Source organism: Arthrobacter sp. FW306-2-2C-D06B, from assembly GCF_021789175.1.
GTDB lineage: Bacteria > Actinomycetota > Actinomycetes > Actinomycetales > Micrococcaceae > Arthrobacter.
Window position 1 is genome coordinate 228,509 of sequence record NZ_CP084560.1, and the last position, 909,803, is coordinate 1,138,311.

The window sequence follows — 909,803 nt, forward strand, 5'->3', positions numbered from 1 at the left end:
TTCGCCGTCCGCCACGAAGTCGTGGTCAGGCCAGTAGCGCGGGTCCGCCAGTTCGGGGTAGGTGGGAGTCATGTCGATCCCGGAACGGCTGGTCAACCTGATCGTGCCGCCAGCCCCTGAAACGATGGCCCGGAATCCGTCCCACTTGAGCTCGAACAGCCAGTCGCCGGAGGAGACATCGGCCGTGGTTCCGGATGTTGCGAGCATGGGCGCGTAGCTGGGGATCCCGTTGGGTTGTCGCTGGGCGTCAGGCAACAGCACCGCCCGATGGCCCGGTTTGTCCTTCATCAGGTGGATCAGCCATTGGGACGGCGACTCCCCGGTGTGGATGAGCGCGAAGCGCCGGGTGCCGTGCAATCCGCCGCCCGGGCTGCCGGTGAGGGTGGCAATGACTTCCTTGCCGTCACGCCATTTTTCGCACTCGAACTCGCCGCTGTCCCAGATGCTGACCGTCCCGGCACCGTATTCGCCCTTCGGAATGATGCCCGCGAATTCCGCATACTCCATCGGGTGGTCCTCAGTCCGCACCGCGAGATGGTTCTTGTCCGGAGTGTCCGGCACGCCCCGCGGCAATGCCCAGGACGCCAGGACTCCGTCGTGCTCCAGCCGGAAGTCCAAGTGGAAACGGCGCGCATGGTGCTCCTGGATGACGAAGATTCCGCCGGGCGGATGGGGTTCCGCGTCGGCTTGGAGCGGGCGCGAACCGGGGTGGTGTTCGACGCCGGGAAATGGTTCGGGGGTCCGCTGCGGATCGCGCTTGTCCACGTAACTGGCTAGCCGCGGGTTCACTGCGGTGGCCGCCGCCGTGCTGGTGGGGGTGCCGGCGGCGCTGGTGCCGGCCGCCACCGCGGCGAAGGGGTCCTTTCCCTCTTTGACGCGCTTCATGACGGCTGTGAAGTCCAGATGCTCGAGCGTGGGGGAGGCGAGTTCCCGCCACGTCCTCGGTGCGGCCACCATCGGGTGGGCCCGACCGCGGAGGGAGTACGGGACGATGGTGGTCTTGTTCCCGCTGTTCTGGCTCCAGTCCACCAGCACCTTGCCGTTGCGCAGGGTCTTTTTCATATCACTGACCACGAGGTCAGGATGGTCGGCCTCGAGCGAGCGCGCCAACTCGTGCGCGAACGCGGAGACCTGCTCCCACTTGCGGGTGCCATCCAGCCCGGCGTAGAGATGGATGCCCTTGCTGCCGCTCGTCACAGGGACCGGATCGAGGCCCACGTCCTGCAGGATGCTGCGCGCCAACTTGGCGACTTCGACGCATTCGGGAAGGCCCGTGCCGGGACCGGGGTCGAGGTCCAGGACAAGGCGGTCCGGCGGCAGCATGGTTCCGTCGGGGTCCACTTGCCATTGCGGCACGTGGATTTCCAAGGCGGCAATCTGGGCCAGCCAGGTGAGCGTAGCGAGGTTGTTTACCAGCGGGTAAACGTTACTGTGTTCCCTGTGTTGGATGGTGACCCGCGGAACCCACGACGGCGCGGAGTCGTCCAGGTTCTTTTGGAAGAACATCTGCCCGGGATCCGACGTGGTCCCTACTCCGTGCACCCAGCGCTTCCGGGTGGCGGGCCGGTTGGCGGCAGCCGGGATCAGGGACGGGGCCACAGCGGCGTAGTATTCGAGCACTTCGGCCTTGGTGGTGCCAGTCTCCGGGTAGATGATTTTGCCCAGGTTGGTGAGCGTCAGTTCATGGCCTTCAACGTTGACGCGTTCCTTCTGGCTGGTTGCCACCTCTTCACCTCCGCCTTGTTGTGATGTTCACTTAGTGCATGAGGGCCATATGGAAGGGTTCTATCGCGTTCGGGCTGGTCAACGTACCCGTCAAGCTCTACAGCGCCACCGAGGACCACGATGTCAGTCTCCACCAGGTCCACAACAAGGACGGAGGCCGCATCCGTTACCAGCGGAAGTGCGAAATCTGCGCCTCTGTTGTGGATTACGAGGATATCGACAAGGCCTACGAAGAGGAAGGCCGCACCGTGGTGCTCTCCGCAGCCGACTTGAAGTCGCTTCCCGCGGAGAACAGCCGCGAGATCGAGGTGGTGGAGTTCGTTCCGGCCGAGCAGTTGGACCCCATCATGTACGAGCGGCCGTACTACCTCGAGCCGGATTCCAAGTCGCCCAAGGCCTACATGCTGCTTTTGCGCACGCTGCAGGACACCGAGCGCGTGGCCATTGTGCAATATGCCCTCCGGCAGAAGACCAGGCTCGGTGCGCTGCGGGTACGTGGCGACGTGCTGATGCTGCAATCCCTGCTCTGGGACGACGAGGTCCGCGAAGCCAACTTCCCCTCGCTGGAAACAGACGTCAAGATCTCGGACAAGGAGCTCGAGATGTCCTCGGCTCTGGTGGACTCCATGGCGCGCGACTTCGAGCCCGAGCAATACACCGACAACTACCAAGTTCAATTGCGTCAGCTCATCGCCGCCAAGCTCGAAAAGGGAGACTCCATCGACACCGAAGAGACGTTCGGTGCAGCAGCCAGCGAAGGTGAAGGCGGCGAGGTCATCGACCTCATGGAAGCGCTCAAGCGGAGTTTGGAGAAGAAACGCGGCAAAGAGGCCGGCGGGTCGTCCGCTGCTTCGTCCGCCGAAGAGTCCGACGACGGCGCCACGGCCAAAGCTGCCAGCAAGCCCAGGGCGAGGGTCAAGAAAGCCTGACGCGCCGCCGTCGTGCGCTCCGCGAAAACCTCTGCGCCTCGCGAAAACTGGACATGTCCCTCTTGGCCCGCCCGGGAGCGAGGCACATGTCCCTTGTATGGTGCGAGGAGTGGACATAGCACGAATATGTCCACTCCTGGGCTCGAGCGGAGAGCATGTCCCTTGGGGACCTCCGCAGTTGTTCGCCGGGAGCAACGGACATGTCCCTTGTATGGTGCGAGGAGTGGACATAGCACGAATATGTCCACTCCTGGGCTCGGGCGGAGAGCATGTCCCTTGGGGATTTCCGCAGTTCTTCCCCGCGAGCAACGGACATGTCCCTTGGAGGGCCTAGTGGTTTCGCAACGCCGAGATCAGCTCGGATTTCTTCTTAGCTGAGTACCCTGTGAGCCCCAGTTCCTTGGCCCGGGACTTCAATTGGGGCACGGTCCAGTCCTCATAGTCACCCGAGATGCCACCACGATGGCCGATTTCCTTGCGGCCTTCCTTGGCCGCGGCATTCGAGATTCTGGCGGCCTTTTCCTTCGAGGCGCCATCCTCCCGGAGAGCTTCGTAGAGTTTCGGATCCTTGAGGCTGGGATTCTTCTTCTCTGGCATCTGTTCCTCCTGCGGTCAAGATTCTGGCTAAGACGGAAGCTCCATCCGGAAACCGCAGCGGCATTGGAGCACCTTTGTCGCCAGGTACACGTCGAGAAGGTCCACAGCGGGGTCCTCAGTGGATATCGGCGCGTATACGCTGTGGAATCCGGTTCCCGAAATCTTCATCGGTTCGCCGCAGTGGATGTACTCGCCGCCGAATTGAAGCATGCCCGATACCGTGCCTCGTTGGTTCAGGATGGCTGCGACATCCTGGAACGTCGCAGCATGGGCGTAGAACATGTCGCATTCCACGCAGGTGTAAGCGACATCCACGAGCTCTGCCGTCGGTGGTTTGAGTGGCTCGATGGAATCCAGGATGACGTGCTCGGCAGTGTGGCACTTGCCGCACCAGATTCGTTCCGCTCTGGGGTGAGGTGCGCCGTTGGGAACGATCGGGTCAGAGATAGTCGGCATCGACTTAACTCCTTGAAGCGGGAAGTGCGGCTCCCGCACGAGGCGGAAGCCGCACTTCGAGCGGATTTAGTCCTTCTTGAAAGCGTCCTTGACCTTTTCGCCGGCCGACTTCAGGTCGCTCTTGCTCTGATCCATCTTGCCTTCGGCTTCGAGCTTCTCGTTGCCCGTCAGCTTCCCAGCTGCTTCCTTGGATTTGCCTGCAAGCTTTTCTCCGGCGTTCTGGATCTTGTCATCTGCACCCATGGACGTACTCCTTTGCTGGTAATGGATTACTTCATTCCGCCAAGCACGCGGGGCCTGGCCGGAAAGGGGCCGGGTCGCCCTAACTGCTGTTGTCGGTCAAACGCCGTGTGACCGGCGGCCGGACATGAAGCTAAGGAGCCAGCCGATGGCCGCGACGATCAGGAGGACAACGCCGACCCAGAGGAGCCAGCTCACGGCCTGCGAGAATCCGCCGACGAGCAGAAGAACGATTGCCACAACGCCTGCAATGATCAGAAGAGTGTTCACGATGACACATTCCTTAGTTCAGCGGGACCGCCGGCAAGCGCGCGGGCCCCTTGCGATGTATTCGGTTATCGGTTCGCTTGCGAACCGTGGTTCCCCGCCAGGCCCCCAGGCCCCGTGCAAGGTCTTGCTATAGCGGATGCCGCCCCGATTTTCGGGGTTTTCATCCGGAGGGACCGGCATCGACTTCCTCCATGGTACTACTAAGTACCCTTATCAAATCAAGTACTAAGTACACTTATAAAGATTTCTGGGTTTAGTCGTAGGCTAAACGCAAGGTCGTGCGCCGGGTTCCAGCGCACGCATCGGATGGTCGTCTAGGAGGAGAAAACGTGAAGGCATCGCAAACTCTGGCAGATAATCTCCAGCTGGTTTTGACGGATCTGATTGAACTCCAGCTCCAAGGAAAACAGGCCCATTGGAACATTGTTGGGGCCAATTTCCGGGACCTGCATCTGCAACTTGACGAACTGGTCGCGGCGGCCCGGGAGTTCGCCGACGAAACCGCCGAAAGGATGCGGGCGCTCCATGCTCTTCCCGATGGCAGGAGCAGCACCATCGCTGCCTCAACCAGGCTGGAGCAATTCCCCGCGGGATTGACCAAAACCAAGGACGCCGTGAAGCTGATCACCGACCGCCTGGAGCGCACCGTCCAGACCATGCGTGATGTCCACGACGAAGTAGACGAAGAAGACCCCACGACGGCGGACCTCCTCCACGCGTTCATTGCCCGTTTGGAGCAGCTCGCCTGGATGATCAGTGCCGAGATCATGTCAGCCAGTGCCTCAGTGGCGGACCCACAGGAAGCCTAGGAACCCGGGAAGCCAGGCAAGCGGCGCCAGGGCATGCCACGACTCCGTCGCAGCAAACCCGGCACTCCGGGCATTTCCCGGCGAAGGTCCGGCCGCGGATTCAGCTACTACCATCCGGACGGATCGCTTATCGCGGGTGGGGATCGCAAGCGCCTTGACGCGCTGGCGATTCCTCCTGCGTGGTCCGATGTCTGGATATGTCCGTTCGAGAACGGGCACATCCAGGCAATGGGGGTGGACGACGCCGGCCGGAGCCAATACATCTACCACCCGGACTGGCGGGCTCGCCAGGATGCTGAAAAGTTCGCCCGGGCCGCGCGGCTCGGGGCCCTCCTGCCGCAGGCGCGCCGACTGGTCTCCCGGCATCTGCGGGAGTCAGCGTCGGAGAAGAGCAAAACCTTGGCCGCGGCCGTTCGGCTCATGGATCTCGGTGCCTTGCGCATCGGATCCGATGGTTACACGCGCAGCAACGGGTCGTACGGGCTGACCACGCTGAGGTGCAGGCACGTGAATGTCACGGGGGACACGGTTGCCCTGCATTTCCCAGGGAAAAGCGGTCAAACCTGGGATTCCAGCATCGAGGACCCTGTGCTGGCCCGATTCCTCGGACCCTTGGCAAGCAGGCCCGGCAAGGAGTCCCTGCTGGTCTTCGATGAGGGTGAGGGACCGGTCTCCCTGAATGCCTCGATGGTCAACGAGTACCTTCGCCACCTCACCGGCGGCGACTATACGGCCAAGGACTTCCGCACGTGGAAAGGGACCGCGTCAGCCGGCATGGCGCTCGCAGGCAGATCGAAAGTGCCGCCCCGCCAGCGGGTCCTCGAGGCGATCAAGCAAACCGCCGAACTTCTCGGCAACACGCCCACGGTGGCGAGGGCGGCCTACGTCGATCCGCGCGTCGTCGAGGGTTTCCTGGCCGGGGACCTCGAACAGCTCAAGGCCACCGAGTCGGAAATTGCGGCCTACCTGAATAATCTGCCCTGAATAGACAATGAGCATGCTCCCCGTTGGCTGCGAGGGATGGACATATTAGGAATATGTCCATCCCTGAGTGCCAAGGGAGAGCATGCTCAGTGGGGTTACTCGGCGTCGTGGTCCGTTTCGAGGATCTTCACGAGACGGTCCAGGGCTTCGTCGGCCCCGGCACCCTCTGCCCGCAGCACGACGACGTCGCCGAATGAAGCTCCGAGGCTCATGAGGGAGAGGATGCTGGCGGCGTCCATGGCATCGTCGGCGGGCTCGCCTTCGCGGGCGATCGTGACCTCGATGTCCAGCTCGCCGGCGGCTTCGGCGAAGATGGCTGCCGGGCGTGCGTGCAGGCCGACGCGGCTGGCGATGGTGGCGGTACGTTCGGACATTGTTGCTCCTTCGATTGTGGGCTTGGGGAAAGTCTAGAGACCCAGCTCGTCCAGGATAGGCAGCTGGGCGCGAACAACTTGGCGCGCGGCGGATGCACTCGGGGCGGCCAGCGCAGTCGTCGCGAGTTTTTGGGCCTGCGCCACGGTGACGGTTGCCAGGACAGCGGAAACGGCAGCCAGGGCGCGTGCACTCATGGAGAGCGTCGCGACGCCCAGTCCAACGAGTACGACGGCGAGGGCGGGGTCCGCGGCTGCCTCGCCGCACACTCCCACGGGCCGGCCGGTGCCGCCCTCGCTGGCGGCGGCAGCGCCGTCGGCGGTCAACTTGACGAGCTGCAGCACGGCGGGCTGCCAGGGGTCATTGAGCGTGGCGAGCGGGCCGAGTTGGCGGTCCGCGGCCATCGCGTACTGAGTGAGGTCGTTGGTGCCGAGCGACGCGAAGCTGACTTCGCGCAGTAAGGAGGCGGCGGTCAAGGCCGCCGACGGGACTTCAACCATGACGCCTGGGGTCTTCAATCCGGCGGCGGAGCAGAGGGCTGCGAAATGCGCGGCTTCCTCGGCCGTGGAGATCATGGGGGCCATGACCCACACTTCCGCCTGGTTGTTGGCCTCTGCCGCGGCGATCGCCGTCAGCTGGCGTTCGAGGACGCCGGGCGAGGTGAGGTCGGTGCGGTACCCGCGGACGCCCAGCGCGGGGTTGGGTTCGTCCGCGTTGGTGAGGAACGGCAGGGGTTTGTCCGCGCCGGCGTCGAGGGTTCGGACCACTACCTTCTTGCCCGGGAACGCGGCGAAGACGGCGCCGTAGGCGGTGATCTGCTCCTCGACGGTGGGTTCGTCGTCGCGATCCAGGAAACAGAATTCGGTGCGCAACAGACCGACGCCCTCGGCGCCGGCGTCGGCGGCCTTGACTGCGTCGGCGCCCGTACCGACGTTGGCGAGCAGCGGAACCCGGAACCCGTCGGCCATGACGTTGTTCCCGCTGAAGGCGGCAATCGTAGACGCCTGGTTGGCCCACGCCTTGGCCGCGAGGCGGAGGTCTTCGCCGGGGTCAACTGTGATGGTGCCGGCGGCACCGTCGAGGTAGACCTCGGTGCCGTCCCCGATCTCGTCCACCCCCGGGGCGGCGACGATCGCGGGAAGCCCGAGGGCGTGGGCCAGGATGGCGGTGTGGGACTGCGGGCCGCCGCTTGAGGTGATCAGCGCGATCACCTTGGTGGGGTCCAGGGTGGCGGTGTCTGCCGGGGCGAGGTCCTCGGCGGCCAGGATGAACGGAACATCCGACGCCGGGATCCCCGGCGCGGGCAGTCCGCGCAGTTCAGAGACGATGCGGGCGCGGACGTCCAAGACGTCGGCCACGCGCTCTGCCATGTAGCCGCCGAGGGCCTTCAACGAGTCCGCAACCGTGGCAGCTGCCTCCCAGACGGCCCGTTCGGCGGTACGTGCGCCGCCCGGCGCCTCGGGGGAGAGGAGCCTGATGGCCGATTTCACCAGCATGGGATCGGCGGCCATCAGGGCAGTTGCTTCCAGGACCTCTTTGCCTTCGCCGGACGCCGTCGCGGCTCGGGCACGGAGTTCCGCCTGCACGGCCTTGGCGGCATCCTTGATGCGCTGGCCCTGCGATTCGACGGTAACGTCCGCAGGAATATTGACGTTCTCGTGCGGCTCCTGAACCGGCTTCGGCATCTGCCGCACCGGCCCCAGAACACGCCCGGGGGCAACGCCTACACCTGAAAAGGTCTGCATGGATTAGTCCTCTACTTGCTTGCTGACGGTGGGGTCAGGCTGCGACGACGGCCGGAACCGGCTCTGCCTCAACGGGCTTCCGGACTGCCCAGCGCTTGAGTGCGAGCAGGACCAGCGCGGTGACGACCACGCCGACTGCGATCGATGCGATGAACATGAACACGTTGCCGATAGCAAAGAAGACGAAGATGCCACCGTGGGGTGCCTGGGAGGTGACGCCGAAGGCCATGCTCAGCGCACCGGTTACGGCGCCGCCCACCATGCTTGCGGGGATCACGCGGAGCGGGTCGGCAGCTGCGAACGGGATGGCGCCTTCGGAGATGAACGAAGCACCCAGCAGCCAGGCGGCCTTGCCGTTCTCGCGCTCAGCAAGGCTGAATCCCTTCTTGTTCAGGGTGGTGGCCAATGCCATGGCGAGCGGCGGAACCATGCCGGCTGCCATAACAGCGGCCATGATCTGGAGCGGGGCCGGGTTGGCGAGGCTGCCGGCGCCGAGGCCGGCTACGGCGAAGGAGTAGGCAACCTTGTTGACCGGACCACCCAGGTCGAAGCACATCATGAGGCCAAGGATGATGCCGAGAACGATCGCCGAAGTACCGGTCATCCCGGAAAGCCAGGTGCTGAGGCCCTTGGAGATGGCCGCGATCGGGCCGCCGAGGAAGAGGAACATGGCGCCCGAAGCGACGATCGAGGCGACAAGCGGGATGATGACCACGGGCATGAGGCCGCGCAACCAACGTGGAACGGAGAACGTGCCGATCCAGTGTGCCGTCAGGCCAGCCAGCAGGCCACCTACCAGGCCACCGAGGAAGCCGGCGCCCATGTAGCCGGCGACCGCACCGGAGACGAAGCCCGGGGCGATACCAGGCCGGTCCGCGATGCCGTACGCGATGTAGCCAGCCAGGGCAGGGACGAGGAAGCCGAGGGACAACGCGCCGATCTTGAACAGCACAGCTCCGAGGTAGGCGCCGAACGGACCCCATGCATGGACCGGGTAATCGGTGGGCAGGTTGACGAGGGTGTTCGCAGCAAGGATCTTGTCCGCAACTCCGGCGATTTCGTAGCTGCCCAACAGGAAGCCCAAGGCAATGAGCAGGCCGCCACCGGCGACGAACGGGATCATGTAGCTGACACCGGTCAGGAGGACCTTCTTGACCTTGGTGCCGAGGTGCTCGCTGGCAGCCTCTGATGCATGTTCGGCGTTTTCTTCGGCACCGAAATGCGGAACGCGGTGGGCGTGGGGGTCGGCCGCGGCGGTGATGGCTTCCTGAACCATCTTGGCCGGCTCGTCAATGCCGCGCTTTACGGGCGCATTGATGACCGGCTTGCCGGCGAAGCGCTCCTTGCCGCGGACATCGACGTCTACTGCGAAGATCACGGCGTCAGCAGCGGCAATGACAGCCGGGTCCAACGCGGTGAATCCGCCCGAACCCTGGGTTTCAACCTGAAGGTCGACACCCATTTCCTTGGCAGCGGCCACGAGGGAATCGGCTGCCATGTAGGTGTGGGCGATGCCGGTGGGGCAGGCCGTGACGGCGACGATGCGCTTCGGGGCCATGGCAGACGCGGTACTTGCCGAAGCCGGGGCGGCCTCGGCGGCGGGTGTTGCCGCCCCTGCCGCATGCGCGGCGGGCTTGTCGGCGAGTGCGCCGTCAACCAGATCGACGATGTCCTGCTCGGTGGAAGCCGCACGCAGGGCCGCCGTGAAGTCCTTCTTGATGAGGGAGCGGGCCAGCTTGGAGAGCAGTTTCAGGTGCTCCTGGTCTGCTCCTTCCGGGGCGGCGATGAAGAAGATGATGTCCGCAGGGCCGTCCTTGGCGCCGAAGTCCACCTTGTTCGAGAGGCGGGCCATTGCCAGGGCGGGCTCGGTAACCGCAACGGAGCGGCAGTGCGGGATGGCGATGCCGCCGGGTACGCCTGTGGCAGTCTTCTGCTCGCGGGCGAAGGCGTCCGCGAAGAGCCCTTCAACCTCGGAGGCGCGCCCGGCCGCGGCAACTTTGCCTGCCAGGAAGCGGATGACATCGGCGGGGGAATCGCCGAGGTTCTGGTCAAGGGAGACCAGTTGGGGGGTGATGAGCTGGGTCACTGTTAGTCCTTCTGAAGGGCCGTGATGGTAACGGCGTCGGGAGTTGTTTGGTGGACCGCCGGGACAGTGGAGCCCGGCAGGGAAGCAGCGGCGGCACCATGTGCCACAGCCTGACGGAGGCAGTCCTGCGAGGTTCCGCCGTTGGTGGCGGCCAGCAGATAGCCAGCAAGGGATGAATCGCCGGCACCAACTGTGCTGACGGCTTGGATCGGCGGATGCGTGGCGAACCACGCGCCGTCGGCGGTTACCAGGACGGCGCCCTTGGAACCGAGTGTTGCCAGTACTGCACCCACACCGCTGCCGACGACGGCGGCGGCAGCCCTGGCGGCAAGGCCCGGGTCCGCTTCCAGTTCGTCAGCCGTGTGGACGTCTGTGAGGCCCGCTGCGGCGGCCAGTTCGGCCAGTTCTTCCGCGTTGGGCTTCAGGAGATCGGGCTTGCCGCCGACGTTGCCGAGTGAATCGCCGCTGATGGCGGCCACCAGAGGGGCGCCGGAGGAATCGATTGCGATAAGCGGGGCGTCGCCGTCGTGCGTAGAACGGATCCGGCGGGCGACTGTGGCGTAGAAATCCGCCGGAACTCCTGGTGGGAGCGATCCGGCGAGTACCACCCAGCTGGCGCCACGGGAGCGGTCCAGCAGCAGCCCGATCAGGGCTTCCTGCTCGTCCGGGCTCAACTCCGGGCCGGGTTCGTTGATCTTGGTCGTGACGCCGTCCGGTTCGGTGAGCGTCACGTTGCTGCGTAGCGGCGCACTGATGGGAAGCGCCGCATAGGGGACACCGTCGTCGAGCAGTCCAGCAAGGACGGGATCGGACTCCCCGCCCGGCAGGACCGCAACGGTGTCCAGGCCCGAGGCGACCAGCGCCCGGGAGACATTGACGCCCTTGCCACCGGAGTGCTGGTGGACGGCGACGGCGCGTTGCACCTCGCCGCGGGCCAAGGGGGCCGGGAGCTCCACGGTGCGGTCCAGGCTCGGGTTGGCGGTCAGGGTGACGATCATGCGATCACCACGTCGACGCCGGCCTCGGCCAAAGCGGCGGAGAGCTCTTCAGAGGGTTCGTGGTCAGTAATCACGGTGTCCACATCTTTAAGGGCGGCGAACTGGACGAGGGTTTCCGCGTCCAGCTTGGAGGAATCCGCGAGGACGACGACGCGCCGTGCGGACGTGACGAAGGCGGCCTTGACGGCGGCTTCTTCGGGGTCAGGGGTGCTGAGCCCGAACGTGGCGTGGATACCGTTGGCGCCGACGAAGGCGATGTCCGGGCGGAGCCGGGAAGCGGCCTCGACCGTGGACTGCCCGACGGCGGCCTGGGTGAGGCCGCGCACGCGGCCGCCCAGGATCTGGAGGCCGATGTGGGGGTTGCCGGAAAGGCGTCCGGCAATGGGGATGGCGTGGGTGATAACCACCAGTTCTTCTCGCGGGGCGTTCCCGTTGGAGGACGCCGTGCGCTGCGCGGTGCGCTGGTCCAGCAAGCGGGCGAGGGCCTCGGTGGTGGAGCCGGCGTCGATCAGGATGCTTCCGGCCGCGTTCTCGGGGATGAGGGCAAGGGCGGCCTCGGCGATGCGGAGCTTTTCCGGCTGGCGCTGGATGGCCCGCTCAACCACACTTTCCTCACGGGTGCTGAGGCGGTCCGATGGGACTGCCCCGCCGTGGACACGGCGAAGATTTCCGGCGGATTCGAGGGCAGCGAGGTCGCGGCGGACAGTCTCCGTGGTGATGCTGAATCGATCCGCAAGGTCCGTGACGCTGACCCGTCCACGCTCGGCGACGAGCTCGGAGATCAGCTGTTGGCGCTCCTCGGCAAACACATACCCTCCATTGCGTACAAGCTCTAGGTACACCAGTGACTGTGATCACATGATGTGGAATTGCTTGACTCTATCTTTGTTCATGTTGGTCTGTCAACAGAAAACAACATAAACAAAGATATTGGGTTTGGTTTGGGTTTGTTGAGTGGTGGCTGGGATGGGTTCTGAATGCGCCCGAAGGACATAACCGGTCCGACGCAGTGCTGGCTAGCCCGGATGGGTTGGTCAAGTAAGGGGCTGGCTGCTCTAGCGCCGGACCGGAAGGTGTCCTACGGCCACTCGATCTCCCGTAGGCCGGGGTAGTCGATGGGGAGGTTGTCCGGGTCCGGAGGGTCAGGCAAGCGGGGCCGGGGAGAGGAGTCCGTTTCTTGCCGGTGCTTGTTCCTCTTTTGGTCCAGCTCATCCGACTCTTGCCGGGAGTCTTCGGGTCGTCGCTGCTGTGTACTTTCGAGCTTCATGGGGCTTCCTTCGGATAATGCTGCAAGTCGTTGGCTAAGCAGGTATTTCCAGCTCGAACCCGCAACTGCATCTCAAGATCTTGGTGCGGAGATGGGCTTCCGGGGGAGAACTGCGTGATGGGGGCCTGCCCGTCTGCGGTGCCCTGAAGCTTCGCAGTGCGGTTTTCACTTCACGGAGGGGTTCACTGCAGTGGAAATAGTGGCTCCCGAACTCCAGGAGGCCATCCTGAATCCCCCGACGATTCAGGATGGCCCCCGCCTGCTGGACAGTGGCCGGGTGGCTATAGGAAAACCCGCACGAAGTGCACGTGTAAAACACGGCAAGCTGTTGGGAAGACCTTGGAGCCTGGGCCTGGATGGATTCGATGTCCAGGTGCTTGTCTGTTCCACAAACGGCACACCAAAGGCGGCCAGCCCTGGGCTGGCGTGGTTCATGAGGGACGGCGGATTCGGAGAGGGTCGACATCGACTAGCTCCGCGCCGGTAACAGGAATTTGCTCATCGGGCAGCACCTTCACGTTGAGTGACATGGCGCCCGGCTGCTTGAGCGAAAACAGGCCGAAGACCTCGGCCTTTGTCCGGAGTTCTGCACGGACTGTAGAAGAATTGTGCACTGCGCGTCCACGGTGCGCAAGACCGGCCGGGCATTTGTCCAAGTTTCGGACCTTGTTTTGGCAGGCCTTTTTCCTCCATTGCCGCCCTGCTACTCGTAGACTGAGCCATGGACGAAATGGGCCTGAACGCGTCGGTCGCGGGCCGTCTCCAGGATCTGGTCATCGACAGCGAAGACGTTAGCGGCTTCCTCGAAGACCTTGCGGTGTTCACGGCGTCGTCGGTGTCCGCTGCGCGCGGTCAAGACGTCCTGTGTGGCATTACGTTGAGCAGGCGCCGCCGATCGATGACGGTGGCTGGAAGCAGCCGCGAAGCCCGCCTCGTTGACGAAGTGCAGCAAGCATACGGAGACGGACCTTGCTTGGAAGCGATGAGAACGGGGAAAACTGTACTCATTTCAGATACGTCCGGGGACTCGCAATGGCCTGATTACTGCACCACCATCGCGGAACGCGGGCACTTGGCCGTGCTTTGCGTCCCCTTGGGCCTGGAAGAAGGCGCGACGGCGGCTATCAACCTTTTCGCGCCGCAGCGCGATGCCTTCGACGAGGCCTCCGTACGCAGCTGCGAGCAGTTCGCAAGCCAGGCAGAAAAGGCTTTGAGGCTGGCTGTCCGGATCGGTGCCAGGCAACAACGCGCAGAGGACCTCGAGCAGGCGATGCGTTCCCGGACCGCCATCGATCTGGCAACTGGCGTCATCATGGGCCAGAACAGGTGCAGCCAGGAAGAGGCTTTCAGGATTCTGAGCAAGGCCTCAAACGGCAGGAACCAGAAACTGAGGGACGTTGCGGAATCCCTTCTCCGGTCCTTGACAAACGAAGCGCCAGTCGTGCATTTCGAGCCTTAAGCGACTCTGCTAGCTGCGCTCCGCGATGTTTTTGACACTCTCCACGAGGCTGTCCCACATGCCCTTCGAATGCGCGGCTTCATCCGGACTGGCGTTGTTGTCCTGGGCCAAGGTCAGCTTGGTCATCCCGCCTGCAGGCTCGAGTGTCCACGTCAGGGTGTGGTAGTTCTCCGGGGCGTCGTCTTGTCCGGACAGCGGACTGAAATGCGTGTTTACCAGGCGCTTTCCGGGCTCGAATTCCAGGATGATGCCCTTGTCTTCGTACTCCTTGCCCTTCCAGGCACCGCGCCAGACGATGGGTCCGCCGACCGTCCAGTCGGTGACAACTTCGGTTCCGAACATGAACTCCTTGATGGCCTGGGGGTCGGTGAGCACTGACCACACCCGATCCGCGCTCGCATGGATCGTGATGGTTGAACTCGCGATGAAGTTGCCCGCCATGTCGGTCTCCTTTTCAAATGGTCGGCGTCCGGGCGCCGGCGGAACAGAGTCTACGCCCGGGAGGGACTGCCAGCGGAGCCATGCCACATTGCGCTCTCGATCACGTCAAGAGATTCAGGGTGTTTTCTCTTAGGGTCGGAGTACATCTCAGAATTGTGGCTCTGAACTGGGGCGATAGTCAGAGTTCGATGCTCGTTAGGCAGTTCGCCCTCGGAGTGCATGCAGCATCTTGCAGTTTGCCCACGTCTGGAAAAGCCGGGTCCGTAGCGTGATGTCTCACACATTGAGTTCCCATTCAGAACCATGAGGAGACATACATGCCGAACTACAGGGTGTCTATGGACATCGGTGGAACGTTTACCGACATTGTCGCTTACGACCAGCACGCCGGAACCTACGCGGCCACCAAATCATCCACTACGCCGGGGAATCTGAGCGCGGGCGTCATCGCCGGCCTCGAGTCCATTGTCGACGACCTGTCCGACATCGAGTTCCTGGTCCACGGCACAACCCAGGGATTGAATGCCTTCCTTGAGCGCCGCGGCGTCCCGGTGCTGCTGCTGGCCACCGCCGGTGTCGAAGACACTTATCACATTGCCCGCGGCCCACGCCTTGAGCTCTACAACGCCCAGTACCGCAAGCCTTCCCCGCTGCTCGAGCGCAAGGATGTCATCGGTGTTGGGGGACGCCTTGATGGGCAGGGCCTCGAGATCAGGCCTTTGGACGAAGTTGCTGTCCGACAGGCAGGCCGTCGGGCAGTTGCCGAAGGTTATGGCGCAGTCGCCGTCGCATTCCTGTTCAGCTACAAGAACCCCGCTCACGAGCTTCGGGCACGGGAAATCCTGCTCGAAGAACTAGGCGAAGATTTCACCGTTTCGCTTTCCCACGAGGCCGCGAAGGAATGGCGCGAATACGAGCGCACTTCATCCGCCGTCGTCGAGGCCTATACCGGACCAGTGGTCCGCAACTACCTCCTGGACCTCGAAGAGAAGCTCGCAGACCGCGGTGTGGAAGCTCCGCTGCACATCATGCAGTCTTCCGGTGGGGTGCTTACCGCTGAGTCCGCACGGAAGCGTCCGCTCCAGACGCTGCTCTCGGGCCCGGTCGGGGGCGCCATGGGCGACGTCGAACTGGCCGGCGTTTCGGGCAACCGCAACCTGATCGGCGTCGACATGGGCGGAACGTCCTTCGATGTCTCCTTGGTAGTCGACGGCAAGCCCGACGTCTCCACGGAGGCACATCTTGAAGGCCTTCCGATGCTCATGAGCGTGGTCAACATCCACACCGTGGGCGCTGGCGGTGGCTCAGTCGCCTGGCTCGAAGCCGGCGGCCTCCGGGTTGGGCCGCGTTCCGCGGGAGCTACGCCCGGGCCTGCCTGCTACGGACGTGGAGGCACGGAACCTACCGTCACCGACGCCAACCTGGTGCTGGGGCGAGTGGACCCGGACTGGTTCGCAGGCGGACAGGTCTCCCTGGACCGAGAAGCGGCGATCGCCGCCCTGAAAACGGTTGGCGACCGGCTCGGCCTGGACCCCATAGCCATGGCCGAGGGGATCTGCGACGTCGCCAACTCCCAGATGGCCCAGGCGATCCGGACCATCACGATCTCCCGCGGGATCGAACCCCGGGACTTCGCGCTCGTGGCATTCGGAGGCGCTGGACCCATGCACGCAGTCTTCCTCGCCAAGGAACTGGGCATCCCGGAAACAGTCGTCCCCCGGTTCCCCGGAGCGTTCTCGGCCTGGGGCATGCTGCAGACCAACATCCGCAAGGACTTCTCGGAGCCGTATTTCTACCTCGACGAGGATATCGACGTGGCCCACATGGCCGGTGTGCTGCGCTCGATGGAGTTTGACGGCCTGGGCTCCCTGGCCTCCGAGGGGGTGCCGGAAGACAGCCGCCTCACCAATGCATCAGTGGATGTCCGCTACCAATCGCAGGAATTCTCCCTGAATGTTCCGCTCGCCTCAGCTGACGAACCGGAATCCACCGGCTTCGTTGCCGCGTTGGCCGCGCGCTTCTCAGCGATGTACCACGAGCGCTATGGGCATTCAAACCCCGGGGCGCCCATCGAAATCGTGGCGCTACGGACACAGGCCGTCGGTGACCTGGGCCGACTTGATGCGCCACGTTTCGCCACCGCACAAAGCGCCGAGTTCAAGCATGAAATCCGTCCGGTGGTATTTGAACACGTCGAACACGAGACCACCGTAGTCCGCCGTGACGACTTGGCCGCCGGCCATGCCTTCGAAGGCCCCGCCATCATCGTGGAGCAGACCGCCACAACCGTGGTGCCCCCCGGCTTCGACGTCATCGTCGACGAATTCGGCTCCCTGGTCATCCGCACTCAAGACGTCGAAGGAAACTGAGGTACCACCAATGACAATCACTGCAGTCAAGACCCTGGATCCAGTCACCGTGGAGATCATCCGCAACGCGCTCACCAGCGCCGCGGACGACATGAACGCCACCCTCATCCGCTCCGCCTACTCACCCATCCTTTACGAAGGAGGGGACTGCGTCGTGGCGCTCCTGGACACCGAGCACCGCGTGCTCGGACAGTCCGCTGGGCTGCCACTTTTCTTGGGCAACCTGGAAACCTGTTCCATCGCGGTGGAAGAACTGTACGGCCGCGACGTCTGGAAGGAAGGGGATGTCTGGATCCTCAACGATTCCTATCTCGGCGGAACCCACCTGAACGACGTCACCATTTTTGCCCCTATCTTCGACGACGGCGCGGTGGTCGGCTTCGCGGCCACCCGTGCGCACTGGATGGACATGGGCTCCAAGGACGTCGGCGGTTCCATGGACGCGACGGACATCTTCCAGGAGGGCTTCCGGATGGGCCCGGTCAAACTGATCGAGGCAGGCATCGAAACCTCCGTGGTCGACCTCATCCGGACCAACGTCCGCTTCCCCTACCAGACCATCGGCGACATGCACGCGATGATCGCCGCCCTCCGGATGGGTACCACCCGGATGAAGGAGCTCGTGGGCCGTTACGGGATGGACCAACTGGACGCTGCCCGGGACGAGATCTTCCGTCAGACCGAGGAAATCGAGCGCGAGACCGTCCGCAACATTCCCGACGGCGTCTACGAAGCCGAAGGCGTGCTGGACAACGACGGCATCAACCTGGACACCCCGATTCCGATCAAGCTAAAAATCACCGTCTCCGGCGATACCGTTGATTTCGACGTCACCGGATCGGCTGACCAGACCATGGGGCCGGTCAACTGTGGCGCCGCCCAGGCCGTCTCCGCACTGCGGGTCGGCTACAAACTCCTTGTCAGCCCGGACTCCAACTCGAACGGCGGATCCTTCCGGCCGTTGACCACCCAGGTGCGTTCAGGTTCAGTTCTTGGCGCGGTGGCACCGGCGCCGTGCCAGTGGTACTTCTCCCACCTAGGACTATTGATCGACCTGGTTTCCAAGGCCATGGCGCCAGCCATGCCCGAGCGGGTTGCCAGCGCCAGCCACGGCGACTCGATGATCATCACTGCAGCCGGTTTCGATCCGCGCTTCGGCCGGAACTTCGTGACCATGGAGGCCACACTGGGCGGTTGGGGGGCCTGGCAAGGCACCGACGGAGAGTCCGCCATGATCAACAACGTCAACGGCTCCCTCAAGGACCTGCCCATCGAAATGATGGAGACCCGCTACCCGTTCCGCATCAACGAGTACTCCATCCGCCCCAATTCCGGCGGCCCGGGCCAGTGGCGCGGCGGCAACGGAGTCATCCGTGAATACGAGTTCCTGGCCGACTGCGTCGTCGGGCTCTGGTTCGAAAGGTCCAAGACCCCGGCTTGGGGACTCTTCGGCGGCTCAGACGCCCAAGGGCCCGAGGTCGTGTTCAACCCGGGCCGCAGCGATGAGGTGCGCACCCTGAAAGCGAACGCCCGCAAGGTCAAGGCCGGCGATATCGTGCGGCTCGCCGTCGGTGGCGGCGGCGGCTTCGGGGACGTCTCCCAGCGCTCCCGGGATGAGATCACCTACGACATCGTCAACGGGTTCATCACCGAGGACTTCGCCAAGAGCCACTACGGATACTAAGCCCCCCCACAGAAAGACACCCCAATGAAAAACATCAAGCAATCAGCCGCAGCCGCGGCGCTCATCGGGCTAGCCCTCCTGACGTCAGCCTGCAGCCCACCCACCCAAGCGGCCGCGGGACCAGCTTCGACGGCGGACGCCGGTAAACCCCTCAACGTTGGATTCTTCGGCTTCGCCAAGTCCAACGGCTTCGCCCAGGGTACCTTCCTCGGCGTACAGCAGGCGGCCAAGGCCAACAACGCCAGCGCCACGTTCGTAGATCCCAACTTCAACGCCCAGACCCAGGTCCAGCAGATCCAGGACGCCGTCACCTCAAAACAGTTCGAGGTGATGGTCGTCCAGGCGAACGACAACCAGGCCCTCATCGCCCCACTGCAGCAGGCCGTCCAAGCCGGCATAACTGTTGTGGTCGAGTTCTCCGTTATCGGCCCGAAGTTCGACACTATCCAGCCCCAGGTTCCGGGCGCAATCAGCATCGTCGACCTTCCCATCAGCAACGGCAAGATGCTCGGCCAGATGGGCAAGGATGCCTGCGCCAAAGTCGCCAAAGACACCTGCAAGGTGGCATACCTCGAGGGATTCAAGTCCCTGCCGCTGGATAACGCCCGGACCGAAGCAGTGAAAGCTGAGCTGGCCACTGATCCGAAGATCAAGCTGGTGGCCAGTGTCGAAGGCGGATACACCCAGGACAGCGGCCGGCAGGCGTTCCAGAACGTTTCCCAGGCCAACCCGGACGTCGATGTCGTCATCGGCGCATCCCAGGCAATCACGGGTGCGGCAGCCGCGGCCGGCAATAGCAACATCAAGTTCATCGGCAACGGCGCATCCACCTCGAATGTAGAGGCTGTCCGGTCCGGTAAATGGTTCTCCATCTACGTCAGCGATGTGGTGGCGAACGGCGCCAAGGCCACGGAACTCGGCCTTGCGAAGGCCCGGGGCCAGCAGGTGGAAACGGCAGTGGACGAGTCGAGCTTGGCTCCCAACAAGGCCAAGGGCACGAAGGAAGCCCTCGACGCCGTGAACTACGTCTCGAAGTACTCGGACTAGCCGACTTATCCCCCCCGCGTGCTCCTGTCCTGCCGGGGCTGAGGTCCCGGCAGGACAGGAGCCCCCGCCCCGGTCCCGGCAGGACCGGCCAAAACGTCCATTCCATCTCCCGAGGTCAAAATGGCTATACAACAGTTGGATTCACCAGAGCGAGTCAATCGGAGTGCCGCTCCGGAAATCACCGTCTCCGGAATCGGAAAGCGGTACGGTGCCAGCACTGTGCTGCGCGATATCACGTTGTCGGTGGCTCCGGGGGAAATCCACGGCATCATGGGGGAAAACGGCGCTGGCAAGAGCACGCTGCTGAAGATCCTCGGCGGCGCCATCGCGGCGGATTCCGGCGTCGTCAAGCTTGACGACCGGGAGGTGAAGATCACCGAGCCCCGGGACGCCATCGCACAAGGAATTTCCCTCATATCCCAAGAGCTGGCACTCATTCCTGGGCTTTCAGTGCTGGAGAACGTCTTCCTGGGCCGATGGGCCAACACGGGAAGCCTGCTCCGTTCGCGGCGGGACGCCGACCACTTCGAGCGACTCCTGGCCGAGACCGGCTTTGAGCTTGACCCCCGGGCGATGGCAGGGGACCTCCCCATCGGTCAGCAGCAGCAGGTCGAAATCCTGAAAGCCCTCGCCCGTGGCGCCAAGGTGCTGTGCATGGACGAGCCGACGGCGGTCCTGAACGAGGCCGAGAAAGCAAAGCTGTTGGAGGTGATCAGGAGCCTCGCGCGTTCAGGCACCACCGTCATCCTCGTATCGCACTATCTGGAGGAAGTCCTGGGTTTGGTGGATCGCGTGACCGTCCTCCGTGACGGACAGCACATCACCACTGAAGACGCCTCGGGGCACACGCCGGAGTCGCTCGTCGGCTTGATGGTCGGCAGGGAGGTCGATTTCCTCATCCCGGAGGTTCGGCCGGTGCCTCCGGAAGCAAAAACGGTAGTCCAGGTGGCGGGACTGAGCAGCGCAAAAGTGCAAGACGTCTCCTTCACGGTCCGCCAAGGCGAAATCCTGGGCATCGCGGGCTTGGTCGGCAGTGGCCGTAGCGAGACACTGCTCGCCATGTTCGGTGCTGATCGAATCACTGGTGGACATGTCCGGATCAACGGCCGACGCCTCCGGGGCAACTCCATCCGGGAAGCCATCAAAGCCGGAATGGCCCTCGTCCCCGAGTCGCGGAAAGAACAGGGCCTGGTCATGTCCCGGCCGGTGGACGAAAACATCGCCCTTTCCACCTTGTCGGGCCGATCATTGAGCGGTTTCGTCAGGGTAGCCCGGGAAAAGGCAGCCGTATCGGAGATCAGCCATTCCGTCGACCTGCGCGGCGCCCGCCGCGGCTCGCTGATTGCCGATTTGTCCGGCGGAAACCAGCAGAAGGCGCTCTTCGCGAAGTGGCTGCTCAATCCTCCGGCGGTCCTGCTGGTGGACGAACCCACGCGTGGTGTCGACATCGCGGCCAAGGCGCGCATCCACGGCATGATTGCCGACCTCGCAGCAAAGGGCACGGCTGTCGTCGTCGTCAGCTCCGAACTCGAGGAAGTCATCGGCCTGTCCCACCGTATCCATGTCATGAGGCAAGGCCGCATCGTTGCTGAATTCGACCGGAACGCCTCCCGCGATGAAGTCATGACTTCCGCATTTCTGAAATAGGTGAATCAAATGACCACAGTTACCGTTGCCGGGTCCGAGCCGGCCGAGAAGAAATTCAAGCTCAATGTCAGGGATTTCGGGATCGTCTTCGGACTGATCGCCATCATGCTGTTACTGACCCTCAATACCGGAACGTTCCTGACCGGCCGAAACTTCATCAACCTGTTCGACCAAGCCGCCATCGTGGGACTGTTGGCCTCTGCCGCCACACTGTGTATCGTCAGCGGTGTCTTCGATCTCTCCTCCACCGCAAACCTGGCGGTCTCCGCCATCGCCGGAGTGATGATTACCCAGCACTTCGGGGTGATAGCGGGATTCGTCGGCGCATTGTTGGTAGGAGCCGCACTGGGAACCGTCACCGGGCTGATCGTTGTCACTACGAAGGTGAATTCCTTCATAGGCACGCTGGCGGTAAGCATCATCTATCGCGGCCTGGCCATCGTGATCACGGGCGGAGCCATCGTCTCGCCGCTGCCCGAGCAACTTGCCGCCTTCCAGACGTGGACCTGGCCGAGCCTCTTCAGCCTCACTGCCGGCTCTGTGCTCATGGTTGCCATGACGATCGTCCTAGGCATCGTCCTCTGGCGCACTACGTTTGGACGCAGGATTTACGCCGTGGGAGGCAATAAGGAAGCGGCACGCCTTAGCGGTATCCGCACAGGTTCCATCCACGTCGCCGTCTTTGCCATCAGCGGCCTGTGCTCCGCGATGGCCGGCATGATTCTTGCTTCACGCGCAGGCTCAGCCCAGCCAGCCATGGCCATCGGCATCGAACTCACGGCCATTGCCGCCGTAGTCATTGGAGGCACCAGCATTCTCGGCGGACACGGCGCTATGTGGCGGGCCTTCGTCGGAGTCATGATCCTGACCGTCATCGGCAACGGCTTCAACCTGCTCCACTGGGACACCACCTACCAGCAGGTTGTCACCGGCGTCCTCATTCTGCTTGCAGTCGCCGCGGACGGATTGTTCTTCCGCAAGCGCACCGGATAGGCCCTCGTGGGGGGACGCTATATACATGGAACATGGTCGTGACCTGTTGAGGGAGCTGCCGCAGGCTGAACAGGAGGCCGAACAATGCGCATAGGGCTGCGGTTGCAGGGAACAAGCTGCAGGGCCTTGGTGCTGGACGGGCACAGCGTGGTGGCCGCCGCGGCTGCGGTGCGGTGCAGCACGCTTGCGGAGGCAGTCGACACCACCTTCGAAGAGCTTCGTCACGACCTTGGTGCGGAAGCTACGAAAGTCACGGACATTACCGCCGACGCCGGACCCGTCCTCGCAGCACGGAAACTAGCCTCGGTCATCGCGATCCGGATCTCGCCCCGCCCGCCTGCGGACGCGTTCCACGTGACTGGGCTGCCAGCACTCGTCGAACCCGTGGTGGCCCGGACCATCCACGTCGGCGGAGGCCACGACCTGAGGGGACGCCCCCTCGCTCCGCTTGGGTTGGAGGCTTTCCTGGCCGAACTTCCGGACATCCTCTCCCGAGAGGTAAGGAACATTGCAATCACTTCCGTGGGGTCGACGGCGTCGAAGGATCACGAAATGCGCATTGCCGATGCCATCTTGTCCAGTGACAGCGAAATGCGCATCAGCATCTCCAGTGACTTCTATTCCAGCGTCTTCCGCGACCGTGACTACACAGCCATCCTGAATAGCGCCCTCATGGAAACAGGGGAGGGCCTGGCCGCGATGCTGGAAGCGTCGGGACGGCGGCATTTTCCCTCCGCCACGATGTGGTTCGCCAAGAACGACGGCGGCCGTGCGCCGCTTGCGCGGCTGGCTGTGATTCCGATTCACGGGTTGCGCCCCGAACCCGCCATGCAGATCCTCGGCGCGGCTACCTTGGCCGGCGCCCCGGACGGGGAGGTCGTCATCTGCGCGGACTCGGGGGTCACTGTGGGCCAAATCCGCGGGGGCCTCCCTGCTACGCGAAGCGTCATCCGCCAAGGGTACGAGGCGAGCCTCGCCAGCAACGCCGCCGTCGTCGAGCCGTACACGGCCGATCATCCGGTCCGCCCGGCGGTCCCCTCGGTGATCGCCGACCTCCGAAGCGGGCAGGACACCCCGCTCCCGTTCGGGCTCGTTCCCACGCTGGCAGCTGCGCACGACGCCGCGCAGGTGGGGTCCGCCGTCGCGCCCCTGACCGCCTGGATCGACAGGTTGGAGACGGTAAGCGGGCGGGCGGACCTCCAGTTGGTGCAGCGTCGCGCGGAAGAAGATGCCGAGTCGGCAGCCGTTCAGTTGGGGGCGAGCCCGGGGCTCACGCGGATCATTGAATCGAACGTGTACGCCATGCCCTACGGCAACCCCGGCATCGTGCGGATCAGGGTCCAAGCGGCTGGTGAAGTCTCCGGGGACACGATGGAAGATGCCGCCGAAATTCAAGGACGGGCACCTTTCGGGGCGGAAGAGGGTGCCACCCGATGAGCGCCCTGCTGACGGTGCAGGATGTCCGGCACCTGAGAACCGGCGCCCACTTCCTGGCCTGCACCATCGACCCGACAGCCATCTACGTTTACGCGGAGATGATCGAAAAGGCCATGGAAAACCGTGCCTTGGAACTCATCCCGATTGACGAGCTGGCCCCCGATGACCTCGTGGTTGCGGTCGGAATGGTTACTCAGGGTCTCTTGATCGCGGATATGCCTCCGGTAGGCGATGAGTTCATCGGGTGCATCCGTGCCATCGAGGCCACGCTCGGCCGACAGGTACGGGCGATCTATTCGCTGGCCGCCGCCAACATCAACGGAATTGTTCCCCTCATGGTCGGGCTGCAGTCCTCGCTGCCGGTGATTGATTCCGACCCCATGGGCCGTGTTTTTCCCTTGATCAGCCAAACAACGCTGAACATCGGCCACGTCCGCATCAGTCCGATCGCCCTCATGGGAGTTACCGGCGAACGCGCTGTGGTGGAGGCTGAGAACCCGCAGCGGGCCGAAACCCTGGTGCGGGCCCTCGTCACGGAGATGGGTGGGTGGGCCGCTACAGCCATGTATCCGTGCTCAGCGGGCCAAATGCGCGAGCACGGCGTCCACGGCTCCATCAGTCGGATGATCCGAATCGGGGAGATTCTCGACGCTGAAACCTCGGTCGAACGCAAGTTCCAGCAGCTCGCTGAATTTCTGGGGGCCACCCGGATTGCCCGGGCCCGGGTGAGTCACGTCGAAGGCCTGTCGCGCCCTTCGGATCTAGGCCTTCCGGCGCTGCCGTCGAGCGTTACGCTCTTGGACGAACGATCCGGGCAGATCATCCGCTTGGAGATCCAGAATGAAATCCTGCTGGTCCTCGTCGACGGCGCCATCGCTGCGGCCGTCCCGGACATCGTCTCGCTGCTCAACTCCGAGCACGGCACGGTCGTCAACATCGACGATGTGCGGGTGGGCGATGTCATTGACGTCTTGAAGATCAGGGCTGCGGCGCAGTGGTACTCGGAGGCTGGCCTTGATCTTGCTGAACCAAAGGCCTTTGGTATTCCGATCGAGCACCCAAGGCGGCAACATGCGTAGATCGAAAAGCGAGAGCCATCTGGATGTCGCCGGACTCCTGGCGCACGGCTCCCTCCGCGGCACCACCCCGCTGTATCTCACCCCGTCCAGCGCGGCAATCGAAGGCGTCGTTCTTGTCTCCCGGCTTGATGCCATCCAGCGGGTGCGGCCCAACACCGTCATCGTCCTGTCAGCGGAAATGGGCTCCGGCGGCTGGCTGGTATCCGCAGCCCTGCGGCACGCCTGGGAGCGGAAGGCCAGCGCCGTCGTCGTCGCTGGAAGTACCTACTCCAGCGCGGTGATCGGCCTCGCCGAGCGGCTGGGTATCACCTTGCTGGCCGCCGAGGGCGAGACGTCGGGCATCGCCCTCGCACTGGCCGCTGAAATCGGCGCTGCCCTGTCTGTGGTGGACGCTGAGCTGGCGCGGTTTGCCCGAGCGGTCGCGAAGGACACTACCTTGGGAGCTGTCCTGAAGACCATCTCCAGGGAGCTGGACGGTATTGAAATCTTGCTGGAGTACGACACCGTGAGCCTGGCGTCCGCGGGAACGCCCACCAGGGACGCAGTCGAAATCATCACCGCGGATGTTCGCGGATCGAATACCTCCATCCCGTCCAGGCTCACCGCGCGAGTGCCAAGATCCGGAGTCCACAACCTGCAGCTCGTCCGGTCGATCCTCGAGGTGGCCACGCCGTCGGTAAGCGCTGCGTGGCTGTTGGGAGATGTCCTCGACACCGCGCGTGCAGTACCCACGGCGGCCCTGGTCGGCTTAAACCACGACCCCGATTCCTCCTGGACCACGTTCGTGGAACGTCACCGGCACTTGCTCTTCCAACTGGGCTGGCGTGGGGAGGAGCAATATGTGGCCGTATGGATCCGCAGGGCGTCGTTGGAACCCCATCGTCCGGAGCTTACAGCGGTGCTGCGGCTGCTTTGGCGGAAAGTCACAGTCCGCAGTCCCTTGGCCGAAGTCCACGGTGGTTGGCTCGCCCTGGTTCCCGCCGGATACCAAGAAGCGGCGGATCAGCTCGAAGCGCGGATCCGGGTCCGTCTCGGGAAGTCTTTGGCGGAACTGGGCCTGGGGGCGGGACTCTCCCGCTGGCGCGAGGAACCCGCGGCACTGCCGAATATCGTCCGTGAATCCCGTTTGGCCGCTGAATCCGCTCTCTCGACCGGACCCGGCACGGTGGCAGGCTTTGCCAATCTCGACGTCGCGGCGGCCGCGACCTTCGTCGATGAGGACTCGGTCCTGCTCGTGGCCGAACTGACGCTGCCGCTGCTCATGGCCAGCCCGGACAGGGACCTCGTCATTGCGGCTGCAGGGGCCTTCCTCGACCACCACGGCTCCGTCAGCCTCGCAGCAAGCTCCCTTGACCTGCACCGGAACACCCTGCAGACCAGGCTCAACCGTGCCCGCGAGCTGGGCGTCCCCCTCGACATCCCAGCCAAGCTTTTGTCCGTCCATCTCATTCTCAGCGCACTTCGCCGTTCAATCCACAGTATGACGAGTTCCGCCAATCCCGGCCCAAACCAGAAAGGACTCCCATGAGTTCCCAGTTCGACAACTTTGACGATGTCTATGCCGCCGCGCAGGAAGGGCCCGGCGTCATCCTGTTCACCGCTTCCGTCGTCGCCGACGCAGGCACCAGCATGGCGCGCGTCTATACGAGCCACCCAGGGGTCTACCCCGTCGGCGGAAGGAAGACCCTGGACGGGGACACCAACCCGGTGTGGCTCGAGCAGGTCCTTAAGGGCCAGCAGCCGTTCCTTGGGGCGGACAAGGACGCAGTCCGGTCGTTCTTCTTCGACTCCGCAACCATTGAGTCGCTGGGTTGCGGTGCCATCGTCAACGTTCCAGTGGTAAGCAACGGAGAGACCATCGGATCCATGAACTTCCTTGCCCCTGAGGGTAGCTATGGTCAGTCATCGGTGGATGCGGCCGTGGAGATCGCCCAGCGCTCCGTGCCGCTGTTCGAACAAGCGCTCACCACCACCAACTAATCCTTCGCGGGCGGCCGCCAAGGAGCGGCGCCCGCGAAAACAGCTGAAAAGGGGCTTCCACACGTGACCAACACGACGCCGGGAACACTGACCATCCTTAACGCCCTCATCTTCGATGGCGAGACCCGGAACCTGCTCGAGGGTTCCATCACCGTCCGCGAAGGCCGGATCACGGAAGTGGGGCGAGACGTGGAAGAGGCCGGAACAATCGTTGACGCCGACGGCCGTACCGTGATTCCCGGGCTCATCGATGCGCATTTCCATGCCTATGCGCTCAGCTTGACTGCCGCCAAGAACGAAACAGGGCCATTGAGCTACTCTGCGCTCGCAGGGGCCCGGCGACTTGAGTCGGCCTTGAACAGGGGCTTCACGAGCGTCCGTGACGTGGCCGGGGGAGACATAGGCCTCGCCAATGCCATCGACGAAGGCTTGTACGCAGGTCCGAGGTACTTCTTTACCGGACCTGCCCTGAGCCAGACAGGTGGCCACGGTGACATCCGGGCCGCGGACGACGGCGGTTGCTTCCATGGCGGCCACATGTGCGAAGTGGTGGACGGTGCGGATGAGCTGCTGCGGGCCGTGCGCAACCGCTTCCGCACCGGAGCCACGGCCATCAAGCTCATGACGTCCGGCGGAGTCATTTCCCCCGTCGACCCCATCAGGGTTCCACAATACAGCTCGGCCGAAATCCGAACGGTAACGGAAGAGGCGTCCCGCCGGGGCAGCTATGCGACGGCCCACGCTTACTCGCCCGAGGCCATCCGTCATTCGGTGCTCAACGGGGTGCGCTGTATTGAGCACGGCAATCTGTTGGACGCTGAAACTGCCCGCTTGATGGCTGACCACGAGGTCTACCTGGTACCAACGTTGGCGACCTACGACGCTATGGCCCGGCGTGGCGAAGAAGTCGGTCTCACGGAGGTAGGGGCGGCCAAGAACCTGGAAGTGCTGAATGCCGGCCGGAACGCCGTCGAGCTGGCCCGCGACGCGGGAGTCCGGATTGGATTTGGTACGGACCTCATGGGGGAGTTGGAGGATGAGCAATTGGCCGGGCTCCGCCTGCAATGCGAAGCATTGGGTGTCTACGATGCGCTTCGCTCGGCAACATCGACCAACGCAGCCCTGTTGCGTCGCGATGACCTGGGCCGTATAGCCGAAGGAGCCTTGGGAGACTTGGTCATCCTGGACGGAAATCCCGTTGACGACCCGTCGGTGCTCTGGGACGAAAGCCGCACGCGTACAGTCATCAAGGCGGGACGGATCATCACAAGGCAGTAGCCAGCCGCGCCGAGGCCCACTGTTGAGCGCGAGCTCGCCGGAACGGTGCCGGCTCGCCCGAGCCTTTCGGCGACCCGGGCGCGTTCCAGCGATTTCGACGGCGACGGCGACGGCGGGCAAGGGAGAAAGGGCGCATAGGCTCTTCCCATGGAAACAGTCGTCTGGTCCAAACCGGAAAATGAGCGCGCCGGGACGCCGCTGCTTGTGATGATGCATGGGTACGGCACGGACGAGCAGCGGATGGTGAATCTCTTTCCCCAGCTCCCCAAAGAATTCACCTGCGCCGCGCTCCGTGGGCCCATGCCGATCGGCGACCACTATGGCTGGTTCCTGCTGGACTACTTCCTGGCCAATGACTTTGCGGACGTCATCACCGCCACCAACAAGGTGTTCGCCTGGATTGACTCAGTCAAACGCAACCACAGCAGCGTGAGCCTTCTGGGCTATTCCCAAGGCATGGCCATGGCCAGTACGCTTCTGCGGCTTCGTCCGGAAGGCTTCCAAGCGACGGTGGGCCTCTCCGGATTCGTGCTGGAAAACGACCTCCTGGCGCTCAGCGAATCCTTCGACTCGCCGCCGCCGTTCTTCTGGGGCAGGGACAAAGCCGATCCCGTGATCTTCAGTGACGCCATTGAGCACACGGCGGAATGGCTCGACAAAAACACCGCACTCACCGCGCGAACCTACCCTGGGATGGGGCATCGGATCGAGGCCCCGGAAATGAGTGATGTCAGCGCGTTCCTGAGGTATTACGTCCTTCGTTGAGGTGAGGTCCGCGTCACATTCGAGGGTGCCGGAATACAACTCTTGATTGCCAAAATTGTAAGCGCTTACACTCTTCTTCGGCGGTGCAAGGATGTGGCGCTAAATCCAGAAGATGAAAGGGTTGAGGCCGTGTTGAATGGTTAAGGCTCACCGCGTGACAATCCAGGACGTTGCCGTCCTCTCGGGCTTGTCCATCTGCACCGTTTCACGCGCCCTGCGGAACCTTCCGAACGTGTCCGAAAAAGCGCAAGCCAAAGTTTCCGACGCCGCCGCCAAACTCGGCTACAAGGCATCCTCCGCGGCAGCCCGGCTAGCCGGCGGAAGTACCGGTTCCATCGCGATCATCGCTCCCACTGCCACCGCCTGGTTCTTCGCCCAGGCCGTCGAAGCGGCCGAGGAAGTGTTCGGGGACAGCGGATTCGACACCGTCCTGATCAGCCTGCGCGGCAAGTCGAGCGTCAAACGGAAGATCTTCGGCGACCTCCTTGGACTGTCCCAACGCGTGGACGGCGTGCTGCTTCTCAACGTCGATTTGAGCGAATCCGAGATTGCCCTCTTGGCCGCGTCCGGCCTTGCAGTTGCGAGCGTGGGGATGACTTCCGTACCGTGGGACAACGTAGGGATCGACGACGAACTCGCAGCTTGGCAGGCCACTTCCCACCTGCTCGGGCTGGGCCATTGGGATCTGGCGGTGCTTTCCGGCCGCGAAACCCACGAGAACTCGGTGTTGACGGCCAGCGACAGGCTCAAGGGATTCAGCCGTGCATTGAAGGACCATCACCTGACCGTTCATCCGGACTTGGTCATCAATTCGGATTCCACGATCGACGGCGGCCGTATAGCCATGAACGAACTCATTGCCCACAGAAGCCTTCCCACCGCAGTCTTCGCGCACTGTGACGAGGCGGCTTTCGGGGCGCTGATGGCATTGCGGGAGCACGGATTGTCCGCGCCGAAGAATGTCTCCGTGATTGGAATCGACGACCACCCGATGAGCTGGTTCCTTGGCCTAAGCACGGTGGCGCAGCCAGTGGCGGACCAAGGTGCCTTCGCCGCCAACCTCCTGGTGGACCGGCTCCAGAACGCCGACGCCCCCAACGAACCCTCCAACCACTTCCTTGACACGAAACTCATTGAACGCAAAACCACGCGCCGCCAGCGCTGAACGGACCACTCCACACCATGACTGATATTCGAGCAACCCAGAAGACCGCATGGACGGGAGCTACTGCGCTCCTTTTCGACCTCGACGGCGTGCTGACGCCGACCGCCGTCGTGCATGAGCAGGCCTGGCAGGAACTCTTCGACGGCTACCTGGCCGAAACAGGGCATCCGGAGGGTTACCAGGAGAGCGACTACTTCGACCACATCGACGGCAAGCCGCGCTTCGATGGAGTCCGGGATTTCCTCACCTCCCGTGGAATCACCTTGCCGGAAGGACCCACAGACGACGATCCCGCCAACACGAGCGTGCAGGGCCTGGGCAACCGCAAGAACCGGATCTTCAACGAGATCGTGGATTCGCGCGGCGTCGAGCCTTACGCGGGCTCTGTCCGGTTCATCCACGCAGCCTTGGAACTGGGACTCAAGCTCGCCGTCGTCTCCTCTTCGCGCAACGCGCCCGCCGTCCTGAAGGCGGCCGGACTGGATGGCTACTTCCCGGTGGTGGTCGACGGCCAGGTGGCGGCCGCCGTCGGGCTCCCCGGCAAGCCGGATCCCGCCACGTTCCGTTACGCGGCCGAGCTGCTGGACGTTCCGGCCGCAGGCTGCGTCGTCGTCGAGGACGCCGTGTCCGGCGTGCAGGCCGGCAGCGCCGGGAACTTCCGCGCGGTGATCGGGGTGGACCGGGGCGCCGGCCACCAGACCCTGCTCGACGCCGGCGCGACGTTTGTGGTCGACGACCTCGACGATCTCCTCTAACCAAGCCGTTTCACCAGAAACAGAAGGAACACAACAGTCCCATGGCACTTATCAGCTCCGACCGGCTGCGCTTTCCATGCGAACCGTGGAAGCTCGTGGAGAGCATCCACGTTCCCGGTGACGCCGGTACTCTCGAAACCCTCTTCAGCCTCGGCAACGGCCACCTGGGCATCCGCGGCGCCCATTGGGCGGGAGCGGACGCCGAGCTTCCCGGCACGTTCATCAACGGTTTCCACGAAACGTGGGACATCAAGCACGCCGAGAACGCGTACGGTTTTGCCCGTATAGGACAAAGGATCGTCTACGTCCCGGATGCCAACAACTTCAACGTTGTCATCGACGGCGAACAACTGAGCCTCGCCGAGTCAACAGTGCAGAACTACCGCCGCAGCATCGACTTCGCCACGGGCGTTTACGAGTGCGCTGTCACGTGGGAGTGCCGTTCAGGCGCCATCGTCACGACGGTGGAGCGCCGCGCCGTCGGAATCGAATCCAGGGGTTCCCTGGGCATCGAGCTGAGCCTCACCGCAGACCGCCAGGTTTCTGCTGACGTCACGTCCTTGGTGATCAACCGGCAGGACCAGCCTGTGGAGGACCACTCGGCCCACGACCCACGCCGCTCCGGCCGCCACGCCGGCCGGGTGTTGCTCCCGCTCCACCTCCAGGGCTCCGACGGATCCCTGCGCATGGCCTGGGAAACCGCCGAATCCAGGCAGCGCATCGGCATGGCCGTGGACCACTGGATTTCCGCCGAAGGCCAACCATTCGAAACCGTGGTGGGGGAGGACGAGTCCACGGTCCGCTACGTCATGGCCGTGAATGAGGGCGAGATCTTCCGCTTGGAGAAGACCGTCAGCTACGTCGTGAACAGTGCCGACGCAAGCGCAGCAGATCCCGGCGAGCTCCTGGCGTCCGACGCCGAGTTGGGGCTCGTGCCGTTCGACGCGCTCCTGGCCGAAGGCGCGGCCCACTACCGTGATTACTGGTCCACAGCGGATATCACCATTGGTGGCCAGCCCGAACAGCAGCAGGCCGTGCGCTGGAGCCTGTTCCAGCTTGCCCAGGCCACCGCGCGAGCCGGGGTCGCGGGCATTCCGGCGAAGGGCGTCAGCGGCTCCGGCTATGAGGGCCACTACTTCTGGGACCAGGAGGTGTACTTGCTGCCTTACCTGACGTACACCAATCCGACCGCTGCCCGCCAGGTGCTGGAATCCCGCCACGCCATGCTTCCCGACGCCCGTATCCGGGCCAAGGAACTGAGCGTGGAAGGTGCGCTGTTCCCGTGGCGGACCATCAACGGGCACGAGGCCAGCGCCTACTACGCCGCGGGCACCGCGCAGTTCCACATCGCCGCCGCCATCGCCTTCGCCACCAACCGGTACCAGTGGGCCAGTGGCGACGCGAGCTTCCGCGCCGAGGTGGGAGCCGATCTGTTGATCGAGACGGCCCGCATGTGGGCATCGCTGGGCTTCTTCGGCAAAGACGGCTTGTTCCACATCCACGGCGTCACTGGCCCGGATGAATACACGGCCGTGGTCAACGACAACCTCTACACGAATGTCATGGCCCGCTTTAATCTGCGAGCCGCCGCGGCACTGGAACACCCGGACGTCCCGGATACCGAACGGATGGTGTGGCAACAGGCCGCCGCGCGCATGTCCCTTCCCTACGATCCGGACATGGAGATCTACAGCCAGGACAACGACTTCATGACCCTGGAGCCGTGGGACTGGTCCACGCCGCGCTCCAAGTACCCGCTGCTGCTCAACTTCCACCCGCTGGTGATCTACCGGCACCAAGTCCTCAAGCAAGCGGACACGGTGCTGGCGATGTTCCTGCAGTGGCAGGACTTCACGGCCGAGGAAAAGCAGCGCGCGTTCGACTTCTACGATCCCATCACCACAGGCGACTCCACCTTGTCCGCCTGCGTGCAGGGAATCATGGCGGCCGAGGTGGGTTACTCCGACGTCGCCCTCAAGCACTTCACCGAGGCCTTGTTCATCGACCTGGACAACACGCACAACAACACCGTTGACGGCGTGCACATCGCGTCCACCGGCGGTATCTGGAGTTCCCTGGTGTGCGGATTCGCGGGCATGCGGGACCAGGGCGAGATCCCGCACTTCGATCCGCGGCTGCCGGCCGAGTGGGACAGCCTGTCCTTCCGGCTCAAGATCCGCGGGCGGCTCCTGTCCGTCGAGCTGCGCCCGGGGTCCATCAGCCTTGCGCTGGTTCTGGATGCAGCTTCAGGTTCAGCGCCCGACGCCGGTGCCGCACCTTTGGAAGATACCGCGCCTTTGGAGGTCAGCGTGCGCGGGCAGCGGGTCGTCGTCGGCGTCGAGACGGTCACTGTGCCACTCGACGAAGTGCCGGTCCCCGCGCCGTCGGTCTTCCCGAGCCTTTTCCCGACGGCGGGACTTCCCGTGATCGGGAGCGCGCGGGTCTGATCCATCGATTGCTCCGTAACTGTCGTTCTGGGCGCCCAAAACGGCAGTTACGGAGCAACGGATTCCCCAAGACGGCCGGTGGGTGGGGGGCTGCGGTTTCGGAGTTATTCGGGAACGGTTCATTCATGATTCATGGGACGCCGATACGGTCTCCGGAGACCTCTCTGGAAAAGGACTCTACCCATGGATCGACGGACATTCGCCTCCGCTGCCTTGCTGACCGCGGCGGCACCGCTGCTCACCACTACTCCGGCCCTCGCGGACTCTTCCGAGCGGGGAAAGGATGCGAAGCTCACACGCGCCATGTTGGACGCCTTGGAACGCGAACTTGAGGACCATGCCACCGCCTCCGTCGTTGAACCCCACATTGAAGACATCGGATTCAACTGGCATCCGCCAACCAAGCCGGTCGAGAGCATTGATTTCATCATTGCCTATGGTTTCGGCAACCGCCGGCCGGCAGGAGGCGGAGACCCCAGCCGCGTGCTCTACGAGCCCGGCCCGGTCAACGAAGCCCTCGCGGACACGGTTGCGAAGCTGCGGGCGAGGCGCAACGTTCCCGTCTTTGCCCAGTGGGAAATCGCCAGGTTCCTCGAGTCCAAGTACCACATGAGCGGGGTGACCTCGATTGAACCTGTCTTTTCGGCGGACGGCACCATTGTGTATCTGAGCACGGACGGCGTTGCAGCCCAGGTCAAGGAGCTGCGCGCCTCTCAGCCTTCGGGGATCGCCGGCATTGTTGGATTCCGGGACCACATCAAGCGCTGTGTCCAAACCACCCAAGACCACGGGATGGACGCTTTCGCTCCCCAAGGCATGGACATGCCCGGCACCTATGATCCGCAGTCGGGACAGCCGTGGACCCGGCGTCGTGATCTATATCTGGTGCACGACATGTACGCCCAGATCGCCGTGCTCCGCGGGAAACTGATCGCGCAGGCCTATCCCAACGGCTGATTCCCGGATGGCGCAGGGGGACGTGGCGAGCAGGGTTCGGCAAGAAGGGACAAGCGGAAGGTCCTGATCGAGCTCGTGGCGGACCAGATGACTGCCGCGATGCCCCATTTCTTCGACTTCATGGGCGGGCTCGCGCGCCGTCGTCGAACCCTGCCCGAGGTGCTCCCTACTTAGGCGCTATGCCCCGCATGCTGTTGTTCCGTTTCTCGTGGGTGAGCTCGGCGAGCCCAAGTGCTTCCAGGAGTGGCGGCATATACATGCCGAAGCGACCGCGGTATCCCTTGCGCAGGCCGTACCAACCGCCCACCGGATTGCCTTCGTCGCGCCCCCAGGCCTCTACGGTGCCTTCGGCGGCGGGCTTGTTCTCGTCGGCGGCCCCGAGGGGCACCCAATCGCCTTGCTGAAGTAGCCACGCATGCAGGTCCTCAATGGCGCTCAAATGGTATTTAAGGGTCGTGGAACCCACCTGGCAAACGATCGCCGGTGGGTCACCCGTTTCGTCCCGGTACATCGTGTAGTCGGAGGAGCCAGGCGGGGTGGTGAGCTTCCAGGGGTCTTCCTTGGATCCAGCGGCCATGTGACGGTGTCCTTCCTGGCGGCGTCGCAGCATGCGTCGCACGGTGTTGGCTACACGCTACACAGCGCCGGGCGGAATGTCTGCGGGGCCCGTCCGGGCTTAGCCGCCTCCTGCTAGCCGAACCGCCAATGCCCGGCTGTAGCTCGCGGGCTCGCCCCGCGTCACCGCCGAAACAACTAGTTGCCGACGGCTGATGCGTTTGGCGTAGAAGCCGGCGTAGGGGAGAACGATGATTTCTTCCAGGCCGCTCTTCCAGGCAGTTTGCCACCGTCCCTCCCACTCGGCGGCGCTTGCCGAACCAGGGGTCCGTGAGGTCCCCGGATCTGGACGGGGTGAGAGTGCCGGAATGCATGAGGCCCTCCGTCGCGACGATGGCTACACGCTACACAGCAACGGGCGGCACTGGAAGGCGGACGGAGCGGCCGGCCAAGAACAGAGGATGGTTCAGTTGGAAAGTTCGGCGCCATGGACGCTGCGCCGGCGCGATTTCAGCCCGGTCTCCAACTTGGTCCGCACCTCGCGCTTCACGCGGGCGGCAAGCTCAGTCTCATGCATTTCAAGGAAGGTCCGGACGGCGCGCGGATCCCATGGCACCAAGGACCGCAACGCCCAGCTGACCGCCTTGACCACAGTGTCGTCGCGATCGTTGATCAGGATGCCGACGACGGCGAGCGTCCGTTGCGTATCCCCCGTTCCCCACCGTGATCTCGTATTGAGGACGGTAGTGGAGACAAGGGCTATGCGCCGCCACCAACGGTCCGGGCTCCGCGCCCAGCGGTCGACGTCGGCGTCCGAGATGAGTCCTTCGCGCCACGCGGGCCCCACCAAGTCGGTCGCGAAGGCATCGGCCTGGCCCCACGTAGCGATGCCTTGTCCCAAATATTCAAGCCGGGCCGGCGTCAGCTCAGCGAAAGCCCCCCGATGGGAATTGATGAACTCCCATCCTTCCCAGTCAAAGCCCGCTTGTACGAGCCCTTCGGCGAGACCGAAGACGACGGCGGCGTCCATCGTGGCGATTTCCGCGGAAATCCTGCGTCGGACGCTGCGGAAGCTCGCGGCGTCGTGCTTCTCCAAAGCGCGCAGTTCGTCGAGGACGCGCGCCAACAATTTGCCCGGTTGAGTATCCCCGGGAGGGACGAGTACTCCGTGCGAAGCCACTTTGAGGCCCCCGATTTCGCAGGATGAACGCTACTACGCGGGGGCGTCGTCGGTATCCGGCCCTTCGGCGGGTTCCTGGCTGTGAAGGCCGGTATCGTGAGACACCCAACCCTCCGTTTCCCCTTCGGCAGGGGCGTCGCTGTGATGGCGGACTTCGTTGGGATCTGGTGCCTTGATCATTCCGGATGCTTCCTGTCCTTCGTTGGACTGTTCCCGCGAACGCCTTAAAGTCTACGCCGGGGAGAGGGCGTGTGGCCTAGGCTAGGCCAAGGAACTACCGAACGAATCCAACGGCTGAATGCAGAGGTGAAGAATGGCAAAGCGACCCAACCAGGCAGTAAAGATTGCGCAGGAAACGGCCCACAACGCCATGTTCGACGCCAGCGGCAATGCCAAGCCGGGTGTCCATAACGTGCTCCTTCGGGCTGTCGAGGTCCAACGTCCCCTTGTGCTGGCGAACCTCCGTCGCTTGCAGCGCAAATACCCGCAGGCAACGGCGGCGCAGCTGGCCGCCAAACTGGAGAGGGACTACCTCGCCGCAGTCACCGGCGGGGGTGCCGCCGTCGGGGCAACCGCCGTCGTGCCTGGGATCGGTACGGCTGCCTCTCTAGGCCTGTCCGCGCTGGCCACCATCGGCTTTCTGGAAGGAACCGCGCTTTACGCCGCTTCCCTGGCCGAGCTCCACGGCATCCGCCTGACCGATCCGGACCGTGCACGAACCATGGTCATGGCCATCATGCTCGGAGAAGAAGGCACCGCCTTGCTGGGTGCGCTGAGCGGACAATCGCTCGGCAAAGGCAAAGGCGTCACGCAGGCCTGGGGCAAGACCCTCACCAAGAAGCTGCCCGGCGGAGGATTCGGGGTCATTCGCGACGCCATCCAACGTGCCTTCCTCAAGCGCCTCGTCCAGCGCCAAGGCGCCGCTTTCCTCGGCCGTGCACTGCCATTCGGCGTGGGAGCCGTGGTGGGCGGAGTCGGAAACCGCGTCATGGGCCGTGCCGTAGCGGCCTCGGCGAGGGAAGCATTCGGTCCCATGCCGGACATCATTCCGGGCGAGCTGCTTCCAGCCGCCCGCCAGAACGCGCTGGAAGGCGGAAATAATGGATCTCAACGCTGATTCGGGGGAGTCGTTCGGCTCCTGGACCATGGGAAACGACGCTTCAATGTTTCGGATTGTCAGCAGCGCCAACGTCGCGTGCGGCTTCCATGCAGGGGATCCGGTGACCATGCTGGACAGCTGCCGCGCCGCCTTCGAGCTCGACGTCAGGGTCGGTGCCCATGTGGGCTACCGGGACCTGCACGGCTTCGGGCGCCGAGCGATGGACATGTCCTTCGATGAGCTCTTTGGCGATGTCCTCTACCAGCTCGGTGCCCTGGACGGCGTGGCCCACGCTGTCGGCGCCTCCGTGGACTACGTCAAACCCCACGGCGCCCTGTACAACAGGATCGTCAATGACGTCGAGCAGGCCGAAGCCGTGGTGGCCGCGATTCATGCCTACGATCCGGGGCTACCTGTTCTTGGCCTGCCAGGCTCGGCGCTGCTGCGCCTCGCCGAGGAATCCGGGCACCCGGTCTTCCGGGAGGCATTCGTGGACCGCGGCTACCTGCCGGACGGCACCTTGGTGCCGCGCTCGCAGGAAGGCGCAATGGTGCACGACGCCGCCGCGGTAGTCGAGCGGGCCGTGCGCTTTGCAGTGCGGGGCGAGGTGCTGGCGGTGGACGGCACAGTGGTTCGGGTGAAGCCCGATTCGTTGTGCATCCATGGCGACACTCCAGGTGCTGTTGAGTTGGCTGCGGCGGTGCGCGCCGGCCTTGAGGAAGCTGGTGTGGAGATTGAGTCCTTCGCCTGACCGGATCTTTCTGCCCTGCGGCGACAGCGCTTTCTTGGTGGAACTGCCGGAACTGACCGCCGTCGTCGCGTACTACCGAGGGCTGGCCGGCGCCGGCGCGTCGGCTCGCTTTTCCGCGCCGCAGGGGATCATCGACGTCGTGCCGGCCGCCCGCACTGTCCTCGTCACCTTCGATCCCGAGACGATCCGCCCCTCCGAGGTCCGTGACTGGCTGGAGTCAGCGGAACCGGCATACGACGTCGCCAGCTCCGGCCGCGAAGTGACCATTGAGGTCTCCTACGGTGGCCCCGATCTTACCGAGACGGCACAGTTCCTCGGCATCGGGGAGGCCGAAGTGGTCAAGCTTCACACGAACTCGGAGTGGACGGCCGCCTTCTCCGGCTTCGCGCCCGGCTTCGTGTACCTCGTCACGACGCATGAGCGGCTCCGCGTACCGCGTCGGAACACTCCACGTACGGCCGTGCCGGCCGGCTCGGTTGCCCTGGCAGGCGAGTTCAGCGGCGTCTACCCGCGATCCTCACCAGGCGGGTGGCAACTGATCGGAACCACGACGGCGGCCCTGTGGGACGCGTCCAAGGTCGAGCCTGCGCTGATCCGGCCGGGTGACCTGGTCCGATTCGTGGAGGCCTGATGGGGATCGTAGTGGTGAACCCCGGCCCACTCACCTTGGTGGAAGACCTTGGCAGGCCGGGCTGGGCTTCGTTGGGGCTGAGCCCTTCCGGCGCCCTCGACCGGCAATCACTCCGCCTCGCAAATCTGCTGGTGGCGAATCCAGCGGAAGCGGCCGGATTGGAGATATTGCTCGGCGGGCTTCGCCTGCGGTTCGTCACGGCATCGACGGTCGCCGTGGCAGGCGCAAAGGGAATCGTCACACTCAACGGCGCCGAGATTCCGCTGAACCAAGCCATCCGCGTGGCACCGGGTGCGGTGCTGGACTTCGGTGCTCCGCTGTTCGGGCTGCGATATTACCTGGCGGTACAGGGCGGCATCGATGCTCCCAAGCTCCTCGGCTCAAGCAGCACGGACATGCTCTCCGGTGAAGGCCCCGCGCCGTTGACATCGGGTGTGCAGTTGGGAATCGGACATGTTTCCGCGGGCAACGGCCTGGTTTCGGGAGCGGCTTCCGTTCCCGGTCATGGGGTTGGACCCGGGGCGGGACCCGGATCCGGGGCCGGTGCGCCCGTTGGGACCCTCAGCAATGCGCATGCCCTCCCTGCCATCCGCCGCGCTCCTGATCCTGGGCGCGCCATCACAGCCCGCGTGGACCGCGGCCCCCGTGCAGACTGGTTCGACGACGGCTCCTGGCGCCGCCTCGTCAGCCAGGAATGGACCCTGTCGCCTGACTCCAACAGGATCGGTGCCCGGCTGGTGGGCCGACCGCTGACCCAGACCCGGCTCGAGGAACTGCCCAGCGAAGGCATGGTGCTCGGCGCGCTGCAAGTCCCGCCGTCGGGCCTTCCAACGGTATTCCTCGCTGATCACCCCGTGACGGGTGGCTACCCCGTGATTGCCGTGGTGCGTCGCACGGACCTGGACTTGTTGGGCCAAGCCCGCCCCGGCCAGAGGATCCGGTTCCTGGGCTGAGGGTTCCCCTCCTCTGGACATGCTCATTCCCGGGCGCGAGGAGTGGACATATTGGGATTATGTCCATCGGTCAGGGGCAGGGCAGGACATGCCCCTTGCTGCGTGCCGGGTGCCCACGTTGGACATGCTCATTCCCGGGTACATGGAGTGGACATATTGGGATTATGTCCAATGCTTGCTGCAAGCGGTGGGCATGTCCCTTGCTTGGTGCCGGGCCGAACCCCCGTCAGCCAAAGACCAAGTGCGCCACGGTGAAGATCGCGAGCCCGGCCAGCGACCCCACGACGGTGCCGTTGATGCGGATGTACTGCAGGTCCTTGCCGACCTGGAGTTCGATCTTTTGCGAAGTCTCCTCGGCATCCCAGCGCGCGACGGTGTCCGTGATGACCCCCGCAATGTCGGAACGGTACGTTTTGACGAGGTAACCGGCGGCGTCACCGATCCAGGCATTGACCTTGCCCGCGAGCTCGTCATCGCTGACAAGCCGCGAACCGAAGTCCCGGACGGCGCTCTTGAAACGCTGTGTCAGTTCGCTGTCGGGATCGTCGACGGCGGAGAGCAGCGCGTTCTTGATGGTGCCCCAGGTGCGGGAGGCGAGTTCTCGGACCTCGGGATCACCAAGGACCTGGGTCTTGATTGCCTCGGCCCGGGCAATCATTGCAGGATCGTGCTGAAGATCCTGGGCAAGATCGCCAAGGTATGTATCGATCGATTGGCGCACTTGATGATCGGGATCCTGCTGCACCGCCCGGATGAACTTGGCGATTTCGTTGTAGACCCGGTCGCCCACGATGTCGTCCACGAAGGACGGAACCCAGAGCGGCGAACGGTCGGACACGAGCCGGTTCACCGTGGAGTGGTTCGCTTCCACCCAATCCGCCGCACGGTCAACCAGCAGATCGACGAGCTTGTGGTGGTGGCCGTCGGCAAAGATCCGTTCGGCCATGCGGCCCACCGGCGGTCCCCAGGGCGGAGTGAGCAGGTGCTTGCGGACCATGCCCTCGATCACTGCCTGGACGTCGTCGTCGTTCAGCACGGTGAACGCTCCGCGGATGAGTGCCGAACCTTCCTTGGCAATACGCTCCGGGCCGCCTGGGGAAGCGAGCCACTTGCCGGCCTTCCGGGCGATGTCCACGCTCGCGAGCTTCTCCTGGACCACCTGCTCGGACAGGAAGTTGGTCTCGACGAATTCCCCGAGCGAAGCGCCGATCTGGTCCTTGCGCCGCGGAATGATGGCCGTGTGAGGGATTTTCAGGCCCATGGGGTATTTGAACAGCGCAGTGACGGCGAACCAGTCGGCCAGGGCTCCCACCATGCCGCCCTCGGCCGCGGCCCGCACATATTCCAGCCACGGATACTGCCTCTGCAAGGCGAAAGCGGCCGTGAAAACCACCGCCATCACAATCAGGAGCGCCAGCGCCACCGACTTCATCCGACGCAGGGCAGCGGCCTTTTCGGCGTCACCGTTTCGCTGCCCGACGCCGGCCGCAACCGTGGAGCTGCTCCTGGCACCTCCGTGCCGGGCAGCCTCCGCGTTCGGGTCACTATCGCTCTCGGTCACCGGGATTTGTTCAGAGTTCACCTGCATGTGCCCAGCGTAGCCCCGTCGCCGTCGTGGGCGTGGGCTACCGTATCCCCATGACGAATGACGAGCCCGGTCGCCCAGACCAAAGCACGGAGCAAAACACGCGGCCCATGGTCTACGCCCACCGCGGAGCGAGTGCCGCATTTGCGGAGCACACACGCGCCGCATACCTGAAGGCAATCGCCGACGGCGCCGACGGCGTCGAGTGCGACGTCCACCTGACGCGGGACCAGCACGTTGTCCTGCTTCACGACGCAAACCTGGACCGTACCTCGGACGGCACCGGTCCCGTGGCTGAGAAGACGCTCGAAGAGCTGCGGCAACTGGACTTCTCCTCCTGGAAGGGCGCCCGGATTCCCGACCAGTACGGCGCGAAGTCGGACCAGCTCCTGACGCTCCCGGAGTTGCTGGAGATCCTGCGCGGTGCCGGCAGGACCATCGGCCTGGCCATTGAGCTCAAGCACCCCAGCCCTTACCAGCTCAAGCTTGAAGACCGCGTGCTCGAGCTTTTGGGCAGCGAAGGGTGGGATGCAGAGACCTCCATGCTGGACAACATCCAGGTTTCCTTCATGAGTTTCAGCCCGGATTCGGTCAAGCATCTGCTCCAGTTCGTTCCCGCGGAGAACATCTGCCAGCTGGTGGACGACGTCACGGTGGAAGAAATCCGCGATGAACTTGGCCTGGGCGTCATCACCGGGGGAGCGGTGGCCAACGTGATGAAGGCAGCCCAGCAGGAAGGCGAGCGGATCCTGGACGACTGCGAGGTGGGACTGGCCGGCCCGGGCATCGACTACGTCCGCAAGCACGCCCGCACCGTCCAGCGTTGGCTTGAATCAGGCCGCCGCTTCCGGGTGTGGACCGTCGATTCGGAGAACGATGTAGCCCTCTGCCAAGGCCTTGGCATCCACGAGATCACCACGAACAAGCCTGCGCAGGTCCTGGCCCAGCTTTAGGATCCCAACTGACTCGCAGTTGTTGTCGTTTTGAGGCCCCAAAACGACAACAACTGCCAGTCAGATGACCGTGTTGCTGAGGGTTCCGATGCCGCCCAGCGTGATGTCCACCCGGTCGCCGGGCTGGACAGCCACGAAGGTGTTCGGAGCGCCCGTCATGATGATGTCTCCCGGTTCCAGGGTCAGCCATTCGGTGACGTAGACGAGGCAATCCGTGATGGAGGACGGCAGGTTGAAGGAACCGGACCTGGCTTTGACCTCGCCATTGACTACAACCTCGGTGCTCACGTTGTCCGGGTCCTCGATCTCGGTCTCGATCCACGGACCCAGGGGCGTGTAGTTGGTGCCGGACTTGCCCTGGAAGAGCTTTTCGTCGACCTGGTTTTGGTCCACATTAGTGACGTCGTTGACCACGGTGTAGCCCAGGACGTGGCTCAAGGCGTTCTCGGCCGTGAGCTTCTCCGCCCGCTTTCCGATGACGGCCGCCAGCTCGCCTTCCACGTTCACAGTGCCCGCGTTTCGCACGGCCACGATGCCGTCACCGGGGCCGGCGATGCTGTGGACGGACTTGTGCCAGGCCTGGATGGGCAGCACGTGGTTGTTGTTACCCAGGTTGTGCCCGATTCCGAGCACCACGGAAGGCCGGACCGGGGCGAGGAACTCGGCGTCGTCCGCGGAACTGGTTTCTCCGGTGAAAGAAAGGACCTCGGCAAAGGGATCCTCGATGTGGTCCCAGCGTCCATCGCGCAGGACAGCGTGCTGCGGGCCGGAAGGGGTCTGTAGTCGGGCGATGCGCATGGAACTCCTCGTTGAATTTCTCGTGGCGGCGGACGGTAGCTGTGGACGATGCCAGGCACAGCCTAACGAGAAACATACATCATGCTGAACTAAGTCCAATACTCTGAACGCGCAAGAATTGCGCACACCTTGCCCGGCACCCCTCCGGTTACCGCAGCAGGCGGGGCTGTGGTTGCATGAATACATGCCTTTTTCGTGGTCCGCCCGGACAACCCAGACAATGTCCGCGGCGGCCATGAGTGCAGTGTTACTCGTAAGCGCCAGGAAGCACTTCCAGCAGCCGGAGTTCTTTGCCCCGGTCGTCCCGGATTATCTCTGCCGCGAGGACTATGCGGGCGAAGACGCCGAATTCGAAGCCGGCCAAGGCAAGGCCAAGGCACCCGCACCGCGGAACGGCGCCTTGGCGGTCATGTCCCGGGAGGAATGGATCGCGGTGAGTGGACTACTTGAGGGGGCGGCCGCCGTCGGGCTCCTCATGCCTTCGACGCGCAGGGCTGCAGCCCTCGGCACCACGCTGATGTTCACGGCGTTCCTGGCCGGACACGTGGACGCGCTCCGCCGCGCATACTCTCCGGCCGGGACCCCGTCCGCGCGGCGGATTCACACACTGCGCCTGCCTCTGCAGCTCCCTTTGATCCTGTGGGCATGGAGTCTGGCTGGAGCGAAACGGGGCGCATGAAACTCCTCGAATCCCCCGCGGTGAAGGTGGGCCTCTCCATCAGTATCGCAACGGGCCTCTACGGCATTTCGTTCGGGGCATTGGCCTCGGCGTCCGGTTTCAGTTTCTGGCAGACCATGGCCTTCAGCCTGCTCATGTTCAGTGGAGGCTCGCAGTTCGCCTTCATCGGCGTCGTAGCCGGCGGCGGTTCCGGCATTGCCGCCATGACCGCTGCGGCGCTGCTGGGCTTGCGCAATGGCATCTATGGGATGCAGATGAACGCGCTGTTGCGTCCCCGCGGATGGCTCAAGTACCCGCAAGCACACATCACCATCGACGAGTCCACTGCCACTGCCTCGGGACAAAGCGATTCCGACGAACAGCGCCGTGGCTTCTGGACGGCCGGACTCGGCATTTTCGTGCTGTGGAACATCTTCACGGCTGTCGGCGCCTTGGCGGGCGATGCCTTGGGCGATCCCAAGCAGTGGGGGCTCGACGGCGCCGCCGTGGCAGCGTTCCTGGGCCTGCTCTGGCCTCGGCTCAAGGGCCGCGAACCCTGGGCGATCGCCGCCGCCGCTGCTCTGGCAACCATTATTACGGTCCCGTTCGTTCCAGCGGGCGTGCCCATCCTCGTGGCCGCCGTCGTGGCCGGGGCCATCGGCTGGTTCGGCCACGGACGCAGCGACGAAGGCATGGAGCCCGACGTCGATCCCTACCCGCGCGGTCATTCCAGCGCAGACGCTTCCAGCCGCGAAAGGAGCGCCGAATGAACCTCTGGCTCTGGATCCTTATCGCCTGCGGACTGGCGTACCTCACCAAGCTTTCGGGCTATTTCGTGCCGGCGAAGCTGCTGCGGAGTCCGCGGATGATGCGCGTGGCCGGCACCATGACCATCGGTCTGCTGGCGTCCCTGACCGTCGTCAACGCCGTGGCGTCGGGGCAGTCCCTCGCCTTCGACGCCCGGCTCGGTGCGCTCGCAGCCGGGGCTGTAGCGCTGTGGCTGCGGGCCCCGTTCCTTGTGGTGGTTATCGTCGGATCGGCGGCGGCCGCCTCCCTGCGGTTGCTCGGCTGGCGCTGAACCACCGCGCGTGGTTCCGATCGTCGCTGCGGTGAGCGGCGCCGTCGTGCGCTGGTTACTGGAAAGCCATCCCGGGGATGGGGGTCTGCTGTGGCAGCGGGCGGGACGGGCGTTCGGTGCGGATGGCGTCCTCTAGCAAGGCAACCGGCCGTTCCCAAGCGCGGGACCCTGGCTCCATGGTGTCCACGGCGCCGATCAGCATGGCAACAAGGCGCACCATGTCCTCGATGGAGATGTCCCGGCGCAGCGAACCCTGGCCCTGGCCGCGGCTAAGCAGCTCAGCCATGGAATCGATCAAGCCGCCCGTGATGCCCACCAGGAGTCCGCGGCGGCCGGCGACGGCGCCCAGCAGGTTCGCATCTTCGCTGGCAACCTGCACCACGGCGTCGATCACGTTGATGAGCCCGACGGCGGCATCCATGCCCGCGAGGGACTCTTCCACGACCGGGTCCACGTGAAGCCTGAGTTGCCGCGACAAGGCGGCCAGGACGAGTTGTTCTTTGTCGGCGAAGTTACGGAACAGCGTAGCCGGGCCAACACCTGCGGTCGTGGCGATCGTCTGGAGTGGAACCTCCGGGCCCAGCTCGCGGAAGCACTGGCGCGCCGCCGTGATGATCTTGTCTACGTTGCGCGCAGCGTCAGCTCTAAGTGGCTTGCGTTCCAAGGGCCGGTCCATGCTGCTCACAGTAGCAACGGAGGGGCTCCAATCACTTTTGTGACATTCTTGCGCGTGAAAGACTGGATTCATGTTGCTTGCCTTTTCAGTTGCCCCGTCCGGCCAGCCCGCTGCTGGCGCCGTATCCGTCGATGGCTCGGTGCACGACGCCGTTGCCGAGGCCGTGAAGATCGTCCGCGAATCCGGGCTGCCCAACCAGACGGACTCGATGTTCACCACCATCGAGGGCGAGTGGGATGAGGTGTTCGATGTCGTCAAACGCGCCACCGAGGCCGTGGGAAGGTATGGAAACCGCGTTTCCTTGGTGATCAAGGCCGATATCCGGCCCGGGTACACGGGGGAACTCACCGGCAAGGTCGAGCGGCTCGAGAACGCGATCGCCCAAGGCGAATAACGGGTAGCCGGTCCTTCCCTCCGCCGTGACCCGGTGCAAGACTGGGGCCATGTTTGAACATAAGGCCCAGCCCGGCTGGGTGGCCGTCGAGGAATACTTGTCCACCGCCGTCGTCCGCCCGAACGCAGCGCTCAAACACGCGGTGCAGTCCGCCCTCGACGCCGGGATGCCGCCTATCGAAGTGGCGCCCAACGCCGGCAAGCTGCTCAAGATGCTGGTGCAGCTATCGGGTGCGCGGCGCGTGCTGGAAGTCGGTACCTTGGCCGGCTTCAGCGCGATCTGGATGGCCCAGGGACTGCCCGACGACGGCCGCCTGGTCACGTGCGAATACCTCCCGAAACACGCTGAAATCGCCCGGGTGAACGTGGACATGGCCGGGATCGGCCACAAAGTAGACATCCGGGTCGGCCCCGCGTTGGAGACCCTTGCGGAGCTTGCCGAAGATCCCGAGCGGGACGGCCCGTTCGACTTCGTCTTCATCGACGCCGACAAGGAGAACGATTCCAACTACCTCGACTGGGCCATCCGGCTCGGGCGGCCGGGCACCGTGATCGTGATGGACAACGTCATCTGGGAGGGTGCCATCCTGGATCCTTCCATGGACGAGGTGAACGCTCCAGGCATCGTGGGGGCACTGGAGATGATGGGCAAGGATCCGCGACTCGACGCAACGGCAATCCAAACTGTTGGATCCAAGGGATGGGACGGGTTCGCGATAGCGCGGGTGGTGTGACGCTAGGCTGAGCGAATGGAATTTACCCTCCGCCGGGCAACGGTGGACGACGCCGAGCCGCTGACCCGCATGCATGTGGCTGCCTGGCGGGAAAGCTATGGGCACCTCTTGCCGGAGGAGTTCTTCGCTCTCCATGAGGCCACCATCAACACGCGGATCGAGAGGCAGCGGGAAGCCTTGGCGGGCTCGTACAAGCCGATGCTCGCCCACGACGCCGACGGTGCCCTGGTGGGCATCGCCTTCGCCCGCGAGGCACCGGATGAGGACCGGCCGTGCGAACTGCAACTGCAGGTGATCTATACGTTGCGTCGCGTGCACGGTTTGGGCGTGGGGCAAGCATTGGTCGACGCCGTGATCGGCAACTCTGCCGCCTTTCTTTGGGTGCTTGAAGACAACCCGCGGGCCCAGGCTTTCTATCGCAAGAACGGCTTCCGGGCCGACGGAACGCGTCAGCTCCTGCCGCCGGAATGGCACGAACTACCGGAAATCCGGATGGTGCGTGCCGCCGTCGGGGGCTGACCGCAAGATGGTGCGTGCCGCCGTCGGGGGCTGACCGCAAGATGGTGCGTGCCGCCGTCGGGGGCTGACCGCAAGATGGTGCGTGCCGCCGTCGGGGGCTGACCGCAAGGCGGCGGCGTCAACTAGGGTTGAAGCATGACCGGAAGAAGGCGGCTGTAGTGGCGAAGCGTGGCAAGGGCAGGGGCGCCGGGCACGCTGCCGGAGTCATCGAGGTGCCCGCGGGCACGAAGCCGAACGGACCCGTTGAGGGCGTCTACTACATCGACACCGGCGACTGCGAACTCGTTGCCGACCCGGACAACTCCAACGGCTGGCTCCTGAAGATCAACGGCGTCATGAGCTCGCACATCGATGTGGCAGAGCCGTTGTTCCTGGACTTCGAGTACATGCGCTGGATAGCGGCCCTCGTGGAATCCAAATGGCCGCCCGAGTCCAAGCCAAAGCTTCGTGCCCTGCATCTTGGCGGTGGCGCATGTTCCCTCGCCCGGTACTTCCACGCAGCCTATCCGGACGCGCGCCAAGTGGTGGTGGAGCTCGACGGCAAGCTGGCCGAATACGTCCGCGGCTGGTTCGATCTCCCCAAAGCCCCGCTGCTGCGAATCCGCGTGGGCGAAGCAAGGGAAGTCACGGAAGGCCTCACTCCGGACACCCGCGACCTCATCATCCGGGACGTCTTTTCCGGCGCCCTCACTCCGAGGGCGCTCACCACCCGCGAATTCAACGATCAGGCGTCGAGGGTGCTGGCCCCGGGTGGCCTCTACGTGGTGAATTCCGGAGATGCCCCGGACCTCAAGAACGCCCGCGAGGACGCCGCCACCATCGCAGACACCTTCGCGCACACCATGATCATTGCCGACCCCGCGATGCTCAAGGGGCGGCGGTACGGGAACATGATCATGGCCGGCAGCCACGAGCCCTTCGGCGACGATCCCCAACTTGCCCGGAAGCTGCTCGGCGGAGCGGTGCCTGCGCATATCTGGAACGATGCCAAGGTCCGTGCTTTCGCCGTCGGCGCCCAGATCCGGCACGATCCTCAGCCGGCCGCATCGACTGCTGAGTAACTGCCGTTTTGGGCGCCCAAAACGACAGTTACTCAGCAATCGATGTTCCTCAGCGGCGCGCCAACAGCAACTCGCGGTGGGCGGCCGTCTCCTCTTGCAGGGCGTGCACGACGGCGGCGACGGCGGGGCGGCGCATCGAGTCGGGCCGCAGGACCATCCAGTAGGGGAGCAGCTCCGCGAAATCCGAGGGGAGGAGCCGTACGAGGTCCGGGTGCCGGTCCGCCATGAAGCATGGCAGGAAGCCGATACCGGCCCCGGCGCGCGTCGCCTCGACGTGGACGAAGACGTTGGTGGAGCTCAAGCCGTCGCGCATGGAGGGGACCAGCCGGCGAGGGGCATCGAGATCGTCCACTTGCAGCATGGAGTCCACGAAATAGACCAGCTGATGCCGCGTCAGCTCTTCGACGGTGACGGGCACGCCGTGAAAAGCCAGGTACTCGCGCGAGGCATACATTCCCAGCATGTACTCGCCCAGCAGCACAGCCTCGGCCCGGTGCACCTGGGGTTCGCCCACCACCACCTCGAGGTCCAGGCCGGAACGCTGCTGGAGCGCCCGGCGGGTCACGGTGATGATCTCCACGGTGAGGCCGGGATGCGATCGCCGCAAGCGCGCCACGGCCGGTGCCGCGATGTATGCGCTGAAACCATCAGTTGCGGTCATGCGTACGACGCCGGCAATGGGGTCCGGCGCGCGGTCGTCCGGTCCCAGCGTGCCCACCGCTGCTTCGATCCGCTCTGCCACGCCCGCGGCCTCGGCTCCGAGCTCCGTGACTTCCCAGCCGCCTGCCGCCCGCGCGAGTACCCGGCCGCCGAGCGCCTTCTCGAGCGCGGCGATCCTGCGGGAGACAGTGGTGTGGTTCAGTCCCAAGGCTTGGGCCGCCGTCGTGAACTTACCTGAGCGCGATACCGCGAGGAGGACCAGGAGATCGTCGGGATTCGGATTCATATCTGCAATTCTGCACACACTTAGTGCCATTTTGGTTATTGAAGCCGCAGTAATGTGCGGCAATACTCATTGGAGCATTTCGTGTTGTGGATCACAACGCGTGTCAGTGTGGACACTAAGGAGATGGACATGAGCGTAGGACAACGCTCCGCAGCAGGCGCGGCCGCGACCGGTAAAGGCGCAGGCCTCAAGAAGATCGTCGCCGCCTCGATGGTAGGCACCGTGGTGGAATGGTACGAATTCTTCCTCTACGCCACCGCCGCAACGCTGGTTTTCGGCAAGTATTTCTTCCCGCCCACCGGCAACGACCTTGACGGCATCATCCAGGCGTTCCTGACATACGCGGTGGGCTTCGTGGCCCGGCCCCTGGGCGGCATCGTCTTCGGCCAGATCGGCGACAGGCTCGGCCGCAAACCCACGCTGCAGCTCACCATCGTGATTGTCGGCGTGTCCACGTTCCTCATGGGCTGCCTCCCCGGCTTCGCCGACCTCGGATACTGGGCGCCGGCCATGCTCGTGGCGCTCCGCTTCATCCAAGGCTTCGCACTGGGTGGCGAATGGGGTGGCGCGGTGCTGCTGGTGGCGGAACACAGCCCCAAGGAGTCCCGCGGATTCTGGTCAAGCTGGCCGCAGGCCGCGGTTCCCGTCGGCAACCTCCTCGCCACCCTGGTCCTCTTCATCATGTCCACCACCCTCAGTAGCGCAGCCTTCCTGGGCTGGGGATGGCGTGTGGCGTTCTGGCTCTCCGCGGTGATCGTCTTTGTGGGCTACTACATCCGCACCCACGTGACCGAGGCGCCGATCTTCCTTGAGGCAAAGGCCCAGGTGGAGAAGGAACAAGCCATCAGCTACGGAATCGGCGAAGTCATCCGCAAATACCCCAACGGCATCCTGCAGGCCATGGGACTGAGGCTCGCCGAGAACATCATGTACTACCTCGTGGTGAGCTTCTCCATCGTGTACCTCAAGAGCGTGGACAAGTACGACACCTCCTCCTTGCTTCTCGCCCTGCTGATCGCACACGTTGTCCATTTCGTCGTCATCCCGCAGATCGGCCGGCTGGCAGACAACTGGGGACGCAAGCCGGTTTACCTGATCGGTGCCATCAGCGGTGCGACGTGGCCGTTCTTCGCCTTCCCCATGTTCGATACCAAGAACCCCGTGGTGATCGTTGCCGCCGTGACCATCGGGCTCTGCCTGCATGCCTTCATGTACGCAGGGCAGCCGGCCATCATGACCGAGCTCTTCCCCACCCGCATGCGCTACTCGGGCGTCTCCCTCGGCTCGCAGGTCACCTCGATCTTCGCCGGTTCCCTGGCTCCGCTCCTGGCGACGCAGTGGCTCAAGGACACCGGATCCTGGATGCCCACCGCCATCTACCTGGTGATCTCCTGCGCCATCACCGCCGTCGTCGTCTTGACGCTCAAGGAGACCCGAGGAGTGGCGCTGGAAGACGTTGACAAGGCCGACGCCGTTCGCCACGGCCTCCCCATGGCGGCCCGCGCATGAGCCTGGAGGGCCGCAAGGCCCTGGTCACAGGCGGGGCGGGCGGCATAGGGGCAGCATGCGCCACGGCCCTCGTTGCGCGGGGCGCGAAGGTTGTGGTGGCCGACGTCGATGCCGCCGGAGCCGCGGCGCTCGCCGACAAGCTGGGTGGCACCGCCTGGGCCGTCGACCTGCTCGACACTGAGGCCCTGGCGGGGCTCAGCCTGGATTGCGACATCCTCGTGAACAATGCCGGCATCCAGAAGGTTGCCCCCATCGAAGAATTCGAACCGGCAGACTTCCGCCGCATCCTGACCCTCATGCTCGAAGCCCCTTTCCTCCTCATCCGGGCCGCACTCCCGCACATGTATGCCAATGGATTCGGCCGGATCATCAACATTTCCTCGGTCCATGGGCTGCGGGCGTCGGCTTTCAAGAGCGCGTATGTCTCGGCCAAGCACGGGCTCGAGGGGCTCAGCAAAGTGACGGCCCTTGAGGGCGGCCAGCACGGGGTGACCTCCAACTGCATCAATCCGGGGTACGTGCGTACGCCGCTCGTCGAGAAGCAGATCGCGGACCAGGCACTGCTGCACGGCATCCCCGAATCGGAGGTCCTGGCGAAGGTCATGCTGACGGAGTCTGCGGTGAAGCGCCTCGTGGAACCGGAGGAAGTAGCGTCGCTGGCCGCGTGGATAGCGTCCGACGACGCCGGCATGGTCACCGGGGCCAGCTACACGATGGACGGGGGCTGGTCCGCCCGCTGACCACGCCCCTCGATGTCGTAGGCTGGTGCCCACGAGGGGAGCGAATATGGGTCTCGATCCGGCCAGCTTGAAGATAGCTCTGGGCATTGTCGCGCTGACGCTCTGCCTGCTGTTTTTCGGATCGTTCCGCCGGACCCGCTCCTCGTATAGCGGGTGGTGGTGCCTCGCCCTCGTTTTCCTGCTCTCGGGAAACATGGCGTACCTGCTCACCGGGACTTCCCAGCAAATCTGGGCCGGTCCCCTCGGCAACGCTTTGCTGGTGGCCGGGGCGTTCAGTGTGTGGGCGGGCTCGCGTTCCCTGCGCTTGCTTCCGACGCCGCGATGGCCGCTCCTCGCCGGGCCCGTCGCCACGGCTGTGGCCGCCGCGCTGGAGAGTCCGGCCACCAACGCATGGTCCGGCGGCCTGGTGTATTTGGCCATGATGTCCTTGGGCATGGGTTTGGCAACAGTTGAACTTTGGCGTTTGAAGCCCAGCGTTTCACAGGCCCACCGCTCCTTGGCGCTCGCCGCAGGAGTGCTGGCGTCGTTCTTTTTCTGCCGGGGGATCGCCTACGTCGCGGAGGGACCCGACGGTCCGGATTTCGGTACCTATCTCAGCTCAGCAACCACCAGTGTGGTCACCATCGTCCTTCTTGTCACCGTGTCCTTCAGTATGACTGCGCTGAGTAACGAGCAGCTCATCAACGGGCTCAACGAACGCGCCACCCGCGACGGCCTGACGGGTCTCCTCAACCGCACCGCCTTCATGGAGCTGGCCACCCAGGAAATCGGCAGGCTGCACTCCGTGGGATCGATCTCCACCTTGATCCTCGCCGACCTTGACCATTTCAAGGCGCTCAACGACAGTCATGGCCACGCCGCCGGTGACACCGCCATCCAGGCCTTCGCCGCCGCCTGTCAGGCCTCGGTCCGTCACACAGACTTGGTCGGGAGGTATGGCGGAGAGGAATTCACCATCCTGCTTCCCGGGGCCGGTCTCGAGAGTGCAGAAATCATTGCCAACGAAATCAGCCGTCGTTTGGCCTCGGCAGAAGCCCCGGACGGCGTCACTTTCCCCACGGTGAGCTATGGCATCGCCCCCAGCGCCCTCGCCAATGCCGACGTTGCCCACATGATCGTGGCCGCCGACAAAGCCCTGTACGAGGCCAAGGCCCTTGGGCGGAACCGCGCGGTCTGCGCAACTGCTTAGCTACGGCATCCGCCGTCGTGCGCTAACTCCCGCACCGCAGAGCCGATCCCGCAGCGTTCGGAACAGCCCGCCAAAACAATCTGCTTAAACGCTTGATCATGGATGTGACCTCGGTTACGCTTGCAGTGATCAAACGCTTTAGCAGAAATGGACATCAACGCCGATGACTTACTCAGTCTTCTTCCAACCCACCGATGGATGGGTCGGAGACGTGATCCCGTTCCAGAAGGACGGGGAGTTTTGGCTTTTCTATCTGCACGAGGTGCGGAACGACCCGAAGCCGGGAACGTCCTGGAATCTTGTGACCACCAAGGACCTCACGCGGTTCGAGGACCACGGAGTGTCGCTGCGTCACGGCGGGGAGGGCGAGGCCGACTTCAACGCATACACAGGCAGCGTCGTCTGCGACGCGTCCGGAGCACACCACCTGTTCTACACCGGACAGAATCCCCGGCACCTCGGCTCCGACGGGGCCCCGCTGCAACTCGTCATGCACGCCACGAGCACGGATGGAATGCTGACGTGGGTCAAGCATCCGGAACTGACCTTCGGCGCCCCGGCAGGCTACGAATCCGGCGACTGGCGCGATCCGTTCGTGTTCAAGGACGAGGCAAGCGGTTTGTGGCGGATGCTGTTGGCCGCGCGGCACGCGGATGGTCCGGACCGCCGTCGCGGTGTGATCGCCCAATGCCTCTCCACGGACCTGATGCATTGGGAGCACGCCGAGCCGTTCTGGGATCCCCGCCGGTACATCACGCACGAATGCCCGGACGTTTTCGCCTGGGGGGACTGGTGGTATCTGGTCTATTCGGAATTCTCCGAGTCCTTCACCACGCGCTACCGCATGGCGAAAAGTCCCGATGGGCCATGGATCGTGCCGGTGCGGGACACCGTTGACGGCCGCGCCTTCTATGCCTCGAAGACGGCCGAGCGGGATGGCCGCCGGTTCTTCTTCGGCTGGATCGCCAGCAAGGAGGACAAACGCGACGACGGCGCCTGGCAGTGGGCGGGCACGATGTCCGTCCTCGAGGCCCGCCAGAACGACGACGGCACCCTCGCGTTTTCCTTTGCCGACGAGCTTGTCGAGAGCTTCTGGGACGAGATCCCGGTAACCTTCGGCAGCGCCCTTCCGAAGGCGCTGCATGCTCCCGACGGATACTCGGCCTTGGTGTCCGATGAGGTCCTCCCGCGGCAGTTCTACGCGCGGGCGGTGCTGCAGATAGAACCCGATACCACCGAATGCGGCCTGCTGCTCCGCTCAAGCCCGGACGGAGACGAGTCCTACGTCATCCGCCTGGAACCGAAGCGCGGACGCATGGTGTTCGACCGATGGCCCCGTCAGATCAACGGCGACGCGCAATGGCACGTCTCGGGGGATGTCCCCTTCGAGATCGAGCTGGAACGCCCCTGTGAGCTCGTCCCCGGGGAACACATCCTCGAACTTGTCGTGGACGGGGACCTTTGTGTCGCCGTCGTCGACCGGCAGGTCGCCTTGAGCACCAGGATCTACGGGCTACCGGACGGTCGGATCGGCGTTTTCGCCGGTGAAGGTTCCATTACCCTCACTGACCTTGAGATACGTAAGCGCACAGACAACTAAATACCCAGCGCCAAACCCCCCCCGTTCAAATCAAAGGAGATTTTCCCCATGAAGAGACTCATGCGAACGGCCGCCGTAGCGGCGGCCGTCACCCTCGCCCTCGCCGCTTGTGGAAGCGGCGGCGGCAATCCTGCAGCCAACGTCAGTCCCACCGGTGACATCAAACCGCGGCAAATCTCGTGGCTTCTGTCCCGGCCTGCTGACGGTGCAGTCATCAACATCATGAAAAAGATCGCCGATGAGTACGCACAAACCCATCCCGGCTTCTCCCTGAACCTGATCACGACCCCGGACCGGCCCTCGTACATTCAGAAGTACGAAACCCTCGCCGCCGCGAACAAGCTCCCGGAGCTGTTCGACACGGACGCCACGCCCTTCGCCCAGCAACTCGCCAAGCAAGGAAAGATGGTCGACGCGGGCAAGCTACTCAAGGATCTCGGCCTCTACGACAACTTCCGTCCAGCAGCCCTGGACTACCAGCGCTTCGACGACGGTTCGCTCTACATGGTCCCGATGCAGTTCGAGCTCGAGTTCTTCTGGTACAACAAGGCGCTCTTCCAGAAGGCAGGCATCACGGTCCCCACCTCGCTCGATGACCTTCCCGCGGCCTGCACGGCGCTGCGCAAAGCGGGCATCACTCCCATTGCCCTCGACGGACAGGACCAGTGGCCGCTCGAGCGCTATGCGGCCTACCAGCCGTTCCGTCAGGCCGGACCCGACTACGTCACGAGCCTCAAGAAGAACCAAGCCAAGTTTGCCGATGCCCCAGGCCAGAAGACCGTCAACTGGCTGTCCTCCCTGGGCCAGTCCAAGTGCTTCTCCGAAGGTTTCTCGTCGCAGGGCTACTCGGACGCCCAGAACCAGTTCACGTCCGGACAAGCCGCCATGTATAACATCGGCACGTGGGAGCTCTCGAGCCTCGCGACGGACAAGCTCAACCCGGCAGTCCGCAACGACGTCGACTTCTTCACGCTCCCAACCACGTCCGGCTCGGTCACCGCGGCGAATGAGTACGTCTCTCCGTCGGGCATCGGCATGGCGGTGAACGCAAAGACTTATGACCCGCTCGTGGCCGACTTCCTCAAGTTCGCCCTCACCAAGTACCCTGCCGAATACGCCGCGACGGGCGCGCTCGCCCCGACCACGAACGTCCAGACCACGATCCCCGCCAACGCGACGCCGCTCTACAAGAAGGCGCTCGACAAGGCGACCGACCTCGGCACCAAGCAGATCATGCCCTGGGACACGCAGCTCGACCCGACGAGCAACACGCGTCTCCAGCAGGAGCTCACCCTCCTGGTCCAAGGCAACGTATCCCCGAGCGAGTTCACCAGCACGATGGATAGCACCATCGCACAGAACGCTCCCAAGTTCTTCAAATAACACGCAGCGGTGGGGGGCGCAGGCCCCCCACCCGAAAGGCACTCCCATGCTTCCCAATCGATCACGGCTCTCGGTCCTGGTCTTCCTGCTCCCGCCGCTGCTCCTCTACGGCGTCGCTGTGCTGTTCCCGATATTGCAATCGCTGTTCCTTAGCTTCTTCTCCTGGAACGGCATCAGTGACATGGAGTTCGTGGGCTTCGCGAACTACGTGCACATGCTCAGCGGCGACGGCGTGTTCTGGCGTTCCTTCTTCAACGCCCTCGGCTACCTCGCCATCTGCCTCGTCCTCCAATTGGGCGGCGCGTTGTTTGTCGCCAGTCTCCTGACCTCGCTGCGAAGAGGCCGCGAGCTCGTCAAAACCCTCTATCTCCTGCCTGCGGTGATCTCGACGGTTGCCATCGCCTTCCTCTTCGTACGGATCTACTCGATCGATCCGGTGGGGCTTCTCAACCAAGTCCTCGGCTGGATCGGTCTCGGCGCCCTCGAACGCCCCTGGCTATCGGATGTCAATACTGTCCTGGCGGCAGTTTCAGCCCCCGAAGGCTGGCGGTTCACGGGACTCTACATGCTCATCATCTACGCCGCGCTGCTCGCCGTCCCGCAGGAACTTGAAGAGGCGGCACGCCTGGACGGCGCCAACCGATGGCAGCTGTTCACCAAGATCAGGTTCCCGCACATCCGGCCGGTGTGGATCACCACCACCATCATGGCTACGACCTACGGCCTGCGTGGATTCGATATCCCCTACCTCATGACGAACGGCGGCCCCGGCCAATCCTCGGAGCTCCTGACCACGTATATGTACAAAACCGCGTTCACCAGCACCGACTTCGGCTACGCCAGCACCATCTCGGTGTTCATCGTGGTCGAGTGCCTCGTCGCCGTCGGATTCATCTTGCTCATGCTCAAACGAAAGGCTGACGCATGACCGCGCAAACAGCCCCGGTTACCCGGCCGATCCCTGCACCGCCAAGCAGCCCGGCTCCCCGACGTCGGCGGCGCAAGCCAAACGTCTTCCAAACCCTGTCGAGAGTGCTGATCGTCCTCATCGTCGTCGTGCAGGTCTACCCTCTCGCCTGGCTGTTCCTCACGAGCCTGCGCAACGAGCACGACTTCGCCACGGGTGATCCCTTCGCACTGCCGAGTTCCATCAGCTTCGACAACTACGCCCGCGCTTTCCAGACAGGCAACCTCGGCCAGAACATCCTGAACAGTTTCATCGTCACGATGGGTGCCAACCTCCTGATCGTCCTGCTCGGGATGATGGCAGCGTATGCGCTGCAGGTGCTCGGGTTCCGGTTCAGCAAATTCGTCCGGGGCCTCTTCCTGATCGGCATCATCGTGCCGGTGCAGATCGCGCTGGTGCCGCTATTCATCGACTACTCGTCCGTGAACCTGCTGGACACCTACCAATCGATGATCATCCCCTTGGCGGGGTTCGCCCTTCCGATGTCGGTCTACCTCTTCTCGTCATTCTTTGAATACATTCCCCGCGAGACCTATGAGGCAGCCTCCCTGGACGGCGCAGGCCCGTACCGGATCTTCGGACTCATCACCCTTCCGCTCTCCACCAACACGGTAGTGACAGTGGTCCTGGTGAACAGCATCTTCATCTGGAACGACTTCATCTTCGCGAACACCTTCGTGCTTTCCGAAGGGCTCAAGACCATCCCGCTGGGGCTGCAGAACTACATCGGAGCGATGGGCAAGGTCGACTGGACCGCGACGTTCGCCGCTGTCTGCATCACCATCACTCCTTTGCTGCTCGTGTTCCTTGTCCTCAACAAGGCGATGATCCAAGGCCTAGAGAGCGGGGCGACGAAGGGGTGAGGACTAGGCCACTGGATAGACTGTGGGGGGAGGGCCAATGACGTCTGAAAAAAGCTTGAGAGAACCCGAGGTTAACCCCTCGCATCCACCGGCGACTTCGAGGACGAGTCATCCGGTCACGATGCGGGACGTGGCGGAAGGGGCTGGAGTTTCCGTTGCCACGGTTTCCCTTGTTGTCAACAACAAGAAAGACGCCAGGATCGGCGCCGGGACCCGCAAACGCGTCCTGGACACCATCCGCGAACTGGGGTATCGTCCGAACGCCCTCGCGAAGAACCTCGTGAGCGGCAGTTCACGGTTCATTGGCCTCGTCGCTGACGCGATCGCCACGACTCCCTTCGCCGGGCAAATCATCCACGGCGCCCAGGACGAAGCCTGGAAACACGGATTCGTGCTCCTGGTCGCCAACACCGAGGGCGACGAGCCCGTGGAAAGAGACGCTATCTCGATGATGCTCGAGCACAAGGTTCGCGGCATCCTGTACTCCACTTGGTTCCACCGCCCAACTGAGATCCCCGCCGCGTTGCAAGAGACAGACTTCGTTCTGGTCAACTGCTTCTCCCCGGACTCCGACGCCTTGGCCGTGGTCCCGGATGAAGTCCACGGCGGACGGGAAGCCACCGACATCCTTGTGCGCAAGGGACACCGGAGGATCGCCTTCATCAACGCCACGATTCCTGCACCGGCGAAGGACGGACGCCTCCAGGGCTACCGGGAAGCGCTCGAATCCGCGGGAATCGCCTTCGATCCGCACCTCGTGTTCGACGCCTATCCTGACCAGGAAGGCGGCTACGGCGCAGTCGAGGAACTCCTCAAACGCGACGTCACGGCAGTTTTCTGCTACAACGACCGCATGGCCATGGGTCTCTACGACGGGCTGAAGCAGCAGGGGCTGTCGATTCCCGATGACATGGCCGTGGTGGGGTTCGACAACCAGGAAGTCATCGCCGCCCACATGCGGCCACCGCTGTCCACCGTCGCGCTGCCGCACTACGAGCTCGGCGCCGCGGGCGTGCGCTTGCTCCTCGGCGTCGACGAACCGGCGGGGAGCCCGGTGGTAAAGCTTGAATGCCCGCCGGTAGAGCGCGATTCCGTTGGACCGAATACCCTTACGGGTTCCCGGCTGCCTTAGGTTCGGCTTCGTCCACGGCGGAATGCTCAATGTAGGACTCCACCGCCGACTCCGGAACTCGGTATGACCGCCCGAACCGCACCGCGTGGATGGCGTGCGAGTTCACGAGGCGGTAAACGGTCATTCTGGATACCCGCAGGGCCTCGGCAACCTCGGCAATTGTCATGAACCGGTTGCCGGGAACGCCGGCGGCGGACATATTCACCACGGCCTCCGCAATTGGCGGTAGTCGTAGTAGACCAGGGTGCCACCCGTTGGCACGACGGTTCTCAAGCCAATCGATGGGCCTTTGATGGTGACCACCACGCCTTCCTTGGACCCGTTGAAGGGATCGTCTCCAGCCACGTAGTCTCCCACCTTGAATGGAGAGACAGCCGTTTTGGCCTGCTTGGATGCCCGCGAAAATACTTGGCAAAGTCGCAAAGCCAGAGCATGGCGGCGCTGCTTGCGCATCCGAGCAGCGTGCCTTGAGTAAGGATCGAACATCGGAATCACTCCTTTGCAGTCGCGATCTTCCAACGGTAGGCGCCGACCACACGCAACACATGAGTGACTTGCACCCGTTATGGCACATGGGCCACTCACGTCACTTGGACCACTACTCGGACAAGCACCCCAGGCAAGCAAGTGGTGACCCGAGTGGTCCGGGCAAAGACGGGTAGGGGTTACGCATGCCAAGCCGGGCGAACAGTCCATACGCTCAAAGCAAATGTTCCGTCAGGTCTGGGAGGGGAACAATGCGACGAGCGGCAAAAGCAGGAATTGTCGTTGCGGGCGTGGTGGCGGTCGGGCTGGCGGGGGCGATCACCCTCAACGCCACGCAGATGTCATCAAACTCGATTGCCGGCGCCGCGCCGTCGGCCACCGTCAGTGCAGCCGCTTCTGCACCCGGTGCCACCAGGACGCCGGCCACGACGCCGAGTGCTACCGCTTCAGCCCCAGCCGCCAGCGCTTCCGCCAGCTCTGCTTCGGCCAGCGCTTCCGCCAGCTCTGCGCCTTCAAGTCAGGCCCCGGTCCCTGCCCCGAGCAGTGCCAAGCCCGATGCCCCGGTGCCGGCACCCGCTGCGCCAGCTCCGGCGCCAGCGGCGCCTGCTCCTGTGCAGCAGGGCCTCGACGCGGCCGGGATCCAACACATCAAGGACAGCTGCACCGCCAGGCTGCAAAGCGATGCCGCCCACTCCTCAATTGTGACCGGAACGGTAGTGCCCCGGCCATTCACGGTGGTCTCTATCGCGTTCTCAGGGAACCCCGCGCAGTCAACGGCGGCCTCCGGTCTGGCGTCCTACGACATCCTCATGAAGATCACCCTCAAGCTGGTCGATGGTCCTGCCCAGGACAGCGTTCGGGTTTGCCGGGTCTACGACTCGGACTCGCACGTGGATTGGCTTCCTGCCGGCTGAGTCCGCAGTTGCATCGGGTCCCAGGCGCTAAGTCTTGGCGCCCGTGAGCGCCAAGGTTCCGCCGAGCCCGATCATCATGACCCCGCCCGTGGCACGCAGGGTGGAGATCCGCCGCGGGGAGCGGCAAACCAGTGGCGTGCCTTGCCCGCTGCGAGGGCCCGGATGCTGTCTGAAATCAGGGCGATCACCGGGAAAACAGCTCCGAGTTCGGCGAGCTGAAGCGGAATGCTGCCGCTCGAATACTCCACGAACTGGGGGAGCACGGCCACGAAGAACACGATCGACTTCGGGTTGCTCGCACCGACGACAAAACCCTCGCGGATGAGCCGCCACATGGACCGCACCGAGCCCGAGGGCCACCGCGATAATCTGCGGAACCATGCCTGATGATAGCGCTGGCCTGCGGTGACGGTCGATGGTTAGTGACGGGCCGCCGTCGTCGGCCAGTGTCCGCTATGAGCGCCCGGCCACCACGGGGATCGAGGCTGTTTCGTCGACGAGCTCGGCGCGCACCCGGCCGCCACCTCGAACCCACAGCTTGTAGGCCAGCACCAGCAGCCCGAGCCACACGGCGCCTACGTACAAGGCCACGCGGGTGTCCTCGAAGACGCCAAGGATGACGATTACCAGGGCCATGAAGGCGATGGTCATCACGGACGCTGCCGGCCACCATGGCGACGCGAATTCCGACGCCGGGAGGCCCTTGCGCTTGATCTCGCGCTTCATGGCGACGTGCGAGGCGAGGATCATGACCCACACCCACACTGTCGCGAAGGTGGCGATGGAAGCGATCACGAGGAACACGTCCTCGGGGATCACCGCGTTGAGCACAACGCCCACCAGCAGGATGCCGCCCATGAGGACCACGGTCATCCAGGGAACACCGTGCCTTGAGATCTTGCCAAAGCTCTTCGGAGCATGTCCTTGCTGGGAAAGCCCGAAAAGGATGCGTCCGGCGCCGAAAATGTCGCTATTGATGGCTGAAAGCGCAGAAGTGATGACCACGGCGTTGAGGATGTGGGGCGCCGCGGGGATGCCGAGCCCGCTGAAGATCTGCACAAACGGGCTGCCGTTGTTCCCGATTTCATTCCAGGGGAACAAGCTCATGAGCACGCCGAGCGTCAGGACGTAGAACAGAAGTACTCGCACCGGGACGGTGTTGACGGCCTGCGGTATGACCTTCTTGGGGTCGGCGGCTTCGCCTGCCGTGATGCCGATCGTTTCGATCCCGCCGAAGGCGAACATCACGACGGCGAAGGAAGCTAGGAGCCCGCCGAAACCGTTCGGGAACAGGCCGCCGTGGTCAACGAGGTTCCCCAGCCCCGGTGCCGCACCGCCATTGCCGGAATGGAAGCCGAAGACGATGATCGCCGCGCCGCCCGCAATCATGGCGATGATCGCCACCACCTTGATGAGCGAGAACCCAAACTCGAGCTCGCCGAAGACCTTGACGCTCAGGAGGTTCATGGCGCCAAGGAGGAGGATGATCGCCAGGACCCAGATCCATCGGTCCACCTGCGGGAACCAGAAGCCCATGTAGATACTGAACGCCGTCACGTCCGCGATCGCCACGATGGCCATTTCGAAGACGTAGGTCCACCCGGTGATGAACCCGGCCAGGGGTCCGAGGTAGCGGCTGGCGTACTGGCCGAACGAGCCGGAGACGGGGTGGCGGACGGCCATTTCGCCAAGGGCACGCATCACCATGAAGACGGCGGCGCCGCCGATCATGTATGCGAAGAGAACCGACGGTCCGGCCTTTTGGATCGCAGACGCGGAACCGTAGAAGAGGCCTGTCCCGATGGCCGAACCGAGGGCCATGAAGCGGATGTGGCGGACATTGAGGCCGCGGCTGAGAACGGTGGTGACCGCGCCTTCGACGACCTTGGCGGTCGGCGTCCTGACGGCTGTTGGGGCTTGCTGCATGCGAATACCTTCTCGTCATTGGGAGGGGGGCTGTTAACCAGCAGAACATTCCGTAGTGGGCTGTGATGGGTCTCACGGCACATCGTTGTCTCGGTTCTCAGACGCTTCGCTGCTCAGCCGTTGTTGGCTAGCCGTCCTGTGCGCAAATGTCTGGTATTCCAGACAGCTTAATGTTCTGATTGGCTTTCCGATCCACTCCATGGGGCGCACGCTTAAGTACGGGATCCCGGACACCCGCCTTGCCGCCTTGTGGCGCAAGGGGCGGGTCGGGCATTACTGTGCACTCGAAGAGGAGCTATGTCCATACAGCCGTCCACTCAAGGCCGGGCCGCTTCCAAGGTTCCGGCCGCCGAGAACACCCTGCGCATCTTGAAGTTGCTCGCTTCCCGGCGTGGCCCGATGGCAGCGTCCAACATCGCCACGGCGCTGGGCCTGCCCCGGTCCAGTGTCTACCACCTGCTAGGCGTCATGGAGGCCAACGGCTTCGTCCTGCACCTTCATGAGGAGCAGCGCTACGGGCTGGGAATCAGTGCCTTTGAACTCAGTTCGGCATACTCGCGTCAAGAGCCCTTGTCGCGGCTCGGTCGCCCCATGCTTGCCGCCCTTGTGGATGCGATCGGCGAGAGTGCGCACTTGGCCGTCCTGCACGGCCGCGATGTGCTCTACATCGTGGAGGAGCGGGCCAAGAACCGCCCCTCCCTCGTGACCGACGTCGGGGTCCGGCTTCCCAGCCACCTCACCGCCAGCGGGCGCGCGATCCTGGCCGCGCTGCCGAAATCGCAGGTCAGGGCCCTGTACCCGAATGCTGCCGCCTTTACTGCCCGGCACGAGATGGAATCGCCCATCATGAAGTACTCGGCCTTGTCCTCGCACTTGGACCAGGTCCGGCAGCGCGGCTACGCCACTGAACACGGCGAAGTCACGCCCGGCTTCGGTTCGGTGGCTGCTGCCGTCACCGACCATTTGGGATGGCCGACGGCGGCAGTCGCCGTGACATTCCTCGAGGACAAGGTGCCGGTCGAGGAATGGCCCGCCCTGGCCGCCCGAATCCAGAAAACAGCGGACGAACTGTCGATCCGCATCCATGGCCGCCCTTCCTAGCCCGCCCCCGCCCAACTAGCCCGCCCCCGCCAAGCCCGCCCCGCCTAGTCTGCCCCGCCCAACTAGCTCGCAGTTGTTGTCGTTTTGGGCGCTCATAACGACATCTACTGCGAGCTAGTTGAGTCTGGTATTCCGGACAGCACCGTCCATAAAGCCATTCCAAGAGGGTTGCGGAGGGGCTCTACTGGATACAGAAGCACTTCCACCTAACAACTTCCAGAGACGAAGGAGTCATCATGGCACCCGCCGATTTCACTACCGGAGCCCGTCCGGTCAAGGCCGCGCGCGGCACGGAGCTGACCGCGAAGAGCTGGCAGACCGAAGCGCCGTTGCGGATGTTGATGAACAACCTGGACCCGGAGGTCGCCGAGCGTCCGGATGACCTGGTCGTGTACGGCGGCACGGGCCGGGCTGCCCGGTCCTGGGCCGCGTTCGATGCGATCACCCGGACCCTGGAGACGATGGAGAAGGACGAGACCTTGCTGGTGCAGTCCGGCAAGCCCGTGGGGGTGTTCCGCACGAACGAGTGGGCGCCGCGGGTGTTGCTGGCGAACTCGAACCTCGTGGGTGACTGGGCGACGTGGCCGGAGTTCCGCCGCCTCGAGGCCGAGGGCCTGATGATGTACGGGCAGATGACCGCGGGGTCCTGGATCTACATCGGCACCCAGGGCATCCTGCAGGGCACCTACGAGACGTTCGCCGCCGTCGGGAACAAACTACGCGCCGAGGGCCGCCTGGCCCCCGCCGCGGAGGGTTCCACGGAGGGCCCGTTGGCGGGGACGTTGACGCTGACCGGCGGGTGCGGTGGCATGGGCGGGGCCCAGCCGCTCGCGGTGACCCTGAACGATGGTGCCTGCCTGATCGTGGACGTGGACGAGTCCCGGTTGCGCCGCCGGGTGGGCAAACGCTACCTGGACGAGGTCGAAACCGACCTGGACACCGCGATCGCCAAGGTCGTCAAGGCCAAGGACGAGCGCCGCGGCTGGTCCGTGGGGTACGTGGGCAACGCCGCCGAAGTCTTCCCCGAACTCCTGGCCCGGCACCGGGCCGGGGAGATCAGCATCGATGTCGTGACCGACCAGACCTCCGCGCACGACCCGCTCTCCTACCTGCCCGAGGGCATCACCGTGGCCGAGTGGCACACCGAGGCCGAAGCGGACCCGGAAGGGTTCACGAAGAAGGCCCAGGCCTCCATGGCCAGGCACGTCCAGGCCATGGTCGAGTTCCAGGACGCCGGGGCCGAGGTCTTTGACTACGGCAACTCCATCCGCGACGAGGCCCGCAAGGGCGGCTACGACCGGGCCTTCGAGTTCCCCGGCTTCGTCCCGGCCTACATCCGGCCGCTGTTCTGCGAGGGCCTGGGCCCGTTCCGCTGGGTCGCGCTCTCCGGGGACCCCGAAGACATCGCCGTGACCGACAAAGCCATCAAGGAACTGTTCCCGGAGAACACCCACCTGCACAAATGGCTCGACGCCGCCGCCGAACGCGTCGAATTCGAAGGCCTCCCCGCGAGGATCTGCTGGCTCGGCTACGGCGAACGCGCCAAAGCCGGGCTGCTGTTCAACCAGCTCGTCGCCGAAGGCAAAGTCAAGGCCCCCATCGTGATCGGCCGGGACCACCTGGACTCCGGCTCCGTGGCCTCCCCCTACCGGGAAACCGAGTCCATGAAGGACGGCTCCGACGCGATCGCCGACTGGCCCCTGCTCAACGCCCTGACCGCCGCGTCCTCCGGCGCGACCTGGGTCTCCATCCACCACGGCGGCGGCGTGGGCATCGGCCGCTCCATCCACACCGGCCAGGTCTCCGTGGCCGACGGCACCGAACTCGCCGCCCAAAAACTCGAACGCCTCCTCACCAACGACCCCGGCATGGGCGTCATCCGCCACGCCGACGCCGGCTACGACCGCGCGATCGACGTCGCCCACGAACGCGGCGTCCGCATCCCCATGGAAGAAACCCGCTAACCACACCCGACAACCCCAACTGGCTCGCACTAGATGTCGTTATGAGCCCTTATAACGACAACAACTGCGAGCTAGTTGGGAAGAACGAGGAAAAATGACAACCATTACCCACGAACCGCTGACCGTTACCCTCGGCTCCAGCGGAGTCACGCCAGAGGACGTCGTCGCCGTCGCACGCCACGACGCCAAGGTGACCATCTCCCAGGAAGCTCTGGACGCGGTCGCCAAGGTCCGCGCCCACATCGACGGCCTCGCGCACAGCGAAGTTCCGGCATACGGCGTCTCCACGGGCTTCGGCGCCCTGGCCAACCGCCACATCCCCAACGAACTCCGCACCCAGTTGCAGAAGTCGCTCATCCGCAGCCACGCCGCCGGCATGGGCCCGGCAGTGGAGCGCGAAGTTGTCCGCGGCATCATGTTCCTGCGCGCCAAGACCCTGGCTTCGGGCCGCACGGGCGTTCGTCCCGTGGTCCTGCAGACCATGGTGGACGTCCTCAACGCCGGCATCACCCCCGTTGTCCGTGAATTCGGCTCCCTGGGTTGCTCCGGGGATCTCGCCCCGCTGTCCCACTGCGCCCTGGTCCTGATGGGCGAGGGCGAAGCCACCGGGCCCGACGGCGAACTGTACGGCGCCGCCGGAAAGAAGCCGGTTGCCGAGCTCCTCGCCGCGCACGGCATCGAGCCGGTGGTCCTCGCGGAAAAGGAAGGCCTCGCGCTGGTCAACGGCACCGAAGGCATGCTCGGCATGCTCCTGATGGCCATCGCCGACCTGCACCTGCTGCTTACGACGGCGGACATCACCGCCGCGCTCAGCGTCGAGGCGCTGCTCGGGACCGACCAGGTGTTCCTCCCGGAACTGCACGCGGCCCTGCGGCCCCACCCGGGCCAGGCTGCCAGCGCGGACAACATGCTGCGCGTGCTTTCGAACTCGCCGATCGTTGCTTCGCACCGCGTCAATGACACCAAGGTCCAGGACGCGTACTCGCTCCGCTGCGCACCCCAGGTGGCCGGCGCGGTCCGCGACACCGTGACGCACGCTGAACTCGTGGCTTCCCGCGAGTTGGCCGCAGCCATCGACAACCCCGTGGTGCTCCCGGACGGACGCGTGTCCTCCAACGGCAACTTCCATGGCGCCCCGGTGGCCTACGTGCTGGACTTCCTTGCGATCGCAGTGGCGGACTTGTCTTCCATCGCGGAACGCCGCACAGACCGCATGCTGGACCCGGCCCGCTCGCACGGACTCCCGGCCTTCCTTGCCGACGATCCCGGAGTGGACTCGGGCCTCATGATTGCCCAGTACACCCAGGCCGGACTCGTCTCGGACAACAAGCGCCTGGCCGTCCCGGCGTCGGTGGACTCCATCCCGAGCTCCGCCATGCAGGAAGACCACGTCTCCATGGGGTGGCACGCTGCCCGCAAGCTGCGCAAGGCAATCGAGAACCTGCGCCGCGTCCTGGCTGTGGAACTCGTCACGAGCGCCCGCGCCCTCGACATCCGCACCAAACTGTCCGGTGGCGAACTTACCCCGGGGCCGGCTGGTACCGCCGTGATCGAGGTGCTGCGCGGCGTCGTCGACGGCCCCGGAACTGACCGTTTCCTCTCACCTGAGCTGGAAGCTGCGGACCGTCTTGTAGGCGCCGGCGAGGTGCGAACAGCCGCCGAATCCGCCGTCGGAATTCTCGCCTGACGCCGAACAAAATACTGTTCGAGTGAATAATAGGAAGCGCCCCGGAAATGTTTGGCAATACGCGCCCCGGGGCGCTTTCTGTGTAGTAGAACTTATGGGGTACGGCATGTCCACGCCGACGATGTCGTGGGCCTGCCGGGAATATCCGTTCACAACTGAAGTAACGAACATCCACAAAGGGGTAGAAGTTCAATGAAGGCACGCGGGACAGTACTGTCCAGGCGAATCGCACAGTCTGCCGTCGTTTCCAACTGGGGAACGCTGAAGGTGGGGGAGCGGATCGAAGTCGTAAGGCACGCACATGTGGTCGCGGCGGGGGAGGTGCAGGAAGTCTCGGGCAGCGGCAACGTTGTGTGGCTTGAACCCGCAGGACCTGGCGCCGATGAAGCCGCCAAACAGCTTTTCATGAAGTCCGACGGCGTGGAGTTGCGCCGGGTGTAGTGACCTGCAAGAAACCGAGTTAAAGAACCGGGGCTTGTTTCCCATTCCGCGCCTTCTTGGCGTGGTCTGGAAAACAAGCCCCGGTTTTGTTGTCCCTACCTGCTCCTAGGCTTCCTAGGCGGCGAGAACCTCGCGGGTCTGGCCGAACGGGACGGACTCGTCCAAGGCAACCGTGTAGCTTCCGGGCTCCCGGCGGGTCACCAGGATCCCGCAGCGGCCGTTGTCTGCAGCGGCTTCGATGAGCGTGCTGACGGCTTCGTCAAGTCCGGCATGGACTTCGTCGACGGACGCAAAGGACAAATGGATCTCGTTGTTTTCTATCGTGGCAGTGCTCATTGGGGGCCTCCTTCTGCAGGATGCCGCGTTGGGGGAGCGGCAATTCCTGCATAAAAGATAGCAAAGTGTCATCGGATGTCTGTCATTCTGGGAGCTGGATCACCGGCGGAGCCTCGTGCGGCGGTCTTGGAGACGTGGTGGCGGGATTCGAACCCGCGTGCGCTGCTTTGCAGGCAGCTCCCTGGCCTCTCGGGTACACCACGTGCATCGAGGTTAGGCAGGCTGCGGCGCGCGAACCAACAATGGTTTCGAAGCCTTTCGCCGGGTTTCTCGGCATTGCTTCACGTGACCTCCCGCGACGCGAACTGAGGCCCAACTAGCTCGCAGTTGTTGTCGTTTTGAGGGCTCAAAACGACAACAACTGCGAGTCAGTTGGGTGGGCACGGCACCTCAGGAGGCCCCTACCCCAGCAGCGTGTTCACCAAGCGTGCGGCCACCTTGGCGGTCCGCGAGTCGATATCGAACTCCGGGTTGAGCTCTGCGACGTCCAAGTGCAGGAGTTTCCCGCTTGCGGCAAGCTGCTTGCACACCGCGCTGATGACGGCCAGCGAAACGCCATATGCAGCGGGAGCACTCACGCCGGGAGCCACCGACGCCGGCAGCACGTCCAGGTCGATCGTCAGGTACACCAGATCCACCCCGTCCAAAAACGAAGCCACGAAATCGTGCACGGCCTCCGCGGAGCAGTCTTCGTCCAGCAGGTACTTCACGCCCAGCCGGTCCGCCGTATCGAAGAGGGTGCGTGTGTTGTTGGGCTCGGAGATGCCGACGACGGCGTAGTTCAGTTGGCGGCCCTCGGCGGCTTCCGCCCGGGCCATCTGCAGGAACGGCGTTCCCGAGCTCGGCACCGGCTCGTCGCGCAGGTCGAAGTGAGCGTCCAGGTTCAGGACGCCGAGGCGTTTTCCGCTTGCCACAGCCTCCGAGCCAGCCACGCCCAGGTAGCTGGCGAAAGCAGTTTCGTGCCCGCCGCCGAGCAGCACCGTGAGCTTGCCGGCGTCGAGCAAGTCCGAAATCACGCGGCCCGCGCGCTCCTGGCCCGCCTCCAGCGAGCCGTCCTCCACAACGACGTCGCCGGCGTCGAACACGTCCCGGTCCAGATGGAAAGCCAGTGGACCCAAGGCGTGGCGGATCGCCTCCGGCGCGGCCGCCGCGCCGACGCGGCCCTTGTTGCGCCGTACGCCTTCGTCACTGCGGAAGCCCACGACGACGGCGGGCCGGGAGCCCGCTTCTGTCGCGCCCTGGGCGCCTGTATCGGGAGTGTGGGGCGCCACGGCCTGCCACCAGCGGCGGTGCTCATCGCCGTCGCCGTCGAAGCGGCCGGTCCACGGCGTCGGGCGGATATCGGCAACAGCGGGGTAAATCTCCATGATTCAAGCTCAGCGCATGACGGCACCGAAAAGTACCGCTTGCAGGCGGAGGGTGTCCGGTATTCCGGAAAGGCCTATTTGACGCCGAGGATTTCCTCGACGGGACCGATCCCGAAGAACAGCAGGAATGCCGCGGCCACAGCCCACATGAGCGGATGGACTTCGCGGGCCCGGCCCTGGAAGCTGCGGATGAGCGCGAAAGAGATGAACCCGGCACCGAGGCCGTTGGCGATCGAGTAGGTGAACGGCATGAGGGCCATGGTCAGGAACGCGGGAATGCCGACACCCCAGTCCTGCCAGTGGATCTTGCCCACCTGGGAGACCATCATGAAGCCCACCACCACCAGGGCGGGGGCGACGGCCTCGAACGGGACCAGGTTGATGAGCGGGGTGAAGAACATGGCCACCAGGAACAGCAGGCCGGTCACGATCGACGCGAGGCCGGTCCGGGCGCCCTCGCCGATGCCGGCGCCGGATTCAACGAAGATCTGGTTGGAGGACACGGACGAGCCGCCACCGATGATCGCACCGAGGGCGTCTACTTGCAGGACGCGGTCCACGTTGGGGATGTTTCCGTGCTTGTCGATGTTTCCTGCTTCCCTGGCCAGGCCCACCATGGTGCCCATGGCGTCGAAGAAGATGCTGAGCAGGATCACGAATGCCAACAGCGTGGCGGCGATGATGCCAAGGTGCTGGAATGCGCCGAAGGGGTTCGCCTTGCCGATGAGGGACAGGTCCGGAGCGGCCCATTCGGTGAACTTGGGCGCGACCAGGGACCAGCCGCGGGGATTGTAGGTTTTGCCGTCGAAACTCGGGCCGATGTGCAGAGTGAATTCCAGGATGGCCGCGAGGGCAGTGGAAACGATGATGCCGATCAGGATGGCGCCACGGACCTTGCGGACCACCAGGGCGATGGTCAGGACGAGGCCGACGACGAACACCAGGGTGGGCCAGCCAAGCAGCTTCCCGTCAACGCCCAGGCCCAGTGGGACCGTGGTACCGGCGGCGTCCGGGATGCGGCGCACGAAGCCGGCATTGACCAGGCCGATCAGCGCGATGAAGAGGCCGATGCCCACCACGATCGCGGTCTTCAGGGCCTCGGGTACGGCTTTGAAAACGGCGGTCCGGAATCCGGTGAGCACCAGGATCAGCATGGTCAGGCCCGAGAGCATCACCAGGCCCATCATGTCCGGCCACGTCAGGCCGGGGTGTGAGGCAATGGTGACTGCCACGAAGGCGTTGACGCCCAGCCCGGTGGCAATGGCGAAGGGGTGCTTGGCCCAGGCTCCCATGAGGATCGTCAGGATGCCCGCCACGAAGGCTGTGGTGGCGGCGACGGCGGCGAAGCCAAGGGAAGCTCCACTCGAGTCCGCCCCGGAAAGGATCAAAGGATTGAGGACCACGATGTAGCTCATGGCAAAGAACGTCGCGAAGCCGCCTCGGATTTCTCGCGAGTAGTTGGATCCGCGTTCCGAAATCTTGAAGTAGCGGTCGATGGCTGAGCCCTGCTTGAGCATGGAAGTCTCCGGGGATCGGGGAAGTGTGCTCTCAAATCCTATGCCCGCGGCTTCGGCCCTCCCGCGAATTCGCCTAGTCTGTAAGGAATCCAACACCAAGGGAGTCATTCGCTTATGCGCCCTATCCGCCAGCTGCTGGCCGTCGTCGTCGCTTGCACCGCGGTGCTTTTCTCTGCCGCCCTGTTCTCAGCGGCACCCGCCTTCGCGCACGACACGGCCGAGTCGACCTCACCGGCCAACGGTTCAACGGTTGCCAGCGTCCCGGACTCCGTGTCCATCACGTTCAACAACCGGCCGCTCCTGCTCGGCTCGCAGATCCGGGTGAACGACGCCTCAGGCCAGAACTGGGCGGATGGTTCCGTCGAGATTGTGGACGCCGTGGTGTCGCAGAAGCTGAAGCCCGGCGCGCCTGCCGGCGCATTCACCGTCATCTGGCGGGTTGTCAGTTCGGATTCGCACCCCATCGAAGGCACCTTCACGTTCACCGCCAAGGCAGGAAGTACGACGGCGGGCAGCGGCTCCGCGAGCACCGCACCATCTGTCGAGGTGCCCACCGCCGGCACTGCCGCACCGGGTACGACCGCGACGCCGGAGAAGGTGCCCGATGCCTCCCAGCCGTTCCCCTGGAGCATTGTGGTCTTCGCTGTGGTGGCCGCAGGCTTGCTGGTCTTCCTGGGCATCACCGCACGACGGCGGCTGGCAGGCGGGGATCCCGGGGACGCTGACGGTTCGGGGGATGGCGAGGGGTCCGGGGACGACCAGGACTCGTAGCGCCGGGGTTTGTGCGCGGACTCTATCTAGGCCGAGACGGGAACTGCTGCAAAGGTGCCGGTGAGGGCCCCGTGGACGCTGTCCGGGTAGACCTTGGCGGATATCGCCTGGCCCACCACCTTGGCTTGGCGCAGGACTTCCTTCGGAGTGGGCGTGGCAAGTTCGCCGACGCCAACCAAGTACATCCCAATCGCGCGCATCGCTGCGACGAGGTTCTGGCCGATCGCGATGCCGAGCTCGGCAAGCATCCGCCGCAACTGGCTTTGTCCACAACGGGTGACAATGACGTGGTCGGCTAGGAGAACCCCGTTGGCTGTGTGGACGGCCCACTGGGTTCCCACGGCGGCTTCGTCCATGCGGTCGAGCCGGACGGCTCGCGTGGTGCTCCGCACATCGAGCGCGTGGCTGGCTGCGTAAATGCGCAGGTGCCGCAGAATTTCGCTGCGCTCCTGGAGGCACGCGGCGTCCGCGGCGTCACAGCGCTGCAGGATGCCGGTGTTGAGCGGCTGCAAGGGTGCGGGGACATACATTCCGTCCACCACGATGGCGTCTACGCCGTAACGGCTGAGTTCGCTGGCCACGGCCAAGCCGGGCATGCCGGCACCGATGACCACAGCAGTGGTGCGCTCCGTACTCGCAGCAGGCATGGTTGACACAGCTTGGCTCCTCTTTGAAGGTGCGTTGCCGAGGCAACACCGGGGTGGCGTCCGGGTCCCCAAGCGGTCGCGAATGATGGCCGTTGATGTGTTGAAAAACACGATCCCCGGTCACCAGTGACTCGAACATTACAGAAGAAATCGCGTGGTGGATAGCCCCGGCACCGGCATGTCCGCCGATGCGTTTTTCGTGCCACGATCCGGCAGATTTCCGTGCCCTCCTGCGCGTTTCCACATACGCTTCTTCCGGCTTGATTCGGCCCTTGCAAACGAGAATAGTGAGCATTGGAGACCGCAACTCACGGCAGTCAAGCGAGAAACACGTTGTGGGCGCGGCCTCTGGCAGAATAGCCGCAACATCAGCAGCAGTGCGAGGAGGCAGGCCCCATGGACCAGCACGGCAAACACTCTGAGAGCCATAGACCAGAGACCGAAGGCAACAGGGAGGAACCATCCATTGCCCCGGGCGGGATTGTGGTGGGCGTTGACGGCAGCGAACACGGCCAATGCGCCCTCATTTGGGCCGCTCGCGAGGCCGAACGCAGGCAGCTTCCCCTGCATGTAGTCACGGCTTACTCCGTGCCCATCTTCGCGGCTTCCGGCCTGGACGGCGGCTATGCAACAGTGGATGACTCCGTGATCCGGGACGGCGCCGAAGCAATCGTCAAGCAGGCCCTCGAGAAGGTTTCCGGCTACGCCATCGACGTTGATGGATCGGTGGAGAACGGAGATGCCTCCGGCGTGCTGCTCGATCTGTCCGAAACGGCCGAGCTCCTTGTCTTCGGCACCCGGGGACGCGGAGGGTTCGTAGGCAGGCTCCTGGGCTCCGTGAGCAGTGCCCTGCCGGCGCACTCCAAGTGCCCCACCGTGACAGTCCCGCTCTTCTGCGCGGACCGATTGGGGGAAACCACAGAGGACAAGCACATCAAGGCCGAGCGCGCGAAGGCCGGTTCACGCGTGATCGAAAACGTCGTCGCAGTCGGCGTGGACGGCTCCGAACAGGCCCGCGTTGCCGTCTTGGAAGCCGCAGAGCAGGCCGAACGCATGGGCGCAAAGCTGCGCGTCATCTGCGCCGTACCCGAGTACAGCGGTTCCTTGGCGTGGGTTCCGGCGCCCCTGGACCGCGAGGCACTCTTCAAGGACATCAGGGTACAGCTCGATGCAGGCCTGGCGTGGCTCAAGAGCCATTTCCCCAACCTTCCAGCGGAAACTCAACTAGTTGATGGTTCGCCCGTGGAAGTTCTCGTGGAAGTGAGCCGCAGCGTCGAACTCGTGGTGCTGGGCACGCGCGGGCGGGGAGGCTTCGCAGGAATGCTCCTCGGATCGACGTCGGATGGAGTCCTCCACCATGCCAAAGGGCCCGTGCTGGTTGTTCCCGACCGCGAGGACCCCAGGCTGGCGGACCGCGCCAACTTCGGTCCGATGCTCGCCGCATAACAGGCAAACCCAAGGACCGGTGGACGCAGGCTGACGGCAATGGTGGAGCACGCACAGCCCGGTGAGGCATCGCGCTTGATCGTCGAGCTGCGCCGGATCCGGGCAACCATGCTTCCTGAGGTCGGCGGCAAGGCTGCCAATCTCGGCGAGCTGATCTGGGCGGGACTTCCGGTCCCGCCCGGGTTTTGCCTGACCACCGGGGCTTACCAGCGCGCGCTTCAGCCCGATGGCAGCTCCGAGTCGGCGCTCCCGGACATTCTCCGTGGCCTTGAGGCCGTGGAACCCGGCGACCTTGAGGGGCTCGCTTCCCTCGCGGCCCGCGCCAGGGAAGCGGTGCTCGACGCCGGGATCCCGGCCGACGTCGAAGACGCCGTCCGCTCGGCCTACTCCGCGCTGGGCTCGGATGTCCCGGTGGCCGTCAGGTCCTCTGCCACGGCGGAGGACCTGCCCTTTGCGAGTTTCGCGGGCCAGCAGGACACCTACCTGAACGTCGTGGGGGCCGACGCCGTGCTGCAGGCCGTCCGCAAGTGCTGGGCGTCCCTGTGGACGGACCGGGCGGTCAGCTACCGCGCAAGCAACGGGATCGACCACGCCGCGGTGACGCTCGCCGTCGTCGTACAACGGATGGTGGACGCTGAAACTGCAGGGGTGCTGTTCACCGCCAATCCGGTGACCGGGAGGCGCCGCGAGGCGGTGATCGACGCCAACCCCGGGCTCGGTGAGGCCGTGGTGTCCGGCGCGGTGAATCCGGACCATTTTGTGGTGGATTCCCTCACCGGCAGGATCACGGAACGAAGGATCGGCGACCGGAAGCTGGTGATTCGCTCCATTCCCGGCGGCGGGACCGAACGATTCGGCCCGGCGGCGCAGGCCAACGACGGAACGGCCGGGGACGCCTGCCTTGCCGATTCCCAGATCAGGGCGCTCGCTGCCCTTGGCCAGCGGGTCGAGGAGCATTACGGAGCACCGCAGGACACTGAATGGGCCATCGACGGCGAGGGCAAACTGTGGCTCACCCAAGCCCGGCCCATCACCACGCTCTACCCCCAAATGACCCGCCAACCCGCAGTCCCCGGGCCCCATGCGTACCTTTGTTTCAGCCTCGCCCAAGGACTCATCCGTCCCCTGACTCCCATGGGCCTCGCGGGCATCCGGCTTATGGGCTCCTCGGTAGCCGACGCGGCGGGATTCCGGGTTCCCGAACCGCGGGACGGGCCTTCGCCCTACTACGAGGCAGGGCAGCGGATCTATTTCGACCTCACTTCGGTGTTCCGGAGCAAAGCCGGGCGGGCGATCGTGCCCAGGATCTTCGACGTCATGGAATCACGTTCGGCGGCCATCATGCGCGGCCTGTTCGAGGACCCGCGTTTCGCTGTCACCAGCAAGACGCCCCTCAAACTGCTCAGGCACGTTGCCCCGATCGTGGTCCGCTTCCGCCTTCCGGAGATCCTGCTGCGCGCCCTCTTTCGGCCGGACGTTGCCCTCGACAAGGTGGAACGGCTGGGCGGGAAACTGAAGGCCATACATGAAGTCCCCTCCGATGCCACTCCCCGCAAAAAGCTGGACAACGCCGAGCGGATACTTCGCGAGGGATTGTTCCCCATCCTGCCCAATATCCTGCCTCCGGTAGCGCTTGGCTTCGCGATGATCGGGGTGGTCCGGAAGATACTTGGCGAGCAGGCCTCCTGGGGTGAGCTTCAAACCATCATCCGCGGCTTGCCCAACAACGTCACCACCGAAATGGACCTTGCCCTGTGGCGGCTCTCGGCCAGCATCCGCGACGATCCCGCCTCCGCGGAGGCCTTCACCCGCGGCGATCTCGCTGCGCTCGCGGAGCGCTACCACGGCGGCGGGCTTCCGGTCGTCGCGCAGGCAGGATTGGCCTCGTTCCTGCGCGACTACGGGCACCGGGCCATCGCGGAAATCGACCTGGGCATGCCCCGCTGGTCCGACGATCCCACCCACATCATCGGAGTCCTGGTCAATTACCTTCGCCTCGACGATCCCCGATTGGCGCCGGACAAACAGTTCGAAAAAGCTGCCCACGACGCCGAGGAACAAGTCGCCGTGCTCGTGGCCCGTGCACGGTCCAAGAGTCTGTTGCACGCGAGGATCGTGAAAATGGCCCTTGAGCGGACACGCATGTTTGCGGGACTGCGTGAGCTTCCCAAGTTCCACCTCGTGCGGGGCTTCGCCGCTGTCCGCGCCCGGCTTTCGGAAGTAGGGGAGGCCTTGGCGGACGCGGGAGTCATCGATGACGCCGGCGACGTCTTCTTCCTGGATTTCAATGATGCCCGCCGTGGCTTGGACGGCAAGGACTTCCACGATCTGGTAGCGCAGCGGCGCGAGGCCTACGAGCTTGAACTCAAGCGGCGGCACGTCCCACGTGTGCTGCTCTCCGACGGCACCGAGCCGGAAGCCCTGCCCGGGTTCCTGCGCGGCGGGACGGGGGCACCGGCGTCGGGCGGCGCATTGCCGGACGGCATGCTGCTGGGAACCCCGGCTTCCGCGGGAACAGTGACGGCAGTGGCCAGGGTGATCATGGACCCGGTGGGCGCGCATCTCGAACCCGGCGAAATCCTGGTGGCGCCCTCCACCGATCCCGGCTGGACGCCCCTGTTCCTGACTGCCGGGGGACTCGTGATGGAGATGGGCGGGCCCAACTCACACGGCGCCGTCGTGGCCCGTGAGTACGGGATTCCCGCAGTCGTGGGCGTCCCGGATGCCACGTCCCGGATCGGTTCTGGCGACACGATCACAGTGGACGGCGCCGCAGGGACGGTGGCTGTCTAGCCTATCCCCAGCCGAGCTCGTGCAAGCGGTCGTCGCCGATGCCGAAGTGGTGGGCGATCTCGTGGATCACGGTGATGGCCACCTCGTCGATGACTTCCTGGCGGGATCCGCAGATATCCAGGATCGGCTGCCGGAAAATGGTGATCCGGTCAGGGAGGGAACCGGCATCCCACCAAGAGTCCCGTTCCGTCAACGGCACACCCTCATACAGGCCCAGAAGTACGGTGTCCGGGTCCTCTCCAGGCTGCGGGGTGTAGTCGTCTTCGATGAAGATGGCGACGTTGTCCATGGCCCGGGCCGCTTTGTCCGGGATGAGGAGCAAGGCATCGCTGACGGCGGCCTCGAAGTCTTCCGGGGACATCGCGAATGGAACGGTATTGAACTCCACAGCACCAGCGCTAGCGCCAGGGCTACTGCCAGCACCAGGGAGCCGGGAGGAAATGGTCTGGCCGCCAGGGGTATCGCCGTCGGGAACAATCGGCAGGCCGGGAGGCAAATTCGCGGGCATGATCCGACTCTAGTCCGTGGGGCGGTCGTTGACGCCGGATGTCGTGGCAGCTAGAGTTTTCCGGGCTGGTAATTCGTATAACCCGGCTCCAGGTTAGGCCCGGCAAGCCGTACGGATCCGGTGTAAGCACCCCAGCGCATTCAACAGAAACGCATCCAAGAGACAGGCCAGCCCATGACCCGCCCCGGCAGCCGCTACGGCACGACGATGAACGACGTCGCTGCCGCGGCCGGTGTTTCCCAGGCCACGGTTTCCCTGGTGCTCAACGACGCCGCGGGAACCAGGTTCTCGGAGGAAACCCGGCGCAGGGTCCATGCCGCCGCCCATGAACTCGGATACCGGACCAACGCCCACGCCAAGGTGCTCCGCGACGGAGTGGCGGGCATGATCGGCTTCGTGGGCGACTTCGTGGCCACAGCGCCATTCGCGGGCAAGATCATCGAGGGCGCCCAAGCCCGGGCCTGGGAGGCCGGGTTGCTTCTCCTGACCGTCAACACCGGCGGTGACAAGGCCCTCGAGGCCGCTTCGCTGGAGACCATGCTGTCCTACAAGGTGGCCGGAGTGGTCTACGCCGCCATGTACCACCGGATACTCGACGTGCCGGACGTCCTGGCGGAGGTGCCCGCCGTCGTGCTCAATTCGCGCGACCGTTCCGGGCGTTTTCCGAGCATCGCTCCCGAAGAGGAGCTGGGAGGGTACACCGCCGCCAAACGGCTGCTGGACGCGGGCCACCGGCGTGTCGCGATGATCAACATCGGTGCGGTGGACGGTGAGCTTCCCGCCGCCGTCGGACGCTATGCCGGCTATCTCCGGGCACTCAAGGAGGCTGGCGTGCACCCGGACCCCGGGCTCCACCGCATCGGCGACGGTCATGAATCGGGGGGTTTCGACAATGCCCTCGCACTCATGACCGGTCCGCAGCCACCCACTGCCATCTTCTGCGCGAACGACCGCACCGCCTGGGGCACCTACCAAGCGCTGGCCCAACTCGGATTGTCCATCCCGCACGACGTGTCGCTGGTGGGTTTCGACAACCAGGAAACGCTCGCCCCGCACTTGCGGCCCGGGCTGACCACCCTGGAACTGCCCTTCCTTGAGATGGGCCGCCGCGCCGTCGAGCTGCTGCTGGGCGGCGCGGATCGTGACGGCAGTACCGAATACTTTGAATGTCCCCTCGTCGAACGCGATTCCGTGTCGGCGCCGCCGAAAACCACTAGCAGTCACTGAAAATCCCCCAACCAACGAACAGGAAACGCATGAACCACTCGCCCCTTGCGTCCGAGCCGCTCGACGTCGTCGTGGTCGGCGAAGCGCTCATCGACATCGTCAACTCGCCCGAAGGGCAGACCGAATACCCCGGCGGCTCGCCCGCGAACGTCGCCTACGGCCTCGGGCGGCTCGACGTGAAGGCCGGGCTGCTGACCGCTGTCGGGCGTGATTCCCGCGGTGAGTCCATCGCGGCCCACTTGGCAAGCGCCGGTGTGGTTGTCCTGCCGGGCTCGCAATCGCTCGCGAAGACCGCGACGGCGACGGCGGAGATCGCCGCGGACGGTTCGGCCGAGTACACCTTCGACATCGAGTGGAAGCTGGGTCCAGCCGCACTGCCTTACGCCCCGAAGGTCCTCCACACGGGCTCGATCGCGACGTTCCTCGAGCCCGGCGCCGGCGTCGTCAGGACCCTCCTGGAGCAGGCCCAAGGCGGGTGCATCGTCACGTACGACCCCAACATCCGCACCGATCTCCTGGGCAGCCACGGCGAGGCACTCCGCATTTTCGAGGACCTCGTACCGCTGACCAGCGTCGTGAAGCTCAGCGACGACGACGCGTTGTGGCTCTACCCGGGCAAGTCCCTGGAAGAGACCGCCAGGCACATCCTGGGCCTCGGTGCAGGCCTGGCAGTCGTCACGCGAGGCGCCCAAGGCTCCTTGATGGCGACGCCGCACACCCAGCTGACGGTTCCCGCGGTGACCTCGGTGGTGGCGGACACCATCGGCGCCGGCGATTCGTATATGTCGGCACTGATCCTCGGGCTGCTGTTGCGCGGCAGCCAAGGGCTTGCGCCCACGGTCCTCGAACGCATCGGGCAGACCGCCTCCATGGCCGCGTCCATTACCGTGGGGCGCCCGGGAGCCAACCCGCCCACGCACCGCGAGCTTCTCGCCGGGATGGCGAGGTAGCGACGGCGGGGCTCGATGGCGGCGCGGGCACCTTGGCGCCGGGCTTCCGGCTTGCTGGCGGGAGGCGATGCTAGCGGGACCGGCGCCGCGTCAACCCGACGCCTACGAGGCAGATGACGCCGCCCACAAGGCCCCAGAGGGTGGGGATCTCCTTGAGTACCGCCCAGGAGATCAGAATCGTGGCGCCCGGAACCAGGTACGTCGTGGCGGCGAGTTTCCCGGCTTCGATAAGGGACAGTGCATAGGCCCACGTGGTGAAAGCGATGGCCGTGGGGAAGATCCCCAGGTACACCAAGCCAAGAGTGGCCGGAAGGGGTGCGGCCTGCACTTCGGCCACCAGCTGGCCCGCCCACGGCAGGCAGCACACGGCCCCCACCATGATGCCGAACCAGGTGGCCTGTGCCGCGGAGAACTTGCGGAGCACGGGCTTCTGGACAATCACGCTCACCGCGGCGAGCACAGCGGCAAGGAGGCACAACAGCACTCCCGCGACATCCGCCGTCGAGCGCTGTCCCGAACCGAGCGCGATGAGCGCAACGCCGCCGAACGCCACGAGGCTGCCGATAATCAACCAGCGCGGAAAGCCTTCTTTCAGAATGACGCCGGCGAGGACGGCGATCAGGATCGGCGAGACGTTGATGAGCATGGCGCTGGTTCCGGCATCGAGCATGTGCTCGGCGGCGTTCAGGGCCAGGTTGTAACCCGCGAACCACATGACACCGTAGGCCAGGATGGGCAGCCATTCGCGCCCTTCGGGCCAGCGCTTGAGCCTGGGCAAGGCGACAATACCGAGCGCGACGGCGGCAACCACCAGCCGTCCGAGCGACAAGGAGCCGGGGGAGAAGCTGGATCCCACGGCCCGGATGCCCACGAAGGCGGATGCCCAGAGGACAACGGTGACGATGACGGCGGCGATGCCGAGCTTACTGATGGTCCGGGAGGGGGTGGTCGCCGGAGAGATTGGGGTGCTTGTGGCCATGATGCCAATCTAGCCCGGGATGGGCTTGACGGACTGGCGGAATTCGGACGTCTTCCAACAAGAAACCGCCAACTCTGACGCGGCAGATTTGAACGCCGGTTTGAGTTCCTGGTTTGAGCCTCGTTTCCGTTCCACAGCGCGCGATTTGGGAATATCCCCGACTATGCTCTAAAGTTTTAGAGTCCAGTTCGGACGAGCGAGAAGCGGTAAACGCAGAGCGTTGTTGACCGTCGCGAATTCGGATTGTTCCAGGCCCCCATCGTCTAGCGGCCTAGGACACCGCCCTTTCACGGCGGCGGCACGGGTTCGAATCCCGTTGGGGGTACGCAAGGAACTGGTCAAGTCGGGCTGAAAAGTCTGGTAGGCTGGAAGCCTTGAAAAAAGCGGTAGAGATACCGCAATCGTAGTAGAGATACTACAAGCAAGGCCCTGTAGCGCAGTTGGTTAGCGCGCCGCCCTGTCACGGCGGAGGTCGCGGGTTCAAGTCCCGTCAGGGTCGCTCTGATTGCCGGAAGAAATTCCGGCAATCATGGTGACATTGTCACCTAAGGCTCTGTAGCTCAGTTGGTAGAGCGTTCGACTGAAAATCGAAAGGTCACCGGATCGACGCCGGTCGGAGCCACCACTGGGAAGCGTCAGTTCTTCGGAACTGGCGCTTTTCTTCATTTAACCTGCAGTTGAAAAGCCCGGGTTATTCGGTTTGTGCCCAAGAGCAGGACATTTCCGTGCACGCGCATCTTGTTTCTGCCTGCGACGGATTCTGCTCTTGTCTCCGCCTTGTCTTGGCCAAGCGCTAGGGTGGTACTCAAGAGAAGGGGAGGGCTAAATGGACCAGCAGGAAAGCTACACCGCGCCTGAACCGGAAGCCGTTGGGGCTCCGGTATCCGAGGACCGGCAAACGGTGGCAGGAAGTGGCCGCACAGTGATCTCCGATTCCGCTGTCGCCAAGGTTGCCGGCATTGCCGCCAGGGCTGTTCCGGGCGTCTATTCCCTCGGCTCGGCTCCGTCACGCGCCCTCGGAGCCATCCGCGATGCCGTCGGCAGCCAGGACCATGCTGCGGGTGTCCGCGCCGAGGTCGGAGAAACGCAAGTGGCCGTGGACCTCAATCTGGTGGCCGTCTACGGATACCCTTTGCATGATGTCGCCAACCAGGTCCGCGCGGCCGTCTATCGCGCCGTCGAATCGTTGGTGGGCCTTGAAGTCATTGAGGTCAACGTTGAAATCAACGACGTGTACGTTGCTCCTCCAGCCAAAGCCGGAATAAGAGGCGCATTATCGGAAAGGGAGCCACTCCAGTGAACTTGACCGTTGTCGGAATCGGGATCGGCGCCTTCGTGGCGTTCATGGCCTTCCAATTCGGGCTGTGGGGTTTCATCATCGCCCTTCTCTTCATGGGCATCGGTGCACTTCTGGGCCGCGCCGCGGACGGAAAGCTTGACCTGCGCAGCGTGCTGGATGCCCTCACCGGCCGCCGCTCGTCGTCATGAGTTCCACGGCTGAGGCTGTGCAGCCGGCCATCTCCCTGGCTGGCCACAACCGAATCAGCACCCAGGCCCTCACCACTTTGGCCCAGGCGGCCGCCGCGGAAGCGCTTGGCGTCTCGGCGCAGGATGTTCGTGCCGAATGGTCGGACGACGACGGCCTCCTGGCGCTCTCGATTGCCGCCCCGATCCGTGTGCCCTCGCTGACGGAAGTCCTCAGGGACCCCTCGCGGGTAGAAGGGTACGGTGGAACGGTCTGGGACCGGGCCGTCGCTGCCAAGACGGCCATCCTTGAGCGTGTCACGCAGCTGAGTGGTTCCACCCTGAGCCGCGTGGATATCCGGATCAGCGGCGCACGCGTCAGCGAAGGAGCCCGCGTCAAATGAGCCACGCCCAGACCCCGCACGCCCGGCGTAGCCACCCGGACACTGCGCTCGCCCCGACGGAGGACCGCGACACCTCAAGCGTCCAGACACCCGGGACCCCGGACGTCGGCGACCGGATCGACGTCGGCCTCCAGCGCATCCTGAAGCGCGAAACCCGTTCGTCGCGTGCGGGAATGGCCGGGCTTGCCGCGGCCCTAGTGATCGCCGCCTGCGTCTACGCCCTCCTCGAGTCCGCTTTGCGCGCTATTGGCCAACCACCGTGGCTCATCGATCCGCAAACGGCTGCCGAACGGCTCACGGCCCTGCCCGGAGGTGTCTCGCCCTTGTTGCTCGGTTCCCTCGGCGGCGTCGTGGCCATGGTCGGCCTGATCTTCTTCTTGAATGCGGTCCTGCCTGGCCGAAAGTCCCGTCACTTGCTGGAGGATCCCCGCGCCGGAGTGGTGGTGGATGACGAGGTCATCGCTTCGGCACTGGCCCGGGCTGCCCGTACGGCAGCGAATGTCACCCAGGAGCAAGTCATGGTGGTGGTTTCGCAGCGGCTGGTTGTGGTCAACGTCCGGCCCACCTCGGGGGTGCCCTTGCACGAGGAACGGATCCTAGCCGCCGTCGAGGATGAACTTCGAAAGATGGCCCCTTCGCCCATGCCTTCAGTCCGGGTCAATGTCGCTACGTCCGGGGTGATCGGGGCATGAACGGCACTCCGCACGTCCTTAACCGCATCCTGATCGGCATCCTTGGCCTGAAGCTGCTGGCCATCGGCATTCTCCTGATGCTGCTCGCCACCGTTCCCGCCGTGGGAAGTTGGTGGCAAGGCTGGTCCGCCGGGCTCTGGGAACACGCCAAGTACCTCTCCGAGCAGACCCGCATTCCAGGTCGGGAGGAAAGCTGGCTCTGGGTTGCCGCAGCCGCGGTGCTCGTGGTGCTGATCGTGCTCATGGTGGCCTGGGTATCGCAGCAGGGCAAAGGCCGCGCCAACCTCATCGTGTCGGAGTATGACGACGCCCGGACACCCGGCGACGTCAACATCGGCGGGAACCTTGCAGAGCAGGCGCTCAAGGCGGCCCTCGCAGAACGCACGGATCTCGCGGGCGTGACGGTCGCAACCTACGAAGTCAACGGTCGTCCCGGGCTCAGGGTCAGGGTCCAGCCCCGTCAGGGCGTTTCCCCGCACCTGCTGGCCGCGGACGTCTCCCGGCTGGTGGAGGCGCTGGACGTGGTGGTCGGACGCAGGACTCCCGTTTTGATTCATATCGGAGCAGGCGCGCGGACCCGGTTCAGCAAGGCCGAGCGCGTTCGTTGAACTGACGCCAACCCCTGTTAATCGGATGGCCACGTTTCCTCCCAGGCGTTTTGCGTTGCAGAGGTGTCCGTGTGGGCCATAGTTTGAAGGGTAGGGGGAACTCTTCCCTTTGGTTGGGCTTGCCCGGCCGGCACCGGACCTAGGTCCGAGTCAAGCCGATGGACCAAAAAACCTGGGCCAGGAACAAGGAGAAAACCATGAGCGAAGAAGTCAACAACATCAAGCAAACCGCCGAAGCCGCGGCTGAACAGGCCAAGCACGTCGCAGGCGATGCCGCGGAGCACGTCAAGGAATTCGCCGGCGAGGCGGTCGGTAACGCGAAAGAATTCGCAGGCGACGCCGCTGAGCACGTCAAGGAGTTCCTCTCGGGTGACGTGGCTGAGAAAGCCAAGGACCTCGCGGGCGATGTTGCCGGGAACGCCAAGGAAATCGCGGGCGACGTGGCCGAGAACGCCAAGGGCCTCGGCTCCAAGATCGCCGGTTTCTTCAAGGGCGGCAAGTAGGCTCCTCGCCATGACGGCGCCTTCCTGACCCTCTTTGGCCACAGAACGGGGCCGACACGCAGCAAGTTGTGCGTGTCGGCCCCGTTTTCGCGCCAAAGCGTGCCAAAGAAGGTCGGGAAGGGAAGCCCCTACTTCTCCACGAGGTACGCCCCGCTGTCCGGGACAATCGAAGCCCCGCCCGAGCCGCCGTCGCTGGAGAGCTCCACCCGGAACGCGGCCGGCACCGGGAGGGCAGCATTTCCCATGTTGACCACTACCAACACGTCCCGGTTGTGGAAGGCCAGGACTCCGTTGGCGGGATCGTGCTCCTCAGCCCACTGGAACGTGCCCGAACCCAAGCCGTGCGAGCGGCGGAATGCCAGGACAGAGCGGTATAGCTCGAGGGTGGAGCCCCCGACGCCGGCCTGGACGTCCGCCGCCAGCTCGCCGAACGCTTCGGGCTGGGGCAGCCAGGGCGCCGCGGGTGCTATGCCGGCAGCACCGGCGCCGCCCGGACCAGCCGATGGATCCGAGAATCCGAAGCCGGGCTCGGCGGATTTCCAGGGCAGCGGCACGCGGCACCCATCGCGGCCGCGCTCCACGCCCTTGGTACGGAAGAAAGATGGGTCCTGGCGCGCCTCGGCCGGCAGGGACGTGTGCTCCGGCAGGCCGAGTTCCTCACCCTGGTACAGATAGGCTGAGCCGGGCAGGGCGAAGGACACCATGGAGGCGGCCCTTGCCCGCGCCAGGCCTAGAACGGCGCCGGGTTGTTCGTCTTCCGCTGCGATTCCCTTGGGGAAGGTGGTGGGATCCGCCAGTCCGAAGCGGCTGGGGTGCCGGACAGTGTCGTGGTTGCTCAGGACCCAGGTGGAGGGTGCCCCGACGGATCCCGCCGCGTCCAGCGAAGATTCGATTGCCTCAGCCATGCGCTCCGCGTCCCAGCCTGCCAAGAGGAAATCAAAGTTGAACGCCTGTTGCATTTCATCCTTGCGGACGTACCGGGCCAGCCGCTCCGCAGGCTCCACCCAGGCCTCGGCAACCAGCATGCGGTCGCCGTCGTATTCGGCGAGGACTCGGTTCCATTCGCGATAGATCTCGTGGACGCCGTCCTGGTCGAAAAAAGGCGACGGCGGGTCCAGGGGCGGCTTGACCTTGTGCTCGACGGCGGTCGCGACGGCTGCCGAGCTCCCGGCCGGAGGGACAACGTGAAGCCTGGCGGTGTGCGGTTCGACGGCTTCGCTGTGGGCGCCAGGCGCGGACAGACCACCTTCGACCATGGCGGCAGAGCCTTCCCAGTCCGGCAAGCCGGCTTCTTTGACCAGGCCGTGGGCAACATCCACCCGGAAGCCGTCAACTCCGCGGTCCAGCCAGAAGCGCAGCACCGAACGCATCTCTGCGTGGACTTCCGGGTTCTCCCAGTTGAGATCGGGCTGTTTCGTATCGAAAAGGTGCAGGTACCACTCTCCGGGAGTGCCGTCGTCGTTCGTTAGCCGCGTCCACGCAGGCCCGCCGAAGATGGATTTCCAATTGTTCGGGGCCAAAGCCCCGTCCCCGGAACCCGGTCTGGAGTCTTTGCCCGGGTGGAAGATGTAGCGCTCGCGTTCGGGGGAGCCGGGGGCGGCGGCGAGGGCTTCGCGGAACCAGGCGTGCTCGTCCGAGGTGTGATTGGGCACGAGGTCGACGATCACCTTGATGCCCAGGCTGTGTGCCTTCTCCAACATGGCGTCGAAGTCATCCAACGTGCCGAAGAGGGGATCGACGACCCGGTAGTCCGCCACGTCGTATCCGGCATCAGCCTGCGGCGACTTGTAGAACGGGGAGAGCCACACGGCATCCACGCCCAACGATTGGAGATAAGGCAGTTTCGCGGTGACCCCGGCAAGGTCACCCATTCCGTCGCCGTTGGCGTCGGCGAACGAGCGCGGATAAATCTGGTAGACGACGGCGCTTGCCCACCACGCGGAATTGCTGGAACCGGGGGTTGGGATCGGGGAGTGCGGCACTGGATTCCTCTCGATGACATATTTTTGTGTAAACGCTTGCATTACTACCCGGAAGCTTACTAATGTGAGGCTCACCACATCAACCGCACTGCGGAAATACCTGGTCCACTCACTGAGGAGTTCCCAGCATGAACACACGCAAGTACCTTTTGCCGGCCGCTGTTGCCGGCGTGCTAGCCATGTCCCTGTCCGCCTGTGGTGGCGGCGGTGGCGGCGGCACAGCCTCAAGCGGCGGAGATGCCGCAGCGAACCTCGACGGACGCGGTCCAATCACCTACGTCCAGGGCAAGGACAACAGCAACGTCGTCCGCCCGCTCGTCGATAAGTGGAATGCGGCGCACCCGGACCAGAAGGTCACTTTCAAGGAGCAATCCGACCAGGCGGACCAGCAGCACGATGACCTCGTGCAGCACTTCCAGTCAAAGGATGCCAACTACGACGTGGTTGACGTCGACGTCGTCTGGACGGCTGAGTTTGCCGCTAAGGGTTGGCTGCAGCCGCTCTCGGACAAGATGAGCATCGATACCTCCAAGATGCTGCCGGCCACAGTCAAGACGGCAACGTACAACAACACCCTTTTCGCCGCACCGCAGACCTCGGACGGCGGCATTCTCTTCTACCGCAAGGACTTAGTGCCCACCCCGCCCAAGACCTGGGACGAGATGATGAGCATGTGCTCCATCGCGAAGCAGAACAGCATCGACTGCTACGCGGGACAGTTCGCCAAGTACGAAGGCCTCACGGTGAACGCGGCTGAAGCCATCAACACGGCAGGTGGCACGATCGTCGGAGACGACGGCAAATCGAGCGTGAACTCCACGTCGGCCAAGGCAGGCCTTAACAATCTGGTGACCGCCTACAAGAACGGAAACATCCCGACGCAGGGCGTCACCTACCAGGAAGAACAGGGCAGGCAGTCCTTCGAAGACGGCAAACTCCTCTTCCTGCGCAACTGGCCTTACGTCTACAACCTCGCCAAGACGGACGGCTCATCCAAGGTGAAGGACACCTTCGGCATGGCTCCGCTCCCGGGTAAGAGCGGCCCTGGCGCTTCATCCCTCGGCGGACACAACCTTGCGGTCAGCGTCTACTCGCAGCACAAGGCCACGGCCAAGGACTTCCTGACCTTCATGACCAGCGAAGAGACCGAGAAGTTCTACGCAACGCAAGGATCGCTGGCCCCGGTGCTGAGTTCCTTGTACGACGATCCGGCGCTGGTCACGCAGCTGCCGTACCTTCCGGTGCTGAAGACCTCGATTTCGAATGCCGTGCCGCGTCCGGTCACACCGTTCTACCCTGCCGTCACCAAGGCCATCCAGGACAACGCCTACGCTGCCATCAAGGGCGACAAGTCTGTCGATCAGGCTTTGAAGGATATGGACACGGCCATCAACTCGGCCAGCCAATAGCGACACTTCCAGTGAACCTCGGGCGGCCGGCGCATAAGGCGGACGGCCGCCCGGGGGGCACATTATCAATTTCCGGAAGGAGGGGAAATGTCCACCCTTGCGCAGCCTAAGCGGGCGCCAGAGACACCAAGCCCCAAAACCAAAAAAGTTCAAAAAGAAGTAGGACAGGACCGGGCAGCCACGTCCCAAGGCCGGTGGGCGTTCTGGTTGATTTCCCCCGCCTTGGTGCTGCTCGCCGTCGTGATCGTATACCCGGTGGTCAACGCTATTATCATGGCGTTCCAGAAGGACCAGGGCCTTGACCCGGCAACCAAGCTCTTCGTCCAGGGTGGACCCGCGGGCTTCGATAACTTTGTCCACTGGTTGGCCCAACAATGTGGCCCCGCTGCCTGTGCTCCTGGCACTCTTGGTTCCCAGTTCTGGAGCGCCGTTGGAACGACGTTCTTCTTCACTGTGGTCACGGTGGTCCTGGAGACTGTCCTCGGGTTCTGGATGGCCGTGATCATGGCGAGGACGTTCCGCGGTCGCAGCGCCCTTCGCGCTGCTGTCCTGGTTCCGTGGGCCATTCCAACGGCCGTTACCGCGAAGCTGTGGTTCTTCATCTTCGCCTTCGACGGCATCGCCAACAAGCTCTTTGGCACGGCGATCCTGTGGACAGGCAGCGAATGGCCGGCGCGCTGGGCAATCATCATTTCCGACGTCTGGAAGACGACGCCGTTCATGGCCCTGCTGATTTTGGCTGGACTCCAGATCATCCCGGCGGAAGTGTACGAAGCCGCGAAGGTCGACGGCGCCTCGGCATGGCAGCGTTTCACCCAGATCACTCTGCCGCTGGTGAAGCCTGCGCTCATGGTGGCTGTCCTGTTCCGTGTCCTTGACGCATTGCGCATGTATGACCTCCCGGCCATCATGACCCAGGGCTCGAACAACACCACAACGTTGTCCATCCTGGTGGTTGAACAGATCCGTCAAGGATTCAACTCAGCAGCCGCCCTGTCCACCATCACGTTCCTCATCATCTTCCTCGTCGCGTTCATCTTCGTTCGCTTCCTGGGAGCCAACGCGGTCGCCTCAGCCACACCCAAGACCAAGGGGCAGGAAAAATGACAGCCGTGAGCATTGACGCCGCGCCCAAGACAGCCGCCCGACGGCGGGAACGCTTGGCGAGCAGTCGCACGTACATCAGCGCAGCGCTCATCTTCATCTGGTGCCTGATTCCCTTCTACTGGATGATCGTGACCGCGTTCCGCGACGTTGGATATACCTTCGACTCGACTCCGTTCTTCACCCACTTCACCTGGGACAACTTCACGACGGTGTTCTCGGAGAACCTGGGCAACCACTTCGGCCGGAACCTCCTGAACTCGCTCTTGGTAGCAGGGGTAACCACTGTGGTCGCGCTGCTTTTCGGGGTATTCGCGGCGTACGCCTTGTCCAGGCTTGAATTCCGCTTCAAGTTCCTGGTCCTCGGCTTTGTCCTCGGAGCGTCGATGTTCCCGGGCGTGGCCTTGGTGACGCCGCTGTTCCAGCTGTTCACGAACATCGGCTGGTACGGCACATATCAGGCGCTGATCATTCCGAACATCTCGTTTGTGCTCCCTTTGACGGTTTACACCTTGACCTCCTTCTTCCGGGAAATGCCTTGGGAGCTGGAGGAATCGGCTCGAATTGATGGCTGCACGCAGGGCCAGGCATTCCGCAAGGTGATCATGCCGCTTGCTGCGCCGGCTGTTTTCACCACGGCAATCCTGGCGTTCATCGCTTCGTGGAACGAGTTCCTCATCGCGAGCCAGCTGTCCAATGAGCAAACCAAGACCGTTACGGTGGCTATCGCCTACTTTGCCGGCGCACAGGCCCACCAGGAGCCGTACACCGCCGTCATGGCGGCTGGAACGGTTGTGACGATTCCCTTGGTGATCCTTGTGCTGGTCTTCCAGCGCAAGATCGTGGCGGGCCTGACAGCCGGCGCCGTCAAATGACGCATACTCCGGATTCGGCCGGCCCGTCCCTCGGCGGGCCGGCCAAGGAGCAGCACTCGCGAGTGAAATCGGCGGAAGATTTCGACCTCGTGATCGGTTTTCTCGGCTTTTGGGCCTTGGTCCTGCTGGTCATCACCGTCGCCGCCGAGCTCACGGCCCAGCCCGCATTGGGCTGGGCCCTGGGCCTGCTGGCAGTGCTGCTGGCACTGTGGGGGATGCTCCGGCTTCGCCGGCGGCTCCCAGCACGGACATCCAGGCGCATCACGTGAGCAGCCAGCCGAAATAAGTAGCGCGGAATCGGCGGAGGACAACCAGGCGGAATACGCTGGTTATCTGCCGTCTGGGAAGGAACCCCCGGCTTCCGCACGGATTCCTTGAGGGGGCTTGAGTGGCAAAAACGAGTGAACGGTCCCAGCGTGGCGGCCACGCAGGAGCCAGCATTGAAGACGTCGCGCAGGCCGCAGGCGTTTCCACCGCCACCGTTTCCCGCGCAGTGCGCGGCCTTCCCAGGGTGTCTCCTGCCACCCGGGAAAAGATCCTCCGGGTTGCCGGAGAGCTTGGGTATGTGGCGTCGTCGTCCGCTTCGGGACTTGCCACCGGCCGCACCAGGACGATCGGTGTCCTGGCACCTTATGTGGACCGTTGGTTCTTCTTCAAGGCGATCGAGGGCGTGGACCGCGAGCTCCACGCCCGCGGCTACAACCTGTCCCTGTTCAACCTGGGGGGCCAGCGCGGAGCGCGGGAACGGCTCTTCAGCAAGACGATGGTCTATAAGCAGATCGACGCACTCCTGGTCCTCTGCATGTCCCTGACGCCCGAGGAAATCGCCGATCTCCAAAGGATCGAAATCCCCTTGGTGATTGTCGGCGGCCCGGTGGAGGATTGCCCCAGCATCGGCATCGACGATTACGCTGCCTCAGTGGAAGCCACCATGCATCTGTTGAACCTCGGCCACCGGGAGATCGCGCTGCTGCATGGCCAGGACGATTCGGACCTGAACTTCACTGTCCCACGATTGCGCGTTGATGGCTTCACGGATGCCATGACGAGCGCGGGCTTTTCCATGCCTCCGGAATGGGACATTTTCGGAAACTTCACGGTGGGCAGCGGCCAGGAAGCGTTCGACGAGCTTTGGAGCAAGCCCGGGCCTAAACCGACGGCGATCTTCTGCGCTTCCGATGAAATGGCCATGGGAGCCATGTTGCAGGCACGGCGCCGTGGCGTCCGTGTACCGGAGGAGTTGTCCATCATCGGCATTGACAACCATGAATTCGCCGAGGCCATGGGCCTGACAACCGTGGCCCAGGACCCCGTCGAACAAGGCCAACTTGGTACGCGCATGCTGTTGGACGAATTGGCCGGTGCCGCAGGTTCCGTGCGCTCCATGAAAGCAGCCCACCGGCTGATCGTCCGCGAAACCACCGGTCCGCCTCGCCCCAAGGGCTAACTCGCCCAGAACGCCGAGAGCCAGGAGCCAAGAACCCCAGGAGCTAGGAAGCCCGGGAGCTAGGAAGCCCGGGCCAGCTGCCTGATGGGGATCCAGCGGGAAGCCAGCCGGCGATATGCCGCGGCCGCTCCCGTCATATCGCCCTCGGCCAGGCATTCGATGCCGAGCCTGACGTCCATGGGCGACTCGTCCGGGTACACCTTGTCCGCCACGGCTCCGTAGTCCAGCTCGACCATTGACTGCACATGGAACAACTCGAGCCACTCGGTGAGCTGGGTGAGGTCGTCCAGCATGTCAAGGTCCGGGGCAGCGAGGGCCAGGTTGGCTACCGCAAAGCGTGCCCGGTCCAAGGCATCCGTCAGGGAGGCCCAGACCCTCACTGTCAGGATGCGTCCGCCGGATTCCACGACATCCTTGCGGTCCGACTCCTGAAACAGGGAGAACCAGCTGAAGGGGATGCCCCAAGTCGAGGCCCGCGTGTGCACGCGTTTCGCGTCGTGGCTGGCGTTGATACGGTCGATGCGAGCCTGGTGGCGGTCGCGCTGGTCCACGGGGATGAGCAGGTCCGCGAGCGGTCCATGGATACCTTCCATGAGGGCGTTGGCCGCCAATCCTGCCCGGATGACCAGTTGGCTGGGGCAGTAAAGCAGCCGCCCGGCGTCGGGGTCGTTCCGGTCTCCGGACGGAATCCTGGTGATGCGGACCAGATCGGTGCTGCCGGTGGGGAAAGGGTCCCCGCCTTTGCGGGTGACCCGTCCGAGGGACGCGAGCAGCTCGGCATTTTCGACCGCGGCCCGCGAACCGCTGCGGGTGCCGCTCGCCACGAGCTGCTGCCGCTGGTCCTCGGGGAATGCCTCAAGCGGTTCGTAGACGCGCAACGCTGAAGAGAAGGGCAGCCCTGCTTGGCTCCCGTATAGCTTTCCGCTCATCGCGGGCCCGCCTCCTCCGTCATTGTTCCTACTCAGTCCGTAAGCTCCACGATGACGGGAGCGTGGTCCGAGGCGCCCTTGCCCTTGCGTTCCTCGCGGTCGATCGAGGCCCCGGTGACGCGGGCGGCCAGCGCGGGGGAGGCCATGACGAAGTCGATGCGCATGCCTTCCTTCTTGGGGAACCGCAGCTGCGTGTAGTCCCAGTAGGTGTACACGCCGGGACCCGGGGTGTAGGCGCGCGCGACGTCGGTGAAACCGGCGGCTTCGAACCCCCGGAAGGCCTCGCGCTCGGGTTCGCTGACGTGGGTGAGCGCGTTCGCCCGGAAGTAATCGATGTCCCAGACATCCTCGTCCAGCGGGGCGATGTTCCAGTCGCCCATGAGGGCCACCTGGGTCTCGGGGTTCTCTGTGATCCAGCCGGCGGCGTGGCCCTTCAGGGTCTCGAGCCACTTGAGCTTGTACGGCATGTGTTCGTCGTCCAGGGAACGGCCGTTGGGAACGTACAGGCTCCACACCCGGACCCCGCCACACGTAGCGGCAATGGCGCGGGCTTCCTGGACGGGGTCCTTGCCGGCCTTTCCGAAGGCGGGCTGGTCAACAAAGGTGCGCTCGACGTCGTCGAGCCCTACACGCGAGGCGATCGCCACGCCGTTCCATTGGCTCAGGCCGAAGTGGGCAACCTCGTAGCCCATGCGCTCGAAGAGTTCCCACGGGAAGTTGTCGTCCTTGCACTTGGTTTCCTGCATCGCGAGGACGTCGCAGTCACTGCGCTGCAGCCAGGCCTCGACGCGGTCGGCACGTGCGCGGAGCGAATTTACATTCCAGGTAGCTATCTTCACAGCCACTAACTTACCGAACTTGGGACCTGGCGCATCCCTTCGCCGCAGATTGCTGCCGCAGGGCTAATGGGCGAGCATCACCGAAGAAGAGGCACGCCTGCGGAGCTTGATGCCGGAGGCGATCAACAAAACGCCACTGACCGCGGCGTATGTCGCGAGCAGAGCCACCACGCCCAGGAATCCCGCTCCCGGATTGACGAGCACAAAGAGCCCGAACAAAGTGGTGACCAACGCCGTCAACATCCAGATCCACCAAGCCCTGACCGTCGTCCTGGTGTCCATGGCAAGGATGATCTGCGAAATGCCGAGGACCAGGGCCCATGCTCCTATGAGGACGCCCAATGCCGCTGCGGTGATGCCCGGCCACGAAACGGCCACGATGCCGGTCGCGACGGAGATGAAGCCGCCGATCAGGCTCCAGCGGGAGTGCCGCGCGGGGTCGTAGAAGTAGTGGGCCATATTGGTGAGCCCGTCCGTCATGGCGAAGACGCCGAACACGTAGACGAGGGCAAACACCGTGGCGACCGGCAGGGAAGCGACCAGGAAGGCCAGGAGGAGGGCCAATGCTCCCCGGAAGATAAGCGCGGTTCCCGAATGCTGGAACAACTTGCGTCCTGCGGTGTCGGACATAGGGTCAGTGTAGACCCGGCGCGGTAGCTGGTGAAGGGGGCGCTGGAACTCCCCACCTTTGGGCCTGAAGCCCGACGGCGGCCCGCGTCACTGCGGGGGCCGCCGCCGGCGTCGGGCGTCAAAAGCGGGGAGTTTCAGTGGGGCCGCCGAACCCTAACGCATCCCCTCGCGGCGGATGGCCACCGCAATCGCGGCCGCTCGTGTCTCGACGCCGAGCTTGGCGTAGATGTGGGCTAGATGCGTTTTGACCGTGGCCTCGGAGATGAACAGCCTTTTGCCGAGCTCGCGGTTGCTGAGCCCTTGAATGAGGAGGCTGAGGAGTTCGGCTTCGCGCGGGGTGAGGACCTCGTCCGGGTTACGCAATTGCTGGAACAACCTGCTGGCCACGGGTGCGCTCATGACGCTCTTGCCTTGAGCCGCGCCCCGGACCGCCGCGAAGATCTCCTCCGGCGCGGCGTCCTTGAGCACGTAACCCATGGCACCTGCGTCCACAGCCCTCACGATGTCGGCATCGGAATCATACGTGGTGAACACCAATACGGCTTGCTGCTTGCTCGCTTGGCGCAGGAACTTGATCGCCTCGATTCCGTCCATGCCCTGGCCCATGGCGAGGTCCATCATGACGACGTCGGCCGGGTGCTGGTGCGCTGCCGCGAGGGCTTCCTCGCCGGATGCCGCTTCGGCGACGACGGTGATGTCCGGCTGGGTGCCGAGCAAGGCCTTGAGTCCACTGCGGACCACCAAATGGTCATCCACGAGCAGGACCGAAATGGGGTTCATGGACTGTCCTTCTGGCTGGGCACCTGGTTTGACTGGCTGGGTTCTGTATCGGGTAGAGGCAGTTGTGCGGCTACGACGGTTCCCTCTCCGGGGGAGCTCTCCACCGAAAGTACCCCGCCGAGTTGTTCCACCCGCTGACGCATGGCCCGCAGACCGTAGCCTCCCTTTTCCGACGGCGGTGGTACCGCAATGGGATCAAAGCCACGGCCGTCGTCGAACACGTCAAGCGTGACCGCCCCGGGAAGGAAGCCCAGCGTCAAACTGGCCTGTCCAGCCTCGGCGTGGAGTTTGATGTTGGCTGCCGCGCTTTGGGTCACGCGCATCAGGGCATGGCGGACCTCGGCGGGTACCGGGCGGAGATCTCCGGTGACGTGGAGGATCACGGAATCGAGGTACTGGCGGGCGGCCTGTTCGAGGGCCTGGGGCAATGGTCCGTTCTCCAGCCCGGGGGCGGAAAGTTCGTGGACCAAGCTGCGGGTGTCGGCCAGGTTCTGCCGTAGGAGGGTCCCGGCCTTCTGCACCTCCGCTTGCGCTCCCTCTTCAGGCCACGAGCGTTGCGCGGCTTCGAGCAGGAGCAGGCTACTGGCAAGGCCTTGCGTGATGGTGTCGTGGATTTCCCGCGAAACACGTTCGCGCTCCGCCGCGATCCCGGCTGCGCGTTCGCTGACGGCGAGGCGTTCCTGCGCCAGGGAGACGTCGGCATGGAGTTGGCGTTGCAGCGCGCCGTCGTGCTCAATTCTGTCGTAGATGAGCGTGAGCAGAACCGCTGCGGCTATGGGCCCGAGCAGCATGGCCGTATCGGTGTCGCCGCTGAGGCGGAACAGCCCGATGGCCGTGGCAATTGCCGTCAAGCCCCCGGCCAGATAGGCGATCCAACCGCTGAAGGCCGCGCGGGAAAGGAAAAACACCGCGAAGGAGCACCACGCAAAACTCGGTGCGGCAATGACAAGCACAGCCCATGCGAGAACCAGCGCAACCATCCACAACAGCCACGGCTGGCGCCGTTTGGCCAGCACCGCCACTACGGAATAGAGGACGCACACTGAGGCAGCCAGGGCTACTATCCAAAGGTTGTCGGCCAGGCTGTGCCGCAGGACGTAGCGCACGCCGGATGCCACCATAAGCACGGCGAAGCTGAGGTGGACCACTGCGTCGATCCGGCCCAAGGTGGGGCGGAAGGCAGCGGGACGTGGGGCCGCCCAGTTCGGAGATGCCGGCATTCTTCCCATGCTAGGCGCCTTCCGGCCGAGGGTCTCTCCGTCTTTTGGCTGATACCAGGACCCGAAGGGATGAGGCCAGGGGAGACGGGTGCCGGATGTGCGGAGGAAGCCCGGCCGGAAGCATGGAACTGTACCCGTTCCCGACCCCCCCCGGAGGACCACCATGAAGAAGTCCAACAAGATCTTTGCCGCCGCTGCCGCAGGAGCCTTGCTCCTGACCGGCGGGGCAACTGCCGTCGCAAATGCCATGACGCTGGCCGCTGCCAAAACCGCGACGGCCGCCGTCGACGTCAATCCGTCGGCCGACAATGTTGTCCCTCAGAACCGCATCACCGTCGGTGCATCCAGCCAGGCAGTCAGCGCCGCCTTGGCGAAGTGCCAGGCCGACAAGCTTCCGTTCGTCACCGTTGCGCTCGTGGATCGCTTTGGGACGGTCCAGGCGTTGCTCCGCGGCGACAACGCTGCAGAACACACCATCGAGGCCGCCAAGCAGAAGGCCTACACCGCAGCCGCCTTCGGTGCGCCCACCAGCGAACTTGCCAAGCGAATCAACGGCAACGGCCCGTCGATCGCCGACCTTCCGGGCACCCTCTTCCTCCCCGGCGGAGTGCCGCTCAAGGTGAACGGCGTGTCAGTGGCGGGGATCGGCGTCGGCGGCGCACCGGACGGTGCCCTGGATGAAGCCTGCGCGGCGGCTGGTGCGGCGGTGCTTGCGGCGAAGTAAGGAATTCGAGGGGCGGCCCCTGCCCCGCCCGCTTCGCGGTGCCCACCACACCCGGGCGAGGGGCCGCCCCTCGAACAATCAGTTAGTCCTTAGATCGACTCCAAAACGGAGACATAGTTCGCGATGCCTACGCCGCCCATGTTCTGCACGGCTCCGCGGCGGGCGTTGGGAAGTTGCATGGCTCCGGCGGTGCCCGTGAGCTGCATGGCCGCGATGACGTGCTGCGACACGCCGGTTGCGCCAACGGGGTGGCCCTTGGCCTTGAGTCCGCCCGACACATTGATGGGCAGCTTGCCGTCCTTGTAGACCCACCCTTCCTGCACCGCCCGGGAGCCTTCGCCGCTCGGCGTCAGTCCCATGGCTTCGTACATGATCAATTCGGCGATTGTGAAGCAATCGTGCACCTCGGCGAAATCCAGTCCGTCGATCCCGACGCCGGCCATCCCCAGCGCGCGCCGCCAGGACACCCTCGTCGCTGCGAACTCCGTGGGGTCGCGGAGCTCCGCCGGGAAGAAGTCGTTCGCGTGCCCGAAGCCCGCGAGCCGCACGGGTTCTGTAGCAGCGCCCGACGCCGGGCCCCGGGAAAGCACGACGGCGGCGGCGCCGTCGGACACGGGGGAGCAGTCGGTGCGGCGCAGCGGCTCGGCAACCATGGGATTCTTCTCGGAAACCGTCCGGCAGAACTCCTCGCCGAAGTCCCGGTGCATCTGCGCGTAAGGGTTGTCCATGCCGTTGCGGTGGTTCTTGGCGGCGATGGATCCAAGGATGTCGCCCAGGCCGCCGGCAAAACCAGGGCGTTCGAGGCCAGAACCATGAATGCCAGCGCCGTAGCGCTTTTCGTAGTGCTTGGCCACCTCGGCGAACAACCCCGTGAAACCGGTGGTGGAGGCCTTGCCCGCCATTTCGTAGGACGCTCCCAGAAGGGCTGCGCCTACAACGTCGGCTCCCGCGTTGGTCATTTTTTCAGCCCCGATCACCAGGACGTTGCGGGCAGTGCCGGCCAAGACAGACTTCACGCCTTGCTGGAACGCCGCGGAACCGGAAGCGCATGCGTTTTCGGTTCGCGTTGCGGGCACATTGGCCAGGTCCTCGGACAGCTGCAGGGCCAACGAGGACGTGAAGCCCAGGGGCTGCATGCCTGAGTTGAACTGGCCGAGGTAGATCTCGTCAATGTCCCGCGGCTCAAAGCCGGAGTTCCGGATGGCCTCCGCGGACACCTGGACGATCAAGGACTCCAGCGTCTCGTCCGTGAGTTTGCCGAACTTGCTGTGTCCCCAGCCGGTGAGGAGGACATCTTTGCCGAACTGGTCTTTCAGGCTCATGCTGTTGCTCCTTCGAGAGCGGAGGTGGTTTCCAACGCGACGTCGAACGCTGCGTCGGTCTTATCGCGGAGTTCCTCCACGGTGACCCCGGGGGCGAGGCGGGTAAGGGTGAGCTGCCGCCCGCCGTCTGTTTCTTGTACGTTCCGCACAAGGTCAAACACCGCGAGGTCACTGACAATCCGGTCCACCACCCCCAGTCCGGTCAGCGGCAGGGTGCATTCCCGGACGATCTTGGCGCTCCCGTCCTTGGCATTGTGCTCGGTGAGGACCACGACGCGCGGGGTGCCGGCCACCAGGTCCATGGCGCCGCCCATGCCCTTGACCATCTTTCCCGGAATGGTCCAATTGGCGAGGTCGCCATTGCCGGAAACCTGCATGGCGCCGAGGATGGCAACCTTGACGTGTCCGCCGCGGATCATGCCGAAAGACGTCGCGGAGTCGAAGATGCTGCCGCCGGGCAGGACCGTGACGGTCTGCTTGCCGGCGTTGATGAGGTCGGCGTCTTCCTCGCCCTCGTAGGGGAAAGGTCCCATGCCGAGGAGGCCATTCTCGCTTTGCAGGACAACCCGCACGCCGTCGGGCAGGTTGTTGGCAACGAGGGTGGGAATGCCGATGCCGAGGTTGACGTAATCGCCGTCGTTGAGTTCCTGGGCCGCAATGGCGGCCATTTCGTCGCGGGTCCATGCCATGGTGGTGCTCCTTCGCTGGGGATGTGTGCGGTCAGGCCAGGGCTTCAGTGCGGGGCCGGACGGTGCGCTGCTCAATGTCCTTGATGCGGCCGCTCGTCTGGACCAGCCGTTGGACGTAGACGCCGGGGGTCACGATATGGTTCGGATCGAGCTCGCCCGGCCGCACGATCATTTCGGCCTCGGCGATGGTCACGATTCCCGCCGTCGCCACCACAGGGTTGAAATTCCGGGCCGTGTAGCGGTAGATCAGGTTGCCGTCCGTGTCCGCGGTGTGCGCGTGGACCAGTGCGACGTCGGCGACGATCCCGCGCTCGCGGACGTAGGTGACGCCGTCGAACTCTTCGAGCGGCTTGCCCTCGGCAACCAGGGTTCCGACGCCGGTCCGCGTGTAGAAGGCGGGGATGCCGGCACCACCGGCGCGGAGCCGCTCGGCCAAGGTGCCCTGGGGGGCGAATTCGACCTCGAGCCGGCCGGAGAGGTACTGCTCGGCGAAGAGTTTGTTCTCACCCACGTACGAGGCGATGACCTTGCGGACCTGGCCGGTTTCGATCAGGACGCCAAGCCCCTTGCCGTCGATGCCCATGTTGTTGGAGACCACGGTCAGATCCTTGACGCCCGAATCGCGGACGGCGTCGATCAGGTCCGCGGGGATGCCACTGAGCCCGAAGCCGCCGACGGCGATCGTCTGGCCGTCGCGCAGGACGTCCTGTAGTGCAGCGGCTGCGCTGGGCTGGATTTTGGCCATGGCGTTGTCCTCGTCTTTGAGTAGGGTCACTCAGCGGATATCCACGTTGTGGACACTGTGGTGAGTAAGTCGTCTGGCTGGTCGTTTGGCAAGGAGCATATGGTGGCCGGACGCGGAGGGTCAACGGCACCGCACGGCCATTAGGGCTGAACTCGCACAGTGTGGACGCTAGTCTTGGAAGTGTCCACATTGTGGAGGAAATCTTTGGAGAGGGGTAGCGTTGCCAACTCAGCAGCCGCAAACCAAGCCAGTCCAGGGCGCCCAAGTCGTCGCTCGGGTCGCCGCGCTCCTCCGGCTCGTGGGGCGCAAGCCGGAGGGCATGTCCATCGCTGGCCTGGTCCGCGAGTCCGGACTAACCCGCCCTACGGTGCACCGCTTGCTGGCGTCCCTCGCCGCCGAAGGCCTGCTGGACCACGACCAGCGGACCGGCAACTGGATCCTGGGGCCCGAGATTTTCCTGCTGGGGTCGGTGGCGGCGGCACGGTTCCCGTTTGAGGACTTGGCCCGGCCCAGCCTGCGCCGCCTGGCCGAGGAGAGCGGGGAAAGCGCCTTCTATTCCATCCGTCGTGGCCACGAAACCGTGTGCGTGCTCCGAGAGGAAGGCAGCTTTCCGGTGCGTTCGTTCGTCTTGCACGAGGGCGTCAGGTTCCCGCTCGGCGTAGCGTCGGCCGGCACGGCAATCATGGCCTTCCTGCCGGATGAAGAACAGGAAACGATCCTGTCCGGCTGGGAACGGCATGCGGGGGACTTCGCCGCTGGCCATACCGAGAGTGTGGTGCGCCGGAACCTTGCGCGGACCCGAATGGCCGGGTACTCGGTGAATCCCGGTTTGGTCCTCGAGGGCAGCTGGGGAATGGCGGCCGCTGTCTTCGACCAGCTGGGCCGGCCAATCGGTGCATTGTCTCTCACAGGCATTGAGCCGCGGTTCCGTCCTGAACGCCAGGAATTCCTCGGCAAGTTGCTGATGGAAGAAGCGCACCGGATGAGCCCCGCAAGAACCGACCACCTTTGAGTCGGAACGTGGGCACCCATGCCGCGATCCGGCGTCGGGGGCTGTCAAAACTGGTCGGTTCTTGAGGAGCGCCAAATTAAGTTTTGAAGATCTACCCATCCACCCGGCCCGCACCTCCGAATAGCTGGCATAAGGACTTAGCCCGCAAGGGTGAAGTGCTTTCACGCCGGAATCAACCGGCACCGAATGTCAGTCCGTTTGAAGGAGAAATGTCATGCTTGCTACAAAGCGCACGTCTTTTGCGATCGCCGGTCTCGCTGCTTCGGCCCTGCTGGGCCTCACTGCTTGTGGCGGCTCCGCTTCCACGGCTTCACCGTCGTCGGCCGCTCCGAGCTCGTCGTCCACCATGGCGGCGACCCCCTCCGCCTCGGCAAGTGCCGCGATGGACCCGACCAAAGACCTGGTCGGCCCGGGCTGCGCAGGTTACGCCTCCCAGGTTCCCAGCGGCGCAGGTTCGGTTGCCGGCATGGCACTCGACCCCGTAGCCGTGGCCGCTTCCAACAACCCGTTGCTCAAGACCCTGACGGCCGCGGTGTCCGGCAAGCTGAACCCCAAGGTGAACCTGGTGGACACGCTTAACGGCAGCCAGTTCACCGTCTTCGCCCCTGTGGATAGCGCCTTCGCCAAGGTCCCCGCCGCCACCATCGACACCCTCAAGACGGACGATGCCCTCCTGAGCAAGATCCTCACTTACCACGTCATCCCCGGCCAGCTGACCCCGGACCAGATCGTGGGCACCCACAAGACGGTTGAGGGCGACTCCGTAACCGTTACGGGAACCAAGGACGCACTCAAGGTTGACGGAGGCTCTGCCGTGATCTGCGGTGGCGTCCACACCGCCAACGCCACGGTGTACCTGGTTGACTCCGTCCTGATGCCGAAGTAGATCCCAGTACAGGTCATGCCCCTTAGGATTCGACTTAAGGGGCATGACCTTTGCGCGAAATTCGAGGGGGATGAGTGAAACCGTCGATCGTGTGGTTCCGGGACGACCTCCGGGCCACGGACAACCCGGCGCTGCGGGCGGCAGCCGACGACGGTGCCGCCGTCGCGCTCTATGTCCTCGACCAGGAATCACCTGGGATCAGGCCGCCCGGCGGCGCCTCCCGCTGGTGGCTGCATCATTCCCTGCTTGCCCTTCGCGAAGACCTTGCCGCCCTGGGTGTTCCGCTCTTGCTGCGCCGCGGACCGGCGGCGGAAATCGTCCGGGAAACCGCGACGGCGATGGGTTCCGGATCGCTGTACTGGAACCGCCGTTACGGCGAGCCGGAGCGAATGCTCGACGCCGGCATCAAGACCTGGGCGCGTGAATCCGGGATGCACACGGAGAGTTTCCAGGCCTCCCTGCTGCACGAGCCGTGGGACGTGACCACGAAGCAAGGCGGACCCTTCAAAGTCTTCACGCCATTTTGGCGGACCGTGTCCGGGATGGATTTCCGTGAACCGCTGGAGGCTCCGGAACCGGGCCGGGGATTCTCCGGCCGGCTCCCTGGGTCCGAGGAATTGGACACGTGGGGATTGCTGCCGCGAAACCCCGACTGGTCGGCCGGATTATCCGAAAGCTGGCAGCCGGGTTCGGCCCAGGCGCATGAGCTTCTTGACGACTTCGTGTCGGACGGGCTCGCGGACTATTCGGTGAACAGGGACCGTCCTGATCTGCCGGGCGGCAGCCGCTTGTCGCCCTTCTTGCGGTGGGGGCAACTCAGCCCGTTCGAGGTATGGCATGCCCAGCAACGCCGGCGTCGGGAACTGGGCGACGGCGCAGCTGTCTTTGCCTCGGAACTCGGGTGGCGTGAATTCTGCTGGCACCAGTACTTCCATCGTCCGGACCTGGCATCGGCCAATTTGCGGCCCGGTTTCGACCACTATCCGTGGGCTTGGCCGGGTGGTCAGGGTGATGACTCCCAGGAAGCCGTAAATCTCCTTCGCGCGTGGCAGCAGGGCCGCACCGGTTTCCCCATGGTGGACGCGGGCCAGCGGCAATTGTGGCATACAGGATGGATGCACAACCGGGTCCGCATGGTTTCCGCCAGTCTCTTGGTCAAGAACCTCGGCATCCATTGGCAAGTGGGCGAGCAATGGTTCTGGGACACCTTGGTGGATGCCGATCCTGCCTCGAATCCTGCGAACTGGCAGTGGGTTGCAGGTTCCGGCGCGGACGCCTCGCCCTTCTTCAGGATCTTCAACCCGGAGACCCAGGCCAAGAAATTCGATCCCCACGGCGGCTACGTCGGCCGGTGGATCCCGGAACTGTCCACGGCGGACTATCCGGAGCCGGTGGTGGACCTTAAAGCCTCGCGCCGGGAAGCGCTGGATGCCTACGGCTCGCTGCCTCGCTGAGCGGGCTCACCTGAGGGCCGCAGCCGAAGTGCTCTAGAAATTAGTAGGAAGTCCGAGTATATTCGGGATCAAAGACGTCCCGGAGCGCAGTTGGACATGTGCCTTCGAGGCCGATGGCGGGCATTCCCCTATGCAAAGGAGCATTCCATGGTGCGCGAACTTTCCCACTACATTGACGGCCAAAGAGTCGACGGGACCTCTCCACGATTCAGCGACGTCTACAATCCCTGCACCGGCGAGGTTCAGGCACGGCTTCCCCTGGCCAGTGCTGACGAGGTCAGGAACGCCATTGCGAGCGCGGAGAAAGGCCAGCTCGAATGGGGCGCCATGAACCCGCAGCGCCGCGGCCGGATCCTGCTGAAGTTCGTGGACCTGGTCAACGAACACATGGACGAACTGGCTACGCTCCTTTCCTCCGAGCACGGCAAGACCTTCCCGGATGCCAAAGGCGACATCCAGCGTGGCATCGAGGTGGTGGAGTTCGCCGCCGGTGCCCCGCACTTGCTCAAGGGTGAATTCTCGGACAACGCCGGCACGGGAATCGACGTCCACTCACTGCGCCAGCCCCTTGGGGTGGTCGCGGGCATTACGCCCTTCAACTTCCCGGCCATGATTCCACTCTGGAAGTCCGGCCCCGCCCTGGCTGCGGGCAATGCCTTCATCCTCAAGCCTTCGGAGCGCGACCCGTCCGTGCCGCTGCGCCTGGCAGAACTTTTCACCGAAGCGGGATTGCCGGACGGCGTCTTCAACGTCATCAACGGCGACAAGGAAGCAGTGGATACCCTCCTTGAGGATCCGCGGGTGAAGGCCATCGGTTTCGTCGGAAGCACGCCGATTGCACAGTACATTTACGCGACGGCCGCGGCCCACGGGAAGCGCGCCCAGTGCTTTGGCGGCGCCAAGAACCACATGGTGATCATGCCCGACGCCGATCTCGACATGGCCGCGGATGCCCTCATCGGTGCCGGGTTCGGCTCCGCCGGGGAGCGTTGCATGGCGATCTCGGTGGCTGTGCCTGTTGGCCAGGAGACAGCGGACCAGCTCGTCTCCAAGCTGCAGGACCGCATCAAGGGCCTGAAGGTGGGTCCCAGCCTGGCCGCGGATTCGGACTTCGGACCTGTAGTGGCCGCCTCGGCGAAACATCGTATCGAGGGGTACATCCAAGCGGGCGTGGACCAAGGCGCCACGCTCGTCACCGATGGACGCGACCTGAAGGTGGACGGCTACGCCGGAGGCTTCTGGGTTGGCCCGACCCTCTTCGACAACGTCACGAAGGACATGTCCATCTACAAGGAGGAGATCTTCGGCCCGGTCCTGAGCATCCTCCGCGCAGCCGACTACGAAGAAGCGCTGCGGCTCTGCTCCGAGCACGAGTTCGGCAACGGCGTCGCGATCTTCACCCGCGACGGCGACGCCGCCCGCGACTTCGCGAGCCGCGTCGAAGTGGGCATGGTGGGCATCAACGTTCCCATTCCGGTTCCGATCGCCTACTACACCTTCGGCGGCTGGAAGGCCTCGGGCTTCGGCGACCTCAACCAGCACGGCGCGGATGCCTTCCGCTTCTACACCAAGACCAAGACGGTCACCACGCGCTGGCCCTCGGGCATCCGCCAGGGCGCCAGCTTCGTGATGCCGGCCGGCAGCTAATGGCCGAGGTCCTGTTCGAGAAGCGCGGCCACCTGGGCGTCATCACGCTGAACCGACCCAAGGCCGTCAACGCGCTCACCGCCGGGATGGTGCACGCGATGCTGGAGCAACTCACTGCCTGGGCGGACGACGACGCCGTCAAGACGGTCTTGGTGCACGGCTCCGGGGACCGGGGACTCTGCGCCGGTGGGGACATCGTGGCGATCTACGACGACATCCTGCGCCGCGGGGACCGGACCGCGGACTTCTGGGCTGCGGAATACCGCTTGAACTCGCTCATTGCCCGGTACCCGAAGCCTTACGTGGCCTTCATGGACGGGCTCGTCCTCGGTGGCGGGGTCGGGATCTCAGCCCACGGTTCCGTCCGCGTGGTCACCGAGCGGACCCGCACCGGCATGCCGGAAACCACCATTGGTTTTGTGCCCGACGTCGGCGGGACCCTTCTGCTGTCCCGCTCACCGGGCGAGTCTGGTACCCACGCAGCCCTCACGGGCGCCCACCTAAGCGGGGCTGACGCCCTGTTCCTGGGGCTCGCGGACCACTTCGTGCCGTCCGAAAGCCTGCCCGCGCTCGCGGAAGCGCTGGAAAGCTCGACGGCGGAGGCCGCCGTCGAGCGCTTCGCGCAGGAACCGCCGGCCTCGGCACTGTCCGGCCAGCGGGAGTGGATCGATGACGCCTATGCTTCCGACGACGCCGAGGAAATCGTCGCCAGGCTGCGCGGCGCCGGCGGGGACGCCGCTGCAGCCGCGGTCACGATCGAGGCGAAGTCGCCTACAGCCGTGAAAGTCACCCTGGAATCGCTGCGGCGCGTCAGGGGGCTCTCGCTCGAGGAGGCGTTGGAGCAGGAATACCGTGTTGGCGTGCGGTGCCTGTCCGGGCCGGATTTTCGCGAGGGGATCCGAGCGCAAGTAGTGGACAAGGACCGCAACCCGCAATGGAAGCCAGCTTCCCTGGCGGAGGTGTCGCCGGCCGCCGTCGAGGGCTTCTTCGCATCGCTAGGCGACCGTGAACTCAAACTTCATTCAAAGGAGTCCGACCATGTCTGACGCAGTTTCCGGCACCATCGCTTTCCTCGGCCTTGGCCACATGGGCGGTCCTATGGCTGTGAACCTTGTCAAAGCAGGGCATCAAGTGGTCGCGTACGATCCCGTGCCGGCAGCGCTTGAGGCAGCCCGCGAACACGGCATCGCTACGATGGATTCCGCTCCGGAGGCCGTTGCCGGCGCCTCCGTTGTCCTGACCATGCTGCCCAGCGGCAAGCATGTCCTTGACGCCTACCGGGGAGTGGACGGAGCGCCGGGCCTGCTCTCGGTGGCTGCGCCGAACACACTGTTCCTGGACTGCTCCACCATCAACGTCGACGAGGCCCGCGAGGCCGCGGCCATTGCCTTGGAAGCCGGCCACCGCTCCGTGGACGCGCCCGTTTCCGGAGGCGTAGTGGGTGCCGAAGCCGGAACCCTGACCTTCATGGTGGGGGCCCTGCCCGAGGACTTCGAAACAGTGAAGCCGATCCTGGAACTCATGGGCCGGAGGATCGTGCACTGCGGCGACCACGGAGCCGGGCAAGCCGCCAAGGTCTGCAACAACATGATCCTGGGAGTGTCCATGATTGCCGTCAGCGAGGCATTCGTCCTGGGTGAGAAGCTGGGACTGACGCACCAGGCGTTGTTCGACGTTGCCTCCAACGCCTCGGGGCAGTGCTGGGCGCTGACCACCAACTGCCCGGTTCCCGGACCGGTCCCCACGAGCCCGGCCAACCGCGACTACCAGCCCGGATTCGCCGGAGCGCTCATGGCGAAGGACCTCCGGCTCGCGGTCAACGCGCTGGAGAGCACCGGAGTCGATGGGCAAATGGGGCACTTGGCATCGCAGATTTACGACGCCTTCGCTGCCGAAGGCGGGGCCGGGCGCGACTTCTCCGGCATCATCACGGACATCCGGGACAAGTCTGCCAAGTAGCCTTGGCGGGTAGGTCAGTTACGACAAAAGGGGCACGGCTTGGCGCAGCAGTACGAAAACATCCTGGTGGAACTCCGTGGACGGGTGGGCTTGGTGACCCTGAACCGGCCCAAGGCGCTCAACGCGTTGAACCAGGCCACCATGAATGAGATCGTGGCCGCCGTGTCGGACATGGATGCGAATCCCGCGGTGGGCGCCGTGGTGATCACCGGATCGGAGAAGGCCTTCGCGGCCGGCGCCGACATCAAGGAGATGGCATCCAAGGGATACATGGAAATGTACGCCGCCGACTGGTTCCGCGCCTGGGAAAACCTCACGCGGCTGCGCATACCCGTGATTGCCGCGGTGTCCGGCTTTGCCCTGGGTGGAGGCTGCGAACTTGCCATGATGTGCGATTTCATCGTTGCCGGGGACAACGCCAAGTTCGGCCAACCGGAAATCAACCTCGGTGTCATTCCGGGCATGGGCGGCTCGCAACGGCTGACCCGCGCCGTGGGCAAGGCCAAAGCGATGGACATGGTCCTCACTGGGCGATTCATGGACGCCGAGGAAGCCGAGCGGGCGGGACTCGTTTCCCGAGTCGTGCCGGCCGACTCCGTGGTGGAGGAGGCTTTGAAGGCCGCCGAAGTGATCGCGTCGAGGTCCAAACCGGTTGCCATGGTGGCCAAGGAAGCCGTCAACGCAGCCTTCGAAACCGGCCTGTCCCAGGGCGTTTTGTTTGAGCGCCGGATCTTCCACTCATTGTTCGCCACCGAGGACCAAAAGGAAGGCATGGCAGCGTTCACCGAGAAGCGCCAGCCGGAGTTCAAGCACCGCTGACCCATCGATTGCTCCCCACCGGCACCCTAACCTCGCAAGCTCGGCCAGGGAACCCTGCCGGCGTGGGCCCAGGGCCGTTTTGAGGGCTCAAAACGGCACTTACTCAGCAACGGATGGCTGGGGATCAGTCCGTAAAGTCGCCCGCGGCCTTGCGGAAGTCTCCCAGTACGCGGATCAGGTGCTCGACGTCTTCGTCCCCGAAGCCGGACTGGCCGAACACCTCGTTGTTGAGTGCCGTCGTCGCGCGCTTCGCGAGGGTGCGGCCCTCCGCGGTGAGCTCGATCAGCGTGGTGCGCCCGTCGGTGGGGTGCGGGGAGCGGACTACGAGGGCTGCCTTTTCGAGGCGGTCGACGGCGTTCGTCACCGACGTCGGATGCACCTGGAGAAGCGCACTGGCTTTGTTCATGGGCAACGCGCCGCTGCGGGCGAAACTCAGCAGGGCCAGGAGTTCGTAGCGCGCGAAGGTCAGTCCGTACGGCTTCAACACGCCCTCGATCCGCGCCAACAGGATCTGCTGCGTGCGCATGATCGCGGTGATGGCCGCCATGGGTGCGGCGACTTCGCCCCAGCCGTGGCGTTCCCAGTTTCGCTGGGCGTCGGCGATGGGGTCGCGGGGGAGCGGGCTGCCCACGGTTCCTCCTGACATTGATTGGCTGCCTATTCTTTCAGACTCGGGAACTCGTCCTCGGTGTACTCGACACCCAGGCCGGCAGCCAGCGGACCATCGCCGTGACGGGCCACCTCCGTGCCTCGAAGTTCGACACGGCGGATCTTGCCGGAAATCGTCTTGGGCAATTCGCCGAATTCGAGCCGACGGATGCGCTTGAACGGTGCCAGGTGCTGCCGGCAGTATCTGAGGATGTCTTCGGCCACGGCTGGACCGGGCTCGTAGCCGGCGGCGAGCACCACGAAGGCTTTGGGCACCGAGAGCTTGACCGGATCCGGAGAAGGCACGACGGCGGCTTCCGCCACTGCGGGGTGTTCGATCAGGACGCTCTCGAGTTCGAAAGGGGACAGTCGGTAGTCGGAGGACTTGAAGACGTCGTCGCCGCGGCCCACGTAGGTGATAACGCCGTTCCCGTCCCGGCTGGCCATGTCGCCCGTGTGGTAGTAACCGTCACGGAAAGCCTCGGCCGTCTTCTCCGGGTCGCCGAAGTAGGACTTCATGAGCCCTACAGGGCGAGGGTCCAAGCGTAAGCACAGCTCGCCGTCGTCGGCCTCTTCGCCCGTGGTTGGGTCAACAAGCACCACGTCGTAGCCGGGCAGCGGGCGTCCCATCGAGCCGGTCTTGACCGGCTGCCCCGGGGTGTTGGCGACCTGGACGGTTGACTCGGTCTGGCCGAAACCGTCGCGGATGGTCTGGCCCCAGGCCCTTTCCACTTGGCCGATCACCTCGGCGTTGAGCGGCTCGCCCGCCGAAACAACCTTCGTGGGCGGCGTTTTGAGCAGGGTCAGGTCCGCCTGGATGAGCATGCGCCAGACGGTGGGCGGGGCGCAGAAACTCGTGACGCCTTCGCGGCCCATCTGGTCCATGAGGGCCTTGGCATCGAAACGATCGTAGTTGTAGACGAAGACGCAGGCCTCGGCGATCCACGGCGTGAAAACGTTGGACCATGCGTGCTTTGCCCAGCCGGGGGAAGCCACGTTGAGGTGGACGTCTCCGGGTTCCAGCCCGATCCAATACATCGTGGAGAGGTGCCCCACCGGGTACGAGGTGTGGGTGTGCTCCACCAGTTTGGCGCGCGACGTGGTGCCCGAAGTGAAGTAGAGGAGCATGGTCTCATCGGCGGCGGTGGGGGCATCCGGCACGAACACGGTCTCCGCGGAATCCGACTCGGCGTACTGAAGGGCATCTGGGGTCTGGTGGCCAGCCGGGCCGCCGTCGCCCACTTCAATGAGGGTGTAACCGCCCGGCACCTCGGCGAACTTGGCTATGTTGGCGCTCCCGACGGCGGCCCAGCGGGCACCGCCGCGCTCCACGCGATCCGTGATGTCGCGAGGACCCATGAGCGTGGTGGTGGGGATCAGGACCACGCCGAGTTTGATCCCGGCGAGCATGAGTTCCCACAGTTCAACTTGGTTGCCGAGCATGATGATCATGCGGTCGCCACGGCGGACGCCCTTGGCACGGAGCCAGTTGGCAAGCTGCGAGGATCGTGCGGAAAGATCGGCGAAGCTGCGACGGGTGGAGCTGCCGTCCTGCTCGACGATGACCAGCGCAGGATTGTTGGCCTTGGCGGGATCTGCCGCGATCTGGTCGAACCAGTCGAGGGCGAAGTTGAACTCGCTGAAGCGGGGCCACTGGAACTCGTTGTGTGCGCGGGAGTAGTCGGTGCGCAGCTCGAGGAGCCGGTCGCGGGCTGCACGGAAGTCGTCGGTGACTGTCATTGTCTGCCTTTCGCCCTGCGTGAATGGGTCAGCGCGGACCTGGAACCAGCTGGCCGTGTGATCCGCCTCACTGCAATATACTAGGACATCCAAGGGTTTGGAAGAGGCGGTGGGGGCTGCGTCGCGTCACGCCGGGCACACTTTTGCGGGATCACGACGGCGACGCCCCCGCCACGGCGCGGCAGACCGCCGTCGTGCGCTGCAAAAGTCGCTCAGCGTGACGGTGGCGCCCTGTTTAGGGGACTGTTACTTCCACCATGTGTCGAAAATCGTGACAGGAACAGTGCGCTTGTGCCGGGTGCGCAGGTACTTCTGTTCGATGGTCTCTGCCACCTCGTCCGAGACTTCCCGGCCTTCGAGGTAGTCGTCGATCTGGTCGTACTTGATGCCGAGCTCGTCCTCGTCGGTGCGGCCGGGCTTGCCGTCCAGGAGGTCGGCCGTGGGGACCTTGTCCCAAATGCGGGACGGGGCGCCCAGCTCGGCGAGGAGTGCGCGGTTCTGCCGTTTGTTGAGGCCGAAGAGCGGCAGGATGTCCGCGCCGCCGTCGCCGAATTTGGTGAAGAACCCGGTGACGGATTCGGCCCCGTGGTCGGTGCCGATCACCAGGTAGTTGTGCTCGCCGGCCAGGGCGTACTGGGCGGTCATGCGGGCCCGGGCCTTCGTGTTGCCCTTGTGGAAATCCGAGATGCGCGCCCCCGTGGTCTTTTCGAACTCATCCTCGAAACCGTCGACTGCCCGGGAAATGTTGAAAGTCCATTCCGTCTTGGCCTGGATAAAGTCGAGCGCGGCTTGGGCGTCGTCCTCATCGTGTTGGGTGCCATAGGGGAGCCTGACGGCCACGAAATTCGCCTCGACGCCCTCGGCCTCAAGCTCTTCGACCGCCAGCTGGGCAAGTCGACCGGCGAGGGAAGAGTCGAGTCCGCCGGAAATACCCAGGACAAAGCCCTTCGTATGCGTGGCCTTGAGGTATTCCTTCAGGAACGTGACGCGTTTACGGACCTCCCCGGCAGGGTCGATCCGGGGCTGGACGCCCATTTCCGCAATGATCGTGGCCTGGAGTGTGCGCATGTCCCCAACACTAGTAACCAGCACTTGAAACACTCAACTGTGTCACTTCCCGTGTTGTGGCCCGGAACGTCTGTCCCCGCCCAACTGACTCGCAGTTGTTGTCGTTATGAGGCTCCAAAACGACAACAAATGCGAGCTAGTTGGGCGGCCCGGGCTGGTTCTGAATGGGCGCGCCCGCGGCCCATTCAGCGCACCGGAGCGAGCCCCGTCGATGCCCGGACTGTGAGGTGCGTGGGCATGACGGCCAAGCGCCGGCTGGTGCCGCCGTATTGGGGATTCAGCCGGGACAGGAGCATGGAGACGGCCACGCGCCCGGCTTGTTCAATGGGCGACGCCATGGTGGTCAGCGGAGGGTTGCAGAAATCGGCCCCGAAGATATCGTCGCAACCGACGATGCTCATGTCGTCGGGCACCCGGATGCCGCGTTCGCGCAGGCGCTGCAGCATCCCGATGGCCAGCAGGTCATTGAAGACGATGCACGCGGTGGCCCCCGTGTGCACCGCCGCGTCCGCTGCGGCCGCGCCGGATGTGGTCTTGGGCGCGAACGGTCCCACGCTGAATGTGGTCAGTTTCCGTTCGGTGGTTTCGTCCTGGAACGCTTGCCACCGTTTGGCATTGGACCAGGAGGTGGCCGGGCCTCCGACGAAGCAAATCCTTGTGTGCCCCAGCGAGACGAGATGTTCGAGCGCCTGGATGATGGCCGACGGCGTATCGATCACCACGGTGGGTGCAATTGCCGGAGCCCGGTTGATGGTGACCAAGGGCTGTTGTGCCGCCGCCTCGGCCAGTTGTGCGTCCGTCAGGCGGGATGCTGCAAGGATGAAACCGTCTGCCGAGCGGCGCATTTTCTGCAGTGCGTCTGCCTCCATCTCCGCTGACTCTTCGGTGTCTACGAGCAGTTGCGTGTAGCCAGCGGCCTTCAACTGGTGCTGCGCCCCGCGGATGATGTCGAAGTAGAACGGATTGGTGATGTCCGGAACCAGGACGGCAACGGTCTGGGTGCGTCCGGAGCTGAGCCCCCGGGCCTGGGAACTTGGAATGTAGTTCAATTGCGCGGCCGCTTCTTCGATCCGCTCGCGCGTCACACGGTTCACCCTCCCGGGATTGCTCAGGGCCCTCGAGACGGTTGACGTTGCCACTCCCGCGAGTTCCGCGACGTCGCGGATTGTGGGCTGCTTGCCCGGTGACTGGAGCTGGAGTTCTGCCATCGTCTAGGTGTTCCTCATCTGCCGCAGCCTCTCAACAATGAGTGACTTGTCCCACAATTGCAGCACTGATGACAATTTTTGGCAATCGCTTGTCATCGCTGTTTCCCGTGCCTAGACTCGGAGCAATCACCCGATGTGACGCGCACCACGCCAATGAGGCCATCGGGCTCCAGGGAGGAAAACAATGAAGTTTGCATCGTCCGCCAAATTTGCCGCTGTTGCCCTAACAGCAGCCCTAGCTTTGACCGCCTGCGGAGGCGGCAGCACCAGCTCCGGGGGGAGCACCGGACCCGTTGACGGAAAGGGCAAGAAGTTGAGCGTCCTGGTCAACTCCAGCGCCGCCTATCCCGCCCAGCAGAAGCAATGGTTCACCGACATTGCGGCCAAGTTCAAGGCGCAGACCGGTGCCGACATCCAATTCGAAACCTTCGCTTCGGCCAACGATGAACTGACCCGCATCCAGACGTCCGTCGTCTCCGGACAGGGACCCGACGTCTACAGCCTCGGTACCACCTTCACGCCCACCGCGTATGCAACCAAGGCGTTCGTGACGTTGTCCGACGACGACTGGAAAAAAGTAGGCGGGAAAGACAAGTTCAACCAGGCTGCCCTTGGAATTTCCGGCCCGGACGCCCAGCACCAAGCGGGCATTCCCTTTGTCAGCCGGCCGTTCGTGATGGCCTACAACAAGGACATCCTGAAAGCGGCCGGGATCGACAAGCCCGCCACCAGCTGGGACGAGCTTGCAACACAGGCCAAGAAGATGACCGATCCGTCCACGGGCACCTTCGGCCTCGCCACGGGCTACAAGGACAGCTTTGACCCCTGGAAGTTCATCTGGGCCATGTCAGTCCAGGCAGGAAACCCGCTCGTGGACGGCAAAACGCTCAAGCTTGACGACCCGGCCGTCAAGAAAGCCTATGAAACCTACTTCGGCTGGCTTACCAAGGACAAGGTAGTCGATCCGGCTTCCATCGGGTGGAGCAACAGCAATGCCGTTGCCGCCTTTGCCTCGGGCAAGGCTGGATACCTCATGATGACGACATCGAGTTCCCTCCCGACTCTCGACAAGTCGGCTGTCGCGGGAAAGTACGCCTACACGGCCATGCCGACGACGGCCCCGGGCCAGTCGTCTCCGCAGGGCGATGCCGCGAATGCGGCCAGCATCCTGTCCGGTGACAACGTGGTTGTTGCCGACTACTCGAAGCAGAAGGACCTTGCCTTCGCTTACGTCAACCTGATCACGTCCAAGGACGAGCAGTTGAACTACCAGAAGATCTTCGGAGACCTGCCGGCCAACGCCGAAGCCCTGAAGGCTTTGAACAACCCTGTCCTCCAACCGGTTGCCGACACCGCGGCGAAGTCCAAGGCCACGCCGTTCACCGGAGCTTGGGGCGACATCCAGCTCGCTCTCCTCAACGTAGTGGTCCAGTCGATCCCCGATCTCTCCAAGGGTTCCGTGGACGACTCCAGCCTCCAGGCGCGCCTCAAGGACGCACAATCCAAGGGCCAGGCCTCACTTGACCGGGCATCGAAGTAAGTAGGAACTGACATGTCCACCGATTCATTGACTGCGGGGAAGTCCGCGCGCCGCAAATCGTCACGCGCCGCAAAGCCGGACCCGCAGTCGCCGGACAACGCGCCCCTGCGCCGCAAGGGGCTGAGCGAACGTAACCGCCCGTTGTGGATGCTGATTCCAGGCGGCCTGCTGATGGTGATCATCATCGTGGTGCCGCTCCTCCTCGGCATCTTCATGTCGGGGCTGGACCTGGACCAGTATTCGCTGCGCCAGTGGGTCAGCGCTCCGTTCATCGGAGTCCAGAACTTCGTCGAAGCGCTGACCGCATCGCCTTTGCTGCACGCCATCTGGCTCAGCGTCAGCTACTCCTTGCTCGCCATGGTGGTCACTATCCCGCTCGGCATCGCCGGCGCCGTCGCGACCCAGAACGCGTTCAAGGGCCGGGCCGTGATCCGTTCCATCTTCCTGGTCCCCTACGTCCTTCCCTCCTTCGTGGTGGCCACCGTGTGGCGGACGATGTTCCAGCCGGGCAGCGTGATCGATTCGGCGCTGCATTCGGTAGGCATCGACCCCGGACTGTGGCTCAACGGTCCCCAGTCTTATTGGACCTTGATCCTGGTCCAGATCTGGGCGTCGTGGCCGTTCGTCTACCTGCTGGCATTGTCCGGGCTCCAGTCCGTGGACCATGAGGTCCACGAGGCATCGGCCCTTGACGGTGCGCTGTGGTGGAACAAACTCCGCTACGTGGTCTTCCCGTACCTGAAGGGCCCGCTCTCCTTGGCGTTCCTGATCGGCATGCTGCACCACATCAACAACTTCACCTTGCCATTCGTCCTGTTCGGGGTACCTGCTCCGTCCGATGTGGAGCTGCTCCCGATCCTCACCTACGTCACGAGCTTCCAGAGCTTCAGGTTCGGGCTCAGCGCAGCCATGGCCTTCATTTCGCTGATCCTGATCGCGATCCCCTTGTTCGTCTATCTGCGGGCCGTCAAACTCGACGACGCCGAAACTCCCGGAGGCAAAAAGTGAGCACCGCAACTACCGCCGTCGGACGCCAATCGAGCGAAGACTTCCGCCCGGGCTCCAAACGCCAGCACGAAGTCACCAAACTCTTGCCAGGGCCCATGCTCGCCGTCATCCTGACACTGTTGTGTGCCCTGGTGCTGATTCCGGTGGCGTACATCTTCCTCGCGTCCGTGAACTCGGACATCGGGGTGGCCAGGGGCGAGTTCTTCCCGTCCAGCTTCTCCTTTGAGAACTACTCCACGATCTGGACGAGCGTTGGACTGGCCACGGGCTTGGCGAACAGCGTGCTCGTGGCAGGTTCCACCGCGGTGGTCTCCGCGCTGATGTCGATCGCCACCGCCTATGTCCTGGTGCGCTACCAGTTCCGCGGCCGTTTGACGATCCTTCGCGGGCTCCTCGGACTCCAGTCGGTTCCGGGCACCCTCATGGTGCTTCCGGTCTTCGTGCTGTTCTCTTCGTCCGCCACCTACCTGGGCATCCAGGTCATCGGCACGCAGTGGGGCTTGTTCATCACCTATCTGACGTTCGCGATGCCGTTCTCCACCTGGGTGATGGTCACCTATCTGCGCGGCCTGCCGCGCGAACTCGAAGAGGCGGCAAGGATCGACGGCGCCAGCAACCTGGGCGTGCTGGTGCGGATCATCCTCCCGCTGAGCTGGCCCGGCGTCGTCGTTTCCGGTATTTTCGCCTTCCTGCTCGGCTGGAACGACGTCCTGTTCGCCTCTGTCATGACGCGGCCAGAAAGCCAGACGGCCGCCGTCGCGCTCCAGGTTTTCGGCGCATCGCAAGAAGGCGGCGCGATTCCCTACTACGGCCAAATGATGGCGGCTTCCCTTGTGTGCGCCGCCCCGGTGGTCATCCTGTACCTGATTTTCCAGCGTTACCTAGTGGGCGGCCTGACCGCCGGAGGAGTCAAGTAACTATGAGCACGCCAGCTGTTGAATGGGAGCTCTCGGGCTTCGGCGACGAGATCGACGACGACCCCAAGATCCAGATTGCCGTGATGCAGGCATTGGGAGCCAACCACATTGAGGTCCGCAGCGCCTGGGGCACCAACATCGTGGATCTGGATGATGCGCAGCTCCGTGAACTGAAGTCCTTGCTGGATGCCGCGGACATGAAGGTTTCCGCGATCGCCTCGCCGATCGGGAAAGTGGACGTTTCCCTTCCCATGGAGCATGAGGTGGAACGGCTTCGCCGGGCAGTCAACGCCGCGCAGGTCCTGGGATCGCGCTACATCCGAATCTTCTCCTTTTACTACGGTGAGGACGTAGCGGTAGAGAGCATCCGGGATGCGGTCATCGAACGCATGCGTGCGCTCGCGGACGTGGCGGAAGAGTCCGGCGTCGTCCTTTTGCACGAAAACGAGAAGGACATCTATGGTGACATCCCCGAACGGGTCCTGGACATCATCGAAACCGTGGCCTCTCCCGCACTCAAAGTTGCTTGGGACGCGGCCAACTTCGTCCAGGTGGGCGTCAAGCCTTTTGACGACGGCTACGCCAAGCTCCGCCCGCACCTTGAATACCTGCAGGTGAAGGATGCCTTGTTCTCGAACGCCACCGTGGTCCCGGCGGGTGAGGGCGACGGCGATGTCCTCCGCACGGTTGAGGCCCTGAAGGCCGACGGGTACACAGGCTTCGCCAGCCTCGAGCCACACTTGGCAGGCGCCCATGGACTGGGCGGCTTCTCCGGCCCGACGGCGTTCGGGATTGCAGCGAGGGCATTCGCGAAAGTCCTCCATGAAGCAGGAGTGGAGACGAAGTGAGTGAAGTCCCAAATGCTCCAGGCGCTCCCGCGGAGATCCGGGCCGCAATCGTAGGGTGCGGAGTCATCGGACGCACCCACTCAGCGGCGGTCCGCGAGTTCCCGGAGATCGTCATCACGGCGCTGGTGGATGTGGTTCCCGAGGCTTCGGAGGCGCTTGCCGCCAAGGTCGAAGCCCAGGGCGACCCGAAGCCGGCAGTCTTCCTGACGCTGGCCGAGGCGCTCGCCGCCGCACCGGTTGACCTGGTCATCATCTCGACGCCGAGCGGGCTCCACATCCAACTGGCGCTGGAAGCGCTCGACGCCGGCAAGCACGTCGTGATCGAAAAGCCCCTTGACGTTGACTTGAGCCAGGCGGACGAGATCCTGGCTGCGGCCGAGGCTGCCGAGGCCAAGGGCCTGGTGGCCACGGTGATCAGCCAGCACCGCTTCGATCCCGCCAGCCGGGTGGTGGACGAGGCCCGTCGCGCCGGACGCTTCGGCACGCTTACCTCCGCCGTCGCCTCCGTCAGCTGGTGGCGAAGCCAGGGCTACTACGATTCGGGCGCGTGGCGTGGAACCTGGGCCATGGATGGCGGCGGCGCCATCATGAACCAGGGCGTACACACCGTTGACCTGCTTTTGTGGTTCCTCGGCCGACCCCTTGAGATCAGCGCCAAAACGGCGCTTCTCGCCCACGAAGGCGTTGAGGTGGAGGACACCGCCGTGGCTACCGTTACCTTCGAGTCCGGTGCCCTTGCCGTGTTGCACGCGACGACGGCGGCGTACCCCGGCTTGACCGTCCGCCTCCAGGTAATGGGCAGCAAGGGTTCCGCAGTGATCGACAACGACGACCTCGCGTACTTCCACGCGGCCGACGCCGCCGATCCTTCGGAAAGCAGTGCCATGGGCATTCTCGGCGGCGGGAACCAAGCCGCCGTCGAGCTCGCAAAATACCCGGACGACACCGTCGAAGCACTGGATCCCACGGTGTACCCGGCCGGACATGTCCGGCAGTATCGCGACATCATCGCGGCGATCCGGGAAGGCCGCCCCGCGGGCGTTACCGTCCGGGACGCCGTGACCGCCCTTGCCACTGTGCGGGCCTTGTATGTCTCGGCCACCCTGGGCCAGCCCGTGCTGATCGCTGACGTGATAGCCGGCAAGTACAACAATGTGGAGGTCCGCACCGGCAGCGCCGGCGCTGCCCACCGGCAGGGGGTATCGGCGTGAAGTTCTCCGTCTTCACCGCATCCACACCCGAATGGTCGCCGCAGGAAGCCGCCACCAAGCTTGCCGCCCAGGGGTGGGACGGCATCGAATGGCGCGTCACGGACCAGACAGAGGCAGCAGAACCAGGCTTCTGGGCCGGGAACCGTGCCACCTGGCCCATGACGGGCCTGGAGGATTCGATTCCGGAGATTGCCCGCCTCACCGCTGACGCAGGGCTGGAATTCTCCGGCCTCGGCGGCTACGCACGCTGCGACAACCACGACGACGTCGATCGTGTCCTCGCCGCGACCGCAGCCTTGGGTGCCAAGCAGGTCCGCGTGAACGTGCTGCCGCTGGGCAACTCGAATATGGGCGGCCCGGAACCCACCGGCCTGCCCTACCCGGAACTCTTTGCCGCCACCCGGGAACACTACGAGTGGGTTGCTTCCCGCGCCGCACACCATGGCGTGAAAGCCCTCGTGGAACTGCACCATGGAACAGTGACTGCGTCGGCCTCGTCGGCCCGTCGATTGCTGGAAGGGCTGGATCCGCAGCATGTCGGCGTTATCCATGACCTCGGCAATCTATTGATCGAGGGCTGGGAATCACCGTTGCCCGCCCTCCAGCTCTTGGGCCCCTATTTGGCGCATGTCCATGTGAAGAACGCCCGCTGGGTCCGCACCGACTCGAAAGACGAAGCGGGTGCGGCCGTGTGGGTCAACGAATGGGCTCCCTTGGCCGAAGGCCAAGCAAGCGTCCTCGCCTACTTCCGCGCGCTCGCAGATGTCGGCTACGACTCCTGGGTCACGCTGGAGGACTTTTCCACCGAGCTTCCGCTGGAGGAACGGACCGCGTCGAACCTGGCGTTCGTCCGCAAGGCAGCCGCGTTGGCAGGGTACGACGTCGCCGCTTCAGCTCCGGCATCCTGACGGGTCGGCTCTCTTCGACGCTTGAACACAGCAGCCGCTTGCCTTCCGAGGCAAGCGGCTGCTGTGTTGTTTGGAGATCCTCAGATGGTGCGCGTTGCCTTCGCCAGGTTGTCCTTGAGCTCGGCGGCGTTCTGCCGAACCACGTAGGCCGGGCGGTCACGCTCCACGCGCCAGCTCTCATCGAGCGGTCCGATGTTGACAGTGTCGAAGCCGAACTCGTCGTAGAGGTTCGCCACGAGTTCGGCGGCCTCGGGGTAGTCGCTGGCGGTGGCCAGTGCGCGGCGGTTTTCTGTTCCCGCCGGGGTGCCGTCGGTGCCGATCTCCCTCGCCATGATGTGGTTGAAACCCTTGGCCACCTTGGACGTGGGGAGGTGTTTCTGCAACAGGCCCGACGTGGTGGCCTCGCCCTTGTCCAGCTCGGGGATGCGGCCGTCCCGCTCCCAGTAATAGTTGTTCGTGTCGATCACAATCTTGCCGGCGAGCGGCTCCACGGGAATGTCCTGGTAGCTCCTCAGGGGAACGGTCACGACGGCGAAATCGCCTGCCGCCGCTGCCTCGGCCGGTGTTGCGGCCCGGGAATGTGTGCCAAGCTCCGCCACCAGTTCCGCCAGCGTTTCCGGGCCCCGCGAGTTGCTGATCACTACGTCATAGCCAAGCTCAACTGCTTTGCGAGCGACTTGGCTGCCAATGTGTCCTGCACCGATGATTCCGATTGTTGTCATACGTGCGGGAACACCGTCCCCCTGGCAGATATTTCAAAGGTTACGGCGAGTGACGTGCGCGCACCGTGAACTTTCCATGACGCCGGCCATTCTCTTGCCTCCAACGGCTTTACGTAGAATGGGCACCATGACTGTCGCCTCTGATGCTGCCACCGCCACTGCCGCTGCCCGTGCCCGCCTCCTTGAATTGATCAAAGAACTGGCGGTCGTCCGCGGCAAGGTGATCCTTTCCAGCGGTGCCGAGGCGGACTACTATATCGACCTGCGGCGCATCACCCTCCACCACGAGGCTTCGAAGCTGGTTGGCCAGGTCATGCTCTCCATGATCGACGACGCCGGAATCGCCGTTGAGTGCGCCGGTGGCCTGACCATGGGCGCGGACCCAGTCGGAACCGCCGTGATGCATGCCGCCGCCGACGCCGGCCGTGCCGTTGATGCCTTCGTGGTGCGCAAGGCGCAGAAGTCCTACGGCATGGGCCGCCAAGTGGAAGGCCCCTCGGTGGAAGGCCGCAACGTCGTGGTTCTCGAGGACACCTCCACCACCGGCGGCTCGGCGCTGACCGCCGTCGAAGGCGTCCGCAAAGCCGGCGGCAACGTGGTGGCCGTGGCCGTCATCGTGGACCGCAGTACTGGCGCCAAGGAAAAGATCGAGGCCGAAACCGGCGTGCCGTACCTCTTCGCCTTCGGCAAAGACGAGCTGGGACTCGACTAACCTTCCCACGCCTGGGCGGGTTTGAGGGGACCGTGTGCCCGTCGGCCGAAGCGCCTAAGCTTGCTGCGTGAACTATCGGGCGGGGGAATTCCCTCGGAGGCAGCAGCGCTGGCAGGACCCGGGCTCCGTTGCCCGGGTTCTCCGCCAAGCCGCCGAGCTGAAGAGTTTTTCCCGCCGTTCCTTCCTGATCGGAGCGGGTGCGTCCACGGCCCTCGCGGCGGACATGCTGTTCACCCGCCAGGTCCAGGCAGAACGTCGCACCACCAAGATCCTCCCGGTGGGGGATGATTTCGCGGAGTCGTACTACCCCAACTCGAGTTGGATTCTCTTCCCTGGTTACAAGACCTCTTGGGAAGAGGCCCAGTGGATCCTCAATTCGCTCCGTGGTTCGCTCCGGCAGCGCGGCCAGATGGCCGCCGTCGGATACTCCAATCTGGGTTTGGAGGTCGCCGAGGTGGTGGACGCCGTGCTCGCCTACGTCAACGAGCGGAAGCTGAACACCCTCTATTTCTATGGCCACAGTTTCGGCGGGATGTTGGCCACTGAAGTGGCCGCGCGCCTGCGTGAACGGAACGTCGCCGTCAAGCTGATCTTGTTGGATTCTTCGCCGTTCAGCAAGTACGACATCCTCGACCAAAGCTGGTTCGACGGCGTGGTGTTCTTGTACGAGAGCGGCTTCCAGGTCCCGTCGGTCCTCCGCGGCGGCTATGAGCTGGGCGAGCGCGTGGTGAACAAGAACGAACGCACGTGGGGGCAGATCTGGAACCAGACCCTGGAGCAGCTCTCGCCGATCGCGCCGTCGAGCGTACTGATCCAGAGCGAATCGGACTACATCTACCACTTTGACGGCACAAGGTTTGTCGACGGGCTCGGAGATACCCGCATGGCCTTCATCGGAAACCCGAACGATGACACGGTGAACTACGGAACGGCCAGGGCTGCGTGGGCCAAGGCCTTCCCCCTCAACATCGCATCCACGGGCCGCAGGACCGACGGCGCGCGCCCCGCCCATGCGAGCCCCCAGTGGAATCCCTTTACCTACAATCCGATCATCGAGGACCTGGAGAACGAGCTCTTCCCGCTGCCCCGGGCAGGCTCGCGGGTGGTGTTCTACTGATCCGGGCTCCGTACGCCCTAGCTGAGCCGCAGTCGGTCCAGCTCGGATCCACTGAGACCTGCGTCGCGCAAGTAATCCGCGGCGCTGCCGAACTCGTGCCCGAAACGGTCGAGGAAGTACTCCATCGCAGCGTCGGGGGATTGCAGCAGCATGAGTGAGGGACTGAATGCCTCCTCCGGAACCTCGGGCACAGCCAGCCGCCAGGCTGCTGCCATGGTTTCCAGCATCGTGGGGAGCGCGGCGGTGCTTGCGGCGTAGTCCGCCACGACAGCCGCGTGGTCAGCGCCCGTCGCGAGGAGCGCCAGAGCGGATACGACGCCGGTGCGGTCCTTTCCGAGCGAGCAGTGGATGAGGGTCCGCTTGCCTTGGGCCGCGGGACGCAGCGATTCGGCCACCCAATCCGGGCGCGCGCGAACCCAGCCAAGGTAGAGCTCGCCAAGGTCTTCGGCAGTATGGATCGATTGAAGGCCGTCGGAAGCGGTACGCGGATCGAGGGGGTTCTCCACGAGCTCCACCGCGCCATTGGCCAGTTGCCAAGGCACAATGGCGCGTTCGTATTCGCTTCGGAGATCCACAACCGCCTGGATGCCATGGCGTTCCAGGAAGGCGGCGGTCGCCGCGGTGTCCATGCCAAATGGCTGGCTGCCCCTCAGGATGCGGCCACCGGCCAGGGACCGGAGGTTCAGCACAGCCATGGCATCAGCCCTTCCTCTTAGATTTGGCTTTTGAGGTCCGCTACAGAGTTCAGGACCTGGTTCGGCCGGAACGGGAAGGCCGCGATGTCCTCGCGCTGGGTGATGCCGCTGAGCACCAGGACGGTGTGCAGCCCGGCTTCCATGCCCGCGATGATGTCGGTGTCCATGCGGTCACCGATCATTGCCGTGGTCTCGGAGTGGGCGTCGATCTGGTTCATCGCGGAACGGAACATCATAGGGTTCGGCTTGCCCACGATGTATGGCTCGCGGCCTGTCGCCTTGGAGATGAGCGCGGCGATGGCGCCGGTGGCGGGCATCGGACCATCCTTCGAGGGGCCGGTGGCATCCGGATTGGTGGCGATGAACCGCGCCCCTGCGAGGATCAGCCGGATGGCCATGGTGATCGCTTCGAAGGAGTAGGTACGGGTCTCGCCGAGCACCACGAAGTCCGGGTTCTGGTCGGTGAGGATGAAGCCGGCCTCGTGCAGCGCCGTCGTGAGCCCTGCCTCACCGATGGTGTAGGCGCGGTTCCCGGACTCGGAGCCCTGCACCTGGTCCTTGAGGAACTGTGCCGTGGCAAGGGCCGAGGTCCAGATGTTCTCTTCCGGGATTTCCAGGCCGGAGGAGCTCAGCCGGGCTGCCAAGTCCCGCGGCGTGAAGATGGAGTTGTTGGTGAGGACGAGGAATCGTTTGGACGTGTCCACCCAGCGCTGGATCAGTTCAGCAGCTCCGGGAACCGCTTGGTTTTCGTGGACCAGGACGCCGTCCATATCGGTGAGCCAGCATTCGATTTCGTGGCCGTTGCGGTAAATGGCTGAGCTTTTCGGGGCTTCAGTTGCGTTCTCCATGCTTTTCCTCCGCATATTGGCTGTTTCTCGTCCCAAGTCTTTCATCTTTCGGTCTCCGAGACACCCGGGTGTCCTGCGTTACGGCACTGGGGTTCGGCGCCGCAGTCGGCACCGCCCGGGCTAGGGTTGAAGAGTGACTGACCGGCCCCAGAACCCTGCCCCTACCGACTCCGCTGCTGTCCCGTCGTTCGTCTCCCCTACCGAGGGGGAGCCCGAAGCGAAACCGGAGGTCGGCGTCGGGCCCTGGGAAGGCGACTGGCCGGAGGGCGATCAGTGGGACCCGGACCTCTTGGCGGACGGCGACCGCCGCAACGTCGTGAACAAGTACCGCTACTGGAAGCACGAAGCGATTGTCGCTGACCTGGACGCCCATAGGCACGATTTCCACATTGCCATTGAGAACTGGCAGCACGACCTCAACATTGGCACTGTGGTTCGCACCGCCAATGCCTTCCTCGCCAAGGAGGTCCACATCATCGGACGACGCCGGTGGAACCGTCGCGGGGCCATGGTCACCGACCGCTACCAGCACGTCCGCCACCACCCCACCGTGGAGGATTTCGTGGAGTGGGCGCAGGGGGAAGGCCTCGCCATCATCGGCATCGACATCTTCCCCGATTCCGTGCCGCTGGAAACCTACGACCTTCCGCGCAATTGCGTGCTCGTGTTCGGGCAGGAAGGCCCCGGCCTGACACCCGAGGTGCACGACGCCGCCATCGCCACCTTGTCGATCGAACAGTACGGTTCCACGCGCTCCATGAATGCGGCGTCGGCCGCCGCCATCGCCATGCACGCGTGGATCCGCCGGCACAACTTCGGCCAGCGGGTCTCCTGAGCGGACCTTTAGCAGGACCCCCGCAGGACCCCTGGGGCAAAAGATCCGCAAGTGTTACCCGCCTCCGTGACCGGAAACACGGTGCCGGATTCTTCAGTCGCTAGGATGGTTCCTAGCCGTATAGGTCTACTCCAGGGTCAACAAAACCCACAGACGAAAATCAGCATAGGAGTCAGCATGCCCATCGCAACCCCAGAGATTTACTCCGAGATGATCGACCGCGCGAAGGCCGGTGGATACGCGTTCCCGGCAGTGAACGTCACCTCGTCGCAGACCCTGAACGCCGCCATCCGCGGCTTTGCCGAGGCCGAATCGGACGGCATCATCCAGGTCTCCACCGGTGGTGCGGCTTACTGGTCCGGCGCCTCCGTCAAGGACATGGTTGCCGGCTCCCTGGGCTTCGCGGCTTTCGCCCGCGAGGTCGCCAAGAACTACAACGTGAACATCGCCCTGCACACGGACCACTGCCCGCAGGACAAGCTGGCTGATTTCGTCCTCCCGCTGCTGGCTGCTTCCGAGGAAGCCGTCAAGGCCGGCAAGGACCCGATCTTCAACTCGCACATGTGGGACGGCTCGCACGAGACCCTGTCCGAGAACCTGCGGATCGGCCGCGAACTCCTGGGACGCGCAGCTGCGGCCAAGATCATCCTCGAGGTTGAAATCGGCACGGTCGGCGGCGAGGAAGACGGCGTCGAGAACGAGATCAACGAGAAGCTGTACACCACCACCGAGGACGCCCTCGCGACCATCGAGGCACTCGGCGCCGGCGAGAACGGCCGCTACCTGACTGCCCTGACCTTCGGCAACGTCCACGGCGTGTACAAGCCGGGCAACGTCAAGCTCCGCCCCGAACTGCTCAAGCAGATCCAGGCCGAGGTCGGTGCCAAGATCGGCAAGACCAACCCGTTCGACCTCGTCTTCCACGGCGGCTCCGGCTCCACCGAGCAGGAAATCGCGGATGCCGTTTCCTACGGTGTCATCAAGATGAACATCGACACCGACACCCAGTACGCGTTCACCCGCCCGGTTGCCGGACACATGTTCTCCAACTACGACGGCGTCCTGAAGGTCGACGGAGAGATGGGCAACAAGAAGACGTATGACCCCCGCGTCTGGGGTGCCTCCGCCGAAGCCGGCATGGCCGCCCGCATCGTGGAAGCCGCAAAGCAGCTCGGTTCGGTAGGCAAGACCTTCTAATGTCCGACGAATTCCGCAAGAACCTGATGGGCCCGGAGCCGACGCTCCTCCCTGCCGAGACCGAGATCTACCAGCACCTTGCCCTGGGGCAGGACGCACTGGACCTCGTGGCCAAGTACCCCACGTCTTCGTTGCTGTGGGCGATCCTGGCCGAGGAAGCTTGGGCTGACGGCCGGACCATCGATTCCTACGCGTATTCCCGCGTGGGTTACCACCGCGGACTGGATTCGCTGCGCCGCAACGGTTGGCGCGGCGTCGGGCCCATCCCGTGGGAGCACGAGCCGAACAGGGGATTCCTGCGCGCTCTGTACTCCCTCGGCCGGGCATCCGCTGCCATCGGCGAAGCCGAGGAACCGGAGCGGATCGAGAAGTTCCTGAACGACTCCGATCCCGCCGCGAAGGCAGCGATCGAAGGCTAGGACAACTTAGTTAAACGCCGACGGCGGCCGATCACCGGAAGGTGGGCGGCCGCCGTCGCGCTTTCCCACCCAACTGGCTCGCATTTGTTGTCGTTATGAGGCGTCAGAACGACAACAAATGCGAGTCAGTTGGGCTTGGTGAGTCCTAGGAGACCGGGGTGAGGCCGGTCCGCGCCATGGCCTCGGCGTAGGCGCCATGGATGAGGTCCAGGTACTCCTGCTGGCGCGTGGGGGAGCCGGCGAAGGAGCGTCCACCGAGCGAGCGGACCTTGAATGTCTTGAAGCCACGGCGGTGGATGCTCTGCGGTGCGGCCTTCATGAGCTGGTCTGCCAAACGATGGGCTTCGTTGCCGTGGGCTACCAGCACGGAGGTGCGCGGCACGATCGCCAGAAGACGCAGGAGCGGCTTGAGGCCTTCGGTGATGTTCGCGGGAGTCAGCTTGCCCGGCTCGCCGTCGGGCTCGATCCACGGGTAAACGTTCCACGGCATCATGAGTTCCGGACGCAGGCCCAACTGCCACTGCATGCCCACCATTCGGGTAGCGGCGTCCGCGTCACCCGGGACGATGAAGCCAGAGCCCTCCGTGGTGCGGGTGTTGGAGAAAAGGCTGATGATGCGGCACTCGTCAACGCTGTGGACGGGGTCGACGTAGAGGACTTCGCTGCCCGGCTTCTGTTCCTTGAGGGAATCGCAAAGCCCCGTGACCTCGGCGATGTGGGGTTCGAAACGTCGGTTCCAGAGCTGCACTTCGGGTGTTTCAGTCGCCAGGTCTTGCATATGGGCTTGGGTCTCCTACGTGTAGCGAGGCGCACTTATCCAGCCGGGAGCGGTTTGCCGCGACCGGTCGGATTGGGTGCAGTGTTGGGGGCTGGTTAACTCTACCGGAACGGCGGTGAGCTGTGGGGTGAATCGGGACTTCTGTGTTGGGTCTCTCGACGGCGGGAGCCGGGTTCCGGGATAAAGCGGCGGTGCGTTAACGGAAACGGCACCGTCCCGATAGGTTCGGGACGGTGCCGTTTCAGACGCGCGTGCTACTGCTTGTTGTCGTTCTGGTCGTCGCTTTCCTTGGTCCGGGAAACCACGGTGCCGTTCGATTCGTTGAGGATGAGCTTCACGTCCCGCCCGTTGTCAAAGTTGAACATCGCGTTGATGGAGCCGGCCTTGGCGTCTGCCGACGAGTCGCCGATCTGGCCGGTGTGCCAGTTGTCCTCGATGAAGCGAAGGATGGATGACTGGTCCGTCTGGGTGTGGTCCACGAAGTTCTTCTTGGCGAAGGGGGAGATCACGACGAGCGGCTGGCGGGGGCCGGGGCCGCAACGGTCGGCATAGCCTCCGGCCATCGGCACACCCTTGTTGTAGGCGTTGAGGCACCACGCGGCGTCGTCGGTGGTGTTGGAGGAGTTCTTCACACCGGCAGCGACGTGGTCGTACCAGCCGTCAGAGTCATCGTAGGCGAGGACGATGGCAGTGTTTTCCCAGTTCTTCGAGTTCTGGATGGCGTTGACTTGCTGCGTGATGAACTTCTGCTCGTCCAGGGGATCGGAGTAGCCGGCGTGGCCGTCCTGGTAGTTTCCCGCCTTCAGGAAGGAGACGGCAGGCATGTTGTCCGAGTTGACCACCTTGGCGAAGTCCGTGGTGTCGTACTGGTGGTTGGCCTGGCCGTTGTGTCCGATCTCGTCCACGCTGGCCGGAGCCAGGTGGTGCGGGTTGGACGTTGACTTGTAGTACTGGAACGGCTGGTGGTGCGGGTTGTAGTCAGTCACCGTGGCACCCGCGATGTTCGTGTGGGTGGTCATGCACGCAGCCGGGGTAGTGTCCGTGGCCGGCGTCGTCGGTGCAAAGCCGCCCTGGAACCAGCCCCAGCTGACGCCCTTGTCGTTGAGCAGGTCGCCGATGTTCTTGCCCTGCATGCCCGCGAGGTTGTACTTGCTCGCGTGGCTCTTGTTGGAGCAGTCGTCGTAGACCGGATCCGGGTCCTCCGTCATGGTTCCGACGCCGTTGGCGTCAGGGAACTTCACTGTGTAGTCGCTGCTTGCGGGTTTGACCGGCTGTCCGGCGGCAGTGAACTCGGTGACACCGTGGGTCTGGCCGGACACGAGGTTGAGCGCGCCGGGGGTGGACGGGCCGAACACCGTGCTGAAGTGCGAGTCGCTCATGGCGAAGTTCTGGGCGTAGTTCCAGATCCCGGTCACGGTGTTGCCGTCGTAGTAGTCCATGGTGAGTCCGGGACGGCCGAACTGGCCACCTGAACAGGTATCCATGCTGGTGTTCTCGACGAACTTGTTCATCAGGCCACCGTTGTAGGCCTTCTGCTCCGCGGTGTATTCGTGGTCCTGGTCGCACGTGATTGCCTGGCCCGGAGTCAGCCGCTGGGGCTGGACCGAGTTGGGATTGTTGGGCGCCAGCAGCTTGTCGTTGGCGAGGGTGGCGATGTTCTTCGGCGTGTTCTTGGCCGCCGTGAACGCGGGAGCCGCTGCGCCGCTGCCTTGCTGGGTTTCGCCGGCCGTGTTGGCTGCCTGCGGATACGTCGCGAAGTAGTGGTCGAAGGAGACGTTCTCGCCGAAAATTACAACGACGTGCTTGATGGGCGTCGCGGTTTCCTTGTGATCACTACTGGCCGAGGCCGGCGTCATGCCGAACCCGATCATGCCGGCAGCGATCGTGGACGCTGCGAGTGCGCTCACTCCCGCCGTTGACAGGATCCGCTTGTTGCGAAAATTCATGGATTTCCCTTCAGATTCATGGAAGTGCCCGCCCAACTAGCTCGCATTTGTTGTCGTTTAGAGGGCTCATAACGACAACAAATGCGAGTCAGTTGGGTGTGTTGAGGGTAAGGATTCACAAAGAATGTAGCCGTTCGCCCGAAGCCCGAGGGTCGTTTTGGAGGCTCAAAACGTACTGTTTGGGAAGAGTTCACATTCTGCTCACAGGGAAATTCGAGGGCGCCGTGCCTGTTTTCATGTCGTCCTCCGACCGTGTGACAACAGGACCAAGAGCCGCATCGGCTAAACTTGGCTGGTAAGAGCCCCGGAACTCTTGCTGATCTCGCCGGTGAACTTTTGCGAAAGTCTGCGGGCAGGGCCGAAAGATTCGGGGCGTTCTCATGTACGGCGCTGAGCCTTGGTGATCCCGCCAGGACCGGCCCGAAAGAATGGGGGAGGATCCCATGCCAGCTATCGTGATCGTCGGAGCCCAATGGGGCGACGAAGGCAAAGGCAAAGCAACCGATCTGCTCGGTGGCCGCGTTGACTACGTGGTCAAGCCCAACGGCGGCAACAACGCTGGGCACACCGTTGTGGTGGGCGGTGAGAAGTATGAGCTCAAGCTCCTTCCTGCCGGCATTCTGAGCCCGAACGCGATTCCGATCATCGGCAACGGCTGCGTGGTGAACCTTGAGGCGCTGTTCCAGGAGATTGACGGCCTGGAAGCCCGCGGCGCCGACACGTCCCGTTTGCGCGTCTCGGCGAATGCCCACCTCGTAGCGCCGTACCACCAGGTGTTGGACAAGGTGACGGAGCGCTTCCTCGGCAGCCGAGCCATCGGCACCACAGGGCGGGGCATTGGCCCGGCCTACATGGACAAGGTGGCCCGCCTGGGTATCCGCGTCCAGGATGTCTTCGACGAATCGATCCTCCGCCAGAAGGTGGAAGGGTCCCTGCGCCAAAAGAACGAGCTCCTGGTCAAGGTCTACAACCGCCGCAACGTGGTGGTGGACGAGATCGTGGAGTACTTCCTGTCCTACGCAGAGCGCCTGCGGCCGCTGGTGATTGACAGCACCCTGGTCCTCAACAACGCACTGGATGAGGGCAAGGTGGTCCTCATGGAAGGCGGCCAGGCCACGTTCCTCGACGTCGACCACGGCACTTACCCGTTCGTGACGTCTTCCAACCCGACTGCCGGCGGTGCGTCTGTGGGCTCGGGCATCGGACCCACCCGCATTTCCCGCTCCATCGGCATCATCAAGGCTTACACGACCCGTGTCGGCGCAGGTCCGTTCCCCACGGAGCTCTTCGACGAAATGGGCATGTACCTGCAGAAGACCGGCGGCGAGTTCGGCGTCAACACCGGCCGCCCCCGCCGCTGCGGTTGGTACGACGCGGTCCTGGCCCGTCACGCATCGCGCGTCAACGGCTTCACGGACTACTTCGTCACCAAGCTGGACGTTCTGACCGGCATCGAGCAGATCCCGGTCTGCGTGGCCTACGACGTCGACGGCGTTCGCCACGACGAAATGCCCATGACCCAGACCGAGTTCCACCACGCCGTGCCGATCTTCGAGTACTTCGACGGCTGGACAGAGGACATCACCGGCGCCAAGACGTTGGAAGACCTCCCCGAGAACGCCCGCAGATATGTGCTGGCCCTCGAGAAGCTCTCCGGTACGCGCTTCTCCGCGATCGGCGTCGGCCCGGACCGGGACCAGACGATCGTGGTGCACGACCTCATCGAGGACTAGTCACCAAAGTCGGATTACGACGACGGCGGGCGGCCCTTTCGGGGGCGGCCCGCCGTCGTGCGTTACGGCTATTTGGTGCCGAGAACGCCTCAGAAAAAAACTTTTGGAATCCGCGTAACCCTTCGGGGCGCCCCGACGATTACCTCTTTGAAAGGCCGAGCTGAAATTTGTCCCCCATCATGTTTCAGCTCGGCCCTTTTCATGTCTGAAGGGGTTTCGTGGATGTGCAGAAAGTCCGGGAGAGGCAAGCCTCCGGAACCGAAGGCTGGTCCTTGGGCATAGCGGGAGCAGCGGTTAAGCTAGGTGAGGCTGCCCGGCCCTGCAGCGCTCGGGCGGTACCGAGGATCTCGCTTGGATCCGGACATTCGCTCCCCAACGAAAGCCACGCTTCAGTGACCGACGCCTTGACCGATGCAGCATTGCTGGCCCTTCGCGGCCGGGAGGCTGAACTGTTCAGCGCCGTCTACCAGGCCTTTGCGGGCCAGGTGCTCGGCTACCTGACAGCCAAAGGTGTTTCGGATCCCGAAGCCGTCACTCAGGACGTCTTTCTTGCCGTCCTGCCGCGCGTTGAGACGATCACGGGCGGCGTCAGCGGTCTGCGGACCTTCGTCTTCTCGGTGGCCCACGCCCGGATGGTGGATGATCACCGACGGCAAAGCAGGGCGCCCGAGCACCACGAGTTTGAACCTGAGCGTGACACGCGCCAATCGAGTTCGGCGGAAGCCGAAGCGATGGACCGTGTGGCGCCAGGCGAAGTCATGGCGCTGCTGGATCTCCTTCGGGAAGATCAGCGGGAAGTCTTGGCGCTTCGCATTGTTGCCGGTCTGACTGTGGACCAAGCAGCCGAAATCATGGGGAAAAGCCAAGGCGCAGTCAAGCAATTGCAGCGCCGGGCGTTGAATGCACTCCGCGAGCACTCGGTAGTAAAGGAATACGTGGCCCCATGATGCGTTGGGATTGCAAGGACATTGACCGCGACGCGATCATCCTCGAGCTCATGCTTGAGGCTGGCCTCACGGACGCCCCCGAACTCACGGATTCGCTGTATGCAATGGAGTCCTTCGCGTCCATGCCCGCGCCGGTCCCAGGTCCCGCACTCGCGGCGATGCTGGCTGGCTCGGCAGCGGGCGATTCTGCAAACAATCTTCCTTACGACGAGCTCGGCAGGCGGCGTCAGTTGCGCAAGCATCGCCCCGCCGTCATTGGTGCCGCCGTCCTGACCGCCATGGGCCTGGGTGTTGGTGGCGTTGCGGCGGCTAGCGGCGGATTCAGCAAGGGTACCCCGGAGTTCATGCAGACGCTGATCTCTGGCTGGGCGCCCGCTTGGACCACAGCTCCGCCGTCGCTGGTACCTCCAGCCCCCGCCCAGGACTCCCCGAAAGTCACGACCCATCCTGCTCCCGCCGACCTGCCGCCGGCGGTGCCACCAGTGGCAGGCCCGTCGGCGGACCCAGTGTCTCCGGCCCCGGCCGGCACTGGTGAGGCAGCGCACGAGCCGGTAGCCCCAGCGGCCGTTCCGGCCCCGGCAGGCCGGCCAAGCGACGAGCAATCCGAAGCGCCGAGGCAACCGCACACCGAGCCTAGGACCGACTCGCAGGGAATCCCCCCACAGCCCAAGCCGGCCATCCCATCGGCCCCGGCGGCGAAGGACCTCCAAAACGGGGTGCAGCAAGCAGTCGAGAACGCCCAGGACGACGTGTCCCTGAAGCCTGCCGGGCCGTCGCTGCGTTGGCTCCTTGGACTGCTGTCCCGCTAGTAGGCTGAAGCTATGACACACGTCAACGATCCGGCAGTCATTGACCGGCTTATGCGAACAAAGGGACGCTGGGCAATCGTGGGACTCAGCACGAATGAGTGGCGCTCTGCGTTCGAGGTAGCTCTCTACGTTCGCGACACGATGGGCATGGAGATCATCCCGATCAACCAAAAAGGCGAAGACGTCCACGGTGAAACCGGGTACAAATTCCTTGCCGACGTTCCGTTCGAGAAGCAGCCGATCGACGTGGTCGACTGCTTTGTGAACTCCTCGCGCGTCGGCGCCGTAGTGGACGAAGCGATTGCCGTGGGAGCGAAAGCCGTGTGGCTCCAGCTCGGAGTAATTGACGAGGACGCAGCGGAACGGGCCAAAGCTGCGGGCCTGGACGTCGTCATGAACGCTTGTCCGGCACAGATGGGCTGGCGGAGCGGCATCTAGCCGTCGTTTTCCGTTAACCGTCCGCTGGTATGTTTCGGGGGCAATCACCTTTTCGAGACCAGGGAATTCCCATGTGTGACGACCACCGCTCCACCGCCAGCCGACGCACCGCGCTAGGCTTCCTCGGGGCTTCCCTCGTGGCTGGGCTGGGGGCATGTGCGGTCCCGGGAAACCCGTCTCCAGAAAGCCCGACGGCGACCCCCGGCGCTGCGGGTCCCTCGCCGTCGACGTCCGCAAGCGCCGCGACGAGTCCCACGCCAAGCCCCGCCGGCCCTGGGCGGCTCCGGAATCCCTTCGTCCCGGACTTCACGCTGCCGCCTATCCAAGGCGGACTGGCTCCCGTGATCACCAAAATCCCCACCAAACATCCCGTGGTGTTCCTCACGATCGACGACGGACTGGTCAAGTCACCGGAAAGCGTCAGGCTCCTCGCGGAGAACGGCTACCCGGCCACCCTGTTCCTGACGAGCAACACGGTCCGCGACAACCCCGCATTCTTCAAGGCGTTCATGGCGCAGGGGAGCCTGGTTGAAAACCACACGGTCAGCCACAACGTCAACATGACCACGCAATGGGGCTACCAGCGTCAGCTTGACGACATCGCAGGCATGCAGGATTTCGCCTTCCAGCAGTACGGTCGCAAGCCCACCCTGTTCAGGCCACCTGGTGGTGCCTACTCAACCGCGATGCGCCAAGCCGTGGCCGCCGCCGGCTTGAAGGCGATCGTTACGTGGGAGGCCAAGGCCAATGCCGGGCGCATGGACTACCAGTACGGCAATTCCCTCCGACCCGGCGACATCGTCCTGATGCACTTCCGCCCCGAATTCGCGGCGGACTTCGAGGCGTTCCGCTCGGCGCAAGTGGCTGCCGGCCTGGAAGTGGTGCTCCTCGAGGACTTCCTGGACGTTGCGTGAGGCGGTAGGTCCGCTAGTCGTCGCACTCCGCTAGTCTCGCTACATGGACGCTGCCACACTCCGCCAAATCTGCCTTGCCTTCCCTGGGACCTATGAAGACTTCCCGTTCGGCCCGGAAACCTCGGTTTTCAAAGTCCGGTCCGCTGTGTCCGGCGGATCCAAGCAGGAAGGCAAGATGTTCGCCGCATCTGCCATGGACGATCAGAACTTGGCAGTGAGCCTCAAATGCGACCCCGCCTTGGCCGTGCAACTTCGCTCGGCCCATCCGGAAATCACCGGCGCCTGGCACATGAACAAGACGCACTGGAATGGCGTGCGCCTGGACGGCGCACTCCCTGACTCCATGGTCCGGGACATGGTGGAGGATTCCTATGACCTGGTGGTCTCCTCATTGAACCGCAAGCAGCAGGAGCAGCTGGGCTGGGCCCGGCTCGCCAAGGACTGACACGCGGACCCCGTCTGCTGCTTCGGCTAGATTGTGAGTGGACCGCACCTTCCATCGCCTCGAAGCAATCAGGAGGAGCCAGATGCTGGAACAAAAGACCCTCGATGAGCTATGGAATTTTGAGGACCCCGCGTTGTCGGAAGCCCGATTCCGCGAAGCCATGGCGGATCCCGCCTACGATGCCTTTGAGCGGGCCGAGCTCGCCACCCAATTGGGCCGGGCGATCGGCCTGCAGGGCCGCTTCGAGGAAGCGGACGCTCTCTTGGACGGTATTGACGCCGAAGAGGAGCCCACCATTGCGGTGCGGATCCTCCTGGAGCGGGGCCGCCTGCTCAACTCCGCCGGCCACCCTGCCATGGCCGTTCCGCTCTTCGAGCAGGCCGCCGAGATGGGCGACCTCTTAGGCGAAGATTTCCTCGCCGTGGACGCACTTCATATGCTGGCCATCGCGGACTCCGGCCACCAGGAATCATGGACGCGCAGCGCGCTTGAGTATGCTTCCGCCGTCGACGATTCGCGCACCAAACGGTGGATGGTTTCCCTGCACAACAACCTCGGTTGGGCGATGTACGACGACGGTCGCCGCACCGAGGCGATGGTGGAATTCCAGCTCGCTGAGCAGTGGGCCGAGCGGGTAGGAACCGAGCAACAGCAGCAATGGGCGCGCGAGGCCATCGCTCAGTGCGCAAAATCCCTGAATTTACGGGGTTAAAGCACCCAAATGACCCCATCGGGCGGCAGGATCGTCAGATCACATTTTGACAAAAGTTGATCGAAAGTACCCTCAAATATTGCTTTTCAATCACTCGTGGTGAAGTATGTCACACGAAGGGCGCGTCGCAGCGGCGGTGCCCGGACCGATCGACTGCCGGCCGAGGCGCCGTCAAAGTTCGGTACTACGAGTCTCTGGAGGGTTTTAGGATGAACGTTCAGCAGCAGTCTTTTGCACGCCGCGGTTTCCTCCGCGGCGCGCTTGCCGCGGCAGTACTTGTGCCGATGGCCGGTTCGATCGCCTCATGCGCGGGGGGTGGCGGCGGAGGAACCACTGGTCCAACGGGGACCGTTTCGGATACCAATCCGTTCGGCATGGCAGACAAGTCCACTGTTGACGCCGTGATCTTCAAGGGCGGGTATGGAATCGACTACGTCGACTTCGCCGGCAAGGGCTTCGAAAACGCGCATTCCGGTTCCACAGCAAAGATTTCCCCGTCCACGGACATCGCGCAGGAGCTCCAGCCGCGATTCGTCGGCGGCAACCCGCCGGACCTAATCGACAACTCCGGAGCCAAGGCCATCGGGTTCAGCACCATCCTGGCCCAGCTCGAAGACCTCACCAGCGTAGTCAACGCAAAGAACCTCGAGGGCAAGGTCATCAAGGACACCCTCTACGGCGGAGTCCTCGCTCCGGGTACCTTCGAAGGCAAGTTGGCGGCCTTGAACTACGTCCTGACCGTCTACGCAATGTGGTACTCCGACGCCCTGCTCAAGGACAACGGCTGGTCCGTTCCCAAGACCTGGGACGAGATGTACGCACTCGGCGAGCAGGCCAAGGCCAAGGGCAAATACCTGTTCGTGTGGGGCAAGGAAGCCGCCACGTACTACCAGGAAATGGCTATCTCTTCCGCCATCAAGGAAGGCGGACACGACGTCCGCCTAGGTTTGGAAAACCTCAAGGCAGATTGCTGGTCACATCCTGCACTCCAGAGCGTCTTTACCGCCCTGAACAAGATCGTCAAGGCAGGCCACTTCAAGCCCGGCGGTTCAGGCACCCAGTTCACGGCAGCACAGGCACAGTGGAGCAACGCCCAGGAAGCAGTGTTCTACCCGTCCGGTTCGTGGATCGAAAACGAAATGAAGGACCAGACGAAGTCCGGTTTCAAGATGACCGGTGCGCCCGTCCCGTCGGTGACCACCAGTTCCAAACTGCCGTACGCGTCACTGCACAGCGCAGCGGGCGAACCCTTCGTGGTTCCTTCGCAGGGCAAGAACGTGCCGGGCGGCAAGGAATTGCTCCGCGTCATGCTGTCCAAGGACGCTGCCACCAACTTCGCCAAGACCAAGCTGGCGCCCACCATCGTCAAGGACACCGTTCCCTCCGACGGGTTCGGCTCCACGGCTTTGGTCTCCCAGACCAAGCTGCTCAGCGACGCGGGCGACAATATCTACACCTGGAACTTCATTGACCTTTATGGCACCAACAAGGACCAGCTGGTTGTGTGGAACACGTTCCTCGATGGAAAGTCCGACGTCGCCACGCTGACGTCGGACCTGCAAAAGATCACCGACAAGGTCCGTAACGACAGCTCGGTCAAGAAGATTGAAGTGAAGTGACTTCAGTGAAAGCAAAAACACTCCGGATCGACGGCGGCGCGTCCGCCGCCGTCGTTCCGGATACCGCACCACCCGTCTACAAGAGGCGGCGCAAGCCCTTGACTTTCGACAAGGTCAGTTTCTTCGTGGTCTTCCTGGGCCTGCCCCTGGCGATCTACCTTCTGTTTGTGATTTGGCCCTTCATCCAGGCGTTCGGCTACTCCCTGACGGACTGGAGCGGTTTTTCGCCTGACCAGAACTTCATCGGACTTGAGAACTACCGGAAGCTCTTCACGGATGACATCTTCATGAAGGCCATGGGGAACAACATCCTGTTGGTCATCTGCCTGCCTATCATCACCATCATTCTCAGCCTTGTGCTGGCAACGTTGGTGACCGTGGGCGGCAGCAGCAAGGGCCAGATCAAGGGCCTGCGTAATTCCAGCTTCTACCGGGTTGTCTCTTTCTTCCCCTACACGATTCCGGCGATTGCCATCGGCATCATGTGGGGCCAGATCTACGATCCCTCGGGTGGCCTCCTGAACGGCATCCTCACTTCCCTCGGCATGGACCAGTTCAAGTCCTACGCTTGGCTCGGGGATAAGAACACGGCCATGATCGCCACGATGTTCGTGATCGTGTGGGGCTTCATCGGCTTCTACATGGTGCTTTTCGTGGCGGGCATTAAAGGTATCCCTGCCGAGCTGTTTGAGGCCGCCCGGATTGACGGGGCGGGGCGTTTCCGCACTGCCGTGTCGATCACCATCCCGCTGATCCGGGACAACATCCAGACGGCCTACATCTACATGGGCATTTTGGCGCTGGATGCCTTCGTCTATATGGCAGCCCTGAACTCCGGCGGTGGCCCGGACAACTCCACCCTGGTGATGTCCCAGCAGCTCTTCTTCACCGCCTTCACCAAGGGCCAGTTCGGACTGGCCAGTGCCATGGGCGTTGTGCTGGCCGTAGCCACCCTGATCTTCTCCGGCCTCGTGTTCCTGGTCAACAGGCTCACTGGTGGCGACAAGGATGTGTCCCTCTGATGACTACCAAAATTGCCAGCCAGGAAATGAAGTCGCTGCACTTCAACCCGCGCAAACCGGCCACGACTCCCGGAGACAAGGTAGTGGGTGCCGTTTCCCATACGGCACTGACTATCTGGTCGCTCATCGTGATCCTGCCCTTGTTGTGGACTTTCATGTCCTCCTTCAAGACCTCCAGCGAGATCTTCGCTTCGCCATTCGCCTTGCCCTCCCAATGGCGCTTCGACAATTACGTCAAGGCCTGGACCGAGGCAGGGATCGGAAGCTACTTCCTCAACTCCGTGATTGTGGTGGGGTCAGCCTTGGTGATAGTCATGGTCCTCGGAGCCATGTGCGCCTACGTCCTGGCGCGCTATGTCTTCTTCGGAAGCAAAGCGATCTACTACCTCATGCTGGCCGGGCTCACGTTCCCGATTTTCCTCGCCATGGTGCCTTTGTTCTTCGTCATGAAGAGAATCGGCCTCCTGAACACCCTGCCGGGCTTGACCTTGGTGTACGTCGGCTTCGCGCTGCCGTTCACGGTCTTCTTTCTGTTTTCCTTCTTCAAGTCGCTCCCTCACGAAATCACGGAAGCGGCTGCCCTGGATGGGGCCGGCGAGTGGCGGACGTTCTTCCAGGTCATGTTGCCGATGGCCAAGCCGGGACTCGCCTCGGTTGCCATCTTCAACTTCCTGGGCTTGTGGAACCAGTTCCTGATTCCGGTGGCCATCAACGCGGCAGGGCCCCGCGTGCTATCCCAAGGACTGGCCGCCTTTGCCGGCCAAATGGGTTATGCCGTGGACTTCGGCGCCCTGTTCGCGGCCGTCACAGTCACGGTGGTTCCGGTCCTGATCGTCTACGTCATCTTCCAGCGCCAGCTTCAGGGTTCGGTGTCGCAAGGCACTTCCAAATAGCACGGCCGAGCTAAAAAGCGCCCGACGGCGGTTCCCACCATTGGTGAGGGCCGCCGTCGGGCGTTTCTAGGTGCTGCTCCGTGCCAACCGGCGCGGCCCGCGTCAGAGCCGCTGGTAACGGGAACGGAACAAGGAATAGATACCGTAGGCCATGAGTCCGAGGCTGACGAACCCCAGCACCCATCCGCCAAAGGGTTGCTTCAGGAAGGCTTTGAGTGCCGAGTCGAGGCCGCCTTGTTGGGAGGGGTCGTGCGCCGCTGTGGCGATCAGGATGAGCAAGCCGACGGCGCCGAGCGCCACCCCTTTCGCGCAATAGCCCACCACGCCGAGTATCGTAAACGCATCTCCCAAGGCCCCGGACGGTTTTCCCCTCAGGTTCTTTTCGTACTTGCGTGTGATCCCCATGAAGACGTAGGTGCCGGCGGCTGCCAGCAGCGCCACCCCGATGATCACCAGGAGGACGGTGCCGGGAGTGCTGGACATGAGGTCTGCGCTGGTCGAACGGGATTTCTCGCTGCTGCTGCTTGGACGGCTGAGCGCAAAACTGCCGAAAGTCACCGCGGCCACAGCGAAGACGATTGCCTGTCCAGCCGCCTTGAGCCGGTTCATCCAGGGCTTCGAGCTGCCCCCGCTCCACCCCATCACGGCGTCGCTCGCCATGTAGAGCGCGAGGACACCGCAGGCGATCAGCCCCGCCCACAAAAGAACGGCGCCGCCGGGCGTGGCGGCCATCTGGCCGACCGCGCCGCTTTGGTCGGCTTGGCCGGACGAGCCCAGCGCGATCCCGAGGGCGATGATCCCGATCAGAAGGTGTATCAGCCCTAAGGCAACGAAGCCTGCCCGCGCCACGACCCGGACAGCCGGTGAATCCTTGGCGTCGTCTACGGCATCTCCCACCGAATCGGCGCCCCGGGACACCGCATTGCCAGCTTTGTTCATATGATCGTCCGCGCCCATGGAGCTCCTTTGGTCTGTCCTCATCTTGCCACCGTGGGCTCCCAAGCGGGAGGGCACGCGACTACTGGATACGATGGGCGCATGTGGATCGCGTGGATCGAGTTCGACATCCTCCTGGGCGAAGTGCACAGCCTCAAGGAGAAACGCTCTCTCGTGCGCCCGCTGATCGCCGAGTTGAAACGGCGTTTCGAGGTCTCTGCCGCCGAGACCGGGCACTTGGACCAGCATCGGCGCGTCCTCATCGGCGCAGGCGCAGTGGCAGCAGACCGGGCGCATCTCGTGGAGGTGCTCGACGCCGTCGAACGCTTCGTTGCCGCGCGCCCCGAACTCGAGCTGCTGAGCGCCCGACGCCGGGACCTCCACAGCGAAGACTGACCCCTTTTTCACATCGATTGCTGAGTAAACGTCGTTTTGAGGGCTCAAAACGACCGTTCTGGAGCAATCGATGGAGGCTGTGGATAACTTCTGCGAGGTTGGTCGTTTTCTGCTCTGATGGGGTCATGAAAACCCCGCGTCGCCTCCCCGTGAGCCTCGAGACGCGGCCGTTCACTATCGCCGAGGCGGCCCGGGAGGGTGTCAGTGCCAGGCGTCTGCGGCACGGCTCTCTGAAGAGACTCGGTAAGGGGATCCGTTCGGAGCGCCCGACGGCGGAGCTCCCCTTGTCCGTCCGTGTGCGCCCTTTCGTCGAGGTCAATGAGCGATGCGCCGCATCCCACCTCACCGCGGCAGAGCTTCTTGATCTGCCGCGGCGTCGCCAGAAGGAGCCAACACAGATGTTCCACGTGATTAGACCGGAGGGTGCAGCACACCTCAACCGTCCACATGTCGTCGTCCACCGCATGAAGCTCTATGAGGACGAGGTCACGACGGTTGACGGCGTCGCTGTCACCACCGTGGAGCGCACTTGGCTGGACATGGCCGAGATGCTGACCGTGGACGAATTGGTGGTCATGGGGGACAGCTGTGTGCGGAGGCCGCGGGTTGAATTCGAAGGGCGAGACACGCCGTTGTGCACTCTCGCGGATCTTCAGCGGATGATCGATCGCCACAAGGGCAAGCGCGGCCTGCGCAAAGCCAAGGAGGCCATCCGGCTGATTCGTGTGGGCTCCGATTCCCCGCAGGAATCCTTGCTCCGGTTGGCCATCGCGAGAGCAGGATTACCCGAACCCGAACTCAACGTGCCGGTTGAGGCCAGGGACGGCGGGAGGTTCCTGCAGCCTGACTTGTCATACAAGAAATACAGGATCGGCATCGAGTACGAGGGCGAGGGCCACGGCAACGAAGCACAAGTGGTGCGGGACATTAGCCGCTCGGAGCGGTATGAGGCGCTGGGCTGGACGGAGGTCCGGATCTCAAAGCGCCACATGTTCAACGATGCCAGGTCGGCCGTGGCGAAGATCCGGACGGCACTGGTCCAAGCCGGTTGGCGTTCCACCAGTCCTTAAAAACGATTGCTCCGCAACTGTCGTTCTGAATAGTCAAAACGGCAGTTACGGAGCAATCGATGGTGACGCCCGGTGGGGTTAGCCGAAGTACTTCGGCAGGGTGGCCTCGTGGGCTTCGTTGAGCGCGTCCAAGGAGAGCTCGTCCACGCCGTTGATCTCCAGCTTGCCGCCTGCAGCGTCGACGACGCCGATCCGGAGGTGGGCGAAGCCGCGGGCGGTGCACATGTCCTTGAAGCGGATTTCCTCGGAGCGCGGAACGGACACGATGGCCCGGCCCTGGGACTCGGAGAACAATGCGGTGAACAGGTCCACGCCGTCGCGCTCCACGAGTTCGTCCAGTGCAATCCGGGCGCCCACGCCGTAGCGAAGTGCGGACTCCACCAGCGCAGCGGCAAGGCCGCCCTCGGAGAGGTCGTGCGCGGCGTCGATCATGCCGTCGCGCGAAGCGTTGATGAGGATTTCGCCCAGCTGGCGCTCGATGGACAGGTCAACCTTCGGCGGCAAGCCACCGAGGTGTCCACGCAGGTTGGACCATTCCGAACCGTCCAGCTCTGCTGCAGTGGTGCCGAGCAGGTAGATGGCCTGGCCATCTTCCTTCCAGCCGGACGGCGTGCGGCGCGCGACGTCGTCGAGCTTGCCCAGCACTGCAACCACGGGAGAGGGGTGGATCGGCACGGTACCGGTCTGGTTGTACAGCGAGACGTTGCCGCCTGTGACCGGGACGCCCAGCTCCATGCAAGCGTCCGACAGACCACGAATGGACTCGGCCAGCTGCCACATGACGTCCGGGTCCTCGGGGGAACCGAAGTTCAGGCAGTCGCTGACGGCCATGGGGACAGCGCCGGAAGTGGCGACGTTCCGGTAGGCCTCGGCCAGCGCCAACTGTGCACCGTGGTAAGGGTCGAGGTAGGTGTAGCGGCCGTTGGCGTCGGTAGCCAGGGCCACGCCGAGGCCGGTTTCCTCGTCCACCCGGACCACTCCAGCGTCGTCCGGGAACGCCATGGCGGTGTTGCCGCCGACGTAGCGGTCGTACTGCTTGGTGATCCAGGCCTTGCTGCACATGTTCGGTGAAGCAATGAGCTCGGTAATGGCAGCGGCCAGCTCCCCGGAAGTCGACGGGCGGCCGGCGTCCTGCACGGAGCCCGTGAAGGTGTCGGCCTGCACGGAATCCTGCCACGAGGGGCGGGCAAACGGGCGGTCGTAGACCGGACCATCGTGGGCAACGGTGCGCGGGTCGACGTCGACAATGACTTCGCCTTCCCACGTGATGATCAGGCGGCCGGTGTCGGTCACTTCGCCCAGCCACGAGTACTCCACTGCCCACTTGTCCATGACCGCTTCGAAAGCGGCGATGTTCTCAGGGGTGACAACCGCCATCATGCGTTCCTGCGACTCGGACATCAGGATTTCACCCGGGGTCAGGGTGGGATCGCGGAGCAGCACGGAGGTCAGCTCAACCTGCATGCCGCCGTCGCCGTTGGAAGCGAGTTCGGACGTGGCGCAGGAGATGCCCGCGGCTCCAAGGTCCTGGATACCTTCAACCAGCGAACCCTTGAACAGCTCCAGGCAGCACTCGATGAGCACCTTTTCGGCGAACGGGTCGCCTACCTGGACAGCGGGGCGCTTGGAGGGCTTGGTGTCGTCGAAGGATTCCGAGGCCAGCACCGATGCGCCGCCAATGCCGTCGCCGCCGGTGCGCGCACCGAAGAGGACTACCTTGTTGCCCTTGCCGGAGGCGTTGGCCAAACGGATGTCTTCGTGGCGCATGACGCCGACTGCCAACGCGTTGACCAGCGGGTTGCCCTGGTACACGGAGTCGAACACCATTTCGCCGCCGATGTTCGGCAGGCCAAGCGAGTTGCCGTAGCCACCGATGCCGGCAACGGCGCCATGCATGACGCGGGCCGTGTCCGGGTGGTCGATGGCGCCGAAACGCAGCGGATCCATCACGGCCACGGGACGGGCACCCATGGAGATGATGTCGCGGACAATGCCGCCGATGCCGGTTGCGGCACCCTGGTAGGGCTCCACGAACGACGGCGAGTTGTGGGACTCGATCTTGAACGTCACGGCCCAGCCGTCGCCCAAGTTGGTGACGCCGGCGTTTTCGCCGATGCCCACGAGCATGTCCTTTTTCATCTCCTCGGTCACCTTTTCGCCGAACTGGCGCAGGTGGTTCTTCGAGGACTTGTAGGAGCAGTGCTCGCTCCACATGACGGAGTACATGGCGAGTTCGGCGCCGGTAGGGCGGCGGCCCAGGACCTTGACGACCTCGTCGAACTCGTTTTGTTTCAGGCCGAGTTCGGCCCAGGGAAGCTCGGTGTCCGGCGTCTTGGCCGCGTTCTCGACCGTGTCGATGTTGAACTTCTTGCCGACGGTTTCGGCTGAGGTAGTCACTGTGCGCCTCCCACGATCTTGTTCAGGACGGAGGTGAAGAAGCCCAAGCCGTCCGTGCCGGCGTTGGACTCCGGGCCGAATCCGGGCTCCACCGCGTGCTCCGGGTGCGGCATGAGGCCCACCACGTTGCCTGCGGCGTTGCTGATGCCGGCGATGTCGCGGCGTGAACCGTTCGGGTTCCAGCCGACGTAGCGGAACACGACGCGGCCCTCGGCCTCAAGGGAGTCCAAGGTCTTGTCGTCAGCGATGTACTGGCCATCCTGGTTCTTCAACGGAACCGTGATTTCCTCGCCTGCCTCGTAATCCGAGGTCCACACGGTCGTGTTGTTCTCTACGCGCAGCACCTGGTCGCGGCACAAGAACTTCAAGTGGTCGTTCTTGATCATGGAGCCCGGGAGCAGGTGCGATTCGGTCAGGATCTGGAAGCCGTTGCAAATACCCAACACGGGCAGCTTGGCGTCGCTGTTGGCAGCATCGATGATGCGGGACATCAGCGGAGCGAAGCGGGAAATCGCGCCGGCGCGCAGGTAGTCGCCATAGGAGAAACCGCCCGGGATGACGACGGCGTCGACGTCGGCCAGGTGCGTGTCGGCATGCCAGAGCGCGACGGCGGTGCCGCCTGCGAGGCGTACCGCACGGGCGGCGTCGCGGTCGTCAAGGGTACCGGGGAAGGTGACGACGCCGATCTTGGCCCCAAGCAAATGGGGTTCGACGGCCACAGGGGCTCCGCCGATCAAAGGAAGTTCAGTCATGTCAGGCCTCGACGACCTCGACGTTGACGACGTCTTCGATCACCGGGTTGGACAGCAGGGTCTCGGCGGCTTCGCGGGCCTGGGCGAGGATGGCGTCGGTCACCTCGCCGTCGACGGTCAGTTCGAAGCGCTTGCCCTGGCGGACTGCGCTAAAGCTGGTGAAGCCGAGGCGGGGCAGTGCGCCCACGATGGCCTTCCCCTGAGGGTCCAGAATCTCGGGCTTGGGCATGACGTCGACGACGATCCGGGGCATCCGGTAACTCCTGTGCGTGAGCGTTGGTTAAACCTTGGTTAAAGGCTGCCGCGGAGTGGTGCCGTCTCACGCCGGAACTGCCTCCAAACAGCGTTCAGCAACAGTGTTTAGCGGCAGGGTCTTACGGAATAAGGGGGGCGCTCCGCGAGCTTGCATGCCCATTCTACCGGCCAAATCGCTACATACCCTATTTGCCGGAGATCGGTGAAGAGGTGGCAACCAGGCAAAAGGTACGCGCCAATTCGCGGCGGCGCACCGCCGTCGTCGGGGGTTTTCAATGCCCGACGGCGGCTCGGGGCACTGAACGACGGCGGCTCTGGCCGAGGGTGGGTTGCGTCACTAGGATTGCGGCATGGCCGAAAACGCTAAGTCGATGGTTTTGCCCGTGGTCCTTGCCGCTGTTTTCGCCGGCCTGGGGAGGGTGGTTTTCCAAAGGATCATGGCGGACCGGGCTGCCCGGGAAAACCGCATTTCCGTCCCGCCCGATGCTTCGACGAGGGCCAAAATCAGCGATGCGTTGCGGGGGACCCATTCTTAGCGTGTCCCGGGCCGCTGACACCGTCCGGAGCGCAATAGGGTACGCGCAAATGCGCTAATCCTCCGGGTTAAAGGCGCGTATTCGGGAGTAGCTTGGAATTACTGTCTAGGAAATTCCCCGTCCAACAGGAGGAGCAATGACCGAACACGTCGCCGAAGTGTCCGCATGCAGCGTTGGCAGCTGCGGATTCAACCATCATGGCTGCACCGCGTACGGGATTACGATCGGCGGAACCGCGGACCACGCATCCTGTGCCACCTTCATTGACACCGGGCTCATGGGAGGACTTCCCAAAGTTCTGGCGCATGTGGGTGCCTGCCAGCGCTCGGAATGCACCCACAACAACAACCTCATGTGCGAGGCCCACGATGTCCGGATCGGCCCCGGTGCCGAAGCCGCCGATTGCCTGACGTACCAACACGCCTGAGGCTCCTTTAAGACCGCCTTCGTCATCAATATCTGAATATCCGCACAGCGGGCACGTCCCTTCCGACGGGGGCGTGCCCGCTGCTGCGTGCGGATGTATTCTGATGCCGAATGACATGACAAAAAACGTGAAATGTGTCCTATGTCATATTCAGCTATCACTCTGTACTCTATGAAACGGCTGGGCTTTAGCTGATTACAAGAACTGTCAATCGGTGCCCGTCCCTAGTTGATTGATCTTGACATGACCGCCACGATCGCCCGGAAAGGTGCAATCACTCGTGAATTCACAAGGAAAGAGCTTCATTAGAAGCGGGGGGCTTCGAAAAGCTGCGGCTTTGGCCGTCGGACTACCGGTTCTGCTCTCCTCGGTGGCTTTGACACCCGCTCATGCTTCGCCCGCTTCCGGCTCAACGGTCTTCGGATCAACGGTTGCGGGGGTTGCCCGGAATGTCGACCCCAAGTCTTATCAGGATGGCCGCTACGTAGTGGTGCTGGCAGAGAAGCCAGCGGCCACTTACGACGGCGGAACGCCCGGCTATGTGCCCACCAAGCCACAATCCGGCAAGAAGCTTGACGTCGGCAGGGCCGAAGTGAAGCAGTACCAGGCCCACTTGCAGCAGAAGCAGCAGGACGTGGCCAAGCAGCAGAGCGTGAGCATCAATCGCGACTACACCACAGCCATCAACGGCTTCAGCGCCACCCTCTCCGCGAACCAGGCCGTCAATCTCGCGAAGAACCCCGATGTTCTCCTCGTAGCCCCGGACACGCAGTCCGCTCCCGACTACTCCACCACCGATTTCCTCAACCTCAGCGGACCGAACGGCGCGTGGAACACCCAGTTCGGCGGCCAGGACCAGGCCGGCAAGGGGACCGTGGTGGGCGTCATCGACACCGGCTACACGCCCACAAGCAAGTTTTTCGCCGGCGATCCTGTCCAGCCGCTGGTCGGGGACCCCCAAGTTGGCGTCCCGTACCGCACGGGTGACGGCAAGATCGCCATGCTGAAGGCCAATGGAGATACTTTCATAGGCGAGTGCCAGAAGGGCACGGACACCGGGGCAGCGTTTGACGGAACTGCCTGCAATTCCAAAGTCCTGGCCGCCCACTACTTCGCGGACGCCTTCATCCAGACGGTTCCGCCAGCCCAGCGGGCTCCCCAGGAACAGATCTCACCCATCGACGTCGTGAGCCACGGTACACACACGGCCAGCACAGCCGCAGGCAACTCCGGTGTGGAAACGTTCGTGGATGGCCGTAGCTTCGGCAAGACGAGCGGAGTGGCACCAGCTGCCAAGCTCTCCATCTACAAGGTCTGCTGGGAAGACACCGACCCCAATACGGGCGGTTGCTACAGTTCCGCGGCCATCGCCGCCATTGACCAGGCTATTGCCGACGGCGTGGACGTCCTGAATTACTCCATTTCCGGCGCGACGGACACCACCACCGACCCTGTCTCGCTCGCGTTCCTCTCTGCTGCGTCGGCCGGGATCTTTGTGGCAGCGTCCGCCGGTAACTCCGGTCCGCAGGCCAGCACCGTCAACCACGGCGCACCCTGGATGACCACGGTTGCGGCTACCTCCTTCTCCCAGGAGCTCCAGGGAACCGTCGAATTCTCCGACGGCACCAAGTTCCGCGGAGCGAGCATCATGAACCACCAGGTGAGCGGGGCCGGCGTCGTGCTCTCCGCAAACGCAGCCTCCGGTGCCGGTAACGCAGCACTCTGCGCGCCTGGGTCCCTGGACCCGGCGAAAATCGCCGGCAAAGTAGTGGTGTGTGACCGTGGGGTGGTTGACCGAGTCGCCAAGAGCGCCGAGGTGCTCCGCGGTGGCGGCGTGGGCATGATCCTCGTGAACCTCGCCAGCTCCTCCTTGGACACCGACAAGCACGCGGTGCCCACCGTCCATGTGAATCCTCCGGCATCGCAAGCCATCAAGGACAAGGTCGCGGCAAACCCGGGGCTTACTGTTTCGCTCGTTGACCACGACACCACCGGTCTTCCGCTCGAGGCCCAGCCGCAGATCGCCGGATTCTCTTCCCGCGGCCCGCTCCTCGCCACGGATTCGGATCTCCTCAAGCCGGACGTCTCGGCTCCCGGCGTTGCGGTGCTCGCAGGTGTTTCGCCGATCGGCAGCAAGGGTGATGAGTACGGATTCATGTCCGGTACCTCGATGGCGTCCCCGCACATTGCAGGTTTCGGGGCCTTGATCCTGGCGAAGAATCCCGATTGGTCACCGGCGATGGTCAAGTCGGCCATGATGACGACGGCGAGTGACGTCAAGCTCGCCGATGGAAGCAAGAACCAGGACGTCTTCGCTACCGGTGCAGGAGAGATGAACCCTGCCAGCGTGCTGGAGCCGGGCCTGGTCTACGATGCCGGAACCGAGGACTACTTGAAGTTCATCCAGGGCACCGGCGTCGATCTCGGCAAGCCGGGACTTGGCTCGACACTGCCGCGCGACATGAACCTTCCGTCGTTCGCCCTGGGTAACCTCGCGGGCAAAATCGAGGTCACCCGCACCGTCACCGCGCTGACCCCGGGACAGTACCGGGCCACAGTCAACGTCCCTGGCGTTGACGTCAAGGTCACCCCGTCCGTGCTGAATTTCAAAGACGCGGGCCAGAAGAAGACCTTCACAGTGACCTTCGAAAACAAGAGCGCGCCACTGGGTACTTTCGCGATGGGATCGTTGAAGTGGGAAGGCGCCAATAAGTCGGTGGTCTCTCCGATTGCGGTCCGTCCGCAGTCGGTGCTGGCCTCCAAGAGCGTCGCCTTCACGTCCCAGCAGGCAAGCGGCTCGGCGGACATCAACATCGTCTCCGGTTCCGATTCGCCCACGGCTGTGACCATCGACGGCCTCTCCAAGGCTGATTCCTCGGCCGCGGAGCTTGTTCCAGGTCCCGTGGCTGTTGCGAACGACGCCTCGAACTTCGTCAAGACCGCCACGGTTCCCCCCGGAACAGCGTTCGCGAAATTCTCGGTAATTTCTTCCGATCCCACCGCGGATTTCGATCTGTATGTTCTGTCGCCGTCGGGTCAGCTGTTCACGGCAGCGACACCGAGCGCAAGTGAGTCGCTCTCGCTCGACAACCCGCAGCCTGGGACATACACCATCATCGCGAACCTGTATGCCAGCCCTAACAACCGGCCCACCAAGGCCAGCGTTGATGCGGCAATCCTGGGCGCAAACCAAGGCAACGCCACGGTCACGCCCAACCCGATCAAGATAAAGAACGGCAAATCCGGGAAGCTCACCTTCGCATGGAACAACCTGACGCCGGGTTCCTACATCGGCCGACTCACTTTTGCCGGCACCAGCTCGCCGACGTTTGTGTCAGTCCTGGTCTCGGCAAACGGCAGCGTGTCCGTCGCGCCTAATGATGACCAGGAAGGCCAGCACGGCAAGGGCAAACTGCAGAATGAAGGGGAGGACCAGTCAAACAACGCCCTTTAGCGCGGCAATGATCGTCTGACAGAAATGCAAGGCGGCGGCCGGCGGGATACCCCGCCGGCCGCTTTCTTGTTAACCCCGGACGCCCGCTCACGTATGTGGCCAAACGGCGGAACCCTCTTGCAGATCATGTGAGCGGGCGTGCGGCCGGGAGGGGTTGTTTGTGAGCGGGCGTGCGGCCGGGAGGGGTTGTTTGTGAGCGAGCGTCGTTAGATGCTTCCTGTGGATCCTGCCATGCCGCCGAGGAGGGCGGCCATGGTGCGCCACCGGGCGATCTCACAGCCGTCCGTCCGGCTGAAGCGGCTGCTGACCTCGCGCCCGCGGAACCTGCCCGTAACCGTTGCCACCTGCGGACCGCCGTATTGCTGGGTGCAAATACGGTCCGGCCGGGGAACCGGAAAGAAGATCTCTTCGCCGAATTGCTCGACGGCGGCAAGCGCCGCGCGGGGGTCCGGAAGGGTCGAGCCTTCGGAGACTTCGCCGCCAGAGCCGAGCAGGACGAACTCATAGTCCGCGGCGCCTGGTGCCTCCGTCAGCGTGATGGTGAGTTCGACGTCGTACTTTCCTGTGCCTGAAGTCATTGCTGTCCTTCGTGAGACGGTGTTTGTGCGAGGAGATCCAGAAGCGGCTGCACTTCATCGAGGACCCGGGCACGGAGCGCTTGGGCCTCGGCGGCGAAGGCCCTCTGATACTCAACGTACTCGGCCTTGCCTTGCGGCGTCTCGATCCTGATGGCCGGATAGCCCCACTCTTCAAGGTCATAGGGGGAGGCCTGCATGTCCATGGCGCGGATCCGCCAGGACAGTTCGAAGCAGTCCATCACGAGTTCGCTCGGCAGGGCCGGCGCCAGTTTGTACGCCCATTTATAGAGGTCCATGTTGGCGTGCAGGCAGCCGGGTTGTTCCATGGTGCGCTGGTTGTCCCGCGTAGGGGCGAGTTCGTTGAGCGGGATGGCGTCCGGAGTGTAGAAACGGAAGGCGTCGAAGTGCGAGCAGCGGATCCGGTTGTCTTCCACTACGGTGTCTGTGCCTTCGGAGCCGAGTCGCAGCTTGAGGTACTCGTGGCGAAGATCGAACTTGTCCTGGCGGTAGACCATGGCCCACTCGTGCAGTCCGAAGCAACCAAACTGGGCGGCCCGCGCGGCGGTTCCGGACAGGATGATGCCGGCGAAGCGGATGGCCTCGGTGCGGTCGGCCGCGAACTTGCGGCGATCGAAGGCGACCGCAACGATACCGGCTGGCAGGCCCGCGGCCGCCAGCGCGCCGTCGTCGAGCACTCGGTAATATTTCCACCCGGCCCGCTCCGCCGCTTTGGGGCCGGAGAGCACGACGCCGTCGCCCGGGTGCCAGCGCAGCAGCTGGCCGGGCTTCTGGGTGTAGTAGGTGAAGAGGAAGTCTTCGACGGGATGCTTCTGGCCTGCGGAGCGGCGGGCCAGGTAGGGCTTGGCGTAGCGTTCGACGCGGACGTGGTGGGCAGCCTCCAGTGCGAGCCATTTCTCTTGCGGGAGGTGCGTGTATTTAAGCTCCGGCACCGCTTGAACCAATGATGTCGGCGACGGCGGCCCAGGCGGAAATTTCGCAGCCGTCCGTGAGCTTGTAGGAGGACTCGATGCCCGCGCCATCAACGGCGCCGGTGACTATTGCCGTCTGGGGTCCGCCGTAACGCTGGCTGCAGACTTGGTCACTGGGGCGCGGCGTGCGCGTAAGCAGGGCCGGGTTCTTTTTGAGGGCGGCGCACGCTGCGGCTGCGGTGGGGTGGTGGCTTTCCGCAGCGGGGACGCCGCCGGTGCAGACGAGCGTGTAGCTCTCAGCGGCCGCAGTAGGGGAGAGCTTGACCATGATGGAAAGTTCGGCATCTCCGCGGCCGGGGGAGCTGGGCGCGGTGGGGGAGAGCGAAGGAGTCGGTTTGCCGCTGGGAGACGCCGTCTCGTCAGGCAAAAGCCCGGTAGGGCTGCTCGACGGCGAGGACGACGCGCTGCTGCCAGGCGCCGAACTGCTGGGCGAACCGCCCCCGGTGCCAGGCGTGCAGGCGGCAAGACCAGCGACGGCGACGACGGCCAGCACAGACCGGACTATTCGCAGGCGCATGGGGTTCTCCTTGATTTATGCCAGTTTATCGCCCGTTGCGGCAGCAGGGTGTTGAGTGGCCGCGATGAGCCCGGTCATCGCCCGGTGAAGTTCCGCTACTTGGGCCCGGCTGAGTTGGAGCCGCTCCATGATGGCTCCCGGCACAGCCGTCGCTTGTTGCCGGAGGGCGGCGCCGGCTTCGGTCAAAGTGATGGCGAGGGCCCGTTCGTTTCCGTGGATGCGGTTGCGGGTCACGAATCCTGCCTCTTCGAGCCGGCGCAGGATCGGTGAAAGAGTGGCCGGCTCATGCAGGAGTGCCTCGCTGATGTCCTTGAGCGTGCGCGGGCTGCGTTCCCACAGGGCGAGCATCACGAGGTACTGCGGATGCGTCAGCCCCATCTTTTCTAGCACCGGCTTGTAGACGCCCACCACGCTCCGCGACGCCACCGTCAGGGCGAAGCATAACTGACGCTCAAGCAAAAGATCGTCTTCCGGCGGGGCGGTGGTTTCGGGGGCAATGGGTGTGCTTGCGGCAGCCATGGCTTGCTCCGTTCCGTGTCGGCGACCGGTTTGTACCGGTCAATAGTTAGTGCACTAATTGTTAGTGTACTATTAAAGCGCAACATCCTTTTGAGAGAGGGTAGACCAGGTGGCCAAAGAGACCATGACCCAGCGATTCATGCGTGCAACCGGCAAGCTGCGGATCATTTTCGGTCCGGCGCACAGCAGTTCCCTGGATCATGAAATGACCGAGGAGAACAAGCGCCTCCTCGCGCGGCGCCAGGCCGAAGCGCAGCAATGGGAGACGATCCGCAGGCCGGACGGCAGCACCTACGTGGTCCCCAGGAACCCGGACGACAAGTCCCTTCGGTAAAAGGCTCCTGCCTCTCAGCGATTGACGCCGATCGGGGCCTTTTACGGGTTCCGGGCGTAAAATTGGCCTCACTGGAACCACTCAGCTCCAACCGCACGGCTGGACCTCGCAGCGGGGAAGGAGGTGGGAATTGTGGGACATGCACTCGATACCTTTATGAAAGTCACAGATCGACTGCGTTTCTGGTTCGGCCCGGCAACCCGGGGCGACATTGATACGCCCGTAGTCCACAAGCATGACGACTTCGAGGCGGCGTCGGAAGAAGACCTGGGACATTTCGTCGTCGAAACAGACGACCAAGGCCACCACTACGGAATCCGCAAGGAAAGCGCCTGAAGCCGCTCCGCGGCGCCAATGCCGCAGCAATGCAAAAGAACCGGAGCATGAGCTCCGGTTCTTTCACGTTTAAGTACTTCAGATCCCGACGGCGGGTGCCCGACTGTGCGTTCCCGTCCGGGAGGCCGGCTAGCGGCCGGTGCCGCCATAGACGGTTGCCTCGGCGTCGCCGTCGAGCTCGAACGCCTTGTGGATGGCGCGCACGGCGTCATCCAGCAGATCGGCGTGAGTGACGACAGAGATGCGGATCTCCGAGGTGGAAATCATGTTGATGTTGATCCCGGCGTCGGAGAGTGCCTTGAAGAAGGTGGCGGACACGCCCGGGTGCGAACGCATCCCGGCGCCGATCAGCGAAAGCTTGCCGACGTTCTCGTTGTATTCGATGCTTTCGAAGCCGATTTCAGGCTGCGCGGCACGCAGGGCGGTGAGGGCATCGGCGCCTTCCACGATGGGCAGGGTGAACGAGATGTCCGTGCGGCCGGTACCGTGAGTGGACACGTTCTGGACGATCATGTCGATGTTCGAGTGCGCCTTGGCGATGACCTGGAAAATTGCGGCGGCCTTGCCCGGGATGTCCGGGACGCCGACCACGGTGACCTTGGCTTCTGAACGGTCGTGTGCAACACCGGAGATGATTGGCTGCTCCAAGGCAACTCCCTCTTGAATCGTGATCTTGTCGTCGGCGCTGGGCAGGACCCAAGTGCCTTCGTTCTGGCTGAATGAGGACCGGACGTGCAGGGGCACGCCGAATCGGCGGGCGTATTCCACGCAACGCAAGTGCAGGATCTTGGCGCCGGAAGCTGCCAGTTCCAGCATTTCCTCGCTCGAGATACGGTCGATCTTCGTTGCCGTGGAGACCACGCGGGGGTCGGCCGTGTAGATGCCGTCGACGTCCGTGTAGATTTCGCAGACGTCCGCCTCGAGCGCGGCGGCGAGGGCCACCGCAGTTGTATCGGATCCGCCGCGGCCAAGGGTAGTGATCTCCCTTGTGCTTCGGGTCATGCCCTGGAAGCCGGCCACGATGGCGACATGCCCTTTGTCCAATGCGGTACGGATGCGGTGGGGGTCGACGTCGATGATGCGGGCCTTGCCATGGATGCCGTCCGTGATCATGCCGGCCTGGGAGCCGGTGAACGACTGCGCTGAGGCGCCGAACTTGTTGATGGCCATCGCGAGCAGGGCCATGGAGATGCGCTCGCCTGCGGAAAGGAGCATGTCCATCTCACGGGCGGGAGCAGAATCGGTGACTTGGGCGGCGAGATCCAGGAGTTCGTCCGTGGTGTCTCCCATGGCCGAAACCACCACGACGACCTCGTTGCCGGCCTTTTGTGCGTCGACAACGCGGCGGGCAACACGCTTGATGCCTTCTGCATCGGACACCGAGGAGCCGCCGAACTTCTGCACGATCAGCTGCTTGGTCTTGGCAGCCGGCGCGGTCAGGTCTTCGGTTTTCACATCGGTAGTGGGCAAACTCATGCGCGCACCCTCACTGCATCAATTGGGGATCGTACGTTGCGTGGCCAGGTAGCGGCACGGCTACGTGGCTTATGTGGCCAGTTTATCGCCGGGCGCGGCGGGCGGGGGAATTGTGACCAAATCTCGGCCCTTGCGTGCATGCCGGGCGGTTTCGGCTTGGCGTACGATCAAGAAATACGCAGCCTGCGGGCATGTGGGCTCACGGGAATTGAAGCGTACTTGTTCTGTTTGGGGGAAACAGGTGAGTAGAGCATGTCCATAGCTGAAAGTTCAAGCGTCCCGGTGAGCGGCGCACTCGGAGTATCCGCGGAAGGCGTCTCACGCCGCTTCGGTACGGTCCACGCGGTGGAGCACATCGATTTCCATGCCCCGCCAGGGAAGGTCACGGCGCTCATCGGTCCCAACGGCGCAGGCAAAACGACCCTCCTTCTCATGCTTGCCTCGCTTCTGCGGCCCGACTCCGGGACCATCCGGATCAACGGCCTGGATCCCCTGCACGACAGCGCCGCCGCGCGGCTTCGGATCGGCTGGATGCCGGACACCCTGGGGGTGTGGGAGTCCTTGACCGCACGCGAAATCCTGGTCCAGATGGCGCGCTTTTACCGTCTGCCCAAGTCCGGTATCGCCCAGCGCGTTGCCGGGTTGCTCGAACTTGTCCGGCTGGACACCCTTGCCGACCAGCCGGCCCGGGTCCTCTCCAGAGGCCAGCAACAACGTCTCAGCCTGGCCAGGGCCCTCATCCACGACCCCTCCGTGCTTCTGCTCGACGAGCCGGCGTCGGGCCTCGACCCGGGATCCCGCGTGGAGCTCCGAAACCTGCTGCGCCGCCTGGCCGGGGAAGGGAAAGCCGTGGTGGTTTCCTCTCACGTGCTCAGTGAACTCGATGAAATCGCGGACGGAGCGGTGTTCGTCAGCCAGGGCCGCACCGTGAAACAGCAGACCCTCGAGGAGGCCGCCCTGCAGGGCCGGCGCTACGCCATCACAGCCCTCGACAACGCGGCCCTCATGGCAAAGCTCGGCGAGCTGGGGCTGGAACACCGCGTGGAGGCGGGCCGCCGCCCGTCGGTCACCTTGCTGCTGACGCACGACGACGGCGCTGCCGCCCTCTTGGGCGAACTCGTCCGGTCCGGCATCAGCGTGGTTTCCTTCGCCCCGGCAGCCGGTGCCCTCGAAGAGACGTACATGAACCTGGATACGGAGAGGCAATGAGCAACGTGAATCACACCGTGCCGGGCACTGCGGGTCCGCAGGGAGCTACGGGCGGCGGGAACGCCGTCGTTGGCTATCTTGGCGGGATCCGCGACGTCGTGGTCCTTGAGATGAAACAACGGTTGCGTTCCCGCGGCTGGTACATCATGTTGGGCATCTGGTTCTTTGTGATCGCCGTAGTGACGTGGCTGACCTGGCTCGCCTGGAACGCCAGCATGGAAGTGCGTCGTTCCACGATGCCGCCGTCGGCACTGGCGCAGCAGGACGGGGCCGGGTCCATGATCTTCGAGGTCGTCCTGGCTTTCGTGCTCCTGTTTGCCCTGCTCGTGGCGCCCGCGCTGTCGGCCAATGCCATCAACGGTGACCGCACAGGGGGCACACTCGCCATCCTGCAGATCACCTTGCTGACTCCGGGCCAGATTCTCTGGGGCAAGTTCTGCGCGGGATGGCTCGCTGCGCTCGCCTTCCTGGCGACGAGTGCCCCGTTCCTTGTCTTCGGAATGTTCCAAGGCGGCCTGACCCCGGGGCACGTCGTGGTTTCCTTGCTGATGCTGGCGGTGGAACTGGCCGTTGTCTGCGGGATGGGCGTGGGGATTTCTGCGCTTGCGGGGCGGCCCTTGTTCTCGATCGTGGTGACCTACTTGGCAGTCGCCGCACTGGTGGTCGGATCCTTGATTTCCTTCGGACTGGGAACGCAACTGGCGCAGGGCACGGTAGTGGCCAACTCTCCCGTTGGCCGTGGCGTCTTGTATGCGCCCGTGCAGCCGAATCAGCAGGGGCAACCGCTTGAACCGGCGCAACCGGCTTACACCTGCGAGGGTCCCTTGATTGAGCACCCGGCCGCCCGGACCGAACGCGTGGCGTGGATGCTCGCGTTGAATCCCTACGTGGTGGTGGCCGACGCCATTCCGTATCCGGACCGTTCCGGAAGCGCCTTCTACTCGGTCGGCATGATCGAAGGCATCAGCCAGGGTGCCAGGTCCGCGCTCGCCGGGCCGGACCACTCCTACCTGTGCGCAAACGGCGTGCCGCAGCCGCAGTACCTCAAACAGACGACGCCCTTGTGGCCACTGGGACTCGGCCTGCAACTGGTTCTGACGGGGTTGCTCATGTGGCTCGGCTGGCGTTCGCTGCGGACGCCCGCAGGCCGGTTGGCTAGCGGGACGCGGATCGCGTAAGCCGGGCGGGTCGCCTAAGGGTCCGCAGCGGCGTCAGGGGCGTTCCGGGAAACGGGCTGCCTACATGAGGGCGTTGCGGCGACCCTCGAAGGCCCTTCCGAGGGTAACTTCGTCCGCGTACTCCAGGTCTCCGCCCACCGGGAGGCCGGAGGCAAGCCTGGTGACGGTGATGCCGATCGACTTCAACATGCGGGCCAGGTAGGTGGCCGTCGCTTCGCCTTCAAGGTTGGGGTCGGTCGCGATGATGATTTCCTGGATGGCGCCGTCGTTGAGCCGGGTCAGAAGCTCGCGGATACGGAGTTGCTCGGGCCCGATTCCGGCGATCGGATTGATGGCGCCACCGAGGACGTGGTATCGGCCGCGGAAGGACCGTGTGCGTTCCACCGCGAGGACATCCTTGGATTCCTCGACCACGCAGATCACGGAGGGGTCGCGGCGCGGATCGCGGCAGATGTTGCACAGCTCCTGCTCGGTGACATTGCCGCAGACAGTGCAGAACTTCACCCGTTCTTTGACTGTGGTGATGGCCGCGACCAGCCGCTTCATGTCCTCGGGATCGGCCTCAAGGATGTGGAAGGCCAGGCGCTGCGCCGACTTCGGCCCGATGCCGGGGAGCCGGCCGAGCTCGTCGATCAGCTCTTGTACTGCGCCTTCGTACACAATGTCCTCGTTCGTTTGGGGTGGACGCCTTTGCTGTTCGGCGGGCGTCGCGGTTTGGTGGCACCTTCTTCGGGCGCCGGCGGGCTCTTAATCAGGGTTCCTTGAGGTTCCCCGCCGAACACCGTGCTGGCCGGGCAGGGTGTTGGGACGGCGTCTCGTTGTTAGCGGCGCATGCTGTCCAGCGACCGTTCTTCCAGTAGCTTTCCGCCCAGAATACGCTCGACGGCGGCGCGTCCAAAGACTCCCGACTCCTCGATCGTTTCATCGTCGGCACTCGGAATGTCCTCCACCACGCTGCCAGGCGCGACGGTTGCCCGTGCCGGTGCTTTCTCACGGCCGGCCATGGCTTCCGGACTGTTCGAAAGCCGTTGGTAGAGGCTCTGCTTCCCGGTTCCCGAAGGGGCCGGCACTGTTGCGGGGGTCGATCCTTGGGCAGGCGCAGGCGCAGGCGCGGGGGCGGCAGGGGCAGGGGCAGGGGAAGGGGCGGCGGCAGGCGGAGCGGGAGCGGCCTGCACGAGTGCCACGGCCGACCGCGCGGGTTCGGCCGCCGGCGCGGTTGCCGGTGCCGGCACTGAAGCCTGCGCCTGGATTGGAATCTGCGCGGCCGCAGGTTCATAGACGGGACTGGGCGTCGCCGGGGAGGATGAATTGGCCTGACCCTCAGGATCGGCAGAGATGCCCGAAGCTGCGGAGCCAACGTTGGACTCGGAGCCGACCACCCACGATCCCGGCGCGTGCTCGACAGCCCTGGACCATGGATCTTCCGGAGCCTTGGACTTCTTCTCCGAAGATGCTTGGGTGGATGCGGTTGCCGGGGCTGCCGTGCTGGCCGACGATCGGGTGGCGGGCCCGGCCGTGGGCGCGGAGGTGAAGCCCGGAGGAGCTGCCGGCTCCCAATCCATGGGCGGTTCTTCGTCAAGCGGGGGAGCGTCTTCGTCCCGCGGGGGACCCCAATCATCGTCCGAATACGAGTAGTCCGCGGCCGGGTCTGTCGGTGCCGTTGGGGACGAGACAGCCGCTGCAGCGGACGATGCCGGGGCGGCGGTCGAGGCAAGAGCCTGTGCAGCGGAAACGGTTTGGGTCGGAGCGGCCTCGAGGGCTGGTGCCGCGACGGCCTTTTCTGCTTCCGGGGCAGCGGGGCTTTGTGTCGCAGGGGCAAGTCCCCATGCGCTATCCACGGCGGATGACACAACGGGAGAGGCGCCACCCCCTACAGGGGGCGTCGGGTCAGCCGGTGCTTTTGGGTTTGGTTCAGAGCTACCTGAGCTGTTGCCGCCGACTACCGAAGTGATCTGGCAGTCGATGCCGATCGTCTTGTGGATGGCCTGGCGAAGGTTTTCGGCATGGTCTGCTCGGCTGAAAGCGCTCGCAAGGCCGTCAGTGCTGAAAGCCAGAGTCAGGAGTTGGCCGTCGAACTGCGCCACCTGTGCGTTCGCTCCAACCAGAGCCCAGCTGCTGCGCTTGATCTTGGTCAGCGTCTGGAGGATCTCGGGCCAAGCCCGCCGGATCACCTCGACATCGGCGCCCCCGGTGGCGGGCCGAGAGGGCTGTGCGGGCGCTGGCGGTGGTGCGGGGGCTGACGCCTGGGCCCGGGCAGGCTCGGGCGTTTGGCGTGGCTCGGGCGTTTGAGCTGGTGCGGCGGGGGACTGGGTACGGTCCTGATCTGCCGCTGGCTGAGCGGATGGCGCCTGGGCAACGGGGCGCGCCGCAGGAGCTTGGGCAGGAAGCTGACTGGGAGCTTGGGCAGCTTGTTCGGGAGTCGGACGGTTGGACTGTTGCCTGGATTCATCCACGGGCCAGTCAGTAGTGGAGACCCGCGGCGGTGTCAGTTGTTCCCTGGGCGGTTCGCCGGAGGAAGGCGAACGGCCGGGCGCCGGAGCCTCAGCGACCTCGGCTGGCAAGGGCGCCGGTGGCACGAGTGCCGGTGCGGCGGGAGCGGGACTGGCGGCCGACGTCGGGCGTTCCACTGCTTGATCCACTGCTTGATCCGCTGCGCGGACGGTCGGCGCGGCGGAAGGAGAAAGAACCGCAGCGACTTCCGCCGCTGTCTGGGCTTCAGCGGGAGGAAGCCCCCCGCCGTAGTTGAGGCGGCGTTCGACGCGGTCGATCCGGGCCGCGATGCCACGTTCGGTCTGCTCGGAACTGGGCAGCAGGATGCGGGCGCAGAGCAGTTCGAGATGCAGCCGTGGCGAGGTGGCGCCGGTCATCTCAGTGAGTGCGGTGTTAGTGACGTCGGCGGCACGGGAAAGCTCAGCGGCACCGAGGTTGTTGGCCTGGCTCCGCATGCGGGCGATCTGGTCCGCCGGCATGCCGCGGAGGATGGCTTGGGCGCTTTCCGGCATGGCTTGGACAATGATGAGGTCGCGGAACCGCTCCAGCAGGTCCTCGACGAAGCGTCGGGGATCGTGTCCGGTTTGGATGACACGGTCCACGGCTCGGAAGACCGTGGCGGAATCGGACGCGGCGATTGCCTCGACGACGTCGTCGAGCAGTGAAGCGTGGGTGTATCCAAGCAGCGCGACAGCGAGTTCATAGTCCAGGCCGTTGGGTCCGGCGCCGGCCATGAGCTGGTCAAGCACGGAGAGGGAATCGCGCACAGAGCCGCCGCCGGCCCGGATGACGAGGGAGAGTACGCCGGGAGCTACGGGCACGTTCTCCTGTTGGCAGAGAAGCTCGAGGTACTGCATCAAGGGCTCGGGCGGCACCAGCCGGAAGGGGTAGTGGTGCGTGCGTGAGCGGATGGTGCCGATGACCTTGTCCGGCTCCGTGGTGGCGAAGATGAATTTGATGTGTTCCGGCGGCTCTTCGACGATCTTCAGCAGCGCATTGAAGCCGGCAGAGGTGACCATGTGGGCTTCGTCAATGATGAAGATCTTGTAGCGGTCGCGGACCGGGGCGAAGGTGGCGCGTTCGCGGAGATCGCGGGCGTCGTCCACGCCACCGTGGCTGGCGGCGTCGATCTCGATGACGTCGAGCGAGCCGGAGCCGCCTCGGGCCAGCTCAACGCAGCTGTTGCATTTGCCGCAAGGAGTGTCCGTGGGGCCTTCGGCGCAATTGAGGCAGCGGGCAAGGATGCGGGCGGAGGTGGTTTTTCCGCAGCCGCGCGGGCCGGAGAAGAGGTAGGCGTGGTTGACCCGGTTTTTGCGCAGGGCCGTCATGAGCGGCTCGGTGACGTGTTCCTGCCCGATAACGTCCGCGAAAGAATCGGGGCGATATCTGCGGTAAAGAGCAGTAGTAACAGTCACAGGGGAAACCTACCTATAGGGACTGACATTTAAATAAGAGACCCCTCATGCACCCGCCAGAGCCCATCTACCCTTGCTACCTTCCGGTCCTGGGGGAGTTCAACAGGATGACGCCACATGAGGGGCCGTCGACAAGCTTACCCGATGTTTTCGAGCCCTCCGAATTTGCGGACATGCGCCCTCCGAGAGCCAAGAAATGGACATGTCCCCCTCGGTGCTTGGTGGTTCCAAGGGACATGTCCCTTGTGTGAGCCAAGGACTGGACATGTTGGGATTGTGTCCAGTGCTCGTGTGTATGGGAGGGCATGTCCAGTGGGTTAGCGCCAACCGTTCACTGGCCACGTCATGAATGCAGGCTCCTCATAAGGGTGGGCTGAACGCAGGGCCTGCACTACGGCGTCGAGCATGTCCGCTTCAACTACGCACTCGATCCGGATTTCCTGCACGGTCTCGCCTTGCCCCACGGCTCCCACGAACGGCTGTGCCCCTGGCAATGGAGTGAAGCGTCCTGTGCCGGGAGTGGTGAAGGAGCAATGCGAATAGTCGCCGATTCTGCCCGCCCCGGCATCGCCGATCGCGGCCAGCAAGGTCTCGCTGTGTGACACCGGAACGTAGACGACGAGGGCGTGTAGCTGGCTCATGACACCATCCTCCCAGCGGCCGCCCAAAAACAGGTCAAAGGATGGTTTCCAATCTCCATTGCCAAACCGCTGAACGCAGCGGACTATGGGTATGTACACCGATTGGGGCAATCTCAAGATTGTGAGCTGCAGGGCCTGGTTTCAGGGGCTGGACCCAGCTGCTCAACGGAGTGCCGGAGGAATGGACGCATTGGGGGCGTCCATTTTTACGTTTAAGCGCAGGGCGGGCGGCTCTGCACCATGAAAGTCCCGATTGGGCGATGCTGAAATTCTCGGGTACAGTGGAGTCTGCTTTTGATTCAGAAGCATGGAGAATTCGCCTAGCGGCCTATGGCGCACGCCTGGAACGCGTGTTGGGTTAACGCCCTCGGGGGTTCAAATCCCCCATTCTCCGCCAGAAGTGCCCCGGAATCTCGCGGATTCCGGGGCATCTTTTTTGTCTTGTTGACGAAACCCCGGATTTTGTTGACAGACCTGCGCCCTATGATGGGCGACATGGCAAGCATCCGAGAACGGTCGAGGGCAGACGGCAGCATCAAGCATGAAGTGCTCTGGCGCGATTCGGACACCGGCAAGCAGACCTCGTACGGTCTGTCTAGCTCGGAAGAAGCGCTTCGCTTCAAGAGGCTCATTGAAGCCAACGGAAACTCCCTCACTGCAGTGGAAGAGATCCTGCAAAAGATCAGCATCGGCGGCCCGACCGTCGCCGAGAACATGCAACGGCACATCGAACTACTGACGAGTGCCGGGCCGGACCAGATCAAACGCTATGGATCTGCTATCAAAAACCACTTCAGCGGACGCCTGGGGAAGTTGCCCGTGGCTGCGGTCGAGCATGAGGACGTCGTCATGTGGATCAAGTACATGCAGGGAAAGACCTACAAAGGCGAACCGTTGTCGGCCAAGACGATCGCGAACCATCACGGGCTCCTGTCGGCGTCCATGGAGACGGCAATGCGGCTTAAGCACCGCACCGACAACCCATGCCGGGGGATCAAGCTCCCGAAGGACACTGCCACCGAAGAGAAGATGTACTTCATGACAGCGCAAGCATCCCTTGCGGTCGTGAACTCTCACCCAGATCGCTATCAGGTCTTCGTATCCTGCCTACGTGCGACCGGGGCGCGCTTCGGAGAAGTGACCGCTTTCTATGCGGATGACTTTGACCTCAATGGCGCAGCGCCGTCCGTGCGGGTGGAGCGAGCTTGGAAGCGCGACGAGAATAACCGGTTCTACATCGGACCGCCCAAGACGAAGAAGTCTCGACGTACGATCAGTCTGCCGCCGTCGTTCGTGAAGGACGTCCGCCCCCTTGTGGAGGCTACCGATCCGGGCCAGCACGTGTTCCACACCACTTACGGGGGCCCGATCCGGCACTCGACATTCTGGCAGTTCTGGAACGACGCCATCGAGACGCTCAAATATCCGAAGGATGACAGGCCGCGCATTCACGACATGCGCCACACTCATGCTTCGCTGATGCTCGCAGGGGGCATGAGTATCTATGAACTGTCGAGAAGGCTGGGTCACGAGAGCATCCAAACCACGATCGACCGGTATTCACACCTCGTGCCGGACGCCCACTTCCGGGCAATCGACATTGCAGAGAAAGCGCTTGAGGCATAGAGGGCTGGATGCCGTCAGCCCATCTGGTCTAGTGAGGATTTGGGTGAGCCTCTGTCAGTCACGACATCGATTGTTCGACTGGATAGGCAAGCCGCGGTCGGTTTGGAAATAGACTCACTTGGTGGATGAAAAGAGCATCATCGAAGCGGTGGGTGACCGGGAGACGGGTCAGGGCGAAGGAACGAGTGTCGATCCGTCCAAGGCTCTGATGCCGGGCCAATGGCTTTACGCTCTGTCCTCAGAAGAAGAACTGGCGCCCAGCGGCCGCCCGGGAATCGCCTACAACCTTGTGCGCCCTTTAAAGCCGGGGGAGCGCGAGGAACTCGATAGGGCCATCCGAAGCGTCACGAACATAGTCCAGGGCTTCATGGTGTACATACGTCAGGCGTTGAACGACCTTGGCGAAAGCATTCAGCGGGTCTTCTCGGAGCATGCCAGCATGTCAGGAGACGTCAATAGCCGCCGGATCGAACTTGAGTACCGGATGCTTAACGTTTGTGCCGCTATCCGAATGTATGAGGAACACACTTACTCGGAGATCGATCGCAAGTATGGTCCCAATTCCTCACAACGAATAGCCGCCAAGGTGGTGTTCACCCAAACTTACGACAAGTCTCTGGAATATCGGATTCTTTACTACCTCAGGAACGCGATGACCCACGGCTCTAGGAATCTCATTTCTTTTGCCTTCAGTGCAACTTCCAATCCGGGCGAAGATCCCAGTTTTACCTTGCAACTACCTCTTCAGAGGGACAAGTTCTTTGCCTCCAATGCCAAGGCAACTGTCCGTCAAGAAGTCCAGGCTATGTCCGAGGACCCAGACACTCTGTCCATGTGTTTTTCGGTACTGGCGACCATGACGGATCTGAATCACCAATTGACGCCGATTCTCGAACCTGATCTGTTGGACCACGTCGTAACCCTGGCACATTTGATTAACGAAGCCGCCGCGGTAAGGGGTTACCCCGCGTACGGATCGCTAGCCGTGCCGCTAGTAACTACCCCCGACGTCGACGACAAAGTCGATATCACCCTCTCGATCCTTCCTCTTCCCGAACCGGTCAGAGATTTTGTCGTTGCAGTCGTCAATTCCGACAAGCGGTAGGCCGAAGGACATATAGTGTTTTGCCCAGCTCACCTCAGCGGCAGTGAATGGTTATCCGGATGGCTGCCACCTTCGATTATGTCTCGTTCGGCGTTCCCTGCCCCTCGTCTTTGCCGCTCTCGGTCTTGTTTTCCGTTTCGAGGTCGTCCAACACGTGCTTTATGAGGGCCTCGGGAGTCGCGACCGAGTCGAGCGACTCCTTCAGAGCGGCCAAGTCCGCCGAGGCCACCCAGGTCCTCGCCAAGAGGTCGCCGAATCGACCACTGTCTGGACCGGTTGCGTGGGAGGCGCTCCATCGTTTGAGTTGCACTTCCAAGTCGGACCTGGAGTGTTTGAAAAGCGAGTCGCGCCATTCATGGATAGACGCCAGCGACCGCTGCATCCGGGTTAGCTCTTGCACCGACTGCAGGATGTCAGCAATCCCGCGTTCGACTGCGCTACCAGCTGACATGGATCGCACGTCCAGGGTCGTCGCGATTGGGCTGTCGACGACCCCCTTGTTGAGAGCTTGGTCGAGTCCGGCTGCAATGGCCGCACGGCAATCGTCGGCGCTACCAAGGTCCGTGTGATCGAAGAATATGGTTCGCATGTTCGCAATGTCGAAAGGTAGCTTGCATCCCTTCTCTGCGATGAGAACCAGCGGAAGCCGGGCTGTGTGTCGAACGGCTACCTCATAGAAGACGTTTGGGTTGAGCCCAGTGAGGTCGGCAACGGCTGCTCGTGCATTCAGCACATGATCAATGACTTGAAGATTGATCTGTCCGGGATCAGCGATCTGGTCAGCTCGGACAGCCGAAAGGCCGACTTCCTCGGCAGCTTTGTTGACGATGTACCTCAAGATTCCATCTGATCGTTTCCGGGTTTCCGAGCCTTCCTCCCCTATCGGGGTAATGAAGAAGCACTCGCTTTCGAAGGGCGGCAAGTTTGCGTTCATGTAAGCACCTTGAGTCTGCTGGCGGATGACGATGCCAAAGCATAGCCGGTTCACCGTCTACGGCGAAGCCCTTGTGGACTGATCTAATGTTGACATCAGGCAGCAGCCACAGCCCTGAGCAGTCCGCTGCTGTCACTATGACCGAGGTTCTCGATCTTGTGCGACGCTGCAGCGGTCGACGCACTGGAGCGACGCACGACTCATGATCGTGAGGTCGGGAGATCGAGCCTCCCCACCGCTACCAAATAAGACCCCCGGAATCCGCAAGATTCCGGGGTTTTCCTCGTTTCCAGAGCTAGTCGATCGACGCCAAGGTGTAGCTACTCCTGTAGCTACGCGCCACACGCGGCCATCGGATGACAGATGGGGACGCAGGGCGCCTGGAATTCAAACGCCGCCGGCACATTCAGCCATGTCGCTGAGGCGGCCGCGACCCACGCAGAAGCCCTCGCTGCGGCCCGAGCAAAGGTATCCGAGGGCAGCCTGTGTTCGCGATCCGCACGACCCTGAATGACCCTTCGGGAAATGATGACATTCCAGCGAATTCGAAAAGAACTCTGAGTGTTAGCCAAGCGAACGCTGGACGTTTGCCGTAAAGATTTCGTAAAGACAGTGCCAAAAAGCGAGAGCTGGCTCTGATCTGGCGATAGTTTTGGTTGCGCCGGCATCTGAGACTTACCCCCAATTCACAGGTGGCGTGCAATTCGAAAGATGGGCCGCCGCCTGAGGTTTCCCCCAATTCTCAGGTGGCGGCTTTCGAAGATGTCCCGGACTTAGACTATTGCGGTGGAAGTTACCTGCACCATCGAAGCACCGGACGGCGGCTTCAGCTATGTCACCGAGACTGCCTCAACCTATGACGAAGGACTAAACGCTGCCCGAGCCAAGGTGCCCGACGGCAGCCGCATGATTGCGATCCGCACGGTCGAATGAGCCAGGCCTGACACCACTAATCGTCTGCGGCATTATGAAGTCATGTGCGGACGCTACGTTGTTTCGAAATCTACTGCTGACCTGATGGCTGCCTTCGACGTCCATGAGTCCTACGTCGATGAGCTTAAACCTTCCTACAATGTGGCGCCGACTGACGCGGTCCCGTTGATCCTGGACCGTAGCTCCGGGGAAGGTGAGCCTGTGACGAGGAAGCTGGTCACGGCTCGCTGGGGCTTGGTGCCGTCGTGGGCGAAAGATCCCAAAGGCGGTGCGCGACTCATCAACGCTCGGGTGGAAACCGTCACCGAGAAGCCGTCCTTCCGCAAAGCAGTCTCGGCGCGACGCGGGTTGCTCGTCGGCGACGGGTATTACGAGTGGGAGAAGAAACCCGGCGGCGGGAAGATCCCGACCTATCTGCACGACGCCGATGACCAGATCCTCGCCTTCGCGGCATTGTTCGAGAACTGGCCGGATCCGGCGTTGCCGGACGGACACCCTGAGAAGTGGTTGCGGACGGCCACGATCATCACGACGGCGGCCTCAGACGCGCTCGGCCACATCCATGACCGCACACCGCTCATTGTCCCGGCGGAAATGTTCTCGGACTGGCTCGACCCTGAAACGACGTCCGAGGCTGACGTCCGAGCTTTGCTCGACTCGATGCCCGAACCCCACCTCGTACCCCGAGTGGTGAGCGACAAGGTCAACTACGTGCGGAACAACGGCCCCGAACTGATCGAGGCGGCGGCATGAACGACGACGACGGCGTGACGGGCCAGCGGCAGTCGAAAGCGTTTGAGCTCGAAGCCAAGCACATAGCGCTGCTGAGTCCGTCCATGGGTGGTCCGCGGCGCAAGTCGCCCCAAAAGCCAAGGAAGCCACCGCCGCCGAAGGTGGATCCACCGGAACTCTTGATACCAGTCAGCGAGATGACAGCGGAGAGGTGGGCCGCTTGGGACTGGCCGGCCGATCACCTCATGCTGCCATGGGACAAACGAAAAGTAGCGTTAATCCTTTGGCGCAGGGACGGAAATATTTGCCAAGTCTGCGGGCTGAAAGTGGATATCTCACTCCGGAAGAGTCACCCCGGCATGGCCAGCTGCGACCACATCATCCCGTTGCGCCGGTACGAAGCGAAATATGACACCCAGCACCTGAATGTGTGGGGGAACGTGAAGCTGGCGCATCTCTATTGCAACACGGCGCACGCCGATTTCGACGCCCGGTTTATCGCCGTGGAGGACTATCGAACCATGCTAAGGGCGGCGACCGCCAGGTTCGAAAGTACGGGATCTTGCCCGCCCCCGAGGACTGCGATGCTCGGAATCGACGCACCCCTCCTGACTCCTGCATGGGAGGCCGAACTTCTCCACGGCCGCCCGACCGGGACATTCGGCGAAGAATGGAGCGACACGCGGACCGAGGCTTGACCGGAGTGTTCGAGGTGAGCTCCCTATTCGATGTCTGCCTGCGGTGACAGACTCGGGCTGTGGAGGAAAAGAAGTTCTGGCAGCCGCCGCGTGCGCATCGGCCGATGCCTGTGGTGCCGCCGGTGGATCCTGCGGCGTTAGAAGGCGCGACGAGGCCCGAGGAGCCGCTGCCTGTGTTCGTGATGCTGGACTACAACAACGGACAAAGCCACGAGGTGCCAGCATTCGCATACGGGTGGACGAAGGTGCACGTGCTGGTGTCAGTGCCCTGGCCGATGGACTACTACGAGGGCCGCAAGGAAGTCTGGGTGGAAGCATCCAGGGTGCGCCGACGGACCATCGACCCGAGAATGCGTTAAACAAAAGAACAGCCCTCACCATCCGAAGATGGGGTCACTGGCAACCTGGCTGGCCCGAGTAACGCGCCCACGACTTCACACCAGCCCTCGTCTTCCGCATCGCACCTAGACTTCTCAAATGGGAAAGATCTGGACCGTAGTCTTCGGCATTGGATTCGCGCTAGGCGCGGTCATTTGTTACCTGTTCCAAGCCGTGGTCGGGGCATCCACGCGCCCGGATCCAAACGTGAGCCTTAAGGACTGGCTGACCGTCATTCTTGCGGGCTCGGCCCTAATCGTGTCCCTCGCCGCCCTTTCATTCAATCGTAGGAAGGCAAAACAGGACACATTCCTTTCGATCCACGACAAATTGATTGCGTTGGATCTCCAAGAAGGGCGCCGCCTACTCTTCGAAAAGATCAACTCCCCCGAGGACGCCGACCGGTTGCTCCAAGAAGACATTGCGAGCTATCACAAAATCAACAGAGCCCTCGCCATGTACGACGTGCTTGGACTCTATGTGAAGCGGCGGTATGTCGTGAAAAGTTGGGTTTTGGAGGAATGGGGGCCAGGCCTGGCTAAGGCTCGTGTTCCGGGAAAGCATTTCATAGCCCATCGCACCAAACAGGGCGTACCGTCCAGTTGGAAGAACTTTGACAGCCTAAGCCTGGACGCGCTCACCGGAAGCCCGAAGAACAAGATTCAATGAGTGCAAGTCCATCCGCGCTCAAGTACAGGCGGTGCACCGAGGGTTTTGCTGTTCGCTCTGGAGCAGTGCAGAGTTGGCCCATGATATTTCGACGTCGGCGGCACAATCGCTCGAATGTTGCACCGAGCACATGGACTGAAGAACATGCCAAGTCCTTGTTCACTTATGAAATGCTCCTGCAGCGCGAAATGGAACAGGACTCGATGCTGTGGCAGACGCCGACTCTCGCGCTTACCGCGCAAGCTTTCCTGTTGACGATCGCCTTGAACAAGGACTCGTCTGCACCTGCCGTCTTCGTTTCCGCCGGGCTTGGAGTTCTCGTCGCATTGCTCTCCTTGCAGCTCATGGCAAAACATCGATTCCTCAACGAGCTGGACCGCGCACAGCTCCACCGGATCGAAGATGACTTGACCATTCCGCACATCAGCCGGCGCTCGTACTTCTACGCAGAGGGGGTATATCGGGTGCCTGATGAACTGGCAGGCAAGCATCGAGGAGCCCCAACTAACGAAGGGTTCTTGCAACGGGTGAGCAGCTATTCATTCTGGGTTCGCGGCCTCTGGCTATTCGCCCTGGTCAACGTCGGCATATTGGCCGTCCAGATCTGGTCGCTCGTGTTCCCGCATCTTCACACGCCATAAACGGGAAGATCGAGTAATACACCAAAAAGCCGCCCGCCGGGGATGACGGCGGGCGGCTTAGTCAGTAGTCGTGGGCGCGGGTACATTTTGGACGCCATTAGGTTGCCGAGACCCTCAACCCGCGAGGCCGCTCCCGGCGCGGTAGGGATAGCACATGACGGCAAGATCCGGACCGGTGCACAATCGGATTTATCCAACGGCCACGGCGCGGGAGATCTCCCACCAGCTCGACGTTGCGGACTCATACCTGAACCTCACAGTGGTGCGCTTGTTGGCCGTCGCGTCATTAGGGGCTGCACCTCCTGCGAACCTGCAGTTCGCAGGGTAGGCGTACGTTCTGCCGCCAGTAGCATCCTGGATGAACGTGAGGATCAGCTCTTGGCTGTTCGTCGGGTTGTTCACTGTCGTTGAGGCCGCATTCGCTTGCAGGGTGATGTTGTGCGCATTTCCTTTGGAAACATCGATCGTCACTTCGCCATTCGATGCGAGCGTCTGGCTCGTGGACATGACAGAGCGGATGTTTGTGGGGCCGATCTGGTCCCTTTGGACGTTCTCAATGATCTTCATCGTGGACAGCCCGCCGACCTGCATGAAGGTGTTACCGTTCCCGTCGGCTGAACGGAACTCGTAGGTGTCCCCACCGGTGCTAATGGTGGCGGACTGGGTAACGAATGAACCGTCGGCGAGAGTCACCACTGAACCACCGGAGACGCCCGTGAATGACGTGCCGGTTGTACCGGTATAGCTGATTGTGCCGCCCGCCGTGTACAGGCTGCCGCTGCTCGGGAAGCCTGCCGTCGATACCACGTTCAGCGTCGTCAGCGGAAGGGTCTGGACTCCGGAAACCTTGGCCTTGTACCCGCCAGCCAGTTGTCGCGAGTTGGTCCCGTTGTTGATGCTGCCGCGGAAGACGTTGTATCCGAGGGTGACGTTCGAGCAGTAGCCGAGCGGCACAGAACCGGCTGCCATGTTGAACCATCGGGTATGGAAGTCAAGCCCGGTGATGTTGTATGAGCTGCCCGTATCGCCAAGCTGCACGAGCGTTTCACCCTGGATGTTTTGGCCGTAGATCGAACCGCCGATCCAGCGGACACTCTTCGCGGTGACCCGCATGCCCACGCCGCCCGCGCCGGTTCCATCACAGACGCTGTTAAGGAAGGAAACGTCTTCAGTGCCGAGGTCGAAGTTGTAGAGGCCATTGCCCCAGTTGTGCATGTTGACCACCGAAAGGCTGCCGACGTTGCCCGAGGTGATGAATCCGGAGCCCCCGTTCCGGGCGCAGAACACATTGGACACTTGGGAGTCGTGCGGGCCTTTGAACAGCCATCCGTCGCCCGCTGCGTCAGTGATGCGCAGGTTGGTGAAGTGTGCCTCGTTGTCGTAGCCGGCGCTGGATCCGAACTCGGTGTACAGATTCCGGCCCGCCCCGTTCTGGAGCACAAGATTTTGGAGCCAGTAGGACCGCCCGTAGATCTTGAGAACGTCGCCGCTGCTGTTTCCTGCCTTGTTGCCGTCCAGCACCATGTCATAGACCCCGAAGCGGTTCGGGGTGCTGTACGCCGAGGGGGTGGAGACGCCGGACAGTGCGGCGAAATTGGCGGACTGGATAAGGTCTTGGTTCGCACCAGCCCATAGCCGCAGCGCGGACCCGCGAAAAGGCAGGTTCGCGTTAGTTCCGGAGAACACATCGCCACCGAGCCCCAGCCCGCGCAGGTGCACACCCCCGTAAAGGACCAGTGCCGATGCCGCTCCCGAGGTGTAGACCTCGATGGTGTCACGAATGACAACAGTTCCGCCGCCGGTGGTGTTCGCAGCAATCCCGCCGCCGTTGTTGGCCGCATTGATCGCCGCCTGAACTGCCGCCGCGTTTGCTTGCGCCTGGGCGCTCGTGACGCCCACCCCGTAGTTGACGGTCCCGAAGCCCTCGGGGTAGAAGAACCCCGTCAGAGCGTTGCGTGCCGCCCCCGGAAGTTTCGCATACGTGGCTGAAAGGTCGCTAACGCTCAAGTCGGTCGATGGCCGACCCGCAGCTTGGGCGGGACTCATATCGAGGCCCGACATCGCGAAGGCTCCCGTGGCCGCGGTCGCCAGGGCTCCAAGCCTGAACAGTCCACGGCGTTTGACGCTACCGCCACCCCCCAGTGGCGCACCTCGTTCCCCAGATTCGTTATTCACAGTTTTGATCACCATTCCCAGACACGCTGAAGAGACCCTTGATTAACCAAGAAGACGCGCGTACGCGGTGCACAGCGTCACGTTGATGACGCACCGACGTGTATCGGTCCTCGCTGGTAAATCGACGTGTCCAAAACATACTGTCGCCCGGTTTGCCCGTTCGACAGTACTAACTACGCGTCTTTAGCTGGTAACACTCGCTTTCTGGCACCTATGGGGAGCCTGGCGTCGCCTGCGGGCAACAACGACTACTCCCTTAGGTCCTCGATGGCTGGCACGCCGTCCACAATTCGACCCCTAAGATGAGGTCATGAATATTGGGGGGAAATCCAACCTGCCTAGCTTGACCGGATTGCGTTACTTGGCCGCAGCGTTGGTACTCGTTAGCCATGCTGCGCCAGTTCTAGCCGCCGGCACGGTGATCGATCAATTTGGAAGCGGCGGATACGTCGGGGTCACATTCTTCTTCGTGCTGTCCGGGTTCATTCTGACGTGCTCGCGACGAGACGGTGATACGAAAGCCAGCTTTTACCGCAGACGGTTCGCACGGATTTACCCGCTCTATTTTGTTACTTGGCTGCTGGCTGTCGCTGTCTCGTTCGTGTCGGGCGCCGACAAGTCGGTGACAGGAATCGTGCTGAGCTTGGTTCTCCTTCAGGCATGGGTTCCTGATCCGCTGGTTTACGGGGCCGGCAATCCTCCTGGGTGGTCGCTATCAGCCGAGGCCTTCTTCTATGCGGTATTCCCATTCATCCGCTTCCGGAACCGTGCCGGACGAGCAACCGCGACTCTCATACTCTGCGCCACAGCGTTTACGGTGTTGGGTACCGTTTACGCGTTTACCCCGTGGTATAGCCACTGGTTGGCTTATTACAGTCCGATCTACAATCTCGGGGCGTTCCTCGTAGGGATCCTGCTTGCCCGGGCGATCAGGGAGGGATTCGGCAGGTCCATACCGCTTTCCGGAGCTCTTGCGTTCGTTGGTGTCAGTTACATCGCGTTGATCATGTTCGCCCCCACAGGCCTGAGGGGTTTTCTCGACGCCGCGATGCTCCCATCCGTCATCGCTCTGATTGCTGCGGCGGCGAACGCTGACATACAAGGCGTGCGGACCTTTTGGTCACGTCCGTTCGTAGAGAAGCTGGGGCAATGGTCTTTCGCCCTATATCTGGTGCACTACTCATTGGCCCGGTTGCTGGAGAAGTTGCTCCACGGACCGCTCCACACTAATCCTGTGGTCGGTGCTGTGCTCGTGATCTTCTTCCTTGCCGCCGCCACGGCCGCGTCCTGGCTGGCCTATAAGTTTGTCGAACACCCGATGGAACGCCTACTTCGGGGCCCACGCGGACGACGCACAAAACAGTCCGAAGATCTGGTGCCAGATCGTGCTGGATAGAATCAGGCGAGACTTGGCCGACGCAGGGGGAACACGTGAGCATGCCGATTGAATGGGTCAAACGCGAAGGGGCAATGATTGTCCTCTTCGTCTTGACCCTCGCTGGTGGTGCCTATGGAGCTATGAACGGGCTAAACGGGTTGACCGTTGTTATTGGGATCATGGCGTTTCTGATCGTCTTGGTCATTGGACTCACCCGCCCCAAGATGACGCCCTACATCATCGTTTTTTTCACAGTCTTTGATCGCGACCTACACCTTTCAGGTCCAGTTCAGCTAACTTCCTTGACCATCGTTCTCTTCTTGCTTGCGCCAGGATTCCTGCGCGTCATCATGACGGGCAAAGCGGTCCCCCGGTTCGCCCGGGTTGGCATTTGGATGCTTATTTTCGGACTTATCGTCGCGTCTCTCGCGTCAGCGCAGCCGGACCTCGCTTGGGCTGGTCTAGTGCGTTGGGTACCTGCGCTCATCATGATCATGGGCGTCGGATCACTTTGCATCACCGAAGAGGGCATGTCCCGCCGAGTCGCCAATGCTCTCGTTTACGGCGGCGCGGTTTGCGGCGCCTTCGGCATCCTGCAACGCAGTGGCAGGTACTGGCTGGTTGGGCCGCCGTATGCACCGGACGTCACGGATTCAACGTTCGGCTACTACACCAACTTCGCCAACTTCGAAGCTCTTGCGGCCGTCGTTGGCGTTAGCTTGATCATTTCCGGCCTCAGGTTGCGCCGTCGGCTGCCTCTCCTCATTACGGCGAGCACCCTGCTTTGTGTCTATATGGTTGCGACGTCATATTCGCGTGGCGCGGTTGGGCTCGTTGCGGTCGGCCTACTGGTGATCTTGCTGAAGGAGCTTGCCCGGCCATTCCGATTCTTCGTCGTAGTCGGATTATTGAGCTTGATGGGCTGGCTCGTGGTGCAGCTTGCCCCAGCCGAACTCCTTGCGGAACTGATCGGGAAGTTCACCAGCTCTCAGAATGGCGATATCGTTCGATCGCAACTTCAGGCCGGCGGCCTCCAAATGCTGGCAAAGTCGCCGCTAGGCATCGGATTCAACAACTTCAGCGCCCTCATATCATCCGGAGACATTTACTCAACACTGGCACTGGCGCATTCCCACAACACTTTCGTCCAGATGGGGTTGGATGCCGGATGGCTTGGCGGCGCCGGATTCCTAATACTCGTTGTCGGCGCTTTCTGGCGCGCGTTCCGGTCCAAGGGCGGCGTCGTAGCTGTGGGCTTCGGCGCCGCCCTTGCCGGTTTCTTGGTGCAGGTGTCGCAGGACTATTTCTTTTTCGAAGAAGCATCCCTTGTTGCGTTCGGCCTTCTGGTTGCCGGTTCCGTGGCCGGCCTACGGCAGAAGCGCACCGTAGAGGGTGATTCCTTGGGCACCAGTGACGATTCCATTGGAGATATTTCCGGGAAGGTCGGCTTGCGCGGCGATCGAACCAGCGAGGCGGGGAGAGCGAGCAAGCTCGGCCCCGTTTACCGGGATTACGCCGGACAACTTAGGTCCCGTAGTTCCAACAAAGAGAACGCCAAGAGCGTACCTCTGACCAGCGACCTTAGACCAGGACGCCGATAGCGCCCGCGAGGCCCCTGAGAACGTCGTATTCCAGAGGGTTGTGTCATTCGCCGTTGACGCAACGAGCGTCAGATCGCCATTGGATGCCACCGAGTAGATGCCAACTCTTGCAAGCGTGGTGCCCGCGGCCGCAGTCCCCAGAACAACCGTATTGATGTTGTTGATCGTCTCGGTGCGGCGCGCAGTGAAGTAGCTCAGGATAAGCTGTCCCGTCGACAACTGCGGCGAACCCTGCGACATCAACCTTGCGATCGTTTCTTCCCCAGCGTTCAACCTGTCCGGGTCTTTGTTGAGAGAGTTCAGCGATGAGGCCGCAGCGATGTTGACGGTGCCCAGGACCGTGTCGTTGTCGGTAGTACCAATCATTCCTGCCAGGGTGACCGCCCCTCCACCTTGAGCCCAGAGCATAGCTGTCACGCCCGAGCAGTTGTACCCGGTTGCGGAAAGGGTTGTGAGCGACTGAAGGACCCCAATCGGATACGCAGTGCCGACACTGGCCAGTGACGCGATACTAACGTTCCCAAGAGTCGATCCTGCAGATGTGGTGATGCAGTTGAACCCGTTCTCGACGGTGACTTTGGAGAAGATTGCGTTTGTCACGGCCGCGCCGTTGTTGATACGCAACGCTGACCCTGACGGCGAGTCTCCCTGCACGGCATGAAGGAGCAGTCGCGAGATCGTGCCTCCCGCAACTAGGACGCCGTTAGGGGCGCCCGATGTTGCAGTGAGCTTCACCCCGGAGACTTCCATCTTGCCAACAGAAGCCCCGACCGAAACCGCGTAGGCGTCGTTGGGGTCAGGCACGAGGTTGCGGAACACCAGGCGGTCGATACTATTGCCGCCCTGAATAATGACGCAGCCCTTCGACGACCCACCCAGGGAGCGAACGCCGTCGACCAGCATGTCATCAAACGTGCCGCCCGAGCTGTCGCCGATGAAGACCACGGCGCCATTGGTATCGGGCCCAGTGAGGTTTCGCGCGCGAATGTCCCGAACAGCGTAGGAGGCGCTGTTGTCCATCGTCTTGCCAGCAATGATCTTGAGGCAAGACGATGTGTATGTCGAGACTTGATAGAGGCCGGTGTCCACGACAATATCGGTGATGTCGCCAGCGGTGTCCCGAACTCTGTTAGCCCCACCAGTCGAGTCCCCGGCAGTGAGGGAAATAAGGTCATCATGAATCGACGCCACGACGATGTTGGCGATCCGCCCGTTAGAGGCCGGGCCGTTGACGTGAACAACGTCGGAACCCTGGCGCGGTCCGCCGATGTTCTGCACCGCAAAACGGGTGCAGTCCCCGACTCCAATAGCGTATTTTCCACCGTTGGAATCAATGGTCCCGTCAGAAATAGTCAGGCCATCAACATGCCGGAAGCGCATGATGTGCGCAAGGTAGCTGCCATTCAGGCCGCTGCTCTGGCGGTCCCAAAGTCCACCTAAGACCGTGATGTTCTGATCACGGTCTCCCACTGCAGCGTACTGACCACTGACCGTAGTTGAGGCAGCCGCCGCAAGCGTGACAGACGATGCGCTCGTGAATCCGCTGATCGTGGTGTCCAATGGCTTTCCGCCAATGCCGGCGCCTTGGACAATTACTCGTCGTCCGACATCCGAGGCGGCGAACGGTGCGGTCGCAATCGACTCGTTCGTCGCTGCGGCCGTGAGGACTGCGCTGCCGGATGTCATGGCGGCGTAGATAGTCCGCGTGTTATTCACAACGGCAGCGTTTACGAGCAGATTGTCCTGCGTTCCGATGACCTGGGACATTTTCGCATCGCGCATATCCAGAGTCGTGTTCGACGGGATGACAAGCTTAGTGAAAATGAAGTCGCCAACAAGCCTCACCGTCTTGCGGACGCCAAAGGTTGACCCGGCCGCAAGTGCCGCGTTAATTCGTACTGTCTGATCGGCGGTCCCGTTCGATGCGAGCACCGTCGCAAATGACGCGTTCTGCGAGGCTTGGGTTAGGTAGGCGGGGACGTGCTTTTCTCGGAGTCGGCCCGTTGCCGGATCAAGGCTTGGTCCTGTGAATGTAGCCATCGGAGCTCCTTAGAGAGTGATGATGTAGGCGTCAGAGTCGGACGGCGAAACGATCACGCTGCCGTCCGACTTGGTCGTGATGATGAATGAGTCAGTGTCTGTCGGGTTTACGGCCACGCCGCCGCCGGTCGCAGTGGCGGCAGCTGCCTCAGCCGCTGCTTGGGCGGCGACGGCCGAGGCCCCTGCGGTTTCCGCTGCGACCTTTGCAGCCTTCGCCTCGTCTAGCACGGCCGTCGGAGACGACAGGAAGCCGGTCAAGCCGCCACCGCTCCACTTCACACGCGGAGATGGCGCACGGAAATTTGGTCCGAACGCGTCAGGTGACGAAGTCAATGGGTTGGCCAAATTCAGCCCGTTTGGGTCCGTCAAGATGAGCGGCGTTGCGCTTGCAAGGTCCAGTTCGTCGTAGATCGTGATCTGCGCGTTCGGTGCACGGGTGAATGTCACGGCATCAACGAATAGGGGTGCCTCAAAAGGGTATGTGGTCATGAGGTCTCCTTATGGTCAGCGCGGTGTGCCGGGCCTTCGTCGGTGTCCTGTCCGGCTTGTTCGAGGATCGTAGCCCACCAACGCAGGATGGTCGTGTATGCGAGCTGCTGGGCGCCGTAGACGGCGAGGATGGTCTGTGCCCAACCTGCCGGGCTGTAGAGCTGCCCGCTGGCCCACAGGTAGCCGGTGGCGATCACCAGTGACACGACGATCGGGACGGCCACTTTGATGACCTTCGACCATGATTCCGACTTGGCCCAGGCGATGCCGAGCGGTGAGACAACGGTTAGGACCGCGGTCATGATGGTTGCGAGAGTCTCCACTACAGAGCCCCTTTCACTAGTTCGAGGACCACAACGAGGGCGTCCACAACGGTTAGTGCGTAGATGGCCAGGGAGGTGGCGGCCGCCGCGAAAGCGATGGCCACCACCCAAAGAAATGACCGCATGGGCCTAGGCCTTGATAGTCAGGATGTTGCCGATGTAGATCTCGGCATCCGGCCCGGGAAGGCCGTTGAGCGCCGCGAGGTATCCGGCGTCAAGGCCGTAATAGTCGGCGATCGAACGGATCGTGTCCGGCGCCTCGACAATCCACACCAGCGGCCCCGGAACCCACACCTTCTGGCCGGGGGTGATGCTGTTCTTGTCGATGCGGTTGTAAGCCGCGATCTGATCGACGCTCGGGCCGTTGTAGTAGGCCTGAATTTTCGAGAGCGTGTCACCGCGCTCAACCACCCAGTGGATTTCGTTGTCACCACGAATGATCTGCCCGGGGGCAGGCGCCGGGGCGGGTGCCGGGGCGGGAGCGGAAGCCGGCGCAAGAGTTGCAGGAGCGCCGTTGAGAACGGCGTTGATCGACTCCCGCAGGCCGTCCATGCCGCCCGGCCAGCCAGCCGGGTCGATCTTTCCCTCGGAGGAGTATTCGAAGTGGCCTAGCTGCAGGCGCAATTCCTCCGGCTGGTTCAAGAGGTAGGCCCGCTCCAGTGCCGCGCCCATGTGCGGCGCAACCCTGATCTGATCCTCAGTCCAGTCGAACGGCGCGACGCCGGAGGACTCCATTTCGATCCCGATGAGGTAATAGTTCCCGGCGTCCGTCGGAATCCCGGCGGCCGAACCGCGGCCCGCATGGTTCGCCAGCCCAGCGGCGACAAGGTAGACGGTGCCGTTGCGCCCGAACACGATGTTGCACAGGGGCCCGGCGAGGTCGGGGCGCCCACCGATGCACATGTTCAGGGTCGGCGCGTCGGAGCCGGCGAACGCGCCACGGTTGGTGGCGGTGTGGTGCCAGAGGACGCCGCGCACCTCGGCCAGGTCCTGCCCGGCGTAGCCCCGAGAGGCCCACCCTGGGGTCTCAACAACGGTAAGACCTGCAGCGCGAAGGACATTTGCAAGATTCGAGAGCTTCATGATGGCCCCTTTCCGGGCATGAAAAAGGCCCCGGCGACTGCCAGGGCCTTTCGAGGGTTGGTTAGGTGGTGCTGTCAGGCGGCGGCTTTTTCAGGACGGGCCAAGGCCGAAGCTCCTGATCCGTCATGCCATGCTCAGTGCAGTCGCGGCGCAGCTGGGAGGCGTACTCTTCCGTGATGCGGCGGTTATGCGCCTCCCGGTCGGCCCGGTCACGCTCCCGCTCAGCATCCGCCCAAGCCTCGTTGCGCTGCTCCTTCAACGTGACGTTGCGGGCACGCTCCCGGCCTGCGGCCCCCGTGAAGAATTTCACTAGGCCCTTGATGAGTTCCAAAGCGACCATGCCGCCGCCGATGCTGACCATGGCCAGCACGAATTGTTGTGTTCCGTCCATTCGCTGGACCTCTAATTTTCCGGGTCGTAGGCGAAGTGCTTGATCTTCACTAGTCGGACGGCGAACGTGAGAAGGGCGAACGCGATGAAGCAAATTGAGACGATCCGGGCGCTCGGCTGCGTCAGCGGTAGAGCAAGCACCGCGGCGCCATAGATCGTGATCGCGAACATGCAAGCGATCGTGGCAGGCCGTTCGAGCCACCAAATCCCCGGCAAAGTCGTCAGCGAACCGAGAACACCGCCGAAAATCAGCAACCCGGCCCAGACATGGACCAGGATCTCGCCAAGGCCATGCTCCATGGTCCGAGGCGGGTCCATGATGACAGCCGTACCAGCGATGGCCATCATCAGGTAAGCGCCGCAATAACAGATCGAGAAGAAACGAGGCTCTTGGATCATGAGCCACAGGCGCTTGAGGACCCCGATCATTTCATTTCCCCGATTCACGCGAGCCCCGCTTTGGTGATCTTCATGCGGCATTTCGCGCGCCATGCCGAAGTTCGCCACGAGGTAGACACTCTGACGTCGCTCCCAGCGGAAACATAGGCTGACCCGACGATGTAGGCACTCCAAGCCCGGCCTTGCTTGACGCTGGTCTCGACGATTCCCCCGTTCGCGGTTATCAGAGCGAGGGTCATATCCGGTGGCGAACCGGTCGCCCCCTGCAGCCAGGCCTCGAAGAAATAGGCGCCGGACTCCATGACTTTCACGCCATCCTGAATCGCTTGGAAAGGCGGATTGGGGGTGCTGCTCGCCTCGTCCAGTTTCAGAGATGTTCCCGGACCCCATGCCTGACTGTCGCCCGGGTAGTCCATGTTCTGCGAGACAAACTCGGCCCGCGGAACGAGGTTCGTTTGGATCCAGACGGGGATGTCGTTGGGGCCGATCGTGTATTGCCATTCGGCGCTGCCGATGCGTAGCCGGGTGCCGATCCGAGTCAGGTAAGTGCGTACGAGATCTTCCTTGGCCACCACGCCGCCGTTGCCAGCCCAGCATCGTAGGTCAATGATCTTCTCTGGCGCGCTCAGCCCAGCCTTCCACTTGACCAAGGCAAGTGGCTGGTCATCCTCCACGCCGGGGCCGACCTTACGGGTCGCAGGGATCTCGGCGACATCACTGCCCGGAATGGCCACAAGGGTGGACGGTCCGCCAGCAGCCGGCTGCCAATTCCTGCGGTCCGCAATCAGGTCGTAACGGGTACCGGAGCTGATGGTCCCACACTGAACAACCTGATCCTCGGTCGCCTCGTCGGTGACGCCCCAACCATGGGCCTTTCCCTTGGTCACGATCACCGCGTACGGGATCGACGGGTGAGGCTTCACCTTGAAATCATCGGCACCGTAGACGCCATAGTCGGGAACACCTGCGCGGTTCTTCGCCCGGTCAGTTTCAGTCACTACACCGTCATAAAAGACGCTGGTCAAAGCCATTAGCGGGCCTTCCTGTCTGCGTTGTCGCGCTGCAAAGCGCGGATTCTCTTGGCCAAGGCGGTATCCGGATCGTCGGTGCGCTCACCCACAATGGGTGTGGCCGTGTCGCCGCCCTTGTCCCAGGACAACCGAGCCTCGCGGAGCACATCGGTGAACGCTTGCCCACGGATCATGGCCGTCACACGGTCGCCCACGCGCAGCCCGTCCCCGCCGTAGCGGAAGTGCTTTGTCTCGGACAGCTCGAGGGACAGTCCGGCCAGCGGCGCACCTTCGGCAAGGACTTCCTTTGCGCGGTCGGCGTAGACGTCGCCGGAGGATGAGTCGCGGGCGTCTTGCAAGACCTCGATGATGTCGTTCCACGCGGTCTCGCGCGCAGGCTCGGAGAAGCCTTTGAACTCGCGCGCGACGCCCTCACCTTGGCCGCCGACAACCACGCGGGTCACGGCCGGGGCTGCCAGCGAGTAGGTTCCGCCGACGACCGTGCCATTCTCCGGAGAGAGGTGGTGCGTGTAGTCGCGAGGCTCATAGCAGTCCAGCAGAAGGCCGTTGCCTTGCTGCCTGACGGTCACTCCGATCCCTGATTGGTCCACGGCCGGGAACAGCCGGTCATAGGCAGGGTGGAAGCGGAACGTGTATTTCCCTGACGTGCCGCGCCCCAGCGACGGCGCCACTTCCAGCGGGTAACCCAACCGGGTTGCGGCCTCGGCCATTACCGTCTTGACGACAGTCTCAGCCGGGCCGGTAATCGACCGGTACTCGACGTCCTGCCCGGTGAGAGGCGCCGTTGGCTTCGGCCAGGCAAGCCAGTTATTCAGGATCCGGAAATCGTCCTCGACCGTGAAGTTCAGCGTGGCCGCCGTCGTGAACTGGCCGCCGGCCAACCTGACGGGCCCGGACATTTGAAACTCACTGTGCCGGTAGATCATCACCCGGGCGCCAGGCTCCATGAGATCCGCAGCCCGCCGGTGGTTCGCGTCTATCGTGAACGTCGCGGTGGACTTCACGTTGTGGCGGATGGTCGGCTTCAGATCGAGCGGCCGCCCAACCCACCCCTTGAACTCCCAGCCTTTGTACACAATGATTTCGTAGGGAATCTCGGAAGCCATTACCAAGCCCTCCGATACCGGTTCTGCACCTCGGCAATCACGCTGCCGGTGCCAGTCATTTGGATGGTCAGCGGGCGGTCCTGCCCACGGGGAATCGCAACGAACGCCGACGTCGGGTCAAGCTCCGAGGTGCGGTCCAGCGGCGACAGGATCGACTTCGTAGCCTCGTCCCATGCCCCGTACCAGAGCACCTGGCCGTTTACCGGGTCAGTGTCCAGCTGCACGGCATAGCCCGCGGGGATCTCGAACGGGACGATGATGTCATTGCCGCCGACACCGAATGAGACGGCCGTGGTGTGACCGACAACCGTCCACACCGGATAGGCCGCGACGTCGCCGTCGTTCGTGAACGTCGCTTCCCCGAGCGCGCCGCCTGGCGAGAGGTAGTGGATGGCATCCGCCGGATAACCGTAAGCAACCCGGTCCGCCTCGGTGATGTAGTAGTTGCGCATGTCGCCCTGCGCCCATGACTTCGTGACCTTCTCACCAAGCCAGTACGGCTTATCGGCCAAGAGGTTGATGCCGTACTTCGCCCAGCCGCGCTGAATCGTGTCATGAGTCAGTTCGTCGTCAGCGCCGATCAGCCGCAGCCCGAGCGTCCGACGATCACCGTTCGGCAGTTTCGCCGTCCAGGTGCCCTCAAGGTCAGGGTCGAGACTGCGCCAGAAAGCGCGGTCCCGCTCCATGAACTCGGCAGAGCTCGTATCCGAGTACAGGTAGAGCGGCCAGAATGCATCCCGGTCCTTGGTTGACGTGCCGAGATGCCGTGAGCCGGCAACCGCGGGAGACGAGCTGGACTGCCGTTCAAAGGACGGCAGTTGCAGGCCGCGCACCCCCGGCCGCAGGAACAAGCCTGCGGCCGGGTTGGTGAGCTCCCACTCGCTGCCATCCCAGCCAGTCCATGACAGGCCAATGCCCCGCCACGGATTCGCCGGAGGCGCTGGCGGCCTGTACGGGGCGGCGTAAACGATACCCACTATGTGACCTCCTAGATCCCGAAGGCAGCGAAAGTATCCCGCCGCTTCGTTTCGATACGGTTGGCAACCTCATCCGGATCCCATCCGACGTTGCCCTTGAAGATCACGTCCCCGCGGCTGCCGGCGCTTTCGCTCCGGAGTGTCGCAAGCCGGTGGATATCCGCCCACTGCTGCGGGTTGAGGATCGCCTCGGGCTGACCCGTCCGGTTGACGACCTGCGAGACACCCGGAGGCAGGATGCCGCCAAGGTCATACAGCGCGGGATCGCCGATTGCGGATCCCTTGCCGCCGCCAGTGATCATGTCCGTGACGGTGCTGAACAGCTTCTTTCCGATGCCCACGGCAATGTCAGCCATGATGCCTGCCGCCGGAAACGCCGACTTGAACTGCGAAAGCAGCCCGTCGATGATCCCAGCGAGTGGGTTGAAGCCGCCCCCAGATGGAATCCCCGCCCCGCCCAGGTAACCGTGCGGGTCGATGTCGTTGGGCCAGCCGCCCGCGAACGTGCCGAAGTGCAGGTGAGGCCCGGAAGTGATGCCCGTGTTGCCCGACAGCGCAATCTGCTGCCCGGCCCGGACCATCTCACCAACCCTCACAGCCATCGAGGACAGGTGAGCGAACCACGTCTGGATGCCTGAGCCGCCGTCGACGTGGATCTCATTGCCGCCCCACACTCCAGGTGCCGCAATGCCGGGCCCGGACCAGCTAACACGGCCGTTCTCCGTAGCGAACACCGGAGTGCCCACCGACGCGGCATAGTCGACACCCTTATGGACCCTGTTATAGCCCTGAGTCTCGATCATCTGCTTCAGCGGGTTCACGAACCCGCCGTTCATGTAACCGGCCAGCGAGTCAGCCAAGGCGTACAGGTTCCGCACGCCAGCGCGGCGGGTCTGTTCCTTGGTGAACACGAACTCGCCGCCGTGAACGATGCCCGCAGGCTCGTCCTTGGCGCCGTCGCCCGTGTAACCGCCGTTCATGAAGCCCTTGGGGAGCGCCACACGCGGCAGCTTGTCCACGCCCGGCAGGATCCCAGCAATGGTGTTGAATGCGCCGATCAGTCCATCATTGATGACCGTGTCCACGACGAAGCGGACCGGGGCCTTCGCGATTTCCTGTAGTCCATCCCAGAATTTCTTGATGAACCCGACGCCGTCCTCGAAGGCCTTCGGAATGGTCTTCGTTATGAAGTCCGAGAGGGTATCGAAGACTGGCTTGATGACGTTTTCCCAAACCCACTTGATCGCCGAACCGATCCCGTCGAAGGCTGGCTTTACGACATTCTGGTAAAGCCAATTCACCGCTGGTCCGAGGATGTTCTGGAAGAAGTACACCCACGTGTCGATCGTGGGTTTGATGACGTTTAGCCAGACCCAGTTGATGGCGTTGCCGATAGCGTCAAAGACGGGCTTGATCACGTTGTTGTAGAGCCAAGTGAAGGCCGCCGGGAGGATCGTTCCGAACCACAGGTTCCAAGCGTCCACGACCGGCTTGATCACGTTGTCGGAAACCCACGAAATGGCCGCGCCGATGGCATCGAACACTGGCTTGATGATCGCGTCGTGGAACCAGGTGAACACGGCTGCAAGGACGTCCCGGACGAAACCGATGGCGCCATTGAAGATCGCGACAGCCGAATTCCACCAGTCAGCGATGGTCGAGCCGATCCCTTGGAATACGGGGACCATGACGTTGTTCCACCACCACATGAAGAGCGGAGCGAGGATGTTCTGAATGATCGAGACGACCACCTGAAAAATGCCTCGGAACAGCAGGTAGAACCCGCCAATTACCACTGCGGCGCTGTCAAAGACTGGCTTCAAAATGTTCACGTAAAGCCAGTTGAAGACATCGCCCACGAAGCGGACAGCCGCCATAATCCCGTCGAAAACTGGCTTGATGATCGACTCGTAAACCCACTGGATTACAGCGCCGATTCCCTCAAAGACCGGCTTGATTATGTCCGTCCACAGCCAGCTAAAGAAGTCGCCAACCGCTTTCAGGGCCGCATCTACGCCGTCACGGAACCAGCCAACATTGTTGTAGGCCCATAAGAAACCGGCCACCAGCGCGGCGATTATGCCAATCGCCCAACCCACGGGCCCAAGCGCGACAATCCACGCCGCGGCCATCTTGACGGCCTGCACGGTAGCTTGGGCAGCCATCGCGATCCAGCTGCCGATGATCGAAGCCTTCGCGACGAGCATTGCCGCGATGGCCTTTACCGAGTCCCACTGATACATGAGCCAGATAGCGGCCGTAATAGCGCCAGAACTAACCGCAGCCGCAGCCATGGAAACCCAGCCAGCCACCATGACAGTCACAGCCCACGAGTGAGTAAACGCGCCCTTGACGGCCGCGCCCTTCGAAGTGGCCCACGCTTGCGCTTGCTTGGCCGCGGACGCGATAGCCTCGACGCCGAGCGCTATCCAGTGCGGGATGAGCGTAAAGGCGATGAGCCCGGCGATGATGACGATTGGTTCGCGCATATCCCAAAGGAACTTGGCTACCTCGCCCCCGGTCGAGATGACCTTGCCGAGCGCGTCAGGAATCTTTAGGACCATGTCGCGGACGGTCAGAAGGAAGTCAACGAAACGGGAATCCTCTTCCCAGCCGAACGCCTGCCGTAGCTACCCCGTGTAGTCGCCCCCGACGATCAGGTCATAAAGACCCTTCGCGCCGTCGCGGACCTTCAGAAGGAAATCGACCAACTGAGAATCTTCCTCGACATGGAAAATCTCGCGAAACTTGGACGTGAAATTCCCGCCAACGACCAAATCCCAGATCGCTTGCGCCCCAGAGAGGGCTTTATCTAGAAAGGTCCCGATTGCCGAGCCGGCGATCTTCGCGCCCTCTTCGAGAGGCTTGAGCCAGTTGATTGCCCCAGCGAAGAACTGCTGGATTTTCGGGTACACGCCGGACAGCAGGGAGGCGCCGATGCGGCCAACTGAGGCGATGGTGTTCTTGAACGCGCCCCGTAGGGTTTCGCCTGACTTGAGCGCAGCCCCACCGAGACCCTTCTCCATGGCGTTTTGGAAGGTCTCAAAATTGATCTTGCCTTCGGAGGCAAGCTTCACGGTTTCCTCGGCGGACTTGCCGAGCTCCTTGCCGAGCAGCTGGATAATCGGGATACCGGCGTCGTTCAGCTGCGCGATAACGTCGCCCTGGATCTTGTTGGACGCGCTCACCTTGTTGAAGATGGCGCCCATTTCGCCCATTCCGACACCTGCGATGGTCGCCGCGTCGCCAGTGAGCTTGAGGGTTCTCTCGAGATCCTTGCCGGGCTTCACGCCGGCAGCGACGGCACCAGCTGCGACCGTAGCGGCATCACCAAGGCCAAAAGCGGTGCCCTTCACGGCAGCCATGGCGTCGTTCATGATGCCCTGCACGGTCTCAGCCGAGTGGCCCAGGCCGCTCAGCTTGGCCTTCGCCTCCTCGATTGCCTGGAGCCGCCCAAAGCCCTTCGCGAGGGCCGTACCAAAGGCCGCGCCGACGGTCAGCCCGCCAGCGATCCCAGCAGCCTTCATGGTCCCGGACATGAACCCGCCAACAGCGCCAGTAAGTTTGCTGCCGAGGCTCTTGCCGGCGCTGTCACCAGCACTGCTGGCGGCCGCGTCGAGCTCCTTACCAACCTTCTTCTGGAGGTCCTTGAATACCGGAACCACAAGGATGTCGGCTACACCGATCGTGGGCATGTGGGCCTCCTATGAAGTTGTCAGATGTCCTCCGGAGAGAATCCGAACTGCTGGACGAACATCTCGGCCCAGTTGCGTTCCGCAGCCTCGACGGCGCGGTCAATCTCGGTGTACGGGGCGGGGAACGGAGTCTCTTCGCCAGGCTTCCCGCCGGCCGCTGCGATGCTCACCTGCCGCAGGCCTTTGACGGCGTGCAGGATCTCGCGCAGCACAGTGATGTTCAGGTCGTACTCTGAAAGTCGCGGCGCCCACGGATCGGCATCGTCCGTGCGTTCAAGCCGCTTTTCCGCCATGATGGCGGCCATTTCGGGATCGTTGGCGATCGCCTCGTTGAGCCTGCAGGCGGTGGGGAGCATGTCGATCAGCTCGAGCAACGCAACCCACCGCTTAGCCCGGAACCACTCCGCCAGATCCACGCCGAACTCCCGAAGAAGGTCGGCGCGGATCTGCGGACGGTAGCGGCGAATCAGCTCTTCGAGGCGGCGCCTTCCCCCGGGGTGCCGACAGTCTGCTGGTAGTAGGCCATGACGCGCTCAACGAGGGCCGCGTGAACGCGCAACGGCAGGCGGGCCTCGACGTAGGCTTCGTAGTCGGGCTTCGAAAGCCACTGCTCCAGCAGCGAGAAGTCGGTGCGATCGGCGCCCTCGAACTGGTCGAAGAACTCCTTAGCCTCGACAGCGGGCATGTCGTACAGATCGGGGAACGTAATGCGCTTCCCGCCCTTGAGCGCGAGCACGAACGGCTCCGGCTTGGCGACCTCCGCTTCGAGAGCAGCAAGGGTCAGACTGATGTTCGGCTTGTCGTTAGCCATGGTGTTACCTCCGGGTGTGAGGGGGGGATTTACTTGGTGGGCTTAGCGGCGTCGGCCTTGGGAGCCTCAGCCTTCTCTTCGGTGTAGCCGTCGCGGCGAAGCTCAGCGGCCTCGGTAGCGATATCGGTGTCGACGGCGTGCTTGCCGTCCTTGGAAATGAAGCGGGCCATGTGATCGACTCCTAAGAACTTCGGGTGCGAGGTGGAAACGGTGCGCGTCGCCACACCCGGAGAGCGACGCGCACCGTGCTTGAGGGGGTTAGGTCCCGGCGGTGAAGCCGAGCGCCGTCTTGTGCTTCAGGGCTCCGGTACCGCCCATGTAGTGCTTCACAGGGACGCCGATCTCGGCATCGGTGAACACGTCGAAGGTGTAGGCCTGCTGCACCGGGTCACCAGAGCCCCACTTCTGGGAATCCGTCGAAGCGAGCTTCACGGAACCGTAGCCGCGGCCAAGGATCCAGTTGTCAGCGGCCGGACCGTCGTTGCCAAGGATCAGCAGGCGGTACTCCTGGCCGACCGGCAAGTCCGGCTCGTCAAAGACGATCTCACCGGTTGTCGCCGACTGGGTCACCGCCGAAAGGTCGGTTCCGTAGGTCAGCTCGAGCATGTGCTTCCGGCCGGTTTCCAGCGCGGTCATCTTCACCGAACGCGCCACGGTGTCAATGTCAGAGCGGGCCGGGCCGGCATAGCCAAGCGCGGACACATCAGACTTGCTGATATCGCGGCCGAACTCGAAACCATCCGGGGTGACCATCCCAAACGGGAGGTAGCCGAGCGCCTTGAGGTCGATCAGGGCCCCGCCGACGCCAAACAGGCTCGTGGGCAGTTCAACCGATGGGGGTGCCAGGAATGCTATGGCCTTCTGGATCTTGCGGATCAGATTCCGGTCGTCAGCTTCCTGCTGAATTGTGGCAAAAGTTGGCATGACAAAAGACCCCTTTCAAGGGCTTGGAATTTGTTTGGTTCCCCTGGCGGGGTCAGATGGGCCGGGAAGTGACCAAGAAGGTCGCGATGGCTTTGTTGAGGGTGTCCGACTGGTAAGGGACGTCGGCAGGTGTGATGTCCTGCTCGATCTTGTCAATGAAGCCGGACGGCGTTTCGATGTCCTCGCCGATGATGGAAGCAGCGATGGATTCCAACGTATTGATGGCCTGCTGCCCGGGCGCGTAAAGCTCAATCGTTGCCCGGTCGACGCGATCTACAAACCCTCGCGTGCCGCCCGTAACGTAGATCAGCGCCACAGGGAACGGACCCTTGATCGCGCCGGTGACGTTGTCCGCCTGGAGTTGGTAGGTAGCATGCACTGGCTTGCCGAGATGCGTTGCGCCGTCAATAAGGTCGTAGAGTGCGTCTCGGGCGTCGGGGAAGAGTAGAGCGTCGATCATTTTCCCCTCACCTTCATGGACTCGGCCACGCGCAATAGGATGGCGTCCCTCGTGTCGCGCCAGTCCCTTCGGGACTCTCGCACCACGGCCCCGGCGCGCCGGCTATTCGCCCAACCGACGGTGACCGTCGAAGGTGCGGCCTCATAAGTGCCCCGGCCCACAGCCTGAGCGTTACCTGCCAGCCGCTGCGCGGCGGCCAAAGTTGCAGCTGCGACCGCCGACGACGTCCCAAGATCCTTGAGCCCGGCATCCTCGGCCAAGTACGACTTGGAACCGGGCACCTTGTGAAGACCCATCAGCCCATCACCAACCCAACCTCGGAACCGAACGGCCACTCACCCGGGCGACCCTCAACAGACCATGTGCCGGCCATGCGTTTACCCTCAGGCACACGGATGCGGTCGGCAGGTAGGAATGTGAAGCCAGGATCCCGGTAAAGGACAGCTTTCGAGTCAACGACGTCGGACCGGTCCAGCGGCTCGGCCGTCGCACGCGGCCCGACGATGCAATCCGTCACCGGGATCTCCTGCGTCGGCAGAGGATTGCCCTTCGCATCACGGCCGCCGCCGCGCAGCACCACAACATCAGTGCGCCACGACTTCGGGAACATACTCACAATGCCCACGTCAGCCTCCCGGGTGGATCGTCCACGCTTTACGCTGCGGGCGGGACTTGGCGAGCAGCCTCTTGTCAGCAGCGGTCAGGTAGACGCTGCCGTCAGGATTCGCCATCTTGCCGCCCATGGTGAACGGCCCGGCACCGAACTGGAATGACTCCATCCCGGTCGGCGGGCTATTCTCTTCCTTCGGTTCCAAAGCGCGCTTGACCATGCGGCAGACAACGAGCCTCGGAATATCAGGATCAAGACCGCCGTCCTCGACGGGCACCATGAGACGGCCGTCAACATCCGGGTAGTTACCGCGGACCTCGACGGACGCCTCATGAAGCTTCTGCTCAGCGTCCGCTACGTCGGCCTCTGGCAGCGCCGACCAGTGAGCACGGAGGTCATCCAGCGTCGCGTAGTCGGCTGCCATGATTAGGCCTTCCGGGGACGGCCGCGGCGCGGAGCCGGTGTGGTGAAGTCCGGGGCCTCAGCTTTCGCGGCGGGGTCGACGTTGTCGGCCTCACCAGCATCGACTTGGCTTTCGTCGTCCGGATCGCCGTCACCAGCATCTTCCGAGTCAGACCCGCCGCCTTCACCAGCGTCAGCCGGGGGAACCTCCGGTGCCGTGAATCCAGGGGCCTTTGCCTCGACCTCCGGCACAAGGCAGTGGTCACCGATGCGACCTTCAGCCCACTCGGGGAGTTCAGTGCCGGGTTCCAGGATGGCAAGATCGCCGGACGGGTCCCAGAGGCTCACATGGGTGTTCAGAATGCGTGACATTTCATTCTCCTTGGAGTCAGAGAAGGAAGGTGGCGGGTATTGCTACCCGCCACCAACCAGCTAGAGGACGGTGGCGGCCAGCGTCAGGTTCGAGTTCGCCGGGACGGGAAGAGCGATGGCCGAAGCCTTCGTCCACAGACCGACCGGGTCCTTGTCCGAGTAGGACCCAACGACCACGCCGGGGGCGTCGGTTGCGTCGATGCCATACTCGGCGTCGAGGGACTCAGCGGTAACGCCCCACAGAGTCTCGCCGAGCTTCCGATCAGCCGGGGGCAGGAAGATGACCTTCTTCGGGTCGATGATCGACTTCGCGCTACCGTCGTCGCCCTCAACCTGCGCGTCGTAGGTGCTCAGGGCGGGAAGGCCGAAGGACCGGAAGAGCGCGTTGATCGCGTCGATCGTAACGATCTGCTGGGTCGAACCGGCGGGCAGGGTCATGTCCCGGATGGCCTTGTTGCGCATCAGCGCAGCTTGGATGTCCTGGCTGGCCATGGTCGCACCCGGGCGGACACCGTTGGTGGCGACGTAGACCTTCTGCCAAGCAAGGAAATCATCGACGGGGTTGGACCCGTCAACGTTCCACTTCACGGCAGCGGTCTGCGTGTGCGATGCCTTGCGCCCGAAGTCAGCCTCGAGGGTCAGCCCGTTCTCGGACAGGGTAACCTTGCCTTCGGTGAGCGCCTGGCCACGTGCGACCTCAACGCGGGCGTGGATGGCGCGGGCGAGATCGACGGCGTCGTTCAGGATGGCGTCAATGATGCCGGAAGAGAGCTTGCGCATCTTCAGTCGGTCATATTCGGAAAGGCGGCGCTTCTCCGAGATCGGGGGAAGCTCGCCGCTGATCCGGTCGATGCCGCGACGGCCGGAGATGGGAGACTCGGTGTCCCATGCCCGGTACTTGGCGACGCGGGCCAGACCGCCACCGCCGACGCTTGCGCGGAAGTCGATGTCATCGGTCGGGACGTCCGGCAGGAACGCGGAAAGGCCGAATGCGTTCTGCGGCAGGTCAGCCAGAGCTGCACGGACATATCCGGTCAGCTCCGTGGGAGTGATGTACTCACTGGAAAGAACAAGTGCCATGGTGTGCCTCCTTAGGCGAAGATGATCCGGCCGGCGGCAGAAGTCTGCCCACCAGCATCGACGGATACGGGCAGCTTGGCGGCGATGACCCGGCCATGCTCAAGCAGCGCTGCGCCGACCGGCGTCGCGGAGTCAGCCGGCGCCGAGACCGGAGTGAACAGGAAACCGGCGAGGGGCTTCGTGGTCAGCCACAGCCCAAACTTGCCGCTAGGCAGCTTCTGAAGGGGCAGGCCCGACTTCAGGTAGCCGTCCGGGTAGTGGGTGGCCTTGGTGAACGTCGAGACGTCCAAAGTGATGGTCTGCGCGGCGTTCGTGCCGTGTGCAGATCCAAGCCAAGACTGATCGTCCTGGCCGAAAGACGCGCGCTTGATAGCGATGTCCATGGTCCCTCCTCAGGGAAAGTTGGTTACTTCTTTTTGCGATTCGCGTAGAGTTCGCGACCGGCGGCAATCGAACCGCCAGCAGAGTTGCTGTCGCCGGAACGGTTACCTGATCCGGGGACCGGGTCAGGCTTCGGAGCTTTCCCCTCGGCGCGGGCATAGAGTTCGGAGATCTTCTTGGCAGACGCCTCGAAGCTTGCCGCGTCCGTGCCGGTCACGAGGTCCTGGTAGTCCTCCGGGACCGGGTGCTTTGCCAGTGCAGCGAGACGGGCATTGTCGGCCTTGAGCCGTGCAGCCTCGGCGGCTGAGTCGGCAGCCGCCTTGTTCGCACGCTCGATGTCCGACAGTTTGGCGTTCTCGGCGGCCTGAATTTTCGCCTCAGCATCAGCGGCTCGCTTTTCGGCGGCTTCCCGAGCTTCGCGCTCGGCTTTCAAAGCCTTGATGCCACCCTCGCCAAGCTTCTCGTCAGCCTTTGCGGCCTGAGCGGCGGCAGCGTCAGCCGCGTCAGCCGCGGCCTGTGCAGCAGCGTCAGCAGTAGCCTGAGCCGCGGCTTCGGGGGTGATCTCCATGACCGCGTCACCAAATGTGATCCGGTGGAAGCCGAGCAGCTTCTCAATGCCGGCAGGGGCAGTGATGTCGATACCGTGGGGAAAATTCGTGCTCAATTTGAACTCCTTCTTGGATGCCGCATCGCACGGCGAATAACCCTGCCCGCATCGCACGGAAGGGAGAGTGTGAACCGCCGGAGCGGTTAGTGGGTGTGGACGGCGTCGGTAACTGCGTCCGGGTGAAGCCTTCGGAAGGCCGCGCTGATGTCCTTGATGTCGCCCGAGGCGGCGTCGGCGCGGGCTGCCTCGTACATGGCGAGGTAGTCATCCGGGAGGTAGCCAGGCGGATAGTCAGAGGCCTTGCCTATCCGAACAACCGCGCAGTTGCAGTCGCCGTGGAACGCATCGCCTTTGCCAGTGCCGCGCCGATCCCCGGCGGATTGCTTGGACAGGTAGACGGCGTCACGCGAGGCGAGCACAAGGCACCAACTGCATGTCTTGGCGCCGGTCGGCACGCGAGCCCATCGGGCGCCTTCGCGCTTGGCGTTGTAGGAGATCGCATCGCGCCCCGGCTGCTTCACGTACTTGTCAGTTGCCGTCAGTAGACCGCCCAGCATCGAAGCAGGATCCGGGGTCCACAGCTGCTTGGCGAGGTAGCGGATCTTCGCTTCCACGGCCGATCCAGGAATGCCATCGGCACCAGCAATAGCCCGGAACACTCCAGTAGCGCCGGAAGCCGCCCGGAGCTCGTCGTAATAGTCCAGGGCCAGCGTTTCAGCGACCGAACCATACTCTGACACCAGCAGCGGCACGAACTCCAAGAGAGCGTTGCGCACAGCCTCCGGCTTTGCCAGATTCAGCGTGCCGAAGAAGCCTTCCAGCTCATCACGGACTAGCTTCGAAAGCCCTGCGTTGGCCGCCCGGAACTGCTCAGTGATTGGGTCGGCCACTACTAACCGCCAGAGCTGAACACGGGCGCCGCGGACGCTTTCGAAGCGGCCACAAGGGCATCAAGACGCTGCCCGGCCTGCGCGCGCTTCGCATATGCAAGGTTCCGCTCGATCTGCGACTTGGACAGCCCGTATTCCTCCATGGCAACCTCAGGGTCAGCATTCGGGAAGGCCTGCGTGAATTTGAGGCCAGAATCCGCTTGGGCCGCCTTCGACGTCGTGCCAGGATCCATGAAATGCGCCGTCAAGCCACGCAACGACAGCTCCATCTCGGGAGTCCATTCGCCGTGCTTCACGGCCAAAACGTTGCGCGCCAGGTCAACCCGAGACATGCCAATGCTTGGCAGTTCGTCCTCCACAACGGAGATCAGATCTGCCTCGGAGGCGCGGATAGCGTCCGCCGAAGACGGGTTGTCGCTGATGATGCCCAAATATCCGACGGGGATGGACGTCTCGCTGGACACCATCAGGCCGATCGTCTTGAGCATGTCACTGTGGGGCTGCATCGATGCCTGCGTGAGCTGCTGGAGGGACGGTCGAACGAGCTTGCCCTCCTCGTCATCCCACACGTCCGGGAGTGCCCAGACGCCGCCCATGAGGGCATCCAGCGGGGAAATGCGCTTGCCCTTGGCATCCGTGAAGTGCTCTTCGCTCGCTCCCATCAATGAACGCTGGGGTGCAGAGTAAAACTCAGCCGTCGTCTCCTGCCGCAGCATGGTTCGCACGCCAGCATCCGTGTAGCCCATCAGCGGCCGGGTGATCCGCGAATAGCCGAAGGGACGATCCAACGACCTGCCCCACACATATGGAGTGCAAGTCACACGACCAGCGACGCCGGCATAACGCTTCGTCACCAGCCACTCGCGATTGACGTACTCAACCCGCAGCGTCTCGCCCGGAAGGTAAAGCAACGCTTCCCAACGGCTCACGAGCTCCAAAGCCGCCGTTACGCGGTTCGTGCGCGGCGCGATCTCTGCAGTCGCCTCCAAGGCGGTGCGCGCAGCCACGATCACTTCAGGTTCACCGGCGTTCGTATCGCCAGGGGTGACGAACACGAAAGACGCTGAGTGCCGGAGAGCTGACTCGATGGCCATCCGTTCGACGGCCGCAAAGTAATTGCCCTCAAAGACCTCATCGACGTCATCCATCAACGCCGTAGGCTGGGCAATCGTGAACCCGTCCGGGCGGATACGCCGGGCCGGCACCTTCACCGCCTTGTTCGCCCAGCCAATGACCACTTGGAAGTCGGCCATGTGCGGCGGAATCGAAAAGCCGATCTTGTCCAGACGCTTTTTCGAATCGAAGTAAGACGTCCGAAGCCGGTTGCGATCCGCCTTGCGCCGAATCGTCGTCAACATTCGGCTGAATACAGCCGCCTCATTGACCGTCAGTGACCGCGTCAACTCAAGACCAGCCAAGCGGGCCACCTCCTAGAAAACAATTGCGGCGCGGACCTTCTTCTCAGAAGGCTCCTGCCGGCGGCGTGCGAACTTTTGGGCGCCGTAATAGGCGCACGTGATTGCGACCGTTGGAGCGAGGTCAGCTTCCAGGCTGTCCTTGTTCCATTTGAAAGAGCCCGGCCTGTTCTTGATCGGATCCTGCACGGTGTGCTTTACCGACTCGTCCAGGTGATCCTGTCCGAAGTGGGTAACGGACTTCTCCACATCGACAGCGCGGCGCAGCATCGCACATGCCTGCGTGTACTCGTTCGAGTTCAGGACATACACCGTGATGTTCCGCTTTTTGAGCGGCACCTCGAGGATGTCCCGGGCGGGCGAGTATGCATCGATGACAACCGGGATGCGGCGTTTCGTTCTCTCCCAGATCCACGCGACCAGCGCAGATGTGCCAGCCTCATCGAAAGGAGCGTCGACGGCCAGCTCAAGGTGCACGTATGTTTCGGAGAAAGCCGCAACGCCGATGGACACCTTGGTTTGCTCAGGGTTCATGTCCACACCAAGTGCGGCCATCGGCCATTCATCGTCCGGGTCCGTTATCTTTCGGTCAGCCCAATGCTTGAACGCGCGCTTCCCGGCCTCCGTGGGCGTCGGCCACATATTCAGCCGCTCACGCGCGTAGGACCGCGGGGAGAACTCATTGAGCTCGTCCTGGATCGTCTCCAAGGAAATGCGGATACCCAGCGCCGGGTTGGCGTCCGCGGCGTTCCGCATGTCCCGAACGAACTCGGCAATCCCAGGTTCGGTCATCTTGTCGACGTCACCCTTGGCGGAATGTTCCACCCACGCTGCGCGCCGGTTCTTGCCAGTCACCGCGTTATTCCGCACCCGTACAAACGGTTCGCCACGCTCGGAAAGGTCCTTGGGAGGAGTGCCCATGAAAATCGTTACCGGATCGCCAGAAGGGGCCGCCGAAATCGTCGGCTTCAGAGCCTCCTGCTCATCCTCTTCATACTCCTGAGCCTCATCGATAACCAAGACGTCGAAGGAGCTACCACGGCCGGCGCCGCCCGTGCGGGCGCCGAGCTCGATCATGCCGCCATTGTCCAGAACGATGGCTTCCTGCCCGTTGGTCTTGCGGATCTCAATGACCATGGCATTCAGCTCAGGGAATCGGGCGTTCGGGTCATTGACCTTTTGACCAAAGAAATGAAGCAGGCGCTTGAACGCCTTCCGCGCCGAGGTGAGCAGGTGCGAGGTATGCAAGACCTTGAGGCCCAACTGCACCAGCAGGTACAGCTCGACAGCCTCCAGGCTGCCATTCTTGCCGTTCTGCCGCGGCACTGAAACGCCCCACGTGCCAGCACACCAGCGGCCCGTCGTTGTGGTCCGCAGCCACGCGCGCACAACCTGCGCCTGCCACTCGTCAAGGATCAGGCCGTAACCTGCGGCGAGGTCGATCGCGGCCTCAGCATGATCGCACGAATACCCGCGAGGAGTCGGAGCGATGTAGAAGCGGGCGTCCTGCGAACCCTTCAACGGACACCACCACCAGTCAGGCCTTCTTCAACCCCCGCGCCTTGATTCGATCAAGCGGGGTGACATTCGTCGGCATCGGCACATTGGCCGGCTTCGCGGCAGCGTCAGCCGGGGCAAGCTTCGAAAGGATCGTGGAAAATGCGATCGCCTGCTGGCGGGCCTCAGAAAATACGTTCTGGAACTTCACCTCGACGTTGTACTCGCCGTCCTCACCGGACTCCATGTCCAGCCGGAACTGCATGAGGTTCAGGACGCCCTTGCCCTGAATGATGTTGTCGAGCTCGTCCAAACGGTCAGCCAGCCGGGCAGCCTCAAGCACAAGCGCATTCCGCGGAACATCTTGAGTGGCCATCGCCTCCCAGATCGACAAGCCACGCTCACCAAGACCAGCAGGAACATCCACGGCGGACCTCCTAGAAGTTTGGGGCCGCGCCATCCACGAGAGCATTTTGAATGGGGTCAAAATGCCCTACAAGCAAACGGCGCGGCGGCTACAAAGGCGGCCGAGGGAGGCCCGCCGGCCCCACGAGCCAGCTCGGGGGGATATTTTCGCTAATGCCTGGGGGAGCGAGCGGGAGGCCCCGGGGAGGGGCCTTCCCCCTACCCCCGTTATGGGGTTCTGGGATGCCTGTTTTCGTACACGCGGGAATGCGCTTTTCACCAGCGGCGGCTGGTTTTGAGTGGTTTGGCTGCGAGGACGGTTGATGCTTTGGGTGCCATGCGATTGCCTTTTGATTGATTGCATCTGCGGCAACACACAATGCAGTTGTCGATGGTGTCTCGACCACCTTTGGAGTGGGGGATGACGTGGTCTGCTTCGGCACTGTTCGGCTTGAGCCCGACGTCGTAGTCGAGGGTGGTGCCGCAGTAGGGACAGCGTGTTTGGCCGTTTGCTCTGGCCGTCTTCTTGGCTTGGCGTGAGACTCGCTTCCATGTGGCCGTGCCAGTGCGTGATGTCGCCATATCCGTCCCCCAAAGGTGCTTTGGCTTGCGGGTCGCGACCTCCGTCTTTCCACGGTCATCAGTGCCCCGACAAATGTCAGTCCTTGTAGGTAGGTTTGGATTCGAGTGGCTGCATCCGGCAGACCACCACCACCTAGAGAAAGGCGCCTGCCAATGGCGACGCACGCTGAAATCGTTGAGGCTGATCGGGAAGCGCGGGCAGCGATCCTCAGGTCGATTAAGGACCTGAGTGGAAAGCCGCAGTCACCGGGAACAATCCAGACCCTCGCGGAGGCCTACAACAAGGTCGTATCTGTCCCGGCACTTGAGGACGCATACAACATCGCTGATTCCGTAGGTTAGCGTTGGTGCCAGGCCCCGGCGTGGTGCACCGTGCCGGGGTCCGGCGTTGCTGCGATCTCACCCAGTCGGCAGCTCTGGGGTGCTTGTCTCTGGTTGTGCTTCCGGTTTGCCTGAGACGGTGGCCGGCTGGGGTTGCCTTGGCTTGCGGGTCGCGGAGACGAATGTAGATTTGCTCGCCGACGTTCCAAGGTCTTGATCCCCTGTCTAATTCCGCCGGCCCACTCTTGGGGCAGGGCATCACATGTTCTGAGGGGAAGTCGACAGCGCTGTTACGGGCGCCTCCCGGATGGTGGGTCATCAGCCTTTTGTGTGGTCCCGCAGGATGCAAGCGCATGGGGGCGCCTTTGGTGCATCCTTCGTTGGTTCGTGTTCCTGACGTTGACGGGGGTCCACACGTTGGCACTGTCGGGTCATTTACCAGTGCCAGTGGGCTGCCCGGGACTCGAACCCGGGCGCATATGCCGTCATCTCTAGATGATTCATTCAGCCCTCCCGCCGTTCATGTCCGGCGGGCTATTCAGGTGAAAGACCGGTGTTGGTGCCACTTCACATGGCGCGCCTCCTGATGTGGAAGTTTCCGGGCACGAAAAAAGCCGGTCGCTTGTGCGATCCGGCTTGATGTTGGGTACGTCAAATACCCCTCAGTGAGACACTTTAACACAATCGTGCGGCTTCATGGGCGACTTTCTGCCCTGCGCGTTTCGTACCAGATGTCGAGTACTTCGTGCGGGTGATAGGTCGGCGTCGGGAGTCGGCTGACTGCTTTGAGCTTGCCGCGGTGAGCCCAGTTCCGAATGTCCTTTCCGGTGAGGACGATCTGCGCGTTTTGACGTAGCCAGGGCACGAGCTGCCGGGTTGGCATGGGTGGCGCAATGCCTTTGATGCGCTCGCGGTTGGCTGCATGGTTGACGGGCGGTTCTTCCGGTCCGCTGACGAGCAGCTCAGCTTTGGTTACCCAGTCCGCGATGAGCCATGCGATGCCGGCCAGCCGGACGTCGTGAGCGTAGTCTTGCGCTCGCCTTGAGACAGTCTTGAGGTTCTCTTGCAGTTGCAGTGCGTCGAGGTTAATCGGTGCCGCACTGCCCGGCTTCCCTCCGGCGTTCCATCCGCCGCCTGCTGGCCGAACCATGTCCAGTTTTGCGATGGTGACGCCGAGCGCGGCGATGAGGACGGGCACCTTGTCGAGCCAGGCTTGCAGGTCGCGGATGCATTGGTCGCAGAGGTACAGGTGGGTTTGGTTTTGGCAATCGTGCGTGGTGCACTCATTGCTCATCGGGCGCCTCCTGCTTCGAGCTTCTGGATTTGCTGCCGGAACCCGGCCGTGACTTTTACAGGGGTCCGCGGGTCGATGTTGTGGTTGAGCGCGTCTTGAGCGAAGGCGAAGACGTCGCCGAGGGTCATTCCGGCTTTCTTGTCTTCGGCGACACGTTCGATCTTGATCTGGTTGCTCATGGCTGCTCCTGGGTGATGGTGATGTCGAGTCCGCTGAGGCTTTCGGCCCAGACTTTGCGGATGTTCCAGTGGACGATTCGGGCGTCGTCCTTGATGACTTTGGATTTGGTGAGGGCGTCGCCGACGGCTCTTTGGAGCTTGTCGAGATCCGGGGTGCCGGCTGGGTGATCCGCGTACTTGGTTGTGCGTGGTTTGGGTAGCCGGATCTCGCCGGTGATGGACACGGGGCCGTCGATGGTCGGCCAGTGCATCCCGGCGGCGGCTCGTGCTGCTCCTTCGACGGCGGCGCGCCAGGCGGGCAGCTTGTCGTCCATTTCGACCATGACGATCTTCCGGCCCCGCTTGAACGCTTTCTTGCTGCCTTGGCTGGCAGGGTGGCCGTAGGCAACTACACGGAGCGAGGTCATCGGCCGCCCCACTTCCTGCGATCGTGCAGCAGCGTCGGATCGTGCGGGCGATTCTGCGGCGTCGATAGAGCATCGGCCAGTGGCTTGAACGCTGATGCGATCGTCTCCACGAATGTCATTCCGAGCTCCGTGATCGCGTTAGCGAAGAAGGTTACCGACTCAGTTAGAGGCTTCGAGGCGTGCTCGAAGCTGCGTTCGTGCCGATGGCACGCCTCAATGGCCCTGAACTGGTCAGCACTGATCGGAGAGGTGTAGTCGCATGAGCGGCATTCATATGTCCAGCGGGCTTTGCCGAGTTTGCGGATCATGGTTGCTCCTGTTCGGGATCGGCGAGGGTGAGTTCGTGCGGGCCTAACCAGAGCGGTGTGACCTTGCTGAGACCCGTGACGCGGTATGGCAGGCCTTCGACGTCTGACTTGTCGATGGTGGTGATGCGGCCGACTTGGTCGAAGTAGCCGTTCCGTGGGTCGGTCACTCGGACGTGATCGCCAAGCTTGAACTTGGTCACTGCTTGCCTCCCTGCAAGTCGATTTCTGGGATCAGGCCTTCGGGCTTGAGGATGATGCGGGTGTGGTATACCGAAACGTCGATCCCGTCCATCTGCGTGGCGACGTAGAAGGTGTTGTCGCTGAGCCCGACGTAGTGCTTGCGGTAGTCGTTCGGACCTTGGCGACAGGTCACGACGAGCTTGCGGTCCTGTGGGTCGATGGAGCATCGGCCCTCGACGTAGAACTCGTATTTGCCGGTGATGCCATTGACGCCGACGATCTTGCGTTGAACTTCGAACTGGTCGGCGGCTTTGGACAGGTTGTCGCTGGCTGTCTTGGCGTCCGAGTCGCACGCTGCGGCGGACAGCAGGACGGCCAGGCTCAGCGCTGCGGCGATGATTGCGGGCTTCTTGCGGATCTTGATGCTCATGCTTTGTCTCCTTGAATGACTGAAGCCGCCCCGGTTGGGACGGCTTCGTGATCTTCGTCTTCTGGTGTGTGGTGTTGGCCGATGCGGTCGCGTGGGCGGATCCCGGCTTTGACGTCCGCCCAGCAGGATCTGCAGGTGTGGGCGTCTTGGCCAATGTGGTCTTCGCACGGCGGCGGCTTGGGCAGCTGGCGACGGGCGGCTTCCGGCCAGTGCGGGCCCGGATGGAATATCGGCGCGGGCGTCTTGCATGTCGATTCCATGGCCTTGGTCGTTGCGGCGATGGTCAGGGCGCCCAGGCTAGGGACGTCGCGGTGCTTGTCGATGAGTGACACCAGCGAGGCGACGGGCCAGTCTGGTCGGATCTCGTGGAGCAGGTAGGCGACGGCCCGCTTTTGCTGGTCTGTGATGATCAAATTGGGATTCCTTTCAAGCCAAAACGTCGCCTGACTTTCGCCGCTGGTTGCTGCCGTTTTCTGGGCTCTGGTGAGTTAAGAAACAGACTTGGTTGGCACTTTTAGGTGTAGGTGTGAAGGTGTAGGTGTTAGGTGCAGGTGTTACCGATGCCTTTCATGAAGGCATCCACAAACCCTTTTTGAACCTCCGATGAAACCCTTTTTGGAAGGGTTTCCCGAACCCTTTACCGATGGGTTTATGCAGCCTCGCCGGATACCATTTCGCGGGGGTTTATGGACCGTCCCGCCATCGCATCCTTGAGCGCTCCCCAGCTGGTCCATTCCGGGTTCTCGGTCTTCAACCGGTGGAGCTCATGGACGACGACGCCGCGTATCTTGCGGGACGACACGGAGGCGTAGGCCTTCGCGACGGCGGCGCCCATGTTCCGTTGCTTCAGTAGTCCGTCGCTGCGCATGAACGAGCGGACGAGGACTTCTTCGGTGTCCTCGTCCGTCACGATGTAGACCTGATCGATGAGCTCCTGTGCGGCCGACTCCAGCACGTCGAGCGTTAGGCCGGCTGCTTTGGGAACGATCCGTTTGAGCCGCCAGTCCACGACGCCGCAGTGGCTCAAGTCGGCGTGCGTACTCAAATGGATGAACAACCACTGAGCCATTGGGGACAGGTCAAGGAAGTCATCATCAACCCAGATGCTCACCTTGATCTGCCCGTATTGCCTAGCCATGGATTCCTCCTTTCTCAGCTGGATAGCAGCTGGTTGGTCACGCCCCTATAAGATCCGGGGATGAACTTGATTTGTGGGGATGCGCTCGGAATTACTTGCGGCACGTGGGTGCAGCTATGGAGCGGAACCTTTGGCGCATTCGTTGCGGCGATCATCGGTGGCCTTGTCGCGCTGGTAGTTGTTCGCCTCACAAATAGACACCAGTCAAAACTCGCAGCGCAGGGTCGCGTCCTTGCTGCCCTTGCCGACTTTCAAGCTGCACTCTCTGAGTTGCAACGTCGGTACACGGATGGCAGGGAGGCGATCGGGCAACTAGTCATCCAAGCGGATTCAGCGAGCAACCGCATCACAATGGACCTCGACGATTTTCCACTCGCGGAAGAACTGAGTCTGTGGCCATTGGACCTAGGAGTACTGACGACCCGGGCCGGAGAACTGCATGAAGTGGGTGATGCCGAAAACTCGCATGAAGCATGAAAGATGCTCCGCAAAGCTCTCGGTACTCTCATCGGAACAACGCAACAGTGGGCTAGGACCCCGGCCAGGAAGAGACGGCACTGGGCGACAGAACTGCAGACCTTTCGCAAGAAGCTAAAGGCTGATGTGGACACAATCCTGATCTGACGGTCGGGAGTTTCGGCGCTTGCGTCGTTCCGGCCATGCAGGTGTCCGGAGGTCCCGGGCGGCCATCGTCGGTCGGCTCAGTTAGAGTTTGGGAATGGATTTCTGGTTTTCCCCCGATATGCCCTCCGCTTTGGTTCGGGTAGTCGTTAGCGCGGTAGCCCACGGCGGCTTCGCATCATCGGGGTCAATCGTTGTCCCGGCCTTGGCTGGGCTGGCTTCAACAGCAGTTGCAGTAGTTTCCGTTTCGATCGCAAACCGAGCCAAGAACATTGCAGAGGCCTCAGAGCACGCTCGCGTAGCAGCCGAGGCAGCGCGTGCTCGCAGGGATCGACAGCAGCGCCTTGATTCCGCGATTAGGGACATGTTTGTCGGTATCGCCAACCTCATTCGTGATATCGAAACATACGAGAACAACAACCGCGAGTGGTTTAAGATCTTTGCCAAGAATGGTATTGGGGGCGACAACCCCCCGCAGCCGGTCCAACCATCGGACTCTGCGCTCCTCGCGCTCGTCGCTGCTGCCCGTCTGGAGGCCGAGGACTCTCGGGAACGAGATATGTTGGATGCTGTTAGCAAATCGATCGAGAGCTTCCGCGCCATGGATCTTCATCCCCGCAAGGCACGCCTGGCTTCACTATGGGAGTTTGTCGTCAAGTGGCGACATGCCGCGGAACCGGAAAGGCCCGCAGCCATTAACGCGATTCAATCCGGGAGGGCTTAGACCGCGTCGCGATAGCCGGCGCAGGGCGCGGGGTTGGACATTATGTGAGCGTGCACCCACTAAATACGAGCTGAACAAAGCGAATCCCTGATCCGTGGTTCATAGCAGAATGTGATGCATGACGACCTTCTCTGAAGTGCGCGATGTCATGAGCACGGCTATTGAGGACCTTTCCCGCGAGACACGCGATGTCTTCGATATCCTTGTGCTCCCAAATTGGGGTTCGCCCGAGCGGCGTGGGTACGGACGCCTTTTGTATGGGGTGGTGATGAACACGTTCGCCTTGACCGATCGTCTATCCACCCTCCGCACTGGTCGGATTGACCGTCAGACCGTGCGCTTGAAGGAAAGCCTGGAGATGATGGGCGCGGATCCGCGAGCGGCCGGCGTTGCAGTTCAGCTCTGGCGTCACACGCTCATGCATACCGGAATGCCCGCCGTTCTCGTCGATCGCGCGACAGAGGATCGATATCACTGGCTCCTTCATTGGGGAGAGCCGCACCTTCCAAAGTCACACCACATGACTTTGACATCTCATCCTGATGGATATGTGCTGAACTTCGGCGCATTGTTTGCGGTAGATGCCCTCTCCTGGTTGTCAGCTTCGTTCTTCGCCGCGGCGGAAGGCGATAGCGAAAGGGAGGCCTCAGTGGTGATGTCCCACGACAGATTGACGAAGGCTCAGACGGTGTCAGTCGGTTACCTCAGCTCGTCAGATGGGTCGTAGTAGGTGGTGTGCCTCTAGGTCGGCGCAATGCTCAGATGAGCGCAGAGCTTCCGTAGCCCTCTGAGTTGAGAGAGCGGCTGTCCAGTTCCAACACTCATTTGGTCCCCGCTGTCTTTGTGCGGTAACTCCCAAAGATTCGGCTGCGATCATGCCGAGGGTGGCGGCCGGCGGGTGTCGGTGCCTGTGTGTATGCTCCGGCCATGACTATTGATGTGAACGCGGCCGGTGTGCTCGCCCAGGTGATTCCGGCTCTTCTGGTTTTCCTTGCTTTGGAGGATCGGCTTTCCCCGGCCCTTATTCCGGGCCAGAAGTGGCGCACTAGACTAATGCGTTGGAGGGAATTCGCCGTCGTTGCGAATCTCCTTTCCTTGGCCTTGTGCTTGGTTATCGTCGTCACGAAGGTCGAGAACTTTGTCATCAGCCTCGTTATCGCGGCGAGCGTGGCGTTCCTCCTCGTTGTTCTGACGATGCTGTTTGCCGGCATGTTCGGCAGGGACGACGAGCGAGTCAGCCCGGCAGTGGACACGACGACGTAGCCCGCTCATGCCGCCACCAGCGTTCCTGCGCCGGCCAGCGAGAGCGCTGCCACGATGAACAGGTCCCGGGCTGCTGGCGGGGTCACGGCGTTATGGCGCTGCCGGCCTGATTTAGCTGTTCCCGCCTGTCGTTGGATTTAGGACGGTGGTGTTGTGCGCTACGGCTTAGACTCACCTGAGCGAGAACGAAACAATATTGGGGGAACTCATGTCGGAATACATCCTTACCTTGCTTGTCGCTGCAACCCTGCTATGGGGCAGTTACTTCCAACTTCTGTCTCTTACTGATGAGTTCGCAGACGTCAATCCGGCGAAGCTTTCTGAAAAAGCACAAGTTCGGCGAAAGCTAGCCAACCGTGGTGCAGTCGGTGCCGCCGTAGGTGGCTTTATCGCCTTTGCGGTTGCCGCTTTCGGCGTACTGAATAATGACTTTTGGACGAGTCAGGAACTTTTTTTCAAGATCGGTGGAACGGTGTATTTGGCCGCATTTATTGCAGCCGGTGTTTACCTGCTGGTTTTGATGAAAAAGCATCATGGCTTTCCGTCCCCTTTGAGTGACCGGCCAGAAACCGATGTACAGGGGCCGAGACAGCGGACTCGAGTTGCCGGCCGGCCGCGACCCAGCCAGCACCGTCACCGTATCGCTGGCAAGTGGACAGAAGCGAGCAAGTTGAAGCCGCCGGCAACGCGCTTACGCCACCAGTCCGGCATGTTCGGCAGAAAAGACCCGGAGTCGACTACTGTTGCGTCCGAAGTCGTGCAGGTTCCCAGCGGATAGCGATGAGATAGTGGTTCTCGAGCTGCTTGGGCATGTCCCCGCAGACCGACTGGCCCAGGCCGGCGCTATTGTTTAGCCCATGACTATTAATTGGGGGACGCCAGTCGGCTGGACTGGCAGCAGAGCCGAAATCGCCGCGATGTACGGGGGATCGACACAGGGAGGAATGGTGACCTCCAGGACGTCTCCGAACGTCCTTATCTTCTCGGACCCAGAAGAAGGCGTGAAGTTCGGTTATCAGTACGACGGCTGGGCGCATGATGGCTCCATTTTCTATTACACGGGCATGGGGGATGACGGCGCCCAAAGGATGTGGCGGGGCAACAAGGCAGCCCGCGATCACAAGGCGGATGGCAAAGCGATCCGACTCTTCGCAACGGATGGAATGATTCCCGGAGCCAAGAAGACCAAGAAACAGATCTATTTGGGAGAATTCGAAATAGATCCGGCGTTCCCCAATTCCATTGAGGATGCGCCCGATTCCTTTGGGGTCACACGGACTGTCTTTGTGTTTAATCTGCGCCCAGTGGGCGAAGTACTCAGGCGAGACCAGGACTTCGCCTCAACCGACTCACACCTATCGAAGGACTGGACCGCCGAAAGAGTGCCGCTTGAAGAGCACACTTCCGACACTTTCGTCCTTCCCGAGCAGGCACAGGTCGTTGCGCTAAAGCGTGAGCAAGCTCTGGTAAATGCCTTCCAACAGGTACTCGAAGGACGAGGCCACGAAGTCGACCGCTTCGCTATAACGCCGCCTGGAAACAGCCATGTGTTGCTATCAGACATTCACGACGCCACGGACAGCGTCCTTTACGAGGCCAAAGCCGAAGCTACGCGAAACAACGTCCGCACCGGACTCGGGCAGATGCTGGACTACCGTCGTGGCGTGACAGTCAAGAGTTGTCGGATGCTGCTTCCTGCTAAGCCCGCTGACGATCTTCTCGATCTTCTGGCGGAGCACGGCATAGACACCGTCTGGCGGGAAGCTGAGACGGCGCAATTCTGGCTGTACTCCAAAGGACTGGTCGTAAGCTTCTAGGTCCGATCTCGATTTCACTCGCCGTCCTCCTCGTCATCGGCGCCTACTTCCTCGCCTGTGACGCAGGAGAATGGCGAGCATCCGGTCATGCTGGCGTTGTCTGCTGCGGAGAGCTTCTCCTCGAACTCGGAAACCGCCAGCATGCGTAGGACATCGGATTGGCGGCCGGCCCACTCGTGATAGGAAACTTTGTCGATCGGCGCCTCGGATAGCGGTAGCCGGGAACGGTGCAAGAACGCTTGCCCGAGTAGCGGTTGTCCTTGGGCGTTCGCTCGCGCGGCTCCAGCGCGGATTGAGGCGTCGAAGTCGACAGCGTCGGCCCATTCGTCGGGCGACTTGTCGCGGAGTTCCCGCCATTGCATGTTTGAGTGGAACGGACAGCCGATGCATGCCGACTTGGGCGTCTGTTCGAAGCCATGGGCCGTGAGCAGGGACCGGCACGTCTCGCGGTCCATTCCCAGGTCGAGAAGTGGGTATTTGTTCCGTGAGTATCGGACGTCGCCTGTCTTTAGATTCCCGTCCTTATCCAGGGCTCGGCTCACCTCGTCGGTGCTGATGCCTATCCACTGCTCGGCGAACCAGCCCCTTGGTACGCGGCCGGGCTTGCCGTCCTCGCGTGGTTCGGCTCCGAGGAGCTCCCTGGTCTTGGCTTTGATCGGTTTGAGCTTGTACTCGCCGGTGCACTGACGCCGGGTCATTCCGTCGCCGCCATCCCGGTTCTTGATGAAGAGGGGCATTGAGGCGAACCTGTGGGTTGGGTTCAGGGCGTCGTCCCGGATGTTGCCGGACGAAACTCGGTAGATGGGGATGCCGGCCGGCTTGGCGACTTCCTCTTCCAACCGCTTGAGGTGCTCGTAGACGGACGCTGGCTCCCAGCCCGTGTCTGAGAAGATTGCGGCATCCAGGTTGGGAAGGTCGCCGCGGGCGGCCAGGATCAACAGAGCTGATGACTGAACGCCGGCGCCGAGGGACAGAATGCGCAAGGCTGGATCAGCCATGGCTCCTCTTTTCTAGTGGTGGTAGTTGCGTGCGGGGGCCGGCACGGCGGGCGCTTCGATCACTACGACGTGAAGCGCGCCGCCGGATCCGGGGACGCGGCGGCCGTCGGCGATGCATGCCCTTGGCGGGCCGACGATGGTGGCGTTGTGGCGGTGGGCGACGCTGGGCAGGTCGCCGATGGCCTGCAAGATGAGTTCCGCGTCGGTGGTGGCGGTACCAGTGCCCTCGACAACGGGCCAAACGCCGCGAAAAGTGTGCGTCGGCGTTACGGGCTTGGGTTTGGGTTTGGTCATCGTCCGCGTCTTTCTTTCTCGATGTTGTAGATGGCTTTCCGACTGGTTGGGTCACGGTATGCGGTCACGGCCCCGTTGTTGGCGGATTGCGCCGCGGTGGCGAGCCAGTCGCCCCAATGGCATTTGCAGTGTCCGGAGAGTGCGCAGCCATAGGGGGACCAGCAGCAGCGGCGGGCGCACGGGCTAAGCGGCATCGGCCCGGTGTGTGATGTGTTCGCGGATCTTGGCCGGCTGGAATCCGGACCAGACCTCCTCGCCCTCAAGCGTGGAAGTGATGACGACGGGCATTTGGCGGATGCCGAGGGTTTCGGTGACGTAGCGGTAGGCGGTCGCGTCTTCCTCGACGTTCACGGATGTGAAGTGAACGCCTTCCTTAGTGAGCAGGCCTTTGGTCATGTCGCATTGGCGGCAGTCGTTCTTGGTGTAGACGACGACTGCGACGCCGTCCCGTGCCTGGATCCGGGCTGTGAGGTCAATTGCTTCGGTGGTCATATGTTCCTTAGGGTGTGGCGCGGCGCCCGGCAGGGGTCCGGGCGCCGCGGGCATGAAAAAGACCGCTCTGTGGCGGCCAATGTTTTGTGGTGCGGGTGTGCTAGTACGATCCCCAGTCGGACTGCGCTGGTGCTGGTTCGTTGCCCCAGCCTTGCGCGCTTGTTTCCGCTGCGGGCGGCGCGCTGGCTGAGCCCTTTTTGTTGATCACGGACATGCCGCGCACGGTCACGTCCAGCGATGCTCGGTTGACCCCGTCTCGGTCAACGTATTCGCGGGCCATGAGATCGCCGTGGACGGTAACCCTGGCGCCCTTGCGGAGCCGTTCGACGTAGTATTCGGCGTCAGGGCCCCATAGTGTGCAACGGAACCATTGCGTCTGCTCCTGCGACTTGTCCCAACTGCCTTGGGCGTCCTTCTTGCCTTTGGTGTCAGCGACGTTGAACGTGAGGCAGGCGTTACCGCTGCGTTTGAAGTCGATGGCTGGCTCGCCGCCGAGGTTGCCAGTGAATTCGATCTTTGCCACTATTCGGCCGCCTCCGCGATCGTTTCGAGCACGCTGATCCACTGGCGGGCGACGTCGGGTTTGATGTGGAAGAAGAAATCGTCGCCCATGCGGATTTGCTGGCCGATCCGCTCATTGGAGGCGATGGGGGCGACCTCGATGGGGCCTGCGAGGACTGAGACGGATACTGATCCGGTATTGCTCATGCGTTGGTCTCCTGGTGGTGGTCTTCTCGTACTGCTGCAAGGATTTTCTGTGCATCCTCGGTGCTGATCTTGTTCGGGTGATCCCATGCGGCGCCTATGACCTGGCCTGCGGTGGCGAGAATTTGGGGGCCGTCGCCTTCATACCCGGCTGCGGTTAGCGCGTTGGTGATCGCCTGCCATTGCGCACGCCACGGTTCGGTGGAGGGTTCGGCTAGAACCGATACCGTGTGCTGCTTTACCTTCTTCTGACTGATGCGGACGGGGATGGTGAAGTCAGCGGCGATGTGCGACATGGCGACCACTTCAACACCGCCGACCGCTTCGCCTGCGTAGATCACCTCCGGGTTGTTGACCAGCTTCACGCACCGCCCAACCCATGCGTCGGACTCGACGCCCCATCCGTGGGCGATGACTCGGAGCATTCCCTTTGACGGTTTCCACGGTCGCCCGTCCATGCCGACGAGATCGATAATGACGGGCTTTACCGCGTCGCCTCGGCGCACGGCGGCGATGGTTGCGACGATAGGTGCGCCGGTCAGGTCCGAGGCGTTGAGTTGGTCAGATTTGGCTACGAGCGCCTTTGATATGTCCACTAGAAAGTGATCCCCAACTCTGCGAAGTGGTCGATGCGTTCGGTGTCGGGCATGTTGGCGGTGGCGTCGAGGTAGTTGCTGACCATGTCGGTTGCTGTCTTCTCGAAATGGGCAGCGGCGTCGAGGATGGCGGCGTGCCAGTTTGGGTCGGGGTAGACGCGCTTTGTCCAGAGCTTCATGCCGCCGCAATAGCTGGTGTAGTCGATCCAGGGCCGGCCGGAGACGAGCAGCCCGGTTTGCAGTTGCGCCATGTTCTCGGCTGGCACTTCATCGGAGAGGACGGTCTTGAGCTGGATCTTCTGGGCGCGGGATTTGATTTCAATGAGCCCGTCTTCGCCAACCAGCCCGTCTGGTGAGTAGCCAATCTTGAAGCCGTCGAACTCGCGCACCATGAAGCCAAGCTCCGCGACGCGGGCGTGGTGGGTTGAGTATGCGTCTCGGGCATAGGGCTCATCCAGGGTGCCGCGTTCCATGGCCCGGGACTGCTGGATGGGTTCAACATGGCCAGTGATGCGTTCGGCGGCAAGAGCCATAGTGAGGCCGAGCGCCGTATCGCTGGTGTTGTCCGCGGTGATCACCCTTTCCAGTTCCCGGGCGGCTGCTGCCCGGGCCGGGTGGAGTGTCTTCAAAGGCCCGGGTGACCGCTTCCCAACGCATGGCCCGGATGCTTCAGCTCCGCATTCAGGGCAGTCGGTTTCAATCGCGGTGGGTTGGCGTGCGGTGACGATGTTGCCGATGACGGATGCGGTGAGGATGCCGCATCGGGCTTGCAACCATTCGTCGGTGCCTTGTTCAAGCTCGGGGTATGTGTGGAGTGTCATTGCTCTCCTTGGTTTTGGGCATGAAAAAGGCCCCTCGTGGGGGCCGTTGTTATCTTGTGCAGCCGCAGCGGCTGGCCGCGTCGGTTTCTTCGTCGTGGTTGATGGCGTTGCACCGGTCAGTGTGGTGGTGGCCGCATTTGGGGCAGTACGGGTTAGCCACCGGTCGCCGTTTCGGTGTTGAAGATGTCTTGGAGCCGAGCCGGGCGCATGGCGGGGAACTTCGCGATCAGCCTGTAGTTGCGCTCCGGGTCCAGACCGAAGTTCGGCAATTCGATTGGACGGGTAGCGGTCGGGATCGTCACGGTGGCCGCGGCGACTTTGTTGGCGGCGATGAGGACGCGGCGGGCCTCCATGACCGTGATGTTGTGCTCGCGGGCCTTCTTGAACACTTCGGCCGGCGTCGGGTTCGTAACCGGGTTACGGGCAATGAGTTCCGCGGTCATGGCATTTCCTCGGCTGTGGCTTGAACGGTGTGCTGGATGAGCGACTCGGGAACGGTAACGACAGCTTCCGGCGTCAACGGCTCGAACGCGGCCGCCGGGACGCGGATCCGCACCTTGACCACCACACAGCCGGGTTCCAAGACGGCGGGCTTGCGCTGCGTCGACTTGATGACTCGCAGCGGTCGGTTCCAAACACCTTCAGTACGGCGCAGCTGGAGGTAGGTGTCCGCCTCGAGGTACCCGCTCATCGCACTTCCCAAATGATGTGGTGGCGGCCCGGGAGAACGTGCGGGATGAGGTCAGCGAGGCGGCGTGTCAGTGTCCAACGGTTGGCTCGGCGGGGTGTTGTTGTCATTAGAATCCGTATTCCTTTCGGGCGGCGTCCGCATCATCAGCGGCGCGGGTGTCACGCTCGGCGTCGAGCAGGTCGTAATCGATGTCTTCCGGTTCCTCAAGCAACCGGTCATGTTCGGCGGCGCGGGGGATCATCACGAAACCGCCAACCATCGACGTCGCGAGGATCAGTACAAAAAGGCCGTTGATCATGTCTCCTTCTTTCTCCAAGTCCGGGTGACACCGTGCTTGCGGGACTTGGCATGTGATGTTTGGTAGCCGACTGCTTCGATGAGGCCGAGGTTCTTTGCCGCGATGAGCGCCTGGCCGGTCCAGTTCTTGTGAGCTGGTGCCGGCATCTCGCCCCGGACGTCGTCAGCGGAAAAGATTTCGTGCGCACGCGAGATCCCGACGATCGCCGCGATGGCGTCTTCCCGCCACTGCTCCTTGTCCTGCTCTAGGACCGCGGCCTTCATGCGCACATCACCGAGAATTCAGTCCGGAGGGTGTGGACGTCGGTGTACTCGTCGTCGGCGTTCATGCAGCCAACCCCTGGCTGCGTGAGGGGGTAGGTGGTCACAGACACTCCTGTTTTTAGGCGCGAAAAAGACGACCGTCGTGCGTGGCGGTCGCCTTTGTTCCTGCAGTGCTTATTGGTTTTTGTGTCGTATCAGGTCTGCTGGCGGGTCTGTGCATCCAGCCACTCGTTCACGTCAGAGACGCGGTACCGGACCGAACGTCCCCCCAGCTTGATGAACTTAGGGCCTTTCCCCAGGTACCGCATCTGGGCCAGGGCTCCCGGCGTTACTCCCAGCCAATCGGCCAAGGCTTGGGCTTTGAGCAGCTGGTCGCCGGCGCTTGGGCATGCTGGAGTGTGCGATGTCGGCTGTTCTTCCCTCACTGGGCCTCCGCATCGAATGCGTCGTTTACCCAGTCGATGACGTCTTGTTCGCGGTACATCACCCGACCGCCGAGTTTGGCGCAGCGCGGCCCTGTGCCGTTATGCCGCATCCAGCGCATTTGCGCCGGAGTTTTGCGTAACAGCTCGGCCACCTCATTGAGCGTCAGCAGCCTTATTGGGGAAGGGCTTCTAAAATCGGTTTCGTTTGTCACTGTGTCTCCTATCGTTCTGGCGAGCATGCTGCTCGATGCTTAGAGGAGAACGGATCGCCTCAACATTGGCAAGGTTCGCCTATAAGGCCTTCCTTTCCCCCGGAAAAGTGAATTCGTATGCCGCGTAGCGGAACATGCCACCCTTCTGAGTCCGCGACAGGTAACCAAGCTTGATCAGTCGTTGAATTTTCCGACGCGTAGCTTCGGTGGAAGCTTTTGCTCCCGCCTCCCATCCCATCGCCTCTTGCAAAAGTTCCCAGCCTTGGAAGTACTCTGGAGGATTGTTGCGGGCGTGAGACGCCATAACAATCAGCATCTTGAAGTCTTGGCCGTTTAGGTTGGGGGCCTCTGTGATAATTCGATCGACAAGCATGCTCATCCGCTTGGCATTTCAAGCCGGTGCGTGGTGAACACGCCGCAGGAAGATCCGACTCCGAAGCTGTGACCCTTGTGGGCTTCGGAGATATGCCCGCTGGCGCGAAGCTCCTTGATTGCTCGGCCGACCGTTATTGCTGAACGGCCGATGTCCATCCCCAGCTGTTCGTAACCAGGGGTCGCGAACTCGCCATCATGCTCCGCGTACGTGGAGAGGGTGTACCCCACGAGCTTGGCCATGGCGGACAGTTGCTCAGTGTGGCGGATTGAATCCCGCCACTCTCTAAGATTGATCTTCATGCGGCTACCCGGAGTCGGCGGGCTGCGTTGGCTTCGTTTTGGGCGGCGCGTTCGGCGAGGACGTTCTCGACGGCGGTTTCGCCCGTGGGATCTTGGTGCAAGAGGAAGAAGGCGTCGAGGTCGACCGGGCCGCGCTCGTCGTGCAGCTTCTGCATGCGACGGGCAGTCTTCTTCATCTCTGAAAACGTGGCGGTGATGCCGTGCTTGGCGTTGTAGGTGGCGAGTTTGGACAGGTAATCAGTGTTTTCGGGCATGACAAATAGACCCTTCTTCTCGCAAAGAACACGAGAGTGATGGTTAGTGCGGGGGAGTGGTGCCCTGATGCGGCCGAAGGCTTTTGCGGCGATATAGCTTAGGGAGTCGACCGAAGCAGCCGGTCAATGTTCTTGCGTTGCGTACGGGGCCGCTGAATGGTCGGCGGCGGGGTAACGATTGCTTGGTACTGGGCTTCTGTGAAGCGGTAGATCCGGCCAATTTTCACGGCCTGCCACTGTTTCGACCTACACATTCGCCGGACTGTTTCAACGGAGATGTTCAACTTTCCGGCTAGGTCTACCGTCGTCATGAGGCCAATTTCGTCATGATCGGCGGTCATTTTTAGGCCACCAAAGAGGCGGTCCTGGGAGCGGAGATTTCGAACGCCTCCCCGAGTCCAAGCCCGTATGTATCGCAGAGTGCGACGATGAAGTCAGCGGAGGGTTGCTCGCCGGCCTCCATCCGTCGGAGCGTGGACCGGCTTACGCCCATGAGACGTGCTTGTGATTCTTCAGATGAGAGCCGGTGTATCTCTCGGAGCCGGGGGAGAAGGCCGTCCCGGACCCTAAGTTTCTTTCCCATTCCAGGGCCTCCTGTGTTGTGTTTCTGCAACGATGTGATTCAACTATGGCACAACGTGAATCAAAATCACAACACTGTAGTTCGAATGCGCTACAGATTTGTTTCAGTTTTGAAGCCGCGGCCCCGAGACTCCTGTAGCATTCCGGCTTGCGCATGTGTCAAAAATGAAACAGTATTGCCTCATGGATAGATCAATTGCGGCGTGGTTAGAGTCCAAAACTGGCGATTCAAAGCGGCAGATGGCTCTTCGAATTGGCCTACAACCAAGTACTTTCAATCGCAACCTCCATACGGCTGAAGTCATCATCCATGTGTGTGTGGCATATCGCTTGAATCCCGTCGAAGCCCTTGTCGAAGCTGGCATCCTGGACGCCGTCGATGTGCTGGACTACGCGGACGAGGTGGAGTTCTTAGATAAGACGACTAGGACGTCGCCTGTGCGGATCATTGACAGGATTCGCAACCAGCTGGAGGAACTTGACCAAAGGCTAAGGTCCGAATCGTTGCAAAGCCAGGAGGAGGTACAAAACTTCTCGGATCCCGACTACTCAAAAATGTCGGAGCCTGAGGCATACGATTTGGCGGCTTACAAGGGGGACGAAAATATTGCACACGACGATCTACCGCATGAACCCTAGGGCTGTTGCCCATCAGATGGGGGTCCGAGTGAGGACTGCGGTGACTCCAGCCGGTTGGTGGGGGGCCTATGACCACCAGAGGCGACTTATTACGCTTCGCCCGGGTTTGGGGCCCATCCAATCGGCCTGCACGCTGATGCATGAACTTGGTCACGCTTACTACGGACACATCGGCGTGACGGGAAAACAGGAGACATTGGCAAATCGATGGGCGGCCTTTCGGCTCGTGGATTTCGACCGAATGATTGCCGCGGCCGCAGCTGAGCAATCAACCGCGGGGGTCGCGGCTTCGCTAGGCGTGCTGCCGAGCGTTCTAGAGACCTATCTTCAAACCCTCACGCGAGCCCAACTTGATCATGTAAGGGCCGTCGCAGTCGGTCGTGCCGCTTAGGAAATCGCGCTTCGCCTAGACCGCGAGCCTGACCTCGGGCGAGGATCGGTTTCGCATCATATTCGCTGTTGACGCCGTCAACATTTCCGGTCGTGTCGACGTTTCTTCACGCATGTCGAGTAGTGTCGACTTCCGCTAGATTACGCCAAATACGGCATTGTTACGCGACTCGTCGCGGGGGTTCAAATCCCCCATTCTCCGCCAGTGTGATGAGTCCAGACATCCTGCATGGATGAGTCGGGTCATCGGTAACACCCCGGTCTTCGGACCGGGGTGTTTTTCTTTGCCTGGGTTGGTAGCCGCGGGCGGGGTCGATGGTGAGTTTCCCGTACCGGTTGGTCAAGCCGCTTAAATCCTTGAATCCTCAAGTTTTGCTCAAGATTGGCTAAAGACTTGAGGAGATCCTAAACGAACCTTATTTAAATCTTTGAGCTGCCTTGATGTGGGCCCGGAAAAGTGGATCTCGTTCCGCTGTACGGTCTCAAACGAAACGGAAACGTCCCCATGGACAGCTCTAGTAGCTCTGGCACGGGTCCGCGCCTGGGGGCGAGGACCCGCCACCGCTTTTCTGCACGCCGAGTGCTCGGCGTGATCGCGACGACGGCGGCGACGCTCGCGACGCTTGTATTCCTTGCCGTCGGTGTGGCGGCCCCGCTGCTTCACGTCGGGTTTTCTCCCGTCCTGACCGGTAGCATGCGGCCGGCTTACGCCCCCGGGGACCTGCTTATCACGGCACCGACCGATGTGAGCAGCCTTCTTCCGGGCCAGATCGCAGTTTTCACCCCTCCGGGTGAGAGCACCCCGTTCGCCCACCGCATCACCGCCATTGCCGGCACACCCGCCAAACCGGTCCTCACGACCAAGGGCGACGCCAACCCTGCTCCGGACCACTGGAAGGCTGTGCTGGACCAGGCCCAGGTGCCGGTCGTCGTCGCTGTCATTCCCTCAGTGGGAAGTGTGCTGCTGTGGATCGAGAACCCCCTGCAGCGGGCCCTCCTGACGGCCTCGTTCGGCCTGGCGGTCACGGGATCCGCTGTCTGGTGGATCCTCCAAAGCACCCCTGCCTCATCGGCACGCCGCACCTCCGGTACGTCCGGTCGCCGCAGCGCCGTCCCCGCTCTCTAAAAAACGTCCCGCACCACCCTCCTCCAAAGGATCAATCATGTCTGCAACCACAGCCCGCCGCGCCGCCCGCTCCACCCGCCGCCCGGCCCCTGCCCTGTTCGCCGCCTGCGCCGTGGCGGCAGCCGGCCTCGCAATCACCGGAGGCGGCGTGTTCGCCGCCCTGAACGCCACCGCCTCCAACGCGACCGCCCAGAACGCCACCTCCGGCACCCTGAGCCTGACCATGGCCAACAACGGAACCGGGTTCGGCCAGTCCGTCTCCAACCTGGCTCCCGGCGACATCGTGAACCGTTACGTCAACCTCACCCAGGGCGCCACCATGGATGGCAAGGCCCTGACCCTGGCCGTCGCGGATGGCACCCCGACCAAGCTCACTACCGATGCCACCAAGGGACTGCACGTCACCGTCACCCAGTGCTCCGTCGCCTGGACCACCACCGGCGCCGGCGCCTGCACCGGTACCGGCGCGGTGGCCACCGTCCTGGCGACGAACGTTGCCCTGAGCTCCCTCGTCGCGGCACCCTCCACGCTGATTGGCGGCACCGTCACTGCTGGGTCCACCCTGAACCTCCAGGTCTCCCTGACCCTGCCGGACCAGAATGAAACCACGGTCAACGGAACCCCGGCTCCCACCGCCCCCGCCACAACGATCCAGGGCCTGTCCTCGGCCCTGACCTGGACCTTCGGCGAAACCCAGCGCACCTCCACCGTCACCGGAAGCTAACAACGGGTGAACGTGCACCACTACCCCGGCAGGGCCGCAGCCGCCATCGCGGCAGCGGTCCTGCTGGTGTGCACGTCCACACCAGCCCAAGCCGCCACCACAGCCAATACCGCCTCCGGATCCCAAGCCGTCCCGAGCGGCAGCTGGGGAGCCGTCCCGTCACTGAACACGTCAGCCCCCTACGGCAGCGGCCCGCTGACCCTCTCGTTCCCCAACAACGGAGGCGTGGGGAATCCTTCGTTCGCGCCCGTGTACTTCACCGTCGGGAACACAGGCACCCTCCCCATCGCGGCGGCAAATTACGGCGGCTCCACCTCAGCCCAGCCCCCCGTGCAATTCACTCTCGAATCCTGCAGCACGACATGGAACGAAGGCACCGGCACCTGCCCGGGCGGAAGCGTCGCAACAATCCTGACCGCTTCTGGCTCCTCTACGATCCAGGCCACCCCGGGCCCCGCCCCCGCCAGTCAGGGAGCAGGTATCCGGCTCCGGGCCAGGGCCAACAGCGACGGCAGCGGCAACGTCCCCAAAATACCCGCATCGACACTGACCCTCAACGTCTCGGTCGACCGCACGCAGGTCCGGACCGCGACCACCACCAGCGGCTGAACCCCACGACATGGATCCACAAAGCACCCGCGGCAACCGCGCAGCACCCGAACAGGATAAGAACTTGGCAGCGACAGCATGCAATGCGGTCTTTCACCCGGACGCCCTGCTCGACCTTGCAGAACAGCTGCAAGGCACCACCATTCCCAGACGCTACGCGCTGACCTTTCTCGAAATGCTCCAGGCCCGTGTAGAACGAGTCCTCTCCACCATCGGCAACAATGACACCGAGGACGCCATGGACGCCGTCCTCAGCCTCAAAGTCAACGCCCACATGGTCGGTGCACGCTCCATGGAGGAAACCTGCAACGGCCTCGAACAAAGGATCCTCCACGGCGACATGCCAGGCGCGGCACGCAACGCCGCAGTCCTTCCCTGCAACATCGACACCCTCAGAACCGCCATGTCCGAGTTCCTTTTCGGCACGTTCGGCGACGGAACAACGGCGTCCAAGTAATACCGAACCACGTGCGGAACCGCGGCCCCGAACTCACCCAGCCGGCAGCCTGAACGCAACCGTCGGTCTTGAGTGTCACCACTGTCCCCGGCCCTACACCCGTTCCGCAGCCACCCGTTCCAGGACTTCCCGGCACGCCAGGATTGCCGGGTGGATCCGGCCGGCGGTGCGCGTCGAAGTGAAGACTGTCCGCTTGGGGAGCCCCGGGAGGTCCAGCAGCTGCACTGGCGTTGTCCGTCCCGTCCAGACGAGGTCCGGCATCAGGGCTACGGCATTGCCGGATTCGATGAGCCGGATCTGTGCTTGGAGGTCTGCGGTTTCGTAACGGACGTCAGGCTCGAAACCGGCGGAGCGGCATGCTTGCTCCGCCCAGTGGCGGGACGCCGCACCGCGCGGTTCCATGACCCATGGCAGCGCAGCCGTGTCCGCGAGCGAGGAAATCGATTCGCCGCCGAGGCCAATCGGGGGAGTGGCTAGCCTGATGGCGTCGCTGGTCAGGGTGGCCCTGTCCAGGCCGGGGTGGTGCGGGGCGGCGTGTCCGGGGTATTGCTCGGCCACCACGATGTCGAAGTCGCGGGCCCACGTTTCATAGAGCGCAGTCTCCGGTTCGCGTTGGATCATCTCGACGCGCACCTCGGGATACTCGCCCTTCATGATCGTGAGGAAGTCCGGCATGAGGGCCAAAGCGGCGGTTTGGAACACGGCCAGCCGGACCGTTCCAGTCACTGTGGAGAGAGACGCGGCCAAGTCCGTCTCGGCCCGCTCAAGGGTGGCCAGCAACGACGCCGCGTGCTCCACCAGGATCTCGGCCTGCGGGGTCAGCTGCACGCGTCGCCCAGATTTCCGAAGCAGTTTCACGCCGGCTTCCTTCTCCAGCAAGGTCAACTGTTGGGACACCGACGACGGGCTGTACTTCATCGCGTCCGCCACCTCTGCGAGCGTTCCGCGGATCTTCAATTCGTGCAGCAAGCGCAGCCTACGGACATCCAGCATTCGGTTCTCCAGAAGGGTCGAGAAATCTAATGAATATTCTTCAGAAAAGATCGCTTTTCCTAATCTGATTGTAGATCCATACTGATGGAAACAAAGCCCTCTCCGCACCAAAAGGAACGAAGCGCATGAGCACACCAACCCGGGATTCGAGCATCGACGCCAGGACGCAATCCACCCCGGAATCCGGACACCTCCAGGAGTTGGCCCACGAAGCCATCCAACTGGTTCGACACTGGCTCACCGAAGCCTCGAAGGTGCCCGTTGACGTTTCCGCCCAGCGCCTCGCCGGCGTCCTCAAGGACCCGAATGGCCTGGACTTCACGGTGGGATTCGTCGACGGCGTCATCCGCCCCGAGGACCTGACCGTCGCCGGCCGCAACCTGGCGAAGCTTGCCCCGAAGGTTCCGGCATTCCTGCCCTGGTACATGCGCGCTGCCGTGCGCACCGGCGGCGTCATGGCCCCGGTCCTGCCGCAAGTGGTCATCCCGATCGCCCGCAAAGTCCTCCGTGACATGGTGGGCCACCTGATCGTGGACGCCACCGACGCCAAGCTCGGCCCCGCCATCGCCAAGATCAAGCAGAACGGCGTCCACCTGAACGTGAACCTCCTGGGCGAGGCCGTCCTGGGCGAACGCGAAGCCAGCCGCAGGCTCGAGGGAACCCTCAAACTCCTGGCTCGTGACGACGTCGACTACGTCTCCATCAAGGAGTCCTCCACGGTGGCCCCGCACTCGCTCTGGGCCTTCGATGAAGCAGTGGACCACGTGGTGGAGAAGCTCACGCCGCTTTATGAGCTGGCCGCATCGTTCCCCAAGCCCAAGTTCATCAACCTGGACATGGAGGAATACAAGGACCTGAGCCTGACCATGGCCGTGTTCACCCGGATCCTGGACAAGCCCGAATTCAAGAACCTCGAGGCCGGCATCGTGCTTCAGGCCTACCTCCCGGACGCGCTCTCGGCCATGCAGGAACTGCAGGAATGGGCTGCGGCACGCCGGGCAAACGGCGGCGCTCCCATCAAGGTGCGCGTCGTCAAGGGCGCCAACCTGCCCATGGAACAGGTCCAGGCGTCCATCCAGGGCTGGCCGCTCGCAACGTGGGGTACCAAGCAGGATTCGGACACCAACTACAAGCGCGTTCTCAACTACGCGCTCACCCCCGAGCACATCGATGCGGTCCGGATCGGCGTCGCCGGCCACAACCTCTTCGACGTTGCGTTTGCTTGGCTGCTGGCGAAGGAGCGCGGTGTCACGAAGGGCATCGAGTTCGAGATGCTCCTCGGCATGGCCACGGGCCAGGCCACGGCAGTCCGCAAGGACGTCGGAAGCCTGCTGCTGTACACGCCGGTAGTGCACCCGGGCGAGTTCGACGTCGCCATCGCGTACCTGATCCGCCGCCTCGAAGAAGGCGCGAGCCAGGACAACTTCATGTCTGCCGTGTTCGAGCTCAGCGAGAACGAAACCCTGTTCGAACGCGAGAAGCAGCGTTTCCTCGCCTCGCTCGCACAGCTGGACGACGCCGTTCCGGCCCCCAACCGCACGCAGGACCGCAACAAGCCCGCGGCGGCCACCCCAAACCAGGGCTTCGCCAACACGCCGGACACCGATCCTGCCCTGCCCGCCAACCGGGCCTGGGGCCGCGCCATCCTGGAGCGCATCCCGGGCTCCACCGCCGGCAACGCGATCGTTGAAGCCAGCAAGGTCAGCGACCCGCAGGAACTGGAACGCATCATTGCCACCGCAGTGGAGCACGGCAAAGCCTGGGGCGCCATGCCGGCTGCCGAGCGCGCAGCCATCCTGCACCGTGCGGGCGACATCCTGGAATCCCGCCGGGCCGAGCTTCTTGAGGTCATGGCTTCCGAGACCGGCAAGACGATCGAACAGGGCGACCCCGAAGTCAGCGAAGCAATCGACTTCGCGCACTACTACGCTGAGCGCGCCAAGGACCTGGAAACGGTCGACGGCGCCACGTTCGTCCCAGCGAACCTCACCGTCGTGACCCCGCCATGGAACTTCCCGGTGGCGATTCCCGCAGGTTCCACGCTGGCGGCACTCGCGGCGGGATCCGCCGTCGTAATCAAACCGGCAAAGCAGGCCCGCCGCTCCGGTTCCGTCATGGTGGACGCGCTGTGGGAGGCCGGTGTGCCGCGCGAAGTGCTGGCGCTCGTGCAGCTCGAAGAACGCGAGCTGGGCACCCAGCTGGTCTCGCACCCCAGCGTTGACCGCGTGATCCTCACCGGCGGTTACGAGACCGCCGAGCTCTTCCGCTCCTTCCGGCAGGACCTCCCGCTGCTCGCGGAGACCTCCGGCAAGAACGCCATCATCGTCACCCCGCACGCGGACCTCGATCTCGCGGCCAAGGACGTCGTGTACTCGGCCTTCGGGCACGCCGGGCAGAAGTGCTCCGCCGCCTCGCTCGTGATCCTGGTGGGTTCGGTTGCCACCTCCGAGCGCTTCCACAACCAGCTCATTGATGCTGCCCGCTCGCTCAAGGTGGGCTACCCGGAAGAGGCCACCACCCAAATGGGGCCCATCATCGAGGCGGCCAACGGCAAGCTCCTCAACGCGCTGACTACCCTCGGCGACGGTGAGACCTGGGCCGTGAAGCCGGAGAAGCTCGACGAGACCGGCCGTCTGTGGTCCCCGGGCATCCGGTTCGGCGTCAAGCGCGGCTCCTACTTCCACTTGACCGAGTTCTTCGGACCGGTCCTCGGGGTCATGACGGCGTCCACCTTGGAAGAGGCCATCGCCATCCAGAATGAGATCGAATACGGACTCACGGCCGGACTGCACTCGCTCGATTCCGATGAGATGGAAGTCTGGCTGGACACCATCCAGGCCGGCAACCTCTACGTGAACCGCGGCATCACGGGCGCCATCGTCCAGCGTCAGCCGTTCGGCGGCTGGAAGAAGTCCGCCGTGGGCGCGGGCACCAAAGCCGGCGGACCCAACTACCTGGTCGGACTGGGCAGCTGGCTCCCCGCAGAGCCCGGCGCGAAGCGCGGTGCCACGCTCAAGGGTGCGGCAGCTTCGATCCTGGCAGCGGCAAAGGCCGCAAGCCCGCTCGTTGAGGCCAGCGACGCGGAGGCCCTGCAGAAGGCCCTCTTCAGTGACGCCGAGGCATGGGCCACGGAATTCGGCACCCGCAAGGACGTCTCCGGCCTGACTGCCGAGCGCAACGTCTTCCGGTACCGGGCCGTCCCTGTGACCATCCGCCTGTCCGAGGGCGGGAAGCTCGTGGACTTGCTTCGCGTCGTGGCAGCCGGGGCAGTGGCGGGTTCGGCACTCACGGTGTCCTCCGCCGTCGAGCTTCCCGAAGCCGTTATCGCAGCGTTCGCGGGACTCGGGGTGAGCACCCGCATCCAGAACGACGCCGAATGGCTGGCTTCCGCGGCAGGCATCAACGGTGGCCGCATCCGCCTGATCGGCGGGGACAGCAGCGCACTGAGCGCAGCGACCGGCGGTCGTCCCGACGTCGCGATCTACCACGGCACGGTGACCCCGGCCGGACGCATCGAGATGCTGCCGTTCCTGCACGAGCAGGCCATCAGCATCACGGCGCACCGCTTCGGCACTCCGAACCACCTGTCGGACTCGCTGATCTAGCGATTCGTCAAAGAAGCCCGGCGGGACGGCCACAAGCCCTTCCGCCGGGCTTCTTTGCGTCTATGCCTCGTACCCCAAGCGCCGCAACCGCTGGCGGGCGGCCTGCTCGCTGGGGCCGCTGCGGCCCAAAGTCAGGCGCACGACGGCGAGGACCACCCGCGCGGCGAGAATCGACGGCAGCGGGATGGGGCCAAAACGGGCCTTTTCCAGCCCCAACAGTTCCCGATACCGGGGTTCCAGGCTGGCCACGGCCGCGGCGAACAAAATCCGGTAACCGGGTTGCAGCGACGCTTTCAACGGGGGATATCGGATGAATTCGATGGTTTCCCTGAGCCGCTCGTCCGCGCGGAGATGGCCGGAGGCATACCACTGGTCCATTTCCGACGCCACCTCGGCGAGGCTCAGGGGAGGGTCCTCGACTCCCATCAGGCGGCCGGCCTGGGCCCACTCGCGGATGTACGCGTCGGCGCCGCCGGGGACAGCACCTCCCCAGATCCTGTGCGCCGCCACGAAGGAATCCGCGTACGCCACGTGGACCCAGCGGAGAAGCTCGGGATCGTTGGCTGAATACTCGCGGGTTTGTCCCTGGGCGTCGACGTAGCTGCCCTTGACGGAGTCATGGACCCGCCGCACGAAGCGGGTTGCCGTTTGCGCTGCCTCCATGGAGCCGTAGCTCACGGTGAAGATCCAACGGATGGTATTTGCCAGCCGGCCGAGGGGATCCCTTTTGAAGCCTGAATGGTCGTACACGCCCGCCAAGGCGCCGGGGTGCAGGGACTGCATGAGCAGCACCCGGATTCCCGCGACGATCGTGGGCATGGACCCGTGGACGGCCCAGACGGCCGATCCGGGAAGGTGGTATCCGGGGTCGTTTCCCTCCGCAAGCCGCAGCACCCAGTCAGGCGTGGACTGCGGGTGACCCGTAAAAGTCGTCCGCAGTTCCGCTTGCCACTTCTTCAGGAAGTTGACCATGGTCCATTGTTGCGCAGCATTCTGTTGGCGCAAGGTGCCGCCTTGTTTACGCAAAGGTGCCGGCCTGCTGTGGTAACAGCGGGCCGGCACCTTTGCGCGAATCCGTTTAGGCTGCGGGTTGTTCAGTAAGTGCCCGACGGCGGCGTGCCGGGGACGCTGCCACCAGCAGCGCCGCGATTGCCACGGCAGCGCTCAGGACCAGGCCGGGCCGGTATTGATCGAGCATGGCCGCCGCGCTGAGCGTGCTGCTGGTGCCTGCGCCGGTGTCATGCCCGCTCACCAGGGCCGTCGTCACGGCAAGGACCAAAGCCGCCCCAACCTGCGTGCTGGTCTGGATGAGTCCGGCGGCCAGCCCCTGCTCCGAATCCCGGATTCCAGCGGTGGCTTGGACGTTGATGGACGGGAAGGCCAAGGCGAAACCGATGCCCAGCAGGATGACCGAGGGCAGGATGTCGAGCACGTAGTTGGGTGAGGTCCCAACGCGGAGGAACAAGACGTAGCCAAGTCCCATGGCGGTCAGGCCGGCGAGGATGAGCTTCGGGGCGCCGAATTTCTCGATGAACCTATCCGCGAAGGGTGCGCTCGTCGCCACCAGCAGCCCGGTGGGAAGCAAGGCAAGCGCCATGCCCAGGGGAGACCAGCCGAGCACCGACTGCAAGTACATGGTGAGAATGAACTGGAAGCTCAGGTAGGAACCGAACAGTCCAACCGCGCTCAGGTTGGCGCGGGCCACCCAGCCTTCACGAAGGATGCCGAAACGGATGAGGGGGTGTTTGACCCGGTTTTCGATGACGGCGAAGGTTGCCAGCACGGCAGCAGAGATAGCGAATCCGGCGATTGTTGCCACAGATCCCCAGCCCTTCTCCGGAGCTGAAACCAAGGTGTACACGAGGCCAAGCATGCCGAGCGCGAGGGTGACAGCGCCCCAGACATCATGGCCGCTCTTTTCCGTGGACGGCCTGTCCCGGGGAATGAACAGCAAGCCAAGAACCACGACGGCGACGGCGATCGGCACCGACACCAGGAACGTCCAGCGCCAGCTCAAGCTGGTCATGAGCCCGCCGACCACCAGCCCGAGCGAAAAGCCGCTCGCGCCGAACGTGGTGAAGATGGACAGCGCCTTGTTGCGCTCGCGGCCTTCAGCGAAGTTGGTGGTGATGATTGAGAACCCGGTAGGGGCAGTGAACGCCGCGGCCAGGCCTTTGACGAAACGCGTGGCGATCAGGAGGGTGGGGTCATCCACGAGGCCGCCGAGGAGTGAAGCAGCAGCGAACACGGTCAAGGCGATCAGGAAGATCCGACGCCGGCCCAACAGGTCGGCGAGCCGTCCGCCCAGGAGCAAGAGGCTCCCGTAGCCCAGGACGTAAGCGGAAACGATCCACTGCAGGGAATCGGTTCCGAGGTGGAGTTCGTGGCCGATGGAGGGAAGGGCTACGCCCACCATGGAAACGTCCAGGCCGTCGAGAGCCAGGACCGTGCACACCACCATCAGCAGCAGCCACTGGGCCCGGCTCCAGCGGACGGCTGTATGGAGCTGCTCGGCAGATCTAGTGAGGGTGCTTGGTGAAGTCATGGTTTCAATCTATATGACACGTCATTCAATGACAAGGAATATGACTAGGAATCTTATGACGTGGACTTTATCTGGGGATTCGGCTAGAATCGGGCCATGGCAACAACGCAGGATCGCCAGCTGGTTGAGCAATGGCGCAGCATCCAGAACTCGTACTTCCGCACCGCGGCCGCCATCGACCGCGCCCTCGAAGCCAAGTTCGACATCGGCTTGAACGAATTCGAAATCCTCGATCTCGTTGCCGAAAGCGTCGACTCTGCCTGCCGCATGAAGGCACTCGGGGAGCGGACTCCCATGACCCAGAGCGCCGTCTCCAAGGTTGTTGACCGCCTGGAGAAAGCCGGACTCGTCTCCCGCGTAACTTGCACCGATGACCGCCGCTCGCTGTACCTCGAGCTGACCGACGCCGGCCGCACGCTGCATTCGGATGCCGCCGTCGAGCACCGCGCGCTGCTGAAAGAGAACCTCGGCGAGTAGCCCGCTACGCTCCGGCGAGTGTTTCGCGGACCGGCCAAGTATGAAGTCGAGTGTTCCCATTCGATTTCATAGCGGCCACAATGGGACAAGCGCGCCCGTACTGGGGATGAGCGCCTGTCTCAGGAGCCGCTGTGGGAAAGCATCATGAGTCTGCCCGGATTGTCGATCTGGTACTCACACGAAAATTTGGCCGGGTCCTTTCGGCTTGCTTCCTCGCTGTCGTGGTGATCCTGGCTTTTGGTTTCCAGGGCCCGAGTTTGGGGCGACAGGCAAGCGACGGATCCTTGGCCACGGGCCAAGTCGAACCCGGCATGCTCCCCACGGATGGTGCCACGTCCAGCGCGCAGGAGGCCGTGCCTCAAAGCCCGTCATCGGCCCCGGTCCAGGCAGGTGACCAAGCCGCGGTGTCTTTTGAACGATCCCCGGTCCAAACCCTCGACAAGAACGGCGTCGGCACCCTCAACGTCTCATCGAGTTCCCTCGACCGGCCCCCTGCCGGGAAACTGTACGCGCCGCTCGAAATGCTGCTTCCGAGCTCTCCCTTCGGGTTGAGGATTGATCCCTTCACCGGATTGCCCGGGGAGTTCCACTGGGGCCAGGATTTCGCCGCGGCTTGCGGCACGCTCGTCTACGCAGCCGACTCGGGCGTTGTCCGGGCCGTGGGATGGCACCCGTGGGGTGGCGGCAACCGCGTGGAAATTGATCACGGCAACGGCCTTGTCACCACCTACAACCACCTTCAGGGAATTGCCGTGACCAAGGGGCAATCGGTCCGGGTAGGCGAGGTCATTGCCAGAGTGGGAACCACGGGTTCCTCGACCGGTTGCCACTTGCACTTCGAGACGATCCTCAACGGCGTTTACACCAACCCTATGAACTGGACCTTCCTGCCAACCAAGCAGGTGGATCCCCTCGGCGATATCCCGATGGTCAGCTACCAGCCAGGGTCCGCCACCGCGACCTCGGCGGGGTCGGTCTGGTCCATCCCCGGGGCCGTGCCGACTGAGGGAGCCGTGCCCTCGAGAGAGGCGGTGACCGGCGGGGTGCAGGAAGCGAAGGTTGCGCCGCCGAGCACGACCGCTACAGGCACGCAGACGCCGACGGCGTCACCCACCGGGAGTTCGACGGGGTCACCCACCGGGACGCCTAGCCCGACCGCGAAGCCGACTGGAACGCCGACTGCGACGCCGACTGGAACCCCTACTGCGACGCCGACTGCGACGCCGACTGGAACCCCCACTCCAAGCAAGACACCGACGCCGACGCCGACTGCCACCCCGAGTCCTACCGTGACTCAGGCTCCTACCGTGACACAGGCGCCTGTGGTGACACCGACGCCCACAGTGACAGCACCGCCTGTGGTGACCGTCCCGCCCACGGTGGCGCCGACGTCGAGCCTCCCCGCGCCGGTACCGACCGTGACGCACACTCAGTCAGTCCCGCCGGCGCCCGCGACGCCGGCCCCCACCAAGCCCACGCCGTCAGCGCCCGCGAGCCCCAAGCCGTCGGCCACCGCGACCACCAAAACGACCCCTTAGCCGTAGAAGTCATCGCTTTCCCGGAGCCCGTCCAGCCGCCCTGCCGCGCGTAGACTCGAATGCGGCAGTTCGCCAAGGTTCCACGTCGTAAGGAAGCGATTCAATGTCCCCGCTCTATAGCATCCCCTTGACGTTCAACGACGGCTCCCAGGCCGACTTCGGGCGTTTCGAGGGCAAAGCCGTGCTGGTAGTCAACGTGGCGTCGAACTGTGGTTTCACGCGCCAGTACTCGGGACTTGAGGAGCTCTACGGCAAATACCGCGACCGTGGATTCGAGATTCTGGGTGTGCCGTGCAACCAGTTCGCCGGCCAGGAGCGGGGTTCCGACGCCGAGATCGCGGACTTCTGCCAGCGCAATTTCGGAGTCTCGTTCCCGCTCGCGAGCAAGGCCAAGGTCCGCGGCAAGGAGCAGCACCCCCTGTACGCCGAACTCACCCGGACGGCCGACGGCTCCAAAGCGCAGAAGGTGAAGTGGAACTTCGAAAAGTTCCTCGTGAGCCGCGAAGGCGAGGTGCTCGCCCGCTTCCCGTCCGCCGTCGAGCCCGATTCCGAAAAGCTCATCGAGGCACTCGAAGAGGCCCTCGCCTAAGCAGGCTGGAACGAGCCGCGGTTGACTCCTTCGGTGAGGTCCTGACGGTTGTCAACAACGATTTCCCCGTCAACAACCGTCAGGATCACCGGCGTCTGAGCGAATTCGTCCGGCGCGGCGGTCAAGGGATTGTGCTGGACCACCGTCAGATCGGCGCGGGCTCCCAGTTCAACGATTCCGCCTTCTTCACCGACAGACCGCCAATATTGGCTCGTGTAACCCTCGAGCGCGGCACGCGCGGACAGCGCCTGCTGGGGCTGGACGGGCTCGACGTCGGGCCGGCCGGCCGGGCGGCGCGTCTGGGCTGAGGCGATGATCGCCCGCGGGTCGAAAGGGGCGATAGGCCAGTCCGATCCGAGGGCGACGATGGCTCCGGCGTCGCGCAGATCGCGGGTCCGCCACGCGTGGTTGGCCCGTTCGCTGCCAAGCCTGCGTGACCAGTTGTCGGTGTGGTCGGCGCGGCTGTAGAGGGCGCAATGCGTCGGCTGCAGGCTCGTTGCGGCACCTGCGCTGATGATTTCCGCCAAGACCGAATCCGGGATGGACTCGATGTGCTCGATCCGGTGGACCGTGCCGTTCTTGGGAAGAGCCCCGATGGTCCGCGCGACGAAGGACACCGCTTTGTCGCCGATGGCGTGCGTGGTGGTGGGGATCCGGTGTTCGTGGAAGAACTTCATGGCTGCGGCGAGGGCCTCAGGATCGCGCCAGAGCGGGTGGAGTGATTCTCCGTGGGTGTCGGGTTCAAAGAGCCACGCAGTGCCATTGTCGATGGTTCCATCCATCATGAGCTTGATGCCGCGAACGTGCCAGCGACTGCCGTGCCGGCCCTGCATCGCCAGCATGGCCTTCAGGTCCTCCTCCGTGGCGCCGGGCATGACCCACGGGGAGATGCGCAGCCGGATGGCGAGCTCGCCCCTGCGTTCGAGGGCCTCCAGCACGTCCACGGTGTCCGGGGCACCGAAGTCCAGCATCTGGCCTGCTACCAGCCCGGCTTCGGCCATGGAGCGCAGGAGTTCCCCGAGTTCGTCGACCCGCCGATCGAAGGAGGGTTGGGGGAGGACGCCGCTCACGAGGTCCTGGGCGGCCATTTCGTAGAGCATGCCGTTGGGCTTGCCGTGCTGGTCGACCCCGACGTAGCCGGTGCTGGGCAGTTCTTCCGTTCCGGTGACGCCGGCGAGCTTGAGGGCGGCGTCGGAGACGAGCGAGGCATGGCCGTCGAACAGGGTGATGAACACGAGTTCGTCGTCGAGGATGCCGTCGAAGAGGGAGTTGTCGAAGACCGCATCTCCGAAGATGACTGGGTCGAGGCCCCAAGCGAACAACCAATCGGAGCCGACTGCGTGCGGCGTGGAAGCGGCGTACCGCGCAAGGGCCGCGCGGACGCCGTCGAGCTCGGTGATCCCGCCCAGGTCAAGGCCGCGGGCGATTTCCGCCCCGTGGATAGGGTGGATATGGGCGTCGATCAGGCCGGGGCAGACAGTTGCGTCGCCGACGTCGATCACCTGTTTGGCTCGTCCAGTCCATTCATCGGCAGCCTCGGCGCGGCCGACGTGCGCGATGCGGCCATGTGAGATGGCGACGAATCCGGCGGTCTCTGTGAGCGCCTCACCGTGGAGGATGCTGGACGAGAAGATGACGAGATCGATGGGCTCGGGCGTGGTCACGATGTAACTCCTTGTTGTGTTCGGGTTTCCGACGCCGGCCCGGTGGGGATCAGTCGTCGTCGATGGCTGCCTTCAATCCTGCCGAGAGGACATCGGCCAGGAATGCGAAGCGGTCTACAGGGTGCTCTGCCACGGCTTTCTTTGCCGCGAACAGATGGGGATAAGTGCCTTCCTCCTCTTGGTTGATGCTCCACGCGGATTCCATCGTCATTGCGTCGAGGCTCGCTCCGATCGCTGCGCTGTCGAGGGTTTCCAGCGCGGGAATGATGAGGTGCCGTGGCGCCCCCGCGATCTCGAACGCTTCGACAAACTGGTCGTATCGCTCCAGGGCTGCCGGGTGTGACACCGGCTGCGTGAGCAGTAGGGGAAGGAGCGCAGGCACCAGGCTGTAGGCCTTGCGGAGGGAGTCGAAGATCTCGCGGATGACGTCGTCGAGGCTGCCGGACGGCAACTCGGGCATCGGAGCTCTGTCGACGAGCGCGCCACGGGCCAGTTCGATGATCTCTTGGCGACCCGTGACGTGCTTGTAGAAAGATGACTGCCTGACGCCCAGGCGTTCCGCGAGCCGCGGGATCGAGAGGCTCTCTTCCTCCTCGAACATCTCAAGCGCCGCGCGGCCGATCGCCTTCCGCGAGAGCCTCGGTGTCCGGGGCCGTCCTAGCTGGCTGGTTTTGCTGGGAGTCTGCATTCCTCAAGACTAGGCTCCGGGATCACTCGGCGTGGCCGATCCGTTGGTAGGCGGCCGGGTTGACCTTGCGCAGCACGAGGGCCAGCACGGTTCCGGCCGCAAACAAGAGCGGTGCAAATACGAGCAGTGTGGTGTTGACGGGGTCCCCGGCCGGGAGGCCGGTGAGCAATTGGGCGTTGGTGGCCATCAGGTAGGTCACTGCGCACATGATGATCGTGGCTGCTACGGCGGAAGGCATGACGTACCAGCGAAGGCCGTGGTCCTTGAGGCGGGTGAAGAAGACCACGACGCCGACGCCCGTGAGGGCCTGCAGGAGGAGGACGCCGATCACTCCCGGGGTGTTCGTCCAGATCAGGAACTGGGTGAACGGGTCCAGCTGGAGCAGGGCCGCGCCGATCACGAGGGCGAGCGCGAGGAGGGTCTGGTCGAAGCCTGCCACGGAGGGGGTGCGGTATCGCGGACTGATGCGGCCGGAGCGTTTCGGGAAGATGCCCTCGCGGCTGAGGGACAGGGTGTAGCGGTTGATGGTGTTGTGGAAGGAGAGTTGGGCGGCGAAGATGCTGGTGACGATCAGGACGCTCATAAGGTTCACGCACCAGCCGCCCGCGAAGTTGCCCGCAGCGATGTAAGCGGTGTCCCCGGCGTCGAGGTGGCCGGCGGCGAACGCTTGGACGGCGTCAGTTCCGAAGGCCTGGACGATGATCCAGACGGCGAAGGCGTAGAACGCGCCGATGAAGGCGACGGAGATGTAGGTGGCACGGGGGACGCTGCGGTCCGGGTCCCGGGCTTCTTCCCGGTACAGGGCTCCGGATTCAAATCCCATGAAGGCGGAGAAGCCCAGGCCAAGGACCGCGGCGAACTGCGGGGAGAAGATGGCCTGCGGGCTGAATGATTCAAAGCTGATGCCGTGTGCGCCGCCTTGGGCCAGGACGAACGCGGCGACGATGGCAACGATCGCGGTTTCGAGGGTGAGCAGGACGGCGAGGACCCTGGCGCCGACGTCGATCCCGCGCCAGCCCAGGTACCAGACGGCCCCGATTGAGACGATCGCGTAGAGCCACCACGGAAGTTCCACGCCGGTGAAGGATTTGACGGCGAGGTTGGCCTGGATACCGAGCAGTCCGTAGAGGCCGATTTGCAGGCCGTTGTAGCTCATCCAAGCGGTGAGGCCGGAGCCGAGGCCGACCACGCGACCAAGGGTTTTCGAGATGTAGCCGTAGAAGCCGCTGTAGGAGCGGACGTGGCGGGTGAGTGCCATGAAACCGATCGCGAACAGGCCCAGGCCGATAGCCGCGGCGATGTAGATGGAGGGAGCGCCGACGCCGCCCACCGCGAGAGCGAGCGGGGCGATGCCGACGACGATGGTCAGCGGAGCGGCCGCTGACACCAACATGAACACAATGTCGCGAGTGCCGATTGCGTTCTTCTTCAATCCGCCGTCAACGCTGACGGGCGCGGGCGGCACGAGTGCCGCCTCTTCTTTAGTGAAAGCCATTCGCTTATTGTGAGGGGCGGCACACGTTCGAGTCAAGAGGGCCTATCTTGGGGCTTGCTTCCGAACCCACGCCACCGCCGACGCCCGCTCACCTTTGCCGCTTTTTCCCCGAGCGCTCGCTCACGTTTATTGCCCTTTCGCTGAACGCTCGCTCACCTCTAATGAGCGGGCGTTGGGACTTACAGCTAGCGGGTGCTGGAGCCTCGAACGATGAAGCGTCCGTCGGTCCCTGCGTGGCCTCCGGTTTTCGAGTTCCCGCCCAACTGTTCCACCAGTGCGGCGATAGCGGCCCTCGCGAGAACCTCCGGTTCGAGATCGATGGCGCTGATGGGCGGGACACTGTTGCGGGTCTGCTCTGAGTCCGAGCCGGCCACGATCAGGATGTCCGCGGGGGAAACGATGCCGGCCTCTCCCAGCCGGGCCACCATTCCGGCGGCATGGCGCCCCGTGAGGCAGTAGACGGCGTCCGGCCGATCTGTCATCGAGAGAATCTCCTCGCCGATAGCCCTTCCGCCAAGGGTGCCGCTCGTTTCCCGCTGGGTTACGACGATGGGCTCCTGGCCTCGCGCCGAGCACCATTCGCGGTAGCTGGCTTCCGTGGTGATGTTCCAGGAGTTACGGTCCGTTCCAACGGCGATCGCCACCCGCTGCGCCCCGTTCTCAGCGAGATGATCGAGCACTTGCTGGGTGATCTTGACGGTGTCTGTCTCGATCCAGGCATCGTAGCCGGGGCGGCCGAGGTCCTTGCCGACCGTGAGCAGGGGGATTCCTTCGGCCTGAAGCAGGTCGATGACGGGATCGTTTTCCACGGGTTCGGTGATGATGAAGCCGTCTGCGGCCAAAGCGATGCTGGGCGCATCCGGCAAGGTGGGGTCGCTGAGCAGCATGAGTCCGTAGCCGTGTTCCAGGGCACTGAGCGAGGCGGCCCCGGCAAAGCGCAGAAAGTAGTCCACCCCCTCCGGGAGGAATGACTCGAGGGTGTCCAGCGGGCGAAGCACAAGCGCAAGGATTCCCAGCCGGTTGCTTCGAAGGCCGCTGGCGACGGCGTTGGGCCGATAGCGCAGTCTTCGCGCCGTCTCGATCACCCTCGCACGGGTGGCTTCAGCGACGATTCCCTTTCCGCTGAGCGCGTGGGAAACGGTGGTCACAGAGACCCCCGTTTCGCGGGCTACGTCGCGGATGGTGGAGCGTGCGTTTCGCTGCGTCATAGCTGCAAGGGTATGCCTCCTGGGTGCCCTACCGAAATCGTTTTGTTAATTTTCGCCGAAGTGTTGCCCAAAACGTTTTGGGTGATTAGCGTCACTACAGCAATCAGCAGCCGATTGGGGCGGCCCCTACCAAAAGAAGTACGGGAGATCCATTGAATAAGAAACTCATCAGCGCAGGAGCCGCTGGCCTATTGCTCCTCCTTACCGGGTGCAATGGTGGTGCCGCCGCTAAAGCTCCCGATGCACTCAACTCGAAGGACCTGCTCGTCACCACCCCCGCGGCCACGACAAACCTGGACAAAATCGTCTGGAACAACAACTTCGGCGAGCCGCCGTCGATCGACCCGATCAAGAGCGCCGACTACCCCGCAAGCGCCGTGGTCTCCAACCTGTGCGAGAGCCTCTTCCAGATCCAGCCGGACTTTTCCATCAAACCGAACCTAGCAAAGAGCGCCAAAAGCGTCGACAACATCACCTACGTCTACGAGTTGCAGAGCGGCGTAACGTTCTGGGATGGCAAGCCGATGACGGCGGACGACGTCGTCTTCAGCCTCAAACGCCACCTTGATCCCAAGGAGATCAGCTACTGGGCGTCCGATGTCACGGCCAATATCGCCTCGGTCGACAAGACCGGTCCCAACGAAGTGACGGTCAAGCTCAAGTCCCCTGATGCCACCTTCAACAACCAGCTCGCGACGCCGATCGGCGCCGTGGTGGAACAGGCCCAGCGGGAGAAGGCCGGCGTCGATTACGGCAACCCCGGCGCCGGCGTCATGTGCACGGGGCCATACTCTGTAGGCGAGTGGAAGCAGGGAGCCTCGATCACCCTGAACCGGTACGACGGATACTGGAACACCGCCAAGAAGGCCAAGACCAAGCAGATCGAAATCCAGTTCATTACCGACCCCAGCTCGATCGCCAACGCCCTCGCCACCGGTGCCATCGACGGAAGCTACGATGTTCCCCTGAGCGCCATCAGCCAGCTGTCAAAGTCCACCAACGGCCAGCTCTTCTACGGCAAGTCCTTGCAAAACATGGCCATCATCAGCACCGGCACGGGCACGCTGGGCGACCCGGCAGTTCGCAAGGCCCTCACCCTCGCCACGGATCGTGAAGCGATCGCCAAGACGGTATTTGAAGGAACGTCGACGGCGGCCCAGTCGCTGGTGCCAAACGGCGGCTGGAACTACGGCGGCTCGATCTTCGAAGATGCACGCAAGAACCTTCCTTCGACGACGCCGAACCTCGATGAAGCCAAGAAGGTCTTGAAGGACGCCAAGGTGGATCTGAGTAAACCCATCAAGATCGTCTACCCGATTGACCGGACGTTCTACGCCGACATCATCTCCGAGTTCGCCAACGCGGGCGCCAAACTCGGACTGACGATCGAACCCAGCGGTGTGCCGGGTGCGCAGTTCGGCGCGTTCTTCTCCGATCCGAAGGCCCGTGCGGGAGCTGACGCCTTCGTCACCACGAACTACATGAACGTAGCCGATCCCCTTATCCACCTCGGTGCCATCGCCGGCCCGAACGGAATGCAGAACTACTCCGGATTCTCCGATCCCCAGATCACCGATCTGCTGGCAAAGGCCAAAGCCACGTCCGACGACGATGCCCGTGCGAGGCTCACGGTACAGGCCGAAGCCCTGATCATGGACAAGGAACCGTGGCTCCCGGTAGTCGACAGCTCCACCCGGCTCTTCATGAGCAAGCGCATCACAGGTGTTCCTGCCTCCTTCGTTTACCTCTACTACCCCTGGGCCGCTGACCTGGGCGGCACGGGCAAATAGGCGGCAGTCTTGAGATTCTTAGTCCGTAGGCTCTTGGCGCTCGGTGGAGTGCTGATCGCTTCAAGCATGATCGTGTTTGGCGGCCTGTACCTGGCTCCGGGCAGTCCTGAACAGTTCCTCGTCCAGGGCCGCACTGTCAGCCCAGAGGTACTGGCGGCAATCCGGAGCCAATACTCCCTGGACGACCCCCTTCCTGTCCGCTATTGGAATTGGTTGTCCGGACTCTTCACAGGAGACATGGGCCGCTCATTGCTCACCCAGCAAGATGTGGGAACCCTCATCGCCAGCCGGATTCCCACGACTCTTTCGCTTGCGGCCTTCGCGGCGGTCCTGATCATCGTCGCCGGAATCGGGCTAGGCATCCTTGCCGGTACCCGCGGGGGAGTGGCCGAGCGGATCGTGATCTTCGCATCGAACTTGGGCATAGCCGTCCCGACCTTCTTCGCAGCCCTCGTCCTCATGTGGGTCTTCAGCGTGGGGCTCGGCTGGTTCCCGGTCTTCGGCGCCGGAGACGGCGTCGTCGACCGGGTATGGCACCTCACGCTGCCGGCCTCGGCCTTGTCGCTGCCTTCCATCGCCGTCGTCGCTAGGATCACGCGGACGGCGATCGTCGAAGAGAGCGAATCGGAGCACGTGCTCATCGCGGTCGCGCGAGGCTTGCCGAAGCGGATCACCGTCTGGCGCCATACCGTCCGCAACTCCCTGCTGCCGGTAACGACAGCGGTCGGCATGCAGATTGCGGGGCTGATCGCAGGTGCCTTCGTGGTCGAATACGCCTTCACCTTGGACGGGATTGGTGCCTTGCTGGTGAATTCGGTCCAACGGAAGGACTTCGCCGTCGTCCAGGCGATCGCCCTCATCATGGTGGTGGCCTTCGGCATCGTAAACCTCGTGGTCGACCTCCTCTACGCAGTCATCGACCCCCGCGTCAGCTTGAAGAAAGGACAGTGAACTGATGGCAAGCGAAACCGCAGTCCTGGCGAGCGCAACCGGCACGCCAGCCCAAGGACGCCGCGCCTCGGGCCGGCGCCGGCTGGGCTGGATCGGCATGGTTTGCGCCGGGATCGTCGCCGTCGTGGTGTTGGCGGCCCTGGTTGGCCAGTTCTTTGTGCCCTACGACCCCACGGTCGGCTCCGTCACCCAGAGGCACCTTGGCTCCAGCGCCGAGCACCTTCTTGGCACGGACCAGGCCGGGCGCGACATTTTCTCCCGCTTGATCGCAGGCGCCCGGACGAGCCTCGTCGGCCCGCTGATCGTGGTCGTCGCCACGGCGGTTGCCGGATCGATGCTGGCCTTCACGGCGGTGTGGTTCGGCGGGAAAGCGGACGCCTTCCTCGGCCGGGTCCTGGATGTGCTCTTCGCCTTTCCCAGCCTGTTGCTGGCGATCCTTGGGGTTGCCATCTTCGGGCCAGGACTGGCGACCGCGTCCATTGCCCTCGCTGTCGCGTACATCCCCTACAGCGCCCGCGTCATCCGCAGTGTGGCCCTTCGCGAGCGGAGCCTGCCGTACGTGAAGGCCGCCGAACTGCAGGGAATCGACGGCTTCACCATCACCCTCCGCCACATCTTGCCGAACGTGTGGACGCAGATCCTCACGGGATCCACGATCAACTTCGGCTACGCCATCGTGGACTTGGCAGCGCTGTCCTTCCTGGGCCTCGGCATCCAACCACCAGCGGCCGACTGGGGCCTGATGATCTCCAACGGCCAAGAATCGCTTCAGCAAGGTTTCCCCGAGCAGAGCCTCTACGCCGGCGTGTGCATTGTGGCCACGGTTGCGGCCATGGCTTACATCGGCGAACGGCTGGGCGGCCGCGCAGCAGCAGGAAGAAGCAAGCAATGATTGACATCAGCAACCTGGAGCTCGGGATCATCAACCCCGAGTCCGGGGCCAAAACGCCCGTACTTAAGGGAATATCGCTCACCATCGAGCGCGGTGAGGCCATCGGCCTGGTTGGCGAATCCGGCAGCGGAAAGTCGATGACCCTGCGATGCATCCTTGGGATCGAGCCGCGTAATTCCGTGGTCACCGGAGACATTGTCTTCGACGGCGAGAACCTCAGGACCCTGCCCGAAGAGCGGATGCGCAGGCTTCGCGCCAGTAAGATCGCCCTGATTTCCCAGAATCCACATGCCGCGCTCAACCCGGTACTGCCGATCGAGACCTACCTGCTCGAAAGCATGGCGGATTCCCGGGGCCGCAACGCCAAAGCTGCGCGAATCCGCGCCGGCGAGATGCTTGAGCAAGTAGGAATCCGCAGCGTCGACCGCGTGCTGAAGGCGTTTCCGCACCAATTGTCAGGAGGCATGCTCCAACGCGTCTCTATCGCCGCCGCCATCTCCGGCAGGCCGGGGCTGCTGCTGGCGGACGAACCGACGACGGCGCTGGACGTCACCACACAGGCTGAGGTTGCGGCAATCCTCGACGAGAAACGGCGGGACCTGGGGATGTCCATGATCTTCGTGACGCACGATCTCGACCTGGCGGCCGCGGTCACGGACCGCCTGGCGGTCATGCGGTACGGGGAAATCGTGGAAATCGGCACTCCGGAGCAGATCCGCGACAGCCCCCGGCACCCATACACCCAGATGCTGATGAGCATCCGGCCGACGCTCAATGGCGCCGCACCGCGCGCGGACGACGGCGGCAGCACCGGCGTCGGGACCCCGGCTGCGAAACTCTCTGCCGAGACACAGATTGGGAGCACACTGTGATGGCGAACATCATCGAAATATCAGGCCTTAACAAGACCTTCCGGACCAGCCGCAAGCATGCGCCGATCCGCGCCCTGGACAACGTGTCCGTACTGGTGCGGGAAGGCAGCTGCATGGCGGTGGTGGGCGAATCCGGTTCGGGCAAGACCACCCTGGCGCGGGTTCTTGTCGGACTCGAGACGAAGGATTCGGGCGAGGTTGCCATTGCCGGCACTCCTGTCGCTGCGTCGATCAAGAGGAAGGAACAGCGCGCCCGTGCCCGCGCCGTGCAAATGGTTTTCCAGGATCCCAACGGCTCCCTGAACCGGCGCTTGCCGGTGGGCAGCGCGGTTGACGAGGTCCTCCGTGCGCATTTCCCGCTTTCTGCCTCCCAGCGCAAGGAACGGGTTTCGGAGCTCTTCGAGAGCGTGGGCTTGACTGACTCCCACGCTCAATCACTGCCTTCGGCCTTGTCCGGTGGCCAGAAACAGCGCGTGGCGATCGCACGGGCCTTCGCTGCGGAGCCCAAAATCGTCGTGCTTGACGAGGCGGTCTCCGCCCTCGATGTCTCGGTGCAGGCGCAGGTGCTGGAACTCCTGCATGAACTGCGGCGCGACAGGGGCCTGACGTACCTCTTCATCACCCACGACCTGTCAGTGGTCCGCAACATTGCAGACGACGTGATTGTCATGCGTCAAGGACAGGTCCTCGAACGAGGAACGGTCAACGACGTGCTGGACCGTCCGCAGTCCCCTTACACCCGGCTCCTTTTGGAGTGCGCGCCGAAGCCCGGCTGGAAGCCGCGGCGCGGAGTTATAGAACACCTCAATTCAGAGATCGCGAGTTAGTTATCCATGAACCAGAAAATCGATACCCGACGTGCCGTCATCGCCATCGATGCCCTGAGCCCCTTTGAGCGGGGAGTCCAGCGCAGCGAAGCGCTGGGAGAAAGCCTCCACGGTGGAATCGACCTCTATCTGAAGCTCTTCCACACGGTCGGCGTCAAGCAGGAAACGGTGCGCGCCGATGCGGAACGGATTATGGATGAGGTGGCGGACTGGTCGCCCGGACTGCTCGATGAAATGAGGGGTGTTGCCGCAGGTGCCGGCGTAGACCTTTGGCAGATCGGTGCCCTCAACGCCCGGACCGAGATCCTCTCGCAGGCGCTCGGTACCAGGCCAGGCGAATGCTCCACGATCGGCAGGGTGGCCGACCATGTTTTCGGTGTGCAGACCTGGGACTGGCACGAAGAGCTCGACCCGCACTGGCATCTTCAAAGCGTGGCCGGGACCCAGCGGAATTTCGTAGGACTGACCGAGCACGGCATGCTGAGCAAGATCGGAATGAACGACGCCGGAGTGTCAGTCTTCTTGAACATTCTGGGTCACGTCTGTGATCGGCCGAGCGGCGTGCCAATACACCTGCTCACGGCACAAATACTGGCCAACGCGTCCTCGGTTGAGGATGGCGTGGAGATTGTGCGCTCCGCGCGCGTCACTACCTCGAGCGCCCTGACCATCATGGATGAAACCAGGGCCGTCACTGTGGAAATCAGCCCGGCTACGGCGGTCGTTGTTTTGCCGGAGAACGGAACCCTCGCACACACCAATCATTTCCTGGATGAAGCCCTGGGCAAAGGCGAAAAGCCAGGCCTGTACGACCCCGACTCGCAGGACCGGCTGGCGTTGGTGCATTCGCGCCTCAGCAGGTACCCGGAATCGACCGGCGTCGACGACATCCTGCCCTTCCTCTACTCCGACCCCGAGCAGCCCGGGATCTGCTGCGTTCCCAAGCCGGATGCGACGTTCGGCAACCGCTGGGCCACCCTGGCCACGGTCACCATGGAAAACCGGAAGCGCGAAATGCGCGTCGCCAACGGCACACCGATCGACGCCCGCGCCCAGGAGTGGTGCGTCATGACGCCGCCGGCCGGCTGAGCGCCCTTCGGCGGGTTGCGGCACTCCGGTGCGGCAGCCCGCCATCGGGGGCAACGCGAGTAATTTTCCAACATTCCGACCGTAAGTTACCCTGCGTTAGCCTTTTGTCTGGTTGGATTGGGTTTATTGGGGCAGACACTGGAGGCGCCGTCTCCTACCGACCCGAAGGTAGTAATGGAGCTCATCGAGGCCGAGTACCCGCGGCCAGGACACGTACTTCTGCACCTTAGCGACTCCCATCTGTTGGGAGGGTCGGAACCCCTTTACGGCACAGTTGATAGTGAAGCCCACCTCAGGCAACTCTTTTCGGAAGTGCATGCGTCGAAGGTCCGCCCCGACGCCGTAATCTTCACCGGGGACCTCGCCGATCAGGGTGAGCCCGGTGCCTACGCCAAACTCCGGTCGATCGTCGAACCTGCCTGTCGTGAGATGGGAGCGCGGGTGATCTGGGCGATGGGAAACCACGACGATCGGGCGAATTTCCGTGCGGGCCTCTTCGACCAGAGCGACAATAACGCGCCGGTGGATCACAGCTACTTCGTCAACGGGCTGCGGATCATCACACTGGATACCTCCGTGCCCGGCTTCCATCACGGTGAGCTAAGCCAGAGCCAGCTCGACTGGTTGGGATCGGAGCTCGCGACGCCGGCTCCGGACGGCACGATCCTTGCCCTCCACCACCCTCCGGTCCCGAGCGTCCTCGATCTCTCGATCCTCGTGGAGCTGCGCGGCCAAGCCGCGCTGGCCGACGTCGTGCGTAATTCGGATGTCCGCTCCATCCTGGGCGGTCACCTGCATTACTCCACCACGGCCATGTTCGCCGGCGTCCCGGTATCGGTGGCTTCCGCGAGCTGCTACACCCAGGACCTCAACGTTCCGCAGGGTGGTACCCGCGGCCGCGACGGTGCCCAGGCATTCAACTTGGTCCACGTTTACGAGCAGACGATCGTGCATTCGGTGGTGCCGTTGGGCAAATCGCCGACTGTCGGTGAGTACGTCAGCCCGGAAGCCACGAGGCGCCGGCTCGCCGAAGCCGGAATCCGGATTCCCCAGCGTCCTACCCATGAAAGCGGTTCGAGAGCTGACGCGAAGCGCCCGGAGATGATCCGCCGCTAGGAGCCTACTTCTCCCACGGCGCCTTGACCGGGAAGTACTTCTCCATGAAGTCCGTCACGAGGCCTGCCCTTTCGTCGGCGGCCACCTCGGGGAAGCTGCCATCGTTGAGGCAGAAGAAGTCCACATTGCGTTTGGCGAGCAAGGTGGGCAGGTAGTGCAGCCCGGACCACAGGGTTGTGTCCACGTACCTGACCTTGGCTGCCGTCTGCGTCACTGCCCGGCCCGTGAGCAACGAGTAGTAGTGGTAGAACGAGTTGGTCACGGAGATGTTGTCCGCCGCGCGGAACCTGCTGGCCGCCGTCTTGGTGAATTCGGCCGGAAACTCGCGCTCCATCTCTGCGATCACGCTGCGCCGAAGGGGCGCGGCGGTGTGCTCCAAGTGGCGCGTGGTGATGCGCCCGAACCGCTCCCAGAGGAGCTTCCTGTTGACGCGGGCAGCGTTCTCGAAGCCGCTGCGTTCGGCGTCGTTCTCTCCCAGCCCGATCCGGGTGGAGGCTTCGATGAACTTGGTGATTCCGCCGGGAGTGAAGAACATGTCCGGTGCAACGGGCCTGCCGAAGAACATGTCGTCGTTGGAATACAGGAAGTGCTCGGAGAGGCCCTCAATGTGGTGCAGCTGGGATTCCACGGCTTGGGAATTGTGGGTTGGCAGGACTGTCGGGTCCTTGAAGAACTCCTCGCTGCGCATGATCCTGACGCTCGGGTGCTCGGCCAGCCACTCCGGCGCTGGAGAGTCCGTGGCGATGTAGATCCGGCGAATCCAAGGCGCATACATGTACACGGAGCGCAGGGCATATTTGAGCTCGTTGATCTGCCGAAAACGCGCTTCGTGGGCGTCGCCTTCGCCCACGACGGCGTCTTTCATCTGCTCGCGGCGGGCCGCGATGTATGCGGGATCGTTGCCGTCCACCCATGAAAAGACGATGTCGACGTCGAAGTCGATGTCGCTCGCGTGGTCCGCGAACATGTTCTCGATGGTCGGCCAGCTCAGCCCGTGGCGTTCCACCGTCCCCCGGACGGCATCCTGGCGCAGCATGGTTCGCCGGGTCAGGGAGTTCTCCACCGGCAACACGAGCTGATCGCCGTCGAACTCCCACAATTCCAGTTGCACGCCCAAGGAAGGACCGTAAGTCAGCCCGCCACCGGGTTCCACGCGTGGACGGAAGAGACGGAAGATCCTGGCCTTCCGGTTGCTCGAGAGCTCGCCGTCGGCTACGAGCAAGGTGGATTTCTTCCGCGCGTCAACGGTCATGGAGTAGAACGGCTCGTTCCGGAAAGCCGAGACCAAAGCCTGGCGAAGTTTCTTCCGGAGCTTCCAGTCGACGGCGATCACGGGCCGGTGGTCGTTGCCGCGGACCAGAATGAAGTCCAGCCCCGCCGCGTCCAGCGCGGCGCGGATCACGAGGAGGTCTTCGACCATCACCTGCTGCGGCGTGCGGTTCTGGTTCAGCAAGCTGTAGCGGCCGCGGTGGCGGACGACGTCGGCGCGGTGCTTGAGGCGCGCGTCGACCGCGGGCGATGTCGGTTCAGGAACGACCGCATCGTCGTCGGACGGGGGGCTACCGAAGTAGATTGCTTGCTGGTCCATGTCTGTGATGGCTTTTCTCCGAAAGGTTGTGGTTCGCGCGGGCTTGGTGGACCTAGCCCGCCAAGGCTTCACGCCAACTGCGCAGGAATGCGCCTCCGGCGTCGTCGTGAATGATGTCGTCGCCCAGGCCGAGGTCTGTGGCTGTAAGAACATCGTAGGGCTTGTTGGGCACGCCGTCGGCGGGCCGGACGTCGACGTGCTTGACGCTGTGGTCATTGTGGTGGAGCCAATCCGCCATGGCGTAGTCAGTGCGCGAATCGCCCACTGTCCGCCAGGCCTGCGGGGTGATTCCCTGGGCTGCGAGGAGTTCCACCGCGCGGCTCGCGCCGAGGTCCTTGCCGAGCCGGATGGACTCAATGTCCGTGGAGATGATGGTGGGATCCAGACGGTAGTCGGCGGCGTCGTCGGACTCTGGCGCGTGGTGATCCAGGAGCGCGGCGGAGAGCCCGTGCCTGCCCATGAGCTCCAAAGCATCCGCGTCGAAGAGCTTCTGTTCTGCCAGGTAGTCGTCACTTGAGACGTCCAGATGCTGTTCCACCGACACCATGGCGCGCTTTGTCTCGTCGAAGAACATGTGCGTCGCGTAGTCCTCCGCCACCATGCGGCGGACGTCGTCGCCGTAGGCCTTCGGAACAGCAAGGGCGTGGTCCACATGGATGGGTCCCGGGCCGCCCGAGGTGTAGCTGAACCATACCGCGCCCTTCTCGCAGATCGCATGGACCACCGTTCCCGCAGGCATTCCGGCGGCAATCATGGGTGCCATGACCTGCTCGCGGATGAAGGCGTCTGAACGGCCGGTGTTGAAAATGACGGGGATGCCCGCGGATGCCAAGCCCACGAGGTCGGCGATGATTTCCGGCTTCACGTCGCGCGTCACGGGACTCGCGACAGGTCCGTCGACGTCGAGGAGGAGTGCGAGGGCGGGGGCAGCCGGGTGCGTGCCTGGCATTGAAGCAGTCATGAACCCATTCTGTCAGTCCGGCCTGATGGCGGCAGCGGTGTGACGGCCGACGGCGGCAGGCGGCACTGTTTCAGCACGCACCGTCCGTCAACGGTTACCTTTTGGCCACAACCTTGGTCACCGACTTCTCAGAAGTTCCCTTGGACGCCTTACTTCTTTAGGCTTGCAAAGTGATATTCAAAGCTGTGGGCGAGGGACGCCCGTACCCCGACCATGGTTTTTCCACGCCCAAGGACTGGGCCTCGCTGCCGCCCCGTCCTGTCCGGCTCGATGAACTCGTCACCACCAAACGCACGCTTGACTTGGAAGCACTGTTGGCTGAGGATTCAACGTTCTTCGGCGACCTTTTCCCACATGTAGTGCAGTACCAAGGGCTGCTGTATCTGGAAGACGGGCTCCACCGTGCGGTCCGTACCGCGCTCCACCAGCGTACGGCCATCCACGCCCGGGTCCTGGTGATAGATGGTTAACGAAACAATCCCGGAGGAGCAGGTGGCAGTGCCTGAAAATGCGGATCCGAGGAAGCGCCGGAAACGTCCCGGTCGTCAGAAAGACGTGACGATTCTGCACGGGCATCGGGTTGTCACCGGTCCGGAACTCCGGGCAACTTTTGCCGAGACTCCTGGACCCGAGAGCCATCCTGGGTGGTTCAGTCGCCGCCTCTTGCATGGGATCGTTCTCGCTCTGCTCGTCGGATTGGTGGTTGCCGGACTCGTGGGCGCGTGGGCAGTCATCAGCGGCGTGATCCGTTTTCCCTCCGCCGTTGCAAGCCAGGCGCCGGCGGCCGTGTGTCCCGCGACTGTTTTCGACTACACGCCCAACAACAAGATCAGCGTGAATATCTACAACGCCGCCGGCCGGGTCGGTCTGGCCAAGAACGTGGCGGACCAGTTGAAGGCGCGGGGATACAACGTTGGCACGGTGGACAACTCCACCACCAGCTACACCGGCACGGCCGTGGTTGTTTCGGGATCCGGCGGCCAAGCGGCAGCGTTCAACATCCAGAGGAACATCGCGGGCACCGACTACTTCCAGGACCAACGCACGGATGCCTCCGTGGACCTCATCCTCGCGCCCGGTTTCTCGGCACTGGTGCCACCGGAGCTCGTGGACAACACCCCGGGAAAGCTCAGTTGCCCCCGCCTGGAGCAGCGGATCGCCGACAACGCGAAGCTGCCGGTGATGCCGACGCCTTAGCGTTGGCCTTCCACGGACTGGGCCAGCGGCTGCGCGAGCCCGCGGACAGCGTTAGCCCCGCGGCAAGGTCACGCCAAGCGCGCGGGCCGCCCGGCGTCGTCGAACCTTGCCCCTGCGCCCAACTGGATGAACCGCACGGTCTGGACCAGCCGATCCTCAAGCTCGTCCAGCTCTGCTCCGATCGCGGCATTGCCGCGTGCTGCGCTGGAGGACAGAGTTCCGTGGATGAGCCTGGCGAGCTGGCCGACGTCCGTGGGCGGGAGGTACCCGGCCGCGATTCCGTCGCGCAGGATGTCCTGGAGCAGCAGGTTGAGTTCGCCGACGTGATCTGCCAATTTCGCGAAGGAAGCCGGAGAAAGGACAGCCGCCATCGCGGGGCCCGGCGGGAGGTGCCGGCGGCTCAGGTCTTCCACCTGGGCGCGCACGTAGAGGGCCAGGCGGTCCACCGGGTTCTGCAGTGCAGCAAGGGATTCGCGCAGGTCGCCCAGGAATCGCTCGGTCTCGTCCAGGGCGTACGCGATGAGGAGTTGTTCCATGTCGGCGTAGTAGTTGTATACCGCCGTCCGGCCGACGCCGGCGTGCCGAGCGACGTCGGTCATGGTCAAGCCGGGCAGGCCGTGTGTGAAGAGCAACTCGCCGAAAGCTGTCAGGACCCGGCGTCGGGTTTCAGCGCGTTGCGCCGCATTGCTGGCGGCCGTAATCCTAGGCATACAGACACTTTACAGGGATCTGTCAGTAAAGTTGGGCAGGTGCGGCGCGAGCTGGCAGCAGATGACCTCTCAACTTGATGTTGGGGTCATCTGCTGCAAGCTCGCGCAAAGGTTTTAGATCGCGCAGCCGTCGGGGCCGCAGGCTTCGGCGTCGGGGCTGCCGACGGCGACCAGTGGATTCGCTTCCTGCCATGCCTGTGTGAGGGCCTGGGTGAAGACCTCGGAGGGCTGTGCGCCGGAGAGTCCGTACTTGCGGTCGATGACAAAGAATGGAACGCCGGTGACACCAAGCATCCGGGCTTCGGCGATATCGCCCTGGACGTCCTCTACGTACTTGTCGGTGCTGAACAGTTCCGCGACCTCGGCCTCCGGAAGGCCCAAATCGCTGCCGAGCCTGGTCAGGTAGTCCTGGCTTCCGATGTCCTCGCCGTGTTCAAAATGGCCGCTCAGGAGCTGCTCCTTGGCTTCGTCCTGCTTGCCGTGGGCGGCAGCCAAGTGGATGAGGCGGTGCGCCGTGAAGCTGTTGGCAACCACGACGTCGTCGAAGCGGTAGTTGAGGCCCTCTCCCTTTGCCTGCAACGCCACATGCTCGAACATCTGGCTCACCTGCGCGGGGTTCATGCCCTTGCGCTTGCTCAGGTAGTCGAGCTCCGTACCGTCGTAGTGTTCCGGGACGCTCGGGTCCAACTGGTAGCTGCGCCACTGGATCTCGACCGAATCGCGGTGGGGGAATTCTGCCAGGGCCGTTTCGAACCGGCGCTTTCCGATGTAGCACCACGGGCAAGCGACGTCCGACCAGATCTCAATCTTCATGGTGGCGACAACCGGAAGCGGGGGCCGGGCATTCCCGGAATGGGCTGTTGGACTGGTCACAGCGGGTCCATTTCCGCGTCGCTCATGCGCGTCCAGGCGTCCTAGACCGCCCGCTCCATCACGAAATCGTGTTCCACCGTATCGCCCAGGCGGAACGACTTGGTCCCGACCTTCCTGAATCCACTCTTCTCATAAAAGCGGATGGCTTTGGCGTTCTGGCTGTTGACACCCAGCCACACCCCAGCAGCACCCGAGCCGGCAACGCGGCCCAAAGTGGCCTTCATGAGCTCCGCGGCAGCACCCAGTCCGTGGTGTTCCGGATGCACATAGCACTTGCTCAGTTCCGTGGACGGGTTGAGCGTCAGGGCCGAAGCCACGTCGGTATCGCTGGTGGGCCGGGCCACCAGCATGCTGTAGCCGCGGAGTTCCCCGGCGGCGTCGATGGCCAGGATGGTGACGTCCGGATCGGCAAGGTATTCCGCGAACTTCTCCGCACTGAGGGTCCTGCGCAGGTGCGCGGCGATGTCTTCGGGCGAGGAGTCCGGCGGGCAAGCGAGCGGAAAGGTGACGGCTGCAAGCTCCGCCAGCCGTCCGGCGTCGTCCGCTGTTGCTTCACGGATTGTCTGGCTCATGCGGTCCTCTCTGGCAATCGGGCGCAGAAATGCCCCTCAAGACTGATCTTAAGGGGCATTTCAGGAAAGATTACGACGGCGGTGGCCCGCCCAAGCTTTGCGCTCGCGGAGCCATCGGGCTGCTTAGGCGTTGGCTTCCGCAAGCAGGCGAAGATCCTCCTCCGGCTGTGGATCCTTGCCCAAGGCGAGACCGATGATGGTGACCACCGCCGTGGCGAGCAAGTAGGCGGCAATCAGGAGCCAGTTCCCGGTGGTGGCGTAGAGGGCCGTGAAGATCAATGGTGCCACTGCTCCGCCCACGACGCCCGCCACCGTATAGGCAAGGGAACTTCCGGCATAGCGGAGCCGGGCCGGGAATTGCTCGGTGATGAAGGCCGCCTGCGGGCCGTACATGAAGGCGTGCAGCCCGAGGCCGATCACGACGCCGACGGTCAGCACCAGGACGGAGCGGGACTGGATCATGAGGAAGAACAGGGGGATGTACACGGCTGTTGCGGCGGCGGTGATGCCATAGACCAGCCGGCGGTTGAACCGGTCCGTGACCGCTCCTGCGGCCGGGATCAGGAACAACTGGAATGCCGAGCCCACCAGGACTGCGCCCAGGACGTTGCCGGTGGTCATGCCCAGTTCCTTGGTGGCGTAGACCGCCACAAAGACGGTGAACAAGGCGTACAAGACGTCGGGACAGATCCGGCACAACGCGGCGGCGAGCAGGGGACGGAACTGGGTGGTGAGGACTTCCTTGATGGGAGCCTTGGGCCGTTCGCCGGTTGCTTCGATGGCCTTGAAAACCGGGGTTTCCTCGAGCTTGAGCCGGATGACCAGGCCGAAGGCAACCAGGATGGCCGAACTGAGGAAGGCCACGCGCCAACCCCAAGCGATGAAGGCATCGTTGCTCATGACGGCGGCGAGGACGGCCAGTGCGCCGTTGGCCAGCAGGTTGCCCGCGGGCGGCCCGATCTGGGCTGCGGACGACCAGAATCCGCGCTTGCTGGGATTGGCGTACTCGCTGGACAGCAACACGGCGCCGCCCCACTCGCCTCCGACGCCGATGCCCTGGGCCAAGCGAAGGAGGACCAGGATGATCGTGGCTCCAATGCCGATCGTGTGGTAGTCCGGCAACGCGCCGATGAGGACCGTGGCCGCGCCAATGAGGATGAGGGTGATGACCAGGACGTTCTTGCGTCCGATCTTGTCTCCGAGCCGGCCAAAGACAACGCCGCCAATGGGCCGGGCGAGGTAACCCACCGCGAAGGCCGAGAAGGAGAGCAGGAGGCCCGTGGTTTCGTCGTTCGTGGGAAAGAAGATCTTGGGGAAGACCAGCGCGGAGGCGACGGAGTAGATGGCGAAATCGTAGTACTCCAGGGAGGTGCCTGTGACGCTGGCAATGAAGGCCTTGATGGCGCCTGCCGAGGGTTTGCTGCGCCGTGTTGAACGTGGCGAAGTGGTCGCGGACATGGTTCCTCCATGGAACGTTGGGCGGGCTTTGTGATCCCGATCTCAATCGGGGCCTACACCCAATGATGCATCACATGGACGAATTGTTCAACAATTTTTTGGCGGGAGTTCCTTGTGTGGGTTCGTGTCAGTTGCTGGGGTAGGCAACATAAGCGAACCGCTCCGAGTCGGGTGACCAACTGTTGACATTGAGGGTTCCCTGGCCGCCGAAGAGGGACCACGTGTGGAGCGGAGTGGCCCAGTCGCTCGTGGGAACAAGGACGACGTCGACCCGCAAGTCCGCCGGGTGGCCCACCGTGCCGCCGGGGAAGCGGATGTAGCTGGCCAGGCGCCCGTCGGGCGAGAGGTGCGGGAACCAGTCAACGGTGGCGCTTTCAAGCAGGCGTTCTGGCGTGCCACGGTGACTTGCCCGCACCCTGGCAAGTTGGGCGTGGCCGGGCCGATCCGTGAAGGCCTCGGTATTGAAGTACAGCCATTCGCCGTCGGGCGAGTATTCGGGGCCATCGCAGTGGCCGTCGACGTCGATTGCGGTCGCGGGTCCGCCCCCTGTTGGAATCGTGATGAGCCGGCCCGGTTGGGTGAAGTCGCCGGCTTCTATTCCGACGTAGGCGAGGGTCTGTCCGTCGGGGCTGATGCCGTGCAGGAAATGGAACCACCCGTCGTCGTTCGTGATCTTGGTGGCCTCACCGCCGTCGAGGGCTGCGCTGTAGATGCGGCCGTCATTCGCCGAGAGGTAGATGGTGGTGCCGTCGGGCGCGAGGATGTGGTCGTTATTGAGGTCCGGGATGCCGGTAATGGCGACCTTTTCGAGTCCACCGGAAAGATCCAGCCGCCATAGGGCGCCGTCACCATTGAGGATGAGGGCCTGGCCATCGAGCGTCCAGTTGGGTGCCTCCAGGAGCAGATTGTCCGTGGTGAAGGCCAGCTCGGAAGTGCCGGTGGCAGAGGCGATCCATACTTCGCAGCGCTGGCCGGGCCGAAGTGTCCGTATCACCATGCGGATGTCCTTTCGTCTTTGGTGCGAGTTGGCAGCAGATGCCCGCAAAATCGGATTTTGGGGTCATCCGCTGCCAACTCGCGCTAACCAGAGGGGTGGTTAGTCCTGGTTGAAGGCGGCGTCGAAGGAGGTCTGCGAGGGCGGGAAGTCGAACTTCTTGAGGGCGGCGAGGGCTTCGGGGGCGCCGTGGAGGCGGTCCATGCCGGCGTCCTCCCATTCCACGGAGATCGGGCCGTTGTAGCCGATCGCGGTGAGGGCCCGGAAGCTCGATTCCCAGGGCACGTCGCCGCGTCCGGCGGAGACGAAGTCCCAGCCGCGGCGGGGGTCGCCCCAGGGCAGGTGGGAGCCCATGACGGTGTTCCGGCCGGTGGGGCGGAGCTTGGTGTCCTTGCAGTCCACGTGGTAGATCCGGTCTTTGAAGTCCCAGATGAAGGAGACGGGGTCGATGCCTTGCCACATGAAGTGGGAGGGGTCCCAGTTCAGGCCGAACGCTTCGCGGTGCCCGATGGCTTCCAGGGTGCGGACGGTGGTCCAGTAGTCGTAGGCGATCTCGGAAGGGTGGACTTCGTGGGCGAAGCGGACACCGCATTCGTCGAAGACGTCCAGGATGGGGTTCCAGCGGTCCGCGAAGTCCTGGTAGCCGGCCTCGATGACTTTCTCCGGGACAGGCGGGAACATCGCGACGTACTGCCAGATCGAGGAGCCCGTGAACCCGACGACGGTGTCCACCCCGAGCGCGCGGGCGAGGCGGGCGGTGTGTTTCATCTCCTCGGCGGCGCGTTGGCGCACTCCTTCGGGGTCCCCGTCGCCCCAGACCTTGGCCCCGACGATGGCTTGGTGGCGGAAGTCGATGGGGTCATCGCACACGGCCTGGCCCTTGAGGTGGTTGGAGATGGCCCAGACCTTGAGGTTGTACTTGTCCAGGATGGCGAGCTTGGATTCGACGTAGCCGGGTTCGTCCCAGCGCCAGGCGTCCAGGTGGTCGCCGGACACGGCGATTTCCAGGCCGTCATAGCCCCAGCCGGAGGCGAGTTTGGCGACTTCCTCGAAGGGCAGGTCGGCCCACTGGCCGGTGAACAGGGTGTACGGGCGGGGCATGGGTTCTCCTTGGGAAAAGTTTCGGGGCGTGCTTCAGGCCAGGGCTGTCAGTGGCCGGCGACCTGGATGATGGCGGACTTGGCGTCGGCGGATTCTTCGATGGCGGCCAGGACCTGCTGGACGGCGAGTCCTTCCTCGAACGACGGCGACGGCGGGGTCCCGGCGTCGATGGCGGCCAGGAAGTCACGGATTTCGTGGGTGAAGGTGTGCTCCCAGCCGATGACGTGGCCCTGGGGCCACCAGGCGTCCATGTAGGGGTGTTCGGGCTCGTTGACCAGGATCCGTCGGAAGCCCTGCTCCCTGACGGGCACCGTGGCGTCCATGAAACCCAGTTCGTTGATGGATTCCAGGTCGAACAGGAGCGAGCCCTTGTCGCCGTAGATTTCCATCGTGAGCGAGTTCTTCTTGCCCGTGGCCATGCGGGAGACTTCCACCGAGGCGACCGCACCGGAGGCGAGTGTCAGCGTGGCCCAGGCGGCGTCGTCGACCGTTACTTGTTCCGGACCGTCCGCGCCGGGGCGGCTGTCCACGAAGGTGTGCAGCCGGCCGGAGACCTCGGTGACGGTGTCCCCGAGGAGGAAGAGGACCTGGTCGATCGCGTGGGAGGCGATGTCGCCGAGGGCCCCGGATCCGGCGGTTTCCTTGTTGAGCCGCCAGGTCATGGGGGAGTCCGGATCCACGAGCCAGTCCTGGAGGTAGGCGGCGCGGACGTGCCGGACGGTTCCGAGCCGGCCCTCGGCGATCAGTTCCTTCGCGAGGGCGAGTGCCGGCACCCTGCGGTAGTTGAAGCCGATCATGGACTGGATGCCGCGCGCCCGGGCGGCACGCGCGGCTTCCGTCATGGCTTCGGCCTCGGCCAAAGTGTTCGCGAGGGGCTTCTCCACGAGCACGTGCTTGCCCGCCTCCAGCGCCGCGATGGCGATCTCGGCGTGCATCCATCCCGGAGCGCAGATATCCACGATATGGACGTCATCGCGTTCCAGGACGGAGCGCCAGTCCGTGGCGGACTCGCTCCACCCGTACTTCGCCGCGGCCTCGGCGACCTGTTCCGGGTCCCGGCCCACGAGCACTTTCTGCTCGAAGGCCGGAACGTCGAAGAAGCTGCCCACGTTCCGCCACGCGTTGGAATGGGCTTTGCCCATGAACGCGTAGCCGATCGCGGCAACACCCAGGGTTTTCTTGCCCGGTTCGCCGTCGTGAGGTGTGGTGGGGGCAGAGGCGGAGCTAGTCATGAGTGATTCCTAGAGGGTGGCGGCCATCGGGTCCCAGTCCTCGGGGAGGGCCTGGGAGGTCACGGCGGAGCTGTCGACGCCTACAAAGGTGCCGGTTTCGGCGGACTCGGAAATGGAAACCAGGGTATCGACCACATGATAGGCAAGGGCTCCCTGGGCGCGGTGCGGAACACCGGCGCGCAGGGACCGGGCCATGTCCAGCACGCCCATACCGCGGCCGTTGGCCGGTCCCGTGGCGGGAATGATTTCCGCTTCCTCGGCTCCCGCGCGCCAAAGCTTGAGGTCGCCGTCGAAGTAGTTCGGATCAGGCAATTCCAGGGTGCCCTCGGTGCCGGTGATCTCCACGAAGCCCATCCGCAGGCGGGGGGATTCAAAGCTGAAGACGCTGTGCGAGGAGGCGCCGCCCTCGAACTGGAGCATCGCACTGACGTGGGTGGGGACCTCGACGGGGAATTCCTCGCCGGCCTTGGGCCCGGAACCGACCACGCGGACGTCCTTGGCTTTGGAGCCGACGGCGGCGACCTTGCGGACCGAGCCGAAGGTCTGGACCAGGGCGGTGATGTAGTAAGGGCCCATGTCGAAGAGCGGGCCCGCGCCGTGCGCGAAGAGGAATGACGGGTTCGGGTGCCATGACTCCGGGCCGGGGGTCTGGAACATGGTCAGGGCTGTCAGCGGGGTGCCGATGTCACCGCGTTCGATGATCCGGCGGGCTGTCTGCAGCCCCGCGCCCAGGAAGGTGTCCGGTGCGCAGCCCAGGCGGACGCCCGCGGCGTCGGCCGTCTTCAACAGCGCCAATCCCGATTCGCGGTCCAGGGAGAACGGCTTCTCGGTCCAGACGTGCTTGCCCGCGTTCACAGCGGCTGTTGCCACCTCGACGTGCGCCGCCGGGATGGTCAGGTTCACGATGATCTCGACGTCGGGATGGTTCAGTGCCGCGTCAACGCCACCCCACTCCGGGATGCCGTATTCCTTGGCCCGCGCTTCCGCGGCTTCCTCGAACAAGTCTGCGATGACGTGGACCTTCAAGTCAGGGAAGACCGTTAGGTTGTCCAGGTAGGCCTTGCTGATGTTGCCTGCGCCGATGACGGCGACGCCTACGGGCCCCCGGAGGGAAGACGGCGTGGACGGGGTGGTCTGGTGCGTTGCGGTGCTCATGCGTTCACTTCCTGTGCTGCGTTGTCCTGAAGGAATGCGAGGCTTTCGGCGATGCCTTCGAAGATGTCTCCGGCGTAGTCGTCGAACTCCACGACGCCCGCTTCCAGGGACTTGGCGGCAGCAATGACGTCGAGCACCGGGATGGTGCCCTGGCCCGCAGGCTGTTGGGCTTTCGTGTCTGTGGTGCCGGGGCCGTCCTTGATGTGGATGAACTTAACGCGGTCACCGAGGCGGGCGAGAAGTTCCACGGGGTTCTGGCCACCGACCGAGGCCCAGTAGGTGTCGACTTCCAGGACCAGTTCCGGGTCAAGGAGGCCTTCGAAGTACTCCAGTGCGGTCTGGCCCTCGACGATGGACTCCAGTTCCCAAGCGTGGTTGTGGTAACCGACGCGGATGCCGTATTCGGCGCCCTTCTTGGCCGCGGCGTTCAGCTTTGCGGCGGTCGCCTGGATGTCTTCGGCGTTCTGCCAGTGTTCGGCGGGCAGGTAGGGATCGATCACGGTCGCAATGCCCAGTTCCTTGGCGGCTGCGAAGATCTCGTCCTGGTCCTGGCTCAGCAGCGGCGCGTGACCGGACGGGGCGCTCAGCCCGTTCTCCTTCAATGCAGCGCCGAGCTCCTTCGCCGTGGCCACGAAATTGTAGGGTTCAACCTGCGTGTAACCGATCTCGGCAACGCGTCTGATGGTGCCCGGCAGGTCTTCCTGCATGGCATTGCGCAGGGTGTACAGCTGGATGGAGTAAGACATGGTTTTCCTTTGCGTTGTCGGTTGCGTGAAAGTTTGACTAACGGCCGCTAGCGGCCGGCGAGGGATCCGCCGATGCCGCCGACGCTGAAGTACTTGTTCAGGGTGGCGAAGACGATGATCGGCGGGAGCATCATGATGACCGCGAGGGCCATGACGCCGGACCAGTCGGTCTGGTTTTGCTGGAAGAACGACTGGACGCCCATGGGGAGGGTGAAGATTTCGTTGGAGCGCAGGAACACGATCGCTACGAGGTAATCGTTCCAGGCCAGGAGGAAGGCGAAGATGGCCGTGGACAGGATGCCGGGCAGGGAATTGCGCAGCACCACCTTCGTGAAGGATCCGAAGACTGAGCAGCCGTCGATCCACGAGGCCTCCTCGAGGCTGACCGGGATGGAATCGAAGTATGCCGCCATCATCCACGTGGCCACGGTCATTGTCGAGCCGACGTAGATAATGATCAGTCCCATGAGGTTGTCCACGAGTCCCAGGCCTGCGAACAGGATGAACAGCGGCACCACCGAGGTGATGATCGGCAGGGACTGCATGACGAACAGCAGCAGCGAGTAGCCGGAGACGGCCCTGGAACGGCCACGGGAGAGGACATAGCCGGCGGGTGCTGCGACGGCGACGGCGACGATCACGGTGCTGACGGTGGTGATGAGGCTGTTCTTGAGCCAGGTGGCCGCCAGGGTCTCGGAGAAAACGTTGCTGAGGTTCTCGAAAGTGAGGCCGGTGGCGGTGCTGTTGGGGCCCGGGGTCAGGGCCAGGACCACGGTGACCATGATCGGGACCAGGACGATGGCGGTGATGGCAAGGATCAGGACGAACCGCCACCAGCGTCCTCGCATGCCTGCTTCGGAGAGGACGCGGCGGGATTTTTCGGGTCCCGCGACACCGAGCGCGGGTCCGGATTCTGGGTGGGCGTGGAGTACTGCGCTCATTATTCGACGCTCGACTTTCGGATCTGGCGGTACAGGAAGACCGACACGACGACGAGGGTGAGGGTCATGAGGAAGGCGATGGCAACGCCGGGACCGGTCTGGAAGTCCTGGAAGACCGTGCGGTAGGCCAGGACCACGAGGGAGGTAGTGGCGTCAACGGGGCCGCCGCCGGTAAGGAGGTAGATGGTGGGGAAGTCGTTGACGCAGAAGATCGTCATCAGGATCCAGCTGATGTAGGTGGAGCGGGCGATCAGCGGCAGGGTGATCTGGGTGAACTGCTGCCACTTGCTGGCACCGTCCATGCTGGCGGCTTCATACACGGTGGTGTCTACCGAGGCCAAAGCTGCCGAAATCATCATCATCATGAAGGGGAAGCTGACCCAGACCTTGAACACCATGACCATGACCGCGGCCAGGTGGGGGTCCGCCAGGAACAGGGGCGTGCCCAGTCCGAGGTTCCGGAAGATGGAGGGGATGAGGCTGTCCGGAGTGGCGACGAGCCAGTTCCAGGCCGTGGAGGAGACCACGATCGGAACCACCCAAGGCAGGAGGAGGAGGACCTTGAAGGTGCCCCCCGCCGGGATTTTGGTGCGTAGCAGCAGGGCCAGGCCCAGGCCAACCAGCCAGGAGCCGAAGACGCCGACGATGGTGAACCACAAGGTGAACTGGGCGGCCTTCCAGAAGGCCGGGGAGGTCAGGACATGGCCGAAGTTGTCGACGCCGACGAAGTTGCCCGTGTCGATCAGGGAGCCGTCGTGGGTGGCCTGGACGCCTGCGTAGACCAGCGGGTAGCCGTGGATCAGGACGAGTAGGATGACCGAGGGCAGCAGGAGCCAGAAGAACGTCCGCTTGGTCTGCCCCGAAAGCTTGCTCTTGCGGTTCAGGGACCCGCCGCCGGACCCGCCGGGAGCGAGCCCCCGACGGGCCCTGGCGAGGCCGGACTGCGTTGTGGTGGTTGACATGGCGACGGCTTTACTTCTTGATGACGGATTCGAGGCCGGTCTTGAAGGCCGTGAGTGCCGTCTTGGCGTCGGTCTTTCCGGTCAGGATGGTCTGGGTGAACTGGTTGAGTGCCTGGCCGCCGTCGAGGACAGCGAGGTTGGCGTTGAGCGAGGTGCCCTGCGCGGCGAAGGTCTTGGCGATGGGCTGCCATTCCTTGACGATCTTGACGTTGTTGGCGTCGCTCGTGAATTCGGGCATCTCCGTGATGGATTTGAAGACCGGCAGGGCGTTCATGAGTTTCTGGCGCCACAGCTCCTTGAGCTGTCCCATGTAGTAGGTCAGGAAGGCCTCGGAGGATTCCTGGGACGGGGTGTTCTTGTACATCATGATGTTGTTCGGGAAAACGAGTCCGTGCTTGTCGCCGTGCGGGCCTGCGATCGGGCTGGCCACCATGATGTCGCCGGAGGTGTCGCCGACACGAGCAGGCACGCCCAGGACGTACGGGCCGAAGGCGGCTTTCTTGTCCTTCCACTGCGCGTTGAGGTTGTCCGTGGTGTAGCTGACTGCAGCGGGGTCGATGATCCCGTTGGAGACCAGTTCCAGGAGGTATTCCGTGGCTTCGACGTTGCGGTCGTTCATGACGTCCAGCTGGCCGTCCTTGGTGAAGACGCCACCGCCGTTGTTGACCATCATCATGATCATCGAGTGGTTGCCGATGTTGTTGCCGGCGCCGGATCCGGTGGCGAAGCCGAAGGCGCCGATCTTCTTCAGTGCCTTGCCTGCGTCAAGCAGCGAGGCCCAGTCGGTGGGCAGTGCGACGCCGGCCTGGTCGAAGAGGGACTTGCGGTACCAGAAGACGCGCATGTCCAGCTGCCAGGGAACAGCGACGTAGCCCTTGTCCGACTTGAACGGGTCCAGCACGCCGGGCAGGAAGTCGTCGAACTGGCCGTTCTTCTTCAGCGAGTCGATGACCTTGTCCGCATAGGCGATCTGGCCCTGCTGGTCGAACTGGAACGCCTGGAAACCGCCACCGGTGGACACCGCGGGACCGGTCTTGGACGCAATGGCCGAGGAGAAGGTCTGGTAGAAGTTGTTCCATTGAATGATCTGGTAACCGGCCTTGCCGTTGCTGCCAGTCGGGGCGTAGGACTCGGTGATCTTCTTCGCGGCATCGTTATAGGCCGGCGTGGCCCACGGCATGTCCCAGAACTTGATGGCGCCGCCAGCGGAGCTCGAGCTGGAGCCGCCTCCGCAGGCTGCGAGCAGGGGGACAGCCGCTGCTGCCGCCGTGAGGCCGAGGAAACCCCTGCGGGAGAAATTGCGGCTGGCTTCGGACTGAACATTCATGATGATTCCTTTCGGGACCGCTGCGTGGTCTTCGCATTCGGTGCGGTCCGGCTCGTCGTCGAGAAGGCTGATGATTGCTTTTGGTGCTGTTTTGCTCGATGCTGCTGATTGCGTAGTTGAGGAGAAGTGCGGGTTCAGGTCAGGTGCGCTATGGATTCCGTCAGCCGCGCAAAGCCAGCCAGATCGGAGGGGACAGTACCGGCGTCGAGGTGTTCCTTGAGGCGGCGCCAGGTGGTGCGGTGGGCGGATTCGTAAAGCGTGGGCAGGAGGATTTCTCCTTGGGGCCCGGTGGCCCGGACTGCCGCCGGCCAGGCGGCAAGCGGTTCCGGGACCGCGATGCTGACACCGCCGTCGTCGGTGTAGAGGCGGAAGTCGACGCCGGGGGGCCGGGAGTTGCTCAGCACGCCTTGGAGCGAAACCGGAGCGCCGTTGGCGAGCCGCCCGGAAACCGTGTAGCCGTGCGTGCCGCAGTGCAGGACGCGAAGCGCGTCCAGCCGACCGGTGACGCGCACGACGGCAGCGAGATGCTCGGTGAGCAGCCGTTCAGGATTCGAGCCTGTCGCGGCCGTTGCGACCGAGTCCAGCATGGCGGCGCGGCCTGCTACCGAGCGGACGGCGTCTTCAGCTCCGGCCAGGCCGGGATTGGACGCCCAGCGCTGGTCCAGGACGACCGCGACGCCGGACAGTTCAGCGGCGTCGAGCAGGGCGGCGGTGCTTTCCGGGACAGGATTGACAACGACGATGCCGGACGCCCCGCCGTCGATCGCGTTGATGGCCTCCGTGGTCCAACCAGGAGCGCCTTCGATGGCGGAAACCCGCGCGGCCTCCCCGGCTGCTACCGGGCCGAAGCTTGCCGGAAGCGAAGCGACCGCGAGTGCCACGGCGCCGCTCTCTTCTGCCTGCGGGGTGGCCGTAACCGTGTACTGGGGGCTCATGAGCGGACTCCTGCATGTTCAACAGCTGCGACATCCACGGTGGCGTCTGCGATCGCTATCGCGAAGGTGAGGTCATTGATGAGGCTTTCGGCGGACGGCGGTTGCTTGGTTCCGAGGGCCAGTTGGGCGAGTTCGCGCCATTCGCCCTCATAGCCGTTGTGCTCGAACGGTCCGTACGTTGTGCTTGTGGCGCCGCGGGTGATGGTTGCGACGGCGGAACCCGCCTGCACGTAGGAAGGGGTGAAGTCCACGCGAAGGGCTGCGTCGTCCGAGATCGCCTCGAAGGCCCATTCTGGCTTCCACGTCTTGTTCATCGCTGCCCGGAGCTCGATGATCCGGTCACCGCAACGAAGGGAGATCACGTAGCCGAAGGGGCGTACATGGCGTGCCTGCAGGACCTCTAGGTCTACGAAATCCGGGGTGAAGCGGCGGACGAGGGGAAGGTCGTGGATGGCGAGTCCCATAATGCCGCCGCGGAGGGCGTTCTTGATGACCTCGATGTCGCTGTAGTCAGGGGTGCCCCCTGCTGGACGGGTGAAGATTTCGGTGGCGAAGTCTTCGAAGCGGGCGTTGGGCGGAAGGACGATGGAAGAACGGATGGTGTGGACGTTCTCGGGGAGATCGCCCCAATTGGCTTCGGCTGCGAGCCAGCCTGGATCGAAAGTGTGCATGGCGCCCACGATGATCGGCACGCCGGTTTCCTCGCTGACCGCCGAAATCCGGGCCGCCTCCTCGCCGCTCATGGCGAACGGCTTTTCGCAGAGCACGGCTTTCTTTCCCGCGCGGCATGCGGCGATGACTTGGTCCGCGTGGAACTGGTGGGGGCTGCAGATGGCCACGATGTCGACGTCGGGATCGCCCAGGAGCGGGTCCATGCTGGTGCTGAAGTTCGCGCCGACGCGGGCTGCGACCGATTCGGCGACAGCGGCGTCGACGTCCATGATGTGGCGGACTTCCAGGATATTCCGGAGCCGGGCGAGGGAAGGAAGGTGGATTGCCTGGGTGACCGGACCGGCGCCAAGGATGCCGACGCCGAGGGGTTTGGTTGTTGCCTGTGACTGGCTGGACAAGATCAGTTACCTCTTCGTAAACGGAGTCTCGGGAGTTTCGGCGCGGCTTCGTGGGCTGCGTGATCCTTCTCACAACTAACTGAGAACAACCTATGTCGACTTTTGTCGATGAGCAAGCAAAAGTTGAAAATAGATCGGCAATCTTTTACTGCGTGACACGCATAAGCAATCGTGCTATCACTGATGCATGACCTCAGCACCCGGAAAAGAGCCCGGCAAGGACGGCCCTGTACAGGACGCCGGAAGCCTTTCGCGTGCGGGAGACCTGTTTCAGCTTCTTCGCGACGGCCAGGCACGGACCCGGGCCGAACTCGCCCTCACTACCGGACTGGCCCGTTCCACCGTCGCCTCGCGCATCGATGCCCTCATGAACTCCGGGCTCGTGGGCCCCGCAGGTGAGGCGAGTTCCAGCGGCGGCAGGCCGCCGTCGCGCTTTGCCTTCAACCCGGCGGCCCGGGTTGTCTTGGCAGTCGACGTCGGAGCGACGCACGTGATCGTCGCGGTCACCGATCTCGGCGGAACAGTCCTGGCCGAGCGGCGCCTCGCGCAGGAAGTCGCAGACGGTCCCGACGTGGTGCTCGGCAGGGTGGTGGCGGCGGGGCGCGAGCTTCTCACCGAAGCCGACCGCAACCTTGACGACCTTGCCGGTATCGGGATCGGACTGCCCGGCCCGGTGGAACACGACACCGGCAGGCCGATCAAACCGCCGATCATGCCTGGCTGGGACGGATTCGATGTAGTCCGTTACATGCAGCGCTCGCTGCCCGTTCCCGTCCTGGTGGACAACGACGTCAACATCATGGCCCTGGGCGAACGCACGGCGTATTGGCCGGACCACGACAATTTGCTCTTCATCAAAATCGCCACGGGCATCGGCGCGGGCATCATCAGCAGCGGTGAACTGCAGCGCGGCGCCAACGGCACTGCCGGGGACCTCGGCCATGTCCGGGTTCCCCGCGGCGACGACGTCCTCTGCCGTTGCGGGAACTACGGCTGCCTTGAAGCTCTGGCCTCCGGACCCGCCGTCGCGCGCCAGCTGCAAACCCAAGGCCTGGCGGCTACCAACGGCGGCGACGTGCTGCGGCTGGTAGCCGAGGGGAACCTCCAGGCCATCCAGGCACTCCGGCAGGCGGGACGCGACGTCGGCGACGTCCTGGCCACCGTGGTCAACCTGCTCAACCCCTCCATGATCGTCATCGGCGGCAGCGTGGGCGAGGCCGGCGAGCACCTCGTGGCAGGCATCCGCGAAGTCGTCTACCGGCGCTCCCTTCCATTGGCCACCTCGCATCTGCGCATCGGCATCTCGATGGCGGGCGACCAGGCCGCGATCCTCGGTGCGAGCCAGATGGTCACCCAGCATGTTTTGTCTCCGGCCGTGATCGAAGCCACGCTCCAAGCAACGGGCTGACAGGCCACTATGGCGTTCCGCTGGGGCATGCCGTGATAGCAATGAAGGTGATGCCTACTTTCCTCGCCCTTCACTGCGCCCCATGACCGGCCAATTCCTCGCCAAGGTCCCACGAGGCTGGCTGATCCTCGCGTGCATCGGCCTCATCGCCCTCAACATGCGGGGACCGTTCGTCGCAGTGGCGCCGGTGGTGGATTCCCTGAAACGGGATCTTGGATTCTCGCCCGTTGAACTCGGGCTGCTGACGGGGATTCCCGTGCTCTGCTTCTCGCTCGCAGCGCCTCTGGCCTCGATGGCCGGACGAAGGTTCGGCGCCGAGTTCGCCGTGATGCTGACGCTTGTGGGTGTGCTGGCCGGCGTCGTGATCCGCTCCAGCGGCGGTGGTGTTCCGGTCATGGTGGGCACCGTCATCATCGGCCTCGCCATCACTATCGGCAACATCGCGGTGCCACTCATCATCCGCCGGGACTTCGCGCCACGACGCCAGGCAACCGCGATGGGTGTGTACACGGCGGCGCTGAACATCGGGTCCTTCCTGACCTCCGTGGCCACAGCCCCGCTCGCAGAACTCGTGGGCTGGCGGCTTGCCCTCGCGGCGAGTGCCCTTCTGGCCCTGGCGGCCATCCTGTTCTGGATCCCCACCGTCGGCGCCCGGCAGGCTTTCGTTCCCGCTGCGGTTCCGGCTGCCTCGGGCTCGCGGGGCGGCAAGGCTTCCGGTGTTGGCTGGCTGACCGTTGGCCTGACGCTCGGCTTCGCCGGCCAGGCGTTTTCGTACTACGGCGTGACGGCGTGGCTCCCAAGCTTCCTGGCCGATGAGCTGGGCATGGGCACCGCGCAAGCCGGCGCGGGATCGTCGCTCTTCCAGATTTTCGCGATTGTGGGCGGGCTCGGCGTGCCGCTGCTCGCCCGCTTCGCCAGTACGACGGCGGTGGCGGCCACCTTGGGTGCCTTGTGGCTCACTGTGCCCCTGGGTCTGTTGCTGGCCCCGGGTTGGTGGTGGCTGTGGTCGTCCCTTGGTGGAATAGCGCAGGGTGGCGGCATCACGGTCATCTTCATCGCCATCATCAAGTTCGCCCGCGACCAAGCCTCGGCAGGCAGGATGTCCGCCGTCGTGCAAGGGGTGGGTTACTGCTTCGCGGCCCTGGCGCCAACCATCATCGGCTACGTGCACGGCATCTCCGGCAGCTGGACGGTGCCGCTTCTGGTGATCCTTGGCTCGGTCGCCGCGTTCTGTGTCTGCACCACCCTCTCGGTGCGCTGGGTGGCCCGTCAACGCTAGGCGAGATCGCAGCGGCAGGTGTGGGCCGGCGTCGTACACCCAACTAGCTCGCAGTTGTTGTCGTTATGAGGCTTCAAAACGACAACAACTGCGAGTCAGTTGGGCGGTTCCGGGTTCCGTCGCTGGGCTGCCTCCCCGGCCATCGGGGTCACTTGTTGCGAAGAGTGCAGGCAGCCCAGCGGCGGGGGCTTTTATCTACGTGTTCAAGCGGCTACGAGTTCTTCCTTGGTGGCTTCCTCGCGGGCTTCCGTGAGGTATCGGGCATAGGCCGGGATGGTCAGGAAGGTGGGGAACTCCTCGGCGAGGGTGACTTCTTCGAAGATGCTGCGGGCATCGTTGAAGCGGTCGTCGTCGAAGCGTTCCAGGCGCGCGAACTCTTCGTCCAGGAGGTCGTTGATCCACTCGCGGGTGATGACTTCACCGGTGTCGGTGATGGCGTGGGAGTAGATCCACTGCCACAGCTGTGAGCGGGAGATCTCGGCGGTGGCCGCGTCTTCCATGAGGTTGTGGATGGCCACGGCGCCGTTGCCGCGCAGCCAGGACTCGATGTAGCGGATGCCCACCTCGATGTTGTTCCGGATGCCGGTCTCGGTGATGGTGCCCACAGTGGAGGCGACGTCGATCAGCGCGCGGTCGTCGGGGGTGACGTCCTCGCGTGAGCGGTCCAGTTGGTTCGGACGGTCGCCGAGTACGCCGTCGAACACTTCGCGGCACACCGGAACCAGGTCCGGGTGCGCAACCCACGAACCGTCGAAACCGTCGCCGGCTTCGCGGGTCTTGTCCGCGCGGACCTTCTCGAACGCTGCCGTATTGGCTGCCTCGTCCTTGCGGTTGGGAACGGCCGCGGCCATGCCGCCGATCGCCATGGCGCCGCGGCGGTGGCAGGCCCGGACGAGTTGCTCGGTGTAGGAGCGCATGAACGGCTGGGTCATGGAGACCTGGGAGCGGTCCGGGAGTACGAAGCGGGGGCCGCGGGTGCGGAAGTTCTTGATGACGGAGAAGATGTAGTCCCAGCGGCCGGCGTTCAGGCCCGAGGCGTGATCACGCAGCTCGTAGAGGATCTCCTCCATTTCGAACGCGGCGGTGATGGTCTCGATCAGCACCGTGGCACGGATGGTGCCCTGCGGGATGCCGAGCAGATCCTGGGCCAGGATGAAGATGTCGTTCCAGAGGCGGGCTTCGAGGTGGTTCTCGATCTTGGGCAGGTAGAAGTACGGGCCCTTGCCCTGTGCCAGCAGGCGGCGGGCGTTGTGGAAGAAGAACAAACCGAAATCGACCACGCCACCGGCAACGGGCTTCCCGTCGATGAGCATGTGCTTCTCCGGCAGGTGCCAGCCGCGGGGCCGTACCACGATCGTGGGCAGGTCCTCGGCGGCACGGAGCTTGTACTCCTTGCCCTCCGGGGAGGTGAAGTCGATCCGGCGTTCCAGGGCGTCCGTGAGGTTCAGCTGGCCCTGGATGACGTTGCGCCAGGTGGGGGTAGAGGAGTCTTCCATGTCGGCCAGCCACACCTTGGCGCCGGAGTTGAGCGCGTTGATGGTCATCTTCCGGTCAACCGGCCCCGTGATCTCGACGCGGCGGTCTTCCAGGCCCGGGGCCGGGGGAGCGACCCGCCAGTTCGGATCATTCCGGATGTCCGCGGTCTCCGGGAGGAACCGCGGGTCCTGGCCGCTGGAAATCTGCCCGCGGCGGGTGTGCCGCGCCTGCATGAGCTCCTGGCGGCGCTCCGCCGTCGCGCGGTGCAGGGTTGCCACAAAGTCGAGGGCATCCGGGGTAAGAACCTCGTTCTGCCGGTGGATGGGCTGGGCGGTCAGCGTGATGCCGTTGATCGTGTAATTGTCGGTGAAACTGTTCATTTCAATCTCTCCTCGGAGAAGCAAATGTTCGACGGCGGGCCTGTTTAGCTGGGGGTTCGATACGGTGCCGGGTCCGTGGCTGGGTTGCGGGGCCGACCAAGGCAATCCTCCGCGTGCTATTCCCCATCCCCGCCCGAAAAGGCCTCGCAAAGCTCGGCCGGGGCGGGGACAGGGCCCCTTTTACGCACGCTTCCGGATCACCTTGCCCGGCTGCCGGAAAGGCGCCTTACGCTCGAGGCCGGAGGGCCGGTATTGCGGCAGCCTGCGTAAAAGGGGCCCTGCGTCCCGGTCCGTCCTCGCTCAGCGAGGTCGAAACCGGGACGTGGGGAATAGCAGGCAGAGCATTGCCGGTCCGTAGGCCGGTGGCGAGCTGCGCCCCTGGTGACCAAGGAAAGGACAGTGGCGAGCCGGGCTAGCTCGGGACGGATGCCGCCCCCGTCGAACGGGAAGTTTTAGTGGAACTGGCCTTCTTCGGTGGATCCCACCAGGGCCAGGGTGGATGCGTTCGGGTTGAGCGCAGTTGCGATGTCGTCGAAGTAGCCGGTGCCGACTTCGCGCTGGTGCTTGGTTGCGGTGTAGCCGCGGGACTCGGAGGCGAATTCCTTTTCCTGGAGTTCGACGTAGGCGCTCATGCCTTCGCGGGCGTAGCCGTGGGCGAGGTCGAACATCGAGTAGTTCAGGGCGTGGAAGCCGGCCAGGGTGATGAACTGGAAGGTGAAGCCCATGGCGCCGAGTTCACGCTGGAACTTGGCGATCGTGGCGTCGTCCAGGTGCTTGCGCCAGTTGAAGGACGGCGAGCAGTTGTAGGAGAGCATCTGGTCCGGGAACTCGGCCTTGACGGACTCCGCGAACTTGCGGGCGAGCTCGAGGTCCGGGGTGCCCGTTTCCATCCAGATGAGGTCGGAATACGGGGCGTAGGCCTTGGCGCGGGCGATGCAGGGTTCGATGCCGTTGCGGACCTTGTAGAAGCCCTCAGCGGTACGTTCGCCTGTGATGAATTCCTGGTCGCGCTCGTCGACGTCGGAGGTAATCAGGGTGGCTGCCTCGGCGTCGGTGCGGGCGATAACGACCGTCGGGGTGCCTGCGACGTCGGCCGCGAGGCGGGCGGCGTTCAGGGTCCGGACGTGCTGCTGGGTGGGGATGAGCACCTTGCCGCCGAGGTGGCCGCACTTCTTTTCCGAGGCGAGCTGGTCTTCCCAGTGCACGCCCGCGGCGCCGGCCTGGATCATGGATTTCATGAGTTCGTAGGCGTTCAGGGGGCCGCCGAAGCCGGCTTCGGCGTCGGCGACGATCGGGACCAGCCAGTCCTCGACGGTCTGGATGCCTTCGGAGAATTCGATCTGGTCGGCGCGGAGCAGGGCGTTGTTGATGCGGCGGACCACGGTGGGGACCGAGTTGGCCGGGTAGAGCGACTGGTCCGGGTAGGTGTGGCCGGAGTTGTTGGCGTCGGCGGCGACCTGCCAGCCGGAAAGGTAGATGGCCCGAAGCCCGGCCTTGACCTGCTGCACGGCCTGGTTGCCGGTCAGCGCACCGAGGGCGTTGGTGTAGCCGCCGGTCTTGGCCTCTTCCGTGAGCTGCTTCCACAGCTTCTCGGAGCCGCGCTTGGCCAGGGTGTGTTCTTCGGAGACGCGGCCGCGGAGGCGGACGACGTCGGTGGCGGAGTAATCGCGGGTGACGCCTTCCCAACGCGGGTTGGCAGCCCATTCGAGCTCCAGTGCGGCGGCCTGCTCGGTTGCTGTCTGCTGAGCGGCGGGCTGTCCTGGTTCAAATGCTGCGGTCATTGTCTGTCTCCTTTGACGCTACTTTGGCGTGTTGCTGTCTATGTAGCCCCGGCCGATCTTCGCTGCGCCTTTGCAGTCCAGGCCGGCCGGGGTTTCCGTAGTTCTTACTTTTCAGTACTTCCAAGAGGCTTTCTAGAGGAAAACCATGGAAAGAAACGCACTTCTTCGCGTATTCTCAAAAAATGTCACCTGTGAGCTGGAACCGCGAAGTACCGCCGCCGTCGTCGTCTGCCTCTGACGCCGAACTGGACGTCATCAGCCTGGGCCGCCGCGTGCGGTATCTGCGCAAGCAGGCCGGGCTGACCCTCGACGACGTGAGTGCCGCCGTCGGGACCGCCCCCAGCCAGTTGAGCCTCATCGAGAACGGCAAGCGGGAACCCAAGCTGGGTTTGTTGAAGCAACTCGCGGCCGCCTTGAATGTGGGCATCGACCAGCTGCTCGGAGCGGAACCGCCCAGCCGCCGCGCCGCCCTGGAAATTGAGCTGGAACGATACCAGCGCGGGCCCCTCTACGAGTCGTTGAACCTGCCGAAAATCCGCGTCAGCGCGCGGCTACCGCTCGATGTTCTAGAGTCGCAAGTGGGCCTCCTGCAGGAGCTTGAGCGCAGGCTCAACGAGCAGGTCGCGACGCCGGAAGAAGCCCGGCGCGCGAACGGTGAACTGCGTGCCATGATGCGCGAGCGCGGCAACTATTTTCCGGAGTACGAGGCCGAAGCGCAGAAGGTCCTCAAAGGCGTTGGCTACACCGCCGGTCCCTTGAGCCAACACGTCATCGCAGACATCGCGGACCACCTCGGATTCACGCTTCACCACGTGGGCGACCTGCCCCATTCCACCCGCTCGGTGACCGATCTAAAGAATCACCGAATTTATCTCACGCAGAGCCAACGCCAGGACCACGATCCCCGTTCGGTCCTTCTTCAGGCCCTCGGCCATTACGTCCTGGGCCACGAGACGCCCAAGAACTACGGCGACTTCCTGGCGCAGCGGGTCGCAACGAACTACTTCGCCGCGGCGCTCCTCCTGCCCGAACACGCCACCCTGGAGTTCCTCCAGAAGGCGAAAGCCGCCAAGGAGATCGCCGTCGAGGACATCCGGGACGCCTTCGCCGTCTCCTATGAAACAGCCGCGCACCGCTTCACCAACCTGGCCACGAAGCACCTGGGCATCACCACCCACTTCCAGAAGACCCACCAGAGCGGCATCATCTACAAGGCCTACGAGAACGACGGCGTCGCCTTCCCGCAGGACCATACCGGCGCCATCGAGGGCCAGCCGGCGTGCAAGGCGTGGACTTCGCGTGCCGTGTTCGACGTTCCGGACAAGTTCAGCGCCTACAGCCAATACACCGATACCGTCTCCGGCACCTATTGGTGCACGGCCCGTACCGAACGCTCGGCGGCGGGGGAATTTTCGCTCAGCATCGGCGTGCCGTACCAGCATGTGAAGTGGTTCCGCGGGAGGGAAACGACGGCGCGGGCTACCTCGACGTGTCCGGACCCGAACTGCTGCAAGCGGCCCCCGGCGTCGTTGGCTTCATCCTGGGCAGGCAATGCCTGGCCGTCCGCCCGCGCTCACTCGCACCTCCTGGCCGCCATGCCGCCGGGTGCGTTCCCCGGCGTCGACGAGACCGAGGTGTACGCGTTCCTGGAGGCGCACTCGGGGTAGTTATTGGGCTGTTGCATTGGGGGCGCGTCACGCTGCGCACCTTTTTGGATTCCTGCGGGCTGGACGGCCCCGGAATTCCGCGGCTTGGCCCGTGGTACGGACTCAAAAACCTGCCCTGCGTGACGCCTACTCCTTGAGGACCGGGTAGCTCAAGTGGGTGACGCCCACACCCTCGACGACGGTCGGGTTGCCTAAAGTGATCGGCGCGTTCTCAAAGCGATCGAACAGCCGGATACCGGATCCGAGCAGGAGCGGAACCAGGTCGACGCGGATCTCGTCGAGCAAGCCAGCGTCGAGGCACTGTCGGATGGTGTCCGGCCCGTGCATGCCGACGATCTTGTCGCCAGCCGCCGCCTTTGCCTGCCCGACAGCGCTTTCCAGCCCGTCGGTGACGAAGTGCACCGAGGAGTCGGAACGGGGCCACCCCTCGGGCATCTGATGAGTCACGACGTACGCGGGCACGCCGAACGGGTGCTGGCCGCCCCAGGCGTCGGCCCGGTCGGAGGTGCGTCTCCCGGTGAGCATCGCACCCACCTCACCCATCAAGGTCCGCAGGTGTTGGGCACTCGCTTCGGAAACATGGAATGTGAAGCCCGGGTTGAAGGTAGGGACGTCGACGTCGCCTGCGAAGTACCAGTCGAAGACCTCGTCGACGCCGTCGTCGAGATCCGCCACATAGCCGTCGAGGGACATCGACATGAACGCCACTACCTTGGTCATTGCGTTGCTCCTTCAGTTTCGGACGGGTTTGGGCAGGCCGGGACGGGTCAGACGGACATGGCCCAGGACAAAGCCGCATCGCGGCGAGGCTCGGACGGGTCTACCAGCCGTATTCTGTCCACGAGCCGGACACGGTCGATGAGGGATGACTCGATGAGTGCCAGAACGAACGCATGGTCCTTGGGGCGTGCCGCAATGAGCTTCGCCGCGCAGAGATCGTAGGGATCCAAGCAAAGCCCGGTGCTGTACCGGGTCTGCTCATTGCGCACACCGACAAGGCGGTACTCCCAGTCCTCCGGGAGCACAGCAGTCTCCCTTTCGGCAGCCTGGACATAGAACCCGAACTCCTTGTGGAAGGGTGACCACTCACCAAGGGCGGAGTCGATGCTGTCCGCAAGCGTGCCGGCGTCGTCGTCGGAAAACGGGGCGATATCGACGGCATCCGACATGGTGATCGATGCAGGCAACTGGTCCTCCGTGAAGGATCCCAGAATTGACTGGCTGCCGATTACGATCACCCGGTCGCCGTGGATGATGTCCGTAGCGGCTCGGATGGCGTGCTCGAGCTCATCGCGGCGCATGGCTGTACCGTACCCCCGCACCGGCCGATTGTCAGTAGCCGCCCCGCTGCCGCCCCGCTGCCGCTCGCGCCCAGCCAGCAGCGTTGCTACTTTTTCGATGAGCTCGTACGGGATTGGCTTCCCCAAGGGGAACTTCAACGTGCCCTTGGCCGCCCGGAAAGGGGCGATTTCCCGCTCGAAGTCCTCGTCGCCGTCGGGCACTGGATAGACGGAAATGTGGTGCTTCCACGCCGCGAAATACACCACATAGTGGCCGTCGAGCGTGATGGTGGAGATTCCGTAACTGATCCTGTCCCCGGCTCCGGGCACAGCTGCCAGTGCCCGCCGCCGGATCTCCTGAAGGATGGTTCGCACCTCGTCCGGCCGCGACGCAATGTATTCGTCCACCGTGTCAAAATGTTCCACCATGCACTTCCCCCGCTCCGTCCCGAGCCCTGCTGTTCAGCCGGTCTTGGACCAAGCTTGCCTCAGTCCGCGCCACCCTGCCAGAGGCGGTCGAACGGGTTCGTGGCGACTCCGACGCTCGCTCACTTATGTCGGGTTTTGGCTGGTCGCTCGCTCGCTTATGTCGGGTTTTGGCTGGTCGCTCGCTCGCTTATGGTGACGAGCGTCGTGCGCGGTGGCGAGTTTGCCGGACAATTCTCGATTCCTCGATGCGAGAATAGGGGAGGCTCCGCGGTTTTGCTGGCGGGTCCACCACCAGTGCTAATACAGCGGGGCGCCGTGCTAACTCCGGCCGCCTGCGCAAACCACTATGAACGGACAAGCGATGACGTCAGCACCAGAATCCCAGACCCTCAGTAAACCCGCGCCCCGCTTCGCATCGATAGGCTCCCCGTACTTCGGCATCATGCTGGCGTGCATGGCCGTCGTGCTGATCCTGTCCAACATCGGCGCTGCGAAAGGCGTCGTCTTCGGTCCGATCATCACCGACGGCGGATTCTTCCTCTTCCCGCTTGCGTACATTCTCGGCGATGTGATGAGCGAGATTTATGGATTCAAAGTTGCCCGCAAAGCGATCATCACCTCGTTCGCACTGTCAGCATTCGCATCGCTCTGCTACTGGATCATCATCGCGCTGCCCGGTTTCAATGACGATTACGGCAACGCCAAGCAGGCTGCCATCGAAGGCGCACTGGGGCCGGTTCCCCAGATCGTCCTTGCTTCACTTCTCGCGTTCCTGGCCGGCCAGACCATCAACTCGCTGATCCTGGTCAGGATGAAAGCCCGTTCGGGAGAGAGAACCCTCTGGGCTCGGCTCATGGGATCGTCCGGGGTGGGCGAATTCGTGGACACGCTCATCTTCTGCAGCATCGCCGCCTCGGTCATTGGCATCACGGACTTCGGAAGCTTCGTCAACTATGTGCTGGTTGGCTTTGTGTACAAGGTCGGTGTCCAGTACATTCTCGTGCCCGTAACGTCCTTGGTCATTGGCTGGATCAAGAAGCGCGAGCCCAGCTACTGGGCCTGAGCGGGCGTTGGCCCGGGAGGAGATATATGTGAGCGGGCGTCGGCCCGGGACGCGATATATGTGAGCGGGCGTCGGCCCGTGAGGCGATATAGGTGAGCCGGCGTTGTCGCGGGGGGCGATATATGTGAGCGGGCGTCGTCGGCTCAGGGGAACCGCAGGGAAGTCCGGTAGTTTCAGAGGATGAAGCTGGGAAACGCCGTGCTCACGGCCGAGAATCTTGTTGCAGGCTATGGCGAGCATGCAGTGTGCGGGCCGCTCGACGTCGAGGTTTTCTCCGGGCAAGTCCTCGGGATGGTGGGCGAAAACGGTGCGGGCAAATCCACCCTGCTCCGCACGATGATTGGCGCGCAGGCCGCTATTGAGGGCGATGCCCACGTTCTTGGCTTGATGCCGGACGACCGCTCGGCCCTCTTTCGCAGCAAGGTTTCGGTGCTGCTGGATGAAGATGCCTACTTCGATTCCCTCACCGTCCGCGAGCACCTTTCCTTGGTGGCCAGGGGGCATGGCCTCGCCGACCCCGATGCTGCCGTGGAGGGAGAGATCGACTTCTTCGAGCTCCAAACGGTGGCCGAAGCGTTTCCCGATCAGCTTTCCTCGGGGCAGCGCCGCAAGCTCCTCCTGGCCTCGGCATTCATCCGCCCCTTCGAACTGCTAGTCCTGGACGAGCCGGAGCAGCGGCTCGATACCCGCATGCGTGGCCTGCTCGCCCAGCGGATCGCCCGGACTGCCAAAAAGAGTGCCGCCGTCGTCATGGTCACCCACGATGCGGACGTCGCCCAGGCGGCGTGTACCCGGGCGGTAATAGTCGACGACGGCGGTGCGCGCGTGGTGAGTACCGACGAGGCCGTGGCGAGGATCCGCCGGTGAGCATGTCCACTGCTGCCGTAGCGCAGCCGGAGTTCGTCGACTTCGACCCCGAGCGTGCCACGCGCAAGGTCATCCGCCCGCGTGGCCAGTCCTTGCTTTCCAGGCTCAACGAGCTCTACATCCAGTTCCTGACCTTCGGCGTCGGCCTGATCTACGCGACGGGCCTCCTCAACGGGCTCACTGCCGCCGCGGAACATGGTTTCGGCGGCCACCTGATTTCGGCCAGCTACGGTGTGGTTCCTGTTGAATACGGTCTCGTGGCCGGATTCGGGCTCTTGGGCCTCGCCGCGTACTGGGTGGCGGGCAGGCTCGGTCCACTGGCCATCACGGCGAATCAGCGGCACTGGTGGTACTCGCTGGCTATCAACCGCGAGCCGCTCCTAGCCCGAGGCTTGCGACGCGCAGTCCTGGCTGCCGCCGTCGTCGGGGCACTCACCACCATCCCCGTAGCGGTCATCAGCGGCTCGAACGCGGTGGTGTTTGCCGGACGGGTCCTGGCAGGGGCACTGACCGGCGCGGCTATTCTCGCGCTGGCCGCGTTCGCCCAGACGCGCTTGGCAGGGCCGGCCGGGAGCCAGAGGTCGGCCAGGCCGCAAGGCCGGGCAACCTCGTGGCTGTTGGCTGCCGCTTCGGCCGCACTCGGAGCAATGCTTTTCGGGACGCTGCAAGGAAACTGGAACTTCGCCGTCGCCCCTGCAGTCGCTTTGATTGCCGCGGCGCTCGGCATGCGAAACAAGCTCTCCAGCGTCCGCACCACATCGCTGCTCAAGGCAGGGTCCGCGAGGGGACATGTCCAGGCTGCGCTCACACTAATGGACACCGGGGAGCTCAGTGCCTCCCTGTCCAGCGGCGGCAAACGGAGCCGGATCAAGCTTCCGGGCACGCCGCGCACCGCAGCGGGCGCGCTCTTCCACGCCGAGGCAACCGTGCTCGCCCGGCAGCCCGGCCGGCTGTGGCGCTGGGGCCTGGGTCTCGCCGTCGTTCCCTTGACCGGGCTGGTCCGGACGTTCGATTCACCCGTCATCCTGCTTCCCGTGCTGCTTGCCGCGGCGATCTTCTCTTCCACCGCGGCGGCCGGGCCGCTTTGGCAGCTGCGCATGGCTCCCAGTCTCGACGCCCTCCTTCCGATCTCCAGGACGGCCTCGCGCTGGGTCCACGTCGCGCTGCCAGTCATGCTGATGGGGTTGTGGACGACGGCGGCTGCCGGATTCTTCGTGCTGGCCGGGGGCTTCCGGGTGGAGCTCCTCGTCCTGGGCGCGGCGGCGAGCGGTGGTTTGGGCGCGGGGATGCTGCGGCGTGCTTTCCGGCAGCAGGAAGACCTGACCAAGCTGGTGTACCTGATGCAGCTGGGACGCAGCGGACCCGCCATGCTGGGAACCCGGATCCGGGGCTACGTTCTGTGCCTCTTCGCCCTGGTCCCTTTGGCTTTGGGCATGCTGTTCAACGCCCCAGAGCTGCTGGTGACGCCCGCCGTCGTGCTCAATGTGGTGCTCCTGGTGATCGGCGTGACGACGGCCGACCGCCCCTGAGGAGGCTCGCCGGCGCGAGCTCGCCGGAACGGTGCCGGATCGCCGGAGAGTTCCGGCGACCTGGGTGCGTTCCGGCGATCTCGACGGCGGGAGGCTAACGACGGCGAGAGGCTAGCGACGGAGGGCGGTCAGTATCCGGTTCTTGAATTCCTGCTCGCGAAAGAGGTGCTTCCACTCCACGCGGACGAAACGCCAGCCGTCCTCGCTAAGGGCCTTCTCCCGGCGCCGCTCCTGGAAAATCACTTCGGCTGTCGGCTTGAAATCGAAGTACTTGACCTCGCCGTCGAATTCCAGAGCGACCTTTGCCTCCCGCCAGGCAAAGTCGAGCCGATGCCGGCCTGCCCGGCTTTGCACCTCAACCTGCGGTTCGGGCATCGGCAACTTCAGCCGGGAGATGAGTTCGCGGCACAAGGTTTCGCCGGCCGACTCGGATCGTGGATCAGCGTTGACCAGGGCCATTCGAAGGTTCCTGACGCCGCGTCGGCCATCCAATGCCTCGGCCATGGCCTGCAAAACCGCGCGATCAGCGCCAAGCCTGAGCGCATGGTCCATGATCACCAGCGCCTGCTTGTAGCTGAGCAGCAAGGCGCAATCCACCACTGTCCGTTCCAAGGACGTGACCCGCAAGTTCCTGATTGTCACAACGTCCGTCTCGTCGAAAGGCCTCGTGTGTCCGTGGACGTCCTTGCCAAGGCGCTCGCTCGACGGCCGGACCCGCAGCAGTATGTGGACGACGTCGTCGACATTCCAGAGGAAGAGGCGGTGCAGCCGCGCCGCCGAAGTGTGGCTATACACGAAGTCTCCCGCCGACGTCGTGAGCGTTCCGTGCGCATGGGCGTAAATCAGTTGCGTGCTTCGGAGCCAAGCGGATTGCTTCTCCCAGAGCGCGGCCCGGATATAGCAGCCGTACCGTAGCCGGACAAGCTTGCCGCTACGCACCAGGAGCTGGATTGCACGGGAATTTAGACCATGTGAGTGGAGTTGATCGGTGCGCCAAAGGTTTCCCTTTTCCGGGAGCGAAGATGGCTGGGAAGGCGTCATTGATCCAGCCTCGCGGGCCGCCGGGACGCACGGAAGCCACCTGGTCGCCTATGTGGAAAACGCGGGGTCGCCGGAACGGTACCGGGTCGCCCGAACGCTCCGGCGAACCGGCACCGTTCCGGCGAGCTCGACGGCGGGAGGGAAGCTACGAGTAGTACCGCCCCAAGGTCTCGGCCTTGAACTGGAAGAAGTCCCCGGATTCGATGGCCAACCGCGCGTCGTCCACCATCTTCACCACGAAACGCTCGTTGTGGATGGAGATGAGCGTGGCCGAGACCATCTCGTGCGCCTTGTACAGGTGATGGATATACGCGCGCGAATAGTTGGCACAGGTGTAGCAATCGCAACCATCCTGCAAGGGTCCGAAATCCGATTTGTAGCGTGCCCCGGAAAGGTTGTACCGACCGGACGGAGTGTAAAAGGCCGAGTTGCGGGCCACCCGGGTGGGGGAGACGCAATCGAACGTGTCGGCGCCGTTCTCGATGGCCGTGAAGATATCGTCCGGCTCGGAGATGCCCAGGAGGTGCCGTGGCTTGTTCTCGGGAAGTTCCTCGTTGCACCAACGCACAATGGTGCCGAGGTTCTCCTTCTCCAAGGCGCCGCCGATGCCGAAACCATCAAAGGGCATCCCGCCCAGGTCACGGCAGGCCTTGCGGCGGAGGTCCTCGTACTGTGCCCCCTGGATGACCCCGAAAAGGGCTTGGTACGGCTTCCCTACCCGGGAGGCCGTCAACCGCTCATGCTCCACCACGCAGCGCTCGGCCCAGCGACGCGTCCGCTCCAAGGATTCCTCTTGATAGCCGCGGGAGTTCTGCAGGGTGGTCAGCTCGTCGAAGGCGAACATGATGTCGGCGCCGATCTGGTGCTGCACCCGCATGGAGATCTCCGGCGAGAAACGGTGCCGGTCCCCGTTCAGGTGCGATTTGAACCAGACGCCGTCCTCGTCCACATGCGCCAGCCGCTCCTTGCCCGGGGCTACCGCGTCGTCAGGCCCGGACGCATCCACGGAGGTCATGTCGATGACCTTCTTGAACCCCGAGCCGAGGCTCATCACCTGGAATCCACCAGAGTCCGTGAACGTTGGCCCGTCCCAGTTCATGAACGCGCCGAGCCCGCCCGCCGCGTCCAGGATCTCCGGCCCCGGCTGGAGGTACAGGTGGTAGGCGTTGGCCAGCAACGCCTGCGCGCCGAGCTCCTTCATGGATTCGGGCAGCACGGCTTTGACCGTGGCTTTGGTCCCGACGGCGATGAACGCGGGCGTCTGGATCTGGCCGTGCGGTGTGGTGATGGTTCCGGTGCGGCCTAGGAACTCCCCGCGCTTGCCGCCGCCGTGGCGGCTGTCGCCGTCGGCGTTCAAAGTTCCCGACGACGGCGGCCGCGTTTCGCTGAGCCGCGCGCCTACCTCGAAGGAGAACGCGGACTGCGGGGCAGTCCCGGGCGCGGAAGGATCGGACTCGGAGCTGGACCCGGAACGAGGCAGGGAGGAATCGGCTGGCACCGTTACAGTCTGCCAGCCCGGGAGCGTGAATCGTCAGTGCGAATGCACCTCTGTGGGGTAGTTCTCAGCCTTCCAGCCGTCCCAGTGCGAGCGGATCGAGTCCAGGCTGGCCGCGCCCAGGTCGTAGGTCGACGCGATCACGATAGTGCCGCCGTCGGGCCTCTTCTCCGGAATCACCGGCTGGTCAGCCACAATCAGCAGCCCATCCCCGTGTTCCGCATAACCGTGCACGGTGAGGCCCACCTGGTGGTTGCTCCGGAACCAGACCTTTCCGGAAATGGCCTCGCCCGTCGGGAGCGTGAGCGAGTATTCCTCCCCGGGAGCCGGGACGTCGGCCAGGCCAAGTTTCTGGATTCCGGAGCCGCTACCGCCGGGCAGGGAGACGAAATGCGTGCGCCGGTGCCCGTGTGGATGGCGTTCCAGGGCGAAGCGGAGCTGGTGCAGGAAGGTCAGCCAACCTTGGGTGATGTCCTCGTCCCACGCGGCCCATTCGGAATCGTGGTCCAAGGCGGCCCGCGTCACGCGGACTTCGGTGCCTCCGCTGACCGGTGTGAGTTCGAAGACGTCTCCGCCGTTCACCGTGAGGCTTGTGTGGTCAGGCCCCTCGACCACTGCGGTGCTGAAGTAGATTTGGTTGATTTCGTCGCCAAGCTCATCGGCCTCCCAGCCGTGCCATTGAGCCACGAGCGACGGTTCGCGCAGCGAAGTCCAAACTTGCTGCGCGTCGGCATTAACAACAACGCTCAGATTGTTCGTCATGGCCCGAATCTACCGCCGTTGGCGCGAACGCGACAGGTCTTGCGGAATCCTCCGATAGCGCCTAAGCCCGCACGGCCTCGAGTTCGTTCGCGATCCGGTGATCGAGTTCCCCGACGCCAAGGGTGTTCGAGCCGCCGTGCGAGCGCAGGAACAGCAGGGTTTCGAGCCGGAGCAGCCGCCATTCACGCTCGGCGTCGCGGTTGCCGTTGTCGATGGAGCGGAAGATTTCCTTGTCGTACAGGTTCGGTTCGTTGAGCCCGCGCTGCCGGACCTTGGCGGCGATCCGGGCCTTGAACGGGTCCGTCTCCACGGTGTCCGGCGCTTGCAGGAGTTGATCGTAGACTTCCCCGCGGTCCGTTTGGCCGAGCTCACGGCAAATGAAGCTGGAAAGGGCGAGGGAACGTTCAACGGACATCCACCGGTCGCGGTTTCCGTCGTAGGGGAGCACGTTGAGAATATCGGCCACCGCGAGGGCATGGTCCGGATCCCGCAGCTCGATGAAAAGATCGTGCGCAAGGTCGCTCAGATCCCGCAGGCAGCTTCCCGACTTCGTATTGATGCCCTTCACGAGGCGTTCACTCAACACCGCGACGCCGTTCCTGCCGGGGTGCGCTTCGGCAGCGGCGGCCACGACGTCCTCGGGCGAGTCTGTCGGTTCCGGGATCAGCGCGAGCTGCTCGGGACTCGGCGCCGTCGGTCCGCTGACAGTCGGTGCCACCGTGGGCAAAGGGGGTACGACGACGGCGGGAACGGCTTCCGCGGGCGAGTCACCGGCGTCGGAGGTACCGGCGTCGGGCGCGTCAGCGGCGTCGGGCTCACTGCCGGCGCCGGTAAGCTGCTCCGCAAGCGTGGCAGGGTCTTCGGCGAGCGTGTCGACGTCGTCGGGCACGACACGTGCTTCACCCACAGGGACGCTGGACCCGATCGCGATCCGTACTTTTCCGCCGTCGAGCGTGGTCACCAGGACGAGCGCGGGCACGCCGAAATCGTCGTGTTCGAGCTCGATGTGCGCGATTTCCTCCGAGGGACCATCCCCAGGGAGGAACAAGTGGTCCCCGATTTGCAGGGCCCCAGCTTGCTTTTCACGGTACTGCTGGTCGGCCGGGCTGTGAGTCATCGGAAGTCCTTTGGTTCTCTTGGGGTCCGCCCAACAGTCTATAAAACCCACCCAGCAAATCGGGGAGGTGGCTACTGCCAGCCGCTACTGTCCGACGCCGGCAAAAGCCAAGGCCTGGCGTACCAGATTGCCGCGGCCGCCGCTGAACTCCTGCTGGACGTCGTCGCTGAGGATTTCCTGCGGAGTCATCCACGTGAGCTCGAGGGCGTCCTGGCGCGGTTCGCACTCGCCGGTCACCGGGATGACATAGACGAGGGACACTGCGTGCTGGCGGTCGTCCGTGAAGCCGGTCTGCGACGGCGCCGGGAAGTATTCGGCCACCGTGAACGGCACGGGACTGACGGGCAGCTGCGGGAAGGCCAGCGGCCCGAGATCCTTTTCCATGTGCCGCAAGAGCGCGGCGCGGATGGTTTCGCGGTACAGCACGCGGCCGGACACGAAGGATCGGACCATGGTGCCGTCGGCGTCGCCCTGAAGGAGGGTACCAACCTCGTTGACGAATCCGAGTGGATCCAGACGCACGGGAACCGCCTCCACGTAAACCATGGGGAGGCGGCCGCGGGCTTCGAAGAGGTCTTCATCGGAAAGCCAGCCGGAGTAGGGGTCAGGGGTACGAACACTCATGGTTAAGTTCTACCCCATCCGATCCCGTTCCATGCCGTGCGAATCCGAGAGCCAGGATTGCGTCGAGCGCAAAACCAGGAACCCTCGCTCACTTATGTGGCCAAATCGGGCGACGCTCGCTCATGTATATGGCCAAAATCGGGATCCCTTCTGCAGATGATCTGAGCGAGGGTGGGGGGAAAGACCGATATAGGTGAGCGGGCGTTCGGCTATGCAGGGCCGGCCACAGCAAGCGTCCCGCCGCGCGGGGCCTGGATCGTGAGAAGCGAGCTGGTCCGGGCGGGAGCGAGTCCGGCGGCTGCGAGCCGGGCCTCCAGAGCTGCGAGGTCGCCGTCGTACTCGAAAGAGAGGCCTCCCGCAGCCGGCTCCGAAGATTCCCGCACCAGCAGGATGCCGCCGTTTTTCGTGCTGAAATCCGCGAACGTCGCGGAAGCATGCCGCGGCCGCGCGCCGATGTTGCGCAACCCCTGCGCGGCCCCGGGCACATCGGGCGTGAGCCAGGTCCCGACGACGGCGAGCGCCGGATCCGCTTCCGGGCTGGTGGTGCGGCTGCTCGCTTTGTCGGCGAGGAACGTGAAGCCGTCCCGGGCGGTAATGCGCACGGCCTGGCCGTGATCGGCGTCGAACAGTTCGGCGCGGGTTCCGTCCGCAACGGTGCGCCGGGCGAACTCGGCCAAATCCCCGACCTCGACGCCGAACACGGTAGTGCCGTCGTCGGGCGAGCCCGCGGAAGCACGGTGCAAGGCCACCCGGCCCGAGCCGGCGTCGAACTCCACCCAATCGCCGTCGTCTTTCACGCACACGAGGCCTAGCGCTACAAGAAGGTGCTTCCAAGCGGCGACGTCGGACGTGAACTGGATGGGGCGGACGCGCAGCATGGATCCTCCGGGACGCGAATCAGGGCAAAGGTGCTTTCGCCTCAGCCTAGCTGGCACCAGAATGGGGCCATGGCTGTTGAACTTGAAGAACTGATCGTCAAAGACGCTGCCGAATGGCGTTCCTGGCTCGAAAAGAACGGGGCCGATAGCCCTGGCGTGTGGCTCGTGCTGCACAAGAAGGGCGGCAACGTGACGGAACTCGATTACGCCGCTGCCTTGGATGAGGCCCTTTGTTTCGGTTGGATCGACGGCCAAGGCAGAAGGCGCGACGACGAAAGCGTCTTCCAGCGTATGACCCGTCGCGGCCCCAAAAGCCCATGGTCCAAACGGAACGTGGGGCATATTGCCCGTTTGGAGGCTGAAGGCAAGATGACCCCGGCCGGATGGGCCGCCGTCGACAGTGCCAAGGCGGACGGGCGTTGGGAATCTGCCTACGTGGGCCAAGCGGACGCGGAAGTTCCGGAGGACCTCGCAGCCGCCATCGCCGCAGTTCCCGAGGCCCAAGCGATGTTCGATGTGCTGACGTCGGTCAACCGCTATTCCCTGATCTACCGCACCAACTCAGTGAAGAAGGCGGAAACGCGGGCCAGGAAGATTGCTGGTTTTGTCGAGATGCTGGCGCGGCAGGAGACTCCGTATCCGCAGAAGAAAAAGCCGGCGCCTGTGGGGGAGTAGCCTTACTCGGGCTTCTCGGCGGACAGCGCGACGATCCAGCCTGGAGTGTCTTCGCCGAGTCGCCGGTCCAGCACGACCCTGGCCTTTGCTGCCGCGATCTGGACCTTGCGGTCTTCAGCGCTCACCGAGGCGGGACGCTGCGAGGGGGCGAGCGCGCGGGTTTCGGATGCTGTGGCGGCTGCAAGGAGCTCATCCTCAGTCCCGACTTTGAGGAGCGCCAGTTCCTCCCGCGACGCGAGTTCGCTGTGGCCCAGGATCTCGATGGCCTTCTGGCCCATTTCGGCCTCGGAGCGGCTGCGGGACAGGGACGCATCCAGCGCCCACTGTGCACGGCGCCACCACTCGGACCTGTTATCCGCCCGCGCCTTCTGCCGCAGGGACAGGAGGCCAACGATCGCGGCAACGATCGCCGCGACAAGGACAGCGAGCGGGCCGAGCGCGCCAAGGATCTGCCACCATTCCGCCGGCGCAGCGACCACGGTGACAGGCAACGGACTCGGGGACGGGTTCACAGCTCCAGACTAGGCCCCGGCACTGACAATTTCCGGACGCGCGCGGCGGCTTCGAGCACCATCCACGCCTGCAGTTGCGTGGAGAGTTCGACGGCGGTGCCCGGCGGGTACGTTTCGGCGGCCGGACGCTGTGGTTCCGTCGAGAAGATGAGCCAGTCGTCGTCGTAGGTTCCGGACGTCCCGTGGGCAGCGTCGGTGCGCACAGTCCGCCCCGCCCAGACCGCCTCCGCTGTCTCGAGCACTAATTGGCCGGCGGTAGCGCGGGTGGGCGCGGGCAAGCGAACGTCCGCGGCGGCGAGGGCCAGGTAACGGACGAGGATTCCAGTGAAGAGTCCGCCGTCGCCGGTGCCTTCGCCGCGAAGAACGAGTTTTTCAGGTCCACAGAGGGTCAGATGTTCGGCCACCGAGCCCACCAAGGCGGCAGCGCGGGCCAGGTTCACATCCCCACCCAACTCCAACAAGGCGCCGAGGACAGGACCCTGGTTGTAGGTGTAGACCTCTTCCGCGAGGACGAGCTTGCCCTCCTTGATCCAAGCGCCGTCGAGGTACAGGCCGCGGGTGGGTTCGAAGAGCGTGGCATCGAGCCAATCCAGGAGCCGTTGGGCCTGCTCCGGCTTGCCGGTCCGGGCGAAGTGCAGGGCCACCGGCGCTGTGGCCGGGGCGTTCTTGAAATCGCGTGTGGTGCTCCAGAAGGTGCCGCCACCCATGTGTTCAGTGGAAGCCGATTCGAACTGCGGAGAGAGGTTTTCCTGCAACCGGGCGTTGCGTCGGCGGCTGGGCTGGTGCGCCTTTTCGGCTAGGGCGTCCAAGCGCAGGACGGCGAGGGCGAGCCATGCCATGTCGTCGTAGTAGCTGTTCACGTAGCGAAGGAAATTGCGCAAGCGGATGGTGGTGACCAGGCGTGAAGCGAGCCGGCCCGCGCTCGGGCGATCACCGCCGTCGAACCTTGATCCCGAGGCCAGTTCGCGCAACCCGGCGTCCACGAGGCAATCGACGTAGTGCGCCTGCCACCAGTAGTTCCACGGCTGACCCGGAAAACGCGTGGACGGCCGGACCGACGCCGCAAGGTGTGTTCCGGGAAGGAAAAGGAGGCGCCGACCGAAATGCCGGGTCACCGAACGCGCGGCGTGGTCGGCTCGCGCGGCCCAATCCGGTGTTCCGGGGGTGCCCTGCGGGGTGTCGGGGGCGGACATGGTGACAGCCTAACGCTGCGCGCTTGGCCGCAGGCCCCTCCCCAGTGCACAATCAAAGTGATTCAGTTAACATTCATTAACGGATTTTGGTTCTGCATCAAGGAGGATGGATGGACATCAAGGGCGCAGTTGCGTTGATAACCGGCGGGGCTTCGGGACTGGGGGCCGCGACAGCAAGGCGATTGCTCGACGCCGGAGCATCGGTAGTGCTGCTTGACCTCCACTCCTCTCCCGGCGAGTCCCTGGCTGCCGAACTCAATGCCTCGGGAGCCGACGGCCGGGCCGTATTCGTCCCTGCCGACGTCACCAACGAGGAGCAAGTGCAGGCCGCCGTCGACGCCGCCGTCGCGCTGGGTCCGCTCCGGATCCTGGTCAACTGCGCCGGCGTAGCAACCCCGGGCAAGGTGCTCGGCAAGGACGGCGTGCTGCCGCTCGAGAACTTCAACAGGGTCATCCAGATCAACCTCGTGGGTACATTCAACGTGATCCGCCTGGCTGCCGCCGCGATGGCCCGGAACGAACCTGCGTCCACCAAACTCGGTGGTGAGGAACGCGGCGTCATCATCAACACGGCCTCCGTGGCGGCTTTCGACGGCCAGATCGGGCAGCCTGCGTATGCCGCGTCCAAGGGAGCCGTGGCCGCGATGACGTTGCCCCTGGCCCGTGAATTTGCCCGCTCGCTGGTGCGGGTCATGGCCATCGCGCCGGGCATCTTCGAAACCCCGATGCTCGCCGGCTTGCCCCAGGACGCGCAGCTCTCCCTGGGCCAGCAGGTACCCCACCCCGCACGTCTTGGCCGCCCCGCCGAGTACGCCAACCTCGTGGCGCACATCGTGGAAAACGCCATGCTCAACGGCGAAACCATCCGCCTCGACGGCGCCATCCGGATGGCACCGAAGTGAGCCAGGCGCACAAGCTGGCAGCCGCCGTCGAACACTCGACTGGTTCCCTGCCTTCCCTGCCTGGGGCGGATTTTTTCGATTTCGAATCGCTGCTCAGCGTGCAGGAGCAGCGCAAGCTCAATGAGCTCCGGGAATTCCTTGCCGCGGAAATCGCGCCCTATGCCAAGGACTGGTGGGACAAGGCTGAGTTCCCGGTGCACATCCTGCCCAAGCTCGCCGCGCTTCGCCTGAGCACCCCCACGCACCGCGGCTACAGCAACCTGTTCGCCGGGTTGGTGATCGCGGAAATGACCCGGGTCGACACCTCTATTGCCACGTTCTTCATGGTCCACCACGACCTCTTCATCGAGGCGCTCTACGAGTTCGGTTCCAAGGACCAGCAGGACCGCTACCTGGACGACGCCTCCAACCTCCGGACCACCGGGGCGTTTGCGCTCACGGAACCGGACCACGGTTCCGACGTGGCCGGCGGCCTGCAGACGGTGGCTCGCCGGGTCACCGGGGGAGCCGACGACGGCGGCGACTACTGGGTGCTGAACGGCGCCAAGCGCTGGATCGGCAACGGGACGTTCTGCGACCACATGCTGGTCTGGGCCCGGGACGAAGCTGACGGAGCCGTCCGAGGCTTCATCGTGGACGCCACCCTGCCCGGCGTGACGCGCACCAAGATCGAGAACAAGATCGCCTTGCGAACCGTGCAAAACGCCGACATTGTCCTCAACGATGTCCGGATTGCCGAGGCGGATCGCTTTTCCGGGATCAACAGTTTCGCCGACACCAACCACCTTCTGCGAGGGTCCAGGCTCATGGTGGCCTGGCAGGCCGTAGGGCAGCAGTTGGCGGCATTCGACGTCGCCCGGAAGTACGCCCTCGAACGCCAGCAGTTCGGCCGCCCGCTGGCGAAGTTCCAACTCATCCAGCAGCAACTAGTGGACATGCTCGGAAATGCCGTGGCCAGCATGGGCATGATGGTGCGGATAGCCCAGCTGCAGGAGGACATCTACACGGACAGCAAGGGAGTGCGGCACGGCGGAGCCCAAATGGCTCAGGTGGCACTGGCCAAGGCCTACTGCAGCGCCCGGATGCGCGAGACCGTGGCGATGGGCCGGTCCATCCTGGGCGGGAACGGCATCGTGACCGACTACCGCATGGCCAAGATCTTTGCCGATGCTGAGGCTATCTACACCTACGAAGGATCGTTCGAGATCAACTCGCTCATCGTGGGCCGGGCCGTGACAGGGGTTTCCGCAATCGTTTGACGCGTTTTGGCCTTAACTCCCGGACAATTGGTCCTCCAGATTGAAGATTTCCGTGAGTTGGACGAAGCCTTGGTCCGGCGCCCGTGCGTCGTCTTCGAACAGGAGCGCCATTTCCGCCTGCCAACGGGCATTCACGTCGGTCAAGGCCATTCGGGCGCGTGCAGCGTCGAAATCGTCGCATTCCACGTATCCCACCAGCAGCCCGTCGTCGGCCAGGAACAACGAATAATTGTTCCAGCCGGCCGCCTTGAGTTCACGGAGCATCTCCGGCCACACGGCCGCGTGCCGGCGCCGATACTCGGGAATCTGGCTGGGCGTGACCGAGGATCGGAAGCAAACGCGCATGTGGATTCTCCTCTTCTGTGAATCGTTTCATTAATGGGCCGCGATTCGCCGCAAATCGCTTCGGTTAGCGGGCACCGCTCCGGAGCTGACGGTACTCCTCGGGGGCAACCGGCGTCGCATTCGCCGTGCCCAGCTGATTGAGCGGGATACGGTACGTTTCACGGGCCGACCAGGCGGCTACGGCGCCGATGACACAGATTCCGAAGCAGATGGACCCGATGATGAGCGGGACATTCGCCGATCCCGGCGGGGCGATTGCCGTGAAGATGCTCGGAAGGAACGCGGTGATGACGAGGCCGATGTTCTGCGAGATGGCGAATCCCGTAACGCGGGTGCGGGCGGGGAAGAGCTCCTGGAAGAAGCTGGCGAAGGTTGCATTCCAGACCTGGTACAGCGTGCCCCACATGATGATCGAGAGGACGATCGTGAGCAGTACGTTGTTCTGGCCCACCGCGTACAGGTAGGCGTAGGCCAGCACGCCGGAGCTCAACGAGCCGAAGATCATCAACGGCCGGCGGCCGAACCGATCCGACAGATCTCCGAACAAGGGGATAAGGGCGAGTGCGACGACGTTGGCCAAGACCGGGATCCAGAGGTAGACAGTAGTACTCATCCCGACGCCGTAACCCGGCTGGGTGGCGTACGCCGCACCGAAGACCGCGACGGTGACGCCGACGACGTTGACCAAGGTCATGCAGATTGCCCGGACCACGTCCAGGCCGCTTTCCCGCAGAACGCGGACGATCGGCATTTTCGGGATCTCCTGGTGCGCCTTTTCCTCAGTAAAGATGGGTGTCTCTTCGACCCGGCGGCGGATCATGTACCCGGCGAACACCACGAGGGCGCTGAGGAGGAACGGAATGCGCCAGCCCCAGGATTTAAACGCTTCATTGGAGAGTATGGCGGAGAGCGGGAGGAAGACAGCCGCGGCAATGATCTGCCCGGCCTGGGTGCCTTGGAGCGCAAAGCTTGCGTAGAAGCCGCGGCGACCGAAGGGCGCGTGCTCCACGATCATGGCGCTGGCGCCGCTCAGCTCGCCAGCCACCGCGAAGCCCTGGATGAGCCGGACGGCAACCAGAAGGACGGGCGCCAGGAGGCCGACCTGGCCATAAGTCGGCAACAAAGCTACGGCGAAGGTCGATACGCCCATCATCACCATGGCAAGGACCAGGACGTTCTTCCGGCCGTGCTTGTCGCCCCATTGTCCGAGGACGAAGGCACCAATCGGGCGAGCCACATAGCCCACGGCGTATGTGCCGAGCGAAGCGATCAGTGCAACGGTCGGGTTTCCAGCGGGGAAGAAGACGCCTGGGAAGACGAGCGCCGCGGCCTGCGCGTAGATGAACCAGTCGTAGTACTCAAGGGCGCTGCCGATCCAGCCGCTGGCTGCCGCTTTCCTCGTGGTGCTGGACGGTCGCGGTCCGGTTGAACTTCGCTGCCTGCTCGCGTCGATCTTCATAATGTCCTCCTTTGGACAAGTCGTTTTGGGCCACTGGAAGGGCCTTCCCGTCTTTGGGTCTGGTTTCCAGTAGGAGGGCGGCGCCTCGCAAGAATCGGTCTGAATTTCCGCTTGGTATGCGCTTTCCCAACTGGTAAGCGCTTTCCATGAGACACCCGCGCGGCCCGGCTGTCAAGGGGAAATTGTTGTGCCGGTCACACTGGCGGACTCTCGGCCCGGCGTGATCGGGTCATCGATGGAGCCGCCCCGAACCCGGGAGCTAGGGCGAACCCGTGCTCCTGCGGAGGGTGACGCTCCCGACGACGGCGGCCGCACCGCCGTCGTCGTTGGAAAGGGTTGCCATAGTTGCAAGCCGTCCGATTTCTTCCAGCGGCAGGCTCACGGTGGAAAGTGCTGGCCGGAAGTCCCGGAGCCATTCGATGTCGTCGAACCCTGCGAGACTTGCGTCGTGGGGAACCCTGAGCCCCTGGTCCCTCAACGCGGCGGCCACGCCGATAGCCATGACATCGTTCGTGCCGAAAATGCACAAGCGTTGATCGGGCGCCGATCGGTCGGACGCCTTGATCCGCCAGGCCAGTTCAATGCCGGCGTCGAACCCGCCGTTCCGGTTGAACGCGACGTGCACAATATCCGCGGCGGGCTGGCGGGCGTCGGACAAGCCTCGTTGGAATCCCATGACGCGCTCATCCGAAGTGGTCAGCCCCTCCGGCCCGGCCACAATGACGAACGGGCCTTTGTGGGTACGCGCCAATTCCCGCGCCAGATCCCGCGCAAGTTGCTCGTTAGGGACGGTGATGGTGCGGTAGCTGTCCGTTTCGGCGACGCCCAGAATCGCCTGCCCGACGACGCCCACGCGCCCGCCGTTGCGGCAGTAGCGGTCCAATTCGGCGGCCAGGTCGGTGTTCGCGCGGGCGTCCTCGGAACGTGTTGAGCGCGATCCTGCGATGACGATCGACTCGGCCCGCCGTGCGGCGAAGGCGGCGACAGCTTCCTTCTCCTCGGCGGGTGTGCCGTTGGTTGTGGCGAGGAGCACCATCCGGCGTTCTTGCCGCGCCGCGGCCTGGACGCCTTGCGCTATGGCGGAAAAATACGGGTCGGCGATGTCATGCACGATCAGGCCAATGAGTCCCGTGCTCGATTTCGCCAGGGCCTGGGCCTGGGCATTCGCGATGTAGCCGAGGGTGTCGGCCGCCTGCCGGACGCGCTCGGCGATCTCCGGTGCCGGCGTCCTGGCAGAGCCATTGAGCACCCGGGAGGCCGTGGCGGGGGAGACGCCGGCCAGTTTGGCCACTTCGGACAGCGTGCTTGCAGTCACGGACAACTCCTCTTCAAAAGCCTCAGTCTCGGCACTTTCAGCAACATCCGATTATTGCAGTCCTAACCAGCCCCGGGAAAGCGATTGCCAGACCCGGAGCCTCGTGTCATCATGAATGAAGTGGGAATGCGCTTTCCCACCTTATAACTTTCCACCTAAGAAGGACTCATGGGCACCGAATCTGTTACAGCAACAAAGTCCATAAGAATCGCCATGAACGGCATCACCGGCCGGATGGGCTACCGCCAGCACCTGCTGCGTTCCATCCTCCCCATCCGGGACGCCGGGGGCTTCACCTTGGCCGACGGCACCCGCGTCCAGGTTGAACCGATCCTGGTGGGCCGCAACGAGGCGAAAATCCGCGAACTCGCCGAACTCCACAAAGTCTCCGAGTGGTCCACCGACCTCGACGCAGTCATCAACGACCCCACGGTGGACGTCGTTTTCGACGCGTCGATGACCAGCCTCCGCGCGGCGACCCTGAAAAAGGCAATGCGCGCCGGGAAACACATTTTCACCGAGAAGCCGACGGCCGAGACGCTGGAAGAAGCCATCGAACTGGCCCGGATCGGCAAGGAATCCGGCGTTACGGCCGGCGTGGTGCACGACAAGCTCTACCTGCCGGGCCTGGTCAAGCTGCGCCGCCTCGTGGATGAGGGTTTCTTCGGCCGCATCCTCTCCATCCGCGGCGAGTTCGGCTACTGGGTGTTCGAAGGCGACGTCCAGGCAGCGCAGCGCCCGTCCTGGAACTACCGCAAGGAAGACGGCGGCGGAATGACAACGGACATGTTCTGCCACTGGAACTACGTCCTGGAAGGCATCATCGGCAAGGTCAAGAGCGTCAACGCGAAGACCGCCACCCACATCCCGACCCGCTGGGACGAACAGGGCAAGGAATACAGGGCCACGGCCGACGACGCGTCCTACGGCATCTTCGAGCTCGAAACCCCGGACGGAGACGACGTCGTCGGCCAGATCAACTCCTCCTGGGCCGTCCGCGTCTACCGCGACGAACTCGTGGAGTTCCAGATCGACGGCACGCACGGTTCCGCCGTCGCCGGCTTGAACAAGTGCGTTGCGCAGCAGCGCGCCCACACGCCCAAGCCCGTGTGGAACCCGGATCTGCCCGTCACCGAGTCCTTCCGCGGCCAGTGGCAGGAAGTCCCCGCCAACGCTGATCTGGACAACGGCTTCAAGCTGCAGTGGGAAGAATTCCTGCGCGACGTGGTCGCCGGGAGCGGGCACCGCTTCGGCCTCCTTTCCGCAGCCCGCGGCGTGCAGCTCGCCGAGCTCGGCCTGCAGTCCAACGACGAGCGCCGCACCATCGATATCCCGGAGATTGTGCTCTGATGACTTCCCTTCTCCTCCCAAACCCCGATGGCGGGACCCGCCTCTACAACTTGCAGCCGGCCACGTCGTGGGCCAGGCCGACCGCGCCGTTGACCTCCCGGCGCGCCTACGCCGCGGCGCACGTGATCCCCGAAGCGACCGCGGACAACACCCCGGGCGCCCCGGCGCACTTGGACTGGGACGCCACGATGGCGTACCGGCACGAGCTGTGGTCCTACGGCCTGGGCGTTGCCGATGCCATGGACACGGCCCAGCGCGGCATGGGCCTGGACTGGGCCGCCACGCAGCAGCTCATCAAGCGAACCGGCGTCGAAGCGGCCTCCGTGGTGGCGTCAGGCAACGCCGCCACCGCCGGCAAGACCGTTCAGGACCTCGTGTCCTGCGGCGCCGGAACCGACCAGCTGGACCTCGGCTCTGTTCCCGAGGGTCCCGCCGGCATCAAAGCCGTGCTGGACGCGTACCGCGAGCAGATCGCCGTCGTGAGCGAAGCCGGACCGAAGGTCATCATCATGGCTTCCCGGGCACTGGCTAAAGCGGCAACCAGCCCGGAGGACTACCTGCACGTCTACTCCACGCTCCTCAGCGAAGTGGACCAGCCCGTCATCCTGCACTGGCTCGGGACCATGTTCGACCCCGCGCTGGCCGGCTATTGGGGCTCGGACGACGTCGCCGAGGCAACGGAAACCTTCCTTGGCCTCATCCGCGATCATTCGGACAAAGTGGACGGAGTGAAGGTCTCGCTGCTCGACGCTTCGCATGAAGTTGCGCTGCGCGCAGCCCTGCCGGACGGCGTCCGCCTCTACACCGGAGACGATTTCAACTACCCCGAACTGATCGACGGCGACGGCGCCCGCCACTCGGACGCACTGCTGGGCATCTTCGCCGCGATCTACCCGGCCGCCTCGGTGGCGCTGCAGAAATACGACGCCGGCGACGCCGCGGACGCGCGCGCCATCCTGGACTCCACCCGCGAACTGGGCAAACACATCTTCAGCGCCCCGACGTTCTACTACAAGACCGGGATCGCCTTCATGTCGTGGCTCAATGGCAAGCAGCCCGGATTCCAGATGGTCGGCGGCCTGCACTCCGGCCGTTCGGTGGTCCACCTGGCCCGCACCTTCGAACTCGCCGACCAGGCCGGGCTCCTGCGCGATCCCGCGCTGGCCGCCTTCCGGATGTCCGACTACCTCCGCATCAACGGAGTGGGCGCATGAGCGACTTTTCACGGTTGTCGGACTTTTCGCGATTGTCACTCAACAGCGCCACCACCAAGAAATGGACCCTGGCTCAGGCAGTGGACGGTTGCGTCCGGGCCGGAGTTCCGGCGATCGGACCGTGGCGGGACATCGTTGCCGACACCGGCCTGGAGAAGGCCGCCAAGCTGATCAAGGACGCCGGACTTCGCGTCTCGTCCCTCTGCCGGGGCGGCTTCCTCACTGCGGCCGACGCCGATGGGCAGGCGGCTGCGCTGGCAGACAACCGGGCGGCCATCCTAGAAGCCGTGGCCCTGGACACGAAGGAGTTGTTCCTGGTGGTCGGGGGCCTAGCGCCCGGGGAGAAGGACGTCGTGGCGGCCCGCCAGCGCGTGGCCGATCGCCTTGAGGACCTGGTGCCCTTCGCCGTCGAGCACGGCGTCCGCCTGGTCCTTGAGCCGTTGCACCCGATGTACGCAGCGGACCGGGCACTCATCTCGACCTTGGGCCAGGCACTCGACCTCGCCGCACCGTACGACCCGCGGGCTGTCGGCGTCGCCGTCGACACCTTCCACGTCTGGTGGGATCCGGAACTGAAGCAGCAGATCCAGCGGGCCGGCCGGGAAAACCGGATCGCCTCCTACCAGGCGTGCGATTTCAACCTCCCCATCGCCGCCGACGCCCTGCTCTCCCGCGGCATGATGGGCGACGGCGTGATCGACTTCGCGACGATCGGCACCTGGGTGCGCGACGCCGGTTATACAGGCGACATCGAAGTGGAAATCTTCAACCAGGACATCTGGGACGCCGACGGCGATTCGGTCCTGGAAACCATGAAGCAGCGCTACGCGGAACTCGTGCTGCCGTACGCCTAGACACCGAACACAAGAAAGGCGGGGACCCGGTTTGAACTGAACTGAGCCCCCGCCTTTCTGCGCGCCTATCCTCCGGCGGAATCCCGGCTGGCCGCAAGCTCGGCGACCTCGGCCGGAGACAGCTTGGCGTCGACGATCCACACGGTGAGGGTGCGGACCAAGGAGTCGCCTGCGGCAAGCTCAACCGGCCGCTCCCAGGCGAGGGCCGAGCCCACCGCGGGGTAGTCCGCCATCCGGACGAACCAGGGGTCCTGCGCCTCGTCCGGAGCTGCGAACACCAGAGTGGCGGGGCCTTCAGGAAAGTCCGCCGTCCAGGCCAGCCACGGCGACGCCGAGCCGTGGACTGCGGGTTCACCGCGACCTTCCAGCGTGAAGACTTCTGCCGCGGTGCACGCAGGCAGGCGCCAGAAGAAGCCGCCGTAGCCGCTTCCGGGGGCGCCGTTGGAACCGGGGCCGCCCAGCGAGGAGTCGACGACGGCGGTCAGTTCCGTTCGTAGCTCGAGTTGCCACGTGCGGCGGTCAACCAGCCGGGAGCCGGTGGTGCGGCGTTCGCGGAGCAGCTCAGTACTGTCCGGTGCCTGCCAGCTCAGTTCCTGCTCCAACAGGCCTGCCCCGGACAGTGCGGACCGTTCGATGATGCGGCCGTGGTCTTGCCGTTCTTCGTAACGGCCGGCAGAGTGCGTGTACGTCTTGCCGCCCCAGAAATTGCTGCGGTTCACGTCCTGCAACGCGAATCCCGCGCCGAGGTGCCAGGGATGGTCCGCCGGGAGATGGTCGGTGACCTTGACCCCGGCGAGCGTTCGGACCGGGTGCAGATAGGGCCTCGGGGAGAGCCGCGCGGCAAGGCCTTCGCCGCTCTGCAGGGTTGCCAAGACGACCGTGGCCTGGTCGGTTTCAATCGCAGAGGCGCCCGGCAGATCGCTGGCGTCCGGCTCACCGCCGCCGCCCGGCAGGCCGCCGTCGGGCAGGCTCAAAACCGGCCTTCCGGCGTCGACGGCTGGCCGCGCCCACGGCAAGCCGAGTTCGCTGAAGGTGGCGTGCGCCGCCGTCGAGCGTTCCAGGGCGTCTTCGATTCCATTGATCACGGCACGGGCGGCGTCGCCTTCGCCCTCCCACGTGACGTACTCTTCCGGGATCAGTGCGGGAGATTCCGCGGTGCGGATCGCCTCCAGGACCTGCATGAAGGCGCCGCTGTCCGTGAGGGGACTGAGCAGCGGCGCCACGGGGCCCGGCGTCGAGCGACGATGCTCCAGCAAGTCCTCGGTGAGGTCCACACGGCTGTACACGGTTTCGCGCGTCCCGGCGGCAGAGCTGACGGTGAGGCGGTCTTCGGTGTAGTGGAACACCGCCGTGCCATCGCTGCCCTGCAAGGTGATGTACGGTTCCGCGGATTCGGCGGCGCACAGGGTGAGCGCACATGTGATGGGTAGGCCCGCGGCGGTGCGGATCCGGATCACGGAGGTGTCGTCGGATTCGATGTCATTGGCGCGGTACAGGTCTGTTTCCACAGCGGCAAGATCGTCCACCGTCCGCGCCCCCGCGATCCTCAGGGCGGTGGCGATGGCGTGTGCCAGCGGGTTGGTGGCAACGCCGTCCACGACGTCGATGCCGTCCAGGCTGCGTTTGCCCGCCCAGCGGGAGCGCTTGTAATAGGCGCGGTCGCGCACCCAACGCCCGGAGGCCGAGATGCCCAGAAGCGTGCCGATCTCTCCAGCCGCGAGCAGCTCCTCAATGGCCAGCAAGGCCCGGGATCCGAGGCTCTGGAAGCCGACCTGGACGCTCCTGCCGGCCGCAGTGGAGGCTTCCTGCAAACGATTGAAGTCGGCGAGGGAAGCGACCGGAGGCTTCTCGAGGTAAAGGTCTGCGTGGGGGAGCGTTGCGAGGGCGAGCTGCGCGTGCGTCTGGATGGGTGTGGCCACAATAACCAGGTCCAGTGCGGGGGTTCCAGCCAGGAGTTCGTCCAGGTTGCTGAATACAGCAGTTCCCGGCGGGAGTGCGCCTGGGGCAGGCGGATTCGGATCCGCTACGGCAACGAGACGTACGACGCCGTTGGCCTGAAGCCTTTCGAGGTTCTGCAAGTGGTGCGCGCCGAAACCGTGGACCCCCACAAGGGCCACCCGGCTTGCTTCATGGCTGGGCTGTTTGCGTTCTGCCGGGACGGGCGTGGACAGGGTGCCCATGGCTCTCCTCATCTATCCCCGTGGCGGGGTTGCTGACGTCGGTGTCGTTCCAGGAGCGCTTGGTAAGCGCTTTCCAAGAAGAGTGTACCGTGCCTTATGGGAGATGTAACGCCCTTTGGTTTCAGGCGATCCGGCCGGCCGGCAGTTTCTCCCCGGCCTCGACCGCCACGTCGATCGAATTTCCCGCCACGGGCATGGGGCACGTCCCGTACGGGGTGAAGGCGCTGGGGTAGTTGATGGCGCGGTTGAAGTCGAGCACAACTGAGCCATCGTGCCGGGGGCGCGAGACGGACAGCTTGCGCCATTCGTCCGTGGTGTTGCCGTTCGTTTCGTCGTGGAAAGTGACAGTCAGTGCTCCGAGCTTCTCTTCCTCGGCGTGCAGACGGATCTCGTGGGGAAGGCCCGGCGCCCGGAAAACCACCTCGCCTACGGATCGGTGCACCCCGTCCACCAAGGGGTTGGCTGTCCCGATCGGAACATCCACCGGTTCGGGGTATTCCTCGAAGCGGCCTTCAAGCACCCAGTCCGGATTGTATTCATAGGTGGGAACGGCGTCGAACTCCGTCAACACTGGCGAGGAGTTGTCCCGGGTGCGGATGGCGTACTTGTCCGCGCGCGTGGCCAGCTCGACCACCACCTCTGTGCCATCCGCGCCGCCGAACTGCACCCACATGAGCGATTCCTCGTCCTGGAGGGTGGCCGAAATCGTGCCGTCCACAGGAGCTCCCGTTTCCACGAGCGTGAGCCCATCGGCCGCGCTCGCGGTGAGTGTCGCCGTCGTGCCGTCCGTTGACCAGAGCCCCGGGACGAGCTCGACGGCGGCGGGTGCCGATTCGAGCCACTGGAAGGAAGTGAGGGTCAGCCAGCCGTGGTCCGCTGCGAGGGCGGCGTTGCGGCCGTTGCGGAAACGCTGCCAACGTTCCAGCTGGGCGTTGCTTGCGGGGGCTGTTGCGCTCATGGTTCCTCCAGCGGCTTGGGGGGTCTGTCGTTGCCTTAACCATGCACCTCCCGCCGCCATTCCCGTAACCCAACTGACTCGCAGTTGTTGTCGTTATGGGGGCTGAAAACGACATCTACTGCGAGCTAGTTGGGCGGCCAGGCAACCGGGGGAGGCGGCCAGGGCGGACGCCGCGACAACATTTGAGACGGATTGCCGGCCGCGTATGGGCTGCGGGTAGGATTCCTTTGGAAATATCAGTAATCCGGCTCACAGTATCCAGCGCAGTGTACGGGCCACACCCAACGCCAGAAGGTATTTTTCATGGTTGACACTGCACATCTCAGCACCGACCTTGCCGCGGAATTGCGGGCCGATGTCCGCCGCGTCTCCACGCTTCTCGGAGAGTCGTTGGTCCGCCAGCACGGGCCCGAGTTGCTTCAGCTCGTCGAGCAGGTGCGCCTGCTCACCAAGGAATCCAAGGAAGCCGCCCGCGGAGGCGCCGACGCCACAGGTCCGTGGAGCGCGCACGACGTCGTCGCCCAGGTCCGGGAGTTGCTCGCCTCATTGCCCCTTGAGGAAGCCACTGAGCTGGTCCGCGCCTTCGCGTTCTATTTCCACCTCGCCAACGCCGCCGAGCAAGTGCACCGCGTCCGCGGACTGCGCACCCGCCAGGAAAAGGACGGCTGGCTCGCCAAAGCCGTGGCCGAGATCGCCGACGAGGCCGGAACAAAGGCCCTGCAGGACGTCGTCAATGAACTGGACGTCCGTCCTATTTTCACCGCGCACCCCACCGAAGCCTCCCGCCGTTCGGTGCTCGACAAGATCCGCAAGCTGTCGGACGTCCTGGCCGAATCCACTGTTGAGAGTACGGCCGCCCGTCGTCGACAAGACCGCCAGCTCGCCGAGATCATCGATCAGATGTGGCAGACCGACGAACTGCGCCAAGTCCGCCCCACTCCCGTGGACGAGGCCCGCAACGCCATCTATTACCTGAGCAGCATCCTGACCGATGCCATGCCGGAAATGCTCACGGACCTTTCCGAGCTGCTGGGGGAGCACGGCGTGGTGCTGCCGGCGCACAACGCCCCCATCCGCTTCGGCTCCTGGATTGGCGGAGACCGCGACGGCAACCCGAACGTCACCGCCTCCGTCACCCGCGAAATCCTGCAGCTCCAGAACCAGCATGCCGTGCGGATCAGCATCTCGATGATCGACGAACTGATCTCCGTCCTCTCCAACTCGACGGCCCTCGTGGACGCGGAAGAGGACCTCGTGGACTCGATCGCCGTCGACCTCAAGAACCTGCCCGGCCTCGACAAGCGCATCCTGGAGCTGAACGCGCAGGAGCCCTACCGCCTCAAACTGACCTGCATCAAGGCCAAGCTGATCAACACCGGCCGCCGCGTGTCCGCATCCAGCCATCACGAACCCGGCCGTGACTACGCCTCCACCTCGGAACTTCTCGCAGAGCTCGAGCTGCTGGAAGCCTCGCTGCGGAAGCACTCGGCCGTCCTCGTGGCCGATGGCGCGCTGGCCCGGGTCCGCCGCGCGATCGCTTCGTTCGGGCTGCACTTGGCGACCCTCGACATCCGTGAACATGCCGACTACCACCACGACGCCGTCGGGCAGCTCATGGACCGGATCGGCGTCGGGACTCCCTACGGCAAGTTGAGCCGCGCCGAGCGCTTCGAGCGGCTGAGCGCGGAGCTGGCTTCGCGCCGCCCGCTGTCCGGCCACCCGATCAAGCTCGACGGCGACGGCGACCGCACGTACGACGTCTTCCGCAGCATCCGGCACGCCCTCCAGACGTATGGGCCCGACGTCGTCGAAACGTACATCATCTCCATGACGCGCGGCGCGGACGATGTCCTGGCCGCCGCGGTGCTGGCCCGCGAAGCCGGACTGATCGACCTGTTCGGCGCTGCTCCGTATGCCAAGATCGGCTTCGCCCCGCTTCTGGAAACCGTCGAGGAACTGCGTGCTTCGGCCGAAATCGTGGACCTGCTGCTCTCCGACCCGTCGTACCGTTCCCTGGTAAGGCTGCGCGGGGATGTCCAGGAGATCATGCTGGGATACTCGGACTCCAACAAGGAATCCGGCGTCATGACGAGCCAGTGGGAGATCCACAAGACCCAGCGCAAGCTGCGCGACGTCGCCGCAAAGCACGGTGTGAACGTCCGCTTGTTCCATGGCCGCGGCGGCTCCGTGGGCCGTGGCGGCGGACCGACCTACGACGCCATCATGGCCCAGCCGAACGGCGTGCTGGAAGGCGCTATCAAGTTCACCGAGCAAGGCGAAGTCATCTCGGACAAGTACTCCCTGCCGGAGCTCGCCCGCGAAAACCTGGAGCTCTCCCTGGCCGCCGTGATGCAGGGTTCCGCGCTGCACCGCACCCCGCGCACGTCCGACGACGAGCGCGAACGCTATGGCCACGTCATGGAAATCATTTCCGACGCCGCGTTTGCTGAGTACCGCTCGCTGATCGACGATCCGGACTTGCCCGCGTACTTCCTGGCCTCTACGCCGGTGGAGCAGCTCGGATCCCTGAACATCGGATCGCGGCCCTCCAAGCGCCCCGATTCCGGAGCCGGACTGGGCGGGCTGCGGGCCATCCCGTGGGTGTTCGGTTGGACGCAATCACGGCAGATCGTTCCGGGTTGGTTCGGCGTTGGCTCAGGCCTGAAGGCCGCCCGCGAGGCGGGCAACACCGCCGAGCTCGCGGAGATGATGAAGCGCTGGCACTTCTTCCAGTCCGTGATTTCCAACGTCGAGATGACCCTCGCCAAGACGGACATGGACATCGCCGGGCACTACGTGTCTTCGCTCGTTCCGGAAGAGCTGCACCACCTGTTCAAGGCCATCCGCACTGAGTACGACCTCACGGTTGCCGAAGTTGAACTCCTGAGCGGGGAAACCGAGCTCCTCGAAGCCCAGCCGACGCTCAAGCGTTCCCTCGAAATCCGCGACCAATACCTCGACCCCATCAGCTACCTGCAGGTTGAGTTGCTGCGCCGCGTCCGCGAAGCCTCCATTTCCGGTGCCGAGATCGACGAACGCCTCCAACGGGCCATGCTCATCACCGTCAACGGCGTGGCCGCCGGCCTCCGCAACACGGGATAGCCGGTTCCTTTCCCTTCCGACGCCCGCTCACCTATATGGGTCTTTCCCCCGACGCCCGCTCACATCATGTGAGCCGGCGTGCGGCTGGGAGGGCTTGTTTGTGAGCGGGCGTCTCCTGGGTCAGACGCTCGCTCACTTATGTGGGTGTTTTTGGAAACGCTCGCTCACTTGTGTCGGCGTCGGCCGGAACGCTCGTGCACATCTGAACGCTCATAGGTGAGCGGGCGTTTCCGGTTTTGGCCCGATAGGTGAGCGAGCGTGCGGACCGAAGGGCTTGTTTGTGAGCGGGCGTTTAGGGTTGAGGGATGCCGTCGTTTCAGACCAAGTTGAAGATCACCGGGCTCAAGCCAGGCAATCCGCCTGAGTCCGTCATGGCCGCTGCGCTTGAGGCCCTGGAAACGCGTCATCATGTCGAATCCAATCAGCTGGACATTGTTGGTGGCGTCGCCCAGATCAGCCTCCGCTTCCTGGTGGAGCCGCGCGACTACCCGGGTGAGAACAGCGAGGCGCGAGCGTCGGCAGCCATGATGCGCGACGCCGTCGAACGCGTAGCGCTCACTGGGAACCTTTATGTTCTGCGCCGCAAGCGGGGGAAATGGTCGCCGGTTTGAGCCCGACGTCGGGACGCGCCTACAGGTGCGGCGGCTCGCCCGGCTCGTCCACCGGCGAGCGGTCGCCCCGGCGACGCGTGACAATGACGCCCACCACGACGCCGATCAGCAGCCCCACGCCGACGCCGATCAGTGAGCTCGCCCAGAACGGAAGCTTCGTCGTCGAGCCCGTAAAGTAACCCAGCCCCGTCTGCCACGTGGCCCACAACAGCCCGCCCAGGCCAGCGCAGAGGCTGAAGCCACGGGAGGAAACCTCGGCGATCCCGGAAGCAGCGGACGCAGCAAGCCGCCCGCCAGGGATGAACCGGGCGCCGATGATCGCGCCATAGGTGGAGGAGCGCCCGGCCCTGGCGATGGCCCTGTGAATGCCCTGATGGACTTTGCGGCCCCAGGCCCAGCGGTCCAGGACATGTCCCAGGCGGCGCTTGAATAGTTGGAAAACGATCATGTCGCCCAGCCAAGAGGCGACGGCGGCCATCAAACCCACCAGCCACAGGTTGACCCGGCCCTCGGCGGCCAGCGCGCCACCGGTAATCACCAGCATCTCGGACGGGATGGGCGGGAAGATCGCGTCGCCGACCACCATGGGGATGATCCAGACATAGATCGCGGCTCCCCAGCCTTCGGCGGTGGTGATGTCCATGGGCACAAAGTACCCCACTTTGGTGCATCTGCCGGAGTGTCGTGCAAGACTGGCGCCATGCGGCTCGAAATCCTGCAAGGTGACATCACCACGCGCGACGTCGATGCGATCGTCAACGCTGCCAACTCGTCGTTGATGGGTGGCGGGGGAGTGGACGGCGCGATCCATCGCGCGGCGGGCAGGGAGCTCCTGGCCGCGTGCATGGAGGTGCGCGAGCGGTACCCGCACGGACTGCCGGTGGGCCAAGCAGTGGCCACCCCCGGGTTCAAATTGCCTGCCCGATGGGTGATCCACACCGTTGGCCCCAACAGGCACGCGGGCCAGAACGATCCGGAACTGCTGGCGTCGTGTTTCCGTGAAAGCCTGAAAGTGGCAGTGTGCCTTGGGGCCAGTTCCGTTGCGTTCCCCGCAATCAGCGCGGGTGTCTACGGCTGGGACGCGCGCGATGTCGCAACGGTAGCGCTCGACGCCGTCAGCCGGTTCGACGCCGAAGGCTCCAGTGGGCTGGAACTCGTCGAATTCGTGCTGTTCAGCGCCGAGACGACGGAGGTGTTCCGGAGCGTGTTCGGGCCTTCGGAAGAATGAGGGAAGCCGCGGGCTTTCGCGGGTGGCGTCAGGCGGACTGCGCCTCAAGCACGGACTTCAACTGCCCCAGTTGTCCGACTTCCGACTCCATGGTCTTCGTGATCATCGACCCCATGAGTTTCATGAAGCCCTTGGGCTGGAGATCCAAGGCAAAGCGTACGGTCGTGCTCCCGTTGTTCTCGTCCAGCGTGAAGGATCCTGTTGGGCGGGCGGGGCCGGCGATGACCTGGAAATCGAGTCGTTTGCCCGGCTGGGCTGCGATGATCTCGTAGTCGCCGGCGATCGTCCGGCCGCCTGGGCCAGCCATCGTCTGGGAGTACACGGCACCTTTGTTCCCTGCTTCTCCGCTTGCGAGGGAGACGGTCTTCACGGCCGGACGCCACAGCTTATTGTTCAGTCCGTCCGCCAGGAAGGCGTAGACGTCGTTTGCGGGGCGGTTGATCGAGACTTCGTTTTCAGCGTGGGCCATCTGGTTCCTTTTCGCGAGACCGAACACCGCCCGCGGTCAGCGAGCCGGCAAAACTGAGCATATACGCCCGGTCCCGTTCGCGACGGGGAACCGGAGCGTTTGTTTCGCCGCCCCGGTGTTGGAAACCCACTCCTTACCGGACGCTCGCTCACTTGTGACGCCCTTTTGCCCAGCGCTCCTGCGGATACGGCCTCAAGACGGACGTGTTCCTCAATCTTGGTGAGCGAGGGATTGGGGGAAACCCGGTATTGGTGAGCGGGCGTCCCGGGAAAGCCCCCATAGGTGAGCGAGCGTCAGGCGGGGTGGGCTTCGCTCAACTCGAGTCGGCTCCGGTATTCCACGGGCTGCTTGCTGATGGGGTCAACGAATCGGATGCCGCGCGCCAGCAACTGCAGGGGCTTGGAGTAGTCGTCCGGGGCCTTGTCCAGGAGGTCGGGGTAGAACGCGTCGTTCACGATTCCCAGCCCGAGCGAGGCCATATGCACGCGAAGCTGGTGGGTCTTGCCGGTGTGGGGCTCAAGCCGATACAGCGCCCGGCGAGCCACACCGCCGTCGTGAGTGCCGCCGTCGAACGTTCTCAGCAGCTCAATGCGGGTTTCCGCGTTGGGTTCGCCGTCGATGACCTCGGCGAGAAGGTAGCTGCGGGATTTGGTCATGCGGTTGCGTACGACGGCGGGGAAGCCGACCGCGGGAAAGCCTGCGGCGGGTGCCGCGGCGGAGACGCACTCGTACTCCTTTTGCACCTGCCGTTTTTCGAAGAGCACCTGGTACTTGCCGCGGGTCTCCGGGTTGGTGGAGAGCAGCAACACTCCGGCGGTCATGCGGTCGAGCCGGTGCATCGGGATGAGGTCCGGCAGGTCGAGCTGGTTCCGGAGCCGGACGAGCGCGGATTCCTGGATGTAGGTCCCGCCCGGGGTGGTCGGCAGGAAGTGGGGCTTGTCGACCACCAGGAGGTGATCGTCCTGGTGCAGGATGTTGATCTCCACCGGCATGCGGGTCTCCGGCGGGAGGGTGCGGTAGTACCAAATGAAGGTGTGTTCTTCGAGGGGGGTGCCGCGGTCAAGGGGCGCGCCGCCTTCGCCGACGATTTCGCCGGCGTCGAACCTGTCCTCGATGCCTTGGGGGTCGATATGGCCCCAGCGGTGCATCATGTAGTCCATTGCGGTGTCCCAAGGCCCCTCGTCCGGGAGGCGCAGACGGGTGGCGTTGACGCCGTCGCGCACTGGAAGGGGGGATTGCATCACCGGTCTATTCTACCGGGGCCGCAACAAGGGCGGCCCAGGGGCCCAAACACCTAGTACGTTGTGCCGCCCGGCAAGATGACAGGCTTGATGGGCTGCTGGTTGAAGTCGAAGTCGTTCACCAAGTTGCCGAGCTGGGAGTTGTCCTCACGGACGCCGGGCCGGGGATCCGGCCGCCCGTCCGTGGCCGGGTCGAGGCGTTGGCCGTGGAGGAAGTCGTCTTCGATGAACTTGGCGTAGGCGTCGTGGCTGAGGATTTGGTGGTCGATGTTGCCCTGTTTGGCGTAGGGGCTGATGACGATTCCCGGGACCCGGAGGCCGTAGCCGTTTTGGTCCACGGTGGGCGGGGTGACGTGGTCGTAAAAACCGCCCCAGTCATCCCACGAGAGGAAAATGGCGGTGCTGTTCCAGGCAGGGCCTGACATGACGGCATTTATCAGCCCCGTGACGTAGGCCTGCCCGGTGCTGATCAGCGCCGGAGGGTGTTCGCTGACCGCTCCGGTGGGGTCGATCCAGCTCACAGCGGGCAATGTGCCCTTCTTGGCGGCGGCGTAGAAGTTGGTGAGGGACTGGATGTTGCCTAGCTGGCCGTCCTGCTTGACGGTGTCGAAGTAGGGCAGTGGATTCCAGATGCCCGGCGTCTTCGCGTTCTGGGCTACGGGAGCGCAGGACATGGCTGCGTCGTCTTGGCAATCGGGCTCTGTGCCGTTGAAGACGTAGTAGGCCCAGGGCACGTTCTGTTTGTGCAGCAGGTAGGTCAGATCGGTCCAGGCGTAGTCAGGGGGAGCAAGTAATTTGGCGGCGGCGAGCAGCTTTTGTTTGAGCGCTTCGGGGAGGGTTGCTTTGTCGATCGCGGTCTGGCAACTCGCATAGGAATCCGAGCCGGCGCAGTTTTCCATGATGAGGGCGTGCAGTTGAGCGGCAATGTCCGGGGTGATCCCCGCTGCGGCGAGTGCGTCCTGGCAGGCCTTGTTTTGCAGGCCGGCCCGGCATTTGCCGATGAGGGTGGACTGGACCGAGGTGGTGAAGTCCGGCGGGCTGCCTGGATTCTGGAGGGCGTTCACGCAGGATTGCGGGTCGCCCGCGCGGCTGCATTTGGCCGACCATTCCGAGACCATGTACAGGTGCTCGGGCAGGCTCCATGAGGCGTTGGGTTCGAACATGTGGTCCTGCAACGTGAAGTCTTTGGCATACGCCCAATAGTTGGGCAGGTCACGGGCATCGTGGTAGCCCATCACGTCGCTTTGGTTGCCGCCCGCGCAGGCTGGGGCGTTCGGTGGGCAGTTGGTCGAGGCTTTCTCGGCTTGCGCGATGAAGCCGTCCATTTTCCCGCCGTTGATGTCCGCCGCGGCATTGCTCTGGCTGTGCGGGCCACCGGAGTTCCGGTCGGCGGGGTCGTAGTACGGTTTCACGCACGAGCCGTGGGCCGGATCGGGAACGCACACCGCGGGGGAGCCGTTCTGCATCGGTATTCCGTCAGCTCCGGGGAACGTCCCGAAGTAGCTGTCGAACGAACGGTTTTCCTGCATGATGACGATGACGTGCTGGATCTTAGAGATCCCCGGATCCACGGGCCCAGCACCGCTTGCCCCCGCACCGGCCACCACTAGCGTCCGGGACCAGGAGGCGCCGAGAAAGACGGCGGTGCCCACAAGCGCGATAACCGCGGCAATGGACAACGCGGCAAGGCCAGGGCGCCGTGAGGCCCAAGCCCGAATCCGCCCCCTGCGACGCCTGGGTGGCCGATTGGCTTCGGACCCAGCGGGCGGACTATTGAAACTCATCTTGCACCTCACGGACAGTGATACCCGCAGGGTACTCCTTCGCTAACCGCAGCGGTACAGGCCGGCGGGGCGCCCCCTAGCCGTGTCCCCAATTCACCCGACGATAAAAAAGTTCTTGACAATAAAAGTTGTCGGCAGGCACAATGGAGACATGTTGGACATCGAAGTGATCGAGGACCCCGCCGCGGCGGAAGCGTCGCTGGACCCGATCCGCACCCGCATTCTTCAGGAGCTTGTCGAGCCCGGTTCCGCTACCCAGCTGGCGGTGAAAGTGGGCCTGCCCCGGCAGAAAGTCAACTACCATCTCAAGGCCCTTGAGCGCCACGGGCTCGTCGAGCTCGTGGAGGAACGGAAGAAGGGCAACGTCACCGAACGCGTTTTGCGCGCGACGGCGGCGTCGTACCTGATCTCGCCGGTGGCGCTTGCATCCGTGGCGCCGGATCCCCGACGCTTCTCGGACCGCTTTTCCGCCTTCTGGCTCCTTGCCCTCGCGGCCCGGACGGTCCAGGAGATGGGCAAGTTGATAGCGGGCGCGGCCGCAGCCAAGAAGACGCTTGCAAGTTTCGCGATCGACGGCGAAATCACCTTCCGATCGGCGTCGGACCGTGCCGCTTTTGCCGAGGAACTCGGCGTAGCGGTGACCCGGCTCGTGGACAAGTACCACGACGGCGGAGGTTCCGCGGCGGCGAGCGGCGCACGCAAGCACCGGCTCGTCGTCGTACTTCATCCCGCACTCAAGACAAACACGCAGCACTCTCCAGAAAAGGAACAGGACAATGACTGACAACCGTGAATTCGAAATCGTGGCCGACACCGAACTGCCCGGCACTCCTGAGCGGGTCTGGCAGGCTGTCACCAAGGACACCTCGGCCTGGATGTTCCCCACCGACCAGTGGCCGGCCGTGAAGACCGTGGACGAATACCCCAGCCACCTGGTGACCCGGATGGACGGGCCGGACGGCTGGTTCAACCAGCTCGAGCACGTACTCGAACCGCTCGACGGCGGCCGTGCCAAGCTGCACTATGTCCACAGCGGTATCTTCGCGGACAACTGGGAGGGGCAGTACGACGGCGCCAGCAAGCACACTGAGTTCTACCTGCACACCCTGGGCCAGTACCTTCAGTACTTCGACGGCAAGCCTGTAGTCTTCACCGACATTCAGGGCCCGGCGGCCTCGCAGACGCCCGACGGTTTCGTGCAATTGAAGAAGGCCCTCGGCGTGGATGGCGTCGCACATGGTTCGACTGTTGAGGTGGACGTCGACGGCGTGGGGCGGCTGAGCGGGGAGCTCGACTTCTCCAACCAGCACTTCCTGGGCCTGCGGACGGCCGACACCCTCTACCGCTTCTTCGGCCGTAACTCCTTCGGAGCCCCCGTGGGCATGACGGTGCACGATTTCAGCGGCAGCGGCGATTCCGAACTGACTGCCAAGGCCTGGGGCGGGTTCCTGGAGAAGGTGTACGCCTAACCCCCCGGCCCACCCAACTGACTCGCACTTGTTGTCGTTTTGAGCCCTCTAAACGACAACAAGTGCGAGTCAGTTGGGCAGGGGTCAGTTGGGTTGGGGGAGGTGAAGCCGGCTCAGGCTGCCCAGCCGCGCGCCACGGCATCCAACGATGCGGCGTAGATCCCCTCCCAGTCCGTTCCGGGGTCGTCCATGTTCGCCAATTCCAGGCTCACCAGTCCGTGGACCTGTCCCCAAATGGACATGGCGATCGTGCTGGCCTCGGTATCTCGGACCGTCCCCGTTTTCTGCGCGGCGGCCACCGCTTCCATGAGGGGAAGCATGGCTTCCGAGGCGACTGCCGGCGTCGGGCTGCAGTCCACATAGCTGGCAAGTGCGCCGCCAAACATGAGCCTATACAAGGCCGGATGTTCCACTGCCCAGGAGCGGTAGGCGAGGCCCAGGCCTCGAAGTCCGCCGCTTTCGGCGAGCCGCTGCGAATCGCCGAAGGAACGGAATCCGTCGTCGACGGCGGCCGTCAGCAACTGGGCCTTTCCGCCGAAAAGTGAGTAGATCGCGGTGGTTGAGGTCTGGGCGGCTGAGGCAACGTCCCGGAGCGTAACCCGCGCGGGGCCATCCCGGTCGACGAGTTCTGCCGTCACCTGAAGAAGCCGCTGCCGGACGAGCTGGTCGTGAACGATGGGTCTTGCCATGTCTCCAAGTGTTTCATAACATTGTTTCATAACAATGTTATGAAACTCGATAAACGGAACTTGAGCTACCGTTCCCAGACCGAAGGATTCACATGGCACAGGAAATCTTCCCTGGACGCTTCACGGCTGACATCGGGCGCGAGTCGGTGACGGTATTCCTTATCGGAATGCGGGCCAATCGGTGGTGGAAGATCGGCAACGTGGCGCGCGTGGCCTCGGCGATGCCCACCATGCTCCGTCATCTCGCCGAGCATCCCGAGTCCGGGATGCTCGGCTGCGAACAGTGGTTCGGGCGCACCACCATGTTGCTCAGCTATTGGGAGAGTCCAGAGCATCTAAGGCGCTTCGCGGCGGACAGGGATTCGCCGCATTTGGGGCCCTGGCGACGTTTCATGAAGGAAGTCTCGGGAAGCGGAGACATTGGCGTGTGGCACGAAACCTATCAGGTGCCGGCGTCGGGAATTGAAGTGGTCTACAACGGCATGCCGCAGTTTGGCCTGGCCAGAGCCACCTCGCATGTCCCGATCGGGCCCGGCACCAACACCGCCAAGCAGCGCATGGGTGCCGGGCGACCCAACTGACTCGCATTTGTTGTCGTTCTGAGGCCTCAAAACGACAACAAATGCGAGCTAGTTGGGTGGGGGAGCGGCGGTTTAGGCGCGCTACGCGATGGCGGCGGCTTCCTGGGGTGCCTTCAAGGTCCTGCGGAGCTGCGGCGACGCGTCGATCCGGGCTTGGGCGTCGCGCAGTGCCAGCACCGCCGTCTCAAGCTGGGCCGGCGCGAGGGTGTACGGGACGCGCATGAAGTGCTCGAAAGCGCCCCCGACGCCGAAACGCGGCCCAGCCGCCAGCCGCACGCCGAAGTCCGGGGCGACGACGGTGAGCGCCGTACTCGACGGCGTGGGCAACCTGCACCATGCTGTGAGTCCGCCGCGTGGACGTTCCACATGCCAATCGGGCAGGTGCTCGGCCAGGAGACCAAGGAGCGCTTCCCGGTTCCGCCGCAGCTCCGCGAGCCTGGCGTCCAGAGGTTCGGTGAAGGCCCGGAGCAGTCGAGCCGCAGCCAATTGCTCGACGATGGGCCCGCCCAGATCCATCGTGGTCCGGGTCTGCACGAAGCGGCTGATCAGGTCCTCTTCAGCGCGGATCCATCCGGTCCTGAGCCCTGCCCAATGCGACTTGCTGAGCGAACCGATGGTCACCACCGCCGGACTGAACGCCGCGAGCGGCGAGGTGCTGACGTCGTCGAGGTTCAGCTCGCGCAACGTTTCATCCACCACCAGGACAGTGCCCGTCCCTGCCGCGTCGCGGACCAGGCGGCGGCGCTGAAGGTTGGACATGATCCGCCCAGTGGGGTTGTGGAAATCGGGCACGAGGTAAGCCATGGCCGGACGTTGGTGGCGCATTGCCGCGACCATGGCATCGATATCCCAGCCGCCCGACGCCGGTTCCGCGCTACCGCCCGACGTCGGCTCCGCGGCAGGCGGCATGGGCACGGGAACCGTGCGGGAGCCGGAAGCGCGGATTGCGTCGAGCGCGTTGGGGTAGCTGGGGTGCTCCACGAGGACTTTCTGTTGCCGCCCGGCGAGGGTCTTCAAGATGATGTTCAGCGCGTGCTGCGCCCCCGAAGTCACCAGTATCTGCGCGGCCGTCGTGGGAATGCCGGCTGCGGTATAGCGGTCCGCGATGGCTTCCCGGAGGGGCGGGAGGCCGACCGCGTCGTAGCCAAAGCCGGGCAGCAGTGCCGGGAGGTCAATCAACGCATCAGCGAAAGCCCGGTGCACCACCTCGCCCGTGGCCGGCAGTGAAGCATAGGCGAGGTCAAGAACTCCGTCCGGGATGGCCAGTCCCGGTCCGCTGACGGGAACCGTCCGGTGCGGAATGCCCGTCCTGCCCCTGCTGCCCTGGCCGCCGCTGAGGAATCCTTGCTCGCGCAGGCTGGCGTACGCTGCGGTGACGGTGGTCCGGCTGACCCCCAGGGTGACGGCAAGCGCGCGCTCGCTGGGCAGTGCGACGTCGAGCGGGATACGCCCGTCCATCACCAAAAGGCGTACGACGTCGGCAAGCTCGCGATAGGCGGGAGCGGCGCCAGTGTTCCATGGACCGAGGAGACGCGCCATGGCTGTGGGGTTCAGGGATCCGGGCATAAGACCAGTATCGCAAACTGGCTATGGAATGCAATGCCAGTTTTAGGGAGCATGGTTTCATGATGACCCGCAGAATCACCCAGCTCCTGATCGGCCTCGCAATGTATGGGATCTCCCTGGCCATGTTCATCCGGGCCGGCCTTGGCCTGGATCCCTGGGATGTGTTCCACCAGGGCGTCGCGGGGAAGATCGGGTGGAGCATCGGCACGGTCGTGGTGGTTGTCAGCTTCCTGGTCCTGCTCCTCTGGATCCCACTGCGGCAGATGCCCGGCTTCGGAACCCTCGCCAACGCGGTGCTGGTGGGTGTCTTCGCGGACATCGGCCTGGCGCTGATCCCCGCGTTCTCGCACCTGGGTGGCCAGATCGCCATGCTCGCCGGCGCCGTAGTCCTCAACGGCATCGCCTCCGCGTGCTACATCGGAGCACGACTTGGCCCGGGTGCCCGCGACGGACTCATGACGGGACTTGCCCGCCGCACGGGCTGGTCCGTGCGCTTGTCCCGCACGTTGATCGAGGTTGTCGTGCTCGGTGTGGGTTGGCTGCTGGGTGGATCTGTCGGCGTGGGAACCGTGGTCTACGCGCTTGCGATTGGGCCTGTGGTTCAGCTGTTGCTGCCCCTGTTCACGGTTCCGGTCAAGGCTCCCAAGGCCGCCCCCGAAGTGGTGCCTGCCGCCCCGTGACGCGGATTTGTCCCGGCGTCGCGCAAATTCCTTGGTGACACCTGAATCCGGGCGTCGCCAGGCCGTCTTCGCGTCTCATATCCATTCCACGTCGCCGGACAAATCCAGCATCAAAGGGCGGGCTGGCACTTCGGGCAGAAGTAGATGGTCCGCTCTTCCAACCCCGACGCCGGTCCCAGCGCCCCACGGCGAATGGGCGTAGCGCAGCGAAGGCACGGCTGGTGCTCGCGGCCGTATACCCAAAAGCCGGAGCGGGGAGTCCCACGGACTCCAGGGAACGCGGTGCCGCGCGTGACCCTTCGCCCCGGTCCTAAGTTGGCTTCGAGCAGGACCTTGGCTTCCCCGAGCATCCGTGTCAGGTCCTTCACAGCCGACACAGGCGAGGCCGGATGCACCCCAGCCAGGAAACACGCCTCGCACCGGTAGATATTGCCAATCCCGGCGAGGTTCCGCTGGTCCAATAGTGCGACGCCGATCGGGGTGTCAGCCGCGGCCCGTAGGCGACGAACGGCCTCTTCCGCGTCCCAGTCGGGCCCGAGCAGATCCGGGCCAAGGTGCCCTACTACGCGGGACTCGTCCGGGGTAGGGATCACTTCCAAAATTCCCAAGGAGAAACCGACGACGTCGGCCGTCGCCGTGCGGAGGACGCACCTGGCCGTGTGGCCGGGTTTCCTCCAGCGGCCGCCGGGGGCATAGATCTGCCAGCTTCCCTCCATTTTCAAGTGCGAATGGATGGTCAGGGCGCGCCGGGTCCGTCCGGCATGCGCCGAACCGGCATGCGCCGAACCGGCCGCCGCCGAACCGGCCTCGTCCGGCGAAGCCGCCGCGGCGCTACCGCCCTCCGCCGGCTCCAGCAAGCGCATCAGCAAGTGCTTTCCGCGTGGCACCACCTCGGACACGGTCCATCCGGCAAGGTTCAGCGTGGCAAACCTGGGCACCCGGAAGTCCGAGGAGACCAGCGTCTGCCCGGCAAGGGCACGGTGCAGCTCTGCGGCAGCCCGCCAGATCGAGTCGCCTTCAGGCACGGATCCGCAATCCCTTCGGCGTGGAATACGCCCCGGCAGCCGCCAGGGCAGACGCCACGGGGGTGTCCAGGAGGTCATGGCCGTTGACCTTTTCCATGATCAATTTGTCGACGGCTCCCCGGCGCACTACGCCTACGAGCGCCGCAGCGGCAGCCGCGAGAACGGCTTCGTCATGGCTGAAAGTGAGCAAGGTCTTCCCACCGCGTTCGACGTACAAAACCAATGCCCCGTCGACCATCACCACCAGGGCCCCCGCCTTCCGCCCCGGACGGTGACCCGATCCGGCGTCGACTGCCAACGCGGGCCACGGGAGGGCCGCGCCGTACGGGTTGGCGGGATCCGTTGAGGCCAGGGCCAAGGCGACAGGCTCGGCCTTGGCGAGTTGGGCATCCTCCGTGAATGAGCGCAAACGGTCCACAGTCGCTGGCACGGCAAACTGGGCGGCTCCGAGGTGCTCGATGAAGTAGCCGCGGCGGCACCGCCCGGCTTCTTCGAGGCGCGCGAGGACCTTGTACATCAGCCCGAATCCGCCCACGATGTTCTCCACCATGACGGAGCCGCGGGTCACGACGCCGTACCTGTCGAGGAGGAGTTCGGCGGTGCCGCGTGCGTGGATCGTGGGGTCGAGCTCAGGAGCCGGCAATGCCGACCAGCGTCCAACGGCGAGCGGGGGAGTCGGAGCTGTTCCGCTGACCGAGCCGTAGCGTCCGCCCGTGAGCCCGGGCGATCCCATCAAGCCCGTGCCGTGCGAGCGGCCGAGCCTGCTCATGCGCAGGGACCTGGCCCGCGGTGGCCGGGCTGGCTGTTTGTGTGCCGTGCGACCGCCCGCAATCATGGCACGGATCGGGGCGAAGGTGTCGCCCGTGATGCGCCCGGCCCAGACGAGGTCCCACAGGGCGGCCACCACGGCGTCATCGCTGAGGACAGCATCCATGCCGCCCGCAACCTCGGTGAGTTGCCGGAAGAAATAGGCGCCCCCGCCGGTCTGCAGGTATTCCAGAAGGCGGAGTTGGGCATCGCCGGGCACGAAATCAGGGTCCGGGTTGAGGGTCAGTTCCGCGGCTTCGGCCACATGGAGGCTGATCCATCCGTCGTTCCCGGGCAACGACCCGGCTCCGGACCACAAGACTTCGCCCGCGGCCATGAGCTCGTCCAACATGGCTGGCTGGTAGTCGGAGATCCGGCTGGCCAGCACCAAAGGCTCCCAGGCTGACGCCGGAACAGGCACGCCGGAGAGCTGATCGACGGCGGTCATGATGCCGTCGAGCCCCCGCAGTGCCGGGGCACCCCTGCCTCCAGAAGAACCAGGGCGGCCGGCAGGAGGCACGGACACGTTTTGCCAGGCGGGCAGGAACCGGCCGTAGGCAGCAGCGTCCACCGGCTCCACTTCGGCGCGCAGCGCGGCCAGCGAACGACGCCGGAGCTTGCGTAGCACCTCGGAATCGCACCATTCGCTACCAAACGGCACTCCGTGGAGCGGGACAGCCGGGGGTTCCGGCGCCTCCAACAACTCCGCCGCCGCATCGGGGACCGTGTCCGGCGCACTCGGGTGCGGCCGGAACTCGCCTTCAACCACGCGGCCGTCTGCCGCCAGGCGCTTCAGCGCGGTGCCCACGACGGCGACACCCAGTCCCAGCCTCGCCGCAGCTTCCTCGGCCGTGAATGGTCCGTGGGTTCGTGCATAACGGGAGACCAGATCCCCGAGCGGATCGTGGACGGGTTCGATGAAGGCGAGCGGCACTCCCATGGGCAGCGGAACGCCGATGGCATCCCGGAGCCGGGCCGCATCCTCGATGGCCGCGAATCGTTTCACGCCGCTGAGGGTCACTGTGAGGGCGCGATTGGCCTTGCGCAACGCGGCCAGATGCGACTCAGCCAGATGCGATCCGGCCGCCAGCTGCATCGCCGCAGGATCGGGGGAGGCTTCGGCCCCTTCGGGCTGCAAGCGGGCAGCCACTTCTTCGACGCTCAAGGGGCCGAGCAGGCGCAGCAAGTCCGCGACGCCTTCCATGCCACGGACCCGACGGTCCGGTGCCAGCCGCTGGAGCTCGAGCTCGGTGGCCTCAATGACCTTCGCGTCCAGGAGTTCGCGCAGTTCCACCCTGCCCAAAAGCTCGTTGAGGAGCGTGGAGTCGAGGGCCAAAGCGGCGGCCCTGCGTTCGGCGAGCGGGGAATCGCCCTCGTACAGGTACTGGGCCACGTATCCAAAGAGCAACGACTTGGCGAAGGGTGAGGGCTGCTGCGTGGTGGTCTGCACCAGGCGCAGTTCCCGGCGCTCGATCGAGGCGGCAATGTCTTTCAGGGCCGGAAGGTCGTAGACGTCCTGCAGGCATTCGCGCACAGTTTCGAGCACGATGGGGAAGGAAGGGTATTTCTTGGCGACATCCAGCAACTGCGCCGAGCGTTGCCGCTGCTGCCAAAGGGGCTGCCTTTTCCCAGGATTCTGCCGCGGCAACAACAGCGCACGGGCGGCACACTCGCGGAAGCGGGAGGCGAACAAGGCACTGCCGCCAACCTCCGCGGTCACGATCTGCTCGAGCTCCTCCGGATCGAACAGGAACAGCTCAGCCCCGGGGGGTTCGTCCTCCATCATCGGCACCCGCAGCACGATGCCGTCGTCGGCGGCCATGGCGGAACCGTCCAGCCCGTAGCGCTGCTGGAGCCGCTGCCCGACGGCGAGGGCCCACGGTGCGTGGACCGGCATGCCGAAGGGGCTGTGCAGGACGACCCGCCAGTCGCCGAGTTCGTCGTGAAACCGTTCGACGACGAGTGTCCGGTCATTGGGGACGACTTCCGTGGCCTGCTTCTGTTCGCCCAGATACTGGAGCAGGTTGCCGGCGGCGAAGTCGTCCAGCCCGCTGGCCTTGCAGCGTTCCAGCGCCGGACCTTGGTCCGAAGCGGAAAGTTCACGCACGAATGCTCCGAGTGCGCGGCCGAGATCAACCGGCCGGCCCAGGGAATCGCCTTTCCAGAAGGGGAGTTTTCCAGGCTGGCCGAAGGCCGGCGAGACAAGGACGCGGTCGTGCGTGATGTCCTCGATTTTCCAGCTGGTGGCACCCAGGGCGAAGATGTCCCCGACGCGTGATTCGTAGACCATCTCTTCGTCGAGCTCACCGACGCGTCGGCCGCCTTTGGCAGCGCGCGACGCCGGACTGGGCTCCTGTGCGGACGCCGCACCGTTCTGGCCGGAGCCAGGAGCAGAGCCAGAACCGGAGCCTTCGGTCTCGGTGCCGATGATGTAAACGCCGAAGAGCCCGCGGTCGGGGATGGTTCCGCCCGAGGTCACGGCAAGGCGCTGTGCTCCCGGACGGCCTTCGATGGTGCCGGCGTTCCGGTCCCAGATGATGCGTGGCCGGAGTTCGGCGAATTCGTCCGAAGGATACCGTCCGGCCAGGAGGTCCAAGGTGGCTTCGAAAGCGGAGCGGGGCAGCGTGGCGAACGGGGCGGAGCGGCGCACGGTAGTGAACCACTCCTCGACATCGATGCTTCCCAGTGCGGTGGCCGCGACCGTTTGTTGGGCGAGGATGTCCAGGGGGTTGGCGGGTACATGGAGGCGTTCGATCTTTCCGCTTAGCATCCGCTCGACGGTGATGGCGGTGTGGACGAGGTCTGCCCGGTGCTTGGGGAAGAGCACGCCTTCGGAAATCTCACCCACCTGGTGGCCGGCGCGGCCAACCCGTTGCAGTCCGCTGGCCACCGACGGCGGCGACTCGACCTGCACCACAAGGTCCACGGCACCCATGTCAATGCCGAGTTCCAGGGATGACGTGGCTACAACGCAGCGCAGCCGGCCGGATTTGAGGTCGTCTTCGATGAGTGCACGCTGGTCCTTGGACACGGAACCATGGTGCGCGCGGGCCAGGACCGGATCGGCGCCGCTGGTGCTCCCCGCCTGGGCCATCATGTGCGCCGGTGTCGCCGTCGAGGACGGCAGCCCCGAGGAACCCGGCCCCGAGTCCGCCACCGAATCCGCCGCGGCAGAAAACACCTCCACGGCCATGAGCTGGCGCTCCGCGTAGATCTCGTTCAGCCGGGCCGTGAGTCGCTCCGCGAGGCGCCGGGAGTTGGCAAACACAATGGTGGACTGCTTCGACAACACAAGATCAACGATCTTCTCCTCGACATGCGGCCAAATGGATGCTTGCGGCTGGAGCCCGGAGGCCGGCCCGGAATCGAAGGCGCCCGCCGCTCCTGCCAGGTCCGACATGTCCTCCACAGGAACGCTGACGCTGAGGTTCCAGTTCTTGTGCGACGGCGGCGCGACGATTTCCACGGGTGCCGAGCCCGCGAGAAACTGCGCGACCAGCTCGCGCGGCTCCACGGTGGCCGAGAGACCGATCCGTTGGGCGGGCTTCGGCAGCAACGCGTCAAGCCGTTCCAATGACACCGCGAGGTGCGCGCCACGCTTGGTACCTGCAACTGCGTGGACCTCGTCGACGATGACGGTGTCCACTTCGCTGAGCGTCTCCCGGGCTTTGGACGTCAGCATGAGGAACAAGGACTCGGGCGTGGTGATGAGGATGTCCGGCGGGTGGCTGAGCAGCGCGCGGCGGTCCGCCGTCGTCGTATCTCCTGAGCGCACGCTGACGCTCACAAGCGGGGCCGGCAACCCGAGCCGTTTTGCGGTCTGGGTGATGCCGATCAGCGGCGAGCGGAGGTTCCGTTCGACGTCGACGCCGAGTGCTTTGAGGGGCGAGATGTACAGGACGCGGGTCTTGCGCTTGGGGGCTTTGGCACGGGCGCGGCCGCTAGTTTCCTCAAGACCCGGAAGGGCGTCCGGCGAAGCAGCCGGCGACACGGACAAGAGCCGGTCCAGCGCCCACAGGAATGCCGCGAGCGTCTTGCCGGAACCGGTGGGTGCCACCACCAGGGCGTGCGATCCGGAAGAAATGGCTTTCCACGCACCGTCCTGGGCAGGTGTGGGCGCGGAGAAAGCGCCGAGGAACCACTCGCGCGTGGCACGGCTGAAGCGGTCCATGGCTGTATTGCCAGGACCACCCGGTAGCTCCTGCTCCTGCATTCCTCCATCATGCCTCACGGCACTGACACAATCAGGAACAGCGCAGGATACGGCTCAGGCGCTAAACCCGCCTACCCCGCCTGGAACGCCTGGACGCTCAGGAGGTTGATATTGGTGTTGCTGCAGGCCGTGCGCTGCTGCGGGATGAACAGCGAGGCGGTGTCCTCGGGTGGGTAGACCCGGAAGCCGGCGGCAGGGGCCTGGGTGCATTCGGGGTAGTTGCCGGCCTGGGTGTAGCGGAGCTGGGCGAAACCGGCCTTCCCCGGAGCGAGAACCACTTGTGTCACAGGCTGGGAGTCGTCGCGCGCGGCGGCCGCGCCGATCGGATCGCCCGTGGGTCCAGACGTGAGCGAGACGCCCGGGAAGCCATTGAGGACGCAGGGTTCCGTGCCGGAGTTGGTCAGGATGAGTTTCATGTAGACGCTGCCTGCGGCTCCGCCGCCTGTGGAGTCGACAGAAGCTGTCAGCGAGCCCGCCTTGCAGAGAGCGACGCCGGATGCCGTCGTCCCGGTGCTTGTTGGGGTGGAGCTACCGCTGGAGGTCGGAGTCCCCGAGGCCGAGGCCGACGGTGACGACGAAGCCGAAGCCGTGTCACTGGGTACGGCTGAGCCCGAGGGCTGGGCCTGGCTTTGGAAACAGCCGGAGAGCAGGAATACCGAGGCTGCTGCCATGGTGAGCAGGAGACCGTTCTTGACTCGCATATTCGTCATGCGCACAGCTTTTCGTCGTCATTTGCCGGAGTCAACTGCGGCGCGGCACCGGCGCCGGATTGGCGCCCGGATCGTAATGTTCCGGACGCCGACCCGGCGGACCCGTTACTTGGACACTGAAGCCTTCGCGGAACGGTTGCGGAAGAAGGCCGCACCGCCTAGCCCGAGCCCTGCCAAACCGGCGATCAGCCCGGCCCAGCTGCGCGCCTGTGAGCCGTCGTCGGTCACGGAAGCTGCCTGCTCCGTGGAGATTGACGCCGCCATGTGACCATCAGCCGCGGCCGCGCCCGCGGCTGTGACTGCCACCGACGGAGCCGGAGCCTTCAGCGAGTGCGGGTCCTGGCCGTCTTTCGGGATTTCAGCCCAGTTTGTCTGTCCTTGCTCGCAGTTCTGGAGCGTGGGGAAGTAGAGGGTCTTGCCAGCGGTGTCGGGCAGCTTCACGGACAGGACCAGTGCGTCGCGCAAGTGCGGGTCCAGCGGGGCCTTGGCCGTGTAGACGATCTGGCTGGTGCGTTTGGTGATCGATGTGCCGTCGGCCAGTTTCTTGGGTTCGGGCAGCGTCTGCGTCACCTTCTCGACCGTCCAGTTGGGGTTCACCGTAGGCGTGGCGTCCGTCAGTTCCTCGGGCAGGTTGATGGTCAGCTTGGTGGTGCCCGAGGTGTCGCAGCCATGCGGGACGCCGAACGTCAGCAGGGCGTACGAGTTGGCCGTGGTCTTGTCCGGGTTGATGGAGACGTGCGCAGATGCGCCTGCGAGCCCGGCCATCATCAGTGCGGCGGTGCCGCCGGCGATTGCGGTAGCGGAGAGGGCACGGCGGAGTGAGGACTTGTTCATTGTTGTTGCCTTTCAACGGGCGCGCGAAAGCGCGCCAAAGTACGGGAAGGTGCCCGTCACCAGTTGAAGGCGGCGCCGGGCGGAGTCAGAAGGGTACGACGACGGCGGGCGGGCCGCGTCTGCTGTCTTGCCTGAGGTTCCGCCACGGGCGGGGGATGAATACGGCAGATGCGCTGAACGCAACAGCTGAGCTGCCGGCGTCGGGCCTGAAGATCAGGCGGATGAGCTGCAGGAGGGGACGGAGCCAGGCCTCGAGCTGCCATAGCGCCTGCTCGCCCTTGGCAAGGAGCAATGCCGAAGCGGCAGTGGCGAGGGCGTGCCCGGTCAGCATCAACCAGCTGAGGGGAGTGTCGACCTCGTGAAAATGCATTGTTTCAGCGCCCAGCGGCGGGGAGAAGTGCTCGGCCGCCAAGTGGTGTGCCGACGACCCCGGAGCCGGAACGGTGAGCGGACCGAAGGCCGTGAAGGCTTCGTGCAGGACCAGCTGGCCGGCTCCCAGAAGTGCGGCAATGACCGGGAACCCGAGTCTGAACCGGGTGGCAAGAGTGGTGACGAGCCCGGCCAATGCGAGGACGGCCAGCAGGACGGGCGCGACGGGAAGCGCTCCGCCGGAGAGGACGTGGGCCCCTGCCGCGAGGGCAACAATGGCGACTGCAAGAGCGCCAGAACGCATGGCATGGAAGGGCGTCCGGGCATGCGATGCGCGCACGGGTTCCTCCCTCGATAGCGTTCAAGTGGGTGATAGACCGTCCAGTTACGGCTGGTCAACCCCGACATTCTATCGGTGGTTCGTCGCTGCGCTGCCGTCGGATGGGCCGTGTGACAAGCCCTGTTCGAAATCGTCTTCCATGGCAAGAACCATGGCGAGCGCCGGGATCACACACTGGATGACCGCCGGTGGAACGGTGTAGTGGGTGTCCGCCTCGACGAGGCCAAGATCGGCGAGTCTGGTCAGTTCGCGCCGTGCCCGCATCGCCTCGAACGCGAGCAGGACCTCGTCCGTCGAATCGATCTCTGCCGCGCTCTTGATTTCCTCCACGCTGACGGGCTCTGCAGTGGTTCCCTTCAATAGGACCCTGGCTAGGGTTGCATTGTCCCGTGGACCTTCCTCCCACATGCTGCCCGAATCCATCACGGTACTTGCAAGGAATACCGTGAGGAACTCGCGCCGGATCTGAAGCCTCGAATCGAGGTCCTGGGAGTTCCACGATTCGGCGCCTGCGCCGGGGGAGGCACGCGTCGACCCGATCGACAGGGCATCGATGTCCACCAGCGCAGCCCAGATTTCACGCAGCACGGGAACTTCGTGCATGGAGCCGACTTCAAGTGACTCCGCATCAACTTCGCCCTCCGAGAGAGGCCCTTTCCCGGTCTTTTTCCCTCTGGCTTTCACTCCTACCGCTCCGGCCGCACCTTCAATGTCTTTCAGCCGGAGCACGCCAGTGCTGGTGACGTCCTTTCCGGATCCAATCCACTCCAGCAGACGTCCGGTCAACTGGAGGACGGGGAGTTCCTGGAACGCCCGGTCCTGCTCTTCGTCGGAAAGTTCGGGAATGTCGTCAGGAAGACCCAATTCCCCGGAAGCTTCTTCGGTGAGGAGCATGTGAAGGACGAAGTAGTCCTCCTCGGTCCCCGACCAGCGGCCAGTTTCAAAGAGGAATTCAGCGTAAAGGTGCAAGTAATCGAAGATCTCGACAAGCGCCTCATCGCTGTCAGACTCGTCAAGCATGCCGGCAAGGGCAAGGGCTGCGTCGTCCAAGCTGTCGGGGTCGAACCAGGTTGCGGAGCTTTCTTCGCTGATCGCGTGGCTTGCCGAGATGAAAAGTTTGACTATGTGCAAGCATCGAAGGGCGTCTTCGGCGTCACTGAATCTTTCGTACCAGTGAACGAAATCCGGGGTGAAGGAGTCGGCCACTCCTTCGTTCCGAGCGCACAGCTACTGCATCGACGTTACCCGACGCAGTACGCGGGAATCACGCAGTGATCGCCGGACCGTCTTCGGAGGGCTTGCCTGCCGGGCCTTTGCCGGCTTCGCCTTTGCTCGCTGGCCCCTCGCTCTTTGGCGCTTCGTCTGCCGAACCCGGCGCGGCATCCGAAAAGCTGCGTGCCGCCCGCGAACCCGCGATGGTGCTCGCCCCGATGCTGATGAGGGCACCGAGGATCATGGCTGCGGCTTCTCCCGGTTCCAGCAAGTGCAATTGGGAGCCGATAGTGGCGGCGGCAACCGGTACTCCCAATTGGGACGAGGCCAGCACCGCGAGCGGAAGGGGCTGCCCGAGAGCCCGGAGGCTTCCATGGACCAGCAGCGTTCCAAATCCAAGGCAGATCCCGAGGAGGATCATTCTCGGGCTGCCCGCGAGGGTCCGCAGGTCAAGAGATGCGCCCAGCCAGACGAAGAACACCGGCCCCAGGAAACCGTCGCTCACGGCGAAAAGCTGATGGGCCAGGCGACGGGGTTCGCCAACCGCGGAGACCACCAGGCCGAAGGAGAACCCGGCCAGCATGATCGAGACGTGGCCCAGGACCGCGAGCCCGGAAAGCGCGAAGAGCAAGGCCAGTTGGATCCGCAGTTCCAACGCGAACTTCCGGTCCTCGGACATGTCATGCAACCGTCCGCGGTTGCCGCTGTTCTCCAGCCAGCGAAGCACAAAGAACAAGACCAGCGCGCAAGCCGCGACGACGGCAGCCCCCACCGCCGCCCGGCCAGCGTTAGGCGGGTCGACGGCTAACGGAAGCGCCACGATGCAAGCGATGTCAGCGATCGCCACTTGCGCCGTCGTCGTCAGGACCTTCGGCCCTGTCAGCCGAAGCGAGTCGACGATCGGCAAGACCAGCGCTGCGGAGGAGGACGCGAGCAGCACGATGTAAAGGGGAGCATGTCCGGTGCCGAAGGCGAAAGCGATGACGACTCCGACGACGGCGGCCAGCACCGCGGCGATCCCGGCGCGCAGGGCGCCGCTACCCAGGGCGGGACGGATGGCTTTGTCCCGGACGGGGACATGCGTCCCGGCAACGAACATGATGAGGGCAAACCCGACGTCGGCTACGAAGGTGAAGGTGGGATCCGAGGAGTCCACCAGTCCCAGACCCGTGCGTCCGATGACTATGCCCGCCAGCAACTGTCCAAGCACAACGGGAAGGTGCCACTTCCGGGGCAGGGCCAGAAGCGGACCGAGCAGCGCGACTGCGGCGATCAGCGCAAGCTGAAAGAACGACACGTTGCTCCTTCTCCGGGCATGACGGTTGGCCTGTGGTGGTTACCGGGGCGCATCAGCCAGTTTCAGGGGAATGTCCGTATTCTCGTCGGTGTAGTAGCTTGCGCACACCCGGTGATAGCCGTCGGCTACCTGCGCGGGCATGCCTGTGGCCAGGTCTCCCCGGACCATCAGGATGGGCGAGAGCTTCTTGCCCTCCTTGATCTTCTTCAGGTCCGAGGCCACGTGGGCGTTATCTTCCGGAAGCAACGCAAGGCGGGCGGCCCGGAGGATGTCCTTGGCCTTGCGGTGTTGGATGGGCGCGTCTTTGAGGGCGGCGACAACAGAGGCCACAACGTGGTCGGATTCCAGGAGGGAAAGGTAGTCTGCGGCGCTCGGATAGTCCTGGTCCTCGGGCTCCGGCAACCAGCGGACTTCGCCTTTGTTATCGTCAGGCATGCGTTGTACTCCTTGGCCAGCGGTATCGGCTTGCAAACGTAGGCGGCGCCGGACGGGGGACCTTGGAAAGATCCGTGCCGGGACGTCGTCGTCGTAATTCAAGGGCGAGGCTTTCTTGACCGCGTGCCATCGCCCAATGGTGATTCGCGGCAAAAGCGGGCTTGAGCAGCCAGCTTAGCCGCCGGAGCAGCGGTTTCGACGCGCTGACCCGCCAGTCATAGGTGACCACCGTCTCCGGGCCGTCCTGTTCGAAAGTCCACCGCCCGGTACCACGCAGGTCACCGCTGGCTGCGATCGCGAAACCTCGCTCCGTGATGGGCTCGGTGACCGTGAACCTCCAGCGAAGCGTGTAAGGCAGCCAACCTTTGGTGTGCAGCGAGAAGGCTTTTCCCGTACCGTCGGCATTTCCCGGATCCAGCGGAACAACCCTCAGATACACCGAAGGCCACCAGCGGGGCAGCGTTGCCGCGTCGCCCAAAATATCCATGACCTCATGCGGGGTCCCCGCGACGCGCCAGACAGTGAGGAACTCGTAGTCGGCTTTGCTCTTGGAAGTGCCGCCCATTGCTGCCTCCAGGGCGCGGATGGATAGTGGACTCACAGTACTCATGCCATTGCACACGGTCAACGGCCCGGCTTCGGGGTGCCTGCGGGCCGGTTACTCCCGGACGGTCACCGTCAGCCGTTGGATGTCGTTGTTACCCATTCCTTGATAGTTCCACTCCGGCGTTTCCGGCTGGGTCTGCCCGGTGGAATCCGTCGCACGGCAGGCCAGTTCGTGGGATCCCGGTGTTGCGATCCACGTGAATGTCCACCCGCGCCACGCATGCCTGCCGGTCGGGGCCTGAAGGTGGGCCTGCTCCCAGACCCCGTCCACACAGACTTCCATGCTGTCCACGGTTCCCTTCCCGGACCAGGCCCGGCCGCTCAGCTGGACCGGTCCCGCGTTCACGGTGCGGTGCCGCGTAAAGAAATCGGGAACGCCGGGAGGAACCATGAGGGAACGGACTTTGATCCGCTGGACGGGCTCGCCTGGATCGTCGGCGTCTTGGGTATAGCGGTAGGAGTCGAGCTGTTGGTAACCGTCGAAGCTGTGGTCAATCGCCTCAATGGACTGCAGCCATTTGACGCTCGTCATCCCGTACCAGCCCGGGACGAGCAAGCGGACTGGGTAGCCATGTTGCGGTGGCAGGGCTTGGCCGTTGACCTCATAGGCGAGCAGGACGTCGTCGGACATCGCTTCCGGGAGCGTCAGGCTGCGCGCGTACTGATGCTCCACACCGCCCTGGATCCCGCGGTCCGCGCCCGTGAAGACGAGCTCGACGGCGTCGGGTGAGACGCCGGCGTCGAGCAGCAACGGAGCGAGTGGGGTACCGGTCCACTCGGCGGTGCCCACTCCGCCCTGGTCCCATGGCTGGCTCACGGGCCGCGGTTCCAGCCGCGAGCGGCCGTTGCCGGCGCACTCCATCGTGACGGCGTGGGTGCGGCGCTCGCGGTGCTGGAGGTCAGGCAGGGTGTACTCGTGCGGATGGTCCACGAGGCCGCCGATATTCAGCCGCCACGAGACGGGATCGATCTGGGGAACGTCGAAATGGACCAGGAGATAGTGCATGCCCAGCGGTGTGACGGGCCATCGGAGCATCTCCAACGGCATGGCGTGGTTGCGCGAAGCGAGTTGCAGTTCTTCACGGGTGATGGGACCGGTTGTTGGAGTCGCCGGTGCGGTTGTTTCTGTCGGAGCAGCGGGGGCGGTGGGGGCCGGGGTGGCAACAGCGGCGCCTTCCGCTGTGCGGCGGGTGTTGACGCTCATGCTCCCAGTATGGGCGCCCGGGGCGGTGGTGTCACTGGAATTTGCCCTGGGCAACGGGCGCTGGTCCCGGTAGCCGGGCTTTCGGCGACGTGGGCGCGCTCCGGTCCGGCGTCGGGCTGTTGGGAAAGTATTCTTGGTCTTTGGCGCTTGCGCTCCTGGACAAAGCCAGATGGAAGAAGGAGAGCCTCCGTGAAGATTCGAGCCCCACGACTCGACGTGAGTGGCGTTCTCCTTGTTTGGGCGCTGATCTTCGGGCTTTGGCAACCTTTTATTTGGTGGCGGGGGATTGTCGCTGCCGTATGTTTGATCGTCGCCCTGTGGGGTTTTGTTGCTTGGTACCGGCGTCGTTCTACGCAGGGGCGTTAGCGTGCATAATTGCAGTTCGGCTGGCGTTATCTGTTCTTGAAGAAGATGACCCGCATTTCTCCCGCCAGTAGCGGAGCGCAGAGTTGTCGAGTTCGCCGCAACGCGCCGTGCGCGCTCAGGAATCGAGCTCGGCTCTCGATATCGCGAGAGATTCGGCGAGCTGTGCCCGTGTTTCCCGATCTGCTGCCACATAGCGTTCACGCGAGTCGGGGTCCGTGATCTCCGGTTCGAGGGGTTATGCCACACAAAGCAGGCCCTCAAGTTGGAGCATATTAGCCATTAGCTAATATTGATCGGTCTATTAGCCATTGCGCACTAGAGTCAGATAGAGCACTGCGATCGCCGACAGCGTCCAGCTCGCAAGACTACCGACGAGAAACTCCTCCGCTTTGGAGCCTGAGCCGCGGTCTTCCGAAATTTCTGGGAAGCGAACGATTCCCTTCGCTGCTGCAAGTGCGGCGATAATTTGTGGGGCGCCCGCGAAAGCGAGGACCACAATGAGAAGGCGCTCAATCGGCCCGATGAGGCGGCCCCCCTTTAGTGAAGAGCCAGGTTTAGGTTTTTCGCCGGGACGTATGCTGGCTACTCGGCTGCTTCGGATATACAGCTCCCACTTGCTGAGCGGTTCAGCTCCGACCGGGTCCACCTTGCCTCTGCCGGCACTTCCTTGGGCTGCGTCTTCTTGGTGGGCACGACCGAGAGCTGCAAGTGTGACTAAATTGGCACTCTGAACCAGGAAGATGGCTACCGCCCCGGCACTGATAACGGTTTCAAGGGAAATGGACGATGCGGATTTCAGAGCGATCAACGAATAGGCATCAAGAAGGAAACCTGCTGATACTCCAGCGGTGCGGTCGTAAGCGGTGATTCCAAAAACAAGGACGAACAGCACGATGACCGGCCAAAGCCGGGGAGTGGGGAAACTTGGACTGCCGTCAGGGGACCGTGCTGGTGGTTTTGAAGGAGACATGGCCAGCGTCCAGCCAAAGGCAAGCGCCGCGCATGCGAGAACGGCTGCTGCGCACATACCGAACCCACTAATCACTAGCACCGATATGGCCACCAGGAACAACAACCGGGCTACGAGAGAACGACCCAGGCGAACAGCGCCCACGAGATCCACCAGACCAACCATAAGGAGAAGGGTGGGCCCGATCATTGCAATTGACCTTTCCGTAGTTCCTGATGCGCCGCCAAGAGCGCCGCTCCCCCCGAACGTCGAAGACTTTGCGACACCGCGGATTGCGTTACCCCCTCCTGACGGGCAAGTTCTGTTTGTGAGTATCCGAGCAGAGTGCCCGCAGTTAGTCGGCGATCGCGTGGGCGCATCGAACTGATCGATGCGTCCCGGAGCAGCAGGAAGCCGTTGACGAGCGCCACTGTCCCCGATTCGCCTTCATTATTCGTCACGAACCAGGAGCGTAGGTAAGGCGCGGTCCCATGCTCGCGGCGATGTGTTTCCTCGATTGCCTCTCGCGCGTTCCACCAAGCTGACCCGTCCTGAATGGTGCCGGGAGCCCACTCATCGACGTCGACCGTTTCGCCGCGCCCCAGGCCGAATCTGCAGTCCACGCCTTCGGGAAGCGCGAGGCGTACCAACGAGGTCGTTAGCAGTGCGTCGCCAAGGGTGAAGAATATGGCTTGGAACTCGTCTCCCACAGTAGGCCAGAGCGAACGGCGCGTGGGGCGCCCATGGGATGCCCACTCGAAAGCTTCCCGGATGGAACGCTGCGCGCCAACACGGTCCTTGAGCTCTCGAGACTTCACAATGTCCACTATGAGTGCAACCACTGACTCCGACATGCCATAAGCATATAGCTTATTTCGAACGAAATATAAGTTCGAGGGCGTTCCTGAATCGAGGACCGGTGCGCTCCTTTTGATCCTTCAAGGACGCCTCGATGCGTCCTCGCTCGCCGGATCGATGGCGAACACCACTCGACCACATAGCCCAGTGGTAGTTTGCGGTTATGGCAAATGCCCTCGCGTGGTTCTCACAGTCCGGTGTGGTGCAAGGAATTATTCTCGGTGCCGTGCTGGCGTTCTTGACGGCGATCCTCGTGATGAACGCCGTGGGCAGGGCGGTCACGACGACTGTCAACGGTTGGAGTGCCATCCGCAAATGCGGCCAGCCCGGCAACGGAGTCCTCGTGCGGGCCGCCTGCGCCAAGGCCCTGCCCGTCGTCAATGTGTTTGAAGAAGCCGCGTACTGGACGACCACGGTGGATGGTTCAGGGCAAACGCTGAGCGGCGGGCACGGATACGTCCTGCATTTTCCAGCCGGGCAGCTCCCTCCCAATGACGCCTTCTGGTCGCTCACTCCGACCGATACCGTCGGGTACATGGTGGACAATCCCACTAACCGCCACAGCGTCGGTGACCGTTCCCATCTCGCGCAGAACGCCGATGGTTCTGTCGAGATCTATCTCCAACATGAGGCTCCGGACGGGCACGAGCAGAATTGGCTGCCAATTCCTTCCGGGAAGTTCAAGCTGATGTTCCGCGTGTATCTGCCTGGCGCGGCGATTCTCGACGGCACGTACCAATTGCCTCGCATTGTCAGGGCGCAGTGAGATGAACCGCCTCATCTTGAAATACGGACGTCCGCTTACGGCTGTCATTCTGGCGGTTTTCGCCTGGGTCATCTACCGGCGGATCGCCAACGGGGACGGGATCATTCCACTCGTCATAGCGGCACTCATCGTCTGGGGGCTCGGCGCGCCCGCGTTCATCTACCTCTGGCCGCGACTCACGGTCAATGGATACAAGAGGGCGATCCTCAAGCATGGATTCGGCGACGGCCCCATCCCCGTCAACACGCTTTACGCCGTGCCCGGCACCTCTTCGCCGTCGACGTCGCGCGGGAGCCTCATCGCAACCGGGGCCGACGATTTGCTCTACGTCGGCGGTTGGCTTGATGTGAGCGAGGGGCCGCAAGTCCTGCACGTACCGGACATGGCCGGGCGTTACTTCAGCGTGCAGTTCACCGACCCGTCGAAGAGCACAAATTTTGCCTACGTCGGCAAACGGACAACGGGAACCAACGCCGGTGACTATGTCCTCAGCGGGCCCGTCTGGAAGGGAACCGTACCAAACGGCATGACGCGGATTTCTTCGCCAAGCCATTCCGCGCTCGTCATTGGCCGTGTCTTCGTAGAAAGCGACAGTGATCTTCCGACCGCTTACGCGCTTGCGAAGCAAATACAACTCGCGCCGCTGAAACGGTAGCGGTCGCCGTCTGGGTGGAAGTCCGGTGCGGCACGTACGCGGGTACATGCAGCACATTCAGGAACCGGAGCACTCCTCTTCGGTGGGTGCCTCGCGGTCGGTGTGGAGGTTCGCGATCAACCGACGCAGGAGGCGCTCCAGTTCCTGGATCTCGGCATCCGTGAGGTTAGCCGTCGTGACCTTTTCGAGGTCTTCCCAGACCGTTGAGACCCGTCGATGAAGGGCGCGTCCTGCCGAAGTCAGTGTGACCAGGGTGACGCGGCGATCGGTTACGGACCGTGTCCGCTCCACGAAACCTGCTTTCTCCATGCGGGCGAGCATCTTCGCCGTGGTCGGCGGCTCCACGCCCAACCATCGGGTGAGGCTGGCCTGTGATTGCGCAGGCTGATCAAAGAGACGCATGACCAGCAACTCCTGGCCGGCGCTAAGGCCCGTGCCCCGGAGCAGCTCCTGCGACATCGCCCGATGCGCACGCGCGAGGGTCGGAATCAGTGGGCCAATAACGCCGTCGACCTCGGCAGTGAAGTCGGCGGGCCTCCCCTTGGTGGGCACCGTCGGAATATTCATTAGCCGGCTTCCGTTCTTATTGATTGTCCGACTAGTCCAGAGGAGAACATCATGTCGACAAGTTTTCCACTATCCACAGGCGCCCCTTTGATCGCCGTGATCGGCGGTACGGGTAACCAGGGCGGCTCCGTCATCGACGCGCTGCTGACGAAAGGTGCACGGGTGCGTACCCTCGTTCGTGATCCGGACAAACCGGCCGCGCAGGCGCTGGCGGATCGGGGAGTCGAGTTGATCGTAGGCGACTTCACCGACTCCGCGTCGCTCGGCGCCCTGTTTGACGGGGTGGATGCCGCGTTCGCGATGACCACCCCGCTCCCGAGCGGCACCGAGCAGGAGGCGGCGACCGGGATCGTGATAGCCGACGCCGCGGCCCGGGCGGGTGTCCCGCACCTCGTGTTCAGCTCCGTCGGTGGCGCCGAGCGCGAATCGGGCGTTCCGCATTTCGAAAGCAAACGCCGCGTCGAAGAGCACATCGAATCCCTAGGCATCCATCACACCTTCCTCCGCCCTGTCCTCTTCATGGATAACCTGTCCGGATTCACGACCAGCGTCGAGAACGGCCAGGTGGTCGTCCGGATGGCCCTTCCCGACGGCATTCCGCTGCAGATGGTCGCCGTTCGCGACATCGGCCGGGCCGCCGCGGCCATTTTGCTCGGCGGAACCGCCGTCGAGGGCAGCAGTGTGGAGGTCGCCGGCGACATGCTCACCGGCTCGCAGATCGCCACCGCCATCGGCGCGTACGCGGGCCTTCCCGCGCGGTACGAGGCCCTGCCTCTCGAGGCCATCGCCGCATTCGGCGACACCGCCGAAATGTTCCGCTGGTTTGCCGAAACGCCCGCGTTCCAGGCCGATTTCGAGGCGACCCGCGCGCTCGTACCCGATGCCCTTGACCTCCGCGCCTGGCTTGCCTCGTCAGACTGGCATCCGGGCGCGTGACCAGATGCCGGGTTATCGGCGGAAGGTGAGGTGGACGATGCCGCTTTCGGCGGTCTCTGACGTGACCGTGTAGTCGCTTTCCAGACCCCGGAGATCGTCCCAAAGCCGTATTCCACTACCGAGCAGGATCGGTGTGATCGCGACGTGCAGCTGATCGACAAGTCCGGCCCTGAGGTAGTCGCGCACAACGGTAGGGCCGCCTCCGATACGCACATCCTTTTCACCCGCCGCACTGAGTGCTCTTTCAAGTACTTCTTCCGGGCTGGCACTTACGAAGTTGAAAGTCGTACCGCCGGCCATCGAGATGGCAGGGCGGGGCGTGTGAGTGAGGACGTACACGGGGACGCGGAACGGAGGCTCGTCGCCCCACCAGCCCTTCCAGTCCGGATCGTCCGGGAAGTTGTGGAACCCGAACATGCCGGCACCCATAATCTCCGCTCCGATGCCTTCGAAGTAGGCCGCTGCGTATTTGTCGTCGACGCCGGTCGTTCCTTCTCCGCTCGTGTCATGCAAGACCCGCTCACGGAACGTGCGTGTGGACGTATATGCCTCGACCAGGCGGCCCCAATCCGAGCCAAAGGGATTCTCCGGAGTTGCGTCGGTGGTCGTGGCGAAACCATCCAGCGAGATATTCAGGTCAACTCGAACAGCCATGTGAAGGTCCCCTCAGATCAGTGGTTGCGTTATGCAATCACCATACTGGTACCGAGATCATCATCAAGGAGGAATTAAGGGATCCGCGGTTTGAGAACGTGGTCAACGCAGCGGCTGGGCGCCCGGCCGGTTGCAGCCTTGATCGCGCGGTTCAGCCGGCTCCAGGCCGGCATATCGGCAAACGCGTGGCCTCGACACACGCTCGGCGGATCCGCCTTTGCCTTCAATGGCGTCCATGCAAGAATCGCAGCTAAGCCGCTTATTGTCGGCCGAAAAAGGCCGACTCAGGGGGCATTACTTTATGGGCACATGGGATTCATCCGTCTTTGGCAACGACGACGCGGCGGATTTTTCGTTCGAATTCGATGACGCCGACACGGTAGCCGAGGTTGCGCCGATCATCGAAAACGCACTGGACGCCGTGCTCAACTCGACGCTCGACCTGGAGGCCCCGGATGGTGCGACCGGGCTGGCAGCTGCTGCACTCGTTGTCGCGTGGAATGAACCGGGGCTGCTAGGGAACGACGCCGCCTATGCCCCGGCGCCTTGGCCACGAACGACCGAGCCCCTGCCTCGAAATCTGCACACGAAAGCCGCGGCCGTGCTTGACCGTGTGAAAAACGCCGAAGGAAATGAACTGGCTCAACTGTGGGCGGAATCGGGAGAAATCGCCGAGTTCAACGCGGAAATTGCCCGCTGGCGCTCACGCCTGGCATGAGGCATCCGATCTATGAATAGGCATTTTGGCGCGCTCATTCTGATCACTGTTTTTGCTGTAGCCGGCTGTACATATACAGATTCAGGGGGAGAGCCGCCCCAGCCGAGAACATCAGGTTCAGCCGCGACCACTGCCACACCGAACAGCGTGCCTAGGACGGTCCAGGGCAACTTCCAGTCGCAAGCTGCCAACACTAGGGGCACAGCCACCATACGCGTGACGGATTCCGGAGCAACTCTGGAACTGAAAGACTTTGCAACCGAAAACAGCAAAGACCTCCGGGTGTTCCTCAGCCCTGGGACTCTGAGTCCCGGCGCGAATGGCAAACTCGGCCTGACATCGACCGTTATGTATGAGCTGGGTGCTCTGAAAAGTAGCCAAGGAGACCAACAATACGAAATAGGCAGCCAACAGTGGGCCAACACGCCCGCCATCGGCAGTGTTGTGATCTACGACTACTCGGCCCGGCTAGCCTACGGAGCGGCCAACCTAAGATGAAGCCTTCGACATTCGCGGTATCCAGCAGCGCACAGCGTCGCGGTAGTGCCGGAATTCTTCGCCGAACCGTTCCTCCAGGTCAGATTCCTCGAGCGGCCTGACAACGTAATTCCACACCAGCGAGCCAACGACGGCGTAGGTCACCACGAGCCATGACTGCAGGATGACACCGACTGCCGCCCCCTGGAGGATGCCCGCGGCCGCCATAGGATTTCGGATCCAGCGATACGGACCTGCGATGACCAGACGGTTCGGCATTGCCGATGGCAGCGGCGTGCCGTGTCCCAGCGTCGACATCGCTACAGCCGCCGAGATGCCAAGGGCGCTGGCGAGTACCAGAACCGCGATACCGACAGGAGCGGCAAACGACGGAAACGGGAGTGCCACCGCCCAGCGCGCTTCGAGAAACGCAACGGCGAACGGAATCGCCGCCAGGAAGAAGCCCCAGAAGAGGACAATTTGCCCGAACGTTGAGGCCACGTGGCTTGCGGCGGTCGGGCGGGGGACTGCGGGACGGAATGCGAACGGACCGCGGATGATCCACGCGGTCGGCACACGCCCGAGCAAGACAAGGCAGAGCGCGATCAGCGAACCCGCAGTCGCAGCGCCCATGCCGAGTACGCCCCAGCCCGCTTCGGTTGTGACGGTGGCGTACGCCGTCAGTGCGACGGCGACAACACCCGTCCAGCCTGTACTCACCACCGCAGCGGCCTTAACACCAAACGCCGCCACGGCCGACGCCGCGACGAACAAAGGAATGTCGAGGACAGCAACCGCAACCGGGTCGAGGTTACCCAGAGTTGAATCGCGCACCACCGGCGATAGGAAAACCGCAGCCCACCACAAGAAACCGGCAACCGCCTGCGCGGCGAAATATACTCGGCCCCACGAAACGGCTTCGCCCCGCCGAATCAAGGGCGACACCGGCTCAACGCAAACATCAGCAGCCCCCATCGAAGACAATTTTGGCTCAGCCTACCCAATTCGAACCCTGCATCCGTCTTCACAGCCGACCGCCGCAGGACCACTGAACCCCCAAACCCCCGCAAGATCCCTTCACGGCTACAATGAGACATATGCCGGACATCGAGCGTTGGCCCACCGGAAGGTTGCTGTCTACAGCGGCCCGGCTGGTGGAACACGCTTGGGACGAGAATCTCAGGGCGATCGGCCTGACCCACGCCGGCGTCATCGCGCTGGAGGTTCTTGCAGCCACCGGCCCTATCACCCAGACCACGCTGGCGCAGATCGTGCGCGTGCAGGCCCAGACCATGGGGCAGACCCTCAGCAGGCTCGAGGCCCACGGCCACGTAAGCCGGCGTCGAAGTTCGGAAGACCGCCGGGTGCACGTCGTTTCGCTGACCGACGCCGGCAGGGAAGCGCTTGAGCGGGCGGTCGAATCGGAACAACAGGTCCTTGCCCAAGTGTCCATCGATACGTCGATGTTCAGGCAGGAATTGAAAACAGTCGTGCGCGAGCTGGCAAACGGACAAGCACCGGGGGCAGACAGTGCCAGCGCCGCATTAGCCTCCGCGGCGCTGGAAGACTAGTCCGAGGAAACGTCGACGGCGGTCCGCTCATCGGGCGTAGGACCCCCACCGCGCGCGGAGCGCTCGCCGCGCGCAGCCAACTCATCCAGTACCGCGTCGTACCAGGACTTGACCCCGAACTCAGGCTTCCCGACGTCGAGCAGCCTGAAGAGGGCGTCGGCCAAAAAATTGAGCTCCGCAACGGACAACTTCGCAAGCCCCTGGATTGGGTCCAGTTCACCCTCCAGGCATGAGGTGAGTAGCGCGTTCACAGCGCGGCTCCAGGCGTGGGGGCAGACGCGCAAGAAGCGTTGGAAGAGAGGGGTGTCCGGCGGGTCATGGGGTCGCTCCATGGAAAGAGATCCGAGGGCCGCTGCATAACCCACCCTGATAATATCGACACGCCGAGGCGCGCGGCAAGCGCGCCGCGCTGCCCAAATCCGGCATCCACACAGCCTAAATGGCGCGCTCAGTCCCTCCTGCGTCGCCGGGCAAGCCAAACCACCACGGCCAGGACAGCGCCGGCGCAAAGCACCGGGCCGAAGCGGCGCACCAGCACCGGCCAAACGGCCGAGCCCAGATCCAATTCCGACGATGGCGCGAACGGCGCGGACAGAGGTGCAGGTGCGGCCGCGGCCGCAGGTACAGGCGCCCCCGGCGGCTCGACCACCTGCGCTGCAGAACGCGCAGCGGGCCTGACAGCCGCAGGCTCCCCAGACTCCGCCGCCCCGGGCTCCCCGGGCTCCACCGCCACTCCGACGTCGGGCTCTGTATCCTCTTCAGCCCCGCCTCCCGCCTTCCCGATCACGCACTGGACGAACTGCTCCAGCAACTTGTCCGAGATGTCCTGGATGACGCCCCGCCCGAATTGGGCCGGTTTGCCGGTGACGTTCATGTCCGTGGTCACGTCCACGGAGGTGCCGTCGCCGTCGGGCGTCAGCACTGCAGTCACCGTGGCGCCCGCGGTACCGTTACCTCGCTTGTCCTTCCCGGTGGCCGAAATGACCACCGTGTGCGTCTCCTGGTTGCGCTCGAGGAATTCACCTGTGCCGGTGTAGATCATGGCGATCGGCCCGAGTTTGACCTTGACGGTTCCGGTGAACTGCTCGTCGCTCACGGACGTGAGGGTCGCTCCCGGGAAACAGGGCGCGATGTCTTCCAGTTGGTTGAAGGAATGCCAGGTGTCCTCCAGCGAACTGGGAACCACGAAGTGATGTTTGAGTTCCACGTCTGCCTCCCGTCCGGCATCCAGTCCTGATGTGACACAGGTTACTCCTCGCAGAAGGCGAGCGCCCTAGCTCGGCTCGAGTTCGTACCCCGCATCCTCGTGGTCCGGTTCAACTGTGGGTTCGTGGTGGATCCGGGCCTCCATGGTGCTCAATCGTCCGCCGCCGCCACCCCAGTGCAAGGCAATGATTTCGGCGGCGATGGAGATGGCTGTTTCCTCGGGGGTGCGGGATCCCAGGTCCAGGCCGATCGGGCTGGAGAGCCTGGCCAATTCGGCCTCGCTCAGGCCCGTTTCGCGCAGCCGTTCCAGCCGGTCGTGGTGCGTGCGCCGGGATCCCATCGCCCCCACATAGGCCACGTTGTGGCGCAGCGCCAACTCCAGCAGCGGCACGTCGAATTTCGGATCATGCGTCAGCACGCAGATGACGGTGCGCTCATCGACTTGGCCGGCATTGATCTGCGCCTGCAGATAACGGTGCGGCCATTCCACCACCACCTCGTCCGCCTGCGGGAACCGGGCAGCCGTTGCGAAAACCGCGCGGGCGTCGCAGACCGTGACCCGGTAGCCCAGGAAGGTGCCCTGTTTGGCGACGGCGGCGGCAAAGTCAATCGCGCCGAACACCAGCATCCGCGGCTGCGGGGCGAAACTGAGGGCAAAAACGCGCATGCCCTCGCCGCGCCGCTGACCGTCCGGTCCGTACATGAGGGTGGCGTTGCGGCCCGCGGCCAGCAGGCCCTGGACGTCGTCGGATACCGCATGGTCGGCGCGCTCGCTGCCGAGGGAGCCCGCGAACCCATCAGGGCGAACCACCAGGTGGCCGCCCAGCCAGGCCGGATCGGGGTGTTCGATCACGGTGACCACGGCAACCGGGCGGCCGGCACCGACGTCGTCCGCTACCTGCGCCAGTTCCGGGAAGGTCTCGGTGGAGACCGGCTCCACAAAGATGTCCAGGATCCCGCCGCAGGTCAGGCCAACCTCGAACGCGGCGTCGTCACTGATACCGTAGCGCTGGAGCACCGGCTTGCCGGACTCCACCACCTTGGTGGCCAGTTCATAGAGCGCTCCTTCGACGCACCCGCCGGACACCGAACCGACTGCGCTGCCGTCGGCGTCGACCATCATGGCGGCTCCTGCCGGCCGCGGTGCGGAGCGGAAGGTGCGCACCACCGTTCCGAGTCCTACTGTGTGGCCGGCCGCCATGGCGGCGACCAGATCGTCCAAGACCTCACGCATTGGCAACCACCACCACCAACAACTCCTCGAAACTCTGCAATGAGCGCCCCTATAAAGAAGTCAACGTGCCGCAGGAACGCCCTGATTCCCTGTTGCAGGGAGCGCATTGGCGGGGCTGCGGCCCCGCTGGACTATCCTCCGATGTACGACATCTCGATCTTGTGTGCCGCGGCTTCTTTAGGGGCGCGGGCACCGTCTTGGGGTGTGTGGGCGCCGCGCAGTTCCGAATAGCGGTCCGTCCGGCCGCCCCACAGGGCGGACAACGCCGTCGAAAGCTCGACGTCGGACGCGCCGCCCCTCAGGAGTGCCCTCAGGTCCGTGCCGGTTGTGGCAAAAAGACACGTGAACAGCTTCCCGTCGGCGGAGAGCCGGGCACGGGTGCAGCCGCGGCAAAAGGCTTGGGTCACGCTGGAAATGACTCCGATTTCGCCGCTGCCGTCCGCGTAGCGCCAGCGATCCGAGGTTTCGCCAGGGTAGTTGGGCGCCGCGGGTTCCAGTGGGAACACCGCGCCGATGCGGGCCAGGATCTCGGCTGAGGGCACCACTTCATCCATTTTCCAGCCGTTGGACGTACCGACGTCCATGTACTCGATGAACCGCAGAATGAAGCCGGACCCCTTGAAGTGGGTGGCCATGGGAAGAATGTCCTGCTCGTTCGTGCCGCGTTTGACCACCATGTTGATCTTCACCGGCCCTAGTCCGGCGGCCTGGGCAACCTCCGCGGCGTGAAGGACCTTCTCCACGGGATAGCCGACGTCGTTCATGGCCTGGAAGGTCTCCTCCCGGAGGGAGTCCAGCGAGACCGTGACCCGGTTCAGCCCGGCATCCTTGAGTGCTTGCGCCTTCTGCGCGAGGACCGAGCCGTTCGTCGTCATGGCCAGGTCCGGAGCCAGCCCGTCAGGAGTGCGCAGCCGGGCCAGCATCCGGACCAATTCCTCGATGTCCTTCCGCAGCAAGGGTTCCCCGCCGGTCAGCCGGATCTTCCGCACCCCGTGCCCGACTGCGATCGACGCCAGCCTGGTGATTTCCTCAAACGTCAGCAGCTGGTCCCGGGGCATGAAAACGAAGTCCCGCCCGAAAATCTCCTTGGGCATGCAGTAGACGCAACGGAAATTGCACCTGTCCGTGACGGAAATCCGCAGGTCCCTCAGGGGCCGATGGAAGGTGTCGGTAATGGAATTGGCGTCCATGCAGCGCCCTCTCAACGCGGTAGTTAGTGCCAACCGCTTGTGCCTCTCCCAGCGTATGCCCGGTCCCTGGCGCCCACAATGGAGGAGGCCGAACGACGGCGGTACCGGACTCAGCCGATAGGCTCCGCCATCTGCTCCACAACATACTGGGCGTCCACCGACGTGCCGGTCGTTGGATCGGTCATTTCCACCCTCCAGCTGCGGGCAAACTGGTCAACCCCATGTTTCATAGCGACCGTGCCTGATATGAGGACGGTGCCCGGCTGGTTCAGGCCGCGTTCGGCCAGGACCGCCAGCCAGTAGTCCGGGCTGAGGAGCGCCTCCAGCGAACTGTCCTGGATCAGCGTGTCCGGCGTTTCGCCGTCGCCAACCCAGCCCTTGAGCGTAATGGTGTCCAAATGGTCGCGCACATCATCCAGGCGCCAGGCTTTGCGTCCCAACACATCCGGGCTGGCGTTCTTGCTCCACGCCACGCCGTGGACCTCGAGTTCGCGGTCCGTGTGGTCGCAGGCCACGGTCAGGAGCACGTCCTCATCAGTGATCACGAGCGCCCATTCCGCTTCACCCGAGGTCCGGCCGTGCTGGACGCGGACTTCCGAGACCTGCTGGGCCAAGTATGGCGACACAGGGTACAGCGCGGGCGTGGTTGCGGGTCCGGGAACGCCAAGTTCGGCCAGTTCGGCGATGTGGGCCTGCACTTCTTCCTGCTCGCGTCCTGCGTAGCCGGCGTTCAGGAGGTGTTTGACCTGGACGTTCCTCGTGGTGCCATCGGGAAGTTCAAAGCTCAGAGTCGTCATTTTCTGTCCATCCTTTGCGTGTCCTACTGGAGAAATTTTTCAGATCGGAAACCGGAAACAGTCGCCAATGTACAACCAGTATGCGTAATGTATACATTTAACGCCAGTGTGGCAGGCGTCACCGTAAACTTCTCGTGGAGGAAACCCATGGCCAACGTTCCAGTTCCGGCTTCCGGCGAAGCGCCGCGTCCCGGAAAGCCGATGCATCCCAAGGGCTTGTACAAGGCCTTTGCCGCAAGCCTTACCGGCACCGCGCTCGAGTGGTACGACTTTGCTGTCTACTCCGCCGCGGCCGCCGTCGTATTCCCCATCGTCTTTTTCCCGTCATCGGATCCCTTGACCGGGACCATCCTGGCGTTCTCCACCTATGCCGTGGGCTATGTGTCCCGTCCTGTGGGCGGCATCATTTTCGGACGGCTCGGTGACCGCATCGGCCGCAAGAAGGTGCTGGTGACAACGCTGATGATCATCGGCGTCGCCACCGTACTGATCGGGGTGCTGCCTGGTTACGGCAGCATCGGCATCTCGGCCCCGATCATCTTGGTGTTGCTGCGCTTCGCCCAAGGCGTGGGCGTCGGTGGCGAATGGGGTGGCGCAGTGCTGCTCTCCAGTGAATACGGCGATCCCCATCGGCGCGGCTTCTGGGCTTCCGCGGCCCAAGTCGGACCGCCGGCCGGCAACCTCCTGGCCAACGGCACGCTGGCCGTCCTGACGGTTACCCTCAGCGAAGCGCAGTTCATCAGCTTCGGCTGGCGCCTCGCATTCCTGGTTTCGGCGGTGCTGGTGGGGTTCGGACTGTGGATTCGGCTGAAGCTTGAAGATACCCCGATTTTCAAGGCCATCGAGGCGCATGGTGAGCAGCCCAACGCTCCGGTCCGTGAGGTCTTCAGCAAGGAACTCCGGCCACTTGTCGCTGCCACCCTGTGCCGGGTAGGCCCGGACGTGCTGTACGCGCTGTTCACTGTCTTCACCCTGAGCTACGGGATCCAGACCCTCGGCTATGACCGCGGCCAAGTGCTCACTGCCGTGTTGATCGGCTCCGCGTTCCAGCTGTTCATGATCCCGCTTGCCGGTGCCGTATCCGACCGCTTCAACCGGCGCCTCGTCTACGTGATCGCGGCAGCGGTAGGAGCTGTGTGGACTTTCATCTTCTTCGCCATCCTGGGCGGGCACAGCGAGCCGCTGCTGATTGCTGGAATTGTCCTGGGCCTCATGGCGCACTCCTTCATGTATGGACCGCAGGCCGCCTTCATTGTGGAGCAGTTCTCCCCGAGGCTGCGGTCCACCGGAAGTTCGCTGGCCTACACCTTCGCCGGTGTGATCGGTGGCGCCATTGCGCCCTTGATGTTCACGCTGCTGTTATCCCAGTTCGGCACGTGGATTCCGGTTGCCATCTATGTGGCCGTGGCCGCCGTCGTCACCATCGTGGGGTTGGCGCTCGGCCGGGACTCCAACACCGTGGAGGATGAGGACTACCGCCTGCTGCTCGAAGGATCCGCGGCAGCAAGCGGACAGTCGGCCGTCGCGGAAATGCGCTGACTACCTCAGGTCCGGAGCAGGATGTCCCGCGTCACGGCCAGATGATGGTCGATGGCTTTCTGTGCCTTCTCCGCGTCGCCGGACACCAGGGTGTCCAATATGTCCTGGTGTTCGGCGCACACCTGCTCGCGCCGGCCTCCGGTACGGAACAGCGCGGAGACTCCCACCAAAATTTGCCGGACGTGGAGCTTGCTGTACGTCCGGGAAATGAGCTCGTTGCCCGCCGCGTCGATGAGCTGCTGGTGGAACAGCGTGTCCAGGCGGATAAACTCACGGGCCGCCTCCGGGCTCAGGTCCTCAGGAAGCCTTGCCTGCTGGTCGAGCGTTTCCTGCATCGTCCCGGCGGGAACCCGGCCCTGCTCGATGACCAGCCGGGCGGCGTGGCTTTCGAGGATTCCGCGCAGTTCCATCAATTCGGACATCTCCCGTCCGGTTACCGGAGGAACGTATGCGCCGCGCTGGGGAATCAGTTCCACCAAGCCGTCCGAGACCAGCAGCAAGAGTGCCTCACGCACCGGCGTACGCGATACGCCGATTTCCGCGGCCAATTCCTGCTCATTCAGGAACTTCCCCTGGACTTCGGGGTCGATCAGGATATTTTCACGCAGGTACGCGTATGCCTTTTCGCGGCCGGACGCCGCAGTCCCCGAACTTTTTCGCATACATCATGTATACAACAATCTGGAGTAAATTCATGCGTTTAGCCGTGGCACAAATCATCACGGGAGCCAATGTGGCCGCCAACCTGGAACTGATCCGAGAATACGCCACCCGCGCCAAAGCCGCTGGAGCCGAACTCGTGGTCTTTCCTGAAGCAGCGATGCGCGCCTTCGGCAACAGCCTGGCCGACATCGCCGAACCCCTGGACGGACCGTGGGCCACAGCGGTCCGCAGCCTTGCACGGGAGCTGGGCATCGCCGTCGTTGCGGGAATGTTCACTCCCGGAGAAGGCGGACGCGTCCGGAACACCCTTTTGGTCACCGGCCCAGGGGTTGACACTTCCTACGACAAGATCCACCTCTTTGATGCCTTCGGCTTCGCCGAGTCTGATTCGGTCGACGCCGGCACCTCGCCTGTAACCTTCGAACTCAACGGCACTGTGTTTGGCCTTGCCACCTGTTACGACGTTCGTTTCCCCGCCCTCTTCACCGCCAACGCCCGGGCAGGAGCACAAGTCAACATCGTCTGCGCGTCGTGGGGCGCCGGCGAGGGCAAAGCCGAGCAGTGGGAGCTGCTGGTGCGGGCCCGAGCAGTGGACAGCACCACCTTCGTCGTGGCGTGCGGCCAAGGCAATCCCGCGAGCGTCGGCCTGCCCTCCACAGGCACGGCGCCCACAGGCATCGGGCACAGTGCTGTGATCTCGCCACTGGGTGTCGTAGTCGCCGCCCTCGGGGAAACGCCGGAACTCGCCATCGTCGACATCGATCCGTCTGTTGTGGAAGAAGTCCGGGGCAAGCTTCCCGTTCTGGCGAATGCCAGGGAACTTTAGGGGCCGCCGTCGGCGTCTTCTTTGAGGGCCGGCCAGTAGGCCGAGCCGTCGGGCATGCGGCTCACGATGCCCGAGTCCACGAGATACCGCCGGAGCATTGACACGTCTCCAGTGAACCGGGCGAGGCGTTCGTTGAGCTCCCGTTCCGGCACGCGCTCGCCGGTGTCCAGGACGCGCGTCGCTACCCAGGCGAGAACCTCGACTCGGTCTGCCTCCCGCGCAGGATAGCGATCGATGCGGCCGTCCGCAGTCAAGAAGCGCTCGACGCCGGACGCGCTGGGTGCCGACGAGAGGCTCGCCAGCGCCTCCCGGAAGGCATGCTCGCGGATACGGTAGCGAACACCGCCTTCGGTCTCGACCGCCTCGACCAGCCCCGCCTGGTCCAGGAGCGCGAGCGCCCGTTCGAGTTTCGCTGGCGAGAGCGAGCTGCCCGGGGCTCCGCCGACGCTGATCTCCGCGAAAACTCTCCGGGCTTGGGCGTTTGCCAGCGCCGCGAGGAGGCGCCGCGCATCCGGCGTCGTCGATGAGTCGCTCCCCATGAGCCCAGCTTAGGCACAAATCGGCGCGCCGTCCTGACCTTCTTTGGTTTCGGAAAGCGCTTGCGACACGGCGAGTCGCGTCATTCCAGCGCTTTAACACGGCAAACAAGGTCAGGACGGACATGCCCAAGGTGTTTCGACTCAAGCGGCCGGGATGTCTTCGAAGATGACTTGGTCCAGCAGGACATGGCCCCAGCTTCCCGTGCCGTTATCGACGACCTGGAGCTGGGCGCTCTGTCCGATGAGGTCGGAGACGTTCCACGACGTCCATGCGAGGTGCTCGCTGTTCTGGCCCGTTGCGGTGCGAACCACCTGCCCATTGACGACGAGATTCACCGTGGTCTGATGGTCCGGTTCGCCTCCAACCGCGTTCGGCATGCTGCTGAACACGATCTGGTCCACCATGAGGTGGCCCCAGGATCCGGTTGCGTGGTCGATGACCTGGATTTGGGCTTTCTGTCCCACGAGCGTGTGGACGTCCCAGTTCACGTTCGACATCGTCGATGAGTTCTGGCCCGTTGCCGTGCGGACTACCTGCCCGTTGACGAGGAGGTTCACCGCAGCGGCACCTGACTGGCCCCAGGGGTGGTTTCCTCCGGCAATGAGGAAATCGATATAGTCCCGCGTGATCGTGAATGTCGGCGACGTGATCGCGCCCGTGGCGGCATCACCCCCTCCGACGTACGTGTCGAGGACCTTGGAGCCGAGCTGGTTGGGGAGGGACTCCGCCGTCGGGCCTTGGCCAACGTAACTGCCCGACGCCGTCCAGCCGGCACCCCACGTCGCGCCCTCGAAGTCGGCGAAGACGTCCGAAGGCCTTGGGTTGTTCCCGCCTCCTGCGAGGAAGTTGACGTACGAGTGGCCGATGGTGAACGACGGCGAGGTCAGCGTTCCGGTCGACGCGTCGCCGCCGCTGAAACTGTTGGCGAGCTTGTTCCCGAGGTAGCCGGTGACGGGCTGCTGGTTGGGGAGTGCCCCTGTGGCGGGCCCGGAACCGAAGGCCGCGCCCGCCGTCGTCCATGGGCCGTAGGTGCCGCCCTCGAAGTCCGTGTAGGGCGCCGCGGGATTCGCCTGTTCGGTGATATTGGCGAATTCCGTGATCGAGAGGTTGGCGAAGTTGGCGCTGCCGCCGATCGTGTAGAGGGAGATCCCCGTGTCCGACGACGTGAAGAAGTCCTGGTTCGAAAGCGCGATCCGGCCGTCGTCGGCGAAGACCTCCACGCTGCCGTGGTCCACGAGGATCCGCAGGTGTACGGACGTCGCACCGGAGGCGAGCGGCGCCTGGGACTGCTGGTAGGTACCGAAGGAGTACGGCACTTGGTCCTGCGCGGAGCGGTCGACGTAGAGGTTGCCCCCGTAGACGCCGATGTTCGTGTGACGGCTTCCATCCTTGTTCTCGCCGATCGAGATGCCGACGTTGTTGAGGGTGGTCCAGCTGACGTCCGCGTCGAGCTCATAGGCCGAGCCGTGGTAGTCGAGGGCGGTCCGCCCATTGACGGTGGCGTTGGCGGGCTTCACTGTCTTGGTGGCGTAGTTGGCCAGATTCGGCGTCGGCTGGGATAGAAGGCTGTAGACGCCGCTGCCCTCGGACTTGAGGCTGAGCTGGCGCACCACGGACATCTGGCCGTTGTAGTTGTCGGTGGAGTCAGTCGGGACGGTGTGCGGCGCGTAATGCCAGTTGTTCATCCAGCCGATCGCGTAACGGGAAGTGTCGGGACTCGCGGCGTCCGGCCACGTCACGGAGGCGTACCAGTCATTGCCCCCGTCGAGCCACTGCGGGTCAGCCTGGTCCGGCACGAACGCCGAGCCGTTCCAGGTGCCGGTCCAGTATGCGTACGTATCCGGCTTGCCGCTGTAGTCGCCCTGCATGCTTCCGGCCATGATCCAATGCCACGAACCGTCGTTGGCCTTCATCTGGAAGATGTCCGGGCACTCAACGCCGCCGATGTTCGGGGTGGTGTAGCTGAAGTCTGTCTGGTGGGTCCAAGTCTTGAGGTCCGGTGAGGTGTAGAACGTGATCTTCTGCTGACGGCCGATCGCTGCCACCCACGTCGAGTGCGCCGCGTCCCAAACGATCTTGGGGTCGCGGAACCAATCCGAAGCGTCCGGGTTGGCGATGACCGGTGCGCCGTACTGCGTAAAAGTTGTCCCGCCGTCGGTCGAATACCAGAGGTATTGCGATTGCTGGAACGCGTCGCCGTCGGTGGGCTGCGTGGCGAGCGCGACGACGGCGCCGGCGCCGAAGCCCGCGGTATTGTTCGTATCGATCACCGAGGAGCCGGTCCATACGGGGAAATTGCTTTGGAGCGGAAGGGCGTCGCCTTGGTCGTTGAACACCACCGTGTCCGACGACGTCGCATGTCGCCACCCGCCGGGGCCGTTGTCCTGGTTGCTGTGAAGGTAATACAGGTTGTATTTGCCGTTGAGATAAATGGGCCGCTGGGGGTCGCTCAGCCATCCCGACGGGGGAGTCATGTGGTAAACGGCGCGCATGGGCGGCGCGGTCGGGCTGCCGACGGCTCCCGCGCCCGGAAGGTCCCCGGCAACTATGGTGGTCGTGAAAAACATCGTGAGCGCGGCGAAGAGGGCGAGCATGCCCGCCCTCTTCGACAGCCTCGTTGCTGAGTGGGCCATAAAATCTCCGGGTCTCGGTGAGGACTACTCGACCGCCGATAGCTCTGCGTCGAGCCTCTGCACACGGCGTTGTTGAGCAGGCGGGGGAGTTCGTGGTGGAGTGGGTCTTTTGATTAAACGCTTAATCACGGCAAGGATAGCTGGTTATGAATTCTTGATCAAGCGTTTAAGCGGATTGCTTTAGTTGGCTGCGCGGATGGCGAGGCGGCCCATGAGAGCGCGCCGGATCCGCTGGCTTGGCTGTTCGACCGCCACACAGCTCAGGAAACCAAGGGGCCACGCCGACACGAGGGCGAGTGCGGCAAACCCGAGCACGGGAACGTGCGACGCCGTGTGGGCGGCGGCGAGGAGCTGCTGGATTGGCCACCCGTAGATGTAGATCCCGTAGGAGATGTCGTAGCGGGACCCGATGGCGGACGTGCTCCCGATTGAACCGATCGACAGGACAAGGTAGGCAAACGGCAATGGGGCGAGGGCCGTCCCGTACCCGGTGGCGAGGGCGCCCCAGACTGACAGTGCGGCGAGAAGGCTTGGCGCCGCACCGACGCGGACCCTGTGCCTCTGGGTGGCAAGGAGGGATCCTGCCATGAAGATCGCGAGCAGCGGGAGGACGAATTCGGTGCGGTTTGGTCCGAATCCGCCTGCGAGGAGCTTTCCGAAGACTGCGCCCGTCGACGCGGCAAAGAGCAGGAATATTGCCGTGGCCGTGCCTCGCCTGCTCTCCGGAATCCTGCGAAGCAGGAACACGATCGCGGCGACGATGACGTAGCAGAGACCTTCCCAGGTGAGAGTCCATAAGGGGCCGTTCCAGTCGAAGCGGTCATGGTTGCCCCAGAGGGACGTCCCGATGGCGGGTGTGTCCTCCACGCCGATGCTGAGCGCCAGGGCTGCCCCGAGGAACGCCAGGGCTCCGCGCAGGTCGTACGTCCCGTGTGTCAGGAGCGCGCCAACCGGCGCGGCCACGAAGGCAACAATAAGCGCAGCGACCGCTAGAGCCGGGTAGATGCGGGTGAGGCGGGCTGCGGCGTACTCGAGCATCGTGTTCGAGCGTTCGGCGCTGACGGTGATGAGATAGCCGGAGATGGCGAAGAAGCCCATGACGCCTGCAGTGCCAAGCTTGATCCCGTAAAGCGAGGGTTCCGGGCCGTAGCCGCCCAGCCACCAGGAATGGGAGATGATCACGGCCGCGGCGAAGACCAGGCGCAGGGCGTTCAGCGAGTTTCGTCCGGAGCCCAGTGCGTTACCCAGGGTGCGGGCGCCCAGCATGGCCGCTCCCGGACCGGTTGCGGTTGTCGTTGGGGTCTTCATGGCCTTGTCATTTCTATCGATGCCCAAGGACTGTCCGGGCGACCTTCTCAAGTGTGACGTAGGCAACATTCATTTTTAATCTACACGAGTAGATATGGCGGGGTCAACCCACTGCCGCTTTCCTCCCGGTTCTTAATGACTAATGCGAAACAATGAGTAATTGGGAAAACTGTCAAGGTTTTCGCTTCACATCTCACGATTTCAACCCCGCGCCCGTCTTCACAGCAGACAGACGGCAGAGACGGAAGGAAAGAGCAATGAACATCACGACAGACTCGCCTTGGCCGTATTCAATGAGATGAACATGAAGCAACCGTTCGAGACAGTGGTCGTGCAGCACGGCGTTACCGTGCTGCGGGTCTGTCGTGCGCTTTTGGAGGTGCATGACGCGGATGACGCATGGTCGGAGACATTTCTTGCCGCGATGCGTGCCTACCCGGACCTTCCGGAGACTGCGAACGTCGAAGCCTGGCTGGTCACGATCGCGCGCCGGAAAGCCATCGACGTCCACCGTGCTGCGAAGCGAATCCCCTTGCCTGTGGCGGAGCTGCCTGAGGCTCCGACCGCGTTGGGAATTCCCGGTGCGGATAACACCGATGTGTGGATGTACGTTGGCAAGCTCCCCGAGAAACAGCGGCAGGCGATCACCTTCCGCTATCTCGTCGGGATGTCGTACGCGGAGATCTCGACAATTCTCGGCGGTACAGTCGAGGCCGCACGAAGAGCCTCGGCCGATGGCCTCAAGAACCTCAGAAGGAACTATCCGGGCGCGCGGAGCCAGTCAGAGCTCGCGAAAGGGGCAAGATCATGAGTGACATCCAGGGTGATGACACCCTCACGGGCTTGGCAGCGCCCATCGACGCCGAGAAGTTGGCGGTGTTGCATCGCCGACTGGAGGTCGCGGCACAAGCGGAGGGCCTCCTCGACGTTGCCTACACGACCGTGGACAGCCCTGTCGGGAAGCTGTTGCTCGCAGCCACGCCGGCAGGACTTGTCCGGGTCGCGTACGCAGTCGAGGACCACGACCGTGTCCTCGAATCGCTGTCGGAGAAAATCAGCCCGCGCATTCTGCGTTCCCCGAAACAGCTGGCGGTCGTGGCACGTGAACTGGACGAGTACTTCGAGCACCGCAGGAAGCGCTTCGATGTACAGCTGGACCTGTCGTTGTCAGGTGGCTTCCGCCAGCTCGTCCAGAGGCACCTGCCGGACATCGGTTATGGCCAGACCCGCAGCTACAAGGAGATGGCCCAGATCGTCGGCAACCCGAAGGCAGTCCGTGCCGTCGGCACCGCTTGCGCGACCAACCCCCTCCCGGTCGTCGTTCCGTGTCACCGCGTGCTGCGCACCGATGGGTCCCTCGGTGGCTACATCGGCGGCCTGGAGGCCAAGACGATGCTGCTCGAACTGGAGGCTGCAGCATGACTGGCGGAGAAATCCGGGCGGGCAACCCGTGGCGTGATCGAGTCGAGTCGGCCGACTGGTCGGCCGTAGCTGATGAGATAAACGAGTACGGCGGGGCACTTCTCCCGCAGTTGCTAACGCCCGGGGAGGCTGCGGAGATTCGTGGCCTGTACGAGAGCTACGAGCTGTTCCGCAGCACGATCAACATGGGTCGTCACCGTTTCGGCGAGGGCGAGTACCGGTACTTCCGGGCTCCCTACCCCGAACCCATTGAGCGGCTGAAGCAGGCGCTCTACCCCCGGCTGCTGCCTATCGCCCGCGACTGGTGGATGAAGCTTGGTCGACCAACTCCGTGGCCGGACACGCTCGACGAGTGGCTGCAGATGTGCCACGACGCCGGTCAGACGAAGTCCACGGCGATCCTGCTGAAGTACGGCGAGAAGGACTGGAACGCGCTTCATCGCGACCTTTACGGTGATCTGGTGTTCCCGATCCAAGTGGTCATCAACCTGAACGAACCGGGCGTGGACCACACCGGCGGCGAGTTCCTGCTGCTCGAACAACGCCCCCGCGCACAATCGCGGGGCACGGCGACCCTGCTGCCCCACGGACACGGCTACGTGTTCACCACCCGCGACCGCCCTGTGAAATCGGCTCGCGGCTGGTCCGCCGCACCAGTCCGGCACGGCGTCTCCGCCATCCGCTCCGGCGAGCGTCACACACTCGCGCTGGTATTCCACGACGCAGCATGAGCATAGTGAAAAACTACACGCTCACCGGGGCCGATGGCCGCCCTTATACATCTCCGATCAAGGGGATGTGGGGCGGTCACCGCGGTGGGAAAATCTACGGACGCCTCGATTGCCCCGCCGCTCTACGCGCAATCGCACGTGGCGGGTACGCCAAGAATCGCCTGTTCTTCGCCGACGAAGCCACCGCGCTCGCCGCGGGCTATCGGCCATGCGGAGCCTGCTGCACAGAGCGCCACCAGGCATGGAAGAAAACAACGGAGACGGGCCCTCGACCTAGCCGGGCTCTATAACCTGCCCGGAATCGCCGAGGTCACCCGCGAAGCTGAACCCCGGCACCTCGACACCGACGGCCGTAACGCCACCAGCGCAAGGACGTGGCTGTTTTCATCTCACGGATCGCCCACCGTGAACGTCTTCTAGATATCGGCGGTCACCCTTGCTCGCCGATTCCTCATACGAGACAAGGAGAACACCATGTCGGTTGAAGAGAACAAGGCTATCGTCGGACGCTGGTTTACCGAGTTCTGGGGCAGTGACTTCAATCCCGCCGTCATCGACGAGCTCGCCGCCCCCGACATCCGCTTCCATTACTCGCTGCACAAACCCATGACTGGCCGTGACGAAGTTCGTGGCTTCGCGACCCGCTTCCGTACCGCATTCCCAGACCTCAACTTCTGGGGCACCGCCGACCTCATCGCCGAAGGCGACTACGTGGTTGGCCAATGGGAGGGAGGAGGCATCCACACAGGCCCCATCGCCTTCGATGACCTGCCCATCGGCTCCGTACCTGCGGCATCCGGCAAGAGCATGAGGTTCACCGGCACGACCGTCCTCAAGGTCGTTGACGGCCTTATCGTCGAAGAGGTCGGGCTTGATGATGGCGTGAAGGTCCTCCAGCAGCTCGGGATCATACCCCTCTTCAAGTAAGTCTCGTCCGCGTCTAACACGGCAAGGGCCGGGCATCGCGCCCGGCCCTTCGCCTGCTTCCGGCCTGGACCCGCGCTGAAGACTTTGTTGCTGCTGCGTTATAGCTGGGGTCTCTCAGCGCAAAGCAAAAGGCCCCCGATCCCTTGTAAACAAAGGGAAGCAGGGGCCTTTCAATTGGCGGTGACGGTGGGATTTGAACCCACGTTGGCTTTTACACCAAACAACATTTCGAGTGTTGCACCTTCGGCCGCTCGGACACGTCACCAACTGAAATAGGGTACCGGAGTGGAGGCCTGTTCCCCAAAACGGCCGGGCGGCACCCACTTAGTAAGTAACCTTCCCTTCCGTAATCGCAGCCGCAGGACTAGATTCGCAAACACGATGACACAAAACGCACCGCAGAAAACGCACACACAAACGGCCCTGGCCTACTGGACGGTGGGCCCCTGCCAGGGTGAACTCCGGAGCGAGGAACTTCCGGCTCCCGCCGAGGGCTGTGCTCTGGTCCGGGCCCTGTACTCGGGAATCAGCAGGGGAACCGAGCTCGTGGTCCACGAAGCACACGTCCCTCCACGGATTGCGAAGAAGATGCGGGCACCCCATCAAACCGGGGATTTTCCCGCGCCGGTCAAGTTCGGCTATCTATCGGTGGGCATCGTTGAAGAAGGCCCCGAGGACTGGATCGGCCAGAACGTCTTCTGCCTGCACCCGCATCAGGACCGCTACGTCGTGCCGCTGACTTCTCTCACGCGAATACCCGACGGCGTGCCGGCCCGACGGGCAGTGCTCACAGGGATCGCGGAGATCGCCCTCAACGCCCTGTGGGAGGCCGGCCCGCGCCTCGGTGACAGGATCGCCGTCGTCGGTGCCGGACTGGTGGGCGGCATGACCGCAGCGCTGCTGCGCGGCTTCCCTCTGGAACGCCTGCAACTGGTGGAGACCGATCCGGGGAAGCGAGGGTTCGTGGAATCCCTGGGCGTGGAGTTCGTGCTTCCGGACGATGCAAAGCAGGACTGCGACATCGTGTTCCATTGCTCGGCCACCGATGAAGGACTGGCACATAGCCTCCAGCTCGCGGGGGACGAGGGCGAGATTATCGAAATGTCCTGGTACGGGGACCGGAAGGTCTCCCTGCCACTGGGGGAGGACTTCCATGCCCGGCGCCTCTCCATCCGAGCCAGCCAAGTCGGAGTGGTTGCCCGTTCGCGTAGGCACCGGAGGACGTCCAGCGAGCGGCTGGAGCTGGCAGTGTCCCTATTGCGGGACCCCGTGTTCGACGCGTTCCTCACGGGAGAGTCGCAGTTCGAGGAGCTGCCGGAGGTCTTCCAAGGTTTCGAAAACGGCGAGCTGGACGATCTTTGCCGGGTCATCAACTACCCCAAAAACAAGAAGGGCTAACCATGTTCAGCCTCACCGTCCGCCGGCACTTCATGATCGCCCACAGCCTTCCGCGGGAATCGTTCGGCCCGGCCCAGGGACTCCATGGAGCCACCTTCGTGGCCGAGGTGACGTTCCGCCGCGCGGAACTGAACGACGACGCGATCGTGCTGGACATCGGCGCCGCCGGAACCGTCCTTGACGAGGTGCTGGCCGGCCTCAATTACAAGAACCTCGACGAGCACCCGGACTTCACCGGACAGCTCACGACGACGGAAGTGCTGGCCCGCTTCATCGCTGAGGCAGTCGCGGCGAAAGTCCGCCCGAGCGACGACGGCGGTGCGCTCGCCGGCGTCGACGTGGTCCTCCGGGAACATCCGGACGCCTGGGCTGGCTTCTCGCTGGATTTCAAGCGGTAGCTCGCGCGGGACGGCCCCGGACGGCGGACAAACGGTGCAGAATGGGGCCATGACGTCCGCCGTGCTTTCCACCCAAACACTCACCCCGGAACTCCTCCGCGCCTGGGCGTGGCATCGCCAGGGCCTGGACGGTTCCCTCTCCGGCAAGACGTCCGAGGAAGTCCTGGACCGCGCCGGCTGGGCCCGTTCCGTGGGCGGCGCCAACCCCTACCTGACGCTCTTTGCCCGGGCCGGGATCAGGCGCGAACAGGTGGACCGGGACGTCGCCGAGCTGAAAATCCACGAGCTTCCCACAGCCCGCGGTTGCACCTACGTCCTGGGCCGGAAAGACTTCGCGTGGGGCCTCCAAGTCGGCAGGGAGGCCGCGGCGGCGCCATTCAAGGTCCTGGCCCGGCTCGGCGTCGAACGCGGTGAGATCACCCTGCTTGAAGAGCAAGTGCTGCACACCCTCATGGAATCCAGCGACCCCATGGACCCCAAGCAGCTCCGGGACGAGCTCGGCGAATCCGTCCGCAGCCTCGGCGAAGAAGGCAAGAAGAAGGGGGCGTCCACCACCCTCCCCACGGCCCTGGGCCTCCTGCAAGCCGACGGTCGCATCCGCCGCGTCCCCGTCAATGGCCGTCTCGACCAGCAGCGCTACGCCTACACCTCGTGGTTGCTGCCGCCCAGTTCGCTCGACGACGACGCCGCCCGCGCGCGCCTGATCGATCGGTACCTGCGCTGGACCGGAGGAGCGACGTTCAAGCAGAGCCAATGGCTTACGGGCTTCACCGTCGCGCAAAGCAAGGCGGCGCTGGCCGCCGTCGGCGCCGTCGAAGTGGTCACGGCGGCGGGCGAGCCGCTCTGGATGCTGCCCGACGACGTCGAGCACCTTTCCGCGTTCAGGGCACCGCAGGAGGAACAGATCCAGCTTCTGGCCGGGACGGATTCTTTGGTGCTGTTGCGCAGGAACTCGGCGGACATGCTGGCTGAAGGCGATAGGGGTCGGAAGGTCCTGGACGGCACTCTGGGGCTGCAGGCCGACCTGTCCGACCATCCGATCCTGGACCGGGGTCGGATCATCGGGCTGTGGCAGTACGATCCGGGCAAGGAACGGATCGCCGCCTGGACGTTCGACAAGCCCAGCGCGGCCGTCACCCGGCGGATCAGCGAGGTGGAGAGCTGGATCCGCGAGGACCTCGGGGACTTCCGCTCGTTCAGCTTGGACTCACCGGCATCGCGGCAGAAACGCATCGATGCCCTCAACAAGGCGAACGCCGCGAACGCCTAGCGCTGGGCCCAGTCCGGGGCTGGTTCAGTCCACCCAGAATCCGGAGAACTCGCCGGTGGCTTGCGTGAACGTGGCATCCACGTGTTTTACGCGGCCCGGGGCATCCCGGGATTGCAGCCATTCGAGCAGGGAGTCGACGGCTTCGCGATCACCCTCAGCGATCACCTGCACCGAGCCATCCAACTGGTTGGTCGCCTCCCCGGTCAGTCCGAGCATTCGGGCCTGGTGCATTGTCGAGTAGCGGAAGCCGACGCCCTGGACGCGGCCGGTCACCATGGCCGTGACCCGCACCGGGGAACTCATGCGGCGCCCGATCCGTACGGCCGCGTGATTGCCTCCAGGAAATGCCCGTCCGGATCCGCGAAGTAGACGCCGCGTCCGCCGTCGTTGTGGTTGATCTGCTGGGGGCGGGAACGTGCAGGATCCGCCCAATAGGGGATGCCCTCGGCCTGGATCCGGGCGAAGATCCCATCGAAGTCGTCCTCACTGACCAGGAAGGCATAGTGCTGGGGCGAGATGGGCCGGTCCGCCGTGGCGAAATCGAGGGCTACTCCATGGTCAAAGGCCACGGTCACGAAGGACCACATGGGCTGTGGCTCCGGCAGGCCAAATACCTTGGCGAGGAACTCCGCGGAACGGCGCTTGTCGGTTGCGTAGACGATGGTGTGGTTGAAAGAGACGGTCATGAGGTCCTCCCCAGGCGTGCTGTCTGAAACCATCTGACGTCCAACACCTCACAATTTCAAGAGTCCCGGCTAGGTCCGCGGTTTCACCGGGGTTGCGCCGGGAAGCGGCCGGGCGGCGATTGCCGCGAGGTCCCGTGCGGGGCCCTGGGGCGGGATCCTTCCGCTCAGCCAGACGGCGGTCAGTGTGCGGCGGAGCAGCACGCCGCGTACCGGCACAACGACCAGGCGCTGAAGGGTGACGTCGTCCCGCACCGCCAGCGCACTGAGTACGGCAGGCGCCGTTCCGGCAGCTACCGCGGAACGCACGGCCGCCGTCGTCGGCAGTTCCACTAGGGGAGGGACCGACGGCGGTGCACCGGCCGCCGTAAGCACGTGTTCCAAAGCGTCCCTCGTCCCGCTGCCGTGTTCCCTGGTGACCAGTGCGGTGCGGGCCAGTTCGGCGGCGGTGACAGCTGACTTTCGCCGGGCCCACGGATGGAGCGGCGAAACCACCAAAACCAAATCGTCCTCCTGGACGCTGGCCGTGCTCAGGCCTGGCGGGAGATGCGGACTCTCTATGAACGCGATATCGGCGTCACCGGAACGGACGTTGGCCGCCGCGCTCTCGCTGTTGGACACCGTCAGTTCCACGACGGTGGGCGTGGTACCGGCGGCCTCCTGTTGCCGCCGCAAGGCAACCAGCCAATGGGGCAGAAGGTGCTCGGCGATGGTCTGGCTGGCTGCGACGTGCAACTGGCGGAGACTGTCCGAACGGATCGATGCGATTCCGGCGTCGAGCCGTTCCGCGGCGGCGAGGACCTCGGCCGCCCATCCGGCCACCAAAACGCCGGATTCCGTGAGCGTGGAGCCGCGGGGCGTGCGGTTCAGGAGTGCCGCGCCAATCCGGGCTTCGAGGGCTCGCATCCGGGACGAGACAGCCTGTTGGGAAAGCCCGAGATGCTTGCCGGCTGCCGAGAGGCTCCCCAACTCGTGCACTGTGGCGAGCATTTCGAGGGCGGAAAGCTCGGGAACACCGGGGCTGAGCACAGCTTCCCTCCTGGGGCGATGACCAATCAGATACAAGTGCGGCTTGTACCCTGCCAAGTCTATGCCCACTACTGCGGGGGAACGGGAACCGGAAACATGGACGGCATGGGAAAACCTTCTGACCTCTTCGCCAACCTGACGCCGAACTGGTTTGCCAGCATCATGGGCACTGGAATCGTCGCGACTGCGGCAGCGACCCTTCCGCTACAGTTTCCCGCTTTGCGCTCAGTTGCGACCGCTATTTGGGGCGTGGTCTTCCTCCTCTTGATCCTCCTGACGGCCGCGACTGTAGTCCACTGGGTCCGGCACCGCGAAACCGCACGCAGCCATCACAACAACCCGGTCATGGCACACTTCTATGGCGCACCGCCCATGGCTATGCTCACCGTTGGTGCGGCGACCTTGTTGCTGGGCAACGACATCATCGGCGAGCGGCTGGCTCTGGGCATCGATGCCGGACTGTGGACGCTCGGCACCATACTTGGGCTGGCAAGCGCGGTTGCCGTGCCGTACCTGCAGTTCACCCGGCACAAGGTCACTGCGGCGGATGCCTTCGGCGGCTGGCTGATGCCGGTGGTTCCTCCCATGGTCTCGGCCTCTACGGGGGCTCTGCTGCTTCCATATGTTCCTTCCGGGCAACTGCGGTTGACGATGCTCATGGCCTGCTACGCGATGTTCGGCCTCAGCCTCCTGGCCTCCCTGATCATCATTCCCTTGATTTGGTACCGTCTGGCCGTTCACAAGAACCTGGCGCCATCCGCCGTTCCTACCCTGTGGATCGTCCTGGGACCGCTGGGACAGTCCATCACGGCGGCCAACCTGCTGGGCTCCAATGCGCATCTGGCTGCTTCCGGGGCGCTGGCATCCGGGATGGAAGTATTCGGGGTCCTCTATGGGGTGCCTGTTTTGGGTTTTGCGCTGATGTGGGCGGCTATAGCGGCGGTCATCACGATGCGGACCGTGCGCAGGGGCTTGCCGTTCTCCCTGACCTGGTGGTCTTTTACCTTCCCGCTGGGGACGTGCGTCACGGGCTTGAACGGGCTCGCTGCGCACACGCACTTGGCGGTCTTTGAGGCGATGGCCGTCGGGGGTTACACGTTGTTGCTTGGCGCGTGGGCCGTGGTCGCAACCCGGACGTTCCACGGAAGCGTCATCAAAGGGGTCCTCTTCCAGGCGCCCAGGGGTCAGGCACCAGCCGTTTCCGCGGGTGCGGCGCCCGTGGCGGCGAGTCCATCGACTGTGTCCCGGGCGGCGGCCTAAGCGGCTGCTATTTCCGGTGGGCAGCTATTTCCGGTGAGCAGCGAAGAAATCGCGCAACAGGGCCGAACATTCCTCTTCGCGCACGCCTGCGTAAACCTCCACCCAGTGGTTGAGCCGGCGTTCCCGCAGGATGTCGAACACCGATCCGGCGGCACCGGCCTTCTCATCCCAGGCGCCGAAGACCACCCGCGGAATCCGGGCCAGCACGATGGCTCCGGCACACATCGCACACGGCTCCAGCGTCACCACGAGGGTGCAGTCCTCGAGCCGCCAGCCGTCTCCGCCTTCGCCGAGTTCAAGGGCGTGGCGTTGCAGGGCGGCGGCTGCCTCGCGGATGGCGACGATCTCGGCGTGCGCCGTTGGGTCGCCATGCGCCTCCCGTTCGTTCCGCCCGGCACCCAGCACGCCGCCGTCGGGCCCTAAGACGACAGCGCCGATCGGCACATCCTCCGTATCGAGCGCCCGCCGGGCCTCGTCCAGGGCCAGGCCCATCCAGGCCGCGTGCTCCGCGTGATAAGGCTCGTTGGTGCTCATGCCTCAATGATAGTTTTGGAGTCATGCGCACACTCGTCGTGGACCACCCGCTGGTCGCTCACAAGCTCACCGTTCTGCGGGATAAGAACACTCCTTCACCGGTCTTCCGGCAACTCACCGAAGAACTCGTCACCCTCCTGGCCTACGAGGCCACCCGAGAGGTCAGGACCGAAGCGGTAGAGATCGAAACCCCCGTCACCAAGGCGATCGGTACCGCCTTCACGAAGCCGACGCCGCTGGTGGTTCCCATCCTGCGCGCGGGCCTCGGCATGCTCGAGGGCATGACCAAGCTGGTCCCCACCGCCGAAGTGGGCTTCCTGGGCATGGCCCGCGACGAAGAGACCCTGGACATCATCACCTACGCCGAGCGCCTCCCCGAGGACCTCACCGGCCGCCAGATCTTCGTCCTGGACCCCATGCTCGCCACTGGCGGCACCCTGCGCGAGGCCATCAAGTTCCTCTTCAAGCGCGGCGCGTCGGACGTCACGTGCATCTGCCTGCTCGCCGCGCCGGAGGGCCTGGCCAAGCTCGAGGAAGAACTTTCCGACGCCAACGTGAAGATCGTTCTCGCCTCGATCGACGAGAGGCTCAACGAGAAGGCCTACATCGTTCCGGGCCTGGGCGACGCCGGAGACCGCCTGTACGGCGTGGCCGGCTAGCGGTTCCGTCCGCGAATTCGTGGGTGCGGGCCGTGGGCTGTGTTCCGGAACGCAGCACCCGGCCCGCACCCACGGTTTCGGCCGCTAGCAACTAACCCGCCCGGCGCTGCGCCTTGCTTGCCTTGAGCACCATGGGCAGCTTGGACCGCAGGGTGCACTCAAGCAACTCCTCGGCGGTCTCGTCCTGCTCGTAGACTTCCGGCAGGCGGATCCCGATCAGCGTGTTCATGAGCATGCCCTGCGCAAGGAAGTCGCGGGAGGTTTCGGGGGACAGGCCGGCTTCGTCCCGCACCAGGCGATAAATATCCAGGAATCCTTCCCGGGCCCGTGCCCCGATGGCTGGTTCGTGGCCTGAAACGAAAGCCTGCATCAGCATCATGAGGATCCCGCGGTCCTCCACCAGGTCCGCGTAGGCGATCGCCATGAGCTGCTTGAGCTGTTCCGGGCGGCCGCTCCCGGCGGCAGGATCGAGGTGACGCAATTCTTCGGTGAGCTCTCCGGCGTCGTAGGCCGCGATGACGTCGCGGAACGCGCGCAGCAACTTGCCCTGGGCGCGGTCCAAGGCCTCCAGGAACAGGGTCTCCTTGGTGCCGAACATCCGCACGACGTACGGCTGGCTGATGCCCGCGGCCTTTGCCACCTGGTCCGTGGTCGAGCCGGCGTAGCCCCTCTCGGCGAAGACGCCGGTGGCAGCTTCCAGGATCAGTTCGCGCCGTTGAGCCGCGGGTATGCGTTCGGCAGTTGCCTGGCCGGTTGAGCCTGTTTCCGGGGCGCCTGTGCCCACCGTTTTCTTCACCACACTTGACATGTTATCAGCCGATAACTAACTTTGGCGTTAAGTAATCATTCGATTACAACAACCTTAAAAAGCGGCACTTCTGCGACCCCGTGGAGTCATCATGAAACGCACCATTCCCGTCTGGCTGGCCATTGTGGCGGCCTCCCTTCCCGTCTTCATGGCCACCCTGGACAACCTTGTGGTCACCAACGCACTGCCGGTCATGCACAAGGCCCTCGGCGCGAGCGTCGAAGAACTGCAGTGGATCGTCAACGCCTACTCCCTGAGCTTCGCGGCGTTCATGTTGCTGGCCGTCGGCCTGGGGGACCGCTTCGGCCGCCGCCACGTCTTCATCGCCGGCCTTGCCATCTTTACCCTCGCTTCCGCAGCGGCAGCCGTCAGCACCGATCCGTGGCAGCTCATCGCTGCCCGCGCAGTCCAAGGCGTGGGGTCAGCGGCGCTCATGCCGCTATCGCTCACCCTGCTGGTAGGTTCGGTCAGCGACAAGCTCCGCCCGCTCGCCATCGGCATCTGGGGCGGAGTCTCGGGCCTGGGTGTCGCCCTGGGACCGCTCATCGGAGGCGCAGTCGTGGAAGGCTGGAGCTGGGAAGCGATCTTCTGGCTCAACGTGCCCATCGGAATCCTGTCGATCCCGCTCGCCCTCTTCGCGCTGCCGAACAGCTTCGGCGCCCGCGTCCGCGCCGACGTCGTGGGCCTTCTTCTCTCCGGACTGGGGCTCCTGGCACTCGTCTTCGGCATTGTCCGAGGGAACGACGCCGGCTGGTCAAGTGCCGAAGTCCTCGGCGGCTTGATCGGTGGTGGCGTCCTGCTGCTCGCCTTCGTTCTGTGGGAATCCCGCGTCGCCGCACCGCTGCTTCCGCTCCGGCTCTTCCGCGACCGCAGCTTCACCGTGGCCAACCTGATCGGCCTGACCTTCAGCTTCGGGATCTTCGGATCCGTCTTCATCCTCATCCAGTTCCTGCAGGTGGTGCAGGGCCACGGTCCCCTCGCGGCCGGTGTCATGACCATGCCCTGGACCCTGGCGCCCATGTTCGTCGCACCGCTGGCAGGTCTGCTGGCACCGCGGCTTGGCACCAGGACCCTGATGATTGCGGGTCTCGCGCTGCTCACAGCCGGCATGTTCTGGCTGGCCGGGGTCCTTTCCGCGACCGTCCCGTACGAAACGTTGGTGCCAGGCTTTGTAGCGGCGGGAATCGGAATGGGCCTGGTTTTCGCCCCGATGTCGACGGCGGTGCTCGCCAACATGCGCGCCGAGGACCACGCGAAGGCGAGCGGGACCAACTCCACGCTCCGGGAGATCGGTGTAGCACTCGGCGTCGCCGTTCTGACTGCTGTCTTCACGGGAGCCGGCGGCAAACTCACCCCCACGGGCTATGTGGACGCGGCCATTCCCGCCATCTACGTTGGTGCGTCGGTGCTGGTCCTTGCCACCTTGGTGGCGTGGCTCCTTCCATCCCGCGCCCGCGCACGCCAGGCTGAAACCGAAACAGGGGCGGGAGCGGTCACCGCCGTCGAGCCCTCGCTACAAAACGCCTAAGTCAACGCGGGGTCACTTACGGCCCAATTCGAGCAGCAACATGGGCCGTAAGTGACCCCGCGTTGTGCTCCGCCCCTACCGGTTTCCCGGCTCCGCCGATAGCCTTTGGCGCATGGACTGGAAACTTGAACTTGTGTTTGTCCCTGTGTCCGATGTGGACCGCGCCAAGGATTTCTACGTCAACAAAGTGGGCTTCAACGCCGACTACGACGAGCGGCCCATGGACGGCATCCGCTTCGTCCAACTGACTCCGCCTGGCTCGGCCTGCTCCATCTGCATCGGCGAGGGCCTGAACGACGCCCCGCCGGGCACCGCCCCCAGCCTGCAAATGGTGGTGGGAGACATCCAGGAGGCCCACAGCCAGCTCAAGGCCAACGGCGTCGAAGTCAGCGACATCGACGTCCAGGATTGGGGCCACTTTGTCTACTTCGCCGATCCGGACGGCAACAAGTGGGCCGTTCAGTACATCCCCAACAGGCCCAACGGCTAGGACTCACACTGTAAAAGTTGGGCCGCGGACCAGCTTCAACGGCAGGATGGATGCATGAACCTGCCTGCTGAAGCCGTGAAAACCCTGACCGTCCGGGCTGTCTTGTTCGATATGGACGGAACCTTGGTGGACTCCACCGCCATCGTGGAGCAAGTGTGGAGCGAATTCGCCGGCCGGTATGGACTGGACATCGACGAGATCCTTCGGACGTCACACGGGGTCCAGGCCAAGGACACGGTGCGCCGTTTCGCCCCGGCCGGAGCTGACATAGACGCGCTCGCCGAGGAACTCGGCGAGATGGAGCGGACCCGGACGGACGGGATCGTGGCGTTGCCCGGAGCCGGGGAACTGCTGCGGTCCTTGCCGGCCGACGCCGTCGCCATGGTCACCTCGGCCGATCGGATCCTCGCCGGGGTGCGCATGCAGGCAGCCGGACTCGAGATGCCCGCGACCACCGTCACCTCCGAGGCCGTGACCCGCGGCAAGCCCGACCCTGAAGGCTACCTCAGGGGCGCGGCGCTGCTGGGTGCCGAGCCGGCCGACGTCGTCGTCTTCGAAGATGCCCCCGCGGGCATCGCTGCCGCCCGTGCGGCAGGCATGCGGACCGTGGTGGTGGGCGACGCCGGTGGCGAGGCGGCGGATGGGCTGTGGCAGATCGCGGATTACTCAGCTATGACTGCCACGGTCAGTCTGGACGCTTCGGGCCGCCGGGTGATCGAGCTCCGGTTCTAGCGTTAGCGGGCTGGATGTAGGCCGGACTGCTCCTGTTGTTCCCCTGAGGACGAGGGTTCCCTCGAAGATGATCCTCGCTCCGGGCAGGCTGGTTGAGCCTGGGTTTTCGGAGAGGGCAGCGACGGCGCGCCGGGCTGCTGCACCGACATTGACCGCGATCGTCGAAAGTGCGGGAAACGTTGTGGTCGCAAGCGTGTCATCGCATCCGATGACGCTCAAGTCTTTCGGGACGTCCACGCCCGCGGCAGCGAATCCGCCCATGAGGCCGTGCGCGATGACGTCGTCGAAAGCGATGACTGCGGTGACGCCGGACACTGCCACCGAATCGCTGAGAGCCTTCGCGGCTTCGTAGGTGCCCGGATCCGCACTGAAATGCGTGACCTCGAGGGCATGGACCTTCGAGAAGTTGTCCACGGCCGAATGACGCTGCTTGTTTGCCCAAGACTGTGGTGGACCGCCGACGTACGCTATGCGACGGTGGCCGAGCTCGGACAGGTGCGTCAGCGCGGAGCGGATGGCCCCAGCGGTGTCCAGCAATACCCGGTACGTCTCCGGAACGTCGCGGTTGATGAAGGCCACGCGCTGGGAATCGGCGATTTGCCGGATGCGGGCCGAAGCGAGCCTGGATGACACGACGATCAGCCCTTCGACCTGGGGCGCCATCCGTGAGATGAGACGGTCTTCGCGATTGGCGTCTTCATCCGTGTCGGCCAAAAATACGGACAGTCCGAGGTCGCTCGCATAGTTTTGAGCCGCACGGACCAGCGGAGGGAAAAACGGGTTGGCGATGTCCGGCACGATGAGTCCGATCGCCCCGGCACGCCCTGTCGAGAGGGCGCGCGCGTGATGGTTAGGCACGTAGCCGGCCGCTTCGGCAGCTTTTTGTACGAGTGCCACAGTCTCCGGTTTGAGGAGGTTTGGCCGGGTAAAGGCCCTGGACACCGTTGAGGGGGCGATGCCGAGTTCGGCCGCCAGTTGCGTGATGGTTGGACGGCCTGTCATTGGAGCCCACCCACGAGTTCCAATGCCGCCTGGATCAGCGCTTCGGCACTCCCAGGCGCGAAGGGAGCCGGCATGCCGTAGTAGCGGTGCGCATCCTCCACCTCGTATCCTCCGAAGTCATATTCATCGGCGGTCGGGAAGTATCCTGGGCACCCGTTGGTGTAACCGGTGACAAATACGGGCCCCTTGACCTGGGAGGCGATGGCTTCCGATGTGGCCAGGAACGGTTCTCCGGGCAATCCTACGAGGGTCAGCCCCTGCCAGGTGAAAACGCTCACCGGTGCTTGCCAGGACATGTCCTCTTCGGGACGGCGGTCCATGGCCCATTGCTTCCACGCGTTGAGAAGGGATCGCCGGCCCGGATCGGCCGAAACCGCTTCGGCCTCCCACTGACGGCTCAACTCCGCGGGGGAAACGGCATCGCGCGAATCCATTGCGACGCTGACGGTCCTCCGGGCGGCGGAGGTCTTCCCGTGAGCGGAAATGGGCAGAAGGCGGGTCCCCAAAACGGATGCGGCCACATGTTCTCCGATCGTGCGTGCCTGCTCCATCGTCCTGCTGGCTGAGCCGGAAAGCGAGTATGAGGCGTCGGCGGGATGGCCCGAGTTGATGTCCCCGGCGGCGCCGGGCAGGAAAAGGGCTACTGAGCCGGGGGAACGTTCCTCCAAAACCCTCCTGGTGAACGTCGGGTAATCGCCGCTGATGAGCCGGTTTTCCGGACCCAGGACCACCGGGTGGCAGGGATAGAGAACGATCCAGGCAAGCACTTGTCCGCTTGCGTCGCTGAATGTGGCAACTTGGACCGGCGGATCCACGGCGCGTTCGGGATGGCGTCGGTTCCTGGCAACGTCCACCCCGCGCGATTGGCCGTATTGCAAGGTCGCGGGTCGCTGGGAGGCGATGGCGGCCTTCGCAGCCTCGCGGCAAGTCAAGACGATCTCCTCCAGGAGCCGCGGGTCATGGCCCCCGAGCCGGCCCGGCATGACGCACGGACCTGCGTGTGTATGCGTGGCGGTGATCGCGACACGTTCCGGCATAAGCGGTAAACCGTCTGCGATGCGAGTGCAGGTGTCTTCATGGAGGCCGCACACATCCACGGTGATCCAGCACGTGTCATCGACAGCCAACGCCCGCACGCTCAGGGGGTCGTGGACGCCGGTGCTCGGTTCCGTCCGGGCTGCGAATCCGGCCATGGGCGTCCCTGCAGGCGGCGAGATCTCGACGACGGCGGCGCCCACCTGCAGGGCGGCCTGGCCTGGATGGCTTGCACTCATTCCGGTTCGCCCCATGCTTTTCGACCGCCCTGGATAACCGCGGTAATGGTCCCTGCTTCAGGTCCGCCCGCGGTGATCAGGACAAAATCTGCAGGGGAACCGACTTGAAGGTGGCCGAGCCCCGGCCGGGTACCCGGGATCACCCGGGCAGGAGTGGACGTCACCATTTTGAGGGCATCCGGTAGATCCAGGCCGACATTTCGGATCACGTTCCGGAAACCGTCCGGGAGGGTAGCGGCGGCCCCTGCGAGCAGATCCGTGCCCACATGGGAGAGCCTCCCGCCAGGGGCAAGATCCACCAGGCCGCCCACGGAAGTACGGTGGCGGCCAGGCTCGCTGCCAGCCAGTGCGGTGCTATCCGAGACCAGATAAGCACGTTCGGGGGTCTTGGCCCTGATCATGACTTTCAGCGTATCGCTGGGCAAGTGGTGGCCGTCCGCTATGAGTCCTGCCGTGAGCCGGTCGTCAGCGAGTTGAGTCCACAGGGCATTGGGGTGCCTCGGCAGGGTGGTGGCTATGCCGTTGCCCAGATGGGTGGCCAGGCTTGCTCCCGCGGTGATGGCGGCCGTGATTTGTTCAGGACTCGCGTGCGTGTGTCCGATGGCCACGTGGACGCCGAGTTCGCGGATTTGGGCGATCTGGGCCGGCGCGTCGGGCGTATGCGGGGAGACGGTGACGATGCCGACCATTCCGCTTGCGCGAAGCCAGCGCCGGACCTCCTGGACGTCCAAGCGGCGCACAGAATCGGCGTCGTGCACGCCCCGGGGGCCGTCCTGGTCCGAGATGAAGGGGCCCTCGACGTGGACACAGGGGATGGCTGCCCTGGTGCTTGGATCAATTTCGCTGGCACGCTTGATCTGTTCGAGCGCGCCGGTGATTGCCTCTTCCGATGCTGTCACGATGGTCGGCACCCACGTCGTGACGCCCAGCTTCGCCAGCTCGGCGCTGATGTCGATGATGGTTTGCGGCGTGACGTCAGCGGCGTTGACGTCTAGTCCGCCGTAACCGTTGACCTGGCCATCGATAAATCCCGGCGCGATGACAGGCAGCCCCTGGTCAGGATCGATCTCCCGCACCGACAGGATGGTCGTGTCGTAGGCGATTTCTACGTTGATCCCCCGCTGGGGGTCTTTGCCCACAATCGTCTTGGGGTGTGTCACAGCTTGTGTACCCGTCCTTTGAAACGTGAAATGAATTGCTGGTTGGCTTCGTCCCCGCCGGGAGCATTCCCTGATCTCCACAATGGCGGCTCAATCCCGATTTCGTTCAGTTTGCTGATGGTGGACATCATGAGCCAGTTCAGCGTGAAAGCGTTGGCGAACGTGGACACAGCGGCCGTCTTCTCCACCGCTCCGGAGACCTTCATGACGGCGTCTCCGATCGGAACCTTCGTGTCGATATGGTGGTCCACCACGTCGTGCAGATTCAGCTTTTGCGGATGCCGTGCGGGATGGTCACTGGCTGTTTCCTCTGCGTGCTCCCGCGAGGACACGCCGATGGTCTTGACCGATCGTTCACGCGCCGTCAGGGCCGCGTCGATGAGGGCACTGTTGATGCCGTACGCGTTGACCAGGATCAGGACGTCCCCTGGTCCGAGTCCCGCGTCCTCGATGACGATCCGGCCGTAACCCGGAGTCCGTTCCATGGCCATTGACCGTAGAGCGCCGCTGGAGAGCAGGGTGCCTTCGTCCAAAATGGCCGAAACGTGCATCAGCCCACCTGCCCGGAAGAACACTTCCTGGCTTGCCAGGTTCGAATGGCCGCCTGGGCCGTAGATGTGTACCAATTCGTCCTTGGCCACCTGCGCGGCGAGAATGCCCGCGGCGATGCTGATGTTTTCGGCTTCTTCCAGGCGGATTCGCCCGAGAAGCTCGGTGATTTTTCCGAGGTAGTCCAGCGGGAGCTGCTCACTTGGGTTCATCGCGGATCGGATTCGGCGTCGAGGTAGATGGTGACGTTGGGGTGCGTGCGCAGCGCAGTACCGGGATGGTCTCCGCTGACCGGCTGGCTCAGCGTGTTGTGGACAGCCGTCCTTTTGGCACGGCCGGGCACGGAAGCGATGATTTCGGAGGCATGCAACAACCGCGGGATGGAGACGGTGATGGCGCGCTGCGGAACGTCGTCGAAACTTGCGAAGTGCCCTTCGTCCACCTGTTGCTGGCGGCTTACTTGGTCCAGGTTGATGACGCGGGCGGGCAGCGGGTCAGCGAGGTCGGCGGGCGGATCGTTGAAGGCAAGATGACCGTTGACTCCCAATCCGAGAAGGACGAGGTCAAAGGGATCCTGGCCCATGAGCGTGCCATAGCGCTGCGCTTCCTCTTCGGCAGGGTTCCCCGGGTTGATGCGGTGAAAGGTGGTCGGCGGAAGGTGGCTGAAGAACTTGCTTTGCAGCCAGTTTCCGAATCCTTGGGGTGCTTCCGCCTCGAGCGCGAGGTAGTCGTCCATATGGAAACACGTTATGCGGCTCCAATCGATGCCGGGTTCCTGGACGAGCGCCTGAAGCGTTGCCTCCTGGCTGGGAGCTGCTGCAAGCATCAGCCGGACCTCCCGCCGGTTCCGGAGCGCCCTGCGTAGCGTTTCCGCTGCGTGCGTGCCTGCGTGTTTCCCCAGTGCGGTCCGGTCCGGGTAGGTGGAAACGGCGGGGCTGTAGGTGGTCTGTGCTGTCACGTGTGTGTCCTTCGGCTTTCTAGTTCTGTGGTCAGGAGGAGCGATCGGGCTATATGGAAGGGGTCTTTGACCGGCAATGCCACCACTTTGTCGAGGGGTTTCCCCCCGCGGTCGCGTATTTGCAGCCACTCCTGGCCCGAGGGATCCGGAAAGGTGTCGAGGGTGTAGGACCAGATTCGCTCATGCCAGTCCAGGAGGTCGGGACGCCCGAACCGTTCGGCGAGCAGCCTGGTTGCGTAGAGTGCCTCAACCTGGACCCACCACAGCTTGGTGTCCCATGTTTGGGTCACGAGGGTTTCGTAGGGGTCGTTGCCGAAGAGCCTGCCCCATGGTTCTGCTCCGGTGCTGTCGACGTATCGGAAAACACCGCCGTGCTGCTCGTCCCAGCCCACCTCCAGGGCCTGGACCGCAAGGTCCGGGAGCCAGTCCGGAATCCGAGGTGCGAGGTCTGGCATGATCTCGATCGCCTCCATGACCATCCAGAGCATTTCCAGCAGGTGGCCGGGGGTTCGGTGACGGGCCAGGAGCGTGTCCAGGTCGTCGCTGCTGTCCGGTCGGTACTCCCACCAGGAGTCGGCTTTCCACATGCCTTCAGAGGTTCCGTCGCCGAGTAGTTGGGAAAGCGCGGCGCCAGCTGTTTCGGCGCTTTCAGCAGAGCCGCTGGCCAAATGAAGCTGGGCGCCCACGTTCAGCAGCAGCATCAGCCCGGCCGCGTCCTTGAATCCGGCCCGGACGGGGTACGGCTCGGATGGAGCGCTCCGTGCCTCGATCCTTTCTTCGGCGTGGGCGAGAAGCGCATGGGCTGATTGCAGCCACTCTTCACGTTCCCGGCTAGCGGCTTGGGGAAGCCGGGCCGCGCCGGCCAGGCCAAGGGCCGCAAAGAGGTCAGCCAGGACGCTGACCGCGATCTCCCCTTGCGGCCCGGACGGCAGCGCCTGCCCCTCAGCCGATGTGCGGTATGCGGTCACACTGCCGTCCAGGATGGCGTGGGCTTGGATGAACCTGGCCGTTTCAATCGACAGAGTGGCCCAAAACCGGGGATCCTCCCCAATGATTCCGGCCTCGCTGTCCAGCGCAATCCTTGAGCAGAGCCACGCCCAGCGGCCCTGCGACCACGTATATTTTTCGTTCGAAAGCAATCGCCCTGAGTTGGAAAAGCACGTGAAAACACCGCCGTTCTTCCTGTCGACTCCGTTCTCGAGCCACCAAGGGAGGACGCCCTTGAGTAGCTGATCCCGTATTTCGGATCCGGTGGCGCTCATGCGACAGCGCTTTCAACTGGAAGCGCTGCAGCTGGCTCAAGGTCGCGGTCAAGGGACTCGACAAGGGCGTCGGAAGCTTCGTTGCGCCAAGGGCGCAGCCAGCCGAAGACGCAATAGACGATCGCGGAGGCAAGCACCGGGGCGGCCACGTTGATTGTCTGGGCACTGGCCGTGCCCAGGCTCGCGATGGGAGCTGCGAAGGCATACTTTGCGAGTGCGAAAACGATCAAACCGGTGGCCCAGGAGAACAACGCTGCCGACGGGCCGCAGCGCCGGAATGGGCGCAGCATCCCCAGCAGCATGGGAACGGCGATCGGCCCCACCAAGGCCCCGAACCAAAGGATTATCAGGCCCAGGACGCCGCCGAATGAATCCGCGCTCAGGGCAATGACCATCGACAATCCGATGAACAGGAACGTGGAAATCCGGCCACCCAATAGTTCAGCACGCGAAGTCAGGGGCTGCCGGGAACCGCGCAATGCAGGGATGATGTCGCGGATGACGACGGCGGAAATCGCGTTGGCGTCCGAAGAGGTCATGGCCATGGTGTGTGAGAACATTCCGGCGACGACCAAGCCAACCAGGCCGGCCGGCAGCAGTTGCTGGGTCAGGAGTGCATAAGCCTGATCAGGGTGCGTCAGATTGGGCAAGATGAGCGGCGCGGCCCACATGGGGAAGAAGAGCACCAGCGGCCACACGAGATAGAGCGCGCCCGAAAGCAGGACCGATTTGCGGGCCGCTGAGCCGGACGGGGCGGCAATGAAGCGCTGAGCCAGATTCCAGGTTCCTCCGTTGTAGGAAATAGTGCTGATCAGGCAGTAGGCGAGGAAGAATCCGATGGTGTAGTCGCCGGCGAACGGCTGCGAGTGGGAGGCCGGCAGCCGCGACCAGATTCCCGCGATCGAGGAAACGCCCCCAAGCTTGGCCACGGCGAAGATGAGCATTGCAATGCCTGCCACGGACTGGATGATGAATTGGCCCATGTCGGTCAAGGCGTCCGCCCACAAGCCGCCAATGGTCGAATAAATGAGCGTGACCCCGCCGACGATCAGGATGCCGACTGCAATCGGAACCCCGGCGAACACGTTCAGGAGGATCGCACTAGCCGCCCACTTGGCCGCGACATCGAAGACTTTCAATGCGGCACCGGACCAAGCCAGTACTTGCTGGGCGGGCAGGTTGTAGCGCGTGGCCAGGTATTCGAGCGGGGAGATGATTCCCAAACGCTGCCTCAGGCGCGGCCAGCGCGGGGCGAAAAAGACAGCGCCTACGAGGCAAGCGATGGTGATCGTGAGCGCCCACCACACATACAGTGCGAAACCGGTGGTGTAGGCGATGGCGGCGTAGGCCACGAAGACAGCAGCCGAATAGCCGGACATGTGGTGGGAAATTCCCGCCAGCCACCACGGCATCTTCCCACCGGCGGTGAAGAAGTCGGCAGCGTTTTTCACTCGACTCTTGGCCCACCAGCCAATCCCTATCATGACCACGAAGTAGGCCCCTAAAACGAGCCAGTCGGCGAAATACATACATCCTCCTTGATGCTACGAAAGCTTGGAAATGGGATCTGCAGTGGCGTCCACTTTTCTCTGCAAACGTTTGCAAAACAAGAGTCTTTTTTAAAAGCCTTCTTCTGGGGACCCGAAAGACGGCAGACAGGCTGTGGCAGTGACAGAGGATTACTCCGCGGTCACTGCCACAGCCCGTCTGGGTGGCTCAGCCAGCCCACTCAGCCAGCCAGCGCGTACACCGTAGTCCCGCCAATGGTCTGTGCCGGGAAGTTCGCAGCCACCCACTGGGCGATCTGGGCAGGGGCTTCCGATCCACTGTTCGCCTGCATAGTCCCGCCGGCGATGAAGTAGTGGATCCTGCCCTGCGCCACGAGCCCCTGGAACTGTTCAAGCGTGGGGGACGGGTCGGTGCCGTTGAATCCACCTACCGCCATGACGGGCAGCTCGGTTGCCAGCTGGTAGCCGGCAGCGTTGTTGGAACCCACGACGGCGGCCGCCCACGTGTAGTTCGAGGCGCCGGTTTTCAGTGCGGCAACCATTTCCGACGACGGCGTGGTGGCACCGAGCAGGCCGCCCATGCCGCCGCCTTGCCGGTTCCCGCCAAAGCCGCCGCCCTGGGCGCCCGGCTGCTGGAGGGCTTGCGGGGGAGTGTTCTGGGCTCCGTTCCGGCCGGTTTGCCCGAAGCCGCCCCGGCCGCCGAAGCCGAAGCCGCCGAACGTAGTCGTCGGACCCGCGCTGGGGATTGCGCCGCTGTGCGGCACGGCTGCAGTCGAGATGGAGTACGCCAGGGGCCCGGCGAGGGAGGCTGCGAGGGCGAGTACCGCCGTCGTGCGCTGAAGGATGCGGGAAGTGAAGCGTCCCGAGAGCATCAGCCCGGCCGCGGCTGCCAAGGCGCCAAACAGCACCGCCCAGCGCAGCCACGGACCATACGCGGTGGTGCTGCCCAGGAGGTCGAAGGCGAGGAATCCCGCTGCGGCCACTGCTACGGCGAGCATGACCGCGGCGACGAGCTGCGCGCGGTGCTGCCACAAAAGCGCGCCGCCCAAGCCCGCAAGCCCGGCGATTCCCGGGGCCAGGGCTACTGCGTAGTAGGGATGGATGATGCCCGCCATGAAGCTGAACACCAGCCCGGTGACAAGGACCCACGAGCCCCACACGATCACCGAGGCCCGGACGGAATCCGTGCGCGGGGCGCGGCGGCCCAGCCACAGCAACCCGGCCCCGAGAACCAGCACCGACGGCAACAACCACGCGATCTGGCCGCCGAACTCGCCGTTGAACATCCGGAACAGGCCGGGAACTCCCCAGCCGTTGCCGCCCCCGACGCTGCCGGTCTCCTGGCCGCTGAGCCTGCCCAGGCCGTTGTAACCTAGCGTCAGCTCCAAGATGGAGTTGTTCTGGGAGCCGCCGATGTACGGTCGCATGTTCGCCGGAACGAGTTCGACGACGGCGAGCCACCAGCCCGCCGAGACCACCATGGCCGCCCCCGCCGCAAGCAGTCGAAGCAGGCGGCGCCCCACTCCACCCGGCGCGGCAAGCACGTACGCCACCGCGAATCCAGGAACCACGAGCAGGACCTGGAGTTGCTTGGTGAGGAAGCCGAAGCCCAGGAGCGCCCCGGCCAGCAGGAGCCAGCGCAGCTTGTTGTCCTGGATGGACCGCAACGTGGCGTAGCCGGCGGCCGTCATGAGCAGCACCAGCAGGGCGTCCGGGTTGTTGAACCGGAACATGAGGGTGGCTACCGGGGTGATGGCCATGGCGACGGCGGCCAGCAACCCTGCCCGGTGCGCGAGCCGGGGGTCTCCGGTGGCGGGGGCTGCGGCCCGCCGGACCGCAAGATACAGCAGCCATGCCGTGGCAACGCCCATGAGTGCCTCGGGAACCAGGATGCTCCAGGAGTTCAGCCCGAAGATCCGTACCGAGAGGCCCATGATCCAGAGCGACGCCGGCGGCTTGTCCACCGTGATGGAGTTGGCGGCGTCGGAGGATCCGAAGAACCACGCGGCCCAATTCTGCGAGCCGGCCTGGGCCGCGGCTGAATAGAACGGGTTGGCCCAGCCGGAAGCGCCGAGGTTCCAGAGATACAGGACCGCAGTTGCAAGGAGGACAATGCCGAGCTCCACGCGGTGACGCAGGTCGTGCGGGCCATGGTTGGGGCGGGGCTGTCGGGATTGGCGCGGCTTTCGGGTCAGGCCAGGCCGGGCGCGGCCGCCCCCTCCCCGGGGAGCGGCCGTTTCCGAAGGATCCACCAACCGCGACGGCGGAGACGACTGCCCTGCCTTTGAATCCGTGTCTGTGGAATAGGAAGTGGTCATCGGAATCTACTTTGTTAGCTTGTAGACGGTGGAGCTGCCTACCGTCTGGGCTTGGAAGTTGGCCTGTACCCAGGAGGCTACCTCGGAATTGCCGCCCTGGCCTCCGAATCCACCGCCGCCACCCATGCCTCCTCCTGCGATGTAGTATCCGATCTGTCCCTTGGCCACCATGTCCTGGAACTGTGCCAGGGTGGGGTATGGATCGCCGCCGTTCCAGCCACCGAGCGCGATCACGTTGGTGTTCGTCGCGAGCTCGAGGCTCGCGGCTTGGGTGGCACCGGAGACGATCGCCGACCACTTCGTCGTGGTGGATGTCAGCAGGGCGGTCAGTCCGGCGTCGGCCGTTCCCTCGGAACCGGGCCCTCCCGCCTGACCCGCGCCACCAGCTGCGCCGAACCCACCGGCGCGGTTTCCGAAGCCGCCCATGGCGGAACCGCTGGGTCCCGACGTCGGGATGGAACCGGAGTGCGCGGTTGCCGCCGTCGCGAGCGTCCACGCCGCGGTTCCGAGGCCGCCGGCCAGAAGGGAAACGACGACGACGGCCGCAGCTGCCGCATTCCGGAACCGGCCGGCCGGCCTGAGCGAGTCGAGGCGAAGCAGGATTGCCGCGGCCGCCACCACACCCAGGACGACGATCACGATGCGCAACCACGGAAGCCACGAGGCGTCGCGGCCCAGGAGAACCGCGGACCAGGCCGAACTACCGAGGATGACCCCTGCCAGGACGATCCTGGCCGGCCAATACCCGCGGCCACGCCACAGCTCAACGCTGCCAATGCCCACCAACGCTGCGATTGCCGGTGCGAGCGCTACCGCGTAATAGGGGTGGACGATGCCGCTCATGAAGCTGAAGACACCCGCTGTGACCAGAAGCCAGCCACCCCAGAGGATGAGCGCGGCACGCGTGCGGGAGGCTCGCGCTTCCCGGCGGGTGAACCACAGGCCGGCTGCCAGCAGAATCAGCGCCGCAGGAAGAAGCCAGGAGACTTCGGCGCCGAAGCTCGTGCCAAACATGCGGGCGATCCCGGCGGCTCCACCGAAACCGGTGTTGCCACCGCCGCCACCGAACGCACCCAAACCGCCAGCGGGCGCTCCAGCGCCGCCTCCGCCGGGCGTCCCTTCACCCGAACCGGTGATGCGGGACAAGCCGTTGTAGCCGAAGGTCAGCTCAAGGAAGCTGTTGGTTTGCGAACCTGCCATGTAGGGCCGCGCCGAAGCCGGGGTCAGCTGGAAGAGAGCCACATAACTGCTTGCCACTACAGCGATACCTGCCAACGCTCCGAACAGGTGCAACAGCCTACGCCGCAAGGAGGTGGGTGCGGCCCAGAGGTACGCGAGTCCCAGGCCCGGAACAATCAGGAAACCCTGCAGCATTTTGCTCAGGAACGCGAGGCCCACCACGGCGCCGGCTGCGGCGAGCCACTTCCAGCCTGCCCGTTCGATGGAACGGGTAGTGAAGTATGCCGCGAGTACCAGGCACAGGGTCAGCATGGCGTCGGGGTTGTTGAAGCGGAACATGAGCGCGGCCACCGGGGTCAGTGCCAAGGCGCCACCGGCCAACAATCCAGCTCCTGGTCCGGACACCCGCTTGACCGTCAGATAGAGGAAACCGACCGCGGCCACGCCCATCAGAGCCTCGGGAACAAGCATGCTCAGGGGCGAGAAGCCGAAGATCCGGCCCACCAAGGCAGGGATCCACAAGGAAGCCGGCGGCTTGTCCACGGTGATGGCGTTGCCGGCGTCGAGCGAACCGAAAAGAAACGCCGTCCAGTCCTTGGTGCCGGCCTGGATGGCCGCGGCGTAGAAGGAGTTTCCGTAGCCGGTGGCCGCGAGGTTCCAGAGATACAGGAAGGCGGTGGCTACGAGGAGCCCGGCGGCGGATGGCCGCACCCAACGGGGCTGCCGGCCAAAGGCGTATCGCGTCCAATGGGGCGTGGCATCGGAGGTTGATGGGCCTGTCGAGCGACGGCCCTGGGGCGACTGGGTAGTTCCGACGGCGGCGGGCGAGTCGGGTCCGGCCGGTCCTGTGCTTGCGGGAGTAATCGTGGAGGTCATGATGCTGCCGTTTCTGTGCGCGATGTGGCTTGTGTGGTGGGTGCAGTCGCCTGCGCGGCAGGCTGTCGGAAGACCCAAAGCCGGAACAGGAGGAAGCGGACCGCGGTGGCGGCGAGGTTCGCCGCAACTACCGTGACGAGCTCGCCCCAGCGGTCCGGCGTCGTCGTACTGTGCACCAAGGCGAGTGCCCCGGAGGTAAGCGCGAGGCCGATCCCGAAGACGATCAAACCCTCGAAGTGGTGCCGTACGGGATTGCCGCCCTGGATGCCGAAGGTGAAGCGCCGGTTGGCACCGGTGTTGGCGATGGCCGTGACGAGCAGCGCCAGGAAGTTGGCCAGCTGCGGGTCCATGAAGCCGCGGCAAAAAAGGAAGATGAGCACATAGGCGAGGGTGGACGCAGCGCCGATTGCGGCGAACCGGACGAGTTGCCCGAAAAGGCTGCTGCGCGGGTTCTGCTCGGCGGTGCGGGACGACGCCGGGAGCGGCCCGCGCGCAAGTGCTGCGCGCAGTTCCGGAATGGGGATGCGGCCCGAGACGAGATCCCGGGTGAGCCGGACCATGCCGCGGACGTCGGCCAAGGCGGTGCGCACCACGTCGACGCTTGAATCGGGATCGTCGATCCAGTCAACGGGAACCTCGTGGACCCGGAGGCCGCAGCGTTCGGCGAGGACCAGGAGCTCAGTGTCGAAGAACCACGAGTTGTCCAAGGTGTGCGGCAGGATCTGCTGTGCGACATCCGCCCGGATCGCTTTGAAGCCGCACTGGGCATCGCTGAAGCGGGCGCCCATGAACGAGTGCAGCATCAGGTTGTAGCTGCGCGAAATGAACTCGCGCTTGGGGCCGCGGACAACCCGTGAGTTGCGCGTCAGCCGTGTGCCAATGGCGAGGTCCGAATGACCGGAGATCAGCGGCGCCAAAAGGGGCGCCAGCGCCGCGAGATCGGTGGAAAGATCCACGTCCATGTAAGCCAGAACCGGCGACGGTGACGCGAGCCACACCTTGCGCAGGGCGTTGCCGCGTCCCTTCTCCTCAAGATGGACAACCGCGAGCTCAGGCAGTTCCCTGGCCACGCGCTCCGCGATCTTCAAGGTGCTGTCAGTGCTCGCGTTGTCCGCCACGGTGATGCGGAAGCCATGCGGGAAGGATTCGCGCAAATGGCCGTGAAGCCTGCGCAGGCACTCTTCGAGGTCGCGTTCCTCGTTGAAGACGGGGATGGTGACATCGAGGACCGGGATGGCAGTGTGGGTGTCCACGGGGGCACGCCGCACCGTGCTGCGTTGGATGGGGATGCCCGGCGGCACCACCGCGGTGTCCTTCAGGGTTCCGGAGGTGGATTCGATGAGCGTCATGTATCCAGAGTGCCGTTGCAGAATATGAAGGCTTTAGGCGGAACCTGTGACGTGGCTGTGGATGCATGACCGGCGTGGCGAACCACCTGCCTCGTCAAAAAACGCAGAGGTCCGCCCCCTGAAGGGACGGACCTCAACGTATCTTGTGCGTGGCTGTTGGCTTAGTACCAGTTGTGGGCCAAGTGGAAGGACCAAGCCGCCGACGGCGATCCGTAGCGTTCCTTGATGTAGTTCAGGCCCCAGCGGATCTGCGTCTGGTAGTTGGTCTGCCAGTCGGCGCCTTCGGAGGCCATCTTTTCGGCCGGCAGCGACTGCCCGATCCCATAAGCCCCACTGGAAGCGTTGGTGGCAGTGGTGCGCCAATCCGATTCCTTGTTCCACAAGGTGATCAGGGCTGACATCTCGCCCTGTCCCCAACCGTAGGAGGGAAGGATGCTTGCGGCATAGGCCTGGGCGCCGGAGGGATCATCAACGGCGACGGGTGCGGCCGGGGCCGCCGGAGCAGGAGGTGCAACGGGGGCGGGGGGTGCCACGGGTGCGGCCGGTGCGGCGGCCTGGGGCGCGACGGCGGCCGGAGCGGGGGCGAGTGCCTGGCTCGGTGTCGCCGCGGCGCTCGGCTTGGGGCTTGCGCTCGCGCTCGCCGACGGCGGGGCTGAGTGATCCGTCGTGCGGGATTCGGACGTGCGGCTCATGTCCTGGGCATTAATGGCTTGTCCGGCGGCCTGGGTGGCGGCACCTGCGCCAAGGAACACGGCAACGACGCTGGCAACAACCGCCATGCGCTGGCCGGTGCCGAGGTTCGAGGCGGCTCGCCTCAGCGTGGAACGTGACTTGATATTCCGGGCAGGTTCGCCGCGGTGGCGCGCAACAGGGCGCGACTGATTCCTGGAATCAGACATGGTGTTTGCCTCTCGACGCCTGCGGAGTTAGCTGTCGGATTCGGATGAGGTCATCCGGCCGTAGCCACAGGGAATCGTGGCGGTACGGCTTCACCCCTAGGGCTGGCTCAACATGAGCGCTTGCCCGGAGACCTGGGTCCCCCGTCTCTGCCTGGACTGTTGGGCACCGGGGAGGGGCAGAGCTCGGCGCCTACCCGGCGGTGGCCGGAATTATCCAGCGCACCCATTCGACGGTACAGGAGGATCTTACTTAAGTCACGTTTAGGTAACGGAGGTCACGACGCCGGTGCGTCGACTTGCGCTCCCGCGCACCTGCGTCGTGACTCCAGGGCCGCCTTTCAGGCCGTGGCGGTCCGGAGCGCCGGAAGCCGCACCGCGAACTCCGTTCGGCCGGGCCGCGACGCCACTTCGACCGTGCCGCCGTGCGCCTGGACAATGGATTCCACGATCGACAGGCCGAGCCCGGACGTGCCCTCGGAACCGGAGCGGGCGGCGTCGGCACGGGCAAAGCGGGAGAAGATCCTGCCCTGGAATTCAGGCGCGATGCCTGGCCCGTTGTCGGTCACGGTGACCACGGCGCTGCCGTCGGCGGAACGCATGACGCCCGTGACCACGGTGGTTCCCGCCTCCGTGTGCTTGCGGGCGTTGGAGAGCAGATTCGCCAAAACCTGATGGAGTTGAGTGGCGTCGCCGCGGACCGTCAGGGGCTCGTCCGGGAGCTTGAGCTGCCAGATGTGCTCTGGGGCCATGACTTTCTCGTCGCTGACGGTCTCGATCACCAACTGTGTGAGGTCCACCTCGGTGAACTCGGGGGCCTTCCCTTCGTCCAGCCGGGCCAGCAGAAGGAGGTCCTCCACCAGGGTGGTCATTCGTTCTGACTGGCTCTGCACCCGGCCCAGCGACTTGCGCCCGTCCTCGGTGAACGTCTCGGTCATGCGCAAGAGCTCGGTATAGCCGCGGATCGCGGTCAGCGGCGTGCGCAGTTCGTGGGAAGCGTCGGCCACGAACTGGCGCACCTTTGTTTCGCTTTGCTGGCGCGCCTCGAGGGCGCTGGACACGTTGTCCAACATCAAGTTCAAAGCATGGCCGACGCTTCCCACTTCCGTGCTCGGGTGGGCCGCCGACGCCGGTACGCGCACAGCGAGTGCCACCTCACCGGCGTCGAGCGGAAGTTTCGACACCTTCGTGGCGACGTCGGAGAGTTGCTCCAGGGGGCGCATGGTGCGGCGGATGAGCACGGTTCCGGCCAGTCCGATCAGGATCAGCCCGCCCAAGGACACGAGCACCATGGTCCAGACGAGCGAGGCCTCGGTGTCCTCTTTCGAGGCGAGTGGCAGCCCTGTGATGACAACATCGCCGTAAGGGGTTTCGGTGGCCACGAGCCGGTAGCCGCCATTGGACAGGGTGCGATCAACCGGGCGGCCATCGGAGGGGAGCGCCGACAGGATTCGAGCATCGCTGGGCGACAACGGCGCACGGGTCGCATCGGAGGACAAGAATCCTGCGTCGCTGCTCACCTGACCGGCAAGAATGCGGGCATTCAGTGTGCCGATGCTCTGGCCCCGGGGATCCAAGGGATCCGGACGACCGCCGGGGTTGCCTTGCGGCGGGCGGCCGTGGGAGGCCTGCGCCAGTTGTTGGTCCAGCTGCTTCGTGAGGAACACATCCATGGAGGCATAGCTGACCACACCGACGGCACCGCAGATGGCCACGAGGAGAGCCATGGAGAGAAGGATCAAGCGCGTGCGCAAGTGCCAGGTTGAAGGATTGAACCAGCTGTGGTCGGTCTGGCGGGGGATACCCGAGAGTGCGGACATTCGGACCCCGGCTATTCGGCAGGCTTGATGACGTAGCCTGCTCCGCGCACCGTGTGGATCATGGGCGGGTGGTTGGCCTCGATCTTCTTGCGCAGGTATGAGATGTAGAGCTCCACGATGTTGGCTTGCCCGCCAAAATCGTAGTCCCACACGCGGTCCAGGATCTGGGCCTTGCTGACCACGCGCTTGGGATTCTCCATGAGGTAGCGGAGGAGCTCGAACTGGGTCGCCGTGAGCGGAATGTCTTCGCCGCCGCGGGTAACTTCCCGGGTGTCCACGTTCAGGGTCAAGTCGCCCACAACCAGTTCGGCCGTGTCCATCGCAGCCACTCCCGAGCGCTGGACCAGCCGGTGCAGGCGCAGCAGGACTTCCTCCATGCTGAAGGGCTTGGTGACATAGTCATCGCCACCGGCGGCCAAGCCGACGATGCGGTCCTGCACGTCATCCTTGGCGGTGAGGAAGAGCGCAGGCACTTCAGGCGCAAAGGCGCGGATCCGGCCGAGCAGCTCAACGCCGTCGAACCCTGGAAGCATCACATCCAGCACCAGGACATCCGGACGGAAGTCCTTGGCGAGCTTTACCGCGGCGGGACCGTCGCCTGCCACCGCCACCGACCAACCCGCCATGCGCAGGCCCATGCTCATGAGCTCGGCGAGGCTGGGTTCGTCGTCCACCACGAGGGCACGGATGGGAGAACCGTCCGGGTGGCTGAGCTGCGGAAGGTTGTTGGTCATGGAGTGCGAGGATGCCATGGGACAACTCTCCAATCTGCCGGTTTGCCAGTGCTTTGCCGTTGCTGTGAGCACCCTGTGAGTCCCAGCCTAGCCACCTGTCCGGAGGTTGTGCCGGTTCGGGCGGAATCCGACACACGCAGACACCGCCGCAGGTCACAGGCAAGGCTGCAGTTCGACACAGCCAACGCACAGCAAAGCGGCTGACGCTGTTGGGGACAAGAACAATCACCACCAAACAGTCTCGATTTCGTTGGAGAGAACACCATGGATCAGCAAAACAACCCCTCCGTACCTGGTTCCGAGCCGGAGAATGGGCACCCGCGGCCGGTGATCCGCCCCCTTGACGATTCTGCGCAGCCTGGTGCTGGGCAGCCTGCCGCTGGGTGGGGTGCTCCGCAGCCGCCGATGAACCAGCAGCCTGGCCAGCCTGCGGCTGGGTGGGGTGCTCCGCAGCCGCCAGTGAACCAGCAGCCTGCCGCTGGGTGGGGTGCTCCGCAGCAATACGACTCCGGACAGCCCCGAGCTTCGTTCTTCAAGAATTGGAGCCTGAAGAAGGGGCTCATTGTTGGAGGCGTCGCGGTCGTGGTCGCTGCGGCGGCAGGAGCCGGTGCATATGCCGCCGGAAACGGGACTGCGGCGGCTGATACCACCAACGCGCAGGGACCGGGTGCCGGGCAGAACGGCCAAGGCGGATTCGGCGGCCCAGGCGGGACGAACGCAGGCCCCGGAGGCCTCGGGGTGGGCATGGGCGGCCTCAACGCTGCGGTCCATTCGGAATATGTGGTCCTCCAGAACGGCAGCTACGTCACCATGGCGGGCCAGCTGGGAACGGTCACCGACATCTCGGCGAGCTCCATGACTGTCAAGAGCGAAGACGGATTCACCCGCAGCTATGCGCTGGGAACGGACGTCGTGGTAGCGGAAGGCGTCCGGCAGCGCGGAAGTGGAACCACCGGCACCACCCTGACCCTCGCCGATGTGAAATCCGGATCCAGTGTGAGGGTCACTGCGCTCAAGGAATCCGACAAGTACACGGCCCAGTCCATCCAGATCGTCACTGCCACCACATCAAGTACGCAAGGGACCGGCACTACCAATTAGGGATGGGTGCTGCTCGCCCCGTCCTGACCTTCTTTGCCCAAGTTTGGCCTCAGAGTGACGCAACTCGCCGTGTCGCTAGCGCTTTCCGAATTCAAAGAGGGTCACGGCGGCGCGTCCGCCGGGGCGATTGCAGTGGTCCTAGCAGACGATTTGCCAAAGAATTTTCATGGGACGCAAACCCCGGATTGGACAAGGGTTGTTTCATATCTCGAGATTCAAAGGCAAGCGCGTGACGTGACTTAAGATTCATAGAATGATCCTTTCATCAAATTTTATTCGAATATTTCGCCCGCAACAGCCAGTGTGACGAACGAGAACGGGTCACATTTGGACATGTCTGAATTGTGATGTGCGGCACAATAGTCCGATTCGTCTCAAAATGTGGACGGTTCGGTCCTTTGTTACTTGCAAGTTCCCTTTGTTACGTTGCACACTTCAAATGTGAACAAGAACTCAACAGCATCTGCAGCCGCAGCGATCGAGCCCAGCGCACCCGCTGGTTTTTCGATGAGCTGTTGTCGAATGCATGCCTAACTTCAGACCCCAGGAAGTTTCAGGCATTCGCCCCCTGCCCAGCGTCGGGCGCCCCTCCCCATCTCATTGCGGGGACCAGACCAGCATTCGAAGCCGCGATGACGGCTATTCACTTTGAGGTAAGCAATCCATGTCAGTTGCATCCGGATACGTCCACATCTCCGTCCGTAACGCCAATAAGGCCGCGTCCAACGCCGGCCTGCGTCCCGGCTTCGGCAACCGCCCGGCCTACGCCCAGCCCGCACCGCAGGGTGGCAGCCAGGCACCCGGTTACGTCCCCCAGGGCTACAACCCCAACTCCTATGGCCAGCTCCGCGCTGTTCCCGCCAACGAGGCCTCGCCGATGACTGCACCCACGCCTGTCCTGGCTCCGGCGGACCGCTCCATCCGTCCCGTTGCCAACGACAATGTGGCCCGCGGGTTCGTGCTCTACATGGGCATCGACGAAGACACCGCTGCGGCTGCTGGAACGTCCATCGCCAAGCTTGCCCAGGAAATCCGGGCCTACGCGCAGTCCCTCGTTTCCGGTGCCGAGAGCTATGCCGCCGTCGCGGTTGCCCCGGCCAGTGCGCCCGGTTCCGCGCTCGACGTCGTCCGCTCGACTTTCGGTGACCCGACCGTTGGCAACCGCCAGCGCGCTGAGGCGCTCCGCCCGCAGCCTGCACAGGAAGCCCGCCCGTCCGGCGTCTTGATCGACCTCGCACGCCGTGAAGTACACCTCGACGGCGAATCCTTGAACCTCACGTTCAAGGAATTCGAGCTTCTCAACTACCTCGTCGAGAACGGCACCCGAACCGTGGGCCGCGACGAACTCCTCGAGGGCCTGTGGCGCAACGCCGAAGAGGTTCCCAACGAGCGCACTATCGACGTCCACATCCGGCGCCTCCGCTCCAAGCTCGGCCGCCTCGCCAACACCGTCCGCACGGTACGTGGCCAGGGCTACCGCTTCTACGAGCACCCCGAGGTCATCGTCTGGGCCGCTCCGGAATACTCGATCTAGCCTCACCCAACTGACTCGCATTTGTTGTCGTTATGAGCCCTCATAACGACAACAAATGCGAGTCAGTTGGGATAGTAGGGTGGGGGGATGAGCGAGCATCACATTAAGCGGCTGGTGATCATGCGGCATGCGAAGTCGGACTGGCCCCTCGGGGTGCCGGACCATGAGCGGCCTCTTGCCGAGCGCGGCCACCGGGAAGCTCCCCTCGCCGGGAAATGGCTCCTCAAACACCACGTGATTCCGGACTTCATCCTGTGTTCGTCCGCGCTGCGGACCCGGCAGACCTGCACTTGGGTGTGCAGCGAACTGGGGGAAAAGGCCCCGACGCCGAAACTCGAGGACGGCCTGTACGCCGCCTCCGCGCTGCGCATGTTGACCGTCATCAACCACGTGCCGGAAACCGTCACGACGCTCATGATCTTCTCGCACATGCCCGGAGTGCAGGACCTCGCGATGCACTTGGCTTCCCGCGACTCGGACCACGACGCCTACATGGACGCCGCAACGCGTTACCCCACCAGTGCCATGACCGTGATGGAACTGGAGAAGCCTTGGGCTGAACTCGACGGCCAGGATGCACGGCTGACGCACTTCGCTGTTCCGCGCCCAAAGAAGTAGTCCGGGCTAGCCCGCTTCGAGGCCCGCGGCCACATCCTGTAGCAGGCGCACCACATGGCGGATGCTTGGGCTTGCCATCATCGTCTTCCGGTACACGATTCCCACTTGGCGTTGCTGCATCGGATTGACCACGGGAACCGCCACCACTCCAGCGGGGAGCTCGGGCCGGCCGAGCCGGGGCACGAGCGCCACCGCAACACCCTGCTGGACCATGGCGATGTGTGTGGAAAAGTCGGGGTCGTAGATGCGAATGTCCGGCACCCGCCCCAGGCCTGCGAGGATCGCCAGCAACGCCTCATTGCAGATGGCACCGGCCGGCGTGCTGATCCAGCGTTCGTCCACGAGGTCGGAAGGCTCGACGGCGGTCCGGCCGGCCAGCGGGTGCGTTGAGTTCAGCAGGACGTCGGCGGTGTCCAGGCAGAGGTCCTCGTGGACCATGTTCTCCGGAATCACCAAGGGCACCGAGTGCCAGTTATGCACGACGCCGAGATCGGCTTCACCGGTTGCGACCCTTTGGACGGCCTCGCGAGGGTCCTCGGCCACCACCCGGATTTCAAGCCCGGAGCCGCCAAGCCCGGAGCTCCCGGAGGCCGAAGCGGCGGCAGCAGCCTGATCTGCACCCAGTTTCCGCAGCATTGGCCCGACCAGCCCACGGCAGGCCGTCGAGAACCCCACGAGCCGCAGCACCCCGCTTGGCTTCGTGGGGTCGGCTAGCAAGGTGGCCTGGAGCTCCTCCAATTCGCCCAGGATCCGGCGCCCGTACTCGGCCAACGCCATGCCGCGGTCGGTCAGCAGTACGCCGCGGCCGTGGCGCTCCAGGACCGTCACGCCGCTTTGCTTCTCGAGCTTCTTGATCTGCTGGGAGACCGCCGAAGGGCTGAAGCCCATGGCCTCCGAGGCCGCCACCACCGAGCCTTGCTGTTCAACTGCTACGAGGGCCCGTAGCGCCGCAATTTCAATCATGAAGCAAACGTACATGATTGGATGCGGAATTCAACGCTGGTGCTTCATCCGCTTGACTGTCAGAGTTGAATCGTGAATATCCGACACTCAGCACTCGCCGTCCTTGTCGCCGTCCTTTGGGGCCTGAATTTCGTCGCGATCGACTTTGGATTGCACCCCGGCAACGGGAGCGGTGGCGCGGCGGACGTGCCGCCGCTGCTGTTCGTGGCCATCCGCTTCGTGCTCGTGGTGTTCCCCTGCATCTTCTTCGTCCCCAAACCGGACGTCAGCTGGAAGGCGATCATCGGCGTCGGGCTCTTCATGAGCGCCGGGCAGTTCGGCCTCCTCTACCTGGGCATGGCGCTCGGGATGCCTGCCGGGCTCGCCTCGCTTGTGCTGCAGGCGCAAGTGCTCCTGACGGTGCTGTTGGCGGCCCGGTTCCTGGGGGAGCGGCCGAGCAAGCGCCAATTGACAGGGGTGGTGCTGGGCGTCGCCGGACTGGCCCTCGTAGCGGTGGGTCGAAGCTTGGTGGCCCCGGTGGTGCCGCTCATGATCGTCCTCGCAGCGGCGTTGTCCTGGGCCGCGGGAAACATCATCGCACGCAAGGCGAAGGCGGCCTCGGGACTCGGGTTGGTGGTCTGGTCCGGGGCGGTTGTCCCGTTGCCGCTTGCGGGCTTGTCGCTGATCGTGGACGGTCCGGCCGCCGTCGTCGGGACCCTCACCAACCTTCAGCCGGCGACCATCCTGAGCGCCCTGTACACCGCCATTTTTGCGTCGCTGGTGGGTTATGGCATCTGGAACCGACTGCTTAGCCTCTACCCGAGCTCGGCCGTGGTGCCCTTCACGTTGCTGGTCCCGGTGGTGGGAATGACCGCGGCGTGGCTGCTTATCTCAGAGGTCCCGACGACGGCGGAACTGGCAGGCGGCTTCCTCCTGCTGGGCGGCGTGGCGACTGCCGTGCTGCAGCGTCGCGCGAAGCCCGGGGATCTGGCGGTGCCCGAAGTACGTCAGCGCTTGGGTGCGGGCCTGCGCTGAGCCGGCGAGCCCGACGTCGGGCGCTTGGCAGGGGTTGCCGGCTTCCTTTGGACCGGGCGCTTCACAGCCCCCGACGCCGGACGGGCTGCCGGCCGCTGGGCGGGCCTGGCGGGTGCCGGGGACGGCCGCGAAGCAGGCCGGGGCGCCGGCCGGCGGGCAACCGGACGGGCCGCCGCCTTCGCGCGGCGGGATGGCCATACCGCCCCCACGAACAAGATCAGCAGGGAGCTGCAGCCGGCAAGTGCGGCGAGGTAGAAGTAGATGTCCGAATCTTTGGTGCTCACTGCGCTGCCCAAGGCGTTCTCGTCCTGGTTGAAGGCGAGGCCCCACATGCGCAGGAACGCGATTCCGAACGCGATGAACAGGATCGTCGAGATGGCTCCGAGAACCAGCATGAAGTACCTGCGACGGGTGAAAACCTCGGCGACGCACGCTAGGTAGCCGATCGCCAAGACCCCGAGGAAGGTGTACATCACGGTTTCGTCAAGGGTGATGGCGAGGAGCACCAGCAAACCAGCGGACACCACGGCAGAGATGATCGCTAGCTTTCCACTGTTCCCCATGTGACGCATGGGATTAATCATCCCTGACGGGCAGCAGCGCCACGCCCCAAGACGCGGCAGTTGCCATACCGTTACCGCAGTACGTAGCCGCGCATGATGGTCATGATTGCGGCTATGCTTTGCTCGCGGGTGCGCTCGGGGTTGTACGTCTGCCGGTCAAGGCCCACCACGAAGATCGCTCCGAACATCGCCGCCTCGAGGCTGCCCCGGGCAATGCCCGTATCCACTGTGTACGCGGTGGCGACCTTTTCGATGGCTGAGCCAATCACGGCCAGCAACTCGCTGCGGAGTTCGACGAAGAGGCTGCCCCATTCGCTGGGCGTCCGCCAGTTCTCGCTGATCCAGAGCCGAGCGAAGGACGGGTAGTCGTCCATGAAGTCCATGGCCTGGCCGAGCATGGCTTCCATGGCCTCGAGCGGATCGGCGTGCAAGCCTTCGATGGTCTGGAGCCGCCCGAGCATGATGTCGACGCCGTGGCGCAGCAACTGGGCGATCAGATCGGACTTGCTGCCGAAGTTGTAGTAGACCGTCCCTTTGGACACTCCGGCTGCGGCCGCGATCTCGTCCACCGTGACGCCCGCTGCGCCGCGCTCGCCGATCAGCTCCATCGAAGCGTCGAAAAGGCGCTGCTTGGTCGCGTTGGTGCGGGCCGGGCGGAGCTTCTTCTCCGGGAACCCGGGGGCGTCCGGCTCTTGCATGCTCATACCGCGATCTCCGGCTTCAGGGTCTTGAGGGTCCAGAACTTGTGCTTACGGACGGCCAGCGTGGAAAGCGCGGCTCCCAGCACAGTGTAGCCAAGCAGTCCAAGGACAATCGGCCAGATCATGGACAAATCGCCGCCATAGATCAAGTGCCGCATGCCGGTCACCACGTAGCCCATTGGCATGATCTCGTGCACCACGTGCAGCGGCATGGGGGTGGTCTGCCAGGGGAACGTTCCGCCGGAAGACACCAACTGCAGGACCAGCAGGATCAGCACCACGAACTTTCCAGGAGTCCCCAGCAAAGCCACTATGCCCTGGATCAGGGCCGTGAATGCCATGACCGCGGCCAGCATGAACAACCACATCCACACCGGGTGCGCCGCGTTGAGGCCCAGCCCCAGGTCCACCACGAGGGTGAGGATGCTTGCTTGCAGCACGGACACCACGAAGAACGGCAGCCAGCCGCCGACGGCGATTTTCCACGACGGAGCGTTCGAGGCCAAGGCCCGCTGCGTGATGGGACGCATCGCCTGGACCAGCATGAACACGCCGATCCAAAGGGACAGTGTCAGGAAGAACGGGGCCAGGCCCGCACCGTAGGACCCTGCCTTGGCCTGCGAGACGTTGTTGACCGCCACAGGATCCGCGATCACCTTGGACACCTCGCTCTTTTGGGCGTCGTTCGGGTTCGGGACCTTGCCGGCGCCCTTCGCCAACTCGCTCGCCAAGGTGCGGGATCCGTCCGCGGCGGTCGCGGCACCGCTGGCAAGCTGCGCCGCGCCGTCGTCGAGCTTTGCGGCACCGTCGGCGAGGGCCGCCGTGCCGTTGACGGCAGACTGCTCACCCGCGGCCAGCGTCGCGGCGCCGGAGCTGAGCTGGTCCGCGCCTGCCGAGGCCTGGCCGATGGCGCCCGTCAGCGCCGGAGTGGCGCCCGCAAGTTTGGCGGCACCCGCACTGACCGCGGCCGATCCGTCGGAAAGCTGCTGGATCTGTGCGGCATCCGCCGAGATCTTGGCCTTGGCGTCGGTGACCGGGCCCGAGGCGGCAGCGGTGTCGAAGTCTGCCAGGATCTTGTTCGCCTGGTCCTGCGTGATGACCCCAGCGGACACGAGCCGCGCGTTGGAGGCGACAACACGGTCCCGCGCCCCGGCGTCGAACGCTGAGAGTTGCCCGACGACGTCCTGGACTTTCGCGTTCAGCTGCGCGTTTCCGGCGGCTACTTGGGCGGCGCCGTCGGCGAGCTTTTGCGAGTCGGCCGGAAGGGACGCGGTCTTGTTCTTCAGTTCGGTGAGCCCTGCGCTGAGCTGCCCGGCACCGCCGTTCAGCTGATTGGCGCCGTCGCGCAGCTTGTTTTGGCCCGCCAGGAGCTCGGACGCGCCGCTGCTGAGCTTGCTGGTGCCGTCGTGGAGTGTGGCCGCGCCATCGCTGAGCTTGCTGACGCCGTCGGCCAGCTGGGAGGCACCGTCGGACGCCTTGACGATGGAAGCGTGGATGGTGCCGAAGCCCGTGAGGAGCTGGTTGGCGGTTTCCTCGCCCACTTCCTTGGCCACGGTGGAGTGCACCGCGGTGGTGAGTTTGTCGACGATGGTGCTGAGGAGGTAGTTGTTCGCGTCGTTGGTGGTGACGTTGAGCATCGCCTGGTTGGCGGCGTTGAAGCTGCCCGGCGAGACCAGGTTGGCGGAAAAGTCCTTCGGAATCTTCAGGGCGAAGGCGTATTTGCCGGATTCCACGCCGGCGTCGGCTTCGGCCGTGGTGGTCACCCGCTGCCAGTTGAAGACGTGGCTCTGTACGAGGCTGTCGGCAACTTTCTGGCCCGCCTGCAGCTCGGGACCGTTGGCCGGCTGGGCTCCCGCGTCTTCGACGACCAGGGCGGCGTCGATCTGGTTGAGATTGCCGTAAGGGTCCCAGTTCGCGTAGAGGTACACGGCTCCATAGAGCAGGGGCACCATGGTCAGGGCGAGGATGGTCAGCTTAGGCAGGAGCCCGCCGGTCATGCGCTTGAGTTCGGAGCGGGCCAGCCGCAGAACAGTCACTTTGCGGTCCTTTGCAGGGTTTCGAGTACTTCTTCGGGATCTTCTTGTGCGTCGTCGAGGTGCTCAGCGGGTTCGGCCGGTGCAGTGTGCGTGACAGAGTTGCCGATCACCGCGGCCGGCCCGTCCCAGTTGTCCGGCAGGGCAGAAACGACGGCGACGACGGCGAGCGGCCGCCCGGCGTCGTACGCCAACTGCTCAAGGCGGGGGAGCCAGTCCGCGGCGTTTGCGCTGTGCCGGTCCGGGGAGTCGAGTACCAGGAGGTCAAGGGCAGGGTCCGCAAGGGCCAGGGCAGTCAGCAGCTCAAGGCGTCGGTCCGCCGGGAGCTGCTCAATCCACAGCCCGGCGATGTCCTCGAAGCGGTTGACCTTGAGCCACGGCTTGCTGAGGAGGGCGCCACGGTAGCGGCGGGGGATAAGGGAGAGGTCTTCGGTGACGAGGTCGCGGACGCTCAAATGCTGCTCCGGCTCGTTGACGCCGGGAGCGTCAACCAGGGCGCTCGCCGCCCGGATCTTCTTGGTCTTCGCCGAGTTGTCCCAGCTCAGGAGGCCTTTGCTGGGTTTCATCCGGCCGCTCAGCGCAAGTGCCAATGCCGTGCGCTGGTCCTGACCGTCGCCGCTGACCAAGAGGAGTTCCCCGCGCCTGGCTTCGAGGGAAGTGGGGGGCAGGAGATCGTCCCGGCGGCCGTCGATCTGGAGTTGCTGTGCAGACAGCACAATTGGACCTTTCGCAGAACCTGTTATCTGCTCCAATCGTAACTGAACTGACCAGTCAGTTCAAATAGACTTCCATTACAGTCCGTACTTCTCCAACAGGCGCAGCCACACCTCGCTGATGGTCGGGAACGACGGCACCGCGTGCCACAGCCGGTCCAACGGCACTTCGCCCACAATCGCGATGGTTGCGCCGTGTAAAAGCTCGGCCACTCCAGGCCCGGCGAACGTCGCGCCCACCACCACCTTCCGGTCCTCGTCCACCACCAGTTGCGCCCAGCCTTCGTAATTTTCCGAATGCAGCTGGGAGCCGGACACATTGATGGGGAGTTCCACCGAGCTTGCGTTGATGCCCTTCTTCAATGCCTGCTTGAGGCTCGGGCCCACGGATGCCACTTCCGGATCCGTGAAGACCACGCTGGGGATCGCGTATTCGTCGGCCGTCTTTGCGAAGGCACTCCAAGGCTTCGGGGTGCCGTGGAGGGTTCCCCTGGCGCGGGCCACGATGGCGTCGCCGGTTGCCCGGGCCTCGTACTTGCCCTGATGGGTGAGGAAGACCGATCCGGCGGCATCGCCGGCCGCGTAAAGCCACAGCCCGCTGGTACCGTCGCTCGCGGCGCCCTCAACCAAGCCGCTCGAGTCCGTGGTGAGGCGCAAAGGCTTGCCCTCCTCGGCATCGAGCCCCACGTTCTCGAGCCCCAAGTTGTCCAGGTTCGGCCGCCGGCCCGTTGCCACAAGCAACTCGTCACTGTTCAAGACCGTCCCGTCGCCGAGGGTGACGCTGAAGGCATGGTCCGCGTTGTGTTCGACGAGCGTGGTGTCCGTCCCAAGGTGGAGATCGACGCCGTCGGCCCGGAGCCCTGCGGCGACCAGATTGGCGGCTTCCTCCGGGAACGCGCTCAACAGCCGGCCTCGGGCAACGATCGAAACCGACGAGCCCAAGCGCGCGAAAGCCTGGGCAAGCTCGACGCTGGCGACACCGCCGCCCAGCACGATGAACCGTTTGGGGATTTGCCGCACCGAGGTGGCGCCGCGGGTTGTCCAGTAGGGGACGTTGCGCAAGCCGTCGATTTTCGGGACGAGTGGTGTGGATCCGGTGGCCACCACTACGGCGTGATGGGCCTTGAGCGAGTAGCTGGTGCCGTCCTTGCCGTCCACTTGGACTTCGCGGGGGCCGGTGATGCGCGCCCGGCCACGAATGAGTTCGATGCCCGTGTCCGCGAGCCACTGCACCGCGCCGTCGTCCTGCCACTTGTTGGTGAAGTAGTCGCGGTACTTCAGGACCGGCGCGGGATCCAGGACCTTCGTGACGGAGTCCGATGCTCCGGGCACGGATTGCGCTGTGTGCAGCGCGGTTCCAGGCCGAAGGAGCGCTTTGGACGGTATGCAGGCCCAGTAGGAGCATTCCCCTCCGACGAGTTCAGCTTCCACGATGGCCGCGGTAAGCCCGCCCCGGACCACGCGGTCTGCAACGTTCTCACCCACAGCCCCGGCGCCGATCACGATGACATCGAATTCCCGGACATTCTCCTCAGCCATGGGAGAAGCCTACGCCCGGACGCAGGCCGGGATGAGGGACCCGGCAACGGATTCTGCTTGATCAGGCGTCCAATGCGCCCTTGAACCAGCCTGTGATGCTCGCCGGATGGGTGATGGCGGTGCCGACGACGACGGCGAACGCACCGGCGTCGATGGCCAGGCGGGCTTGTGCGGGGGTGTGGATGCGGCCCTCGGCGATGAGCGGCTTGCCCAGTCCTGCGCCGGCGATCTCCGCGAGAAGCTTGAGATCGGGGCCGTCTGTCTTGGAACGCTCCCCGGTGTACCCGGCCAGGGTGGTGCCGATCAGGTCAGCACCGGCTTCGACGGCGGCCACCGCATCAGCGTAGGAACCGCAGTCAGCCATGACCAAGGCATGCGATTCGGCGTGGATTCCATCAACTGTTTGCTTGAGGGTCAAGCCATCGGGACGCGGGCGTCGCGTGCCGTCGATGGCAACGACATGCGCTCCGGCGTTCGCGACGGCGAGGGCGTGGCGGAGCGTGGGGGTGATGAACACGCCGTCGTGCCCGTCCTTCCAGAGCCCGATCACTGGAACCTCCACAGCTGTGCGGGTGAACTGGACATCCGCGAGGCCCTGGACCCGGACTGCAGCGGCACCACCGATAACCGCCGACGCCGCCACCTGGCCGGTCGTCCGCGGATCGCGCATAGGCTCGCCCGGGTACGCCTGGCAGGAGACGATCAACTGCGAGCGGAGGGCTTCGAGGCCATCGGGGGTCAGGATCATGGGGTGTCTCCTTGCGAGGGTGTTCGGGTATTTGGGTGGTTCGGGTGTTCGAGTGTCAGTAGAGGACGAGTTTGGCCGCGCCCACGATGGCCGCGGTATTGCCTAGCGCCGCGCGATGCACGGGAATGCCGGCAAGCGGGCCCATGAGCTCCTTGCGCAGGGCGCGTTCCATCGGTTTCCACCAGAAATCTCCCGCATCCGCCAAGCCCCCGGAAACCACCACCGTCTCCGGGTCGAGGATGTTGACGAGCCCGCCGATCGCCTGCCCGGCAGCGCCCGCGCCCGCTCCGATCGCTTTGATGGCGGCAGCACTGTCAGCTGAGGCGGCACCATCGCCGTCGCACGCCAAGGCAAATACGGCACGGGTGTCCGGTACCTCGGGGGAGCCCCCGAAACGGACGAATGATTCATGGATGGCCGGCCCCGAAGCAATCGCCTCGACGTGGCCCGAACCACCGCACACGCACGGGAGCGCTTTGCCGTCGTGATAGGCGTACGGCGAAGCAAAATGCCCCACATGCCCACCCACATAGTGGTGCCCCAAAACAGGAGAGCCGTCCAGCACAAAACTGCCGCCCACGCCCGTCCCGAAAGCCACCATCAACGAACTCGAAGACCCTGCGGCCGCCCCACGCCACGCCTCACCCAAAGCATGCGCATGCACATCGTTGACCGCCCTGACCGACCCCCGCGGCAAGCCAAGGAGTTGCGCCAAACCAGCGGTCAACCTCGTCCCGGCCCACCCCAGAATCGCATCAGTCGCCGAAACCACCTCACCATTCACGGCATCGATGACCCCGGCAGAACCCACGCCCACACGCCCGACGTCGATTCCCTCACCCGCCGCCCGCCGCATGAGCCGCCCCACGAGCGTCGCCGTCTCCCGCAAAATCACGTTGCCCCCACCCCGATTCAGCGTAGGAATCTGCTCCGAGAACAACACCTCCCCATCGGCCCCCACAACCCCGGCAGCAGTCTTCGTCCCCCCAAGATCAACCCCGACCACGTACATCATGTTTCGTCCTCCGGATCGTTCGATTGCTTGGTTCATCGTTGGTGGGTCACGCGTTTGCTGCGGTTGCGTCTGTGGTCACGTTAGCTGTGGTTGGTGCTGCGTCAGGCTGCGGCCTGTCTGTGGTCAGGTTAGGTGTGGTTGCGTCGGCGCCAAACCGCGGCCTTGCCGGCGCTTAGACACCTCCCGACGTCGCCTTCCGGTCGCTGGGCGACCTTCAGACGACTCTGGTCGGCGATGCGCGCCTACGCAAGACCCCGGCCCAGCGCCTCAGGCGGTCGACTCACCTGACGCAGCGTGCTGTCGCCTCGCCGATCGGGACCTGCCGCTCACTGCCGCCTCCGGCGGCAAAGTGCGGATCCCGGCCCCGCTACAAAGGTTCCCCGATCGCCCGAGTGGCGGAGGGACGGTTTTGTGTAGTCCCGCATCGCCGACCAAAGCATTGCGGAAGTCGCTCAGCGACTGTAGCAGTGCGTCGGGAGGTGTCTAAGGGACGGCAAAACTGGTCCGCCGCCACGACCCGACCACGGCAACAAGCAATGGTCGCGTGACGGCAACCAGCAAAAGGTGACCTTCGGGAGCCCGGGGGGCGAGCCGGCGCCGCCCCTAGACTAGGCCGTTGCGCTCGAGGATCGTGCGGATTGCGGAGGTTTCTTCGGCGTTCAGGGAGAGCATCGGGGCGCTCATGGTGTTGGATTCGATGATGCCCATGATGTGGAGGGCCGTCTTGAAGGCGCCCAGTCCTGCTGCGCCGCCGGAGACTCGGCCGTTGGGGGTGTAGACGATGTCGAAGAGGTCGGCCAGGCGGTCTTGTTCGGCGGCGGCCGCGGTCCAGTCTCCGGCTTGGGTGGCGTCGAACAGGCGGCGGTAACCGGCGGGGTCGACGTTGCCGAGGCCGGGGACTACGCCTTGTGCGCCGGCGAGGAGGGCGCCGTCGACTACTATTTCGTGGCCCGTGAAGATGTCGAAGTTGGGGATGTCCTTGGCGGCGAGGACGAGTTGGCGGAAGGAGACGTCGTCGCCGGAGGAGTCCTTGACGCCGGCGATGACGCCGTCGCGGCCGAGGCGGACCAGGAGGTCGGTGGGCAGCTTGAAGTGGGTGCGGACGGGAACGTCGTAGGCGAAGATCGGCTTGTCTACGGCAGCGTGGATGCTGCGGAAGTGGGTTTCAGTCTCCTGGGCGTTGCCGATGGCGTAGTACATGGAGGTGACCACGATTGCGTCGGCGCCGAGGTCAACAACCTTTCGTGCTTCTTCGATGACGCGGTTGGTGGTTTGCTCGTTGGCGCCCACGATCAAGGGCACCGCGCCGGCGTTCGCATCGGCGATCGTGGAGACGACGAGTTCGCGCTCTTCGTTGGTCATGTAGGGGACCTCGCCCGAGGAGCCCAACACGAAGAGGCCGGACACGCCGCCGTCGAGCAAGTGCTTGGTGACGTTCTTCAGGGACGCGGTGTCAATGCGGCCGTCCGCGTGGCGGGGGGTGATGACCGGGGGAATGACGCCCTGGAACTGAGTAGACACAGAAATCTCCGTTGCTTGGATCTGGATGGGAAAAACTTAGATGTGGAGCAGGCTGGGCGCGGCGCCGAGCAGCTTCTTGGTGTAGTCGTTGCTGGGGTTGTCGAAGACCTGGGCGGCCGGCCCTTCCTCGACGATCTGTCCGAAGTACATGACGCAGATGCGGTCGGAGACGTAACGGACGGTCTGGATGTCGTGCGAAATGAACACCATGCCGAGGTTTAGCTGGGTTTTCAGGTCGGACAGCAGGTTCAGGACTTGGGCGCGGACGGAAACGTCGAGGGCCGACGTCGGCTCGTCCGCCACGATGATGTCCGGGTCCAGGGCGAGGGCCCGCGCGATCGCCACGCGCTGGCGCTGGCCGCCGGAAACCTGCGACGGGGTGACCTCGGCAGCCGATTGCGGCAAGCCAACGAGGGCCAGCAGTTCCTTGACCTTGGCAGAACGGGACGCGGCGTTGCCGATGCCGTGCACCTGCAGGGGATCGGTGAGGATGTCCTGGATGGTCATGCGCGGATTGAGTGCCGTGGCCGGGTCCTGGAAGACCACGGATACGGCGCGTCCGAATTCCTTGCGCATCCGGGCGTTGCGTTTGATGGCCGGTTTGCCGTGGAAGAGCACCTGGCCCGACGTCGGGGCCTGGAGTCCCACGAGCACCGAAGCGAGCGTGGACTTGCCGCAGCCGGACTCGCCGACGATGCCGACGGTTTCGCCTCGGCTGATGCTGAAGTCCACGCGGTTGACGGCTTTGACGATGTTGGGCCGGAAGAGGCCGCCGGTGCGGGCCCGGTGATGGACCTTGACGTCTTTGAGCTCGATGATCGGCTTACCGGTTGAAACACTCACTTTGCGTCCTCCTTCAGGTGGCTGGCCCAGTAGTGGTCGCGGTCTGCTCCGCCGCCGGCGGGTTCAACGACGGCGAGGACCAATTGCTGGTTCGGGTCGGCGTCGGGCCTCAACGAACGTGCCGCAAAGCGGTCGCCGGGAGCGAAATCGCGCGGCGACGGGACGGTGCCGGGGATCTGGTGGAGGCGGACGGCGTCGGCCTCGATCGACAGGACCGCGCCCAACAGACCGCGCGTGTATTCGTGCCGTGGGTTCTGCAGGAGTTCCGAAGCCTGTGCGGATTCCACCACCTGGCCGGCGTACATGACCGTGATCCGGTGCGCCAGCGAGGCAACCAGGGCTAGGTCGTGGCTGACAAAGACCATGGCGAAGCCGAGCTGTTCGCGCAGTTCGTTGAGCAGCTCCACTACCTGCTTCTGGACGGTGACGTCCAAGGCGGTGGTGGGTTCGTCTGCCACCACGATCTTCGGCGAGCGGGAGAGCGCCATGGCGATCAGCACGCGTTGGCGCTGCCCGCCGGAGAGCTCGTGCGGGTAGCTGGCGAGGGTGCGGACGGGATCGAGCTTCACCATTTCCAGCAACTCGGCGGGGGACTTGCGGCCGCCGCGCCTTGTCAGCTGGGTCATTTGCTCCTTGATCTTCATGGACGGGTTGAGCGAACTCAACGCATCCTGGTAGACCATGGCGATCTGTTCGCCGCGCAGGCCCTGGTAGGCCCTTGCGTCGCTGTGCTTCGAGCCGGAATCCAGGAGTTCCTTGCCATCGAAGACGATGGAACCGGTGATCTCGGCGGTCTTGGGCAAGAGGCCCATGATCGCAAGGGACGTGATGGACTTGCCGCAACCGGATTCGCCCACCAATCCCATGGTTTCCCCTTCGCGGACAGTGAAGGAGACATTGTCCACGATCGCGGTTTCGCCGAAACGGCCCGGGAAGCGGATGGACAGGTTCTTGACCTCCAGAACGTTGCGGGCGTCGACGGGGACCTGGGGGAGCCGGTCCGTGCGCGTGGCTTCAATCGACGCGAGGAGCTCGAGTTCCTTGTCGAGGAGCGCGTGCGGATTCTCGGCTGCGAGTTTCGGATCGTTCAGGACCGAGGCCGCGTAGTCCTCTTCGGAGAGCGGATCGCCGTTGGCGGCACGCACACCGTCGAGCTCGTGCTGTTCCACGACGGATGGCTGAGCCACCGACGTCGCGATCTCGGTATCGATGGCGGCACCGGCCACCGCCGCGCCCGCAAAAGCAGCGGCAGCACCGTCGTCGTCCTTTACCACGGGAGCCTTGCGCAGCTTCGGGTTCACCATGGCATCGGTGAGGCCCTCGGCGAGGATGTTCAGCGCTAGCACGGTGAGCAAGATAGTGACGCCGGCGAAGGTGGTTGCCCACCAGCCGCCGGAGAGGACCAGGTTGCGGCCGTAGGAGATCACGTTGCCCCACGACGGCGCGGGATCCTGGACACCGGCGCCGAGGAAGGAAAGCGAGGCTTCGAGGATGATGGCATCGGCCACCATGACCGTTGCGAAAACCAGCACCGGGGCCGCCGTGTTGCGGACAATGTGCTTGAGCAGGATGTAGGGGCGGGTTGCACCCATCACCCGTTCGGCGCGGACGTAGTCCTCACCGTATTGGGCGAGCACGTTGGCGCGGACCACTCGGGCGAGCTGCGGGGTATAGATGATGGCGATCGCGACGATGATGGTGGGCACCGAGTTGCCGAACGCGGCCAGGAGCACGGCGGCGAGGGCGATGCCCGGGAACGCCATGAGGATGTCCATGAGGCGCATGATGATCTCGTTGACGGCTTTGCTGGACGTCGCGGCGAGCGAGCCGAGCACCGCGCCGACGACGATCGCAAGGGCCACTGCGCCGAGGCCGATCATGAGCGACGACTGTGAGCCGTAAAGGAGCCGGGAGAAGACGTCGCGGCCGAGGCGGTCGGTGCCGAAGAAATGGTCGCCGTCCGGAGCTTGCGCCGGAATGAACGTTTCCAGGGGATCGTGTGGCGCGATGACCGGCGCGAAGATCGCCGCCAGGACGATGACCACGAGGAACAAGAGGGCAAAACGCGATCCCCAAGGGAGGGACTTGAAGCGGACGCCCGGGGCGCTGAGCCGTTCAGCAAGTTTGCTGCGCATGGCTATACCGTCCTGATTCGGGGGTTGATGAGCAGGTACAGGAGGTCCACCACGATGTTCACCAGAACGAAGGTGACCGAGATAGTGAGGACCACGCCCTGGACCAGGTTGACGTCCAGGTTGGTGATGCCATTGAGGATCAGCTGGCCCATGCCGGGAAGGGCGAAGATCATTTCAATCACGACGGCGCCGCCCAGGAGGTAGCCGATCCTGAGTCCCAGCACGGTCACCGGAGTCACGAGCGCGTTGCGCAGGACGTTCCGGGACACCACCTCGCGGTAGGGGACGCCATTACCGATAGCTGTCCGGACGTAGTCACGGTCCAGTTCCTCCACCATGGAGGTGCGGACAACGCGGATAAGGGAAGCTGAGACCGGAATGCCGAGCGCGAGGGCCGGGAGCGCCATCGAGTTGAGCCAGCCGCCGAAGCCGGACTCCGGCGTCGCGATTCCACCCGAGGGAAACAGCGGGTTGTCACCGAGCGCGAACCACTGGATGAGCAGGATGCCAAGCCAGAAGGACGGGGTGGCGATCGCCGCGATGGAGAAGATCCGGACCAGCTGGTCCTGCCATTTGTCGCGGTAAAGAGCCCCGATGATGCCGAAAACCAAGGACAGCACGACGGCGATGATCACGCCCAGGAACGTGAGCTGGAGGGTCAGCGGGAAGGCTGAGGCGATCATGCTTGCCACCGACTTGGACGGGGGAGTGGTCACGCCGAGATCGAGTTGCAGGAGCCTGCCCAGGAAGTGGAAATACTGGACGAACAGGGGATCGTTCAGGCCGTTGTCCTGGCGGTACTGCTGTTTGGCGGCCTCGCTGGCGCCTTCGCCGAGAGCCGAGCTGGCCTGGTCGCCAGGGGCTGCTTGAAGGACGAGGAAGACCAGCAGCGTGATGCCCAGGATCATCAAGGGCAATGCCGCGAGCCTGCGTCCAAGCAGACGCAATATCATGACCAATTTGTTCTCCGGTTGCGTTTGGTGCGGGGGCCCAACTGACTCGCAGTAAGTGTCGTTTTGAGCCGTCTAAACGACAACAAATGCGAGTCAGTTGGGTTGGGTGTGGCTAGGAGGTGCGGCCGACGCCGATGAAGGACAGTCCCGTGGTGGGCAGCGGCTTGAAGCCTGAGAGCTTCTTTTCGTCCCAAGCGCTGGGGAGCTGGCGGTGGAAGAGCGGGTACAGCGGGACTTCATCCGAGACGAGATCCACGATTTGGCCGGTGATCTTTTTCGCATCGGCGGCCGCGGCCTGCGAGCCCTTGTCCATCAGGCCCTGGAGGGTGGCGCTTTCCGGAGTGGTCCAGTAGGCGCGCTTGGCCATCCAGGTGGCGCCCGAGTAGAACCAGCTCAACAGCAGGTCTGCGTCGTTGCCGAAGACGGAGGGGTCGCCCGGGGCCGCCACGACCGAGAAGTCGGCCTTGCCAACCCTGTCCGAGTACAACGCACCCGACTGCAGGTTCTTGGCGGTGACCTTGACGCCGGGGATCTTGTTCCAGGATTCCAGCATCAGCGGGGCAACGTCCTTGACCCAAGCGGTATCCGTGGTGAGCAGCTCGAACTCGAGGTTGCTCACGCCGGCCTGCTTGAGGAGGTCCGCGGCCTTCTGTGGATCGTAGGAGTAGACGTTCTTGGCCTTGACGTAGTCCGGGTGGCCCTCCTGGAAGTACGACGACGCAGCCTTGGCATTGCCGAACAATGCCTTCTTGATGATGGCGTCCTTGTCCAGGCCGTAGTGGAGTGCCTGGCGGACCAGCTTGTTGTCGAACGGGGCCTTGGCGCAATTGAACATGAGGAACAGCATGCCGAAGGACTGCACGGATTCAACCCGGGTCTTGGACTTGAGTCCGTCCATGTCCAGGTACGGGACGTCTTCGATCGCCTGGACGCGGCCCGACTGGACTGCCGTGACGCGGGCGGCCGCGTCCGAGAGCAGCAGCCAGGTCATGCCCTTGGCGAGTGCCGGCTTGGGGCCATTGTAGTCGGCGAACGCTTCGAAGACGATCTTGTCGTCCTTGACGGCCGAGATCAGCTTGTAGGGGCCGGAGCCGACGGGCTTCGCATCGAATCCCTTCTGATCGGCCGAGGCCAACGCCTTCGGAACCACCTTCACCACGGAGATTCGCGGTCCGAAGCCCGGGAAGGGGTATTTCAGCGAGAACTCGACCGTCTTGGCATCGAGCGCCTTGACGTCCTTGATGAACGGAATGAACTGGGAGAACAAGGACTTGTTGGCCGGGTCCATCACACGGGTGAAGGAGTAGACAACATCGTCGGTGGTGACAGGGGCGCCGTTGTGGAACTTGGCACCGTCGCGGATTGTCACTTGGTACGTGGTGTCGTTGACCTTCTTGGGGTCGCTCGCTGCCAGCGCGTTATACGGCTCGCGGGTGGCCGGGTGGAGTTCCACGAGGCCCTCGAAGACGTGCAGATTGGCGGCCTGCGGCGTGGCGCCGGAGGACGTCATCGGGTCGAACCCCGTTGACAGTGCGTAGGAGATGCCCGCTTCGATGGTGAGGTCCTTGTTGACGGTCGCAGTGTTGTTTGCTGCGCCCGTGGTGGTGGAGGCAGGACCGCCACATGCGGACAGGCTGGCCGTGAACGCTGCCGCGGCTCCAATTGCCCCGGTCAGCTTGAGGAAGTTGCGTCGGCTGGCGTCGCTGACCAGCGGCAGGTTGTTAATCGTGTTGCTCATAAGATGCCTCACCATTCAAGTTTTCTGGTTATCGGATGTAGGACATCCGATGCTCGTAAAGAAACTGTAAGGGTGGTCACATGAAGTCGTCAAGCGAGATCTGGATCACTAGCGACCCGAGGAGCGGCCGCGACGCTCCCGGCGGGGTGCTCCCGACGGGTGCTGCGCCGGGGTTCACCTTGCGAGGTTTAGCCTGGGGCTCGGTCAAAAATAAAGGCGAACATCTATCAAGGAGATGGGACATCCGATATTGTATGTTGCGAAGCACTATATCCACGGTGGGCGCTAGGCTCACCTCAACGTTAACACTGCACTGATTCCTTGTCCCGGTCCTGAAAGGGTCCGGCCGAGGATGAGTACTTTTTGCAAGGAGAGCCATGACCACTTCCGGTGTCGTTCCGCAGGCGCGGTTCAGCGCACAGGCCCGGCTCAGGGCCCTCCAGTCGGACATTATGGAGTTGATCCTCGAGCGCGAGCTCGAAGCGGGCGATCCCTTGCCCACGGAAAATGAACTCTCCGTGGCTCTGGGGGTAGGGCGCAACACCCTGCGCGAATCCCTGAAAGTGCTGCAGGCCCTGGGTGTCATCGAGATCCGCCATGGCTTTGGCATGTTCGTCGCCCCCAGCAACTTCGAGGCGCTCGCGGACGGCCTGACGTTCCGGGGCCGCTTGTCGCTGCGCCACCAAGGGCTCGAGGCACTGCAACTCGTGGACGTGCGCCAGGCCCTCGAGTCGGGGCTGATCGGCTCCTCCATGGACGTGATGACTGCCGAGCAGCTCGCCTTGATCGAAGAGGCCGTCAAGCAGATGGAGGAGCTCGCGCACGCTGGGGAGAACTTCGTAGCCGCCGACGCCGAGTTCCACCGCCGGCTGTTCGAGCCGCTGAACAACGAGCTCCTCATCAACCTCATGGGCGTTTTCTGGAAGGTCTACCGGAAGATCCATGTGGAGATCGGTTCCGACAACGAAGATCTTGTAGCTACCGCGGCCATGCACCGAAGCATCTACACCGCCGTCGCCACCGGGGACAAGACCGCGGCTGCCGAACTGCTCAACCGTCACTTCGACGGAATCCGCCGCCGCATCGGCGAGGCCGTCGCAGTCTGAGGCCGGGCACCCAAGCGCAAGGGCCGCCGTCGTACTTCATGAAAGTACGACGGCGGCCCTTGCCTTTGCGCTGCCGACCGCGTACCACCCGTTGCCGCCCAGTCCCTGCTCGACGCTGGGCGTCGGATTCTGCTGGATCATTCCCCTTGCCGAAGGTTCCCGGCCGCGCGATTCCGGGGGTGCCGACCCCTGGGAGCGCCACTGATCCAGCAGAACCGAACGTGCTCGCACTGGCGTCCACCTGGGCGAGCCGCAGTCGGGCCATGGCGACCGCACCATCGTCCCCATCTTTGGTTTGGGAAAGCGTTTGCGACACGGCGAGTCTCGTCATTTGGTGCCCTTGGCGCGGCAAACATGGGGAGGACTCTGCGGCCAGCCATCGAGGCGCCGCCACGGCCAGGGCAAACCCGGGCCCGAAATTTAACGAAAAAAGACCCGCACCGGATCCGGTGCGGGTCTTCATTTGTGCGCCCAGAGGGATTCGAACCCCCGGCCTTCTGTTCCGTAGACAGACGCTCTATCCAGCTGAGCTATGGGCGCATCTTGGTGATTCTCGGGAGTTTCAAACTCGTGCCCCCCTCGAACCTCAATAAACTTTACGCGAGATCCCTGTTGGTGCCAAATCGATGCGGTGTAATCTGCCTAACTAGACCGGTCTATGTGACCTTAGTCACTAAATTTGGCGGATCGGTGACGCGGATCCTTGATTTTTAGGGGTTTTGCTCCGAAATGGTCAAGAGATCCCATGTCCGAACCCAGATTGGTCTACTCCGCGACCCCTAGCATTTAGGACACACCACTGAACCCGAGGAAGGGAACCACGATGGGCGATCTGGCGCGACTGCCGCTGCTTGAGAAGGCACCTACTACGCATGCACGCCTGTTGGCCTGGGTGGAGGAAGTAGCCGAGCTGACACAGCCGGACCGCATCCACTGGGTTGACGGTAGCGAAGCTGAAAACAAGAAGCTGACCGACGAACTTGTCGCGGCCGGCACCCTGAAGAGGCTGAACCAAGAACTCTTCCCCAACTCTTTCGCCGCATTCTCCGATCCCGCGGACGTAGCCCGTGTGGAAGAGCAGACCTTCATCTGCTCCGAGAAGGAACACGACGCCGGCTTCACCAACAACTGGATGGCCCCGGCCGAGATGAAGCAGAAGCTGCGGGGGCTGTTCGCCGGCTCCATGCGCGGCCGCACCATGTACGTCATTCCGTTCGTCATGGGCCACTTGGATGCCGAAGATCCGAAGTTCGGCGTCGAGATCACCGACTCCGCCTACGTTGTTGCCTCGATGCGCATCATGGCCCGCATTGGTACGGACGTCCTTGAGCGCATAACGCAGACCGACGCTTTCTTCGTCCCCGCGTTGCACTCCCTGGGCGCTCCATTGGAAGCCGGTCAGGCCGACGTCGCGTGGCCCTGCAACCCCGACAAATGGATCGTGCACTTCCCGGAAGAGCGCTCGATTTGGTCCTACGGCTCGGGTTACGGCGGCAACGCCCTCCTCGGCAAGAAGTGCTACGCCCTGCGCATCGCGTCCGTCATGGCACGCGACGAAGGCTGGCTGGCCGAGCACATGCTCATCCTGAAGCTGACATCGCCTGAGCAGAAGACCTACTACATCTCTGCGGCGTTCCCCTCCGCTTGCGGCAAGACCAACCTCGCGCTGCTCGACCCCACCATCAAGGGCTGGAAGGTCGAGACCCTCGGCGACGACATCACCTGGATGCGCTTCGGCAAGGAAGGCGAGCTCCGCGCCGTCAATCCCGAGGCCGGCCTGTTCGGCGTCGCTCCCGGCACCGGTTGGGGCACCAACCCCAACGCCATGCGCGCCATCGCCAAGGGCAACAGCATCTTCACCAACGTTGCCCTGACCGACGACGGCGGTGTCTGGTGGGAAGGCATGACGGAGGAAACTCCGGCACACCTGACCGATTGGCAGGGCAACTCCTGGACTCCTGAGTCCGACAAGCCTGCTGCACACCCGAACTCCCGCTTCTGCACCCCGATCGACCAGATCGACATGCTGGCCGAGGAGTACTTCAGCCCTGACGGCGTGGAACTCTCCGCGATCCTCTTCGGCGGGCGCCGCAAGACCACCATCCCGCTGGTCACCGAGGCCCGCGACTGGTCCAACGGAATCTTCATGGGTTCCACGTTGTCCTCCGAGACCACGGCTGCTGCGGCCGGTGCCGTCGGCGTCGTGCGTCGCGATCCCATGGCCATGCTGCCGTTCATCGGCTACGACGCAGGTGACTACCTGAACCACTGGGTCAACCTGTCCGCCAAGGCCAGCCCGGAGCGGCTGCCCAAGATCTTCCTGGTCAACTGGTTCCGCCGCACTGCCGAGGGTGGCTTCGCCTGGCCTGGCTTCGGCGACAACGCCCGGGTCCTCAAGTGGGCCATCGAGCGGATCGAAGGCAAGGCCGACGCCGTCGAGACTCCCATCGGCTTCGTGCCCACCGGCGAGTCCATCGATCTCGAAGGCCTGGACATGACCCCCGCCGAGGTGGAAGCCGCAGTTCGCGTCGACGCCTCCGAGTGGAAGACCGAACTGGCATCGATCGAGGAATGGTACGCAAAGTTCGGCGGTTCCCTGCCGGCTGCGCTGATCTCGGAGCTCGACGGTCTGAAGGCCCGCCTGGCCTAGACCGCCCGACTGCTTACGCCGACGGTCCCGCACTTCGGTGCGGGACCGTCGGCGTTTCTGCATCTTGGAACTGCCGTCGCCGAGCATTGTGCCGCGATTGGCGCGTGAGTAGCTTTTAGAGAACCAGCAGTTCTCTAATTCCGGGGGTCCGGACCATGGCCGATTCCCAGCGGCACGCAAAAGCGTCAACCGCGCCCTTGGCTGATTTCGGCGTCGGGGATGTCGCCGTTGCCGGTGGAAAAGGTGCCGCGCTGGGGGAAATGGCGCGTCAAGGATTTCCAGTGCCGCCTGGATTTATTATCACCACGGGCGCGTACTTGTCTTTTCTGGCTGAAGCGAACGTCGGGGCAGCACTGGGAGGCTTTCTGTCCGTCGTGCCCGAAGAAGCTCCCGACGGCGGTGCGCCCGACGGCGGCGACGGCACCCGCGGTGCCGCACTCCGCGCCCTCTTCGCCGGGGCGGAAATGCCGGGCCGGCTGCGGCAGGAGATCCTCGATGCCTATGCGAAGCTGGGCGGCGGGGCTGTCGCGGTCCGGTCCAGTGCCACGGCGGAAGATCTTCCGGGAGCCGCGTTCGCCGGTCAGCAGGACACCTATCTCAACGTGCTGGGCGGGGAGGATGTAGTCCAGGCAGTCGCCAACTGCTGGGCGTCGTTGTGGACGGACCGGGCCATTTCCTATCGCCGACGGCAGGGGATCGATCCGCACGAGGTGGCGATCGCCGTCGTCGTGCAAAAAATGGTTCCGGCCGCCATGGCGGGCGTCCTATTCACTGCGAACCCGGTCACGGGCGAACGCGGCGAGATGGTGGTGGACGCTAACCCCGGCCTGGGGGAGGCTGTGGTCTCCGGGCGGGTGACTCCGGAGCACTATGTCCTGGACTCCTCAGGAAAAGTGCTGAGTTTCACGCCCGGTGGCCGCGAGGTGGTGATCAGCGCTGCCGTGGGCGGCGGCACGCAAGAAAGCTCCGGTAAGCAAAGCACGAAACCAGGGCTCGCGGCGGAGGAATTGGCGGAATTGGCCATGCTGGGAAACAAAGCCCAGCAGCATTTCGGCCGCCCTCAGGACATCGAATGGGTGGCCGCCGGCGGAAGGCTGTACGTAGTGCAGTCACGGCCGATGACCGCTCTCCCGCCCCAACCGCCCGTCCTCAACGCGGTCCAACGTCGGGTGGGACCGTTTTTCATCGAGATGTTCCAGGAGCGGCCCTATCCCTTGGACGTATCCGGCTGGATGAGTCGGGGAATTCTCGCCATGTTGCACGGCATGGCCGGGAGCGTAGGCGTGGTCTTCCCTGCAGTGGAGGAGTTACTGCCGGAGGAAGACGGGGTGGTGGTTCAGCTCATCCCGCCAGTGCCGCGCCCGACGATCCGAACGCTTGCCGCGCCGGCTTCCTTGTTGCGCCGGGCGAGACGGTTCAAAGCCGCCGACTGGACCCGGGATCCACGCTTCTCCTCGTTCATCGACAACATTGAACGGCTGAACCGCAAGGACCTCGGTCTCCTGCGGTGGCGTGCAGTCGTGGCATTTGCCCGGGAATGTTTCGCGGCGATGCAGGGCATCACGGACTTAAGGGTCTCCTACCTGCCCGGCATTCCGGTGCCGGTGCTGAAAATGCGTTTCATGCTCTTGTTCCTGGGCAAGACAAAGCTTGCGCCTGCGCTGATCGCGGGGGCGGAAACCCGGACGAGCCAAGCGAACCGGGCCCTTGAACGGCTGGCTTCCATCGCGGCGGACGATCCCGGGCTTTCCCGCGCGTTACGTGATTCAGGACCCCGTGAGCTCCTGGAGTCGGTGGAAAATGAGGCCGAACATCGCGCTTTCCGCGAGGCGTTCGAGGCGTTCCAGCGTGAGTACGGCCACCGCGAAACCACGAGTGTTGTCCTCAGCAGTTCGCCCACGTGGTCCGATGCCCCCGAGGTGGTTCTTGGCCTTGTGAAGGCCTTGTCCGGAGAGCGGCCCCCAACAGTTGACCATGGCGGGATTGCGCTTGCGGAATTGAAGCGCCATCCGGCTCTCCGCTTCGAACCGCTGCGGCGGAGGGTGCTCGCCGCCGTCGAGTCCGCCCAAGCCGGAATGGCGTTCCGCGAGGACAGCCACTTCTACGCCACCAAAGCCATCCCGCCGATCCGACGGGCCTACCGGGAGCTTGGCCGCCGACTGGTGATGGCCGGCGTGATCGATGAGCCCGACGAGATCTATCACCTGCGGTTCGAGGAATTGGAGTCCATTACAGACAACGACGACGGCGCGCTGCCGGCTTCACTCCGTGACCGTTTCCGGCCGCTGGTACTCGCTCGCGCGGCAAAGCGGCGCGGGCTCGACGGCATCCCGCTGCTCGATCCGGCTTTGCTCTTTGCTCGAGGTCGCCAGGGCCGCCAAGTGGAAGGAGTCCTCGTCTCCGGCACGGCAGCGAGCCGCGGCCGAGCGACCGGGCCGGTCCGTGTGATCCGTGGACCGGCCGAGTTCGGACGGCTGCGCAGCGGAGAGGTCCTCGTCTGCCCGTACACCAATCCCGCTTGGACGCCGTTGTTCCAACGGGCCGTCGCGGTTGTGGTGGACGCCGGCGGGCTCGGTTCGCATGCGGCGATCGTCGCGAGGGAATACGGAATTCCGGCCGTTATGGGCACCGGCTCGGGTACCAGCACCTTGGCCGACGGGCAGCAAGTACTCGTGGACGGAACCCTGGGGGTTGTCCTGCCGGCCGCTGCGGCGGAAAGACCTTGAGATGCCAGGGCCGCGTGACCCAACTAGCTAGCATTAGTTGTCGTTTTGGGGTCTCTAAACGACAACTACTGCGAGTCAGTTGGCGAGCCAGATATCCGGTCCGAAGACCTCGTAATGAATTCTCGTGGCGGGGATTCCGGCGTTGATGGCCTCGTTGCGGATGTGCTTCATGAACGGCAGCGGTCCGCACAGAGATCCCTGCTACAAGCCGTGCTTACAGCCCGTGGCGTAGCCCGATCGCCTGGAATGCCGGCGCCATTTGCCGCAGGCGCGGGAGGGAGGAGACGACGACGTCGTCCAGCTCCCGGTAGAAGGCTTCCCTCGCGCGCGCCAAGGCATGACGCAAGCCGCATTCCGTGATCAGGGGGCAGTCACCATGGGCGGATTGGCACTCGGCGGGGTCGAGCCTGGTATTCAGTTTCCGCAGGACCTGGCCAACGGTGGCTCGCTGCCCGGCGGCGCTGAGTCGGGATCCGCCCTTGCGGCCGCGCTCGACGTCGATGAGGCCCAGCTCCCGGAGCCGAACAATGGCCTTGCTGACGTGGTGGTAAGGAGTCCCCACGGCGTCCGCGATGTTCTGGGTCGTCAGGAGTTCACCTGCGGGCGCGGACGATAGAACCAGGAGCGCACGCAGGCTCACATCCGCGAAGGCATTGATCTTCATGCCCTCAAGCTTACGGAGTAAGGTCTAGTCCACCCATACGAGGGGTTCATTGGTGTCGGCTTCGGCGTTGTCAAAGGTGAAGCCCTCGGCGGTCTGGACATAAGGGATAACGGCTGCGAGGAGGCCGCCGCCGCGATGCTCAGCCGCTGCGTGAATCCCGTCCGAGCCGTGTTCCGGAAGGATTACGTCGTTGGCAATCGCCACCGCGCGGTATTCGTCACGGCCTTGGCGCAGCAATTCGAGGATGTCTGCCAGCATCGACTCTGTGTCGACATTTCCCTCGTCGTCCGGCTCTCCAGGCGTTACGAAGACGATCCGAAGTTCGTTGTCCTCGGCGAGCGTGACTGCGAAGGGCAGGAAGCCACCGTTTTGTTCCAGGTGTTCCTGCGCCGTTGCCAAGGCGGCCCCCAGCGTTTCACGCACTTCGCGGAGTTCGTGATCCTCTGTGTTTTCGAGGCCGTTGATCTGGGGATCCATGTTGTTGCCCGCCTTCGGGGTTGTCGGCTAGGACCGGACCAGTGCGAGGACGCGGTCCCGTACCTTTTCCATGGTGGCAACATCCTTCGCCTCGGCGTTCAGCCGCAGGAACGGCTCCGTGTTGGACGGACGAAGATTGAACCACCAGCTGCCGTCCTTCGCGGTGAAGGTGCTGCCATCCATGTAGTCCACGTCGACGTCTTCGCCGTCAAAATCGGCGCGGACCCGCTCGATGGCTCCTGCCTTGTCCTCGATTTCGGAATTGATTTCACCGGAAGAGACATAAGGCTCGTACTGCCGGCCAAGGTCGGACAGCGGGCCGTCCTGCTCGCCCAATGCCGCCAAGACGTGCATGGCCGCGAGCATGCCGGTGTCCGCGTTCCAAAAATCGCGGAAGTAGAAATGCGCCGAGTGTTCGCCGCCGAAGACGGCTCCTTCTTCGGCCATGACTGCCTTGATGAACGAGTGCCCCACACGAGTGCGCACGGCCCTGCCACCATCCGCGGTCACGAGCTCCGGGACTGCCCGCGAGGTCAGCAGGTTGTGGATGATCACGGGGGTCTTTTCACCCGCGGCCTGTGCTCGGGCGATTTCCCGGCGCGCGACCATTCCGGTGATGGCGGACGGGGACACGGGTTCGCCCTTCTCGTCAATCACGAAGCAACGGTCCGCGTCGCCGTCGAACGCCAGGCCGATATCCGCGCCGTGTTCGATCACTGCGGCTTGCAGATCGCGCAGGTTTTCGGGCTCAAGCGGATTCGCGGGGTGATTCGGGAAAGAGCCGTCCAGCTCAAAGTACAGCGGGACGATCTCGAACGGCAGGGCAGGAAGCAACTGGTCACCAAGTACTGCGGGAGTGGTCAGCCCGGCCATGCCGTTTCCGGCGTCAACGACGATCTTCAGCGGACGGGAGCCCTTGAGGTCAACCAGGCTGCGCAAGTACTCGGAATAGTCCTTCAGGACATCGCGGGTGCTGATCTTGCCTTGGGTCTCCGCGGCCGGGATGCTACCGCTGTTGAGGTAGTTCTCCGCGAGTGCCTGGATTTCCTTGAGGCCTGTTTCGGACGAGATCGGCTGTGCGCCGGCCTTGGACATCTTGATGCCGTTGTATTCGGCCGGGTTGTGGCTCGCAGTGAACGTGGCACCGGCAGCATTGAGCGCCCCGCAGGCGTAGTAGAGCTCATCGGTGGAGATGAGGTCCAGGAGCTGGACATTGGCTCCGCGGCGGGCGGCGCCGTCGGCGAATGCCTTGATGAATTCGGGGGATGACGGGCGCATGTCGCCGCCAACCAGCACCGTCTGGCCAGCGAGGCCGAGGGTGTCGACGAAGGCCGCGCCGACGGATTCCACGATGTGGGATGTGATGGATTCGCCGACGATTCCCCGGACGTCATAGGCCTTGAAGGAAGCCGAGAGGTCAAATGTCTTGTTCTGCTCGCTAGTCACGCGCTCAATCTTACTGTGGAGCGAGGTGGTCACTGCGACGGGACGTCATCTATGTGGAAAACGCGTGTCCACATAGATGACGTCCCGGGTTCTGGCTGTCTGCGGGTGCTGGAATACTGAAGCCATGCCCAACAACCCGGATGCTGCCCTACTCGCAGCAGAACAGTCCTCCACCCGGCTGCAGGCCCTTGAAGTACTGAAGGAGCTTGTGGGAAATGCGGACGCCCGATTCCACGACGGCCAGTATGAGGCGATTGAGGCCCTCGTCGACGCCGGACGGCGCGCGTTGGTGGTGCAGCGGACGGGCTGGGGCAAGTCGGCTGTTTACTTCGTCTCTTCGTTGTTGTTGAGGCGCCGGGGCGCTGGCCCGACCCTCATCGTTTCGCCGCTGCTCGCATTGATGCGCGACCAGGTGGCGGCAGCCGCACGGGCGGGGGTGCGGGCCGTAGCGATCAACTCCGCAAACCAGCTTGAGTGGGACAACGTCCGCGAGCAACTGGCCGCGGACGAGGTGGACGTCCTTCTGGTTTCTCCGGAGCGGCTCACCAATCCTTCATTCCGGGAAAACCAACTTCCCGAGCTCATCCGCCGTACCGGTCTCCTGGTGATTGACGAGGCACACTGTATTTCGGACTGGGGGCACGATTTCCGTCCCGACTATCGGCGCATCTCCGATCTCATCGAGCAACTGCCCGGCAGTGTTCCCGTGTTGGCCACCACGGCCACGGCCAACTCCCGGGTGGTCCATGACATCGAAGAACAGCTCGGCGCCGGAGTGCTGACCATCCGCGGGGAGCTTGGCCGGGAGTCCTTGCGGCTGGGTGTCTTGAAACTCGCCGACTCGCGGGATCGCCTTGGCTGGTTGCTGACCCATCTTGCAAACATGCCAGGCAGCGGAATCATCTACACCCTGACCGTTTCTGCAGCTGAAGACACCGCCCGGCTGCTCTCCGAGGCAGGCCACAACGTCTTGTCCTACACCGGGAGGACGGATCCCGCGGATCGCGAACGTGCCGAGCAACTCCTCAAGGACAACCAAGTGAAGGCGCTGGTTGCCACTTCGGCGCTTGGCATGGGCTTCGATAAGCCGGATCTCGGGTTCGTCATCCACCTTGGTGCCCCGTCATCGCCCGTGGCTTACTACCAGCAAGTTGGCCGTGCCGGCCGTGGCGCCGCAAATGCCGATGTGCTCCTCCTGCCCGGTTCCGAGGACCGCGAGATCTGGCAGTACTTTGCGACCGCTTCAATGCCCTCGGAGGAAAAGGCCGCAGCAGTCCTCAATGTCTTGGGCGAATCAGGCTCTGCCTTGTCCACGGTGGCCCTCGAAGCGCGGGTGGACCTGCGACGGACGCCTTTGGAACTCCTGCTGAAGGTCCTCGCCGTGGATGGAGCGGTGGAGCGCGTGGGCGGTGGGTGGAGGTCGACAGGACGTCCGTGGATTTACGACGCCGATCGCTACGCCCGCATCGCCGAGGCCCGGGTGGACGAGCAGGATTCCATGGTGATTTACCAGGACACCGCCGGATGCCGCATGGAATACATCACTGCGGTCCTGGACGACGAATCCGCACGTGCATGCGGCCGTTGCGACAATTGCGCCGGCAAGTGGTTCCCGGCCGACGTGGCAGCAGCGGCCGCCGACGCCGCCGGGCAGACCCTTCGGCGCGCGGGTCTTGCACTGGAACCACGGCTTCAATGGCCCAGTGGCATGGATCGGCTCGGCGTGACAGTGAAAGGCAAGATCAAACCGGAGGAGTTGCTGGCCGAAGGCCGCGTGCTGGCCCGCCTGACCGACCTCGGCTGGGGTGGTGCCCTCCGTGAGCTCTTTGCGGCCGGTGCCGCTGACCGCGAGGTTGAACCTGCCATGTTGCAGGCCTGCGTGCAGCTCTTGCGCGAATGGTCTGCCGGAGACGTCCGATCCCCGGGGTGGAGCGGCGAAGGGCGCCCGGCGGCCGTTGTGAGCATCCCCTCTAGGAACAAGCCGGCGCTGGTCGAATCCTTGGCCCGCGGCATAGCCGGAATCGGCCAGATGCCGTATCTCGGTTCCCTTCAACTCCAGCACGGCGGACCCACGGGCGGGCGCGGTGGCAACAGCGCCTATCGGCTCGCCGGCGTCTGGGAGCGCCTCGTGGTGGGCCCTGAACTTGGACAGAACCTTGCGTCGCTGGGCGGTCAAGGCATCCTCCTGGTCGACGACCTGGCGGACAGCCGCTGGACAATGACCGTTGCAGGCCGTGCACTCAGGCAGGCCGGGGCAGGATCGGTGTTGCCACTCGTCCTCGGTCAAGCAGCGTGACCGGCGCAGTCCCGGACGTCCAGTCCGAATCCAAGTGGCAGCCACGGCTCGCTTTGCTCGTTGCCGCCACCTTCTTCATGGAGTTCCTTGACGGGACAGTCCTTACAACCGCCATGCCGAGCATCGCGGCCGACTTCAAAGTGGCCTCGGCCGACGTCAACATCACGATGACTGCCTACCTGGTGACTGTCGCCATGGGAATTCCGCTCAGCAGCTGGCTCGCGGAACGCTTCGGTGCACGCCGGATCTTCTGCCTGGCGATCGCCGTGTTCACCGTTGCGTCACTGTTGTGCGCGGCCAGCCAGGACCTCACCCTGCTGACCTTGAGCCGGGTGGCGCAGGGGGCCGGCGGGGCCATGATGGTGCCGGTGGGAACTCTCGTAGTGCTGCGGGGCACACCCAAGTCTGAGCTCCTTCGAGCTACCGCATTCCTTGTGTGGCCCGGGTTGCTTGCCCCCGTTTTGGCGCCGCTTGTGGGCGGAGCCTTCACTACCTATCTTTCCTGGCACTGGATCTTCCTGATCAACGTACCGCTGGGGCTTGCTGCGTTCATCGCAGCCCTTAGGCTGGTTCCGCGAACGGGAGGCGATGCTGCCCGGCGGCTCGACTGGGTGGGGCTCATGCTCACCACCTTCGGCGTCGGATCGCTTGTGGTGGGCCTTGAAGGAGTTGGTGGTCACGGCGCGGGCGCGGTCCCGGCCGCCGTGCTGCTGGCCGGAGCACTGGCCTTGGCCGGAGCGGCCTGGTGGATGCTCAAAGCCAAGGCTCCGCTCTTCGATCTCCGGGTTTTCGCCACGCGAACGTTCCGGGCCACCTCCACCGGAGGGTTCGTCTATCGCCTGACCATCAGCTCGGTGCCTTTTCTGCTGCCGCTGTTGTTCCAGGACGGCTTTGGCTGGGATCCACTCAAATCCGGGGCCATGGTGGCCGCGGTGTTCATCGGCAACATCGGGATCAAGCCCGCCACGACGCCGATCATTCGGCGGTTCGGTTTCAAACCCGTGTTGGTCCTCGCCTCTTTCGCCTCGGCCGTCACCTTTGCCTCTTGTGCAGCGCTCAACGCAGGGACCCCGGAGCCGTTGATTTTTGTCTTGCTCCTGGCCAGCGGGGCCTTCCGCTCGATCGGATTCTCGGCGTACGCCTCCGTGCAGTATGCGGATATCGTCCCCGGGGAGCTTCCCTCGGCCAACGCTGTGTCAGCTACGCTGGTGCAACTGGCCGCGGGTGGCGGCATTGCCGTGGGTGCGCTCTTCCTGCGTCTCTTCGACCATGTGTCGCTCTTCGGCGACGGCCCTTCCTCGGCGTACCGTGGTGCCTTCCTCGCCATGGCTGCTGTGATGCTCTTGAGCACAGTGGACAGCCTCACGCTGCACCGGAACGCCGGAGCTGAAGTCAGTCGTAGTGTTGTGGGCAAACCGGAGAAACGACGGGGCTAGGGTGCTTGGAGACGCCAGTCGCCGGAACCCCCACCACGGAGATTCCGGCGACTTTTGGCTGCCCGGCGTCCTGCCGGGATTGCTTTAGCTACGAGGCCGGGTGCGTGAACGGGATCCGGTCGAACGACATGACGCTCGTTGCATCCTCCGGGTTGACCGTGACCTTGAGCCAGTCCTTGGCATTGTTGGATCCATCCACGGTGATTCGCGTCAGGTTCTTCGCTGCTGTGGCCTGGCCGTAAAAAGACAGCCACGTGGAGCCGGCCGCGAGGGGGTGGTCCTGGTTGTACACGTGGCTGTCACCGTTGATCAGATAGACCGGGCCGCCGAACGCGTTCGACTCCTCGATCAAGGTCTGCACCAGGGGCTTGAAAGCACCAAAATCCGCCTGGGAAGGGGCCGCGACTGTCGGGTCGAACATGTCCGCCTGCGTCATCACGACGACGGCCCGGTCACCGTTGTTCCGTGCCTTGCGGAAGGTGTCCCTCAATTCCTGGATGTCAGCTTCGGTCCTCTGCTGCACCTCGTTAAGCTGGGCGGCGGTGGGCTGGGTCTGGCCAAGTCCGGTCCACGGCAGCATCGAGTTATTGCTGCCGGGAATGTTGACGGCAGTGAAGGCGACCTCATGCTTGCGGAAGCTGACGTTCTCCGGGAAGCCTTCCTTTGCCTGTGACTTCACCTGCATCGGCGAACCAAGCGTGACGCCGGGCTTCGGGAAGAAGACTTCCCGGACCTTGGCCAGTCTTTCCAGGGGGTTGTAGGCGCCGTTGTTCGTTCGGTGGCAGTCAGTCCATTCGTTGTCGCCCGGGGTGTAGACGAGCGGGGCGGTAAAGCTGTCAAAGTTCTTCTTGATCGCTTCGAAGTACTGGTCCGTGCACTGGGAGGATCCATTTTTGATATCGCCCACGTGTGCTACAAAACTCAGTTCCTTGTGCGCGTTCAGGTCCTGAATGTAGGACGGGAAGGCCTGGATCTCGGCGTTACCGTAGGGCACGTCGCCGATCACGCCGAAGCTGAAGCTCTCGGTATTGCCTTGGTGTCCGTTGCCGTTAGAGCCGCTTTGTCCTGAGTTGCCGCCGTCGTCCGCCGCCACCGCAGGCGACATGAGCAACGTGGTTGACAGCACGACGGCTCCAACCGTTGCGATCGCGAATCTCGTCATTGAACGCATGAATCTCTCCTCGTCGTTGGTCTCCGTTACCCGGACGAGGTTATTGGCGCGAGCTGAATTCAAAGAGTCGGAGACATGAATCTTCCCCGCCAGGTTTCGCCGCAAAAGGCCCCGGAACGCAAAAGACCCGGGGACGCAAAAGGCCCCGGTCAGGGACCGGGGCCAAAACGCGGAGACGGGGGGATTTGAACCCCCGGTGGAGTTGTGCCCCACACTTCATTAGCAGTGAAGCCCATTCGGCCGCTCTGGCACGTCTCCAGTTGCTATTGCTAGCCAACCAAGGATACGCAGAACTGGGCACCCAGCGCAAAACGGGGGCGCGGGGCGCCGCACCGCCGCCTGTCGGAGCTGGCGCGGGCCGCCGTCGTGCGCTCCGTCGTGAAGGGCGCTAGTGCCCCGAGCCCTCCTTGCCCGCAAGCGCCCGCCACAGGAAGTGCTGGCTGCGGGCTTGGAGCGAGGCCGCCTGGCGGTTGTCCGAGGCTCCCGCGTGACCGCCTTCAACTGCCTCGCGGAACCACACGTTGGGGATGCCCATTGCCTGCATCCGGGCTGCCATTTTCCGCGCCTGGACCGGGCCTACACGGTCATCGGAGGTGGCCGTCCAGATGAACGTCTCTGGGTACTCCACGCCGTCGCGCAACAGGTGGTACGGCGAGAAGGTGCGGATGTACTCCCACTGTTCAGGGACATCGGGGTCGCCGTACTCGGCAATCCAGGAGTAACCGGCCGAAAGCTTGGTGTAGCGGCGCATGTCCAGCAACGGGACGCCGCAGGAGACGGCTCCGAACAGCTCCGGGTACTGGGTCAGCATGTTGCCCACCAGTAGTCCGCCGTTGGAGCCGCCCACGCAGCCGAGCCGCCGCGGACTCGTGACGCCCCGCGAAATGAGGTGCCGCGCCACGGCGGCGAAGTCCTCGAACGCGCGGTGTCGATTCGCCTGCAAGGCTGCGCGGTGCCAAGCGGGACCGTACTCGCCGCCCCCGCGGATGTTGGCCACGACGTAGACGCCGCCACGTGAATGTGCCGCGGAGCCGTCTTCGGACGGGATGCTTTCGGTCCGGCGTTCCAGCCAGGCGCGCCCGATGGCTCCGCTGTAGGCCGGCGTCCTAGAGACTTCGAACCCGCCGTAGCCCGAGAGCTGCGTGGGGTTCTCGCCGTCGAGGTCAAGATCTTTGGACGCCACTTGGAAATAGGGCACGCGGGTGCCGTCTGCCGAGGTGGCGAAGTGCTGCTGGACCTCGTAGTCCTCCTCGTTGAAGAACGACGGCGAGGACTTCACCACCGCGTGGGTGCTGGCCACTCCGCCGTCATGGCCTGCGTCGAGCGTGTAGCTCGCGATCCCGGGGGACAAAGTGCCGCGCATGAGCGTGGTGGGGGTAGTGAAGCCCGTTGCCACGAGCCAGTAGTCGTTGCCGGCGTCGTCGCCTTCTGCTTCGTCCTCGTCGTCGACGGCGTAGGCGTTCACATCGTGCAGCGGCGGGCACGCATCCAACAACGTCGAGGCCCACCCGCCCGCGGAGTCCTTGCGGGCAGGGTCGAGCGCCCTGATTTCGGAAGAGACGTCATGCAGCAGGTTCAGGAGGAGGTAGTTCCGGGTCCAACTCCACGACTGGAGGGACGTGTGCTCATCCGGGGTGAAAAGCACCGTGAAGTCGCGGGCCCCGGACAGATAACCCTCAAAGTCGGCGGCCAGCAGAGACCCGGCGGGATAGGTGGTTCCGTCCACGTTCCAGTCCTGCCGCGGACGGAACATGAGCCATTCGCGGTGGGAACTGAGGTTGACGTCGGTGGGGACATCGATGGCGAGCCACGCGTCACCATGCAGCACGGAAGTGGTCCGGTTGAAGAAGTCGATCCAGTCGACCGCGAACGTGCGTTCGAAACCGGGGGTGGAGTCGTGGGCGACGAGGGCCATCATGTGGTCTTCGGGGATCTCGAAAATCCGTTCGGCTTCAATCAGGGATTGGCCTCGACGGAGCTTCACCCCGGTGCGCGAGTAGGACGAGCTGGTCTTCGGCAGGCCGTCGGCAGTGGTGGCAACCAGCAGGGTATCGGCGTCGAGCCAGCTCACGTTGCCCTTCGCGGTCGGGAGGTCGAAACCGCCCGTGGCAGGGTCCACGAAGGTGCGGGTCTCGACGTCGAACTCGCGGTGGCGGTTGGCGTCACCGCCGTCGGGGGAGAGGGCGATGATGGCGAGGCGGTGCGGTTCGCCTTCGGCCGGGCGCAGGAAGTTGGCGCCGTGGAAAACCCATTCTTCGCCTTCAGCGGCGGCCAGTTCGTCGATGTCGAGCAGCACGTCCCATTCCGGGGCATCGCTGAGGTAGCTTTCCCATGTGGTCCGGCGCCAGAGGCCCTTGGGGTTCTGCTGGTCTTTCCAGAAGTTGTAATAGTGCTCGCCACGCTTGTTGACCATGGCGATCCTGTCCGTGGAGTCCAGAACCTCCAGGATTCCGGCTTCCAGGGCGGCGTAGTCGGCGTCGTCGAGCAAGTCTTCGGTGCGGGCATTTTGCTCCCGCACCCAGGCCAGCTGTTCCTCGCCGTGAATGTCTTCAAGCCAGATATTCTCGTCGACAGGCTCGGGGGCGGTTGCGGTTTCCTGGGCAGTTTCGTTGTCGGGCGCGGGCGCTTGATCAGCTGCTGTGGTGGTCATCCCTCATCCTAGGGTGACTGTCTGAGAAGGAAGCAAGTCACAAGAAGTTAGGCTTGGGCGTGGGTAAATCGCAGAACATTCGGGTTGGGCTGATCGGGGCAGGCCCTCGCGGCACCAGTGTGCTGGAGCGTTTGCTCGCCAATTGGGCTGCGACGGAAACCCAAACGCGATCCCTGCACATCGACGTCGTTGACCCCTATCCCGCCGGCCCCGGGCACGTCTGGCAGCCCGATCAGTCCCGGCTGTACCTCATGAACACCCAGTCCTTCTACCCCACACTGATCCCCGAGGACGAGCGACTCGCGCCGCCGTTGGCCGGGGGCTCCTTTGAGCAGTGGCGAGCGAAGCAGCGGTCAGTTGGCGGTCCGGGCCTGAGCGACGAGGAACGGGCTGAACTTGCCGTGCTCGCCTCCCACGACTTTCCCAGCCGTGCCCTGTACGGACGGTATCTGCGTTCGACGCTGGAGGACCTGCTGGACCGTGTCCCGGCCGGCGTCGAGATCGCCTTTCACCGGAACAACGCCGTGGCGGCGCGTCCCCTGCCGGGCGGGCCGGCGGACGGTTCGCCGGGTAAGCCCGCGGGCGGCGGGTTCGACGTCGAACTCGACGACGGTGCTCGGCTCACCGTGGATTCCCTCGTCCTCGCGCTGGGCCACCTTGAATCCCGGCTCAACCCGGAGCAGCGTTCGTTCAGGGAAGTGGCGGCGGAGCTTGGGCTGTTGTACGTGCCGCCGGCCGCACCTGCCGACGTGGACTGGGCACTCGTCCCGGACGGGGAGACGGTCCTGGTCCGGGGCATGGGCCTCAATTTCTTCGACGTCATGGGCCAGCTGACCGAAGGCCGCGGGGGACAGTTCGTGCCGGCCGAAGACGGTCTCCAGGGGAAGCTTAAGTACTTGCCTTCGGGCCGGGAACCGAAGGTCATCGCGGCATCCAGGCGTGGCACTCCGTACCGGGCCAAGGCCGGCTTGGACGGTTATTATCCCAAGTCCGTGCGCTTGCGGTATCTGACCGAGAACGCGGTGGAACGCTTCGCCGCGGCCGGAATCCAACCTGGCTTCGATCACGACCTTTGGCCCCTCCTGCATCGGGACGCCCTGTGGGCTTACTATTCAACATTGATCGTGGCGGAACCTGTAGCCGTGTCTGATGCGACTGAATTCCTTGCGGCCTTGGAAGACTTGTTGCGGCCACACGCGCATGCCACCGGGCGATGGGAAAACCAAGTCGCGGAGTTGGTCTCCACCCACGTAGCGGCGTCGCGCCGCCTTGACCTGCTAGGCCTCGCGGCGCCTTTGGCCGGGCATTCCTTTGCCTCCAGGAAGGAACTCGACGCCGCCGTCGTGGACTATCTGGACGACGACGCCCGCCGCTCCGCGCTCGGGGAAGCAGATCCCGTGAAGATGGCCATCGGTGCGTTGCACACGGGAAGGGCCATCCTGAAGAGTGCCGTGGCCGACGGCGGCATCACGGACGAATCGTGGGTTGGCGAACTGAGGGGCTGGTTCGAGTCCTTCGTTGAGGGACTCGCGAGCGGTCCGCCCGCCCTGCGCGCCGAACAATTGGCCGCTTTGGCGCGTGCCGGCGTCGTGAGTTTCGTCGGCCCGGATCCGCGATTCAGCGTTGATCATTCCAAAGGCGTCTTCCGCGCGGTGTCTGCCTGGGTGCACGCCGACGCCGCGGAAGCCAGGACCCTGATTGAGGCGATGTCCCCGGCGAACCGGGTGGGCGTGAGTGTTTCTCCGTTCCTGCGGCAGTTGCTCGCCGACGGGTTGGTGCGACCCAAGGTGATGATGACTGCCGAGGGAACGCCGGTGCAGACCTCCGGGTTGGATGTCGAGCCGCACCCCTACCGACTGGTAGGCGCCAACGGTTCCGTGACTCCGGGGATGTACGCCCTTGGCCTGCAGCTTTCCTCCACCCAATGGGGAACCGCCATCGCCGCGGAAGCCCGGCCTTCCGATGGCACCAGCTACCGAAGCGGCCAACGGACCCTCCGCGACGCGGACGAAATCGCCAGGGACATGCTCGGCCTTCCCCTCCAAAAATGAGCATGTTCCCCTAAGCAAAATGAGCATGCTCCCCGCCCGTTCCAACGAGTGGACATAAACCTTATATGTCCACTCGCCGGGGCCGGGGTAGAGCATGCTCATCCGGGGTTGGCGCTGCGGCTAGCCCCTAAAGGCACTTCTGGTACTCAAGCCACGCGAAGGTGTACTTGATCCAGCCGAGCACGTCGTACCACTTGCTCGGCATGACGGGTGCAGTGCACTTGGGAGGCAGAGGAGCGGCAACCTTGATTGCAGCTTTGACAACAGTCCCGGACTCGACGGCAGTCAGCATCAGGGTTCCTGTTCCGGCTGCGGCTCCCGCGGGTACCTTGACGTTCACTGAGGCGGCACCGGAAGCGACGCTGACCGTTCCCAGTTGTGTCGCGACACCCTTGGCGTCCGTAAAGACTGCCTTGAGAGAGGTGTTCTGCGGGCTGCCGAGCGAAGTCAGGTTCAGCTTGGAGACGGACAGGGCCATGACGTCACCGCTCCTCACCTCTGCTGCCGTGCTGTTCACGACAGCAGCGGAACGTCGGGCGAAGTCCGGTGACACCGGATTGTGGGCCTGCAAGTACTTGATCCACGCGTCACGATCCACGAGTCCTGAGTCCTTGGTGTTGCTGCCTTCCTTGAAGACCCGGAAGTTGTCGCCCCCAGCGGCCAGGAAGCTGAAGGTTCCGATGCGATACGACTTCGCGGGGTCGATGAGCGCTCCATTCACCCAGATAGAGGTGATCCGGTCGCCCGCTGCACGCCCGGCGTCGAACGTGTAGTTCACGTTCTTGGACACGCCCAGCTGCAAGTACGGACGGCTCGGTACGGAACCATCGGCGTTGGTCTGCCATTGCTGCTCAAGAAGCGACTTGAACTGGGTGCCCGTCAGCGAGGTGGTCCAGAGATTGTTCACGAACGGCAGTACCGCGTTGGCTTCCGCATACGTGATGGTGCCGTCGGGCGCGTAGTAGAGCTCGTTGCGCAGGCCGCCGGGGTTCACGACGCCGATCTCGGCCCCGCCAAGTTCGGGTGCCTTGAGCGTGTCCACCAGTGAATCCGCCACCAGGTTGCCCAGTGTGGATTCGCTCGCGCGGTCATCGCGCTTGGGAGTCCCGCCCGCGGGGTCAGGCGTGAACGCCGTGGTGATATCCGCGGTGAGCGCACCGACCCGCTGATTGCCGACGACGGCGGCATCGGCCAGCGCTTTGTCGACGATGGCCTTGACCTGTGCAACACGGGGGTAGGTTCCGGACATGTCCGTTGTGGAGCGCTTGACGTTGCCCGCGGTGTAGGCGGTCACGGCCATGCTCTTGGTATCTACCGTCAGGGTGATGCGGCCGATGTTTTCGCCGTAGTTCCCGGTCTGCACGATCGGGCGGGTCTTGCCCGTCGGCTGGCCGTTGGCGTCAAGGATTGGTGCGTCCCAGGCGTATTCCTTGTGGGTGTGGCCGGTGAAGATGGCCGCAACATCAGCTGTGGTTTCCTTCACGAGCTTGGCGAACGGGCCGCCCGCGGCGACTTCCTGTTCGATCGTGGCACCTTCCGGGGTACCGGCTCCGGCGCCGTCGTGGATTTCCGCGACGATCACATCGGCCAGCTTGCCGGCCTTGATCTTGGCGGCAACACGGTTGACGGCGTCCACGGGGTCACCGAATTCGAGGTCCGCGATCCCGGCCGGGCTGACCAGGGACGGGGTTTCCTGCGTCACCGTGCCGATGACGGCCACCTTGACGCCGTTCATGTCCAGAACGGTGTACTCCGGCAACACCGGTGTGGTGGTGCCTTTCTGGTAGGCGTTGGCACCCAGGATCGGGAACTTCGCATTGTTGCCGCCTGCGATGACGCGGTCCCGCAAGTCCGCCCATCCGCCGTCGAACTCGTGGGTTGCCCACCGCGGACGCCTTGAGCTCAAGCGCGTTCAGCACGTCGATCGTCGGCTGGTCTTTGGCCACTGCGGAGGCGAAGAGCGACGCACCGATGTTGTCTCCCGCGGAGATGAAGGCGGTTGAACCGGCCGCGCTAGCGGCCCGGAGCTGTTCGATGGTGCTGGCGAACAGGACCGTGTTGCTGTCGATGCGTCCGTGGAAATCATTGATGCCCAGGAACTGCAGGTCCACGCTTGCCGGAGTGGTCGGCAGGTTCAGGCCGACCACCACGGGGTCGTGGTCACTGGCCCGGAATTGGTCCGCGGCGTAGTAGTTGACCACGTTGTTGTTGTACCGGCTGTACTCGAAGGCGACCGACTCCACCGAGTTGATGTTCCAGATGTCGGTTCCCGTGACCACTTCTTGGGCGGCGGGGGAGGCCAGGATGTGGTCGAGGGATCCGACCATTCCGCCGAACAAGTACGAGTGCTTCCCGGTGCTTGTTTCCAAGTCCGCGTAGCCGGCCCCCGTCAGGACGTTGATCGGGTCTTCTTTGGAATAGGCGTTGAAATCGCCGATGAGGAACACCTTGTCGGTGCCCTTGGAGGACTTCAACTGATCGGCGAACGTCAAGAGCGACTGTGCCTGCTTGGTCCGGGCAACGTTGGAAGCGCCTTGGCCCTTGTCGGTGTCGTCCGGTGTTACTGCTGAGCCCTTGGACTTGAAATGGTTCACAATCGCGATGAACTTCTTGTCATCGCTGGCACCCACGGGCTTGAATACCTGGGCGAGGGGCTTGCGTGCGCTGGCGAAAGCGACAGTGTCGTTGTGGATGATCGACTCACCCAGTGGTTCGGCGCTGGCCTTCTTGAAAATGAAGGCCGTACGGATCATGTCCTCGTCGCTCAGCGGGGGAGCGTTTGCAGGCGTGCGGACGTAGTCCCAGATTCCCGGGGTTTCAATGTTGAGGGAATCCACCAGCTTGGCGAGGGCATCGTCTCGGTTCATGCCGAATTGTGCCGAGTTCTCGATCTCCTCCAAGGAGACGACGTCGGCGCCGGACTTGGTGATTGCGCCGACGATCTTTGCTTGCTGGCGCTGGAGGTTCTCGGCGTTCGCCGCACCGCGGGCGTTGCAGCCGTCCTTGACCGTGATCGGGTTTCCGTCCCGGTCGGTGTAGTAGGTGCAGCCACTGAGCTGGTCACCGGTGGTGGGGAAGTAGTTCAACACGTTGAAGGAGGCGATCTTCAGGTTGCCGCCCACGTTGGCCGGGGCCTGGGGCCGGTTACCGGTGAAGCTGATGGGCTGCACGGAGTCCGCGGTGGCCGGGGTCAGTTGAGAGAGCGGCTGGAATTTCCAGGCGTTGTTCCCGTAGCCGAGGATCACGTTGGTGCGGAAGCTCGCAGCCGATCCGACCCGGACCGGATCACTCGTGGTCAGATAGGGGAGCGGCTGAGCCTTCGTCGAGGCGTCCTTGAGGAAGTTGGTGGACGCGCCGTCGTCGAGCTTGATGCCTCGCAGTGCGTTGTCGGCAACCACGGCGTTGTATTCCGCTGAGCCGAAGCTTGCTACGGCAGTGGGCTGGACCAAAGGGGAGGTCCCTGCCGCCAGGCCGATTTCGCCGTACTGGTTCAGTGAATAGTTGTCCGTCACCGTGAACGTACCCTGGGGTGCCAGCAGCATGCCTTCGTAGCGCTCGCGGGTGGCTTCGTCGGCCGGAAGCGCGAAGTTGCTGGGCTTGACTTCAGGCGCGGCTTCGCTGAGCTTCTTCACTCCAGCTGCGTCCGCGGTGAGCTGCGTCTGGTTGGAGAACTCGCTCACCGTGCCGGTGAGTTCAAGGTAGTCGCCGATCTGGGTTCCGCCCGCCGTTGACGGCGAGTAGACGAAAATCGCGTCCGACGCCGTCCTGGCCGCCGGATCAGTGTCGCCACCGGTTCCCGGGGTCTGCACGTAGTAGCCATTGAATCCGCCGGTCGCGTAGACGGCGGTGACTTTGCCGCGGGTGGTGACCGTGGCACCCGTGAACGGGCTGGCCGCTCCGGTGCCTTGGATTTCCGCAATGGTCTTGTTCTCGGGGACGGTGGGCGGAGTGGTTGTGGCGCCTGCCGCCGTCGGGGTGATGACGGCGCTGAGGCTTAGGTCGGCGGCGTTGTTGTTGGTGTCCGCTCCGTTGCTCCGGTTCAGGCTCCTGACATCCGTGTTGCTTGTCGGTGCCAGGGCCGCCGCAGTCTCAAAAGTGTTGCTGCTGCCGTAGCCGAGGAGATCGGCTACGGCAGAGTTGCCCACTACGGAACCCGCGGGGAGGGGGTTCACTGCGGTGCCTTGCTTCGCAAGGAGGATGGTGCCGGCACTTCCGCTGGGGTTGAGCGTGCCGGAGCCGTCGACGTCGGCGGCCGGCAATTCTGCCGCCGTCGAGGTTGCGCTGTTGCTGGCGCCCTTGATGAGGAAGTATCCCCTGGCCGGGATGTTGCCGCTGAGGGGAGTGATGAAGGTGGGCGGATTGACGTTGCCCGCCGCGCGGTATTGGAGTGACCAACCGCTCAGGCTAACGGCGGTGTCGGAGTTGTTGTACAGCTCCACGAACTTGTTCCGGAACGCAGCTCCGGCGCTGCCTCCGCTGAGATAGGCCTCATTGATCACCACCGACGGGCCTGTTGCGGGCGATGTATCGGCTGCCATGGCCGGAACGGTGGCGAGCGGGGCTGCAAACAATCCCGCCGACACCACCAAACCGACTAGAAATTTCCCATTTTTGAAATGCATCAGCTCTGACTTTCAATTGGCCTTGTGGGGCGCGCCGTGGAAGACGCCCGCCGTGTGCGTCGGCGTGCGGTGAACCGGGCTCTAGTCCGGTGGGGATATCACGCTCGGCATCACATCAGTAGTGAATGAATACGGGGTTGCCATATGGTGACGGCACAAACAAGAGAGAGCATGCCCTCCCTTTGAGGCGGGGAGTGGACATCATCCCAATATGTCCACTCCCCGCGTCGTGGGGGGAGCATGCTCTCTGGTGCGTGGCGGGCTGCGCCTGGCGGCTGGGCTTATGCAGCCTGGTTTTCGATGAGTTTGAAGATCGCACCCGTCGGGTCTGTCAGGGTGGCCATCCGGCCGTAGGGAGTGTCCTCAGCCGCCTGGACGACGGTGGCGCCCAGCGCGACCGCCTGCTCGATGGTGTCATCGACCTTGTCCACCGCGAAGTAGACGCCCCAGTAGGACGGGACCTCCGCCGGGAGGAAACCGGAGGCATCCATGATGCCTGCCTTGGAGTCGTCGCCGGCACCGAGCGTGGTGTAACGGAACTCCGGGGTATCGCCCACGACGGTGGTTTCCCAACCAAAGACGTTCTGGTAAAAGGAAACAGCCGAGTCGTACTCCTTGGCGAAGAGCTCGTGCCAGGCGGGCGCGCCGGTTTCGGCAGCCAGCTGATAGCCCTTCATCTCGCCGAACTGCCAGGCGCCGATGGCTGCTCCCGAGGAATCCGCGTACATGGCCATGGTTCCCTGGTCAGGTACTTCCATGGGTTCCATGTAGACCTGGCCGCCGTTGGCGACTGCCGCTTCGGTGGTCGCCTTGATGTCATCGGTGCGCAGGTAAGTGGACCAGACATCGGGCATCTGGCCCATGTCTTCCTGCTTCTGCATGATCCCGGCCACCATCTTGCCGTCCTTGGAGGCCGTGATGTAGCCGCCGTACTTTTCCTGGTCCCCGGTCTCGTAGGTCCAGCCGAAGAGCGTGTTGTAGAAGGACTTTGCCTTCTCCGGGTCCGAGGTCATCAGGTCGATCCAGCAAGGTGAGCCGGGGGTGATGTCAGGCGTAGGCATGTTTGCTCCTGTGTCGTTACCGCGGTTGTTCCACGGTTTCATGAGTGGGTGGTGGAGACAGACAAAACCCTATGCGGGGCCCCTGACAGTTTCAATGCCTTCGGTCAATGCCGTCAGCGGAACCTAGCCCATGATGAGCATCAGGATGAAGTAGATCGCTCCGCCGACCACCGAGTAGATAGCGAAGGGCGTCAGGGTCCGGGTCTCGAAGAAACGAAGCAGGAACTTGGTGGCGAACCATGCGGCGACACCCGCGCACAAGGCCCCCACCAGGAACACGCCACGCTCGTCGGCCATGGCCGGGGTGAAGAGTTCAGGCAGCTTGAGCACGGCGGCCGCGCCGATGATCGGCGTGGCGAGCAGGAAGCTGAACCTCGCAGCGTTTTCGTTGTTCAGTCCGGACAGCAAGCCACCGGCCATTGACGAGCCGGAGCGGGAGATACCCGGGATGAGGGCGGCGGCCTGGGCGGTTCCGATTGCCAAGGCGCGCTTCCACGGCAGGGTGGCGATTTCGGCGTCGGAAGCTGTTGCAGTCACCGGTTGCCCCGCCGCGCGGCGGTTTTCCCTGGTACGCAGACGTTCGGCCGCAAAAAGGATGAGCCCGTTGAGCACCAGGAAGGCGGCAGCGATGAGCGGCGAACCGAAGAGGTTCCGAATGGGCTTTTCCAGGACCAAACCGATGATTCCGGCCGGCACGGTTCCAACCACGAGGAGCCAGCCGAGCTTTGCGTACGTGTCTGACGGAGCAATCTTCCGATCCCGGATGGAACGGCCCAGACCCTTGGCGATTTCAATCCAGTCCCGGAGGAAGAAGAAGAACAGCACAATTGCCGTAGCCAGGTGGGTGGCTATGAGGAAGTTCAGGAATTCGGGCGCCTTCTGGTCCAGGCCCCAACCGAACAGTTTGGGCAGGATGACGCTGTGGCCGAGGCTGGAAATCGGAAAGAGTTCAGTGATTCCCTGCAGCAGGCCCATAACGATGGCCTGGATCATATTAATCATGGGTTCGATCCTAGCCAGTACCGGTTACTGGGAGATGAACGTTTGCTGGGAGGCAGCCGTGTGCCAGCAGGTGAACGCGGTCAATGGGGTAGGTGGCTAATATCGACGAATGACCCAAGAGCGATGGCGGCAGGTTTCCGAATGGCCCATGGTGGCGGCAGCAGTGCTGTTCCTGGTGGCCTATTCGTTCCAGGTGATCGCCAATCTCAGCGAGGCCCAATCCACAGTCGTTGACTCCATCATCTGGGTCACCTGGCTGGTGTTTGCGCTGGACTACGCGATGTGCCTGGTCCTGGCGCGGCGTCGCGCCCGGTGGTTCGTGCGGAACCTGCACGAATTGCTGATTTTGGCCCTCCCTGTCCTCAGGCCCTTGAGGTTGTTGCGGCTCGTGACACTCCTGAAGCTGCTTCACCGCACTGCCGGGAACGCCATGCGGGGCCGCATCCTCACTTTTGTCCTTGGGTCCGCGGCCCTCCTGACGTATTGCGGTGCCCTCGCCGTGCTTGATGCTGAGGAGAACGCCGCGGGCGCCAACATCACCAACTTTGGCGACGCCATCTGGTGGGCGATGGTCACCATCACTACCGTCGGCTACGGGGACCACTACCCGGTGACGGTTGTGGGCCGCTGTGTTGCCGGCGGCTTGATGGTCTGCGGAATCGCTGTCCTGGGCGTCGTGACCGCCTCGGTTGCCTCGTGGCTTGTCGAACAGGTCTCCTCCGGCGCTGCGGCGGCCGCGACAGTCGCCGAAGAGCCCATGAAACAGGAGATCCGCAGGTTGGCAGAGCACGTCGAACGCCTTAGCGCGCTTCTGGAAAACGCCGACGGCGAGGCGCGGGGCGGCGCGGTCGGAGCCCGCGGCGATCACTCGCCGTCGTCATAGCCCGCTTGGTTCAACGCAAAAGAGGCCGGTCACGGAATCGAAAGATTCGCATGAACCGGCCTCTCAGCTGCGCTGTGTCGCGCCACGCGGAAGGTAAGGGATTTGAACCCTTGGTGCGGGGTTACCGCACACTGGTTTTCAAGACCAGCTCCTTAGGCCGCTCGGACAACCTTCCCTGCCTAGTAGTGTTTCATAGGGAGTTGGTTGCGCCAAAAACCTGCCGCCGCGATTAACGCGGTTAAGGTGTCTGAAAGGCCAGCTGCACTGAGCGAGGGATCGGGAGCACTCTATGAAAGCCGTCTACATCTCCGAACCGGGCGGGCCCGAGGTTCTGGAAATCCGGGACGTTCCTGCTCCGGTTCCAGGCCCCGGCGAGGTTCTCATCGACGTCGTCGCCGCCGGTCTGAACAGGGCCGATGTCCAGCAGCGCCGCGGTTTCTACCCGCCACCGCCGGGAGCGTCCGACATTCCCGGCCTAGAGGTTTCCGGCAGGATTGCCGCGTTCGGGCCCGAGGTGAGCAAGCCGTTTTCGGTGGGCGACAAGGTAGTGGCCCTGCTTTCGGGTGGCGGCTATGCGCAGCAGGTTGCGGTCCCGGCGGAGCAGGTTTTGCGACTGCCCGACGGCGTGGACCTGGTCACCGCCGCGTCCCTGCCTGAGGTAGCCGCAACGGTGTACTCGAACCTCATCATGACGGCGCAGCTGCAGGCCGGTGAGACGGTACTGATCCATGGCGCCACTGGCGGCATCGGCACCATGGCCATCCAGCTCGCCAAAGCGTACGGCGCTACGGTCGCGACGACGGCCGGAACGGCCGAAAAGGTCGGAACCGCGAGTGCCTTCCTTGGGGCCGACATTGCCATCAATTACGCGGAGGAAGATTTCGTCGAAAGCCTCAAGGCTCAAAACGGCGGCAAAGGCGCCGACGTGATTCTCGACGTCGTCGGTGCCAAATACCTGCGGCAGAACGTGGAAGCACTGGCGGACTACGGCCGGCTGGTGGTGATCGGGCTGCAGGGTGGAGTGAAGGGCGAACTCGACCTCGGCCAGTTGGTCAGCAAACGGGCGGCCATCATCGGCACGGCGCTCCGTCCGCGGCCGGTCGCGGAAAAGGGTGTCATCATGAATGCCGTCCGTGAATCGGTCTGGCCGATGCTGGCCGACGGCCGGATCAAGCCGTTCGTGGCCAAGTCGTTCCCCCTGGAGCAGGTCCGCGAAGCCCACGAGTACTTCGATTCCGGCGAGCACATGGGCAAGGTCCTGCTGCTGCTCTAGCGGCGCCCGCCAAACCGGCAGCACGAAGGAGAGCGATGTCCATCCGGTACAGCATCCTGGCATTGCTTCAGGAGCAACCACGCTACGGCTACCAATTGCGGGCGGCGTTTGAGGAACGCACGGGAGCCGTCTGGCCGTTGAACATCGGACAGGTGTACACCACCCTGAACCGGCTGGAGCGCGACGCCTTGGTCCGTAAAGAGGGCGACGACGGCCGCGGCCACGTGCTTTTCAGCATCACCGACGCGGGGACTGCGGAGATCCGTCGATGGTTCGCGACCGCAGTGGATCGTGGAGCGCCGCCGAGGAACGAATTGGCCATCAAGCTGGCGTTGGCCGTCTCGACGGCGGACACGGACGTCCCCGCACTCATCCAGGCCCAACGTGAGATTTCCTTGCGGGAACTGCAGGAGTACACCCAAGACCGCAGGGACCTGGCCGCCAACCAAAGAGTGACGGATACGGCCAGGCTGCTCGTCCTGGACTCCCTGATCTTCCATGCCGAGGCGGAGGCCCGCTGGCTGGATCTTTGCGACGCCAGGCTGGTCCAGCAAGCCAATGGCGCCAGCAACGGGATGACCGGCACCGTCCGCGGTGCCGGGACAAACACCGCATAGACTGCTCCGCACGGGAGGTGCTGACATCGAAACTTTGACGAATGCCGACGTCCGGATCCGGCTGCTTGGTCCCGACGACGCCGACGCGCTGATCCGCTTGGCGGAGACGGATAACTTGTTCGACGAGGATCCTTCAGTCGCGCCGTCAGGCGCGTTGACGTACGACGGCGCCCGCTCCTTTCTGGACGACCCCGCCGTGCTGTTTTGGCTGGCTGAGCTCGGTGGCGGGATGGTGGGATTCCTCCACTGCTGCATTCAGCGCCGTCGTAGTGCCGGACCGTGGGCCGAACTGCTCCTCATGGAAATGGGGACCCATGCCCAGTGGCGCCGCCGCGGTATCGGCCGGTCCCTTCTGGCCGTCATGGAGGAGTGGATGCGGGAACATGGGATGGAGGAAGTCTGGGTACCGGCCAACCTCTATGCGACGGGGTTCTACGAAAAATGTGGTTTCGCTAAGGACGAAGGCGAAATACTCGTCAAGGCGCTGGGCTGAGTTGCGGCCCATGAGAGTATGAACGCATGAGCGATCAGGACGACACTCAACCCAGTGGCGAGAGTTTTGACGACATCCCGGTGGAGGGCACAACCTTGGACGCTGGCACGGCGCAGAGCACATCGGAAGCGGGTCCGAAGGCCGACGGGAAGCCTGGCGCTAAGAAGGGCAGTACCCTGCAGGATCTCGTCGACGAACCAGCCAAGGTCATGCGGATCGGCACCATGATCCGCCAGCTCCTCGAAGAAGTGAAGAGTGCCCCCTTGGACGAGGCAGCACGCGGACGCCTTGCCGCGATCCACGAACGCTCCATCAAAGAGCTGGAAGAGGGCCTCGCACCGGAACTTGTAGAAGAGCTGGAGCGCATCAGCCTGCCCTTCCCTGAACACGCCACGCCCTCTGACGCTGAGCTCAGGATCGCCCAGGCGCAGCTGGTCGGTTGGCTCGAGGGGTTGTTCCACGGAATCCAGACCGCCATTGCTGCCCAGCAGGCAGCCCGGGAGCACGCTGTTGCCCAGTTGCAGCTTCGCCAACTGCCGCCTGGAACCATGATCGCCCCGGGCGTCGTTATTGGCGAGAACGGGGAGCCTCAGCGTGCACACCTTCCCGGCAAAGAAGCGGAGCCCGGCCAGCCGGCTCGCGTGGAAGATCCGGACCACGGTCCGGGCCAGTACCTCTGAGCACTGGGTTGGGATTCTTTGGGGCCGTCCGCCAGGGGCGGAAGGACGACGCTGAACTTGGCAAAGGACTATGGCGGCGCGCCCACGACCGTTTTCACCGAGGCCTGGATCGGTATCACCAAGTGCTTGAAGGCGTAGAAGACGAACAGCTTTACGGCGAACTCGTGGCCATTGCGAACGAACTGGCGGACCTGTCGTCCAGGGTACGCTCCATCTGTGTGGAGGCCCAGCTGCAGGCGCCCAGCGACGGACTGGATATTCCAGGGTCGCTCGCAGGCGTGCATCGCGCGCTGTCCAAAGCAGGGAACTCTCTTGCCACGACGGCGGAGGCCGCCGCGATGCTGCGTCTCGCCGTCGGGCCCGTTCCTGTGGGCGCGGCTTCGGTACGACGACGCGCCGAAGCCGTTTACGAGCATGTCGAGGAAGCCGAACGGCTGCTGAGGACCAAAGCAGGTTCGTAGGCTGTTGGCGATATAGGTTGTTGGGGATATAGGTGCAGACGCGTCTATTCCCACATAACAACTATTAAGCGCCTAGCTTAGAGGGGCCGGAATCCGTAGCCACCCAGTGTGCGCGGCTGGCAGGATGGAAGCCATGACTTCGTCACCGAACCTTACTTTTAACGACGGCAACTCCATCCCCCAGCTCGGCTACGGGGTGTGGCAGGTTGAGGACGATGTAGCCGAAAAGGTAGTGCGTCAGGCCTTCGACGCCGGCTACCGCCACATCGATACCGCCAAGATCTACGGCAACGAGGCAGGCGTGGGACGCGCCATCGCATCCTCCGGCCTCAAGCCCGAGGAAATCTTCATCACCACCAAGCTGTGGAACGCAGACCAGGGCTACGAGTCCACGCTGGCGGCTTTCGAAGAATCCATGAACCGCCTCGGCCTGGAAACCCTTGACCTGTACCTGATCCACTGGATGCAGCCGAAGCAGGACAAGTTCGTGGACACCTGGAGGGCGCTCATTGAGCTCCAGAAGCGCGGACGCATCAAGTCGATCGGAGTCTCAAACTTCAGCAAGGAAGGCCTGCAGCGCCTGATCGACGAAACCGGCGTTGTTCCGGCGATCCACCAGATCGAACTGCACCCGTTCTTCAACCAGTCGGAACTCCGGGAGTTCGCTACGGCGCGCGGCATTTTGACGCAGGCCTGGTCGCCCCTCGGCCAAGGCGGCGAGCTCCTTGAGAACGCCACTATCGCCCAGATCGCCGCCAAGCACGGCGCCACCCCGGCGCAGGTGGTCATCGCCTGGCACTTGGCGATCGGCAACGTCGTGATCCCCAAGTCCGTGACCGAGTCCCGGATCCAGGAAAACTTCGCCGCACTTGGCGTCACTTTGGATGAGGCTGACATTGAGGCCATCAACGGACTGGACCGAGGCGCCGAAGGCCGCATCGGACCGGATCCGGCAGTCTCAGACTTCGCGTAGTTCTCAACTCGCGTAGTTCTCAACTCGCGGAGTTTCAACCGGAAGACCCTGCACCTATTAGGTGCGGGGTTTTCTTGTCTTAAATGGGGGAGCGCTGAGGGTTCACCTTGCTGGCCGGAGGGGTGCGCCGGTGGAGGCGCGGATCGTCAGATGGGTAGGGAGTTCGACTTTCATGCGCATCTGGGACCGGCCGGGTCGCAGCCTGCTGACGAGCATGTCCGTCGCCACCCGTCCGGCTTGTTCGATCGGGGCGGTGAGGGTTGTCAAGGGCGGCTGGCAGAAATCGGCTCCGAAGATGTCATCGCATCCGACGACGCTCATTTCATCGGGGACGTCGATGCCGCGTTCCCTCAGCCGGACGAGGACGCCGATGGCAACCAGGTCGTTGAATGCAATGCAAGCAGTGGCCCCGCTATTGAGCAGGGTGTCAGCGGCGGCGGCCCCGGAACGCGTACTCGGGTGGTAGGGGCCAAGGCGCCGGATGGTGATTCCCAACAACTCGGCTCTCTCCTGCAACGCGACCCACCGCCGCCCGTCCGACCAGGAATTCGGCGGGCCCGCGAGATAGGCGATATCCCTGTGACCGAGTGAAAACAAATGCTCCATCGCCTGCTGGACCCCCGAAGGGGTATCGATAATCACGCTGGGGACACCGGGTGTGCTGCGGTTGATTGTCACCAAGGGGGATTTGGCGGCGGCGCTGATCAGCTGCTCGTCGCTGAGACGGGTCGCGGGAAGAATGAAGCCGACAGCGGAGCCGCGGAACTCGTCCAGGTAGGTTGCTTCAAGTTCGACATCCTCTTCAGTGTCGACGAGCAACTGGGTGTAGCCGGCAGTCTTGAGTTGGTGCTGCGTGCTGCGGATGAAGTCAAAAAAGTACGGGTTCGTGATGTCCGGAACCAGGACCGCGACTGCTCCGGATCGTCCTGGAGCAGTACTGCGGGGATATGCGGAGGGCGCGTATCCCAGTTCGCGGGCGGCCGCTTCAATGCGTTCCCGGGTGGCTTGGTTGACGCGGTGCGGTTGGGTTAAGGCCCGTGAGACAGTGGAGGCGGCCACTCCGCTGAGAGCGGCAACGTCCCTGATAGTCGGCCCCCGCCCAAGCGGGCTGTTTCCAATGCTGGCCTCGCTAATGCTCATAGTGCTGCCCCCTTGCGGCCCCGCAATGCGTTCTGAGACTCCATCTTCTCTCATTTGCGAAGCGCCCTCCCATCTGTGACAAGCCGGTCCCTGAAGCAACTATGGCAATTTTTGGCAACCGTTGCACTTGTTGCAGCAACTGTCATAGTGTTCCAGCTAACATCCGGTCTGTCTGGCCGGTTCCCCCGAAGATCTCGGGGCGACTCAACGAGGAGCATTAAGAAGACATGAAGAACTCAAGGACGCGACTTATTGGCGCGGTCGTTCTCGTTTCGCTGGGAGCACTAGGGGTAACCGGATGCGGTGGCGACAATAGCTCTGCAAGCGCGAGCGGGGGCGCCCCTAACGGCCAGGGCAAGACCCTGGATGTCTTGGTCGGTGCCAACACAAACAAAGCCGAGCAGTACAAGGCCTGGCAAGCCCACATTGCCGATGCATTCAAGAAGCAGACCGGCGCTGACCTGAAATTCGAGACGTTTGCCAACGCCAACGATGAGCTCTCGAAGATCCAAACCTCTGTTGTCGCGGGCCAGGGCCCGGACGTGTACGCGGTGGGTACGACCTTTACCCCGACCGCGTACTCAACGGACGCCTTCGTGAAGTTCGACTCAAATATGTGGAACAAGGTAGGCGGCCGCGATCGCTTCGTTCCGGCGACGCTCGGAATTTCCGGTCCCGACGCCCAGAACGAAGTGGGCGTCCCCTTCACCTCCCGGCCCTACGTTCTTGCCTACAACACCGAATTGTTCAAGAATGCGGGGCTGGACAAGCCGGCGAACACTTGGGACGGACTGCTGGATCAGGCCAAGAAGCTGACCACGGGATCCACGTACGGGTTCGCGACCGGATATGCGGACAACTACACACCGTGGAAGTTTGCCTGGGCCATGGCCAACCAGTCCGGCAACCCCCTGGTGGATGGAAAGACAGCCCGCATTGATGACCCGACTGTGCTCAAGGCATATGAAACGTACTTCGGCTGGCTGACTAAAGACAAGGTAGTCAACCCGGCCGCAGTGGGTTGGAACGACACCCAGGCTGCAGCTGACTTCGCCGCGGGTAAGTCCGCGATGATGTTGATGACTACCGCATCATCAAAGGTCACGTTCGATGCCTCACCGGTGAAGGGCAAGTACGCCTACGCCGTGATGCCGACTGTGCCCCCCGGCCAGAGTTCCGCCCCCTCCGGTGGCCAGCCGGTCAGCTCAATCATTTCCGGTGACAACCTGGTGATCGCAAAGTACTCGGAGAACCAGGACCTCGCGGCTGCGTACATCAAACTGCTCACCAGCGACGACGAGCAGATCAACTACAACAAGCTGTTCGGGGATCTTCCCACGAACGCCGCAGCTGCCAAGAAGGTCCAGGACGCGGATCCCTCGCTGTCCCCGATCATTGATTCGGCATCCAAGGCGAAGACCACGCCGTTCACGGGCGCATGGGGCGACATCCAGCTGGCGATGACCAACGTCGTCGTTCAATCCCGCCCGGATCTTGGCAATGGCAGCTTCAATGAGACCAATCTCAAGGCTGCGCTGGCCAAGGCCCAGAAGGATGCCCAAGCCTCCCTCGACAGGGCGTCGGCAAACAAGTGAGCATCACTGTGAAAAAAGACGCCGCCCTGCGGCGCGCCCCGGAGCTTGGCGGGCAACCTCCTGCCAAGCGCCGGCGGACTGTGAGCGAACGAAACCGGCCGCTGTGGATGCTCACTCCGGGTGCGCTCCTGATCGGCCTGATCATCATCGTTCCCCTGATTCTAGGCATCTACATCGCGATGCTTCAGCTGGATCAGTACACCATCCGTAAATGGATCAGTGCCCCTTTCGTGGGACTGAACAACTTCGTCGAAGCGTTCACATCCACTGACTTGGTCCACGCCTTCGGCAACAGCGTCGGCTTCTCGGTGATCGCCACCGTCATTACCGTGCCGATCGGTATTTACGCCGCACTGGCGACCCAGAACGCTTATCGTGGCAGGTCATTGGTGCGCTCGATGTTCCTGATTCCCTATGTCCTCCCATCGTTCGTGGTCGGAAGCTTCTGGCGCACCATGCTCCAGCACGACGGCATCGTCAACAAGGTGCTGACCGGGTTCGGGCTGCCTGCCGGTCAATGGCTCACCGGTCCGGCCAGCTTCTGGGTACTGATCCTCGTCGAAGTCTGGGCGGCCTGGCCGTTCATCTACCTCATGGCATTGTCGGGCCTTCAATCCGTTGACCAGGAAGTCCACGAGGCTGCCGCGATCGACGGCGCCCTATGGTGGACGAAACTGCGCTACGTGATCTTCCCTTATTTGCGCGGGCCGGTCGCCTTGGCCTGCCTCATCGCGACCCTCCACCACATGAACAACTTCTCGCTTGCCTTCTTGCTCTTCGGCGTCCCTGCTCCATTTGACGTGCAAGTACTGCCGACCCTCGTCTACAGCATGAGTTTCACCAGCTTGCGGTTCGGCATGGGAGCGGCAATGGCACTGATTTCGCTTCTGCTGATCGCCATACCGCTCTACTTCTACCTGAAGGCCGTTCGACTCGATACCGGTACCGACGCGGGAGGCAGGAAATGAGCAACAACCAGGCTCCCGACGTCGTCATGGAAGTTCCGCTGGAGACCTCCCCGGCGCTTCGCGCTGGAAGTGTGCCACGCAAGACCGGACGGCAGACCGCCGCAGTGTATCGTCTGCTCCCGACACCTCTGTTGGTCGGCGGCACCATCGTGCTGTGCGCCATGGTCGCGATTCCCTTGCTCTATATCGTGTTCTCGTCCATGAATTCGGATGTGGAAGTGGCCCGTGGGGCATACTTCCCCACCGAATTCACCCTGGACAACTACACGAAGATCTGGAGCACCCTGCCGTTGGGCAACGGGCTGATCAACAGCGTCATGATCGCCGGCGCGGTCGCCGTCGTTTCCTCGTTGCTGGGCATCATCACCGCCTACGTGCTGGTCCGGTTCGAGTTCGTGGGCCGCCTCAGCATTCTGCGCGGGCTCATCGGCCTGCAAAGCGTTCCGGGCGGACTGCTCCTGCTCCCGGTGTTTGTTCTCTTCGCCTCAGCGGGCAACTATCTGGGAATCACGGTCATCGGCACCTACTGGGGCCTTTTCCTCGCGTACCTGACATTTGCGCTGCCGTTTTCCACCTGGGTCATGGTCACCTATCTGAGGGGCTTGCCCAAGGAACTCGAGGAAGCAGCCCGCATCGACGGATCTTCTTCCCTCGGGGTCCTTTTCCGGATCATCTTCCCGCTCAGCTGGCCCGGGTTGGTGGTTTCCGGCGTGTTTTCCTTCCTGCTCGGCTGGAACGACGTCATGTTCGCCTCGGTCTTGACCCGTCCAAACACCCAGACCGTTGCGGTTGTCCTGCAGATCTTTGGTTCCTCCGCGGAGGGCGGGGCGCTTCCCCTTTACGGCCAAATGATGGCCGCATCCTTGGTCTGCGCCGCCCCGGTGGTCATCCTCTATCTCATCTTCCAACGATTCCTCGTCGGCGGCATGACCGCCGGCGGTGTCAAGTAGGCCAGCCACACCGGCTGCCACCCATGCATCACCTCAAGGAGAAAACGACGTGACCGTCAAGCAAACCCAGTGGACCCTGTCTGGATTCGGCGACGAAATAAGCCCTGACCCGCTCATCCAGATCGCAGTCCTGCAGGCCTTGGGCGCCAACCACATCGAAGTCCGCAGCGCTTGGGACACCAACATCGTCGAGATGTCCGAAGAGGACCTCGTCCGGCTGGAGCAGATACTGCGCGAGCAAAACATGGGCGTGTCCGCCATTGCCTCTCCCATCGGCAAGGTGGACGTCACCACGCCTGTCGCCGTCGAGGTGGACCGCCTCCACGCGGCCATTCGTGCCGCGAAGATCCTGGGTACCCGTTACATCCGGATCTTCTCGTTTTATCGAGAGGAAGGCCTCAACGCCGAAGACATCCGCGACGCCGTCATGGTGCGGATGCGTGCCTTGGCCGCAGAGGCCCAGGCACACGACGTCGTGCTCTTGCACGAAAATGAAAAGGACATCTACGGCGACACGCCTGAACGCGTCCTGGACATCATTACGACCGTTAATTCCCCGGCGCTGCGGGTTGCCTGGGACGCCGCGAACTTCGTTCAGGTAGGTGTCAAGCCCTTCAGCGAGGCATACGACATGCTTCGCCCGTACCTGGAATATCTCCAAGTCAAGGATGCCCGTGCCGATGACAGCCTGGTGATGCCGGCGGGCGATGGCGACGGCCAACTCCGCGAAACCATCAACGCACTGAAGGCGGACGGTTTCGAAGGCTTCGCTTCCTTGGAACCACACCTGGCAAACACCCATCACCTCGGAGGATTCTCCGGACCTGCAGCGTTCGGAGTTGCGGGCCGCGCCTTCAACCGCCTCCTCGCAGAAGCCGGAGTTGGCACAAAATGACCACCTCGAACACTGCAACCACGCCCAAACGCCGGCTGCGCACCGCCGTCGTCGGCTGCGGAGTCATCGGCCGCCAGCACGCCCGGGTTATCACCGACAACAAGGACCTGGAGCTCATCGCCCTCGTTGACCCGGTGGGGCCAGCCGCGGCTGCGTTGGCGGACTCGGTCGAGAACGAGCTGCACAACCCTCGTCCGGCGACGTACTCGTCGCTCGCGGCAGCACTAAAGGCCTCGGACATCGACCTTGTCGCAGTCTGCACGCCAAGCGGCCTACACGCCGATCTGGCCGTAGAGGCCCTGAATGCGGGCAAGCACGTCCTCATCGAAAAGCCGATCGATGTTGACTTGCCCAGCGCTAGGCGCATCGCGGATGCTGCGGCTGCCGCGACAGGGCAGGTCATTTCGGTGATCAGCCAGCACAGATTCGATCCGGCCAGCGTCGCCGTGGCTCGGGCGGTCCGGTCCGGACGCTTCGGCAGGATCACCTCGGGAGTGGCTTCGCTGGCCTGGTGGCGGGCGCAGAATTACTACGACTCCGGCCAGTGGCGGGGCACCTGGGAGCTCGACGGCGGCGGAGCCGTGATGAATCAAGGCGTCCACAGCGTTGATCTGCTTCTTTGGTTCCTGGGAACCCCTGTTCAGATCCACGCCCATACTGCGTTGCTTGCGCACGAACGCATCGAAGTGGAAGACACAGCAGTTGCCACCGTCCGTTTCGCCTCGGGCGCCCTTGCAGTGATCCATTGCACCACTGCGGCCTATCCCGGACTTACTGCCCGGATCCAGGTCCACGGCGACAAGGGCTCGGCCGTGGTCGACAATGATCGGCTGCAGTATTTCCATGCCGCTGATAACGCTCCCGTCGAGGGAGAATCCTCCTACGGCATGGCCGGGGCCGGGAACCAGTCCGAACTTGAGGTCGGGGCGCATGATGCCTCAGCCAACACGGACGGATCAGACGACCTGCAGACCGCGCACCAAAAGCAGTACGCCGACGTCGTGGAATCCATCCGATCAGGAAAAGATCCGCGGGTCGGAGTTCAGGAAGCAACCGCGGCCCTGGCCACGGTGCGGGCCCTTTACGTGTCGGCAACCTTGGGGACGGCCGTGTACTTCGAAGACGTCCTGGCCGGGAAGTATGACGACCTCGTTGTCCACACCGGGGGCGCTTAGGTCCGCTTGGCTGCCGTGCTGGTGCCGCTCTCTGCGGCGCCAGCGCGCAGTTCGCGCAACCACCCCAGGGCTTCTGGTTCGTCGGAGAAATACCGGGTAGGGCACTGCGGTGCGGGGAGTCCACGCCTGCCGTGGGCAATGACACGGTCCACCGGCGTGCTGCCCAGGATCGCAAAGGCCGTGATGGTGGCGGCCTCACTGAAGAATCGGACGGCGTCGCGGCTGACGGACTCGACGCCGATGACCTGCAGCAGCACCGCGGCGCCCGTTCCGGCCGTCAGAGCCAGGTATCTCTCCCGGACAAGCGCTCCGTCCTCTGCGGTGATCCGGCGCCCCGGGCGCAAAGTGATCCGGAGTACCCCTTCACCCGTGTCCTCAACACTGACATTCTCATGTTCTGAACGGAACCACGCCCCACAGGCGTCCGCGTCCGAAGCGGTGCCCACCTCTGCGTGAGGGTGTAATTCGCCCTCCGACTGAACCAGCGTTGTCATCAAATCCCCCAGATGTGATTCCGCTGCAACCCCATTGACGCAGCTCCCGGATCAGCAAGAGTCGGGTGCAGATCACAATACCGGTGAGGGTGTCCGGCGTCCATGAATAGTGGGTGTGCGGAGGGTTTTCGCTCGAGTGTCCTCCCGAATCAAGTAGCGGGCACAGCGAAGGGCGCACCCCGATGGGATGCGCCCTTCGCTAGACGGTCAGGTCAGTCCTTCTTGAAAGCGTCCTTGACCTTCTCGCCGGCCTGCTTCAAATCGCCTTTGGCCTGGTCGGCCTGGCCTTCCGCCTTCAGGTTTTCGTCACCTGTGGCGTTACCGGCAGCTTCCTTGCCCTTGCCGCCAGCCTTCTCGGCAGCGTTCTCAATCTTGTCGCCTAGTCCCATGGTGTTTCCTCCTCTGGTTCGGCAGCCGATCGATCCGGCCGTTACTACATACTAAGCATGCTTTGGGTTTGGATTTCAAATCCGGCCGAGTTGCCGTGCATGACACTGCAGTGTGTTCATCCGGCGGCCGCCCGTCAACAAAGGGACGAACCGTGGAAACCAAACGCACAACCTCACGGGCCGTGGCAGAATCGTCTGATGCCACTGATCCAGGTTTTGAACGCTTCGCCGGCATCTACCGATAAGAAGCGAGAGCTGCTGGCAGCGCTGACTGCGACCTACGCCGACGTCATGGGGATCCGGCTCGACACCATCCGCGTCGTCCTCCACGAAGTCCCGCGAGAGAACTGGTCCGTGGCCGGAGTGACCCTCGCTGATTCAGGTCAGAACGAAGCGGTTTAAGCTCCGCCAGGGGCCGCTTCCTCGACCAGGGTCAACGCGGCTGTGAACGCGATCGTCGGCTACGGTGACGTCCATGGTCAAGGAGGATAGGGAAATGCAGACGACGATCCGGGTTGTCAGGCACAGCCATCTTCTTCGCGGAACCATTGAGGGCCTTCGATCCCTGTTCGACGCCGAATATTACGAGACGTTCGGGGTATGGGATCCTGACTGTCCCTATGGGTATTCGCCCGCCGATGTCCATGTCCTCGCTTTCGATGGTCTAGGCCTCATTGGTCACGTCGGATTCCAGCGGAGGTTGATCGACGTCGGCCCTGTCGGGGTCCTGGTGGGTGGCACTGGCGGGGTAATCGTGGCTCGTCGAGTGCGAAGAGCAGGACTCGGCACCGTGCTGATGGGCCGCGCACGGGAAGCCATGGAGACGGCTGGCGTGGATTTTGGCTACCTCGGCTGCCGTGAAGACGTGGCGCCGTTCTATGAGTCCTGCGGCTGGCGCCGGATCCGTGCTCAAGAACGGTGCCTATCAAGACGGGACAGGACCACAGTCGTCGAATCCGTGGATACCCCGATCATGATCTGTTCCGCGGTCAAGAGCGCCGAATCGTGGCCTGCTGGACTGATCGACCTTCGGGGAACCCCTTGGTAGAGCGCCCCGCGATGGAGGTCCCGGTGGGGCCTTTTGCCGGCTGGTCCCGCGGCGCCCGGCATCATTTGGGGCAAGCCGCGGCATGTCCTATCCCGCGATGAGCTCCTTGACCGGCCCCTCGTGCAGTGCTCGATAAACAATGTCCCGGATCTGGTTGGCTTGGGGATCCGTCATGGTCCGGGTAAGGGGGCGCAGTACCAGACGTATCAGGGCGTTGGCCTGTCCGTCGCGGATGCGGAGCCGCTCCCGTGCTGGCGCGGGAAGTTCTCCATATGAGGTCAGCGCCAGGAGGTCGACGCTTTCCAGGTCTTCGGCTTGCTCACCTAGGGCTGTCCGCACCTGGTCTCCAAGCACTTCGGCGTCCACGTCTGCGGGAACGACGATCGAAATGTCCCTCCGAATGGAGGGCATCTGGGAGACCGGCTTCAATCGGGAGAGGTCCAGCATCTGCTGTTCGATTCTTTTGTCCGTGGACCTGAGCAACGTGATGTCGGGGATGCCTTTGCGGAGCATCAGGGCCCGGTCCATCCCCATCCCCAGAGCCAACCCCGACCACATTGCAGGATCGAGGCCGGCCTCGGAGAACAGATGCGGGGCCATGAGCCCGCATTCCGCGAGTTCAAGCCATTCCCCGTCCATGAGTACATCGACCTGTAAGCCCTCCCTGGTGTAGGGGTGAACCGCCGGGACCGTGCGCCATTGCGCCTCCGGAAGGACCGCTTGCACGAGGGAAGCGGTCATTTCCTTCAGGTCGCCGGAGCCGAGGTGCTCCCGGGAGCTGACGCGCCACAAGTCCACCTGGTGTGGAGTGCCGACGTGGGTGCGGTCGATGGAATCGCGCCGGTAGACAAGGCCGGGGATGGCCCAGAGCTCGTCGATGGATTCATCTGGATCCAGTGCCCGCAGCAGAGATGGGATGGAAGCCGAGGTATGGCTGCGGAGCATCACTGTAGGACTGACATAGCGGGAGTATTTTTGATCCCGTGTGACATCCGATTCGTTGAACCCCAGGCGGTCGTAGTTGTCGGCCACGCTCACCAGCGGGCTATGTCGAACGATCCGTTCAGGCACACCCCATTTAATGCCGAGCGCGTCGATGACTCCTTGCAGGAGTGTCTGCATTGCGTGGGGCCCGCCGTCGGGATTTGAGAGATCCCGGATGGTCAAAGCATCGTTGAGTTCGGAGGGACTGAGATAAGCGGGCATTGCTTGTCCTTATGTTCGGATTTGAGTGGCGGGTTCCACCCCCGACTCAAATCCAGCGCCAGGACCTAGGCGCGCGCCTGAGAGCCCTCGCGACCGGAACCCGGTCGGGGGCAAGTAAATCGGCGCATGGAGAGCATGGGGTGACTATACCCCAGCTGCCGACCCTGATCGTCGGAATCAGCGCATCGCGCAGCTACAAACCGAGGTCTTTGACCGCAGTGACCCAGTTGCGGGCGATCGCCTCCTGGGCAGCTGACAGGGTGACCTTGTGAGCGCAGATGGCCCTGTGCAGAGTGTTCTCCACCGCGTCTTTCGGGTTAGTGGTCCCCGTGGCGCTCGACTTGTTCGGCTCGGGCCACAGATTCGATACGGAGTTGGTGCCGCCGAGCTCCAAGCTGATCAGGTGATCGTATTCCGTGGTCTTCATTGGGACCTGGCCGTATTCGCGCAGGCTCTCGGCCTTCACCTTGTCTGTGTTCGAAGCGGGCGGGCGCACCGTGGCCGTGTAGCCGCTCGTGCAAATGGTTGAATCGATGTTCTCCTGGGTAACCGCTGGATCTGCGGCCCCCGGAGTGCAGGCCGGGTCCGGCAGGTACTCGCCGGTGGCGGCGTCGACCACTTTGGCGGCGCACTGTCCGTCGGCAAGCTGCTCGTCGGCAGCGACCATGCCGGGGGAGTGGATGGACTTCACGGCTGCAGCCGCCGCACCCGAGGCGGCGCCCACTGGAACGGGCGCCACTCCCTGAGGAACTGCCGGCGACGCGGCCTTGGTCATCGCTTCGGCGGCGGAATGGGTTCCCTGCTGGCATCCAGTGAGGGCCAATGCAGTAACGAGGAATGCGGCGGGCAGGGCGAGGTATTTACGGAAATTCATGACCCTCAGGTGTTCGGGAGCTCGGAAGTTTGTCCCCCGGAAAAGGGAACGACGGGCGGAAGCCAGTAGCTCCCGCCCATCTTTTCTATCCCGTTGACTGGACTTCGGAGCGCCCGGCGCGCCGGGCAGCCGGTCGCAGCGAGCCCATTCAAGAATGTCTGCTCGGCCAGATCTGTGAAGTGGCGCCGCCCTGGGAAAGGGGCGCAACCGGTGGCAGGGGGACGGAGTGGGGGAAGATTAGCCCCCCAGCGACGAGTGCAATGCTGAACAGCGTCCATACGGCGGGATGTGGTCAATAGGGCCACATAGGCCGCTGTCCATCAAGGATGAAAGAGGTACCGGGCGATGAGGTAGAACGCAAAATCGGCGACACCGATGATCATGCCAGCGATGGCGAGCCCGCGCCCACGCAACCCGCGCTCTCTGACCCGCCGGAAGCCAAGGCCTGAGATTGCTGTCCCGAGTGGACCCACCATGGCAAAGACGAAAAGCCCGATGCAGCTGATGATGAACCCCGCTATTGCCGCCTTGCTGAACGGAGCGCGTGGCTGGACTGGCGCGTATGGATTAGATATCTGCGGGGCGTCGGACGGCCAACGCTTTTCGGGAGGTGGAGGAACACTGCTCATGAGGTCTGTTCTTTCTCCTGGAATGTAGTCACGTGACCCTACGATGTTGCATGCAAGCATCCGTGCAGGCCGGGAATCCTCCGGTGTGTCGGAGCCTTGAAATCGAACTGCCTACTCTGGTGCCGGACGGGGTAGGCAAGCTCTTCCGCGGCTCCAAGGACGCCCTCCGGCCATTCGGACAGAAATATCCACGGCATGTTCTCCTCGGCGAGAAAGGTCACCGGCGCCCAGGAATAGAAGGGGATGCGGGCGCCCCGGATAGATCTCGCGGACGGCGGATTGCTCGAGCGGCCAAGGGCCGAAGTGGCGCGCCCACCATCGGGATCGGGGGTGGAACTCAAGCCGCGAGACGCTCATGGTGAGTAGGACCCACGGCCCGTGGACCCTGAACCGGCCGGGGATCGAAAGTCCACCTCTGAAACGTATGTCATTCGGTCACCCGGGGTTTCAGTCATCGTCGCGCTCGGGTTCCAACGTAAGGCCCGCGGCGATGCGTCGCCGGTCCTCCTTGTGCGATTTGCGGACGAGCCTGAGTCGAAGCATTCCCTTCACCATCAGCCCTCCCGTCACAAGCATCAGGACTGCCATCAATGCGATAGCCCAATACGAGCTCGGATCGCTGGCTTTGGGTTGGAATACAACGAGCACGACGACTACGAGGAGCAATGTGAAGTTGGCGACCGCCATCCGACCGAACATCGAGTACACGGCTTGCCACGTGTTCCTGCCGTTCGTTGGCCCGTGGGCTCTTCTGGTCACGTCAGCGCCCTTCCAATCCTGCGGGACCGCTCCGATCAAGGATCTTCATATCAGGCCCACTTGCCTAGGAGAGCTTGTATCCAGACAGGACCTCGGACCCGCACGCGCGTCACGGCACCCTCCCTCTCGCGAGTGAAGAGGAGACCCGGGCCCGGACCTCTGTCGCGGCAGGATGGCAGCCCTTACTCTTTGGTCAAGGGCAAGCAACGGAGGGGCGGCATTGGGGAGAACTCTCAAGGAATTGGGGTCGCTCACGCTGCCGCTGCGGGTGGCATGGGTGACGTGCGCCGTCCTCATTCTGCTCACCGTCCTGGGCTCACTTGCACTGCCGCACGATGTGGGGAAAGCGGTCTTTCCGTACGCCTTCGGGTTGATTGGCCTTGCCGCGTTCCTTGAAGGCATGATTCTGGTCACCGACCATCGCGGTTCCTTATCTAGGGTTGCCAAGCTCTCAACGATTGGCATCGGGTCGCTGCTACGCGGTTTTCTTCGGGTGTATGGCGTACTCTCAATGGTCTTCGGCGCCATCTTCGTGGCGGTGTCAGTTTTTGTCCTGGTTTTCGTGCGCCCGTCATGACATCTCGCAGCAAGGAACGCCGTTGATGTATTTAGGCCCCGTTGTTAGAGGGATCCGTGTCTGTGACCGACTCGCGAGCAGTTGCGCCCTTCGGGAGTGCCTAGTGGCAGCTTTGGCGAGGTGATTCGATGGCTCCCGGAGTGCTGTTCGGACTCGTGCTGGTCGGCGCGGGCCTGTTTGGCTGGGCGATCGCACGGCCGCTGGCGCGTCGCGCCGCCAAGATCCGGACGTGGGTTTCGGCCACTGCCGATGTCGCGTGGTGGACACAGCGAGGCACAACGCAGGTCCGCGTCCTGACCGCCTGTTGGATTGTCATCGGATTCTTAGTCGCGATTCTCTCCCTGACGGCCGGCCTGTAGGGTCCACTCCCGGTTTAGGCCGTGTCAGGCGCGCTCAAGAGGGCGTCTCGTTCTTCGATCGGATAGCCGGCTAGTACTGCGCGAAGCCATCCGGATGACGTGCGGATCAGCGGCCAGGGCCTCCATCGCAGATGTAGCCGGACTTCCCCTGGCCGTCGCCAAATCATTTGTGCCAGACCGTCGCGACGACCTCAGGAGCGATCGGAGTACCGGCGGTTATCTGCGAGGCAGAGTCCTACTTCTCCGGAGCTCCCCGGGCTTTGACGTCGAGCAAGTCGTGAGCATTCAGTCGCTCGGTGCTCGCTGGATCACGAGCGCCTCGGGTGCTGCAGCCGCAGCCCATACGCTGGAGTGTCGCGGAGGAACTCGCGGAACGTCGGAACAGCAAAGTCAACATACCCGCGACTTGTCGTCTCAATGACCCCGGCCGCCAGAAGCCGAAGCCGGTACTGGCCTCCGTAGACACTGTTGACGCCCAGCCGCTTAGCAATCGTCGTGGTGCTCGAGGGGCCGTCGTCTTCAGCCATGGCAAGAAGATATGACTGGTCGACGTCGGAAAGCGCCGAGTAGGCAGACTGCAGGACTGTCGCCCCCATCCGCCGTCGGGCTTTCTGTATCCCCGCAGCGAGGGCCGAGTCGGTGACTTCTCCGCCCGCGTTCTTGGCCTGGCTCCACACGTGATAGCCGACCAGCTGTATCAGAAAGGGGTAGCCGCCGGTCGCGTCGGCCAACTGCCGGAGGTGTCCGTCGCTAATGCTCACCCCGCTTTCGGAGAATGTGTTCCGAAAAGCTTCGGTTACCTCGTCTATGGACGTCCGGTGCAGGTCGTACTTTTCGGCCCGGCGAAGGAATGTCGAAACTCCTTCGTTCAGCAGGTCTTCGACGGCCTTGGGCAGGCCGGCGAGGACAAGGCCAATCGGGAGGTTTTCGCGGATCAGATGTTGGACCACCGCCGCGATCTCCGACAGCTGTGTTCTGTCCACTGCGTGAATTTCATCGATGCTGAGCAGCAGCCCGGTTTCTTGCGCGCTCAACTTCTCCAGGAGCTCGGTGATCTGGCGGCGCCAGTGGACCTCGCGGGTGGCAGGGAGTTGCGTGTCCACGCGTAGGATGCCAACCGTCACCCCGGTGACGCGGCGGCCTGCGGGGCCGTCCCCTAGTTCCTCCGCGGCGGCGCGCACTGCACTGCCTATACGGTCCACCAATCCGGCCGTGGCGGTCTCCGAGATAACAATCCAGCCATGCTCAATTGCTTCGTCCTCGATTTCCCCCAGCATGACGGTCTTGCCGATGCCGCGAGGCCCCGTGAAAATGGAGAGAAGCCCCGGCGCCCCCGGCCCGTTTTCGATACTCTCGGCGAAGTCTTGGCGCATATCATCCCGGCCGATAAGAAGCGGTGGCCGGGCACCGGCTGTCGGCTTGAACGGATTTTTCACAGCACATCCTTTACACGCCTATAAATTTTTTAAAGTATTTATATTTCTTATAGTAGCTCGGTCGATCCCGATCAGTCCCAGGCAGGAGACGCCGCGCCGCCTGCTTGGGACTGCGGTGATACCAGCGATGCAAGTCCCGGCCATCGAGTCTCACGGACTCTAGCTTGGTGGGGAACGACCCCGAACTCCGTTTTTGACATCGAGATCGTCTCGATCACGCATCGCCGCGACGCCTGCAGCAAGCGGACTTGCGTTCCGGACAGGATGGAACGTCACCGAACCTTGTCGGCCGATATAAGGGCAGTGAAGGGAGATTGGGGCTTAGGAGGGTTCTCGCCCGCTTGACGCCCGTTTCTCGTGTCCATCTGGACCGGTGGGCATAGGATCGGTAAGAATTGCCGCGCTGCGGCACGACACGGGGGGACAGGTATGGATGAGATCCGAAGCGGCGGACTGATCAAAGGGCCCCCGGCGTTCGCGCTTCTGAGGCTGCGCTACAGGTGCACCACGGCGGCTCTGGCTGTCCTTGGCATCGTGCTTATCCTCAACGTGTCCGGGGTTCCGCAGTCGTGGTTCACCAATTCGGTGGTGGCCGCCGTGGGTGTCGCCATGATTCCTGTGATCGTGCTGATCATCTGGGTTCCGGTCAAAGCGCAAGCGGAGCAGGAGGCCGGTTACACCACCCTGCGGAACGAACTGAAGGATCTGGAGCAGCGCGATCCGTACCTGGGGCGGGTCATCCGGAATCCCGGCGAGGAGCACCTTCAGCGTGCGGATTTCCTCGCAATCATTCAGGCCGCCAAACAAGAAGCCGAAAGTCTTTCAGGAACAGCCCATGCCTCAAGCGCCAGACCTTCGACGGGCGGTACTGAATGATGACGAAGGGCACCCGACAGGGGTGGTGGCGTACCGGAAAAGTGTCGCGCAGGCTGGTCTGCATGGGTATCGGGTTGGGTGCAGTCGGAGCATTGGCGCACCTCGGAAGTTCCGCATGGGGCCACCAGATCAATGCTTCTGCTCTTGTCTGGGGTCTGTACTTCCTGGTCATCGAGGTGATTGTTTTGGGAATCCTTGGGCTGGTTGTTGCCGGCGTTGTGATCAGCGCCAGGTTCCTCGTGACTGAGGAAGCGAGCCGCAAGATCCGTGCAGTCGTTACTGGTGTCTCGGCCCTGATGAGTTCGGGAATTCTCACCTACGCGTTCTGTAGCCTCTTTCCTCCCTTGATGAACCCTGGGGCCATCGCGACGGTCACGGGAGTCCTGGCGGGCAGCGCGTTCGCCATCGTTTCCTACCGGCACACCTCCCAGGCCTGAACTCACGATATGGTGAGCGGCATGGATGCCGTCCCGGGGGAGCCTGCCGACAATGAGCAATACAGAGAAGTCATTGGATTCAACACCTCAAACCACCAAAAACCCCGCATCCCCACTAAACAAGCGGGAATACGGGGTTCTCGTCCGAGCTTCCTATCAGAATCGAACTGATGACCTTTTCATTACGAGTGAAACGCTCTACCGACTGAGCTAAGGAAGCACCGCGTTATCGGCCGGGTACCGGCTGAATCACGCAAGATACAACTGTAATAGAGTCACCTCGTCCGGGTCAAAACAGCCCCGGGCGGAGCTCCTGTGGCGCCGTTGTTGCGGAATTCATCCGCTCGTCGCGCCGGGTTCAGGCCGCCGTCGCGGGCCGGGGGCAAGCTGGGCGGACTAACGTGGCCGCACGATTTCGGTCATCAACCAGCGAAGGGGCGCCATGAGCATGGACAGCAGCAAGAGGATCAACGCGGACGACGCCGGGGCACATCGTGCGCAGCGGCTCCGGCTTGCTGTCTTGGATATGGTGGGCACCACGATTACCGACGATGGTCTTACGGAGCGTGCGATGTCCGTCGCCCTGCAGGAGACCGGCGTCGAGCCTGGTTCGCCCCGTTTCGAAAGCATGCTCGGCTACGCCCGGGACACCATGGGCTTTTCCAAGTTGACCGTTTTCAGCCACCTTTTTGAAGAAGCACAACGGGCCGAGAGCGCCAATAAGGCTTTCGAACGCGCATACGACGATCTGATTGCCGACGGCGGCGTCCGGGCTATTCCAGGCGCCGAGGAAACCATCGACTGGTTGCGGGACTCCGGTGTGAAAGTCTGCCTTGCTACAGGCTTCGGCCGGCACACCCAGAACATGGTGCTTGAGTCGCTGGGCTGGATGGGGAAGGCGGATCTCAGCTTGTGCCCCGCCGACGCCGGCCGCGGGCGCCCTTACCCGGACATGATTCTCACTGCAGTGTTGGCCCTTGACCTGGATGATGTCCGCGAGGTCGTCGTGGTGGGCGACACGAGCTCGGATATGTTGTCCGGCCTTCGCTCCGGCGCCTCCGCCGTGGTGGGCGTGCTCACTGGCTTCCATTCCGAGGCGGCTTTGCGCGCGGCCGGCGCCACCGCCGTCGTGCCCTCGGTCAAGGATCTTCCCGCGCTGCTGGAGCCCCGCGCGGCACGGCTCTAGCGCCTGCCCCTCAACGATCCACCACTTTTGGCCCCGCCTCAGCTACGCGGGAGCCGTCAATCCGCCACTTACGCCGCAGGGTGCCGCCCAAAAGTGGTCAGGTGTTGCGAGCCAAAAGCATGAAGTTGTCCACATAGACAAACCCAGGGCTCCGCAGCAACCCTCCACGCAGGCATCTTGGAGCCATGGATCTCATAGCTGCCCTTCGTGCACGGGGAGGCGTGGCCATGCGCGGGGATCTCCTCAGCGCAGGAGTCGGCGCCTGGCAGCTCAGAACTGCGGCACGTCGGGGCGGAGTGGTGGTTCCGTATCGCGGCGTCGTGGCTTTGGCGGGTGCACCTCCGGAATTCGCTGAAGCCTTTCGGCACGGAGGTGTCCTCACATGCGTCTCGGCTGCCCCACACTATGGACTTTGGCAACTGCATCCCGCCAGCGAGCTCCATTTGGTCTGCGGCAACGGGCTACCCCGCGATGGCGTCGTGCTGCACCGGAGCGCATCGTTGCCGGCTTTGCCGGGCCGGCCGGTGGCAGCTCTTGCCGATGTGCTGGTGCATGCCTTGCGATGCCGGCCTCCAGCTGAAGCGCTGGTCATGGTGCAGTGTGCCGTTTCGCGTGCCGACATAACCACCGAGTTCCTACGCGGAAAGCTGCCCGGCAACCGCAACGGCCGGGCGAGGGACGTCCTGGATCTCGTGCGCCAGAGAGCCGATTCCCTGCTTGAACCACTGGCGGCCATGCACTTCCAGCAGGCTGGAATAGCTTTTGTGCAGCATGTGGAACTGCTCGGCGTGGGGGAGGTTGATTTCGTCGTCGAGCGCATTTTGATCGTTGAGCTGGACGGCAAGACGCACTTCGAACCCCGGGCCATCAAGAGGGATCGACGCCGGGATAACACCTCTGTTGCCGGCGGCTTCACTGTGTTGAGGTACTTCTACGAGGACGTTGTTCACCACCCCGAGGCTATGGTCGCGGAAGTGCAGGCCGCCATCCGGGCCCACCATTCAGGGCCGCGCCTCAACAAATGACCATCTTTGCGGGCGCCTGGCATCAAACATCCCCGTCTCGCCGCCCACAATCGGCTCAACCCAGCTCTAAAAACGGTCAGAAGTGGCGGTCCCGCCAAAAACCGGACTACCTAAGTCAGCACGTAGTCCCGTCCGAAGGTGCCTTTCCATCCACGAAGTAGTTGTCCACGGCGTCGGACACGCACTGGTTGGAGCGGCCGTAGGCGGTATGGCCTTCACCCTTCCACGTCACGAGGGAAGCGTTGCCGAGTTGTTTCCGCAGAGAACCAGCCCAGGCGACAGGCGTCGCGGGGTCCCCGGTGGTGCCTACGACCACAATCGGCGCACTGCCGGTGTACTTCACGGGAGCAGGCGTGTGCACCGGCTTATAGGGCCAGTCCTTGCAGTTGATGCCGGTGTAGGAGAAGTAATAGCCGAAGGTGGGGGAGAGCTGCTTCAATCGGGCTTCTTCGGAACGCATCCCGGCCGTATCCGTGACCATGGGGTAGTCAAGGCAGTTGATGGCGTTGAACGCGAACGAGGTGTTCGACGTGTAGGTGCCGTTCGGGTCCCGGTCCGCGCCGAAGTCGGCAATCCGGAGCATGAGGGACACGTCGCCCTTGAACGCCGCCACCAGAGCCTGGGTCAGCACAGGCCACGATTCGTTGTCGTAGAGCGGGGTGAAAATACCGCTGACGAACGTAGCCCCGGTGACAAGCCGTCCGTCTTTGGCGCGTTTGGGATTCTGCTCGACGTCGGCGATGAGGTTCTGGATCTGCTGCACGCCACTGTCGACGCTGCCGGTCATGGGGCATCCGGATTTTGCCTGGCAATCCGCCACATACGTGCGGAGTTCTTTTTCGAACGCCTCTGCCTGTCCCGCGGTGAGGTCCTCGTTATTGAGGGACGGGTCCACTGCGCCATCCAAAACGAGCTTGCCTACGTTGTTCGGGAACAAGGACGCATAAGTGGCGCCGAGGGAGGTTCCGTAGGAAAAGCCCAGATAGTTGAGTTTTGCGTCGTTCAGCACTGCGCGGAGGATGTCCATGTCCTTGGCGGAGCTGGCGGTATCGATGTGCGGCAGGGCGGGCCCGGACTTTCCCACGCACTGGGCATTCATGGCCTTGGTGTCGGCCAGCGCCGCGGCGACGCCCTGGTCAGTGTCGTAGTTGTAGACCTTCTCGCGGGAAGCATCCCGCTCGGCATCGCTGAGGCACGTCACCGGTGCCGACCGCTTGACGCCGCGGGGATCGAAACCCACCAGGTCGAAGCTGGACCGCAGCTTGCTGGTGAAGTGTGTTTTCGCCGCGTCCCTGACGAAGTCATAGCCTGAAGCTCCGGGGCCACCAGGATTCACCAGTAGTGAACCCTTCTTTGTGCCCTGGCTCTGGAGCCGGATTGCAGCGATGGAGATGCTGTCACCATCGGGTTTTGCGTAGTCCACCGGCACTTTGATGTTGGCGCACTGGAATCCCTGCTCACAGGATGTCCAGTTCACTTTTTGGGAGTAGAAGCTTTCCAGTCCTGCCGGCGCCGCGGCTGCGATGGACGGGTCCGGGGTGCTGACGTTACCGGACCCGTTGCCGGCGCCATCGTTGGGCACCGGTACCGAGAACACGCAGCCGCTCAGCAGCAGGCTCGCGGTGACCGTGGCAGCGACTGCCGCTGCCGCCCGCCGCAGTGAGGGGAACCGTGTCCTGGAACTGGACCCGGCGGGCCGGCGTCGTGCGGGGGTCATGCGTTTCTCCTCAGGCTGGGGAAGCGTGCTGTATTTCTAAACTATCCGGCTATTGCTGAATCAGGCTGCTCGCCATGGACTCGACGGCCAACAGCGGTGCCACGTTGGTCGTGGTGATCCGCACCCGCGCCTTGTTGATGGCATCCATGCGCGCCAAGGTGATCTCTGGCGTGGAGCCGGCCGCGTAGGCCTCCAGTTCACTCCTGAGTTCAACGTTGACCAACTCGACGGCGTTCCCCAGCTGAATGACCAGGACGTCCCGGTAGAAGGACAGCAAATCGGTCAGCGTGCGGTCCAGGGAATCGGTGATGGATCGCTTGGCACGGCGCTTCTGGTCGTCCTCGAGCTGTCTGACCTGGCCGCGCATCGACGGCGGCATGGTGCCCGACTCCGGAGCGCCCAGGCTCGCGAGCAGGGCGACCTTCTCGGCGGCATCGCGTTCGTCGTTGGAGCTGTTGGCCTCATCGGTTGCGATCTTGACCAGCTTTTCGGCCATCATCACGGCAGCAGTGACGCCCCGCAGGCCCAGCGGGAAACGGACAGTCTCCATCCGGCGTTCCCTGGCTTCCGGATCGCGGGCCAGCCGACGCGCAATTCCGATGTGGCTTTGGGCCGCGCGGGCGGCCCTGTCCGCAATGGCGGGGTCGATGCCGTCGCGCTTCACCAGCAGGGCGGCGACGTCAGCGGCCGGCGGAATCCGGAGGCTCACCGGGCGGCAACGCGAGCGGATGGTGACCAGCACATCCGCGGGCGACGGCGCGCACAGCATCCAGATGGTGCGGGGCGTCGGTTCTTCAATGGCCTTGAGGAGCACGTTGGTGGTGCGTTCGGCCATGCGATCCGCGTCCTCCACCACGATGATGCGCCAACGTCCGGTCGCCGGCCGGTCGCCGGCCTTGGACACCAATTGGCGGGCTTCGTCGATGGTGATGGTGACCTTCTCCGTGCGGACAAAGGTCACGTCGGAATGGGTCTCGCCCAGGATGGTCCGGCACGATGCGCATTCGCCGCAGCCGCGAAGTGCGACGTCGTCCTGTTCGCAGTTCAATGCCGCGGCGAATGCCTTGGCCGCGTTGGAACGACCTGAACCCGGAGGACCGGTGAACAACCATGCGTGCGTGAGGCCTTCGCCTTGGGCGGCGGCGCGCAATTGTGCGACGACGGGGGCCTGGCCCTGGAGCTCATCCCAGACGCTCATGTGCGGCCCCCGAGCAAGTCCTGCACACGCCGGAGGATCTGCGCGGCGAGGTTTTCGACGGCGTCCTTGGCGGGCAACACGAGGTACGTCTCCGGGCGGGCCTCGGCCAACTCCAGGAACGCCGCACGGATGCGGGCATGAAAATCGTCCGGTTCCGACTCGAGCCGGTCCTCGGCAGCGTCTCCGGCAGTTCTGCGGTCCCGCCCATCGCCCGGGTGGACGTCCAGGAGCACTGTCAGGTCCGGCTCGAGGCCTTCGGTGGCCCATTCGTTGAGCCGCCTGACGTCCACGGTCCCGAGGTCCCTGCCGGCACCCTGGTAAGCGACGGAGGAATCGATATAGCGGTCCGTGATCACCACAGAACCCTGCGCCAAGGCCGGGCGGATGACCTGGCTTGCGTGGGCGGCCCGGGATGCGGCGAACATCAGGGCTTCGGTCCGGGGGTCGATAGTGCCGTGGCCGTGGTCCAGCACCAAGGAACGCAGCTTCTCGCCGATCGGCGTGCCCCCGGGCTCGCGGGTGCGCAGCACCGAAAAGCCGAGGGACTCAAGCGACTCAGCCAGGCGGGCGGCCTGCGTGGACTTGCCGGCTCCATCCCCGCCCTCGAAGGCGATGAAGAGTCCTGGACGCTGGTCGGGTGTGGGGCCCTGGTCCTGCTTGAGGCGCTGCGTAGTCACGGATCTAAGCGTACAGAGGAACTCCGACACTGCCCGACGACGGCGCTCGCCCACCTGCGCGGGACCGAACCTGCCGCGCGGCGAGACGTAGCCGTAACACCTTTCCAGCCCCCGCTCCCCGCGCCGTAGGCTGGGGCAATGAGTCTTTCCCGAGAACATACCGCAGATCTGTCCCCTGACACTGTGGTGGTGGCGGCAGGCCGTCCCGAACGAAGCCATGACCAGCCCGTCAACCCGCCCATCGTTCTGTCCTCCACGTATTTCGGCACAGGGGCATTGAGCGACGGCGACCGCGGCTACGGACGCTATGCGAACCCCACGTGGGATCCGTTCGAGGAAGCACTGGCCCAGCTGGAAGGAGCCGAGCTGCCCGGTTTGCTCTATGCCTCGGGCTTGGCCGCAGTGAGTTCCGCGTTGTCGCTCGTGCCTGCCGGCGGTGTCCTGGTCATGCCCACGCACAGCTACGCAGGATCGCTCGTCATGGCCACCGAACTCGCGGCCAAGGGCATCCTTGAACTGCGGACCGTTGATATCGCGGACACCGACGCTGTCAAGGCGCAGCTCGCCCCCGCCGATGGAATACCCGCCAGCATGCTGTGGATTGAAAGCCCCACCAACCCCATGCTCGGCATCGCCGACGTACGGGCACTGGCCGCCGCCGCCCATGAAGCCGGCGCCATCGTGGTCACCGACAACACCTTCTCCACGCCGCTCGTTCAGCAGCCCCTCAGCCTGGGCTCCGACGTCGTGCTCCATTCGGTGACCAAATACCTGGCTGGACACTCCGACGTCGTACTCGGCGCCTTGGTGACCTCGAATGCGGAACTGCGCGCCGAACTCCTTCACCACCGGATCATCCACGGCGGCATCGCGGGCCCCTTCGAGGCGTGGCTCGCGCTCCGTGGCCTGCGCACGCTGGCACTCCGGATCGAGCGTTCGCAAGCATCTGCCGCCACGTTGGCCGAGCGGCTGAGTACCCACCCGCGCGTCGAGTCCATCCGCTTCCCGGGTCTGCCGGATGATCCCGGCCATGAACGGGCCAAGTCCCAGATGAAGGGCTTCGGCTCCATCCTGTGCATCCAGCTGGCCGGAGACGGAACCCGCAGCGGTGCCGACGCAGCAGATGAACTGGTTCGCGCATTGCGGTTGTGGATCCCCGCGACGTCGCTGGGCGGGGTCGAATCCCTCATCGAACGCCGACGCCGGCACACCGCCGAACCGCTCAGCGTGCCGGACAACCTGATCAGGATGAGCGTCGGGATCGAGAACGTCGAAGACCTCTGGGCGGATTTGGAGCAAGCGCTCAAGTCGCTTGACCGCTAGGCTTGTGGGCGTGGACGGAAAAATTTTGATTTCAAACATCCAGAATGGGATTTGGTTCATTCTGGGACTGGTTGCCTTCGCTTTGGAGCTGTGGGCGCTGGTCGATTGCCTGCGCCACAAACCCTCGTCGTTTGAAGCGGCATCCAAGCGCACCAAGACCTTCTGGCTGGCCCTGACCGGCGTCGCTGCAGTGATTGGCGGCCTTTCCCTCCTCGGTGGCGGCAGTGGCTTCGGCATCTTTGGCATCGCAGCCGTCACGGCAGCGTGTGTCTATTTGGCGGACGTCCGTCCCGCAGTGAAGGAAATCGGGAACAGCGGCCGGAACCAGGGGCCGTACGGTCCCTGGTGACGGTGAGCTAAGCCGGGGCCACCGCCGACCAGTCGACGGTAAGTTCCCCCAAGCGCCAGCGCGACGTTCCGTCCTGAAGGGGCCAACCGGCGTCGCGCATTGACTGGCACATAGCGGTCCACCGTTGCTTGCTGCCAAAAGACGCGAGCGGTGCGGCTTCCAACCAGGCCTGGTCCAGCGCATTCAGGAAACCATGAATGCGTTCGCCCGGGATATTTCGGTGGATGAGTGCCTTCGGCAGGCGTTCGGCCACGTCGGAGGGAAGTTCGAAACCGCCGAAGCGCATAGACAGGCTCAGGCTCAAGGGCCCGTCCGGATCCAACGCAACCCACGTCACCCTGCGGCCGATTTCGTCACACGTGCCGTCGATGAACAATCCCTGCGGAGCCAGCCGCGACTGCACCAGCGCCCAGATCCCGGCCACATCCGACTCCTCATATTGCCGCAGCACGTTGAAGGCCCGCACCAGCACGGGATTGCCTGGAACAGGAACCTCGAAACCGCCCACGTGGAAGCTGAGCCCGGGCTTTTCCAGGGATTTCGCGACCCGGACGCGCTCGGGTTCGATCTCGATCCCGCACACTCGGACGTCGGGGCGGACTGCCTGCAGCCTTTCGAAGAGTTCGACGGCGGTGGCCGGGGAAGCGCCGTAGCCCAGGTCCACTACCAAGGGGTCGACGGCCGAGCGCAGCCGCCAAGCCTGTGGGCCCGCCAGCCAGCGGTCCAGACGACGCATGCGGTTGGGATTGGTGGTGCCCCTGGTGACGTTGCCGACGGGTTTGCCGCGCCTTCCCTGCACCCGCTCCGCCTTTTGCACCACCATCCCACTTTATCCTCCAACGCGGGGTCACTTACGGCCCATCCGGCGCCCAAACACCGGCGCTAAGTGACCCCGCGTTGGAGCGTAACGCCCGGCAACAGCAGGGAATGATCGCTTAGGATGAAAACCATGACTTACAAGCTGATTCTGCTGCGCCACGGCCACAGCGACTGGAACGCCAAGAACCTGTTCACCGGCTGGGTGGACGTCGACCTGAACGACCAAGGCCGCGAGGAAGCAGCGCGCGGCGGAGAGCTCCTGGTCGAGAACAACGTTCTCCCGGATATCCTGTACACGTCCTTGCTCAAGCGGGCCATCAACACCGCGAACATTTCCCTCGACAAGGCCGACCGCGGCTGGATCCCGGTCAAGCGCGACTGGCGCCTCAACGAGCGTCACTACGGCGCGCTGCAGGGCAAGGACAAAGCCCAGACCCTGGCCGAATTCGGCGAAGCGCAGTTCATGGAATGGCGCCGCAGCTACGACACCCCGCCGCCCGCCCTTTCCGATGACAGCGAGTTCTCCCAGGTCAACGACGTGCGCTACGCGGGCCTCGGCGACGCCCTGCCGCGCACCGAGTGCCTCAAGGACGTCCTCGTGCGTCTCCTGCCGTACTGGGAATCCGACATCAAGGAAGACCTCAAGGCTGGCAAGACAGTCCTGGTCACGGCCCACGGCAACTCCCTGCGCGCCCTCGTGAAGCACCTCGACGGCATCAGCGACGAAGACATCACCGGTCTGAACATCCCCACAGGCATCCCGTTGGTCTACGACCTGGACGAGAACTTCCAGCCGATCAACCCCGGCGGAACCTACCTCGATCCCGAGGCCGCGGCAGAGTCCATCAAGGCTGTAGCCGCCCAGGGCAAGAAATAGGTCTTTGAGGGAACGACGGCGGCCGGCCCACCTCGCAAGGTGGGCCGGCCGCCGTCGTTGTTTGTAAAGACTGGCTAGAAGCCTTCCGGCTGCCATTCACCGGTGACCAGATAGGTCACCTTGCGGGCAACCGAGACGCCGTGGTCGGCGAAGCGCTCGAAGTAGCGGCTGGCGAGGGCCACATCCACGGTGGTGGCGGCGGTCTCGGCCCACGCGGGATCGGCGATCGCCCTGAAGACGCTCAGGTGCAGATCGTCAACCCGGATGTTGAGCTTGAGGATGTCCCGGGCAACTTCCAGGTCGCGGGACTCCAGAAGCAGGGTGACCTTCTGGACGATTTCGAGGTCGAGGCGGGCCATGTCCTTGAACGTTGCCGTCAGCTGCTCGGGGATGACCGTGGCCGGGTAGCGCAAACGGGCCAGCTGGGCCACGTGCCGGGCGAGGTCACCCATGCGTTCCAGGGACGCGCTCATCCGCAGGGAACCGACAATCATCCGGAGATCGCTTGCCACGGGACCCTGGAGCGCGAGGATATCGATGGCCCGTTCGTCGAGGCCGTTCTGCAGGAAATCGATCCGGGCATCGGCGGCAATGACATCCTGGGCAAGATCTACGTCGGCACCTTCGAATGCGGTGGTCGCGTTCTGGATCGCCTCAGTGACCAGTTTTGAGATCTCGATGAGGTCCTCACCGACCTGGATGAGCTCCTCCTGAAAAACCTTGCGCACGGTGGCGTCCTCTCCTTGGAAATCTCCTCCGCACCCTTCTGGCGGCGCGAAAATTATCACAGCTAACTACGGTCCAACTAGCAAGGGTGGCAGTGGTCAATGAACGATTGCGCACCTTTAGGTGAACGTTAGCTGAATCGGGGCGGTTTGGTGACCGTTCCATATTTTGCAGTGTTTTGAGCGCATAAGCTAGATCCGTGGATCCAGTGCTCATCGGTGTCATCGCAGGTCTAGTCGGCCTGTCGTGCGGCGTCTTTGGCGTGCTCGCGTTCAGGCTCAGCGAACGGCAGCGGAAGATCGTTGACCTAGACGTGACCGAGCCGCTGCTTCCGGAGGGAGCCGCGGAGGTGCTGTCCGTCGTCGGGCGCGCTTTCGTCGTGGTGGACGCGATCGACGGCGTGGTCCGGGCCAGTCCCGCGGCCTACGCATATGGCCTCGTGAGGGGCCACACCGTGGTGCACAAGCAGTTGCTGGACATGACCGCAAAGGTGCGGCGCGACGGCGTGATCCTGGAGAAGACTTTCGAGCTGCCCCGCGGTCCGTTGGGCAAGGGAACCATTGTGGTGCAGGTGCGGGCAGCCATGCTCGGATGGGAATATATCGTCCTGCTGGCCGATGACCGCACCGAAATTACCCGCACCGAAGAAATCCGGAACGACTTCGTGGCGAACGTCTCTCACGAACTCAAGACGCCGGTGGGCGCCATCTCCCTGCTGGCCGAAGCGCTCGAGGCAAGCCCCGACGACGAAGAAGCGGTGCGCCGCTTCGCGAAGCGCATGCACAAGGAATCGACACGGCTCGCCGCGCTGGTGCAGGACATCATCGAGCTGTCCCGGCTTCAGGGGGCCAATGTGGCACAGCAAGGGCACGCCGTGGATATCAATACGGTGATCGCCGAGGCCGTGGACCGGTCGCAGCTCCCGGCCGAGCTCAAGAACATCAAGATCGTGGTCGGCGGACGCTCGGAAACAATGGTTTTCGGCGACCAGGACCTGTTGGTGACCGCCCTGCGGAACCTGATCGACAACGCCATTCGTTATTCGCCGGAGAACACCCGTGTGGGAGTGGGGGTCCGCGCCAAAGAGGGCGTGGTTGCCATTTCCGTCACAGACCAAGGTGAGGGTCTCAGCCCTGAGGACCAGGAACGCATCTTCGAACGCTTCTACCGCGTGGATGCGGCGAGGTCCCGGCAGACCGGGGGAACGGGTTTGGGCCTGAGTATCGTCAAACACGTGGTGTCCAACCATGGCGGCGAGGTCACCGTCTGGTCCCAGCCCGGCCAAGGTTCTACTTTCACCATCCGCCTTCCGGAAATGGAAGGCCAGGAGGACGACGACGCCGGGGCGAAGCCCCGAAGCGTGATTCAATCGACGGGCGCTGTGCGCGCCCTAGAGCAAGGAGCTGGCGCTTGAGCAGGATTCTGATCGTGGAGGACGAAGAGTCGTTCAGCGACCCTCTGTCCTACCTATTGGGCAAGGAAGGCTTCGATGTCCAGGTTGTGGACAACGGCAGCGACGCCTTGGTGGAGTTCGACCGCAACGGGGCCGACCTCGTGCTCCTGGACCTGCAGCTTCCGGGGACTCCCGGCACTGAGGTTTGCCGGCAACTGCGCCAACGTTCCAGCGTCCCCGTCATCATGTTGACGGCCAAGGACTCGGAAATCGACAAGGTAGTAGGACTGGAGCTTGGCGCGGACGATTACGTCACCAAGCCGTACTCCTCCAGGGAACTCGTCGCGCGCGTCCGTGCCGTGCTGCGCCGGCAGGGCGAGCCGGAGGAGCTCATCACATCCACCGTGCAGGCCGGCCCGGTAAGGATGGACATCGAGCGGCATGTGGTGAGCGTCAACGGCGAACAGGTATCGCTTCCACTGAAGGAGTTCGAACTCCTCGAGATGCTCCTTCGCAATTCGGGCCGTGTGCTCACCCGCGGGCAGTTGATCGACCGCGTCTGGGGTTCCGACTACGTGGGCGATACCAAGACCCTGGATGTCCACGTGAAGCGCTTGCGCAGCAAGATCGAGCCGGACCCGTCGGTTCCCCGCTACCTCGTGACGGTTCGGGGCCTGGGCTACAAGTTCGAGCCGTAAGAAGCTACAGCAAAAGGAAGGGCTCCCATCGGGAGCCCTTCCTTTTTGCCTTCGAGGAGCCGGCTTGTTTGCCGACAGGGGCGGCGCAGGCCGCCGGCCGCCTAGTGGCCGGTGGCGCTTGCGCTCGGCGTCGGGGTCGTGCTGCTTCCCGGCGTCGCGCTGCTTCCCGGCGTCGCGGAACCGCTGACCGAGGGGCTCGGAGAAGCGGAAACTGTGGGGAGGTACTTCGAGTATTCCTTCAAGGAAGCGTCCAGGACCGGGAACTGCACGGCACGGGAATCGGAGCCGGTCTTGATAGTCACGGAAACCATGGAACCCGGGGCTCCGCCGCTCGTGCTCAGAACCGCGGCGTCCGTGGTCTCGTTGAGGTAGGTCTGCGACTTGGCCTTGACCGGAATAGTCGTCTGTGACCCGCCGGCGCCACTGATGGTCAGGGTTGCATCGCTCGAGGAAGTGTTGAACACGGCACCAATGACGCGTCCCGGCTTGTTGGCATCCGTGGAGACGATGAGCATGTTGCGCAGCTGAAGCGAACCGAGGTCTTCCCTGACGCCGTCAGACGGAGAGTACTGCTCGTTGGTCTGCTGGGGGTTGATATAGCCACAGCCGGTCACGGACAAGAGACCGATGCTGATGGCGGCCGCCGCCATCGCCAGTTTGCCGCGCTGGACACGGTTCATCGCAGTAATGCGCACGACACGTACTCCTCTAAGAGTCATTGGAACACTTTTCAGCCATAGCCTATCGGCAAACTAGCAGGAACAAGGATTCCGATCACCATTGTGGCGGCCCTCCAGAAGGAGTAGGGTCATCCGGAACGCTGCGTCCAATGCACTTTTATGCCCTCCCGTCAAGAGGGTGCCGGAGGGCCGAAAAGGCCATTTTCCGCGTATTTACAGGGCTCAGGACCCCTTTCCGTGCCAATCGTATGCCTTAAGCGTGATAAACTGGTCTGCGGGAAAGGGGAAAGTCCACATGGTTTTTGAGGTCGGCGAGACAGTAGTTTACCCTCACCACGGTGCAGCAAAAATTGAAGAAATCAAGATGCGCACTATCAAGGGCGAAGAGAAAATGTATCTCAAGCTCAAGGTGGCTCAGGGTGATCTGACCATTGAAGTTCCAGCAGAAAACGTAGACCTTGTTGGGGTCCGCGACGTAGTGGGCAAGGAAGGCTTGGAGCACGTATTCGACGTTCTCCGTGCCGAGTTCACTGAAGAGCCCACCAACTGGTCCCGTCGCTACAAGGCAAACCTGGAGAAGCTTGCTTCCGGCGACGTCATCAAGGTTGCAGAGGTTGTCCGCGATCTTTGGCGCCGTGATCACGATCGCGGCCTTTCCGCAGGTGAAAAGCGAATGCTGGCCAAAGCCCGTCAGATTCTGATTTCAGAACTGGCACTGGCTGAGAAGACCGACGAAGAGAAGGCCGCAAGCGTTCTCGACGAAGTTCTGGCTTCCTAACAGAGATTCAAAGATTTGAACCCCGGTGGCAACCTGCTGCCGGGGTTTCCTTTTGCCCGAAAGCCTTGCTGCCCGCTCCAAAGCCCAACTGACTGGCAGTAAGTGTCGTTCTGGGCGCCCAAAACGACACCTACTGCGAGCTAGTTGGGCGGGTGGGCACCACGTAGGCTTGGGCGCATGACTACACCATCCCAGCGCGAGGCCACCGCCGTCGTCGTCGTTGCGGCAGGCTCCGGGGAGCGGCTTGGCTACGGCATGCCCAAGGCGAAAGTTCCACTGGGCGGCGAAACGATCCTCACCCACGCCCTTCGCGGCGTCGCGACGGCGGACGTTGCCCGCCAGATCTGCGTGGCCGTCCCCGCGGGGGACCTGGAGCTGCGCGAGCTGTGCGAGGAATTCCGGCAGGAACTGGGCGCTGACGGCCCGCTGATTACCGTCGTCGACGGCGGATCCACCCGTGCCGATTCGGTCCGCGCCGCCCTTGGGGCGGTCCTCGAAGGAACGCGCGCTGTGCTGGTTCACGACGCCGCGCGTGCGCTGACTCCCGAACGCGTCTTCCACCGGGTTGCCGTGGCGCTCTCGTCCGGCGCCAAAGCGGTCATCCCCGCCATTCCGGTGGTGGATACCGTCAAGATGGTTGCGGAAACTGACGGTGACGACGCCGGAATCGCGCCGGAGATCGTCACCGGCACCGCCCCGCGCGAACAACTGCGCGCCGTGCAGACCCCGCAGGGATTCGACTTTGAGACTTTGTTGCGCGCCCACGCGGCGGCCGCGACGTTCGACGACGAGCAGTCGGCGGCAGTCACGGATGACGCCATGCTGGTCGAGCTCCTGGGCGTGCCGGTCCACGCGGTCCGGGGCGCCAGCCAGTCGCTGAAGATCACCACGCCGTTGGATCTCATCATTGCCGAAGGCCTGCTGGAGGGGCCGCTCGGAGTCCGCTGGGTTGAAGGCTGATGGCGGACTCGGAGAACGCAGCGATGATTCTGCCACGCACAGGCATCGGGGTGGACGTGCACGCCTACGCACCTGACAACGATCCGCAGCCGCTATGGCTCGGCGGGCTGTTTTGGGAGGGGGAGCGCGGACTTTCGGGGCATTCCGACGGCGATTGCGTTGCCCACGCGGCTGCTGATGCGCTCTTCTCCGCTTGCGGCATTGGTGATCTCGGCACGCATTTTGGCACCAACCGTCCCGAATTCGCAGGTGCGTCCGGGGTGAAGTTGCTGGGGGAGGCGGCCAGGATTGTCCGGGCTGCCGGCTTTGAGATCGGGAACGTGGCAGTCCAGTTCGTTGCAAACAGGCCGAAGTTCGGGCCGCGGCGTGAGGAGTCGCAGCGTGTCCTCAGCGCCGCCGCAGGAGCTTCCGTCAGCGTCACGGCAACCACGAGCGACGGCCTGGGTTTCACGGGGCGGGGAGAGGGCATCTCCGCTGTCGCCACGGCCCTCGTCTACGCCGTGCCGGCAGCGCCCCAAAGCGATGGCGCCTCAATAGCGCCTCAACAGGGATAGATGGTGTGCAACGAAGCCGGATGGTGCGCATCCGCTAATCTGGAGCGGTGACCCTGCGCTTTTACGACACTGCATCCGCCGAAGTCCGCGACTTCGTTCCCCTTGAAGCCGGCAAGGCCAGCGTCTACTACTGCGGTGCCACGGTGCAGGGGATGCCGCACGTGGGACATGTGCGTTCCGCGATCGCCTTCGACCAGTTGACCCGTTGGCTTGAATACCGCGGCCTGCGTGTCACCGTTGTCCGCAACGTCACTGACATCGACGACAAGATCCTCGCCAAGTCGGCGCAGTCCTTCGGGCCGGACTGGGCCGAGGAACCCACAGCCAGGGCCGAGGAAGAATGGTGGGCCCTGGCCTACCGCTACGAGCAGGAGTTCGAGCAGGCCTACGATGTCCTGGGCGTTTCCCGCCCCACCTACGAGCCTCGCGCCACCGGCCACATCCCGGAGATGCACGCCCTCATTCAAAGGCTCATCGACCGCGGCCACGCCTATCCCGCGCTGGACGACTCCGGCGACGTCTACTTCGACGTCCGCTCCTGGAGCAAGTACGGCTCGCTGACCCGCCAGAACATCGACGACATGCAGGGAGCCGCCGACGTCGAGCCCCAATTCAGCAACAGGAAGCGCGACCCGCGCGACTTTGCGCTGTGGAAAGGCTACAAGGACGGGGAGCCGACGACGGCGAGCTGGGTTTCGCCGTGGGGAACAGGCCGGCCGGGTTGGCACCTTGAATGCTCCGCCATGGCCACGAAGTACCTGGGCCAGCAATTCGACATCCACGGCGGCGGATTGGACCTCCGCTTCCCGCACCACGAGAACGAGATGGCACAATCGCAGGCCGCGGGTGACGGATTCGCCAACTTCTGGCTGCACAACGGCATGGTCACGTATGAGGGCGAAAAGATGTCCAAATCCGTTGGCAACACAGTGAGCCCCGGAGAGATGCTTGAGCTGGCGAGTCCCCGCGTTGTCCGGTACTACCTTGGCCAGGCGCAGTACCGCTCCGTCCTGGACTACCGGCCCACGTCGCTCCAGGAGGCTGCGGCCGCAGTGGAGCGGATCTATGGCTTTGTTGCAAAGGCTTCCAAGAAGTTCGGTGGTGATTTCGCCGCGCACCCTGAGTCGAGCCCCGTGCCTGACGCCTTTGCTTCTGCCATGGATGACGACCTCAACGTCCCGCAGGCCCTTGGCGCGCTGCACGAGACTGTCCGTGCGGGAAACACGGCGCTGGCGTCCGGGGACGACGCCGCGGCCGCGCAGGCGCTCCAGGCCGTGATGGCCATGACCACCGTGCTTGGACTGAACGACGTCCGCGGCGAAGTCCAGGAGAACTCCGAGACGGCCCAGGCCCTGGAGGTCCTCGTGGAAGCCCAGCTGCAGGCGCGCGCCGAGGCACGGGTCAACAAGGATTGGGCGGCGTCCGACGCGATCCGCGACACTCTCGCAGCAGCCGGTATCGCCGTCGAGGATGGCGCCGATGGAGCCAGCTGGAGCCTCAAGCGGGACTGAGAAACCGCCGTCGTCCCGATTTAAGTTGATTCAGTAGACTTGATTGCAGACGTACTCAACACAATCAAGGGTGGAATTCATGGCCAACAACGGTCGCCGGGCTGTCAAGAGCAAGAAGGGCCCCACCACCGGAACCGGTGGCCACGGTCGAAAGGCCCTCGAAGGCCGGGGTCCAACCCCCAAGGCTGAGGACCGCGAGTACCACAAGGCGTACAAGAGCAAGCAGCTTGCCGAGCGCTCCGCGGCGAAGCGCGCGGCCGGGGGCGCCAGCCGCTCCAATCCGGGCGCCCGCTCAGGCCCTAAGGGCCGCGCTACTGAGGAAGTCGTCACAGGACGCAACTCCGTGGTGGAGGCGCTTCGCGCCGGAATCCCCGCGAAGGCACTGCACGTTGCCATTCGGATCGAGATGGACGACCGCGTCAAGGAGTCCCTCAAGCTCGCCGCCGAACGTGGCATCCCGCTGCTGGAAACCGGTAAGCCCGAGCTGGACCGCATGACCGAAGACGCTGTGCACCAGGGCCTCGTACTGCAGATCCCGCCGTACGAATACCAGGACGCTTACGACCTCGCCGAAGAGACGGTCACCAAGTGGAAGAAGGGGTACATCCCCAACGCGCCCCTCTTCGTCGCGCTCGACGGCATCACCGACCCGCGCAACCTGGGCGCCATCATCCGCTCCGTTTCCGCCTTCAGCGGCCACGGCGTGATTGTCCCGGAGCGCCGCTCCGTCGGCGTCACTGCTTCGGCTTGGAAGACCAGCGCCGGCGCGGCGGTCCGCGTTCCCGTGGCCCGCGCCGCCAACCTGAACAACGCGCTCAAGCAGTTCAAGCAGATGGGCATCTTCGTGCTGGGCCTGGACGGCGACGGCGATGTTTCGCTGCCGGATCTGGCCCTGGCCACTGATCCCGTGTGCATTGTGGTGGGTTCCGAGGGCAAGGGCCTCAGCCGCCTGGTCCGCGAAAACTGCGACCAGATCATCTCCATCCCGATCGACTCCGCGATGGAATCGCTCAACGCCTCGATGGCCGTGGGCATCTCGCTGTATGAGATCTCAAGGCAGCGCGCAGCCAAATAGCCAGTTGGATGGCGGCACAGCCGCCGCCCAAAAGCCAACGCTCGCTCACTTATGGCGCCAAATACGGCAACGCTCGCTCACTTCTTTTGGTGAGCGAGCGTTGCTGTTCCCTTGGAAGTCGGGGTTAGAAGTCGCGGCGGTTCGCCAGGACCGGAAGCCTGACCCGCGCTTCCTCGACGACGGCGGCGTCCAGCTCCGCGAACAAGAGGCCGGGTTCGGCGTCGAGCTCTTCGAGCACGTTCCCCCAGGGGGACACGACGACGGAGTGCCCCACTCCGGTGGGCGCCGCACCCTTGGGTTCACGGCCCTGGCTCGCGGGATCGCCTTGGCCGCACGCCAGCACGAAGGTCGTGGTGTCGATCGCCCGGGCACGCGCGAGCAGCTTCCACTGCTCCGCCTTCCCAGGCCCGGCACCCCAGGAAGCGGAGACGATATTCACCTCGGCGCCTCGGTCGGCGTTGGCGGTGAAGAGGGCCGGGAAACGGATGTCGTAGCAGGTGGCCAGGCCAAAGGTGAGGCCTCCGGCGTCGAACGTCACCGGATCCGTGCCGGCGTCGACGGTATCGGATTCCGCAAAGCCGAAGGCGTCGAAGAGGTGGATCTTGTCGTAGCTGGTGTCCACCCCGGGCCCGGTGGCGATCAGGGTGTTCCGGACTTTGCCGTTGCTGCTGCCGTCGGAGGCCAGTCCGGGGGTGAACATTCCGGCCACGATCACGATCCCAAGATCCTGGGCGATCTTCCGCACCTGGCTGGCCCATGGCCCGTCCAGGGGCTCCGCGATGTCGAGCAGGGAATTCCCGAACGCCCGCATAGTCGCTTCCGGGAATACCACGAGTTCGGCGCCGCCCTCTTTTGCCCGGCGGGCGTAACCTTCCAACAGGAGCAGGTTGTCTGCCAGCTCGCGGCCGCTGATGAGTTGAGCAAGGGCGATTCGCACAATTACCTCCACATTGGTGTATAGCCAAAGTATGCAACGACCGCGCCGAGGATACGAACTCATGCGCGCGGGCGCGCGCATTCGGCGCAATCGACACAATCCGCTCAAACGACCGGTTTCACGAAAAGCGCAACGAGCCGGGTGATTCGACGTTTCAGCAGGTGAGCGGCTTGTTTGCGTTCGCAGGGGCCGCCAGCTTGGTTCCGACTGGCGGGCTTGGCCACTGTCATATGGGCCGCGGGGAAGGGAGAATTGGCGTCGGAGACTAAACTCTCAACTAATGGTTATGCCGATTTTTGACACAGCATCTACAGTGGACGCCTCGCGGCCGTCGCCGCTCGGGCTGAGTGTTCCGCTGCCTGGGAAGTCCGACCGTGGCACCCCCTCGCCGGACCGGGTCAACGTCGCCGTGTGGTCCCCAGGACTCACGCGAGTCGAAATCGCCTACAAAGCCCCCGGCGACTCCTGGAAGGTCCACACGCTGCCCAACCTTGAGGACGGCGTGCACCACGGGATTGTGGACGGGCTGCCGCCCGGCACCCGGTACGGCTTCCGCGCAGCGGCCCACGAGGACGCGATTCCACTGTCGGTTCCTGCTCCGGACTTTGACGCCGACGACGCCGAGCAGCTGTTGCTGGATCCCTACGGCCAGGCGGTGCACCAGCGCGGAGAGCTGCTGACCTCCGTACGGATGGAATCGGCTTTCGATTGGGGCGACGATCGGCTGCTTCGCACGCCGTGGCGGGACACGATTGTCTACGAGGCCCACGTCCGCGGCCAAAGCATGCTGCACCCGGACATCCCCGAGCACCTCCGCGGCACCTACGCGGGCATGGCACACCCGGCCATGATCGAGCACTTCCACTCATTAGGGGTGACGGCCGTTCAATTGCTGCCCATCCACTTCCACATGGACGAGCAGCACCTGCAGTACTTGGGCCTGACCAATTACTGGGGATACAACACTGCGGCGTTCTTTGCGCCACACGCGGACTACGCCACGCAAGCCGCCCAGCAGGCGGGGCCGCACGCCGTTCAGGACGAGCTCAAGGGCATGGTGAAGCTCTTGCATGCCGCGGGGATCGAAGTGATCCTCGACGTCGTCTACAACCATACGGCGGAAGGCGGGCCCGACGGCGATACCTCCAGTTTCAGGGGCCTGGGCGAGCGGCAGTACTACCGCCACGATGCCCACGGCCGTTACCTTGACACGACAGGCTGCGGCAACACCCTCAACTTCGCCGAACCCAGGGTGGTGGACCTGGCCATTGACTCGCTGCGATATTGGGCGGACGAATTCCACATAGACGGCTTCCGTTTCGACCTTGCGGTGACGCTGTGCCGCAATGCGGGCAATGAATTCGACCCTGAGCACCCATTCTTGAAACGGATCGCCCAGGACCCGGTGCTTTCCAAGACCAAGCTCATTTCCGAACCCTGGGATGTGGGCTATGGCGGCTGGCAGACCGGGCGGTTCCCCGAGGGATGGGTGGACTGGAATGATCATTTCCGCGACGGCGTGCGCCGTTTTTGGCTCTCAGAGCGGGGCGCTGCCGACGGCGGGATGTCCGGAAGCACCATGGGAGATCTCGCCGACGCCTTGACGGGCTCGGCCCGGGTCTTTGAACCTTCAGGACGCTCCAGGCTCGCCTCGCTCAACTTCGTCACGGCCCACGACGGCTTCACCCTGACCGATCTGGTGTCCTACGACCGTAAGCACAACGAGGCCAACGGCGAGCAAAACCGCGACGGGCAGACCAACAGCCTCAGCTATAACCACGGATTCGAAGGCCGCACGGAAAACGAGACAATCCTCGCTGCCCGTGCCCTTTCCAAGCGGAACCTCATGACCACTTTGATGATCTCCATTGGAGTACCCATGATCACCGCTGGCGACGAGCTCGGACGCACACAGCAGGGAAACAACAATGCCTATTGCCAGGACAACCCCCTGACGTGGATCGACTGGACCCAGACACCCGAATCGCATGACATGCTGCGGAGCACCAAACGGGTGATACGGCTCCGGAAAGAGTTCCTGCAAGCCCAGGACGCCGGCTTCCCGGACAGCGGGACGGGCCTGGATTGGTTTGATGAGAAGGGCCAGCCCATGACGGCGGCCCGTTGGCATGATCCCTCCCGGCGTGTTGTGCAACTCTTGGTGAGCTCGGAAGGCGGCGCCTACCGCGGCTTGCTTGTGATCAACGGGAACAAGGATGACCAAAAGGTCGTCCTGCCCAAACTGCTCGCCGAATCCGGGACCGGCAGCCGGATGTTCGAACTAAGGCTGACAACGTCCGAGCTCAATGACCGCAGGCAAGGAGCGCTCGTTGCGGCAGGCGAACGGGAAGTCGTCCAAGGCAACACCATCAACATCTACCGCACCTAGGAACCATGAAAATCTATTCGGCAGACACGTGGACACTTGAAGAACTACAGGAACAAGTGTCCGACGCCGGCCGCCGCACCGTGATGGTGCCCCCGGCAGCAAACAGGGAGGGCGTCCTGGAAGTGTTCGGCCAGGTGCTCGATTTCCCCGAGTACGAAGGGGTGGACCTGGATGCGCTCAACGATTCACTCCACGATTTCGCAGACAGTGTGTCCGAAGACGAGCAACCACCCATCACCCTGATTTGGCAGGTCCCGGCGGCCTACCGGACGGACCGGTCCTTCGGGTTGGTTTGCGAAATCCTCCAGGACGCCGAGTTCTACTCCGGGCGGGACCTCGCTGTCATAGCGGTCTTCCAGCAGTAGCTCGACTGGCCGGGGGGTGATGCCCACCCGGCCAGCTTGTCGCTACGCGTTGACGATCAGTCCCAGCTCGGCCTTCGAGGCCAGGGAGGGGTGCTTCGGGAAGACCCGGACGGTGTACCCGAAGGATCCGGAGCGGTTGATCAGGATGGACCCGGTGAACAGGTGCCGCCCGTTGCCTAGGTCCTCGAATGAGCTCAATTCGGCCACCGTGATGTCCTCCAACTCATCGCTTTCTTCAGCCCGTCCGTAGGCCACTTCGACGCTGACGTCGTCCGGTGTCAGGGTGTGGAGGGCGATGTAGGCGTTGACCTGGAGGGTGTCGCCGATCTGGGGTTCTTCGGAGACGCCGATGGAATCGACGTGTTCCACGATCAGCTGCGGCCAGGCGTTGCGGACCTTGGTGGTCCAGGCCGCGAGTTCCTTCGCTTCCTTGAAGGAGCCGGCCACGGCACGCCGTCCTGACTCCGCTGCCGGGCGGTAGAGGGTGTTGACGTAGTCCTGGAGCATCCGGTCCGCCGAGACCGCCGGGCCGAGGTGGGCCAGGGTGTGCTTGATCATGGACACCCAGTGCGTCGGGACTGCTTCCGGGCCCGATTGCGAGGGCCCGGCCGCGCCGGCGTCCGCGGAGACCGTGGAGCCGTAGAAGCGCGGGGCCACCTGGGTCTCCAGGAGCTCGTAGAGCGCGGCGGCTTCGATGTCATCGCGTTCGGTCGGGGACGCGTCGTTGTTCGCGGTCGGGATCGCCCAGCCGTTCTCGCCGTCGTACATCTCATCCCACCAGCCGTCCAGGACCGAAAGGTTCAGCGAGCCGTTGATGGCCGCCTTCATCCCGGAGGTCCCGCAGGCCTCCAGCGGCCGCAACGGGTTGTTCAGCCAGACGTCGCAGCCCGGGAACAGGGTCCGTGCCATGGCGATGTCGTAGTTGGGCAGGAACACGATCCGGTGCCTGACGGCGGGGTCGTCGGTGAACTTCACCAGGTCCTGGATCATCTTCTTGCCGGCGTCGTCCGCGGGGTGGGACTTGCCGGCGATGACCAGCTGGATGGGGTGCTTCGGGTGCAGCAGCAGCGCCTTGAGGCGTGCCGGGTCCCGGAGCATGAGGGTCAGGCGCTTGTAGGTGGGCACGCGCCGGGCGAAACCGATCGTGAGCACGTCCGGGTCCAGCACGGTGTCCGTCCAGCCCAGCTCCGCGTCGGCCGCCCCGCGCTTCTTCCACGCCGCCCGGAGCCGACGCCGGACATCCTCCACGAGGGACACGCGAAGTTGACGCCGCAGCGTCCACACGTCCTCGTCGCTGACGTTGTAGGCAAGATCCCACCGGCCCATGGCCTCGGCCTCGCTTCCAAACTGCTGGCGGGCCAAGGCAGAGATGCGCGGGTCCACCCAGGTGGGTACGTGGACGCCGTTGGTGACGGAGGTGATCGGGATTTCGGAGTGGTCGAAGCCTGGCCAGAGCCCGGAGAACATCTCGCGGGAGACCACCCCGTGGAGTTTGGCCACGCCGTTGGCCCGCTGCGCCAGGCGCAGGCCCATGACGGCCATGTTGAAGACCGCGGGGTTGCCGCCCTCGTAGTTTTCCCGGCCCAGGTCCAGGACCTTTTCCACCGGGACGTCCGGGGCAAGGCCGGCGTCGAAGAAGTGCCTGATCTGCACGGCCTCGAAGCGGTCGATGCCGGCCGGCACCGGGGTGTGGGTGGTGAACACCGTGGACGCGCGTCCCGCGGCGAGAGCCTCGGACCAGCTCAGCGGGGCCTCGGCGGACATGAGTTCCTGGATGCGTTCGATGCCCAGGAACCCGGCGTGGCCTTCGTTGGTGTGGAACACTTCCGGGGCCGGGGTGCCGGTGAGGCGCTGGTAGACCCGCAGCGCCTTCACCCCGCCCATGCCCAGCAGGAGTTCCTGCTGCAGCCGGTGGTCCCCGCCGCCGCCGTAGAGACGGTCCGTGATCCCGCGCGCAGCGTCGTCGTTGGCCGGAACGTTCGAATCGAGCAGCAGCAGCGGCACCCGCCCGACGTCGGCCCGCCAGATGTGCGCGTTGAGCTTGCGTCCGTTGGGCAGCGGCAGCGAGATTGTCACCGGCTTGCCGGTGCCGTCCTCGGACGGTTCGCGCAACAGCGTCAGTGGCAGGCCGTCCGGGTCCAGGACAGGGTAGGTCTCCTGCTGCCAGGCGTCGCGGGACAGGGACTGCTTGAAGTAGCCCGCCTGGTAGAGCAGCCCGACGCCGATCAACGGCACGCCCAGGTCCGAAGCGGCCTTCAGGTGGTCCCCGGCCAGGATCCCCAGGCCGCCCGAATACTGCGGGAGCACCTCGGTGATGCCGAACTCGGGCGAGAAATAGGCGATGCACGCCGGAGCATCCGGACCCAGCCCCTGGTACCAGCGCGGCTCACTGAGGTACCGGTCCAGGTCCGCAGCCGCATGCTGGACGCGCTCTACAAGTTCATTGTTGGAAGCGAGCTGGTCCAGCTGATCGCGGCTAATTGACCCGAGGAGGCTTATTGGATCGTGACGGCTCTCCTCCCACAATTCCTGGTCAAGGCTCGCAAAGATTTCACGGGTAGGCCGGTGCCACGACCAGCGCAGATTCATCGCGAGACGCGCCAGTGGCTGGATCGGCTCGGGGAGCAGGGTACGGACGGTAAACCTTCGAATTGCCTTCACGAGCGTCACACTAATCCACTCGGTGGACGGCAGGAACAGCTTTCGGTTTCTTTTAGGTAAATGACACATTGCGCGGAAGAGTCTGGGGCACCTCTTCGCAAAATGTGATTTTTCTCGCTAACGTCGAGGTTGTGACCACTACTGCAGCACCGCGATCCAGCTCAGCATCCAAGTCCAAGCAGAAGACGGGTATCACCGAAGGTCTTAGATTCGGCAGATTCCCCATCACGGCCGTGCAGCCCGTGATCGAGGAAGGCCGGTTCCCGGCCAAGGCCTTGCCTGGTGAAGATTTGGTGGTTGGCGCCACGGTCTTCCGTGAAGGCCACGACCAGCTGGGGGTGAGCGCCGTCCTCCTGGACCCCAAAGGCAAAGAACGCCAACGTGTCCGGCTCGCCCCGGCCCCGGGCGAGCGTGGCAAGGGAACTGACCGTTGGGAGGGCCTGCTGACCCCGACGGCGCCCGGAGCCTGGACTTTCGCAATCGAAGCCTGGCACGACCGCTACGGCACCTGGCATCACAACGCGGAAGTGAAGGTCGAGGCGGGCATCGATGTGGAGCTGATGCTCGCTGAGGGTGTCGCCCTGCTCGCTGAAGCGGCAGGCGAAAGCGCCCGAAGCGCGGCGGACAAGCGCATCCTTCGCGCTGCCTCGGAAGGCCTCGCCGATACTTCGAAGAGTGACGAGGAGCGCCTTGCCGACGGCTTCAGCGCAGAGGTCGTGGCCGTCGTCGAGCGCCAGCCAATCCGTGAACTGGTGACCGTCTCGGAACAATACCCGCTCCTCGTGGAGCGTGACCTCGCCGGCCGCGGGGCCTGGTACGAATTCTTCCCCCGTTCCGAAGGTGCCGTGCTTGATCCCACCACGGGAACGTGGACTTCAGGCAACTTCACCACAGCGGCCAAGAGGCTCGACGCCGTCGCGGACATGGGCTTCGACGTCATCTACCTGCCCCCCATCCACCCGATTGGTTTCCAGCACCGCAAGGGACGGAACAACACGTTGACTCCGGGTCCGCAGGATCCGGGCTCGCCGTGGGCCATCGGTTCCGAAGCCGGCGGCCACGACGCCATCCACCCGGAATTGGGATCGTTCGAGGATTTCGACGCTTTTGTGGCCCGCGCCAACGAGCTGGGCCTCGAGGTCGCTCTGGACTTGGCGCTGCAGGCCGCCCCGGACCATCCCTGGGTGAAGACAAATCCGGAATGGTTTACAACTCGGGTTGACGGCAGCATCGCCTATGCCGAAAATCCGCCCAAGAAGTACCAGGACATCTATCCGCTGAACTTCGACAACGATCCCGCCGGACTATCCAAGGAAATCCTGCGCATCGTCTTCCTCTGGGTGAGCCACGGCGTGAAGATTTTCCGCGTGGACAACCCCCATACCAAACCGGTGTGGTTCTGGGAATGGCTGATCGGCAAGGTCAACAAAAAGTACCCCGACGTCGTTTTCCTCGCCGAGGCGTTCACTCGCCCCGCGATGATGCACGCACTCGGACGGGCAGGATTCCAACAGTCGTACACGTACTTCACGTGGCGGAACACCAAAACCGAACTGGAATCGTATTTCCAGGAAGTCAGCCACGAATCCCCGGCCTACTTCCGGCCCAACTTCTTCGTCAATACCCCGGATATCCTCACCGAATACCTCCAATACGGAGGTCCGGCCGCGTTCCGCATCCGCGCCGCACTGGCAGCCACGGCCAGTCCGCTCTGGGGTGTGTACGCCGGATTCGAGCTGTACGAGCATGTGGCGCGTCCCGGTGCCGAAGAGTACATCGACAACGAGAAATATGAGTTCAAGGATCGCAACTGGGATGCCGCAGCCGCTTCCGGGCACAGTCTCGCCCCGTACATCACGCGGCTCAACGCCATCAGGAAGGCCCACCCCGCCCTGGGCGACCTGCAGAACCTGACTTTGCACCACAGCACGGACGACGCCACCATCGTGTTCTCCAAGCACAAGACCTTGCCTGACGGCAGCAAGGACACCTTGATCATCGTGGTCAACGTCGATCCCCACGGCATCAGGGAAAGCACCGTGACCCTGGATCTCTCCGCTCTTTCGCTGGATCCCTCCGACTTCACCGCCAACGGACGATTCTGGGTGGATGATTTGGTCAGTGGCGAAAGCTGGGAGTGGGGCGAGTACAACTACGTCCGACTGGACGCCCATCAAGAACCGGCACACATTCTCAATATCCGGAGGTAGCCTTAGTGAGCTTTAATCCGCAGGGTCAAAATCAGTACTTCACGCCGAAGAACACTTTCGAGCTGAACGCCCCGGGTCTTCAGCATGACCCTCATTGGTATCGAAAGGCTGTTTTCTACGAGGTTCTGGTGAGGGCCTTCGCGGACGCAAATGGCGATGGTTCCGGTGACTTCCACGGACTGATCGACAAGCTGGATTATCTGCAGTGGCTCGGGGTGGATTGTTTGTGGCTGCCACCGTTCTTCGATTCGCCTTTGCGCGACGGTGGTTACGACATTTCCGATTACACGTCCGTTTTGGACGAGTTCGGCACCATCAGCGACTTCAAGCGGCTCGTGGCCGAAGCCCATGCGAGGGGCGTCAGGGTCATCATCGACCTCCCGCTCAACCACACTTCGGACCAACACCCCTGGTTCCAGGAGTCACGCAAGAACCCGGATGGCCCGTTCGGCGACTTCTACGTGTGGAGTGACACCGACGAGAAGTACCAGGACGCGCGCATCATCTTCGTGGATACGGAAGAGTCGAACTGGACGTTCGATCCGATCCGCCGGCAGTTCTTCTGGCACCGCTTCTTCAGCCACCAGCCCGACCTGAACTTCGAAAACCCCAAGGTCGTCGAGGCTCTGCACGACGTCGTCAGGTTCTGGCTGGACCAAGGCATTGACGGATTCCGGGCAGATGCCATCCCGTACCTCTTCGAAGAAGAGGGCACCAATTGCGAAAACCTGCCGGCCACCCACGGTTTCCTGCGGGACCTTCGGAAGATGGTGGACGAGAACTACCCGGGCCGTGTGATCATCGCCGAAGCCAACCAACCGCCGCACGACGTCGTCGAGTACTTTGGCACGGAGGAAGAACCGGAATGCCACATGGCCTTCCACTTTCCCATCATGCCGCGCCTGTACTACGCGCTCCGCGACCAGAAGGCCGCCCCCATCATCGAGACGCTGCGGGACACCCCGGGAATCCCGGCCGGCGCCCAATGGGGCACCTTCCTGCGCAACCACGACGAACTCACCCTGGAGATGGTCACTTCCGACGAACGTGCCGCCATGCTGGGCTGGTACGCCCCGGACCCGCGAATGCGCGCCAACATCGGGATCCGGCGCAGGCTTGCGTCGCTGCTGGACAATTCCCGCTCCGAGATCGAACTGATCAACGCGTTGCTGCTTTCCCTTCCGGGCAGCCCCTTCTTGTACTACGGGGATGAAATCGGGATGGGAGACAACATCTGGCTTGACGATCGCGACGCCGTCCGTACTCCGATGCAATGGAACCCGGACCGCAACGCAGGGTTCTCCAACGCCGACCCCGGAAAGCTGTACCTGCCCGTCATCCAGTCGTTGGTCTACAACTACAGCATGGCGAACGTCGAGGCCGAAGCCGCCCATTCCGGATCGCTCCTGCGCTGGACACGGCAGATCCTGAGTGTCCGGAGGAACCACGCGGCCTTCGGGCTAGGCGGCTACCGGAACGTTCCGGCAGACCATGAAGTGGTCCTTGCCTATTTGCGCGAACTCCGGGAGGACAACCCGGAAGGCGAGGACGCCGAATCGATCCTGTGCGTTTTCAACCTGTCTCAGCATCCGGTTGCTGCCACTTTGGATATCCCTGAATATGCCGGCAGAGGCTTGAGGGATGTGTTCGGAGGCCAACCGTTCCCGGGAATCGGCGCCGACGGCTCCCTGACCCTCACGCTCGGAAGCCACGACTTCTTCTGGCTTCGGATACGTTCGGCGGGTTCCACCGCCTCCTCGCCGTACACCCAGGCCATCCCAGTGCTCTCCATCGAAGGCTGACATGAGTCTCATGGCGCCCACCACGGTCCTGGCCTCCCTGCTCAAGGAATGGCTGCCCCGGCAGCGCTGGTTTCCGGTCAAGGCAGGGTTATTCGAACTGGATTTCGTCGGTTCGTTCGCCCTTTCTGCGCCCGCCTTTGGGACAGGCTCGGAGGTCCAGCTTTTGTCCGTCGCTTACGCAACCGCCGACGGCGGGAGGCAGACCGACATCATCCAAGTACCGCTTAGCTTTCGTTCCGCGCCTTCGGCCGCTTTGGCACCTGCCTTGGTGGGCCAGATCGGTGGAACAAGCGAAGAGGATCCGGCTATCTGGGTATACGACGCCCCCCACGATCCTGACTTCGTGACGGTATGGCTCGATCTCATCCGGGGCCAGGCGTCCGCCGAGCCCGGCGAGGGGGAGTGCACCGCGAGCGGACATACCGTGCCGGGCAGCCTGCGGCTGCCCTCGGCCTCAGGATCCGTACGAGTCTCTTCCGGCGAGCAGTCCAACACTTCAGTGATCGTCGACGACGGCGTGTCGGCGGCGATCGTGAAGATCTTCCGGGTTGTGTCGGTCGGCAAGAACCCCGAGGTGGAGGTGGGCGCGGCCTTAACCTCGGCAGGTACGAAGGAAGTGCCGTCCACCCTTGGATGGATTACGGGAACGTGGGAGGTACGGACACCCCTGGGTCGCCACGGCACAGCCTCGGCGGATTTCGCCGTCGCGCACGAATTCCTTGCCGGCGGCCAGGACGCTTGGCGCCTCGCCGTCGAGGCCGCGGCATCGGGCAGCGACTTTACAGCCGAAGCCCGGCAACTGGGCCAGGCGACCGCCACCGTGCACCTCCGGCTCGCGGAAACCCTCGGAACCGCCCGGGAACGCGTTCCGGGCCAGGACATCGCGCCCGAATTAGCCCGGCGCGTCCGCCAGTCGTGGGCTGAGGCGGGCACCGCCGTCGGGCCCCATGAGCAGCAGCTCGAGGCACTCCTGACGCAACTGTCGGGCAAGGAAGCCGGGACGCTGCAGCGCATCCATGGAGACCTGCACCTCGGCCAGATCCTCTTGGTGCCCGGCGCTGCGGGAGAGCCGGCCCGTTGGGCGATCCTGGACTTTGAAGGCGAACCCCTGAGGCCGATCGAACACCGTAATATTCCCGACGTTCCCCTGCGGGACGTCGTCGGGATGCTGCGGTCCTTCGACTACGCGGCCGGCGCGGCCATCCGCGAGAACCCGGGCGCCCGGGTTCCCGCCACGTGGGTTGAGGACTGCGCCGAGGCGTTCCTGGCAGGCTACAGCGACATCACCCCCGGAACCATTGACCGCCGCTCGCCGCTGTTTGTGGCATTGTGGCTGGACAAGGCCTTGTACGAGGTGATCTACGAGCTGCGGAACAGGCCGGACTGGTTGCCCATTCCGGTCAATGCTTCGCGGCAGCTCCTCGGAAACACGAGCCCCGGCACGGATGCCGCGGCGACATCGGAAGGTAAGGAAATGACAGGCTCAGCACGTACCGAACGGCCCCGAGTCCCGCTGTATGTGGACGCCGCTACCCTGGGCCGGGTGGCCGCTGGCGCGCACCACGCCCCGCACTCGGTGCTGGGCGCTCACCTTGACGACCACGGTCACGTCACGATCCGCACGGTCAAGCACCTCGCGGCGGAGGTAACTGTAGTCACCGAAGCCGGTTCCATCCCGATGACCCATGAGACCGACGGGATCTGGGTGGCAGTCCTCGAACCGCTGCAGCACGGCCACGTGCCGGACTACCGCCTGGAGGTTGTGTACGGCGATTCCGCGCCGGTAACGATCAACGATCCGTACCACTACCTTCCAACTGTCGGCGAAGTGGACCTGCACCTCATCGGCGAAGGCCGGCATGAACGGCTCTGGGACACGCTGGGCTCCCACGTCCAGCACTACCGCTCCCCGCTCGGCGACGTGGACGGCGTCTCCTTCGCCGTCTGGGCGCCCAACGCGCAGGCAGTCCGCGTCAAGGGCGACTTCAACTCCTGGGACGGGCGTGAGCACGCCTTGCGCTCACTCGGGTCTTCAGGAGTCTGGGAAGTCTTCATACCGGGCGTTGTAGCAGGGGCGTGCTACAAATTCGAGCTGCTGACGAAGGCCGGCCATTGGGTGGAGAAAGCCGATCCGCTCGCCTTCGGCACCGAAGTTCCGCCCTTGACCGCGTCACGCGTGGTGGAGTCCGGCTACCGTTTCAAGGACGACGCCTGGATGACGGCGCGCGCCAACAGGGACCCGCACAACTCACCCATGAGCGTCTACGAAGTCCACCTTGGTTCCTGGCGCCTTGGCCTCGGGTACAAAGAGCTGGCTAAGGACCTCGTGGACTACGTGAAATGGCTTGGCTTCACCCACGTCGAGTTCATGCCGGTCGCCGAGCACCCCTTTGGCGGTTCATGGGGCTACCAAGTCACGTCGTACTTTGCTCCGACCTCACGATTCGGGCATCCGGACGAATTCCGGTTCCTCGTTGATTCACTGCACCAAGCGGGCATCGGCGTCATCCTGGACTGGGTCCCCGCGCACTTCCCGAAGGACGCTTGGGCCCTCGCCCGCTTCGACGGCGAACCGCTGTACGAGCACTCCGATCCCCGGCTTGGTGAGCACCCGGACTGGGGCACGCTCATCTTCGACTTCGGCCGCACCGAGGTCCGGAACTTCCTGGTCGCGAACGCCCTGTACTGGCTTGAGGAATTCCACATCGACGGGCTCCGGGTGGACGCCGTGGCCTCCATGCTCTACCGGGACTATTCTCGCGAGGAGGGGGAGTGGTTCCCCAATGTCCACGGTGGACGCGAGAACCTGGAAGCCATCTCCTTCCTCCAAGAGGTCAACGCCACGATCTACAAGACCCACCCCGGGGCAGTGACCATCGCAGAAGAATCTACGGCGTTCCCGGGCGTTACAGCGCCGACCAACCATGGCGGCCTCGGGTTTGGCCTCAAATGGAACATGGGCTGGATGCACGATTCCCTCAAGTACATCTCCGAAAACCCGGTGAACCGCCGCTGGCACCACGGTACGGTGACGTTCTCCATGGTCTACGCCTTCACGGAGAACTTCCTGCTGCCCATCAGCCACGACGAGGTAGTGCACGGCAAGGGATCCATGCTGCGCAAGATGCCCGGCGACCGCTGGCAGCAGCTTGCCAACCTGCGGGTGTTCATGGCTTACCAGTGGGCGCACCCGGGCAAGCAGCTCATCTTCATGGGCACCGAATTCGGCCAAGAGGCCGAATGGTCCGAACAGCACGGGCTCGACTGGTTCCTTGCCGACATTCCGGCGCATCGCGGACTCCAGTTGCTCACCCGCGAGTTGAACACGCTGTACAGCTCGACGCCGGCACTTCATGTCCGGGACAACGAGCCAGGCGGTTTCCAGTGGATCAACGGCGCGGATGCTGACCGCAACGTACTGACCTTCATCCGGTGGGACCACGACGGCAACCCCCTGGTGTGCGCCGTGAATTTCTCGGGAGGCCCGCACCATGACTATGTGCTCGGCGTCCCGTCCGCCGGCGCATGGCAGGAAGTGCTCAACACTGACGCCGAGGTGTACGGAGGCTCGGGCGTGATCAACAGCGGCGAACTGCTTGCCACCGCACCCGGGGCGGAAGGATTGCCTGCGGCGCTGACCGTCACGCTGCCGCCGCTCGGAGCTTCCTGGTTCATGCCTGTGGGGTAGTTGTTCTGCTTCTCTGATGGTGAAGGGTCCGGAAGCCTTGAGTTTCCGGGCCCTTTGCGCGGACCTAGCGGACGACCGCTGAAGCGCAGCAAGCCGCCTGACGGGGTTTTTGCCTCCCCGGCGAACTGGTGGTATAGTTAGTACCCGCGCTGCTCCCCAGTGGAGATCGGTGAAGTTGACTGAGTTCCTCGTGAAGATCAAGTCAAGAACGCCGATTTGACTAGGAGGAAAGCAGCCGGTAAGTTTGAAAAGTTGCTCCGGAGCGAGTCTGGGCCCTTTGGGGTGTGGGTGGTGCCGGGTGTGTCTGTTGTTTGAGAACTCAATAGTGTGCCAAGTTTGTTGATACCGATTTTTTATTAAATTGGTTGTTTTGGCTGGTCCTGTGTCACCTCCGTGGTGCGGGGCTGGTTTTTTACAGCTGGTTTCAAATTTTGTGCAGCCGTTCTGCCGTTATTTCCGGTGGTTGTGGTTGTGTCTGTTTTTGTTTTACTTCAACGGAGAGTTTGATCCTGGCTCAGGATGAACGCTGGCGGCGTGCTTAACACATGCAAGTCGAACGATGATCTCCAGCTTGCTGGGGGGATTAGTGGCGAACGGGTGAGTAACACGTGAGTAACCTGCCCTTGACTCTGGGATAAGCCTGGGAAACTGGGTCTAATACCGGATACGACCGCTCACCGCATGGTGTGGTGGTGGAAAGCTTTTGCGGTTTTGGATGGACTCGCGGCCTATCAGCTTGTTGGTGGGGTAATGGCCTACCAAGGCGACGACGGGTAGCCGGCCTGAGAGGGTGACCGGCCACACTGGGACTGAGACACGGCCCAGACTCCTACGGGAGGCAGCAGTGGGGAATATTGCACAATGGGCGGAAGCCTGATGCAGCGACGCCGCGTGAGGGATGACGGCCTTCGGGTTGTAAACCTCTTTCAGTAGGGAAGAAGCGAAAGTGACGGTACCTGCAGAAGAAGCGCCGGCTAACTACGTGCCAGCAGCCGCGGTAATACGTAGGGCGCAAGCGTTATCCGGAATTATTGGGCGTAAAGAGCTCGTAGGCGGTTTGTCGCGTCTGCTGTGAAAGACCGGGGCTCAACTCCGGTTCTGCAGTGGGTACGGGCAGACTAGAGTGATGTAGGGGAGACTGGAATTCCTGGTGTAGCGGTGAAATGCGCAGATATCAGGAGGAACACCGATGGCGAAGGCAGGTCTCTGGGCATTAACTGACGCTGAGGAGCGAAAGCATGGGGAGCGAACAGGATTAGATACCCTGGTAGTCCATGCCGTAAACGTTGGGCACTAGGTGTGGGGGACATTCCACGTTTTCCGCGCCGTAGCTAACGCATTAAGTGCCCCGCCTGGGGAGTACGGCCGCAAGGCTAAAACTCAAAGGAATTGACGGGGGCCCGCACAAGCGGCGGAGCATGCGGATTAATTCGATGCAACGCGAAGAACCTTACCAAGGCTTGACATGAACCGGTAACGCCTGGAAACAGGTGCCCCGCTTGCGGTCGGTTTACAGGTGGTGCATGGTTGTCGTCAGCTCGTGTCGTGAGATGTTGGGTTAAGTCCCGCAACGAGCGCAACCCTCGTTCTATGTTGCCAGCGCGTGATGGCGGGGACTCATAGGAGACTGCCGGGGTCAACTCGGAGGAAGGTGGGGACGACGTCAAATCATCATGCCCCTTATGTCTTGGGCTTCACGCATGCTACAATGGCCGGTACAAAGGGTTGCGATACTGTGAGGTGGAGCTAATCCCAAAAAGCCGGTCTCAGTTCGGATTGGGGTCTGCAACTCGACCCCATGAAGTCGGAGTCGCTAGTAATCGCAGATCAGCAACGCTGCGGTGAATACGTTCCCGGGCCTTGTACACACCGCCCGTCAAGTCACGAAAGTTGGTAACACCCGAAGCCGGTGGCCTAACCCTTGTGGGGGGAGCCGTCGAAGGTGGGACCGGCGATTGGGACTAAGTCGTAACAAGGTAGCCGTACCGGAAGGTGCGGCTGGATCACCTCCTTTCTAAGGAGCACCATTATCGCTTCCTGTCCTGCCGCATGGCGGGGTGGGGGGTGTGTGGAAGCAAAGCCCATTGCGCAGGCGTCTGTTCTGCGGTGGGTGCTCATGGGTGGAATATCAGCAGATAGCGGCCGGTTGGTTCTTTCCTGCCCCTAGTACGGATGCTTTCGAGTGTTTTGGAACGGTGCGGGTGGGGGTTGTCCGGTTTTCGTGTTTGGCACACTGTTGGGTCCTGAGGCAACAGGGCCGTGGCGTGGGAGTGTGTGGCCTGTTTGGGTTGCGTGGTTCCGTGGTGCGGGTTTGTGTGTTTCTGGTTTCCTGGCTGCATTGTTTCCGTGCGTTTGGTGGTTGTCCCTTTTTGGGTGGCCGGTGCGGGGGGTGTGGTACGGGGTTGTTGTTTGAGAACTACATAGTGGACGCGAGCATCTAGGCACGCGCATGGTCATTGTCTCCTTTTTTGGGGGGTGGTGGGGTGTGTGTGTCTTACAGCAATTTCTTTTTATGAACCCGGCCCTTCCTTGTGGGGGGTCTGGTTCTCTCGAGAAGTTTTTTGATCTTGTGTGGTCAAGTTTTTAAGGGCACACGGTGGATGCCTTGGCATTAGGAGCCGAAGAAGGACGTAGGAATCTGCGATAAGCCTGGGGGAGTTGATAACCGAACGGTGATCCCAGGATGTCCGAATGGGGAAACCCCGCCAGACGCGTTTTGCGTGATCTGGTGACCCGCATCTGAACACATAGGGTGCGTGGGGGGAACGCGGGGAAGTGAAACATCTCAGTACCCGCAGGAAGAGAAAACAAGAGTGATTCCGTTAGTAGTGGCGAGCGAACGCGGATGAGGCTAAACCGTTCCATGTGTGATAGCCGGCGGGCGTTGCATGGGCGGGGTTGTGGGACTTTCCGTACTGGTTCTGCCGGACCGGTGGGGTGAGAGCATGGACATAGGTGAACGGTCTTGAAAGGCCGGCCGGAGAGGGTGTTAGCCCCGTAACCGTAATGTTGTGTGCCGCCTGGAGAGGATCCCAAGTAGCACGGGGCCCGAGAAATCCCGTGTGAATCTGTCAGGACCACCTGATAAGCCTAAATACTTCCTAATGACCGATAGCGGACCAGTACCGTGAGGGAAAGGTGAAAAGTACCCCGGGAGGGGAGTGAAACAGTACCTGAAACCGTGTGCTTACAATCCGTCGGAGCCAGTCTGATTCTGGTGACGGCGTGCCTTTTGAAGAATGAGCCTGCGAGTTAGTGTTACGTCGCGAGGTTAACCCGTGTGGGGTAGCCGTAGCGAAAGCGAGTCTGAACAGGGCGAGTGTAGTGGCGTGATCTAGACCCGAAGCGGAGTGATCTACCCATGGCCAGGTTGAAGCGACGGTAAGACGTCGTGGAGGACCGAACCCACTTCAGTTGAAAATGGAGGGGATGAGCTGTGGGTAGGGGTGAAAGGCCAATCAAACTCCGTGATAGCTGGTTCTCCCCGAAATGCATTTAGGTGCAGCGTTGCGTGTTTCTTGCCGGAGGTAGAGCTACTGGATGGCCGATGGGCCCTACAAGGTTACTGACGTCAGCCAAACTCCGAATGCCGGTAAGTGAGAGCGCAGCAGTGAGACTGTGGGGGATAAGCTTCATAGTCGAGAGGGAAACAGCCCAGACCACCAACTAAGGCCCCTAAGCGTGTGCTAAGTGGGAAAGGATGTGGAGTTGCGAAGACAACCAGGAGGTTGGCTTAGAAGCAGCCATCCTTGAAAGAGTGCGTAATAGCTCACTGGTCAAGTGATTCCGCGCCGACAATGTAGCGGGGCTCAAGTACACCGCCGAAGTTGTGGATTTCAGATAGTAGACAAGCCTTCGTGGTTCAGTCGTCTGGAGTGGTAGGGGAGCGTCGTGTGGGCGGTGAAGTCGCGGTGTAAACCAGCGGTGGAGCCTACACGAGTGAGAATGCAGGCATGAGTAGCGAAAGACGGGTGAGAAACCCGTCCGCCGAATGATCAAGGGTTCCAGGGTCAAGCTAATCTGCCCTGGGTAAGTCGGGACCTAAGGCGAGGCCGACAGGCGTAGTCGATGGACAACGGGTTGATATTCCCGTACCGGCGAAGGACCGCCCATGCCAAGCGGGGGATACTAACCGCCCGGAGCCTGCCCAATCACCCTTGTGGTGTGCGGGTTTTGGCCGAGCGCGGGACCTGATCCCGGGAGGTAAGCGTATTAACAGGTGTGACGCAGGAAGGTAGCCGGGCCGGGCGATGGTTGCCCCGGTCTAAGGATGTAGGGTCAGCGATAGGCAAATCCGTCGCTGTGTCTTTGATGACGTTCCTGAGATCTGATGGGACCCCCGTCATGGGGGGATCCGGTGATCCTATGCTGCCTAGAAAAGCATCGGCGCGAGGTTCCAGCCGCCCGTACCCCAAACCGACACAGGTGATCAGGTAGAGAATACCAAGGCGATCGAGAGAATTATGGTTAAGGAACTCGGCAAAATGCCCCCGTAACTTCGGGAGAAGGGGGGCCCCAACCTTGAACACCACTTGCTGGTGGGAGGGGATCGGGGCCGCAGAGACCAGGGGGAAGCGACTGTTTACTAAAAACACAGGTCCGTGCGAAGTCGCAAGACGATGTATACGGACTGACTCCTGCCCGGTGCTGGAAGGTTAAGAGGACCGGTTAGCCGCAAGGCGAAGCTGAGAATTTAAGCCCCAGTAAACGGCGGTGGTAACTATAACCATCCTAAGGTAGCGAAATTCCTTGTCGGGTAAGTTCCGACCTGCACGAATGGAGTAACGACTTCCCCGCTGTCTCAACCATAAACTCGGCGAAATTGCAGTACGAGTAAAGATGCTCGTTACGCGCAGCAGGACGGAAAGACCCCGAGACCTTTACTATAGTTTGGTATTGGTGTTCGGAGTGGCTTGTGTAGGATAGGTGGGAGACGTTGAAGCCCGGACGCCAGTTCGGGTGGAGTCATCGTTGAAATACCACTCTGGTCACTTTGGACATCTAACTTCGGCCCGTGATCCGGGTCAGGGACAGTGCCTGATGGGTAGTTTAACTGGGGCGGTTGCCTCCTAAAAAGTAACGGAGGCGCCCAAAGGTTCCCTCAGCCTGGTTGGCAATCAGGTGTCGAGTGTAAGTGCACAAGGGAGCTTGACTGTGAGAGAGACATCTCAAGCAGGGACGAAAGTCGGGACTAGTGATCCGGCGGTACATTGTGGAATGGCCGTCGCTCAACGGATAAAAGGTACCTCGGGGATAACAGGCTGATCTTGCCCAAGAGTCCATATCGACGGCATGGTTTGGCACCTCGATGTCGGCTCGTCGCATCCTGGGGCTGGAGTAGGTCCCAAGGGTTGGGCTGTTCGCCCATTAAAGCGGTACGCGAGCTGGGTTTAGAACGTCGTGAGACAGTTCGGTCCCTATCCGCTGCGCGCGCAGGAAATTTGAGAAGGGCTGTCCTTAGTACGAGAGGACCGGGACGGACGAACCTCTGGTGTGTCAGTTGTACTGCCAAGTGCACCGCTGATTAGCTACGTTCGGATGGGATAACCGCTGAAAGCATCTAAGCGGGAAGCTCGCTTCAAGATGAGATTTCCATACACCTCGTGTGTGAGAGGCCCCCAGCCAGACCACTGGGTTGATAGGCCGGATGTGGAAGACAGGACTAAAGACTGTTGAAGCTGACCGGTACTAATAGGCCGACAACTTACACCACACAAACACGATCACTGCTTGCGTCCACTATGTGGTTCCCGAACAACAACCCGTTCCGGAACAAACCACAACTGAATAACAACACCACAGTTGTAACCACCAGTCTTCCCACCCCGCACCCGTGCGGGGACGGGTAACAAGGTTACGGCGGTCATAGCGTGGGGGAAACGCCCGGTCCCATTCCGAACCCGGAAGCTAAGACCCACAGCGCCGATGGTACTGCACCCGGGAGGGTGTGGGAGAGTAGGACACCGCCGGACAACCATTAACGGCCGGGCCCCGACACACACGTGCCGGGGCCCGACCCATTTAAACACCCACAACACACCCCCACCCCCAAAACCCCAAACACACCCACACCCCTGAGACCCCCGCTCACATATCAACGGTTGCGGGCCGACGCCCGCTCACATATCAACGGTTGCGGGCCGACCCCCGCTCACGTATCAACGGTTGCGGGCCGACCGCCGCTCACCCACGAGCCGGACCGGACCCCAGGCCTGGGAGTGTCGGGATAACCAGCACCGCGACCGCATCGTCAAGGCGCTCAAGCCGGTCTACACGGCCCCGTCCGAGCAAGCGGCGAAGGACCGGTTCGCCGAGTTCACGGCCGAATGGGGCCAGCGGTATCCGGCCATCGTGCGGCTTTGGGAGTCCTCCTGGGCGGAATTCGTGCCCTTCCTGGAGTACGGGGTGGAGATCAGGCGGGTGATCTGCACAACGAACGCGATCGAGTCGATCAACGCCCGCTACCGGCGCGCATGAGGGCCCGCGGGCATTTTCCGAACGAGGCCGCTGCCCTGAAATGCCTGTATCTCGTCACTAGGTCGCTTGATCCGACCGGCGGTCGTGCACGCTGGATGATGAGGTGGAAGCCTGCGCTGAACGCGTTCGCTATCACCTTCGCAGGCCGGTTCGAAAGAACCAGTCACTGATGAAAACCAGCCGGACCCGCACACCGATTATCAGACAGTCCCGGCGTCCGGCCAGGAGCCGGTTTATGTGAGCGGGCGTCCGGCCAGGAGCCGGTTTATGTGAGCGGGCGTCCGGCCAGGAGCCGGTTTATGTGAGCGGGCGTCCGGACAGGGCCCGGTTTATGTGAGCGGGCGTCCGGTCGGGACCTGGTATATGTGAGCGGGCGTCCGGCCAGGGCCCGGCATAAGTGAGCCGGGGTTTGCGGGGAGCGCATCGGGCCCGGAGTCGAGGGTGTCGCTGGGCGGTAAAGTTGGTGCACATGGAGAGCCTCTTTAGTCACCTCGCGCCGGACTCGGAACCCCAGCCGGAGCAAGGCGGCGAGCTGGACCCGGTAGTGTGCACCGTCGTCGTGCCTTCGCCGGTGGCGCATGCTTTTATGGGCTTCACGGATCACCCGCATCTTTGGTGGCCGATGGAGGACCACAGCGTCTATGGGGCGGGCTCGCACGTTGAGTTCGAAGAGAATTTGATACTGGAGACTGCTGATGACGGACGTACCTCGATATGGGGGACGATCGACGATTGGCAGCCGCCGTTGTCCTTCCATGCGAGCTGGTATCCCGGCAGCACCGCGATGTGGTCCACCGAACTTCGAGTGGCCTTCCGGGCGGTTGACGGAGGTACGGAGGTTCGCCTGGTCCACGACGGCTGGGAAGGGGCCGAACACCCAGCGCAGACCCGGGCGGACTACGCGGCTGACTGGCCTGGAGTTCTTGATCGCTATGTCCGGTTCATGGGCGGCGGAAGTGAATAGAATCCGGCGGCTCCAAGCGGCTGACTGGCGGTTGCTTCGCGACGTCCGGCTGGAGATGCTGTCGGACACCCCGATGGCCTATGTCGAGAGCCTCGCGGCCGCTCGGCGCCAGACTGACACCCAATGGCAAGAACGCGCAGCCACGATGTCGAGCGACTCGAGCGTTACCCTCGTCGCGGATGACGGTGCGGAAGGCAGCCGCATCAATGGACTCATGCGCGTGGTCATCAAGCAGCCACAGGACCCTGCCGGGGCTCTGCAAGCCATGTTGATCAGCGTCTACGTGGCACCCGAACACCGGGGCTTGGGCCTGGCTGACCAGTTGCTTGATGAAGCTTGCGCAGTAGCGGGCGCAGAGCTTGGAGCCGGCGTGATCGAACTGGGCGTCCACGAGGATAACGCGCGCGCGAAGGCGTTCTATGAGCGGCATGGATTTGAATACACCGGTGCCAGCAGGCCGTATCCGCAGGACAAGGCCAGGTTGGAGATCGTCATGGCCCGCCGGATTCTGCCCTCTGGGCCGATCCGGCAGAGCCAAGGCCCCGCAGGGTTCATCGATGAGCTAGCGGCCGCCCTTGCTCCGGGGCAAGTCGCCGTCGACGAGGACACCCGAACGAGCTATGCGGCAGACCTCGGACCAGTCCTGGACTTGCAGCTTCCCTTGGCTGTGGTGTTCGCCGAATCCGTTGAAGACGTGCAGCATGTGGTGCGCAGTTGCGCCAAGCATGGGGTTCCGATTGTTGCCCGCGGAGCCGGCACCGGGGTTTCCGGCGGCGCCCATGCCAGCCACGGGTGCATCGTACTCGGCCTGGAACGCATGAACCGCATCCTGCAGCTCAATGCGGATGATGAGACTGCCGTCGTCGAACCTGGCGTGGTGAACGCTGACCTGAACGCGGCCGCGGCGGAATACGGCCTGATGTATGCGCCGGATCCCGCGAGCTTCAAAATGTCGACGATAGGCGGCAATGTGGCCACGAATGCCGGTGGCTTGCGCTGCGCCAAATATGGCGTGACCCGAGACTCGGTGCTGGCGCTGGACGTCGTCCTGGCCGATGGCTCGCTGATCCACACGGGGCACCAGACGTTCAAAGGCGTGGCCGGGTACGATCTCACGGCACTGTTTGTGGGCTCGGAGGGCACCTTGGGGATCGTGGTGGGCGTAACGGTGCGCCTGCGCTACCTGCCCCGCGAGGTACGGACGGTGGCAGCCTTCTATCCGGACTTCCGCAGTGCCGCGGCCGGCGTCCTGGCTGTCGGAAGGGCACGCGTTCAGCCCGCCATCATGGAAATGCTCGACGCCGGAACGCTGGCACAGCTCGACGAACTGTACGGCTCGGACCTCGGAGAACGTGGACAGGCGCTGCTGCTCATCCAGACAGACGGTTTCGGCGCCGCTGCCGAGGCAGCACTGGTGCGGGAAGTGCTCGCTGCTAGGGGCGCCGCGGTGACGGCGGAATCGAACGCGGAAGCCGAGCGACTCATTGAGATGCGGCGGTCGAGTCGAGGCGACGAAGTGGACAACGAATACCGGGTGGGCGAGGACGTCGCCGTTCCGAGGTCACGTCTTGTCGACTACGTGGCCGCGCTCGAGTCCATGGCCGTCACCCACGATGTCCGGCTCAAAGTGGTGGCCCATGCCGGCGACGGCAACCTGCACCCCACCTTCTGGGTGGACCGTGTGGACATGGAAGTGGACGCCGATGCCATGTCCCGCCTCAACAAGGCCCTGGACGACTCCATCGATGCCGCCCTGGAGATGGGCGGAACCATCACGGGCGAGCACGGAGTGGGGCAGTACAAGCTGCGCTGGCTCGGCCTTGAGCAGCCCGGGCCCATCCGCGAGTTGCAGCACCGCATCAAGGAGCTTTTCGACCCAGCCGGAATTTTCAACCCCGGTAAGGCTATCTAGGCCGCTGGTATTCCAAATGTGATCGACAAGATCTCGCGTCATACTTTGCTGCCATTTTTACGCCAGTTTACTTTGATTCCCCATGCCCCTAATCTTATTTGGTATACCAAATTAGATTCCAGGGAGACAATCAATGGGACAAGCACACCCGCCGCGCCGCGGTACTTCCGCGAGCGCCGCTCGAAACACCGCCTTGGTACTCGTTGCACTGGCGCTTGTCTCCATCAACCTTCGTCCGGCCATTACGACGATCGCCGGCACCATGGGGCAGCTGCAGGCAGGATTCGGGCTCGACGCGCACTTGCTGCCGTTGCTTGGCGCCTTGCCTGTACTTGCTTTCGGGGTCTCGGCTCCGTGCGGTCCTTGGCTGGCCCGTCGCCTGGGCACCGGCAGGGCCGTGGCGGCGGCGCTCCTGGTACTGGCCGCCGCGCTCCTTGTCCGAGTGCTCGTGCCCGGACTGTTGCTGCCCGGAACGTTCCTCGCAGGGGCCTCCATCATGACCGCCAGCGTGCTTGTGCCGCAGATCGTCAAAGCCAACCGCGGTACCGGGTGGTGGACGGGGCTGTGCACCATGGGCTTCGGGCTGGGCGCGGCGCTTGGCGCAGGACTCGTCCAGCCGTTGCAGCAGGCGCTCGGTGGAAGCCTCGCCTGGGCGCTGGCCGTCTGGGCCGTTCCCGCCTTGCTAGGGGCCGCGTTGATCCACCGCACCGGTCAAACAGCCGCGCGTCCCGACGGAACCGGCGGACCGGCGTCGGGCGCTGGTTTACAGGAGACGACGACGGCGGGCGGCGCCACGGGGGAAGCCGGCACCATCCCGCTGCGGAAGCAGCGGACGGCCTGGGCCGTGACCGCCTTTTTCGGGCTGCAAGCCATGCTGTATTTCGCCGTGACCTCGTGGCTCGCGGTGTTCCTGGTGTCGAAGGGACAGACCGCGGCCGACGCAGCCGGGCTCCTGGCCTGGTTCAGCGTCGCAGGGCTGCCCGCGAGCCTGCTGGCCCCCGTTCTCGCGGGGCGTCGCGCGGTTCTGAAGGTTATGGGGCCCGGCTTGGGACTGCTCGTCGCCGCGGCTTTGATAGGAGTCTTGACGGCGCCCGTAGCTTTGCAATTCCTCATGGTGGGCCTGTTGGGGATCGTCCAGAGCGCCGGGTTCGGGCTGGGAATGGCGTTGGTAATCATCCGCTCGGCAGGGCCAGAGAGCGCCGGCAGCCTGTCCGCCATGAGCCAGGGCTTGGGCTTCGCACTGGCCTCGCTGGGGCCGTTGGGTGCGGGATTCCTGCATGAGTGGTCCGGCGGCTGGGACGTTCCCTTCTGGGTCCTGGCTGCGGAAGCGGTGCTGCTCGCGGTGGCCGGTTTCCTCGCGGTGCGTGGGCGCGCCGTGTCAGTGGCAGCCGCCGAGACTGAACACCTGGGCGAGCCCGCCGCCGTCGGGCGCTAGCCAATGGGGGCAGGGCGCAAACCAAACCACGCACGGCCCTCCCCCCTGCCCAACTAGCTCGCAGTTGTTGTCGTTATGAGCCCACATAACGACAACAACTGCGAGTCAGTTGGGCGGAATTAGACGAGCTCGAGCTGCTCCGCCACGACCTTGCCGCGGTGGATCACCGTGCGGTCGGTGCCGCGGTCCATGACGGCGGAGGCGACGGTTTCGCCGTCGAGCAGCAGGAGTTCGGCGGGATCGCCAACGTCGACGCCGGGACGGTGTGCCGTGCCCTTCAGGCGGGTGGCGGACGGGTCAAGGATGCTGGCGCCGCCTACCGTGGCGATCGCGAGGCAGTGCTCGATGAGCTCGTCCTTGCGGAAGCCGTGGGTGAATGCCAGCTGCCAGGTGCGGTCGAGCATGTCCGTGTTGCCGTAAGGGGACCAGTAGTCGCGCTGGCCGTCCTCGCCCAAGCCCATCCGGACGCCGGCTTCCGCGAGCAGCGGAATGGGCAGCTGGCCCGCCACGCCGGCGGAGCCCGGCGCCACGGAGGCCATGGAGATGTCCAGTTCGGCGAACTCATCGATGAGGCGGCGCGTAGTGGCCTCGGAGACGCTGCCCAGCTGGTAGGCGTGGGACATGGTGACCTTGCCCTGCATGCCCAGGGCGCGGGTGCGCTCGATCACCAGGTCAGTGCTGAAGACACCGAGCTCGCCGGGCTCGTGGAGGTGGATATCAATGGGGACCTGGTACTTTTCGGCCAGTCCGAAGACGATGTCCAGATGCCGGGCAGGGTCGCGGTCCAGGCTGCACGGATCGATGCCTCCCATGACATTGGCGCCGGCCTTGAGTGCCTGGTCCATGAGGGGTACGGTGCCGTCCTCCAGGAGAAGCCCGGCCTGCGGGAACGCGATGATGTCGACGTCGGCCTGGCCTTTGAACTGCTCCTTGGCGGCCATCACGGCATCGAAACGCTCGAGGCGGCAATCGACGTCGATCTGGGCATAGGAGCGGACGCGGGTGGTGCCGCGGGCGATCATCCGGCCGAGGGTGTTGTTGACGCGTTCCTGCAACGGAACCTCGGCGTTGCGCCAGTTCTGCCGATCGTTCATCATCATGGTCCACACGCCCGGGCCGCCGGTGTGTTCGCGGAACGGAAGACCGATGCGGGTGGAGTCCAGGTGCACATGGACGTCCGAGAACGACGGCACGAGGAGGCGGCCGCGGCCCTCGACGACGGTCGTGTCGCCGGTCGCCGCGGCGCGTGCAGGGTCATGGGGCTCGACGCCGGTGATCTTGCCGTCCGTGATGAGGACGTCGCTCAATGCTTGTCCCCAGGGGCGGACGGCGCGAATCAGGGTGTTCAATGTATGGCTCCTTTGATGTTGGATCTATTGCACACCAGCGAGGGCTGCAGATTCCAGACCTGCGTGATGGCAGGCCGGGGCAGCCGCGCTGGCTGGTCGGGGGATTTCGCTGATGCAGCGTTGCTGCTGTTCCGCGCCCAAGGTGCCGAACAACGGACACCGGGTGCGGAAGACGCAACCGCTGGGTGGGTTTGCCGGCGAGGGCAGATCTCCCCGGAGCCGGATCTTTTGCTGCTGGCGGGCCGCCCGGGGATCCGGCAAGGGCACAGCGGACAGGAGAGCTTGCGTGTAGGGATGCCGGGGATCACGGAACAATTCCTCCCTGGGCCCTTGTTCCACGATCTTGCCGAGGTACATCACCGCCACCTCATGCGAGATATGGCGGACCACGGAAAGATCGTGCGCGATGAAGATGTATGCCACTCCGGTGTCCCGCTGGATCTCCTGCAGCAAGTTGACCACTTGCGCTTGTACCGAGACATCGAGGGCGGATACGGGCTCGTCGCAGACAATCACGGAGGGGTTCAGCGAGATGGCGCGGGCGATTCCCACGCGCTGGCGCTGGCCGCCGGAGAACTCGTGCGGGAAGCGGTTGTAGTGCTCGGGCTTGAGGCCCACTTGTTCGAGGAGTTCCTTGACACGGTTCTTGAGGCCGCCGGCCGGGTTGATCTTTTGCGCCAGCATCGGCGCCGCGATGGCCGTGCCCACGGTTTGCCGGGGATTGAGCGAGGCGAAAGGGTCCTGGAAGATCATCTGGACTTTGCGGCGGAAGTTGTACAAATCGCGGCCGCCCAGCTGGCTGATGTCCACGCCGTCGATCAGGATCCTCCCGCCGGTTGGATCCATGAGCCGGGCGATCATGCGTCCGGTGGTCGATTTTCCGCAGCCGGACTCACCCACGAGCCCCAACGTCTGGCCGCGGGCGAGACTGAACGAGACGCCGTCGACCGCTTTGACGGTCTTGGATCCTGTGGGGGAGAAGAGTCCACCTTTGATGGGGAAGTGCTTCTGGAGGTTCTCGACCTGGAGAATTGCCTGCGTGTCCATGACGGGTCCTAACGCGTATTCCGAATGGTGACGATCTGGGGGCCGCTCAAGTGGCAACGCTTGCCGTGGCCGTCCTCGACCACGAGCTCCGGCCGCTGGCTTGCGCACACGCCGTCGCCGGCGAGGGCTGCGTATTCGCATCGTGCGCTGAAAATGCAACCTTTCGGGAGGTCAAGGAGCGACGGCGGCTGGCCCGGAATGGGGTTGAGCCGGCCCGAGGAACTGCTCAGCGTCGGCATCGATTTGAGCAAGCCGAGGGTGTAGGGATGCTGCGTGTCGTAGAAGATCTCGTCCACGGGGCCCGATTCGACGCACTGGCCGCCGTACATGACCAGCACGGAATCGCAGACCTCGGCAACGACGCCAAGATCGTGGGTAATGAGAATGAGTGCAGAGTTCGTTTCTTCCTGGAGCTCGGACATGAGGTCAAGAATCTGCGCTTGCACGGTGACGTCCAGGGCCGTGGTGGGTTCGTCCGCGATGAGCAGTTCCGGCTCGCAGATCAAGGCCATGGCGATCATGGCTCGTTGGCGCATGCCCCCGGAGAAATGGTGCGGGTATTCGGCGTAGCGCTGCTCGGGGCTGGGAATGCCTACCCTGCCGAGCATGTCGACGGCGGCCGTGCGGGCCTGCTTCTTGCTCGCCTTGTTGTGGACGAGGTAGGCCTCGGCGATCTGATGGCCCACGGTGTAGAAGGGATGCAGGGCCGAGAGCGGATCCTGGAAGATCATCCCGATGTTCCGGCCGCGAAGCTGCCGCATGCCGGACTCGGGCAAGGTGACAAGGTCCTTGCCTTGGAACAACGCCTGGCCGGTGATGCGGGCGGAGGTTCCCTTGAGGAGTCCCATGAGCGCTTGGCTGGTGACCGACTTGCCGGACCCGGATTCCCCGACGATGCCGAGGGTCTGACCGCGTTCCAAGGAGAAATCCATCCCGTTCACGGCCGAGACAAGGCCGTCGTCGGTGGGGAATTTCACCGAAAGGTTCCGGACGTCCAGGAACGCTGCGGTTTCCGTGGCGGGCCGCACGGTTCGCGTGGCCGACTGACCGGCCGGACTGGGCTGAAGCTGGGTCATTGGAGCCTCACTCGGGGGTCGATGGCAGCGTAGGCGAGGTCGACGACGACATTCGCGACGATGACGAAGAAAGCGGCCAGCATGGTGATGGCCATGGTGACGGGGAGGTCGCCGGAAATGGCGGCCCGTACGGCCGTGAAACCGAGTCCAGGGACGGAGAAGATCTGCTCGGTGAGGACCGCTCCGCCGAGGAGGAGCCCGATGTCCATGCCGAGCATGGTCACGACGGGAGTGATACCGGCCCGGACACCGTGCTTGAACGTCACTGTTCGGGGCGCCAGGCCCTTCGCACGGGCCGTGCGGATGAAGTCCTCGCTGAAGGTCTCGATCATGTTGGTCCGGGTGACCCGGATGTACGCCGCGCTGAAAAGCACCGCGAGGGCAACCCACGGCAGGAAGTAGTTGAGCACCCACGCCCACGGACCGTGCGGACCGAAGGGGCTGTTGATCTCGTTCGTCGTGAAGGGCAGGAGGTGCAATTGGTTGACGAATACCAGCAGCAGGAACAAACCGGTGACGGGGATAGGCAGCGAGACGCCGACGGACGCTGCGCCGACGATGAATTTGTCCGTGGCTGATCCCTTGCGAAGTGCTGCCAGCAAACCGAGCCCGACGCCGGACACGGTCCAGAGCACGAGCGCTCCAACCGCCATGGAGAGCGTGTAGGGCAAAGAACGGGCGATGATGTCCGAGACGTTTTCATTTGTTTGGAACGATTTGCCGAGGCATGGCCACTGGCAGATCGATTCCGCTCCGGGAGCACCGATTATGCGCGGCGAGACCAGACCGCGCATGTAGTCGATGTACTGGATCAGGAACGGATGGTCCATGCCTAGGGCCACGCGGGCTTCCGCGATACGTTCGGGAGTGCACTCCTGGCCGCAAGCGGCCGACGCAGGATCGGCAGGACCCAGCTGGAATAGCGTGAAGGTGATGAAGCTGACGGCTATGAGAAGCAGGACCAGGGAGCCTGTCCGGCGAAAGATGAATCTAAGCATTGTGCTGGTTGCGGGCCGTCCGGTAGTCGCCGGACGGCCCGCCTCCCTTCTGGGCTAGCCTGATTGGTGCGGATGGGCCTGGTTAGTGCTCGACGCCGACGATCGAGAGGTCGATGCCGCCGAAGAAGTAGCCCACTTGGGCGTTGCGGATGTTGGAGCCCACCACGCTGTTGGTGTGGCTGCGGACGAGCGGGATGATCGGGTAGGTCTTCAAGGCCTTGCCGAACTCCTCAGACCACTTCTTGCCGAGTTCTTCCGAGGTCCCCGCCGTGTTCCGGAGCTCGAACATGGCCTTCGAAATCTGGGGATCGAAGTAGCGCGACGTGTTGGAGAAGCCGTAGCTGGTGCCGTCGTTGTTCGGTCCGAGGATCGGATCGGCGGATGTACGCACTGACGCGGGGTCGGCGCCGCCGCACCAGCCTGAGCGAGCAATGTCCGGCAGCTGGTCACTGGCCAGGACGGAGTAGTAGTTCGGAGCCGGGATCGGCACGAGCTGGACGTCGATGCCCAGGGCCTTGAGGTTCTGCTGGATCACGGTGCCGGTGTTCTTGTAGGCGTCGCGGTTGTTGGCGTACCCGTAGGTGAGGGTCTTGGGGTAGTTCTTGCCCTCGAGGAGCTTCTTGGCTTCCTCCAGCTTGGGCTTGCCGGTGGGGTCGATCTCGAGGTCCTGGGCCACGTAACCGCGCATCTTGGCGTTGAGCGGAGTCTGCGTGAGTTCACCGAAGCGACGTCCGCCGTACTGGACCAGGATGGACTGACGGTCCAGCGCCAGGGCGATTGCCCTGCGGACATCTGGATCGGTGATCTTCTCGGTGTTGAGGCTGAGGACGTCGTTGCAACCGAGCAGTCCCGAAGCGACGCGGTCTTTGACCTGGGCGTCAGCCAGCTTGGCCGAATCCGAGGTCTGCAATGCACCGTTGGAGTCCAAGGTGAGGGCGTTGGGGTCGGAATTGGCCAGGAGCTGCTGGCTGATAGTGGCCTGCGAGGTGGAGAGCGAGAAGCTGAAGGAGTCCGGAAGTGCCGTGCGGTTGGGGTCGGTGGACGGATCCCAGTTCGGGTTGCGGACGAGTTTGAGCGATTTTCCGCGGCTGTACGAATCGACCATGTACGGGCCCGAAGACACTGGGTGGTTGGTGTAGTCCAGTTTGGTGTCCTTGTCCTTAGGGACAGGGGAGGTGTTGGAACGGGAGGCCAAAGCCGGAAACTCGGCGAACGGCTTCTTCAAGTGGAAAACGATAGTGCGTTCGTCGGGCGTTTCAACAGCCTTGAGGTCGGCGGAAGGATCCTTGTACGGCCCTTTGTAGCCGCCGGCGTCGAGCGCTGCGTTGAGCTCTTGCGGGGCCTGGGTGTAAACGTCTTGGGCGAAGGTGCGTTCGATCCCGTACTTGACGTCGGCGGAGGTGATGGGGCGGCCGTCTTCGAACTTGACGCCCTTCTGGAGGATGAACGTCCAGGTGAGTCCGTCTTTGGACACCTGGCCCGTGTCCGTGGCGAGGTCCGGAACGATGGTGGGCGGCTGGCCGGCCGTCTCCTTCGCCATGGTGAGGTTCCGGTAGTACAGCTGGCCGACGTTGGCCGTCTGGACGTAGTTGCTGTTGCCTGGGTCCAGGGTTTGGAAGTCCGAGGACATCAGGACGTTGATGTTGCCGCCCTTGGTGGTGAAACCGGGCTTGACCACTTCGGGAGCCTGCTCGGTGCTGGAAGCGCCTGATGCAGCAGTTCCTGGCTGGTTCTGTCCCGCTGCGCAGCCTGTGGCAGCGGTGGTGATCAGCACGGCAAGGGCCAGCGCTCTGGTGGGGGTATTCATTGTGCTCCTCATAGGGGTGGGTGGAACGGAAATGAAGGGGGATTAGTGGCGGGATGCCTTCGGGTCCAGGGCATCCCGCACGGCGTCGCCGAGCAGGTTGAACGCCAGGACGGTCACGATGAGCATGGCGCCGGGTACTGCCAGGAACCAGGGATCGCTGAGGTACCAGTTGCCGGATTGGGCGGCGTTGAGCATCTGCCCCCACGAAGGCGTGGGGTCCTTGACGCCGACGCCGAGGAAGGACAGCGCGGCTTCCGCCGAAATATTCGTGGGGATGAGCATGGTGGCGTAGACCAGCACGACGCCCATGACGTTGGGAATGATCTGCCGGAACAATACGTTCAGGTGCGAGGCACCGAAGGACCGCGCAGCCTCGACGAACTCGCGCTCGCGGAGGCTCAGTACCTGGCCGCGGACAATGCGGGCGAGGTATGCCCAGCCGAAGAACCCTAGAATGACCACTAGCGAAGCCATGGGAAGGAAGCTGCCTTGGCCCAGCGGGGTGTCGCGCAACCGTGACTGCAGGATGGGTGTCAGCGAAAGGACCAGCAAGAGGTGCGGGAAGGCAAGGAAGAGATCCATGATCCGGCTGATGATGGCGTCCGTCTTGCCGCCGAAGTAGCCCGCGGCTGCACCGATCACGGTTCCCAGGACCACGGAGACCGCGGTGGACAGCAGGGCAATAGTGAGGGACACCTGGCCGCCGTAGGCGAGCCGTGCAAACAGGTCACGGCCCAGTCCAGGTTCCACGCCCAGCCAGTGGCTGGCGGAGGGGTACATGTATCCGGGGAGCGGCAACCCGGGAGTCTGGAGGTCGTCCAGGACATCGGGGCTGGTGTTGGACGTGAACGGATCGTTGCCAGACATGGCACTGAGCAGCGGGCCGAGGATGGCGAACAACATGATGGCCACCACCACGCACAGGCTCAACAAGGCAATCTTGCTCCGGCGGATCCGCAACCAGGCAGTGGCCAGAAGTGACCGCGCCTCGGTAGTGGGTCTCTTCGGGGCCGTACTGGGGGATGGACTCGCAGCCGTAGCTTCGACGGTGGACTGTAGCTGGGTCAACGGGGGTGCTCGATTCATGATCCAAGGAGTGGGCTCCGGACTTTTTGTATACCAAAAATAGACAAGAGCAGGTTCGATGGGATGTAAATCACAAATATCGCGCTATCTGGAATACCAAACAGCTCTCTTTCCGTCCGTGTATGCTCGGGTGGAATGCAAGACGATGGGGAAGGGAAGGGTGGCCGAAGCCGATGCCCGAAACGTTGACAACCCGCGACGACGAAGCCCTGGCCGAACAGGTCTACCAACTGGTTCTTGAGGGAATAGTGGCGGGGAAATACGAACAGGGCGTGCGGCTGCGTGAACGGGAGCTCTCCGAGCTCTACAACGTTTCACGAATCCCCGTGCGGGAAGCTATCCAACGCCTCGAGCAGGATGGCTTCGTGGAAACCTTCCCGCGGCGTGGCGCGGTGGTGCGCCAATTGACGCTCACTGACGTCAATGAACTCTTCGACGTACGGCTCTGCCTGGAAACGTTCGCGGCCCGCATGGCGGCCGTCCGCGTCGCGGCGGGCGAACCGGGCGGCCATCTGCAGGAACTCCTCGATGACACGAGGCAAGCGATCGACGACGGCCGGACCGACGACGTCGTACGCCTCAGTGCGGCGTTCCACGCCGAAATCGTCCGGCTGTCCGGCAATCGGCTGCTGATCGAATCGGTCAAACCTTTGTTCGGCCGCATGCGCTGGATCTTCGGCCTCGCGCACAACCGCAGCAACGAGCTCCAGAACGACGAGCACATGGAACTGTGCAACGCCATCCTCGGCGGCAAGGCCGATCTCGCCTACACGCTGGCGTACTCCCACATCGAGCTCGGGCGTGAACCCGTGCTGAGGGGACTGGCACAGACGTTGGAGCCTTAAACCCCCGGGCTAGTCGTCGGAATCCGGGTATTCGTCCTCGTCGTACCGGGATTCCTCGGTTTCAGCTTCAAGGATCTTGAGCATCGCCGTGTCCGGATTGAGCATGATGGCAGCCTCGTCACGCCGGTGGCGCAGGATGGTGTCCAGGTAGGACTGCACGGCTTCAGCCAGGGGGATGTGGCTGTCCTGCTTCTGGCTCATGTACCAGCGGTGTTCGAGGACTTCGTGGACCACTTCCGCCGGCTCGAGCTTGCCTGCGAGGTCGCGCGGGATGGACCGGACGATGGGCTCGAAGATCTGGCTGACCCAGGTATGGGCACTGATTTCTTCGTCCATGTCCGGGTTGTTGTCCGCCCGGAATGAATCCATGTCGTTGAGCAGCCGGCGGGCCTGGTTCTCCTGGGCGTCCAGGCCCGTGAGGCGGAGCAACCGCCGTTGGTGGTGGCCGGCGTCGACGACCTTGGGCTGAAGCTGGATGGTGGAGCCGTCCGCGGTGGTCTTGATCGCGTATTCCTCGACGTCGAAGCCGAGTTCGTTGAGGCGGCGGATACGTGCGCCCACGCGCCAGCGTTCACCGAGCTCGAACGATTCCTTCTCGGTGAGTTCGGCCCAAAGCCGGCGGTACGAGTCCATGATGAGCTCCGACGTCGCCACCGGGTCCACCTTCTCCTCGATCAGGCCGCCTTCGAGCAGGTCCATGAGTTCCCCGGCGATGTTGACGCGGGCGATCTCCAGATCGTACTCACGCTGGCCCACAGATAGATCGGGGTAAAGCTCGCCCGTCTCGGCGTCCACGAGGTAGGCAGCGAACGCGCCGGCGTCGCGGCGGAACAAGGTGTTGGACAAGGAAACGTCGCCCCAATAGAAACCGATCAGGTGCAGGCGCACCAGCAGCAGCGCCTGGGCGTCGATAAGCCTTGTGAGGGTGTCCCGGCGCAGCATCTGGGAGAAGAGCGCCCGGTAAGGCATGGAGAACTTGAGGTGCCGTGTGACCAGCACGGGGTTCAGGGGCCTGCCGTCAACGGTGGTGCGGCCGGTGATGACCGCGACCGGTTCGACACAAGGCACATCCATTCGTGCCAGCTTCCGGAGCATGTGGTATTCGTGCCGGGCAACGTGCTCGGACGTTTCCTTGATGGCGATGACGGAGCCGGCCAGGTGCGCGAAACGCACGATGTGCCGGGAAATACCGCGCGGCAGGGCGGCCAGGTTCGCCGCCGGCCAGTCTTCGAGTGCGATGTGCCATGGCAGGTCGAGGAGCTCAGGATCCGCTGCCGCGGCGGTGATATTGAGGGATCCGATCACGCCCGCCGGCGGAGCAGTGTCATTGGCGCTGGCGGCCTCGGTGCGCGGGAGTTTGCCGATCTGCGCGTAGTCGGTGGGTTCGTCATGCCACTTGGCACCGCTTTGCTCGGTCATGGGGTCAATTCTTCCGTATGGAGGCTGCTGTTAACGACGACGGCGGCCCGTCCACTCGGAAGGGCCGCCGTCGGTAATGCGGTGATGCCGGCGAGGCTGTTAGTCGCCCAGGCGCAGGCCCGACTTGGTGTCGAACAAGTGCACGTGGCCGGACTGCGGACGAACGAAGATGGACTCGCCCTTCATCGGGGGGCGGCGGCCGTCGACGCGGGCCACGATGTCGTGGCTCTTGCCGTCAAGCGTGGTGTGGCCGTAGACGTAGGCGTCGGCGCCGAGCTCTTCGACGACGTCGACCTCAACTTCGAGGCCTTCGCCGGCACCAACGGTCTCGAGGTCTTCCGGACGGGAACCGAGCGTGACGGTCTTGCCGTGTGCCTCTTCGAGGACATCGTGCGGTACCGGGTAAACGGTGCCACCGAACTGGACGCCGCCGTCGACGACGGGCAGTTCGAGCAGGTTCATGGCGGGGGAGCCGATGAAGCCGGCAACGAAGACGTTCTTCGGACGGTCGTACAGGTTGCGCGGGGTGTCTACCTGCTGCAGCAGGCCGTCCTTGAGAACGGCAACGCGGTCACCCATGGTCATGGCCTCGACCTGGTCGTGGGTCACGTAGACCGTGGTGACGCCGAGGCGGCGGGTCAGGGACGCGATCTGGGTGCGGGTCTGGACACGGAGCTTGGCGTCCAAGTTGGAAAGGGGCTCATCCATGAGGAAGACCTGCGGGTTACGGACGATTGCGCGGCCCATGGCTACGCGCTGACGCTGGCCACCGGACAGTGCCTTCGGCTTGCGGTCCAGGTAAAGCTCGAGGTCAAGAAGCTTGGCTGCTTCGCGGACACGCTCAGCGCGCTCTTCCTTGGAGACGCCGGCGATCTTGAGTGCGAAGCCCATATTGTCCGCAACCGTCATGTGCGGGTACAGGGCGTAGTTCTGGAAGACCATTGCGATGTCGCGGTCCTTCGGCGGGACGTCCGTGACGTCGCGGTCACCGATCAGAATGCGGCCGGAGTTCACATCCTCGAGCCCTGCGAGCATGCGCAGGGAGGTGGACTTACCGCAACCGGAGGGTCCAACGAGGACCAGGAATTCGCCATCGGCGATGTCGATGTTGAGCTTATCGACGGCGGGCTTATCTGTGCCCGGGTACAGACGCGTAGCGTTATCAAAAGTAACTGTTGCCACAGTTATCAATCCCTTCACCGGCAGGTACGTGCCGGACGATCCGTTGTGAATGGTTCATGTTTATTCAGTTGGACTCCCCGCCCTGGGCTGGGCCCGGGCAAGGGAGACTGAGTGACGCCGCACGGTAGTTGTGCGCCACATCACAACCAAGAGTATGGCAGTAGCCCGGGTTATTCGCCTAAATGTTACGAATGTCACATGTGAGATGAGTCTCCCGAGACTGCGCGGCGACGCTCGCGAAGGAGCGCCTCCAGGAGTTCGGCGACGTGAACAGGGGCCTCGACGCGGAACTCGGCCTGGGTGAAATCCAGGCCGACCTTCACCCCGACGTCGCCGGCGCCAAGCCTGGCGATCGCGTCCTCGTCCGTCACGTCGTCGCCGGCAAAAAGGATTCCGGTGGCGGAGGTCGCCTGGCGCAGGAACTCGACAGCCTCCCCTTTGGAGGAATGCACCACGGAGGTCTCGAGAACCCGCTTGCCGTTCTTGAGGAAGACCCCTGGCCGGCCTTCAAGGACCGCCCGCGCGGCCGCGACAGCGTCCTCCGCCACGTCATCGGCGGCACGCCGGGTGTGGAGTACGACGCCGGCGGGCTTGTCTTCGAGGACGGTCCCCGGGGCTTCCTGCGAGATTCCGGCCAGGACCTCGCGGACTTCGGCGAGGAGTTCCCTTTGGGCGTCGTCGAGACGAAGCTCCGCCGAACCGGGGCCCATCCAGGCCTCCGCGCCATGACTGCCTATCAGCAGCGTGGCCTCAGGCGGCGAGGCGACCGCCCGGAGGCTGGCCAGTGCCCGCCCGGAGATGAGCGCCGTCGTCGTCCTCGGAAGTTTGGCGAGTTCAGCGAAAGCGGCGGCTGAGCGCCGGAGTGGGCGCGCGGCGTCGGCGTGGTCCACGATCGGGGAGATGGTGCCGTCAAAGTCCATGGCCACCAGAAGGTGGTCGGTTCCCGCGATCCTGCGCACGGCGTCGAGCAGTTCGGGCGTCAGGCTCAGCGGGGGAGTAGCTGCTGTCTCAGGAGTCATCGCGCACCACTGTTTCTGCCAGGGCCGAGAGGAATTCGGCGGACCAATGATCGACGTCGTGGTCGAGGATTTGCTTGCGCATGGACTTCATCCGGCGGCGGGATTCGTTCGGGGGCAGGTGCACCGCCCTCATGATGGTGTTCTTGAGTCCGTCGATGTCGTGCGGATTCATGAGGAGTGCTTGCTTGAGTTGATCGGCCGCGCCAGTGAATTCACTCAGGACCAACGCACCCGTGTTGTTGGTCCGGGCGGTGACGTATTCCTTCGCAACGAGGTTCATGCCATCGCGCAACGCCGTCACCAGCATGACGTCGGCCGCGAGGTACAGGGCGACCATCTCCTCGATCGGGTAGCTGTGGTGGAGGTAGCGAACGGCGGTGTTCTGCATCGTGTCGTAGCTGCCGTTGATGTGGCCCACGGTGCCTTCAATTTCTTCACGCAGGAGTCTGTACTGCCGCACGCGCTCGCGGCTGGGGCTCGCCACCTGGATCAGTGTGGCGTCCTCCACGGTGAGCCGTCCTTCCTTGAGGAGTTCCTCAAAGGCCTTCAAACGGTGGGGTATGCCCTTGGTGTAGTCGAGGCGGTCCACGCCTAGGAGGATCGTTTTGGGGTTACCGAGGTCCTGGCGGATCTGCCGGGCACGTTCGATGATGTCCGGGCGCTCCGCGAGTTCGCTGATCTGATCCACGGCGATGGAGATCGGGAAGGCCTGCGCGCGGGCAATGTGGGTGATCCGGCCGTCCGGTCCCTTGACGTGGACCTGCTGCTGTTTGACGCTTGCGCCGATGAAGCGGCGTGCCGAGCGCATGAAGTTTGCCGCGTCACTCGGGCGCTGGAAACCCACCAGGTCGGCGCCGAGAAGACCTTCGATGATGGCCTGGCGCCACGGCAATTGGGCGAAGATCTCCGGTGGCGGGAATGGTATGTGGTTGAAGAAGCCGATGCGCAGGTCCGGGCGCGCCTGGCGGAGCATTCTCGGCACGAGCTGGAGTTGGTAATCCTGGACCCAGACGGTGGCTCCCTGCTCTGCGTGCTGGACAACGGCGTCGGCGAAGCGCTGGTTGACCCGGCGGTAGTTGTCCCACCACGTTCGGTGGAACTCCGGCGGGGCAATGACGTCGTGGTAGAGCGGCCAGAGGGTCGCGTTGGAGAAGCCTTCGTAATAGAGCTCAACATCGTCCGTGCTGAGGTCCACGGGAATCAGGTCCATGCCTCCGTGGCTGAAGGGCTCCAACGCCTCGTCCGGGGCGCCGTGCCAGCCCACCCACGCGCCGTCGGTCTTCGTCATCATCGGCGCGAGGGCAGTGACCAGGCCGCCTGGGGAGCGGCGCCAACCTTCCTCGCTGTTTTCGCTGTCATCGTTGGTGTAACGGTCCACGGGAAGGCGGTTGGAGACCACCATGAAATCGTGTTTCCGGGCCTTTGGAGCCTGATTGCCTTCGGGCGCGCCGTCGATTTTTTCGCTTGCCGTTTCTTGCATTGCTGCCCCCTGGGGTTCCTTGTGACTCATCTCCCACCCTACCGGCGGGAATCATCATGGACACTTGCTCGTTCCTCAGACTGGAGTCGAAGACCCCAGCAAAGCTGCCGGTCTTCTCCCGTAAACTGGCACCGTTGCCCTAGCTAAAAACCAAAGCCGTCGATAAATCACGAGGAACTGATGAGCCCCGCAAACGAACCACGCCTGTCCAAGGCAGAGCGCACCGCCCAGGCCCGCGAAAAGGCCCGAGAGATCCGCGAAGCTCAGCTGAAAAAGGACAAGCGCAACAAGTTGCTCATCGGATGGGGCATTGTGGTCGCCGTCGTGGCGATCCTCGCGGTCATTGCCCTCGTGGTCACCCAGAACATTGCGAACAATGCCCCGATCGCCGATCAGGGCCCGACGCCGGCCAACGCCAACGTGCACGGCGGCGTGACGCTGATGAAGGGCACCGATGTGGCGAAGGTGGCCGCCGGCACCGTTAGCCTCTCGTCGCTTCCGGCGGCCCCGGCCACCCCGCCCGCCACCGTGACCGCTCCCGGCGCCGAGGCTGAAGCCGGCAAACCGGTCAAAGTTGTGGCCTACATCGACTTCATCTGCCCCATCTGCAAGAACTTCGAGACCACGTACAGCCAGCAGCTGACCCAGTTGCGCAACGACGGCAAGATCACCCTGGAGTACCGTCCGTTCGGCTTCCTGGACGCCAGCTCCAGCACCAACTACTCCTCCCGCGCCGCCAACGCTGCAGCATGCGTGGCGAACACGTCACCAGACAAGTACTCGGCACTCGTGGACCTGTTGTACGCACAGCAGCCGGCCGAGGGCAGTGCGGGCATTTCGGACAACGACCTCAAGAAGTTGGCCACCCAAGCGGGATCGGCCAACATTGACTCCTGCATCGACAACAAGACGTACCGGCCGTTCGTCAAGGTAGTCACTCAGGAGGCCAAGAATATCGGGATCTCCGGCACGCCCACGGTCTTCATTGACGGCCAGCAATGGGACAACAAGGCGGACTTCATGACCGTCCTGAATGCAGCTGTCGCAGCAAAGAAGTAGTTATCGAGGCTTAGGCCTCCTGCCCGCTGGAATTTCCGTGGGCAGGAGGTCTTGGGCTACCCTTATCTAGCGCACGCGCGCACCAGCTCCGGCCTGCCGGGGCACTAGTCCCGGTCCGCCGGGGCGCGCCTCCTTAGCTCAGTTGGCCAGAGCACCGCTCTTGTAAAGCGGGGGTCGTCGGTTCGAATCCGACAGGGGGCTCTTAGTTCGGCTCTGAGCTGCGGGTTTAGTGCCGTACGTGGGCTGGCAAGGGGCCAATTCCTGCAGCGTTTCGGCGGCGTTCCTCGGTTCGAATCGCGTCGCGGATAGGACAGGACACTGGCCTGCGGATTCAGACGACGGCTGCACCCTCAAATGCGATGAGGGGCAAACCGGCCGGCACGCCACTCATTCTCTGTCCTTACCGTGATTCATCGAAACGTCTCCTATCGATCAATGCGCCAAGAACATTCACAACACCAAGGCCGTTGGCTTCAGGGACGCGAACTTTCACCTAGGATCAAGCGTGGAGCCTTTTCATTGCTGTCGGGGACGATGCGGCTACTCGATGGTGGAAATTTCCAGGATTCTGAGCGCGATGCGCAAAGCGAATTTGGTGTCAGGGTTTTCGAGCGGTGCATCCAGGAGTTCCTCGATTCTTTCGATCCTCTTGACCACCGTGTTTCGATGGACCCCAAGGGCGCGCGACGTTTCCGCGAGGTTGGATTCGCTTTGAAGGTAGGTGTTCAGCGTTTTCCTCAGGTAGTCGGCGTCTGGTTCGGACAGTCGTTTTAGAAACTTCGTGGCTTGGCGAACGAGTGCGGGATCATGGAGCGTAGTCCGGATCAATTGGGTGGCGACGGATTCCTGGGCGTCAACAATCTGCCGGCGTCCCTTGCTGGAACTTGCTTGTCGAGCGAAGTCTTCGGCCTCCGCGATGCTTCTTGCAAATCCCTCCGGTCCAAGACGTGGCCTGGCGACGCCAAAAACGATTCCAGTTTCTGGCGGTGGTCGTAGGGTATCCAGAGCGGCGACGAAATCCCTGTAGTCGCGCCGGGTTGGTTGGTCCTTCCTTGTTTCCCAGATAAGCCAATGATCGATGTATTCGGACGAGTCCACTGTGTAGTCATACCGGGTCAAAGCGGCTGGAAGCATTCGTCCGATGTCGTGGGCTAGGGATTTCCGTGGGGCACGAACGCTTATGAGGGTGTGCCATCCGTTTAAGTTCCAGCCGACGCTGAGAGCTTGAGAGATGACGTGATCCGGAATTGCTCCGCCAGCGACAGCGAGCTGTGAGACGATCGCTGATCTTGCGGATTGAAACTGCTCGCTCGCGAAGCGTTGCCGGCTGAGCCACCTGAGCAACGAAAGGGCCCCTAATTCCATGAGTTCTTGTGCAGCCTCCAGCTCGAAGGGCGGGGCGTCGGGCTGGAATTCCGCGAGTATCCAAAGCGCTGGATCGTCGTCCTCCACAAGCGGGGGCAAGGGAACCGATACAAGGTTCGGGGTTTGGCTGGGGTCAAACAAGGGTGACGCCTCGATGTTGCCGAATGCGAGCGGCCGTTCCACTGCGCCTGCGAGCGGCAGGCCGAGTGAATTGATCACTGCTATCCGCGCGTTGACATACTTTCTGAGTTCAGAAACGACGCCCTCGGGGCTTGGCTCCATCTGATGGACGGCGTGGGTGAAGGCCGTCATATTAATGGACCGTGCCCAGAGATCCGATCCCATGAACCTGCTGAGGGATGCGGCCACGGCCACGGTCGCTTGGGGCTGGTGGAGCGCAACCACGTTCATTCTGAGTTTTCGCGCAAGTTCCAGGGTAGAAAGGCCGAACTCCGAGAGCGGTTGGAAGTCCTGAGGCGTGGTTGGTATCAGGATCACTACGCCCACGCCCTTTCGCTTCAGCTGCGGAAGCAGGATTTCCAAGGCATAGGAGGGAATCCAGGAGGATATCCAGATGCCTTCGAGATTGCTGACCTGCACTTCGTCTGGTGGATCAAGATAGGCAGTGGTGGCGGCTCCGCTGGCGCTGATCTCGTTAGTGCAGATGAACGTGAAGCTCGAAACGGGGTGTTCCAAGATCACGGAGCTGTCCAGCAGCATCGGACACCGCAGTATTTCACGAAGGGTCAGCCGGGCTGTCACAGCGAGTCTTCGAGGGAAGGGATTGTGTACCCGTAGCCGGAAATGTCGACCAAGGCCTGCGCTGCAGATTCGCTCCATTCGCCCGGGGCCTCAAAGACAACGACGTCTACCCCGTAACCGGGCAGGATACGCTCACTGAGGAGGGGAATGCCGGTATGGCTGTCCAGGAGGCAGATAATTTGGGGGGCCTTAGCAAGCAGCCGGCCTTCGTCGAGGAGCAGCAGGAATTCGTTCTGTGCCTCGATTCGAAGGTATCTTCCTGCGGCCCGAACAATCATCGTTCCTTTGGCCTGTACCCCGGCACCGGAATCACGGGGGGCGGGTTCCCAGTGAACGTCCACAACACTCCCTCGGCCCACAAAAAGACATCCTGCAGTGTGAGTACAAAAATGAGATATCGCATCGCTGACGGACTGCATCAGTTCCTTGGAGTGCTGGAACTGGCGTCCAAGCTCCAGTGCTCGTCCAAGCGTCCGGCTTATGCCGCCTTCCCTCGCCTGTAGCGCATCCATGGGGTACCCCGCGAACGCCACCCAGCCGCCAAACAATCCCATGAGAACGCGCAGGGCACGCTCGGATTCCTCGGCAGTTGATCCTGAAATTTCGACGCACCTCCCCGAAGTGTCGACCAAAGCACAAGGAGTCATCGAGACACTCTGCGCGTTGAAAGTTGTCTGGTGCAGTCCTGAGAGTCCTCGCCCCATGCCATCCATGTCGACCAGCGGGATGCCCAGGGCCGCGGCCACAAGGATCGGTGCGTAGGCATTGATCCCAGCCATTTCGAAGGCACAGACAAGTGCTCGTCGGCCTGGAAATTTCTGGGTAACCGCATCAAAAGCTCTTACGTACGGCTCCGATCCGCTGGGTTTTTCGCTGAAGGCCAACGCCGACCCTGCCAGGCCAACGGCCACTACGACATCGCCAGGAAGGATTTTACTTGGCGGAAATACGGTCACGCTGCCGCGATGTTCCAACAGACTCCGAGTCAAAAGAGACATGGCGTGAGTGTCACCGGCCCCTCCCGAACCCAGCATTCTCGCGCCAAACTCCAATGCTTCCAGGTCCGTGGCCTTTAGAAGCCAAGACATGGGCTGCCTCCTTCGGATGCGTGCGTGGGGGACGAATGTGTTAAGTATGCACATGATGAGGGCATTTAGTAGTCAGAGCAACCATTGATAACGACCGCCGCGGGCCGTAGCTTCGTTTCATTCCCTCCTATCCCTGAACCTCTTCCGGGTAGGTACCTCATAGCCAAGGAGCACCGATGGCAACAACTACTGATAAGAAACACTCGGGGGAGGAGGACTACGCCCTTGAGCGCGTTCCTGACCACGCCCGCTACAGCTGGTGGTCGGTGGCCGTTCAAAGGTTCGGCCAAATGTCAGCGCTTTCTCAGTTCCTTCTCGGGGCAGCCCTGGGATTTGGAATGGACTTTCCCACCGCCCTGCTCGCCATCTTCCTTGGATCAGTGATCCTGGAGGCGGTTGCCATCATGACGGGAATCCTTGGCCAAAAAGAAGGCCTCTCAACTTCTGTTCTCGCTAGATGGACCGGCTTTGGACGTCATGGATCCAGCATCATCGCCCTGTTCATCTCACTTAGCCTGGTCGGATGGTTTGGTGTCCAAAGCGGCGTGGCTGCTGGAGGGCTTGCCAATCTGGCGCCCGCTATTCCCGCATGGGCGTGGGCCCTTGCGGTCGGCGGCGTCGTGACCGCGGTAGTCATTTACGGCTTCAAGAGCATGGCCTGGACCGCTTACATTACGATCCCCGCGTTCCTCCTGCTCGCCGGTTGGTCGATTGTCTCTGAGCTGCAAAGGCACAACCTCGGCGATCTGGTTAACCAGCCGGCCCCTGGACCGGTCCTTAGCCTGGCCGCGGGGACAACACTGGTCGCAGGCGGATTCATTGTCGGCATGGTGATTACCCCGGATATGACGCGCTTCAACCGCAGACCCTCCGATGTCATCAAGCAGACGCTGCTCGGCGTCACCCTCGGGGAATTCATGGTGGCCATCGCCGGCGTTCTCCTTGCCCATGCACTCAAGACCAACGACATTATCGCAATTGTCACGTCCAGCAGCGGGTTTGTCGGCACGATCATCATCGTTGCCGGCACGATCAAGATGAACGACTGGAACTTGTATTCGGCATCTCTGGGCATTGTGAACTTCGTCGAGACAGTATTCAAGAAGCGAGTGAGCCGCACGAGCGTCACGATCTTTATCGGGATCCTGGGCAGCGCACTCGCCGCTGCCGGAATACTGAACTACTTTGTGGATTTCCTGATCCTGCTCGGAGTCACGTTTCCCCCCATCGCAGGCATCATGGTCGCCGAATATTACATCGTAAAGAAATGGCGAAGGGTCCTATCCGCATCTGCCCCCGGGCTGCCGGCAACAGAGCCAACGTGGGTCATTGGGACCCTGGTGGTCTGGGCAGCTTCGGTGCTGATTGGAACGTTCCTGCCATGGGGGGTAGGGTCCCTGAATTCGCTTGGTGCTTCCCTGATTCTCTACGTCATCGCCGGCAAACTCGGATTGATCAAAGGCACATCCGAAAAGGCGCTCTCACGCCGATCGATTACTGAACCGCGCGCACTGCAGGAGGAATACAAGTGAAGATAGGCATCGATGTTGGCGGGACCAACACGGACGCGGTGCTCGTTGACGGAAGCGAGGTCCTCGCAGGTGTTAAAAGTCCGACAATGAGTGATGTTGGAGAGGGGATTACCGGGTCCCTCCGCCGACTACAGAGCGCGTACTCCTTTGATTCTGCCGACATAGACGCCGTCATGATCGGCACCACGCATTTCATCAATGCACTGGTCGAAGCCGAGCGGCTTGCACCGACGGCGGCAATCCGGCTCGGACTTCCTGCAACGGGCGGACTGCCCCCGTTCGTCGGCTGGCCGACACGGATTACTGAAGCGCTGCACGCCTTGCCCTACATGTGCCGCGGAGGTCATGAGTTCGATGGAAGGGAAATCTCTCCGATTGATCCTGACGAGATACGCAGGGCAGCCCAGGACGCCGTAGCCAAAGGGGCACGCAGCTTCGCAATCTCTTCCGTGTTTTCCCCAGTCAACTCGGAGTTTGAACAGAGGGCAGCGGAAATCATAAATGCCGAATTTCCGGAACTTCCGGTCAGCCTTTCCAACGAAATCGGCAGAGTGGGGCTCCTCGAGAGAGAAAATGCGACTATCATCAATGCCGCCCTTCGTGAGCTTTCAGCAGATGTGTGTTCCTCACTCGATCAATCCCTGATGGCGCTAAACATCCATGCCCCGCTGTTCCTGAGCCAGAACGACGGTACATTAATGGATGTCGATTTCGCCCGTAAATACCCAGTGGCCACCTTTGCCTCAGGACCGACCAACTCAATGCGCGGCGCCGCCTACCTCTCGGGCCTCAAAGACTGCATAGTGGTCGACGTTGGCGGAACAACGACTGACGTCGGAGTTCTCCAGTCCGGCTTTCCCCGCGAGGCGGCAACAGAAATTGAGGTGGCGGGAATCCGAACCAACTTCCGTATGCCTGATGTGTTGTCCGTCGGCCTCGGCGGCGGCAGCCGCATCAGGTTCGACAATGGTGTGACCGTCGGGCCGGACAGTGTTGGCTACAGAGTCACGGAGGAGGCACTCGTTTTCGGAGGCAAAACTCTGACGGCGACCGACATCATGGTCGCGGCGGGTGATGCGGAGATCGGTGACCCCGGCCGTGTCAGCCATCTGGATCCTTCAATGGTGAAGGCGGCCAAAGTCGAAATCCACCGAAGGATCGCGGAGACGGTCGACAGGATGCGCACGAGTTCCGACCTCGTCCCGGTGGTCGCAGTCGGCGGCGGCGCGTTCCTGGTACCGGAACAGATGGCCTGCGCCAGTGACGTTGCCCGTCCGGGGCAATCCGGAGTAGCAAATGCCATCGGCGCCGCCATAGCCCAAGTCGGGGGCGAAGTCGACCGTATCTTTGCTATCCCGGCAGGAAGGCGCGAAGAAGTGCTCGACCAAGCCAGGGAGGAAGCAATCAGCAAAGCCGTAGCTGCCGGAGCCAAAGCCAGCACTGTCCAAATCGTGGAGATCGACGAGCTGCCCCTGGCCTATCTGCCAGGAAACGCCTCCCGGGTACGCGTCAAAGCGGTCGGCGACCTGCCGGCGTCGAAATAGCCCCACCCAGAACCCTGACCGCAGGAAGTAGAAGGAAGAACAACATGAGTTTCTATCTGTCACTAGACGACGTCCCTGACTTGGCGCGGGGCGCGGCAATACTGGGTACAGGCGGCGGCGGAGATCCGCTCATCGGCCGTCTGCTCGTGGAGGAATGCCTCAAAAACGGAAAAAAGATCGAAATCCTCGATCCGTCCGAACTTGACGACGATGACTTTGTCATTTCCACGGCCATGATGGGCGCTCCGACTGTCGTGGTCGAGAAAGTCCCGGCGGGTACTGAGGCAGTCCGGTCGCTCCGTGCTTTGGAGAAACACCTCGGAAAAACAGCCGATGCGACAATCCCCATGGAGTGCGGTGGACTGAATTCCATGATTCCTCTGGTCGTCGCCGCCGAAGCGGGTATCCCGGTTGTGGACGGAGACGGAATGGGGCGAGCCTTCCCGGAGCTTCAAATGGAAACGTTCGGAGTCTATGGAGTGTCCGGATCACCACTCGCTGTTTCTGACGAAAACGGGCACACCTGCATCGTCGATACCGGCCAGGACAACCAGAGGATGGAGACTTTCGCCCGCGCGGTCACCATCAAGATGGGGGGCGCGGCCTACATCGCCGAGTATCCAATGAGCGGAGCAGACGTCAAGCGAACTGCGATCCGCAACACCGTCACCCTGGCCCTCAATATCGGCCGGACTTTACGTAAGGCCAAGGACAAACATCTTGATCCGCTGGCAGAACTCGGTGCCTTCCTGAAGGACACAATATACGGTCATGGAACCGTGCTCATGCGGGGAAAAATCGTTGACGTTGAGAGGTTCGTTAGGGACGGGTTCACCCAGGGGTTTGCCACTGTGGAGTCGTTTGATGGTGGCGACGAGATGCGGATCCAGTTCCGGAACGAGAACGTCATTGCACACAAGAATGGTGCGGTCGTTGCCATTGTTCCGGACCTTATTACGATAGTTGATGTTGATCTGGGCACACCCATCACTTCCGAGGCCCTGCGGTTCGGACAGCGGGTGGCCGTCTACGGAATCTCGACTCCTGCCATCATGCGGACCCCGGAAGCGCTGCAAGTCTTTGGCCCCCAGGCTTTCGGACTCCATGAGCCATGGGTTGCCCTAGAGGAATTAAGCGCCGCCCGATGACATCGTTTCAGACTCGTTCCGCGCTGGCCGACACCTTGGTTTTTGACGGCCATAACGACTTGCCTTGGGCTCTGCGGCAGAAATTCGACTCCCGCGTCGAGGAGATCGACTTGTCGCAGCACCAGCCCCGCTTGCACACAGACATTCCCCGGCTTCGGGAAGGCCGGGTCGGTGCGCAATTCTGGTCAGTCTTCGTCCCCTCCAACATGCTGCCGGCCGACGCCGTCGTGGCGACACTCGAACAGATCGACTGCGTGCACCGGATCATCTCCAAGAATCCCGAAACCTTCAGCCTGGTGGACTCTGCCGCTGGCGTGAGAACCGCCGTCGCAGAGGGAAAAATTGCCTCGCTAATGGGTATCGAAGGAGGGCATTCCATCGACGAGTCGCTTGGCGTGCTTCGGATGATGAGACGTATAGGCGTCCGCTACATGACTCTCACACACAACGACAACACGCCGTGGGCGCGCTCGGCGACGGGCGAGCAGGTCGACCATGGGCTCACCGATTTCGGCAGACGCGTGGTCGGCGAAATGAATCGTCTCGGGCTGATCGTGGATCTATCCCACGTAGCCGAGCAGACGATGCATGACGCGCTGAATACGAGCTCTGCTCCTGTAATTTTCTCCCATTCATCTTGCCGCGGCGTCACCGACCACGTCAGAAACGTGCCGGATGCCGTGCTTGAGAGACTGCCTGGAAACAACGGCGTGCTCATGCTTACCTTCGTTCCCGCCTTCATCTCCGAGGCCTGCGCGGACTTTGAGCGACATTCTGATGAACTCCGGCAAAGACTCGGCCTTCGGACAGGGTTCCATGCAGGCCAAGAGGAAGAGGACGCCGCGGCCGCCGCAGAATATGCCCGGTGGACGTCGCAGAACCAAGCTCCGCAGGCCACCATCGCCGACATCGTCAGACACATGGAACATGCACGCGAAGTAGTAGGACCCCAGCATCTCGGCATTGGAGGGGATTTCGATGGCATCGAACAACTGCCCCGGGGAATTTCCGGGGTATCAAGCTACCCGACCGTCATGGACGCGCTAGCCGAACGGGGCTGGTCCACTGCTGACCTGCGCAGCCTCGCTTTCGGCAATGTCCTCCGGGTGCTGGAAGATACGGAGGCGGCCGCGAATCAAGATCTGATCCCCCTGTCCCGGCAGCATGCAGAACCTACCCACCAACGCTGATGTCTGGGCGCATCACCTGCTTTCCGCCGGCGCTATTCGACATGATCTGTCCCGTGTGTCTGAGGGGGTCCCACGTGTGAGCCACCAAGTCCGATAGCCGAATTCGGAGATGTTTGAATGCTCGTGATTTTTGTGGCGATGTCCGTGGACACTCAGCACCATATGTACGTCGTTGTCCGCTAGCTCGAACTTTTTGTAGCCGTCGTCTTCCACGATTGCAGTCAACTCCTCGAGCTGTTTGGTGTGCTGCTGCTCGTCGTTGTTCGTAAATGCGAAGGGAAGTACCCGTTGCGTTGGTGCGTACGCGGCAACCGTTACAACGGCGAGGGGATTGGTCCCTCAGCGCCGGGATCTCGTGCTCAAGGACCCGTCATGGTCACGACTGCCTGGGTTTGGCTTCTACTGGTTGAGCTGGGCGATAAGGGTGTACGTGACCAGGATGGCCAGCAGTACGACGAAGATCCGCAACGCCCACAGTGCTTTGCGGGTGCCGGGGCTCATCGCGATTGGGGGGACCGGGCGGGATTTTGCTGCGGACAGCTGTCCCGGTTCAAGAACCGCGGACGGATCCTCGCTGTGATACTCAAAGCTCTTCATCGTGCTCCTTGTCGGTTGCGGAAGTTCCGCGGATTTGGGGTTCGTTGGGTTAGGCGGGGAAGACGCCGATGGTCTGGAGGAAGGAGATGATTCCGTAGCCCGCGGCGCAGAGGGCGATGAAAACGATCACCAGGGTTCCGAAAATATTCGTCACGCGCGTGTTGGCCCATTCGCCCATCAGCTCACGGTCGCTTGCCAGCATCATCAGGAGGACAAGCGTGACCGGGAGTAGAACGGTGGCCAGCACATTCGCGTTCAGTGCGATGGCCAGCAGCGGCGCACCGGGGATGAGGATCACTGCTGCTGAGATCAGGGCCGTGGTGACGCTGACCCCGTAGAATAGGGCCGCGCCGCGAGGGGAACTGTTGAAGCTTGCCGAGACCCCGATGCATTCGCCGGCGGCGTAGGCGGTGCTGGCTGAGATGGTCAGGATCGCCACCGCTCCGGCTTCGATGAGACCCAGAGCGAAGACGGCGCCGACCGGTGTTCCCGCCACGGCGCTGAGGGCGGCAGGGAATCCTGCCCCGGCGAGGCCCTGGATGGCTTCGCCGCCATGGGTGAACAGAACCGCTCCGGCAATGAGGGCTGCGCAGCCAAAGACCGCGGCTAGTCCTGCCCCGACTGCCGTGTCGAGGCGGCCGTGTTTGAGGTCATGGTGGGTTATTCCTTTATCTGCCGAGGCGCTCTGCTGGAAGAACACCATCCACGGTGTGACGGTCGCCCCGATGGTTGCGGTCAGCAGAAGCAGAAGCGTTGTGAGCCCTCCGGTGGGTAAGGGTGACCAGGTGGCGAAGGCGTGGCCGATGGCGCCCGGATCCGGGTGGACCATTATTGCGGCGACCAGGAACAGGCCGTTGAACACGGCCAAGGCCAGGACGATCCGTTCCCAACGCCGGTACTGCCCCCCGGTCAGGGTCAGGATCACCAGGAGGATGCCCAGAGAGGCAGCTAACGGTGCTCCCAGGCCGAAGAATGCTAGGCCGACACGGATGACGACGAACTCGGAGACCAGGGTGACGAGGTTTGTGAGCACGAGGTCCGCTGCTCCGAGCCACCCCCACAGACGGCCGTAGCGTTGCAGGACGAGTTCCCCGTAACCGCGGTGGGTCACGGCGCCGACTCGCATGGACATTTCCTGGCAGAGGTAGGACATCGCGAATAGGACAACGATGAAGGGCAGGAAGAACCCGGTGCCGTAGCTGGCCCCGTCGGCGGCGTAAGAGACCATGCTGGGCCCGTCGTTTTCCCCCAGCATGGCCAGCAGCCCCGGACCGGCCAGCAGCCACGCCAGATGGTGCCGTTTTCCGGAGCGCCGTGCCCGGCTGACCCGTGCCCGGTCAGTGGACCGGACCACATCCTCCCGCGTCAGGGATGAACCGTTCGTATCCAACACGATCACCAACCGGCCCGGCGGACCGAAACAGGCGGGCAACGGACACACGCCGACGCTTGCTGGAGGTGGACCGTTGGATGGGACACGGCAAAGAAGGAAAACCTCGTTTCAGAATCAGAGGCTGCGGAGGAGACAGCGACGCGAACAGAATAGGGCCTGATCTTTAAGAGCATTGGTTCCTTCCGGAAGGGTCTTGGACTGGCTGTCCCGCCCCGAGGCTGGTCCGGTCCTGGGCCGGGAAGGACACCCCTGCCGGGCGTGGCAAATTTCTTCTCCACCACGGCTCGGCTGGCTTTGTCTGTCGATGGCCGTCGGCATCCCTCCACGCCTGAGCGAATCATGTTGTCGCCAACCGAAATTGGAGGGTTCGGATGGCTTCTTCAAACGACGCCTTTCTGGAGCATGAAGCACCTCGGAACGGTGGAGGTTTGGAATTGCTGGCTATAGACAACAGCGCCGGAAGGCCTCTACGCTATCGATATTGTCAATATTCACTCTATCTAACATCTATTTTGAGTGAAACACAAGGAGGTCGTCTGTGAGTAAACTCATCGGATCACGGAATATTACTCAGGTGCTAGCGCGGGTTGCCGTCGACGCCGCAGTCGTAAAGTCCGCGGAACTGGGTGTGTGCGTCAGCATCGCCGTGGTCGACAGCGCCGGACACCTCGTGTGCTTCGAACGAATGGACAGTGCGCCCTTTCAGACGGCGAAAATCGCAGTTGACAAGGCGTACTCTGTCGCCGGTGACGGCATGGCCACGCACGAGTTCTGGGAAGTTGTCCGCCAGGAGGAGGCCCTGCTGCATGGCGTGGCCACGATCGACGGGGCAACCATTATCGGCGGAGGACTACCCGTCCTGCACGACAGCGAATTGGTCGGTGCCGTTGGAATCTCCGGAAAGAGCTCCATGAGCCAGGACCGTGAGATCGCCGAAGCTGCCGTCGAGGCTGTTGCAGCCTCTCTGACGCCCTGAAGCTTCGATTTCGCGCGGCTCGAGCACACCTTCCTCTCAGAACGCCTGCCTCAACGTCCCAATATAGATGTCCAGCCCTAAGGAGCACCTTATGTCAATTCAGCCGATTCCCGACCTTGTCCTCAATGACGGATCTATAATTCCCCAGATCGGCCTGGGCATCTTCGGCCCAAACGACGCCTCTGCCGCCGACACCGTGGCTACGGCACTCAAACTTGGTTACAGGTCATTTGATACGGCCGAACAGTACAAGAATGAAACCGGCGTGGGCGAAGGAATCCGACGCTCCGGTGTCCCTCGCGACGAAATATTCGTCACCACCAAGCTGGGCAATGAAAGCCACGGCTATGACGCGGCGCTCCGCGGATTCGAAGGCAGCCTTAAGCGACTCGGCCTCGACTACGTCGATCTCTTCCTGATCCATTGGCCGATGACGAAGATTGATAAATACGTCGAGAGCTGGCGGACACTTGAGCGTCTGCAGGAAGAAGGCCTGGCAAAATCCATCGGCGTTGCAAATTTTCAGACCCACCACCTTGAGCGATTGATGGCTGAATCAAGCGTGGTGCCCGCCGTCAACCAGATCGAGCTCCATCCCGGCCTGCGCCAAGCCGAGTTGAAGGCATTCAACACTTCGCATTCCATTGCGACGATGGCCTGGTCCCCCTTAGCCGGTAACCCGTTTGCTAACCACAAGCTGACTGACAGCCCCGTCCTCATGAGGATCGGCGCGAAGTACGGGAAGAGCGCGGCCCAAGTAATTATCAGGTGGCACCTTGACCAAGGCAACGTGGTCATCCCGAAGACCGTGAGTCCCGACCGGATGATCGAGAACACGCAGGTCTTCGATTTCCAGCTCGAGGAATCCGATCTCGCTGAGATCGCCGCACTTGAGACCGGGATCCGGAATCCCTACGACCCTGACCTTATGGATTGACTACGGCGCAAGCCCCTCGCATCACCTCGATGTAATTTTTAACATCAAATAACAGATTTTGGCTTGAGACCTTCCGTTTTGAATAATGTGAGGTTAGTGTTGTTCATCACATCATGTAACACTCAACGATGAGGATACAAAAATGATTCAGCATTCATTGACTGGCCAGCAGTCGAACCGCAAGTGGACCTCCGTTCGAGCAGCGGCCGTCCTGAGCGCAGGTATGCTTGCGCTCTCCGCGTGCGCCGGGGCCCCAGGAAACGCCGGAGGACCGAAGGAAGACTACTACCTTCCCGAGAACCTCGCCCTTTATGCGCCCGACAGTGCCACGGTACTCAAACCGGCTCCGGGGAACCCGGTCACAGGACCCGTCACAAAACAGACCCTGACCCTCCCCTATGCAGGAGCCTTGCCCGTCCCCGACGGACCCATAGGAGACCCGGCGAAAACCTACACCTTCTGCTTCTCTCAAGGGCTGGCCAACAATCCCTGGTCCACTGCACAAAAGGAAAGCCTCATGATCGAGGCCGCCAAGCATCCCAATGTCCAGATCAAGTACACAGAGACGAATGATCCGAGCGCACAAGTCGCGGACCTCCAGTCTTGCGTGAGCCAAAAGGTCAACGGCATCCTCGTATTTCCCCAGTCAGTGGGTCCACTGACTCCTGCCATCGATGCAGTCTGCAAAGCCGGCATTTTCGTCATCGGCATGGAACGGACGGTAGACACCGACTGCCCTGATTCCTGGATCTACCTCGACTACAAGCAAGGTGCCATCCAGATTGCCAATACCATCGGCGACTCGCTGAAGGGTAAAGGTACCGTCGTGGAGACGCAAGGAACGATGGGTTCCTCTCCGCAGATTCTGCGGCACGAAGGGTTCATAGCCACCCTGAAGTCCAAGTACCCGGACATCACCCTTAATGAAACTTCTCCCGGCGACTTCGATCGCACGAAGGCATATCAGGCCGCACTCAGCTTCCTCCAGTCACCTCAGGGGCAGAAAATCGACGCGTGGTACACCCAATACAGCGAAATGGCGCTGGGTGTTTACGCCGCGATGCAGCAGACGGGACGGACAAACATTCCTCTATATACGTGGGGGGACGACAAGGCCACTACTGCGGCCATCCAGCGCGGAGAAGTCCTAGCCGCTGTTCCCGCCACGCCCCTGCACGCCGATCTGGCCCTTCGAGTAGCCATCCAAGCAATTGATAAAAAAGATTTCCCGAAGCGCATCATGCTTCAGCAGCCGCTTCTCCTGACCAAAGAAAACGCCGACGCGTACGACAAAACCACCTGGGGTTCCGCGGGCTAAGCGGGGTAAAAGCCGATTCTCGGCTGCCATTAACGCCGACCAGGAAAGGTAATTCTCATGTCAAAATTCTGGCTTCCAGCACGACAAGAACCGGAGCAAGCCGCCCCCGAGGCCGTCAATGGCACCGGCGACCGGCCTGTTGTGGCTCTGCGTGGCATAACCAAGAAGTATCCAGGCGTGCAGGCACTCACCTCTGTGGACCTGGACATCTTTCCGGGGACCGTTCACGCGATTAGCGGCGAGAACGGTGCAGGAAAGTCGACGTTGTCGAAGGTCATCTGCGGACTCGTGCAGCCCGATGCAGGGGAGGTGTATATCGACGGAAAAAAGGTGCATCTCACCTCTCCTCAAGACGCCCGCCTTCTGGGAGTCAGTGCGGTCCCGCAGGAACTTTCCCTTGTTCCCAATATGTCAGTAGCGGAGAACATCTGCGTCGCCTCCTTCCCTGCGCGCTCCGGGGTGGTCTCACGCAAGGCTCTCAGGGCCAAGGCGCAGCCGGTGCTTGACTCGCTCGGCCTCACCATCGATCCGTTCTCAGAACTGAGCGAGCATTCCCCCGGCATCCAACAACTGGTCATGATCGGAAGGAGTTTTGTCGGCAAAGCCAGGATCATCATTCTGGACGAGCCAACCGCTGCTCTGACGGAACCCGAAGTCGCACACCTTTTCGAGGTTGTGGAAAAAGCCAAAGCTGCCGGCACAGCTTTCATACTGGTCAGCCACCGCCTTCAGGACCTCTCGCAGATTGCCGACACGGTCACCGTGCTTCGGGACGGGGTCAAAATCGTCACCGAGCCAATGAGCCGGATGAGCCATGACGATATCGTCAAGGCAATGGTGGGGCGGCCCATTGAACGGTTCACACATGAGATTCACGACGGCGGCGGCATCCAGTTCGAGGTCAAATCCGGCCGTCTCGAGATGACCCCGAGACTGTCGGTGAAGAACCTGTCGAGCCTCGGCAAATTCGAGGACATCAGCTTTGATTTGAACCCCGGAGAAATCGTGGGCATGGGCGGGCTGCTGGGAGCAGGCCGCAGCGAAGTTGCACGGGCGATCTTCGGCGTCGACAGCTACGATTCCGGCACCATCGAGGTGAACGGGGTGCCGCAACGGCTACGCAATCCCCGGCAAGCCATCCGCGCGGGCATCGTGATGGTTCCTGAGGAAAGGAAAAGCCAGGGACTGGTACTCGACATGACCATCGAAGAGAACTTCACGCTCTTGCAACCGGAGGTCATCTCTAAAGGCGGGTGGCTCAGTAGGACGGGGTCTGCGCAGCTGGCACGGGACCTGATCGGCAAGCTCAGCGTGAAGGCGGCCGGAGCCGGCGTCCCCGTAGGGACATTGAGTGGGGGAAACCAGCAAAAAGTGGTCATTGCCAGGTGCTTCCTCAACGACTTTCCGGTCTATATCTTCGACGAACCCACGCGGGGGGTCGACGTGAACGCGAAGTTCCAGATCTACCGACTCATCAATGGACTCGCAAAGGGTGGAGCCGGGGTACTCGTTATCTCCTCTGAGTTGTCTGAGTTGCTGGCGATTGCGGACCGGATCCTTGTCATGCGGGACGGCCGCCTTGTGGATGACATCCCGGCCATGGGGGCCACGGAAGAACGCATCCTCTCCTCCGCGATGGTCTAGATCAGGCCCCGGAACCATTTTGATTCTCTGAGAAGGAACAACGCACATGAGCACTGAAGTCGCAACGCCGACTCCCCAAAAGCAGAACTTACGTCGGGAATGGGCCCCGGCGGCCCTACGCAAAGCCGGAGCGCTCCCGGCGCTCGTTGTCGTCCTGATCCTAGGGTCGGCCCTTTCCCCATTCTTTATGACTGTCGACAACATCCGGAACGTCCTAGGTCTAGCCTCGATCATCGGCCTACTGGCAGTGGGACAGGGATTCGTGATAATCGCTGGCGGCGCCGGCATTGATCTTTCGATCGGAGCCACCGTGGCCCTGGCGGCCATCGTCGGGGCGAAGATGGCGCCATACGGCCCTGTCGGAGTAATCGTCGGCGCGTTGTTGACTGGACTTTTCGTCGGCACAATCAACGGGCTGGGAATCGCCTTCGGCCGGTTGCAGCCCTTCATCATCACCCTTGGAACAATGACCATCGCCACTGGCGCCGCTTTTTTCCTCTCGGGCTCCAACCCGATCCGGCTGCGGGGCGACAATGCGCTGAAGTGGCTCAGCACTGACCTATTCGGCATACCCGTTCCAGTGATCGTTTTCGTTCTGACCGTCGCGATTGCTCAGATTGTGCTGTCAAAGACTGTTTTTGGGCGTCAAATCTACGTCTTGGGCGGCAACGAGGAGGCGGCCCATTTTGCCGGCATCCCCGTTGTTAGGCACCGCATGACGGTTTACATGATTTCAGGCCTCTGTGCAGGCATGGGGGCCCTTGTCCTGATGTCACGCCTGCAGACAGCGGACCCGGCCTACGGCCGTGGCTATGAACTTGCAGCCATCGCGGCTGTCGTCGTCGGCGGCGCCCCGCTCACGGGCGGAGTCGGAACCATTCGCGGCGTTGCGGTCGGCGTCCTGATCATCCAGTTCATCACCAACATCCTTGATCTGCTCAACGTCAATCCCTATATCCAGGCCATGGTTCAGGGGCTCATCCTGATCGCGGTCGTCGCACTCAACAGGCGCGGCTCGGCAACCTCGGTCCAAGCGCTGAAACGGTCTGTGCCGCTGATATGCGGTCTGGCACTGGGCGCGATCCTCCTCTTCGGGTTGCCGCACTGACGCATTCAGTCCGGCACCCGTTCAATCCAAAAGGTCACCCCTTCAGAGGTGCAAAGAAAGGTTAGGTAGTCATGATTCCCAGGAAGAAACCTGAGCCGGTCGAAGTATTGATCATCGGCGCAGGCGCCTCCGGCGGCACGGCCGCCAAGGTGTTTACAGAGGCCGGGATCCGTGTGGTCGCACTTGACCGGGGCCCATTCTTGCGAAATGAACAATTCTCCGGTGACGAACTCAAATACCTGAACCGGAACTACGTATGGCCTGATCCTCAGCTGAAGCCACGTACGTACAGGCCCGATGAGGAAAGCCCCGAAGAAGAAGTCCAGTTCTCCCCGACTCCACAGGGTGTCGGGGGCGGAACGATCCATTGGGGTGGCATCGTTCCCCGGATGACGGAGGACGACTTCCGCCTCCGTTCGCTGCACGGTGATATTCCCGGCGCGAGCCTGGTCGACTGGCCCATCGAATACGGTGATCTTGAGCCTTACTACACGCGCGTTGAATGGGAGCTTGGCACTTCGGGACTTGCAGGCGCCAACCGATGGGAAGGACCACGTTCCAAGGGATACCCCACGAAGCCGGTCGAGCTGACGCACTATGGGCGTGTTTTTGCACAGGCCATGAAAAAGATGGGCCAAAGCACGTTCCCGATTCCGCAGGCAATGGTCACCGAGCCGTATCGAGGCCGCAACGCGCACGTGAATTCGGGCTTCTGGCAGCAGTATGGCGACCCCGTAGGGGCCAAATCTTCAACGGCGAATACGTTCATTCCGGACGCACTTGCCACGGGGCTGCTTGATCTCAGGCCGGACTGCTATGTCCGGGAGATCATTCTTCACCCGGACGGAACAGCCAAGGGCGCCATTTACACCGATGCCGACGGCAATGAGGTTGAGCAGCTTGCCGATATCGTGATCTGCTGCGCCGGGGCAATTGAAACCACACGCCTGCTCCAACTATCGAAATCAGCGAGCCATGCCAACGGGCTCGCCAACAGCAGTGGTCTGCTAGGAGCAAACGCCACTTTCCACGAGTACCTGTTCGCGATCGGGCTGTTCGACAAGGAGGTGGTGGATCCCCTGTATCCCTGGGCCGGCCACTACATGAACACCATGTCGTTCGACTACTACCAGACTGACTATGACCGCGGTCACATGCTGGGGACGCTCATCTTCGCCTCGATGCTTGGCCATCCCGTCAACTGGACCTTCCCCGGGCGACCCACGTGGGGGCAGGCCTCGAAGGACGCTGATCGCGATCTGTTTAACCACAGCATGAAGCTCGGTGTCATGGTCCAGGATCTACCCGTCGAATCCAACCGGGTAGACCTCGACCCAAACGTCGTCGACGCCTGGGAACTGCCAGTCGCCCGCATTACCCACACTCCCCATGCCAACGACTTCGCCCAGGCCAAGTGGCAGGTCGCGAAGAACATGGAAATTCTGGAGGTGGCAGGCGCCAGCAAGATCATCCCGGTCAACCTCGAAAAGATTACAGGCAACTGCTGCCACGAAATGGGTACCGCACGGATGGGCAACGACCCGTCAAAGTCCGTCGTCGACAAATGGTGCCAGACCCACGATGTGCCGAACCTTTACATCTTCGACGGCAGCTTCTTCCCAACCTCGACCGGCGTGAATCCGACGCTTACTATCATGGCCAACGCCTGGCGGTGCACTGAACGCATCATCCATGTCCGCGGCAAAGGCCGCACAGCAGACTGATGCCACTTTCCCTGATTAAACAGACAACAAGGAGGGTTTCTCCCATGGTCAGCCAATCCCAGGCCCACTGGCCCACGGTGCCGATTTCGGCTCGAGACGTAGACGGGCTCCTGTTCTTCACGGACGAGGAGTGGACCCTAGTCCGGGCCGCGACGGCCAGAATCATACCCGCGGATTACGATCCCGGAGCGGCGGAAGCCGATGTCGTACGATTTCTTGACCGTTTTCTGTCCGGTGACTTCGTGTATGCCAGCGCCACTGGTGACGGATTCCTGGAAATACGCGGGAAGGAGGCCGAAGCCTGGCAAGCGCGAATCAAGCACAGGCAAACGGTATACCGCCAAGGACTAGCGGCCCTGAAAGCGCTCAGTTTGAACAAATATGGCAAGGACTTCCACGAGCTATCGGATGACGAGCAGGACGAACTGCTCGTTGAAACCTCCGGACGGCCAAAGCCGCGGCACGTTCAGTTGCACGATAACGAAGATTTCAACTCAGGGGAGGGGGGCCCGCCCCCGACCAACCAGCCCGTCAGCGACACCGGCCTCGGATTCTTCGACATGCTGGTCGCCCACACGCGTCAGGGGTTCTATGCCGATCCCGTGTATGGAGGTAACAAGGACTTTGTCGGGTGGCGAGTCATCGGGTTCGACGGGCCGAAATCCTTGGCTGACACTGTAGCCGGCCGTTATACGACGACTGACTACATGATCATGGGAGCCACCTGGCCGTATGCGCAAAGTCCCAGGGTCCAGCGCTTCGGCCGCTAGGGCTGTCTAGAGCCCGCGAGTTTCGTTACCAAGCCCAAGCACAGGCACCCGTTGTGTTATTTGTTGTTATTTGAATCGTCGAAATTCGAAAACATGGGCTAACAACCTCTTGACGGCGCCCCATCTGCTTGTAATATACTGATAAATGTCACAATAAGTTAGACGTAGCTGTTTATCCAGCCAACGAAGATTGGAGTAAGAAAGTGGAAAAGACTCGCATCATTCTCGATACGGATATTGGAACCTACTATGATGACGCCTTTGCGGTGATGTTCGCGGCTCAGTCGCCGGAGCTGATCGTCGAGGGTGTCACTACCTGCTACGGAGACACGCACTTGCGGGCTCAGATCGCAGTTAAGGTCCTGGAGGCGGCCGGCCGTAGCGACATCCCGGTGTTCAAGGGCATCGGCATGCCGATGCGCGGCCATGCACTGATGTTTGGTTTCGAGGGCGAAGGCATCCTCGAAGAGGGCGAAGAGCCCCAATACGAAGATCAGCACGCAGTTGATTTCATCATCGAAACGATCATGAACAACCCTGGTGAAATCAAGGTCGTCACCCTGGGTACGGTGTCTAACGTCGCCCACGCGATCCTTCGCGAGCCGCGGGTCGTGGAGAACATCAAGGAACTCATCATCATGGCGGGCGTTGTTATCCCGATTGTGGATGAGAAGGGCGTGCGTCGCTCGCCTCGCGAGGAGTACAACTTCAACAACGATGCCATCGCTGCTGAAATCGTTCTGAACTCCGGGATGCCGATCACATACGTTCCGTGTGATGTGACGCTCTACACCCCGCTCTTGAAAGAAGACGAAGAGCGAATCCGGAAAGCCAACACTCCAATTACGGAAATGGCCACCCGTATTCTCGACCTGTGGCCCCCGCAGGAGAAGCTGATCTACACCGCCGTGGGAATTGCAACCGAACACACGGCCCTGTGGCTGCATGATCCGCTCGTGGTCATGCATGCCTTCGATCAGACCCTGCTGAAGCTGTTCCCGCTGCACATCGCCACGGAATACAACCTGACGCCGATCGAACGTGACATGTACGTTGCGAACGCGAACGGACAGCAGGATCTCTTGCGCACCAACCCCAAGAAGCTGCCGCCGAACATGGACGTGGCGCTTGAAGTGGATGGTCCCCGGGTCAGCCACTTCTTCGCCGATCGCCTCACAGCACCGCTCGGAAACGGCGTTACGAAGGAACTGGAAACCCAGGGCGCCTCTTTGTAGATTCCGCATACGGAACATGCGCCACTCCGCCCGAACCTGGGCGGAGTGGCGCATGGCTGTCGGGCAAACATTCCTGTTGTCAGGATGTTTCGCCCACTCAAGATCGTTTTCAGCAGAAATCCTATGCCCGCACGACCAGGTGCTGGCCGCATATTGGTGAAAGGAGCAGGACATGAAATCAGGTCAGGGATCAACATCCCTTGGGAAGCGGGATAGCAAGGCGGCCGTTGAAGGCCGCCCCGGTCCGCGGCTCCCCGGACGACGCATGATCCTTGTGCTGACTCTCTTGGTCTCGTGGATTGCGACCTTTTTCCAAGGCAGTGTGGGTGCAGCCGCTGAGAAGGCCTGCTACGAATCGATCCGTGCGGCCCTCCACGACTCCGGTTCAGTTGCGTTCAGCGATGTCACTAGATCGGGAGGTGACCCGGTTTGGACGGTCAATGCGACCGCCGACGTTGAAAATTCACAGGGAGCTGCGACGCACATCAAATATGTGTGCCGAACTCACCATGAGCCTGGCAGTACCGACTGGAACGTTGACTCTTTGTCACGGTAAGGCGACGCCGGCACGGTTCCGCCGACGCGCTCATCGGGCAGGTCGCAACAACATCCCTTCTCCAGCAGAAAGTGAAGAAACAACTTGAATACCACACGTAACAAGCAAGTCGTCGTCGGCGCTGACTTTGCGGGATTTCCGCTCAAGGAAGCCGTCAAGCGGCATCTCATCGAGCGCGGCTGGAGTGTTACCGACCTGACTCCAGTTCAAAAAGATGCGCCGATGTACCATCGCGTAGGGTTCCTTGTTGGCTCACGCATCTCTGAGCGTGAATTCGAGAAAGGATTGCTGTTCTGCGGTTCCGGCATGGGGATCCACATCGCCGCCAGCAAGTGTCCCCACGTGCACGCCGCTGTCTGCGAAAGCGTGGTGACGGCTCGACGCGCCGCGACGGCGAACAACGCGAACGTTCTTGCAATGGGAGGCTTTTACACCGCGCCACGCCTCGGAATGGCGATGGCCGACGCTTTTCTCGAAAGCAGCCTTGGTGACGGATACGAAGACTGGGACGGATTTTTGGATTACCACCGGATCGGTTTCGACGAGTGTGAGAGCTTCGATTACGACTCCTACAAAGCCAACGGATTTGAGGTCATTGATCCGATGCACGCCGACCTCGGTCCAGAGCCACGCGGCCTTGCCTTTTAGAGGACAACTCTCAGCACAGTGAGGGCCTTTCAGGCTTGTGGGCCTCGGTGCGGGGATGGCGCGCCATCACGGGCTTCACGAGGCTGATGCCGTCCCCGCCCCGTCTGCTTAACGCTCGGCGATGGCAACCAATGCTTCAGCCGTGATCGAAAGTCCCAAAACCTTCGCAATCTGCGCCGAGTTTATGGCATTGGACGTTTTGGCGAAATACGCACTGACTGGCCGGAAGGCAGTGGTTACCGGCGTCAACAGAGGCTAGGGCCTCGCATTCGTGCGGGCGCTCTTGGAAGCAGGCGCTCTGGCGGCGGTTCGATTGTGAACATCGGATCCATGTCCGGTCAAATTGTTAACCGACCACAAAACCAGCCGGCGTACAACGCGTCGAAGGCGGCTGTTCATCACATCACAAAATCGTTGGCGGCCGAGTGGGCGAAGTTTGATATCCGCGCTAATGCGGTTGCTCCGGGATATGTTAAGACAGAATTGGCACCTGTTGATCGGCCGGAATTTCAACGCTTTTGGATTCAGGAACAATGAACCGCTGTGCCGCTCCCGAGGAAATCGCACCAGGTGTCGTACTTCTGCAAGCGAAGCGGCGTCATTCATCACAGGAAGCATTCTCGTGGCTCCGCAGGTCATTGGCCGTCGGGTAGGAAGACTGGGCGCCGAGTCTCATGACTGAGAAGGAGCCCGCAGCAACGCCCAACCGGACCGCCTCCGACAGTGATCCGCCGCCGGCCAAGCACGCGGCGAGTGTGCCGACGAACGCATCCCCGGCCCCGGTGGAATCGACCACGGAGCCAATCGCTGGAGCCGAAACGTGGCCCTCATTCTTCTGGTCGAGCCAGTAGGCGCCTGCCGCGCCCATTGTGATGACTACTGAGTAGGCGATCTCGCCGAGCTGACGGGCTGCATCGCGGGCGCTTGCTTCATCGAATACGGGCCTGGATATCAGCGCGCTGGCCTCGGACTCATTCACCACAAGGGGATCGGCATGGCGAAGGAGACGTTCATCAATAGGCACGTATGGGGCGAGGTTAAGTACGCATCGCAATCCAGCCCGCTGTGAGGCATTCAAGGTTTCCTGGATAGCAGCTACCGGCACCTCTGCCTGGACCACAACGACTGCACCGCGGCGAACGTCGTTCAGGGATTCTCTGACGTGGGCCTCGGACAGGCCAAGATTCGCGCCGGCAACCACCGAGATGGAATTCTCCCCGTTGGGGAAGACCGAGACAAACGCGGCGCCACTTCGTGCGCCCGGCAGGATCTGGACCTGGTGAGTGTCTATTCCCTCAGCCTTTAGGCTGCTGAGCATTGATGCGCCCTCGGCGTCGTCTCCGAAGGCTGCGATGAACCTGACGGAACTCCCCAAGCGTGCCGCGGCCACGGCCTGATTGGCACCCTTGCCGCCTGATTGCGAGTGGAAGCGGTGTGCCAAGACTGTCTGCCCGGGTTCTGGCGGCGCATCAAGCTCAATGATGTAGTCCTGATTTGCGGACCCGACGATGACTACTTCAGCGGACATGCTTCTCCTTATGGCATCTTGGATGCCGGTTGTTGATTTTGACCGAAGCGAATCATCGGCCGGGCATGCGACAGCGACGTTCACGGCACGAACGTTCCGGAATTTTGTAGGTTCTTCATCGCAGAAAGGCCGCGGCGACGCCCGCGTCTACCGGGATGTGCAGGCCCGTGGTGTGCGAGAGTTCGTTGCTGGTGAGCACGGCGGCCGCGTTGGCCACGTGCTCGGGCAGGACTTCGCGCTTGAGCAGGGTGCGCTGGGCGTAGTACTTGCCCAGTTCCTGCTCGTCGACTCCGTAGACGGCGGCGCGCTTGGCGCCCCAGCCGCCGGCGAAGATCCCGGAGCCGCGGACCACGCCGTCGGGGTTGATGCCGTTGACGCGGATGCCGTGCTCGCCCAGCTCGGCGGCCAGCAGGCGGACCTGGTGGGCCTGGTCTGCCTTGGTGGCCGAGTAGGCGATGTTGTTCGGGCCGGCGAAGACCGAGTTCTTGGAGGAAATGTAGACGATGTCCCCGCCCATGCCCTGATCGATCATGACCTTCGCCGCGGCCTTGGAGACCAGGAAGGAGCCCTTGGCCATGACGTTGTGCTGCAGGTCCCAGTCCTTCTCCGTGGTTTCCAGCAGGGGCTTGGAGATCGACAGGCCGGCGTTGTTCACCGCCAGGTCCAGTCCGCCGAAAGCCAGGACGGCTTCCTGGATGGCGGCGGCGACCTGGGCTTCGTCGGTGACGTCCGCCTTGACTCCGAGGGCGACGTCCGCGCCGCCGAGTTCGGCCGCGACGGCGCGGGCGTTGTCCAGGTTGAGGTCGGCGATGACCACGCAGGCGCCTTCCGCGGCGAGGCGGGTGGCGATCGCCTTGCCGATGCCCGACGCCGCGCCGGTCACCAGCGCGATGCGCGTGGCGTGCGACTTGGGCTTGGGCATCCGCGCGAGCTTGGCTTCCTCGAGGGCCCAGTATTCGATCCGGAACTTCTCGGATTCCTCGATCGGGGCGTAGGAGGAGATGGCCTCGGCGCCGCGCATCACGTTGATCGCGTTCAGGTAGAACTCCCCGGCGACGCGGGCGGTCTGTTTGTCCTTGCCGTAGGAGAACATCCCGACGCCGGGGACCAGGACGATGGCCGGGTCCGCGCCGCGCAGGGCCGGGGAATCCGCGTCCGCGTGGCGGTCGTAGTAGGCCTGGTAGTCCTCGCGGTACGCGGCATGCAGTTCCTTGAGGCGGGCCACGGACTCCTCGATGCCGGCGTCGGCGGGCAGGTCCAGGACGAGGGGCTTGACCTTGGTGCGCAGGAAGTGGTCCGGGCAGGAGGTGCCCAGCGCACCCAGGCGGGGATGCTCGGCGCCTTCGAGGAATTCGAGGACACGCGGATCGTCGCTGAAGTGGCCCACCTGCGGCATGTCGGCCGAAGCGAGGCCGCGGATCACCGGGGCCAGTGCTGCCGCTTTCGCGCGACGCTCGACTTCAGGGAGTGCCGCGTAGCCGGGGAGTTTCGCCCCGAAGGGATCGTTCTTGCCGTTCTCGGCGATGAACTTCTCGGCCTGCTCGATGATCCAGAGGGAGTTGGCCTCGGCTTCCTCGCTCGTGTCGCCCCACGCGGTGATGCCGTGTCCGCCCAGGATGGTGCCGATGGCTTGCGGGTTGGCTTCCTTGATCGCCGCGATGTCCAGTCCCAGCTGGAACCCGGGCCGGCGCCAGGGAACCCACACGACCTTGTTACCGAAGATCTTGGACGTCAGCGCTTCGCCGTCCACCGCCGTCGCGATCGCGATGCCCGCGTCCGGGTGCAGGTGGTCCACGTGCGCGGCATCAACCAGGCCGTGCATGGCGGTATCGATTGACGGAGCGGCGCCTCCTTTGCCGTGCAGGCAGTAATCGAACGCGGCCACCATTTCGTCTTCGCGCACGACGCCGGGGTAAACCGCCTTGAGTGCCTGCAGCCGGTCCAGGCGCAGGACCGCCAGGTTGGCTGCCGTGAGCGTGCCCAGGTCGCCGCCGGAACCCTTCACCCACAACAACTCCACATCCTCGCCCGTCACAGGGTCCGTCTCCGTGCCTTTCGCGGAGGTGTTCCCGCCGGCGAAGTTCGTGTTCCGCTTGTCCGCGCCGAGGCGGTTGGAACGGGTGATCAGATCTTCAACAGCGTGGTTTTCCATGTGACTCATGCTTCCAATCGGGCTAGGTGCTGAGGTGCTCAGCGGCTGTTTGGTCAGCGTTACTCGGTTGGCAGGACAACTCGCTGTCCCGCTCATCGAACGGAGGGCGTTTGCCGCTGGAGGGGCAGATTTCCCCGCCAGCGGCACCCCCAACGTCGACGTGGTGCTCGACTTAGAAGTCGTATTTGCCGATGTTGCTCTTGTCGAAGACGATCGGGTCACCTACGTTAAGGACTCCGTCCTTCCCGACGGTGTATTTACCCAGCCGGCCGGCCGTGAAGGTTTCGCCTTCCTTGCCGCTGATCGTTCCCTTGGTGAGCGCGTCGATCGCGTAGGTGGCCAGGTAGCCCATGTCCTTCGGGCTGTACAGCGCAAAGGCTGAGACGGTGCCGTTGTTGATGTAGTCCCGAGTCGCGTTCGGCGTGCCGAGGCCGGTCAGAGCGACCTTGCCCTTGAATGACGAGTCGGAGATGTAGCGCGCCGCGGCCGCCAGGCCCACATTCGTGCAGGCGATGATGCCCTTGAGCTGAGGGTGTGACTGCAGCAAGGCGGCGGTCTTGTTGAACGACTCCTGGTCGTCGTCGTTGCCATAGACGGTATCCACAAGCTTCAGGTTCGGATGGTTCTTGGCCAGCTCGGCCTTCATTCCCGAAATCCAAGCGTTCTGGTTCTTAGCGTTTGCCGATGCACCGAGGATCGCGACCTCTCCGCTCTCGCCGATCTGCTTTACGAGCAGGTCCACCTGAATCTTCGCAATGCTCGCATCGGTCGCCGGGGCTATGAACAAGTCCCTGAACTTAGGCTCAACGTCGGAGTCGAAGGTCACTACTTTTGTGCCGGCCTTGCGTGCCGCAGTCAGGGCCGAGCCCGGAGCAGTCGGGTCGCTTGCCGAGAGTACGATTCCGGTAGTCCCCTGTTGGCTGAGTGTGTTGATGAAGCTGACCTGGGCATCTGCAGCCGAAACAGCGGGGCCGACCTCAGCAAACGTGCCCTTGAGCTCCTTCGACGCTTCCTCGCTGCCTTTGGCGGCATCCTGGAAGTAGGGATTGCCCAGCGCCTTGGGCAGGAAGCCAATGCTCAGGTCCTTGGCCGCGGCCTCCTGGGAGGAGCCGGGCGATCCAGAGGTCTCGCCTGCGCCGCAGGCGGAGGTGACAAGGGCCACGCTGGCGGCGACCGCTGCCAGTGCTGCCAGTCGGGAGGGACGTGACCCCCGGGATGTGAATAGCGACATTTCTTTGGTTCCTTTCAATGACGAACAAAAATGAGATGGCCTGAATCGGAGATTCGCCTACCCACGACTGGCTGGGGCTTTCGATGCCCTTTCTCTGGCGGCCCGGGGAATTTTCCCCTTGAGCCAGGCAAAGAAACTTGGTGACACAATCGACGCGACCAGCAGGGCGCCGACCACAATGTTGATGACGTCGGAGGTTACGTTGACAAAACGCAGGGCACTTTGAAGCGTGCCGATCAACAGGACTCCGGCGAGCACTCCGTGAAGGGCGCCCTTCCCACCGAAGATGGAGACGCCGCCTAGAAGGACCGCGGCGATGACGGTCAGTTCCAGTCCTTGCGCGTTGTCACCGCGCGCACTCCCGTAACGGAACGTGAAGTAGATGCCTGCAAGGGCCGAGACGAGTCCCGACAGGACAAAGAGGATGAACTTTGTCCGCTGGACTTTTACACCGGAGAAGGCGGCGACTTCCTGGTTGCGTCCGATGGCGAATATCCCGCGTCCGAAGGGCGTGAAATGAAGCAGGAGGACGAAGGCCAGGGCCAGAATGACGACCAGAACGATGACGTAGGGGATGCCGCTTTTGCCGAATATGGACGTCGTTAGTGTCGTCCAGTACTCGGGAAAGTTCACCACGGATTTCGTTCCAAGGATGCCGACGGCGATTCCACGAAATAGCGCTAGCGTCCCGATTGTCACGGCCAGGGAGGGTAGTCCGACGACGGTGACGAGAAGACCGTTGATGGCACCGCAGAGAATACCGAGCACCAGAGCTGCCAGCGCTGCGAGTTCAACGGGCCAACCGGCGTCGAACAAGGCTCCGAGCGTGACGTTACTCAGTCCGACTATGCTTGCCACCGAAAGATCGATTTCCGCTGAGATCAGAATCAGGGTCATCGGCAAGGCGATGAGGAGGATCGGGGTGGCATCCAGCAGCAAGTATCCCAAGGTGAGCGGACTGGAGAACTTGCGGATCGACGTCGATGCGCCGACAGCCACGATGATCAAGGCGATGACCACCGCGAATTCGCGGGTGAGGAGGAACCGTTTCCACGCCGGGGAACTGTAGTAGGGATAGGCTCGGCTCCGGGACGGGGCGGGGTGTAAGGATGTGGATGAGTCAGTCATTTGCGTTGTCCCTGATCTCGATGAGTTTGTGGAATCGGCGAAGGGCGAGAACCCGATCCAGCGCGATGGCGCCGAGGATGAGGGCACCGACGACCGCCTGCTGCCAAAAATCCTGCACTCCCAGGAGCGGCAGGGCCCGATTGATGGTCAGCAGGAGCACGGCACCGATCGCGGCTCCGAGCACGCTTCCGCTTCCGCCGAAAATAGCGATTCCGCCGACGACGGCGGCCGCGACAGAGATAAGTTCAAAGCCGGTTCCAGCCTGCGAATCGACAGTCCCATAACGGGCGGCGAACAGGACGCCGGCGAGTCCGGTCAGGGCCCCACATGCCACGAACGCGAGTATTACCCGCTTAGCGACGCGCAGGCCATATAGCGTTGCTGCTGAGGGATCGGAGCCGATGGCGTAAAGCTCGCGGCCCCCGCGTGTAGTCCTCATGTACCATCCGACGGCGACGAGCACGAGCGCGGCGATGATGGCCAGTGTGGGAATGTTCAGGAACGAGCTGACGCCGAAGCCGAGGAAGTCGCGTGGCATGTCCGACGCGTTGATCGGCTTGCGGCCGACCCACCACACGTCCACGCCCCGGTAAATGTAAAGCGTACCCAGCGTGACCACGAGGGCGGGAACTTTTGCGCAGGCGATCAGTGCTCCGTTAATCAGTCCGAGCAGAGCACCGAGGGCGATTCCGGCAATAATGGCGACCGGAATCGGCAACCCCGGGAAATCAACGAAGAGGCGTCCGGTCAGGTAGGCGGTGAGCCCGACGACGGATCCGACTGAAAGGTCGATGTTGCGGGTAATGATGACCATCGCCTGTCCGATGGCCAGGAGCACAAAGATTGCCGGAGTGAGGAGGAGGTCCCGGAAGCCGTCGGTGCTGACGAGAAACGCGGGGCTTCGGACCGTTGTCACCACGAGGACCATGAGGAGGGCGAGAACGATGCCCGTTTCGCGGGACTTCACGAGCGTTTCGATAGCCCGCGCTGCGGGGTTCTTGCGTGCGGGGGAGATGAGGGTTGTCACTGTGTCGGCTCCATCACGTTCGTGGCGGCCACGACCTGTTGTACGTCGTGCGTTGCTGCGAACATCACCGCTTCCGCCGTCGCCTCTGCGCGGGGGATCTGTGACGTGATTCTTCCTTCACGCATAACGAGAACACGATCGGCCATGCCGAGTACCTCCGGTAGTTCTGAGGAAATCATGAGGATTGCGAGCCCTTGGCCCGCAAGTTGCGAGAGCAGGCGGTGGACCTCCGCTTTGGTTCCCACGTCGATGCCGCGGGTCGGCTCGTCGACGATCAGTACCCGTGGCTGAGCCGCGAGCCACTTGGCCAGGACAATCTTTTGCTGATTGCCGCCCGAGAGCGTTCCTGCTGCCGTTGCCAGGGAATGGGACTTGACCTGCAGGCGCCGGGCCCACCCGTCGGCGGCCAGGTTCTCCGCCTTGGCGGAGAGGAGACCGAAACGAACGAGTCCTCGGCAGATGGACAGCGTCAGATTTCGTGCCACACCGAAATCCAGGATGAGGCCCTGCTGACGCCGGTCCTCAGGCACAAGCGCGACGCCGAGCTTCATTGCCGCGGCAGTGTTTTTTCGCGGAACCGTTTCGCCATAGACCGACACATGGCCCGAATCGTAGCTGTCGACACCGAAGATGGCTCGTGCGACCTCACTACGCCCGGCCCCAACGAGGCCGGCGAGGCCAACAATCTCTCCGGACCGGACGGTGAAGTTGATGTCGTGGAACGTTCCCGTGGAGTTCAGGTTCCGGACCTCCAGGGCGACCTCGCCGATTGTGGCTTCCTCCTTTGGAAAGAGTGAGTCCACATCCCGGCCGACCATCTTGCGCACGAGCGAAGGGACGTCCGTCGCATCGATCGGATCGGTGGAGATATACTCGCCATCACGCATGACGGTCACCGTGTCGCAGAGTGCATACACTTCCTCGAAGCGGTGCGAGATGAACAGCAAAGCACGCCCCTCGTCGCGGAGTGCCCTGGCGACGGCAAACAGCCGGTCCACCTCGGCGAGGCTAAGGGCCGCCGTCGGCTCGTCCATGACCAGGACCTTCGCATCCAGCGATATCGCCTTGGCAACTTCGATGATTTGTTGATCTGCGATGGACAGTCCCTGGGCGGCCCTGTCAGGATCAATATGCACATTTAGGCGGTTGAATATCTCCTGCGCGTGCTTTCTCATCGCGGCCCGGTCGATCCGTCCCCAGGACTTCATGGGCTGGCGGCCCATGAAGATGTTCTCGGTGACGGAAAGGTCCGGAAAGAGTGTCGGCTCCTGGTAGATGACCGCGATGCCGGCATTCTTGGATTCGGCAGTGGACGGAAAATCCACTTCGGTACCGTCGAGGGTAAAGGAACCGGTATCCCGGTGGTACAGACCTGCAATGATCTTGACGATTGTTGACTTGCCGGCTCCGTTCTCACCCATTAAGGCATGAATGGAGCCGGCCTTGAGCGTCAACTGGCCGTTTCGGAGCGCCTGCACCGCCCCGAACGACTTCGAGACTTTGGACAGCTCAAGCACAACGTCGCCGGTGGCGCCGATCTTGGCCGAGTGGCTGGACAATTGGATCAATCCCTTCACGTCGGGGTGGTGGTCATCAATGGGTTCAGAATGAACCGGGGCGGCACTGGGTTCACTGGTGTGGACCGCCGGGACTGAGAAGCTCCTTGCGGCGGAGGTGTTCGTCCGGACGCGAGTCAATGCGCTCGGCGTCTGGTTCGGACAGGTGTGTGGTGTTGCCGATGGAAAGGGCGCCACCGATGATACGGGCGCATTTCACAGCCATTTCTGTGATCTGCAGAGCCTCCGTGGCAGACTGCCCCAAGGCAAACATTCCATGATTGACAAGGTAAAGAGCCTTCGGAGGACCGCCGAACGCGGCGATATGGTGCTGAAGCTCGAGGCGTGCGATGCGGGCCAGTTGGAGCCCCGGGTCCGTGTAGGGAATGAGCAGCTGGTGCTTGCCCAGGACCACCACCTGATCGGGAAAGAGGGTTCCTGAGACGAGCTCCGTGGCTTGGTCGGAACACAGCAACGCATTGACGCTGACGGGATGGGTGTGAGCGACAACCGGCGTCCCACCGTATTCTTGGCAGACAGCGTGGAGCAATGCCTCAACGGATGGCCTCTTGTCTTCGGAATCGACGAGGCTTTCCATCAGCACGCGGGCAACGGTTTCATCGTCGGCCGTGTCATCGTCCAGGAGGGCCAGAAGCGGGGCCAGCCGGACCTCAACTAAGTCTTTTCGGGCGGCCGTCGCCATGTTGGACCCTGACGCCTTGACAAACATTGTCTCCGGCGTGGCTCGCCCGGAGACGTTTCCTTCGGCAAGGATCACTAGGTCCCGCCCGGGTTCCCCGAGGGTTCGGCAGAGCCTGACAATGTCGTCGGCTATTTTATGGCTCACGACTGTTCCTTTCGCGCGGCTTGGAGGTGGTGCAGCTTTTGCCCGGCTGTCTGCCAGGCAAGCAATGAGGACTTGTTGGAGGTCGGGTTGTACCGCAGCGGTTCGGTGCTGGCCCGAACGATCTTGCGGGCGTGGGCCACGTTTTCGACGGCACCCGTCGAGATGGCTTGGACCAGGAGATTGCCCATGGACGTGGCTTCGGCGGGACCGGCCAGAACGGGGCGCTGGCACGCATCGGCGGTCAGTTGGCACAACAGCGAGTTTCTGGCACCTCCGCCGATCATGTGGATCACCTCGACGGGTTCCCCGCTGATCTCGCGGGCCGTGGTGATCGCAGCCCGGTATGCCAGCGCCAGACTGTCCACGATGCATCTGGTCATTTCGGCATGACTTTCGGGAACCGTCTGACCGCTTTGTCGGCAATAGCCCGCAATTCGTGCGGGAAGGTCGCCAGGCTCCAGGAAGGCAGGGTCGCTGACGTCGATGACAAATTGACGGGCCGGCACACCCTGGGCTGCCTGGAGGAGATCCGGAATTGTGAAGCGGCTTCGATCGTTTCCGTTCCATTGCCGGACACATTCCTCGAGCAGCCATAGACCTGCCAGATTCCTCATGAAAAGTGTCGTGCCGTAGGCGCCTTGCTCATTCGTGAAATCTGCTGATCGTGCATCCTCGGTAAGTACCGGCCGGTCCAGTTCGAGTCCCACGAGCGACCACGTGCCGCACGAGATGAACGCATAGGGTTCTTCGGCGGGTAACGCCAGCACGGCCGACGCGGTGTCATGTTCGGCGACGCGGTACACCGTCAGCGGCTCGTCCGCTGAGATGGCGTCGCGGACGGCGGGAAGAATTTCCCCGGCGAGTGTCCCGGTATCGCACAACTGCGGCAAGGCAGAGAGTGGAATACCGGCCCGTGAGGCCAGTTGCGGAGACCAGTCACCGGTAGTTACGTCCACGAGTTCGGTGGTCGACGCTATTGATCGCTCCGCCCCGAAAGTGCCCGTGAGGCCGTGCACCCACAGATCCGGGATCAGTAGGGCTTTCTCCCCGCCCGTCAGTTCACCTCGCTCGGCGGCATCCGACAACTGGTAGAGGGTATTGATGGGGAGCGGATTGATGCCTGTGATGCCATATCCGACCCGGGCCGGAATCCGCCGGCGGAGCCGTTCAACGCTCTCGGACGGAGCCGAGCGGTAGTGGCGCGCAGACGGGAAGTCAAGTCCCCCAGGGCGGACGATGCCGTAGTCGACACCCCAGCTGTCGATGCCCACGCCACTGGCTGAATGGCCCCGTTCGCGCAGTGACGTGACGGCGGCGCGAAGACCGCCGAGCGTCTTTTGGAACAGACCGGTAGTGTCCCACTCCAAAACGCCCGCGATCAGGACCGGGTCGTTGCTAAATCTTGTTACTTCTTTCAGTTCGATCTGGGTATCTTCGATGATGCCGCAACAGACCCGCCCGCTCGTTGCTCCAAGGTCAACCGCTATATAAGCAGGCATGGATCCTCACTCTCGACACTGAAAGACGGTGATGCACCTCGTGGTACATGTTGTGAAATTTAGCAATGAATTTCACGATCCGCAAGGCATTCAAACATGAACTAACAAATGTCGGCTAGGATTACGGTCATAACAAGCGAGGGGAAGACATGACGCTAAGCGGCTCTGCAGCCACGGAAGAACGCCGAGAAATGCTCAGAGTGATTCTTCGCGAGGAAGGCACGGTCGATTTGGCCGCCGCCTCCGAAAAACTCGAAGTGCACCCCATGACCGTTCGCCGCGATCTCGATTTCCTGGAACAGGAAGGGATCGCCCGGCGAGTCCGGGGAGGTGCGGTCTACGTCGGCACCGAGGATTTTCATCAACGCCAAGGTCGGCATTTTGCTGCAAAACGACGTATTGCCGAGAAGCTTGTGCCTCTGATCAAGTCAAACCAGGCCATTGGTTTCGACGCATCAACGACGGTCTTTCAGCTCGCAAGCGCACTAAAGGACGTCGAACAACTCTCGGTGATCACTAACGGACTTGCCACCTTCACGGCCCTTCAACATCGGCCGGGGATACGCGCGTACCTCACCGGAGGGGAATCCGAGGAGCAAAACGCCAGCCTCGTCGGGCCGTTGGCTGTGGCTTCGTTGTCCAGTTTCCTGCTGAATACGTGTGTTCTCTCGACGAGTTGCATCGACCCGGTCATCGGCACCAGCGAGCCCACAATGGCTCAGGTTGAAGTCAAAAAGGCGATGGCGGACGCGTCCCAATTCGTCGTCATAGCCACGGACTCATCGAAGCTCGGCACGCGGTCCGTCGCCCGCGCCCTTCCAATGAGCAGGATCGATTTGCTCGTTACGGAACTCGATCCCAAAGACCCGAAACTGGACCCTTTCCGAGACGTAACTGACATCCTCTGAAGCAGGCACAAGGCTCCTCCCGCGCGGCATGTTCGGTCCGATATCGGTCGACAAGCCCACGAGGAGGCAGTTTCCCAAGTTCAGGGAGAGACTGCGGCAGGGAAGCTCACACCCTGATCTTCGCAAGGCAGTGGATCCGTGGTCGGAATGACATCATCACGGCAACTTATTGCCGGTTCAGATTCCTCCACCAGATCAAGCAGGTCGTCCCAGACCCCAGAGGGGATCCTCCACTGCGCAAGATCCGTGACAAAATCGGCTTGCGACGGGGTGCTGGCGCCAACGATCGTTGAGGCAACCCGTGGATCAAGCGTCGAGAACTGCAGGGCAGCTGCCGCCAAGGGGATGCCATACGCCGCACAGATCAACCGCATCTTGTCGCTCCGTTCCAGTCGTGCCGGCCCCCTCTCCCGGTTCGTGCCCTGGGTAGACCTTCCCGCGCCATCCAGAAGTAATCTGCCGGTGAATGGCGCGGCATTTACGAACGCCACCTCCCGGGAGACGGCATTCTGGATCAGCGGCTCGGCTGCCCGATCCAGCAGACTATACGGAACGTGGCTGATCACCGCGTCGAACGCATCAGTTTGCAGGTACTTCAGTTGGAGATCTATCGGACCGCCCGCAATACCAAGATGATTGATCAAGCCCTGATCCCGCAACCCAACGAGCGTTGCAAGAGGGCCGCTACGCGTCGTTGCTGATTCAAAGCTGGACTCTTCGGGATTACGCAGCAAGACGAGCGGGAGAAGGTCGAGGCCAAGGCGCTGAAGGCTCTCTTCCACGGCGCGCACAATACCGTCCCCCGAGAAGTCGAGCGCTAAGGCGGGTCCCACGCTACGCGTCAGGACAAATCCATCGGGCAAGCCGCCTGCTTCGGAAATGGCCCTCCCAATACACCGTTCTCGCTCGGCCCCTTGCCAGGATTCACCACTCGCATCGATGAAGTTGAAGGGTCCTTCCAACACCCTCCGGATGGTCTCCAAGGCGGCTTCGAAACCGGGCCCGCAATCCGGCTGTCCAGTGCACACATCCACCGGGCTAAGGTTGATGCCCACTGATGACGCCGACAGGCCCGCACGGCCAAGCATTCGTCTTCTCATCTTTACCCTCGTGCAACCCTTCAAACGGTTTTGTGAGCTTTCCTAGCCTCGGCATCTGGAGCCGAGAATTTCTTTTTTACAATCCACCCCCCGTTGGCAGTAGGCGCCTGTCGGCACCAGCCACCTGCCAGTGCCGACACAGGCGTCGTGGCCGCCCGGCCTTCTCGAGGCACCCGGATAGGCCTCGTCAACCTCTCGCGGCTTGTACCCGCTCGTGAGTCAGCGCGTCGCCGCCGGGAAGCCTGACGAAGGCTTCCTCTTCTATGCCGAGATCCGCGTACACCCTGTGCAGTGCGGCGACCACGGCGCCGACGGCACCCGAGAAGTCGCCCAACTCGGCAGCAGCGAGCCGGGGAGACGCGCGGAGATTCTGCTCTAGAGCCGCCTGGTAGCGGTCGAGTGTCGACGCGAGGGAGTTCGCGATGCCGCCGCCGAGGACGATCGTCTGCGGATCGCATGAAACCGTTGTGGCCGTGAGAACGATCAGAAGAGCTTGATCGAAATGGGCGCGCAATGCCTTCAGTGCAGGGCCCGCATCGCTAGCGAAGAGCTGGCTAGGGGCGGCGAGATCGATGCCCGCCTCGGCGGCACGCCGGATGATCCCGGCGCCGGTGACCATGTGCTCAAGGCGAGTCCCAAGGGGTCCGACGGGTAGCTGCCCGAATTCACCGATTAGTCCGTGGTCGCCCTGAAGGATTCGGCCATCGATCGCCAGCCCGGCGCCGAGACCGGAACCGATCGTGACCATTGCAGCGTTGGACGCGGAACGTGCCGCGCCGAAATGCTGTTCACCGAGGAGCGCATAGTTGGCGTCGTTGTCGAAGCCGACCGGCCTGCCCATCGCCTTCTCGACTTCGTCCAGGAACGTTGGCGCCTCGATCTGGGCCAAGTTGGGTGCGTTGGAAATCGTGCGCTTCTGCTGACTCACAGCCCCCGGCAGGCCAACGCAGAGGTGTTCGACCCGATCCCAGACGTCTCCGGCCGATGTGCGCGCGGTGGAGGCCAACCAATGAGCGAGCTCGCGCGCAGTCGTCGCAGTTGGCGTCGCGATCTCGAGGGCAAGGAGCGGACGAGCAAGCAGGTCGGCGACGACGAGACGCACGTTGGACGCTCCGAGGTCCACGCCGACGACGAAACTGCGATTGGGCACCACGTCTAGCTCGACGGCCCGACGTCCGCGGGATTCGGAGATGATCTCGGCAGTCTCGGTGACGATTCCTTCAGCGATCAGCTGGTCGACCGCACGGGTGACTGTCGCCGCGGAGATGCCTGATGCTTCGGCAATCCATTTGCGGCTGGCAGGTCGCGACATCATTAGGGCCGTCAAGACCGCCTTGCGGTTCAGCTCTCTAGTGTCTTGAACCATCAGGCCTCCTTTTGAAATCAGTGTGAATTCAAAGTTAACCTAAATCGCCGTGGCGATCCAGTCATCTCGGGGGTCGGTTTACTGGCCGGTTCATTCGCGATCACATTCACCGGGCGGGGTGCTCCAGTAGGGGTGGCTGCATGGTTGGCCTCGTCCCACGTGACCGGCTATGACCCATAGCCCTGAGTTTACGGGACTGAACAGTCGGGCGACGACGCCGCTTAGACCTTCGGTGCGATTCGCGAACGGGGCGAAGGTGCAGGGTGGAAGGTGCCCCACGCCTCGCCCACGCCTCGCCCACGATGCCTCCGAGACCTATTCGTTATAATCGAGGGGGTTGACTTTACTTGCGCACTGAAATCAAAATGGATTACGCACAGTCGAAGATGACAGGGCCACGGGCCAGCCGCTACCTGTCACCGGAACTGGCATCCCACCCGGTCACGGAAGGTAGACCCCCATGAGCACAGCACCCACGGTCCGACGGTTCGGCCTTCGTGCCGCAGTCGGCGCACTCGCGATCACGCTCGCCCTCGCTGGCTGCTCCGGCGGAGGCGGCGGCACGGCCGCTTCGTCCGGGCCCGCAGCCAAGCCCAGCCTGGAGTTCGCAGGTCCGAACGGAGAGAAGCCCGGTGCCCTCTCGGAGCTTTCGCTGACGAGTGACGAGCAGGCGAAGGTGAAGGGCGGCAAGTACACCGCCGCCTTCGTCTGGCACACGTCCTCGGACTTCGTGACCGCCGTCGAGAAGGGCGCGCGTGAGGAGTTCAAGAACCTCGGGATCGACGTCGTCGCGAGCACACAGGCCAACTTCAACGCCGCTACCCAGGCCAACAACGTTCAGACAGTCCTCGCGCTGCACCCGAACATCATCGTTACCATCGCGGTCGACCCGACCTCCGCCGCCGAGGCGTTCAAGCCCGCCGTCGCCGCGGGAACGAAGCTCGTCATCATGACCACGCCCCCCGCCGGATACCAGGCCGGCAAGGACTTTGTGTCCATCGTGACGGAGAACCTGGCCCAGGCAGGACGAGCCAACGCCGAGATCCTGGGCGACGCCCTCGGCAAGACAGGTGAGGTGGGCTATATCTCGTACAACGCCAACTTCTGGTTCACGAACCAGAGGGACAAGTCGTTCAAGGATTGGCTGGCGTACGAATACCCCGACATGAAGATCGTTGACTCCGAAGGCTTCGCCGATGAGACGGCCACCCAGACGATCGCGGCCGCTATGATCGCGAAGAACCCGAATATCAAGGGCATCTACGTGTCGTGGGCGACGGCCGCGCAGGGCGTCGTGGCCGCGATCAAGGCGGCCGGGCGGAACGACATCCAGGTGGTCACGAACGACCTGGACACCACCCTTGCGGCCTCGATGGCCTCCGGAACGAACGTGGCCGGAATGGTCGGAAACGGATCCCTCGGAATCGGCAAGGGTCTCGCCTTGGCCGGAGCATACGGCGTCCTCGGCAAGACCGCGCCGGCGTTGGTCGCCTCTGACCCGACTAAGGTCACCAAGGCAGACCTCGACAAGGGATGGCTGTCCGACTATGGCACCCAGCCGCCGTCGAGCATCACCGGTGGCTGACCTCGGACCGAACGGGGCGGACGACCTCCCGCCCCGCCCGCCCCGTACCCCAAGCACCAAGCACCACGAAGGAGACATCGATGTCAGGGCAAGTCACAACCGTTCTCGGTACGGTTTCGACCGATGACCTCGGCAGGGTCATGCCACACGAACACCTCCTCTCGCTGACCCCGGGACCCTGGCTCACCGGCGGGCTGCGGGACGACGCCGTCGATCGGGCGGTGGAGGCTCTCGGGTCGCTCCGAGAGTTCGGATTCGGGACTGTCGTCGACCTCAGCCCTTACGGTGTCGTCGGTCGTGACGACAATGGCGACAACGCTGCACTGCTCGCCGAGATCTCGCGCAAGACGGGCCTGCACATCGTCTCCGGAACCGCGTTCTACCTTGAGTCCTACTCTCCCGAATGGGCGCAGGACGCCGACGCCGGCGTCCTCGCCGAGCGCCTGATCCGTGATGTGGTCCACGGTATTGGCGATTCGGGCATCCGTGCAGGCATCTTCGGCGAACAGGCGACAAGCCTGGGGGAGATCACCGAGTACGAGGAGAAGTGCCTCCGCGCCGTCGCCCGCGCTCAACGAGAGACCGGGCTCGCGATCATGACCCACACCACCCACGGCACCATGGCGTTCGAGCAGCTCGAGATACTCAGGTCCGAAGGCGTTGACCTGGACCGAGTGGTCATCGGCCACATGGACACCCAGCTGAGCCCCGAATTCGTACGCCGCGTCCTGGATGCCGGGCCCCGCATCGCCATCGACACGATCGGCAAGGAGAGCTGGGATTTCTTCCTTGGTCCGGCCCCCGACCCCCGCCCGGACGGCGAGTTCGACAAGCACGCCTTCCACCGGTCTGACGCCGGACGCGCCGACCTTGTCGCGTGGCTGGTCTCACTCGGATACACCGACCGCATCCTGCTCGCCCAAGACCTCACTGGAGCCGAAGTCTGGATGAACCCGAAAACCCACGGGATCCACGGCTACTCCTACCTCGGCGCTGTCTTCGTTCCCGAGCTCCGCGCACGGGGAGTCTCGGACGCGGACTGCGAACGGCTCCTCAGTGCCAACCCCGCAAGAGTGCTGGAGGTGCTGTGAACATTCTCCAGGATTCCTCCGTTCCGGTTTCGCGGTTCGTCGTCGGTGTCGACCTTGGCGGAACCAAGGTGCGTGCCGGCATCGCGGGCCTCGACGGCCGGGTCCTGTTCCAGATGACCGAACCCACCGCTCCGGATGCCGGGCCCGATCTCGTTCCGCAGTTGTCCGCATTGGTGGCTGCCCTGGCCTCGGCTGTCGGGGCCGATGTATCGGCAGTCGTCGCCACAGCGGTAGGAGGAGCGGGCGTTCCCGACGACGACTCGGGCCGATTCGAGCGCGCACCGAATCTCGGCGAGCTCAATGGGTTCAGCCTGGCAGCCGACCTCGAGGAGGCGCTGGGGCATCCGGTGGTCTTGGAGAACGATGTCAACGTCGCGGCTCTCGGCGAACTGCACGAAGGCGTCGGCCTCGCGTACGACAGCTTCGCGTTCGTATCGGTCGGCACCGGCATCGGCGTCGGTCTCATCCTCGACCGTCGGCTGTGGGCCGGAGCGAGCGGCGGCGCCGGGGAGATTGGATACTTGCCGTTCGGTGCCGACCCGCTCAACCCCGACAGCCACCGTCGCGGTCCGCTTGAAGAGGTGGTCGCGGGCGACGCCATCGGCCGTCGGTACGGGGCGTCCTCCGACGCAGCCGCCCCCGAAGCCACTCCCGACGCCGTCGAGGTCTTCGATCGGGCCGGGCGCGGGGACCCGCGTGCGGCCGCCTCGCTCGACGAGGAGGCGAAGTGGATCGCCTTTGCCCTCGTCGCGGTCGACGCTGTCGTGAACCCGGGACTCTTCGTCCTCGGCGGGGGAATCGGCACCCGCATCGAACTCCTCGCGCCCATCCGCGCGTGGATGACGCGCCTCGGCCGAGGCGACCTTGAGGTCGTTATCAGCCGGCTCGGCCCCCGCGCCCCCATCGCCGGCGCCGTGCGCCTGGCCATCGACAAGGCCCTCCAGCCACAGGAAAGAGAAGCATCATGACCATCACGACCCACGTCAAGACAGGGACGGGCAGCTCCGTCTTCCGGCACATCGATTGGAGGCAGTATGTCGTCTACATCGGCTTCGTAGTCGTGTTCGCTTACTTCGCCATCACCCAGGCCGGCAACTTCCTCAACACCACGACCCTCGTCAACATCATCACCCAGGCCGCGCCCATCACAGTGATGGCGGTCGGCGCGGTGTTCGTCTTGAGCGTTGGCGAAATCGACCTCTCCATCGGTTCCACCGTCGCACTCGCGTCCCTCGGTTCGGCCGTGACGCTGCAGGCGACCCACCAATGGTGGTTGGCCGCGTTGGCCGGACTCGCCATCGGCGCTGGGGTCGGCGCGGTCAACGGGATCTTTATCACTCTGGTGCGTCTGCCATCCTTCCTGGTCACTCTGGCCACGATGGGCCTGGTGGCCGGGCTCGCCCAGCAGGCGACCAACCTGCAATCGGTTCCGGTCACGAACAGCGCCTTCGGTTGGCTGTTCGGCGGCGGAACGCTTCTCGGGATCCCCATTCTGATCTGGTGGACAGTCGCGATCGTCGCCATCGGGTGGCACGTGCTCCGTCAGCGCTCGTTCGGCGCGCACGTGCTCGCAGTGGGCAACAAATCGTCGGCAGCGGCGGTGAGCGGCATCCGAGTGAACCGCGTGAAAATGATCGTCTTCATCGTGAGCGGCATGGCGGCGGCCCTGGCCGGCCTCCTCTACGCTGGTCGTCTTGCCGGCGCGACGTACACGCTCGGCAGCTCCGACTTGATGAGTGTGCTCGCCGCGGTCATCGTCGGGGGCACCTCCCTCACCGGAGGCAAGGGCTCCATCATCGGAGCCCTTGTCGGCAGCCTGTTCATGAGCATGATCAACTACGGTCTGCTCCTGGGCGGCCTCAACGTGGCACAGCAGTTAATCGTGCGCGGCATCATCATCCTCGCCGCCGTCTCCCTCTCGCTCCGCGCCAAGAAGAACAGTTAGGCCCACCGATGTTCGTAGACCTCCTTCGCCGCCGCAACCCGGCGCTTCTGCAAGCGGCCGCCCGGTTCCACCAGAACGGTCAGATCCCGGCCAACTCCTATGTGATCGACCTCGATGCGGTGACCCGAAACGCGGCCGCCATCTCGGCCGAAGCCAGCCGACTCTCCCTGACGCCCTTCGCCATGACGAAACAGATCGGGCGCAACCCGGACGCCTCCCGGGCAATCGCCGCCGGCGGCATCGACAAAGCGGTCGGGGTGGACCTCGAGTGCGCGATCGCCGCTGCGACCGGAGGCCTCCGGATCGGCCATCTGGGCCACCTCGTCCAGATTCCCAAACATCGCGCCGCCGAGGCCGCCGCACTCGAACCGCTCTACTGGACGGTTTTCTCGGAAACGAAGGCAGCCGAGGCCGGCGCGGCCGCTATGGCGCGCGGCCGGGTCCAAGACGTCCTGTTGCGTATCCAGGCCCCTGGCGATCGGTTCTATCGCGGACACGAGGGCGGGTTCAACGCAACCGACGTCGTGGGCGCTGCCGACCGGATCGACGCCATTGGGGGCGTTCGGTTCGCTGGCATCACCACCTTCCCCGCAACGCTCTTCGACGCCACAACGGGTGCCGCTCGCTCCACTCCGAACCTCGCCACGCTCACCACGGCTTTGCGGGCACTGGAACGAGCGGGCCGCCGGGATGTGCAGGTGAACGCGCCAGGAACGACCTCCGTCTCCATCTTGGCCGCGCTCGCCGAAGCCGGCGCCACCCAGGTGGAACCGGGACACGGCCTGACGGGCACCACTCCGATCCACGCGGTGCAGGACCTCGTGGAGGAACCCGCCATCGCCTATGTCTCCGAGGTCTCCCACCTCTGGAACGGTGACGCCTACGTCTTCGGCGGTGGCCTCTACGTCGACCCGGTGCTCGGCGGTTCGACGACCACGGCCCTCCTTGTGGCGCCGGATACCAACGCGGTCACCGCGCCTGAGCTACGGGTGGACATGCCGGCAGCCGACGCGATCGACTATTACGCCACCGTTCCCCTCGGCGACCACCGCGCACAACCAGGCGACACCGTGCTATTCGGGTTCCGCCCCCAAGTGTTCGTCACCCGCGCCCTCACCGCCGGCATTGCGGGTCTCTCCACCGGAACGCCGACGGTCGCCGGTATCTGGTCTTCCGACGGCTCAGCACCCCTCACCATCTCTGACACCCTCGCTGCACCCAGGAGGACAGCATGATCATCGCAGACCCCACATCCACGCCGAAACCCAACGACGGAACGGTCAAACCGCTCCGGCTCGAGGGCATCAGCAAGCACTTCGGCGGCATCGTCGCCATCAAGCGGTTCGACCTTGAGATCGAGCCCGGCGAGATCGTCGCCCTTGTCGGCGACAACGGTGCCGGAAAATCGACGCTCGTCAAGATCATCTCCGGCCTCTACCAGCCCACCGACGGGGAGATCTGGTTGAACGGGGAACGCACCATCTTTCGCGACGCCTCCGATGCGCGCACGAAGGGCGTCGAAGTCGTCTACCAGGATCTCGCACTTGTCGACCTCCAGCCGGTGTACATGAACCTGTTCCTCGGCCGCGAACTGCGCAAGGCGCCGTTCGGCACGCTCGATCGGAAGGAGATGGCAACGCGCACACAGGCACTCGTCGATGAGCTGGATGTGCGCATCCCCTCTGCGAAGTCGACACTCAGCGACCTTTCGGGCGGCCAACGACAGGGTATAGCCATCGCGCGCGCCACCCATTGGGCCAGCAGCCTTGTACTGATGGATGAACCGACGGCGGCCTTGGGGGTGGCCGAGACTGCGAAGGTCGAGGAGACCATCCTCAAACTCAAGGAGCGCGGCGCCGCCGTACTCGTCGTCAGCCACAACATGGAGCAGGTCTTCCGCATCGCCGACCGGGTCACCGTCCTCCGACGTGGGACACAGGTAGAAACCCGGCGTGTTGCCGACACGTCCCACAATGAGCTGGTCTCGATGATCACGGGGCTCGCCTCGTGAGCGCGGCGATCATCGACGGGCCCGGGGCACTAATGCGGGCGGAGATCGCCGAGCAGCCCAGCCGCTGGATCGACCTTCTTGATGACCAGCGGCCCGCCATCGACGCCGCCGCCGACCTGATCCGTGAAACCCAACCGGAATTGATCGTCTTCGTGGCACGAGGGTCAAGCGATCATGCCGCGATGTACGGCCAATACCTCGTCCACAACCTTCTTCACATCCCGGCCATGCTGGCGACCCCGGCAACGGTGACCGCGTTCGACACCAGCCTCCGCTACCCCTCGGCTGTCGCCCTCGCCGTATCCCAATCCGGCCAGTCCCCGGACCTGCTCGCGACCGCCGAATCCATTGCCGAAACGGGCGTGCCCATCGTCGCGATCACCAACGACTCCCGGAGCGCCCTCGCCGCACTCGGCCGCGTTCATATTCCGCTCGCAGCCGGGCCGGAACTCTCAGTTGCCGCGACCAAGACATACACCGCGGAGCTCCTGGCCATCGCACTCGTGGTGTTCCGCGTCGCTGGCCTCGATTGGGACGACATTGGAACTCGCGTCCGTGCGACAGTGGAGGAAGCGATCGCAGTCCTTGAACAGCCTGTCGACGAGTTGGTCGATGCTTTCGAGGGTCGCGAACGCATCCTCATCGTCGGCCGAGGCTACGGGATGGCTACCGCGAAGGAGGGCGCCCTCAAGCTCATGGAGACGAATGCGATCGCCGCCTCGGGCTGGAGCGCCGCCGATGCGACCCACGGCCCGCTCGGGCAGATCGTGCCTGGTACGGGCATCATCGCGTTGACGCGCGGCGACGCAGGCCGCGACTCCGTCATCTCCTTCGCCGAAGCGGCCACCCGGCTCGGCGGGCTCGTCGCTGAGCTGGGCGGCCGGACAATCGCGGACGCCCAGGTCCGGGTGCCGAGCGACACCGTGGCGACCGAACTGTCGCCGCTCGTCGACATTCTCCCGCTGCAGAGACTGGCCCTGGAACTGGCACTACGCCGCGGACTGGACCCAGACAATCCAGTGGGTCTTGCCAAAGTCACCAAGACTCACTAATCCGTGCGCGATGCCCCGGGCCCGCCCGGACGCCCCGGTTGATCGTCGCCACTGCCCCTTGCGAGGGCGACTAAGTCGGAGGCGCTGAGCCACCGGTCAGCGGCCGCTGCCATCAGCGGCTCCCGAAGAGCGTCGGCCTTCACGCGGGCACGTCGGCAGGAACATCGACTGGAGCCCGAGCCGAGTTGTGTCCAAAGATGTGGGTCATTGCGTTTCCCCCGCCGCGGATGCTTCCCCTTTCTTACGGCAAACTATCGCATAATCGGGGAGCGGCCGAAACGGCGATCTGGTCTAATGTTGACCGATGATTGAACCGCGCCAACTTAGTGAAAGCGTCAGCATGCGAGCGCTGCGTATAAGTGATGCCGTTGCGCTCGCAGCCGCATATGTGCGCAACCGTGACTACCTTTCACCCTGGGAGCCAATGCGGCCCGAGGAGTACTACACCGTAGATTGGCAGTCCTCGGACATTGCCAACCGCCTTGTCGCGCAAGAGGCAGGGGAGGCGTATCCGCTCGGGCTGTTCGACGGCGATCGACTCGTCGGCCGCTTCAACATGCCAGGAATCGTCCGCGGTCCCTTCCAGAGCGCGGGCCTGGGTTACTGGGTGGACGGCGCCTACGCAGGCCGCGGACTGGCGTCGGGGGCAGTCCAGGCGATAGTCGAAATGGCGCGCGACGAACTCGGACTGCACCGCATCGAGGCGAGCACCCTTCTGCACAACGCTGCCTCGCAGCGCGTGCTGCTCAAGGCCGGGTTTCAGCAGATCGGCATGGCGCCGCGATACCTGCAGATTGCCGGAAAATGGCAGGACCACAATCTCTACCAAGTGGTCCTTCACGACTAGAACCGTACACGGGCTCGCCAAGTACGCTATCGCCATGCAGATTCGTGAATGCACCCTCGATGACTTGGGACCGCTGAATGTAGTCTGTGACGCCAGCGAGCGAAAACGCTGGACAAGCGACATGATCGCCCCGAGGAGCGACCGAGTCGTTTTAGCGGCCGTAGCAGATGGCGAGGTCATCGGCGTGGCCAAGACGCATTTCCACTCGGACCCGGAAGGCCGCTCGCCCGCAGGACACTATCTCGGGGGAGTGGTGGTCGCCCCGGGGTTTCGACGGCGAGGGGTCGGTTCTGCCCTCACCCTGGCGAGGTTGGAATGGATCTGGTCCCGAGCGTCGATCGCCCACTACTTCGCAAACGAACACAACAAGGCATCCATCAGAATGCACGATGCGCTCGGCTTCCGGCCGGTCGCCCGATTCTCGGAGATTCGCGGAGTGACCGCCGACGACGGCCGGTCTGAGCTCATTCTCTTCGCGGCGTCCCGAGAAGAGTGGGACCCGTCAGAGGTCACTGAGTCCAAGGCCTCGAACATCGAGGCAGGGTGAGCGCTTCCCTGCCGAGGCCCCGATTGATCGAAGGCAAGTGCAGGATGGGCCTTTGACCGACGGCAATTTCAGCCATACGAAGCGTTCCATTTTGTTGAAGGTTCCGAAGTCCAGAACGGCCCCGTCAAGCTTGGGGGCCAGGTCATGGCTGACGCTGACCGTGATCGTCTCTTCGCCCGGTGAGTCCGCTCCGGCGCTTGCTCCTTCGCGGCCGGGAAGGTACAAAACGCATTCAAGGGGCTTTTTCGGCTCCGTCCGCGAGAAGTAGAGCCCTTGCTTTCGGCAGCCGCCGTTTCCTTGGTAGCAATGCAGCAGTCCGCCGAAAACATCGATCATTTCGACGGCGGTCCCACTCACGAAAAAGCTGCCGTGACCGGGAATCCGGGCGAGCATGCCTTGTCCCGTTGTCGCGGACTTCATGTGCTGGTTCCGATCTATGGTGATGTGCGGTCCCGGCTTTGACTTCGAGTGAGCCGCGCACTTGCTTATATGCATCTATATGCAGATTATTTCACATTCCTACTTGCGGGCTAAATGGCAGTCCGGCTCGCCTTCGCGATACGGCGCCTCGCCTGATAGCCGGACGGCCTGCCCGCACGGGATGTGCGGGCAGGCCGTCTCGGGTGGGTGACGCCGTGGTGGTTCGCCGCGGTGTTGTAGCTCTGCGCGGGGGGTGTTGATGTCGCGGCGCGACGGCGGGCGACCGTCCGTTATCGGCCCAGCTGGGGGTCGGACGTGAGCGCCCGGCCGTCGTCGAGGCGCCCAGCGAGGACCCGCATGAGCTTCGTATCCGCCGCGGCGGTGAGCTTGAGGTCGTACCAGCCGCCTTGCGTCGGGATCACTACGGTCTTGGCCTGGCCCGGGTTGAGCGCGAGGGCCTGCGACCCGGCGCCGTATGCGTCCGTGAGCGTGAGGGCGGCCGGCGCCGGGCCAGCGTTCTCGATCCGGAACTGCGCGTGGCCGGACACACCGTCCCGGGTGACGGTCGCGCGGATGTCCGCGGCCGCCGTCGTGCCCGCGTAACGGCGGTACCAGCCCGCCGGGCCGTGCATTTGCACGTCATACTCGGCGCCAAGCGCCCACGACGCGTCGAGGGCCGTGCCCGCGCCGACCGTGTACGAGTACGGTCCCGCCGGCAGGAGATTCGAGCGGACCTGCACGTGTGCGCCGAGCGCCCCGGCGTTCGACCAGTGCGCGGAGAGCTTGCCGCCCGCCACCGAGACTGCGACGTCGAGCGCGTACCCGAGGGGGCGCGACGGGCGCGTGCCTTTTTCCTGGGCCGGCATCGAATTGGCTGCGGGAGGCGTCGGCACGTAGCTCGGGTGCCGATTGTGGTCCGCGGGCTTGAATGCCGAGGTGTCGGGCAGGGCCGGCGCCACGCCAGCGTGCGCCGAGAAGTCGAACGCGCTGGTGAGGTCCCCACACACTGCGCGGCGCCATGGCGAAATGTTGGGGGACTTCACGCCAAAGCGCGACTCGAGGAACCGCACGATCGAGGTGTGGTCGAACGTCTCCGAGCAGACCCACCCGCCCATGCTCCAGGGCGAGACGACGAGCATCGGCACGCGCACGCCGAGACCGTAGTGGCCCGGGACGTCGGCGATGCCGGAGAATGTCATCCGGCCGTCGTACCACTCGCCCTCGGTAGAGACCGTGGATGCGCCGGGGATCTGCGGGGTGTTGGGGTGCGGCGGGACGACGTGGTCGAAGAAGCCGTCGTTCTCGTCGTACATGAAGAACACGGCCGTCTTGCTCCAGACGTCCGGGTTGGAGGTAAGGATGTTGAGGATGTTCGCCGTGTACCAGGCGCCGAAGTTCGGCGGCCAGTTCGAGTGCTCGGTGTACGCCTCGGGGGCCACGACGTAGGAGACCTGCGGGAGCTTCCCGCTCGCGACGTCCTCGCGGAAGATCCGGAACAGGTCGTCGCCGGCCTTCGCGTTCGTGCCGGTCAGCGCCTTCTCATAAAGCGGGCTGCCGGGCTTCGAGTTCTGGTACTGCGTGAGGTATAGGAGCGAGTTGTCGCCGTAGTTGCCGATGTGCGCGTCGCCCGTCCAGCCCCAGTAGCCCGCGGCCGTCAGGCCGTCGCCGACATCCTGGTACACCTTCCAGCTCACGCCGGCCTTCTCAAGCTCCTCGGGGTACGAGCTCCACGAGTAGCCGACCTCGGCGTTCCACAGGTCGGGACCGCCAGCCTTGTAGTCGTTGCCGTCCCAGCCCGTGAACATGTAGTAGCGGTTGGGGTCCGTGGGGCCGAGCAGCGAGCAGTGGTACTGGTCGCAGATCGTGAACGCGTCCGCGAGGGCGAAATGGAACGGGACATCGCCGCGCTCATAGAACGCCATGGAGGCCTCGGACTTGGCGGGGAGCCACTTGTCGTACTTGCCGATGTTGAAGGCCTCGTGGGTGAGCTTCCACGAGTGGTCGAGGTCTTCCATGAACTGCATGCCGAGATTCGGCGCGGTCGGGTGGTAAGGGAGGATGTCGCGCGTTCCGTTGTTCTGCGCGAACGCGTCCTTCCCGCTCGGGAGGATGGCCGGATGCGGGTCACCGAACCCGCGTACGCCTTTGAGCGTGCCGAAGTAGTGGTCGAATGCCCGGTTCTCCTGCATGAAGACGATCACGTGCTCGACGTCTTTGATCGAGCCGGTGGCACGGTTGGCCGGAATGGTTGCGGCGCGCGCGATGCTCTCGCCGAGCATTTCCGCGATTGCGGCACTCGCCGCGGTGGCACCTGACAGTTGAAGAAAACGCCGACGGTTGAGACCTGACATGAGTTACTCCCAGTGCTTGGCTTTGCTGACAAAACCCCCGCCCGACTCTTCCAGCACCAGGCACAAGCTAAGTGCAGGAAAAGCAAACTTTGGGCAACATGCGGGAGGGGGCAAGTCGGAGCCGGCTCTTATCGGCCTGGAGTCTCGGTCCGGGAGTGATTGAGCTTTTCAGTCTTTCGGGCGGTGAGGTACAGGCGATGGGCTGTAATGACCAGGACCAGCCAGGCGGCGCCGAGCGTCCAGGCAGCCAGGACATCGGTGAGCCAGTGGTGGCCCAGGAACACCCGGCTGAGGCCGATGGTCAGGGCGAAGAGGGCCGCGGCGGTCACAGTCCAGGCACGGGCCCGGCGGGAGCGGCAACGCAGGATGACCAGGTAGGCGACGATTCCGGCGATCACGAACGAATTCAGCGAGTGTCCGCTGGGAAACGAGGGGGAATACTCGTAGGGCGGCACGGCGTCGCTGAGCGGGGGCCGGGCTCGGCCGATGAGCTGCTTGCCGGCGATGGTCATGAGGAGGGAACCGGCCGCAGCGGTCACAATGAGGATCGCCGGCGTCCAGGAGCGGCGCCGCAGGACCAGTACGGCGGTGGCAATCACGGCCAGGATCGGCATCCCGATTCCTCCGCCCAGATCGGTGTAGGCCGTGGCGGCGGCGTCCAGTGCGGGGCTGCGCAAGGTCATCGCTGCCTCCAGGACCGGGTGGTCCAGGGCCGACACGCCATCTGCTTCTGTCACGGCCTCGTACACTCCGCCGGTCGCGAAGGCCAGCAGTGATGCCACTGCGGCTCCGGCAGTGAGGATCAGGATCAGCGCACCGTACGGGCCGAGACGGGCACTGAGGCGTTGTGCGCGGGAGGCGAGCCACCTGCCAGCGGGGGACTTCCACCGGGCCAGGTCAGCGTCACCGACGAACCGGTCGTCGGCAAGCTCGCGTTTGCCTCCCGCTGAGTCGTCATCCGACGTGCCTTGGGGATGAACGCCCATTGTCTTCCGCCTCACCTCGTGAATTGATTTGATCAGTAAGGTTACCTTCTAGGCTGTCTGAAGACCGGACCCCAGAGGATTGGCCTCGCCCCCCCGGAAGGAGCACTGAGTGGAGACTGATGCTGGCACGTGGTTCCTGAGTCGCACTGAGCGGGGGAATCTGGCCACCCGGGTGCACGCGGGCGGTGCCGGGTCTTCGGCGTGGTCGGTGGGCAACCTCGTGCGACCGCTCGTTCATGGAGCGAGCTACTTTGCCCGACTGCATGAGGAGCTGACTGCTTTGCAAGCGGGAGACCGTGTGTGGTTCACCGACTGGCGGGGCGACGCCGACGAGCGGCTACTGGCCAACGGACCGACAATCGGGGACTTGCTCGCGGGGTTGGCCCGCGCGGGGGTGGAAGTGCGCGGCCTTGTCTGGAGATCCCACGGAGAGCGGGTATCGGCCCCGATGAGCGGCCGTCCCAACGAGCTTCTCAGTCGCAAGATCAACGACGCCGGCGGAGAAGTGTTGTTGGATCAGCGTGTCCGGCTGTTCGGTTCCCATCACCAGAAAATGTTCGTCATCCGCCGTCGTGACGATCCATCGCGGGACGTCGCGTTCATTGGCGGGCTCGACCTTTCCCACAGCCGACGGGACGACGCCGACCATGCCGGAGACCCGCAAGCGGTGGCCATGGATCCCCGGTACGGGAAACGTCCCCCGTGGCACGATGCCGCGCTCGAACTGCGCGGCCCCGTGGTCGCTGATGTGCTGGCGGTGTTCGCCGAACGGTGGAACGACCCCCATCCACTTGATCGACGCACCCCGTACCGGATGCTGCTGCAACGTCTGGCCCGCATGCCCCGGCACCCCGAACCCCTCCCGGCCGCTGCACCGCCACCACCCGCGGCCGGCCCCCATGCCGTGCAGCTGCTGCGCACTTACGGGGTGAAACGTCCCCCGTTCCCTTTCGCTCCAGAAGGGGAACGCAGCGTGGCCCGCGGCTACGCGAAGGCCTTCGCCCGCGCCCGCTCGCTGATCTATATCGAGGACCAGTACCTGTGGTCGACAGAAGTCGCAGCCGGTATCGCGGCGGCCCTCGAGCGGAATCCCGACCTCAACGTAATCGCGGTCGTGCCCCGTTACCCCGACTCTGACGGCCCTCTCGTCGGGCCGGCAAGTCGGCTCGGGCAGCTTCGCGCCCTCAGGATGCTGCGGCAGGTCGCACCTGACAGGGTTGGCGTGTTCGACCTGGAGAACAGCTCCGGAACTCCGATCTACGTCCACGCCAAAATCTGCATCATCGATGACACCTGGTTCACGTGCGGCTCGGACAATTTCAACCGCCGGTCCTGGACCACCGACAGCGAGCTCACCTGCGCCGTGCTCGACACAACTGCCGACAACGGGGACCTGCCCGGCATCGACACCGGGCACGACGCTTCCGGGCCGCTGGCCCGCGGGCTCCGGCTCCAACTCTGGGCCGAACACCTGGGCTTGGATCAGGACGATCCCCGAATTCACGACCCGGCGGCTGGGCTAAAGCTGTGGAAGACCAGCGCCGACGCCCTCGATAACTGGCATGAAACCGGGCGCCGCTCGCACCGCCCCACCGGAAACGTGCGACACCACACCCCGGAACCCGTGTCGTCCCTCCAACGGCTTTGGGCGGATCCGATCAGCCGCTTCGTCGTGGACCCGGACGGCCGTCCCCGGCGACTGCGCGGCACCACCCGGTTCTAGGCAAGCCTGGTCGAATCGCCCAGCACGTCATAGCCGCCGGATTCAGGCGGCCATCACAGCGTCCGCGGATGACCGGACGGAGATGTTGACGTCAGACTGTTGGGGATCGATCAGGGCCGGAAGGCGGCGGGATTGCGAGCAGCCGCGGAGCGCTTCCATGGCGGCGGGGTCGACGTTGGCCCCGCTGACGTCGATTTCAAGGGCCAGACCTTGCATGAGGGCGTTGGCCCGCCTCGCGACTACGTAGAGGGCGTGGAGACTCCGGGAGGTTAGCCGTCCATGGGCTGTGATGCGGACCTGGGCACCGTCGATGTCCATTTTTACGAGAAGCCGGATTTTTTCGGTCATGAGTCCTCTTCCGATCAGGAACCGCGACGCTGCGGCCCGGAACAAAGACTAAACGGGCGATGTGACGCAGGCAACAGTTACCTCCGTTAGCGGCTTAACTGATTGCGAACCATCTCTTACGGCTTGCCCATGGCCCTGAGGGGAATCCTGGCATAGGGTTTGACCCACTACCCGCTGGCTGCCCCCTTGGGTTCATATGAACGACGTGGGCGTTCGGGCATGAACTTTGAACGCGGGATCTGGCCAACGCCGATTCCCGACCGATGAAGACGTGAGGGAGAAACATGACAGTTGCCCGTCCTGGACATCGAATGGCCACTTATCGTCCCTGTGTTCCTGCAACGCCGCCCAGGGTGCCGGCCTGTGGGCAGTGCGGCCCTGGGTTTCCTTTGACCTTCCATGAGTATGTTCCTGCTGTCTATGCGGCCGATGGCAGCGGATTGCGGCCGCCGTCGGCAAGCTACAGCTGTGCAAGATGCGGTACCAAGGACAACCATCAGGTTCCCTCGGGCTGGGCGCCCCCTGAGTGGCAGTGGTACTCCTGAACCGCGTCCCTTAACGCATGGAACGACGGCGGGAGGCCCCGCCGTCGTCGGGGCTCACGGTGTTGCGTCTTCCGTGAACAGGTAAGACAGCTGCGACCACATGGGTCTGGACACCTATGGATAGAGCCGGGTCGATCACCGGCGCGAAGAGCGGGGAATCCGCCCCGAAGTGGGCGGAGAATGCGGCCCGGACCTTCTCCGTCACGGCCGCGTCGTTGCTGGTGAGGGAGAATTGGTCGTAGTACTCGAAATCAGGGTCTTGCGGTGATCCGGCGGCGCAGCACTCGCCCTTGACTATCCGCTCAATGGCCGCGAGGACGGACGCACGGACCGGGGCGTCGTAAGTGCGGATGTTGAGCAGGAGGGTGGCCCGGTCGGGGACGATGTTCGATGTCGCGCCGGCGTTGAGCGCCCCCACCGTGACAACCGCGAAGTCGCCCGGCTTGGTCTCCCGCGAGACGGTGGACTGAAGCCTGAGGACGATCGAGGAGGCCAGCACCACCGGGTCAACGGACATGTGCGGCATCGATCCGTGCGCGCCCTTCCCGTACACGGTGATCTTGAGCGAGTCTGCGGCTGAGAGGACCGGGCCCGCGGCGCAACCGCGAAACCCAGCGTAGACCTGGAAACCGAACCACGGGAGGGTAAATTGGGTCGATGATTCACGTTGAGCCCGACGATCCGGCGCGCGAGGATGTCCACCGACTCCTGAGCGAACACTTGGCGGACATGTTCGCCACATCGCCGGCCGAAAGTGTCCACGCACTGGATCATTCGGCGCTATCCGCACCCTCGATCACCTTTTGGACGGCCCGCGACGGCGGCGCCCTCCTCGGGTGCGGCGCGCTCAAACGCATCGAATCCTCGGACGGCGCAGCGAAGCGCGGCGAAATCAAGTCGATGCGCACCATGGCCAGTGCGCGCGGGCGCGGCGTCGCCACACTCGTGCTCAGCCACATCCTGGATGAAGCACGAAGCCAAAACTACGAGCGCATCTTCCTGGAAACAGGAACCGAGGACTACTTCGCTCCTGCACGGCGCCTGTATGTCCGCAATGGATTTACCGAGTGCCCGCCTTTCGCCGACTACACGCTGGATCCAAACAGCGTTTTCATGGAGCTCCGCCTCTGAGCGAACGGAACCCCAGCACACGTTTCCGAAGCCGCGAGCAGAGTCACTCCGCGTCGCGGCTTCGGAACGGTCGATACTAGTCCGCGAGGATGTGGTACAGCGCTCGCCGGGTTTCGTCGATCTTTTCCATTGCAGCCGTGCGTTGTTCGTCGGTTGCGGCGAAGCGGAATTGGTGGATAACCCCCATGAGCTTTGCGACGCTCTGGTGAAACGCGGGTCCTGATCCTTCTGGATCGATGTTCCATGCATTTTCCAGCTCCTCGGCGTGCTCCGCTACGTATGCCTTCCCGGCGTCGGTGAGTGTGAATTCGGTACGACGGCCTTCGCCGACGGGTGCAATGAGCTCCTCGTCAACGAGCTGTTGCAGCGTCGGATAGACGGAACCCGGGCTTGGGCGCCACGATCCGGACGTCTTCTCGGCGATTGTCTTGATGAGTCCGTATCCGTTGGATGGTGCTTCGGCCAGCAGGGAGAGGATCGCGAAGCGAACGTCACCCTTGTTGGCCCGGCGCTGGCCGCCGGGACCAAAGCCGGGACCAAAGCCTGGGCCAAACCCCGGCCCGAAACCGCGGCCTGGCCCAAACCCGCGGCCTGGCCCGAATCCGCCGTGACCGTGGGGTCCGCGACGGCTCCGGCCGCGTCCGAAGCGTTCCATATCCGGACCGCAATCTGTGTGCTTGGTGTCGTGAATGCCTTTCATAGCGGCATCGTCCTTTCAGTGTTGTGTGGGTTGCCCTGAGGCTCGCAGTTCGTCCTGCGATAGTTAACGATATATCGTTGACTGTCGTTAAACAAGAGCCGGTTCATGTCCGGGTGGTAAGAATGAAGACCGTGTTCGAAAGGCGGTATCCCCGTGCCTTCCCTCTTGCGTCCACTCCCGTCCTGTTTAGGGGACCTGGGAGTGGCGGCCCTCGTTGTGCCAGGTACCGTTTCGGCCACGGAGATCGATGCCATGTTCCGGAGCGACCGCGGACTCAGGGCGGTCGTGGTTGAACAGGGCGAGTCATTCGGGCTATTGACCCGGGACCATCTGGAGTTCAAGTTGACCGGCAGGCTCGGCTACGGGCGGGCACTGAATACGAGAAGGACGGCTTCGGAGCTCTTGCCCGCCGCGGGCTCGTCCATGGCTGCCGACTTGGATCTGCAGTCCGCTGCGCAAGCCGTCTTGGAAAGGCCTGAGTACGAGCGATATCAGGATCTTTTGGTTCTGGGCGCCACTGGCCCCCGGATCGTCACGGTATCGGACATCTTTGCGGCCGTTTCAGCGCAATTCCGCCACGCTTCGCTTCACGACCCGCTCACAGGGTTGCCCAACCGGAGGATGCTCGAAGAGCACTGCCCTGACATCAGCGCGAGCGCCGGGCTGCCCGGCGTCGGGATCCTGTTCATTGACCTTGACGATTTCAAATCCGTCAACGACACCTATGGCCACCGCGCCGGTGACGCTGTGCTTAGAGAGTTCGCCCGGCGCCTGATCCGCAGCGTCGGAAACCGCGGCACTCTCATGCGCTTGGGTGGTGACGAGTTCGCTGTCCTCCTCACCGACGTCGATGAGGACGCCGCTTGTGCGGTCGCGAACGGAATCCTGGACAGCCTGGAAGACGCTTTCGTGCTCGACGGGTGCGAACTGCATGTCAGTGCCACCATCGGCTTGGCCCTGGGAGTCGACATCATCGCGGAGGACCTGCTCGCCGGTCCCGACGTACTGCTCCGGCACGCCGACGGCGCGATGCTCCGGGCCAAGCGGGAGGGCAAGCGACGAATCGGCCGTATCGGCCCCTGCCAGGAACCGGCACCGTTCGCGCGCCAGGCGCACATCCGGCGTCGGCTCTCTTCTGCCGTTGACGACTCGGCCCTGACGCTCCACTACCAGCCAGTCCTGGATCTTGCGACCGGGGAGGACGCCGGCGTCGAAGCGCTCCTGCGCTGGAACGATAGGGAAATCGGCCCGGTGGCCCCGGACGAGTTCATCCCGCTCGCAGAACATACCGGGGAGATCCGCAGGATCGGGGCTTGGGTCCTGGATCAGGCCTGCGCCCAGTCCCGCTCCTGGATTGACGCCGGCACGCCCCGGAACATCGCCGTGAACGTCTCCCCGGTCCAGTTCGCGGGCGCCACGCTCCCATCCGACATCCGGGCTGCCTTGAACCGCCATGGAATTCCTGCCGGGATGCTGGAAATTGAGATCACGGAAGGAACAGCGATAGTAGACGTCCCCTCTGTGGCATCGCAATTGCGGGAACTGATCGATATGGGCGTTGGTGTCGCCTTGGACGATTACGGGAGTGCCTATTCGTCCTTGGCCATGCTTCGGGTCCTTCCGCTGACCACGCTGAAGATCGACAAAGCGTTCATCAGGGACATCGATAGTGAGCCGCATACTGCGACGATTGTCCGGGGGCTGATCCAAACCCTCAACGCCATGGGGGTCCGGGTTACCGCCGAAGGAGTGGAACGCCAGGAGCAATTGAATATTCTGCGGGACCTCGGCTGCGACACCGCCCAGGGGTATTTGATCGCTCCGCCGATGGATCCCTCGGAATTTAGGCTAGTCATGAATGAGATTGAGGACAGCAAATGAGTGAGCAGCTTACGACCATCGAGGTCGAAGAATTCCTGCCGTATTCGCCTGCCAAGGTTTGGCAAGCGCTGACGGATCCGGCACTGATCGCCCGCTGGTTGATGGAAAACGACTTCAAGGCGGTCGTGGGGCACCAGTTCCAGATGCGCGGGATTCCCGTTCCGGCGGTCGGATTCAGCGGCTTGGTGGCCAGCGAAGTCCTTGACGTGGAAACGGAGAAGCTCCTGCGTATTTCATGGCGGGACGCGAACTCGGGAAACAGCCTCAACAGCACCGTGACATGGTCAATCACCGCCGAGGACGCCGGCACCCGGCTGTTCCTTGTCCATGACGGCTTCGATCCCAACGAGCCGACGCACGTGGCATCGCACCGCATCATGAGCGGCGGATGGCGAAACCATGTCCTCCCGCGGCTCGGCCAGACCCTGGCCGAATCCGGGAGGGCCGACCCCGACAGCTAAGGAGAACAATGCAGTTCATCGCTGGCGACCCTTTCGTCCTGGAAGGACTGGCCGTACCCAGCGAGATCCGGGAATGGAATGCAGTCATGTTCAGTCCGCAGGATGATGCTTGACTTCCCCGGGGGCCGGCTGCTGCATGGCGCCGATGGCTGCTCCGCGGGCCCAGTGAGTGTCGTCAACGTCGATGACGGCAAGCGGTACATCGCGGGCATGGACTTCGCGATCGTGTCTGCGCCCGGCGTCAACGGCCCCCCGGGCCGCCCCCACCAAGCCGACGCCTTCCCCACTCAGGATGATCAGTTCAGGCATGACCAGTGCTGAAGCGATGGTGAGCAGGCGGCCAAGGGCGAATCCGGCCTCGTCGACGAGTGATTTGGCAACCCCACCTTGTGCCGAGAGCTCGAGCAGTTCCGCATAGGCGACGGGTCTGCCCATGGAGGCCAGAGCCCTTGACTCGAGGCTGGGCAGACTCAGCATGACGTTGGCGCAGCCGCGGTGGCCGAGATCGCAAGGCGGCCCGAACGGATCCAAGGGGATATGGCCGGCAGTGCCCAGGCCGGAGTTGGCGTCGGTGATCATTTGATGATTGATGACCAGTCCGTACCCCACGCCCGCACCAACAGTGAGAACCACGAGGTTCGCTATCCCGCGGCCTGAGCCCAGCCAAAGTTCCATCAAGGTCAAGGCGTTAAGGTCATTGATGATGCTGACGGGCAACGCCATCCGTTGCTCCAAGAGGTTGCCGAACGGAACGTTTTCCCATTTGAGGAAGGGTGCCCAGCTGATGTTCCCGCCGTCCAGGACTTGGCCGCCAAGGCATACACCTACCGCGGCAACCGGCCGGGGGGCCGACTGCTCAACCCTGCGGACCAGAGCCGCGACGAGATCGGCCACGGCTGCGGGATCCAGAGAGTCGATCGGGGCTTCCGCGGTGTCAATCACGTCAGCCCGCAGGTTGACCAGCGCAGCGGATGCATGCGTTCCAGTGAGTTTCACACCAACGAAATAGTGGCGGCCGGCTACGATCTCCAGCGGCTGCGTGGGCCGTCCGGTAGGGCCGACATGCCGTGATTCCGTTTCGACGATTTCCCCCGCAGTCAGCAGGGGTTTGGTGACACGGGTAAGGCTTCCGGCTGAAAGGCCGAGCTTTTCGGCCAGGGCGCTTCTGGATGAAGGGCCGTCCACGAGGAGTTGGTACAGGACGTCGCGGGCAGAGCCGGGCGCGCCCAGCCACGTTGGGTGGGCGGGGGTTGGCTGGGCGTCCATGTCGCCTCCTCATCGATGGGCTTGTGTCAGACTATCTCAGCAACGCTGATTTTTGTATCGAAAGTTAACTTCAAAAAATCACACCAAACCTAGTAACTCTCATCACATTTTATCAATCTATTGACAGTTGGGAGTTCTACGGCAAAACTTTCAGTACTTCACATGCGGCAACGTCGCCCAGCAAGGGACTCATCAATGACGATTCAAGAAGCGCACGCAGACCCTCCAGTGAGCACTGACCACGAATGGTTCAAAAGTGCGGTGGTTTACCAGATCTATCCTCGCAGCTTTGCCGACTCGAACGGTGACGGCGTGGGGGACATTCGCGGCATCATCTCCCGGCTCGATTACCTGAACAAGCTTGGGGTGGACGTTCTGTGGTTGTCCCCCGTCTACCACTCGCCCCAAGACGACAATGGCTACGACATCAGCGACTACCAGGACATCGATCCGATCTTCGGAGACCTCCAAACCTTCGACGAACTCATCGCCGGCTTGCACGCCCGCGGCATGAAACTCGTGATGGATTTGGTAGTCAACCACACCTCCGACGAGCACCCGTGGTTCGTGGAATCCCGCTCCAGCCTGGAGAACCCGAAACGCGATTGGTATTGGTGGAGGTCCCCGAGAGTTGGGATGGAGCCTGGTTCTGCCGGGGCGGAGCCGAATAACTGGGGCTCCGCCTTCTCCGGACCGGCATGGGCCTACGACCCGACCACTGGTCAGTACTACCTCCACCTTTTCTCCAAGAAGCAGCCTGACCTCAACTGGGAAAATCCGGAAATGCGGGCGGCCATCTACAGCATGATGAACTGGTGGCTCGACCGGGGCGTCGACGGTTTCCGGATGGATGTCATCAACTTCATCTCGAAGAACCAACAGCTGCCTGACGGACCAAGGTCGCAGGACAAACTCTATGGCGACGGCGGCGCCCACTTCATCAGTGGTCCGAGGATCCACGAATTCCTGCAGGAGATGCACGAAGAGGTATTCGCGGGCAGGAACAGGCCGCTGCTTACCGTTGGAGAGATGCCAGGAGTCACGGTGGAAGACGCTGCCCTGTTCACCGACCCTGCCAGACATGAAATCGATATGGTGTTCCAATTCGAGCACGTCGCCCTCGATCAGGAAGGCGGCAACAAATGGCGCCCCAAGAAGTTGCGGCTCAGCGAGTTGAAGAAGTCCCTGGGCCGCTGGCAGGAAGGGCTGGCCGATCGCGGATGGAACAGCCTGTATTGGGGAAACCATGATCAAGCGCGCGCTGTGTCCCGGTTCGGGAACGACGGCCTTTACCGGGAAGCCTCGGCCAAGATGCTTGCGGGCGTCCTCCACCTCCACCGCGGGACTCCGTATGTGTACCAAGGCGAAGAGCTAGGCATGACCAATATGTCGTTTGGCGCGATCAGCGACTACCGCGACATCGAAGTCCTCAACCATCACCGCGAAGCCACCACGCATCTGGGCCACACCGATGCCGAAGTCTTAGCGGCTTTGGCACCACTGAACCGGGACAACGCCCGCACCCCTGTCCAATGGGATGCGACCCGGAACGCTGGTTTCACCACTGGATCCCCGTGGATTGCTGTCAACCCGAACGCCAGTTCCATCAACGCGGCCGCCCAGGTTGATGATCCTGGATCCGTTTTCAACTTCTATCGCGAGGTCATTGCACTGCGTCATCGTGATCCCGTCGTTTCCCGAGGAGACTTCACCATGCTCCTCCCGGAGGACGAGCAGGTGTACGCGTTCAGCCGGGCACTTCCCGACGCGGGGATGCTGGTCCTAGGCAATTTCTCCTCCGACGAGTGCATTGCCGACGTCGGCGACGAATCCTGGGCTGCGGCAGAGCAAGTACTGGCCAATTATCCCGTGGAAAAGTCGCTGCGCCTCCGCCCTTGGGAACTCAAAGTCTTCCGACGCGGGCTGTGATCCGCAGCAAGACCCCACAACCTCTCCCCAAAATGCTTCATCAAACCCTGCGGGCAATAGCTGCCCGAAATCTGAAAGGTCCAGCCATGATGAAAAAGCTTGTCACTCTCTCCTCCATAGCCCTCTTGGCGGCCGCAGGCCTCACGGCCTGCGACACCGGAGGAGGCGGAGCCCAATCCGCAGCAGTGTCCACACTGTCATCGGGGGCCGCTGTATCCGGCGAGATCACGTTCTGGCATGCCTACAGCGCCGGCGGAGGTGAGATCAAGGCGCTGGAAAACACCGTCATCCCGAACTTCGAGAAGCTGCATCCCGGGGTCAAGGTCAAGGCGATGCAGATTCCAGACAAGGACATGCACCAGAAGCTCGTCACCGCAGCTGCTGGTCAGAGCCTGCCGGACGTTGTCCGCGCGGATATCGTCACGGTCCCCGAACTGGCCAAGATCGGTGTGCTGACTCCACTGAGTGAGGCGATGCCGGACTTCCAGTCCTGGGCCGACAAAATGTTCCCTGGTCCGCTGGCTACGAACAAGTACAACGGGAAGTCCTGGGGACTTCCGCTGGACACCAACACCAAGGTGGTCATCTACAACGACGAGGCGCTCAAGGCCAACGGCGTCGCTTCCGTCCCTAAGACGCTGGACGAGCTCAAGGCAGCGGCGGACAAGGTGGGAGGCAAGTACATCCTCGCCGAAGGCGGTTCCGGAGCGTGGCAGATGCTGCCTTACATCTGGTCCAACGGCGGCGACATGACTGATCCGGACGTGAAGAAGTCCTCGGGCTACCTCAACGGGCCCAAGGCCGTCGCAGCCTTGCAGATGATCGTCGACCTGTACAACAAGAAGGCCATTCCCGGAGTAATTCTCGGCGGCAGCGGCGGGACGCCCACGGGCGACGGCCTGCCCAAGGGAATGTATCCGACCATTGTGGACGGCCCATGGACCTTCCCGAACATGGCCACCTCCTACCCGAATTTCCACCCCCAGACGTCCCCGATGTTCAGCGGCGCCGGCGGCAGCATCAGCGTGGTGGGTGGCGAGGATATCGTCATGACGCAGCAATCCAAGAACAAGGAGCTAAGCGCCGAGTTCATCCGCTACATGCTTTCTCCGGATGCCCAGAAAGCGATGGGCCAGGTGGGCCAACTTTCCGCGGAGAAGGACATGGCCGAAACAATGGCTGCCATCCAGCCCTACTATGGCGCCTTCCTTGAGCAGCTCAAGACAGCCAAACCCCGGCCTGCCACCCCCCAGTGGGCAAAGGTCGATGACATCTTCACCAAGCAGGCCCAGCTTGCACTCCAAGGCAAGCTGTCCGCCCAGGAAGCGATGGATGCAGCGGTGGCACAGATCGATCCGCTCCTGGCGCAAGGCTGATATATGCCGTCACAAGATGTTCTCCCGGAACAGGCAGTCTCGACGCCCTCCGCGGCCCGGCCTCGCAAGCCGGGCCGCGGAGGGGCGAGCCGCAGGCCATCGCACTGGTGGGTGCCCTGGGCGTTCGCGGCGCCCGGGCTGATTCTGTTCCTGCTTACCACCGGTTATCCATTGGTGCGTTCCCTGCAGATCTCCTTCTACAACTGGTCGGTGCTGCCGACGCAGGCCAGCACTTTCATCGGGCTGGACAACTACATTCGGGCTCTTGGAGATCCCCAGTTTTGGACCAGCGTGGTCAACGCAGGCGTGTACTTGTTGATGTCCGTCCCGGCCACCGTAGCGCTCGGTCTGTTCTTCGCAATCTTGCTCCAAAAGAAGATGCCGGGGCGCACTCTCTTCCGGGTCCTGTTCTACATCCCGGTGGTCACCAGCTGGGTGGTCGTCTCCTTGTTGTTCAAGTTCCTCTTCACGACCGACAACGGCGCTGTCAATTGGTTCATCACTGACTTCTTCTCCTTTTCCGACCATGCGGTGCCGTGGCTCGAACAGCGCTGGACGGGGCTGATCGCGATTTCCCTCCTGGGGATTTGGAAGAACCTCGGATGGTGCCTGGTAGTGCTTCTCGCGTCGCTGGGCGGGGTAGGCGAGGAACTGTATGAAGCGGCAGCGCTTGACGGGGCCAATGCCTGGCATAAGTTCGTCCACGTCACGCTTCCGGGAATCAGGGGAACATTGCTGTTTGTATTGGTCCTGCAAGTGATCGGGGCGTTCAATGTCTTCCCCTCGGTCCTTCTCATGACCAATGGCGGACCTGCCGGAAGCACGGAAGTTCCCCTGACTTATATGTACAAACAGGCATTTTCGTTCCTGGACTTCGGCTATGGCTCGGCCATGTCCTTTATCCTCGCCATTTTCATCTTCATTGTGTCGTTCGCCCAGTTCAAATTCCTCGGCGAGAAGAAGGAGACCCTGCGATGACCACGACTTCCCTCCAGCCCAAAAGCTTGCGCGAGGCGGACATAGCCGGCGGGAACGAACGCTCCAAACGGCCGTTAAACGCCTGGCTGCTGGTCCGCGTTGCGATCATCTTGTGCGGGGCCGTGATGATGGTGGCGCCATTCTTGATCATGGTGTCCACTTCGCTGGAGCCGAACACTGCCACACTTCCGAATCCTCCCCACTTCCTGCCACAGAACCTCACCCCGGCAAATTACGAGGAGGCCTGGACGGAGAACAATTTCGCCGGGTTCTTTGGCAATTCCGCCTACGTCTCAGTGCTTACCACCGTGGCCTCAGTGGTCATTTCTTCAATGACGGCCTTCGCTTTCGCCCGGTTCGACTTCCCACTGAAGAACCTCATGTTCTCAATGCTGCTGGCTGGGTTGATGATTCCGGGCATCGTGGTGATCGTCCCGCAGTTCGTGCTCGCGAAGAGCCTGAACATGCTCGACTCCCTGGAAGGGCTGGTGTTTTTCTACACAGCCGGCCAGATTGCCTTCACCACGTTCCTCCTGCGTGCCTTTTTCGAAAGGGTTCCCCGGGAACTCGACGAGGCCATGACCGTAGATGGCGCAGGCATCCTCCGTAAATTCCTGGTCTTGTACATCCCCCTTGCCCGGCCCGCACTGGCGACCGCAGCAGTCTTTTCGTTCCTGGGGGCATGGGATGAGTACGTGTGGGCCTTGACCGTCATCAGCGACGCCACCAAGCGCACGCTTCCCCTTGGCATTGCTGCGTTCCAGGGCGAACACTCAACCGCGTGGGGCCTTGTATTCGCGGCGTCCACGCTCGCTGTCATCCCTGTTATCGCGGTCTACATCGCTGGACAAAAGCACCTCATCGCCGGAATCACCACCGGCGCCGTCAAATAGGCGTCTCATCGTCACAACACCCAAGGACAATCCCATGCCTCAACCCTTCGACATTCTCCCGACCAAGGCGAGCTACTCGCCCACGGAACCGGTCGCCGTCGAGCTCTGGATTCCCGACGGCGGCACCGCCGCCTTGACGGTCTGGCACCTCGGCAAGCGGGTCCAGGCACTCGAAGGATGCACGTCCGGGGTTCTTAGCCTGGGCCCTCTCGACCCGGGTGGCTATGGCATGGAACTGGAGTCCGGCGGCAAGACGGCCCGGACCGCCGTCGAGGTTTCGGCGGACCCAAGGGCGCGCCTGAGGTACGGTTTCGTGGCTAGCTACGCTCCGGGCAAGGACGTGCAGCCCGTTGCCGAACTCGTGCGCCGGCTGCACCTGAACGGTGTTCAGTTCTACGACTGGGCCTACCGGCACGCGGACTTGATGGGCGGCGGCGAGGAATACTCGGACGCCCTCGCCCAGCCTGTTTCCTTGGCCACGGTCAAGGAACTTGTGCGGACTGTTCAGGCAGCGGGATCCCGGGCACTCGGCTATGCCGCAGTGTACGCAGCCGGTCCCGGCGAGTGGGACAACTGGGAGCAGCACGCCTTGCTCATGCCAAATGGCGAGCCTTACGCGTTGGGGGACTTCCTTTTCCTCCTGGACCCGGCAGCCCAACCATGGCTCGCCCACTTCACCAGGGAACTCGCCGACGCCACGTCGTCGCTAGGATTCGACGGCTTCCACCTGGACCAATATGGATATCCGAAACGCGCAGCCACGCCCGATGGTGCCATGGTCGACGTCGCGGATTCCTTCGTTCAACTGATCGACGGCGTCCGGGATGCCTTGCCCGCCAGCCATTTGGTCTTCAACAATGTGAACGACTTTCCCACGTGGCGCACGGCGCCGGCCCCCCAGGACGCTGTTTACGTCGAAGTCTGGCCTCCGCACACGACCTTGGGTTCCTTGGCGGACGTGGTCAGCCGAGCGAAGGCCGTGCGTCGAAACCAGCCGGTGGTGATCGCCGCATACCAGCACGTGTATGACAGCGCCGACCAGCAAGCAGCCGACCGGGCAACCGCGCTGACGATGGCCACGCTGTTTTCCCATGGGGCAACCCAGCTTCTCGCCGGCGAGGGGGACAGGGTCCTGGTTGATCCCTACTATGTCCGCAACCACCGCGTTAACCAGGAGACATCGAGCCTCCTGGCCCGCTGGTATGACTTCCTGGTGGAGCACGACGAACTGATCATGGACCCCGGAATCTGCGACGTTACCGGATCATACGCGGGTGCGTACAACGACGATCTGGACCTTTCCTACGAAAGCGCGGCGGTATCGGATCGGTCTGAGCCAGGGGCCGTCTGGCGCCGGATTACCAGGGTGCCGGGCGGCTTCGCCATCCATCTGATCAACTTGCTGGGGCAGTCGGACACCGAATGGGATGCGCCGCGGGCGGAACCGCAATCACCGGGCGACGGTCGCCTGCGCGTCCGGCGGACGCGGGGTACAGTGCCACGCGTTCGGTACGCCGACCCGGACCGACAGTCGAGGCTGGTTGAGGCTCCAGTGGAACTCGAAGGGGACTATGCGACGGCGATTCTTCCTGCGCCGCACTTCTGGCAGCTCGTCTATGTGACGGAGGAGCCCGCTAAGGTTCCACCAACGCCGGCACCTTAGGCTCAATTCCCCAAGCTGCCCGGTGCAATGCGGTTGCGAGCCAACCCCGGAGCCGAGCCAGCCGCAGGCTCTTCGTCGGGCGTGCCGGAACAACCGGTGCTCCCGGCAAGGCACTGCGGCTGTCATTATTCACGATGCCGATAACTGCACAAGCCATCATCAACGAAAATTCCATAGTCATCTTCTTCTCATCTAAAACGTGGAGCCCTGGACTGTAAATCAGTTAGCGGCTGGAAGAAACCCGAATACTCAAGGCGGAACCGCCGTCGTTCAAGGTTCTGTTAAAGACGCTAAGGGCTCCGGAAGACGATGTCAGCAGCTGGGCCGCTCCCTGCTTTTCCTAGGATTGACGGTCCTACCCTCACTGCGGCCCGGACCGGACGGGACCGGGCTGCGCGGCCCGGGGGAGATCGCACAAATGGGCGGATACGGCTGGGTGCCGTACCCGCCCACAGTGGTTAGTTGGACTGGGAGTTAGTGACCGGGGCCGCCGGTTTCGGTTGCGGTGACCTTGAAGCTCGCGTCGAGTTTGACGGTGGCGTGCGTGCCGTCCGACTTGGTGATGTGGGCTTCGTAGGCGGCGCTGCCGTCGTCTTCGGTGGTCATGTTCTCCACCGTGGCGCCGGAGTTGGCCGCCAGCACAGCGGCCTTCACCTTGGTTGCGGTGTCACCCGTGAGGTCGGTTTCGTTTCCGTGGTTGCCGTGGCCGCCCTTCCCGCCGCCCGGGCCGCCGGTTTCGGTTGCGGTGACCTTGAAGCTCGCGTCGAGTTTGACGGTGGCGTGCGTGCCGTCCGACTTGGTGATGTGGGCTTCATAGGCGGCGCTGCCGTCGTCTTCGGTGGTCATGTTCTCCACCGTGGCGCCGGAGTTGGCCGCCAGCACAGCGGCCTTCACCTTGGTTGCGGTGTCGCCGGTCAGGGCCGTTTCATTTCCGTGCGTGCCGCCGTTCGTGGCAGGGGCGGATGGACTGGCGGTCGAAGTGTCAGTAGTTGCAGCATTAGCCGGCAGGGCCATGGCGGTGAGGGCTCCGCCGCCTGCGACGGCGCCGATCAGGGCCGCGCCCACTGCGATTTTCCGGACTTTGTTCACGATGTTGCTCCTTAGAGGTTCAACTCCGAGGGGTTCGAAGCTGTATCCCATCCTCGAACCCCAGGCTTTGGCCCCTGTATACCTATGCTGTGCCTGAACTGTGACATTTTGCCCGGCTCACAGGATCGCCCAGCCCGGCTGACGACGGCGGTCCGCCGCCGTCGGGCGCTGTCTGTCAGCAGGCCGGCCGGTTCCGAACGTCGCTTGAGACGTGTTGCTTGAGCAGCGAGCCGCCGGCTTCCGCCTTGAGTTCCCGGTTTTCAACCATGACCTGTCCGCGCAGGATCGTCATGCTGGGCCATGCAGCCACCTCGTAGCCGTCCCAGGGCGTGTAGTCGGCTTCGTGCAGGTCCTCGGCGTGGATGGCCCGCTTCACTGTTGTATCCAGGACCGCGAGGTCGGCGTCGCTGCCCACCGCGATCACGCCCTTCTGCGGGTACAGCCCGAGGATTTTCGCCGCGTTGGCGGAGGTGATGTCAACAAAGCGGGTGAGATCGAGCCCGCGCTTGGCCACCCCTTCGGTGTACGCGACAGCCATGCGCATCTCGACGCCGGCATGACCGCCTGTGGCGTCGAGAATGGTCTTGCCGCGGGTCTTCACCTCAAGGTCGGTGCACACGCCATCGGTTGCCAGGGTGCTGAGCGAGCCTTCGAGCAGCGATTCCCACATCGAGTCGCGGTCGGTTTCCGATTTCAAGGACGGGTAGGTGTGATAGATCGCGCCGTTCTTCTGTTTATAGTCTTCGGCGGTGAAGTACGCGTAGTGGGGGAGGATCTCGCCATAGACCGCTTGGCCGCGCCCTCTGGCCTCTCGGATGGCGTCCACGCCTTCGCGGGCGCTGACGTGCATGAGGTAAATGGGCGCACCGACGTGCTCGGCGAGCGTAATGACTCGCTGGAAGGACAACTTTTCCGAGAGGTTGTTGTGGGCGTGGTGCATGTTCTCCAGCCCGATCCTGCCTTCGCGCTGCAATTGCTTGTAGGCGTACATGACGATGTCGTCGTCTTCCGCATGCACCGCGAGCATCGCGCCGGCCTGGGCTGTTTGTTGCATGAGTCCCCACATATTGCCGAGGTCCGTCTTCTGCTTGGGGCGCGTCGGGGTGGTGTTGGTCATCCAGACTTTGTAGCTTCCATGGCCGGCTGCGACGGCGTCGGGAATCTGTTCGAGTACATCGAATGGAATCTCCGGTTCCTTGAACGTGCCGTGCAAGGCGTAATCGGTGTAGCTTGACCCGGCCCACTCGGCCGACTTGCGGGCAAAGGACTCCGAGAGCTCATCGCCAGGTTGCCAATGCGCGAAGTCCACCAGCGTGGTGGTTCCACCGTAGATGGCGCCCTCACTCACGCGATCAGGGCCAAAACACTTGATTCCGCTTTCGGCAGCCGTTGGAAGAACGGAGTTGGTGTGGACATGCGGGTCGACGCCGCCCGGGACAACCAATTGGCCGCGGAGATCGACCGTGCGCGTCGCCTCCTCCGTGGGACCGAGGCCGGTCTCGCGGAGGGACACAATCTTGCCCCCCGCTATGCCGATGTCCAGGGTTTTGGGGCCGGACGGGGTAACGACCATGCCGTTGGTGAGAACGAGATCAAGCATCAGGGGGTCGCGCCTTTCAGTGTTGGTGGGGGTTGAAGGAAAACGGTGCGGACGTGAAGTAGCGGGCGGCGAGGGAGACTTTTACCGAGGCGCGAGCGTTGACGAGCTGGGACACGGAAACATCCGCGGCCGCGCTCATCAGCATCGCCGTCTTCTCCCGGGTCCACTTCCGGTCCGCCTGCAGGAGTTCGAGCATGTCGTCGAGCGCCAACCGCGCGGCGTCGTCGAGGGTTTCGCCGTCGCCGATCGTGATGACGGAACCCCCGGACAAGACCACCGGCCGGTTGACCGTGACTCCGGCCAGAACGTGGCAGGAGAGAACAAGGCTGCCCTCGACCTCGACGGCGGTGAGGGAGCACTCGCCGTCGCCCTGTACCGCATGTAGGTCGCCGGCATAGAGCAAGGCGTTCGCGCTCTGCACGGGCAAGATGACGGCGGAACCGGCGGTCACGTCTTTGCAGTCCATGTTGCCGCCGTGCGTCCCGACCGTGCTTGAGTTGGGATTCCCGTCGGCCGGTGCCACGCCGATCTTGCCGATCATCGGCCGGATGGGGATCCGGATGTCGTCGTCGAACCGGACGCTCCCGTCCACAATGTCGACAACCCTGCCGGATCGCCCCAGGCCGCCGGTGAAACCGCCGCGCCCGGGAAGCGTGACCATGGCGCCCCGGTCCGCTATCCGGATCTCGTGGACGTCTATCCGAAGTGTGTCCCCTGGATTGACGCCGCGCACCGCGACCGGCCCGGTCACGGGGATCGACAACTTCTCGTATTCCCCGGTGCTTTCGAACAGGCCGCCGGTCAGCAGGCTCCGGGCGCCAAGGGAGAACTGCTCGCCTTGGCCTACTTCAATCACGGGGGTGGCGTCGCGGTCAAAGGATCCCGACGCCGATTCATGGCTTGCGTGGAGCATGTTCAGCATGCTGCCCCTTTCGTTGCGGCGGTGCGGGGAAGCTATGCGGTGGGGTAGACGGGCAGGGCCCACTGTTGATCGGCGGCTACGCGTCCGACGACAGCCTGCCGGTAGGCCTGCTGAAGCTGGCGGGTGAGTTCGCCGGCAGTTCCCTCGCCGATCGGCGTGCGGTCCACGGAAGAGACATGGTTGATTTCGGCGGCGCTGCCGCACACGAAGATTTCGTCCGCCGAGTAGAGTTCCGTGCGGTCGATTGCCCGGATGTCGACGTCGACGCCGAGGACATTTCGTGCCAGATGGAGGACGCTGTCCCGGGTTATCCCCTCCAGGATGCTGTCCGTTGCGGGGGGCGTGCACAGGCGCCCCTGGCGAACCATGAACACGTTGTAGCCAGCACCCTCGGCAACATGGCCGTCCTCGGTCAGCAGCAGGGCCGCGTCGTACCCGTTGCGCCGGGCCTCCAGCATGGCAAGGCGCCCGTTTTGGTAATTGGCAATCGATTTGACCCGGGGCGGCATGGAGCGATCGGACAATCGGGCCCAACTGCTGATCTGCACGTCCAGTCCGCTGGCCCCGAAGTAGTTGCCCATGGGGATGGCCGCCATGAAGACGGTGACCGGACCAGTGTCCTCCGGCTTGCCATCGCTTGAGTCGACGAATACCTGCGCGCGCATGTGGAGGTTCCCGCGCAGCCCGTTCGCACGCACCAGGCCGAGCAATTGTTCGCTCAAAACGCCGATGTCGCGCGGCCCGTCGATTTCCACCACCCGCATCGAGTCAATCAAGCGGCGCATGTGGTCGGCCACCCGGAAGGCGTAAAGCTGCTGGTCCTCATCGCTCCAATAGGCGCGGAACCCTTCGAAGACGCCGACGCCGTACTTCAGCGTGGTGCTCAGGACATGGAGCTTGGCATTCGCATACTCCACCAGTTCGCCGTCGCGGAGCAGGTAGCGAACACTGGGCTCGAATGCGGGGGCCTTGGTGTCGGTCACAGTTGCGGATTCACTCAGATTGGTCATTGTTGTCTCCAAATCGTGTTCGGAAAACAGATCAGGGCTCGGCTTCACACCAAGGTTGACATCCGTCTTCATCTTACTGTCGGCATTGTCACCATAATGAAGATGCTTGATGGTCCTGTCAACAGTGACCATTGACACTCGATGAAATACTTCAATAAAGTGATGAAACTTCGATATGTAAATTCTCGGCAGGATGTCGAGTGGCTGGAGCCCGGATGCGCCAGCCAAAAGAAGGCTTTCACCTACACCCGTCAACCGGATCGAGTGCCAATTGAGTGAAACTACGACAGTCGAGTCCCGGACTCCCGTAAGGTCCGTGGGCGGACGTGCGTCGAGCTGGGCCAAGCGAGGCAGGGCCTGGGCGTACAAGCGATCAGGGACGGTCCTCGCCGTCGTCGCCGCCGGCATCATTGTGGGACTCCCGCTTGCGGCGATCTTTCTCCATCTTCCCCAAAACCCCTTGCAGCCGGACGTGGAGTCCATGGCCCTGGCCCCCAACTCCGTTCATTGGTTCGGCACGGACGGCAACGGAATGGATGTGTTCTCCCGGACGATTGAATCGGCGAGGCTGGACCTTCCCATTTCGCTGGCGGCGACGGCTATTGCCCTTGTCATCGGCGTTCCCTTGGGCCTGTTCGCCACTACCGGCTTGGCCGGCGAAACGATCATGCGGGTAGTTGACGCTTTCGCCGCGCTCCCCATCATCGTGATTGCCGTGGTGTCCATCCAGCTCATGGGCGGCGGAGCCACCGATGTCATCCTCGCCATCGCCCTGGTTGCGGCTCCACGCTTTGTTCGCTTGTCCCGTGCAGCGGCGATTTCGCTCCGCTCGTCAAGGTACGTCGAGGCGGCGGTGGCCATCGGATGTTCGCCGATCCGTGTGGCCTTCAACCACATCTTCAGGAACGCCTACGGTGTGATCCTCGTGCAGGCCACGCTGACCACTGCCGGCGCCTTGAGCACGATTGCCGCCTTGAACTTCCTCGGCGTCGGGGTCAAACCTCCCCAGCCAAGCTGGGGCGCGATGATCGAAGACGGCGTCAGCATGCTCATCCGTGGCCAGTGGTGGGCCGTGGCCTTTCCCGCGCTGGCCCTCCTCCTGGTCATTGGCTCGCTCAACATCATTGCCGGTGCGATCGAGAACACGATGGAACGAGTGGAGCACACCCGATGAACAAGACCCTCCAAGTCCGGGAACTCGAAACCGAGTTCCACACCCCCCGGGGTGTGGTCCGGGCATTGCTCGGCGTTTCCTTCGAGGTGCAGGACAACGAGATCGTGGGGATCGTCGGCGAATCCGGATCGGGCAAATCGACGGTGGTCCGTTCCATCACGAAGTTGTTGATGCCGCCGGGCAAGGTGTCCGCCGGCAACGTTACCTTCGCTGGCCGAAGCCTCTTGGAACTGCCCGAACGGGAGATGCGCCAAATCAGGGGAAAGGACATCGGATTCATTGCCCAGAATCCATTCAGCGCCCTGAATCCGGTGACCCGCATCGAAAAGCAGTTTGCCAATATCGCCAAGGCGCACGGAGTGAAGGTGGATGCCTCCGAGCGCAGCCGTGCACTGCAGCTGTTGGAATCGACTGGAGTCCGCGATCCGGAACGCGTCATGCGCGGTTATGCGCACGAACTCAGCGGCGGCATGGCCCAGCGCGTCGTCATCGCCATGGCGCTTTACCTCAACCCGCAGCTGGTGATCGCCGACGAGCCGACGACGGCGCTCGACCTCACCGTCCAGCGCCAGGTCCTTGATACCCTTCGCCGACTGACGGTCGAGAGCGGCCGCTCGATGCTGATTGTGACCCATGACCTCGGGGTGGTGGCCGCATACTGCAACCGCGTGCTGGTCATGTACCGCGGAAATATCGTGGAACAAGGACTCGTTGACGACGTTTTCGTCCGTCCACAGCATCCCTACACGATCTCCCTGCTCAACTCGGTGGTGCGTCCCGAAGACGAGACGCCCTACGTGCCAGGGAGCGCTGAAGCACCGGATACCGCGGAGCCGGAAACGCCGGACCCCTCTAAGGTCCAATTGTCCGAAGCCCGGAGGTCTTGAAAATGCCGCTCCTTGAACTCGTGGATGTCACGAAGATCTTCCGAACCCCCCATGGAGAAGCACGCGCCGTAGATGGAATTACCCTGTCCGTGGAAGCCGGCGAGACACTCGGCATCATCGGCGAAAGTGGTTCCGGCAAGTCAACGCTCGGCCGCCTGGTCCTGAGGCTGACCGAGCCGGATTCCGGATCCGTCGTCATCGAAGGGCAGGACGTGTTAGCCCTCGGCCGTGGCGAACTCCGCCGCAAGCGGCGCCATTGGCAGATTGTCTTCCAGGAACCCTTCGCGTCATTGAACCCGCGCCTGACGATCCGGCAGATCGTCGAGGAGCCGCTCATCGTCGCCCGGATGGGGAGCCGGGCCGAGCGGCGGTTGCGGGTCCTGGCGACCTTGGAAGAAGTCGGCCTCTCCGCTGACTTCATGGACCGGCGCCCCGCGAACCTGAGCGGGGGGCAGCAACAGCGCGTAGGAATCGCACGCGCCCTGGTCACGAATCCCAGCCTGGTGGTCCTGGACGAACCAACGTCCTCGCTGGACCTGACCATCCGGGCCTCGATCCTGCGCACCCTCGCGCGACTCAGGGCTTCCCGGGGCCTCACCTATGTATTCATTTCGCATGACATCGAAACTGTGCGGCATTTCTGTTCCACCGTGGCTGTCATGCATCGCGGCAAAATCGTCGAGGTCGGCCCCACCCAGGACGTCTTGATGGCGCCGCAGCACCCTTATACCCAGTCGCTCATTTCCGCCGCATTGCCGGTGGTTCCCTATTCCGCCGTCGTTGGCACCACGAATTCCCAGGGGCAGATTTCATGATCCGCTACATCATTTCAAGGCTCCTCATCGCAGCCTTACTGCTGTGTGGCCTCATCACCCTCAGTTTTGGCCTGGTTTCGCTCCTTCCCGGCGACCCCGCGGTGGCCCTCCTGGGTGAATACGCAACCCCGGCAGACATCGCGCGAATCCACGCGGAACTTGGCCTGGACCTGCCTTTCTGGGAACGCTACCTCGGCTACATGTCCAGAACGCTGAGCGGTGACCTTGGCCATTCCCTCTTCACCGGCAGTTCGGTATCCAGCGAAATCCTGACCCGGCTCCCCAATACCTTGATCTACTTGGTGCCAGGGCTCGCCCTGGCCCTCATTATCGGCATGGCGAGCGGCACGTTCGCGGCCTATCGCTACCGACGCTTTGCCGACAAGGCCTTCACCTTCTGGATATCCATCCTGATGGCCATGCCGGAATTCGTGCTGGCCCTCTTGTTGCTGTTTGTCTTCTATCAACAACTGCGCATCGCGCCCGCACCGATCGGCATGCTCTCCAGCGCGCAAATCACTCCACCGCACGTCACGGGGTCAATCCCTCTTGACGCGATAATTGCCGGCCAGTGGGGAACGTTTTCGTCCATCCTCGGCCGCGCCGTCCTTCCTATCGTGACCATGGGCTTGTTCTTCGCTGCCCCGTTCGGAAAGACAGTGCGCTCAGGACTATTGCAGGTGCTCCAATCACCACAAATCGAGTTTGCGAGGGCCTGCGGCCTGCGTCCCGGCCAGGTCTTCCGGTATGCCCTCAGCGACATTCGCGGGTCACTCATGACCTACTTGGTACTTCTTTTTGCCGCGTCCCTCAGCGGAGCGGCCATTGTCGAAAGTGTCTTTTCCTGGCCTGGAGTGGGCGGTTGGTCGCTCGACGGCGTGCTCAAAGGCGACGTGCCCGTCATTCAAGGCTTTGTCCTCATCATGGGATCCACAAGCTTGCTCGGCTATGTCATTCTCGACGCCTTGATAACCCTTCTGGACCCCCGTACGCGCCGCAAAGCCGTGGCCGGACGCCGTCAGCGGCGCCTGGGCGCAATCCCGGCAGCCAACTCCTAAGAAGCCCTTAGCCGCCTCCCGAGAACTCTTGACAGATATCTCCCGACTTCAATAGATTGAAGATATGTTCACTAAAGTTCATGAAGATAAAGTTATCGCCCTCGGTGGAACCATTCCGCTCGACGGCCGCGTGAGCTGGGTACCGGCCGGAGCGACCGGCTTCCAACCGTCGAATTGCTATCTCCTCAGTGAGGGCTCCGGCAGGCTGCTGGTCGACACCGGACTCGCAGTCCACAGCCAGGAGATCCTCGATGACCTGGTTGAGCTGCTTGGCGACGACGGCCGGCTCTCCATGTTTTTCACGCGGAGCGAGATGGACTGCGTTTCGAACCTGGAACCTATTGCCGGGAAATTCGACATCGAGCGCCTCTTCACCGGTGGCGCCATCAACCCCTTCGATGCATTCGATGACCTCAGCCGTCTCGCGCTCCGAGGCCGTCGGCAGCAGATCGACCAGAAGGGAGAGGGCGGGGATTCCATGGCCCGCACTCCCGAGATCGAGGTGGCACCGGGCAGGCACTTGACCATCGAGTCACCGCTCCTGCGGCTCCTCCCGACCTTCTGGGGGTGGGACGCGAATACCGGAACCATCTTCACCTCCGATACCTTCACCCACGGCACCATGACAAGCCCGGACGGTTCCCGCATCATTGACTCCCTCGCCGAGGACACCACCACCGCCAAGCAGGTCGCGGAGCACCTCTACGCGAAATACGAGTGGATCCCACGGGCCACGTGCGAGCCGCTTCGGGAATGGCTCTCTGACAAGTTCGAGACTCTGGCCCCCGAAACCATCGCCCCTTCCCGCGGCTGCGTGATCCGCGGGGGCGAGCTCGTCCGCCGGCACCTTGATTTCATGCTCGCAGCGTTGGCGCCGGAAAAGGCATAGGAGAATCCCCATGGAAGAACTAGTAGAAACTATGAGCCGCGACCTTCCGCGTGAGGTAGCCGAGGGCGTCACCTGGATGAGTTCGTGCCTGCCGTTCCACCTCCAGGACCGCGTGATCCACGGGCACACGTCCACGTATCTGGCACAAGGGACCGAGTCGTCAATCCTCATTGACACGGGCAACCCCTCCAGCTGGAACATCATTTCGGAAACCCTTGACGGGTTGCTCGGGGACAAGCCCCTCAGCTACGTCTTCCCTACGCATCCCGAGCTTCCACACACGGGAAACCTTCCCCGCCTCGTCGAGAAGTACCCCGACATCAAGGTTGTCGGCGACATCCGGGACTACCACCTCTTTTACCCGCAAATCGTGCCCAACCTTCACTCCCGGGTTCCCGGGGACAAGGTGGATCTCGGCGGCGGATATGAATTCGTGATCGTCGAGGCGATGATCAGGGACCTGCCGAATACCCAGTGGGGCTTCGTACCGAAGTCGGGCGTGCTTTTCACGGCCGACGGCTTTTGCTACATGCACCGCCCGGAACTCGATGATGAGGATCCGGTGCACCTCCCCGGCGAATGCGGCCTGACAACAGATGAGCTCTCGGCACCCATTGCGGTCGAGAACGCTGCCTTCTTTACCGGCAGCGCGTTGTACTGGGCCAGATTCGCCAACGACGCCGACCAGGTTTATGACCGGGTCGGCAAGCTGATGGATGACCTTGGGGTCAAGATCGTAGCGCCCACCCATGGCAACGTGATCACCAATATTCCGGAGGTGGCGCCCATCATCCGGGCCGGCCACAAGCGCGCCTACCGTTACTAATCCACTGCCACATCAGCAGCGCACTACTCGTAACACATCCTTTCCCTCTGTACAGAAATTGGAACCAGGCTTATGAAGAATTCGCGTTTATTGCTCGGCTGGGTTGCAGCCGCGGCAGCTGTGTCGCTTACCGGATGCGGGGGAGCCACTCCCACCGCGGCCGTGGCCAAGCCGGAGTCGGTCGTCATCGCAGTCGGCGCCCTCCCCGACAGTCTCACCCCGGCCCCGTGGGGCGGTAGTGCATCGCATGTGGTGCTCAGCGGCCTCGGTTCCCAGTTGCTGGAGTACAAAACCGGCGCGAGCGATGACCAATCATGCTCGACGCCGTCTACCGCGGTCACCGGTCGGCTTGCCGAAAGCGCGGTAGCCGCACCAGACGGCAAGGGGGTCATCGTCAAGCTGCGGAAGCTGACAAGCCAGTTTGGAAACACCCTCTCGGCCGAGGACGTGAAATGGAGCCTGGCGATCGGCATGGTGCGGCAGCCTGTCATGAAGGGCACGCTCAAGAGCAGCGGATTCAACGTGGACAACCTCGTCACCGTGATCGATGACCGCACTGTTGAACTCAACACCTTGGGGATGACGTCATACACGCTCGAGTCACTGCAGAACAATCTCTTCTACATCCACGACAGCAAAGAAGCGAAGCTTCACGTCACGCCGGATGACCCCACGGCCAACAAGTGGCTCTCGAAGAACCTGGCCGACTACAGCGGTTGGAAGCTCGAGGAGTTCACTCCCGGCACGTCCCTTACGGTGACCGCGGACCCGAACTGGGGAGGCGATCGAGGCTCGGTAAAGCGGGTTGTGGTCAAGGCCGTTCCCGACACTGCCACCCGGACCCAGTTGGTGAAGACCGGCGAGGCCCAGATTGCCAACGGCTTCGAATATGACAAATACAGCTCCATGACCGGTGTCAGTGGGGTCAGCGTCCTCAAGTGCACCAGCCAGACCCGCGACACCATGATGTTCAACACGAAGACCGGTCCTTTGGCAGATGAGAAGGTCCGCCAGGCAGTTTCCATGGCGATTGACCGGGCCGCCCTTGCCAAGGGCGCCTACGCCGGCCTCGCGGACCCTGCGGGCTCTATCTTCCCCACGGTGAAGGATTCGTCCACCTACAAATACGACCCTGACGGAGCCAAGAAGCTGCTGGCGCAGACCCAGTACGCGAACGGGTTCCCCTTGACGCTCAGCTACAGCGTGAGCCGCCCTGGCCCCGTCGCGAAGAGTTCAGCCGTCCTCATCCAATCCATGCTGGCGAAGGTGGGTATCACGGTGCAGCTGTTGAACGTGGCGAGCCCGACCGACTTCTCTTCAGCGCTCATCGACGGCCGCTTCCAAGCCGTCCTGTACTCCGAGCCGATTGTCATCGCCGACCCAGCCTTCTACACCTACGCGTTCTACTCCACCGGAGCTCCGAGCAACAGCACCGGATGGTCCAATCCTGAATTCGATGCCACTCGGACCCAGCTGGCGGCCACCCCGAGCACGAACACGGACCAGCGGGCGGCCCTGCTCAAGAAGATGGCTGGATTGGTGGACCAGGGAGCCCCGATTCTCTCCTTGGTGCAGGTCCGCAACTTGATCGTCAAGCAGGACACCCTGACGGGTGCGGTACCGCTCACCAACGACCAGGTCTATTTCGCCGGTCTGGGCAAGTAGCAAACCCTGTGAAGCACATGGTTCTGGCCGGCGGGAAACCGTCGGCCAGAACTGACCCGACCCCAGATCCGCTTTGACCCCGGATCCGCTTGAAGGAAGAAAGCCATGATTGAAATCTGCGGCAAACCCGTCCGCGACACCCTCGAGGAACTGCTCGACCCCACCACCACCGCCTTGGTCGTCATCGACATGCAGGTAGGGGCTGTTTCGCACGGAGGCGCAATTGGGGATTCCGGGCATGACATGAGCATGATGCCGTCCGTTGTCGAAAAGTGTGGTCGCGCCATCGCCGCGGCCCGTGCCAACGGGGTGCCGGTTTTCCACATCCGCGTCGAGAACCTTCCCGACGGGGCAAGCTCGCCGGCGGCCTGGCTGCGTGCCCTGTACACCGCAGCGAACGGTCGCCCCATCGACCTCGGCAAGCTCAGTGCCAAAGGCGACCCCGCGACGGAGTTTTGCGAACCCTGCATGCCCGAAGACGGGGAAGTCGTGATCACCAAGCGACGCCCCAGCGCCTTCATCGCGACGGAACTCGCCTTGCTGCTCCGCAGCCAAGGGATTGAATCGGTGGCCCTCGTGGGCGTTTCCACCGGTGGCTGTGTGGAAGCAACCCTGCGCGACGCCGTGCACAACGACTTCTACGCCGTGCTGTTCGAGGATGCTGTGGGAGCGTACGACACGGTGGTGCACGACGCCGCGTTGACCGTCATGCGGGCCCGGCACGACGTCTGCACGCTCGACGAAGCCATCGCGGTCTGGGAGACAGCCAGCGCCTCCTGAACCATCCGGATCCAAGGGAAGGAGCGAAAATGGGCGGTTTGTTGAGCGGCCGGATCCACCGGCTCAGCGGCGACATCGAACTGGATGAGCGCGTGAGCTGGTGCCCGCCTGGCGTCCGGCGTACGCAAGCGGTGAACTGCTACTTGATCAAAGGGCCGTCCGGTTCAGTACTCGTGGACACCGGCATTCGCCTTCATCAGGACGACATCATCGAACGGCTTGACCGGGTGCTCTCACCCGGAGAGCCGCTATCCATTGTCCTCACCCGGACCGAAATGGAATGCTGCCTCAACATCCCGGCCATTGAGGAGCACTTCGCGGTTGGCTCGGTCTGGTACACAGGCGGAATCACGGTGCCTCGTTCGAAGGCCGAATCCAAGCGGATTGCCGTGGATCCGGGGACATCGAAGCGTGTGGAAGTGCTTGACGGCGTCGTCGTCGAACTCGTCTCACCGCTGCTCCGGCTCCTGCCGACGCTTTGGGTGTTCGATCCGGAATCCGGCGGGCTGCTGACCTCCGATGCGTTTACCCACGGCGGGAGCGCCGGGCCTGAGACCCGCGAGGGACTCCGGAAATTCCGCTGGTTCACAGGGGCGGATACCAGCCCGATCGCCCGGAACATCAGGGACATCTTCCGTGACCGCGATGTCCGCGCCATCGGTCCCGGCTATGGAGCTCCCTTTATTGGCATGGACAAGTGCCTTGAACAGGCAGGGGAGCTGGCGCGGGCAATTGAGGAAATGGGTATCCAGTGAGTGAGGGTCCAGTGAAGCACGATGCAGTCGAACTCCGATGGCTTGCCGAAGGAACCTACTGGTTGGGTGGCTGCCTGTCGGCCAACGCCCAGGGGCAGGAAGTCCACTATCACGTCTCCTCCTATCTGCTGGTGGGATCCAAAGCGACGCTCTTGGTAGACACAGGGGATCCGGCTCACCGCGCCCTCCTTCTCGCCCAGCTGGAATTGGTTCTCGGTGAACGCCCCTTGGATTATGTCTTCCCGACCCATCCAGAGATCCCGCACGCCGGGAACCTGCCCGCCCTGCTGGACAAGTACCCCGGGGCGATCGTGGTGGGGGACGTCCGTGATTACCACCTGCATTTCCCCGAATACCGCTCCAGGTTCAGGACCCAGGCGGCCGGAAGCCGGATCGACCTCGGCGATCGGGAGTTCCGATTCCTTCCGGCCTTGATCCGGGACCTGGAGAACACGCTGTGGGGCCACGACGACGGAGCCCGGATGATGTTTGTTTCGGACGGCTTCTCCTTCATCCACGATGTTCCCGCAGCGGGCGGGGCAGCAGAGGACGACGACGAACCCGTCCACCTTCCCGGCCAATGCCGCTTGTTGTCCGGCGAGATGCCGCAACCTCCCACCGTGGAGCAAGCGGCGTATGGCACCGGCCGGGCTCTTTACTGGACGAAGTTCGTGGACGTCAGCGATGCCTTCGACGGCATTGAAGCGCTACTGGACACGCTTCCCACGAAGCTGATCGGCCCGGCCCACGGCAACGTGATTGACGACGTCGACGGGATGCTCAGGACGTCACTGGCCGCGCACAGGAAGGTCTACGCGGAAGGCCACTGATTGTATAGTGAAGTTTGATTCAATATAATGAATTTGAGATGCAGCGCTTCGATTTGAGAGCGCGGCGAACGGCAAGGAGTGAGTCAATGCGAGACCTCATTGGATACGGGGAAAATCCCCCGGTCGTGACGTGGCCGAATGGTGCCAAGGTGGCCATCTCCATGGTCATCAATTACGAGGAAGGCGCGGAGAGCTCGATAGAAGCCGGTGACGAAAGCGATGAAGACGTCACGATTTTCGGTGGCTGGTCTTCGGATCCGGGCCGGCGGAGCCTGATGAAGGAATCCTTCTTCGAGTACGGCAGCAGGGTAGGCATCTGGCGCTTTTTGGCTTTGCTCCGGGACTACGGCGTGCCCGCGACATTCATGGCTTGCGGTGTCGCCCTGGAACGGAACCCCGAAGCCGCCCATGCGATCGTTCGCGATGGACACGAGATTTGCGCGCACGGCTACAAATGGCGGGGAACCGTCGGAATGACTCCGGCCGAAGAACTGGCCGAAATCCGCGCCTGCGTCGCGGCGATCGAGGGAGTCTCGGGTGTCCGGCCTGTGGGTTGGTACGTCCGCGAAGGAATCACGGAGAACACCCGCGCGATCCTCAAGGGTGAGGGCTTTCTGTATGACTCCAATTCCTATGCCGACGACCTGCCGTATTTCGTGTCCGCCGGAGAATCCCGCCACCTTGTGGTCCCTTACTCGGGCGACACCAACGACGCGAGGTTCTGGGGCCCGGGAAGCCTCGGGACAGCAGATGACTTCTTCAATGTACTGAAGGACAGCCTCGACTGCCTTCTGATCGAAGGGGAAACCGTACCCAGGATGATGTCCGTAGGAGTGCACTTGCGCATCGGCGGGCGGCCCAGCGTCGCCTTGGGAGTCAGGCGCTTCCTTGAGTATGCCCTCTCCCGGAATGACGTCTGGTTCGCCACAAGGGAGGAAATTGCCCGGTGGTGGATCGCCAACCCGCCTGCTGCCGGCCAGCTCGAAGCAGCGTACGAAGGCCGCGTGTGACCACGTCAATGCCGGGAGGAAGGACTCCGATGGCCACGGATATTTCGCGGTTGGTCCACAACGTCAACGAACAGGGCTTCACGGCGCTGGAGAAGACTGGACTTCTTGGACAGCAGGACCAAGGCCTCGTCTCCACGCTCATCTCGCGTGACCTGAGCGGATCCGACGACCTATGCGTCAGTTGGGGCCGGATCCTCCCTGGACAACATCACCTATGCCATCACCATCCCGATGCCTCCGAGTTCTACGTTGTCATTTCGGGTGCGCCCCTCGTCCATTTGGGCGACACCGAGTACCGGGCCAAGCCTGGGGACGGCATCTACATTCCCCGGGGCACCACCCATGGCATCACCAACGACGGCGACGAAGACGTCAACTTGGTTGTCGGCGTCAGCAAGCCCGCCGACTGGCAGTTCGTGGCGGACGAGTGATGGCGACGTCGTCGCTGGTCCGGCAGGTCGGACTCATCACGGCCGAGCCGACCCCCTCCCTGTTGTCCGTGGTTGCCTACCGAAACCTGGATTTCGTGGTCCTCGACGCAGAGCAGACAACGCTGACGCTGCAGCAATGCGCCGATGCGGTGCAGCGGCTGTCAGGCGCCAATACCCGGGTCGCCGTCCGTGTCCCTGAACTTGATGACATGACATTGGTAGCGTTCGCCAACACCGGCGTGGACGAGATTGTGCTCCCCAGGGTGCGGCATCCGAAAGAACTTGAACGTGCCTACCGGGCGACGCGGTTCGGCCCCCTTGGGTTCCGCCCGAAACAGGCTTCGTTCGCGTCGGCGTTCGGAGCGGACTATTCGCTGGAGCCCCGGCTGACGGTCCTATTTGAGACGGTGGAAGCGGTCGACGCCGTCGAAGACTTCCTGGCGTTGGAGTGCTTCGACGGCGGCTGGGTGGGTCCCACGGACCTTGCTGGCGAACTGCTGAAACAGGGGAGGCCCGGAGCGGTCGCGCTCGAGGAATGCGTTCAGCGGGTCGTCGACGTCCTCGGCGCTGCCGGCCAAAGCGTGGGCCTTCCCGCAGCCAACATTGCCAGTGCCGGTGATGTCCATGCCCGGGGCGCCGATCGCGCCGCGGTGTACTGGGAGCGGGAGCTTGCCTCGATGATCGCGCACCTGGCTGCCGCCGCCGCTCCGGAGACGCGCGTGACGAGGTGTGACTCCCCGTGAAAATGAACCGCGTGGTTCTTCTGCGGCGCTGCCGATGCTGGCATGCTGTGACGATGAAGTCAGGCTCGACGCCGGAGCATCCTGCCAGGATTCTTCGTTTAGTTGACGATTCTTCGATATACTGATGAGTGCTGGAACACTGAGGAGCTGTATTGGGAAGCACGGAAGTTGTTAAAGTCGACGACGATGACACTCTGCACCGCAACCTGTGGATCACCCATTTGGGCGCCATGCTCAAGGAACAGCGTGCCGGGCGATTCACTGTTGAGGAATTGGCGGACCGGGCCGGGGTGAGCGCCGGATTGATTAGCCAGATCGAGCGCGGCATCGGTAATCCGTCATTCGCCACGCTCCTTCGCCTGGCTAATTCCCTCGGTGTGCCGCTGGCGAGCATGTTTACCGACCCCAGCGAGACGCAGAACCACATGCTGGTGCGCCGGGCCGATCGCCGCCGCATTGAGATTCCTTCCCAGGGAATCGTCATGGAACTGATCGTGCCCGATGCGGACAGGAAGCTTGGGGTCATCAACATGACCATCCCGGCGCATTTCGACGGCGCGGAGGTTCCGCATTCGCACGAAGGTGAGGAATGCGTCGTGGTCCAGACCGGCACGCTCGTGGCGAGTGTCGGCGGGCAGGAATTCACTTTGGGCGAGGGCGACAGCCTGACCTATGACGCCACGCTGCCGCATTGGTGGAGCAACCTCACGGACACCGCCGCAGTCATGGTGGCAATCTCGACGCCGCCGTCCCTGGGTAAATCCCATTGACGAGCCGCCCGCCCGGCCCGTCGTCCCGCTTGGGAATGCTCGTGCCGTCGTCGAACTCCAACGCGGAGTCCCTGACGGCCGACATCCTGGCCGGATCGCCCGACGTCGGCGTCCACTACAGCCGCTTCCGGCTCCCGGCGGACCTCGATGACCGCATCGACGCGACGGTTCTCGGCGACGCGCCGTTCCTGCTCGGCGATGCCGAGCTGGATGCCATCGCGTTCCACGGAACGTCGGGATCCTGGACCGGCCTCGGAGGCGACCGGGCACTCGCGGAATCATTGACTGAGGCCACCGGCGCGTCGGCCACCACCGCGTCCCTCGCGCTTGTTGCCGCCCTGGAGGCGCTCGACGCCGGCCGGGTCGCCGTCGTTTTCCCCGGCCCCCCGGGCATCATGGCACTTATTGAACATGAGTATGCGGCCAACGGCCTGGAAGTAGTCCGCTCCTCGGTGCCCGCGAGGTCAATGTCCAACCCGGAGATCTCGCGAATGTCCGGCGCGGATATCGGCGCGCTCATGAGGCCTGCCTTTGGCTCCGACATTGACGCGGTGGTCTGTATCGGGACGAACCTTCGCTCCGCGTATCTGGCGGCCGGGTTCGAATCCGAATTCGGCGTGCCCGTCGTCGACAGCGCAACAGCCACGCTGTGGCAACTCCTCCAACTGGCCGGAACCGCGCGCCCTATCCCTGGTTGGGGTGCGTTGCTCGCCGGCGCTTAGGGCTCGTATTCAGCAGCCAAGCCTCAACGATCTGCGAACGAGTTGCGATCCACGCCGAATTCTTGCCCGCGTGGGACAAGAAGGTGTCCAGGGCGGCGGCGTAGGCAGGGCGGCCTATGAGGCGCGGGTGCAGGCCTACGCTCATGACGGAGGGGCCGGGCCGGTTGTCAGTGAGCATCATGTCCAGCGTGCCGCACAATTGGCGGGCGAAAGCGGTTGCCGTGGGGAACTGCCTGAAGAGTCCGGAGTCGTTGGTGTCACCCGCGTAAGGCAAGACTGGCAACCCTGCTCCGTCCTTCCCTGCGTTGTCTATTCCGGTTCCAAAATGAGGCAAGTCATCGTTGAAGCTATTGGACTCATAGATGAATCCAGTGGCGGCGAGAATGTCCCGCGTATCCGGGTTGAGTCCGTCGCGGGAGTACCAGCTCGTGGGCGGAACGCCGGTGCTCCTGGCGATGGAATCGCGGGACGCGGTAATAAGCGCGCGTTCCTCCTCGGGAGCGAGTCCGGCGTGGGTGTCCCAGTTGTAGCCGTGGTCGGCAATTTCGTGGCCATCCCTGACAAGCGCAGCCGCGATTTGGGCGTTTTGCTCGAGTGCCGTGGCGCAGCAGAAGGCAGTTGCCCTAACGTCGTGGCGCCTCAGGGTGCGCAGCACCCGCCAGATGCCTGCCCTGGATCCGTATTCGAAAGCCGATTCCAGTGTGAGATTCCGGGCGGTGGGGTGGGCCGGGTGCTTGATCCAGTGGGCTCCAAGATCGTCCGCGGGGCCTCCGCGCGCGATGCTGCGCTCGGCTCCGTCTTCGACATTGATCACCAGGGACAAGGCGACGCGTGCGCCCCCGGGCCAGCGGAACTCCGAGGGGTGCTCGCCGTAGCCCACGAAATCCCGGGTGGTGGAAGGGACGGACACAGTGGAATCTCCTCTGTGGTTATAGTGAAGATACTTCGATATCATGAACATAATCGATAGGGAGTCGAATGTCTACGCTCATCCACGGTGGCACCGTCGTGCCAGGCACAGGCAATACGGTGGTCGAATCAGGAGCAGTGATCCTGCGCCACGGGCGTGTCTCCGATGTTCTCGAGCGTTGGGATCGCGAACATGCCTTCGACGGCGAGGTGATCGATGCGAGCGGATGCGTTGTGATGCCCGGTCTCATCAACAGCCACGTCCACGGGGTGACTCCCGGCCCGCTCATGCCCAGCGGAGCCCCCGCGCTGCCCGACGCCGAGTGGCTGGCGAATCTTGACCGCCACCTTCTTGCGGGAACCACCACGGTGCTGAACCTTTGCGGCTTTTGCACCATGGACCATGTCCGCGAAGCAGACCGCCGCCATGCGGTCCACGTCCGGGGAGCCACGACGCATTTGCCCGAAGCCGAGCGGGCCGCCCGTTTGGCCGACGGCAGGGGACTGCCCGCGCAGTCGGGCCACAGCACGGTGGAGAAGATGCTCAACGACGGCGCGATCGCGATTGGTGAGCTCGGCGGCGGGCAGACCCTTGGCGGGGGAGGGCAGGACCTGAGCTACATCCCTCGCGCCATCGAAAGGGCGAGCGGCGTGTGCGTGCACTCGGTGCAGGCCCGGCGAATGAAGGAAGCCGTGCTTGGCCGGTTCATCGACCCCGACGCTTGCGACATGGCAGAGCTGCGCGCCGCGGCCGCCGAGGCAGGGTTGGAAGGACGAATCGACCTCGTCGAATTGCGAAACATCATCGCGGATTCCGTGTTGCCCTCCATCGAACCGGCACTCAACGGCATCCGGGAGGGGGTCCAGGCCGCGGCTCGATTTGGCGTGCCGGCGATCCTGCACAGTGCGGCCGCAACGGCACGGGTCATGCGCGGACTCATGGACGGGACACCCCTGATCACGACAGGCGCGTCCACGGCGCGTGTCATTGCCTCCCACGCCAACCATCCCTCGCACACGCCCGCGGAGGCCCTCGCGCTGGCAAGGCTCGGCAGGGACCACGGTTGGTCAGCCGAAGTTTCCGTTTTCGACCTCCTGCACCGCAAACAGACCGTGACAACGCGCGAGCACTGGGATGTCTTGCTGCAGGAACCCGGTCTCGTGGAGGTCCTCGCCACCGACTACGGACACGAGGGACATCACGACGAATTGATCTCGGCTGTACAGGATGTCGCCGAGCACGGCTATCGATCCTTGGCAGGAGCAGTGGCCATGGCGACGTCGGCAGTGACCGGGTTGATCCCGGGGATTGCGCCGAACGGTGGGCGGATTGAAGCAGGACGGGACGCCGATGTGGTCGTGGCCAGCGCCGAAGACTTCCGGAACGTACGCTTCGTCTTCGTCGGCGGCGTCTGTGTGGTGCGGGACGGTCGGCTGACTCCGGCGGCGCGCCGGTGAGCGGGCAGCTGACCCCTGAGCAGTCCGCGCTACTCATCGAGCTGGTTGGCGAGGTCATCCAGCAGGAGGACGCTGCCGCCGTCGAACGCTCATTCAGTGACTTTCAGCGCGGCATGGCAGTGTTGAGGACCGATTTCGACCCCCGACGTTTGCAGGCAGCCCCCGGAGGTGGCGCGAATGACTGAAGCATGGGAACTGGGAATTGCCGAGGCGTCGGCGCTCCTGCGCCGCGGCGAACTCTCCGCAGTCGAACTGGTGGAATCGGTCATCGGGCGGCTTGAAGCCACGGAAGATTCAGTGCATGCGTGGGCATACGTCGACAAGCGAGGCGCTCGAAACGGGGCGCGCGCCGCGGACAACAGCGCAGCGCGGGGGGAGTTCCTCGGACGGCTCCACGGGATTCCGCTTGGTGTGAAGGACGTCATCGACGTGCGGGGGATGCCTGCTGAAGGCGGGTCCCTTGCGCTCAGGGGTCGGGTTGCTTCCGACGACGCCGGCGTGGTTCGGCACTTGCGGCGGAACGGGGCAGTGATCCTGGGCAAGACGGTGACCCATGAGTTCGCCTTCGGACAGGGCACCCCGCCGTCGAAAAATCCCTGGGGAGCCGAGCGCTACGCGGGCGGATCCAGCATCGGCTCGGGGGTGGCCGTGGCCGTCGGGAGCGCGCCTGGCGCCCTGGGCACCGATACCGGGGGATCGGTGCGGAATCCGGCATCGGTGAACGGACTGGTTGGCCTCAAAGCCACGGCCGGGCTGGTGGACGGATCAGGCGTGCTCAATGTCAGCCATACCCTCGACCACATCGGTCCGATCACTCGAAGCGTGGCGGATTGCGCGGCGCTCCTCCAAGGCATGGTGGGCCCTGAGGCGGCGGCGCGGCTGCAGGAGATGGTGCTCCCCGACGCGATGCCCGCACTGACCCGCGTGGCGGTGGATCGTGACGCCTGGGCCGAGTGGGAGGTCACGCCGGAAGTGGCCGCGGTCCTTGAACAGGCCGTGATTGCGTTGCAAGATCTCGGGGTGGAGGTTGTCGAGCTGTCCCTCCCTGAACTGAAGATGGCCCTGCCGGCGAGCTTGGCGATTTCGCTGTCCGAATCGGTGGAGCATCATCGCGAGCTGTTGGCCAGAAGAGCTGACAAGTATCTGCCCGGCACCCGCGTGATGATCGAAACCGGCGCCTTGGTGCCGCCCGAGGATGTCAAGCTGGCACGTCAAGTGCGCTCGCATCTTCGCGCCTCCCTGCGGACTGCCATGGACCTCGCCGGGGTCCAGGCATTGGTGTCCCCGACGCTGCCGTCCATCGCGCCGGTCGAAGCGGACATGTCCCATTCGCTGACCGGCTCAACAGGGAAGGACTCCCTCTCCAGCGCGCTCATGATGCTCTCGCCCGCCAACCTCACCGGCATGCCCGGACTGAGCATCCCTTGCGGATTTGCCGGAGGACAACCGGTAGGGATGCATTTCCTGGGGCGGGAATTCGCGGAGGCAGATCTCTTAGGCATGGCGCACGTCTATGAGCAACACACCTCGTGGCACGCCAAGGTGCCGGTGCGCGGCTGAGTCGTAGTAGCCGTGAACTTTGTCACATAAGCTACTAAGAGAGTAGGAAGAGGTTGGCGGTGCATCCAGAGTTGCGTGGCTTGCGATTTTTCGGCGCGCGCTGGAAGACGCGGCCGCTTGCCTCCCAGATCCTGGTGTGGCTGCTCTGCATCCTGTTTGTGACAGTGACTTTGGGCGCGCTTCTCTACACCCAGATCAGCAACCAGACCCTCGAGGACCAGTACCGGCTCAGGGCGCTGGGGATCGCGACGACGGTGGCGCAAATGCCGGAAATCGTCACGTCGCTCGGGAACGGCGATCCAGCGCACTCGATTCAGGCGATCGCGAGCAAGGTCCAGTCCCAAGCGCAGCCGGACTACGTCGTCGTCTCCGACCGGAAAGGTGTCCGGTACTCCCACCCGAATCCAAACCTCATCGGGCAGACCTTGGAAGAACCTGTCGCCGTCCTTGACGGGCAGACCCACGTCGGCATCGACAAGGGCAGCCTCGGCGACTCAGTCAACGCCAAGGCGCCGGTGCGCGCGGCGGACGGGACCGTCGTCGGGCAAGTTTCGGTGGGAATCCTGGAGACCACGGAAAGCAGCGAACTCGCCAAACAGGTGTTGCTGATTGCCGGCTATTCGGCGGTGGTGCTCGTGATCAGCGCGATGGGTTCTGCCTTGCTGGCGCGCAGGATCAAGCGGGTCACCTTCGATCTCGAACCGGTGGAGATTGCGTCCCTCCTGCAGGAGCGCGAAGCCCTGCTGCACGGCATCCGAGAAGCAATGATCGGCTTCGACGACGACGGCAGGGTCACCGTCATCAACTCCGAGGCGCGCACCCTGCTGCACCTGGAAGAAAACGTGCTGGGAGAGAAGATCGAGGATCTTCTGCCGTCCGGACGGCTCCGTTCCCTCCTGACGGGTGAGATCAGCGGAACCGACCAGATCGTGATCACCGAGGATGCCTTGTTGGTGGTCAACCGGATGTCCGTTGCCTTGGCGGGAAGGAGCATAGGTTCGGTGGTCACATTGCGCGACCGTACCGAGGTAGAGGGCCTCGTCCGCGACTTGCGCTCCGTCGAAGGGCTGATGGAAGCCCTGCGCGCCCAGGAGCATGAGTACGCCAACCGTCTCCACGTGGTGGACGGACTCCTGGAACTCGGGGATGTGGACCAGGCACGGAATTTCGTATCGCGGATTTCGGACACCTCGCGCTCGCTTGGCGAAGGACTGCGCTCGCGGATCGAACCGCCGGAGCTTGCTGCCCTCCTGCTCGCGAAAATCACCGTGGCTGCTGAGCAGGACGTCGAAATCTCGGTGACCGACGACTCCCAGCTGCGCCAACCGTTCCTCGAAACGCAAGCGCTGCTGACGATCGTCGGGAACCTCCTGGACAACGCCGTCGAAATACTCGCCGAGCAGCCCACGCCCCGCGAGGTGACCATCCAACTGGACGATTCCTCGGGCATTTTCATTTGCGTGACCGACAATGGGCCCGGCGTCCCTGCTGAATTGGTGGGCACGATCACCGCCGACGGGTTCACCACCAAGGAACCGCGGCCAGGAATGCGTCGCGGGATAGGCCTTGCGCTGGTGAGCAGGATCGTTCACCGGGCAGGCGGCACGATGGATGTTTTCCCGGGCCCCGGGGGACGCTTTGAAATCTGGTTGCCGGAACCGCACACGGAATCCGGCACCCCGGTCATGACAGGAAAATCAATCGAATGATCCGGACCTTGGTGGTCGACGACGACTTCCGCGTAGCGCGCATCCACGCCAGCCGCGTGGCCAAAATCGAGGGATACGAATGCGTCGGAGAGGCCCACACCGCGGCGGAGGCCAGGGAAGCCGTGCAGCGGCTCAAACCAGACCTCCTTCTCCTCGATGTCTACCTTCCCGATGAAGACGGAATCAGCCTGTTGAGGTCCCTTCAGGGAGCTGGCGAAAAGCTCGACGCCGTCATGATCACCGCCGCCCGGGACCTCGAGACCGTACGGGCTGCCATGCGCGGGGGAGCGGTGTACTACCTCGTCAAACCGTTTGGCTTCGAGCAGCTGCAAACCCAGCTCGAGGCCTATCGGCGCTGGCGGCAGGAGGCGGAGTCCCGGACGGTGGCCGACCAGGCGACCGTGGACCAGCTCTTCAGCCTGCGCCGGACGGCTCCGCCCGCCAAAGGACCCCGGCGCCTGCCACCCACCATGCAAAAAGTCCTCGATATGGTGGTTCACTCCACGGAACCCTTGGGCGCATCGGAGATTGCGGGCAGCGTCGGCATCAGCCGCCCCACCGCCCAGCGCTATCTCAGCGAACTCGAACGCAAGGGACTCGTTGACCTGCATTTGGCCTACGGTTCGACGGGGCGCCCCGTGAACACGTACTTGCCGCGCAAGGCTTGAGGACCGGCTGCGGGATATGCTGCAGACGCGGAGCTCGCTCCGCTGGGCCGGCGTCGAGCGCCGTTGTGGGGATTTTGGGGGGAAAGAAAAGTGAAATTTTGGAGCCTGGCCGTCGTGGCCGCGGTGGCGTTCGCCTATCTGGGCGCTGGGGCTGCGGCGGCGGCCCCTTCGGAAGTTCTCGACGTGAGCGGGGTGCCCGTTGGCGTGGTGGTCGGTCCCGACGGTACTGCGTATGTGGGCAATTACGGCGGGGCCGGCGGCATCAGTGTGATACCTCCCGGGGCGGTCCGGCCGTCCCGGTCCATCAGCACGGGCGGGTTCACGTCAGGCCTGGCAATAGCCCCGGACGGCACCCTTTTTGTGGCTGAGCGGGACAGTGCCAGCAACCAGTACGACGTGGGCGTCATTCCTGCTGGCGCGACCAGTGTCGCGCGACGAATTCCGGTTTCCCCCGGGAACCATCTGATCGCCGCAGGCCCCGACGGGACGATCTACGTTCCGAACTCTTCGGAGCACACCGTGTCGGTCATTGCGCCGAACGGATCGACCGTGGACCGGACAGTACCTGTCGGAGCAGGACCGGTGGAGGTCGCGGTCACGAAGGACGGCACCGCGTTCGTAGCGAACCAGATCGCGGGGACGGTCTCGGTCATTCCCTCCGGAGCGAGCGCGGCGTCCAGGACCATTCAGCTCAGCGCAACACCACGGAACACAGAGAACCCCCACGGGATCGCCGCAGGCCCCGACGGAACAATTTATGTCACCAACATCAGTTCCAATCAGCTCACTGTCATCAAACCCGGCGCTGACACGGTCGGGTACCGTATCTTCGTCCCGGGAGGACCCCAAGAGGCAGCCGTCGGGCAGGACGGTACCGTCTATGTGACCACGGTCCAAGACCGCGTGTTGTCAGTCATCCCGCCGGGCGCAACAGCTGTGGGATCCTCCATCCCAACTGATAAAAGCTCCGGGCATCTGGCGGTGGCTCCAGACGGGACGCTCATCGTGACAAGCCCGGGCAGCGGTACCGGCGACGGCTCAGTATCCCGTTACGCCGCGGTTGCCCCGGGCGCAACAACCCCGACAGCCTCGAAGCCAGCCGTCGCCGGAACCCAATCCGCCGACGGGGTTATCAGCCCCTGGAGCATCATCACTGCAATCGGTGGCGGCGCCGCGATCGTGGCAATCGCCGTCGCCGTCTTCGTCGTGGCCGCGGGGCGCCGCAAGAGCTCCGCACGTGGCGACAGCGGCAAGCCTCAATCTGCAACCTAGGGGTTGCTCTTTCTTGGGGTTAATGCAACCCTGTAGTTGCAGTAGCTGACTGAAAGGAACAGAATCATGACTATGACTGCAAACCAGGCCTCTGTTGTCGACGCCGGCGAATTCACCGTGAGGCGCACCATCACCATCGCGGCACCCATCGAGAAGGTGTGGGCCGCGATCACCGAAGCCGAGCACATTGCGCGCTGGTTCGGACAAACCGCCGTCCTTGACGAGGTGGCCGTTGGAGGCCGCGGTGTCTTTTCTTTCGAAGGATACGGCGCCTTCCCGGTGCGGATCGAGGAGCTCGACCCGCCGCGAATGATTGCCTACCGCTGGAGCAACGACGACGCGCGCGGCACCCAGCCGGCCGAGGTCGACCCTGACCACTCGACCGTGTTCCGCTTCACGCTTGAAGTGCTCGACGGCGGAACGCAGCTCACCGTCGTCGAGACCGGATTCGACGCGACGAGCGATCCTGCGTTCAACATGGAGAGCCACCGCCAGGGCTGGGACTCGGAACTCGACGAGCTGGCCGCGTATGTCGAGGGTGGGTCGTGACCGCGAGCACCCTGGTTCCTGTGTTCGCCGCGCTCGGCGACGAGACGAGGTGGAGCATCCTGGCCGCCCTCGGCGAGGGCGACGCATCGGCGTCGGCCCTCGCTGGGCGGCTCCCGGTCACCCGACAAGCGATCGCCAAGCACCTCGCTGTGCTGCAGGAGGCCGGACTCGTTGAATCGGTGCGCGTGGGCCGCGAACTGCGCTACAGGGTGCTCGGCTCGCAGCTGAGCGAAACGGCACGCAGCCTCGATCGCATCGGCGCAGAGTGGGACCGCCGCCTGGCCGCGATCAAGCGCATCGCAGAGGGGTTGTAATTCTTTGAAAACGGACGCGTCTAAGTGGAGCGTCGGTTCCGTGCTTGGTGCGCCAGCTGGATGAATCCGTAGATGAAGGCGGCCTCGATGAGCACCATCAATCCGAGCCACAGCAACTCGCCCGTGCCAATAAAGTCAATGATCCCGACAAGGACGAGTACGGTTCCGAGGACCAGTGTGTAGACGGCGAAACCGAAGGCCACTCTTGCGCTCCGCACACCCGTCTTGAAGCCAAATCCCAAGGGTTCTCCTCCGGGATAGCCATGGACGCGATCGTGTCCCGCGGGCTTGAGCCTGTCGAACTCATCCCAAGGATCCTGATCCTGATCGGCCATAGTTCCATTATCCCGCGAATGTGGCGGGGTTGCTTGGGGGGCTTCGCCACCGTGTCGGGGCGGAACGCCGCGTGTCACATTCGGGAAACGCTCGGGAAAGCCGTGAACAATGGTGGCCATGATGCCCGAAGAACTCACCGCTAGCCCGCGGACCAAGGACACCGTAGCTGTCGGCGAGCAACGGCAAAACACCGTCTCCCGAGCCTCCGCCTCGAAAGTACCCGAGGTGACCGTCCTGTTCTGGGTCGTGAAGATCCTCACTACCGGGATGGGCGAAACGACGTCGGATTTCCTTGTCCACCGTTTCGAACCCGAGATCGCTTTGGGCCTCGGGTTCGCGGCATTGGTGATTTCGTTGGTCCTGCAGTTCCGGGCCCGCCGGTACATCCCCTGGGTGTACTGGACCGCCGTCGCGATGGTCAGCGTGTTCGGGACCATGGCTGCGGACGCCGTCCACGTCGGGCTTGGCGTCCCCTACCTTGTGTCGACCCTGTTCTTCACCGTGGCGCTTGCCGTCGTTTTCCTGCTTTGGCACCGGAGCGAAAAGACCCTCTCCATCCACAGCATCACCACCCGGCGTCGGGAGTCCTTCTACTGGGCTGCGGTGCTGACAACCTTCGCACTTGGCACGGCTACCGGAGACCTGACTGCCTACTCGCTCGGCCTGGGCTACCTCGCCTCAGGAATCATGTTCGCGGTCGTCATCGCCGTCCCGGCACTGGCCCACTGGCGTCGCCTGCTGGCTGCGATCCCCGCCTTCTGGTTCGCGTACATCCTGACCAGACCGTTGGGGGCATCTTTCTCTGACTGGACGGCTGTTTCCCCCGACCGAGGGGGACTCGACTGGGGTACCGGCCCCGTCAGCCTGGTCCTCGCCGCGGCAATAGCCGTCCTGGTCACCTTCATGACGATCAATCGGAAGCGAGTACTCAAGTAGGGCGATTCCACTGCCACGCGTTTCGTACTGTTGTTCGTATGTCCTGACATATTTGCGTTAATTCTTCCTTCGGTTCACCCCGGATTCATAGGACATGACCCGCTCCTTCACCTTGCCCTTGGATGGTAGTTCCTGCCCTTGGGGGACTTTTCGGTTCAAGATGAAGGAACACCATGACCAACCGCTTCCTAGCAGCGGCCGCCGTCGCCGTTGTTGCAGCCACCGCTGTGACCGGCTGCGCTCAAAGCAGTACCGCTTCGGCCCAGAACAATGGCGCCAGCGCATCACCGGATAAGACGATCACCGTGTTCATCAGCGGCGACACGAACGTCCAGAAGCTGTGGGAGAAGAGCCTCGTTCCCGCCTTCGAGAAGGCCAACCCCGGCTACAACGTTAAGGTCACCCTCGATCTGCACGGCGAGCACGATGCCCAGACCCTGGCGAAACTAACCAGCGCCACGGAGCAGAACAAGGAACCTGATTTCGACCTCGTCGATGGCGGCTTTGTCTCCAAGGCCTCGGCAGCCAATCTGCTGACCTCCGTGAGCGCGCAGACGATTTCCGCCTTGAACGATGTCCCGCAGGACGTCATCAAGGCGGGCGGCACCGGCGGTATCCCGTACCGTGGCTCCGCGGTACTCCTGGCATATGACACCAAGACAGTTGCCACACCGCCGAAGACCCTTGACGATTTGCTCGCCTGGATCAAGGCAAACCCGGGCAAGTTCACCTACAACTCGCCCAAGTCGGGAGGGTCCGGCGGTGCATTCGTTGCCACCGTTCTGGACAAGTTCGTCCCCGCCGACGCCCGCGCCAAGATGACGGTGGGCTACGAGAAGGACCTCGAGAAGTACTGGGACCAGGGCTTCGCGACATTGAAAGACCTCAACTCGTCCGTCTTCCAGAGCGGCGTCTACCCCAACGGCAACCAGCAGACCCTTGACCTGCTCGCCAAGGGACAGATCTCCATGGCTCCGGTGTGGTCTGACCAGTTCATCACCGGCTTGACCAACGGCCAGATCCCGTCCACCGTGAAGGCCACCCAGATCAGCAACCCGTCCTTCACTGGCGGTGCCGCCTACCTCGGCATTCCCAAGTCCTCGCCCCGCCAGGAAGCGGCACTGAAGCTTGCCAACTTCGTCCTCTCGCCGGACGCGCAGACCATGATCATCAAGGAAATGTCCGGGTTCCCGGCAATCAGCCTCGACAAACTGCCGGCGGATGTGAAGGACAAGTTCAAGGACGCAGACACCAACAACCTGCGCAAGGGCTACTTCGACCAGATGGGCAAGGACCTGAACAACCTCTGGGACCAGAAGGTTCCCGGCCAGTGACAACCACGCTTCAAAAGCCGGCGGAACTGCAACAAACAGTTCCGCCGGCGGGTGCCCCGCGCCCCAAGCGACTGAGCCAACGCGCCGTCGGGTTGTTCATGGCGCTGCCGCCGATCCTGTTGATCGCGATCTTCGTCGGCTTCCCGATCGTTCTCGCCTTCGGCTTCAGCATCGGCTTGACCGGCGGGCTGAACCACACCATCGCCACCATCGGCCAGAACGTGCACGAGGCAGACGCATGGTGGGGAACAATGGCGGCCTACCAGGAGATGTTCACGAACAAGCGCTTCCTCGGCGATCTCTTGGTCACGGTCATCGTGACGCTCGTGAGCACGGCAACTGTCATCTTCCTCGCGCTGGGCATTGGGCTCTACCTCAAGCTCAAAGGCGGTCGAATGGCCCGGCTCCTCTCCGGACTGGCGATCGTGCCGCTTTTCATCCCTGTGGTCATCGCCTCGTGGGCGATCCTGACCTTCTACTCCGGCACGGGTTTCCTGCGGAGCGTCTTCGCTCTCTTCGGACTTGACTTCCCCGTGTGGGCCTTCACCATGGTCACGGTCATCATCGGCTCGGTCTGGACGTCCCTGCCGTTCGCTGTGCTCATGGTCTCGTCCGGACTGCAGTCCGTGCCGAACGCCATGATCGAAGCAGCCCGCGACGCCGGTGCCGGCTCCTTGCGCACGATCGTTTCAGTGGTCGTTCCCATGGCGGCAGTCCCCATCATCATCGCGACGACCTTTACGGCCATTGGAATTGTTGGATCGTTCACGGTCCCGTACTTCACCGGGCCCAATTCACCGAACATGCTCGGAGTGGACATGTCCAACTACTTCTCTGCCTTCAACCAGCCCCAGCAGTCCGCCGTCATGGCCTTCACTGTCTTCCTGATTGCCTCCGGAATCGCCGCGCTCTACGTGTGGGCAAACTTCCGTTCCGCCAAGGAACAGGGGAAAGTCTGATGGCTATCACTCCGGCTTCCCGCACCCGCCGACCGCTGACGCTGGACTCCATTGTCCGCAGTGCGCTGGTGGGCCTGTTCGTGGTGCTCATGGTCGTTTTCATCCTGGGACCCTTGCTCTGGCTCGGTGTCCGCGCCTTCGCCGGTAACTGGACCTTCCCCAATCTCCTTCCCGATGACTGGACATTGCGCTGGTGGCAGGTTGTCGTCAACGACAGCGCGCTCGGCATCGCGGTGCAGAACTCCTTGTTCTTCGCCCCGCTGACGGTTCTTGTATCCGCGATCATCTGCTTGCCCGCGGCCTACGCCTTCGCCCGCTTTGATTTTCCCGGACGCCGCTTCTTCCTGATCAGCCTGTTCGCGACGAACGCCTTTCCTAAGATGGGCTTGTTCGTTACCCTGGCGGCTCTTTTCTACGCGCTGAACCTGATGAACACCATTTTGGGAATCCTCGTGGTCCACGTGTTGGGCACAGTGGTCTTCATGACGTGGATTCCGGCGGCAGCGTTCGCTGCAGTGCCGCGAAACCTGGAGGAAGCAGCCCGCGACGCCGGAGCCTCCAAATTGCGCGTGTTCGCCTCAGTGACGCTCCCCATGGCGCTGCCCGGGATTATCGTCGCGGCCGTGATGTCCTTCCTGGCGTCCTTCGACGAAGCACAAGGAACGTACTTGGTGGGCGCGCCGGCCTTCATGACCATGCCCACCCAGATGTACAGCCTGGTGCTGAACTACCCCACCCAGGTGGCTGCCGTCTTCTCGATCTTGCTGGCCATCCCCTCCGTTGCCCTCATGCTCGCGGCGCACAAGCACATCCTCGGCGGCCAGCTCGCCGAAGGCTTCCAGATTAAATAGCGCCCCGCGCTCAACGTCAGACAGAGAACCCATGACCATTCATGAACCATTGACTGAACCACCCGCCAGCGCAGCAAAGCCGGGTACTCCGGCGTCGGGCGGTGGCCTGACCATCCGCGGCCTCCACAAGATCCTCGGCGGCCGCACGATCATCGACAACCTCGATCTGTCGGTCAAGGAGGGCGAACTGGTGTCATTGCTGGGGCCCTCCGGCTGCGGAAAGACCACGACGCTGCGCATGATCGCCGGCTTCCTCGAGCCGGACTCAGGTTCCATTGAGGTGGAAGGCCAGGAGGTGTCGCACCTTGGTGCGGAGAACCGTCCCAGCGCCATGGTGTTCCAGAACTATGCGCTGTGGCCCCACATGACCGTGGCCAAGAACGTCGGCTTCCCGCTGAAGCTTCGCAAGATGTCCAAGGCCGAGATCAAGGACAGGGTGGAAACCGTCCTGGAGCTGGTCAGCCTGTTGCACCACAAGGATTCCAAGCCCGCGCGCATTTCCGGCGGCGAGCAGCAACGGGTGGCTTTGGCCCGGGCGCTCGTCCAGGAGCCGAAACTCTTGCTCCTCGACGAACCCTTGAGCAATCTGGACGCGAAACTGCGGGTCAAAGTCCGTGAAGACATCCGCAAGATCCAGCAGGAACTGGGCATCACCACGGTCATCGTCACCCATGACCAGGAAGAAGCGATGTCCATGTCCGACCGCATCGCCGTCATGAATGCGGGCCGGATCGAGCAATACAGTACCCCGGAGGCGCTGTACGCCCGCCCGGAAACCGAGTTTGTGGCCACCTTCATCGGTAGCATGAACCGCCTGGAGGGCTCGCTGGACAACGGACTCATCACCGCGGGCCCGGACATTCTCGGGATCCGGCCCGAGGACGTCATCCTGGCGGACGCGCCCTTCGCGGGTGCGGTCCCGGCGACGGTCGAGAGGGTCGTCCCCCGCGGACACTTCCAGGAAGTGTACGTGCGCAGGGCCGACGCCCAGCTCCGAAGCTTTGTGAGCGGTGAGCTCATGCAGCCAGGCCAACAGGCATATGCGGGGATCCGAAAGGCCATGACCTTCCGCGACGGACGCCTGGTAGCAGAGGGAGGTGCCGCACTTTGAGCAACACCGTTGACACCACAAGGACCCGTGCCACCGCCCATCGCGGCGACTCCAGCAAATATCTCGAGAACACTTTGCCCGCCATCGCGTCAGCCATCGACGCGGGTGCTGACCTCGTGGAATTAGACGTGCGGGTAACGAAGGACGGGCAGGTGATCCTGCTCCACGATGCCTCCCTGCTCAGGATCTGGAGCCTCGACGCCGACGCTGCAGACGTCGACTATGACCGCATCAGGCAACTGGGCGCCGGCGAGGAGCGGATTCCCTTGCTTTCCGAAGCCCTAGAGCTTTTCCGCGGCCGCCGGTCAACCTTGCTCATCGACATGGACGAGCCCGGCCCCGCAGGGGCGGCTGCCGCCGTCGTGCGCGAAAGCGGCATCGAAGTGGCCTGGTGCGGAAACCTGGACGGAATGCGGATCATCCGCGCCCTTGACCAGGACGCCCGGATTTGGCTGCCCTGGAGCAAGAGGACCGCCCCACCGGAAGAGTTGCTGGCCGAGCTGAATCCTGAGTTCGTCAATTCAGAGCACGTGGTCCTCAGCAAGGACATGGTCGAACAGATCCATGCAGCAGGGGCCAAGGTTGCGTGCTGGACCGTCGATGACTTGGAAACCATGCGCTGGGCCTTGGGACTCGGCGTGGACTCGATCACGAGCAACCAACTGGACCTGTTGCAAAGCGCCATCGCCGAAGACCCGCAAGCATGGGCTTCGGCCCAGGCTCCCGGGGGACTGGCCGGGGATGAGGTTCTCGAGTCCCGGAAAGTCGCGTTGGAGCTGGCCGAATGGGCCGTCGGGTACATGCGCGACGCCGATCGCGGCCTGGTCTCGACCAAAGCGCACCCTGCCGATCTGGTCACGGAAGTCGATGTCGCCGTCGAGCGCCACGTCCGCGAAGTGATTGCCGCCCGTCTTCCGGGCCACACGGTGGTAGGCGAGGAAATGGGCGGAGTCTCCGTGCCCGGCGCACCGTGTTGGTACCTTGATCCCGTCGACGGCACGACCAATTACGTAAACCACATTCCCTGGACGGCGTTCTCTCTTGCCTTGGCGGTGGACCGCAAGCCCGCGGTGGCCGTCGTCGCAGATCCTTGGCGTGACGAGATTTTCGAGGGGTGGGCCGGTCATGGTGCCTGGCTCAACGGAAAGCCGCTATCGCTGGCTCCTGGGGGAGTTTCGACGGCGGACCTGGCCGGAACCGTGGTGGCGACCGAACTCGCGGGGCACTTGCCGTGGCCCGGGATGCTGGAACTCCTCGCCGGGCTCGGCGAGCGGCACAGCATCATGCGGATCATGGGTTCGGCGACAATGACGGTGGTGGGCGTGGCTGCCGGGCGTGGCGCGGGGGCAATCATCGGGAGTTTCAGCCCGATCGACCACCTGGCCGCCACGCTCGTCGTTCAAGAGGCCGGAGGCATCGTCCTCAATTCCGAAGGCGAGATGGACACGTTCCCGGAAGAAGGCGGAATCCTGGCTGCCCGTCCGGAATACGCCGCCGAGCTTTTCGATCTGTGGCGGCAGGCCCATGACGACGCCGGCAACTGAGCTCCTCAGCGACGCTGTATCCGCTCTTGACCGGCGGAGCCGCTTCGACCTGGTTGAGGAGATCCACCTCGACTTTCCGACGCACCACCCGCAGGGCATGGCCTTCGCCAGGGGACTGACGTTCTTGTCCTCGGTTGAGATCCTCGACGCGCCGCACCCGGCGGTGGATCCGGCGCTACGCACCCCCGGACGGGGGAGTGGCCACGTCTTCGTCCTCGGCGCAGATGGTGGGCTGCTTCGCGATATTCCTGTGGGCGAGGGATTGGCCTATCACCCCGGTGGTATCGATTTCGACGGCGACCACGTCTGGGTTTCCGTCGCGGAGTACCGCGCCGGGAGCAGAAGCATCGTCTACACGATCGATCCGGACACCTTCGAGGTCCGTGAGCGATTCCGAGTGGAGGACCACATCGGTTGGATCGTGCGCGATCCCGGACTGGACCTGGTGTTCGGCGGAAGCTGGGGTTCCCGGCAGCTCTACACCTGGGACACGGAAGGCCGGCTGGTGGATCAGTGGGAGAACCCCGGCCACTTCGTCGACTACCAGGATGCCCAGCTGCTGGGGCCGGGCCTTCTGCTGTGCAGCGGGATTTCCCTGTTGCCGCAGGCCAATGGAGGTGTCCTTGAACTCGGGGGACTGGGGTTGGTGGAACCACTGCGGCAAAGAATCAGACGGGACGTGCCCATCAGCGTGTTCAGCAGAGCTGGTCACGTCATCACACGCAACCCTGTCACCGTCACCGCAGATGAATCCGGACTGCTGATTCATGCGGCGCCGGATGACGGTGATGACGACGGCGGTACACGGATTCTGAGCTACAGGATCATTTAACACAGCCGTGACAGACCGGAAACCGGTCTTGAACGGAGCCTCGATAGCGTGGCGGCATGATCGTATCCATCATGTCCAAGGTCAGTGCCTGGATCGAAGCCGCCTACTTCTACGATGCCGCCGAGCTGGGGGCCTCCGGAGCCACTGAAACCACCCGCTACGGCTGGCTCCCGGCCCTCAGCGGTGTGGCCATCGCGGACGCCCAGGCGCGGAAAATCCGCGCTGCGGAGTAGCTAAAACCCCGGGATTCCGGGGTTTTTGAGTGGCCAAATGTCTTGTTGGACACACTATTCGTTGATGGCGTGTACTATGCCCTAAACTGCTTCACTGAGGTGCCTGAAATGGCACTATGCAGCAACGAAAGTGAACCAATCAATGGCTACCGATTACGACGCCCCACGCAAGACCGAAGAAGAGTCTCCCGCCGAATCGCTCGAGGCCCTTCAGGCGTCGCGCGGCTCCGGTGCCCAGACTGCTGTCATCGATGTCGACGAGAACGACACAGCCGAGGGCATTGACCTTCCGGGCGCCGATCTGTCCGGCGAAGAACTGACCGTCATCGTTGTCCCGGAGCAGTCAGATGAATTTACGTGTTCATCCTGCTTCCTGGTCCGTCACCGGTCGCAGATCGCGCTGGAAAAGAACGGCCTCAAGTACTGCCGCGACTGCGAAGGCTAAACCCCGCACGCAAAGCAGCCCCGCACGCCTGGAATCCAGCAACACCAAACCAGTCGGGCGGGGCTTTGCACGTCACACCCAGCAGACTTTTGGCAGATCGCGCCCGCGAGAGTCTAGGAATCCCGGGGTTTGGCAGAGCGGCGCAGACCCCTAAAAAGTTGCCGTGCGTGACGCAGGCCTGCGACCCCTTGGATCACCTCCCCGTGACTCTTCGCGTGGCCCGCTAACAGTTGGGCGCCGAATCGGATACGAAGCTCCTGAAAGGGCCCCGACGCTCCTACGCTTGAGCTATCGGATCGCTCAAGCACTCAAGGGGATGGGCCCAAGTGAGGAAGTTCCATGCGTGGTTGGCGGCTTTGGTAGTAGCCGCCGGGCTCGGCCTCGTGGCTCCAGGGGCGGCGTCCGCAGAACCGTATTGCGGAATCGTCTGGGGATCGTTGGCGAGGTCCAACCCGGCGCTTACCCAGGCACAAGTGGTCAATGTCAGGACAGGCCAGCAAGGCTGCTTCGACCGCCTGGTGATCGACCTGAACGGCGCTGTTGCCGGCTATTCAATCCGCTACGTTCCGCAGGTACTGCACGACGGCTCGGGACTTCCCGTCGAGTTGAGGGGCAATGCGTTCCTGCAAGTCACGGTCAATGCCCCCGCGTACAACTCCAACGGCAATGCCACGTACAGCCCCGCCGACAAGAACGAGCTAACGAACGTCTCGGACTACAAGTCCTTCCGGCAAGTGGCCTTCGCGGGCAGCTTCGAGGGATACGCCAGCATTGGTCTCGGTGTCCGCGCGCGGCTCCCCTTCAGGGTCTTCACGCTGGCCGGACCGGGAACCGGAACGCGACTGGTAATCGACGTCGCCCACATGTGGTGAGCGGCCGTCGGAACCGACACACGGCAGAAGCCCTGCTCCGGGTGATTCCGGAACAGGACTTCTGACATGTTGATTTTTACTCCGGTACCACGAGGGCCGGCGTGTCCTTCCGAAGGGTTTCGCCGCGGAAGAAGCCGGGGCGGACGCGGGCCATGATCACCATGACCACCGCTCCGAGGGCCAGGATGCCCACGCCGATAATGAATACGAGTCCGACGCCGAAGATCTCGGAACCACTGCCGAAGTCCGGGGACCAGCTGTCCACCGCCGTCTGGATGAAGACGAGCGTCAGCACCACGCCGCCGACCACCGGGAAGAGCAAGCGCATGAAGAAGTTGCGGACGCTGCTGAACACGCTGTGCCGGAAGTACCAGGCGCAGGCAAAAGCAGTCATTCCGTAGTAGAAGCAGATCATCAAGCCCAGGGCCAGAATGGTGTCGTTGAGGACGTTCTCGCTGACAACCTTCATGATGGCGTAGAAGCCGCCGGAGATTGCCCCGGCCATGATGGTGGCGTATCCCGGGGAACCGAAGCGCTTGCTTACGGTGGAGAACTTCTGCGGCAGGGCGCCGTAATGACCCATGGCGAGAAGGCTTCGGGCAGGGGAGGCCATGGTGGACTGCAGAGACGACGCGGTGCCTGCGAGTACGGCCAAGGACATCAGGATGGCCAAGGGACCCATAACCGGGGAAGCCAACGCGGCAAAGATATTGGACTGGTTGTCCGGGTTGTTCAGCCCGATGCCGTCGCCGCCAATGCCGGCAACCATCATCGTGGCTACGATCACTGCGACATAGAGTCCTAGGACGGCAATCGCCGTCGTAGTTCCGGCCTTGCCGGCGGTGCCTTTGCCGCCCTTCGTCTCTTCATTGACCGTCAGGCAGACGTCCCAGCCCCAGTAGACGAAGACCGCCAGGGACATGCCCGCAGCGAACTGCTCGAAGCTGCTGATCTTCGTGGGGTCGAACCAGTCCCAGCTGAAGGCGATGGCCGTGGGGGTGTCGCCGGAGGAAGCGTGGGTGAGGGCCATGACGATGAACACGCCAAGGACCACTACCTGGAATCCCACCATGGCGTACTGTACGAGTTTGGTGGCGTGCAGGCCCCGGTAGCTGACCCAGACAGCCAGTGCCACGAAGGCCAGGCACGTGGCGATGTTCAAGGCCTTGTTGGAGGTGAGGTCGGCAAGATCGGGATTGCCGAAGACCTGAGCGAGGAAGAGGTAGAAGAAGTCCACCGCAACGCCTGCCAGGTTGGACAGGACGATGATATTCGCGGCCAGCAGCCCCCACCCGCCCATCCAGCCGATGAACGGGCCGAAAGCCTTGGTGGCCCACGTGAACGTGGTGCCGCTGTCCGGGGAGTCTGCGTTGAGCTCCCTGTAAGCGAACGCCACGAGGATCATCGGGATGAAGGCGACAATGAAGATGGCAGGCAACTGAAGGCCCACCGCGTTGACCGCCGGGCCGAGTGAGCTGGTCAGGCTGTAGGCGGGTGCCACGGAGGAAATACCCAGGACGACGACGGCGAGGAGCCCCAGCTGCCCCGTCTTGAGTCCTTTGCCGCTGATGCCGTGTTCGGTGCCAGCGGGATCGTGGGCCTCCACGGTTTTCCTGGCGCTTGGGCGGGTTAATTGAGTCATGTGCTTGGCTCTTTCTAAATGGGCCGAAGGTTTGTTGCTGGGTGATGCCGTGAAGCCGTCAGTGGGGTATGAGACGGGAGTCACTAAATGAATGACGTTCATTTAGTATGGACGCGGAGAAGCCTTGGCGCAAGTGTTATGGCCAAACAATTTTGGTTCGGGGTGGATCATCTGAGCGAGCGTCCGCCGGAAACGGCCCAAAGTGAGCGGGCGTTTGCCGGAAACGGCCCAAAGGTGAGCGGGCGTCGGGACCTCAACAAGTCGGGACCTCACCAAGTCGGGATCCCACCAAGTCGGGGTCCCACCAAAAGAAGGAGCGGGCGCCGCTAAGCGCTCAACTCGGCCCGGAGGGGGTATTCCTTGCTGTCGAGGAGAAGCTGCGTGCAGCGTCCGGTTTCCGGGTTCAGCACGATGGGGGCGGCGAGATTGACCGTGGTCTTTTCCGGAGTCGGGTTGACCACTACCAGAGTCGTTGCCAGCTCGGCCCGGTCCAGGCCGAGATCCTCCAGCGTCGAGCGGGGGATCGTGGGCGCGTAGCCCGGAACGTAAACGGCGGCCTCGGCCAGGAACATCCGGATGCGCGGACTGGCCGACTCCATCGCGTAGAGCCCGGGGGCGCCCCCGATTCCCCGCAAAGCGAAGCCGTCGGACGCTTCAAGCCCCGGCATGGGCGTGGTGAAGCTCAACTCCCGGGAAGCCTGTGCCGTGCTCATTTGAGGAAATCCATGAGCGTGGGCTGGAGCGTCTTGGCGGTGACCGCGAGGGCAACCTGGTAGTTGGTTTCCTGCAGCTTCAAGTCCATGACGACCTTTCCGATGTCTGCGTCTTCAATTCCGGAGCGCTGTGCGTCGAGTGAGGCCTTGAGCCCGTCGACGGAGTCCTGGGCGCGCATGAGCTTGTTCTGCCTGGCGCCGACATCCGCACGTCCGTTGACGACCGACTTGATCTTGTCACCGATCGCCGCCAATCGGGCGCTGACATCAACACCGGAGCGGATATCGGCGACGACGTTGCTCACCAAAGCGAAAACCGAGCCGGCGCCGTCCCCGAAGATCGCACCGCCGTCGGCGTCTACCCGGACCGTCTGGGTTGCGTCGATCCGCCGTTCCACGGTGCCGCCCGGCGTTCCGTTGAATACAGGCGGCGTGGCGCTGCTGAACGCACCGGCGGAATCGGAACTTCCAGCGAAGACGTTGCGGCCCAGGTACTGGATGTTCGCCTGGGCGAGAAGGTCTTTGTTGAGTCCTTCGATTTCGACGGCGATCGCCTCCTTGGCGGTGCTGTTCAGGGAACCGTTGGCGGCCTGGACCGTGAGGTCCCGGACCCGGTTGAGGATGTTGGTGGCCTGGCCGAGGGCCGAATCGGCTGTGGTCAGCCAGCCATTGCCGTCGTTGATGTTGTTCGAATACTGTCCGGCGGCGCTGAGCTGGCTCTTCGTGGCGAGCAGGTTCGCCGTGGCCGCGGGATCGTCCGAGGGCCTGGTGATGTTCTTGAGGTTGCTGGCCTTGTCCTGCAGCGCGGCGAGCTTGGCCTGCCCGGCCTGCAGGTTCAATTGCGCGGCCGCGGCCATTGTTTGGTTCGTGACACGGTTCAGCATGGCTTACCTTCCCACCAATCCGGTGTGGTTGATCAGGACATCGAGGGCTTCATCCACGGCCGTCATGGCCCGGGCTGCCGCTTGGTAAGCGTGCTGGTTGCTCAGGAGGCTGATGTTCTCCTCGTCGAGGCTGACGGACGCCCCGGAGGAACGCTGCCCGACGGCGGCAGCGCTCGCCGCGTCGGCGAGCTGCTGGTGCTGCTGTGCCGACTGGGACGCCGTGCCGATCCCAGTGACGATTCCGGACCACAGGGCGTCAGGGGATCCTTGCCCCGTGCCGATTTGGGCAACGGCGTCCGCGATTTTGCCGTCGAGGGCGCCGGAACTCGGAGCACCGGTCGCGATTCCCGCGGCGCTCGTCGGGACAATGCTGAGGGACAGTGCTGCTGGGGCACCAGGCGTGGTTGCGAAGAAATCGAGGTTCGAGGCGCCCGTGGTGGACTGCCCGGTGCGATGCACGGCATTGACGTCGTCCATGAGTTTGGTGGCGAAGGCGTTGTAGGAAGCGGCGGCCTCGGAGATGGCCCCTCCCGCGCCTCCCGCGGCCGGTGCGAGAAGGGAGACCGCGCCGGCGAGCTTTCCGCCGTCGAGCGGAACCGCCACACCGGGGCGGTCCGCCCATTCCAACTGCACTCCGTAACCCGAGCCGCCCATGCTTGCCTGGCCGCTCAGGGTGAGCTCGCGGTGGGAAGTACCCGAGACGATGGCGTTACCGCCGACGAAGACATCCATCGTGCCGTCGGCGTTGTCCCGGGCAGTTCCACCAGCCAAAGAGGCGATGGTTTCAGCCACCTTGTTACGTGCGTCGATGAGCTCATTGGCGGAACCGCCCGAGGCCGTGACGGAACGGATGGTTGCGTTGAAACCGGCCACCCGGGCGGCGGCGTCGTTCAGGGTGGAGACGGTGCTTTGGGCTTCGCCGCGAATCCGCGTCCACTGGGAATCCAAGGCCCTGTAGCCCGCGGACACGGTGTTGACGAGGGTGGTGCCAGCTTGAAGCAGCACGCCAGCCGGGGCTGCTTCTCCCGGGTGGTTGGAGACGCCCTGCCACGAGGACCAGAAAGTTTGGAGCGCCGTCGATATTCCCGCGGGGCCGGGCTCGTTCAGGGAGCCTTCGAGTTGCTGGAGTTCGGTGGACCGATAGCCCGCGAAACCTGCCTGGGCCGCACCGGAACGCACCCCGGCGTCGAGGAAACTGTTGCCCAGGCGGGCGATCCCATCCACCGACACGCCTTGACCTGCCTGTGCGCCCGCCGCGAAGAGGCCGGTGCGTGCCGGTGCGCCGACGGCCGATTGCTCGATCCGCTGCCTCGTGTACCCGTCAGTGCCGGCGTTGGCGATGTTCTGTCCGGCAACGTTGATGCCCTGCTGCGCTGCGGTCAGGCCCAGGTAGGCCGTATTGAGTCCGCCGAATGTGCTCACTGCTGTGTCCTTTGGGTGATCCGGGCCCTCAGTGGTCCGGCCTTTGGTTGTCCGCCGTGTTCCGGTCAGAATTGCTGGTCGAAAAGGCGGGACGGGGCTGAGTCGGCTGTCCTGCTTTGGGAACCTGTCCGGCCGTGGGAATCGTAGGTCCCGGCCGCCGGCTTCAGATCCGCCATGGTTTCCTGGGTGGAACGGACGGCCGCGCGAAGGAACTGCTCGTTCGAATCACGCAACTCCTTGATGGTGGCAGTCTGTTGCTGCATCGCGTTCAGGTGCGAGGACAGGACATCAGCCCAGGCTTCTTCCGGAGCGGACGCGGCCAGCTCGCCCAGTGAAGACTCGGCAGGCAAGCCCCATTGCTCTGCCACCGCCGCCACTTCCACCGCCCTTGCAAGCCCGGCCTTGGACAGGTGTCCCAGGACCTGTTCCACTTCCCGGGTGCCATGCGGCAACCAGCGGGATTTTCCTGCCGTGAGGAGCAGTTGCTCTTCCTCCAACTTGAATGTCAGCAGATCCAGTAGCTCACGTTCTCGCCACAGCAGGGCCGACAGTTCATGGATGGCCATGGCGGGTCAACTCCAGTTCCGGGTTCGTTTTTCGGGTGCGTTGCCGCGGGAAAGCACTTCCCCTGTGCCTTCACCGCGCTGAAAACAACTATCGGCTGCCGCGGCCCATGCGTTAGGCGTTGTTTATGCATGATTTATTCGCTTTGTCCAGTCAAGTGGCTGGTGTTGAGTTTTGTGGGCCGTTGCAAATTTTCCTGCGGCGTTTTGCTAACCAAAGGTGACCGTTGTTCCGATAACCAGAAGTGACAGGCCACGGACGGCCTGGGAGTACCAGCAGACCCAATCACGGAGGAATACATCATGGGCATGGCAATCAACACAAACCTGATGGCGAACAACGCTTACGGCAACCTCAACCGCACGCAGAACGACGTGTCCAAGTCGATGGAGAAGCTCTCCAGCGGCCTGCGCATCAACCGTGCAGCTGACGACGCAGCAGGCCTGGCAATTTCGGAAGGCCTGAAATCCCAGGTCAGCGGTTCGGCAGTGGCCGCCCGTAACGCCCAGGACGGCATCTCGGTCATCCAGACCACTGAAGGCGCACTGACGGAAGTCCACTCGATCCTCCAGCGCATGCGCGACCTCGCTGTCCAGGGCTCGAACGACACCAACAACACCGCTTCCCGTGCAGCGATCAAGGGCGAAGGTGACTCGCTCGGCAAGGAACTGGACCGTCTCACGCAGTCCACCCAGTTCAACGGCATCGATCTGCTCAAGGGTGCTGCCGGAAACAGCGGCGCGTCCCTGAACATCCAGGTCGGCACCGGCGGCAGCGCCAACGACAAGATCGCCGTCAACCTCGGCGACGTCGCAACCGCCGTCGGAACCGGCGCCACGGGCCTCTCCGGCGCCGCAGGTGCTGGAGGCTTCAAGGTGGACACGAGCGCCAACGCCCAGCTCACCATCGCTGCCGTTGACACCGCCATCGCGGCAGTTTCGGCTCAGCGCGCGGACCTGGGTGCAACCCAGAACCGTTTGGAGCACGCCACGAAGACCCTTCAGGTCTCCGGCGAAAACCTGCAGGCGGCCGAGTCCCGCATCACGGACACGGACATGGCTTCGGAAATGGTCAAGTACACCAAGGCCAACATCATGTCCCAGGCCGGCACGGCAATGCTGGCCCAGGCCAACCAGTCCGGCCAGGGCGTCCTCTCGCTCCTGCGCTAAGACCTTCCGGTAGCTGACCGGTAATCAGCGAATGGCGGCCAGGACGGGAACACACCCCTGGCCGCCATTCGCGTCCCGGTCCCGCCCACATAACCAACCCATCCGGAAGGACCGAACGTGGCAAGCTCGATCGACGGCCTCGCCAGCGGCTTGAACACCACCTCCATCATTAATTCGCTCATGGCGGTGGAGGCACAACCGCAGACACAACTGAAGACGAAGCTAGCGTCAGACCAGACGATGATTTCGACCCTTCAGTCGCTCAACTCGAAGTTGTCATCACTGAAGGACCTCGCGAGCGGCGACTCGGCCGTGAACGCCTTGAACTTGTTTAGCGCCACCACGAGTTCGCCGGCGCTCAGTGCGACGGCGACCACCTCCGCGACCGCGGGCTCCATCGACGTCACAGTCACCCAGTTGGCCCAGAGCCAAGTGGACGTCACCGCAGCCATGAGCAGCTGGCCCACGGACGGCTCGGGTGCCCCCGCGCGCCTGACGCTCGTCGACTCCACGGGAAAACAGACCGAGATCACGCCCGCATCCACCTCTCTTGACGACGTCGTAACGGCAGTCAACGCCGCGTCCGGCCCGGCCCGTGCCGTGAAGGTTCCGGCAGGCAACGGAGCCTATCGCCTTCAGCTGACCGCAACCACTTCAGGCGCGGCTGGAGCCTTCAGCGTCTACCAGGGCGCGGCAGCGCAGGTGAGCGCGGGCACCGCGACCGACCTGATGGCTGACCCTTCCGCCGCCGTCATCAAGGCCGCCCGGGATGCCAAAGCAACCCTGTACGCAGGCACTCCGGCGGCACAGACAATCACGTCCGGAACCAACACGTTCACCGACTTGCTTCCCGGTGTGTCAGTGACGGCCTCCGCTGTTACCGCAGCACCAGTGACCGTGAACATTGCGAGCGACTCCGCAGGGATCACCAAAAAGGCAGGGGACTTGGTGAACGCGGTCAATGACGTCCTCGGCTTCGTGTCCATCTACAGCGCGGTGACCCAGACGACCGACGCTCATGGCGCTTCAGCGGCCAGCGGCGGGATCTTCAGCGGCAACAGCGGTGTCCGCTCGGTCAACGACCAGGTCTTCTCCGCCATGTCGATGCCGGTCAACGGGAAGTCCCCCTCCGAATACGGAATCAACGTCACGAGGGATGGAAACTTCACTTTTGACGCGGCCAAGCTCCAATCGTCCTTGGCTTCGGATCCCGCCGGGACGCAGGCAGCTCTCCAGACCATTGCGTCCCGGGTGTCCGACGCTGCCACCAGCGCTACCGATCCGTCCACTGGTTCCGTCACCGCCCTGATCAAGGGCCAACAATCCGAAGTGGCCGACCTCGGCAGCCAGATCGCCGACTGGGACCTGCGCTTGGCCACCAGGCGGCAGACCCTGCAAACCACGTACAACGCCATGGAAGTCGCCCTTGGCCAACTCAACGCCCAGCAATCATGGCTCACGGGCCAGATTGCCGGCCTTTCGAGCTCGACGAAATAGGGAGCGTAAAGCATGACCTCCACAGCCCTCCGCGCCAGCCAGCTTTCCCGGTACAACGATGACGCCGTACTCTCGGCGCCGCCGGCCAGGCTTCTCACGATGCTTTATGACCGCTTGCTCCTGGACCTGAACCGTGCCCAGTTCGCCCAGGAAAATGCCAACTGGAGTGTCGCAAGCGAAAACCTGCTGCATGCCCAGTCGATCGTCACGGAGCTGTCCTCCACCCTGAAGACCGATGTGTGGGATGGGGCATCCGGGCTGCTGAGCATCTACCAGTACGCGATGGAAGCCATGGTCGGCGCCAACATCTACCGCGACGTCAACCGGACCAAGGAATGCATTGTGCTCCTGGAGCCGCTCCGGCAAGGCTGGCACGACGCCGCTTCGCAGCTGCCGGTCCAGGCCACGGTATCCGGGACGGCACGGACGAACGGCACACTCGGTGTCGGCTGATCCGGTACAGGAATGGTCCGACATCCTGGACCGGCTCGAAGCGGACATCGCCGTGGCCGTCTCCGGCGGCGAGGTTGGGCCATGGAATCCGCCTGCCGAGGCCAGGACCGGACCACTTCCTGAGGAGCTGGCGGACCGGGCGCGCAGGATCCTGGACGCGCAACTGGAGTCGATGGCCATGCTCGGCAAGGTCCGCAACGACGCCCTAGCCCACTTGGACGCCCTCAGTGCCGTCCCGGACAGCCAAAGTTCAGCGCTCCCGCTTTTCCTCGACGTGCAGGGCTGAAGAGAGTACCGAAAACAATCTTGTAATCGGCTAACGGATGCCCCTCGCTTGCCGATGGTGGAAGTTGAGCAGGGATGCTCGATGCACGGCCACGGATCGGCCTCTTCATACTATTCGCGAAGGCAGGCCGTCGTGTTCGAGTCAGTGACTTCTGTTGCCCTTGGTAGCGCCCTGGACGGGCTCTCATTGCGCCAGCGCACCATCGCCAACAACATCGCCAACATCAACACGCCGAACTACCACGCCAAAAGGGTCCAATTCGAAGACGCACTCGCGGCCTCGGTGAGCGCCGGAGACGGGCACACCGCGGCTACCGTCACTACCTCCCAGGAACCCACCCAGCTCAACGGCAACAACGTGAACCTGGATACCGAAACCCTCTCGAACGTGGACACCGTCTTGCGCTACCAGTTCGCCTCCCGGGCCATCGGCGAGCAATTCACCGCACTCCGCACGGCCATGAGGACCAGCTGATGACTTTCGACGCGATCGGGATCGCCGGCTCCGCCCTGACTGTCCACCGAAAGTGGCTCGACGCCGTTTCCGACAACCTGGCCAACATGAATACCGCCACGCGCACCAGCGGCAAGGCGTTCCAAGCCCGCTACATTGAGGCCGCCGAGGGCAGCAACGGAAACGGCGTGTACGTGAAAAGCACTCCCCAAGGCAGCGCGACCGGCAGGCTCGTGTACCAGCCGGACCATCCGCTTGCCGATGCCCAAGGCTATGTCCGTTACCCGGACATCGACCTCGCCGAACAGATGGGTGCCCTGATCGTGGCGCAACGCGGCTACCAGGCCAACGCCCAAGTGGTGGACCGCGCCCGTGAGACTTACCAGGCAGCGCTTGAGATAGGAAAATCCTGATGGCTTTGGACCCGATCGGCGCAATTCAAGGCGGCGGGGCGCTTTCCGTGCAAGGCGTCACCGGTACCGGCTACCTGGGCGGCAATGTAACCGGAGCCGCGGGAACCTCGGACAGCAACGGCTTCGCGACGGCGCTGACCGGTGCCGTGGACAACCTCCAGTCCCTGCAGTCGACGTCGAACCAGCTGGCAGTGTCTGCGGTGACGGGCAACCTTGACGACATCCACAAGGCGACGATCGCTGCGACGCGCGCCCAGATCACCATCGAGCTTGTCTCCACGGTGCGGAACAAGGGCGTTGACGCGTTCAACGAGATCATGAGGATGCAGGCCTGATGCCTCCACAGATTGCCGCCTTCTTCCGCAAGATGGGCGATGGATTCAAGGGGTTCACCGCCGGGCAGCGCACCATCGCCATCATCGGCATCGCCGTTCTGGTCCTCGGCGGAGTGGCCCTGTCAGCATGGTTGGGCAAGCCGTCCTACTCGCCGCTGTTCTCCGGATTGAAGGACACGGATGCCAACGGGATCGTGGAGCAGCTGCGCAAGGACAATGTCCCGTACGAGCTCAGCAACGGCGGTTCCACCATCCTGGTTCCCGATGACAAGGTCAACGACGAACGGCTCAAAGCCGCCGCGGCGGGCCTCCCTGCGGCCGCGGCAACGGGATATTCACTGCTCGACAAGCTCGGGGTGACCTCATCCGAGTTCCAGCAGTCCGTGACTTACAAGCGTGCGCTCGAGGGCGAACTCGCCACCACCATCCAGGCCATGGACGGCGTGAAGACAGCCGCTGTGCAGTTGGCCATTCCGGCCAAGACAGTCTTCGTGGACAAGGCTCCAGACGCAACGGCATCCGTGTTCGTGGAAACGCAGCCGGGTGTCACCCTGTCTGCCGATAAGGTCCAGGCGATCGTGCACTTGACGTCCGCCGCGATCGAAAACCTGAAGCCGACAAACGTGACCGTGGTGGATTCCCAGGGCAACGTCCTCTCCACGGTGGGAGGGGGAGCCACGGGATCCTCGTCCAAGCAAGCCGCCGATTACCAACAGCGGACGTCCGATTCGGTGAAGGCCGTGCTGGACAGGGTGGTGGGACCGGGAAACGCCACCGTAGCCGTCGCGGCCGACGTGACCGCCGAGTCCGCGCAGCAGCGCAGCGAGACGTTCTCCACCGCCAAGGATGCCGCTCCGCTCAGCGAGACCACAAAGACCGAGAAGTACACGGGGACCGGCGGCGGCGCCTCCGGTGTCCTTGGACCGGACAACATTGCCGTGCCGGGCGGCACCAACGGCAACGGAACCTTCGACTCCAGCGACACCACCAAGAACAACGCCGTCAACAAGGTCACGGAAGACCGCACCATTCCGCAAGGCGCCGTGAAACGCCAGACCATCTCAGTGGCGATCAACCAGTCGGCTGCGGCCGGACTCAACGTCAACTCGGTCAAGGCTCTCGTTACTTCCGCGGCGGGCGTCGATCCCACCCGCGGCGACGTGGTGACGGTTGAAGTGCTGCCCTTCAGTACCTCGGCCGCAGACGCGGCGGCTCAGGCATTGGGCGCGGCCAAAGCGCAAGCCGATGCCAAGCAACAGTCGGATTTGATGAACACGCTCATCCTGTCGGGCAGCATCCTGCTGGCAGTTGTCGCGCTGATTGTGCTTGTGCTGATCCTCCTCCGGCGCAGGCAGCGACGCGAACCGGTTGACCTTGGCGAACGCCTTGACTACGAGATGCTGCCGCAAGGCGTCTCCACGGCTGCGCTCGAAGGACCGCCTGCCACATCGGCGATCGAACTGCCGCCCGTGCCTCCCGTTCCGGCCCTGCCCATGCCCGGCTTGCCGATACCAGGAGCCGAGGCTCTCGACGGCGAGCGGCGGCGGGCCCAGATTGAAGCCATGGTTGCCGAGAACCCGGCCCGGACCGCTGACTACCTTCGTGGACTCATGGACGAAAGGCAGTCCGTATGAGGGCCGGGGAGTTGGACGTAAGCGGCTTGAGCGGTGCCCAGAAGGTGGCCGTAGTGCTGATGCAGATGAGCCCGGCCAGTGCAGCCTCCGTCATGACCCAGTTCTCCGAATCCGAGGCCGAAGACATCGCGGCTGAGATTGTCCGCTTGCGCCGCGTCTCCTCAACCGTGGCGGACCACGTCATGACCGAGTTCCACGACCTTGCGGTCAGCGGCCGCCGCACGGCCCGCGGCGGCCAGGAATTCGCCGTCGGGCTCCTGGAAGCGTCCTTCGGTGCGGACAAAGCGGCCGGTTTCATGGACCGTCTCGCCTCGACCATGGCCGGGAAGTCGTTCGAATTCCTGGAAATGATGGATTCCGGACAACTGCTGGCCCTCATCGACGGCGAGATGCCGCAGACCATTGCCCTGATCCTGGCGCATTTGCGGCCGGGCAAGGCTTCCGCGGTCATGGCCGGACTGGGCGACGTGCAGCGCAGTGAGGTGGCCCGTTGCATCGCCACGATGGGGATGGCTTCGCCGGAGGCCGTGGGCATCGTGGCCGAGACCCTCAAGGTTCGCGCCGGGGCCGTCATGTCGCAAAGGAAGTCGAGCGAAATTGTCGGCGGGATCCAGCCGCTCGTCGACATCATCAACCGCTCCGACGTCAACACCGAACGCTCCGTGCTGGAAGGCCTGGAGACCCTCGACCCGGAGCTTGCCACGGAAGTGCGCGCCCGGATGCTGACCTTCGTGGATATCGTGAAATTGGAACGCCGCGACATCCAACAGATCCTGCGTGGCGTCAATGCCGAAGTGCTCGCTGTCGCCATGAAGGGTGCCCCTGCCGTGGTGCTCGAGGCCGTACGCACCAACGTGTCCGGCCGCAACCTCGAAATCCTGGAAGCCGAAATGGCTTCCGCCGGGCCGGTGCGCGCCTCCCAGGTCGAAGAAGCCCGGGCAGAGATCGTCCGTTCCATCCGTGAGTTGGAAGCGGAAGGCGCCATCGTGGTCCGGCGCGGCGAAGAAGACGATTATGTCTATTGAGGCTGAGCTCCAGAGGGTGGTCTTCCCGGACATCCAGCCTGCCGCGCGATCGCGCAAGGAGGACCGGGGGTTCACCCAGGGGCACGCGTCAGGTTACGCCGCCGGGGTCCAGGCTGCAGCTGCGGAACAGCGCCGTCTGAGCGAGCAGTTTCACGCCGAACACCGCGCAATGCTCGACGCCGGACGCCTGGCTGTGGCGCATGCCGTCGGCGTGCTCGAAGCGGCCACTGCCGCGTTCCAGCAGCGCCGTGGCGCGGTGTTGGAGGAGGCTCAGGACGTGTTGGCAGCCAGCGCGATGGAGCTTGCCGAAGCCATCCTGGGCTACGAAATCAACGACGGCGGGAACACGGCCCGCGCCGCGTTGGCCCGAGCCCTCGCAACGGTCTCCGACGTGCAAACGGTAACCACTGTGCGCCTCCACCCTGCGGACCTTGCCGCGCTGGCCGCCGTCGACGTCGGGAAGGTGGCCGGCGTCGAACTCAAGGCCGATCCCGCACTGAATCCCGGCGATGCGATCGCGGAGTATCCGCAGGGTTGGCTCGACGCCCGGCTCAGCACCGCTGTGGCCAGGGCCAAGGCAGCCCTGCTGGGGAACGACGCATGAGCATTACCGACTTCCGGCCGCACCCGGGCCGTTTCCGCGCAGCCCTCGCCGCCGCGGCACCTCAGCGCGTGGGCACCGTGACGTCCGTGCTCGGCCTTGGCCTGGAGATCTCCGGGTTGGACTGCGCGGTGGGAGATCTGGTGACCGTGGGCGAGGCACCCGGGCTCGACGCCGAAGTGGTCGCCTCGGTCAGTGGCGCCGTGCGATGCATGCCGCTCGGACGGTTGACAGGGGTGGCCGCGGGAGATCCGGCACGTTCCAAGGGCGCCCCCATCCTGGTCCCCACCGGCCGTGGCCTCTTCGGGCGGGTACTGGATGGGCTCGGGCGTCCGATCGACGGCAAGGGCCCGTTGCCCGCAAGCCCCATGGTCCCTTTGGACAACGAGGCCCCATCGGCGATGCACCGCGCCCGGGTGGACACCCCGCTCCAGACCGGGGTCCGGGTCCTGGACACCATGGCCACTCTTGGCCGCGGCCAGCGCATGGGGTTGTTCGCCGGCTCGGGGGTCGGAAAGTCCTCGCTGCTGTCCATGATTGCCCGCGGTACGGATGCCGAAGTGTCCGTGATCGCCTTGGTGGGGGAGCGCGGACGTGAAGTGCGCGAGTTCCTGGAAGACGACCTCGGCCCGGAAGGTCTATCCCGCTCCGTGGTGGTTGTTGCCACGTCCGATGAGCCTGCACTCATGCGCCTGCGCGCGGCCGTCACGGCCACCCGGATTGCCGAATCGTTCCGCGAAGCCGGGCAGGACGTGGTGCTCATGATGGATTCGCTCACCCGCGTGGCCATGGCCCAGCGCGAAATAGGCCTGTCCGCCGGTGAGCCGCCGGCCACCCGCGGCTACCCGCCGTCGACCTTTTCCGTGCTGGCCCGGCTCCTGGAACGCGCCGGGACCGCCGAAACCGGATCCGTGACCGGCATCTACACGGTCCTGGTGGACGGCGACGACCACAACGAACCGATCGCCGACGCCGCCCGCTCGATCCTGGACGGACACGTGGTCCTGGACCGGAAGCTCGCCGTCACGGGGCATTTTCCCTCGGTGGACGTGCTTGGTTCCGTGTCCCGCGTGGCCTCCAAAGTTAATTCAGCCGATCGCACGGCGCTGGCGGCATCCTTGCGCAGGGTCCTCGCCGCGCGGCGCAGCGCCCAGGACCTGATCGACGTCGGCGCTTACCACCGTGGCAGCAACCCCTTGGTCGACGCAGCCCTTGACCACGAACCCGCCATCAACGGGTTCCTGCAGCAAAGCATGGACGAATCCACCCCGTACAGCGAGTCCTGGCCGGAACTTTTCCGCCTCTCGGCAAGCCTCGAAGGAGCCGCGTGAACCGTCAATTCTCCCTGGCCGGGCTGTTGCGCCTGCGCCAGACACAGCAGGATGCCGCTGCCAGCGGACTGGCGCGCGCCAACTCCCGGAGCGCATCGTTGCGATCCCGCCGGGCGACGGCCCGCGAGGAGCTGGCCGAGTCTGCCGGAGTTGCTGGAAGCTCCGCATCGCTCTTGGCTATCGCGGCCTCCCGCGCGTCCGCGCAAAGCATGTTGGCCGAGCTTGACGCATTGGCCGCCAGCGCGGAGGCCGAGGCCGCAGAGGCCCGCGCGGAATACACCGAAGCCAAGCGTCGCGCCGTAGGACTCGAGAAGCTCGAAACCCGCCATGGAGCGGCCTTCGAGGCTTTCGCGCTGCACGCCGAACAAAGCGTGCTGGACGAGATCGCGTCCTCCGCGTGGCACCGGAAGGCTACCTCATGAGCATGACCGAGGCGATTGGGCGCATCCAGGGCATCGAGTCGATGTTGCAGCAACTAAGCGAGGGGGTCCGTCCGCAGGCCACCGCCACCGGGACAACGGAACCTACCGCGGGCACGGCCACTTCCACGGACCCGGCATCCTTCGCGCAGGCGCTGAGCTCCGCCGTCGGGGGCTCGACGACGCCGGACGTGAGCCAGCTCGCTTCATCTCTGGGACTCGGCGGCACCGCCGCGCTGTCCGCCATTGCGGGCCTTACCGGTACAGCGGGCGCGCTTCCGGGTGCCGGTACGGGCACGGCCACCGGAGCTGTCACGGGCGATGCCGTGGTGGCCGACGCCAAGAAATACGTGGGCGTGCCCTACGTCTGGGGCGGCACAAACCCGGCAGTGGGTATGGATTGCTCCGGCTTCGTGCAGCGCGTGTTCAAGGATCTCGGTGTCGACCTGCCGCGCGTCGTCAGCGACCAGATGCGGCAAGGCACCCCCGTGGCATCCTTGGCCCAGGCCAAGCCTGGCGATCTGCTGGTCAGTTTCGGCGGCGAACACATCTCGATCTACCTCGGCAACGGCAAAGCGATCGACGCACCCGTTCCCGGCCAGACCATCCAGGTCCGAGATGCGTGGGAACAGCAGTCGAATCTGACCGCCATCCGCCGCATCGTCCCCGCGGGAGGCTCGTGATGCAGTTGCCCCCCTCTGGTGCGGCCTCTCCGCGTCCGGCCGCTCCCGGGTCTGCGCCTGTGCCGCAGTCCGGCGCCGCCGCCGGTTTTGAGGCCGTGATGAACGGCGTGCTGGGGTCCGACGCGAAGACCTCCGACTCGAAGACCTCCCACGGGACCGCACAGCAAGTGCCCGACGGCGGCGCGCAGGGAAAGCCTGCTACCGACAGTCCCGGAACGGTCGCCCGAGCCGCCACACCAGAAGGCTCGAAGGTCGCCAAGGACACGGCTGATGCGGCTGGCTCGCTTGGTGAGCCAGGTTCGCCGGGTTCGCCTGGTGCGGTTGATGTGGCTGCTCTTGCTGGTGCAGCCGCTGTTGCGGGACTTGCGGCCGCCGGAGTAGCAGTCGGAACCGCTGCTTCGCAGGCGAGCGGGCCGGGCATCGCTGTGCCGGTCAACGAGGGTGGCGTTGTCGGTTCGGCCCCGGCCAAAACGATTGCAGCCATCTCGGAAACAGCCAGTCTCGTCGTTGGGATGCCTGCGGGCAGCACCCACGCGACGCCGGCAGGATCGGGGGTAGGCGATGCTGTGCCGGCAGCTCTGCCACTCGGCAGCCTTGGTCAAAGTCCAACCCAATCTGGTCCGATCCCGGCCAGCCCGCTTCCCAATAGCTCACCTCCCACTAGCCCGCAGCCGGCCTCCGCCCTGCCAGCGAGCCCAGTGCCCGCCGCCCTGCCAGCCAGCCCAGTGCCCGCCGCCCTGCCAGGCAACCTGCCCGCCAGCCCACTGCCCGTTGGCCTCGAACCAGCGGTCAACGTGACCGCAGCGCAGCAACGCGAGTCCCGCACCGCCGTCGTCCTTCCCACCGGGAAACCTGCGACGCAGCAGGAGCCACGCGTCCCTGGGCAGGACACCCCCGCAGCCGCGGCACCCGGGCTTCCCGAGGTGGTTCAGGCCGGAATTCCGGTGCTGGTGCCGCCTGCGTCGCCACTCCAGCAAGCCCCTCCGACAGCCGCTCCAGGCATGGCAACGCCCACACCCCAGGCAGACCCGGCGAAACTGCTGCCCCAACTGTCCGGGCCGCTGTTCTCCCTAGCATCGGCAGCCCCCGGCGCGCACGTGATGACCTTGAAGCTGTCCCCGGAAAACCTCGGTCCGCTGACTGTCCGTGCCCATATCGAGGGCGCCGGGGTGCGGATCGAACTGTTCGCCCCTGGAGATGCCGGCCGTGAAGCAGTGCGCAGCATCCTGCCGGAACTGCGGCGCGGACTCGGCGAATCAGGGTTCGGCGCCAGCCTCGACCTGTCCGAACACAACGCCCCCGCGGATGCCGGTGCGGGCGGTTCAGACCCCCGGGACCGTCGCCCGGCCGAAAGCCCTGCTTTCCCGCGGGGCAGCGACGGCGAAGTGGTTCGCCTGGCGCGGACCGCCGTCGTCCTTCCCCGAAGCATTACCAGCAGCCTGGACATTCTCGTCTGATGAAGGAGAGCCAATAGTGACCATCCAAGCCATCGCGGCAAGCAGCGGAGTCCACCCCGGAACCACGGCGGGAGTCACCGCGCCCAAGCCCGCGCAGACCATGGACTCGAGCATGTTCATGTCGCTCCTCGTCACGCAACTGAAAAACCAGGATCCGAGTGCCCCCATGGACACCAACCAGATGATGAGCCAGACCGTCCAGCTATCCATGATGGAGAAAATGACGGAGCTCACCACCGACGCCAAAGAGAGCTTTTCACTCCAGATGCGCAGCGCGGCGGCACAAATCATCGGCCACAACGTCAGCTACGCGCTCGCGGACGGGACAAAGGGATCGGGCGTCGCGAGCTCGGTTTCCTTTGCGGCCGGAACCCCCACTGTGGCAGTCGGAGGAGTCAACGTTCCGCTCGATTCCATCAGCGGGATGACGGCCGCTACTTCGCCCACCGCCTGACGCTCCACACCCCCTGAACCACCCGAAGAAAGGCAACACCATGCTTCGTTCGCTGTACTCCGGAATCTCCGGCCTCCGTGCCCACCAGGCCATGCTGGACGTCACGGGAAACAACATCGCCAACGTGAACACGGCCGGCTTCAAGGCTTCCTCCACCCAGTTCCAGGACACGCTCTCGCAGATGACCCAGGGCGCCGGCGCTCCGCAGGCCGAAACCGGTGGCACCAATCCCGCCCAAATCGGCCTTGGCGTTCGCGTGGCGGGAGTCAGCACCAACTTCAGCCAAGGTTCATCGCAGAACACCGGGCGGGCCACTGACATGATGATCTCCGGCGACGGGTTCTTCATCACCAGCAAGGCCGGCCAGCAGCTCTACACCCGCGCCGGCGCCTTCGACATGGACGCAGCCGGCCGCCTCGTGAGCCCCGACGGCGGCATCCTGCAGGGCTGGTCCGCCGCCAACGGTGCGGTGAACCTGGGAGGTCCCGTCGGACCGATCGCCCTCTCGCCCAACACGACGTCGGCCGCCGTCGCCACCACCAAGGCCTCGTTGGACGGCAACCTCCCGTCCGACGCGGCCGTCGGGACGAGCGTCGAGCGCCAGGTCAAGGTCTACAACGCCGACGGCGCCTCCCGCAGCCTGACCCTGACGTTCAGCCGCGCTGCGGGCGGCTGGGATGTGGCCGGGGCAGACGCCAACGGCGCCACAGGCAATTCGACGCTCACGTTCACGAACGGTGCGCTGACCTCGGCCGGTGCCATGACCGTCGGCGGTATCACGGTGGACATGTCCACTGTTACCGGCTTCGCCGCCATGAGCACACTGACGGTCGGCAGCCAGAACGGATCCGAGGCAGGCAAACTGGAGTCCTTCACCCTCGGCGGCGACGGCTCACTCATCGGCTCGTTCAGCAACGGCAGCAAACAGGTTCTGGCACGCGTGGCCCTTGCCCGCTTCACCAACGCCGGCGGCCTCGAGAAATCTGGTAGCTCGACATACGTGGCCACCGCGAACTCCGGCACGGCCCAGTTGGGAGCACCCGGCGACGCCGGACTCGGCACCCTGACCGCCGGAGCCCTCGAGATGTCCAACGTGGACCTCTCCCAGGAATTCACCAACCTCATCGTGGCCCAGCGAGGATTCCAGGCCAACGCCCGCATCATCACGACGTCGGATGAGGTCCTGCAGGAGCTGACGAACCTGAAGCACTAGATTCCCGGGCTGCGCCGAACGCGGGTCACGTCACGCCATGCACATTTTTGGCGCCGCGGCACCTCAAGAACCCCGGAATCCCGGGCTTGCCGTCTGTTGAGGGCGCTGAAAACCTGCTCTGCGTGACGCTGCCCGCTCACAGACACAAGAGTGGCCGGCATCCTTGGACGCCGGCCACCCTTCAGACAATTACTGCGTTTTTAGAGTCCGCCGACCCCGTTCGGAGTGCCGACGCCTGTCGGTCCGTCCCATCCGGTGCCGGAAAGGCACCACTGGGTCGTAGAGCACGTGCCCGTTGAACCCGAGGCGACATCATTGAATTTCCCGGAGTTCGTGTATGGCAGGGAGTTGGCCAGCGCCGTGGAGCTGCCGGTGTTTCCGGAAAGCGCATACATGGCCGCGATCAAGGGTGAGGACAGGCTGGTCCCTCCGTACTGGGTCCATGACGAGGTGGTGCTGCTACTCGGCGCATACACGGCCAATCCCGTCTGCGGATCTGCGACGGCGGAGACGTCCGCCGAGGCGCGCTTGGCGCACCCGGTACCGAAGGTGGCAGCTGCCGGCAACGCGGCATTGACACTGGAGCAGCCGGATCCAGAGCCGGACCAGGCAGACTCGCCCCACCCGCGTGCACTGGTGTTCTTGACCAACGATGTGCCTCCCACCGCGGTGACGTAACTCGAGGAAGCGGGGTAGGACGAGCCGGTATACCCGTTGTCACCGGTTGACGCTGTCACCGCGATGCCCGGGTGGTTGTAGTACGTGCCGTAGCTGGAGTCTGCTGAATCGCCGCCGCCGTAGCTGTTGGAGATCGCCACGACGCCTGGCTGTTTGGCGGCCGTTGCCACGGCCGTACCAAGATCGGTGAGGCTCGCTGTTGTCGCCTGCACTACCAGGATCTTGCAGTCCGGACAGGCTGCCGAGACGGCGTCGACGTCGAGGGCCGTTTCGTCGGCCCATCCGGAATTGAACCTGGGAAGCTTGTTGCCGCCGTTTTGGTCCTTGATGGTGAGGCAGCCGTTGCTGACCGTGCATGCCGGAAGGCCGAACTGTGAGCGGTAAACGCCGAGATCGCGTTCAAGGTTCGGATAGCCATAGGCATCCACGACGGCGACGGTTCGGCCGCCGGACGTGAGGCCTGCGATGTTGTAGGCGCTCTGGATGTCCGCGGGGGTCTTGCCGGTGGCAGGCGGCGTGCTTGAAGCGGGCTTGGCTTGTCCCCCCTGCGGCAGGGCCTTGGCCGGGGCCGTTGAATCATCGACGTACTTAAGCGCAAAGCACGACGCATTGCCGGCTGGGACATCGGCGCAGACCTTCTCCGCATGCCAATTGGCGGACGGAGATGGTTGGGCAACTGCGGCCGGCGCTGTGGCTGAGAACGCACTCAGCAACAGCAAAAATGCCCCGGAAACGCTAAGGATCTTCTTCACGAAACCTCCCTGAGGAACAATAAGATCCGATTTGACAGGATAGTCAACTCGGCGTGACAAGCTTCGCACCAAACGCCACTATTGTCACCCATGTCACATCCACCCCCGCGGTCTCATGCGCCACCGGGGAGATTCGCAGTTGGACTACCGGTAGTTGCTGCAAGGCCTGTGCTCGCCCGGACGCCGATCACTTGCTCGCCGCGGCGGAGCCGGCCGGTCCACCGCCGACCACGCAACAGGAAGTGTTCCAAGATCGTGGAGCGGGTGTGGCTTCGGGTTCTCCGGGCATCCCTAGCTCACCTCATCAACCGGCTGAGGCCGTCAAGGATGAGGTTCAGCCCGAAGTCGAACTCATCCCCAAAGTCGTAGCCAGGTTTGAGGACGTGTTCGGTGGCAATCTCGATCATGTGCGGATACTGCCCGGACGAAAATCGTTCAACAATCGGCGCTGTGATCTCAGGGGCGGCGTCCCGGCCGTCAAAGGGCAATGCGGCTTCCTGGAGCGCGAATCCGTAGATGTAGCTGTCGAGCAGGGCGTAGGCATGGGCCGTCATCGGGACGGAAAAACCCCCTGCCCTCAAAGTCGCGAGCGTCGCTTCGTGGTGGCGCAGGTTGGCTTCGCCCGGAGAAGAGCGGCTCTCCAGCAGTCCGACCGCCCACGGATGGCGTTTGAGCGCGCTGCGCACCCCGTGCGCCCGTCGGTGCATTTCCTCCCGCCAATCGCCCGCGGGGGAGGGCAGTTCGATTTCGCTGAAGACCATGTCCACGATGCCATCCAGAATCTCATCCTTATTGGCCACGTAATAGTAGAGCGACATGGGCTTGGTTCCCATGCTTTGGGCGAGCGAGCGGATGGTCAGCGCTGCGATTCCGGACTCGTCAGCGAGATCCACAGCGCAGCCGAGCACACGTTCGCGGCTCAGCGGAAGGCGCCGTTGGGGGAGCGGCTGGGCAGCGTCCGGCATAGGGACTCCTCGGGTTTCTAGCGGTTGGTAAAGGGCTCTAGCGATTTAGTACATTGTACGATATTCTCTTTAGTACAGCGTACGAAAAGCTGCGCACCCCCCATGTCTCGAAAGGAACGGCCATGACCTCTGCCCAGCATGCTGCGGAGACTCCAATGTCGGGCGGCTCGTCGGGCGGCTCGTCCGCGGCGCAGCCGCATGCGTCCGTCACGATGCGGGCCATCGTGCAGGAAGCTTATGGCTCAGCCGACGTCCTGCACATGGCGCAGATTCCGAAACCGAACATCGCCGAGAACGAGGTGCTGGTCCGGGTCCACGCCGCAGGACTGGACCGCGGGACCTGGCATGTGACCCGGGGCCTGCCTTACGCGCTGCGCCTGGCTTTCGGCGTCCGGGCCCCGAAAAACCCTGTTCCCGGGTTGGACCACGCCGGCACGGTCGTGGCGGTCGGAGCTGCGGTGACCCGGTTCGCCGTCGGGGATCACGTCTTCGGCGTCGGAAAGGGCTCCTTCGCCGAGTACGCGAGGGCCAGCGAAAGCCAGCTCGCGCTCAAGCCCGCGAACATCAGTTTCGAACAGGCCTCGGTGGTTCCGGTTTCCGCCTGCACTGCGCTGCAAGCTCTCCGTACTGCGGGCCAGCTAGCGCCCGGACAAAAGGTGCTGATCCTTGGCGCCTCGGGCGGAGTAGGCAGTTACGCTGTTCAGCTCGCCAAAGCAGCCGGGGCCGAGGTCACAGGCGTTTGCAGCACAGCCAAAATGGACCTGGTGCGCTCGCTCGGCGCCGACCACGTCCTCGACTACGCCACGCAGGACTTCGCCGACGGCACTGGACGCTTCGATCTGATCCTGGATATCGCCGGTAATCCCACACTGGCACGCCTCCGCCGGGCACTCACCACCACCGGCACTGCCGTCATCACCGGCGGTGAGGAAGGCGGCTCCTGGACGGGCAGTATCGACAGGCAATTCCGGGCCTTGGCGCTGTCCCCGTTCATCGGCCAGCGGCTGACGATGGTCATGGGGACGCAAGGCGTTGCGGACCTCGAATACCTTGCCGGGCTGCTCGACGCCGGAACCCTCACCCCGACCATCGACCGCAGCTATCCTCTGGAACAGGTTCCAGACGCCATGCGCTATTTCGACGCCGGCAAAGTGCGGGGCAAAATCGCCATCATCATCATCCAAGAAGCCCAAGGCCACTGAAACAGGCACTTGCAGTACCCGTTTTAGCAGGCACTCCCACGAGGACGCGGGGACTGGTTTTCTTGAATCAGTCCCCGTTTAGCGAAAGGAACCACGATGAAACTCGTACCCCCTACTCCCACGGCCAAAGCCCCCAGGGAGAGATTCACGGGAGATGTCTACCTCGATCCCCTCCACAATGGCGAGGCGCCCTCGCGCCTCGTGGCGGCGATGGTCCGCTTCACTCCCGGCGCCCGTACGAACTGGCATTCCCACCCCCTTGGCCAGACCCTGCACTGCACCGATGGCATCGGTTTCGTTGCTACCCGGGATGGCAGTGTGCTCCTCATGCGCGCAGGAGACACGGTCCACACGCCGCCCGGCGAGGAACACTGGCACGGTGCCACCCAAGACAACATGATGTGTCACCTGGCTTTGGTGGAGCACGACAACGGGGAGAGCGCCACGTGGCTTGAACCCGTCAGCGAGCAGGCCTACGAAGCCGCGCATGCCCTAGTCCGCACCAAACACTGAGTTCCCGGCCCGCCCGCGTACAGCAAACTTGCAGCTTCTGTCCGGTTCCCGCACTGTGTTCCGGTTCTATCCTGAGGGGGTGGAGCAGCATACGGAGTCTGGGAGTGGCGAGCGGGAACACCGCGAATCCCACTTCGGGGTGAGCCGACGTGGGTTCCTGAGCGGGGCCGGGATGGCAGGCGCCGGATTGCTCGCCGGACTCGGCATCGCCAGGACAGGTGTGTTGCCCGGGGGAACGGCCCCGGTCAGCGCAGCTACTCCGACGCCGGTGGCGTCGCCCTCGCCGTCGGCGGCCAGTACGGCTTCCGCCCCTGCAATCCGCAGCTTCGTTTCCACCGCTTTGACTGCTGCCCGCGTTGCCAGCTGGGCTACCGGGCCTACGGGCGCCGGCCTCCTGTTAGTGGGACCGATGGGCCACGGCACCAACGGGCTGATCATGGACAACCACGGGGAACCGATATGGATGGAACCCACAGGTTCCGGCGTGACGGACCTTCGCGTGCAAGCCTTCGAAGGCCAAGCGGTACTGACTTATTGGACTGGAATCGGAAGCGGTGGCCACGGTGCAGGAAAGGGCGTCATCAAGGACGTCCACTACCGAACCGTGGCCGAAGTCAACACAGGCAACGGGCTGCAAGCGGATCTGCACGAATTCACCGTCACCCCCGCCGGTACGGCGTTGATGATCTCCTACCCGACCGTCCGGCATGACCTGACGTCGGTGGGCGGACCCGCGCAGGGCTACATGTTTGACTGCCATGTCCAGGAAATCGGCATCCGTTCCGGCAAGGTCCTCTTCGACTGGACGGCCTCGGACCACATTGACCTGACTGAGTCCTATCTGCGCCCGTCCGACAACCCCAAGGCCGACGGTTCCGACGCCACGAAAGCGTTCGATCCGTTCCACCTCAATTCCGTGGACGAGAGCGGGGACGCCCTCCTCGTTTCGTCTCGCCACACGCACACCGCCTACTTGATTGGCCGTTCGGATGGGAAGATCCGCTGGCGTTTGGGCGGGAAACGCAGCGACTTCTCGATGACTCCGGAATCTGTGTTCGCTTGGCAGCATGATGTTCGGCGCCGGCCCAACGGCATCATCAGCATGTTCGACAACCATTACAACCAAGGCACCACCGGGACATCGCGGGGGCTGCTCCTCGCCGTCGACGAACAGGCGCGCACCGCCGTCGTCAAGCAGGAGTTCAGCAGGGGCGGCCACCGGGGCGACGCCGAAGGGAACCTGCAGTTCCTGGATAACGGGCATGTCCTGGTGGGCTGGGGAGCGGACCCCGCCGCCACGGAATTCACTCCCGATGGGAAAGCCGTGTTCGAGGCGACCGGACTGGGCGACGCCTCCTACCGCACGTACCGCTCGCCGTGGACGGGCCGCCCGGACACCGTCCCTGACCTGGCATCGGTGCCCGGCAACGGGTCCACGATGCAGCTCTACACGAGCTGGAACGGTGCAACCGAGGTTGCCAAGTGGAGGTTCCTCACGGGAACGGGCCCTGGGTCCTTGTCCGAAGCGGTGACGGTCCCGCGTCGAGGCTTTGAGACGTCGACGGCGGTGGCCGCCGCGCCGAGGGCCGCCGTCGAGGCTTTGGACAAGTCCGGCAACGTTCTGGCGACGTCGACGGTCATCGCCACTTCCTGAGTCCGGCTCCCGCGTCGCCCGACCGGGTTACGGCAGGAGGTGTTCGTGCGCGGCTGCCTCCAGGGCATCGGCCTCTTCCTTGGCCATGCGGGTCTCTGCCTCGACGTCGATGCGCCGGGTCATCAGCCAATACAGCCCGGCGGAGACGGGGAGCCCGATAAACAGGGAGATGTCGGCGCCGTCAAGGGCGTGGGCTATGAACCCGACGAAGAGCTTACCGGCCGAGAAGAAGGGGATCATCAGCACAAAGCCGACCAGGTAGGAGATGATGCCAGGCCAGCCCCAGCGTCCGTAGATCCCGTCCGGCTTGAAGATCTCCGCGATGGCGTAGTGGCCCTTGCGGACGATGAAGTAGTCGGTGAGGTTGACCGCGGTCCACGGAATGAAGAAGTACAGCACCAGCAGCAGGAAGTCGTTGAAGTTGGCGAGGAAGTCGGCCGAGGCAAGGTTCGCCAGGACCACGGAAATGAGGGCGGTGATGGAGATCGTGATGATCCGGAGCCTCAGGGTCGGCCGGATTTGCCGGACACTGTCGATGGACGATATGAGGGTCAGCGAACCGCCGTACATGTTCAGGGCCGTCACGGAAAGCAAGCCCAAGGCGGCGACGAACAAGGCGATGCCACCGAATCCGCCGAAGAGCTGGTCGGCGGTGGATTTGATCGAGCCGATGGTTTCGAAGTTTTCCCCGGCTGCGGCACCGATGTATGCGCCCAGGAACATCACCCAAATACCGCCAAGGGCGCTGCCCCAGAACGTCCAGCGGAAGGTGCCGCGCCCGCTGGACGGCGGAAGGTAGCGGGAGTAGTCCGAGACGTAGATGGCCCAGGAGATCTGGTAGCCGGCCGCGACCCCCAGCTGGCCCAGGAACGGCACCAGGTGGAAGTCGGCCAGGTTGTATGCGCCGGCGGGTATGACCAGCTTGACGGCTGCAATGGTGAGCAGCGCAAGCATGATGATGGTCAGGTAGGTCAGGTAGCGCTCAAAGGCGTGGATGAGGTCGTAGCCGAACAAAGCGATGACGACGGCAACAATGGTGACTACCCAGAACCAGAGGTTTTGGGACCCGACGTTGACCGATTCCTGGATGGCTTGGCCTGCCAGGATGGTGTTGAAGATGTTGAAGCCCGCGTACTGGAGGTAGGCGAAGAGCCAAACCAGCAGGGCGCCGATGTAGCCGAATTGCGGCCGGGACTGGATCATTTGTGGCAGGCCGAGTTGGGGGCCTTGCGAGGAGTGCGCCGCCATGAAAAGCGTCCCGACGAGCACGCCGATGGCGATCGCGAGCAGCGACCAGATCAGGTTGCCGCCGGTGGTGATGCTGATCAACCCTACGGCCAGGGTGGCGATCTGGGCATTGCTGACAAACCACAACGGCCCGATGTGCGAGACCTTGCCGTGCCGCTCGTTCAATGGAACGTAGTCGATCGACCGGACCTCCAGTCCGCGGCCCGATCCTTTGTCCGTGGTAGTGCTCATGGCGTTTCTCCTTCGATGCGTGGGTGCATCTTGACTTTGGTTTAGCACAGAGTGGGGCGGCCTAGAAGAGCTCGCGAGATTCCTAGACGAGCCGGTGGTGCCGCCAGGTGGGGAATTGGTCCCGGGCTGCCTGGACGGCCTCCGGTGTTAGGTCCAGCGTCGCGGTGGCCGGCTCGGTGCCGAGGCTTTGCAGGACAGTTCCCAGGGGGTCAATGAGCATGCTGTAGCCGATGGACACGGGCGGAGTCTGGGAGACCGCCGCCACGTACACGCCGTTTTCTATTGCCCGGGCCTTGGCCAGTGTGGCCCATTGCTCGGTCTTGGCTGTGCCGGGAACCCACGAGGAGCAGACGAGGAGCACCTCGGCCCCGGAACCGGCCAGGATGCGCGCCAACTCGGGGAAGCGCAGGTCGTAGCAGGTCATCAACCCGAAGGTCATGCCGCCGCAGGAAAAGGTGACGGGCACTGGTTCCGGGGCGGGTTTGATGTAGTCCGATTCGCGGAATCCTTGGCAGTCAAACAGGTGGATCTTCCGGTAGCTGGCGAGGCGGGAACCGTCCGGACCGATGGCCACCAACGTGTTGAAGGCCCGATCAGGTTCTCGGGACGCTTCCCGTTCTCCGGATGCTTCCAGGAGGCCCGCGACGACGGCGATCCCGTTACGCGCCGCCGTCGCGTAGAGCTTTGAGGCCACCGGCCCGTCAAGGGGTTCGGCCATGTCCACGAAGCTTTGGTCCACCCGGCTTTTCTCGTACGTCGAGTACTCAGGGAACACAATGAGGTCGGAGCCCTCGCGGGCGGCCCTGGCACAGTATTCCGCGATGAGGTCGAGGTTACGGTCGACGTCCGTGCCGGAATCGATCTGGGCTAGGGTGATGCGCACGCAGTCCTCGTTTCTCTGTGTTCCGGCAGCACGCTGTGATCTGTCGTCACACAAGGGCGGCTTCTTTTTCCTCCATCACCATCTCCGGCGGTGCCTTCCGGAACCCCTTGGTGATGATGCCCAGCACCACGACGCCGACGCAGAGCCAGATCAGCCCGAGCGTGATGGCGTTCGAATCGAGCTGGGAGAGCAGGAATCCGTCGATGATGGCGCCCACCGCCGGCATGATCACGTAGAACAATACGCTGAGCCGGTGCCCCGAGCGTCGCTGGCGCAGGTAGTAGGCAATGACTGAGATGTTGACGAGTGTGAAGGCCGTAAAGGCACCGAAGTTGATGAACGACGTCGAGGTGGCAACGTCGAGGAACATGGCGATGAGTCCCACCGCGCCGGTGATGGCAAGGTTGAATACCGGCGTGTGGAAGGTCTTGTTCAGCGCCCCGAAGGCCTTCTTCGGCAGGACTGAATCCCGGCCCATGGCGTACAACAGGCGTGAGGCGCTGGCCTGTGCCGCGAGCCCGGAGGCAAACTGGGACACGACGAGTCCGGCCAGGAAAACCGCGCCGAAGAACTGTCCGCCGATCTTCAGGGCAATGTCCGACGCCGCGGACGCCGAATCGTCGAACACTCCGCCGGGGTGGATCAGCTGGGTCGTGTAGGACACAACGACGAAGATCGCGCCGCCGATGAGTGCGACGAGCATGATCGCCTTCGGGACGGTCTTCTTGGGCTCAATGGTCTCCTCGGTGAGGGTGGACACGGCGTCAAAGCCGAGGAACGAGTACGCCGCTATGGCGGCTCCGGCGGTGATCTTGTCGAAGCTCGACGTGTCGTTGAAGAAGGGAGCGGTGCTGACCAGGGCGCTCGCTCCGGAGGTTGAGACCAGGGTTCCCACGGACAAGGCAACGAACAGGACTATCACCAGGAGCTGGAAAGCCATCAGCAGGTAGTTGGCCTTGTCCGCTACCTTGACGCCAACCACGTTGAGCAGCGTGGTGATGGCGATGAACGCGACAATCCAGACCCCGATGGGGATGGCAGGGAACTGCGCCGTGAGGTAGGAGCCTCCGATCAGCCAGATGACCATCGGGAGGAACAGGTAGTCGAGCAGGACCGCCCAACCGGCCAGGAACCCGATCCGGGAATCGATGGAGCGCCGGATATAGGTGTACGCGGAGCCGGCCACCGGATAGGCAACAGCCATCCGTCCGTAGCTCTGCGCGGTGAAGAGCATGGCGACCATCGCCACCAGATAGGCCGACGGCGATGCGCCGCCTGTGGTTTCGGCGATCACGCCGAATATCGCCAGGACGATGAGCGGGGTCAGATAGGCAAGCCCGAACAGGACCAGCGAGGGCAGTTTCAGGGCGCGCGTGAGGCTCGGTTGCGTTGTCACCGATGGTTCCTTAGGAGTTGGAGGACTGCGGGGTCCACGTGGTCGGGTCGATGCGGCCTTGGTAGACCGGCAGCTCGATGGGCGGCTCGCCGGGGCGGAATTGGGACCAGGGACGGTTGAGGTTTTCGGTCCCGTGCTTGCGGACATGCTCGACGGCGGAGAGGTCCAGTTCCGCGGTGAGAAGGGTCGGGGCGTCGTCGTCGGCCTGGGCTATGGTGTTCCCCTCTGGGTCGACGATCAGGCTGAGGCCTTTGCCGGTGGGGCCCGCGCAGTTCACGCTGACCATGAAGACCTGGTTCACAATGGCGTTCGCCTTGGCCAGGACGAGTTCTTGCTTGCGATCCGGCGTCGTGGTCTTGACGACGTTGAGGATGACTTCGGCGCCCATCCACGCCAGCTGACGGGTTACCTCGGGGAACCACGCGTCATAGCAAATGTTCAGGCCGACCCTGCCGATCCCTTTCAGGTCAACGGTTGTGAATCGATCGCCGGGATCGTAGGGCTCAAAGGGGCGCCAAGGGAAGACCTTGCGGTAATAGCCGGCAAGGTCGCCTTCCGGAGAAAGGACCAGCTGGGTGTTGAACAATTGCCCCTCGGGGCCGCGTTCGCAGACGCTGCCCGGAACCAGCCAGATACCCAGATCCGCTGCGAGCTGCCGCAACTCGTTGACCCGCGGACCGTCCAGCGGTTCGGCAGAGTCCTGCAGGACTTCCGTACGCTGCTGATCCGGGTAAGTGTCCCCAAAGAGGTGCAGCTCGGGGAAGACCACGAGCTTGCTTTGCGGTTGGATCGCGACAGCGGCGGCGACCTCGGCGGCGAAGGCCTGGATCGGCTCGCCGATCAGTCGGGGTGACGCTTGGGCTGCGATGAGGGGAAGGATGCGTTGCACTTGTTTCTCCACGTTATCGTTGTGACTCGCCTCATATTAGATCATAATGATCAAATAAAAGGAAGGTGGATTTTGCCCCGTAAAGTAGCGGATATGACCCGTCAGCTCGAGGAGACCACCGGTGACTCACCCATCGATGCTGCCCCTTTGCTCGGAATCGACCGCCGGAGCGCAATCGACGCCGTGCGGTTGCGGATCGGCATGGCGATATCCTTGGGGCTGCTTCAACCGGGGGAGAGGCTGCCCGACCAGCAGGACGTCGCGCTGGGCCTATCGGTCAGCCCGATCACCGCTCGCAGGGCCCTGGCAAGCCTGGCCGATCAGGGCGTCGTTGTTCGCCGTCGTGGACGTGGCGGCGGAACTTTTGTCGCTGACGAGCCACCGCAGAACGTGCTCGAGCAGCTCGCGGCGTCGCCCGCTGAATCCCTTGCAGTGAACCGGCTGGTGGACCGCCGGCTGCTGTTCGAATGTGCGGTCACCCATTTCGCTGCAGTCAATGCCACGGCAGCACAACTTGATGAGCTGGAGCGGCTTACCCACGAAATGGCCGGATCGACCAATTGGTCCGAGTATCACCAGGCCGACGAGCGGTTTCACCGGCTGGTCGCGGCGTCCTCGGGCTTGGGAACGGCGGTCGAGGCGTATAACGAGGCATTGGCGGAGCTCTACGCCTACTTCATCCCGTACCCGATCGAGTTTCTTCATGAGTCCAATAGGGACCACATTGCGCTGGTGAACGCCCTACGGGCTGGCGACGATCGCGGCGCGGTGGAGGTGTCGCGGCGGCACGTGGACGTGTTGCACAAGACGATGTTCATGGGCCTGGCCGGCGGCGACGGCGCTAAAAGGAGTAATAAGGGGTAAACGACGGCTCTTGCCCTATCGTCCGGGATATCGGACTAAAGATGGCCACCTTTCCGTGATCACTGTCACTTTGCATGCTCTGATTGATTCTCAGTTGGGGACATAGGACTTCGGTTGTCAAAGTGAGGATCAGGCATGCAGGCCACAGGAAAAGTGGGAACGGGTGGGCCGCGCGTTGAGCGTCGTTCCATTGACTTTGTCCCGGAAATTGAACGCCATGGTTCGCCTGGCCAGCAGTTCACGCTCTGGTTCGGGGCGAACATGCAGATTACGGCCATTGTCGACGGCGCCTTGGCGGTACTTTTCGGCGCGGATCCGCTGTGGGCGATCATTGGCCTCCTGGTCGGAAACCTCTTGGGTGGCGCGGTCATGGCCCTCCATGCGGCCCAGGGGCCGAAGCTCGGCCTGCCGCAGATGATTTCCAGCCGGGCGCAGTTTGGAATCTTCGGGGCGGTGATTCCCTTGGTGCTCGTGGTCGTCATGTACCTCGGCTTCGCGGCAACCGGTACTGTCCTCTCCGGACAGGCAATCAGCCTCATCCTCCACACGGGCACCCCGGCCGTGGGCATGGTCGTCTTCGGGGTGCTGACCATCATCGTGGCGACCCTGGGCTACAAGTACATCCACATGTTGGGCCGCATTGCGACCATCGTAGGTATCCTCGGCTTCACTTACCTGGGCATCAGGTTGTTGACCAGCCAGGACGTGGGCGCACTCTTGGGAGCCGGCGGTTTCGAGTTTCCGACCTTCCTCCTCGCCATTTCGCTTGGCGCCGGATGGCAGCTGACGTACGGTCCGTACGTGGCCGATTACTCCCGGTACCTGCCTTCGAACACCCCGACACGCAAGACCTTCATGTCGGCGTACTTCGGCACGGTGATCGGTTCCCAGTGGTCCATGACCCTGGGCGCGCTCTTCGCTGCCCTGGCGTTGCCCAAGGGCGCACGGTTCCTGGACGGCCAAGTCGCTTTCCTCGGGAACCTGAGTGGTGGCGGACTGATCGCGGTGGTCATCTACCTGGTCATCGTGACCGGAAAACTGACCGTCAACACGCTGAACGCATATGGCGGCTACATGACAATGCTTACCTCGGTCACTGCGTTCACCCGTAAATCCGCGGTAGCTTCATGGACCCGCTTCGCCTATGTGATCGGCTTTATCGGGCTCTCAGTACTCATCGCAGTCCTTGCTTCTCCCGACTTCATCGCCAACTTCAAGAACTTCGTCCTTCTCCTGCTGATGGTATTCATCCCCTGGAGCTCCATTAACCTCGTGGACTACTACCTGGTTTCCAAGGAAAAGGTAGACATTCCGGCACTGTATGACCTGAACGGGCGCTACGGGCGGTGGAACAAGACCGCGCTGCTCAGCTACGCGATCGGCATCGTCGTCCAGATCCCGTTCCTGGCGCAGACCCTCTACACCGGACCGATGACGGACCTTCTGGGCGGGGCGGATATCTCCTGGCTCGTAGGCCTCGTGGTCACGGCAATCGTGTTCTACCCGCTGGCAAAGAGGAATTCGAACGCTCCGGCTGAGATGGTCTACCCGACTGAACCCGACCCGGATGCGGCAGCTCCGCTAGCCGGCCCAGTATCGAACACCGCGGCAGTTTAGGCTCTGCCTTCGTTCCCCTCGACGCTCGCTCACCTTTGGGGTGTTTCCGGCGGACGCTCGCTCACTTGAGGTGAGCGGGCGTCGCGGCATCTGGCCTTATTTGTGAGCGAGCGTCGCGGCGGCACCACGGAGGGAACGACGTCGGGATCAGCCTTGGGTGCCGAGCCTGCGGGAAATTTCCCGCGCACATCTGGTCACTTCCGGAATCCACTCACGGGCGACATCTTCAATGCGGACCGCCCGTTCCTCGGCGGTCTCGGCGTCCTTGGCGCGGTGCCGGGTGGACCGACCTGGAAACGCCCGGTTCGACACCGTCAGCGTCACGCTGGCCACCGGGTAGCGCTGCCGGTCGAGGACTGCGACGGCCACAGAGGAAAACCCCTCCGTTACCTCGTCCTGCTCCCACGCATATCCGAGCGACCGTGCCCGCGCCAAGAGATCCTGCAACGCGGGCAGCGATTGCGGGCCTTTGCTGTGGCGCTCCGCGAAGGCGTCCGGTCCCGGGAAAAGCGCAGCCACCTGGGCCGGGTCCATCTGGGCCATCATCGCCCTGCCGCTGGCCGTCAGGTGGGCCGGAAGCCGCACCCCGGTGTCGGTGACCAGGGGGCTTTGCCGCGGCGCCCGCTCCTCGATCACGTACACAACGTCGCGCCCGTGCATCACGGCAAGATGGGCAGTCCGGCGGGTCCGGGCGACGAGCCGGGACAAGGGGAACCGGGCAATCCGCTGGATGGGAGCTTGCCGCGAATACCCCGTCCCCAACTCGTGGGCGGTCACTCCCAAGGCATACTTGCGCTCTTCGGGAAGGTGAACCAGAAAGCCGTCATCGATCAGCGAGGCAATGAGCTGATATGTGGTTGACCGGGGCAAGCCAACATCGCGCGCAATGATAGACGCGCTGACCGGGCCGGCCTGGCCAGCGACGAATCTGAGGACCGCCAGCACTTGCGCCGCGGCCGGCGCCTTGGGCCGCACGGATTGAGTGTACATTGTCCTAGAATACGCGCCGGAATGTCCGGTATACCGGACGTGGACGCCACGCCCAGTTTCAAGACAACCCCTCCAAGCGGGTCCGCGCCGTTTCCGCGGTCCGGCGTTCCCGGGCGGCCAGCCGCGCTGCTAGTTTGCGGTTCCGCTCAGCCAGGGTGATCGCCCACTCCGTCGCTGCGAGTTCCTGCTGCAACGCAGCCAGCTTGTCTTTGGCAGCTTTGACTTCGACGGCGAGTTGCTCGCTCCGGCGCACGGCCTCCGTCTTTTCGCGCTCGGCCTGAGCGAGTTCCAGGTCAGCCTTGTCCGCGTTGCGCTCAGCTTCCATGAGCGCGGTTTGTGCTTTCTCGCGTTCACGCTCCGAGTCTGCCCGCCCGCGCTGCCGGCCGCCGTCGTCGGGCTCTTTGTTGGTGGTACCCGGCGAGCGAAGTGCGCCGGAAATCGCCACCGCGCCCGAGAGATCCACGGGTTCCAATCCGTTCGTGGCGAGCGGCCGCACCAGCTGCCCGCTGCGGAGCGCCGCGGCAGCGCCGGGATCGGTCATGGCGGCCCGCAGCGTGGCCTCGATCTCCATCGCGGCGGCGCCACTGACCTTGACGCCGAGGCCTTCCGCCACGGCCCGGGCCTGCTCGACGGCGGCACCCAGGACGCGCGGGCGCTGCTGGCCGAGCGTACGGAGACGGTCGTGGTCCTGCTGCTCCTGGGCCCTCCCGAGCGATGCCCCGAGCTCCAGGACGCCCGCGAATTCCTTGGTGCCGTGCCGGACAAGCATGTTGACAGCCCACGCCGCCGTCGAAGGCTTGGGCAACTGGGCAATCTGTTTCGCCAGGTCGGCGTCCCCCGCGGACTTGGCTTCTTTGGCCCGCGCCGTGCGGGCCGCCGTGAAGGCCGAGGGAACCAGTGTGTAAAGTTCGACGGCGATCGCGGTTAGTTCCATGGGTGGAAGCGAGTGCCGTATTACCCGACGAGGAATTCAGCCAGCGCGCCGGCCATGACCCCGGGTTCCCAGCCGTGGTTGGCGCCTGGAATGGTCGCAGCGCGGGCACTGGGGATATTGGCCACGATGGAGCGAGCCGCGTCCGTCATGATCGGCAGGGTTTGCTCGCCGACGATCGCAAGGGTGGGCTGGGTGATGCCGGACCACAGCTGGGCGCGTGGCGCGGACTGGGTCCATGCGAGGGATTCGGCATCGGCGGAAAGGCTGGGGCCCAACTCGAGCATGATGGGCCATCCCGGACTGTTTTTGGCGCCAGCCAGCCATTCCGGCGGCATGTCCTTCATGTAGTACTCGATGGTGCCGGCATTGTCGCCGGATGCGATCCGTTCCTGGAGGCCGGCAAAGAACTCAGCCCCGCCGGAGCCGAGCTCATCGCTCAGGGGAGTCTCCCAGAGCGCCAGCTTGGTGACGGGTAGGCCTGCCGCCGCCGCAGCCAGGGAAATCGAGCCACCGGAAGAGCTCCCGAACAGCGCGGCTTGGCCGCCCGCGATGTCGATCAATGTGGCGAGATCGTCGATATTGTCCTTCAGGGTGAATGACGGAGCCTCGGTGCTTTCCCCGCGGCCGCGCCTGTCGTAGTTGACCACGGTGAACCCCTTGGCGGCCAGGAGCTTGGCCATTTCCGCCGTGTTCGAGTCGAAGCCCCTGAATTGCATCGCACCGCCAACCAGGATCACGGCAGGTCCCTCGCCGTATTGGTCATACCCGATGCGGGTACCGTCTTTCGAGATCGCAAATTCGGACATCCCAGATCCTTTGATTTGGCGGACAGTAGGTTCCTAAACTCTGGGGCCCAGCCACTTGCGGGTCAAGGGGAGAAGGGCGCCGAGCAAGAGTTCTTAAGAGCTTCTTAAGTGCCGCCCGGGAGAGTGGAAGCAGACCGCACAACGGCCTCCACACCCGAATCGGAGATTTCATGTCATCGCACGCCAAGCAGAACACTTCTGCGGAAGTCAGCACTTCCGCCGTCGTCCGTGACAGTGTGCCGTTGCTTCCGCAGCCCCGGTACTGGCTTCTGTGGGGCATTGCCCTCGCCGCGGCAGTCCTTGCCATCGGCTTCAGCGTGCGGTCGGTAGCCGGCCTGACCACGAACGAATTCGGAGTTGACCAGGAACTCAGCCGCCATCACGTGGGCGCACTGACCACCGTGGCCATGGCACTGAACTTCCTCTTCGCCCCCGTAGCGGGAGTGTGCATGGTCCTGGTGATCGGCCTGTTCGTTTTCCTGGTTCGGAAGTCCTTGGTGCGGGCGGTCATGTTTGTGCTCTTCGCATGTTCGGGCTGGGTTGCCAGCGAGGTGTTCAAACTTATCGTTGCCCGCCACCGGCCCAATCCCGCGCTTCTCTTCGACCCCCTGGCCCCGGAAACGGGCTCCAACAGCTTTCCCAGCGGCCACACCGCCTTCGCAGTAGCGCTCGCCTTCGCCTTGTACTTCCTGGTCCGGGGCACGCGATGGGGCGTCATCACCGCGTGGGCCGGCGCCGTCTTGGCCGTAGTGGTGGCGTGGTCCCGGATCTACATCGGAGTCCATTACCCGAGCGACGTTGTGGCGTCGTTCCTCGCCACCACCGCCATAGTCATCGTTTTGGCCGGGCTCTGGAACCGGTACGTACCGCGAGTCATCGGGCGGCTGCCTTTTGGCGTTGCCTCAAAAACCAGCCCGGAAGCAACCGCCTCGGACGCGGACTCAACCCAAGCACACGGATCCTGAGGAGGACCCCATGCACGCACTTTCTGCCATGCCCGCATTCCTTGATCCCGCCACCCTCCTTCAGGGCTTGGGTCCCGCGGCGCTGGGCGTCGTGGCGTTGATCGTCTTCATCGAATCCGGTCTCCTTTTCCCCTTCCTGCCCGGTGACTCTTTGTTGTTCACCACCGGCCTGCTTCACCAGCAACTGCAGCTTGAATTGCCGGTGTTGATCGCGGTCGTATCGGCCGCTGCAATCGCCGGAGACCAAGTCGGCTACATGCTCGGGCGCAAGTTCGGGCGGCGCTGGTTCAAGGATGATGCCAGGGTCCTTAAGACCGCGCACCTGGATACGGCCGAGGAATTCTTCAAGCGGCGCGGCGGCCCCGCGATCGTCCTGGCCCGTTTTGTCCCCATTGTGCGGACGTTTGCACCGCTGAGCGCAGGCATCGCCCGCTACAACTACAAATCCTTCACCCTGTGGAACATCGCCGGCGCCGTCATTTGGGGAACCTCCGTGACGCTCCTGGGTTCCTGGTTGGGACACTACGAGTTCATCGCAAACAACATTGACGCCATTGCCGTGATCATGGTTTTGGTCTCCGTCCTGCCGTGGGGAGTCGAGTTCCTCAAAAAGCGGCGCAAGGCCAAGGTGGGCGCCGCGAACGGGCACGCCGGGGAAGAATAGACAGCATGACAACAGCTGAGCGGCCGGCCCTCCTCCTGGTCGAAGACGACGCCGCCCTGGGGCCGCTCATCAGTGAACTCCTGGAGCCGGACTTCATCGTTCACCTGGCTGTCAATGGGCGCGACGGCCTCCACCTTGGCCTGACCCGGAGTTGGGATGCGATGGTCATTGACCGGGGGCTGCCCTTCATGGACGGCATCGACTTGATCAAGGCCCTCCGGGCCAAGGGGATCGCGACCCCGATCCTCATCCTGACGGCACTCGGTGCCACCGATGAGAAGATCCGGGGCCTCGACGCGGGGGCGAACGATTACATGAGCAAACCGTTCGACGCCATGGAGTTGGCCGCACGCTTGCGAGCCCTGACCAGGACATACGCCCAGCCGCCCACCACTCTGGGAATCGGGGATTGGGAGCTCGACGCCGCTGCCCGCTCCATGCGCTCCGGGTACGGTTCCGTGGTCACCCTCACTGCGAAGGAAGCCGGGCTCCTCGAAACCTTGGCTGGCGAACCCGAACGTGTCTTCACCCGTGAAGACCTCATCAGCACTTTGTTCCACCCCACGGACCAGCCGGGCGTGATCGACACCTATGTCCACCACCTGCGCCGTAAGATCTCCAAAACGGTGATCCGGACGGTCCACGGCCTCGGATACCAGATCGGCGACCCCCATGACTGAGAAGCGTTCCCATGACTGAAAACCCGGACCAGGCGACGCTCCGCAAAGCGTCCCTGAAGATCGCTGTGCGAATCAGCGCGGCATGCGCGGTTTTGGTTCTTTGCCTGCTGGCGGCCGCGGCGTTCTATCTTTTCAACCAGCCGCTCCAGCCCGGATTACCAGGATCCAAAGAGGCCGACTCTGTCTTCGCCTACCTCGACTTGAAGGACCTCCTCAAGGCCATGATTGTTGCCGGCATTGCGGGGATCCTCCTTGCCGGTGCCATCGGCTGGCTCAGCGCGCGGAGCGCCATCAGGCCCCTGGGCGAAGCGCTCGCACTGCAGCGACGCTTCGTGCAGGACGCCAGCCACGAATTGCGCACACCCCTGGCCATCCTGGATGCACGCGTCCAGTTGGCCCAGCGAGATGCCCCCGCGGACTCCAAAACCGGGGAAGCACTCGCCCGCATCCGCCAGGACACTGCGACCCTCACGGGCATCGTCAACGAATTGCTTGTCGCGGCCACAGGCTCGCCTGCGGATGCCGCCGCAGAGCCGAGCGATCTCGCCAAGGTGGCGGGCGCCGTCGTCGAGAGCTTGCAACAGCTCGCCGGGGAGAAAAACGTCCGCGTCGCCCTGACGGAAAAGGACCGCCCCATCGCGCTCATTGACAGCAATGGCTTCCGCCGTGCCCTCCTCGCCCTGGCCGACAATGCGCTGGCGCACACCCCCGCTGGTGGCCAAGTGGGGATCACGACGGCGGTGCTCGGCAACCGCGCGGTGGTCACCGTTTCTGATTCCGGGGCCGGGATCAAGGGAGTTGACCAGACACGGATCTTCGACCGCTTCGTGAGGACGCACAGCCCCGAGGGCGCACCGGGCCAGCGCAGCTTCGGAATCGGATTGGCTTTGGTCCGTGAAATCATCACCGGGGCCCGCGGCACGGTGGAGGTTGAGCGCAGCGGTCCGCGGGGAACCGTCATGAGGATCACGCTGCCACTCGCCCCGAAGGCCACGGCTCCGAGTGACATGGCGCCAGGCTCGGCATAGCTTTCTCAGGCCGCCTGCAGTTTGGTGGGTTGGGCGTATTTCAGCGCCTTGGCTTGGTGGCGTAGCCGCCGCCGGTGGTGCCTGGATCCTGGTGCCGCGGTATCGGGCGGGCCGGTTCCTGGCAGGGGCGGGGCTGTTGAGCGGTAGTGGTGTCCGGTAGGGGTGCGGATGTCGAGGACATGCCGTGTCCCGGGGCTTGTTGTGGCCATCCAGCCGTTGAGTTCTTTGGTGTGGTTGCAGGCCTCGCACAGGCCCGCCCCGTTACTGAGGCTCGTGGGGCCGCCGTCGTGCCAGGGGACGATGTGGTCGAAATGCCTGATCGGTGCGTCGCAGTAGGGGGTGCGGCAGGTGTCGTCGCGGGCCTGGATGAAGCGCCGCATCCCTGCCGGGAAGAGCCGCGCCCTGGAATCGGCGCCGACCAGCTCCCCGGTCCCGGGGGCGGTGAAGAGGCGCCGGAGCCAGAGCCTGAAGGCCTGCTTCTCCCCGGCTTGGTCTTGGCCGGCTTCGGTTTGGCCTTCGTTCGCGGCGAGCATTGCCCGGGCCCAGGCGGCGGGGACGATGCCGTAGCCGGGCAGGCGTGCCGGTTCGGCATCGCCCTGGAACAGGGTCCGGTCGGTCATGACGAGCTGGACCTCGACGCCGCTGATGCCTGCGGGGGTTCCGGTGGTCCGTTCGACCAGGGCATCGGCCATGATCTGCCCTCGGGACCGGGGTTCTCCTGCGTTGCGGAGGGTGTCGGCGTGCCGGGACAGGGCCGCCTGCACGGCCACGCCCTGGGCGACCGGGAGCAGTGCGGTCAAATACGTCATGGTGTCCGGCGCCGGGCGCAGGCTCACGTGACGTTCGGCGGCGGCGTGGCTGGCCCGTTGGGTGACGGAGCGGGGGTCCCGCCGGTAGGCCGCGGTCCGGGCCGCGGCGATGATCGCCCGGTCTCCGGCGCCGTCGAAGGCCCCGGTGTCGGCGGCGAGTTCCTCGTCCACGGCGCAGCGGTCTTCGGCACTCAGGCAGGCTGTTTCCTTCACCAGCAGGGTCGCCCGCCATTCGTTCAGCCGTCCGGCGTCGAGGGCGGCGAGGGTGCGCGGCATTTCGGTCACGAGGGCCTTCGCGAGTCCGTGGAGCCGGGACCCGCGGGCCGGGGACTCCCGCCTGGCCAACGCCACCTGCGCGGAGACCCCGCGTCCCCGCTCCTCTGCCGGTACACCGGCCGCCGCGTCGGCGCTGCGCTGGGCGGCATCAAACGCGACGGCGATCCTCGCCTGCGCGGCCGCGGCCGCAGACTTCAGATCCTCCAGGGCACGCAACTGGTTGATCAGTTCGGCCGGTTGAGTACTGTCGGAGCCTGGCCGAAGCGATCTCACGGCATTGATCAGCTCCGGCACGCGGACTTTCGGCACGGCAGCATCCGGGACCGCGTCGCCGGACGGCGCGGTTGATCCGATCAGCTGTGTTCCCCGGTTCCCGGCCATAACCAAAGCATTTCAGAGGGGTCTGACATTAACAGGTCGAAGATCACCTGCCCGCCGAAAAATCCGGAAATCGGCAGAACTTTCTTATGGCGGTCCAGTCCCGCCGAGATCTGGCGGGCGTCGCCGAAGCGGACGAGAATGGCCTCGTGGTTCCCCCTCGTCCTGGCAGGGACAGCACCTCGATGAACCCCGCCGCCAGAAAGATTCAAAGCATCTTTCTCACCTTGACGCTCGGCAATACCCTTGCGGCCTCATTCATTTGGGGGATCAATACCCTCTTCCTGCTGGATGCGGGACTCAGCAATCTCGAGGCCTTTGCGGCGAACGCTTTCTTCACGGCCGGAATGGTGGTGTTCGAAGTGCCCACCGGAGTGGTGGCCGATGGCTGGGGACGCAGGGTTTCGTTCCTCCTTGGCACCGTGACGCTGGCCGGCTCCACCTACCTTTACTATCTGCTTTGGCAGCTTTCCGCCCCGTTCTGGTGGTGGGCTGTGGTGTCGGTCTTGCTCGGTCTGGGCTTCACCTTCTTCTCGGGTGCGGTGGAGGCGTGGCTCGTCGACGCGTTGCGCTTCACCGGATATGAGGGCGGGTTGGAGACGGTGCTCGGGCGCGGACAGATGGTTTCGGGCGCCGCCATGCTTGCGGGATCGGTGGCTGGCGGGGTGATCGCGCAAGCCACCAGCCTGGGCGTGCCGTTCCTGATCCGCGTGGGCGTGCTCCTCGCCATGTTCGTTGTGGCCTTCTTCCTCATGCGCGACGTCGGGTTCACCCCCGAGCGCTCTACCCATCCACTCAAGGCGACCCGCGCCGTCCTCGACGCCTCGATCGAGAACGGTTTGAAAAATCCACCCGTACGGTACGTGATGCTGGCAGCGCCGTTCAGCGCCGGCGTCGGGATCTATGTGTTCTATGCCCTGCAGCCGTACCTGCTTCAGCTCTTCGGCGACCGGCACGCGTACTCCGTAGCCGGGCTGGCCGCGGCCATCGTGGCGGGAGCGCAGGTGTTGGGCGGGTGGCTTGCACCGCGTGTCCGGCGCCTCGTTCGCAAACGCACTTCGGTGTTGATTCTGAGTGGAGTGGTGAGCGCATCGATTCTGGTGGTGCTCGGGTTCACGGGTATTTTCTGGGTGGCCCTTGCCTTGTTGACGTTCTGGGCCATGGTCGATTCGGCGGCCACACCGGTACGGCAGGCCTACGTGAACGACATGATCCCCTCGAAGCAGCGGGCAACAGTGCTGAGCTTCGACTCGCTCATGGGATCGAGCGGTGGAGTGGTGGTGCAGCCGCTGCTCGGCCGGGCGGCGGATGTGTACGGCTATTCCACCTCATTGGCGATCAGCGGCGTCATCGAGCTGATCGCAGTGCCGTTCCTGGTGGCAAGTCGTCGGCAGGGCTCTTCGGCCGATCAAGCCAACGCCTCGATCGCTGCATCCGACGCGGAACCCCGTAGGAATTGACCTACGGAAGCCGTGAAGCCCTGAGCAGCGCGGCCTGGCCGGCCTTGTCGGGGTCAAGCGATACAGGGCTAATTAGCACAGCTGGGCCACGATGCAGAGTGCCATCCGAAAGCGGTTGGCAGCGCACACCGCCCCGGCCTCGCATGGCGGTGTGCGCGCCCGGAGCCAGGACCTGGTCCATCCAGGCACAGGGGTGGGCGGGCCGCCCACCCCGGAACCGTACAAGGCCGCCGTCGGATTCCAGAGCGAACTCTTTGCCGATCAGGGGAGCCAGATGGGCTCCTCTCAGGACTACGTTGCGGCGCGTGAGGAGTGGGTCAAAGGGTGCGACGCCCAACTCAGCAGCCATCGCTTCGAGAGACTCGATGGCTATCAAGGTGACTGCGGCATCCATGTGCGCGGCCTTGCCGAAGAACCGGTCACCGACGATGCCCTTGCCGCTTACGACGTCGACCTGCTCGGCATCCGTGGTGGGCACCTCGGCGGCACCATCGCGTGCGCGGCCGAAGTAGGCGTGTCCGGACGACACGAGGAGATGCAGGATCTCCACGTCGTATCTGTAGCTTGCGGTCATGCCATAAGGCTATGCCTGTCCCGGAGTCAGCAACCCCGGGCGTTCTAATCTGAAACCTTGAAAGCTAGTTCTTGCGACGCTGGAAATCAGCGAACGCTCCGATGCCGGTTCCAACAAGCGCGATACCCGCAAGTATTGCCCACCATGGTTGCATACTCCCGGCGGCCTTTATGAATAGCAGAACCGCTACCAGCGCAAATAGAAGCAGGGAAATAGGAATGTCGCGAGTATCTTTAGGAGTCAAAACACGCCTCCTTGATCGAGGCGATGCCTAGAATCTCTCCAGCAAGGCCACCGCCGGCGGCAACGACAGCTTGCCACTTCTTGTCCCACCCGGATGCCGCGTTCCAGGCGCGGAAGAGAATTTCGAAGGTCCTCTGAATACTTCCAAACCTTGCAACTAGTTTAGCGATTTTACCGGCGACCAGAGCGTTAGCAGCAACCTCTGCCGTAACGGTCGCTATACACTTCGCCCAGCCCCAAAAGTCGCTCGGATCAGCGGTTACCGGAAAGGCTGTGTTCTGATCAAAATCGATCGACTGCACGAGAGCCTCTCCGTCAAGGGAGAACCACGTTGGAACAGCCCTGCCGAGCGCATCGTAAGCCCATGGAGCCCTGTAACCCCCAGCAATTGCACCCTCAGCGGTGCGAACAACAACGGAACCATCAGTGTCTATGGCTGCTTTTGATCCTGCCGGGAGCGATAAGGGAAACCGATATTCTCGATCCGCAGTTTTTGAAGCAATGTTGATCAGTGTCTGAGTTCCCTTGCCTGTGGCATAACTACTAACCACGGCACTGTTGAGTTTGGTGCTCAGAACCGGCTCACCTTGCCCGGCGAAAAGACCGTCCGGGATCTTGCCCGGTTTTGCGAGAGATTCGGATGAAGCCGTACCCGAAAGCGTTATGCTTGCGGACCACGCGCCGGCGTCAGAAACAACGATGTTCGTTCCGGGGACCGCAACAGTACTGACTTTGCTTGGCGAATGAACCCCGTCACCTAAAGAAACTGGCGATGCCTGTGCAACCCCCGCGCTCGACACCACGACCCCACTGGCGACAAGCGTGACAAGTAGAAGACTTCCGATTGAACCTAGCTTAGATCTGTTTGACATGGATCACCTTTCAGAGAGACAGGCGTTTCATAATCAAATTATGCATATGAGGCAAATGAGGGCAAGAGTTTTTATGAAACAGGTCTAGGGAATTGTTTCGTTATTCTCAACAGGGAATAACCGATTACGTTTCTCTCGTATGTATCAATACTCAATCCATAGTCCGTCGCCACTCAATTTATGACTTTTGACCACTCAATTTCAGGTATGCATCACTCAATAGGAGTAAAAACTCTTGACATTAATGCGACCGAGGCGGCGGTTGACCGCCTCGGTCGGCCTCCTAGGCATGAACGGTTGTCGTCACGCCTACAGCGTCAGTAGGGTTCGATCCACTCAGCTCCAGAACTCGGAGAGCTGACCTGCAAGGGCTCTGCCTTGCTCGTAACCCGCTTGGGCCGCGGGTGGACGCAGCGACAGATCCATGGCATTGGCGCCGAATATGTGCTCGGAGTCGCTGCCCGGGAAAATCGTTTCGACTCGGCTGCCGCCTGCGCGTAGTTCGTCGACCTGCGTCGCCAGATGCGTGCCCCACTCCAGCGGTTGCAATGACCTGCCACCGAAGGGGGAGAGCACCAGAACCCGTCCGTATCCGGCTGCCAGATCGGCGTTCTCGGCGTTGGAGCGGTAACCGCCGTCGAGGTACCGCTTGTCTCCGATCCTGTAAGGCAAGCCGCTGGAACAGCTGGCGGCGATGGCGTCTACGAGTTCGACCCCGCTATGCCGGTCGAACGTGACCGATTCTCCGGTACGTGCATCGACCGCCGTGATGAGCACCGTTCGTTCCGGCCAGTGCTGGTTGGGTAGCCGGGTGGCGACGGTACTGCGCCATTGCGTTGACCAGGAGCCATCCGACGCCGCATCCATTTCGAGCGCTGCATCGCCCAGTCGCCGGCGCATGTCAGCCACGTCCTGGGCGTCGGCGATGATCTTGTTGATTCGCTCGAGATGGTTCACCACCGGCCTGGCGGGTGCGTGTCCCGGTGCGGACCCGACCGGAGCGGACCGTTGCTGTGGGACAGCGTCAAGGATGTTGGCCAATAGCTCGGTTGGGGTCGCGCCAGCAATCTGCGCCGCGGCCGTGGATCCGGCCGAGGTGCCGATGGTCAGATCGGCGTCGGTCACATCGAGCCCGGCATCGAAGAGGCCGGCGACGACGCCGATCAGCCAGGCATTGCCTGTCGATCCGCCGCCACCGAGGACCAGCGCCCGCTCGCGGGAGTGCAAAGGTAAAGAAGGTGTTGTGTTCATGGGAGTCGCCTTTCGCGAATTGCCTGTTTGGCGCTCCCGGTGGCGACTAGGTCAGTCGCGCGATCGTGGACTGCAGGGGAGCACCCATTGCGGATACTGCGTTCATGGGACTCACCTCCTGCTGATAGATCACGATCGCCGCAACGCTAACACGCCCGCTTGACGTGAGGCAACAGGCAGGCACGCAACAGGCCGGCGCGGCGTCGGCACCACGCCGGTTCCCTAACCCTCCACAGGGAACGCCACGCCTTCGCCCACCACGCGCAGGCACAGTTCGGTGCCGGGCTTGGTGATGGAAGCGTTCCAGTGCCGGATGGTGATGATCTCGCCGCCTCCCGGGTAGGCCAAGGATGCGCCGGCCGCCGCAACGCGCGGAGCGAGCTTGATCCGCACTGTGGTCTCGGGGCCGAAGTAGTCGGTATCAACCACGACGCCGCGGATGGGACCGTCGGGGGCAATCCGGATCTGTTCCGGCCGGAGCATCAATTGTACGAGGCCTTGTGCCGGGGGACGGCGCACGGGTATGCCGCCCAGGGAACACGTGGCCAGGGAGCCTTCCATCCAGGCGTCCAGGATGACGGCATCACCGAGGAACTCGGCCGTTGCCCGGTCGGCGGGACGAGTGTAGACAACGAACGGATTGCCGATCTGCGCCAGCTTACCGCCGCGCATGATCGCCACTTGATCCGCGAAGGACAGGGCCTCGGCTTGATCGTGCGTCACCAAAATGGTGGTCACTCCGGCTTCGTTCAGGACCTTCGCTACGGCCCGCCGCGTGGCCACGCGAAGGCCGGCGTCGAGGGCGGAGAACGGCTCGTCGAGCAGCATGAGTTGCGGTTCGCGGGCCAGGGCGCGGGCGAGCGCCACCCGTTGCTGCTGGCCGCCTGAGAGCTGGTGGGGCCGCCTCTTTGCCATGTCCGCATCGAGGGAAACCATGTCGAGCAGCTCCTGGACGCGCGTCTTCACGGCGCGGCGGCCGCCGTCGAGCGCTGACTTGTCCAGCCCGAACGCGATGTTCTGCCCCACCGTGAGGTGCGGGAAAAGCGCGCCGTCCTGGGCAACATAGCCGACGTGCCGTTTGTGGGCGGGTACCCAGATCCCGTTTCCGGCTACCGTGTTTCCGTTGAGGCTGATTGAACCGGTGTCCGGGTGTTCAAAACCGGCGATCAGGCGCAACAAAGTTGTCTTGCCGGAACCGGAAGGCCCGACGATGGCGGTTGTTCCACCTCTGGCCACCGAGAGGTTCACGCCCTTCAGCACGGCCTGCGAGCCGAAGTTCTTGGTGACCTCGGCGATGTCCAGATGTGTGTTGGTGGTGGGAGCCACCGAAGCCGCTACGCGGGGTGACGGAAGCCTTGAGGGGGATTGTTCGGTCACTGTCCGGCTACTTTCTTGGACTGTTGGAATAGCAAGTACGTCATGGGGGCAGACAACAGGATCATGAGCAAGGCGTAGGGTGCCGCGCCCGAATAGTCGATCTCGCTGCTTTTGCTCCAGAATTCGGTGGCCAAGGTGTGCGTGCCGTTCGGGGATAGCAGCAGTGTTGCCGTCAGCTCGTTGACGATGGCGAGGAATACCAGCGCGGCCCCGCCGGCGGCGGCCGGAGCTGTGAGGCGCAGCGTCACTTTCAGGAAGGACACCAGCGGGGCCTTGCCAAGTGATTGCGCGGCTTCGTCGAGTTCTTTGGGAGCCTGGGCCAGTCCGGAGCGGATGTTGACCAGGGCCCGTGGCAGGAACAGTAGGACGTAGGCAGCAATCAGGACCCCGGACGTCTGGTAGACGCCCGGAACCATGCGGATGCTCACCGTCACGAAGGCGAGTCCCACCACGATGCCGGGCAGGGAGCTGGTGACGTAATTGGAGAGTTCAAGCATCTTGCTGAACCAGCTCGGGTGCCGCACGGCCAGATAGGCCATGGGGAAACCGACGACGATTGTCGCCGCGGCGCCTACCGTGCCATACGCGAGGGTCTGGAGGAGTGCCGGAAGGAATTCGTCGGCTGACCAGACGCGGGCGCCACCGGCCACCACCCAGCGCAGGACAAAAAAGATTGGCAATCCGAAGGCCAGGACGGTGAGGGCAAGCAGCGCGAGCTGGGACGGAATCTGGTAGTGGTGCAGGGGAAGCCTGGTTGGCTTGGCCTGGGCGCCGGAACCGATGCGGGCGTAGCGCGCGTTACCGCGGCTCCTGACTTCGGCCAAGAGCAGGATCAGGCAGAAGAAGACCAGGACGCTTGCCAACATGTTTCCGGCTGTGCCGTTGAACGTGGATTGGAACTGGGTCATGATCGCGGTGGTGAACGTGTCGAAGCGGATCATCGCGAACGCGCCGTATTCAGCCAGCAGGTGCAGCGACACCAGGAGCGCGCCCCCAGTCATGGCGATCCGTAGTTGTGGCAGGACAACCCGGAAGAAGATGGCCCATGGTCCCAAACCGAGGGAGGCTGCGGACTGCTCAATCGCGGGGTCGAGACGCCCCAGCGTCGCCGCCGCGGGAATGTAGACGAGGGGGAAATAGGACAGGGTGGCGATAAGTACGCCGGACCAGATGCCCTCCAGCGAGGGGACTGCGGTCACCCAGGCATAGCTGTTGACGAACGCCGGGATGGCCAGCGGGGCCGCCAGGGCCACGGCCCACCACCGATGCCCCCGCAGCTTGGTCCGCTCCACGAGCCACGCCCCGCCGACTCCCAACACCAGGCATATGGGGACCGTGAAGACCACCAGCATGACGGTGTTCAGGAGCAGCTCGCCAACGCGCGGCCGGAAGATGAGCCCGACGGCGGTGTTCCAGCCGGTCGCGGCCGTCATGTAAGCGACGTACCCGAGCGGGATGAGGGAAAACAGTGCGATCAGCACGGCCAGGAGGGATATTGCAGAAACGCCGAAAGGCGGGCGGGGGCGCTTGCCCCTGCCCGCCGTCGTCGTGCTCGCCGAAACCTCGGGAACTTCCGGGGAGATGCGGGCCGATAGATCAGTGGTCACAGAATTACAGCAGTCCTGCCTTGGTCATCAGGTCGGTGACCTTTGCGGAGTTCAGTTTGGCCGGATCCACTGTGGGAGCTTGCAGATCCTTGATGGGAACGAGTTTAGCGTTCGAGTCCACGTTGGAAGCGATGGCGTATTCGTAGGAAGTGCCGTTCTTGAGGACTTCCTGGCCCTGCTTGCCGGTAATGAACTTGATGAAGGCCTGCGCGGCTGCGGAGTTCTTGGAGGATTTCAGCACGCCGCCGCCGGAGACGGACAGGAAGGCGCCCGGGTCCTGGTTCTTGAAGAAGTACGGGGTAACGTTCTTGGAGTTCTCGCCGGTCTTGGCCTGGTCGCCGTAGTAGTAATAGTGGTAGATCAACGCGGCATCGACTTCGCCGGCGTTGACAGCCTTCATGGCAGTGCTGTTGCCCTTGTATCCCTTGAAGTTGTCCTTCATGCCCTTGAGCCACTCCGTGGTGGCGGCCTCGCCCTTTTGCTCAAGGAGTGCCGCAACGATGGCCTGGAAGTCAGCGCCCGACGGCGAAGCGGCCCACCGGCCCTTCCACTCCGGCTTGGCCAGGTCGAGCATGGACTTCGGCAGCTTGTCGTCGCTGATCTTGGTCTTGTCGTACACCAGGACGGTGGAGCGTGCGGCGATGCCTGTCCACTTGTTGGTGGACGGACGGTATTCGGCCGGGACCTGGTCCACGGTGGCCTTGTCGATGTCCGCGAAGAGGCCGGCGTTCTCAACCTGGGCCATGGCGGGGGAGTTCTCCGTGAGGAAGACGTCGGCCGGGGATGCCGCACCTTCCTGGACGATCTGGTTGGAGAGCTCGGTGTCGGAACCCTGGCGGACGGTGACCTTGACGCCGGTCTGCTTGGTGAACGCGTCCACCCATTCCTTGGTCAGGGTGTCGTGCTGGGCGTTGTAGACCGTGATTTCGCCGCCCACTTTAGTGGAAGTAGCAGTGTCGGCGGCAGCGGACTCGGTGGCTGCGGAGGAGGCGGTGCCGTTGCCGCAAGCGGTCAGGCTGAGGGCTGCAGTGGCGGCGAGTGCGATGCCGGCCAGCGCATTTGCGCGAATCTTCATGAGGGCTTCTTTCTGCGAGCAAATCCAAGGGAGCCCGGGGGAAGGAAATGCGGGCTCACAGCTTGAAACTTTAGGTTAGCCATACCTAAATTTCCATCCAGAATGCCCCATCGTGACCGGAATCACATGTATTACGCAAGATTTACATGACCTAATGCGCGAAGGGCAGGCGTACCGCTCAGTGCGCCTCGGATTCTTCTGAGTAGACCCTGCTTGCGTAGTCCTCCAGGGCCTGCGCTGATGGGTAGCCGGGAGACGCAGGTCGGCTGCAAGCTAACGCAAGCGTGCCGCCGGCCGACAGTAGGAACTGAACCGCCCACCTACAAACGCCTCCCTACCTAGAGCAGAAACGGCCCATGATCGTTGTCACCCGCCTGAACGGCACCCGTTTTGCCGTGAATCCGGACATTATTGAACGGATCCACGAAAGCCCGGACACCCATCTGGTGACCCTCGACGGCGCTACGTATGTTGTGCGGGAAAGCCTCGCGGACGTCGTGGAACTGATCGCGAACTACCGGGCCTATATTCTTCGGCGGGCACAGGATCTCCCCACGGTGACGGGCTATCCCTTGAGCCTCGTGCGCACACCGGACCCGGACGGAAGGTAATCCATGGATCCCTCGACAATAATCGGGCTGTTCTTGGCCTTCGGCTCGGTGGTTGCCATGGTGACCCTCGAAGACGCCAACCTCATGGCCCTCCTGCTCCCCGCGCCAATGGTCCTGGTTTTCGGTGCCACCCTGGCCGTAGGCCTGGCCGGGAACACCTTCCGTGACACCGTGCGGGCCTTCAAGGACCTCCCCAAGGCGTTCAAGGGAAAGACGGACAAGCCGCAGGACAGTATCGACCAGCTGATCGGCTTTGCCGAGAAGGCGCGGAGCGAGGGTCTTCTCTCCCTTGAAGAGGCGGCTGTGGACGAGAAGGATCCTTTTCTGGCCCGCGCCCTCCAGAACATCGCCGACGGCACGGATGCCGAAGAGCTGCGCATCCTCATGGAAGACGAGATCGACTCCAAGATGCGAAGCGACCATGTCTCTGCCAAATTCTTCGCCAGCCTGGGCGGATATGCGCCGACCATCGGCATTATCGGCACCGTGGTCTCCCTGACCCACGTCCTTGAAAACCTCTCCTCACCTGATCATCTGGGACCAATGATCGCCTCCGCTTTCGTTGCTACCCTCTGGGGTTTGTTGTCCGCGAACTTCATTTGGCTTCCGTTCGCCTCGCGGCTCAAGCGACTCTCGGAGCTCGAAATCGAGCGGATGACCCTCCTGATGGAGGGGATCCTGGCGGTGCAAAACGGGACCCAGCCCCTCCTGCTCGCCGAACGGCTCCGTGCCATGGTTCCCGCAGACAGGCTTGGCAAGGCGAAAACCGCAAAGAAGAGCGACGACGACGAAGCCCGCCCCGGCAAATTCGCTTCGTCCAAGGCCGCATGAGGTCCCGGCGCCGCCGCGGTTCTCCTCCGGCGGAAGAACACGTCGACGAACGCTGGATGGCTTCCTACATGGACATGGTCACGGTGCTCATGTGCATGTTCATCGTGCTCTTCGCAATGTCCACAGTGGACCAGGCCAAATTCGACAAGCTCCGCAATTCGCTGGCCACGGGTTTCGGCACGGTGGCCAGCCAGAAAGTGGACACCGCCACCGGGACAGTCGTTCCGCCGGAATACACAAGCGCCGACGCCCAGGGATTCTCCAACCTGGACCTGGCGCTCAAGGAAGCGGACCGGCTCACCGCCTTGCGCGACGAGATGAAGTCCAAGCTCGACGCCGCGGGGCTGGGTGCCAATGTGCAGTTCCAGATCAGCGAACGCGGACTCACGGTGAAACTCGTAGGATCGCAGACCTTCTTCGAACCCGACAGGCCGGAACTCACGCCCCGCGCCAGCCAGGTCCTTGGCATGATTGCACCGCCCATGGCCAAGGCAGCCCTTGAAGTCATGGTGGAAGGCCATGCCGCCAACGGCATCACCTCGTACCCCTCCACATGGGAGCTTTCTTCTGCGCGCTCGGTCAACGTCCTGAGGTACCTCGTCGACCATGGGGGCATAGCGGCCGGGCACATCGGCGCCGTCGCGTTCGGATCCGCCAGGCAGGTCAACGACGATTCCACCGAGGCGCTGATGGAACTCAACCGCAGGGTCGACGTCGTCGTCCTCTCGGATAAACCCGAAGTGGTCCGCGCGCTGATCCCCGAGGCACTCAAGGCGAGGGCCGGCGGCCAATAGGGCGGCGCGCTTGTCCCGCAGGTGACGGGACGGCGTCGGGATCCGTGGAAATGGCCAGCGCGCCGAGGTACGCTCGTGGCATGACCCCGGAAGACATCGCCAGGCTCACGTACTTGCGTAAGGCCCGCGACCTGATCGACCGCGAGTACGCCAAACCGCTCGACGTGCCGACCATGGCCAGCCATGCGTACATGTCACCGGCGCACTTCTCGCGGCAGTTCCGGGCCGCTTATGGGGAAACCCCTTACAACTACCTCATGACCCGCCGAATCGAGCGCGCGATGGCACTCCTGCGCGGCGGAATGAGTGTGACCGACGCATGCATGGAGGTCGGTTGTACCTCGCTTGGCTCCTTCAGTTCGCGTTTCACGGAACTCGTGGGGGTGCCGCCGAGCACTTACCGCGCCCGCGAACACCTGGCCGTGGCTGCCATGCCTGCGTGCGTGGCGAAGATCCGCACGCGGCCCAGCCGGAACGAAGCGGGCAAACGCCGGGAAGCGCTTTCGGTCGCCGCGGACTGACCACGCCGTAGTACGCCAACACACGCCAGAGGTTCCGTCCCAGTGGGGCGGGACCTCTGCTGCGTCCGGGACGTCTACTAAGCGGGACCGCCGGGGACACGGTCACATTTGATTTGCGGAAGATGCATGCCGTCATAACCGCATTTGAGGATTATTCTGAAGTTATGCCAAATATTCGAGTATCTGAAGCTGCCCGGTTCCTGGGCGTCAGTGACGACACCGTGCGGCGCTGGACCGAGAACGGCATCCTGACCCCCGTCAAGGATGATTCCGGGCGGCTGGCCGTTGATGGGCTGGAACTTGCCCACGTCGCGCGGGACCAGGCCCAACTGCCCGAGGATCCTACCCGGGTGGGCCGTTCGGCACGCAACCGCTTCGTCGGCCTGGTCACCGGCATCACGGCCGACAAGGTCATGGCACAAGTGGAACTGCAATGCGGTCCCTTCCGTGTCGTCTCCCTCATGAGCAGCGAGGCTGTCCGGGAGCTCGGGCTCGAACTCGGGTCGGTTGCCACCGCCGTCGTCAAGGCGACCACCGTCATCATCGAAACACCCCAAGGAAAGAGCATCATATGAGGATCACCCGCAAGCCTTTCGCCGCGCTGCTCGTTGCCGGCGCCCTCGCGGCCAGCCTTGCCGGCTGCGGTTCAGGCAACCCCGCCGGCACCGCGAGCAGCGGATCCGCCAGCGCCAGCGCAACGCCAAAGCTCGCGGGTACAGTGACGGTCTACGCTGCCGCCTCGCTGAAGGCAACGTTCACCAAGCTGGCCGGCGAATTCGAGGCTGCGAACCCGGGCACCAAAGTCGCCCTGAGCTTCGCCGGGTCTTCAGACCTCGTCACGCAGATCACCCAGGGCGCTCCGGCAGACGTCTTTGCCTCGGCTGACACGAAGAACATGGCCAAGCTCTCCGATGCCAAGCTGCTCGACGGAACGGCCAAGAACTTCGCCACCAACGTCCTGACCATCGCCGTCCCGCCGTCCAACCCGGCGTCGATCAGCTCCTTCGCTGACCTCGCCAAGCCGGGGGTCAAGGTGGTCGTCTGTGCGAGCCAAGTACCCTGCGGCTCCGCCGCCCAAACCATCGAAAAGGCCACCGGCACAACCCTGAAGCCCGTCAGCGAAGAGTCTTCCGTGACTGACGTCCTGGGCAAGGTCGCCTCCGGAGAGGCCGACGCGGGACTTGTCTACGTCACCGACGTCAAGGGCGCCGGGGACAAGGTCAAGGGCATCACCTTCCCCGAGTCGGACAAAGCCGTCAACACCTACCCGATCGGCACCGTCGGCACCAGCAAGAACAAGGATCTGGCCGCGGCTTTCATCGCATTGGTCACGGGAAGTGAAGGCAAGAAGGTTCTCGGCGACGCCGGCTTCGGAACGCCGTAGTCCTCACGAAACAAGCGAGCAGGATTCGAGAAGCGCTCGTCAACGCGCCGGACTAGCGTCGTTGACATGACTATTTCACTGCAGTACTCACACATCACTGTCAACGATCCCGACGAAGCACTCACCTTCTACCGGGACGCCCTCGGCCTCGAGGTGCTCAACGACGTCGCGCAGGGCGGATTCCGTTGGGTGACGCTCGGAAGCGCGGACCAGCCGGGCGTTGAAATCGTGCTCTCCGAACCGCACGCGGGCCGGTCCAAGGCCGACGGCGACTCCCTCCAGGAGCTGCTCACCAAGGGGGTCCTCGGGCCGATCGTCTTCCGTTCCGATGACGTCGACACGCTCTTCGAGAAGGTCAGGGCTTCCGGAGCAGAGGTCATGCAGGAGCCGATCGACCAGCCGTGGGGTCCCCGCGACTGCGCGTTCCGCGATCCTTCGGGCAACATGGTGAGGATTTCGCAGGCGCCGGCCGCCTAAGCCAGCCTGACTTCGTGGGGGACGGCCGGGGGCTGCGTTCCGAAACGCAGCCCCCGGACCACACCCACGAACCCGCCCGAGATCAGTCCCTTACGCCCGCGCTTTCCTTGCCGATAGTGGCAACCGTGAGTGAACAGGAAGATCAATCGACGGTACGGCAGCGCACCGTGGACGTCTATGACTTCCGCAGGCCCACCACCTTGCCGCGCCAACACAGCCGCGTCTTGGAAGTCGCCTTCGAGACGTTCGCCCGCCAATGGGGAACACAGCTCACGGCCAAGGTCCGCGTGAAGTCCACCGCGACCCTGGAACAGCTCATCATGCAGAGCTACGACGAATACGCCGCGTCCCTGCCTTCGGTCACCGCGATGGTGCTGTGCCGCATTGAGGGTAGCGAGTCGCGGCTCGTGATGCAGTTTCCTGCCACGGCGGCACTGTCCTGGGTCACCCGCATGTTGGGTGGGGCCAGCGAAACGGCCGTCCCGGATCGGAAGTTCACCCAGATCGAGCAGGCCCTCATCAGCCGCATGGTGGAAGACGGACTCGAGGACCTGAGCTATTCGCTTGGCGCCCTCCTGACCACCCCGGTGCGCATGGATGTCATCCAATACAACTCCCAGTTCGCCCAGGCCGCGGCTCCGGCGGAGCTCATGATCGTGGCCTCATTCACCGTGAAGGTGGGCGAAACCGTCGCCGCAGCCAGCCTCGCGATTCCCGCCGACGTCCTGCTTTCCGGGCTAGGCGACGTCAATCCCACTGTCCACAGCCGCGACGCCGAGGCGCTGGTCCGCGCCCAGGTCACCCAGGTGCCGGTAGACGTAGCCATCCAGCTGAGCCCCACTCCGGTGACGCCGGCGCAGATCCTGGGCCTCGCCGTCGGGGACGTCATTGCGCTGCCGCACCGGGAGAACCGGCCGTTCGACGTCGCCATCAACGGCACCCGCCTGGCCACCGCAGCACCGGCCCGCAACGGTTCCCGTGCAGCCGCCGTCATCGTCACAATCGAGGAGAACCAGCGATGAGCATCACCCTGACCCTGCACGAGTCCGCGGCCGAGCGTCTGGCCATGCAGCTGCCGACTCCCGCCACGCTGCACGTCTCCGGCATTGTCCCGTCCCAGGCCGCTGCGGCATATGCACCTCTCGCGGTCACGGCCAGTTTCGTGGGCGCCGTGACCGCGGACTTCGCACTCATCCTCACGGACCGTTCCTTCCTGGCCGCCGCGGGCGGCGGGTTGAACGGCGTCGTGTCCGGCGTTGACGTACTGCGTCCGGCGATGGAAGACGCAGCCGAGGCGTTCGACGCCGGCGTGCTGGGGGAGTTGCGCGAGGAAGACGCCGCGGGGCTGCTGTCCGACTCCGAAACGGCTGTTTTTGAACTGCGCCAGTCTCCCTCGTCCGACGGCGGGCAGGTGTTCGGTTGGTTCGCCGTCCGGGTCCGCGAACACGGGACCGTGCAGGACAACGCTGCCGCGCGGAGCGCCCAGTCCGGGGCGATTTCGTCCCGCCTGGGACTGATCAGCAACGTCGAAATGGCCCTCACCGTGGAGATCGGCCGCACGCGCATGTCCGTGCGCGACGCCCTTGCCCTGGAACCGGGCAAAGTGATCGAGCTGGACCGCTCGGCCGGCGCACCCGCGGACGTCCTCCTCAACGGGCGTTTGATTGCCCATGGTGAAGTCGTCGTCGTGGACCAGGACTATGCAGTGCGCATCACCCGCATCCTGGACGTCGCCGAGGGAATCTACTAGATGGATTCGCTCATCCTCGGGCTACGCGTGCTCGTGGCCCTGGGTGCGGTGCTGGGGCTCATTTGGGTCCTGCAGCGCCGCCTTCTCAAAGGAAAGGCCAAGGGCCGACGCCGGGCCAACACCACCCTGACGGTGGTCAGCCGGCAGACTGTCGGCCAAAAGGCCTCGGTGGTGGTGGTCGACGCCGGCGACAAACGCTTCCTTTTGGGTGTCACCGAGCACGCCATCAATGTCCTGCACAGCGGCGACGTACCCGTGGAGGTTCCGGACAACTCTCCGGCGCCCGAGAGTTTCGCCGACATCTTCCGCGACGCCGGTGGCGCGTCACTTGCGGACAACGGGCCCCGAACCGCTCCACTCCAAGGCAGTAGACTCACACGCCGCAGCGAGATCCACCGCCGCAGCGAGCTGGACAAACCACAGCCAATGCACGGCTCCATCCTTGCCGGTTCCACCTGGCGGCAGGCCGCCGAGGCCATCAGGGGACGCCGGAATTGATCCTGACCCTTGGGCCTGCCGATGCCCGCAGCACCGGCAGGATATTGCTTGCGGTGCGCAGGACGCTTCCCGCGGTGCTCTGTGTCCTGTTGCTGACGGCACTGTTCCTGTGGCTGGGCATGTCAACCGGACATGCGGCACCGGTCAGTCCGACGCCACCCACTCCGCCAGTAGTTCCCACCGCACCGGCCCAACCGTCCAACGGCAACGTCAGCATCAACATCAATGGGCTGGACGGAAAGCCGTCCACCGCGGTGGTGACCCTGATCGGGATCACCCTGCTCTCCGTCGCGCCTGCGCTGCTGCTCATGATGACCTCATTCACCAAGATCTTCGTGGTGCTGGCCATGACCCGCAACGCCCTGTCCCTCCCGTCCATCCCGCCCAACCAGGTACTGGCCGGGCTGGCGCTCTTCCTGTCCCTGTTCGTGATGTGGCCGGTGATTTCGGAGATCAACAACGTCGGCATCCAGCCCTACCTGAACGGGACGCTGGACTTCAACGGAGCCGTTTCGGCCGGGTCCGCCCCGCTCCAGCACTTCATGGTGGCCCACACCCGGCAAGAAGACATTGCCCTAATGACCCGGGCGGCCAAGCTGGAAAACCCGGCCAACCCGCAATCGGTCCCGTTGCAGACCCTGATCCCGGCGTTCATGATCTCCGAGCTCCGGGCAGCGTTCATCATCGGTTTCGTCATCTTCATCCCGTTCCTGGTGATCGACCTCGTGGTCTCGGCCGCGCTGATGTCCATGGGCATGATGATGCTTCCGCCGGTGATGATCTCGCTGCCTTTTAAGATCCTGTTGTTCATCCTGGTGGACGGCTGGGGACTCGTGATCACCGCCCTGATCCAGAGTTATTCGAGCGGCTGATGGACACCAACGCCGTCCTGGACATCTGCCTCCAGGCCCTGATCCTCGCGGCCAAGCTCGCCGCGCCCGCCCTGGTGACCGCGCTGGTGGTGGGCCTCGCCATTTCCCTCTTGCAGTCCATCACCCAGCTTCAGGAAGCCACCCTCTCCTTCGTGCCCAAGGCAGTCGCAGTGGCCGTGGCCTTGGTGGTGTGCGGGCACTGGATGATCACCGAGGCCGTCTCCTTCACCCATGAGCTCTTTGCCCGGATACCCGGGCTGATCGGCGGAGCGTGAAGTGGAGCTGCCCTTCAACCAGTCCTGGCTTGAGGTCCTGTTGCTGGCCTCCGTCCGGATGACGGCCTTCCTCGTAGTGGCCCCGCCCTTCTCGCACCAGGCAATTCCGCTGCGCATCAAAGCGATGCTCGGCATCGGCTTGGGGCTGGCAGTTTCCCAGCGACTCTCGGTTGGCTACACGTCCAAGGACACCGCTGGCTTCATCACGGCCGTGGTCCTTGAACTCGTGACCGGCCTGGTCCTTGGCTTCCTCGTGCTGCTCGTCTTCGCGGCGATCCAATCGGCCGGGAGCCTGATTGACCTGTTCAGCGGCTTCCAGATGGCCCAGGGCTTCGATCCCCAGATGATGATCAACGGCGCCCAATTCACCCGGCTGATGCAGATGGCCGCCCTGGCCCTGCTTTTCGCCTCGGACGGCTACCAGCTCGTGATCGGGGGTCTGACCGGGAGTTTCACGGCGTTGCCGCTGGCCGGAGGACTGGACATGGCACAGCCTGTACACGCGATGATTTCCGCTGTCACCGGGATGTTCCTTTCCGCGGTCCAAATCGCCGGGCCGCTCCTGGTGGTGCTGGTACTCGCCGACATCGGGCTGGGGCTCCTCACCCGGGTGGCGCCCGCCCTGAATGCCTTCGCCTTGGGCTTCCCGCTCAAGGTCTTCATCACCTTGGGGCTCGCAGGGTTCCTGTTCCTGGCACTCCCGCGGCTCGTTGCCATGCTCGCCCAGCAAGCGGCGAACACACTGATGGGGGTGGGATGATGTCGGATTCCCAGGAGAAAACCGAGCAAGCCACTGACAAACGGATGCGGGAAGTCCGGTCCAAGGGGCAGCTTTCCCGCTCGCAGGATCTCACCGCGTGGCTCGCCGTCGGATCCGCCGCAGCCATGATCCCGTCCACCATCGAGCGTGCCTCCAACGCTGCGGCGGACCAACTGTTCACCGTCCGGGGCGTCATCGCGAATCCCGATCCTGCCAAAGCCGTCGCAGCGCTCGAAGCCGGGTTCGGTTCCCTGGCCCAAGTGCTGGGTCCCCTGTTCGTGGTGGTCTTGGTAGTAGTGCTGGCTGGATCCGCGCTGCAGGGCGGCATCCACTTCAAGAAGTTCCGCGCTGAGTTCGAGCACTTCAACCTTGTCAGCGGCGTCAAGCGGATCTTCGGCGCCCAGGCACTGTGGGGCGGCCTGAAAGCGCTCTTGAAGACCGCCGTCGTCGGGCTTGTCCTCTACGCGGTGGTGCAGGGGCTCATCCCGGTGCTGCTCACCGCCGGGGGACTGCCGGTGTCCGGCATCCTTTCGGCAGCGGCCGGAGGCATAGGTTCGTTGATCCAGTTCGCCGTGCTGGCGGGCCTGGTCCTTGCCGCCGCGGACATCTTCGTGGTCATGCGCCGCAACCGCAAGAAGACGCGCATGTCCAAGAAGGAAATCAAGGACGAAAACAAGAACAGCGACGGCGATCCCCTCATCAAGTCCCAGCGGCGTTCGCGCCAATTGAGCATGAGCCGGAACCGCATGATCGGCGCGATCGCAGACGCCGACGTCGTGATCGTCAACCCGACGCACGTCGCCGTAGCGCTGAAGTACGACGCCGGCAAAGCGGCACCACGCGTCGTGGCCAAGGGAGCGGGCGTGATTGCCGCCCGCATCAGGGAAGAGGCGGAGGCGAAATCGGTCCCGATGGTCCAGGACATCCCGCTCGCGAGGGCACTTCACTCGGCCTGCGAACTGGGCCAGGAAATCCCTGTGGAGCTCTACCGGGCCGTGGCTGGAGTCCTGGCGTTCGTCATGTCGCTCAAGGCCAGGGGAGCGGCACGCGGAATGCACCGTTTGCCGGGCGTGGCAGGAACCATGGCCGGAGCGCCTGCGTGAGCCGGCACCGCAGCCCCCGAACCGCACCCAGCAACCACACCACCCCGGACAGGACACAGCAATGAACAGATTCGCCAGGCTCACCGTGCCGGTGGGAATCGTGGGCATCGTACTGCTGCTCGTAGTTCCCGTGCCGGCGCCGCTGCTGGACTTCCTGATCGTCTGCAACATCCTGCTCGCCCTGCTGATCCTGCTCACCAGCATGTTCGTCAAGAAGCCCCTGGACTTCTCCGTCTTCCCGTCCTTGTTGCTTGTGGCTACGCTATTCCGGCTGGGGCTCAACGTCGCGTCCACCCGGCTGGTGCTGGGACAAGGATTCGCCGGCCAAGTGATCGATGCCTTCGGCAAGGTCACGGTGGGCGGCTCCATGATCATTGGCGCCGTGGTGTTCCTGATCCTGGTGGTCATCCAGTTCGTGGTGGTCACCAAGGGCGCCGAGCGCGTGGCCGAGGTGGGGGCACGGTTCACGCTGGACGCGATGCCCGGCAAACAGATGGCCATCGACGCCGACCTCAACGCCGGCCTCATCACGGATGCCCAGGCCCGCAAGCGCCGCGCCGAGGTGTCCGCTGAGGCCGACTTCTACGGCGCCATGGACGGGGCCTCGAAGTTCGTCAAGGGCGATGCCATCGCGGGGATCATCATTATCATCATCAACTTCGTCGGCGGCATTGCCATCGGCGTGCTGCAGCGCGGCATGAATGTGGGCGACGCGCTGAACTCCTATGGCCTGCTGACCATGGGCGACGGCCTCGTTACCCAGATCCCCGCCCTCCTCATGGCCGTGTCCACGGGCATGATCGTCACCCGGTCCAATGCCGAAGAAGACATGGGCCGCACGGCCTCCTCGCAGCTCATGCAGTCGCCCAACGCCTTGCTCATCGCGGGCCTGGCTGCAGTGGCCATGGCACTCATCCCCGGCATGCCCATCGTGCCCTTCCTGATGGTCGGCGCTGCCCTGCTGTTCGGCTCGAGGCGCCTGGCGGCGCAGCAGAAGAAGCAGAGTGAAGCGGAGGACGCCCAGGAAGCGGCCACCCTGAGCTCCGAGGAAGACCCGAACGAGCGGCTCATGCAGGACATGCGCGTCCACCCCCTCGAGATCCTGCTGGCTCCGGACCTTGTCGACATGGTCTCCGGCGCCTCGGACGACCTCCTGGCCCGTGTCCGCTCTTTGCGCCACAAGATCGCCATGGAGTCGGGGATCGTGATTCCGCCCGTCCGCACGCGCGACAACGTCGAGCTGCCGCCGGCCACCTATGCCATCCGCATTGCGGGGGTGGAAGCCGGACGCGGCACGGCGCCGTCGGGCAAGTTGCTTGCCCTCGGCGATTATCTTGACGCCCTGCCCGGTACCTCCACGGTGGAACCGGTCTTCGGGCTGGCCGGGAAGTGGATTCCCACTGAGATGCGCCACAGCGCCGAAATGACCGGCGCAACTGTGATCGACCGGGTTTCCGTGCTGGTGACCCACCTGTCGTCGATCGTCTCGGCCAACGCCGCAAGGCTCCTCACCCGCGAGGACGTCAGGGTCCTGACGGAAGGCGTGCGCAAACAGAGCCCCGCCGCCGTCGAGGAACTCATTCCCGGGCTTATGTCCTTGGCCGAAGTGCAGCGGGTGCTACAGGGCCTCCTCGAAGAACAGGTCCCCATCAACGATCTTCCCCGCATTTACGAGGCACTCGCCTTGCGCGCCAAGGTTTCCACCGAGCCCGAGGCTTTGGTGGAAACCGCCCGGCAGTCCCTGGGGCCCGCGCTCGCAGCCAAGTTCCTGGACGGCACGGTGCTCAATGTGATCATGATCGATCCGCTCCTGGAACAGTCCATGCTCGAAGACATGCGCCCGGCCGAAGGGGGTACCCAGATCGTCATGAGCCAAGCGCGCCTGGACGCCGTCCTGGCCTCTGTGCAGTCTTCAGTGGAGGCCGCGGCAAATGCAGGACGGCAAGCTGTCCTGGTGTGCGCCCCGGCGTTGCGGCCCGCGGTCCGGCGGCTCGTGGCTGCTCCCGACGGCGGTGTTCCCGTGTTGTCATACCGGGAAGTGACGTCCGCAAACATCCAGATCGAAACCGTGGGGGTGGTCCGCCATGCCGAAGCAATACAAGCTTAAGGGCACCTCCCTGGACGACATCCGGGCGAAAGCCGAGCAACAGTACGGTCCCGGAGCGCGGATCGTCTCCGCCGAGAAAGTCACCAATCCGGGGATCGCCGGTCTCTTCGCAGCCAATCGCTACGAGGCCACCATCGAAGTTCCGGCAGAGGGTTCCACCCAACTAGCTGGCAATAGTTGTCGTTTTGAGGGCTCAGAACGACAACAAGTGCGAGCTAGTTGGGATGCCCACCTTGGCGGGGAGGCGCATGCGTTGCAGGGGCCCGCTATCGCCGCGCTCCTGGAGCAAGCCGACGCCGCCGAGATGGACCTGCACCGGCCCGAGGCAGCCGTTTCAACCGCCTCCCCGGATTTCGCCGGGATATTGGAGCAGCTGGGGAAGGAGTTCGAGGCGCCGGTCTCCGGACCACAAACGCAAGGGATCCTGACCGCGTTGCCGGCCCCCGCCGTCGGGCACGCCGTTCCTGTGCCCGTACCGGCGCCACTTGCCGGAAACGGCAACCTGATCATCCTGCTTGGCCTCGGCGACGACGCTCTGGGACCAGCGCTGGAAATGTCCATCGCCGAGGGCGGTTCCGACGTCCGGACGGCCGGAGCGTTGACCGCTTTCGGCCACCTTCACGTAGCGGGGCGTCAGGGCGCGACGGCGGCGCGCGCCCAAGCGGTGCTCACGGGCCAAACCGTGCTGGTGGCGTACGGACTCGGCAGGCAAGGCGCAGCCGTGACGCATGCGGTGGACATCGCAGCCCTCGCCGCAGACCAGTTGTGGCTGGTTGTTGACGCCGGGCGGAAAGCGGAAGACACGGCAGCTTGGGTCCGGGCGCTTTCCGCCGCTCTCGCCTCCGAGCGTGTCCGTCTCGACGCCCTCGCTGTTTTGGGAGCGTCGGAGACCGGAAGTCCCGAGACGGTCAACGGACTCGGTTTTCCCATCGGGTGGGTGGACGGCAAGCCCGCCCGCGTTGCAGTGCTCGGAAAGGTAGATTGAGAGCATGCTGGTACTGACACGCAAGCCGGGCGAACAGATCATGATTGGTGAGGACATCGTCATCACCGTCATGGAAGGCCGCGGCGACGGCGTGCGGATAGGGATCGAGGCCCCCCGCGGGGTGTCCATCCAGCGTCGCGAAGTGGTCGAGGCGATCGCCGCGGCCAACCTCGCTGCTGCCCAGGCCGGCCCCGAAGCCGAGGAACTCGTTGCCGGGCTGCGTCCGCCTGTCCGGAAACCGAAGGCGGATTAGCGCGCAAGGTGGGGAATGTTGGCTCAGACACCCAAGTTGTCTACAAGAATGCGATCTGACTGATTGCGATGAAGATTCGGACGATTGACGAGCGGGACATGAACTTGATCTGTGTCGATCCGTCTTTCCGAGTGATAGACGTCTGGCTCGACCCCAACAGTGGTGCTTGGGACAAGTCGCAGGCTTTCGATATTTCGTCTAGCAGCCTCTTGGAAGTACTTGAGTGGGCGAAATTGGACAGGCAATCGTGCAACTTTTCGGAGGTTTACGCCTACGATGCAAACCCGAACTCGGGACAGCCAAGCTTTATTCTCTTGCACACTGTCGTCCATCGGTAGCCGTCGCTACTCCAAGCCCAGGAACTCCTTGAGGAGCGGCAGCGAGCAATCCCGGGTCACGGCCAGGGCCCGCTCGATATTGGCGTTTTCCGCGAGGAGCATCACGTCATCCGCCGTCTCAGCCCGCGTGACCTCTCCCGTCGCCGTGGTCCCATTGTCGCCGGGTTGCACAGAGCCAAGCGGCGGGTTCCCCGCTCCGCGTGGCCCCGTCAGGAGAGCCCTGACGTTGGCGGCCGCGGTTGTTTCGACTTGCCTGAGCAAGACGACCAGCTCACGGTGGTGTTCCTGCAGCAGTTCAGGCCAGATCCCGGGCGGGGCCGCTGAAGCGATCATCGGCAGCGTGGCGTTGGCCGGCAGGCTCCATTCGATGGCCAGGGCAGACGACTCGATGTTCCGGGCAAGGGTGTCGAACCGAAGGTTTTCCAGGACCTTTTCCACGTCAGCGGCAGTGAATTTCAACCAAGGCCAGTTGCCTGCCCGAACGTGCAGCAACTGTGTTTCGAGCCGGTATAACAGCAGTTCCAGCTGTCTCCGCTCGCGCCACAGCATCGCCGATAGCTCATCCGCCCCCACGGTTCCCCACTCCCCGGTTTGGCCAGCGGAACATGATTCCGAAGCCTCTTTTGTATCTTTTTCATGAGCGTACACGCATTGTTATTTTTCAGATGATATGTTCACTGAATACATGTCTGTTCCATGTAATCTTCGGCACGTTGCATCGTCTCAGCAGCTCGCCCATGAAGCCCTTGGAATCAGGCTTGGCAACTCAATAAACAGGTCTCATGGGGGGACTAATTTGAATCGCGAAGAACGCAACGAGTTGGTGCTGCAGCACTTGCCACTCGTTGGCTACTTGGTGTCGGAGCTCTGCGCGAGAGCTTCTCATTTGTCGCGCGACGATTTCGCATCGGTAGGGTCCGTGGCGTTGATAACGTCTGCCGATTCCTTCGATCCGAACCTCGGAGTCCCCTTCGGCGCATTTGCGCGCCGCCGCATCGTCGGAGCCTTTGCGGACGAGATGCGGGCCAGCGACTGGGCCACGCGCTCTGCGCGCAAACGCATCAAGGAAACCATGTCGGTCCAGGAAACGCTGTCCGGCCTCCTTGGCCGCACGCCGTCGGTCGCCGAAACCGCATCAGCCCTGGGTGTCGAACGCAGCGTGGTGGAAGCCGCCCTGGCCGACGCCGCACGGACGCTGTCGCCGCTGGACGACGTCGTGGTGGACACCGTCGCGGCCGACACCATCTCCCCGGAGCACTCGGTCTTGGCCGATGAGCGCCTCAAGTACCTTCGCGCCGCCGTCGCGGCCCTGCCGGAAAAGATGCGGTACGTCGTCGAGGAGATCTACTTCGGCGGGCGGACCGTCAAGGAACTCGCCGAGGAACTCGGTTCCACGCACGCTGCGGTCTCACAACAGCGCGCCGAGGGCATCCGCCTCATGCGCGATGGGCTGTCCGCGCATTACGCGGACGATCCCGGGCAATCCTTCGAGCCCCAATCGCGCATTACTGCCCGACGCCGGCACGACTACCTCTCGACGCTTGCCACCGCTACCTTGGGCGGAATTACCCGTAGTTTCAGCTCGCCTGATGCTGCCTTGAACCGGGCTGTCTAGACTCAGCCTTACTTTGCGGTGGGCACGCGTCGGAGCACGACGGCGGCAAGGACTGCCGCTCCCGCCATCAATACCAGCCCGATCGCCGCCGTGATGTGGACGCCCGATTCAAAGGCGGCACGCGCGGCGGTGGCCAGGGCGTCGCCCAATGGCTGGGGCAGCGTGGCCGCAACGTCCATGGCTCCGGCGAGCGTCTCCCGCGAGCGTTCGGCTGCGTGGCCGGACAATTCGCCCGGGAGCAGCAAGTGGTGTTGGTAGGACGCTGTCAGGATGGAGCCGAGCACGGCCGTGCCCAGCAATGATCCGAGTTCGTAACCCGTTTCCGAGATCGCCGATGCCGCACCCGCCTTGTCGGCGGGAACCGCGCCGAGGATCAGGTCGTTGGAGATGGTCTCCGCCGAACCGACCCCGATGGCCAGCAGCAGGAGTGCCGTCAAAAGATACCCGGGCCCCTGGCTGTGGTTGCCCAGGGAGGCCACGAGGTATCCAACCGCGCTCAGTGCCAGCCCCGATGCCACCACCAGGCCCGGGCGGATCCGCTTGACGAGTGGAACCACCACCAGGCCCGCCACCATGGTGGCCAGCAGTGCCGGAACCATCGCGATACCCGCCTGCATCGGGGATTGGCCTTCCACGAGCTGCAAGTGCTGCGCGAAGAAGTAGATGAAGCCCGTCATGGAGAAAAGGGACAAGACGTTGGCCGTGATGGCAGTGCTGAAGACCTTGTTCCGGAAAAGCCGTACATCCAACATCGGCGATGCCAAAGAGCGCTGCCGGCGCACGAAGACGATTCCCATGGCCAGGCCGAATGCCATGAAGGCCGCGGACCCGGGGCCAAAACCGTGCACGGCGGCCTCCTTGATTCCATAAACCACGGGGGCCATGGTCAAGATGGACAGCACGACGCTGGGCACGTCCGGCTTGCCCGGGTTGCGATCCTTGGACTCCGGAATGAGGGACGGGCCGAAGGCGAGCAGGGGCAGCAACAGTGGCACCGCAACCAGGAACACGGCTCCCCACCAGAAGTGCTCCACGAGCCAGCCGCCGAAGATCGGCCCGAGCGCGGCGCCGCCGGAGAATCCGGCGGCCCATACAGCGACGGCGAGCCGACGGCGGCTCGGGTCCGGGAAGATGTTGCGGATCAAGGACAGCGTGGACGGCATGAGCATGGCTCCGAAGATGCCCATGCCGGCACGTCCGGCGATGAGCCATTCAGCCGATGGCGCGAAGGCGGTGGCCGCGGAAACGGCGGCGAACCCGGTGCTGCCGGTCAACAGCAAGCGGCGGCGGCCGATCCTGTCTCCCAGGTTTCCCATGGACACCAAGAGTGCGGCAAGCACAAGCGCATAGGCATCGACGACCCATAGCAGCTGCACGCCCCCGACTTCCAGCGAACGGGCGATTTGCGGAAGGGCAAATGTCAGCGCCGTATTGTCCACAGCCACCAGCAACACGGGGAACATCAGGAGTGCGAGGGCAGCCCAATCGCGCCACGGGGCGGATTGGATCGAAGGGGTACGGGGGTGCTGGGTTGTGGACGGGCTGAACATGAAGATAACTGTACCGTCTGGACGGTATAGTTTCAATTCGACTCATAAAATTGGCAACATCGAACTAAGGGATGATGGACACCATGCCGCGAAAACCTATTGCCCGGGACGCTGTCCTGGATGCCTTTGAAGCCCTGCTGATCGAGGTGGGGGAGCGGGCTGCCACCCTGGACGCCGTCGCCAAGCGCGCAGGCGTATCCAAGGGCGGACTGCTCTACCATTTCCCGAACAAGGAAGCCATGATCGGTTCCTTGCTCGAACGCATGGACGGGCTGGCCGCGCTGGACATCGAGGCAATGAAGGCAGCCCCCGAAGGTGCCGCCGCGTTCTTTATCAAGTCTTCCCTGTGGGCGGATACTCCCTTGGACCGGGTGTTTGTGGCGGCGACGCGCCTCGCGGAAGTAGCCCATGAAGAAACCCGCAGGCGTTTCGCCGGGATCCAGCAACAATGGCTCGATGTCCTCGCCGAGGAAGTGGGGCCCGAAATGGCCAAAGCGGTCCGGTACATGGGCGATGGACTTTACTTCAACGCAATGCTTGAAGGCGGCGCCGGTGATACGGAAGTCAAGGCCAGCGCGAGAAGCGCCGACGTCGGTGCGCTGCTGGCCGCCGTCGAACGCCTCCGTGACTGAGCGGCGGCCCAACTGACTCGCAGTAGATGTCGTTTTGAGGCTCCAAAACGACAAAAAGTGCGAGTCAGTTGGGAAAGTCGGGCGGCTCGGTGACCATATTTGCGGACGCGGGCAGTCCATAGGACAATTGAGAGTTGTGGCAGCCGTCACCGGCAACCACGATCTGATTCACATAACTGAATACGCCTTTGATCTGCGGCGGGAGAGTCCTGCAGGCATGTGATGCAGGCGCCGTAGGAGCAAATCCTCCCCAGGAATCTCTCAGGCCCACGCACCGCCGCGGCAAGGCAACTCTGGAAAGCAGTACGCTGACGTGTGCTCACCGACGGTGCAAGCGGAACAGTGCCACAAGCACGGATTCGCGGAAACTCTCAGGTCCAATACAGAGCGGGGAGGAACCCGATTAGCTGTGGCGTACCCTGCGCCGCCTTATTAATGGAGTTCCTTCGTGACGGTTAGTTCAACCTCCACTACGTTCGTAGACCGGCATATCGGCGCCCGCCGCCAGGCCGACATTGACATCATGCTCAAGTCGGTTGGTTACGACAGTGTCGATTCGCTCGTAGACACCGCGGTTCCCAATGACATCCGCCAGGACGTCGCACTCAGGCTCCAGAACGCCCTCAGCGAGGTGGAAGTTCTGGCTGAACTTCGCAAGCTGGCGGCCAAGAACAAGACGGCCGTGCAGATGATCGGCCAGGGCTACTACGACACCGTCACTCCGCCGGTGATCCGCCGCAACATCCTCGAATCCCCGGCCTGGTACACGGCCTACACGCCGTACCAGCCGGAAATCTCCCAGGGCCGCCTCGAAGCCCTGCTGAACTTCCAGACGATGGTCCAGGACCTCGTGGGCCTGCCCATCGCCAATGCCTCCCTGCTGGACGAAGCCACCGCCGTCGCCGAAGCGGTCCTCATGATGCGCCGCGCCAACAAGAACAAGACGGCCCACGACGGCAAGACAGTCCTCGACGCCGACTGCCTCCCGCAGACCATCGCTATCGTGAAGGGCCGCGCCGAGGCGTTGGGCTTCGAGGTGGAGATCGCGGACCTGTCCCAGGGCCTGCCCGACGGCGACATCAACGGCATCGTGCTGCAGCAGCCGGGCGTTTCGGGCCGGGTGTTCGACCACTCCGCCGTGATCGCCGCCGCCAAGGAACGCGGCGCGCTCGTCACCGTCGCCGCGGATCTCCTCGCCCTCACCCTGATCACGCCTCCGGGCGAGCAGGGCGCCGACATCGCCGTCGGCTCCACCCAGCGCTTCGGCGTGCCGCTGTTCTTCGGCGGCCCGCACGCCGCGTACATGGCGGTCCAGAAGGGCCTCGAGCGCTCCATGCCGGGCCGCTTGGTGGGCGTTTCCAAGGACGACGCCGGCACTCCGGCCTACCGCCTCGCGCTCCAGACCCGCGAGCAGCACATCCGCCGCGAGAAAGCGACGTCCAACATCTGCACCGCGCAGGCCCTGTTGGCCATCGTTTCCTCGATGTACGCCGTCTACCACGGCCCCGATGGCCTGAAGGCGATCGCCGAGACCGCCCACAACCACGCCCGGACCCTGGCTGCGTCCTTGAAGGCCGCCGGCCTTGAGGTCCTGCACGGCAGCTTCTTCGACACCGTCACCGTCCGCGTCCCGGGCAAGGCAGCCGGGATCGTTGCTGCTGCCGAGGCCAAGGGCATCAACCTGCGCGCCATCGACGCCGACACCGTAGGAATCTCTGTTGACGAGACGACGACGGCGACCGTCCTCGCCGACGTCGCTGCGGCGTTCGGCGCCACGGTGTCCGGTGACGGCGCGGGTTTCGCCCTGGAGGCCGCCGTCGAGCGCTCTTCCGACTACCTTCAGCACCCGGTGTTCAACACCCACCGTTCCGAGACCCAGCTGCTGCGCTACATCCGCAAGCTTTCGGACCGCGACCTGGCGCTGGACCGCACTATGATCCCGCTGGGATCGTGCACCATGAAGTTGAACGCCACCGCAGAGATGGAAGCCATCTCCTGGCCGGAATTCGCCTCGATCCACCCGTTCGCCCCGGATTCCCAGACCGAAGGCTGGCGCGAGCTCATCACGGACCTGGAATCCCAGCTGACCGAGATCACCGGTTACGACCAGGTCTCCATCCAGCCCAACGCCGGTTCCCAGGGCGAACTCGCGGGCCTGCTGGCTATCCGCGGCTACCACCACTCCCGCGGTGACATCCAGCGCAACGTCTGCCTCATCCCGGCTTCCGCCCACGGCACCAACGCCGCCTCGGCAGTGTTGGCCGGTATGAAGGTGGTGGTGGTTGCCACGGCTGCCGATGGCACCATCGACCACGCGGACCTGCAGGCCAAGATCGACGCCAACAAGGACGTTCTCTCGGCCATCATGATCACCTACCCGTCCACGCACGGCGTGTACGACGCCGACGTGCGCGAAGTCTGCGACTCCGTGCACGCGGCCGGCGGCCAGGTGTACATCGACGGCGCCAACCTGAACGCCCTGGTCGGCCTGGCCCAGCCCGGCAAGTTCGGCGGCGATGTGTCCCACCTGAACCTGCACAAAACCTTCTGCATCCCGCACGGTGGCGGCGGGCCGGGCGTCGGCCCGGTCGCGGCCAAGGCGCACCTTGCACCGTTCATGCCCGGCAATGCCGCGGCTTGGGACGAAGGCAACGACGTTCCGATCTCGGCTTCACGCTTCGGGTCGGCCGGTGTCCTCCCGATTTCCTGGGCCTACGTAAAGCTCATGGGTGGCGAAGGGCTCACCGAAGCCACGAAGTCCGCGCTGCTTGCTGCGAACTACATCGCCTCGCGCCTCAACGAGTACTTTCCCGTTCTCTACACCGGTGAAGGCGGACTCGTGGCCCACGAGTGCATCCTTGACCTGCGCGAACTGACGGCCAAGACCGGCGTCACCGCGGAGGACGTGGCCAAGCGCCTCATCGACTACGGTTTCCACGCTCCCACCCTGGCGTTCCCGGTCGCGGGCACCCTGATGGTGGAGCCCACCGAATCCGAGGACCTCGGCGAGATCGACCGCTTCATCGAAGCCATGATCACCATCCGCAAGGAAATCGACCAGGTTGCCCACGGCGACTTCACGGTGGAGAACAGCCCGCTGCGCCACGCACCGCACACCGCGGCCGCCGTCGTCTCCTCGGACTGGAACCGTGAATACTCCCGCGAGCAGGCCGTCTTCCCGGTCCACCACCTCAAGCAGGACAAGTACTTCCCGCCCGTAGGCCGCATCGACGGTGCCGCTGGCGACCGTAACCTGGTCTGCTCGTGCCCTCCGATCGAAGCCTTCGAGAACTAAAGGACTCCTCACGATGACTGAGAACTACACTGCGCTCTACGAAGAGCACAAGAAGCTCGGCGCTTCCTTCACCGATTTCGGTGGCTGGCAGATGCCCCTGAAGTACTCCTCCGAACTGGCCGAGCACCACGCAGTCCGCCAGTCCGCGGGCCTGTTCGACCTCTCCCACATGGGCGAAGTCTGGGTCACCGGTCCGGAAGCCGCGGCATTCCTGGACTACGCCTTGGTGGGCAAGATCTCCGCCATGTCGATTGGCAAGGCCAAGTACTCGCTGATCTGCCAGGAAGACGGCGGCATCATCGACGACCTCATCACGTATCGTCGCGGCGATGCCAAGTTCCTGGTGGTTCCGAACGCCGGCAACGCCAAGGTTGTGGCCGAGGCACTGGCGCAGCGGGCTGCCAACTTTGACGTCGTCGTCGAGGACGCCTCCGCGGCAACCTCCCTGATCGCCGTCCAGGGTCCCAAGGCGGAAGAAATCCTCCTCCGCTTGGTCCCGGCGGAACAGCACTCGCTGGTCACCGAACTCAAGTACTACGCCGCCGTCGAGGTGCCCTTCGCCTTCGCCGGGAGCACCACGGAACTGCTGCTCGCCCGCACCGGCTACACGGGCGAGGACGGCTTCGAAATCTTCGTGGACAACGATGCCGCCGCCGCCCTGTGGCAAGCAATCGCGGCAGTTGCCCAGGACGGCGAGCTGATCCCCGCCGGCCTGGCCTCGCGTGACTCTCTGCGCCTCGAAGCCGGCATGCCCCTCTACGGCAACGAGCTCTCCCGCGAGGGCAACCCCTTCTCGGCAGGCCTGGGTCCCGTTGTCTCGCTCGCCAAGGAAAGCGACTTCGTAGGCCGCACCGCCCTGGAAGCCTTGAAGGCCGCAGGCGCCGGTTCAACCAGCGGCCGCAAGCTGGTTGGCCTCAAGGGCTTGGGCCGCCGCGCCGGTCGCAGCCACTACCCGGTCCTCAAGGACGGCATAGTGGTCGGCGAAGTCACCTCCGGCCAGCCCAGCCCCACGCTCGGCTACCCGGTCGCGCTTGCCTACGTCGACGTCGAACACGCCGAGCCAGGCACGGCCCTGGACGTAGACCTGCGCGGCAAGTCCGAGCCGTTCGAAGTTGTCGCACTGCCGTTCTACAAGCGAGTCAAGTAAGTCGTCTCGCCTTAGGCCCGTCGGATCCGGGGGGTGGCTGGGAGCCGCGGTCCCGGCGGGTTGCGTGACCGTGGTTGCGTTAGCCCGTCGGGTCCGACATCCTCTGCATGCTCGGTCGCGAAGACGCCCGCTAAGCGGACGTGTCGCTCCCTTAGACGCATGCTGCCGGATGCCGGCACCCGATGGGGCCGTCCAGCTCACCTTCGAATCAGCTCACCGCGGGTTCAGTTTCAGTCCGGCACCTTTGGTTCGCTTTCGAAAGCCAAAGGTGCTGGATGATGGGCCACCTGCCGCAGCTTGGGCCCGCGGAAACTGAATCGGCCCACGGGAACCACGGGTTACCGACTAAAACCCGAAAGGGCCAGCGTTCTTTTCCGGAACTGTTGGCCCCGAAAACTGAACTGACGGAGGGCGGGTGACGGGATTCCGGCAGCGTGCGTCTAAGCGAGGCACGAGCGAGCACGCCGAGGAATTCCGTTATCCGCCACCCAACCTGACCACAACTGTTTTTTTAGACCAACGCAAAGGAAAAAACATGGCAAAAGTTGCACCTGAACTCCAGTACTCCGACGAGCACGAGTGGGTTGCCCGCGAAGCCGGCAACCTTGTGTCCGTCGGTATCTCGGCCGTGGCCACCGATGCCCTCGGCGACATCGTGTACGTCGACTTGCCCGAGGTCGGTTCCGCTGTGACTGCGGGGGAGACCTGCGGCGAGGTTGAGTCCACCAAGTCCGTCTCGGACCTGTACTCCCCGGTGACGGGCGAGATCACGGAAGTGAACTCCGCCGTCGTCGACGATCCTGCCCTGATAAACAACGATCCGTACGGTGCGGGGTGGCTCTTCAAGGTCGCCGCCGAGTCCGACGGTCCGCTGCTTTCCGCCGAGGAATACGCTTCCAAGAACGGTGGCGAGCTGTGAGCGCCGCAACCGGGGCCGCAGGCACCGAGAACATTGTGTTCGAGCAGGTAGTTTCGCCGAGCCTGGACACGGTGTTGTCCGAGCTGGATCCAGAGATCGCGGCAAAGATCGACGATGAGCTGAACCGCCAGCGTTCGGGCCTGGAAATGATCGCGTCGGAGAACCACACTGCCGTGGCTGTCATGCAGGCGCAGGGTTCGGTCCTGACCAACAAGTATGCCGAAGGCTACCCGGGCAAGCGCTACTACGGTGGCTGCGAGCACGTGGACGTCATCGAGCAGTTGGCCATCGACCGGGTGAAGGCCCTCTTCGGTGCCGGGTACGCGAACGTGCAGCCGCACTCCGGCGCACAGGCAAACGCCTCGGTGATGCACGCCCTCATCAAGCCGGGCGACACCATCATGGGCCTGAACCTGGCGCACGGCGGGCACTTGACCCACGGCATGCGGATCAACTTCTCCGGACGCTTGTACAACGTCATCCCGTACCAGGTCCGGGAAGAGGACCACCGGATCGACATGGCCGAAGTGGAGCGCCTGGCGCTCGAGCACAAGCCAGCGCTGATCGTGGCTGGCTGGTCCGCGTATGCGCGCCAGCTGGACTTCGCCGAGTTCCGCCGCATCGCCGACCTCGTGGGCGCGTACCTCATGGTGGACATGGCGCACTTCGCCGGCCTGGTGGCCGCCGGTCTGCACCCGTCCCCGGTCCCGCACGCGCACGTCACGACGTCGACGACGCACAAGACCCTCGCCGGTCCGCGCGGCGGCATCATCCTCTCCAACGACGCCGACATCGCCAAGAAGATCAACTCCGCGGTCTTCCCGGGCCAGCAGGGTGGTCCGTTGGAGCATGTGATCGCGGGCAAGGCCGTGGCCTTCAAGATCGCCGGCTCCGAAGAGTTCAAGGAACGCCAGGAGCGCGTGCTGGCCGGAGCCCGGATCCTGGCCGAGCGCCTCGTCCAGGACGACGTCACTGCCAAGGGGATCTCCGTGATTTCCGGGGGCACGGACGTGCACCTGGTGCTCGTGGACCTGCGCAACTGCGAGCTCGACGGCCAGCAGGCCGAAGACCGCCTCGCGGCGATCGACATCACCGTCAACCGCAACGCGGTTCCGTTCGACCCGCGGCCGCCGATGGTGACGTCCGGTCTGCGGATCGGCACCCCGGCACTAGCCACGCGCGGTTTCGGTGAAGCGGCGTTCCGCGAAGTTGCGGACATCATCGCCGAGGCATTGATCGCCGACGCCGACGCCGACCTCTCCGGTCTACGTCACCGCGTGGAGGCACTCGCCGCCGCGCACCCGCTCTACCCGGGCGTTGCGAACCTCAGCTGAGGTTCTCCGGGCCCGGAGGGGGCTGGGCATCCGGCAGCATGCGTCTAAGGGAGCGTCACGTCCGCGCAGCGGGCGTCTTCGCGACCGAGCATGCAGAGGATGTCCGGCTCCCTCCCCACCCAACCACTCACCTAGTTAGGAACCGACAATGGCTGTTGGCGTCTTCGATCTTTTCTCTATTGGGATTGGTCCTTCGAGTTCGCATACTGTGGGGCCGATGCGGGCTGCTGCGGTCTTTGCGGGCGAGCTCAAGGAGTCCGGTGCCCTGGAACGGGTGGCGTCCCTGCGCGTTGACCTGTACGGTTCCTTGGCTGCTACGGGCCGCGGGCACGGCACCATGACCGCTGTGCTGTTGGGCCTGGAGGGCTACCACCCCGAGGAGATCCTCCCCGAGGAAGTGGAGGAACGGCTCGCCTCGATCGCCGAAACCGGCACGCTGAACCTTTGCGGCGCCGTCGATCCCGAGTCCGGGGTGTCCCTCCCGTACGGGGAAGCGGACATGATCCTGCACCCGCTCACGGTCCTGCCCCGGCACACGAACGGCATGAAGTTCTCCGTGTGCGACGCCGAGGGCGAGGTGCTCCACGAGGCCACGTTCTTTTCCGTGGGCGGCGGCTTCATCGTCCGCGAAGGCGAAGAGGACGCAGCCCAGAAGGAACTGGAGGAGTCCAAGAAGGAACTCCCGCTGCCCTTCCGCACGGCCGCCGAACTCATGGGCCGCTGTTCCTCCAAGGGGCTTGGCATCTCGGACATCATGTTCATCAACGAGCGCGCCTCCCGGACCGAAGAGGAAATCCGCGAAGGCCTGCTGCACATCTACTCTGTCATGGAGGCCTGTGTCGAGACGTCCCTCAAGCGCGAAGGCGTGCTGCCCGGCGGACTGAAGGTCCGGCGTCGGGCTCCCGACTGGCACGAGCGGCTCCTGAAGGAAACCAAAGACCAGGACCCTGACTACCGGGATCCGAAGTACTGGCAGGAATGGGTGAACCTCATCGCGCTGGCCGTGAACGAGGAAAACGCGTCGGGCGGACGCGTGGTCACCGCGCCGACGAACGGCGCCGCCGGGATCATCCCGGCCGTGCTGTACTACGCCCTGCATTTCGCCCCGGGCATGGACAAGGCCACGCAACAGGACCGCGACGAGACGATCGTGAAGTTCCTGCTCGCCGCGGGTGCCGTCGGGGTGCTCTACAAGGAGCAGGCCTCGATCTCCGGCGCCGAAGTGGGCTGCCAGGGCGAAGTGGGTTCAGCGTCTTCGATGGCCGCCGCCGGCCTGGCGGAAGTCATGGGCGGCTCCCCGGGACAGGTGGAGAACGCGGCGGAGATCGCGATGGAACACAACCTGGGCCTGACGTGCGACCCGATCGGCGGGCTCGTGCAGATCCCGTGCATCGAACGCAACGCGATCGCCGCGGCGAAGGCCATCAACGCCGCGAAGATGGCGCTCTGGGGCGACGGCACCCACCGCGTCTCGCTGGACGAGGTCATCGTGACCATGCGCGAGACGGGCAAGGACATGTCCTCCAAGTACAAGGAAACCGCCATGGGCGGCCTCGCGGTCAACGTCGTGGAATGCTGACGACACCACCTCCAGCGATCGACGCCGGAAGGCTTGGGCCGCCGGAATCGGAACCTTCCGCGACTAGAAGGTGAAGTCCTCCTGATGCAGTTGCCGTCGGGGCAAGCCTGCTTGCAGCAGGGCCGCCCGCACAGCCCCTGAGAATCGAGGGGACGCGCAGATGAAGACATCACGGCTAGCCAGATCCGGGAAAGCGCTCCTCAGGTTTTCCGGGCTGATGGTGGTGCGCGGATCGGACGCCGGGCCAATCACGAGGATCAGCTGCGCTCCGCGGTAGCTGGCAATCTGTTCGAGTTCTTCACGGAATAGCACCTCTTCATCCGAGGAGGCGCGGTAGAGGAGCGCCAAGTTGCTGCCGTTGACGGGCAGGCTCTCGAAGAGCGCACGCATCGGGGTGATCCCCACGCCACCTGCGATCAGGAGCACTCCGCGGCCTCGACGGCGCCCGTCGGTCATGGCGCCGTAAGGACCCTCTGCCAAGACCCTGGTCCCCGGACGAATGGAGTGGATGAGGGTGGTGCCATCGCCCACGGCCTTGACCGTAATACGCAGAAACTCGTCGTGGGGAGCGGCGGAAATCGAAAACGGATGGGACGATCGCCATGTCTTCCGGGACAGGAACCGCCATCGAAAAAACTGGCCTGATTCCGCATTCAGTTCATTCAGGTGACGGCCGCGAAGGATGATGCTTGCAACTCCATTGCCCTCGTCGAGGACACGCTCGACGCGGAGACGGTGCCGCCACACCTGCATGACGGGCTCCAGGACGCGGTATCTCAGCAGCAGCCCAAAGCTGAAGGTGTAAAGGAAGCTCCAAGCAACTTGGACCGCCGGGAATCCGGCCAGATCCGGGCCTGCCAACTCGTGGGAAAAGGACAAAGCGATGGCTACGTAGGTGAGCAGATGGATCAAGTGCCATGCCTCGTAGCTCATTTTCCGTCGGACGGCGTGAGCCGAAAGGGCAGCGATGCCCACAAAGAGCGCCGTGGCAATCGCTGCCGCGTAGAGGCCGGGCATGTTGAGGACGTTCGTGGCGGCAGTCCAAAAGCCAAGCTTCTGGCCGATTGCCCAGGCCCAGGTCGCCGCAAGCGCATGAACAAGAATCAGGCAGAAGATGGCCCGGCCACCGAATCCGTGCCAACGGGCCAGTCTGTCCGCTCCAACTCCTCGCTCAAGCACGGGGGCCCGGGACATCAGCACCACCATGACTGTCACGCCGTATCCGGCAAGAAGGCCGGAACCATGGGCAATCAGCGGTAGGTTGAAGCGGAGCGGCTGCGGAGCGCTTATTCCGGCCAGAGCACAGACTCCCATGGCGCCGGTTGCGATCAGCCAGAGAACGAGAGCTGCGGAAAACCTCGGGAACGCTCCGGCAGAAGAGGCTGCGGCACGCCCTGAACCGCGCGGGCGACGATCAACGTGCAAGGTCATTCGCTTCTCTACTTCCCGGACCGTAATCGTCGGCCGTCGTGCGATTGCTGGCTACCCTGTGCTGCATTTTGACGCGGCGCGGGCGCATTGCCGTTCGATGCTTCGCTGTCTGCGGCCTGGACACCGACCGACGCCTCAATAGTGGTGGGAACCTGGACAGCGGCGGGCGGTTGGACAGGCGATACCAGCGGGCCGTTCAAGCCAAGCGCTACTGCGGCGGCGACAGCTCCGGCGCCTACCGTGATGGTCAGTCCCTTTTGGAGCGCTTTCCACATCCCTATGCTTCCTGTGGGTTCGTGCCGGGCCCTAAGGCTTTGGGCCCTGAGCCAGACGGCCAAGTCGGGCCCAGCAGTGCAGCGGACGCCATGGCCGCCAACACTGACCAAAGACTCCCCCGGCCGGTGGAGAGCGGCGGAATGGGGCGGTAGACGATCATCGGATCCTCCTGGTTCGGTTTTTGTTATAACCACTTTCCGCCGCCGGAATAGTTGCGGACTTTGGGGAACCTTTGCCGTGCCTGTGAGAAACCGAAGGGTGCTAGTTTGAAGGCGTCCGAGACCGATCAGGCGGTAGCTCTCCTTCGGGGCCGATAGACTTGGGGCTGAACGCCTGCGCCGCACTCCGGCGCCTGCTGCCTCAAGTAAGCAACTGATTGGACACGGCCCCCTTGCGAGAATTTACGGCACGCTTTGCCACCGCCGAGGAAATCGAACACTGGGACAAACACGTCACGGCCAATCCCAACGGCGGCAACCTCCTCCAATCCGAGGCATTTGCAGACGTGAAGCAGCACTTCGGCTGGAAGCCCCTGCATCTCGTGTACGAGACCGAGGAGTACAGCAGCTACAACCTGGTCTTGGAGAAGTCGTTTCCACTGCTCGGCAAGCTCTGGTACCTCATCAAGGGCCCTGACGTTGCCGGCGTCGAGGACATTCCAGGGATCATCGAGGCCAATCGGGAATTCGTGAGGCGGGACAAGCTCGGGGTTTTCGCCGTGAAAATCGAGCCGGACATCGTCCTCAGTGGCGAAGCGCGGGACGCGATTGAGGCCACCGGACTGGTGAAGACCCCCAACCTGCAACCGAACGACTCCACAGCCTTGCTGGACATCTCTCCCGAGGAGAACCAGCTTTTGCGCAACCTGCATTCCCGCGGCCGCAACGCGGTTCGCCGGGCCATCCGCGAAGGCGTTGAAGTGCACACCATGGAACCGACCGAAGAGAACTTCCGGTCCATGTATGCGCTGATGACCAACACGGTCGAGGCGAAGTCCCAAGTTCGCGTCCGTGAATTCGGGTACTACCGCCAGTTCTGGACCAACTTCATCGAACGCGGCCAAGGCAGGCTCTTGTTTGTCTTCGAAAACGGTGTCCCATCCGTCGGAGCCTTCGTCATCAACTATGGCCGGAAGGGCACCTACAAGGACGGCGGATCGCTGCAGAAGCGCGCGCAGTACGGCGATTCGCACTTGGTCCAGTGGACCGCCATCAACCAGGTCAAGGAACTGGGTTGCACGGAGTACGATTTCTGCGGCACCCCGCCCGCGGACCGGCTCAAAGACACCTCACACCCCTTCCACGGACTTGGCCTGTTCAAGACAAGCTTCAGCAAGACTGTCACCGACTTCGTCGGCTGCTATGACCAGGTCATCAGCCCGCTGAAGTACAAGCTTTGGACCGCAGCCGGGGAACGTATCGCGCGGCAGGTCTACACCCGCCGAACCGGCCAGCAGTTCTACTAAGATCGCAGCGCCGACCCGTCCGCTGCCTCTGTAAAACACCGTATTTGGAGGAAACCCGCCCTTTGGAGGAACACCCGCGTGACTGACCGCCCCGACAGCAGGCCCAACACCGACGGCTTGCCCAAGACGCAGCCGCTGAAGCCATCCCAGGTGCGCCAGAATGTCAACGCCAAGCGCATGCTTCGCAGGCTCGTACAGGGCGAGAATCCTCCCACCGCCCCAATGAGCATCGTCGATCGCCTGGCGGGCAGTCCCTACGCCAACCCCATCATCCACGTGGGCGGCGTTGATGCTTCGGCCCGCAAGACCATCGACTTCGCGTTGCACATGGCAGAATCCATGTTTCGCTATGGAGCCGGCGCCTTGGAGGTCGAGACCAGCATCATCGCGGTCACGGCCGCACTTGGGCTGAAGAACATCGAAGTCGACATCACCAACCAGTCAGTCCAGATCAACTACGCGCCCAAGGACCAGACCCCGCTGACCCTGCTCCGCGTCGTCCGTTCCTGGACCAACAACTACGCTGGCCTGGCCCAAGTGCACCAGCTCGTCACGGACATCGTGGCGGGCGGTGTGGGCAGGGCCGAGGCAGTGCGGCGGCTGGATGACATCATCCGGAGCAGCAAGCCCTTCCCGCGGTGGATGGTCACCATGGCATTCGGCGTCTTCTCCGCTGTTTTCGTCGGAGTCCTGGGCGGGGGACTTGGAGCGTCCGCCCTGGCTTTCGTCTCCAACATGCTCGTCAACCTCGTGGCCCGGCAACTGGGCAAGTGGCGCACGCCTGACTTCTTCGTGACAGCGGCCTGCTCCTTCCTGGTCACGTTCATCGCACTGATGCTCCACTGGGCCGGGGCGGATATCCCGCCGTCCATCGTCGTGGCGGGCGGCATTCTCCTGCTCCTGCCAACGGGTCGGCTCGTCTCTTCGGTGCAAGACGCCATCAACGGATTCCCCGTGACCGCCGCCGGACGTTTCCTGTCCACCATCCTGACGTTCGGCGCGATCGTTGCGGGCATCGCCGTCGCGGTGGTTGTCGGTGACCTCATCGGCAGCGTCGCGATCGATGTCACGCAAACATTCCCCGAGGCGTATCCCTTGTGGGGCCAGGCGATCCTGATCGCCATCGGTGTGATTGCCATTGGCATCACCGAACAGACCCTGCTCAAACTCCTGCTCCCGACGGCGGCAGTGGGCTTGGTGGGTTACTTCGTCTTGTGGGGGGCTTCCAACCTCGGCTTCGGAGACCGGCTCTCGCCGGCGATTTCCGCCGTGGTCATTGGTCTTCTCGCCCGCATGGTGGCACTCAGGCTCGGAGCCCCGCAGCTGGTGGTGGCAGTCCCGGCAGCCCTCATCCTGCTCCCGGGCTTGAAGATATTCCGTTCCATGTATGTATTGACGGTGCAGGAAGCAGACGTCCTGCTGGGTTCGGGCGGCATGCTCAACGCGGGAGCGATCGTGCTGGGCGTGGCCGCAGGAATTGTGCTGGGCGACAACCTTGCCCGGCCGCTGACCAAGGGGCTTGCCAGCAATGAGCGACGCCGCGTCCGCCGGCGCTAAGCCAAGCCCTAGATCTGCCCGATCGGGAGTTTCTTCTCCGCCTGGAAGTCGTCCTCCACCCGCCCTTGGGCCCAGTATCCGGAAAGTGATACCTGGGAACGCTCCAGACCGCGCTGCTTGAAGAAGATGTCCCGCAACCCCTTCATGTAGCCGCGCTCACCGTGCGCAAACACGTCGACCCGGCCGGGCAGCCACTCCGCATCGCCCAAGGCATCAAGGAGGATCGTGCTTGATCCGGCCGGGACTCCGGAGCGAAGCAGCCAGCGCAGCTCCACACCGTCGGGCGCCCCGATAGCAAGGATGTCGACGTCGCTATCGACTTCGAGGAAGGCAAGGCCCTTGGCGTCGGGCGGCAGGGATTCGATCGCGGCGGCAATCGCCGGGAGCGCGGCGTCGTCGCCCGCGAAAAGGTACCAGTCGGCGTCGGGCGCCGGGTTGTAGCCGCCGCCGGGACCCGTGAAGACAAGGGTGTCTCCGGGCTGGGCCGCCAGGGCCCACGGGCCGGCAAGGCCCTCGTCGCCGTGGACCACAAAGTCGATTGCCAGTTCCTGCGCGGCCTGGTCGACCCAACGGACGGTGTACGTGCGGGTGTAAGGCCATTGTGCGCGGGGCATGGTCTCGCGGATGGCCCAAAGATCCAGCGGCAGCTCATAGTTGACGCCGGGCTGCGGGAACACGATCTTCACATACCGGTCCACGAAGTCGTTGTTCGCGTAGCCGGCAAAACCGGGTCCGCCAGCAATGATGCGCACCATTTGGGGCGAAAGCTGTTCCGTGCGCAGCACAGTCAGGTTCACTTGGGGGCGGGTATTGCGGGATGCAGACGACGTCGCGGGCAAAGATGTCATGTAGGCAAGCCTAAGCTAGGGCAGTGGTGGAAGCTCCCAGATGACGGGATCCGCGCCTTGCGCACGGAGCAGGGCGTTGGCCCGGCTGAACGGGCGCGAGCCGAAGAAACCACGCGACGCGGAGAGCGGGCTGGGGTGCGCTGAAGAGATCACCGGGGCGCCCTCAAGCAGTGGCTGCACTGCTTCGGCGTCCTTGCCCCATAGGATCGCGACGAGCGGACTCTGCCGCCCGGCAGCAGTGCGGCGCCGGGCGACGGCGGTGACGGCCGCCGTCGTGATCGCCTCCCAGCCTTTGCCCCGGTGGGAGCCGGCCGCACCGGCCGCGACGCTGAGCACCCTGTTGAGGAGGAGTACACCCTGTCCCGTCCAGGCCGAAAGATCGCCGTGGACCCGCGGCGGTAGCCCCAGATCGGACTCCATCTCCCGGTAGATGTTCGAGAGGCTGCGGGGGATGGGCCGGGTTGGCCCGGAAACCGCGAAAGAGAGCCCGACGGCGTGTCCCGGCGTCGGGTAGGGGTCCTGGCCCAGGATAAGCACCTTGACGTCGGCAAGAGGCTGCCGGAAGGCGCGAAGGAGGTTGGACGCGGCAGGAAGCACGTGGGTTCCGCGTGTTGCCTCGGCCGCCACGAAGGCCAGCACCGAGCGCAACTCGTCCTCGACGTCAGAGAGCGCGTCGGCCCAGTCCGGCGCCATGAGGTCCGCCAAAGCCATTCTCGGGAGTGTCTCGAACTCGGCGGAGTGATCCTCGGATTCAAGCTCGAATAACGCTTCTTCGCCTGCCACCCAGTCATTGTCCCTGTCCTGGGGCTCCGGGGAAAGCGGCTCCCAAGGGCGGCGGGGCAAATGACATGGATGTTATTCGCCCGTTACCATGGGCGAGGGACATTTTTCAGTCAATGCGTCGAAGGAGTGTGTCGTGGCAGAACCCGCACGGGAACCCATGGCGTCCGAAGCAACTGGATTGGTACTCGAAGACCTGTCCGCCGGACTCCGCAGCGATTCGCCGCTCGGCGAACGTGAACAGCAGATGCTCGCCCTGGAGAGGCAATGGTGGAAGTACGCCGGGGCCAAGGAACAGGCCGTCAGGGAACTCTTCGATCTCTCCGCGACCCACTACTACCAGCTGCTCAATGCCCTCATCGACACTGAGGAAGCATTGGCTCACGATCCTATGCTGGTCAAGAGATTGCGTAGACTACGTATGTCACGTCAGAGGGCCCGCACAGCGCGTCGTCTCGGTTCTGACGCATAGAGCACCCGCTGATCCCCCAGCAAGCAAGCAGCAAGGACAAGGCTTCACCATGACCAAATTTGCCCGGGATGAATTCGACCGTGTCCCGCAGAGCTCATCGCGCCAAGGTGTCCACAGGCTCGTCGCGTCCGCTTCCCGTCCCGCGCTATGGCCGGTGCTGCTGCTGGGCGGCATCGCGCTGGCCGTAGGCCTTGTTGCGTTCCTCATCCTTCCGAAGCTTGGATTCACCTCATCGACGACGCCGCAAGCCGTCGTCACCGCGGATGCCCCCAAGCAAAGCGCCGCGGCGTCACCACCCGCAAGCGGCGCCGCGCAGGCGTCCAGCCAGCCAAGCCCGAGCGACACACCTTCCAGCACGCCGACGCCGACCCCGAGCACGGCGCCCTTGGACAAGACGGCGGCAGTCGCGGTCTACAACGGCACCACCACCGGTGGCCTGGCTGCCCGCGTGGCCGGCCTCGTTCAAGGTGGAGGCTGGCCGTTGTCCACCGTCGCAAACTGGGGTGGCATGCCCCAGCAGACGTCGTCGGTTTTCTACAAGGGCGCAGCCCAGAAGGGCAATGCCGAAGCGCTCGGTAAATTGCTGGGCATTTCCAACCTTGTGGACAGCACCGAATTCCAGCAGCCCGTGGTTGTCATTCTCGGCCCCGGTTACAAGTAGCAACTCGGTTACGCCTCAATAACATTGCGGCCACCCACCACCCGAGGTTGCGCTGCGGCAACGTGACTGTGGTTACAGTAGTTGTGAGCTGGCCCGGAGATCCCGGAAGCCGGCCACTGCTAGTTGAAAGTGTGGGGATCATGGCTTTGGGAACCGTCAAATGGTTCAATGCCGAAAAGGGCTACGGATTCATCACTGTCGATGAGTCCGGTGACGACATCTTTGTGCATTGGTCCGCCATCCAGATGGATGGGTTCCGTGCGCTCGAAGAAGGACAACGGGTCGACTTCGAACTGGGCGAGGGCCAGAAAGGCCCGCAGGCAGAAAGCGTGCGGCTTATCTAGTGGGTGTTGCGGCAACAGGGCTGTTCCGGCCTTTTGGAACCCAGCCCCTCCGAGGGCGCCGGTCCCGGGCAATTCCTCTTCTTGCAGGCTTTGCAGCCCTGGCCCTTGGACTGGCCGGATGTTCCGCCCCCGTGGCTAACGCCAGGCTCAGCTCGGTTACCCCGAGCGGCGACGGCATCCTGCGCATCGGCGTGATTCTGGACAATACCGGCAGTTCCGCATTCCTCAACGAGTCCGAGTTGGCAGCCGCCAGGTTGGCCGTCAAGCAAATCAATGATGCAGGTGGCTACAAGAACCGCCCGGTCGAGTTGCTCCCGGAATCCGCGGCCGGCGAAGGCATCAGCGCCAGCCACGGGGCCAGCGCGGCGGCCTTTACGGCCGATACAGCCACGCAAGCCAAAGCGTTGCTCTCAGCCCACGCCGACGTCGTTGTGGGGCCGACGGATTCCAGCCATGCGCCCGCCGCCATTGATGTGCTGTCTCCTGGCCGGATTCCGCTGATCTCGCCTGCCAACACGGCGTCAGGACTCAGCAGCTACAGGAACGGCGGCTTCTACTTCCGCACCTCGGCCGCCGATGCCGCACAGGGGAGCGTCTTGGCGAAGCTTGCCCATGACGGCGGCGCCAAGAGGATTTCCGTCCTCCATGAAGCCGGGGACTACGGCACTCGTGTTTCCGGAGCGGTCATGGACGCTGCCCGCAGCCTTGGAATGGAGGCAGTGTCCAACACGGAATTCACGGCCGGCAAAGCAGCTCCCGCCGCGGCGGGCATCAAGTCCGGCACTCCGGACGCCGTCGTCGTGGTTGCCCGTGATGGTGCCCAAGGCGCCCTGGCCGAGCTCTTGAATGCCGGGTTGAGCGGCAAGAGCCTGATTTTGAGCGACGGTGCCATCCGCCAATACGGAACCGCGCTCGGTGCCGGTGGCCTCAATGGCGCGCGGGGGATACTTCCGGGTGTCTTCCCGAGTGCGGCGTTCCAAGCCGATCTGACGGGCATCGACCCCAAGCTCAAGGACACGACGTACGCGGCCGAAACGTACGACGCCGTCACCCTCGCGGCGCTCGCGGCCGCGGCGGCGGGCGACGACGCCGGCGGTTCGATCGCGGCCTGGCTCACCACCGTGTCCGGCGGGACACGTCCGACGTCGGGCGAAGCGGCAACGAAAGAACGGGCGTCCTGTGCGTCGTACAAGGACTGCGTCGAGGTGCTGAAGGGGGGCAAGCTCCCGGATTACGACGGCGAGTCCGGCACCATCGGGTTCGACGCCAACGGCGACGTTACCTCGTCCAATTACATGGTCTTCACCTACGGGGCAGACAACACTGCGCGAGTCAGCGGCAAGGAGACGGCCTCACGGACTCCGTGACGGCTTGTGCCCGTAGCGAATTCCCTTGGCGTGGCGAGTAGTTTCCAGCTCTTGCTGCTTGCACTCTCCTCGGGTGAGTGCTAATTATTGATTAGCACTCTCAAGCGCTGACTGCTAATTCTTCGCGGCTCCGGCCGTTTGGAAACGGTGGCGGTGCCTGGGAGAACAAAGAAAGCCTTCCTGGGGTGAGGTCCGGAGCACGCGGCGTACAGAGGCCGAATGTAAAGGATCGTCCGTCGCGGGCACCGCAGTGAAGGCACCTTCTTAACGACTGTCCCGAAAGGACTACCGCCGTTATGGCCAAGATCATTGCATTTGATGAAGAGGCACGCCGCGGTCTCGAGCGGGGTCTGAACATCCTCGCCGACGCCGTCAAGGTCACCCTCGGCCCGCGTGGACGCAACGTCGTCCTCGAAAAGAAGTGGGGCGCCCCCACGATCACCAACGATGGTGTTTCCATCGCCAAGGAGATCGAGCTGGACGATCCTTACGAGAAGATCGGCGCCGAGCTGGTCAAGGAAGTTGCCAAGAAGACGGACGACGTCGCTGGCGACGGCACCACCACCGCTACTGTCCTGGCCCAGGCCCTCGTCAAGGAAGGCCTGCGCAACGTAGCTGCCGGCGCCGATCCGCTGTCCCTCAAGCGCGGCATCGAGAAGGCTGTTGAAGCCGTCATCCGCGAGCTGCTCGCCTCCGCCAAGGAGATCGAGACCAAGGAAGAGATCGCAGCCACGGCTTCCATCTCTGCCGGCGACACCGAAATCGGTAACCTCATTGCTGAAGCCCTGGACAAGGTCGGCAAGGAAGGCGTCATCACGGTCGAGGAGTCCAACACCTTCGGCCTGGAGCTTGAGCTCACCGAAGGCATGCGCTTCGACAAGGGTTACATCTCCGCTTACTTCGTCACCGACGCAGAGCGCCAGGAAACGGTCCTCGAGGACCCGTACATCCTGATCGTCAACTCCAAGATCTCCAACGTGAAGGAACTCGTTGCGGTCCTGGAGAAGGTCATGCAGTCGAACAAGCCGCTGCTGATCATCGCCGAAGACATCGAGGGCGAGGCCCTGGCCACCCTGATCGTCAACAAGATCCGTGGCACCTTCAAGTCCGTTGCCGTCAAGGCTCCGGGCTTCGGTGACCGCCGCAAGGCACAGCTCGCCGACATCGCCATCCTCACCGGTGGCCAGGTCATCTCCTCCGAGGTCGGCCTCAGCCTCGAGAACGCAACCCTCGAACTGCTCGGCAACGCCCGCAAGGTTGTTGTCACCAAGGACGAGACCACCATCGTCGAAGGTGCCGGCGACGCCGACGCCATCGCCGGCCGCGTGGCGCAGATCCGTGCCGAGATCGAGAACTCCGATTCCGACTACGACCGCGAGAAGCTGCAGGAGCGCCTGGCCAAGCTGGCCGGCGGCGTTGCAGTCATCAAGGCCGGTGCCGCAACCGAGGTAGAGCTCAAGGAGCGCAAGCACCGCATTGAGGACGCAGTCCGCAACGCGAAGGCTGCCGTCGAAGAAGGCATCGTCGCCGGTGGTGGCGTTGCCCTCATCCAGGCCGGTGCCAAGGCATTCGCCAACCTGCAGCTCGAAGGCGACGAAGCAACGGGCGCCAACATCGTCCGCGTTGCCATCGACGCTCCGCTCAAGCAGATCGCTTACAACGCTGGCCTCGAGCCGGGCGTTGTCATCGACAAGGTCCGCGGCCTGCCGTCGGGCCACGGCCTGAACGCGGCAACCGGCGTTTACGAGGACCTGCTGGCCGCCGGCGTCAACGACCCCGTAAAGGTCACCCGCTCGGCTCTCCAGAACGCTGCCTCCATCGCTGGTCTGTTCCTGACCACCGAGGCCGTTGTTGCCGACAAGCCGGAGAAGAACGCTCCGTCTATGGGTGGCGGCGACGACATGGGCGGCATGGGCGGCTTCTAAGCCCCCACGCCGGCTCACTAGCCACACGCTCGACGACGGTCCCCGCTTCAGGTGGGGGCCGTCGTCGCCGTTTAACGACGCTCGCTCACCTATGTCGGGTTTTGGCCCGACGCTCGCTCACCTATGTGGGGTTTTGGCCGGGCGCTCGCTCACCTATGTGGGGTTTTGGCCGGGCGCTCGCTCACCTATGTGGGGTTTTGGCCGGGCGCTCGCTCACCTTTATGGGTCCGGGAGTGTCGGGGCGGTCTGGCAGGATGGAAACCATGACGATTATTGCTGCCGCCGATGGTTCTGCCCTCGGCAATCCCGGGCCTGCCGGCTGGGCCTGGTACGTGAACGACTCTTGCTGGAGGGCCGGCGGTTGGCCGCACGGAACCAACAACCAGGGCGAGCTCATGGCGGTGCTTGACCTCTTCCGGTCCACGGCACACGTGCCCGATGAAGAGCTGAAGATTCTCTGCGACAGCCAATACGTCATCAACTGCATCACCAAGTGGATGCCGGGATGGAAGCGCAAGGGCTGGCGCAAAGCTGACGGAAAGCCCGTCTTGAACGTCGATCTCCTCAAGGACATCGACCAAGCCATTGTCGGCCGCAAGTACACGTTCGAGTGGGTCAAGGGCCACGCCGGCCACGACCTCAACGAGGCCGCCGACGATCGCGCCCGTGCGGTCGCCACGGCGTTCCAGCAAGGAATAGCTGCTCCTAGCGGTCCGGGCTATCCGGGCGCTGCCGAGGCTGCGCGGTCCTTTGCTCACGCGCCAGCAGCCCGCACGCCGTCAGTCAGAACCGCTCCCGTGGAGGCGCCCTCGCTTTTCGACGACGACCACGACGACGCCCCGGATGAGGACCTCACATTGTTCGGGGGGCAGGATCTGTTGAGCGGGCGCTCCTTGCCTAACTCACCGGCGGCGTTCGCGGAAGAGGGGGCGTTCATCGAGCCCACTTTATTCGCCGGTGACGACGAAGATGTGGTCCTTGGCCAGGCTGCGGGGCGCTCCGACGCGGAAACGGTCATTCTTCTTGAGAAGGAGCTCCTGAGGCCCGACGTCAGGGGAGACCTTGGGCGTACGGGGATCCTGCTCCACCCGGACTTCACCGAGATCGGCAGCTCCGGACGTGTGTGGTCCCGCGACGAGCTCATGATGGCGTTGGAGGGCGATCCAGGCGAAACCGCGGAGGTTGAGATAATTTCCGCAGAGCGCATCTCCGGCAACGCCATGCTGCTCCATTACAGAAGTTATGGGCGAACCGGCTCGGCATTGCGGAGCTCGATCTGGTTGCTCGACGACGGCCGCTGGCGGTTGCGCTTCCACCAGTCGACGCCGGAGAAGTAACGGGGCAGAAGCAAGCGAACCCCGCAAAGCAACCGGACCCTTGAAAACAACTGGATCCCGGCGGGAAGGTGGATTAGCCGCCCGCCGGGATCTCCCAGCCGTTCTTAGTAGCTGAACCGCTGGGTGTTGCCTTGCTCGGTCTGGAGGTAGCTTGCCGCGGCGGAGGACAGTGCCAGGTTGATGGATGCGAGTGAGGCCTCCACCTTGTTCTGGGTCAACGTCCACTCGGAGACGAGGGCCTGGAAATTGTTGGCCGCTGATCCCTTCCACGTGGCTTGGAGCTCGTCCAGACCGCGTTTCATCGCTTGGACGTCGGCGCTGATGCGATCAACGGTGGCCTTGACGTTGGCGGACTTGAGCTGGAGCAGCTCGGTATCGACGGAGATAACGCTCATAGGGCGTTGCCTTTCAACTAAAGGGGTCCGCGGGTGCGGCTGGCTTGTGGTCCACACCACGAGCCTAGAAGCCGTCACATGGCGCAGGCAGAGCCGAATCGCCCTATGTGGACAACTCGCTGAATCAAGCCGCCCAGCGTAGAAAACTGCTAGTCCGAGATCTCCGCCTCGGCGATATCCGCATCTTCAGGTACCTCGGACATGTTGTCCTGGAAGGGGAGGCTGACAACGAGCGTGGCCCCGCCTCCGTCGGTCTCTTCGACCCTGACGGTACCGCCGTGGGACCCTACAATTGCAGCGACAATCGCGAGACCGAGCCCGCTGCCGCCCGTCTCCCGCGTACGTGAAGTGTCCGCCCGGTAAAAGCGCTCGAAGATCCGAGGCAGTTCCTCGGCCGGAATGCCGCTGCCGTGGTCCCGCACCTCGAGAACGGATAGGGGACCGGCGGGCGTGTTCCGCACCCCGACGGCGAGCTCGATCGGCGTTCCTTCGGGGGTGTATCTCAGGGCGTTGCCCACCAGGTTTCCGAGAACTTGACGAAGCTTGGCCTCGTCACCCTGGACCGGGGCAGGCGCTGCCGCTCCGCCGTCGAGCCCCGTGAGCGAAATCTTCCGCCCGCCGGACGTTGCGAGTGAGTCCACGACGGCGTCGTTCGCCAGCAGGTGCAGATCCACCGGTTTGAGCTGCAATGGCCGTTGTTCGTCCAGGCGGGCAAGCAACAGCAGGTCTTCCACCATGGATCCCATGCGCTTGGCTTCGCTCTCTATCCTGCCCATGGCGGTGCCCACGTCTTCCGGCGAGGCAAGGGCGCCGTGGCGGTAGAGCTCGGAGAAACCGCGAATGGTGACCAAGGGGGTCCGCAGTTCGTGCGAGGCGTCGGCGGCGAATCGCCGCATTCTCGCCTCGGAAGCCGCCCGGGCCGCGAAGGACGACTCGATGTGGGCGAGCATCGCGTTGAGGGAAGCCCCCAAGCGACCGACTTCGGTGACCGGGTTTTCGACCTCCACGCGGCGTGAGAGATCACCGGCCGCGATGGCAGCTGCCGTCTTTTCAACGCGGGAGAGGGGACGGAAGGAACGTGCGACAGTCCACGTCGCAATGAAGAACGCGAGCACCAGGGTCAAGAGTCCGACGCCGACCACTACGAGCGTGGCGTGTTCCATGACTTTGTCCACGGGGGACAGGGGCAGCCCGACGATTACTACAGCGTTTTGCCCTGTCCGGTTGTCCACGACGTTGACCGCCACCACACGCCAATCGCCGCCGGCCGTGCCGTTCACCTGGAAGGGCGCGTAATTGCGGTTCTTGGCTTCAACCGGGCTGATGGTGGCGATGCTCGGCCGATCCGTCTTGCTGCCGCCGAACGGATACGGCGGCTGGCCCTGGACGTAGAGCGTCAGGGAATAGTCCGTGGGCACGGCAGGGCCCGCCTCGGACAGGTTGGCGAAAGATTGCTGTTGCTGGGCGATCTGGACGGCAGCCTTGAGCTTGTCATCCACTTGCCCTTGGAGGTAGCTCTTGACAAGCGTCAGCGTCCCGGCGCCCGTGGCGGCCAAGGCAAGGAGCAGCAGCCCCATGATGATGGCGACCAGCTGCGACCTGAGGGAGGCCGATTTCCAACGGTTGAACAAGGTCAGCGCTTCTCGGCCGTCCGCAGTACGTAACCGACGCCGCGTTTGGTCTGGATCAAGGCAGTGGCATCCGGGTCAATGTCCACTTTGCGCCTGAGATAGGAGATGTAGGACTCCACGATCGAGGCGTCGCCGTTGAAGTCGTATTCCCAGACGTGGTCCAGGATCTGCGCCTTGGAAAGCACCCGGTTGGGGTTCAGCATGAGGTAGCGGAGCAGCTTGAACTCGGTGGGCGACAGCTCGATGATGGTGCCGCCGCGGCGGACCTCGTGCGCGTCGTCGTCGAGCTCAAGGTCATCGACGCGGATGACGGCGTCGTCGTCTTCCATCGGCTGCGTGCGGCGAAGCACCGCGCGGATCCGGGCCACCACTTCATCAAGGCTGAAGGGCTTGGTGACGTAGTCGTCGCCGCCCACGGTCAGGCCCGTGACCTTGTCTTCCGTGTCGTCCTTGGCCGTCAGGAACAGGACAGGGAAGTGCTTTCCGGCGGCACGGAGCCGGCGGGTGACAGTGAACCCATCCATATCAGGGAGCATGACATCCAGGACAGCGAGGTCCGGGGCGTGAAGATCGGCGGCAGCGAGCGCTTCGCGGCCGTTCGACGCCGCAACGACCTCGAAGCCAGCAAAACGCAGCGAGGTGGAGAGCAGCTCACGGATGTTGGGTTCGTCGTCGACGACGAGGAGCTTGGCTTCGGGGCCGTTCTTTTTCATACCATTCATGATGCTCCCAGTTTCTGGGAGTTGACTGGATGCTTGTTGTGAGAATTATCGGGGTGTCGTGGTTGTGGGCCCGGGTTAACTCCCGAGAGCGAGCCCGGCGCCGAGTCCCACCATGGTGACGGCAATCCCTCCGTCGAGGATCCGCCAGGACGCCGGCCGCGCAAAGAAGCCGCGCAACAATTTCGCCCCGAACCCGAGTGAACAGAACCAGAGAATGCTGCCCAGCATGGCTCCGGCGCCGAACCACCACTGCAGCCCGGGCCCTTGCGCGTTCGCCACGGATCCCAGGAGCAAGACAGTGTCCAGGTAGACATGGGGGTTGAGCCACGTCAGTGCCATGACAGTTGCCAGCGCTGCCGCCAGTCCGCTTCGACCGGAACCCGAAGGCCCGGGCTCCGCAGACACGAGTGCTTGCGGTTTGAGGATCCGCCGTGCCGCCATCACGCCGTACGTCACCAGGAATGCCGCCCCGACATAGCGGAGAACGACGACGGCGGCAGGCGCCGCGGTGAGTAGGGCGCCTGTGCCGAGTACCCCGGCCGCGATGAGCACGGCGTCCGAGACGGCGCACACTGCAACGATTGCTCCGATATGTTCGCCGCGGATTCCCTGCCGGAGGACGAAGGCATTTTGGGCGCCAATGGCAACAATGAGGGCCAGGCCTGTGCCGAGGCCCAAGCCGGCAGCGTGGAAGAAATCGGGGGAGTTCATACTTCGAGGCTAGGTTTTGTCGCTGACATTAGTCCAGCTAAATATTCTTAGGCATCGTAAGATCATCTTATGGCCAGATTCTCGTCCGAACAGCTGCACACCTTCGCCGCCGTGCTCGCGGAAGGTACGCTCGACGCCGCTGCCCGATCACTGAATATCACGCCGTCGGCGGTCTCCCAACGCCTCAAGGCGCTTGAACAAGCATCCGGCAGGGTATTGCTGCAGCGCAGCAATCCGGTCCAGGCCACGGAGTCGGGACATGTTGTGCTCAGGCTGGCGCGACAGCTCGCCCAGTTGGAGGCCGACGCCGAACTGGAACTGGGCCTGCCGGGCGAATCGCCGATGGTCTCGGTTCCGATCGTGGTCAACGCGGATTCCTTGTCCGTCTGGTTCCTCAAGGCCCTTACCAGGATCCCGGCGGAGCTGAACGCCGTCTTCGATCTTCACCGGGACGACGAGCAGTATTCAACGTCCATGCTGCGCGCCGGGACGGTGATGGCCGCCGTGACCGCGACTCCCGAGCCGGTGCAGGGCTGCCGGGTGGAGCCGCTGGGGAGCATGCGGTACCGTGCCGTCACCACTCCGGAATTCAGGGCGCGGTGGGCTCCCGACGGCGTCGATGTCGCCTCGCTGCGCGCGGCTCCGGCCGTGGACTTCGACCGCAAGGATGAGTACCAGCACCGTTTCCTGGAACTCCTGGGTGGTGCTGGGCGTGGGATGGAGGTGGCAGGCCCGCGCCACTATGTTCCGTCCAGCCAGGAGTTTGCCGAGGCCATCCGCTTGGGGCTCGGGTGGGGACTGCTGCCTGAACCTCAATGCGGCCGGGAGATAGCCGATGGAGACTTGGTGGAACTCGCGCCCGCGCAGCCCTTGGACGTGCCTTTGTACTGGCAACGGTGGCGGACACCGTCGCGTATCCTGGACGCCGTGACTGAGGCGGTCCGGAGCACCGCCGCGGAAGTGCTGCGCAGGGCCTAACAGTGCTGCGCAGGGCCTAGCAAGCAGCCCAAAAGCCAACACGCCGCGGGCACAGTCCTAAATTGTCGGAGCCCCGTTTCACACTGGAGCCATGGAAAACACACAAGAATCACGCGTTGAAGTTCAAAACGTCGAATTCCATGTCAGCTACCTGGACACGCTCTCTGAACGCATCGAGCACGAGGAGTTTAGCGACCGCTCCGTCGCCGAACGCTTTGCCGATGCGCAGCTCAAAGACGAGGACTCCTGGGCTGTCGTCGACGTCGTCGTGCTGGAAGCGGCGGAGCACCAGGAGCGCACGCAACAGCTGGTTGCCTAGCCCTTAAATTGACCAGCACCTACCCGGCGGGTACGTCCTTGGCGTCCATGATCCGGTAGGCGTACCCCTGTTCGGCGAGGAAGCGCTGCCGTTTGGCTGCAAAATCCTGGTCGAGGGTGTCCCTGGCCACCAAGGAATAGAAGCGTGCCGCACGGCCGTCCTGCTTGGGGCGAAGCAAACGCCCCAAGCGTTGTGCTTCTTCCTGGCGGGAACCGAAAGATCCCGATACCTGGATCGCCACGGATGCCTCGGGCAGGTCGATCGAGAAGTTGGCCACTTTGGACACCACGAGGGTCTTGATGTCACCGGCGCGGAAGGCATCGAACAGCTTCTGCCGCACCTTCACCGTGGTATCGCCCTTGATCACCGGAGCGTCCAAACGCTCGCCGATCTCATCCAACTGGTCGATGTACTGGCCGATCACCAGCAGCTGCTCGCCCTGGTGCAGGGCCACGAGCTGCTCCACCAAGTGGGTCTTGGTCTCCGACGTCGCGCAGAGCCGGTACTTGTCCGCATCCTCAGCCATCGCGTAGGCCACGCGCTCGTCCCGGGGCAGGTCCACCCGGACCTCCACGCAGTCCGCCGGCGCAATGTAGCCCTGGGCTTCGATATCTTTCCACGGTGCGTCGTAGCGCTTGGGGCCGATCAAACTGAAGACCTCACCCTCACGACCATCCTCACGCACAAGTGTCGCAGTGAGTCCCAGGCGACGCCGCGCCTGCAGGTCCGCCGTCATCCGGAAGATCGGAGCCGGCAGGAGATGGACCTCATCGTAGATGATGAGTCCCCAGTCGTGCCCGTCCACGAGCTCCAGGTGTGGGTAAAGCCCCCCGCGTTTCGTGGTCAGGACCTGGTAGGTGGCGATCGTGACGGGCCGGACTTCCTTGACCGCACCCGAATACTCGCCGATCTCCTCCTCCGTCAGCGATGTGCGTTTGAGGAGTTCGTCCTTCCATTGCCGGGCGGCGACCGTGTTGGTCACCAGGATCAGCGTGGTGGTGGAGCTGGTAGCCATGGCTGCAGCCCCCACCAAGGTCTTGCCCGCGCCACAGGGCAGCACCACGACGCCGCTGCCGCCCGCCCAGAAGTTCTCCGTGGCGAGCTTCTGGTATGGCCGCAGGTGCCAGCCGTCCTCGTTCAGGGCGATCAGATGCGGAGTGCCGTCAACGTAGCCGGCGAGGTCCTCGGCCGGCCATCCGAGCTTGAGCAGCAATTGCTTGAGCTGTCCCCGCTGGGAGGAGTGCACCACCACGGTTTCGCCGTCGATCCTTGGCCCCAGCAAGGGGGCGATTTTCTTGGCCCGGATGACTTCCTCGAGTACGGGGTAGTCGGTGGTGCGCATGACCAATCCGTGCTGCGGATCCTTTTCCAGGCGCAACCGGCCGTAGCGGGACATCGTCTCTTCGATGTCGATCAGCAACGAGTGCGGCACCGGGAAGCGGGAGTAGCGCAAGAGCGTGTCGAGGACTTTTTCGGCGTCCAGGCCTGCGGCGCGCGCATTCCACAGGCCCAGTGGGGTGAGCCGGTAGCTATGGACGTGTTCAGGGGCGCGCTCCAGCTCGGCGAACGCCGCAATCGCATGCCGTGCCTCGGTAGCGAGCTCGTGGTCGACTTCCAGCAGGATGGTTTTGTCGCTCTGTACGATCAGTGGACCGTCGCTCACTATTGCTTCCTCACTTGTGCGGATCGCCCGCGGGCTCCACATCGATGATGCGATGGATGGACAAGACTCTCTCGGTGTCCCTGGCGGCGTCGAACACCCTGACGCGTCCTCCCGACACCGATACCGGAACAACAGTTTCGGTATTGGAATTCCCCAAGCCGTCCACCACGTTCATGATGACCGCTTGCTTCAACCGGATGGCCCTCTGCAGGGTTTCGAGTCCCAGTTGCGTTGCCGCCTCGCCGGTCGATTCGCCATGGACGGCGCGATGGTGCCTCAGCACCGCGAGCTGGGCGTCGACGTCGTCGTCCGGCGGTGCAATCCGGGGCGCGGTGTAAACGGGGCGGACGCCCCCGGCCACCGCCGTCGTCCTCTTATAGCGCACGACGGCGGTCTCGGCCTCCTGCACGGCGGGCGAGAGTCCCAGCTCGCGCAGCACCCTCGCGGTTTCGCGGGGGCTCGCGCTGGAGGTCAGTACTGTGGGGGCGATCCGGACAAGCCCCAGGCTTGCGGCCCCCGGCTCCCGGACGAGCTCGGCGATGGCGGCCTCGTCGTCGCTTTGGATGAAACTGGGGCTGCTGGCGACCCGCAGCCGGCCGTGCCTGGAGGCGATGTCCTTGATCAAGTAGCGGAGCGGTTGGGGAACATCGGTGGCGGAGTGGGTGCGCAGGAACGCGAGGATGGTTTCCGCGTCCTGGCCGGAGTCCAGCGCGCGGCGGATCGAATCTGCGGAGAAGCGGAAGATCGTGGCCGGGCCTTGGCCTTCAGCATCGGCAATCAAAAGCAGTTTTTCGCTCAGTTCAGGTGCCAGGTACCCCGGTGCGACGGCGGTCAGGTCGGCTTGGAGCAGGACATGGTTGACGGCCGCGGGCAGGTGTTCGCCGAGGATACTGAGGGCCAGCTCGGGCTGTTCGGTGGCGATCGCCGAACCAAGCTGGGTCAGGGCGCCGGAGCCCATGAGCCCCAGGAGTTCGGCTTCGTGCAGGATGCCCCGGACAAGGGAGCTGAACCGTCGAGACATCCGGGGCTGGGCCCATTCCGCGCGTTCCATGACGGCTTCGGCGTTGAGCACAGGAGCCTTGCCGTCCGGTGCTTCTACTTCGAGGGTGAGCTCTTCGAGGATCTCCAGGATCCGTTTGCGGACCAGCGGGGCGTCGGGGCGTTGAGCCTCGGCGGACAGGGCGTTGATGGAACTTGCCGGAGAGCCGGATCGGGGTGCCGTGGTGGCAGGCCCGGGGAGGGTTTGTCCCACGAGGGAAGGAGCGCGCTCGCTCGCGAGCCAGGCGTTGACCAGCCAGAGCCACTGTTCCTGCCGAGGGAGCGTGAGCCACTCCACGGATGGCGGTTGCACCCAGGTGGAACTGTCCACATCGAGCCGCAGCAACCCGGACAAGGCGCTGAGCTCGAGGATCAGAGCAGTCTCGGACAACCCCAGGCGGAGGCTGTCGGCCAGGCGTTTGAGTTCACGCACGCCCACCCCTCCGCTGCGCAGGGTAACCACCGGCTGCTCGCGGACCGCGTACAGGAGTTCACCCACCAAACGGAGTACTTCGGCGATGGCACCCATGGCGGCATTCCGGCGCAGGGCAGCACTCGTCTGGCCCAGCTCCGGTACGGGAGGCTTCAACGTGAAGTGGTCCACGATCGCGCCACCGCGCAGGGACAGGCCGACGCTGTGTGGGAGCTCAACGTGGCCGGCGTCCAAGGGGACAAGCAAACCGCGGGCCAAGAGCCAGTCCACGGGACCGACGTCGCGGCCTTCATGGAGCACGGAAGCCTTGCGCTGGGCCTGGGGAACAGCGCCCATGGCCCAGTTGCCGAACTTGTTCAAAAGGGGACGTGTCCGTACAGGTGCCTCGGACAGGATGTGCTGAAGGTTCTCCGGCGTCGATGTCCAACGTTGCAGCGCGAGCGCCGCGTCCATGGGCGTCGTCGCGGCCAGTATATTGGCACCGCTCTGATGGAGTTCGGCAACGAGATGCACCACGCGCTGGGCGAAAGCCGGTTGCAGCCGGACCAACTCGGTGTAGCTGCGGCCCAGACCCGCCGGGTAGATGCCGATGACGTCCTTGAGGCTGCCCACCGGCAAGTAGAAACGCTGCCGGCCCGGATTGTGCACCGTGGCCGGCGGATCGGCCCGGTGGATGAGGGCCAGTTCCTGGAGCTTGTTCAAGATCGGCTCGAGCGCGGCGAGGGTGGCGCCGTTGATGCACTTCTTCAGTCCCACCGCCGAGACGCTGTGGCCAGTGTCGGTGTTGGTGCACAAGTGGAGCGTCTCTAGTACTTGCATCTCCGGTTTGTTGAGCCGTTCCAGGGCGCGCTGCACGCTGACCCGGGCACTTGCCCGCGCCGCGAGCGCAGCGAAGTCCGGGACCACGGGGGAGATGAGGTCCGGCCGCGCGGCAAACAGGGCCCGCAGCGAATCATCGCTGCGCGCTTCCAGTTCCTTGCTGAGCGCGCGAATAAGGGACATCAATTCAACGTTACAGCCAGCCGGGTCCGCCGTCGGGCTTTCCGGCTGCTCATTGACGACGCCGTGCCCACACAGAGTCAACTACCAACGCTGCCATCAAAATGAAGGCGAGCGGCAGCCCGTAGAGAGCCGTGGACGTGACCCAGACCGGTGCCACTCCGTTGGCGAAAGCGACGGCCATGACGGCGGCTACGGCCGCCAGGGAAAGGACTGCGACGACTGCGGCAACGATGGTGAGCAGGCGGCGGAAGTCGTGGGGAATCATGGAAGCAACGCTAACAGTCCCGGGCCGCATCCCCTGTTGCGGGCCGGCGTGAAGTCCGGTGGCGGACAAAAGGCGGCAGGACCTGCCTGTGGGGGCCTCAAAGCGCGAATCCGCGGCCGGGCAGGATAACCTTGAAGCAACAGACCAACACGGTCCAGGCAGTTACCCCTATTCCCGCAGTTTCCTGCGGATGCGGTGGCGCGCCGGCCGTGTCTCGCAAGTAAGAACGAAGAAGGTTGATTACGTGCCCACCGGCAAGGTCAAGTGGTATGACAAGGAAAAAGGCTTCGGATTCCTCGCAGCAGAGGACGGCCAGGAAGTATTTCTGCCCAAATCCGCACTGCCTGAAGGCGTCGCGGATCTCAAGGCGGGCACCCGGGTTGAGTTCGGCGTCGCCGACGGTCGCCGCGGCGCCCAGGCGCTGGGCCTGCGCGTGCTGGACAAGTTGCCATCCATCGCCAAAGCCAAGCGCATGAACGCCCGCGAGCTCGCTCCGGTAGTCCAGGACCTCGTCTCTGTCCTGGACAACCTCTCTGGCACGTTGTCCGCCGGCAAGTACCCTGAAGGCGCCAAGGGCAAGGCCATCGCCGCAGCCCTGCGCAAGGTTGCCGACGAGCTGGAAGCCTAAACCTGCCATGACATCAACGGCGAAACCCCGCACCGGCCTTCCTGTGTGGCGCGTCGGCAAGCCGGACGCTTTCCTGGCGGCCGCCGTCGACGTCGCCCGCAACGCGGTGGAGACCATTGCCAAGCCGGCCGAAATCGGACCGCACATTGCCGCGCGCTCCGAGGGCGAACGCGTGGTCACGCACTTGTTCGAATCGCGGCTTGCCGGCTACGGCGGGTGGCAGTGGTACGCCGTCGTGACCCGCAACTCGCGCTCCAAGGTGGTCACGGTCAGCGAACTTGGCCTGCTGCCGTCGGAGGACTCCATCCTCGCTCCTGAATGGGTGCCTTGGGCAAAGCGCGTCCGTCCGGAGGACGAGGCTATCGCCGCCGAAGAGTTCGCGGAGGAAGCCGGCTTCCCCGTTGACTCGGATGACGACGGCGACCCCTCCGGTGAGGACGTCGCCGCCTCCGGTGACGGACAAGAGAACGACGACGCCGACGACATCGAGGCCGACTAGCCCTTGGCGGACCCGGCCAGCGAATTTCGTGAAGGTGGAAACTGATGTCCACTTTCAAATCGCTGGGTGTCCTTAACTACCGCATTTGGTTCATTGGTGCCCTCATTTCCAATGTCGGCACGTGGATGCAGCGGACGGCCCAGGACTGGCTGGTCTTCGCCCATCTGAGCGACCATGATGCCGGTGCGATGGGCGTGACCTTGGCCCTGCAACTGGGTCCGCAGCTTTTCCTGGCCCCGTGGGCCGGACTGCTTGCCGACCGCTACAGCCGGCGCAGGCTCCTGGTCATGACCCAATCGGCCATGGCGGTGCTGAGCACTGGCTTGGGACTCCTGGTCCTGAGCGGTGCAGCGCAGTTGTGGCATGTCTACGTGTTCGCGCTCTTGCTTGGCGTCGTCTCGGCACTCGACGCCCCTGTTCGCCAGACGTTCGTGTCCGAGCTGGTCAAGGACGACTATCTTTCCAACGCCGTGGCGTTAAACAGCGCATCCTTCAACGTTGCCCGCATGATCGGTCCCGCCGTGGCCGGCGCGCTGACGGTCGCGGTGGGGCCGGGCTGGGTATTCATGATCAATACCCTGACCTTCCTCGCAATGCTTGGCGCGATCCGGGCCATCCCCCTCGCCTCCTTACGCGTCCAACCCCGGGCCGCCGCTGGCAAGGGCCGCATCCGTGAGGGGCTTCGCTATGTCCGCAACCGCCCGGACATCGTGGTTGTCCTCGTCGCGATTTTCATCATGGGCACGTTCGGACTGAACTTCGTCCTCTTCATCGCGGCCATGGTCGGCACGGAGTTCGGCATGGACGCGGGGGCATTCGGGCTGCTCAACTCGGTCATGGCGATCGGCTCCGTCGCAGGAGCATTGCTTTCCGCCCGGCGCGGGAGGCCACGGATGCGACTCATCTTCGCGGCGGCGGGCGGATTCGGCCTTGCGAGCGGACTGGCTGCCCTGGCGCCGAACTACACCATGTTCGCCTTGGCGCTGATTCCTTGCGGACTGTTTGCCCTGACCATGATCACGAGCGCCAACGGCTACGTGCAGTCCACCACGGAACCTGTCATGCGCGGCAGGGTCATGGCACTCTACATGGCCATCTTCATGGGTGGGACGCCCATCGGCGCACCGTTCGTCGGCTGGGTGTCCAACGTGGCCGGACCCCGATGGGCGGTGGGAGTCGCCGCCGTCGCGGGCGCCAGCACCGCCGTCGTCGGCATCGTGTGGATCATCCGGGCCCGCCAGCTGCGGCTCCGTTTCGATAGCAGCGCCCGCGGGATGCGGTTTTTCCGCATTGAGTCCCAAGGCGCCGGTCCAGCCCATGCCTTTAAAAGGGACAATGCGGTTAAAGAGGCCAGCGCCGCCCGGGATCCCCTCCCGGACGACGCCGACCCGTCCTGACCGCGCGAACGCGGCAGTTCCTTACTTCTTCAGTTCGCCCACCACGAAGTCGATGCTGGCGAGCAATGCAGTGACGTCGTCCGGCTCGATGGCAACGAAGGTGGCGATGCGCAGTTGGTTGCGGCCCAGCTTGCGGTACGGCTCCGTGTCCACGATCCCGTTGGCGCGCAGCACCTTGGCGATGGCTGCGGCATCGATCGAGTCGTCGAAATCGATCGTGGCAATGACATTGGAGCGGTCCTCGGCGTTCGCGACGAACGGGGTGGCGTACTCGGAGGCCTCTGCCCAGTCGTAGATCCGGCCTGCGGAGTCCGCGGTGCGTCCGGAAGCGAAGTCCAGGCCGCCATTCTTGTTCAGCCACTGGACCTGGGCGTCCAACGTCACCAAGGTGGACAGGGACGGCGTGTTGTAGGTCTGGTTGAGCTTCGAGTTGTCGATAGCCGTCTGCAGATCGAGGAAATCGGGGATCCAGCGTCCGCTTGCCTTGATGCGGGCGGCGCGCTCCAGTGCGGCGGGGGAGAAGAGGCCGAGCCACAGGCCGCCGTCGGACGCAAAGTTCTTTTGCGGGGCGAAGTAGTAGACGTCAGCTTCGGCAACATCGACATCCAGGCCGCCGGCTGCGGACGTCGCATCCACCAGGACCAGCGCACCGTCGTCGCTGCCTTGAACCCGCTTGACCGGCGCGGCCACGCCCGTCGACGTTTCGTTCTGCGGCCATGCGTAGACGTCCACGCCTGCTTCGGCCTGGGACACCGGCCGGGTACCAGGCTCGGACTTGATGATGGACGATGCTTCAAGGAAAGGTGCCTTGTTGGTTGCCGAAGCGAACTTGGAACCGAACTCACCGAAGGAGAGGTGCTGGGCCTTCTTATCGACCAGGCCGAAGCTGGCGACGTCCCAGAACGCGGTGGAGCCTCCGACGCCGAGGATCACCTCGTAGCCCTCGGGTGCACGGAAGAACTGGCTCAGTCCCTCGCGGACGGAGCCCACCAGGTTCTTGACGGGTGCCTGGCGGTGGGAGGTGCCGAGGATCGTCGTCGAGGCGGCGGAGAGGGCCTCGATCTGCTCCGGGCGGACCTTGGAGGGCCCGGCGCCGAAGCGGCCGTCCTTGGGCAGCAAATCGGCGGGGATAGTGATGCTGTTGTCGCTCACGGGATGCTCCAATGGTGAAGTAGCGGCCTAGATGGGTCGTGGCAGGTGGCAAGCTGCCCCTTCGACTCCCCAATTCTGCCTGACGCCGCAGGCGGGGGCAGAACCGAAGCTGTCATAGTCCGCCACGTGGAAAGCACTTGTTCGGCTGGCGCTGGAGAAGCGCCGGAATTATCCGGAGTAATTCCAAATAAGCTAAGCTTGGAGCTGGCGAAAATACGCAAGATACTGCGCTCGAGGAGCTGAGCTGGATGACGGATCTGATCGATACCACTGAGATGTATCTTCGGACCATTTTGGAGCTTGAAGAAGAGAACATCGTGGCTCTTCGCGCACGCATCGCCGAGCGCTTGCGGCACTCCGGCCCCACCGTTTCCCAGACGATCGGACGCATGGAGCGCGACGGTCTGGTGATTGTGTCCAACGACAGGCACCTTGAGCTGACTGAAACGGGCCGGAAACGCGCCACCGAGGTCATGCGCAAGCACCGGCTCGCCGAACGGCTCCTGGCAGATGTGATTGGACTGGACTGGGCCTACGTCCACGATGAAGCATGCCGCTGGGAGCATGTCATGAGTGAGCGCGTGGAACGGCGGCTCTATGAACTGCTGGACCACCCCACGGAATCGCCTTACGGCAACCCCATTCCCGGACTCGAAGCGCTGGGGGGAGTCGCGTCCCACGCCTTTACGGATGGCGTGGTCAATCTTCTTGACGCGATGAACGAATACTCACCTGAAAACAGGGTCACCGTCAGTCGACTGGCTGAACCGATCCAGGTGGAGCCCGAACTTCTGGTGCAGCTGGACGAGGGCGGAATCCGCCCCGGCGCCAGGGTCTCCCTGGAGCGCGTGGGGGAGTACATCTCCGTTCGGGTGCCCGATATCGACGGCGCGCTGGAGCTGCCGCCTGAGGTTGCGTCGCACGTGTTTGTCACGATCTCCTAGCCGGCCAGGCGAGGCAGCCGGCAAAGATAACGAAATTATTACTGCGGGGGCTTAATCCCCTATAGTTAAATATTGGCGCCGATACCAAAGCGTTACCTGATCCGAAGCCGAGTTCTGCCAGCGGATCAGGTGGATTAGTCCATTCACTGGCAGAAGCGGAGGAACCACCATCGGCTGTCGAAAGACGGCCTTGGGGTGAAGTCCGCAGCTGAAGTGCGAACAGCGCAAGGCCCCACCGGGGAGCTTGCGCTTCGCGCCCTTCGCGCGGACCGGGTCCACGATCTCTCTGGCCCGAATCCGACAGCTAACTTCGCAGGCTTGCCAGAGAGGAAAACCTTGACCACGCAGAACACCAGGGGCCGCAGGCGCGCGTCCGGTCCTACTGCTGAGCTGCGGAGCATAAGCGCCGTCGAGCACGAGCGGCCCCGCGATCCCCATCGCGAACTACGCCGCCGCAAGGGTCCTTTGCGGCAGATGGCCGAGTTTGCCGCCGCGAGCGGAGCAGGGCAGAAGGCCGGAGTGGCCCTTGCCGCTACTGGCCTCATCCTGACGGTCGCCATGCCGGGCGCCGGCGCCATGACGGCCACGCCCGAGTCGAACCAGACCGCCTTGGCAGTGGGCACCCAGCCTGAGATTCCCGCCGCGGCAAGCGCCACGATCGACTTCAGCCGTGCTGCGGTTTCCACCACGGCAGATCCGGACGGCAAGCTCAAGCAGCTCCTGAGTGCGCAGTCCGTCGGCACTATCAAGACGTCTTCCTCCAAGGGCACCCTGGGGGCGCCTCTGGACACCCTGGCAACGGCCTCGCCTTTCGGCTACCGCGTGAATCCCATCACGGGCGGTTTGGGGGAGTTCCACCGAGGCCAGGACTTCGTGGCCCAGTGCGGCACCCAGGTCCATGCTGCCGCGGCCGGCAAGGTCACTTTCGCCGGCTGGCATCCGTACGGCGGCGGAAACCGCGTTGTGGTGGACCACGGCAACGGCCTGGAAACCACGTACAACCATTTGTCGTCCTTCAACGTCCAGGTGGGCCAGACGGTCAGCCGGGGCGATGTCATCGCACTGAGCGGCACCACCGGCGCCTCCACGGGCTGCCACCTCCATTTTGAAGTCATGGTCAACGGCGACGTCGTTGACCCCTTGGGCTGGCTGTAGCCAATCCGATGGAAGCCTCTCGCATGCTTGTCACGCTCCGTGACCTGAATGTGACATTCAGCCAAAACTCATGTACCGTCTAAGACGCATCAACTTTTAGAGAGTTGATGCACTCGAGTGGATTGCCTAGCTCTGCCACTGCTCGAGGTTCCGTTCGCAAAACATCGTCTGGCAGAGGCGGGGGACCCAACTTTTGGTCATCTTCACCGATGGCCTTGGGGTTAAGTCGCACAACTTCCGAGAGGGAGAAGTGTGGCCGGATGACTCCCATCCGAATCCGACAGCTTACCTCGCGGGCATAGGGAGAGGCCTCTTAACGTGTCTTCACGCTCTACTGTTGCGCGCCACCGTGCCGCGGTCACCAAGACCAACTCGCTTGCCGTTATCGCTAAGACTGTCGGCAGCAACGCCGGCGGCGTAGGCCGTCAGGCAGCGGTTATCGCAGCTGCTTCCGGTCTGGTGCTTACTAGCGGTATCGCAGCAAACGCTGCAGAAATCAACGTCCCCCGCGAGTCCACTTCGACCTCCGCACTGGAAGTCCAGTCGATCGCCCAAGCCAGCATTTCGGCCGACTCCTCCGTGGCCATCAAGTACGAGCGCCCGGCGGTCTCCACCGAAGCTGCTCCGGTTGTCGCAGCTCCGGTTGCCACGCAGGAAGCTGCTCCGGCCACGAAGGCTGCGACGGGTACCGCTACCGGCTCCTCGACGCTCTCCGTCACCGCAGCTGTTTCACCCGCCACGAAAGTTGCCAGCGGCAAGGGCGCAGCAATTGCTGCCGCAGCTTACGCACAGCTTGGCGTTGCCCAGGACTGCACCGCCCTGGCTTCGAACTCCCTGGCCGCCGTGGGGATCAACTTCCACGGCTGGCCGGCAGACTACCTCTCCCTTGGCCGCACGGTCAGCGCTGCTGAAGCGCAGCCGGGCGACCTGGTCTACTACCAGAACGGTGGCATGGGCATGGCCCACATCGCCGTTTATGTCGGCAACGGCATGGCAGTCCACGGCGGCTGGAACGGCGGCACCACCGCCCTTTACAGCGTGAACGTTGGCTCCGGCCCGGTCTTCATCCGCGTTGGTGGCTAAATAGCTCCGGCTACATAGCTTCACTGGAACATCCCTGCTGGTCCGCCAGCGGGGATGTTCTGTTTTAACCAGCATGCGCTTATGTGTCCGGCACATGAACTTTGACCGACACCGCGCTGGAACTCCTGCAAGGATTCGCTGATCTGGCCTCCGGGTGTTTACTCTTAGGTTGTCGATCCACAGCCCGTACATGCAGAGGGCAGCCGGCCCTCGCGCCCCTGACGGGTGCGGCCGTGAAGAGGTACGTGCATGCGCACACTCGTTCTTAATGCTGGATATGAACCGCTGGCGGTAGTAACCTTCCGCCGGGCGCTGGTCCTTGTGCTCACCGGAAAAGCGAGCGTAGTGGCCGAAGGCGACGAGCCTGTCGTCGGGCCACAGGAGATTCTCGGACGTCCCTCCGTGATTCTGCTCAATCGCTACATCCGGCCGAGGTACAACACCATCACGGCGGTTACACGCCGCGGCGTCTTGCGCCGCGACGGTCACCGTTGCGCCTACTGCGGGAAAGCAGCGCACACCATTGACCACGTCCACCCCAAATCCAGGGGCGGCGCGGATTCCTGGGAAAACCTGGTGGCAGCGTGCTTGCGCTGCAACAACGCCAAGAGTGACCACACCCCAGCCGAGATGGGCTGGAAACTGAGGTTCACTCCGGCGGCGCCCACCGGGACTATCTGGCAGATCAAGGAGCTTGAGAAACCTGCGCCCGCATGGGATCCCTTTCTCCTGCCCGAATCGGCGGCCTGAACCGGAATTGAGCGCGCTTCCCGGGTAATCTGGGCGGGTGCACTTTGATGCGGTGATATTGGCGGGCGGCAAGTCCTCCCGCCTCGGCGGCGTGCCCAAAGCCCAGTTGAGGTACGACGGCGCCACCCTCCTTCAGCGTGCCGTCGCGGCCGCGCGCGGGGCCGGGAGGGTCGTCGTCGTCGGGCCGGATACCGGCACTTTGCCGGACGGCACATTGACCGCGCGGGAGGACCCGCCCTACTCCGGACCGGCCGCCGCGATCGCCGCCGGACTCCTCCGCCTAGGGCAACGCAGTCCGTCGACGGAGCACGCGCCTTGGGTCCTCGTCCTTGCCTGCGATATGCCCCTGGCCGCCGCCGCCGTTCCGGTCCTGCTCCAGGAACTTGCCGGCCACGGAGACACGGAAGGGGCCATGTCCATTTCCGCCGATGGACGGAAGCAGCCGCTGCTCGGGATCTACAGGGTATCCGCTCTACAACGGGAAGTTCAGGCTGCGGCAGCACAAGGTGGCCTGGCCAACGCCGCGGTTTTCCGCCTGCTTGCTAGGCTTGATCTGCTGGCCGTGCCTGTCCCCGCGGGGTCCACCGATGACGTGGATACCTGGGAGGATGCCGCGGCGCTTGGAGTGGACGGCGACCTGCCGTGACAACAGCTGTACCGGACAGTGGAGGCGGATCGTGAAGAGCCAGGAAGAAACGCTCGAGGAATGGTGCAGGAGCCTGCTGCAAGCATATGAGCTGGAAGACGTCGAGATCGACATCAACGAGATCCTGTCCCTGGCAGGCGTTGCAGCCCACTCCGTGGTCCGGCCGGCGGCTCCCTTGACCACCTTCATTGCGGGCTTCGCGGCCGGACTTGCCGCGGGTTCGGGACAAGCGACTCAAGCTGCGTCGATGGATTCCGCCATGGGCCTTGCACGCACGCTCGCGAAGGACTACACGAACCCCGGAACCGACGCCGGATGACGGAAACCCCGGAGCATGTCCCACATGCCGACCACTTGTGGGCCGAGGCACGGCAACTTGCCTTCGACAGTGCCACGCCCATTCCCGCCGCGCCCGTTTCACTGAAGGACGCCATCGGCAGGACCTTGGCCTCGGATGTCCACGCCCTGCAGGACCTGCCGCACTACGCGTCCTCCGCGATGGATGGCTGGGCGGTCAACGGCAGCGGCCCATGGATCCTCGCCGAAGCCGGCCACCGCCTGGCCCCGCACCAAGCGAGCCCGATTGCAACCGGCGGCCTGATCCCGCCGGGGGCCAAGGCCGTGCTACGGAGCGAGAGCGGGGTCCTGACCACGGACGAGGATGGCTTGCCGCTGCTCGCGCTCGGCGGGAACGCCAGGCCGGGCGAACCGCGCAATGGCCAACATATCCGCAACGCCGGTGAAGAAGCTGCGGCGGGCGAGCTGCTCATCAAATCGGGCGTTGTCTTGAACCCGGCCCATCTCGCCCTGGCTGCCTTGGCCGGGCGTGATGAACTCGACGTGCTGGGCAAGCCCCTCGTGAAAATGCTCCTGACCGGCTCTGAAGTGGTGACCGCGGGTGTCCCGGTCCCCGGCCGGGTGAGGGATACCTTCGGTCCCCAGCTTGGCGCCGTCGTCGAGCTCCTTGGCGGGATCCGCGGCGAGCAAATCAAGGTGGGCGACTCCTATGAAGAGTGGCTCGGGGGCCTTGAAGAAGGCGAGCTGTCGCCGGACGCGCCACCCGCCGACGTCGTCATCACCACCGGTGGGACCGGCCGTTCGGGGACGGACCACTTCCGGCGGGCTATTGCGGATCTTGGCGGCCGTTTGCTGATCGATGGAATTGCGATGCGTCCGGGACATCCCGGCGTTTTGGCCGAACTCCCGGACGGTCGCTTTGTGCTGGGTCTCCCCGGCAATCCGCTCGCGGCCATGATGGTCCTCTTCACGATCGGTGCACCGCTTCTCGCGGGGCTGGGGCACAGGGCGCTGCCGGAGGTCGGCGAGGTTCCTTGCGGTGCCATGCTCGACGCCGATCCCGGGCGCACGCGCTTGCTTCCCTTCAGGTTGGTGTACGGCTTGGCCTCGCCGGCCCAGCATGCAGGGCCCGGGATGATGCGCGGCCTCGCTAGTGCGGACGGAGTCATGGTGGTGCCGCCGCACGGCGTGCAACTGGGCGAGGCAGTGCCCGCTTTTCCCTTGCCGTGGGGGCCGCCGCTTCCCCTGCCGAAGTCCTCGGAGGACAAGTCCAGGAAGACTCCTGCCAAGCCGGCCCGCAAGGTTTCGTCCGGGCCGGTCGACTGGAGCGCGCTGACGGGCTGAGAGTTCCGATGCCGAATGGACGCGGGTGGATTAGAGAGTCAGGCCTTGCAATGATGGGGGCATGAACAGGCATGCACCCGAGCAGGACATCAACGAAGATGACCTCCAGATCCACCCACCCAAGCGCTCCGCCGCGGGCGTCAAGGCAGTCACCGTGGCATTGGAACGCGGTTGGGCCCAAGCGGGCGTCAGCCGGACCGTCAAGTCAATGCTCCGCGTCAACCAACGGGACGGTTTCGACTGTCCCGGCTGCGCCTGGCCGGAGTCCATCACCGGCAAACGCAGTCCAGCCGAGTTCTGTGAAAACGGGGCCAAGGCAATCGCCGAGGAGAGCACAACGCGCGTGGTCGGCGCGGAGTTCTGGGCCCGGCACTCCTTGGCCGAACTCGAGGACAAGACCGAATACTGGCTCGGCAGCCAAGGCCGCATTGCCGAACCGGTCGTCATCCGCCCGGGCGACACACACTATTCGCCGATCAGCTGGACGGATGCTTTCGCCTTGATCGGCGAGCACGTGAATGCCACCACGCCGGACCGGTGCGTTTTCTACACCTCGGGGCGCACGGCCAACGAGACCGCGTTCATGTACCAGCTGTTCGCCCGCAGCCTGGGCACCAACAACCTGCCCGACTGCTCGAACATGTGCCACGAGTCCTCGGGGAGCGCCCTCAACCCGACCATCGGGATCGGCAAGGGCACAGTCTCGCTGGAAGACATCCACGAAGCGCAACTGGTGCTCGTCGTGGGCCAGAACCCGGGCACGAACCATCCGCGTATGCTCTCCGCCTTGCGCGATTGCAAGAATAACGGCGGCAAGGTTGTCGCCGTCAATCCTCTGCCGGAAGCCGGGCTCTTGAACTTCAAGGATCCGCAGTCGCTCAACGGTGTGGTGGGTGGTGGCACGGACATCGCCGATGAATTCCTGCAGATCAAGGTGGGCGGCGACCTTGCCTTGTTCCAGGCGCTGGGCCACCTCCTGCTGGAAGAGGAGAAGCGGCAGCCGGGAACGGTGGTTGATCGCGCCTTCATCGACGCGCAGACCGACGGCTTCGAGGCCTACGCCGAGGCCCGGGCAGCGCTGGATTGGGTCGAGACGGAACGTGCCACGGGCTTGAGCCGCATTGAAATCACCAAGGTGGCCGGCATGCTGGCCGCCTCGAAGGGCACCATCATTTGCTGGGCGCTGGGCCTGACGCAGCAGCCCCACTCCGTGGATACCCTGCGGGAAATCATCAACCTGCTGCTCTTGCAGGGAAACTTCGGCAAGCGCGGCGCCGGCGCCTGTCCCGTCCGCGGCCACTCCAACGTGCAGGGCGACCGCACCATGGGGATCTGGGAGAAGCCTTCCGAGGCCTTCCTGGCAGCCTTGGACAAAGAGTTTGGATTCACCACGCCCCGGGCGCACGGGTACGACTCCGTGGAAACCCAACACGCCTTGGAGAAGGGCGAGGTGGATGTGTTCGTTTCCATGGGCGGCAACTTCGCCGCGGCGGGCTCGGACACCGTCGCGCTGGAGGAAGGGCTCAAGAGGGCCGGGCTGACGGTGCACATCTCCACCAAGCCCAACCGTGCGCACGTGGTGCACGGCAAGACCTCCCTGATCCTGCCTACCCTGGGCAGAACGGATACGGACGACAAACACCCGGGCGGACGGCAGATCCTCTCCGTGGAAGACTCCATGTCCGTCATCCACACCACCCAAGGCCGCTTGACCCCGGTCTCGGAGCATTTGCTCAGCGAACCTGTCATCGTCGCACGCATGGCACAGGCGGTCCTCGGGGACAACCACCCTGTGGATTGGCGTGCCATGGCCGAGGACTATGACGTCATCCGGGACCACATCTCCAGGGTGATCCCCGGTTTCGAGGACTTCAACGCAAGGGTGAGGACCAAGAACGGCTTCGTCCTGCCCAATCCACCACGCGACACCCGCACGTTCGCCACGGACATCGGCAAGGCGCGATTCACCGTGAGCCCGCTGGAATACCTTGAAGCCCCGGCCGGCCACCTGATCCTCCAGACGGTCCGCAGCCACGACCAGTACAACACCACGTTCTACGGCTTGGACGACCGCTACCGGGGCATTTCCGAAGGCCGCCGGGTCATCCTGGTCCACGAGGACGATCTCAGCGAGCTCGGCTTCGAGGACAGGGACATGGTGGACGTCATCTCCACTTTCGGCGGAACGGAACGCCGGGCGGACAGGTTCCGGCTGGTTGCCTACCCCACTGCCAAGGGTTGCGCGGCCGCGTACTTCCCGGAGGCCAACGCCCTGGTCCACCGGGAACTCGTTGCCCGCGAATCCAACACGCCCGGCTACAAGGCCATGACGGTACGGTTCGTCAAGCACGGTGAACCTGCCGAACACAAGGAAGCTGCCGGGACGGTGGGTATCTGATGGGACGGGTGACCCAGCGCCGCAAGGTGCACAAATTCGTCCTGGATGGCTCCGCCCAGGCGCTGGAGCACCCGGTCCGCTACCGCGAGGACTTCCTGGCGGTCGAGGAGCCGCTCGAGGTGCGCCTCGGGCACATGTCCTTCTCGGTGACCATGCGGACTCCCGGCGACGATTTCGACCTCGTGGCGGGCTTCCTGGTCTCCGAAGGTGTCATCTGGGACCCGGCCCAGCTCATTTCGCTGCGCTTCTGCGCCGGCGAGGACGAGAACGGCGTTCAGACCTTCAACGTCGTGGAGGCGCAGTTGCGTCCCGACGTTGTCCTTCCCGAGACGGGCCGCAACGTCTACACCTCCAGCTCGTGCGGGATCTGCGGCACCGACTCCATCGAGGCAGTGCGCAAATCCTCCCACTTCAACCCGGCGGATGACGCCCTGAGCGTCCCGGTCGAGGTTCTGGCTTCCTTGCCCGACCGTCTCCGCGAAGCACAAGCGGTCTTCGACAAGACCGGGGGAGTGCATGCCGCCGGACTCTTCCGGATCCACGACGACGGCGCAGGCGGCGCTGCCGAGCTATTGTGCCTGCGGGAAGACGTGGGCAGGCACAACGCCGTGGACAAAGTGGTGGGCTGGGCGTTGCGCGAAGGAATGTTGCCCCTGCGCGGCACCGTCCTGCAGGTCTCCGGGAGGGCATCCTTCGAGCTCGTCCAGAAGGCGGCGCTCGCAGGAATCCCGGTCCTGGCCGCCGTCAGCGCACCGTCCAGCCTTGCCGTGGAGCTCGCGCAGGAGACCGGTTTGACCCTGGTGGGCTTCAGCCGGGGGACCAGCCTCAACGTCTACGCGGGCAGTGACCGGGTGGGTGTTCCGGTGGGGACAAGGGACTTGCAGGGATAGCCGCCAATCACTTTGCTATTGTTCAGGAACAACGTAGATTTTATCCATCGAATGGAATCCGTTTCCTCCGGACAATGACCTTGCTTAGTAGGCTGCTCATCTCGGTAAGGAAGCATCTCTACCAGCCCACCGCCAAAGGGGACTTCAATTGCACGACGACCGCCGGATCACCGAGAAGCGGCTCGAACGTTTTGTCCGGGAGCGGATAGCCCCCGCCATCTATGGCCGCGCACTGCCTCTCGAACTGAGCAGCTGGGATGCCCCTGGAGAGCCGGTTCCGGTCTCGGAAGCACTCCGCCAGGTTTTTGAACCCCAGGAACACGGTGCTGCGTGGGGCAGGGCCTGGAGCACCAAGTGGCTGCGGCTTCGGGGTGAGGTTCCGGAGGGCTGGGGAGTTGCCGATGGCACGACGGTGGAGATCGTCGTCGATCTGGGGTTCAGCAACGACGCCCCCGGATTCCAGTGCGAAGGCATCGCCTGGCGGCACGACGGCACCATCATCAAGGCCATCTCCCCGCGCAACCAGCACGTCCCGCTGAAGCTTCTGGGTGGCGGGCTCTCGGTGGACTTCTACGTGGAAGCCGCCGCCAATCCGGATCTCAGCCAGGGGTGGAGCTTCGCGGCAACCCCATTGGGCGACAAATCCACCTCCGGAGACGAGCTTCGCTACCGGTTCGGACGCATAGCCATAGCCGAACTCAACGAGGTGGTGTGGGAGCTCCACCAGGACATCTGGACCCTCAGCGGGCTGATGCACGAGCTACCTTTCGAACTGCCTCGGCGCCATGAGATCCTCCGCGCCTTTGAGCGCATGCTTGACGTCATGGACCCGGACGATGTCGCGGGCACCGCAGCCGCCGGCAGGGAAGCCCTCGCCGAGGTCTTGAGCCGGCCCGCTTACGCCTCGGCCCACGAACTTCTGGCCACCGGCCACGCGCACATCGACTCGGCCTGGCTCTGGCCGGTCCGTGAAACCATCCGCAAATGCGCCCGCACGTTCTCCAATGTCGTGGCCCTCATGGATGAGAACCCCGATTTTGTCTTCTCCTGCTCCTCGGCGCAGCAATTGGCGTGGATGAAGGAGTTCTATCCTGAGCTCTTCATCCGGATCCGGGAGAAAGTAAAGGCCGGGCAATTCGTGCCGGTCGGCGGCATGTGGGTGGAATCGGACACCAACATGCCCGGCGGCGAGGCCATGGCCCGCCAATTCGTGGAGGGCAAGAGCTTCTTCTTGCAGGAGTTCGGCGTCGACTGCCAGGAAGCCTGGCTCCCTGACTCCTTCGGATATTCCGGGGCCCTCCCGCAGATCGTCAAGTCCGCTGGTTCCCGGTGGTTCCTGACCCAGAAGATCTCCTGGAACCAGGTCAACAAGATGCCGCACCACACCTTCAATTGGGAGGGCATCGACGGCACGCGGCTTTTCACCCACTTCCCGCCTGTGGACACCTACAACTCCGAGCTCCACGGCCGCGAACTCGCCCATGCCCAGCGCAACTACCGGGAGCACGGCCGGGGCACCATTTCGCTGGTCCCCTTCGGTTACGGCGACGGCGGTGGCGGACCAACGCGCGAAATGGTTGCCGCAGCCCACCGGACGGCGGACCTGGAAGGCTCGCCGAAGGTGCGCATGGGAACCGCCGAAGAGTTCTTCAAGCAGGCAGAGGCCGAGTACCACAACCTCCCGGTCTGGGTGGGGGAGATGTACCTCGAGCTACACAGGGGCACCTACACGAGCCAGGCAAACACCAAACAGGGGAACCGCCGCTCGGAGCACCTGTTGCGCGAGGCCGAGCTTTGGTGCTCGACGGCGGCAGTACGGACTCCCGGTTCGTTCACTTATCCTGCGGCGGACCTCAAGCGCTTGTGGCGGCTTGTGCTGTTGCAGCAGTTCCACGACATCCTGCCGGGCAGCGCCATCGCGTGGGTCCACCAGGATGCGGAGCGGAACTATGCCGCGATCGCCCGGGACCTGGAAGGCATCATCGCGGATGCCGCTTCGGCCATCCTGGGCCAGGGGGACACCCTCTTCCTGCTCAATGCGGCCCCGCATGAGCGCAGCGGGGTTCCCGCGCTCGCCGCTGCGGAAGCGGTTCACCAGGATAATCCGGTCAATGTCACAGAACGCGCCGGCGGCTATGTTCTGGACAACGGCGTCATCCGCGCGGTACTGGACGCCAACGGCCTGCTGACCTCCCTCTCGGATTACGCGACCGGCCGCGAAGCCATTGCGCCCGGGATGTTCGGCAACCACCTTGAACTCCACCGGGACACGCCCAACGAATGGGATGCCTGGGACATCGATGAGTTCTACCGCCGGAACGTCGTCTCCGTAGTCGAGGCGCGATCGGTGACGCTGGAAAGCGCGGGGTGGGACGCCGTCGTCGTCGTGGAGCGGACCGTCGGCTCCTCCACTATCACGCAGCGCATTTCCCTCGAAGCGGGCGCGGAATCCCTCGGCATTTCCACCACGGTGGACTGGCAGGAACACGAGAAACTCCTGAAGATCGGGTTCCCGCTGGATGTCCGTGCCGACCGATCCGCCTCCGAGACCCAGTTCGGGCACGTATTCCGGGCGACGCACACCAACACGTCCTGGGAAGCCGCCAAGTTCGAATTCTGCGCCCACCGCTGGATCCACGTGGCAGAGCCGGGTTACGGCGTCGCCATCTCCAACGCGTCAAGCTACGGGCACGACGTCACCCGGACCATCCGCGACGACGGCGGAACCACCACCAACGTCCGTGTGTCACTGCTGCGGGCGCCCAAGTTCCCGGACCCCCAGGCCGACCTCGGTGTGCACGTCCTGGATCTGAGCATCCGGCCCGGCGCCAGCATCGGCGGGGCCGTGGAGGAGGGCTACCGGACCAACCTCAAACCGAGGCTCCTGGCGGGTGCGAATCCTGTGGAGCCGCTCTTCACGGTGTTCAACCAAGCGCTGGTCATCGAAGCCGTCAAGCTTGCCGAGGACGGCTCCGGAGATGTCATCGTGAGGCTTTACGAATCGCTGGGTGAACGTTCCACGGGCCTCATCACGGCGAATTTCGATTCCCGGATGGTGCAATCCGTGGACCTGCTGGAGCGCCCCGTCGAGGCTCCCGGAGTGACGCCCGGAGCCGGTGCCGTCGAATTGACCCTGCGCCCGTTCCAGTTGGTGACCTTGCGTTTCAGCCGCTGAGTGCCTGCCCAACTGACTCGCAGTTGTTGTCGTTTAGGAGGCCCAAAACGACAACAACTGCGAGTCAGTTGGGCCTCAAACGTCGTGCTGGAGGCGTTTGACGAATTGCTTGGTCCGTTCCTCGCGGGGCTCCCGCAAGACCTCCGCGGCGGGTCCTCGCTCGACCACCACGCCACCGTCCATGAAGATGACTTCGTCGGCAACCTGGCGGGCGAAGGCGAGCTCGTGCGTCACAATCACCATGGTCCACCCTTCGTCGGCAAGTTCCTTGATGACGCCCAGCACTTCACCCACGAGTTCCGGGTCCAGGGCAGAGGTGGGCTCGTCGAAGAGCAGCAGTTGGGGTTTGAGGGCCAAGGCACGCACGATTCCCACGCGTTGTTGCTGGCCGCCTGACAGCTCGAAGGGGTACGCGTCGCGTTTGTCTGCGAGGCCCACCCGGGCGAGGAGCCGCTCGGCCTCCGCCACGACTTCAGCCCTGGGCCGTTTCTGGACTTGGAGTGGTCCTTCGATGATGTTCTTGAGCACCGTCATGTGCGGGAACAGGTTGTAGTGCTGGAACACCATGGCACTGCGGTCCCGGAGGGCGGCGATCTCCCGCTTGCCCACTGTGCCCGCGAAATCGAGGGTCAGTCCCGCGCCGGACCCCCGGACCGTACCGGCGTCGGCGTCCCCGAAGGTGACCGTGCCGGCGTCGGGCACCTCGAGACCGTTGAGCGAGCGCAGGACCGTCGTCTTTCCAGAACCGGAAGGCCCGATCAAGGCGACCACTTGTCCGCGGCGGACATCGATGTCGATGCCGCTCAGCACCTCGTTGCTGCCGAAGGCTTTGGCAAGGTCCCGTGCGGACAGCACCAGCGAGGAGTTTCCTTGGAGGGCGTTGCTGGGCTCAGTGGGCGACATAACGGTCCAATCTACGCTCCAGGGCGGACTGGCCCGTGGAGAGGACGAGGCAAATGACCCAGTAGACCAGTGCGGATTCGAGGTACAGGATCATGAATTCCTGGCTGAACGCGGCGATCTGCTGGGCGTTGCGGAAAAGCTCGGTGACCAGGATGAGCGAAGCCAGCGAGGTGTCCTTCACAAGGGAAATGAAGGTGTTGGACAGCGGGGGCACCGAGACCCTGGCCGCTTGCGGGAGGATGATCCGCACGAGCGTTTGCGGCCGCGACATTCCGATGGTGTGCCCGGCCTCCCATTGGCCCTTGGGCACCGACAGGATTGCGGCGCGGATGACCTCGGCAGCGTAGCCGCCCACATTGAGGGAAAACGCGATGATGGCGCTCGGCCACGGCTCCAGCTTCACGCCAAGGCTCGGGAGGCCATAGAAGATCACGAACAACTGCACCAGGAGGGGCGTCCCGCGGATCACGGACACATAGAAGCGCGCGACGGCCGAGAGCAGCCTGTTGGGGCTCAGGCGCAAGAGGGCGACGAGCAGCGCCAACGCCAGGCCAATCGCGAACGAGGCCAGGGTCAAGGGGATGGTTCCTGTGACGGCGCCGCCGATGATTGGCCCGAAGGAACTCCAGACGAGGTCCCAGTTGAAGGTCATCTGTTCGGCCCCCGGCTACTTGGTAACGTCTGCGCCGAAGTACTTCTGGGAGATCTTGGCGAGGGTGCCGTCGGCTCGAAGGTCCGTGAGCGCTTTGTCCACTGCGGCCTTGAGCTCGGTGGATCCCTTGCGGAAGACCATGGCGCTCTGCGTCTTGTCGGTGGTTTCCGCGGCGATCTTCAAGCCGGAGTCCGGGGTGCTCTTGGCGTAGTCGAGGTAGGTCAGCTTGTCGTTGACGGTTGCGTCGACGCGGCCCTGGCGGACCAAGGTGGCGGCTTGCGCCCAGCCCTCGACGGACTGGACGTTGGCGCCTGCGTCAACTGCCATCTTGTAGAAGTTGCTGGTCAATGACTGGGCCGTGGTCTTGCCTTTGAGATCGGCGAAGCTGTTGATGGAGTTGTTATCCGACTTGGTCACGACGACGCCATTGGAGATCGTGTACGGGGCCGAGAAGTCATACTTGGCCGTGCGCTCAGGGTTGATGGAAATCTGGTTGGCAATAGCGTCGAAGCGCTTGGAATCCAGGCCCGCGAAGATGCCATCGAACTGGGTTTCCTGGAAGGTCGCCTTTACCCCGAGCTTGGCGGCCACGGCCTGGGCGATTTCGACGTCGAAGCCCGTGAGGGGACCGGCCCCATTCTCATGGAAGCTGAACGGCCGGTAGGTGCCTTCGGTGGCGATGACGATCTCGCCCTTGGACTTGATGGCCGACAGCGAGGTGTCTCCACCCGACGTCGACGACGGCGAGGAGCCGCCGCCACAAGCGGTCAGTGCCAGCGCGACGGCGGCAAGGGTTGCGGACAGTGCTGTGCGGCGGGTAAGCAGGCTCTTCATGAAAGCCATCTTAGTCACGGGACCGTACCCGGGTGCTGCGGGCGTACACGGGAGGACGCTTAAAAAGGCTGAGTGGGGGCGGTCCCCAACAGCCCGCCACCACTCATCCCCCCAAAAGTGCTCCCGCACGCGCCACGAACCTTGGAAACCCGTTCATTGATTCAAAGGTCAGGCTGCGTCGCCTTCACACATTCATAATTATGGCACGATATAATGGATTCATGAAAGAGGTTACGCGGTATGTTTTTACGTTACCGTGCGGCGAGTCCGGCTGGCAACGATTTTGGACAGCCAGATGCCTCCCAAGCCAAGTGCAGTCGCCAACGCGGCAGAGTAGTTGATGAGCGGCCGCAGCCACGTATTGGATAGCGGGATGAGCGGAAAGACCTGCGACGCGATCAGCAAACCGAGGCCCAGGAGCAATGTCGCGGAGGCGGCGCGGAGCAGAACCGGACCCGGTCCTCGAACGGACCGCCACATACCCGGGATGAGGCATACGGCAACGTAGCCCGGGTAGAACCTGCCCAAGGCCGCATAAGTATCAAGGGCTGGCCCCGGGTCCAGGTCATTCAGGCCCACGGTGGAACTCGAGGTGTCCATCGAGAAGAAGAAGAAGGCCGTGAGCACCGCGGTTGCTCCCAAAACGGCCAAGCCAACGGGGCCACGGATGGCTCGTTCCCCGCCGGGTGAAGCAAAGGCCCTCGCCACCTTGATGCCCATGAGCAGGAACGTTCCGTAGAGCATGAACCGAAGCAGCAGGTTACAGAGGTTAAAGCTGCCCAGCCATGCGTCGATCAACAAATAAGGACCCTCGATGCTCAGCAGGATGTCGAGGGAAATCAGAGCGAACAGGACGAACATCATCCGGTTCTCGCCCCGGAGGGCGCTGGGAATGCGAATGGCCGTCAAAACGAGGCAAATGGAGAGGGTGGCCCACGCCAACACGGTGGTCATCCCAGGTTCTCCCAGATTCTGTTCGTGTGGTCGAGCTCATGCTCATGGCGGCGCAGGGCCTTGCCGAGGGCCTGCAGCCGCTCTCCGGCCAACAGTGCCAATTCGCCTTCGGTCATCCGGTCCAGGGCCTCCCTCCGCGCCCCGGTGGGCCATCCCGCCTCCGCCTCGGTGACGAGGCCGCTGGCCACGAGGCCTCCGGCCGGTCCGACGCCGGCTGCCCGGGACGTTGCCAAGGCCAGTTCCGGGGGTAGCCGGTTGGCTGTCAGATGCGCGGAGAAGTTCTGCGGTGCGATCCCGGTGGCGCCGCTCACCCGGTGCCGCAGCTCGCCGTCGTCGATCGCGTCCACCCAGTTCCTGACTGAGCTCGGGTGCGGGGTCTCCGCGAGGATCAAGGGCGGCACGGCGTCCCGAGGGTTCGAGCGCTCGACGACTGCACGCAGCAGGTCCATGGTGGAGACCTGGCTAAGGAGTTCCGCATCGGTGGGGGGAACCGGGGTCCCGCGAAGCGCCGCGTAGGCATCGAATTGTGCCAATGCGTCGAAGGGGTTCATGTCGAAGGCCCGGCTGATGCTCACGAGTGAACTCTCGGCCACCTTGCCCCGGACCAATTGTTGGGCCAGCGTGGTGCGTTTCACTCCCGAAGAGCGGCAGACATCGGCCGTGCTGGTGTTCGGGGCGACCCCGTGCAGCCAGCGTTGGAACGCCTTGGAGGGGAGGGACATGAACCACTTTCTGATAGACGGTTTCCCGCAGGAGGTTTCTGGACGACGGTTCCTGCGAGGACTGCGAGGTCGATTTTACGATGCGCGCACATTGAATTATGCTTGATTCTCGAACCCGCTGGTCCGCACACCCCCCAAGTACGGACCAGCGGGTTCTTCCATGCCCCGGCCTTTCCGCTCAAGGGCGGAGCAGTGAGAGGATAGACCAATGACTGCAACGCTTGTCGCCAAAGAGCTCTCCGGCGGCCACGGTCACCGCACCTTGTTCTCGAAGCTCTCCCTCACTGTCGCGCCGGGAGATGTCGTGGGTGTCGTCGGCGCCAACGGCGCCGGGAAATCCACCCTGTTGCGCATCCTCGCAGGAGCTGACCGGCCCCAGGAGGGCACGGTCAGCCTCGCTCCCAGCGACGCTTTTGTCGGCTGGCTGCCCCAGGAACACGAACGTACCCCCGGCGAAACCGTGGCCGCCTACATTGCGCGCCGCACGGGTTGCGCCCAGGCCACGGCCGAGATGGAAGCCGGCGCCGAGGGCCTCGCGGCCGGGACCGCGGATGCCGACGACGCTTACTCCCTGGCTTTTGACCGCTGGATGGCGTCGGGAGCCGCGGACCTGGAGGACCGCATCCCCGCGGTATTGGCGGAACTTGGCCTGGAATCCGGTCCGGATGCGCTCATGACCGGCCTGTCCGGCGGACAGGCCGCGCGCGTTGCCTTGGCGGCGCTCCTGCTGAGCCGTTTCGACGTCGTGCTCCTCGACGAACCCACCAATGACCTTGACCTCGACGGACTCGCCCGGCTTGAATCATTCGTCCAGGGCCTTCGCGGCGGCGCCGTATTGGTCTCGCATGACCGGGAGTTCCTGGCACGCTGCATCACCAAGGTGCTGGAACTGGACCTTGCCCAGAACAGCGTGGCAGTCTACGACGGCGGTTACGATTCCTTCCTCGAAGAGCGGGCGGTGGCAAAACGGCACGCCCGCGAACGCTACGAGGAATTCGCCAACACCAAGGCTGACCTCGTCTCCCGGGCCCGGACGCAGCGCGAATGGAGCTCACAGGGCGTCCGCAACGCCATGAAGAAGAGCCCGGACAACGACAAAATCCGCAGGGCTGCGAGCGTGGAGTCCTCGGAGAAGCAGGCCCAGAAAGTCCGTCAGATGGAGTCCCGCATCGCCCGGCTTGACGAGGTGGAAGAGCCGCGCAAGGAATGGCAGCTGCAGTTCAGCATCGGCCAGGCACCGCGCTCCAGCTCGGTCGTCGCAACCTTGCGCGACGTCGTCGCACATCAAGGCGACTTCACGCTTGGACCCGTCAACCTCCAGCTCAACGCCGGCGAACGCATTGGCATCACCGGACCCAACGGCGCAGGAAAGTCCACCCTCCTGCGGCTCCTGCTGGGGCTTCAACAGCCCGACGCCGGAGACGCCTCCATGGGTGCATCCGTGGCGATCGGCGAGATAGACCAAGCCCGCGGACTGCTGGCGGGGCACCTCACCCTGGCAGACGCCGTCGAATCCGTCCTGATCGAATGGAACTCCGCGGATGTCCGGACCCTGCTGGCCAAGTTCGGCCTCAAGGCGGACCACACCTCCCGGACCGTGGATTCCTTGTCCCCGGGCGAACGCACCCGGGCGGCGCTCGCGCTGCTGCAGGCCCGCGGCGTCAACCTGCTGGTCCTCGACGAACCAACCAACCACCTCGACCTGCCGGCGATCGAGCAGCTCGAGGATGCGCTCGACGGCTACGAAGGCGCGCTCCTGCTGGTCACGCACGACCGCCGCTTGCTCGAAAACGTCCGGCTCGATTCCCGCTGGCACCTTGACAACGGCACCGTGACCGAACTGCACCACACTTCCGGAATGGGGAATCACAAGCCATGAGCATGGATGGCGTCGCTTGGCGCTCGCTCTACAACATCACCCGGGCCAAGAGCGGCTCCCAGCCGTTTTCGCGGGAAACCATCAAGCGCGTCCTCGCTTTCGCGAAACCGTACCGCAACAAGCTGATCGCCTTCGTACTGGCCTCCATTGCCGGCGCCTTCCTTGCGGTGGCCACCCCGGTGCTGGCCGGCAAAGTGGTGAACGCGCTCATCGCCAAAGCGGGCGTGGACGTCGTGATCGGGCTTGCCGCTCTCATCGCTGCGGTGGCCGTCGCCGACGCCGGAGTGGGATTGCTGACCCGGTGGCTGTCTTCCGTGATCGGCGAAGGCGTGATCGTTGACCTGCGGACGCGGGTGTTCGACCATGTGCAACGCATGCCCATAGCCTTCTTCACCCGGACCCGCACCGGAGCCCTCGTCAGCCGGCTCAACAACGACGTCATCGGAGCCCAGTCGGCTTTCGCGGGCACGCTCTCCGGAGTGGTCAGCAACGTCGTGTCCTTGGTCCTGACCCTCGTGGTCATGCTCAACACGTCCTGGCTGGTCACGGTCCTGGCGATGGTGCTTCTGCCGATCTTCCTCATCCCCGCACGCCGCATGGGCTCCAAGCTGGCCGACCTCCGGCGTGAAGCCGCGTCCCACAACGCGGCCATGGGCACCCAAATGACAGAGCGTTTCTCCGCACCCGGCGCCACGCTCGTCAAACTGTTCGGCCGCCCGGATGAAGAGTCCGCCGAGTTCGCGCTGCGCGCCGGCCGTGTACGGGATATCGGTGTCCGCACCGCCATGTTGCAGTTCACGTTCATCACCGCATTGACACTGGTTTCCGCACTGGCCCTTTCGCTCGTCTACGGACTGGGCGGTTGGCTTGCGCTGAGCGGGCAGCTGGCGGCGGGCGACGTCGTCGTGCTGGCACTGCTGCTCACCCGCCTCTATGCGCCCCTCACCGCGTTGTCGAGTGCCCACGTTGAGGTCATGAGCGCGCTGGTCAGCTTCGAGCGGGTCTTCGAGATCCTGGACCTTAAGCCGCTCATCCAGGAGAAGCCCGACGCGGTCGCCGTGCCTTCTGGACCTGTTGCCGTGGAGTTCGACGACGTCCGCTTCGGCTATCCGTCCGCGGAGAAGGTGTCCCTTGCGTCGCTGGAGGAAGTGGCGACGCTTGATGCCCGCGGCGGCGAAGAGGTCCTGCACGGAATCAGCTTCCGCGTGGAGCCCGGGCAAACCGTGGCGCTCGTAGGGTCCTCGGGTGCGGGCAAGTCAACCGTGGCCCAGCTGCTGTCCCGCCTGTACGACGTCGACTCCGGCGCCGTGCGATTGGGCGGGCATGGGCAAGGTACCGGCCTGGATGTCCGGGACGCAACGTTCGACTCCCTCCGGGCGACCCTGGGCATGGTCACCCAGGATGGCCACCTCTTCCATGAAAGCATCGCCTCCAACCTGCGGTTGGCCCGGCCAGGAGCGACGGACGAGGAGATGTGGGACGTGCTTCGGCGCGCCCGGCTCGAAGCGATGGTCCGCTCCTTGCCGGATGGCCTGGAGACCGTCGTGGGTGAGCGCGGCTACCGTCTTTCGGGCGGGGAACGCCAGCGGCTCACCATTGCACGCCTCCTCATCGCCCAACCGAGGGTCGTTATCCTCGACGAAGCCACGGCGGCCCTGGATTCCACGAACGAAGCCGCTGTCCAGGCGGCCTTGGGCGAGGCACTCGAGGGACGCACCGCCGTCGTGATCGCCCACCGCCTCTCCACCATCCGGGCGGCCGATGTCATCCTGGTGGTGGAGGACGGATCGATCGTTGAGCGCGGCACCCACGCAGAGCTCCTCGCCGCGGACGGTCGCTACGCCGAGCTGTACAACACCCAGTTCGCGGAGGCGACGGCTGTGGCCCAGGAAGCTGTTCCGGAGCTGTAGACGCGGGGGCGCGCCTCCTCGTGGCCGGGTGTCAGCTCCGGGTGTGTTGGCGAACTTCCGGCGCAACTTCGACACGGTTCCGGCCTGCGGACTTGGCGGTGTACAGCGCCGTGTCGGCTTCTTTGAGGAGCCGTTCGCTACTGACCCTGTGGTCGGGGACAAAGGCCGAGAGGCCGGCGCTCAAGGTCAGGGTGCCCGAGGGGTTGCCTGAATGCGCAATGCCCAGGTCCCGCACGGCCTCGAGAGCGCGCGCCAGCCTTGTTTCTGCGCCGGATACCGTCTGGCCCGGCAGCAGGAAGAGGAACTCCTCCCCGCCGAAGCGGTAGATTCCGTCGCTTTCGCGCCCTTCGCTGGCAAGCGAGGCCGCAACCGACTGCAAGGCGAGGTCACCGGCTTGGTGGCCGTAAAGATCGTTGTATCTCTTGAAATTGTCCACGTCGCAGATCGCCAGGCTGTAGTCCGTTCCGTAGCGGGCGCTTGTGTGGTGCAGCTGTTCCAGGTCCTCCGAGAGCTTCAGCCGGTTATGGAGCTTCGTCAGCGGATCGGTGCGCGCTTGCTCCGCGAGCGCGGCACGGTAGCGTGCAAGATCCGTGTGCAGCGAAGTCACCCTTTGCGCCACCAACAGCCGGGTATGCAAGGCGAACGGGTCAAGGGGCTTGGCCACGTAGTCATCAGCACCGGCCTGCATGCCCGCGACGACATCCTCACGTGAATCCTTCGAGGTGACAAGGACAAGGTACGTGTAGGAGTCCTCTTCCGCGGAGCGGATGGCGCGGCAGAGCTCCAACCCGTTGAGCCCGGGCATCATCAGGTCAGTCACCACCACTTGCGGCCGGTGCTGCCTGTACATCTCCCAGGCGGAGCTGCCGTCCGCGGCCACGATGCATTCGTGGCCGGACTGCTCCACTGCCGCCTTCGCCACGAGACGCGAACCGAAGTCGTCATCCGCCACCAAGACCTTCACGAGGCCACCGACAGGGCCTGGTCCAACGCTTTGTCGACGAGGTCAAGTTCGGCTTCAAGGGCCGCCAGGAGCGCCGGATCGACAGGCTTGCCGCGTGATGAGCTGCGTTCCAGTTCTTCGCACATCCGGGCCGCGCGGGCGGCGCCGATGTTGGCCGCGGCGCCTTTCAATTTGTGTGCCACCTGCCTGAAAGCGTCCCCGCCCCCGTTGTCCAGAGCCCGGCGGAGTGCCTGCAGGCTCGGTTGGATGTCCTGTCTGAAGGCTTGGGCCGCGGCAGGCAGCAACCCCAGTCCGTCGGCCGGGCCGAGGTCACGCAACGTGTCCAGCCTCGCGGGGTCGAGCGCGGGTCCGGCACTTTCCTTCGGTGTTCCGGGTATCCATCGCGAAAGGACCTGGTCCAATTTGTCCACGTCCACGGGTTTGGTCAGGTAGTCGTCCATGCCGGCCGCAAGGCAACGCTCGCGGTCCTCATCGAGGGCGCCTGCGGTCATGGCAATGACGGGGAGCCTCCTGCGGCCATCGTTCCGGGCACGGATGGCCTTGGTGGCCTCGAAGCCGTCCATGACGGGCATGTGGCAGTCCATCAGGACCGCGGCATACTCTGTGGCCGCGGTAGCGGCGACTGCTTCGCTGCCGTCAGCTACGACGTCGGCCTCGTATCCGAGCTTCGCCACCATGCTGCGGGCCACGAGCTGGTTGACCTCGTTGTCCTCGACCACCAGGATCAGGCCGCGCGAAGGCTGGCTGATGGTTACCGGGATTGCTGGAGAAACCACGGAAGCCGCGAGCGGGCGGGCCGCTACAAGACGCATGAGCCGGTCGTAGAATTCGGAGCTGCGCACCGGCTTGGTCAGCCATTCCTGGACCCCGGCGGCCACGAGTTCGGCTTTGTCCACATTCATGGTTGACGTCAGCATGATGATCCGCGTCGATGCGAGCGCGACGTCCGTGCTCAGCTTGTGGGCGAGTTCCAAGCCGTTCATGTCGGGCATGCACATGTCCAGCACCGCAATGTCGAAGGGACGTCCGGCGGCGGCCTCTTCGCGGCAACGGTCCAAGCCCTGTTGGGCGTCGCCGACGGCCTCAGGATTCATCCGCCAGCCCGCCAATTGTGCCTGGAGTACCAGCCGGTTGGTCGAGTTGTCATCCACTACCAGGACACGGAGTCCCGTGAGCTGGTCGGGCGAGATCGACGGCGGAGTTGCGGGAGACCCGCTCACTGCCAAGGGGAGGGTGGCCCAGAAAGTGCTGCCGTTGCCCAAGGAACTGTCCACCCCGATCTCGCCGCCCATCACCTCGGTAAGCCTCCGCGAGATCGCCAGTCCAAGGCCGGTCCCGCCGTACCGCCGGGTGGTTGAGGCGTCGGCCTGCGAGAACGATTCGAAGAGCCTGAGATGGTCTGCCGCCTCGATCCCGATCCCGGTATCACGGACTTCGAAGCGTACCCGCACGTCTGCGGATTCTTGTTCCACAAGCTTCACGCTGATGACGACTTCCCCTGAGGGAGTGAACTTCACGGCGTTTGAGGCCAGATTGAGCAGGATCTGCCGGATGCGGCCGGCGTCGCCCACGAGCATCGCCGGAACTTCCGGCCGGCAGTACGCGATCAGCTCGAGGCCTTTGGCCTGTGCGGCCTCGGCAAGAAGGGCTGCGAGTTCCTCCACCAGCGTGCGGGGATTGAAGGGCGCGGGGTCCAGATCGACCTTGCCGGCTTCGAGTTTCGAAAAGTCAAGAATGTCATTGATCAGGGTCAGCAGGGCTTCGCCCGCCCCCTTGACGCCCTCGGCATATTGGCGCTGGGTTTCCTCCAAGGGGGTGTCCAGCAACAAACCGGTCAGCCCGATCACTCCGTTCATCGGTGTCCGGATCTCATGGCTCATGGTCGCAAGGAACTCCGACTTCAAGCGGCTGGCTTCCTCGGCGGCTTCCCTGGCGGTGACCAACTCGGCCTGGGCGATCCTGCGTTCCGTGATGTCCTGGGCGATCGTGGCGACTCCGCGGATGCCGCCGGTTCCGCGGATCGGGGACATTGTCAGCGAGACCGGAACGATGGAACCGTCGATGCGGACCCGTTCTGTTTCGTAGCTGTGGGTTTCCCCGCCGGCCCTGATGGCTGCCAAGAGTTCTTTTTCCTCGTCCTCAAGTTCGTCCGGAATGATGAAGGAAACATGCCTGCCGATTGCCTGCGCGGCGCTGTATCCGTAGATCCGTTCGGCTCCGGGGTTCCAGCTGGTGATGACACCGTCAAGGGTCTTGCCCACGATGGCATCCGCCGAGGAGTTGACGATGGCGCCCAAGCCTTCGAGTTCCGCCGTGCGCTCGGCAACTTTGGATTCGAGATCCCGCGTGAGGTTGATGTTCTCCAGGATCATGAGGATCTGGCGCGTGACTGCGAGGGCCAACACCGTAAGTCCCACGCTCTGGAGGAAGGGGTCGCTGGGACGCCCGACGCGTATGGGCGCCACCATGACGGCACCGAAGACGGGGACGTAGGGGAGGAGCTCCAACGCCAGGGTGTAGAGGCGCCGCTCCGTCCGGGGACGCGGGGCATAGGGGACCAGCGGGGCGAGGGCGATCAGCAGGAAAGCCACGATCCAGCCGGCCGCCAGGGGTGTTCCGGTGAGCCCAGTGATGTTGTCGGAGGTGAGCTTCACATAGGTACTGTCAGTGATCGCCAGGACGAGGAGCCCGCCACCCAGGCAGACCCACCTAAGGCGCTCCCCGGGTGCCCTCCGCATGGTGAGCATGAGGACAATGGAAACCATCACGATATCGGCAACGGGATAGGCCAGGCCGGTGAGGTGGACGAGGGTTTCCTGCCCTTCGGCCTTGTACATGGAACCAAGCACGGTGGCCCAACTGATGAACAGCACGGCGGAGGCGATCACTGCCGAATCCAGGAGTGCGCGCACGAAAGCAACCCGGGAAACCCGGGGCCGCGGGAACAAGTAGAGGGCAATCGCGGCCGGGATCGAATAGCCGACAAAAGCGGCGTCGGCCACGGAGGGGTAGGGATAGTCATGGTCGAGCGTCAACCCAAAGAAGGTCCAGATTGCTTGGCCGATGGTCCAGATCAGCGTGGCAATAGCCATGACCCGCCACGCACGGGAGCTTTCGTCTTTGCGCCGTGCTGCCCGGGCACAACTGACTGTGGCGAGCAGCGCGGCTGCCAGGATGGCGACGTCCCCGGCTGACTGCGCCGCGGACGTCCCTTGGTTTGCCGCGAGGACTATCGCCAGGACGGCCACCGCCGCAGCGGTGACGACAACTGTCCAAGCCAGGGTGGGCCTGTGCAGGCTGTGGCCGCTCATGCCGACTCCCGGGTTGCGACGGCAGGGACGCCAGGGGGAAAACCGGGCAGGACATCATCGGGAGTATGGAAAAGCCAGAGTGCGAGGCCTCGATACGCGCTCCAGTCGCCGTCCCGAACCCGTAGAGACGCCGTGCGGCCTTCCCTCGACGTGGACCAGACCCGAACGATGTCCAGAGCAATCGGTGCAGCCCCAGGCAGCGCGAGGTGAACTCGACCGGCCTCGGGCAGCGCGTCGGCCTGCACTTGAACTGCGGCGCCTCCCATGGAGACGTCAAGCAGTTCTCCTGCGACGCCCTCGATCGTCACCGGAACCTTGACTATCACCCTGTGGGCGCTCCTGCGTGATGTGGCGAATTCGGCGGCCCTGATCCGGAGTGTTCCCAGCACCAAGACAACCCCGGCCAGCACCAACCAGACTCCGGCGGCAATCGTGGAGCCCGGACTTGTCCGCCACGGCACCCAGCCGAAGACTCCGGCGGTCGCATAGAGAATAATCGCGGACACAATCACGATCAGCACAATGAGTATCCGCGGGGCCCGTCCGCGGAGTCGAAGTTCCGCAGCGCCTTTCGGGGTGACCTGGAACTCCAAGGACTTACGGGAAACGAGCCACCAAAGGCAAGCCATCCCCACAGGAACCCGGAAAATCCGCAGGGCGAACGCCGTCGGCCAGTGGATCTGGTGGCGCATGAGTCTCTTCGCCCCCCACAAACGGACCCAGAACATGGCTGCGAAGGCCAGGGTGAATTCCACCGGCCCGGCGGTGGAGGTCTGGGCACCGGAGACCATGACGGCCATCGGAATGATGAAGGCAATCAAAGTGGCAATGCCCTCCAGCCACCATAAAGTCCCGTTGATGTACTCGTGGAAGTTTCGCCAGGTCATCCAGCTCTTGGCAGCCCAGAGGCGCTCGTACGTCAGGATCTGCATCGCGCCCATGCCCCAGCGTCGGCGCTGCAGCAGGTACTGATCCGCGGTCGCCGGGGCCAGGCCCACAGCCAGGGTCTGGTGGTGGTAGACGGTCTTCCATCCTCGCCGGATGAGCTTGAGGGTCGTGTGCATGTCCTCGGTGATCGTCTCGGTGGCCACTCCGCCTACCTCGCGAAGCGCATTCATGCGGAGCAGCGAGGTTGAGCCGCACCAGAACGGCCCCGCGCCGGGAACGTTGCGCGAAGGCATCAGGACGTTGAAGAACAAGCCCTGTTCGCCTGAGATGCCGTCGTCGTCGAAGGCTCCGGAGTTGTAGAACGCTTGCGGGCCCTGGATGAGGGCAATCTTTTCGTCGGCGAACCAGCCCAGGGTGGCTGTCAGGAACGTCGGCAGCGGTACGTGGTCGCAGTCCAGCACGGCAATGATGTCTATTGCGTCCTTGCCGGCCGCTTCCTCCGCGGCCATCAGTTCCAATGCGTGGTTCATGTTGCCCGCCTTGGCATGGTCATGCTCGACGCGGGTCACGACCCTTGCACCGAAGGATGCGCACATCTCCGCAACCCACGGGCGGCTACCGTCATCGAGCACCCACGTTTCGTGGCTCGGTTGAAGCGCGCAAGCCGCGGCGATGGTGGGGGCAAGGACCTCTACCGGTTCGTTGTACGTCGGGATCAGTACCGCGACCTTCATGCCATTGGGAGCTTCGGCAACCGGCTCGGGCGCATAACAGTCGATGTTCCACAGTGTGATGGACTTCAGGACCAGCCCTATCATCGGAAGGGCCTCAAACGTCACCAGTGTCCACGCGATGACAAGATCCCCGCCGCCAAGCGGCATGGTAAATGCGATCCGCCACGTCAGGTAGAGAAACAATGCTGCGATCGCAGCTATCCCGCCGGTCCTGGCCATTCTGCGGGAACGCGGAGCCTCGGGCGCAGGAGAACCCAGTTGCGCCGCCCAGCCGGCGATTCCCGCCGTCGAGTAGGCCTTGACCTCCACAGGAGTGTCACGGAACTGCGTCGGTTCCTCGCGGACTTCCGCGCCGGATTCCCCGCCGACGTCTCCCCGGGCGCGTCGGCGTTGTTCAAGAGATTGCATGCGATCCCCCAGCTGGATCTGACAATGCAGCCTGTATCAAGTTAAAACAAACTGTGCGATCACTATAGCCAGTTCCCGCCGGATTTTCATGGGGAAACAGGGAAGTTCAGGCAGTGTCACCCGCAGCATTGTCCCGGTGCGCGGAGGCCTTACTTTTTTGCGAGCAGGGGGAGGACATGGTCCGTCAGGAGTGGAGCCAAATCGTCCGGAAGTTCAGCTGAGAGATCCAACCAGCGGATCTCTGCGATTTCGGCTGAAGGATGGGCCTCCCACGTGCCCGGTGCGGTGAAGACAGTGGCTTCGATGTCCGTGGCGGCCTCGTTGGCGGCGACGGCGAGCCAGCTCCCCAAGGGCTCCAGATCGGCCGGGTCGACGTCGATTCCGACTTCCTCGGCCAGCTCGCGGGATGCCGTCTCCGCCGCGGTTTCACCTGGTTCAGGCTTGCCGCCGGGGTGCATGAACTTGTCGGTGCCGCGCTTGCGCACCGTCAGAAGCCGTCCGGCGTCGTCGTACACGCAGACCGCGCTGACGACTATCAGGTCCTTGGCTGGATGGTTGTGGGTCATTGCTCTCCTGAGCCGGGATTCGAGCAGCAAATCCTTGGCTGGTCCGTGGACGTCCCAGGCGTAGCTGAAAGCATCCGGCCCGCCCCAGAGGTAATTGACTTTGTAGTCATCGGGATCGCACCAGTGGCTGTCCTCGTTGGCGTGGTCGCGGAAGCTCATGCGGTGGAACGGTTTCCCGTCCGGGAAGAAGACATCCAGGGCGGCGGGAGAGTCAGAGGGGCGCAGGAGGTATTCGCGGAAGGCCGGACCCGTGTGGGTGGGCCAGGTCATGGTGCCGTCCTCGCGAAGGAGGAGCCCGCCGTCGGGCGTTCCTGAATAGCGCACGACGCCGGTGAACGTACCACGGGTGCCGCCCGCCCGGTCCCACAAGGATCGTTCCACGGTCCAGCTGCCCAGCAGGTAGGCCCGCAGGTCTTGCGTCGGAGACGATTCGCGCAGCTGGTCATTCAAGTGCCCTCGATTGGAATCGAACCAACGACACCGGCTTTAGGAGAGCCGTGCTCTATCCACTGAGCTACGAGGGCCTGTGCGCGTGCTGGAGGCTCCTGGGAGCCGCTCGCCGGGCACGCATACAAGCATACAAGCTGCCGGGGCAGCCCTCGAACACCGACGCAGCAACACAGGCACGGTGGCGACAGAGGCGGCCGGCACGTCGGTGCACTGCCGCTAGGCTGGCCCGCATGAGAGAGCAGACGACGGCGCCGGCCGCCTTCGGCGACCACCTCCCGGACCTGGGCACGATCCGGTCGAACATCGGGGGCTGGGCCCAGTTGAGCGTGGTGCAGTATTTCGTGGCCGAATCGGCGGTGATCGAAGCCTGGCGCGGTCCCGAGCCCTACGATCGCCGGACAGGCTTCATCAGCGATCTGGGCGCGCTCAGGTGCGGGATCTACGAGCACCGCGACGTCTGTTCGCCCCTGCATCTGCTCATGAATGCCTCGTTTGTGGTGCAGGGCCTCGGCATGCTTTTCGGGGCGCTGCTGCTCAGTTCGGCGCTCCTCTGCGTAGCTGCCCGTCCCGGCGTGCGCATCCTGCAGGGTGCTGCCTACCGCAAAGCGTGGAACTCCGCCGTCGTGGTCCGCATCCTGACGGGTATCTCCGGGCTGGGGACAGTGGTTGTTGGTTTCGTGCCGGAAGACCTCGGATCTCCCTTCCACCTTGTGGGCGCCCTCATGTTCTTCATCGGTGGAGCATTTGCTCTATTGCTCCTCGGACTGCTTTGGCTGCCGCATACCCCTGTGAGCTGGTTCATCGTGGCGTGCGGAACGTTGACACTGGGCGCCCTCGTGATCGGCGGCCTGACACGGATGGATGTCCCCGAGCCTGGAACCCTGGAACGCTTGATGGCCTATCCGGTCACGATCGGATTTTCCGCGGCGGGGCTGGTAGTGGCGCAAAGGGTCCGGCAAGTACGGCGGACGGCGGCGCGGCTTGCAAAACGGTGAGTTTTCGCGGGTAGCCTCATGTCAGCGGGTGGGTGGTCTTTGCATTATCATGAGTGCACCCACCGGAATGGCGCCGGGCTGAGGGTTCCACGCAGTCTAGGCGCAGATCAGATCGACCGACACGGCAGAACATAGGACCCATGACCCATCAGCTTGTTCTGCGTCGTCCGGGACACGCAGGCGAAATACTCCCCGTAAGGGCAGCTTCCGGGCTCTCGGGTTGCGCCCTTCGGGACTCTTACGGTCCGATCGTCCGACGGCGGCAGGCGACGCAGCGATGAGCGCCCAGACACTGCCCGCCAGGGAGTCCCGGCTTCCCGATGATGCCTTGGAAGGATTGTCCGAAGAGGTCACGGCCACGGCCCCTACCGACCGGATCATTGTTGACTTGGCGGAGGACGGGATCGTCGAAGTCACCCTGCCGCCGAACAGCATAGTCCGCGCGCCGGAGGCCCGGGCGGCCGCGGCGGCGGTCCGTGCGTTTGCGGATGGACGAAGGCTTCCGCTTCTGCTCAGGGTGACCGGAGTCTTGTCCGTCACCGACGATGCGCGCCTGACCTACTCGAATTCCGTGGTCGTTTCAGCCTGTGCCCTCCTAGGGGAGAGTCCTGTGGACCGGGTGATCGCACACTTTCTCCTGCGCGCGAAGCCGGGCTCCATTCCGGGACGGTTCTTCACATCCGAGGCGGAAGCGCGTGACTGGTTGAGAGAGCACCACCGTGAATCATGAGCCACAGGACCCGCGACTCCTTGCCCTTGTTGAAGGGGTAGTCCGGATTGCGGACGGCGACCTTAGTACGAGGATCCCCGTCTCCGGCCCACGGGACGAAGTGGCTGCAGTCATTACCGGGATCAACCTCATGGCGGACGATCTTCAAGCCATCTACCAGGAGCTCGAAGAACGGGTCGAAAGCCGGACTGCCATGCTGCGCGAGGCTCAGATCGAACTCGAAAGGATGGCGCTCACTGATCCGCTGACTCAGTTGGCCAACCGCACGGCCCTGGAAAGGGCGCTGAACCATGAACTCGTCGAATCCGAGCGGGGCGAGCTCCCTCCTGCGTTGCTCGTTTTGGATTTGAACTCATTCAAGGGGATCAACGACACCTTGGGGCACGGCGCAGGGGACACCGTCTTGAAGATCACTGCCCGACGCCTGATCTCAGCGGTCCGCGAGACGGACATGGTGGCCAGGCTCGGCGGGGACGAATTTGCCGTCATGCTGCCCAAATCCAATGCCGCGCATGCGCGGGGGGTTGCCAAACGGATCCTCCGGGCCGTCGGTGAGAGCATCGACATTGGCGAAGTCCGGATTATCTGTGGAACCAGCATCGGACTCCGGGTCGCCGAGCCAGGACAGTCCGTGGACGACCTCGTGATGGAAGCCGATACGGCGATGTATGCGGCAAAGGCCGAGCAGGGGAGCAGCGTCAGGGTTTTCGAGCCGGCTTTGTTGTACGCGCGCCGACTGCAAGGACTCATGATCTCGGAACTCCGTGAAGCCATCCGGACGGATCAGCTGGTCCTCCACTTCCAGCCGGTTGTCGAGTTGGCTTCGGGCCGGATTGAAGGCGCTGAAGCGCTGGTGCGGTGGAACCACCCCGACAGGGGACTGTTGATGCCGGATGCATTCATCCCGTTGGCCGAGGAAACCGGAATCATCATCGATCTCGGCTATTGGGTTCTCCGGCGGGCGATGCAGCAACTGCGCGAGTGGCTGGATGGCCCGGGGGTAGCCGAAGACTTCAGTATGCGGGTCAATATTTCCACAACCGAACTGCAAAGCCTGGAATTGATTGAGCATGTCCGCGAAGTGCTCGCCGAAACCGGAGTGGAGGCATCCAAGCTGGTCATCGAGCTGACGGAGTCAATGGCGGTGAACGGCAGCGACATCGACAGATACTCCCTGACCGGCCTCCGGCGTCTGGGTATCCGATTGGAAATCGACGACTTCGGCACCGGCTATTCGTCCATCAGCTACCTGCGCAGTCTTCCGGTCAACGTGGTCAAGATCGACCGGTCCCTCATCCAAGGCCTGGGCAAGGACGAAAAGGAACGGAACTTTGTGGCGGCCGTGCTCCAGCTCATTCACGCGTGCGGAATGCAGGCTGTTGCTGAGGGCATCGAAACGGCGGAGCAGGCGGCTGAGCTTGCCCGACTGGGCTGCGCCAGTGGCCAGGGGTATTACTTTGGCCGGCCCATGGCAGCGGATAAGTTCGCGGAACTGTTGCGAGGCGCGTGAGCGTACCTCCTCCCGGTGACGGATTCCGGGCAGCAGAAAGGCACCGGACCCTAGGTTCGGTGCCTTTCAGTTGAAGCTAGTTGGACGGGGTGGAGTTGGGCCACCAGCCAATTGCCTGGGGCGAACCTTGGGTGGTGGAGTTGGGCCACCAGCCAATTGCCTGGGGCGAACCTTGGGTGGCGGCGTTGGGCCACCAGCCAATTGCCTGGGCCGCACCTTGGGTGGCGGCGTTGGGCCACCAGCCAATTGCCTGGGCCGCACCCTGGGTGGCGGCGTTGGGCCACCAGCCAATGGCTATGGACGAATCCTGCGAGGGGCTCTGGCTGCTGGCGGACACTGCTGCCGAGCCGGTAATTCCGGCGAGCAAGATTGCGGCTGCCGCGAGGAGGGCGGCGAGAGTTCTTTTCATGCGAAAGCTCCTGATGGTTTGTGACTGATGCGACTGGAGTGAACGAAGTGAAGCACGCTCATTATAAGAGTAACGACACGCCGTGTCATCAATGCTTCGTCCCATCTCCCAAAATCGTGCTAATCGCCCGCCCGGATATCGACGAAGTGTCTCAGGGACATAATGGAGCTATGCGAGAAAAGAAGGTTGCGCCGTCATACGCCGCCGTGGAGCTTGAGGCGAGGGAGCATCGGGCCAGCCATGAGTTCACCAAGGCTGCCGACGGCGCGCGTTCGGCCGCCGATATTGCCCGTGACGAGGGTGATTCCGCGGGGTGGTGGAACATGACCTTCCTTCAAGCCGAGAACCTTCTCGACGCCGGTGATTTCGCTGAGTGCACGGCCCTGGCGAGGTCCCTTTCCGAGGCATCGTTGGCTGCGGCATCACCCCAGCACAGGGCCCGCGCGCTCATTTTGATGGCCAACTCCCTACGGAGTGAAGGACTTTTGGAGCTGGCGACGGCGGCTGCGATGTCGGCCGTCGGCTTGGTCGATGACGACGCCGACATGGAAATCGACGTCCATGCACGGCAGGCCCTGATCGCGGCGTTTGGCGAATCCGGAAAACTTGAGGAGGCTTGGGAAGAGTGCTTGTCCCTCTCCGAAAGAATCTCCGATGAAATGGATGACCAGTTGGCCGGCAAGGCGTACTGGGTCATCGGCAATGTGGCGTTCCTCTGCGACAAGATCGCCGAGGGCCTCCAATATCATGAGCTCGCCGCGGAGACCTTTTCCCCTTCCCGGAACCTTGATGTCTGGGCCAAGTTCAACAAGGCGTCGGCGGCGATGAGGCTGGCGGCGGAAGTGGCAGATGCTGCCACGCTCCGGTGCATTGAGCGTGCCGAACTTGCCACGGATGTGGTCGGCGGCAGCGAAGAGGAAATCCTCCTGCTTCGCCTCAACCGGGCGCATTGGAACTACCTGGCCGGAGACGCCAAGGCGGCACTCGAGCTGCTGGAGGAAATCAGTGGCAGCGCCGATCAACTGCCTTCGCAGATCGCCGGCGAAATATTCCTTCTGATGGCGCGCGCCCAAGCCGATACCGGAAGCAAGCAGGCGGCGAAGGAAAGCCTGGTCGAAGCGGCCGAGCGATTCGACAAAGCCGGCGCGCACCAGCGTGCCTTTCAAGCCCGGGAGATGCTCGCGCCGGGGCCTGATTCGGAGGACTGATTCCGCAGAGGAGTCGCGGCTAAAGGGCGCTGGGCCCTTAGGCGCTCTTCTTGGAATGCCGCCGGCCCACGAACACCGCCGCGCCGCCGGCCACAAGGCTGAGCACGAACAGTACCCAGCCCGCGACGGTGAGCGTGGAAGCCAAAGCCACCTGGCCGGCGTCGGGCGTTGCGGCTCCCAGCGCGGCGTCGACCGCCACGTTGCTCCACAAACGGACCACCGCGAACAGCAGCGGAGCAGCCCACAGGGCCCAGCGCAGTGCCTTGCCGGCCACATTGGTGCCGATGAGCAGAAGCCAGGTGAAGCCGAAGATCAGCGGAAACAGGGTTCCGGCGGTCTTGTGGATATAGCTGAGCTGCCCGCGGGCTTCGTCCGTCATGGCGCCATGCAATTGATGGACGTAGTCGGAGGAGAACCCGCCGACGAGGGAATCGGGCATGGCCATGCCGCCGGATAGCTGGGTCATCTGGTTCAGGGTCAGCAGATGCACGTACCAGAACAGGAAAAGGCTTGCCACAACCCCGGCAATCACAATGAGGCGCCCATTGTTCTGTGCCTTCTCCGGGGACCGCTGGGTGGTGGGATTGATCACCGACGGCAAGTGGTGCTGGGGGACAGCGGCATTGGCGCCGTGCTTTTTGATGCGTTGGGCTGGGGTCTTGGCCATGTCATTCATTATCCCGCCACATAAGCTGGACCCATGACCACTGGCAGGCACTCCGCCACAGAACTTGATCCATCGCTCGACGACTACGAACTCGCTGCGGCCCTGGTCCGGGAAGCCGGGCAGCTTGCCCTGCTGATGCGGATGGGCGGGTTGCAGGGGGAACGAAAGACTTCGGTTTCTGACGTGGTGACCGCCGCAGACCATGCGGCTGAGGCCTACGTCCTTGAGCAATTGCGCCGTTGCCGCCCGGACGACGGCATCCTGGGTGAAGAAGGAAGCTCGGTGACAGGAAGCAGCGGCCGCACCTGGGTGATCGATCCCGTGGACGGTACATACAATTTCCTGCACGGCTCCACCTATTGGTGCTCGGCGATTGCCTTGAAGCACGACCGTCCGGCCACACCTGGGGTCGCCTCGGATGCGGACGTGATCCTTGGGGCCATCTATCAGCCGGAGCTGGACAAGCTCTGGACCGGCGGCGAAGGCCACCCCGCCACCCTCAACGACGAACGGATCCCGGGGCCATCGGAGGCGGGGCTCAGTCAACTCGGTGCCGCGACCTACATCCACCCCACATGGCTTGCCGATCCCCGTGCTGCCATGCCTTGGCACGCTGCAGCGGTTTCCGCAGCTTCACTGCGCATGTTCGGTTCCGGCTCCTGCGATCTCGGCCGGGTGGCCGACGGCGAACTGGGCTGCTGGTTCCAGCACAGCTGCCCCGAGTGGGACTGGCTCCCCGGCAAGGCGATCGTCCGTGCGGCAGGCGGGAACACCGACGTCGTGCGCGTCAACGGCCTGGACTGGTTCCTCGCGGGAGGCCCGACGGCGGTCCGCGAGTTGCGTGCGGCGCTCACCTCGGTACCGCAATTCGCCTGAGCATGCGCCCTCCTTGGTGTAAGGAGTGGACATAGTGCTGTTATGTCCATTGGTTCAAGCAAGGAGGGGGCATGTCCCTTGGGGGAGTTCGGGCTGCCGTGATCATTCCACGCTGCTTCCTGTGAGCATGCGCCCTCCTCGGCGTGAACAGCGGACATAGTCCTGTTATGTCCACTGGTTCAAGCAAGGAGGGGGCATGTCCCTTGGGGGCGGAGTTCGGGCTGCTGTGATCATTCCACGCAGCTTCCTGTGAGCATGCGCCCTCCTTGGCGTGAGGAGTGGACATAGTCCTGTTATGTCCACTGGTTCAAGCAAGAAGGGGGCATGTCCCTTGGGGGGATTGACCCTATTGGGGACTACCCCGGACAGGGCGCTGGGCAGTTGCTAATCTCCGGACGGCAGCTCAAGCCCAGGGGGAATAATTGGAAAACCGCACCGTCCTGCTCGTTTATGGCACCCGTCCGGAGGCCATCAAAATGGCACCGCTGGTCCATGCCTTGCGTGCAACCGGCCGTTACAAGGCGCCAGTGGCAGTAACCGGGCAGCACCGGGAAATGCTGGACCAGGTCAATGCGCTCTTCGGCGTCCGCCCCGAGCATGACCTGAACATCATTCAGCCCCGCCAAACCCTTGCCGGGATCACGGAAAAGACCTTGCGGGGAGTCACGGAAGTCCTCCACGACGTCAGGCCAGACGCGGTGGTGGTCCAGGGAGACACCACTACCGCCATGGCCGCGGGGCTGGCAGCGTTCTACCAAGGAATTCCGGTGGTCCACCTTGAGGCCGGACTGCGCAGCGGCAACCTGAATTCACCTTTTCCAGAGGAAGCGAACCGCCGTTTGCTTGGGCAAATCGCCACACTGCATCTGGCGCCCACCGCAAGGGGCAGGGACAATCTGCTGTCCGAGGGCATTTCTGCGGAGAACATCGCGGTCACCGGAAATACGGTCATCGACGCGCTGTTGGGGACTGTCAAAAGGGACGTTGAGTTTGCGGAACCGGCGCTCCGGGCCGTCACGGATTCAGGCCGCAAAATCCTGTTGGTGACTCTCCACCGACGAGAAAACCTGGGCCAGGCCATGGTGGGCGTGGGCAAGGCTCTCGCGCGGATCGCGGCCCAGTGCCCCGAGGTGGAAATCGTCCTTCCGATGCATCGGAATCCAGCTGTGCGCGAGGCAGTCCTGCCCGAAGTAGCAGGTGTCCAGAACGTCACCATTACGGAACCCCTCGACTACGTGCAATTCACCAAGCTCCTGAGCCTATGCCATGTGGTCCTCACTGACTCGGGCGGGGTCCAGGAAGAGGCGCCGGCCCTCGGGAAACCCGTTCTGGTCATGCGAGAGAACACCGAACGCCCCGAGGCCGTGGCGGCAGGTACGGCACGGCTCATCGGGACGCATGCGCAAACTATCGTGAACGCCGTCAACGCCTTGATGAGCGACGACGCGCTGTATTCGGATATGGCCACCGCAGTGAACCCCTACGGCGACGGCGGCGCGGCCGAGCGTGCCGTGGCGGCCATCGACTCCATGTTGGGGACGGGTCAGCGACGCCCCGACTTCGTCGCTTAACCCATTCGGGTACCTTCGGGAAGCGCTCGCCTCGGGCCTTGTTTACTTTCTCCACGGGGGACGTGTGTCCTCCAAGGTTTCCGTTGCAACGCGCCCGGCGTGATTGCAACTCTTACGAGGGGGCAAAACTTGAATACGAGACACAGGACATGGTCCGCCGCGGTGGGCGCCAGCGCTGTCGTAGCGCTGGGTTTCGGCCTGGTAGCGGCACCAGCGGCAACAGCCGGACCGACTGACGTTATTTCTTCGGGCAGCGGACAAATCATTGACGGCAGCGTCCTTGCGATACCGAACTTCGCCGGCGTGGCATCCAACGGCGCGGCAACTGCCCAGCAGATCGGCACCCCGCCATCCGGCCCGGCGGTCATTGAAAACAGCACTCCGTTGGATCTTTCCGCAGCCTTTGGCTTGGTGAACGTCGGTGCGGGAAACATTCCTCTGCTCGGCAACAACGGCATCATCCAGCTGGGCGCGGTCAGCCAGTATGGAAAGGCCGTCAATGACGGATCCTCCGCGGCGTTCTCAGGTACTGTCTCGGGCGCACCGGGCCTCGTCACCCTGCCCGGCGGCCTGCCGACGTCGGGAAGCCCCAGTATCCCGGCGGCTGAAATCAAAGCGGGCACGGCCAATATCCTTGGTGGCGCGGATCTCGTGAACCTGGACCTGAAGATCACCACGCTGGCCGCCGCCGCCAAGCAGGACCAAGGGGCGGCTCCCGCCGGTGCCTACTCGATTGCCGGCGTATCTGCTGATATTGGCGGAACGGTCATTGGCGGAGTTGCCGGCACGGTTGGCACCGCCATCAACACCGCCAACCTCGTCCTGGGTCCCTTGGGCGTCACTGTGGCGAATCCTCTTGGAGGCGGCACGATCTCCATCACCGAGGCAGACCTCCTGGCGGTTGCCGGTGTGCCGAGCCTCAACGCCCTGCCGCCTGGCACGGACCTCGTTTCGTTCCTTCCGCAGGCTGTTGCCGCCAAGATCACCAGCGTGGTCAACTCCACGCTCGCCAGCGCGACCGCCGCAGTCAACGCGCTCGGACCGATTGCGCAGATAACTGCCGGCCCCGCACTGGCCGTTCTGACCGCTGCCCTGAACGGCGTCGTCTCCGGAGTGTCCTCTACCATCGTGACCCCGTTATCCAACGCTTTGACCGCATTGGTCTCGGCGAAGGTCAACGTCCAGGAAAGCAACGGAGGCACGTTCACCGAGCGCGCGCTCCAGGTGGGCATAGCCGGCGGCAGTATTGCCACCATCGATCTCGCCAACGCCTCCGTGGGTCCGAACCTGCTTGCAGCAGCAATCCCGGTGGTCAACAACGACACCTTGGCCATCAGCGGCGTAGTGGCATTGCTAGCGGTTGTTTGCTGGTTGTTGTTCCGTGCACGCCGTCGGACCCCGGTTCCGGCCGTCTGATTGCGCCTGCCCGCACCAGTCAAGAACCACGGAAGGAATGTGCAGCATGTACCGAAATAGTTTGACGACAGGGGGAGCGGTAGCGGGCGGTGGAACCCTCGCCGTCACCGGAGCGCCGCCCCTTGGCTGGGTCATCCTTCTGGGCATTGCGTTGTTGGTTGCCGGCTTCGTGGTCCTGCGCAACAGCAGGCTCAAGACCGCGAAGCGGGCTGCTGGCCGCAAGGATTCCTGACTGCATCAACCGCGGGGCGGCCCCACCTCAGGGGGCCGCCCCGCTTCACCTTTTCTTGAAACGGCCTTAAACAGCCTCAATGCACTGTCGGGGAGACATGTCAGTACTCGAGTCCGCGCAAGCCTTGGCATTCGTTCTGTTGGTGGTGTTCCTGGCCTACATCAGTGTGATCCTGGTTCCGTTCCTGCGCCGGACTCCCGATCCGGAGGGAACACCGGGAGCCTTCACTTGGCACGTGTTCATCCCGTGTCGCGACGAGGAAACGGTGATTGGAAATACCCTGGCGAAGCTGCGGAGACAATTCCCCGAGGCCCACGTTTGGGTTGTGGACGATGCCAGTGAAGACGCCACGGCCCGCATTGTGCAGAGCGCATCGGTGGTGGACCCCTTGGTTCACCTAGTGCGCCGCTTTCTCCCGGACGCCCGTTCGGGCAAGGGCGACGCCCTGAACGCGGCGTACCGGGCCCTGGATGAGTGGCTGCCTTCCGGGGCCGACCGCGCAACGGTGATCGTCATGGTGCTCGACGCCGATGGGCTCATGTCCGAAAATGCGTTCCGCCAGGCCGCCGGACCACTTGCCTTCGGGGATCCCGAGGTGGGAGCCGCCCAGACCGCTGTGTGGATGTCCAACGTGGATGACCCCGCATTGAAGACGGCCGTAGGATTCGGACGCGTGAAGCAGGGCTTCGCCCGGTACCTCATCCTTATGCAGGACATGGAGTTCCGCACCACCATCGCCGCCATGCAGTCGCTCCGACGCCACACCTTGACCGTTGGTTTGGGCGGCAACGGGCAGTTCACCCGGCTTTCCGCCCTCGACGCGATCGCCAGGACCTCCGGGGAGCCTTGGCATGGAGCCCTCCTGGAGGATTACGAGCTCGCGATCCACGTGATGCTGAGCGGCTACAAGACCGTCTACATGCATGACGCCCATGTTTCGCAGGAAGCACTTCCGGGGCTTCGCCGACTGCTGACCCAGAGAACCCGCTGGTGCCACGGCGGAATGCAGTGCAGCATCTACCTGGGGAGAATTTTCGAGTCTCCGTACTTCAGCAACATCGGGGCCATCGAATGCAGCTATTTCCTGGTCCAGCCGTTCATCCAGATCCTGGGCCTGGTCTTGTGGCCCACGCTGTTCATCACGATGGTGGCCCAGGGCTCCCTGACGATGGGTGGCATCCAGGCGTGGCTGGCGGCGTCCTGGTTCATCATCCCGCTCATCATTGCCACGGGCATCGCGCCTTTCGCCTTGTGGGGTCCCGTCTATCGCAGGCAGGCGGTCCCGGACAAGAGCTGGTGGACCGGCGTCGTGTGGGGAGTTGGCTACTGGCTCTACATGTACCAGAACTACGTTTCCGTGTTGAGGGCAACTTACCGCTTGGTCACGGGACGCCAAGGCTGGGCGAAAACCCGGCGCAACAATGAGGACGACGCCCAGCTGTTAGCGAAGGAAGCCTAGTGTCCACGACTGTCCAATACTCCACAGGCCCACAAGGCCCACAAGGTCCACGCGTCGCAACGCTCCGTTCGAGCCAAGGCGGTATTCTCCCCGGCCTGGTATGCCTGGCGGCGGCAGCCCTGGCCATGCTGCAGCAGGAGAGCATCCGTAGTCTCGAGGCCCGGGCCATGGCCTGGGGGTTCGATCGCGTCCTCGGAGGCTCGTCCTACAGCGTCCGCGACATCATCTTCCACAACATCGGCGGTGGGCAACCCTTCGGCCTGATGGTGACCGGATTGTGCTCCAGCGCGGTACTGATCGCCCCCGTCCTGGCCTTGACCGGTGGTTTGTTCCTCCTGGGCCGTATCGCAGTGCCACGATTGGCCCGCGCCGCCGTATTGGCATTGCTGATTGTCGTTGTCAGTAACGGCTTGAGATTCTTCATGATCGCGGGCGCACAGCAGGCCTGGGGAGAGCAGGGGTTCAGTATCATGCACCATTTCCTCGGTTCTTTCGTGGTGATCGCCGGCTTTGTCGCGGCCGTCATTGTCCTGGTCCGCGCAGGCAAGGCCAGCCGGGGGCGGCGTGCCGCGTAGCTTGGCGAAACGGGCGGGATCGGGTGCTGCGGCATTGCTGGTTGCAGGGCTCCTGAGTGGATGCAACCAGACACTTCCCGGGGCGCCCACGGGCAACCCGGCAGTGGGCGAGTGCCACCTGATTGTCTCGCCGGAACAATTCGACGCCGTCAGCGATCCAAGCCCGCCGGTCTCCTGCACGGAGGCGCACACCGCCCAGACCTACAAGGTCACGCAGGTTCCGGCTCCCTTGTCAGGTCAGGAAACAAGGCCGGGACAACAGGAACTCAAGGTACTCACCCAGCGTTTGTGCGACGTCGCCTCACTCCGGACGTATCTCGGAGCCCGTGAACGTGATGGCGCAACAGGCCTGGCCATCGCCGCGTACGCCCCGAGCCGTGACGACTGGGAACGCGGCGCCCGGGCCGTGCGTTGCGACGTGCTCCTGGCCGCGAACGACGGCACTCCCCGGACCACCACCGCGGATTTCAAGGGCGTGCTGGCCGGCCCCGAGTCGGCCGCCTTGCGGCTCTGCTATCGACAGGAACTCGCGGAAGGCCTATTGAGCGACGACGGCGCCGATATTCCATGTACCGAACCCCACACCGCGGAGGACATCAGTGCGTGGGTCAATCTGGACAGTAGCGTGGCCACGCCCGCCGCGCGAAACGCGCGGTGCCTGCCTTATGCCTTGCAGTTCCTCGGCGTTGAAGCGCTCCCGCCCGGAATCGCGCTGCGTCCGATCATCCGGACGGTGAACGGCGCGCACACGGTGCGGTGCGCGGTCGCGCCCCTGCAGTCCAATGTGCAGCCGAGTCCAGGCACCATGACCGGTACGCTCGCGCCGGCGGGAGGGCAAAAGCGTGGTTGAGGCGAGGCCGGACGTCCCGGAATCCGAACGGCCAACAAGGTTCGCCCCGGAACCGCTCCGCCGGAAGAGCGGGACATCGAGCCCGCTGCGCTCCGCGGCCGCCTACCTGGCCCGGACGTTCGGGCCGGGTGAAGTGGGGTCGGGCGCGCCGGGGTCATCACGCCTGCGCGGTGTTGCAGTGTTGTCCGGCGCGCTTGCCTCGCTTGTCATGATCCTCCGCTTGTTCGTGCCCCAAACCGTTGGCATGGCTGACCAAGGGGCCGGTCAACAGCTGCTTTGTTCGCTGGGCGTCCGGAACCTCAGGCCGTGGGGCTATGCAGACTTCACGAATTTCATCCATCCGAGCTGGATGCCGCACCAGTACTACGGTGAGGCTTGCGGTTTCGCTGCATCCGGAGAGCCCGTCTATTCCTCACAATTGCTGCTCTTGTGGCTGGGCAAATGGCTCACGCCGGTCCTTGCTTGGGAACCCGGCCTGGATACGCGCGCGGTGGGGATTGTCTGCTGTGTTGCCTTCGGCGCGCTCATCGCCGGACTCGTGGCGGCGTTGCCGGGCCGGACACCGTTCCGGGTACTGATCGCCGCGCTCGTCACGCTGGTCACGGCGGACGGGGTCTTCGCGGATTTCTTCGTTTCGCCCTACAGCGAACCCGCTGCGCTCCTCGGGACACTTGCCTTGGCGGTGGCGCTGCTTCGCTACTGGAACGGCGGAGGGCCACGTTGGGTGTCGGTGCTGATCGTGGTCCTCGCGGCCGCATTCACAGTCTGGGCCATGCCGCAGATGGTCTCGTGGTTGCCGGTGGTCGCCTTGGCGCTCCTCTGGTTGCCTGTCGGGCGCGCTCGACGCCGGGCGAGCACGCGTCGTCGGTGGCAGGCGTTTGTGATGCCCACGGCAGCCGTGGTTGCCATTGCGGGAGTTGCCGTGGCGTTCCTCGCGGTGGTGCCGAAGCGCGCTACCGAAATGAATCTCTACAACACGGTCTTCGCGTCGATCCTGCCCAGCAGCCCGGATCCCGTCGCGGATTTGACGTGGCTGGGGCTGGACCGGAGTTTCGTGACGGCCTCGGGCAGCACCACGGACTCCATCAATTCAGCGGTGTACAACCCGCATTACAAGCAGTTCGGAAAACAGATCAATCGTGGCAAGATCGTCGCGTTTTTTGCCACCCACCCGGACCGGCTGATCGGCCTTGGCGAACGGGGAATCAGCGCCCTGCTCACGCCCGAGCTCAGGGATGGGGGATCGTACACGGCGGATTCGGGCCAAGGTCCCGCCGTCAAAGAACGCAGGGTGCCCGTCGTCCTGGGCCTGTACACGGCGATGAAAGCAGCACCGGTTGCGTTGCCTGGCCTCCACCTGTTGACACTGCTCTTGGGCTTCGCCGTAGCCGCTCGACGGAAGTCCGGAATAGGACGCCTTGCCGTGGTGATGGTCCTCGGCTGCTGGGCGCAGTTCTGGGTTGTCCTCATTTTCGAGGGGCAGCCGGACATCCACCGCCAGATGATTTTGGCCGGGTTCATGACGGCATTGTGTGTTCCGCTTTTGGTGGCTTTGGCGGGCATTCTTGCGTCGAAATCGACCCAGCCCCGCTCATAGCCGCACCTCGTTTAGCTCAGCCAGCCGTCTTTTCGAAGCTGATCCTGGAGGCTGATGATATTTCCCACGGTGAAGCCCGCGGCCGCGTAGCGTTGCCGGACCCGGTGCAGGTGGGATTTGACTGTCTGCTCGCTGATTGCCAGAAGGTCTGCCACCTGCCTGATGCTTCGAGGCGTGGGTCCAAGATACAGCTCCACAAGCCGCCGTTCCCTGACTGACAACCCGACTCTCGTGCTGGCCGTTGACGCAAGCATGCCCTTGATATCCGGATGAAGGTATGGCCGGCCGGATGCTGCCGCGCGGATCGCGGCGGCGGTGTGGCCCGGGGCGGCGGACTTGGGCACAACGGCCAGCGCGCCGGCGTCGAGCGCTGAGTTGATGACCATCACAGGCTGCTGGTCCGCCAGCAGGACCACCTGCATCCCTGACGACCTCAGCGAAGTAACGGTGCCGGCAAGATCAGAGGCTTCCCGCCCCTGCAGTTCACCCACGACGGCGACATCCGCCTCGGCGGCCCCGTCACCTTGGGACGTGCGGCCTTCCGGCGGCCAGGAAGAGGCCCCGGCCAGGACGCGGATTTCCGGGGCGTTCGTGAGAAGCCACTGCGATAAGGAATCGATCAAGAGCTGATGGCGATCGATGAGCAGAACGCGGGTCAATGTCGCCACCCGGCTGTCTCAACCACGATGCTGCAGCCTTCACGGTCATTGAGCGCTTTGGCGCGGCCCAGGGTATCCAGCTCAGTCCACAACAGAGGTGAGAGATGGTTCCTACGGACTCCGCCAATGCGCCATGTCAGGCGTGCACCGTCCTGTCCGGACTTCTCGGCAAGGAAATGGATGCGCGGTGCCGCCCCTGGCCGCGGAGTGCCCCGGTGTGCGCCCCGCAGGGTGGCGCCCATTGCCATCAGCATGGTGGCAGCAAGGATGGCAGGGCGTGAGCTCTCCGGCAGCTCTTCCACCACGTCAGTGGGCCGGGCCACCATGACATTGTGGCCAAGGCCCTCGAGTTCCAGGGCCTCAGCAAGCCAATTGTCGGACCATTCCTCAAGCAACAGCCGGCGCAAATGACCCGCGAGCTCCCTCGCTTCGCGGGCGATCGCTGGGTCCAGAGGCACCGAGGGGGCGTGTGCTACCTTGGCAAACAATTCATCGATCTGGGTCTTGGTGGCCGCCAGTTCGAGTTCCCGTACGGAAGTTTTGGTGTTGATTGCCTGCGTCAGGGCGTCGAGCCGCACGCTCAGTCCGCTCGCTCCTTTCCGTTGGATTGCGTCCCTTCGCAGTAGCACGTTCAAAGTTCCGACCACACCGGGAAGGAGCGAGAGGAAGAGGATGTTCGACGTCGTCCGCGGGTCGGCTCCGGGCGTGACGGCGAAGACGGCTGTGTTGATCGCAGCAGTCGCGACCGTAAGGGTGACGAATCCACGAAGGTTCCATCGGTGGGACACCAGGAGGACCGCGATGGCGGAGAACAGGGCATTCGCTCCGATCAGGGCGAGCCCCGACTCACGCACGGTTGCCAATGCCGCGCAGCAAGTGGAAGCAATGGCCAGGACAAGCCACGTGGCACGCAGATTGGCCAGTCGGCCCCGTGGGGTAACGGCATCGGATGCCTGGACGGCGACGAGGAGTCCCAACAAGTCGAGGCCGGTAGCCAGAAAGTGCCAAGGGGCAGCGCCCATCTTGCTGCCCGCTTCAAAAGCGAGGTAGGAATTGAGGATCCACAGCACGACGCAGGCTGTCGCCAAAATTCCACGGGACACGAAGAGGGGTCCCTCCACGCTGGTCCGCGACATAGCCGGCATTGTCATGCGGCCACAGCTTCGAGCAGGATCGTGGTGCCTCGCCCAGGCGCGGAAAAGACTTGTGCACGTCCACCGGCGTCGCGCATCCGGGCAAGGACGGATTCCTTGACGCCCAGCCTGTCGGCGGGGACGTTCGAAGGGTCGAATCCACAACCGGAATCGCTGACCACTACTGATACGTGATCCGAGGTCCCGGAGAGCAGGACATCCACATGTCCCGCGCTGGCGTGCCTGTCGGCGTTCAGGATGCATTCATCCACTGCCGCCAGGAGGGCAGCCTGGACAGGTTCGGTCAGCGGTCCGGTCATCCCGTGGATCTCCACGCTGAAGCCATCCCGTGCCCGCTTCTCGGCGATCCGGCGCAGCCGGTCGGCGAGGCCGCCGCGTTCCGGTGTCTCGAGGGATGTCGAAGCGCCGAAGTCGACGCCGGTCCACCCTGGCAGCGGGGGTCCCGGCCGGGCCGTCGATCCTGGGGAGGTGCCGGCGTCGAGCATTTCTCCCAGTTCCTTCGACGACAGACCGGCGCCTTGGCGGCCGATCACGGTGAGGGTGCGCAGGGCGGTGTCGTGCAAATGCCTCGTGTTCCACGCGACGGAGCTGCGCCGGTTCTGTGCCACGATATGGGCTGCCACGGACTCCTGGCGCACGGCGAAATCCCCCCAATACAGGGCCAAGGCCCGTGGTCCGCCAAGCCGCATCGCCAAGGTGATAATCCAGGTCGCCGTCAGTATGAAAGCGCTCGCGGGACGGACTCCGACCGCCGAGGCGGAGATAACCGTGTACCCCAGGACGAGAAGGAACGCCATGAATGTGAACAGGATCGAGGGCCAGGTTTTGCGCATCGAGAGGACGAGGACGGAACTTGCCGAAAGGACCAGGGCGTAAGGGAGGAAAACGGGATTGAACTCGTCGCGTTGTTCGGAGCCCAACAGTTCCGCGAGCAGGATCAGCCCGAGCAGAACCGCCAGCCGCTGCGGCCACGCATCCGAGTGGAGCATCAGGGCGAAGAAGGCGAGGACCGCGGCAAGGACAAGGTACGCGCCCACGAATTCCCACGGCTCGAGTGGCTTGGCCGCAGCCAGGAAGAAGCTTGAGGCAGTGGTGATGCACAACCCCAGGAGGGTTCCGTATTTCGACACCACACCGGGGCGCGTAGTCCAAACCCCTCGTTTTCCCCGCATGCCGTTCCTTCGGATGTGTCCGGCGAGCCAGCGAAGTTGTAGCTCTTAAGAAGCATAATTGGGAGAGCACTTCGGAGCCGCGGTATTTCTCGGCTAAGCCGGTATTTGACGGACACCGTTGGAAGATCATGCGGGTCCTCCGGTGTCAGGGCCACCGCCTAGACTGGTAAACACCATGGATATGTTGTTTGACCCGTACGCGGATGGCCCCTTCAAAGCTGCAAGCCGAGCTGCCACCAAGGCCGCTCCGGCCATGCTTTCACGCGCCGGAAGCGGCGCTGCTCCGGGTGGCTCTGCGCCCGGCGACCCTGCGACGGTTGGGGGCCCGTCCTGGGGTGGCACACCCAGCGGCGGGCAAGACCGGGGCCACTCGGGCTTGCCGTCTGCGGAGGCACTGCTCGAAGGATTGAACCCCCAGCAGGAGGAAGCCGTCAAACATGCCGGCAGCCCCTTGCTGATCGTGGCCGGAGCGGGTTCAGGCAAAACCCGCGTGCTGTCGAACCGCATTGCGTACCTGATCGCCACCAGGCGGGCCCACCACGGCGAGATCCTGGCCATTACCTTCACCAACAAAGCGGCCGCGGAAATGCGGGAACGCATCGAGGCCCTTGTGGGTGCCCGCGCCAAGGCCATGTGGATCTCCACGTTCCACTCCTCCTGCGTGCGCATCCTGCGGCGCGAAGCTGCCAACGTGGGACTGAACTCCAACTTCTCCATCTACGACTCCGCGGACTCCCTGCGGCTCATCACCCTCGTAGCGAAGAACCTGGACCTTGACCCCAAGAAGTTCGCCCCCAAGGCCATTCAGCACAAGATCTCGGCCCTCAAGAACGAGCTCATCGACGACGACGCGTTCGCCTCCAGTGCCAATTACAACGAACCCTTCGAGCAGGCCGTGGCCGAGGTCTTCAAGGGCTACACGCAGCGCTTGCGCCAGGCCAATGCCATGGACTTCGACGACCTCATCGCGCAGACCGTGTACATGTTCCGGGCCTTCCCTGCGCTCGCGGAGTCCTACCGGCGTCGGTTCCGCCACGTACTCGTGGACGAATACCAGGACACCAACCACGCCCAGTACGCATTGGTCCGCGAAATCGTCGGCGAGGGTCCGCAGGCGAGCGAGCTGACCGTCGTCGGCGACTCCGACCAATCCATCTACGCCTTCCGCGGTGCGGACATCCGCAACATCGTCGAATTCGAGAAGGACTACCCGGAAGCCCGCACCATCAAGCTGGAGCAGAACTACCGCTCCACCCAGAACATCCTGAGCGCGGCGAACTCCGTTATTTCGCGCAACCCCAACCGCCCGGACAAGAAACTCTGGACGGCCGAGGGCGACGGCGAGAAGATCATCGGCTACGTGGGGGAGAACGAGCACGACGAAGCCCAGTTCATCGCCAAAGAGATCGACCGGCTCCAGGACGAGGAGGGCCTGCGTCCTGGCGACGTCGCCATTTTCTACCGCACCAACGCCCAGTCACGCTCCATTGAAGACGTCCTCGTCCGCGTTGGCCTGCCGTACAAAGTGGTGGGCGGTACCCGATTCTACGAACGCAAGGAAATCAAGGACGCCCTCGCGTACCTTCGCGTCCTGGTGAACCCCGACGACGACGTCAATTTGCGCCGCGTCCTCAACGAACCCAAGCGCGGAATCGGCGATCGTGCCGAAGGCGCCCTGGCGGCGCTCGCCGAACGCGAGCGCACATCGTTCATGACCGCGGCACGCAAGGCGGACCAGGCCCCCGGCATGGCCACCCGCTCCGTGAACGCGGTCCTGGGCTTCGTGAAGCTCCTGGATGACCTGGCCGAGGTGGCCTCGGGTTCCGGGGCGGCGGCAGCATTGGAAGCTGTCCTGGAACAGACCGGTTACCTGGCCGGGCTCCGCGCCAGCACCGATCCGCAAGACGAATCCCGCGTGGAAAACCTCGCCGAATTGGTGGCGGTGGTCCGGGAATACGAGCGCGACAACCCGGAAGGCTCGCTGGGCGAGTTCCTCGAGCAAGTCTCCCTCGTAGCCGACGCCGACCAGATCCCGGACGCTCCGGAGGGATCTTCCGAGGACGCAGCCGCCGCCGTGGCAGAGGCCAAGCGGATGGGCGTGGTCACGCTCATGACCCTCCACACGGCGAAGGGCTTGGAATTCCCCGTCGTCTTCCTCACCGGCATGGAACACGGGCTGTTCCCGCACCAGCGGTCCGCAACGGATCCCAAAGAACTGGCAGAGGAGCGTCGCCTGGCCTATGTGGGCCTCACCCGTGCACGGAAGCGCCTTTACGTGACCCGCTCGGAGGTCCGCAGCATGTGGGGCCAGAGCCAATACAACCCCGCCAGCCAGTTCCTCGAGGAGATCCCCACCGGTCTCGTGGAGTGGAAGCGCGAAGGCACGTCCCGCCAAGTGAGCGGATGGGGCAACGCCCCCATCGGCTCCGGGCGTTACGGCGGCTCCTTCTGGGGGGCCGGAACGTCGCGCGGGGCTGCCGCCAGCGCTACGGCGGGCTTCAACGCCGACGTGCCGGCCGCCGTCGTACGCAACCGTGTCCAGCCGCAAAAGGAAGTGGTCGCCGTCGTCGTGGGGGACAAAGTGAACCACACGAGCTTCGGCAACGGCACCGTGATCGGCATCGAAGGCACCGGTGACAAGACCGTGGCAAAGGTGACGTTCGACGTCGGCGAGAAACGGCTGCTGCTGCGTTACGCGCCGCTGACCAAACTGGATTCCTAGCGGCTCCACGCGCCGGAAAACCGCGCCATATAGCGGTTTTTCTACGGTCGATAGAACTGTGTGCTTACTCACTTAACAGGTACTGTAGAACCGGCTGGCCTCCCCGGGGGGCTAAAGTTCGAGAGGAACTTGCGCAATGTGACCGGCTGTTTGGCGGCCGTTCGATGCGCACCTATCCGCAGCCGGTTTTCGCGGTCACCGTGGTTTCCGGCTGTACAGAAACTACTTCGACGTAGAAGGACACTAAACCGTGGACCTGTTTGAATATCAGGCGCGCGATATGTTCGAAGCGCACGGTGTACCCGTGCTCGCCGGCATCGTGGCGCACACTCCTGAAGAAGCAAAGGCTGCTGCCGAGAACATCGGCGGCGTGACCGTCGTCAAGGCGCAGGTAAAGGTCGGTGGCCGTGGCAAGGCCGGCGGTGTCAAGGTCGCAAAGTCCGCTGACGAAGCGCTTGAGCACGCCACCAACATCCTTGGCATGGACATCAAGGGCCACACCGTCAACAAGGTCATGATCGCCCAGGGCGCCGACATTGCTGAGGAATACTACTTCTCCGTCCTGCTGGACCGGGCCAACCGCAACTACTTGGCCATGTGCTCCGTTGAAGGCGGCATGGAAATCGAGCAGCTTGCCGTTGAGCGCCCCGAGGCGCTCGCCAAGGTCGCGATCGATCCCGCAGTCGGAATCGACCAGGCCAAGGCCGACGAAATCGTTGCGGCTGCTGGTTTCGCCGAGGAACTTCGCGGCAAGGTTGCTTCCGTCATCCTGAAGCTCTGGGACGTCTTCAAGAAGGAAGACGCAACCCTTGTTGAGGTCAACCCGTTGGTCAAGACCGGCGCTGGCGACATCGTCGCCCTTGATGGCAAGGTCTCGCTGGACGAGAACGCCGGCTTCCGCCACCCCAAACACGCTCACCTTGAGGACAAGGACGCAGCTGATCCGCTCGAGGCCAAGGCCAAGGCGCAGGACCTCAACTACGTGAAGCTTGACGGCTCGGTCGGCATCATCGGCAACGGCGCCGGTCTTGTGATGTCCACCCTCGACGTCGTTGCCTACGCAGGCGAAAACCACGGCAACGTCAAGCCGGCCAACTTCCTGGACATCGGCGGTGGAGCTTCCGCTGAGGTCATGGCCGCCGGCCTGGACGTCATCCTCGGTGACGAGCAGGTCAAGAGCGTTTTCGTGAACGTCTTCGGTGGCATCACCGCTTGTGACGCTGTGGCGAAGGGCATCGTCGGCGCATTGGCCGAGCTTGGTGTCCACGCCAACAAGCCGTTGGTTGTCCGTCTCGATGGCAACAACGTCGAAGAGGGCCGCCGCATCCTGGCCGAGGCCAACCACCCGCTGGTTACCCTGGCAGCCACCATGGACGAGGGCGCCGACAAGGCCGCCGAACTCGCCAACGCAGCGAAGTAAAGGGACCTCTCAATGTCTATTTATCTGAACAAGGACTCCAAGGTCATCGTCCAGGGCATCACCGGCGGCGAAGGCACCAAGCACACCGCCCTGATGCTCAAGGCCGGCACCAACATCGTCGGTGGCGTCAACGCCCGCAAGGCCGGCACCACGGTGCTCCACGGCGACAAGGAAATCACCGTCTTCGGCACCGTCAAGGAAGCCATTGCGGAGACCGGCGCCGACGTCTCGATCGTCTTCGTTCCGCCGGCATTCACCAAGTCCGCCGTCGTTGAAGCCATCGAAGCAGGCATCGGCCTTGTCGTTGTCATCACCGAAGGCGTGCCGGTCCAGGACTCTGCCGAGTTCTGGGCACTCGCCCAGGCCACGGTGGACGCTGACGGCAATCAGATCACCCGCATCATCGGGCCGAACTGCCCCGGCATCATCACCCCCGGCGAGGCCTTGGTTGGCATCACCCCGGCAAACATCACGGGCAAGGGTCCCATCGGCTTGGTCTCCAAGTCCGGTACCTTGACCTACCAGATGATGTACGAACTGCGCGACCTTGGCTTCTCCACGGCCATCGGCATCGGTGGCGACCCCGTCATCGGCACCACCCACATCGACGCCCTGGCTGCGTTCGAGGCTGACCCGGAGACCAAGGCAATCGTCATGATCGGCGAAATCGGTGGCGACGCAGAAGAGCGCGCAGCCGACTTCATCAAGGCCAACGTCACCAAGCCGGTTGTCGGCTACGTCGCAGGCTTCACCGCTCCCGAGGGCAAGACCATGGGCCACGCCGGCGCCATCGTCTCCGGCTCCGCGGGTACGGCACAGGCCAAGAAGGAAGCTCTCGAAGCTGCAGGCGTGAAGGTCGGCAAGACGCCGTCCGAGACGGCCAAGCTCCTCCGCGAGGTCTTCGCAGCCCTCTAGGACCGGGGTAACCCTCAAACCACGCCCGACGGCGCCCGTCACCTTCCACGCGAAGGCGACGGGCGCCGTCGTTGTTTAACTGGTGGATGCCCGGGCGGCCGTTGCTATGACGCGCTCGCTCACCTATGGCGCCCTTTTCACGAACGCTCGCTCACCTTTGAAGGCTTCTGGCCCGACGCCCGCTCACGTCTTGTGAGCGGGCGTTCGGGGTTAAGGCCGTATAGGTGAGCGGGCGTTTCGCGTTTTGGCGCCATAGGGGAGCGGGCGTCGGAGGGGGAGGGCATTAGGGCCGACGCCTTGTGGCACGATTCGGAAGTTTGTTAGTATGTCAGGACAAACTATTCAAGGAGAGCACATGCCCCTCGTCCGCATTGATGTCAACCAAGGCCGCACGCCAAGCCAGCTGGGCGACCTCAGCAAGCGAATCCACGATGCCATCCTCGCCGAGTACGGCATCCCCGAGCGCGACTACTTCCACATCATCACCGAGCATCCCGCGGGCCAGATTGTTGCGCAGGACGCCGGTCTTGGTTTCGAACGAAGTTCCGGCGTGGTCATGATCCAGATATTCACCCAGGGTGGACGGAGTCGCGAAGCCAAGCAGTCCTTGTTCGCGGCTATCGCGGCCCGGCTCGGCGAGATAGGTATCGCAGGCGAGGATGTCTTCCTGGGGTACGTCGAAAACAGTGCCGATGACTGGTCCTTCGGCTTTGGCCGCGCCCAGTATGTCACTGGCGAGCTTGCCGTTCCCGCGCGGTAACTGTGGCGTTTTGGGGCGGATTCAAACCCAACTCACCGCGTAATTTATGCCATTACGTTCGTTGTAAATATGTCAGTACAAACCTTTGACAGGACATGAATTCTGGTGCAAAGTAGTGGTTGTGGCCCCGCTCACTGCGGGCCGGCAAAAGCACCGGAGCTCTCACCGTCCCGCAAGAAGAGTTCACTACAGAAAGGTCCGCGATCACCGTGACCCACGAACTGCTCACCATCGGGCGCATCAGCGTTGATATCTACCCGAACGACATCGGTGTGGGACTGGAGGACGTGCAGTCCTTCGGCAAGTATCTTGGCGGCTCGCCGTCCAACGTGGCCGTTGCCGCCGCCCGCCACGGCCGCCGATCCGGCGTGATTACTCGAACGGGCGATGACCCCTTCGGCATCTACCTGCACCGCGAGCTGCGCAAGTTCAAGGTCGACGACGCGTTCGTCACCCCGGTGCCGGGCCTTCAGACCCCGGCCACGTTCTGCGCGATCCAGCCACCGCACGACTTCCCGTTGTACTTCTACGGCCGTTTCCCCACGGCGCCGGACCTGCAGATCAAGGCCGAGGAACTCGACCTGGACGCCATCAAGGACGCCGGCATCTTCTGGTCCACCGTGACCGGCCTCTGCCAGGAACCCAGCCGTTCCGCCCACCTCGCAGCACACGAGGCCCGGCCGCGCACAGGACTGAACGAGGGCCAGTACACCATCCTCGACCTGGACTACCGGCCCATGTTCTGGGCTTCCGAGGACGAGGCCCGGGCAGAGGTTGCCAAGATCCTGCCGCACGTCACGGTGGCCATCGGCAATGACAAGGAATGCGCCGTCGCGGTTGGTGAAGGAACCCCGGACGAGCAGGCCGACCGCCTCCTGGCCGCCGGCGTCGAGATCGCCGTCGTCAAGCTCGGCCCCGAAGGTGTCATGGCCAAGACCCGCACCGAACGCGTCGTCTCCGCTCCCGTCCCCGTGGAGACCGTCAACGGGCTGGGCGCGGGCGACTCCTTCGGCGGTGCCTTCTGCCACGGACTGCTCTCCGGCTGGCCTTTGGCCCGGATCCTGGACTACGCCAATGCCGCCGGCGCGATCGTCGCCTCCCGCCTCTCCTGCGCCGACGCGATGCCGACGCCGGAGGAAGTCACCTCGTTGCTCGCCGAACGCGGCCGCTTGACCCCTGCCGTCACCAACGCAGCAGTTTCCGAAGGAGCAACACGTTGAGCTTCAATGATGACCCCCGCCGTTACGAGCACCTCAGTGCCATCCGGCTTGAAGATCCCGACGCCGTTGCCCGCGCCGCCGCCGCACGTCGCCGCCACCCCGGGCTGAAGTACGGCTCCCAGAACTTCATCGTCGCAGCCGACCACCCCGCCCGCGGCGCGCTGAGCGTCGGCGCCGACCCGGTGGCCATGGCCGACCGGCGGACCCTGCTCGACCGACTGCAGATCGCCTTGGCGAATCCCGCCGTCGACGGTGTCCTGGCTTCGCCGGACATCATGGATGACCTGCTCCTGCTCGGGGCGCTTGAGGGCAAGCTTGTCTTCGGCTCGATGAACCGCGGCGGCCTCGCGGGGCTGGTCAACGAAATCGACGACCGTTTCACGGGCCACACAGCAGCTGCCTTGGATGCCCTCGGTGCCGACGGCGGGAAGATGCTCACCCGGATCTGCCTCGGTGACCCGGATACGGCGTCGATCCTTGAGGCCACGGCCAAGGCGGTGGACTCTCTCGCGGCGCGCAAGCTCATCGCGATGGTGGAACCGTTCCTGTCCGTCCGCGAGGCGAACGGCAAGGTCCGCAACGACCTTTCCCCGGACGCGGTCATCAAGTCGGTGGCGATTGCGCAGGGCCTTGGTTCCACGAGCGCCTACACGTGGATGAAACTCCCGGTCGTGGCCGAGATGGAACGCGTCATGGCCGCCACCACACTTCCCACGGTCCTGTTGGGCGGAGATCCGGATGCGGGCCAGGATGAGGTCTTTGCCAGCTGGCAAGCAGCGCTTGCCCTGCCGGGAGTCCAGGGATTGACTGTGGGACGGACCCTTTTGTATCCGGCCGACGGGGACGTGGCCGGGGCCGTGGCCACGGCCGCCTCCCTCTTGAAAACGCCAGCGCTGCTGAAGACACCTGCGAAAGTATCGGAGTAAGAGTAATGTCAACGCGCAGAATGACGGTCGCCCAGGCGGTTGTCGAGTTCCTGTCCAAGCAGTACACGGTGGACACCGTCGGCGGGAGCGAGTACCGGGAGCGCTTGATTCCGGGCACTTTCGGGATCTTCGGACACGGCAACGTCGCCGGCGTGGGCCAGGCCCTCAAGCAGTACCAGGCCGCGGATCCGAGCATCATGCCGTACTACCAGGGCCGTAACGAGCAGGCCCAGGCGCACCAGGCCGTCGGCTATGCCCGGCACACCCGGCGCCGGCAGACCTTTGCGATCAGCACCTCGATCGGCCCGGGTTCCTCGAACCTGCTCACCGGTGCGGCGCTGGCCACCACCAACCGGCTGCCGGTGCTGCTCCTGCCTAGCGACACCTTCGCCACCCGGGCCGCGGACCCGGTGCTGCAACAGCTCGAGCTGCCCTACGCCTACGACATCACGGTCAACGACGCCTTCCGTCCGCTGTCCAAGTTCTTCGACCGGGTGTCCCGGCCCGAGCAGCTGTTCTCCGCGTTCCACCACGGCCTGCGTGTCCTGACGGACCCAGCTGAGACAGGTGCCGTGACCATTTCGCTGCCGCAGGACGTCCAGGCCGAAGCCTTGGATGTCCCGGAGGAGTTCCTCGCCGAGCGCGAGTGGCGGATTCGCCGCCCGGAAGCAGACGACGACGACATCCGCCGCGCCGCCGAGGCCATCCGCGCCGCGAAACGGCCTTTGATCATCGCCGGCGGCGGCGTCCTCTACGCCTTCGCCAACGAAGAGCTCGCCAAGTTCGCCGAACTGACCGGCATCCCGGTGGGCAACACCCAGGCCGGCGTCGGCGTCCTTCCGTGGGACCACAAGTTCTCGCTGGGTGCCATCGGCTCCACGGGCACGACGGCGGCGAACGCCATCGCGGCGGAGGCTGACTTGATCATCGGCATCGGTACCCGTTATGAGGACTTCACGACGGCGTCGCGCACTGCGTTCCAGAACCCCGACGTGAAGTTCGTCAACATCAACGTGGCCGCGATCGACGCGTACAAGCACGGTACCGTGCTGCCGATCGTCGCCGACGCCCGCAAGGCCCTCGTCAAGCTGAACCAGGCACTCGGCGGCTACCGTGTCGGCGCGGACCTCGAGCAGAAGATCGCGGACGAGAAGAAGCGCTGGGACGGCATCGTGGACGAAGCCTTCGATACCCGCCACACGCCGCTCCCGGCCCAGAACGAGATCATCGGCGCCACCAACCGGGCCATGGACGAGCAGGACGTTGTCATCTGCGCCGCTGGTTCCCTGCCCGGTGACCTGCACAAGATGTGGCGGGTCCGCGATCCCTTCGGCTACCACGTGGAATATGCCTACTCGTGCATGGGCTACGAAATCCCAGGTGGCTTGGGCGTCAAGCGCGCCGCGTTGGCCGAGGCCGCCGCGGGGGGCAAGGACCGCGACGTCGTGGTCATGGTGGGGGACGGCTCCTACCTGATGATGCACACCGAACTGGTCACCGCCGTCGCCGAACGCATCAAGCTGATCGTGGTCCTCATCCAGAACCACGGCTACGCCTCCATCGGTTCGCTCTCCGAGTCGCTGGGCTCGCAGCGCTTCGGCACCCAGTACCGGGTCCTTGACAAGGAACAGCACTCCTTCGACGCCGGTGAGAACCTGCCCATCGACTTGGCCCTCAACGCCGAGTCCCTCGGCGCGAAGGTGATCCGGATCGAACCGGGGGAGAAGGTCATCGCCGAACTCGAACAAGCCATCCGCGACGCGAAAGCGGCACCGGAAGAGACCGGGCCGATTGTCATCCACATCGAATCGGACCCCCTGCTTGACGCCCCGAGCTCCGAATCCTGGTGGGACGTTCCCGTTTCGCAGGTCTCCGAACTCGAGTCCACGCAGCAGGCCTACCAGACGTACACCGACCACAAGAACCGCCAGCGCAAGCTGCTCGGCTAACCTCCTCAAGCTCTTTTCAAGCCACAGACAAGGAAGTCCGCAGATGTCGACGACGACCACCCTGACCACCATCAAGCATTTCATCAACGGTGTTGAAACCGCCGGCGCCGGCGATCGCAGCCAGCCGGTCTACAACCCGGCCACCGGCGCAGTCTCAGCGGAGCTGCGGCTCGCGAACCGGGCCGATCTGGACGCCACGGTCGCCGCAGCGAAGGCTGCTGCGGAAAAGTGGGGCGATTTCTCCCTGGCCAAGCGCACCGCGGTCCTGTTCAAGTTCCGCGAACTTGTCGCCGCGCATGTGGACGAACTCGCGGCCCTGATCACGGCCGAGCACGGCAAGGTCATTTCCGACGCCAAGGGCGAGATCGGCCGCGGCCTGGAGGTCATCGAGTTCGCCTGCGGCATCCCGCAGTTGCTCAAGGGCGACTATTCGGACCAGGTCTCCACCGGCATCGATGTGTTCTCCTTCCGCGAACCCCTCGGCGTCGTGGCGGGCATTACCCCGTTCAATTTCCCGGTGATGGTACCGCTGTGGATGGCTCCGATGGCGATCGCCACCGGCAACGCGTTCATCCTCAAGCCTTCCGAACGGGACCCTTCCGCGTCCATGCTGCTGGCCAAGCTGTGGAAGCAGGCAGGCCTGCCCGACGGCGTTTTCCAGGTCCTGCACGGGGACAAGGAAACCGTGGACGGCCTCCTGACGCACCCGGACGTGGACGGCATCTCCTTCGTCGGCTCCACCCCGATCGCCAAGTACGTCCACGAGACCGCGACGGCGCACGGCAAGCGGGTCCAGGCCTTGGGCGGGGCGAAGAACCACGCGATCATCATGCCCGACGCCGACCTGGACAACGCCGCCGACCACCTGGCCGCGGCCGCGTTCGGTTCCGCCGGGGAACGCTGCATGGCGATCTCCGTCGCGGTCGCCGTCGGGGACGCCGCCGATCTGCTGGTGAAGAAGGTCGAGGAGCGCGCCCTGGCCGTGAAGGTCAAGAACGGCACCGAGCCCGACGCCGAAATGGGTCCGGTCATCACCCCGGCCTCCAAGGAACGCATCGTGCGGATCGTCACCGAAGCCGAAGCCGCCGGCGCGGCGATGGTCGTGGACGGCCGCGACCTCGTGGTCCCCGGCCACGAAGAGGGCTTCTGGGTCGGCCCCACCGTGATCGACCACGTCACGGCCGGAATGACCGCCTACACGGAGGAAATCTTCGGACCCGTCCTCGTCGTCGTCCGCGTCGAGGACCTGGACGCGGGCATCAAGCTCATCAACTCCAACCCGTACGGCAACGGCACCGCGATCTTCACCTCCTCCGGCGCCAACGCCCGCAAGTTCCAGCGCGCCGTCACCGTCGGTATGGTAGGCATCAACGTGCCCCTGCCGGTCCCGGTGGCCTACCACTCCTTCGGCGGATGGAAAGCCTCGCTCTTCGGCGACAAGCACATCTACGGACCGGAAGGCGTGTCCTTCTACACCCGCGGCAAGGTCATCACGTCCCGCTGGCCCGAACCAACCCACGCCTCCGGCGCTTCCTACAACTTCCCCTCCAACTAATCCCCGCCGTCACCCAACTAGCTCGCAGTAGTTGTCGTTATGAGCCCTCATAACGACAACAAATGCGAGTCAGTTGGGCCGGAGGAGAGCCGTTCGAACAAGGATTGAGAAATGACAGAAAACAAACTCATCATCGGCACGGCCCCGGACTCCTGGGGAGTCTGGTTCGCGGATGACCCCAAGCAAACTCCGTGGGAGCGATTCCTGGACGAGGTAGCCGAGTCCGGCTACAAGTGGATCGAACTTGGCCCCTACGGCTATTTGCCGAACGACCCGGCCCGCCTCGCCGAGGAACTCAAGCAGCGCGACCTCAAGGTCACGGCCGGAACGGTCTTCACAGCCTTCCACCGCGGTGCCGCACAGTACGAGGAAGCCTGGGAGCCGGCACGCAAGGTGGCCGAACTGACGGCCGCCATGGGCGGCGAACACATCGTGGTCATTCCCGCGATGTGGCGCGACGACGTCACTGGGGAGGCCGTGGAAAGCGGGGAACTCTCGCAGGAACAGTGGAATGATCTGTTCGCCGGCCACAACCGCATGGGCAAAGTGCTGCTGGAAGACTTCGGCCTCAAGCAGCAATTCCACTCCCACGCAGATTCCCACGTCGGCGCCCAAGCGGATATCGAGCACCTGCTCGCCGAGACCGATCCCCAGTATCTGAACCTGTGCCTGGACACCGGGCATGCGGAATACTGCGGAGCCTCCAGCCTGGAACTCATCAAGAATTACCCGGACCGGATCGGCTACCTGCACCTGAAGCAGATCAACCCGGACATCCTGCGAAAGGTCAACGAGGAAAACATGACCTGGGCGGCAGCCAATCTCGCCGGCGTCATGACCGAACCGCCGAACGGCCTCCCGGACCTGCGTGCAGTTATCGAAGCCGTCGAAGGACTCAACCGCCCCATCTTTGGCATCGTGGAACAGGACATGTACCCCGTGGCCTTCGACGTCCCCATGCCCATCGCCAAGCGCACCCGCAACTACCTGCTCTCGTGCGGTTCCCGCACTGCCGTCAACTAACTAAGGACAGAACATTGACTGACATTCTCCGCGTGGCCGTCATCGGAGCGGGCCGCATGGGCGCCGACCATATCAAGCGGCTCAGCACCCGCATCCACGGCGCCGAAGTGGCCGCCGTCGTCGACGTCGACCTCGCCCGGGCGCAGGCCGCCATCGCAGGGATCGACGGCGCCGTCGCCCTCGCAAGTGCCGAAGAGGCCCTCAACAACGGCGACGTCAACGCAGTGCTGATCGCCACACCCGGTTTCCTGCACGAGGAAATCCTGTACAAGGCACTGGAGAAGGACTTCCCCATCCTCTGCGAAAAGCCGCTCACTCCGGATGCCGAGAGCGCCTGGAAGGTTGTCCAGGCCGAAACGGCGCTCGGCCACAAGCGGATCCAGGTGGGCTTCATGCGCCGCTTCGACGCCGAATACGCCGCCTTGGGTTCCGTGATCCGCGACCGCGAACTCGGCGAGCTCCTCATGCTGCACCACCAGCACCGCAACCCGGACACGCCCCAGGGCTTCACCAACGAGATGCTCATCAACGACTCTGTGGTCCACGAATTCGATGCCATCCGCTTCTTCACCGGCGAGGAAATCACCTCCGTGCAGGTCCGCTTGGGCAAGGCGACGCGCAACGCCCCGAACGGCCAGCACGACCCCCAGCACGTCTTGATCGAGACCGAATCCGGTGTCCTGGCCGACGTCGAAATCTATGTGAACGCGAAGTTCGGCTACGAAGTCGCCACCCAGGCGTCCTTCGAGGACGGCATTGTCAGCATCGGTGGCGACGGCGGTCCTTACGTCCGCAGCGCCGGCCGCTGGGGCGGCAAGGTCACCCCTGGTTTCGAGGAACGCTTCGGTGCCGCGTACGACGTCGAGGTCCAGGCTTGGGTGGACGCCGCCCGCCGCGGCGAAATCGGCGGCCCCACTGCTTGGGATGGCTACGCCACCGCTGCTTGCTGTGAAGCGGGCGTCGAAGCCCAGAAATCGGGCGAAAAGGTAGCTGTACAGCTGAACACCAAGCCTGAGATGTACAAGTAGGAGTGCCCATGAAGATTGCCCTCGATCCCACACCGTTCCACCACAGCCACGGCCTGCTGGAATTTCCGCGGCTGGCCGCCGATCTCGGCTACAAATACCTCCAGCTGACCCCGCACGCTGACTTCATCCCGTTCTTCAACCACCCCAAGGCCGACGACGAACTGGTGGGCCAGCTGAAGAAGGCCTGCAAGGACGCCGACGTCGAGATCGCCTCGGTGCTTCCCGTGCTGCGCTGGTCCGGGCCGGACGAAGACGCCCGCGAGGCCGCCGTCCGCTACTGGAAGCGTGCCATCCAGATCACGGTCGATCTTGGCGTGCAGACCATGAACACCGAATTCAGCGGCCGACCGGAAAAGGCAGAGGAGTCCGAAAGGGCCTTCTACCGCTCCATGGAAGAACTGCTTCCGATCATCGAGCGTGAGGGCCTGGACGTCCTCATCGACCCGCACCCGGACGACTTCGTGGAGGACGGACTCGCCGCGCTGCGCGTCATCCGGGGCGTGAACTCGCCCAACATCGGCATGGTCTACGTTGCCTCACACACCTTCCACATGGGCAACAAGCCGCTCGAGATCATGCGTGCCGCGGGGGACAAGCTGCGCCTGGTCCACGTGTCAGACACTATGGACCACCACGCCTCCCACGGGCTGCGCTACATCACCAACCCTCCCGGCAATGCCGTGCGCGTGCACCAGCACCTCAAGATCGGCGATGGCGACGTCAACTGGGACGAGTTCTTCGGCGGACTCAAGGAAATCGGCTTCCTGGACAGGGACAACACCGTCATGGTGTCCAGCGTCTTCGCCGAGGACGACAACGCCAACGAGGTGTCCCGCTACCAGCTGGAGACGATGGGCAAATACATCGCCAAAGTCCAGTAGGGGCGGCCAAAAGGGCTGCGGCGATCGCCCAAGATCGCCGCAACTACTGGAGCAGGGATGCCAGGCAGGTGTTGTATCCGGCCATAACTTCCTCGAAGCTGAGCAGTCGCGGCCTGCCGTAAACGTTGGTTGTTTTGGGAAATGCGGGGAGTTCTCCCGGGGAGGACACCAGCGGTTCGCAGCTGCGCCCGGCGGTTTCCAGGGTGGCGATGCCCCAAGGGTGAACGGCCGGTGTGACGGCAATATCGATGGCGTTTAGCGTGTCGGTGAGGAGGTTGCGAGCGACCGACTTCCAGGCGGCAAGGAAGGATTCGCGGAGCATCTCGATCTTGTCGATGTCTTTGAGATCGTAGGCCCGGAGCAACTCTTTGGAGAGGGTGTCCCACTCTTCGGTGGACCGCACGAGCAGGTGGGCGGCCCGGATACGGGCGCTGGTTTCGTTCAAGGAAGGCATTAGTTTTCTTTCAGGGGTGGGTCGTCGGTGGGGTCGCTTGCGGCGCGGGCGACGTGGCTTCGGGCGTGTTCCACGGCGGGGGCCAGTTCGGTGAAGAGGTGTTTGTGGTGGCGAAGGGAGTCCAGGACTCCCACCTGGGTGACGAGCCGGAGGTGGCGCTCCTGGATCCCTTTGATCAGCACCGTGATTCCGCGGCGTTCCAGGGCCTGGACGATGTCTGTGATGGTTCTGGCCCCGGTTGCGTCCAGGATCTGCAGTTGTGACATGCGGATGATCACGACGTCGACGTTCCGGATGGCGCTGACCCGCTCCAGGACGCGCTCGGCGGCGGCGAAGAACAGTGCTCCGTCGAGGCGGAACACGGCGATGTGCTCGTCCCCTTCGTGGACCGGGCCGGGGATTTCCTCCCGGTGCACGCCGCTGGAGCGGACCAGGGCACGCAGGGCGAAGAAGGCGGCGACGCCGATCCCGATTTCCACGGCTTCGATCAGGTCGAAGGACACGGTGATCAGTGCGGTGACGAAGAACACGACCGTGTCGGCGCGGGTTGATCCGATCACGCTGCGCAACGTCTTGAGGGAGACCATGCGTGTCGCGGTGACCATCAGCACCCCGGCCAGCGCGGCAAGGGGGATGCGGGAAACCGGGCCGGTGGCCAGGTACACCACGGCCAGCAGGACCAGCGCGTGGGTGATGGCGGCGAGGCGTGTCCGGCCGCCCGAGCGAATGTTTACCGCGGTGCGGGCGATGGCTCCTGTGGCCGGCATGCCGCCGAAGAATCCGGACGCGACGGACGCGAGGCCTTGGCCCAGGAGTTCACGGTCCGCGTCGTAGGGACCGGTATCGGAGATCGACGCCCCGACCCGTGCCGAGAGCAGCGACTCGATCGCGGCCAGGGCCGCGATCGTGGCCGCGGACCCGGCCAGCGCGGTGATCGTCGCCAGGTCCAGGGAGGGCATCATCGGGGCCGGCAGGGAATCGGGCAGGGCTCCGATCCGGGTCACGGGCAGGTCGAGGAATTGCGCGGCCACAGTGGCGATGATGATCGCGATGAGCGAGCCTGGGATCCGGGGATGGATCCGCGGTGAGGCAACCATGATCACTGCGACCAGGGCCACTAGGCCAACCGGGGCAAGAATCGAGGCTGGGGACACGGTGCCGATGGCCTGGATGGCCGAGATGACGGCGTTGCTGCTGGGCCCGGGCTTGGTGCCGAACGCGGCCGGGACCTGCTGCAGGAAGATGATGACCGCGATTCCGACGGTGAAGCCCTCGATCACGGGCCAGGGCAGGAGCGTCACGACCCGCCCGAGTTTGAGCAGCCCGGCGGCCACCACAATCACCCCGGCAAGGACCGAGACTGCGGCCAGTGCACCGATCCCGTGGGCGGCGATGACCGGAGCCAGGACCACGACCATGGCGCCGGTGGGTCCGGAGACCTGGATATTGGAACCACCGAAAACGGCCGCGATCACGCCGGCGATCACGGCGGTGATCAGCCCGCTGGCCGCGCCCGCGCCGGAGCTGACACCGAACGCCAGGGCCAGCGGCAACGCGACGATGCCGACGGTGACCCCCGCAACCAGGTCTCCTTTCCACGTTCGCGGCAACAGCGCGTAATCCTGCCGCACGGGCAGGAAGGCCCGGGCCGCAACCAGGATCTTCACGGTGTGCTGGCCGCTGCGGCTGACACGGGTGCAATCGCTTCCGAGGACTCAAGCTGCGCCCGGGTGGTGTGCAGCATGTCGTTGAGCAACAGTCTCGCCACGGAGAGGAGTTCCGCGACCTGCGGGTACGCCAAGGTGTAGAACATCTGCAGCGCCCGTCGTTCTCCCTTGACGAGGTGATACCGGCGCAGCACCGACAGATGCTGGGACAGGTGCGAGGCCTCCAGGCCCGTTGCGGCCAGAAGCTCCGTCACCGACACCTCGGGCGCCGCCGACAGCAGCTCCAGTACCCGGATCCTGACCGGGTGGGCCAACCCCTTGAACAGATTGGCCTTCACCTCGTACAGCGGTGCCCGGAAATCGGCGAACTCTTCCATGACTGCTCCCTGCCCGCCAGCACAAGCCGTTGCTTGACTATTTTATGGATTAATCATCCAGCATACCAAGGGCGGGAACGGAAAGCCCTACGGGCCAGCGACGAGGGCCTCATCCGACTTTTCGGATGAGGCCCTCGTCTGTGGTTCAATGTGCTGGCTAAGCCGTCACGTTCAGCGATTCGGAGAGTGCCGCGTCGGCGTCACGCAGGACCTTGGCGGCCACTTCGAGACCTTCGATCCGGCCGAGTGAGGTGTCTTCGTGCTCGATGTTGACGAGCATGCTTGGGTCCACCTCATGCAAGGAGCGCAGGAACTCGGTCCAGTAGGCGGTGTCGTGGCCGCGGCCGAGGGCAACGAAGTCCCACGCGGAGTCCTTGGGCCACTCGTTGGCCCATTCGTCGCCGCCCAGGTTCGTGCGGTTTTCGTCCGGCGAGAGGCGACGGAAGCTGTTGTCGAGGACTCCGTAGAGGGCGGCGTTCGCGGTGTTGACGCGGACGTCTTTCGCGGCTGCCTGGAAAACCAGCGGGCCGAGTTCGCGGACCACGGCTACGGGATCCATCTGCTGCCAGAACAGGTGGGAGGCGTCCAGTTCAACGCCCACGTGGGTGGCTCCCGTGAGCTCGATGAGCTTGCGCACATCGGCGGTGTTGAACACGATGTTCTGCGGGTGGAGTTCGAGGGCCACCTTGACGCCATGGTCTGCTGCCAGGCGGTCGGTCTCGCGCCAGAACTTCGCCGCGACGTCCCACTGGTAATCCAACACATCCAGCGCCGCCGAATTCCAGGCGTTGACGACCCAGTTCACTGTGGTGGCTCCCGGCTCGCCGCCGGGCAGCCCGGACATCGTCACTACCCGGTTCTGGCCGAGGCGCTCTGCGAGCCGGATGGAGCGGCGGATGTCCTCGGCGTGCTTCTCGCCGATCTCGCGCTTCGGGTGCAAGGGGTTGCCATTGCAGTTCAGGCCTGCGATCGCGACGCCGGTCCCCTCGAAGATCGCGAGGTAGTCGTCGCGGGCGGCATCCGAGACAAGAATGTCGTCCATCGTGGGGACGTGGACGGCGGGCAGGAATCCGCCGGTGTTGATCTCGATCCCTGTGAGACCCAAATCAGCGATGACCTTCAAGGCCTCGGGAAGCGGCCTGTCGTGCAGGATTGCGTTGTAGACGCCGAGTTTCATAGCGTGATGGTCTTTCCGTTGTTGAGTGCGGATTCCGTGACGGCGCCGAGCAGTTCCATGTTGCGCACGCCTTCGTCGAACGTGGCGCAGCGGGGAAGGGACTCGGATTCCGGCAAACCGGCGACCTCTTCGAGGAACGCCCGGGCCTGGTAGCCGAAGGCGTCGTTTTGGCCGAAGCCCACTTCGGGGGCGTCCATGGCGAGGCCGCCGGCGATGTAGGGGTGGCCCGGGCCGAGGATGACCTGGCGGTAGCCGTTCTCGTTGCCCGAGCCATCGTTGAGGAACAGCTGGATTTCGGAGGGGCGGCGCTGGTCGAACTTGGCAGCACCGTTCTCGCAGAACACTTCGAAGTTGAGGCTGTTGGCGTGGCCGGCGGCAACGCGGGAGACCTCGAAGCTGCCGGCGCCGTTCTCGAACTCTGCGTTGAACGCTGCGTAGTCGTCGTTCTCCACGGCCTCAAAGGTGTCACTGACAGCGGCGTGGTCGTGGCCGATGACGGCGGCGAGCGGCAAGGGGCGCTTGTCGATCACGGTGCTGAGGCGGCCGCCGCTGATGGACTTGATGTCGCCGCAGAGGAATTCGGAAACGTAGGCCAGGTGGCTTCCGACGTCGGCCAGTGCGCCGGAACCGGGGCCGCCCTTGTAGCGCCAGCTCATGGGAGCCGACGGGCTGAAGCCGTAGTCGGTCCAGTAGCGGCCGCTGAAGTGCAGCACTTTGCCGAGGACGCCGGTGCGGATCAGATCGCGGATATATGCAATGCCGGGCGTGCGGCGGAACGTAAAGCCGATGCGCGCGATGCTGGAAGCGTTGCGGGCGGCCCCGGCCATCGCGCGGGCGTCCTCGATCGAGTCGCTCAGCGGCTTCTCGCAGAGGACGTGCTTGCCTGCGGCCAGCAGTCCCTCGACCACCTCGCGGTGGAGGGAATTCGCGATGACGACACTCACGACGTCGATATCCTCCGCTTCCGCGATCGCCTGCCATGAGGTGTCATTGCGTTCATAGCCGAATCGGCGGGCAGCGAGGGATCCGAACTCTGCGTTCACGTCGCCGATCGATACGAGGCACACCGGCGGAAGCACGGGGCTGTAAAGGGCGGACGCTGTGCGGTAGGCCGCCGCGTGTGCCTTGCCGGCCATTCCTGCGCCGATGACGGCGACCCCTAGGCTCTCAGCCATTGATTTCTCCTTCGAAATTAAGCCTGGGTGCCGAACACCCCTCGCGGCATTTTGGAGCGCTACAATTTAGCACTGGACTCACAGCCTAATCATGTGAGTATGTCCTGTCAATGTCCTGCGAATACCCTTGACAGAAGAGGAGAAAGGTTTCCGATCCATGCGCTCGACAAGTCCCAAAACCCGCCGTCCGACCATCTATGACGTTGCCAAGCTTGCCGGCGTCTCGCCGTCGTTGGTGTCTTTGGTCCTCCAAGCGCCGGCGAGGGTCAGTGACAAGCGCCGCGAGGCCGTTCAGGCAGCTATGTCGGAGTTGGGCTACCGTCCAAGCAGGGCCGCGACCACGCTGGCGAGCAATCGGACCAAGAGTATCGGCCTGGTGATCGACGACTACCGGAACCTCTGGTTCGTGGACCTGCTGAGGGGTATGGAGTCGGTCCTTTCGGACCTCGGCTACCACGTCATGCTCGCCGACTCCCAGCCTGGCGAAAACCGCATCAAAGAAGCCACGGACGGCCTTCTCGCCATGCATATTGACGGGCTGGTCATCGCGGCGGAGCCGAGCGGGCCCATGTTGGCCCGGACGTGGGTGCCCACAGTGGTGGCCGGGTGGCGCAACGGAATACCGGGCGGTGCCGACCTCATCACCAACGACGACGACGGTGGAGGCGGCATGGCCGCCAGTCATTTGCTGGGGCTGGGCCATACCCGCATCGGCCACCTCTCAGGGGCCGACGGCGCATCAGCCCACCGGCGCGCCGGTTTCCGGCGGCAGATCCAGGCGGCCGGCGTCGAACTCCTGATTGCCGAGTCCATGGGTACTTCGGAGGAAGACGGCTACGCCGCTGCCTCTTGGCTCCTGGACCACCATCCGGACACGACCGCGATCTTCGCGGCCAACGACACCATGGCCGTGGGCGCCTTTGCCGTGCTTAAGGCGCGCGGGCTGAGCGTGCCTGACGACATTTCGGTGATCGGCTACGACAATTCCCCGCTGGCCAAGTCGAGGTACTTGGACATCACTTCCGTTGACAACCGAAGCGACCTCGTCGGCATTGACGCTGCGCACAGGCTGCTCGCCAGGATCGAGGACCCGAGTATCAAGCCGGAGCGCACCTTGATTGATCCCGTGCTGGTTGTGCGAAGTACCACGGCCCGGCCGGCCTCGTAGCCCCGATATCACCGTTTTCGCAAGGGATCATGTGACCATCTCACGTAAAAACATCCTAATGTCAGGACAAAGTATTGACATCTGTGAGGCTAATCACCATGATCTGTGTAGAGGGCTTTGAGCTCCTGCAGAGTGGCAGGGCCGCAACCCCTATCAAAGGAGATAAATCGTGAAGAAGTTTTCCTGGCGGAAGGCGGCACTTGTGGCAGCCGTCGTTCCGATGATGGCTCTCAGCGCTTGTTCCAGCCAAGGCGGAAAGCCGGCTGAGAGCGCCAACGCCGCCGGTGGCGGACAGGCCGTCAGCACTCCCCGGATGAAAGTAGCGCTCATCACCCACGCAGCGGCCGGCGACACATTCTGGGATATCGTCCGCAAGGGTGCTGAGGAAGCATCCGCTAAGGACAACGTCGACCTCCTCTACACAAGCGACCCCGAGGCTGGGCGCCAGGCCCAGCTGGTGCAGCAGGCGATCGACCAGAAGGTGGACGGCATCGCCGTCACCCTTGCCACGCCGGATGCTCTCAAGGACGTCTTGAAGAAGGCCACCGACGCCGGCATCCCCGTAGTGAGCCTCAACGCCGGCGAGGGCGTCTCGGCGCAACTCGGGGCGTTCACCCACTTCGGCTCGAACGAGAAGCTCGCCGGCGAGGCGGTCGGCGCCAAGCTGGCATCGCAAGGCTTCAAGCACCCGGTCTGCGTGATCCAGCAGCAGGGCCACGTCGGCCTCGAGGCACGGTGTGCCGGTGTCAAGGCGAAAGTGCCCGGAACGGAAATCCTTTACGTCGACGGCAAGGACATGACCTCGGTCCAATCCACCGCGACTGCGAAGCTCCAAGCAGCCAAGGACGCTGATGTCATCATCGGTCTGGGCGCACCGATCACCCTCACGCTCCTCAAGTCGGTCACGGACGCCAGCAGCTCGGCAAAGGTTGCCAGCTTCGACCTGAACGCGGACCTTGCCCAGAAGATCGTTGATGGCTCCGTGATCTTCACCGTGGACCAGCAGCCGTGGCTCCAGGGCTACATGTCCGTTGACTCCCTGTGGCAGGCCAAGCGCGGCGGCTTCAAGCTCGGTGGCGGCCAGCCCGTCCTGACCGGTCCCACCATTGTGGACAAGTCCAACGCTTCCGACGTCCTCAAATTCGCCCAGCAGGGCGTCCGCTAGATCCAGGATTCTGGCTGCGCGGCGGGCGACCGCCGCGCAGCCTGACCAACAAGGAGTTCTTCCTATGGCAAACACAGCAACCCTGCCGCCGGCGCCGGCTTCGGCCCCTGGCGATGAGCGGATCGGACGTCGGAGCCCGGTCCAGAAGTTTTTGGGGAGGCCCGAAGTCGGCGCCCTGGTGGGGGCCGTCGTCCTCTTCATTTTCTTCGCTTCGGTGTCGCAGACGTTCACGCAGCCGAACGCGCTCGCCACCGTCCTGTATGGTTCCTCGACGATCGGGATCATGGCGGTGGGGGTGTCGTTGTTGATGATCGGTGGCGAGTTCGACCTCTCCACCGGTGTGGCCGTGATTTCCTCGGCCCTGACCGCGTCGCTGTTCAGCTGGTATTTCTCCATGAACGCATGGGTCGGCGTCGGGCTGGCCCTCGTCGTCTCGCTCGGTATCGGTTTCATCAATGGGTGGATCCTGGTCAAGACGAAGCTGCCGTCCTTCATCGTGACGCTCGCGACGTTCCTGATGCTCACGGGCCTGAACCTGGCCCTGACCCGGCTGATCGGGGGGTCGGTGTCTTCCCCGTCGATTTCGAAGCTGGATGGTTTCGATTCGGCCCATGCGGTGTTCGCTTCCTCGATCAGCATCGGCGGGGTCGAGGTGAAGATCACGGTCTTCTTCTGGATCATCCTGGTCGCGGTCGCGTCCTGGGTGTTGCTGCGCACGAAGGTCGGCAACTGGATCTTCGCGGTGGGCGGGGACGCGAACGCTGCCCGCGCCGTGGGCGTGCCGGTCACGAAGACCAAGATCGGGTTGTTCATGGCGGTCGGGTTCTGCGGCTGGATCCTGGGCATGCACAACCTCTTCGCGTTCGATGCGGTGCAGTCCGGCGAGGGTGTGGGCAACGAGTTCCTGTACATCATCGCCGCGGTCATCGGCGGCTGCCTGCTCACCGGCGGCTACGGTTCGGCCGTGGGCGGGGCGATCGGCGCGTTCATCTTCGGGATGGCGAACAAGGGCATCGTGTACGCGCAGTGGAACCCGGACTGGTTCAAGTTCTTCCTGGGCCTGATGCTGCTGCTGGCCACCATCGTGAACCTCATCGTCAAACGCCGCGCAGAGCTCAAGTAGAAAGGCCGCCGAAGAAATGAATGCCAAACAGATCGACCAGCAGACCCTGCTCAAGGACGAGAAGGACCCGCTGACCCACACCCCCGTGCACCTGCTCTCCCTGGACGGCGTGGGCAAGCACTACGGGAACATCATCGCCCTGCGGGACGTGACCATGGCCGTGGACAACGGCCGCGTCACCTGCGTGCTGGGGGACAACGGCGCCGGCAAGTCCACGCTGATCAAGATCATCGCCGGCCTGCACCAGCACGACGCCGGGACCCTGAAGATCATGGGCCAGGAGCGGAAGTTCAACTCGCCCCGCGACGCCCTGGACGCCGGCATCGCCACCGTGTACCAGGACCTGGCCGTGGTCCCGTTGATGCCGATCTGGCGCAACTTCTTCCTCGGCTCGGAACTGACCACCGGGTTCGGGCCGTTCAAGTCCATGGACGTCCAGAAAATGAAGGACATCACCCTGAAGGAACTGGCCGAGATGGGCATCGACCTGCGCGATGTCGAACAACCCATCGGCCAGCTCTCCGGCGGTGAACGCCAATGCGTCGCGATCGCCCGGGCCGTGTATTTCGGGGCGAAGGTGCTGATCCTGGACGAACCCACCGCCGCGCTGGGCGTCAAGCAGTCCGGCGTGGTGCTCCGGTACATCCTGCAGGCCCGCGACCGGGGACTGGGCGTCATTTTCATCACCCACAACCCGCACCACGCCTTCCCGGTCGGTGACCGGTTCCTGCTGCTCAAGCGCGGCAAGTCGATCGGCTACTACGACAAGAAGGACATCACCCTGGACGAACTGACCGCCCAGATGGCCGGCGGCGCGGAACTGGCCGAACTCGCCCACGAACTCGAACAACTCGGCGGACACACCCAAGCCCTCAAAGAAGTCCAAGCCGAAGTCGCCGAGGTAACCGAAGTCGCTGACGTCCCTGGCGTTGCTGACGATTCAAAGGAAAGCAGCCCACGGCACGCCTAGCGCCGGGAGACAGCGCGGACGGAGACGGGGGTCCGCCGGAAAACCGGATGGGCCCCCGCTCGCCATGCCAACGCAGGAATGTGCACGAAGTAGTAGACGGGAAGACAGCATGCCGATCCGGGTTGGCGTTATCGGCGCCGGTGTTATGGGCGCAGACCACATCAGGAACCTTTCCACCACCATCAGCGGGGCCGAAGTCACCTTCGTGGCAGACCTCGACGCCGGACGAGCGGCAGCCGCGGCGCCGCCGTCCGCTCGCATCACCACGGATCCTTCCGAGCTGATCAACTCCAGCGAGGTTGACGCCGTCGTCGTCGCTTCCCATGACTCCACCCATGCCGGACTGGTGCTGGAATGCTTCGAAGCCATGACCCCGGTACTGTGCGAAAAGCCGTTGGCTCCCACGCTCCTGGAAAGCCGCGAAGTGGTGGAGGCCGAAGCCGACCTCCTGGCCGCAACGGGTGCCCGACTGTTGTCGATGGGTTTCATGAGGCGCTTCGATCCCGGCTATGTCGCCCTGCGCGAAGCCACCCGGGCACGCACACAAGGCGAGCCTTTGCAGGTCCACTGCACTAGTCGGACCGTGTCCGCGGGACCTGGCGCGAGCTCGGAATCCGCCATCACCAATTCCGCTATCCACGAGCTCGACATCATTCCTTGGCTGCTGGATTCGCCTATCACTGAGGTGTCCTGGCAAGCGGGGCGGAGTTCCCGGCACAGTACCGGTGACCTGCGGGATCCAGCCTTCATGATCCTGCGCGCGGCCGATGGCACCCTGGCCACTCTCGAACTCTTCCTCAACGCGCAGTACGGCTACACCACCCAGTGCGAGGTCGTATCAGAGTTCGGAACCACGGCGCTCCCGGAACCGGCCGCCCTCGATGTCCGGCAGGAAGGGAGGCGCAGTTCCGAAATCCCTGCAGACTGGCGTCCACGCTTCGCCGACGCTTACCGCTTGCAACTTCAGGCCTGGATTTCAGCCCTCGAAAAGGGAGAGCCTGCGCCGCTCGCCACGGGTGAGGATGGCCTGCGCGCGTCGCAGCTCGCACAAGCAATGATCCGTTCGCTCCACAGCGACGGGGCCTACACAAAGGTGGTCTACTGATGGTTTCATCCGGGCTGCCGGTGTCCCGGGTGCCGGATTCCCGCGACGCGCCCGCGTTGCGCTGGGGGATCATGGGCCCGGGGTGGATTGCCGAACGCTTCACCGAGTCGGTGCAGGCCTATTCAACGCAAGTGATTGCCGCCGTCGGCTCCCGTTCCTTGGAGCGGTCCAAGGCGTTCGCGGATGCCTTCGATGGGCCCGCAGCCTACGGGAGCTACCAAGAGCTGGCGGCGGCTCCGGACATCGACATTGTGTACGTGTGCACGCCACACAATGTCCACCACGCGGCTGCCGTCCTCGCCATCGACGCCGGCAAACATGTCCTCATCGAGAAGCCGATCGGCCTCAACGCGGCGCAGGCGCGGGAGATCGCCGCCCGCGCCAAGGCAGCCGGCGTTTTCGCCGCCGAAGCCATGTGGAGCTTCTTCCTTCCGAAGTTCGACGTGATCCGGCAAGTGCTCGACGCCGGGATGCTGGGTACCGTGACAACGGTCCTGGCGGAATACGGCGAGCACTTCGAACGCAGCCACCGTATCTTCGACCCCGCTCTGGCTGGCGGGCCTTTGCTGGACCTTGGCACCTACCCGCTGGCCCTCATCACAGAAGTCCTGGGGGCGCCCGAACGATTGAGCGCTTTCGGCCAGCCCCACGAATCCGGGGTCAACGCGCAGCTCTCCGCCATCATGCAATTCCCGGGCGGAAGCCAGGCCGTCATGAATACGCACCTGCATAACTTCACCCCCACGGCGGCAACGATCGTTGGCTCCGAGGCCACGTTGACCATCGATGGCCCCTTCAATACGCCTGGCGGTTTCGAGATCCGGTTCCCGGACGGTACGCGACTTCGCCACAACGAGCCTGCGGGCGGCCATTTGGAAGGCTTGCACTACGAAGCCGCGGCCGTGGCACGCGCCATCGCCGCCGGTGAGATGGAAACCCCGCAGAGGCCTCTGGCCTCCTCCATCCGGACGATGGAAGTTGCCGATGAGATCCGCCGCCAGGTGGGCATTGAATTTCCGGGCGAAGGCAAAGCGCCTGCCTGAGCAATTGTTGTACTGACTATCGAAAGGACGGGCCCATGGCCTACATCGAACAGCATTCAGCCGGACTTCCCACACCCGTGCGGCTTGGCCTCATAGGCTCCGGCTGGATGGGAGCGTTCCACGGCGAAAGCATAGCCCGCAGGGTTCCCGGTGCGGTCCTGGCCGCCGTCGCCGACCCCAACGTGGACTCTGCGGCGTCCGTGGCTGCCCAGCTTGGTACGGCGAAAGTCACCGCGGACGCCGCGGACATCATGGCCGATCCGGAGATCGACGCCGTGATCATTGCCAGCCCCGCACGCTTCCACGCTTCCCTGATCGCCCAGGCCGCGGCCGCGGGCAAGCACGTGTTTTGCGAGAAGCCTGCGGCCCAGAGCCTCGATGAGCTCGACGCCGCGCTCCTTGCCATCGAAGCGGCAGGGGTCCATTTCCAGATCGGCTTCAACCGCCGCTACGCGACCGACTTCCAGGCCGCCAAGAAGGACCTGGCCGAAGGAATTGTGGGGGAGCCACAGCTCTTGCGCTCGTTGACGAGGGATCCGGGCACCGGGAGCATCGGACATGCGGCCAGGGTTCCGGCCTGGACGATCTTCCTGGAAACCCTCATCCACGACTTCGACACCTTGAACTGGTTCAACGAAGGTGCCGAGCCGGTGGAGGTCTACGCTGTCGCGGACGCGCTGGTGGAACCGGGCCTGCGTGACCAGGGATTCCTGGACACCGCCGTGGTTACCGTCCGCTACAGCAATGGAGCCTTGGCGGTGGCGGAAGCCAACTTCAGCGCCCTGTACGGTTACGACGTCAGGGGCGAAGTCTTCGGCTCGAAGGGCATGGTTCAGGCCGGACGCCCCACTGAAACTGCCGCCCTGAGGTACACGGCAGAGGGCCTTTCCGCAGAAACTCCGAGGTTCAACGTCGAGCTGTTCCGCGATGCCTACACCGACGAACTCGTGGACTTCGCGGCGGCAGTCCGCGCGCGCCACGACGGCACGCAGCCGCCGTCGGGCGCTTTCACCCTCACCCCGGGAGCCGCGGACGCGCGCCGCGCACTCGCGATGGCTTTGGCCTGCATCGAGTCGGTCCAGCAAGGCGCCCCGGTGGCGGTACCCGCTGTTTCGAGGAACAGCGCAGTCTCGAGCAACAGCAAGGCCGGTGTCTGATGCGGTTGGCCGTTTGCGCCGAAATGGTCTTCAAGGAACTGCCGTTCACCGAAAGGGTGCGGCGGATCCACGAAGCCGGATTCGACGTCGAACTCTGGGACTCCAGGAGCAAGGACATTGCGGCACTCAAGGCGAGCGGCGCGGTTTTTTCCTCCATGACCGGGTACACCTCCGGGAGCCTGGTTGACGCCGACACCGCCGATGACGTGGTGCGGACAGCTGAGACACTGATTCCGACCGCTTTGGAACTCGGCGTCAGCCGCATGGTGGTGCACTCGGCCGAGCTCATCGACGGCAAAGCGGCCCGTCCCGTCTACCGGTCCAACGGCAGCATGTGGATCACGGGTGCCCGGACCTTGGAGCGCCTTGGCGCGATCGGGGAAAAGCACGGAGTGACGTTTTGCCTGGAAAATCTCAACACTGTGCTGGACCACCCGGGTATTCCGCTGGCGCGGGCCAAGGACACCCTAGCGCTGGTGGAGGCGGCCGGACACCCCAACGTGAAGATGATGCTGGACCTGTACCACGCACAATTGGGGGAGGGGAACCTCATTGAGCTGGTCCGCATCGCCTTGCCGCATATCGGCGAGATCCAGGTGGCGGACGTTCCCGGCCGTTGCGAGCCCGGCACCGGCGAAATCAACTACTCGGCTGTGGCCCGGGCGCTCGCGGCTGCGGGCTATGAAGGGACCGTCGGCATGGAGGCATGGGCCAGCGGAGACGACATGGAGGCGCTTGAGGCGTTCCGCCAGGCGTTCACGCTTGAGGCCGGAGAGTCCCGGAACAGCTCAGCTTTTTCAACGGAGGTAGCACTATGAAGGACGTCATTCTCGGGCTGGTTGGAGTAGGGCGGATCGGCGTGATGCACGCCAACAACATCGGCGCCATCAACGGGGAACTGAATGCGCAGGGCATCAACGTGGAATTGCGGCTCACGGACGTCGCTGAAGAACATGCCCGCAAGGTGGCAGCCGGTCTCGGCGCTCAATTCCTGCCGTCCGTAGAGGCCTTGATCGCCTCAGGCGTGGACGGACTGGTCATCGCGACCGGCACCGGCACGCACCCGGAACTGATCCGCGCAGGAGTGGACGCCGGTATCCCGGTGTTCTGCGAGAAGCCCGTGGCCATGAATGTGGCCGACTCACTGCCTGTCCTGGAACATATCCGTGCCAACGACGGAGTGGTGCAGATCGGCCACCAGCGCCGCTTCGATGCCGGCTATCTCGAGGCCAAGCGCGCCTACCAAGCGGGGGAGCTTGGCTGGATCCACTCGCTGCGCGCCGTGACCTGCGACATGGCGCCGCCGCCCGTGGAGTTCCTGGCAACCTCCGGCGGGCTGTTCCGCGATTGCTCGGTCCACGACTTCGACATCCTGCGCTGGTTGACCGGCCGCGAGATCGTGGAGGTCTATGCCAAGGGTTCCAACAACGGTGATCCCGCCATCGGCGAAGTGGGCGATGTGGACACCGCCCTTGCGTTGATCACCTTCGACGACGGGACAGTCGGCACGGTGTCGGCCACCCGTTACAACGGTGCGGGGCACGACGTCCGCCTCGAAATCCAGGGCTCCAAGCATTCCCTCATGGTTGGCCTGGACGACAAGACAGCCGTGGAATCGGCCGAGGCCGGCATAGCCTTCCCGTCCGGCGAACCCCACAAGACCTTCGCCGAACGCTTCGACCAGGCCTATCGCTCGGAAATGGCGGCCTTCGTTGAGCTGATCCTGGGCCAGCGGGAAAACCCGTGCACCCCGGAGGACGCCGTCGCGGCGTCCCGTGTGGCGGATGCCGCGCAGGAGTCGCTGGCAAGCGGGGTTCCCGTCAAGGTGGCACTGGTGACGGCGTAGGCCGGTCAAGCGATTACAGGCCCCAACTGGCTCGCAGTTATTGTCGTTTTGACGGCCCAGAACGACAACAACTGCTTGGGCCCACGCCGCCAGGGTTCCCTGGCCGAGCTTGCGAGGCGAGGGTGGCGGTGGGGATCAGTTGGGTGTGGGAACGCCTTAGGCGCCGAACGGCAGGCGGGGGTCGATGTCCTGTCCGTCCCAGTTTTGCCGCACCCACCCGTGGTGGGGGTCGTCGCTGATGAGCCATTCGCGCACGGGTCCCGGGCCTGCCATGACGTTCAGGTAGTACAAGTCGTAGCCGGGAGCGGCCATGGCGGGGCCGTGCCAGCCATAGGGAACGAGAATGACGTCGCCCGTCCGAACCTCCGCGGCCACATCGATCGGACGGTCATCGGAAGCGTAGACGCGCTGGTAGCCGATAGCATCGGCGTCAGCGGGGGCACCGGCACCTTCGGCCACCCGGGTTTCGAAGTAGTAGATCTCCTCGAGCTGCGTTTCGCCGTCCTTTTCCTCGTCATGCTTGTGCGGGGGATAGGAGGACCAGTTGCCCCCGGGGGTGAGTACTTCGCAGACGATGAAACGGTCGGCCTCGAGGGCGGCTGGAGTGCCGAAGTTGTGGACCTGGCGGGAGCAATTGCCTGCTCCGCGCAGCTCAACCGGGGTCTCCGCGGCGGTCACCAGCCTGGTCGGGTACGACGCGTTGGCCGGGGCAGTGGCAACGGCGACGCGGCCGCCGTCGGGCGAACTGATGGTGACGGCAACATTCGTGCCGGAATACAGGACATCGCTGGGGCCATGGAAAACCGACGCCCGCCCCGCAAGGGGATACTCGACGTCGTCGACCGTCACCGTAAAGGCGCCGTTGAGCGGCACAATGATCCGCTCTTCAGCTGCGGCGGGGAGCCCGACGGCGGCGCCCGCGGCGAGCGTGGCGACCTTGAGGCCCGTGTGGGCCCAACCATCCACAGTCAAGGCGGAATCGGAAGTTCCGAGCGAGATGTCCCAATCGCCGTCGTTGGCGGTTCCCAATGGATAGACCCAGTTGGCCATGAAGTTATGTCCTTGCGTTAGCGCTGTACGAGTGTCATTTCGAAGCTGTAGGAATCGGCCCGGTACACGTGGTGGCCGGTCTCGACCATGCGTCCGGTGTCGTCGACGGCGGTGCGCTCCATGGTGACCAAAGCCGAGCCGACCTCCGCCTCCAAGAGCGGTGCCTGGTAGTCGTTGGCGATCATGGCACCGATCCGCTGCGAGGCGAGGCGGAAGTTGACGCCGCCGCGGCGGAGGATGGCGTAGAGGCCTTCCGAGGCGAGCATTGACTCGTCCATGGTGGTGATGTCGTCGCGGACCCAGTTCTCCATGAGCGCCAGCGGCTTACCGCCCACTTTGCGCAGGCGGGTGAAGTGGTAGACCTTGGAACCGGCCGGAAGCTGGAGGGCGGTCAGCGTGGCTGCGTCGGCTTCCATGTGCGAAAAGCTGAGGACCTGCGTTGTGGGCTTTTTGCCATTGTTGGTCAGGTCGTCAAAGAGGCTGGAGAGCTCGAGGGGCCGGCGGACCTGGCTCGACACTACCTGGGTGCCGACGCCGCGTTTCCGGACCAGCAGGCCTGAGCGGACGAGCTCGTCCATGGCCTTGCGCATGGTGGGCCTGGACAGGTTGAGCTGGGCGGCGAGGTCGATTTCGTTGTCCAAACGGCTGCCGGGTTCCAGCATTCCGCTGTGGATGGCGGCCTCGATGCCCTGGACCACCTGGTGGTACAAAGGCACAGGGGAAGACCGGTCGATTGTGAGGCCAAGTTGATTCGCCATTGCATGCTCCCTCGCATTCCGGGACTGTCCCGGAAGTTGCAAGCATGTCCGCTCATGTTCGCTTGATAGGACATACTGCTTTACTGATGATAGCAGGAGCATTGTGCGGGTCAAGGGTGCCGGAGGCGTGTTTATTGTGCCGTTTCAGGGGTGTTGTTTGAGTCTTGCGTGGGACATGTCCAGACATCAGAACCATGTGCCTCAGCGGTGGGCTGGGCTTTCGGCGTCGGGCGCCTTCAGCGGCGGCGGCGTCGGGCGCCTTCAGCGGCCGCGGCGCCGGGCGCTGCCGCGTTGCCTGAGGTAACCGACAGCGGCCAGGACCGCGCCCAGGCCCTCGGCGACTGCGCTGAGGGTCTTCTCGAAAAACCATACGGGCTCGTACATGGACGGGATCGGACCTATCGCAGGTATGTCGACATAGCGGAAGAGAAGGACCGCTATGAACGCGCTTCCAGCGATGACCACCGCAGCGGCGTAAGCCGGCCGGCTGCCTCGCACCAGGACATAGAGGCCGACGAGGATTGCGGCCGCGGCCTCGAGACGGAACAGGTTGCCTTCCCCGATTCCGCCAGGGGCACCCAACTGGTAGCCGGCGGCAAGATCGAAGTGCACCACTGCATCGATGACCAAGGCTGCCGCCACGAGCAGTCGCAGCAGGATGTCCTTGGGCCCGCGGCTTATCGGCTTGCGGCGGGCCGCTTCACGGGTGCTCATTTCACTGTGCTCATTTCACGACCAGGGTTCCGTGCATGTTGGGGTGGTAGGTGCAGTGGTAGGGGTAGCTGCCCGGTGTGGTGGGCGCCGTGAACTGGGTTGTTCCGCCCCCGCCGTCGACGGCGGCATCGAAGGCCTTGCCGTCGTCCGAGGTGACCGTGTGGGCCTGGGCGTCCTCGTTCTTCACGGTGATTTTGGCGCCCGGGCTGACCGAGACGGGTCCTTGATAGCCGAAGTCCTTGATGGTGATGGTGAGCGATGGGGATTGCGGAGCGCCGGAGGATGTGGCGGAAGGCGGGCCCGATGACGCGCCATAGCCGCCGGTTCCGGATGACCCGCAACCGCTCACGGCGACCAGGGCGGCCGCCGCAACGACGACCATCAGGGTCTTGGGGCTCTTCTTCATGATTGGTTCCCCGCTTCTCGTATCCGGTGGCCGCAATGTGCTTGCCACATTCATGAGACGAATTCCAGGGCGGTCGGGTTCACCGGCGCGGGGAAATTGCCGTTGGCGCCCCGATAGGGGTCCCTCGATCACCCCACTGGACGCAGCGTCCTGCAGACCTCCACGAAAGCCTTGAAGGGGGCGAGCCGTTCTTCGTCGGGCAGCTGGGAGGCCTCGGGGTGCCATTGCACAGATGCGACCCATCTTTGTGGGTCCTCAAGGGCTTCCACGGTCCCATCCTCCGCAACTGCCGTCACTACCAAACCATCGCCTACCCTGGCCACGGCCTGGTGATGTCCCGAAGCAATCCGCACCGAGGTCCGTGAGCCATAGAGCCCGGCCACTTTGGAATCCGGTGAAAGTTCGACGTCGTGCCACGCCCAGGCGCTGAGCTCACCTTCCGCCGGGGTCAGGCCGTTGTGCTCCACCAACGATGGGTGCATGTCCTGGATCAGCGTCCCGCCATAGACCACGTTGAGGAGTTGGTGGCCGCGGCAGATGCCGAGGGTGGGCAAACCGGCGTCGAGCGATCCACGGGCGACTGCCAAGTCCAAGCGATCCTGGTCAGGGTTGACGTCGTAGCAGGCCTCAGTCGCTTCTTCACCGTAGAGTCGCGGATCCAGGTCTCCGCCGCCGGGCAGCAGGACCCCGTTGAGGGAGCGGAGCTCGGCGGCCAGCGGACCGGCTTCGTCGGTGAAGGAGGCGTCCAGCAGTACAGGCTCCGCACCGGCGTCGCGCACGAGTTCGACGATGAAGTCGAAGAGTTCATTCGCCTCTCCCACGCGAGGATCTGCGCTTTCGGAGCTGCTGAGGCGGACAGGAATGCCGATCCGGGGCCTTAAGCTGCTTTGCTGTTCGGAAGTCTGCATGCTCCATGATGCACTGGCTGGTCGGCTCCTGCGCAACGGGAACCGCGGGCTTACGCTGATGCCATGAATCCGTCCCGCGCCCTGACTCCTAGTCCCCGTACGCTCGACATTGAGAGCGTGGCCCATTTCGACAGCCTTTTGGGCTCCGGTGCCGCGACGATGCACGGATGGCACGCCCAGTCGCTGGACCTGCGAGGCCGACGCGCGGACCTGGAGAGGCTGGATCCCCAAGGTGCCATCTTCCTGGGCTGTACCTTCGACGACGGCGTGGAGGACTCCCTGCGAAGCCGCGGCGCACTCATCTTTCCCAAGCTGCGCGGCGTGCCGTTCAATCCGTATCGGGGAAGACTCTACAGCGCAGCCGAACTGTACGAGGACATTGACTCCACGGAGTACGAAGCCACGCTCGACGCCCAGGTCTACCAGTGGAGCATCATGCCGGGGCAGCGGACCAGCCTGGACGCCACCCTTGCCGCCGCGCTGCACGACCACGCCATCGGGGACGCCCTGGACGAGCTCCTGGGCAACGGGGATTTCGCGGGGAACAAGATCGTGGGAGTCATGGGCGGGCACGTCGCGCAACGCGGAACACAGGAGTTCGGGGACGCGGCGCGCCTGGGTCGGCTCTTGGCACTGTCCGGATTCACGGTAGCCACCGGGGGAGGGCCCGGTGCCATGGAAGCTGCCAATTTGGGCGCCTACTTGAGCGGACTGCCCGACGCCGACTTCGCCGGCGCGCTGAAATCGCTCGCGGCGGTGCCGGGTTTCCGCCCCTCGGTGACGGCCTGGGCGCGGGCGGCGGCCGCCGTCGTCGGGCACCATCCGAGCGGGACGACGTCGCTGGGCATCCCCACCTGGTTTTACGGGCACGAGCCACCGAACCTCTTCGCGACCCACATCGCCAAGTACTTCGCCAACTCCATGCGCGAAGCGATCCTGCTCGAGTTATGCAGCGGCGGGATCGTGTTCCTTCCGGGATCCGCCGGCACCGTGCAGGAAATCTTCCAGGACGCGTGCGAGAACTTCTACGGCGCCCCGGAAACCGTCACGCCCATGGTGCTCGTGGGGCGTGACCACTGGGAGCACAAGTATCCGGCGTGGCCCATGTTGCAGAGCCTCGCCGCCGGGAAAGTGATGGAAGGCCGGATCTTCCTGGTAGACAGCGTCGAGGAGGCGCTCGCCGTCGTCGCGGGCTAGGGCTTCGCGGAGGACATGCCCAGCCCTGGCCCTGAGCACTGGACATATTCCGAATATGCCCATTTCCGGACTCCAAGGCTGGACATGTCCCTTGGATTGAGAGGGTTATGTCCCCTGCTCAGGCTTAAGGCTGGGCATGTCCCGTGGATGATTAGTGCGCATGTCCATTTTTGGAGTCCAAAGCTGGGCATGTCCTGTGTGGCGAAAGGTGATATCGGGCTAGTGCGGGGCGCGGCCGCCCAGGCGCGTGGTGATCTTGCGGGCTGCGTCTTGGCATGCCTCGCCGAGGCTGCGGAGCGTGTCCTGCGAGACCCGGAACTTTGGGGCTGGGATCAGGACGGAGGCCACGATGTCTCCGCGGTGGTCAAAGACGGGAGAGGCAACGCCGACTTCTTCGATGGATGTTTCGCCGAAATTGAAGGCCCAGCCTCGCTTCACGGATTCCTCGAGCCGGCGCAGGTAGGCCTCTAGTGCTTCCTCGTCGAGCCCAGGCAATGTAATGGAGCCACTTCGCAAGAGCTTGCGCACGCGGTCGGCGTCTTCGGCGGCAAGGAAGACCTGTACCGAAGAGCTGAGGGCCTCGTTGTAGCGGGCACCCAATGGAGCGAGGTGCTTGACCTGGTGACGGCTGGCGATTTGCTCCACGCACATGGATTCGCTCCCGTTCCACACCATGAGCGCGCTCGTCTCGCCCGTCCGTTCGCTCAGTTCGCGCAGCACGGGATAAGCCACCCGGCGCTCTTCCAGTTCGGCGAGGAGCGGGCCTGCAAGGGCGATCATCCCCAGGCCCAGCCGGAAGCGTCGGGATTCCGGGTCGCGTTCCACCAGGTGTTCTTGTTCGAAGGTTGCGAGGATCCGGGACACGGTGCTCTTGTGCAAGCCGATCCTGCCAGCGATCTCGGTGACACCCAGCAAGGGCTCCTCGGCGGTGAAGCTGCGGAGCACGGCGATGGCGTTCTCGAGTACCGAAGCGCCCTTGGAGTCGCCGTTGGACGCGGTTTCGCTGGAGATTGCACGCGGTTCTGCATGCGGTTCTGCTGGGGTCATGATGGTCACTATATGGCTCTTTTTACTGGGACATGCCCAGCCTTCGCCTAGGGCAATGAGCATATGAGTCATATGTCCACTGCTCGGGCGCAAGGCTGGGCATGTCCATTGGAGGTGGGTGTCAGGCGCCGATGATGTTGTATTCCGGGCCGAACGGGAACTTGGTGATGTTCTCTGCGCCGTCTTCACCGACCACCAGGATGTCGTGTTCCCGGTACCCGCCGGCACCCGGCTGGCCGTCGAGGACCGTGATCATCGGTTCCATGGAAACCACCATGCCCGGCTCCAGGACCGTGTCGATGTCTTCGCGCAGCTCAAGTCCGGCTTCCCGGCCGTAGTAGTGCGAGAGGACTCCGAATGAGTGTCCGTAGCCGAAGGTTCGGTTGGCGAGAAGTCCATGCGAAACATAGATTTCGTTGAGCTCTGCGGCGATGTCCTTGCAGACGGCGCCGGGCTTGATGAGTTCCAGTCCGCGCTTGTGCACGTCCACGTTGATGTTCCACAGTTCCAAGGAGCGGGCATCGGGTTCGCCGTAGAACAGGGTGCGCTCCAGTGCCGTGTAGTAGCCCGAGGTCATGGGGAAGCAGTTCAGCGACAGGATGTCGTGTTCCTGGATCTTGCGGGTGGTGGCCCAGTTGTGGGCGCCGTCCGTGTTGATGCCGGACTGGAACCAGACCCAGGTGTCGCGGATTTCGGAGTCCGGGAACGTCCGGGCGATCTCGTGGACCATGGCTTCGGTGCCGATCAAGGCGACCTCGTACTCGGTGATTCCGGCCGTGATGGCGTTGCGAATGGCCTCGCCGCCGCGGTCGCCGATCCGGGCGCCGTGCTTGATGACCTCGATTTCCTCGGACGACTTGATCATGCGCTGGCGCATCGCGGCCTGGGCCACGTCCACAAGCGTCGCGCCGGAGAATGCGGCCTGGATCTTGTTGCGGTTGTCCAGCGGAAGCGAATCGTCCTCCACACCCAGGCGCCGGACGTTGATCCCGCGGGTGCGCAGTACTTCCTGGATGCCGAAGATGTAGTTGTCCCGGCGCCAGTCCGTGTAGACCAGGTTGTCCCCGTAGCTACGGCGCCACGGCATTCCGGCGTCGATGTTGGCGGTCACGGTGACTGTGTCGTCGGTCGTGACCACCATGGCGTAGGAACGGCCGAAGTAGGTGAACAGGAAGTCCGAGTAGTACTTGATGGAGTGGTAGCTGGTCAGGACAACGGCGTCCAGTTCCTTCTCTGCCATGATCCGGCGAAGACCGGCAAGGCGCCGCTCAAACTCCGCGTCGGAGAAGGTCAGGGAGACCTTCTCTCCGTTGTTGAGGACCTTGAGGCGCTCGAGCTTGGTGACGTCGCTTACGGCTTCATTCTCGGTGATGGTCATGGGTGGTGTTCCTTTCAATGGGTGGGTTGTTTCAGTCCTGCTGCAGGGGCTTCTTGGAAGTTTCCACAGCGAAGAGGACCGCGATGAGGGAGATGACGGCGGCCGCCACGAGGTACCAGCCGGGAGCCAGTTGGTTGTGGGTCAGGCCGATGAGGAGGGTTGCCATGAAGGGGGCGGTGCCGCCGAACAAGGCGTTGGAGAGATTGAAGCTGACGGCGAAGCCGCTGTAGCGGACCCTCGTGGGGAAGAGCTCGGCAAGGAAGCTGGGCAGGGTGCCGTCGTTGAGCGTGAGCATGCCGCCCAGCAGGATCTGGATCAGGACAATGACCAGGAAGTTGCCGGTGTCGAGGAGCATGAACGCCGGAACGGTCAGCACCACGAAGAGTACGGAAGCCGTGATGAGCATGCGCTTGCGGCCGAACCTATCGGATGCGATCCCGGTCAGGAAGACGAATCCGATGTAGCTGAGGAGGGCAATGGTGGTGGCAAGGAACGATTCGGCCGCGCCGAAGTGAAGCTCCTCGGAGAGGTACGTGGGCATGTAGCTGAGGATCACGTAGAACCCGACGGCGTTGAGCAGCACGGCGCCCGTCGCGATGATGAGCTGCTTGCGGTACGTCTTGAACATCGCGAATGCCGGAGCCTTGACCGCGGTGTCTTTCGCGGCCATTTCGCGGAACGCCGGCGTGTCCTCGAGCTTCGTGCGGATGTAGCGGCCGATCAGGCCCATCGGGGCGGCCAGGAGGAAGGGCAGGCGCCAGCCCCATTCGCCGAGCTGCTCGGCGCTTAGCACCGAGCTGAGCAGTGCCGCGAGGAGGGAACCGAGCAGCAGGCCTGCCGCTGTACTGGCAGGTACGACGGCGGCATAGAGTCCGCGCCGATTGGCCGGCGCATATTCCACCAGGAAGGCCGAGGCGCCTGCGTATTCGCCTGCTGCGGAGAAGCCCTGGACAACGCGGACGAGCAGCAGGAGGACCGGTGCCATGACGCCGATGGTGTTGTAGCCGGGGATCAGGGCGATGCAGAAGGTTGCCACGGACATGAGCACGATCGACAGGGAGAGTGCCTGTTTCCGTCCGAGCCGGTCACCGATGTGGCCCCAGATGAATCCGCCCAGTGGACGGACGAAGAACGAGACGGCAAAGACGCCAAACGTGGCGAGCAGCGCGGTCTGCCGGTCCGACGCAGGGAAGAAGACGGTCGAGATAATCCCGGCAAGGTAGCCGTAGACGGCGTAGTCGAACCATTCGACGAAGTTGCCGATGAAGCTTGCAGTGATGACGCGGCGGCGGGTGTCTTTGCTGACCGTGTGGTTGTTGGCGGGCTTTGACGGGCCGCCCGGGGTGGCTGGTGCTTCGGGAAGCTCGCCGGATCCGCCTTTGGATCCGGCATGAGCGCTTCCCGGGATTGCTGCCACGGAGGATGTTTCGTTTTTCATGAATCCACCAAGAATTTTGGGGTTGCATTCAACGCAACGCTGTTGCACCAGAATAGATGTGTTGTGCATCACCGTCAAGGGTCTGCGGCTTTCACCCAACTGACTCGCATTAGATGTCGTATTCGGCGCTCTAAACGACAACTAATGCGAGCTAGTTGGGGGAGAGTGGTTGCGGGCCGGGGAGGTGCGGTGCGTCAGTTGCAACACGGTTGCGGTAAGTGAGTAAATCCTCGTCCCGGAGGGCAAAAAGAAGCTCCCCCGGATCCAAGGATCCGGGGGAGCTTCGAAGCAAGCGTCAGAAGGACTATTTGAGCCAGGCGGCCACTACGTCGGAGTGGGCATCCACCCATTTCTTGGCCGCGGCATCGGGCTTCATGCCGCCTTGGATGTCCGTTGCCACGGAGTTCTGGTCTGCGTTGGTCCACGAGAAGGCCTTGAGCAGTTTCGCGGCGGGAGAGCCGCTGTCCGCAAACTTCTTGGCCATCACTTTGTTCAGTTTGTAATCCGGGTAGTCGCAGGCCACCTTCTCGGCGTCGGAATCGCAGCCCGGAGTGTAGGCGGGCAGGCTGACCTTCTTGAGGGGGACCTCGGAAAGGAACCATTGCGGTTCGTAGAAGTACCCCAGGAGCGGCGTCTTGTTCTTCTCGGCCGTACGGAACGACTGGATCAATGCTGCTTCCGAGCCGGAGAAGACCACCTTGTAGTCGAGGCCCAGGTTCTTGACGAGGGCTTCATCGTTGGTCACGAACGCGGGGTCGCCGTCCAGCACTTGACCCTTGCCGCCCGATTCGGACGTGGCAAGGATGGACGCGTATTTGTTCAGGTTCTTGCTGTCCAGGATGTCCGGGTATTTCTGGGCCATCCATGGTGGTACGTACCAGCCGATGTGCCCTTCATTGCCGGTGGGACCAGCGTCCACGGCTACTTTCTGATCCGTGATGTACTGCTTTGCGAGGTCCTCGTGTCCCCAGTTCTCCATAATGACGTCGACTTCACCCGACCCGAAGCCTTGCCAGGAAATCTGTTCCGACAGGTCCTTCTGGACTACGGTGCAACCGAGCTTGTTTTGGGCGATGTAGCTGTAAACAGCCGCATTTGCCGTGTAGCCCACCCAGGCGTTGAGGGCCACGTTGACGGTTCCGCAAGGGGTGCTCGATGCACCAGCTGCGGCCGCCTGATTGACTGTTGCGCCGCCGCAGCCGGCGAGCAATAGGGCAGCAGCCACGGTCCCGGCGAGCGTGGGAATTGTTCGTTTCAACAGCAGTCCAGCTTTACTCATGGTGGGGTCTCCTTGTTGGGGGCAGTGCGTTGGGGGCAGTGCGTGAGTGTGAAGGCCGTTAGTGGGCGGGTGATTTTCCTGAAGGGACTTTTCGGATGGGGTTGGCTGCGGCGGCCTGCGTCATGCGGTCCAGCAGGATGCCGAGGAAAACGATGGCCAGGCCTGCGGCGAGGCCCTTGCCGAACAGGGAACTTTGGACAAAGCCGGCGACGACGTCGTACCCGAGGCCGCCTGCTCCGACCAACGCTCCGACTACCACCATGGCGAGGACGTAGATCAGGCCCTGGTTGGCGGCGAGAGCCAGGGATTGCCTGGCCATGGGCAACTGGACCTTGGTGATGACTTGCCAGGGAGTTGAGCCGCTGGAGACGGCCGCTTCCATGACGGTGGGGGAAATCGCGGCGATGCCGTCGGCCGTGATCTTGATGGCCACGGGCGCTGCGTAGATGATGCCGGCGATGATGGCGGTGAACCGTGTGGCGCCGAAGAGGCCCAGGAACGGAACCAGGTAGACGAATGCGGGCATGGTTTGTCCCGCGTCCAGCATTGGCCGCATGAGCTGGTCCACTTTGCTGGACCTGCCCATGGCCACCCCGAAGATGATGCCCAGGACCATGACGACGGCGGTGGCAACGAGGGTGCCTGCCAGGGTGACCATGGAATCGCTCCACAGGCCCAAATAGATGATCACGGCCAGGCAGCAACCGGTGACGGCTGCCAGCTTCCAGCCTCCGAGGGCAAAAGCCGCAACGACGATCACAGCGACCAGGAGGTAGAACGGCGTTTCCGTGAGAAGGGACTGGAACGGGTTCAGGATTCCGTTGGTGACTGCTTCGCGGAAGGACACGGTGAAGAGGAAGAGATTGGTCTGCAACCATTCGCTCGCGGAGCTCACCCCGCTGACAATGGCCGGGCCGATGTTGAGGTCCTTCGGGAAAGCAGCGGCCCAGAGCATCGTGCGGGACAACTGGACCATGACGAGTGCCACCAGCAGCGTCGCCGCAAGCAGGATGTACCGGGTTCGCCGCGATATCCGGCGTTTGCGGTTTGCCCCGGGTTCGGCCCGGCGGCTGGCGGCCGTGGTCACGCGGTCCAGCACGATGGCAAGCAGCACGATCGACAGTCCGGCGTTGACCGCCGTACCGACGTCGAGCGACTGCAGGGCGCGGATCACCACCTGTCCCAGCCCTGGTGCTGCGATGAGCGCCGCGATGGTGACCATGGACAAAGCAGCCATGGTGCTTTGGTTGATCCCCATCACGATGGTGCGCCGAGCGAGCGGGAGCTGCAGGGTGACGAGTCGCTGCAACCCCGTGGTGCCCAAGGAGTCGGAGGCTTCCCTGGTGTTCTCAGGGATGTTACGGATTCCGTGCGCCGTCAGCCGGATGAGCGGCGGCACCGCGTAGATCACGGTGGCGATTACCGCGGAGGCAGGGCCGATCAGGAAGATGAGCGCCAAAGGAGCCAGATAGACGAACGTGGGGAGGATCTGCATGAAGTCGAGGACCGGAGTGATCACTCGGGAGACTCTCCCGGAGATCCCGGCCAAGACTCCGAGTGGAAGCCCGATCAGGAGGCTGAACAGCACGGCGGTGATCACGAGGGCGAAGGTGTAAGCCGCTTCCACAAACAGCCCCTGCAGGCCGAAGAACACGAAGGCCGCCGCAGTCAGCAAAGCCACCCGGGCGTTGCCCACGGCGAGCGCGATCCAGCTGAGCAGCGCGACCGTTCCCAGCCAGCCGATTTCCGGCAAGCGAAGCCCGGTGGAGCTCGCGGCGAAAATGCCGATGAACAGATTGGCGACCGCGTCGACGGCGGCCCGGAGCGGAGTGAAGACGTACTGGAAAACGGGATTGTCGGCCCGATTTGAGGCGACCCAGGCATTGAATTGATTGAGCGAGCGGTGGAGGTCAGTCAGCTCCGACGCCGGCAGCGTGAGGGTCGCCGTGCCGTGGAGGAACAGGAATCCAACGAGCCAGATGACGCCGGCCCCGCCCAGGATCAGGGTGCGGCGGCTTGGCCGTTTGCGCGGTGCGCGGACGGAAACGGGACCGGTGTGAACCGGGGCGCGATCGCGAACGAGCGTGGACATCATGCCGCAACTTCCGTGCTGCGGATGACCGACAAGATGCTGTCGCGGTCGATCTGGCCGGTGATCTTGCCCGAGTCTTGCACCAGCACAGGACACGATGAGTTCATGACTGTCGGGATGGCGTCGCGGATGATCATGCCTGCGCTCAGGACGGGAGCATCCCCGGGAGTGCCCAAAGCTACAGGATCGGTGATCCATTTGAGCGTCAGGACATCCGCGCGGGGTACTTCGGAGACGAAGTCGGCAATGTACTTGTCCGCAGGCGATCCGACGAGATCATCCCCTGTGCCGCATTGGACCGTCTCCCCGTTCCGCATGATCAGGATGCGGTCCCCGAGTTTGAGAGCTTCGGAAAGGTCGTGGGTGACGAACACCATCGTCTTGCCCATCTCCTTGTGCAGCCGGATGACTTCCGCCTGCATATCGCGCCGGATGAGCGGGTCCAGGGCAGAGAACGGTTCGTCAAAGAGGATGGTGTCCGGATCGCCCGCCAGGGCGCGGCCGAGTCCGACGCGCTGTTGCATTCCGCCGGAGAGTTGGTCCGGGAAATGCTGTTCGTAACCCTTGAGGCCTACGAGCTCGATGATTTCGCGGGACCTGGCGTAGCGCTCGTTCTTGGCGGCGCCACGGATCTGCAGCCCGTAGGACACGTTGTCCAGCACGGTGCGGTGCGGCAGGAGGCCGAAGTGCTGGAAGACCATGGACATTTTCCGCCGGCGCAGCTCCCGAAGCTCGCCGGTTCCTGCCTGCATCACGTCCTTGCCGTCCACGAGGACGCTCCCCGACGTCGGTTCGATCAAGCGGGTGAGGCACCGGATCAGGGTGGACTTTCCTGATCCGGACAGGCCCATGACGACGAACACCTCGCCCTTCGCGACGTCGAAGTTCATGTCGCGTACCGCGGCATTGCACCCGGTGCGTTCAAGCAATTCGGCGGAGCCCAAGCTCGAGAGTTCGGGGTCCTTGGGGATCTTTTCACCTCCGGGTCCGAAGACCTTCCAGAGGTTGCGCACTGATATGTCAGGATTGCTCATTGCTGTACTCCTGCCTGTGACGGCTCGAACCAATGGCTGGGCCCGGGGCTGATGTTTTGCCAGATGTGCTTTGTTTCTCGGTATTCGGCCAAGCCCGCGAGCCCCAGTTCGCGGCCATTGCCTGACTGTCCGAAGCCGCCCCATTCGGCTTGCGGGACGTACGGGTGGTAGTCGTTGATCCAGACCGTTCCGTGACGCAGCGCTTCGGAGACCCGCTGGGCTTTCGAAGCGTCTGCCGTCCACACGGCGCCGGCCAGTCCGTAGACCGTGTCGTTGGCCAGCCGGACGGCCTCTTCCTCGGTGGTGAATGTTTCCACCGTCATGACGGGGCCAAAGGATTCCTCCTGCACCACGCGCATCGAGGTGGTGCAACCGTCCAGCACGGTGGGCGGGTAGAAACTGCCACCGGCCAGCGCCGGGCTGTCCGGAATGAAGCCCCCGCACAGCAACCGGGCGCCCTCCGCAATCCCGGCCTGCACGTAGGCGTGGACCTTGTCCCGGTGGGCCGCAGAGATCAGCGGGCCTGTCTGGGCTTCCTGGTCGAAGGGGCCGCCCAGCCGGATCTGGCGTGCACGGCGGACTACTTCGGCCACGAACTCCTCGTGAATGGATTCTTCGACAATGAGCCGGGCCCCGGCCGAGCACACCTGGCCGGAATTAAGGAAGACGGCCGTCAGGGCGTTGTCGATCGCGGCTTCCCGGTCGGCGTCCGCGAACACGACGTTCGGGTTCTTGCCGCCGAGCTCAAGCGCCACGCGCTTGACCGTCTGCGCCGCGGCCACCATGATCCGCTTGCCGGTTTCCAGGCCGCCCGTGAAGGAAACAAGATCGACCCGCGGATCCGAGCTAAGTACCGCCCCCACCTCGGGTCCCGTTCCCGTCACGAGGTTCGCGACGCCGTCGGGCACGCCGGCTTCCCGCAGCGTCTCCATGAGCAGAATGGACGTCGAAGGCGTCAACTCACTGGGCTTGAGGACAAAAGTGTTCCCGGCCAAGAGTGCCGGCGCAACCTTCCACGAAGCTTGCAAAAGCGGGTAGTTCCACGGCGTGATGAGACCGCAGACGCCTACAGGCGCATGGACGACCCGGCTGATGGCGCCCGGCCGGCCGGTATCGATCACGCGGCCCGCATCCGTTCCTGCCACGCTGCCGTAGTAGCGGAAGCAGGCTATGACGTCGTCGATGTCGTATTCGGCTTCGACCAGGCGCTTGCCGGTATCGAGGGCTTCGGCCGCCGCGTAGCCGGCTTTGTCCCGCTGCAGGAGCCCGGCCACGCGGAGCAGGATCGCGCCGCGTTCCAGCTCGGGCGTGTTCGGCCAGTCGCCGTCGTCGAACGCCTTCCGGGCGCTCGCCACCGCGGCCTGGGCATCGGCCGAGGTGCACTCCGCGACGTCGGCAACGTGCGTACCGTCCGCCGGGCAGCTGATGCTCCGGATGCCCCCGCTGGACTGCTGCCACACGCCGCCGACGTAGCTGCCGCGCACCGTGTGGATCTGTGAAAGTTGTGGGCTGTTCATGCCGCTCCTTAGTTCCTTGCCGAAGTGGCTTCGGGCAGGCTGTCCGGAACCGGCCCGTCCGCGTCCGGAACCGCGCCGTGCCGGTAGAACTCGGCGGCGATCGGAGCGAGGGGTTCGCGGCCCTGGATCAAGTCCGCAGCCTTCTCGGCCAGCATCATGACCGGCGCGTAGATGTTGCCGTTGGTCACGTAGGGCATGGCCGAAGCGTCAGCCACCCGCAGGCCCGAGGTGCCGTGCACCCTCATGCTGAGCGGGTCCACGACAGCCATCGGATCGGTGGCCGGACCCATCTTGGCCGTGCAGGATGGGTGCAGGGCGGTTTCGGCGTCGCGGGCCACCCAGTCGAGGATTTCCTCGTCTGTCTGGACGGCGGGGCCGGGGGAGAGCTCGCCGCCATTGAAAGGCGCCATGGCAGACTGCTCAAGGATGTTCCGCGAAATCCGGATGGCTTCCACCCACTCGCGCCGGTCCTGCTCCGTGGAAAGGTAGTTGAATTTCATGGACGGGTGGACAGTTGGATCCGTGGAGGTGATCTTCAGGCTGCCACGGGCGTCGGAATACATGGGCCCGATGTGCACTTGGTAGCCATGCTTGGCATCGGCCTTCTGGCCGTCATAGCGGACGGCCACCGGCAGGAAGTGGAACATCAGGTTGGGGTAGGCGACGTCCTCGTTGGACCGCACAAAACCGCCGCCTTCGAAATGGTTGGTGGCCGCAGGCCCCTTGCGCCCGAACAGCCACTGCAGGCCGATCCACGGATAGCGCCACAGGCTCAGGCTCGGCTGCATGGAGACCGGCTGGGTGCAGGCGTGCTGGATGTAGACCTCCAGGTGGTCCTGCAGGTTTTCGCCGACGCCGGGGAGGTCAACTACGGGTTTGATGCCCAGGGACTTGAGGTGGGTGGAGTCCCCGACGCCGGACAACTGCAGGAGCTGCGGGGTGTTGATGGCTCCTCCGCACAAGACGACTTCCCGGGCGTCCACGCTGTGCTGCTTGCCATTGCGTCGGTAGCTGACGCCCGTGGCCCTGACCTCGGAAGTTCCAATCCCGTCGAAGTTGATTTTCGATACGAGGGCCCGGGTCCTCACCGTGAGGTTGGGCCGGTCCAGGTGTGGCCGCAAGTAGGCGCGGGACGCGGAGAGCCGCTGGCCCTTGTGCACATTGCGGTCGAAGGGACCGAAGCCCTCCTGCCGGTACCCGTTGACATCGTTGGTCCGCGCGAATCCGGCTTCTTGGGCGGCGCGGAAGAAAGCCTGGAAGAGGGGATTGCGTGCCGGGCCTCGTTCAAGGACCAGCGGTCCGTTGTGTCCTCGCAGCTCATCCTCGGGATCCGCGGCGAGGGCGGTCTCCATACGGTTGAAGTACGGGAGGCAGTGGGCGAAGTCCCACGTCTCCATCCCGGCGTCGGCTCCCCAGCGTTCGTAGTCCAAAGGGTTGCCGCGCTGGAAGATCATGCCGTTGATGGAGCTGGAACCTCCCAAAACCTTGCCGCGGGTGTGGGCGATCCGCCGTCCATGCATGTGCGGCTCGGGGTCGGATTGGTAGCGCCAGTCGTAGAACCTGTTCCCGCTGGGGAACGTGAGCGCCGCGGGCATCTGGATGAACAGGTCCCAGGGGTAGTCGCTCCGGCCGGCCTCCAGGACCAGGACGGTCTTGGTGCGGTCCGCGCTCAGCCTGTCCGCCAGCACCGATCCGGCGCTGCCCCCACCCACAATGACGTAATCAAACTTTTCGTTGGCCATTAGTTGAACTCCTTTGAAGTGATCCCCATTGCTGTGTCCGGTAGCCAGGAGGGCGTCAGCCCCGCAGCTTTTCCATGGTTGGATCCACGAGGGGATCGGCGGAGATGGTGGCCGGGATCCGCTTGCCGAAGTATTCGATCTCGACGGCGTCACCCTCGCCCGCCTCGGCGGGCAGCCAAGCGTAGGCGATGGGCTTCCGGACGGTATAGCCGTAGGCTGCGCTCGTGACGTAGCCGGACGGCTCTCCCCGGAAATAGACAGGTTCCTTGCCCAACACCACGGACGTGCCGTCGTCGACCGTCAGGCAACGCAGGCGCCGGTTGACGGGCAGTTCGCGGCGCTCCTTGAGGGCCTCGGCACCGATGTATCCTTCCTTGTCCTTGCCGACGGAGAAGCCAAGGCCGGCCTGGAAGGGCTCGTGCTCCGGGGTCATGTCGGTACCCCACAGCCGGTAGCCCTTCTCGAGGCGCAGGCTGTTGAACGCGCCGCGGCCGGCCGCGATGATGCCCTGCTCCTGGCCGGCCTCGAACAACAAGTCCCAGAGCCTTTGGCCGTTTTCCGCCGTCGTGTACAGCTCCCAGCCCAACTCGCCCACGTAGGACAGCCGCATCGCGGTGACAGGGACCCCGCCGATCCGGACCTGCTTGGTGCGGAAGTACTTCAATCCGTCGTTGCTGAAATCGTCGTCGCTCACCTTGGCGATCACCTCGCGGGCGAGCGGCCCCCAGAGCCCGACGCAACACGTGGAACCGGTGATGTCGCGGACCTGGACCCACTGGGTGACGTCCCCGGCGGTCTGCTTGCGGGCTTCGGTGGCGAAGTAGTCGAAGTCGATGTTGCCGTTCGCGCCCACCTGGAACGTGGTCTCATCCAGCCGGGCCACCGTAATGTCGCTGCGGATGCCGCCGTCGTCGTTGAGGAGCAGGCAGTACGTCACCGCACCCGGCTTCTTGTCGACTTTCCCCGCGCTGAGGCGCTGCAAGAGGGTGACGGCGCCCGGACCGGAAACCTCCAGCCGCTTGAGCGGTGTCATGTCGTAGAGCGCGACGGCGGTACGCGTCTTCCATGCTTCGGCTGCGGAAATGGGGGAGTGGAACATGGCGGCCCAGGGCTCGCGTTCAGGCGCACGCCATTCTTCCGGGAGCACTTCCAGCAAGCCGCGGTTGGCCTCGAACCAGTGCGGGCGCTCCCAACCGTGGGCTTCGAGGAAAAACGCCCCGAGCTCCTTCTGCCGGGCATTGAACGGGCTCACGCGCAGCTCTCGAGGAGAGACCCTCGGCTGCAGGGGGTGCAGGACGTCGTAGATCTCCACGAAGTTCTGTTGTGACGTTTCGCTGACATAGCTTTCCGCGGTCTGGATCTCTTCGAAGCGGGAGACCTCGCATTCGTGGAGCGGGATGCGGGACTGGCCTTCGATGAGGCGCTCCGCCAGGGCACGGGCCACGCCCGCGGAGTGCGTCACCCAGACGGCCTCGGCCACGAAGAAGCCGTCGACGTCCTTGGATTCGCCGACGAGCGGACCGCCGTCGGGGGTGAATGAGAAGATCCCGTTGAAGCCATCGGCAATCCGGGCGCCAGCGAGGGCCGGGAGGAGTTCCTTGGAGTCTTCCCAGCACGGCAGGAAGTCTTCTTCCGTGAACGGCAGGCGGGAGGGCATCCGGTGCTCGGACATGTCAGCGGCGGCAACCTCGGGCAGCTCCCGGAGGTCCACGGGCATGGGCTTGTGGGCGTAGGAGCCGATGCCCATCCGGTCCCCGTGCTCGCGGTAGTAGAGGTCTTTGTCCTGGTGGCGAAGGATGGGCATCCAGGCGCCGTTGGAGGGGTCAAGCAGCCCCGAGGCATCGTTCCGGCCCACGAGCTCAGGCACGGAGGTGGTCTTGACGTACTGGTGGGCCAAGGGGAGGAGCGGCACGGACATGCCCACCATGGCGCCGATCCTGGGTCCCCAGAACCCTGCGCAGGAAACCACGATGTCAGCCGGGATCACGCCGTCGGGCGTTTCGACGCCGGTGACTTTGCCTCCGGCCTGTTCAATGCCGGTGACGGGAGTGGAACCGCGGAACGTGACCCCTGCGGCGCTCGCCTTGGCGATGAGCAGGCCGACGGCGCGGGCCGCGGAAGCCAAGCCGTCGGTGGGGACGTAGAGACCGCCGAGGACCTTTTCCTGGTTGAGCAGGGGGTAGTGCTTGGCGCACTCGTCCGGATCGATGAGCCGGCCTTCGACACCCCACGACGCCGCGTAGCCCAGCTTGCGCTTGAGGTCCTCAAAGCGCTCCGGAGTGGTTGCCACTTCGAGGCCGCCCACCTGGTTGAAGCAGGACACCCCGGATTCGCTGAGCGAGAGCAGCTTGTCCACGGTGTAGGACGCGAATTGGGTCATGGCCTTGGAGGCGTTGGTCTGGAACACGAGGCCGGGGGCGTGCGAAGTTGAGCCGCCCGCCAACGTCAACGGTCCCTGCTCGACCACGGTGATGTTGGTCCAGCCGCGGATGGACAGTTCATCCGCGAGATTGGCGCCGACAATGCCGGCTCCGATGATGACGACACGGGGTGTTGTGGACATGCGGGAAGCTCCTGAATTAAGAGGTGTGGAAGTGTGGGGCTCGCCGGACCTAGACGTGGCCGTCGACGGTCAACCCGGGTGGGAGGTTGGGCGCGTCTTCGGATTCTTTGACCATGATCTGGCCGTCCACTACCAGGACTTCGTGGACCCTGATGGGCAATTTGGCGGGAGGCGCGTCGGCGGCTCCCGTGCGGAGGTTGAACTTTGAAGCATGAAGGGGGCACTCGACCCAGCAGTCCTCTACCCAGCCGTCGGCGAGTGAGGCGTCCTGGTGGGTGCAAGTGTCGTCGAGGGCAAAGAGTTCGCCCTCTTCGGTGTGGAATACGGCAATGGGCGGAGACGTCTCGAGTCGAATCGCGTCCCCCGGAGCCAACGAGCTAAGCGGGCAAGCACTGTGCATCTCACGAACCTTCTTTCAGCGGGCTGGCCGAAACCTGTGGGGCGGTTGTCTCATGATCAACGCTGATCACAATACGCAACAGAGTGATCGACCTCACAGTGGCTTGTCAAGGGGTTTAATTTCCTGGGCAGATTCCTTGACACGCGATGTGAAGTCCGTCACGCTGTTTCGCATAATGAAGTTTGTTGCGTATTGCGCAATAAACTTTCGAACGGCTCTGCGAGGAGGAAGCCATGGAGACATTGGCGATCGTGGGCGCATCATTGGCGGGTCTTTCCGCCGCCCGCGCTGCCCGGGCGCAGGGTTTTTCCGGCCGGTTGCTCATCATTGGCGATGAGCAACAGCGGCCGTATGACCGCCCGCCCCTGTCCAAGGAGTTCCTGGCAGGAAAGATCGGTATCAAGCACGTCATGTTGGAAGCCGAGGAAGCGGGAGCAGACGACCCGCTCCAGGCCGAATGGCTGCTGGGCTCGCCGGCGCGAAGCTTCGACGCCGCCACCAGGACAATCTCCCTAGCCGATGGGCGCACTGTGGTGGCGGACGGCGTCGTGATCGCCACGGGAGCCTCAGCCCGCACACTGCCCGAACTAGCGGGGCTGGCCAATGTGTTTACGCTGAGGACCCTCCAAGATGCCCAGGATCTGGCCCCGGAGCTCGTGGCCGGCAGCCGCCTGTTGGTTGTGGGCGCCGGGTTTATCGGGGCGGAAGTCGCATCGACAGCCAGGGGCTTGGGAATGGACGTGACCATCGTCTGCAAGAGCGAAGTGCCGCTTAGCGCTCCGCTCGGTCCGGAGATGGCTGCTGTCATGGCCACGCTCCATGGCATCAATGGAGTGGAGCTGATTTGTGACACGGGAATCGACTCGTATTACAGCTACGAAGGAAATGTGACCGGTGTCCGGCTCAGCGACGGACAGTACCGTTCCGCCGACGTCGTACTCCTCGGAATCGGTGCGGTCCCCAATGTCGGGTGGCTGGTCGGTTCGGGCGTCGAGCTCGACGACGGTGTCACGTGCGATGCGATGGGACGGACCAACGTTCCCGGGGTGGTTGCCGTGGGAGACTGCGCGGCCTGGTTCGACGCACGCAGCGGCCGGCACCATCGAGTGGAGCATTGGAGCGGCGCCCAGGAACGTGCCGCTCGCGCCGTGGCCGGACTCTTGGATCACTCCGCCGCGCCTCTTCCTCTCAACTTGCCGTACTTCTGGTCCGACCAGTACGGAGTGACGCTCCAGTTCGCCGGCCATGCGCGGGACGCGGAGCGCGTCGAGATCGAGGCGGGGCAGCTCGAGAACCACAGCTTCCTGGCCGTGTACTACCGGGGCGAGGAACCGGTGGGCGTCCTGGGTGTGAACCAGCCGCGCCTGTTCACCCGTTGGCGCCGGCAACTCAACGCCCGCAACGCCCCGCCCGTCCTGGCAACCCCTTGAACATTCCCAAGCCTCAACACGTTCATCACTGAATAGGAGTCAGCATGACCACTGAAGTTGTTTCCCCCAGCCTGATCCCCACTCTCCCCGGCCACACGTATGTCAGTGAAGACATCTTCCGTGCCGAGCAGCAGCACATCTTTGAACAAATGTGGTTCTGTGCAGTGCGGACCGCAGACCTGGAAAAGGCCGGCTCGTTCAAAACGGTGCAGATCGGCCGCGAGAGCGTACTCATCAACCGCACCCGCAAGGGGGAAATCCGCGCGTTCTACAACATCTGCCGGCACCGCGGCGTGAAGCTGTGCATGGAGGAGTCCGGCGAAGCCAACCGCTCGTTCCAGTGCCCGTACCACGCCTGGACCTACGACCTCGAGGGAAAGCTCATCGCGGCCCCGAACCTCACCAAGATGCCGGATATCGACCGCAACGAATACGGACTGGTCAAAGTCCACGTCCGTGAATACATGGGCTACGTCTGGGTCTGCCTCGCGGATGAGCCGCCGTCGTTCGAGGAAGACGTGATGGGGGCCATCGAGGAGCGCCTCGGCGACCTGCGGGCTGTTGACGACTATGACATCGCGAACCTGAGCCTTGGCCGGCGCATCAAGTACGACGTCAAGGCCAACTGGAAGCTCATCATCGAAAACTTCATGGAGTGTTACCACTGCGCCACGATCCACCCCGAACTCACCGAAGTCCTGCCCGAGTTCGCCGATGGCCTGGCGGCACAGTATTTTGTGGGCCACGGCGCGGAGTTCGGTGACGACATCAAGGGCTTCACGATTGACGGTTCCGAAGGCCTGGATCGAATTCCGGGAGTGGGCGATGACCAGGACCGCCGGTACTACGCAGTGACCATCAAGCCGAATGTCTTCGTCAACCTGGTGCCCGACCACGTCATTATCCACCGCATGTTCCCGCTGGCCGCCGACCACACAATCGTCGAATGCGATTGGCTCTACCTGCCCAGCGTGGTGGAATCCGGCAAGGACGTGAGCGCTTCGGTGGAGCTCTTCCACCGGGTCAACGAGCAGGACTTCGACGCCTGCGAACGCTGCCAGCCGGCCATGGGTTCCAAGATCTATGCGAAGGGCGGCGTGCTTGTACCGAGCGAGCACCACATCGAGGCGTTCCACAGCTGGGTCACCAACAAGATCGCCGACGTACCCGCCGGCAGCTAGCCTGAGGAATGTCTGTCTTGTAACGAGCTACCGCGAACTGAGGAAAAGGAACACCAGCTAATGGTCTACAAAGTACGGGCGGTCATCGCCAAGGAAAAGAACGCCCCGGTCTCGGTGGAGACCATTCTGGTGCCGGACCCCGGCCCGGGCGAGGCGCTGGTGGACATCCTCACCTGCGGCGTCTGCCACACCGACCTGCACTACAAGCAGGGCGGCATCACCGATGATTTCCCCATCCTGCTCGGCCACGAGGCCACCGGTGTGGTGAGCGCGGTCGGGCCGGACGTTACCGAAGTGGCGCCAGGGGACCGGGTGATCCTGAACTGGCGTGCCGTGTGCGGGGAATGCCGGGCATGCGCCAAGGGCCAGCCGCAGTACTGCTTCAACACGCACAACGCCACCCAGAAGATGACCCTGGAGGACGGCACGGAACTTGTACCGGCCCTGGGGATCGGCGCCTTCGCCGAGAAGACCCTCGTGGCCGCCGGGCAATGCACCAAAGTGGACGACGACGTCGATCCCGCCGCGGTCGGGCTGCTCGGCTGTGGTGTGATGGCAGGCATCGGTGCCGCCATCAACACCGGTGAGGTCAAGCGGGGCGAGTCCGTGGCCGTCATCGGCTGCGGCGGCGTCGGCATCGCCGCCATTGCCGGGGCAAAGCTCGCTGGCGCCACCACGATCATCGCCGTGGACATCGACGCCAACAAAATAGGGATGGCCAGGTCCCTGGGAGCCACGCACGGTATCAACTCCAGCCAGGAGGACCCCATCGAAGCCATCCGGGCGCTGACCGGCGGCAACGGTGCCGATGTGGTGATCGACGCCGTCGGACGTCCCGAAACGTACAAGCAGGCCTTCTACGCGCGCGACCTCGCCGGCCGCGTGGTGCTGGTGGGCGTCCCGACGCCGGACATGAAACTCGAATTGCCCCTGCTCGACCTCTTTGGCCGCGGCGGTTCGCTGAAGTCCTCCTGGTACGGGGACTGCCTGCCTTCCCGCGATTTCCCGATGCTGGTGGCGCACTACAAGCAAGGCAACCTTGACCTGGACGCGTTCGTCTCCGAACGGATCACCATCGACCAAGTGGAAGAAGCCTTCGCCAAGATGCACGAGGGCAAAGTGCTCCGCTCGGTGGTGGAAATCGGATGAACGCCACCATCGAAAACCTCGTCACCTCGGGCACGTTTTCGCTCGACGGCGGCACGTGGGATGTGGACAACAATGTCTGGATTATCGGCAATGACGACGAGTGCGTGATCATCGATTCACCGCACGACGCGACGGCGATCATCGAGCAGGTCCGCGGGCGAAAGGTGCGCGCCATCCTGCTCACCCATGCTCACAACGACCACATCGGGGCAGCGCTCGACGTGGCGAAGGCCGTGAACGCGCCGATCCACCTGCACCCCGCAGACCTGGTTCTATGGGAGCAGGTGTATCCGGATGCCCGGCCGGACCGTCACATTGCGGACGGCGACATCTTCGACGTGGCGGGCACGGCCCTGCGTGCCATCCATACGCCGGGCCACTCGCCTGGTTCCACGTGCTTCTACCTGGAAAGCGAAGGAACGGTCTTCACGGGCGACACCCTCTTCAACGGCGGTCCGGGCGCGACGGGCAGGTCGTTCAGCGACCACCCAACCATCCTGGCCTCGATCCGGGAACGTCTTCTGACGCTTCCGGCGGAAACCGTGGTCCGGACGGGGCATGGCGCGGACACCACCATCAAAGCCGAGGGGGACAACCTCTCCCAGGCAGCGTTGGATCGCCAGGCCGACGGCGTTTAGGCACCGCTGGCTGCGGTGTAACCCATCTTGACGCTGATTGAATACCCGGCTTGCTTGAGCGCATCGAGCAGGCCGGGTATTTTTTCCGGCTCGAAACGGAAGGCCGGGCCGGAAAGGCTGATGGCTCCGATCACGGTGCCGCTGTGGTTGCGGATCGGAACGGCGACGGCGTTGAGTCCGCGTTCGAGTTCTTCATACGTCGCGGCGTACCCGGCCTCCGCAATGACCGGCATTTGCTGCTCCAGCTCGTCGCGGTCTGTGATGGTCTGTGGCGTGTATCGCGCCTGGCCGGCTTCCCTCAGAACGCGGTCACGCGTCGCAGGCGGCAGCGCTGCAAGCATGACCTTGCCGCTGGACGTCGCGTGGAGCGGGGTGAGCCCGCCGATCCAGTCCTGCGTGCCGAGCGTGTTGGGGCCAATGGCCTGGTCCACGTTGACCGCGAAATTTGACCGCAGTACAGCAAGGTTGGCAGTCTCAGCGAACTTCTCCGCCAGGGCTTCGAGATCTTCCCGGGCCTCCCGCACCAAGCTGAGGCGGGCCGGAATGGCACTCGCCAAGCGCAGGATGTTGAAACCGAGTTGGTATTTTCCGCGCTCGTGATTCTGCTGAACCATGCCACGGGCGTCCAGGGCGCTCAGCAGCCGCGACGCCGTTGACTTGTGGACGCCCATTTCCTCGGCGATCTCACTCACGCCGGCATCTCCGTTGCGGGCGATGATTTCGAGCACGGTGATGGCCCGGTCCACGGACTGCACACCTGCGTGCTGCGCGGCGGCGGGATCGGTATCGGGGTCGTTGGCAATGCTTGCGTCAGCGTCCATGTGGTTCATCGTCTCAAACGCGGTCAAATGAGCGGCCTCTCCGCACTGCGTGTCCTGGGACGCTGCCGCTCATGCCGGGCATTTCCTGGTTATAGGATCGGTCGATATGGCACTGCGACTTGTTCAAGTGAATTTCAAGGCCCGGGATGACTCGGCGCTCGGCCGGTTTTGGGCCGAGGCGCTCGGTTGGGACATTTCCAGCGAAGGACCCGGCGTGAGCAATGTTGAACCCGTGGGCTTCGCCGGGCCGGACCCCGCCGCCGTGTGCGTCGACGTCGTCACCGTCCCGGACCCCGAAACGGTGAGGTACCGCGCGCACCTCGACCTCGCCACCACCTCTGGGGCCCATCAAGCCGAGCTCGTGGCGCGCCTGGTGAAGCTCGGCGCGACGCCCGCCGACATTGGCCAGGGCGACGTGCCGTGGACGGTCCTGGCCGACCCGGAGGGCAACCTGTTCTGCGTGCTGGAGCCCCGGCCGATCTACCAGGACACCGGGCCGATCGCCGCGGTGGTGGTCAACTGTGCGGATCCGCGGGCCATGGCCCGGTTCTGGAGCGGGGCGATGGACTGGACCCTGCACGAGGTGAGCGACGATTTTGCGAGGCTGCGTTCGGCCAAGGGCGTGGGGCCGTATCTGGAATTCGTCCGCACACCCGTCCCGAATGCCGTGGCTGGCCGTGTCCATCTCGACCTGAGGCCATACCCCGGCGATGATCAAGCGGCAGAGGTGGCCCGGCTGCGGGACCTGGGCGCCACGGACGCCGACGTCGGCCAAGGCGATGTGCCATGGGTATGCCTCGCCGACACGGAGGGCAACGAATTCTGCGTCCTCACCCCGGGCTAAAGCCCGTTCCTTCTTGGGCGCCGTCGTGCCACACTTGGTGGACTATCGATTGACTGGGGGATCCAGGTCAGGAGATTGGTATGTGTGTTCTGATGCAACCGCGCACCTCGTGCCGCCGGCTGGTGGTGAACGAGCCATGAACATCGGTTGGGCTTACTTCATGTCGGGAATAATCGCAGTTGATTCGCTCTTGCTCGGATTGCTGCTGTTGAACGTGAAGTGGCCTAGGCACTGGAAGAGATGACGCCTCAGGTCCTCGAACCTAGAGCACCTTGCGGATCGTTTCTTCGAAACTCACCACGTGGTGCAGGGCGAGCGCCGCTGCCCTGTCCTCGTCGCCGTCGGCGATTGCGGTGAGCAGTTCTGCGTGCTCAGCGACGTGGCCCGTCACTGAAGGCATCTTGTCCAGCATGTGGCACCAGATGCGTGTTGCCAGGTTGTCGTAGCGGATCAGCACGTCCTCGAGGTGGGGATTCGCTGCGGCCTTGTAGATGAGCCGGTGCACCTGGATGTCGTAGCGCATGAGTTCCTGCTGCCCGGCGTCGTGTGCTTCCAGGCCGCTGATGGCTGCCGCGACCTCGCGCAGTTCCTCCCGCAGCTTGGGGCTGGCCATGCGGGCAGCGCGCCGTGAGGCCAAGGGCTCAAGCAGCTCCCGGATTTCGGACACATCCGCCAATTGGGTGATGTCGACGCCGGTGGCGAAGGTTCCGCGGCGGGGATACGACACCACGAGGTGGTCGCTTTCGAGCCGCTTGATGGCCTCGCGCACGGGAGTCCGGCCGATGCCGAGTTCCGCGGCAATCTGCCCGTCGTTGATGGGGTCTCCGGGTTTGATGTCCAGCATGATGAGCCGGTCGCGCAGGAGCAGGTAGGCGTTTTCCGCCAAGGAAGTTCCCTGTGTGCCTGTGTCCAGTGCCTCCAGTGCAGTGCTCATGTGCCCTCTCCCGTTTGTCACAATTCCAAGTCTGGCGGATCAGTTGCTGCCGGGCTGTTGACGGTTGTGTGATCTCCAACATACTATGGCAGCAGTTCTAATATATCAGTTGTTGATTAGTCAGTAAATATAAGTATCTCAAAAGGAGAACATGATGGTTGAACCGCTGATCCGCCCGCTTGCCCAGGCGGACCCGGAGGTTGAACAGGCGATCGCCCAGGAACTCATCCGCCAGCAATCCACGCTGGAAATGATCGCCTCCGAAAACTTCGCCCCTGCAGCCGTCATGCAGGCACAGGGCTCGGTCCTGACCAACAAGTACGCGGAAGGCTACCCGGGCAAGCGCTACTACGGTGGCTGCGAGCACGTTGACGTCATCGAGCAACTGGCCATCGATCGCGTCAAGGCCCTCTTCGGCGCCGAAGCCGCAAATGTCCAGCCGCACTCCGGCGCCCAGGCCAATGCCGCAGCCATGTTCGCGCTCCTCGAGCCGGGGGACACCATCATGGGCCTCGACCTCGCACACGGTGGCCACTTGACCCACGGCATGCGCATCAACTTCTCCGGCAAGCTGTACAACGTCATCCCGTACCACGTCAGCGAATCCGACCTCCGGGTGGATATGGCGGAAGTGGAAGCCCTGGCCCTGGAACACCGCCCCAAGCTGATCGTTGCCGGCTGGTCCGCGTACTCGCGCCACTTGGATTTCGCCGAGTTCCGCCGGATCGCCGACCTCGTGGGCGCCTACCTCATGGTGGACATGGCCCACTTCGCCGGCCTCGTCGCGGCCGGACTGCACCCCAATCCCGTGCCGTATGCCGACGTCGTGACCACCACGACCCACAAGACCCTCGGCGGTCCCCGCGGCGGAGTGATCCTGTCAAAGGAACAATACGCACGCAAGATCAACAGCGCAGTGTTCCCCGGCCAGCAAGGCGGCCCGCTGGAACACGTGATCGCAGCCAAGGCCGTGGCGTTCAAAATGGCGGCAGAGCCCGAGTTTCAGGAACGCCAGGTGCGGGTATTGGAAGGCGCCAAGCTCCTTGCCGAACGGCTCCTGAAGGAAGACGTCGCTGCAACAGGAATCTCCGTGGTCAACGGAGGCACCGACGTCCACCTCGTCCTGGTTGACCTGCGCCACTCGGAACTGGACGGCCAGCAGGCAGAGGACACCTTGCACCGCATCGGCATCACCGTGAACCGCAACGCCGTCCCGTTCGACCCGCGGCCGCCGATGGTCTCCTCGGGACTCCGCATCGGCACCCCGGCACTCGCAGCCCGCGGCTTCGGCGCCGAGGAATTCGCGGAGGTCGCGGACATCATCGCGACGGCGCTGATCACCGCCGCGAGCAGCGGCACCCTGGGTGACCACACCGCCGTCGAACTCCGTGCGAGGGTTACCGCGCTCGCCGAACAATTCCCGCTTTACCCGCATCTTTCGCAGAGTGGCAGCGGCAACGACGCAGCTGCCACCGAACGTGAGGCAGAAATGATTGGAGCAGCCCAGTGAGTGCAGACCAACTCCCCGAACACCCGGATTTCCTGTGGCGTAACCCGGAGCCCAAGGCTTCCTACGACGCTGTGATCGTGGGCGGTGGCGGCCACGGCCTCGCCACCGCGTACTTCCTGGCCAAGAACCACGGAATGACCAACATCGCCGTCTTGGAAAAGGGCTGGCTGGCCGGCGGCAACATGGCCCGCAACACCACCATCATCCGTTCCAACTACCTCTGGGACGAGAGCGCTGCCATCTACGAGCACGCCCTGAAGCTCTGGGAGATCCTGCCTGAGGAACTTGAATACGATTTCCTCTTCAGCCAGCGCGGCGTCATGAACCTCGCCCACACCTTGGGCGACGTCCGCGAAAGCGTCCGCCGGGTCGGCGCGAACAAGCTCAACGGGGTCGACGCCGAATGGCTGGACCCGCAGCAAGTCAAGGAACTCTGCCCCATCCTGAACATCAGCGACAACATCCGCTACCCGGTCATGGGCGCCACGTACCAGCCCCGGGCCGGCATCGCGAAGCACGACCACGTCGCCTGGGCCTTCGCCCGGAAGTGCGACGAACTGGGCGTGGACATCATCCAGAACTGCGAAGTGACGGGCTTCCTCAAAGACGGCAACCGCGTGGTGGGGGTCAAGACCAACCAAGGAACCATCCATACCGAAAAGGTTGGACTCGCCGCGGCCGGCCACAGCTCGGTCCTCGCCGAAATGGCCGGCTTCCGCCTCCCGATCCAGTCGCACCCCCTCCAGGCGTTGGTGTCCGAACTGCATGAACCCGTCCACCCCACGGTTGTCATGTCCAACCATGTGCACGTCTACGTTTCCCAGGCACACAAGGGCGAACTGGTCATGGGCGCCGGCGTGGACTCCTACAACGGCTATGGCCAGCGCGGCTCCTTCCACGTGATCGAACACCAGATGGCTGCCGCCGTCGAGCTCTTCCCGATCTTCGCCCGGGCCCACGTGCTCCGGACCTGGGGCGGAATCGTGGACACCACCATGGATGCCTCGCCGATCATCGGCACCACCCCGGTGGAGAACATGTTCGTCAACTGTGGGTGGGGAACGGGTGGCTTCAAGGGCACGCCCGCTGCCGGCCTGACCTTCGCACACACGATCGCCACCGGCACGCCGCACGAGCTCAACAAGCCTTTTGCGCTGGAACGCTTCGAGACAGGTGCCCTGATCGACGAACACGGCGCCGCCGCCGTCGCCCACTAGCCGCAGCCCTTTAGGAGACCAACCATGCTGCTCATCAGCTGCCCCAATTGCGGGCCACGAGACGAAACAGAATTCCACTACGGCGGCCAGGCCCATGTTGCCTACCCGGAAAACCCGGAGGTCCTGACGGACCGCCAGTGGGCCGAGTACTTGTTCTACCGCGACAACACCAAAGGCGCCTTCGCCGAACGCTGGGTGCACAGCACCGGTTGCCGCCAATGGTTCAACATGCTCCGCGACACCGTCAGCTACGACATCCAGGCCATCTACAAGATGGGCTCGCCACGCCCCGATGTGAACACCCCAGCCGCCACCTCTCCGGAAGGAGCCACGAAGTGACCCCGCAGAACGCCCGCCTCGCCACCGGCGGCCGCATCGACCGCAGCATCTCCTGGCGGTTCACCGTGGACGGCCAGGAATACACCGGGCACCCCGGAGACACCGTTGCTTCAGCATTGCTGGCCAGCGGCCGCATCAACGTCGGCAACTCGCTCTATGAGGACCGGGCCCGCGGCATCATGTCCGCCGGCGTGGAAGAATCCAACGCCCTGGTCAAGGTAGCTGCCCGCTTCCCCGGCCATGTCGCCGAGTCGATGCTTCCCGCGACCACCGTGTCCCTCGTGGACGGGCTCAGCGTTGAGTTCCTCAACGGCCTCGGCAAGCTGGACCCCAACGAGGACCGTGCCGAGTACGACAAGAAATACGTCCACACCGACGTCCTGGTGGTTGGCGGCGGCGTTTCCGGCCTTGCGGCGGCCCGTGAGGCGGTCCGCACCGGCGCCAGGGTCATCCTGATCGATGACCAGCCCGAGCTCGGCGGCTCGCTGCTGTCCGGTTCCACCGCCCCGGAACTCGCCGAGGTGATCGAAGGCAAGCCGGCCTTGGAGTGGATCGCCGACGTGGAGGCCGAACTCGTCTCCGCCTCCGAATGTACCGTCCTCAACCGCACTACGGCGTTCGGCTCCTACGACGCGAACTATGTGATCGCGGCACAGAACCGTACGGACCACCTCGGCAGCCCGGCCGCTGACGGCGTCTCCCGCCAGCGTATTTGGCACATCCGTGCCAAGCAGCTGGTCCTGGCCCCCGGCGCCCATGAGCGTCCGCTCGTCTTCGAGAACAACGACCGTCCCGGCATCATGCTGGCCTCGGCGGTCCGGAGCTACCTTAACCGCTACGCAGTCGCTGCGGGACGGCGTGTTGTCATCGGCACCACCAACGATTCGGCCTACCTCCTGGCCGCGGATCTGCTGGCCGCTGGTGTCAAGGTCGCCGCCGTCGTCGACGCCCGCCCGAAGCTCAGCGACACAGCGGCAGCCGCCGTCGAAAGCGGCATCCGCGTCCTCGTGGGCAGCGCCGTCGCCGATACCTCCGGCACGGGGGAAAACGGCCGGATCGACGGCGTCACCATCCGCAGCCTCAACGACGACGGCGAAGTCACCTCCGGCGTCGAACGGATCGCTTGCGATCTGCTGGCGGTTTCCGGTGGCTGGAGTCCCGTGGTCCACCTCCACAGCCAGCGCCAGGGCAAGTTGCGTTGGGACGACGACCTGGCCGGCTTCGTGCCGAGCTCCGTGGTCAAGGACCAGCAGGTTGTCGGCTCAGGCCGCGGTAGCTATGAACTGGGGGATTGCCTCGGCGAAGGCGTATCAGTGGGTGCCGCGGCTGCCATCGCTGCGGGGTTCAGCTCCGAGACGGCGCCCGCTGAGATCAAGGCGCCCGTAGCCTCCGCCCCCACCCGCCAGTTGTGGCTGGTGCCGGGCCAGAGCGGAAACGCGGGGGAGTGGCACCACCACTTCGTCGACTTCCAGCGCGACCAGTCCGTGGCCGACGTGCTCCGTTCCACCGGGGCCGGCATGCGCTCCGTGGAGCACATCAAGCGGTACACCTCCATCAGCACCGCCAACGACCAGGGCAAGACCTCGGGCGTCAACGCGATCGGCGTCATCGCCGCGGCCCTCAAACAGGCCGGCGAAGCATCCCGCGGCATCGGCGACATCGGAACCACGACCTACCGTGCCCCGTTCACGCCGGTGGCCTTCGCGGCGTTGGCCGGACGCCAGCGCGGCGAGCTTTTCGATCCCGCCCGCGTCACCTCCATCCACCCCTGGCATGTTGCGCAGGGTGCGCTCTTCGAGGACGTCGGCCAGTGGAAGCGCCCGTGGTACTACCCGCAAGCGGGCGAGGACATGGACGCTGCAGTGCTCCGCGAATGCGCCGCAGTACGGGAATCCGTGGGTTTCATGGACGCCACCACGCTGGGCAAGATCGAGATCCGGGGCAAGGATGCCGGTGAATTCCTGAACCGCGTCTACACCAACGCGTTCAAGAAGCTCGCCCCCGGCTCGGCCCGCTACGGGGTCATGTGCACCCCGGACGGCATGATCTTCGACGACGGCGTGACCTTGCGCCTCGACGAGGGCCGCTACTTCATGACCACCACCACCGGCGGCGCTGCCAAGGTCCTCGACTGGCTCGAGGAATGGCACCAGACCGAGTGGCCGGAACTCGACGTGGTGTGCACCTCCGTGACCGAACAGTGGACGACGATTGCCGTCGTCGGGCCCAAATCCCGCGCCGTGATCGCCAAAGTCGCCCCGCAACTGGCGGCCGACGGCGGGTTGGACGCCGAAGCGTTCCCGTTCATGACGTTCCGCGAGACCACGCTGGCCTCCGGAGTGCAGGCACGGATCTGCCGGATTTCGTTCTCCGGTGAGCTTGCCTACGAAATCAATGTTCCCTCCTGGTACGGGCTCAACACCTGGGAGTCCGTTGCTGCGGCGGGGGCCGAGTTCAACATCACCCCCTACGGCACCGAGACCATGCACGTGCTTCGTGCCGAGAAGGGCTACCCCATCGTCGGACAGGACACGGACGGAACCGTCACCCCCCAGGACGCCGGGATGGAATGGATCGTTTCCAAGGCAAAGGACTTCATCGGCAAGCGCTCGTACAGCCGCGAAGACGCTGCCCGTACGGACCGCAAGCACTTGGTCAGCGTCCTCCCGGCGGACGGTTCGTTCCGTCTTCCGGAAGGCACCCAGCTCGTGGAAAAGGGAATCCCGGTCAACCCGGCTTACGGCCCCGTGCCGATGCAGGGCTTCGTGACCTCGAGCTACCACAGTGCCGCTTTGGGCCGGTCCTTCGGCCTGGCACTGATCACCAACGGCCGCAACCGGATCGGCGAGACCCTCGTGGCCTCCGTCGGCGACCAGTTGCTGGACGTCGTTGTGGGAGAAACCGTACTTTTCGACGCTGAAGGGACCCGTAAAGATGGCTGAAACAGCAACACCCGCAAACCCCGAGACGCTCCGTGCGGCGCGCCGCAGCCCGGCATCGCACCTGGCACCGACCTTCGAATCGGGTTCAGTGCCCGGAACCGTCGCGTTGAAGGAAATCCCGTTCCAAACCATGGTGGGGATCCGGGTTGACCGAACGTCCGACGCCGGAACCCGCCTCGCGTCCGTGACCGGCGGCCTGCCGGTTGCCTGCGGTGAGATCAGCGGGGATGAGAGAGCCACCACCCTGTGGCTTGGTCCGGAGGAATTCCTCGTGGTCGCACCGGAATCGGCCCACGATTCCCTGGGCGGAGACCTGGTCCGCGCACTGGTGGAGGCCCTGGGCGACGACCCGGGCCAGGTGGTGGACTTGTCCGCCAACCGCACCACCTTCGAGCTGTCCGGCTTCCGTGCCCGGGACGTCCTGGAAAAGGGCTGCTCGCTGGACTTGCACCCCCGCGCCTTCCGCACCGGGACGGCCCTCGCCACGGAAATCGGAAACATCCCGGCGATGCTGTTGAAGACCGGCGAGGACAGCTTCTGGATCTTCCCACGGGCTTCGTTCGCCGAGTTCCTGGGCCGTTGGCTGCTTGACGGCATGAGGGAATACGCCTCTCCTGAGGTTCCCTGATGGCCCTGAGCGTGCTTGACCTGTTTTCCATTGGCATCGGGCCGTCGTCGTCGCACACGGTCGGCCCGATGCGGGCGGCAAAGCGGTTCACCGACGGCCTGGAATCCTCCGGGCAACTCGCGGCAACGGTGCGCGTGCAGGCGGAGCTTTTCGGCTCGCTGGGCGCCACCGGTCGCGGCCACGGCTCGGACAAAGCCGTGGTGCTGGGACTGCAGGGCCAATCGCCGGAAACGGTGGACACCTCCACCGCGGACGACCAGGTTGCCGCAGCAGCGCTCGACGCCGAATTGCGGATCGCCGGACACCACCGCGTGGACTTCAACTGGGACGAAGACGTGGTCCTGCACCGGCGCAAATCCCTGCCTGCCCACCCTAACGGTATGACTTTCCGGGCCCTCGACCACGCCGGGGAGGTGCTGCGCGAACGCAGCTACTACTCGATCGGCGGCGGCTTCGTGGTGGACGGCGACGCTTCGGGAAGCGACAAAGTCGTTGCAGACGACACCGTACTGCCCTATCCCTTCACCTCCGCGGACGAGCTCCTGGCGATCTGCGCACGGGAGGACATGTCCATTTCCGAGGTCATGCTGGCCAACGAGCTCGTGTGGCGCAGCGAGGCCGAACTCCGCGAGCGACTGCTGCAGATCTGGGCGGTCATGCGCGAATGCGTGGACAACGGCTGCGCCGCGGAAGGAATCCTGCCGGGAGGCTTGAACGTGAGGCGGCGGGCGCCGTCGTTGTTCAAGACCCTCGCCGCCACCGACGCCGGTCTGCAGGGTTCGAGCTCGGCAGACCCGCTGCTCGCCATGGAATGGGTGAACCTGTTCGCGCTTGCCGTGAACGAGGAAAACGCCGCGGGCGGCCGCATCGTCACGGCACCCACCAACGGTGCGGCAGGCATCGTGCCGGCGGTGTTGCACTACTACACGAAATTCGTGCAGGGGGCCGACGACGACGGCGTGGTCCGCTTCCTGCTCGCGGCGGCCGCCGTCGGGATCCTGTTCAAGATCAACGCGTCCATTTCCGGTGCCGAAGTCGGCTGCCAGGGCGAGGTGGGCTCTGCCTGTTCCATGGCTGCCGCCGGTCTGTGTGAGGTCCTCGGCGGCACTCCCCAGCAAGTGGAGAACGCCGCGGAAGTGGGCATCGAACACAATCTCGGCCTCACGTGCGATCCCGTGGGCGGGCTGGTGCAGATTCCGTGCATCGAACGCAACGCCATCGCCAGCGTGAAGGCCATCAACGCCGCCCGCCTTGCACTGCACGGCGACGGCAGCCACAAAGTGTCCCTTGATAAAGCCATCAAAACCATGCGAGAGACAGGAGCGGACATGAAAAGCAAGTACAAGGAGACCTCCCGCGGAGGCCTCGCCGTCAACGTAGTGGAGTGCTAACCATGACTGTCACACAGAATGAAATCGTTAACTCGGCGCTGCCGGCTACCACCGTTGAGCATGTCTTGACGCTCGATTGCCCGGAAACGCGGGGGATTGTGCACGCCGTCTCCGGCTTTCTCCTCGAGCACGGTTGCGACATCATCGACAACAAGCAATTCGACTCCCAACTGGATCACCACTTCTTCATGCGGATCCACTTCGCATCGGATGGGGATCAGTCGACCATCGACTCGCTGCGGGATGCCTTCGCGCCCGTTGCCGAAAAGTTCGGCATGCGCTGGCAGCTCCAGCGCCACGGTGCCAAGCGGCGCGTCCTGATCATGGTCTCCAAGTTCGAGCACTGCCTCAACGACCTCCTGTTCCGGGCCCGCATCGGGGAACTGCCCATCGACATTGTCGGGGTCGTCTCCAACCACCCGGACCACCGGCGGACGGTCGAATGGCACGGCATTCCGTTCTTCCACGTGCCCGTCACCCCGGACACCAAGGCGGCGGCAGAGGGGCAGCTCCTTGACCTCATCGATCGCCTGGACGTCGAACTGGTGGTCCTGGCCCGCTACATGCAGGTCCTCAGCGACGATCTTGCCCGCAAGCTCGACGGCCGGGCAATCAACATCCACCATTCGTTCCTCCCCAGCTTCAAAGGCGCCAAACCGTACCACCAGGCCTACGCGCGGGGCGTCAAGACCGTGGGCGCCACCGCGCACTACGTCAACGGCGAGTTGGACGAGGGGCCGATCATCGCCCAGCAAGTCGTGGAAGTCGATCACACCTTCGGGCCGGACGACCTGGTCGCGGCAGGGCGCGATACCGAGTGCAAAGCACTCAGCAACGCCGTCCGCTGGCACTGCGAAGGACGCGTGATCCTGCAAGGCAGCAGGACCGTGGTGCTCAAGTAACTGCAGCCGCGCCGCCCAAATCGCCGGTACCCGCCCGGCTCGCCGATGCGCAACGGCGAGCTGGGCAGGGTTCCGGCGATTTGGCGTTTGGCTGCAGGTATCCGCTTAGAGCCGGGCCAGGCGCGTTGCCAAGTGAAGGGCGACCAGCCGGCCCGTTCCCCGCGGATCCCCGCCGCACAACTCGAAAATCCGCTGGAGCCGGTGGTGCATCGACTGCCTTTCCAAGTGCAGTTCCCGTGCCGCCTGAGCGGTATTGCATCCGGTATCCAGCCACACCGCCAACGTCCGCATCAGCTCCGAGCGCCGCTGCTCGTCATGCTCGACGACGGCGCCGAGCTGCCGCTGCACGAATGCCTCGCGGGCGGCCGCGTCGAGGCTTGCTTCCGCCAAGCGCTCGACGGCGAAGTCCTCGGCATCCACCACACGGTTCCCGTCCCCCGGCATGAGCTCAAGCGTCCGGCGTGCTTCTGCCAGCGACCACGGAGCCTCGCCGATTCCCTGCGCCAGCGGACCCACGGCCATGACCGATCCGTCGGGGATCTCCAAGGCCTCAAGTGCTTGGATGAGCGCGATGCGCGAAGCCACTGCGGTGGGGTGGGGGAGCGCGGCCAAGGCGATCAATTCGGCGTTGTCCGCATAACTCGCACTTTGTGGAACCGCGTCATGCAGGATGCCGTCGAGCTGTGTCCGGAGCTGTCCCGCCGCTGGGGAACGCACCACGACGGCGGCTACCGGACCGCTGGCCGGGAACCCTGAGGCGGGTCCCAATTGCTGGAGTCGCCATGACTGGGTGCCCGAACTGATGGCCCGCATGAGCTCGATGCCCGCAAGCTCCTTGAGCCCGGGTGGCATGCGTTGCAGCAACGCCAAGCCGAGGATATCGACGCACCGCTCGCCGGCCACCCGCGCAAGGTTGGCATCGCCGTCGTCGGGCACTTCCAACTCCAGGCGGGCGGCCAGCACGCCGCGGACGGGCACATCGACGGTGGTGACGGTGCAGGGACCGGGCTGGCCAGGGGCCGCAGCGCTTCCCAAAGTGATGCCCGACGGCGAGACGAGCCTTGCGCTGGCACCCGTCCGGCTCGCCAGCACGGCGAGGAGCTGATCCAGTCCGCCTCCGTGTGCCAGTTCCGCCGCCATGGCATGGCTCGTTTCGTCGCCGAACTGCAATTGCGCCACCGATTCGCTGACCAACAGCGAGTTGATCGCCTGCATGATGCCGACGAAGGGGGCCACTTTGCACAACTCGATGATGGGCAACCCGGCCTCCTGGCCGGCGTCGAGCATGGACTCAGGTATCGCGGGCAGCTCGGAGCCCGTCTCGATGGCCAAAGCTGTGATGCCGCGGGCCGCGAGTTGGCGGACATAGTCCACGCGCCGCTCGTCCGAAGCAGTGGCGAGAGCCTGCCCGCCGCTCAGGAGCAGCTCTCCGCCTCGCAGCAGCGGAGCGATGTCCAGCACTTCGCTCGAGTGGACCCAGCGGAGCTGCCGCGAGAGGGCCTCGGGCACATCCGTCCGCAGGACTGGTTCAGCGGCTTTCAGGCTCTCGTGTTCGAAAGCGTCGGCAAGAAGCAGGGACATGACACTCCGTAACGTATTTTTCGGATCTATCGTACACATCGTATCTTGTTGCTGTGATCTGGGGCACATACATTGAAGGAGTCCCTTTCCTACACGGAGGATCCCCCAATGCACGAGAACTTATCCACTGCGACGCCTGGGGCTGCAACGGCGCAGACCGACGTCGAACAGAACCTGCAGTCCATACCCGAATCAGCGCGTATCCGCAGCGTAGCGGGCCAATTCTGGATCTGGGCAGGCGCAAACCTTGCCCCCATCAACTGGGTCCTTGGTGCCCTCGGCGTCCAGCTTGGACTGGGCTTTGCCGATACCGTCACCGTCCTGGTGGTGGGAAACCTGATCGGCATGGCACTCTTTGGCCTGTTTGTCCTCCTGGGGCAACGGACCGGTGCCACCGGCATGGTCCTGGCCCGGGCCGTCTTCGGCCGCCGCGGCAACTATCTCCCGAGCGCCATCCAGGCACTCCTCGGAATCGGTTGGTGCGCCGTCAACACCTGGATCATCCTGGACCTGGTGATGGCACTCCTCGGCAAGCTCGGCATGGTCGACCCCGAGCAGCCCAACGTTGGCCCCAAGATCCTCGTGGCCTTCCTCATCATGTCCGCCCAGGTCACCATCGCCTGGTTCGGCTACAAGGCGATCGCGGCTTTCGAGAAGTGGACCGTCCCGCCCACCATCGTGGTGCTGATCGCCATGTCCGCCGTAGCTTGGTTCGGCATGAACATCGATTGGGGCTACGCGGGCCCTCCCGGTGCTGTCCTTGAAGGCGGCGCACGAATCGCAGCCATGACCACCGTGATGACGGTCATCGGGATCGGCTGGGGGATCACCTGGTTCACCTACGCGGCGGACTATTCACGCTTCGTCAGCAAGTCCGTCCCCAAACATAAGGTTTACCTGGCCTCGGTATTCGGCCAATTCCTCCCGGTAGTGTGGCTCGGCATCCTCGGCGCCAGCCTTGCAACGAAGAGCGGCACGGCCGACCCCGGCCACCTCATCGTCGACAACTTCGGCGTCCTGGCGATCCCGGTGCTCTTCCTGGTCCTGCACGGTCCCATCGCGACGAACATCCTGAACATCTACACCTTCTCGGTGGCTGCCCAGGCATTGGACATCAAGGCCAAGCGCCGTTCCTTGAACCTCTTCGTCGGGATCCTGGCACTGGTCGGCGTCGTGTTCTTCATCCTGCAGTCGGACTTCGCCTCCACCCTGAGCACTTGGCTCGGCGGGCTCGTGGCGTGGGTCGCCGCGTGGGGAGGCATCATGCTGGTGCACTACTTCTGGGTGGACAAGCGTAGTCCCGTGGCAGTGGACCGGCTCTTCGACCCTGTGGGCACCCGTAGGCTCCCGGCATTCAACTGGGCAGGGATCACCGCGCTCTTGGTGGGCATCTTCGCGACGTGGCTGTTCATGTACGGCGTCCTTCCGATCATGCAGGGACCCATCGCCACGACCATGGGCGGGATCGACTTGTCCTGGCTGGCAGGCGGGCTCGTTGCCGCGGCAGTTTACGGCGCACTGGGCCCACGGGTTCATGCCCGATACCTTCCCCTACCGTCCGCGGCGGCAGCTTCTTCCGAAACCGCGACGTCGCAGCCCCGTGCGGAAGACGCCGTCGCCAATCTGGTCAACGACTGAGAGGAACCCCGATGACCGCCAACGCTTTTCCCGATGAGGCCCACCCGATCACGTGGCCGGAAAATTTCAGGGCAGCTGCATCCTTCACGTTCGACGTCGACGCCGAATCCTGCACCATCGCGCACGATCCCACAAGCACGCGGCGCATGTCCCTCATGAGCCACCAGTCCTATGGCCCGAGGGTCGCTGTTCCGCGACTCCTGAAGATCCTCGAGCGCCAAGAGATCCAAGGGACCTTCTTCATCCCCGGGTTCACGGCGGAAAGCTACCCCGACGTGGTGCGGCGGATCGTCGACGGCGGCCATGAAGTCGCCCATCACGGCTACCTGCACGAACCCATGCAAGGAATCGACGCCGCCACCGAGGCCAGCTACCTGGACCGTGGGCTCGAAGCCCTCGCGAAGGTAGCCGGGGTCAGGCCGGTCGGCTACAGGGCACCGTGGTGGGAGCTGAACTGGCATTCGCCGGCACTGCTCGCGGACCGTGGTTTCCTCTACGATTCAAGCCTGCTCGACGGCGATGCCCCCTACCGCATGGCGGTTGCCCCGGGCGATTCGGGGCATAGCGATTCACGGGACATCGTGGAGATCCCGGTGGATTGGGCGCTGGACGATTGGGAACAATACGCGTTCTACCCGGGAGTGACAGGAAGCGGCGTCATCGAGAGTCCGGCGAAGGTCTTGGAGATGTGGACCTTGGAAGCCGAAGCCCATCACGCCCAAGGCAGTTGCTTCGTCTTGACCAACCACCCGTTCATCTCCGGCCGTCCATCCAAGGCCGTCGCCTTGGAGCAACTGATCGAACGCGTCAAGGCCATGGACGGGATGTGGGTGACCACCTTGGAACGGATCGCCGAACACACCAAGGCCACGGTCAACGAGATCCACAGCCACGCCCGGATCGTGGTCCCGTCCTATCCAGGCGCAGGAGCCAGTTTCAAGCCCGCCCGGCTGCTACAGCCGACCCCCAGCTAGGGACATGTCCAACGATCCACACCCATAGCCCGTTGAGCATGCCCAGCCTTGGCCAGGAGCGGTGGACATTGCACTCATTGCCCGTTGAGCATGCCCAGCCTTGGCCTGGAGCAGTGGACATAGTACTCATATGTCCACTGCTGGGCCTGAACAGGGGGCATGTCCCGCGAGGGGGCGGCTCTGAAGGGTGAGCATGTCGCCCGCGGCTCAGGCCCGGAGCACGCTCAGCCTTGGCTGGGAGCATTGGACACCCGGAGCATGCCCGGCCTTGGCCAGGAGCAGTGGACATAGCACTCATTGCCCGTTGAGCATGCCCAGCCTTGGCCTGGAGCAGTGGACATAGTGCTCATATGTCCACTGCTGGGGCTGAACAGGGGGCATGTCCCGTGGGGGTGGGCAGGGTTGAGCGTGGGCCAGAGCCGGGGGAGGGCCTGGGCTGCGCTACAGATCGCTCCGGCACAGGGCGGTGTGGAGTTTGTAGAGCCCGTTCAGGTCTCCGGCTGCCAAACCATCGGGGGCGCCGATCTCCGGGTACATGAGCTGGATTGGATCTTCTACGTGGTCAAGGCCCACGACGTGGCCAAGTTCGTGTTGAATGACCGCCGAGACATAATGGGCGCCCCCGCGGACGCCCAGCAGTTCCGTGATTTGCGGGGCGTCGAGGTCCAGGCTTCCGGAGACGTAGCTCTTGGGTCCCGTGCCGAAGCTGTACATGGTGCTGCCCCCGGTTCCGATGACGGTTCCTGCCAACGCCGGAGCCGCCTCGGGAGTGGTCCACGAAATCAGCAAGGGTGCCCAACGATCTCCGTAGAGCGCGGGCTGGTACGGCTTGCGCTTCTCGGAGGGGTTTTCCGCGCTCGTGCCGTCGTCAACGAATTTGAGGCCAGTGGCGGCGGCGATCTTGGCGATGGCGTCGGCGATGAGTCCCTCGGATCCGGCTGGGGCGAGGGCTGCGTTGACCACGTAGTGCAACGGCCGGCACGGAGAGTAGCCAACGGGGGTGCCGTCGGCGTTGGTGGCGAGGAATTTGTAGGAGCTGCTGGCTACCGCAGGCTTCGCGGGGGAGCCGAGCGGCTGCCCGGCTTCCTCCAGTCCAGGCGGTGGGGTATCCGGCGCACGGGCCGCCTTTTGTGGCCCCCGCCCGGGAGCCCCGTCCTGCCCGGGGGTGCTTGCCGTGGCATGGGCGGAAGGAGCAAGGTTCGGAAGCAAGCCGCTGATGCCCGGGTCGCCCCGGAGGAATCCACTGACCAGCACGGCTACGGCAGCGACGACCGCCACCACCATCAAGTTTCGGAACAGCGCCAAAACGGTACTGGGACGCTTGGGCGGCGGACCGCCGTCGTAACCGTAGTTTGAATGCAAGTCTTCCCCCAAGTTCCTGCGCCGACGCCCCGTCGGGCCGGCGCTACTAACCGATGACTGCGCCGAAGACGAGTCCCAGCCCATACGTCGCCGCGGCCGCACCGAGCCCGATGGCCAGCTGCCGGAGGCCGCGGGTCAGCGGCGAGGTTCCGGACAACAAGCCGACGACGGCGCCGGTCGACAGAAGCGCGATGCCCACCAGCGTACCGGCCACAGCAAGCGCCGCGAAGCCTGTCATGCCGAAGATGAACGGCAGGATGGGCACGATGGCGCCCGAAGCGAAGAAGCAGAAGCTCGAGATCGCGGCGCCCCAGGCGGAGCCCACGGCCTCGTGCTCGTTGACGGTTTCTTCCACTTCGGGGTGGAGCGAGAGGCTGGGATCGCAATCGCAGGTGTAGAGGCCCATGCGCTCCGCGGCCCGGTGTTCGGCGGCTTCGCGGGACATGCCCCGGGCCAGATATACGAGGACCAGCTCATTGTGCTCGATGTCCAGGGCCGGTGCTGCGGTCAGCGTTGCTTGGGTGGGGCGCGTGGCCTTGAGGAGCTCGAGCTGCGAGCGTACCGAGACATACTCGCCGGCACCCATGGATAAGGCGCCCGCCAGCAGGCCGGCGATACCGCTGAACAGGACCACGGTGGCGGGAACGCCGGTGGCGGCCATGCCCATCACGAGGGAGAGGTTGCTGACCAGGCCATCGTTGGCGCCGAATACGGCCGCGCGGAAGGTGCCGGACAACCTGTTGCGGCCGCGCGTCGCCAGGCCGCGGACTACTTCTTCGTGGATCTGTTCGTCGGCCGCCATAGCGCGGGTCGCTGCCGGATCCTTCGCGTAAGGCGAGCGGCCTTCAGCCCGTTGGGCGAGGGCCAGCACGAACACCGATCCGAAGTTCCGGGCCAGGAAGCCGAGCATTTGGCTTCGGATCGATGCCGCCTTCGGCATGCCGGCATGTTCGCCGAGGAGCTTGAGCCAGTGTGCCTCATGGCGGCCTTCGGCCTCTGCGAGGGCCAAAAGGATTTCGCGTTCCTCGCCGTCACGGCGCTGCGCCAGTTGGCGATAAACGGCGGCCTCGGCTCGCTCATCCGCCAAGTACTGCCGCCAGCGCTTGATGTCCGACGACGACGGGGGAGTCTTGGGGGTTGCTACGTCTTGCGATGGACTGCTTGAGTCCTGCGGATTGTCTGAATGCGAGTTGTCTGGATGCGAGGGTTTTGTGTGCGGTTGCACCGGGACTCCTGGGTTGCTGGGGCGGGCTTCATCGCCTCATTGCGGCTCCACTCTATCGCCAATTTCCGCGGTTTTTCGGCCGGTAATCCTCACTGGATAATTTAGGCCCGCCTCAAAAAGGGGAGGCTCCCGGGAAGCCTTGACCGCGGCAGGAGGCAGTGCTGGGATGGATGGACAGGGTCCACGAATTGGCGGGGTAGCGTTGGACGGCTGCCTCTTATGCCTGTGCGATGGGCTCAGCGGCACGTCGAACGGAGGTTGCACCATGGACAGCACCGAGACCCACGCTCGCCACCCCGACCGCCCCACGGTCGAGGCCGATCCCGCCTATGACTACAGCGAGGACCTGGCGGTGGAGGAAGATTGGGAGGACCAGCCCGAGGTTCTTGACGACGACGAACGGGTGGTTCCGCTCGATGCCGACGAACACCGTGAGGCCGAAGAGATCGAATAGCCCGGCTCCCTGAACCCGAGGTGCTGAAGCCCTGGCAGCTAGAACGCGCTCAGGATGAAGTGCCTCTGCACGCCTGCCCGGTGCCCGGTTGCCGCCACCGTAAGGGTGAGTTTCCGTGTCGCGGGGAACCAGCGGGCGGGCTGGACTGCCTTTGAGAGCGCTTCGGTGATGAGTCGCGGCTCATGATGCCAATAGCGTTCCAGCTTTCCGTCCACCACGAACGTGACGGAGCCTTGGGAGAGGTCGACGCCGGGAATCACCCGGACGAACTCGTCCACCCGCCGGGGGCGGGGCAACAAGAGGGTGCCGGACAGGGTGCTGCGGTCGGCTGTGGCATTGGCGCCGTTTTCGAAAGGCATGGCCTTCTCCTGGGGAGTTGCTCTTGCCCGTTCGGTTGTCTCTGGTCCGAGCCGGGCCGCTTCTTCATCCGAACCACCCGCGAACATGGGGTTGGCGTGTGGCAAGTCGGAGCTTGGCGCCACATCTCTTGAAGCTGTTCCTACTGTACATGCAGGCGCGGCGCCGCACCCTCGAGGAGAAGGTGCGGCGCCGCCGTCGTACTTGATTGTGTGAAGCTTAGTGGCTGGCCACCGGGTGTACCTCCAAGGGGAGTTCCTCGGTGACCGCTCCGGCAACGCGGCGGTCCCAAGCTTCGCGGACCGCGGGCTCGGTTGGCGGCGTCAGCAGGGAGACCACAACGTAGACCAGGAGCGAGGCGCCGAGGCCCCAGTAGATGGGATCGTTGGCGTAGACACCGTCTTCGCTGGGGATGATTCCCGTGGCGTAGGCGATCAACAGGCCAAGCGTCAGTATGGATCCGACCGCCATGGACCAGGCCGCGGCAATACCGGTGCCGCGCTTCCAGACCAGGCCGCCCAGGATGGCAACCAAGAGGCCGCCCACCAGGATGTCGTAGGCGATGGTCAGGGCCACCACCACGTCTTGCGCCGCCATGGAGATCAGCACGGCAACAATGCCCAGGCCAAGGACCCAGTAGCGGTTGGCTTTGACGTCGTGCTCAGGGTTTTCGGTGTCGTCGGTGTTGATCGTCTTGCCGAACCAGCTGGCCACGAACGGGACCACGTCGGCGCGGGCAACGGTGGCCGCGGCGATGAGGGCTCCGGAGGCGGTGGACATCATGGCCGCGACTGCTGCGGCCATGACGAGGCCGCCGATGCCGATCGGCAGGATGTGGGTGGCAACCTCGGCGTAGACAACGTCCTTGCCGAGGGCCTTGACGTCGATGTTGGGCAGTGCCACCCGTGCGGCCAGGCCGATCAAGGCGCCAGCCACGCCGTACAGGACGCAATAGATGCCGGCAGTGGCGCCGCCCCAACGGGCGACCTTGGGGGTCTTGGCGGTGAAAACGCGCTGCCAGATGTCCTGGCCGATCAGCAGGCCCAGGGTGTAGACCACAAAGTACGTGATGATGGTCTGCGCTCCGATGCCGTCCAACTGGAAGAAGCTGGCGTCAACACGGGCACGGATGCCGTCGAAGCCGCCGGCGGCGTTGAGGACGAACGGGAGCATGAGGAAGAAGATGCCCACTGTCTTGATGATGAACTGCACCTGGTCGGCGAGGGTGATGGACCACATACCGCCGATCGTGGAGTAGACCAGGACGATGGCGCCGCCGACGGCGATGGCAAGCCAGCGCTCCCAGCCGAAAAGGACAACGAAGATGGTGGCGTAGGCGCCCGTGGACGTGGCGCACAGCATGAGGGTGTAGGCCAGCATGACGATGCCGGAGGTCTGCGTGGCGCGCTGGCCGTAACGCAGGCTCAGCATCTGGGAGACCGTGTAGATCTTCAGTCGCTGGATGGTGCCGGCGAAAAGCAGGCTCAGGAGGAGGACGCCCGAACCGATCGCGACTACCAGCCACATGCCGGAGATGCCGAACTTGTAGCCGAGGCCGACGCCGCCAACCGTCGATGCGCCACCGAGGACGACGGCGGCCATGGTGCCCGTGTAGAGCATCGGACCAAGGCGGCGTCCTGCCACCAGGAAGTCGCTGTTGTTCTTGGTGCGCGACTTGCCCCACCAGCCGAAGGCCAGCATGGCGAGCAAATACACCACCACGATCGCAATATTGATGAACGAAGAGTCCACGGTTGGCTCCTGAAAGTGATGCGCAGAGTTCCTGGGGATTCCGACGCCGGTCCGCTGGGTTTCGTGCGGGGTTGCGGAAGGCCTCTGCGCTGGTGATTGGGGAGAGTAGTCTGTGATGTATGCCTCACAAACAACACTTGTTGCCTATGAGGATACGTAGTGATGCGAGTAACAGTCAAGACGCTGTCTTGCGGAGCGGACACATCGGCTGCCCTCCAGCTAGCCAAAGGCGCTGCCACGCGGGCGATCCGGCTACTATTGCTGCAATGACAGGGCCGCATAAACGGCCTGAAAGGTTCGTGAATGAAGGCTCTCCCCGTTGAACCGAGCAACGTCCCCGTTGCCATCGGTTCCAGAATCCGTGCCGCCCGCCAATCGCAGCGGCTCACCATCGAGCAGGTTGCCGACGCCACTGGCCTGACCAAAGGGTTCCTGAGCCGCGTGGAGCGTGACCTGACATCGCCGTCGGTCGCTTCCCTCGTGACGCTTTGCCAAGTTCTTTCGGTGTCCATCGGAGACCTTTTCGCCGCACCGGAGACGCACCTGACCCGGCGCGACGACGGGCCGCGGATTTCGCTCGGTGGCCAGGGAATCGTGGAGCGGCTCCTGACTGCTCGATCGGAACGTCGGTTGCAGATCCTGCAGGCCTCCATCGAGCCACGCGGCCGCGGAGAAGCCGAGCTTTACGCCGTCGATTGCGACGTCGATGTCCTTCACGTCGTCAAGGGCCGGATCAAATTGATCCTCACCAACGAGGAGTACGAGCTCGAAGAGGGAGACACGCTGTCCTTCCCGGGCCGTGAGCCGCACACCTGGGTCAATCCGACGGACGAGCCCGTTGAGGTGCTCTGGATCCTGGTGCCGGCAGCCAGTCGCTGACGCTGGCACTGCGCCCCCCGGCGTACGAGGCCGACACGCGGCGTGTAACACGACTGAAACATGCCTGACTTCAGGATTTAACTCTGGGGCCTGTGCTGTTACGTGCCTGAAATGATCGGTGCCGAATGCTGAAACAGGGCGACTGTACGTTCGAGTCAACGCAACTCGTCAAGGTCGGTAACCCGTGAGGTACCAGGACCTGTTCGTTTTAAAAATGGTCTCGCCGTGCGGGCGCCATGGAGCGCCGTATATGCAGGAAGGCTCCCGAAATGAACCCAGTATTCTTCAGCGTAGGGCTGGATGTGAACCCCCAGACCCTCGATCCCGGCGCAACCGCCTGGATGCTTGCAGCTTCCGCCCTCGTCCTTCTCATGACGCCAGGTTTGGCGTTCTTCTACGGTGGCCTGGTCAGGATGAAGTCCGTCCTCAACATCATGATGATGAGTTTCGGGGCCATCGGCGTGGTCGCGGTGGTCTGGGCCCTGTGGGGCTACGGACTCGCGTTCGGCCCGGATACCCTGGGCGGCTTCATCGGAGATCCCTTCGCGAACTTCGGACTCAGCGGACTGGCCAGCGTCATTGGCGGGAAAGCCCCCGGGCTGCCGGACATGGTCTTCATAGGATTCCAAGCCACGTTCGCCATCATCACTGTCGCGCTGATCAGCGGCGCTGTGGCTGAACGTGTCAGGTTTGGCCCATGGCTGCTGTTTGCCGGTCTTTGGGTCACCATCGTCTACGCTCCCATCGCCCACTGGGTCTGGGGTGGCGGGCTCTTCGGATCCACCGGGATCATCGGCAGCAAGATCTCAGCCCTCGACTTTGCCGGCGGCACCGTCGTCCACATGAATGCGGGAATGGCCGGGCTGATGCTGGCAGTCGTGCTTGGCAAACGGCTCGGATTCATGAAAGACCCCAACATCCGGCCGCACAACCTCCCCTTCGTGATGCTCGGGGCAGGCCTGCTGTGGTTCGGCTGGTTTGGATTCAACGCCGGTTCGGAACTGGCCGCTGATGGAATCGCCGCGCTCGCCTGGACAAATACCCTCCTGGCGACAAGCGCAGCGCTCCTCGGCTGGCTGCTTGTCGAAAGGCTCCGCGACGGCCACGCGACGTCGCTCGGCGCCGCATCCGGCGCCGTCGCGGGCTTGGTGGCAGTCACCCCCGCCTGTGGATTCGTGGATCCGATTGGCGCGATCGTCATCGGCGTCATCGCCGGTGCCGTCTGCGCGCTGGCCATCGGGCTGAAGTTCAAGATCGGCCTGGACGATTCCTTGGATGTTGTTGCCGTCCACTTTGTCGGCGGCCTGTGGGGGACCCTGTCCCTCGGATTCTTCGCCGTACCCTCGGCAAAGACTGAAGGCGGTCTTTTCTACGGCGGCGGCCTGACCCAGTTCTGGCCCCAAATATTGACGGCGCTGGTGGTCACCGCGTGGACGGCGATCATGACGACGCTCATCGGGCTGGCCATCCACAAGACTGTGGGCATGCGCGTCAAGGAGCACGAAGAGCTGGCCGGCATCGACATCACGGAGCACGCGGAAACCGCCTACGAGTTGGCCATGGTCGGCGGATCCTTCAATCCCGGAGAACCACAGAACGGCAAAACTCCGTCGGGTTCCAGCGGTGAACCAGAAGCTAGCTCTAACGGGAAAACAGATCGGATGCGCAGCAAGGCGTCGACGTGAAACTCGTGACGGCCATCGTGAGGCCGGAGCGGATCGACGAGGTCCGGGAAGCCCTGGAGCGCTTTGGAGTCAACGGGATGACCGTGAGCCAAGCGAACGGATATGGCCAACAACGGGGCTACGTCGAGGTGTACCGGGGCGCGGAATACGCCTCCGATCTCCTTCCCAAGATCCGGGTGGAGGTCCTGGCCACGGACGAGCTGGTGGACGGAATAGTGGACGCCATCATCTCCGGCGCCAGTACCGGCCAATTCGGGGACGGCAAGATCTGGACCATCGAGGTCTCCCAGGCGGTGCGGGTTCGGACAGGGGAGCGCGGCGCGTCTGCGATCAGCTAGGGCAATCGGCTAGAAAAGACTGTGTGGGTGCCGCTCCATGAGGAGCGGCACCCACACTGCCATGTTCAGCCCACGTGCACCCAGGGCCTGCGCGTGATGTCCGGCTCGGCTTCGCGCAGCACTTCGCGGGTTACCGGGGCGATCTCGCCTTCGCCGAAGAAAAGGAACTTGCTCAGGTTGGCGATCGGGTTGCCTTCGGTCCAGCGGAAATAGATGTGCGGCATAAGCCCCGTGACGTCCCGGATGTGGAGGAGCACCGCGGCCAGAGTGTTGGGCACGTTGTTGCTGTGGATCTCCAGGATCTTGAAGCCGTGCCGGACCTTGCCTTCCACGAAGAGTTCCTGCTCGAAGTCGGAGCTGTCATCCACGATGATCTCGATGAAGATCGCGTCGCTGTCTATCGGCAAGTGGTTGGCCTGCTGGGCATGCTGCAGCTTCAACTGGTACCGGTCGGCACTCAGCCGCTTGGGCTCGTGCGCGATGATCCGGATGGGCCCTTCCTCGTTGGAGGCCGTGAACTCGAGTGCCATTTGGTCCATCTTGATGTGCGTAGCCCGCAGTTCGAAGGACCGGCGTACGCGCGACGCGAAGCTCACCAGGACAATGCCAAGGATGAACAGGGCCGCGATCCTGATGCCGTCCGGGCGTTCCACGACATTGGCCACGGTGGTGTAGGCGAAGACGACCGCCACCGCGCCGAAAGCGAAGGTCTTGGCCTTCTGCTTCTTCCGGCGGGCGGACAGGGTGACGGCGATCGAGGCCGAGGTCATGAGGACCAGGACGCCGGTGGCGTAGGCGCCGCCTTGGGCCTCCACGTTTGCTTCGAAGACCAACGTGATGATGAATCCAACGGCTGTGAAGACCAGGACCAGCGGGCGGACGGCTTTGGTCCACGCGGGGGCCATGCCGAAGCGCGGCAAATAGCGCGGCACGAGGTTCAGCAAGCCGGCCATGGCGGAGGCGCCGGCAAACCACAGGATGGCGATGGTGCTGATGTCATAGACCGTGCCGAAGCCGTCGCCCAGGAACTGGTGCGCGAGGAATGCGAAGGCTCGCCCGTCTGCCTTCCCTCCCGGCTGGAATTCGGCGGCAGGAATCAGGAACGTGGTGATGAAACTCGAGGCCACCAGGAAGGCACTCATGATGAGTGCCGCCGTCGTGAGCAGCTTGTGGGTGCCGCGTATGCGGCCCGCGGGATTTTCCTCCGTGTCGCTCGGGCTGCCCTTGATCTGGGGCATGACCGCGACGCCGGTCTCGAATCCTGAGAGGCCCAGGGCAAGTTTCGGGAAGACCAGGAGCGCTATGCCCACCATGATCAACGGGTTGCCGTGCTGCTGGTTCAGTGCGGCCCACCAGTCGGTCACCACATGCGCCTCGGTCACCACGTGCGCCAAGCCGACCGCGACGACGACGGCGTTCAGCACCAGATAGACGCCCACCAACACCACGGCGACGTTGATGGCCTCCTTGAATCCCCTGAGGAACACCACCCCAAGCCCGGCGATGAGCGCCAGGGTGATGGTGATTTCCTGGCCGTGGAGCCATTCCGGGGCAAAGGGGTTTTCGATGGCGTGCGCGCTCGCGTCGGCGGCCGAGAGGGTCATGGTGATCATGAAGTCCGTGGCGGCGAATCCCAGCAAGGCGAGCACGAAGAGTTTGCCGCCCCAGCGGGGGAGGAGCCGCTCGAGCATCGCAATGGAGCCTTCGCCGCGAGCGCTTTCGGCGGCGACCCGGCGGTAGACCGGCAGCGCGCCGAGCAAAGTGACGGCGACCAGGACGATCGTGGCGAGCGGCGAGACGATACCGGCCGCGAGCGCCGCGATGGCGGGCTGGTAGCCGAGGGTGGAGAAGTAGTCGACGCCGGTGAGGCACATGACTTTCCACCAGGCCTGCGGTGTGTGGTCCTGGTCCGGTTTGCCGTGTGGACCTTGGCGCTTTCCCGAGGTCTCAGGCATTCCGTCGAGCAACCATCGCTTGAATTGCCCCTGTTTGATGTCGAGCGCGGGTTTGCGTCGATCAGAGGGTTCGGCAGGCGGCCTGGTCAGCGTTGTCACATGGGTCCTTTCGCGCAGCCTGGAAGCTGCTCCAGATGGAGCGTACGGGTGGGCCGGGGAACGGATGCCCGTCTTTATGGAATCTTTACGCCGCATGTGAGGCGGGTCACTTCCAGGAAAGACGCATTCAAGCGTTTGGCATGTGAGCGGCATCACGTAGCATATAGAACGTCCTATGTTGGATGTGATCAAAATACGAAAGGGCTACGCATGAATAACCCGCTACTCAGTGACAGGGTCAGGAGGCGGTCGGGATGGAGCCGGGGCAGACTTGCCGTCTCCTTGGCAGCCGCCGCAGTTCTCGTGACCTCAACCGTTTTGCCCGCCTATGCCGCGTTGGATCCGTTCCCGAGTCCCAACGTTCCGTCCAATCCTCCGGGAAACTACGCCGAGCAGGTCCTCGCGTCCAACGGTGACAACGCCATCGATCCCGTCCTGGGCAAGTACTACCGGATCGTCGCGCTCGCGGATGTGGGCGACGGCGTCCTCCTGGCGTCCTACGACGGGCGTCCCGATGGGGGCGATTCTCCCTCTGCCAACTCCATCGTCCAGCGGCGCAGCACCGACGGCGGAAAGACGTGGGGCAGTCCCACCTTCATCGCCCGGGGACAAATGGGCTCAGCCGGCGTCCAGAAATACGGTTTCAGCGACCCCAGCTACGTCGTGGATAAGGTCAGCGGGACGGTATTCAACTTCCACGTCTACTCCAAGAACCAGGGATTCGCGGGCAGCGTCCTCGGCAACGACGATTCCGACCCCAACGTGATCAGCTCGCAAGTGTCCGTCTCCACCGACCGCGGACTCACCTGGTCCACAGATCCGGCCAATCAGCCCACCCTGCCGGTGCCGTCCAGCTATCCGGCGGGTTCGGCCTACGCCGGGTTCGGAGGTCCGCTGGTCACCAGTACCGTCAAGCCAAACGGCAGCACCGTCAACGGCGTCCCCAATGTCGGCGGCGTGGTCAGCATGTTCGCCTCGTCCGGCGAGGGCATTCAGCTCAAGTACGGAGCGCACGCCGGAAGGCTCATCCAGCAATTTGCCGGAACCATCGTCCAGCCTGATGGGAGCCGCCAGATCCAGGCCTACAGCGTCTACTCCGATGACCACGGCAAGACGTGGAACATGGGTACGCCCACGGGTACAGGCATGGATGAGAACAAGACGGTGGAACTCTCCGACGGCCGCGTGATGTTGAACTCGCGGGACAGCACCGGCGCCAATCCGCACTTCCGGAAGGTGGCCTATTCCTCCGACGGCGGTGTCACCTACAGCACCCCGGTTGCCGAGACGCAGCTCCCGGATCCGCGGAACAACGGCTCGATCACGCGGATGTATCCGGACGCGGCTGCGGGATCGGCCGATGCCAAGAAGCTGCTGTTCTCCAACTCGCCCACACCCACCGCGGGCGGCGCACGCGTGGACGGCACTGTCCGCTACTCCGCCGACGACGGCAAGACATGGGGCTCCTCGCGCGTCTTCAAGCCCGGAAGCATGTCCTACTCCACCTTGAGCGCCCTGTCGGACGGTACTTTCGGCGTCCTGTACGAAGGCGACAACAACACCATCACTTTCGGGAAATTCGACACAGCCTGGCTTAACCCGGTTGCCGCCGTCGTTGTCCCCGGCGCCGCCACGGTCACGAACGGTGGGAGCACCCAGCTCAGTGTGACCGTCACCAACAAGGACAGTTCGCCGCTTCCCGCTTCGACCGTCAGCCTCGACGCCCTGCAGGATTGGACGTCGACGACGGCGCAGCTCGCCTCCCTCGATCCGGGCGCCTCGGCGACTGTCCAGCTGACTGTCACGGCGCCGTCGTACGCTAAGGCGGGTGCGGTTCCCCTGACAGCGAGGCTGAACGTCGGCGGGTCATCGATTACCGCACCCGTGTCCGTGACGGTTGCGGGTGGTTCCGCCAGCAACGTGGTGGGCGCCTACATTTTCGGCGCCCGTAACGACGCCGGAAGGGACCTGGCAACCAAGCCGTACGCCGTCGGTAGCACGGTGCCCTACAAGTTCCGGGTGTACAGCACGGGCAATGTGACGGAATCCGTTGTCCCGCAGTCCGGCAACTTCCAGCCGTTCCTGCCGCCGGGTTCGGGCAACTGCCGGTTCACCGCCCTTGGAGTGTGGGGCAATTACCTCTGCGGCACACCGCAGCACACCGTAACGGCAGATGAAGTGGCCCAGGGATTCTTCGTTCCCAGCACCATCTGGCAGGTAACGGGGAGTGGGGCTGCCACCCAGAACTACACGGTCACGGGTGACGAGGTGGACCTGCTGGTCCGCAATCCCCAGTTGAGCGGATCGGTGGTGTCCACGTTCAACGATGTGGACGGGGACGGGTTTGCCGGTCCGGGCGATACGGTGACCTTTGCCTACTCCGTGACCAACAGCGGCAATGTGGCGTTGACGGACCTTTCGGCTTCGGCCATTGGATTGTCCAAGCCAACCCTTGCCGTGGGCGAGTCGGTCAACCTCATATCCACCTACACTCTGACCGACGCCGACATCGCGGCCAAGCAGCTCCCGGCGACGACCATCCCGGTCACCGGGAACAACGGCACCAAGGTTGCGTCCCTTCAATTGACCAGGCAAGCGCTCGCGCTGAAGATCAAGCCGGCAATGCCCGGCTCGGAGCCTGCCTTGGCTGCCCAGGATCTCATCGGCACGAATCCGCCGCTGGACCTGGGGCTCGGCGCGGATAGATACCGCACCGGACAGACCGTGACGGTCCACAACGTGGAGTACGGCCAGTGGTACTACGTCTACCTGAACAAGCGCAGCTACCGTCTGGGCTGGTTCTTCCCGACCCAGCAAAACACCCTTTCCTTCGTGCTGCCGGGCGATGTGAAAAACGGCATGGACAGCCTCGTTGTTCTGGATGCGCAAGGCCATCAAGTGTCATTCGGAGATTTCCAGGTGACGCCTTTCGGGAGTAAGTAACCCGGGAGGGGACGTGATGTGACAGGCTGGGCCGGGCTACGGGGGGAGCCCGGCCCGGTCTTGTTGTGGGGAGTGTGGCGGTTTTTGTTGATGTAAACAAGTGATGCATATAAGGCAACTTTGAGTGTATGATTGGTGTCACAGTCACTGTCCGATCCACCTATTCACAAAGGAGTGGCGCATTTTGGAAGAGCTTCGTATTGAGGCCAACGGCAACCTCGGCCCCATTGATTCGGCCCGAATCCCGCGCTATGCCGGTGCTGCCACCTATGCCCGCTTGCCGCGCCTGGACCAGGTTTCCAAGGCCGACGTCACGGTGGTCGGCGTCCCCTTCGACTCCGGCGTTTCCTACCGCCCCGGAGCCCGCTTCGGCGCCAACCATGTGCGCGAAGCCAGCCGTTTGCTGCGCCCGTACAACCCGGCTTGGGACGTCAGCCCGTTCGAGAACATCCAGGTTGCCGACGCCGGCGATATGGCAGTGAACCCGTTCAACATCAACGAGGCCATCGAGACCATCCAGCAGAACGCACTGGACCTGACCGCCAACGGAAGCAAGCTCGTGACGCTTGGTGGCGACCACACCATCGCCCTTCCCCTGCTCCGCGCCGCCGCCGAACGGGCGGGCGAGCCCGTTGCCATGCTGCACTTCGACGCCCACCTCGACACCTGGGACACCTACTTCGGCGCCGAATACACGCACGGCACCCCGTTCCGCCGCGCCGTCGAAGAAGGCATCCTGGACACCGAAGCCATCAGCCACGTCGGTACCCGCGGCCCGCTTTACGGCAAGAAGGACCTCGACGACGACCACCGCTTCGGCTTCGGCATCGTCACCTCGGCGGACGTCTACTACCAGGGCGTCCTCGAAACCGTGGCCAAGATCCGGGACCGCATCGGCAACCGTCCGCTGTACATTTCCGTGGACATCGACGTCCTGGATCCGGCCCACGCTCCGGGTACCGGTACGCCTGAAGCCGGCGGCATCACCAGCCGCGAGCTCCTCGAAATCATCCGCGGTTTCCGTGGCATGAACCTCGTGGGCGCAGACATCGTCGAGGTCGCTCCGGCCTATGACCACGCTGAAATCACGGGCGTCGCGGCCAGCCACGTTGCCTACGAGCTCGTCACCCTCATGGCTGACAACGCCGTCGAGGGCAACCGCCATGGCGCCCCGAACGGCTATGCCGCCCAGGCCCTTGGGCAGGAATCCCGGCGCCCGGCCGGTTTCGCCGCGGCGGTCACGAAGTGACGGACCAGCGCAACGGCGGGGACCTCGTCGTCGAGACTCTCGAGGCGCTCGGCGCGAAGACGGTCTTCGGCATCCCCGGCCAGCACGCCCTGGGCCTGTTCGACGCGATGGGCCGCGGCAATCTGCATTTCGTGTCCTCCCGCGTGGAGAACAACTCCGCTTTCGCCGCGGACGGGTATTCCCGCGCCACGGGCGAGGTCGGGGTGCTGTTCCTGTCCACCGGTCCGGGCGCGTTGACGTCCCTGGCCGGCTTGCAGGAAGCGTATGCGAGCGGCGTGCCGATGGTGGTCGTGGCGAGCCAGATCCCCTTGGAGGGTTTGGGTGCGCGCCGGAAAGGCATGCTCCATCAGCTCGATGACCAGAAAGCCTCGGCCGCGAACGTCACCAAGAGCCAGCGCCTCATCCAGCACGCTTCCGGGATTCCTTCGGCCATCCAGGATGCCTGGACCGAGGCCATTTCCTCCCCGCAGGGTCCGGTGTGGATCGAGATTCCGCAGAACGTGCTTCTGGACCCCATCATGGTCCCTCCGGTAGAGGACGCCCTCGCCGAAGCCGCCGACAACCCGCCGCGCGTGGAGCTGATTCGCGAAGCCGTCAAGTGGCTCTCGACGGCGGAGCGGCCGGCCATCATCGCCGGCGGCGGCACGCGCCGTGGCCGGGCCGAGAAGTCGCTCCTATCGATCGCCGAGAAACTCCGGGCCCCGGTGATTTGCACGCCCGGTGGCAACGGAGCGTTCCCGTGGACCCACGAGCTGTCCCTGCAGTCCTGGATCGAAGACCGCCACATGACCGATGTCCTCGAGGATGCCGACGTGCTGATCGTCATTGGTTCCTCCCTAGGCGAGGTGACGTCCAACTACTTCACCTTCGAACCTCGCGGTCGCATCATCCAGATCGACGCCGAACCCCGGGTCCTCGAGTCCAACCGGCCCGGCCTGGGCATCCGCGCCGACGCCGGCCAGGCCCTTGCCGCGCTCGACTCTGCCTTGGATGAGGCCTTGTCTGCGACAGCGACGGTACCGGACTGGCACGGCACCACGCCCGAGGACCTCGTCAAGGAGTCCCTCGCCAAGGTCAAGGCTCGCCTTGAAGAGCAGGACCTCGGCAAGGAACTGAAGTTCATGGCCGATATCCGCGAGGCCGTTCCGGCGGACATGCAGACCTTCTGGGATATGACCATCTCCGCGTACTGGGGATGGAGCTGCTGGGATTCCCGCGAGGGCCAGTTCCACTCGGCCCAGGGCGCCGGCGGCCTCGGCTACGGTTTCCCGGCGGCCATTGGCGGTGCCGTGGGACTGGAAACCGTGGGCAAGCCCGGCCGCGTACTTGCGGTCTCCGGCGATGGCTCCTCCATGTACTCGATCTCCGAGCTGGCCACCGCCAAGCAGCACAACGTCCCGGTCACGTGGCTGATCGTGGACGACGGCGGCTACGGCATCCTGCGCGAATACATGGTGGGTGCCTTCGGCAAGGCCACGGCAACCGAGCTCGCCCGGCCGGACTTCGTCAAGCTCGCCGAGGCCTTCGGTGTCCCGGCCCGCAGGGTGGACCCGGGCGACGTCCGGGACGCGCTCAAGGAAAGTTTTGCCGCGGACGGCCCCAACGTCGTCGTGGTTGAAACCCTCCTGAAGATGTTCGGCCCCACGCACTTGGGCGACTGACACTCCAGACGCTTCACACCCCAGCGCGAGCTGGCAGATAATGACCCTTTCTTCGAAAGATGAGGGCATTACCTGCCAGCTCGCGCTTGGTGTTTAACGCACCTCACATTTCGTTAGTTTCCCAAAGCAATCATTTGGGCGTATAGTTGCTTTAGGCAAACAAAAGTGAGGTGTCGTCCATGGCTGTCGCATCCAGCACAGCAACCGAACTCGTCCATCAGATTTTCGATCTGCAGCGGGTACTGCGTTGCATCGTGACCGCGAACATCGCGAAAGATGCCGACGTCGGGTTCGCCCTGCAGGGCGTCATGCGCTTCATCGGCGAGGGGGAGTCCCGGGCCACGAAGCTTGCCTCCCGGCTCGGCGTCAGCCCCCCGGTCCTCAGCAGGCACATCGCCGAACTGGAGGAACTCGGTTTGGTGGTCCGGCGCCCCGATCCCGCTGACGGTCGGGCCCAGCTGGTGGCCTTGTCCGAAACCGGGATTGAGAAGGTCCGGGACTTCGAAGAACAGCGCAGCTCGAACTTGCGGGCCTACCTCGCGGAGTGGAGCGAGGAAGACGCCCTGGAGGCAGGGCAAGTCCTCGAGAAATTGACCACATCACTCAACCACTCAGTCCGGGCAACGGCGGCCGGCTCCCACCACTCGAACCACACAGCTTAGGAGCAGCAGCAATGGCAACCCGAATACAAGAACGTTCGACGGCGGTGCCGGCGTCATCCGCGCCCATGACGCACCGCCAGATCATGGAGGCCTTGACCGGCCTCCTCGCGGCATTCTTCACCGCTATCCTGAGCAGCACCATCGTGGCCAACGCGCTGCCGACCATCATGTCCGATCTCCACGGCACCCAGACGGACTTCGCGTGGGTCATCACGGCCGCGCTGCTGGCCAACGCCGCCACCACGCCCATCTGGGGCAAGCTCGCCGACCTCTTCGACAAGAAGCTCCTGGTCCAGCTGAGCATCGTGGTCTTCGTGGCCGGCTCGGTCATGGCCGGCTTCTCCATGAGCATCCCCTTCCTGCTGACCGCCCGCGTCATCCAGGGCGTCGCCTTGGGCGGCCTCACCGCACTGGCACAAGCTATCATCGGCACCATGATTCCGCCGCGCGACCGTGGCAAGTACTCCGGCTACATGGGCGCAGTCATGGCGGTCGGTACCGCAGGCGGCCCGCTCCTCGGCGGCTTCATCGTTGACAGCCCGCTCGGCTGGCGCTGGACGTTCTTCGTCTGCGTGCCGCTCGCCGTCGTCGCGCTCATCCTGCTCCAGGTGACCCTCAAGATCCAGCACATCAAGCGCCCGGCCAAGATCGACTGGCTCGGCTCCATCCTGCTGACATCGGGCGTAAGCCTGCTCCTGATCTGGGTTTCCTTCGCCGGCAACCCGGACTACTACGACTGGATCTCCTGGCAGTCCGCCCTCATGGTAGGCGGCGGCGTGCTTCTGCTGGCCCTGCTGGTGCTGGTCGAATCCAAGGTGGCCCAGCCCATCATCCCGCTGAAGATCATCTCCCAGCGCACCACCGCCTTGGCGATCCTGGCCTCTGTGGCCGTCGGTATCGCGATGTTCAGCTCCTCCACGTTCCTTGGCCAGTACTTCCAAGTAGCCCGCGGCGCCACTCCCACCGAGGCCGGCCTCCTGACACTGCCCATGATTGCGGGCAACCTCTTGGGCTCGGTGGCATCCGGCCAGCTCATCAGCCGCTTCGGCAAGTGGAAGCGCTTCCTCCTGGCGGGCACCGTGTTGCTGGCCGGCGGCCTTGCCTTCACCGGCACCATCGACCACACCACTGAACTGTGGATCACCTGCTGCTACACCGCCATCTTCGGCCTGGGCCTTGGCTTGCTCATGCAGAACCTGGTCCTCGCGGTCCAGAACACCGTCCGCGCCCAGGACATCGGCACGGCCAGCGCCTCCGTCGCATTCTTCCGCTCCGTCGGCGGTGCGATCGGTGTTTCGGTGCTTGGCGCCATCATGGCAACGCACGTCAAGGACCTCGCCACCCAAGGCCTCGCCGCGGCGCATATCCCGGTAAACGGCGGCTCCAGCAACGCGAGCATGGACCTGACGGACTTGCCCGCCCCGATCCGCGACATCATGCGTGCAGCCTACGGCGACGCGACAGCCCAGATCTTCCTCATCTCCGCTGTCATTGCCCTGGTCGCGTTCATCGCCGTGCTGTTCATCAAAGAAGTTCCGCTGCGGAAGACCGTGGATGCATCGCCGGAGAAGGAGCTGTTGGCAAACGCCTCCGGCGAGGCCGGCATGACACTGGACACCTCCGCGCTTCCTGTTGTCGAATCCGCTGAGTTTGCCCAAGCAGGGCTTGCCCAAGCAGCGGACGACGGCGGTACCCCCTTGGGCGCAAGCCGCGCCCGTGCGGCAGCCGAGAAAGAGCACGATGACCTGGACCTGGAGTTTGCCCGGATCCTGACGCAGGAACGTCCTGATCCGGCCGCCGGCCTGCGCGAGGTCCAGGACCAGCTTGCCCGCACCCAACGGCTGCTGGCCGAGCAACAGCTTCAGCTGAGCAGGGCCCAGCGCGAGCTCCAGGTGCGCGTGCATGAACAGCAGGCCACCGCCGTCGAGCAGTCGCGGATCGCCGAGGAGTTGGCCGCGCTGCGGAAGGAACTCAAGCGTGAGCGCCGCCGCCAGGAAAGGGCTGCCTTGCTGCTCCTCGCCGGCGACGCCTCGAGGGCAGGGGAAACCGGGCGGCACGCAGGCTAAGGACCCGGGGGGACGCGGGCCGGGATGCGTGGCGCGAGCCGCTGCAGCGAGTTTGGAAGCGCTGCAGCGGCTCAGCTACGCCGCAAGGATGATATTCGGCTAGCGATATTTCGCTGAGGCAACGGATTTCGTAGAGTTGAGGGACTAATACTGTCAGCGCTTGCTGCTATCCATGTATTTAGTCATTCGCAGTATTTAGTCATTCGCACTCATTCATTCGCGCACTCTCATTAAGGATCCGTGGGCATGCTTGTCACCCTGATACGGCGCTACTCCAAGCCGTATTTGCCGCAGATACTGGCCGTCATCATCTTCCAGCTAGCGTCTACCATTGCCACCCTTTACCTTCCAAGCCTCAACGCAAAAATCATCGATGAAGGGGTATCCCGGGGGGATACCAACTACATCTGGCAAACCGGAGCCCTCATGCTCGCGGTCGCGCTCGGCCAGGTCATCGCGGCCATCGCGGGGGTCTATTTCGGATCCCGCGTTGCCATGGCCATGGGCCGCGACTTGCGCAGGGACGTCTTCCGCAAGGTCAGCAGCTTCTCGGCCAAGGACGTCAACAGCTTCGGCGCACCCACGTTGATCACCCGCGGCACCAATGACGTCCAGCAAGTCCAGATGCTCATGCTGATGGGCCTGAACTTCATGGTTTCCACGCCCATCATGTGTGTTGGCGGCATCATCATGGCCTTGCGCGAGGACCTCAGCCTCTCTTGGCTCGTGTGGGTCTCGGTGCCAGTCCTCGTGGCCGTAGTTGGTTACCTCGTGGTCAGGCTCATGCCGCTCTTCCGTTCCATGCAGAAGAAAATCGACGCCATCAACGGCGTTCTGCGCGAGCAGATCATCGGCATCCGCGTGGTCCGGGCATTCGTTCGTGAACCGTACGAGGCCAAGCGCTTCGGCGACGCCAACAAGGACCTCACCTTGGTTTCGGTCAAGATCGGCAACCTTTTTGTCTTGATGTTCCCGGCCATTGGAATGATCCTGCACCTTTCCACGGCGGCAGTGCTGTGGTTCGGTGGCCAAAGGGTGGACGCCGGCAACATGCAGGTGGGCTCCCTGACTGCCTTCCTGCAGTACCTCCTGCAGATCCTCATGGCCGTCATGATGGGTACCTTCATGGCCATGATGATCCCGCGAGCCTCCGTGTGCGCGGACCGCATCGGCGAGGTCCTCGACGTCGAACCCTCCATCCACGATCCGAAGGCGCCAGTAGCGCCCGCCGAAAAGAAGGGTCGCGTCGAATTCCGCGATGTCACCTTCAAATACCCCGGGGCTGAAGCTCCCGTGTTGAGCAACATTTCCTTCACCGCGGAGCCGGGCCAGACCCTTGCCATCATCGGCTCCACCGGCGCGGGAAAAACCACCTTGGTGTCGCTCCTGCCGCGCCTGTACGACGTCGCGTCCGGCGACGTGTTGCTCGATGGCGTCCCGGTCACCAGCCTGGACCGCGACGAAATAACGAGTCGCGTAGCCACTGTGCCGCAGAAGCCGTACTTGTTCTCCGGAACCATCGAGCACAACCTGCGCTTTGGCAAGACCGACGCTACGGACCAGGAACTCTGGGATGCGCTGGAAACCGCACAGGCCAAGGACTTCGTCATGGAAAAGTCCTCCGGCCTCAATCGTCGCGTGGCCCAGGGCGGCACGAACGTCTCCGGTGGCCAGAGGCAGCGCCTCTGCATCGCCCGGGCCCTGGTGACGCAGCCCAAGGTCTACCTCTTTGACGATTCCTTCTCGGCATTGGACGTGGCCACGGACGCCCGCCTTCGCAGGGCGTTGAAGGAAAAGACGCAGGATGCCACGGTCATCATCGTGGCCCAGCGCGTCTCGACCATTGCGGACGCGGACCAGATCCTGGTCCTGGACAACGGCAGAATCGTTGACCGCGGCACCCATGAAGAACTCCTGGAAACGTCACCCACGTACCAGGAGATCGTCGAATCCCAGCTGAGCGCGGAGGAAGTGGCATGAGCGAACAGAATCAGCAAAAGCGCGGCTGGGCCGCGAAAGCCGAAGCAGCGAAGGCTGCCCGATCAGCACGGGAAGCCAAGGATGACGAAGCAACAGGCGCCGTGGCGGTAGCGGACGACGACGACATCGAGGAAACCGAATACACCCCGGGCGAAGCCGACGGCGGCATGTTCGGCAACCTGCCGGCCAAGAAAGCCAAGGCTTTCGGACCGTCAGCCAAGCGGCTCCTCGGGCTGCTCAAGCCGGAGGCCGCCGGCGTGGTCTTCGTCATCGGCCTCGTGGTGGTCTCGGTCGTCCTGAACGTCATCGCCCCGAAGATCCTCGGCAGCGCCATGGACGTCATCTTCGGCGGCGTCATGGGCAAGCAATTGCCTCCCGGAGTGAGCCAAGCGGCTTTCGCCGAAGGACTCCGCCAGGCGGGCCAGAACAACTTCGCGGACATGGTCTCCAAGATGGAGCTCACCAACGGGATCAACTTCTCCAAGCTCACGTTCCTGATCTCGATCGTGCTGTTGATGTACTTCGTGGCCAACATCTTCCTGTGGGCCCAGGGCTACATCCTGAACAAGATCGTCATGAAGGTCATCAACCGGCTCCGCAACGACGTCCAGGCCAAGCTCAACCGCTTGCCCCTGAACTACTTCGACACCCGCCAGCGCGGCGACATCCTCTCCCGCGTGACCAACGACGTCGACAACGTCCAGCAAGGGCTGCAGCAGGCGTTCGCGCAGCTGGTCAGCTCGGTGCTGACGGTCTTCGGCATCACCATCATGATGTTCATCGTTTCCTGGCAGCTCGCCCTGATCGCGCTTGTTGCCTTGCCGCTCTCCGGCGTCCTTGCCGGCGTGATCGGCTCGCGCAGCCAGAAGCTCTTCGCCGCCCAGTGGAAGAACACCGGCTCGCTCAACGGCCAGATCGAGGAATCGTTCTCCGGCCACGAGCTCGTCAAGGTCTTCGGGCGCGACGCGGACATGCTGGAGCGTTTCGACGAGCGCAACGAAGCCCTGTACAAGGCCTCGTTCGGGGCACAGTTTGTTTCCGGCATCATCTTCCCGGCCATGAACTTCGTCTCCTACCTCAGCTACGTGGGCATCGCCGTCGTCGGTGGTTTGCGGGTTGCTTCCGGTTCCATGAGCCTCGGCGACGCCACGGCGTTCATCCAGTACTCGCGTGAATTCACCCAGCCGCTCGGCCAGATCGCCGGAATGGCCAACATGCTCCAGTCCGGCGTGGCTTCGGCCGAGCGCGTTTTCGAGTTCCTGGATGCCGATGAGGAAACGCCGGAGAACGCGGTCCGTCACTTGCCCCCGCGCACCGACGGCCACGTCGAATTCGAGAACGTGTCCTTCAGCTACGTTGCCGACAAGCCGCTCATCGAGAACCTTTCCCTCAGCGCGGAGCCCGGACACACCGTGGCAATTGTCGGACCCACCGGTGCGGGCAAGACCACCCTGGTCAACCTCGTCATGCGGTTCTACGAGCTCAATTCGGGTCGGATCACCCTGGATGGGGTGGACATCAAGGAGCTGAGCCGTTCCGAGCTTCGCTCCAAGGTGGGAATGGTGCTCCAGGACGCCTGGCTGTTCGGCGGGACCATCTACGACAACATCAAGTACGGCAACCTCGACGCCACCGAGGAACAGATCATGGAGGCGGCCAAGGCCACGTACGTGGACCGCTTCGTGCGCGCCCTGCCGGATGGCTACCAGACCATCATCGACGAGGAAGGCAACAACGTCAGCGCGGGCGAGAAGCAGCTCATCACCATCGCGCGGGCCTTCGTTTCCGATCCCTCGCTCTTGATCCTGGACGAGGCCACGAGCTCCGTTGACACCCGTACCGAGCTGCTGTTGCAGAAGGCCATGGCTGCCCTCCGCACGGACCGCACCAGCTTTGTCATCGCGCACCGTTTGTCCACCATCCGCGACGCCGACACCATCCTCGTGATGGAAAACGGCAGCATCGTGGAGCAGGGCAACCACAACCAACTGCTCGCATCGCAGGGCGCGTACTACCGCCTGTACATGTCGCAGTTTGCTGGTGAGGATGCCGGGGAAGCCGTTGTGGATGATTCGACGGCGGTGCACAGCTGAGCCAGCGAATTACGGTCCAAGTGCCGATGCGTTGGGGAGACATGGACGCGTACGGGCACATCAACAACGTCCAGATCGTGCGCATGCTCGAGGAGGCCCGCATCGCGGCTTTCGGTCCGCCCCGCGGTGCCGGACTCCCCGGCGTGGAAGCGCCGGTCTCCGTTTTTGACTCTGTTGAAGACGGGGTCATGACCCTTGTGGTGGAGCACAAGGTCCGGTACGTCCGGACCTTGGAATACCGGAACATACCGGCCGTTGTCGAGATCTGGGTGGGCGCCGTGAAGGGGGCAAGTTTTGACCTCCATTACGTCATCAAGGATCCCGTGACCGGCCAGGACTGCGTCAACGCCAGTACCCATCTGGCGTTCGTCGATGAGTCCACGGGCCGTGTCCGCAGGCTCACTCCCGAGCAGAAGGAGCAGCTGGAGCCCTATCGGGCCTAGCTGAAGGGATAAGGCAGCGCCCTGTGCATCCCGGTGGCCGTAGAGTTTCCCCATGAAACTCGAGATCGTCGCCGTCGGTGCCCAGGGCGCTGCCGTTGCCGCTGAAGAAGGCGCGGATCGGATCGAACTTTGCAGCGCCTTGGAGCTCGGGGGACTGACCCCGAGCCAAGGGCTCATGGAAGCCGCGCAGGAAGCGGCCGACGGACGGCTGGAGATCCACCCGCTGATCCGCAGCCGGCCGGGAGATTTCCTGTACTCCGCCGCCGATGTGGACACGATGGACCGCGAGATCCGGTTCCTGCTCACCCAAGGGGCTCACGGCGTGGTGATCGGAGTCCTCACTGCAGGCGGTGATATCGACGTCCGGGCCACCCGAAAGCTCGCCGACACGGCCTTGGAGACCAACCCCGACGCCCAACTGACCTTCCACCGGGCCATCGACCAAACCCCGGACCCGGCGGCCGCCGTCGAGCAGCTCGTGGAACTTGGGTTCACCCGGGTGCTCAGCTCCGGCGGCGCCGCGACGGTGGGGGCGGGGATCGGGACCCTCAAGCGCATGGTCCAGCGGGCAGCGGGGCGGCTTGAGGTCATGGCAGGCGGTGGACTCGCCCTGGACGATATCCCCGCACTGCATGCCGCGGGACTAAGCGCGGTCCATTTGTCAGCCAAGGCCACGGTTTCCACGTGGAAGAACCGTGGGGACTCCGTCGGTACGCCCGGCGATTCGGACCCGACGGCGTACATGGTCACCGACCGGGACCTGGTGAGGGCCGCCCGCGCCGCCTCCCGGTGACATGCCCAACTGACTCGCATTTGTTGTCGTTTTGACGGCTCATAACGACATTAAGTGCGAGTCAGTTGGGTGGGTCCCTTTACACGGCGGCGACTTGGGTCAAGGATAGGTGAAGCATTGCGATCGAAAATAGCCTCCAGGAGTCATAAAGATGCAAAACCTGAGCTTCTCCACTATCACCCTGAACATGGCGGAGTTGGGCCCGAATAGCCCGTTGCCTGTGGTCATGGCTGAACTGGACCAGCCATACAGAATCGGCGACGGCGTCCCGGAGGAACTGCAGGCCGCGGCACGCTACGGGCAAGTGCCGAACATGTTCCCGTACTTGATGCAGGACGGCTACTCGCGCGAGCGGACCGCCCACGACCTCCCCGCCGTCGTGCTTGAGAACAGCAAACTGCGTGCCGTTGTCCTCCCCACCTTGGGCGGCCGGCTGTGGGAGCTCTTCGACAAGGCGTCGGGCAAACAACTCCTCCACACCCACGGGACCCTGCAGTTCGCCAACATCGCGCTGCGCAAGGCCTGGTTCGCCGGCGGGCTCGAATGGAACATCGGCACCCGCGGTCACTCGCCCACCACCTGCGATCCGCTGCACACGGCCATCGTCAAGACTCCCGAAGGCCACGACGTCCTGCGTATGTGGGAGTTCGAACGCCTCCGGGAGGTGGTTTTCCAAGTGGACATGTGGCTTCCGGAGGACTCGGACGTCCTCCTGACTGCGGTCCGGATCAGGAACCCCCAGGACCACGAGGTCCCCATGTACTGGTGGAGTAATGCCGCTGTTCCCGAGACGGCTGAAACGCGCGTGATCGCTCCAGCCACGGAGGCCTTCGGCAGCGATTACACCACCGACATCGCCCGTGTCCGGCCCACGGAACACCAAGGCGCGGATGCCACCTGGCTGGTCAACAGCCCGCACGCGGCGGATTTCTTCTTCGACATCCAGCCGGGGCACCGGCATTGGATCGCCGCTGTAGACCACGACGGCGACGGCCTGGCCATGCTGTCCACAAGCCTCCTGCGCGGGAAGAAATTGTTTGTCTGGGGCCAGGGCGACGGCGGGAAGCGCTGGCAGGAATGGCTCAGTCCCGGGGCCGGCCCCTACGCGGAGATCCAGGCCGGGCTCGCACAGACCCAGTTCGAGCATCTGGCCATGCCTGCCGGCGCCGAGTGGAGTTGGGTGGAGGCCTACGGCAACGCGAAGCTGGATCCGGCGACCTCCCACGGCCGGGATTGGGACGCTGCGGTGACCCATGCCAGCGCCCGGCTTGAAGACCTCGTCCCGGACGCGGAGCTCGAAGTCGCCCTCGCCGAAGCCGCGCGGAACTATGCGCTGCCTCCGGACGAGATGCTGGTGCGCGGCAGCGCTTGGGGTGCTTTGGAGAGTGCCCGACGGCGACACTCAGGCCGCGGGTGGCTGGACGAAAGCGGCACTCCCTTCGCCGACGATGCAACCCCTGACGCCATCGAGGAAACAGGCCCGTGGCACAGCCTGCTGGATGGGGCGAGTTTCCTGGGCGCTGAGACCTTCGTGGCAGGAGCAGATTGGGAAGAACTGCTGGCAAAGGATGGCGGAGCGGAGGCGCAATTTCATCTGGCCACGATGAAGCACGCCCGCCAGGATCTTGGCGGTGCGATCGCGGGATACGGCACCGCGCTGATCGCCGACGGCCTCTCACCCCGTTCCAGGGTCCTCGCCACAAGGGGCCACGCCCTCGCGCTGTTTGCCAGCAACAAGATTGACGAAGGCTTGGCTGAGCTTGCCGCAGCGAGCCGCTTGGAGCCCTCCAACCTCCCCTTGCTCAGCGAAGCCATGACCCTCAGCATCCGGCATGGGAACCCCGCGCAAGCACTTGCCTTGGCGAGCGAGGCACCTGGCGGAATGTCCGACGTCGGGCGCGTCCGTTTCCTGACGGCGCTCGCCCTCGCGGGCGTCGGCAAAGGCCAGGAGGCGGCAGCGATGCTGCGGGACGGCGTCGAGATACCGGACATCCGGGAAGGCGAGGACGGGATCGCCGAGCTGTGGCAGGAAGTGTGCCCGGAGGAGCCGGTGCCAGCCCATTACCGCTTCGGAATGCACTGACCTTCCGGGGTTCACGAGCGCGGGGCGCATGCGGCAGGAGGCAAGATGTGGGACGCATGTGGCAGAACGCGTGAGGCGGGACGCATGTGGCGTGGGTGCCGGCTTTGCTGATGCCAGCACCAAGACAAACCATGTAAGTTGGCATGGTGACTCCCTCCACCAAAACCCCACTGACCCGTGCCCCCGGTATCTCCAAGGAGATCGAAGATGCGGCCTGGTTCGTGCTGGGCCCGGGGCTGCAAGGCAAGGCTTCGGCGCTCGACGCCAGTACCCGCACTTGGACGGTGGACGCCGCCGGCGAGCTCCTGGAGCGCTTGGAACGCGGCGTCGGTGACGCCAAGGCGCCCATGATGACCAACCTGCGCCAAAACCTGGAAGGGGCCTCGCGCGAGGCCAAGTTGCTCGCCGTCGAGCTCCTCTTCCTCCAGTCCCTGCCTCTGGCACACGAGGTCAAATCGCTCAAGGTGAAGCGCGCCCGCGTTGCCGAAGCCGCGTCCTGGCTCGATCCCGAGCTCGAGCTCCCCAAGGAGCTGTACCAGGGGATGACCGATCACGGCGTCATCCGTGACCGCACAGCCGAATTCAACTGGACCATCTGGGACCACCTCACCTGGTTGTGCCGGTTCGTGGCGCACGTCGACGGCCAGTCCAACGCGAGCATCAGCAAGGCCCTCAAGGACCCGCTGAAATTCCATGAACTCGCGGCGGCAACTCCCGAGGACCAGCCGGCCATCCGGCGCAGCATCGAATACTTGGCGTGGCCCAGCTACTTCGAGCCCGTCGTCGCCGACGTTGAACGGCGCGAAATCCGGGACGCCTTCGCTTCGCTCGTGGGCGGCGCGCACGGCGAAACAGAAACCGACATCACCGCGGACGTCCACCGCATCCGGCTGTACCTGGACGAACAGGCCGGCCAGCGCATCGATTGGTACGACCGCCAGCTCGTCAGCCAGTGGCGCAAAGTAGGAGATCCCGGCCGCCGCGCCTGGCTGCTGCGAACGCACCAGGACTCCGCCGAGCTCCTCGCCGCTTGGCGGGACGAGGAAAAGGCAACGCTCGACGTCGAACACCTCCGCGAACTCACCGCCGGCGTGACAGCAGGCCTGGTCCAGCATGCCGTGGACGAGGACTACAAGCACCTTGGCTACGTCGAGCGGGAGGACACCAAGACTGCTGTTTTCGCGTTCCTGACCGTGATGAAACCCGGCGACCTCGCCCTGTTCCAGAATTCCGGAGCCATCAGGATCGGCGTGGTCCTGGGCGAACCGGAACACAACGAGGACAACCGCCGGCTCCGCCGCAAAGTGCGTTGGTTCGATGAGACCCACCCGATCGCCGAAGCCCCGCGGCACGTCCAGCGCCAGCTCTCCACTTCGGGGATCGTCGTGGACGTCACCAGGGTCATCCAGTCCCTGCAGTCCCTCCTGCCTGCCGAAGCCGAGTCCGACGGCGAGGAAACCGCCGCGCCGGACGCCGTCGTCGAGCCCGTGATTGAAGGGTTCCGGCCCCTCACCGAAGAGTTCGCGGCGTCCCTCCACATGGAGCTCGAGCCGCTCACCGAAATCGCCGAACTGCTGGAGGAGAACCGCCAACTGGTGCTCTACGGCCCTCCGGGAACGGGAAAGACCTACCTCGCCAAGCACTTGGCCGCCGAACTCGCCGGAGACAGCACCGACGAGCGCGTGAAGCTGGTGCAGTTCCACCCGTCCTACGCCTACGAGGACTTCTTCGAGGGGTACCGACCGGACAAGACCGACGACGGCCAGGTGTCGTTCAAGCTCGTGGCCGGACCGCTGCGGCGCCTCGCGGAAGAAGCCGCGAAGCCCGGGAACTCCAACAAGCCGTACTTCCTGATCATCGACGAGATGAACCGCGCCAACCTGGCGAAAGTGTTCGGTGAGCTGTACTTCCTGCTGGAATACCGCGACGACCGCATCTACCTCCAGTACAGCCCCAACGAACCGTTCAGCCTTCCGGACAACCTCTACATCATCGGCACCATGAACACGGCCGACCGCTCTATCGCCATGATGGACGCGGCGATCCGCCGCCGCTTCGCGTTCGTGGAATTGCACCCGAAGGTGGAACCGATCCGCGGTTCGCTCCGGCGCTTCCTCACTGCCCGCGGCCTGGACACCCTCAACGCGGACCTGCTTGACGCCCTGAACGACTCCATCGACGACTGGGACCGGGACCTGATGATCGGCCCCTCCTACTTCATGAAGAACGCGGCCCAGAACCCCGCCGGGCTGCGCCGGATCTGGAAGTACGAACTCATGCCGCTCCTGGAGGAGCACTACCACGGTCAGTTGAACCGGGCCCAGCTGGAGGAGCGCTTCGGTCTGGACCAGTTGTTGGGTCGACTTGCGGTCCGCTAAGACCGCGCCACCGCGTCCGGCCCGCGCCCCGGGTATCGGAAAGCCTGCGGTCCGCACTTCCACGAAGGCTCCGGCTGTGCGGCACATCGTCATGGACGAGCTCTCCGGTGGCATCGTGGAAAAGCTTGATCCGGACGCCGCGGCCCTCCTCAACTCAAGCGGGCTCGCGAAGGCCTCACCCATGGGGATGGGCCTCTACCGCGTCGAGCCTGTGGGCAAGGTCGGGTCGGTGCGGACGCCGACAGTCCAGTTCGAGGTACGGCCCAAGGACCGCCTGGGCTTGAACCGGCTGCTGTTCCTCCTCAGCTACGCCGGGGACCAGGGGTTCCGCGAGGACTCCGTGGCCGCCGTCGAGCACAAGGACTTGTGGAGCGCCCTGGCCGAATCCCTCGCCCAACTGGCGGAGCGGGCCCTCAGCCGTGGTCCGCTGCAGGGGTATCTCACCGTGGACGAGTCCCTCCGGACGGTCAAGGGCCGCATCCGGATCTCGGACCAGATCTCACGCCGCCCCGGGATGCTGGTTCCGCTGGAAGTCTCCTATGACGAATTCACCGAGGACATTGCCGAGAACCGCATCCTGCGTGCCGCGCTCGAGCGGATGGGCAAGGTTCCCGGTGTACGGCAAAACGTCCTGAGCCGCTTGCGGCAGCTCAAAGGAAAGCTCGACGCCGTCACTCGGCTGCAGTCCGGAGCGCCCCTCCCGCGGTGGCAGGCCAACCGGATGAACCTCCGCTACCATCCCGTCCTCCGCCTGGCCGAGCTCATCCTGCGGAATGCCTCTGCCGAAGCGGGCGAAGGGAAGCAGCAGACCGCCTCGTTTGTAGTGGACATGTCCACTGTGTTTGAGGAATTCGTGGGTGTGGCTTTGCGGGCGGCCATGCGGGCGCATCCGGGTGAAATGCGGCTCCAATACGGCGCCACCCTCAACGAAGCTGTGCGGGATTCGGACCGGCTCACCGTGCGCCCCGACGCCGTGCATTTCCTGGGTGGCCGGCCCGTGGTGGTGTACGACTCCAAATACGCCTCTGCCACGGATTCCGGGGCATCGCTCAACGCGGACCACTATCAACTCCTGGCCTACTGCACCGCGCTGCAAGTTCCCACGGCGTGGCTTGTCTACGCGGGCAAGGGAGAGATGAAGTTGCGTCGGATCCTCAACACGGACATCGACATTGTGGAGTACCCACTGGACTTGTCGCGGCCACCGGCGGAGATTCTTGCCGCCGTCACGGACCTGGCCCAGCAGTCGTGGGGAGAAGTGGTGCGCCAGGCGCGCCTGTGACGCTCCGAGGCGGTGGGGATCTGTTCCGTCAGTGCCGGAGTCGGACTAGCCTGAGAAAGCAGTCATTCCCTAGATGGAGGCATCATGCACGGCAAGAAAAAGAAGAAGTCCTGGAAGGACATGACCCCTGGGCAACGGGTAGGCATGCTCGTGGTGGGCGCGGGACAGTTGGCGCTGCTCGTCGCGGCACAACGCAGCATTTCCAAGACCCCCGCGGCCCAGATCAGGGGAAACAAAGCCGTATGGCGGGCCGCAAGCTTCATCAATTTCTTCGGGCCGCTGAGCTACTTCCTGTTCGGCCGCCGTCGAGGAACCGCGTGAGCTGATTTTCCAAAGCCGAACGGTCCCGGAGCTCGCATTCCCACACCGTGAGAACCTCCCATCCTGAGGCTCTCAGCAGTTCGCGCTGTCCGGCGTCGCGCTCCCGGGTGCGATTGCGCTTGGCTGCCCAGAAATCCGCGTTGCCGCTCGGTGCATGCTGGCCTGCCTTGCAATCGTGGAAATGCCAGAAGCACCCGTTCACGAAAATCACCTTGCGCCGGCCGGCGAACACGAGGTCCGGGCTGCCGGGCAACTTCCCGCCCGCGGCCCGGCCATGAAGCCGATACCGATAACCCTTGGCATGCAGGAGCCGACGGACCAAGAGCTCGGGCTTGGTGTTCTTGCCCCGGATCTTGGACATGTTCAGGCTGCGTTGCTCAGGCGTCAGCAGGTCGCGGCTCTCGCCCATATCCTCAGTCTACGCAGCGCACCCTGCGACGCTCGCTCATGTATGGGGGGTCTTCCCCGGACGCTCGCTCACGTATGGCGGCTCTTCCTGCGATGCTCGCTCACGTATGGCGGCTCTTCCTGCGATGCTCGCTCACGTATGGCGCCCAAAACCAAAACCCTCGATCACATGATGTGAGCGGGCGTCGGCCGGGAATGGCTTGTTTGTGAGCGGGGGTCGCAGGAAGTCAGGCCGGAACGCGGAAGGTGAAGGTTGTTCCTTCGCCGGGGGTACTCTCAAGGCCGATGGTCCCGCCGTGGGCATCGACGATTGCCTTGCAGATGGAAAGCCCCAAACCGACCCCGCGAATGGCCGTATTGCGGACGTTTCCGGCCCTGAAATACCGGGTGAAGGCATCGGCCTGGTCCCGCTTGTCCATACCCATGCCGGTGTCTTTGACGTGGCACACCACCGCGTTTTCCTCCTGCAGCAGCGTGACGCGGACGTCGCCGCCATCGGGGGAGTATTTGATGGCGTTGGAGATGAGGTTGTCCAGCACTTGGGAAATACGGTTGGCATCCACGTGCGCCTCGAGGCGTTCGGGGGCGTCGACGTGGAGCCGCACCCCGCCGTCGTTCGCTTTCGGCTCGGCCGAGGCGACACTCGACCTGACCAGTTCGGATACATCCACCGCGTGTGGCTGGACGATCATGTGGCCCGAACGGACTGCCAAGAGGTCGGAAACGAGGGAAAGGAGCCGGTCCGCGTTTCGTTGCACAATCTCAAGTTGCTGCGCCGCCCAGGTCGGGAGGTTCTCAGCCTCCTCCAACACAAGGTCCACGTACCCTGTGATAGACGTCAGCGGGGTACGGAACTCATGGGAGACGTTCGAGACGAAGTCGTCCTTCGCAGCGAGAGCGTCCACAAGTGCCGTAACATCGCCGAAAACGACCACTGAACCCAGATAGCTGCCGTCGCAGTCCTTCATAGACCGCGCGCTGGTGGTGAAAGCGCGCTGTTCCCTGCCCGTCCCGACCCAGACGAGGTAATCAGTGAACTCCTGCCGCAGCGCGGCGCGACGCATCGGCGTGAGATCCGCCTCCGTGGGGGTCACGCGGTCGGCGTCGAAGACCAAGAGCTCTGGCTCGCCGTGGCGATCGGTGTCTCCAGATGCCTCGAGCACTTGGTTCTCCCGCTGCTTGCGGTTCGCCATTATTTCGCGGCCGTCGGCGTCAATAGCCACGACGCCAAGGTGGACGGTTTCAAGAACGGTGTTGAGCAGTCGTTCCTTCTCCTGGCTGTCCGCCAAGGCGCGGAGCAGCGCGGCGTCCCTTTCCTCAAGACGCTTCTGCTGGGCGACCATGCTTTGGGTCATCACGCCAATGGAAACGCCGATGCCGAGCATCATGATGGGTAGCAGCAGTCCGCGCAGCAGATCCTGAGGCGTGTACGTTCCATGGATGAATTGCGGTGTCCAAATCATGGCGAGCGGCCCCAGGAAGGAAACAACCAGGGCAGAGCGTAGATACAGCCCCGAGGCGCAGAGCCAAATGACGGGAAAGACGGTCAGGAGGCTGATTCCGATGGGGCTGTCTTGTCCTCCTTCACGGCCCAGCCCGATGGACACGATGTCCAGGAGCGGGATGGCCAGGAATGTCGGGAAGGGGAGTCTGTCCCACGGAACTGCGTGGCAGAGCACCCACGCTGCCGCTTGGGTAGCCAGGAAGATGACAAAGAGGGGATTGCCGAGGGTTGCGGGGAAGTAAAGGCCAACCAGGACCGCAGTGAGGCACACTGTCACTGTCAGCGGCAATTGGCTGAGTGCGACGCGGTCCTTGAGCGAGTACTCGTGGAAGGCGTGTTGAAAGAACATCACCCGGCCGCTTTTGGCATCCCATTCGAACGGACGTTTCATCGGTCCAAAATTCGCATTTGTTCAAGGTCACGTCGCATGCCAGAAAGGATACCGGCAGCCCGATATACTTCCATTCGTAGCGGGCTGGGAGGGCTGCAAATGACTGAATTACGGGTTGGGCTTGTCATAGAAGACGATCACGACATCCGGGAATTGGTCCGCGTTGTCCTCAGCCAAGCCGGATTCGAAGTCCATATGGCAACGAGCGGGGCTGCCGGTATCCGGGCGGCGCGAGATTTGAGGCCCCATGTCATCACCTTGGACCTGGGCTTGCCGGACATTGATGGCTTCGAGGTAGCGCGCCAGGTCCGGAATTTTTCCGACGCATATATCGTCATGCTGACGGCCAAGGCCGACGAGCTGGACACCCTCCTGGGCCTGGAATCCGGCGCCGACGACTATCTGACCAAGCCATTCCGGCCTCGCGAGCTTCGCGCCAGGGTTGCCGCCATGATGCGACGCCCACGCTCAGGATCCAGGGCAAGCCATCCAGCAGACGCTCCGCCTTCCCAGCGGATTTTCCGGCACAACGGGTTGGTGTTCAGTTACGCGACGCGGACCGTGTCCATTGACGGCCAGGACGTACGGCTGACCCCCACGGAGTTCGACCTTCTGTACTCGCTGCTTGAGGCGGGCCGCACGGTCTTGAGCAAAGCGGACCTTGTGCGTCGCCTCCGGAACGAACCGTACGACGCCGGGATCTACACGAGCGGCGCCGACGAACGGTCCGTCGAGGTCCACATTGGCAATCTCCGCCGCAAGCTCGGCGACGACGCGCAGAACCCGCGCTGGCTGCAAACAGTCCGCGGGGTTGGCTATCGGCTGGCGCCCGCAAGAACATGAACGCCTTCGGCAACCCTTAAATAAATCTTGTGGCCCGGACGCGCGCTCGTCAGATGTGAGCGGGCGTTGGGGAATTTGCCGTCAGATGTGAGCGGGCGTTGGGGAAATTGCCGTCAGATGTGAGCGGGCGTTGGGAATTTGCCATCCGCGGCGCTTGGAACGACAGTAGGCGGAGCCACTCGGGGTTCGGTTCTGCCAAACGGATCCCCTGCCCACCAGGAGGACATGGCATCGAGCACCTCATGCCGTCGGCCGGCGTCATCGCGGAGCCGAAGCGTCACGCCGTCGGCGCCTTCGACTTCCCACAACGGCAGAGTCGCCGACGCCGGAGCGTACGGATGCCAAAGGCTCGCCCGGTCACGCTTGATGAGGTCGCGCTGGATGAGCCTCATGGCGTGACCCGGCCGTGGCGCGAGCATTCGGCGGTCCAGCCGAGCGGCGTGACCTGGACTTTCATGCGGCGACGGCATTGGGCGCAGTAGCGGGGAGGCTCCATCGCGAGGCGCTGCTGGCAGCCCTGGTGAGCGTCCGACGTCGGGCGCTCACCGCACAGACCGCAGTAAGTATCCGTGACCTTGCTGCTCACAGCGACTTCTGGAGTTCCTTGATGGGCATGTTCAGCTCGACGAGGAGGTTGAGGTCCGCGTCGGCGGGACGGCCCAGGGTGGTGAGGTAATTGCCGACGATGACCGCGTTGATGCCGCCCATGAGGCCTTCGCGCGTGCCGAGGTCGCCCAGGGTGAGTTCGCGCCCGCCTGCGTAACGCAGCACGGTCCTGGGCATGGCCAGGCGGAACGCCGCGATTGCGCGGAGGGCGTCCTTGCCGTCCATGATTCCCTGGTTTTCGAGAGGAGTTCCGGGGCGCGGATTGAGGAAATTCATCGGGACTTCGTGCGGTTCGAGGGCTGCGAGCTGGCTGGCGAGTTCGGCTCGCTGGGCCGTGGTTTCGCCCATGCCGATCAGGGCTCCGCAGCAAAGTTCCATACCTGCTGCCTTGACCATGTTGCAGGTGTCGAGGCGTTCCTCGTAGCTGTGGGTGGTGACGACTTCGGGGAAGTAGCTGCGCGCGGTTTCGAGGTTGTGGTTGTAGCGGTGGACGCCCCACTCGGCGAGTTGGTCCACTTGGCGCTGGGTAAGCATGCCCAAGGAACAGGCGATGTTGATGTCCACTTCCGCGTTGATGCGATCGATCGCGAACTTGATCTGGTTCATGAGCTTGATGTCCGGGCCGCGGACGGCAGCGACAATGCAGAACTCCGTGGCCCCGGTAGCAGCGGTTTCCTTGGCGGCCTTCACGAGCTCGGGAATGTCGAGCCAGACGCCTCGGACCGGGCTGTCGAACAGGCCCGATTGGCTGCAGAAATGGCAGTCCTCAGGGCATCCTCCGGTCTTGATGGAGATGATTCCCTCTACTTCCACGTCCTCGCCGCAGTGCTCTATGCGGACTTCGTGGGCAAGCTGCAGGGCTTCCGGGATGGCCTCGTCCGGAAGCTCCAGGATCTCGAGCAGCTGGGATTCGCTAAGGCCCTCGCCTTTGGCAAGGACTTGCTCGCGGGCTGTTTCCAGAATCGGATAAGTGGACGTACGCCTTGGGTTTGGTTGGGTGGTCATGGTACTCCTCGGCCGCTACTTGCAGGGGATGGTGCGTTCCTTCACGACGGTAGTGGGCCTGTGGGGTCGTGATTTTGTTGGACGTCCACAAACCCGGAGCCGCAATCTTGGCGGCCGACTCGCTGGATAAGTTACAGCCCGGAAACATGGTGGAGACTCGGTGGTTTCATCCCGCCGATAGCGTCAAGGCCATGTTCAGAGGGGAAACATGTCCAGAGAAAGAAAGTTGCGGGGATGACTGACGATTCGAAGACAACGCAAGTGCTTGAACTCCCGACGGCGGGCCGCTCACCGGAGGGGCTCGCCGTCGTCGAACCTTCCGAAACGCTAGGCGCCGGGAGCCGCACGACAGGCAATGCCGATGCGATGAGTGCAGCGAAGGAGAGCCTGGAGGACTACACCCTCCGGTTCGCACCACGGTCCTACCGTAAGTGGGGTGCGGGCGTGGTCGCGACGAGTGCGCTCGGTGGAATCGCCTATTTGGCTGATTTCTCCATCGGCGCGAATATCGGTATTTCTTACGGCACCGTGAACGCGATTTTTGGAATTGTGGTGGCGGCTGTGGTCATTTTCGCCACCGGATTTCCCTTGGCATACTACGCGGCGCGCTACAACATCGACCTTGATCTCATCACCAGGGGCTCCGGATTCGGCTATTACGGCTCGGTTGTCACCAACGTTATTTTCGCGACCTTCACGTTCATCTTCTTCGCGCTCGAGGGCTCCATCATGGCGCAAGGGCTGGAACTTGGGTTGGGGATTCCGCAGTGGCTCGGTTATGCGGCGTCCACGCTTATTGTCATTCCCTTGGTGATTTACGGGATGAAGGCCCTGTCCAAGCTGCAGGTGTGGACCACCCCGTTGTGGCTCCTGCTCATGGTGGTTCCCGTGGGGTATTTGGTGATTTCGCACCCGGACAGCATCGGGAAATTCTTCGCGTTCACGGGCAAATCCGGCGCTGAAGGCACCAACCTGGCCTCCGTGATGCTGGCCGCCGGTGTCTGCCTGTCACTCATGGCGCAGATCGCGGAACAGATTGACTACTTGCGCTTCATGCCGCCCAAGACCGCCGAGAATAGGGCCGCGTGGTGGCGAGCCGTGATCCTGGCCGGGCCGGGCTGGGTGATCTTCGGCGCGATCAAGCAGATCGTGGGCATGTTCATTGCCATCTACCTGATCGCGACGCTGGATCCAGCCGCCTCCGCGCATGCCAACGAGCCGGTGCACCAATTCCTTGGCGTGTACCAGGAAATGATGCCGGCGTGGTTGGCGATGACTTTGGCCGTGGTGCTCGTGGTCATTTCGCAAATCAAGATCAACGTGACCAACGCTTACTCCGGCTCGCTCGCGTGGACAAACAGTTTCACCCGCATCACCAAGAGCTACCCGGGGCGCATGGTGTTTGTGGTGGTCAACCTGGTGATCGCGCTGGTGCTGATGGAAGCCAACATGTTCGAATTCCTCAATACCATCCTTGGTTTCTACGCGAATTGCGCCATGGCGTGGGTGGTTACGGTGGCGTCCGATATCGCCATCAACAAATACTTGCTCAAGATTTCGCCGAAGGTTCCCGAGTTCCGCCGCGGCATGCTTTATGCCGTCAACCCGGTCGGTTTTATCTCGATGCTGGTGTCGGCCACTGTGTCGATTGCCGTATTCTTCGGTGCTTTCGGTTCGGCTGTCCAGCCATACTCGCCGATTTTCGCCGTCGGGCTGGCGCTTGTGCTGCCGCCGGCATTGGCTGTGTTGACCCGCGGAAAGTATTACCTGCGCCGCTCCGACGACGGAATCGAGCTGCCCATGTTCGACGCCGACGGCAACCCGAGCGACGCCAAGCTTTTGTGCCACGTGACGGGCCTGGAGTTCGAGCGTCCGGACATGGTCCGGTCCGCCCAGGACGGGCCCGACGGCGAGCCTCAGTTCATCTCTTCGCTCGCTTTGTCGACGGACAAGTCGGGGGAGTTGGTCCTGCCGGCTCAAAGGTAGGCGGGCGTTCGACAGGTCCCATAGGCCTCGACGACGGATAGGCGGCCTGGCCGCGGTCCCGTCGTCGGGGCCTTTGGTTTGTCCTCGTTGTGCTTGTTGTGTCACGCCTCGCTGGTGAAGCGATGCGGGGTAGTGAACCGGGGTCTGTGGATAACTTTCCCGCCAAGATAGGGAAGTGAGCTACCATTTTGGGAAACGTTTAGTCTTGAAAACTATTTGGGGATAGCAAACCATGACTCCACGCACTTCGGTTTCTGCTCGATTTTTCATGATTGCCAGCCTTGCAGGGGCGTTGACGCTGACCGCCTGCGGGAACACTCCCGAGCCGCAGGCCGGACAATCTGCGTCATCTACGGGTTCCGCAAGTGCAACCGCTACGCCCACTCCGACCCCTGCTTACAAACCCGCGGACGCCAAGGGCAAGGCCGAGAACGTGCCCATTCCGGTGCTGCCGGAGGCCGCGAAGGCGAATAGCAAAGAAGGCGTGGAGGCGTTTGCTAAGTACTGGTTCCAGGCACTTTCGTATGCGTATGAGACTGGAGACATGGCCGTTTGGTCAGCCATGACATCTGCGGAATGCGTCTTCTGTAATCGAATCAAACAGGGTCTCGAGTCCGCATACGTAAAGGGACGATGGGTTGTCGGTGGCAAGATGACAACTCCGTCGGTTGAGGCAAACTTCAAATCCGAGGCGCTTTCTCAGCAAGTGACGATTCAGACGATCCAAAGCCAGATTGACTACTACGATGCGGACGGAAGCGTGGGGCAGCCGTCAACCCCGCCATCGAACAGCGCATCAGGCATGATTGCTGCTTTCGAGTCAGGTTCTTGGAAGGTCAAAGACCTCGGATTGCTTCGGTAGTGCGGAATGAATCCGCGGAACTTGATAATTTTGGCAATTGCACTCAATGCCATATTGGTCACTTCCGCCGCGCCCGCAGCGGCGAGTGGTGACGACCGCGTATCTTCGGGCTACCAACAAGGTGGGATCGAAGTCACGGCCAGATGGATCCGTGACCCCGAAACGGGCGAATTTATTTCCGCCCCTCCAAACTCCGTCAGCGACGACCCCAACCAATACAAGGCAGAGCTCCAATGCCAGGTTGACGACAATGCCTTGGACAAGAAATGCCTGCCCGGGCAGGTGCAATGCCCGCCCCGCGAGCCTGGTGGGAAGTCTGGAACTCCAGTCATCTGGAAGGTCGCGCCTAAGGCGATTTCAAATCCCACCTGGGTCGACTGGAAATCGGGCAACAACGGCCCGTCTTGCCTGTATGACCAAAAGCCAGAGGACGTCTTGCCCAGGATTGCGGCGAGAATTGAGAGCGACTTCCGCAATCTTCCGATCAAGCCGGCGGACCTGACCGCCCAGCCAAGCCCACACACGCTCAAAGGGGCCGAAACCAACATCTTCGCGGACGCCGTTGAGCAGCAATTCGATGTGACGCTCCTCGGTCAGCGAGTCCACATAGTCGCTACCCCTGTGGAGTACACCTACGCCTACGGGGACGGCAATAGTCTCGGGCCGGCCCCCTTTGCCGGCGGACCGCTTCCGGAGACGGAATGGGGCCAAAAGACCAGAACAAGCCACGTGTATCAACAGACCGGTGACTTTCAGTTGTCAGTGACCACCACCTTCCGCGGCACCTACTCCGTGAATGGTGGCCCGAACATGCCGATTCCCGGCGCAGGACAGTTCGCTTCGCCGTCACAAAAGGTCAGCGTCTGGAGGTCGATCACGCGCAACTACGCGGACAACTGCATCGTGAATCCACGTGGCGAGGGCTGCCCAGGCGTCCCCTAGGGCAGCTGGGAAGAAACACGGTGTTCGAGCGGTCTGGCCTCTCTGTTTGAAGCCGGAAGGCGAGCCGCCGCCGTCGACGTGTGATCCCCGTCTCAACAGGAATAGTTGCAGGCGCGCGGCAGTTGCCGCCAGTGGACCTGTTCCCGTTTGAAAGGCACTGCCCATGTTGTTTTCCCCTTTGACTCTCGGTGAGATTGAACTTCCCAACCGCTTGGTCATGGCGCCGCTGACCCGCCTCCGTTCGGGCGCCGAGGGTGTTCCCGGCCCGCTGGTTGTGGAACACTACCGGCAGCGTGCTTCCCTCGGGCTGATCGTTAGCGAGGGCACCTACCCCACGCCTGCAGGGAAGTCCTACCCCGGGCAGCCCGGCCTCGTCACGGAGGACCAGATCGCGGGCTGGAAGAAGGTGACGGACGCCGTCCATGCCGAGGGCGGCCGGATTTTCGCCCAGGTCATGCACGGTGGCCGCGTTTCCCACGCGGACATCACCGGTGGTCACGAGATCGTGGCACCCAGCGCCGTGGCCATCGACGGCGAAGTCCGCACGCCGAACGGCAAGAAGCCCTACCCGGTGCCCCGCGAACTGAGCACCGATGAACTTCCCTCGATCATCCAGGAAATCGTGACGGCATCCCGGAACGCCGTCGAAGCCGGATTCGACGGCGTTGAGCTGCACTCTGCGAATGGCTACCTTCTGCACGAATTCCTGGCTCCCAACACCAACGTCCGCACTGACAGCTACGGCGGTTCCCCGGAAAACCGTGCACGCTTCGTGATCGAGACCGTCAACGCGGTGGTTGAAGCCTTGGGCGCCAACCGGGTCGGCATCCGGATTTCCCCGGAGCACTCGGTCCAGGGGATCGCCGAGACCGACCTCGCCGATGTCCGAGCCACCTATGAAGTCCTGGTGGACACCATCGCCTCGCTCAACCTCGCCTACCTCAGCATCCTCCACCATGAGCCCAAGGGTGAACTCGTGCAGGACCTGCGCGAGCGTTTCAACGGCACGTTCCTCGTGAACACCGGCTTCGGCGTGGTGACCACGCGGGATGAAGCCTTGGCACTCGTGGCCGACGGTCACGCCGACGCCGTGGTGGTCGGACGCCCGGCCATCGCCAACCCGGACCTTGCGCGCAGGTGGCGTGAAGGCCTCCCGCTCAACGAACCGGATCCGGCCACGTTCTACGGCGAAGGCGCCAAGGGTTACACCGACTACCCGTTCTACGCTAACTAGAACCCCCGAAACCCCGACGGCGGCACCTGGGAAAGGTGCCGCCGTCGCGGTTTAACTCCCTCGAGGCTCCCGTCCTGCCGGATTTTCGGGCGATGGCGACGGATTCTGCTGGATCACTCGAGGTGGCACACTCTGAAGACCCCGAAATCACGGGGAATTCTCCTCGGGCGTGGGGAGTGATCCAGCAGAATCCGACGTGCCGATCGTGAGAGAGGCTTCGGGCCGGCAAAGAGCGTCCGAAGCCGTCACAAAGAGACCATTCCTATAGGATTTGTCTATGAAACTCGCTTCCTCACGGGACCGCGCCCCCGGCCGACCCGTCAGCCGCCAGGTTCTCGCCGACCACGTCTACGAGGAACTTCTCGCGTGGCTCATGGACGGCCGTCTCGAACCGGGAGCCGCGGTCAGCATCGACGGCACGGCACGGGAATTGGACGTGTCCCCGACCCCTGTGCGCGAAGCACTGGCGAGGCTGGAGCACACAGGCATGGTTCGCCGAGTTGCCCTCAAGGGTTACAGGGTAGCCCCGGTTTTCACGCGCGAAGATTTTGCCGAGCTCATGGAGGCCCGGCTCGCGATTGAGCCTGTGAATGCCCGTCTGGCGTGCAGCCGGATCACTCCTGACGGATTGGCGGATTTGCGAGCGGCCGTGAAGGACTTGGAGACGGCTCCCCGGGGCCCGTCTTTCATGGAATTCCGGGACTATCTCGAGGCCGATGAGCGCTTCCATAAGCTGATCGCCGAGCAGTCCGGCAACCAATTCATGCTTGCCGCCTACACCGCGCTGGGCGGCCAAGTCCAGCGGTTCCGGCTGTTCGGGGGAGTGGGCATCACCGACGCTGACCAGGCCATTGCCGAGCACCAAGCAGTGCTCGACGCGCTGGCGAGTGGTGACCCGGAACAGGCCGCGGCCGCCATGGCCGACCATGTGCACAAGGTCCGCGCCCGGGCTATCGCCGACGCGCCCGCTGACTAAGCCGTCTCCCACGGGCCGCGTCCGACGGCGATCCAAGACGGCGACCCGACGCCACCAGACCCTCAGGGCCCGTCTACCGGCGGGCCCTTTTTGTGCGTGGCGAACTCGATATCTCGTGACCCTCTTCACAAACATATGTAAGACATATAGGATCTTCGATGATGCGGGTAAGGGTGCGGAAAGCCGGGGCCGGCCTGCGGAAGTCTGAATAAATATGTTGACAGTCTTGCTCGGATAGTAAATCCTATAGGAAACAGGATTCCACGAAGGAGTGAAAACTATGGCTTACACCGCCGAAACCTGGCCCATCACCGCGGCCCTGCTTCAGTTCCCCGGCACTGACGCGACGGGACAGCACATCAACGACGCCGATGCTTCCGCTTGGGCCGAGGTCTTGCAGGAAGTCAAGGACGCAGGATTCGCCAACGCAGACCTCACGGACAGCTGGATCCGCCCGGGGGACCTCAATAAGGAACGCCTCGCCGAGTTCAAACAGACCGCAGAGCACGTTGGCATTGGCATCCCGGTCATCTCCGCCATCCGCCGCAGCGTCATCCACGCCCGCGACTGGGCCGAGAACCTGGCGTACAGCCACCGAACCATTGACGCCGCAGCCGAACTAGGCTGTGAGGTTGTTTCCTTCGGACTCCACCAGGCCATCACCGCCGAGCAGCAAAAGCAGCTGTGGTTCTGGACGGTCGAAGGCTACAAAGATCCGGTAGGGGACAAGGAAGCCTGGGGCAACGCGGTCTCACGCTTGCGGGAACTCGGTGAGCACGCCGCGGAAGTCGGGATCCTCCTGTCCCTTGAAATGTACGAGGACACCTACCTCGGCACCGCCGATTCCTCGGTCCAGCTGGTCCAGGACATCGGGCTCGCCAACGTAGGCCTCAACCCGGACCTCGGCAACCTGATCCGCCTCCACCGTCCCATCGAGGACTGGCGCGAGATGGTGGCCAAGACCTTGCCGTACTCCAACTACTGGCACATGAAGAACTACATCCGCGACGAAGACGTGGCCCGCGACAGCTACATCACCATGCCTGCACCGATGGAGAGCGGCCTCATCAACTACCGCGAAGCTTTCAAGCTCGCGCTTTCGGTGGGCTTCCAGGGCATTTTGTGCACCGAGCACTACGGCGGCGACGGGCTCAGCGTCACGGCGAGCAACCAGGAATACCTCCGGCGACAGGTCCTTCCGAAAACCGAGAACTACGTCCTCGGCCAGAGCCAGGTCGCCCAGGGCCGGCAGCAGCCTTCCGGTCGGACCGAGTCCGGGTCCACCCATCCAATAGCCTCCCAGCTGGCTGGCGTCTAGAACCATGACAAGGATTTTCGACAATCCCGCAGACTTTGCGGACGAAGCGCTGGACGGATTCGTCGCCGCCAACCGCGGCTATGTAGCCCGAATGGACGGTGGTGTGGTCCGTTCCACCGAAGTCCCCACCGGACAGGTCGCCTTGGTGGTGGGCGGCGGCTCGGGACATTACCCTGCTTTCGCCGGACTGGTCGGGCCAGGCCTGGCAACTGCCTCGGCGTGCGGCAACATGTTCGCTTCCCCAGCGGCCGGCCAGGTCTACCGCGTGGCCAAAGCCGCCAACGCCGGAGGCGGCGTCTTGCTCAGTTATGGCAACTACGCGGGCGACGTGCTCCACTTCGGCCAGGCCCAGTTGCGCCTCAACGCCGAAGGCATCGAGACCCGCACCGTGACTGTTACGGACGACATCGCCAGCGCACCGCTGGACCAGATCGAAAAGCGCCGGGGGATCGCGGGCGACCTCACGGTCTTCAAGATCGCCGGCGCCGCGGCCGAAGCGGGACTGGACCTCGACGCCGTCGAGCGCTTGGCCATCAAGACGAACTACCGCACGCGCTCCCTCGGAGTGGCCTTCGACGGTTGCACCCTTCCGGGCGCCTCGGATCCGCTGTTCCACGTTCCGGCGGGCCAGATGTCCCTCGGCCTGGGCATCCACGGCGAGCCGGGCATTTCCGAGCACCAAATGCCCACCGCGTCCGAACTCGCCGAACTGCTCGTCTCCAAGCTCCTCAATGACAAGCCCGACGACGCCGGAAACCGCGTGGTGGCCATCGTCAACGGCCTCGGCACGGTCAAGTACGACGAACTCTTCCTGCTCTTCGGCAAGATCGAGAAGCTCCTCGGCAAAGCAGGACTCACGGTGGTCGAGCCCGAGTGCGGCGAGCTCGTGACAAGCCTGGACATGTCCGGTCTTTCGCTGACCCTGCTGTGGCTGGACGAGGAGCTCGAACAGTATTGGGCAGCACCCGCGGACACCCCGGCCTTCCGCAAGGGCAACCTCGCCCCCCGCCGGCCCCGCAACCAAGCGAGCGTCACCGCCGTGGACGAGTCCGACGTCGAGCAGCCCACCCACGCTGCTGCCGAACTCGGGCGGCAGGCCGTGGCCGTGCTCGCCCAGGTGCGGGACGTCGTCGTCGAGCATGAAGAAGAACTCGGCAAGCTGGACGCGATTGCCGGCGACGGCGACCACGGCATCGGCATGCGCCGCGGCGTTGAAGCGGCTTTCACCGTAGCCGAGACGGCAATCGGAGCCTCGGTCGGGCGGATCCTGACGGCAGCGGGGGAGGCTTGGAGCGAACGCGCCGGCGGTACCTCGGGCGCCCTGTGGGGCTCGGCGATCATTGCGGCCGGACAGGCGCTCGGCAACAAAGCGCGGTACTCCGGCGAGGACTCGGCGGCCGCCGTTACTGGCTTTGTGGACGCGATCACGGAGCTCGGCAAAGCCGAACCTGGCGACAAGACGATGGTGGACGCGCTGCTGCCGTTCCGGGACGCGTTCCTCACAGAGTTCGACGCCGGAGCCCCGGTTGACCGGGCCCTCGCGGCTGCTGCTGCGGCGGCCGAGTCCGCGGCAGCTGAGACGGCGCGTTTGCGTCCGCTCAAGGGCCGGGCCCGTCCGCTCGCAGAGAAGAGCCTGGGCCACCCTGATCCTGGCGCGGTCTCCTTCGGGCTGATCACGGCGAGGATCTCACAACATATCGATTCACAACTGGCGTCCCCGGCAGGAAACGGAGTTCAAGCATGAGCACATCGGAGGGCTGGCGGATCATCGTCGGCAATGACGAAGCTGGCGTCGAATACAAGCAAGCGCTCATGGCGTTGCTTGAAGCCGATCCCCGGGTGGCGTCGGTAACCGACGTGGGCGTCGGCGCCAACGACTCCACGGCCTACCCGCACGTTGCCGTGGACGCGGCGCGCAAGGTTGCCGAGGGCGAAGCAGACCGTGCCCTCTTGATCTGCGGAACGGGCCTGGGCGTGGCCATCGCGGCCAACAAAGTCCCCGGAATCCGGGCCGTCACCGCGCACGACAGCTACTCCGTGGAGCGCTCGGTCCTCAGCAACAACGCCCAGGTCCTGACCATGGGACAGCGGGTGATCGGCTTGGAACTGGCCAAGAAACTAGTGCGCGAATGGCTGGGCCACCACTTCGACGAAACATCATCTTCCGCCGCCAAGGTGGACGCCATCTGCTCCTACGAGCCCGATTACACAAAGGCAGTGTGACATGACTGAATCAACAAGCAGCGCCCCCGGCGAGAAGAGCGCGGCCCGGAAGATCGCCGTCGTCGGCTCCGGCTACATGGGCGGCGGGATCGCGCAGGTCCTGGCCCTCGGCGGGGCACGCGTCGCGTTGGCGGATGTGTCAGCGGAAATCGCGCAGAAGAACTACGACCGCCTGCTCGTGGAGTCGGATGAATTCGTGGCCGCGGGCCTCTTTCCTGAAGGGTCCACGGCAATCCTGAAGGCGAATCTGTGGGCCGCGAAGGACATCGAGGAGGCCGTGGCGGACGCCGACTTCATCGAAGAAGCCGTCCCGGAGGTCCTCGACATCAAGCACAAGACCCTGGCCCGCATCAGCGCCGCCGCCCGTCCAGACGCGCTGATCGGTTCCAACACCTCCACCATTTCCATCGCCGATCTCGCCGAGGCCGTCGCACGTCCGGAGCGGTTCCTGGGCGTCCATTTTTCCAACCCGTCGCCGTTCATTCCCGGCGTCGAGATCATTCCCCACGCCGGCACCACGCCGGAGACCGTGGCGGCCTCCCGCGCACTGGTCCACGCGGCCGGCAAGCAAACCGCCGTCGTCAAGGATGTCACCGGTTTCGTGCTCAACCGGCTGCAGTACGCGCTTTTCCACGAGGCTGCGCAGCTGGTGGAGCAGGGGATCGCAACAGCCGACGACGTCGATACCCTGGTCCGTACGACGTTCGGCTTCCGCTTGCCGTTCTTCGGCCCGTTCGCGATCGCGGACATGGCCGGACTGGACGTCTATGACTTCTGCTACAAGTCGCTCCAGACCGGATTCCCGGAACGCTTCGCCACACCGAAGATCCTGAGCGACCTTGTGGAGGCGGGAAAGCTCGGGACCAAGACGGGGGCAGGCTTCCTCGACGTCCCCGCGGAACGCACGCCCGAACTCATCGCTTACCGGAACAAGGCCTACGTGGCCATGCAGAAGCTCCTCGACGAGCTCGGCCCGGCACCCATCAACTAGTCCCGACATTTACAGGAGAATACCCATGAGCACCTTCCCCGCAGAACGCACCGCCATTGTCACCGGCGCCGTCTCCGAGCGCGGCATCGGCCGGGCCACTGTCAACTACTTGGCCGCACAGGGCTGGAACATCGGCATCATCGACCTCGATGACGCCCTCTGCAAGAGCACCGCCAAGGAAATCGCCGCCGAATATGGCGTGCAAGCCTATGGCGTGGGCGCCAACGTAGCCGATGAAGCATCCGTGCGCTCGGCGATCGACACGCTCGAGGCAGAGTTGCCGCAAATCGTAGCGCTGGCCAACGTTGCCGGCGTCAGCTCACCGATTCCGTACCTGGAACTCGAGCCCGCCGAATGGAACCGTGTCCTGAGCATCAACCTCAACGGCGTCCACTACGCCACCCGCCGCGTGGCCGAATCCATGGTCAAGAACCGCATCGGACGCATCGTGAACATCTCCTCCGTTTCCGCACAGCGCGGCGGCGGGACGTTCTCCAAGACTCCCTACTCGGTGGCCAAAGCCGGAGTCATCGGCCTGACCCGTGCCACCGCCCGCGAACTGGGGGAGTACGACATCACGGTCAACGCCATTTCTCCCGGCCCGATCGACACCGACATCATGGGCGGCACCCTCAGCGAGGAACGTAAGGACGAACTCACCAAGGACCTCGTGGTGAACCGCGTGGGCTCCACCCGGGACATCGCCGCCGCCATCGCCTTCCTCATCAGCGAAGACTCCGGCTACATCTCGGGCCAGACGCTGAATGTCGACGGCGGCCTGTACATGCACTAATGCCTGAAACCTGACAACTCAACACTGATTTCTCAACAGCCATTACTCAACAGTCTTTACTCAAAGAGGAGTTTCGATGTCCGTTGCCACTTCATCCACGAAGGAGATGCTGGATTCGCCGATCCTGAAATCGGCGATCCGCAAGGCTGCCACCCGGCTCATGCCGATGCTGGTCATCCTCTATGTGGTTTCCTTCCTTGACCGCACCAATGTCGGTTTCGCCGAAGCCGCACTCGGCGCCGACAAAGGCGTCTCGGCCGGGGCGTTCGCGCTCGGTGCCGGTATTTTCTTCATCGGTTACGCGATCTTCGAAATTCCCAGCAACCTGCTGCTCAAGAAGGTGGGTGCGAAGGTCTGGCTCGCCCGTATCGCGATCACGTGGGGCATCGTCTCGGCCTGCTTCGCGTTCGTGCAGGGTGAGACGTCCTTCGTGATCCTGCGGTTCCTGCTCGGCGTGACCGAGGCCGGCCTGTTCCCGGGCGTCATCATGTACCTGGCCGAGTGGTTCCCGAACAAGGTGCGCGTGCAGATGTTCGCGATCTTCTACCTCGCCCAGCCGTTCTCGCAGATGATCGGCAACCCGCTCTCGGGCTGGCTCATCAACATCGGCGACCAGCTTCCGGGCGTCCGTGGCTGGCAGGTCATGTTCTTCACCGAGGGCATCCTGGCCGTGCTCGCTGGCATTGCGGCGTTCTTCTTCCTGATCAACGGCCCGGAGAAGGCCAAGTTCCTCAACGTCGACGAGAAGTTCGCGCTCAAGGAGATCATGACTCAGGAAGACACTGTCAAGGATGAAACCGGGCCGCGGGGCGTGTTCGCGGCAATGCGCAACGGTCGCGTTTGGTACTTCACCCTCATCTATTTCTGCCTGCAGATCGCCGTTTACGGCGTCACCTTCTTCCTCCCGCAGCAGGTTTCTTCGCTGACAGGCCAGAAGGTGGGCCTCGCCGTCGGCCTCCTGATTGCGGTTCCGTGGTTCTTCGGAATCTTCTCCTGCTACCTGATCGGCCGGGCAGCCAACACGGTCGCCAAGCGCCGCACGTTCGGCACGGTGCTGTTCGTCTCGACGGGTCTGTGCATCCTGGGTTCGGCCTGGGCCGGAACCAACCACCAGCCGGTCCTCGGACTGATCTTCATTACCCTCGCGGTGTGCAGCTTCCTCGCTGTCGGGCCCGTCGTCTGGGCGTACCCCACGGCATTCCTCGCCGGTTCCGCAGCCGCGGCCGGCATTGGCCTGATCAACTCGCTGGGCAACCTCGGCGGTTTCGTGGCTCCGATTCTGCGGACCGCGGTCAACAGCGCCACGGCAGACCCCACCGGATCCGCCGGGGTCTACGCGCTCGGAATCCTGCCCTTCCTGGCGGCCGCCATGATGTATGGCACCCGGGCATTCAGGAACAAGGCCGACGATCTCCTGGGCAAGTAGACCGTTGTACATCGGGGTCAGCACCAAGATGTACATGGGCTACCGGGACAGCATGTCCTGGCTGGAGCAACTTCGAGGTGAAGTGGACGCCCGTCCGGCCCTTGTGGCCGGGCGGGTGGTCCCGTTTGTGATCCCGTCGTTCCCCGTGTTGCCCGACGCGGCCCGGATACTGGAAGGCACTCCGCTCCTCCTGGGTGCGCAGAACTGTGGCTGGGCCGAGGGTCCGTGGACGGGCGAAGTGTCACCGTCCTTGCTGGCGGAGCTGGGTGTGCGGCTCGTGGAGATCGGACACGCGGAACGACGCCGGCACTTCGCCGAGGACGACGCCGTGGTCGCATTGAAGGTCCGGGCCGCGGTGGATGCAGGGTTGACTCCCCTGCTGTGTGTCGGCGAGGAGGCTGTCGCCGATCCCGCGGTGTCGGCGTCGTTCGTGTTCCGGCAGATCTCGGCCGCGGTGCGGGAGGACTGGGAGACGGCGGCCCGCCTGGTTATCGCGTACGAACCGGTGTGGGCCATCGGCGCTGCCGAGCCGGCCGGCGCAGCTTACGTGTCCGACGTCGTCGCTCACTTGCGAGACTTGCTCGCCGAGCATGGCCTCGCCGGGCTGCCGGTCATTTACGGTGGCTCGGCCAAACCGGGGCTCCTGCCGGAATTGCGGGGTGTGTCCGGACTTTTCCTAGGCCGCTTCGCCCACGACGCCGCGAACTTCGGGGCGGTCTTGGACGAAGCGCTGAGCTTGCCCAACTGACTCGCAGTTGTTGTCGTTTTCAGCCCTCATAACGACAACAAATGCGAGTCAGTTGGGCCGCCACGCTGGCACAGTCCCACAAAACCGCCCAGGTGCTCCAGCCCTTCCGGCTGTGTCGGCAGGTAGTTGGTCAGCTCCGGTGAGCGCACGACGACGGCGCGCCACTGACCGCGCGACACCGCCACATTGATCCGGTTACGCGAGAGCAGGAACTCCATGCCGCGCGGAACCTCGGCGGCAGCGGACGCAGCCATGGACACGATCACCACGGGGGCTTCCTGGCCTTGGAACTTGTCCACGGTCCCGACCCGCACACCGCGAAGTCCAGCCGTCCTCAGTTCGTGCTGGATGAGCTGCACTTGGGCGTTATAGGCAGCCACCACGAGGATGTCCTTTTCAAGCAGTGGCCGCTCCTCGGATGATTCGCGTGGGTCCAGCCAAGCCAGGCCAAGGTGCGCCCTGACTTGGCGGACTACCTCCGCAGCCTCTTCAGGAGACTGCGTGGAATTGCCGCTGTGCGGGACGTAGACGCACTCGACGCCGGCCCGGACGCCGGAGAGCCGCCGCCTGGAAGCAGCCGGTGCTGAATACAGCCGACCATCGTAAGAGAGCTCGGACACCGCAGCGCACAGATCCGGGTGCATGCGCCACGACGTCGCGAGGAAGTAGCCGAGCTCCGCGGGCAGCGTGTGCAGGCCGTGGGCCAGCCAGCCGAGAGCAGACTCATCCACGGGTTCCGGGTGCTTGCCCTGGGTGACTTGGGGAAGTTGCTGCGGGTCGCCGAGAAGCAGCAGCCGCTTCGTCGCCCGGCTCACGGCGAGCGTGTTGGCGAGGGAGAACTGACCGGCTTCGTCGATGACGAGCAAGTCCAGGGAACCGGCTGGAACGGTCCGGCCTGTCATGGTCCACGCCGTGCCGCCGATCAAGCAGCCTCCCGGCGATCCAAGCAGCCGCTCAATGTCGTCCTTGGCCTGCTTGTCCCAGGGGACGGGGTCATCATGCTTCATTTCCTTGGCGATGAGCGACGGGTCCACCCCGGCCTTCACCGCGGCGTGGAGCATGTTTTCGACTACCGCATGGGACTGTGCAACAACCCCTACCTTCCAGCCTGCACGCACCAGCCGCGCGATGACGTGCGAACCAACATACGTCTTGCCCGTTCCCGGAGGGCCTTGCACCGCCAGGTAAGACCGGTCCAGATCCGATACTGCGGCGGTGATGGCGTCCACATATGCATCGTCGCCGGATTCGACGGCGGGCAGCTCCGAAAGCGTGGCTAGCCTCGGGGGGATACGGCGCAGCAGATCCAACGCCGGATCCTTCGGCCAGAACGGCAGGCTGGAACGAACCTTGATGGCAAGCTCGCTCAAGGCCTTCCTCTGTCCGTCCGTGTTGACTGGGGCATCCGGGGTCAATGCCATGGGAAGCTGCGAGTATTCGTCCGCACCCTTGGGCAGCCGCTCCGAAATGGTCACGACGTCCGAGGCGCCGTCGTCGGGCCCCGAAAGCGAGCTGCCGTCATCAAGGTCGACGGGATCGCCGACCTCGATCACCTCCGTGCCGGACATCCCCGACCTGCCGAGAGTGCTTTCGTTCTTGCCGAGGAAGGCCTCGGGGAGTGGCGGCTCGTACATCCGGAAATACTTCTTACCGGGCGCGAAACCGGAGCCATCGGCGGCGCGGCCGAACAGCCGTACCTTCCGTGCCGGGTTGCTGCGGGGAGTCGGCCTGGCCCAGCCCTTCAGCACTTCGCCGCCTTCCACAATGAAGCAGTCTCTGGTGTCTTCCCATTCGGAGACTGGGCGGTCCAGGCGGTCGAAGTGTCCCCACCAGAATTGCTTGTCCTCACGCCGGTGAAAGCCGACCGCTGCTGCCACCATGGCCACCGCGCGGTTGTCGTTGGAGCGGAGGGAATCGTCCGGCAATTCCGCGAGGTAGTCGAGGAGGGCTGTTTCCTCGGGCGCGGCCTCGTACTTGTCCGGCTCGGTCTCCGCGGGCAGTTCGGGTCCCGAAGCGGCCGGAAAACCGGGTTCAATGGAGCGTTCCGCTGCCAGGCCCAGCAGCCAATTCCGCAGTTCCAGAGTGGAGAGGCAGTCGTATTCGTTGTAGTCGGAAATACCCGCGAGGATCGTTGCCGCTTCGTCGTCGCGGTTCGCGTCCCGGGCCGTGCAGTAATCGGCGTACGCAACCACGGAGGCTCCGGCGTCGGTCACCTCGCCCGAGCGCAGATGTTCGCCCATATACAGGGGCTCGAGTTTCTTGATGCTGTAGGAGTCTTCGGAGATGCGGATGCTGTGCCGCACGGTGTCGTAGAGGTCCACCAGCACGCCTTCGCGGAGGAGGTTGTCCACGGCGGCTTCGCCCACGGTGTGGATGACCGACAGGTTCCGCAACGCGGTCTTCTCGTAGGCGGCGTAGTGGTAGATCCGCATGTCCGGATACTTCATGCGGCGTTCCTCCACGTAGTCGAGGAACTCGATGAATGCTTGCCGTTCCTCAGCCCGGGAATGCGCCCAGAACGGCTTGAACACCGGAGATTCGCCGGGCTCGCTCGGATTTTCCACAACCCCGAACAAGTACTCCAGTCCCCAACGGCCGGTTACGGGGTCTTGCCACAGGGGGTCTCCCTCGAAGTCAAAGAAGATGTCTCCCGCGTCGGGCCGGGGGAGCCGGGCCAGGGAGTTGGACTCCAGGACGGAATAGCTGATGCGTTTCGCTGTGCCCGTCTTGTCGGTGTAATCGACGGTGCCATCGGGTGTGGCTGTTCCGGTTTGCAGTCGGGCTTGTTCCTGCAGACGACGTGTGGCGGAATCCGCGGCGTCGGGCATTTCAGCAAGGGCGTCGATCGTGAAGATGCCGTTTTCCATGAGTTTCTTGCGGCGGGTGATCCTCATCCCCGCCACCATTAGCAGATCCCGGTGAAGGCGCACTTGCTCTTTGCAGTAGTCGCAGCGCCCGCACGCCGTGACTCCGGGCGCGCCCCATTGGATAGGCTCCAACCGGGATCGGTGCGCGTCCGTCAAGGCGAGGAAGCGGTCACGGCGTTCACGGAACACCGGCAGGACATCGGCGAGCCGGTGGTCGCTGTGCACGTAGTCGAAGCCGCCGGCGTCCGATCCGCCAGCGTCGCGCTGGATGGTAGCCCCGAGGACAAGGGTCAGATCCGGGGCCGGAGTGATTCCCGCCTTGAGCAGCTGCTCGGCGTAGGCAGCCAGTTGCAGCAGCGCAGTGACCTTGGCATGGCGGGCGAGCTTTGTGTCGTACACCGCGTAGCTGCCGTCCGGCTGCTTGACGAGGAAATCGGACCGTCCGTGAAACTGGCCGTCGAAGAATGCCGCCTGGAAGACCACATCCGCGCCCGATCGCAGCGCCTCGATCGATTCCGCATGCTTGGCTTGCAGTGTGGCGCGGTCCATCGCTTCGGCGGGAACGACGTCGAACACGCCCGTTCGCGCCAGCGGATCCCAAGTACCGAACTCGGCCACGAAACGGTCCAGCACCCTGTGCTCGTGAACGTCGCCCAGCGCGGCGGTCCGCTCCAGCATTTCGTCGACGGCGAAGGACGGCTTCTGCGAGAGGCCCAGCTTCTCATCCAACTTGCGCAGCAACTGGTACTCGCACGTGGAGGCCGTGACGAGGTCGCTCGCGGAAAACACCAGATCCCGCTCGTGCCCCGCATCTACTGAATCGAGAAAAAACACCGTGCCCCCAGACTGTTGAGCTGATGAAGCCAAGCTATCAGTGCGGTCCGACAAGAATGCCCCGTGCAAAAATGACGCATGGCCAACGAAACACACCCCTCCCACGACCCTGCCTTCGAAGCCGCGTACCGGGCCGCCCAAAAGAGCCTTCGCGAAGGCGGCATTCCCATCGGCGCAGCGCTTGCCCGCGGTGGGGTGGTGATCGCGAGCGGGCACAACGAACGCGTCCAGAACGGCGATCCCATCGCGCACGGGGAAATGTCGGCCCTTCGCGCAGCCGGTCGGCAGAAGAGCTACCGGGACACCACCCTCTATACGACCCTCGCTCCGTGTGCCATGTGCACGGGCACCATCATCCAGTTCAAAATCCCGCGCGTGGTGGTGGGGGAGGCCCGCACCTTCGACGGCGAATTCGAGCTGCTGCGGTCCAGGGGCGTGGAGGTGGTGGTCCTCGATGACCAGCGGTGCGTCGACATGATGCGCACGTTCCAGGAAGAGAATCCGGAACTGTGGGCCGAGGACATCGCCGAGTAAGACCGGCGGAGCGCCGAGTAAGACCAGCGCAGCACACAGCATCTGGCCACAACCAAACCCCAAGCGTAGGCTGACAGCATCGGCGTCGGTGCCGGGGGTCCGCGTCGATACCCAATCGATCAAGGAGGACTCATGAGTGTTGTGCGCGAATTCATGACCACCAATGCCCAGTGCGTCAAGGAAGAGCAGTCGCTGCGTGACGCGGCCGTCCTGATGCGGGATCTGGACGTCGGTTCGCTGCCGATCTGCGGCAACGATGGAAGACTCAAAGGATTCATCACTGACCGCGACATCGTGGTCAAGTGCGTTGCTGAGGGACTGGATGCCGACCGGCTGACCGCGGCAGATCTCGCCCAGGGCACACCGATCTGGATCGATGCAGATGCCAGCGTCGACGCAGCCATCGACCTGATGGAAAAGCACCAGATCCGGCGCCTTCCGGTCATCACCGACCACAAGTTGGTGGGCATCATCAGCCAGGGCGATATTGCCCGCAACTACACCGAGGAGCGCGTAGGCGAATTGGTGGAGCACATCTCCGCCAAGACCCCCATGGCGCAACTGGGCTAACCGCAACTTTCGCACCCATCAAGCGTCACGGCCTGCCGGCCGTGGCGCTTCCGTGTGCGGGTAATCCGCGCCGTCTTTAGCCACGGCGAACCCGTAAGGCAAAATGTCATGGTGACTCATCTTCCCCAGCCCCAGTCAGCACAGCCCCAATCAGCAGACGCCGCCATCCACGCCATGATCGCCGAAGAACTCGGCGTGAAGGCCTGGCAGGTCAAGGCCGCGGTTGACTTGCTCGACGCCGGATCGACTGTCCCGTTCATCGCCCGGTACCGCAAGGAAGTCACCGGGACGCTCGATGACACCCAGTTGCGCGAGCTCGAGGAACGCCTCAGGTACTTGCGGGACCTGGAGGACCGCCGTCGAACAGTCCTTGAGGCGATTGCCGCGCAAGGCAAGCTGACTCCGGAACTGGAGGCCGCCGTCGTCGGGGCCGATACCAAGTCCCGGCTGGAAGACATCTACCTGCCCTTTAAGTCCAAGCGCCGCACCAAAGCGCAGATCGCCCGCGAGGCCGGCCTCGAGCCGCTCGCCGATGCGCTGCTCGCGAACCCGCAGCTCGAGCCTGAGCGCGAGGCCACCAAGTACCTCAACGCCGAGCACTCCATTGACGACGCCTCCGCGGCGCTCGCCGGCGCGCGCTCGATCCTCGTGGAGCGGGTATCCCAGGACCCCGATCTCGCCGAAACGCTGCGCGAGCGGCTGTGGACGCAGGGGCGGATGGTGTCGCGCGTGAAGAAGGGCCAGGAAACCGAGGGGCAAAAGTTCAAGGACTATTTCGAGTTCTCCCAAGTGCCTTCCGGAATGCCCGGCCACCGCGTGCTCGCGCTCTTGCGCGGCGAGAACGACGGCGTTCTGGAGCTCGATCTCGCCGAGGCAGAACCAGCCGACGACGACGCCCTGGCCGCCGCGCGTGGCCGGTACGAGAACGCTGTGGCCAAGTGCCTCGGGGTCGCCGAGCGTGGACGGCCCGCCGATTCGTGGCTTGTGCAGACGGCCCAGATCGCCTGGCGCTCGCGCATCCTGGACCGCCTGAGCAATGATCTGCGCGGGCGCATGTTCGCGCAGGCCGAGGATGAAGCCGTCCGGGTGTTCGCCGCCAATCTCCGCGACGTGCTCCTCGCCGCCCCGGCCGGAAACCGCGCCACGCTGGGCCTGGACCCGGGACTGCGGACGGGTGTGAAGGTGGCCGTCGTCGATGGCACCGGCAAAGTCGTGGCCACCGATACTGTCTATCCCCACGCCCCGGCCAAGAAGTGGGACGAGGCCTTGGTGACGCTGGAGCGTTTGGCGCGGCAGCACGGTGTCGAGCTCGTCGCGATCGGCAACGGCACGGCGTCGCGCGAAACCGACAAGCTCGCCGTTCAGCTCATCAAGTCGCTGGCAGCATCCGGCGGTCCGACGCTGCAGAAACTCGTGGTCTCCGAGGCAGGTGCGTCCGTGTACTCGGCGTCTGCGCTCGCGGCCGCGGAACTTCCCGGCATGGACGTGTCCTTGCGCGGGGCCGTTTCGATCGCCCGACGCTTGCAGGATCCGCTGGCTGAATTGGTGAAGATCGAACCGAAGTCGATCGGCGTCGGGCAGTACCAGCACGATGTCACGGCTGCCAAGCTCGACCGCTCGCTGGACGCCGTCGTCGAGGACTGCGTGAACGCGGTGGGCGTGGACGTGAACACGGCGTCGCCCGCGCTGTTGGCCCGGGTGGCCGGCGTCGGGCCACTCCTGAGCGAGAACATCGTGGCGTACCGTAACGAGAACGGCCCCTTCGCTAAGCGGGCCGACCTCAAGAAGGTGCCGCGGCTGGGTGCCAAGGCTTTTGAGCAGTGCGCGGGCTTCCTGCGGATCACCGGGGGTGCGGAACCGCTCGACGCGTCCAGTGTCCACCCGGAAGCGTATTCGGTGGCTCGGAAGATCGTGGCCGCCGCGGATGGAGCTGCCGTGTCCTCGCTCGATCCGCAGGCATTCGTTGACGGGACGTTCGGCCTGCCCACAGTGCGCGACATCATCTCCGAGCTCGAAAAGCCGGGCCGCGACCCCCGCCCGGCATTCGCCGCAGCAACGTTTTCTGAGGGCATCGAGAAGATTTCGGACCTTAGGCCCGGCATGATCCTGGAAGGCACTGTCACCAATGTGGCGGCGTTCGGGGCTTTCGTGGATGTCGGAGTACACCAGGACGGACTAGTCCATGTGTCCGCGCTGTCCACCAAGTTCGTGTCCGATCCCCGCGAGATCGTGAAGTCCGGACAGGTCGTGCGCGTGAAGGTCCTGGAGGCGGACCCGGAGCGGAAGCGGATTTCGCTCACCCTCAGGCTCGACGACGAACTTGGCACGGCGGGCGGGTCCGGTTCGCGTGACCGCGGCTCGCGCGGCGGCGAGCCTGAGCGCGGCGAGCGGCGCAGCGGGGGCGAGCGAGGGGATCGCGGCCAGAAGCGCCCGGCGCCGCAGGCTGGACAGGGAGGTCGCAAAGTGGTTCCCGCGAAGGCGGCTCCCCAAGCGCCGGTCAACACGGCCATGGCGGAAGCGCTGCGCCGCGCCGGGCTGGGGAAGTAGCTGTAGCGCTCTCTTAGCCAAATCGTGGGTGCGGGCCGACAACTGCGTTCCGGAACGCAGCTGTCGGCCCGCACCCACGAATTCGATTGCGCCGGATTCGACGCCCGCTGGTATGACTACATTTGGGTTGTCGCCTTGGTGGCCTATGAGATCTTGGTTATCCGGGCGCTCGTCCGTCGCCAGAATAAGTAGCCGCAACGACGAAAACGACGGCGGCACCCGCGAAGGCGGCCCCTAGCTTCTCCGGCACCTACTCGTGGGTCACGAAGTTGGCAACGTCGGATGGGCTCCCGAGCCTGGGGCGGGAGCCTTCTGCCACGGCCAACGCCCAGTGATCTCAAGCTCGATGGAGAAGCTCAAGAACGTCCGGATCAGCACGATCACCGCCAGCACCCCCACGCTCTCAAAGGTGGGGGTGACTGCGACGGTACGAATGATGTCCGCGGCCACCAGAAATTCGAGGCCTAGCAGGATGGATCGTCCCAGAAGCTGCCTGTAGGAGCGGTACACCGAAATCGGCGCCGAGCTCGCCGGCAGGCGCTTGGGCTTGTAGCCGCGCAGGGCAAGGGGGATCGACGCGATGGCGCCTACAACCATCACCGCGACTCCCACAAAGTCCATGTATCGGCCGACAGCCTCGATGATTTGCTGGAAATCCATAAGTCCCCTTGTGCCGGGCTACGGTGCCGGGATCGGGAAGAACGCCCGCGGATCCTGCAACAGCGCCGGGTAGTCGAAGTCCGTGCGGTCAATGATCTTGGTGACCTCGAAGTTGCGGCCGAAACGGCCGTCGTCCAGTGTGATCGGCCGGCCGAGGATCTTGCCCAGGGCAAACTTGGCGCCGCCCTCAATGGGGACGAGGACAGGCGTGTTCCCGGGGAGCGTCCGGAAGGCCTCGTCCTGGCGCTGGCGGTTGCGGGTGGGCTTCTTCACCAGTTGCTTCGGGGCCTTGCGGGCGGTCTTGCCCGGGCGGCGGGACGTTTCCGAAGCGTAGACGAATTGGTAGCCGTCGCCGTCGATGTTCGCGGCCTTGGCCTTGCCTGCTGCCGGCATCCCCACCTTGTCGATCTTCTCGGGCTCGACGTCGCCCACCGGAGCGCGAAGCACCCAGATGAAGTCGTCGTAGGGGTCTTCGGGGATGAACTCGTGGCTGGGCTCGGGCCAGAGGTACTCAAGGTCGTTCGGAGTGTCCGGAAAAAGCTCGGCGTAGAAGCGGGGCTCTTTCTGGAGCAGCTTGGAGCGGTGGCTCAGGTGGAAGTCGGCGTCGCCGAGCCACGGCGGCATCGGAATCTTGGAGGCGTAGTCCGGGTGGGCTGCCTGGGGTGCGAACTCGGTGATGCTGGCGCGGGTGTTATCCGGATTGCCGCGGGCGACCCATTCGTCTACCATGGCCAGGCCGTAGAGAGTGAGTGCGGGAACGTAGCCCATCCACATGCGGATAGCGGGGTGGGAGGGCCGGCCGAACTCGGGGATCACCAGTGCGCGAAGGATCTGCAGTGCTTCGACACGCTGCTTGCCTAGCCTTGCGGTGTCCAAGACGGCAGCACTTTGCTTGAAATCGGGGAACGGGAGGAAGGTCTGCATCCTTTCAGTTTGGGGGCCGAACGGCGTAGATCCAAGTTGACGCGGTGTGGCCTTCCCCTCGCTCGTGGTATCGGGGCCCTGAACCCCGCTTTTGCCGGGTGCCCAGATGGGGTGCGTTGAGTATTCGTCCTACTCTTGTCGGGTGGAAACTTTTGGCGAATCGACGACGACGGCGGCACCCCCGGTTGCCGAACTGCACCTACACATCGAGGGGACGCTCCAGCCCGAGCTGATTCTCGCGCTCGCGGAACGGAACGGGATTGAGCTTCCGTACGCGGATCTGGACGAGTTGCGCGCACGGTACGAGTTCACGGACCTGCAGTCCTTCCTGGATCTCTACTACGCCAACATGGCCGTGTTGCGCACCGAGCAGGATTTCGCGGACATGACCAGGGCGTATTTGGCACGCGCCGCGGTCGGCGGCGTGCGGCACGTCGAGGTCATGATGGATCCGCAGGCGCACATCTCGCGTGGGGTAGCGCTGGAGACGTGCGTGAACGGTGTGGCATCCGCACTCGCGACGTCGGTGGAGGAGTTCGGCGTCTCGACGCTCCTGATTGCCGCGTTCCTGAGGGACATGTCCGAGGAATCTGCGTTGGAGGTTTTGGACCAGCTTCTCGCGATGAAGGCGCCCATTGCGGGCATAGGCCTGGACTCGGCAGAGGTGGGCAATCCGCCGTCGAAGTTCGAACGACTGTACCGCCGCGCGGCGGAGGCCGGACTGCGACGGATCGCGCACGCCGGCGAGGAAGGCCCTGCTTCGTATGTGTACGAGGCTCTCGACCTGCTTGGCGCTGAGAGGATCGACCACGGCATCCGATGCATGGAAGATCCGGCCCTGGTTGAGCGGTTGGTGGCTGAGCAGATTCCGTTGACCGTGTGCCCCCTGTCCAACGTCCGGCTGCGCGCGGTGGATACCCTCGCCGAGCACCCCTTGCCTGCGATGTTGGCAGCCGGGCTGAATGTCAGCGTGAACTCGGACGATCCCGCATACTTCGGCGGCTACGTGGACGACAACTTCGAGCAACTTGTCGCAGTGCACGGCTTGTCTGTTGCTGACCGGGGCCGCCTGGCCGCGAACTCTGTGCGTTCGTCGTTCGCGGACGAGGCACGGAAGGCGGAACTGTTGGCCGAGGTTTCGCAGTGGGAGAAGGCTTCAGAGGCCAAATAACCCCAACATGAAGCTCTCCAGCCCTATCGAAGTTCCCGGAACACTTCCTGAAACGCGGAGTGGTTTGGATAGCCTTGATTGCTCATGGCATGCACCATGGCTTTGGTCATCCAATCCTGGGGGAGCCAGGTCCGGCTGGTCATCTGGGGATGGGTCGGATTACAGACAGAGGCCCAGAGCATGAAGACGAGTTCGGCCCAATCAGAATGAAGGATCCACTTGATCGGGCCATTCTCCGAGACTCCGTCGATGCTGAGCTGCCCCGGACCCACCAATGAGGCCATATGGATACTGCGCCAGTTCCAGGCATGGATGGCGGTGGGGGAGTGAAGGTAAAAGCCAAAGTTGCTCACGGCCACGGTCCCGTGGTCGATTGGAACCCAACGCGGCTGGGCCATATCCGCTGCCTGCCGCCGTCGTGATGCGTTGCCAATAGCTTGCGCGGCGGCGAAACCCGCCATCATAGCCAATCCGCCTCTTCCCGTGGCAACCATCATTCCGTGGCTGTGGGTGTAAGTACCGTCCCCCGGAGCATGCCACGAGAGCAGCTGAAACCCTCCGTGTGCAACGATCCTCTCCTCGGGTCCGCCCAGTCGCAGGGCGAACGGCACAGGAAGATGCTGACGTTGCCCCAACTGACCTCGCATCGTGAGGACTGCCAATTCCGCAGTGGTCCAAAGTGCCTCGTCGCGGGCAGTCCAATGCTCGTTTTCGTCTTGCACACGCTTTTTCCCCATGGGGTTTAAGCTAGCCGATTCCCGAGGGGATGTGGCCGCCGAGGGGCAAGGTTGTGGATATGGGCTGACTCGGCGCCGCTCGGAACAAAGTGGATTCTGGCCGAAGCTCTCCCAGAGGCCTTCGAGGGTACCCCAACCGCCGGCTACTGACTGGTACCCGAGAGCCTTCCATCACTTGTCGACCGTTTGGGCGTAATAGTGGGTCACGACACACGGTGTTTACCAAGAACAGTCGCCAGAATTTACAGAACATTGGCAGACTGCTGAAGGAATGTTCGCCGTTGAAGGAGACCCAGTGGCCAAGTCCACCGTCGAAAAAAGCAGTGCCCGTCTCAAGACCGTCCTGGACGTCTTGGCTGAGGGAACGTGGTCCGAGAAGTCGTTGAATGCCGGCGAGATCCTGGCAGAAGCGATTGTCCGTGTCCCGTTGGATGAGCGCGAGAGTGAGCTGCTTAGTGGAGGCATTCCACGCGGCCATAAGAGCCTGACGACGGAGACCGCGAAGCTGGTCAAGGCTGGCTGGCTGGTTAAGGGCCGTTCGGGCTGGACCATCACCGACGACGGGCTTCGTGCCACTGTCGCTTTCGCCAAGCCTGACGAGTTCGTTACTGCGCTGACTGAGGGCATCCCCGTCCCGGCAGACACGCCGCTTCCGACGGCGCCTGTGAAGAAGGCAGCCGCCAGGAAGCCCGCGGCAAAGAAGGCTCCTGCTGCCGAAAAGGCACCGGCCGCTAAAGCAGCCGCGGAAAAGGCGCCCGCCTCCAAGGCGGCGCCTAAGAAGGCTGCCGCACCCAAAGCGGCTCCCGCCGTCGAGAAGCTCGACCAACCGTCCGCCGTCGCGATCGCCGGTGACTTCAACACGATTCTCGGCGCGCCTGAGGACTGGGCTCCGCAGTACGACGAGGTCCAGATGAAGTTCAATTCCCGTCGTAAGGTGTGGACCCTCGCCGCTACGCTGCCTGCCGGTTTCTACACCTACAAGATCGCACTGAACCGCTCGTGGGACGAGAATTACGGCGCGTTCGGCGCGCGTGACGGTGCCAATCACGAACTACAGCACAACGGCGGCAAGGTCACCTTCACGTACGACCACGCCACGCGCGACATCGTCACGGCTTAGCCCCTTCTTCCAAGCTTTCTCCAAGCCCAAACGCGGGCTTGGAGAAAGCTTGGAGTTGAATTACGTGACGCATGTTTGTCCGCTGCGCGTCATTTGACTGGACAAGCGGCATGGCCGTGCGGAATCCTCCTGGTGCATTTACTTACATGTGGGGGGATACGTATGCCTGAATGGATTACGGCGTTTTGCAGCATGTTCGCTTTGCTTGCGGCCGCGTGGGCTGCTTGGACGGCAGCCGGCGTGCACAAGATTGAACGCGATAGGGACATTAAGGCCGACGAAGACAAACTCAAGGCTCAAGCCGGCGAGGTAGCAGCGTGGAGTGCGGCCCACGTCGACTCGGATGGGTCCGCATTGGCCTACGGAGTTGTGGTGAACAACGGCTCCACCTCTCCGATCTTTGACGTTGTCCTGGAAGCACAGGACGTTCGGGGCAAACTCCGGCCATTGAATCTCCGGCTACTGCCGCCCGGGGAGTACTTTGTGGAGTCACATAAGGACCGCAGTGGTTGGGCCTTGGCCGATCACACGGGCGCTCTGGCCGGGTTCACCCGGCCAATCACCCGTAAGGAGAACTGGTGCGTAACGCTTCTGGTCTTCCGGGACGCTCAGAACAACTTGTGGTCCCGGACCAATGCCGGATTGTTGGAAAGGGCAAACCAAGCAGGAATCTAGGAGTCCTCCGTGCCAGGAAACTTTGATGGCTGCACAGAGTGTGTCGACCTGGTTGCGTCGGGAACAAAGCGCCTAGGTTCCGAGGTTAGGGTAGGTCAAAAGCACCTAACCGAGGAGCCAGCGATGACCGATGCCACCTTCCGCCACAACGTTGACCGCGAACGCTTTGAAGTGCTCGCCGATGGACACGTGATCGGGAAGGCCGCGTACAAAGCATACGACGACGGCGGGTCCCCGCAGCGGATTTTCTACCACACCGTGATCAACGAGGAATTCGGCGGCCAAGGGCTGGCGGGCAGGCTCGCCGAAGTTGCCTTGGACGAGACTGTGAGCGAAGGACTCGGGATCGTGCCGGTGTGCCCTTTCATCAAGAAGTTCCTCACTAAGCACCCGGAATACGCGGCGAACGTGACTGCCCCGACGCTGGCGCATTTGGAGTACCTCAACGCGGCCCTCGTTCCGGCTGCCAAGGCCTAAAAGCGGTGGGTCGCGCCGCCGTCGCGCCTCATGAATACATCAATGAACCCGGAGTCGTGAGGACCTCGCCGGTCTCCAGCCAAGTCTTCAGGCCGGAGAGGATCATCGGCCAACCGCCGTAGATCTGGTCGTTGCCGCCTTCGCGCAAGTCGCTGTGGGTGACGGTCAAGTGGCAAGAGTCTCCGACGGGTTCGATCTCCCAGGTGACGCGCGACGTGCCTTCGGCTTTGACGTCCTCGCCCCAGAGCGCGCGCATGGTCTGGACGAGCCGGCGCGGCGGATCGACCTCTATGTTTTCGCCCTCGCCGAGGACCATCCCGTTGGCCTTGGGGTTGTGCATCTCGTAGTGCCCGCCCGGCGTCCAATCGGCGGTGTGGGTGTTGCCGAACTGGTACTTGCTGCGGGTGTCGCTGTCCGTGATGGCTTCCCAAAGCCGCTCCGGAGTGGTCTTGATGTAGATTTCGAAGATCTTTTCCACGGGAGTTTCCAATCTCGTCTTGAGGTCGCTCAACGCAGCGGCCCACGGTTCTGCATATTTGCTCACCCAACGGTCGTGGACGAGCCTGATGGGTACCGGATTCAGGTAATGGAGCTTTTCGCGACCACGACGGCGGGTCACAACCAGCCCGGCTTCCTCAAGGATCTTGAGGTGCTTCATGATCCCGAAACGGGTCATGTCGAACCGTGCTTCAAGCGCGCTGAGCGTCTGCCCGTCCTCGCGGAAGAGCTCGTCGAGCAGATCCCTGCGGGTGGGGTCGGAGAGTGCCTTGAAGACGGCGTCCATGCATTCAGAATAGGTGACCATTTGGTCACATGTCAATGGATTCGGGTGGACTTCAACTGGGCAGGCTCATGTCCGGGTGGGTCTGAAGTGGTGGTTGCGTCGGGGTGTTTGGCGGGGGTCGATGTGGGGTGGTGGTTTGAACCATGGCACGCCGGTTTCCATGGTGATGGTCCAGTGTTCTTTGTGGATGACGTGGTGGTGGTGGCTGCATAAGAGGGTGCCGTTGTCGGTTCCTGTGGTGCCGCCGTTGGTCCAGTAGGTGATGTGGTGGGCTTCGCACCAGGGTGCGGGGATGGTGCAGTCGGGGAAGGCGCAGCCTTGGTCGCGGGCGATGATGGCTTTGCGGATGTGGGGCGGGAAGATCCGGGTGGTGCGGCCGATGTCCAGGACGCGGCCCTCGCTGCCGAGCAGGACGGGGATGATGTCGGCGTCGCAGGCGATCTTGCGGATGGCCGAGGGGTGGAGCGGGCCCTGGAACGTGGCGGCGCCGCCGCCGAGGCGGGGGCCGGCGGGCGTTTCGCGGTCGAGGTGTGCGTGGTGTTCGAGGCGTTCGAGGAGGTCTTGGTAGTCGATGGTGACCATCACCTGGGGGCGGAGGCCGCCGTTGGCGGGCAGTTCGCCGGTGGACAGGGCCACGGCGCAGGCGCCGACGAGTCCGTCGAGGAGTTTCTGGGGGCGGGAGCGGCGGTCCAGGTCGGTACCGGCGCCGGTGTCTGTGTCGGTGCCGGTGGTGTTGGGCTGGAGGCGGGGGTTGGTGGCGGTGTTCATGACGGTGGCGAGGGTTTCGAATTGTTCGGCGGTGGCGAAGATTTCCAGGTGGTGCAGTCCGCGGCGGGGTTTGCGGATGAACGCTCCTTGGCGGTGGCGCAGTTCTTCCTCGCCGGGTTCGGTTCCGTCCTGATCGATGGCGTCGACCCAGCGCTTGGCCATCCGGTTCACGAAGTCGGGATCGCTTTCCATGGCGGTCCGGGTGAGGGCGTGTTCCATCTGGTGGGTGGTGTCCGTGTCGGCGAGGTGGCGTACCTGGTCCAGGGCGATGGTGATGAGGGTGGCTGAGCGGGAGGGCAGGGCCGCGGTGGTCAGGGCCGCGGCGAGGACCTCGTGCCGTGCGGGGAGGTCCTGCCCTGCGATCCCGGTCTGCGGGAGCACGCTTTCGGCCAGTGCGAGCCGGCGTCGGGCTTCGCCGATGCCGATCCGCAGCCTGGCGCGCAGGAATTCGGCGGCGTTCCGGTACCCGTCGTCGAGTGCCGCGGCTGCGGTATCTGTTGCGGTGGGTTCGGTCCAGCCGGTCCGCCACCCCGGCGCCGGGGATGCCTGCGGTGCGGCCTGGGCTTCGCGCCGGGTCCGTTCCACGGCCTGGGCTGCGACGAGCTGCAAAAACTCGACCGTCCGGGAGATCTCCTCGACCTTGCCGGCGAAATCCGCGGCTTCAGGGAAAGCCAACACGCGGGCGTCGGCGAGAGCGGTTGAGCGCAACGCATCGATCGCCGCCAGTGCCTGATCAAGGCCTGTTGCCGATGACAGTGCGGCCCGCGACAGTGTGGCCGGCGACAGCGCGGCCCGCGACAGTGTGGCCGGCGACAGCGCGGCCCGCGACAGTGCGGCCCGCGACGGCCCGGCGGCCGGGTTTCGCTGTCCGGTATGCCAGGCAGGAACGGGCTTCAGGCGGCGGGACAGGCGTTCCAACGCCACGATCCCGACCTCGGGCGGGGCTGCCCGACGTGCCACGAGTTGACCGATGCCTTCCATGAATAAACCCTGACACGGGGGTCTGACATTAATAGCCCCCGCGCTGCCAATCGACGCCGCGAAAAGCGAAACAAGGAAAACAGGTCTCAAAAATCAGGTGCTGAGGTCCCAATGAACCCGTATCGCCTCGGCGATCGGGCCGGTGACGTCGATCTGGAAGGCAACGGGTGCGGTTCCCGTCTCTTCAATGACGGTGTCGTGGTAGACCCGGCCGCATGACGGACACAGAGTGTAGAGGTCCTCATCGTCGGGCCACGGAGCCAGTCCGGCGGGGACCGGCGTGTTTGCCCCGGAGTAGACCGGGACGCCTTGTGAGTTGGCCTGAATCAATCCCTCTTTGCTGACGGTGTTTCCGCAGAGGCAAGTGATCGTGGTGACATCGTGGCCGATGACATCAGCGAATTCAGTGTCCATTTGAGCTCCCGGAGTCGGAAGAGACGTTCTGCTTGTAGCTTATGCCCGCGGATCGCCTCCCGTCGCTGCCACTTTGGCCGCGCCTTGATTACTTGGACGGAGGTGGGCCCAAGCTTCAGCCTAGACTCCTTGGATGGCTACGGATCTTGAGAGTGTTTTCCTCAACGGCACGGTTGGTGCCGGCAAGACGACCACGGGCGAAGCCCTGCACTGGCTCCTCGCCGACGACGGAATCAGCAATGCCGTGATCGACCTCGATGAGTTGCGGCGGAGCTGGCCTGCGCCTTCAACGGACCGGTTCAACCACGAGCTGGAACTGAGGAATCTCCAAGCTGTCGCGGGGAATTATCGTGACGTCGGCGTACGGAGGTTCATTCTGGCAGGAGTGCTTGAGCAATCCACTGAGGTGGAGCGCTATCGTGCGGCCCTCGGTGGAGGAAAACTCACGGTGATCCGGCTGGATGCGTCAATCGAGACTATCCACGAGCGACTCAGGGTCCGCCACGAAGCCCAGGGCCGGGAGCTGGCATGGCACCTGCATCGCAGCGTGGAGCTCGATGAAATCCTGACTGAAGCCCGACTCGAAACACATGTGGTGGCGACCGGACCGCGAAGCCCAAAAGAGGTTGCCCAGGCAGTTCGGGCTCTGGTTGGGTGGTAGGAGCAGCCAAGCCCGGCAGACCCATGGAGCCCGCCGACAACGCTTAGTGAAGGGACGCGATGAAATCCAACGAACTGCTGCAGGATGCCTTTGGCCGGATCCGTGACACTGTGGCCGCCACCCTTGAAGGGCTCGACGACGGCTCTCTGGTCCGTCGGCCCGCCAGCACCGGAAACTCGATTGCGTGGTTGATCTGGCACCTCAGCCGGGTGGAGGACGTCCAAGTCGCCTCCGCCGCCGGCGTCGAACAGGTGTGGACCTCGCAGGACTATGCTGGTCGATTCAAGCTGCCGCTCCCTGAACGCGACACCGGCTACGGCCACTCGAGCGATAAAGTCGATGCGGTTCAGGCCCCGCCGGAGCTGCTGCTCGAATACTACGACGCCGTCCACCGGCAGACGGTTGCGTTCCTGAAAACCCTCGGGGACGAAGACCTTGATCGCATTGTCGACACCCGCTGGGATCCGCCCGTCACCATCGGCGTGCGGTTGGTCAGCACCATTGCGGATTGCCTTCAGCACGTGGGGCAGGCCGCCTATGCCAAGGGCTTAGGCGGCCTGTGAGCGCACTCCTTATACGGCTTTCCGGGGTTTGAAGACCAACCCTAGGACGGCTGCTAGCGCGAGCGCGGAAAGGACGGTTGCCGACCAGAACCCGGCCCGTCCGCCGGTCAGGAAGTCGCCGGGGATAGCGAAGGCCGCGTAGATTGAAGCCACAATGGCCAGGCCGACGGCGCCACCCAGTTGCTGCATTGTCTGGAAGAGCCCCGACGCGGACCCTGCGTGCTCCGGTTCGACATTGCGCAGCGCGAGCGTTGTGAGCGGCATGAACGTCATGCCCGCCGAGATTCCAGTGCCCAGAAGTGCAAGCAAAACAAGGGCGAACGGTGTGTCCGTGTTCAGTTGTGTCAGCGGCAAGAAGGCGACGACGCGAAGGGCGGTGCCGAAGATGACCAGCCGGACGGCCCCGAAGCGCTCGAGTAGACGCGGGACGATCCGCGACATCGCGAAGATGCTCAGTGGCATCGGCAGGAACGCCAGTCCGGTCACCATGGGCGTGAGGTGCAGATCGTCCTCGAGGTACTGGACCATGAGGAAGAACATCGCCAGCATCCCGCCGTAGGTGGCCGCCATCGCGGCCAGCGCAGCCACTCGGCTCGGGCTGCGCAGCAGCTGTGGACGGAGCAGTGGGTGGGCGACCCTCCGCTCGGTGACGGCGAGCACTGCGATCAGTGCTGCCCCGACCACCAGGCCGCCGATCGTGCGCGGGCTGGACCAGCCGACGTCGCCCGCTTGAATGAGACCCCACACGATCGCGACGGCGCCGCCCGTGGCGGTCACCGCTCCGAAGATGTCGAAGCGCCCGGGCCGTCGGGGGGTTTCCGCGACAAGGCGCGGCACCGCGATGAGGACCACGACGCCGATCGGTACGTTGATGAAGAGGGTCCACCGCCAGCTGGTGGTGTCGGTGAGCAGTCCGCCGAGGATGAGCCCGAGCGCGCCACCCATTGAGGCAATGGCGGAGAACAGTGCGAGCGCCCGGTTCCGCGCGCCGTCGTCCTTGGCGCTGGTGGTGATGAGCGCGAGGACGCTCGGGGCGGCGAATGCGGCGCCGAGGCCTTGGAGTGCGCGTGCGATAACAAGGAGGAGGGGCGACGTGGCCAAGCCTCCAAGCAGCGAGAAGAGCGTGAAGGCCGCGACGCCCACTAGGAAGGTGCGACGGCGGCCGACGACGTCTCCGATCCGTCCGCCGAGCAGCAGGAGGCCGCCGAAGGCGACGGCGTAACCGTTCAAGACCCAGCTGAGCTCGGCCCGGTCGAAGTGGAGGTCGGTGGCGATGTGGGGGAGCGCGACGTTCACTACGGTCGCGTCGAGGACAAGCATGAGTTGGGCCAGCATGACCAGCCAGAGGCCAATGCTGCCGGCGCGACGGCCGGATGTAACGATCCCGGCCGGTGCGCGAGTGGCGATTGTGGGTGTCATGGGAGGTGTCCTGTTCTAGCCGAGGGGGCTGACGTACACTAAGAGGAGAGTTGCTCCGTTTAGAACTATACGGAGACACTCTCCGTTTTGCAATGGTGTATTGAAAGGTGTTTCTGTGCGCGCTGACGCTCAACGCAACCGCGATCGGATTGTGGAGGTTGCACGTGCGCTCTTCCGGGTCAAAGGCTACGAAGCCGTTTCGATGGACGAAGTCGCCAAGGCGGCCGAGGTGGGACCCGGTACGCTCTATCGACACTTCCCGACCAAGGAGTCCCTGTACGACGCGGTTCTCGAAGCGTGGGCAGAGAAGGTCAACACCGCCGTCGACCGGGCCCTTACGCTCGACGCCACCGCTCGGGAGCGGTTGTTGAATTGGTTGACCGACTATGCGTCGATGCTGACCGAGCACAAGGGCGCCGCCGCGCGGATTACCGCCGCGCTGGGCGACCCGGGTTCACCATTTGCAGCAAAGTGCCAGACCTACCTCGGCGCCAATCAGCGCGTGATCGAAGCGTTGGACTCCGCCTTGCGCCCTGGAGTCGATGCAATGCAGATCAGCCGGCTCGTCGGCGGCGTGGCTGCAGTGGTAGATAACAGCGAACTTCCGGCTGATGCAGCAGCATCGATGCTCGCGGTAGTCGCTGACGGACTTATCGCTTCCTGACGCGGTTCAGCGCTGTGCTGAGTACTCCAGCATCTGAGCTGTACTCCAAGTGCACCACGTCACTTACTCGCAAATTCGTTAATCAAGTCCAGTAGGGATCACTCAAGGCTGCCCAGAAGCCCGTCCGTAGGATCCGTAGTGAGCCGAAGATGGCTCACTGCCATTGCTTTTGGGATGCAATGTGCGGCAGTACCAACCCCGGCAGGGCCCTGAACCATGCCAAGGACGCACATCATGAAAACTGCAAAACTCATGGCCGTCGCTTGCCTTTTGCTTGCTTGGACAGCCACACCATTATCCGCCGCACATGCCGCACCGATGGATGCTTCGGGCATTGTCTTGGGCAGCGACATTTCCTGGCCCCAATGTGGTGGCGGACTTCCTGTGGGCCAGGCGTTCGGAATTGTCGGCGTGAACGACGGCCGTCCGGGCACCGCGAATCCCTGTTTCGCCGAGCAGCTGGGCTGGGCCAGCGGCTCGGTGGGCGGGACAAGCCAACCCGCGGCCGCCTTGTACGTCAACACAGCCAACCCCGCGGAGTATGGCGGGTGGTGGCCGGCATCCGATGCGGACGTGGTCATGAGCCGTCCAAACCCGTATGGGAGCTGCGACGGGACGGCTTCGGCGGCGTGCGCCTACCTCTACGGTTACGGCATCGCGTTCGACGACGTCAATCATTACGGCGTACCCGACCCCGCCAAGCACATGTGGTGGCTGGACGTGGAGACCGGGAACGCATGGTCCTGGGACACCGTGGCCAACGCCGCGGATATTGAAGGCATGGCCGCCTACCTGCAAGACATTGGCGCGCAGGTTGGCATCTATTCAACCTCGTACCAGTTCGGAGTAATCGCCGGGCAGCTTCACCCGGACAGCAATCTGAACGGGCTCAAGAGCTGGCTTGCCGGAGCAACGTCCCCGGAGTCGGCAGTGGAACTCTGCTCGGCCCCGCCCCTGACGGCCGGCGGCGTGGTTGCACTCACCCAATTCACCATTGACTTCGATTACAACTACTCCTGCATTCCGCCGGCACCGCCACCACCCCCGCCACCCGCTCCGGTAGTGGCCCCGCCGAAGCCCCCGGTCCCGACGCTGACCACAGACGCCAGCGGTAAGCGGAAGCCGGTGCTGTCGGTAGCGCAGAACTGACCGTTCCCAGACGAGGTTCGTGACGCGTCGTTTCGTGACCTCAGGCAACGATGGACCAGACTTAGGGACGTGACCAACAAACCCCGCCCCGGCCTAGCGATCGCTGCACTGAGTCTCGGGACGGCGCTGAATCCGTTGAACTCGTCGATGATCGCGGTCGCGCTGGTGGTTCTGCGCCAGGACTTTGCGCTCGACGTCGCCACGGTCACCTGGGTGATCACGTCCTTCTACCTGGCCTCGGCCGCTGGCCAGCCGCTCATGGGCCGTCTGGCGGACCGCTTCGGTCCGCGGAGGTTGTTTACATTCGGCATGGCGGTGGTCGCCATTTCCTGCCTTCTGGCACCGTTCTCGCCGAACTTCGCGCTGGTCTGCGTGGCCCGCGCGCTCATGGCGGTGGGGACCGCGACGGCGTACCCGTGCGCCGTCGTGATGGTCTCCACGCTCAGCCGGCAGGCGAACATCAGCTCAACCAGACCCCTCGGCCGCATCCAGATGGCGAACACCTCGGCCGCTGCGGTGGGGCCCGTCGTCGGCGGCCTCCTGGTGAGCCTGGTCGGCTGGCAGGCGCTGTTCGCGATCAACGTGCCGATCTCGCTCCTTGCCCTGATTGTGGTGCGGCAGGTGGCACCGCCCGACGTCGGACGCGAAAGCGGGAAGTTGTCGGCCCTCCTCCGCGATTCCGACATTCCTGGCATCCTGGCGTTCATCGCATCACTGACGCTGGCGATGATGGCGCTGCTGAACGTGATGCCGGCCTACCGCTGGTGGTTCATCGCCGTCGCCGTGGTCCTGGCGGGGCTGTTCGCATGGCGCGAGTTCCGGTTCACTCCGCCGTTCCTGGACTTGCGGCTGCTCGGCCGGAACCGGCCGCTGTTGCTGTTGTACTTGGGTTTCGCGGTGTTCAGTGCGGTCTACTATTTTGCCTTCTTCGGGCTTCCGCAGTTGCTGCAGCAGGCTGGAAAGTACGACGCCGGCGTGGTCGGCCTGCTGATGCTTCCCCTGGCTGCCATGTCGGTTTTCATCACGCCGGTGACGGTGCGGTTCATTGAGCGTTACGGCGTGCGGTCCGTGATGATCGTCGGCGTCGTGCTTTTGGCCCTGGCTTCCGGCGCGCTCGGGGCGCTGACGCTGTCCTTCTGGCCGCCGCTGGTGCTCGGGCTCACGGCGCTGATGGGTGTTCCCTATGGCGTGGTCAGCACGGCGTCGAACCAAGGTTTGTATGTGTCGGCGCGGCCCGAGGACAGGGGAGTGGCCGCCGGGATTTTCCAGACGTGCCGATACCTCGGGGCCATCACGGCGACAGTTCTCATTGGTGTGCTGTATGGGCCCGGAGTCAACCAGACGAACTGGGGGCTCATGGTGTTGGTGATGCTGGGGCTGGGCGCGGTGGTGTTTGTGTTGGCCCTGGCTTGGCGGAAGCCGGGGGCCGTGGGATAGGTCCAATCGCGCGGCCAGAAGGGCGCGGGAGAACAGTAAGCCCTCCGCCCCACTTGCAGTGATGCCTGCATAGGCGGCAAGTGCCGTCTGCCTGGATGCTTCGTCATTGCAAGTTGAATTGAATCCACGTCCAAGGGCTGCTTGTTGGGACAGGGTTTCCTTTTTCGTGGCCGTCGCGAAACAAGGGGCGTGGTCCCGGCCACGGGGAAATGACGACCGGGGAACTCCCGGCCCTGACCTGCGGTTTTGTCGAGCAGCCACGCACCCTGGAGTCCTTCATAAGGAGGCTCGCGCCTTGGGTTAGCAGAGCTTGTTGACACCCCGATAAGGCGGGAATATCGTCGGCCTTACGAGGTTCGTGGGTCTCATAGTGAGTGGTTTCGGCGCTGCCTCTGGGGGAGCTCCGCTAGTCGAATGAACTAGCGAGGAGAGTCCTCAATGTCTTGGGAAATGTCCGGAAAATATGTTGCTAATTGCAGTTGCGCTTTGATCTGTCCGTGTCCGGTGGACGGCAGGCCCAACAGTGCCAACGGCGAGTGCCGCGGCGTGGCAGTGTTCCATGTTGCGAACGGGAAGCTCGATGACACCGATCTTTCGGGGATCGACTTCGCCTTCGTCAATTTCTTCCCGTCTAACCTCACAGCGGGCGGTTGGAAGATCGGCGTCGTCGTCGATGAGGGCGCTTCGGACGGCCAGACGACCGCCCTTGAAAGCATCCTGCACGGCGAGGTCGGCGGACCGTTCGGAGATCTGTCGGCCCTGTACGGCGAATGGTTGGGCGTTCAGCGGGCCGGCGTCACGTTCTCCGATGGAGACAGCCCCTCCGCCTCGGTGGGAGACAGTGTGAATTACACACTTGAAACGCTGCCCGGACCGGGTGGTAGCGTCACCACCGTCAAGAACGCGATGTACGCCTTCGCGGCTGACTACATGATCGGAAAGGCCCCGGGGCACTCGGATCTCTTCGGCCTGGACTTCGACGGGATCTATGGCGAGAGCGGAGAGTTCGCCTACGCAAGCGAAATGGCCGAAGGCGCCCCCAAGGGTAGGGCATGACAGCCGGGAACCTGCCTCGCAGAAAGTTGATTCGTGGAGCTGTGGCCGGCGGTACGCCGCGTGCCACAGCCTTCAACTTGGATCCACGCGAGGCCGGTCTGGTTGCTGTATTGCTGATTCTCGCGGCCGTGAGCTGGATCGTTTCTGCCGTGCAAACGTCCGGGATGGACATGGGGCGTTGGACGGATCCCGGGCCGCTCGGTTTCTTCCTCACCACCTGGGTGGTGATGCTTGCGGCGATGATGTTTCCGTCGGTGGCGCCCATGGTTGTCGCTTACGCCAGGATCACCCACCACCGTCGGGAGACCGGGCGCTATGCCCCTCCGGGTTCCACGGCCGTGTTCGTTGCCGGCTACCTGATCTCGTGGACGATCTTCGGCCTCGCTGCCTATGCGCTCTACGCAATTGTCGCATCCCTCGTCCCCGGCTTTTTTGGCTCCGATCCGGGCGGTCGCTATCTGGCAGCGGGAGTGATTTTTGTGGCGGCCGTCTACCAACTCACGCCGGCCAAGAACGTTTCGCTGATGAAGTGCCGGACGCCCATGGACTTCATTCTGCGCCGCATCCGCTACGGGACCTTTGGTGCGCTGCGTCTTGGACTCGAGCACGGCGCATGGTGCGTTGCTTGCTGCTGGGCGCTGATGGTGGCGCTCTTCGCGCTCGGCGTGATGAGCGTCGGCTGGATGGCTGTGGTGGGGGCGTTCATTGCCTTGGAGAAGATGCTCCCGTGGAGGCGGCTCGCTAACCGATCGGTCGCCGTCGCGCTCGCCGTGATCGCCTTGGCGATCGCCTTCACGCCCGCGATGGCACCGGGAGTCGGGATGTAAATGCGGGGAAAAAATGGGACGGTCTCATTCATTAAGGAGTCGGAAATGACTGATGGCACTGGACTGATCGGACGTTTTTACAAAGAGATCATTGAGGGTGGAAATCTCGATCTGATTGATGAGCTGGCGACGGACAACTTGGTCGACCACGAAGAGGCTCTCCCCGGGCAACCGCCTGGGAAGGAAGGTGTTCGGTTCTTCGTCTCCGCCATCCGGACGGCGTTCCCGGACATCAAGGTCAAGACGATAGAGCCGTGGCTGACTGACGGAACCTTGGAGGCGTGCCACGTGGTGATGACGGGTACGCACCGCGGAGACATGGCGGGCGTGCCGGCGTCTGGCAATACCGTCGAATTCGGCGGGACCGACATCATCCGCGTCGAGGACGGCAAGGTTGCTGAGCACTGGGGATCCACAGACACCCTCAGCCTCATGCAGCAGATCGGTGCGATTCCGCAATAGCGTCTCCCGCCCGCGCTCCTAGCTGCGGGCGGGAGGCATTCGGAGGTGAGCCGGGAAGTCTGGTCGGCAGGTCGATACGTCTGTCCTAGAACCGGAGATCCCCGTGAAAATTCCGAGCGGAGCGTCCACCGGAGGTGGACTGGGAAGAGGTCTGCGTTCCCGGACCGCCCTGTTGCTGGCGTTTGCCTTCGCGGTCATGGCCGACCCTGTCTCCTCCGTCGCGTACGCCATTGAAGCGGCTCTGCGTGCCCTGAACGGCGATTTGGCTTGGCTGGTCCCGACGATGGTCTTGGTAGTGGCAATCGTCGCCTTGGTCATCGTGAACTACCGGCAGCTCCTCGCGCGCTACCCGAGAGGCGGCGGGGCGCCGGCCGCGGTGGGTGAGGCCTTCGGAGATGGCTGGTCCTTCATCCCGATTGGCGCGCTGGTGGTGGATTTCCTGCTCACTATCGCCATCAGTGTCTCTGCGGGATCCTCGGCGGTCATCGCTTATTTTCCCGCTCTTGCTCCCTGGCGTTTGCTACTCGGGCTGGGCTTGGTGGTCCTTGTCGGTGCCGCGACCTGGTTCGGTCATCTTGGCAGGCTGGTTTTCGCCGCGATGACGATGGCCTTTATCGTCGTTTCCGTTGTCGTCCTTGCCTACGGTCTGGGCGCAGCACCTCAACCGCTCGGCACGATCGTCGGGGCTCCAGGGCATCCACCAGTCCTTGCCGTGGTGCTTGCCTTCCCCGTCGCCATGGCCATGGCCACCGGTGTGGAAGCGGCGACGTCGGCGGTCGCCCAGCTCGGTCAGCTCGGCAATGACGGGAAGCGGCGTTTCGGGCAGCTCACCCTCTGGCTGACTCTCGCCATCGTCGGCACTATCACGCTGGGTCTCGCCCTCGAGGCCGCGCAGCTGCACGTCGGCATCCCTCCAAAAGACAGCACGCAGATCGCCGAGCTCGCCCGCCTGGCTGCGCCGGCGCCCGTGTTCGCCGCGTTCCAGCTCGTTACTGCGCTGCTGCTTCTCTCGGCGGCCTCCTCGGGTTTCCAAGCGGGACCGGGCCTGCTCAAAGCTCTGGCGCGCCACATCAACCCCAACGGTGAGACCGTCGGCGTCCTTCCTCTCTCGCTGGGCCGTACCAACCACCACCACACGCCCTATTGGGGTGTGGCGGTGTTCATCGTGCTGGCCGGTGCCGTAACAGCCGTCGCCGGGGGCAACGACCAGGAGCTTGTCCTGTTCTACGCAGTCGCGGTCTTCCTCAGCTTCCTTGGCGGTCTGGTCTCCATGGCCCTTTTGGCCCGCAAGGAACGCCAGCCGGGGGTCTTCATCCTCAATACTGTCGGAGCCCTCGCTGTGACCTTCACTCTCGTTGTCAATCTCTCCCGCGGGTTCCCCATCGTCAGCCTCGCCGCCGCCGTCGCCGTCGCGGGCTTCCTTTACCGGGCCTGGACCAAAGCAGGATGCCCCCGCGGCATCCGCAACGTGGCCGCCGAAGCAGAAATCGAATGACGCACGCAAACCTTAGTTTGCGGCGTCGCTCGCGCCGTCGGCGTCGTGGAAGGCTTCGAGCAGTGCCGCGCCCTCCGCGAGGAGCGGTTCGCGATCGGCTGGCTGGGCCACGAGCCGGGCCACGTCGCTCATGAGGGTCTCGACGTAATGACGCACGACAGCGTGGTGGGCTGCGTCGCCGAACCACACAAGCTCACGGCACGCGCGGAACAGGGCCCTGACGACGCGAGGCTCGTTCGCGCCGTAGCGTCGCACCTGTCCGAGGGCCAGGTCCACGAGATAGGCGAAATCGCGGGCCGGTACGTAAAGTCTCACGGTGCCTTGCGCGTCCGCCACGGCCTGCGGCCCGTGCTGCCGGAGTGAGAGGGCCGCGAGGATCGAGGCGAGATGGTCCACCGCTTGGTTCGCAGTGTAGGGGTCGTTGATGGCGGGCGAGAGCGCTTTGGACGCGACGTCGGCGAGTTGCCGGATCCCGAAGGCGACGTCCTGCTCAAGGGTCCGCTCGTAACCGATCCGCACGCTCTCGGCGAGCGCCCGGCGGAGTTCAGTGCCGCCGTCGAGGGCAAGAGGACGCGCGCCGTCGCCGGTGGCCTCCCACACCCAGGCGAGCGGGGAACCCGCGACGACGTGTCGGCCGATCATGGGCACCATCCGGCCAGTGAGGCCCCGGCTCGCGAGCACCCCGACGAACGCCTCCACATGGAAGGCTTGGACATATCCGGACTGCGGTACCGGCAAAGCGGTGGCGCCGGGCGGCGGGTTTGGCATGCGGATTCCGGGATCACCAGGGACGAAGGACCGCTCGATCACCTTGAGGGTGGCCTTCTCGACGCCCTTCATGACTTGGTCCACCTGGATCGAATGGGACAGATGGTGGGCGAAGAAGACGAGCATGACCATGCTCACGAACAGCAGCAGGAGTGCGCCGCTCACCGCGAGGCGCGGGTAGTCCTGGGTGCGCTGTCCGGCGGCGATGCCGACGGTGTAGAGGCCAGCCGTGCTGTACGCGAACGTGGCCACGAACGCGCTAAGGGTCACCTGGTTGGGGATATCGCGCAGGAAGTTCCGCAACAACCGCGGGCTGAACTGCGTCGACGCGAGCTGCAGTGCCACGACGGTGAGGCCGAGCACGACGGCGATGACAGTCACCATGGTGCTCGCAATCCCGATGAGCAGGTTCCGCGCGTCGTCGGATGTCCCTTGGAAGAGGAGGACGGCGAAGGGTGACGTAGCGTCGAGCTGCACCGCGGAAAGGCCCGCGCCGGCGATGATCGCGATGATGACGGCGCAGGTCGGCATCGCCCACAGGGCACTCGCCAGATACTCCCGAACGGCCTCACGCCTCACAAGTGTCACTCTCGACTGAGGGTGCCCGCCAGTCAAGGGGAAGCTTGTGAAAAGTAGATATCGGACGGTCGCTCCACCGGTAAGAATTGGACAATGTGCAGTGCACTAAAAGTGCAGTATGATGCACTTATGGATGAGAGTACAACTGCCCTGGCATCCGCAATCGGCGCCCGGGTCAGGCAGGAGCGGCAGTCGCGGGGCTGGACCCTTGACCAATTGGCGGATGCTGCCGGCGTGAGCCGCCGAATGGTGGTCAACGTCGAGCAGGGCGCCGCGAATCCGAGCGTGGGAACCTTGCTGAGGATCAGCGACGCGCTCGGAGTCGGGCTGCCGGCCTTGGTCGAATCGCCCCAGCCCAAACCGGTAAAGGTCACCCGCCGCGGTGAAGGAGCGGCATTGTGGAGCAGCGCTTCCGGCGGCCAAGGGGTGCTGGTGGCCGGCACTGAATCGCCGGACGTGGTTGAACTGTGGGACTGGACCTTGAGCCCTGGTGACCATCACGTGAGCGAGGCCCACACCACGGGTACCAAGGAACTTTTGCAGGTTCAGGAGGGCACAGTGGTGGTCGAGATCGCAGGGCAAGCGATCACCCTCGATACCGGCGACGCTGTCAGCTTCCCGGGCAACGTGGCGCACTCCTATGCCAATCCGGGCACGGGGCCGGCGAGGTTCTCCCTGGCCGTTTTCGAACCCGGCGTAGGGTCCGGACACAGGCATGAGTAAACGCGCAATCCGCGGTGCCGCGGTGCCACCATGGGGGCTGGCGGTTGCCGCGATGTTGTCGGTCCAGTTGGGGTCCGCCCTTTCGGTGGACCTGATCCCTGTGGTGGGCGCCGCCGGTACCGCGTGGCTGAGGCTTAGCGTGGGAGCACTCATCTTCCTGGCAGTGGCCAGGCCTCCGCTGCGTGCGGTACGCCGTCGCGATGTGCCGGTGCTCCTCGCGCTGGGTGTCGCCACGGGGCTGATGACCATCGCGTTCCTCGCCGCCATCGAGCGCATCCCGCTCGGCACCGCCGTCGCGATCGAGTTCCTTGGCCCGTTGACCGTCGCCTCCCTGCGCAGTCACAACGCGAGGGCCCTTCTCTGGCCTGCTCTCGCGCTTGTGGGAGTCGTACTGCTCACCGAACCCTGGCAAGGGCAAATCGACCTTGCGGGTATCGGGTTCGCCGTCCTCGCCGCCGTTGGGTGGGCTGCCTACATTCTGCTCACCCAACGCGTTGGCGATCGCTTCACCGGCATCGGAACACTTTCGCTCACGGTTCCCGTGGCTGCCGTCACGGCAGCGGTCGTCGGTATCCCGCAAGCCGCTGGACAGCTCACTTTCGGTGTCCTCGCTACCGCAGTCGCGGTGGCTGTCCTGATGCCCGTGTTGCCCTTCATCCTGGAGTTGCTCGCGTTGCGCCGGATGACTTCAGCCGCCTTCGGCACCCTGATGGCGCTCGAACCCGCTTTCGGCGTTCTCCTCGGGCTGCTCGTGCTGCACCAGCAGCCCTCGCTCATCCAGTTTGTCGGCATCACGCTGGTGGTCCTCGCCGGCGCCGCAGCGCAACGCGGTGGTCGACGTCACCCGCTCACCACTGATCAGACCGGGACGCGCCCGGACCTTGACCTTGTCGGCTAGATAGGGAGCTGGAGTCCTTGACTTCAAGTTCGGGCTCAACAAGGGTGGAAGGGATCGATCCAAGCGAAATTCTTTCGAAACAGGAGATCCACAATGACTCTTCCCAACGGTTTGACCCCCGGCACGTGGTTGCTGGACATGTCCCACAGCGAAATTGGCTTCAGTGTCCGGCACGCCGGCATCAGCAAGGTCCGCGGACGCTTCACTGACGCGAGCGCCGAGGCCCGCATCCGCGAGTCCCTCGCCGACGCGTCGCTCCACGCAACCGTCAAGACCGCGAGCTTCGACTCCGGCGACGCCAACCGCGACGCCCACGTCCGCGGTGCCGACTTCTTCGACGTCGAGAAATACCCGGAGATGACCTTCCGGGCCACGAGCGTAGAGGGCGACGGCGAGGACTACACTCTCACGGGCGACCTCACCATCAGGGGGATCACCAAGCCGGTGGAGCTGGAAGTTGAGTTCACCGGCGTCGCGGTTGATCCTTTCGGCGCGACCCGCGCCGGGTTCTCCGCCGAAACCGAAATCAGCCGGAAGGACTTCGGACTGACGTGGAACGCAGCTTTGGAGACCGGCGGTTTCCTGGTGAGCGACAAAGTGAAGATCAACCTCGAGGCTGCCCTCGTGAAGCAGGGCGAGCCCGCAGCCGAGTAGTCAGAGCCGAGTAGTCAAGAGGTAGCCGGCCGCCCGCTCAACTCACGGTGTAAGAGTTGAGCGGGCGGCCGGTGCTGCCATAGGTCAGGTCCAAAATGAGAAGGCCTTTTTGCTCCAGGACGCTGAGGTAACGCTGGGCAGTTGGGCGGCTGACACCGAGCTGCTCGGCGATCTGAGCAGCACTGATGGGACCCCCGGCGGCGCGGACGGCGTCGAGCGCTTTCTGCATGGTGGGCTGCAGGCGCGGCGCCGGAGGGGCGGCCCTGACCCCCGCCGAGCGCGCGTTGTAGAGGCCGTCAATAGTGGCTTGGTCGGCAGTTGAAGCGGAATCCAGCTCCTGCCGCCAGCTCCGGTACGCCTCCAACTGCGTGCGGAGCCGGTCAAAGCTGAAGGGCTTGACGAGGTAATAGACCGCGCCGCTAGTCATTGCTGACTTGACGGTGGCCAGGTCCTGGGCAGCGGTGACGATGATGCAATCAACGTCGGTTCCGGAAGCCTGCAGGGACCGCAGCATCGAGATCCCGTCCTCGTCCGGAAGGTGTACATCGAGCAAGAGCAGGTCCGGGTTGAGGCGCTCAATTGCCTCCCGAGCGGCTGTGGCGCTGTACACCTGACCGACGCATTCGAAACCGTCAACCCTGGCCACGCGGGCAGCGTGGATTCCGGCGACCCGGAAATCGTCGTCAACCATCAATGTCTTAATCAACGTCTGCGCTCCTGTCCTTTCCGCGACGGTGCGGGCATTTCCCGGGTAGTTGAAGCGACGGCAGAAAACGCACAAAACGTGCACTTTTGCGGCTAAGGCGCACAACTTACTGAAGACTTCTGGCCCGGATGAACCCTTCCTAAGCTTTACACAGTTCCAGTGATCCACATCACGAATTCGTCGGACTCCCAATGAAGGGATCCGGATGACAGCGCAAGCTGCCGCTGGAAAAACGAACGAAAGACAGAGAGGTCTTAGCGTTATGAATGCTAACCACCCCAACCGGCCGCCCGGGGCCCCTGAGAGGGAAGAGGTCGCCGCGGGCATCGACATCGTCGGGTTGACCAAGCGTTACCTCACGCCCAAGCACGAGACATTCACTGCCATCCGCGATGTGACGCTGAGGGTCGAACCCGGCGAGTTCTGCGCGATCGTCGGACCGACGGGCTGCGGCAAGTCGACCACCCTCGCTCAGGTTTCCGGACTCGAGCGGCCAAGCGCCGGTTCGGTGAGGGTCCACGATCAGATCGTTGACGGCATCACCAACGGCGTCAGCTACATGTTCCAGGCGGACGCACTCTTCCCGTGGAAGACCGTTCTCGGGAACGTCTTGATCGGCCCGGTCCTGCTCGGAACCCCCAAGAAGGAAGCCACCTTGCTCGCAAGGGATTGGCTGCGCCGCGTGGGCCTGGCCGGCTTCGAGGACCGGTATCCGCACCAGTTGTCCGGCGGTATGCGCAAGCGCGTCGCCATGGCGGCGGCCCTGATCAACAACCCGCGGATCCTCTTGATGGACGAGCCGTTCGGCGCCCTCGATGTGCAGACCAAGGCCATCATGCAGAACGAGCTGCTGCAGCTCTGGGAGGAACTGCGCCCCTCTGTCCTGTTCATCACGCACGACCTCGACGAGGCAGTGGCGCTGGCGGACAAGGTGGTCATCATGACCAGCAGCCCGGGCACGATCAAGGATGTCTTTGACATCGATCTGCCCAGGCCGCGTGGAGATGTCCAGAAGATCCGGCACGAGGAGCGGTTCCTGGAGCTGCAGGGCCAGATCTGGGAGTCCTTGAAGGACGAAGTCACCCGTGCCTACAAGCAGTCGGCGGGTGTAGCAGCATGACAACCACAATCAGTAGAGGTGCTCCCGTGCAAGAGCAAACGCAAGCGCAAGCGCAAGCGAGTGAGCTTAAGGCTTCGGCCCGGCGTTCCATGAACCGCCGCACCATCTGGGTCTGGGGCGGCCGTGCCATCCTCGCGGTCATCGTGATCGGTGGCTGGCAGTGGTTCACGACGGAGGGCTGGGTGGACAAGTTCTTCTTCGGCCAGCCGACCGAAATCTGGAACAGCCTGGTCAACCTCTTCACCGAGGGCACGGCATTCGGCACCATCTGGGAGAACCTCGGGGTCACGATGCAGGAAGCGTTCATGGGCTTCGCGCTCGGCACGCTCGTAGGTGTCGTCCTGGGCCTGCTCCTGGGCTCGAACAAGTACCTCTCGGCCGTGGTCGGACCGTACATCCGGATCGTGAACTCGATTCCAAGAATCGTTCTCGGATCGATCTTCATCGTCGCGTTCGGCCTGGGCACCTTCCCGAAGGTGCTGCTCGCAGCAGTCCTGGTCTTCTTCGTCGTCTTCTTCAACGCCTTCCAGGGCGTCCGTGAAGTGGACCAGAACCTGGTCGGAAACGTGCGGGTCCTGGGTGCATCTCCGCTGCAGGTAGCGATCCACGTGACCATTCCCTCGGCAATGACCTGGATCATCGCAAGCCTGCACACGGCGTTCGGTTTCGCGATCATCGGTGCACTTGTCGCTGAAGTGCTCGGCGCCCAGCAGGGAATCGGCCTGATCATCAGCCAGGCACAGGGGACCTTCGATCCCAACACGGTCTTCGCCTGCATGGTGATCATCTCTGTCATCACGCTCGGCGCCGAAGCCCTCATCACCTTGCTAGAGCACAAGCTGCTCAAATGGCGGCCACCAAACCGTTCCGAAGCCCAGGCGATCTGACGACCGCCGTCCCTCAATCCACACTTACCCAACGCTCGAATCCTCACAATCGAAGGAAAAGCACAACCATGATGAAGAACAAGATCTACGCCGTCGGCGCTGCCGGAGTGATCGCCCTGAGCCTCGCGGCCTGTGGCACCAGCACCGCAAGCAGCAACAGCGCGGCAAGCGGCGGTGCATCCGCGGACACCGCCTCGATGCCTACCGTGAAGCTCATGGTCGGCGGTATCGACAAGCAGATCTACCTGCCGTACCAGCTCGCAGAGCAGCTCGGCTTCTACCAGAAGTACGGCGTCAAGATGGAGCTTTCCACCGAGTCCCAGGGTGGCGTCGGCGCCGAAGACGCAATGGCATCCGGGCAGGTGGACATGGCCGGTGCGTGGTACGTCCACACCGTCGACTTCCAGTCCAAGGGCAAGAACGTCATCAACCTCGTGCAGCTCTCGAGTGCGCCGGGCGAACGCATCATGTGCAACCCCAAGGCAAACGTGAAAACGGGCGCAGACCTCAAGGGCAAGACCGTCGGCGTCACCGACCTCGGCTCGGGAACCGATGAGCTCACCCAGTTCATCGCTGCGAAGGCCGGCCTCGCGAAGAGCGATTACCACACGATCGCCGTCGGCGCCGGAGCAACCGCCATCGCGGCAATCCAGCGCGGGTCCGCTGACTGCGTCATGACCACCCAGCCGACCGTTGGCGCCCTTGAGAACAAGAACCTCGCCGTTTCCGCGATCGACCTCGCCACCTCCGACGGAGCCAAGGCAGCACTTGGCGGCACCCTGCCGTCGGCCGGTCTTCTTGCCCAGGCCGACTGGGTCAAGACCCACGAAGACGCAGCCCAGAAGGTCGTCAACGCCCTTGTGGACACGATGCACTGGATCAGCACCCACTCCGCCCAGGAGATCGCGGACAAGCTGCCCCAGTCCTACGTCCAGAACAGCACCATCTCCAAGGACCAGTACGTCGCCGCGCTGAACCAGGACAAGGGGCAGTTCCTCCCGGACGGCCTCATGCCTGCAGGTGGCCCCAAGACGATCTTCGACGAGGAGAAGACCATCGGCGTTGACACCTCCAAGGTCAACATCGCCGACACGTTCACCCAGAAGTACGCCCAGGCCGCTCTCAAGCTCGAGGGCTACACCGCCGCCACCACCCCCGCCGGCAACGACGGCTAATCTCTTCCCTCTATAGCTAGCCCCCAAAACGATCGGCCTGCGTGGTAATCCACGCAGGCCGATTGTTTGTTTGTGGGTGTTTTGGGAACGCTTGGGGAAAATTCGACGGCGGTGGCGCCTGGAGGTTCCATGCTCCGCCGAGATACGTGGAACCTTGACGAATGGCGCCCGGACGTTGGCTACTGGGATACTGTCCTTTCCAACGGCAATCCTGGAGGCGCTCGATGGTTCGACTGACGCCAACAAAGCGGCTTGTTAGCTTAGCGGCGATTGGCTTCTCGGCGTCGCTGGGCCTGTCAGCATGTTCAGCGGCAGCGAATGTCTCGGATACGCCAACCACCGTAGATGAAGGGCGGGCAATCGCTCAGGCAGTCGCCGACAAAGCCGGATGCGGGTCGTTCGAGGACTACATCGTGAACGGACTGCCGGACCGGTGGAAGTTCACCTGCCAATTCAACGACGACATGTTTGGAATCATCGCCTACGGCTCACCCAAAGCAAGAACCGAGTACGAAGCCCAATTGAGGGAAACCGGTTGGCAATATTGGTCTCAAGATTCATACACCATAGTGGCTCCCTGGAGACCCGCAAGTGGGTCAACTAGCCAAAGCCTTGAGTCTTTCAAGAAGGCCTTGGATCACTAGAAAACGCAATCAGCCGGATAAACAAAGGCGGTCACCCATTGTGTGGTGGCCGCATTTGTCATTTACTCTTTTCGACTTCGGTGATGTGACCTGTTGGAATGAGGCCGTTCCGATTCCCCCCAATGACAGGCGATCATCATATCGGTTGGGTATCGCGCTTGAATCTTGTTCTGCTTACCGTCCACACGGTGATCCAGAGCAGAATGACGACGATCAACGTTTCGGTCCCGTTGGGGGCGGCACCGAACAGGACCGAGACAACGTATGGAACAACGAACACAAGTATCCCAGTTGCTACTGCGGCAAATACAACACCACGACCAGTCATTTTGCAGTCCTCCCTCAGAGCCCTCGATCCTCCCACGCAGGCCGATTGTTTTGTTTCCGCTACTTGTGGAGCCGTGGAGTTAGAGCCGCCGCGTACTGCTTCGATCCCTCTTTTGCCATTCCTCGGAGCTGAAGAACTTTTCTAGCTCCGGTCCTGCATTCTCCGAGATCCGTGCGTCGTCGTCGGTCATGTCAAACAGGGGAAGGTAGCCTTTTTGTTCCGCTATTTCATTCGCTATCACCAAGACCGACTTTTCTTCTGCGGACACTGACTCGCCGCTGATCACTCGCTCCGCAATGTGCTCGCACCCGGAAACTTGCATTATGACCATGAGGTCAAAGTTCCTTAGCTCATGCTCATGCCAGATGCTCTTCAATTGAAGAGGCCCGAAGGTGGTCCTATCCCCGGCTCTGCTTTCATGGCCTGTCATGGGACCACCGCTAGAAACAGAGTCAATTTCCTTACGAGGCGCATCTTCATCTCCATCGGGAAGGTGGGCATTCAAAAACAGGACGAACGGTCTGTTTAAACTAGGCCACGACGCTTTGGAGGGTCAACCCTTCGCGGGGACTGTTGGACCTAGGTGTCGATGCTGGCCATGTTGGGATAGCGCGCTCCGGCAGTCGACCCTGCGGGGGCCAGCTCGTCCAGCCGCTTCAGGTCCTCTTCGGAGAGTACGACGGCGGTGGCCCCCAGGTTCTCTGCCAGGCGTTCGCGCTTCTTGGTTCCGGGGATCGGGACGATGTGCTCGCCCTGTGCCAGCAGCCAGGCGAGGGCCAGCTGCCCTGGGGTGCATTGTTTCTGGTCGGCGAGTTCTTTCACCCGGTCCACCAGTTCCAGATTGCGCTTGAAGTTCTCGCCTTGGAACCTGGGGGAGTGCCGGCGGAAATCATTCTCGGCGAAGTCTTCCTCGGAGCGAATTTGCCCGGTCAGGAAGCCGCGGCCAAGTGGGCTGTACGGAACGAATCCGATACCCAGCTCGGCCAGCACAGGGAAGACCTTCGTTTCGGGTTCCCGTTCCCAGAGGGAGTACTCGGTCTGCAAAGCGGTGATGGGATGCACTGCGTGGGCGCGGCGGATGGTGTCCGGCGCAGCCTCGGACAGTCCGAGGTGCCGGACCTTTCCGGCCTGGACGAGTTCGGCCATGGCACCTACGGTGTCCTCGATGGGGACGGTTTTGTCCACGCGGTGCTGGTAGTACAGGTCTATGTGGTCGACGCCGAGGCGTTGAAGGCTGGCGTCACAGGCGGAACGGACGTATTCGGGCCTGCCATTGACGCGCAGGAAGGATCCGTCCTCGCGGCGTTCGTTTCCGAACTTCGTGGCCAGAACGACGTCGGACCGGCGGCCGGCGATGGCCTTGCCGACGAGCTTTTCGTTGGTAAAGGGCCCATACATGTCGGCGGTGTCCAGCAGGCTGCCGCCGGCGTCGAGGAATGCGTTGATGGTGGCAAGGGATTCGCTGTCGTCCCCTTGGCCGTAGAACTCACTCATGCCCATGCAGCCGAGGCCGAGGGCGGAAACGGTCAATGAACCAAGTGTGCGGTTTTCCATGGGGTTCTCTCCTGGAGGTGGCAGAACGTGCTGGATGGCAGGACGGTGCTCAGAGAGGGGTGCGGGTAGGGCCACTATAGGCACGTTGAGCGAGGGCGGACAACGTGGAGGGCAGGGAGAGCGGCGAAGCTACTGACTGGCAACTTCGGATTGGCCGAATAGTTCTGTATCGAGTTGGTCGAGGGCTTCGGGATACCCGGCCACGTCGATGGGTCCGCGTGTGGTCTGGAGTGAAACCACGCGGAAACCGGGGCCGAAGTTGACTGTGGCGAAATCCGACAGCTCCAAGTGCCTGCGGTCAAGTGGGATCCGGCCATTCACGAGGAAAGTAGCTGGATGGACCCATGATCCGTCCCGAGACTCATTTGTCACGAAGTCAACAAGCGGTGCGCGGACGGAAAGCAGGCCCCGCACCCAGCCGTTGGCCAGGGCGCCGGGTAAGGGTTCGGGCGAACGAATCCAGAATTCCGTCCACCCGCGCCGTCGCCATAGCTTGAACCTGAGTCGGTTAGTCACTCGGGTTGCCACTAGCCCGACCATCCAAGTGGCCACCAAAATGATAAAGAATATGGGAAGTGAGTTGGGTTTTTCCCAGCCGAGCGACAGCAGGACGATCGAAGCAAAAGCCGCGCTAACGGCATAGCCGAGGCCGATCGCCAGCAGACGCTTGATCCTCGGTTCCTTCCCGGCCATGCCACACTATAGGCCGGGTTCCCGCCCGTTGTCCCCGACATGGACCCACGGGCGAAGCGTCCTAACCGCCGAAGCGTTCGGCGAAGTACTTGGCTGATTCGATGGACTCAATCCCAAGCATCCAACAAAACACGACGTCGGCAAGCGCGATGAGCAGGAAGACCGATGCCGCTGTGATCCAAAAAACCTCTCGTGGCAGGGTAAGAATGGAGTGCACGGACGCCACAGCAGCCATTGCCGGAAGAGCGACAGACACTGCCATCACCCACTGGCGTTTGGGAATCTCGGCCCTGTAGTACGAGCCCGGTCTGTCGTCTGGATCAAAGTCGAACCCGAACCAGAAGGCAAAGAACGTGGACACCGCCGCCAGGCATAGCAACGCGAACGCGATGCCGATCCAGATGGCTCCGTTTCCAGATTTCCCCATATCTATCATCCAATCATCTCTCCCGTTCCACGGATCGGAACGGGCCACAGGACCGCGGCGGAAAGTAGATTGGTGTTGGAACACGACATGCCGTCCGGCTAAATCGACCGCCAAGGGAAGCAGGAAAAGGGAAATGAGCGAAACCACGCTGCGTGCTGCGAACGTCAATCTGATGGTGGCGCAATGACGGCCCGGCTGCGGGTGTGCTTGCCCGATCAGAAACTCCTGGACGCAATGGAACCCTCCGCCGACGTCGAGTTCGTGGTCTGGGACCTGGCTGGCCCAGCGCCGGCTGACAGTTTCGACCTGCTGGTGCCGCCCTACATGGGCAGGCCAGACGCGCTCACGGCGCTGGATGGCGTGACGGTCCGGTTGGTGCAGAGCCAGTCGATCGGGTACGACGGCGTCGGTGACGTCTTGCCGTCGGGTTGCGCTTTCGCCAACGCGGCTGGAGTCCATGAGACGTCGACGGCGGAACTCGCCTTGGGAATGATGATCGCCAGCCAGCGCGGTATTCCGGAATTTGTCAGAAACCAGGCGTCCGGAATATGGGCCAACGGCCAGCGCCTCAGCTTGGCGGACCGCAGGGTTCTCCTGGTTGGCTACGGGGGAGTGGGCAAGGCCATTGAAGCCAGGCTGTTGCCGTTCGAAACGCACGTGACGCGGATGGCAAGCCGCGAACGGGACGATGAACACGGCCGGATCTACGGCATCGGCTCACTTTACGAACAGTTGCCGCTGAACGAGATCGTGGTGGTCAGCGTACCGCTGTCCGAGCAAACCCGTGGGCTGGTGGATGCTCGGTTCCTGGCGGCCATGCCGGACGGAGCGTTGTTGGTGAACGTGGCGCGGGGTCCTGTGGTCGACACTAACGCCTTACTTCGGGAGACGTCTTCGGGACGGTTACGTGCTGCCTTGGATGTGACCGACCCGGAGCCGTTGCCCGCCGACCATCCTTTGTGGACCGTGCCCCGTGTGCTGATCACGCCCCACGTGGGCGGGGCAAGCTCGGCGATGTTCCCCCGGATGGTCCGGCTGATCCAGAAGCAGATTTCCTTGCTGCTCGCCGGGGAGGCACCGGTGAACGTTGTGCTGGGTGAGAATCAGTAGATGGGTATCTGACTGAGGGGCAGACGCGGTTGCGGCTGCGCGAAGCTTCCCCGGACATATGCGTCGCCGCTGGGCATGTTGGGGCCCTTCGGATCCTCATCGGAGAGTTCGACAAGATGGGGCGCAAGTTCTATGCCTGGATAGGGCAAAGCTGCCCGGGTTGCCTTGTCTCTTGTCGGCGCGTTCTTCCTCCATCAGTTCCAGGTTGCGCTTGAAGTTGTCTCTTTGGAACGGGGGACTGCAGACGGAGGTCGTTCTCTTGAAGCAGCCGGGTGTGTACGACGCCGGCGTAGTTGGCCTGCTGATGCTCTTGCCCATAGCATCCGTGAAGGGACGTGCAAAGCACCTCGCGCGCGCCCAATACCTGTCGTTCCTCCGCGGAAAGCGGGTATAGCCTGCATCTAGCCGCGTATTGTGTGGATGACGATCCAAGCACCCTGGAGAGCTTCCCTTCTAGCTGCCAAGTCGGGCGGGCCCTGTTGTCGGTTTCGATAGGAGTGCCACGTCGGCTCCATTCCTACTCAATAGAAGGAGACCCGACGAGCGTGTCCCAGATGAGTTTGGCTTGGTCGCCCGACAAATTGGCTATAGCGCCGGCTCTCCCCCAGTCCGCCGTCATCACATTTCCGATCCAGGTCCGCAATTCCTGAAAGGACCGGGGAGCCTCTCGACCGGATCCCCAGACATCGCCGAGGTTGTGAGCCAAGGATCGCGGCACACCGCCCATGCGCATCAAGACTGCTTCCCGCGTCGAAACGCCATAGAAGACGAAGGAGGGAGTGTGGTCGAGGTCATGATCCGAGGCCCCAGGTTCCAAAATGAGCTTCTGTACTGCTCCGATGCCCCAAGGGACCTGACCCACGAGTTTTCCGTGAATGTATGCGCTGGCATCACGTAGGCGCCCTTCCCGATCCTTGTCCCCGAAGTTGAACCATCGGTCGGCGATCGCAGTAACAGATTTGCCGGAAACCCAGTCCCTGACCACACCTGCGACTACTTCTGGGTCAAATGAGCCAGACGAAGCAGTTAACCCCAGACTCAGCTCGGGAACGTCGCCTAGCAGCGACACAACCTTTGTCAATGAAGTAGCGTCACCCACGAACAGATTCTCATGCGACCAGAAGTCGCTCGAACGAAGATCGGAGAACTCGTCTCGCGTCTTGGCATAAATCATATTCGCGGATGCCAGGCTGAATCCCGTACCGTCAGCCAAAGCCATGAATCCTCGATCAGTGCCTTGAATTGACCGAATATATTTGCGCGCTACTGAAAGTAGCGCCCGGGACAGGCCGGCGCTTATTTGCCGTGCTTGGTGAAAAACCAAGCTCGAACGAAGAATATCCTCCAATTCGCTAGCGGCTTCCTCCGCTCCAGCAAGCCGTGTGACGTGTGTCAGGTACTGGAGAAATACAGCGATGTCGGGGTTTTCTCGCGTGAACTTGAGGTCAAACCTAACCGCGTTCTCGCCCATTTTTGCTGCCGCATCTAGTAGAGAGCTGGCAATCAATGCAGCCTCACCGCTTAGGAACTTCGCGGTGTTTTCTCGGTCCGATTTGGTTACACAGGGGAAGGCTACGAGGCCAAGGGGATCGCGCATAGCGCGACCCGCGCGGCCTGCTATATTCCAGAACTCGGAATAGGTCAGATCCTTCCATTCCTGACCAAACCCTTGAGATTTCGTTAGCGTCTCGACAATCACGCTACTTATTGGAAAATTGAGTCCTTGAGCAAGGGTCGTCGTTCCCGCCACGACGTCTACGTCTCCACGATCTATGAGTTGTTCAACTAAGTAGCGCATATCGTGGGAAAGCCCCGCATGGTGGTATGCCACACGTCGTCGAAGGATATGCGGAAGTAGATGGTCTTCGCCTAATTCATCCTGGGCGAAGCTTATTACGGCGCTTAAGAGGCGTGAAGGAGTGGGTGTCTCCTGACGGGTCGCAGCAATTTGCCTTGAGCGACTTTCGGCAGTTCCTTTACCCCGGACCAAAATAAGTACGCCACCCCTAGCTGCGAGTTCGTCTGCCAACGCCACCGTTGTTGCAGATTTTGACGATACTTTGGTCTGACTGTGCTGACCGACGATGACCTCCCGTCCAGCCTCCACATCGACATTTCCAGCGCTGGCGAGAGTCGTAAGAGTTAATTGATAAGGCTTACTTCGAGGCTTCTTCCAGTGAGCAGTCACTGCGATGCGCTCGCTGGGCCGCCAATCAACCGCGATGGTCGATTCAGCGCCATCCCCAAGCCATGCCGCGAGCTGATCCGCGTTTGGTACGAAAGGCGTGAGGAGAAGGAATCGAGTTTCCGGTCGTTCTCGCTTCATCATCCCCAGGAGAAGTTCCAGACGCGCTCCTCTAACGCCATCCGAGAGATTGTGGGCCTCATCAATGACTGCCAACGACAGGCTCGCAACTGAAACATGACCAGATTTGAGAAGGAGGTCCAGCTTCTCAGGAGTAGTGATCAGGACATTCACTTGCGACTGCAGCAGTGCGTCCTCGGTAGGGTCTAATTCGATCACCGGAATTGCCGATTCCACGATTACACCCAATGGTGCTAAATCCCTCCGAAGCCGTTGGGTGATTTGGTTCACCAAGGCGCGCGTCGGCACTACGTAAACAACAGAAGAACCTGGATTTAGAGCGAGTGCTTGAACTATTGAGAATTCGGCGATCAGCGTTTTTCCTGCCGAGGTCGGCATCTCGACGACAACTGCCCGCCGTGCCGGATCAAGTAGATGAGAATCGAGGGCTGCTCTCTGACTTGGCCACAGTTCAAACAGAGGATCCGCGCGATTTGGCGAAGCGAGAGCCGCGACGAATTCCCGCAGGGACTTTCCAAGCAAGTTCGTCCCAGTCCAGATGCTTGCTTGAACCATTGAACGGCACGCTGCTTGAATGAGATCGCCGAGCAAGCCGGCGCTAGGATCAGAACCGTATTTACTTAGTTCGTCTCTATTATCCGCATGCCTATCCAGCTGCATCTGAACGTTCGTAGGGATTCCCGCGGCTGTGAAAGTTGCAGCAAGGTCCACGATCTTCGCCAGGTTGAAGCCCGAAACCAGACGGACCGCGTCTGACGTGGAAGGAATATGCCCATCAGGCGGGATCGTCGGGCTGGCCTGCACGTGCTCTTCCCGGAGAAGCCGAATTTCGTGCGCGGCCGCGCGTACGTCGTTCCACCCTTGTGAGCGTCTAACAAGCAGAAGAAAGGCGCGAATCGTCCGCACATGGAGCCTTTGAGCGAAGGTCGCATCACGGTTCAGCACGTCCTCAAGGGAGGGAATTTTGTAGTCACGTAGGAGCATCAGAACTTCTGCGCTTCGATTGGCAAGCACGCCATCAGCTGCCAAGCGAGCTACTGCCACTAGACCGCCGAGGTCGTATTGCCGCCGCTCATTGCGTCGAAGTAAGAACGCCCGGTGGAATAGAAGATCTCGTTCACTTTCTTCTGATGCCAGAGCGATTGCTTCGAGGGCCTCCGCGAGATAGCTTTCGCTATCGATAAACGTCTCTGAGGCGCCGGAATCCGGCGAGATCTTGGCAAGAAGGTAATTCGACCTCACGGCACCGACGGCGTCGTCGACGCCCTCATCAAGCAAAAGCTGGTCGAACTCACTCATGCGGCTTGTTCCGCTGCTTTGGCATAAACGAGACCCGCAAAGTCTTCTAGTGTTCCAGGAAGTCGAACGACGACAAACTTTATCGGTGAATCACCAAAGTCAATCGACGGTTCTTTGAAGTTTCCATAGTCGGTCGCCTGGTAAGCACCGGCTGGTCGGACTAGAACCGGGGCAACTGTACTGACAGGCGGGGTCTGACGCGCGTGAAGGAATAACGACTTAGCAACGTCCAAACGGGATTCGGGCTTGGCATGCTTCAAGGCCCAATGGAGCTCAGCGATGAGTGAGTCCCGATCGTTGAGACGCTTGAGAGTTTCAGCGCGCATGCTGTCCGCTGCCCCGTGGACTACCGTCGGCGGGCTCTGGGTTGATGAGGACGCCTTTACCTCAGTCAGTGCAATCCCCATCGATTGAGTGAGCCCTAACACATCGAGACCACGTGACGGCGAACCAGCAACCTCCTTGTTTCGGATTCTCGACGATGGTACAGAAAACCCATGAATCTGCTGCAGAACGCGTATCGCTAAGACTTCGGCCACTTCGTTGCGTGGAACCTGCAAGTGCAATGGCTGGCTACTGCCCGTGTTCATCTGGGGAATCACGGCCATGGCGACACGGTCCACCAAAGCGCAGATCTCTGCTTCATCGCAGACTTCATCTAAGCTCTGTGACGCCGTACGAAGTTGCTCACCCAGGATGACATCTTCAACGTAAAGATCGCGGACGAGCGCAGCAATCTCCTCGATGAGAACTTCATCGCTCTCAAGGTCGTAGCATGCGAACGTATGTACCCCGAGTTGGGACGAGTCGACTGGTTTGAAGACAAGCATGGCTGCCTCCTTTGCTGCCGAGTTTCCTGTTCCACATCGGGTTCTTGTTCCCGGCACGATGCGTCCGGTCCAAAAGGATGGGCTCGTCCCCATCGTAGCAAGCTCGTACGACCTTTTTGGCTTGAGACACTTGGGTCGGGACGAGACAACAGGGTTCAAACTAAGGGACAGGCGGGTGGACTACTCAAGCGTGTGAACCGAGAGCGACCGCTAATGGCCCTGCGGCTAATGATATTCGGATCGTGCAGTTCTTTTCCTAGGCGGAGAAGCGGTTGTGGCGCCATGGTGGGCGCGAGCCTTGGTCTTTGAGTAATTGCTATTCCGGACCTGCAGTCGTCGCCGTTGACTAGTTTCGACCTCAGCTAAACATCGGACTATTGGCGATTCATTCCAGTTTGTTGGTTTTGCTCGCTCCCGTCCCTACCCTGGCGAAGTGAATAACTTCATTGGGGAAGGGGCGGCGGATCAGCTGCCCGAGGGGTTGCATGAACTGCTCAACACGGATGCACTCGGCAAACTGTTAAACGAATCGGAGCTGCAACCAATCTTCGAGGATATTGACATCGAAGACACTGCGGACGCCTTGTCGCGCCACATTGCCACCGCTGTCCGCCAAGCCATCGCGGAAGCCTAACCAGAAGACAGGGTCCTCCTAGCCAACCGCCTTCTTCAGGAGCTAAAAACCGTGGACCGCATCGCACCGGGCCCCGCCTGGCTTCAATCACTCCATCGACCGGACACACTCAAACGGCGCAACCTGCGCCGCCCTACGACAAGGCTGAGCGATTCAGCCCTCCTCACCAACAGCAAAGACGCCCCGAACCTCGCGGCTGAAGTAAGAGCTGAGATTGAGTCCGCCAACACGGTCAATCTCCTCTGCGCCTTCGTTCGCTGGACGTGCCTCCGATTGCTCCAGCCCGCCCGGTCCGTCATAGTTAAACGGGTTCTTGAGGAACCACTTTTCGGAATCGGGAAATAAGTGAAAAAGGTGGTATGCGGATTGCCGTGCTTCGCGTATGTAGTCCCTATATTGTCCCTCGATCGTTGATGGTCGCTGCATCATGGTGTCTTCCCAATCGGCCGAAACCTCCTCCAGCACCCGAAGATACTCACGCAGCGTGCGGTTACGATCGTGACGTCTGATTCGCTGCTCCCTCACAGCAGCATCGAGTCGGTCGGCTTTGGCCTTCCGGACATTGAGCCAGTTAGTTACGCCGCTAGAGCCTAGTCCTACGACCAAACTAGCCCCTATTGTCAGCCAATCTTTTAGTTCCACTTACCATCCCCTGTCCGACTCCTCGATCCCGCGATGTGCGAGGCATGGGCGGGTTATGCCCGCCGATTACCCAACTCCCAGCCGATGATATCCAGCGCGCGTAGGGGCGTGATCTTCGGCCCCGGTGCCATAGCGGCGATTTCTTCCCAGTAAGGCAGTTGGGTCGCCAAATCTCGCTGAATGGCCTTGAGCCAAGCGTGCCGGTAGTCGGCGTGGCTTCGGCCGTCCTGGAACGGAACCGGCGCATCCTCACATTGGCTGTAGCAGTAGCCAATATTGTCGTCGAACAGGGGGAGCAGGTTCGGGCGCTTTCGGTGAAGGACTTTGGAAAGCGTTGTCAGCCTGACGTACTTTACCGGAGTGCTTTCAAGCACTCCGAAGAGCCGGACGATCGCCTCGAGCGTTTTTTCGTCGGCGGTCGCCAGATCACCAACTATGGATGGGTCCGCCAGTCGCTCGTTAATTGATGCCATGAGGCGCTCAAGGCCGTAGTAGACGGGAATGGGATTATTGGAGACGTTGAGCAGCGAAACCGCCAGCAGGTCCTGGGCCCCAACCGATTCGCTTGGAGATCCTGGGTATCCATCGTAGGCCGGGTAAGCGGAGGTTCGAGGCCTCTCCATGAGATACGTTCGTGCCCAGACTTTTGCATCATCGAGGCCCACCGTTGCCCCACCAACTTTCAATCTCGTCATCTTGCAAACACTAATCCGTAAGTGGCACACCCAGACGCCGAAGAGAATCGTGTCCCCCAAGATGAAGGGAGGGGCGCTGAGCAAGTTGGAGCGACTCCCCAGATAAGCTTCCCTGTAGTTATCGAATGTCATGTACACAGGGGAGCACGCATGGATGCGTTCGGAATTCGTGAAAAGCTGATCGCGGGCTACAGGTCCTTCACTGAGGGCTTTGTGGACATTCAAGATCAGCGGATCAAGGATGCCGTCGTCGAGCTCGGAGACAAGGGACGGCAGTGGCCCGACCCTTGGCTGTCCCTGAATCCCTCGTTCAGCTCCGGCGGCCGCATAGACGAGCTCGTCCGGCGTGGGCTCCTTCACCCCGACTGCGATGCCATTTTCAGGCCCAAGAAGGATGCCGGTGATCGTGGCTCGGCCCCCATCACCCTGCACAAGCATCAGCGCGATGCCATTGAAATCGCCGCCAAGAAGGATTCATATGTCCTAACAACGGGCACGGGCTCCGGAAAATCATTGGCGTACATAGTCCCGATTGTGGACCGCGTGCTCCGCGAAGGGACGGGTAAGGGCGTCAAGGCCATCATCGTTTACCCGATGAACGCGTTGGCCAACAGCCAGATGGAGGAGCTATCTAAGTTCCTCGACAACGGGTTTGACGGCAAGCCGCCGGTCACTTTTGGGCGCTATACCGGCCAGGAACGCGGAGAAACCCGCGAGAACATCCTTAAGAACCCCCCGGACATCTTGCTGACTAACTACGTCATGCTTGAGTACGTCCTGACCCGGCCGGAGGAACGGCAGTCCCTCGTCCGAGCGGCCTCCGGTCTCCAGTTCCTCGTTCTGGATGAACTGCACACGTATCGCGGCCGGCAGGGCGCCGATGTTGCCATGCTCGTACGCCGCTTGCGGGACGCCTGTAACGCCCAGAGCACCTTGCAGTGCATTGGCACGTCCGCCACGATGTCGAGCGGTGGAACTGTGGCCCAGCAGCAGAGGGACGTCGCCGAGGTCGCTTCCCGGATTTTTGGAACCGTTGTTTCGCCGGATCACGTGGTGACCGAGACCTTGATCCAAGCGACCACCAACCAGCACCGATCGGACCAGGATCTGAAGGCCGCTGTGAGAGAACGCGGCGATGCCGATTACAGCAGCCCGACGCTGGACGGCGGGTACACACTGATGACCTCCGATCCGCTTGCATCTTGGATTGAGGACACGTTCGGCCTCACGACGGAGCCGGAATCCAACAAGATTATCCGCAGACAACCACAGACCGTTACCCATGCCGCAGAGGAACTGGCCAAGCAGACCGGGGAAACAGCAAGCAGTTGCGCCACAGCTATCCGCGCGACTCTCCTTGCGGGTTCGAAGGCAAAGCACATTGAGACCAACCGACCGCTGTTCGCCTTCCGCCTTCACCAGTTCATTTCCAAGGCCGGTTCCCTGTATGCCACAGCGGAGTCTGAGGACACGAGACTCATCGAGACCGACTTCCAGCTAACCGTCGGAGACGCGGAGAAGCGGCTCTATCCCCTCGCGTTCTGTCGCGAGTGCGGTCAGGAGTACCTCATGGCGCGGTTGACGGAGGCCGGGGGCGACTTCCGATTCATCGCCCGTCACGAACTGAAAATGCAGGATACCGGCGGTCCGGACAATGGCCAGGACGGTTATCTGTACATCTCCACTGAGCAGGAATGGCCGGAGCAGGCTGTTGAGGCTGGCCGTATCCCCGCCTCCTGGCTCAACAACGCAGTCTCCGGGAATCCGATTATCGAGTCCAAGCGTGAGCGGATTCCATCTCGGTACCGGGTCCAGCCTGATGGCACAGCGGCCCGGGATGTCGAGTACACCCAGGAGGATGGCCAGCTCGCTGCATGGGTTCCGGGAAGCCTTGGTTTCTGCCTGAATTGCCAGGTCACCTATGAATCCGCGCGGAGTGGTGAATTCTCCAAGGTGGTGACTCTCGACCAAGAGGGCCGCAGCAGTGCAATGACAGTGATCGCAACGAAGCTCGTTCAGCTACTGAAGTCCGAGGCCGGCAGCGATTTGAGCCCGCGCGCCAAGAAACTGCTGACTTTCGTAGACAACAGACAGGACGCATCGCTTCAGGCCGGCCACCTGAACGACTTCGTTCAAGTGGCCCAGCTTCGCTCTGCCCTCTACCGCGCAGTCGCCTCAGCCGGCAACGCAGGAGTTGAGGCCATGGAACTGGGTGATGCGATCATCAAAACGCTCAGCCTGGCATGGTCCGACTATGCGCGCACTGAAGACCCGCTGGACCCCAAGCCAACTAAGCGGGCCCTCAACGAAGTCGTGACCTACCGCGCGCTGCGCGACCTGCAACGCGGGTGGCGAATCACCCTGCCAAACCTTGAACAGACGGGTCTCCTGGTAGTGGACTACCCCCTCGCCAAGAACCTGGCGGAACAAGAGCGCCGCTGGGAAAAGGCTCACTACGTGCTCCGGGACGCGGACCCCGGCAAGCGCGAGGAGATTATCCGGGTTCTGCTGGATGAGTTCCGCCGCGTTCTTGCCATCGACGCCGAGGAACTCACGGCGGACTGGCTGGACCGCGTCAAGAACCGCAGCCGCGAATTCCTGACGGGTATTTGGGCTTTGCCAGAGCAGGAATCCGCTGCCAGCGTCGGGCTCGTGACCACGGAGCCCAAGAAGATGGCTTACCGGACGACTCTCCCCGTGACCTCTTATGGAACATTTGGCCGATGGCTAGCCAAGACAGCTTCGCCGGGCAACAAGCTCAAGCGCGCCGAAGTGGACGAAGTCATCGCTTCGCTATTCCAAATTCTGCTCGAGACCGGCTTCATTGCCGAGGTCGTCGAAGGCAAAGTCTCCGGCTACCGCCTCAAGCTGTCCAGCATGGTTTTGAGGAAGGGCGACGGCGAATACGGCGCCCCCGATTTGCTCCGCCGCACATATCATGCCGACCAGAAGCCGCGCGTCATTCAGTTCTTCAAGGACCTGTACCTGGAGCAAGGACAGGAACTGGCGGGCCTCAAGGCAGCGGAGCACACTGCCCAGGTGCGTGCAGAAGATCGGGAAGCCAGAGAACAGGCGTTTCGCGAAGCAGAGCTTCCCCTCTTGTTCTGTTCTCCAACCATGGAGCTGGGCGTCGACATCGCCGACCTCAATGCAGTGGCGATGCGCAACGTTCCGCCCACACCGGCAAACTACGCGCAGCGCAGCGGCCGCGCGGGGCGCTCGGGCCAGCCGGCCCTGGTCCTGACCTACTGTGCCACAGGCAGCCCTCATGACTCCTATTACTTCGAACGCTCGAACCTCATGGTTTCCGGTCAGGTACAGCCGCCGAGGTTGGACTTCGCCAACGAAGACCTAGTCAGGTCGCACGTCCACGCCATCTGGCTGGCTGAGGCCCTCGCCGCAACGAGCTCGGGTCTGGGTAAGTCCATGAGCGGGCTGCTCAAGCTTGAAGACAAGAGCTACCCCCTTCAGCCGGAGATCAGGTCTGTCCTAGCTGATGAACAAGCCGCGAAACGCGCCAAGGCATCGGCCGGGGTCCTCTTGCGGAGCATCGAAGGGGAACTGAAAGACACGTCGTGGTGGGCTGAATCATGGTCCGATGCCGTCATTGACAACGCCCTTGCCAACTTCGATCAGGCCTGCGAGAGGTGGCGTCAGCTCTACCGGAGCGCAATCACTGAGCAGGACGCCGCGCACCGAGCCAGCCAGGATCACTCCACAGACTCCAAACAACGCGAGGCCGCGGCCAACCGGCACCGCGAGGCCGGCCAGCGCCTGGAAATCCTTCTCAATGACAGCGATTCAAAGGGTCAATCAGACTTCTACACCCTGCGTTACTTGGCTTCCGAGGGATTCCTCCCGGGATACTCGTTCCCCCGGCTGCCATTGGCTGCCTTCATCCCAGGCATCCGACGAGGCAAGGACAACAACAGCACCTGGCTGCAACGCTCGCGTTTCCTGGCCATCAGCGAGTTCGGCCCGGACTCGCTGATCTACCACGAAGGCGCCCGTTACCAGGTCAAGCGTGTCAGTCTCCCGCGCGACTCCGACGGCGCGGGCGTGGGAGACGTTGTCCTCGGTGAAGCCCGTGTCTGCGTTGCCTGTGGTTACTTGCATCAGCGCGAGGCCGGACTCGACATCTGTGAATCGTGCAACGAACCGCTGGTCGGCAGTTGGTCAAACCTGATGCAGTTGCAGTCCGTCATCACGCGCCGCCGCGAACGGATCAGCGCGGACGAGGAAGAACGCAACCGCCAGGGATTCCAGCTAGTCACCAACTATCGATTTGCGCCGCACGGTAAGAAGCCAGGCCGCTCCGATGCGCAGATGCTGAACGGGGAGGAAGTCATCGGTGCAGCGCACTACGGGGAGGGAGCCACTGTCCGAGTGACCAACCTGGGTCGCCGGAACCGGGCCAACCAGGATCGGCATGGGTTTTGGCTCGATCTCATTACTGGCGAATGGCTGTCGGAAAAGAAGGCCACCGCGGACACCGGAGACGCGGGTGACGCGACCGACGCGGATGACATGACCGTAGAACAGTCCAAGAAGAAGCAGATGGTGACGCCTTACGTTGAAGACCGCCGCAACATAGCTGTGGTTCGGTGGGCGGAGGCTGTGACGCACGCCGAAGCCACCACGATGCAGTTCGCCGTGGAGCGCGGCATCGAGGCCGTGTTCCAGCTGGAGGATTCCGAGCTCTCAAGCGAGCTTTTGGCTGACAGTGACGATCGGGGACGTCTGCTGTTCATCGAGGCCGCAGAGGGCGGCGCCGGAGTGTTGCGCCGGCTGCAAAGCGAGCCGGACGCCATGGCTAGGGTCGCCGCCAAGGCGCTGGAAATTCTGCACGTCGATGCCGCGACGGGCGACGACATGGAAAACAGCTGCGTCCGTGGTTGCTACCGGTGCCTGTTGTCCTACGGCAATCAGCGTGACCATGAAATCATCGACCGGAGGCTCGTCATAGACCGGCTGATGCAGTTGGCCGGCGCTGTCACGGTGGCCGCAGCACCGGCGCCGAAACCCAAGCACGCTATGCCTCCCGGAACTGTGGTTAGCCCGAGGGCCCAAAGCCTGTTGGACTATCTGCTGCAGAACGGGCGAAATCTGCCCGATGAAATTGGCCCCAGTATTGAGGGGAATGTGGTGGATTTTATCTACACGGCTAAATTGTCGGTGGGCACTGCAGTGATCGTGGAGGACGCGTCGAGACCTTCTGTCGATGACCTGGCGCTGACGTACGGCAACTGGAACGTCATCAGGTGCCGTCAGGACGAAGACATTGAAGCATTTGTTGGTGGACACCCGAACGTATTTGGAGTGGTGGAGTGACTAGTACGACGGCGGAGCACAGTTTTGCGGTTGGCTCGCTGGTAGCGGCCCGCGGCCGGGAATGGGTGGTTCTTCCCGAGAGCACCCCCGACTTCCTTGTCCTGCAGCCCTTGGGAGGCACCACCGATGACATCGCAGGAGTCATCCCCTCCATTGAGGAAGTGAACCCGGCGTCCTTCGGCCTACCGCTGGCAACAGACCTCGGCGATGACCGCAGTGCCCGCTTGCTCCGCGACGCGCTTCGTATCGGGTTCCGCTCCAGCGGTGGTCCGTTCCGTTCCCTGGCAGGGTTGAACGTGAGCCCTCGCCCCTATCAGCTCGTCCCACTGCTACTGGCGCTACGCCAGGATGTCGTGCGACTCCTCGTCGCCGACGACGTGGGAATTGGCAAGACCATCGAAGCCGGATTGATCGCCTCCGAGCTCCTGGCTCAAGGGGACGCCAGCGGACTCGCTGTCCTGTGCCCGCCGAGCCTGGCCCAGCAGTGGAAGCAAGAGCTTTCTGAGAAGTTCGGTATTGACGCCGAGCTGGTCCTGCCAGGGACAGTGAAGCGACTGCAGAAGGAAGCCGGCTACGACAAGTCCATCTTTGAGTATTTCAAACACACAATCGTTTCCACTGACTTCATCAAGTCGGAGTCCAAGCGCCATGACTTCATGCGGACGGCACCAGACCTGGTGATTGTTGACGAGGCCCATGGTGTCACCGCCGATGACTCCGGCAAAGGTGGCGTCGGCCGCACCCAGCGGTACGAGCTGGTGCGGGGACTGGCCGACAATCCGAACCGTCACCTCGTGCTGGTGACGGCCACGCCGCATAGCGGCAACGACGGCGCCTTCCGCAACCTGATCGGCCTGCTGGATGACAGTCTCAAGACTGTGGACCTAACCACTGAGGCGGGCCGCCGCAAACTCGCGGACCACATGGTCCAGCGCCGCCGCGTGGACATCCGCAGCTTCCTGAAGTCGGACACCAAGTTCCCGAGCGACCGCGAGACGGTAGAAGTGGCCTACGAGCTCTCGCCGCAACACCGGGCGCTCTTCGACGCCGTCCTGAACTACGTCCGCGGGCAGGTCCAGGACACCTCCGGCAGCAAACGCGACCAGCGCATCCGGTGGTGGTCCGCTCTGTCTTTGCTGCGCGCCATGGCGTCTTCGCCCGCCTCAGCCGCTGCGACGCTGAATACCCGAGCCGTGGCAGAGGACTCCGAATCGGACGCCGAGAAACGCGGAATGGCCGTCGTGATGGATCAGGTAGAGGACGACGGCGGTGAGGGCATCGACGTTGTCCCCGGATCCCGACCTGATGCCTTGGACGAAACGTCCTGGGAGAAACGCCAACTCAATGCGTTCCTCAAGACCGCGGTGGAGCTCCAGGCGAACCCGGCCCAGGACGCAAAGCTGCAGCTGCTGATGAAGCGCATCAGCACGCTCCTCGCCGACGGCTTCCAGCCCATCGTGTTTTGCCGTTTCATCCCGACGGCACACTACGTCTCGGAGTACCTGCGCACCGCAGGGAAGAAAAAGTTCGATGTCGAAGTCGTCACCGGCGAACTGCCCTCAGAGGAACGCGCCGCTCGCATCGCCGCGCAGGCGGAACGCGCCGGCGAAACTCCGAAGGTACTGGTGGCCACAGACTGCCTATCCGAGGGCGTGAACCTGCAGGACGGCTTCCAAGCCGTAATCCACTATGACCTCGCCTGGAACCCCACCCGCCACGAACAGCGCGAAGGGCGGGTCGACCGGTTCGGACAGCTCTCGGATACAGTCCGCGCCCTCACCATCTACGGTGATGACAACGGAATTGACGGCATAGTGCTGGATGTTCTCCTGCGCAAACATGAGAGCATCCGCCGGGACTTGGGCATCAGCGTACCCGTCCCGCCCCGCAGCGATCAGATCCTGTCCGCTCTCCTAGAGGGCATCATGATGCGCGGTAAGAACGGTGACCAGCTGGAGCTGTTCAGCCTCACCCCGGAAGCCGAGGAACTTGAAGCTGAGTGGCGAAGCAGCGCGGAACAAGAGAAGCTCAGCCGCTCCCGCTTCGCGCAGAACGCCATCCGCCCGGAAGAAGTACAGAAAGTCGTGGACGCGGCCCGACGCAGCCTGGGAGACCCCGGCGACGTGGCGGCCTTTGTGAAAGCCGCCCTTGAAGAAACGGGCGCGCACGTCGATACCATGCAGGATGGGCTGGTCGCCGAGCTAACAGCGGCTGTGCCGGGCATCCGCAATGCCCTGGGCTCGGATTCCAAGATCCGCTTCGTCAACGATTTCCCGGCCCCGCACCACACCTCCGTGCTGGTACGAACGGACCCCATCGTCGCTGCGGCAGCAAACTACGTCCTTAACTCCGCTCTGGACGCGCAACTCACGGGCAAGGCACGCCCAGCCCGCCGTTGCGGATTCATCAAAACCAACGCCGTGGACAAACTTACCGTGGCCCTCCTTGTCCGCTTCCGCACAAAGCTGGTACTTCCCGCGCGGCTTGGCGACAAGACAGATATGGCAGAGGAGGCCTGCATACTGGCCTTCACGGGCATGCCGCAGAACCCCGTCTGGCTCCCGGAAGAAGCCGTCGAAGCGTTGCTCCAGGCCAGACCGGACGCGAATGCCGGCGATGTCACCAACATGATGGCCGCCATCCTCGGATCTTTGGACCAGCTGAAGGACCAGCTGGAGCAGAAAGCCCAAGGCGTGGCCGAACAGATCCGTGATGCTCACCGCGAGGTCCGGATCGCTGCCCGTGGCGACCGTGCGGGCCAGCTCGGAATCCGTGGCCTCACGATCGAACCGAATCTTCCCGCAGACATCTTGGGAGTCTACGTCTACAGCCCGGTCGGAGGCACCAAATGAGCACGGCATTCCAAGCCATCACCGTCGTCGGGGGAGTTGTTCCCCCATCCTTGCTGGGGCGTATCCAGGCCGGGGAGGTCAGCGATGCCAGGAGCTTGGCTCCGGCGAGCTTCCACCTTGCCGGCACGGAGACGGTCCGGGACGCTGCCTCACGGACATGGATTTACCTACAGGGTGCGTGGAGCGCCTGGCTCGAATCCGACGCCACCAAACGCGCGGACGGGCAAGGCGCCGGTACCGGCGACGCCCGGCAGAAGTGGCTTCTGGTGCTCCTTCGCGAACTCGGCTATGGGCAGGTCCCTGCGACCCCCGGCGGCCTGACGAGCGGCAGCGAGGTATACCCCATCTCGCACCGTTGGGAGTCCGTGCCCATACACCTGCTTGGCCCTGGCGTGGACCTGGACAAGCGAACCCCGAAGGTTGAAGGTGCTGCAAGGCGCGCGCCCCAGGCGATGCTGCAGGAATTTCTGAACCGTGAGGACACTTACCTCTGGGCCATTCTCAGCAATGGTCTCAGGCTCCGTCTCCTGCGGGACTCCACAGCGCTGGCAGGCTCCGCATACATCGAATTCGATCTCGAGACCATCTTCGAGTCGGATCTCTATTCCGAGTTCCAGCTGTTCTGGCAACTCTGCCACCAGTCCCGGCTGGACAAGCGCGGTGGCTCCGAAGCGCCCCCGTCTGACTGCTGGCTGGAACACTGGCGAAGCGAATCCGTCGAGGCCGGAGCCCGTGCCCTCGACAAGCTGGGCGCCGGCGTCGAGAAGGCCCTGGGCTACCTGGGCTCAGGCTTTCTGCGCCACCCGGACAACCGCTGGCTCGTGGATGCCCTGCATTCCGGGGATCTAAGCCATCGCGACTTCCACAAGGCACTCCTTCGCACTGCATACCGCCTGCTGTTCCTGTTCGTGGTGGAGGATCGCGGCGCTCTCCTCGACCCGGCGGCGACCACCGATGCCCGCCATCGCTACGAGACCTACTTTTCGACGCAGCGGCTTCGGAAGATGTCCCGCGCCCGCGACGGAGGCCCGCACCCGGACCTGTGGCGTACCCAGAAACTCGTTCTGGGCGCCCTGGGCGGCGACGGCCTCGCAGCCGTGGGTCTGCCGGCACTCGGCGGCCTCTTTGACCCCGATTCCCGTGCCGTCCGGTTGGAAGCCCAGCCTCGTGACGACCTACTGCTGGGCGCCGAGATGGCAAACCAGGACTTCCTCAAGGCCATCCGCGGCCTAGGCTGGGTGGCTGGGAAGACCGGCCGTCTGCAGCCCGTGGACTACCGACATCTCGGGGCCGAGGAATTAGGCTCCGTTTACGAATCCCTGCTGGAATTGGTGCCCCGCGTCGACACCGAGACGCGGTCCTTTGAGCTCGTTCACCTGGTTGGAAACGAGCGCAAGACCACCGGCTCCTACTACACCCCACCAGGTCTGGTGTCCGCACTATTGGACACCGCCTTGGACCCGCTGCTGGACCAATCCGTCAACGGTGCAGCCGGACCGGACAACGCCGAGGAACGCCTCCTTAAGCTGACCGTTTGCGACCCAGCCTCCGGCTCCGGCGGCTTCCTGGTGGCCGCCGCCCGCCGAATTGCCCGTCGCCTGGCAGAGGTGCGCGCCGGCGAGAACGAGCCGACACCGGGCGAGGTGCAGAGCGCACTGCATGACGTGGTGGAACGCTGCATCTACGGCGTGGACATGAACGACCTCGCCGCCGAACTTGCCAAAGTCTCCCTGTGGTTGGAAGCCATGCAACCCGGGAAACCGCTGGGCTTCCTGGACGCACGAATCAAGATCGGCAACAGCCTGCTGGGAACAACGCCTGCGCTGCTCGCCGGCGGCGTACCAGAGGGGGCCTTCGCGGTCCTTGAGGGCGACGACAAGAAGTTTGCAGCGGAGGCCAATAAGCGGAACAAAGCCGAGAACAGCCGGAAAGCGGACAGGCTCTTTGGCTCGCTCGGGCAGGAAGCATTCAGTTTCGGTGGCACGAAGTCCGCAGTGGCCCAGCTGATCAGCCAGCGCCGCGAACTGGTCAAGCCCGTGACCAGCGCCGAGGAAGCACGCTTCCGGGCCGAGGCCTACGACGCGTTCGACCACTCCGCGGAAATGGAGCAGAAGAGGCTCCACGCCGATGCCTGGTGCGCAGCCTTCGTGTGGCCGCTCAAGGCCGGTGAGGCTGAGCCTCCTACGTCCTCCATCGTCCGGCAGCTGGGCGACTCCGGCACCTCGGCAGGATTTGCCCGGACAGTCACCCTGATCCAACAGCTGGCCGACGAGTACCGCTTTTTCCACTGGCACCTCGAGTTCCCGGAAATCTTTGGCGACCCGGAGTCCGGCGAGGACGTCGGCGCCGAGGGCTGGCCGGGGGGGTTCTCCTGCGTGCTAGGCAACCCGCCGTGGGAGCACATCGAGCTCAAGGAACAAGAGTTCTTTGCATCCGAAAATCTGGAGATCGCGGCTGCCACGGGAGCGAAACGAAAAAAACTCATCGCTGAGCTGCCAGAATCCGATCCAATCCTTGACGTCAAATTTCGATCGCGTAAGCGTGAAATCGATGGACTCCGCCACTTCGCCGCGAACTCGGGACGGTATCCGTTTTGCGGACGAGGAAGGGTCAAGACAGATCCACTCTTTGCCGAGCTTTTCCGGTCAATGACCCATCCATTGGGCCGAACTGGGGTCATTGTGCCGACCGGCATTGCAACTGATCACACGACCCAATACTTCTTCAACGACATGGTGGAGACAGCCTCCATTGCGGCGCTCTATGACTTCGAAAACGCTAAGCCTTTGTTTGAAGGCGTGCATCGAAGCTATAAATTTTGCTTGCTGACCCTGACGGGCCGGGTGGCCAAGGAGTCGGTTGCATCGTTTGCTTTCTTCCTCCATGATCCTGCCGACATTTCGGCATCTGAGTTCGAGCTCACTCCAGATGAGATTAAGCTGCTGAATCCGAACACCGGAACGCTACCTATCTTCCGCACCCGCCGCGATGCTGAAATCACCCTGGACATCTACCGGCGCGTCCCCGTCCTCATCAACGAGAACGACCCCGTTAACGGCAATCCGTGGGGTGTCTCGTTCATGCAGGGCCTCTTCAACATGACCTCCGATTCGCATTTATTTCACACCCGCGAGCAGCTGGAGAGCAAAGGTTGGACCCTGCAGGGGAACATTTTCGAGCGCACCGTCAACGGCAAGCCCGAGAAGATGTTGCCGCTGTACGAGGCCAAGATGATCCATCAGTTCGACCACCGCTGGGCGACTTACGACGGACAGGACGTGAGAGACGTGGGGATGGCCGAGAAGGCAGACCCCTCGTTTACGGTTCTCCCTCGATACTGGGTTCCCCGCGCAGAAGTCGATCCAGTGCTCAGTGGTAGCTGGATTGTCGGGTTCCGTGACATCGCCCGAGCAACCGACGAGCGGACCACGATTTGCGCCAATTTTCCTAGGTCGGGAGTAGGAAACAAGCTGCCAATACTTCAATCTTCTGACCCTGATCTTTGGGTGCTTCCCACAGTAATGAACTCTTTTGCTCAGGACTTCATAAGTCGCACTAAGGTGAGCAGCACGTCCCTGAACTTCTTTATCGTGAAGCAATTCCCTGTGCTGCCGCCTGAGGTCCTTAGGGGTGTAACGAAATGGAATGATCCATCACAAAGCTTTATTGATTGGATTCGGCCGCGTGTAGCAGAACTCGAATACACAACGTACGAAGCGATCTCAGATGCAGCGACCGGGCTAGAAAGAGGCGGTCCATTTCAGTGGAATCCTGACCGGCGGTCCCGAATTCGAGCAGAACTAGATGCCGCACTCTTTGTTGAATACGGGTATGACCGTGCAACGATTGACTACGTTTTGGAAGCTTTTCCCATCGTGATGCGCAAGGACTTGTCCCTATTCGGGGAGTACCGCACCAAGCGCCTCATCCTCGAGGCCTATGACGCCATGCTGGAGGCCATCAAGACCGGAGTCCCGTTTGGGTCGACGCTTAACCCGCCGCCCGGCCAAGGCCCCCGCCACCCCGCCAAGGAGCTCTCCGCATGATCCAGAACTTGAACTGGACTCGGTTCATCGAGTTTGCCGGCAAATTTATCGAAACTGTCGACCTTCAGGCGGAAGAGAATGAATACAAGAAAGAATTGGCGGCAAAGCTCGCGGTAGTTCGGGACGAACTGCTGGCAGGGGATTCTGGATGGCACTCGCACTTCATTCGGGCCCTGCGGACGACGAACCTCGTCAACTACAGAACTATCGGTGCCATGGACAAGCTCGATGATGCCTCGTCGCAGAACCTGGAATCTCTCTTTACGCTGTTTTGGTCGGGGGAGCCCGAAACGGAGAAGCTGAATGCCTTGGTCGGCGGTCTTAAGGAGCTGAACTCTCGAGAACTTTCCGACGGTATTGCCACCGGAGTGGGTTCTGTCCTGCTTATGGCTGTGGATCCGACCGAGTTCCCGCCCTACCGACCCGAAGCGGTCCGTCAGTTCTGGAACATCATTGGCTTTGACTACAAGGAGACGGTCCGGACAGCTCGAGGCCGCTACGAGGCGTTCTTGGAAACCCTGGACGAACTGCGTGCGGAGCTGGCGGCTGCGGAGCTTGGCGAATTCAATCGGTTGGAGGCCCAAGGAGTGATGTGGTCGGTCATGAACACCGGCCCGGGCGACGACTGGACGCCGGAGCAGGCCGCGATCCTTCGGCAATGGCGGGGCGACAAAATTCCCTCCGCCGAGCTCGATCTGAACATTGCTGCTGCTACCATAGCTCCCGAGCTTGAGGCGGTAGCACGGCGGATCATCGAAACCGGATTCCGCGGGGAACCTTCACTCTTTGACGGTATAACTGTGTTGTGGACCGTCGAGAACGCCCGCGAGCTGGCGGCCCGGGGTGAGCTGGATGTGGGCCCCGGAACGTTTATGGCCAAGTTCGAGCGCCAGCTGCAGGGCGCAAACCGGGCCACTATCCTGCTGGCCGCCGAACTCGCCTACCTGCAAGTTCTGCCCCTCAGCAACGTTGGCGGGGCCACCAAAGTGGCCCGGGTGAACAAGATCCTGTCCTGGATCGATGACGCCCCGGTAACCCTCCCAATCGGGCTTACTGAAGGTCTGGGAGCGGAGGGCGCGTTTCACGGCGGCGTCGGATTCAACATCCAAGTGGCAGAGCACATGAAATGGCTGTCCAGGCTCGTTGAGCATGTCGCGGGTCAGCCCATGAGCCTAATCGCAGCCGGGCTGGAAGATCCTTGGACGTTCCGCGATATTTCCCAGTCGGTGCCGGACGACAGGCCAATGATCCGGTACAGCATCGACTACCTGGCATGGCCGGGCTACCTTCCACCTGTGGTCAAGCGCGATCATCGGATCGAGATCTGGCAAGCCTTCGCAGGCGTCATCGGTGGGGCGACCGGCCGGAACATCAACGACGAAGGTGCGATCGCCAAGGACCTGCATGCCATTCGTCTAGTTCAACAGGGCAACACCAACCAATTCGTCGAGTGGTACCGGGAACCGTACCTGAGTCAATGGCGGACAGGCTCCGAAGATTCTGGCCAACGCGCTTGGCTAGTGCGGCAAAGCCAGGCCGGATCCGCGATGCTTCATCCCTGGTTGGAGGACGGCTTCGTATCCACTCCGGCACAGCACCTGGGATCACCCGCACCCGGGTCGACAGTGAGCCAAATCCAGACGGCCGTCAACAAGGGCTACCAGCACATCGAATACTCGGAACGGAAACTCCGGGCCATGGAGTACCACCGATTCCTCAGCATCATGAAGGCGGACGACTTCGTGGTCACTGCATTCGAGGACGCCCTCTACCTCGGCATCGTGACAGGTGAGGCTCATTACGCGGACGATGCTTCATCGCGCCTGCGACGCTCAGTGGCATGGCAGAAGACTCCCATCAGCAATGAGGATGTTCCCGCGCCGTTGCCCCGGCTCTTGGCCGAGCAGGGAGCGGTGGTTGACCTCACGGAAGCTTTTTCCATCATTGCGTCTTGGTACGGCGCGGAATCTGATATTGACGATGAAACTGAAGACGCGGCACCTGCGCCGCAGATCGCCATCGTGCCTCGGCTGCGACTCGCAACGCCGGAACTTGCCCGAAAACTGAACGTGGAACAGGGGCACCTCCAAGAGGTGATCCGGCTACTTCAGACGCGGCAGCAGGTTGTGTTCTACGGCCCTCCCGGTACCGGCAAGACTTATCTGGGAACGGCGATCGCTAAGTTCGTTGCGGGGGAGGAGCACGCGGACCACGTCAAGACGGTCCAGTTCCATCCCTCCTATGCCTATGAGGACTTCTTTGAGGGGTATCGTCCAGCGAAGAGCCAGGATGGAAATGTCGGGTTCAGTCTGGAGGCAGGGCCTTTGAGGCGAATCGCCGACGAGGCCGCATCCGACGGCAACCGTGATAAGCCGTACTTCCTCGTCATCGACGAGATGAATCGCGGAAATTTGGCCAAGATCTTTGGCGAGTTGTATTACCTGCTTGAGTACCGGAATGAGGGGATTAATCTCCAATACAACCCGGAAAAGGTCTTTGCGCTCCCGCCCAACCTGTTCATTATCGGAACGATGAACACTTCGGACAGGTCAATTGCAATGGTGGACGCGGCCATTCGGCGTCGATTTGCGTTCATTGAGTTGCACCCGCAGGACGGCATGATTTCGGGGCTGCTGGAACGCTTCCTCAAGGCGAACGGAAAGCCTTCTTTGCGGGCAGAACTGCTGAATGCCTTGAACAGCGAGATTGAGGAGACTAACCGTGATCTCATGATCGGGCCGTCCTACTTCATGAAGCCCCATGCTGAGACCGACGAAGGACTCGAGGAGATCTGGAAATACGAGCTGCTGCCGCTGCTCGAAGAACAGTATTTTGGACGTCTGAAGCGGAACCAGATCCGGGAGAAGTTTGGGTTGGCGGCGATGCGCCGCAAGGCGGCGAGCAGGGTCGGGCCGGTGGACCTTTCCTTGGCGTCTGCTGAGCAGGTCCTAGATGGTGAGGGCGCCGATGAGTTCGAGCAGCTGTTGACGGACTCGGAAGACACGTCCACCTGATGCTCCGATCGATCGTCCTCGACGAGCTACAAAGTTCGGCAGATCCAGTTGAACTGGATCCGGAAGTGGCCGCCACACTCCGGGACACCGGGCTGGTGACGGTACTGCCTGCTCACGGCGGATTGTGGACGGTGCTCCCGGCGGGAACCGTAGGGGCTGTCCAGGTGGGAAACCTTCTGGTCGAGGTCAAGCCAAAACAGAAGGTTGGTCTCAGCCGGCTGCTGTTCCTGCTCAGCTACGCCGCGAACCCGGGCTTCCGTCCGGAAGACATTGCGGGCATCGAAGACACCGACCTGTTCGCCGCCCTCGGCGAATCCCTGGCCCGCCAGGGGTTGCGGGCGCTGGAACGCGGTGCGCTCAGTGGGTACGTCCACGTTGAGGACGCCCTCCGCACAGTCCGAGGGCGGATCCGTGTGGGCGACCAGATGACCCGCCGCCCCGGGATGCTCCTGCCCTTGGAGGTCGCCTACGACGACTTCACAGTTGACATCGCCGAGAATCGTATCCTGCGGGCCGCCATACGCTTGATGATGCAGGTCCCGAGGCTTTCCCATGACGTGCGCTGGAAGCTGGCCCACTTGGATTCGAAGCTGGACGGAGTCTCGGAGCTACGGTTCGGAGCCACGCTACCTCCTTGGACAGAATCGCGTCTCAACGAGCGCTATGTTCCTGCCCTCCGCTTGGCGGAGATCATACTTCGGAACATGTCGGCCGAGGCCGGTATCGGACGCCATTCCGTCGCCTCTTTCGTTGTGAACATGGCCAAGGTGTTCGAGGACTTCGTTACAACTTCACTTCGCGAGGCCCTTGATGGCTATCCCGGCGAAACCAGCGGGCAATACGAGACGTTCTTAGACGAGTCTGAAGTTGGCCAGACTGGGAATCGTGTCCGCATGTCAGTGGACATCGTTCATTCGGTACGCGGCGTTCCCGCGATGGTGTTCGACGCGAAGTACAAAGCAGCGTCTGCGGCCGACGGGTATCCCAATGCTGACTACTATCAAATGCTCGCCTATTGCACGGCGTTAACTGTGCCGACGGCATGGCTGATTTATGCGGGGCCAGGAAAACCGCGCGTGCGCCAAGTCAGAAACACAGAGATTTCAGTCGTGGAGTTTCCGCTTGATCTTTCACAAGCGCCGAATGACTTGTTAGCCAGGGTGAAACGCTTGGCAGACTCGGCATTTAACGAATGGCGGGCAACTGCTGTTATAGGCCTTCCAAGCGCGTCTTAGGTATTCCGCTGTCGCTGATGGCAGGCGGAAACTTACTTCAACGCTGCGGGCGGTTAGCCTGTCACCGGTCCCGAGCGATCGGAGAGGCACGGTTCCCGATATCTCGCTCTGAACGGCACCGATCCTGACCAAACCCACGTGTGCCCCCCGAGCGGCCAGATGCAGAGTGACCTAGAGGAAGCAGGTGGGGAGCCGCAGCTGGCACACCACCTGCCCTCGTCTGCTACCCGATTTTCGTCCAAGCGGTGCAGCTCGTCGATTCGAATACCTCGCCATTCGCGAGCGTCACAGTGGCCGTACCTTGGACAATGTTGTTGTCCTTAATGCTGGCGTCGCTGCCAGTGCCCGTCTTCCAGGCGTAGTAGCAGCCGACCGAGTTGGTTCCGTCGGGACCCGTTGTTGTGTACGTGCCGGGCTGCACGTCCCCACCAACAACGTGAAGGCCGCTCTTGATCTGACTGGCCGCAACCTGCTTCGTCGCATCGCTGAGCTTCTGTTCACGGGAGGCCAGGTCCGCTTCTTTGCTGGCCAAGGTTTTCTCCTTGTCAGCCAACTGTTGCTGCAGGGTCTTCACGCCGGCGGCTGCTGATTGCAACGTGCTGATCTGGGCGTCCTTGTCCGACGCCGCGGCGCGCAGCTTGCTGATGGTTGCGTCTCCGCTGGTGATTTTGGCGGTGAGCTCGTCGTTCAGTGCCGCGTATTCTTTCGTCGAACTGACGGCTGGCCGCGTCGCGAAACCGAGTGCTGTCCCGCCGATGAGCCCGGCGAAAAGCGCGATGGGCACCACCACTCGAGCCCATCGGGGGACCTGTTTGAACATTCTGGGAAAGAAGGCACTTTGGCGGCCGGCCGGCGTCGTGCCCTCCGCGGGGGTGCCGACCTGCGGCGCCCGCGTTGGCATTTCCGGTGCTGCGGATGGCCCGGGTTCAGATGGTGTGTTCATTATCTTTCATCCCCATTCACGATTCTTGAGTCCCTGCGCTATGAGGGATCCGGTGCCCTAGCCGCTTGGGCTAGGCCACCGGATCCTGCGATCAAACAGGTGCTACTTGCTGCTGCCGGTGCAGGATGCCATGGCGGTGGTTCCGGAGCCGCTATTCTTTGACACGCTTTGGCCGTCGACCAGGATTTCGCAGGTGACGTTGGTCGGGCTCGAGTAATCACCCGTGACGATCAAAGAGCTCAGGTTGAAGCCCTTGGCGGTGACGTCCTTCTTCCAGTTGGCCGTGATGTCCTCGTTCGAGGTGCCTCCATCGGTCCAGTAGGAGACATGAGCCTTTCCGGTGACGGTGACGACGTACTCGATCTTGTGTTCCTTGTTCACCGAGTCGCTGACGCTCTGAGCCGCAGCGCCGATGATGGCAGTCACGATGATGGCGATGATCACGGAGAGAACGCCCAGGATAAGTCCGGCAGCAGAGGTTCCCTTCTTGGAGAACTTACGGGTCAACCCAATGACGCCGAAAATGATGGCAAGTGGGCCGAGCAGAAAGGCGACGAAGCCGACGATCGGGATGATCGAAAAGACGATGGCAAGAATACCCAGCACGAGGGCGGCGGTGCCGAAGCCGCTGCCCTTCGAGGGCGCGGGGACGGCCGGTGCAGGCTGGGCGTACGGTGCGAGTGGTTCGGTCATGATAGATCCTTCGGGTTGAGCGATTCGGAGACAATGCAGGGCCGCGAGTGCGAAAGCGTTGAAATTACCCCTGCTCTTACTCTCGGCAGCCTGCTGTGCTCACGTTAGGATCTGGGTCGGACATTTTAGGGGAGATTCTTGAAAACGCCAGTCAACTCCCTGCGTTCCGCCCACCCGCACAAGTTCGTGGGCGCCGGAGTATTCAAGCCGTCGCTGTTTCAACCTCTGTGCTGGCGGGTGAGGGGATTCGGGCACGTTTGCGGGCCAGCCTCTGGTGCAAGCCGCAACGAAGTTCTGCCGGGAGGGTGGGCTGCCCTTGGACAGCGGGCGGCTCGGGTGTTGCCAAGGGTTCGGCGAAGTCGTCCGTGAAGGTTTGGCTCGCCGTCGTTGACTGCTTCCAGGTGCTCGCGCTGCCGGATGCCATTACGGCCGAGCTCGCGGGTGGGGGTGTCGTGGCGCTATCGTCACGGGAAGCAGGGTGCACCTTGCGAACCGACTTCGCAAGGTGACCCCGGTCAGCCGCTTGCAGAATTACTCGAATCCACAAGCGACCGACCGGTCCGCGACAATCAATGTAAGGTCGTCCAGCGCGGGCCGCCTACGTCCAGGACTTACTGACCCGCCCGGCCCAAGTTGCCTACTTCTTTCTTGTCGGGAACCAAGGAACTCCTGGCTTGATGGCAAGGACGAAGAAAAGGAAGATGATGCTGAACATTACCAAGCTGGCTAGAGTCGGCTTGGGTGTCCAACCAGAAGTGGCCCAGTAAAGCAACCATTGCGCTGCCCACATACCGCCCACCGAAGCGAGGTAGACATAAAGTCGTCCCCACACGGTCTTCGGGGTCAATAACTTAGGTCTGGCCGACATTGTCCCGTTCCTGTCTTACCTGCAAGCGTCATTCCAGTTTATTCCCGCGCCAAATGCTCCGAACCCGGCACAAGTTACCCACCCGATGCCGAGACTGAACGCCCCGACGGCTCCGCAGATCGCCCCCGTCGCAGCCGAATAGCCTCCCATCGCGAACCACCCTTGCCAGCAGGACGGGCCCGACCAGCCTGCGGTGGTGATCGTTGCCCGGGAGTTAGCGGTAGAGGCAAGGGTGGCCGCCCCGGTTTGAGCAGGTTGTTTCTTGGTGCTAAGAGCAACGGCCGGTTTGCCGTCCTTGCCGGTAATGACTTCGAACGTTTTCCCCTTGATGCTCGCGACGAAGGCGTTGATCTGTTGCTGCGTAAGGACGGCCGCTAGTCCTTCGCCACCTCCCGCCTCGACGGAACCGGCCCTCGAGATGAGGAAGCTGGAGAACTCGGGGCTAGATTTCAACGTATTTAGTCGGGCGGCAAATCCTCCGGGATCGGTGTCCTTCACCTTATGGATGATCACAGAAATCGGCACCCCGTTGGGGTTGCTCACTTTTGCAGCGCCAGCCTCGCCGTCTGTGTACTTTGTCGCGGCGTTGCTTACCAACGGCGAATCGATGTGAATGTCGCCGTGAGCAGACGGCCCTGTGGTTGAACTGGTGGCTGCGCCCAAGGAATACGACGAGACACCAATTGCGAGTGCAGCCCCGATTCCAAGCACCGTCCTGATGGTCTTCTTCGGCCCAAACGCTCTCATAATTCTCCCCAATCTTTGAGTATGACTTCATTTCCGTCGGGGTCAGGGATACGGCAGTTGGAT

General features: G+C 63.7%; 849 protein-coding genes, 13 tRNA genes, 3 rRNA genes, 1 other RNA gene, 5 pseudogenes and 6 riboswitches (1 of these 877 cut by a window edge). Of the genes and pseudogenes, 482 read left to right on the forward strand and 389 right to left on the reverse strand.

What is annotated here, in order from left to right; translation table 11 throughout:
* Window positions 1-1,725, reverse strand: partial view of an ATP-dependent DNA ligase gene (locus tag LFT47_RS01095; protein WP_236814292.1) — the 5' portion only. Its footprint begins 750 nt before the window's first position; only the first 1,725 of its 2,475 coding nucleotides appear in the window; the start codon lies at window positions 1,723-1,725; its stop codon lies off the left edge, out of view.
* Window positions 1,726-1,763: 38 nt separating this feature from the next.
* On the opposite strand from LFT47_RS01095, the gene ku reads away from it, so the two are divergent.
* Window positions 1,764-2,654 (forward strand): non-homologous end joining protein Ku, encoded by an 891-nt coding sequence (ku, locus tag LFT47_RS01100; RefSeq protein WP_236814294.1) that lies wholly within the window; start codon window positions 1,764-1,766, stop codon window positions 2,652-2,654.
* A gap of 330 nt (window positions 2,655-2,984) precedes the next feature.
* On the opposite strand, the gene LFT47_RS01105 is transcribed toward ku, so the two are convergent.
* The 4 genes from LFT47_RS01105 to LFT47_RS01120 form a co-directional block, all read right to left on the reverse strand.
* Window positions 2,985-3,251, reverse strand: coding sequence for a DUF7218 family protein (locus LFT47_RS01105; RefSeq protein WP_236814296.1), 267 nt, complete (start codon window positions 3,249-3,251; stop codon window positions 2,985-2,987).
* Window positions 3,252-3,278: 27 nt separating this feature from the next.
* Window positions 3,279-3,707 carry a hypothetical protein gene (locus LFT47_RS01110; RefSeq protein ID WP_236814298.1) on the reverse strand — a complete coding sequence of 143 codons (429 nt, stop codon included), beginning with the start codon at window positions 3,705-3,707 and terminating at the stop codon, window positions 3,279-3,281.
* A 66-nt stretch (window positions 3,708-3,773) separates the two neighbouring features.
* Complete coding sequence (locus tag LFT47_RS01115; protein WP_234754057.1) at window positions 3,774-3,950, reverse strand: CsbD family protein; 177 nt, start codon at window positions 3,948-3,950, stop codon at window positions 3,774-3,776.
* Between the two features lie 96 nt (window positions 3,951-4,046).
* On the reverse strand, window positions 4,047-4,217 hold the full coding sequence (locus LFT47_RS01120; protein ID WP_139359614.1) for a DUF2207 domain-containing protein: 171 nt from the start codon (window positions 4,215-4,217) through the stop codon (window positions 4,047-4,049).
* A gap of 329 nt (window positions 4,218-4,546) precedes the next feature.
* On the opposite strand from LFT47_RS01120, the gene LFT47_RS01125 reads away from it, so the two are divergent.
* Together LFT47_RS01125 and LFT47_RS01130 are read left to right on the forward strand one after the other, a co-directional pair.
* Window positions 4,547-5,026 (forward strand): Dps family protein, encoded by a 480-nt coding sequence (locus tag LFT47_RS01125; RefSeq protein ID WP_236814300.1) that lies wholly within the window; start codon window positions 4,547-4,549, stop codon window positions 5,024-5,026.
* Between the two features lie 33 nt (window positions 5,027-5,059).
* Window positions 5,060-6,010, forward strand: coding sequence for a DNA topoisomerase IB (locus LFT47_RS01130; RefSeq protein ID WP_236814302.1), 951 nt, complete (start codon window positions 5,060-5,062; stop codon window positions 6,008-6,010).
* A 95-nt stretch (window positions 6,011-6,105) separates the two neighbouring features.
* Here the strand turns inward: LFT47_RS01130 and LFT47_RS01135 are convergent, their stop codons facing one another.
* The 6 genes from LFT47_RS01135 to LFT47_RS01160 all read right to left on the reverse strand — a co-directional run bounded on the left by LFT47_RS01135 (window position 6,106) and on the right by LFT47_RS01160 (window position 12,478).
* On the reverse strand, window positions 6,106-6,384 hold the full coding sequence (locus tag LFT47_RS01135; RefSeq protein WP_059388405.1) for an HPr family phosphocarrier protein: 279 nt from the start codon (window positions 6,382-6,384) through the stop codon (window positions 6,106-6,108).
* 33 nt (window positions 6,385-6,417) lie between these two features.
* Window positions 6,418-8,127 (reverse strand): phosphoenolpyruvate--protein phosphotransferase, encoded by a 1,710-nt coding sequence (gene ptsP / locus LFT47_RS01140; protein ID WP_236814304.1) that lies wholly within the window; start codon window positions 8,125-8,127, stop codon window positions 6,418-6,420.
* A gap of 34 nt (window positions 8,128-8,161) precedes the next feature.
* Window positions 8,162-10,213, reverse strand: a complete 2,052-nt coding sequence (locus LFT47_RS01145) for a PTS fructose transporter subunit IIABC (protein WP_236814306.1) — start codon at window positions 10,211-10,213, stop codon at window positions 8,162-8,164.
* A 2-nt stretch (window positions 10,214-10,215) separates the two neighbouring features.
* Complete coding sequence (locus LFT47_RS01150) at window positions 10,216-11,211, reverse strand: 1-phosphofructokinase family hexose kinase (RefSeq protein ID WP_236814308.1); 996 nt, start codon at window positions 11,209-11,211, stop codon at window positions 10,216-10,218.
* The gene (locus LFT47_RS01155) at window positions 11,208-12,020 is read right to left on the reverse strand and encodes a DeoR/GlpR family DNA-binding transcription regulator (protein ID WP_236814310.1); all 813 of its coding nucleotides are present in this window, start codon (window positions 12,018-12,020) and stop codon (window positions 11,208-11,210) included. Before LFT47_RS01155 ends, LFT47_RS01150 begins: the two co-directional genes overlap by 4 nt.
* Window positions 12,021-12,289: 269 nt before the next feature.
* Window positions 12,290-12,478 carry a hypothetical protein gene (locus tag LFT47_RS01160; protein ID WP_236814312.1) on the reverse strand — a complete coding sequence of 63 codons (189 nt, stop codon included), beginning with the start codon at window positions 12,476-12,478 and terminating at the stop codon, window positions 12,290-12,292.
* 721 nt (window positions 12,479-13,199) lie between these two features.
* Here LFT47_RS01160 and LFT47_RS01165 point away from each other — a divergent pair.
* A complete protein-coding gene (locus tag LFT47_RS01165) occupies window positions 13,200-13,937 on the forward strand; it encodes a GAF and ANTAR domain-containing protein (RefSeq protein ID WP_236814314.1) in 738 nt (245 codons plus the stop codon).
* Window positions 13,938-13,946: 9 nt separating this feature from the next.
* On the opposite strand, the gene LFT47_RS01170 is transcribed toward LFT47_RS01165, so the two are convergent.
* On the reverse strand, window positions 13,947-14,378 hold the full coding sequence (locus LFT47_RS01170; RefSeq protein WP_236814316.1) for an SRPBCC domain-containing protein: 432 nt from the start codon (window positions 14,376-14,378) through the stop codon (window positions 13,947-13,949).
* Window positions 14,379-14,695: 317 nt separating this feature from the next.
* Between LFT47_RS01170 and LFT47_RS01175 the strand changes: the two genes are divergently transcribed.
* From LFT47_RS01175 to LFT47_RS01245, 15 genes are all read left to right on the forward strand, one after another.
* The gene (locus LFT47_RS01175; protein ID WP_236814318.1) at window positions 14,696-16,747 is read left to right on the forward strand and encodes a hydantoinase/oxoprolinase family protein; all 2,052 of its coding nucleotides are present in this window, start codon (window positions 14,696-14,698) and stop codon (window positions 16,745-16,747) included.
* 10 nt (window positions 16,748-16,757) lie between these two features.
* A complete protein-coding gene (locus LFT47_RS01180; RefSeq protein WP_236814320.1) occupies window positions 16,758-18,431 on the forward strand; it encodes a hydantoinase B/oxoprolinase family protein in 1,674 nt (557 codons plus the stop codon).
* A gap of 24 nt (window positions 18,432-18,455) precedes the next feature.
* Window positions 18,456-19,478 (forward strand): sugar ABC transporter substrate-binding protein, encoded by a 1,023-nt coding sequence (locus LFT47_RS01185; protein ID WP_236814322.1) that lies wholly within the window; start codon window positions 18,456-18,458, stop codon window positions 19,476-19,478.
* Between the two features lie 120 nt (window positions 19,479-19,598).
* Window positions 19,599-21,125: a sugar ABC transporter ATP-binding protein gene (locus tag LFT47_RS01190; RefSeq protein WP_236814324.1), complete on the forward strand. Its 1,527-nt coding sequence runs from the start codon at window positions 19,599-19,601 to the stop codon at window positions 21,123-21,125.
* Window positions 21,126-21,134: 9 nt separating this feature from the next.
* Window positions 21,135-22,118: an ABC transporter permease gene (locus tag LFT47_RS01195; protein WP_236814326.1), complete on the forward strand. Its 984-nt coding sequence runs from the start codon at window positions 21,135-21,137 to the stop codon at window positions 22,116-22,118.
* Between the two features lie 84 nt (window positions 22,119-22,202).
* Entirely contained in the window at window positions 22,203-23,555 is a 1,353-nt protein-coding gene (locus tag LFT47_RS01200) for a hydantoinase/oxoprolinase N-terminal domain-containing protein (RefSeq protein WP_236814327.1), read from the forward strand.
* The gene (locus tag LFT47_RS01205; protein WP_236814330.1) at window positions 23,552-24,634 is read left to right on the forward strand and encodes a DUF917 domain-containing protein; all 1,083 of its coding nucleotides are present in this window, start codon (window positions 23,552-23,554) and stop codon (window positions 24,632-24,634) included. The genes LFT47_RS01200 and LFT47_RS01205 overlap by 4 nt, the downstream gene beginning before the upstream one ends.
* The gene (locus LFT47_RS01210) at window positions 24,627-26,162 is read left to right on the forward strand and encodes a helix-turn-helix domain-containing protein (protein ID WP_236814331.1); all 1,536 of its coding nucleotides are present in this window, start codon (window positions 24,627-24,629) and stop codon (window positions 26,160-26,162) included. The genes LFT47_RS01205 and LFT47_RS01210 overlap by 8 nt, the downstream gene beginning before the upstream one ends.
* Window positions 26,159-26,614, forward strand: a complete 456-nt coding sequence (locus LFT47_RS01215) for a GAF domain-containing protein (RefSeq protein WP_236814333.1) — start codon at window positions 26,159-26,161, stop codon at window positions 26,612-26,614. Before LFT47_RS01210 ends, LFT47_RS01215 begins: the two co-directional genes overlap by 4 nt.
* Window positions 26,615-26,677: 63 nt before the next feature.
* The gene (locus tag LFT47_RS01220) at window positions 26,678-27,892 is read left to right on the forward strand and encodes a metal-dependent hydrolase family protein (protein ID WP_236814335.1); all 1,215 of its coding nucleotides are present in this window, start codon (window positions 26,678-26,680) and stop codon (window positions 27,890-27,892) included.
* A 147-nt stretch (window positions 27,893-28,039) separates the two neighbouring features.
* Window positions 28,040-28,657 (forward strand): alpha/beta hydrolase, encoded by a 618-nt coding sequence (locus LFT47_RS01225; RefSeq protein WP_236814337.1) that lies wholly within the window; start codon window positions 28,040-28,042, stop codon window positions 28,655-28,657.
* 154 nt (window positions 28,658-28,811) lie between these two features.
* Window positions 28,812-29,822 carry a LacI family DNA-binding transcriptional regulator gene (locus LFT47_RS01230; protein WP_236814339.1) on the forward strand — a complete coding sequence of 337 codons (1,011 nt, stop codon included), beginning with the start codon at window positions 28,812-28,814 and terminating at the stop codon, window positions 29,820-29,822.
* Window positions 29,823-29,839: 17 nt separating this feature from the next.
* Window positions 29,840-30,577, forward strand: a complete 738-nt coding sequence (locus tag LFT47_RS01235) for an HAD family hydrolase (protein WP_236814341.1) — start codon at window positions 29,840-29,842, stop codon at window positions 30,575-30,577.
* A gap of 41 nt (window positions 30,578-30,618) precedes the next feature.
* Window positions 30,619-33,024, forward strand: coding sequence for a glycoside hydrolase family 65 protein (locus LFT47_RS01240; RefSeq protein ID WP_236814343.1), 2,406 nt, complete (start codon window positions 30,619-30,621; stop codon window positions 33,022-33,024).
* Between the two features lie 183 nt (window positions 33,025-33,207).
* A complete protein-coding gene (locus tag LFT47_RS01245) occupies window positions 33,208-33,981 on the forward strand; it encodes a hypothetical protein (protein WP_236814344.1) in 774 nt (257 codons plus the stop codon).
* Window positions 33,982-34,147: 166 nt separating this feature from the next.
* Here LFT47_RS01245 and LFT47_RS01250 read toward each other — a convergent pair whose 3' ends face one another.
* The 3 genes from LFT47_RS01250 to LFT47_RS01260 all read right to left on the reverse strand — a co-directional run bounded on the left by LFT47_RS01250 (window position 34,148) and on the right by LFT47_RS01260 (window position 35,896).
* The gene (locus tag LFT47_RS01250) at window positions 34,148-34,558 is read right to left on the reverse strand and encodes a DUF6855 family protein (protein ID WP_236814346.1); all 411 of its coding nucleotides are present in this window, start codon (window positions 34,556-34,558) and stop codon (window positions 34,148-34,150) included.
* Window positions 34,559-35,002: 444 nt separating this feature from the next.
* Window positions 35,003-35,716 carry a DNA alkylation repair protein gene (locus LFT47_RS01255; RefSeq protein WP_236814348.1) on the reverse strand — a complete coding sequence of 238 codons (714 nt, stop codon included), beginning with the start codon at window positions 35,714-35,716 and terminating at the stop codon, window positions 35,003-35,005.
* A 33-nt stretch (window positions 35,717-35,749) separates the two neighbouring features.
* On the reverse strand, window positions 35,750-35,896 hold the full coding sequence (locus tag LFT47_RS01260) for a hypothetical protein (RefSeq protein ID WP_236814350.1): 147 nt from the start codon (window positions 35,894-35,896) through the stop codon (window positions 35,750-35,752).
* Window positions 35,897-36,029: 133 nt separating this feature from the next.
* Between LFT47_RS01260 and LFT47_RS01265 the strand changes: the two genes are divergently transcribed.
* Genes LFT47_RS01265 through LFT47_RS01280 form a run of 4 tightly spaced genes read left to right on the forward strand, consistent with a single transcriptional unit; the run spans window position 36,030 to window position 39,150 of the window.
* A complete protein-coding gene (locus tag LFT47_RS01265; protein ID WP_236814352.1) occupies window positions 36,030-36,833 on the forward strand; it encodes a hypothetical protein in 804 nt (267 codons plus the stop codon).
* Window positions 36,817-37,566 carry a LamB/YcsF family protein gene (locus LFT47_RS01270; RefSeq protein ID WP_236814354.1) on the forward strand — a complete coding sequence of 250 codons (750 nt, stop codon included), beginning with the start codon at window positions 36,817-36,819 and terminating at the stop codon, window positions 37,564-37,566. Before LFT47_RS01265 ends, LFT47_RS01270 begins: the two co-directional genes overlap by 17 nt.
* Before the next feature lie 37 nt (window positions 37,567-37,603).
* Window positions 37,604-38,197, forward strand: coding sequence for a 5-oxoprolinase subunit PxpB (pxpB, locus tag LFT47_RS01275; protein ID WP_236814356.1), 594 nt, complete (start codon window positions 37,604-37,606; stop codon window positions 38,195-38,197).
* Complete coding sequence (locus LFT47_RS01280) at window positions 38,197-39,150, forward strand: biotin-dependent carboxyltransferase family protein (RefSeq protein WP_236814358.1); 954 nt, start codon at window positions 38,197-38,199, stop codon at window positions 39,148-39,150. Before pxpB ends, LFT47_RS01280 begins: the two co-directional genes overlap by 1 nt.
* 226 nt (window positions 39,151-39,376) lie before the next feature.
* Here LFT47_RS01280 and LFT47_RS01285 read toward each other — a convergent pair whose 3' ends face one another.
* Window positions 39,377-40,582, reverse strand: a complete 1,206-nt coding sequence (locus LFT47_RS01285) for a DUF445 domain-containing protein (RefSeq protein ID WP_442863453.1) — start codon at window positions 40,580-40,582, stop codon at window positions 39,377-39,379.
* A 206-nt stretch (window positions 40,583-40,788) separates the two neighbouring features.
* On the opposite strand from LFT47_RS01285, the gene LFT47_RS01290 reads away from it, so the two are divergent.
* Window positions 40,789-41,688 (forward strand): glycerophosphodiester phosphodiesterase, encoded by a 900-nt coding sequence (locus LFT47_RS01290; protein WP_236814362.1) that lies wholly within the window; start codon window positions 40,789-40,791, stop codon window positions 41,686-41,688.
* Between the two features lie 60 nt (window positions 41,689-41,748).
* On the opposite strand, the gene LFT47_RS01295 is transcribed toward LFT47_RS01290, so the two are convergent.
* A complete protein-coding gene (locus LFT47_RS01295) occupies window positions 41,749-42,486 on the reverse strand; it encodes a fumarylacetoacetate hydrolase family protein (protein ID WP_236814364.1) in 738 nt (245 codons plus the stop codon).
* Window positions 42,487-42,670: 184 nt separating this feature from the next.
* Here LFT47_RS01295 and LFT47_RS01300 point away from each other — a divergent pair, with 184 nt between their 5' ends.
* From LFT47_RS01300 to LFT47_RS01310, 3 genes are read left to right on the forward strand one after another with little or no spacing between them, the layout of a single operon-like run.
* Window positions 42,671-43,165 (forward strand): DoxX family protein, encoded by a 495-nt coding sequence (locus LFT47_RS01300; RefSeq protein WP_236814366.1) that lies wholly within the window; start codon window positions 42,671-42,673, stop codon window positions 43,163-43,165.
* The gene (locus LFT47_RS01305; RefSeq protein ID WP_236814368.1) at window positions 43,162-43,914 is read left to right on the forward strand and encodes an AzlC family ABC transporter permease; all 753 of its coding nucleotides are present in this window, start codon (window positions 43,162-43,164) and stop codon (window positions 43,912-43,914) included. The genes LFT47_RS01300 and LFT47_RS01305 overlap by 4 nt, the downstream gene beginning before the upstream one ends.
* Window positions 43,911-44,222, forward strand: coding sequence for an AzlD domain-containing protein (locus LFT47_RS01310; protein WP_236814370.1), 312 nt, complete (start codon window positions 43,911-43,913; stop codon window positions 44,220-44,222). The genes LFT47_RS01305 and LFT47_RS01310 overlap by 4 nt, the downstream gene beginning before the upstream one ends.
* A 55-nt stretch (window positions 44,223-44,277) precedes the next feature.
* On the opposite strand, the gene LFT47_RS01315 is transcribed toward LFT47_RS01310, so the two are convergent.
* Complete coding sequence (locus LFT47_RS01315; protein WP_236814373.1) at window positions 44,278-44,898, reverse strand: TetR/AcrR family transcriptional regulator; 621 nt, start codon at window positions 44,896-44,898, stop codon at window positions 44,278-44,280.
* A gap of 70 nt (window positions 44,899-44,968) precedes the next feature.
* On the opposite strand from LFT47_RS01315, the gene LFT47_RS01320 reads away from it, so the two are divergent.
* From LFT47_RS01320 to LFT47_RS01335, 4 genes are all read left to right on the forward strand, one after another.
* Window positions 44,969-45,292, forward strand: coding sequence for a thiamine-binding protein (locus tag LFT47_RS01320; RefSeq protein ID WP_236814375.1), 324 nt, complete (start codon window positions 44,969-44,971; stop codon window positions 45,290-45,292).
* Between the two features lie 49 nt (window positions 45,293-45,341).
* Window positions 45,342-46,025 (forward strand): O-methyltransferase, encoded by a 684-nt coding sequence (locus LFT47_RS01325; RefSeq protein ID WP_236814377.1) that lies wholly within the window; start codon window positions 45,342-45,344, stop codon window positions 46,023-46,025.
* Window positions 46,026-46,040: 15 nt separating this feature from the next.
* Complete coding sequence (locus LFT47_RS01330; RefSeq protein ID WP_236814379.1) at window positions 46,041-46,544, forward strand: GNAT family N-acetyltransferase; 504 nt, start codon at window positions 46,041-46,043, stop codon at window positions 46,542-46,544.
* Between the two features lie 158 nt (window positions 46,545-46,702).
* Complete coding sequence (locus LFT47_RS01335; protein WP_236814381.1) at window positions 46,703-47,605, forward strand: spermidine synthase; 903 nt, start codon at window positions 46,703-46,705, stop codon at window positions 47,603-47,605.
* Window positions 47,606-47,654: 49 nt separating this feature from the next.
* On the opposite strand, the gene LFT47_RS01340 is transcribed toward LFT47_RS01335, so the two are convergent.
* A complete protein-coding gene (locus LFT47_RS01340) occupies window positions 47,655-48,551 on the reverse strand; it encodes a LysR family transcriptional regulator (RefSeq protein ID WP_236814383.1) in 897 nt (298 codons plus the stop codon).
* A 129-nt stretch (window positions 48,552-48,680) separates the two neighbouring features.
* On the opposite strand from LFT47_RS01340, the gene LFT47_RS01345 reads away from it, so the two are divergent.
* The 8 genes from LFT47_RS01345 to LFT47_RS01380 all read left to right on the forward strand — a co-directional run bounded on the left by LFT47_RS01345 (window position 48,681) and on the right by LFT47_RS01380 (window position 57,934).
* Window positions 48,681-50,060 (forward strand): MFS transporter, encoded by a 1,380-nt coding sequence (locus LFT47_RS01345; RefSeq protein ID WP_236814385.1) that lies wholly within the window; start codon window positions 48,681-48,683, stop codon window positions 50,058-50,060.
* Window positions 50,057-50,800, forward strand: a complete 744-nt coding sequence (locus tag LFT47_RS01350) for a 3-hydroxybutyrate dehydrogenase (RefSeq protein WP_236814387.1) — start codon at window positions 50,057-50,059, stop codon at window positions 50,798-50,800. Before LFT47_RS01345 ends, LFT47_RS01350 begins: the two co-directional genes overlap by 4 nt.
* Window positions 50,801-51,545: 745 nt before the next feature.
* Window positions 51,546-51,989 carry a GGDEF domain-containing protein gene (locus LFT47_RS21445; protein ID WP_442863454.1) on the forward strand — a complete coding sequence of 148 codons (444 nt, stop codon included), beginning with the start codon at window positions 51,546-51,548 and terminating at the stop codon, window positions 51,987-51,989.
* Window positions 51,990-52,152: 163 nt separating this feature from the next.
* Entirely contained in the window at window positions 52,153-53,589 is a 1,437-nt protein-coding gene (locus LFT47_RS01360; RefSeq protein WP_236814391.1) for a glycoside hydrolase family 32 protein, read from the forward strand.
* 48 nt (window positions 53,590-53,637) lie between these two features.
* Window positions 53,638-54,972, forward strand: a complete 1,335-nt coding sequence (locus tag LFT47_RS01365) for an ABC transporter substrate-binding protein (protein WP_236814394.1) — start codon at window positions 53,638-53,640, stop codon at window positions 54,970-54,972.
* A gap of 46 nt (window positions 54,973-55,018) precedes the next feature.
* Window positions 55,019-55,900: a carbohydrate ABC transporter permease gene (locus tag LFT47_RS01370; RefSeq protein ID WP_236814396.1), complete on the forward strand. Its 882-nt coding sequence runs from the start codon at window positions 55,019-55,021 to the stop codon at window positions 55,898-55,900.
* Entirely contained in the window at window positions 55,897-56,802 is a 906-nt protein-coding gene (locus tag LFT47_RS01375) for a carbohydrate ABC transporter permease (protein WP_236814398.1), read from the forward strand. The genes LFT47_RS01370 and LFT47_RS01375 overlap by 4 nt, the downstream gene beginning before the upstream one ends.
* A 121-nt stretch (window positions 56,803-56,923) precedes the next feature.
* Complete coding sequence (locus LFT47_RS01380; protein ID WP_236814400.1) at window positions 56,924-57,934, forward strand: LacI family DNA-binding transcriptional regulator; 1,011 nt, start codon at window positions 56,924-56,926, stop codon at window positions 57,932-57,934.
* On the opposite strand, the gene LFT47_RS01385 is transcribed toward LFT47_RS01380, so the two are convergent.
* Window positions 57,912-58,133 carry a helix-turn-helix domain-containing protein gene (locus tag LFT47_RS01385; RefSeq protein ID WP_236818249.1) on the reverse strand — a complete coding sequence of 74 codons (222 nt, stop codon included), beginning with the start codon at window positions 58,131-58,133 and terminating at the stop codon, window positions 57,912-57,914. The two genes, LFT47_RS01380 and LFT47_RS01385, sit on opposite strands and share 23 nt — an antisense overlap.
* A 2-nt stretch (window positions 58,134-58,135) precedes the next feature.
* Window positions 58,136-58,387 carry a hypothetical protein gene (locus tag LFT47_RS01390; RefSeq protein WP_236814402.1) on the reverse strand — a complete coding sequence of 84 codons (252 nt, stop codon included), beginning with the start codon at window positions 58,385-58,387 and terminating at the stop codon, window positions 58,136-58,138.
* A 284-nt stretch (window positions 58,388-58,671) separates the two neighbouring features.
* On the opposite strand from LFT47_RS01390, the gene LFT47_RS01395 reads away from it, so the two are divergent.
* The gene (locus LFT47_RS01395) at window positions 58,672-59,334 is read left to right on the forward strand and encodes a hypothetical protein (protein WP_236814405.1); all 663 of its coding nucleotides are present in this window, start codon (window positions 58,672-58,674) and stop codon (window positions 59,332-59,334) included.
* 27 nt (window positions 59,335-59,361) lie between these two features.
* Here LFT47_RS01395 and LFT47_RS01400 read toward each other — a convergent pair.
* Window positions 59,362-59,675: pseudogene (locus tag LFT47_RS01400) on the reverse strand (LysE family translocator); the annotation flags it as partial.
* A gap of 112 nt (window positions 59,676-59,787) precedes the next feature.
* On the reverse strand, window positions 59,788-61,260 hold the full coding sequence (locus tag LFT47_RS01405; protein ID WP_236814407.1) for an amino acid permease: 1,473 nt from the start codon (window positions 61,258-61,260) through the stop codon (window positions 59,788-59,790).
* Window positions 61,261-61,557: 297 nt separating this feature from the next.
* Here LFT47_RS01405 and LFT47_RS01410 point away from each other — a divergent pair, with 297 nt between their 5' ends.
* From LFT47_RS01410 to LFT47_RS01425, 4 genes are all read left to right on the forward strand, one after another.
* Window positions 61,558-62,361 (forward strand): IclR family transcriptional regulator, encoded by an 804-nt coding sequence (locus tag LFT47_RS01410; RefSeq protein ID WP_236814409.1) that lies wholly within the window; start codon window positions 61,558-61,560, stop codon window positions 62,359-62,361.
* Between the two features lie 236 nt (window positions 62,362-62,597).
* The gene (locus tag LFT47_RS01415) at window positions 62,598-64,325 is read left to right on the forward strand and encodes a urocanate hydratase (protein ID WP_236814411.1); all 1,728 of its coding nucleotides are present in this window, start codon (window positions 62,598-62,600) and stop codon (window positions 64,323-64,325) included.
* A 94-nt stretch (window positions 64,326-64,419) separates the two neighbouring features.
* Complete coding sequence (gene hutH / locus LFT47_RS01420; protein WP_236814413.1) at window positions 64,420-66,012, forward strand: histidine ammonia-lyase; 1,593 nt, start codon at window positions 64,420-64,422, stop codon at window positions 66,010-66,012.
* A 192-nt stretch (window positions 66,013-66,204) separates the two neighbouring features.
* Window positions 66,205-66,453: a hypothetical protein gene (locus tag LFT47_RS01425; protein ID WP_059388455.1), complete on the forward strand. Its 249-nt coding sequence runs from the start codon at window positions 66,205-66,207 to the stop codon at window positions 66,451-66,453.
* A 114-nt stretch (window positions 66,454-66,567) separates the two neighbouring features.
* Here the strand turns inward: LFT47_RS01425 and LFT47_RS01430 are convergent, their stop codons facing one another.
* From LFT47_RS01430 to LFT47_RS01445, 4 genes are all read right to left on the reverse strand, one after another.
* On the reverse strand, window positions 66,568-66,789 hold the full coding sequence (locus LFT47_RS01430; protein ID WP_236814414.1) for a hypothetical protein: 222 nt from the start codon (window positions 66,787-66,789) through the stop codon (window positions 66,568-66,570).
* Between the two features lie 132 nt (window positions 66,790-66,921).
* Window positions 66,922-66,992, reverse strand: a tRNA-Cys gene (locus LFT47_RS01435).
* A gap of 198 nt (window positions 66,993-67,190) precedes the next feature.
* Entirely contained in the window at window positions 67,191-68,156 is a 966-nt protein-coding gene (gene hutG, locus LFT47_RS01440; RefSeq protein ID WP_236814416.1) for a formimidoylglutamase, read from the reverse strand.
* 74 nt (window positions 68,157-68,230) lie between these two features.
* Window positions 68,231-69,673 carry an NCS2 family permease gene (locus LFT47_RS01445; protein WP_236814418.1) on the reverse strand — a complete coding sequence of 481 codons (1,443 nt, stop codon included), beginning with the start codon at window positions 69,671-69,673 and terminating at the stop codon, window positions 68,231-68,233.
* 114 nt (window positions 69,674-69,787) lie between these two features.
* Here LFT47_RS01445 and LFT47_RS01450 point away from each other — a divergent pair, with 114 nt between their 5' ends.
* Entirely contained in the window at window positions 69,788-70,444 is a 657-nt protein-coding gene (locus LFT47_RS01450) for a copper resistance CopC family protein (protein ID WP_236814420.1), read from the forward strand.
* Window positions 70,445-70,470: 26 nt separating this feature from the next.
* Here the strand turns inward: LFT47_RS01450 and LFT47_RS01455 are convergent, their stop codons facing one another.
* Window positions 70,471-71,091 (reverse strand): FAD-dependent monooxygenase, encoded by a 621-nt coding sequence (locus LFT47_RS01455; protein ID WP_236818251.1) that lies wholly within the window; start codon window positions 71,089-71,091, stop codon window positions 70,471-70,473.
* Window positions 71,092-71,487: 396 nt separating this feature from the next.
* On the opposite strand from LFT47_RS01455, the gene LFT47_RS01460 reads away from it, so the two are divergent.
* The gene (locus LFT47_RS01460) at window positions 71,488-72,537 is read left to right on the forward strand and encodes a universal stress protein (RefSeq protein ID WP_236814423.1); all 1,050 of its coding nucleotides are present in this window, start codon (window positions 71,488-71,490) and stop codon (window positions 72,535-72,537) included.
* 39 nt (window positions 72,538-72,576) lie between these two features.
* The gene (locus LFT47_RS01465; protein ID WP_236814425.1) at window positions 72,577-75,330 is read left to right on the forward strand and encodes a PEP/pyruvate-binding domain-containing protein; all 2,754 of its coding nucleotides are present in this window, start codon (window positions 72,577-72,579) and stop codon (window positions 75,328-75,330) included.
* Window position 75,331: 1 nt separating this feature from the next.
* Here LFT47_RS01465 and LFT47_RS01470 read toward each other — a convergent pair whose 3' ends face one another.
* Window positions 75,332-75,838, reverse strand: a complete 507-nt coding sequence (locus LFT47_RS01470) for a metallopeptidase family protein (RefSeq protein ID WP_236814427.1) — start codon at window positions 75,836-75,838, stop codon at window positions 75,332-75,334.
* 174 nt (window positions 75,839-76,012) lie between these two features.
* Here LFT47_RS01470 and LFT47_RS01475 point away from each other — a divergent pair, with 174 nt between their 5' ends.
* Both LFT47_RS01475 and LFT47_RS01480 read left to right on the forward strand, forming a co-directional pair.
* Entirely contained in the window at window positions 76,013-77,065 is a 1,053-nt protein-coding gene (locus LFT47_RS01475; RefSeq protein WP_236814430.1) for a LacI family DNA-binding transcriptional regulator, read from the forward strand.
* A gap of 29 nt (window positions 77,066-77,094) precedes the next feature.
* Complete coding sequence (locus tag LFT47_RS01480; RefSeq protein WP_236814432.1) at window positions 77,095-78,015, forward strand: carbohydrate kinase family protein; 921 nt, start codon at window positions 77,095-77,097, stop codon at window positions 78,013-78,015.
* A 70-nt stretch (window positions 78,016-78,085) separates the two neighbouring features.
* On the opposite strand, the gene LFT47_RS01485 is transcribed toward LFT47_RS01480, so the two are convergent.
* Window positions 78,086-78,994 carry a DMT family transporter gene (locus LFT47_RS01485; protein ID WP_236814434.1) on the reverse strand — a complete coding sequence of 303 codons (909 nt, stop codon included), beginning with the start codon at window positions 78,992-78,994 and terminating at the stop codon, window positions 78,086-78,088.
* Between the two features lie 252 nt (window positions 78,995-79,246).
* Here LFT47_RS01485 and LFT47_RS01490 point away from each other — a divergent pair.
* The 9 genes from LFT47_RS01490 to LFT47_RS01530 all read left to right on the forward strand — a co-directional run bounded on the left by LFT47_RS01490 (window position 79,247) and on the right by LFT47_RS01530 (window position 82,665).
* A tRNA-Glu gene (locus tag LFT47_RS01490) sits at window positions 79,247-79,319 on the forward strand.
* Between the two features lie 100 nt (window positions 79,320-79,419).
* Window positions 79,420-79,493 (forward strand) — tRNA-Asp (locus LFT47_RS01495).
* A gap of 50 nt (window positions 79,494-79,543) precedes the next feature.
* Window positions 79,544-79,619: transfer RNA gene (locus LFT47_RS01500), tRNA-Phe, on the forward strand.
* A 201-nt stretch (window positions 79,620-79,820) separates the two neighbouring features.
* On the forward strand, window positions 79,821-80,294 hold the full coding sequence (locus LFT47_RS01505) for an Asp23/Gls24 family envelope stress response protein (protein WP_236814436.1): 474 nt from the start codon (window positions 79,821-79,823) through the stop codon (window positions 80,292-80,294).
* Entirely contained in the window at window positions 80,291-80,482 is a 192-nt protein-coding gene (locus LFT47_RS01510) for a DUF2273 domain-containing protein (RefSeq protein ID WP_059388473.1), read from the forward strand. The genes LFT47_RS01505 and LFT47_RS01510 overlap by 4 nt, the downstream gene beginning before the upstream one ends.
* Complete coding sequence (locus tag LFT47_RS01515; protein WP_236814438.1) at window positions 80,479-80,862, forward strand: hypothetical protein; 384 nt, start codon at window positions 80,479-80,481, stop codon at window positions 80,860-80,862. The genes LFT47_RS01510 and LFT47_RS01515 overlap by 4 nt, the downstream gene beginning before the upstream one ends.
* A complete protein-coding gene (locus LFT47_RS01520; protein WP_236814440.1) occupies window positions 80,859-81,554 on the forward strand; it encodes a DUF6286 domain-containing protein in 696 nt (231 codons plus the stop codon). Before LFT47_RS01515 ends, LFT47_RS01520 begins: the two co-directional genes overlap by 4 nt.
* Window positions 81,551-82,162: a hypothetical protein gene (locus LFT47_RS01525; protein WP_236814442.1), complete on the forward strand. Its 612-nt coding sequence runs from the start codon at window positions 81,551-81,553 to the stop codon at window positions 82,160-82,162. Before LFT47_RS01520 ends, LFT47_RS01525 begins: the two co-directional genes overlap by 4 nt.
* Window positions 82,163-82,359: 197 nt before the next feature.
* The gene (locus tag LFT47_RS01530) at window positions 82,360-82,665 is read left to right on the forward strand and encodes a hypothetical protein (protein WP_236814444.1); all 306 of its coding nucleotides are present in this window, start codon (window positions 82,360-82,362) and stop codon (window positions 82,663-82,665) included.
* A 128-nt stretch (window positions 82,666-82,793) separates the two neighbouring features.
* Here the strand turns inward: LFT47_RS01530 and LFT47_RS01535 are convergent, their stop codons facing one another.
* On the reverse strand, window positions 82,794-84,689 hold the full coding sequence (locus LFT47_RS01535) for a glycoside hydrolase family 13 protein (RefSeq protein ID WP_442863425.1): 1,896 nt from the start codon (window positions 84,687-84,689) through the stop codon (window positions 82,794-82,796).
* Between the two features lie 86 nt (window positions 84,690-84,775).
* Between LFT47_RS01535 and LFT47_RS01540 the strand changes: the two genes are divergently transcribed.
* The 5 genes from LFT47_RS01540 to LFT47_RS01560 all read left to right on the forward strand — a co-directional run bounded on the left by LFT47_RS01540 (window position 84,776) and on the right by LFT47_RS01560 (window position 89,482).
* Window positions 84,776-86,056, forward strand: a complete 1,281-nt coding sequence (locus LFT47_RS01540) for an ABC transporter substrate-binding protein (RefSeq protein ID WP_236814446.1) — start codon at window positions 84,776-84,778, stop codon at window positions 86,054-86,056.
* Window positions 86,057-86,143: 87 nt separating this feature from the next.
* Window positions 86,144-87,163, forward strand: coding sequence for a carbohydrate ABC transporter permease (locus LFT47_RS01545; RefSeq protein ID WP_236814447.1), 1,020 nt, complete (start codon window positions 86,144-86,146; stop codon window positions 87,161-87,163).
* Window positions 87,160-88,035 carry a carbohydrate ABC transporter permease gene (locus LFT47_RS01550; protein ID WP_236814449.1) on the forward strand — a complete coding sequence of 292 codons (876 nt, stop codon included), beginning with the start codon at window positions 87,160-87,162 and terminating at the stop codon, window positions 88,033-88,035. Before LFT47_RS01545 ends, LFT47_RS01550 begins: the two co-directional genes overlap by 4 nt.
* Window positions 88,032-88,304, forward strand: coding sequence for a hypothetical protein (locus tag LFT47_RS01555; RefSeq protein WP_236814451.1), 273 nt, complete (start codon window positions 88,032-88,034; stop codon window positions 88,302-88,304). Before LFT47_RS01550 ends, LFT47_RS01555 begins: the two co-directional genes overlap by 4 nt.
* Window positions 88,305-88,423: 119 nt before the next feature.
* The gene (locus tag LFT47_RS01560; protein WP_236814453.1) at window positions 88,424-89,482 is read left to right on the forward strand and encodes a LacI family DNA-binding transcriptional regulator; all 1,059 of its coding nucleotides are present in this window, start codon (window positions 88,424-88,426) and stop codon (window positions 89,480-89,482) included.
* Between the two features lie 59 nt (window positions 89,483-89,541).
* Here the strand turns inward: LFT47_RS01560 and LFT47_RS01565 are convergent, their stop codons facing one another.
* From LFT47_RS01565 to LFT47_RS01585, 5 genes are all read right to left on the reverse strand, one after another.
* Window positions 89,542-90,411 (reverse strand): hypothetical protein, encoded by an 870-nt coding sequence (locus tag LFT47_RS01565; RefSeq protein ID WP_236814455.1) that lies wholly within the window; start codon window positions 90,409-90,411, stop codon window positions 89,542-89,544.
* A gap of 32 nt (window positions 90,412-90,443) precedes the next feature.
* Window positions 90,444-91,250 carry an exodeoxyribonuclease III gene (locus tag LFT47_RS01570; protein WP_236814458.1) on the reverse strand — a complete coding sequence of 269 codons (807 nt, stop codon included), beginning with the start codon at window positions 91,248-91,250 and terminating at the stop codon, window positions 90,444-90,446.
* A 63-nt stretch (window positions 91,251-91,313) separates the two neighbouring features.
* The gene (locus LFT47_RS01575) at window positions 91,314-91,880 is read right to left on the reverse strand and encodes an HdeD family acid-resistance protein (RefSeq protein WP_236814460.1); all 567 of its coding nucleotides are present in this window, start codon (window positions 91,878-91,880) and stop codon (window positions 91,314-91,316) included.
* A gap of 153 nt (window positions 91,881-92,033) precedes the next feature.
* Window positions 92,034-92,660, reverse strand: a complete 627-nt coding sequence (locus tag LFT47_RS01580) for a response regulator (RefSeq protein WP_236814462.1) — start codon at window positions 92,658-92,660, stop codon at window positions 92,034-92,036.
* The gene (locus LFT47_RS01585) at window positions 92,657-93,880 is read right to left on the reverse strand and encodes a sensor histidine kinase (protein ID WP_236818255.1); all 1,224 of its coding nucleotides are present in this window, start codon (window positions 93,878-93,880) and stop codon (window positions 92,657-92,659) included. Before LFT47_RS01585 ends, LFT47_RS01580 begins: the two co-directional genes overlap by 4 nt.
* Window positions 93,881-94,043: 163 nt before the next feature.
* On the opposite strand from LFT47_RS01585, the gene LFT47_RS01590 reads away from it, so the two are divergent.
* Window positions 94,044-94,604, forward strand: a complete 561-nt coding sequence (locus LFT47_RS01590) for a GlcG/HbpS family heme-binding protein (RefSeq protein WP_236814464.1) — start codon at window positions 94,044-94,046, stop codon at window positions 94,602-94,604.
* Window positions 94,605-94,693: 89 nt separating this feature from the next.
* Here LFT47_RS01590 and LFT47_RS01595 read toward each other — a convergent pair whose 3' ends face one another.
* Genes LFT47_RS01595 through LFT47_RS01605 form a run of 3 tightly spaced genes read right to left on the reverse strand, consistent with a single transcriptional unit; the run spans window position 94,694 to window position 97,360 of the window.
* Entirely contained in the window at window positions 94,694-95,926 is a 1,233-nt protein-coding gene (locus tag LFT47_RS01595) for an acetyl-CoA acetyltransferase (RefSeq protein WP_236814466.1), read from the reverse strand.
* Window positions 95,923-96,615 (reverse strand): CoA transferase subunit B, encoded by a 693-nt coding sequence (locus LFT47_RS01600; protein ID WP_236814468.1) that lies wholly within the window; start codon window positions 96,613-96,615, stop codon window positions 95,923-95,925. Before LFT47_RS01600 ends, LFT47_RS01595 begins: the two co-directional genes overlap by 4 nt.
* Window positions 96,616-96,646: 31 nt before the next feature.
* On the reverse strand, window positions 96,647-97,360 hold the full coding sequence (locus LFT47_RS01605; RefSeq protein WP_236818257.1) for a CoA transferase subunit A: 714 nt from the start codon (window positions 97,358-97,360) through the stop codon (window positions 96,647-96,649).
* A gap of 220 nt (window positions 97,361-97,580) precedes the next feature.
* Here LFT47_RS01605 and LFT47_RS01610 point away from each other — a divergent pair, with 220 nt between their 5' ends.
* From LFT47_RS01610 to LFT47_RS01640, 7 genes are all read left to right on the forward strand, one after another.
* Window positions 97,581-98,372 (forward strand): IclR family transcriptional regulator, encoded by a 792-nt coding sequence (locus LFT47_RS01610; protein ID WP_236814471.1) that lies wholly within the window; start codon window positions 97,581-97,583, stop codon window positions 98,370-98,372.
* A gap of 214 nt (window positions 98,373-98,586) precedes the next feature.
* Window positions 98,587-99,258 carry a fasciclin domain-containing protein gene (locus LFT47_RS01615; RefSeq protein ID WP_236814473.1) on the forward strand — a complete coding sequence of 224 codons (672 nt, stop codon included), beginning with the start codon at window positions 98,587-98,589 and terminating at the stop codon, window positions 99,256-99,258.
* A gap of 74 nt (window positions 99,259-99,332) precedes the next feature.
* Window positions 99,333-100,712, forward strand: a complete 1,380-nt coding sequence (locus LFT47_RS01620; protein ID WP_236814475.1) for a cryptochrome/photolyase family protein — start codon at window positions 99,333-99,335, stop codon at window positions 100,710-100,712.
* Window positions 100,713-100,859: 147 nt separating this feature from the next.
* Window positions 100,860-102,359, forward strand: a complete 1,500-nt coding sequence (locus LFT47_RS01625; protein ID WP_236814477.1) for a CoA-acylating methylmalonate-semialdehyde dehydrogenase — start codon at window positions 100,860-100,862, stop codon at window positions 102,357-102,359.
* Window positions 102,359-103,405 carry an enoyl-CoA hydratase/isomerase family protein gene (locus LFT47_RS01630; RefSeq protein WP_236814478.1) on the forward strand — a complete coding sequence of 349 codons (1,047 nt, stop codon included), beginning with the start codon at window positions 102,359-102,361 and terminating at the stop codon, window positions 103,403-103,405. Before LFT47_RS01625 ends, LFT47_RS01630 begins: the two co-directional genes overlap by 1 nt.
* A complete protein-coding gene (mmsB, locus tag LFT47_RS01635; protein ID WP_236814480.1) occupies window positions 103,398-104,318 on the forward strand; it encodes a 3-hydroxyisobutyrate dehydrogenase in 921 nt (306 codons plus the stop codon). Before LFT47_RS01630 ends, mmsB begins: the two co-directional genes overlap by 8 nt.
* Window positions 104,319-104,357: 39 nt before the next feature.
* The gene (locus LFT47_RS01640; RefSeq protein WP_236814482.1) at window positions 104,358-105,137 is read left to right on the forward strand and encodes an enoyl-CoA hydratase; all 780 of its coding nucleotides are present in this window, start codon (window positions 104,358-104,360) and stop codon (window positions 105,135-105,137) included.
* Between the two features lie 124 nt (window positions 105,138-105,261).
* Here the strand turns inward: LFT47_RS01640 and LFT47_RS01645 are convergent, their stop codons facing one another.
* From LFT47_RS01645 to LFT47_RS01660, 4 genes are all read right to left on the reverse strand, one after another.
* Window positions 105,262-105,768, reverse strand: a complete 507-nt coding sequence (locus LFT47_RS01645) for a MarR family winged helix-turn-helix transcriptional regulator (RefSeq protein ID WP_236818259.1) — start codon at window positions 105,766-105,768, stop codon at window positions 105,262-105,264.
* A 26-nt stretch (window positions 105,769-105,794) separates the two neighbouring features.
* On the reverse strand, window positions 105,795-107,525 hold the full coding sequence (locus LFT47_RS01650; RefSeq protein WP_236814484.1) for an AMP-binding protein: 1,731 nt from the start codon (window positions 107,523-107,525) through the stop codon (window positions 105,795-105,797).
* A gap of 246 nt (window positions 107,526-107,771) precedes the next feature.
* Window positions 107,772-108,593: an ammonia-dependent NAD(+) synthetase gene (gene nadE, locus LFT47_RS01655; protein WP_236814486.1), complete on the reverse strand. Its 822-nt coding sequence runs from the start codon at window positions 108,591-108,593 to the stop codon at window positions 107,772-107,774.
* Between the two features lie 185 nt (window positions 108,594-108,778).
* Window positions 108,779-109,801 (reverse strand): LacI family DNA-binding transcriptional regulator, encoded by a 1,023-nt coding sequence (locus LFT47_RS01660; protein ID WP_236814487.1) that lies wholly within the window; start codon window positions 109,799-109,801, stop codon window positions 108,779-108,781.
* Between the two features lie 184 nt (window positions 109,802-109,985).
* On the opposite strand from LFT47_RS01660, the gene LFT47_RS01665 reads away from it, so the two are divergent.
* The 6 genes from LFT47_RS01665 to LFT47_RS01690 all read left to right on the forward strand — a co-directional run bounded on the left by LFT47_RS01665 (window position 109,986) and on the right by LFT47_RS01690 (window position 116,233).
* Window positions 109,986-111,341, forward strand: coding sequence for an ABC transporter substrate-binding protein (locus LFT47_RS01665; RefSeq protein WP_236814489.1), 1,356 nt, complete (start codon window positions 109,986-109,988; stop codon window positions 111,339-111,341).
* 12 nt (window positions 111,342-111,353) lie between these two features.
* On the forward strand, window positions 111,354-112,349 hold the full coding sequence (locus LFT47_RS01670) for a carbohydrate ABC transporter permease (RefSeq protein WP_236814491.1): 996 nt from the start codon (window positions 111,354-111,356) through the stop codon (window positions 112,347-112,349).
* 95 nt (window positions 112,350-112,444) lie between these two features.
* Complete coding sequence (locus LFT47_RS01675; RefSeq protein ID WP_442863455.1) at window positions 112,445-113,266, forward strand: carbohydrate ABC transporter permease; 822 nt, start codon at window positions 112,445-112,447, stop codon at window positions 113,264-113,266.
* A 2-nt stretch (window positions 113,267-113,268) separates the two neighbouring features.
* Window positions 113,269-114,114, forward strand: coding sequence for a sugar phosphate isomerase/epimerase family protein (locus LFT47_RS01680; protein WP_236814495.1), 846 nt, complete (start codon window positions 113,269-113,271; stop codon window positions 114,112-114,114).
* Window positions 114,111-115,325, forward strand: a complete 1,215-nt coding sequence (locus tag LFT47_RS01685) for a Gfo/Idh/MocA family protein (protein ID WP_236814497.1) — start codon at window positions 114,111-114,113, stop codon at window positions 115,323-115,325. Before LFT47_RS01680 ends, LFT47_RS01685 begins: the two co-directional genes overlap by 4 nt.
* Window positions 115,322-116,233, forward strand: a complete 912-nt coding sequence (locus LFT47_RS01690; protein ID WP_236814499.1) for a sugar phosphate isomerase/epimerase family protein — start codon at window positions 115,322-115,324, stop codon at window positions 116,231-116,233. Before LFT47_RS01685 ends, LFT47_RS01690 begins: the two co-directional genes overlap by 4 nt.
* Window positions 116,234-116,313: 80 nt before the next feature.
* Here the strand turns inward: LFT47_RS01690 and LFT47_RS01695 are convergent, their stop codons facing one another.
* Window positions 116,314-116,955 carry an NADPH-dependent F420 reductase gene (locus tag LFT47_RS01695; protein ID WP_236814501.1) on the reverse strand — a complete coding sequence of 214 codons (642 nt, stop codon included), beginning with the start codon at window positions 116,953-116,955 and terminating at the stop codon, window positions 116,314-116,316.
* A 127-nt stretch (window positions 116,956-117,082) separates the two neighbouring features.
* On the opposite strand from LFT47_RS01695, the gene pyrE reads away from it, so the two are divergent.
* Window positions 117,083-117,667, forward strand: a complete 585-nt coding sequence (gene pyrE / locus LFT47_RS01700; protein ID WP_236814503.1) for an orotate phosphoribosyltransferase — start codon at window positions 117,083-117,085, stop codon at window positions 117,665-117,667.
* A gap of 67 nt (window positions 117,668-117,734) precedes the next feature.
* Complete coding sequence (locus LFT47_RS01705; protein WP_236814505.1) at window positions 117,735-118,784, forward strand: thioesterase domain-containing protein; 1,050 nt, start codon at window positions 117,735-117,737, stop codon at window positions 118,782-118,784.
* Between the two features lie 17 nt (window positions 118,785-118,801).
* On the opposite strand, the gene LFT47_RS01710 is transcribed toward LFT47_RS01705, so the two are convergent.
* Together LFT47_RS01710 and LFT47_RS01715 are read right to left on the reverse strand one after the other, a co-directional pair.
* Window positions 118,802-119,479, reverse strand: a complete 678-nt coding sequence (locus tag LFT47_RS01710; protein ID WP_236814507.1) for a tyrosine-protein phosphatase — start codon at window positions 119,477-119,479, stop codon at window positions 118,802-118,804.
* A 17-nt stretch (window positions 119,480-119,496) separates the two neighbouring features.
* Window positions 119,497-120,327 carry an HAD-IIA family hydrolase gene (locus tag LFT47_RS01715; protein WP_236814509.1) on the reverse strand — a complete coding sequence of 277 codons (831 nt, stop codon included), beginning with the start codon at window positions 120,325-120,327 and terminating at the stop codon, window positions 119,497-119,499.
* Between the two features lie 133 nt (window positions 120,328-120,460).
* Here LFT47_RS01715 and LFT47_RS01720 point away from each other — a divergent pair, with 133 nt between their 5' ends.
* The 3 genes from LFT47_RS01720 to LFT47_RS01730 all read left to right on the forward strand — a co-directional run bounded on the left by LFT47_RS01720 (window position 120,461) and on the right by LFT47_RS01730 (window position 122,778).
* The gene (locus LFT47_RS01720; RefSeq protein WP_236814511.1) at window positions 120,461-121,162 is read left to right on the forward strand and encodes a TrmH family RNA methyltransferase; all 702 of its coding nucleotides are present in this window, start codon (window positions 120,461-120,463) and stop codon (window positions 121,160-121,162) included.
* A 177-nt stretch (window positions 121,163-121,339) separates the two neighbouring features.
* Window positions 121,340-122,359, forward strand: a complete 1,020-nt coding sequence (fbaA, locus tag LFT47_RS01725; protein ID WP_236814513.1) for a class II fructose-bisphosphate aldolase — start codon at window positions 121,340-121,342, stop codon at window positions 122,357-122,359.
* Window positions 122,359-122,778: a DUF3151 domain-containing protein gene (locus LFT47_RS01730; protein ID WP_236814515.1), complete on the forward strand. Its 420-nt coding sequence runs from the start codon at window positions 122,359-122,361 to the stop codon at window positions 122,776-122,778. The genes fbaA and LFT47_RS01730 overlap by 1 nt, the downstream gene beginning before the upstream one ends.
* Window positions 122,779-122,923: 145 nt before the next feature.
* Here LFT47_RS01730 and LFT47_RS01735 read toward each other — a convergent pair whose 3' ends face one another.
* Window positions 122,924-123,556 (reverse strand): uracil-DNA glycosylase, encoded by a 633-nt coding sequence (locus tag LFT47_RS01735; protein WP_236814516.1) that lies wholly within the window; start codon window positions 123,554-123,556, stop codon window positions 122,924-122,926.
* A 254-nt stretch (window positions 123,557-123,810) separates the two neighbouring features.
* Window positions 123,811-125,502, reverse strand: a complete 1,692-nt coding sequence (locus LFT47_RS01740) for a phospholipase C (RefSeq protein ID WP_236814517.1) — start codon at window positions 125,500-125,502, stop codon at window positions 123,811-123,813.
* Between the two features lie 443 nt (window positions 125,503-125,945).
* On the opposite strand from LFT47_RS01740, the gene LFT47_RS01745 reads away from it, so the two are divergent.
* The 10 genes from LFT47_RS01745 (at window position 125,946) to LFT47_RS01790 (ending at window position 135,034) form a co-directional block, all read left to right on the forward strand.
* Window positions 125,946-127,235 carry an adenylosuccinate synthase gene (locus LFT47_RS01745; RefSeq protein WP_059388506.1) on the forward strand — a complete coding sequence of 430 codons (1,290 nt, stop codon included), beginning with the start codon at window positions 125,946-125,948 and terminating at the stop codon, window positions 127,233-127,235.
* A 392-nt stretch (window positions 127,236-127,627) separates the two neighbouring features.
* Window positions 127,628-128,182, forward strand: coding sequence for an RNA polymerase sigma factor (locus tag LFT47_RS01750; RefSeq protein ID WP_236814518.1), 555 nt, complete (start codon window positions 127,628-127,630; stop codon window positions 128,180-128,182).
* Entirely contained in the window at window positions 128,179-128,991 is an 813-nt protein-coding gene (locus LFT47_RS21345; RefSeq protein ID WP_272909603.1) for a hypothetical protein, read from the forward strand. The genes LFT47_RS01750 and LFT47_RS21345 overlap by 4 nt, the downstream gene beginning before the upstream one ends.
* A 12-nt stretch (window positions 128,992-129,003) precedes the next feature.
* A complete protein-coding gene (locus LFT47_RS01760; RefSeq protein ID WP_236814520.1) occupies window positions 129,004-129,429 on the forward strand; it encodes a CoA-binding protein in 426 nt (141 codons plus the stop codon).
* 71 nt (window positions 129,430-129,500) lie between these two features.
* Window positions 129,501-130,343, forward strand: a complete 843-nt coding sequence (locus LFT47_RS01765; RefSeq protein ID WP_236814522.1) for a polysaccharide deacetylase family protein — start codon at window positions 129,501-129,503, stop codon at window positions 130,341-130,343.
* 43 nt (window positions 130,344-130,386) lie between these two features.
* Window positions 130,387-130,788 carry an MmcQ/YjbR family DNA-binding protein gene (locus tag LFT47_RS01770; protein ID WP_236814524.1) on the forward strand — a complete coding sequence of 134 codons (402 nt, stop codon included), beginning with the start codon at window positions 130,387-130,389 and terminating at the stop codon, window positions 130,786-130,788.
* Window positions 130,789-130,870: 82 nt separating this feature from the next.
* Window positions 130,871-131,500, forward strand: a complete 630-nt coding sequence (locus LFT47_RS01775) for a hypothetical protein (protein ID WP_236814526.1) — start codon at window positions 130,871-130,873, stop codon at window positions 131,498-131,500.
* Window positions 131,501-131,709: 209 nt separating this feature from the next.
* The gene (gene ngcE / locus LFT47_RS01780) at window positions 131,710-133,119 is read left to right on the forward strand and encodes an N-acetylglucosamine/diacetylchitobiose ABC transporter substrate-binding protein (protein WP_236814528.1); all 1,410 of its coding nucleotides are present in this window, start codon (window positions 131,710-131,712) and stop codon (window positions 133,117-133,119) included.
* Window positions 133,116-134,141: a carbohydrate ABC transporter permease gene (locus LFT47_RS01785; RefSeq protein WP_236814530.1), complete on the forward strand. Its 1,026-nt coding sequence runs from the start codon at window positions 133,116-133,118 to the stop codon at window positions 134,139-134,141. Before ngcE ends, LFT47_RS01785 begins: the two co-directional genes overlap by 4 nt.
* Window positions 134,141-135,034, forward strand: a complete 894-nt coding sequence (locus LFT47_RS01790; RefSeq protein WP_236814532.1) for a carbohydrate ABC transporter permease — start codon at window positions 134,141-134,143, stop codon at window positions 135,032-135,034. Before LFT47_RS01785 ends, LFT47_RS01790 begins: the two co-directional genes overlap by 1 nt.
* Window positions 135,035-135,136: 102 nt before the next feature.
* Here the strand turns inward: LFT47_RS01790 and LFT47_RS01795 are convergent, their stop codons facing one another.
* Window positions 135,137-135,991, reverse strand: coding sequence for a DUF1206 domain-containing protein (locus LFT47_RS01795; RefSeq protein ID WP_236814540.1), 855 nt, complete (start codon window positions 135,989-135,991; stop codon window positions 135,137-135,139).
* A gap of 81 nt (window positions 135,992-136,072) precedes the next feature.
* Here LFT47_RS01795 and LFT47_RS01800 point away from each other — a divergent pair, with 81 nt between their 5' ends.
* Together LFT47_RS01800 and LFT47_RS01805 are read left to right on the forward strand one after the other, a co-directional pair.
* Window positions 136,073-136,366: a DUF503 domain-containing protein gene (locus LFT47_RS01800; RefSeq protein WP_236814542.1), complete on the forward strand. Its 294-nt coding sequence runs from the start codon at window positions 136,073-136,075 to the stop codon at window positions 136,364-136,366.
* A gap of 125 nt (window positions 136,367-136,491) precedes the next feature.
* Complete coding sequence (locus LFT47_RS01805) at window positions 136,492-137,436, forward strand: hypothetical protein (RefSeq protein ID WP_236814545.1); 945 nt, start codon at window positions 136,492-136,494, stop codon at window positions 137,434-137,436.
* Between the two features lie 78 nt (window positions 137,437-137,514).
* On the opposite strand, the gene purL is transcribed toward LFT47_RS01805, so the two are convergent.
* From purL to purS, 3 genes are read right to left on the reverse strand one after another with little or no spacing between them, the layout of a single operon-like run.
* Window positions 137,515-139,833 (reverse strand): phosphoribosylformylglycinamidine synthase subunit PurL, encoded by a 2,319-nt coding sequence (gene purL / locus LFT47_RS01810; protein WP_236814546.1) that lies wholly within the window; start codon window positions 139,831-139,833, stop codon window positions 137,515-137,517.
* Window positions 139,830-140,585 (reverse strand): phosphoribosylformylglycinamidine synthase subunit PurQ, encoded by a 756-nt coding sequence (gene purQ, locus LFT47_RS01815; RefSeq protein ID WP_236814548.1) that lies wholly within the window; start codon window positions 140,583-140,585, stop codon window positions 139,830-139,832. The genes purL and purQ overlap by 4 nt, the downstream gene beginning before the upstream one ends.
* 1 nt (window position 140,586) lies before the next feature.
* Window positions 140,587-140,838, reverse strand: coding sequence for a phosphoribosylformylglycinamidine synthase subunit PurS (purS, locus tag LFT47_RS01820; protein ID WP_028265707.1), 252 nt, complete (start codon window positions 140,836-140,838; stop codon window positions 140,587-140,589).
* A gap of 352 nt (window positions 140,839-141,190) precedes the next feature.
* Between purS and LFT47_RS01825 the strand changes: the two genes are divergently transcribed.
* From LFT47_RS01825 to LFT47_RS01835, 3 genes are all read left to right on the forward strand, one after another.
* Window positions 141,191-141,376 (forward strand): hypothetical protein, encoded by a 186-nt coding sequence (locus tag LFT47_RS01825; protein WP_236814550.1) that lies wholly within the window; start codon window positions 141,191-141,193, stop codon window positions 141,374-141,376.
* Between the two features lie 136 nt (window positions 141,377-141,512).
* On the forward strand, window positions 141,513-141,803 hold the full coding sequence (locus LFT47_RS01830; RefSeq protein ID WP_234752650.1) for a DUF1540 domain-containing protein: 291 nt from the start codon (window positions 141,513-141,515) through the stop codon (window positions 141,801-141,803).
* 304 nt (window positions 141,804-142,107) lie between these two features.
* A complete protein-coding gene (locus LFT47_RS01835) occupies window positions 142,108-145,257 on the forward strand; it encodes a S8 family serine peptidase (protein WP_442863456.1) in 3,150 nt (1,049 codons plus the stop codon).
* 206 nt (window positions 145,258-145,463) lie between these two features.
* Here LFT47_RS01835 and LFT47_RS01840 read toward each other — a convergent pair whose 3' ends face one another.
* From LFT47_RS01840 to LFT47_RS01855, 4 genes are read right to left on the reverse strand one after another with little or no spacing between them, the layout of a single operon-like run.
* Window positions 145,464-145,835 carry a serine protease inhibitor gene (locus LFT47_RS01840; protein WP_236814559.1) on the reverse strand — a complete coding sequence of 124 codons (372 nt, stop codon included), beginning with the start codon at window positions 145,833-145,835 and terminating at the stop codon, window positions 145,464-145,466.
* Window positions 145,832-146,875, reverse strand: coding sequence for a 3-methyladenine DNA glycosylase (locus LFT47_RS01845; RefSeq protein ID WP_442863426.1), 1,044 nt, complete (start codon window positions 146,873-146,875; stop codon window positions 145,832-145,834). The genes LFT47_RS01840 and LFT47_RS01845 overlap by 4 nt, the downstream gene beginning before the upstream one ends.
* Entirely contained in the window at window positions 146,772-147,341 is a 570-nt protein-coding gene (locus LFT47_RS01850; RefSeq protein ID WP_236814572.1) for an SSI family serine proteinase inhibitor, read from the reverse strand. Before LFT47_RS01850 ends, LFT47_RS01845 begins: the two co-directional genes overlap by 104 nt.
* A gap of 15 nt (window positions 147,342-147,356) precedes the next feature.
* Window positions 147,357-147,860, reverse strand: coding sequence for a MarR family winged helix-turn-helix transcriptional regulator (locus tag LFT47_RS01855; protein WP_236814574.1), 504 nt, complete (start codon window positions 147,858-147,860; stop codon window positions 147,357-147,359).
* A 124-nt stretch (window positions 147,861-147,984) separates the two neighbouring features.
* Between LFT47_RS01855 and LFT47_RS01860 the strand changes: the two genes are divergently transcribed.
* Both LFT47_RS01860 and LFT47_RS01865 read left to right on the forward strand, forming a co-directional pair.
* Entirely contained in the window at window positions 147,985-148,194 is a 210-nt protein-coding gene (locus tag LFT47_RS01860) for a hypothetical protein (protein ID WP_236814576.1), read from the forward strand.
* Between the two features lie 156 nt (window positions 148,195-148,350).
* Entirely contained in the window at window positions 148,351-148,530 is a 180-nt protein-coding gene (locus LFT47_RS01865) for a hypothetical protein (RefSeq protein ID WP_236814578.1), read from the forward strand.
* Window positions 148,531-148,659: 129 nt separating this feature from the next.
* Here LFT47_RS01865 and LFT47_RS01870 read toward each other — a convergent pair whose 3' ends face one another.
* Window positions 148,660-150,006 (reverse strand): aspartate kinase, encoded by a 1,347-nt coding sequence (locus tag LFT47_RS01870; protein ID WP_236814580.1) that lies wholly within the window; start codon window positions 150,004-150,006, stop codon window positions 148,660-148,662.
* A gap of 252 nt (window positions 150,007-150,258) precedes the next feature.
* Between LFT47_RS01870 and LFT47_RS01875 the strand changes: the two genes are divergently transcribed.
* Together LFT47_RS01875 and LFT47_RS01880 are read left to right on the forward strand one after the other, a co-directional pair.
* Complete coding sequence (locus tag LFT47_RS01875; protein ID WP_236814582.1) at window positions 150,259-151,215, forward strand: ABC transporter ATP-binding protein; 957 nt, start codon at window positions 150,259-150,261, stop codon at window positions 151,213-151,215.
* Window positions 151,212-152,393 carry an ABC transporter permease gene (locus tag LFT47_RS01880; protein WP_236814584.1) on the forward strand — a complete coding sequence of 394 codons (1,182 nt, stop codon included), beginning with the start codon at window positions 151,212-151,214 and terminating at the stop codon, window positions 152,391-152,393. The genes LFT47_RS01875 and LFT47_RS01880 overlap by 4 nt, the downstream gene beginning before the upstream one ends.
* A gap of 60 nt (window positions 152,394-152,453) precedes the next feature.
* Here LFT47_RS01880 and recR read toward each other — a convergent pair whose 3' ends face one another.
* The 4 genes from recR to LFT47_RS01900 form a co-directional block, all read right to left on the reverse strand.
* On the reverse strand, window positions 152,454-153,053 hold the full coding sequence (recR, locus tag LFT47_RS01885) for a recombination mediator RecR (RefSeq protein WP_236814593.1): 600 nt from the start codon (window positions 153,051-153,053) through the stop codon (window positions 152,454-152,456).
* Between the two features lie 161 nt (window positions 153,054-153,214).
* Entirely contained in the window at window positions 153,215-156,298 is a 3,084-nt protein-coding gene (locus LFT47_RS01890) for a DNA polymerase III subunit gamma and tau (protein ID WP_236814595.1), read from the reverse strand.
* A gap of 33 nt (window positions 156,299-156,331) precedes the next feature.
* An RNA gene (gene ffs, locus LFT47_RS01895) (signal recognition particle sRNA small type) lies at window positions 156,332-156,428 on the reverse strand.
* A 187-nt stretch (window positions 156,429-156,615) separates the two neighbouring features.
* Window positions 156,616-156,939, reverse strand: a complete 324-nt coding sequence (locus tag LFT47_RS01900) for a hypothetical protein (RefSeq protein ID WP_236814597.1) — start codon at window positions 156,937-156,939, stop codon at window positions 156,616-156,618.
* Window positions 156,940-157,248: 309 nt separating this feature from the next.
* Between LFT47_RS01900 and LFT47_RS01905 the strand changes: the two genes are divergently transcribed.
* The 3 genes from LFT47_RS01905 (at window position 157,249) to LFT47_RS01915 (ending at window position 159,670) form a co-directional block, all read left to right on the forward strand.
* A tRNA-Ser gene (locus tag LFT47_RS01905) sits at window positions 157,249-157,336 on the forward strand.
* 98 nt (window positions 157,337-157,434) lie between these two features.
* Complete coding sequence (locus LFT47_RS01910) at window positions 157,435-158,565, forward strand: tyrosine-type recombinase/integrase (RefSeq protein ID WP_236814599.1); 1,131 nt, start codon at window positions 157,435-157,437, stop codon at window positions 158,563-158,565.
* Window positions 158,566-158,686: 121 nt separating this feature from the next.
* Window positions 158,687-159,670 carry a hypothetical protein gene (locus LFT47_RS01915; protein ID WP_236814600.1) on the forward strand — a complete coding sequence of 328 codons (984 nt, stop codon included), beginning with the start codon at window positions 158,687-158,689 and terminating at the stop codon, window positions 159,668-159,670.
* A gap of 76 nt (window positions 159,671-159,746) precedes the next feature.
* Here the strand turns inward: LFT47_RS01915 and LFT47_RS01920 are convergent, their stop codons facing one another.
* On the reverse strand, window positions 159,747-160,604 hold the full coding sequence (locus LFT47_RS01920) for a hypothetical protein (RefSeq protein ID WP_236814607.1): 858 nt from the start codon (window positions 160,602-160,604) through the stop codon (window positions 159,747-159,749).
* A gap of 170 nt (window positions 160,605-160,774) precedes the next feature.
* On the opposite strand from LFT47_RS01920, the gene LFT47_RS01925 reads away from it, so the two are divergent.
* From LFT47_RS01925 to LFT47_RS01955, 7 genes are all read left to right on the forward strand, one after another.
* Window positions 160,775-160,848, forward strand: a tRNA-Met gene (locus tag LFT47_RS01925).
* 542 nt (window positions 160,849-161,390) lie between these two features.
* The gene (locus tag LFT47_RS01930) at window positions 161,391-161,537 is read left to right on the forward strand and encodes a hypothetical protein (RefSeq protein ID WP_236814609.1); all 147 of its coding nucleotides are present in this window, start codon (window positions 161,391-161,393) and stop codon (window positions 161,535-161,537) included.
* Between the two features lie 42 nt (window positions 161,538-161,579).
* Window positions 161,580-162,290 (forward strand): SOS response-associated peptidase, encoded by a 711-nt coding sequence (locus LFT47_RS01935; protein ID WP_236814611.1) that lies wholly within the window; start codon window positions 161,580-161,582, stop codon window positions 162,288-162,290.
* Window positions 162,287-162,967: an HNH endonuclease gene (locus LFT47_RS01940; protein WP_236814613.1), complete on the forward strand. Its 681-nt coding sequence runs from the start codon at window positions 162,287-162,289 to the stop codon at window positions 162,965-162,967. Before LFT47_RS01935 ends, LFT47_RS01940 begins: the two co-directional genes overlap by 4 nt.
* Before the next feature lie 59 nt (window positions 162,968-163,026).
* Window positions 163,027-163,326, forward strand: coding sequence for a hypothetical protein (locus tag LFT47_RS01945; protein WP_236814615.1), 300 nt, complete (start codon window positions 163,027-163,029; stop codon window positions 163,324-163,326).
* A gap of 118 nt (window positions 163,327-163,444) precedes the next feature.
* Complete coding sequence (locus LFT47_RS01950; protein ID WP_236814617.1) at window positions 163,445-164,014, forward strand: hypothetical protein; 570 nt, start codon at window positions 163,445-163,447, stop codon at window positions 164,012-164,014.
* Window positions 164,015-164,184: 170 nt separating this feature from the next.
* Window positions 164,185-164,655, forward strand: a complete 471-nt coding sequence (locus LFT47_RS01955) for a hypothetical protein (RefSeq protein ID WP_236814619.1) — start codon at window positions 164,185-164,187, stop codon at window positions 164,653-164,655.
* Between the two features lie 189 nt (window positions 164,656-164,844).
* Here LFT47_RS01955 and LFT47_RS01960 read toward each other — a convergent pair whose 3' ends face one another.
* A complete protein-coding gene (locus LFT47_RS01960; protein WP_236814621.1) occupies window positions 164,845-166,830 on the reverse strand; it encodes a hypothetical protein in 1,986 nt (661 codons plus the stop codon).
* A gap of 343 nt (window positions 166,831-167,173) precedes the next feature.
* Between LFT47_RS01960 and LFT47_RS01965 the strand changes: the two genes are divergently transcribed.
* Together LFT47_RS01965 and LFT47_RS01970 are read left to right on the forward strand one after the other, a co-directional pair.
* On the forward strand, window positions 167,174-168,226 hold the full coding sequence (locus LFT47_RS01965) for an acyltransferase family protein (protein WP_236814622.1): 1,053 nt from the start codon (window positions 167,174-167,176) through the stop codon (window positions 168,224-168,226).
* A gap of 41 nt (window positions 168,227-168,267) precedes the next feature.
* On the forward strand, window positions 168,268-169,809 hold the full coding sequence (locus LFT47_RS01970; protein WP_236818261.1) for an O-antigen ligase family protein: 1,542 nt from the start codon (window positions 168,268-168,270) through the stop codon (window positions 169,807-169,809).
* Between the two features lie 2,049 nt (window positions 169,810-171,858).
* On the opposite strand, the gene LFT47_RS01975 is transcribed toward LFT47_RS01970, so the two are convergent.
* The 28 genes from LFT47_RS01975 to LFT47_RS21450 form a co-directional block, all read right to left on the reverse strand.
* The gene (locus LFT47_RS01975) at window positions 171,859-172,338 is read right to left on the reverse strand and encodes a hypothetical protein (RefSeq protein ID WP_236814623.1); all 480 of its coding nucleotides are present in this window, start codon (window positions 172,336-172,338) and stop codon (window positions 171,859-171,861) included.
* Window positions 172,335-172,661: a hypothetical protein gene (locus LFT47_RS01980; RefSeq protein ID WP_236814625.1), complete on the reverse strand. Its 327-nt coding sequence runs from the start codon at window positions 172,659-172,661 to the stop codon at window positions 172,335-172,337. The genes LFT47_RS01975 and LFT47_RS01980 overlap by 4 nt, the downstream gene beginning before the upstream one ends.
* The gene (locus LFT47_RS21350; protein WP_272909604.1) at window positions 172,661-172,786 is read right to left on the reverse strand and encodes a hypothetical protein; all 126 of its coding nucleotides are present in this window, start codon (window positions 172,784-172,786) and stop codon (window positions 172,661-172,663) included. Before LFT47_RS21350 ends, LFT47_RS01980 begins: the two co-directional genes overlap by 1 nt.
* Window positions 172,787-172,790: 4 nt before the next feature.
* Window positions 172,791-173,744, reverse strand: coding sequence for a LysM peptidoglycan-binding domain-containing protein (locus LFT47_RS01985; protein ID WP_236814627.1), 954 nt, complete (start codon window positions 173,742-173,744; stop codon window positions 172,791-172,793).
* 61 nt (window positions 173,745-173,805) lie between these two features.
* Window positions 173,806-174,135, reverse strand: coding sequence for a hypothetical protein (locus tag LFT47_RS01990; RefSeq protein WP_236814629.1), 330 nt, complete (start codon window positions 174,133-174,135; stop codon window positions 173,806-173,808).
* A gap of 11 nt (window positions 174,136-174,146) precedes the next feature.
* A complete protein-coding gene (locus tag LFT47_RS01995; protein WP_236814631.1) occupies window positions 174,147-174,641 on the reverse strand; it encodes a hypothetical protein in 495 nt (164 codons plus the stop codon).
* Window positions 174,578-175,531 carry a hypothetical protein gene (locus LFT47_RS02000; RefSeq protein ID WP_236814640.1) on the reverse strand — a complete coding sequence of 318 codons (954 nt, stop codon included), beginning with the start codon at window positions 175,529-175,531 and terminating at the stop codon, window positions 174,578-174,580. The genes LFT47_RS01995 and LFT47_RS02000 overlap by 64 nt, the downstream gene beginning before the upstream one ends.
* A 32-nt stretch (window positions 175,532-175,563) precedes the next feature.
* On the reverse strand, window positions 175,564-176,670 hold the full coding sequence (locus LFT47_RS02005) for a siphovirus ReqiPepy6 Gp37-like family protein (protein WP_236814642.1): 1,107 nt from the start codon (window positions 176,668-176,670) through the stop codon (window positions 175,564-175,566).
* Entirely contained in the window at window positions 176,670-177,647 is a 978-nt protein-coding gene (locus LFT47_RS02010; protein WP_236814645.1) for a phage tail family protein, read from the reverse strand. Before LFT47_RS02010 ends, LFT47_RS02005 begins: the two co-directional genes overlap by 1 nt.
* A gap of 11 nt (window positions 177,648-177,658) precedes the next feature.
* Window positions 177,659-180,211: a peptidoglycan DD-metalloendopeptidase family protein gene (locus LFT47_RS02015; protein ID WP_236814647.1), complete on the reverse strand. Its 2,553-nt coding sequence runs from the start codon at window positions 180,209-180,211 to the stop codon at window positions 177,659-177,661.
* Between the two features lie 66 nt (window positions 180,212-180,277).
* Window positions 180,278-181,342: a tape measure protein gene (locus LFT47_RS02020; RefSeq protein ID WP_236814649.1), complete on the reverse strand. Its 1,065-nt coding sequence runs from the start codon at window positions 181,340-181,342 to the stop codon at window positions 180,278-180,280.
* A gap of 20 nt (window positions 181,343-181,362) precedes the next feature.
* Entirely contained in the window at window positions 181,363-181,758 is a 396-nt protein-coding gene (locus tag LFT47_RS02025) for a hypothetical protein (protein ID WP_236814651.1), read from the reverse strand.
* A gap of 50 nt (window positions 181,759-181,808) precedes the next feature.
* Complete coding sequence (locus tag LFT47_RS02030) at window positions 181,809-182,153, reverse strand: hypothetical protein (protein ID WP_236814653.1); 345 nt, start codon at window positions 182,151-182,153, stop codon at window positions 181,809-181,811.
* A gap of 29 nt (window positions 182,154-182,182) precedes the next feature.
* Window positions 182,183-182,323 carry a hypothetical protein gene (locus LFT47_RS02035; RefSeq protein WP_236814655.1) on the reverse strand — a complete coding sequence of 47 codons (141 nt, stop codon included), beginning with the start codon at window positions 182,321-182,323 and terminating at the stop codon, window positions 182,183-182,185.
* A gap of 88 nt (window positions 182,324-182,411) precedes the next feature.
* Window positions 182,412-183,077, reverse strand: a complete 666-nt coding sequence (locus LFT47_RS02040) for a hypothetical protein (RefSeq protein ID WP_236814657.1) — start codon at window positions 183,075-183,077, stop codon at window positions 182,412-182,414.
* Between the two features lie 52 nt (window positions 183,078-183,129).
* Window positions 183,130-183,537 (reverse strand): hypothetical protein, encoded by a 408-nt coding sequence (locus tag LFT47_RS02045; protein WP_236814659.1) that lies wholly within the window; start codon window positions 183,535-183,537, stop codon window positions 183,130-183,132.
* Complete coding sequence (locus tag LFT47_RS02050; RefSeq protein ID WP_236814661.1) at window positions 183,534-183,833, reverse strand: hypothetical protein; 300 nt, start codon at window positions 183,831-183,833, stop codon at window positions 183,534-183,536. The genes LFT47_RS02045 and LFT47_RS02050 overlap by 4 nt, the downstream gene beginning before the upstream one ends.
* Entirely contained in the window at window positions 183,833-184,162 is a 330-nt protein-coding gene (locus LFT47_RS02055) for a hypothetical protein (RefSeq protein WP_236814663.1), read from the reverse strand. Before LFT47_RS02055 ends, LFT47_RS02050 begins: the two co-directional genes overlap by 1 nt.
* Before the next feature lies 1 nt (window position 184,163).
* Window positions 184,164-184,571 (reverse strand): hypothetical protein, encoded by a 408-nt coding sequence (locus tag LFT47_RS02060; RefSeq protein ID WP_236814664.1) that lies wholly within the window; start codon window positions 184,569-184,571, stop codon window positions 184,164-184,166.
* A 2-nt stretch (window positions 184,572-184,573) separates the two neighbouring features.
* The gene (locus tag LFT47_RS02065) at window positions 184,574-184,921 is read right to left on the reverse strand and encodes a hypothetical protein (RefSeq protein ID WP_236814666.1); all 348 of its coding nucleotides are present in this window, start codon (window positions 184,919-184,921) and stop codon (window positions 184,574-184,576) included.
* A 60-nt stretch (window positions 184,922-184,981) separates the two neighbouring features.
* Complete coding sequence (locus LFT47_RS02070) at window positions 184,982-186,001, reverse strand: major capsid protein (protein ID WP_236814668.1); 1,020 nt, start codon at window positions 185,999-186,001, stop codon at window positions 184,982-184,984.
* An 11-nt stretch (window positions 186,002-186,012) separates the two neighbouring features.
* A complete protein-coding gene (locus tag LFT47_RS02075; RefSeq protein ID WP_236814670.1) occupies window positions 186,013-186,384 on the reverse strand; it encodes a head decoration protein in 372 nt (123 codons plus the stop codon).
* 23 nt (window positions 186,385-186,407) lie between these two features.
* Window positions 186,408-187,046 (reverse strand): hypothetical protein, encoded by a 639-nt coding sequence (locus tag LFT47_RS02080; RefSeq protein WP_236814672.1) that lies wholly within the window; start codon window positions 187,044-187,046, stop codon window positions 186,408-186,410.
* An 86-nt stretch (window positions 187,047-187,132) separates the two neighbouring features.
* Window positions 187,133-187,879: a VG15 protein gene (locus LFT47_RS02085; RefSeq protein ID WP_236814674.1), complete on the reverse strand. Its 747-nt coding sequence runs from the start codon at window positions 187,877-187,879 to the stop codon at window positions 187,133-187,135.
* Between the two features lie 2 nt (window positions 187,880-187,881).
* Window positions 187,882-189,237, reverse strand: coding sequence for a hypothetical protein (locus tag LFT47_RS02090; RefSeq protein ID WP_236814676.1), 1,356 nt, complete (start codon window positions 189,235-189,237; stop codon window positions 187,882-187,884).
* 72 nt (window positions 189,238-189,309) lie between these two features.
* The gene (locus LFT47_RS02095) at window positions 189,310-190,815 is read right to left on the reverse strand and encodes a hypothetical protein (protein WP_236814677.1); all 1,506 of its coding nucleotides are present in this window, start codon (window positions 190,813-190,815) and stop codon (window positions 189,310-189,312) included.
* Window positions 190,816-190,831: 16 nt separating this feature from the next.
* On the reverse strand, window positions 190,832-191,218 hold the full coding sequence (locus tag LFT47_RS02100) for a hypothetical protein (protein WP_236814680.1): 387 nt from the start codon (window positions 191,216-191,218) through the stop codon (window positions 190,832-190,834).
* Window positions 191,219-191,472: 254 nt separating this feature from the next.
* Window positions 191,473-191,778, reverse strand: coding sequence for an HNH endonuclease (locus LFT47_RS21450; protein ID WP_442863427.1), 306 nt, complete (start codon window positions 191,776-191,778; stop codon window positions 191,473-191,475).
* 153 nt (window positions 191,779-191,931) lie between these two features.
* On the opposite strand from LFT47_RS21450, the gene LFT47_RS02105 reads away from it, so the two are divergent.
* Entirely contained in the window at window positions 191,932-192,120 is a 189-nt protein-coding gene (locus LFT47_RS02105) for a hypothetical protein (protein ID WP_236814682.1), read from the forward strand.
* Window positions 192,121-192,793: 673 nt separating this feature from the next.
* Here LFT47_RS02105 and LFT47_RS02110 read toward each other — a convergent pair.
* The 8 genes from LFT47_RS02110 to LFT47_RS02145 form a co-directional block, all read right to left on the reverse strand.
* Window positions 192,794-193,393 (reverse strand): hypothetical protein, encoded by a 600-nt coding sequence (locus LFT47_RS02110; protein ID WP_236814684.1) that lies wholly within the window; start codon window positions 193,391-193,393, stop codon window positions 192,794-192,796.
* On the reverse strand, window positions 193,390-193,572 hold the full coding sequence (locus tag LFT47_RS02115; RefSeq protein WP_236814686.1) for a hypothetical protein: 183 nt from the start codon (window positions 193,570-193,572) through the stop codon (window positions 193,390-193,392). Before LFT47_RS02115 ends, LFT47_RS02110 begins: the two co-directional genes overlap by 4 nt.
* On the reverse strand, window positions 193,569-193,979 hold the full coding sequence (locus tag LFT47_RS02120) for a RusA family crossover junction endodeoxyribonuclease (protein WP_236814694.1): 411 nt from the start codon (window positions 193,977-193,979) through the stop codon (window positions 193,569-193,571). Before LFT47_RS02120 ends, LFT47_RS02115 begins: the two co-directional genes overlap by 4 nt.
* Window positions 193,976-194,287, reverse strand: a complete 312-nt coding sequence (locus LFT47_RS02125) for a hypothetical protein (RefSeq protein ID WP_236814701.1) — start codon at window positions 194,285-194,287, stop codon at window positions 193,976-193,978. Before LFT47_RS02125 ends, LFT47_RS02120 begins: the two co-directional genes overlap by 4 nt.
* Window positions 194,284-194,487 carry a hypothetical protein gene (locus LFT47_RS02130; protein ID WP_236814702.1) on the reverse strand — a complete coding sequence of 68 codons (204 nt, stop codon included), beginning with the start codon at window positions 194,485-194,487 and terminating at the stop codon, window positions 194,284-194,286. The genes LFT47_RS02125 and LFT47_RS02130 overlap by 4 nt, the downstream gene beginning before the upstream one ends.
* A complete protein-coding gene (locus LFT47_RS02135) occupies window positions 194,484-194,897 on the reverse strand; it encodes a beta-sandwich lipoprotein (RefSeq protein WP_236814704.1) in 414 nt (137 codons plus the stop codon). Before LFT47_RS02135 ends, LFT47_RS02130 begins: the two co-directional genes overlap by 4 nt.
* Window positions 194,894-195,310 carry a hypothetical protein gene (locus LFT47_RS02140; protein WP_236814706.1) on the reverse strand — a complete coding sequence of 139 codons (417 nt, stop codon included), beginning with the start codon at window positions 195,308-195,310 and terminating at the stop codon, window positions 194,894-194,896. The genes LFT47_RS02135 and LFT47_RS02140 overlap by 4 nt, the downstream gene beginning before the upstream one ends.
* A 236-nt stretch (window positions 195,311-195,546) precedes the next feature.
* The gene (locus LFT47_RS02145) at window positions 195,547-196,035 is read right to left on the reverse strand and encodes a hypothetical protein (RefSeq protein ID WP_236814708.1); all 489 of its coding nucleotides are present in this window, start codon (window positions 196,033-196,035) and stop codon (window positions 195,547-195,549) included.
* Window positions 196,036-196,095: 60 nt separating this feature from the next.
* Between LFT47_RS02145 and LFT47_RS02150 the strand changes: the two genes are divergently transcribed.
* The 6 genes from LFT47_RS02150 to LFT47_RS02175 all read left to right on the forward strand — a co-directional run bounded on the left by LFT47_RS02150 (window position 196,096) and on the right by LFT47_RS02175 (window position 200,460).
* Complete coding sequence (locus LFT47_RS02150; RefSeq protein ID WP_236814709.1) at window positions 196,096-196,512, forward strand: hypothetical protein; 417 nt, start codon at window positions 196,096-196,098, stop codon at window positions 196,510-196,512.
* A gap of 241 nt (window positions 196,513-196,753) precedes the next feature.
* On the forward strand, window positions 196,754-197,380 hold the full coding sequence (locus LFT47_RS02155) for a hypothetical protein (protein ID WP_236814712.1): 627 nt from the start codon (window positions 196,754-196,756) through the stop codon (window positions 197,378-197,380).
* A 118-nt stretch (window positions 197,381-197,498) separates the two neighbouring features.
* Entirely contained in the window at window positions 197,499-198,107 is a 609-nt protein-coding gene (locus tag LFT47_RS02160) for a hypothetical protein (protein WP_236814714.1), read from the forward strand.
* 200 nt (window positions 198,108-198,307) lie between these two features.
* Window positions 198,308-198,643: a hypothetical protein gene (locus tag LFT47_RS02165; protein WP_236814716.1), complete on the forward strand. Its 336-nt coding sequence runs from the start codon at window positions 198,308-198,310 to the stop codon at window positions 198,641-198,643.
* Between the two features lie 208 nt (window positions 198,644-198,851).
* The gene (locus tag LFT47_RS02170; RefSeq protein WP_236814717.1) at window positions 198,852-199,421 is read left to right on the forward strand and encodes a hypothetical protein; all 570 of its coding nucleotides are present in this window, start codon (window positions 198,852-198,854) and stop codon (window positions 199,419-199,421) included.
* Window positions 199,422-199,587: 166 nt separating this feature from the next.
* Window positions 199,588-200,460: a hypothetical protein gene (locus LFT47_RS02175; protein WP_236814719.1), complete on the forward strand. Its 873-nt coding sequence runs from the start codon at window positions 199,588-199,590 to the stop codon at window positions 200,458-200,460.
* A gap of 14 nt (window positions 200,461-200,474) precedes the next feature.
* On the opposite strand, the gene LFT47_RS02180 is transcribed toward LFT47_RS02175, so the two are convergent.
* From LFT47_RS02180 to LFT47_RS21460, 18 genes are all read right to left on the reverse strand, one after another.
* Window positions 200,475-201,458 carry a hypothetical protein gene (locus LFT47_RS02180; protein ID WP_236814721.1) on the reverse strand — a complete coding sequence of 328 codons (984 nt, stop codon included), beginning with the start codon at window positions 201,456-201,458 and terminating at the stop codon, window positions 200,475-200,477.
* A gap of 12 nt (window positions 201,459-201,470) precedes the next feature.
* On the reverse strand, window positions 201,471-201,752 hold the full coding sequence (locus tag LFT47_RS02185) for a hypothetical protein (protein WP_236814723.1): 282 nt from the start codon (window positions 201,750-201,752) through the stop codon (window positions 201,471-201,473).
* A gap of 183 nt (window positions 201,753-201,935) precedes the next feature.
* Window positions 201,936-202,244, reverse strand: a complete 309-nt coding sequence (locus tag LFT47_RS02190; RefSeq protein ID WP_236814725.1) for a glutaredoxin family protein — start codon at window positions 202,242-202,244, stop codon at window positions 201,936-201,938.
* Window positions 202,245-202,344: 100 nt separating this feature from the next.
* On the reverse strand, window positions 202,345-202,767 hold the full coding sequence (locus tag LFT47_RS02195) for a single-stranded DNA-binding protein (RefSeq protein ID WP_236814727.1): 423 nt from the start codon (window positions 202,765-202,767) through the stop codon (window positions 202,345-202,347).
* Window positions 202,767-202,952: a hypothetical protein gene (locus LFT47_RS02200; RefSeq protein ID WP_236814729.1), complete on the reverse strand. Its 186-nt coding sequence runs from the start codon at window positions 202,950-202,952 to the stop codon at window positions 202,767-202,769. Before LFT47_RS02200 ends, LFT47_RS02195 begins: the two co-directional genes overlap by 1 nt.
* Complete coding sequence (locus LFT47_RS02205; protein WP_236814732.1) at window positions 202,949-203,545, reverse strand: hypothetical protein; 597 nt, start codon at window positions 203,543-203,545, stop codon at window positions 202,949-202,951. Before LFT47_RS02205 ends, LFT47_RS02200 begins: the two co-directional genes overlap by 4 nt.
* Window positions 203,545-204,366: a lambda exonuclease family protein gene (locus LFT47_RS02210; RefSeq protein WP_236814741.1), complete on the reverse strand. Its 822-nt coding sequence runs from the start codon at window positions 204,364-204,366 to the stop codon at window positions 203,545-203,547. The genes LFT47_RS02205 and LFT47_RS02210 overlap by 1 nt, the downstream gene beginning before the upstream one ends.
* 152 nt (window positions 204,367-204,518) lie before the next feature.
* A complete protein-coding gene (locus LFT47_RS02215; RefSeq protein ID WP_236814743.1) occupies window positions 204,519-204,809 on the reverse strand; it encodes a hypothetical protein in 291 nt (96 codons plus the stop codon).
* Window positions 204,806-205,057, reverse strand: coding sequence for a hypothetical protein (locus LFT47_RS02220; protein WP_236814745.1), 252 nt, complete (start codon window positions 205,055-205,057; stop codon window positions 204,806-204,808). The genes LFT47_RS02215 and LFT47_RS02220 overlap by 4 nt, the downstream gene beginning before the upstream one ends.
* 106 nt (window positions 205,058-205,163) lie before the next feature.
* Window positions 205,164-205,355, reverse strand: coding sequence for a hypothetical protein (locus LFT47_RS02225; protein ID WP_236814748.1), 192 nt, complete (start codon window positions 205,353-205,355; stop codon window positions 205,164-205,166).
* Window positions 205,352-205,624: a hypothetical protein gene (locus LFT47_RS02230; protein WP_236814750.1), complete on the reverse strand. Its 273-nt coding sequence runs from the start codon at window positions 205,622-205,624 to the stop codon at window positions 205,352-205,354. The genes LFT47_RS02225 and LFT47_RS02230 overlap by 4 nt, the downstream gene beginning before the upstream one ends.
* Window positions 205,625-205,812: 188 nt before the next feature.
* A complete protein-coding gene (locus LFT47_RS02235; RefSeq protein WP_236814752.1) occupies window positions 205,813-206,043 on the reverse strand; it encodes a helix-turn-helix transcriptional regulator in 231 nt (76 codons plus the stop codon).
* Window positions 206,040-206,255: a helix-turn-helix transcriptional regulator gene (locus LFT47_RS02240; RefSeq protein ID WP_236814753.1), complete on the reverse strand. Its 216-nt coding sequence runs from the start codon at window positions 206,253-206,255 to the stop codon at window positions 206,040-206,042. Before LFT47_RS02240 ends, LFT47_RS02235 begins: the two co-directional genes overlap by 4 nt.
* A 79-nt stretch (window positions 206,256-206,334) precedes the next feature.
* Window positions 206,335-206,634 (reverse strand): hypothetical protein, encoded by a 300-nt coding sequence (locus LFT47_RS02245; protein ID WP_236814762.1) that lies wholly within the window; start codon window positions 206,632-206,634, stop codon window positions 206,335-206,337.
* Window positions 206,631-206,930 (reverse strand): helix-turn-helix domain-containing protein, encoded by a 300-nt coding sequence (locus LFT47_RS02250; protein ID WP_236814764.1) that lies wholly within the window; start codon window positions 206,928-206,930, stop codon window positions 206,631-206,633. The genes LFT47_RS02245 and LFT47_RS02250 overlap by 4 nt, the downstream gene beginning before the upstream one ends.
* Window positions 206,927-207,184, reverse strand: a complete 258-nt coding sequence (locus LFT47_RS02255; protein ID WP_236814766.1) for a hypothetical protein — start codon at window positions 207,182-207,184, stop codon at window positions 206,927-206,929. Before LFT47_RS02255 ends, LFT47_RS02250 begins: the two co-directional genes overlap by 4 nt.
* Window positions 207,185-207,282: 98 nt before the next feature.
* A complete protein-coding gene (locus tag LFT47_RS21455) occupies window positions 207,283-207,525 on the reverse strand; it encodes a helix-turn-helix domain-containing protein (protein WP_442863428.1) in 243 nt (80 codons plus the stop codon).
* Between the two features lie 2 nt (window positions 207,526-207,527).
* Window positions 207,528-207,767 carry a helix-turn-helix transcriptional regulator gene (locus LFT47_RS21460; protein WP_442863429.1) on the reverse strand — a complete coding sequence of 80 codons (240 nt, stop codon included), beginning with the start codon at window positions 207,765-207,767 and terminating at the stop codon, window positions 207,528-207,530.
* 182 nt (window positions 207,768-207,949) lie between these two features.
* On the opposite strand from LFT47_RS21460, the gene LFT47_RS02260 reads away from it, so the two are divergent.
* From LFT47_RS02260 to LFT47_RS02280, 6 genes are all read left to right on the forward strand, one after another.
* The gene (locus LFT47_RS02260; protein WP_236814768.1) at window positions 207,950-208,405 is read left to right on the forward strand and encodes a hypothetical protein; all 456 of its coding nucleotides are present in this window, start codon (window positions 207,950-207,952) and stop codon (window positions 208,403-208,405) included.
* A gap of 16 nt (window positions 208,406-208,421) precedes the next feature.
* Window positions 208,422-208,796, forward strand: a complete 375-nt coding sequence (locus LFT47_RS21465) for an ImmA/IrrE family metallo-endopeptidase (protein WP_442863457.1) — start codon at window positions 208,422-208,424, stop codon at window positions 208,794-208,796.
* A 504-nt stretch (window positions 208,797-209,300) separates the two neighbouring features.
* On the forward strand, window positions 209,301-209,921 hold the full coding sequence (locus LFT47_RS02265; protein WP_236814770.1) for a signal peptidase I: 621 nt from the start codon (window positions 209,301-209,303) through the stop codon (window positions 209,919-209,921).
* Between the two features lie 37 nt (window positions 209,922-209,958).
* Entirely contained in the window at window positions 209,959-210,645 is a 687-nt protein-coding gene (locus tag LFT47_RS02270; protein WP_236814772.1) for a CalY family protein, read from the forward strand.
* A 6-nt stretch (window positions 210,646-210,651) separates the two neighbouring features.
* Window positions 210,652-211,254, forward strand: coding sequence for a hypothetical protein (locus LFT47_RS02275; RefSeq protein WP_236814775.1), 603 nt, complete (start codon window positions 210,652-210,654; stop codon window positions 211,252-211,254).
* Between the two features lie 64 nt (window positions 211,255-211,318).
* The gene (locus tag LFT47_RS02280; protein WP_236814777.1) at window positions 211,319-211,711 is read left to right on the forward strand and encodes an Hpt domain-containing protein; all 393 of its coding nucleotides are present in this window, start codon (window positions 211,319-211,321) and stop codon (window positions 211,709-211,711) included.
* A 93-nt stretch (window positions 211,712-211,804) separates the two neighbouring features.
* On the opposite strand, the gene LFT47_RS02285 is transcribed toward LFT47_RS02280, so the two are convergent.
* The gene (locus LFT47_RS02285) at window positions 211,805-212,704 is read right to left on the reverse strand and encodes a LysR substrate-binding domain-containing protein (protein WP_236814779.1); all 900 of its coding nucleotides are present in this window, start codon (window positions 212,702-212,704) and stop codon (window positions 211,805-211,807) included.
* A 125-nt stretch (window positions 212,705-212,829) separates the two neighbouring features.
* Between LFT47_RS02285 and LFT47_RS02290 the strand changes: the two genes are divergently transcribed.
* Complete coding sequence (locus LFT47_RS02290) at window positions 212,830-216,309, forward strand: bifunctional proline dehydrogenase/L-glutamate gamma-semialdehyde dehydrogenase (RefSeq protein ID WP_236814781.1); 3,480 nt, start codon at window positions 212,830-212,832, stop codon at window positions 216,307-216,309.
* 60 nt (window positions 216,310-216,369) lie between these two features.
* Here LFT47_RS02290 and LFT47_RS02295 read toward each other — a convergent pair whose 3' ends face one another.
* Together LFT47_RS02295 and LFT47_RS02300 are read right to left on the reverse strand one after the other, a co-directional pair.
* Window positions 216,370-217,281 (reverse strand): oxygenase MpaB family protein, encoded by a 912-nt coding sequence (locus tag LFT47_RS02295; protein ID WP_236818263.1) that lies wholly within the window; start codon window positions 217,279-217,281, stop codon window positions 216,370-216,372.
* Between the two features lie 106 nt (window positions 217,282-217,387).
* Window positions 217,388-218,854 (reverse strand): MFS transporter, encoded by a 1,467-nt coding sequence (locus LFT47_RS02300; RefSeq protein WP_236814783.1) that lies wholly within the window; start codon window positions 218,852-218,854, stop codon window positions 217,388-217,390.
* Window positions 218,855-218,950: 96 nt separating this feature from the next.
* Between LFT47_RS02300 and LFT47_RS02305 the strand changes: the two genes are divergently transcribed.
* From LFT47_RS02305 to LFT47_RS02315, 3 genes are all read left to right on the forward strand, one after another.
* Complete coding sequence (locus LFT47_RS02305) at window positions 218,951-219,331, forward strand: MarR family winged helix-turn-helix transcriptional regulator (RefSeq protein ID WP_236814785.1); 381 nt, start codon at window positions 218,951-218,953, stop codon at window positions 219,329-219,331.
* Window positions 219,332-219,462: 131 nt separating this feature from the next.
* Window positions 219,463-220,869 (forward strand): M23 family metallopeptidase, encoded by a 1,407-nt coding sequence (locus LFT47_RS02310; RefSeq protein WP_236814787.1) that lies wholly within the window; start codon window positions 219,463-219,465, stop codon window positions 220,867-220,869.
* A gap of 103 nt (window positions 220,870-220,972) precedes the next feature.
* Window positions 220,973-221,458: a glutathione peroxidase gene (locus LFT47_RS02315; protein ID WP_236814789.1), complete on the forward strand. Its 486-nt coding sequence runs from the start codon at window positions 220,973-220,975 to the stop codon at window positions 221,456-221,458.
* Here the strand turns inward: LFT47_RS02315 and LFT47_RS02320 are convergent.
* The 4 genes from LFT47_RS02320 to LFT47_RS02335 all read right to left on the reverse strand — a co-directional run bounded on the left by LFT47_RS02320 (window position 221,455) and on the right by LFT47_RS02335 (window position 226,513).
* Window positions 221,455-223,122, reverse strand: a complete 1,668-nt coding sequence (locus LFT47_RS02320) for an amidohydrolase (RefSeq protein ID WP_236814791.1) — start codon at window positions 223,120-223,122, stop codon at window positions 221,455-221,457. The two genes, LFT47_RS02315 and LFT47_RS02320, sit on opposite strands and share 4 nt — an antisense overlap.
* 49 nt (window positions 223,123-223,171) lie before the next feature.
* Complete coding sequence (locus tag LFT47_RS02325) at window positions 223,172-223,810, reverse strand: TetR/AcrR family transcriptional regulator (protein WP_236814793.1); 639 nt, start codon at window positions 223,808-223,810, stop codon at window positions 223,172-223,174.
* A 22-nt stretch (window positions 223,811-223,832) separates the two neighbouring features.
* The gene (locus tag LFT47_RS02330; RefSeq protein WP_236814795.1) at window positions 223,833-225,305 is read right to left on the reverse strand and encodes an APC family permease; all 1,473 of its coding nucleotides are present in this window, start codon (window positions 225,303-225,305) and stop codon (window positions 223,833-223,835) included.
* 185 nt (window positions 225,306-225,490) lie between these two features.
* The gene (locus tag LFT47_RS02335) at window positions 225,491-226,513 is read right to left on the reverse strand and encodes a LacI family DNA-binding transcriptional regulator (protein ID WP_236814796.1); all 1,023 of its coding nucleotides are present in this window, start codon (window positions 226,511-226,513) and stop codon (window positions 225,491-225,493) included.
* 152 nt (window positions 226,514-226,665) lie between these two features.
* On the opposite strand from LFT47_RS02335, the gene LFT47_RS02340 reads away from it, so the two are divergent.
* From LFT47_RS02340 to LFT47_RS02370, 7 genes are all read left to right on the forward strand, one after another.
* Window positions 226,666-228,303 (forward strand): ABC transporter substrate-binding protein, encoded by a 1,638-nt coding sequence (locus LFT47_RS02340; protein WP_236814798.1) that lies wholly within the window; start codon window positions 226,666-226,668, stop codon window positions 228,301-228,303.
* A gap of 9 nt (window positions 228,304-228,312) precedes the next feature.
* A complete protein-coding gene (locus tag LFT47_RS02345; RefSeq protein ID WP_236814800.1) occupies window positions 228,313-229,254 on the forward strand; it encodes an ABC transporter permease in 942 nt (313 codons plus the stop codon).
* 4 nt (window positions 229,255-229,258) lie between these two features.
* The gene (locus LFT47_RS02350) at window positions 229,259-230,146 is read left to right on the forward strand and encodes an ABC transporter permease (RefSeq protein WP_236814802.1); all 888 of its coding nucleotides are present in this window, start codon (window positions 229,259-229,261) and stop codon (window positions 230,144-230,146) included.
* Window positions 230,143-231,018 carry an ABC transporter ATP-binding protein gene (locus LFT47_RS02355; RefSeq protein ID WP_236814804.1) on the forward strand — a complete coding sequence of 292 codons (876 nt, stop codon included), beginning with the start codon at window positions 230,143-230,145 and terminating at the stop codon, window positions 231,016-231,018. Before LFT47_RS02350 ends, LFT47_RS02355 begins: the two co-directional genes overlap by 4 nt.
* Window positions 231,018-231,845, forward strand: coding sequence for an ABC transporter ATP-binding protein (locus tag LFT47_RS02360; RefSeq protein ID WP_236814806.1), 828 nt, complete (start codon window positions 231,018-231,020; stop codon window positions 231,843-231,845). Before LFT47_RS02355 ends, LFT47_RS02360 begins: the two co-directional genes overlap by 1 nt.
* Before the next feature lie 6 nt (window positions 231,846-231,851).
* The gene (locus tag LFT47_RS02365) at window positions 231,852-232,934 is read left to right on the forward strand and encodes a C45 family autoproteolytic acyltransferase/hydolase (protein WP_236814808.1); all 1,083 of its coding nucleotides are present in this window, start codon (window positions 231,852-231,854) and stop codon (window positions 232,932-232,934) included.
* Between the two features lie 174 nt (window positions 232,935-233,108).
* Complete coding sequence (locus tag LFT47_RS02370) at window positions 233,109-234,050, forward strand: phosphodiesterase (protein WP_236814810.1); 942 nt, start codon at window positions 233,109-233,111, stop codon at window positions 234,048-234,050.
* 4 nt (window positions 234,051-234,054) lie between these two features.
* Here LFT47_RS02370 and LFT47_RS02375 read toward each other — a convergent pair whose 3' ends face one another.
* Together LFT47_RS02375 and LFT47_RS02380 are read right to left on the reverse strand one after the other, a co-directional pair.
* Window positions 234,055-235,638 (reverse strand): stealth family protein, encoded by a 1,584-nt coding sequence (locus tag LFT47_RS02375; RefSeq protein WP_236814812.1) that lies wholly within the window; start codon window positions 235,636-235,638, stop codon window positions 234,055-234,057.
* Window positions 235,639-235,690: 52 nt separating this feature from the next.
* Window positions 235,691-236,599 carry a hypothetical protein gene (locus LFT47_RS02380; RefSeq protein WP_236814814.1) on the reverse strand — a complete coding sequence of 303 codons (909 nt, stop codon included), beginning with the start codon at window positions 236,597-236,599 and terminating at the stop codon, window positions 235,691-235,693.
* Between the two features lie 170 nt (window positions 236,600-236,769).
* On the opposite strand from LFT47_RS02380, the gene LFT47_RS02385 reads away from it, so the two are divergent.
* Window positions 236,770-237,069 carry a type II toxin-antitoxin system VapB family antitoxin gene (locus LFT47_RS02385; protein ID WP_059388531.1) on the forward strand — a complete coding sequence of 100 codons (300 nt, stop codon included), beginning with the start codon at window positions 236,770-236,772 and terminating at the stop codon, window positions 237,067-237,069.
* 85 nt (window positions 237,070-237,154) lie between these two features.
* Window positions 237,155-237,796: a LytR C-terminal domain-containing protein gene (locus LFT47_RS02390; protein ID WP_236814816.1), complete on the forward strand. Its 642-nt coding sequence runs from the start codon at window positions 237,155-237,157 to the stop codon at window positions 237,794-237,796.
* Window positions 237,797-237,864: 68 nt separating this feature from the next.
* On the opposite strand, the gene LFT47_RS02395 is transcribed toward LFT47_RS02390, so the two are convergent.
* The 14 genes from LFT47_RS02395 to LFT47_RS02460 all read right to left on the reverse strand — a co-directional run bounded on the left by LFT47_RS02395 (window position 237,865) and on the right by LFT47_RS02460 (window position 251,872).
* Window positions 237,865-238,506 carry a TetR/AcrR family transcriptional regulator gene (locus LFT47_RS02395; protein WP_236814818.1) on the reverse strand — a complete coding sequence of 214 codons (642 nt, stop codon included), beginning with the start codon at window positions 238,504-238,506 and terminating at the stop codon, window positions 237,865-237,867.
* Between the two features lie 114 nt (window positions 238,507-238,620).
* Complete coding sequence (locus LFT47_RS02400; protein ID WP_236818265.1) at window positions 238,621-239,319, reverse strand: DsbA family oxidoreductase; 699 nt, start codon at window positions 239,317-239,319, stop codon at window positions 238,621-238,623.
* Between the two features lie 101 nt (window positions 239,320-239,420).
* Entirely contained in the window at window positions 239,421-239,951 is a 531-nt protein-coding gene (locus LFT47_RS02405; protein WP_236814820.1) for a GNAT family N-acetyltransferase, read from the reverse strand.
* A gap of 123 nt (window positions 239,952-240,074) precedes the next feature.
* Complete coding sequence (locus LFT47_RS02410) at window positions 240,075-241,409, reverse strand: MFS transporter (protein ID WP_236814822.1); 1,335 nt, start codon at window positions 241,407-241,409, stop codon at window positions 240,075-240,077.
* A gap of 127 nt (window positions 241,410-241,536) precedes the next feature.
* Window positions 241,537-242,406: a TolB family protein gene (locus LFT47_RS02415; RefSeq protein ID WP_442863430.1), complete on the reverse strand. Its 870-nt coding sequence runs from the start codon at window positions 242,404-242,406 to the stop codon at window positions 241,537-241,539.
* A gap of 99 nt (window positions 242,407-242,505) precedes the next feature.
* A complete protein-coding gene (locus tag LFT47_RS02420) occupies window positions 242,506-243,504 on the reverse strand; it encodes a sugar phosphate isomerase/epimerase family protein (RefSeq protein WP_236814824.1) in 999 nt (332 codons plus the stop codon).
* Window positions 243,505-243,551: 47 nt separating this feature from the next.
* A complete protein-coding gene (locus LFT47_RS02425) occupies window positions 243,552-244,736 on the reverse strand; it encodes a Gfo/Idh/MocA family protein (RefSeq protein ID WP_236814826.1) in 1,185 nt (394 codons plus the stop codon).
* Between the two features lie 9 nt (window positions 244,737-244,745).
* Window positions 244,746-245,891, reverse strand: coding sequence for a Gfo/Idh/MocA family protein (locus tag LFT47_RS02430; protein ID WP_236814828.1), 1,146 nt, complete (start codon window positions 245,889-245,891; stop codon window positions 244,746-244,748).
* Window positions 245,888-246,637: a sugar phosphate isomerase/epimerase family protein gene (locus LFT47_RS02435; protein WP_236814830.1), complete on the reverse strand. Its 750-nt coding sequence runs from the start codon at window positions 246,635-246,637 to the stop codon at window positions 245,888-245,890. Before LFT47_RS02435 ends, LFT47_RS02430 begins: the two co-directional genes overlap by 4 nt.
* A gap of 47 nt (window positions 246,638-246,684) precedes the next feature.
* Window positions 246,685-247,578 carry a carbohydrate ABC transporter permease gene (locus LFT47_RS02440; RefSeq protein ID WP_236814832.1) on the reverse strand — a complete coding sequence of 298 codons (894 nt, stop codon included), beginning with the start codon at window positions 247,576-247,578 and terminating at the stop codon, window positions 246,685-246,687.
* Window positions 247,578-248,540 (reverse strand): carbohydrate ABC transporter permease, encoded by a 963-nt coding sequence (locus tag LFT47_RS02445; protein WP_236814834.1) that lies wholly within the window; start codon window positions 248,538-248,540, stop codon window positions 247,578-247,580. The genes LFT47_RS02440 and LFT47_RS02445 overlap by 1 nt, the downstream gene beginning before the upstream one ends.
* A gap of 10 nt (window positions 248,541-248,550) precedes the next feature.
* Window positions 248,551-249,867 (reverse strand): ABC transporter substrate-binding protein, encoded by a 1,317-nt coding sequence (locus LFT47_RS02450; RefSeq protein WP_234752582.1) that lies wholly within the window; start codon window positions 249,865-249,867, stop codon window positions 248,551-248,553.
* A gap of 134 nt (window positions 249,868-250,001) precedes the next feature.
* Window positions 250,002-250,802 carry a hypothetical protein gene (locus tag LFT47_RS02455; RefSeq protein WP_236814836.1) on the reverse strand — a complete coding sequence of 267 codons (801 nt, stop codon included), beginning with the start codon at window positions 250,800-250,802 and terminating at the stop codon, window positions 250,002-250,004.
* The gene (locus tag LFT47_RS02460; RefSeq protein WP_236814838.1) at window positions 250,799-251,872 is read right to left on the reverse strand and encodes a Gfo/Idh/MocA family protein; all 1,074 of its coding nucleotides are present in this window, start codon (window positions 251,870-251,872) and stop codon (window positions 250,799-250,801) included. The genes LFT47_RS02455 and LFT47_RS02460 overlap by 4 nt, the downstream gene beginning before the upstream one ends.
* Before the next feature lie 187 nt (window positions 251,873-252,059).
* Here LFT47_RS02460 and LFT47_RS02465 point away from each other — a divergent pair, with 187 nt between their 5' ends.
* Window positions 252,060-253,280, forward strand: a complete 1,221-nt coding sequence (locus LFT47_RS02465; protein ID WP_236814840.1) for an ROK family transcriptional regulator — start codon at window positions 252,060-252,062, stop codon at window positions 253,278-253,280.
* A gap of 82 nt (window positions 253,281-253,362) precedes the next feature.
* Window positions 253,363-254,559: an MFS transporter gene (locus LFT47_RS02470; RefSeq protein ID WP_236814842.1), complete on the forward strand. Its 1,197-nt coding sequence runs from the start codon at window positions 253,363-253,365 to the stop codon at window positions 254,557-254,559.
* Window positions 254,560-254,762: 203 nt separating this feature from the next.
* Here the strand turns inward: LFT47_RS02470 and aceB are convergent, their stop codons facing one another.
* Both aceB and aceA read right to left on the reverse strand, forming a co-directional pair.
* Complete coding sequence (gene aceB, locus LFT47_RS02475) at window positions 254,763-256,415, reverse strand: malate synthase A (RefSeq protein WP_236814854.1); 1,653 nt, start codon at window positions 256,413-256,415, stop codon at window positions 254,763-254,765.
* Window positions 256,416-256,867: 452 nt separating this feature from the next.
* On the reverse strand, window positions 256,868-258,196 hold the full coding sequence (gene aceA, locus LFT47_RS02480) for an isocitrate lyase (protein WP_236814856.1): 1,329 nt from the start codon (window positions 258,194-258,196) through the stop codon (window positions 256,868-256,870).
* A gap of 182 nt (window positions 258,197-258,378) precedes the next feature.
* Here aceA and LFT47_RS02485 point away from each other — a divergent pair, with 182 nt between their 5' ends.
* Window positions 258,379-259,863, forward strand: a complete 1,485-nt coding sequence (locus LFT47_RS02485) for an XRE family transcriptional regulator (RefSeq protein WP_236814858.1) — start codon at window positions 258,379-258,381, stop codon at window positions 259,861-259,863.
* A 126-nt stretch (window positions 259,864-259,989) separates the two neighbouring features.
* Here the strand turns inward: LFT47_RS02485 and LFT47_RS02490 are convergent, their stop codons facing one another.
* Both LFT47_RS02490 and LFT47_RS02495 read right to left on the reverse strand, forming a co-directional pair.
* Window positions 259,990-260,583: a dihydrofolate reductase family protein gene (locus tag LFT47_RS02490; protein ID WP_236814860.1), complete on the reverse strand. Its 594-nt coding sequence runs from the start codon at window positions 260,581-260,583 to the stop codon at window positions 259,990-259,992.
* Window positions 260,584-260,630: 47 nt separating this feature from the next.
* Window positions 260,631-261,572 carry a DUF6036 family nucleotidyltransferase gene (locus LFT47_RS02495; protein ID WP_236814861.1) on the reverse strand — a complete coding sequence of 314 codons (942 nt, stop codon included), beginning with the start codon at window positions 261,570-261,572 and terminating at the stop codon, window positions 260,631-260,633.
* 361 nt (window positions 261,573-261,933) lie between these two features.
* On the opposite strand from LFT47_RS02495, the gene LFT47_RS02500 reads away from it, so the two are divergent.
* The 3 genes from LFT47_RS02500 to LFT47_RS02510 all read left to right on the forward strand — a co-directional run bounded on the left by LFT47_RS02500 (window position 261,934) and on the right by LFT47_RS02510 (window position 265,031).
* Window positions 261,934-262,635, forward strand: coding sequence for a queuosine precursor transporter (locus LFT47_RS02500; RefSeq protein WP_236814863.1), 702 nt, complete (start codon window positions 261,934-261,936; stop codon window positions 262,633-262,635).
* A gap of 180 nt (window positions 262,636-262,815) precedes the next feature.
* The gene (locus LFT47_RS02505) at window positions 262,816-263,502 is read left to right on the forward strand and encodes an ABC transporter ATP-binding protein (RefSeq protein ID WP_236814865.1); all 687 of its coding nucleotides are present in this window, start codon (window positions 262,816-262,818) and stop codon (window positions 263,500-263,502) included.
* 2 nt (window positions 263,503-263,504) lie between these two features.
* The gene (locus LFT47_RS02510) at window positions 263,505-265,031 is read left to right on the forward strand and encodes a DUF6297 family protein (protein WP_236818269.1); all 1,527 of its coding nucleotides are present in this window, start codon (window positions 263,505-263,507) and stop codon (window positions 265,029-265,031) included.
* 111 nt (window positions 265,032-265,142) lie between these two features.
* Here the strand turns inward: LFT47_RS02510 and LFT47_RS02515 are convergent, their stop codons facing one another.
* The 6 genes from LFT47_RS02515 to LFT47_RS02540 form a co-directional block, all read right to left on the reverse strand.
* The gene (locus LFT47_RS02515) at window positions 265,143-266,072 is read right to left on the reverse strand and encodes a hypothetical protein (protein WP_236814872.1); all 930 of its coding nucleotides are present in this window, start codon (window positions 266,070-266,072) and stop codon (window positions 265,143-265,145) included.
* Window positions 266,073-266,217: 145 nt separating this feature from the next.
* Complete coding sequence (gene tgt / locus LFT47_RS02520; protein WP_236818277.1) at window positions 266,218-267,552, reverse strand: tRNA guanosine(34) transglycosylase Tgt; 1,335 nt, start codon at window positions 267,550-267,552, stop codon at window positions 266,218-266,220.
* A 51-nt stretch (window positions 267,553-267,603) separates the two neighbouring features.
* On the reverse strand, window positions 267,604-268,329 hold the full coding sequence (locus tag LFT47_RS02525) for an SRPBCC domain-containing protein (RefSeq protein WP_236814874.1): 726 nt from the start codon (window positions 268,327-268,329) through the stop codon (window positions 267,604-267,606).
* A gap of 61 nt (window positions 268,330-268,390) precedes the next feature.
* Window positions 268,391-269,446, reverse strand: a complete 1,056-nt coding sequence (locus LFT47_RS02530; protein ID WP_236814877.1) for a DUF6707 family protein — start codon at window positions 269,444-269,446, stop codon at window positions 268,391-268,393.
* Window positions 269,447-269,530: 84 nt separating this feature from the next.
* On the reverse strand, window positions 269,531-270,070 hold the full coding sequence (locus LFT47_RS02535; RefSeq protein ID WP_059388553.1) for an NUDIX hydrolase family protein: 540 nt from the start codon (window positions 270,068-270,070) through the stop codon (window positions 269,531-269,533).
* 209 nt (window positions 270,071-270,279) lie between these two features.
* On the reverse strand, window positions 270,280-270,948 hold the full coding sequence (locus LFT47_RS02540) for a VOC family protein (RefSeq protein ID WP_236814879.1): 669 nt from the start codon (window positions 270,946-270,948) through the stop codon (window positions 270,280-270,282).
* 69 nt (window positions 270,949-271,017) lie between these two features.
* On the opposite strand from LFT47_RS02540, the gene LFT47_RS02545 reads away from it, so the two are divergent.
* On the forward strand, window positions 271,018-271,623 hold the full coding sequence (locus LFT47_RS02545) for a YdeI/OmpD-associated family protein (protein WP_236814881.1): 606 nt from the start codon (window positions 271,018-271,020) through the stop codon (window positions 271,621-271,623).
* Window positions 271,624-271,625: 2 nt separating this feature from the next.
* Here LFT47_RS02545 and LFT47_RS02550 read toward each other — a convergent pair whose 3' ends face one another.
* Window positions 271,626-272,135 carry a hypothetical protein gene (locus tag LFT47_RS02550; protein ID WP_236814882.1) on the reverse strand — a complete coding sequence of 170 codons (510 nt, stop codon included), beginning with the start codon at window positions 272,133-272,135 and terminating at the stop codon, window positions 271,626-271,628.
* A complete protein-coding gene (locus LFT47_RS02555) occupies window positions 272,132-273,328 on the reverse strand; it encodes a glycoside hydrolase family 76 protein (protein ID WP_236814884.1) in 1,197 nt (398 codons plus the stop codon). Before LFT47_RS02555 ends, LFT47_RS02550 begins: the two co-directional genes overlap by 4 nt.
* Before the next feature lie 110 nt (window positions 273,329-273,438).
* Between LFT47_RS02555 and LFT47_RS02560 the strand changes: the two genes are divergently transcribed.
* Together LFT47_RS02560 and LFT47_RS02565 are read left to right on the forward strand one after the other, a co-directional pair.
* Entirely contained in the window at window positions 273,439-274,230 is a 792-nt protein-coding gene (locus LFT47_RS02560; RefSeq protein WP_236814891.1) for an SDR family NAD(P)-dependent oxidoreductase, read from the forward strand.
* The gene (locus tag LFT47_RS02565; RefSeq protein WP_236814893.1) at window positions 274,227-275,489 is read left to right on the forward strand and encodes an acyl-CoA dehydrogenase family protein; all 1,263 of its coding nucleotides are present in this window, start codon (window positions 274,227-274,229) and stop codon (window positions 275,487-275,489) included. The genes LFT47_RS02560 and LFT47_RS02565 overlap by 4 nt, the downstream gene beginning before the upstream one ends.
* Window positions 275,490-275,501: 12 nt before the next feature.
* On the opposite strand, the gene LFT47_RS02570 is transcribed toward LFT47_RS02565, so the two are convergent.
* The 3 genes from LFT47_RS02570 to LFT47_RS02580 form a co-directional block, all read right to left on the reverse strand.
* Window positions 275,502-275,834 (reverse strand): L-rhamnose mutarotase, encoded by a 333-nt coding sequence (locus LFT47_RS02570; protein WP_236814895.1) that lies wholly within the window; start codon window positions 275,832-275,834, stop codon window positions 275,502-275,504.
* Window positions 275,835-275,898: 64 nt separating this feature from the next.
* Window positions 275,899-277,293, reverse strand: coding sequence for an MFS transporter (locus LFT47_RS02575; RefSeq protein WP_236814897.1), 1,395 nt, complete (start codon window positions 277,291-277,293; stop codon window positions 275,899-275,901).
* 259 nt (window positions 277,294-277,552) lie between these two features.
* Window positions 277,553-278,608, reverse strand: a complete 1,056-nt coding sequence (locus tag LFT47_RS02580) for a LacI family DNA-binding transcriptional regulator (protein ID WP_236814899.1) — start codon at window positions 278,606-278,608, stop codon at window positions 277,553-277,555.
* 168 nt (window positions 278,609-278,776) lie between these two features.
* Here LFT47_RS02580 and LFT47_RS02585 point away from each other — a divergent pair, with 168 nt between their 5' ends.
* The 3 genes from LFT47_RS02585 to LFT47_RS02595 are packed head-to-tail and all read left to right on the forward strand — an operon-like array spanning window position 278,777 to window position 282,026.
* A complete protein-coding gene (locus tag LFT47_RS02585; RefSeq protein WP_236814901.1) occupies window positions 278,777-279,958 on the forward strand; it encodes a Gfo/Idh/MocA family protein in 1,182 nt (393 codons plus the stop codon).
* Window positions 279,958-281,172: a dihydrodipicolinate synthase family protein gene (locus LFT47_RS02590; protein WP_236814903.1), complete on the forward strand. Its 1,215-nt coding sequence runs from the start codon at window positions 279,958-279,960 to the stop codon at window positions 281,170-281,172. Before LFT47_RS02585 ends, LFT47_RS02590 begins: the two co-directional genes overlap by 1 nt.
* 14 nt (window positions 281,173-281,186) lie before the next feature.
* Complete coding sequence (locus LFT47_RS02595) at window positions 281,187-282,026, forward strand: sugar phosphate isomerase/epimerase family protein (RefSeq protein ID WP_236818280.1); 840 nt, start codon at window positions 281,187-281,189, stop codon at window positions 282,024-282,026.
* A 65-nt stretch (window positions 282,027-282,091) separates the two neighbouring features.
* On the opposite strand, the gene LFT47_RS02600 is transcribed toward LFT47_RS02595, so the two are convergent.
* Window positions 282,092-284,206, reverse strand: a complete 2,115-nt coding sequence (locus LFT47_RS02600; RefSeq protein ID WP_236814905.1) for a DUF6807 family protein — start codon at window positions 284,204-284,206, stop codon at window positions 282,092-282,094.
* A gap of 121 nt (window positions 284,207-284,327) precedes the next feature.
* Window positions 284,328-285,164 (reverse strand): DUF1684 domain-containing protein, encoded by an 837-nt coding sequence (locus LFT47_RS02605; protein WP_236814912.1) that lies wholly within the window; start codon window positions 285,162-285,164, stop codon window positions 284,328-284,330.
* Between the two features lie 303 nt (window positions 285,165-285,467).
* Here LFT47_RS02605 and ppc point away from each other — a divergent pair, with 303 nt between their 5' ends.
* Window positions 285,468-288,266, forward strand: a complete 2,799-nt coding sequence (gene ppc / locus LFT47_RS02610; protein ID WP_236814914.1) for a phosphoenolpyruvate carboxylase — start codon at window positions 285,468-285,470, stop codon at window positions 288,264-288,266.
* 305 nt (window positions 288,267-288,571) lie between these two features.
* Window positions 288,572-288,877 carry a hypothetical protein gene (locus tag LFT47_RS02615; RefSeq protein WP_059388561.1) on the forward strand — a complete coding sequence of 102 codons (306 nt, stop codon included), beginning with the start codon at window positions 288,572-288,574 and terminating at the stop codon, window positions 288,875-288,877.
* 19 nt (window positions 288,878-288,896) lie between these two features.
* Here the strand turns inward: LFT47_RS02615 and LFT47_RS02620 are convergent, their stop codons facing one another.
* On the reverse strand, window positions 288,897-289,520 hold the full coding sequence (locus LFT47_RS02620) for a DedA family protein (RefSeq protein WP_236814916.1): 624 nt from the start codon (window positions 289,518-289,520) through the stop codon (window positions 288,897-288,899).
* Window positions 289,521-289,577: 57 nt separating this feature from the next.
* Between LFT47_RS02620 and LFT47_RS02625 the strand changes: the two genes are divergently transcribed.
* The gene (locus LFT47_RS02625; RefSeq protein WP_236814918.1) at window positions 289,578-290,105 is read left to right on the forward strand and encodes an O-acetyl-ADP-ribose deacetylase; all 528 of its coding nucleotides are present in this window, start codon (window positions 289,578-289,580) and stop codon (window positions 290,103-290,105) included.
* Window positions 290,106-290,133: 28 nt separating this feature from the next.
* Here LFT47_RS02625 and LFT47_RS02630 read toward each other — a convergent pair whose 3' ends face one another.
* The 3 genes from LFT47_RS02630 to LFT47_RS02640 form a co-directional block, all read right to left on the reverse strand.
* Complete coding sequence (locus tag LFT47_RS02630) at window positions 290,134-290,574, reverse strand: SRPBCC family protein (RefSeq protein WP_236814919.1); 441 nt, start codon at window positions 290,572-290,574, stop codon at window positions 290,134-290,136.
* A 293-nt stretch (window positions 290,575-290,867) separates the two neighbouring features.
* Complete coding sequence (locus tag LFT47_RS02635) at window positions 290,868-291,815, reverse strand: RluA family pseudouridine synthase (protein ID WP_236818282.1); 948 nt, start codon at window positions 291,813-291,815, stop codon at window positions 290,868-290,870.
* Window positions 291,816-291,868: 53 nt separating this feature from the next.
* Window positions 291,869-293,494 carry an alkaline phosphatase family protein gene (locus LFT47_RS02640; RefSeq protein WP_236814921.1) on the reverse strand — a complete coding sequence of 542 codons (1,626 nt, stop codon included), beginning with the start codon at window positions 293,492-293,494 and terminating at the stop codon, window positions 291,869-291,871.
* 256 nt (window positions 293,495-293,750) lie between these two features.
* On the opposite strand from LFT47_RS02640, the gene LFT47_RS02645 reads away from it, so the two are divergent.
* Both LFT47_RS02645 and LFT47_RS02650 read left to right on the forward strand, forming a co-directional pair.
* Window positions 293,751-294,383 carry a winged helix-turn-helix domain-containing protein gene (locus LFT47_RS02645; RefSeq protein WP_236814922.1) on the forward strand — a complete coding sequence of 211 codons (633 nt, stop codon included), beginning with the start codon at window positions 293,751-293,753 and terminating at the stop codon, window positions 294,381-294,383.
* The gene (locus LFT47_RS02650) at window positions 294,376-295,068 is read left to right on the forward strand and encodes an SRPBCC family protein (RefSeq protein WP_236814923.1); all 693 of its coding nucleotides are present in this window, start codon (window positions 294,376-294,378) and stop codon (window positions 295,066-295,068) included. Before LFT47_RS02645 ends, LFT47_RS02650 begins: the two co-directional genes overlap by 8 nt.
* Window positions 295,069-295,181: 113 nt before the next feature.
* On the opposite strand, the gene LFT47_RS02655 is transcribed toward LFT47_RS02650, so the two are convergent.
* On the reverse strand, window positions 295,182-295,757 hold the full coding sequence (locus LFT47_RS02655) for a TetR/AcrR family transcriptional regulator (RefSeq protein WP_236814925.1): 576 nt from the start codon (window positions 295,755-295,757) through the stop codon (window positions 295,182-295,184).
* A 92-nt stretch (window positions 295,758-295,849) separates the two neighbouring features.
* On the opposite strand from LFT47_RS02655, the gene LFT47_RS02660 reads away from it, so the two are divergent.
* Window positions 295,850-296,338, forward strand: coding sequence for a DUF4188 domain-containing protein (locus LFT47_RS02660; protein WP_236814927.1), 489 nt, complete (start codon window positions 295,850-295,852; stop codon window positions 296,336-296,338).
* A gap of 81 nt (window positions 296,339-296,419) precedes the next feature.
* Here LFT47_RS02660 and yczR read toward each other — a convergent pair whose 3' ends face one another.
* Window positions 296,420-297,904: a MocR-like transcription factor YczR gene (yczR, locus tag LFT47_RS02665; RefSeq protein WP_236814929.1), complete on the reverse strand. Its 1,485-nt coding sequence runs from the start codon at window positions 297,902-297,904 to the stop codon at window positions 296,420-296,422.
* Window positions 297,905-297,963: 59 nt separating this feature from the next.
* Between yczR and yczE the strand changes: the two genes are divergently transcribed.
* Complete coding sequence (yczE, locus tag LFT47_RS02670; protein ID WP_236814931.1) at window positions 297,964-298,584, forward strand: membrane protein YczE; 621 nt, start codon at window positions 297,964-297,966, stop codon at window positions 298,582-298,584.
* A 110-nt stretch (window positions 298,585-298,694) separates the two neighbouring features.
* Here the strand turns inward: yczE and LFT47_RS02675 are convergent, their stop codons facing one another.
* From LFT47_RS02675 to LFT47_RS02730, 12 genes are all read right to left on the reverse strand, one after another.
* Window positions 298,695-299,609 carry an Fpg/Nei family DNA glycosylase gene (locus LFT47_RS02675; protein ID WP_236814933.1) on the reverse strand — a complete coding sequence of 305 codons (915 nt, stop codon included), beginning with the start codon at window positions 299,607-299,609 and terminating at the stop codon, window positions 298,695-298,697.
* Window positions 299,602-304,629 carry a DNA glycosylase AlkZ-like family protein gene (locus LFT47_RS02680; protein ID WP_236814935.1) on the reverse strand — a complete coding sequence of 1,676 codons (5,028 nt, stop codon included), beginning with the start codon at window positions 304,627-304,629 and terminating at the stop codon, window positions 299,602-299,604. The genes LFT47_RS02675 and LFT47_RS02680 overlap by 8 nt, the downstream gene beginning before the upstream one ends.
* 71 nt (window positions 304,630-304,700) lie before the next feature.
* Window positions 304,701-305,339 carry a DUF4232 domain-containing protein gene (locus LFT47_RS02685; RefSeq protein ID WP_236814937.1) on the reverse strand — a complete coding sequence of 213 codons (639 nt, stop codon included), beginning with the start codon at window positions 305,337-305,339 and terminating at the stop codon, window positions 304,701-304,703.
* Between the two features lie 105 nt (window positions 305,340-305,444).
* Entirely contained in the window at window positions 305,445-306,173 is a 729-nt protein-coding gene (locus LFT47_RS02690) for a YcnI family copper-binding membrane protein (RefSeq protein WP_236814939.1), read from the reverse strand.
* An 85-nt stretch (window positions 306,174-306,258) separates the two neighbouring features.
* Window positions 306,259-306,882: a hypothetical protein gene (locus tag LFT47_RS02695; RefSeq protein WP_236814941.1), complete on the reverse strand. Its 624-nt coding sequence runs from the start codon at window positions 306,880-306,882 to the stop codon at window positions 306,259-306,261.
* Window positions 306,883-306,951: 69 nt separating this feature from the next.
* Window positions 306,952-308,088 carry a hypothetical protein gene (locus LFT47_RS02700; protein ID WP_236814943.1) on the reverse strand — a complete coding sequence of 379 codons (1,137 nt, stop codon included), beginning with the start codon at window positions 308,086-308,088 and terminating at the stop codon, window positions 306,952-306,954.
* A gap of 58 nt (window positions 308,089-308,146) precedes the next feature.
* Complete coding sequence (locus LFT47_RS02705) at window positions 308,147-309,391, reverse strand: cation:proton antiporter (RefSeq protein WP_236814945.1); 1,245 nt, start codon at window positions 309,389-309,391, stop codon at window positions 308,147-308,149.
* Window positions 309,392-309,430: 39 nt separating this feature from the next.
* On the reverse strand, window positions 309,431-309,826 hold the full coding sequence (locus tag LFT47_RS02710; RefSeq protein WP_236814947.1) for a hypothetical protein: 396 nt from the start codon (window positions 309,824-309,826) through the stop codon (window positions 309,431-309,433).
* Window positions 309,819-310,391: an SRPBCC family protein gene (locus tag LFT47_RS02715; protein ID WP_236818284.1), complete on the reverse strand. Its 573-nt coding sequence runs from the start codon at window positions 310,389-310,391 to the stop codon at window positions 309,819-309,821. Before LFT47_RS02715 ends, LFT47_RS02710 begins: the two co-directional genes overlap by 8 nt.
* A 93-nt stretch (window positions 310,392-310,484) precedes the next feature.
* On the reverse strand, window positions 310,485-311,636 hold the full coding sequence (locus LFT47_RS02720; protein WP_236814949.1) for a sulfite oxidase: 1,152 nt from the start codon (window positions 311,634-311,636) through the stop codon (window positions 310,485-310,487).
* 667 nt (window positions 311,637-312,303) lie between these two features.
* The gene (locus tag LFT47_RS02725) at window positions 312,304-313,161 is read right to left on the reverse strand and encodes a hypothetical protein (RefSeq protein ID WP_236814951.1); all 858 of its coding nucleotides are present in this window, start codon (window positions 313,159-313,161) and stop codon (window positions 312,304-312,306) included.
* Window positions 313,158-313,805, reverse strand: a complete 648-nt coding sequence (locus LFT47_RS02730) for a SatD family protein (protein WP_236814953.1) — start codon at window positions 313,803-313,805, stop codon at window positions 313,158-313,160. Before LFT47_RS02730 ends, LFT47_RS02725 begins: the two co-directional genes overlap by 4 nt.
* A 167-nt stretch (window positions 313,806-313,972) precedes the next feature.
* On the opposite strand from LFT47_RS02730, the gene LFT47_RS02735 reads away from it, so the two are divergent.
* Both LFT47_RS02735 and LFT47_RS02740 read left to right on the forward strand, forming a co-directional pair.
* Window positions 313,973-314,575 (forward strand): DUF1214 domain-containing protein, encoded by a 603-nt coding sequence (locus tag LFT47_RS02735; RefSeq protein ID WP_236814955.1) that lies wholly within the window; start codon window positions 313,973-313,975, stop codon window positions 314,573-314,575.
* Between the two features lies 1 nt (window position 314,576).
* Window positions 314,577-315,230 carry a DUF1254 domain-containing protein gene (locus tag LFT47_RS02740; RefSeq protein ID WP_236814956.1) on the forward strand — a complete coding sequence of 218 codons (654 nt, stop codon included), beginning with the start codon at window positions 314,577-314,579 and terminating at the stop codon, window positions 315,228-315,230.
* Window positions 315,231-315,287: 57 nt separating this feature from the next.
* Here LFT47_RS02740 and LFT47_RS02745 read toward each other — a convergent pair whose 3' ends face one another.
* On the reverse strand, window positions 315,288-315,797 hold the full coding sequence (locus LFT47_RS02745; RefSeq protein ID WP_236814958.1) for a MarR family winged helix-turn-helix transcriptional regulator: 510 nt from the start codon (window positions 315,795-315,797) through the stop codon (window positions 315,288-315,290).
* Between the two features lie 51 nt (window positions 315,798-315,848).
* Here LFT47_RS02745 and LFT47_RS02750 point away from each other — a divergent pair, with 51 nt between their 5' ends.
* Entirely contained in the window at window positions 315,849-316,733 is an 885-nt protein-coding gene (locus tag LFT47_RS02750; RefSeq protein ID WP_236814960.1) for an NmrA/HSCARG family protein, read from the forward strand.
* A gap of 12 nt (window positions 316,734-316,745) precedes the next feature.
* Here the strand turns inward: LFT47_RS02750 and LFT47_RS02755 are convergent, their stop codons facing one another.
* Window positions 316,746-317,387 carry a dihydrofolate reductase family protein gene (locus LFT47_RS02755; RefSeq protein WP_236814962.1) on the reverse strand — a complete coding sequence of 214 codons (642 nt, stop codon included), beginning with the start codon at window positions 317,385-317,387 and terminating at the stop codon, window positions 316,746-316,748.
* Between the two features lie 235 nt (window positions 317,388-317,622).
* On the opposite strand from LFT47_RS02755, the gene LFT47_RS02760 reads away from it, so the two are divergent.
* Window positions 317,623-318,105, forward strand: coding sequence for a DUF4259 domain-containing protein (locus tag LFT47_RS02760; protein WP_236814963.1), 483 nt, complete (start codon window positions 317,623-317,625; stop codon window positions 318,103-318,105).
* Between the two features lie 12 nt (window positions 318,106-318,117).
* On the forward strand, window positions 318,118-318,603 hold the full coding sequence (locus tag LFT47_RS02765) for a DM13 domain-containing protein (protein WP_236814965.1): 486 nt from the start codon (window positions 318,118-318,120) through the stop codon (window positions 318,601-318,603).
* Here the strand turns inward: LFT47_RS02765 and LFT47_RS02770 are convergent.
* Complete coding sequence (locus LFT47_RS02770) at window positions 318,595-319,416, reverse strand: methyltransferase family protein (protein ID WP_236814967.1); 822 nt, start codon at window positions 319,414-319,416, stop codon at window positions 318,595-318,597. The two genes, LFT47_RS02765 and LFT47_RS02770, sit on opposite strands and share 9 nt — an antisense overlap.
* 263 nt (window positions 319,417-319,679) lie before the next feature.
* Here LFT47_RS02770 and LFT47_RS02775 point away from each other — a divergent pair, with 263 nt between their 5' ends.
* Window positions 319,680-320,153, forward strand: coding sequence for a MarR family winged helix-turn-helix transcriptional regulator (locus tag LFT47_RS02775; RefSeq protein ID WP_236814969.1), 474 nt, complete (start codon window positions 319,680-319,682; stop codon window positions 320,151-320,153).
* On the opposite strand, the gene LFT47_RS02780 is transcribed toward LFT47_RS02775, so the two are convergent.
* The 5 genes from LFT47_RS02780 to LFT47_RS02800 all read right to left on the reverse strand — a co-directional run bounded on the left by LFT47_RS02780 (window position 320,150) and on the right by LFT47_RS02800 (window position 324,580).
* Window positions 320,150-320,404 (reverse strand): hypothetical protein, encoded by a 255-nt coding sequence (locus tag LFT47_RS02780; RefSeq protein ID WP_236814971.1) that lies wholly within the window; start codon window positions 320,402-320,404, stop codon window positions 320,150-320,152. The two genes, LFT47_RS02775 and LFT47_RS02780, sit on opposite strands and share 4 nt — an antisense overlap.
* A gap of 197 nt (window positions 320,405-320,601) precedes the next feature.
* Window positions 320,602-321,360 carry an SRPBCC family protein gene (locus LFT47_RS02785; RefSeq protein ID WP_236814972.1) on the reverse strand — a complete coding sequence of 253 codons (759 nt, stop codon included), beginning with the start codon at window positions 321,358-321,360 and terminating at the stop codon, window positions 320,602-320,604.
* A gap of 66 nt (window positions 321,361-321,426) precedes the next feature.
* Window positions 321,427-322,593 (reverse strand): XdhC family protein, encoded by a 1,167-nt coding sequence (locus tag LFT47_RS02790; protein ID WP_236814974.1) that lies wholly within the window; start codon window positions 322,591-322,593, stop codon window positions 321,427-321,429.
* 131 nt (window positions 322,594-322,724) lie between these two features.
* Entirely contained in the window at window positions 322,725-323,783 is a 1,059-nt protein-coding gene (moaA, locus tag LFT47_RS02795; protein WP_236814976.1) for a GTP 3',8-cyclase MoaA, read from the reverse strand.
* Window positions 323,784-323,893: 110 nt separating this feature from the next.
* Window positions 323,894-324,580 carry a DUF2848 domain-containing protein gene (locus tag LFT47_RS02800; RefSeq protein ID WP_236814978.1) on the reverse strand — a complete coding sequence of 229 codons (687 nt, stop codon included), beginning with the start codon at window positions 324,578-324,580 and terminating at the stop codon, window positions 323,894-323,896.
* A gap of 147 nt (window positions 324,581-324,727) precedes the next feature.
* On the opposite strand from LFT47_RS02800, the gene LFT47_RS02805 reads away from it, so the two are divergent.
* Window positions 324,728-326,119: an MFS transporter gene (locus LFT47_RS02805; protein WP_236814980.1), complete on the forward strand. Its 1,392-nt coding sequence runs from the start codon at window positions 324,728-324,730 to the stop codon at window positions 326,117-326,119.
* A 5-nt stretch (window positions 326,120-326,124) separates the two neighbouring features.
* On the opposite strand, the gene LFT47_RS02810 is transcribed toward LFT47_RS02805, so the two are convergent.
* Complete coding sequence (locus LFT47_RS02810) at window positions 326,125-326,781, reverse strand: GntR family transcriptional regulator (RefSeq protein WP_236814982.1); 657 nt, start codon at window positions 326,779-326,781, stop codon at window positions 326,125-326,127.
* Window positions 326,782-326,813: 32 nt separating this feature from the next.
* Here LFT47_RS02810 and LFT47_RS02815 point away from each other — a divergent pair, with 32 nt between their 5' ends.
* Window positions 326,814-327,608 carry a carbon-nitrogen hydrolase family protein gene (locus LFT47_RS02815; RefSeq protein ID WP_236814984.1) on the forward strand — a complete coding sequence of 265 codons (795 nt, stop codon included), beginning with the start codon at window positions 326,814-326,816 and terminating at the stop codon, window positions 327,606-327,608.
* On the opposite strand, the gene LFT47_RS02820 is transcribed toward LFT47_RS02815, so the two are convergent.
* The 3 genes from LFT47_RS02820 to LFT47_RS02830 form a co-directional block, all read right to left on the reverse strand.
* Complete coding sequence (locus LFT47_RS02820; protein ID WP_236814986.1) at window positions 327,605-328,147, reverse strand: DUF2087 domain-containing protein; 543 nt, start codon at window positions 328,145-328,147, stop codon at window positions 327,605-327,607. The genes LFT47_RS02815 and LFT47_RS02820 overlap by 4 nt on opposite strands.
* A gap of 141 nt (window positions 328,148-328,288) precedes the next feature.
* A complete protein-coding gene (locus tag LFT47_RS02825; RefSeq protein WP_236814988.1) occupies window positions 328,289-330,781 on the reverse strand; it encodes a glycoside hydrolase family 32 protein in 2,493 nt (830 codons plus the stop codon).
* Between the two features lie 180 nt (window positions 330,782-330,961).
* Window positions 330,962-332,089, reverse strand: a complete 1,128-nt coding sequence (locus LFT47_RS02830) for an acyltransferase family protein (protein ID WP_236815000.1) — start codon at window positions 332,087-332,089, stop codon at window positions 330,962-330,964.
* Between the two features lie 304 nt (window positions 332,090-332,393).
* On the opposite strand from LFT47_RS02830, the gene LFT47_RS02835 reads away from it, so the two are divergent.
* From LFT47_RS02835 to LFT47_RS02855, 5 genes are all read left to right on the forward strand, one after another.
* Window positions 332,394-332,900 (forward strand): RNA polymerase sigma factor, encoded by a 507-nt coding sequence (locus LFT47_RS02835; RefSeq protein ID WP_236815004.1) that lies wholly within the window; start codon window positions 332,394-332,396, stop codon window positions 332,898-332,900.
* Window positions 332,897-333,511: a methylated-DNA--[protein]-cysteine S-methyltransferase gene (locus tag LFT47_RS02840; RefSeq protein ID WP_236815006.1), complete on the forward strand. Its 615-nt coding sequence runs from the start codon at window positions 332,897-332,899 to the stop codon at window positions 333,509-333,511. The genes LFT47_RS02835 and LFT47_RS02840 overlap by 4 nt, the downstream gene beginning before the upstream one ends.
* Window positions 333,508-334,242 carry a 2OG-Fe(II) oxygenase gene (locus LFT47_RS02845; protein ID WP_236815008.1) on the forward strand — a complete coding sequence of 245 codons (735 nt, stop codon included), beginning with the start codon at window positions 333,508-333,510 and terminating at the stop codon, window positions 334,240-334,242. The genes LFT47_RS02840 and LFT47_RS02845 overlap by 4 nt, the downstream gene beginning before the upstream one ends.
* Before the next feature lie 65 nt (window positions 334,243-334,307).
* Window positions 334,308-334,532 (forward strand): Ada metal-binding domain-containing protein, encoded by a 225-nt coding sequence (locus LFT47_RS02850; RefSeq protein WP_236818286.1) that lies wholly within the window; start codon window positions 334,308-334,310, stop codon window positions 334,530-334,532.
* Between the two features lie 184 nt (window positions 334,533-334,716).
* The gene (locus LFT47_RS02855) at window positions 334,717-335,169 is read left to right on the forward strand and encodes an ester cyclase (RefSeq protein ID WP_236815010.1); all 453 of its coding nucleotides are present in this window, start codon (window positions 334,717-334,719) and stop codon (window positions 335,167-335,169) included.
* 175 nt (window positions 335,170-335,344) lie between these two features.
* Here the strand turns inward: LFT47_RS02855 and LFT47_RS02860 are convergent.
* Window positions 335,345-335,434: transfer RNA gene (locus LFT47_RS02860), tRNA-Ser, on the reverse strand.
* A gap of 116 nt (window positions 335,435-335,550) precedes the next feature.
* On the opposite strand from LFT47_RS02860, the gene LFT47_RS02865 reads away from it, so the two are divergent.
* The 3 genes from LFT47_RS02865 to LFT47_RS02875 are packed head-to-tail and all read left to right on the forward strand — an operon-like array spanning window position 335,551 to window position 338,235.
* Window positions 335,551-336,567: a zinc-dependent alcohol dehydrogenase gene (locus LFT47_RS02865; RefSeq protein WP_236815012.1), complete on the forward strand. Its 1,017-nt coding sequence runs from the start codon at window positions 335,551-335,553 to the stop codon at window positions 336,565-336,567.
* A gap of 2 nt (window positions 336,568-336,569) precedes the next feature.
* Window positions 336,570-336,965, forward strand: a complete 396-nt coding sequence (locus LFT47_RS02870; RefSeq protein WP_236815014.1) for a 6-pyruvoyl trahydropterin synthase family protein — start codon at window positions 336,570-336,572, stop codon at window positions 336,963-336,965.
* A gap of 49 nt (window positions 336,966-337,014) precedes the next feature.
* The gene (locus tag LFT47_RS02875) at window positions 337,015-338,235 is read left to right on the forward strand and encodes a DNA glycosylase AlkZ-like family protein (RefSeq protein WP_236815016.1); all 1,221 of its coding nucleotides are present in this window, start codon (window positions 337,015-337,017) and stop codon (window positions 338,233-338,235) included.
* A 24-nt stretch (window positions 338,236-338,259) separates the two neighbouring features.
* Here the strand turns inward: LFT47_RS02875 and LFT47_RS02880 are convergent, their stop codons facing one another.
* From LFT47_RS02880 to LFT47_RS02890, 3 genes are all read right to left on the reverse strand, one after another.
* A complete protein-coding gene (locus LFT47_RS02880; protein WP_236815018.1) occupies window positions 338,260-338,538 on the reverse strand; it encodes an acylphosphatase in 279 nt (92 codons plus the stop codon).
* Window positions 338,535-338,921, reverse strand: a complete 387-nt coding sequence (locus LFT47_RS02885; RefSeq protein ID WP_236815020.1) for a VOC family protein — start codon at window positions 338,919-338,921, stop codon at window positions 338,535-338,537. Before LFT47_RS02885 ends, LFT47_RS02880 begins: the two co-directional genes overlap by 4 nt.
* A gap of 69 nt (window positions 338,922-338,990) precedes the next feature.
* Window positions 338,991-339,947: a LysR family transcriptional regulator gene (locus LFT47_RS02890; protein ID WP_236815022.1), complete on the reverse strand. Its 957-nt coding sequence runs from the start codon at window positions 339,945-339,947 to the stop codon at window positions 338,991-338,993.
* Window positions 339,948-340,052: 105 nt separating this feature from the next.
* On the opposite strand from LFT47_RS02890, the gene LFT47_RS02895 reads away from it, so the two are divergent.
* Window positions 340,053-341,207, forward strand: coding sequence for a TDT family transporter (locus LFT47_RS02895; protein ID WP_236815024.1), 1,155 nt, complete (start codon window positions 340,053-340,055; stop codon window positions 341,205-341,207).
* Window positions 341,208-341,231: 24 nt separating this feature from the next.
* Here the strand turns inward: LFT47_RS02895 and tadA are convergent, their stop codons facing one another.
* A complete protein-coding gene (gene tadA, locus LFT47_RS02900) occupies window positions 341,232-341,741 on the reverse strand; it encodes a tRNA adenosine(34) deaminase TadA (protein WP_236815026.1) in 510 nt (169 codons plus the stop codon).
* Between the two features lie 23 nt (window positions 341,742-341,764).
* Here tadA and upp point away from each other — a divergent pair, with 23 nt between their 5' ends.
* Entirely contained in the window at window positions 341,765-342,400 is a 636-nt protein-coding gene (gene upp, locus LFT47_RS02905) for a uracil phosphoribosyltransferase (RefSeq protein ID WP_236815028.1), read from the forward strand.
* A gap of 91 nt (window positions 342,401-342,491) precedes the next feature.
* On the opposite strand, the gene LFT47_RS02910 is transcribed toward upp, so the two are convergent.
* Window positions 342,492-343,199: a TetR/AcrR family transcriptional regulator gene (locus tag LFT47_RS02910; protein ID WP_236815031.1), complete on the reverse strand. Its 708-nt coding sequence runs from the start codon at window positions 343,197-343,199 to the stop codon at window positions 342,492-342,494.
* Between the two features lie 100 nt (window positions 343,200-343,299).
* Between LFT47_RS02910 and LFT47_RS02915 the strand changes: the two genes are divergently transcribed.
* The 3 genes from LFT47_RS02915 to LFT47_RS02925 all read left to right on the forward strand — a co-directional run bounded on the left by LFT47_RS02915 (window position 343,300) and on the right by LFT47_RS02925 (window position 345,958).
* Window positions 343,300-344,736 carry an MFS transporter gene (locus LFT47_RS02915; protein ID WP_236815034.1) on the forward strand — a complete coding sequence of 479 codons (1,437 nt, stop codon included), beginning with the start codon at window positions 343,300-343,302 and terminating at the stop codon, window positions 344,734-344,736.
* A gap of 112 nt (window positions 344,737-344,848) precedes the next feature.
* Entirely contained in the window at window positions 344,849-345,226 is a 378-nt protein-coding gene (locus LFT47_RS02920; RefSeq protein WP_236815036.1) for a VOC family protein, read from the forward strand.
* 54 nt (window positions 345,227-345,280) lie between these two features.
* Window positions 345,281-345,958: an HAD-IA family hydrolase gene (locus LFT47_RS02925; RefSeq protein WP_236815038.1), complete on the forward strand. Its 678-nt coding sequence runs from the start codon at window positions 345,281-345,283 to the stop codon at window positions 345,956-345,958.
* On the opposite strand, the gene LFT47_RS02930 is transcribed toward LFT47_RS02925, so the two are convergent.
* The 13 genes from LFT47_RS02930 to LFT47_RS02990 all read right to left on the reverse strand — a co-directional run bounded on the left by LFT47_RS02930 (window position 345,893) and on the right by LFT47_RS02990 (window position 362,861).
* Window positions 345,893-346,960 (reverse strand): LacI family DNA-binding transcriptional regulator, encoded by a 1,068-nt coding sequence (locus LFT47_RS02930; RefSeq protein ID WP_236815040.1) that lies wholly within the window; start codon window positions 346,958-346,960, stop codon window positions 345,893-345,895. The genes LFT47_RS02925 and LFT47_RS02930 overlap by 66 nt on opposite strands.
* Window positions 346,957-348,234, reverse strand: coding sequence for a neutral/alkaline non-lysosomal ceramidase N-terminal domain-containing protein (locus tag LFT47_RS02935; protein WP_236815048.1), 1,278 nt, complete (start codon window positions 348,232-348,234; stop codon window positions 346,957-346,959). Before LFT47_RS02935 ends, LFT47_RS02930 begins: the two co-directional genes overlap by 4 nt.
* Window positions 348,231-349,394: an N-acetylglucosamine-6-phosphate deacetylase gene (locus tag LFT47_RS02940; RefSeq protein ID WP_236815050.1), complete on the reverse strand. Its 1,164-nt coding sequence runs from the start codon at window positions 349,392-349,394 to the stop codon at window positions 348,231-348,233. The genes LFT47_RS02935 and LFT47_RS02940 overlap by 4 nt, the downstream gene beginning before the upstream one ends.
* Window positions 349,391-350,155 (reverse strand): sugar isomerase domain-containing protein, encoded by a 765-nt coding sequence (locus LFT47_RS02945; protein WP_236815052.1) that lies wholly within the window; start codon window positions 350,153-350,155, stop codon window positions 349,391-349,393. Before LFT47_RS02945 ends, LFT47_RS02940 begins: the two co-directional genes overlap by 4 nt.
* The gene (locus LFT47_RS02950) at window positions 350,152-350,901 is read right to left on the reverse strand and encodes a 6-phosphogluconolactonase (protein ID WP_236815054.1); all 750 of its coding nucleotides are present in this window, start codon (window positions 350,899-350,901) and stop codon (window positions 350,152-350,154) included. The genes LFT47_RS02945 and LFT47_RS02950 overlap by 4 nt, the downstream gene beginning before the upstream one ends.
* Entirely contained in the window at window positions 350,898-352,163 is a 1,266-nt protein-coding gene (locus tag LFT47_RS02955) for an AGE family epimerase/isomerase (protein ID WP_236815056.1), read from the reverse strand. Before LFT47_RS02955 ends, LFT47_RS02950 begins: the two co-directional genes overlap by 4 nt.
* Entirely contained in the window at window positions 352,160-353,692 is a 1,533-nt protein-coding gene (locus tag LFT47_RS02960; RefSeq protein WP_236815058.1) for a sodium:solute symporter family protein, read from the reverse strand. Before LFT47_RS02960 ends, LFT47_RS02955 begins: the two co-directional genes overlap by 4 nt.
* Window positions 353,693-353,892: 200 nt before the next feature.
* Window positions 353,893-355,989, reverse strand: coding sequence for an ArnT family glycosyltransferase (locus LFT47_RS02965; RefSeq protein WP_236815060.1), 2,097 nt, complete (start codon window positions 355,987-355,989; stop codon window positions 353,893-353,895).
* Window positions 355,990-355,995: 6 nt separating this feature from the next.
* The gene (locus tag LFT47_RS02970; protein WP_236815062.1) at window positions 355,996-358,044 is read right to left on the reverse strand and encodes an ArnT family glycosyltransferase; all 2,049 of its coding nucleotides are present in this window, start codon (window positions 358,042-358,044) and stop codon (window positions 355,996-355,998) included.
* Window positions 358,041-359,393, reverse strand: coding sequence for a glycosyltransferase (locus LFT47_RS02975; protein ID WP_236815064.1), 1,353 nt, complete (start codon window positions 359,391-359,393; stop codon window positions 358,041-358,043). The genes LFT47_RS02970 and LFT47_RS02975 overlap by 4 nt, the downstream gene beginning before the upstream one ends.
* Window positions 359,394-359,554: 161 nt before the next feature.
* Window positions 359,555-360,292: a hypothetical protein gene (locus LFT47_RS02980; protein WP_236815065.1), complete on the reverse strand. Its 738-nt coding sequence runs from the start codon at window positions 360,290-360,292 to the stop codon at window positions 359,555-359,557.
* Window positions 360,293-360,294: 2 nt separating this feature from the next.
* A riboswitch (cyclic di-AMP (ydaO/yuaA leader) is annotated at window positions 360,295-360,468 on the reverse strand.
* Window positions 360,469-360,630: 162 nt separating this feature from the next.
* Window positions 360,631-362,109: a sensor histidine kinase gene (locus LFT47_RS02985; protein ID WP_236815067.1), complete on the reverse strand. Its 1,479-nt coding sequence runs from the start codon at window positions 362,107-362,109 to the stop codon at window positions 360,631-360,633.
* 11 nt (window positions 362,110-362,120) lie between these two features.
* The gene (locus tag LFT47_RS02990) at window positions 362,121-362,861 is read right to left on the reverse strand and encodes a response regulator transcription factor (protein WP_078106594.1); all 741 of its coding nucleotides are present in this window, start codon (window positions 362,859-362,861) and stop codon (window positions 362,121-362,123) included.
* Window positions 362,862-363,107: 246 nt separating this feature from the next.
* On the opposite strand from LFT47_RS02990, the gene LFT47_RS02995 reads away from it, so the two are divergent.
* The 3 genes from LFT47_RS02995 (at window position 363,108) to LFT47_RS03005 (ending at window position 366,096) form a co-directional block, all read left to right on the forward strand.
* Window positions 363,108-363,944: a hypothetical protein gene (locus LFT47_RS02995; RefSeq protein WP_236818765.1), complete on the forward strand. Its 837-nt coding sequence runs from the start codon at window positions 363,108-363,110 to the stop codon at window positions 363,942-363,944.
* A gap of 664 nt (window positions 363,945-364,608) precedes the next feature.
* Complete coding sequence (locus LFT47_RS03000; protein WP_234752433.1) at window positions 364,609-365,478, forward strand: winged helix-turn-helix domain-containing protein; 870 nt, start codon at window positions 364,609-364,611, stop codon at window positions 365,476-365,478.
* Between the two features lie 87 nt (window positions 365,479-365,565).
* On the forward strand, window positions 365,566-366,096 hold the full coding sequence (locus LFT47_RS03005) for a SixA phosphatase family protein (RefSeq protein ID WP_236815069.1): 531 nt from the start codon (window positions 365,566-365,568) through the stop codon (window positions 366,094-366,096).
* A gap of 6 nt (window positions 366,097-366,102) precedes the next feature.
* Here the strand turns inward: LFT47_RS03005 and LFT47_RS03010 are convergent, their stop codons facing one another.
* Complete coding sequence (locus LFT47_RS03010; RefSeq protein ID WP_236815071.1) at window positions 366,103-367,059, reverse strand: LysR family transcriptional regulator; 957 nt, start codon at window positions 367,057-367,059, stop codon at window positions 366,103-366,105.
* Between the two features lie 72 nt (window positions 367,060-367,131).
* Between LFT47_RS03010 and LFT47_RS03015 the strand changes: the two genes are divergently transcribed.
* Window positions 367,132-368,073 (forward strand): EamA family transporter, encoded by a 942-nt coding sequence (locus LFT47_RS03015; RefSeq protein WP_236815073.1) that lies wholly within the window; start codon window positions 367,132-367,134, stop codon window positions 368,071-368,073.
* Here LFT47_RS03015 and LFT47_RS03020 read toward each other — a convergent pair.
* The 12 genes from LFT47_RS03020 to LFT47_RS03075 form a co-directional block, all read right to left on the reverse strand.
* Window positions 368,046-368,636 (reverse strand): hypothetical protein, encoded by a 591-nt coding sequence (locus tag LFT47_RS03020; RefSeq protein ID WP_236815075.1) that lies wholly within the window; start codon window positions 368,634-368,636, stop codon window positions 368,046-368,048. The genes LFT47_RS03015 and LFT47_RS03020 overlap by 28 nt on opposite strands.
* A gap of 71 nt (window positions 368,637-368,707) precedes the next feature.
* Window positions 368,708-369,340: a TetR/AcrR family transcriptional regulator gene (locus LFT47_RS03025; RefSeq protein ID WP_236815082.1), complete on the reverse strand. Its 633-nt coding sequence runs from the start codon at window positions 369,338-369,340 to the stop codon at window positions 368,708-368,710.
* Window positions 369,337-371,373 carry a YhgE/Pip domain-containing protein gene (locus tag LFT47_RS03030; RefSeq protein WP_236815084.1) on the reverse strand — a complete coding sequence of 679 codons (2,037 nt, stop codon included), beginning with the start codon at window positions 371,371-371,373 and terminating at the stop codon, window positions 369,337-369,339. Before LFT47_RS03030 ends, LFT47_RS03025 begins: the two co-directional genes overlap by 4 nt.
* Window positions 371,370-372,086: an ABC transporter ATP-binding protein gene (locus LFT47_RS03035; RefSeq protein ID WP_236815086.1), complete on the reverse strand. Its 717-nt coding sequence runs from the start codon at window positions 372,084-372,086 to the stop codon at window positions 371,370-371,372. Before LFT47_RS03035 ends, LFT47_RS03030 begins: the two co-directional genes overlap by 4 nt.
* A gap of 75 nt (window positions 372,087-372,161) precedes the next feature.
* Entirely contained in the window at window positions 372,162-373,622 is a 1,461-nt protein-coding gene (locus LFT47_RS03040; RefSeq protein ID WP_236815088.1) for a dihydrolipoyl dehydrogenase family protein, read from the reverse strand.
* A 61-nt stretch (window positions 373,623-373,683) separates the two neighbouring features.
* Window positions 373,684-374,370, reverse strand: a complete 687-nt coding sequence (locus tag LFT47_RS03045; protein ID WP_236815090.1) for an N-acetylmannosamine-6-phosphate 2-epimerase — start codon at window positions 374,368-374,370, stop codon at window positions 373,684-373,686.
* Between the two features lie 55 nt (window positions 374,371-374,425).
* A complete protein-coding gene (locus LFT47_RS03050) occupies window positions 374,426-375,385 on the reverse strand; it encodes an ROK family protein (RefSeq protein ID WP_236818288.1) in 960 nt (319 codons plus the stop codon).
* 603 nt (window positions 375,386-375,988) lie between these two features.
* Complete coding sequence (locus LFT47_RS03055; protein WP_236815092.1) at window positions 375,989-376,906, reverse strand: dihydrodipicolinate synthase family protein; 918 nt, start codon at window positions 376,904-376,906, stop codon at window positions 375,989-375,991.
* A gap of 36 nt (window positions 376,907-376,942) precedes the next feature.
* The gene (locus LFT47_RS03060) at window positions 376,943-377,749 is read right to left on the reverse strand and encodes an ATP-binding cassette domain-containing protein (protein ID WP_236815094.1); all 807 of its coding nucleotides are present in this window, start codon (window positions 377,747-377,749) and stop codon (window positions 376,943-376,945) included.
* Window positions 377,746-379,884 (reverse strand): dipeptide/oligopeptide/nickel ABC transporter permease/ATP-binding protein, encoded by a 2,139-nt coding sequence (locus LFT47_RS03065; protein ID WP_236815096.1) that lies wholly within the window; start codon window positions 379,882-379,884, stop codon window positions 377,746-377,748. The genes LFT47_RS03060 and LFT47_RS03065 overlap by 4 nt, the downstream gene beginning before the upstream one ends.
* A 2-nt stretch (window positions 379,885-379,886) precedes the next feature.
* Window positions 379,887-380,792 carry an ABC transporter permease gene (locus LFT47_RS03070; protein WP_236818290.1) on the reverse strand — a complete coding sequence of 302 codons (906 nt, stop codon included), beginning with the start codon at window positions 380,790-380,792 and terminating at the stop codon, window positions 379,887-379,889.
* A gap of 157 nt (window positions 380,793-380,949) precedes the next feature.
* On the reverse strand, window positions 380,950-382,590 hold the full coding sequence (locus tag LFT47_RS03075) for an ABC transporter substrate-binding protein (RefSeq protein WP_236815098.1): 1,641 nt from the start codon (window positions 382,588-382,590) through the stop codon (window positions 380,950-380,952).
* Between the two features lie 362 nt (window positions 382,591-382,952).
* On the opposite strand from LFT47_RS03075, the gene LFT47_RS03080 reads away from it, so the two are divergent.
* Entirely contained in the window at window positions 382,953-383,681 is a 729-nt protein-coding gene (locus LFT47_RS03080; RefSeq protein WP_236815100.1) for a FadR/GntR family transcriptional regulator, read from the forward strand.
* A gap of 466 nt (window positions 383,682-384,147) precedes the next feature.
* Here LFT47_RS03080 and LFT47_RS03085 read toward each other — a convergent pair.
* A tRNA-Arg gene (locus tag LFT47_RS03085) sits at window positions 384,148-384,221 on the reverse strand.
* Between the two features lie 283 nt (window positions 384,222-384,504).
* Here LFT47_RS03085 and LFT47_RS03090 point away from each other — a divergent pair.
* Both LFT47_RS03090 and LFT47_RS03095 read left to right on the forward strand, forming a co-directional pair.
* Window positions 384,505-386,331: a phosphoenolpyruvate carboxykinase (GTP) gene (locus LFT47_RS03090; RefSeq protein ID WP_236815103.1), complete on the forward strand. Its 1,827-nt coding sequence runs from the start codon at window positions 384,505-384,507 to the stop codon at window positions 386,329-386,331.
* A gap of 281 nt (window positions 386,332-386,612) precedes the next feature.
* Window positions 386,613-389,057 (forward strand): PEP/pyruvate-binding domain-containing protein, encoded by a 2,445-nt coding sequence (locus LFT47_RS03095; RefSeq protein WP_236815105.1) that lies wholly within the window; start codon window positions 386,613-386,615, stop codon window positions 389,055-389,057.
* 214 nt (window positions 389,058-389,271) lie between these two features.
* Here the strand turns inward: LFT47_RS03095 and LFT47_RS03100 are convergent, their stop codons facing one another.
* From LFT47_RS03100 to LFT47_RS03110, 3 genes are read right to left on the reverse strand one after another with little or no spacing between them, the layout of a single operon-like run.
* Complete coding sequence (locus LFT47_RS03100) at window positions 389,272-389,721, reverse strand: RrF2 family transcriptional regulator (protein WP_236815107.1); 450 nt, start codon at window positions 389,719-389,721, stop codon at window positions 389,272-389,274.
* A 24-nt stretch (window positions 389,722-389,745) separates the two neighbouring features.
* Window positions 389,746-390,198 (reverse strand): hypothetical protein, encoded by a 453-nt coding sequence (locus tag LFT47_RS03105; RefSeq protein ID WP_236815109.1) that lies wholly within the window; start codon window positions 390,196-390,198, stop codon window positions 389,746-389,748.
* A gap of 27 nt (window positions 390,199-390,225) precedes the next feature.
* Window positions 390,226-391,644, reverse strand: coding sequence for a phosphomannomutase/phosphoglucomutase (locus tag LFT47_RS03110; protein WP_236815111.1), 1,419 nt, complete (start codon window positions 391,642-391,644; stop codon window positions 390,226-390,228).
* Between the two features lie 124 nt (window positions 391,645-391,768).
* Here LFT47_RS03110 and LFT47_RS03115 point away from each other — a divergent pair, with 124 nt between their 5' ends.
* Window positions 391,769-393,940, forward strand: coding sequence for a RecQ family ATP-dependent DNA helicase (locus LFT47_RS03115; protein WP_236815127.1), 2,172 nt, complete (start codon window positions 391,769-391,771; stop codon window positions 393,938-393,940).
* Window positions 393,937-395,376 carry an MFS transporter gene (locus LFT47_RS03120; RefSeq protein WP_236815129.1) on the forward strand — a complete coding sequence of 480 codons (1,440 nt, stop codon included), beginning with the start codon at window positions 393,937-393,939 and terminating at the stop codon, window positions 395,374-395,376. Before LFT47_RS03115 ends, LFT47_RS03120 begins: the two co-directional genes overlap by 4 nt.
* An 88-nt stretch (window positions 395,377-395,464) precedes the next feature.
* On the opposite strand, the gene LFT47_RS03125 is transcribed toward LFT47_RS03120, so the two are convergent.
* The 3 genes from LFT47_RS03125 to LFT47_RS03135 all read right to left on the reverse strand — a co-directional run bounded on the left by LFT47_RS03125 (window position 395,465) and on the right by LFT47_RS03135 (window position 399,197).
* Window positions 395,465-396,547, reverse strand: a complete 1,083-nt coding sequence (locus tag LFT47_RS03125) for a hypothetical protein (RefSeq protein ID WP_236815131.1) — start codon at window positions 396,545-396,547, stop codon at window positions 395,465-395,467.
* Window positions 396,548-396,717: 170 nt separating this feature from the next.
* A tRNA-Ser gene (locus tag LFT47_RS03130) sits at window positions 396,718-396,805 on the reverse strand.
* Window positions 396,806-396,935: 130 nt separating this feature from the next.
* Window positions 396,936-399,197 (reverse strand): prolyl oligopeptidase family serine peptidase, encoded by a 2,262-nt coding sequence (locus tag LFT47_RS03135; protein WP_236815133.1) that lies wholly within the window; start codon window positions 399,195-399,197, stop codon window positions 396,936-396,938.
* A gap of 59 nt (window positions 399,198-399,256) precedes the next feature.
* On the opposite strand from LFT47_RS03135, the gene LFT47_RS03140 reads away from it, so the two are divergent.
* Entirely contained in the window at window positions 399,257-401,248 is a 1,992-nt protein-coding gene (locus tag LFT47_RS03140; RefSeq protein WP_236815134.1) for an FAD/NAD(P)-binding protein, read from the forward strand.
* Between the two features lie 127 nt (window positions 401,249-401,375).
* Here the strand turns inward: LFT47_RS03140 and LFT47_RS03145 are convergent.
* The 3 genes and pseudogenes from LFT47_RS03145 to LFT47_RS03155 all read right to left on the reverse strand — a co-directional run bounded on the left by LFT47_RS03145 (window position 401,376) and on the right by LFT47_RS03155 (window position 407,933).
* Window positions 401,376-405,870, reverse strand: a pseudogene (locus tag LFT47_RS03145) (ExeM/NucH family extracellular endonuclease).
* Window positions 405,871-406,151: 281 nt separating this feature from the next.
* Window positions 406,152-406,931: a VOC family protein gene (locus tag LFT47_RS03150; RefSeq protein ID WP_236815137.1), complete on the reverse strand. Its 780-nt coding sequence runs from the start codon at window positions 406,929-406,931 to the stop codon at window positions 406,152-406,154.
* Window positions 406,932-407,054: 123 nt separating this feature from the next.
* The gene (locus LFT47_RS03155; RefSeq protein WP_236815139.1) at window positions 407,055-407,933 is read right to left on the reverse strand and encodes an undecaprenyl-diphosphate phosphatase; all 879 of its coding nucleotides are present in this window, start codon (window positions 407,931-407,933) and stop codon (window positions 407,055-407,057) included.
* Window positions 407,934-408,042: 109 nt separating this feature from the next.
* Between LFT47_RS03155 and LFT47_RS03160 the strand changes: the two genes are divergently transcribed.
* Window positions 408,043-408,816 carry a potassium channel family protein gene (locus LFT47_RS03160; RefSeq protein ID WP_236815141.1) on the forward strand — a complete coding sequence of 258 codons (774 nt, stop codon included), beginning with the start codon at window positions 408,043-408,045 and terminating at the stop codon, window positions 408,814-408,816.
* 87 nt (window positions 408,817-408,903) lie between these two features.
* Here the strand turns inward: LFT47_RS03160 and LFT47_RS03165 are convergent.
* Window positions 408,904-408,991 (reverse strand) — tRNA-Ser (locus LFT47_RS03165).
* Between the two features lie 114 nt (window positions 408,992-409,105).
* Between LFT47_RS03165 and LFT47_RS03170 the strand changes: the two genes are divergently transcribed.
* From LFT47_RS03170 to LFT47_RS03195, 6 genes are all read left to right on the forward strand, one after another.
* The gene (locus tag LFT47_RS03170; protein ID WP_236815143.1) at window positions 409,106-410,089 is read left to right on the forward strand and encodes an NAD(P)H-quinone oxidoreductase; all 984 of its coding nucleotides are present in this window, start codon (window positions 409,106-409,108) and stop codon (window positions 410,087-410,089) included.
* A gap of 35 nt (window positions 410,090-410,124) precedes the next feature.
* The gene (locus tag LFT47_RS03175) at window positions 410,125-410,706 is read left to right on the forward strand and encodes a PadR family transcriptional regulator (RefSeq protein ID WP_236815145.1); all 582 of its coding nucleotides are present in this window, start codon (window positions 410,125-410,127) and stop codon (window positions 410,704-410,706) included.
* Window positions 410,707-410,740: 34 nt separating this feature from the next.
* A complete protein-coding gene (locus tag LFT47_RS03180) occupies window positions 410,741-411,199 on the forward strand; it encodes a GNAT family N-acetyltransferase (protein WP_236815147.1) in 459 nt (152 codons plus the stop codon).
* Between the two features lie 26 nt (window positions 411,200-411,225).
* Window positions 411,226-411,879: a bacterial proteasome activator family protein gene (locus LFT47_RS03185; RefSeq protein WP_236815149.1), complete on the forward strand. Its 654-nt coding sequence runs from the start codon at window positions 411,226-411,228 to the stop codon at window positions 411,877-411,879.
* Between the two features lie 8 nt (window positions 411,880-411,887).
* Entirely contained in the window at window positions 411,888-412,340 is a 453-nt protein-coding gene (locus tag LFT47_RS03190; protein ID WP_236815151.1) for a hypothetical protein, read from the forward strand.
* A gap of 133 nt (window positions 412,341-412,473) precedes the next feature.
* Window positions 412,474-413,313: an aldo/keto reductase gene (locus LFT47_RS03195; protein WP_236815152.1), complete on the forward strand. Its 840-nt coding sequence runs from the start codon at window positions 412,474-412,476 to the stop codon at window positions 413,311-413,313.
* Between the two features lie 102 nt (window positions 413,314-413,415).
* On the opposite strand, the gene LFT47_RS03200 is transcribed toward LFT47_RS03195, so the two are convergent.
* A complete protein-coding gene (locus LFT47_RS03200; RefSeq protein WP_236815153.1) occupies window positions 413,416-414,453 on the reverse strand; it encodes a LacI family DNA-binding transcriptional regulator in 1,038 nt (345 codons plus the stop codon).
* A gap of 227 nt (window positions 414,454-414,680) precedes the next feature.
* Between LFT47_RS03200 and LFT47_RS03205 the strand changes: the two genes are divergently transcribed.
* From LFT47_RS03205 to LFT47_RS03225, 5 genes are all read left to right on the forward strand, one after another.
* Complete coding sequence (locus LFT47_RS03205; protein ID WP_236815154.1) at window positions 414,681-416,048, forward strand: ABC transporter substrate-binding protein; 1,368 nt, start codon at window positions 414,681-414,683, stop codon at window positions 416,046-416,048.
* A complete protein-coding gene (locus LFT47_RS03210) occupies window positions 416,045-417,016 on the forward strand; it encodes a carbohydrate ABC transporter permease (RefSeq protein WP_442863431.1) in 972 nt (323 codons plus the stop codon). Before LFT47_RS03205 ends, LFT47_RS03210 begins: the two co-directional genes overlap by 4 nt.
* 161 nt (window positions 417,017-417,177) lie before the next feature.
* Window positions 417,178-417,966 (forward strand): carbohydrate ABC transporter permease, encoded by a 789-nt coding sequence (locus LFT47_RS03215; protein WP_236818294.1) that lies wholly within the window; start codon window positions 417,178-417,180, stop codon window positions 417,964-417,966.
* Between the two features lie 49 nt (window positions 417,967-418,015).
* Entirely contained in the window at window positions 418,016-418,861 is an 846-nt protein-coding gene (locus tag LFT47_RS03220; protein ID WP_236815156.1) for a sugar phosphate isomerase/epimerase family protein, read from the forward strand.
* On the forward strand, window positions 418,858-420,036 hold the full coding sequence (locus LFT47_RS03225; protein WP_236815159.1) for a Gfo/Idh/MocA family protein: 1,179 nt from the start codon (window positions 418,858-418,860) through the stop codon (window positions 420,034-420,036). The genes LFT47_RS03220 and LFT47_RS03225 overlap by 4 nt, the downstream gene beginning before the upstream one ends.
* On the opposite strand, the gene LFT47_RS03230 is transcribed toward LFT47_RS03225, so the two are convergent.
* Window positions 420,033-420,530, reverse strand: a complete 498-nt coding sequence (locus LFT47_RS03230; RefSeq protein WP_236815161.1) for a DUF7793 family protein — start codon at window positions 420,528-420,530, stop codon at window positions 420,033-420,035. The genes LFT47_RS03225 and LFT47_RS03230 overlap by 4 nt on opposite strands.
* A gap of 212 nt (window positions 420,531-420,742) precedes the next feature.
* Window positions 420,743-420,919, reverse strand: a complete 177-nt coding sequence (locus tag LFT47_RS03235) for a CsbD family protein (RefSeq protein WP_236815163.1) — start codon at window positions 420,917-420,919, stop codon at window positions 420,743-420,745.
* A 198-nt stretch (window positions 420,920-421,117) separates the two neighbouring features.
* Here LFT47_RS03235 and LFT47_RS03240 point away from each other — a divergent pair, with 198 nt between their 5' ends.
* A complete protein-coding gene (locus tag LFT47_RS03240; RefSeq protein ID WP_236815164.1) occupies window positions 421,118-421,321 on the forward strand; it encodes a tautomerase family protein in 204 nt (67 codons plus the stop codon).
* A gap of 94 nt (window positions 421,322-421,415) precedes the next feature.
* Window positions 421,416-421,967, forward strand: a complete 552-nt coding sequence (locus LFT47_RS03245) for a GNAT family N-acetyltransferase (RefSeq protein ID WP_236815166.1) — start codon at window positions 421,416-421,418, stop codon at window positions 421,965-421,967.
* 87 nt (window positions 421,968-422,054) lie between these two features.
* Here LFT47_RS03245 and srmL read toward each other — a convergent pair whose 3' ends face one another.
* The 4 genes from srmL to LFT47_RS03265 all read right to left on the reverse strand — a co-directional run bounded on the left by srmL (window position 422,055) and on the right by LFT47_RS03265 (window position 425,435).
* Window positions 422,055-423,173 carry a PheS-related mystery ligase SrmL gene (srmL, locus tag LFT47_RS03250; RefSeq protein WP_236815168.1) on the reverse strand — a complete coding sequence of 373 codons (1,119 nt, stop codon included), beginning with the start codon at window positions 423,171-423,173 and terminating at the stop codon, window positions 422,055-422,057.
* Window positions 423,174-423,366: 193 nt separating this feature from the next.
* Window positions 423,367-424,047, reverse strand: coding sequence for a hypothetical protein (locus LFT47_RS03255; RefSeq protein ID WP_236815170.1), 681 nt, complete (start codon window positions 424,045-424,047; stop codon window positions 423,367-423,369).
* A 320-nt stretch (window positions 424,048-424,367) separates the two neighbouring features.
* The gene (locus tag LFT47_RS03260; RefSeq protein ID WP_236815172.1) at window positions 424,368-424,676 is read right to left on the reverse strand and encodes a DUF4190 domain-containing protein; all 309 of its coding nucleotides are present in this window, start codon (window positions 424,674-424,676) and stop codon (window positions 424,368-424,370) included.
* A gap of 447 nt (window positions 424,677-425,123) precedes the next feature.
* Complete coding sequence (locus tag LFT47_RS03265; RefSeq protein WP_236815174.1) at window positions 425,124-425,435, reverse strand: hypothetical protein; 312 nt, start codon at window positions 425,433-425,435, stop codon at window positions 425,124-425,126.
* Window positions 425,436-425,655: 220 nt separating this feature from the next.
* Between LFT47_RS03265 and LFT47_RS03270 the strand changes: the two genes are divergently transcribed.
* Together LFT47_RS03270 and LFT47_RS03275 are read left to right on the forward strand one after the other, a co-directional pair.
* On the forward strand, window positions 425,656-426,012 hold the full coding sequence (locus LFT47_RS03270) for a hypothetical protein (RefSeq protein WP_236815176.1): 357 nt from the start codon (window positions 425,656-425,658) through the stop codon (window positions 426,010-426,012).
* Between the two features lie 128 nt (window positions 426,013-426,140).
* Window positions 426,141-426,371, forward strand: a complete 231-nt coding sequence (locus LFT47_RS03275) for a hypothetical protein (RefSeq protein WP_236815179.1) — start codon at window positions 426,141-426,143, stop codon at window positions 426,369-426,371.
* A 308-nt stretch (window positions 426,372-426,679) separates the two neighbouring features.
* Here the strand turns inward: LFT47_RS03275 and LFT47_RS03280 are convergent, their stop codons facing one another.
* Window positions 426,680-427,807, reverse strand: a complete 1,128-nt coding sequence (locus LFT47_RS03280; protein WP_236815181.1) for an ATP-binding protein — start codon at window positions 427,805-427,807, stop codon at window positions 426,680-426,682.
* A gap of 429 nt (window positions 427,808-428,236) precedes the next feature.
* Between LFT47_RS03280 and LFT47_RS03285 the strand changes: the two genes are divergently transcribed.
* A complete protein-coding gene (locus LFT47_RS03285; protein WP_236815183.1) occupies window positions 428,237-428,683 on the forward strand; it encodes a hypothetical protein in 447 nt (148 codons plus the stop codon).
* A 62-nt stretch (window positions 428,684-428,745) separates the two neighbouring features.
* On the forward strand, window positions 428,746-429,120 hold the full coding sequence (locus LFT47_RS03290; RefSeq protein ID WP_236815185.1) for a hypothetical protein: 375 nt from the start codon (window positions 428,746-428,748) through the stop codon (window positions 429,118-429,120).
* Window positions 429,121-429,267: 147 nt separating this feature from the next.
* Here the strand turns inward: LFT47_RS03290 and LFT47_RS03295 are convergent.
* Window positions 429,268-429,340 (reverse strand) — tRNA-Thr (locus tag LFT47_RS03295).
* 222 nt (window positions 429,341-429,562) lie between these two features.
* Here LFT47_RS03295 and LFT47_RS03300 point away from each other — a divergent pair.
* Together LFT47_RS03300 and LFT47_RS03305 are read left to right on the forward strand one after the other, a co-directional pair.
* Window positions 429,563-430,306 carry a phosphonatase-like hydrolase gene (locus LFT47_RS03300; protein ID WP_236815187.1) on the forward strand — a complete coding sequence of 248 codons (744 nt, stop codon included), beginning with the start codon at window positions 429,563-429,565 and terminating at the stop codon, window positions 430,304-430,306.
* Window positions 430,307-430,491: 185 nt separating this feature from the next.
* Window positions 430,492-431,331 (forward strand): endonuclease domain-containing protein, encoded by an 840-nt coding sequence (locus LFT47_RS03305; RefSeq protein WP_236815189.1) that lies wholly within the window; start codon window positions 430,492-430,494, stop codon window positions 431,329-431,331.
* A gap of 115 nt (window positions 431,332-431,446) precedes the next feature.
* Here the strand turns inward: LFT47_RS03305 and LFT47_RS03310 are convergent, their stop codons facing one another.
* Genes LFT47_RS03310 through tmk form a run of 3 tightly spaced genes read right to left on the reverse strand, consistent with a single transcriptional unit; the run spans window position 431,447 to window position 434,923 of the window.
* On the reverse strand, window positions 431,447-433,048 hold the full coding sequence (locus tag LFT47_RS03310) for an alpha/beta hydrolase (RefSeq protein ID WP_236815191.1): 1,602 nt from the start codon (window positions 433,046-433,048) through the stop codon (window positions 431,447-431,449).
* Between the two features lie 49 nt (window positions 433,049-433,097).
* Window positions 433,098-434,246, reverse strand: coding sequence for a DNA polymerase III subunit delta' (locus LFT47_RS03315; protein WP_236815193.1), 1,149 nt, complete (start codon window positions 434,244-434,246; stop codon window positions 433,098-433,100).
* Window positions 434,243-434,923 carry a dTMP kinase gene (tmk, locus tag LFT47_RS03320; RefSeq protein WP_236815195.1) on the reverse strand — a complete coding sequence of 227 codons (681 nt, stop codon included), beginning with the start codon at window positions 434,921-434,923 and terminating at the stop codon, window positions 434,243-434,245. The genes LFT47_RS03315 and tmk overlap by 4 nt, the downstream gene beginning before the upstream one ends.
* 138 nt (window positions 434,924-435,061) lie before the next feature.
* Between tmk and LFT47_RS03325 the strand changes: the two genes are divergently transcribed.
* Both LFT47_RS03325 and LFT47_RS03330 read left to right on the forward strand, forming a co-directional pair.
* Window positions 435,062-436,246, forward strand: coding sequence for a trans-sulfuration enzyme family protein (locus LFT47_RS03325; RefSeq protein ID WP_236815197.1), 1,185 nt, complete (start codon window positions 435,062-435,064; stop codon window positions 436,244-436,246).
* 10 nt (window positions 436,247-436,256) lie between these two features.
* Window positions 436,257-436,595: a DUF2516 family protein gene (locus tag LFT47_RS03330; RefSeq protein WP_236815205.1), complete on the forward strand. Its 339-nt coding sequence runs from the start codon at window positions 436,257-436,259 to the stop codon at window positions 436,593-436,595.
* A 7-nt stretch (window positions 436,596-436,602) separates the two neighbouring features.
* On the opposite strand, the gene LFT47_RS03335 is transcribed toward LFT47_RS03330, so the two are convergent.
* Entirely contained in the window at window positions 436,603-437,418 is an 816-nt protein-coding gene (locus tag LFT47_RS03335) for a class I SAM-dependent methyltransferase (RefSeq protein WP_236815207.1), read from the reverse strand.
* Window positions 437,419-437,544: 126 nt separating this feature from the next.
* On the opposite strand from LFT47_RS03335, the gene LFT47_RS03340 reads away from it, so the two are divergent.
* The gene (locus tag LFT47_RS03340; RefSeq protein WP_236815209.1) at window positions 437,545-438,291 is read left to right on the forward strand and encodes a phosphoglyceromutase; all 747 of its coding nucleotides are present in this window, start codon (window positions 437,545-437,547) and stop codon (window positions 438,289-438,291) included.
* A gap of 74 nt (window positions 438,292-438,365) precedes the next feature.
* Here the strand turns inward: LFT47_RS03340 and phoU are convergent, their stop codons facing one another.
* Window positions 438,366-439,019, reverse strand: a complete 654-nt coding sequence (gene phoU / locus LFT47_RS03345; RefSeq protein WP_078106623.1) for a phosphate signaling complex protein PhoU — start codon at window positions 439,017-439,019, stop codon at window positions 438,366-438,368.
* A gap of 206 nt (window positions 439,020-439,225) precedes the next feature.
* Between phoU and LFT47_RS03350 the strand changes: the two genes are divergently transcribed.
* On the forward strand, window positions 439,226-440,431 hold the full coding sequence (locus LFT47_RS03350; protein ID WP_236818303.1) for a sensor histidine kinase: 1,206 nt from the start codon (window positions 439,226-439,228) through the stop codon (window positions 440,429-440,431).
* Window positions 440,428-441,108: a response regulator transcription factor gene (locus LFT47_RS03355; protein ID WP_059388662.1), complete on the forward strand. Its 681-nt coding sequence runs from the start codon at window positions 440,428-440,430 to the stop codon at window positions 441,106-441,108. Before LFT47_RS03350 ends, LFT47_RS03355 begins: the two co-directional genes overlap by 4 nt.
* Window positions 441,109-441,209: 101 nt before the next feature.
* On the opposite strand, the gene LFT47_RS03360 is transcribed toward LFT47_RS03355, so the two are convergent.
* Window positions 441,210-441,788, reverse strand: a complete 579-nt coding sequence (locus LFT47_RS03360) for a hypothetical protein (protein ID WP_236818304.1) — start codon at window positions 441,786-441,788, stop codon at window positions 441,210-441,212.
* Window positions 441,789-442,083: 295 nt separating this feature from the next.
* Here LFT47_RS03360 and LFT47_RS03365 point away from each other — a divergent pair, with 295 nt between their 5' ends.
* From LFT47_RS03365 to rlmB, 5 genes are all read left to right on the forward strand, one after another.
* Window positions 442,084-442,566 (forward strand): CarD family transcriptional regulator, encoded by a 483-nt coding sequence (locus LFT47_RS03365; protein WP_011690592.1) that lies wholly within the window; start codon window positions 442,084-442,086, stop codon window positions 442,564-442,566.
* Window positions 442,567-442,743: 177 nt separating this feature from the next.
* Window positions 442,744-443,526, forward strand: coding sequence for a 2-C-methyl-D-erythritol 4-phosphate cytidylyltransferase (gene ispD, locus LFT47_RS03370; protein ID WP_236815211.1), 783 nt, complete (start codon window positions 442,744-442,746; stop codon window positions 443,524-443,526).
* Between the two features lie 23 nt (window positions 443,527-443,549).
* A complete protein-coding gene (gene ispF / locus LFT47_RS03375) occupies window positions 443,550-444,080 on the forward strand; it encodes a 2-C-methyl-D-erythritol 2,4-cyclodiphosphate synthase (protein ID WP_442863458.1) in 531 nt (176 codons plus the stop codon).
* Window positions 444,081-444,127: 47 nt separating this feature from the next.
* Complete coding sequence (cysS, locus tag LFT47_RS03380; protein WP_236815226.1) at window positions 444,128-445,591, forward strand: cysteine--tRNA ligase; 1,464 nt, start codon at window positions 444,128-444,130, stop codon at window positions 445,589-445,591.
* Window positions 445,592-445,670: 79 nt separating this feature from the next.
* A complete protein-coding gene (rlmB, locus tag LFT47_RS03385; RefSeq protein ID WP_236815229.1) occupies window positions 445,671-446,666 on the forward strand; it encodes a 23S rRNA (guanosine(2251)-2'-O)-methyltransferase RlmB in 996 nt (331 codons plus the stop codon).
* Between the two features lie 124 nt (window positions 446,667-446,790).
* Here the strand turns inward: rlmB and LFT47_RS03390 are convergent, their stop codons facing one another.
* On the reverse strand, window positions 446,791-447,603 hold the full coding sequence (locus tag LFT47_RS03390; protein ID WP_236815231.1) for a carbon-nitrogen hydrolase family protein: 813 nt from the start codon (window positions 447,601-447,603) through the stop codon (window positions 446,791-446,793).
* 280 nt (window positions 447,604-447,883) lie between these two features.
* On the opposite strand from LFT47_RS03390, the gene glgX reads away from it, so the two are divergent.
* Both glgX and LFT47_RS03400 read left to right on the forward strand, forming a co-directional pair.
* Entirely contained in the window at window positions 447,884-449,992 is a 2,109-nt protein-coding gene (gene glgX / locus LFT47_RS03395) for a glycogen debranching protein GlgX (RefSeq protein ID WP_236815233.1), read from the forward strand.
* A gap of 5 nt (window positions 449,993-449,997) precedes the next feature.
* Window positions 449,998-450,357: a barstar family protein gene (locus LFT47_RS03400; RefSeq protein ID WP_236815235.1), complete on the forward strand. Its 360-nt coding sequence runs from the start codon at window positions 449,998-450,000 to the stop codon at window positions 450,355-450,357.
* Window positions 450,358-450,399: 42 nt separating this feature from the next.
* Here LFT47_RS03400 and glgP read toward each other — a convergent pair whose 3' ends face one another.
* The gene (gene glgP, locus LFT47_RS03405; RefSeq protein WP_236815243.1) at window positions 450,400-453,018 is read right to left on the reverse strand and encodes an alpha-glucan family phosphorylase; all 2,619 of its coding nucleotides are present in this window, start codon (window positions 453,016-453,018) and stop codon (window positions 450,400-450,402) included.
* A 131-nt stretch (window positions 453,019-453,149) separates the two neighbouring features.
* On the opposite strand from glgP, the gene LFT47_RS03410 reads away from it, so the two are divergent.
* From LFT47_RS03410 to LFT47_RS03460, 11 genes and pseudogenes are all read left to right on the forward strand, one after another.
* The gene (locus tag LFT47_RS03410) at window positions 453,150-455,228 is read left to right on the forward strand and encodes an alpha-1,4-glucan--maltose-1-phosphate maltosyltransferase (RefSeq protein WP_272909605.1); all 2,079 of its coding nucleotides are present in this window, start codon (window positions 453,150-453,152) and stop codon (window positions 455,226-455,228) included.
* A gap of 5 nt (window positions 455,229-455,233) precedes the next feature.
* Entirely contained in the window at window positions 455,234-457,030 is a 1,797-nt protein-coding gene (treS, locus tag LFT47_RS03415; protein WP_236815257.1) for a maltose alpha-D-glucosyltransferase, read from the forward strand.
* Window position 457,031: 1 nt separating this feature from the next.
* Window positions 457,032-460,718 carry a 1,4-alpha-glucan branching enzyme gene (locus LFT47_RS03420; protein WP_442863432.1) on the forward strand — a complete coding sequence of 1,229 codons (3,687 nt, stop codon included), beginning with the start codon at window positions 457,032-457,034 and terminating at the stop codon, window positions 460,716-460,718.
* Window positions 460,719-461,209: 491 nt separating this feature from the next.
* Window positions 461,210-462,732 (forward strand): 16S ribosomal RNA (locus LFT47_RS03425).
* A gap of 559 nt (window positions 462,733-463,291) precedes the next feature.
* A 23S ribosomal RNA gene (locus tag LFT47_RS03430) occupies window positions 463,292-466,431 on the forward strand.
* A gap of 142 nt (window positions 466,432-466,573) precedes the next feature.
* Window positions 466,574-466,690 (forward strand): 5S ribosomal RNA (gene rrf, locus LFT47_RS03435).
* The 16S, 23S and 5S rRNA genes sit together here, the layout of an rRNA operon.
* Before the next feature lie 268 nt (window positions 466,691-466,958).
* Window positions 466,959-467,365 (forward strand): annotated as a pseudogene (locus LFT47_RS03440) (transposase); the annotation flags it as partial.
* Between the two features lie 299 nt (window positions 467,366-467,664).
* Window positions 467,665-468,159 carry an SRPBCC domain-containing protein gene (locus LFT47_RS03445; RefSeq protein WP_236815259.1) on the forward strand — a complete coding sequence of 165 codons (495 nt, stop codon included), beginning with the start codon at window positions 467,665-467,667 and terminating at the stop codon, window positions 468,157-468,159.
* Window positions 468,160-468,304: 145 nt separating this feature from the next.
* Window positions 468,305-468,550 (forward strand): annotated as a pseudogene (locus LFT47_RS03450) (GNAT family N-acetyltransferase); the annotation flags it as partial.
* 102 nt (window positions 468,551-468,652) lie between these two features.
* A complete protein-coding gene (locus LFT47_RS03455; protein ID WP_236818320.1) occupies window positions 468,653-470,071 on the forward strand; it encodes an FAD-binding oxidoreductase in 1,419 nt (472 codons plus the stop codon).
* 133 nt (window positions 470,072-470,204) lie between these two features.
* Entirely contained in the window at window positions 470,205-471,506 is a 1,302-nt protein-coding gene (locus LFT47_RS03460) for an MFS transporter (protein ID WP_236815260.1), read from the forward strand.
* A 119-nt stretch (window positions 471,507-471,625) separates the two neighbouring features.
* On the opposite strand, the gene LFT47_RS03465 is transcribed toward LFT47_RS03460, so the two are convergent.
* The 6 genes from LFT47_RS03465 to LFT47_RS03490 all read right to left on the reverse strand — a co-directional run bounded on the left by LFT47_RS03465 (window position 471,626) and on the right by LFT47_RS03490 (window position 478,869).
* Window positions 471,626-472,855, reverse strand: coding sequence for an amidohydrolase family protein (locus tag LFT47_RS03465; RefSeq protein ID WP_236815262.1), 1,230 nt, complete (start codon window positions 472,853-472,855; stop codon window positions 471,626-471,628).
* A 24-nt stretch (window positions 472,856-472,879) separates the two neighbouring features.
* Window positions 472,880-473,902, reverse strand: a complete 1,023-nt coding sequence (locus LFT47_RS03470; protein ID WP_236815264.1) for an ABC transporter ATP-binding protein — start codon at window positions 473,900-473,902, stop codon at window positions 472,880-472,882.
* A gap of 8 nt (window positions 473,903-473,910) precedes the next feature.
* Window positions 473,911-474,978 carry an ABC transporter ATP-binding protein gene (locus tag LFT47_RS03475; protein WP_236815266.1) on the reverse strand — a complete coding sequence of 356 codons (1,068 nt, stop codon included), beginning with the start codon at window positions 474,976-474,978 and terminating at the stop codon, window positions 473,911-473,913.
* Window positions 474,975-475,976: an ABC transporter permease gene (locus LFT47_RS03480; RefSeq protein ID WP_236815275.1), complete on the reverse strand. Its 1,002-nt coding sequence runs from the start codon at window positions 475,974-475,976 to the stop codon at window positions 474,975-474,977. The genes LFT47_RS03475 and LFT47_RS03480 overlap by 4 nt, the downstream gene beginning before the upstream one ends.
* 82 nt (window positions 475,977-476,058) lie before the next feature.
* Window positions 476,059-477,783, reverse strand: coding sequence for an ABC transporter substrate-binding protein (locus LFT47_RS03485; protein WP_236815277.1), 1,725 nt, complete (start codon window positions 477,781-477,783; stop codon window positions 476,059-476,061).
* A gap of 42 nt (window positions 477,784-477,825) precedes the next feature.
* Window positions 477,826-478,869 carry an ABC transporter permease gene (locus tag LFT47_RS03490; protein WP_236815278.1) on the reverse strand — a complete coding sequence of 348 codons (1,044 nt, stop codon included), beginning with the start codon at window positions 478,867-478,869 and terminating at the stop codon, window positions 477,826-477,828.
* 173 nt (window positions 478,870-479,042) lie between these two features.
* Between LFT47_RS03490 and LFT47_RS03495 the strand changes: the two genes are divergently transcribed.
* Window positions 479,043-479,714 carry a GntR family transcriptional regulator gene (locus LFT47_RS03495; RefSeq protein WP_236815280.1) on the forward strand — a complete coding sequence of 224 codons (672 nt, stop codon included), beginning with the start codon at window positions 479,043-479,045 and terminating at the stop codon, window positions 479,712-479,714.
* 9 nt (window positions 479,715-479,723) lie between these two features.
* On the opposite strand, the gene LFT47_RS03500 is transcribed toward LFT47_RS03495, so the two are convergent.
* The 4 genes from LFT47_RS03500 to LFT47_RS03515 form a co-directional block, all read right to left on the reverse strand.
* Entirely contained in the window at window positions 479,724-481,133 is a 1,410-nt protein-coding gene (locus LFT47_RS03500) for a DUF4032 domain-containing protein (protein WP_236815282.1), read from the reverse strand.
* Window positions 481,134-481,232: 99 nt separating this feature from the next.
* Window positions 481,233-482,315 carry an ABC transporter ATP-binding protein gene (locus tag LFT47_RS03505; protein ID WP_234751365.1) on the reverse strand — a complete coding sequence of 361 codons (1,083 nt, stop codon included), beginning with the start codon at window positions 482,313-482,315 and terminating at the stop codon, window positions 481,233-481,235.
* A 194-nt stretch (window positions 482,316-482,509) separates the two neighbouring features.
* Entirely contained in the window at window positions 482,510-483,334 is an 825-nt protein-coding gene (gene otsB, locus LFT47_RS03510) for a trehalose-phosphatase (RefSeq protein ID WP_236815289.1), read from the reverse strand.
* Window positions 483,324-484,814, reverse strand: coding sequence for an alpha,alpha-trehalose-phosphate synthase (UDP-forming) (locus LFT47_RS03515; RefSeq protein ID WP_272909606.1), 1,491 nt, complete (start codon window positions 484,812-484,814; stop codon window positions 483,324-483,326). Before LFT47_RS03515 ends, otsB begins: the two co-directional genes overlap by 11 nt.
* A gap of 180 nt (window positions 484,815-484,994) precedes the next feature.
* On the opposite strand from LFT47_RS03515, the gene LFT47_RS03520 reads away from it, so the two are divergent.
* Window positions 484,995-485,873 carry a DsbA family protein gene (locus LFT47_RS03520; protein WP_236815291.1) on the forward strand — a complete coding sequence of 293 codons (879 nt, stop codon included), beginning with the start codon at window positions 484,995-484,997 and terminating at the stop codon, window positions 485,871-485,873.
* 127 nt (window positions 485,874-486,000) lie between these two features.
* Window positions 486,001-486,074 (forward strand) — tRNA-Thr (locus LFT47_RS03525).
* A 339-nt stretch (window positions 486,075-486,413) separates the two neighbouring features.
* On the opposite strand, the gene LFT47_RS03530 is transcribed toward LFT47_RS03525, so the two are convergent.
* Together LFT47_RS03530 and LFT47_RS03535 are read right to left on the reverse strand one after the other, a co-directional pair.
* Window positions 486,414-487,958: a PucR family transcriptional regulator gene (locus LFT47_RS03530; protein ID WP_236815293.1), complete on the reverse strand. Its 1,545-nt coding sequence runs from the start codon at window positions 487,956-487,958 to the stop codon at window positions 486,414-486,416.
* A gap of 38 nt (window positions 487,959-487,996) precedes the next feature.
* Window positions 487,997-489,142, reverse strand: coding sequence for a DUF917 domain-containing protein (locus tag LFT47_RS03535; RefSeq protein WP_336885425.1), 1,146 nt, complete (start codon window positions 489,140-489,142; stop codon window positions 487,997-487,999).
* A 122-nt stretch (window positions 489,143-489,264) separates the two neighbouring features.
* On the opposite strand from LFT47_RS03535, the gene LFT47_RS03540 reads away from it, so the two are divergent.
* The 4 genes from LFT47_RS03540 (at window position 489,265) to LFT47_RS03555 (ending at window position 494,502) form a co-directional block, all read left to right on the forward strand.
* Window positions 489,265-490,620 carry a purine-cytosine permease family protein gene (locus LFT47_RS03540; protein WP_236815297.1) on the forward strand — a complete coding sequence of 452 codons (1,356 nt, stop codon included), beginning with the start codon at window positions 489,265-489,267 and terminating at the stop codon, window positions 490,618-490,620.
* Window positions 490,617-492,164: a hydantoinase/oxoprolinase family protein gene (locus LFT47_RS03545; protein ID WP_236815299.1), complete on the forward strand. Its 1,548-nt coding sequence runs from the start codon at window positions 490,617-490,619 to the stop codon at window positions 492,162-492,164. Before LFT47_RS03540 ends, LFT47_RS03545 begins: the two co-directional genes overlap by 4 nt.
* Window positions 492,165-492,244: 80 nt before the next feature.
* Window positions 492,245-493,312: a DUF917 domain-containing protein gene (locus LFT47_RS03550; protein WP_336885426.1), complete on the forward strand. Its 1,068-nt coding sequence runs from the start codon at window positions 492,245-492,247 to the stop codon at window positions 493,310-493,312.
* Window positions 493,309-494,502: a dipeptidase gene (locus tag LFT47_RS03555; RefSeq protein ID WP_236815304.1), complete on the forward strand. Its 1,194-nt coding sequence runs from the start codon at window positions 493,309-493,311 to the stop codon at window positions 494,500-494,502. The genes LFT47_RS03550 and LFT47_RS03555 overlap by 4 nt, the downstream gene beginning before the upstream one ends.
* A 399-nt stretch (window positions 494,503-494,901) precedes the next feature.
* Here the strand turns inward: LFT47_RS03555 and LFT47_RS03560 are convergent, their stop codons facing one another.
* Entirely contained in the window at window positions 494,902-495,099 is a 198-nt protein-coding gene (locus tag LFT47_RS03560; RefSeq protein ID WP_236815306.1) for a hypothetical protein, read from the reverse strand.
* 49 nt (window positions 495,100-495,148) lie between these two features.
* The gene (locus LFT47_RS03565) at window positions 495,149-496,492 is read right to left on the reverse strand and encodes an NRAMP family divalent metal transporter (RefSeq protein ID WP_236815308.1); all 1,344 of its coding nucleotides are present in this window, start codon (window positions 496,490-496,492) and stop codon (window positions 495,149-495,151) included.
* 538 nt (window positions 496,493-497,030) lie between these two features.
* Between LFT47_RS03565 and LFT47_RS03570 the strand changes: the two genes are divergently transcribed.
* The 10 genes from LFT47_RS03570 (at window position 497,031) to LFT47_RS21415 (ending at window position 507,945) form a co-directional block, all read left to right on the forward strand.
* Window positions 497,031-497,468, forward strand: coding sequence for a GlcG/HbpS family heme-binding protein (locus tag LFT47_RS03570; RefSeq protein WP_236815310.1), 438 nt, complete (start codon window positions 497,031-497,033; stop codon window positions 497,466-497,468).
* Window positions 497,469-497,559: 91 nt separating this feature from the next.
* Window positions 497,560-498,405, forward strand: a complete 846-nt coding sequence (locus LFT47_RS03575) for an aldo/keto reductase (protein WP_236815312.1) — start codon at window positions 497,560-497,562, stop codon at window positions 498,403-498,405.
* Between the two features lie 142 nt (window positions 498,406-498,547).
* Window positions 498,548-499,723 (forward strand): sugar ABC transporter substrate-binding protein, encoded by a 1,176-nt coding sequence (locus tag LFT47_RS03580; protein ID WP_236815314.1) that lies wholly within the window; start codon window positions 498,548-498,550, stop codon window positions 499,721-499,723.
* A 57-nt stretch (window positions 499,724-499,780) separates the two neighbouring features.
* Entirely contained in the window at window positions 499,781-501,367 is a 1,587-nt protein-coding gene (locus tag LFT47_RS03585) for a sugar ABC transporter ATP-binding protein (RefSeq protein ID WP_236815316.1), read from the forward strand.
* A gap of 46 nt (window positions 501,368-501,413) precedes the next feature.
* A complete protein-coding gene (locus tag LFT47_RS03590) occupies window positions 501,414-502,475 on the forward strand; it encodes an ABC transporter permease (RefSeq protein WP_236815317.1) in 1,062 nt (353 codons plus the stop codon).
* Between the two features lie 71 nt (window positions 502,476-502,546).
* Window positions 502,547-504,199, forward strand: a complete 1,653-nt coding sequence (locus tag LFT47_RS03595) for a GMC family oxidoreductase (RefSeq protein ID WP_236815319.1) — start codon at window positions 502,547-502,549, stop codon at window positions 504,197-504,199.
* A 44-nt stretch (window positions 504,200-504,243) separates the two neighbouring features.
* The gene (locus LFT47_RS03600) at window positions 504,244-504,969 is read left to right on the forward strand and encodes a gluconate 2-dehydrogenase subunit 3 family protein (protein WP_236815321.1); all 726 of its coding nucleotides are present in this window, start codon (window positions 504,244-504,246) and stop codon (window positions 504,967-504,969) included.
* Window positions 504,970-505,172: 203 nt separating this feature from the next.
* Complete coding sequence (locus tag LFT47_RS03605) at window positions 505,173-506,204, forward strand: nucleoside hydrolase (RefSeq protein ID WP_236815323.1); 1,032 nt, start codon at window positions 505,173-505,175, stop codon at window positions 506,202-506,204.
* A 640-nt stretch (window positions 506,205-506,844) separates the two neighbouring features.
* Window positions 506,845-507,408, forward strand: coding sequence for an RpiB/LacA/LacB family sugar-phosphate isomerase (locus tag LFT47_RS03610; protein ID WP_236815325.1), 564 nt, complete (start codon window positions 506,845-506,847; stop codon window positions 507,406-507,408).
* Window positions 507,409-507,738: 330 nt separating this feature from the next.
* Window positions 507,739-507,945, forward strand: coding sequence for an SDR family oxidoreductase (locus tag LFT47_RS21415; protein ID WP_336885427.1), 207 nt, complete (start codon window positions 507,739-507,741; stop codon window positions 507,943-507,945).
* Window positions 507,946-508,006: 61 nt separating this feature from the next.
* Here the strand turns inward: LFT47_RS21415 and LFT47_RS03620 are convergent, their stop codons facing one another.
* The 8 genes from LFT47_RS03620 to LFT47_RS03655 all read right to left on the reverse strand — a co-directional run bounded on the left by LFT47_RS03620 (window position 508,007) and on the right by LFT47_RS03655 (window position 518,376).
* Window positions 508,007-508,936 carry a ribokinase gene (locus LFT47_RS03620; protein WP_236815327.1) on the reverse strand — a complete coding sequence of 310 codons (930 nt, stop codon included), beginning with the start codon at window positions 508,934-508,936 and terminating at the stop codon, window positions 508,007-508,009.
* 115 nt (window positions 508,937-509,051) lie between these two features.
* The gene (locus LFT47_RS03625) at window positions 509,052-511,088 is read right to left on the reverse strand and encodes a bifunctional aldolase/short-chain dehydrogenase (RefSeq protein ID WP_236815329.1); all 2,037 of its coding nucleotides are present in this window, start codon (window positions 511,086-511,088) and stop codon (window positions 509,052-509,054) included.
* A 172-nt stretch (window positions 511,089-511,260) separates the two neighbouring features.
* Complete coding sequence (gene rhaS / locus LFT47_RS03630; protein WP_236815331.1) at window positions 511,261-512,319, reverse strand: rhamnose ABC transporter substrate-binding protein; 1,059 nt, start codon at window positions 512,317-512,319, stop codon at window positions 511,261-511,263.
* A gap of 57 nt (window positions 512,320-512,376) precedes the next feature.
* Window positions 512,377-513,447 carry an ABC transporter permease gene (locus LFT47_RS03635; RefSeq protein ID WP_236815333.1) on the reverse strand — a complete coding sequence of 357 codons (1,071 nt, stop codon included), beginning with the start codon at window positions 513,445-513,447 and terminating at the stop codon, window positions 512,377-512,379.
* A complete protein-coding gene (locus LFT47_RS03640; protein ID WP_236815335.1) occupies window positions 513,440-514,474 on the reverse strand; it encodes an ABC transporter permease in 1,035 nt (344 codons plus the stop codon). Before LFT47_RS03640 ends, LFT47_RS03635 begins: the two co-directional genes overlap by 8 nt.
* Window positions 514,471-516,051 (reverse strand): sugar ABC transporter ATP-binding protein, encoded by a 1,581-nt coding sequence (locus LFT47_RS03645; protein ID WP_442863433.1) that lies wholly within the window; start codon window positions 516,049-516,051, stop codon window positions 514,471-514,473. Before LFT47_RS03645 ends, LFT47_RS03640 begins: the two co-directional genes overlap by 4 nt.
* Window positions 516,052-516,103: 52 nt before the next feature.
* Window positions 516,104-516,877: a class II aldolase/adducin family protein gene (locus tag LFT47_RS03650; protein WP_236815337.1), complete on the reverse strand. Its 774-nt coding sequence runs from the start codon at window positions 516,875-516,877 to the stop codon at window positions 516,104-516,106.
* Complete coding sequence (locus tag LFT47_RS03655; RefSeq protein WP_236815339.1) at window positions 516,874-518,376, reverse strand: rhamnulokinase; 1,503 nt, start codon at window positions 518,374-518,376, stop codon at window positions 516,874-516,876. The genes LFT47_RS03650 and LFT47_RS03655 overlap by 4 nt, the downstream gene beginning before the upstream one ends.
* A 149-nt stretch (window positions 518,377-518,525) precedes the next feature.
* Here LFT47_RS03655 and LFT47_RS03660 point away from each other — a divergent pair, with 149 nt between their 5' ends.
* On the forward strand, window positions 518,526-519,284 hold the full coding sequence (locus tag LFT47_RS03660) for a DeoR/GlpR family DNA-binding transcription regulator (RefSeq protein WP_236815341.1): 759 nt from the start codon (window positions 518,526-518,528) through the stop codon (window positions 519,282-519,284).
* Between the two features lie 80 nt (window positions 519,285-519,364).
* Here LFT47_RS03660 and LFT47_RS03665 read toward each other — a convergent pair whose 3' ends face one another.
* Both LFT47_RS03665 and LFT47_RS03670 read right to left on the reverse strand, forming a co-directional pair.
* Window positions 519,365-520,249 carry an aldo/keto reductase gene (locus LFT47_RS03665; RefSeq protein ID WP_236815344.1) on the reverse strand — a complete coding sequence of 295 codons (885 nt, stop codon included), beginning with the start codon at window positions 520,247-520,249 and terminating at the stop codon, window positions 519,365-519,367.
* 322 nt (window positions 520,250-520,571) lie between these two features.
* Window positions 520,572-521,750 carry an ROK family transcriptional regulator gene (locus tag LFT47_RS03670; RefSeq protein WP_236815346.1) on the reverse strand — a complete coding sequence of 393 codons (1,179 nt, stop codon included), beginning with the start codon at window positions 521,748-521,750 and terminating at the stop codon, window positions 520,572-520,574.
* A gap of 460 nt (window positions 521,751-522,210) precedes the next feature.
* Between LFT47_RS03670 and LFT47_RS03675 the strand changes: the two genes are divergently transcribed.
* The 9 genes from LFT47_RS03675 to LFT47_RS03715 all read left to right on the forward strand — a co-directional run bounded on the left by LFT47_RS03675 (window position 522,211) and on the right by LFT47_RS03715 (window position 530,828).
* Window positions 522,211-523,335 (forward strand): substrate-binding domain-containing protein, encoded by a 1,125-nt coding sequence (locus tag LFT47_RS03675; RefSeq protein ID WP_236815348.1) that lies wholly within the window; start codon window positions 522,211-522,213, stop codon window positions 523,333-523,335.
* An 80-nt stretch (window positions 523,336-523,415) separates the two neighbouring features.
* Window positions 523,416-524,426 carry a phosphotriesterase family protein gene (locus LFT47_RS03680; protein ID WP_236815350.1) on the forward strand — a complete coding sequence of 337 codons (1,011 nt, stop codon included), beginning with the start codon at window positions 523,416-523,418 and terminating at the stop codon, window positions 524,424-524,426.
* Window positions 524,423-525,394, forward strand: a complete 972-nt coding sequence (locus LFT47_RS03685; RefSeq protein ID WP_236815352.1) for an ROK family protein — start codon at window positions 524,423-524,425, stop codon at window positions 525,392-525,394. The genes LFT47_RS03680 and LFT47_RS03685 overlap by 4 nt, the downstream gene beginning before the upstream one ends.
* Window positions 525,391-526,371, forward strand: coding sequence for an ABC transporter permease (locus tag LFT47_RS03690; protein ID WP_236815353.1), 981 nt, complete (start codon window positions 525,391-525,393; stop codon window positions 526,369-526,371). The genes LFT47_RS03685 and LFT47_RS03690 overlap by 4 nt, the downstream gene beginning before the upstream one ends.
* 8 nt (window positions 526,372-526,379) lie before the next feature.
* Window positions 526,380-527,606, forward strand: a complete 1,227-nt coding sequence (locus LFT47_RS03695) for an alanine racemase (RefSeq protein WP_236815355.1) — start codon at window positions 526,380-526,382, stop codon at window positions 527,604-527,606.
* Window positions 527,603-528,382 carry an ATP-binding cassette domain-containing protein gene (locus LFT47_RS03700; RefSeq protein ID WP_236815357.1) on the forward strand — a complete coding sequence of 260 codons (780 nt, stop codon included), beginning with the start codon at window positions 527,603-527,605 and terminating at the stop codon, window positions 528,380-528,382. Before LFT47_RS03695 ends, LFT47_RS03700 begins: the two co-directional genes overlap by 4 nt.
* The gene (locus tag LFT47_RS03705; protein WP_236815359.1) at window positions 528,379-529,434 is read left to right on the forward strand and encodes an SIS domain-containing protein; all 1,056 of its coding nucleotides are present in this window, start codon (window positions 528,379-528,381) and stop codon (window positions 529,432-529,434) included. The genes LFT47_RS03700 and LFT47_RS03705 overlap by 4 nt, the downstream gene beginning before the upstream one ends.
* 340 nt (window positions 529,435-529,774) lie before the next feature.
* A complete protein-coding gene (locus LFT47_RS03710; protein ID WP_236815361.1) occupies window positions 529,775-530,281 on the forward strand; it encodes a GNAT family N-acetyltransferase in 507 nt (168 codons plus the stop codon).
* A 34-nt stretch (window positions 530,282-530,315) separates the two neighbouring features.
* A complete protein-coding gene (locus LFT47_RS03715; protein ID WP_236815363.1) occupies window positions 530,316-530,828 on the forward strand; it encodes a GNAT family N-acetyltransferase in 513 nt (170 codons plus the stop codon).
* Here the strand turns inward: LFT47_RS03715 and LFT47_RS03720 are convergent.
* From LFT47_RS03720 to LFT47_RS03730, 3 genes are all read right to left on the reverse strand, one after another.
* The gene (locus tag LFT47_RS03720; protein WP_236815365.1) at window positions 530,784-531,248 is read right to left on the reverse strand and encodes a peptidase; all 465 of its coding nucleotides are present in this window, start codon (window positions 531,246-531,248) and stop codon (window positions 530,784-530,786) included. The genes LFT47_RS03715 and LFT47_RS03720 overlap by 45 nt on opposite strands.
* 290 nt (window positions 531,249-531,538) lie before the next feature.
* Complete coding sequence (locus tag LFT47_RS03725; RefSeq protein ID WP_236815367.1) at window positions 531,539-533,599, reverse strand: phosphocholine-specific phospholipase C; 2,061 nt, start codon at window positions 533,597-533,599, stop codon at window positions 531,539-531,541.
* 128 nt (window positions 533,600-533,727) lie between these two features.
* Window positions 533,728-534,585, reverse strand: coding sequence for a phosphatase PAP2 family protein (locus LFT47_RS03730; protein ID WP_236815369.1), 858 nt, complete (start codon window positions 534,583-534,585; stop codon window positions 533,728-533,730).
* A 109-nt stretch (window positions 534,586-534,694) separates the two neighbouring features.
* Here LFT47_RS03730 and LFT47_RS03735 point away from each other — a divergent pair, with 109 nt between their 5' ends.
* A complete protein-coding gene (locus LFT47_RS03735) occupies window positions 534,695-536,308 on the forward strand; it encodes a phospholipase D family protein (protein ID WP_236815371.1) in 1,614 nt (537 codons plus the stop codon).
* 42 nt (window positions 536,309-536,350) lie between these two features.
* Here LFT47_RS03735 and LFT47_RS03740 read toward each other — a convergent pair whose 3' ends face one another.
* Both LFT47_RS03740 and LFT47_RS03745 read right to left on the reverse strand, forming a co-directional pair.
* Window positions 536,351-536,656 carry a hypothetical protein gene (locus LFT47_RS03740; RefSeq protein ID WP_236815373.1) on the reverse strand — a complete coding sequence of 102 codons (306 nt, stop codon included), beginning with the start codon at window positions 536,654-536,656 and terminating at the stop codon, window positions 536,351-536,353.
* 555 nt (window positions 536,657-537,211) lie between these two features.
* Complete coding sequence (locus tag LFT47_RS03745) at window positions 537,212-537,718, reverse strand: peptidase dimerization domain-containing protein (RefSeq protein ID WP_236815376.1); 507 nt, start codon at window positions 537,716-537,718, stop codon at window positions 537,212-537,214.
* Between the two features lie 140 nt (window positions 537,719-537,858).
* Between LFT47_RS03745 and LFT47_RS03750 the strand changes: the two genes are divergently transcribed.
* Complete coding sequence (locus LFT47_RS03750; RefSeq protein WP_236815378.1) at window positions 537,859-538,332, forward strand: GNAT family N-acetyltransferase; 474 nt, start codon at window positions 537,859-537,861, stop codon at window positions 538,330-538,332.
* A gap of 76 nt (window positions 538,333-538,408) precedes the next feature.
* Here the strand turns inward: LFT47_RS03750 and LFT47_RS03755 are convergent, their stop codons facing one another.
* The gene (locus tag LFT47_RS03755) at window positions 538,409-539,032 is read right to left on the reverse strand and encodes a PadR family transcriptional regulator (protein WP_236815380.1); all 624 of its coding nucleotides are present in this window, start codon (window positions 539,030-539,032) and stop codon (window positions 538,409-538,411) included.
* A gap of 201 nt (window positions 539,033-539,233) precedes the next feature.
* On the opposite strand from LFT47_RS03755, the gene LFT47_RS03760 reads away from it, so the two are divergent.
* Both LFT47_RS03760 and LFT47_RS03765 read left to right on the forward strand, forming a co-directional pair.
* Entirely contained in the window at window positions 539,234-540,913 is a 1,680-nt protein-coding gene (locus LFT47_RS03760) for a putative bifunctional diguanylate cyclase/phosphodiesterase (RefSeq protein WP_236815383.1), read from the forward strand.
* The gene (locus tag LFT47_RS03765; protein WP_236815385.1) at window positions 540,910-541,374 is read left to right on the forward strand and encodes an SRPBCC family protein; all 465 of its coding nucleotides are present in this window, start codon (window positions 540,910-540,912) and stop codon (window positions 541,372-541,374) included. Before LFT47_RS03760 ends, LFT47_RS03765 begins: the two co-directional genes overlap by 4 nt.
* A gap of 90 nt (window positions 541,375-541,464) precedes the next feature.
* Here the strand turns inward: LFT47_RS03765 and LFT47_RS03770 are convergent, their stop codons facing one another.
* Window positions 541,465-542,640: an ROK family transcriptional regulator gene (locus LFT47_RS03770; protein WP_236815387.1), complete on the reverse strand. Its 1,176-nt coding sequence runs from the start codon at window positions 542,638-542,640 to the stop codon at window positions 541,465-541,467.
* 195 nt (window positions 542,641-542,835) lie between these two features.
* On the opposite strand from LFT47_RS03770, the gene LFT47_RS03775 reads away from it, so the two are divergent.
* The 5 genes from LFT47_RS03775 to LFT47_RS03795 all read left to right on the forward strand — a co-directional run bounded on the left by LFT47_RS03775 (window position 542,836) and on the right by LFT47_RS03795 (window position 549,479).
* Complete coding sequence (locus LFT47_RS03775) at window positions 542,836-544,569, forward strand: glycoside hydrolase family 13 protein (protein ID WP_236815389.1); 1,734 nt, start codon at window positions 542,836-542,838, stop codon at window positions 544,567-544,569.
* Between the two features lie 86 nt (window positions 544,570-544,655).
* A complete protein-coding gene (locus LFT47_RS03780; RefSeq protein WP_236815391.1) occupies window positions 544,656-545,945 on the forward strand; it encodes an extracellular solute-binding protein in 1,290 nt (429 codons plus the stop codon).
* Between the two features lie 3 nt (window positions 545,946-545,948).
* Complete coding sequence (locus LFT47_RS03785; RefSeq protein ID WP_236815394.1) at window positions 545,949-546,923, forward strand: carbohydrate ABC transporter permease; 975 nt, start codon at window positions 545,949-545,951, stop codon at window positions 546,921-546,923.
* Complete coding sequence (locus LFT47_RS03790; protein WP_236815396.1) at window positions 546,920-547,816, forward strand: carbohydrate ABC transporter permease; 897 nt, start codon at window positions 546,920-546,922, stop codon at window positions 547,814-547,816. The genes LFT47_RS03785 and LFT47_RS03790 overlap by 4 nt, the downstream gene beginning before the upstream one ends.
* A 34-nt stretch (window positions 547,817-547,850) precedes the next feature.
* Entirely contained in the window at window positions 547,851-549,479 is a 1,629-nt protein-coding gene (locus tag LFT47_RS03795; RefSeq protein WP_236815404.1) for a glycoside hydrolase family 66 protein, read from the forward strand.
* Between the two features lie 474 nt (window positions 549,480-549,953).
* Here the strand turns inward: LFT47_RS03795 and LFT47_RS03800 are convergent, their stop codons facing one another.
* The 4 genes from LFT47_RS03800 to LFT47_RS03815 all read right to left on the reverse strand — a co-directional run bounded on the left by LFT47_RS03800 (window position 549,954) and on the right by LFT47_RS03815 (window position 554,100).
* The gene (locus LFT47_RS03800; protein ID WP_236815406.1) at window positions 549,954-550,568 is read right to left on the reverse strand and encodes a PepSY domain-containing protein; all 615 of its coding nucleotides are present in this window, start codon (window positions 550,566-550,568) and stop codon (window positions 549,954-549,956) included.
* Between the two features lie 175 nt (window positions 550,569-550,743).
* A complete protein-coding gene (locus LFT47_RS03805) occupies window positions 550,744-552,168 on the reverse strand; it encodes a dihydroorotase (RefSeq protein WP_236815415.1) in 1,425 nt (474 codons plus the stop codon).
* A 16-nt stretch (window positions 552,169-552,184) separates the two neighbouring features.
* Complete coding sequence (locus tag LFT47_RS03810; protein ID WP_236815418.1) at window positions 552,185-553,090, reverse strand: acetamidase/formamidase family protein; 906 nt, start codon at window positions 553,088-553,090, stop codon at window positions 552,185-552,187.
* Between the two features lie 32 nt (window positions 553,091-553,122).
* Window positions 553,123-554,100: a branched-chain amino acid transaminase gene (locus tag LFT47_RS03815; RefSeq protein WP_236815419.1), complete on the reverse strand. Its 978-nt coding sequence runs from the start codon at window positions 554,098-554,100 to the stop codon at window positions 553,123-553,125.
* Window positions 554,101-554,371: 271 nt separating this feature from the next.
* Here LFT47_RS03815 and LFT47_RS03820 point away from each other — a divergent pair, with 271 nt between their 5' ends.
* From LFT47_RS03820 to LFT47_RS03890, 15 genes are all read left to right on the forward strand, one after another.
* On the forward strand, window positions 554,372-555,274 hold the full coding sequence (locus LFT47_RS03820) for an ABC transporter permease (protein ID WP_236815421.1): 903 nt from the start codon (window positions 554,372-554,374) through the stop codon (window positions 555,272-555,274).
* A complete protein-coding gene (locus tag LFT47_RS03825) occupies window positions 555,271-556,161 on the forward strand; it encodes an ABC transporter ATP-binding protein (protein ID WP_236815423.1) in 891 nt (296 codons plus the stop codon). The genes LFT47_RS03820 and LFT47_RS03825 overlap by 4 nt, the downstream gene beginning before the upstream one ends.
* A gap of 2 nt (window positions 556,162-556,163) precedes the next feature.
* Window positions 556,164-556,976, forward strand: coding sequence for an ATP-binding cassette domain-containing protein (locus LFT47_RS03830; RefSeq protein ID WP_236815425.1), 813 nt, complete (start codon window positions 556,164-556,166; stop codon window positions 556,974-556,976).
* The gene (locus LFT47_RS03835; RefSeq protein WP_236815427.1) at window positions 556,973-558,034 is read left to right on the forward strand and encodes an ABC transporter permease; all 1,062 of its coding nucleotides are present in this window, start codon (window positions 556,973-556,975) and stop codon (window positions 558,032-558,034) included. The genes LFT47_RS03830 and LFT47_RS03835 overlap by 4 nt, the downstream gene beginning before the upstream one ends.
* Window positions 558,035-558,098: 64 nt before the next feature.
* A complete protein-coding gene (locus LFT47_RS03840) occupies window positions 558,099-558,923 on the forward strand; it encodes a hypothetical protein (RefSeq protein ID WP_236815430.1) in 825 nt (274 codons plus the stop codon).
* 10 nt (window positions 558,924-558,933) lie between these two features.
* A complete protein-coding gene (locus LFT47_RS03845; protein ID WP_236815432.1) occupies window positions 558,934-559,749 on the forward strand; it encodes an MBL fold metallo-hydrolase in 816 nt (271 codons plus the stop codon).
* Between the two features lie 72 nt (window positions 559,750-559,821).
* The gene (locus tag LFT47_RS03850; RefSeq protein WP_236815435.1) at window positions 559,822-561,414 is read left to right on the forward strand and encodes an ABC transporter substrate-binding protein; all 1,593 of its coding nucleotides are present in this window, start codon (window positions 559,822-559,824) and stop codon (window positions 561,412-561,414) included.
* A 105-nt stretch (window positions 561,415-561,519) separates the two neighbouring features.
* Window positions 561,520-562,194, forward strand: coding sequence for a cysteine hydrolase family protein (locus tag LFT47_RS03855; RefSeq protein ID WP_236815437.1), 675 nt, complete (start codon window positions 561,520-561,522; stop codon window positions 562,192-562,194).
* A 29-nt stretch (window positions 562,195-562,223) separates the two neighbouring features.
* Complete coding sequence (locus LFT47_RS03860) at window positions 562,224-562,949, forward strand: hypothetical protein (protein ID WP_236815439.1); 726 nt, start codon at window positions 562,224-562,226, stop codon at window positions 562,947-562,949.
* Window positions 562,950-562,960: 11 nt separating this feature from the next.
* Window positions 562,961-563,779, forward strand: coding sequence for an MBL fold metallo-hydrolase (locus LFT47_RS03865; RefSeq protein WP_236815441.1), 819 nt, complete (start codon window positions 562,961-562,963; stop codon window positions 563,777-563,779).
* Window positions 563,780-563,865: 86 nt separating this feature from the next.
* Window positions 563,866-564,789, forward strand: a complete 924-nt coding sequence (locus tag LFT47_RS03870; protein WP_236815443.1) for a polysaccharide deacetylase family protein — start codon at window positions 563,866-563,868, stop codon at window positions 564,787-564,789.
* Between the two features lie 29 nt (window positions 564,790-564,818).
* Entirely contained in the window at window positions 564,819-565,220 is a 402-nt protein-coding gene (locus LFT47_RS03875) for a cupin domain-containing protein (RefSeq protein WP_236815445.1), read from the forward strand.
* Complete coding sequence (locus LFT47_RS03880; protein WP_236815448.1) at window positions 565,220-565,963, forward strand: aldolase/citrate lyase family protein; 744 nt, start codon at window positions 565,220-565,222, stop codon at window positions 565,961-565,963. Before LFT47_RS03875 ends, LFT47_RS03880 begins: the two co-directional genes overlap by 1 nt.
* A 152-nt stretch (window positions 565,964-566,115) precedes the next feature.
* Window positions 566,116-566,733, forward strand: coding sequence for a helix-turn-helix domain-containing protein (locus LFT47_RS03885; RefSeq protein ID WP_059388278.1), 618 nt, complete (start codon window positions 566,116-566,118; stop codon window positions 566,731-566,733).
* On the forward strand, window positions 566,730-567,455 hold the full coding sequence (locus LFT47_RS03890; RefSeq protein ID WP_236815450.1) for a maleate cis-trans isomerase family protein: 726 nt from the start codon (window positions 566,730-566,732) through the stop codon (window positions 567,453-567,455). The genes LFT47_RS03885 and LFT47_RS03890 overlap by 4 nt, the downstream gene beginning before the upstream one ends.
* On the opposite strand, the gene LFT47_RS03895 is transcribed toward LFT47_RS03890, so the two are convergent.
* Window positions 567,418-568,365: a polysaccharide deacetylase family protein gene (locus LFT47_RS03895; protein ID WP_236815452.1), complete on the reverse strand. Its 948-nt coding sequence runs from the start codon at window positions 568,363-568,365 to the stop codon at window positions 567,418-567,420. The genes LFT47_RS03890 and LFT47_RS03895 overlap by 38 nt on opposite strands.
* A gap of 68 nt (window positions 568,366-568,433) precedes the next feature.
* Here LFT47_RS03895 and LFT47_RS03900 point away from each other — a divergent pair, with 68 nt between their 5' ends.
* From LFT47_RS03900 to LFT47_RS03935, 8 genes are all read left to right on the forward strand, one after another.
* Window positions 568,434-569,822: an amidohydrolase family protein gene (locus tag LFT47_RS03900; protein ID WP_236815454.1), complete on the forward strand. Its 1,389-nt coding sequence runs from the start codon at window positions 568,434-568,436 to the stop codon at window positions 569,820-569,822.
* Window positions 569,819-570,007: a hypothetical protein gene (locus LFT47_RS03905; protein WP_236815456.1), complete on the forward strand. Its 189-nt coding sequence runs from the start codon at window positions 569,819-569,821 to the stop codon at window positions 570,005-570,007. Before LFT47_RS03900 ends, LFT47_RS03905 begins: the two co-directional genes overlap by 4 nt.
* Complete coding sequence (locus tag LFT47_RS03910; protein WP_236815459.1) at window positions 570,000-571,382, forward strand: amidase; 1,383 nt, start codon at window positions 570,000-570,002, stop codon at window positions 571,380-571,382. Before LFT47_RS03905 ends, LFT47_RS03910 begins: the two co-directional genes overlap by 8 nt.
* 80 nt (window positions 571,383-571,462) lie before the next feature.
* A complete protein-coding gene (locus tag LFT47_RS03915; RefSeq protein ID WP_236815461.1) occupies window positions 571,463-573,091 on the forward strand; it encodes an ATP-binding protein in 1,629 nt (542 codons plus the stop codon).
* Complete coding sequence (locus tag LFT47_RS03920) at window positions 573,088-573,759, forward strand: response regulator (RefSeq protein WP_236815463.1); 672 nt, start codon at window positions 573,088-573,090, stop codon at window positions 573,757-573,759. The genes LFT47_RS03915 and LFT47_RS03920 overlap by 4 nt, the downstream gene beginning before the upstream one ends.
* 90 nt (window positions 573,760-573,849) lie before the next feature.
* Window positions 573,850-575,031 (forward strand): Vgb family protein, encoded by a 1,182-nt coding sequence (locus LFT47_RS03925; RefSeq protein WP_236815464.1) that lies wholly within the window; start codon window positions 573,850-573,852, stop codon window positions 575,029-575,031.
* A 66-nt stretch (window positions 575,032-575,097) separates the two neighbouring features.
* A complete protein-coding gene (locus tag LFT47_RS03930; protein ID WP_236815474.1) occupies window positions 575,098-575,580 on the forward strand; it encodes an SRPBCC family protein in 483 nt (160 codons plus the stop codon).
* On the forward strand, window positions 575,577-575,894 hold the full coding sequence (locus tag LFT47_RS03935; protein ID WP_236815476.1) for an ArsR/SmtB family transcription factor: 318 nt from the start codon (window positions 575,577-575,579) through the stop codon (window positions 575,892-575,894). Before LFT47_RS03930 ends, LFT47_RS03935 begins: the two co-directional genes overlap by 4 nt.
* Window positions 575,895-575,914: 20 nt before the next feature.
* Here LFT47_RS03935 and LFT47_RS03940 read toward each other — a convergent pair whose 3' ends face one another.
* Complete coding sequence (locus LFT47_RS03940) at window positions 575,915-576,229, reverse strand: hypothetical protein (protein ID WP_236815478.1); 315 nt, start codon at window positions 576,227-576,229, stop codon at window positions 575,915-575,917.
* A gap of 118 nt (window positions 576,230-576,347) precedes the next feature.
* Here LFT47_RS03940 and LFT47_RS03945 point away from each other — a divergent pair, with 118 nt between their 5' ends.
* The 10 genes from LFT47_RS03945 (at window position 576,348) to LFT47_RS03990 (ending at window position 585,347) form a co-directional block, all read left to right on the forward strand.
* A complete protein-coding gene (locus LFT47_RS03945) occupies window positions 576,348-577,166 on the forward strand; it encodes a COG4705 family protein (protein ID WP_236815480.1) in 819 nt (272 codons plus the stop codon).
* 173 nt (window positions 577,167-577,339) lie between these two features.
* Complete coding sequence (locus LFT47_RS03950; protein WP_236815482.1) at window positions 577,340-578,500, forward strand: extracellular solute-binding protein; 1,161 nt, start codon at window positions 577,340-577,342, stop codon at window positions 578,498-578,500.
* Window positions 578,497-579,459 carry an ABC transporter permease gene (locus LFT47_RS03955; RefSeq protein ID WP_236815484.1) on the forward strand — a complete coding sequence of 321 codons (963 nt, stop codon included), beginning with the start codon at window positions 578,497-578,499 and terminating at the stop codon, window positions 579,457-579,459. Before LFT47_RS03950 ends, LFT47_RS03955 begins: the two co-directional genes overlap by 4 nt.
* Window positions 579,459-580,310: an ABC transporter permease gene (locus LFT47_RS03960; RefSeq protein WP_236815486.1), complete on the forward strand. Its 852-nt coding sequence runs from the start codon at window positions 579,459-579,461 to the stop codon at window positions 580,308-580,310. Before LFT47_RS03955 ends, LFT47_RS03960 begins: the two co-directional genes overlap by 1 nt.
* A 31-nt stretch (window positions 580,311-580,341) precedes the next feature.
* Window positions 580,342-581,421: an ABC transporter ATP-binding protein gene (locus LFT47_RS03965; RefSeq protein ID WP_236815488.1), complete on the forward strand. Its 1,080-nt coding sequence runs from the start codon at window positions 580,342-580,344 to the stop codon at window positions 581,419-581,421.
* A complete protein-coding gene (locus LFT47_RS03970; protein ID WP_236815490.1) occupies window positions 581,418-582,965 on the forward strand; it encodes an inositol monophosphatase family protein in 1,548 nt (515 codons plus the stop codon). Before LFT47_RS03965 ends, LFT47_RS03970 begins: the two co-directional genes overlap by 4 nt.
* A complete protein-coding gene (locus LFT47_RS03975) occupies window positions 582,946-583,797 on the forward strand; it encodes a DUF6454 family protein (protein ID WP_236815492.1) in 852 nt (283 codons plus the stop codon). Before LFT47_RS03970 ends, LFT47_RS03975 begins: the two co-directional genes overlap by 20 nt.
* 56 nt (window positions 583,798-583,853) lie before the next feature.
* Window positions 583,854-584,030 (forward strand): hypothetical protein, encoded by a 177-nt coding sequence (locus tag LFT47_RS03980; RefSeq protein WP_236815494.1) that lies wholly within the window; start codon window positions 583,854-583,856, stop codon window positions 584,028-584,030.
* Between the two features lie 142 nt (window positions 584,031-584,172).
* Window positions 584,173-584,475: a DUF4193 domain-containing protein gene (locus LFT47_RS03985; protein ID WP_028266109.1), complete on the forward strand. Its 303-nt coding sequence runs from the start codon at window positions 584,173-584,175 to the stop codon at window positions 584,473-584,475.
* A 326-nt stretch (window positions 584,476-584,801) separates the two neighbouring features.
* On the forward strand, window positions 584,802-585,347 hold the full coding sequence (locus LFT47_RS03990; protein WP_236815496.1) for an AMIN-like domain-containing (lipo)protein: 546 nt from the start codon (window positions 584,802-584,804) through the stop codon (window positions 585,345-585,347).
* 76 nt (window positions 585,348-585,423) lie between these two features.
* On the opposite strand, the gene LFT47_RS03995 is transcribed toward LFT47_RS03990, so the two are convergent.
* From LFT47_RS03995 to LFT47_RS04015, 5 genes are all read right to left on the reverse strand, one after another.
* Window positions 585,424-586,989 (reverse strand): APC family permease, encoded by a 1,566-nt coding sequence (locus LFT47_RS03995; protein WP_236815498.1) that lies wholly within the window; start codon window positions 586,987-586,989, stop codon window positions 585,424-585,426.
* Between the two features lie 326 nt (window positions 586,990-587,315).
* On the reverse strand, window positions 587,316-587,702 hold the full coding sequence (gene fliW, locus LFT47_RS04000) for a flagellar assembly protein FliW (protein ID WP_236815500.1): 387 nt from the start codon (window positions 587,700-587,702) through the stop codon (window positions 587,316-587,318).
* Window positions 587,699-588,586: a flagellar hook-associated protein FlgL gene (flgL, locus tag LFT47_RS04005; RefSeq protein WP_236815502.1), complete on the reverse strand. Its 888-nt coding sequence runs from the start codon at window positions 588,584-588,586 to the stop codon at window positions 587,699-587,701. Before flgL ends, fliW begins: the two co-directional genes overlap by 4 nt.
* Window positions 588,587-588,589: 3 nt before the next feature.
* A complete protein-coding gene (flgK, locus tag LFT47_RS04010) occupies window positions 588,590-590,008 on the reverse strand; it encodes a flagellar hook-associated protein FlgK (RefSeq protein ID WP_236815509.1) in 1,419 nt (472 codons plus the stop codon).
* A 65-nt stretch (window positions 590,009-590,073) separates the two neighbouring features.
* Entirely contained in the window at window positions 590,074-590,574 is a 501-nt protein-coding gene (locus LFT47_RS04015) for a flagellar protein FlgN (protein ID WP_236815511.1), read from the reverse strand.
* A 300-nt stretch (window positions 590,575-590,874) separates the two neighbouring features.
* Here LFT47_RS04015 and LFT47_RS04020 point away from each other — a divergent pair, with 300 nt between their 5' ends.
* The 16 genes from LFT47_RS04020 to LFT47_RS04095 all read left to right on the forward strand — a co-directional run bounded on the left by LFT47_RS04020 (window position 590,875) and on the right by LFT47_RS04095 (window position 603,995).
* Complete coding sequence (locus tag LFT47_RS04020) at window positions 590,875-591,741, forward strand: flagellin N-terminal helical domain-containing protein (RefSeq protein WP_272909607.1); 867 nt, start codon at window positions 590,875-590,877, stop codon at window positions 591,739-591,741.
* A 117-nt stretch (window positions 591,742-591,858) separates the two neighbouring features.
* On the forward strand, window positions 591,859-593,238 hold the full coding sequence (gene fliD / locus LFT47_RS04025) for a flagellar filament capping protein FliD (RefSeq protein WP_236815515.1): 1,380 nt from the start codon (window positions 591,859-591,861) through the stop codon (window positions 593,236-593,238).
* A gap of 12 nt (window positions 593,239-593,250) precedes the next feature.
* Complete coding sequence (gene fliS, locus LFT47_RS04030) at window positions 593,251-593,691, forward strand: flagellar export chaperone FliS (protein WP_236815517.1); 441 nt, start codon at window positions 593,251-593,253, stop codon at window positions 593,689-593,691.
* Complete coding sequence (locus LFT47_RS04035) at window positions 593,681-593,977, forward strand: hypothetical protein (RefSeq protein ID WP_236815519.1); 297 nt, start codon at window positions 593,681-593,683, stop codon at window positions 593,975-593,977. Before fliS ends, LFT47_RS04035 begins: the two co-directional genes overlap by 11 nt.
* Before the next feature lie 132 nt (window positions 593,978-594,109).
* On the forward strand, window positions 594,110-594,451 hold the full coding sequence (locus tag LFT47_RS04040; RefSeq protein ID WP_236815520.1) for a flagellar basal body rod protein FlgB: 342 nt from the start codon (window positions 594,110-594,112) through the stop codon (window positions 594,449-594,451).
* Entirely contained in the window at window positions 594,451-594,843 is a 393-nt protein-coding gene (locus LFT47_RS04045; protein WP_236815521.1) for a flagellar basal body rod protein FlgC, read from the forward strand. The genes LFT47_RS04040 and LFT47_RS04045 overlap by 1 nt, the downstream gene beginning before the upstream one ends.
* Window positions 594,843-595,178 (forward strand): flagellar hook-basal body complex protein FliE, encoded by a 336-nt coding sequence (gene fliE / locus LFT47_RS04050; RefSeq protein WP_236815523.1) that lies wholly within the window; start codon window positions 594,843-594,845, stop codon window positions 595,176-595,178. The genes LFT47_RS04045 and fliE overlap by 1 nt, the downstream gene beginning before the upstream one ends.
* On the forward strand, window positions 595,178-596,812 hold the full coding sequence (fliF, locus tag LFT47_RS04055) for a flagellar basal-body MS-ring/collar protein FliF (protein ID WP_236815525.1): 1,635 nt from the start codon (window positions 595,178-595,180) through the stop codon (window positions 596,810-596,812). The genes fliE and fliF overlap by 1 nt, the downstream gene beginning before the upstream one ends.
* Window positions 596,809-597,837 carry a flagellar motor switch protein FliG gene (fliG, locus tag LFT47_RS04060; RefSeq protein ID WP_236815527.1) on the forward strand — a complete coding sequence of 343 codons (1,029 nt, stop codon included), beginning with the start codon at window positions 596,809-596,811 and terminating at the stop codon, window positions 597,835-597,837. The genes fliF and fliG overlap by 4 nt, the downstream gene beginning before the upstream one ends.
* Complete coding sequence (locus LFT47_RS04065; protein WP_236815529.1) at window positions 597,827-598,441, forward strand: FliH/SctL family protein; 615 nt, start codon at window positions 597,827-597,829, stop codon at window positions 598,439-598,441. The genes fliG and LFT47_RS04065 overlap by 11 nt, the downstream gene beginning before the upstream one ends.
* Entirely contained in the window at window positions 598,438-599,769 is a 1,332-nt protein-coding gene (locus LFT47_RS04070) for a FliI/YscN family ATPase (protein ID WP_236815531.1), read from the forward strand. The genes LFT47_RS04065 and LFT47_RS04070 overlap by 4 nt, the downstream gene beginning before the upstream one ends.
* Window positions 599,766-600,191 (forward strand): flagellar FliJ family protein, encoded by a 426-nt coding sequence (locus LFT47_RS04075; RefSeq protein ID WP_236815533.1) that lies wholly within the window; start codon window positions 599,766-599,768, stop codon window positions 600,189-600,191. Before LFT47_RS04070 ends, LFT47_RS04075 begins: the two co-directional genes overlap by 4 nt.
* Window positions 600,188-600,871: a C40 family peptidase gene (locus tag LFT47_RS21355; RefSeq protein ID WP_272909608.1), complete on the forward strand. Its 684-nt coding sequence runs from the start codon at window positions 600,188-600,190 to the stop codon at window positions 600,869-600,871. Before LFT47_RS04075 ends, LFT47_RS21355 begins: the two co-directional genes overlap by 4 nt.
* Window positions 600,871-602,328: a flagellar hook-length control protein FliK gene (locus tag LFT47_RS04085; RefSeq protein WP_236815537.1), complete on the forward strand. Its 1,458-nt coding sequence runs from the start codon at window positions 600,871-600,873 to the stop codon at window positions 602,326-602,328. The genes LFT47_RS21355 and LFT47_RS04085 overlap by 1 nt, the downstream gene beginning before the upstream one ends.
* Window positions 602,329-602,344: 16 nt before the next feature.
* Window positions 602,345-602,782, forward strand: a complete 438-nt coding sequence (locus tag LFT47_RS04090; protein WP_236815538.1) for a flagellar hook assembly protein FlgD — start codon at window positions 602,345-602,347, stop codon at window positions 602,780-602,782.
* Window positions 602,783-602,822: 40 nt separating this feature from the next.
* Window positions 602,823-603,995: a flagellar hook protein FlgE gene (locus tag LFT47_RS04095; protein WP_236815539.1), complete on the forward strand. Its 1,173-nt coding sequence runs from the start codon at window positions 602,823-602,825 to the stop codon at window positions 603,993-603,995.
* A gap of 200 nt (window positions 603,996-604,195) precedes the next feature.
* Here LFT47_RS04095 and LFT47_RS04100 read toward each other — a convergent pair whose 3' ends face one another.
* Together LFT47_RS04100 and LFT47_RS04105 are read right to left on the reverse strand one after the other, a co-directional pair.
* Window positions 604,196-605,425: a S53 family peptidase gene (locus LFT47_RS04100; RefSeq protein WP_236815540.1), complete on the reverse strand. Its 1,230-nt coding sequence runs from the start codon at window positions 605,423-605,425 to the stop codon at window positions 604,196-604,198.
* A 296-nt stretch (window positions 605,426-605,721) separates the two neighbouring features.
* Window positions 605,722-606,390 carry a TetR/AcrR family transcriptional regulator gene (locus tag LFT47_RS04105; protein WP_236815541.1) on the reverse strand — a complete coding sequence of 223 codons (669 nt, stop codon included), beginning with the start codon at window positions 606,388-606,390 and terminating at the stop codon, window positions 605,722-605,724.
* Window positions 606,391-606,512: 122 nt separating this feature from the next.
* Between LFT47_RS04105 and LFT47_RS04110 the strand changes: the two genes are divergently transcribed.
* From LFT47_RS04110 to LFT47_RS04120, 3 genes are all read left to right on the forward strand, one after another.
* Complete coding sequence (locus LFT47_RS04110; protein ID WP_236815542.1) at window positions 606,513-607,592, forward strand: NAD(P)-dependent alcohol dehydrogenase; 1,080 nt, start codon at window positions 606,513-606,515, stop codon at window positions 607,590-607,592.
* Between the two features lie 96 nt (window positions 607,593-607,688).
* The gene (locus LFT47_RS04115) at window positions 607,689-608,105 is read left to right on the forward strand and encodes a (R)-mandelonitrile lyase (RefSeq protein ID WP_236815543.1); all 417 of its coding nucleotides are present in this window, start codon (window positions 607,689-607,691) and stop codon (window positions 608,103-608,105) included.
* 79 nt (window positions 608,106-608,184) lie between these two features.
* Window positions 608,185-609,759 carry an arylsulfotransferase family protein gene (locus LFT47_RS04120; RefSeq protein ID WP_236815544.1) on the forward strand — a complete coding sequence of 525 codons (1,575 nt, stop codon included), beginning with the start codon at window positions 608,185-608,187 and terminating at the stop codon, window positions 609,757-609,759.
* Window positions 609,760-609,786: 27 nt separating this feature from the next.
* Here the strand turns inward: LFT47_RS04120 and LFT47_RS04125 are convergent, their stop codons facing one another.
* The 4 genes from LFT47_RS04125 to LFT47_RS04140 all read right to left on the reverse strand — a co-directional run bounded on the left by LFT47_RS04125 (window position 609,787) and on the right by LFT47_RS04140 (window position 614,406).
* Complete coding sequence (locus LFT47_RS04125) at window positions 609,787-611,238, reverse strand: purine-cytosine permease family protein (RefSeq protein WP_236815547.1); 1,452 nt, start codon at window positions 611,236-611,238, stop codon at window positions 609,787-609,789.
* Between the two features lie 82 nt (window positions 611,239-611,320).
* Complete coding sequence (locus LFT47_RS04130) at window positions 611,321-612,121, reverse strand: carbon-nitrogen hydrolase family protein (RefSeq protein ID WP_236815549.1); 801 nt, start codon at window positions 612,119-612,121, stop codon at window positions 611,321-611,323.
* Window positions 612,122-612,167: 46 nt separating this feature from the next.
* Window positions 612,168-613,517 (reverse strand): APC family permease, encoded by a 1,350-nt coding sequence (locus LFT47_RS04135; RefSeq protein ID WP_236815551.1) that lies wholly within the window; start codon window positions 613,515-613,517, stop codon window positions 612,168-612,170.
* Window positions 613,518-613,527: 10 nt separating this feature from the next.
* The gene (locus tag LFT47_RS04140) at window positions 613,528-614,406 is read right to left on the reverse strand and encodes a carbon-nitrogen hydrolase family protein (protein WP_236815553.1); all 879 of its coding nucleotides are present in this window, start codon (window positions 614,404-614,406) and stop codon (window positions 613,528-613,530) included.
* Between the two features lie 93 nt (window positions 614,407-614,499).
* Here LFT47_RS04140 and LFT47_RS04145 point away from each other — a divergent pair, with 93 nt between their 5' ends.
* Together LFT47_RS04145 and LFT47_RS04150 are read left to right on the forward strand one after the other, a co-directional pair.
* Window positions 614,500-615,270, forward strand: coding sequence for a FadR/GntR family transcriptional regulator (locus LFT47_RS04145; RefSeq protein ID WP_236815555.1), 771 nt, complete (start codon window positions 614,500-614,502; stop codon window positions 615,268-615,270).
* A 135-nt stretch (window positions 615,271-615,405) separates the two neighbouring features.
* Complete coding sequence (locus tag LFT47_RS04150; protein ID WP_236815565.1) at window positions 615,406-616,887, forward strand: purine-cytosine permease family protein; 1,482 nt, start codon at window positions 615,406-615,408, stop codon at window positions 616,885-616,887.
* A 147-nt stretch (window positions 616,888-617,034) separates the two neighbouring features.
* Here LFT47_RS04150 and LFT47_RS04155 read toward each other — a convergent pair whose 3' ends face one another.
* From LFT47_RS04155 to LFT47_RS04165, 3 genes are read right to left on the reverse strand one after another with little or no spacing between them, the layout of a single operon-like run.
* Window positions 617,035-617,877, reverse strand: a complete 843-nt coding sequence (locus LFT47_RS04155) for an IclR family transcriptional regulator (protein WP_236815567.1) — start codon at window positions 617,875-617,877, stop codon at window positions 617,035-617,037.
* 58 nt (window positions 617,878-617,935) lie between these two features.
* Window positions 617,936-618,811 carry a hypothetical protein gene (locus LFT47_RS04160; RefSeq protein WP_236815569.1) on the reverse strand — a complete coding sequence of 292 codons (876 nt, stop codon included), beginning with the start codon at window positions 618,809-618,811 and terminating at the stop codon, window positions 617,936-617,938.
* Window positions 618,812-618,831: 20 nt separating this feature from the next.
* A complete protein-coding gene (locus tag LFT47_RS04165) occupies window positions 618,832-619,617 on the reverse strand; it encodes an alpha/beta fold hydrolase (RefSeq protein WP_236815571.1) in 786 nt (261 codons plus the stop codon).
* Between the two features lie 170 nt (window positions 619,618-619,787).
* On the opposite strand from LFT47_RS04165, the gene LFT47_RS04170 reads away from it, so the two are divergent.
* From LFT47_RS04170 to LFT47_RS04185, 4 genes are read left to right on the forward strand one after another with little or no spacing between them, the layout of a single operon-like run.
* Window positions 619,788-620,582: a phosphatase PAP2 family protein gene (locus LFT47_RS04170; RefSeq protein ID WP_236815574.1), complete on the forward strand. Its 795-nt coding sequence runs from the start codon at window positions 619,788-619,790 to the stop codon at window positions 620,580-620,582.
* A gap of 10 nt (window positions 620,583-620,592) precedes the next feature.
* A complete protein-coding gene (locus LFT47_RS04175; protein ID WP_236815576.1) occupies window positions 620,593-621,246 on the forward strand; it encodes a DedA family protein in 654 nt (217 codons plus the stop codon).
* A 5-nt stretch (window positions 621,247-621,251) separates the two neighbouring features.
* Entirely contained in the window at window positions 621,252-621,926 is a 675-nt protein-coding gene (locus LFT47_RS04180) for a response regulator transcription factor (protein WP_236815577.1), read from the forward strand.
* Window positions 621,927-621,937: 11 nt separating this feature from the next.
* Window positions 621,938-622,954 (forward strand): sensor histidine kinase, encoded by a 1,017-nt coding sequence (locus LFT47_RS04185; RefSeq protein ID WP_236815578.1) that lies wholly within the window; start codon window positions 621,938-621,940, stop codon window positions 622,952-622,954.
* Between the two features lie 5 nt (window positions 622,955-622,959).
* Here LFT47_RS04185 and LFT47_RS04190 read toward each other — a convergent pair whose 3' ends face one another.
* Window positions 622,960-624,420: an HNH endonuclease gene (locus LFT47_RS04190; RefSeq protein ID WP_236815579.1), complete on the reverse strand. Its 1,461-nt coding sequence runs from the start codon at window positions 624,418-624,420 to the stop codon at window positions 622,960-622,962.
* A gap of 182 nt (window positions 624,421-624,602) precedes the next feature.
* On the opposite strand from LFT47_RS04190, the gene LFT47_RS04195 reads away from it, so the two are divergent.
* Window positions 624,603-625,877, forward strand: coding sequence for an MFS transporter (locus tag LFT47_RS04195; protein ID WP_236818326.1), 1,275 nt, complete (start codon window positions 624,603-624,605; stop codon window positions 625,875-625,877).
* A 1-nt stretch (window position 625,878) separates the two neighbouring features.
* Here LFT47_RS04195 and LFT47_RS04200 read toward each other — a convergent pair whose 3' ends face one another.
* The 6 genes from LFT47_RS04200 to LFT47_RS04225 form a co-directional block, all read right to left on the reverse strand.
* Window positions 625,879-626,451 carry an MOSC domain-containing protein gene (locus LFT47_RS04200; RefSeq protein ID WP_236815584.1) on the reverse strand — a complete coding sequence of 191 codons (573 nt, stop codon included), beginning with the start codon at window positions 626,449-626,451 and terminating at the stop codon, window positions 625,879-625,881.
* Between the two features lie 233 nt (window positions 626,452-626,684).
* Window positions 626,685-627,566: a hypothetical protein gene (locus LFT47_RS04205; RefSeq protein ID WP_236815586.1), complete on the reverse strand. Its 882-nt coding sequence runs from the start codon at window positions 627,564-627,566 to the stop codon at window positions 626,685-626,687.
* A 336-nt stretch (window positions 627,567-627,902) separates the two neighbouring features.
* On the reverse strand, window positions 627,903-628,817 hold the full coding sequence (locus LFT47_RS04210; protein WP_236815588.1) for a patatin-like phospholipase family protein: 915 nt from the start codon (window positions 628,815-628,817) through the stop codon (window positions 627,903-627,905).
* Between the two features lie 222 nt (window positions 628,818-629,039).
* A complete protein-coding gene (locus tag LFT47_RS04215; protein ID WP_236815590.1) occupies window positions 629,040-630,194 on the reverse strand; it encodes an ABC transporter ATP-binding protein in 1,155 nt (384 codons plus the stop codon).
* Window positions 630,191-631,801: an ABC transporter permease gene (locus tag LFT47_RS04220; RefSeq protein WP_236815591.1), complete on the reverse strand. Its 1,611-nt coding sequence runs from the start codon at window positions 631,799-631,801 to the stop codon at window positions 630,191-630,193. Before LFT47_RS04220 ends, LFT47_RS04215 begins: the two co-directional genes overlap by 4 nt.
* A gap of 4 nt (window positions 631,802-631,805) precedes the next feature.
* The gene (locus LFT47_RS04225; RefSeq protein WP_236815593.1) at window positions 631,806-632,876 is read right to left on the reverse strand and encodes an iron ABC transporter substrate-binding protein; all 1,071 of its coding nucleotides are present in this window, start codon (window positions 632,874-632,876) and stop codon (window positions 631,806-631,808) included.
* A 356-nt stretch (window positions 632,877-633,232) separates the two neighbouring features.
* Between LFT47_RS04225 and LFT47_RS04230 the strand changes: the two genes are divergently transcribed.
* The 17 genes from LFT47_RS04230 to LFT47_RS04310 all read left to right on the forward strand — a co-directional run bounded on the left by LFT47_RS04230 (window position 633,233) and on the right by LFT47_RS04310 (window position 646,097).
* Window positions 633,233-633,487, forward strand: a complete 255-nt coding sequence (locus LFT47_RS04230; RefSeq protein WP_236815595.1) for a flagellar FlbD family protein — start codon at window positions 633,233-633,235, stop codon at window positions 633,485-633,487.
* A 3-nt stretch (window positions 633,488-633,490) separates the two neighbouring features.
* Window positions 633,491-634,318: a motility protein A gene (locus tag LFT47_RS04235; RefSeq protein WP_236815596.1), complete on the forward strand. Its 828-nt coding sequence runs from the start codon at window positions 633,491-633,493 to the stop codon at window positions 634,316-634,318.
* Complete coding sequence (locus LFT47_RS04240) at window positions 634,315-635,112, forward strand: OmpA/MotB family protein (RefSeq protein ID WP_236815597.1); 798 nt, start codon at window positions 634,315-634,317, stop codon at window positions 635,110-635,112. Before LFT47_RS04235 ends, LFT47_RS04240 begins: the two co-directional genes overlap by 4 nt.
* A gap of 80 nt (window positions 635,113-635,192) precedes the next feature.
* Window positions 635,193-635,633, forward strand: a complete 441-nt coding sequence (locus tag LFT47_RS04245) for a helix-turn-helix transcriptional regulator (protein WP_236815598.1) — start codon at window positions 635,193-635,195, stop codon at window positions 635,631-635,633.
* Window positions 635,634-635,797: 164 nt separating this feature from the next.
* Window positions 635,798-636,208, forward strand: coding sequence for a TOBE domain-containing protein (locus tag LFT47_RS04250; RefSeq protein ID WP_236815599.1), 411 nt, complete (start codon window positions 635,798-635,800; stop codon window positions 636,206-636,208).
* Window positions 636,205-637,017 carry a molybdate ABC transporter substrate-binding protein gene (gene modA / locus LFT47_RS04255; protein ID WP_236815600.1) on the forward strand — a complete coding sequence of 271 codons (813 nt, stop codon included), beginning with the start codon at window positions 636,205-636,207 and terminating at the stop codon, window positions 637,015-637,017. The genes LFT47_RS04250 and modA overlap by 4 nt, the downstream gene beginning before the upstream one ends.
* Before the next feature lie 66 nt (window positions 637,018-637,083).
* Window positions 637,084-637,494: a VOC family protein gene (locus LFT47_RS04260; protein WP_234751509.1), complete on the forward strand. Its 411-nt coding sequence runs from the start codon at window positions 637,084-637,086 to the stop codon at window positions 637,492-637,494.
* A gap of 125 nt (window positions 637,495-637,619) precedes the next feature.
* Window positions 637,620-638,516: a flagellar motor switch protein FliM gene (locus tag LFT47_RS04265; RefSeq protein ID WP_236815601.1), complete on the forward strand. Its 897-nt coding sequence runs from the start codon at window positions 637,620-637,622 to the stop codon at window positions 638,514-638,516.
* On the forward strand, window positions 638,513-639,244 hold the full coding sequence (fliN, locus tag LFT47_RS04270; protein WP_236815603.1) for a flagellar motor switch protein FliN: 732 nt from the start codon (window positions 638,513-638,515) through the stop codon (window positions 639,242-639,244). Before LFT47_RS04265 ends, fliN begins: the two co-directional genes overlap by 4 nt.
* On the forward strand, window positions 639,245-639,742 hold the full coding sequence (gene fliO, locus LFT47_RS04275; protein ID WP_236815605.1) for a flagellar biosynthetic protein FliO: 498 nt from the start codon (window positions 639,245-639,247) through the stop codon (window positions 639,740-639,742).
* A gap of 119 nt (window positions 639,743-639,861) precedes the next feature.
* Entirely contained in the window at window positions 639,862-640,614 is a 753-nt protein-coding gene (gene fliP, locus LFT47_RS04280; RefSeq protein WP_236818338.1) for a flagellar type III secretion system pore protein FliP, read from the forward strand.
* Window positions 640,614-640,889, forward strand: a complete 276-nt coding sequence (gene fliQ, locus LFT47_RS04285; protein ID WP_236815608.1) for a flagellar biosynthesis protein FliQ — start codon at window positions 640,614-640,616, stop codon at window positions 640,887-640,889. The genes fliP and fliQ overlap by 1 nt, the downstream gene beginning before the upstream one ends.
* 1 nt (window position 640,890) lies before the next feature.
* A complete protein-coding gene (locus LFT47_RS04290) occupies window positions 640,891-641,649 on the forward strand; it encodes a flagellar biosynthetic protein FliR (protein ID WP_236815610.1) in 759 nt (252 codons plus the stop codon).
* Entirely contained in the window at window positions 641,649-642,752 is a 1,104-nt protein-coding gene (locus LFT47_RS04295) for an EscU/YscU/HrcU family type III secretion system export apparatus switch protein (RefSeq protein WP_236818340.1), read from the forward strand. The genes LFT47_RS04290 and LFT47_RS04295 overlap by 1 nt, the downstream gene beginning before the upstream one ends.
* Before the next feature lie 61 nt (window positions 642,753-642,813).
* Window positions 642,814-644,859, forward strand: coding sequence for a flagellar biosynthesis protein FlhA (locus LFT47_RS04300; RefSeq protein WP_236815612.1), 2,046 nt, complete (start codon window positions 642,814-642,816; stop codon window positions 644,857-644,859).
* On the forward strand, window positions 644,837-645,844 hold the full coding sequence (locus LFT47_RS04305; protein WP_236815613.1) for a hypothetical protein: 1,008 nt from the start codon (window positions 644,837-644,839) through the stop codon (window positions 645,842-645,844). The genes LFT47_RS04300 and LFT47_RS04305 overlap by 23 nt, the downstream gene beginning before the upstream one ends.
* Window positions 645,845-645,848: 4 nt before the next feature.
* Window positions 645,849-646,097, forward strand: a complete 249-nt coding sequence (locus LFT47_RS04310; RefSeq protein WP_236815615.1) for a carbon storage regulator — start codon at window positions 645,849-645,851, stop codon at window positions 646,095-646,097.
* 344 nt (window positions 646,098-646,441) lie between these two features.
* On the opposite strand, the gene LFT47_RS04315 is transcribed toward LFT47_RS04310, so the two are convergent.
* The gene (locus tag LFT47_RS04315; protein ID WP_236815617.1) at window positions 646,442-646,894 is read right to left on the reverse strand and encodes a hypothetical protein; all 453 of its coding nucleotides are present in this window, start codon (window positions 646,892-646,894) and stop codon (window positions 646,442-646,444) included.
* A 337-nt stretch (window positions 646,895-647,231) separates the two neighbouring features.
* Here LFT47_RS04315 and LFT47_RS04320 point away from each other — a divergent pair, with 337 nt between their 5' ends.
* Window positions 647,232-648,050: a sigma-70 family RNA polymerase sigma factor gene (locus LFT47_RS04320; RefSeq protein ID WP_236815619.1), complete on the forward strand. Its 819-nt coding sequence runs from the start codon at window positions 647,232-647,234 to the stop codon at window positions 648,048-648,050.
* A gap of 8 nt (window positions 648,051-648,058) precedes the next feature.
* Here the strand turns inward: LFT47_RS04320 and LFT47_RS04325 are convergent, their stop codons facing one another.
* Window positions 648,059-649,600 carry an MFS transporter gene (locus LFT47_RS04325; protein WP_236815621.1) on the reverse strand — a complete coding sequence of 514 codons (1,542 nt, stop codon included), beginning with the start codon at window positions 649,598-649,600 and terminating at the stop codon, window positions 648,059-648,061.
* A gap of 83 nt (window positions 649,601-649,683) precedes the next feature.
* Between LFT47_RS04325 and LFT47_RS04330 the strand changes: the two genes are divergently transcribed.
* From LFT47_RS04330 to LFT47_RS04355, 6 genes are all read left to right on the forward strand, one after another.
* Window positions 649,684-650,232, forward strand: a complete 549-nt coding sequence (locus LFT47_RS04330; RefSeq protein WP_234751534.1) for a TetR/AcrR family transcriptional regulator — start codon at window positions 649,684-649,686, stop codon at window positions 650,230-650,232.
* Window positions 650,233-650,421: 189 nt separating this feature from the next.
* Window positions 650,422-650,519: riboswitch (glycine riboswitch) on the forward strand.
* 1 nt (window position 650,520) lies between these two features.
* A riboswitch (glycine riboswitch) is annotated at window positions 650,521-650,628 on the forward strand.
* A 52-nt stretch (window positions 650,629-650,680) separates the two neighbouring features.
* Window positions 650,681-653,527 (forward strand): aminomethyl-transferring glycine dehydrogenase, encoded by a 2,847-nt coding sequence (gene gcvP / locus LFT47_RS04335; protein ID WP_236815623.1) that lies wholly within the window; start codon window positions 650,681-650,683, stop codon window positions 653,525-653,527.
* Between the two features lie 13 nt (window positions 653,528-653,540).
* On the forward strand, window positions 653,541-654,674 hold the full coding sequence (gene gcvT / locus LFT47_RS04340; protein WP_236815625.1) for a glycine cleavage system aminomethyltransferase GcvT: 1,134 nt from the start codon (window positions 653,541-653,543) through the stop codon (window positions 654,672-654,674).
* Between the two features lie 535 nt (window positions 654,675-655,209).
* Window positions 655,210-655,593: a glycine cleavage system protein GcvH gene (gene gcvH / locus LFT47_RS04345; RefSeq protein WP_236815627.1), complete on the forward strand. Its 384-nt coding sequence runs from the start codon at window positions 655,210-655,212 to the stop codon at window positions 655,591-655,593.
* A complete protein-coding gene (glyA, locus tag LFT47_RS04350; protein WP_272909609.1) occupies window positions 655,590-656,927 on the forward strand; it encodes a serine hydroxymethyltransferase in 1,338 nt (445 codons plus the stop codon). The genes gcvH and glyA (LFT47_RS04350) overlap by 4 nt, the downstream gene beginning before the upstream one ends.
* A gap of 148 nt (window positions 656,928-657,075) precedes the next feature.
* Window positions 657,076-658,506: an L-serine ammonia-lyase gene (locus tag LFT47_RS04355; RefSeq protein ID WP_236815634.1), complete on the forward strand. Its 1,431-nt coding sequence runs from the start codon at window positions 657,076-657,078 to the stop codon at window positions 658,504-658,506.
* A 63-nt stretch (window positions 658,507-658,569) separates the two neighbouring features.
* Here LFT47_RS04355 and LFT47_RS04360 read toward each other — a convergent pair whose 3' ends face one another.
* Together LFT47_RS04360 and LFT47_RS04365 are read right to left on the reverse strand one after the other, a co-directional pair.
* On the reverse strand, window positions 658,570-659,937 hold the full coding sequence (locus LFT47_RS04360; protein WP_236815636.1) for a ferredoxin reductase family protein: 1,368 nt from the start codon (window positions 659,935-659,937) through the stop codon (window positions 658,570-658,572).
* Between the two features lie 8 nt (window positions 659,938-659,945).
* Window positions 659,946-660,212, reverse strand: coding sequence for a hypothetical protein (locus LFT47_RS04365; RefSeq protein WP_236815637.1), 267 nt, complete (start codon window positions 660,210-660,212; stop codon window positions 659,946-659,948).
* Between the two features lie 392 nt (window positions 660,213-660,604).
* Here LFT47_RS04365 and LFT47_RS04370 point away from each other — a divergent pair, with 392 nt between their 5' ends.
* Together LFT47_RS04370 and LFT47_RS04375 are read left to right on the forward strand one after the other, a co-directional pair.
* Entirely contained in the window at window positions 660,605-661,678 is a 1,074-nt protein-coding gene (locus tag LFT47_RS04370) for a lipid II:glycine glycyltransferase FemX (protein WP_236815651.1), read from the forward strand.
* 78 nt (window positions 661,679-661,756) lie between these two features.
* Window positions 661,757-663,235 (forward strand): threonine/serine ThrE exporter family protein, encoded by a 1,479-nt coding sequence (locus LFT47_RS04375; protein WP_236815653.1) that lies wholly within the window; start codon window positions 661,757-661,759, stop codon window positions 663,233-663,235.
* A gap of 8 nt (window positions 663,236-663,243) precedes the next feature.
* Here the strand turns inward: LFT47_RS04375 and LFT47_RS04380 are convergent, their stop codons facing one another.
* Window positions 663,244-664,083, reverse strand: coding sequence for a siderophore-interacting protein (locus LFT47_RS04380; RefSeq protein ID WP_236815655.1), 840 nt, complete (start codon window positions 664,081-664,083; stop codon window positions 663,244-663,246).
* A 15-nt stretch (window positions 664,084-664,098) separates the two neighbouring features.
* The gene (locus LFT47_RS04385) at window positions 664,099-664,866 is read right to left on the reverse strand and encodes a uracil-DNA glycosylase (RefSeq protein ID WP_236815657.1); all 768 of its coding nucleotides are present in this window, start codon (window positions 664,864-664,866) and stop codon (window positions 664,099-664,101) included.
* A 133-nt stretch (window positions 664,867-664,999) separates the two neighbouring features.
* Here LFT47_RS04385 and LFT47_RS04390 point away from each other — a divergent pair, with 133 nt between their 5' ends.
* The 6 genes from LFT47_RS04390 to LFT47_RS04415 all read left to right on the forward strand — a co-directional run bounded on the left by LFT47_RS04390 (window position 665,000) and on the right by LFT47_RS04415 (window position 670,969).
* Window positions 665,000-665,335, forward strand: a complete 336-nt coding sequence (locus LFT47_RS04390) for a DUF3263 domain-containing protein (protein WP_059388211.1) — start codon at window positions 665,000-665,002, stop codon at window positions 665,333-665,335.
* Window positions 665,336-665,384: 49 nt separating this feature from the next.
* The gene (locus LFT47_RS04395) at window positions 665,385-665,996 is read left to right on the forward strand and encodes a LytR C-terminal domain-containing protein (protein WP_236815659.1); all 612 of its coding nucleotides are present in this window, start codon (window positions 665,385-665,387) and stop codon (window positions 665,994-665,996) included.
* A 140-nt stretch (window positions 665,997-666,136) separates the two neighbouring features.
* Window positions 666,137-666,340 (forward strand): cold-shock protein, encoded by a 204-nt coding sequence (locus LFT47_RS04400; protein WP_059388209.1) that lies wholly within the window; start codon window positions 666,137-666,139, stop codon window positions 666,338-666,340.
* A 131-nt stretch (window positions 666,341-666,471) separates the two neighbouring features.
* A complete protein-coding gene (locus tag LFT47_RS04405; protein WP_236815660.1) occupies window positions 666,472-667,707 on the forward strand; it encodes an ABC transporter substrate-binding protein in 1,236 nt (411 codons plus the stop codon).
* Between the two features lie 296 nt (window positions 667,708-668,003).
* Window positions 668,004-669,632: a chaperonin GroEL gene (gene groL, locus LFT47_RS04410; RefSeq protein ID WP_236815662.1), complete on the forward strand. Its 1,629-nt coding sequence runs from the start codon at window positions 668,004-668,006 to the stop codon at window positions 669,630-669,632.
* Between the two features lie 263 nt (window positions 669,633-669,895).
* Entirely contained in the window at window positions 669,896-670,969 is a 1,074-nt protein-coding gene (locus LFT47_RS04415; RefSeq protein ID WP_236815665.1) for a ribonuclease HI family protein, read from the forward strand.
* Between the two features lie 104 nt (window positions 670,970-671,073).
* Here LFT47_RS04415 and LFT47_RS04420 read toward each other — a convergent pair whose 3' ends face one another.
* The 4 genes from LFT47_RS04420 to LFT47_RS04435 all read right to left on the reverse strand — a co-directional run bounded on the left by LFT47_RS04420 (window position 671,074) and on the right by LFT47_RS04435 (window position 674,428).
* Entirely contained in the window at window positions 671,074-671,364 is a 291-nt protein-coding gene (locus LFT47_RS04420) for a WXG100 family type VII secretion target (RefSeq protein WP_059388207.1), read from the reverse strand.
* Between the two features lie 149 nt (window positions 671,365-671,513).
* Window positions 671,514-672,995: a sensor histidine kinase gene (locus LFT47_RS04425; RefSeq protein ID WP_236815666.1), complete on the reverse strand. Its 1,482-nt coding sequence runs from the start codon at window positions 672,993-672,995 to the stop codon at window positions 671,514-671,516.
* Window positions 672,996-672,997: 2 nt separating this feature from the next.
* Window positions 672,998-673,708, reverse strand: coding sequence for a response regulator transcription factor (locus tag LFT47_RS04430; protein WP_059388206.1), 711 nt, complete (start codon window positions 673,706-673,708; stop codon window positions 672,998-673,000).
* An 84-nt stretch (window positions 673,709-673,792) separates the two neighbouring features.
* Window positions 673,793-674,428 (reverse strand): LysE/ArgO family amino acid transporter, encoded by a 636-nt coding sequence (locus tag LFT47_RS04435; protein WP_236815668.1) that lies wholly within the window; start codon window positions 674,426-674,428, stop codon window positions 673,793-673,795.
* A 69-nt stretch (window positions 674,429-674,497) separates the two neighbouring features.
* Between LFT47_RS04435 and LFT47_RS04440 the strand changes: the two genes are divergently transcribed.
* Window positions 674,498-675,406: a LysR family transcriptional regulator ArgP gene (locus LFT47_RS04440; RefSeq protein WP_236815670.1), complete on the forward strand. Its 909-nt coding sequence runs from the start codon at window positions 674,498-674,500 to the stop codon at window positions 675,404-675,406.
* Window positions 675,407-675,497: 91 nt separating this feature from the next.
* Window positions 675,498-675,725, forward strand: coding sequence for a hypothetical protein (locus tag LFT47_RS04445; protein ID WP_236815672.1), 228 nt, complete (start codon window positions 675,498-675,500; stop codon window positions 675,723-675,725).
* Between the two features lie 19 nt (window positions 675,726-675,744).
* Here the strand turns inward: LFT47_RS04445 and LFT47_RS04450 are convergent, their stop codons facing one another.
* The 3 genes from LFT47_RS04450 to LFT47_RS04460 are packed head-to-tail and all read right to left on the reverse strand — an operon-like array spanning window position 675,745 to window position 680,126.
* Window positions 675,745-677,388, reverse strand: a complete 1,644-nt coding sequence (locus LFT47_RS04450; RefSeq protein ID WP_184737874.1) for a DNA repair helicase XPB — start codon at window positions 677,386-677,388, stop codon at window positions 675,745-675,747.
* 10 nt (window positions 677,389-677,398) lie between these two features.
* On the reverse strand, window positions 677,399-679,861 hold the full coding sequence (locus LFT47_RS04455; protein ID WP_236815674.1) for a helicase-associated domain-containing protein: 2,463 nt from the start codon (window positions 679,859-679,861) through the stop codon (window positions 677,399-677,401).
* 49 nt (window positions 679,862-679,910) lie between these two features.
* Window positions 679,911-680,126, reverse strand: a complete 216-nt coding sequence (locus LFT47_RS04460; RefSeq protein WP_236815676.1) for a hypothetical protein — start codon at window positions 680,124-680,126, stop codon at window positions 679,911-679,913.
* A gap of 244 nt (window positions 680,127-680,370) precedes the next feature.
* Here LFT47_RS04460 and LFT47_RS04465 point away from each other — a divergent pair, with 244 nt between their 5' ends.
* Genes LFT47_RS04465 through LFT47_RS04475 form a run of 3 tightly spaced genes read left to right on the forward strand, consistent with a single transcriptional unit; the run spans window position 680,371 to window position 682,650 of the window.
* On the forward strand, window positions 680,371-680,754 hold the full coding sequence (locus LFT47_RS04465; RefSeq protein ID WP_059388199.1) for a cold-shock protein: 384 nt from the start codon (window positions 680,371-680,373) through the stop codon (window positions 680,752-680,754).
* A 7-nt stretch (window positions 680,755-680,761) separates the two neighbouring features.
* A complete protein-coding gene (locus LFT47_RS04470) occupies window positions 680,762-681,253 on the forward strand; it encodes a DUF3027 domain-containing protein (protein WP_236815678.1) in 492 nt (163 codons plus the stop codon).
* A 44-nt stretch (window positions 681,254-681,297) separates the two neighbouring features.
* Window positions 681,298-682,650 (forward strand): MFS transporter, encoded by a 1,353-nt coding sequence (locus LFT47_RS04475; RefSeq protein ID WP_236815680.1) that lies wholly within the window; start codon window positions 681,298-681,300, stop codon window positions 682,648-682,650.
* A gap of 21 nt (window positions 682,651-682,671) precedes the next feature.
* On the opposite strand, the gene serC is transcribed toward LFT47_RS04475, so the two are convergent.
* Window positions 682,672-683,802 (reverse strand): phosphoserine transaminase, encoded by a 1,131-nt coding sequence (serC, locus tag LFT47_RS04480; RefSeq protein ID WP_236815681.1) that lies wholly within the window; start codon window positions 683,800-683,802, stop codon window positions 682,672-682,674.
* 248 nt (window positions 683,803-684,050) lie between these two features.
* On the opposite strand from serC, the gene LFT47_RS04485 reads away from it, so the two are divergent.
* The 10 genes from LFT47_RS04485 (at window position 684,051) to LFT47_RS04530 (ending at window position 696,484) form a co-directional block, all read left to right on the forward strand.
* Window positions 684,051-684,746: a metal-dependent transcriptional regulator gene (locus LFT47_RS04485; RefSeq protein ID WP_236815683.1), complete on the forward strand. Its 696-nt coding sequence runs from the start codon at window positions 684,051-684,053 to the stop codon at window positions 684,744-684,746.
* Between the two features lie 126 nt (window positions 684,747-684,872).
* Window positions 684,873-685,080: riboswitch (cyclic di-AMP (ydaO/yuaA leader) on the forward strand.
* 2 nt (window positions 685,081-685,082) lie between these two features.
* Complete coding sequence (locus LFT47_RS04490; RefSeq protein ID WP_236815685.1) at window positions 685,083-685,901, forward strand: M23 family metallopeptidase; 819 nt, start codon at window positions 685,083-685,085, stop codon at window positions 685,899-685,901.
* Window positions 685,902-686,046: 145 nt separating this feature from the next.
* A riboswitch (cyclic di-AMP (ydaO/yuaA leader) is annotated at window positions 686,047-686,214 on the forward strand.
* Between the two features lie 5 nt (window positions 686,215-686,219).
* On the forward strand, window positions 686,220-686,984 hold the full coding sequence (locus LFT47_RS04495) for an NlpC/P60 family protein (protein WP_236815686.1): 765 nt from the start codon (window positions 686,220-686,222) through the stop codon (window positions 686,982-686,984).
* A 249-nt stretch (window positions 686,985-687,233) separates the two neighbouring features.
* The gene (locus tag LFT47_RS04500) at window positions 687,234-687,734 is read left to right on the forward strand and encodes an HNH endonuclease (RefSeq protein ID WP_028266173.1); all 501 of its coding nucleotides are present in this window, start codon (window positions 687,234-687,236) and stop codon (window positions 687,732-687,734) included.
* Window positions 687,735-687,771: 37 nt separating this feature from the next.
* Entirely contained in the window at window positions 687,772-688,380 is a 609-nt protein-coding gene (gene mobA / locus LFT47_RS04505) for a molybdenum cofactor guanylyltransferase (RefSeq protein WP_236815688.1), read from the forward strand.
* Window positions 688,381-688,411: 31 nt separating this feature from the next.
* Entirely contained in the window at window positions 688,412-688,699 is a 288-nt protein-coding gene (locus LFT47_RS04510; protein WP_236815689.1) for a DUF6457 domain-containing protein, read from the forward strand.
* Window positions 688,696-690,021 (forward strand): molybdopterin molybdotransferase MoeA, encoded by a 1,326-nt coding sequence (locus tag LFT47_RS04515; protein ID WP_236815690.1) that lies wholly within the window; start codon window positions 688,696-688,698, stop codon window positions 690,019-690,021. Before LFT47_RS04510 ends, LFT47_RS04515 begins: the two co-directional genes overlap by 4 nt.
* Before the next feature lie 61 nt (window positions 690,022-690,082).
* Window positions 690,083-692,419 carry an FdhF/YdeP family oxidoreductase gene (locus LFT47_RS04520; protein ID WP_236815696.1) on the forward strand — a complete coding sequence of 779 codons (2,337 nt, stop codon included), beginning with the start codon at window positions 690,083-690,085 and terminating at the stop codon, window positions 692,417-692,419.
* Window positions 692,419-693,309: a formate dehydrogenase accessory sulfurtransferase FdhD gene (gene fdhD, locus LFT47_RS04525; RefSeq protein ID WP_236815698.1), complete on the forward strand. Its 891-nt coding sequence runs from the start codon at window positions 692,419-692,421 to the stop codon at window positions 693,307-693,309. The genes LFT47_RS04520 and fdhD overlap by 1 nt, the downstream gene beginning before the upstream one ends.
* A gap of 148 nt (window positions 693,310-693,457) precedes the next feature.
* Window positions 693,458-696,484 (forward strand): alpha-mannosidase, encoded by a 3,027-nt coding sequence (locus LFT47_RS04530; RefSeq protein ID WP_236815700.1) that lies wholly within the window; start codon window positions 693,458-693,460, stop codon window positions 696,482-696,484.
* Window positions 696,485-696,559: 75 nt separating this feature from the next.
* Here LFT47_RS04530 and LFT47_RS04535 read toward each other — a convergent pair whose 3' ends face one another.
* From LFT47_RS04535 to LFT47_RS04555, 5 genes are all read right to left on the reverse strand, one after another.
* The gene (locus tag LFT47_RS04535; protein WP_272909610.1) at window positions 696,560-697,387 is read right to left on the reverse strand and encodes an amino acid ABC transporter ATP-binding protein; all 828 of its coding nucleotides are present in this window, start codon (window positions 697,385-697,387) and stop codon (window positions 696,560-696,562) included.
* Complete coding sequence (locus tag LFT47_RS04540; protein WP_236815702.1) at window positions 697,374-698,039, reverse strand: amino acid ABC transporter permease; 666 nt, start codon at window positions 698,037-698,039, stop codon at window positions 697,374-697,376. The genes LFT47_RS04535 and LFT47_RS04540 overlap by 14 nt, the downstream gene beginning before the upstream one ends.
* Window positions 698,040-698,054: 15 nt before the next feature.
* Window positions 698,055-698,873 carry an amino acid ABC transporter substrate-binding protein gene (locus LFT47_RS04545; protein WP_236815703.1) on the reverse strand — a complete coding sequence of 273 codons (819 nt, stop codon included), beginning with the start codon at window positions 698,871-698,873 and terminating at the stop codon, window positions 698,055-698,057.
* Window positions 698,874-699,119: 246 nt separating this feature from the next.
* Window positions 699,120-699,827, reverse strand: a complete 708-nt coding sequence (locus LFT47_RS04550) for a hypothetical protein (RefSeq protein ID WP_236815704.1) — start codon at window positions 699,825-699,827, stop codon at window positions 699,120-699,122.
* The gene (locus LFT47_RS04555) at window positions 699,824-700,549 is read right to left on the reverse strand and encodes a hypothetical protein (RefSeq protein ID WP_236815708.1); all 726 of its coding nucleotides are present in this window, start codon (window positions 700,547-700,549) and stop codon (window positions 699,824-699,826) included. The genes LFT47_RS04550 and LFT47_RS04555 overlap by 4 nt, the downstream gene beginning before the upstream one ends.
* 208 nt (window positions 700,550-700,757) lie before the next feature.
* Here LFT47_RS04555 and LFT47_RS04560 point away from each other — a divergent pair, with 208 nt between their 5' ends.
* Window positions 700,758-702,428: an ABC-F family ATP-binding cassette domain-containing protein gene (locus LFT47_RS04560; RefSeq protein ID WP_236815710.1), complete on the forward strand. Its 1,671-nt coding sequence runs from the start codon at window positions 700,758-700,760 to the stop codon at window positions 702,426-702,428.
* A complete protein-coding gene (locus LFT47_RS04565) occupies window positions 702,425-704,338 on the forward strand; it encodes an ABC transporter ATP-binding protein (RefSeq protein WP_236815711.1) in 1,914 nt (637 codons plus the stop codon). Before LFT47_RS04560 ends, LFT47_RS04565 begins: the two co-directional genes overlap by 4 nt.
* Before the next feature lie 31 nt (window positions 704,339-704,369).
* On the opposite strand, the gene LFT47_RS04570 is transcribed toward LFT47_RS04565, so the two are convergent.
* The 6 genes and pseudogenes from LFT47_RS04570 to LFT47_RS04595 form a co-directional block, all read right to left on the reverse strand.
* Window positions 704,370-705,302, reverse strand: a complete 933-nt coding sequence (locus LFT47_RS04570; RefSeq protein ID WP_236815712.1) for a GGDEF domain-containing response regulator — start codon at window positions 705,300-705,302, stop codon at window positions 704,370-704,372.
* Complete coding sequence (locus LFT47_RS04575) at window positions 705,299-708,613, reverse strand: PAS domain-containing hybrid sensor histidine kinase/response regulator (RefSeq protein WP_236815713.1); 3,315 nt, start codon at window positions 708,611-708,613, stop codon at window positions 705,299-705,301. The genes LFT47_RS04570 and LFT47_RS04575 overlap by 4 nt, the downstream gene beginning before the upstream one ends.
* On the reverse strand, window positions 708,610-710,643 hold the full coding sequence (locus tag LFT47_RS04580) for a glycosyltransferase family 2 protein (protein ID WP_236815715.1): 2,034 nt from the start codon (window positions 710,641-710,643) through the stop codon (window positions 708,610-708,612). Before LFT47_RS04580 ends, LFT47_RS04575 begins: the two co-directional genes overlap by 4 nt.
* A 149-nt stretch (window positions 710,644-710,792) precedes the next feature.
* A complete protein-coding gene (locus LFT47_RS04585) occupies window positions 710,793-711,209 on the reverse strand; it encodes an NUDIX hydrolase (protein ID WP_236818346.1) in 417 nt (138 codons plus the stop codon).
* Window positions 711,195-711,647 (reverse strand): annotated as a pseudogene (locus LFT47_RS04590) (DUF6314 family protein); the annotation flags it as partial. The pseudogene LFT47_RS04590 and the gene LFT47_RS04585, both read right to left, overlap by 15 nt.
* 13 nt (window positions 711,648-711,660) lie before the next feature.
* Window positions 711,661-711,733, reverse strand: a tRNA-Arg gene (locus LFT47_RS04595).
* Window positions 711,734-711,889: 156 nt separating this feature from the next.
* Here LFT47_RS04595 and LFT47_RS04600 point away from each other — a divergent pair.
* The 3 genes from LFT47_RS04600 to LFT47_RS04610 all read left to right on the forward strand — a co-directional run bounded on the left by LFT47_RS04600 (window position 711,890) and on the right by LFT47_RS04610 (window position 714,894).
* Window positions 711,890-712,654 (forward strand): DUF998 domain-containing protein, encoded by a 765-nt coding sequence (locus LFT47_RS04600; RefSeq protein ID WP_236815719.1) that lies wholly within the window; start codon window positions 711,890-711,892, stop codon window positions 712,652-712,654.
* A 277-nt stretch (window positions 712,655-712,931) separates the two neighbouring features.
* Entirely contained in the window at window positions 712,932-713,384 is a 453-nt protein-coding gene (locus LFT47_RS04605; protein WP_236815720.1) for a DUF7793 family protein, read from the forward strand.
* Complete coding sequence (locus LFT47_RS04610; RefSeq protein ID WP_236815721.1) at window positions 713,374-714,894, forward strand: putative bifunctional diguanylate cyclase/phosphodiesterase; 1,521 nt, start codon at window positions 713,374-713,376, stop codon at window positions 714,892-714,894. Before LFT47_RS04605 ends, LFT47_RS04610 begins: the two co-directional genes overlap by 11 nt.
* Window positions 714,895-714,970: 76 nt before the next feature.
* Here LFT47_RS04610 and LFT47_RS04615 read toward each other — a convergent pair whose 3' ends face one another.
* Window positions 714,971-715,303 carry a hypothetical protein gene (locus tag LFT47_RS04615; protein ID WP_236815723.1) on the reverse strand — a complete coding sequence of 111 codons (333 nt, stop codon included), beginning with the start codon at window positions 715,301-715,303 and terminating at the stop codon, window positions 714,971-714,973.
* A 170-nt stretch (window positions 715,304-715,473) separates the two neighbouring features.
* Here LFT47_RS04615 and LFT47_RS04620 point away from each other — a divergent pair, with 170 nt between their 5' ends.
* Window positions 715,474-716,511, forward strand: a complete 1,038-nt coding sequence (locus LFT47_RS04620; protein WP_236815726.1) for a hypothetical protein — start codon at window positions 715,474-715,476, stop codon at window positions 716,509-716,511.
* A gap of 37 nt (window positions 716,512-716,548) precedes the next feature.
* Here LFT47_RS04620 and LFT47_RS04625 read toward each other — a convergent pair whose 3' ends face one another.
* Complete coding sequence (locus LFT47_RS04625; protein ID WP_236815728.1) at window positions 716,549-717,178, reverse strand: hypothetical protein; 630 nt, start codon at window positions 717,176-717,178, stop codon at window positions 716,549-716,551.
* A gap of 33 nt (window positions 717,179-717,211) precedes the next feature.
* Between LFT47_RS04625 and LFT47_RS04630 the strand changes: the two genes are divergently transcribed.
* The 8 genes from LFT47_RS04630 (at window position 717,212) to wsfD (ending at window position 725,754) form a co-directional block, all read left to right on the forward strand.
* On the forward strand, window positions 717,212-718,054 hold the full coding sequence (locus LFT47_RS04630) for an inositol monophosphatase family protein (RefSeq protein WP_236815730.1): 843 nt from the start codon (window positions 717,212-717,214) through the stop codon (window positions 718,052-718,054).
* 476 nt (window positions 718,055-718,530) lie between these two features.
* Window positions 718,531-719,625: a non-hydrolyzing UDP-N-acetylglucosamine 2-epimerase gene (wecB, locus tag LFT47_RS04635; RefSeq protein WP_236818348.1), complete on the forward strand. Its 1,095-nt coding sequence runs from the start codon at window positions 718,531-718,533 to the stop codon at window positions 719,623-719,625.
* 129 nt (window positions 719,626-719,754) lie between these two features.
* A complete protein-coding gene (locus LFT47_RS04640) occupies window positions 719,755-721,041 on the forward strand; it encodes a PVV-CTERM domain-containing choice-of-anchor G protein (protein WP_236815732.1) in 1,287 nt (428 codons plus the stop codon).
* Between the two features lie 46 nt (window positions 721,042-721,087).
* Window positions 721,088-721,273 carry a hypothetical protein gene (locus tag LFT47_RS04645; protein WP_236815734.1) on the forward strand — a complete coding sequence of 62 codons (186 nt, stop codon included), beginning with the start codon at window positions 721,088-721,090 and terminating at the stop codon, window positions 721,271-721,273.
* Between the two features lie 97 nt (window positions 721,274-721,370).
* Window positions 721,371-722,732 (forward strand): glycosyltransferase family 2 protein, encoded by a 1,362-nt coding sequence (locus LFT47_RS04650; RefSeq protein ID WP_236815741.1) that lies wholly within the window; start codon window positions 721,371-721,373, stop codon window positions 722,730-722,732.
* Complete coding sequence (gene xrtS, locus LFT47_RS04655; RefSeq protein ID WP_236815742.1) at window positions 722,732-723,307, forward strand: exosortase S; 576 nt, start codon at window positions 722,732-722,734, stop codon at window positions 723,305-723,307. The genes LFT47_RS04650 and xrtS overlap by 1 nt, the downstream gene beginning before the upstream one ends.
* Entirely contained in the window at window positions 723,297-724,157 is an 861-nt protein-coding gene (locus tag LFT47_RS04660) for a septum formation family protein (RefSeq protein ID WP_236815743.1), read from the forward strand. Before xrtS ends, LFT47_RS04660 begins: the two co-directional genes overlap by 11 nt.
* Window positions 724,150-725,754 carry a glycan biosynthesis hexose transferase WsfD gene (wsfD, locus tag LFT47_RS04665; RefSeq protein ID WP_236815744.1) on the forward strand — a complete coding sequence of 535 codons (1,605 nt, stop codon included), beginning with the start codon at window positions 724,150-724,152 and terminating at the stop codon, window positions 725,752-725,754. Before LFT47_RS04660 ends, wsfD begins: the two co-directional genes overlap by 8 nt.
* Before the next feature lie 11 nt (window positions 725,755-725,765).
* On the opposite strand, the gene LFT47_RS04670 is transcribed toward wsfD, so the two are convergent.
* From LFT47_RS04670 to LFT47_RS04680, 3 genes are read right to left on the reverse strand one after another with little or no spacing between them, the layout of a single operon-like run.
* Complete coding sequence (locus LFT47_RS04670) at window positions 725,766-726,422, reverse strand: hypothetical protein (protein ID WP_236815745.1); 657 nt, start codon at window positions 726,420-726,422, stop codon at window positions 725,766-725,768.
* Window positions 726,410-727,549 carry a hypothetical protein gene (locus LFT47_RS04675; RefSeq protein ID WP_236815747.1) on the reverse strand — a complete coding sequence of 380 codons (1,140 nt, stop codon included), beginning with the start codon at window positions 727,547-727,549 and terminating at the stop codon, window positions 726,410-726,412. Before LFT47_RS04675 ends, LFT47_RS04670 begins: the two co-directional genes overlap by 13 nt.
* 11 nt (window positions 727,550-727,560) lie before the next feature.
* Entirely contained in the window at window positions 727,561-728,739 is a 1,179-nt protein-coding gene (locus LFT47_RS04680) for a sensor histidine kinase (protein WP_236815749.1), read from the reverse strand.
* Between the two features lie 175 nt (window positions 728,740-728,914).
* On the opposite strand from LFT47_RS04680, the gene pcrA reads away from it, so the two are divergent.
* The 11 genes from pcrA to LFT47_RS04735 all read left to right on the forward strand — a co-directional run bounded on the left by pcrA (window position 728,915) and on the right by LFT47_RS04735 (window position 743,138).
* Entirely contained in the window at window positions 728,915-731,461 is a 2,547-nt protein-coding gene (gene pcrA / locus LFT47_RS04685; RefSeq protein ID WP_236815751.1) for a DNA helicase PcrA, read from the forward strand.
* Between the two features lie 250 nt (window positions 731,462-731,711).
* On the forward strand, window positions 731,712-732,881 hold the full coding sequence (gene sucC, locus LFT47_RS04690) for an ADP-forming succinate--CoA ligase subunit beta (RefSeq protein ID WP_236815753.1): 1,170 nt from the start codon (window positions 731,712-731,714) through the stop codon (window positions 732,879-732,881).
* A gap of 12 nt (window positions 732,882-732,893) precedes the next feature.
* The gene (sucD, locus tag LFT47_RS04695; RefSeq protein WP_236815755.1) at window positions 732,894-733,796 is read left to right on the forward strand and encodes a succinate--CoA ligase subunit alpha; all 903 of its coding nucleotides are present in this window, start codon (window positions 732,894-732,896) and stop codon (window positions 733,794-733,796) included.
* Window positions 733,797-734,151: 355 nt separating this feature from the next.
* Window positions 734,152-734,556 (forward strand): tautomerase family protein, encoded by a 405-nt coding sequence (locus LFT47_RS04700; protein WP_236815757.1) that lies wholly within the window; start codon window positions 734,152-734,154, stop codon window positions 734,554-734,556.
* 209 nt (window positions 734,557-734,765) lie between these two features.
* A complete protein-coding gene (iolC, locus tag LFT47_RS04705; protein WP_236815759.1) occupies window positions 734,766-735,776 on the forward strand; it encodes a 5-dehydro-2-deoxygluconokinase in 1,011 nt (336 codons plus the stop codon).
* Complete coding sequence (locus LFT47_RS04710; protein ID WP_236815761.1) at window positions 735,773-736,702, forward strand: Cgl0159 family (beta/alpha)8-fold protein; 930 nt, start codon at window positions 735,773-735,775, stop codon at window positions 736,700-736,702. Before iolC ends, LFT47_RS04710 begins: the two co-directional genes overlap by 4 nt.
* A 20-nt stretch (window positions 736,703-736,722) precedes the next feature.
* Window positions 736,723-738,651, forward strand: coding sequence for a 3D-(3,5/4)-trihydroxycyclohexane-1,2-dione acylhydrolase (decyclizing) (gene iolD, locus LFT47_RS04715; RefSeq protein ID WP_236818350.1), 1,929 nt, complete (start codon window positions 736,723-736,725; stop codon window positions 738,649-738,651).
* 43 nt (window positions 738,652-738,694) lie between these two features.
* Window positions 738,695-740,206: a CoA-acylating methylmalonate-semialdehyde dehydrogenase gene (locus tag LFT47_RS04720; RefSeq protein WP_236815763.1), complete on the forward strand. Its 1,512-nt coding sequence runs from the start codon at window positions 738,695-738,697 to the stop codon at window positions 740,204-740,206.
* Between the two features lie 111 nt (window positions 740,207-740,317).
* Window positions 740,318-741,229, forward strand: a complete 912-nt coding sequence (locus tag LFT47_RS04725) for a sugar phosphate isomerase/epimerase family protein (RefSeq protein WP_236815765.1) — start codon at window positions 740,318-740,320, stop codon at window positions 741,227-741,229.
* A 14-nt stretch (window positions 741,230-741,243) separates the two neighbouring features.
* A complete protein-coding gene (locus LFT47_RS04730) occupies window positions 741,244-742,257 on the forward strand; it encodes a Gfo/Idh/MocA family protein (protein WP_236815767.1) in 1,014 nt (337 codons plus the stop codon).
* Window positions 742,258-742,265: 8 nt separating this feature from the next.
* Window positions 742,266-743,138 (forward strand): sugar phosphate isomerase/epimerase family protein, encoded by an 873-nt coding sequence (locus tag LFT47_RS04735; protein ID WP_236815769.1) that lies wholly within the window; start codon window positions 742,266-742,268, stop codon window positions 743,136-743,138.
* 43 nt (window positions 743,139-743,181) lie between these two features.
* Here the strand turns inward: LFT47_RS04735 and LFT47_RS04740 are convergent, their stop codons facing one another.
* The 5 genes from LFT47_RS04740 to LFT47_RS04760 form a co-directional block, all read right to left on the reverse strand.
* Complete coding sequence (locus LFT47_RS04740; RefSeq protein WP_236815775.1) at window positions 743,182-743,592, reverse strand: hypothetical protein; 411 nt, start codon at window positions 743,590-743,592, stop codon at window positions 743,182-743,184.
* Complete coding sequence (locus LFT47_RS04745; protein WP_236815776.1) at window positions 743,592-745,259, reverse strand: SulP family inorganic anion transporter; 1,668 nt, start codon at window positions 745,257-745,259, stop codon at window positions 743,592-743,594. Before LFT47_RS04745 ends, LFT47_RS04740 begins: the two co-directional genes overlap by 1 nt.
* A complete protein-coding gene (locus LFT47_RS04750; RefSeq protein WP_236815787.1) occupies window positions 745,256-745,636 on the reverse strand; it encodes an ArsR/SmtB family transcription factor in 381 nt (126 codons plus the stop codon). Before LFT47_RS04750 ends, LFT47_RS04745 begins: the two co-directional genes overlap by 4 nt.
* A gap of 157 nt (window positions 745,637-745,793) precedes the next feature.
* On the reverse strand, window positions 745,794-746,813 hold the full coding sequence (locus LFT47_RS04755; protein WP_236815790.1) for a sugar phosphate isomerase/epimerase family protein: 1,020 nt from the start codon (window positions 746,811-746,813) through the stop codon (window positions 745,794-745,796).
* Entirely contained in the window at window positions 746,810-747,988 is a 1,179-nt protein-coding gene (locus LFT47_RS04760) for a Gfo/Idh/MocA family protein (RefSeq protein WP_236815791.1), read from the reverse strand. The genes LFT47_RS04755 and LFT47_RS04760 overlap by 4 nt, the downstream gene beginning before the upstream one ends.
* A 157-nt stretch (window positions 747,989-748,145) precedes the next feature.
* On the opposite strand from LFT47_RS04760, the gene LFT47_RS04765 reads away from it, so the two are divergent.
* The 9 genes from LFT47_RS04765 (at window position 748,146) to LFT47_RS04805 (ending at window position 757,565) form a co-directional block, all read left to right on the forward strand.
* Window positions 748,146-749,156: a LacI family DNA-binding transcriptional regulator gene (locus LFT47_RS04765; protein WP_236815792.1), complete on the forward strand. Its 1,011-nt coding sequence runs from the start codon at window positions 748,146-748,148 to the stop codon at window positions 749,154-749,156.
* 169 nt (window positions 749,157-749,325) lie between these two features.
* Window positions 749,326-750,321, forward strand: a complete 996-nt coding sequence (locus LFT47_RS04770) for a substrate-binding domain-containing protein (RefSeq protein ID WP_236815794.1) — start codon at window positions 749,326-749,328, stop codon at window positions 750,319-750,321.
* A 64-nt stretch (window positions 750,322-750,385) separates the two neighbouring features.
* Entirely contained in the window at window positions 750,386-751,444 is a 1,059-nt protein-coding gene (locus LFT47_RS04775) for an ABC transporter permease (RefSeq protein WP_236815796.1), read from the forward strand.
* Between the two features lie 16 nt (window positions 751,445-751,460).
* A complete protein-coding gene (locus LFT47_RS04780; RefSeq protein WP_236815798.1) occupies window positions 751,461-752,414 on the forward strand; it encodes an ATP-binding cassette domain-containing protein in 954 nt (317 codons plus the stop codon).
* A 109-nt stretch (window positions 752,415-752,523) separates the two neighbouring features.
* Window positions 752,524-753,519: a Gfo/Idh/MocA family oxidoreductase gene (locus tag LFT47_RS04785; RefSeq protein WP_236815800.1), complete on the forward strand. Its 996-nt coding sequence runs from the start codon at window positions 752,524-752,526 to the stop codon at window positions 753,517-753,519.
* Complete coding sequence (locus LFT47_RS04790) at window positions 753,519-754,562, forward strand: Gfo/Idh/MocA family protein (protein ID WP_236815801.1); 1,044 nt, start codon at window positions 753,519-753,521, stop codon at window positions 754,560-754,562. Before LFT47_RS04785 ends, LFT47_RS04790 begins: the two co-directional genes overlap by 1 nt.
* Window positions 754,563-754,597: 35 nt before the next feature.
* On the forward strand, window positions 754,598-755,719 hold the full coding sequence (locus tag LFT47_RS04795) for a Gfo/Idh/MocA family oxidoreductase (RefSeq protein ID WP_236815802.1): 1,122 nt from the start codon (window positions 754,598-754,600) through the stop codon (window positions 755,717-755,719).
* The gene (locus tag LFT47_RS04800) at window positions 755,719-756,537 is read left to right on the forward strand and encodes a TIM barrel protein (protein WP_236815803.1); all 819 of its coding nucleotides are present in this window, start codon (window positions 755,719-755,721) and stop codon (window positions 756,535-756,537) included. The genes LFT47_RS04795 and LFT47_RS04800 overlap by 1 nt, the downstream gene beginning before the upstream one ends.
* On the forward strand, window positions 756,534-757,565 hold the full coding sequence (locus LFT47_RS04805; protein ID WP_236815804.1) for a Gfo/Idh/MocA family oxidoreductase: 1,032 nt from the start codon (window positions 756,534-756,536) through the stop codon (window positions 757,563-757,565). Before LFT47_RS04800 ends, LFT47_RS04805 begins: the two co-directional genes overlap by 4 nt.
* 156 nt (window positions 757,566-757,721) lie before the next feature.
* Here LFT47_RS04805 and iolB read toward each other — a convergent pair whose 3' ends face one another.
* From iolB to LFT47_RS04830, 5 genes are all read right to left on the reverse strand, one after another.
* On the reverse strand, window positions 757,722-758,615 hold the full coding sequence (gene iolB, locus LFT47_RS04810; RefSeq protein WP_236815805.1) for a 5-deoxy-glucuronate isomerase: 894 nt from the start codon (window positions 758,613-758,615) through the stop codon (window positions 757,722-757,724).
* Between the two features lie 17 nt (window positions 758,616-758,632).
* On the reverse strand, window positions 758,633-759,373 hold the full coding sequence (locus tag LFT47_RS04815; RefSeq protein ID WP_236815807.1) for a GntR family transcriptional regulator: 741 nt from the start codon (window positions 759,371-759,373) through the stop codon (window positions 758,633-758,635).
* A gap of 261 nt (window positions 759,374-759,634) precedes the next feature.
* Window positions 759,635-760,087 (reverse strand): hypothetical protein, encoded by a 453-nt coding sequence (locus tag LFT47_RS04820; RefSeq protein ID WP_236815809.1) that lies wholly within the window; start codon window positions 760,085-760,087, stop codon window positions 759,635-759,637.
* Window positions 760,088-760,097: 10 nt separating this feature from the next.
* The gene (locus LFT47_RS04825; RefSeq protein ID WP_236815810.1) at window positions 760,098-760,493 is read right to left on the reverse strand and encodes a cupredoxin domain-containing protein; all 396 of its coding nucleotides are present in this window, start codon (window positions 760,491-760,493) and stop codon (window positions 760,098-760,100) included.
* A 128-nt stretch (window positions 760,494-760,621) separates the two neighbouring features.
* Window positions 760,622-761,401 (reverse strand): gamma-glutamyl-gamma-aminobutyrate hydrolase family protein, encoded by a 780-nt coding sequence (locus LFT47_RS04830; protein ID WP_236815811.1) that lies wholly within the window; start codon window positions 761,399-761,401, stop codon window positions 760,622-760,624.
* Between the two features lie 63 nt (window positions 761,402-761,464).
* Here LFT47_RS04830 and LFT47_RS04835 point away from each other — a divergent pair, with 63 nt between their 5' ends.
* On the forward strand, window positions 761,465-762,598 hold the full coding sequence (locus LFT47_RS04835; RefSeq protein ID WP_236815812.1) for an LOG family protein: 1,134 nt from the start codon (window positions 761,465-761,467) through the stop codon (window positions 762,596-762,598).
* A gap of 219 nt (window positions 762,599-762,817) precedes the next feature.
* Here LFT47_RS04835 and LFT47_RS04840 read toward each other — a convergent pair whose 3' ends face one another.
* From LFT47_RS04840 to LFT47_RS04885, 10 genes are all read right to left on the reverse strand, one after another.
* Window positions 762,818-763,645 (reverse strand): IclR family transcriptional regulator, encoded by an 828-nt coding sequence (locus LFT47_RS04840; RefSeq protein WP_236815813.1) that lies wholly within the window; start codon window positions 763,643-763,645, stop codon window positions 762,818-762,820.
* 121 nt (window positions 763,646-763,766) lie between these two features.
* Window positions 763,767-765,023, reverse strand: a complete 1,257-nt coding sequence (locus tag LFT47_RS04845) for an aminopeptidase P family protein (RefSeq protein ID WP_236815814.1) — start codon at window positions 765,021-765,023, stop codon at window positions 763,767-763,769.
* A 31-nt stretch (window positions 765,024-765,054) separates the two neighbouring features.
* A complete protein-coding gene (locus LFT47_RS04850) occupies window positions 765,055-766,461 on the reverse strand; it encodes an MFS transporter (protein WP_236815815.1) in 1,407 nt (468 codons plus the stop codon).
* A gap of 304 nt (window positions 766,462-766,765) precedes the next feature.
* A complete protein-coding gene (locus LFT47_RS04855; RefSeq protein ID WP_236815817.1) occupies window positions 766,766-767,740 on the reverse strand; it encodes an ABC transporter substrate-binding protein in 975 nt (324 codons plus the stop codon).
* Window positions 767,741-767,798: 58 nt separating this feature from the next.
* Entirely contained in the window at window positions 767,799-769,835 is a 2,037-nt protein-coding gene (locus LFT47_RS04860; protein ID WP_236815818.1) for an ABC transporter permease, read from the reverse strand.
* A complete protein-coding gene (locus tag LFT47_RS04865) occupies window positions 769,832-770,866 on the reverse strand; it encodes a quaternary amine ABC transporter ATP-binding protein (protein WP_236815820.1) in 1,035 nt (344 codons plus the stop codon). The genes LFT47_RS04860 and LFT47_RS04865 overlap by 4 nt, the downstream gene beginning before the upstream one ends.
* Complete coding sequence (locus tag LFT47_RS04870) at window positions 770,863-772,383, reverse strand: aldehyde dehydrogenase family protein (RefSeq protein WP_236815822.1); 1,521 nt, start codon at window positions 772,381-772,383, stop codon at window positions 770,863-770,865. The genes LFT47_RS04865 and LFT47_RS04870 overlap by 4 nt, the downstream gene beginning before the upstream one ends.
* Window positions 772,384-772,391: 8 nt before the next feature.
* Window positions 772,392-774,125 carry a choline dehydrogenase gene (gene betA / locus LFT47_RS04875; protein WP_236815829.1) on the reverse strand — a complete coding sequence of 578 codons (1,734 nt, stop codon included), beginning with the start codon at window positions 774,123-774,125 and terminating at the stop codon, window positions 772,392-772,394.
* 55 nt (window positions 774,126-774,180) lie between these two features.
* Complete coding sequence (locus tag LFT47_RS04880) at window positions 774,181-776,688, reverse strand: GcvT family protein (RefSeq protein WP_236815831.1); 2,508 nt, start codon at window positions 776,686-776,688, stop codon at window positions 774,181-774,183.
* Between the two features lie 49 nt (window positions 776,689-776,737).
* The gene (locus LFT47_RS04885; RefSeq protein WP_078106204.1) at window positions 776,738-777,088 is read right to left on the reverse strand and encodes a bifunctional 3-phenylpropionate/cinnamic acid dioxygenase ferredoxin subunit; all 351 of its coding nucleotides are present in this window, start codon (window positions 777,086-777,088) and stop codon (window positions 776,738-776,740) included.
* Window positions 777,089-777,321: 233 nt separating this feature from the next.
* On the opposite strand from LFT47_RS04885, the gene LFT47_RS04890 reads away from it, so the two are divergent.
* The 4 genes from LFT47_RS04890 to LFT47_RS04905 are packed head-to-tail and all read left to right on the forward strand — an operon-like array spanning window position 777,322 to window position 781,486.
* Window positions 777,322-778,518, forward strand: coding sequence for an NAD(P)/FAD-dependent oxidoreductase (locus tag LFT47_RS04890; RefSeq protein WP_236815834.1), 1,197 nt, complete (start codon window positions 777,322-777,324; stop codon window positions 778,516-778,518).
* Window positions 778,519-778,562: 44 nt separating this feature from the next.
* Window positions 778,563-779,699 carry an aromatic ring-hydroxylating oxygenase subunit alpha gene (locus LFT47_RS04895; protein ID WP_236815835.1) on the forward strand — a complete coding sequence of 379 codons (1,137 nt, stop codon included), beginning with the start codon at window positions 778,563-778,565 and terminating at the stop codon, window positions 779,697-779,699.
* Between the two features lie 60 nt (window positions 779,700-779,759).
* Window positions 779,760-780,848 (forward strand): S-(hydroxymethyl)mycothiol dehydrogenase, encoded by a 1,089-nt coding sequence (locus LFT47_RS04900; RefSeq protein WP_236815837.1) that lies wholly within the window; start codon window positions 779,760-779,762, stop codon window positions 780,846-780,848.
* Entirely contained in the window at window positions 780,845-781,486 is a 642-nt protein-coding gene (locus LFT47_RS04905) for an MBL fold metallo-hydrolase (RefSeq protein WP_236815838.1), read from the forward strand. The genes LFT47_RS04900 and LFT47_RS04905 overlap by 4 nt, the downstream gene beginning before the upstream one ends.
* Here the strand turns inward: LFT47_RS04905 and LFT47_RS04910 are convergent.
* On the reverse strand, window positions 781,483-782,307 hold the full coding sequence (locus LFT47_RS04910; RefSeq protein ID WP_236815839.1) for an IclR family transcriptional regulator: 825 nt from the start codon (window positions 782,305-782,307) through the stop codon (window positions 781,483-781,485). The genes LFT47_RS04905 and LFT47_RS04910 overlap by 4 nt on opposite strands.
* Window positions 782,308-782,413: 106 nt before the next feature.
* On the opposite strand from LFT47_RS04910, the gene LFT47_RS04915 reads away from it, so the two are divergent.
* The gene (locus tag LFT47_RS04915) at window positions 782,414-783,151 is read left to right on the forward strand and encodes a VOC family protein (protein WP_236815840.1); all 738 of its coding nucleotides are present in this window, start codon (window positions 782,414-782,416) and stop codon (window positions 783,149-783,151) included.
* A gap of 262 nt (window positions 783,152-783,413) precedes the next feature.
* Here the strand turns inward: LFT47_RS04915 and LFT47_RS04920 are convergent, their stop codons facing one another.
* Entirely contained in the window at window positions 783,414-784,085 is a 672-nt protein-coding gene (locus LFT47_RS04920; protein ID WP_236815841.1) for a GntR family transcriptional regulator, read from the reverse strand.
* Between the two features lie 154 nt (window positions 784,086-784,239).
* Here LFT47_RS04920 and glyA (LFT47_RS04925) point away from each other — a divergent pair, with 154 nt between their 5' ends.
* The 7 genes from glyA (LFT47_RS04925) to purU are packed head-to-tail and all read left to right on the forward strand — an operon-like array spanning window position 784,240 to window position 793,014.
* Complete coding sequence (gene glyA, locus LFT47_RS04925; protein WP_236818357.1) at window positions 784,240-785,595, forward strand: serine hydroxymethyltransferase; 1,356 nt, start codon at window positions 784,240-784,242, stop codon at window positions 785,593-785,595.
* Entirely contained in the window at window positions 785,592-786,812 is a 1,221-nt protein-coding gene (locus tag LFT47_RS04930) for a sarcosine oxidase subunit beta family protein (protein WP_236815842.1), read from the forward strand. Before glyA (LFT47_RS04925) ends, LFT47_RS04930 begins: the two co-directional genes overlap by 4 nt.
* Before the next feature lie 24 nt (window positions 786,813-786,836).
* A complete protein-coding gene (locus LFT47_RS04935) occupies window positions 786,837-787,151 on the forward strand; it encodes a sarcosine oxidase subunit delta (RefSeq protein ID WP_236815843.1) in 315 nt (104 codons plus the stop codon).
* Window positions 787,148-790,093, forward strand: coding sequence for an FAD-dependent oxidoreductase (locus tag LFT47_RS04940; RefSeq protein WP_236815845.1), 2,946 nt, complete (start codon window positions 787,148-787,150; stop codon window positions 790,091-790,093). The genes LFT47_RS04935 and LFT47_RS04940 overlap by 4 nt, the downstream gene beginning before the upstream one ends.
* Entirely contained in the window at window positions 790,086-790,721 is a 636-nt protein-coding gene (locus LFT47_RS04945) for a sarcosine oxidase subunit gamma (RefSeq protein ID WP_236815847.1), read from the forward strand. The genes LFT47_RS04940 and LFT47_RS04945 overlap by 8 nt, the downstream gene beginning before the upstream one ends.
* A complete protein-coding gene (locus LFT47_RS04950) occupies window positions 790,721-792,112 on the forward strand; it encodes an L-serine ammonia-lyase (protein ID WP_236815849.1) in 1,392 nt (463 codons plus the stop codon). The genes LFT47_RS04945 and LFT47_RS04950 overlap by 1 nt, the downstream gene beginning before the upstream one ends.
* 2 nt (window positions 792,113-792,114) lie before the next feature.
* Window positions 792,115-793,014: a formyltetrahydrofolate deformylase gene (purU, locus tag LFT47_RS04955; protein WP_236815856.1), complete on the forward strand. Its 900-nt coding sequence runs from the start codon at window positions 792,115-792,117 to the stop codon at window positions 793,012-793,014.
* A gap of 105 nt (window positions 793,015-793,119) precedes the next feature.
* Here the strand turns inward: purU and LFT47_RS04960 are convergent, their stop codons facing one another.
* Window positions 793,120-794,595 (reverse strand): PucR family transcriptional regulator, encoded by a 1,476-nt coding sequence (locus LFT47_RS04960; RefSeq protein WP_236815857.1) that lies wholly within the window; start codon window positions 794,593-794,595, stop codon window positions 793,120-793,122.
* A 108-nt stretch (window positions 794,596-794,703) separates the two neighbouring features.
* Here LFT47_RS04960 and LFT47_RS04965 point away from each other — a divergent pair, with 108 nt between their 5' ends.
* Together LFT47_RS04965 and LFT47_RS04970 are read left to right on the forward strand one after the other, a co-directional pair.
* Window positions 794,704-796,233: a purine-cytosine permease family protein gene (locus tag LFT47_RS04965; RefSeq protein ID WP_236815859.1), complete on the forward strand. Its 1,530-nt coding sequence runs from the start codon at window positions 794,704-794,706 to the stop codon at window positions 796,231-796,233.
* A gap of 11 nt (window positions 796,234-796,244) precedes the next feature.
* Window positions 796,245-797,207, forward strand: coding sequence for a polysaccharide deacetylase family protein (locus LFT47_RS04970; RefSeq protein ID WP_236815861.1), 963 nt, complete (start codon window positions 796,245-796,247; stop codon window positions 797,205-797,207).
* A gap of 441 nt (window positions 797,208-797,648) precedes the next feature.
* Here the strand turns inward: LFT47_RS04970 and LFT47_RS04975 are convergent, their stop codons facing one another.
* Together LFT47_RS04975 and LFT47_RS04980 are read right to left on the reverse strand one after the other, a co-directional pair.
* Window positions 797,649-798,512 (reverse strand): matrixin family metalloprotease, encoded by an 864-nt coding sequence (locus tag LFT47_RS04975; protein ID WP_236818364.1) that lies wholly within the window; start codon window positions 798,510-798,512, stop codon window positions 797,649-797,651.
* Window positions 798,513-798,615: 103 nt separating this feature from the next.
* Window positions 798,616-799,794: a VIT1/CCC1 transporter family protein gene (locus tag LFT47_RS04980; protein ID WP_236815864.1), complete on the reverse strand. Its 1,179-nt coding sequence runs from the start codon at window positions 799,792-799,794 to the stop codon at window positions 798,616-798,618.
* Window positions 799,795-800,059: 265 nt separating this feature from the next.
* On the opposite strand from LFT47_RS04980, the gene LFT47_RS04985 reads away from it, so the two are divergent.
* Window positions 800,060-800,248 (forward strand): hypothetical protein, encoded by a 189-nt coding sequence (locus LFT47_RS04985; protein WP_236815866.1) that lies wholly within the window; start codon window positions 800,060-800,062, stop codon window positions 800,246-800,248.
* 38 nt (window positions 800,249-800,286) lie between these two features.
* On the opposite strand, the gene LFT47_RS04990 is transcribed toward LFT47_RS04985, so the two are convergent.
* A complete protein-coding gene (locus LFT47_RS04990) occupies window positions 800,287-800,607 on the reverse strand; it encodes a hypothetical protein (protein WP_236815867.1) in 321 nt (106 codons plus the stop codon).
* 14 nt (window positions 800,608-800,621) lie between these two features.
* Window positions 800,622-800,741: riboswitch (SAM riboswitch) on the reverse strand.
* Between the two features lie 83 nt (window positions 800,742-800,824).
* Window positions 800,825-802,357 (reverse strand): sodium:solute symporter, encoded by a 1,533-nt coding sequence (locus LFT47_RS04995; protein ID WP_236815869.1) that lies wholly within the window; start codon window positions 802,355-802,357, stop codon window positions 800,825-800,827.
* 303 nt (window positions 802,358-802,660) lie between these two features.
* Here LFT47_RS04995 and LFT47_RS05000 point away from each other — a divergent pair, with 303 nt between their 5' ends.
* From LFT47_RS05000 to LFT47_RS05010, 3 genes are all read left to right on the forward strand, one after another.
* Window positions 802,661-803,236, forward strand: a complete 576-nt coding sequence (locus tag LFT47_RS05000; RefSeq protein WP_059388136.1) for a helix-turn-helix domain-containing protein — start codon at window positions 802,661-802,663, stop codon at window positions 803,234-803,236.
* 269 nt (window positions 803,237-803,505) lie between these two features.
* Complete coding sequence (locus LFT47_RS05005) at window positions 803,506-804,921, forward strand: ammonium transporter (RefSeq protein WP_236815871.1); 1,416 nt, start codon at window positions 803,506-803,508, stop codon at window positions 804,919-804,921.
* Entirely contained in the window at window positions 804,918-805,259 is a 342-nt protein-coding gene (locus tag LFT47_RS05010) for a P-II family nitrogen regulator (RefSeq protein ID WP_236815872.1), read from the forward strand. Before LFT47_RS05005 ends, LFT47_RS05010 begins: the two co-directional genes overlap by 4 nt.
* Window positions 805,260-805,324: 65 nt before the next feature.
* On the opposite strand, the gene LFT47_RS05015 is transcribed toward LFT47_RS05010, so the two are convergent.
* Window positions 805,325-807,313 carry an amino acid transporter gene (locus LFT47_RS05015; protein WP_236815873.1) on the reverse strand — a complete coding sequence of 663 codons (1,989 nt, stop codon included), beginning with the start codon at window positions 807,311-807,313 and terminating at the stop codon, window positions 805,325-805,327.
* Window positions 807,314-807,595: 282 nt separating this feature from the next.
* Between LFT47_RS05015 and LFT47_RS05020 the strand changes: the two genes are divergently transcribed.
* The 13 genes from LFT47_RS05020 (at window position 807,596) to LFT47_RS05080 (ending at window position 827,267) form a co-directional block, all read left to right on the forward strand.
* A complete protein-coding gene (locus tag LFT47_RS05020; protein WP_236815874.1) occupies window positions 807,596-810,256 on the forward strand; it encodes an exo-alpha-sialidase in 2,661 nt (886 codons plus the stop codon).
* A 184-nt stretch (window positions 810,257-810,440) separates the two neighbouring features.
* Window positions 810,441-811,505, forward strand: a complete 1,065-nt coding sequence (speB, locus tag LFT47_RS05025) for an agmatinase (protein ID WP_236815875.1) — start codon at window positions 810,441-810,443, stop codon at window positions 811,503-811,505.
* On the forward strand, window positions 811,502-813,166 hold the full coding sequence (locus LFT47_RS05030) for a thiamine pyrophosphate-binding protein (protein WP_236815876.1): 1,665 nt from the start codon (window positions 811,502-811,504) through the stop codon (window positions 813,164-813,166). The genes speB and LFT47_RS05030 overlap by 4 nt, the downstream gene beginning before the upstream one ends.
* Window positions 813,167-813,345: 179 nt before the next feature.
* On the forward strand, window positions 813,346-813,828 hold the full coding sequence (locus LFT47_RS05035) for a MarR family winged helix-turn-helix transcriptional regulator (RefSeq protein WP_236815877.1): 483 nt from the start codon (window positions 813,346-813,348) through the stop codon (window positions 813,826-813,828).
* Window positions 813,829-813,839: 11 nt separating this feature from the next.
* Window positions 813,840-815,894 carry an MFS transporter gene (locus tag LFT47_RS05040; protein WP_236815878.1) on the forward strand — a complete coding sequence of 685 codons (2,055 nt, stop codon included), beginning with the start codon at window positions 813,840-813,842 and terminating at the stop codon, window positions 815,892-815,894.
* 246 nt (window positions 815,895-816,140) lie between these two features.
* Window positions 816,141-817,874, forward strand: a complete 1,734-nt coding sequence (locus tag LFT47_RS05045) for an ABC transporter ATP-binding protein (RefSeq protein WP_236815879.1) — start codon at window positions 816,141-816,143, stop codon at window positions 817,872-817,874.
* Window positions 817,871-819,967 carry an ABC transporter ATP-binding protein gene (locus LFT47_RS05050; protein ID WP_272909612.1) on the forward strand — a complete coding sequence of 699 codons (2,097 nt, stop codon included), beginning with the start codon at window positions 817,871-817,873 and terminating at the stop codon, window positions 819,965-819,967. Before LFT47_RS05045 ends, LFT47_RS05050 begins: the two co-directional genes overlap by 4 nt.
* A gap of 26 nt (window positions 819,968-819,993) precedes the next feature.
* On the forward strand, window positions 819,994-820,410 hold the full coding sequence (locus tag LFT47_RS05055) for an acyl-CoA thioesterase (protein ID WP_236815881.1): 417 nt from the start codon (window positions 819,994-819,996) through the stop codon (window positions 820,408-820,410).
* 52 nt (window positions 820,411-820,462) lie between these two features.
* Window positions 820,463-821,203: a copper homeostasis protein CutC gene (locus tag LFT47_RS05060; protein ID WP_236815882.1), complete on the forward strand. Its 741-nt coding sequence runs from the start codon at window positions 820,463-820,465 to the stop codon at window positions 821,201-821,203.
* Window positions 821,204-821,354: 151 nt separating this feature from the next.
* Window positions 821,355-823,286, forward strand: a complete 1,932-nt coding sequence (locus LFT47_RS05065; protein ID WP_236815883.1) for a DUF5107 domain-containing protein — start codon at window positions 821,355-821,357, stop codon at window positions 823,284-823,286.
* A gap of 143 nt (window positions 823,287-823,429) precedes the next feature.
* The gene (locus tag LFT47_RS05070) at window positions 823,430-825,664 is read left to right on the forward strand and encodes an McrB family protein (protein WP_236815884.1); all 2,235 of its coding nucleotides are present in this window, start codon (window positions 823,430-823,432) and stop codon (window positions 825,662-825,664) included.
* Window positions 825,665-825,755: 91 nt separating this feature from the next.
* On the forward strand, window positions 825,756-826,946 hold the full coding sequence (locus LFT47_RS05075; RefSeq protein ID WP_236818368.1) for an McrC family protein: 1,191 nt from the start codon (window positions 825,756-825,758) through the stop codon (window positions 826,944-826,946).
* An 84-nt stretch (window positions 826,947-827,030) separates the two neighbouring features.
* Window positions 827,031-827,267, forward strand: coding sequence for a PLDc N-terminal domain-containing protein (locus LFT47_RS05080; RefSeq protein WP_236815885.1), 237 nt, complete (start codon window positions 827,031-827,033; stop codon window positions 827,265-827,267).
* Here LFT47_RS05080 and LFT47_RS05085 read toward each other — a convergent pair.
* Window positions 827,209-827,676 carry a very short patch repair endonuclease gene (locus tag LFT47_RS05085; RefSeq protein WP_236815886.1) on the reverse strand — a complete coding sequence of 156 codons (468 nt, stop codon included), beginning with the start codon at window positions 827,674-827,676 and terminating at the stop codon, window positions 827,209-827,211. The two genes, LFT47_RS05080 and LFT47_RS05085, sit on opposite strands and share 59 nt — an antisense overlap.
* A 226-nt stretch (window positions 827,677-827,902) precedes the next feature.
* Window positions 827,903-829,570: a sensor histidine kinase gene (locus LFT47_RS05090; RefSeq protein WP_236815887.1), complete on the reverse strand. Its 1,668-nt coding sequence runs from the start codon at window positions 829,568-829,570 to the stop codon at window positions 827,903-827,905.
* Between the two features lie 99 nt (window positions 829,571-829,669).
* Between LFT47_RS05090 and LFT47_RS05095 the strand changes: the two genes are divergently transcribed.
* Entirely contained in the window at window positions 829,670-830,413 is a 744-nt protein-coding gene (locus LFT47_RS05095) for a response regulator transcription factor (RefSeq protein ID WP_236815888.1), read from the forward strand.
* Window positions 830,414-830,526: 113 nt separating this feature from the next.
* Here the strand turns inward: LFT47_RS05095 and LFT47_RS05100 are convergent, their stop codons facing one another.
* Genes LFT47_RS05100 through bioB form a run of 3 tightly spaced genes read right to left on the reverse strand, consistent with a single transcriptional unit; the run spans window position 830,527 to window position 832,024 of the window.
* The gene (locus tag LFT47_RS05100) at window positions 830,527-830,805 is read right to left on the reverse strand and encodes a hypothetical protein (protein WP_236815889.1); all 279 of its coding nucleotides are present in this window, start codon (window positions 830,803-830,805) and stop codon (window positions 830,527-830,529) included.
* Window positions 830,802-830,999, reverse strand: coding sequence for a biotin synthase auxiliary protein BsaP (gene bsaP, locus LFT47_RS21470; protein ID WP_442863435.1), 198 nt, complete (start codon window positions 830,997-830,999; stop codon window positions 830,802-830,804). The genes LFT47_RS05100 and bsaP overlap by 4 nt, the downstream gene beginning before the upstream one ends.
* Window positions 830,996-832,024 (reverse strand): biotin synthase BioB, encoded by a 1,029-nt coding sequence (gene bioB, locus LFT47_RS05105; RefSeq protein ID WP_236815891.1) that lies wholly within the window; start codon window positions 832,022-832,024, stop codon window positions 830,996-830,998. Before bioB ends, bsaP begins: the two co-directional genes overlap by 4 nt.
* 234 nt (window positions 832,025-832,258) lie before the next feature.
* Here bioB and LFT47_RS05110 point away from each other — a divergent pair, with 234 nt between their 5' ends.
* The 12 genes from LFT47_RS05110 to LFT47_RS05165 all read left to right on the forward strand — a co-directional run bounded on the left by LFT47_RS05110 (window position 832,259) and on the right by LFT47_RS05165 (window position 845,523).
* Entirely contained in the window at window positions 832,259-834,010 is a 1,752-nt protein-coding gene (locus LFT47_RS05110; RefSeq protein WP_236815893.1) for a purine-cytosine permease family protein, read from the forward strand.
* A gap of 232 nt (window positions 834,011-834,242) precedes the next feature.
* A complete protein-coding gene (locus tag LFT47_RS05115; RefSeq protein ID WP_236815895.1) occupies window positions 834,243-834,872 on the forward strand; it encodes a DUF6318 family protein in 630 nt (209 codons plus the stop codon).
* A gap of 54 nt (window positions 834,873-834,926) precedes the next feature.
* Window positions 834,927-835,814, forward strand: a complete 888-nt coding sequence (locus LFT47_RS05120) for a hypothetical protein (RefSeq protein ID WP_236815897.1) — start codon at window positions 834,927-834,929, stop codon at window positions 835,812-835,814.
* 163 nt (window positions 835,815-835,977) lie between these two features.
* On the forward strand, window positions 835,978-837,048 hold the full coding sequence (locus tag LFT47_RS05125; RefSeq protein WP_236815898.1) for an alkene reductase: 1,071 nt from the start codon (window positions 835,978-835,980) through the stop codon (window positions 837,046-837,048).
* A gap of 277 nt (window positions 837,049-837,325) precedes the next feature.
* Window positions 837,326-838,024 (forward strand): GntR family transcriptional regulator, encoded by a 699-nt coding sequence (locus LFT47_RS05130; protein ID WP_236815900.1) that lies wholly within the window; start codon window positions 837,326-837,328, stop codon window positions 838,022-838,024.
* Between the two features lie 280 nt (window positions 838,025-838,304).
* Window positions 838,305-839,342 (forward strand): sugar phosphate isomerase/epimerase family protein, encoded by a 1,038-nt coding sequence (locus LFT47_RS05135; RefSeq protein ID WP_236815902.1) that lies wholly within the window; start codon window positions 838,305-838,307, stop codon window positions 839,340-839,342.
* A gap of 4 nt (window positions 839,343-839,346) precedes the next feature.
* Window positions 839,347-841,086: a dihydroxyacetone kinase subunit DhaL gene (gene dhaL / locus LFT47_RS05140; RefSeq protein ID WP_236815904.1), complete on the forward strand. Its 1,740-nt coding sequence runs from the start codon at window positions 839,347-839,349 to the stop codon at window positions 841,084-841,086.
* Window positions 841,083-841,565 (forward strand): ribose-5-phosphate isomerase, encoded by a 483-nt coding sequence (locus tag LFT47_RS05145; protein ID WP_236815906.1) that lies wholly within the window; start codon window positions 841,083-841,085, stop codon window positions 841,563-841,565. Before dhaL ends, LFT47_RS05145 begins: the two co-directional genes overlap by 4 nt.
* 1 nt (window position 841,566) lies before the next feature.
* Entirely contained in the window at window positions 841,567-842,556 is a 990-nt protein-coding gene (locus LFT47_RS05150; protein WP_236815908.1) for a 3-hydroxyacyl-CoA dehydrogenase family protein, read from the forward strand.
* Window positions 842,557-842,581: 25 nt separating this feature from the next.
* Window positions 842,582-843,349, forward strand: a complete 768-nt coding sequence (locus tag LFT47_RS05155; RefSeq protein ID WP_236815911.1) for an SDR family NAD(P)-dependent oxidoreductase — start codon at window positions 842,582-842,584, stop codon at window positions 843,347-843,349.
* 76 nt (window positions 843,350-843,425) lie between these two features.
* The gene (locus tag LFT47_RS05160) at window positions 843,426-844,775 is read left to right on the forward strand and encodes an MFS transporter (protein ID WP_236815913.1); all 1,350 of its coding nucleotides are present in this window, start codon (window positions 843,426-843,428) and stop codon (window positions 844,773-844,775) included.
* Window positions 844,726-845,523 carry a triose-phosphate isomerase family protein gene (locus LFT47_RS05165; protein WP_236815915.1) on the forward strand — a complete coding sequence of 266 codons (798 nt, stop codon included), beginning with the start codon at window positions 844,726-844,728 and terminating at the stop codon, window positions 845,521-845,523. The genes LFT47_RS05160 and LFT47_RS05165 overlap by 50 nt, the downstream gene beginning before the upstream one ends.
* Before the next feature lie 26 nt (window positions 845,524-845,549).
* Here the strand turns inward: LFT47_RS05165 and LFT47_RS05170 are convergent, their stop codons facing one another.
* On the reverse strand, window positions 845,550-849,224 hold the full coding sequence (locus LFT47_RS05170) for a TM0106 family RecB-like putative nuclease (protein ID WP_236815917.1): 3,675 nt from the start codon (window positions 849,222-849,224) through the stop codon (window positions 845,550-845,552).
* Window positions 849,225-849,302: 78 nt separating this feature from the next.
* Between LFT47_RS05170 and LFT47_RS05175 the strand changes: the two genes are divergently transcribed.
* From LFT47_RS05175 to LFT47_RS05185, 3 genes are all read left to right on the forward strand, one after another.
* On the forward strand, window positions 849,303-849,758 hold the full coding sequence (locus LFT47_RS05175; protein WP_236815919.1) for a nucleoside deaminase: 456 nt from the start codon (window positions 849,303-849,305) through the stop codon (window positions 849,756-849,758).
* Window positions 849,759-849,890: 132 nt separating this feature from the next.
* Complete coding sequence (locus LFT47_RS05180) at window positions 849,891-850,328, forward strand: CBS domain-containing protein (protein ID WP_236815921.1); 438 nt, start codon at window positions 849,891-849,893, stop codon at window positions 850,326-850,328.
* A 108-nt stretch (window positions 850,329-850,436) separates the two neighbouring features.
* Window positions 850,437-852,875 (forward strand): Tex family protein, encoded by a 2,439-nt coding sequence (locus tag LFT47_RS05185; RefSeq protein ID WP_236815922.1) that lies wholly within the window; start codon window positions 850,437-850,439, stop codon window positions 852,873-852,875.
* 261 nt (window positions 852,876-853,136) lie between these two features.
* Here LFT47_RS05185 and LFT47_RS05190 read toward each other — a convergent pair whose 3' ends face one another.
* Entirely contained in the window at window positions 853,137-853,535 is a 399-nt protein-coding gene (locus LFT47_RS05190) for a DUF1622 domain-containing protein (RefSeq protein WP_236815924.1), read from the reverse strand.
* An 18-nt stretch (window positions 853,536-853,553) separates the two neighbouring features.
* Window positions 853,554-854,459, reverse strand: coding sequence for an MSMEG_6728 family protein (locus LFT47_RS05195; protein WP_236815926.1), 906 nt, complete (start codon window positions 854,457-854,459; stop codon window positions 853,554-853,556).
* A gap of 142 nt (window positions 854,460-854,601) precedes the next feature.
* On the opposite strand from LFT47_RS05195, the gene LFT47_RS05200 reads away from it, so the two are divergent.
* Window positions 854,602-855,630, forward strand: a complete 1,029-nt coding sequence (locus LFT47_RS05200) for an adenosine deaminase (RefSeq protein ID WP_236815928.1) — start codon at window positions 854,602-854,604, stop codon at window positions 855,628-855,630.
* 23 nt (window positions 855,631-855,653) lie between these two features.
* Here LFT47_RS05200 and LFT47_RS05205 read toward each other — a convergent pair whose 3' ends face one another.
* Complete coding sequence (locus tag LFT47_RS05205; RefSeq protein ID WP_236815929.1) at window positions 855,654-856,367, reverse strand: hypothetical protein; 714 nt, start codon at window positions 856,365-856,367, stop codon at window positions 855,654-855,656.
* Between the two features lie 295 nt (window positions 856,368-856,662).
* Between LFT47_RS05205 and LFT47_RS05210 the strand changes: the two genes are divergently transcribed.
* The 3 genes from LFT47_RS05210 (at window position 856,663) to LFT47_RS05220 (ending at window position 858,639) form a co-directional block, all read left to right on the forward strand.
* On the forward strand, window positions 856,663-857,487 hold the full coding sequence (locus tag LFT47_RS05210; protein ID WP_236815930.1) for a pullulanase X25 domain-containing protein: 825 nt from the start codon (window positions 856,663-856,665) through the stop codon (window positions 857,485-857,487).
* A 162-nt stretch (window positions 857,488-857,649) separates the two neighbouring features.
* On the forward strand, window positions 857,650-858,162 hold the full coding sequence (locus LFT47_RS05215) for a hypothetical protein (protein ID WP_236815931.1): 513 nt from the start codon (window positions 857,650-857,652) through the stop codon (window positions 858,160-858,162).
* A gap of 123 nt (window positions 858,163-858,285) precedes the next feature.
* On the forward strand, window positions 858,286-858,639 hold the full coding sequence (locus LFT47_RS05220) for a GNAT family N-acetyltransferase (RefSeq protein WP_236815932.1): 354 nt from the start codon (window positions 858,286-858,288) through the stop codon (window positions 858,637-858,639).
* A 28-nt stretch (window positions 858,640-858,667) separates the two neighbouring features.
* Here the strand turns inward: LFT47_RS05220 and LFT47_RS05225 are convergent, their stop codons facing one another.
* The 3 genes from LFT47_RS05225 to LFT47_RS05235 form a co-directional block, all read right to left on the reverse strand.
* A complete protein-coding gene (locus LFT47_RS05225; RefSeq protein ID WP_236815933.1) occupies window positions 858,668-859,423 on the reverse strand; it encodes an ArsR/SmtB family transcription factor in 756 nt (251 codons plus the stop codon).
* Between the two features lie 66 nt (window positions 859,424-859,489).
* Window positions 859,490-861,172: a DUF222 domain-containing protein gene (locus tag LFT47_RS05230; protein ID WP_236815934.1), complete on the reverse strand. Its 1,683-nt coding sequence runs from the start codon at window positions 861,170-861,172 to the stop codon at window positions 859,490-859,492.
* Window positions 861,173-861,265: 93 nt separating this feature from the next.
* Window positions 861,266-861,586: a hypothetical protein gene (locus LFT47_RS05235; RefSeq protein ID WP_236815935.1), complete on the reverse strand. Its 321-nt coding sequence runs from the start codon at window positions 861,584-861,586 to the stop codon at window positions 861,266-861,268.
* Between the two features lie 133 nt (window positions 861,587-861,719).
* Here LFT47_RS05235 and LFT47_RS05240 point away from each other — a divergent pair, with 133 nt between their 5' ends.
* Window positions 861,720-862,247, forward strand: coding sequence for a hypothetical protein (locus tag LFT47_RS05240; RefSeq protein WP_236815936.1), 528 nt, complete (start codon window positions 861,720-861,722; stop codon window positions 862,245-862,247).
* A gap of 59 nt (window positions 862,248-862,306) precedes the next feature.
* Window positions 862,307-862,810: a mycothiol transferase gene (locus tag LFT47_RS05245; RefSeq protein WP_236815937.1), complete on the forward strand. Its 504-nt coding sequence runs from the start codon at window positions 862,307-862,309 to the stop codon at window positions 862,808-862,810.
* Between the two features lie 9 nt (window positions 862,811-862,819).
* On the opposite strand, the gene LFT47_RS05250 is transcribed toward LFT47_RS05245, so the two are convergent.
* Window positions 862,820-864,229 carry an MFS transporter gene (locus tag LFT47_RS05250; RefSeq protein ID WP_236815938.1) on the reverse strand — a complete coding sequence of 470 codons (1,410 nt, stop codon included), beginning with the start codon at window positions 864,227-864,229 and terminating at the stop codon, window positions 862,820-862,822.
* Window positions 864,230-864,344: 115 nt separating this feature from the next.
* On the opposite strand from LFT47_RS05250, the gene LFT47_RS05255 reads away from it, so the two are divergent.
* The 7 genes from LFT47_RS05255 (at window position 864,345) to LFT47_RS05285 (ending at window position 871,319) form a co-directional block, all read left to right on the forward strand.
* Entirely contained in the window at window positions 864,345-864,893 is a 549-nt protein-coding gene (locus tag LFT47_RS05255) for a TetR/AcrR family transcriptional regulator (protein ID WP_236815939.1), read from the forward strand.
* Between the two features lie 234 nt (window positions 864,894-865,127).
* Window positions 865,128-866,042: a hypothetical protein gene (locus tag LFT47_RS05260; RefSeq protein ID WP_236815940.1), complete on the forward strand. Its 915-nt coding sequence runs from the start codon at window positions 865,128-865,130 to the stop codon at window positions 866,040-866,042.
* A 69-nt stretch (window positions 866,043-866,111) separates the two neighbouring features.
* Window positions 866,112-867,479 (forward strand): MFS transporter, encoded by a 1,368-nt coding sequence (locus LFT47_RS05265; protein ID WP_236815942.1) that lies wholly within the window; start codon window positions 866,112-866,114, stop codon window positions 867,477-867,479.
* 450 nt (window positions 867,480-867,929) lie between these two features.
* A complete protein-coding gene (locus LFT47_RS05270; protein WP_236818369.1) occupies window positions 867,930-868,535 on the forward strand; it encodes a DUF1326 domain-containing protein in 606 nt (201 codons plus the stop codon).
* Window positions 868,532-869,362: a DUF2182 domain-containing protein gene (locus LFT47_RS05275; RefSeq protein WP_236815944.1), complete on the forward strand. Its 831-nt coding sequence runs from the start codon at window positions 868,532-868,534 to the stop codon at window positions 869,360-869,362. The genes LFT47_RS05270 and LFT47_RS05275 overlap by 4 nt, the downstream gene beginning before the upstream one ends.
* Before the next feature lie 45 nt (window positions 869,363-869,407).
* On the forward strand, window positions 869,408-869,824 hold the full coding sequence (locus tag LFT47_RS05280; RefSeq protein WP_236815945.1) for an ester cyclase: 417 nt from the start codon (window positions 869,408-869,410) through the stop codon (window positions 869,822-869,824).
* A 103-nt stretch (window positions 869,825-869,927) separates the two neighbouring features.
* Window positions 869,928-871,319, forward strand: a complete 1,392-nt coding sequence (locus LFT47_RS05285) for a hypothetical protein (protein ID WP_236815947.1) — start codon at window positions 869,928-869,930, stop codon at window positions 871,317-871,319.
* A gap of 12 nt (window positions 871,320-871,331) precedes the next feature.
* On the opposite strand, the gene LFT47_RS05290 is transcribed toward LFT47_RS05285, so the two are convergent.
* Window positions 871,332-872,666 carry a DUF2254 domain-containing protein gene (locus tag LFT47_RS05290; RefSeq protein WP_236815949.1) on the reverse strand — a complete coding sequence of 445 codons (1,335 nt, stop codon included), beginning with the start codon at window positions 872,664-872,666 and terminating at the stop codon, window positions 871,332-871,334.
* A gap of 129 nt (window positions 872,667-872,795) precedes the next feature.
* On the opposite strand from LFT47_RS05290, the gene LFT47_RS05295 reads away from it, so the two are divergent.
* From LFT47_RS05295 to LFT47_RS05305, 3 genes are all read left to right on the forward strand, one after another.
* A complete protein-coding gene (locus LFT47_RS05295) occupies window positions 872,796-873,389 on the forward strand; it encodes a helix-turn-helix domain-containing protein (protein ID WP_236815951.1) in 594 nt (197 codons plus the stop codon).
* Window positions 873,382-874,287, forward strand: coding sequence for an EamA family transporter (locus LFT47_RS05300; RefSeq protein WP_236815953.1), 906 nt, complete (start codon window positions 873,382-873,384; stop codon window positions 874,285-874,287). The genes LFT47_RS05295 and LFT47_RS05300 overlap by 8 nt, the downstream gene beginning before the upstream one ends.
* Window positions 874,288-874,380: 93 nt before the next feature.
* Window positions 874,381-874,941, forward strand: a complete 561-nt coding sequence (locus LFT47_RS05305) for a YceI family protein (protein ID WP_236815955.1) — start codon at window positions 874,381-874,383, stop codon at window positions 874,939-874,941.
* Between the two features lie 37 nt (window positions 874,942-874,978).
* Here the strand turns inward: LFT47_RS05305 and LFT47_RS05310 are convergent, their stop codons facing one another.
* Entirely contained in the window at window positions 874,979-875,647 is a 669-nt protein-coding gene (locus LFT47_RS05310) for a response regulator (protein WP_236815957.1), read from the reverse strand.
* A 262-nt stretch (window positions 875,648-875,909) separates the two neighbouring features.
* Between LFT47_RS05310 and LFT47_RS05315 the strand changes: the two genes are divergently transcribed.
* From LFT47_RS05315 to LFT47_RS05325, 3 genes are all read left to right on the forward strand, one after another.
* Window positions 875,910-876,767: an ABC transporter ATP-binding protein gene (locus LFT47_RS05315; RefSeq protein ID WP_236815959.1), complete on the forward strand. Its 858-nt coding sequence runs from the start codon at window positions 875,910-875,912 to the stop codon at window positions 876,765-876,767.
* 26 nt (window positions 876,768-876,793) lie between these two features.
* The gene (locus LFT47_RS05320; protein ID WP_236815960.1) at window positions 876,794-877,654 is read left to right on the forward strand and encodes an ABC transporter permease; all 861 of its coding nucleotides are present in this window, start codon (window positions 876,794-876,796) and stop codon (window positions 877,652-877,654) included.
* A 68-nt stretch (window positions 877,655-877,722) separates the two neighbouring features.
* Entirely contained in the window at window positions 877,723-878,829 is a 1,107-nt protein-coding gene (locus LFT47_RS05325; protein ID WP_236815962.1) for an ABC transporter substrate-binding protein, read from the forward strand.
* A 1,051-nt stretch (window positions 878,830-879,880) separates the two neighbouring features.
* Here the strand turns inward: LFT47_RS05325 and LFT47_RS05330 are convergent.
* The 4 genes from LFT47_RS05330 to LFT47_RS05345 form a co-directional block, all read right to left on the reverse strand.
* The gene (locus tag LFT47_RS05330; RefSeq protein ID WP_236815963.1) at window positions 879,881-880,231 is read right to left on the reverse strand and encodes a hypothetical protein; all 351 of its coding nucleotides are present in this window, start codon (window positions 880,229-880,231) and stop codon (window positions 879,881-879,883) included.
* A 149-nt stretch (window positions 880,232-880,380) separates the two neighbouring features.
* Window positions 880,381-881,355, reverse strand: coding sequence for an aldo/keto reductase (locus LFT47_RS05335; RefSeq protein ID WP_236815966.1), 975 nt, complete (start codon window positions 881,353-881,355; stop codon window positions 880,381-880,383).
* A gap of 129 nt (window positions 881,356-881,484) precedes the next feature.
* Window positions 881,485-882,048, reverse strand: coding sequence for a hypothetical protein (locus LFT47_RS05340; protein ID WP_236815968.1), 564 nt, complete (start codon window positions 882,046-882,048; stop codon window positions 881,485-881,487).
* A 61-nt stretch (window positions 882,049-882,109) separates the two neighbouring features.
* Window positions 882,110-882,475, reverse strand: a complete 366-nt coding sequence (locus LFT47_RS05345; protein ID WP_236815970.1) for a hypothetical protein — start codon at window positions 882,473-882,475, stop codon at window positions 882,110-882,112.
* Window positions 882,476-882,658: 183 nt separating this feature from the next.
* On the opposite strand from LFT47_RS05345, the gene LFT47_RS05350 reads away from it, so the two are divergent.
* Window positions 882,659-883,585: a 2-hydroxyacid dehydrogenase gene (locus tag LFT47_RS05350; protein ID WP_236815972.1), complete on the forward strand. Its 927-nt coding sequence runs from the start codon at window positions 882,659-882,661 to the stop codon at window positions 883,583-883,585.
* A 517-nt stretch (window positions 883,586-884,102) separates the two neighbouring features.
* Here LFT47_RS05350 and LFT47_RS05355 read toward each other — a convergent pair.
* Window positions 884,103-887,210 (reverse strand): DEAD/DEAH box helicase, encoded by a 3,108-nt coding sequence (locus LFT47_RS05355; RefSeq protein WP_236815978.1) that lies wholly within the window; start codon window positions 887,208-887,210, stop codon window positions 884,103-884,105.
* Window positions 887,207-888,040 carry a hypothetical protein gene (locus LFT47_RS05360; protein WP_236815980.1) on the reverse strand — a complete coding sequence of 278 codons (834 nt, stop codon included), beginning with the start codon at window positions 888,038-888,040 and terminating at the stop codon, window positions 887,207-887,209. Before LFT47_RS05360 ends, LFT47_RS05355 begins: the two co-directional genes overlap by 4 nt.
* A 433-nt stretch (window positions 888,041-888,473) precedes the next feature.
* Here LFT47_RS05360 and LFT47_RS05365 point away from each other — a divergent pair, with 433 nt between their 5' ends.
* The gene (locus LFT47_RS05365) at window positions 888,474-888,674 is read left to right on the forward strand and encodes a hypothetical protein (RefSeq protein WP_236815982.1); all 201 of its coding nucleotides are present in this window, start codon (window positions 888,474-888,476) and stop codon (window positions 888,672-888,674) included.
* 153 nt (window positions 888,675-888,827) lie between these two features.
* Here LFT47_RS05365 and LFT47_RS05370 read toward each other — a convergent pair whose 3' ends face one another.
* Window positions 888,828-889,316 carry a hypothetical protein gene (locus LFT47_RS05370; protein ID WP_236815984.1) on the reverse strand — a complete coding sequence of 163 codons (489 nt, stop codon included), beginning with the start codon at window positions 889,314-889,316 and terminating at the stop codon, window positions 888,828-888,830.
* Between the two features lie 53 nt (window positions 889,317-889,369).
* On the reverse strand, window positions 889,370-890,143 hold the full coding sequence (locus tag LFT47_RS05375; RefSeq protein WP_236815986.1) for a DUF6308 family protein: 774 nt from the start codon (window positions 890,141-890,143) through the stop codon (window positions 889,370-889,372).
* An 18-nt stretch (window positions 890,144-890,161) separates the two neighbouring features.
* Here LFT47_RS05375 and LFT47_RS05380 point away from each other — a divergent pair, with 18 nt between their 5' ends.
* From LFT47_RS05380 to LFT47_RS05400, 5 genes are all read left to right on the forward strand, one after another.
* Window positions 890,162-895,342 (forward strand): DEAD/DEAH box helicase, encoded by a 5,181-nt coding sequence (locus tag LFT47_RS05380; RefSeq protein WP_236815988.1) that lies wholly within the window; start codon window positions 890,162-890,164, stop codon window positions 895,340-895,342.
* Window positions 895,339-898,194, forward strand: coding sequence for a helicase-related protein (locus tag LFT47_RS05385; RefSeq protein ID WP_236815990.1), 2,856 nt, complete (start codon window positions 895,339-895,341; stop codon window positions 898,192-898,194). The genes LFT47_RS05380 and LFT47_RS05385 overlap by 4 nt, the downstream gene beginning before the upstream one ends.
* A complete protein-coding gene (locus tag LFT47_RS05390) occupies window positions 898,191-902,240 on the forward strand; it encodes an Eco57I restriction-modification methylase domain-containing protein (RefSeq protein WP_236815992.1) in 4,050 nt (1,349 codons plus the stop codon). Before LFT47_RS05385 ends, LFT47_RS05390 begins: the two co-directional genes overlap by 4 nt.
* Window positions 902,237-905,254, forward strand: a complete 3,018-nt coding sequence (locus LFT47_RS05395) for an McrB family protein (protein WP_236815993.1) — start codon at window positions 902,237-902,239, stop codon at window positions 905,252-905,254. Before LFT47_RS05390 ends, LFT47_RS05395 begins: the two co-directional genes overlap by 4 nt.
* A 164-nt stretch (window positions 905,255-905,418) precedes the next feature.
* Window positions 905,419-906,489, forward strand: a complete 1,071-nt coding sequence (locus tag LFT47_RS05400) for an McrC family protein (protein WP_236815994.1) — start codon at window positions 905,419-905,421, stop codon at window positions 906,487-906,489.
* A gap of 223 nt (window positions 906,490-906,712) precedes the next feature.
* Here LFT47_RS05400 and LFT47_RS05405 read toward each other — a convergent pair whose 3' ends face one another.
* The 3 genes from LFT47_RS05405 to LFT47_RS05415 form a co-directional block, all read right to left on the reverse strand.
* Window positions 906,713-907,432, reverse strand: a complete 720-nt coding sequence (locus tag LFT47_RS05405) for a hypothetical protein (RefSeq protein ID WP_236815995.1) — start codon at window positions 907,430-907,432, stop codon at window positions 906,713-906,715.
* A gap of 102 nt (window positions 907,433-907,534) precedes the next feature.
* Window positions 907,535-908,125, reverse strand: coding sequence for a DUF4190 domain-containing protein (locus LFT47_RS05410; RefSeq protein WP_236815996.1), 591 nt, complete (start codon window positions 908,123-908,125; stop codon window positions 907,535-907,537).
* Window positions 908,126-909,008: 883 nt separating this feature from the next.
* Entirely contained in the window at window positions 909,009-909,656 is a 648-nt protein-coding gene (locus LFT47_RS05415; protein WP_236815997.1) for a hypothetical protein, read from the reverse strand.
* Between the last annotated feature and the right edge of the window lie 147 nt (window positions 909,657-909,803).

Excerpts from the sequence above, each read along its gene's own strand:
- ku (WP_236814294.1), top strand. The coding sequence starts at position 1,764 with ATGAGGGCCATATGGAAGGGTTCTATCGCGTTCGGGCTGGTCAACGTA.
- LFT47_RS01105 (WP_236814296.1), bottom strand. The coding sequence starts at position 3,251 with ATGCCAGAGAAGAAGAATCCCAGCCTCAAGGATCCGAAACTCTACGAA.
- LFT47_RS01110 (WP_236814298.1), bottom strand. The coding sequence starts at position 3,707 with ATGCCGACTATCTCTGACCCGATCGTTCCCAACGGCGCACCTCACCCC.
- LFT47_RS01115 (WP_234754057.1), bottom strand. The coding sequence starts at position 3,950 with ATGGGTGCAGATGACAAGATCCAGAACGCCGGAGAAAAGCTTGCAGGC.
- LFT47_RS01130 (WP_236814302.1), top strand. The coding sequence starts at position 5,060 with ATGCCACGACTCCGTCGCAGCAAACCCGGCACTCCGGGCATTTCCCGG.
- LFT47_RS01135 (WP_059388405.1), bottom strand. The coding sequence starts at position 6,384 with ATGTCCGAACGTACCGCCACCATCGCCAGCCGCGTCGGCCTGCACGCA.
- ptsP (WP_236814304.1), bottom strand. The coding sequence starts at position 8,127 with ATGCAGACCTTTTCAGGTGTAGGCGTTGCCCCCGGGCGTGTTCTGGGG.
- LFT47_RS01150 (WP_236814308.1), bottom strand. The coding sequence starts at position 11,211 with ATGATCGTCACCCTGACCGCCAACCCGAGCCTGGACCGCACCGTGGAG.
- LFT47_RS01160 (WP_236814312.1), bottom strand. The coding sequence starts at position 12,478 with ATGAAGCTCGAAAGTACACAGCAGCGACGACCCGAAGACTCCCGGCAA.
- LFT47_RS01165 (WP_236814314.1), top strand. The coding sequence starts at position 13,200 with ATGGACGAAATGGGCCTGAACGCGTCGGTCGCGGGCCGTCTCCAGGAT.
- LFT47_RS01170 (WP_236814316.1), bottom strand. The coding sequence starts at position 14,378 with ATGGCGGGCAACTTCATCGCGAGTTCAACCATCACGATCCATGCGAGC.
- LFT47_RS01175 (WP_236814318.1), top strand. The coding sequence starts at position 14,696 with ATGCCGAACTACAGGGTGTCTATGGACATCGGTGGAACGTTTACCGAC.
- LFT47_RS01180 (WP_236814320.1), top strand. The coding sequence starts at position 16,758 with ATGACAATCACTGCAGTCAAGACCCTGGATCCAGTCACCGTGGAGATC.
- LFT47_RS01185 (WP_236814322.1), top strand. The coding sequence starts at position 18,456 with ATGAAAAACATCAAGCAATCAGCCGCAGCCGCGGCGCTCATCGGGCTA.
- LFT47_RS01190 (WP_236814324.1), top strand. The coding sequence starts at position 19,599 with ATGGCTATACAACAGTTGGATTCACCAGAGCGAGTCAATCGGAGTGCC.
- LFT47_RS01195 (WP_236814326.1), top strand. The coding sequence starts at position 21,135 with ATGACCACAGTTACCGTTGCCGGGTCCGAGCCGGCCGAGAAGAAATTC.
- LFT47_RS01200 (WP_236814327.1), top strand. The coding sequence starts at position 22,203 with ATGCGCATAGGGCTGCGGTTGCAGGGAACAAGCTGCAGGGCCTTGGTG.
- LFT47_RS01205 (WP_236814330.1), top strand. The coding sequence starts at position 23,552 with ATGAGCGCCCTGCTGACGGTGCAGGATGTCCGGCACCTGAGAACCGGC.
- LFT47_RS01210 (WP_236814331.1), top strand. The coding sequence starts at position 24,627 with ATGCGTAGATCGAAAAGCGAGAGCCATCTGGATGTCGCCGGACTCCTG.
- LFT47_RS01215 (WP_236814333.1), top strand. The coding sequence starts at position 26,159 with ATGAGTTCCCAGTTCGACAACTTTGACGATGTCTATGCCGCCGCGCAG.
- LFT47_RS01225 (WP_236814337.1), top strand. The coding sequence starts at position 28,040 with ATGGAAACAGTCGTCTGGTCCAAACCGGAAAATGAGCGCGCCGGGACG.
- LFT47_RS01235 (WP_236814341.1), top strand. The coding sequence starts at position 29,840 with ATGACTGATATTCGAGCAACCCAGAAGACCGCATGGACGGGAGCTACT.
- LFT47_RS01240 (WP_236814343.1), top strand. The coding sequence starts at position 30,619 with ATGGCACTTATCAGCTCCGACCGGCTGCGCTTTCCATGCGAACCGTGG.
- LFT47_RS01245 (WP_236814344.1), top strand. The coding sequence starts at position 33,208 with ATGGATCGACGGACATTCGCCTCCGCTGCCTTGCTGACCGCGGCGGCA.
- LFT47_RS01250 (WP_236814346.1), bottom strand. The coding sequence starts at position 34,558 with ATGGCCGCTGGATCCAAGGAAGACCCCTGGAAGCTCACCACCCCGCCT.
- LFT47_RS01260 (WP_236814350.1), bottom strand. The coding sequence starts at position 35,896 with ATGATCAAGGCACCAGATCCCAACGAAGTCCGCCATCACAGCGACGCC.
- LFT47_RS01265 (WP_236814352.1), top strand. The coding sequence starts at position 36,030 with ATGGCAAAGCGACCCAACCAGGCAGTAAAGATTGCGCAGGAAACGGCC.
- LFT47_RS01270 (WP_236814354.1), top strand. The coding sequence starts at position 36,817 with ATGGATCTCAACGCTGATTCGGGGGAGTCGTTCGGCTCCTGGACCATG.
- LFT47_RS01280 (WP_236814358.1), top strand. The coding sequence starts at position 38,197 with ATGGGGATCGTAGTGGTGAACCCCGGCCCACTCACCTTGGTGGAAGAC.
- LFT47_RS01285 (WP_442863453.1), bottom strand. The coding sequence starts at position 40,582 with ATGAAGTCGGTGGCGCTGGCGCTCCTGATTGTGATGGCGGTGGTTTTC.
- LFT47_RS01290 (WP_236814362.1), top strand. The coding sequence starts at position 40,789 with ATGACGAATGACGAGCCCGGTCGCCCAGACCAAAGCACGGAGCAAAAC.
- LFT47_RS01295 (WP_236814364.1), bottom strand. The coding sequence starts at position 42,486 with ATGCGCATCGCCCGACTACAGACCCCTTCCGGCCCGCAGCACGCTGTC.
- LFT47_RS01300 (WP_236814366.1), top strand. The coding sequence starts at position 42,671 with ATGCCTTTTTCGTGGTCCGCCCGGACAACCCAGACAATGTCCGCGGCG.
- LFT47_RS01305 (WP_236814368.1), top strand. The coding sequence starts at position 43,162 with ATGAAACTCCTCGAATCCCCCGCGGTGAAGGTGGGCCTCTCCATCAGT.
- LFT47_RS01310 (WP_236814370.1), top strand. The coding sequence starts at position 43,911 with ATGAACCTCTGGCTCTGGATCCTTATCGCCTGCGGACTGGCGTACCTC.
- LFT47_RS01315 (WP_236814373.1), bottom strand. The coding sequence starts at position 44,898 with ATGGACCGGCCCTTGGAACGCAAGCCACTTAGAGCTGACGCTGCGCGC.
- LFT47_RS01320 (WP_236814375.1), top strand. The coding sequence starts at position 44,969 with ATGTTGCTTGCCTTTTCAGTTGCCCCGTCCGGCCAGCCCGCTGCTGGC.
- LFT47_RS01325 (WP_236814377.1), top strand. The coding sequence starts at position 45,342 with ATGTTTGAACATAAGGCCCAGCCCGGCTGGGTGGCCGTCGAGGAATAC.
- LFT47_RS01330 (WP_236814379.1), top strand. The coding sequence starts at position 46,041 with ATGGAATTTACCCTCCGCCGGGCAACGGTGGACGACGCCGAGCCGCTG.
- LFT47_RS01340 (WP_236814383.1), bottom strand. The coding sequence starts at position 48,551 with ATGAATCCGAATCCCGACGATCTCCTGGTCCTCCTCGCGGTATCGCGC.
- LFT47_RS01345 (WP_236814385.1), top strand. The coding sequence starts at position 48,681 with ATGAGCGTAGGACAACGCTCCGCAGCAGGCGCGGCCGCGACCGGTAAA.
- LFT47_RS01350 (WP_236814387.1), top strand. The coding sequence starts at position 50,057 with ATGAGCCTGGAGGGCCGCAAGGCCCTGGTCACAGGCGGGGCGGGCGGC.
- LFT47_RS21445 (WP_442863454.1), top strand. The coding sequence starts at position 51,546 with ATGGAGCTGGCCACCCAGGAAATCGGCAGGCTGCACTCCGTGGGATCG.
- LFT47_RS01360 (WP_236814391.1), top strand. The coding sequence starts at position 52,153 with ATGACTTACTCAGTCTTCTTCCAACCCACCGATGGATGGGTCGGAGAC.
- LFT47_RS01365 (WP_236814394.1), top strand. The coding sequence starts at position 53,638 with ATGAAGAGACTCATGCGAACGGCCGCCGTAGCGGCGGCCGTCACCCTC.
- LFT47_RS01370 (WP_236814396.1), top strand. The coding sequence starts at position 55,019 with ATGCTTCCCAATCGATCACGGCTCTCGGTCCTGGTCTTCCTGCTCCCG.
- LFT47_RS01375 (WP_236814398.1), top strand. The coding sequence starts at position 55,897 with ATGACCGCGCAAACAGCCCCGGTTACCCGGCCGATCCCTGCACCGCCA.
- LFT47_RS01380 (WP_236814400.1), top strand. The coding sequence starts at position 56,924 with ATGCGGGACGTGGCGGAAGGGGCTGGAGTTTCCGTTGCCACGGTTTCC.
- LFT47_RS01385 (WP_236818249.1), bottom strand. The coding sequence starts at position 58,133 with ATGTCCGCCGCCGGCGTTCCCGGCAACCGGTTCATGACAATTGCCGAG.
- LFT47_RS01390 (WP_236814402.1), bottom strand. The coding sequence starts at position 58,387 with ATGCGCAAGCAGCGCCGCCATGCTCTGGCTTTGCGACTTTGCCAAGTA.
- LFT47_RS01395 (WP_236814405.1), top strand. The coding sequence starts at position 58,672 with ATGCGACGAGCGGCAAAAGCAGGAATTGTCGTTGCGGGCGTGGTGGCG.
- LFT47_RS01405 (WP_236814407.1), bottom strand. The coding sequence starts at position 61,260 with ATGCAGCAAGCCCCAACAGCCGTCAGGACGCCGACCGCCAAGGTCGTC.
- LFT47_RS01410 (WP_236814409.1), top strand. The coding sequence starts at position 61,558 with ATGTCCATACAGCCGTCCACTCAAGGCCGGGCCGCTTCCAAGGTTCCG.
- LFT47_RS01415 (WP_236814411.1), top strand. The coding sequence starts at position 62,598 with ATGGCACCCGCCGATTTCACTACCGGAGCCCGTCCGGTCAAGGCCGCG.
- hutH (WP_236814413.1), top strand. The coding sequence starts at position 64,420 with ATGACAACCATTACCCACGAACCGCTGACCGTTACCCTCGGCTCCAGC.
- LFT47_RS01425 (WP_059388455.1), top strand. The coding sequence starts at position 66,205 with ATGAAGGCACGCGGGACAGTACTGTCCAGGCGAATCGCACAGTCTGCC.
- LFT47_RS01430 (WP_236814414.1), bottom strand. The coding sequence starts at position 66,789 with ATGAGCACTGCCACGATAGAAAACAACGAGATCCATTTGTCCTTTGCG.
- hutG (WP_236814416.1), bottom strand. The coding sequence starts at position 68,156 with ATGGAGATTTACCCCGCTGTTGCCGATATCCGCCCGACGCCGTGGACC.
- LFT47_RS01445 (WP_236814418.1), bottom strand. The coding sequence starts at position 69,673 with ATGCTCAAGCAGGGCTCAGCCATCGACCGCTACTTCAAGATTTCGGAA.
- LFT47_RS01450 (WP_236814420.1), top strand. The coding sequence starts at position 69,788 with ATGCGCCCTATCCGCCAGCTGCTGGCCGTCGTCGTCGCTTGCACCGCG.
- LFT47_RS01455 (WP_236818251.1), bottom strand. The coding sequence starts at position 71,091 with ATGCCTGCTGCGAGTACGGAGCGCACCACTGCTGTGGTCATCGGTGCC.
- LFT47_RS01460 (WP_236814423.1), top strand. The coding sequence starts at position 71,488 with ATGGACCAGCACGGCAAACACTCTGAGAGCCATAGACCAGAGACCGAA.
- LFT47_RS01465 (WP_236814425.1), top strand. The coding sequence starts at position 72,577 with ATGGTGGAGCACGCACAGCCCGGTGAGGCATCGCGCTTGATCGTCGAG.
- LFT47_RS01470 (WP_236814427.1), bottom strand. The coding sequence starts at position 75,838 with ATGCCCGCGAATTTGCCTCCCGGCCTGCCGATTGTTCCCGACGGCGAT.
- LFT47_RS01475 (WP_236814430.1), top strand. The coding sequence starts at position 76,013 with ATGACCCGCCCCGGCAGCCGCTACGGCACGACGATGAACGACGTCGCT.
- LFT47_RS01480 (WP_236814432.1), top strand. The coding sequence starts at position 77,095 with ATGAACCACTCGCCCCTTGCGTCCGAGCCGCTCGACGTCGTCGTGGTC.
- LFT47_RS01485 (WP_236814434.1), bottom strand. The coding sequence starts at position 78,994 with ATGGCCACAAGCACCCCAATCTCTCCGGCGACCACCCCCTCCCGGACC.
- LFT47_RS01505 (WP_236814436.1), top strand. The coding sequence starts at position 79,821 with ATGGACCAGCAGGAAAGCTACACCGCGCCTGAACCGGAAGCCGTTGGG.
- LFT47_RS01515 (WP_236814438.1), top strand. The coding sequence starts at position 80,479 with ATGAGTTCCACGGCTGAGGCTGTGCAGCCGGCCATCTCCCTGGCTGGC.
- LFT47_RS01520 (WP_236814440.1), top strand. The coding sequence starts at position 80,859 with ATGAGCCACGCCCAGACCCCGCACGCCCGGCGTAGCCACCCGGACACT.
- LFT47_RS01525 (WP_236814442.1), top strand. The coding sequence starts at position 81,551 with ATGAACGGCACTCCGCACGTCCTTAACCGCATCCTGATCGGCATCCTT.
- LFT47_RS01530 (WP_236814444.1), top strand. The coding sequence starts at position 82,360 with ATGAGCGAAGAAGTCAACAACATCAAGCAAACCGCCGAAGCCGCGGCT.
- LFT47_RS01535 (WP_442863425.1), bottom strand. The coding sequence starts at position 84,689 with ATGCAAGCGTTTACACAAAAATATGTCATCGAGAGGAATCCAGTGCCG.
- LFT47_RS01540 (WP_236814446.1), top strand. The coding sequence starts at position 84,776 with ATGAACACACGCAAGTACCTTTTGCCGGCCGCTGTTGCCGGCGTGCTA.
- LFT47_RS01545 (WP_236814447.1), top strand. The coding sequence starts at position 86,144 with ATGTCCACCCTTGCGCAGCCTAAGCGGGCGCCAGAGACACCAAGCCCC.
- LFT47_RS01550 (WP_236814449.1), top strand. The coding sequence starts at position 87,160 with ATGACAGCCGTGAGCATTGACGCCGCGCCCAAGACAGCCGCCCGACGG.
- LFT47_RS01555 (WP_236814451.1), top strand. The coding sequence starts at position 88,032 with ATGACGCATACTCCGGATTCGGCCGGCCCGTCCCTCGGCGGGCCGGCC.
- LFT47_RS01565 (WP_236814455.1), bottom strand. The coding sequence starts at position 90,411 with ATGAGCGGAAAGCTATACGGGAGCCAAGCAGGGCTGCCCTTCTCTTCA.
- LFT47_RS01575 (WP_236814460.1), bottom strand. The coding sequence starts at position 91,880 with ATGTCCGACACCGCAGGACGCAAGTTGTTCCAGCATTCGGGAACCGCG.
- LFT47_RS01580 (WP_236814462.1), bottom strand. The coding sequence starts at position 92,660 with ATGAACCCCATTTCGGTCCTGCTCGTGGATGACCATTTGGTGGTCCGC.
- LFT47_RS01585 (WP_236818255.1), bottom strand. The coding sequence starts at position 93,880 with ATGCCGGCATCTCCGAACTGGGCGGCCCCACGTCCCGCTGCCTTCCGC.
- LFT47_RS01590 (WP_236814464.1), top strand. The coding sequence starts at position 94,044 with ATGAAGAAGTCCAACAAGATCTTTGCCGCCGCTGCCGCAGGAGCCTTG.
- LFT47_RS01595 (WP_236814466.1), bottom strand. The coding sequence starts at position 95,926 with ATGAGCCTGAAAGACCAGTTCGGCAAAGATGTCCTCCTCACCGGCTGG.
- LFT47_RS01600 (WP_236814468.1), bottom strand. The coding sequence starts at position 96,615 with ATGGCATGGACCCGCGACGAAATGGCCGCCATTGCGGCCCAGGAACTC.
- LFT47_RS01605 (WP_236818257.1), bottom strand. The coding sequence starts at position 97,360 with ATGGCCAAAATCCAGCCCAGCGCAGCCGCTGCACTACAGGACGTCCTG.
- LFT47_RS01615 (WP_236814473.1), top strand. The coding sequence starts at position 98,587 with ATGCTTGCTACAAAGCGCACGTCTTTTGCGATCGCCGGTCTCGCTGCT.
- LFT47_RS01625 (WP_236814477.1), top strand. The coding sequence starts at position 100,860 with ATGGTGCGCGAACTTTCCCACTACATTGACGGCCAAAGAGTCGACGGG.
- LFT47_RS01630 (WP_236814478.1), top strand. The coding sequence starts at position 102,359 with ATGGCCGAGGTCCTGTTCGAGAAGCGCGGCCACCTGGGCGTCATCACG.
- mmsB (WP_236814480.1), top strand. The coding sequence starts at position 103,398 with ATGTCTGACGCAGTTTCCGGCACCATCGCTTTCCTCGGCCTTGGCCAC.
- LFT47_RS01650 (WP_236814484.1), bottom strand. The coding sequence starts at position 107,525 with ATGACAGTCACCGACGACTTCCGTGCAGCCCGCGACCGGCTCCTCGAG.
- nadE (WP_236814486.1), bottom strand. The coding sequence starts at position 108,593 with ATGCGCACACTCCAGGCCACGATCATTGCGGAAATGGGCGTCCAGCCC.
- LFT47_RS01660 (WP_236814487.1), bottom strand. The coding sequence starts at position 109,801 with ATGGCAGAACTCCAGCTCCAGTCACCGGGCAAGCAGCCCACAATCCGC.
- LFT47_RS01665 (WP_236814489.1), top strand. The coding sequence starts at position 109,986 with ATGAAGTTTGCATCGTCCGCCAAATTTGCCGCTGTTGCCCTAACAGCA.
- LFT47_RS01670 (WP_236814491.1), top strand. The coding sequence starts at position 111,354 with ATGTCCACCGATTCATTGACTGCGGGGAAGTCCGCGCGCCGCAAATCG.
- LFT47_RS01675 (WP_442863455.1), top strand. The coding sequence starts at position 112,445 with ATGCTCGCCGTCATCCTGACACTGTTGTGTGCCCTGGTGCTGATTCCG.
- LFT47_RS01680 (WP_236814495.1), top strand. The coding sequence starts at position 113,269 with ATGAGCACGCCAGCTGTTGAATGGGAGCTCTCGGGCTTCGGCGACGAG.
- LFT47_RS01695 (WP_236814501.1), bottom strand. The coding sequence starts at position 116,955 with ATGACAACAATCGGAATCATCGGTGCAGGACACATTGGCAGCCAAGTC.
- pyrE (WP_236814503.1), top strand. The coding sequence starts at position 117,083 with ATGACTGTCGCCTCTGATGCTGCCACCGCCACTGCCGCTGCCCGTGCC.
- LFT47_RS01710 (WP_236814507.1), bottom strand. The coding sequence starts at position 119,479 with ATGGCTGTGCTGAACCTCCGGTCCCTGGCCGGTGGCCGCATCCTGAGG.
- LFT47_RS01715 (WP_236814509.1), bottom strand. The coding sequence starts at position 120,327 with ATGGAGAACGCAACTGAAGCCCCGAAAAGCTCAGCCATTTACCGCAAC.
- fbaA (WP_236814513.1), top strand. The coding sequence starts at position 121,340 with ATGCCCATCGCAACCCCAGAGATTTACTCCGAGATGATCGACCGCGCG.
- LFT47_RS01730 (WP_236814515.1), top strand. The coding sequence starts at position 122,359 with ATGTCCGACGAATTCCGCAAGAACCTGATGGGCCCGGAGCCGACGCTC.
- LFT47_RS01735 (WP_236814516.1), bottom strand. The coding sequence starts at position 123,556 with ATGCAAGACCTGGCGACTGAAACACCCGAAGTGCAGCTCTGGAACCGA.
- LFT47_RS01740 (WP_236814517.1), bottom strand. The coding sequence starts at position 125,502 with ATGAATTTTCGCAACAAGCGGATCCTGTCAACGGCGGGAGTGAGCGCA.
- LFT47_RS01745 (WP_059388506.1), top strand. The coding sequence starts at position 125,946 with ATGCCAGCTATCGTGATCGTCGGAGCCCAATGGGGCGACGAAGGCAAA.
- LFT47_RS21345 (WP_272909603.1), top strand. The coding sequence starts at position 128,179 with ATGATGCGTTGGGATTGCAAGGACATTGACCGCGACGCGATCATCCTC.
- LFT47_RS01760 (WP_236814520.1), top strand. The coding sequence starts at position 129,004 with ATGACACACGTCAACGATCCGGCAGTCATTGACCGGCTTATGCGAACA.
- LFT47_RS01765 (WP_236814522.1), top strand. The coding sequence starts at position 129,501 with ATGTGTGACGACCACCGCTCCACCGCCAGCCGACGCACCGCGCTAGGC.
- LFT47_RS01770 (WP_236814524.1), top strand. The coding sequence starts at position 130,387 with ATGGACGCTGCCACACTCCGCCAAATCTGCCTTGCCTTCCCTGGGACC.
- LFT47_RS01775 (WP_236814526.1), top strand. The coding sequence starts at position 130,871 with ATGCTGGAACAAAAGACCCTCGATGAGCTATGGAATTTTGAGGACCCC.
- ngcE (WP_236814528.1), top strand. The coding sequence starts at position 131,710 with ATGAACGTTCAGCAGCAGTCTTTTGCACGCCGCGGTTTCCTCCGCGGC.
- LFT47_RS01790 (WP_236814532.1), top strand. The coding sequence starts at position 134,141 with ATGACTACCAAAATTGCCAGCCAGGAAATGAAGTCGCTGCACTTCAAC.
- LFT47_RS01795 (WP_236814540.1), bottom strand. The coding sequence starts at position 135,991 with ATGGGCGCGGACGATCATATGAACAAAGCTGGCAATGCGGTGTCCCGG.
- LFT47_RS01800 (WP_236814542.1), top strand. The coding sequence starts at position 136,073 with ATGTGGATCGCGTGGATCGAGTTCGACATCCTCCTGGGCGAAGTGCAC.
- LFT47_RS01805 (WP_236814545.1), top strand. The coding sequence starts at position 136,492 with ATGAAAACCCCGCGTCGCCTCCCCGTGAGCCTCGAGACGCGGCCGTTC.
- purQ (WP_236814548.1), bottom strand. The coding sequence starts at position 140,585 with ATGACTGAACTTCCTTTGATCGGCGGAGCCCCTGTGGCCGTCGAACCC.
- purS (WP_028265707.1), bottom strand. The coding sequence starts at position 140,838 with ATGCCCCGGATCGTCGTCGACGTCATGCCCAAGCCCGAGATTCTGGAC.
- LFT47_RS01825 (WP_236814550.1), top strand. The coding sequence starts at position 141,191 with ATGGCCGAAAACGCTAAGTCGATGGTTTTGCCCGTGGTCCTTGCCGCT.
- LFT47_RS01830 (WP_234752650.1), top strand. The coding sequence starts at position 141,513 with ATGACCGAACACGTCGCCGAAGTGTCCGCATGCAGCGTTGGCAGCTGC.
- LFT47_RS01840 (WP_236814559.1), bottom strand. The coding sequence starts at position 145,835 with ATGACTTCAGGCACAGGAAAGTACGACGTCGAACTCACCATCACGCTG.
- LFT47_RS01845 (WP_442863426.1), bottom strand. The coding sequence starts at position 146,875 with ATGGCGCGGGCATCGAGTCCTCCTACAAGCTCACGGACGGCTGCGAAA.
- LFT47_RS01850 (WP_236814572.1), bottom strand. The coding sequence starts at position 147,341 with ATGCGCCTGCGAATAGTCCGGTCTGTGCTGGCCGTCGTCGCCGTCGCT.
- LFT47_RS01855 (WP_236814574.1), bottom strand. The coding sequence starts at position 147,860 with ATGGCTGCCGCAAGCACACCCATTGCCCCCGAAACCACCGCCCCGCCG.
- LFT47_RS01860 (WP_236814576.1), top strand. The coding sequence starts at position 147,985 with ATGACCCAGCGATTCATGCGTGCAACCGGCAAGCTGCGGATCATTTTC.
- LFT47_RS01865 (WP_236814578.1), top strand. The coding sequence starts at position 148,351 with ATGAAAGTCACAGATCGACTGCGTTTCTGGTTCGGCCCGGCAACCCGG.
- LFT47_RS01870 (WP_236814580.1), bottom strand. The coding sequence starts at position 150,006 with ATGAGTTTGCCCACTACCGATGTGAAAACCGAAGACCTGACCGCGCCG.
- LFT47_RS01875 (WP_236814582.1), top strand. The coding sequence starts at position 150,259 with ATGTCCATAGCTGAAAGTTCAAGCGTCCCGGTGAGCGGCGCACTCGGA.
- LFT47_RS01880 (WP_236814584.1), top strand. The coding sequence starts at position 151,212 with ATGAGCAACGTGAATCACACCGTGCCGGGCACTGCGGGTCCGCAGGGA.
- LFT47_RS01900 (WP_236814597.1), bottom strand. The coding sequence starts at position 156,939 with ATGAGCCAGCTACACGCCCTCGTCGTCTACGTTCCGGTGTCACACAGC.
- LFT47_RS01910 (WP_236814599.1), top strand. The coding sequence starts at position 157,435 with ATGGCAAGCATCCGAGAACGGTCGAGGGCAGACGGCAGCATCAAGCAT.
- LFT47_RS01920 (WP_236814607.1), bottom strand. The coding sequence starts at position 160,604 with ATGAACGCAAACTTGCCGCCCTTCGAAAGCGAGTGCTTCTTCATTACC.
- LFT47_RS01935 (WP_236814611.1), top strand. The coding sequence starts at position 161,580 with ATGTGCGGACGCTACGTTGTTTCGAAATCTACTGCTGACCTGATGGCT.
- LFT47_RS01940 (WP_236814613.1), top strand. The coding sequence starts at position 162,287 with ATGAACGACGACGACGGCGTGACGGGCCAGCGGCAGTCGAAAGCGTTT.
- LFT47_RS01950 (WP_236814617.1), top strand. The coding sequence starts at position 163,445 with ATGGGAAAGATCTGGACCGTAGTCTTCGGCATTGGATTCGCGCTAGGC.
- LFT47_RS01955 (WP_236814619.1), top strand. The coding sequence starts at position 164,185 with ATGCTCCTGCAGCGCGAAATGGAACAGGACTCGATGCTGTGGCAGACG.
- LFT47_RS01970 (WP_236818261.1), top strand. The coding sequence starts at position 168,268 with ATGCCGATTGAATGGGTCAAACGCGAAGGGGCAATGATTGTCCTCTTC.
- LFT47_RS01975 (WP_236814623.1), bottom strand. The coding sequence starts at position 172,338 with ATGACCACATACCCTTTTGAGGCACCCCTATTCGTTGATGCCGTGACA.
- LFT47_RS21350 (WP_272909604.1), bottom strand. The coding sequence starts at position 172,786 with ATGCGGTCATTTCTTTGGGTGGTGGCCATCGCTTTCGCGGCGGCCGCC.
- LFT47_RS01985 (WP_236814627.1), bottom strand. The coding sequence starts at position 173,744 with ATGAAGCTCTCGAATCTTGCAAATGTCCTTCGCGCTGCAGGTCTTACC.
- LFT47_RS01990 (WP_236814629.1), bottom strand. The coding sequence starts at position 174,135 with ATGGACGGAACACAACAATTCGTGCTGGCCATGGTCAGCATCGGCGGC.
- LFT47_RS02005 (WP_236814642.1), bottom strand. The coding sequence starts at position 176,670 with ATGGCTTCCGAGATTCCCTACGAAATCATTGTGTACAAAGGCTGGGAG.
- LFT47_RS02015 (WP_236814647.1), bottom strand. The coding sequence starts at position 180,211 with ATGGTCCTAAAGATTCCTGACGCGCTCGGCAAGGTCATCTCGACCGGG.
- LFT47_RS02020 (WP_236814649.1), bottom strand. The coding sequence starts at position 181,342 with ATGCCCACGATCGGTGTAGCCGACATCCTTGTGGTTCCGGTATTCAAG.
- LFT47_RS02030 (WP_236814653.1), bottom strand. The coding sequence starts at position 182,153 with ATGGCTAACGACAAGCCGAACATCAGTCTGACCCTTGCTGCTCTCGAA.
- LFT47_RS02035 (WP_236814655.1), bottom strand. The coding sequence starts at position 182,323 with ATGGCCCGCTTCATTTCCAAGGACGGCAAGCACGCCGTCGACACCGAT.
- LFT47_RS02040 (WP_236814657.1), bottom strand. The coding sequence starts at position 183,077 with ATGCCAACTTTTGCCACAATTCAGCAGGAAGCTGACGACCGGAATCTG.
- LFT47_RS02045 (WP_236814659.1), bottom strand. The coding sequence starts at position 183,537 with ATGATCGACGCTCTACTCTTCCCCGACGCCCGAGACGCACTCTACGAC.
- LFT47_RS02050 (WP_236814661.1), bottom strand. The coding sequence starts at position 183,833 with ATGGGTCTTCACAAGGTGCCCGGTTCCAAGTCGTACTTGGCCGAGGAT.
- LFT47_RS02060 (WP_236814664.1), bottom strand. The coding sequence starts at position 184,571 with ATGGCAGCCGACTACGCGACGCTGGATGACCTCCGTGCTCACTGGTCG.
- LFT47_RS02065 (WP_236814666.1), bottom strand. The coding sequence starts at position 184,921 with ATGTCACGCATTCTGAACACCCATGTGAGCCTCTGGGACCCGTCCGGC.
- LFT47_RS02070 (WP_236814668.1), bottom strand. The coding sequence starts at position 186,001 with ATGGCACTTGTTCTTTCCAGTGAGTACATCACTCCCACGGAGCTGACC.
- LFT47_RS02075 (WP_236814670.1), bottom strand. The coding sequence starts at position 186,384 with ATGGACATCGCTATCAAGCGCGCGTCTTTCGGCCAGGACGATCAGTCT.
- LFT47_RS02090 (WP_236814676.1), bottom strand. The coding sequence starts at position 189,237 with ATGTTGACGACGATTCGGCGCAAGGCGGATCGCAACCGGCTTCGGACG.
- LFT47_RS21450 (WP_442863427.1), bottom strand. The coding sequence starts at position 191,778 with ATGGCGACATCACGCACTGGCACGGCCACATGGAAGCGAGTCTCACGC.
- LFT47_RS02105 (WP_236814682.1), top strand. The coding sequence starts at position 191,932 with ATGGCGACGCACGCTGAAATCGTTGAGGCTGATCGGGAAGCGCGGGCA.
- LFT47_RS02110 (WP_236814684.1), bottom strand. The coding sequence starts at position 193,393 with ATGAGCAATGAGTGCACCACGCACGATTGCCAAAACCAAACCCACCTG.
- LFT47_RS02115 (WP_236814686.1), bottom strand. The coding sequence starts at position 193,572 with ATGAGCAACCAGATCAAGATCGAACGTGTCGCCGAAGACAAGAAAGCC.
- LFT47_RS02120 (WP_236814694.1), bottom strand. The coding sequence starts at position 193,979 with ATGACCTCGCTCCGTGTAGTTGCCTACGGCCACCCTGCCAGCCAAGGC.
- LFT47_RS02125 (WP_236814701.1), bottom strand. The coding sequence starts at position 194,287 with ATGATCCGCAAACTCGGCAAAGCCCGCTGGACATATGAATGCCGCTCA.
- LFT47_RS02135 (WP_236814704.1), bottom strand. The coding sequence starts at position 194,897 with ATGAGCATCAAGATCCGCAAGAAGCCCGCAATCATCGCCGCAGCGCTG.
- LFT47_RS02145 (WP_236814708.1), bottom strand. The coding sequence starts at position 196,035 with ATGGCTAGGCAATACGGGCAGATCAAGGTGAGCATCTGGGTTGATGAT.
- LFT47_RS02150 (WP_236814709.1), top strand. The coding sequence starts at position 196,096 with ATGAACTTGATTTGTGGGGATGCGCTCGGAATTACTTGCGGCACGTGG.
- LFT47_RS02155 (WP_236814712.1), top strand. The coding sequence starts at position 196,754 with ATGGATTTCTGGTTTTCCCCCGATATGCCCTCCGCTTTGGTTCGGGTA.
- LFT47_RS02160 (WP_236814714.1), top strand. The coding sequence starts at position 197,499 with ATGACGACCTTCTCTGAAGTGCGCGATGTCATGAGCACGGCTATTGAG.
- LFT47_RS02165 (WP_236814716.1), top strand. The coding sequence starts at position 198,308 with ATGACTATTGATGTGAACGCGGCCGGTGTGCTCGCCCAGGTGATTCCG.
- LFT47_RS02170 (WP_236814717.1), top strand. The coding sequence starts at position 198,852 with ATGTCGGAATACATCCTTACCTTGCTTGTCGCTGCAACCCTGCTATGG.
- LFT47_RS02175 (WP_236814719.1), top strand. The coding sequence starts at position 199,588 with ATGGTGACCTCCAGGACGTCTCCGAACGTCCTTATCTTCTCGGACCCA.
- LFT47_RS02180 (WP_236814721.1), bottom strand. The coding sequence starts at position 201,458 with ATGGCTGATCCAGCCTTGCGCATTCTGTCCCTCGGCGCCGGCGTTCAG.
- LFT47_RS02185 (WP_236814723.1), bottom strand. The coding sequence starts at position 201,752 with ATGACCAAACCCAAACCCAAGCCCGTAACGCCGACGCACACTTTTCGC.
- LFT47_RS02190 (WP_236814725.1), bottom strand. The coding sequence starts at position 202,244 with ATGACCACCGAAGCAATTGACCTCACAGCCCGGATCCAGGCACGGGAC.
- LFT47_RS02200 (WP_236814729.1), bottom strand. The coding sequence starts at position 202,952 with ATGAGCAATACCGGATCAGTATCCGTCTCAGTCCTCGCAGGCCCCATC.
- LFT47_RS02210 (WP_236814741.1), bottom strand. The coding sequence starts at position 204,366 with ATGACACTCCACACATACCCCGAGCTTGAACAAGGCACCGACGAATGG.
- LFT47_RS02215 (WP_236814743.1), bottom strand. The coding sequence starts at position 204,809 with ATGACCGCGGAACTCATTGCCCGTAACCCGGTTACGAACCCGACGCCG.
- LFT47_RS02220 (WP_236814745.1), bottom strand. The coding sequence starts at position 205,057 with ATGAGCGGGTACCTCGAGGCGGACACCTACCTCCAGCTGCGCCGTACT.
- LFT47_RS02225 (WP_236814748.1), bottom strand. The coding sequence starts at position 205,355 with ATGATCAACGGCCTTTTTGTACTGATCCTCGCGACGTCGATGGTTGGC.
- LFT47_RS02245 (WP_236814762.1), bottom strand. The coding sequence starts at position 206,634 with ATGAGCATGCTTGTCGATCGAATTATCACAGAGGCCCCCAACCTAAAC.
- LFT47_RS02250 (WP_236814764.1), bottom strand. The coding sequence starts at position 206,930 with ATGAAGATCAATCTTAGAGAGTGGCGGGATTCAATCCGCCACACTGAG.
- LFT47_RS02255 (WP_236814766.1), bottom strand. The coding sequence starts at position 207,184 with ATGCCCGAAAACACTGATTACCTGTCCAAACTCGCCACCTACAACGCC.
- LFT47_RS21455 (WP_442863428.1), bottom strand. The coding sequence starts at position 207,525 with ATGACCGCCGATCATGACGAAATTGGCCTCATGACGACGGTAGACCTA.
- LFT47_RS21460 (WP_442863429.1), bottom strand. The coding sequence starts at position 207,767 with ATGGGAAAGAAACTTAGGGTCCGGGACGGCCTTCTCCCCCGGCTCCGA.
- LFT47_RS02260 (WP_236814768.1), top strand. The coding sequence starts at position 207,950 with ATGGATAGATCAATTGCGGCGTGGTTAGAGTCCAAAACTGGCGATTCA.
- LFT47_RS21465 (WP_442863457.1), top strand. The coding sequence starts at position 208,422 with ATGGGGGTCCGAGTGAGGACTGCGGTGACTCCAGCCGGTTGGTGGGGG.
- LFT47_RS02265 (WP_236814770.1), top strand. The coding sequence starts at position 209,301 with ATGGACAGCTCTAGTAGCTCTGGCACGGGTCCGCGCCTGGGGGCGAGG.
- LFT47_RS02270 (WP_236814772.1), top strand. The coding sequence starts at position 209,959 with ATGTCTGCAACCACAGCCCGCCGCGCCGCCCGCTCCACCCGCCGCCCG.
- LFT47_RS02285 (WP_236814779.1), bottom strand. The coding sequence starts at position 212,704 with ATGCTGGATGTCCGTAGGCTGCGCTTGCTGCACGAATTGAAGATCCGC.
- LFT47_RS02290 (WP_236814781.1), top strand. The coding sequence starts at position 212,830 with ATGAGCACACCAACCCGGGATTCGAGCATCGACGCCAGGACGCAATCC.
- LFT47_RS02295 (WP_236818263.1), bottom strand. The coding sequence starts at position 217,281 with ATGGTCAACTTCCTGAAGAAGTGGCAAGCGGAACTGCGGACGACTTTT.
- LFT47_RS02300 (WP_236814783.1), bottom strand. The coding sequence starts at position 218,854 with ATGACTTCACCAAGCACCCTCACTAGATCTGCCGAGCAGCTCCATACA.
- LFT47_RS02305 (WP_236814785.1), top strand. The coding sequence starts at position 218,951 with ATGGCAACAACGCAGGATCGCCAGCTGGTTGAGCAATGGCGCAGCATC.
- LFT47_RS02315 (WP_236814789.1), top strand. The coding sequence starts at position 220,973 with ATGTCCCCGCTCTATAGCATCCCCTTGACGTTCAACGACGGCTCCCAG.
- LFT47_RS02325 (WP_236814793.1), bottom strand. The coding sequence starts at position 223,810 with ATGCAGACTCCCAGCAAAACCAGCCAGCTAGGACGGCCCCGGACACCG.
- LFT47_RS02330 (WP_236814795.1), bottom strand. The coding sequence starts at position 225,305 with ATGGCTTTCACTAAAGAAGAGGCGGCACTCGTGCCGCCCGCGCCCGTC.
- LFT47_RS02335 (WP_236814796.1), bottom strand. The coding sequence starts at position 226,513 with ATGACGCAGCGAAACGCACGCTCCACCATCCGCGACGTAGCCCGCGAA.
- LFT47_RS02350 (WP_236814802.1), top strand. The coding sequence starts at position 229,259 with ATGGCAAGCGAAACCGCAGTCCTGGCGAGCGCAACCGGCACGCCAGCC.
- LFT47_RS02355 (WP_236814804.1), top strand. The coding sequence starts at position 230,143 with ATGATTGACATCAGCAACCTGGAGCTCGGGATCATCAACCCCGAGTCC.
- LFT47_RS02360 (WP_236814806.1), top strand. The coding sequence starts at position 231,018 with ATGGCGAACATCATCGAAATATCAGGCCTTAACAAGACCTTCCGGACC.
- LFT47_RS02365 (WP_236814808.1), top strand. The coding sequence starts at position 231,852 with ATGAACCAGAAAATCGATACCCGACGTGCCGTCATCGCCATCGATGCC.
- LFT47_RS02370 (WP_236814810.1), top strand. The coding sequence starts at position 233,109 with ATGGAGCTCATCGAGGCCGAGTACCCGCGGCCAGGACACGTACTTCTG.
- LFT47_RS02375 (WP_236814812.1), bottom strand. The coding sequence starts at position 235,638 with ATGGACCAGCAAGCAATCTACTTCGGTAGCCCCCCGTCCGACGACGAT.
- LFT47_RS02380 (WP_236814814.1), bottom strand. The coding sequence starts at position 236,599 with ATGACTGCTTCAATGCCAGGCACGCACCCGGCTGCCCCCGCCCTCGCA.
- LFT47_RS02395 (WP_236814818.1), bottom strand. The coding sequence starts at position 238,506 with ATGCCTAGGATTACGGCCGCCAGCAATGCGGCGCAACGCGCTGAAACC.
- LFT47_RS02400 (WP_236818265.1), bottom strand. The coding sequence starts at position 239,319 with ATGAAGATTGAGATCTGGTCGGACGTCGCTTGCCCGTGGTGCTACATC.
- LFT47_RS02405 (WP_236814820.1), bottom strand. The coding sequence starts at position 239,951 with ATGAGCCAGACAATCCGTGAAGCAACAGCGGACGACGCCGGACGGCTG.
- LFT47_RS02410 (WP_236814822.1), bottom strand. The coding sequence starts at position 241,409 with ATGTCCGCGACCACTTCGCCACGTTCAACACGGCGCAGCAAACCCTCG.
- LFT47_RS02415 (WP_442863430.1), bottom strand. The coding sequence starts at position 242,406 with ATGGTGATACGGACACTTCGGCCCGGCCAGCGCTGCGAAGTATGGATC.
- LFT47_RS02420 (WP_236814824.1), bottom strand. The coding sequence starts at position 243,504 with ATGCCCCGCCCGTACACCCTGTTCACCGGCCAGTGGGCCGACCTGCCC.
- LFT47_RS02425 (WP_236814826.1), bottom strand. The coding sequence starts at position 244,736 with ATGACTAGCTCCGCCTCTGCCCCCACCACACCTCACGACGGCGAACCG.
- LFT47_RS02430 (WP_236814828.1), bottom strand. The coding sequence starts at position 245,891 with ATGAGCACCGCAACGCACCAGACCACCCCGTCCACGCCGTCTTCCCTC.
- LFT47_RS02435 (WP_236814830.1), bottom strand. The coding sequence starts at position 246,637 with ATGTCTTACTCCATCCAGCTGTACACCCTGCGCAATGCCATGCAGGAA.
- LFT47_RS02440 (WP_236814832.1), bottom strand. The coding sequence starts at position 247,578 with ATGAGCGCAGTACTCCACGCCCACCCAGAATCCGGACCCGCGCTCGGT.
- LFT47_RS02445 (WP_236814834.1), bottom strand. The coding sequence starts at position 248,540 with ATGTCAACCACCACAACGCAGTCCGGCCTCGCCAGGGCCCGTCGGGGG.
- LFT47_RS02450 (WP_234752582.1), bottom strand. The coding sequence starts at position 249,867 with ATGAATGTTCAGTCCGAAGCCAGCCGCAATTTCTCCCGCAGGGGTTTC.
- LFT47_RS02455 (WP_236814836.1), bottom strand. The coding sequence starts at position 250,802 with ATGAGCCCCCAGTACACGGTTACGGCCACCCCGCAGGCAGAAGAGAGC.
- LFT47_RS02465 (WP_236814840.1), top strand. The coding sequence starts at position 252,060 with ATGACCTCAGCACCCGGAAAAGAGCCCGGCAAGGACGGCCCTGTACAG.
- LFT47_RS02470 (WP_236814842.1), top strand. The coding sequence starts at position 253,363 with ATGACCGGCCAATTCCTCGCCAAGGTCCCACGAGGCTGGCTGATCCTC.
- aceB (WP_236814854.1), bottom strand. The coding sequence starts at position 256,415 with ATGAACAGTTTCACCGACAATTACACGATCAACGGCATCACGCTGACC.
- aceA (WP_236814856.1), bottom strand. The coding sequence starts at position 258,196 with ATGACCGCAGCATTTGAACCAGGACAGCCCGCCGCTCAGCAGACAGCA.
- LFT47_RS02485 (WP_236814858.1), top strand. The coding sequence starts at position 258,379 with ATGTCACCTGTGAGCTGGAACCGCGAAGTACCGCCGCCGTCGTCGTCT.
- LFT47_RS02490 (WP_236814860.1), bottom strand. The coding sequence starts at position 260,583 with ATGACCAAGGTAGTGGCGTTCATGTCGATGTCCCTCGACGGCTATGTG.
- LFT47_RS02495 (WP_236814861.1), bottom strand. The coding sequence starts at position 261,572 with ATGGTGGAACATTTTGACACGGTGGACGAATACATTGCGTCGCGGCCG.
- LFT47_RS02500 (WP_236814863.1), top strand. The coding sequence starts at position 261,934 with ATGACGTCAGCACCAGAATCCCAGACCCTCAGTAAACCCGCGCCCCGC.
- LFT47_RS02505 (WP_236814865.1), top strand. The coding sequence starts at position 262,816 with ATGAAGCTGGGAAACGCCGTGCTCACGGCCGAGAATCTTGTTGCAGGC.
- LFT47_RS02510 (WP_236818269.1), top strand. The coding sequence starts at position 263,505 with ATGTCCACTGCTGCCGTAGCGCAGCCGGAGTTCGTCGACTTCGACCCC.
- LFT47_RS02515 (WP_236814872.1), bottom strand. The coding sequence starts at position 266,072 with ATGACGCCTTCCCAGCCATCTTCGCTCCCGGAAAAGGGAAACCTTTGG.
- LFT47_RS02525 (WP_236814874.1), bottom strand. The coding sequence starts at position 268,329 with ATGACGAACAATCTGAGCGTTGTTGTTAATGCCGACGCGCAGCAAGTT.
- LFT47_RS02530 (WP_236814877.1), bottom strand. The coding sequence starts at position 269,446 with ATGACTCACAGCCCGGCCGACCAGCAGTACCGTGAAAAGCAAGCTGGG.
- LFT47_RS02535 (WP_059388553.1), bottom strand. The coding sequence starts at position 270,070 with ATGAGTGTTCGTACCCCTGACCCCTACTCCGGCTGGCTTTCCGATGAA.
- LFT47_RS02540 (WP_236814879.1), bottom strand. The coding sequence starts at position 270,948 with ATGCTGCGCGTCCGCCCCATCCAGTTCACGTCCGACGTCGCCGCTTGG.
- LFT47_RS02545 (WP_236814881.1), top strand. The coding sequence starts at position 271,018 with ATGGCTGTTGAACTTGAAGAACTGATCGTCAAAGACGCTGCCGAATGG.
- LFT47_RS02555 (WP_236814884.1), bottom strand. The coding sequence starts at position 273,328 with ATGTCCGCCCCCGACACCCCGCAGGGCACCCCCGGAACACCGGATTGG.
- LFT47_RS02560 (WP_236814891.1), top strand. The coding sequence starts at position 273,439 with ATGGACATCAAGGGCGCAGTTGCGTTGATAACCGGCGGGGCTTCGGGA.
- LFT47_RS02570 (WP_236814895.1), bottom strand. The coding sequence starts at position 275,834 with ATGCGCGTTTGCTTCCGATCCTCGGTCACGCCCAGCCAGATTCCCGAG.
- LFT47_RS02575 (WP_236814897.1), bottom strand. The coding sequence starts at position 277,293 with ATGAAGATCGACGCGAGCAGGCAGCGAAGTTCAACCGGACCGCGACCG.
- LFT47_RS02585 (WP_236814901.1), top strand. The coding sequence starts at position 278,777 with ATGGGCACCGAATCTGTTACAGCAACAAAGTCCATAAGAATCGCCATG.
- LFT47_RS02590 (WP_236814903.1), top strand. The coding sequence starts at position 279,958 with ATGACTTCCCTTCTCCTCCCAAACCCCGATGGCGGGACCCGCCTCTAC.
- LFT47_RS02600 (WP_236814905.1), bottom strand. The coding sequence starts at position 284,206 with ATGGGCACCCTGTCCACGCCCGTCCCGGCAGAACGCAAACAGCCCAGC.
- LFT47_RS02605 (WP_236814912.1), bottom strand. The coding sequence starts at position 285,164 with ATGAGCGCAACAGCCCCCGCAAGCAACGCCCAGCTGGAACGTTGGCAG.
- ppc (WP_236814914.1), top strand. The coding sequence starts at position 285,468 with ATGGTTGACACTGCACATCTCAGCACCGACCTTGCCGCGGAATTGCGG.
- LFT47_RS02615 (WP_059388561.1), top strand. The coding sequence starts at position 288,572 with ATGCCGTCGTTTCAGACCAAGTTGAAGATCACCGGGCTCAAGCCAGGC.
- LFT47_RS02620 (WP_236814916.1), bottom strand. The coding sequence starts at position 289,520 with ATGGACATCACCACCGCCGAAGGCTGGGGAGCCGCGATCTATGTCTGG.
- LFT47_RS02625 (WP_236814918.1), top strand. The coding sequence starts at position 289,578 with ATGCGGCTCGAAATCCTGCAAGGTGACATCACCACGCGCGACGTCGAT.
- LFT47_RS02630 (WP_236814919.1), bottom strand. The coding sequence starts at position 290,574 with ATGGCCCACGCTGAAAACGAAGTCTCGATCAACCGCCCCGCAAACGAC.
- LFT47_RS02635 (WP_236818282.1), bottom strand. The coding sequence starts at position 291,815 with ATGCAATCCCCCCTTCCAGTGCGCGACGGCGTCAACGCCACCCGTCTG.
- LFT47_RS02645 (WP_236814922.1), top strand. The coding sequence starts at position 293,751 with ATGTTGGACATCGAAGTGATCGAGGACCCCGCCGCGGCGGAAGCGTCG.
- LFT47_RS02650 (WP_236814923.1), top strand. The coding sequence starts at position 294,376 with ATGACTGACAACCGTGAATTCGAAATCGTGGCCGACACCGAACTGCCC.
- LFT47_RS02655 (WP_236814925.1), bottom strand. The coding sequence starts at position 295,757 with ATGGCAAGACCCATCGTTCACGACCAGCTCGTCCGGCAGCGGCTTCTT.
- LFT47_RS02660 (WP_236814927.1), top strand. The coding sequence starts at position 295,850 with ATGGCACAGGAAATCTTCCCTGGACGCTTCACGGCTGACATCGGGCGC.
- yczR (WP_236814929.1), bottom strand. The coding sequence starts at position 297,904 with ATGCCCGGATCCCTGAACCCCACAGCCATGGCGCGTCTCCTCGGTCCA.
- yczE (WP_236814931.1), top strand. The coding sequence starts at position 297,964 with ATGATGACCCGCAGAATCACCCAGCTCCTGATCGGCCTCGCAATGTAT.
- LFT47_RS02680 (WP_236814935.1), bottom strand. The coding sequence starts at position 304,629 with ATGCAGGAGCAGGAGCTACCGGGTGGTCCTGGCAATACAGCCATGGAC.
- LFT47_RS02685 (WP_236814937.1), bottom strand. The coding sequence starts at position 305,339 with ATGACGAATATGCGAGTCAAGAACGGTCTCCTGCTCACCATGGCAGCA.
- LFT47_RS02690 (WP_236814939.1), bottom strand. The coding sequence starts at position 306,173 with ATGAACAAGTCCTCACTCCGCCGTGCCCTCTCCGCTACCGCAATCGCC.
- LFT47_RS02710 (WP_236814947.1), bottom strand. The coding sequence starts at position 309,826 with ATGCCTGACGATAACAAAGGCGAAGTCCGCTGGTTGCCGGAGCCCGAG.
- LFT47_RS02715 (WP_236818284.1), bottom strand. The coding sequence starts at position 310,391 with ATGGGCGGCACTTCCAAGAGCAAAGCCGACTACGAGTTCCTCACTGTC.
- LFT47_RS02720 (WP_236814949.1), bottom strand. The coding sequence starts at position 311,636 with ATGAGCGTCAACACCCGCCGCACAGCGGAAGGCGCCGCTGTTGCCACC.
- LFT47_RS02725 (WP_236814951.1), bottom strand. The coding sequence starts at position 313,161 with ATGATCGGGCCCACCCTTCTCCTTATGGTTGGTCTGGTGGATCTCGTG.
- LFT47_RS02730 (WP_236814953.1), bottom strand. The coding sequence starts at position 313,805 with ATGTCGGAGTCAGTGGTTGCACTCATAGTGGACATTGTGAAGTCTCGA.
- LFT47_RS02735 (WP_236814955.1), top strand. The coding sequence starts at position 313,973 with ATGGCAAATGCCCTCGCGTGGTTCTCACAGTCCGGTGTGGTGCAAGGA.
- LFT47_RS02740 (WP_236814956.1), top strand. The coding sequence starts at position 314,577 with ATGAACCGCCTCATCTTGAAATACGGACGTCCGCTTACGGCTGTCATT.
- LFT47_RS02745 (WP_236814958.1), bottom strand. The coding sequence starts at position 315,797 with ATGAATATTCCGACGGTGCCCACCAAGGGGAGGCCCGCCGACTTCACT.
- LFT47_RS02750 (WP_236814960.1), top strand. The coding sequence starts at position 315,849 with ATGTCGACAAGTTTTCCACTATCCACAGGCGCCCCTTTGATCGCCGTG.
- LFT47_RS02755 (WP_236814962.1), bottom strand. The coding sequence starts at position 317,387 with ATGGCTGTTCGAGTTGACCTGAATATCTCGCTGGATGGTTTCGCCACG.
- LFT47_RS02760 (WP_236814963.1), top strand. The coding sequence starts at position 317,623 with ATGCAAGAATCGCAGCTAAGCCGCTTATTGTCGGCCGAAAAAGGCCGA.
- LFT47_RS02765 (WP_236814965.1), top strand. The coding sequence starts at position 318,118 with ATGAATAGGCATTTTGGCGCGCTCATTCTGATCACTGTTTTTGCTGTA.
- LFT47_RS02775 (WP_236814969.1), top strand. The coding sequence starts at position 319,680 with ATGCCGGACATCGAGCGTTGGCCCACCGGAAGGTTGCTGTCTACAGCG.
- LFT47_RS02790 (WP_236814974.1), bottom strand. The coding sequence starts at position 322,593 with ATGCGTGAGGTCTTGGACGATCTGGTCGCCGCCATGGCGGCCGGCCAC.
- moaA (WP_236814976.1), bottom strand. The coding sequence starts at position 323,783 with ATGGACGCCAATTCCATTACCGACACCTTCCATCGGCCCCTGAGGGAC.
- LFT47_RS02800 (WP_236814978.1), bottom strand. The coding sequence starts at position 324,580 with ATGACGACTCTGAGCTTTGAACTTCCCGATGGCACCACGAGGAACGTC.
- LFT47_RS02805 (WP_236814980.1), top strand. The coding sequence starts at position 324,728 with ATGGCCAACGTTCCAGTTCCGGCTTCCGGCGAAGCGCCGCGTCCCGGA.
- LFT47_RS02810 (WP_236814982.1), bottom strand. The coding sequence starts at position 326,781 with ATGCGAAAAAGTTCGGGGACTGCGGCGTCCGGCCGCGAAAAGGCATAC.
- LFT47_RS02815 (WP_236814984.1), top strand. The coding sequence starts at position 326,814 with ATGCGTTTAGCCGTGGCACAAATCATCACGGGAGCCAATGTGGCCGCC.
- LFT47_RS02820 (WP_236814986.1), bottom strand. The coding sequence starts at position 328,147 with ATGGGGAGCGACTCATCGACGACGCCGGATGCGCGGCGCCTCCTCGCG.
- LFT47_RS02825 (WP_236814988.1), bottom strand. The coding sequence starts at position 330,781 with ATGGCCCACTCAGCAACGAGGCTGTCGAAGAGGGCGGGCATGCTCGCC.
- LFT47_RS02830 (WP_236815000.1), bottom strand. The coding sequence starts at position 332,089 with ATGAAGACCCCAACGACAACCGCAACCGGTCCGGGAGCGGCCATGCTG.
- LFT47_RS02835 (WP_236815004.1), top strand. The coding sequence starts at position 332,394 with ATGAAGCAACCGTTCGAGACAGTGGTCGTGCAGCACGGCGTTACCGTG.
- LFT47_RS02840 (WP_236815006.1), top strand. The coding sequence starts at position 332,897 with ATGAGTGACATCCAGGGTGATGACACCCTCACGGGCTTGGCAGCGCCC.
- LFT47_RS02845 (WP_236815008.1), top strand. The coding sequence starts at position 333,508 with ATGACTGGCGGAGAAATCCGGGCGGGCAACCCGTGGCGTGATCGAGTC.
- LFT47_RS02850 (WP_236818286.1), top strand. The coding sequence starts at position 334,308 with ATGTGGGGCGGTCACCGCGGTGGGAAAATCTACGGACGCCTCGATTGC.
- LFT47_RS02855 (WP_236815010.1), top strand. The coding sequence starts at position 334,717 with ATGTCGGTTGAAGAGAACAAGGCTATCGTCGGACGCTGGTTTACCGAG.
- LFT47_RS02865 (WP_236815012.1), top strand. The coding sequence starts at position 335,551 with ATGACACAAAACGCACCGCAGAAAACGCACACACAAACGGCCCTGGCC.
- LFT47_RS02870 (WP_236815014.1), top strand. The coding sequence starts at position 336,570 with ATGTTCAGCCTCACCGTCCGCCGGCACTTCATGATCGCCCACAGCCTT.
- LFT47_RS02875 (WP_236815016.1), top strand. The coding sequence starts at position 337,015 with ATGACGTCCGCCGTGCTTTCCACCCAAACACTCACCCCGGAACTCCTC.
- LFT47_RS02880 (WP_236815018.1), bottom strand. The coding sequence starts at position 338,538 with ATGAGTTCCCCGGTGCGGGTCACGGCCATGGTGACCGGCCGCGTCCAG.
- LFT47_RS02885 (WP_236815020.1), bottom strand. The coding sequence starts at position 338,921 with ATGACCGTCTCTTTCAACCACACCATCGTCTACGCAACCGACAAGCGC.
- LFT47_RS02895 (WP_236815024.1), top strand. The coding sequence starts at position 340,053 with ATGGGAAAACCTTCTGACCTCTTCGCCAACCTGACGCCGAACTGGTTT.
- tadA (WP_236815026.1), bottom strand. The coding sequence starts at position 341,741 with ATGAGCACCAACGAGCCTTATCACGCGGAGCACGCGGCCTGGATGGGC.
- upp (WP_236815028.1), top strand. The coding sequence starts at position 341,765 with ATGCGCACACTCGTCGTGGACCACCCGCTGGTCGCTCACAAGCTCACC.
- LFT47_RS02915 (WP_236815034.1), top strand. The coding sequence starts at position 343,300 with ATGAAACGCACCATTCCCGTCTGGCTGGCCATTGTGGCGGCCTCCCTT.
- LFT47_RS02920 (WP_236815036.1), top strand. The coding sequence starts at position 344,849 with ATGGACTGGAAACTTGAACTTGTGTTTGTCCCTGTGTCCGATGTGGAC.
- LFT47_RS02925 (WP_236815038.1), top strand. The coding sequence starts at position 345,281 with ATGAACCTGCCTGCTGAAGCCGTGAAAACCCTGACCGTCCGGGCTGTC.
- LFT47_RS02930 (WP_236815040.1), bottom strand. The coding sequence starts at position 346,960 with ATGACAGGCCGTCCAACCATCACGCAACTGGCGGCCGAACTCGGCATC.
- LFT47_RS02935 (WP_236815048.1), bottom strand. The coding sequence starts at position 348,234 with ATGAGTGCAAGCCATCCAGGCCAGGCCGCCCTGCAGGTGGGCGCCGCC.
- LFT47_RS02945 (WP_236815052.1), bottom strand. The coding sequence starts at position 350,155 with ATGAACCCAAGTGAGCAGCTCCCGCTGGACTACCTCGGAAAAATCACC.
- LFT47_RS02955 (WP_236815056.1), bottom strand. The coding sequence starts at position 352,163 with ATGAGCGCCACCGGATCCGAAATACGGGATCAGCTACTCAAGGGCGTC.
- LFT47_RS02960 (WP_236815058.1), bottom strand. The coding sequence starts at position 353,692 with ATGTATTTCGCCGACTGGCTCGTTTTAGGGGCCTACTTCGTGGTCATG.
- LFT47_RS02965 (WP_236815060.1), bottom strand. The coding sequence starts at position 355,989 with ATGACCACTTCCTATTCCACAGACACGGATTCAAAGGCAGGGCAGTCG.
- LFT47_RS02970 (WP_236815062.1), bottom strand. The coding sequence starts at position 358,044 with ATGACCTCCACGATTACTCCCGCAAGCACAGGACCGGCCGGACCCGAC.
- LFT47_RS02975 (WP_236815064.1), bottom strand. The coding sequence starts at position 359,393 with ATGACGCTCATCGAATCCACCTCCGGAACCCTGAAGGACACCGCGGTG.
- LFT47_RS02980 (WP_236815065.1), bottom strand. The coding sequence starts at position 360,292 with ATGTCTGATTCCAGGAATCAGTCGCGCCCTGTTGCGCGCCACCGCGGC.
- LFT47_RS02985 (WP_236815067.1), bottom strand. The coding sequence starts at position 362,109 with ATGTCCGCACTCTCGGGTATCCCCCGCCAGACCGACCACAGCTGGTTC.
- LFT47_RS02990 (WP_078106594.1), bottom strand. The coding sequence starts at position 362,861 with ATGGCATCCTCGCACTCCATGACCAACAACCTTCCGCAGCTCAGCCAC.
- LFT47_RS02995 (WP_236818765.1), top strand. The coding sequence starts at position 363,108 with ATGGATCAGCAAAACAACCCCTCCGTACCTGGTTCCGAGCCGGAGAAT.
- LFT47_RS03000 (WP_234752433.1), top strand. The coding sequence starts at position 364,609 with ATGTCAGTTGCATCCGGATACGTCCACATCTCCGTCCGTAACGCCAAT.
- LFT47_RS03005 (WP_236815069.1), top strand. The coding sequence starts at position 365,566 with ATGAGCGAGCATCACATTAAGCGGCTGGTGATCATGCGGCATGCGAAG.
- LFT47_RS03010 (WP_236815071.1), bottom strand. The coding sequence starts at position 367,059 with ATGATTGAAATTGCGGCGCTACGGGCCCTCGTAGCAGTTGAACAGCAA.
- LFT47_RS03020 (WP_236815075.1), bottom strand. The coding sequence starts at position 368,636 with ATGGGGAACAGTGGAAAGCTAGCGATCATCTCTGCCGTGGTGTCCGCT.
- LFT47_RS03025 (WP_236815082.1), bottom strand. The coding sequence starts at position 369,340 with ATGAGCATGCAAGAGCCGGACGCCCCCGGGTTCCCGGAGAAGAAGCTC.
- LFT47_RS03040 (WP_236815088.1), bottom strand. The coding sequence starts at position 373,622 with ATGGCTGAGGAGAATGTCCGGGAATTCGATGTCATCGTGATCGGCGCC.
- LFT47_RS03045 (WP_236815090.1), bottom strand. The coding sequence starts at position 374,370 with ATGATCCTGACCCCCGATGGCCTCGAAGCCCTCCGCTCGCAGTTGATC.
- LFT47_RS03050 (WP_236818288.1), bottom strand. The coding sequence starts at position 375,385 with ATGATGTACGTGGTCGGGGTTGATCTTGGGGGGACGAAGACTGCTGCC.
- LFT47_RS03065 (WP_236815096.1), bottom strand. The coding sequence starts at position 379,884 with ATGCGCAGCAAACTTGCTGAACGGCTCAGCGCCCCGGGCGTCCGCTTC.
- LFT47_RS03070 (WP_236818290.1), bottom strand. The coding sequence starts at position 380,792 with ATGATCCTGGGCATCACGCTGCTGGTCTTCCTCGTCCTTCAAGCAGCC.
- LFT47_RS03075 (WP_236815098.1), bottom strand. The coding sequence starts at position 382,590 with ATGGTGAGGCATCTTATGAGCAACACGATTAACAACCTGCCGCTGGTC.
- LFT47_RS03080 (WP_236815100.1), top strand. The coding sequence starts at position 382,953 with ATGACCACTTCCGGTGTCGTTCCGCAGGCGCGGTTCAGCGCACAGGCC.
- LFT47_RS03090 (WP_236815103.1), top strand. The coding sequence starts at position 384,505 with ATGGGCGATCTGGCGCGACTGCCGCTGCTTGAGAAGGCACCTACTACG.
- LFT47_RS03100 (WP_236815107.1), bottom strand. The coding sequence starts at position 389,721 with ATGAAGATCAATGCCTTCGCGGATGTGAGCCTGCGTGCGCTCCTGGTT.
- LFT47_RS03105 (WP_236815109.1), bottom strand. The coding sequence starts at position 390,198 with ATGGATCCCCAGATCAACGGCCTCGAAAACACAGAGGATCACGAACTC.
- LFT47_RS03115 (WP_236815127.1), top strand. The coding sequence starts at position 391,769 with ATGCCCAACAACCCGGATGCTGCCCTACTCGCAGCAGAACAGTCCTCC.
- LFT47_RS03125 (WP_236815131.1), bottom strand. The coding sequence starts at position 396,547 with ATGCGTTCAATGACGAGATTCGCGATCGCAACGGTTGGAGCCGTCGTG.
- LFT47_RS03135 (WP_236815133.1), bottom strand. The coding sequence starts at position 399,197 with ATGACCACCACAGCAGCTGATCAAGCGCCCGCGCCCGACAACGAAACT.
- LFT47_RS03150 (WP_236815137.1), bottom strand. The coding sequence starts at position 406,931 with ATGCCTACGCCTGACATCACCCCCGGCTCACCTTGCTGGATCGACCTG.
- LFT47_RS03155 (WP_236815139.1), bottom strand. The coding sequence starts at position 407,933 with ATGATTAATATGATCCAGGCCATCGTTATGGGCCTGCTGCAGGGAATC.
- LFT47_RS03160 (WP_236815141.1), top strand. The coding sequence starts at position 408,043 with ATGACCCAAGAGCGATGGCGGCAGGTTTCCGAATGGCCCATGGTGGCG.
- LFT47_RS03170 (WP_236815143.1), top strand. The coding sequence starts at position 409,106 with ATGAAAGCCGTCTACATCTCCGAACCGGGCGGGCCCGAGGTTCTGGAA.
- LFT47_RS03175 (WP_236815145.1), top strand. The coding sequence starts at position 410,125 with ATGTCCATCCGGTACAGCATCCTGGCATTGCTTCAGGAGCAACCACGC.
- LFT47_RS03185 (WP_236815149.1), top strand. The coding sequence starts at position 411,226 with ATGAGCGATCAGGACGACACTCAACCCAGTGGCGAGAGTTTTGACGAC.
- LFT47_RS03195 (WP_236815152.1), top strand. The coding sequence starts at position 412,474 with ATGACTTCGTCACCGAACCTTACTTTTAACGACGGCAACTCCATCCCC.
- LFT47_RS03200 (WP_236815153.1), bottom strand. The coding sequence starts at position 414,453 with ATGAGCATTAGCGAGGCCAGCATTGGAAACAGCCCGCTTGGGCGGGGG.
- LFT47_RS03205 (WP_236815154.1), top strand. The coding sequence starts at position 414,681 with ATGAAGAACTCAAGGACGCGACTTATTGGCGCGGTCGTTCTCGTTTCG.
- LFT47_RS03215 (WP_236818294.1), top strand. The coding sequence starts at position 417,178 with ATGGTCGCGATTCCCTTGCTCTATATCGTGTTCTCGTCCATGAATTCG.
- LFT47_RS03225 (WP_236815159.1), top strand. The coding sequence starts at position 418,858 with ATGACCACCTCGAACACTGCAACCACGCCCAAACGCCGGCTGCGCACC.
- LFT47_RS03230 (WP_236815161.1), bottom strand. The coding sequence starts at position 420,530 with ATGACAACGCTGGTTCAGTCGGAGGGCGAATTACACCCTCACGCAGAG.
- LFT47_RS03235 (WP_236815163.1), bottom strand. The coding sequence starts at position 420,919 with ATGGGACTAGGCGACAAGATTGAGAACGCTGCCGAGAAGGCTGGCGGC.
- LFT47_RS03240 (WP_236815164.1), top strand. The coding sequence starts at position 421,118 with ATGCCACTGATCCAGGTTTTGAACGCTTCGCCGGCATCTACCGATAAG.
- LFT47_RS03245 (WP_236815166.1), top strand. The coding sequence starts at position 421,416 with ATGCAGACGACGATCCGGGTTGTCAGGCACAGCCATCTTCTTCGCGGA.
- srmL (WP_236815168.1), bottom strand. The coding sequence starts at position 423,173 with ATGCCCGCTTATCTCAGTCCCTCCGAACTCAACGATGCTTTGACCATC.
- LFT47_RS03255 (WP_236815170.1), bottom strand. The coding sequence starts at position 424,047 with ATGAATTTCCGTAAATACCTCGCCCTGCCCGCCGCATTCCTCGTTACT.
- LFT47_RS03260 (WP_236815172.1), bottom strand. The coding sequence starts at position 424,676 with ATGAGCAGTGTTCCTCCACCTCCCGAAAAGCGTTGGCCGTCCGACGCC.
- LFT47_RS03275 (WP_236815179.1), top strand. The coding sequence starts at position 426,141 with ATGGCTCCCGGAGTGCTGTTCGGACTCGTGCTGGTCGGCGCGGGCCTG.
- LFT47_RS03285 (WP_236815183.1), top strand. The coding sequence starts at position 428,237 with ATGGATGAGATCCGAAGCGGCGGACTGATCAAAGGGCCCCCGGCGTTC.
- LFT47_RS03290 (WP_236815185.1), top strand. The coding sequence starts at position 428,746 with ATGGGTATCGGGTTGGGTGCAGTCGGAGCATTGGCGCACCTCGGAAGT.
- LFT47_RS03300 (WP_236815187.1), top strand. The coding sequence starts at position 429,563 with ATGAGCATGGACAGCAGCAAGAGGATCAACGCGGACGACGCCGGGGCA.
- LFT47_RS03305 (WP_236815189.1), top strand. The coding sequence starts at position 430,492 with ATGGATCTCATAGCTGCCCTTCGTGCACGGGGAGGCGTGGCCATGCGC.
- LFT47_RS03310 (WP_236815191.1), bottom strand. The coding sequence starts at position 433,048 with ATGACCCCCGCACGACGCCGGCCCGCCGGGTCCAGTTCCAGGACACGG.
- LFT47_RS03315 (WP_236815193.1), bottom strand. The coding sequence starts at position 434,246 with ATGAGCGTCTGGGATGAGCTCCAGGGCCAGGCCCCCGTCGTCGCACAA.
- LFT47_RS03325 (WP_236815197.1), top strand. The coding sequence starts at position 435,062 with ATGAGTCTTTCCCGAGAACATACCGCAGATCTGTCCCCTGACACTGTG.
- LFT47_RS03335 (WP_236815207.1), bottom strand. The coding sequence starts at position 437,418 with ATGGTGGTGCAAAAGGCGGAGCGGGTGCAGGGAAGGCGCGGCAAACCC.
- LFT47_RS03340 (WP_236815209.1), top strand. The coding sequence starts at position 437,545 with ATGACTTACAAGCTGATTCTGCTGCGCCACGGCCACAGCGACTGGAAC.
- LFT47_RS03360 (WP_236818304.1), bottom strand. The coding sequence starts at position 441,788 with ATGAACCGTGTCCAGCGCGGCAAACTGGCGATGGCGGCGGCCGCCATC.
- LFT47_RS03365 (WP_011690592.1), top strand. The coding sequence starts at position 442,084 with ATGGTTTTTGAGGTCGGCGAGACAGTAGTTTACCCTCACCACGGTGCA.
- ispD (WP_236815211.1), top strand. The coding sequence starts at position 442,744 with ATGACTACACCATCCCAGCGCGAGGCCACCGCCGTCGTCGTCGTTGCG.
- ispF (WP_442863458.1), top strand. The coding sequence starts at position 443,550 with ATGATTCTGCCACGCACAGGCATCGGGGTGGACGTGCACGCCTACGCA.
- rlmB (WP_236815229.1), top strand. The coding sequence starts at position 445,671 with ATGGCCAACAACGGTCGCCGGGCTGTCAAGAGCAAGAAGGGCCCCACC.
- glgX (WP_236815233.1), top strand. The coding sequence starts at position 447,884 with ATGGTTATGCCGATTTTTGACACAGCATCTACAGTGGACGCCTCGCGG.
- LFT47_RS03400 (WP_236815235.1), top strand. The coding sequence starts at position 449,998 with ATGAAAATCTATTCGGCAGACACGTGGACACTTGAAGAACTACAGGAA.
- LFT47_RS03420 (WP_442863432.1), top strand. The coding sequence starts at position 457,032 with ATGAGTCTCATGGCGCCCACCACGGTCCTGGCCTCCCTGCTCAAGGAA.
- LFT47_RS03445 (WP_236815259.1), top strand. The coding sequence starts at position 467,665 with ATGGAGAGCCTCTTTAGTCACCTCGCGCCGGACTCGGAACCCCAGCCG.
- LFT47_RS03455 (WP_236818320.1), top strand. The coding sequence starts at position 468,653 with ATGGCCCGCCGGATTCTGCCCTCTGGGCCGATCCGGCAGAGCCAAGGC.
- LFT47_RS03460 (WP_236815260.1), top strand. The coding sequence starts at position 470,205 with ATGGGACAAGCACACCCGCCGCGCCGCGGTACTTCCGCGAGCGCCGCT.
- LFT47_RS03470 (WP_236815264.1), bottom strand. The coding sequence starts at position 473,902 with ATGGACACGCAGGCAATTCTCCAGGTCGAGAACCTCCAGAAGCACTTC.
- LFT47_RS03475 (WP_236815266.1), bottom strand. The coding sequence starts at position 474,978 with ATGACCCAGCTTCAGCCCAGTCCGGCCGGTCAGTCGGCCACGCGAACC.
- LFT47_RS03480 (WP_236815275.1), bottom strand. The coding sequence starts at position 475,976 with ATGCTTAGATTCATCTTTCGCCGGACAGGCTCCCTGGTCCTGCTTCTC.
- LFT47_RS03485 (WP_236815277.1), bottom strand. The coding sequence starts at position 477,783 with ATGAATACCCCCACCAGAGCGCTGGCCCTTGCCGTGCTGATCACCACC.
- LFT47_RS03490 (WP_236815278.1), bottom strand. The coding sequence starts at position 478,869 with ATGAATCGAGCACCCCCGTTGACCCAGCTACAGTCCACCGTCGAAGCT.
- LFT47_RS03495 (WP_236815280.1), top strand. The coding sequence starts at position 479,043 with ATGCCCGAAACGTTGACAACCCGCGACGACGAAGCCCTGGCCGAACAG.
- LFT47_RS03500 (WP_236815282.1), bottom strand. The coding sequence starts at position 481,133 with ATGACCGAGCAAAGCGGTGCCAAGTGGCATGACGAACCCACCGACTAC.
- otsB (WP_236815289.1), bottom strand. The coding sequence starts at position 483,334 with ATGACTCCTGAGACAGCAGCTACTCCCCCGCTGAGCCTGACGCCCGAA.
- LFT47_RS03515 (WP_272909606.1), bottom strand. The coding sequence starts at position 484,814 with ATGCAAGAAACGGCAAGCGAAAAAATCGACGGCGCGCCCGAAGGCAAT.
- LFT47_RS03520 (WP_236815291.1), top strand. The coding sequence starts at position 484,995 with ATGAGCCCCGCAAACGAACCACGCCTGTCCAAGGCAGAGCGCACCGCC.
- LFT47_RS03530 (WP_236815293.1), bottom strand. The coding sequence starts at position 487,958 with ATGCTGCTGGACAGCTCCGTGATCTTGGAACACCCCGTTTCGAGCTTC.
- LFT47_RS03535 (WP_336885425.1), bottom strand. The coding sequence starts at position 489,142 with ATGTGCATACTTAACACATTCGTCCCCCACGCACGCATCCGAAGGAGG.
- LFT47_RS03540 (WP_236815297.1), top strand. The coding sequence starts at position 489,265 with ATGGCAACAACTACTGATAAGAAACACTCGGGGGAGGAGGACTACGCC.
- LFT47_RS03555 (WP_236815304.1), top strand. The coding sequence starts at position 493,309 with ATGACATCGTTTCAGACTCGTTCCGCGCTGGCCGACACCTTGGTTTTT.
- LFT47_RS03560 (WP_236815306.1), bottom strand. The coding sequence starts at position 495,099 with ATGAAGAGCTTTGAGTATCACAGCGAGGATCCGTCCGCGGTTCTTGAA.
- LFT47_RS03575 (WP_236815312.1), top strand. The coding sequence starts at position 497,560 with ATGTCAATTCAGCCGATTCCCGACCTTGTCCTCAATGACGGATCTATA.
- LFT47_RS03580 (WP_236815314.1), top strand. The coding sequence starts at position 498,548 with ATGATTCAGCATTCATTGACTGGCCAGCAGTCGAACCGCAAGTGGACC.
- LFT47_RS03585 (WP_236815316.1), top strand. The coding sequence starts at position 499,781 with ATGTCAAAATTCTGGCTTCCAGCACGACAAGAACCGGAGCAAGCCGCC.
- LFT47_RS03590 (WP_236815317.1), top strand. The coding sequence starts at position 501,414 with ATGAGCACTGAAGTCGCAACGCCGACTCCCCAAAAGCAGAACTTACGT.
- LFT47_RS03595 (WP_236815319.1), top strand. The coding sequence starts at position 502,547 with ATGATTCCCAGGAAGAAACCTGAGCCGGTCGAAGTATTGATCATCGGC.
- LFT47_RS03600 (WP_236815321.1), top strand. The coding sequence starts at position 504,244 with ATGGTCAGCCAATCCCAGGCCCACTGGCCCACGGTGCCGATTTCGGCT.
- LFT47_RS21415 (WP_336885427.1), top strand. The coding sequence starts at position 507,739 with ATGTCCGGTCAAATTGTTAACCGACCACAAAACCAGCCGGCGTACAAC.
- LFT47_RS03620 (WP_236815327.1), bottom strand. The coding sequence starts at position 508,936 with ATGTCCGCTGAAGTAGTCATCGTCGGGTCCGCAAATCAGGACTACATC.
- LFT47_RS03625 (WP_236815329.1), bottom strand. The coding sequence starts at position 511,088 with ATGGAAAACCACGCTGTTGAAGATCTGATCACCCGTTCCAACCGCCTC.
- rhaS (WP_236815331.1), bottom strand. The coding sequence starts at position 512,319 with ATGTCGCTATTCACATCCCGGGGGTCACGTCCCTCCCGACTGGCAGCA.
- LFT47_RS03635 (WP_236815333.1), bottom strand. The coding sequence starts at position 513,447 with ATGACTGACTCATCCACATCCTTACACCCCGCCCCGTCCCGGAGCCGA.
- LFT47_RS03655 (WP_236815339.1), bottom strand. The coding sequence starts at position 518,376 with ATGCCTGCTTATATAGCGGTTGACCTTGGAGCAACGAGCGGGCGGGTC.
- LFT47_RS03660 (WP_236815341.1), top strand. The coding sequence starts at position 518,526 with ATGACGCTAAGCGGCTCTGCAGCCACGGAAGAACGCCGAGAAATGCTC.
- LFT47_RS03670 (WP_236815346.1), bottom strand. The coding sequence starts at position 521,750 with ATGGTTCAAGACACTAGAGAGCTGAACCGCAAGGCGGTCTTGACGGCC.
- LFT47_RS03675 (WP_236815348.1), top strand. The coding sequence starts at position 522,211 with ATGAGCACAGCACCCACGGTCCGACGGTTCGGCCTTCGTGCCGCAGTC.
- LFT47_RS03680 (WP_236815350.1), top strand. The coding sequence starts at position 523,416 with ATGTCAGGGCAAGTCACAACCGTTCTCGGTACGGTTTCGACCGATGAC.
- LFT47_RS03690 (WP_236815353.1), top strand. The coding sequence starts at position 525,391 with ATGACCATCACGACCCACGTCAAGACAGGGACGGGCAGCTCCGTCTTC.
- LFT47_RS03695 (WP_236815355.1), top strand. The coding sequence starts at position 526,380 with ATGTTCGTAGACCTCCTTCGCCGCCGCAACCCGGCGCTTCTGCAAGCG.
- LFT47_RS03700 (WP_236815357.1), top strand. The coding sequence starts at position 527,603 with ATGATCATCGCAGACCCCACATCCACGCCGAAACCCAACGACGGAACG.
- LFT47_RS03710 (WP_236815361.1), top strand. The coding sequence starts at position 529,775 with ATGCGAGCGCTGCGTATAAGTGATGCCGTTGCGCTCGCAGCCGCATAT.
- LFT47_RS03715 (WP_236815363.1), top strand. The coding sequence starts at position 530,316 with ATGCAGATTCGTGAATGCACCCTCGATGACTTGGGACCGCTGAATGTA.
- LFT47_RS03720 (WP_236815365.1), bottom strand. The coding sequence starts at position 531,248 with ATGAAGTCCGCGACAACGGGACAAGGCATGCTCGCCCGGATTCCCGGT.
- LFT47_RS03725 (WP_236815367.1), bottom strand. The coding sequence starts at position 533,599 with ATGTCAGGTCTCAACCGTCGGCGTTTTCTTCAACTGTCAGGTGCCACC.
- LFT47_RS03730 (WP_236815369.1), bottom strand. The coding sequence starts at position 534,585 with ATGGGCGTTCATCCCCAAGGCACGTCGGATGACGACTCAGCGGGAGGC.
- LFT47_RS03740 (WP_236815373.1), bottom strand. The coding sequence starts at position 536,656 with ATGACCGAAAAAATCCGGCTTCTCGTAAAAATGGACATCGACGGTGCC.
- LFT47_RS03745 (WP_236815376.1), bottom strand. The coding sequence starts at position 537,718 with ATGTCCGTTGACCCGGTGGTGCTGGCCTCCTCGATCGTCCTCAGGCTT.
- LFT47_RS03750 (WP_236815378.1), top strand. The coding sequence starts at position 537,859 with ATGATTCACGTTGAGCCCGACGATCCGGCGCGCGAGGATGTCCACCGA.
- LFT47_RS03755 (WP_236815380.1), bottom strand. The coding sequence starts at position 539,032 with ATGAAAGGCATTCACGACACCAAGCACACAGATTGCGGTCCGGATATG.
- LFT47_RS03765 (WP_236815385.1), top strand. The coding sequence starts at position 540,910 with ATGAGTGAGCAGCTTACGACCATCGAGGTCGAAGAATTCCTGCCGTAT.
- LFT47_RS03770 (WP_236815387.1), bottom strand. The coding sequence starts at position 542,640 with ATGGACGCCCAGCCAACCCCCGCCCACCCAACGTGGCTGGGCGCGCCC.
- LFT47_RS03775 (WP_236815389.1), top strand. The coding sequence starts at position 542,836 with ATGACGATTCAAGAAGCGCACGCAGACCCTCCAGTGAGCACTGACCAC.
- LFT47_RS03780 (WP_236815391.1), top strand. The coding sequence starts at position 544,656 with ATGATGAAAAAGCTTGTCACTCTCTCCTCCATAGCCCTCTTGGCGGCC.
- LFT47_RS03785 (WP_236815394.1), top strand. The coding sequence starts at position 545,949 with ATGCCGTCACAAGATGTTCTCCCGGAACAGGCAGTCTCGACGCCCTCC.
- LFT47_RS03790 (WP_236815396.1), top strand. The coding sequence starts at position 546,920 with ATGACCACGACTTCCCTCCAGCCCAAAAGCTTGCGCGAGGCGGACATA.
- LFT47_RS03795 (WP_236815404.1), top strand. The coding sequence starts at position 547,851 with ATGCCTCAACCCTTCGACATTCTCCCGACCAAGGCGAGCTACTCGCCC.
- LFT47_RS03805 (WP_236815415.1), bottom strand. The coding sequence starts at position 552,168 with ATGCTTGATCTCGTTCTCACCAACGGCATGGTCGTTACCCCGTCCGGC.
- LFT47_RS03810 (WP_236815418.1), bottom strand. The coding sequence starts at position 553,090 with ATGCTGAACATGCTCCACGCAAGCCATGAATCGGCGTCGGGATCCTTT.
- LFT47_RS03815 (WP_236815419.1), bottom strand. The coding sequence starts at position 554,100 with ATGACCAATCTGAGTGAATCCGCAACTGTGACCGACACCAAGGCCCCC.
- LFT47_RS03825 (WP_236815423.1), top strand. The coding sequence starts at position 555,271 with ATGAACAAGACCCTCCAAGTCCGGGAACTCGAAACCGAGTTCCACACC.
- LFT47_RS03830 (WP_236815425.1), top strand. The coding sequence starts at position 556,164 with ATGCCGCTCCTTGAACTCGTGGATGTCACGAAGATCTTCCGAACCCCC.
- LFT47_RS03835 (WP_236815427.1), top strand. The coding sequence starts at position 556,973 with ATGATCCGCTACATCATTTCAAGGCTCCTCATCGCAGCCTTACTGCTG.
- LFT47_RS03840 (WP_236815430.1), top strand. The coding sequence starts at position 558,099 with ATGTTCACTAAAGTTCATGAAGATAAAGTTATCGCCCTCGGTGGAACC.
- LFT47_RS03845 (WP_236815432.1), top strand. The coding sequence starts at position 558,934 with ATGGAAGAACTAGTAGAAACTATGAGCCGCGACCTTCCGCGTGAGGTA.
- LFT47_RS03850 (WP_236815435.1), top strand. The coding sequence starts at position 559,822 with ATGAAGAATTCGCGTTTATTGCTCGGCTGGGTTGCAGCCGCGGCAGCT.
- LFT47_RS03855 (WP_236815437.1), top strand. The coding sequence starts at position 561,520 with ATGATTGAAATCTGCGGCAAACCCGTCCGCGACACCCTCGAGGAACTG.
- LFT47_RS03860 (WP_236815439.1), top strand. The coding sequence starts at position 562,224 with ATGGGCGGTTTGTTGAGCGGCCGGATCCACCGGCTCAGCGGCGACATC.
- LFT47_RS03870 (WP_236815443.1), top strand. The coding sequence starts at position 563,866 with ATGCGAGACCTCATTGGATACGGGGAAAATCCCCCGGTCGTGACGTGG.
- LFT47_RS03875 (WP_236815445.1), top strand. The coding sequence starts at position 564,819 with ATGGCCACGGATATTTCGCGGTTGGTCCACAACGTCAACGAACAGGGC.
- LFT47_RS03880 (WP_236815448.1), top strand. The coding sequence starts at position 565,220 with ATGGCGACGTCGTCGCTGGTCCGGCAGGTCGGACTCATCACGGCCGAG.
- LFT47_RS03900 (WP_236815454.1), top strand. The coding sequence starts at position 568,434 with ATGTCTACGCTCATCCACGGTGGCACCGTCGTGCCAGGCACAGGCAAT.
- LFT47_RS03910 (WP_236815459.1), top strand. The coding sequence starts at position 570,000 with ATGACTGAAGCATGGGAACTGGGAATTGCCGAGGCGTCGGCGCTCCTG.
- LFT47_RS03920 (WP_236815463.1), top strand. The coding sequence starts at position 573,088 with ATGATCCGGACCTTGGTGGTCGACGACGACTTCCGCGTAGCGCGCATC.
- LFT47_RS03930 (WP_236815474.1), top strand. The coding sequence starts at position 575,098 with ATGACTATGACTGCAAACCAGGCCTCTGTTGTCGACGCCGGCGAATTC.
- LFT47_RS03940 (WP_236815478.1), bottom strand. The coding sequence starts at position 576,229 with ATGGCCGATCAGGATCAGGATCCTTGGGATGAGTTCGACAGGCTCAAG.
- LFT47_RS03945 (WP_236815480.1), top strand. The coding sequence starts at position 576,348 with ATGATGCCCGAAGAACTCACCGCTAGCCCGCGGACCAAGGACACCGTA.
- LFT47_RS03950 (WP_236815482.1), top strand. The coding sequence starts at position 577,340 with ATGACCAACCGCTTCCTAGCAGCGGCCGCCGTCGCCGTTGTTGCAGCC.
- LFT47_RS03960 (WP_236815486.1), top strand. The coding sequence starts at position 579,459 with ATGGCTATCACTCCGGCTTCCCGCACCCGCCGACCGCTGACGCTGGAC.
- LFT47_RS03965 (WP_236815488.1), top strand. The coding sequence starts at position 580,342 with ATGACCATTCATGAACCATTGACTGAACCACCCGCCAGCGCAGCAAAG.
- LFT47_RS03975 (WP_236815492.1), top strand. The coding sequence starts at position 582,946 with ATGACGACGCCGGCAACTGAGCTCCTCAGCGACGCTGTATCCGCTCTT.
- LFT47_RS03980 (WP_236815494.1), top strand. The coding sequence starts at position 583,854 with ATGATCGTATCCATCATGTCCAAGGTCAGTGCCTGGATCGAAGCCGCC.
- LFT47_RS03985 (WP_028266109.1), top strand. The coding sequence starts at position 584,173 with ATGGCTACCGATTACGACGCCCCACGCAAGACCGAAGAAGAGTCTCCC.
- LFT47_RS03995 (WP_236815498.1), bottom strand. The coding sequence starts at position 586,989 with ATGACTCAATTAACCCGCCCAAGCGCCAGGAAAACCGTGGAGGCCCAC.
- fliW (WP_236815500.1), bottom strand. The coding sequence starts at position 587,702 with ATGAGCACGGCACAGGCTTCCCGGGAGTTGAGCTTCACCACGCCCATG.
- flgL (WP_236815502.1), bottom strand. The coding sequence starts at position 588,586 with ATGCTGAACCGTGTCACGAACCAAACAATGGCCGCGGCCGCGCAATTG.
- LFT47_RS04015 (WP_236815511.1), bottom strand. The coding sequence starts at position 590,574 with ATGGCCATCCATGAACTGTCGGCCCTGCTGTGGCGAGAACGTGAGCTA.
- LFT47_RS04020 (WP_272909607.1), top strand. The coding sequence starts at position 590,875 with ATGGGCATGGCAATCAACACAAACCTGATGGCGAACAACGCTTACGGC.
- fliS (WP_236815517.1), top strand. The coding sequence starts at position 593,251 with ATGACCTCCACAGCCCTCCGCGCCAGCCAGCTTTCCCGGTACAACGAT.
- LFT47_RS04045 (WP_236815521.1), top strand. The coding sequence starts at position 594,451 with ATGACTTTCGACGCGATCGGGATCGCCGGCTCCGCCCTGACTGTCCAC.
- fliE (WP_236815523.1), top strand. The coding sequence starts at position 594,843 with ATGGCTTTGGACCCGATCGGCGCAATTCAAGGCGGCGGGGCGCTTTCC.
- fliF (WP_236815525.1), top strand. The coding sequence starts at position 595,178 with ATGCCTCCACAGATTGCCGCCTTCTTCCGCAAGATGGGCGATGGATTC.
- fliG (WP_236815527.1), top strand. The coding sequence starts at position 596,809 with ATGAGGGCCGGGGAGTTGGACGTAAGCGGCTTGAGCGGTGCCCAGAAG.
- LFT47_RS04065 (WP_236815529.1), top strand. The coding sequence starts at position 597,827 with ATGTCTATTGAGGCTGAGCTCCAGAGGGTGGTCTTCCCGGACATCCAG.
- LFT47_RS04070 (WP_236815531.1), top strand. The coding sequence starts at position 598,438 with ATGAGCATTACCGACTTCCGGCCGCACCCGGGCCGTTTCCGCGCAGCC.
- LFT47_RS21355 (WP_272909608.1), top strand. The coding sequence starts at position 600,188 with ATGAGCATGACCGAGGCGATTGGGCGCATCCAGGGCATCGAGTCGATG.
- LFT47_RS04085 (WP_236815537.1), top strand. The coding sequence starts at position 600,871 with ATGCAGTTGCCCCCCTCTGGTGCGGCCTCTCCGCGTCCGGCCGCTCCC.
- LFT47_RS04095 (WP_236815539.1), top strand. The coding sequence starts at position 602,823 with ATGCTTCGTTCGCTGTACTCCGGAATCTCCGGCCTCCGTGCCCACCAG.
- LFT47_RS04105 (WP_236815541.1), bottom strand. The coding sequence starts at position 606,390 with ATGCCGGACGCTGCCCAGCCGCTCCCCCAACGGCGCCTTCCGCTGAGC.
- LFT47_RS04110 (WP_236815542.1), top strand. The coding sequence starts at position 606,513 with ATGACCTCTGCCCAGCATGCTGCGGAGACTCCAATGTCGGGCGGCTCG.
- LFT47_RS04115 (WP_236815543.1), top strand. The coding sequence starts at position 607,689 with ATGAAACTCGTACCCCCTACTCCCACGGCCAAAGCCCCCAGGGAGAGA.
- LFT47_RS04125 (WP_236815547.1), bottom strand. The coding sequence starts at position 611,238 with ATGAGCACTACCACGGACAAAGGATCGGGCCGCGGACTGGAGGTCCGG.
- LFT47_RS04145 (WP_236815555.1), top strand. The coding sequence starts at position 614,500 with ATGACCCGTCAGCTCGAGGAGACCACCGGTGACTCACCCATCGATGCT.
- LFT47_RS04150 (WP_236815565.1), top strand. The coding sequence starts at position 615,406 with ATGCAGGCCACAGGAAAAGTGGGAACGGGTGGGCCGCGCGTTGAGCGT.
- LFT47_RS04155 (WP_236815567.1), bottom strand. The coding sequence starts at position 617,877 with ATGTACACTCAATCCGTGCGGCCCAAGGCGCCGGCCGCGGCGCAAGTG.
- LFT47_RS04160 (WP_236815569.1), bottom strand. The coding sequence starts at position 618,811 with ATGGAACTAACCGCGATCGCCGTCGAACTTTACACACTGGTTCCCTCG.
- LFT47_RS04165 (WP_236815571.1), bottom strand. The coding sequence starts at position 619,617 with ATGTCCGAATTTGCGATCTCGAAAGACGGTACCCGCATCGGGTATGAC.
- LFT47_RS04170 (WP_236815574.1), top strand. The coding sequence starts at position 619,788 with ATGTCATCGCACGCCAAGCAGAACACTTCTGCGGAAGTCAGCACTTCC.
- LFT47_RS04175 (WP_236815576.1), top strand. The coding sequence starts at position 620,593 with ATGCACGCACTTTCTGCCATGCCCGCATTCCTTGATCCCGCCACCCTC.
- LFT47_RS04180 (WP_236815577.1), top strand. The coding sequence starts at position 621,252 with ATGACAACAGCTGAGCGGCCGGCCCTCCTCCTGGTCGAAGACGACGCC.
- LFT47_RS04185 (WP_236815578.1), top strand. The coding sequence starts at position 621,938 with ATGACTGAAAACCCGGACCAGGCGACGCTCCGCAAAGCGTCCCTGAAG.
- LFT47_RS04190 (WP_236815579.1), bottom strand. The coding sequence starts at position 624,420 with ATGGCCGGGAACCGGGGAACACAGCTGATCGGATCAACCGCGCCGTCC.
- LFT47_RS04195 (WP_236818326.1), top strand. The coding sequence starts at position 624,603 with ATGAACCCCGCCGCCAGAAAGATTCAAAGCATCTTTCTCACCTTGACG.
- LFT47_RS04200 (WP_236815584.1), bottom strand. The coding sequence starts at position 626,451 with ATGACCGCAAGCTACAGATACGACGTGGAGATCCTGCATCTCCTCGTG.
- LFT47_RS04205 (WP_236815586.1), bottom strand. The coding sequence starts at position 627,566 with ATGTCAAACAGATCTAAGCTAGGTTCAATCGGAAGTCTTCTACTTGTC.
- LFT47_RS04210 (WP_236815588.1), bottom strand. The coding sequence starts at position 628,817 with ATGAACACAACACCTTCTTTACCTTTGCACTCCCGCGAGCGGGCGCTG.
- LFT47_RS04225 (WP_236815593.1), bottom strand. The coding sequence starts at position 632,876 with ATGAAGATTCGCGCAAATGCGCTGGCCGGCATCGCACTCGCCGCCACT.
- LFT47_RS04230 (WP_236815595.1), top strand. The coding sequence starts at position 633,233 with ATGATCGTTGTCACCCGCCTGAACGGCACCCGTTTTGCCGTGAATCCG.
- LFT47_RS04235 (WP_236815596.1), top strand. The coding sequence starts at position 633,491 with ATGGATCCCTCGACAATAATCGGGCTGTTCTTGGCCTTCGGCTCGGTG.
- LFT47_RS04240 (WP_236815597.1), top strand. The coding sequence starts at position 634,315 with ATGAGGTCCCGGCGCCGCCGCGGTTCTCCTCCGGCGGAAGAACACGTC.
- LFT47_RS04245 (WP_236815598.1), top strand. The coding sequence starts at position 635,193 with ATGACCCCGGAAGACATCGCCAGGCTCACGTACTTGCGTAAGGCCCGC.
- LFT47_RS04250 (WP_236815599.1), top strand. The coding sequence starts at position 635,798 with ATGCCAAATATTCGAGTATCTGAAGCTGCCCGGTTCCTGGGCGTCAGT.
- modA (WP_236815600.1), top strand. The coding sequence starts at position 636,205 with ATGAGGATCACCCGCAAGCCTTTCGCCGCGCTGCTCGTTGCCGGCGCC.
- LFT47_RS04260 (WP_234751509.1), top strand. The coding sequence starts at position 637,084 with ATGACTATTTCACTGCAGTACTCACACATCACTGTCAACGATCCCGAC.
- fliN (WP_236815603.1), top strand. The coding sequence starts at position 638,513 with ATGAGCATCACCCTGACCCTGCACGAGTCCGCGGCCGAGCGTCTGGCC.
- fliO (WP_236815605.1), top strand. The coding sequence starts at position 639,245 with ATGGATTCGCTCATCCTCGGGCTACGCGTGCTCGTGGCCCTGGGTGCG.
- fliP (WP_236818338.1), top strand. The coding sequence starts at position 639,862 with ATGTCAACCGGACATGCGGCACCGGTCAGTCCGACGCCACCCACTCCG.
- fliQ (WP_236815608.1), top strand. The coding sequence starts at position 640,614 with ATGGACACCAACGCCGTCCTGGACATCTGCCTCCAGGCCCTGATCCTC.
- LFT47_RS04295 (WP_236818340.1), top strand. The coding sequence starts at position 641,649 with ATGTCGGATTCCCAGGAGAAAACCGAGCAAGCCACTGACAAACGGATG.
- LFT47_RS04300 (WP_236815612.1), top strand. The coding sequence starts at position 642,814 with ATGAACAGATTCGCCAGGCTCACCGTGCCGGTGGGAATCGTGGGCATC.
- LFT47_RS04305 (WP_236815613.1), top strand. The coding sequence starts at position 644,837 with ATGCCGAAGCAATACAAGCTTAAGGGCACCTCCCTGGACGACATCCGG.
- LFT47_RS04310 (WP_236815615.1), top strand. The coding sequence starts at position 645,849 with ATGCTGGTACTGACACGCAAGCCGGGCGAACAGATCATGATTGGTGAG.
- LFT47_RS04325 (WP_236815621.1), bottom strand. The coding sequence starts at position 649,600 with ATGTTCAGCCCGTCCACAACCCAGCACCCCCGTACCCCTTCGATCCAA.
- LFT47_RS04330 (WP_234751534.1), top strand. The coding sequence starts at position 649,684 with ATGCCGCGAAAACCTATTGCCCGGGACGCTGTCCTGGATGCCTTTGAA.
- gcvT (WP_236815625.1), top strand. The coding sequence starts at position 653,541 with ATGACTGAGAACTACACTGCGCTCTACGAAGAGCACAAGAAGCTCGGC.
- gcvH (WP_236815627.1), top strand. The coding sequence starts at position 655,210 with ATGGCAAAAGTTGCACCTGAACTCCAGTACTCCGACGAGCACGAGTGG.
- LFT47_RS04355 (WP_236815634.1), top strand. The coding sequence starts at position 657,076 with ATGGCTGTTGGCGTCTTCGATCTTTTCTCTATTGGGATTGGTCCTTCG.
- LFT47_RS04360 (WP_236815636.1), bottom strand. The coding sequence starts at position 659,937 with ATGACCTTGCACGTTGATCGTCGCCCGCGCGGTTCAGGGCGTGCCGCA.
- LFT47_RS04365 (WP_236815637.1), bottom strand. The coding sequence starts at position 660,212 with ATGTGGAAAGCGCTCCAAAAGGGACTGACCATCACGGTAGGCGCCGGA.
- LFT47_RS04380 (WP_236815655.1), bottom strand. The coding sequence starts at position 664,083 with ATGACATCTTTGCCCGCGACGTCGTCTGCATCCCGCAATACCCGCCCC.
- LFT47_RS04395 (WP_236815659.1), top strand. The coding sequence starts at position 665,385 with ATGACCAAATTTGCCCGGGATGAATTCGACCGTGTCCCGCAGAGCTCA.
- LFT47_RS04400 (WP_059388209.1), top strand. The coding sequence starts at position 666,137 with ATGGCTTTGGGAACCGTCAAATGGTTCAATGCCGAAAAGGGCTACGGA.
- groL (WP_236815662.1), top strand. The coding sequence starts at position 668,004 with ATGGCCAAGATCATTGCATTTGATGAAGAGGCACGCCGCGGTCTCGAG.
- LFT47_RS04415 (WP_236815665.1), top strand. The coding sequence starts at position 669,896 with ATGACGATTATTGCTGCCGCCGATGGTTCTGCCCTCGGCAATCCCGGG.
- LFT47_RS04420 (WP_059388207.1), bottom strand. The coding sequence starts at position 671,364 with ATGAGCGTTATCTCCGTCGATACCGAGCTGCTCCAGCTCAAGTCCGCC.
- LFT47_RS04430 (WP_059388206.1), bottom strand. The coding sequence starts at position 673,708 with ATGAAAAAGAACGGCCCCGAAGCCAAGCTCCTCGTCGTCGACGACGAA.
- LFT47_RS04435 (WP_236815668.1), bottom strand. The coding sequence starts at position 674,428 with ATGAACTCCCCCGATTTCTTCCACGCTGCCGGCTTGGGCCTCGGCACA.
- LFT47_RS04440 (WP_236815670.1), top strand. The coding sequence starts at position 674,498 with ATGGCCAGATTCTCGTCCGAACAGCTGCACACCTTCGCCGCCGTGCTC.
- LFT47_RS04445 (WP_236815672.1), top strand. The coding sequence starts at position 675,498 with ATGGAAAACACACAAGAATCACGCGTTGAAGTTCAAAACGTCGAATTC.
- LFT47_RS04455 (WP_236815674.1), bottom strand. The coding sequence starts at position 679,861 with ATGTCCCTTATTCGCGCGCTCAGCAAGGAACTGGAAGCGCGCAGCGAT.
- LFT47_RS04460 (WP_236815676.1), bottom strand. The coding sequence starts at position 680,126 with ATGATTCCCCACGACTTCCGCCGCCTGCTCACCATCGTTGCCGCAGTC.
- LFT47_RS04470 (WP_236815678.1), top strand. The coding sequence starts at position 680,762 with ATGACATCAACGGCGAAACCCCGCACCGGCCTTCCTGTGTGGCGCGTC.
- LFT47_RS04475 (WP_236815680.1), top strand. The coding sequence starts at position 681,298 with ATGTCCACTTTCAAATCGCTGGGTGTCCTTAACTACCGCATTTGGTTC.
- LFT47_RS04485 (WP_236815683.1), top strand. The coding sequence starts at position 684,051 with ATGACGGATCTGATCGATACCACTGAGATGTATCTTCGGACCATTTTG.
- LFT47_RS04500 (WP_028266173.1), top strand. The coding sequence starts at position 687,234 with ATGCGCACACTCGTTCTTAATGCTGGATATGAACCGCTGGCGGTAGTA.
- LFT47_RS04515 (WP_236815690.1), top strand. The coding sequence starts at position 688,696 with ATGACGGAAACCCCGGAGCATGTCCCACATGCCGACCACTTGTGGGCC.
- LFT47_RS04520 (WP_236815696.1), top strand. The coding sequence starts at position 690,083 with ATGAACAGGCATGCACCCGAGCAGGACATCAACGAAGATGACCTCCAG.
- fdhD (WP_236815698.1), top strand. The coding sequence starts at position 692,419 with ATGGGACGGGTGACCCAGCGCCGCAAGGTGCACAAATTCGTCCTGGAT.
- LFT47_RS04535 (WP_272909610.1), bottom strand. The coding sequence starts at position 697,387 with ATGTCGCCCACTGAGCCCAGCAACGCCCTCCAAGGAAACTCCTCGCTG.
- LFT47_RS04540 (WP_236815702.1), bottom strand. The coding sequence starts at position 698,039 with ATGACCTTCAACTGGGACCTCGTCTGGAGTTCCTTCGGGCCAATCATC.
- LFT47_RS04545 (WP_236815703.1), bottom strand. The coding sequence starts at position 698,873 with ATGAAGAGCCTGCTTACCCGCCGCACAGCACTGTCCGCAACCCTTGCC.
- LFT47_RS04550 (WP_236815704.1), bottom strand. The coding sequence starts at position 699,827 with ATGACCACCGTGTTGGCGTGGGCCACCCTCTCCATTTGCCTCGTTTTG.
- LFT47_RS04555 (WP_236815708.1), bottom strand. The coding sequence starts at position 700,549 with ATGTCCCTCCCCTCCAAGGCGTTCCAACGCTGGCTGCACGGGGTCGCC.
- LFT47_RS04560 (WP_236815710.1), top strand. The coding sequence starts at position 700,758 with ATGACTGCAACGCTTGTCGCCAAAGAGCTCTCCGGCGGCCACGGTCAC.
- LFT47_RS04565 (WP_236815711.1), top strand. The coding sequence starts at position 702,425 with ATGAGCATGGATGGCGTCGCTTGGCGCTCGCTCTACAACATCACCCGG.
- LFT47_RS04575 (WP_236815713.1), bottom strand. The coding sequence starts at position 708,613 with ATGAGCGGCCACAGCCTGCACAGGCCCACCCTGGCTTGGACAGTTGTC.
- LFT47_RS04580 (WP_236815715.1), bottom strand. The coding sequence starts at position 710,643 with ATGCAATCTCTTGAACAACGCCGACGCGCCCGGGGAGACGTCGGCGGG.
- LFT47_RS04585 (WP_236818346.1), bottom strand. The coding sequence starts at position 711,209 with ATGACCCACAACCATCCAGCCAAGGACCTGATAGTCGTCAGCGCGGTC.
- LFT47_RS04600 (WP_236815719.1), top strand. The coding sequence starts at position 711,890 with ATGAGAGAGCAGACGACGGCGCCGGCCGCCTTCGGCGACCACCTCCCG.
- LFT47_RS04605 (WP_236815720.1), top strand. The coding sequence starts at position 712,932 with ATGAGCGCCCAGACACTGCCCGCCAGGGAGTCCCGGCTTCCCGATGAT.
- LFT47_RS04615 (WP_236815723.1), bottom strand. The coding sequence starts at position 715,303 with ATGAAAAGAACTCTCGCCGCCCTCCTCGCGGCAGCCGCAATCTTGCTC.
- LFT47_RS04620 (WP_236815726.1), top strand. The coding sequence starts at position 715,474 with ATGCGAGAAAAGAAGGTTGCGCCGTCATACGCCGCCGTGGAGCTTGAG.
- LFT47_RS04625 (WP_236815728.1), bottom strand. The coding sequence starts at position 717,178 with ATGGCCAAGACCCCAGCCCAACGCATCAAAAAGCACGGCGCCAATGCC.
- LFT47_RS04630 (WP_236815730.1), top strand. The coding sequence starts at position 717,212 with ATGACCACTGGCAGGCACTCCGCCACAGAACTTGATCCATCGCTCGAC.
- wecB (WP_236818348.1), top strand. The coding sequence starts at position 718,531 with ATGGCACCGCTGGTCCATGCCTTGCGTGCAACCGGCCGTTACAAGGCG.
- LFT47_RS04645 (WP_236815734.1), top strand. The coding sequence starts at position 721,088 with ATGTACCGAAATAGTTTGACGACAGGGGGAGCGGTAGCGGGCGGTGGA.
- LFT47_RS04650 (WP_236815741.1), top strand. The coding sequence starts at position 721,371 with ATGTCAGTACTCGAGTCCGCGCAAGCCTTGGCATTCGTTCTGTTGGTG.
- LFT47_RS04675 (WP_236815747.1), bottom strand. The coding sequence starts at position 727,549 with ATGTCGCGGACCAGCGTGGAGGGACCCCTCTTCGTGTCCCGTGGAATT.
- LFT47_RS04680 (WP_236815749.1), bottom strand. The coding sequence starts at position 728,739 with ATGCGGGGAAAACGAGGGGTTTGGACTACGCGCCCCGGTGTGGTGTCG.
- pcrA (WP_236815751.1), top strand. The coding sequence starts at position 728,915 with ATGGATATGTTGTTTGACCCGTACGCGGATGGCCCCTTCAAAGCTGCA.
- sucD (WP_236815755.1), top strand. The coding sequence starts at position 732,894 with ATGTCTATTTATCTGAACAAGGACTCCAAGGTCATCGTCCAGGGCATC.
- LFT47_RS04700 (WP_236815757.1), top strand. The coding sequence starts at position 734,152 with ATGCCCCTCGTCCGCATTGATGTCAACCAAGGCCGCACGCCAAGCCAG.
- iolD (WP_236818350.1), top strand. The coding sequence starts at position 736,723 with ATGACGGTCGCCCAGGCGGTTGTCGAGTTCCTGTCCAAGCAGTACACG.
- LFT47_RS04720 (WP_236815763.1), top strand. The coding sequence starts at position 738,695 with ATGTCGACGACGACCACCCTGACCACCATCAAGCATTTCATCAACGGT.
- LFT47_RS04725 (WP_236815765.1), top strand. The coding sequence starts at position 740,318 with ATGACAGAAAACAAACTCATCATCGGCACGGCCCCGGACTCCTGGGGA.
- LFT47_RS04735 (WP_236815769.1), top strand. The coding sequence starts at position 742,266 with ATGAAGATTGCCCTCGATCCCACACCGTTCCACCACAGCCACGGCCTG.
- LFT47_RS04740 (WP_236815775.1), bottom strand. The coding sequence starts at position 743,592 with ATGCCTTCCTTGAACGAAACCAGCGCCCGTATCCGGGCCGCCCACCTG.
- LFT47_RS04750 (WP_236815787.1), bottom strand. The coding sequence starts at position 745,636 with ATGGAAGAGTTCGCCGATTTCCGGGCACCGCTGTACGAGGTGAAGGCC.
- LFT47_RS04755 (WP_236815790.1), bottom strand. The coding sequence starts at position 746,813 with ATGAAACTCGGCGTCTACAACGCAATCCTGCACGACAGGCCGCTTCCC.
- LFT47_RS04760 (WP_236815791.1), bottom strand. The coding sequence starts at position 747,988 with ATGGCTGAGAGCCTAGGGGTCGCCGTCATCGGCGCAGGAATGGCCGGC.
- LFT47_RS04765 (WP_236815792.1), top strand. The coding sequence starts at position 748,146 with ATGCGCTCGACAAGTCCCAAAACCCGCCGTCCGACCATCTATGACGTT.
- LFT47_RS04775 (WP_236815796.1), top strand. The coding sequence starts at position 750,386 with ATGGCAAACACAGCAACCCTGCCGCCGGCGCCGGCTTCGGCCCCTGGC.
- LFT47_RS04780 (WP_236815798.1), top strand. The coding sequence starts at position 751,461 with ATGAATGCCAAACAGATCGACCAGCAGACCCTGCTCAAGGACGAGAAG.
- LFT47_RS04785 (WP_236815800.1), top strand. The coding sequence starts at position 752,524 with ATGCCGATCCGGGTTGGCGTTATCGGCGCCGGTGTTATGGGCGCAGAC.
- LFT47_RS04790 (WP_236815801.1), top strand. The coding sequence starts at position 753,519 with ATGGTTTCATCCGGGCTGCCGGTGTCCCGGGTGCCGGATTCCCGCGAC.
- LFT47_RS04795 (WP_236815802.1), top strand. The coding sequence starts at position 754,598 with ATGGCCTACATCGAACAGCATTCAGCCGGACTTCCCACACCCGTGCGG.
- LFT47_RS04800 (WP_236815803.1), top strand. The coding sequence starts at position 755,719 with ATGCGGTTGGCCGTTTGCGCCGAAATGGTCTTCAAGGAACTGCCGTTC.
- LFT47_RS04805 (WP_236815804.1), top strand. The coding sequence starts at position 756,534 with ATGAAGGACGTCATTCTCGGGCTGGTTGGAGTAGGGCGGATCGGCGTG.
- iolB (WP_236815805.1), bottom strand. The coding sequence starts at position 758,615 with ATGGCCAACTGGGTCTATCCATTGGGAACCGCCAACGACGGCGATTGG.
- LFT47_RS04815 (WP_236815807.1), bottom strand. The coding sequence starts at position 759,373 with ATGGCGAATCAACTTGGCCTCACAATCGACCGGTCTTCCCCTGTGCCT.
- LFT47_RS04820 (WP_236815809.1), bottom strand. The coding sequence starts at position 760,087 with ATGAGCACCCGTGAAGCGGCCCGCCGCAAGCCGATAAGCCGCGGGCCC.
- LFT47_RS04825 (WP_236815810.1), bottom strand. The coding sequence starts at position 760,493 with ATGAAGAAGAGCCCCAAGACCCTGATGGTCGTCGTTGCGGCGGCCGCC.
- LFT47_RS04830 (WP_236815811.1), bottom strand. The coding sequence starts at position 761,401 with ATGCAGACTTCCGAACAGCAAAGCAGCTTAAGGCCCCGGATCGGCATT.
- LFT47_RS04835 (WP_236815812.1), top strand. The coding sequence starts at position 761,465 with ATGAATCCGTCCCGCGCCCTGACTCCTAGTCCCCGTACGCTCGACATT.
- LFT47_RS04840 (WP_236815813.1), bottom strand. The coding sequence starts at position 763,645 with ATGACCCCAGCAGAACCGCATGCAGAACCGCGTGCAATCTCCAGCGAA.
- LFT47_RS04845 (WP_236815814.1), bottom strand. The coding sequence starts at position 765,023 with ATGACCATCACCGAGAATGAAGCCGTAAGCGACGTCACCAAGCTCGAG.
- LFT47_RS04850 (WP_236815815.1), bottom strand. The coding sequence starts at position 766,461 with ATGAAAAACGAAACATCCTCCGTGGCAGCAATCCCGGGAAGCGCTCAT.
- LFT47_RS04855 (WP_236815817.1), bottom strand. The coding sequence starts at position 767,740 with ATGAGTAAAGCTGGACTGCTGTTGAAACGAACAATTCCCACGCTCGCC.
- LFT47_RS04860 (WP_236815818.1), bottom strand. The coding sequence starts at position 769,835 with ATGATGTCCACGCTCGTTCGCGATCGCGCCCCGGTTCACACCGGTCCC.
- LFT47_RS04865 (WP_236815820.1), bottom strand. The coding sequence starts at position 770,866 with ATGAGCAATCCTGACATATCAGTGCGCAACCTCTGGAAGGTCTTCGGA.
- LFT47_RS04870 (WP_236815822.1), bottom strand. The coding sequence starts at position 772,383 with ATGAACAGCCCACAACTTTCACAGATCCACACGGTGCGCGGCAGCTAC.
- betA (WP_236815829.1), bottom strand. The coding sequence starts at position 774,125 with ATGGCCAACGAAAAGTTTGATTACGTCATTGTGGGTGGGGGCAGCGCC.
- LFT47_RS04880 (WP_236815831.1), bottom strand. The coding sequence starts at position 776,688 with ATGTCCACAACACCCCGTGTCGTCATCATCGGAGCCGGCATTGTCGGC.
- LFT47_RS04885 (WP_078106204.1), bottom strand. The coding sequence starts at position 777,088 with ATGCACAGTGCTTGCCCGCTTAGCTCGTTGGCTCCGGGGGACGCGATT.
- LFT47_RS04890 (WP_236815834.1), top strand. The coding sequence starts at position 777,322 with ATGGAGACATTGGCGATCGTGGGCGCATCATTGGCGGGTCTTTCCGCC.
- LFT47_RS04895 (WP_236815835.1), top strand. The coding sequence starts at position 778,563 with ATGACCACTGAAGTTGTTTCCCCCAGCCTGATCCCCACTCTCCCCGGC.
- LFT47_RS04900 (WP_236815837.1), top strand. The coding sequence starts at position 779,760 with ATGGTCTACAAAGTACGGGCGGTCATCGCCAAGGAAAAGAACGCCCCG.
- LFT47_RS04905 (WP_236815838.1), top strand. The coding sequence starts at position 780,845 with ATGAACGCCACCATCGAAAACCTCGTCACCTCGGGCACGTTTTCGCTC.
- LFT47_RS04910 (WP_236815839.1), bottom strand. The coding sequence starts at position 782,307 with ATGGACGCTGACGCAAGCATTGCCAACGACCCCGATACCGATCCCGCC.
- LFT47_RS04915 (WP_236815840.1), top strand. The coding sequence starts at position 782,414 with ATGGCACTGCGACTTGTTCAAGTGAATTTCAAGGCCCGGGATGACTCG.
- LFT47_RS04920 (WP_236815841.1), bottom strand. The coding sequence starts at position 784,085 with ATGAGCACTGCACTGGAGGCACTGGACACAGGCACACAGGGAACTTCC.
- glyA (WP_236818357.1), top strand. The coding sequence starts at position 784,240 with ATGGTTGAACCGCTGATCCGCCCGCTTGCCCAGGCGGACCCGGAGGTT.
- LFT47_RS04935 (WP_236815843.1), top strand. The coding sequence starts at position 786,837 with ATGCTGCTCATCAGCTGCCCCAATTGCGGGCCACGAGACGAAACAGAA.
- LFT47_RS04945 (WP_236815847.1), top strand. The coding sequence starts at position 790,086 with ATGGCTGAAACAGCAACACCCGCAAACCCCGAGACGCTCCGTGCGGCG.
- LFT47_RS04950 (WP_236815849.1), top strand. The coding sequence starts at position 790,721 with ATGGCCCTGAGCGTGCTTGACCTGTTTTCCATTGGCATCGGGCCGTCG.
- purU (WP_236815856.1), top strand. The coding sequence starts at position 792,115 with ATGACTGTCACACAGAATGAAATCGTTAACTCGGCGCTGCCGGCTACC.
- LFT47_RS04960 (WP_236815857.1), bottom strand. The coding sequence starts at position 794,595 with ATGTCCCTGCTTCTTGCCGACGCTTTCGAACACGAGAGCCTGAAAGCC.
- LFT47_RS04965 (WP_236815859.1), top strand. The coding sequence starts at position 794,704 with ATGCACGAGAACTTATCCACTGCGACGCCTGGGGCTGCAACGGCGCAG.
- LFT47_RS04970 (WP_236815861.1), top strand. The coding sequence starts at position 796,245 with ATGACCGCCAACGCTTTTCCCGATGAGGCCCACCCGATCACGTGGCCG.
- LFT47_RS04985 (WP_236815866.1), top strand. The coding sequence starts at position 800,060 with ATGGACAGCACCGAGACCCACGCTCGCCACCCCGACCGCCCCACGGTC.
- LFT47_RS04990 (WP_236815867.1), bottom strand. The coding sequence starts at position 800,607 with ATGCCTTTCGAAAACGGCGCCAATGCCACAGCCGACCGCAGCACCCTG.
- LFT47_RS05000 (WP_059388136.1), top strand. The coding sequence starts at position 802,661 with ATGAAGGCTCTCCCCGTTGAACCGAGCAACGTCCCCGTTGCCATCGGT.
- LFT47_RS05005 (WP_236815871.1), top strand. The coding sequence starts at position 803,506 with ATGAACCCAGTATTCTTCAGCGTAGGGCTGGATGTGAACCCCCAGACC.
- LFT47_RS05035 (WP_236815877.1), top strand. The coding sequence starts at position 813,346 with ATGGCTGTCGCATCCAGCACAGCAACCGAACTCGTCCATCAGATTTTC.
- LFT47_RS05040 (WP_236815878.1), top strand. The coding sequence starts at position 813,840 with ATGGCAACCCGAATACAAGAACGTTCGACGGCGGTGCCGGCGTCATCC.
- LFT47_RS05045 (WP_236815879.1), top strand. The coding sequence starts at position 816,141 with ATGCTTGTCACCCTGATACGGCGCTACTCCAAGCCGTATTTGCCGCAG.
- LFT47_RS05050 (WP_272909612.1), top strand. The coding sequence starts at position 817,871 with ATGAGCGAACAGAATCAGCAAAAGCGCGGCTGGGCCGCGAAAGCCGAA.
- LFT47_RS05055 (WP_236815881.1), top strand. The coding sequence starts at position 819,994 with ATGCGTTGGGGAGACATGGACGCGTACGGGCACATCAACAACGTCCAG.
- LFT47_RS05060 (WP_236815882.1), top strand. The coding sequence starts at position 820,463 with ATGAAACTCGAGATCGTCGCCGTCGGTGCCCAGGGCGCTGCCGTTGCC.
- LFT47_RS05065 (WP_236815883.1), top strand. The coding sequence starts at position 821,355 with ATGCAAAACCTGAGCTTCTCCACTATCACCCTGAACATGGCGGAGTTG.
- LFT47_RS05070 (WP_236815884.1), top strand. The coding sequence starts at position 823,430 with ATGGTGACTCCCTCCACCAAAACCCCACTGACCCGTGCCCCCGGTATC.
- LFT47_RS05075 (WP_236818368.1), top strand. The coding sequence starts at position 825,756 with ATGGACGAGCTCTCCGGTGGCATCGTGGAAAAGCTTGATCCGGACGCC.
- LFT47_RS05080 (WP_236815885.1), top strand. The coding sequence starts at position 827,031 with ATGCACGGCAAGAAAAAGAAGAAGTCCTGGAAGGACATGACCCCTGGG.
- LFT47_RS05085 (WP_236815886.1), bottom strand. The coding sequence starts at position 827,676 with ATGGGCGAGAGCCGCGACCTGCTGACGCCTGAGCAACGCAGCCTGAAC.
- LFT47_RS05090 (WP_236815887.1), bottom strand. The coding sequence starts at position 829,570 with ATGAAACGTCCGTTCGAATGGGATGCCAAAAGCGGCCGGGTGATGTTC.
- LFT47_RS05095 (WP_236815888.1), top strand. The coding sequence starts at position 829,670 with ATGACTGAATTACGGGTTGGGCTTGTCATAGAAGACGATCACGACATC.
- LFT47_RS05100 (WP_236815889.1), bottom strand. The coding sequence starts at position 830,805 with ATGAGGCTCATCCAGCGCGACCTCATCAAGCGTGACCGGGCGAGCCTT.
- bioB (WP_236815891.1), bottom strand. The coding sequence starts at position 832,024 with ATGACCACCCAACCAAACCCAAGGCGTACGTCCACTTATCCGATTCTG.
- LFT47_RS05110 (WP_236815893.1), top strand. The coding sequence starts at position 832,259 with ATGACTGACGATTCGAAGACAACGCAAGTGCTTGAACTCCCGACGGCG.
- LFT47_RS05115 (WP_236815895.1), top strand. The coding sequence starts at position 834,243 with ATGACTCCACGCACTTCGGTTTCTGCTCGATTTTTCATGATTGCCAGC.
- LFT47_RS05125 (WP_236815898.1), top strand. The coding sequence starts at position 835,978 with ATGTTGTTTTCCCCTTTGACTCTCGGTGAGATTGAACTTCCCAACCGC.
- LFT47_RS05130 (WP_236815900.1), top strand. The coding sequence starts at position 837,326 with ATGAAACTCGCTTCCTCACGGGACCGCGCCCCCGGCCGACCCGTCAGC.
- LFT47_RS05135 (WP_236815902.1), top strand. The coding sequence starts at position 838,305 with ATGGCTTACACCGCCGAAACCTGGCCCATCACCGCGGCCCTGCTTCAG.
- dhaL (WP_236815904.1), top strand. The coding sequence starts at position 839,347 with ATGACAAGGATTTTCGACAATCCCGCAGACTTTGCGGACGAAGCGCTG.
- LFT47_RS05145 (WP_236815906.1), top strand. The coding sequence starts at position 841,083 with ATGAGCACATCGGAGGGCTGGCGGATCATCGTCGGCAATGACGAAGCT.
- LFT47_RS05150 (WP_236815908.1), top strand. The coding sequence starts at position 841,567 with ATGACTGAATCAACAAGCAGCGCCCCCGGCGAGAAGAGCGCGGCCCGG.
- LFT47_RS05155 (WP_236815911.1), top strand. The coding sequence starts at position 842,582 with ATGAGCACCTTCCCCGCAGAACGCACCGCCATTGTCACCGGCGCCGTC.
- LFT47_RS05160 (WP_236815913.1), top strand. The coding sequence starts at position 843,426 with ATGTCCGTTGCCACTTCATCCACGAAGGAGATGCTGGATTCGCCGATC.
- LFT47_RS05165 (WP_236815915.1), top strand. The coding sequence starts at position 844,726 with ATGGCACCCGGGCATTCAGGAACAAGGCCGACGATCTCCTGGGCAAGT.
- LFT47_RS05175 (WP_236815919.1), top strand. The coding sequence starts at position 849,303 with ATGGCCAACGAAACACACCCCTCCCACGACCCTGCCTTCGAAGCCGCG.
- LFT47_RS05180 (WP_236815921.1), top strand. The coding sequence starts at position 849,891 with ATGAGTGTTGTGCGCGAATTCATGACCACCAATGCCCAGTGCGTCAAG.
- LFT47_RS05185 (WP_236815922.1), top strand. The coding sequence starts at position 850,437 with ATGGTGACTCATCTTCCCCAGCCCCAGTCAGCACAGCCCCAATCAGCA.
- LFT47_RS05190 (WP_236815924.1), bottom strand. The coding sequence starts at position 853,535 with ATGGATTTCCAGCAAATCATCGAGGCTGTCGGCCGATACATGGACTTT.
- LFT47_RS05195 (WP_236815926.1), bottom strand. The coding sequence starts at position 854,459 with ATGCAGACCTTCCTCCCGTTCCCCGATTTCAAGCAAAGTGCTGCCGTC.
- LFT47_RS05205 (WP_236815929.1), bottom strand. The coding sequence starts at position 856,367 with ATGGGGAAAAAGCGTGTGCAAGACGAAAACGAGCATTGGACTGCCCGC.
- LFT47_RS05215 (WP_236815931.1), top strand. The coding sequence starts at position 857,650 with ATGCCTGAATGGATTACGGCGTTTTGCAGCATGTTCGCTTTGCTTGCG.
- LFT47_RS05220 (WP_236815932.1), top strand. The coding sequence starts at position 858,286 with ATGACCGATGCCACCTTCCGCCACAACGTTGACCGCGAACGCTTTGAA.
- LFT47_RS05225 (WP_236815933.1), bottom strand. The coding sequence starts at position 859,423 with ATGGACGCCGTCTTCAAGGCACTCTCCGACCCCACCCGCAGGGATCTG.
- LFT47_RS05230 (WP_236815934.1), bottom strand. The coding sequence starts at position 861,172 with ATGGAAGGCATCGGTCAACTCGTGGCACGTCGGGCAGCCCCGCCCGAG.
- LFT47_RS05235 (WP_236815935.1), bottom strand. The coding sequence starts at position 861,586 with ATGGACACTGAATTCGCTGATGTCATCGGCCACGATGTCACCACGATC.
- LFT47_RS05240 (WP_236815936.1), top strand. The coding sequence starts at position 861,720 with ATGGCTACGGATCTTGAGAGTGTTTTCCTCAACGGCACGGTTGGTGCC.
- LFT47_RS05245 (WP_236815937.1), top strand. The coding sequence starts at position 862,307 with ATGAAATCCAACGAACTGCTGCAGGATGCCTTTGGCCGGATCCGTGAC.
- LFT47_RS05250 (WP_236815938.1), bottom strand. The coding sequence starts at position 864,229 with ATGACACCCACAATCGCCACTCGCGCACCGGCCGGGATCGTTACATCC.
- LFT47_RS05260 (WP_236815940.1), top strand. The coding sequence starts at position 865,128 with ATGAAAACTGCAAAACTCATGGCCGTCGCTTGCCTTTTGCTTGCTTGG.
- LFT47_RS05270 (WP_236818369.1), top strand. The coding sequence starts at position 867,930 with ATGTCCGGAAAATATGTTGCTAATTGCAGTTGCGCTTTGATCTGTCCG.
- LFT47_RS05275 (WP_236815944.1), top strand. The coding sequence starts at position 868,532 with ATGACAGCCGGGAACCTGCCTCGCAGAAAGTTGATTCGTGGAGCTGTG.
- LFT47_RS05280 (WP_236815945.1), top strand. The coding sequence starts at position 869,408 with ATGACTGATGGCACTGGACTGATCGGACGTTTTTACAAAGAGATCATT.
- LFT47_RS05295 (WP_236815951.1), top strand. The coding sequence starts at position 872,796 with ATGGATGAGAGTACAACTGCCCTGGCATCCGCAATCGGCGCCCGGGTC.
- LFT47_RS05300 (WP_236815953.1), top strand. The coding sequence starts at position 873,382 with ATGAGTAAACGCGCAATCCGCGGTGCCGCGGTGCCACCATGGGGGCTG.
- LFT47_RS05305 (WP_236815955.1), top strand. The coding sequence starts at position 874,381 with ATGACTCTTCCCAACGGTTTGACCCCCGGCACGTGGTTGCTGGACATG.
- LFT47_RS05315 (WP_236815959.1), top strand. The coding sequence starts at position 875,910 with ATGAATGCTAACCACCCCAACCGGCCGCCCGGGGCCCCTGAGAGGGAA.
- LFT47_RS05325 (WP_236815962.1), top strand. The coding sequence starts at position 877,723 with ATGATGAAGAACAAGATCTACGCCGTCGGCGCTGCCGGAGTGATCGCC.
- LFT47_RS05330 (WP_236815963.1), bottom strand. The coding sequence starts at position 880,231 with ATGACAGGCCATGAAAGCAGAGCCGGGGATAGGACCACCTTCGGGCCT.
- LFT47_RS05335 (WP_236815966.1), bottom strand. The coding sequence starts at position 881,355 with ATGGAAAACCGCACACTTGGTTCATTGACCGTTTCCGCCCTCGGCCTC.
- LFT47_RS05340 (WP_236815968.1), bottom strand. The coding sequence starts at position 882,048 with ATGGCCGGGAAGGAACCGAGGATCAAGCGTCTGCTGGCGATCGGCCTC.
- LFT47_RS05345 (WP_236815970.1), bottom strand. The coding sequence starts at position 882,475 with ATGGGGAAATCTGGAAACGGAGCCATCTGGATCGGCATCGCGTTCGCG.
- LFT47_RS05350 (WP_236815972.1), top strand. The coding sequence starts at position 882,659 with ATGACGGCCCGGCTGCGGGTGTGCTTGCCCGATCAGAAACTCCTGGAC.
- LFT47_RS05355 (WP_236815978.1), bottom strand. The coding sequence starts at position 887,210 with ATGAGTGAGTTCGACCAGCTTTTGCTTGATGAGGGCGTCGACGACGCC.
- LFT47_RS05360 (WP_236815980.1), bottom strand. The coding sequence starts at position 888,040 with ATGCTTGTCTTCAAACCAGTCGACTCGTCCCAACTCGGGGTACATACG.
- LFT47_RS05375 (WP_236815986.1), bottom strand. The coding sequence starts at position 890,143 with ATGACATTCGATAACTACAGGGAAGCTTATCTGGGGAGTCGCTCCAAC.
- LFT47_RS05380 (WP_236815988.1), top strand. The coding sequence starts at position 890,162 with ATGGATGCGTTCGGAATTCGTGAAAAGCTGATCGCGGGCTACAGGTCC.
- LFT47_RS05390 (WP_236815992.1), top strand. The coding sequence starts at position 898,191 with ATGAGCACGGCATTCCAAGCCATCACCGTCGTCGGGGGAGTTGTTCCC.
- LFT47_RS05395 (WP_236815993.1), top strand. The coding sequence starts at position 902,237 with ATGATCCAGAACTTGAACTGGACTCGGTTCATCGAGTTTGCCGGCAAA.
- LFT47_RS05405 (WP_236815995.1), bottom strand. The coding sequence starts at position 907,432 with ATGAACACACCATCTGAACCCGGGCCATCCGCAGCACCGGAAATGCCA.
- LFT47_RS05410 (WP_236815996.1), bottom strand. The coding sequence starts at position 908,125 with ATGACCGAACCACTCGCACCGTACGCCCAGCCTGCACCGGCCGTCCCC.